Origin of the sequence: Streptomyces sp. TLI_55, from assembly GCF_900206255.1 — a bacterium.
GTDB lineage: Bacteria > Actinomycetota > Actinomycetes > Streptomycetales > Streptomycetaceae > Streptomyces > Streptomyces aquilus.
The window spans coordinates 732,916-1,653,697 of the sequence record NZ_OAOJ01000001.1 but is presented as its reverse complement, the minus strand read 5'-3'; the positions used below and the strand labels follow the sequence as shown (position 1 = coordinate 1,653,697).

General features: G+C 71.6%; 805 protein-coding genes, 3 rRNA genes, 8 pseudogenes and 4 riboswitches (2 of these 820 running past the window's edge). Of the genes and pseudogenes, 451 read left to right on the top strand and 365 right to left on the bottom strand.

Annotation, left to right across the window (positions count from 1 at the left end; genetic code table 11):
- From CRP56_RS07685 to CRP56_RS07615, 13 genes are all read left to right on the top strand, one after another.
- Positions 1-460, top strand: partial view of a glycosyltransferase family 4 protein gene (locus CRP56_RS07685; protein WP_097261555.1) — the 3' end only. Its footprint begins 710 nt before the window's first position; the window shows 460 of its 1,170 coding nt (coding positions 711-1,170); its start codon lies beyond the left edge, outside the window; it ends in the stop codon at positions 458-460.
- A 512-nt stretch (positions 461-972) separates the two neighbouring features.
- On the top strand, positions 973-1,515 hold the full coding sequence (locus CRP56_RS07675) for a hypothetical protein (protein ID WP_097261550.1): 543 nt from the start codon (positions 973-975) through the stop codon (positions 1,513-1,515).
- A gap of 115 nt (positions 1,516-1,630) precedes the next feature.
- Positions 1,631-2,536: a pyridoxal 5'-phosphate synthase lyase subunit PdxS gene (pdxS, locus tag CRP56_RS07670; protein ID WP_097261548.1), complete on the top strand. Its 906-nt coding sequence runs from the start codon at positions 1,631-1,633 to the stop codon at positions 2,534-2,536.
- Entirely contained in the window at positions 2,536-3,141 is a 606-nt protein-coding gene (pdxT, locus tag CRP56_RS07665) for a pyridoxal 5'-phosphate synthase glutaminase subunit PdxT (protein ID WP_059196403.1), read from the top strand. The genes pdxS and pdxT overlap by 1 nt, the downstream gene beginning before the upstream one ends.
- A gap of 48 nt (positions 3,142-3,189) precedes the next feature.
- On the top strand, positions 3,190-3,942 hold the full coding sequence (locus CRP56_RS07660) for a YebC/PmpR family DNA-binding transcriptional regulator (RefSeq protein WP_097261546.1): 753 nt from the start codon (positions 3,190-3,192) through the stop codon (positions 3,940-3,942).
- A gap of 111 nt (positions 3,943-4,053) precedes the next feature.
- The gene (gene ruvC / locus CRP56_RS07655; RefSeq protein WP_097273818.1) at positions 4,054-4,620 is read left to right on the top strand and encodes a crossover junction endodeoxyribonuclease RuvC; all 567 of its coding nucleotides are present in this window, start codon (positions 4,054-4,056) and stop codon (positions 4,618-4,620) included.
- Complete coding sequence (gene ruvA / locus CRP56_RS07650; RefSeq protein WP_097261544.1) at positions 4,617-5,222, top strand: Holliday junction branch migration protein RuvA; 606 nt, start codon at positions 4,617-4,619, stop codon at positions 5,220-5,222. The genes ruvC and ruvA overlap by 4 nt, the downstream gene beginning before the upstream one ends.
- Before the next feature lie 10 nt (positions 5,223-5,232).
- Positions 5,233-6,306: a Holliday junction branch migration DNA helicase RuvB gene (gene ruvB / locus CRP56_RS07645; protein ID WP_097261541.1), complete on the top strand. Its 1,074-nt coding sequence runs from the start codon at positions 5,233-5,235 to the stop codon at positions 6,304-6,306.
- 199 nt (positions 6,307-6,505) lie between these two features.
- The gene (gene yajC, locus CRP56_RS07640) at positions 6,506-7,021 is read left to right on the top strand and encodes a preprotein translocase subunit YajC (RefSeq protein ID WP_097261539.1); all 516 of its coding nucleotides are present in this window, start codon (positions 6,506-6,508) and stop codon (positions 7,019-7,021) included.
- A gap of 129 nt (positions 7,022-7,150) precedes the next feature.
- Complete coding sequence (secD, locus tag CRP56_RS07635) at positions 7,151-8,914, top strand: protein translocase subunit SecD (protein WP_179851296.1); 1,764 nt, start codon at positions 7,151-7,153, stop codon at positions 8,912-8,914.
- Between the two features lie 2 nt (positions 8,915-8,916).
- Positions 8,917-10,002 carry a protein translocase subunit SecF gene (secF, locus tag CRP56_RS07630; RefSeq protein WP_097261535.1) on the top strand — a complete coding sequence of 362 codons (1,086 nt, stop codon included), beginning with the start codon at positions 8,917-8,919 and terminating at the stop codon, positions 10,000-10,002.
- On the top strand, positions 9,999-10,538 hold the full coding sequence (locus CRP56_RS07625; protein WP_097261532.1) for an adenine phosphoribosyltransferase: 540 nt from the start codon (positions 9,999-10,001) through the stop codon (positions 10,536-10,538). The genes secF and CRP56_RS07625 overlap by 4 nt, the downstream gene beginning before the upstream one ends.
- A 224-nt stretch (positions 10,539-10,762) precedes the next feature.
- On the top strand, positions 10,763-13,288 hold the full coding sequence (locus CRP56_RS07615; protein ID WP_097261530.1) for a RelA/SpoT family protein: 2,526 nt from the start codon (positions 10,763-10,765) through the stop codon (positions 13,286-13,288).
- Positions 13,289-13,357: 69 nt separating this feature from the next.
- Here the strand turns inward: CRP56_RS07615 and CRP56_RS07610 are convergent, their stop codons facing one another.
- Both CRP56_RS07610 and CRP56_RS07605 read right to left on the bottom strand, forming a co-directional pair.
- Positions 13,358-14,587, bottom strand: a complete 1,230-nt coding sequence (locus CRP56_RS07610) for a DUF349 domain-containing protein (protein WP_097261529.1) — start codon at positions 14,585-14,587, stop codon at positions 13,358-13,360.
- 135 nt (positions 14,588-14,722) lie between these two features.
- Positions 14,723-15,556 (bottom strand): peptidylprolyl isomerase, encoded by an 834-nt coding sequence (locus CRP56_RS07605; RefSeq protein WP_097261527.1) that lies wholly within the window; start codon positions 15,554-15,556, stop codon positions 14,723-14,725.
- A 200-nt stretch (positions 15,557-15,756) separates the two neighbouring features.
- Here CRP56_RS07605 and CRP56_RS07600 point away from each other — a divergent pair, with 200 nt between their 5' ends.
- Both CRP56_RS07600 and hisS read left to right on the top strand, forming a co-directional pair.
- Entirely contained in the window at positions 15,757-16,467 is a 711-nt protein-coding gene (locus tag CRP56_RS07600; protein WP_097261525.1) for an MBL fold metallo-hydrolase, read from the top strand.
- Positions 16,468-16,478: 11 nt separating this feature from the next.
- Positions 16,479-17,741: a histidine--tRNA ligase gene (gene hisS / locus CRP56_RS07595; RefSeq protein WP_097261523.1), complete on the top strand. Its 1,263-nt coding sequence runs from the start codon at positions 16,479-16,481 to the stop codon at positions 17,739-17,741.
- Between the two features lie 62 nt (positions 17,742-17,803).
- Here hisS and CRP56_RS07590 read toward each other — a convergent pair whose 3' ends face one another.
- The 4 genes from CRP56_RS07590 to CRP56_RS07575 are packed head-to-tail and all read right to left on the bottom strand — an operon-like array spanning position 17,804 to position 21,325.
- Positions 17,804-18,430 (bottom strand): response regulator, encoded by a 627-nt coding sequence (locus tag CRP56_RS07590; protein ID WP_097261521.1) that lies wholly within the window; start codon positions 18,428-18,430, stop codon positions 17,804-17,806.
- A complete protein-coding gene (locus CRP56_RS07585; protein WP_097261519.1) occupies positions 18,427-19,620 on the bottom strand; it encodes a sensor histidine kinase in 1,194 nt (397 codons plus the stop codon). The genes CRP56_RS07590 and CRP56_RS07585 overlap by 4 nt, the downstream gene beginning before the upstream one ends.
- Positions 19,617-20,462 carry an ABC transporter permease gene (locus CRP56_RS07580; RefSeq protein WP_097261516.1) on the bottom strand — a complete coding sequence of 282 codons (846 nt, stop codon included), beginning with the start codon at positions 20,460-20,462 and terminating at the stop codon, positions 19,617-19,619. The genes CRP56_RS07585 and CRP56_RS07580 overlap by 4 nt, the downstream gene beginning before the upstream one ends.
- The gene (locus tag CRP56_RS07575; protein WP_097261514.1) at positions 20,459-21,325 is read right to left on the bottom strand and encodes an ABC transporter ATP-binding protein; all 867 of its coding nucleotides are present in this window, start codon (positions 21,323-21,325) and stop codon (positions 20,459-20,461) included. The genes CRP56_RS07580 and CRP56_RS07575 overlap by 4 nt, the downstream gene beginning before the upstream one ends.
- 146 nt (positions 21,326-21,471) lie before the next feature.
- On the opposite strand from CRP56_RS07575, the gene CRP56_RS07570 reads away from it, so the two are divergent.
- From CRP56_RS07570 to rpsD, 3 genes are all read left to right on the top strand, one after another.
- Entirely contained in the window at positions 21,472-22,128 is a 657-nt protein-coding gene (locus CRP56_RS07570; RefSeq protein WP_097261512.1) for a vitamin K epoxide reductase family protein, read from the top strand.
- 44 nt (positions 22,129-22,172) lie between these two features.
- Positions 22,173-23,528: a replication-associated recombination protein A gene (locus CRP56_RS07565; RefSeq protein WP_097261510.1), complete on the top strand. Its 1,356-nt coding sequence runs from the start codon at positions 22,173-22,175 to the stop codon at positions 23,526-23,528.
- A gap of 295 nt (positions 23,529-23,823) precedes the next feature.
- Positions 23,824-24,438, top strand: a complete 615-nt coding sequence (gene rpsD, locus CRP56_RS07560) for a 30S ribosomal protein S4 (protein ID WP_015661793.1) — start codon at positions 23,824-23,826, stop codon at positions 24,436-24,438.
- Positions 24,439-24,468: 30 nt separating this feature from the next.
- Here rpsD and CRP56_RS07555 read toward each other — a convergent pair whose 3' ends face one another.
- Complete coding sequence (locus tag CRP56_RS07555) at positions 24,469-26,613, bottom strand: ATP-binding protein (RefSeq protein WP_179850964.1); 2,145 nt, start codon at positions 26,611-26,613, stop codon at positions 24,469-24,471.
- A 170-nt stretch (positions 26,614-26,783) separates the two neighbouring features.
- Here CRP56_RS07555 and CRP56_RS07550 point away from each other — a divergent pair, with 170 nt between their 5' ends.
- The 13 genes from CRP56_RS07550 (at position 26,784) to nusB (ending at position 39,813) form a co-directional block, all read left to right on the top strand.
- Positions 26,784-27,215 (top strand): DUF948 domain-containing protein, encoded by a 432-nt coding sequence (locus tag CRP56_RS07550; protein ID WP_059196385.1) that lies wholly within the window; start codon positions 26,784-26,786, stop codon positions 27,213-27,215.
- 12 nt (positions 27,216-27,227) lie between these two features.
- Positions 27,228-27,581, top strand: a complete 354-nt coding sequence (locus CRP56_RS07545) for a hypothetical protein (RefSeq protein WP_097261508.1) — start codon at positions 27,228-27,230, stop codon at positions 27,579-27,581.
- The gene (alaS, locus tag CRP56_RS07540; protein ID WP_097261506.1) at positions 27,581-30,253 is read left to right on the top strand and encodes an alanine--tRNA ligase; all 2,673 of its coding nucleotides are present in this window, start codon (positions 27,581-27,583) and stop codon (positions 30,251-30,253) included. The genes CRP56_RS07545 and alaS overlap by 1 nt, the downstream gene beginning before the upstream one ends.
- Before the next feature lie 2 nt (positions 30,254-30,255).
- A complete protein-coding gene (gene ruvX, locus CRP56_RS07535; protein ID WP_059196728.1) occupies positions 30,256-30,720 on the top strand; it encodes a Holliday junction resolvase RuvX in 465 nt (154 codons plus the stop codon).
- A gap of 122 nt (positions 30,721-30,842) precedes the next feature.
- A complete protein-coding gene (gene mltG / locus CRP56_RS07530) occupies positions 30,843-32,600 on the top strand; it encodes an endolytic transglycosylase MltG (RefSeq protein WP_097261504.1) in 1,758 nt (585 codons plus the stop codon).
- Entirely contained in the window at positions 32,581-33,420 is an 840-nt protein-coding gene (locus tag CRP56_RS07525; protein ID WP_097261502.1) for a shikimate dehydrogenase, read from the top strand. The genes mltG (CRP56_RS07530) and CRP56_RS07525 overlap by 20 nt, the downstream gene beginning before the upstream one ends.
- Before the next feature lie 259 nt (positions 33,421-33,679).
- Positions 33,680-34,864, top strand: coding sequence for a chorismate synthase (gene aroC, locus CRP56_RS07520; protein WP_097261500.1), 1,185 nt, complete (start codon positions 33,680-33,682; stop codon positions 34,862-34,864).
- Complete coding sequence (locus CRP56_RS07515; RefSeq protein ID WP_097261498.1) at positions 34,861-35,373, top strand: shikimate kinase; 513 nt, start codon at positions 34,861-34,863, stop codon at positions 35,371-35,373. The genes aroC and CRP56_RS07515 overlap by 4 nt, the downstream gene beginning before the upstream one ends.
- A complete protein-coding gene (gene aroB / locus CRP56_RS07510; protein ID WP_097261496.1) occupies positions 35,370-36,461 on the top strand; it encodes a 3-dehydroquinate synthase in 1,092 nt (363 codons plus the stop codon). Before CRP56_RS07515 ends, aroB begins: the two co-directional genes overlap by 4 nt.
- 165 nt (positions 36,462-36,626) lie before the next feature.
- Complete coding sequence (locus CRP56_RS07505; protein WP_097273811.1) at positions 36,627-37,499, top strand: Pro-rich N-terminal domain-containing protein; 873 nt, start codon at positions 36,627-36,629, stop codon at positions 37,497-37,499.
- A 145-nt stretch (positions 37,500-37,644) separates the two neighbouring features.
- On the top strand, positions 37,645-38,751 hold the full coding sequence (locus CRP56_RS07500) for an aminopeptidase P family protein (RefSeq protein ID WP_097261493.1): 1,107 nt from the start codon (positions 37,645-37,647) through the stop codon (positions 38,749-38,751).
- 58 nt (positions 38,752-38,809) lie between these two features.
- The gene (gene efp / locus CRP56_RS07495) at positions 38,810-39,376 is read left to right on the top strand and encodes an elongation factor P (protein WP_059196374.1); all 567 of its coding nucleotides are present in this window, start codon (positions 38,810-38,812) and stop codon (positions 39,374-39,376) included.
- A gap of 2 nt (positions 39,377-39,378) precedes the next feature.
- Entirely contained in the window at positions 39,379-39,813 is a 435-nt protein-coding gene (gene nusB / locus CRP56_RS07490) for a transcription antitermination factor NusB (RefSeq protein ID WP_097261491.1), read from the top strand.
- 176 nt (positions 39,814-39,989) lie between these two features.
- Here the strand turns inward: nusB and bldD are convergent, their stop codons facing one another.
- On the bottom strand, positions 39,990-40,490 hold the full coding sequence (bldD, locus tag CRP56_RS07485; RefSeq protein ID WP_003956405.1) for a transcriptional regulator BldD: 501 nt from the start codon (positions 40,488-40,490) through the stop codon (positions 39,990-39,992).
- A gap of 253 nt (positions 40,491-40,743) precedes the next feature.
- Here bldD and pyrR point away from each other — a divergent pair, with 253 nt between their 5' ends.
- From pyrR to metK, 13 genes are all read left to right on the top strand, one after another.
- A complete protein-coding gene (gene pyrR, locus CRP56_RS07480; protein ID WP_097261489.1) occupies positions 40,744-41,316 on the top strand; it encodes a bifunctional pyr operon transcriptional regulator/uracil phosphoribosyltransferase PyrR in 573 nt (190 codons plus the stop codon).
- Between the two features lie 84 nt (positions 41,317-41,400).
- Complete coding sequence (locus CRP56_RS07475) at positions 41,401-42,378, top strand: aspartate carbamoyltransferase catalytic subunit (RefSeq protein ID WP_097261488.1); 978 nt, start codon at positions 41,401-41,403, stop codon at positions 42,376-42,378.
- Positions 42,379-42,383: 5 nt separating this feature from the next.
- Positions 42,384-43,670 carry a dihydroorotase gene (locus CRP56_RS07470; RefSeq protein ID WP_097261486.1) on the top strand — a complete coding sequence of 429 codons (1,287 nt, stop codon included), beginning with the start codon at positions 42,384-42,386 and terminating at the stop codon, positions 43,668-43,670.
- A complete protein-coding gene (locus CRP56_RS07465) occupies positions 43,667-44,272 on the top strand; it encodes a PH-like domain-containing protein (RefSeq protein ID WP_097261485.1) in 606 nt (201 codons plus the stop codon). The genes CRP56_RS07470 and CRP56_RS07465 overlap by 4 nt, the downstream gene beginning before the upstream one ends.
- Complete coding sequence (gene carA, locus CRP56_RS07460) at positions 44,269-45,411, top strand: glutamine-hydrolyzing carbamoyl-phosphate synthase small subunit (protein WP_097261483.1); 1,143 nt, start codon at positions 44,269-44,271, stop codon at positions 45,409-45,411. The genes CRP56_RS07465 and carA overlap by 4 nt, the downstream gene beginning before the upstream one ends.
- Entirely contained in the window at positions 45,404-48,712 is a 3,309-nt protein-coding gene (gene carB / locus CRP56_RS07455) for a carbamoyl-phosphate synthase large subunit (protein ID WP_097261481.1), read from the top strand. The genes carA and carB overlap by 8 nt, the downstream gene beginning before the upstream one ends.
- A gap of 51 nt (positions 48,713-48,763) precedes the next feature.
- On the top strand, positions 48,764-49,870 hold the full coding sequence (locus CRP56_RS07450; RefSeq protein WP_097261479.1) for a quinone-dependent dihydroorotate dehydrogenase: 1,107 nt from the start codon (positions 48,764-48,766) through the stop codon (positions 49,868-49,870).
- Positions 49,867-50,706, top strand: a complete 840-nt coding sequence (gene pyrF, locus CRP56_RS07445) for an orotidine-5'-phosphate decarboxylase (RefSeq protein WP_097261476.1) — start codon at positions 49,867-49,869, stop codon at positions 50,704-50,706. The genes CRP56_RS07450 and pyrF overlap by 4 nt, the downstream gene beginning before the upstream one ends.
- Positions 50,707-50,994: 288 nt before the next feature.
- Positions 50,995-51,318 (top strand): integration host factor, encoded by a 324-nt coding sequence (locus CRP56_RS07440; protein WP_003977346.1) that lies wholly within the window; start codon positions 50,995-50,997, stop codon positions 51,316-51,318.
- A 60-nt stretch (positions 51,319-51,378) separates the two neighbouring features.
- Positions 51,379-51,972: a guanylate kinase gene (gene gmk, locus CRP56_RS07435; RefSeq protein ID WP_097261474.1), complete on the top strand. Its 594-nt coding sequence runs from the start codon at positions 51,379-51,381 to the stop codon at positions 51,970-51,972.
- A gap of 40 nt (positions 51,973-52,012) precedes the next feature.
- Positions 52,013-52,285, top strand: coding sequence for a DNA-directed RNA polymerase subunit omega (rpoZ, locus tag CRP56_RS07430; protein WP_003982715.1), 273 nt, complete (start codon positions 52,013-52,015; stop codon positions 52,283-52,285).
- A 143-nt stretch (positions 52,286-52,428) separates the two neighbouring features.
- On the top strand, positions 52,429-53,631 hold the full coding sequence (coaBC, locus tag CRP56_RS07425) for a bifunctional phosphopantothenoylcysteine decarboxylase/phosphopantothenate--cysteine ligase CoaBC (protein ID WP_097273809.1): 1,203 nt from the start codon (positions 52,429-52,431) through the stop codon (positions 53,629-53,631).
- Between the two features lie 239 nt (positions 53,632-53,870).
- Positions 53,871-55,079 (top strand): methionine adenosyltransferase, encoded by a 1,209-nt coding sequence (gene metK, locus CRP56_RS07420; RefSeq protein WP_097261472.1) that lies wholly within the window; start codon positions 53,871-53,873, stop codon positions 55,077-55,079.
- A gap of 65 nt (positions 55,080-55,144) precedes the next feature.
- Here metK and CRP56_RS07415 read toward each other — a convergent pair whose 3' ends face one another.
- From CRP56_RS07415 to CRP56_RS07400, 4 genes are read right to left on the bottom strand one after another with little or no spacing between them, the layout of a single operon-like run.
- Positions 55,145-56,254: a hypothetical protein gene (locus CRP56_RS07415; RefSeq protein WP_097261470.1), complete on the bottom strand. Its 1,110-nt coding sequence runs from the start codon at positions 56,252-56,254 to the stop codon at positions 55,145-55,147.
- A complete protein-coding gene (locus tag CRP56_RS07410) occupies positions 56,251-58,140 on the bottom strand; it encodes a hypothetical protein (RefSeq protein ID WP_097261468.1) in 1,890 nt (629 codons plus the stop codon). Before CRP56_RS07410 ends, CRP56_RS07415 begins: the two co-directional genes overlap by 4 nt.
- Entirely contained in the window at positions 58,137-58,829 is a 693-nt protein-coding gene (locus CRP56_RS07405) for a toll/interleukin-1 receptor domain-containing protein (RefSeq protein ID WP_097261465.1), read from the bottom strand. The genes CRP56_RS07410 and CRP56_RS07405 overlap by 4 nt, the downstream gene beginning before the upstream one ends.
- Before the next feature lie 56 nt (positions 58,830-58,885).
- Complete coding sequence (locus CRP56_RS07400) at positions 58,886-60,208, bottom strand: helix-turn-helix domain-containing protein (RefSeq protein ID WP_097261463.1); 1,323 nt, start codon at positions 60,206-60,208, stop codon at positions 58,886-58,888.
- A 294-nt stretch (positions 60,209-60,502) separates the two neighbouring features.
- Between CRP56_RS07400 and CRP56_RS07395 the strand changes: the two genes are divergently transcribed.
- Positions 60,503-62,662 (top strand): primosomal protein N', encoded by a 2,160-nt coding sequence (locus CRP56_RS07395; RefSeq protein ID WP_097273807.1) that lies wholly within the window; start codon positions 60,503-60,505, stop codon positions 62,660-62,662.
- Between the two features lie 344 nt (positions 62,663-63,006).
- On the opposite strand, the gene CRP56_RS07390 is transcribed toward CRP56_RS07395, so the two are convergent.
- Positions 63,007-63,549, bottom strand: a complete 543-nt coding sequence (locus tag CRP56_RS07390) for a hypothetical protein (RefSeq protein WP_059196362.1) — start codon at positions 63,547-63,549, stop codon at positions 63,007-63,009.
- A gap of 267 nt (positions 63,550-63,816) precedes the next feature.
- On the opposite strand from CRP56_RS07390, the gene fmt reads away from it, so the two are divergent.
- Both fmt and CRP56_RS07380 read left to right on the top strand, forming a co-directional pair.
- Complete coding sequence (gene fmt / locus CRP56_RS07385) at positions 63,817-64,749, top strand: methionyl-tRNA formyltransferase (RefSeq protein WP_097261461.1); 933 nt, start codon at positions 63,817-63,819, stop codon at positions 64,747-64,749.
- A gap of 64 nt (positions 64,750-64,813) precedes the next feature.
- Positions 64,814-66,244 carry an RsmB/NOP family class I SAM-dependent RNA methyltransferase gene (locus CRP56_RS07380; protein WP_097261459.1) on the top strand — a complete coding sequence of 477 codons (1,431 nt, stop codon included), beginning with the start codon at positions 64,814-64,816 and terminating at the stop codon, positions 66,242-66,244.
- 91 nt (positions 66,245-66,335) lie between these two features.
- On the opposite strand, the gene CRP56_RS07375 is transcribed toward CRP56_RS07380, so the two are convergent.
- Entirely contained in the window at positions 66,336-68,477 is a 2,142-nt protein-coding gene (locus CRP56_RS07375) for an MMPL family transporter (protein WP_097273805.1), read from the bottom strand.
- Between the two features lie 134 nt (positions 68,478-68,611).
- Here CRP56_RS07375 and rpe point away from each other — a divergent pair, with 134 nt between their 5' ends.
- The 7 genes from rpe to CRP56_RS07340 all read left to right on the top strand — a co-directional run bounded on the left by rpe (position 68,612) and on the right by CRP56_RS07340 (position 74,854).
- Positions 68,612-69,298 (top strand): ribulose-phosphate 3-epimerase, encoded by a 687-nt coding sequence (gene rpe, locus CRP56_RS07370; RefSeq protein ID WP_097261456.1) that lies wholly within the window; start codon positions 68,612-68,614, stop codon positions 69,296-69,298.
- A gap of 78 nt (positions 69,299-69,376) precedes the next feature.
- A complete protein-coding gene (locus CRP56_RS07365; RefSeq protein ID WP_059196357.1) occupies positions 69,377-70,420 on the top strand; it encodes a sugar-binding transcriptional regulator in 1,044 nt (347 codons plus the stop codon).
- A gap of 40 nt (positions 70,421-70,460) precedes the next feature.
- A complete protein-coding gene (locus CRP56_RS07360; RefSeq protein WP_097273801.1) occupies positions 70,461-70,811 on the top strand; it encodes a ribonuclease domain-containing protein in 351 nt (116 codons plus the stop codon).
- Positions 70,808-71,110 carry a barstar family protein gene (locus CRP56_RS07355; RefSeq protein ID WP_097261454.1) on the top strand — a complete coding sequence of 101 codons (303 nt, stop codon included), beginning with the start codon at positions 70,808-70,810 and terminating at the stop codon, positions 71,108-71,110. The genes CRP56_RS07360 and CRP56_RS07355 overlap by 4 nt, the downstream gene beginning before the upstream one ends.
- A 131-nt stretch (positions 71,111-71,241) precedes the next feature.
- Positions 71,242-72,684, top strand: coding sequence for a GuaB1 family IMP dehydrogenase-related protein (locus CRP56_RS07350; protein ID WP_179851295.1), 1,443 nt, complete (start codon positions 71,242-71,244; stop codon positions 72,682-72,684).
- 213 nt (positions 72,685-72,897) lie between these two features.
- The gene (locus tag CRP56_RS07345; protein WP_097261450.1) at positions 72,898-74,391 is read left to right on the top strand and encodes an amino acid permease; all 1,494 of its coding nucleotides are present in this window, start codon (positions 72,898-72,900) and stop codon (positions 74,389-74,391) included.
- A gap of 10 nt (positions 74,392-74,401) precedes the next feature.
- Complete coding sequence (locus tag CRP56_RS07340) at positions 74,402-74,854, top strand: Lrp/AsnC family transcriptional regulator (protein WP_059196353.1); 453 nt, start codon at positions 74,402-74,404, stop codon at positions 74,852-74,854.
- Between the two features lie 93 nt (positions 74,855-74,947).
- On the opposite strand, the gene CRP56_RS07335 is transcribed toward CRP56_RS07340, so the two are convergent.
- Positions 74,948-75,688 carry a GntR family transcriptional regulator gene (locus tag CRP56_RS07335; protein ID WP_097261448.1) on the bottom strand — a complete coding sequence of 247 codons (741 nt, stop codon included), beginning with the start codon at positions 75,686-75,688 and terminating at the stop codon, positions 74,948-74,950.
- 190 nt (positions 75,689-75,878) lie between these two features.
- On the opposite strand from CRP56_RS07335, the gene CRP56_RS07330 reads away from it, so the two are divergent.
- The 8 genes and pseudogenes from CRP56_RS07330 (at position 75,879) to CRP56_RS07295 (ending at position 84,477) form a co-directional block, all read left to right on the top strand.
- Complete coding sequence (locus tag CRP56_RS07330; RefSeq protein WP_097261446.1) at positions 75,879-77,024, top strand: ABC transporter substrate-binding protein; 1,146 nt, start codon at positions 75,879-75,881, stop codon at positions 77,022-77,024.
- Positions 77,021-77,905 (top strand): ABC transporter permease, encoded by an 885-nt coding sequence (locus CRP56_RS07325; protein WP_097261445.1) that lies wholly within the window; start codon positions 77,021-77,023, stop codon positions 77,903-77,905. Before CRP56_RS07330 ends, CRP56_RS07325 begins: the two co-directional genes overlap by 4 nt.
- Entirely contained in the window at positions 77,893-78,705 is an 813-nt protein-coding gene (locus CRP56_RS07320) for an ABC transporter permease (RefSeq protein ID WP_097261442.1), read from the top strand. The genes CRP56_RS07325 and CRP56_RS07320 overlap by 13 nt, the downstream gene beginning before the upstream one ends.
- Positions 78,706-78,708: 3 nt before the next feature.
- Positions 78,709-79,791 carry an ABC transporter ATP-binding protein gene (locus tag CRP56_RS07315; RefSeq protein WP_097261440.1) on the top strand — a complete coding sequence of 361 codons (1,083 nt, stop codon included), beginning with the start codon at positions 78,709-78,711 and terminating at the stop codon, positions 79,789-79,791.
- A gap of 11 nt (positions 79,792-79,802) precedes the next feature.
- Positions 79,803-80,438: pseudogene (locus CRP56_RS07310) on the top strand (HAD family hydrolase); the annotation flags it as partial.
- Positions 80,439-80,592: 154 nt separating this feature from the next.
- A complete protein-coding gene (locus CRP56_RS07305) occupies positions 80,593-81,804 on the top strand; it encodes an MFS transporter (protein WP_097261438.1) in 1,212 nt (403 codons plus the stop codon).
- Between the two features lie 151 nt (positions 81,805-81,955).
- Positions 81,956-82,735, top strand: coding sequence for a carbon-nitrogen hydrolase family protein (locus tag CRP56_RS07300; protein WP_097261436.1), 780 nt, complete (start codon positions 81,956-81,958; stop codon positions 82,733-82,735).
- A gap of 44 nt (positions 82,736-82,779) precedes the next feature.
- The gene (locus CRP56_RS07295) at positions 82,780-84,477 is read left to right on the top strand and encodes a flavin monoamine oxidase family protein (RefSeq protein WP_097261434.1); all 1,698 of its coding nucleotides are present in this window, start codon (positions 82,780-82,782) and stop codon (positions 84,475-84,477) included.
- Between the two features lie 14 nt (positions 84,478-84,491).
- Here the strand turns inward: CRP56_RS07295 and CRP56_RS07290 are convergent, their stop codons facing one another.
- Both CRP56_RS07290 and CRP56_RS07285 read right to left on the bottom strand, forming a co-directional pair.
- On the bottom strand, positions 84,492-85,421 hold the full coding sequence (locus CRP56_RS07290; RefSeq protein WP_097261432.1) for an LLM class F420-dependent oxidoreductase: 930 nt from the start codon (positions 85,419-85,421) through the stop codon (positions 84,492-84,494).
- Between the two features lie 87 nt (positions 85,422-85,508).
- On the bottom strand, positions 85,509-86,195 hold the full coding sequence (locus tag CRP56_RS07285; protein ID WP_097261429.1) for a DUF5995 family protein: 687 nt from the start codon (positions 86,193-86,195) through the stop codon (positions 85,509-85,511).
- A gap of 171 nt (positions 86,196-86,366) precedes the next feature.
- Here CRP56_RS07285 and CRP56_RS07280 point away from each other — a divergent pair, with 171 nt between their 5' ends.
- Entirely contained in the window at positions 86,367-87,491 is a 1,125-nt protein-coding gene (locus CRP56_RS07280; protein ID WP_097261427.1) for a glycoside hydrolase family 6 protein, read from the top strand.
- On the opposite strand, the gene CRP56_RS07275 is transcribed toward CRP56_RS07280, so the two are convergent.
- Positions 87,470-88,888 (bottom strand): uracil-xanthine permease family protein, encoded by a 1,419-nt coding sequence (locus CRP56_RS07275; protein WP_097261424.1) that lies wholly within the window; start codon positions 88,886-88,888, stop codon positions 87,470-87,472. The two genes, CRP56_RS07280 and CRP56_RS07275, sit on opposite strands and share 22 nt — an antisense overlap.
- A 145-nt stretch (positions 88,889-89,033) precedes the next feature.
- Here CRP56_RS07275 and CRP56_RS07270 point away from each other — a divergent pair, with 145 nt between their 5' ends.
- A complete protein-coding gene (locus CRP56_RS07270) occupies positions 89,034-89,492 on the top strand; it encodes an acyl-CoA thioesterase (protein WP_097261422.1) in 459 nt (152 codons plus the stop codon).
- Here CRP56_RS07270 and CRP56_RS07265 read toward each other — a convergent pair.
- A complete protein-coding gene (locus CRP56_RS07265) occupies positions 89,452-90,663 on the bottom strand; it encodes an MFS transporter (protein ID WP_097261421.1) in 1,212 nt (403 codons plus the stop codon). The two genes, CRP56_RS07270 and CRP56_RS07265, sit on opposite strands and share 41 nt — an antisense overlap.
- Positions 90,664-90,772: 109 nt before the next feature.
- On the opposite strand from CRP56_RS07265, the gene CRP56_RS07260 reads away from it, so the two are divergent.
- The 10 genes from CRP56_RS07260 to CRP56_RS07215 all read left to right on the top strand — a co-directional run bounded on the left by CRP56_RS07260 (position 90,773) and on the right by CRP56_RS07215 (position 99,738).
- Positions 90,773-91,939 (top strand): ROK family transcriptional regulator, encoded by a 1,167-nt coding sequence (locus CRP56_RS07260; RefSeq protein WP_097261419.1) that lies wholly within the window; start codon positions 90,773-90,775, stop codon positions 91,937-91,939.
- A 204-nt stretch (positions 91,940-92,143) separates the two neighbouring features.
- A riboswitch (FMN riboswitch) is annotated at positions 92,144-92,274 on the top strand.
- Positions 92,275-92,420: 146 nt separating this feature from the next.
- Positions 92,421-93,026 carry a riboflavin synthase gene (locus tag CRP56_RS07255; RefSeq protein WP_097261417.1) on the top strand — a complete coding sequence of 202 codons (606 nt, stop codon included), beginning with the start codon at positions 92,421-92,423 and terminating at the stop codon, positions 93,024-93,026.
- Positions 93,023-93,664 (top strand): nicotinamide mononucleotide transporter family protein, encoded by a 642-nt coding sequence (locus CRP56_RS07250; RefSeq protein WP_097261415.1) that lies wholly within the window; start codon positions 93,023-93,025, stop codon positions 93,662-93,664. Before CRP56_RS07255 ends, CRP56_RS07250 begins: the two co-directional genes overlap by 4 nt.
- Positions 93,661-94,959 carry a bifunctional 3,4-dihydroxy-2-butanone-4-phosphate synthase/GTP cyclohydrolase II gene (locus tag CRP56_RS07245; RefSeq protein WP_097261413.1) on the top strand — a complete coding sequence of 433 codons (1,299 nt, stop codon included), beginning with the start codon at positions 93,661-93,663 and terminating at the stop codon, positions 94,957-94,959. The genes CRP56_RS07250 and CRP56_RS07245 overlap by 4 nt, the downstream gene beginning before the upstream one ends.
- Positions 94,960-94,992: 33 nt before the next feature.
- A complete protein-coding gene (gene ribH / locus CRP56_RS07240) occupies positions 94,993-95,478 on the top strand; it encodes a 6,7-dimethyl-8-ribityllumazine synthase (RefSeq protein WP_059196336.1) in 486 nt (161 codons plus the stop codon).
- A gap of 34 nt (positions 95,479-95,512) precedes the next feature.
- Positions 95,513-95,785 carry a phosphoribosyl-ATP diphosphatase gene (locus CRP56_RS07235; protein ID WP_030946750.1) on the top strand — a complete coding sequence of 91 codons (273 nt, stop codon included), beginning with the start codon at positions 95,513-95,515 and terminating at the stop codon, positions 95,783-95,785.
- A 49-nt stretch (positions 95,786-95,834) separates the two neighbouring features.
- Positions 95,835-96,692 (top strand): ATP phosphoribosyltransferase, encoded by an 858-nt coding sequence (gene hisG / locus CRP56_RS07230; protein ID WP_097261411.1) that lies wholly within the window; start codon positions 95,835-95,837, stop codon positions 96,690-96,692.
- 14 nt (positions 96,693-96,706) lie between these two features.
- The gene (locus CRP56_RS07225) at positions 96,707-97,150 is read left to right on the top strand and encodes a PH domain-containing protein (protein ID WP_097261408.1); all 444 of its coding nucleotides are present in this window, start codon (positions 96,707-96,709) and stop codon (positions 97,148-97,150) included.
- A gap of 180 nt (positions 97,151-97,330) precedes the next feature.
- Positions 97,331-98,656: a hemolysin family protein gene (locus CRP56_RS07220; RefSeq protein ID WP_097261406.1), complete on the top strand. Its 1,326-nt coding sequence runs from the start codon at positions 97,331-97,333 to the stop codon at positions 98,654-98,656.
- A complete protein-coding gene (locus CRP56_RS07215) occupies positions 98,653-99,738 on the top strand; it encodes a hemolysin family protein (RefSeq protein ID WP_097261404.1) in 1,086 nt (361 codons plus the stop codon). The genes CRP56_RS07220 and CRP56_RS07215 overlap by 4 nt, the downstream gene beginning before the upstream one ends.
- Positions 99,739-99,751: 13 nt before the next feature.
- Here CRP56_RS07215 and CRP56_RS07210 read toward each other — a convergent pair whose 3' ends face one another.
- Both CRP56_RS07210 and CRP56_RS07205 read right to left on the bottom strand, forming a co-directional pair.
- Positions 99,752-101,608 (bottom strand): AAA family ATPase, encoded by a 1,857-nt coding sequence (locus CRP56_RS07210; protein ID WP_097261402.1) that lies wholly within the window; start codon positions 101,606-101,608, stop codon positions 99,752-99,754.
- 432 nt (positions 101,609-102,040) lie between these two features.
- On the bottom strand, positions 102,041-102,661 hold the full coding sequence (locus CRP56_RS07205) for a uridine kinase family protein (protein WP_097261400.1): 621 nt from the start codon (positions 102,659-102,661) through the stop codon (positions 102,041-102,043).
- 203 nt (positions 102,662-102,864) lie between these two features.
- On the opposite strand from CRP56_RS07205, the gene CRP56_RS07200 reads away from it, so the two are divergent.
- From CRP56_RS07200 to CRP56_RS07195, 3 genes are all read left to right on the top strand, one after another.
- Positions 102,865-104,229 (top strand): peptidase C39 family protein, encoded by a 1,365-nt coding sequence (locus CRP56_RS07200; RefSeq protein WP_097273799.1) that lies wholly within the window; start codon positions 102,865-102,867, stop codon positions 104,227-104,229.
- An 84-nt stretch (positions 104,230-104,313) separates the two neighbouring features.
- A complete protein-coding gene (locus CRP56_RS46995; protein WP_107484042.1) occupies positions 104,314-104,454 on the top strand; it encodes an SCO1431 family membrane protein in 141 nt (46 codons plus the stop codon).
- A gap of 65 nt (positions 104,455-104,519) precedes the next feature.
- Positions 104,520-105,182 carry a TetR/AcrR family transcriptional regulator gene (locus CRP56_RS07195; RefSeq protein ID WP_097261399.1) on the top strand — a complete coding sequence of 221 codons (663 nt, stop codon included), beginning with the start codon at positions 104,520-104,522 and terminating at the stop codon, positions 105,180-105,182.
- Between the two features lie 101 nt (positions 105,183-105,283).
- On the opposite strand, the gene CRP56_RS07190 is transcribed toward CRP56_RS07195, so the two are convergent.
- Positions 105,284-106,519 (bottom strand): glycoside hydrolase family 18 protein, encoded by a 1,236-nt coding sequence (locus CRP56_RS07190; RefSeq protein WP_097261398.1) that lies wholly within the window; start codon positions 106,517-106,519, stop codon positions 105,284-105,286.
- A 338-nt stretch (positions 106,520-106,857) separates the two neighbouring features.
- Between CRP56_RS07190 and CRP56_RS07185 the strand changes: the two genes are divergently transcribed.
- From CRP56_RS07185 to CRP56_RS07170, 3 genes are all read left to right on the top strand, one after another.
- Complete coding sequence (locus CRP56_RS07185; RefSeq protein WP_097261397.1) at positions 106,858-108,030, top strand: acyl-CoA dehydrogenase family protein; 1,173 nt, start codon at positions 106,858-106,860, stop codon at positions 108,028-108,030.
- 379 nt (positions 108,031-108,409) lie between these two features.
- The gene (locus tag CRP56_RS07175; protein WP_097261395.1) at positions 108,410-109,510 is read left to right on the top strand and encodes a hypothetical protein; all 1,101 of its coding nucleotides are present in this window, start codon (positions 108,410-108,412) and stop codon (positions 109,508-109,510) included.
- Between the two features lie 47 nt (positions 109,511-109,557).
- Positions 109,558-110,652, top strand: a complete 1,095-nt coding sequence (locus CRP56_RS07170; RefSeq protein WP_097261394.1) for a phosphotransferase family protein — start codon at positions 109,558-109,560, stop codon at positions 110,650-110,652.
- Between the two features lie 19 nt (positions 110,653-110,671).
- Here CRP56_RS07170 and CRP56_RS07165 read toward each other — a convergent pair whose 3' ends face one another.
- On the bottom strand, positions 110,672-111,106 hold the full coding sequence (locus tag CRP56_RS07165; protein ID WP_097261393.1) for a hypothetical protein: 435 nt from the start codon (positions 111,104-111,106) through the stop codon (positions 110,672-110,674).
- Positions 111,107-111,374: 268 nt separating this feature from the next.
- Here CRP56_RS07165 and CRP56_RS07160 point away from each other — a divergent pair, with 268 nt between their 5' ends.
- The 4 genes from CRP56_RS07160 (at position 111,375) to fxsA (ending at position 115,422) form a co-directional block, all read left to right on the top strand.
- Complete coding sequence (locus tag CRP56_RS07160) at positions 111,375-111,815, top strand: Lrp/AsnC family transcriptional regulator (protein WP_004002750.1); 441 nt, start codon at positions 111,375-111,377, stop codon at positions 111,813-111,815.
- A 47-nt stretch (positions 111,816-111,862) separates the two neighbouring features.
- Positions 111,863-113,461 carry an amidohydrolase gene (locus CRP56_RS07155; protein ID WP_097261391.1) on the top strand — a complete coding sequence of 533 codons (1,599 nt, stop codon included), beginning with the start codon at positions 111,863-111,865 and terminating at the stop codon, positions 113,459-113,461.
- A gap of 536 nt (positions 113,462-113,997) precedes the next feature.
- A complete protein-coding gene (locus tag CRP56_RS07150; RefSeq protein WP_097261389.1) occupies positions 113,998-114,780 on the top strand; it encodes a polyprenol monophosphomannose synthase in 783 nt (260 codons plus the stop codon).
- 87 nt (positions 114,781-114,867) lie between these two features.
- Entirely contained in the window at positions 114,868-115,422 is a 555-nt protein-coding gene (fxsA, locus tag CRP56_RS07145) for an FxsA family membrane protein (protein WP_097261387.1), read from the top strand.
- A gap of 152 nt (positions 115,423-115,574) precedes the next feature.
- On the opposite strand, the gene CRP56_RS07140 is transcribed toward fxsA, so the two are convergent.
- From CRP56_RS07140 to yczE, 4 genes are all read right to left on the bottom strand, one after another.
- Positions 115,575-115,949, bottom strand: coding sequence for an RNA polymerase-binding protein RbpA (locus CRP56_RS07140; protein WP_003977404.1), 375 nt, complete (start codon positions 115,947-115,949; stop codon positions 115,575-115,577).
- A gap of 255 nt (positions 115,950-116,204) precedes the next feature.
- Positions 116,205-117,539 (bottom strand): MFS transporter, encoded by a 1,335-nt coding sequence (locus CRP56_RS07135; RefSeq protein ID WP_101924574.1) that lies wholly within the window; start codon positions 117,537-117,539, stop codon positions 116,205-116,207.
- Positions 117,540-117,593: 54 nt separating this feature from the next.
- Positions 117,594-118,361, bottom strand: a complete 768-nt coding sequence (locus tag CRP56_RS07130) for a glycerophosphodiester phosphodiesterase (protein ID WP_097261385.1) — start codon at positions 118,359-118,361, stop codon at positions 117,594-117,596.
- The gene (yczE, locus tag CRP56_RS07125; RefSeq protein WP_097261383.1) at positions 118,358-119,011 is read right to left on the bottom strand and encodes a membrane protein YczE; all 654 of its coding nucleotides are present in this window, start codon (positions 119,009-119,011) and stop codon (positions 118,358-118,360) included. The genes CRP56_RS07130 and yczE overlap by 4 nt, the downstream gene beginning before the upstream one ends.
- Positions 119,012-119,110: 99 nt before the next feature.
- Between yczE and CRP56_RS07120 the strand changes: the two genes are divergently transcribed.
- Entirely contained in the window at positions 119,111-120,610 is a 1,500-nt protein-coding gene (locus CRP56_RS07120) for an SCO1417 family MocR-like transcription factor (protein WP_097261381.1), read from the top strand.
- Between the two features lie 106 nt (positions 120,611-120,716).
- Here CRP56_RS07120 and CRP56_RS07115 read toward each other — a convergent pair whose 3' ends face one another.
- Entirely contained in the window at positions 120,717-122,285 is a 1,569-nt protein-coding gene (locus CRP56_RS07115) for an ATP-binding cassette domain-containing protein (protein WP_097261379.1), read from the bottom strand.
- Between the two features lie 67 nt (positions 122,286-122,352).
- Positions 122,353-122,547, bottom strand: coding sequence for a hypothetical protein (locus tag CRP56_RS07110; RefSeq protein WP_059196315.1), 195 nt, complete (start codon positions 122,545-122,547; stop codon positions 122,353-122,355).
- A 260-nt stretch (positions 122,548-122,807) separates the two neighbouring features.
- Here CRP56_RS07110 and CRP56_RS07105 point away from each other — a divergent pair, with 260 nt between their 5' ends.
- The 5 genes from CRP56_RS07105 (at position 122,808) to CRP56_RS07085 (ending at position 128,277) form a co-directional block, all read left to right on the top strand.
- Positions 122,808-123,200 (top strand): ankyrin repeat domain-containing protein, encoded by a 393-nt coding sequence (locus CRP56_RS07105; RefSeq protein WP_079308792.1) that lies wholly within the window; start codon positions 122,808-122,810, stop codon positions 123,198-123,200.
- A 301-nt stretch (positions 123,201-123,501) separates the two neighbouring features.
- Positions 123,502-124,923 (top strand): hypothetical protein, encoded by a 1,422-nt coding sequence (locus tag CRP56_RS07100; RefSeq protein ID WP_097261377.1) that lies wholly within the window; start codon positions 123,502-123,504, stop codon positions 124,921-124,923.
- 158 nt (positions 124,924-125,081) lie between these two features.
- A complete protein-coding gene (locus CRP56_RS07095; protein ID WP_097261375.1) occupies positions 125,082-126,209 on the top strand; it encodes a glycosyltransferase family 4 protein in 1,128 nt (375 codons plus the stop codon).
- Positions 126,206-127,444, top strand: coding sequence for a glycosyltransferase (locus tag CRP56_RS07090; protein WP_097261373.1), 1,239 nt, complete (start codon positions 126,206-126,208; stop codon positions 127,442-127,444). Before CRP56_RS07095 ends, CRP56_RS07090 begins: the two co-directional genes overlap by 4 nt.
- The gene (locus CRP56_RS07085; RefSeq protein WP_097261371.1) at positions 127,441-128,277 is read left to right on the top strand and encodes an SGNH/GDSL hydrolase family protein; all 837 of its coding nucleotides are present in this window, start codon (positions 127,441-127,443) and stop codon (positions 128,275-128,277) included. Before CRP56_RS07090 ends, CRP56_RS07085 begins: the two co-directional genes overlap by 4 nt.
- 60 nt (positions 128,278-128,337) lie before the next feature.
- Here CRP56_RS07085 and CRP56_RS07080 read toward each other — a convergent pair whose 3' ends face one another.
- The 5 genes from CRP56_RS07080 to CRP56_RS07060 all read right to left on the bottom strand — a co-directional run bounded on the left by CRP56_RS07080 (position 128,338) and on the right by CRP56_RS07060 (position 132,886).
- Positions 128,338-129,207 carry a biotin-dependent carboxyltransferase family protein gene (locus CRP56_RS07080; RefSeq protein WP_097261369.1) on the bottom strand — a complete coding sequence of 290 codons (870 nt, stop codon included), beginning with the start codon at positions 129,205-129,207 and terminating at the stop codon, positions 128,338-128,340.
- Positions 129,204-129,827, bottom strand: coding sequence for a 5-oxoprolinase subunit PxpB (gene pxpB / locus CRP56_RS07075; protein WP_097273797.1), 624 nt, complete (start codon positions 129,825-129,827; stop codon positions 129,204-129,206). The genes CRP56_RS07080 and pxpB overlap by 4 nt, the downstream gene beginning before the upstream one ends.
- Before the next feature lie 120 nt (positions 129,828-129,947).
- A complete protein-coding gene (locus tag CRP56_RS07070; RefSeq protein ID WP_097261367.1) occupies positions 129,948-130,706 on the bottom strand; it encodes a LamB/YcsF family protein in 759 nt (252 codons plus the stop codon).
- A gap of 42 nt (positions 130,707-130,748) precedes the next feature.
- The gene (locus CRP56_RS07065) at positions 130,749-131,594 is read right to left on the bottom strand and encodes a putative hydro-lyase (protein ID WP_097261364.1); all 846 of its coding nucleotides are present in this window, start codon (positions 131,592-131,594) and stop codon (positions 130,749-130,751) included.
- On the bottom strand, positions 131,591-132,886 hold the full coding sequence (locus CRP56_RS07060; protein WP_097261362.1) for an MFS transporter: 1,296 nt from the start codon (positions 132,884-132,886) through the stop codon (positions 131,591-131,593). The genes CRP56_RS07065 and CRP56_RS07060 overlap by 4 nt, the downstream gene beginning before the upstream one ends.
- Before the next feature lie 152 nt (positions 132,887-133,038).
- On the opposite strand from CRP56_RS07060, the gene CRP56_RS07055 reads away from it, so the two are divergent.
- The 4 genes from CRP56_RS07055 to CRP56_RS07040 all read left to right on the top strand — a co-directional run bounded on the left by CRP56_RS07055 (position 133,039) and on the right by CRP56_RS07040 (position 140,920).
- Positions 133,039-133,734: a GntR family transcriptional regulator gene (locus tag CRP56_RS07055; RefSeq protein ID WP_097261360.1), complete on the top strand. Its 696-nt coding sequence runs from the start codon at positions 133,039-133,041 to the stop codon at positions 133,732-133,734.
- 80 nt (positions 133,735-133,814) lie between these two features.
- A complete protein-coding gene (locus tag CRP56_RS07050) occupies positions 133,815-135,341 on the top strand; it encodes a hypothetical protein (protein WP_097261358.1) in 1,527 nt (508 codons plus the stop codon).
- A gap of 31 nt (positions 135,342-135,372) precedes the next feature.
- Entirely contained in the window at positions 135,373-136,263 is an 891-nt protein-coding gene (locus CRP56_RS07045) for a hypothetical protein (protein WP_059196304.1), read from the top strand.
- Positions 136,264-136,300: 37 nt separating this feature from the next.
- Complete coding sequence (locus tag CRP56_RS07040) at positions 136,301-140,920, top strand: hypothetical protein (protein ID WP_097261356.1); 4,620 nt, start codon at positions 136,301-136,303, stop codon at positions 140,918-140,920.
- Positions 140,921-141,092: 172 nt separating this feature from the next.
- On the opposite strand, the gene CRP56_RS07035 is transcribed toward CRP56_RS07040, so the two are convergent.
- The gene (locus CRP56_RS07035) at positions 141,093-141,647 is read right to left on the bottom strand and encodes a hypothetical protein (protein WP_097261353.1); all 555 of its coding nucleotides are present in this window, start codon (positions 141,645-141,647) and stop codon (positions 141,093-141,095) included.
- Positions 141,648-142,065: 418 nt separating this feature from the next.
- On the opposite strand from CRP56_RS07035, the gene CRP56_RS07030 reads away from it, so the two are divergent.
- The 5 genes from CRP56_RS07030 to CRP56_RS07010 all read left to right on the top strand — a co-directional run bounded on the left by CRP56_RS07030 (position 142,066) and on the right by CRP56_RS07010 (position 150,192).
- Complete coding sequence (locus CRP56_RS07030; protein WP_097273794.1) at positions 142,066-144,945, top strand: nitrate- and nitrite sensing domain-containing protein; 2,880 nt, start codon at positions 142,066-142,068, stop codon at positions 144,943-144,945.
- Positions 144,942-145,379, top strand: coding sequence for a roadblock/LC7 domain-containing protein (locus CRP56_RS07025; protein ID WP_097261351.1), 438 nt, complete (start codon positions 144,942-144,944; stop codon positions 145,377-145,379). Before CRP56_RS07030 ends, CRP56_RS07025 begins: the two co-directional genes overlap by 4 nt.
- A 9-nt stretch (positions 145,380-145,388) precedes the next feature.
- On the top strand, positions 145,389-145,784 hold the full coding sequence (locus CRP56_RS07020) for a DUF742 domain-containing protein (protein WP_059196300.1): 396 nt from the start codon (positions 145,389-145,391) through the stop codon (positions 145,782-145,784).
- A 141-nt stretch (positions 145,785-145,925) separates the two neighbouring features.
- Positions 145,926-149,603 (top strand): hydantoinase B/oxoprolinase family protein, encoded by a 3,678-nt coding sequence (locus CRP56_RS07015; protein WP_097273792.1) that lies wholly within the window; start codon positions 145,926-145,928, stop codon positions 149,601-149,603.
- Positions 149,584-150,192, top strand: a complete 609-nt coding sequence (locus CRP56_RS07010) for a GTP-binding protein (protein ID WP_097261349.1) — start codon at positions 149,584-149,586, stop codon at positions 150,190-150,192. Before CRP56_RS07015 ends, CRP56_RS07010 begins: the two co-directional genes overlap by 20 nt.
- A gap of 111 nt (positions 150,193-150,303) precedes the next feature.
- On the opposite strand, the gene glpK is transcribed toward CRP56_RS07010, so the two are convergent.
- The 5 genes from glpK to CRP56_RS06985 all read right to left on the bottom strand — a co-directional run bounded on the left by glpK (position 150,304) and on the right by CRP56_RS06985 (position 156,254).
- Positions 150,304-151,815 carry a glycerol kinase GlpK gene (glpK, locus tag CRP56_RS07005; protein ID WP_097261347.1) on the bottom strand — a complete coding sequence of 504 codons (1,512 nt, stop codon included), beginning with the start codon at positions 151,813-151,815 and terminating at the stop codon, positions 150,304-150,306.
- A gap of 22 nt (positions 151,816-151,837) precedes the next feature.
- Entirely contained in the window at positions 151,838-152,563 is a 726-nt protein-coding gene (locus CRP56_RS07000; RefSeq protein ID WP_097261345.1) for an MIP/aquaporin family protein, read from the bottom strand.
- A 317-nt stretch (positions 152,564-152,880) separates the two neighbouring features.
- Positions 152,881-154,518: a GGDEF domain-containing protein gene (locus CRP56_RS06995; protein ID WP_097273790.1), complete on the bottom strand. Its 1,638-nt coding sequence runs from the start codon at positions 154,516-154,518 to the stop codon at positions 152,881-152,883.
- A 120-nt stretch (positions 154,519-154,638) separates the two neighbouring features.
- A complete protein-coding gene (locus CRP56_RS06990; protein ID WP_097273788.1) occupies positions 154,639-155,829 on the bottom strand; it encodes a lipid-transfer protein in 1,191 nt (396 codons plus the stop codon).
- Entirely contained in the window at positions 155,826-156,254 is a 429-nt protein-coding gene (locus CRP56_RS06985; RefSeq protein WP_097261343.1) for a Zn-ribbon domain-containing OB-fold protein, read from the bottom strand. The genes CRP56_RS06990 and CRP56_RS06985 overlap by 4 nt, the downstream gene beginning before the upstream one ends.
- A 98-nt stretch (positions 156,255-156,352) precedes the next feature.
- Here CRP56_RS06985 and CRP56_RS06980 point away from each other — a divergent pair, with 98 nt between their 5' ends.
- Both CRP56_RS06980 and CRP56_RS06975 read left to right on the top strand, forming a co-directional pair.
- Positions 156,353-157,162 (top strand): M15 family metallopeptidase, encoded by an 810-nt coding sequence (locus tag CRP56_RS06980; protein WP_097261341.1) that lies wholly within the window; start codon positions 156,353-156,355, stop codon positions 157,160-157,162.
- Positions 157,163-157,209: 47 nt separating this feature from the next.
- Positions 157,210-157,746, top strand: coding sequence for an NUDIX domain-containing protein (locus CRP56_RS06975; protein ID WP_097261338.1), 537 nt, complete (start codon positions 157,210-157,212; stop codon positions 157,744-157,746).
- 3 nt (positions 157,747-157,749) lie between these two features.
- Here the strand turns inward: CRP56_RS06975 and CRP56_RS06970 are convergent, their stop codons facing one another.
- A complete protein-coding gene (locus CRP56_RS06970) occupies positions 157,750-160,116 on the bottom strand; it encodes a glycoside hydrolase family 31 protein (RefSeq protein WP_097273786.1) in 2,367 nt (788 codons plus the stop codon).
- A gap of 213 nt (positions 160,117-160,329) precedes the next feature.
- Between CRP56_RS06970 and CRP56_RS06965 the strand changes: the two genes are divergently transcribed.
- A complete protein-coding gene (locus CRP56_RS06965) occupies positions 160,330-162,297 on the top strand; it encodes an acetoacetate--CoA ligase (protein ID WP_097261336.1) in 1,968 nt (655 codons plus the stop codon).
- Between the two features lie 113 nt (positions 162,298-162,410).
- A complete protein-coding gene (locus CRP56_RS06960) occupies positions 162,411-163,304 on the top strand; it encodes a hypothetical protein (protein ID WP_097261334.1) in 894 nt (297 codons plus the stop codon).
- Positions 163,305-163,371: 67 nt separating this feature from the next.
- Here the strand turns inward: CRP56_RS06960 and ptsP are convergent, their stop codons facing one another.
- Both ptsP and CRP56_RS06950 read right to left on the bottom strand, forming a co-directional pair.
- The gene (gene ptsP / locus CRP56_RS06955; protein ID WP_097261332.1) at positions 163,372-165,042 is read right to left on the bottom strand and encodes a phosphoenolpyruvate--protein phosphotransferase; all 1,671 of its coding nucleotides are present in this window, start codon (positions 165,040-165,042) and stop codon (positions 163,372-163,374) included.
- Between the two features lie 79 nt (positions 165,043-165,121).
- Positions 165,122-165,571, bottom strand: a complete 450-nt coding sequence (locus CRP56_RS06950; protein WP_097261330.1) for a PTS sugar transporter subunit IIA — start codon at positions 165,569-165,571, stop codon at positions 165,122-165,124.
- A gap of 582 nt (positions 165,572-166,153) precedes the next feature.
- Between CRP56_RS06950 and CRP56_RS06940 the strand changes: the two genes are divergently transcribed.
- From CRP56_RS06940 to CRP56_RS06880, 13 genes are all read left to right on the top strand, one after another.
- Positions 166,154-167,679 (top strand): 16S ribosomal RNA (locus tag CRP56_RS06940).
- Positions 167,680-167,989: 310 nt separating this feature from the next.
- Positions 167,990-171,111: ribosomal RNA gene (locus CRP56_RS06935) — 23S ribosomal RNA — on the top strand.
- Positions 171,112-171,205: 94 nt separating this feature from the next.
- Positions 171,206-171,322 (top strand): 5S ribosomal RNA (gene rrf, locus CRP56_RS06930).
- The 16S, 23S and 5S rRNA genes sit together here, the layout of an rRNA operon.
- Before the next feature lie 108 nt (positions 171,323-171,430).
- On the top strand, positions 171,431-172,039 hold the full coding sequence (locus CRP56_RS06925; protein WP_097261327.1) for a CDP-alcohol phosphatidyltransferase family protein: 609 nt from the start codon (positions 171,431-171,433) through the stop codon (positions 172,037-172,039).
- A 115-nt stretch (positions 172,040-172,154) separates the two neighbouring features.
- Entirely contained in the window at positions 172,155-174,650 is a 2,496-nt protein-coding gene (locus CRP56_RS06920) for a mannose-1-phosphate guanyltransferase (protein ID WP_097261325.1), read from the top strand.
- A 167-nt stretch (positions 174,651-174,817) separates the two neighbouring features.
- Positions 174,818-175,654 (top strand): DUF881 domain-containing protein, encoded by an 837-nt coding sequence (locus CRP56_RS06915; RefSeq protein WP_257040069.1) that lies wholly within the window; start codon positions 174,818-174,820, stop codon positions 175,652-175,654.
- Positions 175,651-175,983 carry a small basic family protein gene (locus CRP56_RS06910; protein ID WP_003988855.1) on the top strand — a complete coding sequence of 111 codons (333 nt, stop codon included), beginning with the start codon at positions 175,651-175,653 and terminating at the stop codon, positions 175,981-175,983. Before CRP56_RS06915 ends, CRP56_RS06910 begins: the two co-directional genes overlap by 4 nt.
- A gap of 5 nt (positions 175,984-175,988) precedes the next feature.
- Positions 175,989-176,843, top strand: a complete 855-nt coding sequence (locus tag CRP56_RS06905; protein ID WP_097261321.1) for a DUF881 domain-containing protein — start codon at positions 175,989-175,991, stop codon at positions 176,841-176,843.
- A gap of 61 nt (positions 176,844-176,904) precedes the next feature.
- Positions 176,905-177,795 (top strand): FHA domain-containing protein, encoded by an 891-nt coding sequence (locus CRP56_RS06900; RefSeq protein ID WP_097261319.1) that lies wholly within the window; start codon positions 176,905-176,907, stop codon positions 177,793-177,795.
- Positions 177,796-177,813: 18 nt separating this feature from the next.
- A complete protein-coding gene (gene ftsR, locus CRP56_RS06895) occupies positions 177,814-178,551 on the top strand; it encodes a transcriptional regulator FtsR (protein WP_079310597.1) in 738 nt (245 codons plus the stop codon).
- A 77-nt stretch (positions 178,552-178,628) separates the two neighbouring features.
- Positions 178,629-179,102, top strand: a complete 474-nt coding sequence (locus tag CRP56_RS06890; RefSeq protein ID WP_004002801.1) for a bifunctional nuclease family protein — start codon at positions 178,629-178,631, stop codon at positions 179,100-179,102.
- 259 nt (positions 179,103-179,361) lie between these two features.
- The gene (locus CRP56_RS06885; RefSeq protein WP_179850963.1) at positions 179,362-180,051 is read left to right on the top strand and encodes a MerR family transcriptional regulator; all 690 of its coding nucleotides are present in this window, start codon (positions 179,362-179,364) and stop codon (positions 180,049-180,051) included.
- A gap of 58 nt (positions 180,052-180,109) precedes the next feature.
- The gene (locus CRP56_RS06880; RefSeq protein ID WP_097261314.1) at positions 180,110-181,495 is read left to right on the top strand and encodes a DNA polymerase IV; all 1,386 of its coding nucleotides are present in this window, start codon (positions 180,110-180,112) and stop codon (positions 181,493-181,495) included.
- A 113-nt stretch (positions 181,496-181,608) separates the two neighbouring features.
- On the opposite strand, the gene CRP56_RS06875 is transcribed toward CRP56_RS06880, so the two are convergent.
- A complete protein-coding gene (locus tag CRP56_RS06875; protein WP_097261312.1) occupies positions 181,609-181,986 on the bottom strand; it encodes a PRC-barrel domain-containing protein in 378 nt (125 codons plus the stop codon).
- 131 nt (positions 181,987-182,117) lie between these two features.
- Positions 182,118-182,214, top strand: a riboswitch (glycine riboswitch).
- A gap of 175 nt (positions 182,215-182,389) precedes the next feature.
- On the opposite strand from CRP56_RS06875, the gene gcvP reads away from it, so the two are divergent.
- On the top strand, positions 182,390-185,275 hold the full coding sequence (gene gcvP / locus CRP56_RS06870; protein ID WP_097261309.1) for an aminomethyl-transferring glycine dehydrogenase: 2,886 nt from the start codon (positions 182,390-182,392) through the stop codon (positions 185,273-185,275).
- Positions 185,276-185,347: 72 nt separating this feature from the next.
- On the opposite strand, the gene CRP56_RS06865 is transcribed toward gcvP, so the two are convergent.
- From CRP56_RS06865 to CRP56_RS06855, 3 genes are all read right to left on the bottom strand, one after another.
- Positions 185,348-185,776: a TOBE domain-containing protein gene (locus CRP56_RS06865; protein WP_097261307.1), complete on the bottom strand. Its 429-nt coding sequence runs from the start codon at positions 185,774-185,776 to the stop codon at positions 185,348-185,350.
- A 60-nt stretch (positions 185,777-185,836) separates the two neighbouring features.
- The gene (locus tag CRP56_RS06860) at positions 185,837-186,232 is read right to left on the bottom strand and encodes a TOBE domain-containing protein (protein WP_097261305.1); all 396 of its coding nucleotides are present in this window, start codon (positions 186,230-186,232) and stop codon (positions 185,837-185,839) included.
- A 153-nt stretch (positions 186,233-186,385) separates the two neighbouring features.
- Entirely contained in the window at positions 186,386-188,353 is a 1,968-nt protein-coding gene (locus CRP56_RS06855) for an APC family permease (protein ID WP_097261303.1), read from the bottom strand.
- Between the two features lie 368 nt (positions 188,354-188,721).
- On the opposite strand from CRP56_RS06855, the gene CRP56_RS48280 reads away from it, so the two are divergent.
- The 10 genes from CRP56_RS48280 to CRP56_RS06810 all read left to right on the top strand — a co-directional run bounded on the left by CRP56_RS48280 (position 188,722) and on the right by CRP56_RS06810 (position 199,698).
- Positions 188,722-188,844, top strand: coding sequence for a hypothetical protein (locus tag CRP56_RS48280; RefSeq protein WP_257040060.1), 123 nt, complete (start codon positions 188,722-188,724; stop codon positions 188,842-188,844).
- On the top strand, positions 188,841-188,930 hold the full coding sequence (gene kdpF / locus CRP56_RS06850; RefSeq protein ID WP_016434100.1) for a K(+)-transporting ATPase subunit F: 90 nt from the start codon (positions 188,841-188,843) through the stop codon (positions 188,928-188,930). Before CRP56_RS48280 ends, kdpF begins: the two co-directional genes overlap by 4 nt.
- A 32-nt stretch (positions 188,931-188,962) precedes the next feature.
- Positions 188,963-190,627 carry a potassium-transporting ATPase subunit KdpA gene (gene kdpA, locus CRP56_RS06845; RefSeq protein WP_097261301.1) on the top strand — a complete coding sequence of 555 codons (1,665 nt, stop codon included), beginning with the start codon at positions 188,963-188,965 and terminating at the stop codon, positions 190,625-190,627.
- Entirely contained in the window at positions 190,624-192,738 is a 2,115-nt protein-coding gene (kdpB, locus tag CRP56_RS06840; protein ID WP_097261298.1) for a potassium-transporting ATPase subunit KdpB, read from the top strand. Before kdpA ends, kdpB begins: the two co-directional genes overlap by 4 nt.
- 5 nt (positions 192,739-192,743) lie before the next feature.
- Entirely contained in the window at positions 192,744-193,376 is a 633-nt protein-coding gene (locus CRP56_RS06835) for a potassium-transporting ATPase subunit C (RefSeq protein ID WP_097261296.1), read from the top strand.
- A 248-nt stretch (positions 193,377-193,624) separates the two neighbouring features.
- Complete coding sequence (locus tag CRP56_RS06830; protein ID WP_097261294.1) at positions 193,625-195,118, top strand: glycoside hydrolase family 43 protein; 1,494 nt, start codon at positions 193,625-193,627, stop codon at positions 195,116-195,118.
- Positions 195,119-195,443: 325 nt separating this feature from the next.
- The gene (locus CRP56_RS06825; RefSeq protein WP_097261292.1) at positions 195,444-196,739 is read left to right on the top strand and encodes an extracellular solute-binding protein; all 1,296 of its coding nucleotides are present in this window, start codon (positions 195,444-195,446) and stop codon (positions 196,737-196,739) included.
- Between the two features lie 6 nt (positions 196,740-196,745).
- Positions 196,746-197,741, top strand: coding sequence for a carbohydrate ABC transporter permease (locus CRP56_RS06820; protein WP_097261291.1), 996 nt, complete (start codon positions 196,746-196,748; stop codon positions 197,739-197,741).
- 107 nt (positions 197,742-197,848) lie between these two features.
- Positions 197,849-198,613 (top strand): carbohydrate ABC transporter permease, encoded by a 765-nt coding sequence (locus CRP56_RS06815; protein ID WP_373559750.1) that lies wholly within the window; start codon positions 197,849-197,851, stop codon positions 198,611-198,613.
- Positions 198,614-198,660: 47 nt separating this feature from the next.
- Positions 198,661-199,698 carry an endo-1,4-beta-xylanase gene (locus CRP56_RS06810; RefSeq protein ID WP_097261290.1) on the top strand — a complete coding sequence of 346 codons (1,038 nt, stop codon included), beginning with the start codon at positions 198,661-198,663 and terminating at the stop codon, positions 199,696-199,698.
- A 99-nt stretch (positions 199,699-199,797) separates the two neighbouring features.
- Here the strand turns inward: CRP56_RS06810 and CRP56_RS06805 are convergent, their stop codons facing one another.
- The 3 genes from CRP56_RS06805 to CRP56_RS06795 form a co-directional block, all read right to left on the bottom strand.
- On the bottom strand, positions 199,798-200,844 hold the full coding sequence (locus tag CRP56_RS06805) for a LacI family DNA-binding transcriptional regulator (protein WP_097261288.1): 1,047 nt from the start codon (positions 200,842-200,844) through the stop codon (positions 199,798-199,800).
- A gap of 209 nt (positions 200,845-201,053) precedes the next feature.
- Complete coding sequence (locus CRP56_RS06800) at positions 201,054-201,260, bottom strand: DUF5999 family protein (protein WP_097261286.1); 207 nt, start codon at positions 201,258-201,260, stop codon at positions 201,054-201,056.
- 282 nt (positions 201,261-201,542) lie between these two features.
- Positions 201,543-202,133, bottom strand: a complete 591-nt coding sequence (locus CRP56_RS06795) for a hypothetical protein (RefSeq protein WP_097261284.1) — start codon at positions 202,131-202,133, stop codon at positions 201,543-201,545.
- A 554-nt stretch (positions 202,134-202,687) separates the two neighbouring features.
- On the opposite strand from CRP56_RS06795, the gene CRP56_RS06790 reads away from it, so the two are divergent.
- Positions 202,688-204,205: a glutamate-cysteine ligase family protein gene (locus tag CRP56_RS06790; protein ID WP_097261282.1), complete on the top strand. Its 1,518-nt coding sequence runs from the start codon at positions 202,688-202,690 to the stop codon at positions 204,203-204,205.
- A gap of 18 nt (positions 204,206-204,223) precedes the next feature.
- Here the strand turns inward: CRP56_RS06790 and CRP56_RS06785 are convergent, their stop codons facing one another.
- Positions 204,224-205,996: a substrate-binding and VWA domain-containing protein gene (locus tag CRP56_RS06785; RefSeq protein WP_097261280.1), complete on the bottom strand. Its 1,773-nt coding sequence runs from the start codon at positions 205,994-205,996 to the stop codon at positions 204,224-204,226.
- Between the two features lie 206 nt (positions 205,997-206,202).
- Here CRP56_RS06785 and CRP56_RS06780 point away from each other — a divergent pair, with 206 nt between their 5' ends.
- Positions 206,203-207,003 (top strand): CPBP family intramembrane glutamic endopeptidase, encoded by an 801-nt coding sequence (locus CRP56_RS06780; protein WP_097261278.1) that lies wholly within the window; start codon positions 206,203-206,205, stop codon positions 207,001-207,003.
- A gap of 18 nt (positions 207,004-207,021) precedes the next feature.
- Here CRP56_RS06780 and CRP56_RS06775 read toward each other — a convergent pair whose 3' ends face one another.
- Entirely contained in the window at positions 207,022-207,831 is an 810-nt protein-coding gene (locus CRP56_RS06775) for a PhzF family phenazine biosynthesis protein (protein WP_097261276.1), read from the bottom strand.
- A 194-nt stretch (positions 207,832-208,025) separates the two neighbouring features.
- Here CRP56_RS06775 and CRP56_RS06770 point away from each other — a divergent pair, with 194 nt between their 5' ends.
- The 3 genes from CRP56_RS06770 to CRP56_RS06760 all read left to right on the top strand — a co-directional run bounded on the left by CRP56_RS06770 (position 208,026) and on the right by CRP56_RS06760 (position 211,205).
- A complete protein-coding gene (locus CRP56_RS06770) occupies positions 208,026-208,811 on the top strand; it encodes a cyclase family protein (protein WP_097261274.1) in 786 nt (261 codons plus the stop codon).
- Positions 208,808-210,448, top strand: coding sequence for a thiamine pyrophosphate-binding protein (locus CRP56_RS06765; RefSeq protein ID WP_097261272.1), 1,641 nt, complete (start codon positions 208,808-208,810; stop codon positions 210,446-210,448). The genes CRP56_RS06770 and CRP56_RS06765 overlap by 4 nt, the downstream gene beginning before the upstream one ends.
- Positions 210,449-210,578: 130 nt before the next feature.
- Positions 210,579-211,205 (top strand): PadR family transcriptional regulator, encoded by a 627-nt coding sequence (locus CRP56_RS06760; protein ID WP_097261270.1) that lies wholly within the window; start codon positions 210,579-210,581, stop codon positions 211,203-211,205.
- 79 nt (positions 211,206-211,284) lie between these two features.
- On the opposite strand, the gene CRP56_RS06755 is transcribed toward CRP56_RS06760, so the two are convergent.
- Together CRP56_RS06755 and CRP56_RS06750 are read right to left on the bottom strand one after the other, a co-directional pair.
- Complete coding sequence (locus CRP56_RS06755; protein ID WP_097261268.1) at positions 211,285-211,713, bottom strand: type II toxin-antitoxin system Rv0910 family toxin; 429 nt, start codon at positions 211,711-211,713, stop codon at positions 211,285-211,287.
- A 114-nt stretch (positions 211,714-211,827) separates the two neighbouring features.
- Positions 211,828-212,043: a hypothetical protein gene (locus CRP56_RS06750; RefSeq protein ID WP_179850901.1), complete on the bottom strand. Its 216-nt coding sequence runs from the start codon at positions 212,041-212,043 to the stop codon at positions 211,828-211,830.
- A gap of 171 nt (positions 212,044-212,214) precedes the next feature.
- Here CRP56_RS06750 and CRP56_RS06745 point away from each other — a divergent pair, with 171 nt between their 5' ends.
- From CRP56_RS06745 to CRP56_RS06735, 3 genes are all read left to right on the top strand, one after another.
- Positions 212,215-212,811, top strand: coding sequence for a Clp protease N-terminal domain-containing protein (locus CRP56_RS06745; RefSeq protein WP_097261265.1), 597 nt, complete (start codon positions 212,215-212,217; stop codon positions 212,809-212,811).
- A 245-nt stretch (positions 212,812-213,056) separates the two neighbouring features.
- Entirely contained in the window at positions 213,057-214,058 is a 1,002-nt protein-coding gene (locus tag CRP56_RS06740) for an EamA family transporter (protein ID WP_097261263.1), read from the top strand.
- A 171-nt stretch (positions 214,059-214,229) separates the two neighbouring features.
- Entirely contained in the window at positions 214,230-215,183 is a 954-nt protein-coding gene (locus CRP56_RS06735; RefSeq protein ID WP_097261261.1) for a DMT family transporter, read from the top strand.
- A gap of 5 nt (positions 215,184-215,188) precedes the next feature.
- Here the strand turns inward: CRP56_RS06735 and CRP56_RS06730 are convergent, their stop codons facing one another.
- Complete coding sequence (locus CRP56_RS06730) at positions 215,189-215,821, bottom strand: FMN-binding negative transcriptional regulator (RefSeq protein ID WP_097261259.1); 633 nt, start codon at positions 215,819-215,821, stop codon at positions 215,189-215,191.
- The gene (locus tag CRP56_RS06725) at positions 215,821-216,507 is read right to left on the bottom strand and encodes a pyridoxamine 5'-phosphate oxidase family protein (RefSeq protein WP_097261257.1); all 687 of its coding nucleotides are present in this window, start codon (positions 216,505-216,507) and stop codon (positions 215,821-215,823) included. Before CRP56_RS06725 ends, CRP56_RS06730 begins: the two co-directional genes overlap by 1 nt.
- Before the next feature lie 77 nt (positions 216,508-216,584).
- Here CRP56_RS06725 and CRP56_RS06720 point away from each other — a divergent pair, with 77 nt between their 5' ends.
- Entirely contained in the window at positions 216,585-217,916 is a 1,332-nt protein-coding gene (locus CRP56_RS06720) for an aminotransferase class I/II-fold pyridoxal phosphate-dependent enzyme (RefSeq protein ID WP_097261255.1), read from the top strand.
- Positions 217,917-218,164: 248 nt separating this feature from the next.
- On the opposite strand, the gene CRP56_RS06715 is transcribed toward CRP56_RS06720, so the two are convergent.
- The gene (locus CRP56_RS06715) at positions 218,165-219,202 is read right to left on the bottom strand and encodes a DMT family transporter (RefSeq protein WP_179850962.1); all 1,038 of its coding nucleotides are present in this window, start codon (positions 219,200-219,202) and stop codon (positions 218,165-218,167) included.
- Positions 219,203-219,276: 74 nt separating this feature from the next.
- Between CRP56_RS06715 and CRP56_RS06710 the strand changes: the two genes are divergently transcribed.
- The gene (locus CRP56_RS06710; protein WP_097261251.1) at positions 219,277-220,179 is read left to right on the top strand and encodes a LysR family transcriptional regulator; all 903 of its coding nucleotides are present in this window, start codon (positions 219,277-219,279) and stop codon (positions 220,177-220,179) included.
- Positions 220,180-220,185: 6 nt separating this feature from the next.
- Here the strand turns inward: CRP56_RS06710 and CRP56_RS06705 are convergent, their stop codons facing one another.
- Positions 220,186-220,653, bottom strand: a complete 468-nt coding sequence (locus CRP56_RS06705; protein WP_097261249.1) for a pyridoxamine 5'-phosphate oxidase family protein — start codon at positions 220,651-220,653, stop codon at positions 220,186-220,188.
- 122 nt (positions 220,654-220,775) lie between these two features.
- Between CRP56_RS06705 and CRP56_RS06700 the strand changes: the two genes are divergently transcribed.
- Positions 220,776-221,429 (top strand): cysteine hydrolase, encoded by a 654-nt coding sequence (locus CRP56_RS06700; RefSeq protein WP_097261247.1) that lies wholly within the window; start codon positions 220,776-220,778, stop codon positions 221,427-221,429.
- Here CRP56_RS06700 and CRP56_RS06695 read toward each other — a convergent pair.
- Entirely contained in the window at positions 221,395-221,814 is a 420-nt protein-coding gene (locus CRP56_RS06695) for a Rieske (2Fe-2S) protein (RefSeq protein WP_097261245.1), read from the bottom strand. The genes CRP56_RS06700 and CRP56_RS06695 overlap by 35 nt on opposite strands.
- Positions 221,815-221,906: 92 nt before the next feature.
- On the opposite strand from CRP56_RS06695, the gene CRP56_RS06690 reads away from it, so the two are divergent.
- The 7 genes from CRP56_RS06690 (at position 221,907) to CRP56_RS06660 (ending at position 227,973) form a co-directional block, all read left to right on the top strand.
- The gene (locus tag CRP56_RS06690; RefSeq protein ID WP_097261243.1) at positions 221,907-222,662 is read left to right on the top strand and encodes a HipA family kinase; all 756 of its coding nucleotides are present in this window, start codon (positions 221,907-221,909) and stop codon (positions 222,660-222,662) included.
- The gene (locus tag CRP56_RS06685; RefSeq protein ID WP_097261241.1) at positions 222,659-223,108 is read left to right on the top strand and encodes a DUF3037 domain-containing protein; all 450 of its coding nucleotides are present in this window, start codon (positions 222,659-222,661) and stop codon (positions 223,106-223,108) included. The genes CRP56_RS06690 and CRP56_RS06685 overlap by 4 nt, the downstream gene beginning before the upstream one ends.
- A gap of 128 nt (positions 223,109-223,236) precedes the next feature.
- Positions 223,237-223,998 carry a 3-oxoacyl-ACP reductase FabG gene (gene fabG, locus CRP56_RS06680; RefSeq protein WP_097261239.1) on the top strand — a complete coding sequence of 254 codons (762 nt, stop codon included), beginning with the start codon at positions 223,237-223,239 and terminating at the stop codon, positions 223,996-223,998.
- A gap of 12 nt (positions 223,999-224,010) precedes the next feature.
- Complete coding sequence (locus CRP56_RS06675; protein ID WP_097261237.1) at positions 224,011-224,778, top strand: SDR family oxidoreductase; 768 nt, start codon at positions 224,011-224,013, stop codon at positions 224,776-224,778.
- Between the two features lie 216 nt (positions 224,779-224,994).
- The gene (locus tag CRP56_RS06670; RefSeq protein ID WP_179850961.1) at positions 224,995-226,575 is read left to right on the top strand and encodes an ABC transporter substrate-binding protein; all 1,581 of its coding nucleotides are present in this window, start codon (positions 224,995-224,997) and stop codon (positions 226,573-226,575) included.
- An 89-nt stretch (positions 226,576-226,664) separates the two neighbouring features.
- Positions 226,665-227,348 carry a uracil-DNA glycosylase gene (locus tag CRP56_RS06665; RefSeq protein ID WP_097261233.1) on the top strand — a complete coding sequence of 228 codons (684 nt, stop codon included), beginning with the start codon at positions 226,665-226,667 and terminating at the stop codon, positions 227,346-227,348.
- Positions 227,349-227,454: 106 nt separating this feature from the next.
- Entirely contained in the window at positions 227,455-227,973 is a 519-nt protein-coding gene (locus CRP56_RS06660) for a hypothetical protein (RefSeq protein ID WP_097273780.1), read from the top strand.
- A 93-nt stretch (positions 227,974-228,066) separates the two neighbouring features.
- Here CRP56_RS06660 and CRP56_RS06655 read toward each other — a convergent pair whose 3' ends face one another.
- Complete coding sequence (locus CRP56_RS06655) at positions 228,067-228,549, bottom strand: hypothetical protein (RefSeq protein ID WP_257040039.1); 483 nt, start codon at positions 228,547-228,549, stop codon at positions 228,067-228,069.
- Between the two features lie 206 nt (positions 228,550-228,755).
- Here CRP56_RS06655 and CRP56_RS06650 point away from each other — a divergent pair, with 206 nt between their 5' ends.
- Positions 228,756-229,661, top strand: a complete 906-nt coding sequence (locus CRP56_RS06650; RefSeq protein ID WP_097261230.1) for a Gfo/Idh/MocA family protein — start codon at positions 228,756-228,758, stop codon at positions 229,659-229,661.
- Here the strand turns inward: CRP56_RS06650 and lnt (CRP56_RS06645) are convergent.
- The 3 genes from lnt (CRP56_RS06645) to CRP56_RS06635 form a co-directional block, all read right to left on the bottom strand.
- Positions 229,585-231,144 carry an apolipoprotein N-acyltransferase gene (gene lnt / locus CRP56_RS06645; RefSeq protein ID WP_097261228.1) on the bottom strand — a complete coding sequence of 520 codons (1,560 nt, stop codon included), beginning with the start codon at positions 231,142-231,144 and terminating at the stop codon, positions 229,585-229,587. The two genes, CRP56_RS06650 and lnt (CRP56_RS06645), sit on opposite strands and share 77 nt — an antisense overlap.
- Positions 231,145-231,216: 72 nt before the next feature.
- On the bottom strand, positions 231,217-231,711 hold the full coding sequence (locus CRP56_RS06640; protein WP_097261227.1) for a nuclear transport factor 2 family protein: 495 nt from the start codon (positions 231,709-231,711) through the stop codon (positions 231,217-231,219).
- A 137-nt stretch (positions 231,712-231,848) separates the two neighbouring features.
- Positions 231,849-233,024: an FAD-dependent monooxygenase gene (locus CRP56_RS06635; RefSeq protein WP_097261226.1), complete on the bottom strand. Its 1,176-nt coding sequence runs from the start codon at positions 233,022-233,024 to the stop codon at positions 231,849-231,851.
- Positions 233,025-233,141: 117 nt separating this feature from the next.
- Between CRP56_RS06635 and CRP56_RS06630 the strand changes: the two genes are divergently transcribed.
- A complete protein-coding gene (locus CRP56_RS06630) occupies positions 233,142-234,389 on the top strand; it encodes a hypothetical protein (RefSeq protein WP_097261225.1) in 1,248 nt (415 codons plus the stop codon).
- A gap of 9 nt (positions 234,390-234,398) precedes the next feature.
- Here the strand turns inward: CRP56_RS06630 and CRP56_RS06625 are convergent, their stop codons facing one another.
- The gene (locus CRP56_RS06625; protein WP_097261223.1) at positions 234,399-234,968 is read right to left on the bottom strand and encodes a chloramphenicol phosphotransferase CPT family protein; all 570 of its coding nucleotides are present in this window, start codon (positions 234,966-234,968) and stop codon (positions 234,399-234,401) included.
- 43 nt (positions 234,969-235,011) lie between these two features.
- Here CRP56_RS06625 and CRP56_RS49055 point away from each other — a divergent pair, with 43 nt between their 5' ends.
- The gene (locus CRP56_RS49055; protein WP_306459436.1) at positions 235,012-235,590 is read left to right on the top strand and encodes a hypothetical protein; all 579 of its coding nucleotides are present in this window, start codon (positions 235,012-235,014) and stop codon (positions 235,588-235,590) included.
- Between the two features lie 15 nt (positions 235,591-235,605).
- Here CRP56_RS49055 and CRP56_RS06615 read toward each other — a convergent pair whose 3' ends face one another.
- Both CRP56_RS06615 and CRP56_RS06610 read right to left on the bottom strand, forming a co-directional pair.
- Entirely contained in the window at positions 235,606-235,785 is a 180-nt protein-coding gene (locus CRP56_RS06615) for a hypothetical protein (RefSeq protein WP_059198253.1), read from the bottom strand.
- 135 nt (positions 235,786-235,920) lie between these two features.
- Positions 235,921-236,796: an undecaprenyl-diphosphate phosphatase gene (locus CRP56_RS06610; protein WP_097261221.1), complete on the bottom strand. Its 876-nt coding sequence runs from the start codon at positions 236,794-236,796 to the stop codon at positions 235,921-235,923.
- Positions 236,797-237,090: 294 nt separating this feature from the next.
- On the opposite strand from CRP56_RS06610, the gene CRP56_RS06605 reads away from it, so the two are divergent.
- Genes CRP56_RS06605 through CRP56_RS06590 form a run of 4 tightly spaced genes read left to right on the top strand, consistent with a single transcriptional unit; the run spans position 237,091 to position 240,720 of the window.
- Positions 237,091-238,251: a Gfo/Idh/MocA family protein gene (locus tag CRP56_RS06605; RefSeq protein ID WP_097261219.1), complete on the top strand. Its 1,161-nt coding sequence runs from the start codon at positions 237,091-237,093 to the stop codon at positions 238,249-238,251.
- Positions 238,248-239,174, top strand: coding sequence for a PmoA family protein (locus tag CRP56_RS06600; protein ID WP_097261217.1), 927 nt, complete (start codon positions 238,248-238,250; stop codon positions 239,172-239,174). The genes CRP56_RS06605 and CRP56_RS06600 overlap by 4 nt, the downstream gene beginning before the upstream one ends.
- Positions 239,171-239,881 (top strand): cupin domain-containing protein, encoded by a 711-nt coding sequence (locus CRP56_RS06595; protein ID WP_097261214.1) that lies wholly within the window; start codon positions 239,171-239,173, stop codon positions 239,879-239,881. The genes CRP56_RS06600 and CRP56_RS06595 overlap by 4 nt, the downstream gene beginning before the upstream one ends.
- Before the next feature lie 50 nt (positions 239,882-239,931).
- A complete protein-coding gene (locus CRP56_RS06590; RefSeq protein WP_097261212.1) occupies positions 239,932-240,720 on the top strand; it encodes an alpha/beta fold hydrolase in 789 nt (262 codons plus the stop codon).
- A gap of 12 nt (positions 240,721-240,732) precedes the next feature.
- Here CRP56_RS06590 and CRP56_RS06585 read toward each other — a convergent pair whose 3' ends face one another.
- A complete protein-coding gene (locus CRP56_RS06585; protein WP_097261210.1) occupies positions 240,733-241,203 on the bottom strand; it encodes a winged helix-turn-helix transcriptional regulator in 471 nt (156 codons plus the stop codon).
- A 104-nt stretch (positions 241,204-241,307) separates the two neighbouring features.
- Between CRP56_RS06585 and CRP56_RS06580 the strand changes: the two genes are divergently transcribed.
- Positions 241,308-242,477, top strand: a complete 1,170-nt coding sequence (locus tag CRP56_RS06580; protein ID WP_097261208.1) for a thiolase family protein — start codon at positions 241,308-241,310, stop codon at positions 242,475-242,477.
- A gap of 61 nt (positions 242,478-242,538) precedes the next feature.
- On the opposite strand, the gene CRP56_RS06575 is transcribed toward CRP56_RS06580, so the two are convergent.
- Positions 242,539-243,306, bottom strand: coding sequence for a TVP38/TMEM64 family protein (locus CRP56_RS06575; protein WP_097261205.1), 768 nt, complete (start codon positions 243,304-243,306; stop codon positions 242,539-242,541).
- Positions 243,307-243,355: 49 nt separating this feature from the next.
- Between CRP56_RS06575 and CRP56_RS06570 the strand changes: the two genes are divergently transcribed.
- The 3 genes from CRP56_RS06570 (at position 243,356) to CRP56_RS06560 (ending at position 246,431) form a co-directional block, all read left to right on the top strand.
- The gene (locus CRP56_RS06570) at positions 243,356-244,078 is read left to right on the top strand and encodes a DNA alkylation repair protein (protein ID WP_097261203.1); all 723 of its coding nucleotides are present in this window, start codon (positions 243,356-243,358) and stop codon (positions 244,076-244,078) included.
- Positions 244,079-244,318: 240 nt separating this feature from the next.
- Positions 244,319-245,488, top strand: coding sequence for an elongation factor Tu (gene tuf, locus CRP56_RS06565; protein ID WP_097261201.1), 1,170 nt, complete (start codon positions 244,319-244,321; stop codon positions 245,486-245,488).
- Between the two features lie 97 nt (positions 245,489-245,585).
- Entirely contained in the window at positions 245,586-246,431 is an 846-nt protein-coding gene (locus CRP56_RS06560; RefSeq protein ID WP_097273776.1) for a spermidine synthase, read from the top strand.
- Here the strand turns inward: CRP56_RS06560 and CRP56_RS06555 are convergent.
- Positions 246,393-247,697 carry an MFS transporter gene (locus tag CRP56_RS06555; protein ID WP_097261200.1) on the bottom strand — a complete coding sequence of 435 codons (1,305 nt, stop codon included), beginning with the start codon at positions 247,695-247,697 and terminating at the stop codon, positions 246,393-246,395. The two genes, CRP56_RS06560 and CRP56_RS06555, sit on opposite strands and share 39 nt — an antisense overlap.
- A 61-nt stretch (positions 247,698-247,758) precedes the next feature.
- Positions 247,759-248,796 (bottom strand): hypothetical protein, encoded by a 1,038-nt coding sequence (locus tag CRP56_RS06550; RefSeq protein ID WP_097261197.1) that lies wholly within the window; start codon positions 248,794-248,796, stop codon positions 247,759-247,761.
- Between the two features lie 120 nt (positions 248,797-248,916).
- On the opposite strand from CRP56_RS06550, the gene CRP56_RS06545 reads away from it, so the two are divergent.
- The 5 genes from CRP56_RS06545 (at position 248,917) to CRP56_RS06525 (ending at position 256,426) form a co-directional block, all read left to right on the top strand.
- The gene (locus CRP56_RS06545) at positions 248,917-249,354 is read left to right on the top strand and encodes a DUF4442 domain-containing protein (RefSeq protein WP_097261195.1); all 438 of its coding nucleotides are present in this window, start codon (positions 248,917-248,919) and stop codon (positions 249,352-249,354) included.
- A gap of 469 nt (positions 249,355-249,823) precedes the next feature.
- A complete protein-coding gene (locus tag CRP56_RS06540; RefSeq protein WP_257040028.1) occupies positions 249,824-251,530 on the top strand; it encodes an RICIN domain-containing protein in 1,707 nt (568 codons plus the stop codon).
- Positions 251,531-251,686: 156 nt separating this feature from the next.
- The gene (locus tag CRP56_RS06535; RefSeq protein ID WP_097261191.1) at positions 251,687-254,149 is read left to right on the top strand and encodes a beta-glucosidase family protein; all 2,463 of its coding nucleotides are present in this window, start codon (positions 251,687-251,689) and stop codon (positions 254,147-254,149) included.
- Positions 254,146-255,696 carry a carboxylesterase/lipase family protein gene (locus CRP56_RS06530; RefSeq protein WP_257040026.1) on the top strand — a complete coding sequence of 517 codons (1,551 nt, stop codon included), beginning with the start codon at positions 254,146-254,148 and terminating at the stop codon, positions 255,694-255,696. The genes CRP56_RS06535 and CRP56_RS06530 overlap by 4 nt, the downstream gene beginning before the upstream one ends.
- Before the next feature lie 79 nt (positions 255,697-255,775).
- On the top strand, positions 255,776-256,426 hold the full coding sequence (locus tag CRP56_RS06525; RefSeq protein WP_097261188.1) for a DedA family protein: 651 nt from the start codon (positions 255,776-255,778) through the stop codon (positions 256,424-256,426).
- Between the two features lie 3 nt (positions 256,427-256,429).
- Here the strand turns inward: CRP56_RS06525 and CRP56_RS06520 are convergent, their stop codons facing one another.
- Positions 256,430-256,963, bottom strand: a complete 534-nt coding sequence (locus CRP56_RS06520; RefSeq protein ID WP_097261185.1) for a gamma carbonic anhydrase family protein — start codon at positions 256,961-256,963, stop codon at positions 256,430-256,432.
- Positions 256,964-257,077: 114 nt separating this feature from the next.
- Here CRP56_RS06520 and CRP56_RS06515 point away from each other — a divergent pair, with 114 nt between their 5' ends.
- On the top strand, positions 257,078-257,833 hold the full coding sequence (locus CRP56_RS06515) for an acyltransferase (RefSeq protein WP_097261183.1): 756 nt from the start codon (positions 257,078-257,080) through the stop codon (positions 257,831-257,833).
- Position 257,834: 1 nt separating this feature from the next.
- On the opposite strand, the gene CRP56_RS06510 is transcribed toward CRP56_RS06515, so the two are convergent.
- Positions 257,835-258,692, bottom strand: a complete 858-nt coding sequence (locus CRP56_RS06510; protein ID WP_097261182.1) for a DMT family transporter — start codon at positions 258,690-258,692, stop codon at positions 257,835-257,837.
- A 94-nt stretch (positions 258,693-258,786) separates the two neighbouring features.
- On the opposite strand from CRP56_RS06510, the gene CRP56_RS06505 reads away from it, so the two are divergent.
- Together CRP56_RS06505 and CRP56_RS06500 are read left to right on the top strand one after the other, a co-directional pair.
- The gene (locus tag CRP56_RS06505) at positions 258,787-259,359 is read left to right on the top strand and encodes a helix-turn-helix domain-containing protein (protein WP_097261180.1); all 573 of its coding nucleotides are present in this window, start codon (positions 258,787-258,789) and stop codon (positions 259,357-259,359) included.
- A 43-nt stretch (positions 259,360-259,402) separates the two neighbouring features.
- On the top strand, positions 259,403-259,957 hold the full coding sequence (locus CRP56_RS06500) for a YbaK/EbsC family protein (protein ID WP_097261178.1): 555 nt from the start codon (positions 259,403-259,405) through the stop codon (positions 259,955-259,957).
- Between the two features lie 2 nt (positions 259,958-259,959).
- Here CRP56_RS06500 and CRP56_RS06495 read toward each other — a convergent pair whose 3' ends face one another.
- Complete coding sequence (locus tag CRP56_RS06495; protein WP_097273772.1) at positions 259,960-261,072, bottom strand: cation diffusion facilitator family transporter; 1,113 nt, start codon at positions 261,070-261,072, stop codon at positions 259,960-259,962.
- Positions 261,073-261,132: 60 nt separating this feature from the next.
- Here CRP56_RS06495 and CRP56_RS06490 point away from each other — a divergent pair, with 60 nt between their 5' ends.
- The gene (locus CRP56_RS06490; protein ID WP_179850960.1) at positions 261,133-261,492 is read left to right on the top strand and encodes an ArsR/SmtB family transcription factor; all 360 of its coding nucleotides are present in this window, start codon (positions 261,133-261,135) and stop codon (positions 261,490-261,492) included.
- A gap of 10 nt (positions 261,493-261,502) precedes the next feature.
- Here CRP56_RS06490 and CRP56_RS06485 read toward each other — a convergent pair whose 3' ends face one another.
- On the bottom strand, positions 261,503-262,723 hold the full coding sequence (locus tag CRP56_RS06485) for a 4-hydroxybenzoate 3-monooxygenase (RefSeq protein ID WP_097261174.1): 1,221 nt from the start codon (positions 262,721-262,723) through the stop codon (positions 261,503-261,505).
- A gap of 78 nt (positions 262,724-262,801) precedes the next feature.
- Between CRP56_RS06485 and amrS the strand changes: the two genes are divergently transcribed.
- Entirely contained in the window at positions 262,802-263,836 is a 1,035-nt protein-coding gene (amrS, locus tag CRP56_RS06480; RefSeq protein ID WP_218877961.1) for an AmmeMemoRadiSam system radical SAM enzyme, read from the top strand.
- Positions 263,833-264,045, top strand: a complete 213-nt coding sequence (locus CRP56_RS06475) for a radical SAM-modified peptide, FtsH ternary system-associated (protein WP_097261172.1) — start codon at positions 263,833-263,835, stop codon at positions 264,043-264,045. Before amrS ends, CRP56_RS06475 begins: the two co-directional genes overlap by 4 nt.
- Positions 264,046-264,067: 22 nt before the next feature.
- Here the strand turns inward: CRP56_RS06475 and CRP56_RS06470 are convergent, their stop codons facing one another.
- From CRP56_RS06470 to CRP56_RS06410, 13 genes are all read right to left on the bottom strand, one after another.
- On the bottom strand, positions 264,068-267,199 hold the full coding sequence (locus tag CRP56_RS06470) for a hypothetical protein (RefSeq protein ID WP_097261170.1): 3,132 nt from the start codon (positions 267,197-267,199) through the stop codon (positions 264,068-264,070).
- Between the two features lie 118 nt (positions 267,200-267,317).
- Complete coding sequence (locus tag CRP56_RS06465; protein WP_143664893.1) at positions 267,318-269,048, bottom strand: hypothetical protein; 1,731 nt, start codon at positions 269,046-269,048, stop codon at positions 267,318-267,320.
- Between the two features lie 3 nt (positions 269,049-269,051).
- Complete coding sequence (locus tag CRP56_RS06460) at positions 269,052-269,741, bottom strand: hypothetical protein (RefSeq protein WP_097261166.1); 690 nt, start codon at positions 269,739-269,741, stop codon at positions 269,052-269,054.
- A complete protein-coding gene (locus tag CRP56_RS06455) occupies positions 269,738-270,019 on the bottom strand; it encodes a hypothetical protein (protein ID WP_097261163.1) in 282 nt (93 codons plus the stop codon). The genes CRP56_RS06460 and CRP56_RS06455 overlap by 4 nt, the downstream gene beginning before the upstream one ends.
- A gap of 3 nt (positions 270,020-270,022) precedes the next feature.
- Positions 270,023-270,835 carry a hypothetical protein gene (locus tag CRP56_RS06450; protein WP_097261161.1) on the bottom strand — a complete coding sequence of 271 codons (813 nt, stop codon included), beginning with the start codon at positions 270,833-270,835 and terminating at the stop codon, positions 270,023-270,025.
- Positions 270,836-270,890: 55 nt separating this feature from the next.
- Entirely contained in the window at positions 270,891-272,048 is a 1,158-nt protein-coding gene (locus CRP56_RS06445; protein WP_097261159.1) for an AAA family ATPase, read from the bottom strand.
- Complete coding sequence (locus tag CRP56_RS06440) at positions 272,045-273,913, bottom strand: ATP-binding protein (protein ID WP_097261157.1); 1,869 nt, start codon at positions 273,911-273,913, stop codon at positions 272,045-272,047. The genes CRP56_RS06445 and CRP56_RS06440 overlap by 4 nt, the downstream gene beginning before the upstream one ends.
- Positions 273,910-274,737 (bottom strand): hypothetical protein, encoded by an 828-nt coding sequence (locus tag CRP56_RS06435; RefSeq protein ID WP_097261156.1) that lies wholly within the window; start codon positions 274,735-274,737, stop codon positions 273,910-273,912. The genes CRP56_RS06440 and CRP56_RS06435 overlap by 4 nt, the downstream gene beginning before the upstream one ends.
- A gap of 22 nt (positions 274,738-274,759) precedes the next feature.
- Positions 274,760-275,824 (bottom strand): JAB N-terminal domain-containing protein, encoded by a 1,065-nt coding sequence (locus CRP56_RS47115; protein ID WP_097261153.1) that lies wholly within the window; start codon positions 275,822-275,824, stop codon positions 274,760-274,762.
- Entirely contained in the window at positions 275,814-277,286 is a 1,473-nt protein-coding gene (locus CRP56_RS06425) for a ubiquitin-conjugating enzyme E2 (protein ID WP_097261151.1), read from the bottom strand. Before CRP56_RS06425 ends, CRP56_RS47115 begins: the two co-directional genes overlap by 11 nt.
- Positions 277,283-278,374, bottom strand: a complete 1,092-nt coding sequence (locus CRP56_RS06420) for a HesA/MoeB/ThiF family protein (RefSeq protein WP_097261149.1) — start codon at positions 278,372-278,374, stop codon at positions 277,283-277,285. The genes CRP56_RS06425 and CRP56_RS06420 overlap by 4 nt, the downstream gene beginning before the upstream one ends.
- On the bottom strand, positions 278,371-279,120 hold the full coding sequence (locus CRP56_RS06415) for a hypothetical protein (RefSeq protein WP_097261147.1): 750 nt from the start codon (positions 279,118-279,120) through the stop codon (positions 278,371-278,373). Before CRP56_RS06415 ends, CRP56_RS06420 begins: the two co-directional genes overlap by 4 nt.
- 626 nt (positions 279,121-279,746) lie before the next feature.
- A complete protein-coding gene (locus CRP56_RS06410; protein ID WP_097261145.1) occupies positions 279,747-280,622 on the bottom strand; it encodes an effector-associated domain EAD1-containing protein in 876 nt (291 codons plus the stop codon).
- Positions 280,623-280,829: 207 nt separating this feature from the next.
- Between CRP56_RS06410 and CRP56_RS06405 the strand changes: the two genes are divergently transcribed.
- Genes CRP56_RS06405 through CRP56_RS06390 form a run of 4 tightly spaced genes read left to right on the top strand, consistent with a single transcriptional unit; the run spans position 280,830 to position 286,696 of the window.
- Complete coding sequence (locus CRP56_RS06405; RefSeq protein WP_097261143.1) at positions 280,830-282,956, top strand: hypothetical protein; 2,127 nt, start codon at positions 280,830-280,832, stop codon at positions 282,954-282,956.
- Entirely contained in the window at positions 282,953-284,788 is a 1,836-nt protein-coding gene (locus CRP56_RS06400) for a hypothetical protein (protein WP_097261140.1), read from the top strand. Before CRP56_RS06405 ends, CRP56_RS06400 begins: the two co-directional genes overlap by 4 nt.
- Before the next feature lie 10 nt (positions 284,789-284,798).
- Entirely contained in the window at positions 284,799-286,121 is a 1,323-nt protein-coding gene (locus CRP56_RS06395) for a hypothetical protein (RefSeq protein ID WP_097261138.1), read from the top strand.
- Positions 286,118-286,696 (top strand): hypothetical protein, encoded by a 579-nt coding sequence (locus tag CRP56_RS06390; RefSeq protein WP_097261136.1) that lies wholly within the window; start codon positions 286,118-286,120, stop codon positions 286,694-286,696. The genes CRP56_RS06395 and CRP56_RS06390 overlap by 4 nt, the downstream gene beginning before the upstream one ends.
- 192 nt (positions 286,697-286,888) lie before the next feature.
- On the opposite strand, the gene CRP56_RS06385 is transcribed toward CRP56_RS06390, so the two are convergent.
- Positions 286,889-287,299, bottom strand: coding sequence for a CoA-binding protein (locus CRP56_RS06385; RefSeq protein ID WP_097261134.1), 411 nt, complete (start codon positions 287,297-287,299; stop codon positions 286,889-286,891).
- 163 nt (positions 287,300-287,462) lie between these two features.
- Between CRP56_RS06385 and CRP56_RS06380 the strand changes: the two genes are divergently transcribed.
- The 4 genes from CRP56_RS06380 (at position 287,463) to CRP56_RS06365 (ending at position 289,876) form a co-directional block, all read left to right on the top strand.
- Positions 287,463-288,206: a hypothetical protein gene (locus CRP56_RS06380; RefSeq protein ID WP_097261132.1), complete on the top strand. Its 744-nt coding sequence runs from the start codon at positions 287,463-287,465 to the stop codon at positions 288,204-288,206.
- Positions 288,203-288,745 carry a SixA phosphatase family protein gene (locus CRP56_RS06375; protein WP_097261130.1) on the top strand — a complete coding sequence of 181 codons (543 nt, stop codon included), beginning with the start codon at positions 288,203-288,205 and terminating at the stop codon, positions 288,743-288,745. Before CRP56_RS06380 ends, CRP56_RS06375 begins: the two co-directional genes overlap by 4 nt.
- A complete protein-coding gene (locus tag CRP56_RS06370; protein WP_097261128.1) occupies positions 288,742-289,173 on the top strand; it encodes a DUF6210 family protein in 432 nt (143 codons plus the stop codon). The genes CRP56_RS06375 and CRP56_RS06370 overlap by 4 nt, the downstream gene beginning before the upstream one ends.
- 76 nt (positions 289,174-289,249) lie before the next feature.
- A complete protein-coding gene (locus CRP56_RS06365; protein ID WP_097261126.1) occupies positions 289,250-289,876 on the top strand; it encodes a YigZ family protein in 627 nt (208 codons plus the stop codon).
- 299 nt (positions 289,877-290,175) lie between these two features.
- Here the strand turns inward: CRP56_RS06365 and CRP56_RS49050 are convergent, their stop codons facing one another.
- Both CRP56_RS49050 and CRP56_RS06350 read right to left on the bottom strand, forming a co-directional pair.
- Positions 290,176-292,224, bottom strand: coding sequence for a 2-oxo acid dehydrogenase subunit E2 (locus CRP56_RS49050; RefSeq protein WP_097261124.1), 2,049 nt, complete (start codon positions 292,222-292,224; stop codon positions 290,176-290,178).
- A 1-nt stretch (position 292,225) separates the two neighbouring features.
- Positions 292,226-293,338: a thiamine pyrophosphate-dependent enzyme gene (locus CRP56_RS06350; protein ID WP_097261122.1), complete on the bottom strand. Its 1,113-nt coding sequence runs from the start codon at positions 293,336-293,338 to the stop codon at positions 292,226-292,228.
- A 253-nt stretch (positions 293,339-293,591) separates the two neighbouring features.
- On the opposite strand from CRP56_RS06350, the gene CRP56_RS06345 reads away from it, so the two are divergent.
- The 8 genes and pseudogenes from CRP56_RS06345 to CRP56_RS06310 all read left to right on the top strand — a co-directional run bounded on the left by CRP56_RS06345 (position 293,592) and on the right by CRP56_RS06310 (position 317,931).
- Positions 293,592-294,926, top strand: coding sequence for a cysteate synthase (locus CRP56_RS06345; RefSeq protein WP_097261120.1), 1,335 nt, complete (start codon positions 293,592-293,594; stop codon positions 294,924-294,926).
- Positions 294,923-302,986 carry a non-ribosomal peptide synthetase gene (locus CRP56_RS48255; RefSeq protein ID WP_257040019.1) on the top strand — a complete coding sequence of 2,688 codons (8,064 nt, stop codon included), beginning with the start codon at positions 294,923-294,925 and terminating at the stop codon, positions 302,984-302,986. The genes CRP56_RS06345 and CRP56_RS48255 overlap by 4 nt, the downstream gene beginning before the upstream one ends.
- A gap of 5 nt (positions 302,987-302,991) precedes the next feature.
- The gene (locus tag CRP56_RS06330) at positions 302,992-309,279 is read left to right on the top strand and encodes a non-ribosomal peptide synthetase (RefSeq protein WP_097261117.1); all 6,288 of its coding nucleotides are present in this window, start codon (positions 302,992-302,994) and stop codon (positions 309,277-309,279) included.
- A 157-nt stretch (positions 309,280-309,436) separates the two neighbouring features.
- Positions 309,437-313,372, top strand: a complete 3,936-nt coding sequence (locus CRP56_RS06325; RefSeq protein WP_097261114.1) for a non-ribosomal peptide synthetase — start codon at positions 309,437-309,439, stop codon at positions 313,370-313,372.
- 53 nt (positions 313,373-313,425) lie between these two features.
- Positions 313,426-313,575, top strand: a pseudogene (locus tag CRP56_RS47480) (MbtH family protein); the annotation flags it as partial.
- Positions 313,576-313,626: 51 nt separating this feature from the next.
- A complete protein-coding gene (locus CRP56_RS06320; protein WP_179851294.1) occupies positions 313,627-314,331 on the top strand; it encodes a thioesterase II family protein in 705 nt (234 codons plus the stop codon).
- Positions 314,332-314,379: 48 nt separating this feature from the next.
- Positions 314,380-315,204: an SDR family oxidoreductase gene (locus tag CRP56_RS06315; RefSeq protein WP_097261110.1), complete on the top strand. Its 825-nt coding sequence runs from the start codon at positions 314,380-314,382 to the stop codon at positions 315,202-315,204.
- A 51-nt stretch (positions 315,205-315,255) separates the two neighbouring features.
- Positions 315,256-317,931, top strand: a complete 2,676-nt coding sequence (locus CRP56_RS06310) for a non-ribosomal peptide synthetase (protein ID WP_257040018.1) — start codon at positions 315,256-315,258, stop codon at positions 317,929-317,931.
- On the opposite strand, the gene CRP56_RS48250 is transcribed toward CRP56_RS06310, so the two are convergent.
- Entirely contained in the window at positions 317,897-318,082 is a 186-nt protein-coding gene (locus tag CRP56_RS48250; RefSeq protein ID WP_097261108.1) for a hypothetical protein, read from the bottom strand. The genes CRP56_RS06310 and CRP56_RS48250 overlap by 35 nt on opposite strands.
- Before the next feature lie 143 nt (positions 318,083-318,225).
- Here CRP56_RS48250 and CRP56_RS06300 point away from each other — a divergent pair, with 143 nt between their 5' ends.
- Both CRP56_RS06300 and CRP56_RS06295 read left to right on the top strand, forming a co-directional pair.
- On the top strand, positions 318,226-319,389 hold the full coding sequence (locus CRP56_RS06300) for an exonuclease SbcCD subunit D (protein WP_097261106.1): 1,164 nt from the start codon (positions 318,226-318,228) through the stop codon (positions 319,387-319,389).
- On the top strand, positions 319,386-322,403 hold the full coding sequence (locus CRP56_RS06295) for an AAA family ATPase (RefSeq protein ID WP_097261104.1): 3,018 nt from the start codon (positions 319,386-319,388) through the stop codon (positions 322,401-322,403). The genes CRP56_RS06300 and CRP56_RS06295 overlap by 4 nt, the downstream gene beginning before the upstream one ends.
- Here CRP56_RS06295 and CRP56_RS06290 read toward each other — a convergent pair.
- Positions 322,371-322,817 carry an Lrp/AsnC family transcriptional regulator gene (locus CRP56_RS06290; protein ID WP_097261102.1) on the bottom strand — a complete coding sequence of 149 codons (447 nt, stop codon included), beginning with the start codon at positions 322,815-322,817 and terminating at the stop codon, positions 322,371-322,373. The genes CRP56_RS06295 and CRP56_RS06290 overlap by 33 nt on opposite strands.
- 156 nt (positions 322,818-322,973) lie before the next feature.
- Here CRP56_RS06290 and CRP56_RS06285 point away from each other — a divergent pair, with 156 nt between their 5' ends.
- The 3 genes from CRP56_RS06285 (at position 322,974) to CRP56_RS06275 (ending at position 325,061) form a co-directional block, all read left to right on the top strand.
- On the top strand, positions 322,974-323,459 hold the full coding sequence (locus tag CRP56_RS06285) for a rhodanese-like domain-containing protein (RefSeq protein ID WP_097261100.1): 486 nt from the start codon (positions 322,974-322,976) through the stop codon (positions 323,457-323,459).
- A gap of 89 nt (positions 323,460-323,548) precedes the next feature.
- A complete protein-coding gene (locus CRP56_RS06280; protein WP_097261098.1) occupies positions 323,549-324,067 on the top strand; it encodes an immunity 21 family protein in 519 nt (172 codons plus the stop codon).
- A gap of 160 nt (positions 324,068-324,227) precedes the next feature.
- On the top strand, positions 324,228-325,061 hold the full coding sequence (locus CRP56_RS06275) for an SDR family oxidoreductase (RefSeq protein ID WP_097261096.1): 834 nt from the start codon (positions 324,228-324,230) through the stop codon (positions 325,059-325,061).
- A gap of 21 nt (positions 325,062-325,082) precedes the next feature.
- Here CRP56_RS06275 and CRP56_RS06270 read toward each other — a convergent pair whose 3' ends face one another.
- Both CRP56_RS06270 and CRP56_RS06265 read right to left on the bottom strand, forming a co-directional pair.
- The gene (locus CRP56_RS06270; RefSeq protein ID WP_097261094.1) at positions 325,083-326,768 is read right to left on the bottom strand and encodes a DUF885 domain-containing protein; all 1,686 of its coding nucleotides are present in this window, start codon (positions 326,766-326,768) and stop codon (positions 325,083-325,085) included.
- Positions 326,769-326,801: 33 nt separating this feature from the next.
- Positions 326,802-327,293, bottom strand: coding sequence for an Lrp/AsnC family transcriptional regulator (locus CRP56_RS06265; RefSeq protein ID WP_059198292.1), 492 nt, complete (start codon positions 327,291-327,293; stop codon positions 326,802-326,804).
- Between the two features lie 60 nt (positions 327,294-327,353).
- Here CRP56_RS06265 and CRP56_RS06260 point away from each other — a divergent pair, with 60 nt between their 5' ends.
- Positions 327,354-328,556 carry a trans-sulfuration enzyme family protein gene (locus CRP56_RS06260; protein ID WP_097261092.1) on the top strand — a complete coding sequence of 401 codons (1,203 nt, stop codon included), beginning with the start codon at positions 327,354-327,356 and terminating at the stop codon, positions 328,554-328,556.
- Here CRP56_RS06260 and CRP56_RS06255 read toward each other — a convergent pair.
- The 5 genes from CRP56_RS06255 to pdxR all read right to left on the bottom strand — a co-directional run bounded on the left by CRP56_RS06255 (position 328,553) and on the right by pdxR (position 337,473).
- The gene (locus tag CRP56_RS06255) at positions 328,553-329,947 is read right to left on the bottom strand and encodes a GNAT family N-acetyltransferase (RefSeq protein ID WP_097261090.1); all 1,395 of its coding nucleotides are present in this window, start codon (positions 329,945-329,947) and stop codon (positions 328,553-328,555) included. The genes CRP56_RS06260 and CRP56_RS06255 overlap by 4 nt on opposite strands.
- Before the next feature lie 139 nt (positions 329,948-330,086).
- On the bottom strand, positions 330,087-332,729 hold the full coding sequence (locus tag CRP56_RS06250) for a DUF7824 domain-containing protein (protein WP_097261087.1): 2,643 nt from the start codon (positions 332,727-332,729) through the stop codon (positions 330,087-330,089).
- Complete coding sequence (locus CRP56_RS06245) at positions 332,726-334,126, bottom strand: SWIM zinc finger family protein (protein ID WP_097261085.1); 1,401 nt, start codon at positions 334,124-334,126, stop codon at positions 332,726-332,728. Before CRP56_RS06245 ends, CRP56_RS06250 begins: the two co-directional genes overlap by 4 nt.
- 141 nt (positions 334,127-334,267) lie before the next feature.
- Entirely contained in the window at positions 334,268-335,854 is a 1,587-nt protein-coding gene (locus tag CRP56_RS06240; protein ID WP_097261083.1) for an alkaline phosphatase D family protein, read from the bottom strand.
- Positions 335,855-336,039: 185 nt separating this feature from the next.
- Entirely contained in the window at positions 336,040-337,473 is a 1,434-nt protein-coding gene (pdxR, locus tag CRP56_RS06235) for a MocR-like pyridoxine biosynthesis transcription factor PdxR (RefSeq protein ID WP_097261081.1), read from the bottom strand.
- A 92-nt stretch (positions 337,474-337,565) separates the two neighbouring features.
- Between pdxR and CRP56_RS49465 the strand changes: the two are divergent.
- Positions 337,566-337,922: pseudogene (locus CRP56_RS49465) on the top strand (EamA family transporter); the annotation flags it as partial.
- Positions 337,923-338,447: 525 nt separating this feature from the next.
- Here the strand turns inward: CRP56_RS49465 and CRP56_RS06225 are convergent.
- Complete coding sequence (locus CRP56_RS06225; RefSeq protein ID WP_097261079.1) at positions 338,448-339,278, bottom strand: alpha/beta fold hydrolase; 831 nt, start codon at positions 339,276-339,278, stop codon at positions 338,448-338,450.
- 141 nt (positions 339,279-339,419) lie between these two features.
- Here CRP56_RS06225 and CRP56_RS06220 point away from each other — a divergent pair, with 141 nt between their 5' ends.
- On the top strand, positions 339,420-340,301 hold the full coding sequence (locus tag CRP56_RS06220; protein WP_097261077.1) for an RNA polymerase sigma-70 factor: 882 nt from the start codon (positions 339,420-339,422) through the stop codon (positions 340,299-340,301).
- A gap of 242 nt (positions 340,302-340,543) precedes the next feature.
- The gene (locus CRP56_RS06215) at positions 340,544-341,305 is read left to right on the top strand and encodes a GntR family transcriptional regulator (RefSeq protein ID WP_097261075.1); all 762 of its coding nucleotides are present in this window, start codon (positions 340,544-340,546) and stop codon (positions 341,303-341,305) included.
- An 87-nt stretch (positions 341,306-341,392) separates the two neighbouring features.
- Here the strand turns inward: CRP56_RS06215 and CRP56_RS06210 are convergent, their stop codons facing one another.
- The 3 genes from CRP56_RS06210 to CRP56_RS06200 form a co-directional block, all read right to left on the bottom strand.
- Complete coding sequence (locus CRP56_RS06210; protein ID WP_097261073.1) at positions 341,393-342,550, bottom strand: ROK family transcriptional regulator; 1,158 nt, start codon at positions 342,548-342,550, stop codon at positions 341,393-341,395.
- Positions 342,551-342,669: 119 nt separating this feature from the next.
- Entirely contained in the window at positions 342,670-343,332 is a 663-nt protein-coding gene (locus CRP56_RS06205; RefSeq protein WP_097261071.1) for a response regulator transcription factor, read from the bottom strand.
- 14 nt (positions 343,333-343,346) lie between these two features.
- A complete protein-coding gene (locus tag CRP56_RS06200; protein WP_097261069.1) occupies positions 343,347-344,516 on the bottom strand; it encodes a sensor histidine kinase in 1,170 nt (389 codons plus the stop codon).
- Positions 344,517-344,624: 108 nt separating this feature from the next.
- On the opposite strand from CRP56_RS06200, the gene CRP56_RS06195 reads away from it, so the two are divergent.
- From CRP56_RS06195 to CRP56_RS06185, 3 genes are read left to right on the top strand one after another with little or no spacing between them, the layout of a single operon-like run.
- Complete coding sequence (locus CRP56_RS06195; protein WP_097261066.1) at positions 344,625-345,545, top strand: ABC transporter ATP-binding protein; 921 nt, start codon at positions 344,625-344,627, stop codon at positions 345,543-345,545.
- 1 nt (position 345,546) lies between these two features.
- Entirely contained in the window at positions 345,547-346,272 is a 726-nt protein-coding gene (locus CRP56_RS06190) for an ABC transporter permease (RefSeq protein WP_097261064.1), read from the top strand.
- A gap of 41 nt (positions 346,273-346,313) precedes the next feature.
- A complete protein-coding gene (locus CRP56_RS06185; protein WP_097261062.1) occupies positions 346,314-346,700 on the top strand; it encodes a hypothetical protein in 387 nt (128 codons plus the stop codon).
- 24 nt (positions 346,701-346,724) lie between these two features.
- On the opposite strand, the gene mug is transcribed toward CRP56_RS06185, so the two are convergent.
- From mug to CRP56_RS06140, 9 genes are all read right to left on the bottom strand, one after another.
- Positions 346,725-347,270: a G/U mismatch-specific DNA glycosylase gene (mug, locus tag CRP56_RS06180; RefSeq protein ID WP_097261060.1), complete on the bottom strand. Its 546-nt coding sequence runs from the start codon at positions 347,268-347,270 to the stop codon at positions 346,725-346,727.
- Positions 347,267-348,709, bottom strand: coding sequence for an adenylosuccinate lyase (gene purB, locus CRP56_RS06175; RefSeq protein ID WP_097261058.1), 1,443 nt, complete (start codon positions 348,707-348,709; stop codon positions 347,267-347,269). The genes mug and purB overlap by 4 nt, the downstream gene beginning before the upstream one ends.
- Before the next feature lie 121 nt (positions 348,710-348,830).
- Entirely contained in the window at positions 348,831-349,613 is a 783-nt protein-coding gene (locus tag CRP56_RS06170; RefSeq protein WP_097261056.1) for an SGNH/GDSL hydrolase family protein, read from the bottom strand.
- 138 nt (positions 349,614-349,751) lie between these two features.
- On the bottom strand, positions 349,752-350,765 hold the full coding sequence (locus tag CRP56_RS06165; RefSeq protein ID WP_097261054.1) for a hemolysin family protein: 1,014 nt from the start codon (positions 350,763-350,765) through the stop codon (positions 349,752-349,754).
- The gene (locus tag CRP56_RS06160; protein ID WP_097261052.1) at positions 350,762-352,096 is read right to left on the bottom strand and encodes a hemolysin family protein; all 1,335 of its coding nucleotides are present in this window, start codon (positions 352,094-352,096) and stop codon (positions 350,762-350,764) included. The genes CRP56_RS06165 and CRP56_RS06160 overlap by 4 nt, the downstream gene beginning before the upstream one ends.
- 134 nt (positions 352,097-352,230) lie before the next feature.
- Complete coding sequence (locus CRP56_RS06155) at positions 352,231-352,656, bottom strand: GNAT family N-acetyltransferase (RefSeq protein ID WP_097261050.1); 426 nt, start codon at positions 352,654-352,656, stop codon at positions 352,231-352,233.
- 75 nt (positions 352,657-352,731) lie between these two features.
- Positions 352,732-353,589, bottom strand: a complete 858-nt coding sequence (locus CRP56_RS06150; protein ID WP_097261048.1) for a TIGR03621 family F420-dependent LLM class oxidoreductase — start codon at positions 353,587-353,589, stop codon at positions 352,732-352,734.
- 44 nt (positions 353,590-353,633) lie between these two features.
- Positions 353,634-356,201 carry an ABC transporter permease gene (locus tag CRP56_RS06145; protein WP_097261046.1) on the bottom strand — a complete coding sequence of 856 codons (2,568 nt, stop codon included), beginning with the start codon at positions 356,199-356,201 and terminating at the stop codon, positions 353,634-353,636.
- A gap of 4 nt (positions 356,202-356,205) precedes the next feature.
- Complete coding sequence (locus CRP56_RS06140; protein WP_097261044.1) at positions 356,206-357,075, bottom strand: ABC transporter ATP-binding protein; 870 nt, start codon at positions 357,073-357,075, stop codon at positions 356,206-356,208.
- Between the two features lie 217 nt (positions 357,076-357,292).
- Between CRP56_RS06140 and CRP56_RS06135 the strand changes: the two genes are divergently transcribed.
- Both CRP56_RS06135 and CRP56_RS06130 read left to right on the top strand, forming a co-directional pair.
- The gene (locus CRP56_RS06135) at positions 357,293-357,520 is read left to right on the top strand and encodes an antitoxin (protein ID WP_059198316.1); all 228 of its coding nucleotides are present in this window, start codon (positions 357,293-357,295) and stop codon (positions 357,518-357,520) included.
- Between the two features lie 43 nt (positions 357,521-357,563).
- Positions 357,564-357,902 carry a fic family toxin-antitoxin system, toxin component gene (locus CRP56_RS06130; protein ID WP_097273765.1) on the top strand — a complete coding sequence of 113 codons (339 nt, stop codon included), beginning with the start codon at positions 357,564-357,566 and terminating at the stop codon, positions 357,900-357,902.
- A 12-nt stretch (positions 357,903-357,914) separates the two neighbouring features.
- On the opposite strand, the gene CRP56_RS06125 is transcribed toward CRP56_RS06130, so the two are convergent.
- Positions 357,915-358,595: a class I SAM-dependent methyltransferase gene (locus CRP56_RS06125; protein WP_097261042.1), complete on the bottom strand. Its 681-nt coding sequence runs from the start codon at positions 358,593-358,595 to the stop codon at positions 357,915-357,917.
- A gap of 74 nt (positions 358,596-358,669) precedes the next feature.
- The gene (locus CRP56_RS06120; protein WP_097261040.1) at positions 358,670-359,356 is read right to left on the bottom strand and encodes an esterase/lipase family protein; all 687 of its coding nucleotides are present in this window, start codon (positions 359,354-359,356) and stop codon (positions 358,670-358,672) included.
- Between the two features lie 115 nt (positions 359,357-359,471).
- Here CRP56_RS06120 and CRP56_RS06115 point away from each other — a divergent pair, with 115 nt between their 5' ends.
- Together CRP56_RS06115 and CRP56_RS06110 are read left to right on the top strand one after the other, a co-directional pair.
- Positions 359,472-361,778, top strand: a complete 2,307-nt coding sequence (locus tag CRP56_RS06115; RefSeq protein WP_097261038.1) for a helix-turn-helix transcriptional regulator — start codon at positions 359,472-359,474, stop codon at positions 361,776-361,778.
- Positions 361,779-361,788: 10 nt separating this feature from the next.
- Positions 361,789-362,250 (top strand): DUF7919 family protein, encoded by a 462-nt coding sequence (locus CRP56_RS06110; RefSeq protein WP_097261036.1) that lies wholly within the window; start codon positions 361,789-361,791, stop codon positions 362,248-362,250.
- On the opposite strand, the gene bioD is transcribed toward CRP56_RS06110, so the two are convergent.
- Genes bioD through bioB form a run of 3 tightly spaced genes read right to left on the bottom strand, consistent with a single transcriptional unit; the run spans position 362,251 to position 365,444 of the window.
- On the bottom strand, positions 362,251-362,967 hold the full coding sequence (gene bioD / locus CRP56_RS06105) for a dethiobiotin synthase (RefSeq protein ID WP_097261033.1): 717 nt from the start codon (positions 362,965-362,967) through the stop codon (positions 362,251-362,253).
- 1 nt (position 362,968) lies between these two features.
- The gene (locus tag CRP56_RS06100) at positions 362,969-364,243 is read right to left on the bottom strand and encodes an adenosylmethionine--8-amino-7-oxononanoate transaminase (protein ID WP_097261031.1); all 1,275 of its coding nucleotides are present in this window, start codon (positions 364,241-364,243) and stop codon (positions 362,969-362,971) included.
- A complete protein-coding gene (bioB, locus tag CRP56_RS06095) occupies positions 364,236-365,444 on the bottom strand; it encodes a biotin synthase BioB (protein WP_097261029.1) in 1,209 nt (402 codons plus the stop codon). Before bioB ends, CRP56_RS06100 begins: the two co-directional genes overlap by 8 nt.
- A 147-nt stretch (positions 365,445-365,591) precedes the next feature.
- Between bioB and CRP56_RS06090 the strand changes: the two genes are divergently transcribed.
- Positions 365,592-366,725 (top strand): 8-amino-7-oxononanoate synthase, encoded by a 1,134-nt coding sequence (locus CRP56_RS06090; RefSeq protein WP_097261027.1) that lies wholly within the window; start codon positions 365,592-365,594, stop codon positions 366,723-366,725.
- A gap of 41 nt (positions 366,726-366,766) precedes the next feature.
- Here the strand turns inward: CRP56_RS06090 and CRP56_RS06085 are convergent, their stop codons facing one another.
- The gene (locus CRP56_RS06085; protein WP_097261025.1) at positions 366,767-366,988 is read right to left on the bottom strand and encodes a DUF397 domain-containing protein; all 222 of its coding nucleotides are present in this window, start codon (positions 366,986-366,988) and stop codon (positions 366,767-366,769) included.
- Between the two features lie 9 nt (positions 366,989-366,997).
- Positions 366,998-367,867, bottom strand: coding sequence for a helix-turn-helix domain-containing protein (locus CRP56_RS06080; protein WP_097261023.1), 870 nt, complete (start codon positions 367,865-367,867; stop codon positions 366,998-367,000).
- Between the two features lie 212 nt (positions 367,868-368,079).
- Between CRP56_RS06080 and CRP56_RS06075 the strand changes: the two genes are divergently transcribed.
- The gene (locus tag CRP56_RS06075) at positions 368,080-368,538 is read left to right on the top strand and encodes an ATP-binding protein (protein WP_097261021.1); all 459 of its coding nucleotides are present in this window, start codon (positions 368,080-368,082) and stop codon (positions 368,536-368,538) included.
- Between the two features lie 77 nt (positions 368,539-368,615).
- Here CRP56_RS06075 and CRP56_RS06070 read toward each other — a convergent pair whose 3' ends face one another.
- From CRP56_RS06070 to CRP56_RS06060, 3 genes are all read right to left on the bottom strand, one after another.
- Positions 368,616-369,089: a C40 family peptidase gene (locus CRP56_RS06070; protein ID WP_097261019.1), complete on the bottom strand. Its 474-nt coding sequence runs from the start codon at positions 369,087-369,089 to the stop codon at positions 368,616-368,618.
- Positions 369,090-369,092: 3 nt separating this feature from the next.
- Positions 369,093-369,272: riboswitch (cyclic di-AMP (ydaO/yuaA leader) on the bottom strand.
- Between the two features lie 370 nt (positions 369,273-369,642).
- Positions 369,643-369,951, bottom strand: coding sequence for a hypothetical protein (locus CRP56_RS06065; RefSeq protein WP_097261017.1), 309 nt, complete (start codon positions 369,949-369,951; stop codon positions 369,643-369,645).
- A gap of 7 nt (positions 369,952-369,958) precedes the next feature.
- A complete protein-coding gene (locus tag CRP56_RS06060) occupies positions 369,959-370,594 on the bottom strand; it encodes an ATP-dependent Clp protease proteolytic subunit (RefSeq protein ID WP_097261015.1) in 636 nt (211 codons plus the stop codon).
- Positions 370,595-370,658: 64 nt separating this feature from the next.
- On the opposite strand from CRP56_RS06060, the gene CRP56_RS06055 reads away from it, so the two are divergent.
- Positions 370,659-370,946: a type II toxin-antitoxin system Phd/YefM family antitoxin gene (locus CRP56_RS06055; protein ID WP_097261012.1), complete on the top strand. Its 288-nt coding sequence runs from the start codon at positions 370,659-370,661 to the stop codon at positions 370,944-370,946.
- Positions 370,947-371,018: 72 nt separating this feature from the next.
- On the opposite strand, the gene CRP56_RS06050 is transcribed toward CRP56_RS06055, so the two are convergent.
- Complete coding sequence (locus CRP56_RS06050) at positions 371,019-372,032, bottom strand: hypothetical protein (protein WP_097261010.1); 1,014 nt, start codon at positions 372,030-372,032, stop codon at positions 371,019-371,021.
- Positions 372,033-372,169: 137 nt separating this feature from the next.
- Between CRP56_RS06050 and CRP56_RS06045 the strand changes: the two genes are divergently transcribed.
- The 8 genes from CRP56_RS06045 to CRP56_RS06010 all read left to right on the top strand — a co-directional run bounded on the left by CRP56_RS06045 (position 372,170) and on the right by CRP56_RS06010 (position 379,155).
- Positions 372,170-372,832 carry a TetR/AcrR family transcriptional regulator gene (locus CRP56_RS06045; protein ID WP_097273763.1) on the top strand — a complete coding sequence of 221 codons (663 nt, stop codon included), beginning with the start codon at positions 372,170-372,172 and terminating at the stop codon, positions 372,830-372,832.
- 111 nt (positions 372,833-372,943) lie between these two features.
- Positions 372,944-373,246 carry an urease subunit gamma gene (locus CRP56_RS06040; RefSeq protein ID WP_010355509.1) on the top strand — a complete coding sequence of 101 codons (303 nt, stop codon included), beginning with the start codon at positions 372,944-372,946 and terminating at the stop codon, positions 373,244-373,246.
- Between the two features lie 11 nt (positions 373,247-373,257).
- Positions 373,258-373,569, top strand: coding sequence for an urease subunit beta (locus tag CRP56_RS06035; RefSeq protein ID WP_059198332.1), 312 nt, complete (start codon positions 373,258-373,260; stop codon positions 373,567-373,569).
- Positions 373,562-375,283: an urease subunit alpha gene (locus CRP56_RS06030; RefSeq protein ID WP_097261008.1), complete on the top strand. Its 1,722-nt coding sequence runs from the start codon at positions 373,562-373,564 to the stop codon at positions 375,281-375,283. Before CRP56_RS06035 ends, CRP56_RS06030 begins: the two co-directional genes overlap by 8 nt.
- A gap of 15 nt (positions 375,284-375,298) precedes the next feature.
- Positions 375,299-375,973, top strand: coding sequence for an urease accessory protein UreF (locus CRP56_RS06025; RefSeq protein WP_097261006.1), 675 nt, complete (start codon positions 375,299-375,301; stop codon positions 375,971-375,973).
- Between the two features lie 27 nt (positions 375,974-376,000).
- Positions 376,001-376,678, top strand: a complete 678-nt coding sequence (gene ureG / locus CRP56_RS06020; RefSeq protein WP_097261004.1) for an urease accessory protein UreG — start codon at positions 376,001-376,003, stop codon at positions 376,676-376,678.
- On the top strand, positions 376,675-377,430 hold the full coding sequence (locus tag CRP56_RS06015) for an urease accessory protein UreD (RefSeq protein ID WP_097273761.1): 756 nt from the start codon (positions 376,675-376,677) through the stop codon (positions 377,428-377,430). The genes ureG and CRP56_RS06015 overlap by 4 nt, the downstream gene beginning before the upstream one ends.
- Before the next feature lie 129 nt (positions 377,431-377,559).
- Positions 377,560-379,155: an alpha/beta hydrolase gene (locus tag CRP56_RS06010; protein ID WP_097261002.1), complete on the top strand. Its 1,596-nt coding sequence runs from the start codon at positions 377,560-377,562 to the stop codon at positions 379,153-379,155.
- Positions 379,156-379,199: 44 nt separating this feature from the next.
- On the opposite strand, the gene CRP56_RS06005 is transcribed toward CRP56_RS06010, so the two are convergent.
- The 5 genes from CRP56_RS06005 to CRP56_RS05985 all read right to left on the bottom strand — a co-directional run bounded on the left by CRP56_RS06005 (position 379,200) and on the right by CRP56_RS05985 (position 384,046).
- Complete coding sequence (locus CRP56_RS06005) at positions 379,200-380,216, bottom strand: NAD-dependent epimerase/dehydratase family protein (RefSeq protein WP_179851293.1); 1,017 nt, start codon at positions 380,214-380,216, stop codon at positions 379,200-379,202.
- An 89-nt stretch (positions 380,217-380,305) separates the two neighbouring features.
- Positions 380,306-381,031 (bottom strand): lysophospholipid acyltransferase family protein, encoded by a 726-nt coding sequence (locus CRP56_RS06000; protein WP_097260997.1) that lies wholly within the window; start codon positions 381,029-381,031, stop codon positions 380,306-380,308.
- Positions 381,032-381,337: 306 nt separating this feature from the next.
- The gene (gene rocD / locus CRP56_RS05995) at positions 381,338-382,561 is read right to left on the bottom strand and encodes an ornithine--oxo-acid transaminase (RefSeq protein ID WP_097260995.1); all 1,224 of its coding nucleotides are present in this window, start codon (positions 382,559-382,561) and stop codon (positions 381,338-381,340) included.
- Positions 382,558-383,382: a dimethylargininase gene (ddaH, locus tag CRP56_RS05990; protein WP_097260993.1), complete on the bottom strand. Its 825-nt coding sequence runs from the start codon at positions 383,380-383,382 to the stop codon at positions 382,558-382,560. Before ddaH ends, rocD begins: the two co-directional genes overlap by 4 nt.
- A 154-nt stretch (positions 383,383-383,536) precedes the next feature.
- Positions 383,537-384,046, bottom strand: a complete 510-nt coding sequence (locus tag CRP56_RS05985; protein ID WP_097260991.1) for an Lrp/AsnC family transcriptional regulator — start codon at positions 384,044-384,046, stop codon at positions 383,537-383,539.
- Positions 384,047-384,124: 78 nt separating this feature from the next.
- Between CRP56_RS05985 and CRP56_RS05980 the strand changes: the two genes are divergently transcribed.
- The 4 genes from CRP56_RS05980 to CRP56_RS05965 are packed head-to-tail and all read left to right on the top strand — an operon-like array spanning position 384,125 to position 388,184.
- Positions 384,125-384,895 (top strand): LytR/AlgR family response regulator transcription factor, encoded by a 771-nt coding sequence (locus CRP56_RS05980; RefSeq protein WP_097260989.1) that lies wholly within the window; start codon positions 384,125-384,127, stop codon positions 384,893-384,895.
- A 1-nt stretch (position 384,896) separates the two neighbouring features.
- A complete protein-coding gene (locus CRP56_RS05975) occupies positions 384,897-385,259 on the top strand; it encodes a hypothetical protein (RefSeq protein ID WP_097260987.1) in 363 nt (120 codons plus the stop codon).
- Positions 385,256-386,968 carry a sodium/solute symporter gene (locus CRP56_RS05970; protein ID WP_097260984.1) on the top strand — a complete coding sequence of 571 codons (1,713 nt, stop codon included), beginning with the start codon at positions 385,256-385,258 and terminating at the stop codon, positions 386,966-386,968. The genes CRP56_RS05975 and CRP56_RS05970 overlap by 4 nt, the downstream gene beginning before the upstream one ends.
- A 34-nt stretch (positions 386,969-387,002) precedes the next feature.
- Positions 387,003-388,184: a sensor histidine kinase gene (locus CRP56_RS05965; protein WP_097260982.1), complete on the top strand. Its 1,182-nt coding sequence runs from the start codon at positions 387,003-387,005 to the stop codon at positions 388,182-388,184.
- A 9-nt stretch (positions 388,185-388,193) separates the two neighbouring features.
- Here the strand turns inward: CRP56_RS05965 and CRP56_RS46625 are convergent, their stop codons facing one another.
- From CRP56_RS46625 to CRP56_RS05935, 7 genes are all read right to left on the bottom strand, one after another.
- Entirely contained in the window at positions 388,194-388,364 is a 171-nt protein-coding gene (locus tag CRP56_RS46625; protein ID WP_015662072.1) for a hypothetical protein, read from the bottom strand.
- A gap of 23 nt (positions 388,365-388,387) precedes the next feature.
- On the bottom strand, positions 388,388-390,217 hold the full coding sequence (locus CRP56_RS05960) for a serine/threonine-protein kinase (RefSeq protein ID WP_097260980.1): 1,830 nt from the start codon (positions 390,215-390,217) through the stop codon (positions 388,388-388,390).
- 28 nt (positions 390,218-390,245) lie between these two features.
- Positions 390,246-391,556, bottom strand: coding sequence for a PASTA domain-containing protein (locus CRP56_RS05955; RefSeq protein ID WP_257041890.1), 1,311 nt, complete (start codon positions 391,554-391,556; stop codon positions 390,246-390,248).
- 86 nt (positions 391,557-391,642) lie between these two features.
- Positions 391,643-392,593, bottom strand: a complete 951-nt coding sequence (locus CRP56_RS05950; protein ID WP_097260976.1) for a cytochrome c oxidase assembly protein — start codon at positions 392,591-392,593, stop codon at positions 391,643-391,645.
- A gap of 152 nt (positions 392,594-392,745) precedes the next feature.
- On the bottom strand, positions 392,746-393,771 hold the full coding sequence (locus CRP56_RS05945) for a 6-phosphofructokinase (protein ID WP_079309500.1): 1,026 nt from the start codon (positions 393,769-393,771) through the stop codon (positions 392,746-392,748).
- Positions 393,772-393,962: 191 nt separating this feature from the next.
- Complete coding sequence (locus CRP56_RS05940) at positions 393,963-394,691, bottom strand: type 1 glutamine amidotransferase (protein ID WP_097260974.1); 729 nt, start codon at positions 394,689-394,691, stop codon at positions 393,963-393,965.
- 16 nt (positions 394,692-394,707) lie between these two features.
- Entirely contained in the window at positions 394,708-395,946 is a 1,239-nt protein-coding gene (locus tag CRP56_RS05935) for a MurT ligase domain-containing protein (RefSeq protein ID WP_079309502.1), read from the bottom strand.
- A gap of 105 nt (positions 395,947-396,051) precedes the next feature.
- Here CRP56_RS05935 and def point away from each other — a divergent pair, with 105 nt between their 5' ends.
- Complete coding sequence (gene def / locus CRP56_RS05930) at positions 396,052-396,591, top strand: peptide deformylase (protein WP_097260972.1); 540 nt, start codon at positions 396,052-396,054, stop codon at positions 396,589-396,591.
- Between the two features lie 70 nt (positions 396,592-396,661).
- Here the strand turns inward: def and CRP56_RS05925 are convergent, their stop codons facing one another.
- On the bottom strand, positions 396,662-397,306 hold the full coding sequence (locus CRP56_RS05925) for a TetR family transcriptional regulator (protein WP_097260971.1): 645 nt from the start codon (positions 397,304-397,306) through the stop codon (positions 396,662-396,664).
- A gap of 172 nt (positions 397,307-397,478) precedes the next feature.
- Here CRP56_RS05925 and CRP56_RS05920 point away from each other — a divergent pair, with 172 nt between their 5' ends.
- Positions 397,479-398,705 (top strand): acyl-CoA dehydrogenase family protein, encoded by a 1,227-nt coding sequence (locus tag CRP56_RS05920; RefSeq protein ID WP_097260969.1) that lies wholly within the window; start codon positions 397,479-397,481, stop codon positions 398,703-398,705.
- Here the strand turns inward: CRP56_RS05920 and CRP56_RS05915 are convergent.
- The 8 genes from CRP56_RS05915 to CRP56_RS05880 all read right to left on the bottom strand — a co-directional run bounded on the left by CRP56_RS05915 (position 398,702) and on the right by CRP56_RS05880 (position 406,362).
- Positions 398,702-399,223: a cupin domain-containing protein gene (locus CRP56_RS05915; RefSeq protein WP_097273759.1), complete on the bottom strand. Its 522-nt coding sequence runs from the start codon at positions 399,221-399,223 to the stop codon at positions 398,702-398,704. The genes CRP56_RS05920 and CRP56_RS05915 overlap by 4 nt on opposite strands.
- On the bottom strand, positions 399,220-400,434 hold the full coding sequence (locus CRP56_RS05910; protein ID WP_097260967.1) for a cytochrome P450: 1,215 nt from the start codon (positions 400,432-400,434) through the stop codon (positions 399,220-399,222). The genes CRP56_RS05915 and CRP56_RS05910 overlap by 4 nt, the downstream gene beginning before the upstream one ends.
- Position 400,435: 1 nt before the next feature.
- Entirely contained in the window at positions 400,436-401,521 is a 1,086-nt protein-coding gene (locus tag CRP56_RS05905; protein ID WP_257041889.1) for a type III polyketide synthase, read from the bottom strand.
- A 104-nt stretch (positions 401,522-401,625) separates the two neighbouring features.
- On the bottom strand, positions 401,626-401,862 hold the full coding sequence (locus tag CRP56_RS05900) for a DUF6213 family protein (RefSeq protein ID WP_059198358.1): 237 nt from the start codon (positions 401,860-401,862) through the stop codon (positions 401,626-401,628).
- 91 nt (positions 401,863-401,953) lie between these two features.
- The gene (locus tag CRP56_RS05895) at positions 401,954-403,339 is read right to left on the bottom strand and encodes an NADP-dependent succinic semialdehyde dehydrogenase (protein ID WP_097260965.1); all 1,386 of its coding nucleotides are present in this window, start codon (positions 403,337-403,339) and stop codon (positions 401,954-401,956) included.
- A gap of 67 nt (positions 403,340-403,406) precedes the next feature.
- Positions 403,407-403,868, bottom strand: a complete 462-nt coding sequence (locus CRP56_RS05890; protein ID WP_097260964.1) for an NUDIX domain-containing protein — start codon at positions 403,866-403,868, stop codon at positions 403,407-403,409.
- Positions 403,865-405,403: an ATP-dependent DNA ligase gene (locus tag CRP56_RS05885; protein WP_097260962.1), complete on the bottom strand. Its 1,539-nt coding sequence runs from the start codon at positions 405,401-405,403 to the stop codon at positions 403,865-403,867. Before CRP56_RS05885 ends, CRP56_RS05890 begins: the two co-directional genes overlap by 4 nt.
- A gap of 29 nt (positions 405,404-405,432) precedes the next feature.
- Complete coding sequence (locus CRP56_RS05880; protein ID WP_097260959.1) at positions 405,433-406,362, bottom strand: NAD(P)/FAD-dependent oxidoreductase; 930 nt, start codon at positions 406,360-406,362, stop codon at positions 405,433-405,435.
- Positions 406,363-406,426: 64 nt separating this feature from the next.
- Here CRP56_RS05880 and CRP56_RS05875 point away from each other — a divergent pair, with 64 nt between their 5' ends.
- From CRP56_RS05875 to CRP56_RS05850, 6 genes are all read left to right on the top strand, one after another.
- Positions 406,427-407,008 carry a helix-turn-helix domain-containing protein gene (locus tag CRP56_RS05875; RefSeq protein ID WP_097260957.1) on the top strand — a complete coding sequence of 194 codons (582 nt, stop codon included), beginning with the start codon at positions 406,427-406,429 and terminating at the stop codon, positions 407,006-407,008.
- A 103-nt stretch (positions 407,009-407,111) separates the two neighbouring features.
- Positions 407,112-408,089, top strand: coding sequence for an NADPH:quinone oxidoreductase family protein (locus tag CRP56_RS05870; RefSeq protein WP_097260955.1), 978 nt, complete (start codon positions 407,112-407,114; stop codon positions 408,087-408,089).
- Entirely contained in the window at positions 408,086-409,270 is a 1,185-nt protein-coding gene (locus CRP56_RS05865) for an acyl-CoA dehydrogenase family protein (RefSeq protein WP_097260953.1), read from the top strand. Before CRP56_RS05870 ends, CRP56_RS05865 begins: the two co-directional genes overlap by 4 nt.
- Complete coding sequence (locus tag CRP56_RS05860) at positions 409,267-410,340, top strand: acyl-CoA dehydrogenase family protein (protein ID WP_097260950.1); 1,074 nt, start codon at positions 409,267-409,269, stop codon at positions 410,338-410,340. The genes CRP56_RS05865 and CRP56_RS05860 overlap by 4 nt, the downstream gene beginning before the upstream one ends.
- A 171-nt stretch (positions 410,341-410,511) precedes the next feature.
- Entirely contained in the window at positions 410,512-411,369 is an 858-nt protein-coding gene (locus tag CRP56_RS05855) for a phosphatidylinositol-specific phospholipase C/glycerophosphodiester phosphodiesterase family protein (protein ID WP_097260948.1), read from the top strand.
- Positions 411,370-411,486: 117 nt separating this feature from the next.
- The gene (locus CRP56_RS05850) at positions 411,487-411,681 is read left to right on the top strand and encodes a hypothetical protein (RefSeq protein ID WP_097260946.1); all 195 of its coding nucleotides are present in this window, start codon (positions 411,487-411,489) and stop codon (positions 411,679-411,681) included.
- Between the two features lie 3 nt (positions 411,682-411,684).
- On the opposite strand, the gene CRP56_RS05845 is transcribed toward CRP56_RS05850, so the two are convergent.
- The 4 genes from CRP56_RS05845 to CRP56_RS05830 all read right to left on the bottom strand — a co-directional run bounded on the left by CRP56_RS05845 (position 411,685) and on the right by CRP56_RS05830 (position 415,470).
- Positions 411,685-412,926 (bottom strand): phosphodiester glycosidase family protein, encoded by a 1,242-nt coding sequence (locus tag CRP56_RS05845; protein ID WP_097260943.1) that lies wholly within the window; start codon positions 412,924-412,926, stop codon positions 411,685-411,687.
- 78 nt (positions 412,927-413,004) lie between these two features.
- Positions 413,005-413,364, bottom strand: coding sequence for a DUF779 domain-containing protein (locus CRP56_RS05840; protein ID WP_097260941.1), 360 nt, complete (start codon positions 413,362-413,364; stop codon positions 413,005-413,007).
- Between the two features lie 84 nt (positions 413,365-413,448).
- Positions 413,449-414,759 carry a YhgE/Pip domain-containing protein gene (locus tag CRP56_RS05835; RefSeq protein WP_097260938.1) on the bottom strand — a complete coding sequence of 437 codons (1,311 nt, stop codon included), beginning with the start codon at positions 414,757-414,759 and terminating at the stop codon, positions 413,449-413,451.
- Positions 414,760-414,909: 150 nt separating this feature from the next.
- Positions 414,910-415,470, bottom strand: coding sequence for a rhodanese-like domain-containing protein (locus tag CRP56_RS05830; protein WP_097260937.1), 561 nt, complete (start codon positions 415,468-415,470; stop codon positions 414,910-414,912).
- 73 nt (positions 415,471-415,543) lie between these two features.
- On the opposite strand from CRP56_RS05830, the gene CRP56_RS05825 reads away from it, so the two are divergent.
- Entirely contained in the window at positions 415,544-415,822 is a 279-nt protein-coding gene (locus CRP56_RS05825) for a metal-sensitive transcriptional regulator (protein WP_097260934.1), read from the top strand.
- A 24-nt stretch (positions 415,823-415,846) separates the two neighbouring features.
- Here the strand turns inward: CRP56_RS05825 and CRP56_RS05820 are convergent, their stop codons facing one another.
- Genes CRP56_RS05820 through CRP56_RS05810 form a run of 3 tightly spaced genes read right to left on the bottom strand, consistent with a single transcriptional unit; the run spans position 415,847 to position 418,324 of the window.
- Positions 415,847-416,590 carry a sulfite exporter TauE/SafE family protein gene (locus CRP56_RS05820; RefSeq protein WP_097260931.1) on the bottom strand — a complete coding sequence of 248 codons (744 nt, stop codon included), beginning with the start codon at positions 416,588-416,590 and terminating at the stop codon, positions 415,847-415,849.
- Entirely contained in the window at positions 416,587-416,934 is a 348-nt protein-coding gene (locus CRP56_RS05815; protein ID WP_097260928.1) for a rhodanese-like domain-containing protein, read from the bottom strand. Before CRP56_RS05815 ends, CRP56_RS05820 begins: the two co-directional genes overlap by 4 nt.
- Before the next feature lie 22 nt (positions 416,935-416,956).
- Positions 416,957-418,324: an MBL fold metallo-hydrolase gene (locus CRP56_RS05810; RefSeq protein WP_097260925.1), complete on the bottom strand. Its 1,368-nt coding sequence runs from the start codon at positions 418,322-418,324 to the stop codon at positions 416,957-416,959.
- 203 nt (positions 418,325-418,527) lie between these two features.
- On the opposite strand from CRP56_RS05810, the gene CRP56_RS05805 reads away from it, so the two are divergent.
- Positions 418,528-419,316 (top strand): SAM-dependent methyltransferase, encoded by a 789-nt coding sequence (locus tag CRP56_RS05805; RefSeq protein ID WP_097260923.1) that lies wholly within the window; start codon positions 418,528-418,530, stop codon positions 419,314-419,316.
- A 29-nt stretch (positions 419,317-419,345) separates the two neighbouring features.
- Here CRP56_RS05805 and CRP56_RS05800 read toward each other — a convergent pair whose 3' ends face one another.
- The 9 genes from CRP56_RS05800 to CRP56_RS05760 form a co-directional block, all read right to left on the bottom strand.
- Positions 419,346-419,996 carry a CoA transferase subunit B gene (locus tag CRP56_RS05800; RefSeq protein ID WP_097260921.1) on the bottom strand — a complete coding sequence of 217 codons (651 nt, stop codon included), beginning with the start codon at positions 419,994-419,996 and terminating at the stop codon, positions 419,346-419,348.
- A complete protein-coding gene (locus CRP56_RS05795) occupies positions 419,993-420,748 on the bottom strand; it encodes a CoA transferase subunit A (protein WP_097260919.1) in 756 nt (251 codons plus the stop codon). The genes CRP56_RS05800 and CRP56_RS05795 overlap by 4 nt, the downstream gene beginning before the upstream one ends.
- 32 nt (positions 420,749-420,780) lie before the next feature.
- Positions 420,781-421,512 carry an SDR family NAD(P)-dependent oxidoreductase gene (locus CRP56_RS05790; protein WP_097260917.1) on the bottom strand — a complete coding sequence of 244 codons (732 nt, stop codon included), beginning with the start codon at positions 421,510-421,512 and terminating at the stop codon, positions 420,781-420,783.
- Complete coding sequence (locus CRP56_RS05785) at positions 421,509-422,480, bottom strand: fumarylacetoacetate hydrolase family protein (protein ID WP_097260914.1); 972 nt, start codon at positions 422,478-422,480, stop codon at positions 421,509-421,511. The genes CRP56_RS05790 and CRP56_RS05785 overlap by 4 nt, the downstream gene beginning before the upstream one ends.
- A gap of 42 nt (positions 422,481-422,522) precedes the next feature.
- Positions 422,523-423,455, bottom strand: coding sequence for a VOC family protein (locus CRP56_RS05780; protein WP_097260912.1), 933 nt, complete (start codon positions 423,453-423,455; stop codon positions 422,523-422,525).
- A 4-nt stretch (positions 423,456-423,459) separates the two neighbouring features.
- Positions 423,460-424,470: an amidohydrolase family protein gene (locus CRP56_RS05775; RefSeq protein ID WP_097260910.1), complete on the bottom strand. Its 1,011-nt coding sequence runs from the start codon at positions 424,468-424,470 to the stop codon at positions 423,460-423,462.
- Positions 424,467-425,615, bottom strand: a complete 1,149-nt coding sequence (locus CRP56_RS05770; protein ID WP_097260908.1) for an FAD-dependent oxidoreductase — start codon at positions 425,613-425,615, stop codon at positions 424,467-424,469. Before CRP56_RS05770 ends, CRP56_RS05775 begins: the two co-directional genes overlap by 4 nt.
- Positions 425,616-425,887: 272 nt before the next feature.
- On the bottom strand, positions 425,888-426,862 hold the full coding sequence (locus CRP56_RS05765; protein ID WP_097260906.1) for a cyclase family protein: 975 nt from the start codon (positions 426,860-426,862) through the stop codon (positions 425,888-425,890).
- Positions 426,841-427,821, bottom strand: a complete 981-nt coding sequence (locus tag CRP56_RS05760; RefSeq protein ID WP_097260904.1) for a fumarylacetoacetate hydrolase family protein — start codon at positions 427,819-427,821, stop codon at positions 426,841-426,843. Before CRP56_RS05760 ends, CRP56_RS05765 begins: the two co-directional genes overlap by 22 nt.
- A gap of 136 nt (positions 427,822-427,957) precedes the next feature.
- Between CRP56_RS05760 and CRP56_RS05755 the strand changes: the two genes are divergently transcribed.
- Positions 427,958-428,869 (top strand): LysR family transcriptional regulator, encoded by a 912-nt coding sequence (locus tag CRP56_RS05755; RefSeq protein WP_097260901.1) that lies wholly within the window; start codon positions 427,958-427,960, stop codon positions 428,867-428,869.
- 110 nt (positions 428,870-428,979) lie between these two features.
- Here the strand turns inward: CRP56_RS05755 and CRP56_RS05750 are convergent, their stop codons facing one another.
- The 3 genes from CRP56_RS05750 to CRP56_RS05740 form a co-directional block, all read right to left on the bottom strand.
- Entirely contained in the window at positions 428,980-430,242 is a 1,263-nt protein-coding gene (locus CRP56_RS05750; protein WP_097260899.1) for an MFS transporter, read from the bottom strand.
- Between the two features lie 256 nt (positions 430,243-430,498).
- The gene (locus CRP56_RS05745; protein WP_097260896.1) at positions 430,499-432,478 is read right to left on the bottom strand and encodes a sensor histidine kinase; all 1,980 of its coding nucleotides are present in this window, start codon (positions 432,476-432,478) and stop codon (positions 430,499-430,501) included.
- A 71-nt stretch (positions 432,479-432,549) separates the two neighbouring features.
- The gene (locus CRP56_RS05740; protein ID WP_218877957.1) at positions 432,550-433,950 is read right to left on the bottom strand and encodes an aldehyde dehydrogenase family protein; all 1,401 of its coding nucleotides are present in this window, start codon (positions 433,948-433,950) and stop codon (positions 432,550-432,552) included.
- Positions 433,951-434,010: 60 nt separating this feature from the next.
- Here CRP56_RS05740 and CRP56_RS05735 point away from each other — a divergent pair, with 60 nt between their 5' ends.
- From CRP56_RS05735 to CRP56_RS05715, 5 genes are all read left to right on the top strand, one after another.
- On the top strand, positions 434,011-434,481 hold the full coding sequence (locus tag CRP56_RS05735) for a DUF1569 domain-containing protein (RefSeq protein WP_097260892.1): 471 nt from the start codon (positions 434,011-434,013) through the stop codon (positions 434,479-434,481).
- Complete coding sequence (locus tag CRP56_RS05730; RefSeq protein WP_097260890.1) at positions 434,474-435,091, top strand: TetR/AcrR family transcriptional regulator; 618 nt, start codon at positions 434,474-434,476, stop codon at positions 435,089-435,091. Before CRP56_RS05735 ends, CRP56_RS05730 begins: the two co-directional genes overlap by 8 nt.
- A 103-nt stretch (positions 435,092-435,194) precedes the next feature.
- Positions 435,195-436,181: a hypothetical protein gene (locus tag CRP56_RS05725; RefSeq protein WP_097260888.1), complete on the top strand. Its 987-nt coding sequence runs from the start codon at positions 435,195-435,197 to the stop codon at positions 436,179-436,181.
- A 161-nt stretch (positions 436,182-436,342) separates the two neighbouring features.
- Positions 436,343-438,181, top strand: coding sequence for an HSP90 family protein (locus CRP56_RS05720; RefSeq protein WP_097260885.1), 1,839 nt, complete (start codon positions 436,343-436,345; stop codon positions 438,179-438,181).
- Positions 438,182-438,183: 2 nt separating this feature from the next.
- On the top strand, positions 438,184-441,123 hold the full coding sequence (locus CRP56_RS05715) for a hypothetical protein (protein ID WP_097260883.1): 2,940 nt from the start codon (positions 438,184-438,186) through the stop codon (positions 441,121-441,123).
- A 243-nt stretch (positions 441,124-441,366) separates the two neighbouring features.
- Here the strand turns inward: CRP56_RS05715 and CRP56_RS47105 are convergent, their stop codons facing one another.
- Together CRP56_RS47105 and CRP56_RS05705 are read right to left on the bottom strand one after the other, a co-directional pair.
- Positions 441,367-442,161: a hypothetical protein gene (locus tag CRP56_RS47105; protein ID WP_143664892.1), complete on the bottom strand. Its 795-nt coding sequence runs from the start codon at positions 442,159-442,161 to the stop codon at positions 441,367-441,369.
- Entirely contained in the window at positions 442,086-442,610 is a 525-nt protein-coding gene (locus CRP56_RS05705; RefSeq protein ID WP_097260880.1) for a hypothetical protein, read from the bottom strand. Before CRP56_RS05705 ends, CRP56_RS47105 begins: the two co-directional genes overlap by 76 nt.
- A 776-nt stretch (positions 442,611-443,386) precedes the next feature.
- Here CRP56_RS05705 and CRP56_RS05700 point away from each other — a divergent pair.
- From CRP56_RS05700 to hypE, 17 genes are all read left to right on the top strand, one after another.
- Positions 443,387-443,701 carry a DUF6400 family protein gene (locus CRP56_RS05700; protein ID WP_097260878.1) on the top strand — a complete coding sequence of 105 codons (315 nt, stop codon included), beginning with the start codon at positions 443,387-443,389 and terminating at the stop codon, positions 443,699-443,701.
- The gene (locus CRP56_RS05695; RefSeq protein WP_097260876.1) at positions 443,688-443,945 is read left to right on the top strand and encodes a hypothetical protein; all 258 of its coding nucleotides are present in this window, start codon (positions 443,688-443,690) and stop codon (positions 443,943-443,945) included. Before CRP56_RS05700 ends, CRP56_RS05695 begins: the two co-directional genes overlap by 14 nt.
- 194 nt (positions 443,946-444,139) lie before the next feature.
- Positions 444,140-445,921: an enoyl-CoA hydratase-related protein gene (locus CRP56_RS05690; protein ID WP_097260874.1), complete on the top strand. Its 1,782-nt coding sequence runs from the start codon at positions 444,140-444,142 to the stop codon at positions 445,919-445,921.
- A 63-nt stretch (positions 445,922-445,984) separates the two neighbouring features.
- Positions 445,985-447,073 (top strand): hydrogenase expression protein HypE, encoded by a 1,089-nt coding sequence (locus tag CRP56_RS05685; RefSeq protein ID WP_097260872.1) that lies wholly within the window; start codon positions 445,985-445,987, stop codon positions 447,071-447,073.
- A gap of 86 nt (positions 447,074-447,159) precedes the next feature.
- On the top strand, positions 447,160-448,944 hold the full coding sequence (locus tag CRP56_RS05680; protein ID WP_097260870.1) for a nickel-dependent hydrogenase large subunit: 1,785 nt from the start codon (positions 447,160-447,162) through the stop codon (positions 448,942-448,944).
- Entirely contained in the window at positions 448,941-449,459 is a 519-nt protein-coding gene (locus CRP56_RS05675) for a hypothetical protein (RefSeq protein WP_097260867.1), read from the top strand. Before CRP56_RS05680 ends, CRP56_RS05675 begins: the two co-directional genes overlap by 4 nt.
- Complete coding sequence (locus tag CRP56_RS05670) at positions 449,456-450,097, top strand: DUF5947 family protein (RefSeq protein ID WP_097260865.1); 642 nt, start codon at positions 449,456-449,458, stop codon at positions 450,095-450,097. The genes CRP56_RS05675 and CRP56_RS05670 overlap by 4 nt, the downstream gene beginning before the upstream one ends.
- On the top strand, positions 450,094-450,780 hold the full coding sequence (locus tag CRP56_RS05665) for a DUF6084 family protein (protein ID WP_097260863.1): 687 nt from the start codon (positions 450,094-450,096) through the stop codon (positions 450,778-450,780). The genes CRP56_RS05670 and CRP56_RS05665 overlap by 4 nt, the downstream gene beginning before the upstream one ends.
- Positions 450,777-452,207 (top strand): hypothetical protein, encoded by a 1,431-nt coding sequence (locus CRP56_RS05660; RefSeq protein ID WP_097260861.1) that lies wholly within the window; start codon positions 450,777-450,779, stop codon positions 452,205-452,207. Before CRP56_RS05665 ends, CRP56_RS05660 begins: the two co-directional genes overlap by 4 nt.
- Entirely contained in the window at positions 452,204-452,746 is a 543-nt protein-coding gene (locus CRP56_RS05655; protein WP_097260859.1) for a hydrogenase maturation protease, read from the top strand. The genes CRP56_RS05660 and CRP56_RS05655 overlap by 4 nt, the downstream gene beginning before the upstream one ends.
- An 11-nt stretch (positions 452,747-452,757) precedes the next feature.
- Positions 452,758-452,862, top strand: coding sequence for a DUF6893 family small protein (locus CRP56_RS49265; RefSeq protein ID WP_373559629.1), 105 nt, complete (start codon positions 452,758-452,760; stop codon positions 452,860-452,862).
- 145 nt (positions 452,863-453,007) lie between these two features.
- The gene (hypA, locus tag CRP56_RS05650; RefSeq protein WP_097260857.1) at positions 453,008-453,409 is read left to right on the top strand and encodes a hydrogenase maturation nickel metallochaperone HypA; all 402 of its coding nucleotides are present in this window, start codon (positions 453,008-453,010) and stop codon (positions 453,407-453,409) included.
- Between the two features lie 3 nt (positions 453,410-453,412).
- Positions 453,413-454,168, top strand: coding sequence for a hydrogenase nickel incorporation protein HypB (gene hypB / locus CRP56_RS05645; RefSeq protein WP_097260855.1), 756 nt, complete (start codon positions 453,413-453,415; stop codon positions 454,166-454,168).
- Positions 454,165-456,552, top strand: a complete 2,388-nt coding sequence (gene hypF, locus CRP56_RS05640) for a carbamoyltransferase HypF (protein ID WP_097260853.1) — start codon at positions 454,165-454,167, stop codon at positions 456,550-456,552. Before hypB ends, hypF begins: the two co-directional genes overlap by 4 nt.
- Positions 456,553-456,584: 32 nt before the next feature.
- Positions 456,585-456,890, top strand: a complete 306-nt coding sequence (locus CRP56_RS05635; protein WP_097260851.1) for a HypC/HybG/HupF family hydrogenase formation chaperone — start codon at positions 456,585-456,587, stop codon at positions 456,888-456,890.
- Positions 456,890-458,017, top strand: a complete 1,128-nt coding sequence (hypD, locus tag CRP56_RS05630) for a hydrogenase formation protein HypD (protein WP_097260849.1) — start codon at positions 456,890-456,892, stop codon at positions 458,015-458,017. Before CRP56_RS05635 ends, hypD begins: the two co-directional genes overlap by 1 nt.
- Positions 458,010-459,089 carry a hydrogenase expression/formation protein HypE gene (gene hypE / locus CRP56_RS05625; RefSeq protein ID WP_097260847.1) on the top strand — a complete coding sequence of 360 codons (1,080 nt, stop codon included), beginning with the start codon at positions 458,010-458,012 and terminating at the stop codon, positions 459,087-459,089. Before hypD ends, hypE begins: the two co-directional genes overlap by 8 nt.
- A 58-nt stretch (positions 459,090-459,147) precedes the next feature.
- Here the strand turns inward: hypE and CRP56_RS05620 are convergent, their stop codons facing one another.
- A complete protein-coding gene (locus CRP56_RS05620) occupies positions 459,148-459,522 on the bottom strand; it encodes a hypothetical protein (protein ID WP_097260845.1) in 375 nt (124 codons plus the stop codon).
- Positions 459,523-459,847: 325 nt separating this feature from the next.
- Between CRP56_RS05620 and CRP56_RS05615 the strand changes: the two genes are divergently transcribed.
- Complete coding sequence (locus tag CRP56_RS05615) at positions 459,848-460,159, top strand: transposase (protein WP_097260843.1); 312 nt, start codon at positions 459,848-459,850, stop codon at positions 460,157-460,159.
- Entirely contained in the window at positions 460,156-460,881 is a 726-nt protein-coding gene (locus tag CRP56_RS05610) for a hypothetical protein (protein ID WP_257040017.1), read from the top strand. The genes CRP56_RS05615 and CRP56_RS05610 overlap by 4 nt, the downstream gene beginning before the upstream one ends.
- 161 nt (positions 460,882-461,042) lie before the next feature.
- On the opposite strand, the gene adh is transcribed toward CRP56_RS05610, so the two are convergent.
- The 6 genes from adh to xylB form a co-directional block, all read right to left on the bottom strand.
- Entirely contained in the window at positions 461,043-462,566 is a 1,524-nt protein-coding gene (gene adh, locus CRP56_RS05605; RefSeq protein ID WP_097260841.1) for an aldehyde dehydrogenase, read from the bottom strand.
- Positions 462,567-462,643: 77 nt separating this feature from the next.
- Complete coding sequence (locus tag CRP56_RS05600) at positions 462,644-463,909, bottom strand: GAF domain-containing protein (RefSeq protein WP_097260839.1); 1,266 nt, start codon at positions 463,907-463,909, stop codon at positions 462,644-462,646.
- A gap of 148 nt (positions 463,910-464,057) precedes the next feature.
- The gene (locus tag CRP56_RS05595; protein ID WP_097260837.1) at positions 464,058-464,663 is read right to left on the bottom strand and encodes an N-acetylmuramoyl-L-alanine amidase; all 606 of its coding nucleotides are present in this window, start codon (positions 464,661-464,663) and stop codon (positions 464,058-464,060) included.
- A gap of 44 nt (positions 464,664-464,707) precedes the next feature.
- Positions 464,708-465,721: an acetamidase/formamidase family protein gene (locus tag CRP56_RS05590; protein WP_097260835.1), complete on the bottom strand. Its 1,014-nt coding sequence runs from the start codon at positions 465,719-465,721 to the stop codon at positions 464,708-464,710.
- A gap of 233 nt (positions 465,722-465,954) precedes the next feature.
- Positions 465,955-467,163 carry an ROK family transcriptional regulator gene (locus CRP56_RS05585; RefSeq protein ID WP_097260832.1) on the bottom strand — a complete coding sequence of 403 codons (1,209 nt, stop codon included), beginning with the start codon at positions 467,161-467,163 and terminating at the stop codon, positions 465,955-465,957.
- Positions 467,164-467,228: 65 nt separating this feature from the next.
- Complete coding sequence (xylB, locus tag CRP56_RS05580) at positions 467,229-468,665, bottom strand: xylulokinase (RefSeq protein WP_097260830.1); 1,437 nt, start codon at positions 468,663-468,665, stop codon at positions 467,229-467,231.
- Between the two features lie 139 nt (positions 468,666-468,804).
- On the opposite strand from xylB, the gene xylA reads away from it, so the two are divergent.
- Together xylA and CRP56_RS48245 are read left to right on the top strand one after the other, a co-directional pair.
- Positions 468,805-469,971, top strand: a complete 1,167-nt coding sequence (gene xylA, locus CRP56_RS05575; RefSeq protein WP_097260828.1) for a xylose isomerase — start codon at positions 468,805-468,807, stop codon at positions 469,969-469,971.
- A 466-nt stretch (positions 469,972-470,437) separates the two neighbouring features.
- Complete coding sequence (locus tag CRP56_RS48245; RefSeq protein ID WP_257040016.1) at positions 470,438-471,034, top strand: hypothetical protein; 597 nt, start codon at positions 470,438-470,440, stop codon at positions 471,032-471,034.
- Here the strand turns inward: CRP56_RS48245 and CRP56_RS05565 are convergent, their stop codons facing one another.
- The 3 genes from CRP56_RS05565 to CRP56_RS05555 form a co-directional block, all read right to left on the bottom strand.
- Positions 471,035-472,375 (bottom strand): esterase-like activity of phytase family protein, encoded by a 1,341-nt coding sequence (locus tag CRP56_RS05565; RefSeq protein WP_097260826.1) that lies wholly within the window; start codon positions 472,373-472,375, stop codon positions 471,035-471,037.
- A 135-nt stretch (positions 472,376-472,510) separates the two neighbouring features.
- Complete coding sequence (locus CRP56_RS05560; RefSeq protein WP_097260824.1) at positions 472,511-473,806, bottom strand: SWIM zinc finger family protein; 1,296 nt, start codon at positions 473,804-473,806, stop codon at positions 472,511-472,513.
- Positions 473,803-476,676 carry a DEAD/DEAH box helicase gene (locus tag CRP56_RS05555; RefSeq protein ID WP_097260821.1) on the bottom strand — a complete coding sequence of 958 codons (2,874 nt, stop codon included), beginning with the start codon at positions 476,674-476,676 and terminating at the stop codon, positions 473,803-473,805. Before CRP56_RS05555 ends, CRP56_RS05560 begins: the two co-directional genes overlap by 4 nt.
- A 275-nt stretch (positions 476,677-476,951) precedes the next feature.
- Here CRP56_RS05555 and CRP56_RS05550 point away from each other — a divergent pair, with 275 nt between their 5' ends.
- Positions 476,952-477,134, top strand: a complete 183-nt coding sequence (locus CRP56_RS05550; RefSeq protein WP_059198412.1) for a hypothetical protein — start codon at positions 476,952-476,954, stop codon at positions 477,132-477,134.
- Between the two features lie 10 nt (positions 477,135-477,144).
- Here the strand turns inward: CRP56_RS05550 and CRP56_RS05545 are convergent, their stop codons facing one another.
- From CRP56_RS05545 to CRP56_RS05535, 3 genes are all read right to left on the bottom strand, one after another.
- Complete coding sequence (locus CRP56_RS05545; protein WP_097260819.1) at positions 477,145-478,548, bottom strand: tannase/feruloyl esterase family alpha/beta hydrolase; 1,404 nt, start codon at positions 478,546-478,548, stop codon at positions 477,145-477,147.
- 162 nt (positions 478,549-478,710) lie between these two features.
- Positions 478,711-479,565, bottom strand: coding sequence for a hypothetical protein (locus tag CRP56_RS05540; protein ID WP_097260817.1), 855 nt, complete (start codon positions 479,563-479,565; stop codon positions 478,711-478,713).
- A gap of 133 nt (positions 479,566-479,698) precedes the next feature.
- Positions 479,699-479,995, bottom strand: coding sequence for a hypothetical protein (locus tag CRP56_RS05535; RefSeq protein WP_097260814.1), 297 nt, complete (start codon positions 479,993-479,995; stop codon positions 479,699-479,701).
- A 103-nt stretch (positions 479,996-480,098) separates the two neighbouring features.
- Between CRP56_RS05535 and CRP56_RS05530 the strand changes: the two genes are divergently transcribed.
- Positions 480,099-480,995 (top strand): oxygenase MpaB family protein, encoded by an 897-nt coding sequence (locus tag CRP56_RS05530; protein WP_179851291.1) that lies wholly within the window; start codon positions 480,099-480,101, stop codon positions 480,993-480,995.
- On the opposite strand, the gene CRP56_RS05525 is transcribed toward CRP56_RS05530, so the two are convergent.
- Complete coding sequence (locus CRP56_RS05525) at positions 480,981-481,505, bottom strand: PadR family transcriptional regulator (RefSeq protein WP_097260812.1); 525 nt, start codon at positions 481,503-481,505, stop codon at positions 480,981-480,983. The two genes, CRP56_RS05530 and CRP56_RS05525, sit on opposite strands and share 15 nt — an antisense overlap.
- 141 nt (positions 481,506-481,646) lie before the next feature.
- Between CRP56_RS05525 and CRP56_RS05520 the strand changes: the two genes are divergently transcribed.
- The gene (locus tag CRP56_RS05520; RefSeq protein WP_097260810.1) at positions 481,647-482,402 is read left to right on the top strand and encodes an alpha/beta fold hydrolase; all 756 of its coding nucleotides are present in this window, start codon (positions 481,647-481,649) and stop codon (positions 482,400-482,402) included.
- A 6-nt stretch (positions 482,403-482,408) separates the two neighbouring features.
- On the opposite strand, the gene CRP56_RS05515 is transcribed toward CRP56_RS05520, so the two are convergent.
- Positions 482,409-483,008 carry a class I SAM-dependent methyltransferase gene (locus CRP56_RS05515; protein ID WP_097273755.1) on the bottom strand — a complete coding sequence of 200 codons (600 nt, stop codon included), beginning with the start codon at positions 483,006-483,008 and terminating at the stop codon, positions 482,409-482,411.
- Positions 483,009-483,160: 152 nt separating this feature from the next.
- On the opposite strand from CRP56_RS05515, the gene CRP56_RS05510 reads away from it, so the two are divergent.
- The 7 genes from CRP56_RS05510 (at position 483,161) to CRP56_RS05480 (ending at position 489,766) form a co-directional block, all read left to right on the top strand.
- Positions 483,161-483,937 carry an MHYT domain-containing protein gene (locus CRP56_RS05510; protein WP_097260808.1) on the top strand — a complete coding sequence of 259 codons (777 nt, stop codon included), beginning with the start codon at positions 483,161-483,163 and terminating at the stop codon, positions 483,935-483,937.
- Positions 483,938-483,980: 43 nt separating this feature from the next.
- Positions 483,981-486,527, top strand: a complete 2,547-nt coding sequence (locus CRP56_RS05505) for a sensor histidine kinase (RefSeq protein WP_097260806.1) — start codon at positions 483,981-483,983, stop codon at positions 486,525-486,527.
- The gene (locus tag CRP56_RS05500; protein ID WP_059198419.1) at positions 486,524-486,958 is read left to right on the top strand and encodes a roadblock/LC7 domain-containing protein; all 435 of its coding nucleotides are present in this window, start codon (positions 486,524-486,526) and stop codon (positions 486,956-486,958) included. Before CRP56_RS05505 ends, CRP56_RS05500 begins: the two co-directional genes overlap by 4 nt.
- A gap of 20 nt (positions 486,959-486,978) precedes the next feature.
- Complete coding sequence (locus tag CRP56_RS05495) at positions 486,979-487,392, top strand: DUF742 domain-containing protein (RefSeq protein ID WP_097260805.1); 414 nt, start codon at positions 486,979-486,981, stop codon at positions 487,390-487,392.
- A gap of 147 nt (positions 487,393-487,539) precedes the next feature.
- Complete coding sequence (locus CRP56_RS05490) at positions 487,540-488,145, top strand: GTP-binding protein (RefSeq protein ID WP_079309536.1); 606 nt, start codon at positions 487,540-487,542, stop codon at positions 488,143-488,145.
- A gap of 196 nt (positions 488,146-488,341) precedes the next feature.
- Positions 488,342-488,755, top strand: coding sequence for a roadblock/LC7 domain-containing protein (locus tag CRP56_RS05485; RefSeq protein WP_097260803.1), 414 nt, complete (start codon positions 488,342-488,344; stop codon positions 488,753-488,755).
- 126 nt (positions 488,756-488,881) lie between these two features.
- Positions 488,882-489,766 carry a DUF6397 family protein gene (locus CRP56_RS05480; RefSeq protein WP_097260801.1) on the top strand — a complete coding sequence of 295 codons (885 nt, stop codon included), beginning with the start codon at positions 488,882-488,884 and terminating at the stop codon, positions 489,764-489,766.
- A 40-nt stretch (positions 489,767-489,806) separates the two neighbouring features.
- Here CRP56_RS05480 and CRP56_RS05475 read toward each other — a convergent pair whose 3' ends face one another.
- Both CRP56_RS05475 and CRP56_RS05470 read right to left on the bottom strand, forming a co-directional pair.
- The gene (locus tag CRP56_RS05475; protein ID WP_097260799.1) at positions 489,807-490,676 is read right to left on the bottom strand and encodes an acyl-CoA thioesterase; all 870 of its coding nucleotides are present in this window, start codon (positions 490,674-490,676) and stop codon (positions 489,807-489,809) included.
- Positions 490,677-490,695: 19 nt separating this feature from the next.
- Positions 490,696-493,209 (bottom strand): DEAD/DEAH box helicase, encoded by a 2,514-nt coding sequence (locus CRP56_RS05470; protein ID WP_097260796.1) that lies wholly within the window; start codon positions 493,207-493,209, stop codon positions 490,696-490,698.
- A 145-nt stretch (positions 493,210-493,354) separates the two neighbouring features.
- Between CRP56_RS05470 and CRP56_RS05465 the strand changes: the two genes are divergently transcribed.
- The gene (locus CRP56_RS05465; RefSeq protein WP_097260794.1) at positions 493,355-494,149 is read left to right on the top strand and encodes a metal-dependent hydrolase; all 795 of its coding nucleotides are present in this window, start codon (positions 493,355-493,357) and stop codon (positions 494,147-494,149) included.
- A 56-nt stretch (positions 494,150-494,205) separates the two neighbouring features.
- On the opposite strand, the gene CRP56_RS05460 is transcribed toward CRP56_RS05465, so the two are convergent.
- The 4 genes from CRP56_RS05460 to CRP56_RS05445 all read right to left on the bottom strand — a co-directional run bounded on the left by CRP56_RS05460 (position 494,206) and on the right by CRP56_RS05445 (position 496,438).
- Positions 494,206-494,472 (bottom strand): type B 50S ribosomal protein L31, encoded by a 267-nt coding sequence (locus tag CRP56_RS05460; protein ID WP_059198427.1) that lies wholly within the window; start codon positions 494,470-494,472, stop codon positions 494,206-494,208.
- A 24-nt stretch (positions 494,473-494,496) separates the two neighbouring features.
- Positions 494,497-494,967, bottom strand: a complete 471-nt coding sequence (locus tag CRP56_RS05455) for a DUF5709 domain-containing protein (RefSeq protein ID WP_097260792.1) — start codon at positions 494,965-494,967, stop codon at positions 494,497-494,499.
- Between the two features lie 108 nt (positions 494,968-495,075).
- A complete protein-coding gene (locus CRP56_RS05450; RefSeq protein WP_097260790.1) occupies positions 495,076-495,849 on the bottom strand; it encodes a hypothetical protein in 774 nt (257 codons plus the stop codon).
- Positions 495,839-496,438 carry an RNA polymerase sigma factor gene (locus tag CRP56_RS05445; protein WP_097260788.1) on the bottom strand — a complete coding sequence of 200 codons (600 nt, stop codon included), beginning with the start codon at positions 496,436-496,438 and terminating at the stop codon, positions 495,839-495,841. Before CRP56_RS05445 ends, CRP56_RS05450 begins: the two co-directional genes overlap by 11 nt.
- Before the next feature lie 96 nt (positions 496,439-496,534).
- Between CRP56_RS05445 and CRP56_RS05440 the strand changes: the two genes are divergently transcribed.
- Positions 496,535-497,062 (top strand): COG4315 family predicted lipoprotein, encoded by a 528-nt coding sequence (locus CRP56_RS05440; RefSeq protein WP_097260786.1) that lies wholly within the window; start codon positions 496,535-496,537, stop codon positions 497,060-497,062.
- Positions 497,063-497,137: 75 nt separating this feature from the next.
- Here CRP56_RS05440 and CRP56_RS05435 read toward each other — a convergent pair whose 3' ends face one another.
- Positions 497,138-498,919 (bottom strand): ABC transporter ATP-binding protein, encoded by a 1,782-nt coding sequence (locus tag CRP56_RS05435; protein ID WP_097260784.1) that lies wholly within the window; start codon positions 498,917-498,919, stop codon positions 497,138-497,140.
- Positions 498,916-500,703 (bottom strand): ABC transporter transmembrane domain-containing protein, encoded by a 1,788-nt coding sequence (locus tag CRP56_RS05430; protein ID WP_097260782.1) that lies wholly within the window; start codon positions 500,701-500,703, stop codon positions 498,916-498,918. The genes CRP56_RS05435 and CRP56_RS05430 overlap by 4 nt, the downstream gene beginning before the upstream one ends.
- A 146-nt stretch (positions 500,704-500,849) precedes the next feature.
- On the opposite strand from CRP56_RS05430, the gene CRP56_RS05425 reads away from it, so the two are divergent.
- From CRP56_RS05425 to CRP56_RS05415, 3 genes are all read left to right on the top strand, one after another.
- Complete coding sequence (locus CRP56_RS05425; protein WP_373559628.1) at positions 500,850-501,566, top strand: L,D-transpeptidase family protein; 717 nt, start codon at positions 500,850-500,852, stop codon at positions 501,564-501,566.
- 57 nt (positions 501,567-501,623) lie between these two features.
- Positions 501,624-503,276, top strand: a complete 1,653-nt coding sequence (locus CRP56_RS05420) for a peptide-N4-asparagine amidase (RefSeq protein ID WP_097260780.1) — start codon at positions 501,624-501,626, stop codon at positions 503,274-503,276.
- 170 nt (positions 503,277-503,446) lie between these two features.
- Complete coding sequence (locus tag CRP56_RS05415; RefSeq protein WP_097260778.1) at positions 503,447-504,853, top strand: cation:dicarboxylate symporter family transporter; 1,407 nt, start codon at positions 503,447-503,449, stop codon at positions 504,851-504,853.
- A 71-nt stretch (positions 504,854-504,924) separates the two neighbouring features.
- Here CRP56_RS05415 and CRP56_RS05410 read toward each other — a convergent pair whose 3' ends face one another.
- Together CRP56_RS05410 and CRP56_RS05405 are read right to left on the bottom strand one after the other, a co-directional pair.
- Positions 504,925-505,755 carry a hypothetical protein gene (locus tag CRP56_RS05410; RefSeq protein WP_097260776.1) on the bottom strand — a complete coding sequence of 277 codons (831 nt, stop codon included), beginning with the start codon at positions 505,753-505,755 and terminating at the stop codon, positions 504,925-504,927.
- Positions 505,756-506,016: 261 nt separating this feature from the next.
- Positions 506,017-506,490 (bottom strand): MarR family winged helix-turn-helix transcriptional regulator, encoded by a 474-nt coding sequence (locus CRP56_RS05405; protein WP_097260773.1) that lies wholly within the window; start codon positions 506,488-506,490, stop codon positions 506,017-506,019.
- 93 nt (positions 506,491-506,583) lie between these two features.
- Here CRP56_RS05405 and CRP56_RS05400 point away from each other — a divergent pair, with 93 nt between their 5' ends.
- A complete protein-coding gene (locus CRP56_RS05400) occupies positions 506,584-508,392 on the top strand; it encodes an ABC transporter ATP-binding protein (protein ID WP_097260771.1) in 1,809 nt (602 codons plus the stop codon).
- Between the two features lie 43 nt (positions 508,393-508,435).
- Complete coding sequence (gene mltG / locus CRP56_RS05395; protein ID WP_097260769.1) at positions 508,436-509,278, top strand: endolytic transglycosylase MltG; 843 nt, start codon at positions 508,436-508,438, stop codon at positions 509,276-509,278.
- 12 nt (positions 509,279-509,290) lie between these two features.
- On the opposite strand, the gene CRP56_RS05390 is transcribed toward mltG (CRP56_RS05395), so the two are convergent.
- From CRP56_RS05390 to CRP56_RS49260, 5 genes are all read right to left on the bottom strand, one after another.
- Complete coding sequence (locus CRP56_RS05390) at positions 509,291-510,358, bottom strand: NAD(P)-binding domain-containing protein (RefSeq protein WP_097260767.1); 1,068 nt, start codon at positions 510,356-510,358, stop codon at positions 509,291-509,293.
- Positions 510,359-510,397: 39 nt separating this feature from the next.
- Positions 510,398-511,411 (bottom strand): ABC transporter substrate-binding protein, encoded by a 1,014-nt coding sequence (locus tag CRP56_RS05385; protein ID WP_097260765.1) that lies wholly within the window; start codon positions 511,409-511,411, stop codon positions 510,398-510,400.
- Positions 511,412-511,440: 29 nt separating this feature from the next.
- Positions 511,441-512,181, bottom strand: a complete 741-nt coding sequence (locus tag CRP56_RS05380) for an ABC transporter ATP-binding protein (RefSeq protein WP_097260763.1) — start codon at positions 512,179-512,181, stop codon at positions 511,441-511,443.
- Complete coding sequence (locus tag CRP56_RS05375) at positions 512,154-513,029, bottom strand: ABC transporter permease (protein ID WP_097260761.1); 876 nt, start codon at positions 513,027-513,029, stop codon at positions 512,154-512,156. Before CRP56_RS05375 ends, CRP56_RS05380 begins: the two co-directional genes overlap by 28 nt.
- 145 nt (positions 513,030-513,174) lie before the next feature.
- A complete protein-coding gene (locus tag CRP56_RS49260; protein WP_352340592.1) occupies positions 513,175-513,258 on the bottom strand; it encodes a putative leader peptide in 84 nt (27 codons plus the stop codon).
- Positions 513,259-513,380: 122 nt separating this feature from the next.
- Here CRP56_RS49260 and CRP56_RS05370 point away from each other — a divergent pair, with 122 nt between their 5' ends.
- The 3 genes from CRP56_RS05370 to CRP56_RS05360 all read left to right on the top strand — a co-directional run bounded on the left by CRP56_RS05370 (position 513,381) and on the right by CRP56_RS05360 (position 515,488).
- The gene (locus tag CRP56_RS05370; RefSeq protein ID WP_097260759.1) at positions 513,381-513,809 is read left to right on the top strand and encodes a YjbQ family protein; all 429 of its coding nucleotides are present in this window, start codon (positions 513,381-513,383) and stop codon (positions 513,807-513,809) included.
- A gap of 81 nt (positions 513,810-513,890) precedes the next feature.
- Positions 513,891-514,496, top strand: coding sequence for a TetR/AcrR family transcriptional regulator (locus tag CRP56_RS05365; protein WP_097260757.1), 606 nt, complete (start codon positions 513,891-513,893; stop codon positions 514,494-514,496).
- On the top strand, positions 514,493-515,488 hold the full coding sequence (locus CRP56_RS05360; protein ID WP_257040015.1) for a DMT family transporter: 996 nt from the start codon (positions 514,493-514,495) through the stop codon (positions 515,486-515,488). The genes CRP56_RS05365 and CRP56_RS05360 overlap by 4 nt, the downstream gene beginning before the upstream one ends.
- On the opposite strand, the gene CRP56_RS05355 is transcribed toward CRP56_RS05360, so the two are convergent.
- On the bottom strand, positions 515,482-516,366 hold the full coding sequence (locus CRP56_RS05355; protein ID WP_097260755.1) for a S1 family peptidase: 885 nt from the start codon (positions 516,364-516,366) through the stop codon (positions 515,482-515,484). The two genes, CRP56_RS05360 and CRP56_RS05355, sit on opposite strands and share 7 nt — an antisense overlap.
- 202 nt (positions 516,367-516,568) lie before the next feature.
- Between CRP56_RS05355 and CRP56_RS05350 the strand changes: the two genes are divergently transcribed.
- Positions 516,569-518,299 (top strand): SulP family inorganic anion transporter, encoded by a 1,731-nt coding sequence (locus CRP56_RS05350; protein ID WP_097260753.1) that lies wholly within the window; start codon positions 516,569-516,571, stop codon positions 518,297-518,299.
- A 136-nt stretch (positions 518,300-518,435) separates the two neighbouring features.
- A complete protein-coding gene (locus tag CRP56_RS05345; protein ID WP_097260751.1) occupies positions 518,436-518,786 on the top strand; it encodes an ArsR/SmtB family transcription factor in 351 nt (116 codons plus the stop codon).
- Positions 518,787-518,809: 23 nt separating this feature from the next.
- Here the strand turns inward: CRP56_RS05345 and CRP56_RS05340 are convergent, their stop codons facing one another.
- The gene (locus CRP56_RS05340) at positions 518,810-519,499 is read right to left on the bottom strand and encodes a DUF3152 domain-containing protein (RefSeq protein WP_373559749.1); all 690 of its coding nucleotides are present in this window, start codon (positions 519,497-519,499) and stop codon (positions 518,810-518,812) included.
- Between the two features lie 224 nt (positions 519,500-519,723).
- Between CRP56_RS05340 and CRP56_RS05335 the strand changes: the two genes are divergently transcribed.
- The 3 genes from CRP56_RS05335 to CRP56_RS05325 are packed head-to-tail and all read left to right on the top strand — an operon-like array spanning position 519,724 to position 522,481.
- Positions 519,724-520,416, top strand: a complete 693-nt coding sequence (locus tag CRP56_RS05335) for a response regulator transcription factor (RefSeq protein ID WP_097260749.1) — start codon at positions 519,724-519,726, stop codon at positions 520,414-520,416.
- A complete protein-coding gene (locus tag CRP56_RS05330) occupies positions 520,413-521,882 on the top strand; it encodes an ATP-binding protein (RefSeq protein ID WP_257040014.1) in 1,470 nt (489 codons plus the stop codon). The genes CRP56_RS05335 and CRP56_RS05330 overlap by 4 nt, the downstream gene beginning before the upstream one ends.
- A complete protein-coding gene (locus tag CRP56_RS05325) occupies positions 521,879-522,481 on the top strand; it encodes a hypothetical protein (RefSeq protein ID WP_097260744.1) in 603 nt (200 codons plus the stop codon). Before CRP56_RS05330 ends, CRP56_RS05325 begins: the two co-directional genes overlap by 4 nt.
- Here the strand turns inward: CRP56_RS05325 and CRP56_RS05320 are convergent.
- From CRP56_RS05320 to CRP56_RS05310, 3 genes are all read right to left on the bottom strand, one after another.
- Entirely contained in the window at positions 522,478-523,860 is a 1,383-nt protein-coding gene (locus CRP56_RS05320; protein WP_097260742.1) for an alpha/beta hydrolase family protein, read from the bottom strand. The genes CRP56_RS05325 and CRP56_RS05320 overlap by 4 nt on opposite strands.
- A complete protein-coding gene (locus CRP56_RS05315; RefSeq protein ID WP_097260740.1) occupies positions 523,857-525,209 on the bottom strand; it encodes an MFS transporter in 1,353 nt (450 codons plus the stop codon). Before CRP56_RS05315 ends, CRP56_RS05320 begins: the two co-directional genes overlap by 4 nt.
- 177 nt (positions 525,210-525,386) lie before the next feature.
- Positions 525,387-526,157, bottom strand: coding sequence for an SDR family oxidoreductase (locus CRP56_RS05310; RefSeq protein ID WP_097260738.1), 771 nt, complete (start codon positions 526,155-526,157; stop codon positions 525,387-525,389).
- A 187-nt stretch (positions 526,158-526,344) separates the two neighbouring features.
- Here CRP56_RS05310 and CRP56_RS05305 point away from each other — a divergent pair, with 187 nt between their 5' ends.
- A complete protein-coding gene (locus CRP56_RS05305) occupies positions 526,345-527,184 on the top strand; it encodes a helix-turn-helix transcriptional regulator (RefSeq protein WP_097260736.1) in 840 nt (279 codons plus the stop codon).
- A 24-nt stretch (positions 527,185-527,208) separates the two neighbouring features.
- On the opposite strand, the gene CRP56_RS05300 is transcribed toward CRP56_RS05305, so the two are convergent.
- The gene (locus CRP56_RS05300) at positions 527,209-527,655 is read right to left on the bottom strand and encodes a DUF6174 domain-containing protein (RefSeq protein WP_097260734.1); all 447 of its coding nucleotides are present in this window, start codon (positions 527,653-527,655) and stop codon (positions 527,209-527,211) included.
- Between the two features lie 155 nt (positions 527,656-527,810).
- Between CRP56_RS05300 and CRP56_RS05295 the strand changes: the two genes are divergently transcribed.
- From CRP56_RS05295 to CRP56_RS05275, 5 genes are all read left to right on the top strand, one after another.
- Entirely contained in the window at positions 527,811-529,016 is a 1,206-nt protein-coding gene (locus tag CRP56_RS05295; protein WP_097260732.1) for a cysteine desulfurase-like protein, read from the top strand.
- Between the two features lie 4 nt (positions 529,017-529,020).
- A complete protein-coding gene (locus CRP56_RS05290) occupies positions 529,021-529,524 on the top strand; it encodes a barstar family protein (protein ID WP_097260729.1) in 504 nt (167 codons plus the stop codon).
- Positions 529,525-529,552: 28 nt separating this feature from the next.
- Positions 529,553-530,728, top strand: coding sequence for a cytochrome P450 (locus CRP56_RS05285; RefSeq protein WP_097260727.1), 1,176 nt, complete (start codon positions 529,553-529,555; stop codon positions 530,726-530,728).
- A 92-nt stretch (positions 530,729-530,820) separates the two neighbouring features.
- Positions 530,821-534,195, top strand: coding sequence for a pyruvate carboxylase (locus tag CRP56_RS05280; protein ID WP_179850958.1), 3,375 nt, complete (start codon positions 530,821-530,823; stop codon positions 534,193-534,195).
- Positions 534,196-534,379: 184 nt separating this feature from the next.
- Positions 534,380-535,855: an MFS transporter gene (locus CRP56_RS05275; protein WP_097260723.1), complete on the top strand. Its 1,476-nt coding sequence runs from the start codon at positions 534,380-534,382 to the stop codon at positions 535,853-535,855.
- A 14-nt stretch (positions 535,856-535,869) separates the two neighbouring features.
- Here the strand turns inward: CRP56_RS05275 and CRP56_RS05270 are convergent, their stop codons facing one another.
- The 3 genes from CRP56_RS05270 to CRP56_RS05260 form a co-directional block, all read right to left on the bottom strand.
- On the bottom strand, positions 535,870-536,622 hold the full coding sequence (locus tag CRP56_RS05270) for a helix-turn-helix transcriptional regulator (RefSeq protein ID WP_097273747.1): 753 nt from the start codon (positions 536,620-536,622) through the stop codon (positions 535,870-535,872).
- Between the two features lie 203 nt (positions 536,623-536,825).
- Complete coding sequence (locus CRP56_RS05265) at positions 536,826-537,578, bottom strand: SDR family NAD(P)-dependent oxidoreductase (RefSeq protein WP_097260720.1); 753 nt, start codon at positions 537,576-537,578, stop codon at positions 536,826-536,828.
- Between the two features lie 79 nt (positions 537,579-537,657).
- Positions 537,658-538,056 (bottom strand): DUF5997 family protein, encoded by a 399-nt coding sequence (locus CRP56_RS05260; protein WP_097260718.1) that lies wholly within the window; start codon positions 538,054-538,056, stop codon positions 537,658-537,660.
- Positions 538,057-538,123: 67 nt separating this feature from the next.
- On the opposite strand from CRP56_RS05260, the gene CRP56_RS05255 reads away from it, so the two are divergent.
- Positions 538,124-538,891, top strand: coding sequence for a LysR family substrate-binding domain-containing protein (locus CRP56_RS05255; RefSeq protein WP_097260716.1), 768 nt, complete (start codon positions 538,124-538,126; stop codon positions 538,889-538,891).
- Positions 538,892-538,894: 3 nt separating this feature from the next.
- On the opposite strand, the gene CRP56_RS05250 is transcribed toward CRP56_RS05255, so the two are convergent.
- The gene (locus CRP56_RS05250) at positions 538,895-540,496 is read right to left on the bottom strand and encodes a PQQ-binding-like beta-propeller repeat protein (protein ID WP_097260714.1); all 1,602 of its coding nucleotides are present in this window, start codon (positions 540,494-540,496) and stop codon (positions 538,895-538,897) included.
- Between the two features lie 67 nt (positions 540,497-540,563).
- On the opposite strand from CRP56_RS05250, the gene CRP56_RS05245 reads away from it, so the two are divergent.
- From CRP56_RS05245 to CRP56_RS05235, 3 genes are all read left to right on the top strand, one after another.
- A complete protein-coding gene (locus CRP56_RS05245) occupies positions 540,564-541,343 on the top strand; it encodes an SDR family NAD(P)-dependent oxidoreductase (RefSeq protein ID WP_097260712.1) in 780 nt (259 codons plus the stop codon).
- A 613-nt stretch (positions 541,344-541,956) separates the two neighbouring features.
- Positions 541,957-544,599, top strand: coding sequence for a helix-turn-helix transcriptional regulator (locus tag CRP56_RS05240; RefSeq protein ID WP_097273745.1), 2,643 nt, complete (start codon positions 541,957-541,959; stop codon positions 544,597-544,599).
- A gap of 102 nt (positions 544,600-544,701) precedes the next feature.
- Positions 544,702-546,117 (top strand): FAD-binding oxidoreductase, encoded by a 1,416-nt coding sequence (locus CRP56_RS05235; protein WP_097260710.1) that lies wholly within the window; start codon positions 544,702-544,704, stop codon positions 546,115-546,117.
- 74 nt (positions 546,118-546,191) lie between these two features.
- Here the strand turns inward: CRP56_RS05235 and CRP56_RS05230 are convergent, their stop codons facing one another.
- Entirely contained in the window at positions 546,192-546,887 is a 696-nt protein-coding gene (locus tag CRP56_RS05230; protein ID WP_097260708.1) for an HAD family hydrolase, read from the bottom strand.
- A 46-nt stretch (positions 546,888-546,933) separates the two neighbouring features.
- A complete protein-coding gene (locus tag CRP56_RS05225) occupies positions 546,934-547,410 on the bottom strand; it encodes an Lrp/AsnC family transcriptional regulator (protein WP_079309566.1) in 477 nt (158 codons plus the stop codon).
- Between the two features lie 207 nt (positions 547,411-547,617).
- On the opposite strand from CRP56_RS05225, the gene CRP56_RS05220 reads away from it, so the two are divergent.
- On the top strand, positions 547,618-549,108 hold the full coding sequence (locus CRP56_RS05220; protein WP_097260700.1) for an FUSC family protein: 1,491 nt from the start codon (positions 547,618-547,620) through the stop codon (positions 549,106-549,108).
- Between the two features lie 120 nt (positions 549,109-549,228).
- Positions 549,229-550,260, top strand: a complete 1,032-nt coding sequence (locus tag CRP56_RS05215; RefSeq protein ID WP_097260697.1) for a lactonase family protein — start codon at positions 549,229-549,231, stop codon at positions 550,258-550,260.
- A 112-nt stretch (positions 550,261-550,372) separates the two neighbouring features.
- Here the strand turns inward: CRP56_RS05215 and CRP56_RS05210 are convergent, their stop codons facing one another.
- From CRP56_RS05210 to CRP56_RS05195, 4 genes are all read right to left on the bottom strand, one after another.
- Positions 550,373-551,293, bottom strand: coding sequence for a sirohydrochlorin chelatase (locus tag CRP56_RS05210; RefSeq protein WP_097260695.1), 921 nt, complete (start codon positions 551,291-551,293; stop codon positions 550,373-550,375).
- A gap of 119 nt (positions 551,294-551,412) precedes the next feature.
- A complete protein-coding gene (locus CRP56_RS05205; protein ID WP_257041884.1) occupies positions 551,413-552,411 on the bottom strand; it encodes an N-acetylglucosamine kinase in 999 nt (332 codons plus the stop codon).
- A 209-nt stretch (positions 552,412-552,620) separates the two neighbouring features.
- Positions 552,621-553,298 (bottom strand): uracil-DNA glycosylase, encoded by a 678-nt coding sequence (locus CRP56_RS05200; protein WP_059198476.1) that lies wholly within the window; start codon positions 553,296-553,298, stop codon positions 552,621-552,623.
- A 73-nt stretch (positions 553,299-553,371) separates the two neighbouring features.
- Positions 553,372-554,457 carry a WD40/YVTN/BNR-like repeat-containing protein gene (locus tag CRP56_RS05195; RefSeq protein ID WP_097273741.1) on the bottom strand — a complete coding sequence of 362 codons (1,086 nt, stop codon included), beginning with the start codon at positions 554,455-554,457 and terminating at the stop codon, positions 553,372-553,374.
- 271 nt (positions 554,458-554,728) lie between these two features.
- Between CRP56_RS05195 and CRP56_RS05190 the strand changes: the two genes are divergently transcribed.
- Positions 554,729-555,313 (top strand): Rv1733c family protein, encoded by a 585-nt coding sequence (locus tag CRP56_RS05190; RefSeq protein ID WP_097260693.1) that lies wholly within the window; start codon positions 554,729-554,731, stop codon positions 555,311-555,313.
- A 62-nt stretch (positions 555,314-555,375) separates the two neighbouring features.
- On the opposite strand, the gene CRP56_RS05185 is transcribed toward CRP56_RS05190, so the two are convergent.
- The gene (locus tag CRP56_RS05185) at positions 555,376-557,385 is read right to left on the bottom strand and encodes a HEAT repeat domain-containing protein (RefSeq protein ID WP_097260691.1); all 2,010 of its coding nucleotides are present in this window, start codon (positions 557,383-557,385) and stop codon (positions 555,376-555,378) included.
- Between the two features lie 123 nt (positions 557,386-557,508).
- Positions 557,509-559,164 (bottom strand): acyl-CoA dehydrogenase family protein, encoded by a 1,656-nt coding sequence (locus CRP56_RS05180; RefSeq protein WP_097260688.1) that lies wholly within the window; start codon positions 559,162-559,164, stop codon positions 557,509-557,511.
- A 65-nt stretch (positions 559,165-559,229) separates the two neighbouring features.
- Between CRP56_RS05180 and CRP56_RS05175 the strand changes: the two genes are divergently transcribed.
- Positions 559,230-559,964 (top strand): PaaX family transcriptional regulator C-terminal domain-containing protein, encoded by a 735-nt coding sequence (locus tag CRP56_RS05175; protein ID WP_097273739.1) that lies wholly within the window; start codon positions 559,230-559,232, stop codon positions 559,962-559,964.
- Between the two features lie 88 nt (positions 559,965-560,052).
- Here CRP56_RS05175 and CRP56_RS05170 read toward each other — a convergent pair whose 3' ends face one another.
- Positions 560,053-560,856, bottom strand: a complete 804-nt coding sequence (locus CRP56_RS05170) for a pectate lyase (RefSeq protein WP_097260686.1) — start codon at positions 560,854-560,856, stop codon at positions 560,053-560,055.
- Positions 560,857-561,205: 349 nt separating this feature from the next.
- Between CRP56_RS05170 and CRP56_RS05165 the strand changes: the two genes are divergently transcribed.
- On the top strand, positions 561,206-562,453 hold the full coding sequence (locus tag CRP56_RS05165; protein WP_257041883.1) for an extracellular catalytic domain type 1 short-chain-length polyhydroxyalkanoate depolymerase: 1,248 nt from the start codon (positions 561,206-561,208) through the stop codon (positions 562,451-562,453).
- Positions 562,454-562,755: 302 nt separating this feature from the next.
- On the opposite strand, the gene CRP56_RS05160 is transcribed toward CRP56_RS05165, so the two are convergent.
- Entirely contained in the window at positions 562,756-563,835 is a 1,080-nt protein-coding gene (locus CRP56_RS05160) for an NADH:flavin oxidoreductase/NADH oxidase (RefSeq protein ID WP_097260682.1), read from the bottom strand.
- 162 nt (positions 563,836-563,997) lie between these two features.
- Here CRP56_RS05160 and CRP56_RS05155 point away from each other — a divergent pair, with 162 nt between their 5' ends.
- Positions 563,998-564,345 (top strand): ArsR/SmtB family transcription factor, encoded by a 348-nt coding sequence (locus CRP56_RS05155; protein WP_097260679.1) that lies wholly within the window; start codon positions 563,998-564,000, stop codon positions 564,343-564,345.
- Here the strand turns inward: CRP56_RS05155 and CRP56_RS05150 are convergent.
- Both CRP56_RS05150 and CRP56_RS05145 read right to left on the bottom strand, forming a co-directional pair.
- Positions 564,271-565,641, bottom strand: a complete 1,371-nt coding sequence (locus tag CRP56_RS05150) for a nucleobase:cation symporter-2 family protein (protein ID WP_097260677.1) — start codon at positions 565,639-565,641, stop codon at positions 564,271-564,273. The two genes, CRP56_RS05155 and CRP56_RS05150, sit on opposite strands and share 75 nt — an antisense overlap.
- A 130-nt stretch (positions 565,642-565,771) precedes the next feature.
- On the bottom strand, positions 565,772-567,115 hold the full coding sequence (locus tag CRP56_RS05145) for an FAD-dependent oxidoreductase (RefSeq protein WP_097260675.1): 1,344 nt from the start codon (positions 567,113-567,115) through the stop codon (positions 565,772-565,774).
- A 200-nt stretch (positions 567,116-567,315) separates the two neighbouring features.
- Between CRP56_RS05145 and CRP56_RS05140 the strand changes: the two genes are divergently transcribed.
- A complete protein-coding gene (locus CRP56_RS05140) occupies positions 567,316-567,777 on the top strand; it encodes a DUF6214 family protein (RefSeq protein ID WP_097260673.1) in 462 nt (153 codons plus the stop codon).
- 9 nt (positions 567,778-567,786) lie between these two features.
- On the opposite strand, the gene CRP56_RS05135 is transcribed toward CRP56_RS05140, so the two are convergent.
- The gene (locus tag CRP56_RS05135) at positions 567,787-568,425 is read right to left on the bottom strand and encodes a DUF305 domain-containing protein (RefSeq protein WP_097260671.1); all 639 of its coding nucleotides are present in this window, start codon (positions 568,423-568,425) and stop codon (positions 567,787-567,789) included.
- A 191-nt stretch (positions 568,426-568,616) separates the two neighbouring features.
- On the opposite strand from CRP56_RS05135, the gene CRP56_RS05130 reads away from it, so the two are divergent.
- Entirely contained in the window at positions 568,617-570,119 is a 1,503-nt protein-coding gene (locus tag CRP56_RS05130; protein ID WP_097260669.1) for an LVIVD repeat-containing protein, read from the top strand.
- Here CRP56_RS05130 and CRP56_RS05125 read toward each other — a convergent pair.
- From CRP56_RS05125 to CRP56_RS05105, 5 genes are all read right to left on the bottom strand, one after another.
- A complete protein-coding gene (locus tag CRP56_RS05125) occupies positions 570,107-570,796 on the bottom strand; it encodes a TetR/AcrR family transcriptional regulator (RefSeq protein WP_097260667.1) in 690 nt (229 codons plus the stop codon). The two genes, CRP56_RS05130 and CRP56_RS05125, sit on opposite strands and share 13 nt — an antisense overlap.
- 173 nt (positions 570,797-570,969) lie before the next feature.
- Positions 570,970-571,686 (bottom strand): HAD family hydrolase, encoded by a 717-nt coding sequence (locus tag CRP56_RS05120; RefSeq protein ID WP_097260665.1) that lies wholly within the window; start codon positions 571,684-571,686, stop codon positions 570,970-570,972.
- 54 nt (positions 571,687-571,740) lie between these two features.
- Positions 571,741-572,412: a phosphatase PAP2 family protein gene (locus CRP56_RS05115; RefSeq protein ID WP_097260663.1), complete on the bottom strand. Its 672-nt coding sequence runs from the start codon at positions 572,410-572,412 to the stop codon at positions 571,741-571,743.
- 96 nt (positions 572,413-572,508) lie between these two features.
- On the bottom strand, positions 572,509-573,453 hold the full coding sequence (locus tag CRP56_RS05110) for a M56 family metallopeptidase (RefSeq protein ID WP_097260661.1): 945 nt from the start codon (positions 573,451-573,453) through the stop codon (positions 572,509-572,511).
- A gap of 94 nt (positions 573,454-573,547) precedes the next feature.
- Complete coding sequence (locus CRP56_RS05105) at positions 573,548-574,081, bottom strand: DUF5134 domain-containing protein (RefSeq protein WP_097260659.1); 534 nt, start codon at positions 574,079-574,081, stop codon at positions 573,548-573,550.
- A gap of 153 nt (positions 574,082-574,234) precedes the next feature.
- Between CRP56_RS05105 and CRP56_RS05100 the strand changes: the two genes are divergently transcribed.
- Positions 574,235-575,875: an FUSC family protein gene (locus CRP56_RS05100; RefSeq protein ID WP_097260657.1), complete on the top strand. Its 1,641-nt coding sequence runs from the start codon at positions 574,235-574,237 to the stop codon at positions 575,873-575,875.
- A complete protein-coding gene (locus CRP56_RS05095) occupies positions 575,872-576,411 on the top strand; it encodes a MarR family winged helix-turn-helix transcriptional regulator (protein ID WP_079310253.1) in 540 nt (179 codons plus the stop codon). The genes CRP56_RS05100 and CRP56_RS05095 overlap by 4 nt, the downstream gene beginning before the upstream one ends.
- Before the next feature lie 29 nt (positions 576,412-576,440).
- On the opposite strand, the gene CRP56_RS05090 is transcribed toward CRP56_RS05095, so the two are convergent.
- Together CRP56_RS05090 and CRP56_RS05080 are read right to left on the bottom strand one after the other, a co-directional pair.
- Positions 576,441-577,493 (bottom strand): aldo/keto reductase, encoded by a 1,053-nt coding sequence (locus tag CRP56_RS05090; RefSeq protein ID WP_097260655.1) that lies wholly within the window; start codon positions 577,491-577,493, stop codon positions 576,441-576,443.
- 580 nt (positions 577,494-578,073) lie between these two features.
- Positions 578,074-578,466: a VOC family protein gene (locus CRP56_RS05080; protein WP_097260654.1), complete on the bottom strand. Its 393-nt coding sequence runs from the start codon at positions 578,464-578,466 to the stop codon at positions 578,074-578,076.
- Between the two features lie 70 nt (positions 578,467-578,536).
- Here CRP56_RS05080 and CRP56_RS05075 point away from each other — a divergent pair, with 70 nt between their 5' ends.
- Positions 578,537-579,067, top strand: a complete 531-nt coding sequence (locus CRP56_RS05075; protein WP_097260651.1) for a GNAT family N-acetyltransferase — start codon at positions 578,537-578,539, stop codon at positions 579,065-579,067.
- A gap of 190 nt (positions 579,068-579,257) precedes the next feature.
- On the opposite strand, the gene CRP56_RS05070 is transcribed toward CRP56_RS05075, so the two are convergent.
- A complete protein-coding gene (locus CRP56_RS05070) occupies positions 579,258-579,941 on the bottom strand; it encodes a glycerophosphodiester phosphodiesterase (protein ID WP_097260649.1) in 684 nt (227 codons plus the stop codon).
- A gap of 344 nt (positions 579,942-580,285) precedes the next feature.
- Between CRP56_RS05070 and CRP56_RS05065 the strand changes: the two genes are divergently transcribed.
- From CRP56_RS05065 to CRP56_RS49045, 6 genes are all read left to right on the top strand, one after another.
- Positions 580,286-581,683, top strand: coding sequence for a DUF6421 family protein (locus CRP56_RS05065; protein ID WP_097260647.1), 1,398 nt, complete (start codon positions 580,286-580,288; stop codon positions 581,681-581,683).
- A gap of 50 nt (positions 581,684-581,733) precedes the next feature.
- Entirely contained in the window at positions 581,734-582,483 is a 750-nt protein-coding gene (locus CRP56_RS05060; RefSeq protein WP_097260645.1) for an SDR family oxidoreductase, read from the top strand.
- Complete coding sequence (locus tag CRP56_RS05055) at positions 582,480-583,553, top strand: threonine aldolase family protein (RefSeq protein ID WP_097260643.1); 1,074 nt, start codon at positions 582,480-582,482, stop codon at positions 583,551-583,553. The genes CRP56_RS05060 and CRP56_RS05055 overlap by 4 nt, the downstream gene beginning before the upstream one ends.
- A gap of 83 nt (positions 583,554-583,636) precedes the next feature.
- On the top strand, positions 583,637-584,209 hold the full coding sequence (locus tag CRP56_RS05050) for a transglutaminase-like domain-containing protein (protein ID WP_097260641.1): 573 nt from the start codon (positions 583,637-583,639) through the stop codon (positions 584,207-584,209).
- Between the two features lie 8 nt (positions 584,210-584,217).
- Positions 584,218-584,922 (top strand): B3/B4 domain-containing protein, encoded by a 705-nt coding sequence (locus tag CRP56_RS05045; protein WP_097260639.1) that lies wholly within the window; start codon positions 584,218-584,220, stop codon positions 584,920-584,922.
- 26 nt (positions 584,923-584,948) lie between these two features.
- Positions 584,949-586,142 (top strand): hypothetical protein, encoded by a 1,194-nt coding sequence (locus CRP56_RS49045; RefSeq protein ID WP_097260636.1) that lies wholly within the window; start codon positions 584,949-584,951, stop codon positions 586,140-586,142.
- Between the two features lie 12 nt (positions 586,143-586,154).
- On the opposite strand, the gene CRP56_RS05035 is transcribed toward CRP56_RS49045, so the two are convergent.
- From CRP56_RS05035 to CRP56_RS05025, 3 genes are all read right to left on the bottom strand, one after another.
- On the bottom strand, positions 586,155-587,180 hold the full coding sequence (locus CRP56_RS05035) for a hypothetical protein (protein ID WP_097260634.1): 1,026 nt from the start codon (positions 587,178-587,180) through the stop codon (positions 586,155-586,157).
- 91 nt (positions 587,181-587,271) lie between these two features.
- Positions 587,272-588,000 carry a lysophospholipid acyltransferase family protein gene (locus tag CRP56_RS05030; RefSeq protein WP_097260632.1) on the bottom strand — a complete coding sequence of 243 codons (729 nt, stop codon included), beginning with the start codon at positions 587,998-588,000 and terminating at the stop codon, positions 587,272-587,274.
- Between the two features lie 192 nt (positions 588,001-588,192).
- Positions 588,193-588,606 carry a DUF4395 domain-containing protein gene (locus CRP56_RS05025; protein WP_097260630.1) on the bottom strand — a complete coding sequence of 138 codons (414 nt, stop codon included), beginning with the start codon at positions 588,604-588,606 and terminating at the stop codon, positions 588,193-588,195.
- Positions 588,607-588,682: 76 nt separating this feature from the next.
- On the opposite strand from CRP56_RS05025, the gene CRP56_RS05020 reads away from it, so the two are divergent.
- The 4 genes from CRP56_RS05020 (at position 588,683) to CRP56_RS05005 (ending at position 591,835) form a co-directional block, all read left to right on the top strand.
- Positions 588,683-589,096 carry a TlpA family protein disulfide reductase gene (locus CRP56_RS05020; protein WP_097260628.1) on the top strand — a complete coding sequence of 138 codons (414 nt, stop codon included), beginning with the start codon at positions 588,683-588,685 and terminating at the stop codon, positions 589,094-589,096.
- Between the two features lie 193 nt (positions 589,097-589,289).
- Positions 589,290-589,799 (top strand): flavin reductase family protein, encoded by a 510-nt coding sequence (locus tag CRP56_RS05015; protein WP_097260626.1) that lies wholly within the window; start codon positions 589,290-589,292, stop codon positions 589,797-589,799.
- 233 nt (positions 589,800-590,032) lie between these two features.
- On the top strand, positions 590,033-590,821 hold the full coding sequence (locus CRP56_RS05010) for an electron transfer flavoprotein subunit beta/FixA family protein (RefSeq protein WP_059196784.1): 789 nt from the start codon (positions 590,033-590,035) through the stop codon (positions 590,819-590,821).
- A gap of 51 nt (positions 590,822-590,872) precedes the next feature.
- Positions 590,873-591,835, top strand: coding sequence for an electron transfer flavoprotein subunit alpha/FixB family protein (locus CRP56_RS05005; RefSeq protein ID WP_097260624.1), 963 nt, complete (start codon positions 590,873-590,875; stop codon positions 591,833-591,835).
- A gap of 73 nt (positions 591,836-591,908) precedes the next feature.
- On the opposite strand, the gene CRP56_RS05000 is transcribed toward CRP56_RS05005, so the two are convergent.
- On the bottom strand, positions 591,909-592,802 hold the full coding sequence (locus CRP56_RS05000) for an endonuclease/exonuclease/phosphatase family protein (RefSeq protein ID WP_097260622.1): 894 nt from the start codon (positions 592,800-592,802) through the stop codon (positions 591,909-591,911).
- Positions 592,803-592,993: 191 nt separating this feature from the next.
- Here CRP56_RS05000 and CRP56_RS04995 point away from each other — a divergent pair, with 191 nt between their 5' ends.
- Both CRP56_RS04995 and CRP56_RS04990 read left to right on the top strand, forming a co-directional pair.
- Positions 592,994-594,283, top strand: a complete 1,290-nt coding sequence (locus CRP56_RS04995; protein WP_097260620.1) for a DUF6986 family protein — start codon at positions 592,994-592,996, stop codon at positions 594,281-594,283.
- Positions 594,284-594,370: 87 nt separating this feature from the next.
- A complete protein-coding gene (locus CRP56_RS04990) occupies positions 594,371-596,071 on the top strand; it encodes a serine/threonine-protein kinase (protein WP_097260618.1) in 1,701 nt (566 codons plus the stop codon).
- Here the strand turns inward: CRP56_RS04990 and CRP56_RS04985 are convergent.
- Both CRP56_RS04985 and CRP56_RS04980 read right to left on the bottom strand, forming a co-directional pair.
- A complete protein-coding gene (locus CRP56_RS04985; RefSeq protein WP_097260616.1) occupies positions 596,017-596,820 on the bottom strand; it encodes a hypothetical protein in 804 nt (267 codons plus the stop codon). The genes CRP56_RS04990 and CRP56_RS04985 overlap by 55 nt on opposite strands.
- Position 596,821: 1 nt before the next feature.
- A complete protein-coding gene (locus tag CRP56_RS04980; protein WP_097260614.1) occupies positions 596,822-597,871 on the bottom strand; it encodes a LacI family DNA-binding transcriptional regulator in 1,050 nt (349 codons plus the stop codon).
- Between the two features lie 218 nt (positions 597,872-598,089).
- Between CRP56_RS04980 and CRP56_RS04975 the strand changes: the two genes are divergently transcribed.
- Positions 598,090-599,037 (top strand): ROK family protein, encoded by a 948-nt coding sequence (locus tag CRP56_RS04975; RefSeq protein ID WP_097260612.1) that lies wholly within the window; start codon positions 598,090-598,092, stop codon positions 599,035-599,037.
- A gap of 106 nt (positions 599,038-599,143) precedes the next feature.
- Here the strand turns inward: CRP56_RS04975 and CRP56_RS04970 are convergent, their stop codons facing one another.
- Positions 599,144-601,150 carry an NPCBM/NEW2 domain-containing protein gene (locus CRP56_RS04970; RefSeq protein WP_179850956.1) on the bottom strand — a complete coding sequence of 669 codons (2,007 nt, stop codon included), beginning with the start codon at positions 601,148-601,150 and terminating at the stop codon, positions 599,144-599,146.
- Between the two features lie 158 nt (positions 601,151-601,308).
- Here CRP56_RS04970 and CRP56_RS04965 point away from each other — a divergent pair, with 158 nt between their 5' ends.
- From CRP56_RS04965 to CRP56_RS04955, 3 genes are all read left to right on the top strand, one after another.
- Positions 601,309-602,280: a TIGR01777 family oxidoreductase gene (locus tag CRP56_RS04965; protein WP_097260608.1), complete on the top strand. Its 972-nt coding sequence runs from the start codon at positions 601,309-601,311 to the stop codon at positions 602,278-602,280.
- A 30-nt stretch (positions 602,281-602,310) separates the two neighbouring features.
- A complete protein-coding gene (locus CRP56_RS04960) occupies positions 602,311-602,505 on the top strand; it encodes a hypothetical protein (RefSeq protein WP_097260605.1) in 195 nt (64 codons plus the stop codon).
- Positions 602,506-602,644: 139 nt separating this feature from the next.
- Positions 602,645-603,688: an NUDIX hydrolase gene (locus CRP56_RS04955; protein WP_097260603.1), complete on the top strand. Its 1,044-nt coding sequence runs from the start codon at positions 602,645-602,647 to the stop codon at positions 603,686-603,688.
- A gap of 22 nt (positions 603,689-603,710) precedes the next feature.
- Here the strand turns inward: CRP56_RS04955 and CRP56_RS04950 are convergent, their stop codons facing one another.
- On the bottom strand, positions 603,711-604,730 hold the full coding sequence (locus CRP56_RS04950) for a hypothetical protein (protein WP_097260601.1): 1,020 nt from the start codon (positions 604,728-604,730) through the stop codon (positions 603,711-603,713).
- Positions 604,727-606,082 carry a dipeptidase gene (locus CRP56_RS04945; RefSeq protein ID WP_097260599.1) on the bottom strand — a complete coding sequence of 452 codons (1,356 nt, stop codon included), beginning with the start codon at positions 606,080-606,082 and terminating at the stop codon, positions 604,727-604,729. Before CRP56_RS04945 ends, CRP56_RS04950 begins: the two co-directional genes overlap by 4 nt.
- Before the next feature lie 132 nt (positions 606,083-606,214).
- Here CRP56_RS04945 and CRP56_RS04940 point away from each other — a divergent pair, with 132 nt between their 5' ends.
- Positions 606,215-607,501 (top strand): geranylgeranyl reductase family protein, encoded by a 1,287-nt coding sequence (locus tag CRP56_RS04940; RefSeq protein ID WP_097260597.1) that lies wholly within the window; start codon positions 606,215-606,217, stop codon positions 607,499-607,501.
- 225 nt (positions 607,502-607,726) lie between these two features.
- Here the strand turns inward: CRP56_RS04940 and CRP56_RS04935 are convergent, their stop codons facing one another.
- Positions 607,727-608,182: a nitroreductase family deazaflavin-dependent oxidoreductase gene (locus CRP56_RS04935; protein WP_097260595.1), complete on the bottom strand. Its 456-nt coding sequence runs from the start codon at positions 608,180-608,182 to the stop codon at positions 607,727-607,729.
- A 169-nt stretch (positions 608,183-608,351) separates the two neighbouring features.
- Between CRP56_RS04935 and CRP56_RS04930 the strand changes: the two genes are divergently transcribed.
- From CRP56_RS04930 to CRP56_RS04920, 3 genes are all read left to right on the top strand, one after another.
- On the top strand, positions 608,352-609,062 hold the full coding sequence (locus CRP56_RS04930; protein ID WP_097260592.1) for a TetR/AcrR family transcriptional regulator: 711 nt from the start codon (positions 608,352-608,354) through the stop codon (positions 609,060-609,062).
- Positions 609,063-609,208: 146 nt separating this feature from the next.
- Complete coding sequence (locus tag CRP56_RS04925) at positions 609,209-610,444, top strand: sensor histidine kinase (protein ID WP_097273737.1); 1,236 nt, start codon at positions 609,209-609,211, stop codon at positions 610,442-610,444.
- The gene (locus CRP56_RS04920) at positions 610,441-611,106 is read left to right on the top strand and encodes a response regulator (protein ID WP_097260590.1); all 666 of its coding nucleotides are present in this window, start codon (positions 610,441-610,443) and stop codon (positions 611,104-611,106) included. The genes CRP56_RS04925 and CRP56_RS04920 overlap by 4 nt, the downstream gene beginning before the upstream one ends.
- On the opposite strand, the gene CRP56_RS04915 is transcribed toward CRP56_RS04920, so the two are convergent.
- Positions 611,067-611,366 (bottom strand): DUF6332 family protein, encoded by a 300-nt coding sequence (locus tag CRP56_RS04915; protein ID WP_097260588.1) that lies wholly within the window; start codon positions 611,364-611,366, stop codon positions 611,067-611,069. The two genes, CRP56_RS04920 and CRP56_RS04915, sit on opposite strands and share 40 nt — an antisense overlap.
- Positions 611,367-611,437: 71 nt before the next feature.
- A complete protein-coding gene (locus CRP56_RS04910; protein WP_097260586.1) occupies positions 611,438-612,925 on the bottom strand; it encodes an MFS transporter in 1,488 nt (495 codons plus the stop codon).
- 85 nt (positions 612,926-613,010) lie between these two features.
- On the opposite strand from CRP56_RS04910, the gene CRP56_RS04905 reads away from it, so the two are divergent.
- On the top strand, positions 613,011-613,406 hold the full coding sequence (locus CRP56_RS04905; protein ID WP_179850955.1) for a MarR family winged helix-turn-helix transcriptional regulator: 396 nt from the start codon (positions 613,011-613,013) through the stop codon (positions 613,404-613,406).
- Between the two features lie 17 nt (positions 613,407-613,423).
- Here the strand turns inward: CRP56_RS04905 and CRP56_RS04900 are convergent, their stop codons facing one another.
- Together CRP56_RS04900 and CRP56_RS04895 are read right to left on the bottom strand one after the other, a co-directional pair.
- Complete coding sequence (locus CRP56_RS04900) at positions 613,424-614,158, bottom strand: maleylpyruvate isomerase family mycothiol-dependent enzyme (protein WP_097260582.1); 735 nt, start codon at positions 614,156-614,158, stop codon at positions 613,424-613,426.
- Between the two features lie 161 nt (positions 614,159-614,319).
- Positions 614,320-615,492: an MFS transporter gene (locus CRP56_RS04895; protein ID WP_097260580.1), complete on the bottom strand. Its 1,173-nt coding sequence runs from the start codon at positions 615,490-615,492 to the stop codon at positions 614,320-614,322.
- A 256-nt stretch (positions 615,493-615,748) separates the two neighbouring features.
- On the opposite strand from CRP56_RS04895, the gene CRP56_RS04890 reads away from it, so the two are divergent.
- On the top strand, positions 615,749-616,540 hold the full coding sequence (locus CRP56_RS04890; protein ID WP_097260578.1) for a class I SAM-dependent methyltransferase: 792 nt from the start codon (positions 615,749-615,751) through the stop codon (positions 616,538-616,540).
- 69 nt (positions 616,541-616,609) lie between these two features.
- Here the strand turns inward: CRP56_RS04890 and CRP56_RS04885 are convergent, their stop codons facing one another.
- The 6 genes from CRP56_RS04885 to CRP56_RS04860 all read right to left on the bottom strand — a co-directional run bounded on the left by CRP56_RS04885 (position 616,610) and on the right by CRP56_RS04860 (position 621,177).
- The gene (locus CRP56_RS04885; RefSeq protein ID WP_097260576.1) at positions 616,610-617,023 is read right to left on the bottom strand and encodes a VOC family protein; all 414 of its coding nucleotides are present in this window, start codon (positions 617,021-617,023) and stop codon (positions 616,610-616,612) included.
- Entirely contained in the window at positions 617,020-617,604 is a 585-nt protein-coding gene (locus tag CRP56_RS04880) for a dihydrofolate reductase family protein (protein WP_097260574.1), read from the bottom strand. The genes CRP56_RS04885 and CRP56_RS04880 overlap by 4 nt, the downstream gene beginning before the upstream one ends.
- 140 nt (positions 617,605-617,744) lie before the next feature.
- Entirely contained in the window at positions 617,745-618,908 is a 1,164-nt protein-coding gene (locus CRP56_RS04875; RefSeq protein ID WP_097260572.1) for an oxygenase MpaB family protein, read from the bottom strand.
- Between the two features lie 41 nt (positions 618,909-618,949).
- A complete protein-coding gene (locus tag CRP56_RS04870; protein ID WP_097260570.1) occupies positions 618,950-620,005 on the bottom strand; it encodes a polyprenyl synthetase family protein in 1,056 nt (351 codons plus the stop codon).
- Positions 619,995-620,273, bottom strand: a complete 279-nt coding sequence (locus CRP56_RS04865; protein WP_097273734.1) for a polyprenyl synthetase — start codon at positions 620,271-620,273, stop codon at positions 619,995-619,997. The genes CRP56_RS04870 and CRP56_RS04865 overlap by 11 nt, the downstream gene beginning before the upstream one ends.
- 103 nt (positions 620,274-620,376) lie before the next feature.
- Complete coding sequence (locus tag CRP56_RS04860) at positions 620,377-621,177, bottom strand: AraC family transcriptional regulator (protein ID WP_097260568.1); 801 nt, start codon at positions 621,175-621,177, stop codon at positions 620,377-620,379.
- 88 nt (positions 621,178-621,265) lie between these two features.
- Between CRP56_RS04860 and CRP56_RS04855 the strand changes: the two genes are divergently transcribed.
- Positions 621,266-622,069, top strand: coding sequence for a sulfite exporter TauE/SafE family protein (locus CRP56_RS04855; protein ID WP_097273732.1), 804 nt, complete (start codon positions 621,266-621,268; stop codon positions 622,067-622,069).
- Between the two features lie 76 nt (positions 622,070-622,145).
- Here the strand turns inward: CRP56_RS04855 and CRP56_RS04850 are convergent, their stop codons facing one another.
- The 4 genes from CRP56_RS04850 to CRP56_RS04835 form a co-directional block, all read right to left on the bottom strand.
- Complete coding sequence (locus tag CRP56_RS04850) at positions 622,146-623,237, bottom strand: ABC transporter ATP-binding protein (RefSeq protein WP_097260566.1); 1,092 nt, start codon at positions 623,235-623,237, stop codon at positions 622,146-622,148.
- Positions 623,234-624,088, bottom strand: coding sequence for a molybdate ABC transporter permease subunit (gene modB, locus CRP56_RS04845; protein ID WP_179850952.1), 855 nt, complete (start codon positions 624,086-624,088; stop codon positions 623,234-623,236). Before modB ends, CRP56_RS04850 begins: the two co-directional genes overlap by 4 nt.
- A complete protein-coding gene (modA, locus tag CRP56_RS04840) occupies positions 624,085-624,912 on the bottom strand; it encodes a molybdate ABC transporter substrate-binding protein (RefSeq protein WP_097260564.1) in 828 nt (275 codons plus the stop codon). The genes modB and modA overlap by 4 nt, the downstream gene beginning before the upstream one ends.
- A gap of 199 nt (positions 624,913-625,111) precedes the next feature.
- Positions 625,112-628,201, bottom strand: a complete 3,090-nt coding sequence (locus CRP56_RS04835; RefSeq protein WP_097260561.1) for a CHAT domain-containing protein — start codon at positions 628,199-628,201, stop codon at positions 625,112-625,114.
- Positions 628,202-628,473: 272 nt separating this feature from the next.
- On the opposite strand from CRP56_RS04835, the gene CRP56_RS04830 reads away from it, so the two are divergent.
- On the top strand, positions 628,474-628,878 hold the full coding sequence (locus CRP56_RS04830) for a hypothetical protein (protein ID WP_097260559.1): 405 nt from the start codon (positions 628,474-628,476) through the stop codon (positions 628,876-628,878).
- A gap of 35 nt (positions 628,879-628,913) precedes the next feature.
- Here CRP56_RS04830 and CRP56_RS04825 read toward each other — a convergent pair whose 3' ends face one another.
- Together CRP56_RS04825 and CRP56_RS04820 are read right to left on the bottom strand one after the other, a co-directional pair.
- Entirely contained in the window at positions 628,914-629,768 is an 855-nt protein-coding gene (locus CRP56_RS04825) for a hypothetical protein (RefSeq protein WP_097260557.1), read from the bottom strand.
- 113 nt (positions 629,769-629,881) lie between these two features.
- Positions 629,882-631,783 carry a helix-turn-helix domain-containing protein gene (locus CRP56_RS04820; RefSeq protein ID WP_097260555.1) on the bottom strand — a complete coding sequence of 634 codons (1,902 nt, stop codon included), beginning with the start codon at positions 631,781-631,783 and terminating at the stop codon, positions 629,882-629,884.
- 165 nt (positions 631,784-631,948) lie between these two features.
- Here CRP56_RS04820 and CRP56_RS04815 point away from each other — a divergent pair, with 165 nt between their 5' ends.
- Together CRP56_RS04815 and CRP56_RS04810 are read left to right on the top strand one after the other, a co-directional pair.
- Positions 631,949-633,715 (top strand): FAD-dependent oxidoreductase, encoded by a 1,767-nt coding sequence (locus CRP56_RS04815; protein ID WP_097260553.1) that lies wholly within the window; start codon positions 631,949-631,951, stop codon positions 633,713-633,715.
- A gap of 56 nt (positions 633,716-633,771) precedes the next feature.
- Positions 633,772-634,683, top strand: coding sequence for a YceI family protein (locus CRP56_RS04810; protein ID WP_097260551.1), 912 nt, complete (start codon positions 633,772-633,774; stop codon positions 634,681-634,683).
- A gap of 6 nt (positions 634,684-634,689) precedes the next feature.
- Here the strand turns inward: CRP56_RS04810 and CRP56_RS04805 are convergent, their stop codons facing one another.
- The 3 genes from CRP56_RS04805 to CRP56_RS04795 are packed head-to-tail and all read right to left on the bottom strand — an operon-like array spanning position 634,690 to position 645,094.
- The gene (locus CRP56_RS04805) at positions 634,690-635,919 is read right to left on the bottom strand and encodes an MFS transporter (protein ID WP_257040012.1); all 1,230 of its coding nucleotides are present in this window, start codon (positions 635,917-635,919) and stop codon (positions 634,690-634,692) included.
- A gap of 54 nt (positions 635,920-635,973) precedes the next feature.
- Positions 635,974-637,431: a tryptophan 7-halogenase gene (locus tag CRP56_RS04800; protein ID WP_097260549.1), complete on the bottom strand. Its 1,458-nt coding sequence runs from the start codon at positions 637,429-637,431 to the stop codon at positions 635,974-635,976.
- 37 nt (positions 637,432-637,468) lie between these two features.
- Positions 637,469-645,094: a type I polyketide synthase gene (locus CRP56_RS04795; RefSeq protein ID WP_097260546.1), complete on the bottom strand. Its 7,626-nt coding sequence runs from the start codon at positions 645,092-645,094 to the stop codon at positions 637,469-637,471.
- 253 nt (positions 645,095-645,347) lie between these two features.
- On the opposite strand from CRP56_RS04795, the gene CRP56_RS04790 reads away from it, so the two are divergent.
- Together CRP56_RS04790 and CRP56_RS04785 are read left to right on the top strand one after the other, a co-directional pair.
- Positions 645,348-646,508 carry a S1 family peptidase gene (locus CRP56_RS04790; protein WP_097260544.1) on the top strand — a complete coding sequence of 387 codons (1,161 nt, stop codon included), beginning with the start codon at positions 645,348-645,350 and terminating at the stop codon, positions 646,506-646,508.
- A 161-nt stretch (positions 646,509-646,669) separates the two neighbouring features.
- Positions 646,670-647,725: a glycoside hydrolase family 5 protein gene (locus CRP56_RS04785; protein WP_097260542.1), complete on the top strand. Its 1,056-nt coding sequence runs from the start codon at positions 646,670-646,672 to the stop codon at positions 647,723-647,725.
- A gap of 83 nt (positions 647,726-647,808) precedes the next feature.
- On the opposite strand, the gene CRP56_RS04780 is transcribed toward CRP56_RS04785, so the two are convergent.
- From CRP56_RS04780 to CRP56_RS04755, 6 genes are all read right to left on the bottom strand, one after another.
- The gene (locus tag CRP56_RS04780) at positions 647,809-648,900 is read right to left on the bottom strand and encodes an acyltransferase family protein (protein WP_097260540.1); all 1,092 of its coding nucleotides are present in this window, start codon (positions 648,898-648,900) and stop codon (positions 647,809-647,811) included.
- A gap of 145 nt (positions 648,901-649,045) precedes the next feature.
- A complete protein-coding gene (locus CRP56_RS04775) occupies positions 649,046-649,744 on the bottom strand; it encodes a LuxR C-terminal-related transcriptional regulator (RefSeq protein WP_097260538.1) in 699 nt (232 codons plus the stop codon).
- Positions 649,745-649,873: 129 nt separating this feature from the next.
- Positions 649,874-651,046 carry an acyl-CoA dehydrogenase family protein gene (locus CRP56_RS04770; protein ID WP_097260536.1) on the bottom strand — a complete coding sequence of 391 codons (1,173 nt, stop codon included), beginning with the start codon at positions 651,044-651,046 and terminating at the stop codon, positions 649,874-649,876.
- Positions 651,047-651,076: 30 nt separating this feature from the next.
- Positions 651,077-651,625, bottom strand: coding sequence for a DUF2269 family protein (locus CRP56_RS04765; protein WP_097260533.1), 549 nt, complete (start codon positions 651,623-651,625; stop codon positions 651,077-651,079).
- An 80-nt stretch (positions 651,626-651,705) separates the two neighbouring features.
- Positions 651,706-652,281, bottom strand: coding sequence for a hypothetical protein (locus tag CRP56_RS04760; RefSeq protein WP_097260531.1), 576 nt, complete (start codon positions 652,279-652,281; stop codon positions 651,706-651,708).
- Positions 652,271-652,606 carry a hypothetical protein gene (locus CRP56_RS04755; RefSeq protein ID WP_097260529.1) on the bottom strand — a complete coding sequence of 112 codons (336 nt, stop codon included), beginning with the start codon at positions 652,604-652,606 and terminating at the stop codon, positions 652,271-652,273. The genes CRP56_RS04760 and CRP56_RS04755 overlap by 11 nt, the downstream gene beginning before the upstream one ends.
- 200 nt (positions 652,607-652,806) lie before the next feature.
- Between CRP56_RS04755 and CRP56_RS04750 the strand changes: the two genes are divergently transcribed.
- A complete protein-coding gene (locus CRP56_RS04750; RefSeq protein WP_257040011.1) occupies positions 652,807-653,763 on the top strand; it encodes a zinc metalloprotease in 957 nt (318 codons plus the stop codon).
- 31 nt (positions 653,764-653,794) lie between these two features.
- On the opposite strand, the gene CRP56_RS04745 is transcribed toward CRP56_RS04750, so the two are convergent.
- Positions 653,795-654,724, bottom strand: coding sequence for a LysR family transcriptional regulator (locus tag CRP56_RS04745; protein ID WP_097260527.1), 930 nt, complete (start codon positions 654,722-654,724; stop codon positions 653,795-653,797).
- 50 nt (positions 654,725-654,774) lie between these two features.
- Between CRP56_RS04745 and CRP56_RS04740 the strand changes: the two genes are divergently transcribed.
- A complete protein-coding gene (locus CRP56_RS04740; RefSeq protein WP_097260525.1) occupies positions 654,775-655,470 on the top strand; it encodes a type 1 glutamine amidotransferase domain-containing protein in 696 nt (231 codons plus the stop codon).
- A gap of 78 nt (positions 655,471-655,548) precedes the next feature.
- Here the strand turns inward: CRP56_RS04740 and CRP56_RS04735 are convergent, their stop codons facing one another.
- Positions 655,549-657,801: a heavy metal translocating P-type ATPase gene (locus CRP56_RS04735; RefSeq protein WP_097260523.1), complete on the bottom strand. Its 2,253-nt coding sequence runs from the start codon at positions 657,799-657,801 to the stop codon at positions 655,549-655,551.
- Between the two features lie 183 nt (positions 657,802-657,984).
- On the opposite strand from CRP56_RS04735, the gene CRP56_RS04730 reads away from it, so the two are divergent.
- Positions 657,985-658,956: a DUF748 domain-containing protein gene (locus CRP56_RS04730; protein ID WP_257040010.1), complete on the top strand. Its 972-nt coding sequence runs from the start codon at positions 657,985-657,987 to the stop codon at positions 658,954-658,956.
- Here the strand turns inward: CRP56_RS04730 and CRP56_RS04725 are convergent.
- Complete coding sequence (locus CRP56_RS04725) at positions 658,931-660,757, bottom strand: glycoside hydrolase family 15 protein (RefSeq protein ID WP_097260521.1); 1,827 nt, start codon at positions 660,755-660,757, stop codon at positions 658,931-658,933. The two genes, CRP56_RS04730 and CRP56_RS04725, sit on opposite strands and share 26 nt — an antisense overlap.
- Positions 660,758-660,836: 79 nt before the next feature.
- Entirely contained in the window at positions 660,837-661,616 is a 780-nt protein-coding gene (locus CRP56_RS04720) for a DeoR/GlpR family DNA-binding transcription regulator (protein ID WP_097260519.1), read from the bottom strand.
- Between the two features lie 140 nt (positions 661,617-661,756).
- Here CRP56_RS04720 and CRP56_RS04715 point away from each other — a divergent pair, with 140 nt between their 5' ends.
- Entirely contained in the window at positions 661,757-662,647 is an 891-nt protein-coding gene (locus CRP56_RS04715; protein ID WP_097260517.1) for an SIS domain-containing protein, read from the top strand.
- 2 nt (positions 662,648-662,649) lie between these two features.
- Positions 662,650-663,510, top strand: coding sequence for a class II fructose-bisphosphate aldolase (locus CRP56_RS04710; protein ID WP_097260515.1), 861 nt, complete (start codon positions 662,650-662,652; stop codon positions 663,508-663,510).
- Here the strand turns inward: CRP56_RS04710 and CRP56_RS04705 are convergent.
- Positions 663,500-664,627 carry a methyltransferase gene (locus CRP56_RS04705; protein WP_097260513.1) on the bottom strand — a complete coding sequence of 376 codons (1,128 nt, stop codon included), beginning with the start codon at positions 664,625-664,627 and terminating at the stop codon, positions 663,500-663,502. The two genes, CRP56_RS04710 and CRP56_RS04705, sit on opposite strands and share 11 nt — an antisense overlap.
- A 105-nt stretch (positions 664,628-664,732) precedes the next feature.
- Here CRP56_RS04705 and CRP56_RS04700 point away from each other — a divergent pair, with 105 nt between their 5' ends.
- Both CRP56_RS04700 and CRP56_RS04695 read left to right on the top strand, forming a co-directional pair.
- The gene (locus tag CRP56_RS04700; protein WP_097260511.1) at positions 664,733-665,374 is read left to right on the top strand and encodes an alpha-ketoglutarate-dependent dioxygenase AlkB family protein; all 642 of its coding nucleotides are present in this window, start codon (positions 664,733-664,735) and stop codon (positions 665,372-665,374) included.
- 36 nt (positions 665,375-665,410) lie between these two features.
- Positions 665,411-666,655 (top strand): ROK family protein, encoded by a 1,245-nt coding sequence (locus tag CRP56_RS04695; protein ID WP_097260509.1) that lies wholly within the window; start codon positions 665,411-665,413, stop codon positions 666,653-666,655.
- 95 nt (positions 666,656-666,750) lie between these two features.
- On the opposite strand, the gene CRP56_RS04690 is transcribed toward CRP56_RS04695, so the two are convergent.
- Positions 666,751-667,590: a helix-turn-helix transcriptional regulator gene (locus CRP56_RS04690; protein ID WP_097260507.1), complete on the bottom strand. Its 840-nt coding sequence runs from the start codon at positions 667,588-667,590 to the stop codon at positions 666,751-666,753.
- A 101-nt stretch (positions 667,591-667,691) separates the two neighbouring features.
- On the opposite strand from CRP56_RS04690, the gene CRP56_RS04685 reads away from it, so the two are divergent.
- Entirely contained in the window at positions 667,692-668,399 is a 708-nt protein-coding gene (locus CRP56_RS04685) for an SDR family oxidoreductase (protein WP_097260505.1), read from the top strand.
- A gap of 45 nt (positions 668,400-668,444) precedes the next feature.
- Complete coding sequence (locus tag CRP56_RS04680; protein ID WP_097260503.1) at positions 668,445-668,894, top strand: RpiB/LacA/LacB family sugar-phosphate isomerase; 450 nt, start codon at positions 668,445-668,447, stop codon at positions 668,892-668,894.
- A gap of 45 nt (positions 668,895-668,939) precedes the next feature.
- On the opposite strand, the pseudogene CRP56_RS04675 reads toward CRP56_RS04680, so the two are convergent.
- The 5 genes and pseudogenes from CRP56_RS04675 to CRP56_RS04650 form a co-directional block, all read right to left on the bottom strand.
- Positions 668,940-669,140, bottom strand: a pseudogene (locus CRP56_RS04675) (LysR substrate-binding domain-containing protein); the annotation flags it as partial.
- Between the two features lie 223 nt (positions 669,141-669,363).
- Positions 669,364-669,555 carry a DUF1272 domain-containing protein gene (locus tag CRP56_RS04665; protein ID WP_097260501.1) on the bottom strand — a complete coding sequence of 64 codons (192 nt, stop codon included), beginning with the start codon at positions 669,553-669,555 and terminating at the stop codon, positions 669,364-669,366.
- Between the two features lie 40 nt (positions 669,556-669,595).
- Positions 669,596-670,507, bottom strand: a complete 912-nt coding sequence (locus CRP56_RS04660; RefSeq protein ID WP_097273724.1) for a phosphotriesterase family protein — start codon at positions 670,505-670,507, stop codon at positions 669,596-669,598.
- On the bottom strand, positions 670,504-671,088 hold the full coding sequence (locus CRP56_RS04655; RefSeq protein ID WP_097260499.1) for a DUF4865 family protein: 585 nt from the start codon (positions 671,086-671,088) through the stop codon (positions 670,504-670,506). The genes CRP56_RS04660 and CRP56_RS04655 overlap by 4 nt, the downstream gene beginning before the upstream one ends.
- Before the next feature lie 16 nt (positions 671,089-671,104).
- Positions 671,105-671,683: a TetR/AcrR family transcriptional regulator gene (locus tag CRP56_RS04650; protein WP_097260498.1), complete on the bottom strand. Its 579-nt coding sequence runs from the start codon at positions 671,681-671,683 to the stop codon at positions 671,105-671,107.
- A gap of 164 nt (positions 671,684-671,847) precedes the next feature.
- On the opposite strand from CRP56_RS04650, the gene CRP56_RS04645 reads away from it, so the two are divergent.
- The 8 genes from CRP56_RS04645 to CRP56_RS04610 all read left to right on the top strand — a co-directional run bounded on the left by CRP56_RS04645 (position 671,848) and on the right by CRP56_RS04610 (position 680,299).
- Entirely contained in the window at positions 671,848-672,129 is a 282-nt protein-coding gene (locus CRP56_RS04645) for an SHOCT domain-containing protein (protein ID WP_097260496.1), read from the top strand.
- Entirely contained in the window at positions 672,126-672,899 is a 774-nt protein-coding gene (locus CRP56_RS04640) for an ABC transporter ATP-binding protein (protein WP_097260494.1), read from the top strand. The genes CRP56_RS04645 and CRP56_RS04640 overlap by 4 nt, the downstream gene beginning before the upstream one ends.
- On the top strand, positions 672,896-675,457 hold the full coding sequence (locus tag CRP56_RS04635) for an ABC transporter permease (RefSeq protein WP_097260491.1): 2,562 nt from the start codon (positions 672,896-672,898) through the stop codon (positions 675,455-675,457). Before CRP56_RS04640 ends, CRP56_RS04635 begins: the two co-directional genes overlap by 4 nt.
- 148 nt (positions 675,458-675,605) lie before the next feature.
- Complete coding sequence (locus tag CRP56_RS04630; protein ID WP_097260489.1) at positions 675,606-676,694, top strand: S-(hydroxymethyl)mycothiol dehydrogenase; 1,089 nt, start codon at positions 675,606-675,608, stop codon at positions 676,692-676,694.
- The gene (locus CRP56_RS04625) at positions 676,694-677,323 is read left to right on the top strand and encodes an MBL fold metallo-hydrolase (RefSeq protein WP_097260487.1); all 630 of its coding nucleotides are present in this window, start codon (positions 676,694-676,696) and stop codon (positions 677,321-677,323) included. Before CRP56_RS04630 ends, CRP56_RS04625 begins: the two co-directional genes overlap by 1 nt.
- A gap of 195 nt (positions 677,324-677,518) precedes the next feature.
- The gene (locus tag CRP56_RS04620) at positions 677,519-677,881 is read left to right on the top strand and encodes a bifunctional 3-phenylpropionate/cinnamic acid dioxygenase ferredoxin subunit (protein ID WP_097260485.1); all 363 of its coding nucleotides are present in this window, start codon (positions 677,519-677,521) and stop codon (positions 677,879-677,881) included.
- Positions 677,878-679,038 carry an NAD(P)/FAD-dependent oxidoreductase gene (locus CRP56_RS04615; RefSeq protein ID WP_179850951.1) on the top strand — a complete coding sequence of 387 codons (1,161 nt, stop codon included), beginning with the start codon at positions 677,878-677,880 and terminating at the stop codon, positions 679,036-679,038. The genes CRP56_RS04620 and CRP56_RS04615 overlap by 4 nt, the downstream gene beginning before the upstream one ends.
- 130 nt (positions 679,039-679,168) lie before the next feature.
- Positions 679,169-680,299 (top strand): aromatic ring-hydroxylating oxygenase subunit alpha, encoded by a 1,131-nt coding sequence (locus CRP56_RS04610; RefSeq protein ID WP_097260483.1) that lies wholly within the window; start codon positions 679,169-679,171, stop codon positions 680,297-680,299.
- Between the two features lie 2 nt (positions 680,300-680,301).
- On the opposite strand, the gene CRP56_RS04605 is transcribed toward CRP56_RS04610, so the two are convergent.
- Positions 680,302-681,048 (bottom strand): IclR family transcriptional regulator, encoded by a 747-nt coding sequence (locus CRP56_RS04605; RefSeq protein ID WP_097260481.1) that lies wholly within the window; start codon positions 681,046-681,048, stop codon positions 680,302-680,304.
- A gap of 202 nt (positions 681,049-681,250) precedes the next feature.
- Between CRP56_RS04605 and betA the strand changes: the two are divergent.
- Together betA and CRP56_RS04595 are read left to right on the top strand one after the other, a co-directional pair.
- A pseudogene (gene betA, locus CRP56_RS04600) lies at positions 681,251-682,926 on the top strand (choline dehydrogenase).
- A gap of 3 nt (positions 682,927-682,929) precedes the next feature.
- The gene (locus CRP56_RS04595) at positions 682,930-683,766 is read left to right on the top strand and encodes a methylenetetrahydrofolate reductase (protein WP_097260479.1); all 837 of its coding nucleotides are present in this window, start codon (positions 682,930-682,932) and stop codon (positions 683,764-683,766) included.
- Between the two features lie 81 nt (positions 683,767-683,847).
- On the opposite strand, the gene purU is transcribed toward CRP56_RS04595, so the two are convergent.
- On the bottom strand, positions 683,848-684,720 hold the full coding sequence (purU, locus tag CRP56_RS04590; protein WP_097260477.1) for a formyltetrahydrofolate deformylase: 873 nt from the start codon (positions 684,718-684,720) through the stop codon (positions 683,848-683,850).
- A 216-nt stretch (positions 684,721-684,936) separates the two neighbouring features.
- Here purU and CRP56_RS04585 point away from each other — a divergent pair, with 216 nt between their 5' ends.
- The 9 genes from CRP56_RS04585 to CRP56_RS04545 all read left to right on the top strand — a co-directional run bounded on the left by CRP56_RS04585 (position 684,937) and on the right by CRP56_RS04545 (position 699,191).
- Positions 684,937-686,406, top strand: coding sequence for an aldehyde dehydrogenase family protein (locus CRP56_RS04585; protein WP_097260474.1), 1,470 nt, complete (start codon positions 684,937-684,939; stop codon positions 686,404-686,406).
- Between the two features lie 20 nt (positions 686,407-686,426).
- On the top strand, positions 686,427-687,512 hold the full coding sequence (locus CRP56_RS04580) for a quaternary amine ABC transporter ATP-binding protein (RefSeq protein ID WP_097260472.1): 1,086 nt from the start codon (positions 686,427-686,429) through the stop codon (positions 687,510-687,512).
- On the top strand, positions 687,512-689,515 hold the full coding sequence (locus tag CRP56_RS04575) for an ABC transporter permease (RefSeq protein ID WP_097260470.1): 2,004 nt from the start codon (positions 687,512-687,514) through the stop codon (positions 689,513-689,515). The genes CRP56_RS04580 and CRP56_RS04575 overlap by 1 nt, the downstream gene beginning before the upstream one ends.
- Positions 689,516-689,528: 13 nt before the next feature.
- The gene (locus CRP56_RS04570) at positions 689,529-690,491 is read left to right on the top strand and encodes an ABC transporter substrate-binding protein (protein WP_097260468.1); all 963 of its coding nucleotides are present in this window, start codon (positions 689,529-689,531) and stop codon (positions 690,489-690,491) included.
- A 194-nt stretch (positions 690,492-690,685) separates the two neighbouring features.
- Positions 690,686-693,124, top strand: coding sequence for a GcvT family protein (locus CRP56_RS04565; RefSeq protein WP_097260465.1), 2,439 nt, complete (start codon positions 690,686-690,688; stop codon positions 693,122-693,124).
- A gap of 13 nt (positions 693,125-693,137) precedes the next feature.
- Positions 693,138-693,998 carry a bifunctional methylenetetrahydrofolate dehydrogenase/methenyltetrahydrofolate cyclohydrolase gene (locus CRP56_RS04560; protein ID WP_097260463.1) on the top strand — a complete coding sequence of 287 codons (861 nt, stop codon included), beginning with the start codon at positions 693,138-693,140 and terminating at the stop codon, positions 693,996-693,998.
- 37 nt (positions 693,999-694,035) lie between these two features.
- Entirely contained in the window at positions 694,036-695,268 is a 1,233-nt protein-coding gene (locus CRP56_RS04555; RefSeq protein ID WP_097260461.1) for a sarcosine oxidase subunit beta family protein, read from the top strand.
- Positions 695,269-695,293: 25 nt separating this feature from the next.
- On the top strand, positions 695,294-698,608 hold the full coding sequence (locus tag CRP56_RS04550; RefSeq protein WP_097260459.1) for a sarcosine oxidase subunit alpha family protein: 3,315 nt from the start codon (positions 695,294-695,296) through the stop codon (positions 698,606-698,608).
- Positions 698,601-699,191 (top strand): sarcosine oxidase subunit gamma, encoded by a 591-nt coding sequence (locus CRP56_RS04545; RefSeq protein WP_097260456.1) that lies wholly within the window; start codon positions 698,601-698,603, stop codon positions 699,189-699,191. The genes CRP56_RS04550 and CRP56_RS04545 overlap by 8 nt, the downstream gene beginning before the upstream one ends.
- A gap of 104 nt (positions 699,192-699,295) precedes the next feature.
- Here CRP56_RS04545 and CRP56_RS46620 read toward each other — a convergent pair.
- Positions 699,296-699,843, bottom strand: a pseudogene (locus tag CRP56_RS46620) (IclR family transcriptional regulator).
- 84 nt (positions 699,844-699,927) lie between these two features.
- On the opposite strand from CRP56_RS46620, the gene glyA reads away from it, so the two are divergent.
- Both glyA and CRP56_RS04530 read left to right on the top strand, forming a co-directional pair.
- Positions 699,928-701,184 carry a serine hydroxymethyltransferase gene (gene glyA, locus CRP56_RS04535; protein ID WP_097260452.1) on the top strand — a complete coding sequence of 419 codons (1,257 nt, stop codon included), beginning with the start codon at positions 699,928-699,930 and terminating at the stop codon, positions 701,182-701,184.
- A 68-nt stretch (positions 701,185-701,252) separates the two neighbouring features.
- Positions 701,253-702,635: an L-serine ammonia-lyase gene (locus CRP56_RS04530; RefSeq protein ID WP_097260450.1), complete on the top strand. Its 1,383-nt coding sequence runs from the start codon at positions 701,253-701,255 to the stop codon at positions 702,633-702,635.
- Positions 702,636-702,788: 153 nt separating this feature from the next.
- On the opposite strand, the gene CRP56_RS04525 is transcribed toward CRP56_RS04530, so the two are convergent.
- Entirely contained in the window at positions 702,789-703,331 is a 543-nt protein-coding gene (locus CRP56_RS04525) for an ATP-binding protein (protein ID WP_097260448.1), read from the bottom strand.
- 187 nt (positions 703,332-703,518) lie between these two features.
- Entirely contained in the window at positions 703,519-703,842 is a 324-nt protein-coding gene (locus CRP56_RS04520; protein WP_059196871.1) for a hypothetical protein, read from the bottom strand.
- A 332-nt stretch (positions 703,843-704,174) separates the two neighbouring features.
- Here CRP56_RS04520 and CRP56_RS04515 point away from each other — a divergent pair, with 332 nt between their 5' ends.
- Positions 704,175-705,308, top strand: a complete 1,134-nt coding sequence (locus tag CRP56_RS04515; protein ID WP_097260446.1) for a PLP-dependent cysteine synthase family protein — start codon at positions 704,175-704,177, stop codon at positions 705,306-705,308.
- Here the strand turns inward: CRP56_RS04515 and CRP56_RS04510 are convergent.
- Both CRP56_RS04510 and CRP56_RS04505 read right to left on the bottom strand, forming a co-directional pair.
- Positions 705,276-705,782, bottom strand: a complete 507-nt coding sequence (locus tag CRP56_RS04510) for an SRPBCC family protein (protein WP_097260444.1) — start codon at positions 705,780-705,782, stop codon at positions 705,276-705,278. The two genes, CRP56_RS04515 and CRP56_RS04510, sit on opposite strands and share 33 nt — an antisense overlap.
- A gap of 70 nt (positions 705,783-705,852) precedes the next feature.
- The gene (locus tag CRP56_RS04505) at positions 705,853-706,665 is read right to left on the bottom strand and encodes a DeoR/GlpR family DNA-binding transcription regulator (RefSeq protein ID WP_097260442.1); all 813 of its coding nucleotides are present in this window, start codon (positions 706,663-706,665) and stop codon (positions 705,853-705,855) included.
- Positions 706,666-706,936: 271 nt separating this feature from the next.
- Here CRP56_RS04505 and CRP56_RS04500 point away from each other — a divergent pair, with 271 nt between their 5' ends.
- On the top strand, positions 706,937-709,222 hold the full coding sequence (locus CRP56_RS04500) for a hypothetical protein (RefSeq protein ID WP_097260440.1): 2,286 nt from the start codon (positions 706,937-706,939) through the stop codon (positions 709,220-709,222).
- A 7-nt stretch (positions 709,223-709,229) separates the two neighbouring features.
- Here CRP56_RS04500 and CRP56_RS04495 read toward each other — a convergent pair whose 3' ends face one another.
- The 4 genes from CRP56_RS04495 to CRP56_RS04480 form a co-directional block, all read right to left on the bottom strand.
- Positions 709,230-711,668, bottom strand: coding sequence for a right-handed parallel beta-helix repeat-containing protein (locus tag CRP56_RS04495; protein WP_179850950.1), 2,439 nt, complete (start codon positions 711,666-711,668; stop codon positions 709,230-709,232).
- Positions 711,669-711,777: 109 nt separating this feature from the next.
- Positions 711,778-712,383, bottom strand: a complete 606-nt coding sequence (locus CRP56_RS04490) for an Rv1733c family protein (protein WP_097273720.1) — start codon at positions 712,381-712,383, stop codon at positions 711,778-711,780.
- A 175-nt stretch (positions 712,384-712,558) separates the two neighbouring features.
- Positions 712,559-713,386, bottom strand: a complete 828-nt coding sequence (locus tag CRP56_RS04485; RefSeq protein WP_097260436.1) for an MOSC domain-containing protein — start codon at positions 713,384-713,386, stop codon at positions 712,559-712,561.
- Between the two features lie 42 nt (positions 713,387-713,428).
- Positions 713,429-713,863, bottom strand: a complete 435-nt coding sequence (locus CRP56_RS04480; RefSeq protein WP_097260433.1) for a DUF6643 family protein — start codon at positions 713,861-713,863, stop codon at positions 713,429-713,431.
- Between the two features lie 296 nt (positions 713,864-714,159).
- Between CRP56_RS04480 and CRP56_RS04475 the strand changes: the two genes are divergently transcribed.
- A complete protein-coding gene (locus CRP56_RS04475) occupies positions 714,160-715,458 on the top strand; it encodes a TerD family protein (RefSeq protein ID WP_097260431.1) in 1,299 nt (432 codons plus the stop codon).
- 7 nt (positions 715,459-715,465) lie between these two features.
- Here CRP56_RS04475 and CRP56_RS04470 read toward each other — a convergent pair whose 3' ends face one another.
- On the bottom strand, positions 715,466-716,641 hold the full coding sequence (locus tag CRP56_RS04470; RefSeq protein WP_257040009.1) for a glycosyltransferase: 1,176 nt from the start codon (positions 716,639-716,641) through the stop codon (positions 715,466-715,468).
- 57 nt (positions 716,642-716,698) lie between these two features.
- Here CRP56_RS04470 and CRP56_RS04465 point away from each other — a divergent pair, with 57 nt between their 5' ends.
- Both CRP56_RS04465 and CRP56_RS04460 read left to right on the top strand, forming a co-directional pair.
- Positions 716,699-717,484 carry a glutamate racemase gene (locus CRP56_RS04465; RefSeq protein WP_097260427.1) on the top strand — a complete coding sequence of 262 codons (786 nt, stop codon included), beginning with the start codon at positions 716,699-716,701 and terminating at the stop codon, positions 717,482-717,484.
- An 85-nt stretch (positions 717,485-717,569) separates the two neighbouring features.
- Positions 717,570-718,115: a hypothetical protein gene (locus CRP56_RS04460; protein ID WP_097260425.1), complete on the top strand. Its 546-nt coding sequence runs from the start codon at positions 717,570-717,572 to the stop codon at positions 718,113-718,115.
- Between the two features lie 2 nt (positions 718,116-718,117).
- On the opposite strand, the gene CRP56_RS04455 is transcribed toward CRP56_RS04460, so the two are convergent.
- Complete coding sequence (locus tag CRP56_RS04455; protein WP_097260423.1) at positions 718,118-719,188, bottom strand: O-antigen ligase family protein; 1,071 nt, start codon at positions 719,186-719,188, stop codon at positions 718,118-718,120.
- A 269-nt stretch (positions 719,189-719,457) separates the two neighbouring features.
- Between CRP56_RS04455 and lnt (CRP56_RS04450) the strand changes: the two genes are divergently transcribed.
- The 4 genes from lnt (CRP56_RS04450) (at position 719,458) to CRP56_RS04435 (ending at position 724,405) form a co-directional block, all read left to right on the top strand.
- Positions 719,458-721,068, top strand: coding sequence for an apolipoprotein N-acyltransferase (gene lnt, locus CRP56_RS04450; RefSeq protein ID WP_097260420.1), 1,611 nt, complete (start codon positions 719,458-719,460; stop codon positions 721,066-721,068).
- A 9-nt stretch (positions 721,069-721,077) separates the two neighbouring features.
- Positions 721,078-721,557, top strand: coding sequence for an NUDIX hydrolase (locus CRP56_RS04445; RefSeq protein WP_097260418.1), 480 nt, complete (start codon positions 721,078-721,080; stop codon positions 721,555-721,557).
- A gap of 54 nt (positions 721,558-721,611) precedes the next feature.
- On the top strand, positions 721,612-722,412 hold the full coding sequence (locus tag CRP56_RS04440; RefSeq protein WP_097260416.1) for a 3-hydroxybutyrate dehydrogenase: 801 nt from the start codon (positions 721,612-721,614) through the stop codon (positions 722,410-722,412).
- A gap of 67 nt (positions 722,413-722,479) precedes the next feature.
- Positions 722,480-724,405, top strand: a complete 1,926-nt coding sequence (locus CRP56_RS04435) for a helix-turn-helix domain-containing protein (protein ID WP_097260413.1) — start codon at positions 722,480-722,482, stop codon at positions 724,403-724,405.
- A gap of 42 nt (positions 724,406-724,447) precedes the next feature.
- Here CRP56_RS04435 and CRP56_RS04430 read toward each other — a convergent pair whose 3' ends face one another.
- The 4 genes from CRP56_RS04430 to CRP56_RS04415 form a co-directional block, all read right to left on the bottom strand.
- Positions 724,448-725,842 (bottom strand): MFS transporter, encoded by a 1,395-nt coding sequence (locus tag CRP56_RS04430; RefSeq protein WP_097260411.1) that lies wholly within the window; start codon positions 725,840-725,842, stop codon positions 724,448-724,450.
- Positions 725,843-725,988: 146 nt separating this feature from the next.
- A complete protein-coding gene (locus CRP56_RS04425) occupies positions 725,989-727,011 on the bottom strand; it encodes a TolB-like translocation protein (RefSeq protein ID WP_097260409.1) in 1,023 nt (340 codons plus the stop codon).
- Positions 727,012-727,126: 115 nt separating this feature from the next.
- Positions 727,127-728,392 (bottom strand): MFS transporter, encoded by a 1,266-nt coding sequence (locus CRP56_RS04420; protein WP_179850949.1) that lies wholly within the window; start codon positions 728,390-728,392, stop codon positions 727,127-727,129.
- Between the two features lie 53 nt (positions 728,393-728,445).
- On the bottom strand, positions 728,446-729,294 hold the full coding sequence (locus CRP56_RS04415) for a glycosyltransferase (RefSeq protein WP_097260407.1): 849 nt from the start codon (positions 729,292-729,294) through the stop codon (positions 728,446-728,448).
- A 365-nt stretch (positions 729,295-729,659) separates the two neighbouring features.
- Here CRP56_RS04415 and CRP56_RS04410 point away from each other — a divergent pair, with 365 nt between their 5' ends.
- The 8 genes from CRP56_RS04410 (at position 729,660) to CRP56_RS04375 (ending at position 740,933) form a co-directional block, all read left to right on the top strand.
- Positions 729,660-731,099 carry a sugar transferase gene (locus tag CRP56_RS04410; protein ID WP_097260405.1) on the top strand — a complete coding sequence of 480 codons (1,440 nt, stop codon included), beginning with the start codon at positions 729,660-729,662 and terminating at the stop codon, positions 731,097-731,099.
- Between the two features lie 59 nt (positions 731,100-731,158).
- The gene (locus CRP56_RS04405; protein ID WP_257040008.1) at positions 731,159-732,208 is read left to right on the top strand and encodes a Gfo/Idh/MocA family protein; all 1,050 of its coding nucleotides are present in this window, start codon (positions 731,159-731,161) and stop codon (positions 732,206-732,208) included.
- Positions 732,209-732,240: 32 nt separating this feature from the next.
- Positions 732,241-733,215 carry an SDR family NAD(P)-dependent oxidoreductase gene (locus CRP56_RS04400; protein WP_097260402.1) on the top strand — a complete coding sequence of 325 codons (975 nt, stop codon included), beginning with the start codon at positions 732,241-732,243 and terminating at the stop codon, positions 733,213-733,215.
- Positions 733,212-734,351: a DegT/DnrJ/EryC1/StrS family aminotransferase gene (locus CRP56_RS04395; RefSeq protein ID WP_257040007.1), complete on the top strand. Its 1,140-nt coding sequence runs from the start codon at positions 733,212-733,214 to the stop codon at positions 734,349-734,351. The genes CRP56_RS04400 and CRP56_RS04395 overlap by 4 nt, the downstream gene beginning before the upstream one ends.
- On the top strand, positions 734,348-735,037 hold the full coding sequence (locus CRP56_RS04390) for an acetyltransferase (protein ID WP_097260398.1): 690 nt from the start codon (positions 734,348-734,350) through the stop codon (positions 735,035-735,037). The genes CRP56_RS04395 and CRP56_RS04390 overlap by 4 nt, the downstream gene beginning before the upstream one ends.
- Entirely contained in the window at positions 735,034-736,155 is a 1,122-nt protein-coding gene (locus CRP56_RS04385) for a DegT/DnrJ/EryC1/StrS family aminotransferase (protein ID WP_097260397.1), read from the top strand. Before CRP56_RS04390 ends, CRP56_RS04385 begins: the two co-directional genes overlap by 4 nt.
- A 92-nt stretch (positions 736,156-736,247) precedes the next feature.
- The gene (locus tag CRP56_RS04380) at positions 736,248-739,811 is read left to right on the top strand and encodes a DUF4082 domain-containing protein (RefSeq protein ID WP_257040006.1); all 3,564 of its coding nucleotides are present in this window, start codon (positions 736,248-736,250) and stop codon (positions 739,809-739,811) included.
- Positions 739,812-739,886: 75 nt separating this feature from the next.
- Entirely contained in the window at positions 739,887-740,933 is a 1,047-nt protein-coding gene (locus tag CRP56_RS04375; protein WP_097260392.1) for a glycosyltransferase family 2 protein, read from the top strand.
- 14 nt (positions 740,934-740,947) lie between these two features.
- Here CRP56_RS04375 and CRP56_RS04370 read toward each other — a convergent pair whose 3' ends face one another.
- On the bottom strand, positions 740,948-741,619 hold the full coding sequence (locus tag CRP56_RS04370; RefSeq protein WP_097260390.1) for a hypothetical protein: 672 nt from the start codon (positions 741,617-741,619) through the stop codon (positions 740,948-740,950).
- An 89-nt stretch (positions 741,620-741,708) separates the two neighbouring features.
- On the opposite strand from CRP56_RS04370, the gene CRP56_RS04365 reads away from it, so the two are divergent.
- Entirely contained in the window at positions 741,709-743,736 is a 2,028-nt protein-coding gene (locus CRP56_RS04365) for an O-antigen ligase family protein (RefSeq protein ID WP_097260388.1), read from the top strand.
- Positions 743,733-744,632, top strand: a complete 900-nt coding sequence (locus tag CRP56_RS04360; RefSeq protein WP_097260386.1) for a glycosyltransferase family 2 protein — start codon at positions 743,733-743,735, stop codon at positions 744,630-744,632. Before CRP56_RS04365 ends, CRP56_RS04360 begins: the two co-directional genes overlap by 4 nt.
- Positions 744,633-744,687: 55 nt before the next feature.
- On the opposite strand, the gene CRP56_RS04355 is transcribed toward CRP56_RS04360, so the two are convergent.
- From CRP56_RS04355 to CRP56_RS04285, 15 genes are all read right to left on the bottom strand, one after another.
- Positions 744,688-745,665 (bottom strand): SAM-dependent methyltransferase, encoded by a 978-nt coding sequence (locus CRP56_RS04355; RefSeq protein WP_097260383.1) that lies wholly within the window; start codon positions 745,663-745,665, stop codon positions 744,688-744,690.
- Positions 745,659-746,336: a hypothetical protein gene (locus tag CRP56_RS04350; RefSeq protein ID WP_097260381.1), complete on the bottom strand. Its 678-nt coding sequence runs from the start codon at positions 746,334-746,336 to the stop codon at positions 745,659-745,661. Before CRP56_RS04350 ends, CRP56_RS04355 begins: the two co-directional genes overlap by 7 nt.
- Positions 746,337-746,402: 66 nt before the next feature.
- Positions 746,403-747,188: a glycosyltransferase family 2 protein gene (locus CRP56_RS04345; RefSeq protein WP_257040005.1), complete on the bottom strand. Its 786-nt coding sequence runs from the start codon at positions 747,186-747,188 to the stop codon at positions 746,403-746,405.
- Positions 747,185-748,309, bottom strand: a complete 1,125-nt coding sequence (locus CRP56_RS04340) for a hypothetical protein (protein ID WP_257040003.1) — start codon at positions 748,307-748,309, stop codon at positions 747,185-747,187. Before CRP56_RS04340 ends, CRP56_RS04345 begins: the two co-directional genes overlap by 4 nt.
- 5 nt (positions 748,310-748,314) lie before the next feature.
- Positions 748,315-749,913, bottom strand: coding sequence for a lipopolysaccharide biosynthesis protein (locus tag CRP56_RS04335; RefSeq protein WP_097260375.1), 1,599 nt, complete (start codon positions 749,911-749,913; stop codon positions 748,315-748,317).
- Positions 749,876-750,739, bottom strand: coding sequence for a chain length determinant protein (locus CRP56_RS04330; protein WP_097260373.1), 864 nt, complete (start codon positions 750,737-750,739; stop codon positions 749,876-749,878). The genes CRP56_RS04335 and CRP56_RS04330 overlap by 38 nt, the downstream gene beginning before the upstream one ends.
- Before the next feature lie 48 nt (positions 750,740-750,787).
- A complete protein-coding gene (gene wecB, locus CRP56_RS04325; protein ID WP_097260371.1) occupies positions 750,788-751,921 on the bottom strand; it encodes a non-hydrolyzing UDP-N-acetylglucosamine 2-epimerase in 1,134 nt (377 codons plus the stop codon).
- Between the two features lie 3 nt (positions 751,922-751,924).
- On the bottom strand, positions 751,925-753,184 hold the full coding sequence (locus tag CRP56_RS04320; protein WP_097260369.1) for a nucleotide sugar dehydrogenase: 1,260 nt from the start codon (positions 753,182-753,184) through the stop codon (positions 751,925-751,927).
- Positions 753,184-753,954 carry a WecB/TagA/CpsF family glycosyltransferase gene (locus CRP56_RS04315; protein ID WP_097260367.1) on the bottom strand — a complete coding sequence of 257 codons (771 nt, stop codon included), beginning with the start codon at positions 753,952-753,954 and terminating at the stop codon, positions 753,184-753,186. The genes CRP56_RS04320 and CRP56_RS04315 overlap by 1 nt, the downstream gene beginning before the upstream one ends.
- Positions 753,951-755,117 (bottom strand): hypothetical protein, encoded by a 1,167-nt coding sequence (locus CRP56_RS04310; RefSeq protein WP_097260365.1) that lies wholly within the window; start codon positions 755,115-755,117, stop codon positions 753,951-753,953. Before CRP56_RS04310 ends, CRP56_RS04315 begins: the two co-directional genes overlap by 4 nt.
- Before the next feature lie 282 nt (positions 755,118-755,399).
- Positions 755,400-755,993, bottom strand: coding sequence for an acyltransferase (locus CRP56_RS04305; RefSeq protein ID WP_097260363.1), 594 nt, complete (start codon positions 755,991-755,993; stop codon positions 755,400-755,402).
- A gap of 128 nt (positions 755,994-756,121) precedes the next feature.
- Complete coding sequence (locus CRP56_RS04300; protein ID WP_097260361.1) at positions 756,122-756,988, bottom strand: SDR family oxidoreductase; 867 nt, start codon at positions 756,986-756,988, stop codon at positions 756,122-756,124.
- Positions 756,989-757,204: 216 nt separating this feature from the next.
- Positions 757,205-761,422, bottom strand: a complete 4,218-nt coding sequence (gene fxsT / locus CRP56_RS04295; protein WP_097260358.1) for an FxSxx-COOH system tetratricopeptide repeat protein — start codon at positions 761,420-761,422, stop codon at positions 757,205-757,207.
- A complete protein-coding gene (locus CRP56_RS04290; RefSeq protein ID WP_097260356.1) occupies positions 761,419-762,522 on the bottom strand; it encodes an AAA family ATPase in 1,104 nt (367 codons plus the stop codon). Before CRP56_RS04290 ends, fxsT begins: the two co-directional genes overlap by 4 nt.
- A 26-nt stretch (positions 762,523-762,548) precedes the next feature.
- Complete coding sequence (locus CRP56_RS04285; RefSeq protein ID WP_097260354.1) at positions 762,549-764,264, bottom strand: VMAP-C domain-containing protein; 1,716 nt, start codon at positions 764,262-764,264, stop codon at positions 762,549-762,551.
- A 218-nt stretch (positions 764,265-764,482) separates the two neighbouring features.
- On the opposite strand from CRP56_RS04285, the gene CRP56_RS04280 reads away from it, so the two are divergent.
- Both CRP56_RS04280 and CRP56_RS04275 read left to right on the top strand, forming a co-directional pair.
- Positions 764,483-766,543, top strand: a complete 2,061-nt coding sequence (locus tag CRP56_RS04280; RefSeq protein WP_097273713.1) for a galactose-binding domain-containing protein — start codon at positions 764,483-764,485, stop codon at positions 766,541-766,543.
- Positions 766,544-766,565: 22 nt separating this feature from the next.
- A complete protein-coding gene (locus tag CRP56_RS04275; protein WP_097260352.1) occupies positions 766,566-767,159 on the top strand; it encodes a TetR/AcrR family transcriptional regulator in 594 nt (197 codons plus the stop codon).
- Here the strand turns inward: CRP56_RS04275 and CRP56_RS04270 are convergent.
- On the bottom strand, positions 767,156-768,520 hold the full coding sequence (locus tag CRP56_RS04270) for a Tat pathway signal sequence domain protein (protein ID WP_097260350.1): 1,365 nt from the start codon (positions 768,518-768,520) through the stop codon (positions 767,156-767,158). The two genes, CRP56_RS04275 and CRP56_RS04270, sit on opposite strands and share 4 nt — an antisense overlap.
- 166 nt (positions 768,521-768,686) lie before the next feature.
- A complete protein-coding gene (locus CRP56_RS04265; RefSeq protein WP_097260347.1) occupies positions 768,687-770,132 on the bottom strand; it encodes a glyceraldehyde-3-phosphate dehydrogenase in 1,446 nt (481 codons plus the stop codon).
- A 150-nt stretch (positions 770,133-770,282) separates the two neighbouring features.
- Here CRP56_RS04265 and gndA point away from each other — a divergent pair, with 150 nt between their 5' ends.
- From gndA to CRP56_RS04230, 7 genes are all read left to right on the top strand, one after another.
- Entirely contained in the window at positions 770,283-771,722 is a 1,440-nt protein-coding gene (gndA, locus tag CRP56_RS04260) for an NADP-dependent phosphogluconate dehydrogenase (RefSeq protein ID WP_097260345.1), read from the top strand.
- Between the two features lie 126 nt (positions 771,723-771,848).
- Positions 771,849-773,942 carry a xanthine dehydrogenase family protein molybdopterin-binding subunit gene (locus CRP56_RS04255; RefSeq protein WP_373559748.1) on the top strand — a complete coding sequence of 698 codons (2,094 nt, stop codon included), beginning with the start codon at positions 771,849-771,851 and terminating at the stop codon, positions 773,940-773,942.
- Between the two features lie 17 nt (positions 773,943-773,959).
- Entirely contained in the window at positions 773,960-774,418 is a 459-nt protein-coding gene (locus CRP56_RS04250; protein WP_097260343.1) for a (2Fe-2S)-binding protein, read from the top strand.
- A 49-nt stretch (positions 774,419-774,467) separates the two neighbouring features.
- Complete coding sequence (locus CRP56_RS04245; protein ID WP_097260341.1) at positions 774,468-775,940, top strand: purine-cytosine permease family protein; 1,473 nt, start codon at positions 774,468-774,470, stop codon at positions 775,938-775,940.
- On the top strand, positions 775,937-776,485 hold the full coding sequence (locus CRP56_RS04240; RefSeq protein WP_097260339.1) for a cysteine hydrolase family protein: 549 nt from the start codon (positions 775,937-775,939) through the stop codon (positions 776,483-776,485). The genes CRP56_RS04245 and CRP56_RS04240 overlap by 4 nt, the downstream gene beginning before the upstream one ends.
- A gap of 57 nt (positions 776,486-776,542) precedes the next feature.
- Entirely contained in the window at positions 776,543-777,211 is a 669-nt protein-coding gene (locus CRP56_RS04235) for a hypothetical protein (protein WP_257040002.1), read from the top strand.
- Between the two features lie 231 nt (positions 777,212-777,442).
- A complete protein-coding gene (locus tag CRP56_RS04230; protein WP_097260337.1) occupies positions 777,443-777,847 on the top strand; it encodes an SseB family protein in 405 nt (134 codons plus the stop codon).
- Positions 777,848-778,001: 154 nt separating this feature from the next.
- On the opposite strand, the gene CRP56_RS04225 is transcribed toward CRP56_RS04230, so the two are convergent.
- The 7 genes from CRP56_RS04225 to CRP56_RS04195 form a co-directional block, all read right to left on the bottom strand.
- The gene (locus CRP56_RS04225; protein ID WP_257040001.1) at positions 778,002-778,991 is read right to left on the bottom strand and encodes an AraC family transcriptional regulator; all 990 of its coding nucleotides are present in this window, start codon (positions 778,989-778,991) and stop codon (positions 778,002-778,004) included.
- A 141-nt stretch (positions 778,992-779,132) separates the two neighbouring features.
- Positions 779,133-779,522 carry a MarR family winged helix-turn-helix transcriptional regulator gene (locus CRP56_RS04220; RefSeq protein ID WP_097260335.1) on the bottom strand — a complete coding sequence of 130 codons (390 nt, stop codon included), beginning with the start codon at positions 779,520-779,522 and terminating at the stop codon, positions 779,133-779,135.
- Positions 779,523-779,568: 46 nt separating this feature from the next.
- Positions 779,569-779,913, bottom strand: coding sequence for a VOC family protein (locus CRP56_RS04215; protein ID WP_097260333.1), 345 nt, complete (start codon positions 779,911-779,913; stop codon positions 779,569-779,571).
- A 93-nt stretch (positions 779,914-780,006) separates the two neighbouring features.
- Positions 780,007-781,038, bottom strand: a complete 1,032-nt coding sequence (locus tag CRP56_RS04210) for a LacI family DNA-binding transcriptional regulator (RefSeq protein WP_097260331.1) — start codon at positions 781,036-781,038, stop codon at positions 780,007-780,009.
- Complete coding sequence (locus CRP56_RS04205; protein WP_059196930.1) at positions 781,035-781,940, bottom strand: carbohydrate ABC transporter permease; 906 nt, start codon at positions 781,938-781,940, stop codon at positions 781,035-781,037. The genes CRP56_RS04210 and CRP56_RS04205 overlap by 4 nt, the downstream gene beginning before the upstream one ends.
- Positions 781,937-782,860: a carbohydrate ABC transporter permease gene (locus tag CRP56_RS04200; RefSeq protein ID WP_097260329.1), complete on the bottom strand. Its 924-nt coding sequence runs from the start codon at positions 782,858-782,860 to the stop codon at positions 781,937-781,939. Before CRP56_RS04200 ends, CRP56_RS04205 begins: the two co-directional genes overlap by 4 nt.
- Entirely contained in the window at positions 782,857-784,185 is a 1,329-nt protein-coding gene (locus tag CRP56_RS04195; protein ID WP_097260327.1) for an ABC transporter substrate-binding protein, read from the bottom strand. Before CRP56_RS04195 ends, CRP56_RS04200 begins: the two co-directional genes overlap by 4 nt.
- A 182-nt stretch (positions 784,186-784,367) precedes the next feature.
- Between CRP56_RS04195 and CRP56_RS04190 the strand changes: the two genes are divergently transcribed.
- From CRP56_RS04190 to CRP56_RS04120, 15 genes are all read left to right on the top strand, one after another.
- On the top strand, positions 784,368-786,389 hold the full coding sequence (locus tag CRP56_RS04190; protein WP_097260325.1) for a beta-galactosidase: 2,022 nt from the start codon (positions 784,368-784,370) through the stop codon (positions 786,387-786,389).
- Between the two features lie 153 nt (positions 786,390-786,542).
- On the top strand, positions 786,543-788,102 hold the full coding sequence (locus tag CRP56_RS04185; protein ID WP_097260322.1) for a glycosyl hydrolase 53 family protein: 1,560 nt from the start codon (positions 786,543-786,545) through the stop codon (positions 788,100-788,102).
- 192 nt (positions 788,103-788,294) lie between these two features.
- Positions 788,295-788,582 carry a helix-turn-helix domain-containing protein gene (locus CRP56_RS04180; protein WP_097260320.1) on the top strand — a complete coding sequence of 96 codons (288 nt, stop codon included), beginning with the start codon at positions 788,295-788,297 and terminating at the stop codon, positions 788,580-788,582.
- Between the two features lie 29 nt (positions 788,583-788,611).
- Positions 788,612-789,571: an SMP-30/gluconolactonase/LRE family protein gene (locus tag CRP56_RS04175; protein ID WP_097260318.1), complete on the top strand. Its 960-nt coding sequence runs from the start codon at positions 788,612-788,614 to the stop codon at positions 789,569-789,571.
- A gap of 61 nt (positions 789,572-789,632) precedes the next feature.
- Entirely contained in the window at positions 789,633-790,091 is a 459-nt protein-coding gene (gene crcB, locus CRP56_RS04170) for a fluoride efflux transporter CrcB (protein ID WP_097260316.1), read from the top strand.
- Positions 790,088-790,474: a DUF190 domain-containing protein gene (locus CRP56_RS04165; RefSeq protein WP_097260314.1), complete on the top strand. Its 387-nt coding sequence runs from the start codon at positions 790,088-790,090 to the stop codon at positions 790,472-790,474. Before crcB (CRP56_RS04170) ends, CRP56_RS04165 begins: the two co-directional genes overlap by 4 nt.
- On the top strand, positions 790,471-790,824 hold the full coding sequence (crcB, locus tag CRP56_RS04160) for a fluoride efflux transporter CrcB (RefSeq protein ID WP_097260312.1): 354 nt from the start codon (positions 790,471-790,473) through the stop codon (positions 790,822-790,824). Before CRP56_RS04165 ends, crcB (CRP56_RS04160) begins: the two co-directional genes overlap by 4 nt.
- A 49-nt stretch (positions 790,825-790,873) precedes the next feature.
- The gene (locus tag CRP56_RS04155) at positions 790,874-791,710 is read left to right on the top strand and encodes an undecaprenyl-diphosphate phosphatase (RefSeq protein WP_097260310.1); all 837 of its coding nucleotides are present in this window, start codon (positions 790,874-790,876) and stop codon (positions 791,708-791,710) included.
- Positions 791,711-791,868: 158 nt separating this feature from the next.
- Positions 791,869-792,552, top strand: a complete 684-nt coding sequence (locus tag CRP56_RS04150; RefSeq protein WP_097260308.1) for a FadR/GntR family transcriptional regulator — start codon at positions 791,869-791,871, stop codon at positions 792,550-792,552.
- Positions 792,549-794,003 carry an amino acid permease gene (locus tag CRP56_RS04145; protein ID WP_097260305.1) on the top strand — a complete coding sequence of 485 codons (1,455 nt, stop codon included), beginning with the start codon at positions 792,549-792,551 and terminating at the stop codon, positions 794,001-794,003. The genes CRP56_RS04150 and CRP56_RS04145 overlap by 4 nt, the downstream gene beginning before the upstream one ends.
- A 76-nt stretch (positions 794,004-794,079) precedes the next feature.
- Positions 794,080-795,096, top strand: coding sequence for an asparaginase (locus CRP56_RS04140; protein ID WP_097260303.1), 1,017 nt, complete (start codon positions 794,080-794,082; stop codon positions 795,094-795,096).
- Between the two features lie 139 nt (positions 795,097-795,235).
- Positions 795,236-796,648, top strand: a complete 1,413-nt coding sequence (gene aspA / locus CRP56_RS04135; protein ID WP_097260300.1) for an aspartate ammonia-lyase — start codon at positions 795,236-795,238, stop codon at positions 796,646-796,648.
- 49 nt (positions 796,649-796,697) lie between these two features.
- Positions 796,698-797,630: a glutaminase gene (locus tag CRP56_RS04130; protein WP_179850948.1), complete on the top strand. Its 933-nt coding sequence runs from the start codon at positions 796,698-796,700 to the stop codon at positions 797,628-797,630.
- Positions 797,631-797,701: 71 nt separating this feature from the next.
- Positions 797,702-799,087, top strand: coding sequence for a polyprenol phosphomannose-dependent alpha 1,6 mannosyltransferase MptB (gene mptB / locus CRP56_RS04125; protein WP_097260298.1), 1,386 nt, complete (start codon positions 797,702-797,704; stop codon positions 799,085-799,087).
- Complete coding sequence (locus tag CRP56_RS04120) at positions 799,084-800,460, top strand: glycosyltransferase 87 family protein (RefSeq protein ID WP_097273702.1); 1,377 nt, start codon at positions 799,084-799,086, stop codon at positions 800,458-800,460. Before mptB ends, CRP56_RS04120 begins: the two co-directional genes overlap by 4 nt.
- An 11-nt stretch (positions 800,461-800,471) precedes the next feature.
- On the opposite strand, the pseudogene CRP56_RS04115 reads toward CRP56_RS04120, so the two are convergent.
- The 3 genes and pseudogenes from CRP56_RS04115 to CRP56_RS04105 all read right to left on the bottom strand — a co-directional run.
- Positions 800,472-801,356, bottom strand: a pseudogene (locus CRP56_RS04115) (D-alanyl-D-alanine carboxypeptidase family protein); the annotation flags it as partial.
- 114 nt (positions 801,357-801,470) lie between these two features.
- On the bottom strand, positions 801,471-802,598 hold the full coding sequence (gene rho / locus CRP56_RS04110) for a transcription termination factor Rho (protein WP_097260294.1): 1,128 nt from the start codon (positions 802,596-802,598) through the stop codon (positions 801,471-801,473).
- Positions 802,599-802,842: 244 nt separating this feature from the next.
- Positions 802,843-803,670: a class I SAM-dependent methyltransferase gene (locus tag CRP56_RS04105; RefSeq protein WP_097260292.1), complete on the bottom strand. Its 828-nt coding sequence runs from the start codon at positions 803,668-803,670 to the stop codon at positions 802,843-802,845.
- A gap of 101 nt (positions 803,671-803,771) precedes the next feature.
- On the opposite strand from CRP56_RS04105, the gene CRP56_RS04100 reads away from it, so the two are divergent.
- Positions 803,772-804,692 (top strand): zinc-binding dehydrogenase, encoded by a 921-nt coding sequence (locus CRP56_RS04100; protein WP_097260290.1) that lies wholly within the window; start codon positions 803,772-803,774, stop codon positions 804,690-804,692.
- Between the two features lie 10 nt (positions 804,693-804,702).
- Here the strand turns inward: CRP56_RS04100 and CRP56_RS04095 are convergent, their stop codons facing one another.
- Complete coding sequence (locus CRP56_RS04095) at positions 804,703-805,101, bottom strand: nuclear transport factor 2 family protein (RefSeq protein WP_097260289.1); 399 nt, start codon at positions 805,099-805,101, stop codon at positions 804,703-804,705.
- A gap of 105 nt (positions 805,102-805,206) precedes the next feature.
- Between CRP56_RS04095 and CRP56_RS04090 the strand changes: the two genes are divergently transcribed.
- Positions 805,207-805,938: a class I SAM-dependent methyltransferase gene (locus tag CRP56_RS04090; RefSeq protein WP_097260288.1), complete on the top strand. Its 732-nt coding sequence runs from the start codon at positions 805,207-805,209 to the stop codon at positions 805,936-805,938.
- A gap of 10 nt (positions 805,939-805,948) precedes the next feature.
- On the opposite strand, the gene CRP56_RS04085 is transcribed toward CRP56_RS04090, so the two are convergent.
- The 3 genes from CRP56_RS04085 to CRP56_RS04075 form a co-directional block, all read right to left on the bottom strand.
- Positions 805,949-806,674: a GntR family transcriptional regulator gene (locus CRP56_RS04085; RefSeq protein WP_097260286.1), complete on the bottom strand. Its 726-nt coding sequence runs from the start codon at positions 806,672-806,674 to the stop codon at positions 805,949-805,951.
- 120 nt (positions 806,675-806,794) lie between these two features.
- Positions 806,795-807,958: a serine hydrolase domain-containing protein gene (locus CRP56_RS04080; RefSeq protein WP_097260285.1), complete on the bottom strand. Its 1,164-nt coding sequence runs from the start codon at positions 807,956-807,958 to the stop codon at positions 806,795-806,797.
- A gap of 105 nt (positions 807,959-808,063) precedes the next feature.
- Positions 808,064-809,032 carry an acetylxylan esterase gene (locus CRP56_RS04075; RefSeq protein ID WP_097260283.1) on the bottom strand — a complete coding sequence of 323 codons (969 nt, stop codon included), beginning with the start codon at positions 809,030-809,032 and terminating at the stop codon, positions 808,064-808,066.
- 128 nt (positions 809,033-809,160) lie between these two features.
- On the opposite strand from CRP56_RS04075, the gene CRP56_RS04070 reads away from it, so the two are divergent.
- On the top strand, positions 809,161-810,543 hold the full coding sequence (locus CRP56_RS04070; protein WP_097273700.1) for an 8-oxoguanine deaminase: 1,383 nt from the start codon (positions 809,161-809,163) through the stop codon (positions 810,541-810,543).
- 26 nt (positions 810,544-810,569) lie between these two features.
- On the opposite strand, the gene CRP56_RS04065 is transcribed toward CRP56_RS04070, so the two are convergent.
- The 3 genes from CRP56_RS04065 to CRP56_RS04055 all read right to left on the bottom strand — a co-directional run bounded on the left by CRP56_RS04065 (position 810,570) and on the right by CRP56_RS04055 (position 812,623).
- Positions 810,570-811,157, bottom strand: coding sequence for an Rv1733c family protein (locus CRP56_RS04065; RefSeq protein WP_097260281.1), 588 nt, complete (start codon positions 811,155-811,157; stop codon positions 810,570-810,572).
- A gap of 103 nt (positions 811,158-811,260) precedes the next feature.
- Positions 811,261-812,025: a ferredoxin reductase gene (locus tag CRP56_RS04060; RefSeq protein ID WP_097260279.1), complete on the bottom strand. Its 765-nt coding sequence runs from the start codon at positions 812,023-812,025 to the stop codon at positions 811,261-811,263.
- Positions 812,018-812,623, bottom strand: coding sequence for a sulfite oxidase-like oxidoreductase (locus CRP56_RS04055; protein WP_097260277.1), 606 nt, complete (start codon positions 812,621-812,623; stop codon positions 812,018-812,020). Before CRP56_RS04055 ends, CRP56_RS04060 begins: the two co-directional genes overlap by 8 nt.
- A gap of 182 nt (positions 812,624-812,805) precedes the next feature.
- On the opposite strand from CRP56_RS04055, the gene CRP56_RS04050 reads away from it, so the two are divergent.
- Positions 812,806-813,732 (top strand): NADP-dependent oxidoreductase, encoded by a 927-nt coding sequence (locus CRP56_RS04050; protein ID WP_097260275.1) that lies wholly within the window; start codon positions 812,806-812,808, stop codon positions 813,730-813,732.
- Complete coding sequence (locus CRP56_RS04045) at positions 813,729-814,454, top strand: GNAT family N-acetyltransferase (protein ID WP_097260272.1); 726 nt, start codon at positions 813,729-813,731, stop codon at positions 814,452-814,454. Before CRP56_RS04050 ends, CRP56_RS04045 begins: the two co-directional genes overlap by 4 nt.
- Here the strand turns inward: CRP56_RS04045 and CRP56_RS04040 are convergent.
- Complete coding sequence (locus tag CRP56_RS04040; protein WP_257041879.1) at positions 814,451-814,843, bottom strand: MarR family winged helix-turn-helix transcriptional regulator; 393 nt, start codon at positions 814,841-814,843, stop codon at positions 814,451-814,453. The two genes, CRP56_RS04045 and CRP56_RS04040, sit on opposite strands and share 4 nt — an antisense overlap.
- Before the next feature lie 164 nt (positions 814,844-815,007).
- Here CRP56_RS04040 and CRP56_RS04035 point away from each other — a divergent pair, with 164 nt between their 5' ends.
- Together CRP56_RS04035 and CRP56_RS04030 are read left to right on the top strand one after the other, a co-directional pair.
- A complete protein-coding gene (locus CRP56_RS04035) occupies positions 815,008-816,036 on the top strand; it encodes a hypothetical protein (RefSeq protein ID WP_097260268.1) in 1,029 nt (342 codons plus the stop codon).
- 194 nt (positions 816,037-816,230) lie between these two features.
- A complete protein-coding gene (locus CRP56_RS04030; RefSeq protein ID WP_097260266.1) occupies positions 816,231-817,043 on the top strand; it encodes a putative protein N(5)-glutamine methyltransferase in 813 nt (270 codons plus the stop codon).
- A gap of 51 nt (positions 817,044-817,094) precedes the next feature.
- Here CRP56_RS04030 and CRP56_RS04025 read toward each other — a convergent pair whose 3' ends face one another.
- Together CRP56_RS04025 and CRP56_RS04020 are read right to left on the bottom strand one after the other, a co-directional pair.
- Entirely contained in the window at positions 817,095-817,802 is a 708-nt protein-coding gene (locus CRP56_RS04025) for a hypothetical protein (RefSeq protein ID WP_097260264.1), read from the bottom strand.
- A 115-nt stretch (positions 817,803-817,917) separates the two neighbouring features.
- Complete coding sequence (locus CRP56_RS04020; protein ID WP_097260262.1) at positions 817,918-819,999, bottom strand: SpoIIE family protein phosphatase; 2,082 nt, start codon at positions 819,997-819,999, stop codon at positions 817,918-817,920.
- Positions 820,000-820,244: 245 nt separating this feature from the next.
- Between CRP56_RS04020 and CRP56_RS04015 the strand changes: the two genes are divergently transcribed.
- The 4 genes from CRP56_RS04015 to CRP56_RS04000 all read left to right on the top strand — a co-directional run bounded on the left by CRP56_RS04015 (position 820,245) and on the right by CRP56_RS04000 (position 824,303).
- Positions 820,245-821,120: a hypothetical protein gene (locus CRP56_RS04015; protein ID WP_097260259.1), complete on the top strand. Its 876-nt coding sequence runs from the start codon at positions 820,245-820,247 to the stop codon at positions 821,118-821,120.
- 119 nt (positions 821,121-821,239) lie between these two features.
- On the top strand, positions 821,240-821,608 hold the full coding sequence (locus CRP56_RS04010) for a hypothetical protein (protein WP_097260257.1): 369 nt from the start codon (positions 821,240-821,242) through the stop codon (positions 821,606-821,608).
- Between the two features lie 100 nt (positions 821,609-821,708).
- Complete coding sequence (locus CRP56_RS04005; protein ID WP_097260255.1) at positions 821,709-823,724, top strand: NADPH-dependent 2,4-dienoyl-CoA reductase; 2,016 nt, start codon at positions 821,709-821,711, stop codon at positions 823,722-823,724.
- A 21-nt stretch (positions 823,725-823,745) separates the two neighbouring features.
- Positions 823,746-824,303: a PadR family transcriptional regulator gene (locus tag CRP56_RS04000; protein ID WP_097260253.1), complete on the top strand. Its 558-nt coding sequence runs from the start codon at positions 823,746-823,748 to the stop codon at positions 824,301-824,303.
- Here the strand turns inward: CRP56_RS04000 and CRP56_RS03995 are convergent.
- Both CRP56_RS03995 and CRP56_RS03990 read right to left on the bottom strand, forming a co-directional pair.
- Positions 824,291-824,815, bottom strand: a complete 525-nt coding sequence (locus tag CRP56_RS03995; RefSeq protein ID WP_097260251.1) for a hypothetical protein — start codon at positions 824,813-824,815, stop codon at positions 824,291-824,293. The genes CRP56_RS04000 and CRP56_RS03995 overlap by 13 nt on opposite strands.
- A 173-nt stretch (positions 824,816-824,988) precedes the next feature.
- On the bottom strand, positions 824,989-825,954 hold the full coding sequence (locus tag CRP56_RS03990; RefSeq protein ID WP_257040000.1) for a fibronectin type III domain-containing protein: 966 nt from the start codon (positions 825,952-825,954) through the stop codon (positions 824,989-824,991).
- 390 nt (positions 825,955-826,344) lie between these two features.
- Here CRP56_RS03990 and CRP56_RS03985 point away from each other — a divergent pair, with 390 nt between their 5' ends.
- On the top strand, positions 826,345-827,040 hold the full coding sequence (locus tag CRP56_RS03985) for a glycoside hydrolase family 75 protein (RefSeq protein ID WP_097260246.1): 696 nt from the start codon (positions 826,345-826,347) through the stop codon (positions 827,038-827,040).
- A gap of 56 nt (positions 827,041-827,096) precedes the next feature.
- Here CRP56_RS03985 and CRP56_RS03980 read toward each other — a convergent pair whose 3' ends face one another.
- Positions 827,097-827,858, bottom strand: a complete 762-nt coding sequence (locus CRP56_RS03980) for an SDR family NAD(P)-dependent oxidoreductase (RefSeq protein ID WP_097260244.1) — start codon at positions 827,856-827,858, stop codon at positions 827,097-827,099.
- A gap of 125 nt (positions 827,859-827,983) precedes the next feature.
- Between CRP56_RS03980 and CRP56_RS03975 the strand changes: the two genes are divergently transcribed.
- Positions 827,984-828,622, top strand: coding sequence for a TetR/AcrR family transcriptional regulator (locus tag CRP56_RS03975; RefSeq protein ID WP_097273698.1), 639 nt, complete (start codon positions 827,984-827,986; stop codon positions 828,620-828,622).
- Positions 828,623-828,660: 38 nt separating this feature from the next.
- On the opposite strand, the gene CRP56_RS03970 is transcribed toward CRP56_RS03975, so the two are convergent.
- Genes CRP56_RS03970 through dhaK form a run of 3 tightly spaced genes read right to left on the bottom strand, consistent with a single transcriptional unit; the run spans position 828,661 to position 830,691 of the window.
- Positions 828,661-829,071, bottom strand: coding sequence for a PTS-dependent dihydroxyacetone kinase phosphotransferase subunit DhaM (locus CRP56_RS03970; protein ID WP_097260242.1), 411 nt, complete (start codon positions 829,069-829,071; stop codon positions 828,661-828,663).
- Positions 829,064-829,663, bottom strand: coding sequence for a dihydroxyacetone kinase subunit DhaL (gene dhaL / locus CRP56_RS03965; protein WP_097260240.1), 600 nt, complete (start codon positions 829,661-829,663; stop codon positions 829,064-829,066). The genes CRP56_RS03970 and dhaL overlap by 8 nt, the downstream gene beginning before the upstream one ends.
- Before the next feature lie 35 nt (positions 829,664-829,698).
- A complete protein-coding gene (dhaK, locus tag CRP56_RS03960) occupies positions 829,699-830,691 on the bottom strand; it encodes a dihydroxyacetone kinase subunit DhaK (protein WP_097260238.1) in 993 nt (330 codons plus the stop codon).
- Positions 830,692-830,910: 219 nt separating this feature from the next.
- Here dhaK and CRP56_RS03955 point away from each other — a divergent pair, with 219 nt between their 5' ends.
- Both CRP56_RS03955 and CRP56_RS03950 read left to right on the top strand, forming a co-directional pair.
- Entirely contained in the window at positions 830,911-833,058 is a 2,148-nt protein-coding gene (locus CRP56_RS03955; protein ID WP_097260236.1) for an RICIN domain-containing protein, read from the top strand.
- A gap of 115 nt (positions 833,059-833,173) precedes the next feature.
- A complete protein-coding gene (locus CRP56_RS03950) occupies positions 833,174-834,703 on the top strand; it encodes a carboxylesterase/lipase family protein (protein ID WP_097260234.1) in 1,530 nt (509 codons plus the stop codon).
- Positions 834,704-834,722: 19 nt separating this feature from the next.
- On the opposite strand, the gene CRP56_RS03945 is transcribed toward CRP56_RS03950, so the two are convergent.
- The gene (locus CRP56_RS03945; protein ID WP_097260232.1) at positions 834,723-835,073 is read right to left on the bottom strand and encodes a hypothetical protein; all 351 of its coding nucleotides are present in this window, start codon (positions 835,071-835,073) and stop codon (positions 834,723-834,725) included.
- A gap of 237 nt (positions 835,074-835,310) precedes the next feature.
- Entirely contained in the window at positions 835,311-835,661 is a 351-nt protein-coding gene (locus CRP56_RS03940) for a DUF6479 family protein (RefSeq protein WP_097260230.1), read from the bottom strand.
- 114 nt (positions 835,662-835,775) lie between these two features.
- On the opposite strand from CRP56_RS03940, the gene CRP56_RS03935 reads away from it, so the two are divergent.
- Positions 835,776-836,141: a ferredoxin gene (locus CRP56_RS03935; protein WP_097260228.1), complete on the top strand. Its 366-nt coding sequence runs from the start codon at positions 835,776-835,778 to the stop codon at positions 836,139-836,141.
- A 69-nt stretch (positions 836,142-836,210) separates the two neighbouring features.
- Here the strand turns inward: CRP56_RS03935 and CRP56_RS03930 are convergent, their stop codons facing one another.
- Positions 836,211-836,792, bottom strand: coding sequence for a histidine phosphatase family protein (locus CRP56_RS03930; protein ID WP_097260225.1), 582 nt, complete (start codon positions 836,790-836,792; stop codon positions 836,211-836,213).
- A 147-nt stretch (positions 836,793-836,939) separates the two neighbouring features.
- A riboswitch (cobalamin riboswitch) is annotated at positions 836,940-837,010 on the top strand.
- A gap of 67 nt (positions 837,011-837,077) precedes the next feature.
- On the opposite strand from CRP56_RS03930, the gene CRP56_RS03925 reads away from it, so the two are divergent.
- The 6 genes from CRP56_RS03925 to CRP56_RS03900 all read left to right on the top strand — a co-directional run bounded on the left by CRP56_RS03925 (position 837,078) and on the right by CRP56_RS03900 (position 844,369).
- Positions 837,078-837,299 (top strand): CbtB domain-containing protein, encoded by a 222-nt coding sequence (locus tag CRP56_RS03925; protein WP_097260223.1) that lies wholly within the window; start codon positions 837,078-837,080, stop codon positions 837,297-837,299.
- Positions 837,300-837,324: 25 nt separating this feature from the next.
- Positions 837,325-838,089: a CbtA family protein gene (locus tag CRP56_RS03920; protein ID WP_097260221.1), complete on the top strand. Its 765-nt coding sequence runs from the start codon at positions 837,325-837,327 to the stop codon at positions 838,087-838,089.
- Between the two features lie 152 nt (positions 838,090-838,241).
- The gene (locus CRP56_RS03915; RefSeq protein ID WP_097260219.1) at positions 838,242-839,420 is read left to right on the top strand and encodes an acyl-CoA dehydrogenase family protein; all 1,179 of its coding nucleotides are present in this window, start codon (positions 838,242-838,244) and stop codon (positions 839,418-839,420) included.
- Between the two features lie 9 nt (positions 839,421-839,429).
- Positions 839,430-840,272, top strand: coding sequence for an oxygenase MpaB family protein (locus CRP56_RS03910; RefSeq protein ID WP_097260217.1), 843 nt, complete (start codon positions 839,430-839,432; stop codon positions 840,270-840,272).
- A gap of 62 nt (positions 840,273-840,334) precedes the next feature.
- Positions 840,335-842,575 (top strand): serine/threonine-protein kinase, encoded by a 2,241-nt coding sequence (locus CRP56_RS03905; protein ID WP_097260215.1) that lies wholly within the window; start codon positions 840,335-840,337, stop codon positions 842,573-842,575.
- Between the two features lie 228 nt (positions 842,576-842,803).
- On the top strand, positions 842,804-844,369 hold the full coding sequence (locus CRP56_RS03900) for a phytoene desaturase family protein (RefSeq protein WP_179850946.1): 1,566 nt from the start codon (positions 842,804-842,806) through the stop codon (positions 844,367-844,369).
- A 13-nt stretch (positions 844,370-844,382) separates the two neighbouring features.
- Here CRP56_RS03900 and CRP56_RS03895 read toward each other — a convergent pair whose 3' ends face one another.
- The 3 genes from CRP56_RS03895 to CRP56_RS03885 all read right to left on the bottom strand — a co-directional run bounded on the left by CRP56_RS03895 (position 844,383) and on the right by CRP56_RS03885 (position 850,621).
- Entirely contained in the window at positions 844,383-848,339 is a 3,957-nt protein-coding gene (locus CRP56_RS03895) for a HEAT repeat domain-containing protein (protein WP_097260213.1), read from the bottom strand.
- Between the two features lie 30 nt (positions 848,340-848,369).
- Positions 848,370-848,753: a toll/interleukin-1 receptor domain-containing protein gene (locus CRP56_RS03890; RefSeq protein ID WP_179850945.1), complete on the bottom strand. Its 384-nt coding sequence runs from the start codon at positions 848,751-848,753 to the stop codon at positions 848,370-848,372.
- A gap of 107 nt (positions 848,754-848,860) precedes the next feature.
- Positions 848,861-850,621 (bottom strand): serine hydrolase domain-containing protein, encoded by a 1,761-nt coding sequence (locus CRP56_RS03885; RefSeq protein ID WP_097260209.1) that lies wholly within the window; start codon positions 850,619-850,621, stop codon positions 848,861-848,863.
- A gap of 104 nt (positions 850,622-850,725) precedes the next feature.
- Here CRP56_RS03885 and CRP56_RS03880 point away from each other — a divergent pair, with 104 nt between their 5' ends.
- On the top strand, positions 850,726-851,835 hold the full coding sequence (locus CRP56_RS03880) for an NAD(P)H-dependent flavin oxidoreductase (RefSeq protein WP_097260207.1): 1,110 nt from the start codon (positions 850,726-850,728) through the stop codon (positions 851,833-851,835).
- Positions 851,832-853,397, top strand: coding sequence for an acyl-CoA synthetase (locus tag CRP56_RS03875; protein WP_097260204.1), 1,566 nt, complete (start codon positions 851,832-851,834; stop codon positions 853,395-853,397). Before CRP56_RS03880 ends, CRP56_RS03875 begins: the two co-directional genes overlap by 4 nt.
- A 1-nt stretch (position 853,398) precedes the next feature.
- Here the strand turns inward: CRP56_RS03875 and CRP56_RS03870 are convergent, their stop codons facing one another.
- On the bottom strand, positions 853,399-855,789 hold the full coding sequence (locus CRP56_RS03870; RefSeq protein WP_097260202.1) for a penicillin acylase family protein: 2,391 nt from the start codon (positions 855,787-855,789) through the stop codon (positions 853,399-853,401).
- A 63-nt stretch (positions 855,790-855,852) separates the two neighbouring features.
- Between CRP56_RS03870 and CRP56_RS03865 the strand changes: the two genes are divergently transcribed.
- A complete protein-coding gene (locus CRP56_RS03865) occupies positions 855,853-857,346 on the top strand; it encodes an acyl-CoA synthetase (protein ID WP_097260200.1) in 1,494 nt (497 codons plus the stop codon).
- Here CRP56_RS03865 and CRP56_RS03860 read toward each other — a convergent pair.
- Together CRP56_RS03860 and paaK are read right to left on the bottom strand one after the other, a co-directional pair.
- Entirely contained in the window at positions 857,327-861,877 is a 4,551-nt protein-coding gene (locus tag CRP56_RS03860) for a toll/interleukin-1 receptor domain-containing protein (RefSeq protein ID WP_179850944.1), read from the bottom strand. The genes CRP56_RS03865 and CRP56_RS03860 overlap by 20 nt on opposite strands.
- Before the next feature lie 46 nt (positions 861,878-861,923).
- Positions 861,924-863,228: a phenylacetate--CoA ligase PaaK gene (paaK, locus tag CRP56_RS03855; RefSeq protein ID WP_097273693.1), complete on the bottom strand. Its 1,305-nt coding sequence runs from the start codon at positions 863,226-863,228 to the stop codon at positions 861,924-861,926.
- A gap of 209 nt (positions 863,229-863,437) precedes the next feature.
- Between paaK and CRP56_RS03850 the strand changes: the two genes are divergently transcribed.
- Complete coding sequence (locus CRP56_RS03850; protein WP_097260196.1) at positions 863,438-864,304, top strand: alpha/beta fold hydrolase; 867 nt, start codon at positions 863,438-863,440, stop codon at positions 864,302-864,304.
- A gap of 72 nt (positions 864,305-864,376) precedes the next feature.
- A complete protein-coding gene (locus tag CRP56_RS03845) occupies positions 864,377-865,063 on the top strand; it encodes an alpha/beta fold hydrolase (protein WP_097260194.1) in 687 nt (228 codons plus the stop codon).
- A gap of 24 nt (positions 865,064-865,087) precedes the next feature.
- Here the strand turns inward: CRP56_RS03845 and CRP56_RS03840 are convergent, their stop codons facing one another.
- Complete coding sequence (locus CRP56_RS03840; RefSeq protein WP_097260192.1) at positions 865,088-866,860, bottom strand: sulfatase; 1,773 nt, start codon at positions 866,858-866,860, stop codon at positions 865,088-865,090.
- 115 nt (positions 866,861-866,975) lie between these two features.
- Entirely contained in the window at positions 866,976-868,616 is a 1,641-nt protein-coding gene (locus tag CRP56_RS03835) for an acyl-CoA synthetase (protein WP_097260190.1), read from the bottom strand.
- A gap of 238 nt (positions 868,617-868,854) precedes the next feature.
- Between CRP56_RS03835 and CRP56_RS03830 the strand changes: the two genes are divergently transcribed.
- The 7 genes from CRP56_RS03830 to CRP56_RS03800 all read left to right on the top strand — a co-directional run bounded on the left by CRP56_RS03830 (position 868,855) and on the right by CRP56_RS03800 (position 874,875).
- Positions 868,855-869,655 (top strand): crotonase/enoyl-CoA hydratase family protein, encoded by an 801-nt coding sequence (locus tag CRP56_RS03830; protein ID WP_097260188.1) that lies wholly within the window; start codon positions 868,855-868,857, stop codon positions 869,653-869,655.
- A gap of 12 nt (positions 869,656-869,667) precedes the next feature.
- Positions 869,668-870,609, top strand: coding sequence for a Zn-ribbon domain-containing OB-fold protein (locus CRP56_RS03825; RefSeq protein ID WP_097260186.1), 942 nt, complete (start codon positions 869,668-869,670; stop codon positions 870,607-870,609).
- A gap of 5 nt (positions 870,610-870,614) precedes the next feature.
- On the top strand, positions 870,615-871,658 hold the full coding sequence (locus CRP56_RS03820; protein WP_097273691.1) for a thiolase domain-containing protein: 1,044 nt from the start codon (positions 870,615-870,617) through the stop codon (positions 871,656-871,658).
- The gene (locus CRP56_RS03815; RefSeq protein WP_097260183.1) at positions 871,655-872,821 is read left to right on the top strand and encodes a thiolase domain-containing protein; all 1,167 of its coding nucleotides are present in this window, start codon (positions 871,655-871,657) and stop codon (positions 872,819-872,821) included. The genes CRP56_RS03820 and CRP56_RS03815 overlap by 4 nt, the downstream gene beginning before the upstream one ends.
- Before the next feature lie 106 nt (positions 872,822-872,927).
- Positions 872,928-873,170, top strand: coding sequence for a DUF397 domain-containing protein (locus CRP56_RS03810; RefSeq protein WP_097260181.1), 243 nt, complete (start codon positions 872,928-872,930; stop codon positions 873,168-873,170).
- Positions 873,171-873,332: 162 nt separating this feature from the next.
- Positions 873,333-874,235, top strand: coding sequence for a universal stress protein (locus tag CRP56_RS03805; protein ID WP_097260179.1), 903 nt, complete (start codon positions 873,333-873,335; stop codon positions 874,233-874,235).
- A 40-nt stretch (positions 874,236-874,275) separates the two neighbouring features.
- The gene (locus CRP56_RS03800) at positions 874,276-874,875 is read left to right on the top strand and encodes a CGNR zinc finger domain-containing protein (RefSeq protein ID WP_097260177.1); all 600 of its coding nucleotides are present in this window, start codon (positions 874,276-874,278) and stop codon (positions 874,873-874,875) included.
- Here CRP56_RS03800 and CRP56_RS03795 read toward each other — a convergent pair.
- Complete coding sequence (locus CRP56_RS03795) at positions 874,870-877,050, bottom strand: caspase, EACC1-associated type (protein ID WP_097260175.1); 2,181 nt, start codon at positions 877,048-877,050, stop codon at positions 874,870-874,872. The genes CRP56_RS03800 and CRP56_RS03795 overlap by 6 nt on opposite strands.
- Positions 877,051-877,056: 6 nt before the next feature.
- On the bottom strand, positions 877,057-877,467 hold the full coding sequence (locus CRP56_RS03790; protein WP_097260173.1) for an effector-associated constant component EACC1: 411 nt from the start codon (positions 877,465-877,467) through the stop codon (positions 877,057-877,059).
- Between the two features lie 246 nt (positions 877,468-877,713).
- Here CRP56_RS03790 and CRP56_RS03785 point away from each other — a divergent pair, with 246 nt between their 5' ends.
- Positions 877,714-880,596 (top strand): ATP-binding protein, encoded by a 2,883-nt coding sequence (locus CRP56_RS03785; protein WP_097260171.1) that lies wholly within the window; start codon positions 877,714-877,716, stop codon positions 880,594-880,596.
- Between the two features lie 58 nt (positions 880,597-880,654).
- Entirely contained in the window at positions 880,655-881,152 is a 498-nt protein-coding gene (locus tag CRP56_RS03780) for a hypothetical protein (protein WP_097260169.1), read from the top strand.
- Between the two features lie 12 nt (positions 881,153-881,164).
- Here CRP56_RS03780 and CRP56_RS03775 read toward each other — a convergent pair whose 3' ends face one another.
- Both CRP56_RS03775 and CRP56_RS03770 read right to left on the bottom strand, forming a co-directional pair.
- Positions 881,165-883,111: an N-acetylmuramoyl-L-alanine amidase gene (locus tag CRP56_RS03775; protein ID WP_097260166.1), complete on the bottom strand. Its 1,947-nt coding sequence runs from the start codon at positions 883,109-883,111 to the stop codon at positions 881,165-881,167.
- A gap of 272 nt (positions 883,112-883,383) precedes the next feature.
- The gene (locus CRP56_RS03770; protein WP_097260164.1) at positions 883,384-884,523 is read right to left on the bottom strand and encodes an aminoglycoside phosphotransferase family protein; all 1,140 of its coding nucleotides are present in this window, start codon (positions 884,521-884,523) and stop codon (positions 883,384-883,386) included.
- A 274-nt stretch (positions 884,524-884,797) separates the two neighbouring features.
- On the opposite strand from CRP56_RS03770, the gene CRP56_RS03765 reads away from it, so the two are divergent.
- Entirely contained in the window at positions 884,798-886,288 is a 1,491-nt protein-coding gene (locus CRP56_RS03765) for a DNA-binding protein NsdB (protein ID WP_097260162.1), read from the top strand.
- An 81-nt stretch (positions 886,289-886,369) separates the two neighbouring features.
- Here CRP56_RS03765 and CRP56_RS03760 read toward each other — a convergent pair whose 3' ends face one another.
- Positions 886,370-887,800 carry a PP2C family protein-serine/threonine phosphatase gene (locus CRP56_RS03760; RefSeq protein WP_097260160.1) on the bottom strand — a complete coding sequence of 477 codons (1,431 nt, stop codon included), beginning with the start codon at positions 887,798-887,800 and terminating at the stop codon, positions 886,370-886,372.
- Between the two features lie 439 nt (positions 887,801-888,239).
- Here CRP56_RS03760 and CRP56_RS03755 point away from each other — a divergent pair, with 439 nt between their 5' ends.
- Complete coding sequence (locus CRP56_RS03755) at positions 888,240-888,653, top strand: SsgA family sporulation/cell division regulator (protein WP_097260158.1); 414 nt, start codon at positions 888,240-888,242, stop codon at positions 888,651-888,653.
- Positions 888,654-888,676: 23 nt separating this feature from the next.
- On the opposite strand, the gene CRP56_RS03750 is transcribed toward CRP56_RS03755, so the two are convergent.
- Positions 888,677-889,102 (bottom strand): DUF7144 family membrane protein, encoded by a 426-nt coding sequence (locus CRP56_RS03750; protein ID WP_244362525.1) that lies wholly within the window; start codon positions 889,100-889,102, stop codon positions 888,677-888,679.
- 43 nt (positions 889,103-889,145) lie between these two features.
- Complete coding sequence (locus CRP56_RS03745) at positions 889,146-890,246, bottom strand: baeRF3 domain-containing protein (protein ID WP_097260155.1); 1,101 nt, start codon at positions 890,244-890,246, stop codon at positions 889,146-889,148.
- 116 nt (positions 890,247-890,362) lie between these two features.
- On the opposite strand from CRP56_RS03745, the gene CRP56_RS03740 reads away from it, so the two are divergent.
- Positions 890,363-891,781 carry a basic amino acid/polyamine antiporter gene (locus CRP56_RS03740; RefSeq protein WP_097260153.1) on the top strand — a complete coding sequence of 473 codons (1,419 nt, stop codon included), beginning with the start codon at positions 890,363-890,365 and terminating at the stop codon, positions 891,779-891,781.
- A gap of 20 nt (positions 891,782-891,801) precedes the next feature.
- Positions 891,802-893,061 (top strand): arginine deiminase, encoded by a 1,260-nt coding sequence (locus CRP56_RS03735; protein ID WP_097273689.1) that lies wholly within the window; start codon positions 891,802-891,804, stop codon positions 893,059-893,061.
- Between the two features lie 28 nt (positions 893,062-893,089).
- Here CRP56_RS03735 and CRP56_RS48235 read toward each other — a convergent pair.
- The 3 genes and pseudogenes from CRP56_RS48235 to CRP56_RS03715 form a co-directional block, all read right to left on the bottom strand.
- Positions 893,090-893,197 (bottom strand): annotated as a pseudogene (locus tag CRP56_RS48235) (thioesterase); the annotation flags it as partial.
- Positions 893,198-893,602: 405 nt separating this feature from the next.
- Positions 893,603-895,162 carry an FMN-binding glutamate synthase family protein gene (locus CRP56_RS03720; protein WP_373559747.1) on the bottom strand — a complete coding sequence of 520 codons (1,560 nt, stop codon included), beginning with the start codon at positions 895,160-895,162 and terminating at the stop codon, positions 893,603-893,605.
- 99 nt (positions 895,163-895,261) lie between these two features.
- Positions 895,262-896,863, bottom strand: coding sequence for an alpha/beta hydrolase (locus tag CRP56_RS03715; RefSeq protein WP_097260149.1), 1,602 nt, complete (start codon positions 896,861-896,863; stop codon positions 895,262-895,264).
- A gap of 271 nt (positions 896,864-897,134) precedes the next feature.
- On the opposite strand from CRP56_RS03715, the gene CRP56_RS03710 reads away from it, so the two are divergent.
- Positions 897,135-897,791: a chaplin gene (locus CRP56_RS03710; protein ID WP_097260147.1), complete on the top strand. Its 657-nt coding sequence runs from the start codon at positions 897,135-897,137 to the stop codon at positions 897,789-897,791.
- A 111-nt stretch (positions 897,792-897,902) separates the two neighbouring features.
- On the opposite strand, the gene CRP56_RS03705 is transcribed toward CRP56_RS03710, so the two are convergent.
- The 3 genes from CRP56_RS03705 to CRP56_RS03695 form a co-directional block, all read right to left on the bottom strand.
- On the bottom strand, positions 897,903-898,637 hold the full coding sequence (locus CRP56_RS03705) for a methyltransferase (RefSeq protein WP_097273687.1): 735 nt from the start codon (positions 898,635-898,637) through the stop codon (positions 897,903-897,905).
- A gap of 54 nt (positions 898,638-898,691) precedes the next feature.
- Positions 898,692-902,975, bottom strand: coding sequence for an aminotransferase class I/II-fold pyridoxal phosphate-dependent enzyme (locus tag CRP56_RS03700; RefSeq protein WP_097273685.1), 4,284 nt, complete (start codon positions 902,973-902,975; stop codon positions 898,692-898,694).
- 133 nt (positions 902,976-903,108) lie between these two features.
- Complete coding sequence (locus tag CRP56_RS03695; RefSeq protein ID WP_097260145.1) at positions 903,109-903,588, bottom strand: nucleoside deaminase; 480 nt, start codon at positions 903,586-903,588, stop codon at positions 903,109-903,111.
- Between the two features lie 100 nt (positions 903,589-903,688).
- On the opposite strand from CRP56_RS03695, the gene CRP56_RS03690 reads away from it, so the two are divergent.
- Together CRP56_RS03690 and CRP56_RS03685 are read left to right on the top strand one after the other, a co-directional pair.
- Positions 903,689-904,465, top strand: coding sequence for a GNAT family N-acetyltransferase (locus tag CRP56_RS03690; RefSeq protein WP_097260143.1), 777 nt, complete (start codon positions 903,689-903,691; stop codon positions 904,463-904,465).
- A 56-nt stretch (positions 904,466-904,521) separates the two neighbouring features.
- Entirely contained in the window at positions 904,522-905,457 is a 936-nt protein-coding gene (locus CRP56_RS03685; RefSeq protein ID WP_097260140.1) for an NAD-dependent epimerase/dehydratase family protein, read from the top strand.
- Positions 905,458-905,487: 30 nt separating this feature from the next.
- Here CRP56_RS03685 and CRP56_RS03680 read toward each other — a convergent pair whose 3' ends face one another.
- Both CRP56_RS03680 and CRP56_RS03675 read right to left on the bottom strand, forming a co-directional pair.
- On the bottom strand, positions 905,488-906,360 hold the full coding sequence (locus CRP56_RS03680) for a GNAT family N-acetyltransferase (RefSeq protein WP_097260138.1): 873 nt from the start codon (positions 906,358-906,360) through the stop codon (positions 905,488-905,490).
- Positions 906,361-906,463: 103 nt separating this feature from the next.
- On the bottom strand, positions 906,464-906,727 hold the full coding sequence (locus CRP56_RS03675) for a GlsB/YeaQ/YmgE family stress response membrane protein (protein ID WP_097260136.1): 264 nt from the start codon (positions 906,725-906,727) through the stop codon (positions 906,464-906,466).
- Positions 906,728-907,006: 279 nt separating this feature from the next.
- Here CRP56_RS03675 and CRP56_RS03670 point away from each other — a divergent pair, with 279 nt between their 5' ends.
- Positions 907,007-908,458 (top strand): hydrolase, encoded by a 1,452-nt coding sequence (locus CRP56_RS03670; RefSeq protein WP_097260134.1) that lies wholly within the window; start codon positions 907,007-907,009, stop codon positions 908,456-908,458.
- On the opposite strand, the gene CRP56_RS03665 is transcribed toward CRP56_RS03670, so the two are convergent.
- A complete protein-coding gene (locus CRP56_RS03665) occupies positions 908,451-908,996 on the bottom strand; it encodes a hypothetical protein (protein WP_097260132.1) in 546 nt (181 codons plus the stop codon). The genes CRP56_RS03670 and CRP56_RS03665 overlap by 8 nt on opposite strands.
- Positions 908,997-909,042: 46 nt before the next feature.
- On the opposite strand from CRP56_RS03665, the gene CRP56_RS03660 reads away from it, so the two are divergent.
- Both CRP56_RS03660 and CRP56_RS03655 read left to right on the top strand, forming a co-directional pair.
- Positions 909,043-909,780, top strand: coding sequence for a phosphotransferase (locus CRP56_RS03660; protein WP_179850942.1), 738 nt, complete (start codon positions 909,043-909,045; stop codon positions 909,778-909,780).
- Between the two features lie 97 nt (positions 909,781-909,877).
- Positions 909,878-910,645, top strand: coding sequence for an ArsR/SmtB family transcription factor (locus tag CRP56_RS03655; RefSeq protein WP_097260129.1), 768 nt, complete (start codon positions 909,878-909,880; stop codon positions 910,643-910,645).
- A gap of 87 nt (positions 910,646-910,732) precedes the next feature.
- Here the strand turns inward: CRP56_RS03655 and CRP56_RS03650 are convergent, their stop codons facing one another.
- Entirely contained in the window at positions 910,733-911,173 is a 441-nt protein-coding gene (locus tag CRP56_RS03650) for an SPW repeat protein (RefSeq protein ID WP_097260127.1), read from the bottom strand.
- A gap of 90 nt (positions 911,174-911,263) precedes the next feature.
- On the bottom strand, positions 911,264-911,872 hold the full coding sequence (locus CRP56_RS03645; RefSeq protein ID WP_097260125.1) for a sigma-70 family RNA polymerase sigma factor: 609 nt from the start codon (positions 911,870-911,872) through the stop codon (positions 911,264-911,266).
- A gap of 117 nt (positions 911,873-911,989) precedes the next feature.
- On the opposite strand from CRP56_RS03645, the gene CRP56_RS03640 reads away from it, so the two are divergent.
- Positions 911,990-913,024 (top strand): MerR family transcriptional regulator, encoded by a 1,035-nt coding sequence (locus tag CRP56_RS03640; protein WP_097260123.1) that lies wholly within the window; start codon positions 911,990-911,992, stop codon positions 913,022-913,024.
- On the opposite strand, the gene CRP56_RS03635 is transcribed toward CRP56_RS03640, so the two are convergent.
- Both CRP56_RS03635 and CRP56_RS03630 read right to left on the bottom strand, forming a co-directional pair.
- On the bottom strand, positions 912,999-914,372 hold the full coding sequence (locus tag CRP56_RS03635) for a cryptochrome/photolyase family protein (RefSeq protein ID WP_097260121.1): 1,374 nt from the start codon (positions 914,370-914,372) through the stop codon (positions 912,999-913,001). The two genes, CRP56_RS03640 and CRP56_RS03635, sit on opposite strands and share 26 nt — an antisense overlap.
- Before the next feature lie 36 nt (positions 914,373-914,408).
- Entirely contained in the window at positions 914,409-915,926 is a 1,518-nt protein-coding gene (locus CRP56_RS03630) for an SDR family oxidoreductase (protein ID WP_097273681.1), read from the bottom strand.
- 170 nt (positions 915,927-916,096) lie between these two features.
- On the opposite strand from CRP56_RS03630, the gene CRP56_RS03625 reads away from it, so the two are divergent.
- On the top strand, positions 916,097-916,282 hold the full coding sequence (locus CRP56_RS03625; protein ID WP_097260119.1) for a hypothetical protein: 186 nt from the start codon (positions 916,097-916,099) through the stop codon (positions 916,280-916,282).
- A gap of 32 nt (positions 916,283-916,314) precedes the next feature.
- Here CRP56_RS03625 and CRP56_RS03620 read toward each other — a convergent pair whose 3' ends face one another.
- Positions 916,315-917,241, bottom strand: coding sequence for a LysR family transcriptional regulator (locus CRP56_RS03620; RefSeq protein WP_179850941.1), 927 nt, complete (start codon positions 917,239-917,241; stop codon positions 916,315-916,317).
- 138 nt (positions 917,242-917,379) lie between these two features.
- Here CRP56_RS03620 and CRP56_RS49255 point away from each other — a divergent pair, with 138 nt between their 5' ends.
- The 5 genes from CRP56_RS49255 to CRP56_RS03595 all read left to right on the top strand — a co-directional run.
- On the top strand, positions 917,380-917,463 hold the full coding sequence (locus tag CRP56_RS49255) for a putative leader peptide (RefSeq protein ID WP_356352894.1): 84 nt from the start codon (positions 917,380-917,382) through the stop codon (positions 917,461-917,463).
- Between the two features lie 119 nt (positions 917,464-917,582).
- Complete coding sequence (gene sfnG, locus CRP56_RS03610) at positions 917,583-918,692, top strand: dimethylsulfone monooxygenase SfnG (protein ID WP_097260115.1); 1,110 nt, start codon at positions 917,583-917,585, stop codon at positions 918,690-918,692.
- A gap of 12 nt (positions 918,693-918,704) precedes the next feature.
- Positions 918,705-919,922 carry an acyl-CoA dehydrogenase family protein gene (locus CRP56_RS03605; RefSeq protein ID WP_097260113.1) on the top strand — a complete coding sequence of 406 codons (1,218 nt, stop codon included), beginning with the start codon at positions 918,705-918,707 and terminating at the stop codon, positions 919,920-919,922.
- 65 nt (positions 919,923-919,987) lie between these two features.
- Positions 919,988-920,542, top strand: coding sequence for an NADPH-dependent FMN reductase (gene ssuE / locus CRP56_RS03600; protein ID WP_097260111.1), 555 nt, complete (start codon positions 919,988-919,990; stop codon positions 920,540-920,542).
- 7 nt (positions 920,543-920,549) lie between these two features.
- Positions 920,550-920,782 carry the start of an SfnB family sulfur acquisition oxidoreductase gene (locus CRP56_RS03595; protein ID WP_097260109.1) on the top strand. The gene runs 952 nt beyond the window's last position, so the window shows 233 of its 1,185 coding nt (coding positions 1-233); it begins with the start codon at positions 920,550-920,552; the stop codon falls past the right edge of the window.

Below are 920,782 nucleotides of genomic sequence, written 5' to 3'. Positions count from 1 at the left end.
GGCGGAACTCCGCTCGCGCGTCGAGTTCCTCGGCATGATCAGCGACGAGGACAAGGCGCGCTTCCTGCGCAGCGTCGACCTCTACATCGCCCCCAACACCGGCGGCGAGAGCTTCGGCATCATCCTGGTCGAGGCCATGTCGGCGGGCGCCCCGGTGCTCGCCTCCGACCTCGACGCCTTCGCCCAGGTCCTCGACCAGGGCGCGGCGGGCGAGCTCTTCACCAACGAGGACGCGGACGACCTCGCGGAGGCGGCCGTACGCCTCCTGGCCGACCCGGAGCGACTCGCGGAGCTGCGCGAGCGCGGCAGCGCGCACGTACGACGCTTCGACTGGTCGACGGTCGGCGCGGACATCCTGTCGGTCTACGAGACGGTCACGGCGGGCGCGGCGGCGGTGGCCGCGGCGGACGACGACAGGGGGCCGGGGCTGCGGGCACGGCTGGGGCTGGCGCGGGAGTGAGTGGCGCGGACGCGGCTGGGGGCGGCCGGGGGTGAGTGGCGCGGACGCGGCTGGGGGCGGCCGGGGGTGAGTGGCGCGGACGTGGCTGGGGGCGGCCGGGGGTGAGTGGCGCGGACGTGGCTGGGGGGCGCGGAGCGGGTGGCGCGGGCAGTGCGGGGGCTGGCGCGGGAGTGAGTGGCGCGGGCGCGGCTGGGGGCGGCCGGGAGTGAGTGGTGCGGACGTGGCTGGGGGGCGCGGAGCGGGTGGCGCGGGCTGTGCGGGGGCTGGCGCCGGGACTGAGTGGCGCGGGCGCGGCTAGGGGCGGCGCGGACTGAGTGGCGCGGATGCGGCTGCGGCCGGGCTGGGCTGAGTGGCGTGGGTGCGGCTGCGGCCGGGCTGGGCTGAGTGGCGCGGATGTGGCTGGGGGCGCGGAGATGAGTGGCGCGGGTGCGGCTGGGGGCGGCGCGGGAGTGTGTGGCGTGAGGCCCGGGGGCGCGTAGGGCCGTGGGTGTGCGTCGGTAGTCTTGCCGCCCGTGACCGCAACCCTCATCTGGATCCTCGTCGCTCTCGTGGCGATCGGCCTGTACTTGAGCTGGACCGCAGGCCGGCTGGACCGTCTGCACGCCCGGATCGACGCCGCCCGCGCCGCGCTCGACGCGCAGTTGCTGCGCCGTGCGTCGGTGGCCCAGGAGCTCGCGACGTCCGGCGTCCTGGACCCCGCCGCGTCGATCGTCCTCTACGAGGCCGCCCATGCCGCCCGGCAGGCCGAGGAGGAGCAGCGGGAGGTCGCCGAGAGCGAGCTGAGCCAGGCACTGCGGGCCGTGTTCGCGGAATCCGCGCAGGTGGAGACGGTGAAGGAGGCGCCCGGGGGAGAGGCTGCGATCCACGAGCTGACCGAGGCGGTACGCCGGGTTCCGATGGCCCGGCGCTTCCACAACGACGCCGTCGGCGCGGTGCGCCGGCTGCGCGAGCACCGCAAGGTCCGCTGGTTCCGGCTGGCCGGTCACGCCCCGTTCCCGATGGCGTTCGAGATGGACGACGAGCCTCCGGCGGCCGTGGTGGACCGGGCCGCCTAGCGGCGTCGAACGGAAAACGATCCACCGGCTCACCATTGGCCCTTGCTGTGGCCTGGTCCCTTCACGTTTCCTCGGTGCTGCAGAAATCCTCTTTTCACATCAGTGAGGTCAACCCGTGTCCAGCACCGAGAACCAGACCCCCGAGACCGGCACCGCGCGCGTGAAGCGTGGCATGGCCGAGCAGCTCAAGGGCGGCGTGATCATGGACGTCGTGACCCCGGAGCAGGCGAAGATCGCCGAGGACGCGGGTGCCGTCGCCGTCATGGCCCTGGAGCGGGTCCCGGCCGACATCCGCAAGGACGGCGGCGTGGCCCGGATGTCCGACCCGGACATGATCGAGGGCATCATCGAGGCCGTCTCCATCCCGGTCATGGCCAAGTCCCGCATCGGCCACTTCGTCGAGGCCCAGGTCCTGCAGTCCCTCGGCGTCGACTACATCGACGAGTCCGAGGTCCTCACCCCGGCCGACGAGGTCAACCACTCCGACAAGTGGGCCTTCACGACCCCCTTCGTCTGCGGCGCCACCAACCTCGGTGAGGCCCTGCGCCGCATCGCCGAGGGCGCGGCCATGATCCGCTCCAAGGGCGAGGCCGGCACCGGCAACGTCGTCGAGGCCGTCCGCCACCTGCGCCAGATCAAGAACGAGATCGCCAAGCTGCGCGGCTTCGACAACAACGAGCTGTACGCCGCCGCCAAGGAGCTGCGCGCCCCGTACGAGCTCGTCAAGGAAGTCTCCGAGCTCGGCAAGCTCCCCGTGGTGCTGTTCTCCGCCGGTGGCGTCGCCACCCCGGCCGACGCCGCGCTCATGCGCCAGCTCGGCGCCGAGGGCGTCTTCGTCGGCTCCGGCATCTTCAAGTCCGGCGACCCGGCCAAGCGCGCCGCCGCCATCGTGAAGGCCACCACCTTCTACGACGACCCGAAGATCATCGCCGACGCGTCCCGCAACCTGGGCGAGGCCATGGTCGGCATCAACTGCGACACCCTCCCCGAGGCCGAGCGTTACGCGAACCGAGGCTGGTAATGACCGATCCCGTCATCGGAGTGCTCGCACTCCAGGGCGACGTACGGGAGCACCTGATCGCCCTGGCCGCGGCGGACGCCGTGGCCAGGCCGGTCCGGCGTCCCGAGGAACTCGCCGAGGTGGACGGTCTGGTCATCCCCGGCGGTGAGTCCACCACCATCTCCAAGCTGGCCGTCCTGTTCGGCGTGATGGAGCCCCTCCGCGCGCGCGTGCGGGCCGGTATGCCGGTCTACGGCACCTGCGCGGGCATGATCATGCTCGCCGACAAGATCCTCGACCCGCGCTCGGGCCAGGAGACGATCGGCGGCATCGACATGATCGTGCGCCGCAACGCCTTCGGACGCCAGAACGAGTCCTTCGAGGCCGAGGTCGACGTGCGGGGCGTTCCGGGCCATCCTGTGGAGGGCGTCTTCATCCGCGCCCCGTGGGTGGAGTCCGTGGGCGCCGAGGTCGAGGTGCTCGCCGAGCACGACGGCCACATCGTCGCGGTCCGCCAGGGCACCGCGCTCGCCACGTCGTTCCACCCCGAACTGACCGGCGACCACCGCGTGCACTCCCTGTTCGTCGACATGGTGCGCGCGAACCGCACGGCGGAGTCCTTGTAGGATCTCTGGCGTTCGTTATGTAGAGGGTTACGCGAAGGAGACAGGCAGATGTCCGGCCACTCTAAATGGGCTACGACGAAGCACAAGAAGGCCGTGATCGACGCCAAGCGCGGCAAGCTCTTCGCGAAGCTGATCAAGAACATCGAGGTCGCGGCCCGGATGGGCGGCGTCGACATCGAGGGCAACCCGACCCTCTACGACGCTATCCAGAAGGCCAAGAAGCAGTCGGTCCCGAACAAGAACATCGACTCCGCGGTCAAGCGCGGCGGTGGCCTTGAGGCCGGCGGCGCCGACTACGAGACGATCATGTACGAGGGCTACGGCCCGAACGGTGTCGCGGTGCTCATCGAGTGCCTCACCGACAACCGCAACCGCGCCGCCTCCGACGTCCGCGTCGCCATGACCCGCAACGGCGGCTCCATGGCCGACCCGGGTTCGGTGTCGTACCTCTTCAACCGCAAGGGCGTCGTGATCGTCCCCAAGGGCGAGCTGAGCGAGGACGACGTCCTCGAGGTCGTCCTGGACGCGGGCGCCGAGGAAGTCAACGACCTCGGTGAGTCCTTCGAGGTGCTCAGCGAGGCCACCGACCTGGTCGCGGTCCGCACCGCCCTCCAGGAGGCGGGCATCGACTACGACTCCGCCGAGGCCAACTTCGTCCCGACCATGCAGGTCGAGCTGGACGAGGAGGGCGCCAAGAAGATCTTCAAGCTGATCGACGCGCTGGAGGACAGCGACGACGTGCAGAACGTCTTCGCCAACTTCGACGTGAGCGACGAGGTCATGGAGAAGGTCGACGCCTGAGCCGACGCTCCGGATTCGAACGGGCCGACGGGACACACCCCGTCGGCCCGTCGCATTGTCGGTGGCACCCGATAGCCTGCACAAACAGGTGATCGAGCGGGAGGGGGCGTGGTGCGGGTACTTGGGGTCGACCCCGGTCTCACGCGATGCGGTGTCGGTGTCGTCGAGGGGGTCGCGGGGCGGCCGCTCACGATGCTCGGCGTCGGAGTCGTACGGACGCCCGCGGACGCCGAGTTGGGCCACCGCCTCGTCGCGATCGAGCAGGGCATCGAGCAGTGGCTGGACGAGCACCGGCCCGAATTCGTCGCCGTGGAGCGGGTGTTCAGCCAGCACAACGTCCGTACGGTCATGGGCACCGCCCAGGCCAGCGCCGTCGCCATGCTGTGCGCCGCCCGCCGCGGCATCCCCGTCGCGCTGCACACCCCCAGCGAGGTCAAGGCCGCCGTCACCGGCAGCGGCCGCGCCGACAAGGCCCAGGTCGGCGCCATGGTGACCCGCCTGCTCCGCCTCGACGCGCCCCCGAAACCGGCCGACGCCGCCGACGCCCTCGCGCTCGCCATCTGCCACATCTGGCGCGCCCCCGCGCAGAACCGACTCCAGCAGGCAGTGGCCCTGCACGCCAAGAAAGCACCGGCCGCCCCCACGGCACGGGCCACCTCGAAAGGCCGTACGGCATGATCGCCTTCGTCAGCGGCACGGTCGCCGCGCTCGCCCCCGACACCGCCGTCGTCGAGGTCGGCGGCGTCGGCATGGCCGTGCAGTGCACGCCGAACACGCTGTCCACGCTCCGCCTCGGCAAGCCCGCCAAGCTCGCCACCTCCCTCGTCGTCCGCGAGGACTCGCTCACCCTCTACGGCTTCGTGGACGACGACGAACGCCAGGTCTTCGAGCTGCTCCAGACCGCGAGCGGCGTCGGCCCCCGCCTCGCGCAGGCGATGCTGGCGGTTCACACCCCGGACGCCCTGCGCCGCGCGATCTCCGCCGGCGACGAGAAGGCCCTCATCGCCGTCCCCGGCATCGGCAAGAAGGGCGCCCAGAAGCTGCTGCTGGAGCTCAAGGACCGCCTCGGCGAACCGGTCGGGGCCCCCGCGATCGGCGCCCCGGTCACCCAGGGCTGGCGCGACCAACTGCACGCGGCCCTGATCGGCCTGGGCTACGCGACCCGCGAGGCCGACGAGGCGGTGTCCGCCGTGGCGCCGCAGGCCGAGGCCGCCGACGGCACGCCCCAGGTGGGCCGGCTGCTGAAGGCCGCCCTGCAGACCCTGAACCGCGCCCGCTAGGAGAACGTCAGTGAACTGGGACGACACGACCGGCACCGACGCCGCCGACGAACGGCTGGTGGCCTCCGTCGCCGACCGTGAGGACCAGGCCGTCGAGGCCGCCCTGCGCCCCAAGGACCTGGGCGAGTTCATCGGCCAGGAGAAGGTCCGCGAGCAGCTCGACCTCGTCCTGCGTGCCGCACGCGCGCGGGGCGCCACCGCCGACCATGTGCTGCTCTCCGGCGCCCCGGGCCTCGGCAAGACCACCCTGTCGATGATCATCGCGGCCGAGATGGAGGCCCCGATCCGCATCACGTCCGGGCCCGCCATCCAGCACGCCGGCGACCTCGCCGCGATCCTCTCCTCCCTCCAGGAGGGCGAGGTCCTCTTCCTCGACGAGATCCACCGCATGTCCCGGCCCGCCGAGGAGATGCTGTACATGGCGATGGAGGACTTCCGCGTCGACGTCATCGTCGGCAAGGGCCCCGGCGCCACCGCGATCCCGCTCGAACTGCCCCCCTTCACCCTGGTCGGCGCCACCACGCGCGCGGGCCTGCTGCCGCCCCCGCTGCGCGACCGCTTCGGCTTCACCGCGCACATGGAGTTCTACGAGCCCGCCGAGCTCCAGCGCGTCATCCACCGCTCGGCCAACCTCCTCGACGTCGAGATCGACACCGACGGCGCCGCCGAGATCGCCGGCCGCTCCCGCGGCACGCCCCGAATCGCCAACCGCCTGCTGCGCCGCGTACGGGACTACGCGCAGGTCAAGGCCGACGGCGTGATCACCCGCGAGATCGCCGCGGCCGCCCTCCAGGTCTACGAGGTCGACGCCCGCGGGCTCGACCGGCTCGACCGGGGCGTCCTCGAAGCCCTGCTCAAGCTGTTCGGCGGCGGTCCCGTGGGCCTGTCCACGCTCGCCGTCGCGGTGGGGGAGGAGCGCGAGACCGTGGAAGAGGTCGCCGAACCCTTCCTCGTCCGCGAGGGACTGCTCGCCCGCACCCCGCGCGGCCGGGTCGCCACCCCCGCCGCATGGGCGCATCTCGGCCTGACCCCGCCGCGCTCGACGGGCGCAGGAAACGGACAACAGGACCTGTTCGGGGCGTGACGGCAGGTCCGGCGGCCGACGTGATGGGTTTGTGACGGCGGGGCATTGGCCGGGCCAGGAACCCGGGTGCCATGCTGAGCGTTGTTCCATGCGCGCGGACTCGCTTAGACTCCGCCGATGCCGCCCTTGTCGGCGGCGCACAAAACCCCCAACCATCAGGCCGCTCAGCATCGCGGTCGCGTGAAGGAAGTACCCACCCGTGAGTCTCGTGACCCTCCTCCCGTTCATCGTGCTCATCGGGGCCATGTTCCTGATGACCCGGTCGGCGAAGAAGAAGCAGCAGCAGGCCGCCACCATGCGGAATGAGATGCAGCCCGGCAGTGGCGTCCGCACCATCGGGGGGATGTACGCCACGGTCAAGGAGGTGGGCGAGGACACCGTCCTCGTCGACGCCGGCCCCGGCGTCGAACTTCTCTTCGCGAAGAACGCGATCGGTGCCGTCCTCTCCGACGACGAGTACAACCGCATCGTGCACGGCATCGAGCACGACCTGAAGACCGACGTCGTCCCCGACGACGCCTCCTCCCTCACCGAGACCGACGAGCCCGCCGCCGACGCTGCCGCCGCCTCCGACGACAAGCCCGTCGACCTCGGCAAGAAGGACGAGCCCGCCGACGAGGCCGCCTCCGCCGATGAGGCCGAGACCTCCGAGGCCGCCGAGGCGAAGACGGACGACGCGCCGAAGAAGACCGACGGCGACTCCGACGCGAAGTAGTCGTACCCGAGGCACGCGGGCCACACCCGCGCGCCCTCGGAAGTACGCAGCTCGCACGGGATCGACACCATGTCATGGCCGCCCGCCCGCAGACCCGGCGCGCAGCGGCCCGAGAGGGAGTACGAGAAGGTGGCAGCACCTAAGAGGGGCCGGAGCGCGAGCGCCCAGAGCAAGCCAGGGCGCTCGCTGGCCCTGATCCTGATCGCCATCGTGGCGCTCACCGGGGGAATGTTCCTCTCCGGGCACACCACTCCGCGCCTGGGCATCGACCTGGCCGGCGGTACGAGCATCACGCTTGAGGCGAAGGCCGACCAAGGCTCGGCGATCAACAAGGCCAACATGGACACCGCGGTCGACATCATGAACCGCCGTGTCAATGGTCTGGGCGTCTCCGAGGCGGAGGTGCAGACCCAGGGCGACAAGAACATCATCGTCAACATCCCCAAGGGCACCAACTCCAAGGAAGCCCGGGACCAGGTCGGCACCACCGCCAAGCTCTACTTCCGTCCGGTCCTGGCGCAGGACGCCACCGGTCCGGCCGCGCCGAGCGCCTCGCCGAGCCCGTCCGCCAGCGGTTCGTCCAGCGCCTCGCCGAGCCCCTCCGCGAGCAAGTCGGGCGCCTCGGGTGAGAAGGCCACCTCCTCCTCCCCGTCCGCCTCGGCCACCACGCAGGGCCGGCCCGTCACCGACGCGCTGAAGGCCGACGCGAGCCCGTCCGCCTCCGCGAGCGCCTCGTCCTCCCCGAGCCCCTCGGCCTCGTCGAGCAGCGACGCCGGCAACACCGCCGACGCCAAGCTCCAGGCCCAGTACGCGGCCCTCGACTGCTCCAAGAAGGCGGCCCGCACCAAGGCCGGCGAGGGTGCCAAGCCCGAGGACCCGACCGTGGGCTGCGGCGAGATGGGCGGCGTCTGGTACAAGTACCTGCTCGGCCCCGCCGAGGTCGCCGGCACCGAGGTCGACAAGGCCAGTGCCGTCTACAACACGCAGACCGCCGCGGGCTGGCAGGTCACGATGGACTTCAACAAGAGCGGTGCCAAGAAGTTCGCCGACATCACCGCCAAGCTCGCCCAGAACACCCAGCCGCTGAACGAGTTCGGCATCGTCCTGGACGGCGAGGTCGTCTCCAGCCCGACCGTCAACGAGACCATCAGCGGCGGCCAGGCCCAGATCTCCGGCAGCTTCACGCAGGAGGAGGCCCAGAGCCTCGCCAACATGCTGTCGTACGGCGCGCTCCCGCTCTCCTTCAAGGAGCAGAGCGTCACCACGGTGACCGCCGCACTCGGCACCGACCAGCTGCACGCCGGTCTCCTCGCCGGTGCGATCGGCCTCGGGCTGGTCGTCCTCTACCTGGTGTTCTACTACCGCGGTCTGTCCGTCGTCGCCATGGCGTCGCTGCTGGTCTCCGGCATCCTCACCTACGTGATCATGGCGCTGCTCGGCCCGGCCATCGGCTTCGCGCTGAACCTCCCGGCCGTCTGCGGTGCGATCGTGGCGATCGGTATCACCGCGGACTCGTTCATCGTGTACTTCGAACGCATCCGGGACGAGATCCGCGAGGGCCGCTCCCTGCGCCCCGCCGTCGAGCGGGCCTGGCCGCGTGCCCGGCGCACCATCCTGGTCTCCGACTTCGTGTCGTTCCTCGCCGCCGCGGTGCTCTTCATCGTCACCGTCGGCAAGGTCCAGGGCTTCGCGTTCACGCTGGGTCTGACCACCGTCCTCGACGTCGTCGTCGTGTTCTTCTTCACCAAGCCGCTGATGACGCTGCTGGCCCGCCGCAAGTTCTTCGCGAGCGGCAGCAAGTGGTCCGGCCTCGACCCGCAGAGCCTGGGTGCCAAGCCGCCGCTGCGCCGCACCCGCCGTCCCGCCGCCCCCGTTGAGACGAAGGAGGCGTGAGCATGTCGAAACTCGGCAACCTCGGCGCCCGACTGCACCGTGGCGAGATCAGCTACGACTTCATCGGCCACCGCAAGCTCTGGTACGGCATCTCGATCCTGATCACCATCACGGCGATCGTGGGTCTCGCGGTCCGCGGCCTGAACATGGGCATCGACTTCCAGGGCGGCGCGGTCTTCACCACCGAGAAGACCTCCGTCTCCGTCTCCCAGGCCGAGACCTACGCGGAAGAGGCCTCCGGCCACACGGCCGTCGTGCAGAAGCTCGGCAACGGCACGATGCGCATCCAGATCGCCGGCATGGACACCACGCAGTCCGACGAGATCAAGAACAAGCTCGCCGAGGACTTCAAGGTCGACCCGGAGAAGATCGCCGCCGACCTCGTCGGCCCCAGCTGGGGTGACCAGATCGCCAACAAGGCCTGGCAGGGCCTGGCGATCTTCATGGTGCTCGTCGTGATCTATCTGGCGATCGCCTTCGAGTGGCGCATGGCCATCGCGGCGCTCGTCGCCCTGATCCACGACATCACCATCACCGTCGGCATCTACGCCCTCGTCGGCTTCGAGGTCACGCCCGGCACGGTGATCGGTCTGCTGACGATCCTCGGTTACTCGCTCTACGACACGGTGGTCGTCTTCGACTCCCTCAAGGAGCAGACGAAGGACATCACCAAGCAGACCCGCTGGACCTACAGCGACATCGCCAACCGCTCCATCAACGGCACGCTGGTCCGCTCCATCAACACCACGGTGGTCGCGCTGCTGCCCGTCGCGGGCCTGCTGTTCATCGGTGGCGGCTTCCTCGGCGCGGGCACGCTCAACGACATCTCGCTGTCGCTGTTCGTCGGCCTCGCGGCCGGTGCGTACTCCTCGATCTTCATCGCCACGCCGCTCGTCGCCGACCTCAAGGAGCGCGAGCCGCAGATGAAGGCCCTCAGGAAGCGGGTCCTGGCCAAGCGCGCCCAGGCCGCCGCCGAGGAAGAGCTGGCGGAGGCCCGCGGCACCGCCGCGGACGGTCCCGACGACGCCACCCCGGCCGTCGTCGGACCGCGCGCCACCCGACGCCGTCCCTCGGGGAAGCGCCGATGACCGACATCAAGGAGCTCCTGCTCAGCCGCATCCGCGATGTGGCCGACTACCCGGAGCCGGGCGTGATGTTCAAGGACATCACCCCGCTCCTGGCGGACCCGGCGGCGTTCACGGCGCTGACGGACGCGCTGGCGGAGATCGCGGAGCGCACGGGTGCCACCAAGGTCGTCGGCCTGGAGGCCCGCGGATTCATCCTGGGCGCCCCGGTCGCCGTCCGCGCGGGCCTCGGCTTCATCCCGGTGCGCAAGGCGGGCAAGCTCCCCGGAGCGACGCTGGCCCAGACGTACGACCTGGAGTACGGCTCGGCGGAGATCGAGGTCCACGCCGAGGACCTGTCCGCCCACGACCGCGTCCTGATCGTCGACGACGTCCTGGCCACCGGCGGCACGGCGGAGGCCGCGATCCAGCTGATCCGCCGGGCCGGCGCCGAGGTGTCGGGCCTGGCGGTCCTGATGGAGCTGGGCTTCCTGGCGGGCCGCCCGCGTCTGGAGCCGGCCCTGGACGGCGCTCCGCTGGAGGCCCTGCTGGTGGTCTGAGGCAGCCACCGCGCCTGTACGACCACGACAACGGCCGTCCCGAACTGTTCGGGACGGCCGTTGTCGCACCCCTGCCAAGGGCCCGGAATGCCCGCACCCACCCCTCACGTTGCACGGGTAGACCGTCCTCACATCGGTCTGAAGGCGATCCTCGGGCGCAGGATCGCTACCATGGGGTCTCCGGAGCCTGATCGGGGGACCCGGTTCGCGCACGAGGAGTCCTCTTGCCAGACGAGGCCCAGCCACTGACCGCCGCCAAGCCCGAGCCCGCCTCGGGACCCGCGGCCACGCCCGCGAAGGACACCACGCAGGGCTCGGTCGAGCACGCCCAGTCCGCGCCCGTCGACAAGTCGGCCGAGCAGCCGCGCCCCAAACCGGCCCCGCCAGAGCGCCCCGCGCCCGCGTCCACGCCCCCCGCGGTCCGCCCACCCGCGGGCCAGCCCGCCCGCTCCGGCTCCTCCAACCGCGTCCGCGCCCGCCTCGCGCGTCTCGGCGTCCAGCGCTCCAACCCGTACAACCCGGTTCTGGAGCCCCTGCTGCGGATAGTGCGCAGCAACGACCCGAAGATCGAGACCGCGACGCTCCGCCAGGTCGAGAAGGCCTACCAGGTCGCCGAGCGCTGGCACCGCGGCCAGAAGCGCAAGAGCGGCGACCCGTACATCACCCACCCCCTCGCGGTGACCACCATCCTCGCCGAGCTCGGCATGGACCCGGCCACCCTCATGGCGGGCCTCCTCCACGACACCGTCGAGGACACCGAGTACGGCCTCGACCAGCTCCGCCGCGACTTCGGCGACTCCGTCGCCCTGCTCGTCGACGGCGTCACCAAGCTCGACAAGGTCAAGTTCGGTGAGGCCGCCCAGGCCGAGACCGTGCGCAAGATGGTCGTCGCCATGGCCAAGGACCCCCGCGTCCTGGTCATCAAGCTCGCCGACCGCCTGCACAACATGCGCACGATGCGCTATCTCAAGCGCGAGAAGCAGGAGAAGAAGGCGCGCGAGACCCTGGAGATCTACGCGCCGCTCGCCCACCGCCTGGGCATGAACACCATCAAGTGGGAGCTGGAGGACCTCGCCTTCGCGATCCTCTACCCCAAGATGTACGACGAGATCGTGCGTCTGGTGGCCGAGCGGGCGCCGAAGCGCGACGAGTACCTCGCCATAGTGACCGACGAGGTGCAGCAGGACCTGCGCGCGGCCCGCATCAAGGCGACCGTCACCGGCCGCCCGAAGCACTACTACAGCGTCTACCAGAAGATGATCGTCCGCGGCCGTGACTTCGCGGAGATCTACGACCTGGTCGGCATCCGAGTCCTCGTGGACACGGTCCGGGACTGCTACGCGGCCCTGGGCACCGTCCACGCCCGCTGGAACCCGGTTCCGGGGCGGTTCAAGGACTACATCGCGATGCCCAAGTTCAACATGTACCAGTCGCTGCACACGACGGTCATCGGCCCCAACGGCAAGCCGGTCGAACTCCAGATCCGCACCTTCGACATGCACCGCCGCGCCGAGTACGGCATCGCCGCGCACTGGAAGTACAAGCAGGAGGCCGTCGCCGGCGCCTCCAAGGTGCGCTCGGACCAGCCCCGGTCCACCGGCAAGGACGACCACCTCAACGACATGGCGTGGCTGCGTCAGTTGCTCGACTGGCAGAAGGAGACCGAGGACCCCGGCGAGTTCCTGGAGTCCCTGCGCTTCGACCTCTCGCGCAACGAGGTCTTCGTCTTCACGCCCAAGGGCGACGTGATAGCGCTGCCCGCCGGTGCCACGCCCGTGGACTTCTCCTACGCGGTGCACACCGAGGTCGGCCACCGCACCATAGGAGCGCGGGTCAACGGCCGCCTCGTACCGCTCGAATCCACCCTGGACAACGGCGACCTGGTGGAGGTCTTCACCTCCAAGGCACCCGGCGCGGGCCCGTCCCGCGACTGGCTCGGCTTCGTCAAGTCGCCGCGGGCCCGCAACAAGATCCGCGCCTGGTTCTCCAAGGAGCGCCGCGACGAGGCGATCGAGCAGGGCAAGGACGCCATCGTCCGCGCGATGCGCAAGCAGAACCTGCCGATCCAGCGCATCCTCACGGGCGACTCCCTGGTCACGCTCGCGCACGAGATGCGCTACCCCGACATCTCCGCGCTGTACGCGGCGATCGGCGAGGGCCATGTCTCCGCGCAGAACGTCGTCCAGAAGCTCGTCTCCGCGCTCGGCGGAGAGGAGGCGGCCACCGAGGAGATCGACGAGTCGGTCCCGCCGACCCGCACCCGCGGTCGCAAGCGCCGCTCCAGCGCCGACCCCGGCGTCGTCGTCAAGGGCGTCGACGACGTGTGGGTCAAGCTCGCCCGCTGCTGCACCCCCGTACCCGGCGACCCCATCATCGGTTTCGTCACGCGCGGTAGCGGAGTATCGGTTCACCGCAGCGACTGTGTCAACGTGGAGTCACTGTCCCGCGAGCCCGAGCGCATCCTCGACGTCGAGTGGGCGCCCACCCAGTCCTCGGTCTTCCTGGTCGCCATCCAGGTCGAGGCCCTGGACCGCTCCCGGCTCCTGTCCGACGTCACCCGCGTCCTGTCCGACCAGCACGTCAACATCCTCTCCGCGGCCGTCCAGACCTCCCGCGACCGCGTCGCCACCTCCCGCTTCACCTTCGAGATGGGCGACCCCAAGCACCTCGGGCACGTCCTGAAGGCGGTCAGGGGAGTGGAGGGCGTCTACGACGTGTACCGCGTGACGTCGGCGCGCAGCCGCTCCTAGCGCATACGACGAGATGGGCCCCGTACGCGAGGTACGGGGCCCATCTCGTCGTATCAGCTCATCCGGCTGTCAGCCGCCGAACTCCTGCAGGCCCTTCAGCGCCTGGTCCAGCAGGGCCTGGCGGCCCTCCAGCTCGCGCTCCAGCTTGTCGGCACGGGCGTTGTTGCCCTGCGCGCGCGCCTGCTCGATCTGGCCCTTGAGCTTGTCCACCGCGGCCTGGAGCTGGCCCGTCAGACCCTCGGCACGCGCGCGTGCCTCCGGGTTGGTGCGGCGCCACTCGGCCTCCTCGGCCTCCTGGATGGCCCGCTCGACCGCGTGCATCCGGCCCTCGACCTTCGGCCGGGCGTCGCGCGGGACGTGGCCGATGGCCTCCCAGCGCTCGTTGATCGAACGGAACGCGGCGCGGGCCGCCTTGAGGTCGGTGACCGGGAGGATCTTCTCGGCCTCCTCGGCCAGCTCCTCCTTGAGCTTCAGGTTCTCCGACTGCTCGGCGTCACGCTCGGCGAAGACCGAGCTGCGGGCGGCGAAGAAGACGTCCTGGGCGCCGCGGAAGCGGTTCCACAGGTCGTCCTCGTGCTCGCGCTGGGCGCGGCCCGCGGCCTTCCACTCCGCCATCAGCTCGCGGTAGCGGGCGGCCGTCGGACCCCAGTCGGTGGAGTTGGACAGCGCCTCGGCCTCGGAGACCAGCCGCTCCTTGGTCTTGCGGGCCTCCTCGCGCTGCGCGTCCAGCGACGCGAAGTGCGCCTTGCGACGCTTGGAGAACGCCGACCGGGCGTGCGAGAAGCGGTGCCACAGTTCGTCATCGGACTTGCGGTCCAGACGCGGCAGACCCTTCCAGGTGTCCACCAGGGCCCGCAGCCGCTCGCCGGCCGCCCGCCACTGGTCGGACTGCGCCAGCTCCTCCGCCTCGACGACCAGCGCCTCCTTGGCGTGCCGCGCCTCGTCGGACTGCTTCGCGCGCTGCTGCTTGCGCTCCTCGCGGCGCTTGTCGACGGTCTCCACGAGCTTGTCCAGCCGAGTCCGCAGGGCGTCCAGATCGCCGACCGCGTGGTGGGCGTCGACCTGCTCGCGGATGTGGTCGATGGCGACCTGCGCGTCCTTCGCCGACAGATCGGTGGTCTTCACTCGCTTCTCGAGGAGGCCGATCTCGACAACCAGGCCCTCGTACTTGCGCTCGAAGTAAGCCAGCGCCTCCTCAGGGGAGCCGGCCTGCCAGGAACCGACGACCTGCTCGCCGTCGGCCGTACGCACGTACACGGTCCCCGTCTCGTCGACGCGGCCCCACGGGTCGCTGCTCACAGCGCCTCCTCCACATGATGCCTGCGAGGGGCTGGTGCTCCCCCGGGCATCGTCCACAGTTTCGTCACGGCCAACATAGGCGACCGGCGGGTTGCCTGTCCGCATCCCGCGCGACCGAAATTCCGCAGTTGGCGGTCAGGATTTGGTGACAGTCGCCTTGTTGATCACGACCGTCGCGTTCGGAGCGCCGTCGCCCTGGCCGGTGTTCTCACCTGCGGCGGCGATCTTCTTCAGCACGGTCATGCCGGATTCGGACACGGTACCGAACGGTGTGTAGTTGGCCGGCAGTGGACTGTCCTGGTACACGAGGAAGAACTGGCTGCCGCCGCTGTTCTTGCCCTCGCCGGTCTGGGCGTTGTACTGGTTCGCCATGGCGACCGTGCCCGCCGGGTAGGTCTGGCCCTTGAGCGACTTGTCCTTCAGATTCTCGTCCGGGATCGTGTAGCCAGGACCGCCGGTGCCGGCGGCCGTCGGGTCGCCGCACTGGAGCACGTAGATGCCGTTGGTGGTGAGCCGGTGGCACTTCGTGTGGTCGAAGTAGCCCTTCGACGCCAGGAAATTGAACGAGTTCACGGTGTGCGGGGCCGCGGACGCCTTGAGCGCTATGTCGATGTCGCCGCAGGTCGTCGCCAGCTTCATCGTGTACTTGGCCGACTTGTCGATCGTCAACGCCGGCTCCTTCTTCCAGGTCGCCGTCTTGACCTTGCCCTCGGCGGGCTTCTTGCACGGGTCGGTGACCGCGCTGGGGCTCGGGTCCGCCGACGCGGACGCGTTGGCCTTGTCGTCGCCGTCGTCCTTGAGGACCCCGGACGTGTAGAGCGCCAGGCTGCCCACCAGGATCACGCCGAGCACCGACGCGATCACGGAGTTGCGCATGCGGGCCTTGCGCCGCGCGGCGGTGCGCCGCTGCTGCTGCCGCAGAAACTTCTCCCGGGCGAGCTGCCGCTTCCGCTGTTCCTGGGTGACCACCGGGTTCTCTCCTCATGCGTCTCGTACGTCGACTGGGACGCGTGCGTCTTGTGAGCCGACCGCCTGCGTGTGCCCCGTACCGTATATGGGTTCGCTGAGGAAACGGCAGCGCCGGTAGGCTCTGACCACAGGCGCAGCTGTTTTTTAAGCCCGCCCTCAGTCCGTAGAGTCCGCACTTATCGACACAACGAAGGACGATCGTGCTCATTGCCGGGTTCCCCGCCGGGGCCTGGGGGACGAACTGTTTTCTCGTCGCCCCCGCCGCCGGTGAGGAGTGTGTGATCATCGACCCGGGCCACCAGGCCGCCCAGGGAGTCGAGGAGACGCTGAAGAAGCATCGGCTCAAGCCCGTCGCGGTCGTCCTCACCCACGGCCACATCGACCATGTGGCCTCGGTCGTCCCGGTCTGCGGCGCGCATGACGTGCCGGCGTGGATCCACCCCGAGGACCGGTTCATGATGAGCGACCCCGAGAAGGCGCTCGGCCGCACCATCGGGATGCAGCTCATGGGCGAGCTGACCGTGGGAGAGCCCGACGACGTCAAGGAGCTGGCGGACGGGGCGAAGCTGGAGCTGGCGGGCCTCGAGCTCACCGTCTCGCACGCGCCGGGCCATACCAAGGGGTCGGTGACCTTCGGCCTGCCCGAGACGGCGGACATCCCGCCGATCCTCTTCTCGGGCGACCTGCTGTTCGCCGGCTCCATCGGACGCACCGATTTCCCCGGTGGTTCCATGGACGAGATGCTCGAGTCCCTGGCCCGCGTGGTCCTGCCGCTCGACGACTCGACCGTGGTGCTGCCCGGCCACAACGAGCAGACGACCATCGGCCGTGAGCGCGCCACCAACCCGTATCTGCGGCAGGTGGCAGCCGGCCTGGGAGCGCATGTCGACGCTCCCCGACGAGGAATGTGACGAGACTTTCCGTGAGCACCTTCAAGGCCCCCAAGGGCACGTACGACCTGATCCCGCCGGAGAGCGCCAAGTTCCTGGCGGTCCGCGAGGCCATCGCCGCCCCGCTGCGCAACTCCGGCTACGGCTACATCGAGACGCCCGGCTTCGAGAACGTGGAGCTCTTCGCGCGCGGTGTCGGCGAGTCCACCGACATCGTGACGAAGGAGATGTACGCCTTCGAGACCAAGGGCGGCGACAAGCTCGCCCTGCGCCCCGAGGGAACGGCCTCTGTCCTGCGCGCCGCCCTTGAGGCCAACCTGCACAAGGCGGGCAACCTTCCCGTCAAGCTCTGGTACTCGGGCTCGTACTACCGCTACGAGCGCCCGCAGAAGGGCCGTTACCGGCACTTCTCCCAGGTGGGCGCCGAGGCGATCGGCGCCGAGGACGCGGCGCTGGACGCCGAGCTGATCATCCTGGCCGACCAGGCGTACCGCTCGCTGGGGCTGCGCAACTTCCGCATCCTGCTCAACAGCCTGGGCGACAAGGAGTGCCGTCCGGTGTACCGGGAGGCGCTGCAGACCTTCCTGCGCGGCCTCGACCTCGACGAGGAGACGCTGCGCCGGGCCGACATCAATCCGCTGCGCGTCCTCGACGACAAGCGTCCGGACGTGCAGAAGCAGCTCGGCGACGCCCCGCTGCTGCGCGACTACCTCTGCGACGCCTGCAAGGCGTACCACGAGGAGGTCCGCGAGCTGATCACGGCCGCCGGCGTCGCCTTCGAGGACGACCCGAAGCTGGTCCGCGGCCTGGACTACTACACGCGCACGACCTTCGAGTTCGTCCACGACGGTCTGGGCTCCCAGTCCGCGGTGGGCGGCGGCGGGCGCTACGACGGCCTGTCGGAGATGATCGGCGGCCCCGCGCTCCCGTCCGTCGGCTGGGCCCTCGGCGTCGACCGCACGGTCCTCGCCCTGGAGGCGGAGGGCGTCGAGCTCGAACTCCCCTCCACGACGAGCGTGTTCGCGGTCCCGCTCGGCGAGGAGGCCCGCCGGGTCCTCTTCGCCAAGGTGACCGAGCTGCGCAAGGTGGGCATCGCGGCGGACTTCTCGTACGGCGCGAAGGGCCTCAAGGGCGCGATGAAGAACGCCAACCGCAGCGGCGCCCGTTACACGGTCGTCGCCGGTGAGCGCGATCTCGCCGAGGGCGTCGTCCAGCTCAAGGACATGGAGTCCGGCGAGCAGACGGCGATCGGCGTCAACGAGATCGTGGCCGAGCTGGAGTCCCGGCTGGGCTGAGCGGGACGCGAGGGCGCCGGGGAGACCCGGCGCCCTTTCTCATGGGGCCGGCGACCCGTGTCTCATGGGTCCAGCAACCCGTACCGCATCGCACTCGTCACCGCCGCCGTCCGGTCGTCGACCCCCAACTTCCCGAAGGCCCGCAGCAGATGGGTCTTCACCGTCGACTCCCCGATGAACAACCGGCGCCCGATCTCCGCGTTCGTGCAGCCCTCCGCCACCAGGCGCAGCACCGCCGTCTCGCGCTCCGACAGGCGGGGGCGTTCCGGCTTGGTGCGGAGCCGGTCGACCAGGCGGGCCGCCACCGACGGGGCCAGGACCGTCTCGCCCCGCGCCGCGGCCCGTACCGCCTCCGCCAGTTCTCCGCGCGGCAGGTCCTTGAGCAGATAGCCCGCCGCCCCCGCCTCCACGGCCCGCAGGATGTCCCGGTCCGTCTCGTACGTCGTCAGGACGAGAACCCGGCAGGGCAGCCCGGCGGCCGTCATCCGCTCGATCGAGTCCACGCCACCGCCGCCCGGCATCCGCAGGTCCATCAGCACGACGTCCGGGCGGAGCTCCGCCGCCAGCGCCTCGGCCCGCGGCCCGCTGGCCGCGTCGGCGACCACGTCCAGGTCGGGTTCGGCGCTCAGCATCGCCCGCAGGCCCTCCCGTACGACGGGATGGTCGTCCGCCAGGATGATCCGGATCATGAAGTGCTCCCAGGTACCGGTAGCCGGACGGTCACCGTCGTGCCGTCGCCCGGCGCGCTGTGTATCCCGGTGGTGCCACCCACCTCGGCGGCCCGCGCGCGCAGCCCCGCCAGACCGTATCCGCCGGTCGCGGACGAGGGGTCGAAGCCGCCCCCGTCGTCCCGCACGGACACCGTGAGCGACGCGTCGGCGTACGCCACCACGATGCTCACCGCCGCCGAACTCCCCGCGTGCTTACGGGCGTTGGACAGTGCCTCCTGGCAGGCCCGCAGGGCCACGACCTCGGGCCCTGCGGGCAGCGCGCGCACGGGGCCGGTCACCTCCAGGGCGGCGTCATGGCGGGCGGCGAGCCTGCGCAGTGCGTCGGGCAGTGAGGCGCCGTCCAGGTCGGCGGGGGCGCCGCCGGCGACCAGCGCCCGCGCCTCGGCGAGGTTCTGCCGGGCCGTCTCGTCCATCAGGGACAGATGACGGCGGGCCTGCGCGACATCGGTCTCCAACTCGGCCTCCACCGCCTGGGTCAGCATCAGCAGACTCGTGAAGCCCTGGGCCAGGGTGTCGTGGATCTCCCTCGCCATCCGTTCCCGCTCGGCCAGCGCCCCGTGGGCCGCCGACAGCCGCGCCACCTCGTGCCGGCTCGCGTCCAGCTCCGCGATCAGTTCGGCCCGCTCCTGGCTCTGCTCGATGATCCGGATGATCCAGCTGCCGATGGCGACGGAGAAGACGAAGGTGACCACCGAGAACACCGAGTTGTAGAACACCGCCGCGTCCCCGGGCCGCCACAGCAGCGCCCAGCCGAGCACCGGCGCCAGGTTGATCACGGCCACCGCCACGAAGGCCCGCCGCAGCCGCAGCGTCATGAAGCACTGCGGGACCAGGGCGAAGGCGATGAGCTGCGTCTCGCTGACCAGCACCGCCGACGGCAGGAACAGCGCCAGCGCCGCCGCCAGATAGCCGAGCGCCCGCCGCTCGTCCGGCGCGTCACCGCGCAGGACGGGGCGGCCGACCAGGACGTACAGCGGGATCAGCGGCACGAGCAGCGCCGCGGCCGTGAGCCGGACCGGCCACCCCGGGAAGCCCGCGACGAGCGCGAACACCAGGGTGGCCGACCAGATGAGCGCGAAGTACGTGTCCCAGAGCCGGAACGACCGGTCCCACGTGTACGCGCCGACGAGCCCGGCGGGGATTCTCATCCGTCGCGCCGGTTCTTCCACCGGAAGGTCAGCAGACACAGCGCCAATCCTCCGACGCACCAGGCGCCCAGGACCAGGGCGATACGCCCGAACTCCCAGTCGCCCGCCTGCTCCAGGACCCGGGCGGAGTCCGGCAGGAACACCCCGCGCAGCCCCTGGCACATCCACTTCAGCGGGAACAGGGCGCCGATGTTCAGCATCCAGTCGGGGATGGTGTCGATCGCGATGTAGACGCCGGAGATGAACTGCAGGACCAGGAAGGGGAGGACGACGACCGAGGTGGCGCTCTTGCCCGACTTCGGGACCGAGCTGATCGCGATGCCGAGCAGCGCGCAGGCCGTCAGACCGAGGACGAAGATCCAGGCGAAGTGGAGCCAGTGGGTCGCGTCCCGGGGCAGGTCGACGTCGTACAGCGTCGTGCCGACGACCAGCAGGACCGCCGTCTCCAGCAGGCCCGTGACCAGAACCAGCCAGATCTTGCCGAGGAAGTACGCGGCCGGTGGCATCGGGGTGCCGCGCAGTCTGCGCAGGACCTTCTCGTCCCGCTCGATGGCGATCGAGATGCCGAGGGACTGGAAACTGGTCGACATGATGCCCGCGGCCATCATCGCGGGGACGTAGAGCTGCGAGGCGGTGATGCCGGCGCCCTCCACGTCGTCCTTGAAGATCGACGCGAACAGGAACAGGAAGACCACCGGGAAGGCGAAGGTGAACACCACCTGGTCGCGCTGGCGGAAGAACTGCCTCAGCTCCAGGGCGCCCCGCTGGAGGCCGATGCCGAAGGCGCCGGGCAGCCGCTCGGCGACCGCGTCCGCGCGGGTCCGCACGACGGTCGTGGTCATCGCGCGTCCTCCTGTCCGGTCAGCCGGAGGTAGACGTCCTCCAGCGTGGGGCGGCTCACCCGCAGCCCCGGGATCTCGCCGTCGAAGCGGTGCATGAGCGCGGCGACCGTGCGGGTCGGGGTGTCCGTGCGCTCGGTGCGCGGGGTGCCGTCCGGCTCGGTCCACCCGACGGTCGCCTCGGTGCCGTACCGCTCCCGCAGGGCGGCCGGGCGGCCCTCGGCGACGATCCGGCCCGCGCTCACCACGGCCAGCCGGTCGGCCAGGGCCTCGGCCTCCTCCAGATAGTGCGTGGTGAGCAGGATCGTCGTGCCCTCCTCGGCGAGGGCACGGATCAGGTCCCAGAACTGGCGGCGGGCCGCCGGGTCGAAACCGGTCGTCGGCTCGTCCAGGAGCAGCAGCTCGGGGCCGCCGATCACCCCCAGGGCCACGTCGAGACGGCGGCGCTGCCCGCCCGACAGGGCCTTGATCCGGCTGCCCGCCCTCGCCTCCAGACCCACCAGGCCGATGACCTCCTCCGGGTCCCGCGGGCGCGGGTAGTAGCGGGCGAAATGACGGACGGTCTCGCGGACCGTCAACTCGGCGGGCGCCGATTCGTCCTGCCAGACGATTCCCACCCGGGACCGCCACGCGCGCGTGCCGTTCGCGGGGTCCGTGCCGAGCACGGACACCTCGCCGGCGTCCCGGCCGCGATGGCCCTGGAGGATCTCCACCGTCGTGCTCTTGCCCGCGCCATTGGGCCCCAGCAGGCCGAACACCTCGCCCCTGCCGATGCCGAGATCGATCCCGTCGACCGCGGTCACGTCGCCGTACTGCTTGCGCAGCCCCCGTACGTCCACCGCGAGTTCGTTCGCGTGTGCTGTCATGTTTTCGAGGCTCGGCCGGAACCGAACGTTCAGGGACGACCGTGCGTACTTCCTTATGTCCACCGAACGGTGGACAAGGGCTCGTGTACGGCACAATGGCCCCTGCCCGAAGAAGGTCCAACTCTCAAGCAGACGGAATCGGCGTGATGAGCAAGACCACTGTCAAGAGCGTCTCCACCGTGCCAGAGCCCGATCGCGCGGCCGACGGGCCACGGTCGGTGGGAGGCAGCCGCGCCTTCGCCGTGCTGCTGGTCCTCACCGGCGCGGCCGGCCTGCTCGCCGCGTGGGTCATCACGATCGACAAGTTCAAGCTGCTGGAAGCCAAGGTCGCGGGCAAGACCTTCACCCCCGGGTGCAGCCTGAACCCCGTCGTCTCCTGCGGCAGCGTCATGGAGTCCAAGCAGGCCGCCGCCTTCGGGTTCCCCAACCCGATGCTCGGCCTGGTCGCCTACGGCATCGTGATCTGCGTCGGCATCAGCCTGCTCGCCGGGGCCCGCTTCCCGCGCTGGTACTGGCTGACCTTCAACGCCGGCACGCTCTTCGGCGTCTCGTTCTGCGCCTGGCTGATGTTCCAGTCGCTGTACCGCATCAACGCCCTGTGCCTGTGGTGCTGCCTGGCCTGGGTCGCGACGATCATCATGTTCTGGTACCTGACCTCGTTCAACGTGCGCAACGGCTTCCTCCCCGCGCCGAGCTGGCTGAAGAGCTTCTTCGGCGAGTTCACCTGGGTCCTGCCGGTCCTGCACATCGGGATCATCGGCATGCTGATCCTGACCCGCTGGTGGGACTTCTGGACCAGCTGACGGTCGAGGACCGACTGTCAGTGCGGTGATTTAGGGTTTTGGACGTGGAGCCCGATCTGTTCACCGCCGCCGCCGAAGACCGCCAGGAGAAGGACCCCGCCGGGAGCCCCCTGGCAGTACGGATGCGCCCGCGCACCCTCGACGAGGTGGTGGGCCAGCAGCATCTGCTGAAGCCCGGCTCACCCCTGCGCCGCCTGGTCGGCGAGGGCGCGGGCGGACCCGCCGGGCCGTCCTCGGTGATCCTGTGGGGCCCGCCCGGCACCGGCAAGACGACCCTCGCCTACGTCGTCTCCAAGGCCACCAACAAGCGCTTCGTCGAACTGTCGGCGATCACCGCGGGCGTCAAGGAGGTCCGCGCGGTCATCGACGGCGCCCGCCGCGCCACCGGGGGATACGGCAAGGAGACCGTCCTCTTCCTCGACGAGATCCACCGCTTCAGCAAGGCCCAGCAGGACTCCCTGCTCCCCGCCGTCGAGAACCGCTGGGTCACGCTGATCGCGGCGACCACCGAGAACCCGTACTTCTCGGTGATCTCCCCGCTGCTCTCCCGCTCCCTCCTGCTCACCCTCGAACCGCTCACGGACGACGACGTGCGCGGTCTCCTGAAGCGGGCCCTGAGCGACGAACGCGGCCTGAAGGACGCCGTCGCACTCCCCGAGGACACCGAGGACCACCTGCTGCGGATCGCCGGCGGCGACGCCCGCCGCGCGCTCACCGCCCTGGAGGCCGCCGCCGGGGCCGCGCTCGACAAGGGCGAGGCCGAGATCTCCCTCCAGACCCTGGAGGAGACCGTCGACCGCGCCGCGGTGAAGTACGACCGCGACGGCGACCAGCACTACGACGTCGCCAGCGCCCTCATCAAGTCGATCCGGGGCTCGGACGTCGACGCGGCGCTGCACTACCTCGCCCGCATGATCGAGGCCGGCGAGGACCCCCGCTTCATCGCCCGGCGCCTGATGATCTCCGCGAGCGAGGACATCGGCCTGGCCGATCCCAACGCCCTGCCCATAGCCGTCGCCGCCGCCCAGGCCGTCGCCATGATCGGCTTCCCCGAGGCCGCCCTCACCCTCAGCCACGCCACCATCGCCCTCGCGCTGGCCCCCAAGTCGAACTCCGCGACGACGGCGATCGGCGCCGCCATGGACGACGTACGCAAGGGACTGGCCGGCTCCGTGCCGCCCCATCTGCGCGACGGGCACTACAAGGGCGCCGCCAAGCTGGGCCACGCACAGGGGTACGTGTATCCGCACGACCTGCCCGAGGGCATCGCCGAGCAGCAGTACGCCCCGGACGCCCTCAAGGACCGCGAGTACTACATCCCGACCCGGCACGGCGCGGAGGCCCGCTACGCGGACGCCGTGGAGTGGACCCGCAAGCACCTCGGTCGCAAGCGGTCCTGAGCAGCCTGTAGAATCCTTCGAAGTGCTGTGTCCCGTGCAGTCAGAACGGGACGGTCAGCCGGAACCCCCAGCGGGTTCCAGGAGCGTCGCGCACCGTTCGAATGGTGTCGCGGGCAGCCCACCACCACTCACCGCAGGGTGAGACCGGTCGGTGGGCCACTCGCGTGCTGCACGTATGTGCCCAGACCAGGGAGCGGCTGCCCACCAGGCCCGGCAACGGACCCGGAGGGTTTCCCCGGCTGCGGATGCGACCTCCCTCAACCCTGACAAGCCGAACACTGAGAAATGAGAGATTGTGGCGAACCAGTCCCGCCCCAAGGTCAAGAAGTCGCGTGCCCTCGGCATCGCGCTGACGCCGAAGGCCGTCAAGTACTTCGAGGCCCGTCCCTACCCGCCGGGTGAGCACGGCCGTGGCCGCAAGCAGAACTCGGACTACAAGGTCCGTCTGCTCGAGAAGCAGCGTCTGCGTGCGCAGTACGACGTCTCCGAGCGTCAGCTGGTCCGCGCCTACGAGCGTGCCTCCAAGGTGCAGGGCAAGACCGGCGAGGCCCTGATCATCGAGCTCGAGCGCCGTCTCGACGCCCTGGTCCTGCGTTCGGGCATCGCCCGCACCATCTACCAGGCCCGTCAGATGGTCGTGCACGGCCACATCGAGGTCAACGGCCAGAAGGTCGACAAGCCGTCCTTCCGCGTCCGTCCCGACGACGTCGTGATGGTCCGTGAGCGCAGCCGCGAGAAGACCCTCTTCTCGATCGCCCGCGAGGGTGGCTTCGCCCCCGAGGGTGAGACCCCGCGCTACCTCCAGGTGAACCTCAAGGCCCTGGCGTTCCGCCTGGACCGCGAGCCGAACCGCAAGGAGATCCCGGTGATCTGCGACGAGCAGCTCGTCGTCGAGTACTACGCCCGCTGATCACCAGCAGGCTGTAGTACAAGCACCGCCTCAGCCCGCCGTCTCCCCGCCCTTCCGGGCACGGGAGGCGGCGGGTTCGTGCATGCTGACGGGGCCGCGGGCATGTCGGGCCTGGCCGCGCGGGCCGGGCAGCGGCGCCGGCGGCCGCCCCAGCGCCCTCGCCACCGCGGCCTCCCGGTCGAGCCGGGCCCCCTGCCGTACGCACTCCTCGTACCGCTCGTCGCCCAGCCGCTCCCGGGCTGTCGCCTCGCACAGCTCGTGCGGGCCGTTGTAGTACGCGGACCCGAACAGCGGCAGCCCCACCGAGGGCCACAGCGCGCCCGCCGCCCCCTGCAGCACCGCCGCCTCGGCGGCATCCTCCGCCGTGCCGCGGGCTGCCGTGACCAGGGCCAGCAGCTCGATCGACAGCACCGAGCCCAGCAGATCGCTGAAGGCGTGCGCGGCACCCAGGCAGTCGGTCAGCAGCTCACGGGCACCGGTCAGGTCCCCCTCGGTCCAGGCCGCGTACGCCAGCACGTACAGGGCGTACGACCTGGTCCAGCGCTCGCCGTGGTCCTCGCAGACCCGGCGGACGTCCTCGCACAGCTTCACGGCCTCCGGCAGATCGCCCTGGAAGGCCCGGGTCATCGCCAGCTCGACCTGGCCCATCAGGACGTTGCTGTTGAGCTCGCCGATCTCCTGGTAGCGCTCCAGCGCCGAGCGCAGCAGCGTTTCTGCGCGGGGCATGTCGTCCGTGACCAGGGCCAGACAGCCGGCGCGATGCTCGGCGTAGGCGATCGCCGTCGCGTTGGCCGAGCGCTCCGCCTCCTCCCGGCACTCCTGGAGCGCGGCCAGCGCGGGCACCTTGTCGCCCTGGAGGATGGCGACATAGCCCAGCACCCACAGCGCCTTCAGCCGGGACAGCTCGTGATCGGAGTCCAGCCGCACGGACTGCTCCAGCCAGTGCCGGCCCTCCGACAGCCGCCCGCAGCCGGCCCAGTAGAACCAGAGGGAGCCCGCGAGGTACTGCCCCAGATGCGCCTCCTCCGGATCGGCCAGACAGCGCTCCAGGGCACAGCGCAGATTCGGCAGCTCCGCCTCGATCCGCGCGGCCACCTCGCCCTGCCGCGGCGAGAACCAGTCCAGCTCGCACCAGGTGGCCAGCCCCAGATACCAGTCGCGATGGCGTCGGCGCAGCCGCTCGGCGTCCCCGGTCGCCTCCAGCCACTGCTCGCCGTAGGCCCGGACCGTGTCCAGCATCCGGTAGCGCGCCCCGGCCGCGGTCTCCTCACGCCCGACCACCGACTGCGCGAGCAGCTCCGTCAGCACGTCGAGGACGTCCTGCTCGGCCAGACCGTCGCCGCTGCACACGTACTCCACGGCCTCCAGGTCGAACGGCCCGGCGAACACCGACAGCCGCGACCACAGCAGCCGCTCCTCTGGCGTGCACAGTTCGTGGCTCCAGCCGATCGCGGTGCGCAGGGTCCGGTGCCGCGCCGGGCAACCGTGGGCGGCGCCCGTCAGCAGCCGGAAGCGGTCCTCGAACCGGGTCAGCAGCTGGGTGGGGGACAGGGCGCGCAGCCGGCCCGCCGCCAGCTCGACGGCAAGCGGGATGCCGTCCAGCCGCCGGCACAGCTCGCGCACGTCGGGATCGTCACCGACGTCCACGCCCTGCTGCCCCGCCCGGTCGACGAAGAGTTCCACGGCCTCGTCCTCGCTCAGCGGCGCCAGCGCGAACACCCGCTCGCCCGGCACCGACAGCGGCCGGCGGCCGACGGCGAGCACGGTGAGCCCCGGCACCCGGCCCAGCAGGTCGGTCACCAGCTCCGCGCAGGCCTCGACGAGATGCTCGAACCCGTCGAGGACCAGCAGGAGTTGACGGCCCGGCTCGCCCAGATGCGCGAGCAGCGTCTCGCGCGGCAGCCGCGTGGTGTGGTCCGTCAGCCCCAGCGCGTCCACGACCGCGTAGTCCACGAAGTCCGGATCGCGCACCGCCGTCAGCTCGACCCTCCAGGCCCGCGCACCCAGCGCGGCCCGCGCCGCCAGCCGTGACTTGCCGACCCCGCCGACGCCGGTGACGGTCACCAGACGCGAAGTCTCCAGCAGTCGGGACAGCGCGGCGAGTTCGGCCGTGCGGCCCACGAACGCGTCCAGTTCGAGAGGCAGATTGCCGTCGCTGAGCCGATCATCCCGCATGGAACACGGAGCGTACTCAAACGTAATCACTCCGTACAATCGCTTCGCCCAAGTCCGCTGCGCGCGGACCGTAATACCGGTGTGGAGTGCCACCCGCGGCGCGATAGGCTCGGGACACTTGTTTGTTGGGTTCCGATGTCCAGAGCACGTAATACGGGAGCGGGTGCGCAGTGTCCGGTGGAGAGGTGGCCGGCATCCTGGTGGCCGTCTTCTGGGCGATCCTGGTCTCCTTCCTCGCCGTCGCGCTGGCGAGGCTGGCCCAGACGCTCAGGGCGACCACCAAGCTGGTGGCGGACGTGACCGACCAGGCCGTCCCGCTCCTCGCGGACGCCTCCTCGGCGGTGCGTTCCGCGCAGACCCAGATCGACCGGGTCGACGCGATCGCCTCCGACGTCCAGGAGGTCACCTCCAACGCCTCCGCGCTCTCCACGACGGTCGCCTCCACCTTCGGCGGCCCGCTGGTCAAGGTCGCGGCCTTCGGCTACGGCGTGCGCCGGGCCCTCGCGGGCCGCAAGGACGACGTGCCCGCCAAGGCGCCCCGGCGTACCGTGATCGTGGGGCGCACCGTGCCGGCCGCGCGGCGGAAGAACCGGGGAAAGTAGGAGCCAGCTCAGATGTTCCGCCGTACCTTCTGGTTCAGCACGGGCGTCGCCGCCGGTGTGTGGGCCACCACCAAGGTCAACCGCAAGCTGAGGCAGCTGACCCCCGAGAGCCTCGCCGCCAGCGCGGCGAACAAGGCGATCGAGGCCGGTCACCGCCTCAAGGACCGCGCGGTGGGCTTCGCGCTCGACGTCCGCGACAACATGGCCCAGCGGGAGGAAGAGCTGGGGGAGGCGCTGGGCATCAACGCGGACCCCGAACTCCCCGCGCCCCGGCGGTTCGCCGCCATCGAGAACCGCAACACCCACAAGTACGTCGAGGGATCGACGTACCAGACGTACTCGTACAACCGGAATGAGGACCACTGATGGAGTCGGCCGAGATTCGCCGCCGCTGGCTGAGCTTCTACGAGGAGCGCGGTCACACCGTCGTCCCTTCGGCGTCGCTCATCGCGGACGACCCGACTCTGCTCCTGGTCCCGGCCGGCATGGTGCCCTTCAAGCCGTACTTCCTCGGTGAGGTCAAGCCGCCGTGGTCGCGTGCGACCAGCGTGCAGAAGTGTGTGCGCACGCCCGACATCGAAGAGGTCGGCAAGACCACCCGGCACGGCACGTTCTTCCAGATGTGCGGCAACTTCTCCTTCGGCGACTACTTCAAGGAAGGCGCCATCAAGTACGCCTGGGAGCTGCTCACCACGCCCCAGGACAAGGGTGGTTACGGCCTGGAGCCCGAGAAGCTCTGGATCACCGTCTACCTGGAGGACGACGAGGCCGAGCGCATCTGGCACGAGGTCATCGGGGTGCCCAAGGAGCGCATCCAGCGCCTCGGCATGAAGGACAACTACTGGTCCATGGGCGTCCCCGGACCCTGTGGCCCCTGTTCCGAGATCAACTACGACCGTGGCCCCGAGTTCGGCGTCGAGGGCGGTCCCGCCGTCAACGACGAGCGGTACGTGGAGATCTGGAACCTCGTCTTCATGCAGTACGAGCGTGGCGAGGGCATCGGCAAGGACAACTTCGAGATCCTCGGCGAGCTGCCGAGCAAGAACATCGACACCGGTCTCGGACTCGAGCGTCTCGCCATGATTCTGCAGGGCGTGCAGAACATGTACGAGATCGACACCTCCATGGCCGTCATCAAGAAGGCCACCGAGCTGACCGGCGTGGCCTACGGCGACGCCCACGACTCGGACGTCTCCCTGCGCGTGGTCACCGACCACATGCGGACGTCGGTGATGCTCATCGGCGACGGCGTGACCCCCGGCAACGAGGGCCGCGGTTACGTCCTGCGCCGCATCATGCGCCGCGCCATCCGCAACATGCGGCTGCTCGGCGCCACCGGCCCGGTCGTCCTGGACCTCATCGACACCGTGATCGGCATGATGGGCCAGCAGTACCCCGAGCTGGTCACCGACCGCGAGCGCATCGAGAAGGTCGCCGTCGCCGAGGAGAACGCCTTCCTCAAGACGCTCAAGGCCGGCACCAACATCCTCGACACCGCCGTCACCGAGACCAAGGCCTCCGGCGGCACGGTCCTCGCCGGCGACAAGGCGTTCCTGCTCCACGACACCTGGGGCTTCCCGATCGACCTCACCCTGGAGATGGCCGCCGAGCAGGGCCTCGCCGTGGACGAGGACGGCTTCCGGCGCCTGATGAAGGAGCAGCGGGAGCGCGCCAAGGCCGACGCCCAGGCCAAGAAGACCGGCCACGCCGGTGCCGGTGCCTACCGCGAGATCGCGGACAAGACCGGCGAGACCGAGTTCATCGGCTACTCGGACACCGAGGGCGAGTCCACGATCGTCGGCATCCTCGTCGACGGCGCCTCCTCGCCGGCCGCGACCGAGGGCGACGAGGTCGAGATCGTCCTGGACCGCACCCCGTTCTACGCCGAGGGCGGCGGCCAGATCGGCGACACCGGCAGGATCAAGGTCGACTCCGGTGCCGTGATCGAGATCCGCGACTGCCAGAAGCCGGTCCCGGGCGTGTACGTCCACAAGGGTGTCGTGCAGTTCGGCGAGGTGACGGTCGGCGCCAAGGCTCACGCCTCCATCGACTCCCGCCGCCGTACCGCCATCGCCCGCGCCCACTCGGCCACCCACCTGACCCACCAGGCGCTGCGTGACGCGCTCGGCCCGACGGCCGCGCAGGCCGGTTCCGAGAACCAGCCCGGCCGCTTCCGCTTCGACTTCGGCTCCCCCTCTGCCGTTCCGACGGCCGTGATGACCGACGTCGAGCAGAAGATCAACGAGGTGCTCGCCCGTGACCTGGACGTGCACGCCGAGATCCTGAGCCTCGACGAGGCCAAGAAGCAGGGCGCCATCGCCGAGTTCGGCGAGAAGTACGGCGAGCGGGTCCGGGTCGTCACCATCGGCGACTTCTCCAAGGAGCTGTGCGGCGGCACGCACGTCCACAACACCTCGCAGCTCGGCCTGGTCAAGCTGCTCGGCGAGTCGTCCATCGGCTCGGGTGTCCGCCGTATCGAGGCCCTCGTCGGTGTCGACGCGTACAACTTCCTGGCCCGTGAGCACACGGTCGTCGCCCAGCTCCAGGAGCTGATCAAGGGCCGTCCGGAGGAGCTGCCGGAGAAGGTCTCCGCGATGCTCGGCAAGCTGAAGGACGCCGAGAAGGAGATCGAGAAGTTCCGCGCGGAGAAGGTCCTCCAGGCCGCGGCCGGTCTCGCCGAGTCGGCGAAGGACATCCGCGGCATCGCGGTCGTCACCGGTCAGGTCCCGGACGGCACGACCGCCGACGACCTGCGCAAGCTGGTCCTCGACGTGCGCGGCCGTATCCAGGGCGGCCGGGCCGCCGTGGTCGCGCTGTTCACGGTGGCGGGTGGCAAGCCGCTGACGGTCATCGCCACCAACGAGGCCGCCCGTGAGCGCGGTCTCAAGGCCGGTGACCTGGTGCGTACGGCTGCCAAGACCCTCGGTGGCGGCGGTGGCGGCAAGCCGGACGTCGCGCAGGGCGGCGGCCAGAACCCGGCCGCGATCGGCGAGGCCGTCGAGGCCGTCGAGCGACTGGTCACGGACACCGCGAAGTGACGATGCGCAGAGGCCGTCGACTCGCGATCGACGTCGGGGACGCCCGGATCGGGGTCGCCTCGTGTGACCCCGACGGGATCCTCGCCACTCCGGTGGAGACGGTCCCGGGCCGGGACGTCCCGGCCGCCCACCGCCGGCTGCGGCAGCTGGTGGAGGAGTACGAACCGATCGAGGTCGTGGTCGGACTCCCTCGCTCCCTCAAGGGGGGCGAGGGCCCGGCCGCGGTGAAGGTCAGGGCCTTCGCCCAGGAGCTGGCCAAGGGCATCGCACCGATCCCGGTCCGCCTGGTGGACGAGCGGATGACCACGGTCACGGCGAGCCAGGGGCTGCGCGCCTCGGGCGTGAAATCCAAGAAAGGCCGCTCCGTCATCGATCAGGCAGCCGCTGTGATCATCCTCCAGCAGGCGCTCGAATCCGAACGGGTGTCAGGTAAAGCACCCGGAGAGAGCGTCGAAGTGGTCATCTGATCGCGATACGGTAACGTTCCGCGCGATCGCGGCGCTGTTCGAACAGGAGCCGCACAGAGAGAGGCGGAACGGATGCCGAGCCACAAGCCGCGCGACCGCCGCCTCGCGGCTCTAGGGGATCGATGACTGAGTATGGCCGGGGCCAGGAAGGCTCCGAACCGTGGCATCCGCAGGACCCGTACTACGGGGACGGCGGATGGGAAGGGCAGCAGGGCCACGCCGGCCAACAAGCTGCCTACGGCGGCCAGCCGCAGCACTATCCGCAAGAGCCGCAGCAGTCCGAGTACGGCGACTGGGGCACCGGCCAGCAGGCCGACTACGGTCAGGGGCAGCAGCAGTATCAGCAGCCGTACGACCAGTCGTACGACCAGCAGCAGTACGGTCAGCAGCCCCAGCAGGAGTACGACCCGAACCAGCAGTACGACCCGAACCAGCAGTACGGCCAGCAGCAGTACGCGCCCCAGCAGCCTCAGCAGCAGTACGACAACAGCGGCTCCTGGGGCACCGGGACGCACACGCATGTCCAGTACACGGACCCCTCGGACCCGTACGGCCAGCAGGCCGCCGCATACGGCGCCGGTGACCAGCCCGACTACTACGGCACCCCCGACGCGTACCCGCCGCCGGAGCCGCCGAGCCGTCGCCGCGCCGAGCCGGAACCGGAGCGGGCGGACTGGGACCCGGGCCCCGACCAGGGCGAACACGCCTTCTTCGCGGGCGGCGGGGACGATGAAGCCGACGACGACCCGGACGACCAGGGCGGCCGTGGCGATCGCAAGGGCCGCGGCGGCAAGAAGCCGAAGAAGCGGCGCAGTGGGTGCGCCTGCCTGGTCGTCGTGCTGGTCTTCGGCGGCGGAATCGCTGGCGTCGGCTATTTCGGCTATCAGTTCTACCAGGATCGTTTCGTCTCGGCGCCGGATTATGCGGGCGATGGCACCGACACGACGGTGTCGATCGTTGTCCCGAAGGGGGCGGACGGAGCCCTGATCGGGCGGCTGCTGAAGCAGAAGGACGTCGTCAAAAGCGTGGACGCGTTCGTGTCGGCGTTTACACAGCACGACGGGAACAAGATCCAGGCCGGCGCCTATCTGCTGAATACGCAGATGTCCGCCAAGAGCGCCGTGGAAATGATGCTCGACCCGAAGAGCCAGAACGCCGTGATGGTCACGCCGGGTCAGCGCAATATCGCGGTCTACAAGCTGATCGACGAAAAGCTCGGCCTGAAATCCGGCGCCACGCTCAAGGTCGCCAAGGCGGATTACAAGAGCCTCGGACTTCCGGACTGGGCGAAGAAGAACAGCGAGATGAAGGACCCGCTGGAGGGCTTCCTGTCCCCGGGCACCTATCCCGCCGCGAAGGGCATGAAGCCCGAAGCGGTCCTGAAGGGCATGGTGTCCGCGGCCACGAAGAAGTACGACGCGCTCGACCTGGAAGCCAAGGCCGAGGCGTTCAAGCTGGACAGCCCTCTGGACCTCGTCACCATCGCGAGCCTGGTCGAGGCGGAGGGCAAGACCCCCGACGACTACCGCAAGATCGCGGAGGTGGTCTACAACCGCCTCGACTACGCGAACCCGCAGACCTACGGATCGCTGCAGTTCGACTCGACGTTCAACTACGCGAAGAACGAGAGCAACATCGACATCAGCGACTCGGAGATCAACAAGGACCAGGACCCGTACAACACGTACACCCACAAGGGTCTGCCGCCCGGCCCGATCGACAACCCGGGCGACGAAGCGCTGAAGTCGGCGCTGAGTCCCACCGACGACGGCTGGTACTACTTTGTGGCGACCGACGGCGTGAGCAAGACCGAGTTCGCCAAGACGCACGAAGAATTCCTGAGACTCAAGGAAAAGTTCGATGAAAGCAGGCGCAACTGACGCCCGCCGGGCCGCCGTGCTCGGTTCGCCCATCGCCCACTCCCTCTCCCCGGTGCTGCACCGGGCCGCGTACGAGGAACTGGGTCTCAAGGGCTGGTCGTACGACCGGTTCGAGGTCGACGAGGCCGCGCTGCCCGGGTTCTTCGCGGAACTCGGGCCGGAGTGGGCCGGGCTGTCGCTGACCATGCCGCTCAAGCGGGCGGTCATCCCGTTGCTCGACGAGATCAGTGACACGGCCGCCTCGGTCGAGGCGGTCAACACGGTCGTGTTCACGGAGGACGGCCGGAAGGTCGGCGACAACACCGACATCCCCGGCATGGTCGCCGCCCTGCGCGAGCACGGCATCGAGACCGTGGACTCCGCCGCGATCCTCGGCGCCGGCGCCACGGCGTCGTCCGCGCTGGCGGCACTGGCCCGGGTCTGCACCGGTGAGGTGGTCGTCTACGTGCGCAGCGAGGCCCGCGCCGCCGAGATGCGGGAGTGGGGCGAGCGGCTGGACGTCGAGGTCCGTACGGCGGACTGGTCCGAGGCGGCGGACGCGCTGCACCGGCCCCTGATCATCGCGACCACCCCGGCGGGTGCCACGGACGGCCTCGTCACGGCCGTGCCCGAGCGGCCCACCACCCTCTTCGACGTGCTCTACGAGCCGTGGCCCACCCAGCTCGCGGCCCGCTGGTCGATGTTCGGCGGCGCCGTCGTCAGCGGCCTCGACCTGCTGGTGCACCAGGCGGTGCTCCAGGTCGAGCAGATGACGGGGCACAAGCCCGCTCCCGTGGACGCGATGCGGAAAGCGGGCGAGCAGGCGCTGGCGGCCCGTTAGGACCCGGCGCAGTACGGGCCGGGGAGGGACGCCGACTTCCTGGGCGCCTACGCCCCGCACAACCAGCCGGGCAACGGCTCCGGCTGAGCCGTCCCATCGATATGTCCGTCCGCCTGATGGACCGGCGGCCGGACATGTCGGTGGGACGTGGGAGGATCGAAGGTGGCGGGCCCGGGCCGCGCACCTGGTCGCGCCATTGTCGTACGCGAGGACGCGCGTGCGCAGGGCAGTACGAGGGCGCGAGCACTGAGGAGCACCGTTGAGCAGGTTGCGCTGGCTGACCGCGGGGGAGTCCCACGGTCCCGCACTCGTGGCGACGCTGGAGGGCCTTCCCGCCGGCGTGCCGATCACCACGGAGATGGTGGCGGACCACCTGGCCCGGCGCCGGCTCGGCTATGGACGCGGTGCCCGGATGAAGTTCGAGCAGGACCAGGTCACCTTCCTCGGCGGCGTCCGGCACGGCCTCACCCTCGGCTCCCCGGTCGCGATCATGGTGGGCAACACCGAGTGGCCGAAGTGGGAGCAGGTCATGGCGGCCGACCCGGTCGACGAGGAGATCCTCGCCGGACTCGCCCGCAACGCCCCGCTGACCCGGCCCCGCCCCGGCCACGCCGACCTCGCCGGCATGCAGAAGTACGGCTTCGACGAGGCCCGGCCGATCCTGGAGCGCGCCTCCGCGCGGGAGACGGCGGCGCGGGTGGCGCTGGGCGCGGTCGCCCGGTCGTACCTCAAGGAGACCGCCGGCATCGAGATCGTCAGCCATGTCATCGAGCTGTGCTCGGTGAAGGCCCCGCAGGGCGTGTACCCGACCCCTGCCGACGTCGAGAAGCTGGACGCCGACCCGCTGCGCTGCCTGGACGCCGACACGTCGAAGGCGATGGTCGCGGAGGTCGACCAGGCCCACAAGGACGGCGACACCCTCGGCGGCGTGGTCGAGGTCCTGGCCTACGGCGTTCCCGTCGGCCTCGGCTCGCACGTCCACTGGGACCGCAAGCTCGACGCCCGTCTCGCCGGCGCGCTGATGGGCATCCAGGCCATCAAGGGCGTCGAGATCGGCGACGGCTTCGAGCTCGCGCGCGTGCCCGGCTCCAAGGCGCACGACGAGATCGTCAACACGCCCGAGGGCATCCGCCGCGTCTCCGGCCGCTCCGGAGGCACCGAGGGCGGTCTGACCACCGGCGAGCTGCTGCGCGTGCGGGCCGCGATGAAGCCGATCGCCACCGTGCCGCGCGCCCTGCAGACCGTCGACGTCACCACCGGTGAGGCGGCGCCCGCCAACCACCAGCGCTCCGACGTCTCCGCCGTCCCGGCCGCCGGCATCGTCGCCGAGGCCATGGTGGCCCTCGTCCTCGCGGACGCGGTCGCGGAGAAGTTCGGCGGCGACAACGTGGCCGAGACCCGGCGCAACGTGCAGTCGTTCCTCGACAACCTGGCCATCCGATGAGCCCTCGCGTGGTGCTCGTCGGCCCGATGGGCGTGGGCAAGTCCACCGTCGGGCAGCTGCTCGCCGAGCGACTCGGCGTGGGCTACCGGGACACCGACGACGACATCGTCGCCGCGCAGGGCCGGACCATCGCCGAGATCTTCGTCGACGAGGGCGAGTCGGCCTTCCGCGCGATCGAGAAGGCGGCGGTGCTGCGGGCGTTGGCCGAGCACGACGGCGTCCTCGCCCTCGGCGGCGGCTCGATCCTCGACGAGGACACGCGCGCGTCCCTCGCCGGTATGCCGGTCGTCTACCTCTCGATGGACGTCGAGGAGGCCGTCAAGCGCACCGGCCTCAACACGGCCCGCCCGCTGCTCGCGGTCAACCCGCGCAAGCAGTGGCGCGAGCTGATGGAGGCGCGTCGGCACCTGTACGAGGGGATCGCCACGGCGGTCGTCGCGACGGACGGCCGTACCCCCGAAGAAGTCACCGAAGCGGCCCTGGACGCACTGGAGTTGAAGCAGGCATGAGTGAGGCAGTGACGCGGATCCAGGTCGGCGGCACCGCGGGCAGCGAGCCGTACGAGGTCCTGGTGGGCCGTCAACTCCTGGGCGAGCTCGGCGGATTGATCGGCGACCGGGCCAAGCGGGTCGCCATCGTGCACCCCGAGGCGCTCGCCGAGACCGGTGAGGCGCTGCGCGCCGACCTCGCCGAGCAGGGCTACGAGGCGGTCGCCATCCAGGTGCCCAACGCGGAGGAGGCCAAGACCGCCGAGGTCGCCGCCTACTGCTGGAAGGCGCTCGGCCAGTCCGGGTTCACCCGCACCGACGTCGTCGTCGGCGTCGGCGGTGGCTCGACCACGGACCTCGCCGGTTTCGTGGCCGCGACCTGGCTGCGCGGGGTGCGCTGGATCGCGATCCCCACCACCGTGCTGGCGATGGTGGACGCGGCCGTCGGCGGCAAGACCGGCATCAACACCGCCGAGGGCAAGAACCTCGTCGGCGCCTTCCACCCGCCGGCCGGCGTCCTGTGCGACCTGGCCGCGCTGGACTCCCTCCCGGTCAACGACTACGTCTCCGGCCTCGCCGAGATCATCAAGGCCGGCTTCATCGCCGACCCGGTGATCCTGGAGCTCATCGAGTCCGACCCGCAGGCCGCCCGCACCCCGGCGGGCCCGCACACCGCCGAGCTGATCGAGCGGTCGATCCGGGTCAAGGCCGAGGTCGTCTCGTCCGACCTCAAGGAGTCGGGCCTGCGCGAGATCCTCAACTACGGCCACACGCTCGCCCACGCCATCGAGAAGAACGAGCGCTACAAGTGGCGGCACGGCGCCGCGGTCTCCGTCGGCATGCACTTCGCCGCCGAACTCGGCCGCCTGGCGGGCCGGTTGGACGACGCGACGGCGGACCGCCACCGCACGGTCCTCGAGTCGGTCGGCCTGCCCCTGCACTACCGCTACGACCAGTGGCCCAAGCTGCTGGAGACCATGAAGGTCGACAAGAAGTCCCGCGGTGACCTGCTGCGCTTCATCGTCCTGGACGGCCTGGGCAAGCCCACCGTCCTGGAGGGCCCCGACCCGGCCGTACTGCTGGCCGCGTACGGAGAAGTGGGCGAGTAGTCCGCCGCGCAGCCGTCCGTCCCATGTGCCTTGCGGACACGGGCACTTAGGGCCGTCCCCGGCCGTTCACCAAACGGCGGCCGGGGACGGTACCGTTCGGTAAGGAGCGGGCCCGCACCCGATCCGCCAGCGCCAATTGCCTTGTACGAGACGGAGTGGCACCGGATGCAGCACGCAGTGGGTTCTCCGCTGCCGCCGCCCCACCAGCCGGGGCACGGACCGGCCGTCGGCTGGTCGCCGGCCGCACACCACCCGGGTCCCCAGCACCCGGGCGCGCACCAGGGCTCCGCCCCGGTGCCCCCACCGCCGCCGGCCCCGGGTTTCGTCCCGCCGTCGCATCAGCCCCCCGCGGCGCCGCCGGCCCCGCCGCACCCTTCGGCGCCCCCGGCACCGGACACCACCGGCCATGTCCCGCTGCCGCCCGGCGGCCCGGTCGGCGTGCCCAGCGCCCCACCGGCCGCGGTCACCTCCGACCCGACGAGCACGACGCTCGCGGTGCTGCTCATCGGCCCGGCCGGCGCGGGCAAGACCAGCGTCGCCAAGTACTGGGCCGACCACCGTCGGGTGCCCACGGCCCACATCAGCCTCGACGACGTCCGCGAATGGGTCCGCTCCGGCTTCGCCGACCCCCAGTCCGGGTGGAACGACCACTCCGAGGCCCAGTACCGCCTGGCCCGCCGCACCTGCGGCTTCGCCGCCCGCAACTTCCTGGCCAACGGCATCTCCTGCATCCTCGACGACGCGGTCTTCCCGGACCGCCCGGTGGTGGGCCTGGGCGGCTGGAAACGCCACGTGGGTCCGGGCCTCCTCCCCGTGGTCCTGCTCCCGGGCCTGGAGATCGTCCTGGAGCGCAACGCCGAACGGTCGGGCAATCGCCGCCTCACCGACGAGGAGGTGGCGCGGATTCACGGGCGGATGGCGGGGTGGTACGGGTCGGGCTTGCCGATCATCGACAACTCGCAGCTGGATGTCCCACAGACGGCGCAGGTGCTGGACGACGTGCTCGCGCGGTCCATTGCGAGCCCACCGAGCTGGTAAAGGCTTTTAGGGGCGCGGGGCTGTATCGATGTGCGGCTCCGCCGCGTGGGCGCGACAAGCCCCTACTCACCCGCAGACGGCACACAACCCCCCATTGGCACCCCCTCAACCGGCACAAAACAGACACCGCTCCTACGCTCGTGTCATGTCAGAGGTGTACGCGGCCCGCCGCACAAAGCTCAGGGAACGCTGCCACGCGGTCGGCAGCGCATCCGCACTGATCTCGCGCCCCGCCAATGTGCGCTACCTGGCGGGCGCCGCACCCAAGGGCTCCGTCCTGCTGCTCGGCAGGACAGAAGACGTGCTGGTGTGCCTCGATCCGCCGGACGACCGTGCCGGAGAGGGCCGCCCGGACGAGACCCTTCGGCTGCAGACCCTGCCCGGCTCGGGTGGCGACCCCGCCGTCGCGGCCGTCGACCTCGCCTCGATCCAGGGCATCGACGCTCTCGCCGTGGAAGAACATCACCTCACGGTGGCCCGCCACAGAGCCATCCGATCCGTCGCCCCCCGCCTCCACCTCGCCGACCTCGGCGCGGCCGTGGAGCAGCTGCGTGTCGTCAAGGACGAGGAGGAGCTCTCCTGCCTCCGCATCGGCGCCGAGATCGCCGACCAGGCACTGGGGGAGCTCCTCGAATCCATCCTCGTCGGCCGTACCGAACGGCACCTCGCCCTCGAACTGGAGCGCCGCCTCGTCGACCACGGCGCCGACGGCCCCGCCTTCCCGACCTCCGTCGCCACCGGCCCCCACTCCGGCCGTCGCGCCCACCACCCCACCGACCGGCGCGTGGAGGAGGGCGACTTCCTCTCCGTCTGCCTCGGGGCGACGTACCGTGGCTACCGGTGTGAGATCGGTCGTACGTTCGTGATCGGGACGTCCCCCGCGGACTGGCAGATCGAGCTGTACGACCTGGTCTTCGCAGCCCAGCGGGCCGGACGAGAGAGCCTCGCACCCGGCGCCGCCTACCGTGACGTGGACCGCGCCGCACGCCAGGTACTGGACTCGGCGGGGTACGGCGAGAGCCTGCCGACCCTGACCGGACACGGGGTCGGACTCGAAATCGACGAGGACCCGCAGCTGGCCCCCGCGGCCATGGGTAAACTGGACGCTTGCGTGCCGGTCACCGTCGAACCGGGGGTCCACCTCCCGGGCCGGGGCGGTGTCCGGATCGATGACACGCTCGTCGTACGCCCCGAGGCGGACGGCGGACCCGAGCTACTCACCATCACGACCAAGGAGCTGCTCGCGCTGTAGCCTCCCGCTACGCGCGTGCGCCGGGGTCGTCCACGTCAGTCCAGGAGATTCCGCAACCGTGGCTTCCACGAACGACCTCAAGAACGGCCTCGTGCTCAAGCTCGATGGCGGCCAGCTGTGGTCCGTCGTCGAGTTCCAGCACGTCAAGCCCGGCAAGGGCCCGGCCTTCGTGCGCACCAAGCTGAAGAACGTGCTCTCCGGCAAGGTCGTCGACAAGACGTTCAACGCCGGCGTCAAGGTCGAGACGGCCACGATCGACAAGCGCGACATGCAGTTCTCGTACATGGACGGCGAGTACTTCGTCTTCATGGACATGGAGACCTACGACCAGCTCATGGTCGACCGCAAGGCCGTCGGCGACGCCGCCAACTTCCTGATCGAGGGCTTCACCGCCACCGTCGCGCAGCATGAGGGCGAGGTGCTCTTCGTCGAGCTGCCGGCCGCCGTCGAGCTCGTCATCCAGGAGACCGAGCCGGGCGTCCAGGGCGACCGCTCCACCGGTGGCACCAAGCCCGCCACCCTGGAGACCGGCCACCAGATCCAGGTCCCGCTCTTCATCACCACCGGTGAGAAGATCAAGGTCGACACCCGCACCAGCGACTACCTCGGCCGGGTGAACAGCTAACCGTGGCTGCCCGTAACACGGCCCGCAAGCGCGCCTTCCAGATCCTCTTCGAGGGCGACCAGCGCGGGGCCGACGTCCTGACGGTCCTCGCGGACTGGATCCGGCTCTCCCGGACCGACACCCGGCAGCCGCCGGTGAGCGAGTACACCATGCAGCTGGTCGAGGGCTACGCGCAGCACGCGAAGCGCATCGACGAGCTGATCGCGCAGTACTCCGTCGGCTGGACGCTCGACCGGATGCCCGTCGTCGACCGCAACATCCTGCGGCTCGGCGCCTACGAGCTGATCTGGGTCGACGGGACCCCGGACGCGGTTGTGCTCGACGAGATGGTCGAGATCGCCAAGGAGTTCTCCACGGACGAGTCGCCGGCCTTCGTGAACGGCCTGCTCGGCCGTCTCAAGGACCTGAAGCCCACGCTGCGCCGCGAAGAGGCGTAAGCAGAGGTACGGCATCGCCAGGGGGCCCGCAGCGTGAGCGCTGCGGGCCCCCTGGCGTATCCGGCGCCCGGGAGGGCCCGGGAGGTCTTTCGGGGGCGCAGAAAGCCGCCGGGGTGGCCGGAACCATCAAGTTCCGGCCACCCCGGCGGCACGTTTCTGCTGAGGCGGGAAGCGGCTCAGCTCTCCTCGTGGGACACCGCGCGACGCGCGTCGGCGTCCAGCACGCCCCAGCTGATCAGCTGCTCGGTGAGGACCGAGGGCGACTGGTCGTAGATGACGGCGAGTGTGCGCAGGTCGTCCTGGCGGATCGAGAGCACCTTGCCGTTGTAGTCACCGCGCTGGGACTGGATCGTCGCGGCGTAGCGCTGGAGGGGGCCCGCCTTCTCGGCCGGCACGTGGGCCAGCCGCTCCAGGTCGAGAACCAGCTTCGGCGGCGGCTCGGCGGCGCCGCCCGGGGTCGTACCCGGCAGCAGCTCCTGAACGGGCACACCGTAGAAATCCGCCAACTCGGCGAGGCGCTGCACGGTCACGGCACGGTCGCCGCGCTCGTACGAACCGACCACGACCGCCTTCCAGCGTCCCTGGGACTTCTCCTCGACACCGTGGAGGGAAAGGCCCTGCTGGGTGCGGATGGCCCGGAGCTTCGCCCCGAGCTGTTTGGCGTATTCGCTGGACATATAGCTCCCCGGCACTGTGTCGACGCGGCCGGCAGGGGCGCCGTACCGCGCGGCTGGTAACTCACTGTGAGGTTACGCAGCGTTACTCTTCTGCGTCAAGCCGAATGGTCCGCACCGACGCTTCCGTGGTAGCGGTGGCCGATTAGGCCATGGGGGTGATCAGGGGTGTCCTGAGGGCCTGCTACCGTGGATGGCGCAAATCCGACGTCCTTTAAGGTCCGTCCCGTGAGGCGGAGAAGGAGGTCCGTTTCGTATGGACAAGCACGACCAGCAGGACACGCAGTCCGATGCCCGGCCCGTTCTCGAAGGCCCCGACATCGCCCGCGTACTGACCCGCATCGCCCACGAGATCGTCGAACGCGCCAAGGGCGCCGACGACGTGGTGCTGCTCGGCATCCCGACCCGCGGCGTCTTCCTCGCCCAGCGGCTCGCCGTCAAGCTCGAGGAGATCACCGACCGCAAGATTCCGGTCGGTTCGCTCGACATCACGATGTACCGCGACGACCTGCGCATGCATCCACCGCGTGCGCTGGCCCGCACGGAGATCCCCGGTGACGGCATCGACGGCCGCCTCGTCGTCCTCGTCGACGACGTGCTCTTCTCCGGCCGCACCATCCGAGCCGCCCTCGACGCCCTGAACGACATCGGGCGTCCGCGCGCGGTGCAGCTCGCGGTCCTGGTCGACCGCGGCCACCGCGAACTGCCCATCCGCGCCGACTACGTCGGCAAGAACCTCCCCACGTCGTTGCGGGAGACGGTCAAGGTCCAGCTCGCCGAGGAGGACGGTCGCGACACCGTGCTGCTCGGTGCGAAGCAGACCCAGTAGCAAGCCGCCCGGCACGTCCGTCCTCGGCGTGCCCTGCCTTGCCCCGGAATCTCCCGACCTGAACTTCCTTACGGAGCCTGACAGATGCAGCGTCATCTCATCTCGGCCGCCGACCTCACCCGCGACGACGCCGTCCTGATCCTCGACACCGCCGAGGAGATGGCCCGGGTCGCCGACCGGCCGATCAAGAAACTGCCGACCCTGCGCGGCCGCACGATCGTCAACCTCTTCTTCGAGGACTCCACGCGCACCCGGATCTCCTTCGAGGCCGCGGAGAAGCGCCTCTCCGCCGACGTCATCAACTTCACCGCCAAGGGCTCCTCGGTCTCCAAGGGCGAGTCCCTGAAGGACACCGCCCAGACCCTGGAGGCCATGGGCGTCGACGCCGTGGTCATCCGGCACGGCGCCTCCGGAGCGCCGTACCGCCTCGCCACCTCCGGCTGGATCGACGCGGCCGTCATCAACGCCGGCGACGGCACCCACCAGCACCCCACGCAGGCCCTGTTGGACGCCTTCACGATGCGCCGCCGGCTCATCGGACGGGACGCCGGGCTCGGCCAGGACCTGTCCGGCAAGCGCATCACGATCGTCGGCGACGTCCTGCACAGCCGCGTCGCCCGCTCCAACGTCGACCTGCTGCACACCCTCGGCGCCGAGGTCACCCTCGTCGCCCCGCCGACCCTGGTGCCGGTCGGCGTCGAGACCTGGCCGTGCGAGGTGTCGTACGACCTCGACAGCACGCTCGCCAAGTCCGACGCGGTGATGATGCTGCGCGTGCAGCGCGAGCGCATGAACGCCGCGTTCTTCCCGACCGAGCGCGAGTACTCGCGGCGCTACGGCCTCGACGGCGAGCGCATGGCGAGGATGCCCGAGCACGCCATCGTGATGCACCCCGGCCCCATGGTCCGCGGCATGGAGATCACCGCCGAGGTCGCCGACTCCGACCGCTGCACCGTCGTGGAGCAGGTCGCAAACGGAGTCTCCATCCGGATGGCCGTTCTGTACCTGCTGCTGGGTGGAAACGAGCCCGCCGTCAGCCACACCCGTATCGAGGAGAAGTAAGAGACATGAGCAAGATCCTGATCCGTGGTGCGAAGGTGCTCGGCGGCGAGCCGCAGGACGTGCTGATCGACGGCGCGGTCATCGAGGCCGTCGGCACGGGGCTCTCCGACGAGGGCGCCGAGGTCGTCGAGGCCGCCGGCAAGGTACTGCTGCCTGGGCTCGTCGACCTGCACACCCATCTGCGCGAGCCCGGCCGTGAGGACTCCGAGACCGTCCTGACCGGCACGCGCGCGGCGGCCTCCGGCGGCTACACCGCCGTGTTCGCCATGGCCAACACCTTCCCGGTCGCCGACACCGCCGGCGTGGTCGAGCAGGTCTACCGGCTCGGCCAGGAGCACGGCTACTGCGATGTGCAGCCCATCGGCGCCGTCACGGTCGGCCTGGAGGGCAAGAAGCTCGCCGAGCTCGGCGCCATGCACGAGTCGGCCGCCGGTGTCACCGTCTTCTCCGACGACGGCAAGTGCGTCGACGACGCGGTGATCATGCGCCGGGCGCTGGAGTACGTGAAGGCCTTCGGCGGCGTCGTCGCCCAGCACGCGCAGGAGCCGCGGCTGACCGAGGGCGCCCAGATGAACGAGGGGATCGTCTCCGCCGAGCTGGGCCTCGGCGGCTGGCCCGCGGTGGCCGAGGAATCGATCATCGCCCGGGACGTCCTGCTCGCCGAGCACGTCGGCTCCCGCGTCCACATCTGCCACCTGTCGACCGCCGGGTCCGTCGAGATCGTCCGCTGGGCCAAGTCCCGCGGCATCGACGTCACCGCCGAGGTCACCCCGCACCACCTGCTCCTCACCGACGAGCTGGTGCGGACATACAACCCGGTCTACAAGGTCAACCCGCCGCTGCGCACCGAGCGCGACGTGCTGGCCCTGCGCGAGGCGCTCGCCGACGGCACGATCGACATCGTCGCCACCGACCACGCCCCGCACCCGCACGAGGACAAGGACTGCGAGTGGGCCGCGGCCGCCATGGGGATGGTGGGCCTGGAGACCGCGTTGTCAGTGGTGCAGGAGACCATGGTGGACACCGGACTCCTCACCTGGGCCGGGGTCGCCGAGCGCATGTCCTTCAAGCCCGCCGAGATCGGGCAGGCGAAGGGCCACGGCCGTCCCGTCTCGGCTGGTGAGCCCGCCAACCTCACGCTCGTCGACACGGAATACCGTGGGGACGTGGACCCCGCGGGCTTCGCCTCGCGCAGCCGGAACACCCCGTACGAGGGGCGTGAGCTGCCGGGCCGTGTGACGCACACCTGGCTCCGGGGCAAGGCCACGCTCGTCGACGGGAAGCTCACGTGACACCTGTAATCCAGCTGGCAGGCGGCCTGGCGGCCGAGAAGGAATCGGCCGAGGTCACCGACTGGGCCGCGCGCATCGGCTGGCTCGTCGGGCTGGCGCTGTTCGTCGCCCTCATCTACTGGCTGATGCGCGAGGGCTGGAAGTGGCGCGGCACGCTCCAGAGCGACCTGCCCGAGCTGCCCGACGCGCCGGACGACCTCGGTGCGGCGAAACTGACGATGAGCGGCCGCTACCACGGCTCCACCACCGCCGGGCAGTGGCTCGACCGCATCGTGGCGCACGGCCTCGGCACCCGCAGCCGGGTCGAGCTCACGCTGACGGACGCGGGACTGGACGTCGTACGCCCCGGCGCGACCGACTTCTTCATCCCGGCCGGCGCGCTGCGGGAGGCCGTGCTCGGCAAGGGCATCGCCGGCAAGGTCCTCACCGAGGGCGGCCTGCTGCTCGTGACCTGGGAACACGGCGACAGACTGATCGACTCCGGCTTCCGCTCCGACCACGCGGCCGAGCACAACGAGTGGGTCGACGCCATTAACTCCATGATCAACAAGACGAACACGACGAACACGACGGACAAGACGGAAACGGAAGGCGCACGATGACGACCTCCACAAGGGGAGCCTCGAAGGTTCCCGCGGTACTCGTCCTGGAGGACGGCCGGATCTTCCGCGGCCGCGCCTACGGGGCCGTGGGGGTGACCTTCGGCGAGGCGGTGTTCTCCACCGGCATGACCGGTTACCAGGAGACCCTCACCGATCCGTCGTACCACCGCCAGGTCGTCGTGATGACCGCCCCGCACGTCGGCAACACCGGCGTCAACGACGAGGACCCGGAGAGCAAGCAGATCTGGGTCGCCGGATACGTCGTGCGCGACCCCGCGCGCGTGCCGTCCAACTGGCGCTCGCGCCGCTCCCTCGACGAGGAGCTGGCCCAGCAGGGCGTCGTCGGCATCTCCGGCATCGACACGCGCGCTTTGACGCGCCATCTGCGCGAGCGCGGCGCGATGCGCGTCGGCATCTTCTCCGGCAACGCGCTGCCCGACGAGGGCACCATGCTCACCGAGGTGCGCCAGGCCCCCGAGATGAAGGGTGCGAACCTCTCCGCGGAGGTCGCCACCAAGGAGGCGTACGTCGTCCCGGCGATCGGCGAGAAGAAGTTCACCGTCGCCGCGGTCGACCTCGGCATCAAGGGCATGACCCCGCACCGCATGGCCGAGCGCGGCATCGAGGTGCACGTCCTGCCGGCCACGGCGACCGTCGAGGACGTCTACGCCGTCAACCCCGACGGCGTGTTCTTCTCCAACGGCCCCGGTGACCCGGCCACGGCCGACGGCCCGGTGGCCGTCATGCAGGGCGTGCTGGAGCGCAGGACGCCGCTGTTCGGCATCTGCTTCGGCAACCAGATCCTGGGCCGCGCGCTGGGCTTCGGCACCTACAAGCTCAAGTACGGCCACCGCGGCATCAACCAGCCGGTGCAGGACCGTACGACCGGCAAGGTCGAGGTCACCGCGCACAACCACGGCTTCGCCGTCGACGCCCCGCTCGACGAGGTGTCCGACACCCCCTACGGCCGCGCCGAGGTCTCCCACGTCTGCCTCAACGACAACGTGGTGGAGGGCCTCCAGCTGCTCGACCAGCCGGCCTTCAGCGTCCAGTACCACCCCGAAGCGGCAGCGGGTCCGCACGACGCCGCCTACCTGTTCGACCGCTTCGTTTCCCTGATGGAGGGCCAGCGTGCCTAAGCGCACCGATATCCAGTCCGTCCTGGTCATCGGCTCCGGCCCGATCGTCATCGGCCAGGCCGCCGAGTTCGACTACTCCGGCACGCAGGCGTGCCGCGTGCTCAAGTCCGAGGGCCTGCGGGTGATCCTCGTGAACTCCAACCCGGCCACGATCATGACCGACCCGGAGATCGCCGACGCCACGTACGTCGAGCCGATCACCCCGGAGTTCGTCGAGAAGATCATCGCCAAGGAGCGCCCCGACGCCCTGCTGCCCACCCTGGGCGGCCAGACGGCCCTCAACACGGCCATCTCGCTGCACGAGGCGGGCACGCTGGAGAAGTACGGCGTCGAGCTGATCGGCGCCAACGTCGAGGCCATCAACAAGGGCGAGGACCGCGACCTGTTCAAGGAGGTCGTCGAGGAGGTCCGCAAGAAGATCGGGCACGGCGAGTCCGCCCGCTCGGTCATCTGCCACTCCATGGACGACGTCCTGGGCGGCGTCGAGACCCTCGGTGGCTACCCGGTCGTGGTCCGCCCGTCCTTCACCATGGGCGGCGCCGGCTCCGGCTTCGCCCACGACGAGGAGGAGCTGCGCCGCATCGCCGGCCAGGGCCTCACGCTCTCGCCGACCACCGAGGTGCTCCTGGAGGAGTCCATCCTCGGCTGGAAGGAGTACGAGCTGGAGCTGATGCGCGACACGAACGACAACGTCGTGGTCGTCTGCTCCATCGAGAACTTCGACCCCATGGGCGTGCACACCGGCGACTCGATCACCGTCGCCCCGGCGATGACGCTCACCGACCGCGAGTACCAGCGACTGCGCGACATCGGCATCGCGATCATCCGCGAGGTCGGCGTCGACACCGGTGGCTGCAACATCCAGTTCGCGATCAACCCCGAGGACGGTCGCGTGATCGTCATCGAGATGAACCCGCGCGTGTCCCGGTCCTCGGCGCTCGCCTCCAAGGCGACCGGCTTCCCGATCGCAAAGATCGCCGCCAAGCTGGCCGTCGGCTACACCCTCGACGAGATCCCGAACGACATCACGCAGGAGACCCCGGCCTCCTTCGAGCCGACGCTCGACTACGTGGTCGTGAAGGCCCCGCGCTTCGCCTTCGAGAAGTTCCCGCAGGCCGACTCCACACTGACCACGACCATGAAGTCGGTCGGCGAGGCCATGGCCATCGGCCGCAACTTCACCGAGGCCTTCCAGAAGGCGCTGCGCTCGCTGGAGAAGAAGGGCAGCCAGTTCACCTTCGTCGGCGAGCCCGGCGACAAGGAGGCCCTGCTCGCGGAGTCCGTCCGGCCCACCGACGGCCGGATCAACACCGTCATGCAGGCCATCCGCGCGGGCGCCACGCCGGAGGAGATCTTCGCGTACACCAAGATCGACCCCTGGTTCGTCGACCAGCTCTTCCTCATCAAGGAGATCGCCGACGAGCTCGCCGAGGCCCCGGAGCTCACCCCCGAGCTGCTGGCCGAGGCCAAGCGGCACGGCTTCTCCGACCAGCAGATCGGCGAGATCCGCGGCCTGCGCGAGGACGTCGTCCGCGAGGTCCGGCACGCGCTCGGCATCCGCCCGGTCTACAAGACGGTCGACACCTGCGCCGCCGAGTTCGCCGCCAGGACGCCGTACTTCTACTCCTCCTACGACGAGGAGACCGAGGTCGCGCCGCGCGAGAAGCCCGCGGTCATCATCCTGGGCTCGGGCCCGAACCGCATCGGCCAGGGCATCGAGTTCGACTACTCCTGCGTCCACGCCTCCTTCGCGCTCAGCGACGCCGGGTACGAGACCGTGATGGTCAACTGCAACCCCGAGACCGTCTCCACGGACTACGACACCTCCGACCGCCTGTACTTCGAGCCGCTGACGCTGGAAGACGTGCTGGAGATCGTCCACGCGGAGTCCCTCGCGGGCCCGATCGCCGGTGTCGTCGTCCAGCTGGGCGGCCAGACGCCGCTGGGCCTGGCGCAGGCGCTCAAGGACAACGGCGTGCCGATCGTGGGCACCCCGCCGGAGGCCATCCACGCGGCCGAGGACCGGGGCGCCTTCGGGCGCGTGCTCGCCGAGGCGGGCCTCCCGGCCCCCAAGCACGGCACGGCCACCACGTTCGCCGAGGCCAAGGCCATCGCCGACGAGATCGGCTACCCGGTCCTCGTCCGGCCGTCGTACGTCCTCGGCGGCCGCGGCATGGAGATCGTCTACGACGAGACCCGCCTCGCCTCCTACATCGCCGAGTCGACCGAGATCAGCCCCTCCCGGCCGGTCCTCGTCGACCGCTTCCTCGACGACGCCATCGAGATCGACGTCGACGCGCTCTACGACGGCACCGAGCTCTACCTCGGCGGCGTCATGGAGCACATCGAGGAGGCCGGCATCCACTCCGGCGACTCGGCGTGCGCGCTGCCCCCGATCACGCTGGGCGGCTTCGACATCAAGCGCCTGCGGGCCTCCACGGAGGCCATCGCGAAGGGCGTCGGCGTCCGCGGCCTGATCAACATCCAGTTCGCGATGGCCGGCGACATCCTCTACGTCCTCGAAGCCAACCCGCGGGCGTCCCGCACCGTCCCCTTCACCTCGAAGGCGACCGCGGTACCGCTGGCCAAGGCCGCCGCCCGCATCTCGCTCGGCGCGAGCATCGCCGAGCTGCGCGCCGAGGGCCTGCTGCCCGCCAACAGTGACGGCGGCGAGCTGCCGTTCGACGCGCCGATCTCCGTCAAGGAGGCCGTCATGCCGTGGTCGCGCTTCCGCGACGTCCACGGCCGCGGTGTCGACACGGTCCTCGGCCCGGAGATGCGCTCCACCGGCGAGGTCATGGGCATCGACGCCGTCTTCGGCACGGCGTACGCCAAGTCGCAGGCGGGTGCCTACGGCCCGCTGCCCACCAAGGGCCGCGCGTTCATCTCGGTCGCCAACCGGGACAAGCGGTCGATGATCTTCCCGGCGCGCGAGCTGGTCGCCCACGGCTTCGAGCTGCTCGCCACCTCCGGCACCGCCGAGGTCCTCAAGCGCAACGGCATCAACGCCACGATCGTGCGCAAGCAGTCCGAGGGCACCGGTCCCAACGGTGAGAAGACCATCGTCCAGCTCATCCACGACGGCGAGGTCGACCTCATCGTCAACACCCCGTACGGCACCGGTGGCCGCCTCGACGGCTACGAGATCCGTACGGCGGCCGTGGCGCGGTCGGTGCCGTGTCTGACGACGGTCCAGGCGCTCGCCGCGGCCGTCCAGGGCATCGACGCCCTCAACCACGGTGACGTGGGCGTCCGTTCGCTCCAGGAACACGCGGAACACCTGACCGCGGCCCGCGACTAGCAGCCCTGAGGGGGACACCGGAAACGGTGTCCCCCTCTTCGTGAGGACACCATGTACAAGATCTTCTTCAACCTCGTCTTCAAACGCATGGACGCGGAGAAGGCCCACTACCTGGCCTTCCGCTGGATCCGGCTGGCCGTCGGGATCCCCGTCCTGCGCACGTTCGTCGCGGCGGCCCTCTCGCCCCGCCACAAGGAGCTCCGCACCGAGGCCTTCGGTCTCCGGATGCACGGCCCCTTCGGGCTCGCCGCCGGCTTCGACAAGAACGCGGTCGCGATCGACGGCATGTCGATGCTCGGCTTCGACCACGTCGAGATCGGCACCGTGACCGGGGAGGCCCAGCCCGGCAACCCCAAGAAGCGGCTGTTCCGGCTCGTGAAGGACCGCGCGCTCATCAACCGCATGGGCTTCAACAACGAGGGCTCGCTGGCCGTGGCCGCCCGCCTGGCGTCCCGTACGCCCGTCTTCAAGACCGTCGTGGGCGTCAACATCGGCAAGACCAAGGTCGTACCGGAGGACGAGGCCGCCGCCGACTACGTGAAGTCGACCGAGCGGCTCGCGCCGTACGCCGACTACCTGGTCGTGAACGTGTCGTCGCCGAACACCCCGGGGCTGCGCAATCTGCAGGCCACGGAGTCGCTGCGGCCCCTGCTCAGCGCCGTGCGCGAGGCCGCCGACCGTACCGTCCCCTCGCGCCGCGTCCCGCTCCTGGTGAAGATCGCGCCCGACCTCGCCGACGAGGACGTCGACGCCGTCGCCGACCTGGCCGTCGAACTCGGTCTGGACGGGATCATCGCCACGAACACCACCATCGCGCGCGAGGGCCTCGGTCTGACGTCCGAGCCCTCTCTCGTGAAGGAGACCGGCGGGCTGTCCGGGGCGCCCCTGAAGGCGCGCTCGCTGGAGGTGCTGAGGCGCCTCTACGCGCGCGTGGGCGACCGGATCACCCTCGTCGGCGTCGGGGGCATCGAGAACGCCGAGGACGCCTGGCAGCGCATCCTCGCCGGTGCCACGCTCGTACAGGGCTACAGCGCGTTCATCTACGAAGGGCCCTTCTGGGGCCGTGCCATCCACAAGGGTCTCGCCGCGCGGCTGCGCACGAGCCCGTACGCCACGCTCGCCGACGCCGTCGGCGCCGATGTGAGGGAGACCGCATGACCGACTCTTTCGGCACCCGCCTGCGCCGGGCCATGGACGAGCGCGGCCCGCTGTGCGTCGGCATCGACCCGCACGCCTCCCTGCTGACCGAGTGGGGGCTGAACGACGACGTGGCCGGCCTGGAGCGGTTCAGCCGCACGGTCGTGGAGGCGCTGGCCGACCGGGTCGCCGTCTTCAAGCCGCAGGCCGCGTTCTTCGAGCGCTTCGGCTCGCGCGGCGTGGCCGTCCTGGAGAAGACCGTCGAGGACGCGCGGGCGGGCGGCGCGCTGATCGTCATGGACGCCAAGCGCGGCGACATCGGCTCGACCATGGCGGCGTACGCCGAGGCCTTCCTGCGCAAGGACTCGCCGCTGTTCTCCGACGCGCTGACCGTCTCGCCGTACCTCGGCTACGGCTCGCTCTCGCCGGCGATCGCGCTGGCCAGGGAGAGCGGCGCGGGCCTGTTCGTGCTGGCGCTGACCTCCAACCCCGAGGGCGGCGAGGTGCAGCACGCGATCCGCGCGGACGGCCGGAACGTCGGCGCGACGATGCTGGCGCACCTCGCGGCCGAGAACACGGGGGAGGAGCCCCTCGGCTCCTTCGGCGCGGTCGTCGGCGCCACGCTCGGCGATCTGTCCTCCTACGACCTGGACATCAACGGCCCGCTCCTCGCGCCCGGCATCGGCGCCCAGGGCGCCACCCCCGCCGATCTGCCGGCGGTGTTCGGCGGAGTGCTGCGCAACGTCCTGCCCAACGTCAGCCGGGGCGTGCTGCGGCACGGTCCCGACGTCGGCGCGCTGCGGGGGTCCGCGGAGCGGTTCGCGGACGAGATCAAGGCCGCTGTGGCGCTCGTATGACGGTCGTTCGCGGCGTTCGAGACGTTCTTCCGAGTCCTCCGATGAGTGTTCCCAGGCCGACTTGAGTCTGAATACATCCTCAAATCCGGGGCAGTTTGTCTGAAATGTCCGGCCTGACGGAGGCTGACCAGGACTTTTCCGCTGTTCTCGCTGACTCTGGCGGAGTTGGCCGCTAGTCTCCGAGCAGAGTCTGTGGGCAAGCGTGTTGCTCGTGGCTCCCCAGGTGTGGGGCGACTAGGTTCCTCACCGGTCCGTATCCGACAGTTCAACATCCGAGGTGACGTAGGCGTGGCTCTTCCGCCCCTTACCCCTGAACAGCGCGCAGCCGCGCTCGAAAAGGCCGCCGCGGCTCGCCGGGAGCGGGCCGAGGTCAAGAATCGACTCAAGCACTCCGGCGCCTCTCTCCACGAGGTCATCAAGCAGGGCCAGGAGAACGACGTCATCGGCAAGATGAAGGTCTCCGCGCTGCTCGAGTCCCTGCCGGGCGTGGGCAAGGTCCGCGCCAAGCAGATCATGGAGCGACTCGGTATCTCCGAGAGCCGCCGCGTGCGTGGTCTCGGCTCGAACCAGATCGCTTCCCTGGAGCGTGAGTTCGGCAGCACCGGCTCCTGAGTCCGGTCTCCGCCGGACCGGGAGTCCCGGGCACTCCGGGATTGCTGGAATAATCGCTGCATGGCTGCAACATTCCGGGGGACGACCCCCGAGCCCCCGGACGTACGTCCGCGGCTGACCGTGCTCTCCGGCCCCTCAGGGGTCGGCAAGAGCACGGTCGTCGCCCATATGCGCAAGGAACACCCCGAGGTCTGGCTCTCGGTGTCGGCGACGACCCGCAAGCCCCGCCCCGGCGAGAAGCACGGCGTCCACTACTTCTTCGTCAGCGACGAGGAGATGGACAAGCTGATCGCCAACGGCGAACTGCTGGAGTGGGCCGAGTTCGCCGGCAACCGCTACGGGACCCCCCGCCAGGCCGTCCTGGAGCGGCTGGAGGCGGGAGAGGGCGTCCTGCTGGAGATCGACCTCCAGGGCGCCCGGCAGGTCCGCGAGTCCATGCCCGAGGCTCAGCTGGTGTTCCTGGCTCCGCCCTCCTGGGACGAGCTCGTGCGCAGACTCACCGGACGCGGTACCGAGCCGCCCGAGGTGATCGAGCGCCGTCTCGACGCCGCGAAGGTGGAACTGGCGGCCGAGCCCGAGTTCGACGAGACCCTGGTCAACACCTCCGTCGAGGACGTGGCGCGCGAGCTGCTAGCCTTGATGGACGTTGTGTGATCGTTTTCTAGATCTCATCCCAACTTTCGGAAGGCAGAGCGTGTCCTCTTCCATCACCGCGCCCGAGGGCATCATCAACCCTCCGATCGACGAGCTCCTCGAGGCCACCGACTCGAAGTACAGCCTCGTGATCTACGCGGCCAAGCGCGCCCGTCAGATCAACGCGTACTACTCGCAGCTCGGCGAGGGCCTCCTCGAGTACGTCGGTCCGCTCGTCGACACCCACGTCCACGAGAAGCCGCTCTCGATCGCGCTCCGCGAGATCAACGCGGGTCTGCTGACGTCCGAGGCCGTCGAGGGCCCGGCGCAGTAGTACTTTCAGATTGCAGTTTGCTTTTCCACAGGCCCGGCAGCGCGACTGTCGGGCCTGTGGTCTGCTCGGGGGTGCGGGGGTGCGGGGGTCGTCCCCCACTGTGATGCAGGATGGAGTCCTGGGTTCGAGGGATGGGAGACCTGGTGGACAAGCCGAGGGTCGTGCTGGGGGTCAGCGGTGGCATCGCCGCCTACAAGGCCTGTGAGCTGCTGCGGAGGCTGACGGAGTCGGGCCATGACGTGCGCGTGGTCCCCACCGCCTCCGCGCTGCACTTCGTGGGCGCGGCGACCTGGTCCGCGCTGTCCGGCCACCCCGTCTCCACCGAGGTGTGGGACGACGTCCACGAGGTGCCGCACGTCCGCATCGGCCAGCACGCCGACCTGGTCGTCGTGGCCCCGGCGACGGCCGACATGCTCGCCAAGGCGGCCCACGGCCTCGCGGACGACCTGCTCACCAACACGCTCCTGACCGCCCGCTGTCCGGTCGTCTTCGCCCCGGCCATGCACACGGAGATGTGGGAACACCCGGCCACCCAGGAGAACGTCGCGACACTGCGCCGCCGCGGCGCCGTCGTCATCGAGCCCGACGTCGGGCGCCTCACCGGCGTCGACACCGGCAAGGGGCGGCTGCCCGACCCCGGGGAGATCTTCGAGGTGTGCCGCCGGGTCCTCGCGCGCGGAGTGCGGGAGCCCGATCTCGCCGGCCGCCATGTCGTCGTCAGCGCCGGCGGCACCCGCGAGCCGCTCGACCCGGTCCGCTTCCTCGGCAACCGCTCCTCCGGCAAGCAGGGGTACGCCCTCGCCCGCACCGCCGCCGCGCGCGGTGCCCGGGTCACCCTCGTCGCCGCGAACACCGGCCTGCCGGACCCGGCGGGCGTCGACGTCGTCCCGGTCGGCACCGCCGTACAGATGCGCGAGGCGGTGCTGAAGGCGGCCGCGGACGCCGACGCGGTCGTCATGGCGGCGGCGGTCGCGGACTTCCGCCCCGAGAGCTATGCGACCGGGAAGATCAAGAAGAAGGACGGCAAGGAGCCGGACCCGATCGTGCTGGTGCGCAATCCGGACATCCTGGCCGAGATCTCGGCCGACCGCGCCCGCGACGGACAGGTGATCGTCGGCTTCGCCGCCGAGACGGACGATGTCCTGGCCAACGGCCGCACCAAACTCGCCCGAAAGGGCTGCGACTTCCTCGTCGTCAACGAGGTGGGGGAGCGCAAGACTTTCGGGGCGGAGGAGAACGAAGCGGTAGTGCTCGGCGCCGACGGCAGCGAGACGCCGGTGCCGCACGGACCGAAGGAGGCGTTGGCCGAAATCGTGTGGGACCTGGTGGCCGGGCGCCTGCGCTGAATGTTGCATTCATTTCACAGCACACTCGAACCTCAGTATTTGAGGCGTGGCGCCCCTGGCCAAGCTCGCTCGACATTGGGCAGAATGCCCGTGCCGCAGGTCACAGTGCCCCCGAGAATCGAGACGGGTGAGCCCGTGGCCGAGTGCGACCGATAAACTGTTCTCGGACGATGCCGGGCGCAGCCCCCGTCCCGTCCGCCAATGATCAGCCAGCAGCCGCTGCAACCTCAGGGAGCGTTGTGTCCCGTCGTCTCTTCACCTCGGAGTCCGTGACCGAGGGTCACCCCGACAAGATCGCTGACCAGATCAGCGACACCATTCTCGACGCGCTCCTGCGCGAGGACCCGACTTCTCGGGTCGCTGTCGAGACCCTGATCACGACCGGCCTGGTGCACGTGGCCGGTGAGGTCACCACCAAGGCGTACGCCCCGATCCCGCAGCTGGTGCGGGACAAGATCCTCGAGATCGGTTACGACTCCTCCAAGAAGGGCTTCGACGGCGCTTCTTGTGGCGTGTCCGTGTCGATCGGCTCGCAGTCCCCCGACATCGCCCAGGGCGTCGACACCGCCTACGAGTCGCGCGTCGAGGGCGACGAGGACGAGCTGGACAAGCAGGGCGCCGGCGACCAGGGCCTGATGTTCGGCTACGCGACGGACGAGACGCCGACGCTGATGCCGCTGCCGATCTTCCTGGCGCACCGTCTGTCGAACCGTCTGTCCGAGGTCCGCAAGAACGGCACGATCCCCTACCTGCGCCCCGACGGCAAGACGCAGGTCACCATCGAGTACGACGGTGACAAGGCCGTCCGCCTCGACACGGTCGTGGTCTCCTCGCAGCACGCGTCGGACATCGACCTGGAGTCCCTGCTGGCCCCCGACATCCGCGAGTTCGTGGTGGAGCCGGAGCTGAAGGCGCTCCTCGACGAGGGCATCAAGCTGGAGACCGAGGGCTACCGCCTGCTGGTCAACCCGACCGGCCGCTTCGAGATCGGCGGCCCGATGGGCGACGCCGGCCTCACCGGCCGCAAGATCATCATCGACACCTACGGCGGCATGGCCCGCCACGGTGGCGGCGCCTTCTCCGGCAAGGACCCGTCCAAGGTCGACCGCTCCGCCGCGTACGCGATGCGCTGGGTCGCCAAGAACGTCGTCGCCGCGGGTCTCGCCGCCCGCTGCGAGGTGCAGGTCGCGTACGCGATCGGCAAGGCCGAGCCGGTCGGTCTCTTCGTCGAGACCTTCGGCACCGCCAAGGTCGAGGCCGAGAAGATCGAGAAGGCCATCGACGAGGTCTTCGACCTCCGCCCGGCCGCGATCATCCGCGACCTCGACCTGCTCCGCCCGATCTACGCCCAGACGGCGGCGTACGGCCACTTCGGCCGCGAGCTGCCCGACTTCACGTGGGAGAAGACGGACCGGGTGGAGGCACTGCGGAAGGCTGCGGGGCTGTAAGGCTCGGCTTTCCCGGGGTTTTTCGAGGCCCGGCATCCCTGTGGGGTGCCGGGCCTCGGCGTGTTTCAGAGGTGGTCCGTTTCCTCCGGATCTTCCGGATCCGCCGGCGCGGCCGGGCCGGAGCCGTTGGCGGGCGGCACCATGGAGCGCACGCCGAAGCGGCGGCGTATCTCCTCGGCGGTCACCGCGTCGCGGGAGGCCACGGCCATCGCCACCTGGTCCGCGATGAGCGCGCCCTCATCCTCACCAGGGCGGAAACCCATCCTCCGGAAGAAGTCACCGAACACATCGGCGTGCGAGGGGGCGGGCTGCTCGGGCGGCGGCTCTTCCGCGTGGGGCACGTTCATCGTCCAGTTCCGCTCCGGTGCGAGAGGGAACGCCTCGGGGACGAGGTGTCGGAAGGGTTCGTCGACCTCCCGGTCGTTGGCCGCCGACGAGAGGCGGGCCAGCAGGCCGATGTCCTTGACGGTCTTCTCGACATGGTCGTCGTTCTTGGCCAGCCACCACACGACCGCGCTGCCTGTTGTCGTCAACACGTCGTTGCCGAGGTACTCGCGCTTGTTCTGCTCGTACTTGCGCTGGTGTTCCCACACGGCCTCGTCCTTGCGGATCGCCGCCAACCGGTCGAGGCGTTCCTGATCCTCGTCCTTGAGGGTCAGCTCGACGTCCAGCGCCATCGCGAGCACGTGCTCCCCGGAGTCCGGCGCCATGACGCCCAGAGCGGCGCTGAGCTGATGCTGCACGAGCGAACTTCGGAAGGGCGGCAGACCCGCGGTGATCGCACGTGCCCGTGCGAGGACGCATTCCGTGGCCAGCGCACCCGGATTGATCAGCTGCTCGTTCGCCAGTGGCTCCACCGGGCACCAGCGAACCCGCGCGGACATGAGGAGGTCGTAGTCGTCGAGAAGACTCGGCAGGGGCACACGGCTGATGAACAGCTCCTGGCGTTCCACCGGCGGAGGAGCCGGCAGGTCGATCAGCGAACCGGGTGGGAAGGGGTCGCTCCGACGGGTGCGAGTCGCGGAGTAGGCCACGACCGCCCACAGGCCGGACAGCAGCACAAGGGCGGCGATCCACATCCACGGAGCCAAGTCCAGGCACAGGCCGAGTATGACGACCAGCAGGCCGGTGATCAGGCTGAGGAAGGCCGTGACGGTCTTCTGGCCGGATGTCATGAGGAAGTTACCTCCAGGTCGGGTGGCCGCTGGTCGAAGTGCTTGCGCTGCGCGGCGGTGATGGTGTCGAGCAAAAGAGCGGCGAGCCGGGGAGACACGGCGCGGCGGGCCTCGGCGTAGATCCGGGTCAGGATCGGGTAGCGCAGGTCGGACGCGTCGACGAGGACGGTGACGGTGGCGTCGATGAGCGCCGGGGCGGTGGCCTCGTCAGCCGTGGACAGCCAGCGTGCGGCACAGGCGGCCCATTGCTCCGAGGCGGTCAGCGAGAAGGCCGACCGCCAGCAGAGGGTGAGCCATTCCCGGGTCGCGGGAGTGAGAAGGAAGTCGGACGGGAGCGTCGGAAGGCTGAGGAACAGGTCCGCGTCGGCACGGTGATGGCGTGAGGACTGCGTCGTTGCCAGCCGCGCCAGCAGTCGGCGCTGGAGCCGTCGGTCCCCGTCGACGTAACGGAGGAGCGCATCGCGAGCCACACCTGGGGGCGACTCCAGGCGGGCGAGGTGGTGGAGTCGTACGAGGGCGGGTTCCGGGTGATGGACCGACATCACCTTCTCGCAGACCTCGGCCAGCACCGCGCGGAGGCTGGCTGTGATGTGTGAGGTGCTCCAGCCGTAGATCATGGCGCGGAACTCACCGCCCGACCGCTCGTTCTCTACGCCTCGTTTGAGGAGGTGGGCGGCGGCCTGGACCTCGCTCGGCCGTGCCGATTCAGAGGTCCATGCCCTGACCAACTCGTCCAGTCGGCCGAACTCGCCTGTCTGCACACACAGATCCGTGAAGCGTTCGACGAGTGCGCCTCGATCAGCCGGATCAAGTTCGCGCAGCCTGACGGCCGTGCGGATCCATTTGCTCAGCAGGTCACGGACATCGGGGAGGTCGGTCCAGAAGTAGTGGCGTGCCGCCTCCGCGAAACCAGGGCTGGGGAAGTGGACGCGGCCATCCGGGCCGAGTCGGGCATTCGCCGCCTGGAGGCGGTCGGACAGACCTCGGTGCTCCAGCAGCGGTCGCTCGTCGTGTGCCGAACCGGCCACCTTCACCAGCTCGTTCGTGCCTCTGTAGACCGCTTCGGAGCGAGCGCGGTGCAGCAAGGCCGAGGCGAGCAGCAGGGCACGCTCGCGTCCTTCCTCCAGGCGCGGGACCAGGAGGGCGACCTCGTCGGCGCGGTCCGTCTGGGCGGAGAGGGCCTGCTCGCACCACGAGGCGAAGTCGCCGGGACCGCGCAGGGACGCGATGCGCTCAGCCAGCCGGGCCAGTTCGAGCATCGACGGATCGGTATTGAGGTACGTCTGCAGGGCTTGCGGTGTGTCGCGGCGCACCCATTCGTCCACGCCGAGCAGCCGTAGGTGACGGGTGAGTGCCTCCACGGCGTCCGGGCGGCCGATCTCCTTCCTGAGATGGGCGAAGTGGGAGGAGAGGGGGTCCATGGCCGCGTGCGGCAGGACGATGGCGAGGAACGCGCGCTTGCTGATCAATTCGTGGCGGAAGTCGGACAGTTCTGCCTGCACGGCGTGCCAGGTCTCGGCGTCCGCCCTGGACAGATCGAGCAGCATGCGGTCCTGTGAGCCGATGAGGTCGAGGGCGAGCCACCGACCCGAGCCCGACTCCGGCTTCTCCGGAGTGAGTTCGTGGTACGTGCCGTGGTCGCGGGGGAGTTCGCACAGCAGGACCTGGGCCGCCGCGCTTCTGCCGGTGCCTGGAGCGCCTTCCACGATGACGGTGTGCTCGCGGCGCAGGACGTCGAACGCGGCGTTGATGCCGGGCGGTCGCGCGAACTGGCGTTGCAGCGCGATGAGTTGGTCCTCCGCCACGCGGCGGGGCGTGACGGGCGGTGTGGCGAGGAACTGCGCCCCTGCGTTGTAGTTGTAGACGTCCCCGTATTGGGTGTTCACCTTCCGTCGCCCTCCTGGCGCCGGTCGCGGCGGAACGTCTGGTGGATGCCTCCGCTGTTGTCGCCCTCGACGTAGTTGCCGCCGTCGCCCATCCGCACGCTGCGTTTGCTGGGCCCGATGTGGACGACGCCACCGCTGAACGTTCCGGTCTGGACCGAGGAACCGCGGACGTCACCTGCCGTGTTGTGTGTGCCTGCCCCGGGTTCGGGGGTCAGCGGGGGTTCACGGTCGGCTTCGGCGAGTTCCGGCACCAGCCGGGCGAGCCAGTCGCCGAGCTGCTTCAGGTCGTACTCCTTGTTCCGGTCGTCGTAGCGCAGGCTCTGGCAGTCCGCGAGTTTCTGCAGAGGCCTGGGCAGGTCGTCCCGGACGGGACGCTCGGTCCTGCGGCCGATCAGAACGGGGATGACCCGGATGTCGCAGAGAAACGCCTCCTGGATCTCGCGGCTCACCCAGTCGGAGTCCTTGCCGAGGGCAGGGTGCTCGGCCCAGCCCGGGCCGATGAGAGCGAGGAGCACGCCGCTGCGGCGGACGCCGCGGATCAGATCGGAGTCGAAGGGTTCACCAGGCGCGATCGACTTGCTGGCACGGTAGATCCGGTCTGTGCCGAAGCGGTGGGAGAGCGCCTCTTCGATGGTGGCTGCGGCCTGGTCGCCGTCGCCGGAGCGGTAGTTGACGAAGACATCGGGCATGACGAGATCGACCTCTCTGCTGGACGGTTTGTCGGGGACGTGCGGCGACCCTGGAGCTAGGCTGCCGGGGCCAGGGCCGCCGTGAGTGGTGCGGCGATGGCCAGGTAGGACTGGTTGCGGGGGTGGCGGGCCAGGGTGCGGGCCAGGCGGCGTAGGTCCGTTCTGACGGTGGCCGAGGCGACGTTCGCGGTCAGGGGGAGGAGCCTGCCGGTCAGTTCGCAGGCGTGGTCGATCTCGCCGGCCAGCGCGTGGGCGAGGGCGCGTCGGACGCCGTAGCGGACCTCGGTGCGCCAGGAACCCGCCGGCACGCGGGCGCACTCCTGGTCCAGGATCTGGGCCCCCGCCTGTGGCCTGCCGAGGTCCACCAGACACCATCCGGTGATCATGGAGACGGGGTCGCTCAGGTGCGTCGGGCCCAGGATCGGAACCCCGGCCGGGCCGGGTTCCTTGCCGAGGAGCACGCGGGCCTGGTCGAGGCCGCGCATACAGGCACCGTGATCGCCGGCGATGGCGTGCCCCTGCGCGGCGCGCTGGGCCGCCAGGCCGCGGATGCGTGGGGGCAGGACTCCGGCGCGGGCGCCTTCGGCGAGGGCGATGGTGTCGGCGGCCTCGCCCCGGTAGTACGTGATCAGGGCTCGTCGTACGAGGGCGTACGAGGCCAGGTCCTCGTCTCCTGACGCGGCGGCGAGTTCCACGGCGTGCGCCGTCCAGCGCAGCGCGGCGCCCTCGTCGCCTGTCTCCTGCGCCAGCCACCCCGTGTACTCGGCGAAGCGCGCGGCCAGGGCGAGCAGCTCGCGGCCGGTCCGGGAGCCTGTGCGGGTGGCCAGCGAGGTCAGGGCGCGGGTCTGCTCGGCCAGGACCGGGACGAGAACGTCCGGGGGCGACATCTGTCCGATACGGCGGTAGTGGCTGAGCAGCGTCCGGTAGGTGCCCAGCAGGGTGTCGTCAACGAGGCCGGGCTGCCCGGCGGTGGTCGGCGGCGGTTCCGAGGCGCCGACGGCGAGGACCGAGGCGGCTCCCACAGCGATGACCTGCCTGCGGGACGGGGGTGAAGACCCATGGAGCGCGGTGGGCTCGGATTCCTCCAGGGTGGGCCACAAGGGCGGCGCTGCCAGGGACTCGCATGAGTCGTCTGTACGGCGGCCAGTGCGTCTGCGTGCGGGTTCGGTGGGGACCAAGGCGGCCAGTCGGCCTCCCGCATCGAGCGCGGCGTCGCAGAGGCGGGCCAGTTCGACGCCGGCCTGCTTGCGTCCTGTTTCGATCTTGCTGAGCTGGCCCTTGCTGTAGTGCACCGTCGCCGCGAGCTGCGTGAGAGTGAGCCCGGCCTCGATGCGGAGTCGGCGTAACTCGGCCCCGAACCCATGCGGCTGCTCCAGCACCTGGCCCCCCTCGTGCCGACGACGCCGATGCCCGGGCGTCCGGTCCCCTCAGCGTCGGCCGGGTGCGTGGCTCGGGCAAGGCGGTCGGCTGAGTTTCCCGTTTCCAGTTCTGATACCGAGTGCGGTGGCACGAGCAACGCGTGCGCGTGCACTGAGGCTGAATCGACGGGGGAAATGGCCGGTGGCGCGGACTTGCGCGGCCGGCTGACGGTGATCTCCGCGAAGAAGTGGACGGGCGGTCGCCGGAGGGCTGGGCTCGGTCGGATGTCAGTGGGGTTTGGTAAGAATGCTTGCGTGAGCAGCGGAGATGAGCGGGATGGTGGGCGGGGTGAGGGGGCGCCGCCTGAGCAGCTTGCGTTGATTCGGGAGAGTGTGCGGAAGGCCGAGGTGCCGCGGGCGAAGCCGCGGACCTGGCGGGGGGCCGCGCTCGCGAAGGAGCTGCCTGTCGCTCGGGTGCTGGTCGACAAAGGCGTGCTGCATCTGGATCGGTACTTCGACTACGCCGTGCCGGAGGAGCTCGACGCCGAGGCTCAGCCCGGGGTGCGGGTGAGGGTGCGGTTCGGGGCCGGGCGGGGGCGCGTGCGGGACGGGCGGCGTGAGGGTGGGGGGCTGATCGACGGGTTTCTTGTCGAGCGGGTCGCCGAGACGGATTACTCGGGGCCGCTGGCTGCCTTGGCGCAGGTCGTCTCGCCTGAGCCTGTGCTGAGTGAGGAGTTGCTCGGGCTGGCCCGTGCTGTCGCCGATCGGTATGCCGGGAGCCTTGCCGATGTGCTGCAACTCGCCGTGCCGCCGCGCAGTGCGCGGGCCGAGCAGCGGCCCTCTCCTGCGCCGATGCCGCCGCCTGCGGTGCCCGAGGTGGGGTCCTGGGCGCGGTACGAGCATGGGGGCGCGTTTCTGGAGGCGCTGGCGAGCGGGGGTGCGCCGCGGGCTGTGTGGAATGCGCTTCCTGGGGGTGAGTGGAGCGAGGAGATCGCTCGGGTCGTCGGTGCGACGCTGGCCTCGGGGCGTGGGGTGCTCGTCGTCGTGCCCGACGGGCGGGCCGTCGCGCGTGTCGATGCCGCGCTGACCGCGTTGCTGGGGGAAGGGCGGCATGCCGTGCTCACCGCCGATGCCGGGCCCGAGAAACGGTACCGGGAGTGGCTCGCGGTGCGGCGGGGCAGTGTGCGGGCCGTGGTGGGGACTCGGGCCGCCATGTTCGCTCCCGTGCGGGATCTTGGGCTGGTCGTGTTGTGGGACGACGGGGACGACAGCCACAGCGAGCCGCATGCGCCGCAGCCCCATGCGCGGGAAGTGTTGTTGCTGCGGGCCGCTCAGGACAAGTGCGGGTTCCTGCTGGGGAGCTGGAGTTGCACCGTGGAGGCGGCGCAGCTCGTCGAGAGCGGGTGGGCGCGGCCGCTCGTCGCATCGCGCGAGCAGGTGCGGGGGGCTGCGCCGCTGGTACGGACTGTGGGAGACGGGGACCTCGCGCGGGATGAGGCCGCCCGGGCGGCTCGGTTGCCGACGCTCGCCTGGCAGGCCGTTCGGGACGGGTTGCGGCAGGGGCCGGTGCTTGTGCAGGTGCCTCGGCGTGGGTACGTGCCGCGGATGGCCTGTGCCAACTGCCGGGCGCCTGCTCGGTGTCGGCACTGTTCGGGGCCCTTGGAGGGGCAGGAGGGTGTGGAGGCACTGCGGTGTGGGTGGTGCGGGCAGGAAGAAGCGGCCTGGCACTGCCCTGAGTGTGGTGGCTTTCGGCTGCGGGCGCAGGTCGTGGGGGCCCGGCGGACCGCGGAGGAGTTGGGGCGGGCGTTTCCCGCGGTGCCGGTGCGGACGTCCGGGCGGGAGCATGTGTTGGACACCGTTCCTGGGGCGCCTGCGCTGGTGGTGAGTACGCCGGGGGCCGAGCCGGTCGCCGAGGGCGGGTATGCGGCGGCCCTGCTCTTGGACGGGTGGGCCATGCTCGGGCGGCCTGATCTGCGGGCCGGTGAGGATGCGTTGCGGCGGTGGATCGCGGCGGCGGCGTTGGTGCGGCCGCAGGGGGCTGGGGGGACCGTGGTCGTTGTCGCCGAGCCGACGTTGCGGCCTGTGCAGGCGTTGGTGCGGTGGGATCCCGTCGGGCATGCGGTGCGGGAGCTGTCCGAGCGGGCCGAGTTGGGGTTTCCGCCGGTGTCGCGGATGGCGGCGGTTTCCGGGCCGCCGGAGGGGGTGGCGGCGTTTCTGGGGGCGGTGGAACTGCCGGGGGAGGCTGAGGTGTTGGGGCCTGTGCCGTTGCCGGTGACGGCTGTTCGGGGGGCTCGGCGGGTGGGGGCGCCGCCGGTGGGGGAGCGGTGGGAGCGGGCGTTGATTCGGGTGCCGCCGGGGAGGGGGGCGGCGTTGGCTGCTGCGCTCAAGGCTGCGCAGGCTGCGCGGATGGCTCGTGGAGGGGCTGGGGGGGAGGTTGCTGTTCGGGTGCGGGTTGATCCGCCGGATATTGGGTGACGGTTGTTTGCTTGCTGGGTGCGGGTTGGTGGTGGGGCACCCGGCCTTCGGCCGGGTTTGGGGGTTCCCACCCGCATCGCCCGTGCGGGTTTCGTTGTCGGGTGCGGGTGGCCCTTGTGGGGGTTGAGCGGTGTCGGCGTGTGCGGGTTTCGTCGGCGGGTGTCGGGTGCGGGGTGCGGGGCGGGGCGGGTTGGGTGAGCTGTGAGTTGTGCGAGCCGTTCGTAGTGTCCGGTGGGTGTGCCGTGGGTTGGGCGGGGTGCGGGCGGTGTGCGAGGGGCGCGGGTGGGGGCAGGTATGCGGCTGCCCTCCCGAGGGGGCGGGAGGGCAGGGGATGTGGGGTGGGGTCAGCCGTTGCGGGGGCCCGGGAAGGCTGTGGGTCTTACCTCTTCGCGTAGGGCCGGGCTGCCGGCCGTCGGCTGGGTCGGCATGGAGCGGGCCGCGGGGACAGTCGGCATCGTGGGCATACCGGTGTTGACGCCCACCGTGCGGGTCGTCGACGTGTCCGTCGCCCGCTCGGCCTCGGCCGTCGCCTGGGCCGCGGCGCGCCGTGCGCCGTAACGGCGGTGCACCGCCTGCTTGGTGACGCCGAGTGCCGAGCCCACCGCGTCCCAGGAGAAGCCCAGCGAGCGGTCGAAGTCGACCGCGGCCGTGACCAGGGTCTCGACACTGTCCCGCAGTTCCTGTGCGAGGCGCACGGTCGGAGCGGGGGCGCGTCCGTAGACGACGAAGCCCGTGGAGGGGCCGGAGCGGCGCGGGCGGTAGACGTTGCCCAACTGGGCGGTGAGCGTGCGCAACGCGTCCACCTGCCGGCGGACCCGCTCGATGTCCCGCACCAGCAAGTGCAGGCTGGCCCGAGCCTGGGCGTCGTGGGTTGCGTGGTCGGCCATGAACAAGCCTCTCGAACCGGCGTTGAAAAGGATCGGGCCGCAAGTGCGGCCCGTTGTGGTCAACTCTTTCTTGACCAACGCGTTTGCGCTCCGCTGGTCACGCAGTGGGGGCGTGGTGGCATATGCGTGCGCCGGGGAGGGGCGGTTCGCGCCTCGCAGGGTGCGGGCACCGCCGTAGGGGTCTTCACCGTCGGCGGGTTCGCGTCCGCGGTCATAGACTGGGGCGCTGCCCGGTCATCCGCTCGCCCGAGAGGCCCCAACCCACCCATGAAGCTCGTCTTCGCCGGTACTCCCGAAGTCGCCGTTCCCGCCCTGGACGCCCTCATCGCCTCCGGGCGGCACGAGGTGGCCGCTGTCGTCACGCGGCCCGACGCCCCCGCCGGGCGTGGCCGGAGGATGGTCGCGAGCCCGGTCGCGGAGCGGGCGGAGGAGGCGGGCATCGAGGTGCTGAAGCCCCTCAAGCCGCGGGACCCGGAGTTTCTGGAGCGGTTGAGGCAGATCGCGCCCGACTGCTGCCCTGTCGTCGCCTACGGCGCCCTGCTGCCCCGCGTCGCCCTCGACGTCCCCACACACGGCTGGGTCAACCTGCACTTCTCGCTGCTGCCCGCGTGGCGTGGGGCCGCGCCCGTGCAGCACTCCATCATGGCGGGCGACGAGATCACCGGTGCCTCCACCTTCCTCATCGAGGAGGGGCTCGACTCCGGGCCCGTCTACGGCACGGTCACCGAGGAGATCCGCGCCACCGACACCAGCGGTGACCTGCTCACCCGGCTCGCCTTCGCCGGCGCCGGGCTGCTCGCCGCGACCATGGACGGCATCGAGGACGGCACCCTGAAGGCCGTACCGCAGCCGAACGACGGCATCACGCTCGCGCCGAAGATCACCGTCGAGGACGCGCAGGTGGACTGGGCCACCCCGGCGCTGCGCGTCGACCGCGTCGTGCGCGGGTGCACGCCCGCTCCCGGTGCCTGGACCGTCTTCCGGGGCGAGCGGCTCAAGCTCATCCAGGTCACACCCGTGCCCGAGCGGACCGACCTCGCGCCGGGACAGCTGGCCGTCGGCAAGAACAGCGTCCATGTCGGCACCGGCTCCTACGCCGTCGAGCTGCTGTGGGTGCAGGCCCAGGGCAAGAAGCCGATGCGGGCCGCCGACTGGGCGCGCGGGGTGCGCATCGGTGAGGGAGAGGTCGTCGGCCGCTAGCGCGCTGACGTGGGGGACGTACGCTTGGTGCGTATTCCTTCCACACATCCGGAGCACCTTTTTCGTGAGCGACCAGCCCCGTCGGCCCGGCACGTCCGGCAAGCCCTACCGTCGGCCCAAGAAGGACCCCGTCCGCATCCTCGCCTTCGAGGCCCTGCGGGCCGTGGACGAGCGGGACGCGTACGCCAACCTCGTACTCCCGCCCCTGCTGCGCAAGGCGCGGGAGAAGGAGGGCCCCGACAAGTTCGACGGGCGTGACGCCGCGCTCGCCACCGAGCTGGTCTACGGGACGCTGCGCCGGCAGGGGACGTACGACGCCGTCATCTCCGCGTGCATCGACCGGCCGCTCCGTGAGGTCGACCCGCCGGTGCTGGACGTGCTGAGCCTCGGGGTGCATCAGCTGCTCGGGACGCGCATCCCGACCCACGCCGCCGTGTCCGCCTCCGTCGAGCTGGCGCGGGTGGTGCTCGGGGACGGGCGGGCCAAGTTCGTCAACGCCGTGCTGCGGAAGGTCGCGCAGGACGATCTGGACGGGTGGATCGCCAAGGTCGCGCCGCCCTACGACGACGATCCCGAGGACCATCTCGCCGTCGTGCACTCGCATCCGCGGTGGGTCGTGTCCGCGCTGTGGGACTCCCTAGGGGGCGGGCGCGCCGGCATCGAGGCGCTGCTCGCCGCCGACAACGAGCGGCCCGAGGTGACGCTCGTCGCCCGGCCCGGGCGGGCCACCACCGAGGAACTGCTGCGGGAGGAGGCCGCCGTCACCGGGCGCTGGTCGCCGTATGCCGTACGGCTGGCCGAGGGCGGCGAGCCCGGCGCCATCGAGGCCGTGCGGGACGGGCGGGCCGGGGTGCAGGACGAGGGCAGCCAGTTGGTGGCCATCGCCCTGGCCAACGCGCCGCTCGACGGGCCGGACGAGAAGTGGCTCGACGGGTGTGCCGGGCCGGGAGGCAAGGCCGCGCTGCTCGGTGCACTGGCCGCTGAGCGGGGGGCCATGCTGCTCGCCTCCGAGAAGCAGCCGCATCGGGCGGGGCTCGTGGCCAAGGCGTTGGCCGGTAATCCCGGGCCGTACCAGGTCATCGCAGCGGACGGGACGCAGCCGCCGTGGCGGGCCGGGAGTTTCGACCGGGCGCTGGTGGATGTGCCGTGCACCGGGCTGGGGGCGTTGCGGCGGCGGCCCGAGGCGCGGTGGCGTCGGCGGCCTGAGGATCTCGAGGGGTTCGGGCCGTTGCAGCGGGGGCTGTTGCGGACCGCGCTCGACTCCGTGCGGGTGGGGGGTGTGGTCGGGTACGCCACGTGCTCGCCTCACCTTGCTGAGACTCGGGCCGTTGTGCAGGACGTGCTCAAGCAGGTGCCGGATGCCGAGTTGATCGATGCGCGGCCTTTGTTGCCGGGGGTGTCGGATCTTGGTGAGGGGCCTGATGTGCAGTTGTGGCCGCATCTGCATGGGACCGATGCGATGTATTTGGTGCTGATTCGGAAGACAGCGCCGTAGGACGACAGCCGTAGGAAGGCAGCGCCGTAGGGGGTCGGGCCGTCGGGTCGGTGCGGGTTCGATGTGGCTTGGCGCGCAGTTCCCCGCGCCCCTAAGGGCGTTGTCCCACCGTCGTCTCCTCAGGCGCCGGCATCTCGGCTCCGTCTTCCTTCGACAGCCGGTGTGGCCACCACACCTTCGACCCCGCGTCCAGGAACAAGGACGTCACCAGCACCGACCGCACCACGAACGTGTCCAGGATGATGCCCAGGGCCACCGCGAAGCCGATCTCCGCGAAGGCGACCATCGGGAGGGTGCCCAGGGCGGCGAAGGTGCCGGCCAGGACCAGGCCCGCCGAGGTGATCACCGCGCCGGTTGCCGCGAGGCCGGTCACCACGCCGGGGCGGGTGCCCTGGCGGGCGGCCTCCTCGCGGATGCGGGTCGTGAGGAAGATGTTGTAGTCGATGCCGAGGGCGACCAGGAAGACGAAGACGAACAAGGGGAAGTCCGTCGACTCGCCCGCGTAGTCGAACACGTGCCTGAACGCGAGCGCGCTGAGCCCCAGGGCCGCCGCGAACGACAGGATCACCGTGCCGATCAGCAGCAGCGGGGCGATCAGGGCCCGCAGCAGGGCGCACAGGATCAGCATGACCACGACCAGGACGAGCGGGATGATCAGCTCGTTGTCATGAGCGGTGGCCTTGTCCATGTCGAGCAGGGCCGCCGTACCGCCGCCCACCTGGGCGTCGGCGTCCGGGATCGCGTGGACGGCGTCACGGACGCGTTCGACCGTCTGCTTGGCGGCCTCGCTGTCGGACGGGGCCGTCATCGTGGCCTCGAAGAGCACCTTGCCGTCGTACGACGGTTTCGCGCCCGGGGGCAGGCCCAGTGAGGCGGGGACGACGCCTCGGGTGCCGGCCACCGCCTCGCCCACCTGCCGTGCCTGCGCCTGGTTGCTGACGATGACCAAGGGGTCGCCGCTGCCCGCCGGGAAGTACCGCGCGGAGACCTCCTGGCCGACGATCGAGTCCGGTTTGCCGGTGAACGCGTCCGCGTTGCTGATGCCCTCCGCGCGCAACTGGATCAGGCCCAGGGAGCAGATCGCCAGGGCCAGCGCCGTGACGCCCCAGATCATGCGGGGGCGGCGGGCGATACGGCGTCCGGTGCGCGCCCAGATGCCGCGTTCCGTGGGGTCGGCCGAACCGAAGTGCGGGATCGCCGGCCAGAAGATCCAGCGGCCGCAGATCACCAGCAGGGCGGGGAACAGGGTCATCATCGCCAGCAGCGCGACCGCGACGCCGATCGCGGCGACCGGTCCGAGGCCTCGCGTCGAGTTCATCTCGGCGGCCAGCAGCACCAGCATGCTCAGGACGACCGTGGCGCCGGACGCGATCACCGCCGGGCCCGCCCGGTGCAGCGCCAGGGCCATGGCCTCGTGGCGGTCCTCGTGGCGTCGTAGCTCTTCCCGGTAGCGGGCCACCAGGAGCAGGGCGTAGTCCGTCCCCGCGCCGAAGACGAGGACCGTGAGGATCCCCGCGCTCTGGCCGTTGACCGTCAGGCCCGCGTGTTGCGCCAGCAGGTAGATGAAGGCCTGCGCGGTGAACAGGGCCGCGATCACCGACAGCAGGGGGACGACCAGGAGGGTCGGGCTGCGGTAGGTGATCAGGAGCATCACGATCACCACGCCCATCGCCGCCAGCAGCAGCGTGGAGTCGATGCCCTCGAAGGCCTTGGAGAAGTCCGCGGAGGTGCCGCCCGGGCCCGTGATGTGCACGGCGAGGCCGGCGCCGCCCTTGCCGGTGATGTCCCGGATGGAGTCGACCGCGGGGGCGATCTCCTCCCAGCCCTTCTCGTCCTGGGTGATGGGGATGTAGATCTGTGCCGCGCGCGGGTTCGTCTCACGGTCGTAGGCCGGGCCGCGGGTCTCGGCGCCGCGGACGCCGTGGTCGCGGAGCTCCTTGAGCTGCCGGGCGTCCTCCTGGATCTGTGCCTTGTCCTGGGTCGTGAGGCCGCTCTCGCGCGCGTAGATGACGACCGCGGGGATCTGCTCGGGCCTGAAGTTCTCGGAGATCTGGAGGACTTGGGTGGACTCGGCGGAGCCGGGCAGCCAGGAGGCGGCGTCGTTGTCCTGGGCGTCGGTGAGCTTGGAGGCGAGGGGTGCCGTCAGGAAGAGCAGCACCAGCCACAGCACCAGCACGACCCACTTGGCCCGCCGCCCGCACACCAGATGTGCGATGCCCCGGTTCTCGGTCATGGCCACCCCCGCAGCCGCTCGCCCGCACAGTCGGCGGACCAATATGGCACGTATCGTCCCGGAGCGACATCCGATGAACGGCTTGGGTCCGGACCGGCGCGAACATTCGTGCCCGGACGTGGGAGGCTTGGGCCATGGCCGTGCAGATCAACCCCAGCATCCTGTCCGCAGACTTCGCCCGCCTCGCGGACGAGGCGAAGGCGGTGGAGGGAGCCGACTGGCTCCACGTCGACGTCATGGACAACCATTTCGTCCCGAACCTCACGCTCGGCGTGCCGGTCGTAGAGTCGCTGGCCCGTGCGACGGACACCCCGCTGGACTGCCATCTGATGATCGAGGCCCCCGATCGGTGGGCGCCCCAGTACGTCGAGGCGGGGGCCGGCTCCGTTACCTTCCACGTCGAGGCGGCCGCCGCCCCCGTCCGGCTCGCCCGGGAGATCCGTGCCAAGGGCGCCCGCGCCTCCATGGCACTGAAGCCCGCGACGCCCATCGAGCCGTACGAGGATCTGCTCCCCGAGCTCGACATGCTGCTGATCATGACCGTGGAGCCGGGCTTCGGGGGACAGACGTTTCTCGACATCATGCTGCCGAAGATCCGCCGCACCCGCGAGTTGATCAGCAAGCACGGCCTCGAACTGTGGCTCCAGGTCGACGGCGGGGTCGCGGCCTCCACCATCGAGCGGTGTGCCGACGCCGGAGCGGACGTCTTCGTCGCCGGATCGGCCGTCTACAACGCGTCCGACCCGGCCGAAGCGGTACGTGCACTGCGCAACCAAGCGGAAGGGGCCACCGCCAAGGCGAGCTGGGCATGCGGCCACTGAGCCACAGGAACGTGAACGGCTCCCATCAGGGCTGATCAAGTCCGCCGGATCTGCAAGGATGAACGGCGAATCCAGAGTGTGAACAGCAGTGAGGAGATGGCCGTGTCGGGTATGTCGGCGGGCCGGTCAGCCATGCGGATGGGACCCGCTGAGCTGGTGCAGGCGGCGGCCATGGCCCGCCGCTTCTACCTCGAGGGCAAATCGAAGATCCAGATCGCCGAGGAGTTCGGCGTGAGCCGCTTCAAGGTGGCCCGGGTCCTGGAGACCGCCCTCGAGCGGGATCTCGTGCGTATCGAGATCCGCGTCCCGGCCGAGCTGGACGCCGAGCGCTCGGACGCGCTGCGCGCCCGGTACGGCCTCAGGCACGCCGTCGTGGTGGAGTCCCCGGCGGACGCCGAGGAGTCACCCGACCCCGAGAACCTCGGCGAGACGGCCGCCGACCTGCTCGGCGAGCTCGTCAACGAGGGCGACGTCCTGGGGCTCGCCTGGGGCCGGTCCACCATCCACATGGCGGCCGCCCTCGACCGGCTGCCGCCCTGCACGGTGGTGCAGCTGACGGGCGTGTACGACGCCGGGACCGCCGAGCGTGGCTCGGTGGAGGCGGTACGGCGTGCGGCCCAGGTGTCGGGCGGGGACGCCCACCCCATCTACGCGCCGATGCTGTTGCCGGACGCGGCCACCGCGGCGGCGCTGCGCAACCAGACCGGGATCGCGCGCGCATTCGAGTACTTCGACAAGGTGACCGTCGCCTGTGTGTCGATCGGCTCCTGGGAGCCGGGCATCTCCACGGTGCACGACATGCTGAGCGACGAGGAGCGGGCGCACTACGCCTCCCTCGGCGTCGCCGCCGAGATGTCCGCGCACCTCTTCGACGCCCAGGGGCGCCGGGTGGGCCGGGACCTGGGCGAGCGGTGCATCACCGTGAAGGCCGATCAGCTCCGCCGGATCCCCGAGGTCGTCGCGATCGCGGGCGGGGCCCGCAAGGCCATGGCGATCGACGCGGTGCTGCGCTCCGGTCTCGTCACCAGCCTCGTCACGGACACGTCCGCCGCCGATGTGCTGATGGCGGCGGGGCCGACGCCGAAGCCCGCGCTGAACCGGGCTGACCCGGACGGCCTCTGACGGAAGGTCGAGGGTGGGCGGCCGTGGCAGCGTGGAGCGCATGCTGCTGCGGTTCGTCTCCCGGGTGCTGTTGTGTGTGCTGGTGCTGGCCGGGTGCTCCTCCGGGACGGGCGACATGGCGACCGTCCAGGAGTCCCGGCTCCCGGTGCAGGCTCGTCAGACGCTCCAACTCATCGACGAGGGCGGGCCGTTCCCGTACGCCAAGGACGGTGCCGTCTTCGGGAACTTCGAGAAGCTGCTGCCCGAGCACCAACGCGGCTACTACCACGAATACACCGTTCCCACGCCGGGCTCACGTGATCGCGGAGCCCGGCGCATCGTCACGGGGGAAGGTGGGGAGATCTACTACACCGATGATCATTACGACTCGTTCAGGGTGGTGCTGAGATGACGGAGGTCGTGGTCACGCTGGACCTCGACGGGGTCACGGACAAGGCGGGTCTGATGGACCGCTGCGCGCGGGACCTGCGGCTGCCGGACTACTTCGGCCGCAACTGGGACGCCCTGGCCGACGTCCTGTCCGACCCGGGCGTCTGGCCCGCGGAAGCCGTCGAGGCGGGGATCGTGGTCGTCGTACGGCACTGGGAGGGGTACGCGCAGGCGCGGCCGGAGGAGTGGGCGGTCGCGCGCGAGGTGTTCTCGGAGGCTTCCGTGGCCTCTGTGGCGCTGGCCCTCGGAGGATCCTCCTAAGGCCCCTCTGACCTGCTTGGACGATCTGTCCGGGCATCGCATTCCGGTTGACATGGGACAATGAAGTACGTGCTCTTCCCCCTGGCTGACCTGTCCGGGGGCCACCTCTGATCGACTGGGATGTGCAGCACGTGCGTTTCCTCAACGACATCCAGCCCCCGTACGACCTGACGTACGACGACGTCTTCATGGTCCCGAGCCGCAGCGCCGTCGGTTCGCGGCAGGGCGTGGACCTCAGCGCCCCGGACGGCACGGGCACCACGATCCCGCTGGTCGTCGCCAACATGACCGCCATCGCCGGACGCCGTATGGCCGAGACGATGGCCCGGCGCGGTGGCCTCGTGGTCATCCCGCAGGACATCCCGATCGAGGTCGTCACCGACGTCGTCTCCTGGGTCAAGAGCCGCCACCACGTCCTGGACACCCCGATCGTGCTGGCCCCCCACCAGACCGTCGCGGACGCCCTCGCGCTGCTGCCCAAGCGGGCGCACAACGCGGGTGTCGTCGTCGACGAGGAGGGCCGTCCCGTCGGTGTCGTCACCGACCAGGACCTGACCGGCGTGGACCGCTTCACGCAGCTGGAGGTCGTCATGTCGCGCGACCTGCTGCTCCTGGACGCCGACATCGACCCGCGCGAGGCCTTCAACCGGCTCGACGCGGCCAACCGGCGCTACGCCCCGGCCGTCGACGCCGACGGCAAGCTGGCCGGCATCCTCACCCGCAAGGGCGCCCTGCGCGCCACCCTCTACACGCCGGCCGTGGACGCGAACGGCAAGCTGCGCATCGCCGCCGCCGTCGGCATCAACGGGGATGTCGCGGGCAAGGCCAAGCAGCTGCTCGACGCGGGCGTGGACACGCTCGTCATCGACACCGCGCACGGCCACCAGGAGTCGATGATCAGCGCGATCAGGACCGTACGGGCGCTCGACCCGCAGGTGCCGATCGTGGCCGGCAACATCGTCGCCGCCGAGGGTGTGCGGGACCTCATCGAGGCCGGCGCGGACATCATCAAGGTCGGTGTGGGCCCCGGCGCCATGTGCACCACCCGCATGATGACCGGCGTGGGCCGGCCGCAGTTCTCGGCGGTGCTGGAGTGCGCGGCGGAGGCCAAGAAGTACGGCAAGCACGTCTGGGCCGACGGCGGTGTTCGGCACCCGCGTGACGTCGCGATGGCGCTGGCCGCCGGTGCGTCCAACGTGATGATCGGGTCCTGGTTCGCGGGGACGTACGAGTCGCCGGGCGACCTCCAGCAGGACGCCAACGGGCGGCTCTACAAGGAGTCGTTCGGCATGGCCTCCGCGCGCGCGGTGCGCAACCGTACGTCCGAGGAGTCCTCGTACGACAGGGCCCGCAAGGCGCTGTTCGAGGAGGGCATCTCCACCTCCCGCATGTTCCTCGACCCGGCCCGTCCGGGCGTCGAGGACCTGGTCGACTCGATCATCGCGGGCGTCCGCTCCTCCTGCACCTACGCCGGTGCGGGCTCCCTCGAGGAGTTCGCCGAGAAGGCGGTCGTCGGCATCCAGAGCGCGGCCGGCTACGCGGAGGGCAAGCCGCTGCACGCCAGCTGGAGCTAGACGCTTCGCTGCTGTGCGGGGCCGTGCAACAAACGGGCGCCCGCATGCGATGAACGCAACGATCTTGCGCGTATGCGCAAAGTTGCTGCATTACGACCGTGATGCCCTGGCTCATAGGGTCATGCGCTGTACGTGGCGTGGCAGGGACCCCGCTCGGTGGTCCTTGCCCGCCGGTCCCCGCCGCGCCGATCGCAGCGACGAAGGAGTCAGCGCGTGCTCGACCAAGGCGCACCCCCGCACCACCGCACCACACCGTCCCCGGGTCTCGGTGCGCGCCTCATGCGGCGCAAACCCGTGGAACGCCTGGTCGCCGAGGGTGGCCAGGGCGAGGGCGGCAGTCTGCGCCGCACCCTCGGACTGTGGCAGCTGACCATGATCAGCATCGGTGCCACCCTCGGCACCGGCATCTTCGTCGTCCTGGGCGAGGCCGTGCCCAAGGCCGGCCCCGCCGTCACCCTGTCCTTCGTCATCGCCGGGCTGACGGCCCTGTTCTCGGCGCTGTCGTACGCCGAGCTCGCGGGCACCATCCCGGTCTCGGGCTCTTCGTACTCGTACGCGTACGCAACCCTGGGCGAACTGGTCGCCTGGGTCTGCGGCTGGTGTCTGCTGCTGGAGTACGGCGTCTCGGTCGCCGCCGTCGCGGTCGGCTGGGGCCAGTACCTGAACGAGCTGCTCGACGGGACCCTCGGCGTCACCATCCCGGACGCGCTGTCCGCCCCGCCCGGCGACGGCGGCATCTTCAACCTGCCGGCCCTCATCGTGGTCCTGCTCGCCATGGCGTTCCTTCTCGGCGGGGCGCGCGAGTCCGCGCGGGCCAACACCGTCATGGTCGTCGTGAAGATCGGCGCGCTGGTGCTGTTCTGCGCCATCGGCATCCAGGGCTTCCGCTCCGGCAACTACGCGCACTTCATGCCGCTCGGCATGGCGGGCGTCAGCGCGGCCGGGGCGACGCTGTTCTTCTCGTACATCGGCTTCGACGCCGCCTCCACCGCCGGTGAGGAGGCGAAGAACGCCCAGCGCGACCTGCCGCGCGCGATCATGCTGTCGCTGGTCATCGTCACCGCGCTGTACGTCCTCGTCGCGGCCGTCGCCGTCGGCGCGAAGCCCTGGGAGCGGTTCGGGGACTCCGAGGCCGCGCTCGCCCAGATCATGCGCGAGGTGACCGGACAGAGCTTCTGGGGGACCCTGCTGGCCGCCTGCGCGGTCATCGCCATCGCCAGCGTCGTCCTGACCGTGCTCTACGGCCAGACCCGCATCCTCTTCGCGATGTCCCGGGACGGGCTGGTGCCGAAGGTGTTCGGGCGCGTCCACCCGAAGACCGGCGCGCCGCGGGCCAACACGGTGATCGTCTCCCTGTTCTGCGGTGTCCTCGCCGCCGCGATCCCGCTGGGGCAGCTCGCCGACGCCACCAGCATCGGCACGCTCTTCGCCTTCGGGCTCGTCAACATCGCCGTCGTGGTGCTGCGCCGGACGCGTCCGGAGATGCCGCGCACCTTCCGGGTGCCGCTGTCGCCGGTGCTGCCGGTGCTGGGCCTCGGCTTCTGCGTCTGGATGATGGGCAGCCTGTCCGCCGTCACCTGGGTGGTCTTCGGAGTCTGGATGGCGGCCGGGCTCGTGTTCTACTTCCTGTACGGCCATCGCCGCTCCCGTCTCTCGACGACCGCAACGCCAGCAACGCCCGCATCACCCGTATCACCTGAGAGCTGAACCACCCACCGTGCTCAACGATCTCGACGAACGCATCGTCCACGCCCTCGCCGAGGACGCCCGCCGCTCCTACGCGGACATCGGGCAGATCGTCGGCCTGTCCGCGCCCGCCGTGAAACGCCGCGTCGACCGGTTGCGGGCCACCGGCGCGATCACCGGGTTCACGGTGCGGGTCGATCCGTCGGCGCTGGGGTGGGAGACGGAGGGGTTCGTCGAGATCTACTGCCGGCACAACACGTCTCCGGAGACGATCCGGCGGGGTCTTGAGCGGTACCAGGAGGTGGTGGCGGCGTCCACCGTCACCGGGGATGCGGATGCGATCGTGCAGGTGTTCGCATCTGACATGCGGCACTTCGAACGGGTGCTGGAGCGGATCGCCGGGGAGCCGTTCGTGGAGCGGACCAAGTCGGTGTTGGTGTTGTCGCCGTTGCTGAGGCGGTTCTCTTCGGGGGCGCCCGGGTAAGGGGTGGTCCGGTTGTGGGGCCGGTGCGGGTGGTTCGTGGCTTGTCGGCCACAACGCACCCGCACCCGGCGACGAAACCGCACCCCCCGAGCTCTACTCCGCGGTCTTCCGCGCCAGCGCGTTGTTGTCCATCGAGTTGTGGACGCTGAAACTCACCGCGTCCGAGCGATAGCGGTCGTCCGACCACTCCACCGGGCGGCCCTCCCGGGTCGTCGTCACGCGGCGGACGCGGAGGAGGGGACTGGTGCGGCGGACGGACAGGAGGTCCGCGTCCTGCGCGCCCGCCGCCACCGCGTCGATGACATGCTCGCCGTACGCGAAGACCAACCCCGTGTCGTCGTACAGGCGTTGGGTGACGGACGGGCAGTCCGGCTCGATGATCTCGACCGCCGGGGAGATCCAGTCGGCGTACACCGTCCGTTCCAGGAGCACCGGTTCGCCGTCCAGGCCGCGGACCCGCAGGACGTGCAACACCGGCGTGCCCGCGCGCAGTTGGAGGCGCACGGCGTCCTCGGCGGTGGCCGGGTGGTACTCCTGCGCGATGACAAGTCCCGTGGCCTCGCGGCCCATTGCCCGCGCCCACTGGGCGAAGCTGCGCAGTTCTGCGAAGCTCTGGCTGCGGCGGCTGGCCAGCACCACGCGGCGGGCGCCCTGGCGGGAGCCGATGAGCCCCTCGGCGGTCAGCGCCGCGACGGCCTGCCGGACCGTGCCCCGGGAGACTCCGTAGTGGGCGGCGAGGTCGGTCTCGGCGGGCAGCCGACTGCCGACCGTGTACTCCTCGCGGTCGATCGCCCGGCGCAGTTCGTCGGCGATCTCTTCGTGTCGCGCCGCCATGCTTCCCCTCTGAGTCGAATGCTGTGCACAGCGTGACCAGCGTAGTCGACAACCGGCGGAGACCGGAGGGGGCTCTGATTGGCCGGGAATTCAGCGGTCAGGGTTTCTTCAGTGTTTACGAAGACGACACCAGCGGCAGCCTTACTGGGGCCAACTTGTTCAGACAAGTTCTTAACGCCTTGGAGAAGCCGTGACCTTGTCCCTGCCGAGAACCGCCGCCCTCGGTGCCATAGCCGCGCTCACCCTGAGCGCCTGCGGCGCCGCCCCCGACACCGCGTCCACCACCGCCGACGGCAAGAACGCCGCCACCGCCACCTCCGCCGCCGACTTCGGCGGACTCGACGCCCTCGTCAAGGCGGCCAAGAAGGAGGGCAAGCTCAACGCCATCGCCCTGCCCCGCGACTGGGCCAACTACGGTGCGCTCATCGACGGGTTCGAGAAGAAGTACGGCATCAAGATCGCCGTCGAGAACCCCGACGGCGCCAGCCAGGACGAGATCAACGCCGTGACGTCGCGCAAGGGCCAGGACCGCGCCCCCGACGTCCTCGACCTCGGCGCCTCCTTCGCGCTCAGCGCCGCCCAGCAGGGGCTCCTCGCGCCCTACAAGGTCGCCTCGTTCGCCGACATCCCCGCCGGGCAGAAGGACGCGCAGGCCCGCTGGTACAACGACTACGGCGGCTACATCTCCATCGGTTGCGACGCCAAGCGCGTCAAGACCTGTCCCACCACCTTCGCCGACCTGCTCAAGCCGCAGTACAAGGGCCAGGTCGCCCTCAACGGCAACCCCACGAAGTCCGGTTCGGCCTTCGGCGGCGTCTGGGCGGCCGCGCTCGCGAACGGCGGCTCCTTCGACGACATCCAGCCCGGCCTCGACTTCTTCAAGAAGCTGAAGGGCAACGGCAATTACACGCCCGTCGAGTCCACCCCGGCCACCGTCGAGAAGGGCGAGACGCCGATCAGCATCGACTGGGACTACCTCAACGCCGGGTACGCCGACGAGTTCAAGTCCAAGGGCGTCGACTGGAAGGTCACCGTGCCGAGCGACGGCCAGTTCTCCCAGTACTACTCCCAGGCCATCAACAAGGACGCCCCGCACCCGGCGGCCGCCCGCCTGTGGCAGGAGTACCTCTACAGCGCCGAGGGCCAGAACCTGTGGCTCAAGGGCTACGCCCGCCCGGCCCTGATGACCGCCCTGGAGAAGGCCGGCACCCTCGACAAGAGCGCCGCGGCCAAGCTCCCGAAGGTCTCCGGCACGCCCTCCTTCCCGACCGAGGCCCAGCAGGACAAGGCCAAGACGGTCCTCGGACAGGGCTGGGCGAAGGCCGTCTCCGGATGACGGCCACGCTCCCGCGGGTCGACACGGCGCCCGCCGCTGCGGTGAAGCGGCGGCGCCGGTCGCTCGGCTGGGTCGCCGTCGTCCCGCTGCTCGCCTTCACCGCGGTGGCCTTCGGACTGCCCGCCTGGGCGGTCCTCGACGGCGCCTTCACGGTCAAGACCACCGGCGCCTACAGCACGGCCAACCTGACCGCCTCGCTGCAGGGCGCCTACCTCACCGCGCTCGTCGGCAGCGTCAAGCTGTCCGCCGTCTCCGCCGCCCTCGCCACGCTCCTCGGACTGCCGCTCGCCCAGGCCGTCGTCACCTCCCGGTACCGCGCGCTGCGCGAGGCCGTGCTGACCGCGTCCGGCGTCCTCGCCAACTTCGGCGGCGTCCCGCTCGCCTTCGCCTTCGTCGCCACCCTCGGCAACGCCGGCGTGCTGACCCGTCACCTGGGCCTCACCGACAAGGGCTGGGACCTCTACAGCTTCTGGGGACTGGTCGTCGTCTACCTCTACTTCCTCATCCCACTGATGGTCCTCACCATCACTCCCGCCCTGGAGGGGCTGCGCGTCCAGTGGCGCGAGGCCGCGCAGAACAACGGGGCGACCAACACGCAGTACTGGCTGCACGTCGCCCTGCCCGTCCTGCTGCCCACGCTCCTCGGCGGCTTCGTGCTGCTCTTCGGCAGCGCCTTCGCCGCCTACGCCACCGCCGCCGCGATCGTGGGCAGTTCCGTCCCGCTGATCACCCTCCAGATCGCCGACGCCCTCTCCGGCAACGTGCTCGTCGGCCAGGAGAACGTGGCGCTCGCCCTCAGCCTCGACATGGTCCTCGTCGCGGGCCTCGTCATGGCGGTGTATCTGCCCCTGCAGCGGAGGAGTGCGCGATGGCTCGCCTGAACCTGTGGCGGTGGGGCGTGTTCGGCCTCGCCGGGCTGTACTTCCTGGTGCCGCTGGCCGCCTCCGTCGTCTTCACCGTCGACGTGCCGGGCCAGGGCCTCACCGTCGACGCCTACACGCAGATCGTCTCCACCGGCGGCTTCGGCTCCAGTCTGCTGCTCTCGCTGGAGCTGGCCCTCGCCACCATCGCCGTGGTCCTGCTGCTGATGGTGCCCGCCATGGTCGCGCTGCGGCTCGGCGCGCCGAAGCTGCGGCCGGTGGTCGAGGTGGTGTGCTCGCTGCCGCTGGTCGTGCCGCCGATCGCGTTCGTCGCCGGCATCGTCACGGTCCTGAAGTGGGGGCCCGAACATTTGTCCCGCACCCCGCTGTTCCAGACCTTCGTGGCGATTCAGAACCCCGACTTCCCGGTCGTGCTCGTCCTGGCGTACGTCGTGATGGCGCTGCCCTTCGTGTACCGGGCGCTGGACGCCGGACTGCGCGCGATCGACGTCCCCACCCTCGTCGAGGCCGCCCGCAGCTGTGGCGCGAGCTGGCCGCAGGCCCTGGTCCAGGCCGTGCTGCCCAACCTGCGCGGCGCCCTGCTCAACGCCTCCTTCCTCACCCTGGCGCTGGTGCTCGGCGAGTTCACCGTGGCCCAGCTGCTCGGCTTCCAGCCCTTCGCGGTGTGGATCGTCAACGTCAGCGGCTCACAGGCCCAGATGTCCGTCGCCGTGTCCGTGATGAGCCTGCTCGTCACCTGGCTGCTGCTCCTCGTCCTGGCCGGCTTCGGCGGGCGCTCCCGAACCACCTCCCGGGGTTGAACCATGAAAACGAACGAGAACGTCGCCGCCGTGATCACCGCGGAGAAGGCAGCCACCGTCGAGTTCCGGGGCCTCAGAAGGGAGTTCGGGCCCACGGTCGCGCTCGACGGCCTCGATCTGACCGTCCGCCCCGGTGAGCTGGTCGCCCTGCTCGGCCCGTCCGGCTGCGGCAAGACCACCGCCCTGCGGATGCTCGCCGGCTTCGAACACCCCGACTCCGGCGAGGTGTTGGTGGACGGCGAGGACGTCACCCGGGTCCCGGCCCACCGGCGTGACGCCGGGATGGTCTTCCAGTCGTACAGCCTCTTCCCGCACCTCGACGCGGTCGACAACGTGGCCTTCGGGCTGCGCATGCGCGGGGTGCGTACCGGTGAACGGCGGGCGCGTGCCGCCGAGTTGCTGGAGCTGGTCGGTCTCGCCGACAAGGGCGGGCGCTATCCGCACCAGCTCTCCGGCGGCCAGCAGCAGCGCGTCGCGCTGGCCCGCGCGCTCGCTCTGCGGCCCCGTGTGCTGCTCCTCGACGAGCCGCTGTCCGCGCTCGACGCCAAGGTGCGGCTCACGCTGCGCGAGGAGATCAGGAGGCTCCAGCAGGAGCTCGGCATCACCACCCTGTTCGTCACCCACGACCAGGAGGAGGCCCTGTCCATGGCCGACCGGGTCGCCGTCATGCACGCCGGGAAGCTCGAACAGTGCGCGGCACCCGCCGAGTTGTACGGCCGGCCCGCCACGGCCTTCGTCGCCGAGTTCGTCGGGACCATGAGCCGGATTCCTGGCCGGGTCTCCGACGGCATGGTCGACGTGCTCGGGCAGCGGCTGCCGGTCGACGGCACGGCGCCGCAGACCGGTGAGGTGGACGTGCTGGTGCGGCCGGAGGCCGTCCGGGTGAGCGCCGACGCGGACGGCAAGGCCCGCGTGCTCGCCACCTCCTTCCTGGGCGCCGCCGTACGCGTCACCGTGGGCCTCGCCGACGGCAGCGAGGTGAAGGCCGACCTTCCTGCCCACGAGGCCACCGATCTGGCCGCCGGTTCCGCCGTGAACGTGTCGCTGCCCGAGCGGCCGGTACTGGTCGCGGAACGTATCGCATGAAAGAGACCGAGATGCCCCGACTCCCGCTCCAGGCCGTCCTGTTCGACATGGACGGCACGCTCGTCGACACCGAGCGGCTGTGGTGGGAGGCGGTGGAGCGGGTCGCCGGACGGGACCTGACCGAGGCGGACCGGGCCGACGTCCTCGGCCGCCCCGTGGAACACACCGCCGGCTGGCTGTCCGCGGCCACCGGCGCCCCGGCCGCCGACCTCGCCGACACCCTCCACCAGGAGTTCGCCGACCGCGTCCGCACCGGTGTCGTACCCCGCCCCGGCGCGCTCGACCTGCTCGACGCGCTGGCCCGCGAGGGCGTGCCCACGGCCCTGGTGACCGCGTCCCCTCGATCGGTCACCGACACCGTGCTCGACGTGCTGGGCACGGACCGCTTCGCCGTCTCCGTCACCGCCGACGACACCGACCGCACCAAGCCCGACCCGGACCCGTATCTCGCCGCGTGCCAGGCGCTCGGCGTGGACCCCTCGGGATGCGTCGCCGTCGAGGACACCGCGACCGGCGTCGCCTCCGCCGAGGCGGCCGGCTGCACGGTGCTCGCCGTGCCGTCCCTCGCCCCCATCGAGGCGGCACCCGGCCGCACGGTCGAGGCCAGCCTGGCCGGGGTGACCCCGTCGGCACTGCGGGCGCTCCTCACCTCCTGAGCGCCGAATTTCACTGGGCAGCAGGCCCGCGAGTGTCTAGCATCGGTGTCATGACCTGGCGACATTGATCCATCAGCCGTGCCTCCCGAGGGCCGCCTCGGACGCCGTACCGACGACGTCCGAACCGCCCTTCCGGGAAGGCCCCATGACACTCTCACCCGCACGTGTGCCCGCGACCGGTGTCCGTCGGCTGACGCGCACGCTGTACGGCTACGCGTTCCTCGACGACTTCGTGCTGCTCTACCCCGTGTACGCACTGCTGTTCGCGGACACGGGCATGTCGCTCTGGCAGATCTCCTCGCTCTTCGCCCTCTGGTCGATCACGGCGGTCGTCCTGGAGGTGCCCTCCGGCGCCCTCGCCGACGCCGTCTCCCGACGGCTGCTGCTGTGGGTCGGCCCGCTGTTCAACGCCGGCGGCTTCGCGCTGTGGGTGATCGTCCCGGCGTACTGGTCCTTCGCCCTCGGCTTCGTCCTGTGGGGCGTCGGCGGAGCGCTCTGCTCCGGTTCGCTGGAGGCGCTGGCCTACGACGAACTGGAGCGGCTCGGGGCCGCCGACCGGTACGCGCGCGTGATGGGACGGGTCCGGGCGGCGCGGCTGGCCGCCACCATGGCGTCGATCGGGCTGGCCGGACCGGTGTTCGCGCTGGGCGGCTATCCGCTGGTGGGCGCGGCGAGTGTCCTCGCCTGTGTGCTGGCCACCGTCGTGGCGACCCGGCTCCCCGAGCACCGCGCGGGACGGGAGTCCGGCGGCGACGGCTGGTGGGTGACCCTGCGGGCCGGGCTCGGGGAGGCGCGCGGGAACCGTTCCGTCCGGGGTGCCCTGCTGCTGATCCCGGCCGTCGCCGCGGTGTGGGGCGCGCTCGACGAGTACACCCCGCTGCTGGCCCGCGACACCGGCGTCGCCGAGGAGACCGTCCCCTATCTGATCCTGCTCGTCTGGACGCTCGTCACCGCGGCGAGCCTGCTGACCGGGCCCGCCGAACGCCTCGGCGACACCGGCATGGCCTGGCTGCTGGCGGGCTCCGCGCTGGCGATGGCCGCCGGCGCCGCCGTCCGCACCCCGGCCGGCATCGCGCTCGTGGGCCTCGCCTTCGGAGGTTTCCAGCTGGCCGAGATCCTCGCCGACGTACGCCTCCAGCACCGCATCGACGACGCCCGCCGGGCCACCCTCACCTCGGTGGCGAGCCTGGGCACCGAACTCCTGACGGTCGTCACGTTCGCGACGTACGCCCTGCTCGGCGCGCGGGCCGCGCACAGCACCGTCTTCGTGATCCTCGCGGTGCCCTACCTGGTCACCGCCCTGGTCCTCGGCGGCCGACGCAACGAATCGCCGCCGAAGCCGCCTCGCGCGCAATGAACCGCTCGGCGGCGCGCAACGGCTCCTTCTTGTCGGGCCTGGTCAGGCGCCCGTACCGTCTAGAGGGCCGTCTGGATGCCCCCGCTGCCCCCCTCGGAGGGGCTCCTGGGCGGCCCCCGCAACCACCCCTTCCGCCCGGTGAGGATCACGCATGCGCACCGCCCTGCTCCAGAGCTCCGGCCGCCCCGGCTCGGTCGACGGGAACCTCAAGGTCCTCGACGAGGCCGCGGGCCGTGCCGCCGCAGCGGGCGCCGGGCTGCTGACCGCGCCGGAGATGTTCCTCACCGGGTACGCCATCGGCGGCGACATCGCCCGCCTCGCCGAGCCGGCCGACGGGGAGGCCGCGGACGCGGTCGCGGAGATCGCCGCGCGGCACGGGGTGGCCATCGCGTACGGATACCCCGAGCGTGCCGAAAGCGCGGTGTACAACTCCGCCCAGCTCATCTCCGCCGACGGCACCCGTCTCGCCAACTACCGCAAGACCCACCTCTTCGGCTGCTTCGAGCGCGACCACTTCACGCCGGGCGAGCGGCACGTCGTACAGGCCCAGCTGAACGGTCTGACCGTCGGCCTGCTGATCTGCTACGACGTCGAGTTCCCGGAGAACGTGCGGGCGCACGCGCTGGCCGGCACGGACCTCCTCGTCGTCCCCACCGCCCAGATGCACCCGTTCCAGTTCGTCGCCGAGTCGATGATCCCGGTGCGGGCCTTCGAGAACCAGATGTACGTCGCGTACGTCAACCGGGTGGGCCAGGAAGGGGAGTTCGAGTTCGTCGGGCTCTCCGTCCTCGCCGGCCCCGACGGGGTCGCCCGGGCCCGGGCCGGACGCGAGGAGCAGCTGGTGTTCGCGGACGCCGACCCGGCCTTCCTCGCCGCCTCCCGCGAGGCCAACCCGTATCTGCGGGACCGGCGTCCCGAGCTCTACGTCTGAACACGCCCGCAGTCTTCGCAGCATTCGCAAGGAGTCCGTACCCCATGACGTCCACGGTGCCCACCGCCGTCCAGCACGCCGACGATCAGCAGCCGCCGATCACCATGTTCGGCCCGGACTTCCCGTACGCGTACGACGACTTCCTCGCCCACCCGGCGGGCCTCGGCCAGATACCGGCGACCGAGCACGGCACCGAGGTCGCGGTCATCGGCGGCGGGCTGTCCGGCATCGTGGCCGCCTACGAGCTGATGAAGATGGGCCTGAAGCCGGTCGTCTACGAGGCCGACCAGATCGGCGGACGGCTGCGGACCGTCGGCTTCGAGGGCTGCGACAGCTCCCTGACGGCCGAGATGGGCGCGATGCGCTTCCCGCCCTCCTCCACCGCCCTCCAGCACTACATCGACCTGGTGGGACTGGAGACCCGGCCGTTCCCCAACCCCCTTGCCGAGGCGACCCCTTCGACCGTCGTCGACCTCAAGGGCGAGTCGCACTACGCCGAGACCATCGACGACCTGCCGCAGGTCTACCGCGATGTCGCCGCCGCCTGGAACAAGTGCCTCGAAGAGGGCGCCGACTTCTCCGACATGAACCAGGCCATGCGTGAGCGGGACGTGCCGCGCATCCGCGAGATCTGGGCGAAGCTCGTCGAGAAGCTCGACAACCAGACCTTCTACGGCTTCCTCTGCGACTCCGAGGCCTTCAGGTCCTTCCGGCACCGCGAGATCTTCGGCCAGGTCGGCTTCGGCACCGGCGGCTGGGACACCGACTTCCCCAACTCCATCCTGGAGATCCTCCGCGTCGTCTACACCGAGGCCGACGACCACCACCGCGGCATCGTCGGCGGCTCCCAGCAGCTGCCGCTGCGGCTGTGGGAACGTACGCCGGAGAAGATCGTCCACTGGCCCTACGGCACCTCGCTGGCGCAGCTGCACGCGGGCGGAGAGCCCCGGCCCGCCGTGACCCGGCTGCACCGCACGGCGAACAACCAGATCACGGTCACCGACGCGAACGGCGACATCCGCACCTACAAGGCGGCCGTCTTCACCGCCCAGTCCTGGATGCTGCTCTCGAAGATCGCCTGCGACGACTCGCTCTTCCCGATCGACCACTGGACCGCGATCGAGCGCACCCACTACATGGAGTCGAGCAAGCTCTTCGTGCCCGTCGACCGGCCGTTCTGGCTGGACAAGGACGAGGAGACCGGGCGGGACGTCATGTCGATGACCCTCACCGACCGTATGACGCGCGGGACTTACCTCCTCGACGACGGCCCGGACAAGCCCGCCGTCATCTGCCTCTCCTACACCTGGTGCGACGACAGCCTGAAGTGGCTGCCGCTGTCCGCGAACGAGCGGATGGAGGTCATGCTGAAGTCGCTCGGCGAGATCTACCCGAAGGTCGACATCAGGAAGCACATCATCGGCAACCCAGTGACCGTGTCCTGGGAGAACGAGCCCTACTTCATGGGCGCGTTCAAGGCCAACCTGCCCGGCCACTACCGCTACCAGCGGCGCCTGTTCACCCACTTCATGCAGGACCGGCTGCCCGCCGACAAGCGCGGCATCTTCCTCGCCGGCGACGACATCTCCTGGACGGCCGGCTGGGCCGAGGGCGCGATCCAGACCGCGCTGAACGCGGTCTGGGGCGTCATGCACCACTTCGGCGGCACCACCGACGCGACCAACCCGGGCCCGGGTGACGTGTACGACGAGATCGCGCCGGTGGAACTGCCGGAGGACTGAGCCTCTGCGGGAGGCTAGATCCCGGCCGCGCGTGCCTTCTCGTACACCTCCGCGGCGACCTCCTTGAACTCCTGCGCGTCCCGCACGGAGCTCTGGATCTCGACGAGGATCTCGTCCAGGCCGACCTCGGCATGCGCGACCAGGTCCTCGACGATCTGGTCGACGCTGCCCTGGAAGGGGGCGCGGTCGGCACCGGAGTGACCGGCCGCCGAGTACCGGGTGTTGACGCGTACGACCGTCTGGATCGGTTCCGTGCGCCCGCGCTCGGCGGCCAGTTCCTGGAGGCCCTGCCACTGCGCGGCCAGCGTCTCGGCGCCCGTCCCGACCGGCATCCAGCCGTCGGCGTGGTCGACGAGGCGCCGCTGCGCCTTCTTCGACATGGCCGGCAGCAGGATCGGGATCGGCCGGGCGGGCTTGGGGCCCACCACGGCGGACGCGATCTTCGTGAGCCGTCCGTCGTACGCCACCGGGTCCGGGCCCCAGACCGCGCGGCACACCTCGATCAGCTCGTCCAGGACCTGCCCGCGCTCCTCGAAGGGGCGCACGGACGCGGCCGCGTACTCGTCGAGGGACCAGCCGGTGCCGAGGCCGGCGACGACCCGGCCGCCGCTCGCCGCGTCCAGCGAGGCGAGGGACTTGGCGAGCTGGAACGGCACGTGCAGCGGGGCGACCAGCACACTGGTGCCGAGCCGGGCCCGCTCGGTCACCGCGGCGGCCAGGGTGAGGGTGACCAGCGGGTCGGCGACCCCGCGATACGCCTCCGGCCAGGGCAGGCCCTCTATCCCGTACAGGCCCTGCGTGGCCGGCTCGGGGAACAGGGCGCGCTCGTACACCCACAGGCTGTCGTAGCCCGTCGCCTCGGCGGCGCGGGCCACGTCGGGGACATCGCGGCCGAGGTCGTACTGCTTGTTCTGGGGGAGTCCGAGTCCGAGCCGAGTCGCCATTCCTGCTCCTTTGCACGGGATGCCTGTCTGTCGAACGTACAACGTTCACAGAGCAGTTCGGGGGCCTCGGGCGGGAGAGTGGCCTGATCAGTCCGGTAGTGGCGTGAGCAGCATGCGTCCCGCGAATCCCACCGCCGTGTCCAGGCGTTCCGTGAACTCGGCCGCCACGTCGGGCAGTCCGCGCAGCGCCCACAGCGCGCGGGCCGCCGTCCAGGTGGCGTCCCGCGCCCGCTCCAGGCTCCATGCGCCGAGCAGATGGGTGAGCGGGTCGGCGATCTGGAGCAGGTCGGGACCTGGCATCAGATCTTCGCGGATGCGCTCCTCCAGCGAGACGAGGAGATCACCCACGCGGTCGAACTCGTCCTCCACGTCGACGGGTTCGCAGTCGAGCGTACGACAGGTGTCCACGACGGCCAGCGCCAGATCGTGCCCGATGTGCGCGTTGATGCCCGCGAGCGCGAACTGCAACGGGCGTACGCCCGGATGCCGGCGGAACTGGAACAACGGCCGCCAGCAGGCAGGCGGACGCCGGTCGCGGGCCACCGCGTCGACCGCCCGCAGATACCGCTCCGCGAACCGCACGTCCAGCGTGATCGCGGCCCGCGCGTCCGCGAACCGGCCGCTGTCGACGCTCCGGTCGACGGCCTCCGTGACGGCGAGGTAGACGCGGTTGAACACCGCGATCCCGTCCCGTTCCGGAAGGGCCTCGTCCAGGGCTCGCATCCGGTCGACGACGGTGTCGACGGGAGTGGTGAAGTGCTCCAACTGCGCCATGCACGCAGGGTCCCAGGCCTAGGCTGACCGGAGTGGCGGCGGGCCCGACGCTTCCCCAGAACGGGGGAACGCGCCCGGCGTGGGGGAGGGGATCAGCGAGTGTCGGGCTCACGTGCGCGTCGCCTGGCCGAGCGCCGGGCGGAGCGGCGGCGTGCCGCGCGGCGCAACGGCATGGTCGCCGCGGCCTCCGTCGTGGTCGCCGTCGGCACCGCGACCGGGATGGTGTCCGCGCTGGACGACGGGCGCGGCTCGAACGAGGCCCGTCCCGAGGTGACGAAGTCACCGACGCTGGACATCCGGCCGCCCGCCCCGTCGCCGTCCCCGTCCCCTTCGGTGACCACCGGGTCGGCGTCCCCGTCGGCCGCCCCGAGGAAGCAGACGAGCCCCGCGCCGACGAAGACCGAGAAGAAGCAGTCGCCCGTGCACACCGCCGCACGCCTGTACCGCCACCCCGACTCCCAGGTGCTCGACTGGGTCCGCGACCACGCCGGCGACCCCCGGCGCGACGTCATCGCGTCCCGGATCGCCGACCAGCCGGCGGCCGTCTGGTTCGCCGAGTACGCCCCGGACACCATCACCGCGGAGGTCAGGGCCGTCACCGCGGGCGCCGCGGCCCAGGGCCGGGTGCCCGTCGTCGTGGCGTACACCATCCCGGGCCGGGACTGCGGCGGGGCCTCCCAGGGCGGGGCGCCGGACCTCGACGCGTACGACGCCTGGATCGACCGGTTCGCGGCCGGGCTGGGCTCCGGCGAGGTCATCGTGATCCTGGAACCCGACTCGATCGCCCAGTCCGAGTGCCTCTCCGGCGGTGGGCGCGCCGACCGCTTCGCCTCGTTGGCCCGCGCGGGCCGCGTCATCAAGGCCGCGAACCCGAAGGCGCGCGTCTATTACGACGCCGGCCACTCCGGCTGGCACCCGGCGGCCAAACAGGCGGACCTGCTGCGGCAGGCGGGCGCCGGCTCGGCCGCGTCCTCCGACGGGATCTTCAGCAACGTCTCCAACTTCCACCGCACAGCCGACGAGATCGCCTACGACCGCCGGGTCCTCACGGCACTCGGCGGCCCTTCCGATCTCGGCGCCGTCATCGACACCAGCCGCAACGGCAACGGCGCCCCGGCCGACGGCGAGTGGTGCGACCCCGACGGCCGCAAACTGGGCCAGACGCCGACCCTGAACACCGGTGAGGCCCGCATCGACGGCTATCTGTGGGTGAAGCTGCCGGGGGAGTCGGACGGCTGCAAGGGAGCGCCGGGGACGTTCACCCCGTCGTACGCCTACGACTTGGCCTCGCCGTAAGAGCCGTAAGAGCCGTAAGAGCCGTCAGAGCCCTCATAGGTCGAGGTCCCCTCGTCCAACAGCGGCTTCTGCTCCTTGAGATGGGCCGGCGCGAACGCCCGCAGCGCGTGGTAGCCGGTGATGACGACCAGCGTGCCCAGCGCGATGCCGCTCAGCGAGAAGGTGTCGGTGAACTTCATCGTCACGTTGCCGACCCCGATGATGATGCCCGCCGCGGCCGGCACCAGGTTCAGCGGATTGCGCAGGTCCACCCCGGAGTTGATCCAGATCTGCGCGCCGAGCAGGCCGATCATGCCGTAGAGGATGACGGTGATGCCGCCGAGGACACCGCCCGGGATCGCGGCGACGACCGCGCCGAACTTGGGGCACAGCCCGAACAGCAGCGCGAAACCGGCGGCGGCCCAGTAGGCGGCCGTCGAGTAGACGCGGGTCGCGGCCATCACGCCGATGTTCTCGGAGTACGTGGTGTTGGGCGGGCCGCCCAGCGCGGTGGACAGCATCGAGCCGACGCCGTCCGCCGAGATCGCGGTACCGAGCTTGTCGTCCAGCGGGTCGCCGGTCATCTCGCCGACCGCCTTGACGTGCCCGGCGTTCTCCGCGACCAGCGCGATGACGACCGGGAGGGCGACGAGGATCGCCGACCACTCGAAGGACGGGCCGTGGAAGTCGGGCAGGCCGATCCAGTCGGCCCGGCCCACCGCGGAGAGGTCCAGGCGCCAGTGGTCGGTGAGCTTGCCGCTCGCGTCGACCGCGTGGATGCGGCCGAAGATCCGGTCGAAGGCCCAGGAGATGCCGTATCCGAAGAGCAGCCCCAGGAAGATCGCGATCCGGGACCAGAAACCGCGCAGACAGACGACCGCCAGACCGGTGAACAGCATGACCAGCAGGGCCGTCCACTGGTCCTGCGGCCAGTAGGTGCTCGCGGTCACCGGGGCCAGGTTGAAGCCGATCAGCATCACCACCGCGCCGGTGACGATCGGCGGCATCGCCGCATGGATGATCCGCGCCCCGAACCGCTGCACGGCGACCCCGACGACGAACAGCACGACGCCCACCACGAACACCGCACCGGTCACCGTGGCGCTCGTACCGCCCTGGGCGCGGATCACGGCGGCGACGCCGACGAAGGACAGCGAGCAGCCGAGGTAGCTGGGCACCCGGCCGCGTGTGGCGAGCAGGAAGATCACGGTCGCGACGCCGGACATCATGATCGCCAGGTTGGGGTCCAGGCCCATGAGGACGGGGGCCACGAAGGACGCCCCGAACATCGCCACCACGTGCTGGGCGCCGAGTCCGACCGTGCGGGGCCAGGAGAGCCGTTCGTCGGGGCGTACCACCGCTCCGGGCGCGGGCGTCCGCCCGTCTCCGTGCAGCTTCCAGCCGACGCCAAGATCCATGGTGCGGTATCGCTTTCCTCGTACCTGCGGATGTCCGGACCATTGTCAGGGAGATCCGCGCAGGTCACCGCCCCGGGGGCGGCCCGAGGGTGAGCGACCGCTTAGCATAGGAGGGTCCCTGCCGTCCGTCCCTGGAGCACCACCCGTGACCGCCGAAGCCCCGACCACGCCCACTGTGTCCCACGGCCGGCTGATCCCCGTCACCGTCCACTTCGACGACCTGGACGCGCTCGGCCTCCTGCACAACGCGCGCTACCCGCTCAAGGTCGAGCAGGCCTGGACCGAGCTGTGGCAGGAGTACGGCATCCACTTCGAGGGCGACTGGGCGGCGGCCGGCGACGCCTGCAACGCCGTCAAGGAACTGCGTATCTCCTACGAGGCGCCGGTGACGCGGACCGGCGTCTACGCCGTCCACCTGTGGCTGGAAAGGCTCGGCACGACCGGGCTGACGTACGGCTTCCGCTTCTGCTCGCGGGACGGCGCGGTGACCTACGCGCGGGGTGCCCGGGTCCTCGTACGGCTGGACTCCGAGACGCTGCGCCCCGCACCGTGGAGCGAGCGGTTCAGGGCCGCGGGTCGGGAACTGCTGCGGTCTGAGGACTGATCTTCGGGCGGTCGCGGTCGCCGCTCCGCAGCACGCCCGCGAAGGCCACGAGCCCGCTCGCCAGGACCGTCACCAGGATGAACGACACCAGCAGACTGGTCGCCTGGGCGATGGTGCCGATCGCGCTCGGCGCGACCAGCCCCGAGGTGTAGGTGATCGTCGCGACACCGGCGATGGCCAGGCTCGGGTTCGAGCCGCTGCGGCCGGCGGCGGCGAAGCACAGCGGCACGACCACCGCGATCCCGAGCCCCATCAGGGCGAACCCGGTCATCGCCATGGCCGGGTTGCGGGCGGTGACGATCAGCAGTCCGCCGAGTGCGGCGAGCAGGCCGCCCGCCCGGACCGTGCGCACCGACCCGTACCGGTCGACGATCCGGTCGCCGGCGAGCCGCGCGACGGCCATCGTCAGCGTGAAGCCGGTGGTGCACGCCGCCGCGAGCCCCGCCGAGGTCTCCAACTGGTCGCGCAGATAGACCGCCGACCAGTCCAGGCTCGCGCCCTCCGCGAACACCGCGCAGAAGCCCACGGCACCGATGAGCAGCGCCGACTTCGGCGGCAGCGCGAAGCGGGGCGGCGGCTCCTCGTCCTCGGCGGGCTGGAGGTCCAGCACCCAGCGGCAGGCCAGCAGGCCCAGGCAGGTGAGAACGGCCGCCGCGAGCGCGTGATGCAGCCGCGCGTCCGAGCCCAGGTGCGCGGCGAGGGTGCCGGCCGCCGAGCCGATCAGCGTGCCCACGCTCCACATGCCGTGCAGGCTGGACATGATCGACCTGCCGAGCCGGTTCTCGACCTCGACGCCGAGCGCGTTCATGGCCACGTCCGCCATGCCGGCCGTGGCGCCGTAGACGAACAGCGCCAGACACAGGGCGAGCAGATTCGGGGAGACGGACGGCAGGACCAGGGACAGCGTCCACAGGGAGATCAGACCGCGCAGCGCGTTCCGGGCGCCGAAGCGGTGACTGATGCTCCCCGCCAACGGCATCGCCACGGACGCGCCGAGCGCGGGGAAGGCGAGGGCGAGGCCCAACTGCCCGGCGCTCACCGAGGCATGGTCCTGGATCCACGGCACGCGCGTCGCGAACGAGCCGGTGACGGCACCGTGCACGGCGAAGACGGCGGCCACGGCATAGCGGGCGCGCTTCACCTGCCGCTGGTCGTACAGCACGTCACTCATACTCTCCCGCCCCTTTGCGGCCTGTGGATCCCCTCGGCGTCGTAAACTATCAGGGACCCTGCCTGATAGATAGAGCGTCATCAGCCGCCGATCTGGAAGGATCCCCGGCATGCCCGCATCCCCCAGCACCGCCCGGGCCATCAACGACCGGCTCGCCCTGCGTCTGCTTCAGCGGGAAGGGCCGTTGACGGCAGGGCAGTTGAAGCAGCTCACCGGTCTGTCCCGGCCGACGGTCGCCGACCTCGTCGAGCGCCTCGCCGCGGCCGGGCTGATCGAGGTGGCCGGGGAGTCGGGCGAGCAGCGCCGCGGGCCGAACGCGAAGCTGTACGGCATCGTCGCCGACCGCGCCCAGCTGGCCGCGCTCGACGTCCGCACCGAGGGCGTCTCGGTCGTCGTGTCCGATCTGCTGGGCCGGGTGCTGGCCGAGTCCTCGGCCCCGATCGGCGGGGACATCGGCACCGGACCGGCGGTCGAACAGGCGGTGGCCCTGGTGGAGCGGGTCGCCAAGGAGGCCGGCGCCGACCGGCTGCACACCGTCGGCATCGGCGCCCCCGGCCTCATCGACCCCGCCACCGGTGAACTCCGCAAGTCCACGGGCCTGCCCGAGTGGCACCGCCGCCTGGTCGCCGCCCTCCAGGAACGCCTCCCGGACGCTCGGGTCCACGTCGAGAACGAGACGAACCTGGCGGCCCTGGCGGAGCAGCGGGACGGCGTGGCGCAGGACCGGGACACCTTCGTCCTGCTCTGGCTCGGCCACGGCACCGGCGCGGCGGTGGTCCTGGACGGCTCCCTCCGGCGCGGCGCGTCCGGCGGCACGGGGGAGATCGGCTTCCTGCCGGTACCGGGGACGGCGGGGCTGCCGTCGGCGACGGGGTGCGAGGGCGGGTTCCACTCGCTGGCGGGCTCCGCGGCGATCGCGGAGTTGGCGGGGGAGTACGGGGTGGTCGCGGAGGCCGACGGGCACGCGCCGGTGGCGGCGGGGCTGGTGGCCGCCGGGAGCGCGGCCTTCCTGGACGCCCTCGCCGACCGCCTCGCCGTGGGCGTCTCCTCCGTGGTGGCCGTCCTGGACCCCGGCTGCGTGGTCCTGGGCGGCGAGGTGGGGCAGGCGGGCGGAGAGGGCCTGGCGGCGCGGGTGGAGGAGCGGGTGCGCCGGATGTCGCCGCTGCCGACGGAGGTGCGGTCCAGTGCGCTGGGCGGCGCGGCGGTACTGCGGGGTGCGCTGCTGACGGCGCGGGACCGTGCCCAGGACGAGCTTTTCAGCCCGCCTGAGCGCTGACGTGACGCTTGAAGGGCCCGGCGACGGGCAAGGGCCGTCGTCACCGTCGCCGGGCCGGTCCGCGGTGATCCAGAAAGGACTAGACCAAAGAGTCTTACAGTCGGGCCGAGTTGAGAAGTCCAGAGACAGCACCTGTGAGCCACTCCACACAACTCACCCGTATGGACCACGATCAGCCGTGGCACACTGGCTCTGTACCAGAAGCAGCGCACTCCGGGGTCGGTGAAAGTCCGAACCGGCGGTTACAGTCCGCGACCCGACCGCTTCCAGCGGCCGGTTGACCAGGTGAAATTCCTGGACCGACGGTTAAAGTCCGGATGGGAGGCAGTGCGCGGCGGGCGGGCATTCGTGCGCGCCGCCGTAAGTGTTCGTCCTCGTGGACGACTCTGTCCGGCGTCGCCCCCGGTGTTCCTGCTCGCTCATTCTGTCGTCATCGACAGCCCCGGAGTCCGTGCCCGAATGAGGCAGGAGGACCCGGGAAGTGTTCACCGGAATCGTCGAAGAGCTGGGTGAGGTCACCGCCGTCGAGAATCTCGGCGACGCCTCCCGCTTCCGGCTGCGCGGCCCCGTCGTCACCGACGGCGCGAAGCACGGCGACTCCATCGCCGTGAACGGGGTCTGTCTCACCGTCGTCGAGCACGAGGGCGACGAGTTCACCGCCGACGTCATGGCGGAGACCCTCAACCGTTCCAGCCTCGGCGCCCTCACCGTCGGCTCCCGCGTCAACCTGGAGCGCCCCACCGCCGTGGGCGCCCGGCTCGGCGGCCACATCGTGCAGGGCCATGTGGACGGCACGGGCCAGGTGCTGGAGCGCAAGCCCTCCGAGAACTGGGAGATCGTGAAGGTCTCGCTCCCCGCGGACCTCGCGCGCTACGTCGTGGAGAAGGGCTCCATCACCGTCGACGGCATCAGCCTCACCGTCGTCGAGGCCGGCCCCGACTACTTCACGGTCAGCCTCATCCCCACCACCCTCGACCTGACCACGCTCGGCCGCAAGCAGCCCGGCGACCCGGTCAACCTCGAGGTCGACATCGTCGCCAAGTACGTCGAGCGGCTGCTCGCGAGCACCCAGGGAGCGGGCCGGTGAACTCGCTCAACACCGAGGCGTTCAGCCTCTTCGGCCAGCACATCCTCTGGTCGGACATGATCGGCAACATATTCGGCCTGATCGCCCTCGCCCTCGGCTGGCGCCGCTCCATCTGGAGCTGGCCCGTGCAGTTCCTGGCCGGCCTCATCCTCTTCGGCGCCTTCTACGGCCATCTGACCGGCAGCGCCGGCAAGCAGGCGATCGTCATGGTCGTCGCGCTGTACGGCTGGTGGCAGTGGAACCGCAGCAAGGAGCAGGGCGGCGACGGCCACATCGCCCCCCGGTTCGCCACCTGGCGCGAGCGCGGCGCGATGGTCGCCGCCGCGGCCGTCGGCACCGTCGCCGTCGCGCTGCTGTTCAAGGCGTACCCGAGTCTGTCCTGGGACCCTTGGCCGGACGCCTACATCTTCGTCGGCACCGTCGTCGCGATGTACGCCCAGGCCCGCGGCATGGTCGAGTTCTGGATCGCCTGGCTCCTCGTCGACCTGGTCGGCGTCCCCCTCAACTTCGCCAACGGTTACGCCTTCTCCGGCTTCGTCTACGTCATCTACGGCGCGCTCGTCCTGTGGGGCATGCGCGACTGGTGGCTGCGCTCCCGCACGGCCGCGCGGCCCGCTCTGGAAGGAGCGCCGGCATGAGCACCGCAACGATCCTGTACAGCACGGACGGCATCGAGGACTTCGCGCTCGACCCGGTCGAGCAGGCCATCGCCGACATCGCCGCCGGCCGCCCGATCGTCGTCGTCGACGACGAGGACCGGGAGAACGAGGGCGACCTCGTCGTCGCGGCCGAGAAGGTCACCCCCGAGATCGTGGCCTTCATGATGAGCGAGTGCCGTGGCCTGATCTGCGCGCCCATGGAGGGCGAGGAGCTGGACCGGCTCCGGCTCCCGCAGATGGTCGAGGACAACACCGAGCAGATGAAGACGGCGTTCACCGTCTCCGTCGACGCCTCCGGCGCGCACGGCGTGACCACCGGCATCTCCGCCGCCGACCGCGCCACCACGCTCCAGCTGCTGGCGAGCGGCGACGCCGAGCCCACCGACTTCGTCCGCCCCGGCCATGTCTTCCCGCTGCGCGCCCAGCCCGGCGGCGTGCTGGTCCGCAACGGCCACACCGAGGCGGCCGTCGACCTCGCCCGCCTCGCGGGCCTGCGCCCGGCCGGCGCGATCGTCGAGATCGCCGGCGAGGACGGCCGGATGCTGCGGCTGCCCGAGCTGATCCCGTTCGCCCGCAAGCACGGCCTGACGATCATCTCCATCGAGGACCTGATCGCCTACCGCCGCTCCGCCGAGCCCACCGTCCGCCGCGAGGCCGAGGTCCGACTGCCCACCGCCCACGGCGAGTTCACGGCGTACGGCTACCGCTCCACGGTCGACGGCGTCGAGCACGTCGCCCTCGTGCACGGCGAGATCGGCGACGGCGAGGACGTCCTGGTCCGCGTCCACTCCGAATGCCTCACCGGCGATGTCTTCGGCTCCGCCCGCTGCGACTGCGGCCCCCAGCTCGACGCCTCCCTGGACCGCATCCAGAGCGAGGGCAGGGGAGTGGTCGTCTACCTGCGCGGCCACGAGGGACGCGGCATCGGCCTGCTGTCCAAGCTGCGGGCGTACGAGCTCCAGGAGCGCGGCCGCGACACCCTCGACGCCAACCTGGAGCTCGGCCTGCCCGCCGACGCCCGGGACTACGGCGCCGGCGCCCAGATCCTCAAGGACCTCGGTGTGCGCAGCGTCCGCCTGATGACCAACAACCCCGACAAGTCCGACGCCCTGCTCCGCCACGGGCTCAAGGTCAACAGCCGGGAGCCGATGCCCGTACAGGCGGGCGAGCACAACCTCCGCTACCTGCGCACCAAGCGCGACCGGATGGGCCACGACCTGCCCTGGCTGGACACCGCCCCCGCGGCTCCCGTGTCCGCCTGCAACAACCAGTAACCCCTGTAAAGCACATCGAGGAGACCTGAGAACGTGAGCGGCAAGGGTGCACCGGAGCTGTCCGTACGCAACGTGGGTGACCTGCGGGTCGCCGTCATCGCGGCGCAGTGGCACGAGAAGGTGATGGACGGACTGGTCGACGGCGCCCTGCGCGCCCTGCACGACCTGGGCATCGACGAGCCGACCCTGCTCCGGGTCCCCGGCAGCTGGGAGCTCCCGGTCGTCGCCAAGGTGCTGGCCGGGCGGGGCTACGACGCGATCGTGGCCCTCGGCGTCGTGATCCGCGGCGGCACCCCCCACTTCGAGTACGTGTGCCAGGGCGTCACCCAGGGCCTCACCCAGGTCTCCGTCGAGACCGGCGTCCCCGTCGGCATGGGCGTGCTGACCTGCGACACCGAGGAGCAGGCCCTGGACCGGGCCGGCCTTGCGGGCTCCAACGAGGACAAGGGGCACGAGGCGGTGACGGCGGCGGTGGCGACCGCGGCCACCCTCCGCTCAGTATCTGAACCGTGGCGCTGACGGACGGCGGGTGTGGCATAGGCTGAGCGTCACCATGTCCAATAAGACGTTCGAGGAGCTCTTCACCGAGCTCCAGCACAAGGCCGCACACGGCGACCCCGCCACCTCCCGCACCGCGGAACTGGTCGGCAAGGGCGTCCATGCCATCGGCAAGAAGGTCGTCGAGGAAGCCGCCGAAGTCTGGATGGCCGCCGAGTACGAGGGCAAGGAGGCGGCTGCCGAGGAGATCTCGCAGCTGCTGTACCACGTCCAGGTGATGATGGTCGCCCGCGGCATCTCGCTGGACGACGTCTACGCCCACCTGTAAGTCCGCCCGTTCCGTAGTTCCTCCCCATCACGCAAAGGAAGCCGACCTCATGCTGCGCATCGCCGTCCCCAACAAGGGTTCCCTGTCAGGCCCTGCGGCGGAGATGCTGCATGAGGCCGGCTACCAGCAGCGCCGCGAGTCCAAGGAGCTGCGGATCGTCGACCCGGAGAACGAGGTGGAATTCTTCTACCTCCGCCCCCGCGACATCGCGATCTACGTCTCCTCCGGCCGCCTCGACATCGGCATCACCGGCCGCGACCTGCTCATCGACTCCGGCGCCAAGGCCGAGGAGATCCTCCCGCTCGGCTTCGCCCGCTCCACCTTCCGCTTCGCCGCCAAGCCCGGCACCGCGACCGGCGTCCAGGACCTCAAGGGCAAGACGGTCGCCACCTCCTACGAGGGCATCGTCGAGGGCCACCTCGCCGACCACGGCGTCGACGCCTCCGTCGTCCACCTCGACGGCGCCGTCGAGACCGCCATCGAGCTCGGCGTCGCCGAGGTCATCGCGGACGTCGTCGAGACCGGCACCTCGCTGCGCAACGCGGGCCTGGAGGTCTTCGGCGAGCCGATCATGAAGTCCGAGGCGGTCGTGATCCGCCGCACCGACGCGGACACCTCCTCGGAGAACGAGCCCAAGGTGCAGCAGTTCCTGCGCCGCCTCCAGGGCGTCCTCGTCGCCCGGACCTACGTGATGATGGACTACGACTGCCGCGTCGAGCAGCTGGAGAAGGCCGTCGCCCTCACGCCGGGCCTGGAGTCCCCGACCGTCTCCCCGCTGCACAACGAGGGCTGGGTCGCCGTCCGCGCGATGGTCCCCGCCAAGGAGGCGCAGCGGATCATGGACGACCTGTACGACATCGGCGCGCGGGCCATCCTGACGACGGCCATCCACGCCTGCCGTCTCTGAGGGACCCCACCGCCATGTCCGACGCTCCCGCCCTGCCCGTCACCTTCCGCCCCGGTCGCACCCGGGCCGTGCTGCTCACCGCCGGTGTCGCGATCTTCGCCACGATCACCGCGATCGCGCTGCTCCTGGAGAAGCTCGGCCCCGGTGAGCGGCTCAGCTTCATCGTCACCGCGGCCCTCATCTTCGGCGTGCTGGCCATGCTCGCCCGCGTGAAGGTGGTCGCCGAAGACTCCGGCGTCACCGTGGTGAACATCGCCTCCAGGCGTCGCCTGGACTGGGCCGAGATCATCCAGGTGAACCTCCGCCCCGGCGACCCCTGGGTGTTCCTCAACCTCAGCGACGGCACCAGCCTGCCCGCCCTGGGCATCCAGCCGGGCATCGCCAAGCAGCAGGCCATCACCGACGCCCGCGCTCTGCGGGCGCTCGTCGAGGCCCGCGGCACAAGGGATCTGCCGTAGAGGGCCCTGTCTTGATTAATCTGTTGGCGGAGACGTTTTCGTCGCGCCTCCGCCGCTGATGCCCGACCGGCCCTCAGCGGCCCCACTGCTACCCGAGGAGTGATTCCCTCCAGCGATGGACGGATCGTCCTGTAGTACCTGCGCCGCCCCCTCCCGACATACCGGTGAGGCGGCGGCATCATGACCATCCCCCTGCTGCTCCTCGCAGCCGCCTTCCTGCTGATCCTCGCCAACGGCTTCTTCGTCGCGGCCGAGTTCGGCCTCGTCACGGTCGAGCGGCCGGACGCCGAGAAGGCTGCTGCCGAGGGCGACAAACGCGCCCGTACGGTCGTCGAGTCGCTCAAGGAGCTCTCCTTTCAGCTCTCCGGCACCCAGCTCGGCATCACCATCACCTCCCTGGTCGTCGGCATGCTCGCCGAACCGGCGCTCGCGGAGCTGCTGAACGGCCCGATCACCGCGATCGGCATCCCCGAGGGTGCCGTCTCCGGTGTCGCGGTCGTCATCGGCATGCTGCTGGCGTCCGCCGTGCAGATGGTGATCGGCGAACTCGTGCCCAAGAACTGGGCGGTGTCCAAGCCGTTGCAGGTCGCCCGCTTCGTCGCCGGCCCGCAGCACGCCTTCGCGCGCCTGTTCCGCCCGGTCATCGCCGCGCTGAACGCGGTGGCCAACCGGCTCGTCCGCGCGCTCGGCGTCGAGCCCACCGAGGAGCTGGCCTCCGCCCGCACCCCCGGTGAACTCGTCTCCCTGGCCCGGCACTCGGCGCAGGCCGGCACCCTGGAGCAGGACACGGCCGACCTGTTCGTACGGACCCTGTCGCTGGCCGAACTCACCGCGCAGCACGTCATGACCCCGCGCGTGAAGGTCAGCTCACTCCAGTCGTCGGCGACCGCCGAGGACGTCGTCAACCTCACCCGTGCCACCGGCCTGTCCCGCTTCCCCGTCTACCGGGAGAAGATCGACGAGATCGTCGGCATGGTCCATCTCAAGGACGCCCTGGCCGTCCCCACCCACGAGCGGCTGCGCACCCCGGTGGGCAGAATCGCCCGCCCGGCCCTGCTGGTCCCGGAGACCCTCCCGGTCCAGCCGCTCCTGGCCCAGCTGCGCAGCGAGCAGCCCATCGCCGTCGTCGTCGACGAGTACGGCGGTACGGCCGGCGTGGTCACCCTGGAGGACATCGTCGAGGAGATCGTCGGCGAGGTCCGGGACGAGCACGACGGTCAGGACGTGCCCGAACTCGCCGCCGCCCCGCCCGAGGACGGCCGCCCCGCCTGGGACGCCGACGGCAGCTGCCGGGTCGACATCCTCCAGCGGATAGGCCTCGATGTGCCCGAGGGGCCGTACGAGACGGTCGCCGGCCTGGTCGCCGACCTGCTCGGCCGGATCCCGGCCGTCGGCGACAAGGCCGAACTGCCCGGCTGGCGGCTGTCGGTGCGCCGCGTCGGCCACTACCGCGCCGAGCGGGTCCGCCTGGTCCGCACGGGTGTCGTCGTGGAGGCCGCCCGATGACCGTGCTCCAACTCCTCTTCGCCGGGCTGCTCGTGCTCGCCAACGGCTTCTTCGTCGGCGCCGAGTTCGCGCTCGTCTCCGTCCGCCGCAGCCAGATCGAACCGCTCGGCACGGCCCGGGCCCGGCAGGTGCTGTACGGCCTGGAGCGGCTGCCGCAGATGATGGCCGCGGCCCAGTTCGGCATCACCGTCTGCTCGTTGACGCTGGGCGCGGTCGCAGAACCGACCGTCGCGCATCTGCTGGAGCCGGTCTTCGAGTGGATCCACCTGCCGCACGGCATGATCCACCCGCTGGGCTATGTGATCGCGCTCGCCGCGGTCGTCTTCTTCCACCTCGTCATCGGCGAGATGGTCCCGAAGAACCTGGCGATGGCCGCCCCGGAGAAGGCCGCGCTGTGGCTCAGCCCCGGTCTGGTCGCCTTCGCCCGGGTGTGCAAGCCCATCACCATCGCCCTCGGCGCCTGCGCCCGGGCGATCCTGCGGCTCTTCCGCGTCGAGCCCAAGGACGAGGTCGAGGCGGTCTTCACCAGCGAACAGCTCAACCGCCTGGTGGAGGACTCCGGACAGGCCGGTCTCCTCGACCCCGAGGAGCAGGAACGCCTGGAGGACGCCCTGGAGCTGGGTTCCCGCCCGGTCACGGACGTCCTCCTCCAGAGCGATTCCCTGGTGACCGTCGGCCCGTCGGTCACGCCCGGCCAGGTGGTCGAGCTGACCGCGCGCACCGGCTACTCCCGCTTCCCGGTGGTCGCCGACAACGGCGCCTTCATGGGCTACCTGCACGTGAAGGACGTACTCGACCTGGAGGAGTCCGAGCGCGCGGTGCCCCAGCACATCTGGCGCTCCATGACGACCCTCAGGTCGGAGCTGCCGCTGGACGACGCCCTGACGGTGATGCGCCGCGCGGCGACGCATCTGGCGCAGGTGGCGGACGCGTCGGGCAGGGTGCTGGGCCTGGTCGCCCTGGAGGACGTGCTCGAACTCCTGGTGGGCGAGGTGACGGACCCGGCCCACCGGGAGGCCACGGAGGTGAAGGTGACCGAGCCCCGGGCGAGCGGTGAGCCCGAGGAGGCGTTCGCCCAATAGCGCCGGGCGGGGGCTACAGCGCCGACGGGTCCTGTGGCCCCCGCCCCGACAGCACCTCTCCGTACGCCTGCATCAGATCCGGCAGCCGCAGCGTCGACAGGTCGTCCCGCGTCAGCATCCCCGGGTAGGTCGACAGCCGCAGGTCCCGGTACGCGCAGCTCTTCTCGTACAGCGTCCGCAGGAACCGGCCGTTGCCCAGCTCGTCGATCCACCCCTGGTCCACCACGTGCCCGGCGATCGACCGCAGCTCGTCCAGCGCCTCCTCGTCCCACACGTCACCGTTCTCCGCGGCGAGGACCTCACCGATCGAGGTCAGCTCCAGGGGGCGGTACGACGGGAAGTCCACGCGGGTCGTGAAGCGCGACGACAGTCCGGGGTTGGCGGCGAGGAGGCGGTCCATGCCCTCGGGATAGCCGGCCAGGATCACCACCAGGTGGTCGCGGTTGTCCTCGGCCCGCTTCAGCAGCACCTGCAAGGCCTCGTCGCCGTACGCGTCGCCCTTGCCGTAACCGGAGTTGGAGAGCGAGTAGGCCTCGTCGACGAACAGCACCCCGCCGATCGCGGAGTCGATGAGCTCGTTGGCCTTCACGGCGGTCTGCCCGAGGTACTCGCCGACGAGATCGGCCCGCTGGGCCTCGACCAGATGGTCGCCGCCGAGGAGGCCGAGGGCGTAGAAGACGCGGCCCAGGATGCGGGCCACGGTGGTCTTGCCGGTGCCGGAGGGGCCGGAGAAGACGAAGTGCCGCTTGGGAGGCTGGACCGGCAGCCCCTGCCCGGCGCGCAACCGCGCCATGTTCAACTGTGCCGACAGCGCCTTGACCTGCCGTTTCACGGGCTCCAGGCCCACCATGCGCTCCAGTTCGTTGAGCGCTTCCTCGAGTAAGACCGGATCGGTGGGGCCGGCGGGCAGGGTCGGGGAGGTGGCGAGCTTCTCGCGCACCGCCGGGTCGGGCACCTGCGGCAGCGGGCCCGTCGGCAGGTCCGGCTCGGGCAGCCGCAGGTCCCGGCCCTCCGTGCCGAAGAGCGGATCGAGACCGTCGGGCCCGTCCAGGACGTCCTGCGCGCCGGACAGGGTGATCGCCGCGAGGTCGGCCGCGTCGTCGTAGCCGTCGCCCTCGGCGATCGCCGCGAGCCGGGCGGAGGTGTCCATGAAGGCCGGGTCGACGCGGTGCACGGCACGGTAGAGGGGGAGCGCGGCGGCGGAGCGGCCGGTGCCCTCGTGCGCCCGGGCGAGCCAGTAGCGCAGTTCCTTGCGCTGCGGCTGCTCGCTGCGACAGCGCATCAGTGCCGCCGACAGCAGGGGCTCCGCCTGGCCGTACATCTCCAGCCGCACCCGCGCCATGCCGCCGAACAGGCCGGCCTCGATGCCGAGCAGCGGATCGTCGATCAACGGGTCGGTGTGCCGGATGAGTTGGTCCCAGTCCTTGACCAGATAGGACCGGCAGGCGTGCAGGAAACGCACCTGCGGATCGGCGTCCACGGGCGGCAGGCCGGCCAACGCCCGGTCCAGCTCCGGGACATGGCGTCCGTCGAGCCAGTGCGAGGCGTGCGCGAGCAGCAGGTCGCGCGGGCTCTCCAGCACCGGCTGCACCCACCAGCCCAGCCAGTACCAGGAGTTGAGGGTCCTGCGGTGCCGGGCGCGCTGTTCCCCGAAGCGCTCGCGGTGCCGGAACATCCGCAGCAGCGCGGTCGTCGTGTCGATGCGCAGCGCGTGCAGCCCGAGCCAGCCGTCGGCCATCCCCGGGTCCATCCGCACCGCGGCCCGGAACTCCTCCTCCGCCTGCGGATAGGCCCCCATCGTGTAGGCGTCCACACCTCGCAGCCAGGCGAGGTCGGCCGGGGCCTTGGAGCCCTGCATGCCGAAGTCCATCACGTCCCCCACAAACCGTGCCCCCGTTGGTTGGTCGCCGAGCCGTCGCCCGCCGACCGCCTTGATCGAACCGCCTTGCTGCGGACCGGAGTTGCAACGGTGCGCAGAGCTGCCGTCCGTAGGTCGCACCGAGGGCATCGTACCTGCGGGGGCAGGGCCCGCCGTAGGGTGCCGCACAGGCCGTTTGGCGAGGTGGGAGCAGATGGGGCGCATTGCGCGTGGTGACCGAGGGTGAGCGGATCGCGGCTCGGAGCGCCCGAAAAGGGAGTTGAGGGCAGAACGAAGCCCCCGATCACGGGGGAACAACCGGGGGCTTCGCGACTGCGGGCGGCTGCGAAAGGCCGCACATTGAGAACGTAAGTCCTGTACGGCCCGTCGGTCAAGCCGAGTTGAAGCACTTCGGAAAGTTCGGCCGCAAGGGTCTTCACAAGTTCAGCACATTGCGGACGGTCCCTCACCCTGAGTGATTTTCTGGTCCGGTCCAACGGTCCCGGCGGGCCCGGTGAGTACCTCGTACCCCTTCTTCACCTGCCGGACCAGAAGATCGGCGAACGGCCGAGAAGGATCGTCCGCGAAGTGCGCGCGTTCCGCCCGGACCCATCCCTCCCAGAACTCCCGCTGCTCCGCCCCGTCCCGGGAGCGCCCCCGGGCCCAGGACTCCTCGCGGGGCAACTCCATCCACAGCAGCTGGGCCAGGTACGGCCGCAGGGCCCGCCGTCCGGCGCCGACACCTTCGACGAGGGCCACGGGGGCCGGGGGCAGCTCCCGTGGCGGGCCGAAGCGCCGGGCGTGCCAGTCGTAGGGGGTGTAACGCGCGCTCTCGCCCCGCCGCCACGGCTCGATCACCTGCTCCAGCAGCCGCCCGGTCCAGTCGAACAACTGCTCATGGCTCGCGATGTCGTCGAGGTGCAGCACCGGCGCACCACCGAGCTCCGCCGCCAACTGCCCGGCGAACGTGGACTTCCCGGAGCCGGCGTGTCCGTCGACACCGACCAGCCGGACCGGCCCGCAGGAAGGGGGGAGCCGGCGGAGCCGGGTGACGAGGTCGCGCATGGCCGGTTTCCTGGGGCGTCGGAGGGCGGGGGAGTGCCGAGCACTCTAGCCGCCGCAGGTCATGCCAGTGGTGTAGGCCAATATTCGTGGGCGTGGCATGGCTCGAAGTGCTGGCAGGAGGCTGTCGATTGTGGTCATAGTTGGCGCACGAACGAGCAGTGGACCTGCCCGAACTCGGACACACTATGGGGGTCGTTCCGTCCATGAGCAGAGCCGAACAGCCGTCCCGGAGAGCCGTACTGACCGCCGCGGTCGTCGCCGCGGTCGCGGGCAGCGCGGGCCCCGCCGTCGCCGCCGACGCCGCGCCCGGCGCCGGGAAGCCCGCCCAGGCCCCGGCCCGCCTGGTCGACAACCGTTTCTGGACGTCGTACACCGACTGGCGCGGCGGTCTCGCGAAGGGCACGCGTGCCGTCGCGGGCGCCCGCCCGGGCCTGGTCATCGGAACCGCCGCGGGCACCGTCGGCTACACCGACCCGCACACCGGCAAGACGGCCGACTGGGAGTACGCGACCTGGACGTCCCCCGTCCACAAGCTCGCCGTCCCCTCGACCGAGGCGATCGCGTCCTGGAACGCGCACACCCCGGACGGCACCTGGCTCCAGGTGGAGCTGAAGGGCACCTACTCCGACGGCACCGACACGCCTTGGTACGTCATGGGCCGCTGGGCGGCAGGCGACCAGGACATCCGGCGGACCTCGGTGGACGACCAGACGGACGACAAGAGCAGCATCTGGACGGACACCTTCGCGATCGACAAGCCGGCGACGGGGCTGCGCCTCACCTCGTACCGCCTGCGGCTGACCCTGTACCGCAAGCCGGGCACCAAGAAGACCCCCACGGTCTGGCGGCTCGGCGCGATGGGCTCCGACATCCCCGACCGCTTCACCGTCCCGGCCTCCACGCCGGGGCTGGCCCAGGAGCTGATCGTCCCGCGGTACTCGCAGGAGATCCACGCCGGTCAGTACCCCGAGTACGACAACGGCGGCGAGGCCTGGTGCAGCCCCACCTCCTCGCAGATGATCATCGAGTACTGGGGCGGCCGGCTCACCCCGGAGCAACTGGCCTGGGTCGACCCTACGTACGCCGATCCGCAGGTGTGCCACGCGGCCCGGTACACGTTCGACTACCAGTACGCGGGCTGCGGCAACTGGCCGTTCAACGCGGCCTACGCGGCCACCTTCGACGGGCTCCAGGGCGTGGTAACGCGGCTCGGCTCGCTCACCGACCTGGAGACGCTGATCGCGGCCGGCATCCCGGCCATAACGTCCCAGTCCTTCCTGAAGGAGGAGCTCACCGGGGCGGGGTACGGCACCTCCGGGCACCTGATGACCGTCATCGGCTTCACCGCCGAGGGCGATGTGATCGCCAACGACCCGGCCTCGCCGAGCGACGAGGCGGTGCGCAGGGTCTACAAGAGGGCCGAGTGGGAGAAGATCTGGCTCCGTACCAAGCGGTACAACGCCAGCGGCAAGGTGGTCTCCGGCACAGGCGGCGTCTGCTACCTGTACTTCCCGGCCCGCCCGACCCCGCGGCAGTGCAAGGCGCTCGCGGCGGTGGGAGTGCGCTGAGGCGGAGCGGGGCCCCGGTGGGTGCCGGGGCCCTGTGACCAAGGTCTCGGCCGCAAATGCCCCGGTCGGTGGCAAGGTGGACGAATGACCGCATCAACAACCGCCGCCGCCCGTGCCCGTACCGGCGGCCCCAAGGACGAGGGCCCGAAGGTCCTCGAACACATCGCGGGCTGGACGCTCGTCGTGGTGATCGCGATGCTCGTGACCCAGCTCGGCCTTCTGTGACCTGACTCCTGCTTGACCTGACATACTGCGGGTGTCCCGCCACCAGCCCGAGACCAGGGTCGAAATTGAATATCAGTGATCAGCGTGCGGCCGCCCGGCCACGGGCGCGCGGCACCGAGCGCTCGGTCGCACGCCGCGCCGAACTCATCGCGATCGGGCGGCGGTTGTTCGCCGACACCTCGTACGACGCGCTCTCCATGGACGACATCGCCCGTCAGGCGCACGTCGCCAAGGGGCTGATCTACTACTACTTCCAGTCCAAGCGCGGCTACTACCTGGCCATCATCCAGGACTCCGTCGCCGACCTGGTCACCTTCGCGGCGAGCGGCCTCCTACTGCCCCAGGTGGACCGGGTGCAGCGCACGATCGACAGCTATCTGCGCTACGCCGAGCACAACCAGGCCGCCTACCGCACGGTCGTCAGCGGCGGCGTCGGCTTCGACACCGAGGTGCACGCCATCCGGGACGGAGTACGCGAGGCGATCGTCGCGACCATCGCCGAAGGCGCCTACGGCCGCACCGACATCGCCCCGCTGGCCCGCATGGGACTGCTGGCCTGGGTGTGCAGCGTCGAGGGCGCCACCCTCGACTGGATCGACCGCCCCGAACTGCCCCGCGACACCATGCGCGAACTCCTGGTGAAGACCCTGGGCGGCGCGATGCGCGCCATCGAGGAACTCGACCCGTCCTACCCGGCCCCGGAGCCGGCCCGCCGCGACGAGGGCTGAACGAAGGGCGGAGGCTGAGGCCTGAGGGAAGGGTGGAGGCTGACGCCTGAAGGAAGGGCGGAGGCTTGCGCGCCCCCGCCCCGAGTTCCCTGCACCTGACGTCAGTTGATCGCCTTGATCAGCTCACCGCCCGTGGTGTCACCGCTCAGCTCCCAGAAGAAGGTGCCGCCGAGCCCCTGCTGGCTCTTGTACGTCATCTTCGTCGCGATGGTGGCGGGGGTGTCGTAACTCCACCAGTTGGAACCGCACTTGGCGTACGCGGTGCCGGCCACGGTCCCGGTCGCCGGGCACTTCGACTTCAGCACCTTGTAGTCCTCGATGCCCTGCTCGTACGTCCCCGCCGCCGGGCCGGTCGCCGTGCCGCCGGGTGCCGACTGGGTGACGCCGGTCCAGCCGCGGCCGTAGAAGCCGATGCCGAGCAGCAGCTTCGAGGCCGGGATGCCGAGGCCCTTGAGCTTGGCGATGGTCGCCGAGGTGTAGTAGTTCGCCGTCGGGATGCCCGCGTAGGAGGTGAGCGGCGAGTGCGGTGCCGTCGGGCCGGTCGAGGCCCAGGCGCCGAAGTAGTCGTACGTCATCGGGTTGTACCAGTTGACGTACTGGGCCGCGCCCGCGTAGTTCGCCGCGTCGATCTTGCCGCCCGAGGTGGCGTCGGCGGTGATGGCCGCGGTGACCAGCGCACTGCTCCCGAACTTCGAACGCAGCGCCGCCATCAGGTTCTTGAACGCCTCCCGGCCGCTGGTGTCACAGGTGTTGCCGCACGCGTTCGGGTACTCCCAGTCGATGTCGATGCCGTCGAAGACGTCGGCCCACTTGGAGTTCTCGACCAGGTCGTAGCAGGACTGCGCGAACGCGGCCGGGTTCTTCGCGGCCTCGCCGAAACCGCTCGACCAGGTCCAACCACCGAAGGACCAGAGGACCTTGAGGCCCGGGTGCTTCTTCTTCAGCTCCCGCAGCTGGTTGAAGTTGCCGCGCAGCGGCTGGTCCCAGGTGTCGGCCACGCCGTCCACCGACTCGGCGGCCGTGTAGGTGCGGTCGGTCGCCGCGTAGGCGTCGCCCATCGCGCACTTGCCGCCCGTGACGTTGCCGAAGGCGTAGTTGATGTGGGTGAGCTTGGCCGCGGAGCCGGACGTCTCGATGTTCTTGACGTAGTACTTGCGGTCGTAGGTGCCCCATTCGGTGAAGTAGCCGACGATCTTGGATGCCTTGAGCGTGGGCCCGGCGGCCGGCTCGGCGGTCGCGGTGCCCGCTCCGGCCAGCAGCCCGGCGCCGAGGACCGCGCAACAGGCGGCCGACACGAGCGCCCGGAATCGGGTGCGGGGACGTGGGGAGGTGTGCATCGGGTGTCTCCTCGTGGGGGAGAGGGGAGCATGCGCCGATTGGCATGAACGCGGAAAGGCGTTGGTCCGTCACGGTAGGAGGACTAGACCAGTACGTCAATGGTTCGGACCAATTTCGTCGCTTCTCGAGCCTCGCTCCAGGTTTCCTGAAGTAAGCGGTCGTTAACTGGTGACTCGATGCCGCCGATCGGGCATACTCACAGCGCAGAGCCGCTGGTCAGCAGCTTCCGAGACCCGGGAGTGCGAGCATCGGCACAGCCCTCAGCCAGACCCCCGGCGGAGTCGCCCACCCAAGGCGCACACCCGTCGATGTGCCCGACAGGGAGGAGAGCGTCGCCATGCCCGAGCGCGCCCCGCAGCCGGTGGACCGGCAACTGCCCACGGACGAGGCCCGGGACCTGATCTCGCTCGTCCGCGACATCGCGCAGCGAGAGATCGCCCCGAAGGCGGCGGAGGAGGAGGACGCGGGACGCTTCCCGCGCGAGGTCTTCACCCTGCTCTCGGAGTCCGGACTGCTCGGACTGCCCTACGACGCCGAGTACGGCGGCGGCGACCAGCCGTACGAGGTCTACCTCCAGGTCCTCGAAGAGCTCGCCGCGGCCCGGCTCACCGTCGGCCTCGGGGTCAGCGTGCACACCCTCGCCTCCTACGCCCTCGCCGCCTACGGCACCAAGGAGCAGCAGGTCGAACATCTGCCCGCGATGCTCGGCGGCGGGCTGCTCGGCGCCTACTGCCTCTCCGAACCCGCTTCCGGTTCGGACGCGGCGTCCCTGCGGACGAAGGCCGTCCGGGACGGCGACGACTGGGTCATCAGCGGCACCAAGGCCTGGATCACACACGGCGGCATCGCCGACTTCTACACCGTCATGGCCCGCACCGGCGAGGAGGGCGCCCGCGGGATCACCGCCTTCCTGGTGCCCGGTGACGCGGCGGGCCTCAGCGGGGCCCTGCCGGAGAAGAAGATGGGCATGAAGGGCTCACCCACCGCCCAGGTCCACCTCGACGGCGTGCGCGTCGGCGACGACCGGCGGATCGGCGACGAGGGCCAGGGCTTCGCGATCGCCCTGTCCGCGCTCGACTCCGGGCGGCTCGGCATCGCGGCCTGCGCGATCGGTGTGGCCCAGGCGGCGCTGGACGCGGCCGTGGGGTACGCGACGGACCGGCGGCAGTTCGGCAAGCCCATCGCCGACTTCCAGGGGCTGCGTTTCATGCTCGCCGACATGGCGACCCAGATCGAGGCGGGCCGCGCCCTGTACCTGTCGGCGGCGCGGCTGCGGGACGCGGGCCGGCCGTTCGCCAAGCAGGCGGCGATGGCCAAGCTGCTCTGCACGGACACGGCGATGAAGGTCACCACGGACGCCGTCCAGGTCCTCGGCGGGTACGGCTACACCGCGGACTTCCCCGTGGAGCGCTATATGCGCGAGGCCAAGGTGCTGCAGATCGTCGAGGGCACCAACCAGATCCAGCGGATGGTCATCGCCCGTCACCTGGCGGGGCCGGAGTCGCGCTGAACTGGCCGGGTCTGACCTGCGGCGCCGCGAGCCTGACCCACTCCGGGTCGTGGCGCCCGGGCAGGGTCCGGCCCCGGTCGGCCCACGCCCGCATCAGGTCGCGGTAGATCGGCGGATCCGGCTGCTGTGGCGACGGAACCGATTCTGCGGGCGGCGGCACGAACACCCGGTGCTGACGCCCGGTCGCTGAATATGTGGGGGTCATACCAGGGCAACGCGGGGGCGGTCGAGCAGGTCACCCGTGAGTGGAATCGAGCGTGAGTTCGCGGGGCGTCTCCGGGGCCGGCCTCCGATGGCTGAGTTCGCGGGCATCCCCGGGTCTGGCCTCCGACGGCTGTCTGACGTACCGTCAGCCCAGCTGTCTCCAGGGAGGTTTGCCGTGGCCGACGACCGCCCCGTACCGCTCGACGAGTACCCGGTGCACCAGGTGCCCCTCTCCATGAAGCACGTGGCGACCGGTGACCGGAACGCCTACGACCGCTGCATCTTCCACGTCCTCGACCACGAGGGCCGTGCGCTGCTGATCCTCGGGCTCGGGGTGTATCCGAACCTGGGCGTGATCGACGCGTACGCCACGTTGCGCACCGGCCAGGTCCTGCACGCGGTGCGCGCCTCGGACGCGCTCGGCGAGGACCGGATGCGGCTCGCCGTCGGCCCGCTGAGGATCGAGGTCGAGGACCCGCTGCGCCGGCTGCGACTGGTCTGCGACGACGACTCTTTGTCGTACGACCTCCTGTGGACCGCCGACTTCCCGGCCCTCTGGGAACCCCACCACATCCAGCGCCGGGGTGGCCGGCTCACCCTTGAGGGGCGGCGGTACGTGCAGGCGGGGAGCGTGGCGGGTGTCGTGCGCGCCGCCGGTGAGGAGTTCCGGATCACTCCGGACGGGTGGACCGGCACCCGGGACCGCAGCTGGGGTGTGCGGCCGATACCGGGTGAGGAGGGCGGCCGGCTCGCGGCGGAGCATCCCACCGAGGGCTTCCACTGGATCTGGTGCCCGGTCCATCTCGGCGACCGCTTCCTGATGGTGATCGTCCAGGAGGACGCCGACGGCTACCGCACCCTCAACGACGCCACACTCGTCCGCCCCGGCGGGCCCGACCGCCAACTCGGCTGGCCCCAGGCCGAGATCACCTACCGTCCCGGCACCCGCCACCCCGAACGAGCGCTCATCCACCTCGGAGACCCGCGCAAGCCACAGGAGCTGGAGGTCGAGATCCTCACCTCCTCCCCGCTCGCGCTCGGCGCCGGCTACCCGCCCGCCGACGACTGGCAGCACGGCACCTGGCACGGCCACGGCTGGACGGATCGCCGTACCTACGACCTCACCGAGCCGCACCCCCTGGCGGCGTACGGGGTCACCGACCACGCCGCCCGCTTCCGCCTCGACGGACAGGTCGGCCACGGCATCTTCGAGCACGGCTCGTTCGGACGGCACGACCCGAGCGGGTTCACCGGCTTCGACTCCGTTGCCCGATAGCCGGATTCCTCCTGTTCAAGTCCGTTGTCCCATAAGGGGGTTGCCCCATGGCCACGGCACCTCGGCCCCGTACGACCACGCGTGACCCGGAGGACCTCGCCCGCCGCCTCACCGCCTGGCTCGACACCCGGCTCCCCGGCGCGAAGGCCGTCGGCGTGACCGTCCCCGCCTCCAACGGCATGTCCAGCGAGACGCTCCTCTTCGACATCGAGCACCCCGAACCGCCCTTGCGGGCCTGCGCGTTGAGGCTCGCGGCGGACCCGGCGGCGTACACCGTCTTCCCGGTCTACGACATGGTCCGCCAGTACCGGACGATGCGTGTGGTGGGGGAGCACTCCGACCTGCCCGTGCCGAAAGTGCTGTGGCTGGAGGAGGACCCCGGACCGCTCGGCGCGCCCTTCTTCGTGATGGAGCGCGTGGAGGGCCGCGTCCCGCCGGACGTCATGCCGTACACCTACGAGGGCAACTGGCTGCACGCGGCGAGCGACGAGGAACGGGAGCGTCTGGAGGCGTCCTCCATAGGGCTGTTGGCCCGACTGCACGACCAAGTGCCCCTGGCAGAGGTCCAGTTCCTGGCGCTCCCCGGAGAGGGCGACGCGCTGCGCCGCCACGTCACCGCCCAACGGGCCTACTACGACTGGGTCGTCGACGGTGTCGCCCGCTCACCGCTCATCGAGGCGACCTTCGACCGCCTGGAGCAGACATGGCCCCGCGAACCCGGCCCGCCCGTCCTCAACTGGGGCGACGCGCGCATCGGGAACGTCGTCTACGACGGCTTCGCCCCCGCCGCCGTCCTCGACTGGGAGATGGCGGCGCTCGCCCCACGCGAGGTCGACCTCGGCTGGACCGTGTATCTGCACCGCTTCTTCCAGGACCTGACCGAGGCCTTCGGCCAGCGCGGACTGCCGGACTTCCTGCGCCGCGACCGCATCGAGGCCCGCTACGCCGAACTCACCGGCCACACCCCGCGCGACATGGACTTCTACATCCTCTACGCCGCCCTGCGTCAGGCGATCGTCATGCTGCGCGTCGCCTACCGGCAGGTGCACTTCGGTGAGGTCGCCGTCCCGGCCGACCCGGACACACTGATCCTGCACCACGGCAGCCTGCGAGCCATGGTGCAGGGCAGCTACTGGGATTGAGCGGTGCCCGGGGGCGCGCTCAGGCGGCCTGGCGTCGCATCGCGGGGACCCTGAAGGGGCGCGAGCCCGGTCCGCCGACGTGCGAGAAGGGCTGGGTCCGCCAGTCGAGTCCCTGAGGGAGCGTCAACAGCAGGGCGGTGTCCTGCTCCTGGGGCTCGACGTCCTCGTCCGCCGGACGAGCCTCGGCGGCACGGCGACCGGTGCCGGCGCAGACCGTGAGACCGAAGGGGTTCCAGGGCGAGGCGCACAGCGCGTGCTCCGGAAGCACCTCCTCGTCCGCCAGGAGGGCGATGGGCTGCGCGCAGTCAGGGCAGACCACCCGGAACATCTCGAAGGTGTCGTACGCGTCGAGCTCGTCGTCGAGGGCGTCGGGTTCGACACCCTCCGGCTCGGGCTCGGCGACCGCCTGGAGTCGCTTGGGTGCGGTACGACCAGGACGCTTAAGACTCTGCATGGGATTCTCCCCCTCGGGCTGGGCCGTGAAGGCACTGCGGCCTCGACCACAGCAAGCACTTCCCGCCCCGTCTCGGCGGTAATCACGAGAACATCACGGAGACCGTTCGGGCCCTGTGGCGTTCGTCACATGCCGCACGCAGGTGCCCGGCGCGGCCGTTTTGTCCCCCAGTCGGCGCACAGGCCGCTCCCGGCCACATCACGAACAGGGCATGACCTGGGCCGCTGAGGTATCGGAGGAGATCACGGGCGCTGTAAGTTCTTGCGTCATGGAGGAGCTGGACCGTCAGATCGTGCAGCTGCTCGTCAAGGACGGGCGGATGAGTTACACAGACCTCGGCAAGGCCACGGGCCTGTCCACGTCGGCCGTGCACCAGCGGGTGCGCCGGCTGGAGCAGCGTGGCGTCATCCGTGGATATGCCGCGGTCGTCGACCCGGAGGCCGTCGGGCTGCCCATGACGGCTTTCATCTCGGTGAAGCCGTTCGACCCCAGCGCCCCCGACGACATCGCGGACCGCCTGGCCGGCGTGCCCGAGATCGAGGCCTGCCACAGCGTCGCGGGCGACGAGAACTACATCCTCAAGGTGCGGGTGGCCACCCCGCACGAGCTGGAGGAGCTGCTGGCGCGGCTGCGGTCGCTGGCGGGAGTCTCGACCCGGACCACGGTGGTGCTGTCGACCCCCTACGAGGCCCGGCCGCCCCGCATCTGACCCACCTGCGTGCAAAGCGGTCCCCGCCAGGCGCGAGACTGTTCCCCATGAGTGAGTCCGCCGCCGCGCCCCAGACCGTCCTGCTCCGCCGAGGAGAGGTCCACAGCCCCGCCGACCCCTTCGCCACCGCGATGGTCGTCGAGAGCGGTCAGGTCGCCTGGGTGGGCTCCGAAGGCGCCGCGGACGCCTTCGCGGACGGCGTCGACGAGGTCGTCGACCTCGACGGCGCCCTGGTCACCCCGGCGTTCACCGACGCCCACGTCCACACCACCGCCACCGGCCTCGCCCTCACCGGCCTCGACCTGTCCGACGCGCCCTCCCTGGAGGCGGCCCTCGCCCTCGTACGGGACTTCGCCGCCGCCCGCCCGGCGGACCGCGTCCTGCTCGGCCACGGCTGGGACGCCGCCCGCTGGCCCGGCGGACGCCCGCCCACGCGCGCGGAGCTCGACGCGGCCACCGGCGGCCGCCCCCTCTACCTCTCCCGTATCGACGTCCACTCGGCGGTCGTCACGACGGCCCTGCTCGACATGACGTCCCACGGGCACGTGGACGGCCCGCTCACCGCCGACGCCCACCACGCCGTGCGCGCCACCGCGCTCGGAGCCATCACCCCGGCCCAGCGCGTCGAGGCCCAGCGCACCGCCCTCGCCCACGCCGCCTCCCTCGGCATCGGGTCGGTGCACGAGTGCGCCGGGCCGGACATCTCCTCCGAGGACGACTTCACGGGGCTGCTGCGGCTCGCCGCCGAGCAGGCCGGGCCGCGGGTCGTCGGCTACTGGGCCGAGCGGGACGTGGAGAAGGCGCGCGAGCTGGGCGCGCTCGGCGCGGCCGGCGACCTCTTCGTCGACGGCGCCCTCGGCTCCCACACCGCCTGTCTGCACCGTCCCTACACCGACGCCGAGCACACCGGCACCGCCTACCTGGACGCGGCCACCGTCGCCGCCCACGTCGCCGAATGCACCGAGGCGGGCCTCCAGTCGGGCTTCCACGCGATCGGCGACGCCGCCGTGACCGCGGTGATCGAGGGCGTGCGCGCCGCCGCCGAGAAGGTCGGCCTGGCGCGCGTCCGCGCCGCCCGGCACCGCGTCGAGCACGCCGAGATGCTCACGCCCGAGACCATCGCCGCCTTCGCCGAGCTGGGCCTCACCGCCTCAGTGCAGCCCGCGTTCGACGCCCTGTGGGGCGGCGAGGACGGCATGTACGCGCAGCGCCTGGGCGCCGAGCGGGCCCGCACCCTGAACCCCTTCGCGGCACTCCTGCGGGCCGGCGTGCCCCTCGCCTTCGGCTCCGACAGCCCGGTCACCCCGCTCGACCCCTGGGGCACCGTCCGCGCCGCGGCCTTCCACCGCACACCCGAGCACCGGATCTCGGTCCGCGCCGCGTTCACGGCGCACACACGGGGCGGCTGGCGGGCGATCGGCCGGGACGACGCGGGCGTCCTGGTGCCGGGCGCACCGGCCGACTACGCGGTCTGGCGCACCGACGAGCTGATCGTCCAGGCCCCGGACGACCGCGTCGCCCGCTGGTCCACCGACCCCCGCTCCGGCACCCCGGGCCTGCCCGACCTCTCCCCGGGCGCCGACCTGCCGATCTGCCTGCGCACGGTCGTGGGCGGGCGGACGGTGTTCGTGCGGCCGAGCGAGTGATCTCCCGGGGTGGCGAGGCTCCGAACGGCTGCCGCCGCCCCGTCTCGCGACCTGCGCATCCTCCGCACTGACCTGGGCATTGAGGAAAGACGCGCAGGTCAAACGGCTGTTGACAGGCGACGGCAGGGGGCCGGTAGGTTCGGCCCAGTCCACCACCGGACGCCCTACCGGGGAACGTCCGCGAACTCGTCGCCGCGCCGCTGGGTCAGGGACGGTGTGCCGCACCGGGGCACCGCCACTGGGAGCCAGGCTCAGCGCCCGCGCCGCTGCGAGGGAACGTTCCGGCCGGTCGGGGAGGTGTGACCCGGGTGGGGCCCGGGCGCTCAGTAGACAACGGCTTTCGGTCGACCCGCAGCCAGCGGGTCCCAGGTCGGCCCGAAGGGCGCCGGGCCCCCATCCGCCGCACGCGCAGGTGCCGAGGACGTCGTCCTTACCCAGCTCTTGTTAAAACGACACCACCATACGAACGTCCTGTCACGTCGTCCTACGTGCCGCCGACTATGGTGGACGCCTGCGTACGGACTGAAGGGGCAGTAGTGAACGACGGCGACGGGACTCTCGCGGGGAGGCAGTTCGGCCCGCTGGGCACGGCCTTGGTGATCATCCCGACCTACAACGAGGCCGAGAACATCAAGAAGATCGTGGACCGGGTCCGCAAGGCGGTCCCCGACGCGCACGTCCTCGTCGCCGACGACAACAGCCCCGACGGCACCGGCAAGCTCGCCGACGAGCTCGCCGCCACCGACGACCACGTCCAGGTCCTGCACCGCAAGGGCAAGGAGGGCCTCGGCGCCGCCTACCTCGCGGGCTTCCGCTGGGGGCTGGACAACGGCTACGGCGTGCTGGTCGAGATGGACGCCGACGGCTCCCACCAGCCCGAGGAACTGCCCCGGCTGCTGACCGCCCTCAAGGGTGCCGACCTCGTCCTCGGCTCCCGCTGGGTGCCCGGCGGCCGGGTCGTGAACTGGCCCAAGTCCCGCGAGTTCATCTCCCGCGGCGGCAGCCTCTACTCGCGCCTCCTGCTCGACGTCCCCATCCGCGACGTCACCGGCGGCTACCGCGCCTTCCGCCGCGAGACCCTGGAGGGCCTCGGCCTCGACGAGGTCGCCTCCCAGGGCTACTGCTTCCAGGTCGACCTGGCCCGCCGCGCGATCAAGGCCGGCTACCACGTCGTCGAGGTGCCCATCACGTTCGTCGAGCGCGAACTCGGCGACTCCAAGATGAGCCGCGACATCCTGGTCGAGGCCCTGTGGCGGGTCACCACGTGGGGCGTGGGGGAGCGGGTCGACAAGGTGCTGGGCCGCGACAAGCAGGCCTGACCGCACCGGTTGCGGGGATACGGCCACGCAGGTCCCGTTGATCAGCCCCTTATCCCGTGTTGAGCCGGTCCCAGGCACACTGGACGCATGACGACTGGCGCTCCGACCCCCACGTACCCCGCCCGGCCCCGGCGCTCCCGGCTGCGCACCTTCATGCCGCTGGGGATCGCGGCCTGGCTGGTGCTGGAGATCTGGCTGCTGACCGTGGTCGCCGGCGCCGCGAGCGGGTTCACGGTGTTCCTGCTGCTGCTCGCCGGGTGCGTGCTCGGTGCGGTGGTCATCAAGCGGGCGGGCCGCCGGGCCTTCCAGAACCTCAACCAGGCGCTCCAGCGCGGCACGGCCCCGTCCAGCGGCGGTGGCAACGGCTTGATGATGCTCGGCGGCCTGCTCCTGATGATCCCGGGCCTGATCTCGGACGTGGTCGGCCTGGTGCTGCTGATCCCGCCGGTCCAGAAGGCCCTCAGCCGCTACACGGAGCGGACGGTCGAGCGTCGGCTGCGCGAGGCCGCCCCGGGCACCCTGGGCGACGCCTTCCAGCAGGCCCGGATGCACCGCCCCGACGGCAAGGTGGTCCAGGGCGAGGTCATCCGGGACGAACCGCGGGACACACCGCAGGACCCGCGCCGCCCGCTGACGGGCTGAGTTCGGCGGAAAGGCCGCCGCCCGGCAGCGGCCACAACGCGAACAACCGCGGGCACAACATAAAAAACAACCGCGGGCGCCGTACGCAGATTTCACGTACGGCGCCCGCGGTTGTTTACGTGCGCTGTGTTCTCGCTCAGGCCCCGCAGGGACTACGCGGACTTGCGGCTGTCGCGCGGGTGAACGGCGATGTTCATCGCCCCCGAGCGGAGAACCGCCAGACGCTCCTCGAGGACCTCTTCGAGTTCCTCGCGGGTGCGCCTCTCCATCAGCATGTCCCAATGCGTACGCGCGGGCTTGGCCTTCTTCTCTTCAGGGCCGTCGCCGTCAACGAGGAGTGCCTGGGCCCCGCAGACCTTGCACTCCCACTCCGGCGGGATCTCCGCCTCGACCGAGAAGGGCATCTCAAACCGGTGCCCCTTCTCGCATGCGTACTCCACGGCCTGGCGTGGGGCCAGGTCGATGCCGCGGTCCGTCTCGTAGCTGGTCACCACGAGGCGCGTGCCGCGAAGAGCTCGCTCACTCATGAATCGTGCCTCCCGGGCTTGTCGCCCACAGGACAGGTGTCGCTGTCGTCGTCATCCGGTCAACGTCCGGTCGGCGGTAAAGATTCCCGTTCCGGGCAATGCGTCGCCGTCGTAGCCGCCCCTTGTTGTACCCACCGGCGCCCGGTTTGTCACATCTGCTAGCAGATGTCACCCAGCGTTTCGGCATCTTTGACGCGCAGTAACGGTACGCCAGGCAGGCCAAACGCGTACACTACCGCCCTTTGCCGTCGAACGCTAAATCTTCTCCGGAACGGCGTTGCCCGCGTCGCGGATCGCCTGCCGCACCGGAACCCGCGCGAGCAGGACGAACCCGAGCGCGAAGAAGGCGACCAGGGAGATGATCGCGTCCCGATAACTTCCGGTCAGCTGGTAGGTGATCCCGAACAACAGGGGCCCCAGCCAACTCATGCCCCGGTCGCTCATCTCGTACGCCGAGAAGTATTCGGCCTCCTTGCCGGGCGGCACGAGATGGGAGAACAGGGAGCGGGACAGGGCCTGGCTGCCGCCGAGGACGAGACCGATCCCGGCGGCCAGCACGAAGAACCACACCGGTGCTCCGGCGGGCAGGAAATATCCGGCCGCCAGGGTCACCGTCCACGCCACGAGCGAGCCGAGGATCGTCCGCTTGGCGCCGTACGTGCGGGCCAGTCGGCCCATGGCCAGGGCGCCCGCGACCGCGAGCACCTGGACCAGCAGCACCGCCCCGATGAGCGTCGACTGGCCGAGGTCCAGTTCCTCGGAGCCGTAGATGGACGCCTGGGAGATCACGGTCTGGATGCCGTCGTTGTAGACGAGGTACGCCAGCAGGAAGGCGAGCGTCAGCGGGTGGCGGCGCATGTCGCGGACGGTGGCGGCCAGCTGCCGGAAGCCCGGGGCGGTCGCCTTCTTCGCCGGGGCCCGGCGGTCGCGCAGCCGGCGCAGCGGTACGAGCGTGAAGGCGCCCCACCACAGACCCGCCGAGGCCAGGCAGATCCGGACGGCCATGCCCTCGGACAGGCCGAAGGAGTCGTGGGCGGTGTACAGGACGAGGTTGACGACCAGGACGAGGGAGCCCGCCGCGTAGCCGAAGGCCCAGCCGCGGGAGGAGACCGCGTCGCGCTCCTCGGGCGGGGCGATCTGCGGGAGGTAGGAGTTGTAGAGCATCGTCCCGACGGCTGACGCCGCGTTCGCGACGATCAGCAGCACACCGCCGAGGAGATAGCGGTCGCCGCCGAGGAGGAACATCGCCGTCGTCGCCGCGGCGCCCGTGTAGGCGGCGCCGGCCAGGAGCGGCTTCTTGCGGCCCGTGCGGTCGGCCGCCGCGCCGACCAGGGGCATCACCAGCACGGCCACGATCACCGAGAGGGACACCGAGTACGCGAAGAAGGACCCCGCGCGGATCGGGATGCCAAGGGGGTGGACATAGCCGTCCGCGTCGGCGGCGTCCTCGGCGACCGACGTCAGATAGGGGCCGAGGAACACGGTGAGCACGCTCGTCGAGTAGACGGAGCACGCCCAGTCGTAGAAGTACCAGCCGCGCTGCTCGCGCCGCCGGTCGGCGGCCTCCGCCACCAGGGTCTCCGTGCCCATCCCGCCCCTCGCTGGTCCCGCGCGCGGGTGGCGGTTCCGGGGGCGGGAGGTCGGTCAGACCCAGACGCCGCGGTCCTCCATGACCTTGCGCAACGTGTCGATGTGATCGGTCATGATGCCATCGACTCCCAGGTCCAGAAGACGGTGCATGCGATCGGGATCGTTGATGGTCCACACGTGCACCTGCAGCCCGCGCGCGTGGGCGGCACGGACGAAGCGGTGGTCCACGACCTGGATGCCCGACTGGGCCTCCGGCACCTGGGCGGCGACCGCGGACCGGCGCAGCGCGGCGGGCACACCCCAGGAGCGCAGCCGCAGATTGAGGACGCCTCGGGTGCCGTACGACGTGGCCAGGCGCGGGCCCGCCAGCCGCTGGGCGCGCAGGACCCGCGCCTCGGAGAACGAGCCGACACAGATGCGGTCCCAGGTGTCGGTGCGCTCGACCAGGTCCAGGAAGGGGTGCAGTGCCGACTCGGCCTTGAGGTCGACGTTCCAGCGGGCGTCCGGGAACGTCTCCAGGAGCTCCTCGAACAGGGGCACCGGCTCCTTGCCCGCCACGCGCGCGTGGCTCACGTCCGCCCAGGGCAGGTCCGCGATCCGGCCCGCCCCGTCCGTCACCCGGTCCAGGGTCGCGTCGTGGAAGGCGACGAGCTTGCCGTCCGCCGTGGCGTGGACGTCGGTCTCCAGATAGCGGTAACCCGTCTCCACCGCCCGCCGGAACTGCAGCAGGGTGTTCTCCAGACCGTCCGCCGCGCCGCCCCGGTGGGCGAAGGGGATCGGGCCGGGGTGGTCGAGGTACGGGTGACGTATCCGGGTGCTCACCGACGCAGTATCGCCCCGCGGGGTTGCCCGCCGGCAACGACCGTGCTGCGGTCCGATGCCGAGGGGACATCGAACAACCTCAGGAACACCTGAGCCAGCGGGCCGATGGAGACCGCGTAGAGCACGGTCCCGACGCCGATCGTGCCGCCGAGCAGGAAGCCGGTCGCGACGACCGCGATCTCGACGGCCGTCCGCATCAGCCGGATCGAGCGCCCCGTGCGCCGGTGCAGACCGGTCATCAGGCCGTCCCGGGGGCCGGGGCCGAAGCGGGCGGCGATGTAGAGGCCGGTGGCCGCGCCGTTGACGACGATGCCGGCGACGAGCAGAGGGATCCGCACGGCCAGGGCGTGCACCTCCGGCACCGCCGCGAGCGTGCCGTCCATCGCGATGCCGATCACGAAGACATTGGAGATTGTGCCGAGGCCGGGCCGCTGGCGCAGCGGGATCCACAGGAGCAGCACCGCCGCGCCCACGATGATCGACACGACACCGATCGTCAGGCCGGTCAGCTCGGCGAGGCCCTGGTGCAGCACGTTCCAGGGCTCCAGCCCCAGGCCCGCCTCGACGAGCAGCGCCGAGCTCGCCCCGTAGAGGACGAGACCTACGTACAGCTGGATCAGCCGACGCCCGAGTCGGCGCTGCGTGGACAAGTGGTGCCCCCTGTGGTCGTGGTGGCCTGGTCCATGACACCCTGGGGCTTGGGTGGAAGCATCATCCATGGCCAATTCGGGGAAGGTGGACTGATTTCCATGGCGCAGTGGACCTCGGCGGTGGGACCGGCGCAGCTCGCCCGGCTGCTCAACTCCCAGCAGGACCGCCCGGCAGGCCCCGGCACCCGCCGTCCGCCCGCCTACCGCGCACTGGCCGACGGCATCCGGTTGCTGGTCCTCGAAGGCCGCGTCCCGGTCGCCGCCCGCCTGCCCGCCGAACGCGAACTGGCCCTGGCCCTGTCCGTCAGCCGTACGACGGTGGCGGCGGCCTACGAGGCACTGCGCGCCGAGGGATTCCTGGAGTCCCGGCGTGGAGCGGGGAGCTGGACGGCGGTGCCGGCCGGGAACCCGTTGCCCGCGCGGGGTCTTGAACCCCTGCCGCCCGAGGCGCTCGGCTCGATGATCGACCTCGGCTGCGCGGCCCTGCCCGCCCCCGAGCCGTGGCTGACCCGCGCGGTCCAGGGCGCCCTGGAGGAACTTCCGCCCTACGCCCATACGCACGGCGACTATCCCGCCGGGCTGCCCGCGCTGCGCTCGATGATCGCCGAGCGGTACACCGCGCGGGGCATTCCGACCATGCCCGAGCAGATCATGGTGACGACCGGCGCGATGGGCGCCATCGACGCCATCTGTCATCTCTTCGGGGGCCGGGGCGAGCGCATCGCCGTCGAGTCGCCGTCGTACGCCAACATCCTCCAGCTGATGCGGGAGGCGGGGGCACGGCTGGTGCCGGTCGCGATGGCCGACGGGCTGGCCGGCTGGGACATGGACCGCTGGCGGCAGGTGCTGCGGGACGCGGCGCCCCGGATCGCCTACGTCGTCGCCGACTTCCACAACCCGACCGGTGCCCTCGCCGACGACGACCAGCGGCGGCAACTGGTCGACGCGGCGCGCTCCGCGGGGACCGTGCTGGTCGCCGACGAGACGATGACGGAGCTGTGGCTGGACGAGGACGTCGAGATGCCGCGTCCCGTGTGCGGCTTCGACCCCGCCGGGTCCACCGTGATCACCGTCGGCTCGGCCAGCAAGGCGTTCTGGGCCGGGATGCGGATCGGGTGGGTGCGGGCGGCGCCGGACGTGATCCGCAGCCTCGTCGCCGCGCGGGCCTACGCCGACCTGGGCACGCCGGTGCTGGAGCAGCTGGCCGTGAACTGGCTGTTCAGCACGGGGGGTTGGGAGCAGGCCGTGGATGTCCGGCGCGTGCAGGGCCGGGAGAACCGGGACGATCTGGTGGCGGCTGTGCGCCGGGAGCTGCCGTCGTGGGAGTTCGACGTGCCCCGTGGTGGGCTGACGCTGTGGGTGAAGGCGGGCGGCCTGTCCGGGTCGCGGCTGGCCGAGGCGGGGGAGCGGGTGGGCGTACGCGTACCGTCCGGGCCGCGCTTCGGGGTCGACGGGGCCTTCGAGGGGTATGTGCGGCTGCCGTTCACCGTGGGGGGCGCGGTGGCGGACGAGGCGGCGGCGCGGTTGGCGGCGGCGGCGCGGATTGTGGAGAGCGGGGGCACGGGGGGCGGGGAGGCGCCGCGCACGTTTGTGGCGTGAGGCCGCCTGGGGGCTCTTAGGGGCGCGGGGCTGGTCGATTCACGGCTACCGCCGGGTGGGCGCGACCAGCCCCCACGCACCCGCAGTCGCGCACCCATCGCGCCTCCTACGGCGCCTCGGCGACCACAACCTCCGCTTCCGCCGGAATCTGCTCTGCCTCCACGGGAGTGGTCCGCGGCGGCAACAACGCCAGCACCGCCTGCCGGTCCGCCTCACTCGTCTCGTCGTCGTACGGATCCGGCGTCGACGGAACCTGAAGGCGGAGGACCGGGCCCGTGCCCAGGCGGGCGTAACCCCGGCCCGGCGGGACGTCGGCGACCGGCGTGGTGTGCGGGGGAGCGCCCAGCACCGCCTCCACCTGCGCGGGCGTCGCCGGGCCGAGTACGACCCGCGCGCGGGTGTGCTGTCGTACCGCGTCACTCAGCGCGTCCGCGCTGTCGAACTGGTCGGCCACGACGACGGTGACGCCCGCCGCGCGGCCGTGGCGCAGGGGGACCTGGAGGAGGGACTGCGGGTCCCGGTGGCCGTCGGCCGCGGCGAGGTGCGTGAAGGCGCTGGGGCGGTCCAGGAGGAGCCACAGGGGGCGCCGGGTGTCGTCCGGCGGCGGGTGGCCCGCCTGGCGGGCGCGGTTCATGGCGATCAGACGCCGCTCGGTCTCGGTGGCGGCCCACTCGAGGCTCGCCAGCGCGCCGGTGAGCCCGCACTCGACCGCCAGGACGCCGTCCCGGCCGGTCAGGCACGCGTACTCGCCGGTGCCGCCGCCCTCGACGATGACGACGTCACCGTAGGGCAGCGCCTGGAGGGCGATGGAGCGCAGCAGGGTCGAGGTGCCGCTCCCCGGCTGGCCCATGACCAGCAGATGGGGCTCCGTGGAGCGGACGCCGGTGCGCCAGACGACGGGGGGTACGTCGCGCTGCTCCTCGCCGTGGGTGAGGGGCAGGGTGCGCTGGACCTCGGTGGGGTCGGTGAAGCCGAGGACCGTCTCGCCGGGTGCCGTGACGAATCGCTGGGCGGCGATGTCGGTGGGCAGCGGCGGCAGGACGGTGACGGAGAGCTGGTTGCCCTCCTCGTCCCACGCGAAGCGGTACTCGCGGCCGCGGCCCGACTTGGCGTGCAGCAACTGCTCGATACGCGCGCGTGCGTCGGCCTCGCCGTCGGTGAAGTAGGCGGGGTAGCGGATCACGAGCTGGGTGACGCGGCTCGTCTCGTCGAACTCGTACTCCGGGAAGGCCTTCTCCCACTCGCCGCCGTGGGCGTAGAGCGGAGCGGGGTCCTCGGCCGTCGAGAAGTACGGCACCAGGGCCTCGTAGAGGGACTTCAGCCGCTGGGTCTGCGACTCGTCCGGGCCGTCCGGTGCGGGCGGGGTGCGGTCCCGGCCCTGCCATGCTGCCGCCGCCATCAGGATGATGACGGCGAGCAGCGGACCGTACGGCACCAGGGCCACGACCAGGACCACCGACGCCACCAGGAAAAGCAGCGGCCCGCGCTTGTCCTTGGGGGTGTCGGCCCACTTGCGCCGCCCGGCCGAGGCCAGCCGGCGCAGTCCGCGGGTGATCGTGATCAACGGGTGGAGGACGTCGGTGGCGCTGTCGGCCGCCGTCCGGGCCAGCTCCCGGCTCCGGGCGATCTGCGCGCTGCCTGTGCTCAGGATGCGGGGGAGGGGGCGCCGGGCCACTGCAGTCTCCTGATGGTGCGTACGGAAGGGAGGGACGCCTGGGGAAGGGGCGTCGGAAGAAGCGGCGTCAGAACTTGATGCCGCCGAGCAGGCTCGCCAGGCTCTCCCCGCCGGCTCTGATGCTCGGAGCGATGGCGGTGCTCGCGAGATAGAAGCCGAAAAGGGCGGCGACAAAGGCGTGCGACGCCTTGAGTCCGTCCTTGCGGAAGAAGAGGAAGACGATGATGCCGAGCAGGACCACGCCTGAGATGGACAGGATCATTTGAGGTCTCCTGGTTCGGGGGGACAGTCACCATGAGTACTTCCAGGCTCACAGGATGTATCCATACGATAAAAGGTGCAACCGGGTGAAATTCGGGATGTTTCACCCGCTTGACGGGGGCGGCTTGGGCCGGATGAGCAGGGGACTTGCGTCCGACCGGGTCAGTGGTGATCTTTACCTCCGGCACATCGGGTCATGTGCCGCGCGAGCCAGTACCCTGGCGATTCACCTGAACGGTTGTATGAGAGGCGGTCCGGCCGATGAGTGAAGCCCCCGACCCCGAGGTCGTGGAGCTGGCGACCAAGATCTTCGATCTGGCCCGCAGGGGGCAGACCGAGGCCCTCGTGTCGTACGTCGACGCAGGCGTTCCGGCCAACCTCACCAACGACCGTGGCGACTCCCTCGTGATGCTCGCCGCCTATCACGGCCACGCCGAGGCGGTACGCGCGCTGCTCGCGCGCGGGGCCGCCGCCGACGAGGTCAACGACCGGGGCCAGACCCCGCTCGCCGGGGCGGTCTTCAAGGGGGAGACGGAAGTGATCAAGGCACTTCTGGAGGGTGGCGCCGACCCGGCCGCGGGGACCCCCTCGGCCGTCGACACCGCTCGGATGTTCGGCAAGGCCGAACTCCTGGAATTGTTCGGCGCACACTGATCCGAACGCTCTGACCAGCGAAGACACAGAAAACGGGGGAGGCGGTAAAGGGCCGCCGAAATATCGGTCGCGGCAGATGTAAGTGCCGAGTCATCATGACGTCGTGATTCACGGACGCGATGGCTGGGCAGGTGATGCCGCACCGCGCGGGCCGTGACGCGGCCCGCATGGGCCACCGACGAGAGGCAGAGGAAAATGGTCTACAGCAAGCAGGAAACGGCGGGCGCCCCGACGTGTTGTCACGCGGCCAGGTGAAGCAAGAACCCCGGTTGCGTCGACGCTTGATGTGAGGCTGTTTCCCATGTTCGAACCGGTCATAGCGCCCAGCGGTACGTTGCTCGGCCTGCTTCAGCGGGGTCGCGGCGACGGCACACTGCACGCGCTCACCGCCCCGCGCGCCGAAGCGCTCGCGGCCCTGAACCACTGTGTGCTGCGGGATCCCCGCCACGACTGGCAGGTGGAGAACCGCTCCCTCTACTACGCCCGGCTCTACCTCGACCTGGGCGGCGAGCTGGACCGTATCGAGGCCCACCTCTTCGACGTCGAGGACCACCTCGACGACGAGGAGTCACGCACCGGCCTCGCCCTGGCGGTCCTCGGGCACCTCGCCTCCTACGGCAGGCGGGACGCGCTCGAACTGCTGCGCAGGTACGCCGCCGCGGGCGCCAACTGGGCCTGGGCCCTGGACGAGCTCGCCCTCAGGGACGACGACGCCGGGCTGCGCGCCCTCGCCGCTCCCGTACTGGCCCGTTTCGGCACGGACGCCGAGGGCGAGGCCGAGCTGGCCGCCACCGTGCGCGACGCCTTCGAACCCCGGCCCTGGCGGCTGTGGGCCGAGGATCCGCGCGAAGCGATCGCCACGCGCGTGCGTGCCGCTCAGGAGGCCGGCTGTTTCGACCGCTGGCAACGGCAGATGCGACCTACCGGACCCCGTCCGGGGTGGAGCGTGCGGGCGGTCTTCGAGTGGGCCGAGCAGGGCGTCGAACGCGGCGCCGCGCTCCATGTCCCCGCCGCACGCTGCCTCATGGCGGTCGCCGGACCCGAGGACCGGCCCGAGATCGTCGCCGCCGCCATGGACGGCACCGAGGGAGCCCGCTGCACCGCGCTGCGTTACCTCGCCGACGGCAATGATCCCGACGCCCTCGATCTGATCGAGGCGGCCGTGGTCACCGGCTCGGCACCGGTCGTGGAGGCCGCCGTCGACGCCTTCGAACGGATGCGCAGCATCGCCGCCGTCGACCGCGCCCGCAGCTGGGCCCACCGGCCCGATCCGCTGGGCGGCGCCGCCGGACGCATGCTCGCCTGCCGCGGCGGAGCCGAGGACAAGGACCTGGTCCTCGCCGCCCTGCGCGAGGCCGTCCGGGGCGAGGGGCCGGACGCACCGACCCTGTGGACCCTCGTCGACGGCACCGGACGGCTCGGCATCGCCTGCGCCGCCCCCGTACTGCGCCATGTCTACCGCGAGACCGCCTCGTCCCATCTGCGCGGCCGGGCCGCCCGGGCCCTGGCCGCCACCGACCCCTCCTTCGCCACCGGCTTCGCCGTCGAGTGCCTCTGGGACTGCGAGGAGACCACCCGCGAGATCGCCGCCCGGCACGCCGAGACCGCCGACGCCCGCGTCGTCGAGCAGCTCCGCCGGCTCGCCGCCGACCCGGCCGAGGAGGCCGAGGTCCAGACCGCCGTACGCAGCCGGATCGGCCCCCCGGACGCCGCAGCCATGTGACGGCACGCCCTCAGGGTGAACTCGGGACGACCCGCGGGTCAGGCGCGTATGGACAGGGCCTGACCTGCGCGGGTGTGCGAGCTAACGCTCACGGGACGTTCCCCGGCCGGAAAGATCCACGTTGACGCGTTCACGTCCGGTGCGGCGACAACACCGGTATGCGTGTCGTCATCGTGACCGAATCCTTTCCCCCCGACGTGAACGGCGTGGCCCACTGCGCGCTCCAGACCGCCCGGCACCTCGTGGATCGCGGTCATTCCCCGCTCGTCGTCGCGCCGGCCACCGCGGCCGGTACCGGGCCCGACGCCTCCGCGCCGTGCCCCGTCGTCCGTGTCCCCTCCCTCCCCCTGCCGGGCTACCCCCAGGTCCGGGTCGCCCTCCCCAGCCGGCGCGTCGCCGCGGCCATCGCCGAGCACCGCGCGGACCTCGTCCACCTGGCCAGCCCCTTCGTCCTCGGCGTCCGCGGCATGGCGGCGGCCGCCCGGCTCGGCCTCCCCGCCGTCGCCGTCTACCAGACCGACCTCGCGGGATACGCCCGCACCTACGTCCACGCCGGCGAGGCGGCCGCGTGGCGCCGCATCCGCTCCGTCCACGCCGCCGCCGACCTCACCCTCGCCCCGTCCAGCGCCGCCCTGCACGACCTGGAGACCCACGGCGTCCCCCGGGTGCGGCTGTGGCCGCGCGGCGTGGACACCGCCCGCTTCCACCCCGGGCTGCGCGACGAGGCGCTGCGCCGCGAACTCGCCCCGAACGGTGAACTGATCGTCGGCTACGTCGGCCGGCTAGCCCCCGAGAAGCACGTCGAGCTGCTCGCGGGCGTGTGCGGCCTGGAAGGCGTGCGGGTGGTCGTGGTGGGCGACGGACCGAGCCAGCCGGCACTGACCGAAGCCCTGCCCGGCGCGGTCTTCCTGGGCCGCCGCACCGGCGGCGAACTGGCGCGGATCTTCGCCTCCTTCGACGTCTTCGCGCACACCGGCCCCTTCGAGACCTTCTGCCAGACCGTGCAGGAGGCCATGGCCAGCGGGGTTCCCGTGGTCGCGCCCGCGGCCGGCGGCCCGCTGGACCTCGTCGCCCACGGCCGCACCGGCCTGCTGGTCCCGCCGCGCGACGCGGCCGCCGTACGGGACGCCGTGTGGGCCCTGGCCGCCGATCCCGGACTGCGGGCCGCCTACGGCGCCGCGGGACGGGCGACGGTCGAGGGGCGCACCTGGGCGGCGGTCGGGGATCAGCTGCTGGGGCACTACGCGGGTGTACTGGCCGGTCGGCGGATGGTGGTGGCGGCATGACCGGTTCCTGGACCGCCGGCGGAGGCGACGTCCGGCCCCTGCGGATCGTCCGGCTCGCGAACTTCGTCGCGCCCGCCTCGGGCGGCCTGCGCACCGCGCTGCGCGAGCTCGGCAAGGGCTACAAGGCGGCCGGGCACGAGCCCGTGCTCGTCGTGCCGGGTGAGCGGGTCAGCGACGTGGAGACCGAGCAGGGGCGGGTGATCACCCTGCCCGGGCCGCTGCTGCCGGGCACCGGCGGCTACCGCGTGCTCGCCGACCGGCGGCGGGTGACCCGGCTCCTGGAGGCGCTGGCCCCCGACCGCCTGGAGGTCTCCGACCGTACGACCCTGAGGTGGACCGGCAAGTGGGCGCGACGCGCGCGGGTGCCGGCCGTGATGGTCTCCCACGAGACCGCCGACGGTGTGCTCCGTACCTGGGGCGTGCCGGAAGGCGCCGCCCGGCGGACCGCGGACGCGCTGAACCTCCGTACGGCACACACCTACGCGCGCGTGGTGTGCACCACCGAGTTCGCCGAGCGGGAGTTCGTCCGGATCGGCGCGCGCAATGTCGTACGGGCGCCCCTCGGCGTCGACCTGTCCGAACGGCACCCGGCGCTGCGCGACGAGCGACTGCGTGGCGTCTACGCGCGCGTGGACGAGACGCTGCTGGTGACGTGCACCCGGCTGTCGGTGGAGAAACGACCCGGCACCGCGCTGGACGCCCTGGAGGCGCTCGTACGGCGGGGGCGGCGGGCGGTGCTGGTGGTGGCCGGGGACGGACCCTTGCGGCCGCGGCTCGAACAGCGGGCGCGGGAGCGCGGGTTGCCGGCCGTCTTCCTCGGGCACGTCACCGACCGCGGGCTGCTCGGCGCCCTCCAGGCGTCCGCCGACGTGTGCCTGGCCCCCGGGCCCGCCGAGACGTTCGGGCTCGCCGCGCTGGAGGCGATGGCCTGCGGCACGCCCGTCGTCGTGAGCGCATCCTCCGCGCTGCCCGAGGTGATCGGGGAGGCGGGAGCGGTCGCGGCGGATCACGGGGCCGCCTTCGCGGACGCCGTGGAGATGCTGCTCGACCGTCCCTTCGACGAGCGTCGGAAGGTCGCACGCGCGCGTGCGGAGTGCTTCGGGTGGGGGACGGCCGTGGAGGCGTTCCTCGCCGCGCACGACGCGACGCCGGCGGTGCGCGGGAGCGGGCTTCGCGATGACTCGCTTCATGGGGGCGGGCTTCGCGGTGACTCGCTTCAGAGGGGCGCGCGATGAGACCCCTGCGGTTCGTCGCCCTCGGTGACTCGCTGACCGAGGGGGTGGGCGACCCCGTCGGCGACGGCTGGCGGGGCTGGGCCGCCCTGCTGGCCGACGGGCTCGGCCCGGCCGTGGAGTTCACCAACCTCGCGGTCAGCGGGGCGCAGACCCGGGACGTGCTGGAACGGCAGCTGCCCGCCGGGCTGGCCCTGCGCCCGGACGTCGTGTCCGTCGTCGTCGGCGTCAACGACACCCTCCGCTGCACCTTCGACATCCACGCCGTGGCCGCCCGGCTCGACGCGGTGTACGCGGCGTTCGCCGAGCAGGGCGCGCTGCTGCTCACGGCCTGCTTGCCCGACCCCGGCGCGATGCTCGGGCTGCCGGGGGCGCTGGCGAGCCCGCTGGCCCGGCGGCAGCGGGCGGTCAACTCCGTGGTCCACGCGCTGTCCGAGCGGTACGGGGCGGTGCATCTCCATGCCGCCGAAGGGGCCTGGATCACCGACCGCGCGATGTGGAGCGCGGATCGGCTCCACCCGGGTGAGCGGGGGCACCGGCAGCTGGCCGTACGGTTCCACGCGGTGCTGGCGGAGGCCGGACTGGCGACGGGGGCGGCGCCTTCCCCCGAACCCGAGTTCGCGCAGCCCACCAGGTCGGCGAGTCTGTGGTGGCTGGCCACGGCGGGGACGGGGTGGGTGGCTCGGCGATGTACGGATCTGTTGCCGCAGTTGCTTCGGCTCGCGGCGGACGAGATGCGTCATCGGGCTCGGGGGACGAGTGCGCGGTTGGATCTGGGGGCGACTGCCGCGGTGTCGGCTGCCTTGTCGGCCCTGTCCGTGCCGGAGGCGGCGTAGCGGTTCTGGCTGCGGGCGCGTGGGGGTGGTCGGGCGGCTCCCACGCGCCTCCGGACGTGGTCAGCGCCGGCGCACTGCCACGAAACGAACCGGCGTTCCTGGTACCGCCTGGGCCGCCGCCGGGAGGTCTTCGGTGCGCACCACCGCGATCACGGGGTAGCCGCCCGTCGTCGGATGGTCCGCCAGGAACACCACCGGGCGGCCGTCCGGCGGCACCTGGACCGCGCCCAGGACCATGCCCTCGCTGGGGAGTTCACCCGGCCGGGCACGGTCCAGCGCGGGACCTTCCGTGCGCAGGCCGATGCGGTTGCCGGCCGGGGACACCCGGAAGGTGCGGGACGTGAAGGCCCGTACCGCCTCCGGCGTGAACCAGTCGTCGCGCGGGCCGAGCGTCACCCGTAGGACGAGTTCCGTCGGAGGCGCCGGCTGCGGGGCGACGTCCACGCGCGTGTGGAGGTGCGTCGGGCTGCCCAGGGGCAGGACCGCGCCGTCCGTGAGCGGGGCCGGGCCCAGGCCGGAGAGGAGGTCCGTGGAGCGGCTGCCGAGCACCGGCTCGACGGTGATGCCGCCGGAGACGCCCACATAGCTCCGTAGTCCGCGCAGGGCGGTTCCGACGTCCAGGAGCGCCCCGGCGGGCACGCGCACCGGCGCGCCCCACGCGACCGGGCGTCCGTCCACCCTGACCGGGCAGGGAGCGCCGCCGACGGCCACGGTGACCGCCGAACGCGGCCGTAGGGAACAGCCGTTGAGCGTCGTCTCCAGGACGGCCGCCTCCGGTGGATTGCCGACCAGCCGGTTGACGAGGGCTGCCGCGGGGCCGTCCAGGGCTCCCGCGCGGGGGACGCCCAGATGCGCGTGGCCCGGGCGGCCCAGGTCCTGCACGGTGGTCAGCGCACCGGCGCGCACGACGGCGAGGGCGCGGTCCGTCATGCTCCCACCGCCCCCACCGGTACGAACCTCACGCGTGTGCCCGGCGACAGCAGCGCGGCCGGTACGCGCGCGTGGTCCCACAGCACGGCCTCCGTGGTGCCGATCAGTTGCCAACCGCCGGGCGAGGAGCGGGGATACACGCCCGTGTAGGGCCCCGCCAGCGCGACCGCACCGGCGGGGACGGCGGTACGCGGAGTGGCTCGGCGTGGGACGTCGTACCGCTCCGGCAGACCGGTGAGGTAGCCGAAGCCGGGGGCGAACCCGCAGAAGGCGACGCTGAACTCGGTGGCCGCGTGGATGCGGGCCACCTCGTGCGGTGCCACGCCCCAGTGCGCGGCCACGTCGGCCAGGTCCGGGCCGTCGTAGCGCACGGGGAGTTCGACGACGGCACGCGCGCGTGGGGGAGCGGGCGGGACGTCGGCGGCGGCCAGTTCGGTGGCGAGGCGGGCCGGGTCGGTGAGGCCGTCCAGCAGGACCGTGCGGGCCGCGGGGACGATCTCGCGGACGGCCAGGGAGCCCTCCGCGCGGCGACGCAGCAACTCCGCGTGCAGCGCCTGTGCCTCCTCGCCCGACGACACCTCCACGAGCAGGGCCGCGTCGCCGACGGGCAGCGCTCTCATGCTCATGCGAAGACCTCCGCGTGTGCGGCCGATTCTGTGCCGACGGGCAGGGCTCTCATGCTCATGCGAAGGCCTCCTCGCGTACGCCCGACTCCGTGATGGCGAGCGGCGCTCTCACCCTCATGCGAAGGCCTCCACGCGTACGCCCGACTCCGTCAGCCGGTCCCGGACCCGGCGGGCCAGTTCCACGGCGCCCGGCGTGTCCCCGTGCAGGCACAGCGAGCGTGCCCGGACCTCGATGCGGGCGCCGGAGCGCGCGGTGACCGCGCCGTCGCGGGCCAGCCCCACCGAGCGGTCCACCACCCTCTCCGGGTCGGTCACCACCGCCCCCTCCTCGCCGCGCGGCACCAGAGTGCCCTCGGCGGTGTACGCGCGGTCCGCGAACGCCTCCGTGACGGTCGGCAGGCCCGACTTGCCGGCCAGCTCCAGCAGACGCGAGCCGGGCAGGCCGAGCACCGGAAGGGAGGCGTCCGCGAGGAGGACACCCTCGACGACCGCGCCGGCCTGCTCCTCGTCGTGCACGACGCGGTTGTAGAGCGCGCCGTGCGGCTTGACGTACGACACACGCGCGCCGGCCGCGCGCGCGAAGACCTCCAGGGCGCCGATCTGGTACGCGACTTCGGCCGCCAGCTCGGCGGGCGGCACGTCCATCGCGCGCCGCCCGAACCCGGCGAGGTCCCGGTAGGAGACCTGCGCCCCGATCCGTACGCCGCGCTCGGCCGCCTGCGCGCACACCCGCCGCATGGTGGCAGCGTCCCCGGCGTGGAAGCCGCAGGCCACGTTGGCGCTGGTGACGACGGACAGCAGCTCTTCGTCGTCGGTCAGCCGCCAGCGGCCGAAGCCTTCGCCGAGGTCGGCGTTGAGATCGATCGAGGTCATGGAGCTTCCCTGTCTCCTTCCGGGCGAGTGCGTGGGCCCCGCTCAGGCCACGCGGTACTGCTGGTCGCGGGCGTCGGTGAGGAACATCTGGCCCGGTGCGTGGGTGAGCGCGAACGGTGGCCGTGAGGCCATCACCGCGGCCTGCGGGGTCACCCCGCAGCCCCAGAACACCGGGATGTCGTCGGGGTGCAGGTCCACCGGGTCGCCGAAGTCGGGGCGGCCGAGATCCTCGATGCCGAGGGTCGACGGGTCGCCGCAGTGCACCGGGCCGCCATGGACGGCCGGGAGCAGGCTGCTCTCCCGGATCGCCGACGACAGATGCTGCGGCGGCACCGGCCGCATCGACACCACCATCGGACCGTGGATCCGCCCCGCCGGGCGGCACTGCCAACTGGTCTCGTACATCGGAACGTTGCGTCCCTGCTCCAGGTGCCGGATCGGGACGCCAGCCTCGGTCAGCGCCCACTCGAAGGTGAAGCTGCACCCGATCAGGAAGGACACCAGGTCGTCCCGCCAGTACGCGCGCACGTCGGTCGGCTCGTCCACCAGCTCGCCGTCCCGCCACACCCGGTAGCGCGGCAGGTCGGTGCGCAGATCGGCGCCGGGCGCCAGCACCGTCGTAGGAGATCCGGCGTCGGTGACGTCGAGCACCGGGCACGGCTTGGGGTTGCGCTGGCAGAACAGCAGCATGTCGTACGCCCAGTCCGCGGGCACCGAGATCAGGTTGACCTGGGTGTGGCCCGCGGCGACCCCTGCCGTGGGGCCTGTGAGGCCGGCCCGGAAGCGGGTGCGGGCCTCTTGCGGGCTCCACGCGTGCGCGTGCTCGTCGACGAGGGCCACGGGGCGGTCTTCCGCGACGGCCGTGAGACGGTCTTCCGTACGGTTCACGCGAGTTCCTTCCCACGGGTCTCCGGCAGCCCGAGCAAGGCCAGCGCGGCGAGGGCGTAACCGAGGGCGCCGAAGACCAGCGCGCCGCCCACACCCCAGCTGTCGGCCAGGAAGCCGACGGTGGTGGGGAAGACGGCGCCCACGGCGCGCCCGGCGTTGTACGTGAAGCCCTGTCCCGTGCCGCGCACCGCCGTCGGGTACAGCTCGGCCAGGAAGGAGCCGAAGCCGCTGAAGATGGCCGACATGCAGAACCCGAGCGGGAAGCCGAGCAAGAGGAGCAGGGTGTTGGCGCCGTCCGGGATGTTGGCGTACGCCAGGATGCAGATCGCCGACAGCAGGGCGAAGAGCCAGATGTTGCGGCGGCGGCCCAGCCGGTCGGTGAGATAGCCGCCGGTCAGATAGCCGAGGAAGGCGCCGGAGATCAGGAAGGTCAGATAGCCGCCGGTACCGACGACCGACAGTCCGCGGTCGCTCTTCAGATACGTCGGCACCCAGGTGGCGAGCGTGTAGTAGCCGCCCTGGACGCCGGTCGACAGCAGCCCCGCGAAGACCGTCGTGCGCAGCAGTCCCGGCTTGAAGATCGCCGTGAACGGGGTCTTCCCGCCGCTCTTCTCCCGTGCCGCGATCGCCTCGGGCGCGTCCTGGACGCGGCGCCGCAGCCAGACGACGAGCAGCGCGGGCAGGGCGCCGGTCCAGAACATCACGCGCCAGGCCAGGTCGTCGTCGAGGAACGAGAACACCAGCGTGTAGACGACGGCGGCAAGGGCCCAGCCCACCGCCCACGAGCTCTGGACGGCGCCGAGGGTGCGGCCCCGGTGCTTCGCGCTCGCGTACTCGGCGACCAGGATCGCGCCGACCGCCCACTCGCCGCCGAAGCCGAGCCCCTGGAGCGCACGGAAGACCAGCAGCGACTCGAAGTTGGGCGCGAAACCGCAGGCGACGGTGAAGATCGCGTACGTGATCACCGTGATCATCAGGGCCCGGACCCGTCCGGCCCGGTCGGCCAGTACGCCCGCGAGGGCGCCGCCGACCCCGGAGGCGAGCAGCGTGACGGTGGTGAAGAGGCCGGTCTGGCCGCTGTCCAGGCCGAAGTACGCGGCCAGCGCGACCATGCTCAGCGGCAGCGTGAAGTAGTCGTAGGAGTCGAGGGCATAGCCGCCGAACGCGCCGGCGAAGGCGCGCCGGCCGCGCGGACCGAGAGCCCGGAACCAGCCCAACGCCCCGTCGTCGGCGGGGCGTTCGGTCTGTGCGGGGTGAGCGGTGAGGGCCTGGGAGGGGGGAGTCGTGCTCATGTGCACCTCGCAGTGGGAGGACGGAGGGTGCGGGATTGAGCCGTGCGGTGGGTGCCTGTGGTGCGGTGATGTCGTAGCAAGGTAGAGGATCGTTGAACGATCCTTCAATACCCCTGTTGTTTCGTTCTCGTGACTGCGGTTGAATTCCGGGCATGGCAGAGCAGCTGAGCGGACTGGCCGACGACCGCGCCCTCCTGGGCCGCACCAGCACGGCGGAGCGCGTCTCGGACATCCTCAGGAGCCGCATCGCCGAGGGCTATTTCCCGCCCGGCACCCGGCTGTCGGAGGACAGCATCGGCGGCGCCCTCGGCGTCTCCCGCAACACCCTGCGCGAGTCGTTCCGGCTGCTCACCCACGAACGTCTGCTCGTCCACGAGCTCAACCGGGGGGTGTTCGTGCGGGTCCTGACGGTGGAGGACGTCGAGGACATCTACCGCACCCGGCAACTGGTGGAGTGCGCGGTGGTGCGCGGGCTGGGCGAGCCGCCGTACGCACTCGACGGGCCCACGGAGGCCGTCGAGGAGGGTCTGCGGGCGGTGCGCGAAGGTGACTGGAAAGGGTTGGGTACCGCCAACATCCACTTCCACCGGGAGCTGGTCGCGCTGGCGGGCAGCGAGCGCACCGACGAACTCATGCGCAGCGTCTTCGCCGAACTGCGGCTCGCGTTCCACGTGGCCGACGACCCGCGCCGGCTGCACGAGCCGTACCTGGCGCGGAACCAGGAGATCCTCCGGGCCCTGGAAGTGGGCGACAAGGCCGAGGCCGAGAAGCTGCTCGCGGTCTATCTGGAGGACTCCCTGGAGCGGGTGGTCGAGGTGTACCGGCGCCGGGTGGGAGAGGACGACTAGCGTCGGGATCACGCCGGTCGCCAGGGGTCTGTTCTGCGTCGTTTTAGTCGTTGTCAGACCGAGGACCTAGTCTGTGCACCGTGACTTCGCCTGCACCGACGGACAGTGTTCCGCCCCAGCTCAGCGCAGCGTCCCGTCCCGCTCCGGGGCCGGCCGCCGACGAGGGACTGGCGCGGCGGCTGCGCGCGCTCGCGTGCACCGCGCCGTTGCACGACCTGGACGCGCGCAAGGCGAACCTCGCGGGTGAGTACTCGGTGTACGGCATGGCGGAGGTCGCCCTCGCCGCCATCGACCTGGTCACCCTGAACATGGACTTCGACACGGGTGCCGACCACGACCAGATCGTCGCCCGCCTCATCCCGCGCATCGCCGCGCAGGCCCCCCAGCGGCCCGTCGCCGAGCACGAGCGGGTGGCCCGCTGGGTCCTGGAGAACCTGATCAACGTCGGCAGCGTCGACCGCGGCTTCCGGGCCGTGTACGGCACGTTCGCGCCGGACGGCACCTACGTGCGCCGCGACTACGACTTCAAGCTGATCGAGGAGGTGCCCGGCCCCGGAGGCTCGGTGTACCTCCGTACGACGGACGAGGCGGTCAACGTCCTCGTCGGCGCCCTCGACACCGACGTCACCAGCGCCCAGATCGCCGCCGAGGTCAAGCTGGAGGTGCTGATCAGCCGGGGCCGTCTCGCGGACGCCCAACTGGCCGCCGAGCAGGCCCGGTACCGGACCGTGCAGTACTCGGAGACCCTGCGCCGGGCCCTGGACGCCACGCGGCGTAACGTCCGCGCGGTGGACTGGCTGAACGCCGTCCCGGACATGATCACCGAGGCCCTCGACCACGTCGCCGACCGCTACCGCCACGAGAACGCGATCCTCACCAACATCCGCAAGGCACGCGACGAGTCCGAGGACCCCGAGCAGAAGCGGCGGGCCGCCGAGCTCGTCGACATCGTCAAGGACTGCATCCGGCGTCACACCCAGCTCCAGTCCCGCCTGCTGGAGGCCGGCCCGCTGTTCCGCGCGGAGCAGGACCGGCAGGCCTTCGCGACGCCGCTCACGACGTCGGGGACAGACCTCTACGGCCATCTGTTCGCGCCGCTGCTGCCGCTGCCCCAGGAGCAGGCGGTCAAGGTCACCGACGCGTTCTTCGCGCGTGGGACCGGTCTGCGCACGCCGGTGTCGGTGCGGGTGGGCGACCTCGTCGACATACTGCTCACGCCGCCGGTCGAGCGTGAGCACCTCGGCGCGGAGATGCCGGAGCCGGACCTCATCGCCACACCGGACGACAGCCGGTTCAGCGAGGAGCAGCTGGCGACGGCCATGGAACTGCTGGACCTGCCGGCCGACGCGCCCCGGCGGCTGTCCGGGCTGCTGGCCGAGGCCCGCCGACAGGACCCCGAGCTGCCGTATCTCGTGGCCCTGCTGGCCGTGCACGCGGCCAGTCCGGCGGTGGGCACCGCCTACCGGCAGGGCGAGGAGAAACTGCTGTTCGCCGTGGACGACGGGACCGAGCTGGACGATCCCGAGTTCGGCGGGGCGGATCTCATCGTCGGCACGGCCCTGCTGGACGCGGCGGGGATGGCGGCGGACAGGACCGAAGCAGCATGAGTCGAAGCACAGTGGACCGAGGAGACCGACCGTGACCGAGCACGTCGAGTGGAGTGAGCCGGAAGCCGGACCCGCGCCGGCCCCCGCCGCCGTCACCCCCGCCGACGCCGCCGACGCGGCGCGGCTCGTCGCCTTCGGGCTCCAGCCCAAACTGCAGCCCGCGCGCGACCAGGAGTACACCGAACTACTGCGGCGCTACCGGGAGGACGGGGCGTTCGCGCGGCTCGCCGACGCCGTGGCCGCCGGACTGGGACTCGTCGTCCTGGAGGTCTCCCCGCGCGCGGGGATGGCGGTCACCGCCGCCGAGGACTCCGTGTTCGCCGTACGGATGGGCGACTACGCGCGCCGGACCTCCGCCGACGGCAGCGACCGCTTCCTGCACGGCCTGGCCCATCTGGCCGTAGCCGCCCTGGCGTTCCCGCGGCCCGAGGACCTCGCCGACGACGGCTACATCGGACGCGTGAGTGTCAACGGCGTCGACGCGTTCGTCCGGCAGGCGTGCCGGCGTCTGGAGGAGCGCGCCGAGGAGGTGGGGGAGAACACCGACCCGGCCACCGAGGCGCCCGGCCTGGAGGCCGCCTGGCGGATCTGGGCGAGACGCAGCGCCACCGGCGCCACCAAGGACGCGCGCCGCCTCGCCGGGTCCACCACCGGCATCATCGGCAAGGCCGTCGCCTTCCTCACCGACTCCGGCTTCCTCCAGCGCACCGGTGACGACAACGGCGGTACGTACCGCACGACGGCCCGCTACCAGCTCCAGGTGCGGGACATGGCCGGCAGCGCCGCCATGGCCGAGCTGCTGGAACTGGGCGTCGTCCCCGTGACCGACGGCACGCCGACGCTGCTGCCCGCCGAGAACACCGAGGACCTGGAGCTGGCGGCCGACGCCGGGCTGCCGTTCCACGCGTCGTCCTCGTCCTGACCTCCCCCCACCTGCCGAAGACTTACGAGAGTCCGCCATGTACGAGCTGTCCCGGGTCCGCCTCTACTCCATCGGTCCCGCCGGTGCGCGCTACGCCGACACCGTGCTTGACCTGCGGGGCGTGGGCGACGTCGTGCCCGACCCCGCGCCCACCCAGGCGGAGTTCTTCGAGGAGGAGCCGACCGGCCCGCCGCGCCGCCCCGCACCCGCCGGCGTGCTCTTCCTGGAGAACGGCGGCGGCAAGTCCGTCCTGCTCAAGCTGATCTTCTCGGTGATGCTGCCGGGCCACCGCAACACCCTCGGCGGCGCCAGCTCCGGCGTGCTGCGCAAGTTCCTGCTCGCCGACGACTGCGGGCATGTCGCGCTGGAGTGGCAGCACACGCTCACCGGTGAGTGCGTGGTCGTCGGCAAGGTCAGCGAGTGGCGGGGGCGGCAGGTCTCCAACGACCCGCGGAAGTTCGCCGAGGCCTGGTACTCCTTCCGGCCCGGCCCCGGGCTCTCCCTGGACAACCTGCCCGTCGCCGAGTCCACGGCCGTACGCCCGCCCGTCGAGGGCGCGTCCGGCGCACAGGGCCGTCGCCGCACCATGAAGGGCTTCCGGGACGCCATCACCGAGGCGGGCAAGGCGTATCCGCACCTGGAGGTGCACTGGGAGGAGATCCACGACCGCTGGATCGAGCACCTCGGCGACCTCGGCCTCGACCCCGAACTCTTCCGCTACCAGCGGGAGATGAACGCCGACGAGGGTGAGGCCGCCGGCCTCTTCGCGGTCAAGAAGGACTCCGACTTCACCGACCTGCTGCTGCGGGCCGTGACCGACACCCGGGACACCGACGGGCTCGCCGACCTGGTCAGCGGCTTCGGCAACAAGCTGGGCCGACGCGCGGAACTGATGGCGGAACGGGACTTCACGGCCGGGTCGGTCGATCTGCTCGGCCGGATCGTCGAGGCCGCCGAGGCGCGCTCACGCGCGCGTGACATCCACGCCGGGGCCGAGCGCCGTACCCGCACACTGGCCCGCAGGCTCTCCGCGCGCGGCGCCCAGGAGCGGGTGCGGGCCGCCGACCTCGCCCAGCGGGTCACCGCGGCGGCGTACGCCGTCACCCATGCGGACGGAGCGCGCGAGCGCAGCGCGCTGATCGCCGCCGAACTCGCCTACCGGCACGCCTCCTTGGCGCTCGCCGCGGCCGAGAAGTCCGCCGCCGCGCAGAAGCGCGAACTCGCCGACGCCCGCACGCTGCACTCGGCCTGGCAGGCCGCCGAGGCCGTACTGCGCCATCGCGCCGCCGCCGACCGCGTCGCGCGCGTGTCCGCCGCCATCCAGGAGGCCGAGCGGGACGCGGCCCCCGCGCTGGCCGCCCGCGCCCAGGCCGCCGTGGACCTCGTACGGGCCCTGCACGCGGCCGCGGAGAGCGCCGAGACCCTCGCCAACGAGGAGGAGGAGCGCTCCGCCGCCCTTCAGGAGGTCGGCGAGTCCGCGCACCGGGACTCCACCACCGCCGCCACCGAGGCCCAGCGCGCCCGCAGTGAGGTCGGGCATCTGCGGCAGCGCCTCACCGAGGTCGAGCAGGAGACCGCCGAGGCGGTCCGGGCGGGCTGGCTCGACGACAGCGCCCCCGACGCCGACCCCGCGCGCGCGGCCCTCGCCGCCAGCGACGCCGAGAAGTCCGCGGTCGCCGCCTGGGACACCGCCCGGGAGACGGCCCGCCGGGCCACCGAGCACGCGCGAGAGGCGGGCGCCGCGGAGTCGCGCGCCGAGCTGACGGCGGCCCGCGCGGCGGACGCCGCCGCCGCGGCCGAGCGGTCCTACGACGCCGAGCGACGGCTCGCCGAGGCGCTGGCGGCCGAGCCGCGGCTGGGGGAGCTGCTGGGCCTGACGGGCAGTGGGGTCCGCTCCGTCGTCCCGCAGCCGCGGCAGGACGGCGACGACGGTGACCAGGCCGGGTTCACCCCCGAGGACCTCGACCGCTTCGCCGACGAACTGCGCGAGCTGCTCGACGACGCCGTCTCCTCCGCCGAACGCCAGCTCTTCGAACTGCGCACCGCCGCCGCCGACGACGCCCGCATCCTCGGCGCGCTCGGCGACGGCGGGCTGCTGCCGCCCGGCCCGGACGTGTTGGCGACCGTGGAGTTCCTCGGCGAGCACGGCATCCCGGCGCTGCCCGGCTGGCGCTATCTCGCCCAGGCCGTCGACCCCACCGACCACGCGCGCGTGCTGGCCGCCCGGCCCGAGCTGGTCGACGGCGTGATCATCACCGACCCGGACACGCACGCGCGGGCCCGCGAGGCGCTGAGCGAGGCGGCCCTTCTGCCGCGCTCAGCCGTCGCCGTCGGCACCGCGGCCGCCCTCCTCGCCCCGACCCCCGCCTCCGGCTCGGGGAGCGAGGGCGTGTTCCTCGTCCCGCCGAACCCCGCCATGCACGATGAGCACGCCGCCGACGAGGAGCGGCAGACGCTGCGCGCCCGGGCCACCGAGCGCGACGAGGAGATCCGCTCCCTCGCGGCCCGGCTCGGCAAGGACCGGGAGCTGGCGGCGCGGCTCGCCTCCTGGCGCACCGGCTGCCCGGCCGGCCGGCTCGTCGAGCTGGCCGAGGCCGCGCGCGAAGCACGCGCGTTCGCCGAGGAGTCCGAGGCCGAGCTGGCCGAGGCGCGGACCGTGCGGGCCGAGGCCGACGAGGCCGCCGCCGAGGCCACGCAGGTGCGCGAGGAGCGGCAGGAGGCCGCGCAGAAGGCGCGACGGGCCGCCGACGCCCTCGCCGGGCTCGCCTTCCGGCTGCGGGAGCGCGCCGGCTGGCAGGTCAAGCTCCGCGAACTGGCCGACGAGGCCACCGAGTCGGAAGCCCGCGCCCAGGCCTGCCTGGAGCGGGCCCGCGCCGCCGACGAGGACCGGCGTGCCGCCCAGCGGGCCGCCGACGACGCCCGCCGCACCGCGCGTGCGCTGCGCGCCGAGCGCGCCGAGATCGCCGGCGCCCCCGACGACGTACCGGACGGCGACACGGAGGCGCCGAAGGCGTCCCTGCCCGCGCTCCGGGAGGCCTACCGGGCAGCCTCCCAGCTGTACGAGAAGGTCGGCGTCGGCGCCGACCTGCGCGCCGAGCAGGCGCGCGCGGAGAGCGACGAGAGCGCCTCCCTGGCCGAGCTGGACCGGCTGAGCAACAAGGTCCGCACCCGCGCCGAGGCGCTGCTCCAGTCGCCCGACGGCTCCGACGGGCCGTCCCGGCAGGCCGCCGCGGCCCGTGCCGAGGAGCTGGTGCAGCTCCTGGAGACGCGGATGTCCAGCGCGAGCGAGCAGCTCGGCCGGCTGCGCGGCGAGGCCGAGCGGCACGCGCCCGAGGACGGCGATGCCCACACCGAACTCGCGGAGGAGCTCCAGCCGCGCGACGCCGACCACGCGCAGGCTCTGCTGCGCACGGCGTCCGCGGAACTGGCCTCCCGCACCGAGGCGTTGACACAGGCCCGGGAGGCGCACGCCGAGCTGCTGGAGTCCCACCGGGCCGCCGAGGACGCGGCCGGCGGTTTCGACGAGATCGCCGCGATGCTCCGCGACCTGCTGCGTGAACACGCCTCTGAGGACGAGCAGGAGGACACCGAGGCCTACCCCGGCAGCCCCGAGGAGGCCCGGCAGGCCGCCGCCGAGGCCCGCCGGTCGCTGCGCGGCTGCGCGGCCGACCTCTCCGCCGCCGAGGCCGCCGTGCGCGAGGCCAGCGACGTCCTGATCCGGCACGCCAACTCCACCCGCTACGAGCAGGTCCGCACCCCCGCCCGCCAGCAGATCCGCGAACTGCCCGCCTCCGCGCTGCCGGAGCACGCGCAGAAGTGGGCCGATGCCTTCGCCCCCCGACTCCGTGTCCTCACCGACGAGTTGGCACAGCTGGAGCGGAACCGGGACTCGATCGTGGACCGGCTGCGCGGGCTCGTGGAGTCGGCGCTGGCGACCCTGAGGTCCGCCCAGCGGCTGTCCCGGCTGCCCGAGGGGCTAGGCGAGTGGTCCGGGCAGGAGTTCCTGCGCATCCGCTTCGAGGAGCCGGACCAGGCGACGCTCACCGAGCGGCTCGGTGAGGTCATCGACGAGGCGACCCGCGCGGCCGTGAAGAAGAACTCCGACCTGCGGCGCGACGGTATGTCCCTGCTGCTGAGGGGCGTCGGCGCGGCCCTTCAGCCCAAGGGTGTCGCGGTGGAGATCCTCAAGCCGGACGCGGTGCTGCGCGCCGAGCGGGTGCCGGTCGGGCAGATGGGTGACGTGTTCTCGGGCGGTCAGCTGCTCACCGCGGCCATCGCCCTGTACTGCACGATGGCCGCGCTGCGCTCCAACGACCGGGGCCGCGACAAGCACCGGCACGCGGGCACGCTGTTCCTCGACAACCCCATCGGGCGCGCCAACGCCACGTATCTGCTGGAGCTCCAGCGCGCCGTCTCGGACGCCCTGGGTGTCCAACTCCTCTACACGACAGGCCTGTTCGACACGACGGCCCTCGCCGAGTTCCCACTGGTCATCCGGCTGCGCAACGACGCCGACCTCAGGGCCGGGCTGAAGTACATCAGCGTGGAGGAACACCTCCGTCCGGGACTGCCGCAGCAGCCGCACGCCGAGGAAGCGGTGCACAGCGAGATCACGGCCACGCGGATGTTCAAGCGTCCGGCACCGAGCGCGTCGTAACGGCACGTCGGGCGGCGCCTTGACCGGGGCGGCGGTTCGGCCGGGGCTTGGCTGAGCCCTGGCCGGGGTCGGCGGGGCTCAGCCGGGGCTCGGTGAAACGGCGGCCGGGTCGGCAGAGCTCAGTCGGGGCTCGGCGAGACGGCGGCCGGGCTCAGCGCAGCCTCTGTCGGGTTCAGGGGTGGGACAGCTGGCCCGCCCCGCCGCGCCGGCGTATCCGCTCCTGCCCCCGCTCGGCCGCCCTGGCCTGTCGCCGTGCCTTGCGCCGCTCGCGTCGCAGGGCGCGCGCGGTGCTGCTCGGCGTCGACACCACGCCGTTGCGCTGGTTCCAGACCTGGCGGGTCACCCAGACGTCGAGGGCGCCCCAGGTCGCCACCACCGTGCTCGCCACGCTGCTGAGGACCATCGGGAACGCCAGCCACGATCCGGCCAGCGTGCACAGGAACGCCACGATCGCCTGGACCAGCGTCCCCGCGATGATCAGCACCGCCCGCACCGCCGCCGTACGCACCGGATCGGGCATCCGGCGCCGCCGGGCCGGCTCCTCGACCCACAACGGGCGGTAGTACGACTGCTCCTGAGCCGGTTCCCGCGCCGCGGCCTGCTCGCCGGGCCCGGCTGCGCCGGCGTCCCTCGGAATGTCGCGATCCGGTGCCTCGGGGTCGCGCCGCGCCCTCAGGTGCGTCGCTTCGCCCGCCGTAGGCGCCTCTTGCCGCTCCGCCGTGCCCATCAAGGTGTCACTCCCCACCGCCAGCAGACCGCTTACCCGTGCTCGAACACACGGCTCCCCAGTGGCTGCCCGGCTTGCGCTGTTTTACGCCGCCCGGTTGCAGGATGCGGCTCGTGTGGCCGATTCCGCTCCCATTTCCTGAAGAGAAGGACGAACAAACCGCCCCGAAGATTCCCCGGAAACGAAAAATTCTGGCCAACTACCCATCTCTGTCGGCCGGATCCGCGCGGGCCGCCGTCCTGCAATGGCGGGAGGCAATCTCCCGCAATGCCCGGACAACTCCCCATCTCGCGCCGCCAGTGCGGAAGTTCGCCCTCCGGAAGGGTCTTCGAGTTAACTGTGCGTCGGTAGTAGGCTCGCGGCGTTTATTGACGCACATGTGTACCCCCGGCCGGCGGGGGACCAGCTGGGGGAGGCCATGCGCTTTCGCGGGAAGTCGATCCGCCGGAAGATCGTGGCGCTGCTTCTCGTGCCGCTGGTGTCCCTGGCCGCGGTCTGGGGCTTCGCCACGGTGCTCACGGGGCGGGCGGTCACTCAGCTGTTCCAGGTGTCGAGGGCTGTGGAGCACGTCACCTACCCCACCGAGGACACGGTCCGCATCCTCCAGCAGGAACGGCGCCAGACCCTCGTCTATCTCGCCGACCCGCGTGCGTCGGACGCGCTCTCCGCACTGCGCGCCGCCCGCAGTGCCTCCGACGACGCCATCGCCAAGTTCCGCAAGGAAGCGCAGGACCCCGACGTCCGCGACGGACTCGACGCGGACGACGACGAGTTCCTCACCACTGTCCTGGACGCCTTCGACAGCGTCGGCTCCCTGCGCCGCAGCGTCGAGGAGGGCACGGTGACCCGGGCTCAGGCCCTCGCTCGCTACAACCGACTCGTGGATCCCTGCTACGCCCTGCTGGCCTCCCTCGACGGGGTGGACAACGTGGAGATGGACAAGCAGGGGCGCGTCCTGGTCAACATCGCCCGCGCCCGCGAACTGCTCTCCCGTGAGGACGCCCTGCTCGGATCCGCCCTGGTGGTCGGCAGGCTCACGAGCGAGGAGATCCGGGACGTCTCCGACCTCATCGCGCAGCGCGACATGCTGTACGAGATCAGCCTGCCGGTGCTGCCCGCGAGCGAACGCGAGCGCTACGACGGATTCTGGAAGAACGCCTCCACCGCGTCCCTGCGCTCCGCCGAGAAGACCGTCATCGGCTCCGAACCCGGCCCGCCCACCGCCCTCACCGCCAAGAGCTGGGACGCCGCCGCGGCCGGTGTGCTCGACGGGCTCGCGACACTCAACGACCAGGCGGGCGACCGCTACCAGGACCGTGTGGAGCCGGTCGCGGTGGGCGTCATCGTCAAGGCCGCCGTCGCCGGCGTACTCGGACTGCTCGCCCTGCTCTTCTCGGTCTTCCTCTCGGTACGCGTCGGCCGCGGCCTCATCCGCGACCTGCGCCAGCTGCGCCTGGAGGCCCACGAGGCGTCCGGCGTGCGACTGCCCAGCGTCATGCGTCGGCTCTCGGCCGGCGAACAGGTCGACGTGGAGACCGAGGTCCCGCGTCTGGAGTACGACAAGAACGAGATCGGCGAGGTCGGCCAGGCCCTCAACACCCTTCAGCGCGCGGCCGTCGAGGCCGCCGTCAAACAGGCCGAACTGCGCGCCGGGGTCGCCGAGGTCTTCGTCAACCTCGCCCGCCGCAGCCAGGTGCTCCTGCACAAGCAGCTCACCCTGCTCGACACCATGGAGCGCCGGACCGAGGACACCGACGAGCTCGCCGACCTGTTCCGCCTCGACCACCTCACCACCCGTATGCGCCGGCACGCCGAGGGTCTGGTGATCCTCTCCGGCGCCGCCCCCTCCCGGCAGTGGCGCAAGCCCGTCCAGCTCATGGACGTCGTCAGGGCCGCCGTCGCCGAGGTCGAGGACTACGAGCGCATCGAGGTCCGCCGTCTGCCCAGGGTCGCGGTCACCGGCCCGGCCGTCGCCGACCTCACTCATCTCGTCGCCGAACTCCTGGAGAACGCCACGGTGTTCTCCCCGCCGCACACCGCCGTCCAGGTCCTGGGCGAGCGGGTCGCCAACGGCTTCACCCTGGAGATCCACGACCGGGGTCTCGGTATGGCGGCCGACGCCCTGCTGGACGCCAACCTCCGGCTCGCCGAGACACCGGAGTTCGAGCTGTCCGACACGGACCGGCTCGGCCTGTTCGTGGTCAGCCGGCTCGCCCAGCGGCAGAACGTCCGGGTCTCCCTCCAGCCCTCGCCGTACGGCGGCACGACGGCCGTCGTCTTCATCCCCAACACCCTGCTGACGGACGACGTCCCGGACACCAACGGCCTCGGCTTCCGCCTCGACCGCCCGCAGCCCTCCAAGGAGGCCGAGCTGGAGGAGGCCCGCCGAGCCGAACTCTCCCACGTGCCCGTGCAGTTGCCGGGCCTCCCGGCGGCGCTCCTGGACGGCCCCGTGGAGCTGGAAGCCCCCGTCGACCTGGACGCCATCGACGACTTCCCGGGCGCCCTCGACGACGAGGACAGCGAACGCGGCGGACTGTTCCGCCCCCGGCGCGGCCTCGTCCGCACCGAGGACGCCACCGGCGGTGAATCCCGCGAGACCCCCGACCCCTTCGAGCGGCACACCGGCGACGACGACCTCAACGCCCCGGTGCCCCTGCCGCAGCGGCGCACGCCCAAGCTGGTCAGCTCGCACGGCCGCCCGGTGACGGAGCAGTCCGCGCGACGCCCGGACCCGGACGAGGAGGCCGTACGCGGCGCGAACCGGTCGCTCTCCGCCACACCACCTCCGCTCCCCGCCCGCAGGCGCGCCACGGGCCCGCAGCGCCGCACCACCGACGTCGCCGACCGCCCCGACGAGCAGGAAACCCCGGTACCCGGAGCCTCCGCTCTTCCCCGGCGCACCCGGCGCTCCGACATCGCGTCCAGCGGCGGTTCGGGCGACGCCACGCGCCTCGCCGGCAGCTCCGAGACCCACCCCGGCTCCGAAACGCCGCTCGTCGGCGGCACCGCCCCCGGGTCCAGGCGCTCCGGCGGTGCCGAACCAGGGCAGGACGCCGCCGGCACGGCCCCGCTGCCCCGGCGTGTCCGGCAGGCCAACCTGGCTCCGCAGCTCAAGCAGAGCCCCCAGCCTCGCACCGACCAGGAAGCCGGGTTCGAGGAGCGGGACGCCGACCAAGTACGCAGCCGCATGGCTTCGCTCCAGCGTGGCTGGCAGCGCGGCCGTGACGAGAACGCCGCGGGCGAGGACGCCCACAGCGGCACAGCACCACGAGGAACTAAGGGGGACGGTCGATGACCGCACCGAAGACGACCGGCCACACCGCGACGACCACGTCCGGCGAGCTCAACTGGCTCCTGGACGAACTGGTGGACCGCGTCGCCAGCATCCGCAAGGCCGTCGTGCTCTCCGGCGACGGCCTGCCCACCGGGGCCTCCAAGGACCTGACCCGGGAGGACAGCGAGCACCTGGCCGCCGTCGCCTCCGGGTTCCACAGCCTCGCCAAGGGCGTGGGCCGGCACTTCGAGGCGGGCAGCGTCCGGCAGACGGTCGTCGAGCTCGACGACGCCTTCCTGTTCGTGACCGCGGCCGGCGACGGCAGCTGCCTCGCCGTTCTCTCCGACGCGGACTCCGACGTCGGCCTGGTCGCCTACGAGATGACGCTCCTGGTCAAGCGAGTCGGCGTACATCTGGCCTCCGCTCCACGCACCGATCTGCCTCAGGGCGGGTAGTGGGATGACATGAGCACTGACGGTCAGGGAAGAAGTCACTGGTTCGACGACGAGGCCGGACCGGTCGTCCGTCCGTACGCCATGACACGCGGCCGCACCACCAGTGCGGCCCAGCACCGCCTGGACCTCATCGCGGTGGTCGTCACGGAGCCCCAGGCGGACGACCCGGAACGCGACCACTCGCTGTCCCCGGAGCATGTGGACATCGTCGATCTGTGCCGCGAGACCCCGCAGTCGGTCGCCGAACTGTCCTCCGAACTCGACCTGCCCATCGGCGTGGTGCGGGTTCTCATCGGTGACCTCGTGGACGGGGAGTTCGTTCATGTGAACCGGCCTGTGCCGCCCGCGGAGCTGCCGGACGAGAGCATCCTGCGGGACGTGATCAACGGCCTCCGGGCGTTGTGAGGCAACGCCCTGCCCGCGCCGAGCGGGCGGGCGCCGGCCCAGCCCTCCCGATAGGATCCGACTGATCGTCGACGACCTCCGCGGGCGGCCCGCCGCCGGCCCGCGGACACGGTGCCGAACAGCACGATCGGGGAGACGGACGTGACGACAGGCTGGCAGTTCTGGGTCGACCGGGGCGGCACCTTCACCGACATCGTCGCGCGCCGCCCGGACGGTCGGCTGCTCACCCACAAAGTCCTCTCCGACAGCTCCACCCCGTCCCGCTCCCGGCTCCATCCGGGGGACGAGACCCCCTCCGGCGACGCGGCCGTCACGGGCGTGACCCACCTCCTGGGCGGCTCCCAGGACCCGGTGGAAGCCGTCCGTATGGGCACCACCGTCGCCACCAACGCCCTCCTGGAGCGCAAGGGCGAGCGCACCCTCCTGATCGTCACCCGCGGCTTCCGCGACGCCCTGCGCATCGCCTACCAGAGCCGGCCCCGCATCTTCGCCCGCCGCATCGAACTGCCCGAACTGCTCCACGAGCGCGTCATCGAGGTCGACGAACGCATCGCCGCCGACGGCACCGTCCTGCGCGCCCCCGACCTGGACGCCCTCGCCGAGCCCCTTCAGCGGGCCTACGACGACGGGATCCGCGCGGTAGCCGTCGTCTGCATGCACAGTCACCTCCACCCCGCCCACGAACAGGCCGTCGGCGCCCTCGCCGCCCGCATCGGATTCCCGCAGATCTCGCTCTCCAGCGAGGTCAGCCCCCTGATGAAGCTTGTCCCGCGCGGGGACACCGCCGTCGTCGACGCCTACCTCTCGCCCGTCCTGCGCCGGTACGTCGAGCGGGTCGCCGGTGATCTCGACGGTGTGCGACTGATGTTCATGCAGTCCAACGGCGGTCTCACCGAGGCCGGTCAGTTCCGCGGCAAGGACGCCATCCTGTCCGGGCCCGCCGGCGGCATCGTCGGCATGGCCCGGATGTCGCAGCTCGCGGGCTTCGACCGGGTCATCGGCTTCGACATGGGCGGCACGTCGACCGACGTCTCGCACTACGCGGGCGACTACGAACGGGTCTTCACCACGCAGATCGCCGGAGTCCGGCTGCGCGCCCCCATGCTCGACATCCACACCGTCGCCGCCGGCGGCGGTTCGGTCCTCCACTTCGACGGCTCCCGCTACCGCGTAGGGCCGGACTCGGCGGGCGCGGACCCGGGCCCCGCCTGCTACCGCGCGGGCGGCCCGCTCGCCGTCACCGACGCCAACGTCATGCTCGGCCGCATCCAACCCGCCCATTTCCCCGAGGTGTTCGGCCCCGACGGCGACCAGCCCCTGGACGCGGAACTCGTCCGCGACCGCTTCGCAGCCCTCACGCGCGAGATCCGCGACCGGACCGGTGACGACCGCACTCCCGAGCAGGTGGCCGAGGGCTACCTCCAGATCGCGGTCGCCAACATCGCCAACGCCGTCAAGCGGATCTCCGTCCAGAAGGGCCACGACGTCACCCGCTACGCGCTCACCACCTTCGGCGGAGCCGGTGGCCAGCACGCCTGCATGGTCGCCGACTCGCTCGGCATGCGCACCGTCCTCGTACCACCCATGGCCGGGGTCCTCTCCGCGCTCGGCATCGGCCTCGCCGACACCACCGCGATGCGCGAACAGTCCGTCGAGGCACCGCTGGAGGCCGCCTCGATGCCGGGCGTCCTCAAGACCGCCGACGACCTGGAGAGCGCCGCCCGTGCCGAACTCCTCGCCGAGGACGTCCCCGAGGACCGCGTCCGGATCACCCGCCGCGCCCAACTCCGCTACGACGGCACCGACACCACCCTCACCGTCGAGCTGACCGAACCCGCCGCGATGCGGGAGGCCTTCGAAGCACGTCATCGCGCCACGTACTCCTTCACGCTCGACCGCCCGATCGTCGTCGAAGCCCTCTCCGTGGAAGCCACCGGCATCACTCAACCCCCCGATCTGTCGGCCCTCGCCCCGTACGAAGGCCGCCCCGCCGCCCCCGAGACCGTCCGCCTCCACACGGGCGGCACCTGGCGCGACGTACCCCTCCACCGCCGCGAGGAACTGCCTCCCGGCGAGACCGTCACCGGCCCGGCGATCATCACCGAGGCCAGTGCCACGACCGTCGTCGACGACGGCTGGCAGGCCGTGGCGCGAGACGACGGGCATCTGGTCATGGAACGCGTGGCGGTCACGCAGAGTTCCGATCTCGACACGAGAGTCGACCCGGTCCTTCTCGAGGTCTTCAACAACCTCTTCATGTCCATCGCCGAACAGATGGGCGCCCGACTGGAGTCCACGGCCCAGTCCGTCAACATCAAGGAGCGCCTCGACTTCTCCTGCGCGCTCTTCGACCCGGACGGAAACCTGGTGGCCAACGCCCCGCACATCCCTGTCCACCTGGGGTCGATGGGCACCAGCGTCAAGGAGGTCATCCGACGCCGCGGCTCGACGATGCGACCGGGCGACACGTACGCCGTCAACGACCCGTACCACGGCGGCACCCACCTGCCGGATGTCACGGTGATCACCCCGGTCTTCGACGCGCTGGACTCCGCAGACACGGAGAGTGACCGCGAGATCCTCTTCTACGTCGCCTCCCGCGGCCACCACGCCGAGATCGGCGGCATCGCCCCGGGCTCCATGCCGGCCGACAGCCGCAGCATCGAGGAGGAGGGCATCCTCTTCGACAACTGGCTCCTCGCCGAGAACGGCCGCTTCCGCGAGGAGGAGACCCTCCGCCTGCTCACGCAGACGCGCTACCCCTCCCGCAACCCGAGGACCAACCTCGCCGACCTGCGGGCCCAGATCGCCGCCAACCGCAAGGGCGTCGACGAAGTCACCCGCATGATCGAGACGTTCGGACTCGACGTCGTCCAGGCCTACATGCGACACGTCCAGGACAACGCCGAGGAAGCGGTGCGCCGGGTCGTCGACACCCTCGACGACGGTGAGTACGCCTACGAGACGGACTCCGGCGCCATGATCCGGGTACGCGTGCGCGTGGACCGCGAGAACCGCTCCGCGATCGTCGACTTCACGGGCACGTCCGCGCAGTTGGACAGCAACTTCAACGCCCCGTTCGCGGTGGTCAACGCCGCGGTGCTGTACGTTTTCCGCACCCTCGTCGCCGACGACATCCCCCTCAACGACGGCTGTCTGCGGCCCCTGCGGATCATCGTGCCGCCCGGCTCGATGCTCGCCCCCGAGCCGCCCGCCGCGGTCGTCGCCGGCAACGTGGAGACCTCGCAGGCCATCACCGGCGCCCTGTACGCGGCGCTCGGTGTCCAGGCCGAGGGCTCCGGGACCATGAACAACGTGACCTTCGGCAACGCCCGCCACCAGTACTACGAGACGGTCGCGTCCGGCTCCGGCGCGGGCGACGGCTTCCCGGGCGCGCCCGCCGTACAGACCCACATGACCAACTCGCGGCTCACCGACCCCGAGGTCCTGGAGTGGCGACTGCCCGTCCGGCTCGACGAGTTCGCCGTCCGTGAGGGCAGCGGCGGCGCCGGACGGTGGCGCGGCGGCGACGGCGCGATCCGCCGCATCCGCTTCCTGGAACCCATGACCGTCTCCACGCTGTCCCAGCACCGCCGGGTCCCGCCGTACGGCATGGCAGGCGGCGAACCCGGCGCGCTGGGCGCCAACCGCGTGGAGCGTGCCGACGGGACGGTCACCGTGCTCGGCGGCAGCGACGCGGCCGACGTCGAACCCGGCGACGTACTTGTCATCGAAACCCCCGGCGGTGGAGGCTACGGCCCACCGTCGCCCCACCCCCACCCAGCAGGAGAAGAGATCAATGATCTTCGGGCGTTCTGAGCGCGGAAAGCCCCCGGTCGAGCCCGTCACGCTCAAGATCCTCGTGGCCGGCGGCTTCGGCGTGGGCAAGACCACGCTCGTCGGCGCGGTCAGCGAGATCAGGCCGCTGCGCACCGAGGAGCTGCTCACCGAGGCAGGACGCCCGGTCGACGACATCAGTGGCGTGGAGGGCAAGCGCACCACCACCGTGGCCATGGACTTCGGGCGCATCACACTACGCGAGGACCTGGTGCTGTACCTCTTCGGCACACCCGGCCAGGAGCGGTTCTGGTTCATGTGGGACGAGCTCTCCGAGGGCGCCCTCGGAGCCGTCGTCCTCGCCGACACCCGCCGCCTGGAGGACAGCTTCGCCGCGATCGACTACTTCGAGCGGCGGTCCATCCCCTTCGTCGTCGGCGTCAACTGCTTCGAGGGGGCGGCCCGTTACCCGACCGAGGACGTCCGCCAGGCCCTCGACCTCGACCAGGACGTGCCGCTGATGCTGACCGACGCCCGGGACCGCGAGTCGGTCAAGGAGGTCCTCATCGGTGTCGTCCGGCATGCGATGGCGCAGGCGGCGGAGCGCCGCCAGGCCGCCGTCACGAGCTGACACCTGACAGCTGACACGGGAACGGCCCGTACCCCCGCCGACCGGGGTACGGGCCGCGCTCATGACCGCACGCGCGTGTGGCCGGTTCTAAGACCGCACGCGCGCGTGCGGCTAGTTCACCCCGTCTTCCTCCCAGCCGAAGCTCTTCTCCACGGCCTTGCGCCAGTTGTGGTACTCCCGGTCCCGCACCGACGCCTCCATCGACGGCGTCCACTCGACGTCCTTCTGCCAGTGCGACTTGAGCTCGTCGAGGTCGTTCCACACCCCGGTGGCCAGCCCGGCCGCGTAAGCGGCACCCAGACAGGTCGTCTCGGACACCTTCGGCCGGACCACCGGCACGTCGAGGACGTCCGCCTGATGCTGCATGAGGAGGTTGTTCTTGGTCATGCCGCCGTCGACCTTCAGGGTCGTGATGTGCACCCCGGAGTCCTGGAACATGGCGTCCACGACCTCACGCGTCTGCCAGCTCGTCGCCTCCAGGACCGCGCGCGCGAGATGCGCCTTGGTGACGTACCGGGTGAGCCCGGTGACGACACCGCGCGCGTCGGAGCGCCAATAGGGCGCGAACAGCCCGGAGAAGGCGGGCACGATGTAGGCACCGCCGTTGTCCTCCACGCTCGCGGCCAGCGGTTCGATCTCGTCGGCGGTGCGGATGATGCCGAGCTGGTCCCGGAACCACTGGACGAGCGCACCCGTTATCGCGATGGAACCCTCCAGGCAGTAGACCGGCGCCTCACTCCCGATCTTGTAGCCCATCGTCGTCAGCAGGCCGCTCTTCGACGGCACCGGCCGGTTGCCCGTGTTGAGCAGCAGGAAGGAGCCCGTGCCGTAGGTGTTCTTCGCCGTCCCCACGTCGTAGCAGGCCTGTCCGAACACGGCCGCCTGCTGGTCGCCCAGCGCGGACGCCACGGGCACGCCCGCGAGTTGGCCGACCGCGGTGCCGTACACCTCGGCCGAGGACCTGATCTCGGGGAGGACGGCGTCGGGGACGTTCATGGCGGAGAGGATGGACTGGTCCCACTGGAGGGTTTCGAGGTTCATCAGCATGGTGCGGCCGGCGTTGGTCACGTCGGTGACGTGCCGGCCGCCGTGCGTGCCGCCGGTGAGGTTCCAGATGAGCCAGGAATCGATGGTGCCGAAGGCGATCTCGCCGTTCTCGGCCCGCGCGCGCAGCCCGGGCACGTTGTCGAGCAGCCAGGCCGCCTTGGGCCCGGAGAAGTAGGTGGCGAGCGGCAGCCCGGTCTGCTCCCGGAAGCGGTCCTGCCCGTCCGAGCCGCCGAGTTGGTTGGTCAGCGCCGCGGTGCGGGTGTCCTGCCACACGATGGCGTTGTGCACCGGCTTGCCGGTGGCGCGGTCCCACAGGACCGTCGTCTCGCGCTGGTTGGTGATGCCGAGCGCGCTGAGCTGGTCGGCGCGCAGCCCGGCCTTGGCGAGCGCCCCGGCCACCACCGCCTGCACCTTGGACCAGATCTCGGTGGCGTCGTGCTCCACCCAGCCGGGCTTGGGGAAGATCTGGCGGTGCTCGCGCTGGTCGACGGCGACGATGCCGCCGTCCTGGTTGAAGACGATGCAGCGGCTGGAGGTGGTGCCCTGGTCGATAGCGGCGACGAACTTGTCCGTCATGACGTCCCCTTCGTCGGTTCCTTCAGAAGGCTGCGTTGAAGATGAGCCCGGACAGCGCGCCGCCGATCAGCGGTCCCACCACCGGGATCCACGCGTAACCCCAGTCCGAGGTGCCCTTGTTGGGGATCGGGAGCAAGGCGTGGGTGATGCGCGGGCCCAGGTCGCGGGCCGGGTTGATGGCGTAGCCCGTGGGGCCGCCGAGGGACAGGCCGATGCCGGTCACCAGGAACGCGACGATGAGGATCGCGGTGCCGGACTCGCCGAGCCCCTTGGTCAGGCCGAACGCCAGGATGGGCAGCACCAGCCCGATGGTCGCGATGATCTCGGTGACGAGGTTCGCCACGGGATTGCGGATCGCGGGAGCCGTGGAGAAGATCCCCAGCGTCGGCTGGGCCATGTCCTCCTCGGCGTTGGCCTGGAACTGCGCGTAGTACACCAGCCAGCACAGCACCGCGCCGAGAACGGCGCCGACCATCTGCCCCGCGATGTAGATCGGCACCTTGTCCCAGTCGCCGGTGTCGACGGCGATGCCGATCGTCACCGCCGGATTGAGATGGCCCCCGGACAGCGGCGCGGCGGTGTACGCGCCGGCCAGCACACCGAAACCCCAGCCGAACGCGATGACCACCCAGCCCGCGTCCTTCGCCTTCGAGTAGTTGAGTACGACGGCGGCGACCACTCCGGTGCCGAAAAGGATCAGGATCGCGGTGCCGATGATCTCACCGACAAATATGTCTCCGTTGCTCATGGCGGCTCCTTGGCCCCGGCCCGGGGTGTTCGACCCCGGTCTTCCGTGCAGGGTGCGTTTCCCACGGCGACTTCAGCCGGGGACGAGGAGGTCCCGCGCCCCGCCCGGCATCCGTGACGAGCGTGCCGTCGCAGTCGAATCGCCCGTGGGGGACGGGCCGTGGAGCACCTGAGCCCGCATGGCGCAGTGCGTGGATACGCCGAGAATGTACGGCGATGTCGACCGACATCGGGAAGTGTTCACCGGTGTCCAGGGGGCGTCAAGGACGCGGACGGCAACGGTTCAAGGCGACCCGCCGACACGTGGGGGAGCAGCGGTCAGCGGGGGCCGGGGAATCCCGCCGGGGCGGCAGCGTCCGCGCCGCGCCGGATCTCGTGCCCGGGCAGGCCGGCGTGCCCCAGGACCCAGCTGGCCCCGCGCAATGACTTCGCGGCCTTCTTCAGCGGCGCGAGACACGCGGCCGCCTGCCGGTGGTCCGAGACGCTGCCCGGTGCGCACACCACCGTCGCCAGGGACAACGACACGGGACGGCCGCCCGCCGACCAGAGCGCGTCCAGCACGGACGCCGCCACCGGATCCAGCCCCTCCGGATCGGCCAGGACCAGGAAGTCGTCGCCCCCGATGTGACCCACGCGCGTGCTGTCGGACGCCAGACGCTGCAACGCCCGCCCCATCGACCGGATCAGCTCGTCGCCCGCCGCGAAGCCGGCCCCGTCGTTGACCTGCTTGAAGTGGTCCACGTCCAGCCAGCTCAGCGCGAACGGCCGCCCGTCCATGATCCGCCGGTCCACCTCGCCGGTGATCACGTCCGAACCCGGCAGCCGGGTCAGCGGATTGAGCCCGGCAGCCTCCTCCACCCGGGACTCGGCCAACGCCCGCACCAGGTCCGCGAGGCGTACGACGCCCACGCACCGGCCGTACCGGTCCACGACGGCCACATCGTCCGAGGTACGGTCCCGCCCGCCGACCGCCACCACGTCCAGGACCTCCCACGCGGTGGCGTCCACACCCACCGTGCGCGGCGCGTCGCCCAGCTTGGCTGCGGGCCGGTCGGCGTAGAGGGCGTGCCCGTACCGCCCGGACATCGACAGCAGGAACCGGGACCGGTGCACCGACCGGACCGGCACCCCGTGCGCGTCCACGAGCAGCACCCCGGACACCTCCGGCGACCCGGTCAGCAGCGCCCGCACATGGCCCGCCGACGCGGTGACGGGCAGCAGCGCGGCGGGCCGCACGAACTGCCGCACCGAAGGCCCCGACCGCGGCAGCGAGGCGGCACCGGGGGAGCGGGGCGGAACGTATACGTCCGCGGCGGGCAGCCGGGCCGGCGGCGCGAACAACTCGCCCTGCGCCAGCTGCGCACCGGCCGCCACCGCGGCCGCGCACTGCAGTTCCGTCTCCACCCCCTCCACCGACAACAGCGCCCCGAGCTGCTCGCACAGCGTGCGCATCGCCCGCACCGCCGCGGGCCGCGCGAGCAGGGACGCGTCGAGCTTCACCAGGTCGGGCGCCATGTCCGTGAGCAGCCGCAGGGGTACGTCGCCGTCCCCGACGCCGTCCGCACTGATCCGGAAACCCTGGCCGCGCAGCGCGCCCACGGCCTCCAGGAGCGCCTGGTGCGGCACGTGCGTGTACGGCGGTGCGATGTCGATCGTCACCTCCCACGGCAGCCTGCCCGCCTCCCGCACCGCGGTGTGCAGCGGAGTGAGCCCACCGAGGTCGGCGAGGGTCGCCGCGAACACGTTGACGTGCAGCGGAAGCAACGTCTCCTTGCGTGCGGCCGCGCGGACCGCCGCGACCGCCAGTCTGCCGTCGAGTTCGGGATCTCGACGGGCCTCGGCGAGGATGTCGCCGGTCTCCGGGCGGGCGAGTATCTCCAGCCCCGCGACCGCGCCGGTCGCCAGGTTGACCACCGGTTGGAAGGCGAAGCGGAGAGTATCCGTCCAGGAGGGCACGGGAGCATGATGGCGCCGCGGGCGCACGCCCGAGCCCAGTTCATGAGACGTTCACGCAGGATTCCGAGGTGATCACGCAGCGTACGGGAAAGCCCTTGCGATGCCCTGCGCGCCTTCGCCTCACCGCATCGCGACCACCGCCGACCCGTGCCCGAACAGACCCTGGTTCGCCGTGATCCCCACCCGGGCCCCGGCCACCTGCCGGTCGCCCGCGGCGCCCCGCAACTGCCAGGTGAGCTCGCACACTTGGGCGATCGCCTGCGCCGGCACGGCCTCCCCGAAGGACGCCAGCCCTCCGCTCGGATTCACGGGTATGCGCCCACCGAGGCTCGTGGCGCCCTCCCGCAAGAGCTTGGCCCCCTCGCCCTCACCGCACAGCCCGAGGTCCTCGTACCACTGCAACTCCAGGGCGGTGGAGAGGTCGTAGACCTCGGCCAGGGAGAGATCCTCAGGGCCGATACCCGCCTCCTCGTAGGCGGCCCCGGCGATCGACTCGCGGAACGTCTGCGCGGCCGGCTCCACCGCCACCGCGGAGTCCGTCGCGATGTCGGGCAGGTCCAGCACGGTGTTGGGGTACCGCGGCGTCACCGTCGACACCGCGCGGATCCGCACCGGCTCCGCCACGCCACGGCGACGCGCGAACTCCATGCTGGACAGCACCAACGCGGCACCGCCGTCCGAGGTCGCGCAGATGTCGAGCAGCCGCAGCGGATCGGCGACCACCGCGGAGGCGGCGACCTCCTCACGGGTGACCCGCTTGCGGTAGCGCGCGTACGGATTCAGCGCGCCCATGGCCGAGTTCTTCACCTTGACCTGCGCGAAGTCCTCCAACGTGTCCCCGTGGACGGCGATTCGCCGCCGCGCGTAGAGCCCGAAGTACGTCGGATTGGTCGCCCCGAGCACCCGGAAACGCAGCCAGTCGGGGTCGTCGGGCCGATCCCCGCCGGCGGGCCGGAAGAACCCCTTGGGTGCCGCGTCGGCCCCCACCACGAGCACCACGTCCGCCAGCCCCGAAAGGATCTGCGCCCGCGCGGTGTTGACGGCCTGCGCCCCTGAAGCACACGCCGCGTACACGCTCGTGACCCGGGCCCCCTGCCACCCCAGCGCCTTGGCGAACGTCGCCCCGGCCACGTACCCCGGATAACCGCCACGCACCGTGTCCGCGCCGACGATCGAGCCGACCTCCCGCCACTCCAGCCCGGCGTCGGCGAGCGCCGCGCGGGCCGCCGTAGCCCCGTACTCGACGAAACTGCGCCCCCACTTGCCCCAGGGATGCATCCCCGCGCCGAGCACCGCCACCTCACCGGTCATGCCCTCACCCCCGTCGTCGGCCGCCACTGCCAGGTCGTCCACACCGTCTCCGCGTCCTCATGAAGCACGCCGGGCACGACCTCCACCTCCATGCCCACCGCCAGATCGGCGAGGCTCAGCCCCGGCACCCCCTGCCCGAGAACCACGATCCGCTCCGCTGCCAGTTCCACAGCGATCAACGCGTACGGCTCCCACGGAAGTTCCGGATCGGTCACATAGGGTGACGGAGGCCGGTACCGGCCGTCCGTGTAGGACCACACGCGCCCCCGCCGCGACAGCGGCACCTCGGCCAGTTCGCCGCCCGCGCACCGCGGATTGCGGCAATGGACGTCCTCGCGCGGGAAGAACACCGTGGCGCAGGCGGAGCAGCGGGTGCCCAGCAGGTGGAACGCGTCCGCCTCGCCACCGAACCATCCCTCGACCACAGGAGTGCGCGCACGTGACAAGATTCCTCCCCGGCAGCAAATCTGACGGAACGTCAGAAGTGTGTCACGGGAGACCCGAGATGGGCAGAGGCAGAGGCATGACACGACTCTCGCGCGCACTGCGCGGCCTGGGCACCGCGCTCGCCGCCCTCCTGACCGTGACCGCCGTCTCCACCACCGCCCGGGCGACCCCGGAACCCAAGGCACCCGAGGACTTCGTGGCGCTCAGAACCGTGGACCCGACGATCATCCAGGAGATGCGCTACTTCACCCCCCACAACTTCGTCGGCGAGCGCATCGACGGCTATCGGCAGCCCGTGTGCATCCTCACCCGCCCCGCCGCCGAAGCACTCCACAAGGCACAAGGAAAGCTGCTGAAGCAGGGCTACAGCCTCAAGGTGTACGACTGCTACCGCCCGCAACGCGCGGTCGACCACTTCGTCCGCTGGGCCGAGGACCTCGACGACCAGGCCATGAAGAGCGAGTTCTACCCGAACGTCGACAAGACGCGCCTCTTCGCGGACGGGTACATCGCGGAGAAGTCCGGCCACAGCCGCGGCTCGACCATGGACCTCACGATCGTGCGGCTGCCCGCGAAGCCCACCCGGCCCTACCACCCCGGTGAGACCCTCGTACCCTGCTACGCGCCCCAGGACCAGCGCTTCCCCGACAACTCCGTCGACATGGGCACCGGATTCGACTGCTTCGACACCCTCGCCCACACCCTCGACCCACGCATCCAGGGCACACAGCGCGCCAACCGGCTCCTGCTCAAGTCCACCCTGGAGGACCTCGGCTTCGTGAACCTGGCCGAGGAATGGTGGCACTACACCTACAAGCCCGAGCCGTACCCGGACACCTACTTCGACTTCCCGGTGTCCTGGAAGTCCCTTTCGAGCAAACACTGAGCCGCCCCCGGAAGACGCCCCTCCGATGATCGGATACAGTCCGCCGCGTGTCCGAAACTCAACACCCCACCCCCAACTCCGCGCCCGACTCCCACTGTTCGAGCTGCGGAACGCCCTTCGGAGAGGGCGTCACCGGTTGGCCCCGCACCTGCCCCGCCTGCGCCACCGTGGCCTACCGCAACCCGCTCCCGGTCGCGGTGGCACTCCAGCCCGTGTACGACACCAAGGGCACCAGCCTTGTCGTCATCACCCGTACCGTCGCCCCCGCGCGCGGGGGCATCGCGCTGCCCGGCGGCTACATCGACGACCGTGAGGACTGGCGCCAGGCCGTCGTCCGCGAGCTCAAGGAGGAGACCGGCATCGACGCGGCGAGCCGCGACGTACGCCTCGTCGACGCCATGAGCTCACCCGACGGGCACCTCCTGCTGTTCGGGTCCCTGCCCGAGCGCCCGGCGGAGAGCCTGCCCACGTCCGCCGCGACGGACGAGACAGAAGGCTGGCACCTCCTGCGCAGGCCCGAGGAGCTCGCCTTCCCCCTGCACACGCGCGCGGTACGGGCCTGGTTCGAGGGCCGGTACGTCTGAGCCTCAGCGCTCCTCGACACCCCGTACCCGCACCGGGTGAGGCGGCGCGCTCACGCCGTCCTCACCCTCTCGCTCGACGACCACCCGCCGGCCCTGCCAGCGGGCGACGTACCGCTCGATCTCCGACTCCTCCCACCCATCACCCGCATCCGGCACGACCAGCCCGCCACCGGTCCGTCCCCGCGCCGGCGCCCACACCTCCAGCTCCAGCCCGCCGTCCTCCCCGCGCACGGGAAGGACGGCACCCGCGCGCGCGAGCACCGGAATCCGCGACAAAGGGGCGTCCACCAGGATCTGCCCCGGCCCGTCGTACGCCCGACCCGTCGCCGTGTCGTACCAACGCCCCCGCGGCAACTGCACGGCACGCCGGTCCGCGCCCGGGTCGAGCACCGGCGCCACCAGCAGACAGTCACCCAGCAAGAAGGCGTCCTCACAGTCGCGCAGCGCCCGGTCCTCCGGTATGCCCCACCACAACGGCCGCACATAGGGCGTCCCGGTGCGCCGCGCCAGATGCGCCAGCGTCATGAAGTACGGCAACAGCCGCCGCCGCTCCGCGAGCGCCACGCGCGCGTGCTCCAACACCTCGGGCCCGAACTCCCACGGCTCCCGGCGCCCCGCCCGGAGGCTCGCATGCGTGCGGAACAGCGGCAGATACGCGCCCAGTTGGAACCACCGTAGATACAGCTCGGGCGACGGACTCCCGTCGAAGCCGCCCACGTCCGGCCCCGAGTACGGCACCCCGCACAGTCCCAGCCCGATCACCAGCGACAGCGACGCCCGCAGCCCGGGCCAGCCCGTGGCCACGTCACCCGACCACGCGCCTCCGTAGCGCTGCAGGCCGGCCCACCCGGACCGCGAGAACACGAACGGCCGCTCCTGCGGGGAAAGCTCCCGCAGGCCCTCGTAGGCGGCGCGAGCCATGCACAGCGCATAGACATTGTGCGCCTCACGATGGTCGCCTCCCCGCCCTTCCAGCGCATGCCGGGCCGAACGCGGCAACGTCGACTCCCCGAAGGCCGCGAACGACGTGGGCTCGTTCATGTCATGCCAGAAGCCGGCGAACCCCTGACCGAGCCGCTCCTCGTACAGCCCGCCCCACCACTTGCGCACGCGCGCGTGCGTGAAGTCGGGAAACACCGACTCCCCGGGCCACACCTCGCCCCGCACCAGCTGCCCCGCCCCGTCCCGGACGAACGCGTCCACGGCCGTCCCGGAGTCGTACACGGCATTGCCGCTCTCAGCCCTGACCGCCGGGTCGATGATCGACACCAACCGGATCCCGTCCCGCCGCAGATCAGCGGAGAGCCGGGGCAGCTTGGGGAAGCGGTCGTGGTCGACCGTGAACACCTGGTGCTCGTCGAAGTGGTCGATGTCCAGATGGACGGCGTCCAACGGCAGATCGCGCTCCTGATAGCCCGCGACGATCCGCCGCACCTCCTGCTCGCTCCCGAACCCCCACCGCGCGTGCTGATAGCCCAGCGCCCAGGCCGGCGGCAGCGCCGGCGCACCCGTGAGCGAGGCCCAAGCGAGCAGCACGCGCGCGGGAGTACCGACCATCACCCAGCAGCGCAACGGACCGCCGGACATCCGCAGTTCGCTCGACCCGGGCCGGTCGTGCCCGGAACCGGCACCCTCCTCGCCCTCCCGCAAGGTCACCGTGCCGTCCCACGTGGTGTCGTGAAACACCAGATGCGTGGCCGCGTCGGCCACCACCAACTGCACCGGCATCGTCAGGTACAGCGGATCGTCACCCGGACCGAAGGCACGGCCGGGGTCGGTGTTCCACAGCCGGTACGTGCCGTCCCGCAGCCGCGGCCCCGAGGCCCGCCCGCCCAGCCCGAAGAAGCGGGCGTCCGCCGAGACCTCCGACCGCTGCATCCAACGCCCCGCGCCCCCGTCGACCGGCTCCCACCAGCGCGGCGGCAGATCCCGGCGCAGGGACACCCCGCCGGGCGTCTGCACCTCGACCGCGCCGTGCCGTGAGACGACGACCGTGACCCGCTCGGCCACCACCCGCCACCCGCCGTCCTTGTCCGGCTCCAGCACCGCCCGCGGGTCCGGCTCCGGAGAGTGGCCCGCCAAGGCGTACGACGGCTCGGGAGCCGCCCCGTCCCAGCCCCAGAACACCGCCCCGTTCACCGCCACCGTGATCCGCAGCTCGGAACGGCTGAACCGGATCACACCGCCTCCGGGCCCGGGTTCCACGTCCTGCACCGGACCGGGCACGCGCGCCCGCTCGGCCCCCCGCGCCGGCAGCCCGGCGGCATCGGCACGCCGCGTACGCCAAGCAGCCCGTACGGTACGCAACCTCTGGGCCGCCCCCGCCGAACCGACCGCCTTCATCGAACGCACCAGGTCACGACCGTTCATGCTGTTCACCCTGCCACTGACCGCCCCACGCGCGCGTGTCGTTCAACTGCCGTTCACCCGTGCCGGGACCACATCTTCACGACACGGACTATGTGGGGCGCACCCTGGTGTAGAAGTCGATCACATGGCATCGTCCGTGTCATCCGCGTCACGCGCACACCCCCGCCCGTGCGCGGCCGACGCACACGACGCGCACAGTCCGGGAGCCGCCCCATGTCGACCGTGAACCCCCAGCCGCTCTGGCAGCCCGATCCGGAACGTATCGCACGGGCACAGGTCACCAGGTTCCAGGCCTGGGCCGCCAAACACCACGGCGCCCCCTCCGACGGCGGCTACCCCGCACTGCACCGCTGGTCGGTCGACGAGCTCGACACCTTCTGGAAAGCCGTCACGGAATGGTTCGACGTACGGTTCTCCACCCCCTACGCGCGCGTACTGGGCGACCGCTCGATGCCCGGCGCCCAGTGGTTCCCCGGCGCGACCCTGAACTACGCCGAACACGCCCTGCGCGCGGCCACCACCCGCGCGGACGAACCGGCCCTCCTGCATGTCGACGAGACCCACGAGCCACGCCCTGTCACCTGGTCCGAACTGCGCCGCCAGGTCGGCTCCCTCGCAGCCGAGCTCCGCGCGCTCGGAGTACGCCCCGGAGACCGCGTCAGCGGCTACCTCCCCAACATCCCGCAGGTCGTCGTCGCCCTCCTCGCCACGGCCGCGGTCGGCGGCGTCTGGACCTCCTGCGCCCCCGACTTCGGCGCCCGCAGCGTCCTCGACCGCTTCCAGCAGGTCGAACCCGTCGTCCTGTTCACCGTCGACGGCTACCGCTACGGCGGCAAGGAGCACGACCGCCGCGACATCGTCGCCGAACTCCGCCGCGAACTGCCCACCCTGCGAGCCGTCGTGCACATCCCGCTCCTCGGCACCGAGGCCCCGGAAGGCGCCCTGGACTGGTCCGCCCTGACGAGTGCCGACGTGGAACCCACCTTCGAACAGGTGCCCTTCGACCACCCGCTGTGGGTGCTCTACTCCTCCGGCACGACCGGCCTTCCCAAGGCCATCGTCCAGTCCCAGGGCGGCATCCTCGTCGAGCACCTCAAACAACTCGGCCTGCACTGCGACCTCGGCCCCGAGGACCGTTTCTTCTGGTACACCTCGACCGGCTGGATGATGTGGAACTTCCTCGTCTCCGGCCTGCTCACCGGCACGACGATCGTCCTCTACGACGGCAGCCCCGGCTACCCCGACACCGGCGCCCAGTGGCGGATCGCCGAACGCACCGGGGCCACGCTCTACGGCACCTCGGCCGCGTACGTCATGGCCTGCCGCAAGGCAGGAGTGCACCCCGGCCGCGACTTCGACCTCTCCAAGGTCCAGTGCGTGGCCACCACCGGCTCACCCCTGCCACCCGACGGATTCCGCTGGCTGCACGACGAGGTCCGCGACGACCTCTGGATCGCCAGCGTCAGCGGCGGCACCGACGTCTGCTCCTGCTTCGCCGGCGCCGTCCCGACCCTCCCCGTCCACATCGGCGAACTCCAGGCAGCCGGCCTCGGCACCGACCTCCAGTCCTGGGACCCCAGCGGAAAACCCCTCGTCGACGAGGTCGGCGAACTCGTCGTCACCAACCCCATGCCGTCCATGCCGATCCACTTCTGGAACGACCCCGACGGCAGCCGCTACCACGACAGCTACTTCGACACCTACCCCGGCGTGTGGCGCCACGGCGACTGGATCACCATCACCTCCCGTGGCTCCGTCGTCATCCACGGCCGCTCCGACTCGACGCTCAACCGCCAGGGCGTACGCATGGGCTCGGCCGACATCTACGAAGCCGTCGAACGCCTCCCCGAGATCAAGGAATCCCTCGTCATCGGCATCGAACAGCCCGACGGCGGCTACTGGATGCCCCTCTTCGTGCACCTGACCCCCGGCACCACGCTGGACGAAAACCTCCTGGGCCGCATCAAGCAGACGATCCGCGAACAGCTCTCACCGCGCCACATCCCCGACGAGATCATCGAAGTGCCCGGCATCCCGCACACCCTCACCGGCAAGCGCATCGAGGTCCCCGTCAAGCGACTGCTCCAGGGCACCCCCTTGGACAAGGCAGTCAACCCGGGCTCCATCGACAACCTCGACCTGCTCCACTTCTACGAGGACCTGGCCCGCAAGCGCGCCTGAACCGAAGCCGCCGCCGACGTCCCGCGCCGGCGGCGGCATCCCCAGCCGACCCCCGTTGTCAGTGCCGCCGATTACTGTGAGTGAGCATTGATCGACTGTGCACAGGGGGAAAAGTGGCACACACCGACCACCAGACCATGCGACGCGGCCTGCGCCGCGAAATCGCCGGCACCATCGGCCTGCTCACCGACGAGCACGACTTCCGGGCCATGCGCCGCTACCGCAGCTTCACCTTCGACGACCACACCCGCTACCTCCAACAGGTCGAGGCACTCCTACGCACCCGCGCCTCCCAGGGCAGCCACACCACCGTCGCCCTGTTCGACCCCGAGGAGTACGCCTCCTTCTGCACCGACACCGGCCTCGACCCGGACATCCCGTCCAGCCGCACCCGCTTCACCGCCGAACTCGCCGCCACGGGCCCGACCATCCCGTACGACGGCCGCCCCTTGGCCGACCTCGTCCCGGCGCTGATCGACGAAGCCGTCCGCCAGGCCACCTGGGAGTACGCGTCCACACTCCTGGCCCGCCTCGGCGCCTGCGCCTCCTGCGGCGAGGACATCGGCCGAGCAGCCTTCACCTGGGCCTCCGGCCTCCTCGCCCGCATCCTCGACACCGCGCCCCCGGGCAACCGACACCTCGTCTGCAGCGTCTCGGGAGCACCCGAAACACTCGTCGCGGTCCTCCATGCGGACACGGACGCCGACGGAGACGTCCAGCTGGACGAGGCCGAAGCCCTCGAATTCACCACGGTCCTCGCCCTCGGCCTCGCCACCCAGAGCCCCGGTGGACTCGTCATGCGCACGAGCGCACCCGGCGCCACCGACCGCATCTACGGCTGGCGCCTGCGCGGCGAAGGCCTCGAGCCCCTGACCGCGGGCGAGGTGTTCGACGCCTACTGCACCGACGTCGAATCCGGCGACCTCATCTCACCGGAATCCGACGTCGACTACTGCGCACCGCCGGACCTGGGACCGGCGGGCCCGACGCCAGGACACCAGCACTGAACAGAAGAGGGGCGCCCCACCGAAAGGTGGAGCGCCCCTCCATCAAGAGGACCGACAGCGAGACCGACTACTCGCCGGACAGCACCGCCTGAGCGGCACTGCGCGCCTCATCGGCACTGTCCGCAGCACGTGCGGCAGCGGCGGCACGCTCGCACTGCGCCAGCGTGTACTTCGCCAGAGTCGCCCGTACATAAGGAATCGACGCCGCACCCATGGAGAGCGAGGTGACCCCCAGACCGGTCAGCACACAGGCGAGCAGCGGGTCGGACGCGGCCTCACCACAGACACCACAGCTCTTGCCCTCGGCCTTCGCCGCCTCCGCGGACAGCGCGACCAGGTCGAGCAGCGCGGGCTGCCAGGGATCCTGCAGCCGCGACACCGCACCCACCTGACGGTCCGCGGCGAAGGTGTACTGGGCGAGGTCGTTCGTCCCCAGCGACAGGAACTCGACCTCCTGCAGAATCGACCGCGCCCGCAGCGCGGCCGACGGGATCTCCACCATCGCGCCGAACTTCGCCTGCAACCCCGCCGCCCGACACGCGTCGGCGAACGCCTTGGCATCCGTACGGTCCGCCACCATCGGGGCCATGACCTCGAGATAGACCGGCAGCCCCTCAGCGGCCTTCGCCAAGGCCGTCAGCTGCGTGCGCAGCACCTCGGGGTGGTCCAGCAACGTGCGCAGACCGCGCACACCCAGCGCCGGGTTCGGCTCGTCGCCAGGCGTCAGGAAGTCCAGCGGCTTGTCCGCGCCCGCGTCCAGGACACGGACGACGACACGACCCTCGGGGAAGGCCTCGAGAACCTGCCGGTAGGCCTCGACCTGCTTCTCCTCCGACGGGGCGTTCTTGCTGTCGTCCAGGAAGAGGAACTCCGTACGGAACAGACCCACACCCTCGGCACCGGCCTCGACCGCGGCCGGCACGTCCGCCGGACCACCGACATTGGCCAACAGCGGCACCTTGTGACCATCGGCCGTGGCACCCGGCCCGGTCGACGCCGCCAGCGCCGCCTTGCGCTCGGCAGCGGCGGCCTCCAGTTCCGCCTTCTTCTCCTCGCTCGGCTCGACGAAGATGTCGCCGGTGCTGCCATCGACAGCGATGACCGTGCCTTCGGCCAGCTCACCGGCGCCCGGCAGAGCAACGACAGCCGGGACGCCGAGCGCCCGCGCCAGAATCGCGCTGTGGCTGGTGGGCCCGCCCTCCTCGGTCACAAAACCGAGAACCAGCGTCGGGTCCAACAGAGCGGTGTCGGCGGGCGCCAGATCACGCGCCACCAGGACATAGGGCTCGTCACTGTCCGGGACACCCGGCATGGGAACCCCGAGCAGACGAGCGACGATACGATTCCGCACGTCATCGAGGTCGGCGACCCGCCCGGCGAGGTACTCGCCGGCCCCCGCCAGCAGCTCGCGGTACGCCGCGAACGCGTCGTACACGGCCCGCTCGGCCGTGCTGCCGACGGCGATACGCCGGTCGACGTCCGCCATCAGTTCCGGGTCCTGGGCCATCATGGCCTGGGCCTCGAGCACGGCCTGGGCCTCACCGCCCGCCAGATTGCCGCGCGCAATCAGGTCGGCGGCCACAGCTTCCACGGCCTTGCGGGCGCGCCCCTGTTCGCGCTCCGCGTCCTCCGCCGGAATCTGCTTGGCAGGCGGTTCGAGAACCGCCGTTCCCATGTGCCGAACCTCGCCGATGGCCACACCGTGGCTCACGCCGACGCCTCGCAGCGTTGCTTCCATCTCACCCGTCTCCGATAGTGCGGCGGGTCCCGCCGCCGCGGTGGTTGCCACTACATGCCGTCATACGACGGCGTTGACGTCATGCCCAGGCGAAGAGACTGTCGCCGGCCTTCACATCGCCGCTGTCCCGCAGATCGGAGAGGGCCTCGGCCGTGGCCTCGAGCGCCACGACCGGGCAGACGGGCGACTTGCCGGCCGCCTCCACGGCAGCCGGGTCCCAGCGCACGACGCTCTGGCCGCGCGTAACGGTGTCGCCCTTGTTCACCAGCAGCTCGAAACCCTCGCCATTGAGCTGCACGGTGTCGATACCGAGGTGGGTGAGCACGCCGTGGCCCTGGTCGTCGACGACGACGAAGGCGTGCGGGTGAAGCGAGACGATGACTCCGTCGACGGGCGCGACAGCCTCGGAGGGCTCACGCACGGGGTCGATCGCCGTGCCCGGGCCGACCATGGCCCCGGAGAAGACCGGATCGGGCACGGAAGCCAGTCCGATGGCGCGTCCTGCAAGAGGGGACGTCACGGTGGTCATGGGAAGCCTCCCAGGGGTGGAGATCTGAATGGGCCGTCACTGCCTGTATCGGACGGCGCACTGTTCAGCAGGGTATGTCATATGAAGTACGGGTTCCGCGTGAGAGCCCGCCCCCTGCTGTCCTGTCGCCGACAGGTGGTCTAGACCATAGCCCAAATGGATTTGCATGCGCTCCGAAGCCCCGTGTACAGTCGTACTCCTGCCCGGGGTTGAGCGACGTCACCAAGCGTCCTTGCCAGGCAGCAACCAACTTGTCAGATCCTATCTCTGGATCTCCTTCTGCATGCCTGCGGGAGGGTGGTCAGAGGGCCGGAAAAACACTGATAGAGTTTGGAACACCGAAGGGAAGCGCCCGGAGGAAAGCCTGAGAGAGTCTCTCGGGTGAGTACAAAGGAAGCGTCCGTTCCTTGAGAACTCAACAGCGTGCCAAAAATCAACGCCAGATTAGTTGATACCCCGTCTCCAGTCATTCTGACTGGGGCGAGGTTCCTTTGAAACAACACAGCGAGGACGCTGTGAACTGCCGGATTATTCCTCCGGTGGTTCCGCTCTCGTGGTGTTCATCCCGATTACGGGAAAACATTCACGGAGAGTTTGATCCTGGCTCAGGACGAACGCTGGCGGCGTGCTTAACACATGCAAGTCGAACGATGAACCACTTCGGTGGGGATTAGTGGCGAACGGGTGAGTAACACGTGGGCAATCTGCCCTTCACTCTGGGACAAGCCCTGGAAACGGGGTCTAATACCGGATATCACTTCCACTCGCATGGGTGGGGGTTGAAAGCTCCGGCGGTGAAGGATGAGCCCGCGGCCTATCAGCTTGTTGGTGAGGTAACGGCTCACCAAGGCGACGACGGGTAGCCGGCCTGAGAGGGCGACCGGCCACACTGGGACTGAGACACGGCCCAGACTCCTACGGGAGGCAGCAGTGGGGAATATTGCACAATGGGCGAAAGCCTGATGCAGCGACGCCGCGTGAGGGATGACGGCCTTCGGGTTGTAAACCTCTTTCAGCAGGGAAGAAGCGAAAGTGACGGTACCTGCAGAAGAAGCGCCGGCTAACTACGTGCCAGCAGCCGCGGTAATACGTAGGGCGCAAGCGTTGTCCGGAATTATTGGGCGTAAAGAGCTCGTAGGCGGCTTGTCACGTCGGGTGTGAAAGCCCGGGGCTTAACCCCGGGTCTGCATTCGATACGGGCTAGCTAGAGTGTGGTAGGGGAGATCGGAATTCCTGGTGTAGCGGTGAAATGCGCAGATATCAGGAGGAACACCGGTGGCGAAGGCGGATCTCTGGGCCATTACTGACGCTGAGGAGCGAAAGCGTGGGGAGCGAACAGGATTAGATACCCTGGTAGTCCACGCCGTAAACGGTGGGAACTAGGTGTTGGCGACATTCCACGTCGTCGGTGCCGCAGCTAACGCATTAAGTTCCCCGCCTGGGGAGTACGGCCGCAAGGCTAAAACTCAAAGGAATTGACGGGGGCCCGCACAAGCAGCGGAGCATGTGGCTTAATTCGACGCAACGCGAAGAACCTTACCAAGGCTTGACATACACCGGAAACGGCCAGAGATGGTCGCCCCCTTGTGGTCGGTGTACAGGTGGTGCATGGCTGTCGTCAGCTCGTGTCGTGAGATGTTGGGTTAAGTCCCGCAACGAGCGCAACCCTTGTCCTGTGTTGCCAGCATGCCCTTCGGGGTGATGGGGACTCACAGGAGACCGCCGGGGTCAACTCGGAGGAAGGTGGGGACGACGTCAAGTCATCATGCCCCTTATGTCTTGGGCTGCACACGTGCTACAATGGCAGGTACAATGAGCTGCGAAACCGTGAGGTGGAGCGAATCTCAAAAAGCCTGTCTCAGTTCGGATTGGGGTCTGCAACTCGACCCCATGAAGTCGGAGTTGCTAGTAATCGCAGATCAGCATTGCTGCGGTGAATACGTTCCCGGGCCTTGTACACACCGCCCGTCACGTCACGAAAGTCGGTAACACCCGAAGCCGGTGGCCCAACCCCTTGTGGGAGGGAGCTGTCGAAGGTGGGACCAGCGATTGGGACGAAGTCGTAACAAGGTAGCCGTACCGGAAGGTGCGGCTGGATCACCTCCTTTCTAAGGAGCACTTCTAGGCAGCCGCAAGGTTGTCCAGAGGCCAGCATGCGAGCGAACGTCTCGCACTGGTTGCTCATGGGTGGAACGTTGATTATTCGGCACTTTCAGTCATCTCGGGCTGCCAGTACTGCTCTTCGGAGCGTGGAACGCTGATCATGAGTGGCGAGGGTGTCGGGCACGCTGTTGGGTGTCTGAAGTAGCGGCCGTATGGCTGTACTTCGATGCCGGCCCCAGTGAACTCGCCGAGTGTGGCGGGGTGATGGGTGGCTGGTCGTTGTTTGAGAACTGCACAGTGGACGCGAGCATCTGTGGCCAAGTTTTTAAGGGCGCACGGTGGATGCCTTGGCACCAGGAACCGATGAAGGACGTGGGAGGCCACGATAGTCCCCGGGGAGTCGTCAACCAGGCTTTGATCCGGGGGTTTCCGAATGGGGAAACCCGGCAGTCGTCATGGGCTGTCACCCATACCTGAACACATAGGGTATGTGGAGGGAACGCGGGGAAGTGAAACATCTCAGTACCCGCAGGAAGAGAAAACAACCGTGATTCCGGGAGTAGTGGCGAGCGAAACCGGATGAGGCCAAACCGTATGCGTGTGAGACCCGGCAGGGGTTGCGTATACGGGGTTGTGGGATCTCTCTTCCACGGTCTGCCGGCCGTGGGACGAGTCAGAAACCGTTGATGTAGGCGAAGGACATGCGAAAGGTCCGGCGTAGAGGGTAAGACCCCCGTAGTCGAAACGTCAGCGGCTCGTTTGAGAGACACCCAAGTAGCACGGGGCCCGAGAAATCCCGTGTGAATCTGGCGGGACCACCCGCTAAGCCTAAATATTCCCTGGTGACCGATAGCGGATAGTACCGTGAGGGAATGGTGAAAAGTACCGCGGGAGCGGAGTGAAATAGTACCTGAAACCGTGTGCCTACAAGCCGTGGGAGCGTCGGATATGTGCTTGCACATATCTCGTGACTGCGTGCCTTTTGAAGAATGAGCCTGCGAGTTTGCGGTGTGTTGCGAGGTTAACCCGTGTGGGGAAGCCGTAGCGAAAGCGAGTCCGAATAGGGCGGTATAGTAGCGCGCTCAAGACCCGAAGCGGAGTGATCTAGCCATGGGCAGGTTGAAGCGGAGGTAAGACTTCGTGGAGGACCGAACCCACCAGGGTTGAAAACCTGGGGGATGACCTGTGGTTAGGGGTGAAAGGCCAATCAAACTCCGTGATAGCTGGTTCTCCCCGAAATGCATTTAGGTGCAGCGTCGTGTGTTTCTTGCCGGAGGTAGAGCACTGGATAGGCGATGGGCCCTACCGGGTTACTGACCTTAGCCAAACTCCGAATGCCGGTAAGTGAGAGCGCGGCAGTGAGACTGTGGGGGATAAGCTCCATGGTCGAGAGGGAAACAGCCCAGAGCATCGACTAAGGCCCCTAAGCGTACGCTAAGTGGGAAAGGATGTGGAGTCGCACAGACAACCAGGAGGTTGGCTTAGAAGCAGCCACCCTTGAAAGAGTGCGTAATAGCTCACTGGTCTAGTGATTCCGCGCCGACAATGTAGCGGGGCTCAAGCGTACCGCCGAAGTCGTGTCATTGCAGCAATAGCCCCAACGGGTGCTGTGATGGGTAGGGGAGCGTCGTCTGCCGGGTGAAGCAGCCGCGGAAGCGAGTTGTGGACGGTTGACGAGTGAGAATGCAGGCATGAGTAGCGATTCACACGTGAGAAACGTGTGCGCCGATTGACTAAGGGTTCCTGGGTCAAGCTGATCTGCCCAGGGTAAGTCGGGACCTAAGGCGAGGCCGACAGGCGTAGTCGATGGATAACCGGTTGATATTCCGGTACCCGCTGTGAAGCGTCAAACATCGAGCATCGTGATGCTAAGGCCGTGAAGCCGCCCTGATCTCTTCGGAGTTGAGGGGAGTGGTGGAGCCGCCGAACCAAGCGGTTAGTAGGTGAGTGATGGGGTGACGCAGGAAGGTAGTCCATCCCGGGCGGTGGTTGTCCCGGGGTAAGGGTGTAGGCCGAGTGGTAGGCAAATCCGCCGCTCATTAAGGCTGAGACCTGATGCCGAGCCGATTGTGGTGAAGTGGATGATCCTATGCTGTCGAGAAAAGCCTCTAGCGAGTTTCATGGCGGCCCGTACCCTAAACCGACTCAGGTGGTCAGGTAGAGAATACCGAGGCGTTCGGGTGAACTATGGTTAAGGAACTCGGCAAAATGCCCCCGTAACTTCGGGAGAAGGGGGGCCATCACCGGTGAGAGGACTTGCTCCTCGAGCTGGGGGTGGCCGCAGAGACCAGCGAGAAGCGACTGTTTACTAAAAACACAGGTCCGTGCGAAGCCGTAAGGCGATGTATACGGACTGACGCCTGCCCGGTGCTGGAACGTTAAGGGGACCGGTTAGTGACCTTTCGGGGTTGCGAAGCTGAGAACTTAAGCGCCAGTAAACGGCGGTGGTAACTATAACCATCCTAAGGTAGCGAAATTCCTTGTCGGGTAAGTTCCGACCTGCACGAATGGCGTAACGACTTCTCGACTGTCTCAACCATAGGCCCGGTGAAATTGCACTACGAGTAAAGATGCTCGTTTCGCGCAGCAGGACGGAAAGACCCCGGGACCTTTACTACAGTTTGATATTGGTGTTCGGTTCGGCTTGTGTAGGATAGCTGGGAGACTGTGAAGCTCGGACGCCAGTTCGGGTGGAGTCGTCGTTGAAATACCAGTCTGGTCGTGCTGGATGTCTAACCTGGGTCCGTGATCCGGATCAGGGACAGTGTCTGATGGGTAGTTTAACTGGGGCGGTTGCCTCCTAAAGAGTAACGGAGGCGCCCAAAGGTTCCCTCAGCCTGGTTGGCAATCAGGTGTTGAGTGTAAGTGCACAAGGGAGCTTGACTGTGAGACCGACGGGTCGAGCAGGGACGAAAGTCGGGACTAGTGATCCGGCGGTGGCTTGTGGAAGCGCCGTCGCTCAACGGATAAAAGGTACCCCGGGGATAACAGGCTGATCTTCCCCAAGAGTCCATATCGACGGGATGGTTTGGCACCTCGATGTCGGCTCGTCGCATCCTGGGGCTGGAGTCGGTCCCAAGGGTTGGGCTGTTCGCCCATTAAAGCGGTACGCGAGCTGGGTTTAGAACGTCGTGAGACAGTTCGGTCCCTATCCGCTGCGCGCGCAGGAATATTGAGAAGGGCTGTCCCTAGTACGAGAGGACCGGGACGGACGAACCTCTGGTGTGCCAGTTGTTCTGCCAAGGGCATGGCTGGTTGGCTACGTTCGGGAGGGATAACCGCTGAAAGCATCTAAGCGGGAAGCCTGCTTCGAGATGAGTATTCCCACCCACTTGATGGGGTAAGGCTCCCAGTAGACGACTGGGTTGATAGGCCGGATCTGGAAGCACGGTAACGTGTGGAGGTGACCGGTACTAATAGGCCGAGGGCTTGTCCTCAGTTGCTCGCGTCCACTGTGTTGGTTCTGAAACCACGAACAGCCCCATGCCTGGTCACGGCATGGTGTGGCATTGTTTGACAGTTTCATAGTGTTTCGGTGGTCATAGCGTGAGGGAAACGCCCGGTTACATTCCGAACCCGGAAGCTAAGCCTTACAGCGCCGATGGTACTGCAGGGGGGACCCTGTGGGAGAGTAGGACGCCGCCGAACTCCTTTTACAGCTCCGGCTCTTGGGCATATGCCCAAGAGCCGGAGCTTTTTTGTGTTGAGGTAAGGTCAGGGGGCATCGTTGGCACGTTTCCCACAGGAGGCCCCCGGGTGGAGGTCCAGGAGACTCGCGTCCAGACGGATCGAGTCCTCACCATCCCCAACATCCTCAGCATGGCGCGGCTCGTTGGTGTGCCCCTCTTCCTGTGGTTGATCCTCAGGCCCGAGTTCGGAGGCCCCCAGAGTGATGGTTGGGCGCTTCTGGTGCTGGCCTTCAGTGGCGTCAGTGACTACCTGGACGGCAAGCTCGCCCGGCGCTGGAACCAGATCAGCAGCCTCGGCCGGCTACTGGATCCCGCCGCAGACCGGCTCTACATTCTCTCGACTTTGGTCGGGCTGACATGGCGCGAGATTCTGCCGATTTGGTTGACCGCTGTACTGCTCGCGCGTGAGCTGGTTCTGCTGGTGATGGTGGGTATCCTCAGGCGCCACGGCTATCCGCCGCCTCAGGTGAACTTCCTTGGCAAGGCCGCCACGTTCAACCTGATGTATGCCTTCCCCCTGCTGCTGCTCAGTGACGGAACTGGCTGGCTGCGGTCACTCGCTGCTATTTTCGGATGGGCGTTCGCAGGATGGGGTACAACCCTGTATTGGTGGGCAGGAGTCCTCTACGTGGTACAAGTCCGCCGCCTGGTTCGTGCGGACGCCATGGCCGATTGAACTCGCCGATTGGCGCAGTCTTAGTGGTGCGATGGCCCGCGCTGGAAAAGTGCGGGACAATCTGGACGGGTGAAGTCGGCTAGACCGTCGTCTCTTGGAGGAGGACGCTTCCGACATGAAGGCCGTCGTGATGGCCGGAGGCGAAGGCACGCGCCTTCGCCCCATGACCTCGAGCATGCCCAAGCCGCTCCTGCCCGTGGCCAACCGCCCGATCATGGAGCACGTTCTGAGGCTGCTCAAAAGGCATGGGCTCAACGAGACCGTCGTTACTGTCCAGTTCCTGGCCTCACTGGTCAAGAACTACTTCGGTGACGGCGAAGAGCTCGGAATGGAGCTCTCCTATGCCAATGAGGAGAAGCCACTCGGTACCGCCGGAAGCGTCAAGAACGCCGAAGAGGCGTTGAAGGACGATGCCTTCCTCGTCATCTCCGGCGATGCCCTGACGGACTTCGACCTCACCGAGCTGATCAATTTCCACAAGGAGAAGGGCGCGCTGGTCACCGTCTGTCTGACGCGCGTACCCAATCCGCTGGAATTCGGTATCACCATCGTCGACGAAGAAGGAAAGGTCGAGCGCTTCCTGGAGAAGCCGACCTGGGGGCAGGTCTTCTCCGACACGGTGAACACCGGCATCTATGTGATGGAGCCCGAGGTCTTCGACTATGTCGAGGCCGATGTGCCCGTCGACTGGTCCGGTGACGTCTTCCCGCAGCTGATGAAGGAAGGCAAGCCGATCTACGGCTTTGTCGCCGAAGGCTACTGGGAGGACGTCGGTACCCACGAGAGCTATGTGAAGGCCCAGGCCGACGTCCTGGAGGGCAAGGTCGACGTCGAGATCGACGGCTTCGAACTCTCTCCCGGGGTGTGGGTCGCCGAGGGTGCGGAAGTGCATCCGGACGCCGTACTGCGGGGCCCTCTCTACATCGGGGACTACGCCAAGGTCGAGGCCGGCGTGGAGATCCGTGAGCACACCGTCGTGGGCTCCAACGTCGTCGTGAAGAGCGGGGCGTTCCTGCACAAGGCCGTGGTGCACGACAACGTCTATGTCGGGCAGCACAGCAATCTGCGGGGCTGTGTCGTCGGGAAGAACACCGACATCATGCGGGCGGCCCGGATCGAGGACGGCGCGGTCATCGGCGACGAGTGCCTCATCGGTGAAGAATCGATCGTTCAGGGCAATGTGCGGGTCTATCCGTTCAAGACCATCGAGGCCGGTGCCTTCGTCAACACCTCGGTGATCTGGGAGTCCCGAGGGCAGGCGCATCTCTTCGGTGCCCGTGGGGTGTCGGGGATTCTGAACGTGGAGATCACTCCCGAGCTGGCCGTGCGTCTCGCCGGCGCTTATGCGACGACGCTGAAGAAGGGGTCGACGGTCACCACGGCCCGCGACCACTCGCGTGGTGCGCGGGCGCTGAAGCGGGCGGTCATCTCCGCGTTGCAGGCCAGCGCCATCGACGTACGAGATCTGGAGAACGTACCGCTGCCCGTCGCCCGGCAGCAGACCGCGCGGGGCAGTGCGGGCGGGATCATGATTCGGACGACGCCCGGGGTGCCGGATTCCGTGGACATCATGTTCTTCGACGGGCGCGGAGCCGACCTGTCGCAGGGCAGTCAGCGGAAGCTGGACCGGGTGTTCGCGCGGCAGGAGTACCGGCGTGCGTTCCCGGGTGAGATCGGGGATCTGCACTTCCCCGCCAGCGTGTTCGACTCATACACCGGGTCCTTGCTGCGGAACGTCGACACGACGGGGATCGCCGAGTCGGGACTGAAGGTCGTCGTCGACGCCTCGAACGGCAGTGCCGGGCTTGTGCTGCCCAGTCTGCTCGGGAAGCTCGGGGTGGACTCGTTGACCGTCAACCCTGGGCTCGACGAGTCGCGGCCCACGGAGACCGCCGATGTGCGGCGGTCGGGGCTGGTGCGGCTCGGGGAGATCGTGGCGTCGTCGCGGGCCGCGTTCGGTGTGCGGTTCGACCCGGTCGGCGAGCGGCTGTCGCTGGTCGACGAGAAGGGGCGCATCATCGAGGACGACCGGGCGCTGCTGGTCATGCTCGACCTGGTGGCCGCGGAGCGGCGCAGTGGGCGGGTGGCGCTGCCGGTGACCACCACGCGGATCGCCGAGCAGGTGGCGGCGTACCACGGGACGCAGGTGGAGTGGACGACCACGTCGCCCGACGACCTGACGCGGGTCGGGCGTGATGACTCGACCATCTTCGGTGGTGACGGCAAGGGCGCGTTCATCGTGCCCGAGTTCAGCAGTGTCTTCGACGGTACGGCGGCCTTCGTACGGCTCATCGGGCTTGTCGCGCGGACGCAGCTCACGCTCAGCCAGATCGACGCGCGGATTCCGCGGGCGCATGTGCTCAAGCGGGACCTGGCCACCCCCTGGGCGGTCAAGGGGCTCGTGATGCGCCGGGTCGTGGAGGCGGCCGGGGATCGCTTTGTCGACACGACAGACGGAGTGCGGGTCGTGGAGACCGACGGGCGGTGGGTCATGGTGCTGCCCGATCCCGCCGAGGCGGTCACCCATCTGTGGGCGGAAGGGCCCGACGACGCCTCTGCCCAGGCGCTGCTGGACGAGTGGGCGGCGGTCGTGGACAGCGCCGGGCGCTGATATCGGCAGCACGCGTGCGTGCCGGACAAGTGTCCCCAAGGGGGCCTGTCCGGCACGCCGGTGGGGCCGTTCGGAGGTACTGGCCGCGACATGCGACGATGTGCGGCATGCCGCAGCAGCCCCCCGTTCGGAGCACACCCACGCGACCCTCGCGTCCGGACGCGTCTATGTCGCTGCTCACCAACGTCATGGACCACAGTCTCGACGACGGCTATGCCGAGGCGGCCGCCCGGAAGAAGGCTGCCGGCGAGGGGGGTCTTCCCAAGACGCTGCGGGCGAAGCTGGGGCTTGCCGCCGGCCTGGTGCTGGCGGCGCTTGTCGTGACCGTCGGAGCGGCTCAGGCGCGCGTCGCGGCTCCCGTCGTCGCCAAGGAGCGCGAGGAGCTGATCGACCGCATCGACCAGGAGACGGATGCGGCCGACAAGCTGGAGGGCACGGTCGACGGCCTGCGCGATGACGTGAGCGCCATGCAGCGCGCGGCGCTCAGGGACAGCGGCGGCAGCGGGCAGGCGGACCTGGTCGGCATTCTGGCAGGCGCCACGGCCGTGCACGGGCCTGGTGTGAAGCTGGTCGTGGACGACGCCAAGGAAGCCACCACCGGAGGCGACGGCGACCCGCGTGAGACCTCCGGGTTCTCCGACACCGGCCGGGTCCGGGACCGGGACATGCAGCGCGTGGTCAACGGGCTGTGGGAGTCGGGCGCAGAGGCGGTCTCCATCAACGGACAGCGGCTGACGGCGCTGTCCGCGATCAGGGCCGCGGGTGACGCGATACTGGTCGACAACAGGCCGCTGGTGCCGCCGTACACGGTGCTCGCGGTGGGGGACGGGCAGCGGCTGAGCTCCAGGTTCCAGAACAGCGCCGACGGGCTGTATCTGAACGCCCTGCAGGAGAACTACGGCATCCGGACGAGCATCTCCGTGGAGGGGGATCTCCGGCTGCCTGCAGCAACGAGTGTGATCGTACGTACAGCACAGCCGAGAACTGAGAAGGGCACATCGTGATCGCCGTACTGGGCCTCGTCGTGGGAGTCGTGGCCGGCCTGTTGGTCCGGCCTGAGGTTCCGGCGGTCGTCGAGCCTTATCTGCCGATCGCCGTCGTGGCGGCGCTCGACGCCGTCTTCGGTGGTCTGCGGGCCATGCTCGACGGCATCTTCGACGACAAGGTCTTCGTGGTGTCGTTCCTGTCCAATGTGGTCGTCGCCGCGCTGATCGTGTTCCTGGGCGACAAGTTGGGCGTGGGTGCTCAGCTGTCGACCGGTGTGGTCGTCGTCCTCGGCATCCGCATCTTCTCGAACGCCGCGGCGATCCGCCGGCACGTCTTCCGGGCGTGAGGCCGATGAGCGAGCAGGACGGTACGCCGGAGAACAGGCTGCGCAAGGAACTGCCGGAGGAGACGCCCGCGACAGCTCCGGAGGCGGCCGCGTCGGCCGAGAAGAGCGAGAAGGACGCGAAGGACGAGCAGCCTGGGGTGACCGGACGGCAGCGGCTCGTCCAGGGGCTGTGGCCGCCGCGTGTCACGCGTGCCCAACTGATCGTCGCTGTGCTGCTGTTCGGCCTCGGGTTCGGGCTGGCCGTACAGGTGGCGTCGAACAGCGACGGCGACAGCGCGCTGCGCGGTGCCCGTCAGGAAGATCTTGTTCGCATCCTCGATGAACTGGATGACCGTACTCAGCGTCTTGAAGACGAGAAGGCGGGCCTGGAGAAGCAGCGTGACGAGCTGGAGAACAGCTCGGACCAGGCGGAGGAGGCCCGCAAGCAGACGCTGGAGAAGGAGCGGCAACTCGGCATCCTCGCGGGCACGGTGGCCGCGCAGGGGCCGGGGATCACGATGACCATCGACGACACGAAGGGGACGGTCGAGGCGGACATGCTGCTCGACGCGATCCAGGAGCTGCGTGCGGCCGGTGCCGAGGCGATCCAGGTGAACGGCGTGCGAGTGGTCGCCGGCACGTATCTGACCGATTCCGGCAACAGCGTGAGTGTCGACGGGAACAAGATCAACGCGCCCTATCGTTTCAAGGTCATCGGCAAGCCGCAGGACCTGGAACCGGCGCTCAACATTCCTGGAGGCGTGGTGCAGACTCTGGAGAAGGAGCAGGCCACCGTCGCCGTCGAGCGATCCACCAAGATCGTCGTGGACGCCTTGCGAGCCGCGAAGCAGCCTGACTACGCTCGGTCGTCCTCCCGGTGAACCGGGGGTGCATGAGGGACGTCCGGCCAGGGCATGAGGTTGCGGGGGGTCGGCGCACCGATTGGGTGGTGCGTGGTGGAAACTGTCTGATGGATACGGACGTTGTCAGGATGTCCGGGTCGGCCGGTGTATGCAATCAGGGTTCGTCCTGCCCCACGGGCGGGTCTGTTTCGGTCAAGGGGAATCGCCCGTGAAGTTGTTTGCGAAGTTGTTCGGCAAGAGCGCGCGAGAGGGTAGCGACAATGCGAACGCCACCGCTCGTCATCGCGCACAGCCAGACGCGGAGGGCCAGCGCCCCCTGTTCCGGGACCAGGTGGGCGGCGTTCCGGGAGGTCAGGGCGCGCCGTCTGTTGACCCTGCGCAGTCCGGCGGCATAGGTTTCGGGCAACCGTCAACCTCGAGTACGGGTGGAGAGTTTTCCATGTCGGCCCTGGTGTGTACGAGGTGCGGTAACCGCAACGCGGAGAACAGCCGCTTCTGCTCCAACTGCGGTGCGCCGCTGCGCGGTACGCCCGAGCGTCCGTCCGAGACGACCTCCACCATCTCCATCTCCGGTCTCGAGGCCTACGACGCCGAGGTGACCGGTCAGACGCAGCTGCCGACGCTCTCCCCGGAGGCGCAGGCGGCCGTGGACGCGCTGCCTCTGGGTTCCGCGCTCCTGGTCGTGCGTCGCGGACCGAACTCGGGCAGCCGCTTCCTGCTGGACGGCGATCTGACCACGGCGGGGCGCCATCCGCAGAGCGACATCTTCCTCGACGACGTGACGGTGTCGCGTCGGCATGTGGAGTTCCGTCGCCAGCAGGACGGGTCGTTCACCGTGAGCGACGTCGGCAGCCTCAACGGCACGTACGTGAACCGCGAGCGGATCGACACGGTGCCGCTGCACAACGGGGACGAGGTACAGATCGGCAAGTACCGGCTGGTCTTCTACGCGAGCCAGCGGGGCTACTGACCCCGTCAGGGAAGGTCCATGCTTCAAACACCGAGCGGCGGTGCCGGTCACGGTACCGCCGCCGCGGACAGTGGGCTGATGAGCATCGGCACGGTGCTCAATGTGCTGCGCGACGAGTTCCCCGAAGTCACCATCTCCAAGATCCGCTTCCTGGAGTCCGAGGGGCTCATCGAGCCGCAGCGGACCCCTTCGGGGTACCGCAAGTTCAGCGCGGGCGACGTCGAGCGTCTCGGGCATGTGCTGAGGATGCAGCGGGACCACTATCTGCCGCTCAAGGTGATCCGGGAGCATCTGGACGCCATGGAGCGCGGGGAAGCCGTGGCGCTGCCCGTGGTGGGGCGCCAGCGGGACGGAGAAACGCTTCAGGAGCCCTGGGAGGCTCCCACGGCCGCGCGGATCGGCCGGTCCGAGCTGCTGGCCGCCGCCGAGATCGGCGAGCAGGAGCTCGAGGAGTGGGAGTCGTACGGACTCATCGCCCCGCTGCCGGACGGGGCGTACGACGCCGAGGCGGTCACCGTGGCGGCGCTCGTCCTCGAACTGGGGCGCTTCGGGATCGAGCCGCGGCATCTGCGCGCGATGAAGGCCGCCGCCGACCGTGAGGCGGGCCTGGTGGACCAGGTGGTGGCGCCGCTGAAGCGGCACCGCAATCCGCAGACCCGGGCGCACGCAGAGGCCCGTACGAAGGAACTGGCGGGGCTCACGGTGAAACTGCACGCCGCCCTGGTGCAGACCGCCCTGGGCGTACGCCTGCCCTGAAGGGCGCGGACGCCGGATCGGGCCCCCGTTTCCGGCCCGACTACCCAAACGTCCCGGGCACGGCCTAGGGTTGCTGTGTGAACGAGCTCGATGTCGTAGGTGTCCGGGTCGAAATGCCCTCCAACCAACCGATCGTGCTCCTGCGTGAAGTGGGAGGCGACCGCTACCTCCCCATCTGGATCGGGCCGGGGGAGGCGACGGCGATCGCCTTCGCCCAGCAGGGCATGGCCCCCGCACGACCGCTGACCCACGACCTGTTCAAGGACGTGCTGGAGGCCGTCGGCCAGGAGCTCACCGAAGTGCGCATCACGGACCTGCGTGAGGGCGTCTTCTATGCGGAACTGGTCTTCGCGAGCGGCGTGGAGGTGAGCGCCCGGCCGTCCGATGCCATAGCGCTGGCCCTGCGCACCGGAACGCCGATCTACGGCAGCGACGGTGTGCTCGACGACGCCGGGATCGCGATCCCGGACGAGCAGGAGGACGAGGTGGAGAAGTTCCGCGAGTTCCTCGACCAGATCTCGCCAGAGGACTTCGGCACCAGCAGCCAGTGAGACGGGGCCGGCCCGGCGGACTCGCCGTCCGTGACGGGTCGGCTGTGTCCGGTCACCACGGAAATGCTGGCATTTGCCACCGGCGTGTGAGAGCGTCCTACGGCCCGCCCCGAGCGCATTCGGCTAGCCTTTCCCCGCGGTGGGGTACGGGAAACCACTCCTAGGGTGATTATCACTCGGCGTGCCGAGTGTGGCGATCGTTGACGCACCCCGGGTGACTGCCTACCGTCGAGAAGGCAGGTCAAGGACGGAGGTCGGCGTGAGAAGCAGCGGCGACGGTACGGCTGGGGGTGCCCCCGGACGGAGTCTCGGGGCAAGCGGTCCGTACCCTCCCCCAAGCTCTCAACTGCGTTCGAGTTGGGGGGACCCCCAGCAGAGCAACGCGGCCGATCACGCTCCGCAGCGACCGGCGGCCGTGCCGAGCAGTGGCGGAGGGGCGACGTCCATGGCGTCCGAACAGATCGGCTACCGCGGTCCGACGGCCTGTGCGGCCGCCGGCATCACCTATCGGCAACTCGACTACTGGGCGCGCACCGGGCTCGTCGAACCGAGCGTGCGGCCCGCCTACGGGTCGGGGACGCAGCGCCTGTACAGCTTCCGGGACGTCGTCGTCCTGAAGGTCGTCAAGCGGTTCCTCGACACCGGGGTGTCCCTCCAGAACATCCGCACCGCCGTGCAGCACCTGCGGGAGAGCGGTTTCCGGGACCTGGAGCGCATGACGCTGATGAGCGACGGCGCCACGGTCTACGAGTGCACCTCGCCCGACGAGGTCCACGCGCTGCTCCAGGGCGGACAGGGCATCTTCGGGATCGCCGTCGGCGTGGTGTGGCGGGACGTCGAGAGCGCGCTGTCCCAGCTGCACGGGGAGCGGATCGACACCGGGGAGACGCTGGTGGGGCACAACCCCGCCGACGAGCTGGCGCGGCGGCGGGGCAATCGGGCCGTTTGAGGCTTTGCCCGAGGGATTACCGAGGGCATTGTCAGTGGCGTAGGGCAGCATCGGACATGTGAGAACCGCGCCCACGATCCTGCATCTCGACATGGATGCCTTCTTCGCCTCCGCGGAGCAGGCGTCCAAGCCGAGTCTGCGCGGGAAAGCCGTCGTCGTGGGCGGGCTGGGGCCGCGTGGTGTGGTGGCGACCGCGTCGTACGAGGCCCGGGTTTTCGGGGTGCATTCCGCGATGCCGATGGCCCAGGCGCGGCGGCTCGCGCCCAACGCCGCGTATCTCGTGCCGCGCTTCGGGTTCTACCGGGCGATCAGCGAGCAGGTGATGGGGCTGCTGCGGGCGCTGTCGCCGTTGGTGGAGCCGTTGAGCCTCGACGAGGCGTTCGTGGACCTGGAAGCCGGGGGAGCGGCCTGGGACGAGGCCTCGGCGCGGCTCGCGGGGGAGAAGCTGCGCGCCGACATACGCGCGGTCACCGGGCTCACGGGGTCGGTGGGGCTCGCGGCGTCCAAGATGCTCGCGAAGATCGCGTCCGAGCAGGCCAAGCCCGACGGTCTGGTGGTGATCGACCCGGGGAGCGAGCGGGAGATGCTCGGGCCGATGTCCGTGCGGATTCTGCCGGGGGTGGGGCCGGCGACGGGCGACCATCTGCGGCGGGCCGGCATCCACACGGTCGACGAGATCGTCGAGGCGGGCGAGGACGAGCTCGTACGGCTGCTCGGGAAGGCGCACGGGCATGGGCTGTACGCCATGGCGTTGGCGCATGACGAGCGGCCCGTGGTGGCGGAGCGGGAGACCAAGTCGGTGTCGGTCGAGGACACCTACGACGTGGACATCCACGACCGGATGCGGGTGGCGATGGAGGTGCAGCGGCTGGCCGATCGGTGCGTGCGGCGGCTGCGGGGGGCCGGGCTGTCGGGACGGACGATCGTGCTGAAGGTGCGGCGGTACGACTTCTCCACGCTGACCCGGTCCGAGACCTTGCGGGGGCCCACCGATGACGTGGCCGTCGTGCGGGAGGCCGCGGCTCGGTTGCTGGAGTCCGTGGACACGACGGGGGGTGTGCGGTTGCTGGGGGTGGGGGTCTCCGGGCTGGCCGATTACACGCAGGAGGATCTGTTCGCGCAGGCCGCGGGGGATCTCGGGGAGGTTGCCGAGGAGGACGCCGGGGAGGTGGATGCCGAGCGGGTGGAGGTGCCTGCCGAGCGGCGGTTTGCTGCGGGGCATGACGTGGTGCATGCCGAGTTCGGGCATGGGTGGGTGCAGGGGAGTGGGCTGGGGCGGGTGACTGTGCGGTTCGAGACGCCGGATTCCGGGCCGGGGCGGGTGCGGACGTTTCGGGTGGATGATGCGGCGTTGGCTGTGGCTGAGCCCTTGCCGTTGGTGCCGGTGGAGGGTGGGGCAGCCGGCCTTCGCCCGGATTTGGTTTCCCACCCGCACCACCCGTGACAGTTTCGTTGTCGGGTGCGGGTGGCCCCTGTGGGGCGGTATCGCCGTCGGCTGCGGGACGGTTGTCGGCTCTCGCCGCCTGCGTCAGACGTGACCGGGTCTCGCCGTCCGTGTCAGGCGTCTGCCTCTTCCGTGCCTGCCAGTTTGCCGAAGTCCCTGTCCGGGAGTGGGGGTGGTGCGGACACGTCCAGGCCGTAGTGGTGGTACAGCTGGAGTTCCTGGTCGGGGGAGAGGTGGCGGCCGACGCCGAAGTCGGGGGCGTCCTTGATCAGGGAGCGGTCGAAGGGGACCTGAAGACTGCCCTCGATCAGTTCGCTGGGCTCCAGGGGGACGAAGGCGTCCCGGGAGAACAGGCCGGTGCGTATGGCCGCCCACTCAGGCACTCCGGTCGCGTCGTCGAGGTAGACCTCGTCGATCGTGCCGATCTTGGTGCCGTTGCGGTCGAACGCCTTGCGGCCGATCAGGTTGCGCGGATCGATGTCGGTCTGCACGGGCCCTCCACTAGGTCGCCACTCGCAACTCATCCGTAAGCACTACAAAAGAGCACATTAGGGCCAGTGGCCACTCGAGGACTCCTCAAGGGATCGACTTTTTGTGCGCTGGTAGGCTGGCAAGCGGCTGTTGACCCTGTGCGGGAGAGTCCTCCGGAGAACATCCGGGGGCGCCGAAGGAGCAAATCCTCCCCGGAATCTCTCAGGCCCACGTACCGCACGGACGAGGTCACTCTGGAAAGCAGAGCGGGTGTCGACGGCTTCCGCTCTCACCGACGGTGAAAGCCGGGCACCCTCGGGTGTCCCGGTGAAGCTCTCAGGTTGAGATGACAGAGGGGGAGGCCGCCGGGACCCGCAGCCGTGGTGTCCCTCGAAGGTCGCGTCAGACCAGGAGGCCTCCGCAATGACCGCCCACCGCACTCCGCTCACCGAACTCGAGCAGGGGATCCCCTTCGAGCAGCGTCACATCGGCCCCGACCACGAGGCCCGGGCCAAGATGCTCGCGCAGGTCGGCTACGGCTCGCTGGACGAGCTCACCGCCGCCGCGGTGCCGGATGTGATCAAGAACGCCGACGCCCTTGATCTGCCGGGCGCGCGGACCGAGGCCGAGGTGCTTGCCGAGCTCCGGTCGCTCGCTGATCAGAACCAGGTGCTCGGGTCCATGATCGGGCTCGGCTACTACGGGACCTTCACCCCGCCCGTCATCCTGCGCAACGTCATGGAGAACCCCGCCTGGTACACGGCGTACACGCCCTACCAGCCCGAGATCTCCCAGGGGCGGCTCGAGGCCCTCCTCAACTTCCAGACCATGGTTGCCGAGCTCACCGGGCTGCCGACCTCCGGTGCCTCGCTGCTCGACGAGGGCACGGCCGCCGCCGAGGCGCTGGCGCTGTCCCGGCGCATGGGCAAGAACAAGAAGGGTCTGTTCCTCGTCGACGCGGACGCGCTGCCGCAGACCGTCGCCGTCATCCAGACGCGGGCCGAGCCGACCGGCGTCGAGGTCGTCGTCGCCGACCTCAGCGACGGGATCCCCGCCGACATCGCCGCGCGTGAGATCAACGGCGTGCTGATCCAGTACCCGGGCGCCTCCGGTGCCGTACGCGACATCAAGGCGGTCGTCGACCAGGCGCACGAGCTCGGTGCCCTCGTGACCGTCGCCGCCGATCTGCTCGCGCTGACGCTGCTGAAGTCGCCCGGGGAACTCGGGGCCGACATCGCCGTCGGGACCACGCAGCGGTTCGGTGTGCCGATGGGCTTCGGCGGCCCGCACGCCGGTTACATGGCGGTGCACGAGAAGTTCGCGCGCAGCCTGCCCGGGCGGCTCGTGGGCGTGTCCGTGGACGCGGACGGGAACAAGGCCTACCGGCTCGCCCTGCAGACCCGTGAGCAGCACATCCGGCGGGAGAAGGCCACCAGCAACATCTGTACCGCTCAGGTGCTGCTCGCCGTGATGGCGGGGATGTACGCCGTCTACCACGGCCCGGAGGGACTGAAGGGCATCGCCCGGCGGACCCATCGGTACGCCCGTGTCCTCGCCGCGGGGCTTGCCGCCGGCGGGGTCGAGGTCGTGCACGGTGCCTACTTCGACACCCTGACCGTGCGGGTGCCCGGCAAGGCCGGTGAGGTCGTCGCCGCCGCCGAGGCGAACGGGGTCAACCTGCGGCTCGTCGACGCCGACCACCTCTCCATCGCCTGCGACGAGACCACCAACCGGGCCCAACTCGGCGCCGTATGGGCCGCGTTCGGGGTCGAGGGGGACGTCGAGGCGCTGGACGCGGCGGCCGAGGACGCGCTGCCGGCGGCGCTGGTGCGCGACGACGAGTTCCTGACCCACCCCGTCTTCCACCAGTACCGGTCCGAGACCGCCATGCTGCGCTATCTGCGCCGGCTCGCCGACCGGGACTACGCGCTCGACCGCGGCATGATCCCGTTGGGCTCGTGCACCATGAAGCTCAACGCCACCACCGAGATGGAGCCGGTCACCTGGCTGGAGTTCGGGCAGCTGCACCCCTTCGCGCCCGCCGAGCAGGCGCAGGGCTATCTGACGCTCATCCGGGAGCTGGAGGAGCGGCTCGCCGAGGTCACCGGGTACGACAAGGTGTCGCTGCAGCCCAACGCCGGGTCGCAGGGTGAGTTGGCCGGGCTGCTCGCCGTACGCGGGTATCACCGGGCCAATGGCGATGAGCAGCGGACGGTCTGTCTGATTCCGTCCTCCGCGCACGGGACCAACGCCGCCAGCGCTGTCATGGCCGGGATGAAGGTCGTCGTCGTCAAGACCGCCGAGGACGGTGAGATCGACGTCGAGGATCTGCGGGCGAAGATCGAGCAGCACCGGGACGAGCTCGCGGTGCTGATGATCACGTACCCCTCGACGCACGGGGTGTTCGAGGAGCATGTCGCCGACATCTGTGCTCAGGTGCACGAGGCCGGCGGGCAGGTGTACGTCGACGGCGCCAACCTCAACGCGCTGGTCGGGCTTGCCAAGCCGGGGCACTTCGGCGGCGACGTCTCGCACCTGAACCTGCACAAGACCTTCTGCATCCCGCACGGTGGTGGCGGTCCGGGCGTCGGGCCGGTCGGTGTGCGGGCGCACCTCGCGCCGTATCTGCCGAACCACCCGCTGCAGCCCGCGGCCGGGCCCGAGACGGGTGTCGGGCCGATTTCCGCCGCCCCGTGGGGCTCGGCGGGGATTCTGCCGATCTCCTGGGCCTATGTGCGGCTCATGGGCGGGGAAGGGCTGAAGCGGGCCACGCAGGTGGCCGTGCTGAGCGCCAACTACATCGCCAAGCGGCTTGAGCCGCACTACCCCGTGCTCTACACCGGGCCCGGTGGGCTGGTCGCGCACGAGTGCATCATCGATCTGCGGCCGCTGACCAAGGCGACGGGTGTCAGCGTGGACGATGTCGCCAAGCGGCTCATCGACTACGGGTTCCACGCGCCGACCATGTCGTTCCCGGTGGCCGGCACGCTGATGATCGAGCCGACCGAGTCCGAGGACCTCGTCGAGCTGGATCGGTTCTGCGACGCGATGATCGCCATTCGCGCGGAGATCGAGAAGGTCGGGTCCGGGGAGTGGCCCGCGGAGGACAACCCGCTGCGGAACGCTCCGCACACCGCCGCGGCGCTCGGTGGCGAGTGGGAGCACGCGTACAGCCGTGAGGAGGCCGTGTTCCCGAGCGGGGTCGTGGTCGCCGACAAGTACTGGCCGCCGGTGCGGCGGATCGACCAGGCGTTCGGGGACCGGAACCTGGTGTGCTCTTGCCCGCCGCTGGACGCTTACGAGGACTGAGGCCGACTGTGCCTTGTGAGAGGGCCCCGCTTCGGCGGGGTCCTCTCGTTTTTCGGGGTTACGTCGGTGGCGTCACGCTGTGGAAAGGGAGACCTCGGTCGACTTGATCAGGGCCACGACCGGGGTGCCGGGCGCGAGGCCGAGGTCCGTGGCGGCCTCCTTGGTGATGGCCGCGGTGAGTTCGATGTCGTCGAACGCGATCTTCACGGAGGCCATCGCGGCGCCGGTGGCGATGGTGGTGACCGTGCCGGGGAGCTGGTTGCGGATGGAGAGGCCGGAGAGGGCCTCCACCGGGCTGGTGGCGAGGGCCACCTCCGTCGACTTCACCAGGGCGCGGACGGGGGAGTCCGGGGCGAGGCCGAGGGCGGTTACTGCTTCCTTGGTGATGGCCGCGGTGAGGTTCTGACCGCCGGTGAGGCGGATTCCCACGGTGGCCATGACCTCGCCGGAGGTGATGGCGGTGACGGTGCCGGGGAGTTGGTTGCGGATGCTCAGGGTCATGGGCATCAACCGTAGGGCTCTGGGTGGGTTGCGCCGGGTATGTGTAGGGTCGTGGCTTTTCTACGCCCGGTCGATGTGGACGTTCGTCGACTTCACGCGGGCCGTGGCCTCCATGCCTACCTCCAGGCCGAGTTCCTCGACGGCCTCGCGGGTGAGGAGGGAGACGAGGCGGTGCGGGCCGGCCTGGATCTCCACCTGGGCTGCCACGTCGCCGAGTTTGATGGCGGTGACGATGCCGGGGAAGGCGTTGCGGACCGAGGTGTACGACGGCTCGTCGTCGGGTGCGGTGCCCTTGGCCAGCTCTACGGAGAACGCGGCGAGGTCGCGGCCCTCGATGAGGCGGCGGCCGCTGTCGTCGCGGTGGGTCGTGACGCGGCCGGCGTCCGCCCAGCGGCGGGCGGTGTCGGGGCTTACGCCGAGCAGGCGGGCGGCCTGGCCGATCGTGTAGGACTGCATGCGGTCACGATAGGGGGCGGCGGGTGCGGGGTCGTGGTGGGGCACCCGGCCTTCGGCTGGGTTTGGGGTTCCCAACCGCACCGCCTGTGCGGGTTTCGTTGTCGGGCGCGGGTGGCCCCTGTGGGGGCTTGGCGCCGTCGGCGGGTGCAGAGGTCAGCCTGTGTGGACCCTAGGGCGGCGGGCTCGGTCTGGTTCTGCCTCTCGTAGGACCTCTCGGGTCACCGGGGCCACCTCGCCCTGGCCGAAGAGGAAGAAGCGGAGGAAGTTGGCGAAGGGGCTGCCCTCGGTCCACTCGAAGTAGATGTGCGGGGTGCACTTCGTCGTGTCGCGGACGTGGAGGAGCAGGGCGGCCAGGGCGTTGGGGATGGAGGACGACTCCAGGGTCAGCACGCGGTAGCGGCCGTGCAGGACCTCGCCGCGGACCGTCAGGCCGGCCTCGAACTCCGAGGGGTCGGTGACCGTCACCTCGACGAAGACGAAGTCCTCCTGGCCGGGGATGTCGTTGTCCTCGCGGATCTGCTCGATCTTGTCGCGGTACTCGGCCTTGTCCCGGTTGTCGGGCTCGTTGGCGATGAAGCGGATCTTGCGGCTGGCCATGTCCCTGATGAATCGTTCCGCCATGGGGTCGAGGCTCACGCTGGTGACGCGGAGCTCGAAGGCGCGGGCCAGCCGGGAGAGCAGCGAGACCAGGATGATGCCGGCGATGAAGCAGGCGCCGATCTTGACGCCGTCCGGGCGCTCGATGACGTTGACGACCGTCGTGTAGAGGAACACCGCGGAGATGACCGCGAAACCGATCGTCCAGTTGCGCTGGCCCGCCTTGCGCGCCGCGATCGTCACGGCGATCGCCGCCGAGCTGATCAGGACGAGGACGCCGGTGGCATAGGCGCCGCCCTGGGCGTCCACGTCGGCGTCGAAGATCCAGGTGACCAGGAAGGCGATCAGGGTGAAGACGATCACCATGGGGCGTACGGCGCGGGCCCAGTGCGGGGCCATGCCGTAGCGGGGGAGGTAGCGGGGCATCAGGTTGAGCAGGCCCGCCATCGCGGAGGCGCCGGCGAACCACAGGATGGCGATGGTCGAGACGTCGTAGACCGTGCCGAAGGCGCCGCCCAGATACTTGTGCGAGAGGAAGGCGAGGGCGCGGCCGTTGGCCTGGCCGCCCGACTCGAACTCCTTCTCCGGGATCAGGAGGGTGGTGATGAAGCTGGTCGCGATCAGGAAGCAGCTCATGATGAGCGCGGCCGTGGTCAGGAGCTTCTTCGTGTCCCTGATGCGGCCCGCCGGGTTCTCCTCCGTCTCGCCCGGGTCGCCCTTGACGTGCGGCATGACCGCGACGCCCGTCTCGAAGCCGGAGAGGCCGAGGGCGAGCTTCGGGAAGACGACCAGGGCCACGCCGATCATCACGAAGACGTTGCCGTGCTCGGCGGTCAGGGCGCTGGACCAGTCGGTGACCACATGGCCGGCCGTGGCGACGTGCCACAGGCCGACGATGACGACCACGACGTTGAGGGCCAGGTAGACGCCCACCAGGAAGACCGCTACGCCGATGGCCTCCAGGAAGCCCTTGAGGAACACCGCGCCGAGCAGCGCCACCAGGATCAGGGTGATCAGCATCTGCTTGTCGTGCAGGGCGCTGTTGAGGTGCGGGTTCTCGACCAGGTGGGTCGAGGCGTCCGCGGCGGACAGGGTGATGGTGATCAGGAAGTCCGTCGCGGCGAAGCCGAGCAGGGTCAGGACGAAGAGCTTGCCCTTCCAGAAGGTGAGCAGGCGCTCCAGCATCGCGATCGAGCCCTGGCCGTGGGGGCTCTCCTCGGCGACACGGCGGTACACCGGCAGAGCGCCCGCGAGGGTGACGATCACCAGCACGATCGTCGCGATGGGGGAGAGGAGGCCGGCCGCGAGGGCCGCGATGCCCGGCTGGTAGCCGAGGGTGGAGAAGTAGTCGACGCCGGTGAGGCACATGACCCGGTACCAGGGCTGACCCTCGGGCTCCAGCTTGGACGGCTTCTGCTCCGCCGGCTGCCCCTGGCCTTGGTCCTGGCTCTTGGCCATGTCGGACAGGCCCTCCAGCATCCAGGCGCGCAGGCGACTGGGAGGGGGGTGTTCGGTGGTGGCCATCGGGGGCTCCTGATGTGCGGCTCGGAGTGCGGTTCCGTACGGTTCCGGCCATCACACGGACGGCGGGTTCAGCGTAAGCGGAGAGTGACGCATGGGCCCACGGATCAGGGGGTCGAGGGCGTCAAAAGTCCGTTAAGACTGGGGGTGCGGGCCCTTGCCGCGCGTCAACGATGGAGCGTGTGGGGTGGGTGGCCGCCCGTTGCGCTGTCCGGGGGGCGGGGCGGCGGGGTGGGGAGAGGGTGGACACCCAGCGTCACGCTGGGGCTTGGGGGACCTGTGGGCGTCAGGGAGGCGTCAAGGGTGTGCCGTGGGCCGTATGGGAGGTGTCAACGGCGGGGGATCCCGGGCGGTGCGGATGTTTGCTCGGAGTGTCCCTGTTCGAACGAACCTCACTCCAGGAGCTCACGATGGCCGATCTGGCCTTCGTCGTCGTCACGATCGCGTGCTTCGCGCTGGTGGCTCTCGTCGCCAAGGGGGTGACGAAGCTGTGACCGCCGAGAACATCGTCGGCCTCGTCGTGGCCGTCGCCCTGCTGGGCTATCTCGTCCTCGCCCTGATCTTCCCGGAGAGGTTCTGACCGTGACATCGGCTGCTGCCGCAGCGGGCGACATGGGTCCCGTCCTCGCAGGCGTCCTCCAACTGCTCGCCCTGATCGGCGCGCTGGCTCTCGCCTACATCCCCCTCGGCACCTACATGGCCGGGGTCTACTCCACCGACAAGCACTGGCGCGTCGAGAAGTGGATCTACCGGAGCATCGGTGCCGACCCCGACATGCAGATGCGCTGGACCGCGTATCTGCGGGGCGTCCTCGCCTTCTCCGTGGTCGGTGTGCTCTTTCTGTACCTGCTCCAGCGCGCGCAGGGCGTGCTGCCCGGCTCGCTCGGGTTCGCCTCCATCGACCCGGACCAGGCGTTCAACACCGCCGTGTCCTTCGTGACCAACACCAACTGGCAGTCGTACTACGGCGAACAGGCCATGGGCCACGTCGCGCAAACCGCCGGTCTGGCCGTGCAGAACTTCGTCTCCGCAGCCGTCGGCACAGCCGTCGCGGTGGCGCTGGTGCGCGGGTTCGCTCGGTCGCGGACCGGTGAGCTGGGCAACTTCTGGTCGGACATGGTGCGCGGTGTCACCCGCATTCTGCTGCCCGGTGCTTTCGTCGCGGCGATCGTGCTCGTTGCGTGCGGCGCGATCCAGAACTTCTCCGGCATCCACGAGGTCGGGCAGTTCATGGGGGGTTCTCAGCAGTGGAACGGCGGTGCCGTCGCTTCGCAGGAGGCCATCAAGGAGCTCGGCACCAACGGCGGCGGCTACTTCAACGCCAACTCCGCCCATCCGTTCGAGAATCCCACGCCCTTCACCAACCTCTTCGAGATCTTCCTGATCCTCGTCATCCCGTTCGCCCTGACCCGCACCTTCGGCATCATGGTCGGCTCGGTCAAGCAGGGCTACGCGATCCTCGCGACGATGGCCACCATCTGGATCGGTTTCACCGCGCTGATGATGTGGACCGAATTCGCCCACCACGGACCGGCGTTCGACATCGCCGGCGGGGCGTACGAGGGCAAGGAGGTCCGCTTCGGGGTCGGCGGCTCGTCGATCTTCGCGACCGCGACCACCCTCACCTCGACCGGTGCCGTGGACTCCTTCCACTCCTCCTTCACCGGCCTCGGCGGCGGCATCACCCTGCTCGGCATGATGCTGGGCGAGATCGCGCCCGGCGGCACCGGCTCCGGCCTCTACGGCATGCTGGTCATGGCGGTCATCGCGGTGTTCATCGCCGGTCTGATGGTCGGCCGTACGCCCGAGTACCTCGGCAAGAAGATCGGCGCCCGCGAGATCAAGCTGGCCGCCTGCTACATCCTCATCACCCCTGCGCTGGTGCTCATCTTCACCGCGGCCGCGATGGCCCTGCCCACCCCGGGCAACTCGATGACGAACAGCGGCGCGCACGGCTTCTCCGAGATCCTGTACGCCTACACGTCCGCCTCCAACAACAACGGCTCGGCCTTCGCCGGGCTGAACGCGGACACGCAGTGGTTCAACTCGACGCTCGGCCTCGCCATGCTGCTGGGCCGCTTCCTGCCGATGGTGTTCGTGCTGGCGCTGGCCGGCTCGCTCGCCGAGCAGCGGCCCGTCCCGGAGACCGCGGGCACCCTGCGCACCAACAAGCCGCTGTTCGTGGGCTTGTTGGTGGGCGCGATCCTCATCATCACCGGTCTGACCTACTTCCCCGCCCTGGCGCTGGGACCGCTGGCCGAGGGGCTGGCGTCATGACCACCGACGTAAAGAAGCAGGACTCCATGTCCACACCCACCCTCGCGCCCCACCCGGACGCGCCCACGGGACACAAGGCCCCCGAGGGCCGTGTCGGAGCGGGCCTCTTCGACCCCAAGCAGCTGCTCAAGTCGCTGCCGGACGCCTTCCGCAAGCTCGACCCGCGGGTGATGGTCAAGTCCCCCGTGATGTTCGTGGTGTGGATCGGGTCCGTGCTGACCACGGTGTTCTCCTTCAGGGACCCCGGCGACTGGTTCGGCTGGACCATCAGCGCCTGGCTGTGGCTCACGGTGATCTTCGCCAACCTGGCGGAGGCCGTCGCCGAGGGCCGTGGCAAGGCGCAGGCCGACACCCTGCGCAAGGCCAAGACCGACACCGTGGCGCGCAAGGCCGACGGGAGCGTGGTCGCCGGTACCGAGTTGAGGATCGGTGACCTGGTCGTCTGTGAGGCCGGCGACATCATCCCCGGCGACGGTGACGTCGTCGAGGGTGTCGCGTCCGTCGACGAGTCGGCCATCACCGGTGAATCCGCCCCGGTCATCCGGGAGTCGGGCGGCGACCGTTCGGCCGTCACCGGCGGTACGAAGGTGCTCTCCGACCGGATCGTCATCAAGATCACGACGAAGCCCGGCGAGACCTTCATCGACCGGATGATCAACCTGGTCGAGGGCGCGGCCCGGCAGAAGACGCCGAACGAGATCGCCCTCAACATCCTGCTGGCGTCGCTGACGATCGTCTTCCTGCTGGCCGTGGCCACGCTGCCGCCGCTCGCCGACTACGCGGGCACGCATCTGACGATGGTCGTGCTGGTCGCGCTGCTGGTCTGCCTCATTCCGACGACCATCGGTGCGCTGCTGTCGGCGATCGGCATCGCCGGCATGGACCGGCTGGTCCAGCGGAACGTCCTCGCCATGTCGGGCCGTGCGGTCGAGGCCGCCGGTGACGTCTCCACGCTGCTGCTCGACAAGACCGGCACCATCACCCTGGGCAACCGCCAGGCCGCCGAGTTCGTGCCGGTGCGCGGGGCGATCGAGGCCGAGGTGGCCGACGCGGCGCAGCTGTCGTCGCTGGCCGACGAGACGCCCGAGGGCCGCTCCGTCGTCGTACTGGCGAAGGAGAAGTACGGGCTGCGCGAGCGGCAGCAGGGGGAGCTCGCCGGGGCCGAGTGGATCGCGTTCACCGCGCAGACCCGGATGTCCGGTGTCGACGTCGACGGGCGCAGGATCCGCAAGGGCGCGGCCGGGTCGGTGATCGCCTGGGTGGCCGAGCAGGGCGGGGATGTCGCCGCGGACGCCCGGGAGTTGACCGACCGGATCTCGGAAGCCGGCGGCACCCCGCTGCTCGTGGCCGTCGAAGACGCCGAAGGTGCGCGGGTATTGGGTGTCATCCACCTCAAGGACGTCGTCAAGGACGGCATGCGCGAGCGGTTCGAGGAACTGCGCCGCATGGGCATCAAGACCGTCATGATCACGGGTGACAACCCGCTGACCGCCAAGGCGATCGCCGAGGAGGCCGGCGTCGACGACTTCCTCGCGGAGGCGACTCCCGAGGACAAGATGGCGCTCATCAAGCGGGAGCAGGCCGGCGGCAAGCTCGTCGCGATGACCGGGGACGGTACGAACGACGCGCCCGCGCTGGCCCAGGCGGACGTCGGTGTCGCGATGAACACCGGTACGTCGGCCGCCAAGGAGGCCGGCAACATGGTCGACCTCGACTCCAATCCGACCAAGCTCATCGAGATCGTCGAGATCGGCAAACAACTGCTGATCACCCGGGGCGCGTTGACCACGTTCTCGATCGCCAACGACGTCGCGAAGTACTTCGCGATCATCCCGGCGCTGTTCGCGGCCGTCTACCCGGGCCTGGACAAGCTCAACATCATGGGGCTGTCCTCGCCGGACTCCGCGATCCTGTCGGCCGTCATCTTCAACGCGCTGATCATCATCGCGCTGGTGCCCCTGTCCCTCAAGGGCGTGCAGTACCGGCCGGTGAGCGCGGACAAGCTGCTGCGGCGGAATCTCACCGTCTACGGGCTGGGCGGCCTGGTCGCCCCGTTCATCGGCATCAAGCTCATCGACCTGCTCATCTCCCTGATCCCCGGAATCGGTTGACCGCCATGAACAACTCCGTCTCCAACACCGCCCGGTTGCTCGGGGCGGGCCTGCGGGCGCTGCTCGTGCTGACCGTGCTCACGGGCGTCCTCTATCCGCTGGCCGTCACCGGCATCGCGCAGGCCGCGTTCCACCACCAGGCCAACGGCTCCGAGATCAAGGAGGACGGCAGGGTCGTCGGGTCCTCGCTGATCGGCCAACAGGGCTACAGCCTGGACTACTTCCAGCCCCGTCCGGCGAACGGGCTCGGCGAGAACTCGGTCAACACCCAGTACAAGCTGATCCTGTCCGGCGCCACCAACCGCTCCGGTGACAACCCCGAGCTGATCAAGTGGGTGAAGGAGGCCAAGGCCAAGGTCGTCAAGGAGAACTCCACCGCCGGCTACAAGGTCAAGCCCTCCCAGGTTCCGGCCGACGCGGTCACCTCCTCGGGATCAGGGCTCGACCCGGACATCTCCCCGGCCTACGCCGACCTCCAGGTCCACCGGGTCGCCGAGAAGAACGGCCTCCCCGTGGCTCGGGTGCAGAAGCTGGTCGACGAGCACACCGAGGGCCGCACCCTGGGCTTCATCGGTGAGCCCCGGGTGAACGTCCTGGAGCTCAACATCGCGCTCAGGGAACTGGTCGAGGGCGACTGACCGATGACCAAATGGCAGCTGCTGGAGATCCTGGTGACCCGGCCCGGGCAACTGGTCAGCCAGCAGCAGCTGCTGCGGAGGTCTGGAACGTGCCCCGCAGCAACAGGACCAGCTACCGAGAGGTGAACGAGGCACGCGGCGGGCAAGCGCTCTCTTGTTCCCGTCCCGGCATCCTCGTACAGTCCGCTCCGTAATGTTCGCCAACGGGGCCGAATGTTTCGATCGGCCCGCCGGAAGGGCTGACGTGTATGCGGGCGTACGACAATCCTGTGATCCCCGGTTTCTATCCCGACCCGAGTGTGTGCCGGGTCGGGGACGACTACTACCTGGTCTGCTCCAGTTTCGAGTACTTTCCCGGCGTCCCGATCTTCCACAGCCGTGACCTCGTGCACTGGCGGCAGATCGGCAACGTGCTCGACCGGCCGGGGCAGTTGGACCTCTCCGACGACATACCGGCCTCCGCGGGGATCTACGCCCCGACCCTGCGCCATCACAACGGCCGCTTCTACATGATCACCACCGCCGTCGGCGCCGGTGAGAACTTCATCGTCACGAGTGAGCGGCCCGAGGGGCCGTGGTCCGATCCGGTGTGGGTCGACGTGCCCAGCATCGATCCCGACCTGGCCTGGGACGAGGACGGCAACTGCTGGTGCACGGTCGCCGGATGCAGCCTCGCGCGCATCGACCCCGGGACGGGAAAGGTGCTGGAAGGGCCCCTTCCGGTGTGGTCCGGGACGGGGTTGGAGCACCCCGAGGCGCCGCATCTCTACCGCATCGGCGACTGGTGGTACCTGATGCTCGCCGAGGGCGGCACGGCCCACGGGCACAGTGTGTCGATCGCCCGTGCCCGCTCGCCGCGCGGGCCCTGGGAAGGCGCCCCGGACAACCCCGTGCTCAGCCATCGCAGCACCGACTTGCCCATCCAGTGCACCGGCCACGCCGACCTCGTCGAGGCGGCCGACGGCACCTGGTGGATGGTGCTGCTGGGCACCCGTCCACGCGGCTACTTCCCGGGCTTCCATGTGCTCGGCCGGGAGACCTTCCTGACGCCCGTGGAGTGGGTCGACGGCTGGCCGCGGGTGGGGCCGGTGCGGGAGAGCCATCCGGCGCCGGCCGCCTGGCACCCTGTACCGCCGCAGCCGGAGCGGGACGACTTCGACGCCGCCGACCTCGCCCCGTACTGGATCTCCCCGCGTCGTAGGCCGGACCGGTCGTGGTCGCTGGTCGAGCGGCCCGGGGCGCTCACCCTGCATGCCACCGGGGGCAGTCTCGACCGGCCCGGACACACCTTCGTCGGGCGCCGTCAGCAGCATCCCGAGTGCCGGGTGGACGCCCTGCTGGAGCCCGGGAACGGGCGTGCCGGGCTGTCCGTGCGGATCGATGAGGCCCATCACTACGACCTGGAGATCGCCGGGGGAGAGGCGCTCGTGATCGCCCGGGTCGGGCCCGCGCGGCAGTGTGTCGCGCGGCGGGCGGTGGCTGCCGGACCGCTCACCCTCACCGTCGGCGTGCGCACAGAACCCCTGGTCACGGCCACCGGCGAGGACCTGCCGGGGCTGCGGGACGGCGGGCCCGACGCGATCACCTTCGCCGTCGACGGCGAACCGCTCGCCGCGCTCGACGGCCGCTATCTGTCCACTCAGGTCGCGGGCGGATTCACCGGCCGGGTGATCGGGATGTACGTCACCGAGGGCAGCGCGGCCTTCGACTGGTTCGCCTACGCGGCCGGGCCCTCGCGGTAGGGCCTGTCCGGCGGATCAGGTCGCAGGAAAGCCGCGGTGCGCTATGTGGCGCAGATGTGCGTGCCAGACCCCGCGTCTGCGGCATGATCCGCCGGGCAGGCCCTAGTTCCGGAAGGCTTCGGAAACGTTCGGTCCGGTCGCGCTGGAGGCAGGCGCCGCGGACGCCGTGGAAGTCGGCCGCAGATTCACCGCGTACAAGGGGTTGCCACCGTTTGGGAGCTGTCTCTAGGGTGCGGCAACAACGAAGCTTTCTGGATCAACTCCGAAACTTTCGGTCCTGAGGACGGTGTAGTGGACACGCCGTCCCGTACCCAAGGAGTGCAAAATGGGCGACCCGGCACTGTCTCGCCGCGGCTTCCTGGCGGCGTCCGCCGCGACCGGTCTGGGCATGACGGCACTGAGCGGCTGCGGTGGCGATTCGGACGGTGGGTCGTCCGACGGAACGACCACGATCGAGTGGTGGAACATCTCCACCACCGAACCGGCTCACACGGTCTGGGCGCAACTGGCCAAGAAGTTCGAGGCGCAGAACCCCAAGGTCAAGGTAAAGATCGTTCAGTTGGAGAACGACGCCTACAAGTCGAAGATGACGGCGCTGATCGCCTCCGGGAAGCTCCCCGACATCTTCCACACCTGGGGCGGCGGTGTCCTCAAGCAGCAGGTCGACGCGGGCCTCGTCGAGGACCTCACCGACAAGACCAAGCCGTGGGCCGACGACATGCTGAAGGTCTCCAAGGAGGCCTACCTGATCGACGACAAGGTCTACGGCATACCGTTCGACATCGGCATGATCGGGTTCTGGTACAACAAGGCGCTCTTCAAGCAGGCCGGCATCACCGAACCCCCCACCACCTGGGCCGCGTTCCTCGACGCCGTCAGCAAGCTGAAGGCGAAGAACATCACGCCCATCGCCCTCGCGGGCAAGGAGAAGTGGCCCGGCATGTACTACTGGGCCTACCTCGCGATGCGCACCGCGGGCGCGAGCGGCCTGCAGAAGGCGTACGACGCCAAGGACTTCACCGGCCCCGAGTTCGTCCAGGCGGGCGCGCACCTGAAGGAGCTCGTCGCGCTCCAGCCGTTCCAGAAGGGCTTCCTCAACGCCGCCTACTCCTCCCCGACCGGCCAGGCGGCCAGCGTCGGCAACGGCAAGGCGGCCATGGAGCTCATGGGCCAGTGGGCGCCGCAGGTCGAGGCCGACGCCGGCAAGGGCCTGGGCAAGGACCTCGGCTTCTTCCCGTTCCCGGCGGTGGACGGCGGCAGGGGCGCCATCACCGAGGTCTTCGGCGGCGGCGGCGCGCACGCCCTGCGCCGGGGCGCCCCGCAGGCGGCCGTCGACTTCCTGAAGTTCTTCGCCTCCGAGGCCACCGACCTGGAACTGGTCAAGAAGACCGGCGCCCTCCCGGTGGTCCCCGGCGCAGAGAGCGCCGTCTCCGACCCCAACCTCAAGGCCGTACAGGCCCAGTTGAACGCCGCCACCGGCTTCCAGCTCTACCTCGACCAGGCCTACGCCCCGGCCGTCGGCCAGGAGGTCAACGACAGCGTGGCCGCGCTCATCGCCGGCTCCAAGTCCCCCGAGCAGGTCGCCCAGTCGATCACGAAGGTCACGAAGGAAGAGCAGTAACAGGCGATGACCTCCATCCTCGCAGACAAGCGGAGCCGTCCCGGCGCCGACGCCCCGCCCCCGGACACCGTCAGGGCCCGGGGGCGGGCCCGGCGGCGCGCCCTCAACTGGCTCACCGCGGTGGGCTTCCAGCTGCCCGCCCTGGTCCTGTTCATCGGGCTCGTGCTGCTGCCCATGCTGTTCGCCCTGTACGCCGCCTTCTTCCGCTGGGGCGGCTTCGGGATGCCCGAGGACTACATCGGTCTCGACAACTTCACCGACCTCTTCGACAACCCGGTCTTCATGGGCGACCTGTGGCGCTGCCTCGTCCTGACGCTGCTGACGCTCGCGCTGCAACTGCCGTTCGCGCTCGCCATGGCGGTCCTGCTCAACCAGCGGCTGCGCGGCCGGGCCGTCTACCGGATGCTGTTCTTCGCGCCGTACGTCCTGTCCGAGGCCATCACCGGCGTGCTCTTCAGCATGGTGTTCGCCCCGGACGACGGTCTCGCCGACCATCTCCTCGGCAGCATCGGCCTCGACAGCCTCGGCGGGGAGTGGTTCGCCGACCCGTCGTGGGTCATGGCGACCCTGTTCATCGTCATGACCTGGAAGTACTTCGGCTTCCACATGATGCTCTACCTGGCCGGACTCCAGTCCGTGCCACGGGAGTTGACCGAGGCGGCGCTCATCGACGGCGCCAACGCCTGGCAGCGCTTCCGCAGCGTCACGCTGCCGCTGCTGATGCCCACCATCCGCATCAGCATCTTCCTCGCGGTCATCGGCTCCATCCAGCTCTTCGACCTGGTCTGGGTGATCACGCAGGGCGGTCCCGACCACCACTCCGAGACCATGGCCGTGACGATGTTCCAGTACGGCTTCAAGCGCTACCAGGTCGGCTACGCCAGCGCGATCACCGTGGTCATGTTCGGCATCTGCCTCGTCTTCGCCCTCGCCTACCAGCGCTTCGTACTCCGCCGTGACCTCGAAGGGGCGACCACCACGATGAGGGGAGCCGGGAAATGAGCCTCAAGACCGAGGGCGTGAGCGTCAAGAGCGAGGCCTTGAGCCGCAGGAGCCGGACCACACGCACGCTGCCGCTGCACCTCATCCTCATCGCCGTCGGCGCGCTCATGGTCGTACCCCTGGTGTACGCCGTCCTGTCCGGCTTCAAGTCGACCGACGAGCTCTCCAGCAACCCCTTCGGGCTGCCGAAGCACTGGCTGACCGGCAACTACACCGGCATCCTCGGCTCCGGCGACTTCTGGCGGCTGCTCGGCAACAGCACCCTGATCGCGGTCGCCACGACCGTGCTGGTGGTCGCGGCGTCGGCGCTCGCGGCCTTCTCCTTCGCCCGGTTCGCCTTCCGGGGGCGGGAGCTGCTGTTCACGCTCTTCACGATGGGGCTGATGTTCCCCTTCGCGGTCGCCGCGCTGCCGCTGTTCCTGCTGCTGCGCTATCTCGGCCTGCTGGACAACCCGCTGGGCGTGATCCTGCCGCAGGCGGCGTTCGGACTGCCGATGACCATCATCATCCTGCGGGCCTTCTTCCGGGAGATCCCGGGCGAGTTGGAGGAAGCCGCCACCCTCGACGGGTGCACTCCCTTCGGGTTCTTCTGGCGGGTGCTGCTGCCGATGGCCCGGCCCGCGCTCGGCACGGTCTCGGTGCTCGCCGTCGTGACCAGCTGGAACAACTTCATGCTGCCGCTGCTGGTGTTCACCGACAACACCTGGTGGACCCTGCCCATCGGCGTCCAGCAGTTCCAGGGCCAGTACTCCTCCGACTACGCCCGTGTCTTCGCCTACCTCGTCCTGGCGATGGTTCCCGCCCTCGCCTTCTACTCGGTCGCCGAGCGCCAGCTCGTCGGCGGCCTCACCGCCGGCGCCACCAAGGGCTGACGGCGGCAGTACGGCCCCCACCCCCGCACGTGAGGAGTCGCACCACCATGCACAAGAACCGTCTCAGACTCGTCGGCGCCCTGGCCGCGGTCCTGGTCGCCGGCGGAATGGCGGCGCCCGCCCAGGCGCACGACAAGCAGCCCACCCTCGCCGACCTGGCCCAGCGCCACGGCCGCTACTTCGGCAGCGCCACCGACAACCCCGAACTCGTCGACGAGCCCTACAAGGCCGTCCTCGGCAGCGAGTTCGACCAGATCACGCCCGGCAACGGCATGAAGTGGTACGCCACCGAGCCCCAGCAGGGCGTCTTCGACTGGACCGCCGGCGACGAGATCGTGAACCTCGCCCGCGCCCACCACCAGAAGGTGCGCGGCCACACCCTGGTCTGGCACAGCCAGCTGCCCGACTGGCTGACGAGCAAGGAGTGGACGGCCAAGGACCTGCGGGCCGTGCTGAAGAATCACATCCAGACCGAGGTACGGCACTACCGCGGCAAGGTGTTCGCCTGGGACGTCGTCAACGAGGCCTTCAACGAGGACGGCACCTACCGGGAGACGATCTTCTACAAGACGCTCGGCCCCGGCTACATCGCCGACGCCCTGCGCTGGGCCCACCAGGCCGACCCGAAGGTCAAGCTCTATCTGAACGACTACAACATCGAGGCGATCGGCGCGAAGAGCGACGCCTACTACAAGCTCGCCAAGCAGCTGAAGGCCCAGGGCGTCCCGCTGAACGGCATCGGCCTCCAGACCCACCTCGCGCTCCAGTACGGCTATCCGACCACGCTGGAGGACAACCTCCGCCGGTTCTCCAAGCTCGGCCTCGACACCGCGCTCACCGAGGTCGACATCCGGATGATCCTGCCCGCGACCGAGGAGAAGCTCGCCGAGCAGGCCAAGTGGTACGGGGACCTGACCGACGCCTGCCTCGCGGTGCGCAGGTGCGTCGGGATCACGATCTGGGACTACACCGACAAGTACAGCTGGATTCCGGCGTTCTTCGAGGGCGAGGGTGCGGCCCTGCCGTACGACGAGCAACTCCAGCCGAAGCCCGCGTACTTCGCGATCAGGGACGCGCTGAAGTAGCGGCGCTTCCCGAGGACACCCGGCGGCTGGGCAAGGAGGGGAGTCCGCCGGGGTGCGGCCCGGCCCTGCGGTGCGTCCCACCGCAGGGCCGGTGCCGCTTCAGCCGGGGAAGGGCGCGGTGCTGGCTCTGACGACGAGTTCCGTGCCCAGCTCCACCCGTGGCGAGTCCGGCTGTTCGTCGCGGGCCAGCCTGAGCACCGTACGGACGGCCAACTTGCCCATCTCCGCGAGGGGTTGACGGACGGTGGTGAGGGGCGGGGCGGACCAGCGCACTTCCGGAAGGTCGTCGAAACCGACCAGGCTCATGTCCTGCGGCACCCGCAGTCCGCGCTGTCTGAGCGCCTCGATCGCGCCGAGCGCCATCTGGTCGCTGGCCGCGAAGATCGCGGTCGGCGGCTCCGGCAGGTCCAGGAGGGCGTTGCAGCCGGCGAAGCCGGACTCGGGGTGGAAGTCGCCGGGGACGACGAGGGAGTCGTCGACGCCGAGCCCGGCGCCCTCCAGGGCGGCGCGGTAGCCGTCGAACCGGGCCCGGGAGCACAGCAGCCGGGGCGGGCCCGCGATCAGGGCGATCCTGCGGTGTCCGAGGGAGAGCAGATGCTCGGTGGCCGCCATCCCGCCCGACCAGTTGGCGGCGCCGATGGTGGGGGCGTCCAGCGCGGGGGAGCCCGCCGGGTCGACGACCACCAGCGGGACGCCGAGGATGCGCAACTCCTCGTGCAGCACCGGCTCCAGGTCCGAGGTGACGAGGATGACGCCGTCGGAGGCGCGGGCCCGCAGATTGCGCATCCACTCGCGGGCGTCGCCGGAGCGGCCGTGGATCGCCGAGACGACCGTGCCGACGCCGGTCGCGTGGGCGATCTCCTCGACCCCGCGGATGATCTCCACCGCCCAGGGGCTGTCGAGGTCGTTGAAGACCAGGTCGAGAAGGGCCGCGCCGGTCCCGGAGGACGTGGGGCGCTTGCGGTAGCCGTGCTGCTGGAGCAGTTCCTCGACCCGCGCCCGGGTCTTGGGGGACACGTCGGAACGGCCGTTGACGACCCGGGACACGGTCGGCACGGAGACGCCGGCCTGCCGGGCGATCTCGGTGATCGTGATCCGGCTCCCGGGCGCGGCCGGCCCGTCGGCGCCGACCTCGTGTGTTGCCAACTCCCCACCTCCGTGGCTGTGTCGAAACTTCCAGAAGTCTTCCGGAAAGCGGGCACGGAAGGGAAGAGTCACAGGCCTCGATCACGGGTTCCCGTACGGGGAACTACGGGGAGTGAGCACCGCCGGACATGCATCGGGGCCGGTTCGCAGCGTGTGTCTGCGGGCCGGCCCCAGGATCCGCGGGCGGTGCGCCGGCCGCCCGGGGTGGCTCAGGCGGCGGTCATCACCTTGCCGGTGCCCAGCGGGCGGTGCGGGGCGATGATCTGGCCGTCGGGCAGGAGCTCGCCGGTGTCCTCGAAGAGCAGGACGCCGTTGCACAGCAGGCTCCAGCCCTGCTCCGGGTGGTGCGCCACGAGGCGGGCGGATTCCCGGTCGGCGGAGTCGGCGGTCGGGCACGGCGGCTGGTGCTGGCACATGGGAGGGATCTCTCGCTTTGTCGTGGTTTTCATCGCTGCCCCCGTTGTGATAAGTCGGTCGGAACCAGTGTTGCCCCACGGGCCTCGATCCGCAGGGATTTGGCAGCACCGCTACTCACAGGTTCATGACGCATCACCCGCGCGGACGGTTCATCCCAACTGCACTGTCTCTTCGGGTGGTTCGCGATGGCCGGATGGGGCTAGTCCGGACGGGTGCGGGCGCGAAAGAGGCTCGTACGAGCCGTGTTTCGCTCGTACGAGCCGCAGTCGGAGGTGTTCGTTTCAGGCCGGTTGGCTGAGCAGTGGTGCCGGCGCCGGTGTCACCCGATGGGTCAGCACCGGCAGCAGCTCGGCGACCCGGTGCGGCCGGTGGGCGGCGATACCGGGCGGCGCGGGCGCGAGCGGGACGAGCAGATCGGTGGCGGCGGGGTGGCCGTCGGCGCCGTCGGCGGTGCAGTCGCCGTGCAGCCAGAGCGTCAGCATGTACAGGCCCGGGACCGACAACAGCCGCGGCTGGTAGGGCTGTGGCAGCGTCTCTGCCTGGCGCAGCGCGCGCTCGGTGGAGGCGACGTACGGGCCCTCGAAGAAGTGCGAGAAGGCCCAGCCGTCGGGTGTCAGCCGGGTCTCCGCCGCGGCCACGGCGCGGTCGCCGCATCGGATCAGGAAGCGCCACCCGGCCAGCCGGGTCGCGGCCGCGCCCGCGGCGGTGAGCTCATCGAGGACATGGAGGGGCAGCGGGAGGTCGGGGGTCGCGGGCGCCTGGGCGTTACGCAGTGACGGTGTTCGGGCCTCGCGGACCGCGGTGGGCGAACCGAGCGCAGTGAGGACGGAGCGAAGGGCGGGCGCGGGGGCCGGGGGCACATGCAGCGGCATGGTGGGTCGCCTCTCATTCGACAGGCACAGTGGCGCGAGGGCGTGGGCGGACGGCGCTGTCAGCTCGCGGGGCCAGAGAGGCGGGGGCCGGGTCATGAGTGCGCGTGAGGAGGGTGAGGCCTGCCGTACGTCACCTCGACGGCAGGATCGTTCGACCGGGGGCGCCAACCTTCTGCCTCGTTCGCGGAGTTTATACGACACGTGTTCAGACGGTGTTTCGTCTAGCCGTTTCCGAGGTGAACGACAAGGGTTCATCCGGTCGTCGATACGTGGGAATCATCCCGATTCCGCGTCGGCCGTACGGCGATGACCTCGGGGAATGCCGGGGAAGTGGACGGCCAATTCTCGTCGGCGTTTTTCACGAGTTGTTCAGGGCACTCGAAACTGCACGGTGCCGCATGCCCGGTGAATGTGCCTCCGGTCATCTGCGCCAGGGTAGCGGGTGTCGGGTCCGCGCGGGACGTTATCGATCGCCTCCGCTGGGCATCATCCCACGTGACCCGGGACGCCCGGCGGCCGATGTACGGCACGCCCATCCGAGGAGGGACGCTTCGATGGGGGAGAAGGTCGTGGCAGGTCGGTTCGATCTGTCCGATCGCCAGCACTACCGCGACAAGCTCCAGCAGTGCCTGACGGGCCTGGAGCGGCTGCTGGCGGAGAAGCGGTTCGACCGGCCGAAGAACCTCATGGGGCTGGAGATCGAACTGAATCTCACCGGGCCCGACGGTATGCCGAAAATGTTGAATGCGCAGGTACTCGAACGGATCGCGAGCCGAGATTTCCAAACAGAACTCGCCATGTTCAACCTGGAAGTCAACATAGCCCCACATCCGCTGGGCGGGCGCGTATTCGACCGGCTCGCCGAGGAAATACGTACCTCGCTGGCATATGCGGATCGAAAAGCGGGAGAGCTCGACGCCGGGATCGTGATGATCGGCATTCTGCCGACGCTCGACCGGGACGACCTCGTCTCCTCCAACCTTTCCGACGTCGACCGCTACACCCTGCTGAACGATCAGATCGTGGCCGCCCGCGGTGAGGACTTCGCCCTCGACATCGACGGCGTGGAACGACTGAGCTGCACCTCGAAATCCATCGCCCCCGAGGCCGCCTGCACCTCCGTGCAACTGCACCTCCAGGTCACCCCGGGGCGCTTCGCGGACGTGTGGAACGCCGCGCAGGCCGTCGCCGCCGCGCAGATCGCCGTCGGCGCCAACTCGCCGTTCCTGTTCGGCAAGGAGCTGTGGCACGAGTCCCGGCCCCCGCTGTTCACGCAGTCCACCGACACGCGCCCGCCCGAGCTCCAGGCCCAGGGCGTACGGCCGCGCACATGGTTCGGGGAACGGTGGATCTCCTCCGCGTACGACCTCTTCGAGGAGAACCTGCGCTACTACCCCGCCCTGCTGCCGATCTGCGACGACGAGGACCCGCTGAAGGTGCTCGACGAGGGCGGCGTTCCCAGCCTCGCCGAGCTCGTCCTGCACAACGGCACCGTGTACCGCTGGAACCGTCCGGTCTACGGCATCGCCGACGGCGTCCCGCATCTGCGCGTCGAGAACCGGGTGCTCCCGGCCGGGCCCACCGTCACCGACGTCATCGCCAACGCCGCCTTCTACTACGGCGTCGTCCGCGCCCTCGCCGAGGAGTCGCGGCCGGTGTGGACACGGCTGCCCTTCGAGTCGGCCGCCGCCAACTTCGACGCGGCCTGCCGACACGGGATCGACGCCCGCTTCGACTGGCCGCGGCGCGGGCGCTACGGCGGGCTGACCCAGGTCGACGCCGTCACCCTCGTACGCGACGAACTGCTGCCGCTGGCCGAGGCCGGGCTGGACGCCTGGGGCGTGGAACCCGCCGACCGGGACTTCTACCTCGGCATCATCGACGAACGCTGCCGGCGCCGGGCCAACGGCGCGACCTGGCAGTCCGCGACCTTCCACCGGGCCCTGGAGAAGGGCCTCGGCCGCGACGCCGCGTTCGCCGCGCTGACCCGGCGCTACCGCGAGCTGATGCTCGCCGGCGAGCCGGTGCACACCTGGCCGGTGGGGCTGCCGGAACCGGTGCCGCTGGGGTGAGAGCGCCGATTCGCTCGCTCAGTCCGCCCCGCTTCCCTCCGCCCCCGCTGCCACGATCGCCTTAAGAATCACCTCGTGGATCTGGGACGGGTTGCTGACCTCCTGGCCGGAGCCGCCGGTTGCCGTGGCTATCTGGGTGGCTTCCGTGCGGTCCGCGTCGGGGCCGACGGCGATCATGATGAGGGGGACCGGGCGGTCGGGGTCGGTGAGTTGCCGGAGGCGGTTGATCAGGGCGCCGCGGGAGATGCTGCCGGGGTCCTGGTTGACGCCGTCGGTGAGGATGACCAAAGCGTTGAACTTGCCCTTGGCGTAGGAGGACACCGCCGACTTGTAGGCGGCGAGTGTGGTGTCGTACAGGCCCGTCGCGCCGTTGGGGACCGGCGTCAGGCCGCTGAACGCCGCTGTGAGGCGGTCGCGTTGGGTGCCGTTGCCCTGGGCGGAGCCGAGGCGTTCGGTCGGCACCAGGACGCGGTAGTCCTTGTCGCCGTCCAGCTTGGTGGAGAAGTCCCACAGACCGATCTCGTCGTCCGGCGTGAACGTGGCGAGGGCCTGGAGGAGGGACGCCTTGGTGACGTCCATCCGGGACTGGCCGTCGCTCGTGACCTCCTCGGACATCGAGGAGGACGCGTCCACGACCGTGGTGATCCGAGCGCTCTGCACCGTGATCGTCCAGGTGCCGAGGGCCTCCTGGAGCGCCGTCTGGGACGCCGGGCGCACCGCCGCCTTCGCGTAGGGCTGCGGCTTGCTGCCGCCGGCCCGCGTGACGACCGTCGTGTCCACCTGGTCGTCGGAGGTGCGGAAGCCGTACGAGTGCAGCAGTTTCCGCTGCTCGGGCTTGCGCAGATAGTTCACGAACCGCAGGGCCGCCCGGCTCTCGTCGGTGGTCAGCACCGCCTGGTCGACCAGCGTGTAGGGGAAGTCGAGCCGCGGTGAGCCGTCCTTCGGGTAGAAGAGGTCGAGTCCGTCGCCCCCGTCGGCGGTGTTGTACGCGAACGCCGCCTGCTCGCTGAGGATCAGCGCCTGGTTGCGCCTGGGGTTGCCCTGCTCGGTGCCGGACGCGTCGCGCGGGAGGGTCTCCAGGACCTGTGTGTCGCTGTCGGAGGTGCGTTGCGACAGTGTCTTCATCATGGCCGCGGCCTGGGTGTCCCCGCCCTCGAACGAACCGGCGGCCGTGGTCAGCCGGGTGAGGGCGAGCAGGCCGGTCGCACTGCGCGCCGGGTCGGCCGCGCCGAGCCTGAGGGCGTCGTCCCGCAAGGTGGCCCCGGCCAGTTCGATCCAGCTGTACGTCTTCCGCGGCCACCCCAGCGACTTCGCGGCCCGCGGCACCACCGCCACGCCCACCGGCGAGGACGCGAAGCTGCCGACCGGCGTCACCTCCGTCGCCCCCGTGTCCGCCGCGACCCGCTCCACCCACACCTGCGAGTCCGGCACCCACACCTGCGCGTCGGACTTCCGGCCGGACAGCAGCGTGTCCGCGACCTTGGAGGAGTCCTGCGCGGTGACCATGACGTCCACGCAGCGGCCGTCGGAGGTGAGGCCGGCGTCACGGGCCCGCTCCGCCGCCGCGCGCAACGCCGGGACCACGTCGGGAGAGGCCGCGACCTTGAGCCGTACCGCGTCCTCCTGGCAGGAGGCGCCGAAGGAGAGCAGTCCGCTCTGGACGGCCGCCGCCGTCCCGCCGGCGACGGTGAGGACGAGTACGGTCGCGATGGCCACCGAGCGGCGCCGGGCGCGTGGGCGGGGGTCGCTGCCGCCCGCCCCATACTGATCGGGCAAGCTGTGACGTCCCATGACGGTGGTGCCCCTCCCTGTCAGACCTTCTGCCGGTTTTCGGCCGCATGTCGGGCAAAGGGTGAGGTGCGCCCCGTACGGTGTCCGTCCCCCAACGGCCTGTCTCGCACGATCGTCGTAAGTTCTCACGATCTTCGTAAGTTCTTTCGAGGACCCTAGCGGGGCTTCGCGGGGGATGAGACGGGATTACTGAATTGGAGTCAGGTGTGCAGGCAGAGGCGGGTGCGGTGGCTGATTCTTTTCCGCCTGAGCGGTCCTCGCGACGGATTCTCCGGGACGAGACGCTGCTCGTTCTGGGGCTTTCGCTCGGTGCGAGCGGTGTGTCCGCCCTGATCAGCTTTGTCGGATCGGTCACCAAACCGGGCGGCCTCAAGGACCAGGCGGCCACCCTCAACGCCTCGGCCGCGCCCGGCCGTCCCTGGCTCGATCTCGCCTGGCAGCTCTTCGGGATCGCCTCGTCGCTCGTGCCCGTCGCCCTCGTCGCGCACCTGCTGCTGCGGGAGGGGAGCAGCCTGCGCGCCCTCGGCTTCGACCGCACCAGACCCTGGTTCGACCTGGCCCGCGGCGCGGCGGTCGCGGCGGTGATCGGCAGCACCGGAATCGCCTTCTACCTGGCCGCACGCGGCCTCGGCTTCAACCTCACCGTCGTGCCGGAGGCGCTGCCCGAGGTGTGGTGGAAGTACCCGGTGCTGGTGCTGTCCGCGCTGCAGAACGCGATCCTCGAAGAGGTCATCGTCGTCGGCTATCTGCTGCGCCGGCTCGGCCAGTTGGGCTGGACGCCGGGGACCGCGCTGGTGGCCAGTTCCGTACTGCGCGGGTCGTACCACCTCTACCAGGGCATCGGCGGGTTCATCGGCAACATGGCGATGGGAGTGGTGTTCGTCTACCTCTACCGCCGCTGGGGCCGGGTGGGGCCCCTGGTGGTGGCGCATTCGCTGCTCGACATCGGCGCGTTCGTCGGGTACGCGCTGCTGGCCGGGAAGGTGGGCTGGCTGCCGACGGCCTAGCTCTTTCCCGGGCGGGTGTCAGACGAGCAGCTCGCCCTCGATCGTGGTGACCGCGCGGCCCGTCAGGAGCGTGCGGTCGCCGCGCAGTGCGGTGCGGACGCGGCCGGAGCGCGGGGAGGCCTGGAGGCCGGTCAGCTCGGTGCGGCCGAGGCGCTCGGCCCAGAAGGGGGCCAGCGCGGTGTGGGCACTGCCGGTCACCGGGTCCTCGTCGATGCCGTAGTTGGGGAAGAAGCAGCGGGAGACGAAGTCGTAGCCCCGGGACGGGTCCTCGGCGCGGGCGGTCGCGATGATGCCGCGCTCGGAGAAGGCGCCGAGGGCCTTGTGGTCGGGGTCGAGGGTGTGGACGGCCTTCTCGTCGGCGAGTTCGAGGACGAGGTCGCCGACGTTCGGACCGGTGTCGAAGGCGGAGAGCGGCTCGGCGCCCAGCGCGGCGGCGACTCCGTCCGGCACCGCGGTCCGGGTGAGTGGCGCGGTGGGGAAGTCCAGGGTGATGGAACCGTCCTCACCCGGCGTCGCGATGAGCACCCCGCTGAGGGTGGCGAACCGGACCGGGCCCTCGTGGGCGCCGGTCGTGCGCAGGACGTGGGCGGTCGCCAGCGTGGCGTGGCCGCACATCTTCACCTCCGCGGCCGGCGTGAACCAGCGCAGCGCCCAGTCGGCGTCGCCGCCCGCGGGAAGGCGGTGCGCGAAGGCCGTCTCGGCGTGGTTGACCTCGACGGCCACGTTCTGGAGCCACGCGTCGTCCGGGAAGGAGTCGAGGAGGAGGACTCCGGCGGGGTTGCCCGCGAAGGGACGGTCGGTGAAGGCGTCGACGATTCGGATGCGCATGGCTCGACGCTAAACGGGAGTGGCAGGCCGGACCAAGGCCAATTCGGGACTACTGGCCCGATTTCGGCTTCGGAGGTTCGCGTCCGGACGCGCCGTACGGGGGTGGGGTGTGGCGGGCGTTGTCTGGACGCCCGGCTCCGGCGGTGCGACTGTCGTCAACGCGCCACCCACTCACGACAGTTCAGGAGGCCGCCATGTCCGAGCCGTCCATTCTCCAAGCCCTGCTGGCCGGGCTGCGCGGGGGTGCGATCGAGGTCGTCGATCTCACGGCGCCGCTGTCCTCGCAGACACCGGTGATCCAGTTGCCGGAGCCGTTCGGGCAGACGCAGGTGTTCGAGCTGGAGGAGATCAGCCGGTACGACGACCGGGGGCCCGCCTGGTACTGGAACAACTTCCGTACGGGAGAGCACACCGGCACCCACTTCGACGCCCCCAACCACTGGGTCACCGGCAAGGACCTCGCCGACGTGGCCTCCGTGCCGGTGAGCCGGCTGATCGCGCCCGCGGTCGTGCTGGACTTCTCCGCCGCGGCGGCCAAGGACCCCGACTTCCTGGTCGAGGTCGACCACATCAAGGCGTGGGAGGCCGAGAACGGTCCGCTGCCCGACGGGGGCTGGCTGCTGCTGCGCACCGGCTGGGACGCCCGCTCGGACTCCCAGCGGGAGTTCCTGAACGCCGACGAGAACGGCCCCCACACCCCGGGTCTGTCACCGGAGTGCGCCCGCTGGGTCGCCGAGGAGTCCCCGGTGATCGGGCTCGGCACCGAGACGGTGGGCACCGACGCCGGGGCGGCCCATTCGTTCGACCCGGCGTTCCCCTGTCACTCGTACCTCATGGGCAACGGCAAGTACGGGCTGACGCAGCTCCAGAACCTCGGCGACCTGCCGGCCACGGGTGCCGTGGTCATCGCCGGGCCGCTGCCGATCGTGCGGGGCTCGGGCTCACCCGCCCGCGTCCTCGCGCTGGTGGAGCGCGCATGAAGGTCGCCGAGGCCGTCGGCCAGGCGCTGACCGCGGCCGGGGTGCATCAGGTGTTCGGCGTGGTCGGCTCCGGCAACTTCCACGTCACCAACGCGATGCTCGCGGCCGGCGCCCGTTTCGTCGCCGCCCGGCACGAGGGCGGAGCGGCCACCATGGCCGACGCCTACGCCCGCACGAGCGGCACGGTCCCGGCCCTCAGCGTGCACCAGGGTCCCGGCCTGACCAACGCCCTCACCGGCATCGCCGAGGCCGCGAAGAGCCGCACCCCGCTGATCGTCGTTGCGGCGGAGGCGACCCAGCCGACCTCCAACTTCTACGTCGACCAGGAGGCGCTGGCGGAGGCGGTGGGCGCGGTCGCGCAACGGGTGACGTCCCCGCACTCCGCCGTCGAGCAGGCCTGCGGCGCCGTCCGACGGGCCCTGCATGAGCGCCGTACCGTCGTGCTCAACCTCCCGCTGGACGTGCAGGCACTGGACGTCCCCGACGCCGCCGCCCTCGCCGTCGTACCGCCACCGCCGCGGGCCGCCGTCGAACCGTCGGCGTCCGAGGTGTCGGCCCTCGTGACCGCCCTCGCCCGGTCCCGCCGTCCGGTCTTCCTGGCCGGCCGGGGCGCCCGTTCACCGGGCGGCCGGGAGGCACTCCGCGCGCTCGCCGACCACTGTGGCGCCCTCCTCGCGACCTCCGCCGTCGCGCACGGGCTGTTCCACGACGACCCCTGGTCGCTGGGCATCTCCGGAGGCTTCGCCACCCCGCTGACCGCTGAACTGATCCGGGCCGCCGACCTGATCGTGGGCTGGGGCTGCGGCCTGAACATGTGGACCATGCGGCACGGGAGGCTCATCGGTCCGGACGCCACGGTCGCCCAGGTCGACGACGACGCGTCGGCGCTCGGCGCGCACCGCGAGATCCACCTCGGCGTCACGGGCGACGTCGCCGTCACGGCCCGGCGGGCGCTCGCGGCAGGTGGCGAACGGTACGAGAGGTATCGCACCGACGACATCGCGCGGGCCCTCCGTACCAGCGGGCGATGGCGGGACGTGCCGTACGACGACGAGAGCACCCGGGACCGCATCGACCCGCGCACCCTGAGCGCGGCCCTCGACGACATCCTCCCGGCGGAGCGGGTCGTCGGCGTCGACTCGGGCAACTTCATGGGCTACCCGAGCGCCTACCTCTCCGTCCCCGACCATCACGGCTTCTGCTTCACCCAGGCCTTCCAGTCGATCGGCCTGGGCCTCGCCACGACGATCGGCGCGGCCCTGGCCCAGCCGGACCGGCTGCCCGTGGCGGCGCTGGGTGACGGCGGCGCGCTGATGGGCGTGGCCGAGCTGGACACCGTACGACGGCTCGGGCTGCCCATGGTCGTGATCGTCTACGACGACGAGGCCTACGGAGCCGAGGTCCACTACTTCGGCCCCGACGGCCACCACCTGGACACGGTCACCTTCCCACCGACGGACATCGCGGCCGTCGCCCGTGGCCACGGCTTCGAGACGGTGACGGTACGCGACCGCGCGGACCTGGAGGGGGTGGCGGACTGGGTGGCGGGTCCGCGCGCGGCACCTCTGCTGGTGGACGCCAAGGTGACGAGGGAGCACGGGGCTTGGTGGCTGGAGGAGGCGTTTCGGGGGCACTGAGCGCGCGGGGCGTCTGACCAGGGCAGGCCCCTGGACCGGTGGAGAAGAAATCCTCGGGCCTTGTCATGCGAAGTATTCCGATATATCGTTGACGCATCGCGACAGATCAACGATGGATGGAGTGATTGCGATGCGTTCCCATGGATTCGAACGTGGACACGGTGGACACGGCCCGCGTGGTGGCCGAGGTGGTTTCGATGGACGGCGTGGTGCCTTCGGTCCCTTCGGGCCGGGTGGCCCGGGTGGTCCCGGCTTCGGTGGGCCCGGCTTCGGTCCGGGGCCCTGGGGCCCACGAGGGCGCGGCGGACCCCGGGGGAGGGCGCGGCGCGGCGACGTACGCGCGTCGATCCTCGCCCTGCTCAGGGACCGGTCCATGCACGGGTACGAGATGATCCAGGAGATCGCCGAGCGCAGCGGCGGGGCGTGGAAGCCCAGTCCCGGCTCGGTGTACCCCACCCTTCAGCTGCTGGAGGACGAGGGCCTGATCGCCAGTGAGAGCGAAGGCGGCAAGAAGCTGTTCTCGCTCACCGAGGCGGGCCGCACCGCGGCCGAGGAAGGCCCCGACGCGCCCTGGGAGGAAGCTTCCCGTGGCGTGGACTTCGAGGCGCTGGGGGAGATCCGGCAGGCCGGCTTCGGTCTGATGGAGGCTTTCGGGCAGGTCTGGAAGACCGGCAGCAAGGAACAGCGCGAGAAGGCGGTCGGCGTCATCAACGAAGCCCGCAAGAAGCTGTACCTGATCCTCGCCGAAGAGGACTGACGGACTGACCGGCGGCCGTAGGGCCGGACAGCGGCGCCCCGTGGATCGTTCCGCGGGGCGCCGTTCTGTGTCTGGGCGGTCAGGCCACCAGGCCCGCCAGCTTCCGCAGCGACTCGTTCAGTGCGGCCGTCGCCGAGTCCCTGAGCTTGCCCGCCATCAGCGACACCGCGGCGCCCGTGAACTCGCTGTCGATCCGGACCGTCGTGGCGTCGCCGTCCGGGACGAGCGTGTAGCGGTTGACCAGGCTCACCGCCATCGGCCCCTTGCCCTTCGTGGCGAAGACCCGGGCCGGTTCCACCTCGTCGATGGTCCACTCGACCTCGGCCGGGAAGCCCATCAGCTTCATGTTCTCCTGGTACGTCCCGCCCACTTCGAGGCTCTTGGGACCGCCCTCGGGGAAGCTGGTGTGGGTGGCGTTCCACTCGCCGTGCGACGACCAGTCCGTGAGCCGGCCCCACACCTTCTCGGCCGGCGCCTCGATCCGTGCCTCCGCGCTGACTTCGGCCATGCGACCACCCCTTCGTCTCCGGCTACGGTGTCGCGGAACGTAGCCGCAGGGCCCGCAACATTCAATGCTGATGAACCGTCAGAAAATGTGGAGACGGGCCGGGTCGGTCACCGGTCAGGCCACCAGCCGTATCACCGCCGCGTCGAACACGTCCCACGCCCGCGGGAACGCGCTCTCGTCGTGGCAGTGCCACGCCTCCCAGAACAGGTCGGCGAGCAGTGCGTCCTCCGGGGCGTACACCCGGTACACGTACTGCATTCCGTCGACGGCCGGCAGCGCCACCAGCCAGCACATGCTCTCCATGTCCCTGTGGGACGAACGAGGCGGCACGGCGGTTGCGTACCGGGCGCGAAGCAAGGCGGCGCGCGCCCCCGACGGAAGAACGGCCTGATCTCATCCGCAAGGAGGAGATTCCGGTCGTCGGGGTCCACTCTGCGTGGGACGCGAAGATGGTTCCCGCCGGGGATGACCCGGTCTGGCGGGGCTGATGGGGTAAGGGATGTGCAAGCCCGTATACCCCGGCAGTCCGTGAGCGAGCCGGGAGGTCATCGCGCGGACCACGATGTCCGGCTCGGCGAGGAGCTGGCAGCGGTGGTCTCCGGCGCGCGCCGGCGTGCGCTCAGGGACGGGGACCGGCAGATCGACACCGCCCATCTGCTGCACTCCCTCCTGGAGCACGACCCCGAGGTGCGGGCCGTCTTCGAGGGCGGACCGCAGCTCGCCCGGCTGCTCGCCTATCTCGTGCAGCGCAGCATCGGCTACGGGCTGCGCTGGCAGGGCAGCGTCGAGGACTCCGGGGCGGTGCCCCTGGTGACGGAGGCGGACGGTCTCTCGCCGCTGACGGCGGACGGTCTCTCGCCGCTGGCGGCGGACGGTCTCTCGCCGCTGGCGGCGGGCGCGATGGAGTACGCCCACGAGCGCGCCGCCGGTCGCGGCGCGGACCGGGCGAACGGCGTCGACCTGCTCGCGGCGGTCGTCACCGATCCCGAGGCCCGCGCCGTCGAGGTCCTGACCCGGGCAGGCATCGACGCGGAAGCGCTGCTGAGCGGGCTTGAGGGTCGCGTACCGGACGCCCCCTGGCCTGCCGACAACCACTAGGCGACGGTATGGCCGCCATGCACTAGGCGACGGCACGGCCGACAAGCGGTAGGCGACCGCACGGCCACTGTCCGGACAGCCGCACGGCATGTCGGTGCCGAGCCCGGCAGCAGCAGCCGCACACCAGACAGCCACCACCTCCGAACCCCCGCACCCCAGACAGCCACCCCCCCAACCCCCTGCCTCGTCCAACCGTTGAGACAGGTGTCAAAGGGGGTGACGGTCATGTCAGCGCCTGTCATCATGTGCCGGTGCAGACGATTGACAGCAGTTCCGGTCACCGCGGCCGAGGCGTCGGGCTCGGGCTCGCCCTCGCGTCGGCGGTCGCCTTCGGAGGTTCCGGTGTCGCGGCCAAGCCGCTGATCGAGGCGGGCCTCGACCCGCTCCACGTGGTGTGGCTGCGGGTGGCCGGCGCGGCCCTCGTGATGCTGCCGCTCGCCGTGCGCCACCGGACGCTGCTGCGCCGCCGCCCCGCCCTGCTCGCCGGGTTCGGACTGCTCGGCGTGGCCGGGGTGCAGGCGTTCTACTTCGCCTCGATCTCCCGGCTGCCGGTGGGAGTCGCGCTGCTCATCGAGTACCTCGCGCCCGCCCTCGTCCTCGGCTGGGTCCGGTTCGTGCAGCGGCGGCCGGTCACGCGGGCCGCCGCGGTCGGCGTGGTCCTCGCCGTCGGCGGCCTCTCCTGCGTCGTCGAGGTCTGGTCGGGCCTGAGCATCGACGCGGTCGGCCTCCTGCTCGCGCTGGGCGCGGCCTGCTGTCAGGTCGGCTACTTCGTCCTGTCCGACCAGGGCACCGACTCCGGCGACACCCCCGACCCGCTCGGCGTCATCGCGTACGGCCTCCTCATCGGCGCCGCCGTCCTCACGGTCGTCGCCCGCCCCTGGTCGATGGACTGGTCCGTGCTCGGCGGTACGGCGGACATGAACGGCACCTCCGTCGCGGCCGCCCTGCTGCTGTCCTGGATCGTCCTCGTCGCCACGGTCCTCGCCTACGTCACCGGCGTCATCTCCGTGCGCCGGCTCTCCCCGCAGGTCGCCACGGTCGTCGCGTGCCTCGAAGCGGTCGTCGCGACCGTGCTGGCCTGGGTCCTGCTCGGCGAGCACCTGTCCGCACCGCAGATCATCGGCGGCGGGATCGTCCTGCTCGGCGCCTTCACCGCGCAGTCCTCGACCCCGGTCAAGCCGGCTCCGGACCCGGTGGCGAGCGGCGGCCCGGAAAGGCAGTTGTCCCGCCCTTCGACGGCTGCCTAGGCTGCCGATCATGCACACGCACTACGTCATCGCACCGCCGGCCGCCTGAGGCGGGCCCTCCGGTCATCCCCGCCCTGCCGCACGCAGGGCGGAACGGTGCTGCCCGCAGACGAAGTCCACGGATCCCGCTGAGCCGGGTTCCCCACTTCTCCATGTCTGCGGAGACGACAAGTGTCGAATGCTTCTCCTGGTACTGCTACTGCTTCTTCCGGCCTGCCCGTCGGGCGCGGCCTGCTCTATCTGATCGTCGCCGGTGTCGCCTGGGGCACCGCGGGCGCGGTCGCCGCGCTGGCCTACGGGGTCAGTGATTTGGGGCCCGTCGCCCTGTCCTTCTGGCGCTGCGCGTCCGGGCTCGTCCTGCTGGCCGTCGTACGCCTGCTGCGCCCCCGGAGCCGTACCGTCGCGCGCGGACCGCTCGGCCGCACGGCGTGGCGGGCGACGGCCACCGGCCTCGGGCTCGCCGTGTTCCAGACCGGCTACTTCGCGGCCGTACGCTCCACCGGACTCGCCGTGGCCACCGTCGTCACGCTCGGCGCCGGGCCCGTCCTCGTCGCGCTCGGCGCCCGGCTGACGCTGGGGGAGCGGCTCGGGCGCGGTGGCACGGTCGCCGTCGCCGGGGCGCTCGCCGGGCTCGCGGTGCTGACCCTCGGGGGCGGGGGTTCCGCCGTACGCCCCTGGGGTGTGCTGTGCGGGCTGGCGTCGGCGGCCGGTGGGTCCGCGATGACCCTGCTCACCCGCCGCTGGGGCCGTGACGGTGAGACGGACGCGGCGACCACGTCCGTCGGGGTGTTCGCCGTCACCAGCGCGCTGCTGCTGCCGTTCGCGCTGGCCGAGGGCCTGGTCCCGCACACCGTCGAACCGGGCCTGCTGCTCTGGCTGTTGGCCTACCTCGCCACCGTCCCCACGGCCCTCGCCTACGCCCTCTACTTCGCGGGCGCGGCAGCCGTACGGTCGGCGACGGTGGCCGTGATCATGCTCCTGGAGCCGGTCAGCGCGGCTGTGCTCGCCGTGGCCCTGCTCGGCGAGCATCTGACGGCGCCGACCCTTCTCGGGACCTTCCTGATGCTGGGGTCGGTCACAGGGCTCGCGGTGGCCGAGACCCGTGGCGAGCCCGCACCTGTCTAGCGGCTTCAGCCGACGCGGCGGCGCAGCATGTGCGCACGCGCCGCCGCGTCGCGCGGACCGGCCCGCTCCGCGAGGCGTACGGCGATCGCGTCCTGGACCTCCTCGCTCCGCCGCCCTCCGTACTTGAACTTCGCCCGTACGCCGGTGACTTCGAGCCGCACCCCGCGCAGACCCGACAGCATCCGGTCGAACGGCGCCTCGCCAACGGCCACTTCGGCCGTACCGCCCTCCGGCTGGAAGTGGCCGACCTGCCGGTTGAGCAGCGCGGCCTTCTCGGCCGGGTCGTCCACCACATGGGCCCGGCAGCGGAGTTGGACGGCCGCGTAGAAGCTGGTCGGCGTGCCGTGCTCGGCCGGGACGTCCGGGTCGGCCTGCCAGGGGCCGGGGACGTACACGTAGTCGTCGACCACGCTCAGTACGACATCGGGGTGCGCCGACAGCGCCGCCCATATCGGGTTGGGGCGGGCCAGGTGGGTGAGGACCTCGCCGCGCTCGGCGTCGTACAGGAAGTGCAGCGGCTGGGCGTACGGCGGCTCGCCGTCCGGGCCGTTGACGACGAGCGTGCCGAAGTCCCGTACCGCGAGCCACTGTTGCCACTCGGCGTCGGCGTGCGGCGCGTCCCACGGGTGGATCAGCATCACAGGGCCGTGAGGTAGTCGGGGAGGCCGGTGCCGGGAGCCAGGTCGGGGTCGCCGACCGGGGTGTCATAACCCTTGCGCAGCGGGACGACGCCGGCCCAGTGGGGGAGGGCGAGGTCCTCGGGCTCGTCGTTCACCCCGCCGGTGCGCGTCTTCGCGGAGACCTCGTCGAGGTCGAGGCGGATGACGGCGGTGGCGGCCAGCTCCTTCTTGTTGGCGGGCCGCGAGTCCTTGGACCGGCCCGCCACGACGTGGTCGACGAGGGCGTCGAGGGCGAGGCGCTTCTCTTCCGGGTCCGTCACGTCGTACGCGGTGCCGTGCACCACCACGGACCGGTAGTTGATCGAGTGGTGGAAGGCCGAGCGGGCCAGGATCAGCGCGTCGACGTGCGTGACCGTCAGGCACACCGGGAGACCGGGGTCGGCCTGGCCGGTCATCCGCAGCGGGCGCGAACCGGTCGAGCCGTGGACGTAGAGGCGCGAGCCGACCCGGGCGAAGAGCGTCGGCAGCACGACCGGGGCGCCGTCGCGGACGAAGCCGAGGTGGCAGACGTAGGCCTCGTCGAGTATCGCGTGCACGACGTCCTTGTCGTACGAGGCACGGTCCGCGGAGCGGGTGGGCACCGTGCGGTCGGTCGCCGGGTAGGCGGCGGGCTGTGGTGTCGTCGGCTGCGTGGTCCCCTGCATGGCGGTCTCCATAGCGGTACGAGTGGCAACAGCTGTGTGAGTTGCGACGGCTATTGCACTAGTGCATAATCTGCTTTGTGCTAGGAGGATATCGGATCGAAGGGCGGGGCGCAGCCGAGATCGCGGCGAGCGTCGAGCGCGCGGTGGGTGCCGGTGAGCTGGAGCCGGGGCAACTCCTGCCTCCCATGCGGGAGTTGGCGGGCGAGCTCGGGGTGAACCCGAACACCGTCGCGGCGGCGTACCGCGTGCTGCGCGAGCGCGGGGTGATCGAGACCGCGGGGCGCCGGGGCAGCCGCGTGCGGCCCAAGCCGGCCACGACCGCGCGGGAGTCGATCCGGGTGGAGGTGCCGGAGGGAGTACGGGATGTGGCGAGCGGCAACCCCGACCCGGAGCTGTTGCCCCCGCTGGCGGGAGCGTTCGCGGCGGCGGCCGGGCACAACGACCGGGAACCGGTGATGTACGGCGAGGCGGCCGTGGACCCGGAGCTGGCTCGGCTCGCGCGCGCCGCGCTGGACGCCGACGGCGTTCCGGACGGGCCCCTCGCGGTGGCCTCCGGCTCGCTCGACGCGATCGAACGCGTCCTGGCGGCCCACCTCAAGCCGGGCGACACGGTCGCCGTCGAGGACCCGGGCTGGGGCAGCCTGCTGGACCTGATCCCCGCCGTCGGGCTGCGCACCGCCCCGGTCGGGGTGGACGACGAGGGTCCGCTGCCGGACGACGTCCGGCGGGCGCTGCGGTCGGGTGCGCGCGCCCTGATCGTCACCGACCGGGCCCAGAACCCGACCGGCGCTGCGGTGACCGGCGCACGTGCGCGTGCGCTGCGTGCCGTGCTGAGGGAGCACCCGGACACCCTCCTCATCGAGGACGACCACGGTCACGGCATCGTCGACCTGCCCCTGCATCCCTTGGCCGGCGCCACCCGCAGCTGGGCGTTCGTCCGCTCGGCCGCGAAGGCCTACGGCCCCGACCTGCGGCTCGCCGTCTTCACGGGCGACCCCGTCACCGTCGACCGGGTGCGCGGACGGCAGCGTCTCGGGCCCGGCTGGGTCAGCAGGATCACGCAGGGCGCGGTCGCCCGGCTGTGGGCCGAGGAGGCGATCGACCCGAAGGCGGTGGCGGCCGCGTACGCCGCCCGCCGGGACGCCCTGATCGCGGAACTGGCGAAGCGGGGTGTCGCGGCGCACGGCCGCAGCGGCCTCAACGTCTGGATCCCGGTGCCCGACGAGACGGGCGCGGTCTCCCGCCTGTTGCACGCGGGCTGGGCGGTGGCCCCGGGGGCCCGCTTCCGACTGGACGCGGCCCCCGGCATCCGCGTCACGATCGCGAGGCTGAACGAGTCGGAGGCAGCACCACTGGCGGAGGCGATCGCGGCGGCGGTGGGGCCTGGGCCGGGGCGGGGGTATGTGTGACGGCGTTGGTGAGGGCGAGGGTGGGGGCGGGGATGCGGGTGACGCCGTCGGGCGGGGCGGGGATGTGTGCGGCGCCGTCGGCGAGGGGGCGGGGATGCAGGTGACGTCGTCGGGCGGGGTGTGATGTGTGTGGCGCCGTCGGCGGGGGGTGGGCGTGCGGCTCGGCTTGTTGGGGCGGTTGCGGGCGCGTCTCGCCTGGTTGGTGGGGGCGGGGATGCGGGTGGTGCCGTCGACGGGGCGCGTCTCGGCTAGTCGGCCGAGGTCGGGGTCGGGCTCTGGATCGCCTTCTCCGTGACGGCGGAGGTGCGCCTCACCCCGGCGCCGGGGGCGGAGGGGCGGGGTGTGTGGCCGACCGGGTTCGGGATGCGTGCGGCGCTGTCGGTCTGCGGAGTCTGCTTCACCTGGGTCAGTGCCGCCCCCGCCAGCACGATCGCCGCCCCCACCGGCGTCGACCAGCTCAGCGGCTCCCCGAGGATCGCGACGCCCGCTGCCGTGGCGATGACGGGGATGAAGTACGTGACCATCTGGGCGGTCGTGGGACCGACTTCGGCGACCAGACCGTACTGGACGAGGAGGGCCAGCCCGGTGCCGAGCGCGCCCAGCGCGGCGATGGCCAGCAGCGGCACGGTCGCGATGTGCGTCGGGGCTGACGTGAACAGCGGGGTCACCACCGCCAGTTGCAGCGTCGCCAGCAGCAACTGGGCGCCGGTCATGGAGAGATGGGAGTGTCCCGACCCGGCCAATGTGCGGCGGACGTAGATCCAGCCGATCGGGTAGCTCAGCGAGGCCAGCAGCGCCATCGCCGTGCCCCCGGCGTCCAGGCCGTGGAAGCCCTGCCAGGCGCCCAGCACCGTCAGCACCCCGAGGAACCCGATCCCGAGCCCGGCCACTCGCACCCGCGTGGGCCGGTCCTCGGAGAGGGCGACCACGGACAGGGCCATGCCCCACAGCGGCGAGGTCGCGTTGCAGATGCCGGCCAGCGTGGACGGAATCGTCAGCTCCGCGTAGGCGAAGAGCGAGAACGGCAGGGCGTTGAGGAGGAGGGCGGCCATCGCCAGATGCCCCCAGATCCGGGCGCCGCGCGGCAGCCGCTCCCGCTTCACCGCCATCGCGGCCGCCAGCACCAGCGTCCCGAACAGCAGCCGTCCGAACGTGACCTGGAAGGGGGCGTACCCGTCCGTGCCCACCTTGATGAGCAGGAAGCTGAAACCCCAGATCAGGGAGAGCGCGGCGAAACGCGGTCGCCAGTCGAGGGAACGAGTCCGGAGCAGGGTGGCGGTGGTCATGAGGGCAACGATGACGCCGAAAACCTCGTAGCACAATCGAGATGTTCGACGCGATATCTCGTAGCATCGCTTACATGTTGAACCTGGAGCGCCTGCGCACCCTCGACGCCCTCGCCCGGCACGGCTCGGTGAGCGGTGCCGCCGAGGGCCTGCACATCACGACGTCCGCGGTCTCCCAGCAGATGTCCAAGCTGGAGCGGGAGGTCGGCCAGCAGCTCCTCGCCAAGAACGGCCGAGGTGTGCGGCTCACGGACGCCGGCCGGCTGCTCGCCGAGCACGCGGCCCGCATCCTGTCGCAGGTCGCCCTCGCCCAGTCCGACCTGGAGGCCCAACGAGGGCAGGTGGTCGGCGAGTTGCGCATCTCCGCGTTCCCCACGGCCGCGCGCGGGCTGTTCCCCGCCGCCCTGTCCGCGCTGGTCGCCGAGCACCCCGCCCTGCGGGTCCGCTCCTGCGAGCTGGAACCGGAGCTCGGCATCGCCGGCGTGGTCCGCGGCGACCTCGACCTCGCCGTGGTCCTGGACTGGTACAACAAGCCGATGCCGCTCCCGGACGGCCTGGTCAAGGCCTCCGTCCTGGACGACCCCGCGGACGTGGCGATGCCGGTCGGGCACCGGCTCGCCGACCGTGACGAGGTGGACCTCGCCGAGTTCGCGGGGGACGAGTGGATCACCTGGGGGCAGGGCGAGTTCTGCCACGAATGGCTTATGTTCACGCTGCGCGCCAAGGGCATCGAGCCGATCGTCGGTCACCGCGCCGCCGAGACCCACACCCAACTCGGGCTCGTGGCGGCCGGGTTGGGCGTCTGCATCGCCCCGCTGCTGGGACGGCACCCGATGCCGGACGGTGTCGTCACCGTCCCGCTGAAGCAGCGGGTCCGGCGCCATGTGTACGTCGTCTGGCGCGCGGACGCGGACCGCCGCCCGTCGATCAGGGCGGCGGTCGAGGCCCTCAGGGAAGCCGCGGCGAAACTGGGGTGAACTTCCCTACAAAGAAGGCAGCTTGCGGAAGTCCCACGACACGATCTTGTCCGGCGTCAGCCGCACCCACGCGTGCCGCCCGTCGTGCGGCATCTCGTCGAGGCCGAAGTTCTTTCGCGCGAACAGCGTCTCGGGGACGTCGAGTTCGGCGTACAGGTCCCCGACCCTGGGCGCCTCGCCCACGAACTCCACGGCACCCGACAGCTCCACGCCGCGCAGCTCGTCGTACTCCTCGCCGGTGTCGATCACGATCGCGACCCGCGGATCGCGGCGCAGATCGGTCCAGCGCCTGCTCTTCACCACCGAGTACAGCCACAACGAGGTGCCGTCCCAGGCGAACCAGAGCGTGCTCACATGCGGCGCGCCGCCCTTGGACACGGTGGCGACCCGGCAGGTGCGCTGGCTGGTCAGGAACTCGTCCAGCTCGCCCGGCGTCATCATGATCTTCCGGCCCCGACGCTGAGTGACGGTCATCCGCCCCCCTCTTTCCTGCTCGGTTTCTGACGATGCGTCAGAAAACAATGCGGTGTCTTCCCTCAACACGCAATGGTGGTTACGCTCGCCCGCCCACACCGTCGGCGACAAGGGGGCAGAACGTGCCGTCGCACGAGCAGTTGAGCGGACTCCTCGACCCGGCGACCACCGTGCTGCTCACGGTGGAGTGCCAGCAGGGCGTCGTCGGCCCCGACAGCGCGCTCCCCGAACTCGCCGAGGAGGCACGGTCGTCCGGCGCTCTCGCCAATGTGGCCCGGCTGGTCGCGGCCGCCCACGAGAGCGGCGTCCAGGTCGTCCACGCGATCGCCGAACGCCGCCCCGACGGCCGCGGCGCCAACCGCAACGCCCGTCTCTTCCGCGCCGCCGAACGCCTCCCCGTCCAGCAGCTGTCCGGCACGAGCGCGGTCCGGGTGGCGGCCCCGATCGAGGTCTCCGAGGAGGACTTCGTCGTACGACGGCTGCACGGACTGTCGCCGATCCAGGGCACGGACGTCGACCCGCTGCTGCGCAACCTGGGCTGCCGCACCCTCGTCGTCACCGGCGTCTCGGCCAACGTGGCGATCCCCAACGCGGTGTTCGACGCGGTCAACCGCGGCTACACCGCCGTCGTGCCCACGGACGCCATCGCCGGGGTGCCCTCCGACTACACCCCGGCGATGATCCGCAACACCCTCGCCCTGGTCGCCACCCTCACGACGACGGCCGAGGTGGTGGCCAGTCTCAGGCGAGGACGATCGAGTCCCCGCTCACAGTGATCTTCTCCTCCGGCAGCGGCTGCGTGGCGGGCCCCTTCTTCACGCTGCCGTCGGTCACCGAGAACTCGCTCTTGTGGCACGGGCAGGTGATCACCCCGTTGGCGATCCCGGTCACCGCGCAGCCCTGATGCGTGCACTTGGACGAGAACGCCTTGTACGTGCCCGCCGTCGGCTGGGTCACCACCACGCCCTCGTCCGCGAAGATCTTGCCGCCGCCCTCCGGGATGTCGGAGGTCTTCCCCAGCGCGGTGCCGGCCGCGGCGGTCGACCCCTCGTCGTCCGAGCTGCACGCGTTCAGCGTGATGGCGAGCCCTGCCGCCCCCACCGCCGCCACGACCGTACGGCGGCTCGGTGCCGAAGCGGGATGAAGCGATTCGCTGGCCATGCTGACGTCCCTTCCGCGGATACCTCGTGAACTGTCCTGAGGTACGGGCCCGGAGTGCGGGTTGTTCAGAGCAGCCCCAGTAACCTGGGGCGATGCTCAAGGAAGCCATCGCGACCCGCTACATCACGCCCCTGCGTGAGGGCGGCTCGCTGCCGGGACTCGTCGAGGCCGACGACCTCGGGACGTACGTCATGAAGTTCACCGGCGCCGGACAGGGCCGCAAGACGCTGGTCGCCGAGGTCGTCTGCGGTGAGCTGGCCCGGCGGCTCGGGTTCCGGGTGCCGCGGCTCGTGACGCTCGACCTGGACCCGGTGCTCGGACTCGGCGAGCCCGAGCAGCAGGTGCAGGACCTGCTGCGGGCCAGCGGCGGCACCAACCTCGGGATGGACTTCCTCTCCGGTGCGCTCGGCTTCGACCCGCTCGCCTTCGAGGTGGACGCGGCCGAGGCCGGTCGGATCGTCTGGTTCGACGCGCTGATCAACAACGTCGACCGGTCCTGGCGCAACCCCAACCTGCTGATGTGGCGCGGCGAGCTGTGGCTCATCGACCACGGCGCCACCATGATCTGGCACCACAACTGGCCCGGCGCCGAGGCCTCCGCGGCCCGCCCCTACAACGCCGCCGACCACGCCCTCGCCCGCTTCGCCCCCGACCTCGCGAGCGCCGCCGCCGACCTGGCCCCGCGCGTCACCGAGGACCTCCTCGCCGAGGTCACCGCCGAGATCCCGGACGCCTGGCTGGCCGACGAACCCGGCTTCGACACCCCGGACGACCTGCGCCGGGCCTACGCCCGGCCGCTGCTGGCCCGGGCCGCCGTCATCCACGACCGCATCCAGGGGATCAAATGAGCGAGCGCCACATCCACATGGCCGGCAGCGTGGTCGAGCGCCACATCATCAAGGGCGGCGAGGGCAACGACCGGGACGTCTTCGAGTACGTCCTGCTGCGCGTCGTCCCGCGCGTGGAGCGCGGCGAGTGCATCAACGCCGGGGTGCTCGTGTACTGCCGCGCGAAGGGGTACGTCGGCGCCCGTACCCACCTCGACGAGGCCCGCCTGCGCGCCCTCGACCCGGACGCCGACGTGGCCGGCATCAGGGCGGCACTGAGCGCCGTCGAGCGGGTCTGCGGCGGCGGGGACGACGCCGGGCAGGCCGGCTCCGACGACGCCGGACGGCGCTTCCGCTGGCTGATCGCGCCCCGCTCCACCGTCGTCCAGCCGGGTCCCGTGCACACCGGGCTCACGCTGGATCCGGCGGCCGAGACCGAGCGGTTGCTGGAGCTCCTGGTCAGGTAATGGATCACACCCGGGCCGTGTGGCGTTGACACCGGGTGCCAGGCCTTCTAGCGTCACGTCTGCCGAAGGTACTAAGCGGTCGCTCACCGACCGGGCCGCACATTCTTCAAGGGCGAGGAGAAGCAGCAATGTCCACCACTGAGCAGCGGGTAGCCATCGTCACCGGCGCCGCGCGCGGCATCGGTGCCGCCACCGCCGTACGACTGGCCGCCGAGGGTCGCGCGGTCGCCGTGATCGACCTCGACGAGGCCGCCTGCAAGGACACCGTGGAGAAGATCACCGCGGCGGGCGGCCGGGCCGTCGCCATCGGTGCCGACGTCTCCGACGAGGCGCAGGTCGAGGCCGCGGTCGCGCGGGTCGTCGAGGAGCTGGGCGCCCCGACCATCCTCGTCAACAACGCGGGCGTGCTCCGCGACAACCTGCTGTTCAAGATGAGCGCCTCGGACTGGGACACCGTCCTCAACGTGCACCTGCGCGGCTCCTTCCTGATGACGAAGTACGTCCAGAAGCACATGGTCGACGCCGGCTTCGGCCGCGTGGTCAACCTGTCCTCGTCCTCCGCGCTCGGCAACCGCGGCCAGGCCAACTACTCCGCCGCCAAGGCCGGTCTGCAGGGCTTCACCAAGACCCTCGCCATCGAGCTCGGCAAGTTCGGCATCACCGCCAACGCCGTCGCCCCCGGCTTCATCGCCACCGACATGACCGCGGCCACCGCGGCCCGCGTCGGCATGGGCTTCGAGGAGTTCAAGGCCGCCGCCGCCACCCAGATCCCGGTCGCGCGCGTGGGCGAGCCCGAGGACATCGCCAACGCCATCGCCTTCTTCACGAACGAGGCCGCCGGCTTCGTCTCCGGCCAGGTGCTGTACGTGGCCGGCGGACCGCTCGACTAGGGGAACAGGAACATGACTTCGGTGGAACTCCCCGAACTCTCCGGCAAGGTCGCCCTCGTCACGGGCGCCAGCCGCGGCATCGGCTACGGCGTCGCCGAGGCACTCGTCGCCCGCGGCGACCGGGTCGTCATCACCGGCCGCAACGAGGACGCCCTCAAGGAGGCCGTCGAGCAGCTCGGCGCCGACCGTGTCATCGGCGTCGCCGGCAAGGCCCACGACGAGGCCCACCAGGCCGTCGCGGTCGAGCGTGCCATGGAGGCCTTCGGCCGCGTCGACTTCCTGGTCAACAACGCCGGGACCAACCCGGTGTTCGGCCCGATCGCCGACCTCGACCTGAACGTGGCCCGCAAGGTGTTCGAGACCAACGTGATCTCGGCGCTCGGCTTCGCGCAGAAGACCTGGCACGCCTGGCAGAAGGACAACGGCGGCGCGATCGTCAACATCGCCTCCGTCGCGGGCATCGCGCCCTCGCCCTTCATCGCCGCCTACGGCGTCAGCAAGGCCGCGATGATCAACCTGACCCAGCAGCTCGCCCACGAGTTCGCGCCCAAGGTGCGGGTCAACGCGATCGCCCCGGCCGTCGTGAAGACCAAGTTCGCCCAGGCCCTGTACGAGGGCCGGGAGGAGGAGGCCGCGGCCGCCTACCCGCTCGCCCGGCTCGGCGTGCCCTCCGACATCGGCGGCGCCGCGGAGTTCCTCACCTCCGAGCAGTCCGCCTGGGTCACCGGCCAGACCCTCGTCGTCGACGGCGGCATCTTCCTCAACGCCGGCGTCGGCTGACCCACCGCGTACGACCGGCACGGGCGCCGCTCGACAGAAACGGCGCCCGTGTCGACGTACAAACCACCCACATCGGACGCGCGACAACCGCACAGACTTCTGACAGCGTTGCCACGATCTCAGCGGTCGAGAACCCACCGGAAGACCCGGTTCTGCTCGCCCGAGGCTGCGGTATGGTCTGCCGACCCTTGGCATGGCAGATCGAGGAGCGTGCGCGTGTTCAACCGGAACCGAGGCCTTCGTCGGATGGCGGCCTTCGCGTCCATATCGTCGCTGGTGGCCGGGTGCGGTGTTCTGTCGTCGGACTCCTCCGACGACCAGGGGCCGATCGTCGTCGGAACCACCAGCGCCCCCAGCACCCTGGACCCCGCCGCCTCCTGGGACAGCTCCTGGGAGCTGTTCCGCAACATCTACCAGACCCTGCTGAGCTACCCCTCGGGCGCCACCACGCCCCAGCCCGACGCCGCCGAGAGCTGTGGGTTCACCGACAACGCGAGCCGTGTCTACCGCTGCAAGCTGCGCGCGGGACTGAAGTTCTCCAACGGCGACACGCTCGACGCCAAGGCCGTCAAGTACTCCATCGACCGGATCGGGAAGATCAACGTCAACGGCGGCCCGGCCGGTCTGCTCGGCAGCCTCGAACGCGTGCAGGCGCTCGGCGAGCGCGAGGTCGTCTTCCACCTCAACAAGCCCGACGCGACCTTCCCGTTCGTCCTCGCCACCCCCGCCATGTCGATCGTCGACCCCGACGAGTACCCGGCGAACGCGCTGCGCAAGGGCGACAGCATCGTGGGCTCCGGGCCTTACACCCTCAAGTCGTACAGCGAGGACAAGGCCGAACTCGTCGAGTACGGCGACTACGAGGGCTACGCCAAGCGCAAGAACGACGCGGTGACCATCCGCTACTTCAAGGATTCCGCGCCCATGGTGAAGGGCCTGAAGGACGGCACCCTCGACGTCGCCTTCCGCGGTCTGGGCGCCGACGACATCGTCACCCTCGACAAGGAACAGAACGACACCGACCTCCAGCTCTTCGACGGCTCCGGCACCGAGATCAGCTACCTGGTCTTCAACCCCAAGGACCCCTGGGCCGGCAAGCTCGCCGTCCGCAAGGCCATCGCCCAGATCGTCGACCGCGGGGCGATCGCGCACAAGGTCTACAAGGACACGGTCGAGCCGCTGTACTCCATGGTCCCCAAGGGCCTCACCGGCCACACCACGGACTTCTTCGACGACTACGGCAACCCCAGTGTCGCCAAGGCCAAGAACATCCTCCAGGACGCCGGGATCACCCAGACCGTCCCGCTCACCCTCTGGTACACCACGGACCGCTACGGCTCCGCCACCAAGGCCGAGTTCGAGGAGCTCAAGGCCCAGCTGGAGGACTCCGGGCTCTTCCGGATCACCCTCAAGAGCCGCCCCTGGAAGACCTACGTCACCGGCTACCAGAACGGCGAGTACCCGGTGTTCGGGCGCGGCTGGTTCCCCGACTTCCCGGACGCCGACAACTTCATCTCCCCGTTCGTCGGCGACAAGAACGCCCTCGGCACGCCCTACCCCGAACCCAAGATCACCGGCATCCTGCTGCCGCGCTCGCGCGGCGAGAGCGACCGCGCCAACGTGGTCAAGGACTTCGAGGAGGCCCAGCAGATCATCACCGACGACGCCCGGCTGCTGCCGCTGTGGCAGGGCCGGCAGTACGTCGCCGCCAACGACGACATCTCGGGCGGCGAGCAGGCCCTGGACCCGTCGACGATCATGATGATGGGCGAGCTGTACCGCAAGACGAGCTGGTGAGCGGGGGCTTTCGGGGTGTGCGGTCCGTTGTCAGTGCTCGCCTGTAGGTTCTGAGCACTGAAGTGACCGCACGACATAAGGACGTTGACGTGACCGACATCGCCATGCTGCCCGAGTCCTGGCGCGGGGTCCTGGGCGACGAGCTCCAGCAGCCCTATTTCAAGGAGCTGACCGAGTTCGTCGAGGAGGAGCGGGCGAAGGGTCCCGTCTTTCCGCCGCGCGAGGAGGTCTTCGCCGCGCTCGACGCGACGCCGTACGACCAGGTGAAGGTCCTGATCCTCGGTCAGGACCCGTACCACGGCGAGGGCCAGGGCCACGGCCTGTGCTTCTCGGTCCGCCCCGGTGTGAAGACCCCGCCGTCCCTCCGGAACATCTACAAGGAGATGAAGGAGGAGCTGGGCACGCCGATCCCGGACAACGGCTATCTGCTGCCGTGGGCCCAGCAGGGCGTCCTGCTGCTCAACGCGGTGCTCACGGTCCGCTCCGGTGAGGCCAACTCGCACAAGGGCAAGGGCTGGGAGAAGTTCACCGACGCGGTCATCCGCGCGGTGGCCGACCGGCCCGACCCGGCGGTCTTCGTCCTGTGGGGCAACTACGCCCAGAAGAAGCTCCCGCTGATCGACGAGACCCGGCACGTGGTGGTGAAGGGCGCCCACCCCTCACCCCTGTCGGCGAAGAAGTTCTTCGGCTCCCGCCCCTTCACCCAGATCAACGAGGCGGTGGCGCGCCAGGGCCACGACCCGATCGACTGGACGATCCCCAACCTGGGCTGACCGCCCCGGGGCCGATCCACCGGGTCGGCCCCGCCTCGCGGTGATTGTCAGTGCCTCCGATTAGCGTCGGACGGGACCATGACGGCCCGAGGGCGTGGAGGACGCGGTGGCGGAGCGACAGGAGCAGGCGGCGCCGGATGCCGTGATGACGCGGATCGGGCAGGTCGTCATGTTGCATCACGCGGGGGACCGCGAGGAGGCCCGGCACCGCTTCCTGGACCTGTGGGCGGAGATCGGCGAGGACGGCGACCCGCTGCACCGCTGCACGCTCGCCCACTACATGGCCGACGCTCAGGACGATCCCTCGGACGAACTGGCCTGGGACCTGCGGGCGCTGACGGCCGCCGAGGAACTCACCGACGACCGCCTCGCCGAGCACGAGAGCACGCTCGCGGTGCGCGCCCTGTACCCCTCGCTGCATCTCAATCTGGCCGCCGACTACGTGAAACTCGACCACTCCGACGCCGCCCGCATCCACCTCCGGCGGGCGCGCGGGGCGGCGGACTCCCTCGCCGACGACAGCTACGGTGACGGGGTGAGAGCCGCGATCAGCCGCCTTGAGCTGCGGTTGGGGGAGGGCTCGCCGGGGGAGGGCGGATGGGCGCCGCCGAGACAGCGCCCGTGAGCCTTCGGAGGGCCTGACGGCCGTACGCCTGCTCGCAGGTCCTCGGCCCCGGGCAGCCCGTGAGCTGCCCTGCGGGTGTCGGCTCGGGTGCGCCTAGTGCCCGTACGTCTGCTCGCAGAGCCTCGCCTCCGGGCTGTCCTTCCGCCAGCCGCCGTACCGCTTGCCGAGGCCGCACACGTCCGGGTTCTTCGGTACCGCCGCCACGTCGGGGATCTCGACGCGCGGCTGCGGCGGCTGCCGGGTCTCGGGACGCGCCGGGTGGGCGGGGTGCTCGGGGTGGGTGCGCGGTGCCTGCTGCCTCGGCGCCGGCTGCTGCGCGGGGGACGGCGGCGCCGCCCGGTGCGTGGCGGGCGCCCCGGGTTTCGCCTCGCGGGACGGGCCGATGAGCTCCAGGGCCTCCCGCGCCGGCGCCTGCACGATCTGCGGCTCGGACCGACCGTCCGGTCGGGGCGCCGCCGGCAGGGACGGCGTCGCCGGTGGACCGGGGGCGGCTGGGCGCTGGACCGTCACACAGCCGGAGAGGGCCGAGACAGCCACGGTGACCAGGAGCGTTGCGGTGGTCGTCGTTCGATGCACCTGCGCCACTCTGCTGCTTACCGCCGGGTTCGGGACAGCGGACAAGCGCAGGTTGCTCCGCACGGGTGATCTCAGGCCCCGTAAGGAGGGCGCGGCACCGCCGGGGGTGACGGCGACGCGGGAGGTGACGTTGGAGGTGGGCCCCGCCGCAGTCGCCGTATGCTGCCGTCGTGTCAGGCACGGGCGAGCGCTAGGGAGACCCACCAGTGAAGGTCGGCTGCATCGGACTCGGCGACATCGCCCAGAAGGCCTACCTGCCGGTGCTGGGCGGCCTCCCCGGCGTCGAACTCCACCTCCAGACCCGGACGCCCGCCACCCTCGCCCGGGTCGCCGACGGCCTCCGCCTCCCCGAGGAACAGCGGCACCAGGATCTCGACGCGCTGCTCGCCGCGGGACTCGACGCGGCCTTCGTGCACGCGCCGACCGTCGTACACCCCGACCTCGTCACGCGGCTGCTGGAGGCGGGCGTACCGACGTATGTCGACAAGCCGCTGGCGTACGAACTCGCCGACTCCGAGCGGCTGGTGGAGCTCGCCGAGGAGCGCGGGGTGTCGCTGGCGGTCGGCTTCAACCGGCGGTTCGCGCCCGGGTACGCGCAGTGCGCCGACCACCCGCGCGAGCTGATCCTCATGCAGAAGAACCGCATCGGGCTGCCGGAGGAGCCGCGCGCGATGATCCTCGACGACTTCATCCACGTCGTCGACACCCTGCGCTTCCTCGCTCCCGGCCCGGTCGACGACGTCACCGTGCGCGCCCGTGTCCAGGACGGTCTGCTGCACCACGTCGTCCTCCAGCTCGCCGGCGACGGCTTCACCGCGCTCGGGGTGATGAACCGGCTCAGCGGTTCGGCCGAGGAGATCCTGGAGGTCTCCGGGCAGGACACCAAGCGTCAGGTCGTCAACCTCGCCGAGGTGATCGACCACAAGGGCCAGCCGACCGTGCGCCGGCGCGGCGACTGGGTGCCGGTGGCCCGGCAGCGCGGCATCGAGCAGGCGGTGCACGCCTTCCTCGACGCCGTGCGCGCGGGCAAGGTGCTCAGCGCCCGGGACGCGCTGGCGACCCATGAGCTGTGCGAGCGGGTGGTACGCGCGGTGCGGGAGCAGGCCGCCTGAGCCGTACGGTCCTCAGCCCCTGTACGACGCACCAGGCGGCCAGGATCAGCAGCGCCGCGTGCGTCGGCCAGTCGCCGTAGCGGACGTACGGGGTGACGCCGGTCGCCAGCGGGACGTCGTAGACCGCCGACGTGCTCGCGTCCGTGGGGAGCCACGCACCGACGCGCTGTCCTTCGGGGCCGTAGACCGCCGACACCCCGGTGAGTGTCGCGTGCACCATCGGGCGGCCTGTCTCGGCGGCGCGCAGGGCGGCCAGCGAGGCGTGCTGCGCAGGCGCCCAGCTGTCCTGGAACGACGACGTCGACGACTGGGCGACCAGCACCTCGGCGCCGGACTCGGCGAGATGGCGGCTCATGTCGGGGAACGCGGACTCGAAGCAGACCATCGGGCCGATCTTCAGCCCGTGCCCGACGTCCATGACCACCTGTTCGCTGCCGCGCCGCCGGTCCTCGCCCGCGGCCTTGCCGACCGAGGTCGCCCAGCCGAGCAGGGAGCGGGCCGGGATGTACTCGCCGAACGGCACGAGCCGCATCTTGTCGTAGCGGTCGCCGGTGAGCCCGTCCGGCCCGACCAGCACGGAACTCTTGTAGATGCCGGGCTTGTCGGAGCGGCGGGCGTCCACGTTGACGAGGATGTCGGCGCCGGTCTCCCGGGAGAGCGTCGCGAGCCGTCCGGCCAGGTCGGGCCGGTCGCCGAGGTCGTATCCGACGCTGCTCTCACCCCAGACGATCAGGTCGACGTCCTGGCCGGCCAGCCGCCGGGTCAGTTGTTCCTCGCGGGCGAAGCGGCTGTCGGGGCCGTCGATGACCCCGGGTTGGACGACCGCGATCCTGACCTGACCGTCCGCGTCGGGGCGCGGTGACCACATCCAGGCCGCGGAGGTGACGGCGGCGGTGGCGACGAGCGCGGCGAGGGCGGGCACGCGGGACCGGGGAAGGAGCACCAGCACGGCGAACGCGACGTTCACCGCCACGATCAGGAAGCTGATCAGCCACACCCCGCCCACCGAGGCCAGCCGCAGAGCGGGCTCCACCTGCCACTGACTGGAGCCGAGCACACCCCACGGCCCGCCGAGCCCCTGCCAGGACCGGACGAGTTCCACCAGCAGCCAGCCCGACGGCAGCACGAAGAACGCGCCGACGATCCGCCGGCCGGCACCGGTGAGGAAGTGCCGGACCAGCCATCCCCAGGGCGCCCACAGCCCGCCGAGCAGGGCCGCGATGACGAGCGTGAAGACATGGAGGCTCGGCAGCAGCCAGTGGTGCATCGCCAGCATGAAGCCGAAGCCGCCCGCCCAGCCGTCGTACGCCGCCCGCTTCCCGGTCGGCGCGGAGCGGGCCAGCACCATCCAGGGGACGAGAGCGACGTAGGCGAACCACCACAGCGACGGCGCCGGGAACGCGAGCACGGGCAGCGCGCCGGCCAGGGCGGCGACCGTGGATCTCCGCCACGGGGTGGTGAGCCAGTGGCCGGGCATCTTCATGCGGCGCCTCCCTACCCCGTGCGTCCCTCCAGTGTGCGTGGTACCGACACCCCGGGGACAGAGGGCATCGGCTCAGTTGATCACGGGCGCGGGCCGGGGGCCGGGAAGACGACGCCACTTCTCCTGCACGACCACCTCGCGCAGCCGCCAGCCGTCGTACGTGCGCAGCAGCCCGAAGGCGTACCGGCCGCCGCAGACGAAGTCGGGCGCGGAGGGTCCCTCGCCGCCGTCGCCGTCCTGCACGAAGCGCATCGGATTGACGTAGTCCGCCTGGACCCTGGCCGTGTCGCCGGTGTCGTGGTCCAGCGTGCCGAAGGTGACGCGCCGGTTGACGATCAGGTGCTGCCGCATGGAGAAGAGGCTCAGGCTCTCCGCGAGCCAGGCGGCGACCTGCCCCGCGTCCCCCTCGACCCCGCCGGCGGACCGGTAGTCCGCGCGGCCGTCCGGGGCGAACAGGCGCCGGTACGCCGCCCAGTCGCCGTCGTCCACGGCCACGGCGTAGTCGGTGATCAGTTCGTCGACGGCCAGTCGGTCCATCACGGTGGCGAGCTCCACACGCTGCGTCATGGGCCGAGTGTTGGGCATGGGACGGGCCGGGCCAAGGGGTGTGCGCGGACAATCGGAGGGCGGGGGGCGCCGGTTGGGGGCATGACGCTCGTCGCGTTGGGCGGGTGGGGCGGTCGGTGGTTGTTGTGGGGCGTCGGTCACCGAGTCGGGTCTTCGAGGACGTCGGTGCGCCAGGCGCTCGACGCCGCCCAGAACCGGTGCTCCGCCGCGTGGGCCGCCAGCCGGGCGTTGCTGGCCCGGGCCTCGGGGCCGTCCGGCAGATGGAACTCCTCGCCGGCGCTCGCGGAACGGGCCTGCATCCCGGTCGCGGAGGCCAGCCTTCGCCGTACGTACCGGTCGAGCGCTGCGGGTACGTCGTCCGACGCGATGTCGGTGAGGCAGTCGCCGAGCACGGCCGCGTCGAGAATGGCCTGCGCCGCGCCCTGCGCCTGGAACGGGACCATGGCGTGGGCGCTGTCGCCGAGCAGCGTCACCCGGCCGTTGTGCCAACGGGGTAGCGGAGTACGGGTGTAGATGCCCCAGCGGTACATCTGCCCGGCACGGGTGAGGACTTGGATCACGCGGTCCTCCCACCCCTCGAACGCCCGCAGTGGTTCGCCCGGTTCGGCCAGCTCGGTCCAGGACTCGTGGGCGGTCCGCGTTCCGAACACGGCCACGACGTTGAGGAGTTCACCCCGGCGCAACCAGTAGTGGACGAAGTGCCGGCCGGGTCCGAGCCATATCCCGGTGTCCGGCAGCTCCAGATCGGCGACCGCGTCGGCCGGAAGCAGGGCGCGGTAGGCGGCCGTTCCCGAGAACACCGCCTCGTCCGCGCTGAAGAGCCACTGCCGGGCGGCGGACCGGATGCCGTCGGCGGCCACCACCAGGTCGGCGCTGAGGCGTTCGCCCTGCGCGGTCGTCACGGTGGCCGACTTGTCGTCCTGGTCGATGCCCACGACCTCCGTGCCCAGCCGTAGCGACCCCGGCGGCACCGCGGCGGCGAGCGCCTGCTGGAGATCGGCCCGATGGACCTGCAGATAGGGCGCGCCGAACTCGTCGTCGACGTCACGTCCCAGCGGGTAACGGCAGATCTCCGTCCCGTCGGACCAGGTACGGAAGCTGAGATGGCCGGGCGGCCCGGACACCGCGGCGACCGCGTCGAGCCGCCCCAGCCGGCGCAGCACCCGCGTCGCGTTCGGGGCGAGTTGGATACCGGCACCCGCCTCGGTGTACCGCGGTGTCTGCTCGACCAGCGTCACCTCGACCGCGGCCCGGCGCAGCGCCAGCGTCGCGGCCAGCCCTCCGATGCCCGCGCCCATGACGATCGCTCGCATGGCACGACGGTAGCGAAGACGTCTCCATCATGACAGGTCAGCGCGGGTTTTCGTAGGACGAACGGCACTGCTCGGGAGCCTTGTTGAAGCCCTGCCCCGGCTCGCAGAATCGCCGTCATGGATCACTCGGAGAAGGTCGATCAGGACGCGGTGCTCAGGGCGCGGACGATGCTGCTGGAGTCGGGCAGGCCGAGCGTCGCGCGGCAGGTCGAGGCGTACCGGGTGCTGTCGGCGGTGAGTCCGCTGACGTATGTTCCGAAACTGGCCGAGGCGCTGGTGTCGTACGGATACGAGCCGGACGTGCGCGATCTGCCGGAGGTGCGGCTGGCGCGGCACGCGGAGGCGGCGGCCGTGGCGCGGCGCATCGACGAAGGGGACCCGCGGCGGACCGAACTGCTGGTCCGGGCACTGGACGCCTGTCAGCACGGCCTCTACGCCTTGGGGCGGCGGGCGGAGGGGTTCGCCGTCTGCGAGGAGATGGCCGCGGCCGGGCGCTGGGGCTTCGAACACGGGCAGGTCAAGAGCCCCGCGTACGGGCACGGACGGCTGGCGACGGTCCTGGCCGAGGAGGGGCGGTACGGCGAGGCGGCCGAGGTCTGCGGGAAGTCGGTCGAGGCGGAGCGGCCGTTGACGCCGGGGGGCAACTGGTTCTGGCCGGTGGTGAAGTGGGTGGCCGCCCTGGATGCCGCCGGACGGCGGGAGCCGGCTCTGGAAGCCTTTGCCGAGCTGGTGGACGTCACCCGGGCGAAAGTCGCGACGGACAGCACCGCGTTGGCGATCCAGGTGTGGCAACTGGTCCATCTGGCACGGATGTCGACGACTGCCGGTCGTCAGGCGGAAGCGGTGGCGGTCCGGCAGGAGGCCCTGGGCCTGCTCACCGAGCTGGACCTCACCGGTGAACGCAAGAGCTGGAGCAACATCCTGTCCTGGTGGGTCACCCTGTTCGCCCTGTCCGGACGCTCGGCCGAGCCCGTCCCGACCGTGCAGGCACCGGGACCCGGGTTCGGCGCGCCCCACCTGGACTGGTCGCCGGACGTCAGGGATGCCTACTTCGAGGGCCTGGGACCGCTGGAGGAACAGGTCGCCGCACTGCGCGAGGACCCGTCCACCCCGCTGCCCGAACTGATCGCCCAGCACCGCAGACTGGTCGTCCGCGCCGCCGTGCACCGGGAGCGTCGCCACCACCGCATCCTCAAGCCACTGCGACCCCTCTTCACCGAGTCGGTGGCCCTTGCCCGCCGTCTCGCTCAACCCGGGGTGCTGGGCGAGGCGTTGACGGACCGGGCCATGTTCTTCGTCGCGGCCAAACAGTACGGCGAGGCGTACGACGACTTCCGCGAAGCCTGCCAGCTGCTCGACGGCTGATCCGGGCGATCAGCGTTCCCCGCGCAGCCGCTCGAACGCCGTCGGCCTCGGGCGGCGGGGCAGGAACTCCCTGATGCGCAGGGCGCATTCCAGCGGGGTGGCCCGGCTGGTGTCGCACTCGATGTCGTAGATCCCATGGGAGTGCACCTGCTCCAGCTGACGTGCCGCGAGCCCGGGCGGCCGGTCGCCGCGCTCGCGCTCGCGGCGCTCCAGCTCCTCCGGCGGGCAGTGCACCCCGACGAGCACCACGTCCCGCGGGACGAACAGGGACAGGCAGTCGCGGAGCCGCCACTCGGCGCTCAGCACATGGTCGACGACGACGTTGTTCCCCGCGGCGGCCATCCCGGCGACCGCGCGGTGGAAACCCTGCCAGGTGCGGTGCAGTACGGTGCCCAGTTCGTCCGGCGCCATCGGAGCGCTCGACCGCATCGCGTGGAACGCGTCGACGGGCAGGTGGAAGTACGGCTCGTCGAGCACCCGCAGCAGTTCGGCCGCGATGCTCGACTTGCCCGAACTGGAAGTGCCGTTCAGGAAGATCACAAGGCCCTGGCGCGGGGGGACGCTGTCGAGGTGCTCCATGGTGTGGATCTTAGGAGGGGTGGGGGTGGGCCATGATGGGCGGATGACTCATGCCGCCCTCTTCCGCCACCAGTTCTGGGGCGAAGGCACTTACGAGCTGGCCATCGAGGTCGGGTCGACGGACGACGCCCGGTTGCAGGCCGTCCTGGACGCGGTGTGGGGCGCGGCGGGGGTGGAGGGCTGCTACGGGCACAAGGACCGGGAGCCGGAGGAACAGGAGACGGCGCCCCGCACGGTCGCCGCGCTGGAGGAGTTCGGCCATCTCCTCGGCCGGGTCCGGCTGCCTTCGGGGGAGCTCGTCGTGTGTGACGTCACGGCGGTGCGGGGTGGTGACGACAGCGGCGACTGGCTGGCGTTCGGAGTACCGCTGTCGGCCCTGCGGCAGGCCGGTGCGGAGTTCGAGGACGGTCCGTACTTCCGGTCCGCCGCGGCCGACGCGTGGCTGGCCGGCATCGGCCGGGACGCCTATCGCGAGGCGTCCTTCAGCCTCGGCCTGATCGGGTGGAGCGTCTCCGGCCTGACGGACGCCGAGACGCTGGGCGGTGTGCTGCCCGAGAAGCGGGGCATGGCGTATCTGCTGCCCAGCGGCGGGGTGCTGCGCTATGGAGCCGTGAACGACTGAGCCGGGCGGCCCGGGTCAGGCCGCCTCGATGACATTGCCGCGGATCGCGGCCGCCCACTCGACCACCAGCAGCTCGTACTCCTCGCGCTCCTGGGTCGACAGCGAACCGCCCGCCCGCAGCCACAGCGCACGGATCTGCTCGTTGACTTCGGCAGCAGACCGCACGGAACCAGGGGCCATGGAATCGGGGGACATGCCGACAAGCCTAGGGGCAAGCACTGACACTGCGCTACCGAACGGCTACGCACAACGTATGTGATTGGTCACGGAGTTCACTGGGCGAACATGTTGAATTCCGTTCGGGTGGAACCGTGTTGTGGCCCCGGAGTGTCAGCCCGCCGACTCCGCCGCGTGCGGGCTGAGCGCGCCGACCGACACCAGCACGATGACCAGGATGCCGAGCGCGATGCGGTACCAGACGAACGGCATGAAGCTCTTGGTCGAGATGAACTTCATGAACCAGGCGATTACGGCATATCCCACCGCGAAGGCGACGATCGTCGCGAAGATCGTCGGCCCCCACTCCACATCGCCGCCCTCCAGCGCGTCCTTGGTCTCGAACAGGCCGGAGGCCAGCACCGCCGGAATGGCGAGGAGGAAGGAGTAGCGGGCCGCGGCCTCGCGGCGGTAGCCCATGAAGAGGCCGCCGCTGATGGTGGCTCCGGAGCGGGAGACGCCCGGGATGAGGGCGCAGGCCTGGCAGAGGCCGAAGATGAGGCCGTCCCGGACGCCGAGGTCCTCCAGGGACTTGCGCTGGGTGGGTGCCCGGTGCTTGCCGCCGCTCTCGTCGCGCGCGGCCATCCGGTCGGCGATGCCGATGACGACGCCGACCACGATCAGCATGGTCGCGGTGATGCGCAGATCGCGGAACGGGCCCTCGATCTGGTCCTTGAGGGTGACGCCGAGCACGCCGATCGGGATCGATCCGACGATCACCAGCCAGCCCATCTGGGCGTCGTGGTCGCTGCGCATCGCCTTGTTCGTCAGTGACCGGAACCAGGCCGAGATGATCCGCCCGATGTCCTTGCGGAAGTAGATCAGCACGGCCGCCTCGGTGCCGATCTGGGTGATCGCCGTGAAGGCCGCGCCCGGGTCCTCCCAGTCGAAGAAGGCCGCCGTCAGCCGCAGATGCGCGCTGGAGGAGACCGGAAGGAACTCTGTGAGCCCCTGGACGAGTCCGAGGATGAGCGATTCAAACCAAGACATGAAGGTACGGAGTCCAAGCGCTGATCGTGGGAGGAGCGACGGGCACACCGAGCCGCCGGGCCGCGGTGATCACAGGTGTGGAGGGCAGCCTAGCGTCCGGCGGTGACAGGCCCGCCACGGGGGCTTCGGGGGAAGGTGGTGACCAGGAGGTGAGAAGACCCCGTGGGCTGGAGTACGACCTGTTGACCGGTCATAGTCCCGCCGCTTAGGTTGCTGCGGAGAGAAAGCGCTTGCTGGTCGGGTGGCAGGCGTCGGCGCCGTCCGCCGTTCGTAAGAGGAGTGCTGATCACGCCCATGTCCCCCCTCACTCCCCTCGACGGGCGCCGTGTCCGCGTGGCCGTCATCGGCACCGGCGCCATCGCGCGCGACTCCCATCTGCCCGCGCTGGCCAAGCTCGCGGAGGAGGGCGAGACCGAGGTGGTCGCCGCCGTCGACATCGATGCCACGTCCGTCGAGGACTTCTGCACGGCGGGCGGCATCCCGCACGCCTACACCGACCTCGACCGCATGCTGCGCGAACAGCGGCCCGACCTGGTCACCATCTGCACCCCGCCCACCCTGCACCGCGAGCAGAGCATCGCCGCGCTGCGCGCCGGGGCCTGGGTCTGGTGCGAGAAGCCGCCGGTGCCGACGCTGGCCGACTATGCCGCGGTGGAGGCGGAGGAGGGTGCGGAGAGCGGTCCATACTCCTCCATCGTTTTCCAGCACCGTTTCGGTTCGGGCACCCGCCATGTCAGCCGGCTGCTCGCCGAGGGGGCCCTCGGCCGACCGCTCGTCGCGCACTGCCAGACCACCTGGTACCGCGACACCGCCTACTACGCCGTGCCCTGGCGCGGCCGCTGGGCGACCGAGGGCGGCGGCCCGGCCATGGGCCACGGCATCCACCAGATGGACCTCATGCTGGAGCTGCTGGGCCCGTGGAGCGAGGTGCGCGCCATGGCCGCGCGGCTGGTGCACGACGTGGAGACCGAGGACGTCTCCACCGCCCTGGTCCGCTTCGAGAACGGCGCCATGGCCACGATCGTGAACAGCGTCCTGAGCCCCGACGAGGTCAGCCGCATCCGCATCGACTGCGAGCGCGCGACCGTGGAGCTCACCCATCTGTACGGCCACTCCAACGCGAACTGGCACATCACCCCGGCCGTGGGCGTGCCGGGCGACGAGGCCGCCGCCTGGCGGGACTTCGGCCCGGACGTGCCCAGTTCGCACCTGGAGCAGCTGCGTGAACTCGTCGTCAGCATGCGGGCCGGCGAACGCCCGCGCAGCAGCGGCGCCGACGGCCGCACCAGCCTGGAACTGGTCGCCGCGCTCTACAAGTCGGCGTTCACGGACGTCACGGTGAAGGCGGGCGAGATCGGCCCCGGCGACCCGTTCTACACGGCCATGCACGGCGACGCCCCCGGCTGGGCCCCGGCCGCCACCGCCCCTGCCGTCGGCGAGGGGGTGCCCGCATGAGCGCGCTGCGCATCGTCCACGCGCACGGCGACCGCATCACCGTCACCGACCCCGCCACCGGCGTCGAGCTGCTCGCGTACGTCTACCGCCCGGAGGCGGCCTGGGAGGCCCCCAAGCCGTACATCCACCCGCTGCGGACCCTGGCCGGGGACGTCGTCACCGACTACCGCCCGAACGACCACCGCTGGCACAAGGGCCTGTCCCTGACCGCGTCCCATGTCTCGGGCGCCAACCTGTGGGGCGGCAACTCCTACGTGCACGGCGAGGGGTACCTCGAACTCCCCAAGCGGGTCGGCTCGATGGCCCACGTCGCCTTCGACGAGGTCGCCGCGCACGACGACCGCGTCGTCATCGCCGAGCGCCTCACCTGGCACCCCTACAGCGGCGAGCTGTGGGCCGACGAGCGGCGCCGGATCGAGATCCACGACGTCGACCCCGAGTCCGGCTCGTGGGCGCTGACCTGGACGAGCGCCATCACCAACCGGCGCGACGAGCCGCTGGTCCTCGGCAGTCCGACCACCGCCGGACGTGAACTCGCCGGGTACACCGGCCTGTTCTGGCGCGGGCCGCGCGCCTTCCGCGACGGCCGGATCACCGCCCCCGACGCCGAGGGCCCCGGTCTGCTCGGCGCCCAGGCCCCCTGGCTGGCCTTCTCCGGCGAGCACGACGGCACCGACGGCCACGCCACCCTCGTCTTCGAGCACGCCCCCGAGAACGACCACCTCGGCACCCAGGGCGCCCACCCCGCCCACTGGTTCGTCCGCAACGACCCGTTCGCCGGCGTGGCCCCCTCCTGGGCCTTCTACGACGAACTCGAACTCGCCCCCGGCGCCACCCTCACCCGCCGCTACCGCGTCGTCGTCGCCGACGGCGCCTGGGAGCGCGAGGAAATCGCCAAGTACCTGCGTTCCCACCCCTGGTGACCTCCTACGAAGGGCTCCCCGGCGGGGTCGCCGTGTCGCACCTGTGCGTCTACGACTGGCCCGCCGCCGACGGCCTGCACGGCGGAACGCCCCATCTGCACCTGGCCTGTTCGGAGGCGTACGTCGTCACCGGCGGCCGGGGTGCCGTGCAGACCCTCACGACAGCCGGGTACGAGGTCACGCCCCTCGTACCCGGCACGGTCGCCCGGTTCACGCCGGGCACCATCCACCGGCTGGTCAACGAGGGCGGGCTGCGGATCACCGTCCTCATGCAGAACAGCGGGCTGCCGGAGGCGGGCGACGCGGTGCTGACGCTGCCCCCGGAGTACCTGACCGACCCGGAGACGTACGCCGCCGCGACCACGATCCCGGCGGACGCGCCCGAGCCGGAGCGGGAGCGGATCGCCCGGGCCCGGCGCGACCTCGCCCTGGAGGGGTACCGGCGGCTGCGCGAGGCGGACGGCCCCGAGGCGCTGGCCGCCTTCCACCGGGCCGCGGCCGCCCTCGTACGGCCTCGGCTCGCCGCATGGCGAGAGCGCTGGCGTGCCGGTGCCGCTGCCGCCGCGGCGGCGACGGAGGAACAGCTCGACCGCCTCGAGCAGGGCGACGTCTCCCACCTCGCTGACGCCGTCGTGCGGTCCGAACAGCCCTCGGAACGCGGGAAGTTCGGGATGTGCGGGCGGCTGGACGTCTACCGGGGCGGCTGAGGATCCCGGTCCGTCGCGACATCGGCGGTGGTCGCGTCTAGCCTGGAGTCATGGCGACGGTGCAGGTGGGCGGCGTGGAGATCGCCTACGACCGCGTCGGCCAGGGACCTTTGCTGGTCCTCGCGCACGGCGCCGGGGACGCCGCGCGGATATGGCGGCCGCAGCTGACCGGCCTGGCCCACGAGTTCACGGTCGTGGCATGGGACGAGCCGGGCGCCGGACGCTCCTCCGACCTGCCGGCCGGCTTCACCCTCGCCGACTACGCCCTCTGCCTCGCCGCGGTGATCGAGGACGTGGGACTCGGCCCGGCCCACGTCGGCGGGCTCTCCTGGGGCGGAACGGTCGCGCTGGAGCTGTACCGGCACCGTCCGGAGCTGGTCAGGACCCTGCTGCTGGCCGACACCTACGCCGGCTGGAAGGGCTCGCTGCCGCCCGAGGAGGTGGCCCGCCGGGTGGCAGGGGCACGACGGATGCTCGACGTGCCGCCCGAGGACTTCGCCCCGACGCTGCCGGAACTCTTCGCCGGGGAGCCGCCCGCCGAGTACGTGCCGCTGCTCGACTCGATGGCACAGGACGTGCGCCAGGCCACCATGAGGGCCCAGCTGCGCCTGATGGCCGAGGCGGACCAACGGGACCTGCTGCCCCTGATCGGGGTGCCGACGCTGCTGCTGTGGGGCGAACTCGACGCCCGGTCGCCGCTGGAGGTCGCCCGTGCCTTCGAGGCGTCGATCCCGGACGCGCAGCTCGTGGTGCTTCCCGGCGCGGGGCACGTCAGCAACCTCCAGGCACCCGAGGCCTTCAACCAGGCCGTCCGCGCGTTCTGCCGCGCACACCGCTGACCGGTCGCGGCCTCACGCCGCCGTCGGCCCCGCCACCGTCCAGCCCGGAACCTGCGGATGGGCGCTCAGGTCCTCGTGGCGCACGGCGTCGCCGCAGGCCTGGCAGACGACGACCGGGAGCAGTTCGTTGCCGCAGGCGTGCTCGACGACCATCGGCCGGTCGTCGTCCGCGCGCAGATGCCGGTCGCCCCAGGCCATGAGGGTCACCAGGACCGGTTCCAGCTCCAGGCCCGCCTGGGTGGGCCGGTACTCGAAGCGCTGCGGCCGCTCGCTGTAGGCGCGCTTCGTCAGGATCCCGGCGTCGACGAGCCGGCGCAGGCGGGTGGCGAGGATGTCGCGCGGGGCGCCGATGTTGCGCACCAGCTGGTCGAAGCGGCCGTTGCCGAGGCACACCTCGCGCAGGACGAGCAGCGAGTACTTCTCGCCGACGAGCGCCAGGGCGTCGGCGATGGAACAGGGGCGCGGGTCTTTGGTGGCGGCCATGAGCCCGATTCTAGGGGAGGGTTTGATTTTCCAACCCGCAGAGCTATGGTGAGTTTGGATTTCCTACTGACCAGTAGCTGTCTGGTGACCGCGGAGGCCGCACCATGCGTGACGCAGTGATCGTCGAAGCCGTACGCACCCCCATAGGCAAGGGCAAGCCGAACGGCTCCCTCGCGCACGTCCACCCCGTCGAGCTCCTCGCCCACACCCTGCGCACCCTCGTGGAGCGCTCCGGCGTCGACCCGGCGCTGATCGACGACGTCATCGGCGGCACCGTCGACCAGGTCGGCGAGCAGGCCATGAACACCACCCGTTACGCCGTCCTGTCGGCGGGCTTCCCGGAGACGGTCCCGGCGACCACCGTGGACCGCCAGTGCGGCTCCTCCCAGCAGGCCGTGCACTTCGCCGCGCAGGGCGTGATGTCGGGGGCGTACGACCTCGTCGTCGCCTGTGGCGTGGAGTCGATGAGCCGGGTGCCGATGTGGTCCAACGTGCCGCCCGGCGCCGACCCCTTCGGCCCGGGCGTGGCCGAGCGGTACCCCGAGGGCCTCGTCCCGCAGGGCATCAGCGCCGAGCTCATCGCGGCCAAGTGGTCCATCACGCGCGAGCAGATGGACGCCTTCGCGGTGTCCTCGCACCGCAAGGCGGCCGAGGCGTGGAGCGCGGGCCTCTTCGACGCGGAGGTGGCTCCGCTGGACGGGGTCGCGCGGGACGAGTGCGTACGGCCGTCCAGCACGGCTGAGGTGCTCGGGGGGCTCAAGCCGGCCTACTACGACCCCGGGTTCGCCGAGCGGTTCCCGCAGATCGAGTGGAACGTGACGGCGGGGAACGCGAGCCCGATCAATGACGGGGCGTCGGCCGTGTTGATCACGTCCAGTGAGACGGCTGCTCGTCTCGGGTTGCGGCCGTTGGCGCGGTTGCACAGTTTCGCGGTCACGGGGTCCGATCCGCTGCTGATGCTCACCGGCGTCATCCCGGCCACGGAGAAGGTGCTGCGGCGGGCCTCACTGGCGCTGGACGACATCGATCTGTTCGAGGTCAACGAGGCGTTCTCCAGCGTGGTGTTGGCTTGGCAGCAGGAGACCGGGGCGGATCTGGGCAAGGTCAATGTGCACGGGGGTGCTATCGCGATCGGGCATCCGTTGGGGGCGAGCGGTACGCGGCTGACGACGACGTTGGTGCATGCGATGCGGGAGCGGGGCGCGCGGTACGCGTTGCAGACCATGTGTGAGGCGGGTGGGCTCGCCAACGCCATGGTGCTTGAGGCTGTTTGAGCGGCTGATCGCCGGTGGGGGCTTGTCGCGCAGTTCCCCGCGCCCCTGGGGGGCGTTGTACTTACCGGCGCTGCAAATGGTGGCGCTTGCGCCAGGCCACCGCCGCGCCCACCAGCGCCGGCACCGCGATCGCCGCCATCGCGATCAAGAACGCCGGGGACGTCGGTGTCGAAGCGCGTGACCCCGCCACCACGTACGCCGCCGTGTTCGGGATCGAACCCAGTGCCGTCGCCAGGAGGAACGGGACGTAGCCCATGCGGGAGACGGCGGCGCAGTAGTTCGCGGCGGCGAAGGGGACGCCCGGGAAGAGGCGGATCGCCAGCATCGAGCGGAAGCCGTGGCGGCTGAGCTGGCTGTCGGCGCCCTGGAGCAGACGGCCACGCAGCAAGGGGCGGAGGGCGTCCTGGCCGAGTACCCGGCCCAGGGCGAAGGCTATGCCGGCGCCCAGCACCGTGCCCGCGAGGGCGGCGCCGATGCCCAGCTGGGAGCCGAAGAGCGCGCCGGCCGCGAGGTTCAGCAGCGGGCGCGGTACGAACGCCACCGCGCACAGGCCGTACGCCCCCGCGAAGACCATCGCAGCGGCCGCCCCGCTCAGCTGGGGTGGCCAGCCGTCCGCCAGCAGCCGCTGTGGCTCGAAGAGCAGCACGGTCGACGCGGCCGCCACGAGCAGTGCGACGAGGAGGGAGAGCCGCGACCAGGGCGAGAGCAGCACTCTCGTCCAGCGGGCGGCGAGACCTGCCGGGACCGGTGCGGTGAGCGCGAGCTCCGTGGCGGTGGCCGGGGGAGTGGCCGTGGCGGTGCCCCCAGAGCGGGTGGTGGCATCGAGCATCCGGTGACACTAACCGACCGATGTGTGTGATCGCCGTATGGTTCGTCTCATGAGCGTCACAGGTGTGGGATCTCCCTCACTTCCGCGCAGCCCTCTCGCCGACACCGTGCTGGACCGGCTCACGGTCGTCTACGGGGCCGCGGCCGACCCCGCGCGGGCCGAGTCCATGCGGGCGTACATGAAGGACGTGGCCCCCTTCCTCGGCCTCACCACCCCCGTGCGCCGCGCCCTGTCCCGCACCGTCGTGGAGGGCACGCCCCGCCCCGACGAGACCGACTGCACGGCGATCGCGCTGCGCTGCTGGCGGCTGCCCGAGCGCGAGTACCAGTACTTCGCCGTCGACTATCTGCGCCGCCACGCGCGCGTGCTGTCGTCCGGCTTCCTGCCCGTGACCCGGCACCTGGTCTCCACGGTCCCCTGGTGGGACACCGTGGACCTGCTGGCCGCGCACGTCGTCGGCGCCCTCGTCGGGGCCGACCCGGCGCTGAAGGCGGACATGGACGCCTGGATCGTCGACGACGACCTGTGGATCGCCCGCACCGCGCTCCTCCACCAGCTCCGCTACAAGGAACGCACCGACACCGAACGCCTCTTCACCTACTGCCTCCACCAGTCCGGGCACCCCGACTTCTTCATCCGCAAGGCCATCGGCTGGGCGCTGCGCGAGTACGCCAAGACCGACCCGGAGGCCGTACGGGGCTTCCTCGCGCGGGAGAAGGGCCGCTTCGCGCCGCTGTCGGTGCGGGAGGCGCTGAAGAACATCGGGGCGTGAAAAACCGTTCGACGCCGGGCGAACCGTCGGCAATGATCGACCCCATGTTCCGGCACGCCTTCCTCCTCGCAGCATCCGCAGTCGCGGATGCGCCGAAGGCTGCCGTTCCCGTCTTTCTGACAGCCGTCGACGGCGCCCGAAGCTGACCCTCTCCGGATCGTCCGGCGGACCCCGCAGGGGGAGGGTCGGCAAGTCCTTGGGGTCCCCGCTTTCCTGACGAAGAGACTTCGAGGTACAGCCATGCCCAAGACGGCATACGTGCGCACCAAACCGCATCTGAACATCGGCACCATGGGTCATGTCGACCACGGCAAGACCACCCTGACCGCCGCCATCACCAAGGTCCTCGCCGACCGCGGCGCCGGCACCTTCGTCCCGTTCGACCGCATCGACCGGGCCCCGGAGGAGGCGGCGCGCGGCATCACCATCAACATCGCGCACGTCGAGTACGAGACCGACACCCGGCACTACGCCCACGTGGACATGCCGGGCCACGCCGACTACGTCAAGAACATGGTCACCGGCGCCGCGCAGCTCGACGGGGCGATCCTCGTCGTCTCCGCGCTCGACGGGATCATGCCGCAGACCGCCGAACACGTCCTGCTCGCCCGGCAGGTGGGCGTCGACCACATCGTCGTCGCCCTCAACAAGGCCGACGCGGGCGACGAGGAGCTCATCGACCTCGTCGAGCTGGAGGTCCGCGACCTGCTCACCTCGCAGGGCTACGGCGGGGACACGGTCCCTGTCGTACGGGTCTCCGGGCTCAAGGCGCTGGAGGGCGACCCGCGGTGGACGGCGTCCATCGAGGCGCTGCTCGACGCGGTGGACACGTATGTGCCCATGCCGGAGCGGTACTTGGACGCGCCGTTCCTGCTGCCCGTCGAGAACGTGCTCACCATCACCGGCCGGGGGACGGTGGTCACCGGTGCGGTCGAGCGGGGGACCGTGAAGGTCGGTGACCGGGTTGAAGTGCTCGGCGCCTCCGTGGACACCGTGGTCACCGGGCTCGAGACCTTCGGCAAGCCCATGGAGGAGGCGCAGGCCGGGGACAACGTGGCCTTGCTGCTGCGGGGTGTTCCACGGGACGCCGTGCGGCGCGGGCATGTGGTCGCCGCGCCCGGTTCCGTCGAGCCGCGGCGGCGGTTCTCGGCTCAGGTGTACGTCCTGTCCTCGCGTGAGGGCGGGCGTACGACGCCGGTCGCGACGGGGTATCGGCCGCAGTTCTACATCCGGACCGCGGATGTGGTGGGCGATGTGGACCTGGGTGAGGTGGGCTTTGCCCGGCCCGGGGAGACGGTTTCGATGACCGTTGAGCTGGGGCGGGACGTGCCGCTTGAGCCGGGGCTCGGGTTCGCCATTCGCGAGGGTGGTCGGACTGTGGGTGCGGGGACAGTGACAGCCGTTGTGTGAGGGGGGCTGAGGTGTGTGGGGGACTGCGGGCCGGTTGTGGCTGGTCGCGCAGTTCCCCGCGCCCCTGACGGGCATCCAGCGCAGGCACAATTGCAAGATGACCGAGTCGCTCCCCGTCGCCCGTGCCGTCGATCATGGGTTTGCCAAGCTCATGCCCGACGTCGATCGCGAACGGGCCTGGCTGCTCACCGTGGACGGGGCGCCTCAGTCGTACGTCGATCTGGACGAGCCGACGCACCTCGAGTTCGAGTACGCGCGTCGGCTCGGCCATGTCCTGGATCTGGTGGCCGATCCCGGAAAGCCGCTGGACGTGCTGCACCTCGGTGGAGGCGCGCTGACCCTGCCCCGGTACGTGGCCGCCACCCGGCCAGGCTCCCGGCAGGACGTCGTCGAGGCCGATCAGGGGCTGCTGGAGCTCGTCGTGGAGCATCTGCCGCTGCCCGACGGCTCCGGCACCGCGCTGCACGCCGCCGACGCGCGTACGTGGCTGGAGAAAGCGCCCAGTGACTCCGCGGACGTGCTCGTCGCCGATGTCTTCGGGGGCTCGCGGGTGCCCGCGCATCTGACCTCCGTGGAGTATGCGCGGGAGGCGGGGCGCGTGCTGCGGGACGGGGGCGTCTACCTGGCCAACCTCGCCGACGCCGCGCCCTTCGCGTTCCTGCGGTCCCAACTGGCGACCCTGGGCACGGCCTTCGAGGAGCTCGCGCTCATCGCCGAGCCGGCGGTGCTGCGCGGGCGGCGGTTCGGGAACGCCGTGGTCGTCGCCGCCCGGCAGCCCCTCGACACCGCCGCGCTGGCCCGGCGCACCGCCGCGGACGCCTTCCCGGCCCGGGTCGAGCACGGGGACGCCCTGCGGACGTTCACGGGCGTCGCGCGGCCGGTGCGGGACGAGGACGCGGTGCCGTCACCCGAGCCCCCCGACGGCACGTTCGGCATCGGCTGAGTCCGAGCCGGCGTGCTGCGCCCTCACCGTCCTGCCGCCGGTCCGGCGCAGATTGCGTACGTCCGGTACGCACAGCACCGCCGCCGTCACCAGCACGACCAGCGCCGCGCAGCCCCACAGGGCCGGGGAGCGGCCGAACGCCGACTCCGCCGGGCCGGCCAGCGCCGTCGCCGGCGGCACCATGGCGACCGAGCCGAACCAGTCGTACGCCGAGACCCGGGACAGCTTCTCCTCCGGGATCTCCTGGTGGAGCGCGGTCATCCAGCTCACGCTGAAGACCTCCACCGTCACGCCGGTGCAGAGCATCACCGCGCACAGCACCGGGACCGACGTCGGGATCGCGAGGGCGGCCGAGGGGAGGGCCAGGGGGAAGACGCAGAGCGTTCCGGCGAGGAGCAGGCGGTGCGGTTTCCAGCGGGTCATCAGCAGAGCCCCGCCGACCGTGCCCGCGCCGAAGAAGCCCAGGGCCAGACCCCAGGGTCCCGCCCCGCCCAGATGGTCCCGGGCGACGAGCGGACCGTAGACCGCGTCGGCCGCCGCCACGACGGCGTTCGCGATCGAGAACTGGACGACGATGCCCCACAGCCAGGGCCGGCCTATGAACTCCCGCCAGCCCTCTCGGAGATCGGACAGCAGCCCGCTGCCCGGGGCGCGCGGCGGGATGTGACTCACGTCCAGGAACGAGCGCAGCGCCCCGGCCACGGCGAACGCCAGCGCGTCCGCCGCCAGGACCCAGCCCGGACCGATCACGGCGACCATCGCACCGCCGAGGGCGGCGCCGCCCAGGGCCGCGCCCTGCATCGCCATCCGGAACACCGCGAACGCCCGGCCGGCCTGCTCGCCCGAGACCGAGGACATCAGCATGCCCTCGGCGGCCGGGCCGAAGAACGCCTGCCCGGTGCCGCCCAGCGCGGTCAGCAGCATCATCTGCCACAGCCGCGGTTCGCCGACGAGGACGAGGAGGGCGAACAGGCCCTGGGAGGCGCAGTTCAGGGCGTTGGCCGCGACCATCACCCGGTGCCGGGGCAGCCGGTCCGCCACCGCCCCGCCGATCAGCAGGAACACCACCAGCGGCAGCGTCCGCGCGGCCGCCACCAGACCCACGTCACCGCCGCTGCCGCCGCTCTCCAGCACGGCGAACGCGGCGGCGATCAGCGCGCCCTGGCTGCCGAGGTTGGTGATGAACGCGGCGGAGGTCAGCAGCGTGTAGTTGCGGCCTGCCCAGTTGGGTGTGCGGCGGCGTGCGGAGGCGTCGGCGGAGGTCACCGGCCGACTATCCCCGCCCCGGCGCTCACCTGCCAAACGAATTCCGGCCGGTTCCCTCCGGTCAGCCCGTGGGCTCGCCGTGCAGCCGTACCGTGCCGAGGATCTTCATGATGGTGGCGTCCGGCAGCTCGTCCTTCACGCCCGTGGCGCCGTAGAGGCTGAACGCCACGAAGTCACCCGTGGAGTTCTTGAAGCCGAACGTGACCGCCTTGCCGTCGGTCGCGCACTTGCCCTTGCGGGGCGTGTTCTTGGAGCGGGCCCAGGCGATGCTGCCCTCGACGCCCGACGTGGTCGTGAACGCCTTGGCCTTCTCGTCGAACGTGATGCTCTTCTTGTCCGGCTGCGTGTAGCCGCCGTACACCCACCACGGCACCTGGTTGACCGCGACCTCGTCGGTGTCCTTGGCGCCGTTCGCGCCCTTGGTGCCCGCGGTGGCGAGGGCGGTGTCGTCGGTGCGACCGTCCTTGTCGTCGTCGGAGGTGCACCACTTCTCCTTGAGGTACGCCGGTGCCGACATGGTGATGATGGGCTTGTCGCCGGCCTTGGCGTCGTCCTTCTCGAAGCCGATGAGCATGCCCGGCGACTCGACCTTCCAGTCGGCCGGTACGTCGAAGGCGGTGCCCCACTTGGGATTGATGACGACCTTCCAGCCGGGGATCGTCGCCTTCTCCGCCTCCCCGCCGCGCGGATTGTCGTCCGAGCCCGAGGCGGAGGCGCTCGGGTCCGTGGCGTCGGACTTGGACGGGGCCGCCGTCTGGCCGCCCTTGCCGGAGCCGCCGCCGGCCTCGTCGTCCTTGCCGCCGCCGAGCACCAGGAACCCGGTGACACCGGCGGCCACCACGACCGCGAGGGCCGCGACGATCGCGGTCACCTTCGTACGGTTGCCGCCCCCGCCGCTGCTGCCGCCCTGCGCGGGCTGCACAGCGCCCGGCGTGTCCCACTGCGTCGGCGGCTGCGGCGGCTGCTGCGCGTAGGGGTTGTGCTGCTGATAGCCGGGCTGCTGGTACGGATTGGGTTGCTGGTATCCCGGCTGCTGGTACGGGTTGCTCTGGTCCTGCGGGTTCTGCTCGCCCCCGGGCGGCTGCTGTCCTGGCCACATGGGAGGCCACCTTAGTGGCGCCCGTGCATCGACTCGGTCACCGACCCTTGTCAGGTACGTAGCAGCTCTGGCCAGCAAACGCTACTCGTGGGTAACATGCTCGTCATGAGCGCAGACCAGATGTCCATCGGCGAGATGCTTGCCGCCACGGTGCCCATGGCCCGGACCCTGAACCTCGAGTTCCTGGAGACCACCCCGGAGAAGGCCGTGGTCTCCCTTCCGGACCAGGGCGAGTTCCACAATCACGTGGGCGGGCCGCACGCCGGGGCGATGTTCACGCTCGGGGAGTCCGCCAGCGGCGCGATCGTCCTCGCCGCGTTCGGGGAGCAGCTCTCGCGCGCCGTGCCGCTCGCGGTCAGCGCCGAGATCGCCTACAAGAAGCTGGCCATGGGGCCCGTGACGGCCACCGCGACGCTCGGCCGTCCCGCCGCCGACGTCGTCGCCGAGCTGGACGCGGGGGAGCGCCCCGAGTTCCCGGTCGCGATCGAGATCCGGCGCGGCGACGGTGCGGTGACGGGTGAGATGACCGTGCTGTGGACGCTGCGTCCCAACAGCTGAACTGCGTCCCCGTAGTCGAGAGAAGGGGCGGACCTGCGCGACGGCGCCGGTCCGCCCCTTTCGCATGCGCACCCGGTGGGAGCGGTGCGAAGGTTGGAGATTTCGTGTGCCAACCACCCCTGCTCGCACACAACTTGACGTCTCCCCGCCTCCATGGGTTCGAATGCGGGTGCGGATACCGCCGGTAACTTATCTGAATTCACGGCGTTTTGAACTTCGGTCACTCGAACTTCTTGTTTCCTATGATTCATATGTGCGAAAGTGAGCGCCCCCTGGTGATCGCTCAGTAGCTGACGCGGCATAGGTATGCACCAATCAGGCACCTGCTTTTCCGACGTACGTGTTTTCCCCGCGCGTCCGCGGCTTGGAAGGAAATGGTTCCGTGCAATCCCCTTACCCCCCACGACCCCCCTACCCGCCACGCCCAGGAGCGAGCCCCGGGGAGTCCGACCGCAATCTCGTCGCGCAATTGGGCGGAGCCGAGGGCGGCGCCCGCGCGGTCGCCCTGCTGCTGGCCCGGCACTGGCGGGCGACGCATGACTACGCGGTCATCTGCCTGGCCTCGTCGTCCGGTTCGGCCGAACTCGTGGCCGCCGCGGCGTTCCACCAGGTCTTCGGCCGCGCGACCGGCGGTGCCGTACGTCCCCAGCTCCTGGCCGCCGTGCGGGAGACGGTGAAGGAGTGGGCCGCCGAGGACCGTATTTCCGCGGCTCTGCCGGAACTGGGCAAGCCGACCGGAGGGCGTGGACTGCGTGCGGCGCGCGGGGTCACATCCGAAAGGCGAAAGCTCGCCGAGCGGGCATTCCAGGCGCTTCCCGGAGCCTCCCAATGCCTGTTGTGGCACATCGAGGTCGAGGCCGAGCCCATATCCGTACCGGCCGGTCTGTTGGGTGTGGACGCAGCCCGTGCGGCGGACGCGCTGGAACAGGCCCGCGAGCAATTCCGGCAGGGCTGCGTCCGCGCCCACCGGGAACTCGCGCCCTCCAAGGAATGCCGCTTCTACAACCGCCTCCTCGACGTCCCGATCCGCCGCGGCGGCGCCTTGCTGCCCGATGTCCAGCAGCATCTGATGGAGTGCCGCTACTGCCGGCACGCCGCCGAGCAACTGAGCCATTTCGACGGCGGACTGGAGGTGCTGCTCGCCGAGACCGTGCTCGGCTGGGGCGCCCGGCGCTATCTCGACTCCCGTCCGGGCCGCGGCGGCACCAGCCAGTCGCCGGTCGTCCGCCCGCGCGGCGGCCGGCACCGCCCCGCACCGGCCCGGCGCCGCGTCGCACCGCGCCGGCAGGCGAAGGCCGTCGCCGTGGTCGGCTTGACCTCGCTGGCCCTGCTCGCGACCGTGCTCGCCGCCCGCGGCTGGTCCACCGACAACGGTGTCCCCGAACCGAGCGCCACCTGGGGCGCCCCCAGCGGCCAGGACACCAACCCCTCGGTGCGGCCGGGACCCGTGAGCTCCCCCTCGGCCGCCTCCGCCACCGACCCCGTGGAGATCGGACACGGCAGACTCCGCAACCTCACCACCGACCTCTGCCTCGACCTGCACGGCGGCACGGCCGCGGACGGTGCCGCGGCGATCCTCGTCGCCTGCTCCACGGCCGTGTCGCAGCAGTGGTCGTACCAGTACGACGGCCTGCTGCGCAGCCTCGCCGACCCCAGGTTCTGCCTCGACTCCGATCCCGGGAAGCGCTCGGTGGTCCTGGCCGGCTGCCTGGTGCATGCCGGGGAGGTGCAGTTCGACCTCACGGTCCGCGGCGAGATCCTGCTGCGCTGGCACAAGGGCCGCGCTCTCGCCGGCGAGGACGGGAAGGTAGTGGTCGTCGACCGGGACGGCGCCGAGGGCCGGCGGTGGGTGCTGGAGACGACGGACTCCGCGGCGACGGGGGAGCCGCGGAAGAAGAGCGGGGCGGGAGAGAAGGGGGACAAGGCGGCGCCGGAGGGGGAGAAGGGCGACGGTCTCCTTCCTGCCGTGCCGTCACCGCGGCTGCCCGTCGCACCTCCCAGCGGGGGCCGGCCCCAGGGTGGCGACCGCGAACCCTACGAGACGCGCGTGGCGCAGGTCGATCACCGGCAGGAGCTGGAGGGCGAGGGGGTTTTCCAGGCGCCGGTGGAGGTGCCCGCCGTGGTGTCCGACAAGGTGGGAGCCGTCGTCGCGTCTCTCGGTTCCGTCCTTCGCTGATCATGAGGACCGTCCCCTCGGGGGCGGTCCTTGTTCATTTCATTGACACGAGTCACCAGCGGTCATAGTTTTCCCGCCGCGTCCCAGGCGTTTCTGACCCCGCGTCAAGTCCCTTTTGTCGCACCGTGCGTTCAGATACCGAAGGAGTGACGGCACATGACCCACCCCGTCTCCCGGCGTTCCACCCTGCGGCTGCTGGGCGGAGCGATCACCGTCGCCGCGGCGGCCACCGGCGGACTCGCACTCCCCGCCCATGCCGGGGGCAGACCCGGCCACGGCGCCGGGCCCCGCGTCGAACGACTCCTCGCCAAGCTCACCCTCGACGAGAAGATCTCCCTCCTGCACGGCGCCACCGACCCCGCCTCCCTCGGGCAGGCCGGCTATGTCGCGGGCGTCGCACGCCTCGGCATCCCCCCGCTGCGCCTCGCCGACGGCCCCGCCGGCGTCCGCGTGACCCGGCACGCCACCGCCCTGCCCGCCCCCGTGCTGCTGGCCTCCGCCTTCGACCCGGAACTGGCCCGCCGCTACGGCCGCGTCATCGGCCACGAGGGCCGCGCCCTCGGCCAGGACGTCCTGCTCTCCCCGATGGTCAACGTGATCCGCACCCCGTACGCGGGCCGCAACTTCGAGACCTTCAGCGAGGACCCGCTGCTCTCCGCCGACCTGGTCGCCGCCGAGATCGAGGGCATCCAGGCCGAGGGCCTCGTCGCGACCGTCAAGCACTACGCCCTGAACAACCAGGAGAAGGACCGCATGTCCATCGACGTGCGGGTCGGCGAACAGACCCTCCACGAGGTCGAGCTGCGCGGCTTCGAGGCGGCCGTCGGCAGCGGCACCGGCGCGGTGATGGGCGCGTACAACAAGGTCAACGGCACCTTCGCCTGCGAGAACAGGACACTCCTCACCGACGTCCTGCGCGGGCGCTGGGGCTTCGACGGCTGGGTGATGACCGACTGGTTCGCCGCCCACAGCACCCGCGAGGCCCTCGCCGCGGGCCTCGACATGGAGATGCCGGACGGCACGTACTTCGGTACGGCGCTGAAGACGGCCGTCCGCAACCGCAGCGTGCCCGAGCACCACGTCGACCGGTCCGTACGCCGCATCCTCACGGTCATGGACCGCTTCGGCCTCCTCGACGGCACCGCCCCGGTCCGCCCGGAACGCGACGCGAAGGCGGGCGCGGCCGTCGCCCTGGAGGTCGCCAAGGCCGGCGCGACCCTGCTGCGCAACGAGCGCGGCACCCTGCCCCTGACCACCGACAGCATCGCCGTCATCGGCCCGACCGGCTCCCTGCCCTTCGTCAGCGGCGGCGGCAGCGCCCATGTCGTCCCCGACCACGCCGACAGCCCCCTCGACGTCCTCAAGTCCCGCGCGAAGAAGGTGACTTACGCCCTGGGCGAGGATCTCTACGGCAAACCGATCCCCGCGTCCGCGTTCAGCCCCGCCCTCGACAGCGACGGCCGTCAGGTCGCCGCGGGCGAGACGTGGACGTACGACGGCACGCTCACCGTCTCCGACGCCGACGAGTGGACCTTCGTCCTCCACTTCACCGGCGCGCCCGCCTCCCGGCCCAAGGTGCTCCTCGACGGCGAGGACCTCTTCCCGGTGCTGCCCGGCTACGGCGAGTACTTCGCGGGCGGTCTGGTCTCCGCCGCGCCCGACGGACTGCTCGTGCGCCGCAGGACGCTGCAACTGGCCAAGGGCGCACACACGTTGAAGATCACCGCACAGGGCGGCGGCACCGGACAGACCTTCCGCTTGCGCCGGGTCACCGGGGCGACCCGGGCCGCGGACGTGGCTGAGGCGGTCGCGGCGGCGAAGGCCGCCCGCCAGGTCGTCCTGTTCGCCTACGAGGACGCCACCGAGGGCCAGGACCGCACCACGATCGCCCTCCCCGGCCACCAGGCCCGGCTCATCGAGGCCGTCACGGCCGCCAACCCGCGCACCACCGTCGTCCTCAACACCTCCTCCGCCACGTCGATGCCCTGGCTGGAGAGCACGGGAGCCGTGCTCCAGATGTACTACCCGGGCCAGCAGGGCGCGGCCGCCACCGCCGCCGTCCTGTTCGGCGACACCGACCCCGGCGGCCGGCTCACCCAGTCCTTCCCGACCGACGACGACCACCACCCGGTCGCCGGTGACCCACGCCGCTACCCGGGCGTGGACGGCGTCGAGGAGTACTCGGAAGGCATCCACGTCGGCTACCGCTGGTACGCCGCCGAGGGCGTACGGCCTCTCTTCCCCTTCGGCCACGGCCTCTCGTACACGGCCTTCGCCTACGAGGACCTGTCCGCCGAGTCCCATGGCCACGGTCTCTCGGTGACCTTCACCGTCCGCAACACGGGCCGCCGGGAAGGAATCGCCGTGTCCCAGGTGTACATAGGACCCTCCCCGCACCTCCGACTCGACCAGGCGGTACGGGTGTTGGGCGGCTATCGCCGGCTCACCCTGCGCGCGGGGGAGCGCAAGCGGGTCACCGTGCGCGTCGCCGCGCGCACCCTGTCCTCCTGGGACCCGGAACGCCATGACTGGGTGCTCGGAACCGGGCGCCGGGACGTGTGGGTCGGGGCGTCGGCCGGGGATCTGCGGCTGCGGACGCGAGCGGGGGTGGCGCGGTGATACGCCGGATCGCCGTCGCGCTGACGGCACTTGCAGCCACCCTCGTGCTTCCCACCTCGGCCCAGGCCGCGTCCGGCGACCCCGTCGTGCGCACCGAAGCGGGCCTGGTGCGGGGTGAAGTCACCGCCGAGGGGCGGCAGTTCCTCGGCATCCCGTACGCCGAGCCGCCGGTCGGAAAGCTGCGCTGGACCGCGCCCCGGCCGGTCAAGCCCTGGCAAGCGGTGCGCGGGGCGCAGGACTTCGGCAACAAGTGTGTGCAGGGGGCGAGTTGGGACCCGGGATACGAGCAGCCCTCGTACACCGAGAACTGTCTCGACCTCAACGTCCACGTCCCCGAGGGCGCCCGCCGCAACGCGGTCCTGGTCTGGTTCCACGGCGGTGGCCTCACCGCCGGGGCCGGTCAGGACATCGTGCCGGACACGTTCGCGCGGCAGACCGGCACGGTCGTCGTGACCGTCAACTACCGCCTGGGGGCACTGGGTTTCCTCGCCACGGACGGCCTCGACGACGAGGCGTCCGACGGTGTCTCCGGCAACTTCGGCATGCTCGACCAGCAGGCCGCGTTGCGCTGGGTGCGCGCCAACGTCGGCCGCTTCGGCGGTGACCCCGGGCGGGTGACCATCGCGGGCGAGTCGGCGGGCGGCCGCTCGGTCTGCACCCAGCTCGCCTCACCCACGGCCAGAGGCCTGTTCCGCGCGGGCATCATCGAGAGCGGGGCGTACGACGACTGCGCCGCCCGCCCGCACGACACGGCCGTCGCCCAGGGCGCCGACTTCGCGCGGAAGCTGGGCTGCGAGACCGTCGCCTGTCTGCGCGGCAAGTCCGCCGCCGACCTTCTCGCCGCCCAGGGCGACTTCGACTGGGGACCGGTGACCGGCGGGCGCTTCCTGCCCAGGCAGCCGTCCACCGCGCTGGCCCACGGAGCCTCGGCCGGGGTGCCGGTGATGAACGGCGCGAACCAGGACGAGGGCCGGCTGTTCGCGTTCGCCCGCTTCGACCTCAGTGGCAACCCGCTCACGGCCGAGCAGTACCCGACCGTCATGCGGGAGGAGTTCGGCGAGGAGGCCCTCCGGAGCTATCCGCTCGCTGACCAGCAGTCCCCGACCATCGGCTACGCCACGGCCCTCGGCGACATGCTCTTCGCCTGCCCGGCGCTGAGGCTCGACGGGGTGCTCGCCGCACGCGGACCGGTCTACGCGTACGAGTTCGCCGACCGCACCGGGCCGCCCTTCGCCTCGCTGCGCAACCTCGGGACGGACTTCGACTTCGGCGCGACCCATGTCAACGAGGTGCAGTACCTCTTCAAGCACTTCGGACTGGAGTCCCCGCTGAACGCGGAGCAGCGGACGTTGTCCCGGCAGATGGTCCAGTACTGGGGGTCCTTCGTGCGGGGCGGGGTGCCGCGGGCGGACGGGCAGCCCGCGATGCCCTCCGGCCCCGGGCGGGTGCTCTCGCTGCGGACCGCGTCCGCGGGCGGTAACACCGTGAGCACGGCCGTCCACAGCACGCATCGGTGCAACCTGTGGGACTCGGCCGCCGTCTCCTAACGGGTAGGCTTCCGGCGCACGCCCTTGTGAGCGTGCGCCGGGATCACACGGGATCTACAGGACACGGGAGGAACCGGCGGTGCACGTCCAGGAATGGCTCGAGACCGTACCCGCGGTCAGCATCTATCTGCTGGTGGGCCTGGTCATCGGCCTGGAGAGCCTGGGCATCCCGCTGCCGGGCGAGATCATCCTGGTCTCCTCCGCGCTGCTCGCCTCCCAGCACGGGGACATCAACCCCGTCGTCCTCGGGGCCTGCGCCAGCGCGGGTGCCGTCATCGGCGACTCGATCGGCTATGCCATCGGGCGCAAGGGCGGGCGGCCGTTGCTGGCGTGGCTGGGGAAGAAGTTCCCCAAGCACTTCAGCGAGGGGCACATCGCGACGGCCGAGCGGTCCTTCGAGAAGTGGGGCATGTGGGCCGTGTTCTTCGGCCGCTTCGTCGCGCTGCTGCGGATCTTCGCGGGGCCGTTGGCGGGTGTGCTGCGGATGCCGTACTGGAAGTTCCTGATCGCCAACGTGCTGGGCGGGATCATCTGGGCCGGGGGTACGACCGCGGTCATCTACTACGTGGGTGTCGTCGCGGAGTCGTGGCTGAAGCGGTTCTCCTGGCTGGGGCTGGTGGCGGCCGTTCTCATCGGACTGGCCTCGATGTTGGTGGTGAAGAGGAAGGCCAAGAAGGCGACGGCCGAGAAGCAGGCGGCCGAGCCCGAGGTCGTCCCGGCCGCCGACTGAGGTTCACGGCGTCTGGTGCACCTCGCCGTGAGCCTTGGCGAGGTCCGCGTAGAGCGTGCCGTTCAGCGTCACCCCTTGCCGCTCCTCCTCCGTCAGCTCGCGCCTCACCTTCGCCGGGACTCCTGCCACCAGTGATCCCGGCGGCACCTGCATCCCCTGCGGGACCAGTGCCTGGGCCGCCACCAGTGAGCCCTCTCCGATCACCGCGCCGTTCAGGACCGTCGCGCCCATGCCGATCAGGCAGTCGTCGCCCACCGTCGCGCCGTGCACCACCGCGTTGTGGCCCACCGAGACGCGTTCGCCGATGGCCACCGGGAAACCGGGGTCGGCGTGGAGGGTGCAGTTGTCCTGGATGTTGCTGCTCGCGCCCACGGAGATGGCCTCCACGTCGCCCCGGACCACCGCGCCGTACCAGACGCTGGCGCCCGCGGCGAGGGTCACGTCTCCGATCACCGTCGCGTTGGGGGCCACGAAGGCCTCCCCGTCGATCTTCGGTTCCCTGCCGCCGATGCCCGTGATCAACGCCTTGTGCGTCATCGCCTCGCTCCTCCTGGCCGTCCTCGGTACCTCCGCACCGTACGCCACCCGGTAGGGCGAAGATCACAAGCCCCCGACCGCATACGGGGGCCGTCCTCTCAGTACCGTGAGCGGGTGCTGAAGCGCAAGAACACGTTCTCATCCTGGCCGCGCCGCGTGGCGCAGCGTGCCGTCCATGCCGGCTGGGCCTGGGTGCAGCGCACGGGCTCCGTGACCGCCGAGCAGCCGGGTCGCTTCCGCTTCGGCGCGATGGGAACGAGTACCAGACTCGCCTTCCCGCTGGGCACGGTCTTCGGGGAGCCGTGGATCCATCTCGGCTCGCACTGCATCGTCGGCGAGCAGGTGACCCTGACGGCCGGGCTGATGCCCGACCTCGACCTCGGTCCCGACCCGATCCTGCGCATCGGGGACGGCGTGGTGCTGGGGCGCGGCAGCCATGTCATCGCCGACACGACCGTCACCATCGGCAGCGACTGCTACTTCGGGCCGTATGTGTATGTGACCTCGACGAACCATTCGTACGACGATCCGCACGAGCCCATCGGCAAGCAGTGGCCCCGCATGGAGCCGGTGGAGATCGGGCCGGGGTGCTGGATCGGGACCGGTGCCGTGATCCTGCCGGGCGCGCGGATCGGGCGGAACGTGGTCGTCGCCGCCGGTGCGGTGGTGCGGGGTGTCGTGCCCGACCATGCCGTGGTGGCGGGGGCGCCCGCGCGGGTCGTCCGGCGCTGGAGTGCCGAGGAGGGGTGGCAGCCGCCGCTGCGGACCCCGGCGCCGGTGCCGATACCCGAGGGGATCACCCCCGAGCAGTTGAACGCCCTCGCGGGGTTGGACGAGGAGACCGTCGCGAAGCTCGCCGAGCTCGACTGAGTCAGCCGGTCGCCAGGAGCAGGGTGCCCACCAGGGCCAGGCCCGCGCCCGCTGCCTGGACCGCCTTGAGGCGTTCGCTGAGGAAGCCGCGTGCGGCCAGGGCCGTCACCACCGGGTAGAGCGACGCGAGTACGGCGGCCACCGTGACCGGTCCGAGGCGGGCCGCGACCGCGTAGGTGCCGTTCGCCGCGACATCGGCCAGGCCGACGAAGGCCAGCGTCGGCAGGGACGACCACGGGAAGCCCGTCGCCGGGAGCGCAGGGTTGCCCCTGCGTACGGAGGCGTACAAGGCCGCGCCGCCCACCGCGACGTTCGTGACGCGCTGGACGAAGAGGGCGAGGAACAGGCCTGTCACGTTCGTCGACGCCTCCGCGATCAGCGCGAACACCATGCCGAAGCCGAGGGCGGCGATGAGGGTGAGGACGATCGCCTCGCGCTGTACCGGGGCGCCTTTGACTTGGGGGCCGCCCGCGAGGACGACGCCGAGGACCGCGACCGCGATGCCCGCGAACTGCATCGGGCCGGGGTGCTCGCCGAGGGCGAGGCCCACGCCGACCGGGACCGCGACGCTGAGCGTGCCGAGCGGGGAGACGACGCCCATCGGGCCGAGCGCCAGCGCCTTGTAGAAGCAGATCATCGCGACCGGGCCGGCCAGACCCGCGGCGAACGCGAACCACAGACGCGGGCCCGCCTCGCTCCAGCCGCCCATGGCGGCCACGATCACGCCGAGCACGGCCGTCGCGATCGCCTGGGAGACGACGACCACCGTCAGCGCCGGGGTGCGCCGGGCCAGCAGTCCGCCGCCGAAGTCGGCCAGGCCCCACAGCAGGCTCGTGGCCAGGGCGAAGAGTGCTGTCACGGGAGCGCCTCGCAGTACAGTTCGATGAACGATTCGGTGCACCCCACCGTAGTTCATCCACTTGCACTCTGTCATACAAAATATTGGACGTGAAGTGTCGGACCTCGACCTGCTGACCCAGTCCCTGGCGCGCAACGTCAAGCGCTGGCGGACCGAGCGCGGCTTCACCCTGGACGTGCTCGCCGCCCGTGCCGGAGTCAGCCGCGGCATGCTGATCCAGATCGAACAGGCCCGTACCAACCCCAGCATCGGCACGGTGGTGAAGATCGGTGACGCGCTCGGCGTCAGCGTCACCACCCTGCTCGACTACGAACAGGGCCCCAAGGTGCGGATCGTCCCGCCCGAGCAGGTGGTGCGGCTCTGGCACACCGACGCGGGCAGCTACAGCAGGCTGCTCGCGGGCACCGAGGCGCCCGGCCCGCTGGAGATGTGGGAGTGGAAGCTGATGCCGGGGGAGAGCAGCTCCTCCGACCCGCACCCGGTGGGCACCGTCGAGATCGGCCATGTCACCGCCGGGGAGCTGACCCTCACGGTCGACGGCGCCGAGCACCGGGTCCCGGCCGGCTCCAGCGTCACGTTCGACGCCAACGCCGCGCACACCTACGGCAATCAGGGCACCGAGCCGACGCTGTTCGTGCTGGCCATCTCGGTCCCGCCCGCGACCTGAGACACCCGCCGGGCCGCCGTCGTACGGCTGTTAGCGTGCGGTCATGGACGCACCGATCGGACACTTCGACCACGCCACGCCCGCCCCTGACTGCCTCGACGAACTGACCGCCCCGGTCGCGGACGCGGTGCGCCGCTGGAGCGGCAGCGTGCCCGCCGAGCAGATCGTCTACGTCGACACCGACCCCCAGTGGGCCGACACGGCCGTCTTCGTGGAGCACTACGGGCAGGAGCTGCTGGAGCGGTCCGCGAACTGTGTCGTGGTGGCGGGCAAGCGCGGCGGCGAGTCCACGCTCGCCGCGTGTGTCGTGCTGTCCACCACCAGGGTCGACGTCAACGGTGTCGTACGCCGTCAACTCGGCGCCCGCAAGGCCTCGTTCGCCTCGATGGACACGGCCACGGGGGAGACCGGCATGGAGTACGGCGGCATCACCCCGATCGGACTCCCCGCCGACTGGCCGCTGTTGGTGGACTCGGCCGTCGTCGAGCTGCCCTACGTCCTGGTCGGCAGCGGGCGCCGGCGCGGCAAACTCCTCGTGCCGGGCAAGGCGTTCGCGGAGCTGCCGGGTGCGGTCGTGCTGGACGGGCTGGGCGTCTGAGCTCAGGCCGCCATGTGGTGGGCGAGGCGGTGGTGCGGGTCGGACTCGCCGGGGAGTGGCGCCGGGTCGGCGTGCACCAGGGCGGCGGTGAGGCGCGGCACGGCGTGCAGCAGGGCGTGTTCCGCGTCCACGGCGATGGCGTGCGCCTGCCGTACCGTCGCGTCGCCGTCCACGACCACCGCGACCTCGGCGCGCAGCCGGTGCCCGATCCAGCGCAGCCTCAACTCGCCCACCCCGCGCACCCCTTCGACCTCCAGCAGGGCGCGCTCCGCCCGGTCCACCAGGGCCGGGTCCACGGCGTCCATCACCCGCCGGAACACCTCGCGCGCCGCGTCCCGCAGCACGAGCGCGATGGCCGCCGTGATCGCCAACCCCACGAGCGGGTCGGCGAGTTGCCAGCCCAGCGCCGCACCGCCGGCACCCAGCAGCACCGCGAGTGAGGTGAACCCGTCGGTGCGGGCGTGCAGTCCGTCGGCGATCAGCGCGGCCGAGCCGATGTCACGGCCGACGCGGATGCGGTAGCGGGCCACCCACTCGTTGCCCGCGAACCCCACGAGCGCGGCGACCGCGACCGCCGGGAGGTGCTGCACGGGACGCGGGTCGAGGAGCCGCTCGATCGCGGTCCAGCCCGCGAAGGCGGCCGACGCGGCGATCGTCAGCACGATCGCGATGCCCGCGAGATCCTCGGCCCGCCCGTACCCGTAGGTGAAGCGCCGGGTCGCCGCACGCCTGCCCAGCACGAACGCGATCCCGAGCGGTACGGCGGTCAGCGCGTCCGCCGCGTTGTGCACGGTGTCGCCGAGCAGCGCGACCGAACCCGACACGGTCACCACCACGGCCTGCGCCAGCGCCGTCACGCCGAGGACCACCAGCGACACCCACAGGGCGCGCATGCCGCGTGCCGAGGACTCCAGCGCCGGGTCGAGCTTGTCGGCGGTCTCGTGGGAGTGGGGGGTGAGGAGGTGTTTGAGGCGGTGGCGGAGGGGGTGCTCCCGCGGGTGGTGAGGGGTGTGCTCGTGCTCATGGCCGTGGTGGTGATGGGCGTGCTCGTGCTCATGGCCGTGGTGGTGATGGGCGTGCTCGTGCTCATGGCCGTGGTGGTGCCGGTCGCTCACGTGAGGCCCCTTCCGGTGCGTGCGGTGGACGTCCGCCGCCCACACCGCCATTATGTGCGTATGAGCGCACGCATGCACCTATCACCTGCGCATCATGCGCACCCGCGTACCCCCGGCGACGAACAGTTCGCCCTCGCCGCCGAGCTGCTCGCCCTCCTCGGCGATCGCACCCGCCTCACCCTGCTGCACGCCCTCGCGGACGGCGAGGCGGACGTCACGACCCTCACGGAGGCCTGCGCGGCGGCCCGGCCCGCGGTCAGTCAGCATCTGGCGCGGCTGCGGCTGGCGGGCCTGGTGAACACGCGGAAGGAAGGGCGCAGGGTGATCTACTCGCTGCGCGACGGGCATCTGCGCCGCCTGGTCGACGAGGCGCTGAACGTGGCCGACCACCGGCTCAGCGACCGGCCGGTGCACGACTAGGGAACGAGGCTCAGTACTCGGGGTCCTTGCCCAGGTACTGCTCGGCGAACGCGAGGCCGGCCGCCGGGGAGCTGAAGAGGCGGCGCAGGCGGGCCTGGGTGGTGCCCGCGAGGTAGGGGTCGCCGGACGACGTGCCGTGGTAGATCTCCGACAGCCACTGGGAGAACTCCTGGTAGTCCCAGACACGGCCAAGGGACGCCTGCGAGTAGCCGGTCAGGCCGGTGGAGTCGCCCTTGGTGAGCTGGGCGACGAGCGCGTCGCCGAGCAGGAAGGCGTCGTGCAGGGCGAGGTTCATGCCCTTCGCGGCGATGGGCGCGGTGAGATGGGCTGAGTCGCCCGCGAGGAAGAGGCGGCCGAACTCCATGGGTTCGACCACGTAGTTGTGCATGTCGAGGACGCGCTTCTCGATGAGGCGGCCCTCGGTGAGGGGTAGGGCGCCGTGCGCGCCGAGGCGTTGCCGCAGCTCCGACCACACCCTGTCGTGCGGCCAGTTGTCCGGGTCGTCGCCGGGCGGACACTCCAGGTAGTAGCGGGTGACTTCGGGGCTGCGGGCCATGTGGCCGGCGAAGCCGTTGGGGTGGATGCCGAAGACCACGCAGTCGTTGGACGGCGGCGCCTCGGCGAGGAGCGCCAGCCAGCCGATGCCGTAGTCGTGCCGGGAGACGAGCGCGCGGTCCGGGGTGAGCAGGGCGCGGGTCACTCCGCGTGCCCCGTCGGCGCCCACCACGAAGTCGCAGGGGATCAGCCGGTCCTCGCCGAGGTCGTCGACGTACTCCACGACCGGGTGGTCCGAGTCGAGGCCGTGCAGCCGTACGTCCCGGACGCCGAAGCGTATGTCGCCGCCTCGGACGTCCGCGTACTCGCGCACCAGGTCCGTCACCAGCAACGGCTGTGGATACACCCAATGGTGATGACCCGTCAGGCGCTGGTACGCGAACCGGTACCGCTCCCCGCCGAGCCGGAACTCGCACTCCGTGTGCCGCTGCGCGCGCTCCAGCAGGTTCGCGGCGAGGCCCCGCTCTTCGAGGCTGCGTACGGCCCACTCCTCCAACACCCCGGCACGGGACCGCTGTTCGATGAACGCACGGGTCTCCGTCTCCAGGACCACGCAGTCGACGCCCACGGCCCGCAGGATGTTGCCGACCGTCAGACCCGCGGGGCCGGCGCCGATGACGACGACCGGTCTGTGGAGCGGGAGCGCCCCGCTGGGGAAGGGGGAGACCTCAGTCATCCGAGCATTATCTCCGGGCCCTGCGGCGCCCGGGAACGGAGTACCGTGGAAATCCGGGCGACGGGGTGAGGTGGCTGGGTGGTCGCGTGGGTGCCGGCGGACTTCTACCGTGCCGTCGACGGCGGCCTCCAGTGCACGCTCTGCCCCTTCCGCTGCCGGCTGCGCGACGGTGACACCGGCGCCTGCAAGGTGCGGCGCAGGGAAGGCGATCGGGTGCTGACGGCGACCTGGGGGACGACCGTCGAGCACTGGTCCTCCGTGGAGCGCAAGCCGTTCTACCACTTCCGCCCCGGCCTGCCGTTGCTGACGCTGGCGCCACCCGGCTGCTCGTTCCGCTGCGACTACTGCGTCAACCACCGTGTCTCGCAGTACGGCAGGGACCCGGGCAGCCGTGTCGCCGCGCAGGACGCCGATGTCGAGAAACTGGTCGCGGCCGCCGCCGAGCGCGGCGGTGGGCTCGCCCTCTCCTACTCGGAGCCGTCCCTCGCCGCCGAACTCACCCTCGAACTCGGCGCCCGTGCCCGCCCGTTGGGCCTCCCGCTGGTCTGGAAGAGCAATGGCTTCCTCACCCCCGAGGCCGTCGAGCGCGTCAGCCCGGTCCTCGCCGCCGTCAACATCGACGTCAAGGCCGCCGACGAGGACGCGCACCGCCGCCTCACCGGAGCACCGCTCGCCCCGGTCCTGGAGACGCTGCGGCTGCTGAAGGCCGCCGGTGTGTGGGTCGAGGTCAGCACCCCCCTCGTCCCCGGGACCAGCGCCGAGGACCAACAGCTCGTGCGCATCGCCGAGTTCGTGGCCTCACTGGGCCCGGACACGCCTTGGCATCTGCTGCGCTTCACTCCCACGTACCGGATGCGCGACGAGCGCCCCACTTCGCCGGAACGGCTCGCGGACGCGGCGCGCATCGGGCGGGCGGCCGGCCTGCGGTACGTGTACGTCGAGCGGGCGCTCGGTGCGGAAGGGCGCGCCACCCGCTGTCCGGGGTGTGGGGTCGAGGTGGTGGCGCGAGGGGTATGGGGGCACACGGAAAGCCTTCTGCGCGAAGGGAGTTGCCCGGGGTGCGGGGAGCCGATCGCCGGGATCTGGACCGTGGACGAGAGGACTGGGGCATGAGCACCGAGTACCGCTTCGTGGAGGACCTGCCGGACCTGATCGAGGCGTCCGAGTACGACGACCATCCCGACGGGCGGCTCGTACGGCTGCGCATCAGCTGGGACGAGAAGGGCGTCGAGGTGCTCGGCGACGCCTTCCGGCCGGACATGCTGGAGGCGTTGCTGGAGAAGATGGGGCCCGACGCGGTGGAGCAGATGCTGTGCGGGTGACCAGGGTGATCCAGAGCTGGAGCTAGAGCTTTCCCAGGATCTGCACGAGCACCCGCCGCAGTTCGTCCCCCTCGGGTTCCGGCGCCAGCACCCACGTGTCCGGCCCGTCCGGTAGCACGGGATGCCGTGGATAGTGGACGCGCAGGGTCAGCGCGCCCGGTACGGGCAGCGGCGGCTCGTGGACGTGGGTCAGCAGCAGGGTGCGGGGCTCGCCCGAGTCGACGGCGGCCAGCGCGCGCGCCGCCGCACGGGCCAGGGCCGCCGCGCGCACCGGGTCCGCGGGCTCCGGTGGCACCGGCGTCCACAGCCGCCGCAGATCCGACGCCGACGTCAGCCGGGCGCCCGCCTCGCGGCCGTCGAGGCGCAGCAACGCCACCGCGCGGCCGGCCTCCAGCAGCGCCGCCGCCAGCAGATGCGCGCACAGCCGCAGACAGCTCCCCACCTGCCCCTGGGCCGCGGCCCCCGTGTCGAGAACGAGCACCGCGTCCCGCTCGGTCCACGGCAGCCGCCCGCGCCGGGTGCGGTACAGCAGCGCGTCCTGCGCCCACAGCGCGTTCAACAGAGGTGCGGGCAACGCCATTTGGCTGGGCACGAGGCGGTCCGGCGGGCCGTGCCGGGCCCACTGCGCCGGGGCGCCGGCCGTGGCGGGGCCGGGGAGGTCGTCACCGAGCAGGACGGGCAGCCGCGAGGGCAGGTCGGGGAGCCGTGCGGCGGCCTCCGCGGCCGACGCCCACGGACCGTCCGCCAGCCGCAGCGGCAGCGCCGGGTCCTCGCGGACCGCGTCCGAGCCCAACAGGGCCAGCAGCGGCAGGAGTTCGTGTTCGACCCGGTCCAGGGCGGCGGCCAGTTCGGCGGCCGTGACCGAAGGCCGCTCCGGCGGTTCGCCGCTGCCGCGCAGGCCCCACTCCAGTGTGGTGCGCAGTTCCTGCAGGGACACGCCCGGCGGTGGGACGTACCGGGCGTCCCCCGGCAGCCGCGACGCCACCAGCGCGCTGAGCGCCGGATGTGCGGAGCGCGGCCAGCCCAGGTCCCGCAGGGCGCGGGCGGCCGGGCTCTGGTGGACGAGCCGCCGTCCTCGCGGTGGCGCCGGGCGCAGGAGCCGTGAGATGTCCGCGAGCGCGTCCAGGGGCACGGCCGCGTCGACCGCGGCGGCCATGGCGCCCAACTCGGCCAGGTACGCGGGGGATTCGGGCAGCGGCGGACCGGGCTCCGTCGCCTCCGGCGAGGTCCACACCTCCCACAGGAGGGCGCGGCCGCCGCTGTACGTCACGGCCAGCCGGCGCCCGTCGGCGGACCAGCGCACCGACCACACCGAGCCTCGCCCGGGGCCGTCGTCCAGGGTCATCGTCACCGTGCCCCGGCTCACGTCCCACACCTCGACCACCGTGGTGTCGGCACCGGGGCCCGGTGCGGCGAGCAGCGAGCCGTCCGGTGACCAGGCCAGCGCCGGTGCCCAGCCGCGCCCGCCCGGCGCGCCGAACTCGCGCAGCACCCGCCAGGTCAGCGTCGACCACACCACCAACGGCCCCTGTCCGGCGGGCGGCGTCGCGGCCAGCCGGCTGCCGTCCGGGGACCAGGCGACGCGGGCGGCGAACGCGCCGGAGGGCAGGGGCAGTCGCCGGGCCCGCTCCCTGCGCGGCATGTGCCAGAGCATGACGGCACCCTGGGTCCCGGCCGCGAGCAGCGTGCCGTCCGGCGACCAGGTGGGCCGGCCCGTGCCCTGCGGGAGATGCAGACTCGCGCGCTGCTGCGCCGGGGCGCCGCGGGCGTCCAGGACGTGCACGAACAGGTGGGTGGGCGCGGGTCCCGGCTCGGGCACGACCAGCGTCGCCGACCCCTCAGCCGGTGCCGGGCACCACACGGGCCCCTGACCGCCCTCCAGCACGGCCCGGATCTCGCCGGCGTCCAGGTCGACGACGGTCAGCCCCGCCTGGCCCTCGCGTGAGGCACAAGCCAGCAACTGTGCGGAACCGGAGGAGAGTTCGAGGTCATGGGCGCCGCCCGGCCCCGTGGCGACGGCCACGGCGCGGCGTCCGTCGTCCGGACCGGGTGCCTTCAGCAGGGCGATCGCACCGGCCGCGGTCTCCAGGACCCAACGGCCGTCCCGCGCAGGGGCGATCGCCGGGGCCCACAGGCCGTCGCCGGCGTCGTACAGCAGCGTCTGGCCGGTGATCCGGGGCGCCCGGTCCCGTAGCGCCGGCAGCGCCCGGCCCACCGAGCGGCACATCGCCGCCGCCCAACTGCGCAGCAGCACACCCACCCGGCGTTCGGCGCGGTACGGCGCCGTGTCCGGCAGCTCCCACAGTTCCGGGCCCGCACCGCCGGTGAACAGCACCCGCCCGGTCGCCGACACGCTCAGGTCCCGCGGTGACCTGACCCGCGCGGGCAACCGCGCGACCCGCTCCAGCGCGCGGTCGAGGACGAGCAGGACCTCTTGGTCGGTGGCGACCACCAGGAACCGCCCCGTCCGGCTGAACCCCAGCCCGACGACGGCACCGTCGACCGGCGCCTCGGCGAGCGTCCGCCCGGTGGCACGGTCCACCAAGTGCAGGCCGGCAGTGTCGGCGAAGGCGAGCGCGTCGCGGTCCGGCGACCAGGCGAGGGCGGTGATACCGGTGCGGCCGGTGCACGGGGCGAAGTCCATCCGGACCGGGGAGACGCTCCACAGCTGGAGCGCGGTGGCGGTGGCCAGGCACAGCTGGCGGCCCTGCGGATCCCAGGCCAGGGCGACCACCGGGTCCACCGTGGGCAACGGGAACGACGCGAGGGTGCCCCGGTGGTGGACGAGCACCCCGTCGCCGGCACATGCCACCCACAGCCCGTCGGGCGACACCGTGAGCGTGTCCGCGCCGGCCGACACCGGGAACCCGTCGTCGGCCGGGGCCCCGCTGTCCCCGTCATAGACCTCGACCCGCCCGGCCCGCAGCACGAACACCTCCCCACCGTCCGGACCCCAGGCCACGGCCGCCGGCAGCCCCTCGCCGGGCGCCGACCACAGCACCCGCCCGGTGTCGTCACGACAGCTCAGGGCCCGCTCGGTGAGATGCACGAACGCGGTGCCGTCCCGGGAAACACCGGTGCACGGATCGCTGCCGCTGAGCGAGAGCAGCCGCCGGGGGCCGGGCGGGGCGGCGGCTTCGGGGTGGGTGGTCATGGGCGTCTCGGGGGAGTCGGCGCCGCGGCGCTCACTGCTGTGTTGCGGGCGCTTGTCATCGCCGCGGTGTCGTCGTCGGTTCGGTCGGCCAGGCGCTTGCGCTGGTCGAGGATCCTTGTCACCCCTCCTCCGTCCCCTCCAGTGCCGCCTGTTCGAAGAGTCGGGCCGCCTCCAGATGGTCGCCCGCGGAGCGGTAGGCCTCGGCGGCGGCCTCGAGGTCACCCGTGGCGCGGAGGCGGGTGGCGCGTTCGAGGGCCTCGGCGGGGTCGTGGCGGGGGGTCGGGGACGGTCCTTGCGGGGTGCCGCTCGCCGTGGCCAACGCGTCCAGCGCGTCGAGGAGTTCGCGGCCCGCCTTGGACAGACCGCTGGAGACCTCGACCGGTTCCGGAGGGGCCCACAGGGTCCACAGGGGCACCATCGGGGCGAGCGGGAAGCGGTGCCGGCCGCCGTGCCAGCAGACCACCGCCGAGGTGCCGTCGAGGCCGAACAGATGGGCGCGGGCGGCGGGCGGCAGCGGGGGTGTGAGGCCGTGCCCGGACTCCAGGAACAGGCTGCCGGGGCCGATGCGGTGCAGGGGCACGCCGAAGGGGAGGTCGCGGGCCAGGCCCACCGGTTCGAGGAGCAGATGGCGACCGGGGCCCGGCAGCAGGAACCCCGCCTCGCCGAGCGGCCGACCCGGCAAGTACCGCCGCAGGAGCGGGAGTTCGTCGTCGTGCAGCAGGACCGCGTCGACCGCGGTGTCCGCGTGGGCGTCGGGCACCACCCGCACCTGTGTCGACGGCACACGTGCGGCATCCGGCAACGAGGCGGCGGCGGGCGGGGGTTCGGCCGCCACCCCGACCAACTCGGTCGGCACCGGCGAGGGCGCCCCCAGCGGCTCCAGCCGCAGCGGAGGCCACTCCTCGCGGTCGCCGACCAACCACAACTCGCCCTCCGGCACCGGGCAGTACAGCAGGGTGTCGTCAAGGGGAGGACACAGTCGTACGTCCAGCAGCAGCCGCTCGCAGCCGGTCACCGGACGGCAGACCGCCGTCCGGGGCAGCGCCGACAGGGCCACGACCAGGGCGTGCGGAATCGCGTCCGGTGCCGTCAACGCGAAGGCCGTCAGCTCGCGTTGCCGGATGTCCGGACGGTCCCAGGGGCGTGCCCGGACGGCGAGCGTCGACACCTCGACGCCGAAGGCCAGCGCCTGGCGGGCGACGGACGACAGCAGTTGTGGGGCCGTCAGCACCAGCAGGGTGCGGTGGTCGGCCCGGGCGGGAGAAGTGAGGGGGACGCGGGAGACCAGGTCCACCAGGTCGAGCCCGGGCCAGGCCAGCACCTCGCTCAACTGGTCAGGGCCGCCGCGCCGTTCGCCCGCGAGCGCACCGTGGCCGAGGATCGCGTGCGGCACGCCGCCGTGCAGGGCCAGCAGCTCGGTGCCGACCGTCGGGCCGATCCCGCTGAGCAGCCAGACCGCCCCGCCGCCCGGCTCCGCGTGACAGCTCCACTCCGCCGCCCCCGCCCGGTGCAGCGCCTCGAGTACGCCGAGGACCCGGTGCGGGGAGGCGAACCGGGCGGCGACGCGCCACTCGACGGTGGGGGAGGAGGTGTACGAGACGGGCGGCGCCGGTGCCGGAGGGTCCTCCTCCGGGGGGCGGGCCGGGCGCACGCTGAAGCGGACGCCGTGGTCGTGGGCGCCGCTCGCCTGGCGGGGCGGTTGTGGCGGAGGGGCGGGCGGGGTCGGCGGCGGTGCTCCGCGCGGCGCCGGACGCGCCACGATCGGCGTGGGCGGGGTGCCGGTGGGCGAGGGCCCTTCCGGCGTGATGCGGTTCAGGAGACGACGCAGGGGGCTTTCACTGCGGTCCATGGGTCAGGGACCCCCTGCCCGGCCGGCGTCGGCCTCGACGGGCGGCCCGGACGGCAGCCAGGCGGTGGAGCCGAGCCGTTCGCCGGCCCACTCCCGCCAGCGGTCCAGTACGTCACCGCCGCCCTGGGCGTCGTAGGCCGCACGGAACAGCCGTGCCCCCCAGTCGAAGCGCTCGATCCGGTCCGCGGCCTCGACGCCCCAGTCCAGCGTCAGTCGGCGTTCGGTGCGCGAGGCCAACGTCGGCAGACGGGCCTCCACTCGTGGGAAGAGATCGAGGAGGGGGCCGGGCGGGCCGCCGCCGAGGCGGTCGGCGAGGGCGCGGGCGAGTTCGAGGCGGAGCTGCTGGGGCCCGTTGCCGACGGTGTCGGTGGCGGCCAGGAGCCGACGGGCCGCGGTGATGTCACCGGCCAGGAGCAGCTCCCAGGCGGCCTCCGGTCTGCGGCCGCGCTCCTGCCAGCAGCGGGCGGCGAGTTCGGGGCGGCCGAGGAGCCGGTAGCAGCGGGCCGCCTGTTCCGGGTGGCCGGCCTGCCGGTAGGTGCGCGCGGCGTGCTCCAGGTCGCCGGCCCGCTGGTAGGCGTCGGCCGCCGACCACTGCCAGCCGAGGAGGTCGTAGCAGCGGGCGGCCTCGGTGTGCGCCTGGGCCTCGGAGTAGCAGCGCGCGGCCTTGAGCAGCAGCCGGGTGCGCCGGCTCATGTGGTCTCCCGCTCACCCGGCTCGGGACCCTCGGTCTCCTCGTCCCGGACGCGCGACGGGGTCTGCGGTGTCGGGTCGTGCCGCCACAGCGGCGGCTCCTCGAACGGCGAGATCTCCTCGACGTCCGGTCTGCGGGCCAGGACCTGCCCCAACTCGGCGCTGATCCGGTCGTGTTCAGCGTCATGGTCGGGACCGGAGCCGGTACCGATGTCGTCCACCTGGAACAGTTCGACCTCACCGGTGTCCGTGTTGAAGCGGAACCGCACCCGCACCCGCATCGATCAGTTCTCCATCTTCCCGTCGAAGTCGAGCTCGAACTCGATGTCGATGCCGCCGTCGGACTCCTCCTGCCGGATGCCGGTGGCGCCGTGCTGCCGGGCGAAGTCGAGCAGCGCCCGCTGGTAGGCGGTAGCCAGCACGCCGTTGACGGCCCGCAGCGCGTCCTGGCCGAGCCGGGTGATGCGCTCCCGGTTGCGGGCCTCCAGGTCGGCGCGGACCCGCTCGCGTTCCTCCGCCAGCCGGGCCCGCGCGTCGTCGTCCGCGGCCCGCTGGAGCCGGGCCTCGGCCGCGGCCGCCGCGGTGCTCGACTCCCGGTCCGCCTGCACCCGCAGCCGTCCCGCCAGCTCGCGCGCCCGGCGCACGGCGTCGGCCTCGGCGACCACCTGCGCCTCCCGCTCGGCCACTTCACGGGTGCGCCCCGCGAACCCGTCGGCGTAGTACCGCCCTTCACCGCTGCCGGTCGCCTGCTCTCGGACCGCACCGCGCAGTGTCTCGGCGGCGCGGCCCTCCACGGTGACCTGGTCCTCCAGGCGGGCGGTCACGACCAGTTCACCCGTGGCGGGGTCGTAGCGGACCCGGCCGTCCGCCAACTCCAGGACATGGCCGCCGTCTTCGGCGCGCCAGCCGTCGGCCGCGGTGAGCGTGGCCTCGAAGACCTGCCGGCTGGCCTGCCCCAGCGTGCCGCCGAACGGATGGCGCACCTCCAGCTCGCTGACCACGGAGTCGCTGGCGCTGGCGCGGCGCTCCAGGGCGAGTTCCCATGCCTCGACGACTTCTCTGGTGGCCTCGACCCGTACCCTGCGCGGATTGCACATAGAGCTGGTGTCCCCCTGAATTCCGCAGCCGGGCGCGGGCGCCCGTAGGTGTGCGTCAGCCCTGGTCCAGCAAGGCCAGAGTGTGGTCGATGATACTCGCGAGCTCCCTCTCGCCCTCTCTGTTGCCCGGAACAGCACGCCTCAACTCCAGCCTCAGTGCATTGAGTTGACGCAGGACGCGCTCCACGGACGCGGGCGGCGACCCGGCCCCGACCTGGCGGCCGAGGACCCGCGCCTCGGAGACCAGGCGTTGTGCGGTCCGGGCGGGTTCGTCGGGGTCCTCGGCGAAGCCACCCGTGCGGCGGCGTACCGCCTCCTGTACCACCGGCGCATGCGCCGGGTCGGACCAGAAGTGCTCCAGCGGCCACAGATCGGCCGGCTCGGCCCGTACCCGCTCCTCCCGCAGCGCCGCCGCGGCCACCAGCCGGAGCCCGCGGATGATCCGCCGGTCGGACAACGTCACGCCCTGGCCGAGGAGTTCACGCACCAGCTCCGCGTACTCCGGGGTCACCGCGCTGAGATCGGCGTGCGCCAGCTGCCGGTGCAGCCGGTCCAGGGTGTCCGCGTCGATCCACGCGTGCTCGTCCCCGGCGGACGGGGCGCGGCCGGGCGCGTGCCCCTTCTCCAGGAGCTCGTCCAGCCGGTTGCCGGCCACCGGCGGGATCGTCAGCCGCAGCAGGAACCGGTCGGCGAAGGCGAGCAACGAGGGGTCCTGGGGAAGGGAGTTGGCCGCGCCGACGAGAGTGATGAGCGGGGCCGGCTCGACGCCCCGGCCGTTGTGGAAGACCCGCTCGTTCATCACGGTCAGCAGGGTGTTGAGGATCGGACTGCCGCTCTGGAAGATCTCGTCGAGGAACGCGACACGCGCCTGGGGCAGCATGCCGTCGGTGCGGAACCGGTACTCGTCACCGTTCTGGAAGGCAGGCACGTCCACCGGCCCGAACAGCTCGGCCGGTTCGGTGAACCGGGTCAGCAGCCGGACGAAGGGACGGCTGCCGAGCCCCGCCGCGAACCGGCTGACGAGGTCCGTCTTGCCGGTGCCGGGCGGCCCCAGCAGCAGCACGTGCTCATGGGCCAGCACCGCGACCTCCAGCACGTCGAGGGCGAGGCGCCGCCCCACGAAGTGCTGGTCGATGCTGCGGCCGAGCGCCTTGAGACGGCGTACGGCGTTGAGGTCGTCGCCACTCCAGGTGGCCGTCGTCGCGGTGCTCATCGGCGCTCCGAGATCATTTCCAGGCGGCCCTGCTGGAGCCGTCCCACGAGCCAGCCCAGCCTGCGGGCGTCGGGTTCGATGCCGTGCATGTGGCGGCCGACGAACGCGTCCCGCATCAGCGAGCGCAGCTCGTCGCCGTTGCGGCCCGCCGTCGCCTCGGCGATCAGCTCCAGCACCTCGTCGTCCAGGGAGATGTGATAGCGGCCCGCGTGGTGGCGCAGGATGGCCCGGCGGGCGGTGACGTCGGGCAGCGAGATGGCGATCGACCGGAACCGGCTCGGCCGCAGCAGCGCCTTGTCGATGATGTCGATGCGGTTGGTCGTGCCGATCACCAGCATCGGGACCTCGGGCCGGAAGCCGTCCATCTCGGTCAGGATCTGAGCGACCACGCTGTTGCCGGCCCGGCTGCCGCCGTCGGGGCGGTTGCTGCGCTCCATGGTGATCGCGTCGATCTCGTCGAAGACGATGACGGAGGGCGCGCTGCGCCGCGCGGAGGCGAAGATCTCCCGCACCTTGCGCTCGCTCTCACCGACGTACATGTCGGTGACCTCGGGCCCGGACACCACCTGGATGGTGGCGTTCATGCCGTTGGCGATGGCCTTGGCGAACAGGGTCTTACCGGTGCCGGGCGGGCCGTAGAAGATGATGCCGCGCGGGACGAGTTCGGAGCGCACCTCCTCCATGTCGTCGGGCAGGCTCTGCGCGCCGCTGATGATGGCGAGGGTCTGCCGGATCTCGTCCTTGACCTCGTCGTAGCCGCCGATGTCGTCGAGCGTGACGTTGGGGACCTCGAAGTGCGAGGACTGCTGCGCCTTGAACGTCAACAGCGTCTCGCGCAGGTCCTGTTGGGTGGCCCGCTTCGGCTGCGTCCGGTGCTTCTCGTGCGCGTACCGCATGGCCTGCCGCAGGCGTACGGGGTTCATGCCGGCGACGTGCTTGTAGAACTCGCGCGGCTGGAACCCCTCGAAGGTCTCCGCCTCCTCCCGGGTCACCAGGGCCGCGCCCAGCAGGGTCTCCTCGGTCTCCGGCGTCTTCACCTTCGGTGGCAGACCGCTGAGGGTGACCCGGGCGCTGAACCGCTCGGCCAGCACGTCCGGGAGCGGCAGCGTCGGGTCGGCGAAGGCGAGGACCAGCTGGTCGGGGAAGGCGTAGAGCAGCTCGACCAGTTCGCGTGCCTCGGCGTGCCGGCCGATGTCGGCGCTGCCGGCCAGCAGGTCGAGATGGGTGAGGACGATGACGTCGCCCTCCTTCAGCTCCTCCAGCTGGGCGCGGAGTCGGGCCAGGCGGCGCTGACGGGTGCTCATCGACGCGCCGTTCATGTCCCCGACCGGGTCACCGCGGCCGCTCTCGTCCTCCGGCGAGTCGTCGTCGAGCCGGATGCCGCGGCACTCGGCCAACGTGACCATCTCCTCCCACAGATGGGTCACGATCAGCTTCTCGCTGATGACGAGCACCGGCAGCCGGCTGCGCAGCAGGGAGGCCACGCGTTCGATGTGCGGGTAGTAGGCGAGCCGGACGGCCTGGGCGTCGGAGATGCGGTCGGGGTGGTCGGACCGTTCGGGTTCCGCCGCGGCTTCCACGCCCGTGGCGTGGGCGGCGGGGGGCTTGCTCAGTGACGTCGGGGATGGGGCGGCCGTGATCCCCGGGGTCGCGAACAGTGGGGTGCCCGGGGCGAGTTCGGACCGCAGCCAGATGTCGGGGGCGAAGTCCGACCAGGGCCGGTCCAGCAACTCCTCGTCCAGCGGGTCGAGCAGCCACATCTCGCAGGAGGCCAACACCTCCCGCAGCGGGCGGTCGCCCGCGGTGCCGAGCAGGTCCATCCGGTCGCCGTGGTCCCCGGTGGCCAGGCGCAGTGCTCTGGTCATCGGTCCAGCACCTCGCGCAGCGCCTCGAACTCCCGGACCCGGCCGTAGATGCGGTGCAGTTCCGTGCCGGTGCGGTAGCCGCTCAGCAGCGGGCGGCGGCGCAGCTCGTCGGGATGTCGCCGGACCAGCACGGACAGGGGCTGCCACCAGTCGAGCGTGGCCCGCGCCCACTGGCCGGACGCGTCGTCGTCGAGCAGTCTGCTGGGGTTGTCGCGGGCCAGCTTCCGCACGTCGTCGGTGAGCCCGCGGTAGTGGCCGCCATGGTGCAGCAGGGCCGTCTCGTACACCTCGTACACGACTGTTCTCTCCCCCGGGGTGAAGCGGAACCGGCGCAGCAGCGCCGCGCGGTGACGGGCGGTGGCGGGCGAGGGCGGCGGTGCGGCGAGGCCCGCCACCGCCGCGCGTCTGCCCTCGGTGTGGGCCAGGAGCCGGTCGAGGAGCTGCCCGCAGCGCTCCTCCGTGCCCGGCGGAGGGTGGTCGAAGAGGGCCGTGAGCGGCGAGGCGCGCAGCAGGGCCGTGCGCAGCCCGGCGTCGAGCGGAGTCGCCGACAGGGCACGCCCCACCAGACCGTGACGGGCCATCAGATCGCGGACGGTGCCCGAGCCGCCCACGCCCTCGGCCACCAGCAGAGCCGTCGGCGGATCGTCCCGCAGCGCCAGGGCCGCCGCGACCATCAGCGGCTCCAGACCCGTGGGGCCGCGGTCGCCGAGGGGCGGGTCGGACAGGTGCAGCCGGGCCGCGGTGACCCGGGCCAGCCGTTCGAGGAGGACGACCGGGTTGTCGTCGGTCTCGGGCGGCCGGGCCGAGGTGGTCGGAGGCGGCACGGGGGTGCCGTCGGGCGCCGGTTCAGTGATGGCCCAGTGAAGGATGCGTACTGCGGTGGCTGTCAGGGTCGTCATCGAGGTTCCGGATCGGACAGGGTGCCATCCAGTCGTCGGAGGAGGCGTAGCAGGTCAGCACCCGCCGACGCGAGGTGAGGTTGATCAGGGCCGCCACCTGCCAGGGGCGCCGGAAGGTGTCCCGGTGCAGGTCGATGTCGGTGCGGGACAGGCCGATGGTGCGCTCGGTCTGGAACAGATGGGTGTGGTACCAGCCGACCAGCTGACGGTCGCCGAGCGTCCGGCTCATCGCGCGGAACGAGTCGCCGGTGAACGTGAAGTGCATCAGCGAGGCCCCCGAGTGCTCGGCGGGCAGCACCTCGTCGACGATCACCGCGTGCAGGGCGGGGTCGTCGGCCCGCCGGAAGGCCCGGCCGACCAGGAAGCCGCCCTCCTCGATCTCGGTCGACAGCTCCATCTCCATCAGGCTGCGCTGTACCCCGGTGCCCAGCAGCACGGTGACCGGCGCCCCGGTGTCGCTGAGCGTCACCCCGTACTCGGCCAGGTCGAGCAGCGGGATCTCGGGCTCGGCCGCCGGGCGGATGCCGAACGGCAGCCGGGTGGAGCGGGAGACGTCGATGTCGTCCGTGCCGTCCACCACCGGGGGCAGCCGCTGCGCCGACTCGCCGTCCTCGGGCGAGGGCAGCCCGGCGATCCGGAACGCCCACTGGCGCTCCTCGGGGGAGATCTCCCGGGCCAGCCGGGCGAGCACCGGGCCGACGAGCGAGTTGACGGAGTAGGGCTTCTGGTAGACCACGCGTCCCTCCATATGGATCGCGACATGGATGTACCCGAAGTCGGCGCGGAGATTGGTGAGGTGGAGATCTCCCTCGTACGTGTCGGTGCCGGTGTCGTGGGCGTCGGGTTCGTAGGTGTCGGGCCCGGGGTCGTTGCGCAGCATCAGCACGAAGCGGGGCCGGCCCTTGAAGGGGGCCGTCTCCGCCGCGAAGGCCGGCTTGAGCAGCGCGATCAGCGGTTCGGTGCGCACCAGTTGACGTGACTCGCCCTGGAAGAGCTCGATGTCAAGTGCCATCGACCGCCCCGTCCGTCCGCCGTATCCGCAGGGCGCCGACGCGCAGGACGCCGTCGTCGGGCGGCGGGGCCGGCACCGGCGGCTTGCCCCCGATGGCCTCGATCATGGCCACTCCGTCCTCCGTCTGAGCCCAATATGCAGCGATTGGGTTGAAACTGTCCGAGATCTCGTAGTTACGATACCCAGCCATGTCCACGAGCATCTGGCACAGCTGGCCGAAGTCGAGGGCGGGGCGCCAGGAGTGCGCCAGCACCCCCAGGCACACGGCCCCTTCGGCCTCCGGGTACTGCGGATCGGGGCCCTTGATGTTCGGGTGGAAGATCGGGCTCAGCCAGAAGACGGCCGGGGCGACCAGCGGGAAGTCCGGGCCCAGCAGGATCAGCAGGTTGTGCTTGTCCTGTACCTCCGGACGCGGCAGCGCGCTCGCGCTCTGCTGCTCCGGGAGCCGCAGCCCCGGCCCCTTGAAGCGGATCTCGTAGTCGGTGGGGAACTCCGGGTCGTCGGTGTCGACGATCTCGAAGTCCTCGTGCTGGTCCGCGTAGCGGTGCATCTCCTCGCGGACCCGGATGATCGCCTGCATCCGCAACTCGGCGTGCCCGGCGGTCGCTTCGGGATACACGTTGAGCGTGTCGCCCTCACGCACCCCCGCGTCGTGCAGGGACTGCGCCGGGTCGAGACGGCGGAAGCTGCCGTCCGGCTGCTGATGGTCGACGACGGTGCGCGGACGCCGCCCCATCCGGCCCTCGTAGTGCGCCAGCACGGCGGCGGCGATGTCCCGCACCGGGGTGATCGACGGCACCCCCGCCAGGTCGTAGGGCTGCTGGTCGGGGCCGTTCACCCGGAGCGCCTCCAGCAGATACGGCCGGTGGTCGTAGACCTCCTGGAGGATCTCCAGGTCCGCCGGGGCGCCCGCCGCGATCAACTCGCCGCGTACGCCCTCGATCTGGCCGGGCGTCAGTTCCCGCGTCAGGGACATCGCGATCTGCCCCACCTGGGCCTCCTCGCCCTGGCTGACGAAGAACAGTTCGGCGCGGGGGTCGAGGCGGCGCACCTCCTCGATGAACGCCGCGTGGTGCGTGCTGCACACGAAGACCAGCGTGGGGTAGGTGTCCGGCTCCGGTGCGGACTGCGGGGCGGCGGTGGGTGCCGGGCCGGCGGGCGGCGCGACGCGGGGCTCGGCGCGGGGCGGCTGCGGGGGCTCGGTGACCGGCTCCAGCGCTTCGACGGAGGCCCGGAAGAGGGTGTTGCCCGGGTACTCGTTGCGCACGGCGCGGGCCAACTGGGCCTCGCCGTCCACGAGTACGCCCGCGTCGATCAGCCGGCGCACCTCGGACCAGTAGACCCGGGCGGTCGTGTCCACGGACGGCAGCCGGCTCTCCGGGAAACCGATGGTGCGCAGGATGATCTCACCCTCGCGCGAGTTGATCACCCGCTCCAGCTCGTTGTACAGCTCGTCCCTCACAGGACACCCTCCGTCGTCGCGCGCCGTGCCTCGGTCAAGTCGTCCGTTGTGCCCTGCCGTTCCTCCCCGGCGGGGGCCAACTCGACGTACCGCAGCCCCGATCCGTCGCGCCGGGCCACGGGCAGTACTTCACGCGGCGCCACCCCCAGTGCGCTCAGCCGCGCCGAGGCGGGCGCGGACCGCAGCCGGGAGGTGACGGCGCGCACCGCCGTCCGCCGTCGCACCGGCCTGCTGAATCCTGCCCAGGCGAGCGGCTCTTCGTGCACGTCGACGTGGTCCAACAGGTCGGCCACCGTGGCCTCGTGGTCCAGCGGCAGCACCGGGACGTCCGCGGGGAGCCGTTCGTGCAGCGGGCAGTCCGGGTCGGGCAGCTCACCCGACGGGGTGCCGGACAGCGGCATCGCGAACCCGGCGGCGTCGACGCGCAACGGCGCGTCCGGCACGGACAGTCCCAGCAGCAGTCGTACGGCGAAGTCGGCGAGCCACGCGCCGACCAGTGCCGACACCGGAGCCGACGCGCCCACCTCGGCGGCCGGATCGGGCGCGGCGCACGACCACGGGTCGTCCTGCACCGCACGCTCGGCGGGACCGAGACCGCAGGCCCGGCAGCGCCCGCCGGGCGGGTACCAGGCGACCTCGCCGCCCCACGCGTGCGTCCCGCCGTCGAGCATGCCGGTTCCGGCGAGCGTGCACCGCCCGGCCAGGGAGATCCGGGCGGCCCGGCTGTCCAGCGCGCTCACCACCAGGTCGGCGTCCCGCAGTTCGGCGAGCCCGGCCCCGGAGACATGCGGCGCCGCACGGGCGACCACGTCCGTGCCGGGCGCGAGGTCCGCCAGCGCCTCGGCCAGCACCCGTGCCTTCGGCCGGCCCACGTCCGCCGCCCGGAACAGCGGGCAGCGGCTGAGGTTGCTCACCGCGACCGTGTCCGGATCGCACACCACCAGCCGCCCGAGGCCCGCCAACGCCAGGGTCTGGGCGACCGTGTTGCCCAGGGCCCCGGCGCCCGCGAGGACGACCGTGGCGTCGGCCAGCCGCTTCTGGTCCCAGCCGGGGATCAGCGCGTGCCGCGCGAACCGGTCGCCGGTCACCGGGGGTCCCGCAGGGAGTTGAGCATCAGACACGGCACCCCGGGATGCTGGGCCTTCCAGTCGTCGTAGCAGACCAGCCCGTGGTCCGGGTCGCGGTGGACGGCGCTCGCGCAGTTCGGCGCGTCCGGCGCGCAGGTGCAGTGGATGACCATCTCGTCCGGCCGGAAGGTGTGCCCGCACACCCAGCAGCGGTGCCGGGTGGGCGCCCCGTCGCCCGGGCCCGGGTGCAGGCGGAGCAGGGGATGGCCGCGATGCAGCCGGACCGTGTTCAGCTCCGGCGGCGGGGGATTGGCTTCGTCGAGACCCCGGTGGAACAGCTCGGCCGATGCGGAGGACTGCGCGCCCGCCCCGGGGTTGAGGCAGTCCAGGCGGCGGCTGCGGTGCTTGAGGACGACACCGGGGCCCGCGTCGGCGCGCTCGATGGAGATCTGCTCGCCCAGCCGGAAAGAGTGGTGGCAGACCGGACAGGTGGTCCCGGCCGAGCCGAGCTTGCGCAGCAGCTGCGAGGTGACGACGGTGACCTCCTCGCCGGGCCCGCCGTCCGGCTGCGGCACGTCGACCGCCTCACGGCGCCCGCCCGCCTGCCCGAGCAGGAAGTCGTACGCCGCCGGACTCGGCCCGCCCTCACCCGTGCCCCGCGCCCCGGCCTCCGCCCGCTCCCGCTCCTGACTACGCCGCCGCCGCTCGGCGACGTTCACCCCGGCGGGGACGTGCACACTGACGGCACGGGGCCGCTGCTCACTCATCACACACCGCCCTCCTCGCGGCTCCGCCTGCTCGTTGGTCGGGTGTCGGATGTAGGCGGGGGGTGGGGCGGTCGCTGGTCGAGCGTGGTTCCGGCTTCCGGTGCTCGGTCGCTGGGCGTGGGTGCGAGGGCCGGTGCGTGGGCGTCGGGTGCAGCCCTTGGTTCTGCTGCTCCTTCATCGTGCGCCGTCCTCCCGGTTCCGTCGCGGGGCAGTTCGGCGTGGTCCGGCGGCTCGGTGGTCGAGTGTCAGGTGTAGGCGCTGGGTGGGGTGGTCGCTCGTCGGGCCTGGTTCCGGCTTCCGGTGCTCGGTCGTCGGGCGTCGCCCCGGGTTCCGGTGCTCGGTCGTCGTGCGCAGCCCTGGGTTCCGTTGAGTGGCCGTCGGGTGCGGTCCTGGGTTCCGGTGTGCGGTCGTCGGGTGCGGTCCTGGGTTCCGGTGTGCGGTCGTCGGGTGCGGTCCTGGGTTCCCGTGGGCGGCCCTCGTGCGCAGCCCCTCGTCGCGTCGCTCGGTCGGCGGGAGCAGCCCCCCGTTGCGCTGCCCAATCGTCCGGTGCCGTTGCCCGGTCGTCACCTGTCCCCCCATCGCACGCCGTCCGATCCGCCTGCGTGCCCCCTGTCCGCGCCCCTCCCTCATACCGTGTCGCCCTCCCGCACCCGTACCGCGCGCCGTAGGTCCGGTAGGCCGCGGGCGCCCAGCCCCACGCCCGCCCGGCCCAGTTGGAAGGCCTTCTCCCAGGACTCGCCCAGAGCCAGCGCCGCGTAGTAGTCACGGCAGAACGCCAGTGCGTCCTCGTCGTTCAGCTTCGCCGGGGAGCCGATGACCTCGCCCACGTGCGGGCGGACGTCGTCCAGATACCGGCCCAGGTGGCAGGCGTTGAGGACGGCGACCGTGACTCCGCCCACCGCGTCGAGGACCGTGCCGAGCGCCTTCGCGCTGACCGGTGCGATGGAGCCGTCGTCCTCCTCCAGCAGCAGATCGCCGTCGGCGGAGCCGTGCCCGCCGAAATGCAGGACGTCCGGCTTGTGTTCGGTGAGCGCCGGGATCAGGTCGCGTCGCCGGGTCGCCGCGGACAGTCTGATGTCGAGGGTGCGGTGACGGCCCCGGCGGGCGGCCTCCTCGATGGTGCGGAACTCGTGCCGCAGCTGGAGCCGGGACGCCTCCCGGGGACCGGCCAGCAGACACAGCACGGTCAGACGGTCGTCCGGCGTCCCGTCCGACGCGCGGGGTCTCGCGTACCGGCCCAGCAGGTCGTTCGACGGGAAGTCCCGGTGCGCCGCCCGCACGAGGTCCTCCAGCGTGAAGCCGAACGCGCCATGCTCGATGGTCAGACAGATCCGGAACCAGTGGCCGAGCGGCGCCTGCGAACCCCCGAAGGGCGGCAGCCGGGTCAGATCGGCACCCAGCCCCCGCAGCAGCAGCTCGGCGCTGAGCGGATCGGCGTACAGCTCCGCCAGCACCCGCAGCACCCCGTCCTGCTGCAACCGCCCCGCCGTCAGTGCCGCCATGCGCGCTCCCCCCAGCCTCAGGTGCTCCGACTGTACCGGGCCAGGTCATACCCCCGACTGCCCTTTCACCAACAGGAGTTGATCACCCGTCAGGAAGTGATCAACGCCAAGTGCACTCATTTTGATGCTGTGCCTGAAGCACCACTCGCGTGGGCAGCGTTCTGTGATAGTTGGTGTCCCGGAGGGCTACGGGGAGGAGACACGGGGGTGGCGGAGTTCCGGGGCCGAAGGCCCGGGTCGGGGGACGGGGAAGAGGCGCTCTTCAGCCTTGAGGAGGACACCGGGGAACAGGCCCGCCTGGAGCTGCCGCCCTTCCATGCGCGCCGCTACCGCAGGCTGCCCGGCCGGCACCCGGTCATGGTGCAGGAGGCCGTCGGGCCCGAGGCTGAGCGGCGGATGCGCCGCCACTTCGAACTCTTCGGCAGCCTCGCCGACTTCCACGGCCCGCATCTGCCCCGCCAGCTCGCCCACGTCCTCGCCTACGACGACTCCCGGCGCCCGCACCGCATGCTGCTGGACTGCCGGGGCGTCCCCCTGTCCCGCTTCGACACCCCCGACGTGCTGCACGGCCCGCGGCTGCGCGGTGTGGTGCAGGACCTCTTCGAGGCCGTCGCCGGGCTGCACGAACCCCGCCTGGTGCACGGCCGGATCAGCCCCGAGCACCTGTGGTGGGACGAGGCCGAGGGACTCCAACTCGCCGGTCTGGACGGGGCCGTGTACGCCACCGAGCCGCTGCCCGACCGCCCGGCGACCGCGTGGGACGCGCCCGGTTTCCGGCCCGGACTGCCGGCCTCGGCCGACCAGGACGTGCTCAGCGCCGCCCTCGTGGCGTTCTGGATGGCCACCGGCGAGACCCTGCCGCGCGGCTCCTCCCGCGAACACCTGCACGCCGTCCTCGACCAGGGCCACGAGGAATGGCTCCAGCAACTCCTGCGCGCCGCCTTCCCGTTGGGCTCGGCCGTCTCCCCGCCCGCGCGCGAACTGGTGCGCCGCCTCGCCGACGGCGCCGCGCCGAACGGCCTGTTCGAGCGACCCCTCGCGGAACAGGCCAAGCGCCGCGAGATGCTCGCCCGCGAGGAGTTCCGCGCTCTGCGCGCCCGCCAGCGCACCGGCGCCGGCAGCCTGCGCGCCAATGGCTACGCCCCGCCCTCCGTACGACCCCCCGGCTGGTGGCGCCGGATCGGGCGGCGGCTGCGGATCGTCACCGACCGGCCGCTGCCCGCCCTCGGCCCCGTCGAGTGCCCCATGTGCCTGCGGGCGCTGAACTGGGACACGGCCGAGCGGGTCGTCCTCGACGCCTCCGGCGGCATGCTCCCCGAGGCCGACCTGCCCACCCACTCCGACGCCGAACGGGACGCCCAGCTCGCCCGCACCTATGTGGTCTGCCCCGGCAACGACGACGTGCCCCAGCACGAACTGCCGTACCGCTACCCCCTGTTCGGCACCGAACCGGTCCGCATCGGGCTGGTCGGCGCGTCCAGCACCGGCAAGTCCCATCTGCTGGCCGCGATGATCGACCAGGCCCGCAAGTCCACCGTCATGGCCCGCTACGGCCTGCGCGTCGAGGCCCTGGACCCCCAGCGCTACCACCTCTACCTCAACGAGGTCGTCGCCCCCTTCATCGACGGCCGCCAGGAACTCGTCGCCACCGCCGACCGCCCCGAACTGCGTTACTCCACCGGCCTCGTCGTCACCGACGAGAACTCCGGCCGCTCGCACAGCGTCGTCTTCTTCGACGTGGCGGGCGGCCGACTGGAACGCCCCGGCCGCGAGTCCGACTTCCTCAACCGGCTCAGCGCCCTGCTCTGCGTCGTCGACCCGACCCGCATACACGGCCTGACCTCCCAGGGCGGTACGACCGGACGCGACCCGGCGTTCGAGCACGTCCGCCAGCGGCTGCGCCAGCAACAGGCCAACCCCGCCCTGCCGTTCCTGCCGGTGCCGTGCGCCCTCGTCGTCACCAAGAGCGACCTGCTGCGCTTCCGCGGCTACCGCGAGATCGACGGCTGGCTGCACGAAAAACCCGACGCCGAAGCCGACTTGAGCACCGTCGAGCGGGAGAGCGAGGACGTCTACTCCTTCCTCGGCGCCCGTGGCGGCGGCGACTGGCTGCAACTCGCCGGCGAGTGCCAGGGCTCCACCCTGCACCTCGCATCCGCCACCGGAACCGGCCCCCGCGCCCAGGCCGACCAGGCCGCTGCCCGCCGCTTCGACTCGGCCCTCTTCCGCCAACACCGGGTGCTGCGGCCGCTGTTGGCGCTGCTCGCCATGAAGGGCGTCATGACCGGACCGGCCGCGGACGCCCTGCTGCTGGGACGGGGGCCCGGCACATGAGCCTGCCCGCGCGCGGCGGCCTCCGCGCCGACATCACCGTCTACCAGTGGTCCGAGCGCTCCCTCACCGGCCGCGGCGACGTCGGCCCGGTCGCCACCTCCCTCGACCGCGAGGCGCTGCTGCGCTGGAACAGCCGTATCGAACACCTGGTGTGGGCCAGCCAGGAACACCCCGGCGACACCGCACCCGGCTTCGTCTACTTCCGCCACGAGAACGAGGCCGCCGTCCTGCGCAAACTCCCGGTCCGCGACCCCAACGGCCGCGCCGGCTCCACCCTCACCCACGTCCTGACCGGCCCGGCCGGCGGCATCGACCTGCACCTCGCGCTCGCCGCCTGTCGCAGCGACTGGGACGACTGGCTGCCGCCGCCCGTCCGGCAGAGCGCCCTCCTCGACGGCCAGGCGGCCCGGGGCGGCGGCGCCGAGCGCCTGGAGCGGGTCCCGCTGGACCTCGTACGGCAGTTGCTGGTCGAGGAGCAGCGCCTCCTCGGCGCCCTCGACACGGCGGCCGAGGACGTGCCCGACGACCTGCTGGTGCGGCTCGCCGAGGCGCTCATGGAGCGGCCCGGGGCACCGCTCACGGTGGTGGGTTCGCCGGTCGACGGCGAGGTCGTCGTCCACGCCCTGGCCGGACTGCTGGGCCGGGTCGTGCTGGGCAGCTGGGGCTTCGCCACCCGGGAGGAGAACGACGCGGCGAAGGACCTGCCGCAGTTCGTGTTCGTACGGGGCGACGGCACCGGAACCCGCCACGCCACCCGGCGCCGCGTCGACGCCAAGGCCGACCCCGGCCCGCCCGGCCCCCTGCGCGACCAGGCCGCACGCCTCGTCGCCTTCCAGCGCCGCCGTGGCACCGGCGCGCTCAGCCGGCTGCTGCCGGACCAGCCGATGGCCAACCCGTCGAAGATCCGCGAGTGGGCGGCCGGGCACCAGGTCGCCCCGGGGCTGATGAGCGATGTCATGAGCCTGCTGGAGGCGGCCCCGCAGGGCGACCTGTCGGACCGGGAGGACGCCTACCTGCGCAGTACCACCGCCGTCCCCCGCATACAGCTGGAGCTCGACCGGGCCACCGAGGGCCAGCTGGCCCGCCTCCTCGCCCTGTGGCGCCCGGACTCGCTCGAACTTCAGCCCTACCGGCATCTGCGGGAGGAGATCCACACCTGGGCGCTGCACCGGGCCTTCGCGGGCGCCGGCGGGGACCTGCTGCGCGAGCTGTCCCTGGCGCCGCCCGGCGGGCGGGTGGTGCGCCGGGTGCTGGAGGAGCGGCTGGACAGCGCCGCCCGCCGGGGGGCGGACTTCCACGTCCTGCCGCTGCTGCGGATCGCCCTGCAGATCGGCGTCTCGCAGGCCGTGCTGGACGACATGATGCGGGTGCTCGTGACCCGCTTCTCCATGGCGTTCCTGATGAGCCAGGTCGACCAGATCAGCCGGATCGCCCCGGCCCAGGCCCGCACCCTCCTGGAGAGCTGCGCCCGACGCCGCCCCGGCAAGGAGCGCCACCACCCCTTCGACGTACTGCGCCGCACCCAGTTCCACGCCGAGGCCGTGGACCGGATGGCGCCCCAGAACCCCTGGCAGGCGGTGCACCTGTACCGGCTGCTCCTGCTGTGCACGACCGGGGAGCAGTTGGGGCAGCGCGAGGTGCTGGACGTCCTGGAGGCGGCGGGGCGCACCCCGTCGCCCGCCCTGTTGCAGGCCCTGCTCGACGGCTGCCGGCGCGGCAAGGCGCAGGACACCGTCCACGCCGTCGTCGTCCAGCAGTACTTCCGGCAGCATCTGCCCGCCCGGCCGCACGACGGAGACCACGGCCCCGACCGCCGCGGTCCCCGGGACTGAGGGAGAGGTCTTGTCCAGCAGGAAACCCGCCACACATCAGCCCGCGCCCCCGGCGCCCGAACCCTCCGCGGCGCTGCGGGCGGCCGCCGACCGGCTCACCGAACTGGCCGGCGAGTGCCCCCAGGACAGCACCGGGCGCTCGGTGCTGACCTGGATCGCCGACGACGCCCGGGCCGGCGGCCGGGCCCTGTCCGGCGTCAACCTGCTGCACGCCTACCCGCCCGACGCGCTGGTGCCGGACGCCGAGCCGCGCCACAGCGGGCTGATCGCCGTGGTGTCGACCGCGCGGGACGTGTCCGTCTTCCTGCCGATCGTGCTGACCTGGCTGTCCCTGTGGTTCGCTTTCCGGGACTTCGAGGACTCCGCGAAGGGCACCAACTTCCTGCGGCTGTGGTCATCCGGCTTCGGCGGCACCGCCGTCCTGCTCGTGGTACTGCTCATCGCCGGGGTGGTCCTCGCCACGATGTGGTTGCAACGCCTCGAATGGGCCGCCCAGCACGAGGCGTCCCGCGAAGGGCTGCGCACCCGGATCGCCGGACAGCTGACCGTCCTCACCATGGAGCTGTCCAAGCACGCCGTCCTGGAGGCCCAGGTCGTCCCGGCCGGCCAACTCGTCGGCATCGCACGGGACATCACCCGCAGCACCGCCGAGCTCTCCCGCACCCTCTCCGACAGCGCCGACCGCATGGAGAGGATCTTCGCGCCCGGCCCCGAGGGCAGATTCGTCACCGCCCTCGACCAATGGACCCGCTCCGCGGGCGAGTTGGGGGAGATGGGCCGTTCCCTGACCGTGCCGCACCAACTCCTGCGCGACTTCGCCAAGATGCGCGACGAGCTGCGCGGCGACGAACAGGCGACCCGCGAGTCCCTCACCCGTCTGCTCGCCGAACTGCGCCGCGCGGCCGGCAGCTCCCAGGAGGCCAACCGGGTGCACGCCACCGTCGCCGACGAGGTCACCGAGACCACCCGCAGGGTCGGTGAGGCCATGGGCGTCCTCAACGACAACAGCGAGCGCATGTACGCCTACATGGACGCCCTGGAGCGAGTGCTCGCCCTGCTGCAGAACGGCTCCGGACCCGCGCCGATGTCGAACTCCGGGGGACCGTCCACGGGCCCCTATGGCGGTCCCTACGGCGGCCCTCACAACGGCCCCTACAACGGCAATGGTTACCCCGGCGGTGGCTCTGGCGGGCCCGCCGCGCCGCCGCCTCCGCCGCCCGCGCCACCCCGTACCGACACCGGCGGCTCCGACACCGCGGCTCCCGACACCGGAGCCGCCACACCGCCGCCGCGTCGCCCCGGTGACGACTGGTACGGCGGAGAACAGCGGTGAGGCGACGCCCGCCGGCCGCCGGCATCGCCCCGCGCCACCTCGCGGGCTGGCTCTTCGCGGACCTGTTCCTGGTGCTGTTCCTGGTGGCGCTCGGCATGATCGCCTCGGACGGCCCGGGGGCGGCGGGCGCGAAGAAGGCACCGAAGCCGTCCGCGTCCCCGTCGTCCGCCGCGTCCCCCTCCCCCTCGCGCACGGCGAAGGGCCCGACCGGCCTCGACCCGAAACGGCACACCTTCGCGGTGTCCCTGTCCTCGGGCGCGACCGGTCGCGCAGCCGGCAAGGGCAACCTGAACGCCGCCGACCGGAAGAAGATCATCGCGGCGCTCGACAAGGAGATCCGCGCGAGCGGTGACGGCCGCCGCATCGGCATGGTCATCACCTTCGGTGTCGCCCCGCAGTCGATGCTGGGCGCGGCGACCGACCTCGCCGAGGACGTCAACGCCACCCTCAAGTCCCGCCGCCCCCAGGCCTTCTGCGGCGGGAACGTGGGCACGCGCCCGTTCTGGTCCGGGGGATCGGCGGACCGGGTGGAGATAGAGCTGTACTACATCAACGCGTGCGAGGGGCAGCGCTGAGGTGCGGGCCGAACTGTGGGCGGAGTTGACGAGAGCCGTCAACCCGCAGGAAGGCGACCTCCTCCTGCGGTCGATCGGCTTCCGTGAACGCCAACTGCCGTCCACGGAACTGGCGTCCCGGGCTGCGCCGCCTGGCGCGGCGAGGACGGCCCGCTCGCCGCGCGGTCCTGACCGACGGCCGCCCGGCGTGCCTCAGTCCCGCAGCCGGGGAATCTCGATCGCCGGGCAGCGGTCCATGACCATGTCGAGACCCGCCCCACGCGCACGCTCGTACGCCGCCTCGTCGATCACGCCGAGTTGGAACCAGACCGCATCGGCGCCCTTGGCGATCGCCTCGTCGACGACGGGGCCGGCGAGGTCGCTGTTGACGAAGACGTCGACCACGTCCACGTCGAAGGGGATGTCGGCGAGTGAGGCGTAACCCTGTTCGCCGTGCACGGTCTCCGCCTTCGGATGCACGGGCACAACCCGTTTTCCGAAGCGCTGGAGCACCTCGGCGACGCCGTACGCCGCGCGCCCCCGGTTCGTGGACAGGCCCACCACGGCCCAGGTGTCGCCGCTCTCGGTGAGTATCTTGCGGACCGTCGCTTCGTCTCCGTACACCGTGGGTCTCCTGGAGGGTCTGGTCGCTGGGGCTTCCCGCACAACAGCGCACCGCTCCCGCTGATTCCCCTGATTCCCCAGGGCCGTCGCCCCGCGCGCACCGCTTCTCACCGGGCCCACGCGCCACGCCGCACCCCGCCACCCTGTCCGGAATCCATGCCACCTGCCTGCGGACGGCCTCCGTCCCGCCTACGCTCACCCCGTGCTGCGCATCATCGACGCCCGAACCGGCGACCCGGTCGAGGCCGCCCCCGCCCGCCGTGGTCTGACCCGTGTCGAGGCGCACGTGCCCGGCCTCGACGGCACCGCCCTGCGGGTCCTGCTCGTCGCCGACACCCTCGTCCGCGCCCTCGAACTCGGCGGTACGCCGGTCTGGGCCCGGCTCGACGCCGCCCGGCAGCGGCCCGAGGTACGGGCGGGCGCCGCGGCGCTGGGCATCCGCCCCTTCGAGGACGGCCATGACACGGGCCTCAAGGGAACGCAGGTCATCCATGTCGCGGCCGAGGACCAGGTGACACCCGCCGGCGTCCAGGTCGCCGTCGCTCCCGTCGAGCACCCGGCGGAGGGCGTCGCCCCCGACGTACTCCGGATCGCCCTGCTGTCCCGGCCCCGGGGGCTGGCGGCGCGGCTCGACGCGGCCGTCCTCCAGGACGCCCACGACACCCTCGTACGGTGGCGTCGGGCCGTCGCCACGTGGGCGCGCGAGCCGTCCCGGCCGGTGCCCGACGAGGTGCGCGGAGAGCTGCGTACGGCTTGGGAGGACGACCTCGACGTACCCGGCGTCCTACGCGTCCTGCGGTCGGTCGAGACCTCCGACCTCCCGTACGGCGCCCGCTTCGAGACGTACGCCTACGCGGACCGGCTCCTCGGTCTCGAACTCACCCGCGACATCGGTTCGCTCGCATGATCGCGCGTGCCGGAGCCGGTCCGCTGCGCCGCCTCGTCGTGCTGCGCCACGCGAAATCCGCCTGGCCGGAGGGCGTCCGCGACCACCAGCGCCCGCTCGCCCCGCGCGGACTGCGCGACGCCCCCGCGGCGGGCCGGGCGCTCGCCGAGGCCGACTGCCTGCCCGACCTCGCCCTGTGCTCCACCGCCGTACGCGCCCGGCAGACCTGGGACCTGGCCGCCGCCCAGTGGGGCACCCCGCCCCCGGTGCGCCACGACGCCCGGCTCTACGGCGCCGACGTGCCCGAACTCCTGGAGGTCGTGCACGAAGTGTCCGCCGAGGTCGAGACGCTGCTGCTGGTCGGCCACAACCCCGGCCTGGAGGACCTCGTCCTCGACCTCGCCGGCGACGGCCTCGACGACACCCTGGACACGGTCCGGGTGAAGTTCCCCACGTCGGCCATCGCCGTCCTGGCCTGGCGCGGCACGGCCTGGGAGGCCCTCGGCCCGGGCACGGCCCTGCTGACGGCGGTCACGGTGCCCCGGGGGAAGAGGAAGTGAGTAAGCGCTATGTGTTCCTGGACCCGGACGGCAGCGGAACCGACCACGGCTGGGCGTTCGTGGTCGTGGCGGCACCGACCGGCGTGGTCTACCGGACACAGGGCGGCGGCTTCGGCTGCGTCCCGTACGAGCAGGAGGGGTATCTCATCCCCCTGTTCGGACGGGATCTCGACGAGGACCTGAAGGCGATCTTCGTGGGCGAGCTGAAGGGACAGGGCGCCCGCGGCCTGGAGTGGCCGGCGCCGCTCCTCGGCCGGCTCCGGGACGCGGTCGCGGAGCTCCGCGTCTACGGCTCCGCGAACCGCGACGACACCTGGCCCGCCGCCCTCGCCCTGGACGAGTCCCGACTGCCCGAGGCCGACGAGGCGTGGGTGCCGGTGCTGACCCCGGACGGGCCGGGCTTTCTGGCCTGGGAGAACTCCGACTGAGCCCGCGGGCATGGCCTGCGGGACTCCGGCTGAGCCGGCCCACAGCCCTGCCCCGGCCACGGACTAGGCTGGCCCGATGCCGGACGAGTACCGCACAGTCGCCCACGCGGGCGTGCACGAGACCGAGGTCAACCGCTCCCGCTTCCTGTGCGCCCTCGCCCCGGCGGCCACCGAACAGGAGGCCCAGGACTTCATCGCGGCCGTCCGCAAGGAGCACACCGACGCCAGCCACAACTGCTTCGCCTACGTCATCGGCGCCGACGGCGCGATCCAGAAGGCGAGCGACGACGGCGAACCGGGCGGCACCGCCGGCGTCCCCATGCTCCAGATGCTGCTGCGCCGTGACATGCGGTACGTCGTCGCCGTCGTCACCCGCTACTACGGCGGCGTCAAGCTCGGCGCCGGCGGCCTCATCCGCGCGTACGGCGGCGCGGTCGGCGAGGCCCTGGACACCCTCGGCAGCATCACCCGCCGCCGCTTCCGCCTCGCCACGGTGACAGTCGACCACCACCGCGCGGGCAAGCTCCAGAACGACCTGCGCGCCACCGGCCGCGAGGTCCGCGACGTCCGCTACGGCGAGGCCGTCACGATCGAGATCGGCCTCCCGGACGCGGACGTACCCGCCTTCGAGGCGTGGCTCGCGGACGCGACCGCCGGGACGGCCGGGTTCGAACTGGGTGGAGAGGCCTACGGAGATGCCTGAAATGCAGGTAACCACCCGTGTATGCCGATTCGGCAAAGGTGCAGGTCAGAGTGGTGTCGATCCGTCAATGAGGGGCTCGTCGGTGATGCCGGTGCTGGTTCGGTGGCGGCACGCTTTCACTGGACCACCTGCGTGAACTCGGCGTACGGCGGGTCACGTCGGCGGCGGCATCGCCCGCGCGATGTACCGCCATCTGCTGAGCGCCGCCGCCCGGGAGCCAGCCGACCGGGGCACCTTCTCCGTCGCCGACAACCAGATCCCGCAGTCGGACCAGCCTCTTCCGGCCGCGCCCTTGACGCTCAGGCGGGACCGTTGAGGCCGGCGACGACGTGCCGCAGGAAGCCGGCCGCCGTGCCTCCGTCGCAGACGCGGTGGTCGAAGGTCAGGGACACGTTGACGACTTTGCGGACCTCGACGCGGCCGTTCTGCACCCAGGGGCGGTCGGTGATGCGGCCCACGCCGATCATCGCCGCCTGGGGGTGGTTGAGGATCGGGGTGGCGCCGTCGACGTCGAAGCCGCCGTAGTTGTTGAGGGTGAACGTGCCGCCGGTGCGGTGCTCGGCGGGCAGTGCACCGCGTCGGGCGAGGCCGGTCAGCCGCCGTAGTTCGGCGGCCAGGCCGTCGAGCGAGAGGCGGTCGGCGTTCCGGACCACGGGGACGACCAGGCCGTGGTCGGTCTGTGCGGCGAAGCCGAGATGCACCTGCGGATGGCGGACGAGTTCCTGACGGTCGGCATCGACCCGGGAGTTGAGCTCCGGGAACGCGGCCAGCGCGTCGAGGCAGGCCCGGGCGAGCAGGGCCATCAGGCCCGTACCGAGGGTGGTGCGGGCGGCGAGCAGGCTGCCGGCGTCGGTGTCCGCCCAGATGGTCACGGCAGGAGTGTCGCGGTGCCCGCGGACGAACTTGTCGGCGGAGGGTCCCAGCGGGATCCGGGTGGCGGACGCCGTCGCACGGGCCGGATCGTTCGACGCGTGTACGGCGTCGGCCGTCCCGGTCGTGATCGCCGGGCGGGGTGACGGCTGACGACCAGATCGGCCCGACGTGCCGTAACCGGTCAGGACGGCGCCCGAACCGGACACCTCTGCCGACTCCTGCACGGTCAGCAGCGGCGCTCCCACCTCGACGACGTCACCCGCTCCGCAGTGCAGGGCCGTGACGGTCCCCGCGAACGGACTCGGCAGCGTCACCGCGGACTTGGCCGTCTCGACCTCCGCAACGGCCTGATCGTGCTCGACGGGATCGCCCACGGCGACCCTCCACTCCAGCACCTCCGCCTCGGCCAGCCCCTCACCCAGGTCGGGCAGGAGGAACGTACGGCCGGCCGCGGGGGCGCCGGTGGCGGCAAGGGTGTGCCGGGCCCGTCGCGAGGAGTCGGGCAGCAGGCGGTACAGGCCGTCGAGCACCCGGCGCACGCCCGGCAGGTGGGCGTCCTCCAGCAACGGCGGCGGATACGGGATGTCGAACCCGGTGACCCGCAGCACCGGCGCCCGCAGCGCGTCGAAGCACCGCTCCTGCACCCGCGCCGCGATCTCGGCACCGACTCCGGCGAAGCCCTGCGCCTCGTGCACCACCAGGCACCGGCCGGTCCGCCGCACCGACGCGGTCAGCGCGTCGTCGTCGAGGGGCACGAGGGTGCGCAGGTCCAGCACCTCGACGTCCAGGCCTTCCGCTTCGGCCAGCCGGGCCGCTTCCAGGGCCACGGCGACCGAGGGGCCGTAGGCGACGAGCGTGACGTCGTCTCCGGCGCGGCGCACGGCGGCGGTGCCGAACGGACCCGTACGGACCGGGAGTTGGAGGGGTTCCTTGGTCCAGTAGCGGCGCTTCGGCTCCAGGAAGATCACCGGGTCCGGGTCGTCGATCGCCTCGCGTAGCAGGGAGTACGCGTCCGCCGCCGTCGCCGGGGTGACGACCTTCAGGCCGGCCGTGTGCGCGTAGTACGCCTCGCTGGAGTCGCTGTGGTGCTCCACGCCGCCGATGCCGCCGCCGTAGGGGATCCGGACGACCAAAGGCAGTGCGACGGCGCCGCGGGTGCGGTTGCGCATCTTCGCCATGTGGGAGGTGATCTGTTCGAACGCCGGGTACGCGAACGCGTCGAACTGCATCTCCACCACCGGCCGCCAGCCCGCCATCGCCATGCCGACCGCGAGGCCCGCTATACCGGCCTCGCTGACGGGCGTGTCGAAGCAGCGGCCGTCGCCGAAAGCGTCCCGCAGCCCGTCGGTGACCCGGAAGACGCCGCCGAGGCGCCCGACGTCCTCGCCGAAGACGACGACCCGTTCGTCCGCGCCCAGTGCGTCCCGCAGGGCGGCGTTGAGTGCCTGGGCCATCCCAGTGTCGACCGCGGTCATGTCAGCATTTCTCCAACTCGGCCCGCAGGAGGGCTTGTTGATCGGCCATGTGCGGGGTCGGCAACGAGAGGACGTGGTCGAAGAGAGCTGCTGGCTCCAACTCCGGTTCTTCCCCGAGCCGTTCGCGTACGTCGGTGGCGTATCCCTCCGCCCCGGCGGCCGCGCTCTTCACCCCCTCGTCGGTCAGCAGGCCCCGCGCGCGCAGCGCCGACTCCAGCCGGGCGATCGGGTCACGTTCCCGCCAGCCGTCGGCCTCCGCAGTCGTGCGGTACCGGGAGGGATCGTCGGCGCTGGTGTGGGGGGCCATCCGGTAGGTGTGCGCCTCGACCAGCCAGGGCCCACCGCCCGCCCGGGCGTCCTCGACCGCCGTGGTCAGCACGGCGAGCAGGGCCGCGGCATCGTTGCCGTCCACCTGTTCCGACCGGATGCCGTAGCCGACCCCCTTGTACGCCAGGCTCGGTGCCGCGCACTGCTCGGCCAGCGGGACCGAGATGGCGTACCCGTTGTTCTGCACCAGGAACACCACCGGAGCCTTCAGCACGCCCGCCAGATTGAGGGCTTCGTGGAAGTCGCCCTCGCTGGTGGCGCCGTCGCCCACGAGCGCGAGGGCGACCGTGTCCGCCCCCTTGAGCCGCTCGCCGTGGGCCAGCCCCGTGGCGTGCACGGCGTGGGTTGCCAGCGGGGTGCACTGCGGTGCCGTGCGGTGCCGCACCGGGTCGTAGCCGCAGTGCGCGTCCCCGCGCAGCAGCGTCAGCGCCTCGACGGGATCGATCCCGCGGCTGACCAGCGCGACACAGTCCCGGTAGGTGGGGAACAGCCAGTCGGTGGCACGCAGGGCGAGCGCGGCACCCACCTGGCAGGCCTCCTGGCCGAGGCTGGAGGGATGGACCGCGAGTCTGCCCTGCCGGGCGAGCGCGGTCGCCTGCTCGTCGAAGCGGCGCCCGACGACCATCTTCCGGTACGCCGTCAGCAGCGCCTCGGCCGGAGGCTCGGAGTACGACACGCTCGCCGTTCCGCCATCCGAGGGCAGAAGGGAAACCGGAACCGGGGAGGGAAGCCAGTGCGAGGGCTCCGCCTCATTCCCCGCTCGCGGCCCCGTCGGCTTGTTGCCCATGTATCCGCCACACCCTTTCCGAACGGCTTTCGTGCTTCGGATGATCTCCACGGGTATGCGCTTTCTCAACTGCCCGGCAGATAAGGGCAGATGAAGCGGAACTGAACAGTCCGCCGTTCCGCCCAAGAGGAGGGTAAGCGCTTCCTGTGGTCAACCAGGCGTCGCCAAAAGGTAATTCATGCGTCGCCCGCCCTTCCTGAAGCGCCGGTTCCAATTGATCAACGAGACGCGGCACTGCGGAAGGCAAGCGAAGATGTCCGGAGTACGCCCGGGAACACGTCACTACACCGTTGTCTGTTCCTCCTGCGGAAACCGTTACGAGGACGATGGTCTCCGCCTCGACTGCTCCCGCCGGCACGAACCGGCATTCCTGCGCACCGAGTACGACAGCGACCACCACACAAGCGGAATCCGCGTCGGCGAAAGCAGCGGCCTGTTCCGGCACGCCCCGCTGCTGCCGGTGGCGCGCACCTTCCCCGGCGTTCCCGGCCCGGTCGTCCACCGCGCCGAGCGGCTCGGGCGCCGTATCGGCCTCGACCGGCTGTGGGTCGCCTTCAACGGGTACTGGCCCGAACGCGGGGCGGCCCTGCCGACCTGTACGTTCAAGGACCTCGAGGCCTACACGGTGCTCGGCCGACTGCCCGCCGAGCCGCCCGTGCTGGTGATTCCCTCCGCGGGCAACACCGCCGCCGCCTTCGCCTGGGCCGCCACCCGCCACCAGGTGCCCTGCCTGCTCGTCGTGCCCGCACCGGCCCTGGAGCGGATGCGCTTCCCGGCACCCCTCGACCCCTGCGTCCGCCTTGTCGTCCTGGACGGCGCCGCCACCTACAGCGACGCCATCGCCTGCGCCGACCTGCTGTCCGCCCTGCCCGGCCACCACGCCGAGGGCGGCGCACGCAACGTCGGCCGCCGCGACGGCCTGGGCACCGTCATGCTGGCCGCCGCCGACGCCCTCGGGCGGCTGCCGGAGACCTATGTGCAGGCCGTCGGCAGCGGCACCGGAGCCATCGGCGCCCACGAGGCCGCCCGCAGGCTGCGCGCCGACGGGGAGACACTGCCCCGCCTGCTGATGTGTCAGAACGCGCCGTTCGCGCCCTTGTACGACGCCTGGCGATGTACCGGCGCGGCCCCCGCGCACCCGGACCGGAACGGCGACAGCGATCGCGAGCTCGAGCCGCTGGCACGCGAACTGACCAACAGGCGCCCGCCGTTCACCGTCCGCGGCGGCGTGCGTGACGTGCTCACCGAGAGCGGCGGCGACGTCCTGTGCACCGACAACGTCGCAGCCCTCGCGGCCATGGCACTCTTCGAGGAGGTCGAGGGCATCGACATCGAGCCGGGCGCCGGAGTGGCCCTGGCCGCCCTGGCCGAGGCCGTACGGGACGGCCGCATCCGCCGCGACGAACTCGTCCTTCTCAACATCACCGGAGGCGGCCGGGCCCGACAGTCCCGCGACCTGCCGCTGATCCCCGCCGAGCCCTGGCTGCGGGTGCCCTGGCCGGGACGCGACGAGGGCCCGCGGCACGTGGCCGAGCTCGTGGCCCGGCAGCTGACCGGTCTTGCGGCGGCCACGGAGGCCGCCCGATGACCGTCCCCCACGCTCTGGACCTGTCCGCCGCCCAGCGCTCCATGTGGTTCGGGCAGCGGCTCGATCCCGCCGGGCCGGCCTACAACGTCGGCGAGTACACCGAGATCCACGGCCCTGTCGACCCCGATCGCTTCCGGACGGCGATCCAGCAGGTGGTGGCGGCCACCGAGACACTGCGGGTCCGGTTCACGGCCGAGGGTGACACCGTCCTCGGGCTCGTCGACCCCGACCCCGCCTGGGACCTGCCCGTCATCGACCTCACGGGCGAACCCGACCCCCGGTCGGCCGCCGAGGCCTGGATGGCCGCCGACTTCGCCACACCGTTCGACCTCGACCGGTCACCGCTCTTCCGGTACGCCCTGCTGCACCTCACGGCCACCCGCTGGATCTGGTACCAGCGCTACCACCACATCGCCGTCGACGGCTACAGCTGCTCCCTCCTCGCGCGCCGGGTCGCCGACGCCTACAGCGCCCTCGTCGCGGGCACACCGCACACCCCGCCGCCCGCGCCCCTGGCCCCACTGGTCGACGCGGACGAGGCCTACCGCACCGGTCAACGGCACGCGCCGGACCGGGAGTTCTGGACGTCCGCGCTCGCCGACCGCCCCGACCCGGTGAGCCTGTCCGCCCGCCCGCCGCAAGTCGCCGGGCGCTTCCTGCGCCGTACCGGCCATCTCCCGCAGACAGCAGGGGACTTGGTGCACGCGGCCGCCGAACAGGCCGGCACCCGCTGGTCGCGCGTCCTGCTCGCGGCGACCGCCGCCTATCTGCACCGGCTCACCGGAGCCCGGGACATCGTCCTGGGCCTCGCCGTCACCGCCCGCGAGAGCGAGACCGAACTCGCCACGCCGGGCATGGCGTCCAACGTGCTTCCGCTGCGGCTGTCCGTACGGCCCGACAGCGTCGCCGAAGACCTCGTACGCCGGACGGCGTCCGCCACCCGCGACCTGCTGGCGCACCAGCGGTACCGCGGTGAGGACCTGCGCCGGGACCAGGATGGGCCGCAGGACGGGCCGCGCTTCTTCGGGCCCGTCGTCAACATCATGGCGTTCGGCCCGGAGCTGCGGTTCGCCGGTCACGCCACCACCCGACACAACCTGTCCACGGGGCCCGTCGAGGACCTCGCCGTCAACGTGTACGACCGCGCGGACGGCGACGGCATCCGCATCGACCTCGACGCGGGCCCCGACCATTACACGGACGCCGAACTCGCCGCCCATCACCGGCGCTTCGCCCGTTTCGTGGAGCACTTCGCCCAAGCCGTCCTCACCTCCGGCACCCCGGTCGGCCGGGTCGAGGCGACCCTGCCCGAGGAGCGGGCGGACGCCCGGCTCGCCGGCGCCGCCGCGCCCGCGGGAGCGGCGACGACCGTGCCGGAACTCTTCGCGGCCCGGGTCGCGGCCGGCCCGGACGCCACGGCGGTCATCCAGGGCGAACGCATCACCACCTACCGGCAGGTGAACGCCCGTGCCAACCGGCTGGCACACCGGCTGATCACCTTGGGAGTCCGCCCGGAGGACCGCGTGGCGGTCCTGCTGGACCGCTCCGACGGACTCCTCGCCGCGCTCCTGGCCGTACTCAAGGCGGGGGCCGCATACGTCGGCCTCGACCCGCGCGCCCCGGCTGCCCGCACCCGGCAGATCCTGGCCGAGACCGGCGCCAACGTCCTGCTGACCGACACCGGGCTCATCGAGCCGTACGACGGCCTGACCACGATCGCTCCCGAGGACCCGACGCTCGCCGCCGAACCGGACACGGACCCCGCCGTGCTGCTGCACCCGGCGCAGCTCGCCTACGTCAGCCACACCTCCGGCTCCACCGGCATCCCCAAGGGCGTCGCCGTCACCCACCGCGACGTCACCGCCCTGGCCGCCGACTCGGCCTTCGCGGACGGCGCGCACGCGCGCGTGCTGGTGCACTCGCCGACGGCCTTCGACGCCTCCACCTACGAGATGTGGGTACCACTGCTCAACGGCGGCACCGCCGTCGTCGCCGGGCCGGAGGAGGACGTGGACGCCGCCGGCGTCGCACGTCTGACGCGGCGCCACGGTCTGACGGCGCTGTGGCTCACCGCCGGGCTGTTCCGTCTCGTCGCCGAGGAGGACCCGGGCTGCTTCGCGGGGCTGCGCCAGGTCTGGACCGGCGGAGAGGCCGTGCCCGCACCGGCGGTCCGCCGGGTCCTGGCGGCCTGCCCCGGGCTGACCGTCACCGACGGCTACGGCCCGACCGAGACGACCACCTTCGCCACCACCCGCCCCTGCACGGCGGCCGAGCACGTACCCGACCCGCTGCCCATCGGCCGCCCCCTGGACGGCATGCGCGCCCACGTCCTCGACGGGGCCCTGCAGCCACTCCCACCGGGCACGGTGGGGGAGTTGTACATCGCGGGCCCCGGCGTGGCCCGCGGCTACCTCGGCCGCCCCGGCGCCACCGCCGAACGCTTCACCGCCGACCCGTACGGCCCGCCCGGGTCCCGCATGTACCGCACGGGCGACCACGCGCGCGTGACGGCCGACGGTGAGCTGGAGTACCACGGCCGCACCGACGGCCAGGTCAAACTCCGCGGCTTCCGCATCGAACCGGCCGAGATCGAGACGACTCTCGCCACCCACCCCGAGGTCACCCAGGCGGTGGCCGTGGTCCGCGAGGACCGGCCGGGCGACCGACGGCTGGTCGCGTACGCGGTCTGTACCGGGGACAAGGCCCCGACGACGGCCGAACCGCTGCCCGCCGACGCTGCAGCCGCAACGTCGGCCTCGGCCGTCCAGTCCCCCAAGGCTGCCGAGGCCGCGCCGGGTGCCCGGCGAGCTGAAGATGCCTCTTCGGTGTGCGCGGCCGGGCGTGCGGCGGATGTGGTGTGGGAGCAGGGGGGTGAGGGCGCCGCGCCGGCTTCGGGCGTGTCGGTTGTCGAAGGGCCGGTTGCGGGGGCTGCGCGTGCCATATCAAGGTGGGAGGCTCCCCGGGCCGAGGGCGTCGTATCGAACCCTGATGTCTCGGCTCCCGGCGACATCGTGGCCACCCTCGGCGGTTCGCCCGCAGAAGCTGCTGCCCTCATCCCCGGGGCTCCGGCGGCCGACCTCGGCGCCCAGCCCTCCCACCGTGCCGTGCCCACCCCCGAAGCCCTGCGCGACCACCTCGCCGCCCGGCTGCCCGACTTCATGGTCCCCTCGGCCGTCGTCGTCCTCGACCGGCTGCCGCTGACCCCCAACGGCAAACTCGACCGGGTCGCGCTGCCCGCCCCGCCCACCGCTGCCGCCGCGCAGGCCCACGCGCCACGCACGCCCCACGAAGACGTCCTGTGCGCCCTCTTCGCCGACTTGCTCGGCCTCCCGGACGTCGGCCCCCGCGACAGCTTCTTCGCGCTCGGCGGGCATTCCCTGCTCGCCCTTCGGCTCATCGGGCGCATCCGGGCAACCCTCGGCGTCGAACTGACCCTGCGCGACGTCTTCCAGACGCCCACTCCGGCCGGGCTCGCCCGGTTGCCGGCAGGAGCCGGGGCGGCCGTACGTCCCGCCCTGCGGCCGGCTGCGCGCACAGTCCGCGGTGAGGCCCCGCTGTCGTCCGCCCAGCGGCGGCTGTGGTTCCTGGATCGGCTGGAGGGCCCCAGCGCGGCCTACAACATCCCCCTTGCCGTACGGCTGACCGGTGCCGGCCTCGACGTGGATGCCCTGCGCGGGGCCCTCGCCGACCTCGTCGCCCGGCACGAGATCCTGCGCACCGTCTACCCGGACGCCGACGGCCTGCCGTGCCAACGGCTGCTGGAGTCCGACCTGCCGGACCTGCCCGTCGAACAGGTGACCGCAGCCGAACTGCCCCGGAGACTGGGCTGGTTGGCGGGGGAGGGTTTCGACATCTCCGAGCGCGTCCCGTTCCGCGCGCACCTGCTCGTCCTCGGCCCCCAGGACCACGTCCTGCTCCTCGTCCTGCATCACATCGCCGCTGACGGCTGGTCCCTGGACCCCCTTCTGCTGGACCTGGCAGCCGCCTATCGCGCCCGGCTGGCGGGCCGGGACCCGGACTGGGCGCCCCTGCCCGTCCAGTACGCCGACTACTGCCTCTGGCAGCACGAGCTGCTCGGCGAGGACCAGGACCGTCAACTCGACCACTGGCGCCAGGCGCTCGCCGGGCTCCCCGACGAACTCCCGCTCCCCGCCGACCGCCCGCGCCCGGCCCGCGCCACCCACCGGGGCGGCGACATCCCCGTCCGGCTGGAGGTGGACCTGCACCGGCGGCTGCGGGCCCTGGCCGACGAGACCGGCACGACGGTGTTCATGGCGGTACAGGCCGGCCTTGCCGCCCTGCTGACCCGGCTGGGCGCGGGCACCGACATCCCGCTGGGCACGCCGGTCGCCGGCCGTGCCGACGAGGCGCTCGACGACGTCGTCGGGTGCTTCGTCAACACCCTTGTGCTGCGCACCGACACCTCGGGTGACCCCAGCTTCCGCGAACTGCTGGCTCGGGTCCGGGAGACCGACCTATCGGCCTACGCCCACCAGGAGCTGCCCTTCGAGCAGCTCGTGGAGGCCCTCAACCCGCCCCGCTCGCTCGCCCGGCACCCGCTGTTCCAGGTGATGCTCGCCTTCCGCCCCACCGCCGGGCCCCGCCTCGACCTTCCCGGACTGCACGCCCGGACGCTGTCCGTCGAGACCGGCGCCACCAAGATCGACCTGACCTTCAACCTGGGCGAGCACCGCGCCCCCGACGGCTCCCCGCACGGGATCGAGGGCACCCTCCAGTACAGCGCCGACCTCTTCGACCGCCGCACGGCCGAGGACCTGGCCGCCCGCCTTGAGCGGCTGCTGCGGGCCGCGGTCCGCCACCCCGACCGCGCCATCGGCAGCCATGACATCCTCGACGACCGCGAACGCCGCCGGCTCCTGACCGAGTTCAACGACACGGCACGCGACGTGCCGGACACCACCTTTCCCCGGCTCTTCCAGGCGCGCGCCGCCGAGGCGCCGGACACGGTCGCCGTCGAGGACGACCTCAACTCGCTGACGTACCGTCAACTTGACGTGCGAGCCGATCGTTTGGCGCGCGTCCTCACCTCGCAGGGAGCCGGTCCGGGGCAGATCGTCGCGTTCTCGCTGCCCCGGTCGGTCGACCTCGCGGTCGCCGTGCTCGCCGTCCTCAAGGCGGGCGCCGCGTATCTGCCGCTGGACCCGGAACATCCGGCCGAGCGCACCGCCTATCTGCTCGCGGACGCCGATCCGGTGTGTCTCATCGTCCGGGACCGGCTCCCCGCCGACTGCGGCGTCGGCTGTGCGGTCGTGGATCCCGATGCGGCCCCGGACGATCCGGACACGCCTCTCCCCGAGGCCCGGCCCGCCGATCCCGCCTACCTGATCTACACCTCCGGTACCACCGGCCGCCCCAAGGGCGTCGTCGTCGAGCACCGCAACCTCACCACCTATGTGGCCCGTTGTGTCGAGACCTACCCGAGTCTGCGCGGCACCTCGCTGCTGCACGCGACGATGTCCTTCGACGCCACGGTGACCACGCTGCACGGGGCGCTCGCCGCCGGAGGCCGCGTGCACATCGCCGGCTTCCACGACGCCGGCGCGGCGCCGGCGAGCGGCGGTTACAGCTTCCTCAAGGCGACGCCCAGCCACCTTGCGTTGCTGCCCGCCCTGCCGCACGATCTCTCGCCCACCGAGGAGTTCATGCTCGGCGGCGAGGCACTGGTCGGCGAGGTCCTGCGCACCTGGCGCCGCGACCACCCCGACGTACGCCTGATCAACCACTACGGCCCGACCGAACTCACCGTCGGCTGCACCGACCACCGCATCGAGCCCGGCGACGAACTGCCGACCGGGCCGGTGCCCATCGGCCGCCCCATGTGGAACACCTGGGCGTATGTGCTCGATGCCCGGCTGAACCCGGTACCGGTCGGTGTCGAGGGCGAGTTGTACGTCTCCGGCGATCACGTGGCCCGCGGCTACTGGAGGCGGCCCGGTCTGACCGCCGGGCGGTTCGCCGCCGACCCCTTCGATCCGGCCGGCGGGCGCATGTACCGGACCGGTGATCTGGCCGTGTGGCGGGCCGACGGCACCCTGGAACTGCGCGGGCGGGCCGACGGCCAGCTCAAGATCCGCGGACTGCGGATCGAGCCCGGCGAGGTCGAGGGCGTGCTCACCGCCCATCCGGCCGTCGCCCAGGCCGCGGTGGTGGTGCGCGAGGACCCGTCCGGCGTGCGCCGCCTGGTCGGATACGTCGTCGGGGCCACCGAGGTCGACTGCCCCGCCGTCCTCGCGCACGCCGCCCGTCACCTGCCTGCCCACATGGTCCCCGAGACGCTCGTGGCGCTCGACGCGCTGCCGATGACCTCCAACGGCAAACTGGACCGCACCGCCCTGCCCACACCGGCCGCCACCCGGGAGACGGCGACGGGACGGGCGCCGCGCACCCCCCAGGAAGAGACACTCAGGGACTTGTTCGCCGAGGTCCTCGGAGCCTCCGCCGATGCCATCGGTGTCGACGACGGATTCTTCGACCTGGGCGGCGACAGCATCACCTCCATCCACCTGGTGAGCCGCGCGCTGGCCGAGGGGCTGCGGCTGACCCCGCGGGACGTGTTCGAGCACCGCACGGTCGCCGGTCTCGCCGCCGCGGCGGCCGATCGTCCGGCGCCCGGCCCGCACCCGGAGCAGGACGCACCGATCGGCACGCTTCCCCTCACCCCGGCCATGCACCGGCTTGGTGAACGCGGCGGCCCCATCGGGGCGTTCAGCCAGTCGGTGCTGCTCGTCACCCCGGCGGGCGCGGACGAGAAGCGCCTGACCGTCGCGCTGCAGACCCTGCTCGACCACCACCACGTCCTACGGATGCGTCTGACGTCCGACGGACGGGCGGCCGAGATTCCGCCCCCCGGGACCGTCGACGCGGCCACGGTGCTGGAACGCGTCGCCGAACCGGCCGACTTCGCACAGGTGCTGAACAAGTCGGCGTCACGACTCGCGCCGGAGCGAGGCATGTTGCTGCGGGCAGTGTGGTGCGATGCCGGCCTCGACCGTCCCGGACGGCTCCTGCTGACGATCCATCACCTCGCCGTGGACGGAGTGTCCTGGCGCATCCTGTGCTCCGACCTGGCCGCGGCCTGGCGCGAGGAGAACCTGCCCGAGCAGGGCACCTCCTTCCGGCACTGGGCCCGCCTGCTGGAGCGGGAGGCCCGCGCCTCGGAACGGACGGCCGAACTGGACACGTGGCGCCACGTGCTGCGGGACCCCGGCCCTCTGCTGGGCACCCGTCGGCCCGATCCTCAGCGGGACGTCGTCGGCGAGATGCGCCACCTCACCCGGCAGCTCCCGGCCGAGGCCACCGACGCGCTGCTCACCACTGTGCCCGCCGCCTTCCACGCCGGCCCCGACGACGTCCTGCTCGCCGCGCTGACCACCGCATTCGTGCACTGGCGGCACGCCAGAGACGGCCACCCGGCCCTGCTCCTGGACGTCGAGCGACACGGCCGCGAAGAGATCGCCGACGCAGTGGACCTCTCACGGACGGTCGGCTGGTTCACCAGCGTCGTGCCCGCCCGGCTCGACCTCACGGGAGTCGACCCCGCAGATCCGGCCCAGGTCCTCAAGACCGTCAAGGAACAGCTGCGGTCCGTCCCGGACCACGGCATCGGACACGGCCTGCTGCGCCATCTCGACCCCTCGAACGGGCCGCTCCTCGCGGCCCTTCCGGCGCCGGAGATCGGTTTCAACTACCTGGGCCGGACGGCCCCTTCGACCGGCGGCGACTGGGCCCTCGCGCCGGAACCGCTGCGCAACCTGGGCGCCGTGCACGACCCCGCCATGCCCGTTGCCCACGGCCTGGAGATCACCGCCGTGACCACCGAGGACGGCCGGCTCGACACCACCTGGTCCTGGGCCCCCGGCATCTGGTCCGAACGCGACGTACACGCCCTCGCGGACCGCTGGCTGACAGAACTGACCGCGCAGGCCGAGGGCGGCACCGGCGCGGTGGGCGGGCACACCCCGTCCGACCTGCCCCTGGTGTCGCTGTCCCAAGCAGAGATCGACGAACTCGAAGCCGAGTTCGGCAATGAGTGGAGGTAACCCAGGTGACTCGGTCCGGTTCCGGAATCGCCGACATCCTGCCGCTGTCGCCGTTGCAGGAGGGTCTGCTCTTCCACGCCCTGTACGACGACGAGCAGTCCCCCGACCTCTACGCGACCCAGCAGATCCTTGAGCTGGAGGGCCCCGTCGACCCCGCCGCCGTGCGCGCCGCCGGACAGGCCCTGCTCGACCGGCACCCCAACCTGCGCGCCTGCTTCCGCCGCAGGGAGGCCGGACGACCCCTGCAGATCGTGCCCACGGACGTCGAACTCCCCTGGCAGGAGGCCGACTTGACGGCACTCGGGGAGAGCGAGCGCGACAAGGAGTGGGCACGGCTGCTGGACGAGGAACGCACCCGCCGCTTCGACCTCGCCAAGCCCCCGCTCCTGCGTTACCTGCTGGTCAAGTGGTCCACGGACCGCTACCGCCTGCTCGTCACCAATCACCACATCCTGCTGGACGGCTGGTCGAAGCAGCTGCTGGTACGCGAGTTCACCGCCCTGCACGCGGGCGAGCACCCCACCGCCCTGAAGCCGGCGCCCGCCTACCGCGACTACCTCGCCTGGCTGGAACGGCAGGACCGCACCGCCGCCGAGACCGCCTGGCGCGACGCCCTGTCGGATGCGGGCGAGCCCACCCTGCTCGCGCCGGGCGCAACCGGCGCCACCACCGCCGTGCCGCCCCGCGAACTCGTCGTCGAACTCCCCGAGCAGCTGACCGGCGCCGCCGAGACCACCGCGCGCTCCCTCGGCATCACCCTCAACACGCTCGTCCAGGGCGCCTGGGGTGTACTCCTGGGCCGCCTGACCGGTCGCACCGACATCGTCTTCGGCCAGACGGTGACCGTGCGCCCGCCCGAACTGCCCAACATCGCCTCCATGGTGGGCTTCTGCATCAACACCGTTCCCACCCGCGTCCGTTGGGACGAGGACGGCAGGGTCATGGACCTCCTCACCGCGCTCCACCAACGGCAGGCGGCCCTGCTCCCGCACCAGCACCTCGGACTCGCCGACATCCGGCGCTCCGCAGGCAGCAGCGGGGAACTCTTCGACACCCTGCTGGCCTTCGAGAACCACCCGGCCACGAACGGCTCCGGGGCCTCCAAGGTCACCCAGCTCACCGGCCGCGACGCCACCCACTACCCGCTCACCCTCGCCGTCCTGCCCGCCCGCCGCCTCGCGCTGCGTCTGTCCTACCGGCCCGACCTGTACGACGAGACCGGCGCCCGGCAGCTCCTGGACCGGTTCGCCGCCGTACTGGAGGCCTTCGTGGCCGGTCCGGCGCGGCGCGTGCGCGAGGTCGAGGTCCTGCTGCCGGGGGAGCGGCAGCGGCTGCTGGGCGGGGCTGCCGGCCCTGCCGCGCCGTCCTCGGCGACCCTGCCCGAGCTGTTCGCGGACCAGGCGGCCCGTACCCCCGACGCCACGGCCGTGCTGCACGAGGGCACCCGCCTCACCTATGCCGAACTGGACGCGCGGGCCAACCGCCTGGCGCACCTGCTGGCGGCCCGTGGGGCGGCCCCGGAACGCCTGGTGGCTCTCGCGCTGCCGCGTTCGCCGGAGCTGGTGGTGGCCGTGCTGGCGGTCCTGAAGACCGGCGCCGCATACCTGCCGATGGACCCGGAGTACCCTGCGGACCGGCTGGAGTTCATGCTGGCCGACGCCGATCCGGTGCTGTTGCTCACGGTGCCCGACGTGGCAGCGGGCCTGCCCCTGTGCGAGATCCCCGTGGTCACCCCGGACGAGTCGTCGGCGTATCCCGCCACGGCGCCCGAGGCGCCGTGCCTGACCGGCGACCACCTCGCCTACGTCATCTACACCTCGGGCTCGACCGGCCGCCCCAAGGGCGTCGCGGTCCCGCACCGCAACGTCGTACGGCTCTTCTCGGCCACCCGGCACTGGTTCGACTTCGGCCCGGACGACGTGTGGACGCTGTTCCACTCCTATGCGTTCGACTTCTCGGTGTGGGAACTGTGGGGCGCGCTGCTGCACGGCGGCACGCTCGTGGTCGTCCCGCACGCGGTGAGCCGTGACCCGGAGGAGTTCCTGCGGCTGCTGGCACGCGAGCGCGTCACCGTGCTGAACCAGACGCCCTCCGCCTTCGGTGAACTCCTGCGCGCGGACGCCGCCCTGCCGGACGTCGGTCGCGAACTGGCCCTGCGGTACGTGGTCTTCGGTGGTGAGGCGCTCGACTTCACGCGGGTCGCCGAGTGGTACACCCGGCACCCGCAGGACGCGCCCGTGCTGGTCAACATGTACGGCATCACCGAGACGACGGTCCATGTCACGGGCCTGCCGCTGACCGAGGCCGCGGCGGGCGACCGGCCGCAGGCCAGTGGCATCGGGCAGACCATCCCCGACCTGCGCGCATACGTCCTGGACGCGGGCCTGCGGCTGGTCCCGCCGGGTGCGACAGGCGAACTGTACGTGGCGGGTGCGGGCCTGGCGCGCGGCTATCTGGGGCGGCCGGGGCTGACGGCGGGGCGCTTCGTGGCCGACCCGTTCGCGGCTGCCGGTGAACGCATGTACCGCACGGGCGACTTGGTGCGGCAGTCGGCCGACGGGGAGCTGGAGTACCAGGGCCGCGCGGACGACCAGGTCAAGATCCGGGGCTTCCGCATCGAACTCGGCGAGGTGGAGGCGGCACTCGCGGACCACCCCGACGTGGCGCAGGCGATCGTCTTCGTCAGGGACGGACGGCTGGTGGGCTACGCCGTCGGAGGAGACCTCGACGCGGACGCCCTGCGCCGCCACGCGGCGCGGATGCTGCCGGATCACATGGTCCCCTCAGCCGTGGTCGTCCTCGACCGGCTGCCACTGACCGCCAACGGGAAGCTGGACCGCGCCGCCCTTCCGGCACCCTCCGTGTCGAGCCGCGGCCGCACCCCGCGCACCCCGCAGGAGGAGATCCTGTGCGGGCTCTTCGCCGACGTCCTCGGCCTGGACCCGCGCCGGGTCGGTGCGGACGACGGCTTCTTCGACCTCGGCGGCGACTCCCTGCTCGCCATGCGACTCACGGACCGCATCAGGGGCGTACTGGGCAGCGCGCTGCCCGTGCGGGCGGTGTTCGAGGCGGCGACTCCCGCCGGACTGGCCGTGCGGATCGGCGAAGGCGAGGGCGGCGCCCGGCGTCCCGAACTCACGGCGCGGGAACGCGGGCACGCTCCGATTCCGCTGTCGTACGCCCAGCAGCGACTGTGGTTCCTGAGCCGCCTCGACGGCAGCAACACCTACACCGTCCCCTGGGCCCTGCGCCTCACCGGCCCCCTCGACCGCGAGGCGCTTCAGGCGGCGATCGCCGACGTCGTGACCCGCCACGAACCGCTGCGCACCCTCCACCCCGACTTCCAGGGCATCCCCTACCAGCGGATCCTGGACCCGGAGGCGGGACGCCCGGACCTCACCCTCGTACCGGTCACCGAGGCGGAACTGCCCGCGCTGCTCACCGAAGCCGCCGGGTACCGCTTCGACCTCTCCGCCGAAACCCCGCTGCGCGCGACCCTGTTCACCCTCGGCGACGACACGCACGTCCTGCTGCTGCTCGCCCACCACATCGCCGTCGACGGCTGGTCCATGGCGCCCTTGATGCGCGACCTGGAGACCGCGTACGTCGCCCGGACCTGCGGACGTGCCCCGCAGTGGCGGCCCCTGCCCGTCCAGTACGCCGACTTCGCCCACTGGCAGCGCGACCTGCTCGGCGCGTCGACGGACGGCGCACCCAGCCTGCTGGAACGTCAGACCGCTTTCTGGCGCGAGGCGTTGGCGGGCGCCCCCGAGGAGCTGCCGCTCCCCACCGACCGTCCCAGGCCCCCCGAGCCCAGCGGACACGGCGACCGCGCCGAACTCACCCTCGACGCGGAGGTGCACGCGGCACTCGCCGACCTCGCCTCCGCCTCCCGGGTCACCCTGTTCATGGTGCTCCAGGCGGGCCTCGCCGCGACGCTGACCGGGGTCGGTTCCGGCACCGACATCACCATGGGCACGCCGGTCGCCGGACGCGCCGACTCCAGGCTGGACGACCTGGTCGGCTTCTTCGTCAACAGCCTCACGCTGCGCACCGACACCTCGGGCAACCCCACCTTCCGTGAACTCCTGGCCCGTGTCCGGGACTTCGACCTCGCCGCCTACGCCCACCAGGACGTGCCGTTCGATCTCCTCGTGGATGCCCTCAGCCCGCAGCGAACCCTCGCCCGCCATCCGCTGTTCCAGGTGATGCTGGCCTTCACCGCTCATACCTCGGACGTCCCGCTGTCCCTGCCCGGCCTGGGCGTGGTACGCGAGCCCGTCGAGACCGGAGCGGCCCGCTTCGACCTCTGTCTCTACCTCAGCGAGCGCCGCCACGACGACGGCACCCCGGCCGGTATCGACGGCATCGTCGAGTACAGCACCGACCTGTTCGACCCGGCCACGGTCCAACTGTTCACACGGCGGCTCGTCCGCTTCCTGGCCGCCGTCGCCGCCTATCCCGACCTGTGCGTGGAGGACGTGGATCTCCCGGAGGACGACGAATGGCAGCGGCGCGGTCGCGCGAACACGGCCTCCGTGGACGTCCGAGACGCACCGGCCGCGCCCGGCGCCGGTGGGGGACAGGAACCGGCGACCGCGGCCGAGCGCATCCTCGCCGGGCTCTTCGGCGAGCTGCTCAAGCTGCCCGAAGTCCCGCTCGACGAGGACTTCTTCGCCCTCGGCGGTGACAGCATCACCTCGATCCGGCTGGTGAGCCGGGCAGCCGAGGCCGGAGTCGTGATCAGCGCCCGGGACGTCTTCAAGCACCAGACGGTGAAGGAACTGGCGGCGGTGGCCCGTGGGCCGGTCGGCGGTGGCGTCGACGGCTCGGCCGGCGTCCACGCTGCCGACGGAGTGGGCCCGGTCCCGCTCACCCCCATCATGCGATGGCTGCTCGAACGCGGCGGCCCCATCGGGAGGTTCAGTCAGTCCGTCCTGCTGACGGTCCCGGCGGACGCCGGTCTGCCGCAGCTGACCGATGCCCTGCAGGCGGTGCTCGACCACCACGACATGCTGCGCTCCCGGCTCACCCCGACTCCGGAGCTCGACGTCGGCCCGGTCGGCTGCATCCTCGCCGCGGACCTGCTCGACCGGCGGGATGTCTCCGACGTATCCGGCTCGGACGGGCTCCGCACGTGTGTGGCCGAGGAGTTCGAGCGGGCTGTGACACTGCTCGATCCGATGGCCGGGGCGATGGTCCGGGTCGTGTGGTTCGACGCCGGACCGGACCGGGCGGGGCGGCTGCTGCTGGTCGTCCATCACCTGGCGGTCGATGGCGTGTCCTGGCGCATCCTCGTACCCGATCTGAAAGCCGCCTGGGACGCCATCACCGCTGGGCGCCGCCCTCAACTGCCGCCCGTGGGCATGTCGTTCCGCCGCTGGTCCCTGACGCTGGGCGAGCAGGCGCGCACTCCGTCGCGAGTCGCCGAGGCCGAGCTGTGGCGCCGTATCGCCGACGCCCCGCGCACCCCGCTCGGCCGGCGCCCGCTCGACCCCGACCGGGACACCGTCGCCACCACGCGCTCGCTGCGGCTCACCCTGCCGCCCGGGACCACGGGACCGCTGCTGACCAGCGTCCCGGCCGCCTTCCGCCTCGGTGTCCAGGACGTCCTGCTCACCGGCCTCGCGCTGGCCGTCGCCGACCGGCAGGGGTCCCCGCACGTCGTCCTAGACGTCGAGGGGCACGGCCGCGAGGAGCTGACACCCGGGCTCGAACCGTCAGGCACCGTCGGCTGGTTCACCTCCCTCTTTCCGGTCCATCTGGATCTGCAGGGCGTGGACGTGGCCGACGCCCTGCGCGGCGGACCCGCCGCCGACCTCGCAGCCGGCCGGGTCGCGGAGCGGCTGGGCGAACTGCCCGACCACGGCGTGGGACACGGCCTGCTGCGCCATCTCAACCCCGACACGGCACCCGAGTTGGCCAAGGCGACCACACCGGCGATCGGCTTCAACTACCTCGGCCGGTTCAACGGCCCCGGCACCACCGGCACGGAGCCATGGGCCTTCGCCCCCGAGTCGTCGGCACTCGGCACCGGCTGCGACCCCGGCCTCGCCGCCGTCCACGCCCTCGACATCAACGCGGTCGTCCACGACACGGCCACCGGACCGCGGCTGGTGGCCGACTGGGCGTGGCCCGAGGGCGTGCTGACCGAACCCGAGGCACGGGGGCTGGCGGAGGCCTGGTTCACGGCGCTCACCGCACTCGTGTCCCGGGCCGGCGACGGGGCCGGTCTGTCGGTCGCGGGTCTGTCCCGGGACGAGTTGGACGAGCTGACAGCGGGCCTCGACTGAGTGCTCCGCGGATGGGCCGTTCGTCTGCTGCGACGCCATCGTGGCGGGCCGCATACGGACACAGCCCCACGCCCCTGCGGGGCGCTTACTGCCCAGCCGAGCTCCCAAGACGACCCAGCAGCTCCAGCAGAGCCAGAACACAGCGAGACGAGGCGAAATGACGCAGCCCGGGCCGGTCGACGTACTGCCCCTGACCCCGCTCCAGGAGGGCCTGCTCTTCCATGCCCTGTACGAGCACGAACGGGACGCCCTCGACGTGTACGTCGTACAGCTGGTCTTCGAACTCGAAGGCCCGGTGGACGCCGAACGCCTGCGCGCGGCCGCTCAGGCACTGCTGGACCGCCACCCCAACCTGCGGGCGGCCTTCCGGCGGCGTCGTGGCGGTCAGCCGGTGCAGGTCGTCCCACACCGGGCGACGCTGCCGTGGACGGAAGCCGATCTGACCGGTCCAAGCATCGACACCGAGAAGGCGTGGACCGAACTGCTCGACGAGGACCGGGCCCTCGGCTTCGACCCCGCCACCCCTCCACTCCTTCGCTGCGCCCTGGTCCGTACCGGCGAGATCCGCCACCGGCTGCTCGTCACCCACCACCACATCCTGCTCGACGGCTGGTCGGTCTCCGTGCTCCTACGGGAACTGCTCGCCCTGTACGCAGCCGACGGCGACCCGGCCGCGCTCGCGCCCGCCCCGCCGTACCGCACCTTCCTGGAGTGGCTGAACCGCAGGGACCGCAACGTCGCCGAGGCCGCCTGGCGGGATGCGCTGGCCGACGTGACGGAACCGACCCGACTGGCCCCGGCCACCGTGCCGGGCGTCACCGAGCCCGCACAGGCCCGGACCGAGCTGTCGGCGGAGAGCGGAGCCGCCCTCACGGCATGCGCCCGGAGCCTCGGCGTGACCGTGAACACCCTCGTCCAGAGCGCCTGGGCGATCCTGCTCGGCCGCCTGACCGGCCGCGACGACGTCGTCTTCGGCGCCACCGTCTCCGGGCGGCCGCCGGAACTCTCCGGCGTCGAGTCGATGGTCGGCCTGTTCATCAACACCATCCCGACGCGGGTCCGGCTGCGGCCCGAGGAGAGCCTGGCCGCCCTGCTCCGCCAGGTCCAGGACGGCTACGTGCGCGTTCTCGACCACCACCATCTCGGCCTGGCCGACATCCAGCGGGCCGTGGGCGTCGCGGAGCTCTTCGACAGCCTCGTCGTCTTCGAGAACTATCCGGTGGATCCGGAGGCGGCAGGCAACCGACCCGACAACGACGGCGGCGGGCTTTGCCTCGTCGGCTCCAGCGGTCGCGACGCCACGCACTACCCCGTGACCCTCGTGGCGCTTCCCGGCCCCCGGCCCCGGTTCCGGCTGGCCTACCACCCGGGACTCTTCGACGCCGACTGGGCCGACGCCACGCTCGCCCGCCTGGTGCGCGTCCTCGAAGCCATGGCGGCCGACCCGGAACTCCCGCAGGGCCGTCTGGGGCTCCTGGCGCCTCAGGAACTCCCGCGGCGAACCCTGTCCACGCCGCCCTCGACCCGCACCCTGACCGACCTCTGGTCGGCCCAGGTCGCGGCCACCCCGAACGCCGAAGCCGTCCTGGATCGCGGCACCCGTCTCACCTACCGCGAACTCGATGCCCGGGCCGAGCAGTTGGCCGGTCGCCTGACCGCCCTCGGAGCCGGCCCGGAGCGGGTCGTGGGCATAGCGCTGCCCCGCACGGCGGAACTGGTCGTCGCCGTACTGGCCGTACTGAAGTCCGGTGCCGCCTATCTGCCGCTCGACCCGGCCTACCCGGCCGACCGCCTGGCGTACATCGTCGCCGACGCCTGCCCGGTCGTCGTCCTCGCCACCGAGGAGACGGCCGGGGTGCTGCCGCAGGGCACACCGCTGCTCAACCCCGGAAGTGAGGTGACACATCGTCAAACTCGCTCTTGTTCAAGGAGTTTGACGCGGGACCATCTCGCCTACATCACCTACACCTCCGGCTCCACCGGCCGCCCCAAGGGTGTTCTGGCCACGCACCGCAATGCCGTCGAGTTCGTCGAGTGGACCCATGCGGAGTTCGGTCCCGAGCGGCTGGCCAAGGTGCTGTTCTCGACCTCGCTCAACTTCGACGTGTCGGTGTTCGAGATCTTCTCGCCGTTGCTGTGCGGCGGCCGTATCGAGATCGTCGAGAACCTCCTCGCACTCACCGATCGCACTCCACGGGACGTCGGTCTCATCAGCGGCGTACCCACGGTCATGGCCAGCGTGCTCGCCGAGCGGCCTCCCGTTACACCTCACACGGTGGCTCTTGGCGGCGAACCGATCCCCGAACAGCTCCGGGCCGGCATCGAGACCGCCTTCCCCGGGGCACGGCTCGTCAACTTCTACGGGCCCACCGAGGCGACCATCTACGCCACCGCCTGGCAGTCCGACGCTGACCCGTACGACAAGACCGCGCCACCCATCGGCCGCCCCCTCGCCCGCAACCTCGTCCACCTCCTCGACCATGCGCTGCATCCCGTACCCGACGGGGCCGTCGGCGAGGTGTACGTGGCGGGCGGCGGCCCCGCCCGCGGCTACCTCGGCAGGCAGGGGCTGACGGCCGAGAGGTTCGTCGCCGACCCCTTCGGTGGACCCGGGGAGCGCATGTACCGCACGGGCGACCTGGCGGTGCGCGGCTCCGACGGGCAACTGCGTTTCCTGGGGCGGGCGGACCAGCAGGTGAAGCTCCGCGGCTTCCGGATCGAACTGGGCGAGATCGAAGCCGTACTCGCCGCACACCCGGCCGTCGCCGAGGCGGCGGCCACGGTGAGGGAGGACCAGCGGGGCGAAAAGCAGCTGGTCGCCTACGTCGTACCGGCCGAGGGGGTGGCATCGGGAGCCGATGCCGATGGCCTTCGCGACTATCTCGCCCGCACCCTCCCCGCCCACATGATCCCCTCGTCCTTCGTCGTTCTCGAAACGCTCCCGCACACCGCCAGCGGCAAGCTGGACCGCAAGGCGCTGCCCGCACCCGACGCACCGCTCGCCGCGAAGACGGCCCCCCGTACCGAGCGGGAGGAGACCCTCCGCGGAATCTTCGCCGAGGTCCTCGGCCTCGCCCCCGACCGGATCGGCGTCCACGACAGCTTCCTCGACCTCGGCGGCCACTCCCTGCTGGCCCCCCGACTGACCGCACGGATCCGAGCCGAACTCGGCGTGGAACTGCCCCTGCGCGCCCTCTTCCACACACCGACCGTGGCGGCACTGGCCCGACATGGGGCCGAAGCCGACCACCCCGCCGAGCCGGCCCGCCCCGCAGGGCCCCGCCACTCCGGCGGCTCGGGTACGGCCCCCGTGGGACCCTTGCTCCCGCTGCGCACCCGAGGCGAGCACGAACCCCTGTTCTGCCTTCCTCCGGCCTCCGGCCTGTCCTGGGGCTTCGCCGGTCTGGCCCGCCACATCGACGCCGGCCGCCCGCTGTACGGCCTGCAGTCGCGTGGCCTGATCCCGGGCCAGGACAGGGCCGGCAGCCTGGCCGAGGCGGTCGCCGAGCACACCGCCCTCATCCGCGACATACAGCCGCACGGCCCCTACCACCTCCTCGGCTACTCCATGGGCGGCCTCGTCGCCTACGACGTCGCCGTCGGCCTCCAGGAGGCCGGGGAACAGGTCGCACTCCTCGCGCTGCTCGACTCCTTCCCCGGGGCCTGGATCCGACAGGCCCCCGCCCTGTCGGACCGCCCGGCGCTGCTGCGCAGCCTCCTCACCATCCTCGGCCGGCAGGTGCCCGAGGACGACACGGAACCGCTGACCGACAGCCGGTTCGCGGAGCTGGTGCGCCGCGTACCCGACATGCCCGGCAGCCTCGACGACGCCGAACTTGCGGCCCTGGTCGACGTGACGGCCGACAACCGCCGTCTGCTGGGCGAGTTCGCCCCCGGGCCCTACCGCGGTGACCTGCTCTTCTTCACCGCCGCACAGGACCCGGACGCGGTGCCGGGCCGACACCGCTCCTGGCAGCCGTACATCGAAGGCCGGGTCGACAACCACGACATCCCCTGCACACACGGAGAGATGACCCGGCCCACGTCACTGGACCGCATCGGCCCGGTGCTGGACAGCCGGCTCCGGAAGTAGCCCGAACGCGCCGCACACCTCGGCCGCAACCGCCCACCACAGAAAGAACCGTCATGACCACCAACCCCTTCGACGACGACAGCATCGAGCACCTGGTCCTGGTGAACGACGAGGGCCAGCACTCCCTGTGGCCCGCCTTCGCCGAGGTCCCCGCCGGCTGGACCGTCGTCCACGGTCGTGCGAGCCGTCAGTCCTGCGTGGACTACGTCAACGAGCACTGGACCGACATGCGTCCCCACAGCCTGATCAAGGCAATGGGGGACGCGACCAAGCTGGTGTGCCTTCCGTATGCCGGAGCGGGCGCCTCGGTCTACCGCCCCTGGGCCGACGTGGCCGGGAACGCACTGGAGATCGTGCCGCTCCAACTGCCGGGCCGGGAAAGGCTGATCGACGAGGAGCCCTACCGGGACGTGCACAAGGCCGCCGACGCACTCCTTCCCCAGCTGCGGGAACGGCTCGGCAGCGGCGACCACAAGGTGGCACTGTTCGGGCACAGCCTCGGCGCCGTGCTCGCCTACGAACTCGCGCACCGCCTGGCGGACGAGCCCGGCATCGAGCTCGTCCGAGTGTTCGTCAGCGGCTCGCCGCACCCCGGCCAGGGCCGTGAACAGCGGGCCACCGGTCTGTCCGACGACGATTTCCTCGCCCGCGTCGGCGAGTTCGCGGGCTACAGCCACCCCGCCCTCGACGACCCGGAGATGCGCGAGATGCTCCTGCCCACCCTGCGCGCCGACGTCGAGATGCACGAGACCTACGTACCGAGCACCCCCCTTCCGCTGGACGCGCCCCTCACGGTCATCCGCGGCGAGGACGACACGCTGGTCACCCACGACGAGGCCGCGTCCTGGAACAAGGCGTCCGGCTGCGACTTCGAGCACGTGGAGGTCCCCGGCGGACACATGTATCTGACCGAGTCGGCGCCCGCCCTGGTCCGCCTGATCGCCTCGAAACTGGCCTAGCCGCCCGCCCCACCCCCTCGCCCCTTCACGACCTCAAGGGAGTACCCGATGCGTCTGCACGGCAAGTCGGTCCTCGTCACCGGCGCCGCCCGCGGACTCGGCAGAGCGGCCGCGGTCGCCTGTGCGGCCGAGGGTGCCGACCTCACCCTGCTGGACATCTGTGCCGACCTACCGGGCGTGCCCTACCCGCTGGGCACCCCGGGGCAGTTGGAGCACACCGCCGCGCTGTGCCGCGACGCCGGCGCCGCCGTCCTCACCGCGGTTGCCGACATCCGCGACACCCACGGCATACGGCAGGCAGTGACCCGCGCCGAGGACCGGTTCGGCCGGATCGACGTCGCCGTCAACAACGCGGGCATCGCCGCCCCCTCCGGCAAACCGGTGCACGAGATCGACGAGGACGAGTGGTCCCTGATGATCGACGTGGACCTCTCCGGCGCCTGGCGGGTGATCCGCGAGGTCGGCGGGGCGATGAGCGTCCGGCGCGCCGGCAGCATCGTCAACGTCGCCTCCACCGCCGGACTCGTCGGCTACCGCCATTTCGCCGGCTACGTCGCCGCCAAGCACGCCGTCGTCGGCCTCACCAAAGCCGCCGCGCTCGACTTCGCGCCGACGAAGGTGCGCGTGAACGCGGTCTGCCCGGGGTCCGTTCGCGACGACGCGCGGGCCGAGGGCAGGATGCTCGCCGAGATCGCCAGGGCGCTGGAGGTGCCCGTCCACGAGCATGAGAAGACCTTCGTCGAGGCACAGCCCATGAACGCGCTGATCGAACCCGAGGACGTCGCCGCCGCGATCGTCTTCCTCGCCTCGGACGAGTCCCGGCAGATCACCGGGTCGGTCCTGACCGTGGACGGCGGGTTCAGCATCCGCTGAGACCCCCGTCCCGGCCAACGGAAACCACGAGAACAACAAGGAGTACGGCCCGTGTCCGCGCTGCTGTCCGACCCCCTCCTCCACGCGACCCACTGCCATGCGCTGCGCGTCCGGCCCGGCCACTCACCGGACCCCGCCTCCCGGCCGGGGCTGTGGATCGAGGACATCTCCGTACCAGCGACGGACCCCCTTGCAGAGCGCCGACGCGACACCGAACTCGCCCGGCCCGCCCGCGATCCGCGCACCGTCCTCCTGCGCTACGCCGACGGCCTCTGTGACCTGATCGTCGTCGCCCCGCGCGGGCGCTGGGACCGCACAGCCCTCAACCGGCTGGCAGCCGGGCATCCCGTGGCGCCGAACGACGCACCCCCGGCTCCCGAGACATCCCCCGCCGCGCCCGCGCCCGCCTGGGGGCTCCGCGACGACCGCCCCACCACCCCCCATGTCCTCGCCCTGGACCATGGCGGCGACGAGGCAAGCTGGCTCACGGCACTCGCCGTCACCCTGCGCCGCTACGATCCCGACACCCCGCCGGTCATCGGCACCGACCGGGGCAGCTTCACCGTCGAACCGGCCGCCACGCTCGGCGAGTCGAAGCCCTCCTCCACGACCGGCCCTGCGCTGACAGGTCTGCTCTTCGAGGCCACCGAACTGCCCGCAGAGGGCGAGACCGAGTACGTACCCTGCCTCGCGCCCCCGTTCCCGCTCACCGTCTCGATCCTCCGGGACTCGGGCGGTCCGCGGCTGCGCTGCGACCACCTGAGCAGTCACTTCTCCGCGGAGATCGCCGCCCAGTTCGTACGGCACCTCGTGCACGTACACCAGCAGGTCCTGCACCGCCCGCAGACCCCGCCGGACGACGTCGAGCTCCTCGACGAGGCGGAGCGTGCCCGCACGGCGGCGCTCGGCCGCCCGCCCCGCGCGCTGACCACCAGCCCGGTGAGCCTGCCCGCGGCGCTCGCCCGGATCGTGGCGGCGGCGCCGGACCGCATCGCCGTGACCGACGGCGGCACCGGCCTGACCTACCGCGAACTCGACGAGCGGGCAGCCCGGTTGGCGTCCGGCCTGCGCGCACGCGGAGTGGGCGCAGGCGATCGGGTGGGCGTGTGTCTGGAACGTTCCGCCGAACTTGTCGTCACCCTGCTCGCCGTGCTGACGGCCGGCGCCACCTACGTGCCCGTCGACCCCGCCTACCCGGCGGAGCGGCTGGCGCGCACGGCACGGGACGCGGGTCTGGGCGTGGTGATCACCCGGCTCCCTCGGTTCCCGGCCGTGGCGGACTGTGTGCAGGTGACCCCGGACGAACTGCTGAACGCGCCGGGCACCGGGTGGCCGTGGCCACAGGAGAACACGAGCCCGACGCCCCCCTCGCCCGACGACGCCGCCTACGTCATCTACACCTCCGGTTCCACCGGCCGGCCCAAGGGCGTCGTCGTACCGCACCGCAACGTGATCGCCCTGGTCGACGCGACCCGCGACGAGTACGGGCTCTCGGAGGCGGACGTGTGGACCTGGTTCCACTCCAGCGCCTTCGACTTCTCCGTGTGGGAGATCTGGGGCTGCCTGCTGACCGGTGGGCGGCTGGTCGTGGTGCCGTACTTCGTCTCCCGTGAACCGGACCTCTTCCGCGACCTGCTCGTCGCCGAGAAGGTCACCGTGCTCAGCCAGACCCCGTCGGCCTTCGCCCAGCTCCTCGACGTCGACCACACCGACGTGTCCGTCCGGCTCGTCGTCTTCGGCGGTGAGCCGCTGGACACGCGGATGCTGCTGCCCTGGTTCGACCGGCACCCCGAGCGGTCCTGCCGGGTGGTGAACATGTTCGGCATCACCGAGACCACCGTCCATGTCACCGAGCAGACCCTCACCCGCAGACTGGCGCTCCTCGCCACCCGCTCCGTCGGGGCAGCCCTGCCCGGCTGGCACCTGTACGTGGTGGACCCGGCCGGACGGCTGCTGCCGCCGGGCGTGGCGGGCGAGATATGCGTCGGCGGTGCCGGCGTGGCGATCGGCTACCTGGGCCAGAAGGAGCTGACCGCACAGCGCTTCGTACCGGACCCGCGCACCGGCAGCACCATGTACCGCAGTGGCGACCTCGGACGGCTGCGCCCCGACGGGCGGCTCGAACACCTCGGGCGGATCGACAGCCAGGTGAAGATCCGCGGCTTCCGGATCGAGCTCGACGAGATCCGCTCCGTACTGCTGGAGGACCCCGACGTGCGCACCGCGGCCGTCCTGGTCCGCCGCGACGAGACGGCGGGCGCCGCCACGGCCAGGATCGACGCCTACGTGACCCTGACGCCCGGCGGCGACCCCGCCGGAGTACGCGAGCGGGCCGCCGGAATCCTGCCCGAGTACATGCTCCCCGCCACCGTCACCGCGCTGGACGCACTCCCGCTGACGGCCAACGGCAAACTCGATGCGGCCCAGCTCCCCGCACCCGCCGCCGCACGCCCGCCGAAGCGTGACACGGCTCCGGAGGCACCCGCCGTCGATGACCTCACCGCAAGCCTGACGGAGATCTGGAGCGACGTGCTGGGCATGCCCGTGGGCCCGGACGACGACTTCTTCGAGCTCGGCGGCAACTCCCTGTTCGCCGTCCGTATCGGTGCCGCCCTGCGCGCCCGCGGCCTGCCGTCGCTGCGGCTGCGGGAGCTGTACCGTCACCCGACGGTCCGGGGGACGGTGGCGAGCCTCAGGGCCGTGGCCGAGCAGGATCCACCCATGTGAGCCCGTCCTCCGAGGCCACCAGAGCTCCGAGGAGGCCGTCGTCCAGTTCCGTCGCGCCCACGTTGGTGACCTTGCAGGCCTTCCAGAAGTAGGAACGCTCGTCCTGGTGCATGTCGTAGAAGGAGACCAGGAACTCCTGGGATTCCGCCACCGTGCCCTTCCGCCGCCCGGCTCGCGGTACCGGACTGGTGGGCGGCATGCGTTAGCGTGGCGGGTGTTAACGGCGAGCCCCGTGCTGGTTCGTGCTGGCTTTTGAGGTGCAGTGGGGGTAAATGTGCAGGTCAGAGCGATTTCATGAGATTGCTGCACACTTCCGACTGGCATCTCGGCCGCGCGTTCCACCGGGTCAACATGCTCGGGGCCCAGGCCGAGTTCATCGGTCACCTCGTCAGCACCGTGCGGGAGCACGCGGTGGACGCGGTGGTCGTGTCGGGAGACGTGTACGACCGCGCGGTGCCGCCGCTGGCCGCGGTCGAGCTGTTCGACGACGCCCTGCACCGGCTCGCCGACCTAGGGGTGCCGACGGTGATGATCTCCGGCAACCACGACTCGGCCCGCCGACTGGGCGTGGGCGCCGGCCTCATCGACCGCGCGGGCATCCATCTGCGGACCGAGCCGGCGGCGTGCGGGACGCCGGTGGTGCTGCAGGACGCCTTCGGTGACGTGGCCTTCTACGGTCTGCCGTATCTCGAACCCGCCCTGGTCAAGGACGAGTTCGGAGTGGAGAAGCCCGGGCACGAGGCCGTGCTCGCCGCCGCCATGGACCGCGTCCGCGCCGACCTCGCCACCCGCGCGCGTGGCACCCGCTCCGTCGTCCTCGCGCACGCCTTCGTGACGGGCGGCGAGGCCAGCGACAGCGAACGGGACATCACGGTCGGCGGGGTCGCCGCCGTACCGTCCGGCGTCTTCGACGGCGTCGACTACGCGGCGCTCGGGCATCTGCACGGCTGCCAGACCATCACCGAACGCGTCCGCTACTCCGGCTCCCCGCTGCCGTACTCCTTCTCCGAGGCCGACCACCGCAAGACCATGTGGCTCGTCGACCTCGACGCCGAGGGCGCGGTGACCGCCGAGCGCGTCGACTGCCCGGTGCCGCGTGCGCTGGCCCGGCTGCGGGGGACGCTGGAGGAACTGCTCGCCGATCCCGGCCTCGCCCGGCACGAGGAGGCGTGGGTCGAGGCCACCCTCACCGACGCCGTCCGCCCCGCCGACCCCATGGCCCGCCTCACCGAGCGCTTCCCGCACACCCTCAGCCTCGTCTTCGACCCCGAGCGCGCCCCGGACGACCCCGAGGTGTCCTACGCCAAGCGGCTCGCGGGCCGCAGCGACCAGGAGATCGCGGAGGACTTCGTGGCGCATGTGCGGGGTGCGGGACCCGACATGGACGAACAGGGCGTGCTGCGGGACGCGTTCGACGCGGTGCGGGCGGACGAGGCGGTCAAGGAGGTCGCGCGGTGAGGCTGCACCGACTGGACATCACCGCGTTCGGCCCCTTCGGCGGAGCCCAGTCCGTGGACTTCGACGAGCTGTCCGTCGCCGGACTCTTCCTGCTCCACGGACCGACCGGCGCGGGCAAGACCTCCGTCCTCGACGCCGTCTGCTACGCGCTGTACGGTTCCGTCCCCGGCGCCCGCCAGTCCGGCCAGGGCCTCACCCTGCGCAGCGACCACGCCGCCCCCGGCACCCGCACCGAGGTGCGTCTCGAACTGACCGTCGCCGGACGCCGGTTGGAGATCACCCGCCAGCCGCCCTGGGAGCGTCCCAAGAAGGGCAACCGCTCGGGCACCACCGTCGACAAAGCCCAGAGCTGGCTGCGCGAGTACGACGCCGGGACCGGCTCCTGGAAGGACCTCAGCCGCTCCCACCAGGAGATCGGCGAGGAGATCACCCAGCTGCTCGGCATGAGCCGCGAGCAGTTCTGCCAGGTCGTGCTGTTGCCCCAGGGCGACTTCGCCCGCTTCCTGCGCGCGGACGCCGAGGCGCGCGGCCGACTGCTGGGCCGCCTCTTCGACACCCACCGCTTCGCCGAGGTCGAGAAGCGGCTCGCCGAGCGCCGCCGCGCCACCGAGGCACAGGTCCGCGACGGGGACACCGAGCTGCTCGCCGACGCCCACCGCATGCAGCAGGCGGCGGGCGACGCGATGGCCCTGCCGGACGCCGCTCCCGGGGAGCCCGGTCTCGCCGACGCCGTCATGAGCGCCGCCGCCGTCGCCCGCAGCACCGCGCGCGAGCAGCTCACCATCGCCCACAGCCGGCTCACGGCCGCCGAGTCCGCGCAGGCCGCCGCCGAGCGCGCGCTGGCCGACGTACGCGAAGTGGCCCGGCTGCAACAGCGGTTCGCCGAGGCGCGGCAGCGGGCCGCGCTGATGGAGGAGCGGTCCGAGGGCTACCGGCAGGCGCTGGCGCGCATGGAACGCGCCCGCAAGGCCGAGGCCGTGGCGCCGGCGCTGGAGCTCAGGGAGGCCGCCGACGCCGAGCACCGCCGGGCGGACGCGGCACAGACACGCACGCGTGCCCTGCTGCCGGACACCTTCGCCGACGCCGGCGCGGCCGGGCTCGCGTCCGCCGCCCGCCGGGCCGCCGAGGAGCTGGGCGGGCTGGAGTCGGCGCGCCGTGCCGAGCAGCGGCTGGCCGACCTGGTCGCGGAGCGGGACGGCCTGGACCGGCAGGAGCGTGCCGACGAGGACGTGCTGCGCGAGGCGGACGACTGGCTCGCCGGCTGGGAGGCGGTCCGCGCCGCGCTCCAGGCCCGTATCGACTCCGCCCAGGAGGCGGCGACCCGGGCCGAGCAGCTCGGCGTACAGCGCGAGCCGGCGCAGAAGCGGCTGGGCGCGGCGCGGATGCGGGACCAGCTGGCCGGTGACACCGACACGGCCGCCGAACAGGTCCGCCTCGCCCAGGCGGACGCGCTGGCGCTCAAGGCCCACTGGCTGGACGTCAAGGAGCAGCGGCTGACCGGCATCGCCGCCGAACTCGCCGCCCAGCTGACGGACGGGGAGCCCTGCGCGGTCTGCGGGGCGACCGAGCACCCGGCCCCGGCCCGCAAGGACGCCGGGCATGTCGACCGGGAGGCGGAGGAGCGGGCGCTGGCCGCCTACCAGCAGGCGGAGGAGCGGCACAGCGAGCAGGAACGGCGCCTGGGCGTCGTACGCGAGGCACTGGCCGCCGCCACCGCGGAGGCCGGTGACGCCTCGACCGAGCAACTCGCCGACGCCGCCGAGGAGTTGGAGCTGCTCTACGCGCAGGCCCGGCACGCCGCCTCCGCGCTGCACCCCGCGCACGAGGAGCTGCGCCGCGCCGAGCAGGAGCATGAGCGGCGTACCGCCGTACGCCAGGAGGCCGCGGTGCGAGCCGCCTCCCGTGTCGGGCACCGGGACCGCCTCGACCGTGAACGGGCCGCGCTGGAGGAGGAGTTGGCGCAGGCCCGCGGCGCCCTCGACAGTGTCGCCGCGCGCGCCGACCAGCTGGAACGGCAGGTCGCCCTGCTCACCGACGCCGCCGACGCGGTCCGCGTCGCCGAGGACACCGCGCAGCGGCTCAAGGACGCCGACGCCCGGCTGGCCGACGCCGCGTTCCGGGCCGGCTTCGACACCCCGCAGGCCGCGGCGGATGCCCTCCTCGACGACGCGGCCCACCGCGACCTCCAGCGGCGGCTCGACGACTGGCAGGCGCAGGAGGCCGCCGTACGGGCCGTCCTCGCCGAGCCCGACACCGCGGCCGCCGCCCAGCAGCCGCCCGCGGACCTCGCCGCCGCCGAGCGGGCCGCCGCCCTCGCCGCCCAGCGGGTCCGCGACGCGGCGTCCGCGCGCGACGCCGCCGCCCGGCGCTGCGCCGACCTCGACCGGCTCTCCGCGCGCGCGGCCGTCTCCGTCCGCCGCCTCGCCCCGCTGCGCGAGGAGTACGACCGGGTCGCCCGCCTCGCCTCGCTCACGGCGGGCACCTCGGCGGACAACGAACGCAAGATGCGCCTGGAGTCGTACGTGCTGGCCGCGCGCCTGGAACAGGTGGCCGCCGCCGCGACCGTCAGGCTGCTGCGGATGTCCTCGGGCCGCTACACCCTCGTCCACTCCGACGACCGGGCCGGACGCGGCCGCAGCGGGCTCGGGCTGCACGTCGTGGACGCCTGGACCGGACGGGAGCGGGACACGGCCACGCTGTCGGGCGGCGAGACGTTCTTCGCCTCGCTCGCCCTCGCCCTCGGCCTCGCGGACGTCGTCACCGACGAGGCGGGCGGGGTCCGGCTCGACACGCTCTTCATCGACGAGGGCTTCGGCAGTCTCGACGACCAGACCCTCGACGAGGTCCTCGACGTGCTCGACTCCCTGCGCGAACGGGACCGCAGCGTCGGCATCGTGAGCCATGTCGCCGACCTGAGACGGCGTATCCACGCCCAGTTGGAGGTCGTGAAGGGAAGAGCAGGCTCGACTCTGAAGGTGCGCTCAGCGGCCCAGCGGGCGGCGCGGCAGGGGTGAGGAGTAGACGACGCTCGTCGTCACCGCGCCCAGCGAGCCGATCTTGCCGGACACCTCCTCCAGGTGCCGCATCGACCGCGCGGCGACCTTGATGACGAAGCAGTCGTCGCCCGTGACGTGATGCGCCTCCAGGATCTCCGGCGTCGTCTCCACCAGGTCGTGGAACGGCTTGTAGTTGCCGTTCGGATACCGCAGCCGCACGAACGCCAGGATCGGCAGCCCCAGCCGGTCCGGGTCGACGACCGCCGCGTACCCCTGGATCACGCCCGCCTCCTCCAGCCGGCGCACCCGTTCCGTGACCGCGCTCGGGGACATGGAGACGGCCCGCGCGAGCTCGGCGAAACTGGCCCGGCCCTCCCGCTGGAGGACGTCGAGGATGCGCCAGTCGGTGGCGTCCGGGGAAAACTCGGTCATCCCGGAGAGATACCAGGGGAATCACCGGCGGATCAAGCGGAACGCCGGGGATCACCACTTCAGGGAGGTGATCGTCCGACGTAGATTTCTGGGTGCGGGGAGGGCGACGAGGCCCGACGAGAAGCCCCGCGCGTCTTGTCAGGGAAAGGCCCGAGCATGAGCAGCGTCAGCACGAACACCGTCAACCCCGTCCTGCGGGTCGCCCCCGCGGCCCCGGCCGAGGCTGCCGCCTACTTCCGTGCGAGCCTCGTCTTCCACGCCGACGTCTCCGACGTCGCCGCCGCGCTCTCGGCCGGGGGAGACCCCGGCTTCGTCGTCCTGGACTCCCGCTCCACGGAGGCCTGGGACCAGGGCCACATCCCCGGTGCCGTGCACCTGCCGACTGCCCTCATCCCCGAGCAGGCCGAGCAGCTCCTCGACAAGTCCGTGCCGGTCGTGACGTACTGCTGGGGCCCCGGCTGCAACGGCGCCACCCGCTCCGCGCTGGCCCTCGCCGAACTCGGCTACCAGGTCAAGGAGATGCTCGGCGGCTTCGAGTACTGGGCGCGCGAGGGCTTCGCGTACGAGACCTGGGAGGGCACGCAGACCCGCAACGCCGACCCGCTGACGGCACCGGTGGACGCGGAGAACTGCGGCTGCTGAGCCGGGCCGTGACCGTCGCTGAATCACGGATTCCGGTCTTCCTGGGAACCGGCGACGCGCACGGTCATGTACCAGGTAGATTCCGCGCCATGGTGCGATACGCGGAGCCGGGCGCGGCGGAGTGGGTGGAGTCGGGCGGCGGGCCGCTCATAGCGGTCCCGGAGACCGTACTGCCGTTCTGGGCCGGCGCCGACGGCGACGAGACGGCCTCGGACTACGACCGGGCCTGCGAGATCGACGGCTACGTCGGCCTGCTGCCCGTCGGCGACAGCGCGGCCCTGGTGCTCGGCGACGAGCCCGCCTCCACCACGTATCTGCCGGACCGCGGCGTCTTCGTACGGTGGTCGGCGGCGGAGTCCGAGGAACAGCTGCTCGCCGAGGTGCCGGCGGCGCTCGACGCGGCGGTGTGGGGGCCGGAGGTCGCCTGGAACGTACCCGGTCCGGTGCTGTTGTTCGACGCCGCCTGGCCGGGGACCGACTCCCTGCGCACCGACCACGTCTGGATCGCGCTCGACCCCGGCCGCTACGCGGTGCGCGCGGCGCATGTGCGGCCCGGACCGGAGACGTGGCTGGGACTCGTCCAACTGAGGCCGCTGGCGCACGGATAGCGACCGGGGCGCCTGGCGCACGGATAGCGACCGGGGGCGCCTGGCGTACGGATAGCGACCGGGGGCGCCTGGCGTACGGCTGGCGGCTCGGCCGCCCGGCGCGGGGACGGCCGGGAAATTCCCGTGCGCCGCACGGAACCCTTCCCCATCATGGTCGTCCATGCCCCGACTTCCCCACCCCACCCCCGAACAACTCCGCCGCGACCCGCTGCCCCTGCGCGGCCGTACCGCCCTCGTCACCGGCGCCAGCAGGCGCGGCGGCATCGGGCACGCCGTGGCCCGGCGGCTGGCCGCCTACGGGGCGAGCGTCTATCTGCACCACCATGTGCCGCACGACGCCGCCCAGCCCTGGGGAGCGGACCGCCCCGAGGACGTGCTCGCCTCCGTGCGCGGTGCCCTCGGCGACCCCGAGGCGCGGGTCGTGGCCGGACCCGGAGACCTCACGGACCCCGCCGCCCCGGCCGAACTGATCGCCACCGCGGCCGGCGCGCTCGGCGGCCGGCTCGACATCCTGGTCGCCAACCACGCCCTGAGCGGCAGCGACGGCACCCTCGACGAGATCGACGCGGCCATGCTGGACGCGCACTGGGCGGTCGACACCCGCTCGGTGCTGCTGCTGGTGCAGGCCTTCGCGCGGCATCGGGCGGGCCTCTCGGGCGGCCGGATCATGATGATGACCTCCGGCCAGGACATCGCCGGAGGCATGCCGGGCGAGATCGCCTACGCCCTCCAGAAGGGCGCCCTCGCCTCCGTCACCCGCTCCCTGTCGACGACCCTCGCCGAGCAGGGCATCACCGTGAACACCGTCAACCCGGGCCCGGTGGACACCGATTACCTGACCGGCGAGGTGTACGAGGCCGTCGCCGCCCGCTTCCCCGCCGGACGCTGGGGCATGCCCGACGACCCGGCCCGCCTCATCGCATGGCTCGCGACCGACGAGGCGGGCTGGATCACGGGGCAGGTGATCGACTCGGAGGGCGGCTTCCGGCACTGAGCACTACAGCCGGCCCAGCCCTTACAGCTGCGCCAGCTCGTCGACCAGGTCGTCGAGCCCCAGCGAGCCCTGCGACAGCGCCGCCATGTGCCAGGCCTTGAGGTCGAACGCGTCGCCGTGCCGCTGCCGGGCCTTCTCGCGGCCCAGCAGCCAGGCACGCTCGCCCAGCTTGTAGCCGATGGCCTGGCCGGGGATCGTCAGATAGCGGGTCAGCTCGCTCTCCACGAAGTCCGCCGGCCGGCTGCTGTGCGCGCCGAAGAACTCCTGGGCCAGCTCCGGCGTCCAGCGCTCGCCCGGGTGGAACGGCGAGTCGGCCGGGATCTCCAGCTCCAGGTGCATGCCGATGTCCACGATCACCCGCGCCGCCCGCATCATCTGCGCGTCGAGGTAACCGAGCCGCTGCTCCGCGTCCGTGAGGAAGCCGAGCTCGTCCATCAGTCGCTCCGCGTACAGAGCCCAGCCCTCGGCGTTGGCGCTGACGATGCCGACCGTGGCCTGGTAACGGGAGAGGCTGTCGGCGATGTGCACCCACTGCGCCAGCTGGAGGTGATGGCCGGGGACCCCCTCGTGGTACCAGGTGGACACCAGGTCGTAGGCGGGGAAGCTGGTCTGGCCCATCGTCGGCAGCCAGGTGCGTCCAGGCCGGGAGAAGTCCTCCGACGGGGGCGTGTAGTACGGCGCCGCCGCCCCGCCGGGCGGGGCGATCCGCGCCTCCACCCGCCGTACCCGCTCGGCCAGTTCGAAGTGCGTGCCGTCCAGCGACTCGATCGCCTGGTCCATCAGACCCTGCAACCACTCACGCACCTCGTCGACACCGTCGATGCGGGTGCCGTGCTCGTCGAGGTGCTTGAGCGCCACCCACGGCGTCTCGGCCCCCGGCAGGATCTTCTCCGCCTCCCGCTTCATCTCGCCGAGCAGCCGGTGGAACTCGGACCAGCCGTACGCGTACGCCTCGTCCAGATCCAGGTCCGTGCCGTTGAAGTAGCGCGCCCAACGGGCGTAGCGCTCCCGGCCGACGGTGTTCGAGGCGCCCTCGATCGTCGGCGCGTACACGTCCCGCATCCAGTCCCGCAGCTCCACGACCGCCGCGGTCGCGGCACGCGCGGCCTCGTCCAGCTCGGCACGCAGCGCCTCCGGGCCGTCCGCCGCGAAGTCCTCGAACCAGCCGCGCCCCTCCCCGGTGTCCGCCCACTCCGTGAGCTGTTCGACGAAGGTGGCGGTCGGCCGCGGCGCCGCGTACAGCTTGCGCTCCAGACCGAGCGCGAGGGACTCGCGGTACCCGGCGAACGCGGTCGGTACGGCCCGCAGCCGCTCGGCGATCGCCGCCCAGTCCTCGTCGGTCTGGCTCGGTGTCACGGTGAACACCTCGCGCACCGAGTGCGCGGCCGTCGCCATGTTGCCGACCGAGCGCAGGCCTTCGTCCGCCTCGTGCACGGCGAGTTCCGCGGTGAGCCGCTCGCGCAGCAGCCGGGCGCAGCGCCGCTCGATGTCACTGTCCGCGCCGGGCTGCCGCTCGGCCTCGTCGAGGCGGGCGAGTGTGGTCCGGAGGAGCTCGGCGACCTTCTCCTGGCCCGCGGGCGAGGTGTCGGGCAGACGGTTCGAACTCTCCTTCACGCCGAGATAGGTGCCGGTGACCGGGTCGAGGGCGATGAGGGCGTCGACGTAGGCGTCGGCCACCTCACGGGGCAGGCTGTTGGTCTGTGACATGCGGTCCATCCTCGTACGAGGGGACGCCGCACGTCACCCGGATTGAGCCGAGGGCGTAGGCGGGAGCAGCGGCCCGCAGTCCCACTGCTGGAAGATCAACCGGGTCTCCACCCGGGCCACTTCGCGATGGGCCGTGAACTCGTCGAGGACGAGCCGCTGCAGATCCGTCATGTCCGCGACGGCGACATGGACGAGGTAGTCGTCGGGCCCGGTCAGGTGGAAGACGGTCCGCGACTCGGGCAGCGCCCTGATCCGCTCGACGAACGGCCCCACCAACTCCCGCCGGTGCGGCCTGACCTGCACCGACAGCAGCGCCTCGAGGCCGCGCCCGAGCTTCGCCGGGTCCAGCCGCAACTGATGGCCGAGGATCACCCCGGCCCGGCGCAGCCGGGTCACCCGGTCCAGGCAGGTCGACGCCGCGACCCCCACCTGGGCGGCGAGGTCGCGATAGGTGGTCCGGGCGTCGTTCTGCAACAGCCGCAGAAGATGAAGGTCCACCGGATCCAGTACGACAGATTCGGCCATGGCCCGAACGTAACACGGCGTTCGGCCCCACCGGCCCGGTCGCTGTTCACCCTGTCCCGCATGGAGACGACGCCTGTGCCCACGAGAGCCCTGGCCACCGAGGCCGTCCACGCCGGCCGCGACGACCTCGCCCGGCAGGGACTGCACGCCCCGCCCATCGACCTGTCGACCACCTACCCCTCGTACGACAGCCGCGCCGAGGCCGCCCGCATCGACGCCTTCGCCGCCACCGGCGCCGATCCGGACGGCCCGCCCGTCTACGGCCGCCTCGGCAACCCGACCGTCGCCCGCTTCGAGACCGCCCTGGCCCGCCTGGAAGGCACCGAGTCCGCGGTCGCCTTCGCGAGCGGCATGGCCGCGCTCAGCGCGGTCCTTCTGGTACGGGGCTCGATGGGCCTGCGCCATGTGGTCGCCGTCCGCCCCCTGTACGGGTGCAGCGACCATCTCCTCACCGCCGGCCTGCTCGGCTCGGAGGTGACCTGGACGGACCCGGCCGGCATCGCCGACGCCCTGCGCCCCGACACCGGCCTGGTCATGGTCGAGTCGCCGGCCAACCCGACGCTCGCCGAAGTGGACCTGCGCGCGGTCGCGCACGCCTGTGGCACGGTCCCGCTCCTCGCCGACAACACCTTCGCCACGCCCGTGCTCCAGCGCCCGGCGGAACAGGGCGCCCGGCTGGTGCTGCACAGCGCCACCAAGTACCTCGGCGGTCATGGTGACGTGATGGCGGGCGTGGTGGCCTGCGACGAGGAGTTCGCCGGCCGGCTCCGCCAGGTCCGCTTCGCCACCGGCGGCGTCCTGCACCCGCTGGCCGGCTATCTGCTCCTGCGCGGCCTGTCGACGCTCCCGGTCCGCGTCCACGCGGCCTCCGCGACCGCCGCGGAACTGGCCCGCCGTCTCGCCGCCGACCCGCGCGTCGCCCGCGTGCACTACCCGCGCATCGGCGGCGCGATGATCGCCTTCGAGGTCCACGGCGACCCGCACGAGGTGATCGCGAACGTCCGCCTGATCACCCCGGCGGTGAGCCTCGGCAGCGTCGACACCCTGATCCAGCACCCGGCGTCCATCAGCCACCGCATCGTGGACGCGGACGACCGCCGGAACGCCGGAGTGAGCGAGGGCTTGCTGCGGATGTCGGTGGGCTTGGAGGACGTAGAGGATCTTTGGGCGGATCTTGATGGCGCCCTTGGGTTGACGTCCCTCAGGGGCGCGGGGAACTGCGCGACCAGCCACAGAACACCCGCACCCGCCGCCTCTCACTAACCCCTACGGCGCTCGGGCGAACCCGCGCTCACCTGCTCCGCCACACCCTCCGGAGCCAGCCGCGCAGTGATCACCAGGGTCCCCTCCTCGATCTGGTAATCGAGGGGGAGGCCCAGATCCCGCATCGCCGCGACCATGCCCGTGTTGGACGACTGAGTCACCGCGTACACACTCTCGCACCCGGCCTCACCGGCCATCCCCACCAGCCTGCGCAGCAACTCGCCCCCGATCCCGCGCCGCTGCCACTCGTCCTCGACGAGCAGCGCCACCTCGGTCTCGTCCCCGTCCCACAGCAGATGACCGAGCCCGACCAGCCGCCCCGACGTGGTCTGAACGGCCAGCGTCCGCCCGAACCGCGGACTGAGCAGATGGTTCAGATACCGGTCCGCGTCACCGACCGGTCCGTGATAGCGCAGTGACAACGTTCGCGGGCTGCACCGCTCGTGCATCGCCTTCGCGGCTTCCAGATCCCCGATGTCCGCCCGCCGCACCATGATGTCGTTGCCCTCGGGCAGCGTCAGCACGTCCTGGCTGTGCGGCACGCGCGGTCCGAGGACCGTGTCCAGCTCCACCAGCGCCCGCGCCCGGGCGAACTCGGTCGGGGTGAACGGCAGATACGGCCGCTCCACGGTGATCACTCCGCCTTCCGGTGCCCGCAGCTTCATCACGGTGTCCTCAAGCACCCCTTCAACAGGCACGTCCTCCGGACCTCGGCCCCCTCCGGCCGGTGTGCCGGGAAGCGACCTGATGGTGCACCGGCCCAGCAACTGCCGCAGCGCCAGCGGAAGTTCCGCGGCGTCCAGCGCGGTACGGGTGGCGAGACCGAGCACCCGCGTCGGCGCGTCGACCAGGTCGTGGGCGTCGGCCCGCTCGATCCACGTACCGGCACCGCCGGCCAGTGCGATCGCCCGGGTGATCTCCGCCGCAGACAGCTCGCCGGGCGCCCGCAGCAGGAACTCGTCCACCGTGCCCTCGGCCAGCGGGTGCGTCTGGAGGCTGAGGATGTCGACCCGGTGGCCGGCGAGGGCCGTGCACAGCGCGGCCAGCGACCCCGGTTCGTCCTTCACCGTCGTCCGCATCCGCCACAGCACGCTCTCCCCGGTGTCGGCGGACGGCCCGGCCTGCGCCTCCGCGGAGGACGGCCGGGCACCGGTATCGCTCACCGGCGGCGCGTGACCGTGGCGGCGTGACCACCATGTGTGGAACGCCGCCGTGGCGACCAGCACGACCGCCGAGGCCAGCAGCAGCTCGGGACCGTCGGGCCCGTGCCCGATCAGATTGGCGACGGCGTCCGCCACCGCGACCGCCGTGAACAGCGCGGCCAGCTCGATGACGTCCCGGCGCCAGTGGTGGACCGGACGTCCATGCTTCGCACGCGTCACATCAGACATTTCTCGACTCATGCAGCCACTGTGAAGGAAGGGTGTTGCGTGATCACGAACGGTTTGTGACCGGGCGGTAAAGACTGGATCTGGGGTTTTTGTCGGATTCCTTACCGTTCTGTCACGCCACCGTCTCCTCACTGTTCTGTCACGCCACCGCCTCCTCGACCAACGCCCCCTGCAACCGCCGGGCCTGCGTCACCAGCCGGGACGACCCGCGCCGGGCCGCCGCCCCGGCGAGGTGCGGCAGCTCACCCCGCGCGCCGGACCGCTCGGCGCACTCCGAGGCCACCGCCAGCAGCTCTCCGAGCCCCCGGCTCCTGGCGGCCTGCCCGTCCGGACCGCCGGCCGCGAGGTCGCCCAGCAGCGGCGGCAGGATGTGGCGCAGCAGCCCCCAGATCGTCGCGTTCGCCCCCGTCGCGGCCGCCGTGCGCAGCGAGTCGGCCAGTCGCAGCGGCTTCACCACCCCGTCCCGCACCATCTGCCCGAGGTCCGTGCCCAGCAGCGCCGCGTCGAGCTGCTCCCGCGCCGCGAGCACGAGCAGCGCGTCCACCGCGGCGAGCCGGTCCTCCTCGTGGCGGGCCCCGAGTCCGTACGCCACGCACAGGTGGACGGCGTCGCCCGCCTCGCCGCCGGACTCGGCGAGCAGGGGGAGTACCGCAGCGGCACCGCGGGTCTCCTCGACGGCGACCGTGGAGAGGTCGCGCAGTATCCGGGCGGCGACGAGCTCGCGGCGCTCGGGGAGCAGGGCGAGCCAGTGCGGACGGATCGAGTCGTCCCAGTGGTAGCAGTACCAGCGCTCCCGGTAGACGCTCACCGGCCGCCCCAGCGGCCGGAACTCGCGCGGGAAGTCGTCCTGGAGTTCCTCCAGTTGACCGCACTCGACCAGGACGCGGGCGTGTGCCGTGCGGCGTCGGCCGACCGGGAGCTGCGGGCCGCCGGAGGTGAGCCACCGGGCCAGCTCGGCGCCTTCCGGGGTGCCGAGGGCCGCCGCGCGCTCCGCCGCCGACGCGGCCGCCGCCCGGTCCCCGCGCCGCACGCGCAGCAGGGCCTGCGCGAAGTCGGCGTCCGAGGGCCGGGCGCCCAGCCGCCGGTAGTCGATCAGGCGCTCCACCAGGTCCTCCGGTTCCAGGAGGCCCGTGCTCCAGGTCGGCGTGGACAGCAGGAACGGCAGCGGGTCGGTCCGCATCCGGAACGCCACCTCGGCGATCCGGGCCTGGAAGGCACGGTCCAGGGCGCTGTGCACACAGGTCTGCCCCGTCGTCCCCTGGGTGACGGCCGCGTGGAGCGCCGCCGTCCGTACCTTGCCCAGCAGCGAGGCGAGCACGAGATGGAGATGGGTGAAGTTGGTGAAGTACGTGCTCTCCCGGACGCGTTCCTCATCGGCGGTGACCCACCACAGCCGCGCCACGACCGGACCGAGCGCCTCGACCAGGGCCTCCCGGTCGTCGTGGGCGTGCCGCACCAACCCGTCCAGGGTGCGCTCGAACGCCGCCACGTCGTCGCCGGTCACCAGCAGCGCGCCGACCTCCTCGGCGACTTCCGCCACCGACGCCGGAGCGGGCGTCAGCCGCACCGGCTCCGGCACCGGAGGCAGCACCTCCTCGTACATCACCGGCCCGATGGCCGCCGGGGCCGCGCCCAGCGAGGCGACCGCCCGGACGCGCAGCGTCGGGATCAACTGCTCGGCAGCCATCGCGAGTTCGCTTCGCGCGGCGGGGCCGGCCTTTTTCACGTGCCGTTCCACCAGCTTCAGCGCCCGCTCCTGGACGTCCGAGTCCTCGTGGCCGAAGGCCTGCGCGACGGCGGGGAGCAGCTCGTCGGCCGTGGCGGCGTTGCGTGCCGTGACCTTGCCCAGCAGGACGAGCTGGGCGCGGACGAGCTTCTTCTCGGTGCGGAACAGCACCGCGCCCGACATCTCGGCCAGCCGGCGCGCCGACAACTCGCCTTCCAGAGCGAGGCCGCCCAGCACCGACTGCGCGTAACCGGCCACCACCGAGGGGGCGTCCGCGGCCAGCGCCAGCCACTCCGCCGTGCGCTCCCGCTCCTCGTCGCGGGTGAGGGCGAGGGCCTTGAGGAGTCGCAGGAACCCCCGGTGATCGGCGGCGGATCCGCCCCGCAGCAGCCGGGACACACACGCGTGGATCATCGCCCCGCGCTCCAGCGCGCCCTCGGCGGTGAGCTGGGCCAGCGCCCCGGTCCAGCTGCCGGGGCCCTCGTCGGCCGGCCACTGCAGGGTGCCGCCGATGTCGTCCGTCTCGAACAGCGCGGCCACGAGCCGCGGGAGGTGCGGGTCCTTGCGGAGCCGGCCCAGCAGCGTGTCCCCGCGCTGCCAGACGCTGCCGGTGTGCCGCACCCAGCCCTCGACATAGGCCTGTGTCGTCGGGACCGGGCAGGCCGACAGCCGGACCAGGCCCGCCATCAGCTCGTACGGCACCTGCGCGCTCGGCGGGCGCTGGGCGAGCCGGTGCGCCACATCGGCGAGCCAGTGGGTCTCGCGGTCGGCCAGGACGTCGATCAGCACGGCCGGGGGCGCCTGCCCCCAGCGCATGTCGGCGGACGCCAGCCAGTTCGCCACGGCGGCCGCCCCGGTCTGACAGGCCGCCCCCGCCACCTGGAGCGACGGGTAGGCACGCCGGGCCCGCGCCTCCCACCGGTCCGCCCGCAGCTCCTTGCGCAGTTCCTTCAACTCCGGAAGGTACGACCGCCGTTCGGCGTCCGTCATCCCGTCCAGCAGGCCCGGCAGCTCACCCGTCCGCCCCGCCCGCACCGCCTCCATCAACGCGTTCATCGCACACCCCCGTCGACCCGCACCGTCTCCCGCCCCACCGCGGCACCCCGCCGCGCCATCCGCACCGCCAGCGCGTGCTTGCACGGACCGCGCCCGCCCCGGTACTTCGCCCACCACACACAGCTGCACGTGAACACCCCCGCCGTGTCCCGTACCCGGTGCACATGGCCGTCTGCCGCCGTCACCGTGCCACCCGCGTCGTCCAGCGCGACCGCGCCCGCCGCCACCAGGGACCGGGCCGAACGCAGCCGGGGGTTGTGACGCTCGACGCGCTCGGCGTCGTACGGAAGTTCGCGATGGAAGTAGGCCGCCTCCGCCGTGTCGTACCCGACGCGGCCCGAGGTGCCGAGGCGTATCAGGGCCGCCCGGACCCGCTCGGCCGTGAGGCCCGCCGCCACGGCGAGGTCGGCCACGTCGACGCGGGGCTCCCAGGCCAGGAGGACCGAGATCAGCTCCGCGTCCTCGGCGGCCTCGTCGCCGGCGAGCGCTTCCAGGACGCCGCCCTCGCCGGAGAAGCCGCGCGAGGCGTCGGGGGACAGGGTGAGGGTGAGCCGCATGCCCGGCAGGACGGCCTCCCAGGCACTGGCCGTCGCGTCGGTCCCGGCCGCCACCGTGGGGCCGTACACCCGCAGCGCGGTCGCGTGCCGGAGCACCCGCTGGAGGGCGATCAGCCGCTCCGGGCCCGGCAGACAGACCGCGCCCGGCACCGCACGGGTAGTCGGCCGCAGCGTGCCGCCCGCCGGCACCACCCAGCGGGGGCCGCCGCTTCGCGCCGCGGTGCGCGGCAGCGAGCGCAGGAACCGCACGGCCTCGGCCGCCGACAGCTCGGCGCGCAGGTCGAAGCCCGCCGCGATCACCTGGGCCTCCGCGAAGCCCCGCAGCCAGCGGTCGGGGAGCGGCACCTTCTTCTCCAGGACCGGGCCGTCCAGCGTGGTCACGGCCAACTCCTCAGGTCCGACCCGAAGATGGAGCGGATCGTCCGCGCCGATCCGCGACAGGGCCTCGCGCAGGGGGTTGTTCACGTCGACGTTGGTCGTGCCGTGCCCCACCTCGCCGCCGTCGAGGCCCGCGTCCAGGACGTCCAGGCGGGCGTACACGCCACCGCAGCCCGAGAAGGACTCGAAGCGCAGCCGGTCGCCGTTGCCCGTCACCACCGGGTCGAGCGAGGCGCGCAGCTGGCGTTGGTAGTAGCGGGCCGCCGCCACGTCGGCGACCGCGAGCAGACCCGCGGAGGCCACCTGAGGAGACGTCAGGAAGCCGGTGAAGAACCGCGGATGGTCCGCCACGCCCGCGGGGGTCGCACCCCGCGAGGTCTCCAGTCCCAGGCGCTGGACACCCGCCGCGGACTGAAGCGCGGAGGGTCGGCGATAGGCCACGGCCTGCAAAGATCGCGTCATGGAAAAACCGTAGAGGCGACCACTGACAATCGGCCCTGACCTGCGAAAACGCCCTGCGGGAGCGGGAGTTCAGGCGGCCGCGTACCGGGAGATGACGCCGGTACGCGGCCCGCCGTCGAGGGTACGGGAGCCGGTGCGGGGTTACTGACCCACGCGGCCCGGCTGGAGCGTCTGCGTGAACAGCACGGTGCCGTCCTGCTCGCGCAGCCGGACCGTCAGCTCGCCGCTGTCGCCGTCGATGTCGACCTCGCCGAAGAACTGGTAGCCGCCGGCGGGGGACACGTTCGCCGCGGTCGGCGCCTTCACGAACACCCGCTCCGGGCCGAAGGTGTTGTCGAGGGCGTTCGCCGGGAAGGCGCCGGCGTTCAGCGGACCGGAGACGAACTCCCAGAACGGCTCGAAGTCCGTGAACGCGGCCCGCGACGGCTGGTAGTGCTGCGCCGAGGTGTGGTGCACGTCGGCCGTCAGCCACACCGTGCCGGTGATCCGCCGGTGCTTGATGTGCCGCAGCAGCTCAGCGATCTGCAGCTCACGCCCGAGCGGCGCGCCCGGGTCGCCCTGCGCCACCGCCTCGATGTTCGCCTTGCCCTCGGTGGTGTCCGGCACGACAAGACCGAGCGGCATGTCGGAGGCGATCACCTTCCACACCGCACGCGACCGCGACAGCTCCCGCTTGAGCCACTCCAGCTGCTCGCGCCCGAGGATGCCCTGCGGGTCCACGGTCTGGTCGTCGGGCGAGTTGGCGTTGCGGTACGTCCGCATGTCCAGCACGAACACGTCCAGCAACGGCCCCTGCCGCAGCACCCGGTGGACCCGGCCCTCGCGCTTGCCCGTCGGCAGCGTGGAGATCGGGAAGTACTCGCCGAACGCCCGCCGGGCCCGCGCCGCGAGCACGTCGACGCTCTTCTCGGTGTAGCGGGTGTCGGTGCTCGCGATGACCTCGCCCGGGTACCAGTTGTTGCGCACCTCGTGGTCGTCCCACTGGATGATCGACGGCACCTGGGCGTTGAACCGCCGCAGGTTCTCGTCGAGCAGGTTGTAGCGGAAGTTGCCGCGGAACTCGGCCAGCGTCTCGGCGACCTTCGCCTTCTCCTCGGTGGTGACGTTCCGCCAGACACTGCCGTCGGGCAGAGTGGCCGTCGCCGAGATGGGGCCGTCGGCGTAGATGTTGTCGCCGCTGCACAGGAAGAAGTCCGGGTCGAGCGCGGCCATCGCCTTGTAGATCGTGTAGCCGCCGAAGTCCGGGTTGATGCCCCAGCCCTGGCCCGCCAGGTCGCCCGACCACAGGAAGCGCACACCGTCGCGGCGCCCGGCCGACGCGGTGCGGAAGGTGCCGGTGACCGGCTCGCCGGTACGGCGCGGGTCGTCCGGGTCGGCGAGCAGCACCCGGTAGTGGATCTGCTCACCGGCGGGCAGGCCGTGCAGGCGGGTGGTGCCGGTGAAGTCCGTGTCGGCGCCGAGCAGGGGGCCGTGCCACCGGTGCGCGTTGCGGAAGGACTCGGTCGCGGACGTCTCGACGATCATCCGCGCGGGACGGTCGGATCTCACCCACACCAGACCGGAGTGCGCGCTCACGTCGCCGGTCTGTACACCCCACCCCGCCGCGGGACGCCCGGACAGCGCGAACGCCGGTGCCGCGCCGGCCGCGGCGGGCAGGGTCAGGGCCGCCGACGCGACCAGGGAGCCGCGCAGCACGCTGCGGCGGCCGGGGAACGGACGTTGGGACATGGATGCGCCTCCAGGGACGGGATCCGGCCAGTGTGCGATGCCATGACTACTGGTGCGCCGCAGCGCACACGGAAACCGCAAGTGAACAACTGACCGCATTCGCAAAGGAACCGGCGTTCGAGACAGAGCTCACGCGTGTACGGTCACCGAGGGCCCGCGCGTGGCCGGTGTTCAGCGTCGGGTACTCACCGGGAGGCTGCCTCGGCCATCAGCCGCACGCCCTCACGGATGCGCGCGGGCGACAGGTGCGCGTAGCCGATCACGAGCCGCACCTCCGCCGAGTCACCGGCACGCGCGTGGGTGCACGCCGACAGCGGGCGTACGGCCACCCCGGCCGCCGCCACCCGGGTGAGGAAGCGATCCTCGGGCCCGTACCGCTGCGGCAGCGTGACGATGACATGCAGCCCGGCGGCGATCCCGGACACCCGCGAGCCGGGGAAGTGCTCCTCCAGCGCGGCCACGAGCGCGTCGCGTCGCTCGCGGTAGGCGTGCTGGCAGCGGCGCAGCTGGCGGTCGTAGTCGCCGCGCTCCACGAACCGGGTGAAGGCCGCCTGGTCGAGGGTGGGATGACCGAGGTCCATGGTCCGCTTGCGCTCGATCACCTCGTCGGCGAGCGCCTCCGGTACGAGCAGCCAGCCGAGCCGCAGCCCCGGGGCGAGGGACTTGCTGACCGAGCCCGCGTACGCCACCCGCTCGGGGTCGAGGCCTTGGAGCGCGCCGACGGGTGCGCGGTCGTAGCGGAAGTCGCCGTCGTAGTCGTCCTCCAGGAGGAACCCGTCCACGGAGCGTGCCCAGTCGAGGAGTTCGGTCCGGCGCCGCGCCGAGCAGGCGATGCCGGTCGGGTACTGGTGGGCGGGCGTCGTCACGACCGCTCGTACGCCGGACGCCCGCAGCGGTTCCAGGGCGAGCCCTTCGTCGTCCAGCGGGACGGGCACCGGGGTGACGCCCGCCGCCGCGTACAGGTCGTCGTGCTGCGGGCTGCCGGGATCCTCGACGCCCACCGTGCGCAGCCCGCGCGCGTGCAGCGCGAAGCCGAGCAGCGTCGTCGCCTGGGCCACCCCGGAGACCACCACGATCCGTTCGGGATCGGCGACCACGCCCCGGCGGCGCGCGAGGAGTTCGGCCAGCGCGGTGCGCAGCCGGGGCAGCCCGCGCGGGTCGGGATAGCCGAGCTCGTGGTGCGGCAGCTCCGCCAGCACCGCGCGCTGGGCAGCGGCCCAGGCGGTCCGGGGAAACAACGACAGGTCCGGGGTCCCCGGCACGAAGTCGGCCCGGGCGCCCGGCGGGCGGGGCGCGAGGTCACGCGCGCGGGGCGGTGCGGCCCGTACCGCGCCGCCCACCCAGGTCCCCGCGCCCCGGCCGCTGCGCAGATACCCCTCCGCCGTCAACTGCTCGTACGCCTCGGTGATCAGGCCCCGCGACACCCCGAGGTCCGCCGCCAGATCCCGGCTCGACGGCAGCCGGGTCCCCGGTGCGAGCCGCCCCGACCGCACCGCCTCGCGCAACGCGGCCTGCAACGACCGCCCACGCGCGCGTGCGGGGGCGGAAGCGGCCGAGAGCAGCACCTCCCAGGCGACCGAGCCGCCGCGCCCGCCCGCGGCCGAGTCCGCCCCCGTCACGGCATCCCCCTCCGGCCACTCCCGATTGGTCCCCGACGGCGTCTCACCAATGGACCTTAAACCGGACCGCCCCGCTGCCTAGCGTCGCTCCCATGAACGCCACCACCACGCGCGGAGCGCTGCTCGCCGCGTTCGCCTGCGTCCTCGTCGGCGCGTCCTTCACGGCCAACAGCAAGCTCGGCGACTACCCGTACGCGGGCGGCCAGTTCCTCCGCTACGGGCTGGCCTGTCTGCTGCTGCTGCCCCTCGCCGGCCGGGGCGCCGCGCCCCGGCTGCGGGGGCTCGGGCCGCGCTCATGGGGCCGTCTCGCGCTGCTCTCGGGCGTCGGCATGGTCGCGTTCAACATGGCCGTCATCGCCGCCGAACGGACCGCGGAACCCGCCGTCCCGGGCGTCTTCGTCGGCTGCGCGCCGGTCGTGGTGGCCGTCGTCGTTCCGGCGCTCGACGGCCGCCGGCCACAACGCGTGGTCCTGTACGGGGCGTTGCTCGTGGCCGTCGGGGCCTTCACGGTCCAGGGCTGGGGGCGCACCGACGCGACCGGGATCGCCTACTCCGTGTGCGCGCTGGCCGGTGAGGTCGGCTTCGCGGTGCTCGCCGTGCCCGTCCTGCGTCCCCTGGGGCCGCGGCTGCTGTCCGCCACGGTGTGCGGCGTCGCCGCGGCCGAGTCCCTGGCGGCCGGGCTCGTCCTGGACGGCACGGCATGGCTGCGCCGGCCCACCGGCACCGAGGCCGCCGCCCTGCTGTGGCAGGCGGCGGTCGTCACGGTCGTGGGCTTCGTGTGCTGGTACATGGGCATGCAGCGGATCGGCGCGGAGCGCGCCACGCTGTTCTCCGGCCTCATCCCGGTCGCCGCGGCCGGCACCGCCCCGCTCGTCGGCACGGGTGCCTACGGCGCCGCCCAGGCCGTCGGCAGCGCCCTCGTCGGTGTCGGAGTCGCCCTGGGGTCAGGGGCGTTCACCAGAACCCGGAAGACGTCAGCGGCTGCCGTCCAGGATCACGCGCGCGACGAGCGCCGGGTCGTCGCTCATCGGGCAGTGGCCGCAGCCGGGCAGCCGCACGAGGCGGGCCTTGGGGATGATCTGCTTGGCGCGGACTCCTTGGCGGCGCAGCAGGAGCCGGTCCTTGCTGCCCCAGGCCACGGTGACCGGGATGCCGGGGATGTCGTCCGTGAACCGGACGGCGCCGCCCGCGCGCAGGGTGTCGGCGAAGCCCGTGGCGTTCACCAGCGCGAGCGTCTCGGCGACGACGGCCTCGGGTGAACGGCGGCCCGGCCGGGCGTAGATGGTGCTCGTCAGCGCGGTCCGGCCGGCCGCGGACCGCGACAGCCGCTCGACCAGGGGCAGCGGCATCCGCTGGGCGATGCCCCGCATCGCGAGCAGCACGGAGAAGGCGTAGCGCCGCTCGGCCTCCGACCAGAAGCCTGCGGGAGACAGCGCGGTGACGGACCGTACGAGCTTCTCCCGGCCGAGTTCCAGGGCGAGCAGACCGCCGAGCGAGTTGCCCGCCACGTGCGGCCGGTCCAGCTCCAGCTCCTCGCAGAGCGCGCCGAACACGGCGGTCGTGGTGGCCAGGTCGTACGAGAGTCCGTCGGGCAGCCCCGGGGAGGCGCCGAAGCCGGGCAGGTCCACGGCGATCACGTCGCGTTCGGTGGCCAGGATGTCCACGACCGGGTCCCAGGCCTGGCGGTGGTGGCCGATGCCGTGCAGCAGGAGCAGCGGCTCACCGCCGCCCACGCGCGCGTAGTCGACGGTCACGGACCGCGGGCCGTGCGGGGAAGGGACCTTGAACGAGACGGTGGCGGCCATGGGGGTGTGCTCCTCGTCTGGGGCTCGCTGACGGACGCTGCGTAGACAGCTTGTCAGCAATTACTACCGGCGGGTAGCCCTTGTGGGTCGGCCTCCTGGTTCCGCCTGGACAGCACGGAGCGCGTCGGTTGGGATGGAGCCGTGAGTACCGACACCGTGACCGACGTATTCGAAGAGCACCGCCCCGTCCTGCTGGGAGTGGCCTACCGCATGCTGGGGCGGGTGGCCGACGCGGAAGACGTCGTCCAGGAGGCCTGGTTGCGCTGGTCCGGAGCCGAGCGGGACGACGTGCGCGAGCCGCGCGGCTACCTCGTACGGATCACCACCCGCCTCGCCATCGACCGGCTCCGCCAGATCAAGGCGCGCCAGGAGGCCTACGTCGGCCCGTGGCTGCCGGAGCCGTACGTCACCGACTTCGGGGACGTCGTCCCGGACACCGCGGAGCGGGCCGTGCTCGCCGACTCCGTCTCCCTCGCCGTCCTCGTCGTCCTGGAGTCGCTCTCGCCCCTGGAGCGCGCGGTGTTCGTGCTCCGGGAGGCCTTCGGTTACCCGTACGCGGACATCGCCACCATGCTGGAGCGCGAGGAGCCCGCGGTACGCCAGCTCGCCGGACGGGCCCGCAAGCACGTCGAGGAACGCCGGCCCCGCTACGAGGTCGACCCCGTCCAGCGCCGGGACCTCACCGAACGCTTCCTCGCCGCCGCCGCGGAGGGCGACCTGGAGGGGCTCATGTCGATGCTGGCGCCGGACGTCCGCCTCGTCGGCGACAGCGGCGGCAAGTCGCGGGCACCGCTGCGGGTCATCGAGACGGCGGATCACGTGGGCCGTTTCGTCGTCGGTGCCGCCCGCAAGGGCGTGGAGGACATGACGTGGCGCATCGTGGAGGTCAACGGCGGCCCCGCGGTGCTGGTCCTGTCCGGCGGCAAGCCCGACTCGGTCTTCCAGGTGGACATCGCCGACGGCCGCATCCAGTCCGTCTACATCGTGCGCAACCCCGACAAGCTGCAATCGCTTTCCGCCTAGCGGCGCTGCCGCTCGAAGCCCCCGTCCGGTGCGACGGGGGCTTTGCCGTCATGTCACGGACACCGCCCGGTACGAACGCTTCGTGAACGCTCCACGGCACCGTCCCTGTGAGTGCCGCGAGGGATCGAGGATTGGTCTTGACCAAGGGTGGGGGCCGCCCTATGGTCGCAGATAAGTGCAACAACCTTTAATAAACAAGGGCGCTAAAACGCCGCCGGACCACGGCGATTGCGGAGGACAGGGTGGGGACCACGCAACTGGAATCGGTGCCGGAACCGAAGTACTGGCATCTCAAGACGGTGCTCAGTGAGGCCTTGGACTCCGAGTTCTCCGTGGGCGAGATCCTGCCCAACGAGCGAGACCTCGCCGCCCGCTTCGGCGTCGCCCGCGCCACGCTCCGTCAGGCGCTCGAACAGCTCGAACTGGAAGGCCGCCTCCAGCGCCGCCGCGGGGTCGGTACGACGGTCGCGCCGCCGCGCGTGGGGGTGGCCGTCGGCACCGAGCAGCACGCCTGGCCGGGCACCGCCACCGACGCCTGGCAGCTCGCCGACAGCGCGCTGGAGGTCCCGCCGGCCGCCGTCGCCGCCGCGCTGGAGACCGGCAGCGAGGACACCGTGCACATCGTGCGCCGCTCCCGGATGAGCCACGGCCAGCCCGTCGCCGCGGAACTGCTCTACGTCCCGCAGTCGTCGGTGCCCGAGCTGTCGGCCATCGACGCCCCCTCCGGGGCGGCACGCGCGCGTGCCGTGCTGCGTGAGCTGCAGCGCCTGGAGCTGGAGGGGCAGGACAGCGCGGTCGAACTCGGCTCGGCCCGCGCGGACGACGCCAAGCAGCTGGACCGGCTGCCAGGCGCCCCCGTCCTCGTCGTCACCACCCGCTTCTTCGCCGGGGGGCGCACCGCGGCGCTGTCCGTCGCCACGTACCGCGCCGACACCTGCCGGCTGACGTTCGGCGACTCCGGCGGCGTGGAGATCCACCAGCAGCCGGAACGCCAGGCGTCCTGACCGTCGCCCCTGCCGCCGCATGACACACCGCGCGCCCCGGAGCAGCTCCGGGGCGCGCGGTGTGTCCGTGGCGGTACGCCGAATCGGTCACCGCCGCGCCGTCACCGTGCCCTCCACCGCGAACAGCTGCTCCTCCACGTGGTCCAGGGCCAGCCGCAGCGCCCCCGTCGCCACCGCCGCCTCGCCGAGGAGCGACAGGGTGACCTTCGGCGGCCGCAGACAGTAGCGCGCCAACTCCCGCCGCAGCGGCTCCAGTACGCCGTCCAGACCGGCCGCCCAGCCGCCGATCACCACCAGCTCCGGGTCGAGGGCGAGGGCGAGCGCGGCCACGTCGTGGACGAGCCGCTGGATGAAGCGCTCGACGGCCGCGCGGGCGCGCTGGTCGCCCTCGCGCGCCTGCGCGAAGACCTCGGCGACCGCCTGCTCGTCGAGCGGGTGCAACGGCTCGTCCGTGGTGGACAGCAGCGTCTCGGGCGTCACCTCACGGCCCAGCAGATGCAGCGCGCCGATCTCACCCGCCGCCCCGCCGAACCCCCGGTGCAGCCGCCCCCCGATCAGCGACCCCGCGCCGGGACTCAGCCCGGCCAGCACGAACACCACGTCGTCGGACTCGGTGGCCGCGCCCTTCCAGTGCTCGGCGACCGCCGCGGCGTTGGCGTCGTTCTCCACCAGCACCGGGCACTTGAAGGACCGGCTCAGCCGCTCGCCCAGCCGCAGCCCCGTCCACTCCGGCAGCGCGGCACACAGCCGCACCGTGCCGTCCGCCTCCACGATTCCCGGCGAGGCCACTCCAACGGCCCGCAGCGAGCCCCGTGACACCCCGGCCCGGCGCAGCAGCTCCGCCACCGCGGTCCGCAGCCGCTCCAGCCGCTCGTCGGCGGGGGCCGACTCGGCCACGTCCTTCGCGACGGCGCCGAGGACCCGGCCGTCCAGGTCGGACAGGAGCGCGGCCACCCGGTGCGAGCCGATGTCGAGGCCCAGCAGATGACCGGCCTCGGCCCGGAACCGGAACCGCCGCGCGGGCCGCCCCTGACGCCGTACGACGCTCTCGTCCGCGGCCTTCTCGACGACGTACCCGGCCTCGATCAGTCCCTCGACCACGCCCTCGACCGTAGGCCGGGACAGGCCCGTCACGCGGGTGATCTCGGTGAGCGTCGCGCAGTCCGTGGCGCGCAGCGCGTGCAGCACCACCGCGGAGTTGATCCTCCGCAGCAGCGAGGGATCCCCGCCGGTCAGCCGCCCCAACGTCCGTCCTCCCAGCTCGTGCGCGTGTTGGGCGGATCGTACTCGGCACGGCGGACCCCGGCGAGCGCGGGGATGCAGAGACCGCTTGCTGCCCGACCGGGCGTCGTCCGCCGCTCCGGTCAGCCCGGCGCCACGAAGCCCGACTCGTACGCCGCGATCACCGCCTGCGTGCGATCCCGTGCCCCGAGCTTGGCCAGGACAGCGCTCACATGGGACTTCACCGTCTCCGTCCCCACCACGAGCCGCTCGGCGATCTCCGCGTTCGACAGCCCCCGCGCCATCAGCCGCAGCACCTCCGCCTCCCGCTCGGTCAGCTGCGCCCGCTCCATCGCCGCGCGGGCCGCGCGGTTCCCGCCCCCCTCGCCGTACTCGGCAGCGAGCTGCCGCACCGACGCCGGGAACAGCAGTGACTCGCCCTCGGCGACCAGCCGCACCGCGTGCACGATCTCGGCCGGCCGCGCCCGCTTCAGCAGGAACCCGTCGGCCCCGGCCCGCAGCGCCTCGTACACGTACTCGTCGTTCTCGAACGTCGTCACCACGAGGATCTTCGGCGGCTCCGCCACCGTCCGCAGCACCGCGCGCGTGGCCTCGATCCCGTCCAGCAGCGGCATCCGTACGTCCATGGCGACCACGTCCGGCCGCAGCTGCCGCACCAGCGGAATCACCGCCGCCCCGTCCGCGGCCTCCCCGACCACCTCGATGTCGGGCTGCGCCTCCAACACGGCCCGCAGACCCGCGCGTACGAGGGGCTCGTCGTCGACGAGGAGAACGGTGACCGGCATCCGGCCAGCGTAGATCAGCGCGCCGGCAGCTCCACATGCACCTGCCAGTCACCCTGGTCAGGGCCGGTGTGCGCACGCCCGCCCAGCAGGGCCGCGCGCTCGCGTATCCCGCGCAGCCCGCTGCCTCTGCCGGGCCCGGCTATGTCGCCGGTGAGCGGATTGCGGACCTCCAGCACGAGCGCGCCGTCGGCCACCGCGACGCGGACCCGGACGGGGACGGCGCCCGCGTGCCGCAGCACGTTGGTCAGCGATTCCTGGAGGATGCGGTAGCCCTCGCGGGAGACCGGCCCGGGGACGGTGTCGAGGGGGCCGGTCATGTCGACGTCGACCTTGGCGCCCGACGCCCGCGCGGACTCCAGCAACCGGTCGGCGTCCGCCAGCGTCGGCCGGCTGCTCACCGGTCGCTCGGACTCGCGCAGGATGCCGAGGACGCGTTCCAGATCCTCCAGGGCGGCCCGCCCGGTCTCCTCGATGGCGTCCAGAGCGCGGTCGGTGAAGGCGGGATCGGCGGCCGCCCGGGCCGCTCCCGCCTGGACGACGGCCACGGTCAGGGCGTGGCCGATGGAGTCGTGCAGCTCACGGGCGATACGGGTGCGCTCCAGCAGTTGCTCGGTGCGCTCCTCCATGGCGGCGAGCCGGTCGGCCGGGGACGGACCGAGGAGGCGGCGGGCGAGCGCGGTGATCAAGTGGCCCGAGCCCACCACGGTCGCCGCCAGGACCGCCAGCGTCGCGGGCGCCAACAACACGTGCCACCCGTGGTGGCCGTCGGGCAGGAACAGCACGCCCTCGTCGGCGTCCCGGCCGAAGGGGGACAGTGCCAGGTCCACGGAGGCCAGGAGGAGTTGGAAGGTGAACATCGAGGTCACGCAGCCCAGCAGCAGCCGCGCCTCCAGCCAGAGGACCACCCGCCCCCGGTCGCTCCAGGACGCGGACGGCGCGACGACGATGTCGGTGCCCTCGCTGTCGTGCCGGTGGCCGGTCAGCAGCAGCCTCGCCTGCAGACCCTCCACGGTCCGCATCGCCGGCACCAGCCCGGCCGGGGCGAGCACCACACCCGCCACCACCCAGGTCCACCAGGCCTCCTCGATGAACAACCACATCGCCGGCCACACGATCGCGATGTACAGATGCAGCAATCGTGTGTACGTCACCGCCCGACCGAACGGGCGCAGCAAGCGGGCCATTGCGTCATCGTGCCAGCCGCCACTGACAATCAGCCTCCCCCGCACGGGGGAGACGATCTCCACTCCTGGGGGAGGCCCAGGCCCGCCCCCAACAGCCAGGCTGCTGCCATGACCAGCATCGAAGTCCACGCCCTCACCAAGGAGTTCGGCACCCGGCGAGCCGTGGACGACCTCACCTTCACCGTCCGCCCCGGCCGCGTCACCGGCTTCCTCGGCCCCAACGGCGCCGGAAAGTCCACCACTCTGCGACTCGTCCTCGGTCTCGACCGGCCGACCTCCGGCACCGCCACGGTCGGCGGCCGCGCCTACGCCACCCTCCAGGAGCCGCTGCGCCACGTGGGCGCCCTGCTGGACGCGCAGGCCGCGCACGGCTCGCGCACCGGCCGCGACCATCTGCGCACCCTGGCCGCGAGCAACCGCATCCCGGACCGCTGCGTGGACGAACTGCTGGAGGAGACCGGCCTCGCCCCGGCGGCCCGGCGACGGGTGAAGACGTACTCCCTGGGCATGCGCCAGCGGCTCGGCATCGCGGCCGCCCTGCTCGGCGACCCCGAGGTGGTCATGCTCGACGAGCCCTCCAACGGGCTCGACCCCGAAGGCATCATCTGGATCCGCGAGTTGCTGCGCCGCCTCGCGGGGGAGGGGCGCACGGTCCTGGTCTCCAGCCACCTCATGAACGAGACCGCGGCCTTCGCCGACCACCTCGTGGTCCTGGGCCGCGGCCGGCTCCTCGCGGACACCCCGCTGCGGGAGTTCATCCACGCGCGCGTGCAGCCGAGCGTACGCGTCCGCACCACGGACCCCACCGCCCTCAAGGCGGTCCTCGCCGAGCACGGTCATGACGCCGCCGAACACGAGGACGGGCACTGGAGCGTGCGGCACGCACGCGTGGACGACATCGGCCGTCTCGCCTCCGCCGCCGGTGTGCCCCTCCTCGAACTGGCCGCTGAGGAAGGCACCTTGGAGCAGGCCTATCTGGACCTCACCGCCACCGAGACCGAGTTCACCGCACAGCCGCAGGAGGCCTGAGATGCCGTTCGTTCCCGTCCTTCACGCGGAGTGGCTGAAGATCCGCACGCTCCGCTCCCTGCTCGGGGCGCTGCTGGCGCTGTTCGCGGCGACCACGGCGTTCTCCGCGATCGCCGGCGCCTCCGACACGTCCGACCCCGACTTCGACCCGCTGTTCATGGCACTGTCCGGCGTCATGCCCGGCCAGATCGCCGCGATCTCCTTCGGCGCCATGGCGATCTCCTCGGAGTTCCACGGGGGTGGACTCCGGCTCTCGCTCGCCGCGGTGCCGCAGCGGGGGCGGTGGTTCACGGCCAAGCTCACCGCCATCGCCGTACCGGCCCTGCTGGTGGGCCTGGTCACCGCCGTCGCCGCCCTCGTCGTCGCCCGCGCGGGCCTCGGCGACGCGGCGAGCGGTCTCACCGCCGGTGAGCAGACGCGCGGCGTCGTGGGTTGCGGGATCTATCTCATGCTGATGGCGTTGTTCGCGGCCGGCCTGGCGGCGTTGCTGCGCAGCGGCGTGGGCGCCCTGTCGCTGCTGATCCCGTTCATCCTCGTCGTCTCGTTCGTGATCGGGGACGTGCCCGGCGGCGTCACCGACTTCATGCCCGACCGGGCGGGCCAGATCGTGCTGTACGAGACGTACGACGGGCGGTTGGGGCCGTGGTCCGGGCTGGCGGTGACCGCGCTGTGGACCGCGGCGGCGCTCGCCGCGGGTGCCTGGAGCGTGCGACGCAGGGATGCCTGACGGCACACCAGTTGTCAGTGGGGCCCGGTTTACTGGATCACATGGACATCGCGAAGGACCTGGCCCTGATCGACGCGTTGTGCGCCCGTGACTTTCCCTCGGAGCACGAGCGGTACCACATCGCGTGGTTAGGGCCGGGGGACTGGCCGGACGTGAGCGACTGCTACGCGTATGAGGCGGCGCTCGTCGAGCTGTTCACACAGAGATGGGGAGCGGCGGAACGCTGGGGGACCGTGACCCTGGAGGAGCGCATCACGCGAGGCGAGGCGATACCCGAGCCCTGGCTGTCGCTCACTGCCTCGGCCATCGACGTGCGCACATGGGAGGTGCCCGACAGCATCCGCCGGCTCACCCTGGCGGTGGCCGACCGGGAGGACGAGAGCCGGCCGCGTATATGGGCCGCCGTCACGGAAGCGGACCCGCCGTGACCATCAGGCGTCTGCCGCCAGCCCTCAGGCTTCCGCCGCCATGCGCAACCGCGCGAACTCCTCGGCCATCGTCGCCGCCGTCCAATGGGCGTTCAGCCCACTGGGGTTGGGCAACACCCACATGCGCGTGTCCCCGATCACCCGCTCCTGCGGACCCACCTGGGCCTTCTTGTCGTCGAACGCCGCCCGGTACGCGGTCACTCCGACGACCGCCAGCCACCGCGGCCGCAACCGCGCCACCTTCAGCGCCAGTTGCCGCCCGCCCTCGCGATACTCCTCCGCGCTCAGCTCGTCCGCCCGCGCGGTCGCCCGCGCCACGACGTTCGTGATGCCGAGCCCGTACGACAGCAACTCCTGCTGTTCGGCGGGCTTCATGAGCCTCGGTGTGAAGCCGGACAGATGCAGCACCGGCCAGAAGCGGTTGCCCGGACGGGCGAAGTGATGGCCCGTCGCTGCCGTCATCAGACCGGGGTTGATCCCGCAGAACAGCACGCGGAGACCGTCCGCGACGACGTCCGGTACCAGACGGTCGCGGGCGGCCTCCAACTCGGCGGCGGTGAAGCGCGTCAGAGGATGGCTCCGGGGGTGTAACCGGCGGCCTCCGGGTGCTGCTTCGCGATCTCCTCGATCCGGCCGACGACCACACCGACCTGGTCGGCCGCGGCGCCCGTGAAGGACAGCTTGTCGGCCATCAGCGCGTCCAGCTGGGCGCGGTCGAGCGGGATGCGCTCGTCGGCGGCCAGCTTGTCGAGGAGCTCGTTGCGCTCGGCACCCTGCTCGCGCATCGCGAGCGCCGAAGCCACGGCGTTCTCCTTGATCGCCTCGTGGGCGACCTCACGGCCGACGCCCGCACGGACCGCGCCCATCAGCACCTTGGTGGTGGCGAGGAAGGGCAGGTAGCGGTCCAGCTCGCGGGCCACGACCGCCGGGAAGGCGCCGAACTCGTCGAGCACGGTCAGGAACGTCTCCAGCAGACCGTCCAGCGCGAAGAACGCGTCCGGCAGCGCGACCCGGCGCACCACCGAGCAGGACACGTCGCCCTCGTTCCACTGGTCGCCCGCCAGCTCGCCGGTCATCGACGCGTAGCCGCGCAGAATGACCATCAGGCCGTTGACGCGCTCGCAGGACCGCGTGTTCATCTTGTGCGGCATCGCCGAGGAGCCCACCTGGCCCGGCTTGAAGCCCTCGGTCACCAGCTCGTGCCCGGCCATCAGCCGGATCGTCTTGGCGAGGGACGAAGGCGCCGCCGCCAGCTGCACCAGCGCGGTGACGACCTCGTAGTCCAGCGAGCGCGGGTAGACCTGGCCGACGGAGGTGAAGGCCTGGGAGAAGCCGAGGTGCCCGGCGATCCGGTCCTCCAGCTCCGCCAGCTTGCCCGCGTCCCCGCCCAGCAGGTCGAGCATGTCCTGCGCGGTCCCGACCGGGCCCTTGATGCCGCGCAGCGGGTAGCGGCCCAGCAGCTCCTCGACGCGTGCGTACGCCACGAGCAGCTCGTCGGCGGCGGTCGCGAACCGCTTGCCCAGCGTCGTGGCCTGTGCGGCCACGTTGTGGGAGCGGCCGGCCATGACCAGCTCGGCGTACTCGCCGGCCAGCTTGCCGAGGCGGGCCAGCACGGCCACCGTACGGTCGCGCATCAGCTCCAGGGACAGCCGGATCTGGAGCTGCTCGACGTTCTCGGTGAGGTCGCGCGAGGTCATGCCCTTGTGGACGTGCTCGTGCCCCGCGAGGTCGTTGAACTCCTCGATCCGCGCCTTCACGTCGTGCCGCGTGACCTTCTCGCGCTCGGCGATGGAGGCCAGGTCGACGGTGTCGAGGACACGCTCGTAGTCGGCGATCGCCGCGTCCGGGACCTCGATGCCGAGGTCCTTCTGGGCCCGCAGCACGGCGAGCCAGAGCTGCCGCTCCAGCTTCACCTTCTGCTCGGGCGACCAGAGCGTGGCGAGCTCGGCGGAGGCGTAGCGTCCGGCGAGGACGTTGGGGATGCGGGGCTTGGCGGGAGCGGAAGTCACGTGTACGGATTCTACTGGCGAATCGTGCAGGCCAGCGCCATGGGTGGCTTCGGCGGAACCTACGAGACCTGCGTCACGCCAGGTCAGGCCGTCCCGTCCAGGCCGGGCCGTCGGGTCCAGGTCAGGCCGTCGGGTCCTGGTACGGCAGCAGCTCCGGCCGCTTCGGCGGCAGCCCGTCCCCGGACGAGCGCCCGGTCAGGCGCCGCCCTATCCAGGGCAGCAGGTGCTGCTTGGCGAAGCGGGCGTCGGCGATGCGCCGGGCGAGCCAGTGGGGCGGCACCGTCGCCGGCATCGGCGTACGCCACTCGGTGTCCTCGGGGTCGTAGCCGAGCGTCTGCCACACGGCCTCCGCGACCCGGCGATGGCCCTCGGGCGTGAGGTGCAGCCGGTCCACGTCCCACATGCGCTGGTCGCTCAGCGACGGCGCCCCGTACAGGTCGACGACCAGGGCGCCGTGCCGCTCGGCCAGTTCGTCGACGCAGGCGAACAGCTCCTCCATGCGCGGCTTGAAGCGGGCCTGGACAGGGCCCTCGCGGCCGGGGCTGCGCATGAGGACCAGCTGCTTGCAGGAGGGGGCGAGCCGCTCCACGGCCTCGGTCAGCAGATCCTGGACGCGGACCATGTCGCACTTGGGGCGCAGGGTGTCGTTCAGCCCACCGACCAGCGTGATCACGTCCGGCTGCATGGCGGCCGCCACGTCGACCTGCTCGTCGACGATCTGCTGGATCAGCTTGCCGCGCACCGCGAGGTTCGCGTAGCGGAAACCGGGCGTGCGGGCGGCCATCCGGCCGGCCAGGACATCGGCCCAGCCGCGGTAGGAGCCGTCCGGCAGCAGGTCCGACATGCCCTCGGTGAAGGAGTCGCCGACCGCGACGAGGCTGGTGTATGTGGGGTTCTTCTGCATGGCGACAGAAATGGTATCCCGTGCACATACCCGCTGGTCGGTCCCCTCGGTGTGATCCCGGGCTCAGGCACGCCGGTCGGTCCTCTCCGCGTGATCCCGGACTCAGGCCCGCCGCTCGGTCCCCGGGCCCCGCAGCGCTCAGGTCCGCTGCCCGAACAGCCGGCGCAGCACGTCCTCCATCGTCACCAGCCCCGCCAGCCGCCCGTCGTCCCCGACCGCCGCCGCCAGATGCGTCCGACTGCGCCGCATCGCGGTCAGCACGTCGTCCAGCGGCGTGCTCTCACGCACGCGCGCGATGGGCCGCATCTCCCGCACCCGGAACGGCACGTCCCGCGGCGAGGCGTCCAGCGCGTCCTTGACATGCAGATAGCCGATGATCCTGCGCGTCTCGTCCACGACCGGGAACCGGGAGAACCCGGACTCGGCCGACAGCCGCTCCAGCTCCTCCGGAGTGACCCCCACGCGCGCGTAGACGACGCGTTCCAGAGGGAGCACCACGTCGCCCACCGGGCGGCGGCCCAGCTCCAGCGCGTCGTGCAGCCGCTCCCGGGTGCGGTCGTCGATCAGGCCCGCCTCGTCGGAGTCCCTCACCAGGCGGGCCAGCTCGGCGTCCGAGAAGGTCGCCGTGACCTCGTCCTTCGTCTCGATCCGCAGCAGCCGCAGCAGGGCGTTCGCGAAGGCGTTGATCGCGAAGATCACCGGGCGCAGCCCCCGGGCCAGGGCGACCAGCGGCGGGCCGAGCGTCAGCGCGCTGCGCACCGGCTCCGCCAGCGCGATGTTCTTCGGCACCATCTCGCCGAGCAGCATGTGCAGATAGGTCGCCGCGGTCAGCGCGATCACGAACGACACCGCGTGTCCGGCGCTCGTCGGCACGCCCAGCGCGTGGAACACCGGCTCCAGCAGATGCGCGATGGCCGGTTCGGCGACGATACCCAGGACCAGGGTGCACAGGGTGATGCCGAGCTGCGCGGCCGCCAACAGCGCCGACACGTGCTGCAACCCCCACAGCACGCTCTTGGCGCGCCGGTCGCCCTCCTCGGCATACGGCTCGATCTGGCTGCGGCGCACGGAGATCAGCGCGAACTCGGCGCCGACGAAGAAGGCGTTGACCACGAGGGTCGCGAAACCGATCAGCAGCTGGACGGCGGTCACGGCCCCACCTCCTCGTCCGCAGGACCGTCGGGCGGCGCGTGCAGCAGCACCCGCGCGGCCCGGCGCCCCGAGGCGTCCACGACGTCCAGCCGCCAGCCGGCGACCTCGACGGTGTCGCCGACGACGGGGATGCGGCCCAGCTCGGCCGCCACCAGCCCCGCCAGAGTCTCGTACGGTCCCTCGGGCGCCCGCAGTCCCACGCGCGCGAGCTGGTCGACACGGGCCGAGCCGTCGGCCGAGTACAGCGCGCGGCCCGCGTCGTCGTTCCCGGCTGGGGCCAGGTCGGGCGTCTCGTGCGGGTCGTGCTCGTCGCGGACCTCGCCGACGACCTCCTCGACGATGTCCTCCAGCGTCGCGACCCCGGCCGTGCCGCCGTACTCGTCGATGACCACGGCCATCGTGCGTTTCCCGGACAGCCGGTCCAGGAGCCGGTCCACGGTGAGCGACTCCGGGACGAGCAGCGGCTCGCGCATCAGTTCGGAGACCGGCACCCGGGGCCGGCGCTCGGCGGGAACGGTCAGGACGTCCTTGATGTGCGCGGTGCCCACGACCGCGTCGAGACTGCCGCGGTAGACCGGGAAGCGGGACAGGCCGGTCGCGCGCGTGGCGTTGGCGACGTCCTCGCAGGTCGCCTGCGCGTCCAGCGCGATGACCTGCACGCGCGGCGTCATCACGTTCTCCGCGGTGAGATCCGCGAGGTTCAGGGTGCGGACGAAGAGTTCGGCGGTGTCGGCCTCCAGCGCGCCCTCCTTGGCGGAGTAGCGGGCCAGCGCCGCCAGCTCCTGCGGCCCGCGCGCGGCGGCCAGCTCCTCGGTGGGCTCCACGCCGAGCCGGCGCACGACACGGTTCGCGGTGTTGTTGAGATGCGTGATGAAGGGCCGGAACGCGGCGCTGAACCAGCGCTGCGCGTTGCCCACCCGCTTGGCCACGGCCAGCGGCGAGGAGATCGCCCAGTTCTTCGGGACCAGCTCGCCGACGACCATCAGGAACACCGTGGACAGCGCCGTACCCAGCACCAGCGCCAGCGAGGAGGCCGTCGACGCGGAGATGCCGAGCGACTCCAGGGGGCCGGCGATCAGCTTGGCGATCGACGGCTCGGCCAGCATGCCGACGACCAGGTTGGTGACGGTGATGCCGAGCTGCGCCCCGGAGAGCTGGAAAGTCAGATTCCGTACGGCCTTCAGGGCGCCCGCCGCGCCCCGCTCGCCGCGCTCCACGGCCCGCTCCAAGGTGCCGCGCTCGACCGTGGTCAGCGAGAACTCCGCGGCGACGAAGGCACCACAGGCCACGGAGAGCAGGATCGCCACGAGCAGCAGGAGCACTTCGGTCATCGGGTCACCTCCGTCCCATGATCGGCCAGAGCGTGGCAGCCCACACCTTTCGCCGGGAGGTCGGGTGACCTACCCGCGGCAAAGGAAAAGTAAAACCGCTTGAGAGGAGCAAAACCGCCTAAGAAAAGAACCGCTCAATCCGTGAGCGGCTTCACCCAGCGCCGCCACTTCTCCTCCGGCGCGTACCCGGCCGCCCGCCACGCCGCCTGCCCCGTCTCGTTGCGCACCAGCACCATCGCGTCCCCGCGGCGCCCGCCGAGCGCCACGAACCGCTCCTCCGCGGCGGCGAGCAACGCCGAGCCGATGCCCTGGCGGCGGCGCTCCGGGTGCACCGCGAGGCGGTACAGATGGCAGCGCCAGCCGTCGAAGCCCGCGATCACCGTGCCGACCAGCTCGCCGTCCCGCTCGGCCAGGATCAGCGCCTCCGGATCCCGGGCGACGAGCCGCTCGACGCCGTCCCGGTCGTCGCTGATGCTCGTGCCCTCGGCGGCCGTCTTCCAGAAGGCCAGCACGGCGTCGAGGTCCTCGGGGGCGGCGCTCCTGATGTGCAGATCAGTCATACGACGATCCCATCACGCACCCCGCGAACGAGACCCGGAATTTCAACATCCGGACAGCGTCAGGACCACACGCGCTCACTTGCCTCCCAGCTCCGCCACGACCGGCGCGAACGCCTCCAGATGCGGCTCCAGCACGGTCAGATAGCTGAACCCGTACGTCTCGCGCAGCGCGAGCACCTTCGCGGTGACCTCCGCCTGGCTGCCGACCAGCAGGATGGGCAGCTCCAGCGCCTGTTCCACGGTGAGGCCCGGGACCCGGTCGACGAGCGGTCGTACGGCTGCCTCCGGATCGTCGGTGACGACCACCATCTGGAGGAGCAGGTTCAGTTCCGCCGGTTCCGCCCGCCCCGCCGCCAGCTCCCGGTACCGGGCGAACCGCGCGTCGAACTCATCGAGGGTCGTCGGCACCAGCTTGCCCTCGGTGCTCCCCGGCACCAGATACGCGCCCGTGAACGCGGCGATGTCCGCGTGCTCGGCGGCGAGCCGCAGCATCCGCTCGCCGTTGCCGCCGAGCAGCAACGGCACCTTCGTGTCGAGGAGGCGCCCCAACTCCTCGACCGTGTGCCGGAGATGGTCCACGCGCGCGCCTGGCGATCCGAAGGGCAGCCCGGCCCGGTCGTGCTCCGCCTGTACATACCCGGTGCCCAGGCCGAGTTCGAGGCGTCCGTCCGTCAGCGCGTCCGTCGTCGCGACCTCGCGGGCGAGCAACGCCGGGTTCCAGAAACCCGCGTTGAGCACGAACGTGCCCAGCCGCGGCCGTTCGGTGGCCGCGGCCGCCGCGACCAGCGCCGGGAACGGCGCGGGCATGCCCAGGTGATCCGGGACGAGGATCACGTCGTAACCGATCTCCTCGGCCCGGCGACACTTGGCGCGCCACTCCGCGGCGGGCGCGGGGTCGATCAGGTTGACGCCGAAGCGGAACGGACGCGGCATGAACTCTCCTCGGACACCGACGACTTGAGGTCACGCCGATTCCATCACTCGTGCGCGATGGCCGCCAGCACATTCATGCGCGATGCACGCAACGCCGGCAGCAGGGCCGCCACGATGCCGACGACCGCCGAACCGACCACGACCGCGACGATCGTCGACCACGGGATGGCGAGCGCGTTCATGCCCTGCAAGGCCAGCACCTGCTGCACGCACACCCCCCACACCAGCCCGAGCGCCAACCCCAGGACCGCGCCGAAGACGGCGATCACCACCGACTCGAGGCGGATCATCCGGCGCAGTTGGCGTCGGCCGAGCCCGATGGCGCGCAGCAGCCCGATCTCCCGGGTGCGCTCCACCACCGACAGGGCAAGGGTGTTGACCACGCCGAGCACCGCGATGACGATCGCGAGGCCGAGCAGCGCGTACACGAGGTAGAGCAGCACGGCGATCTGGTCGTGCACCAGCTTCTTGTAGTCGGCCAGGTCACGGACCTGGACCTGCGGATACGGGTCGAGGGACTTGTCGAGCCGGGCGCGCAGCTGGTCGGCGCTCGTGCCCGAGGCGGCATTCACGTACAGCGCGGAGTCCTGGCCGCCCGGCACGTACTTCTCGACCGTGGCGATGCCGAAGAACAGCCCGCCCTGCATGCCGAACCCGTCCGAGCCGTCCTGGTCGGTGAAGGCGGCGACCTTCAACTCGGTGCGCTGCCCGCCCGGGAACTCCACGGGGAGCGTGTCGCCGATCCTTACGTCGTGGTCCTTGGCGAAGTCGACGTCCATGCCCAGGCTGCCGGGCGCCAGCGCCGCCGCAGAGTCCCCGTCCGCGTACGTGACATGGGCGACGTCGTCCACCTTGTCGTCGTAGCCCGCGGCCGTCGTCTCGATGCGCTTGCCGTCCGGCAGATGCACCGCGAGCGGCGCGAACCGCTGCCGTACGACGAGACCGACGCCCTCGGTGTCGCGCACCGCGTCGGTGACGGTCTGCGAGAACGGCACGAAGTTGCTGTTCTGGACGACGAAGTCGGCGCCCAGTGTCTTGTCGATCTGCTGGTCGAAGGACTTGGACATCGACGCGCTCGCCACCGAAATGCCACCGACCAGGGCGAGGCCCACCATCAGGGCCGCCGCGGTGGCGCCCGTACGACGGGGGTTGCGCAGGGCGTTGCGCTGGCTCATGCGGCCGACCGAGCCGAACAGGGCCGGGAAGGCCGCGCCGAGGACCCGGATCACCGGGCGGACCAGCAGCGGTCCCGCGATCACCGTCGCGATCAGGGTGAGGACGACACCCAGCCCCAGCAGGGACGCGGACGAGGACGTCTTCGTCGCCGTCGCACAGCCCACCAGCGCCGCCGCGCCGAGCGCTCCGACGATCGAGCCCACGATCGCCCGGGTCCTGAGGGGCTTGCCGATGCCCGCGATCTCGGCGTCGGCGAGCGCGGCCATCGGCGAGACGCTCGCCGCGCGCCGCGCGGGCAGATACGCCGCCACGAAGGTGACGCCGACGCCGACGACGTACGCCGCCACGGGGGTTCCCCAACCGACCACCATCTCCGTGGTCTTGAGGTTCATCCCGAAGACACCCATCAGCTTGATCAGCCCGGCCGCGAGCCCGATGCCCGCCGCCAGGCCCAGCGTCGAGCCGACCAGACCGAGCAGGACCGCCTCCGTCAGCACCGAGCGGCGCACCTGCCGGCGATCCGCGCCGAGCGCCCTGAGCAGGCCCAGCTCCCGGGTGCGCTGGGCGATCAGCATGGAGAACGTGTTGACGATCAGGAACACGCCGACCAGCACCGCGATCCCGGCGAAGCCGAGCATCACGTACTTGATGACGTCCAGGAACCCGCCGAGATCCTCCGCGGCGGAGTCGGCCTGCTCGTCGGCGGTCTTCACGTCGTAGGTGCCGGTGTCGAGGGTGGCGGCGATCCGGCTCTTGAGCTGGGCGTCGCTCACGCCGGGGGCGGCGTCCACGGAGATGCTCGTCGCCTTGTCCGCCGAGCCGAGCAGCTGGGTCGCGGCGGTGTCCGGGTCGAGGAAGACGAGGGCCGCGCCCGGGTTGGTGGTGGTGAAGGTGGCGATGCCGACGATGCGGACCTTGAAGGTGCCCGGCTGGGCCAGCACCGTCAGCGTGTCGCCGATCTTCACGTGCTTCTTGTCGGCGGTGTCGGCGTCCAGGAGGGCCTCGCCGGCGCCGCGCGGGGCATGGCCCGAGGTGAGCTTCACCGGGCTGCGGTCGGTGACGTACCAGTCGGCGGCGATGGTGGGGGCGCCGGTGGTCGGGCCGACCGACTCGTTGTCGCTGTCGACGACCGTGATGTTCTCGACGCCCACGTCCGGGTGGGTCGAGGCGACACCGTCGACCTTCGCCACCTGCTGGGCCAGCGCGGCGGGCAGGGTGCGGGCCTCGCCGGTCGGCACCTGGGAGCTGAGGTCGTCCTTCGGCTCGACCGTCACATCGGCGGACGTGGAGGCGAACAGCCGGTCGAAGGTCCGGGTCACCGTGTCGGAGAAGATCAGGCTGCCCGCGACGAAGGCCACGGACAGGACGATGGCCAGCGCGGACAGCAGCAGCCGTCCCTTGTGCGCGAGGAAGCTGCGGAGCGTCGCCTTCAGCACCGATTCAGTCCTTGTCGAGGGAGACGTCGGGGGACGCGTTAGCGGATGTGCCGGGGGATGAGCCGCCGTCGCTCTTGCCCTCGGCCGTGTCGGCCTGGCCGCGGATCACGTCGAACCGCTTCATCCGCTCCAGCACCGCCTCCGCCGTGGGCCGCTCCATCTCGTCGACGATCCGCCCGTCCCCGAGGAAGAGCACCAGGTCGGAGTGGGCGGCGGCGCCGGGGTCGTGGGTGACCATGACGACGGTCTGCCCGAGGTCGTCCACGGCGTCGCGCAGGAAGCCGAGCACCTCCAGACCGGCCCGCGAGTCGAGGTTGCCGGTCGGCTCGTCCGCGAAGATCAGCTCCGGCCGGGAGGCCAGCGCCCGCGCGCACGCAACCCGCTGCTGCTGACCGCCGGAGAGCTGGGCGGGCCGGTGCTTGAGCCGGGCCCGCAGCCCGAGCGTGTCGATGACCTGGTCCAGCCACTTCTCGTCGGGCTTCTTGCCCGCGATGTCCATGGGCAGGGTGATGTTCTCGGCCGCGTTCAGCGTCGGGATCAGGTTGAACGACTGGAACATGAACCCGATCCGGTCCCGCCGCAGCCGGGTCAGCTCGCGCTCCTTCAGCCCCGTGATCTCGGTGTCGCCGAGCCAGACCTGACCGGCGGACACGTTGTCGAGCCCGGCCAGACAGTGCATCAGCGTGGACTTGCCGGAGCCCGAAGGGCCCATGACCGCGGTGAAGCGGCCGCGCGCGATGTCCACGTCCACCGAGTCCAGGGCGAGCACCGTGGTCTCGCCCGAGCCGTACGCCTTGGTCAGTCCGCGGGCGCGGGCCGCGATCCCGTCGGCCGGGGCCTGGCCGGGGGCGTGCTCCGCAGCAGATGTGGACAAGACTGCCTCCTTGCTCGCTGGACGTACCGACGCTCACTGGACGTACCGACTCCCTTGTCCGGCCGAGGGTAATGTGACCCCGCCCACACCCGGTATCCCCCTTGAGTGCAGGGCGGTCTCCACCCCAGGTCGGGCCCCTGATACCGATGTAAGGGGCAATCTCCATCCCCGGGTGGACCCCTTGCCGGTGCTAGCGGTTCGGCGCTAGCGTCGAGGTATGGCGAAGACCCAGCTGAACGTAAGAGTGGACGAGGGCACCGCCCGCGCGGCTCGCGAACGCGCCCTGGCCCGCGGCATGAGCGTCAACCGCTACATCGAAGAGCTGGTCAAGCAGGATGCCGGCCAGGTCGGGCAGACCTTCGTGGAGGCCGCCGCCGACTTCATGAAGCAGTACGAGAACGTGTTCGCCGAGGAGTTCGGCGCCGAGCACGAGGGACGTCGCTGACCTCTTGAGCGACAACGTGACAATCGACCTCGCCTGGCTCCTCATGCTCGCCGAACACAAGACACCGGGTGACCCGCAGGTCGTCGACTGGGGCGCCCTCGTCGCGGCCGTCGCGCGCCACCAGGCCGAGATATTCGACGTACCCGTCTACGACAGCCCGCAGGCCCGCGCCGCAGCCCTGCTCCAACTCCTGATCCACGTACCGGCGTTGGAGCGCTCCAACGCACTGTTCGCGTCCTCCGTCGCCTACGCCTACCTCGTCGCCAGCGGCCTCAAGGTCGTCACCTCGCCCGAACAGGTCCGTGACCTGGCCCGGTTGGTCAAGAGCGGGGAGGCCTCGGTGCACGACATCGCGGAGGAACTGCGGCAGTGGAGCCTGTGAGCGCCGGGCCGCTCACTCGACGGGACGCCAGGCGGTGCCCAGCACGCAGAAGGACGCCGGTGTCCTCGGCCCTCTCTCCGGCATGAACACCCGCCGGTAGGGCCCGAGTTCGAACCCCGCCTCGCGCAGCGAGGCCACCGGCTCCCGGGACAGATGACAGCCCCCGGCGAGCGGCGGCCACACCGTCCGGTCCAGCGCCCGCTGGGTGAAGCGCATCGCCGCTCCGCCGCCCCGGCCGTGCTCGAAGAACCGCAGGACACCACCGGGGCGCAGCACCCGCCGTATCTCCGCGAGCGCCCGCGGCACATCCCGCACGCTGCACAGCACCAGCGAGACCACGGCCGCGTCGAACGCCTCGCTCTTGACCGGCAGCGCCTCCGCGGCGCCCGGCACCACGTCCACGGGCACCTCGGAGCGCAGGGCGGACTCCACCGCCAACTGCCGCAGAGCGCGCTCCGGTTCGATCGCCACGACCTCCGCGACCGTCCGCGGATAGTGCGCGAAGTTCAGTCCGTTGCCCGCGCCGATCTCGATGACCCGCCCGGACAGCCCGGACAGCAGCCGGTCCCGCACCCCGGCCATGCCCCAGCGGGTCTCCGCGCTCACGCTCACGCGGGCGTAGTAACGGGCGAACAGCGGGTGGTGCACGGGATCACTCGGCAACCTGCCCGAGCCGGCGGACCGTAGCGGCATGGCGACCTCCCGAAAGGACGGGCCCTACGGTGATTGTCCCCCGGTACACGGTCCGTGCACCTCCCGCCGGGCAGCTATGCCACGAAGTCGCGCACCTGCTGGTAGACGCCGTAGTCGTTGTTCATGTCGGTGTGCGAGATGCAGCCGACCTCGACATTGGTGGCGCCGCTGAGGACCGCGGTGGTGTCGGGGGTGAGGGCTTCGTCGCAGTCGGACCAGTAGCTGGCGTAACTGACGCTGCCCGGGGTCTCGTCACCGGAGTTGAGCGAGGTCAGGAACGAACTGCCCGTGTACATCTCGGCACACGACGTGTACAGCCAGGAACACCAGGAAGCGGTCGTCGTGCCATGGTTGACGCCGGCCACCGAGACGAAGTCGTCCACGTACGACGTCCCGCCCAGGTTCTTGAGGTAGTAGCGGGAGTTCAGCGCGCCCATCGAGTGCACGACCAGGTCCACCTTCGCGGCGCCGGTCTGCGACAGCACGGTCTTCACGTAACTGGAGAGCTGGCTCGCGGTGGTGACGTTCGACTTGGACCAGTCGTACGAGAACGCGTACAGCTGCGAGGACGTGTAGCCGTCGGCCTTGAAGTCGGCGATCCAGTCGTCCCAGCTGCTCGCGTCACTGCTCAAGCCATGGACGAAGACGATCGGATCGTGGGTCGCGGCCTGAGCGGGGGCCGCGGACAGGGAGAGCGACAGAAGGAACGCGGCGACCACGGCCGAGACGGCCGCTGACGTGCGGCGCATGCGGAGTTGCATGATGCCTCCTGATACGGGTGGGGTTGTCAGGAGGGTGCGGCCGGGTCTACGCGCGCCGCATCGGCGAAATCGCCAGTCTTTACGGGTCAATTAACTCGCCAGTAACGTCGATGGCGTGGTGACTCCGGTGAACCCCCCGCCCCTTGCCCCCACTTCGCCACCGCCGGTCACGGACGCCCGGCAGGCCCTGCTCTCCGCCCTGCCCGAGGGCGTCCGGGTCCGGCTCCTGCACGCCGTGCACGGCGATCCGCGCGCGGCGGCCGAGGCCGTACGGCTGCTCGGCGACCGCCGCTCGGCCGGCCTCGACCCCCTCCCCGCCGAACCCACCGACCTGGCCCCGTCGCTGCTGCGCGCCCACCGCGCGGAGATCCGCGCCCTGCCCGACGACACCCGCCTCCTGCTGCTCCTCGCCGCGGCCGACCAGTACCCGGTCGCCACGCACGCCTTCCTGCGCGCGGTCGCCGCCGCCCGCCTCGACACCCGCCTCCTGGAGGCCGCCGAGGCCGCCGGGCTCGCCCACACACGGGCCGACGGGGTCGTCTTCCGTGACGCCTGGACGAGGATCGCCGCGTACGAGACCGGCTCCCCGGCGGACCGGCGCGACGTCCACCGGCTGCTGGCCCGCGTCCTGCGCACGGAGGGCGAGACAGCGCTGCGCTCCTGGCACCGTGGCGCGGGCGCCCTCGGCCCGAGCGCCAGGCTGGCGGCGGAGCTCACCACGGCCGCCGCGACGGCCCGCGACCAGGGCCGCCTCCCGCTGGCGCGCGCCCTCGCCGAACGCGCGGCCGCGCTGTGCCCCGACCGGGCGGAGCAAACCCGTCTGTTGACACGTGCCGCCGGGTACGCCTGGCAGTCCGGTGCGGGCGACCGGGCGCGGGCCTTGGCGGCGCGCACCGAGGACGACGCGCTGACCGGCGTACTCGCCCTGCGGGCCGGGAACGCGGCCGAAGCGTTCGACGCGCTGCTGACGGCTGTGGTGCGGGAGTCGGAGGAGGGGGGAGGTGATGGGGGCGCGCTCTCGGAGTCGATCGGCCGGAACGTTTCTCCCATACCATCCGCACCATCCGCACCACTGAACACCACGCGCCCCACTCTCCCCACCCTCGACGTCCCCAACCCCGCCCTCCACCTCCTCGCCCGGGCCACCGAGGCCGCCATCTACACCGGTGACCTGCGGCGATGTCGGGAGGCCGACCGGGTGGCGCGGCGGCTCGGGATCGAGCCGCCCGGGACGCTCGGCGGGCTCGCGGCGGCCTTCGAGGGGCGCTACGAGGACGCGCGGGACCTGCTCGGCGCGACGGCCGGGCGCTGCGGCCCCGGCGGCGACCCCACCCTCCTGATCCACGCCGGCATCGCCGCCCTCCTGCTCGGCGACCACACGCGGGCCACCGCCGCGACCGTCCGCGCGGCCGCCTCCGCGCGCGTGCGCGGCGCGACGGTCGCCGTGGCGCAGGCCATGGAGTTCCGTGCCTACGCCGACTTCTGGAGCGGGCGCCCGCGCGCCGGGGAGGCCGCCGCGGCCGACGCGCTCTGGCTGGCGTACGCCACCGGCCAGGACAACGGGGCCTGTCATCTCCAGGCGGCCCTGGCCATGTTCGCGGCGCTCACGGGCGACGCCGACGTGTGCCGGGAACGCGCGGCGACGGCCCGGTCGTACGCCCTCGGGCGCGGTCTCGGTCTGCCCGCCGGGCTAGCCCAGTGGGCGCTCGCCTATCTCGACCTCAGCAGTGGGCGGTTCGCCGCGGCGGCGGCCCGGCTGCGGGCGCTCGCCGGCTTCGGTCCCGGCCACGGTCACCGGGCCATCCGGCACCTGGCCACCCCGCACTACGTCGAGGCGGCCGTCCGCACCGACGACACCCGGGTGGCCCGGGTCGCGCACGCCGACTACCACCGCTGGGCGAGCGCCGTCCGCAGCCCCGACGACCTGGCACTCAGCGCCCGGTGCCGGGCCCTGCTGGCACCGGGCGCCGAAGCGGTCGAGCACTACCGCACCGCGCTCGACCTGCACGCCCGGGGCACCCGCGACTTCGAACGCGCCCGCACGGAGCTGCTGTTCGGCAGTGCGCTGCGCCGGCTGCGGCACCGCACCGAGGCCCGCGACCGCCTGCACAGCGCCCTGGAGGCCTTCGAACACTTCGGCGCCCCGCACTGCGCCGCCCAGGCCCGGGCGGAACTCCGCGCGCTCGGCACCCCCGCACCTCCCGCCTCGGCGGCCCCGGACGACCCCACCACCCGCCTCACCGCCCAGCAGCTCATGGTCGCCCGCATGGCCGCCGAGGGCGCCACCAACCGCGAGATCGCGACGAGGCTGGCCCTCAGCCCCCGCACGATCGACCACCATCTGCGGGGCGTCTTCGCGCGGTTGGGCATCCGGTCGCGCATCGAGCTGGTGCGGTTGCTGGCGGAGGGGGAGGGGATGTGATGATGCGCGGATGTTCTATGAAGACCTGAGCCCGTACGACTACTTCGAGGACGAGACCTTCGCAGCCGAGGGCCGGTCGTTCTTCCGTGTCGGCTTCCGCCCCGCCTACCGGCGGCTGGCCGTGGGCTGGTTGGAGGTCGGCCGCCCCTGTGCGACCGGCCCGGTACCGGCGGCCTTCACGGAGAAGCTGCGGGCGATCATCGCCGTCCAGAGCGTGAACCTGTGCCGGGGCTGGCACTTCTGCGACCTGTGCCCACCGGACGACCCCGCACGCGGAAACGGAGAGATCCGCGTCCCGGGGGCACCCGGAACCGCCTACGCGGCCCCCGTCCTGATCGGCCACTACATCGACGCGCACGCCTATCGGCCACCCCAGGTCTTCGTCGACGCGGTCATGGCGGTGGACCTGGACGCATGGGCCGCCGCAGACGTGCCCTTCTCCTGGGTCCCCGCCGACGCGGACCGCACCTGACTAGGCGGCCTCCCGCCCCCGGAACACCCCCGCGTCCCACACCCCGTCCAGCCGCGGCGCCAGCCAACTCGGTGCCGCCGCGCGGAAGTCGGCCGGTGCCAGCGCGCCCGCGCCCATCGGCAGCGCCCCCAGCAGCGGCGCGTCGGCGACCTCGGGCAGGTCGGTCACATTGCACCGCATCGCCAGATCGGGCGAGTTCGGCCAGCCACCGATGACGACCCCCGCCAACTCCAGCCCCCGGGAGCGAAGTTCACGGGCCGTCAGGTCGGTGGTGTTGAGCGTGCCCAGTCCGGCCGTGGCCACCACCAGCACCGGCGCCGCGAGGAGTTGCGCCGCGTCCGCCAGCGTCCCGCCCGCCTCGTCGAACCGTACGAGCAGCCCGCCCGCGCCCTCGACCAGCACCAGATCGTGCTCGGTGGCGAGTTTGGCGGCCGCCTCCGCGATCTCCTGCGGGCGCACCGGAGCGCGGCCCGCCCGGCGCGCGGCCGTCCCCGGGGCCAACGGCTCGGGGTAGCGGGCGAGCTCGGCCGTCGTGACCGGCCCCGCGAGACGCGCGACCTCCTGAGCGTCGCCCGGCTCGTCGGGCCGTACGCCCGTCTGGGCCGCCTTGAGCACGGCCACCGACCGGCCCGCGGCGACCGCGGCGGCGGCGACCGCGGCGGTCGTGATCGTCTTGCCGACCTCCGTGCCGGTGCCCGTGATCACCAGTACTGACATCTCAACCCTCTCCCGCCGCCGCGCACACGGCCCGCGCGATCCGTGCCACGTCCGCGTCGCCCGTGACGTACGGCGGCATCGTGTAGACGAGGTCGCGGAACGGCCGCAGCCATACGCCCTCGCGCACGGCCGCCTCCGTGGCCGCCTTCATGTCCACCTCGTGATCGAGCTGGACCACGCCGATCGCGCCGAGGACGCGGACGTCCCGGACGCCCGGCAGCTCCCGCGCCGGCGCCAGGCCCTCCGTGAGCCCCGCCTCGATCCGCTTGACCTCGGCCTGCCAGTCCTGCCCGAGCAGCAGCTCGATCGACGCGCAGGCCACCGCCGCCGCGAGCGGGTTGCCCATGAACGTCGGGCCGTGCGCCAGCACCGGGACCTCGCCGCGCGAGATGCCGTCGGCCACACGCGCCGTGCACAAGGTGGCCGCCATCGTCATATAGCCGCCGGTCAGCGCCTTGCCCACACACATCACGTCCGGCGTCACCGCCGCGTGCTCCGCCGCGAACAGCGCGCCCGTACGCCCGAAGCCGGTCGCGATCTCGTCGAAGACCAGCAGCACGTCGTGCGCGTCGCACGCCTCGCGCAGCACCCGCAGATACGCGGGGGAGTGGAACCGCATCCCGCCCGCGCCCTGCACGACCGGCTCCACGATCACCGCGGCCAGTTCGTCGGCGTGCCGCTCGACGAGGGCGCGCAGCTGGTCGGCGTACGACTCCTCGTACTCGGCCGGCGGCGCGTCCGCGAACACCTGGCGCGGGAGCACCCCGGTCCACAGGTCGTGCATCCCGCCCTCGGGGTCGCACACCGACATCGGCTGCCAGGTGTCCCCGTGGTAGCCGCCTCGCCAGGTCAGCAGCCGCTGCTTGCCGCCGCGGCCCAGCGAGCGCCAGTACTGGAGGCACATCTTCGCGGCGACCTCGACGGACACCGAACCCGAGTCGGCCAGGAACACATGCTCCAAGCCTTCGGGTGACATGTCGACAAGGTGCTTCGCGAGGCGTACGGCGGGCTCGTGGGTGAGCCCGCCGAACATCACGTGGCTCATCCGGCCGAGCTGCCCGGCGGCGGCCTCGTTCAGCACCGGGTGGTTGTAGCCGTGGATGGCCGACCACCAGGACGACATGCCGTCGACCAGCTCCCCGGCGGACGTGCGCAGCCGCACCCCGCTCGCCGACTCCACGACGAGCGGTTCCGCACGGCCGGGCATCGGCCCGTACGGATGCCACACATGCCGCCGGTCGAGCTCCAGCAGCTCGGACACGGGCAGCTCAGGCATTGGGCGCGAGATCCGTCCCGGCACCCCGACGGCGTACGGCGACCAGATCCGTGCGCGGCTCGTTGACGTCGGGAACGGCGGCCGGCTCATGGGAACCGCACACGGAACCACAGCCGGTCCCGCACCCCGCCTCGCCATGCGAACCGCACCCGGCCTCGGCATGCGAACCGCATCCGCCCGACGCGGCGGCCACGTCCGCCCGGTGCTGCGGCAGCGTGACCTCGCCCGCGCCCTCCACCTCGAAACCGGCGTCCGCGATCATCTCCAGGTCGGCCTTGCCCGCCTGGCCCTCGGACGTCAGATAGTCGCCGAGGAAGATCGAGTTGGCGATGTTCAGGGCGAGCGGCTGCATCGTGCGCAGATGGACCTCACGGCCGCCCGCGATCCGCACCTCGGCGTCGGGGCAGACGAACCGCACCATCGCCAGGATGCGCAGACAGCGCTGCGGGGTGAGGTTCCACTCCTTGGCCAGCGGGGTGCCCTCGAACGGGATCAGGAAGTTGACCGGAACCGAGTCCGGGTCCAGCTCACGCAGCGAGAAGACCACGTCGACCAGGTCGTCGTCCGACTCGCCCATGCCCGCGATCAGACCCGAGCAGGCCGACAGACCCGCCGCGTGCGCCTTCTGCACGGTGTCGACGCGGTCGGCGTACGTGTGTGTCGTCGTGATGTCGCCGTACGTCGCCTCGGACGTGTTGAGGTTGTGGTTGTAGGCGTCCGCGCCCGCCTCGCGCAGCCGCTCGGCCTGGCCGTCGGAGAGCAGCCCGAGGCAGGCGCACACCTCGACGTTCTCGTTCTGGTCCTTGATCGCCTTGATGGTGCCCGCGACCCGGTCCACGTCCCGGTCCGTCGGACCGCGCCCGCTCGCCACCAGACAGACCCGCTTCGCGCCGCCCGCGAGACCCGCGGCGGCGGCCTTGGAGGCCTCGTCGGGCTTGAGCCAGGTGTACTTCAGGATCCCGGCCTCGGAGCCGAGCCGCTGCGAGCAGTAGGAGCAGTCCTCGGGGCACAAGCCGGACTTGAGGTTGACGAGGTAGTTCAGTTTCACGCGTCGGCCGAACCAGTGCCGGCGCACCTTTCCGGCCGCGGCCACCACGTCGAGCAGGTCGTCGTCGGACGTGGCGAGGACGGCGAGCGCCTCGTCGCGGGTCGGCAGCTCGCGCCGAAGCCCCTTGTCCACCAGCGTGTTCAGCAGGTCCATGAAAGCTGATCCTGTCCTAAGGAGCCGTCTCCGGCCAAGGAGAGTTCGTACAACAGCTGCCATTCGCTGTGTGGGTATTGCCACACAGTGGGCGGCTGCTCGTCCCACTAGTGTCTGTTCGCTGCCTACAAAACCTCCGGAGGACCCATGGCGTTCGGCTGGATCGACCAGCAGGTGCGGGTGCGCACCCGCAGGGGCCTGGTGCGCACCCTGCGCCCGCGCCCCGCCGACTCGCCGCTGCTCGATCTCGCGAGCAACGACTACCTGGGGCTGACCCGTCATCCCGAGGTAGTCGAGGGGGCCGCGCGGGCCGCCCGGACCTGGGGTGGAGGCTCCACCGGATCTCGACTCGTCACCGGCACGACCGAGCTCCATGCTCAGCTGGAACGCGAGCTGGCCGATTTCTGCGGGTTCGAGGCGGCCCTCGTCTTCTCCTCCGGCTACGCGGCCAACCTCGCCGCGGTCACCGCGCTGGCCCCGCTCCGCTCGCTGATCGTCTCCGACGCCGGCAACCACGCCTCGCTGATCGACGGCTGCCGGCTGGCCCGGGGCACCTCGCAGGTGGTGGAACACGCCGACCCGGACGCCGTGCGCAAGGCGCTGGAGACCCATGAGGGTCCGGGCCCGGCCGTCTTCGTGTCCGACACGGTGTTCTCCGTCGACGGCGACGCCGCTCCGCTGGCCGCGCACGCCGAGGCCTGCCGGGAGTACGGCGCCGGTCTGGTGCTCGACGACGCCCACGGCCTCGGCGTCCTCGGCGACGGCGGCCGGGGCGCCCCGCACGCGGCGGGGCTCGCGGGCGCCGACGACGTCGTCGTGACGGTCACGCTGTCCAAGTCGCTCGGCAGCCAGGGCGGGGCCGTGCTCGGCCCGGCCCGGGTCATCGACCACCTGGTCAACACGGCACGGACGTTCATCTTCGACACGGGTCTGGCGCCGGCGGCGGCCGGTGCCGCCCTGTCGGCGCTGCGCCTGCTGCGCCGCGAGCCCGAGCGGGCGGCCCGGGCACGCGAGGTGGCCGCCGAACTGCACGCACGCCTGACCGCCGCGGGTCACGAGGCGGTACGACCGGACGCCGCGGTGGTCTCCGTGCGCGCGCCGTCCCCGGAGGGGGCCGTGCAGTGGGCGGCCGACTGCCGTGCGGCAGGCCTGTCCGTGGGCTGTTTCCGTCCTCCTTCCGTGCCCGACGGCATCTCACGGCTGCGGTTGACCGCCCGCGCGGACCTCTCCGAGGCGCAGATCGAACGCGCTGTACAGGTGATCGGTGAGACACGACCATGAGTCGGCGTGACACGGCCGTGTCCGTTCAGGATCGGAACTGATCAGAACGCGGCCGTGAACTCCGCCCAGCTCTCGGGGGAGAAGAGCAGCGCGGGTCCGGACGGGTCCTTGGAGTCGCGTACGGCGACGAGTCCGGCCCGGGGGCCGGACCCTGGCCGAGCGGTCTCGACACAGTTGTTCGCTCCCGTGCTGTAACTGCTGCGCAGCCAGCCCACGTCGAGCAGATCGGTACTGGTAGGAACGTTCCGAGGCAGTGCAGACATGGTGCCTCCTTACGCGCCGTCACCTATCGCGGCGATGTAATCCAACGAGTCCTCAGGCGAAAGGGCGTGGATCTTGAGGGTGTTGAAGGCCTCGGTGTAGGCCCGGAGGTCTTCTTTCCGCTCGAGGTAGAGGCTACTCGTCAAGTGGTCGAGAACAACCACGTCCAGATCAGAAGTGCGCGAAAATGAGAAGATAACGAAAGGGCCGGTGATGCCGATGTGGGCTCCCGCGGCGAACGGCAGCACCTGAAGCCTGACTTGGGGGAGCCGGGCCGCCTCGACGAGCCGCCGCAACTGCCGGGCCATCACGTCGGGGCCGCCGATCTCCCGGCGCAGCACCCCCTCGTCCAGCACCGCGGCCAGCTCCAGCGGCGGATCGGCCCGCAGTACGTCCTGCCGGGCCAGCCGCACCTCGACCAGCGCGTCGAGCCTTTCGTCGGTCTCGCCGTCGAGGCCGCCGACCGCGGCCCGGGTGACCGCGCGGGCGTACTCGGGCGTCTGCAACAGCCCGGGGACGACGGAGATCTCCAGTGTGCGCATCGCGGTCGCCTGCGACTCCAGGCTGATGAAGTCCCGGTACGTCGGGGGCAGCACCCCGCGGTAGGCGTGCCACCAGTGATGGCGTCCACCGCCCTCGTCGGCCCCCGCCAACACCAGCAGCAACTCCCTGAGTTGGCTGTCGTGGACCTCGTAGACGTCCAGGAGTAACCGCACATCGGCCGGTTTCACCCCGCTGGCGCCGGTCTCGATCCGGCTCACCTTGGACTGGTGCCAGCCCGCCAGCCGGGCCGCCTCACCACTGGTGAGCCCCGCGCCGGTGCGCAACGCACGCAGTTCGGCGCCCAGTTTCCGGCGGCGTACCGCGGGACCGTGCTGCATGGGCTACTCCTTACTCCTTCCGAGCCACCCAAATACGGTCTTCCGTCGGAGAGTTCACCGCTTCGAGCGACAGATATATGCATATCTTGGTGGATCGGCACCGTGACCGGCCTGGTAATGGCAGTCTGGCGAAGAAGCACCAGTCCGGGACCGTACTCGAACCATCCGCTCCGTGTCGGACTGCGGTCCCGTGGGAAAGGGACGACCTCGCCATGGCAGACCATCTGGAAGCATCCGTCACTCTGCCGAGCGATCCCGCCTCGGTCTCCGCGGCCCGCGCCTACGTCCTGAGCACCCTCTCGGAGTGGGGCCTGCCGGCGGACACCGAGGCGGCGGAGACGATCCGGCTCATCGTCTCCGAACTCGCCACCAACGCGGTACAGCACACGTTCGGCCAGTCACCCACCTTCACGGTCGACCTCCAGCTCGACCGTGACGAGCAACTGCGCATCGGAGTCACCGACAGCCACCCACGCTTCCCCAAACGGCTTCCGGCCGCCGTCCAGCAGGACAACGGCCGTGGCATGGTGATCATTCGCTGGCTGACCGCGGAGTGCGGCGGCAAGCTGAGAGTCCGCCCCACCCGCGAGGGCGGCAAGACGGTCTCCATCGAGCTCCCGTGGACGGTACCGGCGCAGCCGGTGTCGGCGGCGGGTCAGCAAGAGCCCTGACCGACGGCGTGTTCAACGGGTCCGGAGGCCCCGCAGGGGTGGCGGCGGGTCAGGTCGCCGCCACCCCCGCGGGAAGGTCACTTGACCCGGCCGTACCAGACGCTCTTCGTCCAGATCTTCTGGAGCTTCACGACCTCTCCGCTCTTCGGGGAGTGCCAGATCTTCCCCTTCCCCGCGTAGATCCCGACGTGGTACACGTTCGACCCCGAGTGGAAGAACACGAGGTCGCCGGCCTTGCGGCTGCCGGCCGAGATGTGGCGGGTCTTGTTGTACTGCTGGGCCGCCGTCCGGGGCAGTTTCTTGCCCGCCTTCTTGTACGAGTACAGCGTGAGCCCGGAGCAGTCGAACCTGTGCGGCCCCGCGGCGCCCCACTTGTACGGGGAGCCCTTCTTGGAAGCCGCGACCTGGAGTGCCTTCGTCGCCGGTGTCGCGGCCGCGGCGTCGGAGGCGACGCCCGGGACCGCGATGGAGCCGCCCACTGCGGCGATGGTGAGGGCCGAGGCGGTACCGGCTCGGGCCATCAGCGACGGGACACGATTGAGCGCAGACATGCGCAACCCTTCGTCAGCCGCCTGTGAAGGATGACCTGTCGGATTCGGGCTGGCGAAGTTGCCCGGCCGCAAACTGCGGCTTCACCCCAAGGGCTGCTCGGAACGGCCGTTGAGCGCTGTTCCGGCGACCCGTCGTGCTTGGGTCCTCCACTCCTGCCGATCCACTCCTGTCGACCGGTCATCCGGGTGGCGGCAGGACTCGGCGTCCACCCGGATCGCCCCGCCGCTGCGGCGGGGGCTTGTCGTCAGACAGGGATCTTCACGTACGGACACACGAAAAACCCAATGGAATCGGGGATTTGTGGCGTTACTCACCACTCACCCGTTCGGGTGGACACTCCTCTGTTCGAGGGACTGTCGAGGGGGTCGAGGAGCCTCGGACCAGCGACGGAGCGACTCATTCCGGCCACGGGCTACGCGCGTTGCGCAACCCTGACGGCCCCACAGAACGACCGGCGACTACTCCAAATGGGGGTACGTCTTTTGGTCCGTTTCAAGCCCGGTCCGGACGCTTCGCCGTCGCGGCCGACGGTCCGGACCGGGTGCGTCCGCGTCAACTGCCGGAGTGCGGCGGCACCGTGACCCGCGCCGTGCGCCGCTCACCGTCCAGGACGCGCAGCGCCTGCGCCAGGGTTGCGGCATGCAGCTCCGTCTCGCCGCGCTGGTGCATCAGCGCCAGCGCGTCACGCAGCTCGGCCGCCTTGGCGACCAGCGCCTGCGCGGCCCGCAGTCCGCGGTAGGTGTCGCCGTGGTGTGCGGGGTTGATCCGGCCGAGCAGATCGACCACGTCGAGATAACGGTCGATCAACTCGCCCTCGGCGCGCGTCAGCGCGGGCAGCGGCGGGAGCTCGGGTGGCAGCATCGCCCGCTCACCGGGTGCCGGGCGCGGGGCGCGAGCCCTTGCGGCTGGGGACGATCTGATCCACCAGGCCGTATTCCAGGGCCTCATGCGCGGTGAGGATCTTGTCCCGCTCGATGTCCTCGGTGACTTGCTCCCGGGTGCGCCCGGTGTGCCGTACGAGCATCTCCTCCAGGCGGTCGCGGACGCGCCCCAACTCCTCCGCCTGGATGGCCAGATCGGAGGCCTGTCCCTCCATCGGCTCGGGCAGCGAGGGCTGGTGGATCACCATGCGGGCACCCGGCAGTGCGGACCGCTTGCCGGGGGTGCCGGCCGCCAGCAGTACGGCAGCGGACGAACCGGCCTGCCCGAGGCAGATCGTCTCCACGTCACAACTGACGAACTGCATCGTGTCGTAGATCGCCGACATGGCGCTGTAGGAGCCGCCGGGGGAGTTGATGTAGAGCGAGATGTCCCGGTCCGGGTCCTGGTACTCGAGGTGCATGAACTGCGCCATCACGTCGTTCGCCGAGATGTCGTCCACCGGGGTGCCGAGGAAGACGATCCGCTCCTCCAGCAGCTTCGAGTACGGGTCCATCGTCTTGCTGCCGGAGCTCGTGCGTTCGGTGAACTCGGGCAGGACATGGCGGGCGGTCGGTCGGGTCATTGGGTACCCCTCCTTCGGCGTCTGTAAAAAATGTACAGGATGTACGTGACGTTATGATGGGGGTATGGCCTACGAGATTCCGGTGACGCAAGCCAGGGCTGAACTCGCCGACCTGATCAACCGAGTGGTGTACGGCGGTGAGCGCGTCGTCGTCACGCGGCACGGCAAGCCGCTCGTCGCCCTGGTCTCCGCCGCCGACCTCGAACGGCTGGAGGAGCTCCAGGAGCTTCCGGAGCCCGCCGAGGAGCAGGTGATCAGCGCGGTCTCGACCGTGCGCGAGCTGTCCTCGCCACCCCGCGAGCCGCAGCGGTTCGGCATCGCGGCCCACCATCGGGGCACGGGCGCCTCCTAGCGGGACACGAAAAAGACCGCACACCCCCGTCCGCTACAGCGGAGGTGCGCGGTCCGTCCCAGAGTGCCCGGGTCAGCCGGCGGGCACCAGCTCCCGTTCGGCCGCGGACGCGGCGCTCTTCTTGCGACCCTTGAGCGCGTTCCCCAGCAGGACGGCACCCAGGCCGAGCGCGGCCCACCAGGTCAGGGTGAGGGCGGGGCCGGTCGCCGCGGCGCCGTCGAAGTACGCCACCGACCTCAGCAGGGTCGCGCTCGCGCCCGGCGGCAGCCACTGGCCGATCGCGCCGGCCGGCTCGGGCAGCAGCTGCGGCGCCGAGGGGGCCGCCGAGAAGGGGTTGCCGAAGAGCATGATCACGCCGGACGCGATCCCGATCCCGGCGGTGCCCAGAAGCGCGGCGAGACCGGCCACGGCACTGCTCACCGCGAGCGTCGCGAGCCCGAACACCCCTGCCTCCGCCCACCAGTTGCCGGTGACGACGCCGAGCCAGCTGTCCGTGATCCCGGCGGCGGCCATGCCCGCCAGGGCCGAGGCGCCGACCAGGGCTACCGCGGCACGCGTCCCGCGCAGTCCGACCGACGTCACCGCCGCCCCCGCGGCGATCCCGGCCAGGGCCAGCGGCAGCACACTGGCGTTCAGGGCCGCGCCGCGCGGGTCCTTCGCGGGCGCCGCCACGACGTCGACCGTCCTGACCTGGGTGCCCTCGGCCGCCGTCGGCTGGGCCACGGCCTGCTGGAGCAGCTGCGCCACCACCGGGCTCGCGGCCGACGCGGTCAGCAGCTCGGGACCCTGGGCGGTGACGACGACCGCCCCGTACACGGTCCGGTCCTCGATGGCGTCCCGGGCGGCGGCCTCGTCCGCGTAGTGGTGGATCTCGAACGCGCCCTTGTGCCGCGCCAGTTGCTGCTCGACCTGGGCGGTCGCGGCGGCCGGACCGGCCACGCCGAGCGGCAGGTCGCGGGGCGCGGTGCGGGCGGCGGGCCAGGCGAAGGCCCACAGGGCGAGGGCCGCGAGGAGCGGGACGAGGACGGCGACCGCGAGGAGGCGGCGGTGGTCGCCGACGGGGGTGGTAGCGGAAGCGGTGGACATGAGGTGGCCTTCCTGGCTCGTACTGGCTCGGAGGGGCTTGGATTTAAAGAGAATGATCGTTCGTTTTTCTTTCTCTCCCACCGTCCTGTCGGGAACGCGTCTTGTCAAGAAGGAACGTTCGTTTTATGTTGATGACCATGGCCCGCGTATCCCAGGAACACCTCGACGCCCGCCGTCGGCAGATCCTCGACGGTGCCGCGGTCTGCTTCGCCCGCAACGGCTTCCATGCCACCTCCATGCAGGACGTGCTGAAGGAGGTCGATCTGTCGGCCGGGGCCGTGTACCGCTACTTCAGCGGCAAGGAGGCCCTCATCGCGGCCATCGTCGAGGAGGTGCTCGGCCAGGTCCGCGCCGGTTTCGCCGAGGCGGCCCTCAGCAGCCCGCCCCCGCCGCCGGACGTCCTGGTGGCGACGGTGCTCGGCCGGGTCCTCGCCACCAAGGAGTTCCTGACCGTGGACGGGCGTCCCGCGTTCCCGCGGCTCGTCGTGCAGGTATGGACGGAGACACTCCGCAACGACGAACTCGCGGCCGTCCTGCGCGACGGCTACGGCGCGGTGCAGCAGGCCTGGGGGCGGATCGTGCAGGCCTACCAGGACGCCGGGCTGATGCGGTCGGACGTGTCCGCGGACCACGTGGCCCGCACCATGATGTCCGCGGCCATGGGCTTCATCGCCCAGCAGGCCCTGTTCGGACCGATGCCGAGCGACATCCTCCAGGACGGGCTGCGGGCGCTGATGAGCGTGCGGGACCTCCCCGGCGACCACCGCCGCGACACATCCGATGGATCACAGCTCGGTTAACTTGCCTGAAACCCGGTCCAACTAGCCTTCCGGCACGCCACCAGGGAGTTTGCCCGGCGGCTGCGGCAACCGGACCCCGCACGGTCCGGAGCGAGGACTGTGAGGTGGGACGTGCAACTGACCCCGCACGAGCAAGAGAGGCTGCTGATCCATGTGGCGGCCGACGTCGCCGAGAAGCGCCGGGCCCGTGGACTCAAGCTCAACCACCCCGAGGCCGTCGCGCTCATCACCTCGCACATTCTCGAGGGCGCCCGTGACGGCCGTACCGTCGCCGAACTGATGGCCTCCGGGCGCAAGCTGCTCACCCGGGACGACGTCATGGAGGGCATCCCCGAGATGATCCACGACGTCCAGGTCGAGGCCACCTTCCCGGACGGCACCAAGCTCGTCACCGTCCACGACCCGATCGTCTGACGGGGGCTGCCATGATTCCCGGAGAGATCCTCTTCGCCGAGGACCCGATCGTCTACAACGAGGGCCGTGAGGTCACCCGTCTGACCGTCCTCAACGCCGCCGACCGGCCCGTCCAGGTCGGCTCCCACTACCACTTCGCCGAGGCCAACCCCGGCCTGGAGTTCGACCGCGCCGCCGCGCGCGGCAAGCGGCTGAACGTCGCCGCCGGCACCGCCGTGCGCTTCGAGCCCGGAATCCCCGTCGACGTCGAACTCGTCCCGCTGGCCGGCGCCCGGATCGTGCCCGGACTGCGCGGGGAGACCGGAGGTGCCCTCGATGCCTGAGATCTCGCGTGCCGCGTACGCCGACCTGTTCGGCCCGACGACCGGCGACCGCATCCGGCTCGCCGACACCGATCTGATCGTCGAGATCGAGGAGGATCGTTCCGGCGGTCCCGGACTCGCCGGTGACGAGGCCGTCTTCGGCGGTGGCAAGGTGATCCGCGAGTCCATGGGCCAGGCGCGTGCTACGCGCGCAGACGGCACCCCGGACACCGTCATCACCGGTGCCGTGATCATCGACCACTGGGGGATCGTCAAGGCCGACGTCGGCATCCGCGACGGCCGGATCACCGCCATCGGCAAGGCCGGCAACCCCGACACCATGGACGGCGTCCACCCGGACCTGGTGCTCGGACCCGAGACCGAGGTCATCGCGGGCAACGGGCGCATCCTCACGGCCGGCGCGGTCGACGCGCACGTCCACTTCATCTGCCCGCAGATCGCCGACGAGGCACTGTCCGCCGGTGTGACGACCCTGGTGGGCGGCGGTACCGGTCCGGCCGAGGGATCGAAGGCCACGACGGTGACGCCCGGTCCGTGGCACCTCGCCCGGATGCTGGAGGCGATGGAGCAGTACCCGCTCAACATCGGCTTCCTCGGCAAGGGCAACACCGTCTCGCACGAGGCGATGCTGTCCCAGATCCGGGGCGGGGCGCTGGGACTCAAGCTCCACGAGGACTGGGGCTCGACGCCGGCCGTCATCGACGCCTCGCTGACGGTGGCGGACCAGACCGGCATCCAGGTCGCCATCCACACCGACACCCTGAACGAGGCCGGCTTCGTCGGGGACACGCTCGCGGCGATCGCCGGACGCGGCATCCACGCCTACCACACCGAGGGTGCGGGCGGCGGGCACGCGCCCGACATCATGACCGTCGTCTCCGAGCCGCACGTGCTGCCGAGCTCGACCAACCCGACTCGGCCGTTCACCGTCAACACCGCCGAGGAACACCTCGACATGCTGATGGTGTGCCACCACCTCAACCCGGCGGTGCCGGAGGACCTGGCCTTCGCCGAGTCACGGATCCGGCCGACGACCATCGGCGCGGAGGACATCCTCCACGACCTCGGCGCCATCTCGATCATCTCGTCCGACGCCCAGGCCATGGGCCGGGTCGGCGAGGTCATCATGCGGACCTGGCAGACCGCGCATGTCATGAAGCGGAAGCGGGGCGCGCTGCCCGGGGACGGGCGAGCCGACAACCAGCGGGTGCGGCGGTACATCGCCAAGTACACGATCAACCCGGCCGTCGCCCAGGGCCTCGCCCGGGAGATCGGCTCGGTGGAGACCGGCAAGCTCGCCGACCTCGTGCTGTGGGAGCCCGCGTTCTTCGGCGTCAAGCCGCATCTCGTCGTCAAGGGCGGGCAGATCGCCTACGCGCAGATGGGCGACGCCAACGCCTCGATCCCGACTCCGCAGCCGATCCTGCCGCGTCCGATGTACGGGGCGATCGGGCGGGCGCCCGCGACCAACTCGTTCAACTTCGTCGCGCCGCTGGCGATCGAGGACGGGCTGCCGGAGCGGCTGCAACTCGGCAAGCGCTTCGTCGCCATCGAGTCGACCCGTGGGGTGACCAAGGCGGACATGCGGGAGAACGACGCCCGTCCCTCGGTGCGGGTCGATCCCGACAGCTTCGCCGTGCACATCGACGGGGAGCTGGTCGAGGCGACTCCGGCGGCCGAACTGCCCTTGGCCCAGCGTTACTTCCTGTTCTGATGGGACGGGATCGCGATGTCTAGGGCCGCACTGCTCGTCCTGGCCGACGGCCGCTTTCCCGCCGGGGGGCACGCGCACTCCGGCGGGGCGGAGGCGGCCGTCAAGGCCGGGCGGATCAACGGGGCTTCGAGCCTGGAGGAGTTCTGCCGGGGGCGGTTGCACACGGCGGGACTGGTGGCGGCGTCCCTGGCCGCCGCCGCCGTACTCGGCGTGGATCCCGGGGAGTTGGACGCGGCGGCGGACGCCCGCACACCGTCGCCCGCGTTGCGGACCGCCGCGCGGAAGCTCGGGCGGCAGCTGATGCGGGCCGCGCGGGCGACCTGGCCCTCGGCCGAACTCGACGCACTGGCACGCGAGTTCCCCAAGGGCGCGCATCAGCCGGTGGTGTTGGGGCTCGCGGCTCGGGCCGCCGGACTGGAGGCCGTCGACGCGGCCTACTGCGCCGCGTACGAGAGCGTGAGCGGGCCGGCGTCGGCGACCGTGCGGTTGCTGAGCCTCGACCCGTTCGACGCCACGGGGGTGCTGGCCCGGTTGGCGCCGGAGCTGGACCGGGTGGCGGACCGGGCGGTGGAAGCGGCGCGCGAGGTCGCCGAGGTGGGCGTCGACGCCCTTCCCGCCGCCTCCGCGCCGTTGTTGGAGATTTCCGCGGAGCTGCACGCCGCATGGGCTGTGCGGCTGTTCGCGTCGTAGTTCGTCGCAGTTGAAGGAGCCGTAATCATGCATCTCGACCACTCCCACGACGGCCCCGCCGCTGTCAGCGCGGACGCGCACCGCCCCGACGGCGCCCGCCGCGCCCTGCGGATCGGCCTCGGCGGCCCCGTCGGTTCCGGCAAGACCGCCACGGTCGCCGCGCTGTGCCGCGCCCTGCGCGACGAGCTGTCCCTCGCCGTCGTCACCAATGACATCTACACCCGCGAGGACGCCGAGTTCCTGCTCCGGGAGGCCGTGCTGCCGCCCGAGCGGATCACCGCCGTGGAGACGGGCGCCTGCCCGCACACCGCGATCCGGGACGACATCTCCGCCAACCTCGAAGCCGTCGAGGACCTGGAGGACGAGGTCGGGCCGCTGGACCTCGTGCTCGTCGAGAGCGGCGGCGACAACCTCACCGCGACCTTCTCGAAGGGGCTCGTCGACGCGCAGATCTTCGTGATCGACGTGGCGGGCGGCGACGACATCCCGCGCAAGGGAGGTCCCGGCGTCACCACCGCCGACCTGCTCGTCGTCAACAAGACCGACCTCGCCCCGTACGTCGGCTCGGACCTCGCCCGGATGGCGGCCGACGCCAAGGCGCAGCGCGCCGAACTGCCGGTCGTCTTCCAGTCGTTGCGGACCGAGGCCGGGGTCACGGACGTCGCCGCGTGGGTGCGCTCGCAGCTCGCCGCGTGGACGGCATGAGCGGCGGCGTACAGGCGACCGCGCGGATCCTCGCCCGCGACGACGGGCGCGGCGGCACCTCGCTTCCGGTGCTGGAGGGCGACGGGCCGCTGGCGCTGCGCCGGACGCGGGGGAACGGCACCGAGGCACGGGTCATGCTCGTCGGCGCGATGAGCGGGCCGCTCGGCGGCGACCACTTCACCGTCCAGGCGACGGTGGAGGAGGGAGCCCGGCTGCACCTCGGGTCGGCCGCCGCCACCATCGCCCTGCCCGGACAGGCCAAGGGCGAGGCGCGCTACGACGTCCGCCTCACCGTCGCCGACGGCGGTGAACTGCACTGGCTGCCCGAGCAGTTGATCTCCGCGAACGGCAGTGAGCTGTACGTCTCGACACAGGTCGACGTCGGTGCGTACGGTCGGCTCGTGCTGCGCGAGGAGCAGGTGCTGGGGCGGGTCGGCGAGGAGCCGGGGCGGCTCGGCAGCCGACTCGTCGTGCGGGTCGGCGGGCGTACCGTGCTGGACCAGGAGCTCGCCTGTGGGCCCGGGGCGCCCGGCGGATGGGACGGCCCGGCCGTGCTGGCGGGGCATCGAGCGGTCGGTCAACTCGTCGTCGTACGACCGGAGTTCGCCGCCGATCCGGCGCCCGCCCGGGTGCTGGGGGACGGCGCCGTGGTGATGCCGCTCGCCGGGCCGGCCGCGCTGGTGAGCGCGGTGGCGCCGGACGCGCTGCGGCTGCGGAGGCTGTTGGACGAGGCCCTGACGTCGCTCGGGTGACGAAGGTCGGTTAGCGAACAACCCTCTCCGGTTATCGGATTGGCAAAGAAGGCAGACGGACCCTGTTGCCAGGGAACCCACAGCCGAGAGGATCTCCGTACTCATCAATGACGTACGGGGAGGTCGCACTTGAAGCGCCACAGACCGACAAGGCGGGCCACGGCGTTCGGCTCCGCCGGAGTGCTCGTCACGGCGACCCTGATAGCCGGGGCCGTGGCGGCGCCCACCGCCAACGCGGGCGCACGGCACGGCCAGGACCGTGAGGCCCGCGGCGTCGCCATCGCCGCCGCCCGGGCCGAGAAGGCCGGCATCGACTGGCAGGACTGCCCCGCCGACTGGGGGCTTGAGAAGCCCATCCAGTGCGGCTGGGTCACCGTGCCGCTCGACTACGCCAAGCCCAACGGCAAGCAGATCAAGCTCGCCGTCGACCACATCGGCAACACCGGGACCCCCGCCGAGCGCCAGGGCGCGCTCGTCTACAACCCCGGCGGACCGGGCGCCTCGGGCCTGCGCTTCCCGCGCCGCGTCACCACCAAGGCACCGGTGTGGGTCAACGTGTCCAAGGCGTACGACTTCGTGGGCTTCGACCCGCGCGGTGTCGGCCACTCGGCGCCCATCTCCTGCATCGACCCGCAGGAGTTCGTGAAGGCGCCCAAGATGGACCCGGTGCCCGACTCCGAGGCCGACAAGCTCGCCCAGCGCAAGCTGGCCCGCGAGTACGCCGAGGGCTGCTACAAGCGCAGCGGCGAGATGCTGCCGCACATGACCACGCCGAACAGCGCACGTGACCTGGACGTCATCCGCGCCGCGCTCGGCGAGAAGAAGCTCAACTTCCTCGGCGTCTCCTACGGCACCTACTTCGGCGCCGTCTACGGCACGCTGTTCCCGGGCCACGTCCGTCGCATGGTCGTCGACAGCGTCGTCAACCCGTCGCGGGAGAAGATCTGGTACGAGGCCAACCTCGACCAGGACGTCGCCTTCGAGAAGCGCTGGAACGACTGGCAGGACTGGGTCGCCGCCAACGACGCCGCCTTCCACCTCGGCACCACACGTGCCGAAGTCCAGGCGAAGTGGCTGGAGTTGAGGGCCACGGCGAAGAAGAGCCCGATCGGTGGTGTGGTCGGCCCGGCCGAGCTGATCGGCTTCTTCCAGAGCGCCCCGTACTACGACTCCGCGTGGGTCTCCACCGCCACGGTGCTCAGCAAGTACTTCGCCGGTGACACCCAGGCGGTCGTCGACGCGGCCGCGCCCGACCTCACCGACACCGCGGGCAACATCTCCTCGGAGAACGGCAACGCCGTCTACACGGCCGTCGAGTGCACCGACGCCAAGTGGCCCACCAGCTGGAAGAAGTGGGACCGGGACAACACCCGCCTGCACAAGGACTACCCGTTCCTCACCTGGGCCAACGCCTGGATGAACCTGCCGTGCGCCACCTGGCCGGTCAAGCAGCAGACGCCGGTGGACGTCAGGACCGGCAAGGGCCTGCCCGGTGTGCTGATCGTGCAGTCCGAGCGGGACGCGGCGACGCCGTACGGCGGTGCGGTCGAGCTGCACAAGCGGTTCAAGGGCTCCCGTCTCATCACCGAGAAGGACGCGGGCTCGCACGGCGTGACCAGCCTGGTCAACCCGTGCATCAACACGCGGGTGGACGCCTACCTGCTCAGCGGCACGCTGGACGCCGCCGACGTGACGTGCGGACCGCACGCCACGCCGAAGCCGTAAGGGTGTGACAGGCAGGGGCGGCCCGCAGACGGGCCGCCCCTTTCTCATGCCCTGAACCAGGCGTCCTCCGCCGCGTAGTCGAAGAGGTCGCCGTACGCCTGGAGCATCTTCGGGTAGGCCTCGCGCCAGTCCCGCCCGGCCAGTTGTGCCTCGATCGAGGCGACGGACTCGGCCAGCCGGTCGGCGTACCGCACCACCGCCCGGTACCCCAACTCCCGCTCGGCGGCCGACATGTCGCACACGACCGGCACGGGCACCGACCACGGGGTGTCCCCGACGGTGGGAGCGGGCGGCGGCCCGTCGACGAGCACATCCTCCCGCTCCTCCACCCCCATCACCGCGTCGATGGCCCGAGCGATCTCCGCCACCGTCGGCGCGTCCGGATCCACCGCGTTGAGGACACGGCTGCCCGGGCGGGCGGCGGCCAGCCGGATCAACTCGGCGATGTTGTGGACGCTCGCCGGGTGGAACCGGCTCTGCCCGCCGTAGGCGAGGACCCGCCGGGTCCGTCCGTCGAGGTTGCGCTTGACGAAGTACAGCTCGCGCGGCGAGCGGCAGTACGGCCCGTGGACGGCACCGGCCCGCAACAGGGTCGTGGGCAACCGCTCACCGGCGGCGAGGAGTTCACGTTCGAGGACGACCTTGCGGGAGCTGTACGAGGTGTCGCCGGCCCGGACCGTGCGCTGTTGCTCGGTGATCGGCACGGGGTACTCGGGGAAGCCGTCCGGTTCTTCCTGCGTGTCGAAGTTCCGCCCCTTGTCGTCCTCGTACACCGACACACTGGAGATGACGACGGCGGACCCGACCCGGTCGGCGAGGGAGACCAACTGCCGTGCGTGGCCGCCTCCGTAGGCGACGACGTCGACGACGACATCGCATCCGTCACCGACGACCTCGGCGAGCACGGCGTCGTCCTCGCGGTCGCCCGGCACGGCCCGTACCCCCTCGGGCCACCCGTCGTCGCGCCCGCCACCCCGCGAGAGGGCGGTGACGTCCCACCCGTCGCGGGCCAGCACGTCCACCGCCGCCCGCCCGATCTGTCCGGCGGCCCCGATCACCACAGCACGTCGTGTCATACGGCGACGCTACGACGCCAGGGCCGACCCTCGTGGGGAACTCTGCCCAGAGCAGAGCCCGACCCCGGGCGGGCTCACCCGAGCGGCATCCGCGGGAACCGCCGCTCCTTCTCCGCCTTGGCCTCGGCCTCCTGCGCCTTGGCGACGGCCGCGTACTCGTCGACGTACTCCTGACCGGAGAGGTTCAGGATGGCGTAGATGATCTCGTCGGTGATGGCGCGCAGGATCGCCTTCTCGTCCTCCATGCCGGCGTAGCGGGAGAAGTCGAGGGGCTCGCCGAAGCGGATGACGACGGGGTGGATGTTGGGGATGACCTTCCCGGGCGGCTGCGCCTCGAAGGTGCCGATCATCGCGCAGGGGATGACGGGCACCCCGGCCTTGAGCGCCATGACCGCGACGCCGACCTTGCCCTTGTACAGCCGTCCGTCGTGCGACCGCGTGCCCTCCGGGTAGATCCCCAGCAGCTCGTCCTTGGCGAGCACCCCGAGCCCCTCCCGGATGGCCGCCTGCCCCGCCTCCTTGCCGGTACGGTCGACCGGGATCTGCCCGGCGCTCCGGAAGAAGAACGCCGTGAGCCGGCCCTTCACGCCGGGCCCGGTGAAGTACTCCTTCTTCGCGAGGAACGTGATGCGCCGCTTGAGGATCGCCGGCATCAGGAAGTGGTCCGAGAAGGACAGATGGTTCCCCGCGATGATGGCCGGACCGCTGGCCGGTACATGCTCAAGACCCTCGATCCGAGGCCGGAAGACCAGTCTCAACAAGGGTCCCAGCAACACGTACTTGAGCAGGTAATAGAACAAGGGGACGCTCCTCACTCCGGCATATCGGCTCAACCGCCGCGTTCCAGCAGGTCAACCGGCGTGTCGTGGGGGTGCCAGTGTAGGTGCATGCGGGAGCGCGGGGAACGGGGGCGCGGGTGGGGATGACCGCGGGGGCCAGCCTGGTGCGGGTGAGGGTGCGGCGGCAACGTGATCGAGTGCACGATGACGGAAACACGCGCATGAGTGGCGGACGCGGGGGTCTTGTGCGGACGGGGTGCGGCTCTCTGCCACCGGAGAGCCGCACCCCCAGCCCAGTCCGCGTCAGCGAGAGCCGCACCTCCAAGCTCAGTCCCGCGTCAGCACCTTCTCCAACGCCCCGAGCGCACCGGTGAGTTCGTCCGCAGTGATGGTCAGCGGCGGCGCCAGCCGGATCGTCGAGCCGTGGGTGTCCTTCACCAACACCCCTTCCCGCAGCAGCCGTTCGCCGATCTCGCGGCCGGTGCCGAAGGCCGGGTCGATGTCGACGCCCGCCCACAGGCCCCGGGTGCGGAAGCCGAGGACGCCCTTGCCGACCAGTTCGGTCAGGCCGTCGCGCAGGACCACGCCCAACTCGGTGGCCCGGCGCTGGAATTCGCCCGTCTCCAGGAGTTCCACCACCGCCGTGCCGACCGCGGCCGCGAGCGGGTTTCCGCCGAACGTCGAGCCGTGCTCGCCGGGGCGCAGCACGCTCAGGACGTCACGCCGGGCCACCACCGCCGACACCGGCACGATGCCGCCGCCCAGCGCCTTGCCGAGGAGCAGGACGTCCGGGACGACCGACTCGTGGTCCACGGCGAGGGTGCGGCCCGTGCGGCCGAGGCCCGACTGGATCTCGTCGGCGATGAAGAGGCAGCCCTTGCGGCGGGTCAGCTCGCGGACGCCGGTCAGATAGCCGTCGTCGGGGATCATCACGCCGGCCTCGCCCTGGATCGGCTCCAGCAGCACCGCGGCCGTCGTCTCGTCGACCGCCGCCTCCAGGGCCGCGAGGTCGTTGTAGGGCACGATCCGGAAGCCCGGGGTGAAGGGGCCGAAACCGGCCCTCGCCGTCTCGTCCGTGGAGAACGACACGATCGTCGTCGTACGGCCGTGGAAGTTCTCCGCCGCCACGACGATCGTCGCCTGGTCGGCCGGGACGCCCTTCACGTCGTACGCCCATTTGCGGGCAACCTTGATGCCGGACTCGACCGCCTCGGCGCCCGTGTTCATCGGCAGCACCATGTCCAGGCCGGTCAACTCGGCCAGCCGCTCGGCGAATTCGGCCAGTTTGTCGTTGTGGAAGGCGCGGGAGGTGAGGGTGAGGCGGTCCAGCTGGCGGTGGGCGGCCTCGATGAGGGCCGGGTGGCGGTGGCCGAAGTTGAGGGCCGAGTAGCCCGCCAGCATGTCCAGGTAGCGGCGGCCCTCGACGTCCTCGACCCAGGTGCCCTCGGCGCGGGCGACGACCACCGGAAGCGGGTGGTAGTTGTGTGCCAGGACCGGCTCTTCGGCGCGGATCAGGTCGGCGGAGGTGCGCGTGGTCACGGGAGCGGTCATGAACGGATCTCCTGAGTGCAGCACTTGATGCCGCCGCCTGCCTTGCGGAACTCGGACAGGTCGACGGGCACGGGGACATAGCCGTGGTCGGCGAGGGCGGCGGACAGGGACTCGGCCTGCGGTGCGATGAAGACGTTTTGGCCGTCGGACACGGAGTTCAGGCCGAAGGCCAGCGCGTCGTCCAGGGTGGCCAGCACCGCGTTCGGGAACAGGCGTGCCAGCACCTCCCGGCTGCCCGGCGAGAACGCCTCCGGGTAGTAGGAGATGTTGTTGCCCTCGGCGGAGTCGTCGAGGACGAACAGCGCCGTGTCCAGGTGGTAGAAGCGCGGGTCCACCAGCGTCAGGCTGATCACCGGGTGCCCGAAGAACTCCTGCACCTCGCGGTGCGCCTCCCGGGTGGTGCGGAAACCGGTGCCGGCCAGCATGTACCGGCCCGTCCAGACCAGGTCGCCCTCGCCCTCGCAGACCGACTCGGGGCGGTGGACGTCGAAGCCGGCCGCCTTGAACCAGGTGTCGTAGTGCGTGGACTCGGGGCGCCGCTCGGGCGCGTGGAAGAGGGAGCCGAAGACGCGGCCGTCCACGACGACCGCCGAGTTCGCGGCGAAGACCATGTCCGGGAGACCGGGGGCCGGCTCCACGCTGTCGATGGTGTGGCCGTGGGCCCGGTAGGCGCCGATCAGCGCCTGCCACTGTTCCCGGGCCAGGTCCACGTCGACGCGGACATCGGGTTGCATCCAGGGATTGATCGCGTACTGCACGGCGAAATGTCTGGGTTCGCAGACGAGGAATCGCCGACGGCGCGGCACACGGGAGTCGGACACAGAGGGGTTCCTCCGCTTCCTGCGGTGTCGACTGGGGGTTGACACCAAGGTAGGAAGTGACGGTCCCACCCGACAAGCAACGAGAATTGCGTGTCTGCGCAGGAATGCTGCGTCTTCGACCATGAACGCGCAGCTTCACTGCGCGTTCGGATGTTTATTCGGGCGATGGTGAGGGCGACGGTGCGGGAGCCGGCTGGGTGGCGCCCGCCTCGGGGCTCTCCGGCAGCAGATGGGACAGCACCATCACGCTGATCGTCTTGCGGATGAAGGGCTCCACGCGGATGCGTTCCAGCACCTCCTCGAAGTGCTCCACGTCCCGCGCCCGCACATGCAGCAGCGCGTCCGCGCCCCCGGTCACCGTCATCGCCGCCGTGATCTCCGGATGGTTGCGCACCACCTCCGCGAGCCGCCGCGGCGGGGCCGCGCCCTCGCAGTACACCTCGACGTACGCCTCGGTGCGCCAGCCCAGCGCGGACGGCTGCACGGTCGCCGTGAACCCGGTGATGACCCCGGTCTCCCGGAGCCGGTCCACCCGCCGTTTGACCGCAGTGGAGGACAGTCCGATCGCGGCGCCGATCTCCGCGAAGGACGTCCGGGCGTTCGCCATCAGCGCGCTGATGATCTTCCGGTCGAGTGCGTCGAACGCGGGGGGCCTGCTGTTCATGGCGGCACGATACCCAGCGGGAACGTCCACGCCCCGGCACATGTCCAGACGTACGAATTACTCCTACACTCCGGGTTCATGCTGCGCGCCCTGGCTGTCGACGACGAACGCCCCTCGCTGGAGGAACTGCTCTACCTCCTCAACGCCGACCCCCGCATCGGCAGCGCGGCGGGCGCCGGCGACGCGACCGAGGCGCTGCGCCGGATCAACCGCGCGCTGGAGTCGGGGCCGGACGGCCCGGAGGCGATCGACGTCGTCTTCCTCGACATCAACATGCCCGGCCTCGACGGCCTCGACCTCGCCCGGCTGCTCACCGGCTTCGCCAAGCCCCCGCTGGTCGTGTTCGTCACCGCCCACGAGGACTTCGCCGTCCAGGCCTTCGACCTCAAGGCCGTCGACTACGTCCTCAAGCCCGTCCGCAAGGAGCGGCTCGCCGAGGCCGTACGGCGCGCCGCCGAACTCGTACGACGCCCCGCCGAACCCGACGGCCAGGCCCCCCGCATCCCCGTGCACGAACCCGACCCCGACCACATACCCGTCGAGCTCGGCGGCGTGACCCGCTTCGTCTCCGTCGAGGACATCACCCACGTGGAAGCCCAGGGCGACTACGCCCGGCTGCACACCACCAAGGGCAGCCATCTGGTCCGCATCCCGCTGTCCACCCTGGAGGAGCGCTGGCGCTCCCGCGGCTTCGTCCGCATCCACCGCCGCCATCTGGTCGCCCTGCGCCACATCGGTGAACTCCGCCTCGACACCGGCACGGTCAGCGTCCTGGTCGGCAGCGAGGAACTCCAGGTCAGCCGGCGCCACGCCCGCGAACTGCGGGACCTGCTGATGCGGAGGACCTGACATGCCGCACCAGGACCCCGCCGAACGCCGTGTCGTCGTCACCGGCCCGCCCCGCCGCACCCGGCGCGCCTCCGGCTACTACCGCCCGCGCACCGAGATCGACGAACAGACCACCCTCGGCCACACCTACGTCCGCTCCCTCATGCGCAGCCAACTCCGCGCCGGACTCACCGTGTTCGCCGTCCTCGGCCTCCTCATCGGCCCGCTCCCGCTGCTGTTCGCCGCGCTGCCCGACGCCCGCCGGCTGGAGTGGGCGGTCCTCGGCTTCGGCGTCTACGTCCCGCTGGTGCTGCTCGCCCGCTGGTACGTGCGGCGCGCCGAGCGCAACGAACGGGACTTCGTGCGGCTCGTCGAGGACCGATGAACTCCAGTTACGCCGTTCCGGCCGTCGCCCTCGTCGTCGTCGCCACCGTCCTCGTCGGCGCCTTCGGCCTGCGCATCTCCCGCACCACCTCCGACTTCTACGTCGCCTCCCGCACCGTGGGGCCACGGCTGAACGCGGCGGCCATCAGTGGCGAGTACCTGTCGGCGGCGTCCTTCCTCGGTATCGCGGGCCTCGTCCTCGTCCAGGGCCCGGACATGCTCTGGTACCCGGTCGGCTACACCGCCGGATACCTGGTCCTCCTGCTCTTCGTCGCCGCCCCGCTGCGCCGCTCCGGGGCGTACACGCTCCCCGACTTCGCCGAGGCCCGGCTCGCCTCCCAGGCGGTACGACGGCTGGCCGGGGCCTTCGTCGTCGGGGTCGGCTGGCTGTACCTGCTGCCCCAACTCCAGGGCGCCGGGCTGACGTTGCAGGTGCTGACCGGCGCCCCCGACTCGCTGGGCGGAGTCATCGTCGCCGTGGTCGTGGTCGCCACCGTCGCCGCCGGCGGCATGCGCAGCATCACCTTCGTGCAGGCCTTCCAGTACTGGCTCAAGCTCACCGCCCTCCTCGTCCCCGCCCTGTTCCTGATCCTCGCCTGGCAGGGCGACGGCGCCCCCAGCCACGCCTTCGAGGAACCGGCGACCTTCCGCGAGCAGCGCGTGGTCCGCGTCGGCGACAGCCTCGACCTGAAGCTGGACCGCCCGCTGACCGTCACCGTGGACGGCACCGTCGACGGCCGCACCCACACGGACACCGCGCTGCGCCTCCCCGCCGGCACCCATCACATCGACGCCGGCACCCTGCTCACCTTCGCCGCGGGCGACCCCGTCCCCCAGGCCGACCGCCGCAGCGACGCCGGCCTTTCGCCCTCGCAGGCCGAGAGCCGCGGCGAACGCCCGCTGTACGCCACGTACGGCCTGATCCTCGCGACCTTCCTCGGCACCATGGGCCTGCCGCACGTCGTCGTCCGCTTCTACACCAGCCCGCACGGCGTCGCCGCCCGCCGCACCACCGTCGCCGTGCTCGGCCTGATCGGCGCCTTCTACCTGCTGCCGCCCGTCTACGGCGCCCTCGGCCGCCTCTACGCCCCCGAGCTCACCCTCACCGGGGACGCGGACGCCGCCGTCCTGCTGCTGCCGGACCGGGTGATCGGCGGCCTGGGCGGCGACCTGCTCGGCGCGCTGGTCGCCGGGGGCGCCTTCGCCGCGTTCCTCTCCACCGCCTCCGGGCTGACCATGGCCGTCGCGGGCGTGCTCACCCAGGACGTGCTGCCGTCGCGCGGCGTACGGCACTTCCGCCTTGGCACGGTCATCGCCATGGCCGTACCGCTGGCGGCGAGCGCCCTGGTCGGCGGGTTGCCGGTCGCCGACGCGGTGGGCCTGGCCTTCGCCGTGTCCGCCTCCTCCTTCTGCCCGCTGCTCGTGCTCGGCATCTGGTGGCGGCGGCTGACCCCGCCGGGCGCGGCGGCCGGGATGCTGGTCGGCGGCGGCTCCGCGCTGGTGGCGGTCGCGGCGACCATGGCCGGACTCCCCGGTTCCGGCGCGGTGCGCGCCCTGCTCGCCTGGCCGGCCCTCTGGTCGGTGCCGCTGGGGTTCCTCACCATGGTCCTGGTGTCCCTGGCGACCCCCGGCAAGGTCCCGGCCGGGACGGCGGCGATCCTGGCCCGCTTCCATCTGCCGGAAGAGCTGCGGACGGAGGTGAAGGCATGAGCGCATGCCGCGAGCACACGGGGGAAGCGGGGCGATGAGCGGATTCCTCGCCGGGCTGTGCGTGGCGATCCTGCCCCTGCTCGCCGCCGGCTTCTGGCTCGGCCGCCGTACCGCGCGCTCCGAGAACCTCGGCGGCCTCGGCACCCCCGTCGAGCACGCCACCTTCGAGACCCTGCACACCGCGTCCCTCGCCGCGCCGCCGCTGCGCGCGGGACTGACGGAGGAGACGGCCCGCAAGTCGGCCCGCAGACTACGGACCTTGCTCGGCACGGACGCCCTGTGCCTGACCGACCAGGAGCGGGTCCTCGTCTGGGACGGCGTCGGCGGCCATCACCGCGACGAGATCATGAAACGCCTCGCCGGGCCCCTGGAGACCGGCCGCGGCGAGGCCTTCCCGCTGACCTGCGACGCCCTCGACTGCACCGTGAGCTGGGCCGTGGTCGCCCCGCTCACCGTCGACGACCGCGTCCACGGCGCCCTCGTGGCCTGCGCGCCCCGCGAGTCCGCGGTGCTCGTGCGGGCCGCCGGGGAGGTCGCCCGCTGGGTCTCCGTCCAGCTGGAACTCGCCGACCTCGACCGGTCCCGCACCCGTCTCATCGAGGCCGAGATCAAGGCCCTGCGCGCCCAGATCTCCCCGCACTTCATCTTCAACTCCCTCGCGGTCATCGCGTCGTTCGTGCGCACCGACCCCGAGCGGGCCCGCGAACTGCTCCTGGAGTTCGCCGACTTCACCCGCTACAGCTTCCGCCGGCACGGCGACTTCACCACCCTCGCCGACGAACTCCACGCCATCGACCACTACTTGGCGCTCGTGCGGGCCCGCTTCGGCGACCGCCTCTCCGTCACCCTGCAGATCGCCCCCGAGGTACTGCCGGTCACCCTGCCCTTCCTCTGCCTCCAGCCGCTCGTCGAGAACGCCGTCAAGCACGGCCTGGAAGGCAAGGCGGACAAATGCCACATCCAGATCACGGCACAGGACGCGGGCGCCGAAGCCCTCGTCGTCATCGAGGACGACGGCGCGGGAATGGACCCCTCCGTACTGCGCCGCATCCTCGCCGGCGAGGTCAGCCCCTCGGGCGGGATCGGGCTGTCCAATGTCGACGACCGGCTGCGCCAGGTGTACGGCGACGACCACGGCCTCGTCATCGAGACCGCCGTCGGCGCGGGCATGAGGATCACCGCCCGGCTGCCGAAGTACCAGCCGGGCGTCCACTAGGCGCCGGCCTCAGGTGCTGCGGGTGACGACCATCCCGAGCGTGATCAGTCCCAGCACGACCCAGCCGAACCACAGCCAGCCGTTGCTGCCGAGCGCCACCGTGTAGGCGGTCACCACGACGAGTCCGCCGACGGTGAGCACCCCCATCGTTCTGGTCGAGCCGTCCGTGGAACCGGGCATCGCGACACCCTCCTCGGGATTCCTCAGGATCCGTCCCCCTCCATGGTGCCCCCGTTCTGCTTCCTGACGGTGCAGACGACGAAATGAGTGCCCGCCTTCCACGGGCCCTCGCTCGTCCAGGACCCCGCCCGGTACACTGACGGGTCGAAGCCGTAGTCGCCGGGCGCCACATCCCGGCCACAGGCCAGGTCCGCCGCCTCGGCGCCCGCCTCCTCCAGCGTCACGTCCTGGGCCAAACGGGTGAACCCGAGGACCTCCTCGTCGTGCGGCCCCGCACAGTTCACCAGCCGCGCGTCCCGGTTGGACCGCACCTCCAGACAGTCCCGCTTCTGCATGGACGACACGTCGAGGAACTTCGTCCCCGGCTTCCGGTGCCCGCCGAGCGGCCCGTACACCGGCCCGTGCGCGCCCACCACCAGACATGCCGTACGGCGTCCCGCGGCCGTGAACCCCTGGGCGGTCGGTACGAGGGCGAGGCTGCGCACATCGGCCAGCTTCCCGCGGATCTCCTGGGTCACCTCCTCGCAGCGCGCCGGACCCCGATCCCGCGCCTCGGCCGCCGACGCGGCGGCGACGAAGGCCATCACCTGCCCGTCCGGCGGCCCGCCGCACCGCGCGTCCAGCGCCACCTGCGGCGTCCCCTGGAAGGGCACCCCGCTCGGCCAGTCCACGGTCACGCAGTCACCGTCGCGCAGCGCTCTACCGAGCCCGACGTCCGTCCCGTACGGCGATGCCGTCGCGCCGCCACCACCGCCCCCGGGCGCCTGCTGCGCCACGGCGTACCAGACCCCGCCCCCGACGAGTGCCAGCCCCAGCAGCCCGGCGAGGGCCGAGTACAGGGCCCGCGGACGGGTCCGCCGCCGACTCCCGCCACCGCTGGTGACCAGCGGCGGCGGTGCCACCGGACCGGGCGGGGGCGGCGCGGGCTGCGCCCACGGCGGCTGGGAGCCCAGGTCCGTCTGGGTCCGGGCGAACGGATCGGCGTGCGGCGTGACGATCTGCGACAGCGCCGTCTCCGCCTGCGCGGCGGAGATCCGCAGCTCCGGCTCCTTGACCAGCATCGCCGCCAGTACGGGGGCCAGGGCGCCCGCCCGCACCGGTGGCCGCGGCTCCTCCGTCACCACCGCGCTGATCTCCGCGAAGTGCGAGTCGCGCTCGAAGGGACCGCACCCCTCCACCGCGTGGTAGAGCGTGCACCCCAGCGAGAACAGGTCGGCGGCCGGCGTGGGCGAGCCACCCGTGGCCCGCTCCGGCGCCAGATAACCGGCCGTACCGACCAGCACCGACGTCAGCGTGTACCGCGTCTCCCCGGCGTCCGGCTGCACCGAGATGCCGTAGTCGGTGAGCAGGACGCGGCCGTACGGCGACCCGCCTCGGTCCGGCGCGAGCAGGATGTTCGCCGGTTTCACGTCCCGGTGCATGACGCCCCGCTCGTGCCCGGCGGTCAGCGCGTCGAGGACGGCGAGCCCGATGCGGGCGCACTCGGCGGGGGCCAGCGGGCCGCGCCGGGCGACCAGCTCACGCAGGTCCACCGCGCCCGGTATGTACTCCATGACGATCCAGGGCAGTCCGTCGTGCTCCAGCACGTCGTGCACGGTCAGGACGTGCGGGTGGCCGCGCAGTCCGGCCGCGTGCCGGGCCTCCGCGCGGGCCCGGGCGACCCGGGCCTCCCGCTCGTCACCGGCCTCGGACGGGTCCCGGAAGACGATCTCCTTGAGCGCGACCTCGCAGGCGAGTCTCTGGTCGTGGGCGAGCCACACATGGCCCATGCCACCGCTGCCCAGCTGGTTCAGCAGCAGATAGCGGCCGGCGATGACCCGGCCCACTCCCGATGTCGATGGTCCTGAAGGCATCCGGTGACTCCCGGGTTCTGCGGGGGCGCTACGTGGAGACGCTTGCGGTCGGCACCTGGGGCGCGGACTCGCTGCTCGGCGGCGGCGCGACGGTCGTCACGGGCGGCGGCGCGCTGGTCGTCACCGGGGGAGCGCTGGTGGTCTCCGGCGGTGGCGGGGACGGCGGCGGTGCGCTGGTGACGGTCGGCGGCGAGGTCGACGGTGAGGTCGAAATCGACGGGGACGTGGACGTCGACGGGCCGGAGGGTGTGCTCGTCGAGGGACTGCTCGACGGGCTGCTGGACGGCGACTTCGACGTGCTGCCGCTCGACTCCGGCGCGGAGGTACCGGGCGTCGACGGCCCGGACACGGAGGGCTCCGACGGCGGGGGAGAGATGGTGTCGCCGCCTCCGGACGACGAAGACGAACCCTCCGCCACGCTCAGCATCACGTACTGCCCGAACCGCAGTTCGGTCCCGGCCGGCGGATCGGTCGCCGTGACCCGCGCACCGTCCGCCGGCACCGACCCGGTGTCGTACCCGGCCGCGAGCCCCTTGTCGGCCAGCGTCTGACGGGCCTCGCCGAAGGTCTTCCCCGCAAGACCGGGGACGGCCTCGGTCTTCCGGGTGTCGAAGGTGGCGTCCTTCGCGCCCCCGGTGCCGACCGGCCGGTTGATCCCGCGGTCGGGATCGTCCACGTCGACCAGGGCGATCTTCTCCAGGGGACGGGCCGCGGGCCGCACGGCCACGGCCGAGGAACGGTCGTACCCCTTCCACTCCTGGTTCCCGTCCTCGAACTTGACCGAGATGCGGTTCGTGTCACCCGTGAAAGGACGCAGTGGATTTCCGCAGCTGCACTTCACGGCCGGCTGCCCCTGCTGATCGACGAGAATCGCGATTCCGGCCTGGAGCAGCGAGTCGTAGGGAACGGCCTTTCCTTTTTTGTAGTCGTGGTTCTTGACGAGAGTGTCGTGACGCAACAGAACCGGTGTGAGCCGATTGAGATATTCCGGTATCTCGCCGGTGGTGATTCCCAGGGCACGCGCCCACGCCTGTGCCTTCTGGTCGTTCGTGGGATCGGTGAGGAATGCCCTGAGTTTCTTGACGTCACAGACAGTCTGTTGCTTCGAGCCGCCGTACAGACCCGGAGTGTCGCCCTGTTGCAGACTGCCTCGCACGGGCTGCGCCTTGACGTCCGGCGCGTCCTGGCCGAGCCCGCTGCGTTCGTCGAAGAACGGCGCGAGCGACGGCACACCGGCCGCGACCGCCTTCACCACCAGCAAAGGCGTTCCTCTGTCGCACCCACTCACCGCGAGAACGAGAACCAACAGACACGCGACCTTCGTCGCGAGCCTTTGCATAAATGCGCGAAATGTCATCACCGCTCCCCCCGGCGGTTCCCCCAACGCGCTTCATGCTACTGAATGACGAAGTCGCAAAAGGCCTTTCAGCGCCCACGTGCGTTCAATGAGGCCAAATAGGCGTTGTATGCCTCGAGTTCCTTGTCGCCGTCCCGGTCGGCGGCCCGGTCCTTGCGCCGGGCCTGCCGCTGCTCCGAGCCGTACCACTGGAACAGCAGCGCGAGCAGCACCAGCACGGACGGGATCTCACTGAACGCCCAGGCGATCCCGCCCGCGGCGTTCTGGTCGGACAGCGCGTCGATACCGAGCGAGGCGGGTGGGTTCTTGAACGTCTCGACCATCGGGGTCGACGCCATCATCAACGCGATCCCGAAGAACGCGTGGAACGGCATGCCCGCGAACAGCTCCAGCATCCGCATCAGATAACCCGGCCGGTGCGGTCCCGGGTCGACGCCGATGATCGGCCAGAAGAACACGACACCCACGGCCAGGAAGTGCACCATCATCGCGAGGTGCCCGGTCTTCGACCCCATCAGGAAGTCGAAGATCGGCGTGAAGTACAGCGCGTACAGGCTCGCGATGAACAGCGGGATCGTGAACGCCGGATGCGTGATGATCCGCATGTACCGGCTGTGCAGCAGCGCCAGCAGCAGCTCACGCGGCCCCTTGCGCCCCTTGCCGGCGGCGGGCAGCACCCGCAGCGCGAGGGTCACGGGAGCACCGAGCAGGATCAGGATCGGCGACAGCATGCTGATGACCATGTGCTGCACCATGTGCACGCTGAACATGACCATGCCGTAGTCGTTGAGCCGGGTGCACATCACGAGCATGATCGTCAGCACGCCGACGACGAACGACACCGTCCGCCCCGCCGACCAGGCGTCCCCACGCCGCCGCAGCCGGAAGACCCCGTACCCGTACAGCCCGAGCCCCACGAGGCAGGCGACGAGAAAGAACGGGTCGGCCGACCACTGAAGCCCCCGCCCCAGCGTGAACGGCGGCAGATCCATGGTCATGCCGTGCCCGCTGTGATCCATTACGCCGGCTCCTGATTCGTGGGGGTTGTGCACTTACGTCCGCCCCAAGACTAAAGCTGCCCCCGGCGCCTATTGACACCGGGGGCAGTCAACGCCCTAGGGGCGCGGGGAACTGCGCGAGCAACCACGAACAACCCGCACCCGCCAGCCGACTAGAGCACGCACTCCGCTTCCGCGTACCGCTCCTCAGGAACCGTCTTCAACGTCTCCACCGCCTCAGCCAACGGCACCATCACGATGTCCGTCCCCCGCAGCGCGGTCATGTGCCCGAACTCCCCCCGGTGCACAGCCTCCACCGCATGCCACCCGAACCGCGTGGCAAGAACACGGTCGTACGCGGTAGGCGTACCGCCCCGCTGCACATGCCCCAGGATCACCGGCCGCGCTTCCTTCCCCAGCCGCTGCTCCAGCTCGATGGACAGCTGCCGCGCGATCCCCGCGAAGCGTTCGTGCCCGTAGATGTCCTTGCCGCCCTCGTCGAACGCCATGGACCCCGGCGCCGGCTTCGCACCCTCCGCCGCGACGACGATGGCGAACCGCTTGCCGGCCTCGAACCGCTCGCCGACCCGCCGCGCCAACTCCTCGATGTCGAAGGGCCGTTCCGGTACGACGATGGCGTGCGCGCCGGCCGCCATGCCGGAGTGCAGCGCGATCCAGCCGGTGTGCCGCCCCATGACCTCGACGACGAGCACGCGCTGATGCGACTCGGCGGTGGTCTTGAGCCGGTCCAGGGCCTCCGTGGCCACGCCGACGGCCGTGTCGAAGCCGAAGGTGACGTCCGTGACCGCGATGTCGTTGTCGATGGTCTTCGGCACGCCGACGATCGGCAGGCCCGCGTCGGACATCAGCCGGGCCGCTTTCAGCGTGCCCTCGCCGCCGATCGGGATGATCGCGTCGAGACCGAGCTCGGCGACATGCCCCTTGGCCCGCTCCACCCCGTCACGCAGATGGGAGGGCTGGACCCGGGAGGAGCCGAGGATCGTGCCGCCGCGGGCGAGGATGCCGCCCACCGCGTCGAGGTCGAGCTTGAGGTAGTCGCACTCCAGGAGACCCTTCCAGCCGTCCCGGAAGCCGATGACCTCGTCGCCGTGGTCGGCGACGGCACGGTGCACGACGGACCGGATGACGGCGTTCAGGCCGGGGCAGTCGCCGCCGGACGTGAGGACACCAATGCGCATAGCCCGAAACAACCTTCTCAACGTGGGCCGGGGACCGGACCACGCTGTCCGGCTCGATCCCCGCCACCCTAGCGGCAGGAGGGGGCGGGACCGAACCGTGCGTCCGCCTGCTGGACGGCCCCGCTCAGGTGTGCGGACACATCGTCAGACGGGCTGGTGAAGTCACCCTTGAGTACTGGTGAACCTCCAGCTCACGCGGGCTGCTGCGCGGATGCGATGCGCTCGTTGCGCAGCGCCTCGTACCAGCGGTCGTCGGTCGGCGGCAGCGCGTTCACGTCGAGCGCCAGCTTCAGCAGCAGGTCGGCGATGAGCGGGTTCCGCGCCAGCACCGGACCGTGCATGTAGGTACCGAAGACCGTGTCGTTGTACGCGCCCTCCGTGCCGTCCCCCGTGCCGTTGCCGTTGCCCAGGCGGACGTTGGCGAGCGGGCGGGCGGTGGGGCCGAGGTGGGTGACGCCCTGGTGGTTCTCGAAGCCGGTCAGCGGGGGCAGCCCGAGGCGCGGGTCGATGTCGGCGAGGACGTCACCGACGCACCGCGCGCCCTCACCACGGACCGAGACCACGTCGAGCAGCCCGAGACCGGGCTCCCGCTGGCCGAGGTCGTTGATGAACTCGTGCCCGAGGATCTGGTACCCGGCACACACCGAGAACACGATCGCGCCGTTCTCCACCGCCCGGTGCAGTCCGCCGTCCCGGCGCAGCCGCTCCGCCGCGAGCCGCTGCGGACGGTCCTCGCCGCCGCCGATGAGGTAGATGTCCCCGGAGGTCGGGATCGGCTGGTCGCTGCGCACGTCGAGCCGGGCCACGTCGAGGCCCCGCTGCCGCGCCCGGCGCTCCACGACCAGGACGTTGCCCTGGTCGCCGTACGTGCTGAGCAGGTCGGGATAGATCCAGACGACCCGCAGCTGGTTGTCGCTCACAAAAGTCCCCTGAGTGTCAGTTGCCGACGCGGCGGCGCAGGTCCTGGAAGGCGGTGTAGTTGGCGATGACCTCGATGCGGCCCGGCGGGCACAGCTGCACGGCCTGGTCGAGGTTCTCGCAGACCTGGAAGTGCTGGTTGGCGACTTCCAGACGCACCGCGAGATCGAGCTTGCGGTCACCGATGACGCAGATCGGGTGGCCGGTCAGCCGCGTGTAGTCGACGTCCCACAGCCAGGAGGTGTCGGTGCCGTCGGCGCCGCGCGCGTTCACCGAGAGGATCACCGGGGTCGGCGGCGGATCGATGAGGCTGAACGTTTCGAGCCAGCCGGCCGGGTTCTTCGCGAGCAGCAGCCGCAGATCACGCTGCTGGAACTGCACCACGTCATACCGCCCGGCGACGGCCTGCACCTGGTACATGCGCTCCAGCGCGACCTGCGGCGGAACGCCGAACACGGCGGCGACGGCGGCCGACGAGGCGGCGTTGGCCTTGTTGGCGCGGCCGGGCAGCTGCAGATGGATCGGCCAGGCGGAACCGTGCGGGTCCAGCACGTGGTCCCCCGACAGCGCCCAGCTCGGCGTCGGCCGCCGGAACCCGCACTCTCCGCAGAACCAGTCGTCGCCCGGCCGCTGCATCACACCACCGCAGGACGGGCAGGACCAGGCGTCGTCCTTCCACATCTGCCCGGCGGCGACCCAGACGACGTTGGGGGAGGAGGAGGCGGCCCACACGACCAGCGGGTCGTCGGCGTTGGCGACGATGACGGCCTTGCTGCCGGCCAGCCCCTCACGCCAGGCCTCGGCGAGCATGCGCGTCTCGGCGGCACGGTCGAGCTGGTCGCGGGAGAGGTTGAGCAGCGCGATGCACTTCGGCGCGGTGTCCCGGGCGACGCCGGCGAGGTACTTCTCGTCGACCTCGATCACGCCGTAGCGGGCGTCCGAGCTGCCGGCGAGAGCCGAGGTGATGCCGGCGGGCATGTTGGCGCCGAGCGCGTTGGACACGACGGGCCCGGCGGCCCGCAGCGCCTCGGCGATCAGCCTGGTGGTCGTGGTCTTGCCGTTGGTCGCCGAGACAAGAACCACATCCAGGTTCTGGGCGAGCCGGGCGAGGAGGTCGGGGTCGAGCTTGAGCGCCACCCGGCCGCCGATCACCGAACCGCTGCCGCGCCCCGCGGCGCGCGACGCCGCCGCGACCGCCTTGCCCGCGGTCACGGCGATCTTGGCCCGCGGCGTGAGCGGGTCCGAGTTGCCTGCCATCAGTTCTCGATCCTCCTTGCGTACGCGCCGCGCCTGACGGCAACGTGGTGGTGGTCAGCCTATCGAGATCCATTCGCAGTCCCGAATCGCCGTACCCTTGCGGCCATGCGAAACAGCTCCATTCCGGGCACCCGTGGACGCGTCCGGCGCCTCACCCTGCTCGGTGACCCCGTCCTGCACGCCCCGTGCGAGGACGTCACGGACTTCGGCCCGGAACTGGCGACGCTCGTGGAGGACTTGTTCGCGACGATGTACGCGGCCCAGGGAGTCGGCCTCGCCGCGAACCAGATCGGCGTGCCGCGGCGGGTGTTCGTCTACGACTGTCCCGACGACGAGGACGTCCGGCACCTCGGGCATGTGGTCAACCCGCGCCTGGTGGAGGCGGACGGACTGGTCCTGCGGGGCCCGGAGGGCTGCCTGTCCCTGCCGGGCCTGGAGGCGGGAACGGAACGCTACGACCACGCGGTGGTGGAGGGTTTCACGATGACGGGCGAGCCGGTGACGGTGCATGGCACGGGTTGGTTCGCAAGGTGCTTGCAGCATGAGTGCGACCACTTGGAGGGCAAGGTGTACGCGGACCGCCTGACGGGCTGGCGCCACAGCAGGTTGATGCGCCAAGTGAATCGAGCTTCTTGGCGCCGGTGAAGTGCATGCCGTCAGGGGCGCGGGGAACTGCGCGACCAGCCCCCACCGGCCGCAAGCCGAAACACAACCCTCAAAACCCCGGACCCCCCACTTTGTCCCCCGCGGCAGCGAGCCGCCCCCACAACAAGTCCGCCAGACTCCGCACCAACTCAGCCCGAGAACAAGGCCGTTCCCCCAGCCACCAGTCCCCGGCCGCATGCATCATCCCGACGATCCCGTGCCCCCACACCCGAGCCAGCTGCTGACTCCCGGGCCCGAGATCCACCCGGTCCTCGATGACCTGCGCCAACTCCTCGCCCATCCGCCGCAGCAGCGGAGCCGAGTGCTTGCCGACGTCGAACCCCTGGTCCCCGACCTGACCCCCCTCCGCGGGATGCATCAGGAACCGGTACACCTGAGGCCGCGCCTCGATCGCCGCGAGGTAGGTGTCGAGCGTGGCCTCCACCCGCTCCCGCCGCTCCGCGGGCGCGTCCAGCGCGGCCCGCAGGGAATCCAGCAGCGCGTCCGTGTGCCGCTTGGCCAACGCCGCGTAAAGTCCCCCCTTGTCACCGAAATGACGGTAGAGGATCGGCTTGGTGATGCCCGCCTCCGCGGCGATCGCGTTCATGGAGGCCTGCGGTCCGTCACGCAGGACCACCCGGTCCGCGGCCTCCAGCAGCTCGCGCCGACGGCGGTCGGCGGACCGTTGCTGATCGGTCCGCTGCGTGGTGTCCATGAGCTCTCCCCACCCGTGCTGATTCGGTAATGCCTGCGCAAGCTAACACTCACCATGCCTCATGCATCGAACGGGCTGCCGAGGTGTCATCAGGAGTTGACTTTTCCTACCGGTCGGTAACAGACTCGGGTTACCGCTAGTAACATGTATTTGCGCCGCCGCTGGAGGGGACATGGCCGAGTTCACCATGGAGCTCAACGACGAACAGAAGGAGGTCCGGGACTGGCTGCACGGCTTCGCCGCCGACGTCATCCGCCCCGCGGCCGCCGAATGGGACGAGCGTGAGGAGACTCCCTGGCCGGTCATCCAGGAGGCCGCCAAGGTCGGCATCTACTCGCTCGACTTCTACGCCCAGCAGTACTTCGACGCCACCGGCCTCGGCATCCCCATGGCGATGGAGGAGCTGTTCTGGGGCGACGCGGGCATCGCGCTGTCGATCGTCGGCACCGGTCTCGCCGCCGTCGGCGTCCTCGCCAACGGCACCGAGGAGCAGATCGGCACCTGGATCCCGCAGATGTACGGCGACGTCAACGACGTCAAGGTCGCGGCGTTCTGCTCCTCCGAGCCGGACGCCGGTTCGGACGTGGCCTCGATGCGCACCCGCGCGGTGTACGACGAGGCCAAGGACGAGTGGGTGCTCAACGGCACCAAGACCTGGGCGACCAACGGCGGCATCGCCAACGTCCATGTGGTCGTGGCCGTGGTCGACGCGGAGCTCGGCTCCAAGGGCCACGCCTCCTTCATCATCCCGCCGAACACGCCCGGCCTGTCCCAGGGCCAGAAGTTCAAGAAGCACGGCATCCGCGCCTCGCACACCGCCGAGGTCGTCCTGGAGAACGTGCGGGTGCCCGGCTCCTGCCTCCTCGGCGGCAAGGAGAAGCTCGACGAGCGCCTCGCCCGGGCCCGTGAGCGGGCCAAGCAGGGCGGCGAGCGCGTGAAGAACGCGGCGATGGCGACGTTCGAGGCCTCCCGCCCGGCGGTCGGCGCGATGGCGGTGGGCACCGCCCGGGCCGCGTACGAGGTCGCCCTCGACTACGCCAAGACCCGCGAGCAGTTCGGCCGCCCGATCATCGACAACCAGGGCGTCGCCTTCCAGCTCGCCGACATGCGTACGTCCATCGACGCCGCCCGGCTGCTGGTCTGGCGCGCCTCCTGGATGGCGATCAACGGCAAGCCGTTCACCGCGGCCGAGGGCTCGATGTCGAAGCTGTTCGCCAGCGAGACGGCCAAGAAGGTCACCGCCCAGGCGGTCCAGATCCTCGGCGGCAACGGCTACACCCGCGAGTACCCGGTCGAGCGCATGCACCGCGACGCCGCGATCTACACGATCTTCGAGGGCACGAGCGAGATCCAGCGCCTGGTCATCGCCCGCACCCTCTCGGGGATGCCGATCCGCTAACGGTGCCTGAGCGGCGTCAGCTGCTCGATGTCGTACCGCCGGCGCAGCTCCTCGATCGCCGCGTGATCCGGCGGACCCCCGCCGCCCAGGATCTCGAGCAGTTCCTCGAAGTACCGCTCGTGATCCGGCGGCGGGGACGCCTGGAAGAACATCTTGGCCGGGGTGTCCGTCGGGTTCGCGAACGCGTGCGGACAGCCCGGGGGTACGACGATCACCGTGCCCGGGGTCGCGCGTACCACCCGGCTGCCCGAACTCGACTCCCACCGCTGCCAGTTGTCGGGGGTGCGCACCCTCGGCTCGAACGCGAGCACGTCCAGCTCGCCTTCGAGGACGTAGAACAACTCCTCGCTGCGGGTGTGCACATGGGCGCCCACGTCGAAGCCGGGCGGGACGACGACCTCGAAGGTGGAGGCCGTGCGCGAGTGCGACCCGGTCACCTTGAACGTCACGTGCTGGGCGGGGGTCTGCACGACCCGGCCGTGCCCCGGGGGGACCAGCAGCCCTTCGGGAGCCGTCACCACGTCACCGGAAGCGCCTCGGGACCGCGGATCAACGCGCCCTTCTTGAAGGGGACCTGGTCCGCGGGCACCGCCAGCCTCAGCTCCGGGAGCCGGTCCAGCAGCGCGTCCACCAGCAGTTCGGACTCCAGCCGGGCCAGCATGCCGCCCGGGCAGTAATGCGGGCCGAAGCCGAAGGACACATGCGGGTTGGGGCTGCGCGTGAAGTCGATCGTCTCCGGGAACGGGAAGACGTCCGGGTCGCGGTTGGCGGCCAGGTACGACACGTAGACCGGGTCGCCGGCCCGGATGCGCACGCCCCGGATGCCCACGTCCTCCAGCGCGATCCGTGACAGGCCGACCGCGTTGCGGTGCGGGATGTAGCGCAGTAGTTCGTCGATGGCGCGGGGGCGGATCGACGGTTCCGTGCGCAGCCGGTCCGCGAGGTCCGGGCGGGTCAGCAGCAGGTAGAACATCTGGCCGCTGTTGTTCGTCACCGCCTCGCCGCCGATCTGGAGCAGCACCGCGAGCCCCACGGCCTCGTCCAGCGTCACCTCGCCGCGGCCCACCGCGGCGCCGAGCAGCGAGGCGACGTCCTCGCCCGTGCTGCCCTCCCGCAGCCCGATGAGGTCGCCGAAGTAGGCGCCCATCTCCTTCTTGGCCTTCTCGCTGACCTGTTTGCCGTGCGCGGAGGACAGGATCAGCTGGGTCCAGGTGTGCATGACGTGTCGGTCGGCCGCCGGGACGCCCATCAGCTCGCAGATCACGGCGATGGGGAACGGGGTCAGCACGGTGGCGGTGAGATCGGCGGGCGGCCCGTCCTGCACCAGCTCGTCGACCAGCTCGTCCAGCATCCGGCGGGACTTCTCCCGGACCCGCTCCACGCCCTTCGAGGTCAGCGCGGCGGCCACCGTGCGGCGCAGCCGGGTGTGGTCCGGCGGGTCCAGGAAACCGACGGCGCCCCGCTCGGGGATGAAGTGCGGGGCGAGCCGGGTGACCGGCTGGTCCATGACGGCCTCCCGGCTGAACCGGGGGTCGTTGGTCACCATCCGTACGTCGTCGTACCGGGTGACCAGCCAGGCCCAGCCCTCGCCGTTGGGCAGCTGGATCCGGGTGACCGGGCCCTCCCGCATCAGCTCGGTGAGCACCGGGTCGAAGTCGGTCCCGCTCAGGTCGAGGGCCGGCCAGTGCCGGATCGGCGGCAGGATCTCGGTGATCGTCTCTTCGGTCATGTCAGTCCGTCTCGTCGGTGCGCCGCCAGCGGCCCAGGGACATTTCCGCGGTGATGCCGGGCCCGAACCCGGCGAGCAGCCCGCGCGCCCGGTCGGGTGCCCCGCCCGCGTCGAACAACCGGCGCAGCGCGTCCAGGACGACGGCGCTGGCGATGTTCCCGTACTCGGTGAGCGTGGCCCGGCTGAACCGGAAGGCGTGCGGGTCGACCTGCAGGAACTTGCTGAGGTCGTCGAGGATGCGGGGCCCGCCCGCGTGGACTATGTAGAAGTCCAGGTCGGCGGCGTCCCAGCCGTGCCGTCCGGCGAGCTCCTGGAGCGCCGGCGCGAGCGGCTGCATGGTGGCCGGCACCCGTTTGTCCAGCTGGAAGTGGAAGCCGGTGGCCCGGACGTCGTACATGATCCAGTCCTCGGTCTTGGGGATCAGGTACGAGCCGTTGAGCTCCAGGGCGATGCCCTCACCGCCCTTGCCGCGCACCACGGCGGCCGCGATGCCGTCGCCGAACAGGCCGTTGGACAGCAGGTTCCCGATGCCGAGGTCGGTGGGCTGGTAGCACAGCGAGCAGAACTCGCAGGCCACGATGAGGGCGTTGGCCTGCGGGTAGGCCGTGCAGAAGTCGTGCGCCCGGTTGATCGCCGCCCCGCCGGCCGCACAGCCCAGCTGGGCTATGGGGATCTGCCGGGTGGTGCTGTCGAAGTCCATCTCGTTGATCAGCCAGGCGGTCAGCGACGGCATCATGAAGCCCGTGCAGGAGACATAGATGATGACATCGATGTCGGATGCCAGGACCTCGGCGTCGTCCAGTGCTCGCCGCACCACCGCCGGCACCCTGGCCTTCGCCTCGGCCACATAGACCTTGTTGCGCTCCTCGAAGCCGGGATGCTTGAGGGTCTCCTCGATCGGCTGCACGATGTGCCGTGTGCGGACTCCGGTGTTCTCGATCAGTCGGAGGGCCAGCGGCAGTTGGGGATGGTCCGCGTGCAGGGAGCGCGCCAGCTCCAGCGTCTCCTCCATCGTGATCACGTGCTCTGGAACGGACACCGAGGGTCTGCACAAAGTCGCCATGATCCGTGCCTGCTTTCGCCTCAGAGGGTGGTCCAGTCCACGATCACCCGAGGGGCAGACGACTTCGCGCGGGGTTACTCCGTTTCAGGGATGGGTCGGGTCCCAAACAAGTGCTGACGCAACGACCTTCAGGACGCGCCGCCGCTACTGTGCGCGATGCAGGCCACATCGATGCGATCGGCGAGCTTGGCCAACTCGATGGTCAGGGCCGCCACCGTGTCCTCGTCGAGGCCCTCCTCGCCCGCCTCGACAAGGTGCAGCCATCGCCCCCCGACCGTGCGCAACAACTTGCTCACATCGGCCGCAGCCACCTGCAAGGTGCCCCGGTCGTCGACGATCAGCGGCAGAGTCACTTCACGGTTCACACCCGGGATGTTAGGGCCTGTCCGGCGGATCATGTCGCAGATGCGGGGTTTGGCACGCCGATCCGCCGGACAGGCCCTGGCCGCGCAAGCGTCACGCTCCGTGCCAAACCGTCGTGATGTTGCAGAACTCGCGGATTCCGTGCCCGGACAGCTCACGTCCGTACCCGGACCGCTTCACGCCGCCGAACGGGAACGCCGGATGCGACGCGGTCATCCCGTTGACGTACACGGCACCGGCTTCGAGATCCCGTACAAAACGGTCGACCTCGGCCTCGTCCCGCGTCCACACGTTCGAGCTCAGGCCGAACGGCGAGTCGTTGGCGAGCAGCACCGCCTCGTCGAGGTCGTGCACCCGGTACAGCGTGGCCACCGGCCCGAAGGCCTCCTCGCGGTGGATGCGCATCTCGCGGGTGATGTCGGTGAGGACGGTCGGCCGGTAGTACCAGCCGTCGCCCTCGGGCCGCTCACCGCCGCAGAGCACCCGCGCGCCGCTGCGCGTCGCGTCGTCGACGAGTTCCTCCAGGTCCGCGCGTCCCTGCTCGGTGGCGAGCGGGCCGACGTCGGTGGCCTCGTCCATCGGGTCGCCGACCTTCAGCGTCTGCATGCCCCGCACGAACTTCTCGGCGAAGGCGTCGTACACGTCGGCGTGCACGATGAAGCGCTTGGCGGCGATGCACGACTGCCCGTTGTTCTGCACCCGTGCCGTCACGGCGATCTCGGCCGCCCGGTCGATGTCCGCGGACGGCATCACGACGTACGGGTCGCTGCCGCCGAGTTCCAGGACCGTCTTCTTCACCATGTCACCGCAGGTCGCGGCGACCGAGCGGCCCGCGGGCTCACTGCCGGTGAGGGTGGCCGCCTTGACGCGCTCGTCGCGCAGGATCTCCTCGACCGCGCCGGAGCCGATGAGCAGGGTCTGGAAGGTCCCCTCCGTATAGCCCGCCTGGTGGAACAGGTCCTCCAGGAACAGGGCGGTCTGGGGGACGTTCGAGGCGTGCTTGAGCAGGCCGACGTTGCCCGCCATCAGCGCGGGCGCGGCGAACCGGATGACCTGCCAGAGCGGGAAGTTCCACGGCATCACCGCGAGCACCGGGCCCAGCGGGCGGTAGCGCACGAGGGCCCGGGAGGCGCCGGAGTCCTTCACGTCGGCGTCGGCGGGCTCCTCGTCGGCCAGCAGCGACTCGGCGTGCTCGGCGTACCAGCGCATCGCCTTGGCGCACTTGGCGGCCTCGGCGCGGGCCTGCTTGACGGGCTTGCCCATCTCGGTGGTCATGACCCGGCCGATGTCCTGCTGCATGCCGTCGAGCAGCTCCGCCGCCCGGTGCAGCAGCCTGGCGCGTTCGGCGAACGGCGTCGTCCGGTAGGTGCGGAAGGTGGCCTCCGCGAGCTGGAGCCGGCGCTCGATCTCCTCGGCGCCCATGGCCTCGTACGTCTTGAGCGTCTCGCCGTTCGCCGGGTTCACCGTCGCGATGGGCATGACCGACCTCCTGGGGGAGCGGACCTGTGTTTCGACCTTCCCGCGCGGCGGGCCCCGCCGCAACGTGTCAGGGCGAGTGCTCCGCCAGCCGGTCGAGAAACGTGGCCTGTGCCGTGACGATCACCTCGCGGGCGCGCTCCACGGGAAACCAGGCCACGCGGTCCAGCTCCGGGAACTCCTGCTGCCGTCCCGACTTCGGCGGCCACTCCATCCGGAACGTGCCCGGGACGACGGTCGCGGGGTCGAGGTCGGCCTCGATCGCCCAGACGGTGACGATCTTGCCGCCCGACTGCCTGACCTCGCCCAGGGGCACGGCGTCCCCGTCCGGCGGCGCCAGCCCGAGCTCCTCCTGGAACTCACGCCGGGCGGCCTCCCAGGCCGGCTCCTCTTCGGGCACGTACTCGCCCTTGGGGACGGTCCACGCCCCGGCGCCCCGGCGGGCGAAGAACGGGCCGCCCATGTGGCCCAGGAGCACCTCGACCCCGGCCTCGGTGCGCCGGAACAGCAGCAGACCGGCGCTCGTCCTCACGGCTTCACCTCGGGATGCGCGGCCAGCAACGTCTCCACGGTGTCCGCCTCCTCCAGGCGCTTGTCCTCGCGGTAGCGGACCACGCGGGCGAAACGCAGGGTGACGCCGGCCGGGTAGCGGGTGGACCGCTGCAGACCGTCGTAGGCGATCTCCACGACGAGCTCCGGGCGTACGGTCACCACGTGGCCGTCGGTGCCGGTGGCCAGTTCCTGGAGCCGCTCGGTCTGCCAGGTCAGCATCGCGTCGGTCATGCCCTTGAAGGTCTTGCCGAGCATCGCGTACGAGCCGTCCCCCTGCCGCGCCCCCAGGTGCAGGTTGGAGAGCTTGCCGGTGCGGCGGCCGTGGCCCCACTCGGCGGCCAGGACGACCAGGTCGAGCGTGTGGACGGGCTTGACCTTCAGCCAGGACGCGCCGCGGCGGCCCGCGCTGTAGGGGGCGTCGAGGGACTTCACCACCACGCCCTCGTGGCCGCGCTCCAGCGTCTCGGCGAGGAAGGACTCCGCCGCGCCGACGTCGTCCGGGCCGGACACCAGCGTCCGGCGCACCCGCATCGGCTCGGGGACGAGCCGGGCCAATTCCGTGTGCCGCTGCGCGAAGGGCAGGTCCAGGAGGTCGTCGCCGTCGACCGACAGGGCGTCGAAGAACACGGGGGAGACGGGGACCTGTTCGGCCGCCGTGGCCACGTCCACGCGGGAGCCGACCCGGCCCGCCGTCTCCTGGAAGGAGCGGGGCCGCCCGGCCGCGTCGAAGGAGATGACCTCGCCGTCGAGGATGAAGCGGTCGCCTCTCAACTCGTGCGCCGCGGCGGTCAGTTCGGGGAGGCGGTCGGTGATGTCGTCGAGGGTGCGGGTGTAGACGCGGACGGTGTCGCCGTCGCGGTGCACCTGGACGCGGATGCCGTCGAGCTTCTCCTCGACCGCGCACGCGCCGAGCTTCTCGACCGCCTCGGCCACGGACGTGGCGCTGTGCGCCAGCATCGGCAGCACCGGGCGGCCGACGGTGAGACGGAAGCGGTCGAGGGCCTCGGGGCCGTCCGCGAGCAATGCCTCGGCGACGGTCTGGAGGGACCCGGCGAGCATGACCGCGCGGCGGACGTCGGCGGGCGGGGTCTGCGTCGCCTGGGCGAGGCCCTCGGTGGCGACGGCGTCCAGGGCGCCCTGGCGCACCTCGCCGCTGAGCAGGCCGAGGAGGAAGCGTTGTTCCGGCTCGGTGGCCGCGCTCATCAACTCGCCGACGAGTCTGGCGCGTTCGGCTTGGGAGCCGGTGCCCGACACCTTGCCGAGTTGACTCAGGAGCGCGTCCACCGCGCGGACGGTGAGGCTCGGCTCCGCGGCCGGAGCGACCGGGTGGCTCAGCACCTTCCAGCCGACGCCGAGCCGGCCCTGTGGCAGTCGTCCCGCGAGGTACGGGATGACGATCGGCACGTCGTCGGGCTCCGTCTCCCGGAACAGCTCCGCGAGCAGCGCGGTCTTCTTCGACCGTGCCGAGGTCGCGGCGACCTCCTGGGACACCTGGGCCAGCCGGGCAAGAAGCATGCAGCAATCGTGCACCGGAGGTGGCGGGTCTACACCTGGACGGCCGAGTCGAGGTCGGCCATCAGCAGCTCCCCGTTGATCGTGGCCCCGGCCCGGTAGCCGCCCGCCGCCGCGTTGATCACCTGCTCTCCGAAGCCCATCGCGTTGCCCACCGCCCACACGCCGGGAACGGTCGTCTGTCCCGTCGCGTCGACCACGGGGTACGCGCCGAACGGGGTCTCGTTCAGCTCGGCGCCGAGCTGTTCCAGCAGCCCGTTCTGCGGGACCGCGCGCGGCGCGACGAAGAGCGCCTCACGCGCGTGCACCGAGCCGTCCGTAAGGTGTACGCCCGTCAGGCGGTCGGCCTCGATCCGCAGGCCCGCGACCTCGCCCGGCACCACCTTCACGCCCGCCGTCGCGAGTCTGCGCAGGTCGTCGTCCGACAGGTCGGACTCCGCGACCGTGTGCAGGAAGAAGGTCACGTCCTTCGACCACTGGGACACCATCAGCGCCTGGTGCACGCTCAGCGGGGTCGTCGCGAGGACGCCGAAGGCCTGGTCGCGGACCTCCCAGCCGTGGCAGTACGGGCAGTGCAGGACGTCCTTGCCGAAGCGCTCGGCGACGCCGGGGACGGTGGGGAGCTCGTCCTTGAGGCCGGTGGCGACGACGAGGCGGCGGGCCCGGAGCGTGCGGCCGCTCTCCAGGGTCACGGCGAAGCCCTCGGCCACCTCGACCACCCGGTCCTGGACCAGCTCGACGCCGTACCGGGCGATCTCCTCGCGGCCGGTCGCCAGGAACTCGGCCGGGGACATGCCGTCCCGGGTCAGATAGCCCTGCAGGTGGGCGGAGGGCGCGTTGCGGGGCTCGCCCGCGTCGACGACCAGGGTCCGGCGCCTCGCGCGGCCCAGGACCAGCGCCGCGGAGAGGCCGGCCGCGCCGCCACCGATCACGATCACTTCGTATGCGTGGGTGTCAGTCATGCCGCCACGGTCGCGCTGCCGGTGCGGGATTGACAAACGTCTTTGCCGATTCTGCAATACGGGCATGAGTACCGAAGAAGTAGAGGGCGTTCTCGCCGACGTGGGGCCGCGGCTGCGGCGGATCCGTAAAGAGCGCGAGGTGACGCTCTCCGCGCTGTCCGAGGTGACCGGCATCTCCGTCAGCACCCTGTCCCGGCTGGAGTCGGGGCTGCGCAAGCCCAGCCTGGAGCTGCTGCTGCCGATCGCGCAGGCGCACCAGGTGCCGCTGGACGAGCTGGTCGGGACGCCGCCGGTGGGCGATCCGCGGGTGCGGGCCACGCCGCTGGTGCGGCACGGGCGGACCTACTGGCCGCTGACCCGGCAACCGGGCGGCCTCCAGGCGTACAAGGTGCTGGTGCCGCAGCGGAACGAGGAACCCGAGCTGCGTACCCATGAGGGCTACGAGTGGCTGTACGTGCTGGCGGGGCGGCTGCGGGTCGTTCTCGGCGAACACGACGTGGTGATGAGCGCGGGGGAGGCCGCCGAGTTCGACACGCGGGTGCCGCACTGGTTCGGGTCCACGGGGGAGGGGCCGGCGGAGTTCCTGAGTCTGTTCGGGCCGCAGGGCGAGCGAATGCACGTACGGGCGAAGCCGAAGCGGGCGTGAAGCCGCGGCGGCCGTGACGGACGCTACTGTTCCCTGAACGGCAAGCGACCGCTTAGTATGCGACTACCCCAGGTCGTACGACGTAGTCGCGTGGAGGCATCGCATGCAGGCATGGCAAGTGCACGAGAACGGTGAGCCGGGTGAGGTGATGCGGCTCGCGGACGTCGAGACACCGACGCCCGGCGACGGCCAGGTCCTGCTGAAGGTGCGTGCCGCGAACATCAACTTCCCGGACGTGCTGATGTGCCGCGGCCACTACCAGGTCAGGCCGCCGCTGCCGTTCACGCCGGGCGTGGAGATCTGCGGCGAGACCGAGGACGGCCGCCGGGTGCTCGCCAACCCCGCGCTGCCGTACGGCGGTTTCGCCGAGTACGCCGTCGCGGACGCCGCCGCTCTGCTGCCCGCGCCCGAGTCGCTGGACGACGCCGAGGCCGCCGCGCTGCACATCGGCTACCAGACGGGCTGGTTCGGTCTGCACCGGCGGGCCGGCATCGAGGCCGGTGAGACGCTGCTCGTGCACGCCGCCGCCGGCGGGGTCGGCAGCGCCGCCGTGCAGCTCGGCAAGGCGGCCGGCGCCACCGTCATCGGTGTCGTCGGCGGAGCCGACAAGGCCGCCGTGGCCCGGGAGTTGGGCTGCGACGTCGTGATCGACCGGCGTGCGCAGGACGTCGTCGCCGCGGTCAAGGAGGCCACCGGCGGGCGGGGCGCCGACGTGATCTACGACCCGGTCGGCGGTGACGCCTACACCCAGTCCACGAAGGTCGTCGCCTTCGAGGGGCGGATCGTGGTCGTCGGCTTCGCGAGCGGGACCATCCCCAGCCCCGGCCTCAACCACGCCCTGGTGAAGAACTACTCGATCCTCGGTCTGCACTGGGGCCTGTACAGCACCAAGAACCCCAAGCTGGTCCAGCGCTGCCATGAGCAGCTCACCGAACTCGCCGCCCGCGGCGCCATCAAGCCGCTGGTCAGCGAGCGAGTGCCGCTGACGGAGGCCGCCGCCGCGGTGCAGCGCGTCGGCGACGGGGTGACCACCGGCCGGGTCGCCGTCGTCCCCGCCCTCGGCAAGGGAGCCGCCGCATGACCGACGCAGCCGAACTCAAGCGCCGCACCGCGGAGTTGCTGGCCGCCCAGCCGCCCGCCACGACCGACCGCCTGGACTTCCTGCGGGCCCGCTTCGACGCCGGTCTCGCGTGGGTGCACTACCCCGAGGGCCTCGGCGGCCTCGGCGCGGCACGCTCCCTCCAGGCCGTCGTGGACGCCGAGCTGGAGGCCGCGGGCGCCCCCGACAACGACCCCCGGCGCAACGGCATCGGCCTCGGCATGGCCGCGCCGACCATCCTCAAGTACGGCACCGAGGAGCAGAAGCAGCGCTATCTGCGCCCCCTGTGGACCGGCGAGGAGGTCTGGTGCCAGCTCTTCAGCGAGCCCGGCGCCGGCTCCGACCTGGCCGGCCTCGGCACCCGGGCCGTCCGTGAGGGCGACGGCGACTGGGTGGTCAACGGGCAGAAGGTGTGGACGTCGAGCGCGCACAACGCCCGCTGGGCCATCCTCATCGCCCGCACCGACCCGGACGTGCCCAAGCACGCGGGCATCACGTACTTCCTGTGCGACATGACCGACCCGGGCGTGGACGTCCGGCCGCTGCGCCAGATCACCGGCGAGGCCGAGTTCAACGAGGTCTTCCTCACCGACGTCCGCGTCCCCGACTCCCGCCGCCTCGGCGCGGTCGGCGACGGCTGGAAGGTCGCGCAGACCACCCTCAACAACGAGCGCGTCGCCATCGGCGGCATGCGGCTGCCCCGCGAGGGCGGCATGATCGGCCCGGTCTCGAAGACCTGGCGCGAACGCCCCGAACTGCGCACCCACGACCTGCACCAGCGGCTGCTCAAGCTCTGGGTCGAGGCCGAGGTCGCCCGCCTCACCGGCGAACGCCTGCGCCAGCAGCTCGCCCTGGGCCAGCCCGGCCCCGAGGGCGCCGGCATGAAGCTCGCCTTCGCCCGCCTCAACCAGGAGATCAGCGGCCTGGAGGTCGAACTCCGCGGCGAGGAAGGCCTGTTGTACGACGACTGGACCATGCGCCGGCCCGAGCTGGTGGACTTCGTCGGCCGCGACGCCGGCTACCGCTACCTCCGCTCCAAGGGCAACAGCATCGAGGGCGGGACCAGCGAGGTCCTGCTGAACATCGTCGCCGAGCGCGTCCTGGGCCTGCCGTCCGAGCCGCGCACCGACAAGGACGTCGCATGGAAGGACCTGGCCCGATGAGCGACCTGCTGTACTCCGAGGAGGAAGAGGCGCTCCGGTCCGCCGTACGGGACCTGCTCGCCGACCACTGCGACGCCCCCGGCGTCATCGCCCGCACCGAGTCGGACGCCCCGCACGACCTCGCCGCCTGGAAGGCGCTCACCGACGGCATGGGCCTCGCCGGCCTGCTGGTGCCGGAAGCGCAGGGCGGCCAGGGCGCCACGCATCGCGAAGTCGCCGTGGTGCTGGAGGAGTTGGGGCGCGCGGTGGCTCCCGTCCCGTATCTCACCAGCGCGGTCGTCGCCACCGAGGCCCTGCTGGAGCTCGGGGACGAGGCCCTGCTCGCCGAGCTGGCGGCGGGGCGGAGGATCGGCGCCCTCGCCGTCGCCCTGAACATCGCCGCGGGCGGCGCCTACAAGGTCGTACGCCATGAAGGCGGGGCCCTGCACGGGGAGTTGACCGGTGTCGCGGATGCCGCGGTCGCCGATGTGCTGCTCGTGCCCGCGGACGACGGCGGACTGTACGCGGTCGACGCCGCCGACGCGACCGTCACCCCGCAGGTCTCCTTCGACCTGACCCGGCCGCTCGCGACCGTCACGCTGGAAGGGGCGCCCGGCAGGCTCCTCGGCGACGCCGAGCCCGCCGTACGCCGCGCCCTGCGCGCCGGTGCCGGGCTGCTCGCCTCCGAGCAACTGGGCGCTGCCGACTGGCTGTTGACCGAGACCGTGCGCTACCTCAAGGAGCGCAAGCAGTTCAACCGTCCCGTCGGCGGCTTCCAGGCGCTCAAGCACCGGCTCGCGCAGCTGTGGCTGGAGGTCGTCAACCTCCGGGCCGCCGCCCGCAACGCCGCCGACGCGCTCACCACCGGGACGGACGCCGACGTGGCGGTCGCCGTCGCCCAGGCCTACGCGGCGCCCGTCGCGGTGCACGCCGCGGAGGAGGCGCTCCAGCTGCACGCCGGTATCGGCATGACGTGGGAGCACCCGATCCACCTGTACCTCAAGCGGGCCAAGGCCGACGCGCTCGCGTACGGCACGGCGGGTGTCCACCGCGAGGCCCTGGCCGAACTCGTGGACCTGCAAGCCCCCTGACGTTCACCGAACAAAGCCCGCCCCACCTGGGGCGGGCTTTTTCGTGCGCCCTTCGCGGGGGTGATGAACAGACGGCGGCACTCCGGCCAACTCCTCTCACGGCCATGCCCATCGGCGTGCCTGCGACCGCATACTCGCCCATGTCTCGTACCGCCCCGAACGGAGGCAGACATGGCCCTCACCACCCGTCGCAGAGCCCTCACCACCCTCGGCGCCGCCCTCGCGGGCGCGGTGGCCAAGCCCGCCACGCAGGCCCTCGCGGGCGAACAGAAGCACCGGCCGCGGCCGTTGTGGCGCGCTCACGCCCACAACGACTACGAGCATCCCCGGCCGCTCTTCGACGCCCTGGACCACCGCTTCGGCAGCGTCGAGGCCGACATCTTCCTCGTCGGCGACCAGCTCCTCATCGGCCACACCGTGGACGACCTCGATCCGAGCCGCACCCTGGAGTCCCTGTACCTCGACCCGCTGTCGCGGATCGTCAAGGCCAACCACGGCTCCGTGTACCGGGGTTGGCGCAGGCCGGTGCAGCTGCTCATCGACATCAAGACCGAGGGCTCGTCGACGTATCTGGAGCTGGACCGCCATCTCCAGCGGTACAAGCACCTGTTCACCACCTACGCCCACGGCAAGGTGTTCCCCGGCCCGGTCACCGCCGTCATCTCCGGTGACCGCGCGGCCCGTACGCCCCTGGAGACGCAGACCGTCCGGCGTGCCTTCTACGACGGCCGCCTCACCGACCTCGGCTCCTCGGCGCCCGCCTCCTTCATCTCGTTGATCAGCGACAACTGGACGCTCAACTTCACCTGGCAGGGCGTCGGCGCCTTCCCCGAGGCCGAGCGGCAGAAGCTGCACGGCATCGTCGACACCGCCCACGCGCGCGGCCAGCAGGTGCGCTTCTGGGCCACCCCGGACGTGGCGGGACCCGCCCGCGACGCGCTGTGGGGCGAGTTGCTCGCCGCCGGCGTCGACTACCTCAACACCGACGACCTGGCGGGCCTCGAGGCCTTCCTCGACGCCCGTCGATAGGCGGCGAAACCACACGTTCGGCGGACAGGTCAGCCGCCCGGACGAACCCTCCGCTACGCCACACTTGCGGCCGAACGCCGTGAACCGGACGGGACGGCGTGGCGGAGGAGGTTGGCGATGGCGATTTCCATCTCAGTGGTGCTGCTGCTCCTGATCCTGGCGGTGATCTTCCTGCGCAACGGCGGGCTGAAGATCTCCCACGCCCTGGTGTGCGCGCTGCTCGGATTCTTCCTGGCCGGTACGAGCATCGCGCCCACCATCAGCAGCGGCCTGACGGCCACCGCGGACATCGTCAGCAGCCTCAGACCCTGAGCCTCAGCCGGTCGAGAAGACCCCGATGCCGTTCGGGACGGGGCGTTCCGCGCCGCCCGTGGGGTGGTTGCGCACCGTCACGGCGGTCGCGCCGGGGTCGCGGGCGACCAGCGTGGACGAGCCGCCGCCGTCCAGACTGAAGCCGTCGACGGCGCCCAACCCCCGCAGGGTGTCCGCCACTTCGGCGATCGTCAGCCCGGTGCGGTACTCCGGCGCCCCGTCCACCGCGAGCAGCAGCAGGCGCCGGCCGCCGTCCGAGACGCCCACGGCGGTCCGCACGGCCGAGGTGGTGGCGTCCAGACCGGGCAGCGGGACCCCGCCCCTCAGGACCGGGAAGCCGCCGACGGCGAAGCGGTACGGGACCCGGCTCGTGGTCGCCACGAGGCGGTGCCGTACCCGTACCGGTTCGCCCACGGACAGCTTGCGCAGTTGCTGCGCGCCCTCCTCCCGGCCGACGAGGACGGTGGTCCCTTCGTCGAGGGGACCGCTGCCCGGGGTGTCGGCCGTCGCCGTGACCCGGCCGTGGCGGATCGTCACCTCGTAGGTGTCCGTGCTGCACGGGGCGGCCCGGTCGGTGTCCGTGCCGCAGGTGGCGCGCAGCCGGGAGACGCTGCCCCAGGCGCTGGTGTAGGCGCCGATCGAACCCACCGGCAGCGCGTACTGGTTGAACCCGCCCAGCGGCAGCTTCGCGCCCCAGCCGCGCACGGTACCGCCCAGGGTCAGGCCGCCGAGCCGGACCCGTCGGTCGACCCCCATGCCGAGCACGTCCCGCGTGGAGGTCCCGGGCGGCAGCGCGGGCCCGAACCGCTGCCCGTCCGGCACCGCCGCCTTCAGGGCGCGTCCGCTCGCGATCGCCGGTCCCACGCTCGCCCCGGTCGCCGCCACGCCGGGATGCTGGGTCTCGGTGATGTTGAAGAAGTCGCCGTTGACCCCCGCCACCGCGCCCTGGGCGTCGGCCAGTTGGGACACCGGTGCCCGCGCGGCCACCGCCCCCGGATACAGCAGGTCGAGCCGGACCCTCGGATCGCGCAGGTCGGCCCGGATCACATGGATGCGCGTCGGGCCCTTGGCCGCCTGGACGTCGTACTGCTGGTAGCTGACACCCGACGCGACCTGTACGGCCGCGGCCCGCACGGCACCGGCCGGTGCCGCCCCCGTCAGGGCCGCACCGGCCAGCGCGCCGAATCCAATGAGAAACGTCAGTGCCCGTCTGCCCGCACGGAACCTTGTTCGACGATGCGTCACAGTCCCCCCTGAGGTCCCGTCAACTCTCCCAGGACCCAGGAGGGGCGCACCAGACGGCGACGGCCGTCCGGGGGGTGACTAGGGGGCGACCAGGCGTGAACGGATCAGGAACCGTACGCCCTCGGGCGCCTCCAGGGAGAAGCCGCTGCCGCGGCCCTCGACGACGTCCACGATGAGGCGGGTGTGGCTCCAGGCCGCGTACTGGCTGCGTGACATCCAGAACGTCACCGGTTCCGCGACGCCCTCGACCTCCAGCTCCGCGAGCAGCACGTCCGAGCCGCCGGTGCGGAACTCGCCCTCGGGATAGCACATCGGGGCGCTGCCGTCGCAGCAGCCGCCGGACTGGTGGAACATCAGCGGGCCGTGCGCCGCGCGCAGTCTGCGCAGCAGGTCGGCGGCGGCGGGGGTGAGTTCGACGCGCGGGATCTCCTCATCCATACGACCCAGCGCAGCACACGGGAGGTTGCGACAAGGTTGCAGACCCCGCCCTGCGCGGCACGATGACGACCTCGCTCACCGAGCTCAAGCGGGCTGCGGTGTCAGGCGTTTGTGGCCCCTGCGGTCGTAGTAGAGGGTCATCGCGTAGCCGAACAGCAGCCCCACCGCGGTGCCGATCGCGATCATCAGCCAGGAGCGGCTCAGGCCGGCGTCCCCGCGCGCGTCGAAGTAGAGGATCGCGCGGACGCCGTCGCTGAGCTGGCGCATGGGCTCGAAGTGGGACAGGAAGCGGTAGAAGCCGGGGACCGCCTGGAGCGGGACGGTGGCGCCCGAGGACGGCAGGCCCAGGACGATGAACACGAACATGGAGACCAGTTGGCCGATGCCGCCGAACGCGGCGTTGATGGCCTGCACGCCGATGCCGACGGCCAGCGACGCGCAGTACGAGAAGATCCACAGCAGCGGCAGATGGGTCGCGTCCATGCCGAGGAGCGTGACGCAGGCCAGCATCACCAGGGACACGGTGATGAGGGTGATGCCCGCGGTCATCGCCATCTTCAGCAGCAGCGTCTGGGTGCGGCTGATGGGCACCGTGGGCAGCCGGGTGTGCCAGGGGCCGATCTCGTTGTCGGCGTAGCCGAGCGAGGTGTCGACGCCGTTGCTGATGACGTTGGCGCCCATGAAGCCGGCCAGCACCAGCAGCAGCGTGTAGTAGAACGCGGTCAGCCCGAGCCCGCTGTGGGTGCCGACGGGATGGCCGACCTGGGTGGCGACGGCCACGGGGTCGGCGAGGAGCAGCTTGTCCGTGGCGGTGGCCCGTGGCGCCGCCTGGACCAGCTGTTCGCCGATGGTCTGCGAGGCCTGGTGCGCCGCCTGGGTGTTGATCTGACTGGCGAGGGACGAACCGAGGCTGCCCTTGCCGGGGTTGGTGAGCACGGTGATCGTCGGGCGTTCGGCGGCGTCGGTGGTGGTGAGCGCGGCGACCGAGTCCGTGAAGTCGGCCGGGATGACGAGCGCGCCGTAGACCTTGCCGGAGTCCAGCTCGTCCTTGGCCTCGGCCGGGCTCAGCCGCCGCCACTCGGCCTTGTCGTTCGACGTGTCGGCGAGGATCGACCGGGTGATCTGCGTGCCCAGGTTCTGCCGCTGGCCGGGGAGCGGCTTGCCGGTGTCGCCGTTGACCAGGGCGATCGGCAGGTTCTTGAGCTCGCCCTGCGGGTTGACGATGCCGCCCATGTAGAGGAGGGACAGCAGCAGGGCGAGCAGTCCGCTCAGGACGGTGGGGACGATCCAGAGCTTGGGGCGCCGTAGCAGGCCGGCGGCACGGGCCTGGGGAGCGGCGGGGGCGGGGTCCGGGGGATCGGCCGGGCCGGGGGCCTTGGGGTCTGCGTCGGTCATGGCTCTCCGTCGGGTCGCGGCGACGCGGGGCCCCTCACGGGGACGGTGTCCTTGTGAAGGGCGTGTCCTTCATAGGTACGCGACCACGGGCCCGCCCGCACCCAGACGGCGAGGGGCGGGGGACCGGAATCACCCCGCCCCTCCGGCGGCTCACCCGGCCAGGCGCAGCAGTGTCTCCTCGAAGGGCACGGCGTCCGCGCCCGGCCGGTTGTGCGGAAGCCGGGCCAGGAGCATCGCCATGCCGCACGTGTTGGTGACGGCGGAGAAGACCAGCCCGGCGCCGACCAGCCCGGACAGCCAGTGCGCGGGCCGCCGGGCCAGCCCGGCGGCGAAGCCCGCCACCACCAGCGAACCGGCGGCGAGCCGCACCTGCCGGTCCATCGGCCACGGCGTACGGGCCCCCGCCCGGCGCTCGACCGGGTGGCCGGCCGTGATCCAGGCGCCGGTGCCACCTTCCAGGGAAAGCGCCTCGATGCCGAGCGCGGCGAGCCGGTCGCAGCCCTTGGCGGAGCGGGCCCCGGAGGCGCACACGATCAGCAGCGGTCCGCGCGCGGCGGCCTTCTGGAGCGCGCTCGCGGCCTCGTCGAGCCGGTCCAGCGGGATGTTGTACGCGCCGGGGACATGGCCGCCGGCGAACTCGGCGGGCGTGCGCACGTCGACGACGGTGAACTCGGCGAGTCGGGCGGGGGCCACGGTGACGGGGGTGGTCATGGAACAGAACCCTTCGATGAGGTGTTGTCCCGCACGGGTAGGATACCCACGGGGGTATAGAGGAGGAGAAAACGTGCAACTCGACATGTCCGCCGAGGAGCTGAAGTCGGCGCTCAACCGGCTGCGCCGCGCTCAGGGCCAGCTGGCCGGAGTCATCCGCATGATCGAGGAGGGGCGGGACTGCGAGGACGTCGTCACCCAGCTCGCCGCGGTCTCCCGGGCTCTCGACCGGGCGGGGTTCTCGATCATCGCGACCGGCCTGGAGCAGTGCATGACCAGCGAGGACCCCGAGGTGCGCGACTCCGCGCAGATGCGCTCCCGGCTGGAGAAGCTCTTTCTCTCGCTGGCCTGACGTCAGAACGGCGCCGGCCGGTGATCACCACGCGACCGTGACGGCCATGGCCGCGGCGATCGTCAGGAGTACGGCCCCGAAGGCCCGCTGAAGCGCCGCGGGGGACACCTTCGCGGCCAGCCGTCTGCCGTCCCACGCCCCCAGGACGGCGGTCGCCAGGAACGGCATGATCAGCGCCCAGTCCAGCTGGACGGCCGACTGCGCCCGGGCCATGAGCGCCACCATCGCGTTGGCGACGATGACCAGCAGACTCGTCCCCACCGCCGCGCTCATCGGCACCGCCAGCACCGTCACCAGCGCTGGTACGGCGAGAAAGCCGCCGCCGACCCCGAGGAACCCGGTCACCGTCCCGAGCCCGGCCCCGGCAGCCGCCGCGCGGCCGGTCGACACGGTTCCGGTTCCCCGTGGCGTACGACGACGCAGCATGCGTACGGCGGCCAGGGCGGCCAGCGCCGCGAACATCAGCGTCAGCAGGGCCTCCGGGAGCCGCGCGGCGAGAGCGCCGGCCACGGCGGCGGGCAGCAGACCGGCCGCCGCGAACAGCAGCCCGGCCCGCCAGCGCACCGCCCCGGCCCGGGCATGGGCCACCAGAGCGGTGACCGACGTGACGATCACGATGACCAGGCTGCCCGTGGCCGCGGCGGCGGGGCTGAAGCCGAGCAGGTAGATCAGTGCCGGGACGGTCAGGATGCTCCCGCCCGCCCCCAGCGCGCCCAGTGCGAGTCCGACCAGGCCGCCCGCGATCAGGGCCAGGACGAGCGCCGTCATATGACGGCCCCGGCGGACCCGTGGACGCCCTCGACGGGGAGGCCCTGGGCGGCCCAGTCCCGCATGCCGCCCCGCACGTCGACGGCCGGTACGCCACGGGCGGCGAGCAGGGCCGCGGCCCGCTGGGAACGGGTGCCCGAGCGGCAGATCAGCACCAGCGGGCCGGTGTCGGGGAGGTCCGCGGTCACGATCCGGGAGAGGGGGACATGCCGGGCGCCGGGCACATGACCGGCCCGGAACTCGTCCGTCTCGCGGACGTCGATCAGGACGGCCCCGGCGTCGCGGAGCAGACGGTGCGCCTCGGTGGTGGTGACACGGGCGGTGCCGTGGGAGTCGTACCTCATGTGTGTTCCCTGATCCCGCGCGTCAGTCGGTGGTGCGGAGCGTGAGGCCCGCCTCGGCGGCCCCCGCGTAGCCGTCGTCCACGGCCACCACCTCGCGGCCGGCCGCGTCGAGCACGGACGCGGCGATGGCGGCGCGCATGCCGCCCGCGCAGTGCACCCACACCGTGCCCTCGGGCACCTCGTCCAGACGGTGGTGGAGCTGGTGGACGGGGAGGTGGACGCTGCCCTCGATCCAGCCGCCCGCGCGCTCGCCGTGCCGGCGCACGTCGACGACCACCACGTCCTCGCCGCGCTCGTGGGCGGCGGCCAGGTCGGCGAACGTGGCCCGGCGGAAGGCGGCGGGCGCGGTCCCGTCGGCGACCCAGTCGGTGGGGGTGCCGACGGACGCGGCGGCCGGGCGGTCGATGCCGACCCGGGTCAGTTCCCGCTGGGCGCGGGCCAGGTCCTCGGCGCTCTCCGCGAGCAGGGTCACCGGCTTGCCCCACGGGATCATCCAGGCGAGATACGTGGCCAGCTGTCCGTCGACCTCGAAGTTGAACGCCCCGGCGACATGCCCGGCGGCGAAGGCGACCCGGCCGCGCAGGTCCACGACCCACTCGCCGGCCGCGAGCCGCCGGCCGATCTCCTCGGCGTCGGCGCGGCGCGGCGCCGTCAGGTCCACGGGAGCGGGGCCGCCGGTGTTGGCCGGGCCCATGTGGGCGTAGTAGGCGGGTATGTCGTCGAGCCCGGCCAGCAGCTCCTTGACGAAGGTGTCCACGTCCTGGAGGAGCCCCGGGTTGGAGGCCTTCTCGCCGCCGATCGTGCCGCCCTCGCCACCCGCTGCGGAGGAGGAGCAGAAGCTGCCGAAGCCGTGCGTGGGCAGGACGGTGACCTCGTCGGCCAGCTCCGCGGCGAGCCGGTGCACGGAGGCGTGCTGGGCCCGGGCCAGCCGTTCGGTCAACCGGGGTTCGACCAGGTCGGGGCGGCCCACGCCGCCGATCAGCAGCGAACCGCCGGTGAAGGCGGCCACCGCGTGCCCCGCCTCCTGGAGGACGTACGAGGTGTGGTGCGGGGTGTGTCCGGGCGTGGCCACCGCCCGCAGCGTCAGGTCCCCGTCGACCGGCTCCTGGTCCCCGTCGGCGACCGGGACGCGGGCGTACGCCACCTCGGCGCCGGCGGGCACCAGGTAGCGGGCGCCGGTCAGGCGGGCCAGCTCCAGGCCGCCGGTGACGTAGTCGTTGTGCACATGGGTCTCGGCGACGGCCACGATCCGCACCCCGCGTCGTGCCGCTCGGGCGAGGACGCGGTCGATGTCGCGGGGTGGGTCCACGGCCACCGCGGTCCGGGCGCCGCCCGCCAGGTAGCTGCGGTTGCCCAGCCCTTCGGTCTCCAGGGTGTCGACAAAGAACACGGACTTCTCCTTCGTGGAAATTACCCCCGGGGGTATCTGTCCCTCAAGGTAACAGATACCCCTGGGGGTATTTATCCGGCGATCGGAGGAGTGCGTGGGGAGGGGGCCGGGCCGTTGGGCGAACTCCGGCAGCCCGCGCCGAAGTTGATGTGTGAAACTGTCGTCGGTCGATCACGCATGCCGATCATCAAGGGGAGTGCAACGTGACGCAGGACGGCACCGTCGGGGAGATCGACACCACCAGGCCGCACCCCGCCCGGATCTACGACTATCTGCTGGGCGGCAAGGACCACTACGAGGTCGACGAGGAGGCCGGGGAGCGGCTCGTCTCCGTCGCGCCCGAGGCACGGGTCAGCGTGCGGGCCAACCGGGACTTCCTGCGGCGGGCCGTGCGGTACGTCGTCGGCGAGGGCGTCCGGCAGATCCTCGACATCGGCACCGGGCTGCCCACCTCGCCGAACGTGCACGAGATCGCCCACGAGGCGGCGGCCGACGTGCGCGTGGCCTACGTCGACAACGATCCGATCGTGAAGCGGCACGCCGACGCGCTGCTCAGCCGCACGGGGGAGACGAGCATCGTCCTCGCCGACCTGCGCGATCCGCGGAGCGTCGTGGACCATCCCGAGGTGCGGCGGATCATCGACTTCGACGAGCCGGTCGCCCTGCTGCTCGTGGCGATCCTGCACTTCGTGACCGACGCGGAGAAGCCGGCCGAGATCGTCTCCACCCTGCGCGACGCGCTCCCGGACGGCAGCTTCCTCGTCCTCTCGCACGCCACCGGGGACCTCTTCGAGCGCAGTGACGCGCAGGCCGTCTACAACAACGCGACGGCCAGCATGAACCTGCGCAGCCACGCCGAGGTGGAGCGCCTCTTCGACGGCTTCGACCTTGTCGACCCCGGACTGACCCAGGTCCCGTTCTGGCGCCCCGACGGCCCGCTGCCGGACGAGGCCGCCTCGATCGGGTTCTACGGGGGCGTCGGCCGGAAGTAGCAAGCGCGGTGCGTCGGGATCCTGGAGGGCTACACGGCCGCGTGACGACCGGGTGGCGCCACCGGGGCGTCCGTCCGTTCGGCGATGTCCTCCGCGGTGACGCCCGGCGCGCATTCCACGAGGGCGAGGCCGGTCGGCGTGACGTCGAGGACGCCCAGGTCGGTGATGATGCGCTGCACACAGCGCTCCCCGGTGAGCGGCAGCGTGCACTCTTCGACGATCTTCGGGCTGCCGTCCTTGGCGGTGTGCTCCATGAGGACGATGACGCGGCGGGCGCCGTGGACGAGGTCCATCGCGCCGCCCATGCCCTTGACCATCTTGCCGGGGATCATCCAGTTGGCGAGGTCGCCGTGTGCGGAGACCTGCATGGCGCCGAGGACGGCGGTGTCGAGGTGGCCGCCGCGGATCATGCCGAAGGAGAGGGCCGAGTCGAAGAACGACGCCCCCGGCAGCACGGTGACGGTCTCCTTGCCCGCGTTGATGAGATCGGGGTCGACCTCGGCCTCCGTGGGGTAGGGGCCGGTGCCGAGGATGCCGTTCTCGGAGTGCAGGACGACGTGGACGCCGGGCGGGAGATGGCCGGGGATCAGGGTGGGCAGGCCGATGCCGAGGTTGACGTAGGAGCCGTCGGTGAGTTCGGCGGCGGCGCGGGCGGCCATCTGGTCGCGGGTCCAGCTCATGCTCGTACCGTCCTCTTCTCCACGTGCTTGTCGGCGGCCTGACGAGCCGTCAACTCGACCACCCGCTGGACGAAGACACCGGGGACGTGCACCTCGTCGGGGCTCAACTCGCCCGGTTCCACGAGCTCTTCGACCTCGGCGACCGTGATCCGGCCCGCCATGGCGGCGAGCGGGTTGAAGTTCGCGGCGGATCTGCGGAACACCAGGTTTCCGTGGCGGTCGCCGCGCCAGGCCCGTACGAGGGCGAAGTCGGTGGTGATGCCGTGCTCCAGGACGTGCGGGCGGCCCTGGAAGGTGCGGATCTCCTTCGCGGGGGACGTGACGGCCACCGAGCCGTCGGCCGCGTGGCGCCAGGGCAGGCCGCCGCTCGCGACTTGGGTGCCGACGCCCGCGGGCGTGTAGAACGCGGGGATGCCCGCGCCGCCGGCCCGCAGCCGCTCGGCCAGCGTGCCCTGCGGCACCAGCTCCACCTCCAGTTCGCCGGACAGGTACTGGCGGGCGAACTCCTTGTTCTCGCCGACGTACGAGCCTGTCACGCGGGCGATCCGGCCGGCGGCCAGCAGGACGCCGAGGCCGCGGCCGTCCACGCCGCAGTTGTTCGAGACGACCTCCAGGCCGCGGGCGCCCTGGGCGTGCAGGGCCTGGATGAGCACCTCGGGGACGCCGCTGAGGCCGAAGCCGCCGACGGCCAGCGACGCGCCGTCGGGGATGTCGGCGACCGCCTCGGCGGCGCTCGCGCTGACCTTGTCCATGGGATCTTTCCGATCGTGCGGTTCTTGCTGCTTCAGTGCGTCTTGAGGGCTTCGGAGATCGACTTGACCCCGCCGTGCGCGGTGAGGCCGCCGTCGACCGGGATCTCGGCGCCGGTGATGAACGACGCCGCGTCGGAGAGGAGGAACACGACGAGCGGGGTGATCTCCTCGACGGTCCCGGTGCGGCCGAGCGGCGTCTCGCGGAGGTTCGCCTCGCGGAAGGCGGGCGCGGCGGACGCGGTCATCTCGGTCTCGATGAACCCGGGATGGATGGTGTTGACCCGGATGCCCCGCGGGCCGAGCTCCAGAGCGGACGCCTTGGAAAGACCTCTGAGCGCCCATTTGCTCGCCGTGTACGCCACCGGGTAGTGACCGGTGAGGGCGGCGGTGGAGCCGACGTTGACGATCGAGGCGCCAGGCCGCATCAGCGGGGTGAGGTGCTGGATGCCTAGGAGCGGTCCGGTGACGTTCACGGCGTGCACGCGCGCGACGTCCTCGGGGCGTACGTCGTCCAGGCGAGCGCGCCAGGTGATGCCCGCGTTGTTGACCAGGCCGTGCACCTCGCCGTACGACTCCCCGAGTTCGGCGGCGAGTTCGGCCCACTCCTTCTCGCTGGTGACGTCGAGGCGGCGGCAGCCCGGGGCGTCCGTCACGTCGGTGGCGATGACCCGGGCGCCCTCCCGGGTGAGGGCCTCCGCCTCCGCCGCACCCTGACCGCGGGCGGCGCCGGTGACGACGACCACCTTGCCCAGCAGCCGCTTCACGGCCGCTCCCGGCCCCGCCGCCGCCCGGCAGGGAGGGGCACCGGTGCGGCGCCCGCGACGACCGTGTTGGAGACGGTGCCGACGCCCTCGACGGCGAGCGTGACCGTGTCACCCGGCCTCAGCGGCGGCGGGTCCTGGCGACCGCGCACACCCCACAGCTCCGCAAGACAGCCGCCGTTGCCGCAGGTGCCCGAGCCGAGGACGTCACCCGGGCGCACCCAGGTGCCGCGCGAGGCGTAGGCGGTCATCTCCTCGAAGGTCCAACTCATGTGGGACAGCAGGTCCTTGCCCACCACCTCGCCGTTCACCGAGGCGGTGAGGGCGAGACGCAGGAAGCCGTCCGGGTCGCGGTACCGCTCCACCTCGTCGGCCGTGACGAGGTACGGGCCGAGGGTGGTGGCGGTGTCCTTGCCCTTGCACGGGCCGAGGTTGACCTTCATCTCGGCGGACTGCAGATCGCGGGCGGACCAGTCGTTGAAGACCGTGTAGCCGACGATGTGCTCACGGGCCTCCTCCGGGGTGAGGTCCCGGCCCTCCCGGCCGATCACGGCGGCGACCTCCAGCTCGAAGTCGAGGACGGCCGACCCGGGCGGCACCGGGATGTCGTCGTAAGGGCCGTACATCGCATAGGGGTTGGCGAAGTAGAAGGTCGGGGCCGCGTACCACTGCTCCGGCACGCCCGCGCTCCCGTCGACGGACCGGCGCACCCCCTCCACGTGCTCCTCGAAGGTCACGAAGTCCCGCACGGTGGGCGGCTGGAGAGGCGGCAGCAGCCGTACCTCGGAGACGTGCGGGCCGGGCGGTACGTCGAGCGCGGTCGCGCCCGCGTCGAGCAGCCGGTCCAGGCCGCCCGTCTCGGCGAGCAGCCCGGTCAGGGAACGCACGGCGGGCAGCGGGTACAGCGTGCCGTCCGCCTCGACGACGGCCACCTGCCGCCGACCGCGGAACTCGTAGCTTGCGAAACGCATGGAAGGGGTCCTGTCGGGAGGGTCGGATCAGACCGGGTCGGTTCAGACCGGCGGGGCGATGAAGCAGCCGTGGTCGACGTCGTTGAACGACTCCTTGGCGACCAGCTCGTTCATCGGATTGGCCGTGCCCCACTGGTCGGTGACCTCGGGCTGCGAGAAGTCGTAGACGTGCGGGTGCCAGGTGTCCTCGTCGAGGTTCTCCAACTCCGTCGTGTACTCGACTGTGTTGCCGTGCGGGTCGAGGAAGTAGGTGAACGTGTTGTCGCCCGCCATGTGCCGGCCGGGACCCCAGACCTTGCGGGCCCCGGAGCGCATCACCCGGCCCGAGCCGCGCATGTACTCGTCGATGCCGCGCATCTCGAAGGACACGTGGTGCAGCGCGGTGTGCGGGCCCTGCGCGATCGCCATCGAGTGGTGCTGGTTGCTGATCCGCATGAAGTGCATGACCTCGCCCATGTGGGGTGCGGAGAGGGTGTCGGAGAGCCGGAAGCCCAGGTGGGTCTCGTACCACTCCCGGGTGCGGTTCAGATCGGGGGAGTTGAGCACGACGTGCGACAGCTTGACCGGGATCGACTCCTTCTCCTCGATCCTGCGGTGCTGTCGTACCGCCACGTCCGCCGAGACCTCGATGGTGCGGCCGTCGACGTCGAAGAAGCGGAAGCCGTAGCCGCCACCGGGGGTGTCGACCTTGTCCGGCTGGGAGATCAACTGCACTCCTCCGGCCAGGAGTTGCTCGGCGAGTGTGTCCACGTCGGCGGCCGAGGCCGCCCCGTAGGACACCAGGTCGAGGCGCTTCTCCTCGGCCTTGCGCAGCCGGATCACATAGCGCTCGGGACTGCCCTCGGCGGCCAGGAAGGAGATCCCGGAATCCTCCTCGACCTTGGTCAGGCCCCAGACGCCGGCGTAGAAGTCGAGCTGCTTGTCGTAGTCGGGCACGGCGAGGTCGACGTGCCGAAGGTGGGTGAGCAGACGCATGATGTCAGTCCTTCCGGAGGAGGGCGGCAGCGTTTTCGCCCCGCACGGCGTCGAAGTCGGAGTCCGGCAGACCCGCCGCGCGCAGCGCGCCCAGCGGATCGTCGGTGCCCATGTCGAAGGGGAAGTCGGAGCCGAGCAGGACACGGTCGGCGCCGGCGGCGGCGACCAGCGCGCGCAGCACGGCCGGGTCGTGGACGAGGGAGTCGAAGTACAGCTGCCGCAGATAGCTGCTCGGCTCCCGCGCGCAGCGCCGGGCGTCGGGGCGGACCCGCCAGGCGTGGTCGGAGCGGCCGATGTGGGTGGGCAGATAGCCGCCGCCGTGCGCCGCGATCAGCTTCAGGTCCGGATGGCGGTCCAGGACACCGGAGAAGATCAGGTGCGACAGCGCGATCGCGTTCTCCGTGGGCTGGCCGACGGTGTTGGACAGGTACCACCGGTCCAGACGCTCGTCGAGCGTGCACCCGAAGGGGTGCAGGAAGACGAGCGCGCCGGTCTCCTCCGCCCGGGACCAGAAGGGTTCGTACGCTTCGTCCGACAGTTCGCGGCCGGGGGCGTGCGAGGAGATCTCGACGCCCCGGAGGCCGAGTTCCAGGGCGTGGTCGAGCAACTCGACCGCGAGATCCGGGTGTTGGAGCGGGGTGAGGCCGAGGCCGAGGAGGCGGTCGGGGGCCTTGGCGCAGTGCTCGGCGATGCCCGTGTTGGCCAATCTGCCCAGCGTCGCAGCCAGTTCGGGGGGCGCCCAGTAGTGGTAGTGCGACGGGGAGGGGCTGATCAGCTGGACGTCCACGCCCTGCTCGTCCATCGCCGCCAGGCGCACGGCGGCGTCGGTCAGCCTCGGTATCCGGGCGCCGACCATGGGGCCGCTCACCGCCAGCGCGGCGGGGCCGTTGCGGCGGGCGTCCAGGGCGCGGGCCTCGGCGAGACCGGGGTGACCGGCGGCTGCCTCGTCGACCTCCGGGAGCAGGAGGTGGGCGTGGACGTCGATCGTCGGAGGCCGGGGTGCGGGCGTGGTCACGGGAGTTCCTTGAGGACCGTCATGGTGCGCTGGATCAGGCCCGGCACGTCCGCGTCGCGCACCCCGTCCAGCAGCCACTGGCCGAGCTGGACGGAGGCGTCGACGACCAGACGGACGCGGGGCAGGCGCCGGGCGTGGTAGTCGGTCAGGATCCGGTCGAGGGGTGCCGAGGCCCAGTCGTCGAGGCCGGTCAGCAGTTCGGCGAGGACGAGCACGTCCTCCAGGGACATCGCGGCGCCCTGGGCGAGGGTCGGCGGGCAGCAGTGCGCGGCGTCGCCGACCAGCACGACCCGGCCGCGGTGCCAGGGCCCCTCCACCAAGTGCCGGTCGAACCAGGTGTAGTTGACGACCGCCGGATCGGTCAGGGCCGGGCGGATCTCGTCCCACGCCCCGCCGTAGCCCTCACTGAGCACCCGCATCTCGTCGGCGTAGGCCGCCGGGTCGATCGCGGCCCGGTCGCGGGCTGGCTCGACGAGGTACGCGTAGACCGTGTCCTCGCTGGTAGGGCAGTACCCGGCGATGAAACACCGACCGCCGTAGACCATCTCGGTACGGCGGACGCCGGCCGGCCGGGGCGCGGGGGCGCGCCAGATGCCCATGCCGGTGGGGCGGGGTTCCTCGGTGACGCCGATCAACCGGCGAGTGGCCGAGCCGAGGCCGTCGGCGCCGACGACCAGGTCGTAGCGGCGGCTCGTGCCGTCCGTGAAGGTGACGTCCACGCCCTCGCCGTCCTGCGCGAGGGCCGTGGCCCTGGTGCCGAGGCGGACGTCGGCGCCCGAGGCGAGGACCTCGTCGATCAGGAGCTGCTGGAGCCGGGGGCGCTGCATGCCGATGTGGGAGGGCAGGTCGTCGCCGCCGGTGCGGAACTCCTCATGGGCGGCCAGCACGGTGCCGTCCGGGGCGAGGATGGCGACGCCCTCCGCCTTGTAGCCCTCCTTCTCGATCGCGTCGAGGACACCGACCTCGCGCAGCACACGCAGGGCGTTGCCCTGAAGGGTGATGCCCGAGCCGGCGGCGGCCTTCCAGTCGGCACTCGCCTCGACGAGGTTGACGGCGATCCCGGCCCGGCGCAGCAGCACGGTCAGGGCGTTTCCGGAGGTGCCTCCGCCGATGATGAGGACGGAAGGGGTGCGGCTGTCAGCCATGTCGGGGATACCTCCCGGGTGGGGCCGCGCGACATCGGGCGGCGGGGGTGCGGCTCGGCCGCGGGTGCGGGCCAAGGTGGTGCGGGTGGGGGGCGGTCGTGAGGTGCGGTGGTGGGGTGCGGTTGTCGTACGCGGCTGTCGTGTGCGGCCGATGGGTGAAGTGGCCTGGGGAGCGGCTTCTCGATGGGCCCAGGGGCCGGCTGCTTGAGGGGCCCGGGGTGCGGCCACTCGGCGGGCGTGGGGCGCGGCTCCTCGACCGGCCCAGGACCCGGCTACTTGACGGCGATCGGGTTGACCGGAGAGCCGACGGCGCCGGTGATGGGCAGCGGCGCCGCGGTGAGCCAGAACTCGTACACGCCGTCGTCGGCACAGTCCGCCGCGAGCGCGTCGAGGTCCCACATCTCGCCGATCAGCAGGCCCATGTTGGGGATGACGACCTGGTGCAGCGGCTGGAAGGCGTTCTCGAACTCGTTGGGCCGGACCTCGAACCCCCAGGTGTCGGTGGCGACCGCGGCGATCTCGGTGCGGTGCAGCCAGCCGGCGCTGGTGAACGACAGCCCGGGCGCGGGTCCGCCCGCGTAGTCGCCCCAGCCGTCGCGCCGCACCCGGGCGAGCTGTCCGGTCCGCACGAGGACGATGTCACCGCGTCCCACGGTCACCCCGTGGGCCTCGGCGGTCGCGGTGAGATGCTCCTCCGTGATGGCGAAGGCGTCGGGCAACTCGCCCCCGTCACCGCAGACTTGGCCCACGTCCAGCAGGACGCCGCGTCCGGCGACGTACGGTGCCATGTGCTCGATGCCGGTGACGAGGTCGCCGTCGGAGGTGACGACCTGCTCGGCCGCCCGTCCGTTCCAGGCCTTGCCGTGGTCGAAGATGTGCCCGAGCCCGTCCCACTGGGTCGAGCACTGCAACGGCATCGCGATCACGTCGTCGGCGCCGCCGATGCCGTGCGGGAAGCCCTGGTTGCCGAGGGCGGCGTCGGTGCCCGTGTCGAGCATGGTGTGGACGGGGTTGGTCCGCCGCCGCCAGCCCTTCTGCGGGCCGTTCATGTCGAAGCGCTGCGAGAGCGAGAAGCTGACACCCCGGCGGACCAGGGCGGCGCCCTCACGCCGCTTGGCCTCGTCGAGGAAGTTGAGGGTGCCGAGGACGTCGTCCGCGCCCCAACGCCCCCAGTTCGAGAACTCCTTGGCGGCCTCGACGATCGCGCCCTCGGGGTCGTGCCGGTTCACGCGTTTTCCCCGACACATCGCGTGCGCTGCACGCCGAGACCCGTGATCGACCCCTCCATGACGTCGCCGTCCCGCAGCAACCGGCCCCAGTGCAGGCCGTTCCCGGCCGGGCTGCCGGTCAACACCAGGTCGCCGGGCAGGAGTCGGGAGGTGTGCGAGATGTACGACACCAGCCGGGCGACGCCGAAGAGCATGTCCTTGGTGGACTCGTCCTGCATGGTGTCGCCGTTGAGCTTGAGGGTCACCCGCAGATCACCCGGGTCCGCGATCGACCCCGCCGGCACCAGCCAGGGGCCCAGCGGCGTGAACCCGGGCGCGTTCTTGCAGCGCAGCCAGTCGGTGCCGATGGCCCTCATGTCCCGGCGGAACACGGTCGCCCGGTCGGTGAGATCGTTGGCGATCGTATACCCGGCGACGTGGTCCAAGGCCTCCTCGACGGACACCCGATAGGTCGGCTTGGCGATCACGGCCGCCAACTCCAGCTCCCAGTCCGGCTGTTCGGCCCAGGCCGGGAGGACGACATCGTCGTACGGCCCCGCGATCGTGCTCGGCAGGCCGATGAAGACGTACGGCAGGTCCTCGGCGGCCCGGCGGTCCATGATCGCGGCGGTCTCCGCGCGGGCCTCCTCGACCGTGCGCGGGTCGTCGGGGGAGCGGTGGGCGACCTCCAGATCGATCACGTGCTGCCGGTAGTTCGCGCCGGACTGGAAGATCTGCCGGGGCTCCAGCGGGGCGTGCACACGCAGCCCCGCCGACGGCAGCCAGTCCTGGGCCTCGTCGCTCGCGAGGCCGTGCAACAGGGGCAGCGCCTCGTCCCACCGCTCCACCACGGCCCGCACGTCGGACGGCGTCCACGGCAGGGTCCGGCTCAGGTCGAGCACCCGCTCCCGGGCCAGGAGGCCGGGGAAGGGAGCCCCGCCGGGGGTGGAGAACGTGCCGAGCGCGAAGGGGCCGGCAGGTTGCACGAGTGTGGACATCAGATTTCCTCCTGCTGGGATGCGGTCTACTCTGACCGTGATCGGCGAATCACGGAAATAGATCCTGCGTATGAGCCGCATCCACGCCATGGATAGTCCTTCCATGGACCTCCCAGAACGTCCCTGGTGGTGCCCGGTGAACCTGTCCCGACTCGACCTCAACCTCGTCGTCGCCCTGCGCGCCCTGCTGGAGGAGCGCAACGTCACCCGGGCCGGCGAGCGGGTCGGGCTCAGCCAGCCCGCGATGAGCGCCGCCCTGTCGCGGCTGCGCCGGCACTTCGGTGACGAACTGCTGGCGCGGACGGGAAACGCGTACGAGCTCACCCCGCTCGGCGTCGCCCTGCGCGACCGCAGCGCCAGCGCCTGTGACCTGCTGGAACGCCTCTTCTCCAGCCAGGCCGACTTCGACCCGGCGGCCGAGACCCGCGAGTTCACCCTGCTCGCCTCGGACTACGGCGCCGCCGTCTTCGGCGCCGCGCTGGCCCGCGCGATGCACGACGAGGCCCCCGGCGTCCGGCTCAGCTTCCAGCATCCGGCGCCGTCGGTCGTCGAGAACACCGCGACCGTGCTCAGCACCGTCGACGGACTGCTGATGCCGCACGGTGTCATCGACGGCTTCCCCGCGGTCGACCTCTACCAGGACCGCTGGCTGTGCCTGCTCGCCGACGACCACCCGGACGTCGGCCACGCCCTCACCCTCGACGACCTCGCGCGGCTGCCCTGGGCCGTCTACCAGCGCCCTTACGACGCCCCCGTCGCGCGGCAGCTCAGCATGCTCGGCATCAGCCCGCGGGTCGAGGTGTCCGTGCAGACCTTCCAGCTGCTCCCGCACATGGTCGAGGGCACCCGCCGGATCGCGATGATCCAGGAACGCCTGGCCCGCCGGGCGATCCGGTCCGCGGCGGTACGGGTCCTGCCGTGCCCCTTCGAGGCGGTCCCGGTGAGCCAGGCGATGTGGTGGCACCCGGTGCACACGCAGGACGCGGCACACATCTGGCTGCGCCGGAAGGCGGAGGAGGTGGGGGCGGAGTTGATGGCGACGCGGTAGGGCGGTGGCGGTGGGTCGGGACACCGGCTGCGGCTCGATGCCCGGCCTTCTGGCAGATGCGTCAGGGCAACGGCTGCGGGGCTCGATGCCCAGACCTCCCCGCAGACGCGTCAGGACACCGGCTGCGGCTCGGTCCTCCGGCCTCGGCGCCCGGCCGTCAGCAGGCCGCCCGCGACCACCGCCGCCGCGGCTCCCAACACCCCCACCGCCCCCGCGAGACTCCCCACCAGGGCCTCTGCGCCCAGCAGCACCAGCGGGCAGACGAACTCGCCGCCGAAGAACGCGGCCGTCCACAGCCCCGTCCCCCGCCCGCGGTCCTCGAACGCCAGCCGGGACATCGCGCTCGTCAGCAGGGCCGGCAGCAGCATCCCCGTACCCACGCAGTTGACCACCGCTCCGACCACGAGCAGTGCCGGATTCCCGGCCACGGCCATCACCCCGAAGCCGACCGCGCACACCGCCAGCACCGCAGGCAGCAGAGGCCCGGGCGCGCGCTTCAGCCGTGCGAAGGTGACGGCTCCGCCCACGGTCGCCGCACTGGCGACGGCGGTGGCCAGCCCGATCACGCCGGTGCTCGTCACGCCGAGGTCGTCGAGGAGGTACGACATCTCGACCGGCACGGTGTAGAAGACCATCGCGCCGAAGAAGGTGAGCGCGCAGATGCCGCCCAACTGCCGCCAGGGGAAGGCGCGTCCGGGTTCGACGCCTGCCGCCGTACCGCCTGCCGCAGTACCGCCCGCCGCCGGTGCCGGCAACGCCGAGGCCATGAGCGGCGCCAGCACCAGGCTCACGGCGTACACCCAGAACGGCACCCGCCAGCCCGCCGCTCCGACCGCCCCGCCGAGCGCGAAGAAGACGGTGGCCGACGCGGAGGCGCACATGGTCTGCAGGGCGAGGTACTTCACGCGCTGCCGCCCGCTGTAGTAGTCGCCGATCAGCGTGGTGCAGCACGTCATGATCGCGGCCTCGGCGACCCCGACCAACGCCCGGCTCGCGATGATCGCGTCGAGGGACTCCAGCCACAGCGGGGCCGTACCGAACACGGCGTACAGCAGGGTCGCCCCGATCAGCAGCCGTCTGCGCCCCAGCCGGTCCACGATGACCCCGGCGAACGGCGCGAGCAGCGCGAGCGCCAGCGCCGGGACGGTCAGGGCCAGCGGCACGAGCGCCTTGGCGCCGGGTACGGCCGCGAAGTGGTCCTGCATCTTCGGCAGGACCGGGGCGATGAGCACCGCCCCGAGGATCGGCAGACAGCTGCCCGCCATGAGAAGGGAAAGGCGCAGCAGATGGGCCGGGCCCGCGACGGCGACGGGGGACGCGGGCGTTGCGTCGTCGTCCGTCAGGGTGGGGGACTGGGGCACGGAAGCGGGCATGGCGACTCCAGGGACAGATGCGGGAGCGGGCATGCCGGTCGCGGCGCCGACGGCGCACGGCATGCGGAGGGACGCCCACCGGTGGCAGCTCCCGCTGGAGCAGACAGCGGCACGCGGTGGGGACGACCAGGTGGGGACGACTATGAGTGGCCCGGCCCGGCCACCGCCATCCCTCCCGCGATCCGAATCCCGTATCCGGCTCATCCACCCGGTGAATGAGCCGCCGCCCCTGCGCCGCGCCGCCTGCGCCGCCGCGTCAGAGGCTGCTGTACGTGGCCGGTGCCCCCTCGTCCGCCAGCGTGGTGTACGGCAGCATGACCAGCGCGATGGCCCCGGACTCCGCCCGGGCGGGTCGCAACTGGACCCGGATGCCGTGCCGTTCGGCCAGCCTGCCGACCACGAAGAGCCCCATGCGCCGGGAGATCGCGGCGTCCACGGTCGGCGGGTCGGCGAGTTTGCGGTTGAGGTCGGCGAAGTCCTGTGGGGTCAGGCCGACTCCCTCGTCGTGGATCTCCACCATGGCCCGCCCGTCCGGGAGTTGGGCCGCGGTGACCCGTACCGGGCTGCGCGGCGAGGAGAACGTGGTCGCGTTCTCCAGCAGTTCGGCCAGCAGATGCACGAGATCGGTCGCGGCGCGGCCGTGGACGAGTGTGTCGGGGATGCCGGAGATCTGGACCCGCTCGTACTGCTCGACCTCGGACGCGGCGGCCCGCACGGTGTCGATCAGCGGCATCGGCTGGTCCCAGCGGTGCCGGGGTTCCTCCCCGGCGAGGACGAGCAGGTTCTCGCCGTTGCGGCGCATCCGGGTCGCCAGGTGGTCCAGCCGGAAGAGGTTCTCCAGCTGGTCGGGGTCGGCCTCGTTCTTCTCCAGGTCGGTCAGCAGATGCAGCTGTCCCTCGACGAGTGCCTCCGACCGGCGCGAGAGGCTGGTGAAGATGGTGCTGACGTTGCCGCGCAACAGGGCCTGTTCGGCGGCGAGTTGGACGGCCTCGCGGTGAACCTGGTCGAAGGCCCGGGCGACCTCGCCGATCTCGTCCCTGGTGTCGATGGGGATGGGGGCGACGCGGGTGTTCACCGGATGCGGGCGCGGCTGGGACAACTTGTCGACCAGTGCGGGCAGTTGCGTCTGGGCGATGTCCAGGGCGGCCCCGCGCAGCCGGCGCATGCTGTCGGTCATCGAGCGCGCGACCCACATGGCCAGCAGGAAGGCCGCCACGACCGCGGCCACGACGACCGCGGAGTTGACGATCGCGTCCCGCCGGGCGCCGTCGGAGATGTCCTCGGCCTTGGCGAGCGCGGTGTCCGAGAGCTGTACCTCGACGCTGCGGTAGGCGTCGAAGGCGAGCGTCGAGGCGGTGAAGAACGACTCCTGGGTGATGCCCTCGGCCGCCAGCTTCTCGGCCGTGGCGCCGGACGAGATCCGCTCGATCATCTCCTCCAGCGGCGGCGGGGCGACGAACGGCTTCCCGGCGTCCGCGGCCTCCTGCGCCGCCTTGGCCGCAAGGGACCGGCCATTCTTCTGGGCGGTGTCCATGGCCCGTTCGAGGCGGTCCATGTCCGCGCTGGTGCCCGCGCCGGCGAACTCCTGGAGCGCGACCTGCTGGAGGTAGGCGTAGGAGCGGAACGTGGCGAGCTGGACGGCCAGTTCACCGTCCGCCAGGTCGTCGCGGTCCTGGACGAGGACGCGCTGGCCGATGGCCCGGGTCAGCGACTCGGCGGCCTGGGTGAGGGAGAGGGCGTACAGGGTGCGGCCGAAGCTCGCCTGGTTGCTGCTGCCGAACCCCAGCTCGTTGGAGAGCTCCATGAGGGGGTGCTGGACCAGGTGGTACTTCTCCTCGGTCTGGACGCCGGGGAGTTTGGCCGTGAAGGCGTCCACGCGCAGCTCCGTCAGCGCCTTCTCGCCGGTGCGGACCGCCGCGACGCGCTGGAGGAGGCGCGTCGAGCGCGGCATGTTCGCCACTGCCCGGTCGAAGGCCTCACGGTCCTGGTCGGTGATCGCGCGGGCCTTGGTGATCGCACTGTCCGACCGCTTCCCCGTCAGGAGCGGGACGACCGAGACGTCCCGCTCGTTGATGACGTCACTGGCGTATTTGTTGGCCGTCTGCACGAGTTGGGCGACCCGGACGGCGTCCTCGGCGTCCCGCACCGTGTCGATCGAGCGTTTCACCCGGAAGGCGCCCAGGGAGAGCGCGACGAGCACGGGGATGAGGAGGACGACGTACAGGCGCTTCGCCATGCTCCAGTTCCGCATGGCCAAAGGGGCCCGGCTTGCTGTTCTCACGCGCGTGACGGCCTTTCTCGGTCAGGTCAGGTGAACCGGCGCAGCAGCCGGTCCTTGCCGCGGGTGAACGGCGGATAGGCCAGCCGCAGGGTGTCCGGCAGCCGCGGCTTGTCGAGTACGGCCTTGACGTGGCTGAACGTGTCGAGGGAGTACGTCCCGTGGTAGCGGCCCAGACCGCTCTCCCCGACGCCGCCGAACGGCAGCCCCGGCACGGCGAGATGGGCGTTGGGCACCCCGAACGCCAGTGCTCCGGAGGAGGTTTCCGCCGTCAGCCGGCGCTTGGAGGCAGCCGATGCGGTGAACGCGTAGAGCGCGAGCGGCTTTTCCCGCGCGGTGATGAACGCGATCGCCGCGTCCAGGTCGGGGACCCGTACGACGGGCAGGATCGGCCCGAAGATCTCCTCCCGCATCACGGGGGAGTCGAGGTCGACGTCGGCGAGGACGGTGGGCGCGAAGTAGAGCCGGGAGCGGTCGTGTTCGCCGCCGACCACGACCCGGCCGCCGGCCGGCAGCGCGGCGAGCCGGTCGAAGTGCCGCTCGTTGACGATCCGGCCGTAGTCCTCGCTCGCGGCCGGGTCCGCGCCGTACATCTCCCGGATCGCGGCGGCGAGCGCGCCCTGCAGGCCGTCGGCCGTGTCGCCGACGGCCAGGACGTAGTCGGGCGCGACGCAGGTCTGCCCGGCGTTCATGAACTTGCCCCAGGCGATGCGGCGGGCGGCCGCGGTGAGGTCGGTGCCGGGTTCGACGACGGCGGGACTCTTGCCGCCGAGCTCCAGCGTGACGGGGGTGAGGTGCCGGGCCGCGGCGGCCATGACGATGCGCCCCACTGTGCCGTTGCCGGTGTAGAAGACATGGTCGAACCGCTGTTCCAACAGGGCTGTCGTCTCTGCCACTCCCCCTTCTACGACGGCGACGGCCTCCGGGTTCAGCACCCGGGGCAGCCATTCGGCCAGGGCGGCCGATGTCGCGGGCGCCAGCTCGCTCGGTTTGACGACGGCGCAGTTGCCCGCCGCCAGCGCGCCGACCAGCGGGGCCAGGGCTAGCTGGAGGGGGTAGTTCCAGGGGCTGATGACCAGCACCGTGCCCAGCGGCTCGCGCACGGTGCGGGCCCGGGCCGGTGCCAGGGCGAGGGGCACGCCGACCCGGCGCGGCCGCAGCCAGCGGTCCAGGTGGCGCAGGGTGTGGTCGATCTCATTGACCAGGAACCCGATCTCGGTGGTGTACGCCTCCGTGCGGCTCTTGCCGAGATCGGCGCGCAGGGCCGCCGCGAACACCTCCTCGTGCTCGGTCACCATCCGGCGCAGCGCCCGGAGTTGGGACTTGCGCCAGGCCACGGGGCGGGTCAGGCCGGTGGCGAAGGCGGCGTTCAGACGGCGGACGGTGTCGGCCGCCGTGTCGGGGTGTGCCAGGTCTGTGGTGGAGGGCATGCGGGCGAGCATAAACGAAACGAAAGTTTTTCGTTTCGGTAATCGGTTATTCTGTGGCCCATGAGTCCGGCCACTTCCTCCAGTCCTCCCGCCCTCCAGAGCTCGGCGGCGCTGCTCCGAGCCGCCCTCGACCGCCCCGAGCGGGAGCTGCTCGCCCCCGGCGGTCCGTGGAACCTCTCCCAGACGCTCCAGCACTGCGCCCAGACCGTCCGCTACTCCGTCGTCGGATACCCGCGCCTCAAGCCCGCCCTGTTCCGGGCCACCGCCGGAGTGCTCGCCAAGCGGCTCTTCCTGCGCCGCGGCGCGATGAAGCACCCGCTCGGCGCGGAGATCGACGGCGCCCCGCCGCTGGTGGCGGACCGGCCGGTGGCGGAGGCCGTCGCCGACTTCGAGGACGCCGTGGCCCTGTTCACCGCGCACACCGCGGACCACGCCCCGCATCCGGCGTACGGCCGCTGCACACACGAGGAGTTCGAGCGCCTGCACGCCCTGCACCTCGCCGAGCACCTCCCGGGACTGACGCGTGGCTGACGCCGTACCGCAGCGGGGCCGGCCCCGTGACGCCGCGCGCGACCGGGCGCTGCTGGAGGCCGCGCTCGCCGTCCTGGCCGAGAGCGGGTACGGCGGGCTGACCACGGCCGCCGTCGCCACCCGCGCCGGTGTCTCCACGGCCACCCTCTACCGTCGCTGGGCCTCCAAGGAGGACCTGGTGATCGCCGCCGTGGCCGCCTACGCCGGCGACCTCGGGGCCCAGCCCGACACCGGCACGCTCGAAGGCGATCTGCGGGACCTCCTGCGGGACAAGGCCGTCGCGCTGACCGGCCGCAGCGGTCAGCTGATCCGCACCCTGATCGGCGAGGCCGCCCACAACGACGCCCTGGCCGAGGCGCTCACGGCCGCACTGATGGCGCCGGTGCGGGAGCGCGTGGACGTGATCGTCGAGCGTGCGCTCGCCCGCGGTGAGATCCCGCCCCTGAAGGACCGTGACCTGGTCGGCGACCTGGTCATAGGCCCGGTCGTCAGCATGTTCACCCTGGCTCCGCAACCGCCCCACGAGGTTGCCGAGGCCACGGCACGGACGGCGGCGGACCGGCTGCTGCCGTTCGTGCTGCGCGCGGTGGGCGGGGAGACGAAGGCATAGGGCCTGGTGACGTGCGGCGGGTGTGAAAACCCTGTGGAAGCGGTGTCGGTGGTGCCGTTTATGCTGCACCGAACGATCAGGCGGGGCCAGGGGAGGGCACGGCATGTTGGGGAAGCTGTTCGGGAGAAGCGCGGGCTCGGCGGAGCATCCGCACGCGCTTCCTGCGCGCAAGCAGCGGGGCGGGGTGTACAAGCTGGAGGCGCTCGGGGACGCGCGGGTGCTCGCACTGGTCGAGGCGGCCCGCACGCGTGACTGGGCGGCGGTCAAGACGGCTCTGGCCCCCTTCGATCTCGGCCACGAGCAGGCGGTCCTGGGGCAACTGTCCGTGGTGGACGGCGTGGAGGAGTGGATCCTCAAGGCCGCCGACCAGGACAAGGGCGACGACGAACTCCGGGCCACCGCCCTGCTGATATCGGGTGCGCGCCACATCTCCTGGGGCTGGGACGCCCGCACCTCCGCCCGGGCCGTGGACGTCAGCCGCGATCAGTGGCAGACCTTCTACGAGCGGCTGACCATCGCCGAGGAACACCTGCTGGAGGCCGCCGAGCTGCGGCCCGACTGGGTCACGCCCTGGCGCCAACTGATCACCTCGGGACGCGGCATGTCCCTCGCCGACCACATCCAGGACGCCAGGCTCGCGGCCGGTCTGCGCCGTGACCCGCTGAACGTGGACATCCACCTGGAGTGGGTGTCGCACCTCCAGCCCCGCTGGGGCGGAAAGCCGGGCGAGGCACTGGAGTTCGCCCAGAAGGCCTTCGCCGCCGCGCCCGACGGGCACCGGCTCGGCTGTGCCGTCGCCATGGCCCGTATCGAGGAGTGGGTGGAGTCCGACCACCGCGACTGCCTCCAGGACCCGCGGATCCGCGCCGAGTTGAGAGAGGCCGCGGAGCGCAGCATCCTGCACCACGCCTACGAGCGCCGCCTGGGCTGGCAGGGCGACTACAACATCTTCGCCATGGCCCTCGCGCTGGCGGGCAGCAGCACCGCCTCCAACGTCTTCCGCGAGCTGGAGGGCGCGTACACCGAGTGGCCGTGGGTCTTCATGTCGGATCCGCAGAAGGCGTACAGCCGCCTGCGCAAGGCCTTCTGAGCCTGCGCAGGAGGCATACACACGCCTCAGCAAGGCCACCTCAGCCACCGGCCACCCGGCCATGGAGGCGTACGCAAGCCTCCGCAAGGCCTTCTGACCATCGGTCGCCCGGCCACCCGGCCACCGACCACCTCCGCCGATCCTTCACCCCGGACTTCCCCATGCCCCTGCGTCACAACGCCGCCGAGCCCGCCGCCGCCGACCGCACCTTCCAGGTCGACCTCCGCGGCCTGGTCGACCTCCTCTCCCACCACCTCTACTCCAGCCCCCGCGTCTACCTGCGCGAACTGATGCAGAACGCGGTCGACGCCCTCACCGCACGGCACGCCATCGAGCCCGCCGGCTCCTTCGGTATCCGCCTGTACGCGGACGGCGCGACGGTACGCGTCGAGGACGACGGCGTCGGTCTCACCGAGGCCGACGTGCACACCTTCCTCGCCACGATCGGCCGCAGCAGCAAGCGCGCCGACCAGGTCGCCGAGCAACGCGCCGACTTCATCGGCCAGTTCGGCATCGGCCTGCTCTCCTGCTTCCTGGTCGCCGACGAGATCCACGTCGTCAGCCGCTCCGCCCGCACCCCCGACGCCCCCGCCGTGGAATGGCGCGGCCGCGGCGACGGCAGCTACACCGTCCGCACCCTGCCCGCCTCCGCCCGCCCCCGGCCCGGTACGACCGTCACACTGACGCCGCGCGCCGACGCGGACGAGTGGACCCGCCCGACCCAAGTGCACGCGCTGGCCCGCCACTTCGGCTCCCTGCTGCGCCACCCGGTGACCTTCCACGACGGCTCGGGCGGCCCGGCCGTACCGGTGAACCCCGAGCCCGCGCCCTGGTCCAGCACGTACCCCACCCCGGGAGCCCGCTCCCGCGCGCTGGCCGCGTACGGCGAAGAGGTCTTCGGATTCACGCCGTTGGACACCATCGAGCTGGACCTCCCGGCCGTCGGCCTCAAGGGCATCGCCTGTGTGCTGCCCGAGGCGGTGCCCGCCGGGCGGCGCCACGGCCACCGCGTGCACGTCAAGGGCATGCTGCTGTCCGAGCAGGCCGAGGAGATCCTGCCCGAGTGGGCCTTCTTCGTCCGCTGCGTCGTCGACGCCGAGAGCCTGCGCCCGACCGCGTCCCGCGAGGCGCTCTACGAGGACGACACCCTCGCCGCCGTCCGTGACGCGCTCGCCGAACGGCTGCGCGAGTGGATCGCCCGCGCCGCCGCCAGCGACCCCGAACTCCTCGGCCGTTTCCTCCAGGCCCACCACCTGGCCGTGAAGTCCCTCGCCGTGCACGACGACGAGATCCTGCGGATGCTGCTGCCCTGGCTGCCGTTCGAGACCACCGCCGGGCACTGCACCCTCGACGAGTTCGCCCGCACCCACCGCACCGTCCTCGTGACGTCCAGCGTCGAGGAGTTCCGCCAGGTCGCGGCCATCGCCTCGGCCGCCGGCCTCGGTGTCGTCAACGGCGGTTACACCTACGACCGCCAACTGGTCCACCGGCTGCCCGAGATCAGGCCCGAGGTCACCGTCGCCGACCTCGACCCGGCCACCCTCACCGCCCACCTCGACCCCGTCGACCGGGAGACGGAGTTGGCCGCCGCGGCCTATCTGGCCCAGGCCCGCGACGCTCTCGCCGTCTTCGACTGCGACGTCGCCCTGCGCACCTTCCAGCCCGCGTCCGCCCCCGCGCTCCTCGTCGACAGCCGCGAGGCCCGGCACGAACGCACCCGCTCCCAGCTCGCCCGCGAGCAGGAGGGCGGCCTGTGGGGCGACATCCTCGGCGCCCTGCGCCAGGAGGCGCCGCGCGCCCAGCTGATCCTCAACCAGCTCAACCCGCTGGTCCGCACCGCCGTCACCATCGACGAACCCGAACTGGCCCGCACCAGCGCCGAAGCCCTCTACGGCCAGGCCGCGATGCTGTCCCGGCGCCCGCTGCGGCCCGCCGAGTCGAGCCTCATCAACCGCTCCTTCCTCGACCTCCTCGCCCACGCCCTCCGCAAGGACAGCTGACGATGTCTACCGCACCTCATCCCCAGAACACCGACGAGCTGTACCAGGCGCTCCAGGAGAACGACCGGCGCCCCTACGGCCGCACCCGCACCGTCACCGCCGAGGAACTCGTCGACGCCGCCGAGCAGTTCGGCGAGCCCGGCCCGCTCATCGACGCGCTCCTCGAACTCCAGGAGGCGTACACCTACGGCTCCGAACCCCGTAAGTCGCCCGTCGTCTTCGCGCGCCTGCTCACCCTCTTCGACGAGCAGCCCGACGTCTTCGACGAGCGCCTGCGCCACCAGCTGTTCTGGCGGTTCAAGTGGGTGGCCCACGCCCTGCGCCAGCTGCCCGAGATCCCGCTCACCAGCCTGCGCCAGTGGCTCACGGAGATGCGCGAGCGGTACGAGAAGGCCGACCTCGGCCTCCAGCCGTACTACGGCCAGGCGTACCAACTCGCCGCGCACGTCGGCGAGGACACCGCCCTCGCCTACGACCTGTGGGCGGCCCGCATCCGCACCCGGCTCAGCGACTGCGAGGCCTGCGAGACCTGCCAGCGCGCCCGGTACCTGCTCCGGGCGGGCGACGACGAAGGGGCCCTGCGCGCCTTCGAGCCGGTCCTCGCGGGCAAGGAGTCCTGCAAGGAGGAGCCCGCCCGCTCCGCCTCGTACGCGCTGCTGCCGCTGCTGCGCACCGGCGACACCGACCGGGCCCGCGCACTGCACCTCACCGGCTACCGCGCCTGCCGCCGCAACCCCTCGATGTCCGAAGAGGTCGGCCGGCACCTGGAGTTCTGCGCGCTCACCGGCAACGAGGCCCGCGGCCTGGAACTGCTCGCCGAGAACCGGAACCTCTTCGACGAGGTCGACTCCCCGCTGGACCAGCTCGGCTTCCTCACCGGCGTGGAGGTCCTCCTCCAGCGCGTCGAGGCCCTCGGCCACGGTGAACTGCCCGCCGCCGGATATGCGGGCCGCACCTGGACCGTGGCCGGGCTGCGCGCCGAGGTGCGCGGCCGCGCCGACGACCTCGCCGCCCGCTTCGACGTCCGCAACGGCACGGCGACCCACGCCGACCGCCGCCGGGCCCGCCTCGACCGGGCCCCGCTGCTGGACCGGCTCGAACTGACCCTGCGCACGCGGGAGCTGGACGAAGTGGCCCAGGCCGCCCCGGTAGCGGCGCCCACCACCCCCGCGGCGCCCGCCGTCCCCGAGTCCCTGACCGAACTCATCCTCCGGGCCCGGGAGTTGGACGAGGTGGGGCACCCGGAGGCGCAGACCTGCTGGGCGCGTCTGCGCACACTCGTCGCCGCATCCGGCTACAGCCACCCCGACGACCCGGCCGTGGGCCCGCTCGTCCGCCTGCGCGCGGACCTGCTGGCCGAGGAAGCCCACCGGGCGGGCGGCAAGGAGGAGTACGCCGACTCCGCCGCCCTCCACGAGGAGGCCGCGGCCCTGTACGACGCCGCCGGTGAACCGGCCGACGCCGCCGTCTCCCGCGCCTGCGCGCTGCTCGCCACGGCGGAGATACCCCCGCAGGGCGAGGACGCCGCCGACGTGCGGGTCGCCGGGCTGACCGACGCCCACGCCGCCATGGTCCGGCTGCACGAGGAGACGCCCGGCCTCGCGCCCTACCAGGAGGCGCGACTGCTGCGGCTGCGGGCCACCACGCTCGCCGTACGCCTGCAGACGTCCGGGAACGAGGAGCACATCGCGCCGGTCCACGCCGAGATCGACCTGCTGCACGACTTCGCCACCCGGCACGAGCTCACCGGGCAGATCTCCGGGGCGCTGCTGCTGCGGGCCAGCACCTACGCCGTCTCCGGCGACCTGCCCACCGCGGTCTCCGAGATCGACGCCCTCCTCGACCGGCTGAAGGAGCACGGCCCCGCCTGGCACCTGCCCCGGACGCTCGGGCTGCGCGGCCGGCTCCAGCTCGGCCTCCGGGACGCCGAGGCCGCGTACACGGACCTGAGCGAGGCCCTGCGGCTGGCCGCCGACTGGCCGGCCGACACCGTCGACACCACCCGCCTCCACGGCGACCTGGCCGAGACCTGCATGCGCCTGGGCCGCCCCGAAGAGGCCCTGCGCCATCTGACGCGCTCCGCCGAGGCGGACCTGCGCCGCGGCAGCCGGACGGACGCGTTCTGCTCCTACAGCAACGCGGCCCAACTCAGCCTGGACCTGGGCCGCGTGGAGGACTGCATCGCGCTGCTCGACTCCCTGCTGATCGAACCGGACGTGGTCTCGGGCGAGTTGGACGACCGGCTCGTCGCCCAGCTGCGGCTGACCCGCGCCCGCGCGCTGCGCACGGGGGAGGACCTCAAGGCCGCCACCGCCGAGTTCGTCGCCCTCGCGGCCGAGTCGGCGGGCTGGGACGACGACCCGGGCAGCCACGCCATGATCGCCGCGGAGACGGCCGTACTCCTCGGCGAGTCCGGCGAGTTCGACCGGGCCCGCGCTGCCGTGGACCAGGCCCTCGCCGCGCACGCCAAGGAGCCGCGCTACGAGATGCTCAGCAACTGCCTGCGCGAACTGGCCCGCCTCCAGGCCCAGCAGCAGGGCCCCGACGGTCTCGCCGACGCCCGCGCCTTCCTCGCCGACGCCGGACGGGTCGCCGACGAGGCCCGCGCCGCCGCGTACGAGGCCCACGGCCGCTCCCTGGACAGCGCCCTGGCCTATGAGCACGGCCGGGTCAACGCCTACGCCGGCGAGTACGAGGACGCGCTGATCGCCCTGGACAAGACCCTCGCCCTGCTCGGCGAGCCGGGCGAGGACCAGGACCACGCCGGGGAGTGGGCCGAGTGCGTCCGCCTCGCCGGCGCCGTGGAGGGCCTCTACCTGGAACGCCCCGCCCCGGCCCTCACCCGCCTCGACGCGGCGATCACCCGCCTGACGGCCCTGGGCCACACGGAGGAGACACAGCCCCTGACGGCCTTGGCCGCCCGCCTGCGCGACGAGGCGTGACGGGGCCGGTGCCGGGGCCACCTCCGCCCCGGCACCGGAACCCCGGGGCGCGACGGACCAGCGGCCTGTTCGATCTGATCGACGATCCGACTCCCGTGCTGGCTGCGCTCGACCAGCAAGATCCCCGGGAGGTCTGAGAACGGACTGTCCGCTCCTGAGGGGTAGGAAGCCCGGGGGTCGCTGTTGGTTAGGCTGCCCGGGCCCTGGGCACGGTCGTGTTGGTGGCGGGCTGACAGCGCGAGGTCACGAATGGGTGAGGCTTTCGTGGTCCCACTGCTCCAGCAGCGTCTCCGCAGGCAGAGCGCTGCCGTCGGGCGCAAGTCGCTGGACCGGCATGTCGTGGGAGGCGCAGGCGAGCAGTTGCTCAGCGACGAGGTGAGGAACGAGCAAGGCTGTAGTGCCTGACTTCCGGTTGAAAGCTACCTGGTAGGTGGCGATGACTGATGCCTCCCAGAGGGGGAGAGGGTCGCGTTCCGGCTCGTGGTGGCGGGTGCGTGGGAGAGCGGGTGCTTTGACTGCCACCAGCTGCCACGGCGCGGTGGCGGGGCGGGCGGCTTCTTCTCGCGCCTGGCGGATCCAGTCGGCGGTGAGCTGACGGAAGGCGGTGTGAGCTTCGGGCTTCCCCTTGCGGCGGCGTCCGAAGGCGTCGCTGACGACGGTGTACACCGAGAAGTCATGATCTTCCAGGCGCTGCCAGGACCAGGTGGCTCGGCGACTCCACTCGTACCAGGCTCGCCGGAAGGTCTTCTCCGCCTCCGGTCCCAATCCGGCGAAGCCTGGATCGCCGGAGAATTGCGGCGTGGGCAGGACGCGTACGGCAGCAGCCTCCAGCAGATGGGCCGGCTGGACGAGGTTCGCGAGAGCCCGACGCTCGGCGTCGAGGACGGCGGTGAGCCGACTCTGCAGTCCGTCGGCCCACGGGGCGAGGAACGGGTAATCGGCTACTGCCTGGTTGCTCCGTATCAGGTAGGAGTGCAGTCGGCGCCAGTGTGAGAGGCGTCCATAGCGGAGATCGCGGGCGCGGTCATACGTTCCCACTCCTCGTCGTGCCCAGCCTCGTCGTCTTCCTCATCCGCGTCGCCGACGTCATCGGTGTGGGGCGGGTGGTCGCCGGTGGAGAGGGCGATGGCCGCGTCACGCTCGGACTTGATGTCATCCTCGTCCTCAGGGTCCCTGTCGAGCCAGATGGTGAGAGAGTCCACGTCGTTCACTGCCGCGCCGAGCGGCAGGATCGGGCTGTCCGTGAACAAAGCCCACCGGCAGTTCGTACAGAGCCGCTCGACGGCTTCGCCGAACGGGATGTCGAACTGGTTCACAGAAGCGGCCGACCGCAGTGCGCGGCACTCGGGGCTTCCCTGGAGCTTGCCCTTGCCTGTTGCCGAGGCGTGGCAGGTGATGGGGGTGTCCCGGGCCGACCCCAGGGGAACCTCGGGCTTGAAGATCGAGCCGAGCTTGACGTGGCGGAGCTCACCGGTATTCGAGGGCATGTCGGCAGGCTATGCGCAGGCACTGACAGTCGGCCGGGTAAATCGGTCCCCACCACTCTGGGGTGAGTTGACGCACCACGCCAGGCACACGGCCGCCAGCGCGATGGTCATGGGGACCACGTGATGAAAGCGGTCGGGCTCGAAGCATGCTCCCACGCCCGCGGAGCGTGCTGCAGGGCCTGCGCGGTCCCGCTATGTCGTGTCGTGCCACCACAGGTGTCAGAGGGTTATCGCCTGCCTCACCCCGGACGGGAGTCTGGTCCGTGACTGGTCCGGGGACAGTCCTCGTGCAGGTCGACCATCGACCTGAGGCAGTCTGTTGCTTACCCAAAGTGACTCCGGTGTCGGACTGCCCGGAGCGCAACGGCGTCTCCAGGCAACCGACTTCAGGTTCTAGAAGAACCCAAGTTTCTTTGGACTGTATGAAACTAGAACGTTCTTCGTCTGATGGTGGTGCCCGCCCCGCATCTGGCATGACCAGCAGGAATGATGCCTGGTGCGGCTTTGGCGGGGCGAGCGGCCCGTAAATGGTCCGGATCTTGATCCTCGAACCCGATGCACAGGGCCTCAGCGAAGTGCTGACGTGTTTCCGGCAGGATCGGTCCGACCCCCGCAGCCGTCCTCTGCCCGGGGTGTATCCGTGCTGTGCGGGGAATGGGCCCAGCATCACCTGGCATGTACGGGTCGCACCGGACGTTCCCCTGGGGCGCGGGCCTGCTGTGACTTCTCCCACCTGCTCTTGCCGGGGCGAGAAGCGCTTGCCTACGTTCGGTCGCATGTCCTCCCATGGCCGCGCCCTTCCAGGCGAACCGGACGAAACCGCCGCGGAAAGCAGGCCCGCGACGGACCGACCCGACCCGCTCCCGACGGTCGACCTGGACGTCGACCTGAGCTCACATGAGCTGCTCCGGCGCGCTCATGTCCTGGACGCTCTAGGCCCCGACTGGGACACCGTCGCCGTGCTGCGCGGCGAGGAAGCGGCGTATGAGCTGCTGTATTCCGGCCTCAGCGCGGAGCAGCAGCGCGTGTACGACGAGCTGGTCTCGGCCGGAGTGCTGCCTCGGAGAGGGGGCAGCGATGCTGCCGCTTGACCCGCAGGCGGACATCGGGCGGCGCGCCTGGGTGGCCTGCCCGAACTGCGACGACCGTCGCGGGTGCGCCACCTGCGAGCAGGGGCGCACCTGTTCCGAGCACTGGCGCTACCTGCTTTCCCATGTCGGCAGCCTGCTTCACCTGCAGTGCCGGTCCTGCACCCACATCTGGGCACACGAGACCCACTTCGGCGCCACCCGCTCCCGGTGGGAGCGCATGACCAGCGGCCTGCGACGAATGTGAGCACTTACCGCGGTCGGCTCGGTGAGCCGGACCGTCGGTGCCGCCGTTGGTCGTGGCCAGTGAGGCCGGACGGCGGATCGGCGCCCGCTTTCGGATGATCCCACCGCCTGTCGTCGGGAGCGGCAGGCCGCCTTGCCCGAGGATCGCGTCCGGCGGGCATCCCTGCCTGCCGTTCGTCCGTCTCGGAGGCAGCGGTGCACATCCTGCTCCTGGCCAGTGGCTTCAACAGCCTCACCCAGCGTGTCTTCGCCGAACTGCGCGACCGTGGCCACACCGTGGCGGTGGAACTCGCCCTGCCCGGCAGCCCGTTGCCCGAAACTGTGCGACGGCACGCACCGCAGCTCATCGTGGCGCCGATGCTGAAGACGGCGATTCCCGAGGAGGTATGGACAGCGCACACCTGCCTCATCGTCCATCCGGGGCCCGTGGGCGACCGGGGACCCTCCTCCCTGGACTGGGCGATCCACGAGGGCGTCGACCAGTGGGGCGTCACCGTCCTGCAGGCCGACGGGGAGATGGACGCCGGTGACGTGTGGGCCTGTGTACCGTGCCAGGTCCCTCCGGTTCCCAAGAGCGAGCTGTACCGGGGCGAGATCGCCGACGCCGCGCTCGAGGCCGTCATGCTCGCGGTGGAGCGCTTCGCCGAGGGAACCTACGTACCACGCAAGCAGGACGCGGCACGCACGGCCGACGCCCGGCTGCGCCCCCGCCCCTACCTCGACCAGAGCGTCCGGCGCATCGACTGGGCCGAGGACACCACGCAGGACGTCCTGCGCAAGCTGAGAGCGGCGGACTCGCAGCCCGGTGTGCTGGACGTCCTGCTCGGCCGTGAGTGGTATCTGCACGGTGGTCATCCCGAGAGCGTGCTGCGCGGCCGCCCGGGCGAGCTGCTGGCCACTCGGGCCGGGGCGGTGTGCCGGGCCACCAAGGACGGAGCCGTGTGGATCCCCGAGCTGCGGCCCCGGCGCGTGCCCGGGCAGCCGCCCACGCACAAACTGCCTGCCGTGCGGGCCCTGGGCGACCTGCTGCCGCCCCTGCCCGAGCACGCCCTGCCCCTGCTGCCCGAGGTGCGGCACCGTACCTGGACGGACATCCGCTACCGGGAGGACGGGGACGTCGGGTTCCTCTCGTTCTCCTTCCCCGGCGGCGCCATGAGCACGGAGCAGTGCCGACGTCTGCTGGACGCCTACCGGGAGGCGTGCGAGCGGCCCACGTCCGTACTGGTGCTGGGCTGCGAACGGGACTTCTTCTCCAACGGGATCCACCTGGGCGTCATCGAGGCCGCGGACGACCCCGCTGCCGAGTCCTGGGCGAACATCAACGCCATCGACGATCTGGTCGAGGCGGTCCTGACGACGACCGACCGACTGGTGGTCGCGGCGGTTGCGGGCAACGCCGCGGCGGGCGGGGTGATGCTCGCCCTGGCGGCCGATGAGGTGTGGTGTCGCTCGGGCGCCGTTCTGAACCCTCACTACCGCCTGATGGGCCTGTACGGCTCGGAGTACTGGACGCACACCCTGCCGCGCAGGGTGGGTCCGGCGACGGCGGAACGGCTCATGCGTGAGGCTCTCCCGGTGAGCTCGGCGGCCGCCCTGCGCCTCGGCCTCGTCAACCGGGTGGTCGACTGCGGTCCGGACGCGTTCGCGGGGGAGGTTGACGGCCTGGCGGCCCGGCTGGCGTCACTGCCGGCGACGGCGTCAAGGATCACCGCGAAGAAGACGGAGCTGGACCGGCTGGAGAGCGTGACCCCGCTGGCCGGCTTCCGTGAGCAGGAGCTGGCCCGGATGCGCCGGACCTTCGACGACCCGGATGCCCCGTACCACTCGCTGCGTCGTGCCTTCGTCCACAAGGAGCGGCCGGCGTGCACCCCGCCGCATCTCGGTCCCGCCCGGGTCGCGCAAACCGGCCCGACCCCCTCCGCCGCGGATGTCACCGGAATGGCCCTGTATGGCGTCTCGTCACGGCCGAACGGCTGATACGAAGAGAAGCGATGGTCGAAATCTAGGCTTTCATCCCTTACCTCCCCAGGAGGCGGTCCCATGACTGAGGCGACGCCCGACACGGTCGGCGCTGCGGACGCGAGCGGAGCGGCCGCCGACGAGACACCCACGATCCACATTCTGTGGATCAACGCGGGCCTGAGCTGCGACGGTGACTCGGTCGCGTTGACGGCGGCCATGCAGCCCAGCATCGAGGAGATCGTGCTCGGTGTGCTGCCGGGCCTTCCGAAGATCGCCGTCCACTGGCCGCTCATCGACTTCGAGTGCGGTCCGGTCGGCGGCTCGGACACGTTCATCGAGTGGTTCTTCAAGGGGGAGCGGGGCGAGATCGACCCGTTCGTCCTGGTCGTCGAGGGCTCCATCCCCAATGAGGCGATCAAGCCCGAGGGCTATTGGTGCGGCTTCGGCGACAACCCGGAGACCGGCCAGCCGATCACGACCAGCGAGTGGATCGACCGGCTCGCCCCGAAGGCGCTGGCGGTCGTCGCTATCGGCACCTGCGCCACCTACGGCGGCATCCACGCCATGGCGGGCAACCCGACCGGCGCGATGGGCGTGCCCGACTACCTCGGCTGGGACTGGAAGTCCCACGCGGGCATCCCCATCGTGTGCGTCCCCGGCTGTCCGATCCAGCCGGACAACTTCTCCGAGACGCTCACCTACCTGCTCTACCAGGCGACTGGCGCCGCCCCGATGATCCCGCTGGACGACAAGCTGCGCCCGACCTGGCTGTTCGGGGCCACCGTGCACGAGGGCTGCGACCGCGCGGGCTACTACGAGCAGGGCCAGTTCGCCCTGTCGTACGACTCGCCGACATGCCTGGTCAAGCTCGGCTGCTGGGGCCCGGTCGTCAAGTGCAACGTGCCCAAGCGCGGCTGGATGAACGGGATCGGCGGCTGCCCCAACGTCGGTGGCATCTGCATCGCCTGCACCATGCCCGGCTTCCCCGACAAGTTCATGCCGTTCATGGACGAACCCCCCGGCGCCAAGGTGTCGAGCAACGCCAGCGGCGCGTACGGCGCCGTGGTCCGCAAGCTGCGGTCGATCACCGCAAAGACGGTGGACAAGGAGCCCAAGTGGCGCCAACCCGGAGACAGGATCACCACCGGATACCGCCCCCCGTGGTGAGCAATCGCCGCGGCTGACCCGCTCCCCGTTCTCGTGCATGCACCCCCCACCTGAACCTCCCGCGCAACGAAGGGCACGGCACACAGATGGCACCGACGACGAAGGCGGCCGGCGACGGCAGCGGCCTGGTGGAGATGGCCTGGGACCCGATCACCCGGATCGTGGGCAGCCTGGGCATCCACACGAAGATCGACTTCAAGCAGAAGCGAGTCGCCGAGTGCTACAGCACCTCGTCGGTCTTCCGCGGCTACAGCGTCTTCATGCGCGGCAAGGACCCCCGCGACGCCCACTTCATCACCAGCCGCATCTGCGGCATCTGCGGTGACAACCACGCCACCTGCTCGGTGTACGCGCAGAACATGGCGTACGGCGTGAAGCCCCCGCACCTCGGCGAGTGGATCATCAACCTCGGCGAGTCCGCGGAGTACATGTTCGACCACAACATCTTCCAGGAGAACCTGGTCGGGGTCGACTACTGCGAGAAGATGGTCAAGGAGACCAACCCCGGCGTCCTCGAACTCGCCGAGCGCACCGAGGCCCCGCACGCCGCGGAGCACGGCTACCGCACGATCGCCGACATCATGCGCTCGCTCAACCCCCTGGAGGGCGAGTTCTACCGCGAGGCCCTCCAGGTCAGCCGCTACACGCGCGAGATGTTCTGCCTGATGGAGGGCCGCCATGTGCACCCGTCCACGCTCTACCCGGGCGGCGTCGGAACCATCGCCTCCGTGCAGCTCTTCACGGACTACCTCAGCCGCCTGATGCGCTACGTGGAGTTCATGAAGCGCGTCGTGCCCCTCCACGACGACCTGTTCGACTTCTTCTACGAGGCGCTGCCCGGGTACGAGGAAGTGGGCCGCCGACGTGTCCTGCTCGGCTGCTGGGGCGCGCTCAACGACCCCGAGTACTGCGACTTCACCTACGCCAACATGACTGACTGGGGCCGGCGCATGTTCGTCACGCCCGGCATCGTCGTCGACGGCAAGCTCGTCACCAACGACCTCACCGAGATCAACCTCGGCATCCGCATCCTGCTGGGCAGCTCCTACTACGAGGACTGGCAGGGCCAGGAGCAGTTCGTCACCCACGACCCGCTCGGCAACCCTGTGGACCCGCGCCACCCGTGGAACCAGCACACCATCCCCACCCCGCAGAAGCGGAACTTCGACGACAAGTACAGCTGGGTCATGTCCCCGCGCTGGTTCGACGGCAAGGACCACCTCGCCCTGGACACCGGTGGTGGCCCCATCGCCCGCCTGTGGTCGACCGCCCTGTCCGGTCTCGTCGACATCGGGTACGTCAAGGCCACCGGCCACAGCGTGGTCATCAACCTGCCCCGCACCATGACCAAGCCCGAGACCACCTTCGAGTGGAAGATCCCGAAGTGGTCCAACGCGCTGGAGCGCAACCGCGCACGCACCTATTTCCAGGCGTACGCCGCCGCCGTCGCCCTGCACTGCGCGGAGAAGGGACTGGCAGAGGTCCGTGCCGGACGCACCCAGACCTGGGAGAAGTTCGAGGTTCCGGACGAGAGCATCGGTGTCGGCTTCACCGAGGCGGTCCGCGGCGTCCTCTCCCACCACATGGTGATCCGGGACGGCAAGATCGCCAACTACCACCCCTACCCGCCGACCCCCTGGAACGCCAGCGTCCGGGACACCTACGGCACGCCCGGCCCGTACGAGGACGCCGTGCAGAACACGCCCATCTTCGAGGAGAACACCCCGGAGAACTTCAAGGGCATCGACATCATGCGCGCCGTCCGCAGCTTCGACCCCTGTCTGCCCTGCGGTGTCCACATGTACGTCGGCGGCGGCAAGACGGTGAAGTCCATGCACGTGCCCACCGGCCTGAGCGGACTGGGCGGATGAGCGCGGTCAGCTCCGCGGAGCAGACCGGGCGCCGCGTCGAGGAAATCCTCGACAGGCTGGCCGAGAGCGGCGACCCGGCCGCCGCCGAGGCCGCGGAGGAACTCGTTCGCTCCCTCATGGACTTCTACGGTGCCGGCCTCGCCCGCATCCTCCACCTGCTGTCCGGCGCTCCCGGCGAGGCAGCCGCACGCCTCCTGGGCGACGACCTGGTCGCGAGCCTGCTCGTCCTGCACGACCTGCACCCCGAGGACCGCGACACCCGCATCGCGCGCGCCCTCGACGGGGTCGCGGAACACACCCTGGAGGTGGTGGCCTTCGACGAGGAGAGCGGCACCCTGACCGTGCGGGCCCGGGAGGCCGGCGGCTGCGGTTGCGGCTCCGGCACGGGTGCCCGCGAGGCCGCGGAGGCTGCGCTCGCCTGCTTCGCACCGGAGGTCAGAGCGGTCGACGTACAGACCGCCCCGGCGGGGCCGACGCTCCTCCAGATCGGCACCGCACCGACGGGGGCCCGATGACGGCGTCCCCGGCGACGCGCACGCCCGGCCTGCGGAGGTTCCTCACCGACAGGCCTCCGCAGCCCGAACGGTGTGAGTTGTGCGCCGTGGCGGTGGAGGCGGGCCACCGTCATCTCGTCGACACCGAGAAACGCGCCCTCGTCTGCGCCTGCCCTCCGTGCGCGCTGCTGATGGAACAGCCGGGCGCCGCCGCCGGCCGCTTCCGCACGGTTCCGGCCCGCTACCTCACCGACCCCGGACACCACCTCGACGAGACCGCCTGGGAGGCGCTGCAGATCCCGGTCGGCGTCGCCTTCCTCTTCCGCAACGCGGCGCTCGACCGGCTGGTCGCCCTCTACCCGAGCCCGGCCGGAGCCACCGAGAGCGAACTCGAACCGGCCACGTGGACGGACGTCCTCGGCGGCAGCCGCCTCGCCGAACTGCTCGAACCCGACGTGGAGGCGCTGCTGCTGCGCCGCACCGACGGCCGCTTCGAGTGCCACCTCGTACCGATCGACATCTGCTACGAACTCGTCGGCCGTATGCGCCTGTTGTGGCAGGGCTTCGACGGTGGAGCCGAAGCCCGCGCCGCGCTGGACGCGTTCTTCGCGGACGTCGCGCGACGCGTCCGGCCCCTGGGCGAGGTGGGTCACCCGTGACCGCGTTCTCCTTCGCCTGCACCGGCGTCCGCGCCGACCAGTACGCCGCCGGACCGACCCTCGTCTTCCGGCTGCGCGTCACCGCCGGCGACAACGCGCGCGTGCACGCCCTCGCGTTGCGCTGCCAGATCCGCATCGAACCCGCCCGCCGCGGCTACGAGCCCGCCGAGGCCGACGGCCTCGCGGACCTGTTCGGCGAGCGCTCACGCTGGGGCAGCACGCTCCAGCCGGTGCAGTTCGCCCAGGTCTCGGTCATGGTCCCGAGCTTCACCGGAGAGATCGAGACCGACCTCGTCGTGCCCTGCACCTACGACATGGACATCGCCGCCACCCGCTACCTCACCGCCCTCACCGACGGCGAAGTCCCCCTGCTGATGCTCTTCTCGGGTACGGCGTTCACCGGAACCGGCGGCTTCCAGGTGGAGCCCGTCCCGTGGGACCGCGAGGCGGCCTTCCGGATGCCCGTCACCGCCTGGCGGGAGATGGTCGAGCAGCACTTCCCCGGCTGCGGCTGGATCCGGCTGCCCCGCGACACCATGGACGCCCTCCTCGCCTACCGCTCCCGGCACGCCCTGCCCTCCTGGGAGGCGACCGTCGCGGCGCTGCTGGAGATGGGTGCCGACCCGCCCGCGCACCACCCGCTGCGCGCCCTCACCGCCACCACCGGAAGGACCGATCCGTGACCGTGACCGCGTTCGCCCCCGAGACCGAGGAGCGCCTCGCCCTCGCCCGGCAGGTGGCCGACGCCGTCCTCTTCGAGGGCTATGTGCTCTACCCGTACCGCGCCTCGGCGGCCAAGAACCGGCTGCGCTGGCAGTTCGGCGTGCTCGTGACGCCCGGCTGGGGCGCCGAGTGCGAGGAGCACGACTTCCAGCACACCGAATGCCTGATGGAACCGAAGGCGGGGGCGACCCTCTCGGTCGAGGTGCGTTTCCTGCACGCCCGACGGCGCACGGTGCAGCAGGCCCGCCCGGACGGCGGCTACGACACGGTTCCCGAACTCCGCCTCGACGACCGGGTGTTGGTGCCCTGGGACGAGGGAAGCCAGGAGCGCGTCGAGGTGGTCGCGTCGGTCGACGAACTCCTCGGCGACGGCGTCACGTACCCCTTCCGGCTCCCCGCCCGCGAGGACACCGAGCCGGTCCTGGACGAGGCCGGCCGCGCCGTCGGCCGGCTGGTCCGGCGCTGCGAGGAGATCAGCGGGAGGGTCCGGCTGTCCGCCCGCGAACTCGACGGCCCCTACCGGGTGTTGCGGCTGACCGCCGTCGTCGAGAACACGAGCGACTGGACACCGCCCGAGGGCCGCGGCGCGGACCGGGAGGCGGCGCTGCCGCACTCCCTGGTGGCCAGCCACCTCCTCATGGCCCTCAGCGCCGGATCGTTCCTCTCGATGACCGATCCCCCCGAGTGGGCGAAGGGCGCGGTCGCCGCCTGCCGCAACCTGCACACCTGGCCCGTGCTTGCCGGCGAACCCGGCCGCGCCGACCTCGTGCTGTCCTCGCCGATCATCCTGCAGGACCATCCGGCCATCGCTCCGGAGAGCCCCGGCGCGCTCTACGACGCCACCGAGATCGACGAGATCCTCGCGCTGCGCACCGCGGCCCTCACCGACGAGGAGAAACGTGAGGCCCGGGGCACCGACGAGCGGGCGGCCGCCGTGATCGAACTGGCGGACTCGATGCCGGCCGAGGTCCTGGAGCGTCTGCACGGGGCGGTGCGGAGCCTGCGCGAGGTGACCGGTCCCGGCCCCGCCGCTCCGGACGGCGGCTTCCCCGACGAATACGGGGTGACGCGGCCGGACACCCCCTGGTGGGACCCGGCGAGCGACGCGGGCTTCGACCCGGCGCAGGACCGGGTGGTCGTGGACGGCCGGTCGGTGGGCCAGGGCAGCCGCGTCGAGTTGCGTCCCGGGGCGCGGCGCACCGACGCGCAGGACATCTTCCTGCGGGGCCGCACCGCGAAGGTCGAAGCGGTGCTGCACGACGTGGACGGCGGGGTGCACCTGGCGGTCACCGTCGAGGGCGACCCGGGCGCCGACGTCCGCCGTGAGCAGGGACGGTTCCTGTACTTCCAGCCCGACGAGGTCACACCGCTGGAGGACGACGTATGAACCTTCCCCCACCGCCTGGTCCAAGGACGCTCGTGGCGGGCATCGGCAACGTCTTCCTCGGAGACGACGGCTTCGGCGTGGAGACCGCCCGCCGGCTCGCCGAGCACGACCTGCCCGGACACATCGAGGTCGTGGACATCGGGGTGCGCGGGGTGCACCTCGCCTATCAGCTGCTGGACGGCTACGACACCCTCGTTCTCGTGGACGCCACGGCGCGCGGCGAAGCCCCCGGCACGCTGTACGTGATCGAACACGACATCGGCGGGAGCCCTTCGCCCCCCGCGGCCACGCTGGACGGCCATCGGATGACCCCCGACGCCGTCCTGGCGCTGCTGGGCACCCTGTGCGCCGGGACCGGCGGCGAGCCACCACGCCGCGTCCTGGTCGTGGGATGCGAACCGGCCTCGGTGGACGAGGGCATCGGTCTCAGCCCGCCGGTGTCCGATGCCGTACCGGAGGCCGTCCGGCTGATCGAAGAGCTGCTGCGGGACGGCGAGCCGTCCGTGGCGCAGGCCTCAACCGCTGAGGCTCCGACATGAGGAGAGACGGGATGAAGAAGATCGTCATCGGTGGAGCGGCCGTCGCCGCCATGGTCGCTGTCGTCTATGAGGTACTTCCCGACCTGAGGCGCTACCTGCGCATCAGACGGATGTGAAGCGTGGCCGCCACCGGTGTGGCGCGCGGTTGCGTCGAACGGCGTACCCGCCGGCCGGCCACGGCGTGCCGGGCCGTGCGACCCGGCCGCGCGCGCCTCTAATGAAGGCCGACCGGAGGCAGCCGCGGACGGAAGGACGCACACCATGCACGAGATGTCCGTCGCGCTTGCCGTCGTCGACCAGGTGGAAGAGGCCGCCGCACGGGCCAAGGACGTCACGGCAGTGCGATCGGTACGGCTCCAGGTGGGCGAACTGGCCGGAGTCGTACCCGACGCCCTCGCCTTCTCCTTCGAACTGGCCTGCACCGGAACCCTGCTGGAAGGCGCGGAACTGATCACCGAAGCGGTGCCCGGACGAGCCCGCTGCACCCCCTGCGCACACGAATGGGCCGTCGGCATGCCGCCCCGGCTGACCTGCCCCGCGTGCGGCGGTACGCAGACCGACCTGCTCGCGGGCCGGGAACTGCAGATCGTCGACGTGCACTGGGAGGACGGCCTCGGCCCCGCGCACACGCCCACCCGCGAACCGATCTCCGAGGAGCGCTGAACCATGTGTCGTGTCGTCGACCTGCGGCAGGCCGTACTCGCGAAGAACGACGCGAGCGCCCACGAACTGCGCGCGCACCTCGCGGCTCGGGGCATCGCGCTCGTCAACCTGCTGTCCAGTCCGGGCAGCGGCAAGACCGCGCTGCTGGAGCGCGAACTGCTGCGGGCACGGGAGCGGGCCGTTCCCGTCGCGGCGCTGAGCGCCGATCTGGCCACCGAGAACGACGCGGCCCGGCTGGCGCGTTCGGGGGTCCCCGTCAAGCAGGTGCTCACCGACGGACTGTGCCATCTGGAGGCGGGGATGCTCGCCGGGCACCTGGACGGGTGGCTGCCCGACGACACCCGGCTGCTGTTCGTGGAGAACGTCGGCAACCTGGTCTGTCCGGCCTCCTACGACCTGGGGGAGACCCTGAGGGTCACCCTCGCCTCCGTGACGGAGGGCGAGGACAAGCCACTCAAGTACCCCACCGCCTTCGGCCTCGCCCACCTCGTGGTGGTCACCAAGACCGACATCGCGGGGGCCGTCGAGTTCGACGAGACGGCGTTCCGCGCGAATGTGCAGCAGGTCAACCCCGGAGTCGAGGTGATCCTGACGTCGGCACGCCGGGGACTGGGAATCGGCTCGCTGCTCGACCGGGCGCTGGCCGCCATGGACGGCACACCTGTCCACTCACCGGTCATGACCCGGCAGCCCCATCACCACACACACCCGCACACGCACCCGGAGGCCACCGGCACCATGGCCCACACCCACTCGTGAGCGGTCCGCAGGCTCCGACCGCCGTCGCCGAGAACACCCCACGACGCCGCCGGGTCACCGTCCGGGGAGTGGTACAGGGCGTGGGCTTCAGGCCCTACATCTACGGCCTTGCCACCGAACTCGCCCTGGCCGGACACGTGACCAACACCCCGGAGGGCGTCGTCGCGGAGGTCGAGGGCAGCGCCTCGGCCGTGGCCCGGTTCTGCGACCTGATCGCCGCCCAGGCACCGCCGCTGGCCCGGGTGGAGTCCGTCCACCACCGGGAGATGCCTCCCGTCGGCGGCACCGCGTTCACCATCCGCACCTCGCGCACCGGCGGACCGGCCCGCACCCTGGTCTCCCCGGATTCCGCCACCTGCCCCGACTGCCTCGCCGAGTTGACCGCCCCGGCGGACCGGCGCTACCGGCACCCGTTCGTCAACTGCACCCACTGCGGCCCGCGCTTCACGATCGTCACCGGTGTGCCGTACGACCGGGCGAACACCACCATGGCCGGGTTCGCGATGTGCGCCGACTGTGCCCGGGAGTACGAGGATCCGGCCGACCGCCGGTTCCACGCGCAGCCGGTCGCCTGCCCGGCCTGCGGGCCTCGTCTGAAGCTGGTCCTCGCCCAGGAGGCAAGGATCGGCGAGGTCGAGGGGGTGGACCCGGTCACCGAGGCCCGCGCGCTGCTGAAGCGGGGAGCGATCCTCGCCGTGAAGGGCCTGGGCGGCTACCACCTGGCCTGCGATGCCACGAACCAGGAGGCGGTCGCCCTCCTGCGTCGGCGCAAGGCGCGCGGGGACAAGCCGTTCGCCGTCATGGCCAGGACCGCGGACGACGTCCGTCACCTCGTCCGGCTGAGCCCGGCGGAACGGAACCTCCTCGAAGGCCGGGCCAGGCCGGTCGTCCTGCTGAGGCGGCGTCCGCACGCCGGCGGGGATCCTCGGCCCGCCGAGGCCGTGGCACCCGGCAGCCCCGACCTCGGCGTGATGCTGCCCTACACACCCGTGCACCACCTGCTGCTCGGTCTGCCCGGCGACCCCGACGGCCCCAGGCTGCTCGTCATGACCAGCGGTAACCTGTCGGGTGAGCCCATCGTCACCGACGACGACGAGGCGCTGGAGCGACTGGCGCACCTGGCCGACGCCTGGCTCACGCACGACCGGCCGATCCACGTCCCGTGCGACGACTCCGTGGTCCGCGTCTGCGACGGGGAGCCACTGGTGATCCGCCGCTCGCGCGGCTACGCCCCGCTGCCGGTCTCCCTGCCGCTGCCCGTGCGGCCGGCCCTCGCCGTCGGCGGAGACCTGAAGAACGCCTTCTGTCTCGGGGCGGGCCGTCAGGCCTGGCTGTCGGCGCACATCGGCGACATGGACGACGTGGGCACACAGCGGGTCTTCGAGCGCGCGGTGGCACAGTTGGAGTCCATCACGGGAGTGCGGCCCGAGGCCCTGGTCTCCGACCGGCATCCCGGCTACCGCTCCGCCGGATGGGCCGACCGGAACGCGGCGCACCGGCCCGTCGTACGCGTCCAGCACCATCACGCGCACATCGCCGCCGCCATGGCCGAGCACGGACTGGACGGCACCCGGCCGGTGATCGGCGTCGCCTTCGACGGCACCGGCCACGGCGACGACGGCGCCGTGTGGGGCGGGGAGTTCCTGCTCGCGGACTACGACCGCTTCACCCGGTTCGGACATCTCGCGTATGTTCCCCTGCCCGGTGGTGACGCCGCGGTGCGTCGGCCGTACCGCATGGCGCTGGCCCATCTGAGGGCGGCCGGGATCGCCTGGTCCGACGACCTCGCCTGTACGACCGCCTGCCCGCCCGACGAACTCCACCTACTGGCACGCCAGTTGGAGCGCGACCTGAACTGTGTCCCCACGTCGAGCATGGGCCGCCTCTTCGACGCCGTGTCCTCTCTCGTCGGGGTGTGCCATCGAGCCGGATACGAGGCACAGGCCGCCGTCGAACTGGAGCGAGCGGCTCTGCACGCACCCGCCGACGACACCACCGCGTACGCCTTCGCGCTGCACGCGTCGGAGGAGAACCGCGACGGCGCCGTACGGGCCGATCCGGCACCCGTACTCGCGGCGATCGTCGGCGACCTGCGCGTGGGTGTCGAGCCGGCCCTGGTCGCCGCGCGCTTCCACCGGGGTGTGACCGGCCTGGTGCACCGGATGTGCGCGCGGGCGCGAGAGCGGCACGGGCTGGACACGGTCGCCCTGACGGGAGGCGTGTTCGCCAACACGCTGCTCTCCTCGGCCTGTGCCGCCACCCTGCGCGAGGACGGCTTCACGGTCCTGCGGCACCACTTGGTGCCGCCCAACGACGGTGGCCTGGCGCTGGGCCAACTGATGGTGGCTGCCCGCGCCACTCCCACTCTCACCCCCACCGACTGAGCAGACGCGCGACCCACAGCGAGGAGAGGCTCATGTGCCTGGCCGTACCCGGCAGAGTGCTGGACATCGAGGAACGGGACGGCACCCGGATGGCCACCGTCGACTTCGGCGGCGTGGTCAAGGAGGTGTGCCTGGAGTATCTGCCCGACCTCCAGGTCGGCGAGTACGCCATCGTCCATGTCGGATTCGCCCTGCAGCGGCTGGACGAGGAGTCGGCGCGCCAGACACTCGAACTCTTCGCCGAACTCGGCCTTTTGCAGGAGGAGTTCGGCGACCCCTGGGAAACGGCGGCGGCGGAGGCGGCAGGCTCGGAACCGGTGGAAGAGGTGCAAAACTAGTGAAGTACATCGACGAGTTCCAGGACCCGGAGCTGGCACGCCGGCTCCTCGACGACATTCACGCCACGGTGACCAGGCCGTGGGCCCTGATGGAGGTGTGCGGAGGGCAGACGCACAGCATCATCCGCCACGGCATCGACCAACTCCTGCCGGAGGAGGTCGAGTTGATCCACGGACCCGGCTGTCCGGTGTGTGTGACTCCGCTGGAGGTCATCGACAAGGCTCTGGAGATCGCCTCCCGACCGGAGGTGACCTTCTGTTCCTTCGGTGACATGCTGCGTGTGCCGGGCACCGGACGGGACCTGTTCCAGGTCCGCGGAGAGGGCGGTGACGTGCGCGTCGTCTACTCACCGCTCGACGCGCTGCGGATCGCCCAGCAGAACCCGGACCGCGAGGTGGTGTTCTTCGGCATCGGCTTCGAGACGACCGCACCCCCCAACGCCATGACGGTCCATCAGGCCCGGAAGTTGGGCATCCCGAACTTCAGCATGCTGGTGTCCCATGTCCGCGTACCGCCCGCCATCGAGGCCATCATGTCGTCGCCGAGCTGCCGGGTGCAGGGCTTCCTCGCGGCCGGCCATGTCTGCAGCGTCATGGGCATGGGGGAGTACCCGGAGCTGGCGGAGCGCTTCCGGGTGCCGATCGTCGTGACGGGCTTCGAGCCACTGGACATCCTCGAAGGCGTGCGCCGTACCGTCCAGCAGCTGGAACGCGGTGAGCACACCGTCGACAACGCCTACGCCCGTGCCGTTCGCGCGGAGGGCAACCCGGCCGCCCGGGCCATGCTGGAGGACGTCTTCGAGGTCACCGACCGCGCCTGGCGCGGCATCGGGGTGATCCCACAGAGCGGCTGGCGGCTGGCACCGAAATACCGCGCCTACGACGCCGAGCAGCGCTTCTCCGTCGAGGGCATCCGCACGCAGGAGCCGGCCGAGTGCCGCAGCGGAGAGGTCCTGCAGGGACTGCTCAAGCCGCACGAGTGCGAGGCCTTCGGCACGCTGTGCACGCCTCGTACACCGCTGGGGGCCACCATGGTCTCCAGCGAGGGAGCCTGCGCCGCGTACTACCTCTACCGGCGGCTGGACATGCCCGCCACCAAGGTCCAGGAGGCGACCCCCGTTGTCTGACACCACCGATCTCCCCGTCCCCGCCCTGGACGTCGAGGCGTGGACGTGTCCGGCGCCGCTGCGGGACCGGCCGCGTGTCGTCATGGGTCACGGCGGCGGCGGAGTGCTCTCCGCCGAACTGGTCCAGCAGATCTTCGCTCCCGCTTTCGGGGGCGAGGTGCTCGCCCAGATGGGTGACGCCGCCGTCCTCTCCCTGGGCGGCGCCCGGCTGGCGTTCTCGACGGACTCGTACGTGGTGCGGCCGCTGTTCTTCCCCGGTGGCAGCATCGGAGACCTGGCGGTCAACGGCACCGTCAACGACCTCGCCATGAGCGGTGCCCGCGCCGCCTACCTCTCCTGCGGATTCATCCTGGAGGAGGGCGTCGAGCTGGACGTGGTCACCAGGGTTTCCGAGGCGCTGGGGGCGGCCGCGCGCACCGCCGGTGTGGAGGTGGCCACCGGGGACACCAAGGTGGTGGAGGCCGGCCACGGCGACGGGATCTACATCAACACCGCGGGGATCGGTCTCGTCCCGGCGGGCGTCGATCTGCGTCCTCAGCGGGTCGTCCCCGGCGACGTCGTGATCGTCAGCGGCGCCATCGGTGTCCACGGGGTGGCGGTCATGAGCGTACGCGAGGGCCTGGAGTTCGGGGTGGAGATCAAGAGCGACTGCGCGCCGCTCGGGGGCCTGGTCGACGCCATGCTCGCCGTCACCTCTGATCTGCACGTCCTGCGCGACCCCACCCGAGGCGGCCTGGCCGCCTCACTCAATGAGATCGCGCAGGCCTCCGGCACCGGGGTGGTCATTCGGGAACGCGACGTCCCGGTCCCGCCGGCCGTGGCCAACGCCTGCGCCATTCTCGGACTGGACCCCATGTACATCGCCAACGAGGGCAAGCTCGTGGCCTTCGTCCCGCGCGAGCACGCCGAAGCGGTCCTCGCCGCGATGCGAGCCCATCCTCTGGGCGCGGACTCCGTGATCATCGGTGAGGCCGTGGAGGGGCATCCCGGCATGGTGGTGGCACGGACCGGCCTGGGCGGGACGCGGGTGGTCGATCTGCCGATCGGGGAGCAACTTCCGCGGATCTGCTGACAGGGGTGTGTCTCGCCGGGGAACCTGTCGTCCGGGCCCGATCGGAGGGTTGATCCGGTCAGCGCCCGGACGGCGGATCCTGTGGGTCCACGCCGGTCTTGGCGGCAGCGTCCTTCGTGCCGCTGGGGCGCTGCGAGCGGCCCTTGCGTCCGGTGTCGCGCCTGCCCTTCTCGTCCACGTCGCCGTACTCCTCGCCGCTTGCGTTCGGGCTCTCGACCGTGTCACCGGGGACGGACTTCGTCTCCTCGGCGGACTTCGTCCGGCCCGGACCGCGCTTGCCGGCGTGCTCGGCGCGGAAGGAGCGTTCGGCGCTCGGGTTGTCCTGCTGGCGGGTCTCGTCCACGTCGGGTGACCAGCCGTGATGTTCGATGTCCTGGTGTCGGCTGGGACCCCTTCCGTGCGGTGGCTCGGACGAACGTGGTTTCTTCGACATGGTCGGATCCGCCTTTTCAAGGTCAGTGGGGGGACACCGGTGACGACGGTCCCAAGTTACGTAAATTATCCCACTTTGCACAATCTTAGGCATTTCATGACTATTCCGGCGCTGCCGCGGAAGTCGGGCTGCCGAACCGCGACAGACGCCCTTCACGGCGATCTGAAAGAAGCCCCGTTTGCCGGTCACGGTTGTGGATCCTTTCTCTCGAGGCGGGGAGTGTTAGGCGCGAACCAGCCACGGCTGCCGCTCGGCATCGGGACTGCTGCAGGGTTGGGTGACACCTGATCTGGCTCGCTGAGAGACGGGCTGGAAGGATGTCGCAATGCCCAAGCCGTATCCGAAGGAGTTCCGCGAGGACGTCGTGCGGGTCGCGCGCAACCGCGAGCCCGGCGTCACCCTGGAGCAGGTCGCCGCTGATTTCGGCGTCCACCCGGCCTCGTTGACGAAGTGGATCCGACGTGCGGAGGCCGAGGAACGCGGTGAGCCGGGCCCGGCCGCAGATCCTGGCTCCGCAAGGAGTGAGTCGGCTGAGCTGGCCGAGGCCCGCAAGCGGATCAGGCTGCTGGAGCAGGAGAACGAGGTACTGCGCCGGGCCGCGGCGTATCTGTCGCAGGCGAATCTGCCGGCAAAATGATGTACCCGATCGTCCGCGAGCCGGCCGCCGCCGTCGCCCCTCGTCGGGTGCCGGTGGCGGTGACGTGCCGGGTGCTCGGGCTGGCCCGCCAGCCCTGCTACCGGTGGCTGAAGTCCCCGGTCACCGACGCCGAACTGACCGAGGCATACCGGGCCCACGCGCTGTTCGACGCGCACCGCGACGACCCGGAGTTCGGCCACCGCTTCCTGGTCAACCTTTCGGGGGGCGTCGTCACCTCAGGCAAGGAGTGGACGGACGGTGGCTCGGTGCACGAGGTGCACTCCCTCAAACGCCGCGCGGCTACCGCAACCCGGCCTGTGCCCATCCCGCCGCAGTTCGTACGCATGCTCCACGCGCACATCGAACGCTTCGGCGTGGCGCCGGACGGCCGCCTGTTCCGGGACCAGGTCGGCAACTACGTGGACGCAGCTGCATATGGCACAACGTGGGCGGGGGCACGGAAGTACGTCCTGACCCGTACAGAACTCGCCTCCAAGCTGGCCAAGCGGCCCTACGATCTCCGGCACGCCGGGATCTCGTTCTGGCTGTACTCCGGTGTGGACCCCGCCGAGTGCGCTCGTCGCGCGGGCCAGAGCATTGAGGTCCTCTTCCGCCACTACGCCAAGTTCCTGGACGGCGTCCGAGAGCAGGCCAACCGGCTCATCGAGCAGTCAATGCAGGAGTGGGACCGCGTCAGCCAGGGCGCGGGATCTGAAGGGTGAGTCGGGGTTTGGTCCGTGACTGGTCCGGAAGCAGTGGTCAGGAGCGGGACAACGGTGGGATGAACTGGGAGTTATGACGCAAGTCGATCCTTGTTCCTGGCCGGCCGAGGGGAAGGCGCCTGGCGGGCAAAAGTCCAGGTCAGGCGCCTTTTTTCGTGCCTCTAGAAGAAGCCCAGCTTCCGCGGCGAGTACGACACCAGCAGGTTCTTCGTCTGCTGGTAGTGCTCCAGCATCATCTTGTGCGTCTCGCGGCCGATGCCCGAGCCCTTGTAGCCGCCGAACGCCGCGTGTGCCGGGTAGGCGTGGTAGCAGTTCGTCCACACCCGGCCCGCCTGGATCGCGCGGCCCGCGCGGTACGCCGTGTTGACGTCCCGGGTCCACACGCCGGCCCCGAGGCCGTAGAGGGTGTCGTTGGCGATCTTGATGGCGTCGTCGAAGTCGTCGAAGGAGGTCACCGAGACGACCGGGCCGAAGATCTCCTCCTGGAAGATCCGCATACGGTTGTCGCCCTCGAAGATGGTCGGCTGGACGTAGTAGCCGCCCTTCAACTCCCCGTCGTGCTCGATGCGCTGACCACCCGTGAGGACCTTCGCGCCCTCCTGCCGGCCGATGTCCAGGTAGGAGAGGATCTTCTCCAGCTGGTCGTTGGACGCCTGGGCGCCGATCATCGTGTCCGTGTCGAGCGGGTGGCCGGTCTTGATCAGCTCGGTGCGGGCGACCGCGGCCTCCATGAACTCGGCGTAGTGCCCGCGCTGGACCAGCGCCCGCGACGGGCACGTGCACACCTCGCCCTGGTTGAGGGCGAACATGGTGAAGCCTTCGAGCGCCTTGTCGCGGAAGTCGTCGTCGGCCCTCCAGACGTCCTCGAAGAAGATGTTCGGGGACTTGCCGCCGAGTTCGAGGGTGACCGGGGTGATGTTCTCCGAGGCGTACTGCATGATCAGCCGGCCGGTCGTGGTCTCGCCGGTGAACGCCACCTTCGCCACCCGCGGGCTGGACGCCAGCGGCTTGCCCGCCTCCACGCCGAACCCGTTGACGATGTTCAGCACGCCCGGCGGCAGCAGGTCCGCGACCAGGCTCAGCCAGTAGTGGATGGACGCCGGGGTCTGCTCGGCCGGCTTCAGCACGACCGCGTTGCCCGCGGCGAGCGCCGGCGCGAGCTTCCAGGTCGCCATCAGGATCGGGAAGTTCCACGGGATGATCTGCGCCACCACCCCGAGCGGCTCATGGAAGTGGTACGCCACCGTGTCGTCGTCGACCTCGCCGAGCGAGCCCTCCTGCGCGCGGATCGCACCCGCGAAGTAGCGGAAGTGGTCGATCGCCAGGGGGATGTCGGCGGCCAGCGTCTCGCGCACCGGCTTGCCGTTCTCCCAGCTCTCCGCCACGGCCAGCGGTTCGAGATGGGCCTCCATACGGTCGGCGATCTTGAGCAGGATGTCGGAACGCTCGGTCACCGACGTCCGCCCCCAGGCCGGCGCCGCCGCGTGCGCCGCGTCGAGCGCCCGCTCCACGTCCTCCGCCGTGCCCCGTGCCACCTCGGTGAACGGCTGCCCGTTCACCGGCGACGGGTTCTCGAAGTACTGCCCGCGGGCCGGGGGCACGTACTCGCCGCCGATGAAGTGGTCGTAGCGTGCCTGGTAGGAGACGATCGCGCCCTCGGTGCCGGGCGCCGCGTAACGGGTCATGCTGCTCTGCCTCCCTGCGAAGCGCTGCCCGCCGTTGGGCAGCTCTCGGCGCGAGGCTAGGCAAGCGGACGTTGCAACTACGTTGCCGCCGGCCGCCGCCAGGCGAGCTCGGACTCCAGGGCCGCGAGCCGGGCCCGCACCGCCGCCGTCGGCCGCGCCGCCGCCAGTGCCCGCCATACGTCGAAGTCGTCCTCGCCCCAGGGCGTGTGCACCCAGTCCGCCAGCAGGTCGGGGTCGCAGCGGGCGATCAGCGCCGCACGGAGCCCGTCGGCGAGCCGCTCCCGCAGCCGCACCACCGCCGGGGCCTGAGAGGAGGGCAGCAGCGGACCGGAGTACGCCGTCGCCGCGGCCGTCACCGCGCCGGTCTCCAGCCGCCGCTCCACCACGGCCACGTCCGACTCGACCGGCACCGTGAGCCGGTACGGGCGTGACTCCAGCAGCCCCGGCCCGAGCACCCGGCGCAGCCGCGCCAGTTCGGCCCGGAGCGTCACCGGCGTCACCGACTCGTCCTCGTACAGCGCGCACAGCAGCTCGTCGCCGGTCAGCCCCTCCGGATGGCGGGACAGCAGCACGAGGAGCTCGCTGTGCCGGCGGCTGAGCCGGACCGAGCGCCCGCCGACCAGCAGCCGCGCCTCGTCCCGGCCCAGCGCGCTGAGCTCCGCCAGGTCGGTGGCCGGCATCTCCGGCGCGAGCAGCGCCAGGTGGGACTCGGCGGCCCGCGCCACCGCCTGCACGAACCCCAGGCTGTGCGGATGAGCGAGCCCGTTCCCGCCGGTGATGTCGACGGCACCGAGCACCCGGCCCGTGCGCGGATCGTGCACCGGGGCCGCCGCGCAGGTCCACGGCTGCACCTGCCGGATGAAGTGCTCGGCCGCGAACACCTGCACCGGCCGGTCCACGGCCACCGCCGTACCCGGCGCGTTCGTCCCGACCGCGGTCTCCGCCCAACGCGCACCCGGCACGAAGTTCATCCGGTCCGCCCGCCGCCGGGTCGACGCATGCCCCTCCACCCACAGCAGCCGGCCGTGCGCGTCGCACACCGCGAGCAGATGCTCGCCGTCCGCCGCGAACGTGCCCAGCAGTTCACGGAACAGCGGCATCACCCGCGCCAGCGGATGCTCGGCCCGGTAGGCACCCAGGTCGCCGTCCAGGAGCTCCACGCTCGGAGTGGCGTCCGGACCGACGCCGGCCCGCGCGGAACGCCGCCACGAGTCCGCCACCACCGGACGCACCGGCCGCGGCACGGTACCCCCCTCGGTGAACGTCTCGTGCGCCCGGCGCAGCATGCGCACGTGCTCGGCAGGGTCGGCCCCCGGCTCCAGGGCCACCCACGGATCGGTCAACTGGGCCTCCCCGACAGGCGATGCGGCTGCTGCCATCGTCACTCCCGGTACGCGCGCGGACAACCGTTTCGACCGCAGTCACTCGAACGACGTCATGGGCGAAGGACGTCACGAGCGAAGCGCGTCACGGGCCAACGCGACGTCGGCGTCATGGGACGGCCTGTTCGACCGCTCTCAGGTAGCGCCCCCAGTCCCAGTACGGCCCCGGGTCGGTGTGGTCCGTGCCCGGCACCTCGTAGTGACCGATGATGTGCGCCCGGTCGATCGGGATGCCGTGCCGGACGCAGATGTCCGCCGTGAGCGCCGCCGACTGTTCGTACAGGGCGCCGGTGAAGTACGCCGGCCGGTCCACCCACCCTTCGTGCTCGATGCCGATACTGCGCGTGTTGTACTCCCAGTTCCCCGCGTGCCAGGCGATGTCGGCCTCCCTGACGCACTGTGCGATGTTCCCGTCCCGCGAGCGGACCACGTAGTGCGCGGAGACCTTCTTCGCGGGGCTTTGGAACACGCCCAGGGTCTTGCGGTAACTGGTCTGCGTGACATGGATGATCACCAGGTCGACCGGGCGGGGCGTGCGGCGGTCCGCGGTGGTGAAGTTCGCGGAGGTCGCGGGCTGCCATTCGGCGGTGGAGTGGTCGACGGCGTGGGTCTCGGCGCCCGCCGGCGGGTCGGGCAGCAGGGCGTACGGGACGGCCGCGAGGGCGGCGCCCTTGAGTAATCGGCGTCTGCTGGGCAGAGGTCTTGCCCGTTCCATGGTCGAAGAGCCTTTCGATGGTCCGGTGTTGATCGAGACGCGGCTCAGGCGAGCAGGGTTGCGGCCGTCTCCCGGAGTCGCGCGTGCACGCCTCGGTGGGTCTCCCGCGCGGGCAGCCACTCCTTGCGGATCTTCGCCACGCACGTGTAGTTGGTGTCGCACACGTTGGCCAGCGGCGACTCGACTGCCTGGGTGGCGAACTGGTACGCGTCCAGCTCGCTGAACCCGTAGTCCCGCACCAGCCACCGCACCAGGTCGAGCTGGGATATTCGGAACGCGTCCTCCAGCGGGCGTGCCGACCCCGTCGAGATGATGTGGGTGTCCGACTCGATGCGCGGCCAGGGTGTGGCGAGACCCTTCAACAACTCGACGATCACCACCGTGTTCATCGCGCACTCGACGGCGACCCCGCAGGTCTCGCCCTCGCCCTGCCGGGCGTGCCCGTCGCCGAGGCTGAGCAGCGCGCCCTCCACGTTGACCCCGAGATAGCAGGTGACGCCGGCCCGCATCTCCGGTGTGTCCATGTTCCCGCCGTGCGCGTCGGGCACCAGCGCCGAGCGGACCTCCAGATTGGCCGGAGCCACGCCCACCGTGCCGTGCATCGGGTCCATGGGCAGCTCGACCTCGATGTCGCTGTCGCGCGCCCGGAACAACGCCGTGCGACGTGTCCGGTCCAGCTGCCAGATCCACACCGTCTCGGGGAGCGGCGGTTGGAGGGTGGCCGTGGTGTGCGTGGAGGTGAGCGCGCCGAACAGGGGGACCGTGGTGGAGGCGGCCCAGTCCCTTGCCGGTTCGATCGACACTAAGTGCACGGCGACCGTGTCGCCCGGCTCGGCGCCCTCGATGTGGAAGGGGCCGGTCTGCGGATTCAGGAACGGGAACTCGCACACCTCGGACACCAGGTCCTTCTCGGACCGTACCCGGCCGGCGAAGCAGTCCTCGGTGTACAGGTCGAGGACCGTACCGGGCGCGATCCGCGCCACGGGTGGGACGCCGCCGAACGTCCAGGCGTACTCGCCCGGTTCGGGTCGGACGGTGAGGATCCTGGGCTCGCTCATTGCTGCACTGCTCCGTTCTGCTCAGGGCCCGCTGTCATGGCGGGTGCGCCTCGCGTGAATCAAGGTACGGCGCGGGCGGGGTGGGCAGAAGGGCGCGGTGGGTTTCGGTGGACGACGCCTGATCTGTGGATATCTTGATCACCCACAGGGGTGAAGTGGGCCTCAATTCAAGGCTCTTCGGACAATGGCCGCCCGTGGGATCAGGCCTGTTCGGCCAGGGAGCGCCCGTGGAATCAAGCCCGTTGCGCCACCGAGGCCGGGTCGTCCAGCACCCCGCGCACCACCGAGTGCGCGGCACCCAGCAGCGGTCCCTCGGGACCGAGCCGCGACACCGACACCGGACAGGCGGGGCCCGCGGTACGCCGGTCCAGCTCGGCCTCCAGCGCGGGCAGCAGCCAGGGCGCGAGCCCCGACAGCGCGCCGCCGAGCACGACGCTCTCCGGGTCCAGCAGGTTCACCGCCCCCGTCAGCGCCACACCGAGCGCCGCCCCCGCCTCGCGCAGCGCACGCCGTACGGCCTCGTCACCGTCGGCGGCCCGGCCCGCGAGGAGCCCGACCCGGTCCTCGCCCGGTTCGAGCCCGGCGGCCCGCAGCACCGCCTCCTCACCGGCGTACTGCTCCAGACACCCGCGCCCCCCGCACGGACACAGCGGACCCTCCGGCTGCACCGGCACATGCCCCAGCTCGCCCGCGAAGCCGCGGGTCCCGCGCAGCAGACCTCCGGCGACGACGAGCGCCGCACCGATACCGATCTCCGCCGACACATGGAGGAAGTCGTGCGGCGTGGCGTCCCCGAGCCACAGCTCCGCGAGCGCGCCGAAGTTCGCCTCGTTGTCCACGGTCAGCGGGTATGTGGAGGGCAGCAGGGCGCCGAGGTCGATGTCGTGCCAGTCGAGGTTCGGGGCGCGCACGACGGTGCGGGCGTCGCGGGCGACCAGCCCCGGCACGGCCACCGCCAGCCCCGCCGGCCACAGCCCCTCGTCCTGCGCGTCGGCGACGACCCGGTGCACCAGCTCGGTCAGTTCCTCGATCACGGGTCCGGGGGCACGGCCGCGGTTCGCCACGTGCCGCTCGGCCCGGGCCCGCACTCTTCCGCGCAGGTCGACCGCACAGACCGCGAGATGGTCGACGCCGATCTCGGCGCCGATCCCGGCGGGGCCGTGCCCGCTGACGGCGAGGGCGGACCCGGGGCGGCCCACCCGGCCCGGCCGCTCGGGTCCGAGCTCCTCCAGCAGGCCGGAGCGTATGAGCTCGTCGACGAGGCTGGACACGGCGGCGCGGGTCAGCCCGATCCGGGAGGCGACCGCGGCACGGGACAGCGGGCCCTCGGCGCTGACCGCGTGAAGCACCCGGGCCAGGTTGCGGCGCCGCATGCCCTGCTGGGTGTCGGGCAGCGCGCGCCCCGGACCGGCCGCGTGGGTGTCGTGCAGCGGTGCGGTCATGCCTCCCTCAGTCCCTCAGTCCCTCAGTCCCTCAGTGACTCAGTCCTCGGTCATCGGTGTGCTGCTCAATGACCGCCCGCCAGCAGCGGAGCCGCGTCGGAGAGTACCCCGGAGATCCTCGCCATCGTCGCCTCGTCCCGCTCCACGGCCTCCAGCACCGGACCGGCGGTGGTGTTCCAGCGCCGGGCGACCGCGGCCGGGTCCTCGCCGGTCAGCAGGCCGGCGGCCTGCGCGGCGGCGCCGAGCGCGACCAGCTCCTTGGCCTCCGGGATCTGCACGGGACGCCCCGACAGCCGTCGTACGGTCTCCTGCCAGGCCCGGCCCCGGGCGCCGCCGCCGATCAGCAGCAGCGGCGTCGAACGGTCCGCGTCCTCGTCCAGGACCAGGTCGAGCGCGCCGAGGAGCGCGTGCACGGCACCGTCGTAGGCGGCCTGGAGCAGCTGGCCGCCGGTGGTGTCGTGGCGCAGACCGTGCAGCAGGCCCGAGGCGTTCGGCAGGTTCGGGGTGCGCTCGCCGTCCAGGTACGGCAGGAGCGTGACGTCGGAGGTGGGCTCCACGGCCTCGCGGTCCAGGCCGAGGAGGGCGGCGACGCGGTCGACGGCGAGGGTGCAGTTCAGGGTGCAGGCCAGCGGCAGCCAGTCGCCGTGTGCGTCGGCGAAGCCGGCCACTGTGCCGGTCGGATCGGCGGGGCGCCGCTTGGACACCGCGTACACCACGCCCGAGGTGCCCAGGCTCAGTACCGGGGTGCCGGGGCGCAGGCCGAGGCCCAGGGCTGCGGCCGCGTTGTCGCCGGTGCCGGGGGCGACCAGGGTGCCCTTGGAGAACGGCAGGTCATGGCTGTCGCGCACGGTGCCCGCCACCTCGCCGGGGCGGACCACGCGCGGGAGGAGCGCCGGGTCGAGGCCCACGTGGGCGAGGATCTCGGTGTCGTACGACTCGGTCGCCGACGCCCACCAGCCCGTGCCGGAGGCGTCGCCGCGGTCGGTCGTGCCCTGGCCGGTGAGGCGCTCGGTGAGGTAGTCGTGCGGGAGGCGCACCGACTTCGTCGCGCGGATCGCGTCCGGTTCGTGCTCGGCCAGCCAGGCCCACTTCGTGACCGTGAAGGACGCGCCCGGCACGCTGCCGGTGCGCTCCGCCCAGGCCTTGGGACCGCCCAGCTCCTCGATCAGCCGCGCGGCCTGCGGCGCCGAGCGGACGTCGTTCCACAGCAGGGCCGGGCGCACCGGCTCGCCCCGCTCGTCCAGCGTGACCAGGCCGTGCTGCTGGCCGCCGATCGACACCGCCGCGGCCTCGTGCGCGGCGTCGCCGCACTGGCGCAGCGCCTCGCCCAGGGCGTCCCACCACTGACGCGGGTCGCTCTCGCGGCCGGCGCCGGACGACACGGTGTGCGGCGCCTGACCGCTCGCGACCACCCGGCCGGTCGACGCGTCGACGACCAGCGCCTTGGTGGACTGCGTGGACGTGTCCACGCCGACGACGAGCGGACCCTCGGCAGCTGACATCGGGTTTCTCCCTCATGTGCGGCGTGTCTCCCTCTGGAGACATCTTGTCTCTTCCCTGAGACGCGTGTGCATACTAATTTGTAAACCGCCATGACGAAATAGTCGTGGAGAGCAGTCGTCAGCGAGTAGGAGCCGCGGCATGAACTACCAGCCCACCCCCGAGGACAGGTTCACCTTCGGCCTGTGGACCGTCGGCTGGCAGGGAAGGGACCCGTTCGGCGACGCCACGCGGCGTGCCCTGGACCCTGTCGAGACCGTGCAGCGCCTGGCCGAGCTCGGCGCCCACGGTGTGACCTTCCACGACGACGACCTGATCCCCTTCGGGTCCTCGGACAGCGAGCGCGAGGGTCACATCAAGCGCTTCCGGGAGGCCCTCGACGCCACCGGCATGAAGGTGCCGATGGCCACCACCAACCTCTTCACGCATCCGGTCTTCAAGGACGGCGGCTTCACCGCGAACGACCGTGACGTGCGCCGTTACGCGCTGCGCAAGGTCATCCGCAACATCGACCTGGCGGTCGAGCTCGGTGCCGAGACCTACGTCGCCTGGGGCGGCCGCGAGGGTGCCGAGTCCGGCGCCGCCAAGGACGTCCGCGTGGCCCTGGACCGCATGAAGGAGGCCTTCGACCTCCTCGGTGAGTACGTGACCGAGCAGGGCTACAACCTGAAGTTCGCCATCGAGCCCAAGCCGAACGAGCCCCGCGGCGACATCCTGCTCCCGACCGTCGGCCACGCGCTGGCGTTCATCGAGCGCCTGGAGCGCCCCGAGCTCTACGGAGTCAACCCCGAGGTCGGCCACGAGCAGATGGCCGGGCTGAACTTCCCGCACGGCATCGCGCAGGCCCTGTGGGCGGGCAAGCTCTTCCACATCGACCTCAACGGCCAGTCCGGCATCAAGTACGACCAGGACCTCCGCTTCGGCGCGGGCGACCTGCGTGCCGCCTTCTGGCTGGTCGACCTCCTGGAGAGCGCCGGTTACGCGGGCCCGAAGCACTTCGACTTCAAGCCGCCGCGCACCGAGGACCTCGACGGCGTCTGGGCGTCGGCGGCGGGCTGCATGCGCAACTACCTGATCCTCAAGGAGCGTTCGGCCGCCTTCCGTGCCGACCCGGCGGTCCAGGAGGCGCTGCGTGCCGCGCGTCTGGACGAGCTGGCGCAGCCCACGGCGGCGGACGGCCTGAAGTCGCTGCTCGCCGACCGCACCGCGTTCGAGGAGTTCGACGTGGACGCGGCCGCCGCGCGCGGTATGGCCTTCGAGCAGCTCGACCAGCTGGCGATGGACCACCTGCTGGGTGCGCGCGGCTGACCCGTGCGCGTGCGCACGTCATGAACGCACGCGCGCGTGGACCCGCGGCGCATCTGCCGCCGCCGGTTTTGTCAGGCACGCGCGCGTGTAGGGGCGGTCGGCCTCCGCACGGAATACTCCGGAATCATGCCGTCCATGGCATGAGTCGGTATCAACTTCCGTGCGGGGGTCGCGCCCTGCCCGCTTCGCGGCGACTCTGGACGGTATGGCCATGCCGCCCGTACCGCCTCAGCCGCCCGGGCCGCCGGGTGGCACTCCGCCGTCCGGCGGCGGTTTCGGACCGCCTCCTGAGGGCTTCGGCCCCGGGTCAGGAGGGGGCTACGGGCCACCCGGAGGGTACGGCCCTCCTCCCGGAGGCAACGGCCCGCCCTCCTACGGGGGATGGCAGCCGCCTCCGCCGGACCCGCCCGAGGGCCCGGGCGGGCGGCGCGGTCCGGGACGCAACCCGCTGTTCATCCTGCTCGGCGTGCTCGCGGTGGGCGCCGCCGTGGCCGCCGTCGTCCTGATGGGGGCCGGAGGGGACGACTCGCCCGACGACAAGCCCACTGCCAGCGCGAGCAGTTCACCCCGCCCCACGCTGAGCCTGCCGAGCGAACTGCCCAGCAAGCTCCCCAGCGAGGTGCCCACGCGGCTGCCGTCGCAGTTCCCGACCGAGCTGCCGAGCGAGTTCCCCAGTGGTCTGGAGTCGCTGATCCCGTCCCTGGCGGCCGACGAGGTGCCGTACTACCTGCTCCAGGCGGGCGACTGCTTCGACACCGACGCCGCCCGGCCCGGACAGGCCGCCAAGCGCTCCTGCCGGGAGCCGCATGACGCCGAGGTCGTGAAAGTGACGGAGCTGGAAGGCGACTACGCGAGCGACAGCGCCCTGAAGAAGGCCGCCTCGGACCTGTGCGAGCAGATCCTGGACAGCAAGGCGGAGAGCCAGCCCGAGGACACCGTGCGCGGCACCCTCGTGCAGTACCCGGACACCACCGGCTACCGGGTCGGCATCGACGACGTCGCGTGCAGCCTGGCTGCCGACACGGGTGTCGGCAGCCGAAAGCTCACGCAACCCTTGACGTGATCAGATCCCGCGCGGCAGCCGCACGTACGTCACCGTCGTCTCCACACCGCTGTCGACCAGCCGGCCCTGCGCGTCGAACGCGCCCGCGCCGTCGGTCATCCCGAAGTCGTTGTCGTTGATCAGGGCGAGCGTGTCGTGGTCCACGCGCGCGATCCCCTCGATCTTCCCGGGCACCCCGTGGACGGTCCCCAGGTCGACGACGAGACGCTTGCCGAGCACCGGCACCCCCGCGGCGGCCGGGTCGTCGAGCTGCTCCAGCGACGGGGACGTCGTGTCGTCGTCCCAGGCGCCGCCGAGGATGTCCGCGTCCCGCTCCAGGCGCACGAGTTGGAGCCGCGCGGCTTTGTCGGTGCGCTCCTCGACCAGCAGCCGGTCGCCGCCGACGGCGACCACCGAGGAGATCTTCAGCTCCGAGGTGTCGTCCTCGCTCGGGTCGACGACGTTCACGGGGTCGAACCGGTACGCGTACTCGGCCGTGACGGCCTTCTTCTTCGGCGAGAACCGCAGCAGCCGGGTCGTGCGCGACGCCTCTCCCGCGGCGGTGTCCGGCAGCGACAGCGGGCTCTGCACCGCAATCACCAGGTCGCCGCACGGGAGTTGGGCGAGCCCCTCGAAACCGCGGTTGATCTTCCGGTGCAGCAGCACGGAGGGCAGCGCCTCGACCACCGGGTAGTCGGTGCCGGTGAGGTTCAGCCCTTGGGGCACGTACCGGGTGAGCACCTTCCCGCGCGCGGAGACGTGCACGAGACTCGGCCCGTACTCGTCCACGAGCCAGAAACTCCCGTCCGCGGCCCGCACGACGCCCTCGGTGTCCAGCCCGTTCGGGTCGTACGCCAGCCGCGTCCGGGCGTCATAGGTGTACGGCGCCTCGTCGCGCCCTTCCTGGTCGGGCAACCCGGTGACGGGCTTGCCGAACGAGGTCGTGATCGGGATCGCGTCCAGCACCTCGACGGTGTCCCCGGACACCTTGATCCGCACGATCGCCGGGTCGAAGGCCGGCACGGGGAACGTGCGGCGCTTCTTGCCGTCGATCTTGATCTGGCCGTTGGGGCCGCGGTCGGTGACCGTCCAGAACTCACCTCTGCGGCCTGCCGGGTAGAGGTCGCTGCCGATGCCGCCGAGGTCCACGCCCCGGTCGTCGTCCACCGTGCCGGGCAGCAGCGTGTTGCTGAAGGTGCCCAGCGGGATGTCCCCGAGAGTCGCGGTACGCGTCACGTGCGCCGCCTCGGGCGCGGCACCCTCGGCGGGGGCGGCCGCCACGAGCGCGGCCAGCACGGCGAGGGGCACGCCCGCCGCGACGGAACGGTGGACGCGGCGCCGGCCGGTGGCATGCGGGGACATCAGGCCTCCTGTGAACAAGTGTGCTGACAGCGGCCAGATTTGGGCCCCGCGCGGAACGCCGTACGACGGCCGGGTGAACGGGGTGTGGCGGGGGCTCGTCGAGCTCGCGTGCGGCACTTCGACGAGCCCCGGATGTCAGCCGGTGCTGGCGGCCTCCTCCGCCGAAACCAGCGCCGTCGCAGGGTCGTTGGCCGGCGCGCCCGCGGGCACCCAGCGTCCCCGTTCCTCCCGGTACGGCCACCAGCGGCCGTCGCGACCCAGGCGCAGCTGACTCCGGGTGTCGGCGACGGTCCAACGACAGCCCCGCGCGGACAGCGACGGACGTTCGTCCTCGTCCCATGCCGCGTCGAGGACGGCACGCGCGCGTGCGAGCTCCTCGCCCTCGACCGTGCGCTCCTCCTCCAGCACCGACAACGCGGCCACTCCGCCGTACCGCCACGCGCGCACGGCCGTCTCCAGCTCCTGCGCGTCCCGCCCCGACCCCGCGGCCAACCGCTCGGCCACGGCCCCGCCGGGGTCGCCGAGCGCGAGCCGGACCGCGTCCTGCCCGATCGTCAACTCCTCCTCCGCGGCTCCCTGTCCACGCAACGCCTCGATCAGCAGCCGGTGCGCCTCCGCGGCGGTCCGGGCCGCGAGGTACTCCAACGCGGCCGGGTCGACGTCGGGCGGGGCCGATGTCCCGGTGTCCAGGGACGGCGGTATGCCCGGTTCCTCGGGCAGTTCCGGCAGCGCCGGGAGCGGCGGCAGGATGTCCCCGGCCGCGAACGCCTCCGCCGCGTCCACGCCCTCCTGACGGGCCGGCGCCTCGACCGACGCGGGCGCTGCGGTACGGGCCTGGAGGTCGTCCAGCACGGCCTGTTCGGAGCGTCCGCGCATCAACAGCAGGACGAAGGGGTCCTGGTCCAAGAGGCGTGCCACCTGGTAGCAGAGCGCCGCCGTGTGTCCGCAGTGGTCCCAGGCGCCGCAGTCGCACTCCGGCTCCAGATCGCCCAGGCCCGGCAGCAGGTCGACGCCCGCGGACTCCGCGTCCTCGACCAGGTGCGGAGGCATCTCGCGGTCCAGAAGTGCCGCGATGTGCCCGGCCCGCTCCAGGGCCATCTCCAGGAAGCGGTCCCACTGTTCGCCCGACAGCTGCTCCAGCAGCACGTCCGCCCGGTGCGGGGTGCGGTCGCGGTCCTGGACGACGGCCGTGATCCGGCCCGGCCGCACCGACACCGCGCCGACGGCCCCCGCGCGCGCGAGCGCGCGTCCGGTCTTCACCTGCCGTGTGTCCAGCGCGGTGTCCTCCAGCGCCTTCAGCCAGGCCTGTCCCCACCAGGTCTGGGCGAAGCCCCGCCCCTGCGCGGGCGGGAACGCGGCGAACGTCCGCTCCGTCGTTCCGTCGTACGAGTTTGTCTCGTCGTACGGGTTCGTCTCGTCGTAGGTGGTCATCGCGCGCCCCCTCGCAGTTCGACCAGGTCGGCCAGCTCGGCGTCCGTCAGCTCCGTGAGTCCCGCCTCGCCGGCGCCGAGCACCGCGTCGGCCAACTCCCGCTTGCGGCTGAGCATGTCGGCGATGCGGTCCTCGATGGTGCCCTCGGCGATCAGCCGGTGCACCTGCACGGGCCGTTTCTGGCCGATGCGGTACGCGCGGTCGGTGGCCTGCGCCTCGACGGCGGGGTTCCACCAGCGGTCGTAGTGCACGACGTGCTCGGCCCGGGTCAGGTTCAGCCCGGTCCCGGCCGCCTTCAACGACAGCAGGAAGACCGGCACTTCACCGTCCTGGAAGCGCTGCACCATCGCCTCCCGCGCGGCGATCGGCGTCCCCCCGTGCAGGAACTGCGAGGACACCCCCCGCGCGGCGAGGTGTCGCTCGATGAGGCGGGCCATCCGCACGTACTGCGTGAAGACCAGCACGCCCGCCCCTTCGGCGAGGATCGTGTCGAGCAGCTCGTCGAGGAGCTCCAGCTTGCCGGACCGTCCGGCGATGGCCGGCTGCTCCTCCTTCAGGAACTGCGCCGGGTGGTTGCAGATCTGCTTGAGGCCGGTGAGCAGCTTCACGATCAGCCCGCGGCGCGCCATGCTGTCGGCGCCGGAGATCTCCGCCAGCGTCTCGCGCACCACCGCCTCGTACAGACCGGCCTGTTCCGCGGTGAGCGAGACGGCGCGATCGGTCTCCGTCTTCGGCGGCAGCTCCGGGGCGATCCCCGGGTCCGACTTGCGGCGGCGCAGCAGGAAGGGGCGCACGAGCCGGGAGAGCCGTTCGGCGGCGACCGGGTCCTGGCCGCCCTCCACGGCCTGCGCGTACCGGGTGCGGAAGGTGCCGAGACGGCCCAGCAGACCGGGGGTCGTCCAGTCGAGGATGGCCCACAGCTCGGACAGGTTGTTCTCCACCGGGGTGCCGGTGAGCGCCACGCGCGCGCGTGCGTCGATGGACCGCAGCTGCCGTGCCGTCGCCGAGTACGGGTTCTTCACGTGCTGGGCCTCGTCCGTCACGACCATGCCCCAGGACACGGCGGCCAGCCGGCCCGCGTCGAGCCGCATCGTGCCGTACGTGGTGAGGACGAACTCCCCGTCCGCGAGGGCGTCCAGGTCGCGGCGCGGTCCGTGGAAGCGGCGCACGGGCGTGCCGGGCGCGAACTTCTCGATCTCGCGCTGCCAGTTGCCCATCAGGGACGTCGGACACACCACGAGCGTGGGACCGGCGGCCGCGGGATCGGTCTGCCGGTGCAGATGAAGGGCGATGAGGGTGATGGTCTTGCCGAGTCCCATGTCGTCGGCGAGACAGCAGCCCAGCCCCAGGGAGGTCATCCGGGCCAGCCAGTCGAGGCCCCGCCGCTGGTAGTCGCGCAGGGTCGCCGCGAGCGCCGCGGGCTGCTCGACGGGCTCCTGCGTCCCCGGGTCCGCGAGGCGTTCCCGCAGGCTCGCCAACCACCCCGTGGGCTGTACGTCGACCCGGCGGCCGTCGACCTCCGTGGAGCCGGTCAGAGCGGCGGCCAGCGCGTCGATCGGGGTGACCTTGCGGTCCTGCCGGTCGCGGGCCCGGCGCACCTCCTGGGGATCGATGAGGACCCACTGGTCACGCAGCCGCACGACCGGGCGGTTGGCCTCGGCGAGCCGGTCCAGTTCCTCGCGCGTGAGCCGCTGCCCGCCCAGTGCGAACGACCAGTTGAACGCCAGCAGCGCGTCGGCGGACAGGAACGACGGAGTGTCGGAGAAGGCCCTGGCGGGGCCCGACTCCTCGTCCGGCGGGCCGACCACCGCGCGGGCCGTCAGCTTGCGGGCCAGCTCCTTGGGCCAGTGCACGTCGACCCCGGCGGCGCCGAGCGACCGGGCGCCCTCCGTGAGGAGGTCGGCGATCTCGTCGTCGGCGAGTTCGACGGCGTCCGGCACGGGCGCCGACAGCAGCGGCGCGAGCGGCGGCCACGCGCGCGCCGCGCGGCGCAGCGCCAGCAGCGCGTCCATCCGCGCGTGCGTGCCGAACGCGTCCTGGGCGCCGGTCCACACCGCGGCGGCGTCCGCGACCAGACCCGGATCGCTCACGCTGTGCACCTGCGGTACGGCCCGGAAGACCAGGCCCGCGCCCTCCTGCGTCGCCGTCTCCAGGCCTGGCACCTCGATCCGCAGCGACAACCGCACACCGGCGTCATGGCCCGCGGCCACATCGGCGGCCCAGGGCCGAAGTTCGGGCAGGTGCCGAGGCTCCGGCACGGCATAGGCGGGCCCGCCCGTCACGAGCGAGGCCGCGGGGGAGCGGGGCAGGGCGTCGGCCACCGCGTCCAGGAAGGCCCGCAGCAGCCGCTCGGGGTCGGGCAGGCGCAGGGAGTCGAAGTCTCCCGCCGGTTCGCCGTCCCCCAGAGGCACGGCGTGCGCCTCGGGCGGCATCGCGGCGGCGAGTGCGCGGATGCGCTCCACGTCCTCGGAGCGCAGCGGCCCCGCCCGCCATGCGTCGTGGTCGCCCTCGGACAGGCCGGGCAGCAGCAGCCCACGGGCCGCCAGTTGGAGGGCGTGCACGGCGGCGGTGCCCCAGAACACGGCCGCCCGGTGGCCGTCGGCCACGGCACGCGCGCGCGTGAGGACGGGCAGGGCCGACCGCACGGGCAGCAGCACCGCCGGCACGACCACCGCCGCCACGCCGCCCTCGCCGGGCACGACGACGCTCAGGTCCTCCACGGTCCCCGACGCGACACCGGGTGGCGCGTCGGCCTCGGGGTCCCAGAAGGCGACGCGGCCGGTACGGGCCGGGTCGCCGGGTACGAACACGGCACAGCAGCGGGCCAGTTGAGAGATCTCGGACGGTGTCGCCGCGGGAATCCTCGGCACAGGAATGCAGCACTCCTCAAATTTGACTACCGGATGCGCGATGGCCGAGGGTACAGCACCGCCAGAGGGGGCCCGGCATGACCCGGCTATGAGCCGGGTCACTTCGGCAAGCGGATGGGTATCCCCGTCTCAGGGACGTGAATCTCAGGACGGGCGTCTCAGGGGCGCATAGGGGTCGCGTCTCAGGGACGTCTCAGGGTCGTGGTGCGGAACCGTGGGGAGCGCGGGCCCGTTTTCAGGACAGAGAGCGGCAGTGGCCGCGAAGGAGGCGACACATGTCGAAGAACGCGAAGATCGCCGCAGGCGGTGTGGCGGTAGGCATCATCCTGCTGTTCTGGCTGCCGTGGTGGGCCGCGCTCCTGATCGTCCTGGGAGTCCCGGCCGCCGCGTACCTCACGCTGGACCCCTCGCAGCGGCGCAGGCTGCGCCGTGTCACACGCAAGGAGCTCGGTCGCTGAGACCCGCGGGCTACCGGGCCGCGGTGGCCGGGTGGTCCAGGGCGCAGGAGTCGACCACGTCGCCGCTCGCGGGCCGGTCCACGACCTGGTCCGCGGGCGGCGGGGTGCCTCGCTCCACCCACGCCACCAGTGCGTCGAAGGCCGTCCGGTAGCAGGGCAGGATCGGACGCAGCCGGTCCGGATAGGTGTCGTACAGCCCGTCGACGTGCGTGCCGCCCTGGACCGAGTAGTAGCGGTGGAGGCGGCCCTTCCCGCGCGCGTCGATCATGCGGGCGTACACGTCGGAGTCCGCCGCCTTGGGCAGCAGGGCGTCCAGGTCGCCGTGGAGCGTGATCAGCGGGCGTCCGATGCGACCGGTCAGCGCGACCCTGGCCACGGCACGCCGGACCGACTCGGGGCGCGACGCCAGATCGTAGGAGGCGTCCGTGGCACAGGGCGCCAGGATCTGTTCCGTGGTCGTCCCGGCCGTCGGGCCCGGGCAGTCGGGGTCGTAGGCCGGGTCGAACTCGGCGCGGTAGATCTTCTGCGTGACACCCCAGTAGGCCTTCTCGTGGTAGGGCCACAGGAACTCGGAGCCGCGCGCGAACCCCACCCGGTACAGGTCGTCGTCCGTCGCCGAACCCGTCATGCGGGCCACGGCAGTGGGCAGCGAGGTGAGCAGACCGGTGCCGTCCTCGGTCCACAGGGCGCCTTCCCAGTCCACGCCGCCGTCGTACAGCTCCGGGTGGTTCTCCAGCTGCCAGCGCGTCAGATAGCCGCCGTTGGAGATCCCGGTCATGTACGTCCGGCGCGGTGACCGCCCGTAGTGCTGGGCGACGGCGCGCTTGGCCGCGCGCGTGAGCTGGGTGGTGCGCGTGTTCCACTCGGCGACCGCGTCGCCGGGTCGGGTGCCGTCGCGGTAGAAGTCGGTGCCGTTGTTGCCCTTGTCCGTCGCGGCGTACGCGTAGCCCTGGGCGAGCACCCGGTCGGAGATCGCCTTGTCCGTCGCGTACTGCCTGCGGGTTCCCGGGGCGCCCGTGACGACCAGCCCGCCGTTCCAGTGGTCCGGCAACCGGATCACGAACTGGGCGTCATGCCGCCAGCCGTGGGTGGCGTTGAAGCGCGACGAGTCCGGGAAGTAGCCGTCGATCTGCACGCCGGGCACCCCGGACGGCGTCCGTGTCCCCTGGGCCGTGAGCCCCGCCTGGTCGGCCGGGTCGGTGTAGGGCGTACCGGCGAGCCCGGTCGTGGTCAGGTCGGCGAGGCAGGCGCTCTGCTGGAAGGCCGCGCCCGGGACGCGCGTCCGCTCCTGGTGTGCGCAGTGACCGGCCTCGACGCCCGCGCCCGCGGCGGCGGTCGGCAGGGCGAGGGCTGCGGTGAGGGCGGTCGCCACCAGGGTGGGGGCGACGACGGGAACACCTCGGGACACACGCATGACCGGCCTCCAGGACGGGACGGGGAGTCGAGAGCTGCCCCATGGTGCGAGTGCGCCGCCGGGTCATCCATGGGGTGGGACCACATGGAATGACGCCGCGGCATGGGTGTTCCGCCGCGCACCGCCCGCCAGAGTTGGATCAGCCGTCCCGGCCGCCCCCGCTCAGAGCGGCCGTACCGCCATCTTGTCGAGCGCCTCCAGCAGACCCGGCAGCTCCGGGCCGCGGCCGACCGGGAGGACCTCGCCCGGTTCCTCGTCCAGCAGGACGAAGGCGATGTCGTCGGTCCTGGCCACGAGCGACCAGCCGGGGCCGTCCGCGCGCAGCGTGCGGGCGTCCCCGGGCGCGAAGGACGACCGGACGCGGCCCAGCGGCGGCGGCGTGTCCACGTACCCGCGAGCCTCCGCGAGCACGCGCCGAATGCCCTGGTGGCCGCCGTTGCCCTCGCTCTTCTCCGAGGTCTCCGCCGTCCCCGAGGCCTCGTCGGTCCCGGCGGCGGTCGCCCCCGGCATCGGGAACTCCGCGTCATTGATCTGCTCCCGCCACAGCGACCACTGGACGGCGATCTCGTCCGCGCCCAGACGGCGCTGGGCCGGCCCCCACGTGGAGGTGTCCGGCGGCGTCAGCGGCGGGCGGTCCGCCACCTCCGGGCCGGGATCGTGCGGAGCGGGCACGCCCGGCGCGGCGACGGCCACGGCGAGCGGCCAGCCCGGCAGGGCGGCGACGACCGTGTCCTCGTCGGGAGACAGCTCGTACTCCATGCCGCAGTCCCACGACGCGATGGCGACGGCGACCAGCGAGACGTCGTCGATGACGACCGTCCAGCGGGAGCCGTCGCCGTCCTGGCCGAGCACCAAGCCGTACCCGTCGGCGAGCGGCGCGAGACCGAGCGCCGCACAGGCCTCCGGATAGTCGTCGCCCAGCACGCTCGGGAACTTCGCCGGCGTCAGCAGCACCGCCGTGAGCACATAGAGCGCATCGTCCGCGGCGGCGACGGCGTCCTCGTCCGTCCCGGCCATCCCAGCCTCCCCATCGGTTCGTCCAACGGCGCGCACCCTAGTGCGAGCGGAAGCAGCTTGTCACGACTCCCATGCACCCCGGAGCTGCAGTTTTCCGGTCGGACGGGGCGAATCGACCGCGGTTGGCCCGCCTTCAGGCCGCCGGAAGCCCCAGCAGCGCACGGGCCACGGTCTGCGGCGACTCGTCGCGCTCCCGCGCGAGCGCGATGACGGCCCGGCACGCCAGCTCGCTCACCCCGAACGACAACGCCTCCGGCGACACCCAGCCCGCCGCCTCGTCGATCTGCTCCTGGTCGTCCACCGCGCAGGCCGACACATAGGCCGCCGCGGCCTCGAACAGGTTGTGTGCGCGCTTGTCCCGGCCGTTGTCGATGTCGGCGCGCCCGGTGTTGACGAATCCGGTGAACGACTTACGCATCCTGCCCCACATGCTGACCACCTTCCCCCTGCGTGGTGTGCTGCCCTTACTGATCGTTCATCTCCTCCTACTCAACGTAGAGTTGGAGCTTCGACGGCAGAAGGGGGACGCCGCGGTGAAGCGGTTCGAGCGGCTCCGGCAGATACGGCGGATGGACCCGTACGAGGAGGCCTCGGAGATCTACCGGCTGATGGCCGCGTACGAGTTCCCCTGGGACTTCACCCGCTCCCTGGAGCTGGCCCTCTACCGCACCTACGCCGTCCCGAGCATCGGCCGGTTGCTGGCCGAGACTGCGGAGCTCACGGACCGGACGCAGAAGCGGTACGACGACACCTCGCTGCTCCTGGACGCCGTCGTCGAGCACGGCTTCGGCAGCGAGGAGGGCCGTACGGCGATCCGCCGCATCAACCAGATGCACCGCGGCTACGACATCACCGACGACGACATGCGCTACGTCCTGTGCACGTTCGTCGTGATGCCCAGACGGTGGATCGACACCTACGCGTGGCGTCGACTGTCCCGTCACGAGATCGTCGCCTCCGCCGTCCACTACCGCACCCTGGGGCGGCACATGGGCATCACGGACATCCCCGAGAGCTACGAGGAGTTCGAGGACTGCCTCGACGCCTACGAGGAGGCCCACTTCGGCTGGGACGAGGGGGCGCGGCGCGTCTCGGACGCCACGCTCGACCTGATGGCGTCCTGGTACCCGCGCCCCCTGGCGCCCCTGCTGCGCACCTCGACGCTCGCCCTCCTCGACGAACCCCTGCTGCGGGCCTTCCGCTATCCGGCTCCCGGCGCGGCGACCCGCGGGCTGGTGCGGGGCGCCGTACGCCTGCGCGGTCGCGCGGTCCGGCTGCTCCCGCCGCGCCGCGCACCGCACTTCGCCCGGCAGAACTGGGAGATCAAGGGCTACCCGGACGGCTACCGGCTGGCGGAACTGGGCACCCGCCCCGTTCCGGGCGTACGCGGATGCCCCGTACGGCATCGGGACGGCTCAGCCGTCGAGTGAGGCCAAGGTGTCCCGCAGCCAGCCGAGTTCGGCGCGGGACGTCGCGCGGGCGATCGTCAGGATCCCGCGCCGGAAGGGATCGTCCAACTCCTCGGCGCTCAGGGGCCGGTCACCCTCGTAGAAGAAGCTCGCCGGCTCCTCCAGGAACGCCAGCCTGCGCCGCAGCACGGCCGCCTGCGCGGGCGCGTCCTCCAGGTGCCGGAGGAACGCGAGCAGCGTGAACCAGCGGTTCTCGTCGGTGATGTCGGGCCGCACCGGCTCGGCGAGCCGTCGGCGCAGCTCGTGACGGCCGTCCTCGGTCAGGGTCAGCACGTGTCGCGGCGCGGCGACGGAACCGGGCTCCGTCGCGCGCTCCAGCAGCCCGGCCTTCTCCAGACGCTTGATCGCCGGGTAAAGCGTGCTCTCGGCGACCGGTTTCACGTGCCCGGTGAGCGCGGTGATGCGTTTGCGCAGCTCGTAGCCGTGCAGGGGGGCGTCGTACAGGAATCCGAGGATGGCGAGCTCCAGCATGCCCGCATTCTGCCGTACGCACGGTGTACATCGCTCAGTTGATACATCGCGCAGGGCATACATCGAGCAGCGGATACATCGTCTTCTCTATACCTCGTAACCGATGTATTGTCGTCGCTGACACCGACGAGGGAGGACGCGATGCAGCAGGCCGAGTTCGACAGCAAGGGAAGCCGTATCCGCTGGACGGAGGTGCCCGGCGAGGAACCCGCGCGCGTGTATGTGCACGGGCTGGGGGCGATGTCCTCCGTGTACCACGCCCACATCGCCGCCCGGCCCGAACTCGCGGGCAGGCGCAGCCTGTTCGTGGATCTGCCCGGGCACGGCCTCAGCGACCGGCCCGAGCACTTCGGCTACACGCTGGAGGACCATGCCGACGCCCTGGCGGAGGCACTGGACGCGGCGCAGCTCACCGGCGCCGAGGTGATCGGGCACAGCATGGGCGGCGCCGTCGCGATCGTGCTCGCCCACCGGCGGCCCGAGCTGGTCTCCCGCCTGGTGCTCACCGAGGCCAACCTGGACGCCTTCCCGCCACCGACCGCGGGCAGCAGCGGTATCGCCTCCTATGAGGAGGACGCCTTCGTCGACGGCGGCCACGCGCGCGTGCTGGAGGCGGTCGGACCGCTGTGGGCCGCGACCATGCGGCTGGCCGACCCGCGCGCCCTGCACCGCTCGGCGGTCGGGCTGCGGCGCGGTTCCGACCCCGTGATGCGCACGATCCTCGAAGGGCTCCCCGTGGACCGCGTGTACCTGCAGGGCGAGTCGAGCGGCGAACTCGAGGGCAGGGAGGGGCTGGAGGAGGCGGGCGTGCGCGTGGTGACCGTGCCCGGCGCCGGCCACAACGTCATGTTCGACAACCCCGACGCGTTCGTGGCCGCGGTCGCCGGACCGGCGTGAGAGCGGTCAGACTTCGCGCACCGCCAGCGTCAGGAACCGCGCGTCCTCGTCGACGTACGACGTCATCCGCCACCCGGAACCGGCCAGCAGGGGACGGAGGTTGGGCTCGGCGCGCAGGTCTTCCGGAGTGATCTGACGACCCTGCCGCGCCGCGAGCGCCGCCCTGCCGATCGGGTGGAACAGGGCCAGGATGCCGCCCGGGCGCACCACGCGCGCCAACTCCCGCAGGTTCTCGGCCGGATCGGGGAGGTGGGAGATCAGCCCGGCCCCGAACACCGCGTCCAGGGACCCCGAGCGCAACGGCAGCGCGGCCACGTCGGCGAGCAGCAGCTGCCCGTCGCGGTCCCGTCCCGCCCGTACGGCGGCCTGAAGCATGGCCGGGGTCAGATCGGCCCCGAGGACCGCTCCCGAGGGGCCCACGGCCGCACGCAGGGGCGTCAGGGCGCGTCCGGTGCCGCAGCCGGCGTCGAGCACGCGGTCTCCTTCGCGCAGCCCGAGCTCGGCGACCGCGGCCGCGTAGGCGGGACCGTCGTCGGGGAACCGGGCGTCCCAGTCGGCTGCCCGGGCGCCGAAGAACTCCTGGACATGTGTGTGGTCGTCGCTCATGTTCCGCATGATCCCTCACCGACAAGGGTGATGCTTCTGCGCGCACGTTCGAGCGGGACGCGATCGTTCAGGTACATCGCTGCGTCATATTCCAACAGCTTTCGAAATGCGCCCCCTTTGTGCACCCGTGCCCCCACTAGCGTCCCGGGGCCATGGGACACCTGGACCACGCAGCCCTCGGCTGGCTGACCCCCGTGCTGTCGTACGTGATGGCCTGCATCGGCGCCGCACTCGGCCTGCGCTGCACCATGCGCGCGCTCGGCGCCACCGGACGCTCGCGCCGCAACTGGCTCATCACCGCTGCCTCGGCGATCGGCACCGGCATCTGGACCATGCACTTCGTGGCCATGCTCGGTTTCAGCGTCAGCGGCACGGACATCCGCTACGACGTGCCGCTCACCATCGTGAGCCTGCTCGTCGCCATGATCGTCGTCTGTGCCGGCGTCTTCGCCGTCGGCTACAGCCGCGACCGCGCCCGCGCGCTCTTCCTCGGCGGGCTCACCACCGGACTCGGTGTCGCGAGCATGCACTACCTGGGCATGGCGGCCGTTCGTCTGCACGGTCAGGTGCACTACGACCCGGTGCTCGTCGGACTCTCCGTCCTGATCGCCGTGGTGGCCGCGACCGCCGCGCTGTGGGCGGCGCTCAACATCAAGTCGCCCGTCGCCGTCACCATCGCCTCCCTCATCATGGGCGCCGCGGTGAGCAGCATGCACTACACCGGGATGTTCGCGGTGAGTGTGCGCGTCACACCGTCCGGCGCCGCGCTGCCCGGGGCGACGGCGATGCAGTTCATCTTCCCGCTCGCCGTCGGGCTCGGGTCCTATCTGTTCCTGACCTCGGCCTTCGTCGCGCTGTCGCCCTCGACGGGAGAGCGCGAGGCTTCCGCCTCCGCCCAGCGGCCGGTCGAGCACGTCGCCGCCCACTGAGGGCCCTCCGGGCGAGCCGAACCACTCTCCGAGGCAGGAGGCCATGCGAACACCCCGTAGGACCCCCACGAGCGGCTCCGAGCCACCGTCCGCCGGCCCGGCCCGCGGCCGCCGCGCACACGCCGGACCACCGGCCGACGAAGGGCCGGACGACCCGATGGGCGTCGACCCCGACGACCCGCCCACGCGCGCGGGAGGCTGGCGGATACGCCCGCGCACCGTGCGCGCCAAGATCGTCTGCCTGCTGATGGTGCCGGTGGTCTCCCTGCTCGCCCTGTGGGCGTACGCCACCGTGACCACCGCCCAGGACGTCTCCCGGCTGCGGCAGCTGCAGCGCGTCGACTCCGAGATCCGCACCCCGGTCGCGGCGGCCGTCGCCGCCCTCCAGACCGAGCGCGCGGCCGCGGTCCGCTATGCCACCGACCCCGCCGCAGGCCGCGCCGGCGACCTCAAGGCCCTCGCGGACCGCACCGACCAAGCCGTCGCGAAACTGCGGCTCGGCGAGGACAACACCGTCGCCGACAGCGAGGAGTTGCCCGCCGGTGTGGCCCAGCGCCTCGAGACCTTCGTCAGCGGCGCCGAGGCACTGAGCTCCCTGCGCACCGCGGTCCTCGACCGCCGCGCGGGCTGGGACGAGACGTACGGGCGCTACACGCGCACGATCTCGACGGCCTTCTCCGTCGGCGGCGCCCTCACCGGCATCCAGGACGCCGAACTGGGCTCCGACGCGCGCGTGCTGCTCGAGTTCTCCCGCGCGGGCGAGGCCCTGGCCCAGGAGGACGTCGTGCTCTCCAGCGCACGGCTCGCCGGACGCCTCGACGGCACCCGGCTGCGGCTGTTCACCGGCGCCGTCGACACCCGCCGCGCCCTCACCGAGGCCGCCGTCGCCGATCTGCGCGGCTCCGAACGCGGCGCCTGGCGGGATCTTGCCGACAGCGGTGACTACGTCGCCGTCGCGACCGTCGAGGACCGGGTCCTCACCAGCCGGGCCGGCGCCTCCGCGATCAACGCGGCACCCGAGGCGACCTGGGCGAAGGCACACGCGCGCGTGCAGGACGGCATGCGGACGATCGAGTCCGACGCGGGACGTGGGGTCGCCGACCGCGCCGATCCGTTCACCCGCGGACTGCTCACCCCGGCCGGCGCGGCCGTCCTGCTCGGTCTCGTCGCCGTCGCCGCCTCCCTGGTCATCTCCGTGCGCATCGGCCGCGGTCTGGTCGTCGAGCTGGTGAGCCTGCGCAACAGCGCCCTGGAGATCGCCCGGCGCAAACTCCCCGAGGCCATGCGGAAACTGCGCGCCGGGGAGGAGATCGACATCCGTGCGGAGGCACCGTCCGGGCCGCCCTCCGAGGACGAGACGGGGCAGGTCGCCGAGGCCCTCGGCACCGTGCACCGGGCCGCGCTGCGGGCCGCCGTGGAGCGTGCCGAGCTCGCCAGCGGCATCTCCGGGGTGTTCGTCAACCTCGCCCGGCGCAGCCAGGTCCTGGTCCACCGTCAGCTGAGCCTCCTGGACAGCATGGAGCGCCGCTCCGAGGACCCGGGCGAGCTGAGCGACCTTTTCCGCCTCGACCACCTCACGACCCGGATGCGGCGGCACGCGGAGAGCCTGATCATCCTCTCCGGAGCCGCACCCGGCCGGGCCTGGCGCATGCCGGTCTCCCTGACCAATGTGGTCCGCGCTGCCGTCTCGGAAGTCGAGGACTATGCGCGCGTGGAGGTACGCCAGCTCCCCGAGGCGTCCGTGGTCGGTGGCGCCGTCGCCGACCTCACCCACCTCCTCGCCGAGATCGTCGAGAACGCCGCACAGTTCTCACCGCCGCACACGCGCGTGCGCGTCACCGGCGAACCCGTCGGCAACGGCTACGCCATCGAGGTCGAGGACCGCGGGCTCGGCATGGGCAAGGAGACCCTCACCGAGGCGAACCGCCGCATCGAGCAGTCCGAGGCGCTCGACCTCTTCGACAGCGACCGGCTCGGCCTGTTCGTGGTCAGCCGGCTGGCGGCCCGGCACGGCATCAAGGTCCACCTGCGCACCTCGCCGTACGGCGGCACCACGGCGGTGGTCCTGCTGCCGACCGCCCTGCTGCACAGCGGCGCGGAGGAACGTTCCCCCCGCAAGGCGGCCGATGTGGAACGCGAGTACGCGCGCGTGCCCAGTGCCGCCCGGCTCCAGGAGTCCGTCCACGCGCCGGCCGACCGGCCCGCACTGGTGGCCCCCGCACCACCGGCCCCGGCGGAGCACAGGGCGGCGGCGAGGGCGGAGTCCGCCAGTGACACCCCGCCCCCCGGAGTCGCCACCCTGCGTCTGCACCGCCCCCAGGAGGACCCCGAAGGACCGGACGCGACGGACGACCTCCCGCGCCGCGTCCGGCAGGCAAGCCTGGCTCCTCAGCTGCGTGCGCCGCGCACCGAGGAACCGGAACCGCGGCCCGACCCCCAGGGCGACGACCGGCGCACCCCTGAGCTCGTACGGGACCGGATGGCGGCCTACCGCGACGGCTGGGCACGCGGCGGCGGCCGCCGGCCCGGACACGGCGCCGCCCCGGATTCCCCCGCGCCAAGAGACAGCAGCGAAGGAGACCACGCATGATCCAGGACCCGGCCATGAGGGCCGCTCAGCGGTCCGGCGAACTCGACTGGCTGCTGGACGACCTGGTGCTGCGCGTCAGCGAGGTACGGCACGCCGTGGTGCTGTCCAACGACGGCCTCGCCGTGGGGGCGTCGACCGACCTGCGCCGCGAGGACGCGGAGCACCTCGCCGCGGTCGCCTCCGGCTTCCACAGCCTGGCCAAGGGCGCCGGACGCCACTTCGGCGCGGGCGGGGTGCGGCAGACGATGGTCGAGATGGACGACGGCTACCTGTTCGTGGCCGCCGCCGGCGACGGCTCCTGCCTCGCGCTCCTCACGGCCGTGACCGCCGACATCGGTCTGGTGGCCTACGAGATGGCCCGCCTGGTCAAGCGCGTCGGCGAGCACCTGTACACGGCGCCGCGGGTAGCCGCACGGCCGCCCGCCGGATGAGACGAGAAGGCGGTCCGCCCATGACGGAGGACATGACGGGCGCCCCGCGCGAGCAGGGCAGCCAGTGGTACGACGGCGAGGCCGGACCCCTCGTCCGCCCGTACGCCATGACGGGCGGACGGACCAAGCCCGGTCCCACCGGGGTGCGCTTCGACCTCATCGCCCTCGTCACGCTGGATGCGGCGGCGCCCGGCCCCGACGAGGACACCTCGCTGGGGCCGGAACACCGGGCGCTGATCGACCTGTGCCGCCCGGAGACCCAGTCCGTCGCCGAACTCGCCGCGGGCGCGGACCTGCCCCTGGGCGTGGTCCGGGTACTGCTCGGTGACCTCCTGGAACTCGGCTGCGTCACTGTCAGCCGTCCCGTGCCGCCCGCGCAGCTTCCTGACGAACGGATTCTGCGCGAGGTCATCGAAGGACTGCGAGCTCTGTAGATGAAAGTTCGAAAGCGCATGCGCACGACTCGGTCACATCGGTCTAATAGCGGTCCAACCCCTCGAAGGGGTGCCGCAGTTGTCATCATGCTGACTTCACGCACCTGCACGGCCGACCGTTGCCGGCACTCCCGAGAGAAGTGATCGATGGTCTCCGAGACTTCCGATGCCCAGGGCGGCGAGCAGGCCGCGCTGGCGTTGAAGATACTGGTCGCCGGCGGGTTCGGCGTGGGCAAGACGACCCTGGTGGGCGCGGTCAGTGAGATCAGGCCGCTGCGGACCGAGGAACTGCTCAGCGAGGCCGGTCAGCTGGTCGACGACACGGACGGCGTGGACCAGAAGGTCACGACGACGGTCGCCATGGACTTCGGCCGCATCACCATCCGCTCCGGCCTCTCCCTCTATCTCTTCGGCACCCCCGGGCAGGACCGTTTCTGGTTCCTGTGGGACGAGTTGTCGCAGGGGGCGCTCGGCGCCGTCGTCCTCGCGGACACCCGGCGGCTGGAGGACTGCTTCCCCGCGGTCGACTACTTCGAGCACCGGCACATCCCGTTCGTGGTGGCCGTCAACTGCTTCACGGGAGCCCGCACTTACGGCGCCCAGGACGTCTCCCGCGCCCTCGACCTGGACCGCGGCACCCCGGTGGTGCTGTGCGACGCCCGGGACCGCGACTCCGGGAAGGAGGTGCTGATCCGGCTCGTGGAGTACGCCGGGCGGATGCACACCGCCCGGCTCCTCGACTCGGTGGGCTGAACCCCGTGGGCGGCGCGACGAGGGGGCCGGTCGTCGCCGAGCTGGGCTCCGGCGGCCCCGCCGCGCCGAACTGACCGAAGGCCGCCGTTCTTACCTGTGCCATGCCCCGTTCTCCTTGCCCCTGACGCCGGTCGTCGGGAAGGGTGGCGAAGAACTCCTCCAGCCAGGGGGAGACGTCACACGGGGAGACGGAGACATGGCGCAGAACCAGGGACTCGGCTGGATGCTGGACGATCTGACCGAGCGGGTCGACCACGTCCGGCACGCGTTGGTGCTGTCCAACGACGGCCTGGTGGCGGGGGCCAGCACGGGTCTGCGACGCGAGGACGCCGAGCACCTCGCCGCCGTCGCGTCCGGGCTGCACAGCCTGGCCAAGGGCTCCGGACGGCACTTCGGCGCGGGCAGAGTCCGCCAGACGATGATCGAGTTCGACGACGCGGTGCTGTTCGTCACTGCGGCGGGCACCGGCAGCTGTCTGTGCGTGCTCAGCGGCGCGCAGGCCGACATCGGTCAGATCGCCTACGAGATGACGCTGCTCGTCAACCGGGTCGGCGAGCACCTCGGCGTGGACGTCCGCCAGCCCGAGCGGAGTCCGGCCGCAGACCTCTGACCTGCTGATTCATCACCCCCCGTGGAGTTATCCACAGGCCCGCTCCGAGATTCGCCCGACCGGCTACGGTTTTTGTCACGGCGAACGCACACAGCGTGAGCACCGACTCCACGGGGGAGTACGACCATGACAGGCAGCACCCTGACCAGGCCCCAGCAGCTCACTCTCACCCCGGGCCGCGCGGCGCGCGAACTGGGTCTGAAGCGGAACGAGTTCGACCTGGGCGTGCATCTCGGCCATATCCGGACCGTGCCCGACGAAGGGGGAGGGGGCCGACGGGTCCCCCGCAGCGAACTGGACCGGCTCCGCGGGGAGGACGACTTCCCCGAAGCGTTCCAGCAGCGGGTGCGGGTCGTGGGCACCACCGAGGGCGCGGACCTCATGGACATCCCCGCCGGCAGGTTCACCCGGCTGGCCCGCCTCGGTGTCGTGGCACCGGTGCGCTTCTACCTCAACAGGTACCGGGCCGTCGTCTGGCTCTATCTCGCCGAGGAACTGGAGCAGTTCGCCGCCGACGAGCGGAACACCCCGCTGCTGCACGCCCGTCGCACCCCCGAGGGGATGCGGGGCCTGCTGGCGGAGGGAGTGGACCTGCGTGCCCGCAACTGGCGTGCCCGGCACCGGGAGTTCCTGCTGCGGACGGCCGACGGCCCGTGGGAGAGCGCCGGGGCCCTCGCCGCCTTCCTCGACTCCGCCCAGATCGCGGAGCTCGTCCGGGATCCGTACGAGCGCTCCTATCTGAACCGCTTCCGCCCCGTGCCGCCGCACCAGGGCGCACCCGGCACGCCGGCCGCGCAGCTCACCGAGAAGATCATGACGGCCGACGATCCGGACGAGATCAGTCGACTGCGCGCCGACCTGACCCGGGCCATGGAGGACGCCCGCACCCTCCGGCCCGCCCCACGCCCGGCGGGGGAGCGGCGGCCGACCACGCCACCGCCGCCCGAGGAAGCCGCCACCCGGCAAACATCCCGAGGACTCATGGGCTGGCTGCGCCGCAGAAGCGCATGACGGGGAGGCGCGCACGACATGTGCCCGCCCGGCCCGCGACCTACAGCGCCCGGAACAGCCCTTCCTGGACGACGGACACCAGCAGGCGCCCCTCCAGGTCGTAGATCCGCCCCCGCGCCAGGCCCCGTCCGCCGGTGGCGATCGGGGACTCCTGGTCGTAGAGGAACCACTCGTCCGCGCGGAACGGCCGGTGGAACCACATGGCGTGATCCAGCGAGGCGATGTCGAAGCTGCGCGGCTCCCACAGCGGTTCCACCGGGATGCGCACGGCGTCCAGGAGCGTCATGTCGCTGGCGTAGGTCAGCGCGCAGGTGTGCACGACCGGGTCGTCCCCGAGCGGCCCGACCGCGCGCATCCACACCGCGCTGCGCGGCTCGGCGTCCTTGACCTGCTCGGGCGTCCAGCGCAGCCGGTCCACATAACGGATGTCGAAGGGCTGACGGCGCGCCATCCGCTCCAACTGCTCCGGCAGCGCGCCCAGATGCTCACGGATCTCCTCCGTGACCGTCGGCAGCGACTCGGGGTCCGGGACCTTGCGGGCCGGCGGCAACTGATGCTCGAACGACCCCTGCTCAGGCTTGTGGAAGGAGGCGGTGAGATTGAAGATCGTGCGGCCCTGCTGCACGGCGGTGACCCGACGGGTCGTGAACGACCGGCCGTCCCGCACCCGTTCGACCTGGTACACGATCGGCACGCCCGGCCGGCCCGGGCGCAGGAAGTACGCGTGCAGCGAGTGCACGGGCCGGTCGCCCTCCGTGGTGCGGGCGGCGGCGACCAGCGCCTGGCCCGCCACCTGGCCGCCGAAGACCCGCTGCAAGGACTCCTGCGGGCTGCGGCCACGGAAGATGTTGACCTCGATCTGCTCCAGGTCGAGCAGGTCGACCAGTCGCTCGGCCGGGTTCGTCGTCATGACCGCGTCTCTCCTGTGCTCACAGCTGGCCGACGTCGGTGATCCGGACGACCGCGCGGCCCTCCGCGTCGGAGGCCGTCAGGTCGACCTCCGCGCTGATGCCCCAGTCGTGGTCGTCGTTCGGGTCGTCGAAGATCTGCCGGACCCGCCACAGACGGTTCTCCGGCTGCTCCTCGATGATGAGCAGCTTCGGGCCGCGGGCGTCCGGGCCGGTGCCGAGGTCGTCGTACTCGTCCCAGTACTTGTCCATCGCCTCGCCCCACGCGTCGGCGTCCCAGCCGGCGTCGGCGTCCAGCTCGCCCAGCTCCTCGACCTGGTCCAGGGCGGCGAGCTCCACGCGGCGGAACATGGCGTTGCGGACCAGGACGCGGAAGGCGCGCGCGTTGGTGGTGACCGGCTTGACCTCGTCGGCCTTCTCCTGGGCCTCCTCGGCGGTCATCTCCTCCGGGTTGGCGAGCTGCTCCCACTCGTCCAGCAGGCTGGAGTCGACCTGGCGGACCATCTCGCCGAGCCACTCGATGAGGTCCTGGAGATCCTCGGACTTGAGGTCGTCGGGGATGTTGTGGTCCAGCGTCTTGTAGGCACTGGCGAGGTAGCGCAGGACAATGCCCTCGGTGCGCGCGAGCTCGTAGAAGGACACCAACTCCGTGAACGACATGGCCCGTTCGTACATGTCACGGATGACGGACTTCGGGGAGAGCGGATGGTCGCCGACCCAGGGATGGCTCTTGCGGTAGGTGTTGTACGCGTGGAAGAGCAGCTCCTCCAGGGGCTTCGGGTACGAGATGTCCTGGAGGCGCTCCATGCGCTCCTCGTACTCCACGCCGTCGGCCTTCATCGCGGCGACGGCCTCCCCCTTCGCCTTGTTGAGCTGGGCGACGAGGATCTGCCGCGGGTCGTCCAGCGTCGACTCGACGACGGAGACCATGTCCAGGGCGTAGGACGGCGATTCGGGGTCGAGGAGTTCGAACGCGGCGAGGGCGAAGGTGGACAGCGGCTGGTTCAGCGCGAAGTCCTGCTGGAGGTCCACCGTGAGGCGGACGATGCGGCCCTCGGCGTCCGGCTCGTCCAGCTTCTCGACGATGCCGCCGTCCAGCAGCGAGCGGTAGATGGCGATCGCCCGGCGGATGTGCTTGAGCTGCGCCTTGCGCGGCTCGTGGTTGTCCTCCAGCAGATGCCGCATCGCCTCGAAGGCGTTGCCGGGGCGGGCGATCACCGACAGCAGCATCGTGTGCGTCACCCGGAAGCGGGAGGTCAGGGGCTCCGGCTCGGAGGAGATCAGCTTCTCGAAGGTGTTCTCCGTCCAGCCGACGAAACCCTCCGGCGCCTTCTTGCGGACCACCTTGCGCCGCTTCTTCGGGTCGTCGCCCGCCTTGGCGAGCGCCTTCTCGTTCTCGATGACGTGCTCGGGCGCCTGGGCGACGACGAAGCCCGCCGTGTCGAAACCGGCCCGCCCGGCGCGGCCGGCGATCTGGTGGAACTCGCGGTTGCGCAGGGTGCGGACACGGTTGCCGTCGTACTTGGTCAGGGCCGTGAACAGCACCGTGCGGATGGGGACGTTGACCCCCACGCCGAGCGTGTCGGTGCCGCAGATGACCTTCAGCAGACCCGCCTGCGCGAGCTTCTCCACCAGACGCCGGTACTTGGGCAGCATGCCGGCGTGGTGGACCCCGATGCCGTGCCGTACGTAACGGGAGAGGTTGCGGCCGAACTTGGTGGTGAAGCGGAAGTTGCCGATCAGATCGGCGATCTGCTCCTTCTCCTCCTTCGAGCACATGTTGATGCTCATCAGTGCCTGCGCCCGCTCCACGGCCTGCGCCTGGGTGAAGTGGACGATGTAGACCGGTGCCTGCCTGGTCTGCAGCAGCTCGGTCAGCGTCTCGGTGAGCGGGGTGAACTTGTACTCGTAGGACAGCGGCACCGGACGGGTCGCCGAGCGGACCACCGCCGTCGGACGGCCGGTGCGCCGGGTGAGGTCCTTCTCGAACATCGAGACGTCGCCGAGCGTGGCCGACATCAGGATGAACTGGGCCTGCGGCAGCTCCAGGATCGGGATCTGCCAGGCCCAGCCGCGGTCGCCCTCCGCGTAGAAATGGAACTCGTCCATCACGACCTGGCCGACGTCCGCCTGCTTGCCGTCGCGCAGCGCGATCGACGCGAGCACCTCGGCGGTGCAGCAGATGACGGGGGCGTCGGAGTTGACGGAGGCGTCGCCGGTGAGCATGCCGACGTTCTCGGTGCCGAAGATCTTGCACAGCTCGAAGAACTTCTCCGAGACCAGTGCCTTGATCGGAGCCGTGTAGAAGGTGACCTCGTCACGGGCGAGCGCGGCGAAGTGGGCGGCCGCCGCGATCATGCTCTTGCCGGAGCCGGTGGGCGTCGACACGATCACGTTCGCACCGGAGACCACCTCGATCAGCGCCTCCTCCTGATGGGGGTAGAGCGTGAGCCCGCGCTCCTCGGCCCACGACTCGAAGGCTTCGTAGAGGGCGTCGGGGTCTGCGGTCGGCGGCAGCTGATCGATGAGGGTCACCCACCCATCTTGCCTGCCCGTCCCCACTACAGGGGAATCGGATGCGGGTACGAAGATCACGAGCAGTACGCTGTGTCGCCGACGAGGCGTCAGGGCATCCGGTCAACTGCGCAGCGGTACACGAGGAATGGGGCGGGCAACGGCCATGATGGGACCAGCACACTCACTGTCGGGGGCGGCGGCCTGGCTCGGCGTCGGAGCGGCGGCCGCCGCCACGGGGCACACGATGCCCTGGCCGGTCCTGCTGGCCGGTGCCCTGATCTGCGCGGGGGCGGCGCTCGCCCCCGACCTCGACCACAAGGCGGCGACCATCTCGCGCGCCTTCGGGCCCATCTCCCGAGGGCTCTGCGAGATCGTCGACAAACTCTCCTACGCCGTTTACAAGGCCACCAAGAAGCAGGGCGATCCGCGTCGCTCCGGTGGGCACCGCACGCTCACCCACACGTGGCTGTGGGCCGTCCTGAGCGGCGCGGGCGCCTCGGTCGCGGCGATCACCGGTGGCCGCTGGGCCGTCCTCGCGATCCTCTTCGTGCACATGGTGCTCGCCATCGAGGGCCTGCTGTGGCGGGCGACCCGCGGCTCCAGCGCCGACGTCCTGGTCTGGCTGCTGGCCGCGACCAGCGCCTGGATCATCGCCGGCGTGCTGGACAAGCCGGGCAACGGCGCGGACTGGCTGTTCACGGACCCGGGCCAGGAGTACCTGTGGCTGGGCCTGCCGATCGTGCTCGGCGCGCTGGTCCACGACATCGGGGACGCGCTGACGGTCTCGGGCTGCCCGATCCTGTGGCCGATCCCGGTGGGCCGCAAGCGCTGGTACCCGATCGGCCCGCCCAAGGCCCTGCGGTTCCGGGCCGGCAGCTGGGTCGAGCTGAAGGTGCTGATGCCGGCGTTCATGGTGCTGGGCGGGGTGGGCTGCGCGGCGGCGCTGAACTTCATCTGACCGCGGTGCGGGACCCGGCGCCAAGGGTGTGCCGCTCCGCGCCGGGGGCGTGCCGCTCAGCCCTCGGCGTCCTGGCCGGCCGCGCTCCCGTAGCGCCGCTCGAAGCGGGCGACGCGTCCCTCGGTGTCCACCGTGCGGGCCTTGCCGGTGTAGAAAGGGTGGCTCTCCGAGGAGATCTCGACGTCCACCACCGGGTACGTCTCGCCGTCGTCCCACTCGATGGTCTGCTCGCTGGTCGCGGTCGACCGGGTGAGGAAGGCGTAACCGGCGGAGCGGTCACGGAAGACGACCTGGTGGTAGTCGGGGTGCTTGTCCTGCTGCATGCGTGCTCCTCGTGCTCCTCGGGGTCAGCCGGACAGGGCGTCCTCGGCGTCCTCGTCGACGATGTGCATCGCGGCCTCCTCGGCGGAGGCGGCGGCGCCGTCGATGCCCACGTCCGTGGCGACCAGGGCGCTCTCCTCGTCCTCGTGAGCGCCTTCGTCGGGCGCGACGAGACGGCCGGAGCGACGCGCGCCGACCTCGTTGTCGAGGAGTTCGCCGTCGGTGCCGTCGATGTCTCCGATGCCGTCCCCGTCCGGGACGGGGAGGTCCGGCACTTCTTCGGAGAGCCGCTGGTCCAGGCTCTCGCGCTCGGCCGCCGTCACACCGGTGTGCTCGACCGCCCACGGGCGTTCCGGAGGGGACCAGCCCCGGTCGAGGGGATCCTCGACACCGTCGTCCTCCAGGGTGTCCTCCGCGTCGAGCAGCCCGGAGTCCTCCTGGATCTCGGATCCGTCGGGCTGGTAGACGTCGTCGCCCCATCCGTCGGCGCTGTTCACGGGTACCTCCAGGTGGTGGGGACGGGACACTCCCCGAGCCGGTGCCGTTATCCAGCCTTCCACCCCCGTTCGGGACCGCGCAACGGCACGGGCGCACGGCTTCCGGAGTCACAGGTCCCAGCGCGCCGACGACCACACCTGCCCCCCGTCCGTCACCAGCTCCACCCGGTCCACGGAGTCGGCGGCCCCGTACGCGATCCAGGTGGCCCGGCCGGAGGACGGGAGCCGCCAGTGGCCCGCGTCGCGGGTGGTGCCGTCCTTCAGCACGAGGCGGCAGGTGTAGCGCGTGCCGGGGGAGGAGCCGTCCGTGATCTGCATGACGAGGACGGGTTCGGCGCCGAAGCGGCTGGGCTCGACGGTGCCGACGGTCGCCCCCGCCCCGGTGACCAGCAGCGCCCCGCGGTCGCTCACGGCGACCTGGGAGGCGGACGGCGACCCGAGGTCGACGACCACCGCACCGGCCGCCCCCAGACAGATCCCGGCCGCCGCGGCGGCCGCGACCAGCAGCGGCCTCCGGTACGACCGCCGCCGCCCCGTGCGCGCCCCCGCCGCGGGCCTGCGGTACGACCGCCGCCGCCCGGTGAGCCCCGCCGGCACGGGCCTCCGGTACCACCGCCGCCACCCCGTGCGCCCCGTCGGCGCGGGCAGCTCCAGCCGTTCGAGGACCCGCGCCTCGAATCCGGGCGGAGGCGCCACGGAGGGTGCTGCGGGCAGCACGGAGTCGACGGCCGCCGAGAAGTCGTCGTACGTCGAGCGGCAGGCCGGGCAGACGGTGAGGTGGCGCAGCAGTCCGGCCGACCCACCGGGGAGGGTGCCGAGGGCCAGGGCGAGCAGTTCGTCCTCGTCGGGGTGGTGGGTGTCCGGCCCGGGGTCATGTGCCATCGCGGCCTCCCTCCTTCAGCGCCTCGCGCAGCCTGCGCAGGCCGGTGCGGATCCGGGTCTTGGCGGTGCCCAGCGGGATGTCCTCCTGCCGGCCCACCTCCGCCGCCGTACAGCCGCCGATCACGGCGAGGGCGACGGCGCGCGCCTGTTCCTCCGGCAGGGAGCGCAGCCGGGCGAGGGCGCGCTCGCTCTCCAGGGCGACCAGGGCGAGCCGCTCCGTGCCGTCGGTCTCTTCCGCGTCGGCTCGCAGGGTGACGTCGATGAGCCGTTCGAGGGTCTCGGCCAGTACGGGCGTGGGTCTGCGGGCGCGGACGGCGTCGATGGCGGCGTTGCGGGTGATGGCCAGCAGCCAGGTGAGGACGGAGGCGCGGCGGGGGTCGTAGGCGCCGGCCGCCCGCCAGGCCCGTACGAACACCTCCTGGCTCACGTCCTCGGCGAGGCCCGGTTCGCGGGTCACCGACAGGGCGAGGCCGTACACGGCGTTCTGGAAGCGGCGCACGAAGGCGGTCGCCGCCTGCTCGTCGCCCAGCGCGAGACCGGCGACGAGCGAGGCGTCGTCGACCCGGTCCGCGCGGGGGAACAGTTCCACGCTTCTGTATACGTCCGATCCGGGCGGAGGGATTGCGCGGCAATCCGTTCGCCGACGGCAGCCGTACAACCTCCGTCGGAAGGAACGGAGACGATCATGAGCCGAAACAGGATCACCCTGACCGGGATCGCATGCGTGGCGGCACTGGGGCTGGCCGCGTGCGGTGGCGGTGGATCGTACGGCGGCGGATCCGACGGCAAGGCATCCACCGCGACCCGTGAGGCGTCCACCGCGACGGACATCTCCACCGTGAAGGTGAGCGACTCGCCGCTCGGCCACATCCTCGTCGATGGGGCCGGCCGCACGCTCTACCTGTTCACCGCGGACGGCAAGAACACCAATTCCATGAAGTGCGACACCGCCTGCCTCAAGCTGTGGCCGCCCGCGGAAGGCAAGCCCAAGGCCGGTTCCGGCGCCGACGCGGGCCTCATCGGGACCACGAAGGGCAGCGCACCGCAGGCGACGTACGCCGGACACCCGCTCTACTACTACGCGAAGGACAAGGCGCCGGAGGATCTCAAGGGGCAGGGGATCGACGGGATCTGGTACGTGCTGAACGCGAAGGGCTCGGCGGTGAAGCAGGCCGCGCCCTCGACGGACAGCGACGGCGACAGCGGCTACTGAAAGAGGGCCGTCGCTCCAAGACGACGGCCCCCTTCAGGTCTCCTCACCCGTGCCACGGCTCACCGGTGTCACGACTCACCCGTGCCAAGACCTCCACAGCGCCGCATACGCCCCGTCCGCCGCGACCAGCTCGTCATGGCTGCCCAGTTCGCTGATGCGGCCGTTCTCGACGACGGCGATCACGTCCGCGTCGTGGGCGGTGTGCAGCCGGTGGGCGATGGCGACGACGGTGCGGCCGTCGAGGACGCGGGCCAGGGACCGCTCCAGATGACGCGCCGCGCGCGGGTCGAGCAGGGACGTCGCCTCGTCCAGGACCAGCGTGTGCGGGTCGGCCAGCACCAGGCGGGCCAGCGCGATCTGCTGGGCCTGCGCCGGGGTGAGCGCGAGCCCGCCCGAGCCGACCTCGGTGTCGAGGCCGTCGTCGAGCGCCCGCGCCCAGCCGTCCGCGTCGACCGCGCCCAGCGCCGCCCACAGCTCGGCGTCCTCGGCGCCCGTGCGGGCGAGGAGGAGGTTGTCGCGCAGGGACCCCACGAAGACGTGGTGCTCCTGGTTGACGAGGGCCACGTGCGAGCGGACGCCCTCCGCGGTCATCCGGGACAGCTCCGCGCCGCCCAGGGTGATCCGGCCGTCCCGCGGGGCGTAGATGCCCGCGAGCAGCCGGCCCAGGGTCGACTTGCCCGCGCCGGACGGGCCGACGAGCGCCATCCGGGTGCCGGGGGCGACCTCCAGGGACACCTTGCGCAGCACGTCCACGCCTTCGAGGTAGCCGAAGTGCACGCGGTCGGCGTGCACATGGCGTCCCTCGGGGGCCACGGCGGCGTCACCGGCGTCCGGTTCGACCTCGCGGACGCCGACCAGCCGGGCCAGCGACACCTGGGCGACCTGCAACTCGTCGTACCAGCGCAGGATCAGCCCGACCGGGTCGACGAGCATCTGCGCGATCAGCGCACCGGTCGTCAGCTGGCCGACGTCGATCCAGCCGTGCAGCACCATCACCCCGCCGACCATCAGGACGGAGCCGAGGATCATCACATGGGTGACGTTGATGAACGGGAACAGCACCGACCGCAGCCAGAGGGTGTACCGCTCCCACGCCGTCCACTCCTTGATCCGCCGCTCCGACAGCTCGACGCGACGCTCCCCGAGCCGGTGCGCCTCGACGGTGCGCCCGGCGTCCACGGTCTCGGCCAGCGCGGCGGCGACGGCGGCGTACCCGGCGGACTCGGACCGGTAGGCGGACGGCGCCCGCTTGAAGTACCAGCGGCAGCCGATCACCAGCACCGGCAGCGAGAGCAGCACGGCCGCGGCCAGCGGCGGCGCCGTGACGACGAGCCCGCCGAGCAGCAGCACCACCCACACCACGCCGATCGACAGCTGCGGCACAGCCTCGCGCATGGCGTTGGCCAGCCGGTCGATGTCGGTGGTGATCCGGGACAGCAGGTCACCGGTGCCGGCCCGTTCCAGGACGCCCGGCGGCAGGCCGACCGAGCGCACGAGGAAGTCCTCGCGCAGGTCGGCCAGCATCCGCTCGCCGAGCATCGCGCCGCGCAGCCGCACCTGCCGTACGAACACGGCCTGTACGGCGAGCGCGGCCACGAACAGGCCCGCGGTGAGCTCCAGATGAACCTCCCGAGCCCCTTCCGAGACCCGGTCCACGAGTCCGCCGAGCAGCCACGGCCCCACCATCGACGCGATCACCGACACCGTGTTGACGGCGACGAGGACGAGGAAGGCGCGGCGGTGCCGGCGGAACAGTTCGGCCACATATGCGCGTACGGTCGCGGAGCCCCCGACGGGCAGGGTGTTCGCCGTCGTCGGGGCCGCCGGGTCGTACGCCGGTGGCGCCACGCCGATCATGCTGTCTCCTCGATCTCTTCCAGTTCTTGCAGTTCTTGCAGTTCTTCCGGCTCGGTCTCGCGGGTGACGACCGCGCGGTACCGGGGTTCCTTGTGCACGAGGTCGCGGTGCACGCCCACGGCCACGACCTCGCCCTCGTGGACCAGGACGACCCGGTCCGCGCGGTCCAGCAGCAGCGGCGAGGACGTGAACACCACGGTGGTGCGGCCCGCCCGCAACTCCCGCACGCCCTCGGCGACACGGGCCTCGGTGTGCGAGTCGACGGCCGAGGTCGGCTCGTCCAGGACGAGCACCTCCGGGTCGGTGAACAGCGACCGGGCAAGGGCGAGCCGCTGGCGCTGACCGCCCGACAGGGAGCGCCCGCGTTCGGTGATCCGGGCGTCCAGCGGGTCCTCGGCGCCGAGTGAGCCCTGTACCAGGGCGGCCAGGACGTCCTCGCACTGCGCGGCCGTCAGCGCCTCGCGGGCGTCGACGTCCCCCGACGCGGGCACGTCGAGGAGTTCGCGCAGGGTGCCGGACAGCAGGACCGGGTCCTTGTCCTGCACGAGGACGGCCGTGCGCGCCGCGGAGAGCGGAAGCTCGTCCAGCGGTACGCCGCCCAGCAGCACCGACGGCTCCTCCTCGGTGGAGGACGGGTGGCCGCCGAGCCGTTCCGCCAGCCGTCCCGCCGCGTCCGGGTCCCCGCACACCACGGCGGTGAGCCGGCCCGCGGGCGCGAGCAGTCCGGTCGCCGGGTCGTACAGGTCACCCGTGGGTGCCGTACCGGCCTGCGAGCCCTCCTCGGACGTGGCGCGCCGCAGCGACAGCACCCGCGCGGCCCGGCGGGCCGACGGACGCGAGAAGGAGTAGGCCATCGCAATCTCTTCGAAGTGCCGCAGCGGATAGGTCATCACCATGACCGAGCTGTAGACGGTGACCAGTTCGCCGACGGAGATCCGGCCCTCACGGGCGAGGCCCACGCCGTGCCAGACGACCGCGATGAGCAGCAGTCCGGGCAGCAGCACCTGGATCGCCGAGATCAGCGACCACATCCGGGCGCTGCGCACGGCGGCGTGCCGTACCTCCTGGGAGGCGCTGCGGTAGCGGTCGAGGAACAGCTCCTCGCCGCCGATGCCGCGCAGCACCCGCAGCCCGGCGACGGTGTCCGAGGCCAGCTCGGTTGCGCGGCCGGCCTTCTCACGCTGGAAGTCGGCGCGCCGGGTCGCCCGGGGCAGCAGCGGCAGCACCGCGAGCGCCAGCACGGGCAGCCCGACGGCGACGACCACCCCGAGCGAGGGCTGGTAGACGACCAGGCCCACACAGACGAACAGGATGGTGAGCGCGGCGGCGGTGAACCGGGAGACGGCCTCCACGAACCAGCCGATCTTCTCGACGTCGCCGGTGGAGACGGCCACGACCTCACCGGCGGCGACCCGCCGGGTCAGCGCCGAGCCCAGCGTCGCCGCCTTGCGGGCGAGCAGCTGCTGGACGCGGGCGGCGGCCGTGATCCAGTTGGTGATGGCGGCGCGGTGCAGGAAGGTGTCGCCGATCGCGTTGCCGGCGCAGGCCAGCGCCAGCAGCCCGCCCGCGAGGGCGAGTCGGGTGCCGGAGCGGTCGACGACGGCCTGGACGGCGTAGCCCACGCAGAACGGCAGGGCGGAGACGGACAGGAAGTGCACCAGTCCCCAGGCCAGTGATCTGAGCTGGCCGCCCAGCTGATTCCGGAAGAGCCACCACAGGAATCGGGGACCCGAGCGCGCGTCCGGCACACCCGGGTCGGGATAGGGAAGGTCTTGAATCTGCATGACGGATGACGTCCCAGTGGCTCGTGTCAAGGGGGTGGGTGGGACCGCGGACGGCGGTAGCAAACCGTGAAAGGTTCGCGTCATTGCGTGCTCGGGGGCAACCGGTTTTCCGCGCGACCGGGAGTTCCCGGTGCGACCATGGCGGGGTGGCGATCGATGTACGGCGTGCGATGCTCTGCGGCTTCCTGACGCTGGCCCTGGCCGGCTGCGCGGAGCCACGCGACGCCGACCCGCCGGCGAATCCGCAGGCCCGAGCCGCGACCACGGCCTCGACCCCGGCCCCGACCGGCATCCCCGGCATCGGCGACCGCTTCCAGCGCCGCGTCCCCGCCGACGCCCGCCAGGTCGTCGCGGTCTACGGCGAAGGCGTCGACTCGCCCGACGCCACGGTGGTGCTCTACACGAAGCGGGGCACCGGCTGGGACCGCACGCGCAGTTGGCCCGCGCACAACGGCAAGAAGGGCTGGACGGCAGACCACCACGAGGGCGACAAGCGCAGCCCCGTGGGCGTGTTCACGCTCACCGACGCGGGCGGTGTGCTGAAGGACCCGGGCTCGGAACTCCCGTACACGCGGTCCGGCGCCTTCACGGCCCCGCGCTGGTGGGCGAAGTCGCACTGGCACGACTTCGACTACGTCATCGCCATCGACTACAACCGCGTCAAGGGCACCGCGCCGAACGACCCGACCCGCCCCGAGGGCGACCGCAAGGGCGGCGGGATCTGGCTGCACATGGACCACGGCAGCGGTACGTCGGCCTGCGTCAGCCTCTCCAGGTCCGCGATGGAGTACCTGCTGCGCACGCTCGACCCGGACCGGCATCCTGTGGTGGTGATGGGAGACAGAGCCGACCTGGCGAGCTAGTCCTCACGCCGGAGGCGTGATTGCGCCGGGCGCCCGACTCGCCGTAGAACACCGGCCATGAAGAGACGGCTCATCATGTCCATGCTCGCCGGAGCGACCCTCCTCGCGAGCACCCTCCTGGGAGCGGCACCGGCCCAAGCCGCCGAGGCACCGGCCCAAGCCGCCGAGGTACCTGCCCAAGCCGCCGATGCACCGGCCCGATCCGCCGATGTACCGGCGGAGTTCGGCAGCGACTGGCACGATCCGATCACCGCCGCCCCGCCCGTCGCCAAGCCCTCCGGCAGGTCCTGCCAAGTCACCCTCGCGGAAGCCCAGTTCCGCGACTTCACCCCGTACAAGGGCAGTTACACGCCCCCCGCCGGCTGCGGCGACCGCTGGAGCAAGGTGGCCCTGCGGATGGACGGCAAGGTGAAGGGCCGTCAGTACGACCGGCTCGGCTATCTGCGGGTCGGCGGGGTCGAGATCTTCCGGACGTCGACTCCGGAGCCGTCGCCGGACGGGATCGAGTGGTCGGTCGAGAAGGACGTCACGCGCTACAGCGACACCCTCCGCTCCGCCCAGGACGTCGAGATGCTCATCGGCAACGTCGTCGACGACACGTACACCGGTGTCATCGACGTGAAGGTCACGCTGACGTTCTACGCGGGCCGGCCGGACGCGGCGAACGCTCCCGACCGGGTCCTGCCCCTCACCCCCGACGGCACGGTCACCACCCCGCGCAACAGCGAACGGATCGTCGCCGAGGTGTACGCGACCGGTTCCGGCGGCGGGTGCGAGGAGTACTGGTACCTGACGGTGCCCGACGCGGCGCCGTACTCCTGCAAGGCCGCGGGCGGCCCCTATCGCGAGGTGCAGATCAAGGTCGACGGCCAACTCGCCGGAATCGCCGCCCCGTTCCCGCACGTGTGGACCGGTGGCTGGTCCAATCCCTTCCTCTGGTACGTCATTCCGGGACCGCGTGCCTTCGACGTCAAGCCGATCGAATACGACCTGACGCCGTTCGCCGGTCTCCTCAACGACGGCGAGCCGCACCACGTGCAGGTCGATGTCGTCGGCGTCCCCGAGGGGCAGAGCGGCTGGAGCGCGCCGGTGAACGTCGCCGTCTGGCAGGACGCGAAGCGCGCCCACGTCACCGGAAGGCTCACCACGCACACCGTCGGCGACCTCACCAACTCCTCGGTGCACACCCCCGGTTCGGAGCACCGCCTGGACACCGAGGGCGCCCACCGGCTCACCGTCGCCGGATACGTCGACACCTCGCACGGCCGCGTGACCACCACCGTCCGCCGGTCGCTGACGAACACCTCCACGCACCGCTGGACCGAGGGCGAGAACCTCGACGGACTCGACGCGACCTGGACGGACGCGGAGTCGGTCACCGTCGACGGACGCGGCCCGGCGCACACGATGCGCACGCAGCGGACGTACACGATGAACGGCACCACGACGATCGGCACGGACGACGACCGGCTGCGGACGGTGCTGACACTCGGCGACCGAGCCTCGGTCGTCGCCGACGGGCGCCTGCGGCAACGCCTCGACGACACCTACACCGGCGACGCCACCTGGACGCTCAACGTCCCGCGCGACCAGCGGCACGCGGTCGGCACGACGAGTGAGCGCTACCGGCTGGTGGGCCCGGGCCGCTGCTACGACCGTTCGCTGACCACCGTCCAGGGGGTGCTGACCGAGGATCGCGCGGGCTGCTGACGGCAGTTGTGTGCGATGCGTCACTCACGGCGTGATTTACGGGGCCGAAACACGGCGGTCTCTTGGGTGATCAACGGCGCGGTCAAAGTGATCGCCACGGAAGCCGCTTTCCGTATCGCAGAAGTTCCCCCCTGGACTTCCGCGCGTCAACGTCCCCCCAAGGAGTGCCCGTGCCGCCGTCCGTCCCGTCCCTGCCGCGACGCGTCGCACACGTACTGCGTACCTCTCTGTTCGCACAGGTCCTCTGTGCGCTCGTCCTCGGCATCGTTGTCGGCAAGCTCTGGCCCGACTTCGCCACCGACCTTCAGCCGCTCGGCGACGGCTTCACCCGGCTCATCAAGACGATCATCTCCCCGCTCGTGTTCTGCGTGGTCGTCGTCGGGATCGCCAAGGCCGGTGACCTCAAGGCCTTCGGCCGGATCGGGCTCAAGGCCCTGATCTGGTTCGAGGTCGCGAGCACGCTCGCGCTGGTCATCGGCCTGCTCGCCGCCAACGTCGTCCAGCCGGGCTCCGGCATGCATGTCGACCCGTCGACGCTGGACGCCTCGGCGGTCGACGCGAAGACGGGCGGGGGCTCGCTGCCCTCGACGACCGAGTTCATCGTCAACGCGATCCCGACCAGCTTCATCGGGGCCTTCGCCGAGAACAGCCTCCTCCAAGTCCTCATCCTGGCCTGCCTGGTGGGCGCCGCGCTGCTCCACCTCGGCCACACCAAGGTGCCGAAGGTGCTGCCCGCCGTCGAGCAGGCCCAGGAGATCATCTTCGCGGTCGTCGGCTTCATCATGCGGCTCGCCCCGGTCGCGGTGTTCGGCGCGATGGCCGTCCTCATCGGCCAGTACGGGCTCGGCGTCATCGAGACCTACGCCAAGCTGATCGTCCTGTGCTACGCGGCCGCCGCTTTCTTCATCGCGCTCCTCGCCGTCGCCCTGCGCATGGTCACCGGGCTCAGCCTCTGGAAGTTCCTGCGCTACATCCGCGCCGAGATGCTGCTCGCGCTCGGCACCGCCTCCACCGAGTCGGTCATGCCGCGTGTCATGCAGAAGCTGCGCAAGGCGGGCGCCCGCGACGACGCCGTGGGTCTGGTGCTGCCGACCGGCTACTCGTTCAACCTCGACGGCGCCTCGCTCTACCTGTCCATCGGCACGCTGTTCATCGCCCAGGCGGTCGGCGTCGACCTCAGCCTCGGCCAGCAGATCACCGTGATCCTCGTGCTGATGCTCACCAGCAAGGGCATGGCCGGCATCCCCGGCTCGGCCTTCCTCGCCCTGTCCGCGACCGCGTCCTCGCTTGGCGCGATCCCGGCCGGCGCGGTGGCGCTGCTGCTGGGCGTGGACCGGATCATGGACTCGATGCGCGTCGTGACGAACCTGCTCGGCAACTGCGTCGCCGTGTTCGCGGTGTCCCGGTGGGAGGGGGCGCTGGACCTGGAAAAGGCGAAGAAGGTGCTGGACGGCAAGGCCGTCCCCGCGGCGGAGGACGCGGCCGCGCAGACGCGCACCGCGCCCGACGCCGAGACCGCCGCACCGGCTGCCGTACCGGCCCAGCCGGCGAAGGAGCCGGCCGGCGAGGCCGGCTGACCCCGACGGCCGTGGCCTTTCGGTGCGGGATCCCCCGACCGAGGGCCACGGCCTCGGCATGGCCGCTCAGTTCACACGCGTGCCACGGCGACGAGGTAGCTGAGGTCGACGTAGAGGTTGGCCTGGGACGCGGCCTGGAACTCGGTCTGGATCGTCTCGTTGCCGCCCACCCACCAGACGTAGGAGGCGTCCGGCCGGCCGCGGAAGCGCTCGTTGACGGTGATCCGGTTGCCGGGGTCGCTCGCCCCGTCCGACCCACCGCTGCCGGTGGAGTCCGACCAGAGCTGGAACCTGCGGTTGAGCACGGAGTGCCACTGGGCGCCCGGACCGTCGAGCAGTTCGTCCACGATGACCGAGACCCAGCCCTGACTGTCCGCTCCGCCGACGGCGGTGGAGAAGTACCAGTCGTACCGGTAGTCCACGGTGGTGCGGAACTCGTAGTCGGCGAAGCTCCCGAGCCGGAACCCGCCGCCCATCTCCGCACTGCCGCCCGCGGCCCCGGTCGTGAAGTAGATCCCCAGCCCGACGTGTGTCTCTCCCTGTCCCAGGTCCGCCGTGGCGGTCTGGCCGGGTGACGCGTTGACCCGCTGCCACGGCCACGGGCGGGCGAACAGCTGGAGGTCGGGTACCGCGGCCGCGGCCGCGCGCGCGTACTCCGGTGTCCGTGCCATCGCCGCGCGCACGCTGTCCTGCCAGGCCGTGGCCGCCCCGTCGTCGGCGAGGGCGGGACGAGCCGGCGCCGAGGCCTCGATGAGGGCCGCGTTGACGCGTGCGCGGTCCTCCCTCGCCTTCATCTCCCGTTCGAACTCCTCGCTGCGGGTGTTCGTCAGCACCGCCAGCGAATCGCCGGAGATCTTCACGTCGTCGCCCTGTCCGGGCATGGGTGTGTCGTACGCGGTCATGAGATTCCCCCTGATCGATCGGGGACCGCGCGGAACGGTCCCCCTTCACCCGTCGAGGACGTGGCGGTCGGGCGACGACGGCGCGGGAAGGCGGTTGTTGCCTCCGGCGCACGTCGGGCGGACGGCACGGTCCTCGCGCTCCACGGTAGAGCGGCGTGTGCGCGGAGGGGAGGGATTCGTCCAGGTTGCTTCTGCTTTGGGTGGCAGGGGGCAACTGGGGTGACGCAAGGAGCCTTTCGGGGGCAGCGGGGTTGCGCCGGCTCAGCTCCCGCAGTCCACCAGCGTGTCCAGCAACCCGCCCAGCACCCGCCGCTGTTCCTCCGTCAACGGCGCCAGGATCTCCGCCGCCGCCGACCGCCGTGCCGCGCGCAGCTTGCGCAGCGCCTGTCGTCCGTCGTCCGTGAGCTCGATCCGGATGACCCGTCGGTTCGTCGGATCGGGCATCCGCCGCACCTTGCCGCCCGCCTCCAGGCCGTCGACCAGTGTGGTCACCGCGCGCGGCACGACCTCCAGCCGCTCGGCGAGATCGGCCATGCGCGGGGGCGAGCCGTAGTGCCCGAGGGTGCGCAGCAGCCGCGACTGCGCGGGCGTGACGCCCAGACCGCTCTGCTCGATGTGCCGCTTCTGGATGCGGTGCACACGCCGCGTGAACCGGAGCAGCTGCTCGGCGAGCAGGCCGTCGGAATCGGGGGCGGGCGCCGGCGCTGGGGCGGTCACGGAAGCGGGGTCGCTCATACGGGAACAATAACAGGACTATGTGCATTGTGAGCATAGGTAACAATGAGCTATGGTCCGTAAGTCCCTCATGACGAGCCTCCGAAGGAGCCCATGCACCCCGACAACGCCCCCAAGTGGACGCCGCTCGGCGACTCCGCATCCGCGGAGCAGCCCCGGCAGGTCCGCCGCATCCTGAAGCTCTTCCGCCCCTACCGCAGCCGCCTCGCCGTCGTCGGCCTCCTGGTGGGCGCCGCCTCGCTGGTCTCCGTCGCCACCCCCTTCATGCTGAAGGAGGTGCTGGACGTCGCGATCCCCGAGGGCCGCACCGGGCTGCTCAGCCTGCTGGCGCTCGGCATGATCCTCAGCGCCGTCCTGACCAGCGTCTTCGGTGTCCTGCAGACCCTGATCTCCACCACGGTCGGCCAGCGTGTCATGCACGACCTGCGCACCGCCGTCTACGACCGCCTCCAGCGCATGTCGCTCGCGTTCTTCACGCGCACGCGCACGGGCGAGGTCCAGTCCCGCATCGCCAACGACATCGGCGGCATGCAGGCCACCGTCACCTCCACCGCGACCTCCCTGGTCTCCAACGCCACCAGCGTCGTCGCCACGATCGTCGCGATGGTCGCCCTCGACTGGCGCCTGACCGTCGTCTCGCTGCTCCTGCTCCCCGTCTTCGTGTGGATCAGCCGCCGGGTCGGCAACGAACGCAAGAAGATCACCACCCAGCGCCAGAAGCAGATGGCCGCGATGGCCGCCACCGTCACCGAGTCCCTCTCGGTCAGCGGCATCCTCCTCGGCCGCACGATGGGCCGCTCCGACTCGCTGACCCAGTCCTTCTCGGAGGAGTCCGAGCGCCTGGTCGACCTCGAAGTGCGGTCGAACATGGCGGGCCGCTGGCGCATGGCCGTCATCACGATCGTCATGGCCGCCATGCCCGCCGTCATCTACTGGACCGCGGGACTCGCCCTCCAGATGGGCGGCCCGGACGTCTCGATCGGCACCATCGTCGCCTTCGTCTCGCTCCAGCAGGGCCTGTTCCGCCCGGCGGTCAGCCTGCTCGGCACCGGCGTCCAGATACAGGCGTCCCTCGCGTTGTTCCAGCGCATCTTCGAGTACCTCGACCTGCCGATAGACATCACCGAGCGCGAGCACCCCGTCCACCTGGACACCGTCAAGGGCGAGGTCCGGTTCGAGAACGTCGAGTTCCGCTACGACGAGAAGAGCGCCCCCACCCTCACCGGCGTCGACATCACCGTCCCCGCGGGCGGCAGTCTGGCGGTCGTCGGCCCGACCGGCGCCGGCAAGTCCACGCTGGGCCACCTGGTGCCGCGGCTGTACGACGTGACAGGCGGCCGGGTCACCCTGGACGGCGTCGACGTCCGCGACCTCGACTTCGACACGCTCGCGCGCGCGGTCGGCGTCGTCTCCCAGGAGACGTACCTCTTCCACGCCTCGGTCGCCGACAACCTGCGCTTCGCCAAGCCGGACGCCACCGACGAGGAACTGCACGCGGCGGCGAAGGCGGCCCAGATCCACGACCACATCGCGGGCCTGCCCGACGGCTACGACACGATCGTGGGCGAGCGCGGCCACCGCTTCTCCGGCGGCGAGAAGCAGCGACTGGCCATCGCCCGGACGATCCTGCGCGATCCGCCGGTCCTGATCCTCGACGAGGCGACCAGCGCCCTGGACAACCGCACCGAGCGCGCCGTCCAGGAAGCCATCGACGCCCTGTCCGCCAACCGCACCACGCTCACCATCGCGCACCGGCTGTCCACCATCCGGGGTGCCGACCAGATCGTGGTCCTGGAATCCGGCCGCACCGCCGAACGCGGCACGCACGAGGAACTGCTGGAACTGGACGGGCGGTACGCGGCCCTCGTACGCCGGGATGCTCAACTGGAACCGACAAGCTGAAGATATGCCGGGTTTGTAACGATGTGGGGGTTACCGTGCCCGCATGTACCAGAACACTCCGTCACGGAGAACGACTCGACTGACGCGCCGGGGCCGACTCGTCCTCATCGCGACCGGGGCCGTCGTGGCCGGCACCGCCGTGGCGGTGCCGCTGCTGAGCCTGGACAGCGACCAGGACACCAAGCCCACCGCGCTGGTGATCCCGGAGGGCTGGCGCGCCGGCCAGGTGTACGACGCCATCGACAAGGCCCTCGCCCGCCCGGCAGGCACGGCCAAGAAGGCGCTGGCCAGGGCGGCTCTGAAGCTGCCGACCGACGCCGAGGGCAACCCGGAGGGCTATCTCTTCCCGGCGACGTACCCGCTGAACGAGAAGACGACGCCCGAGTCGCTGCTGTCGTTCATGGTCAACACCGCGAACCGGAAGTTCAACGGGGCACCTATCGCCGCCGGCGCCCAGCACAACGCGATGAACGTCTACCAGGCCGTCACCATCGCGAGCATCGTCCAGGCGGAGACCGCCGCCAAGGCCGACATGGGCAAGGTGGCCCGGGTCATCTTCAACCGCCTGGAGCGCGGGATGCCGCTCCAGATGGACTCCACCATCAACTACGCGCTCAACCGCGCCACGCTGAAGACGTCCGACGCCGACACCCGGATCGACAGCCCCTACAACTCGTACCAGCGCATGGGCCTGCCGCCGACCCCGATCGACAACCCGGGCGAGGAGGCGATGCGCGCCGCGATCACCCCGACGCCGGGCGACTGGCTGTACTTCGTCACGGTGAAGCCGGGGGACACCCGCTTCACCGCCAACTACGAGGAACACCTGCGCAACGTGGCCGAGTTCAACGCCAACCAGAAGAAGAGCGCGCAGCCCGCGAAGTGACGTGCCGGGACGTCAGGCGGCGACCGGCTCCCCGGCCAGCAGCCGTCTGATGTCCCGCACGGCCGCCCGCCCCGCGCGGTTGGCGCCGATGGTGCTGGCCGAGGGGCCGTAGCCGACGAGGTGGATCCTCGGGTCGGCGACCGCGCGCGTGCCCTCGACGCGGATGCCGCCGCCCGGCTCGCGCAGCTTCAGCGGGGCCAGATGGTCGATGGAGGCGCGAAAGCCGGTCGCCCACAGGATCACGTCGGCGTCGACGTGCCGGCCGTCGTTCCAGGCCACCCCGTCCGGGGTGATCCGGTCGAACATCGGCTGCCGGTCCAGGACGCCGTCGGCGATCGCCTGCCGGATCGCGTCGTTGAGCGGCAGCCCGGTCACCGACACCACGCTCTTCGGCGGCAGCCCCTGCCGCACCCGCTCCTCGACCATCGCCACGGCCTCCCGGCCGACGTCCTCGGTGAAGGGGCCCTCGCGGAAGACGGGCGGCCGCCGGGTCACCCAGGTGGTGGCGGCCGCGTACGGGGCGATCTCCATCAGATGCTGGGTGCCGGACGCCCCGCCGCCCACCACCACGACCCGCAGCCCCGAGAACTCCTCGGGCCCCGGGTACTGCGCGGTGTGCAACTGCCGCCCCCGGAAGGTCTCCTGGCCCGGATAGCGCGGCCAGAAGGGCCGGTCCCAGGTCCCGGTCGCGTTGATCAGCGCCCGCGTGGCCCAGGTGCCGGCCGAGGTCTCGACGAGCAGCCGCCCGTCCTCGCCCTCCCGTACCGCGCGCACGTCCACGGGCCGCCGCACCCGCAGGTCGAACGTCCGCTCGTAGGCCTCGAAGTACTCGGAGATCACCTCGGAGGACGGCCGCGCGGGATCGGCGCCCGTCAGCTCCATCCCCGGCAGCGCGTGCATCCCGTGCACCTTGCCGTACGTCAACGACGGCCACCGGAACTGCCAGGCGCCGCCCGGGCCGGGGGAGTGGTCCAGCACGACGAAGTCGCGCTCCGGCTCGAACCCGGTCCGGCGCAGGTGATAGGCGCTGGACAGACCGGCCTGACCAGCGCCTATGACGACGACCTCAGTGTTGTTCACCCTTCTACTAACCGTGTCCGGGTCCGGGATCTTCCCCGATCAGCCCTCGCCGCGCGCCGGCGTGGTCGACGGCGGCAGACCGGCGTTGAACCGGGTGTCCACGAAGTCGGCGAAGTCGACCTTCTTCGGGATCAGCTTCAACTCGGTGAAGGTGTCGGCGATCTCCTGCTCGGAGGCGATCAGCGGCTTGTCGACGGCGACCGAGATCCGGGTGGCGTTGGTCCGCTTCACCGAGGCCAGCGCGACCTCGTAGGGCAGCCCGGTGTCCTTCGCCCAGACCTTCGCCCACTCCTCCTGGTGGTCGTGCACCCAGGTCGTGGCCCGCCGCAGCCGCTCCAGGTAGTCCTTGATCGCGGCGGCCTTCTTCTTGTCCTGCAACGCGGAGGGCGCCGCCACCTGGAAGGTGAGCCCGTTGGTGACCCCGTCGCCGGTCGTCAGGATCCGCCCCTGCTTCGCCTGGAGCACCTGCGAGGTGTACGGGTCCCACACCGCCCACGCGTCGACCTTGCCGGACGTGAACGCGGCGAGCGCGTCGGCCGGCTGAAGGTACTTGACCTTCACGTCGTTCAGGCTCAGCCCCGCCGCCTTCAGGGAGGCGACCAGTTGGTAGTTGGCGGACGAACCCTGCGCCACGGCAACGGACTTGCCCTTGAGCTGCTCGGGCTTCGTCAGCTTCGAGTCGTTCGGCACGAGGATGGCGTCGCCCTTGGAGGTGCCGTGGAAGGCGGACACGACCGTGATCTTCGAGCCCGCGCCCGCGGCGAACACCGGCGGGGTGTTGCCGACCCCGCCGATGTCGACGGCCTTGGCGTTGACGGCCTCCAGCAGCGGCGGGCCCGAGGTGAACGTGGACCACTTGATCTTGTAGTCGAGGCCCTTGAGCTCGCCGGCGGCCCGCAGGATCGCCTCCGAACCGCCCTTCTGGTCACCGACGTTGAGGGTGAGCGACCCCTGGCCGTCGGTGTCGGACCCGGCGGAGGCGCTGCCGCCGCAGGCGGTGAGCAGGAGGGCGAGCGGGAGGAGCAGGGCGGCGGGGGCGAGGCGTCGTCGCATGGTGGTTCCGTTCTGGGGGTGGGGGTGGTTCAGGCGGCTTCGGCGGCGGTGTCGACGCCGAGCCGTTCCAGCAGGCCGGCGCGGAGCTCGGCGAAGCGGGGGTCGGTGAGGTCGCGCGGTCGGTCGAGGTCGATGTGCTGCTCGTGGGCGATGACTCCGTCGTCCATCACCAGGACGCGGTCGGCGAGCAGGACGGCCTCCTCGACGTCGTGCGTGACGAGCAGGACCGCGCAGCCGCGCCGCTGCCACAACTGGTCGACCAGGCGCTGGGCCTTGATGCGGGTGAGGGCGTCGAGCGCCCCGAACGGCTCGTCGAGCAGCAGGAGATCGGGCTCCCGCACCAACGCCCGGGCCAGCGAGGCGCGTTGGGCCTCGCCACCGGAGAGCGTCTTGGGCCAGGCGTCCGCGCGGTGGCCGAGGCCGACCTCCTCCAGCGCCTGGTCGGCGACGGGGCGTCCCGGCTTGCCGGGCAGGCCCAGCAGGACGTTGCGCCACACCTTCTTCCACGGCATCAGCCGGGGCGACTGGAACGCCACGGCCTTGCGGCGCGGCACCAACACGGTGCCCTCGATATCCCGGTCGAGACCGGCGAGGATGCGCAGCAGGGTGGACTTGCCGCAGCCGCTGCGGCCGAGGAGAGCCACGAACTCTCCCTGCCGGACGTCGAGTTGCAGATTGTCGATGACGGCGCGGCCGTCGAAGGAGCGAGTCAGCCCCTCGACCCGTACCGCGGTCTGCGTGCTCACCGGCCGGTGAACGTCGGTCGCCATTGCAGCAGCAGCCTTTCGAGGGAGCGGACGACGAAGTCGGCCAGCAGGCCGAGGAAGGCGTAGACGATCAGGCAGACCACGATGACGTCGGTCCGCAGGAAGTCCCGCGCCTGCACCATGAGGAACCCGATCCCGGAGTCCGCGTTGACCTGCTCCGCGAAGACCAGCGCCAGCCAGGCGATGCCGAGGGAGTAACGCAGCCCGGTCAGGGCACCGGGCAGGGCGCCCGGCAGTACGACATGCCGTACCAGCCCCCACCTGGACAGCCCCAACGACTCACCGGCCTCGATGAGTTGGGAGTCCACACCGCGGATGCCGGCGTAGACGTTGAGGTAGAGCGGGAAGGTCACGCCGAGCGTGATGATGGCGATCTTCGGCGCCTCGCCGATGCCGAACCAGATGATGAACAGCGGGATGAGACCGACGAACGGCACGGTCCGCAGCATCTGGACGGGCGCGTCCACCAGGTCCTCGCCGATCCTGAACAGGCCCGAGACCAGGGCGAGTCCCGTGCCGACGAGCGTGCCGAGGAGCAGCCCCGCCGCGACCCGCTGGAGCGAGGTGCCCATGGCGGAGGTCAGCGAGCCGTCGGCGATCAGATCGCGCCCGACCTGGGCGATCCGGCCCGGGGAGGCCAGCACGTCGGAGGTCAGCACGCCGGTGGCGCTGAGGACCTGCCACAGCAGGACCAGGATCACCGGACCGGTCGTGCGGCGCAGCCAGCGGGGGACGCGGGTGCGACGGGAGGAGGTGGGGACGAGGGGTTCGAGCTCCAACGAGCCGTCCTTGCCGGGTATATCGGAAATATCCGGCTCAGGAGTGCTGGGTGGGGCATGGCTGATGCTCATGAGTGCTCCACGGAGGGGGAGAGCGGGGTGCGCCGGAACGCCGCCGCGTCAGGAACGGGGTGCACCGAGGTGCCGCCGCGTCAGAAACGTGGACGGGCAAGGGGTGACGCGGATGCGAGAAGCGGGGAAGAGGCGGTGAAAGGCGTCAGCGGCCGCGGCGACACGCGGCGGAGGCCACCCGCAGCAGGTCGATGTGACCGCGCGTGGTGAGCAGGACTGAACGCAACATGCCGTCGAAAGTAGCCAGATGGCGTGGCCATGGTCAATGGCGTCTCGCGGAGTGGACCCGCCGTATCGCGGGGCGAGCGGCGGATCGCCCTCGCGGCCCGACGCATGGGTGACGATGGCGGTATGTCAGACACGTTCACCACCCGAGTACTGAACATCACCTCCGGATCGGCCGAGCGCGTGGTCGACCTCACCGGCGACTGCGCGGCCTTCCTGCGTGAGGCCGCCGCCGGCCGGGACGGCCTCCTCAACCTCTTCGTCCCGCACGCCACCGCGGGGATCGCGATCATCGAGACGGGCGCCGGCAGCGACGACGACCTGCTCGCCGCCCTGCACACCCTCCTTCCCGCCGACGACCGCTGGCAGCACCGGCACGGCAGTCCCGGCCACGGCCGCGACCACGTCCTGCCGGCCTTCGTGCCGCCGCACGCGACGCTGCCGGTGATCGACGGGCGGCTGGAACTCGGGACATGGCAGTCGGTGTGCCTGGTCGACACCAACAAGGACAACCCGCAGCGCAAGGTGCGCCTCACGTTCCTCGCGGGCTCCTGAGACGGTCGACACCAGGGCGCCGGCGGCGGCTCCGTCCGCTACAGTCTAGGTAGACCTACCTACCTAGTTTGGATCCCTGTGATGAGTGAGACCGACGCGGGCGCCGCCGGGAAGGCGCGGCGGCGCCCCGCCCGGGAACGGCTGTTGGCGGCCGCGGCCCGCCGGTTCTACGCCGACGGCGTGGCCGCGACCGGCATCGACACGATCACCGCCGACGCCGGTGTGGCCAAGATGAGCCTCTACAACAACTTCTCCTCCAAGGCCGAACTGGTCCGCGCCTATCTGGACGCCCGGCACGAGGAATGGCTCGGGCTGTACCGGGCGCGTCTGGAGCAGACCGAGGGGCCGCGCGACGGCGTGCTGGCGGTCTTCGACGCCTACGCCGACCACGCCGCGTTCGCCTACGAGCGCGGCTTCCGGGGCTGCGGACTGCTCAACGCCGCCGCCGAACTCCCGGCCGGGGACGAGGGCCGGGCCGTGGTCCGCGCCCACAAGGAGCAGGTCGAGCAGCTGATCGCCGGGCATCTGGAGCAGCTGCTGCCCGATCGTCCCGACACGGCCCACGCCACGGCCGAGCATCTCTCCTTCCTGCTGGAGGGCGCGATGGCCCGCGCCGGCCTGGAAGGCGACGGCGAACGCCTCCGACACGCCCGCACCCTCGCGGCGGCCCTGCTGGACCGACTGTGAAGGGCAGCGCACACGGGGGTTCCGCCACGACGGGCGCTCTGTGCGTGCTGGCGGCCTCCGTGCTGTGGGGGACGACCGGCACGGCCGCCACCCTGGCCCCGGAGGTCGGCCCGCTCGCCATCGGCGCCGTCGCGATGGGCCTCGGCGGACTCCTCCAGGCCCTCGTCGCCGCACCACGGATCGTCCGCGACGCCGACCGGCTTCGTGCGCGGCGCGGCACGGTCCTGCTCGGCGCCGCCTCGGTGGCGATCTATCCCCTTGCCTTCTACACCTCGATGCACCTGGCCGGAGTCGCCGTCGGCACCGTCGTCTCCATCGGCACCGCCCCGCTGGCCTCGGCGCTCATCGAACGCGTCCTGGACCGCCGCCGGCTCACCCGGCGCTGGCTGCTCGCCGCCGCCCTCGGTCTGCTCGGCACCGCCCTGCTGTGCGTCGCCGAGGCCGCCCACGCCGACGACGGAACGGGCGCGGGGTCCATGGCGGCCACGCTGCTCGGCGTCGGCCTGGGCCTGGTCGCCGCCACGACGTACGCCCTCTACTCCTGGGCCGCGCACCGGCTCCTCACCGGTGGCATCCCCTCCCGCGCGGCGATGGGCGCCGTGTTCGGGCTCGGCGGGCTGCTCCTCGTACCCGTCCTGCTGGCGACCGGTGGCGCGCTCGTCGGCTCCTGGTCGAATGCCGGAGTCGGCGCCTACATGGCCGTCGTCCCCATGTTCGCCGGGTACGTGCTGTTCGGCTGGGGGCTGGCGCACGTCCCGGCGAGCACCGCCACGACCCTGTCCCTGCTCGAACCGGCGGTCGCGGCCGTGCTCGCGGTGCTGGTCGTCGGCGAACGCCTCCCGGCCGCCGGCTGGGCCGGGATCGCGTGCGTCATCGCCTGCCTCGCCGTCCTCACCATCCCGGCGCAGACCCTCCGCCGCCGGTCCGGCGAGGGAGAGGACGCTGCCCCACCGGCGGTTGCCGCTCCGCTCAGCGAGCGCGGAGCTCAGTAGACCGACAACCCGTAGGCGTTCAGCGCCTCTTGGATCGGCTGGTAATAAGTGGTCCCGCCCGAGGTGCAGTTGCCGGAGCCGCCCGAGAGGATGCCGATCACCTTGTCGCCGGCGTAGAGCGGGCCGCCGCTGTCGCCGGGTTCCGCGCAGATGTTGGTCTGGATCAGCCCGTAGACCACGTCTCCGCCGCCGTAGTTGACGGTCGCGTTCACGGCGGTCACCCTGCCGCAGTGGACGCCGGTGGTCGCTCCCCGGCGGCAGACGGCCTGGCCGACGTAGGCGGTGGCGGTCCCGGTGATGTCGACGGTGCCGATGGTGCCGGGGTGCGGCACGGCCGCGTTGGTGTAGCGGACGATGCCGAAGTCGTCGCCGGGGAAGCTGGTGGCGGTGGTCGGGCCGATCGCCGTCGTCATGGCGGAGCCGGTGTACCAGGTGCCCGCGCCGTCGGTGCAGTGGCCGGCGGTGACGAAGTAATACGTGCTGCCGCTCTGGACGTTGACCCCGGCCGAGCAGCGCCAGGCGGCCGCGTAGATGCCGTCACCGCCCGAGACGAGGGTGCGCAGCGGGCCGTCGAGCCGGGCGAGGGTCGCGGCGCCGGTGAACCGTCCGGTGGTCTGCCGCAGTCTGGCCAGGTCCGTGTCCGAGACCGTGGAGTCAGCCAACACCCGTAATCGCCCGGTGCGTTGGTCCACGGCCCAGCTCGTCCCGGCGACCTCCAGGGATTCGACGGCGGCGGCCGCGCCGGTCGCCGAGGCGCCGGGCGTGGGCGCCGCGGCGGCGCCCGTGCCGGAACCCGTGACGGCGGCGAGGACCAGCAGGCCCAGGACCGCGGTGGATAAGCGTGAGCGCCTGAGGGTGATGCGTCGAGTTCTGAACACCGAGGCCTCCGATGAGGACGATGGGGTGGGTGGCTACCCGGACGGGGTGATCGAGAATCCTCCCCCTGTTCGAAGCGCGGGGTGCTGTAGCTGGGTGCGCAATTGCATAATTTCGCAATTCACTAGATGCTGTGCCTTTCGCGTCCGCCACCGGGGTGGGGCGCGCGGGGGAAGCCGAGGCATCGTGCACGAGCCACATCTGATGAGGGCGACGGCCCGTGCCCGGGCCGTCCGGGCCCGGATCGGTGCGCTGTTGCCCGGTCGGGACGACCTCGCCGAGCTGCGCCGCGATCCGCGGCGGGACCTGCTGGCCGGCCTGACCGTGGCGATCGTGGCGCTGCCGCTGGCCCTCGGTTTCGGGGTCTCCTCGGGCCTGGGCGCGGCGGCGGGACTGGCGACCGCGGTGGTCGCGGGCGCGCTCGCCGCCGTCTTCGGCGGATCGAATCTGCAGGTGTCGGGCCCGACGGGCGCCATGACGGTGGTCCTCGTCCCGATCGTCGGGGAGTACGGTCCGACGGGCGTCCTCATGGTGGGGCTGATGGCCGGCGTCATGCTGGTCGCCCTGGCCGCGCTGCGGGCCGGCCGGTACATGCAGTACGTGCCCGCCCCGGTCGTCGAGGGCTTCACGCTCGGCATCGCCTGCGTCATCGGCCTCCAGCAGATCCCCAACGCGCTCGGCGTGCCCAAGCCCGAGGGCGACCGGGTGCTGGTGGTGGCCTGGCGGGCGGTCGAGGCGTTCGCGACGTCCCCGAACTGGACCGCGGTCGGATTCGCCGGCGCCGTCGCGGTGGTCATGCTCGGCGGTGCCAGGTGGCGACCCACCGTCCCCTTCTCCCTCCTCGCGGTCGTCGCCGCCACGGTGGTCGCCCAGGCCGCGGGCCTGGACGCGGCGCGACCGATCGGCGACCTGCCGTCCGGGCTGCCCGCCCCCTCGCTGTCCTTCCTGGAGCCCGGCTCGCTGGGCACGTTGCTCGCCCCGGCCGTGGCGGTCGCGGCCCTCGCGGCCCTGGAGTCCCTGCTGTCCGCCTCGGTGGCGGACGGGATGACGGTGGGTCAGAAGCACGACCCGGACCGGGAACTGTTCGGCCAGGGCCTGGCGAACATCGCCGCCCCGCTGTTCGGCGGCGTCCCGGCGACCGGCGCCATCGCCCGCACCGCCGTCAACGTCCGCACCGGCGCGAGCTCCCGGCTGGCCGCCCTCACCCACGCCGCGATCCTCGCCGTCATCGTCTTCGCGGCGGCACCCCTCGTGTCGCGGATCCCGCTCGCCGCGCTCGCCGGCGTCCTGCTGGCCACCGCGGTCCGCATGGTCGAGACCGGATCGCTGCGGGCCATGGCGAAGGCCACCCGCTCCGACGCGCTGATCCTCGTCCTGACCGCCGCCGCGACCCTGGTCCTGGACCTGGTCTACGCCGTGATCATCGGCCTGGCCGCGGCGGGCGCCCTCGCCCTGCGCGCCGTGGCCAAGCAGGCCCGCTTCGACCAGGTGCCCCTCGACCGGGGCGACCACAGTGCCGAGGAGCACGCCCTGCTGGCCGAGCACATCGTGGCGTACCGCATCGACGGCCCCCTGTTCTTCGCCGCCGCCCACCGCTTCCTGCTGGAGCTGACCGACGTGGCCGACGTCCGGGTCGTCGTCCTGCGCATGTCCCGGGTGTCGACCATGGACGCCACGGGCGCCCTGCTCCTGAAGGACGCGGTGGAGAGGCTGCACCGGCGCGGCATCCTCGTCCTGGCCTCCGGGATACGCACCGGCCAGCGCCAGGTCCTCGACGCCACGGGCGCGCTGGCGCTGCTGCGGCACGAGGGCCGGGAGTACGCCACGACACCCGAGGCGATCCGCGCCGCCCGCGACCACCTGGAGACGGCCGGACTGCTGCCGGCCCGCGCCGAGCCCCGGTCCCGAACGACCAGCGAGGAAGCCGCCCGATGAGCACACCCCCGCCCCTGCCCGCATCTGATTCGGCGAGGATGGGGCGCATGGACGTGACGAGTGGGTGGACGCGAGGGGCGGCCGGGGGCCCGCCGAGTTGCGGGCCGTGCTGCCGCGCCGGGGAGGTGACGGCAGGGTGAGCACGCCGCTGTACCAACTCAAGGCCGAGTTCTTCAAGACGCTCGGCCACCCGGCCCGTATCCGGGTCCTGGAGCTGCTGAGCGAGCGCGAGCACGCCGTCGCCGAGATGCTGCCCGAGGTGGGTATCGAGCCCGCCCACCTCTCCCAGCAGCTCGCCGTGCTGCGGCGGGCCAACCTGGTCGTCACCCGCAAGGAGGGCTCGACTGTCCACTACTCGCTGACCAGCCCGCACGTCGCGGAGCTCCTCCGCGTGGCCCGCACCATCCTCACCGGCGTCCTGGCCGGCCAGGCCGAGCTGCTCGCCGACCTGCGGGCGACGCAGGGGGAGACGAAGCCGCAGGCGTAGCGGCGAACCCGGCGGGCGCGGTGTCACGGAGCGGCGGGGCCGGTGATGAGCCGGCCCTCGGCGTCGTACGGCCAGACGTTCGGGACGCAGCCGTGCATGCCCTTGATCTGCTGCATCATCGCGGGGGCCGGCTCGCCCTTGCCGGGGCAGGTGACATGGCCGTGGTGGAGGAAGTGGCCCACCTCGTGGTTGATGATCAGCGCACGGTAGGCGGTGACGTCCTTCGCGTAGACGGGGGTCGCCAGGACCCAGCGGTCGAGGTTGACCATGACCTGGTCGTTGGCGGAGCAGTTGTACTTGCCGCCCGTGTCGAGGCCGCTTCGGCCGCAGACCTCGTCGACGGTCGCGGGGGTGGCCAGGCGGACGACGAAGTCGGTGGGGCCGTCGGCGACCCGCCGGAACGCCGAGTGCCCGTCGGCGGTCCAGCCGCGGGGGTCACCGAGGATGCGGTCCACCGCCTCCGCGACCCCCTCCGCGGACAGGTCGATGTTCTCCTCCACCTCGACCCGGTAGCGATACGGCGTTCCCTTGCCCGCCTTCGCGCTCCCGCCCGGTGCCGTGACATATGTGCCGGGGCCCTGCCGAGGGAGGGCCGGGGGCTTCGTGACACTCGGAGTCGGTGTGGGAGTCGGCGTCGGTGACGTGCTTGTGGGCGGTTGAGACAGGGAGTTGTCCGACGACCGCGGGGGCGGGTTCGAGGGCGGCCATGCCACCACCGTGCAGCCGACGGCCCCGAGGACGGTCAACGCGGCCAGGCCGAAGGTCAGTTGGCCTTTCCGGCGTCGCCCGGAAGCCCTCCGGCGATGACTGCTGACGGGTTTTCGCTTGTGCTTGGTCACGTCGATCACGTTGTGATCGGAATGTGATCGGACCTGGCCCGGCGGATAACGAAAGGGTAACTCCCGTGGCTGGTGGTGCCCTTGTGGATACTGACCCCATGCCACGCGTGCTGTTGATCGAAGACGACCGTGCCGTCCGTGAGGGCGTCGCCCTGGCGCTGCGCCGTCAGACCCACGACGTCGCCGCCGCCTCGACGGGGGAGGAGGGGGTGGAGCAACTGCGGTCGTTCCGACCGGACATCGTGGTCCTCGATCTGATGCTGCCCGGCATGACCGGACTCGACGTCTGCCGCGCGATACGCGCCGTCGACCAGGCGTTGCCGATCATCATGGCCACCGCCCGCGGCGACGAGGTGGACATCGTCATCGGCCTGGAGGCGGGGGCCGACGACTACGTCGTCAAACCCGTGACCGCCCGGGTGCTCGACGCCCGCATCCGCGCTGTCCTGCGCCGCTCGGGCGGTGTGCCCGCAGGCGAAGGGTTGCCGAAGATCGACACGTACGGCGAACTGACCGTCGACCGCGCCGGGTTGACCGTCAGACTGAGCGGTGAGCCGATCGCGCTCGCCCCCTCCGAACTGCGACTGCTACTCACGCTCTCCGCGTCGCCGGGCCAGGTGTTCAGCCGGCAGCAGCTGCTGGAGGCGGTCTGGGAGCACGACTTCCACGGGGACGCCCGTCTGGTGGACGCCTGCGTCAAGCGGCTGCGCACGAAGATGGCCGAACCGCCGCGCGCGCCCCGGTACATCCACACGGTCCGCGGGTTCGGCTACCGCTTCGCGGCCCCGTGAAGCACCGCCGACTGCGCGGGCTACGGCCGCGTCTCGTCGTTGCCTTCGGGCTGGTCGCCGCTGTCGCCGCCGCCACGACCGGTGCGCTGACCTTCCGGGAGGCCCGCATCGGGGTCCTCCAGCAGAGCCAGGACGCGGTGATCGGGCAGTTGCGGGCGCAGTTGAGCGAGCGCGCCCCCGAACTCCCCTACCCTCCAGGTGGGTCCGCGCTTCAGCAGTTCGCGACGGACGTCGCCGCCGCCGACGCGTCGGGCAGCTGGCGGGTGCTGGTGACGTACCGGGAGCTGCGCGCCTCCTCCGTGCCCGGTGACCGCTTCCCCGAGCTGACGCCCGCCGTCCGTACGGCCGTCGCCGCCAGCCGGGCCACCGTCTTCCAGCGGGTGAACGAAGGCGGCCGTCCCTCCCTGGTCGTCGGCATGTCGGTCACCTTCGGCGACCCGGACGGGTCCCGGCTGGCATCCGGCGTCCGGGTGTTCCTGGTCGTGCCGCAGACCACGGAACAGGCCTACGTCGACGCCCTGGTCAGCGCCGTCGAACGGGCCATGGTGCCGGCCCTGGGCCTCGCCGTGGTGCTCGCGCTGTTCGCCGCCCGGGGCGTGCTCGTGCCGGTGCGGGCGCTCCGGCAGGCCACCCGGCGGATGGCCGAGGGGCGCCTCGACACCCGGCTCGACGTCCACGGTTCCGACGAACTCGCCGAGCTGTCCCACGCGTTCAACGAGACGGCCGCCGCGCTGGAGACGTCGGTCGCGGAGCTGCGCGAGATGGAGGCGCGGGCCCGGCGCTTCGCCGCGGACGTCTCGCACGAGCTGCGCACGCCGCTCGCCGCGATGTCGGCCGTCACCGACGTCCTGGACGAGGACGCCGCCCGACTGGACCCCGACACGGCCACCGCGGTGCGGCTGATCAGCGAGGAGACCGTCAAACTCACCCGTCTCGTCGACGACTTGATGGAGATCTCCCGATTCGACGCGGGAGCGGCGGTGCTGCACCTCGACGAGATCGACCTCGCCGAGTCGATCCGGCGCACACTCGCCGCCCGCGGCTGGTCGGACACGGTGGGCACACGGTTGCCGCCTCCCGACGCGGCCCGCGGGCGCGTGGACCCACGCCGTCTCGACGTGGTCGTCGCCAACCTGGTCGGCAACGCGCTCAAGCACGGCGGCGCACCGGTGCGCGTCCACCTGGACGTGCCCGATTCCGGCGAGCGCAGGGCCGTCATCGAGGTGCGCGACGGCGGTCCCGGTATCCCGGACGACGTCCTGCCGCATGTCTTCGAGCGGTTCTACAAGTCCGACACCGCCCGCAGCCGCTCCGAGGGCAGCGGCCTCGGTCTGGCGATCACCGCCGAGAACGTCCGCATCCACGGCGGCACCGTCCGCGCGGCCAACCATCCGGAGGGCGGTGCCGTCTTCACCGTAGAACTCCCTTTGCAGCGCGACGAGTTGTCCGAGGAGTACCCGTCATGAACGCACCACGCCGCCTCGCGCTGCTCGCGGTGCCGGCGCTTCTCGCGCTCGCCTCGTGCGACATCCCCACGACCGGCGTGGTGGAGGCCGGCGAGCCCGCGAGCGGGATCCGGCCGATCACGCCGGTCTACTTCGTGTACGACGACGCGCTCGTCGCGGTCCCGCGCACGACCGCGTGGCCGGGGAACGCCGGGGACGCGGTGCGGCTGCTGCTGCGGGGGCCGACGCCCGGGGAGGCGGGGAAGCGGCTGGCCACGGAGATCCCGGAGCGCCGGGCGACTCCGGCCGCGCCGGCACCGACCGCCACCGAGCCGGCCGCCAGTGATCCCCCACGGCCGTCGCCGACGGACGCGCCCACCGACCTGCAAGGGCAGACGCCGACGGACGACCCCACCGCCGACGTGCGCGGTGACCGGATCACCCTCCGACTGCCCCTCGGCACCGGCCCGTTGAACCCCCTCGCGACCCGGCAGGTCATCTGCACGGCCGCAGGCGCCCACCGGGTCACCGCCCCGTCCGCCGCCCCGGTCACCGTCGAGGTGACCGACGGCAGCGGATGGCACGCCACCGGGACCGACGAGGACTGCCCCTCCCTCTAGCGCCCGTCGCCCGGGTGCGCGAGGTCGTAGGGCCGCAGGTACGGCGTCGGGCGGTACGTCGCATAGCGGGCCGGAGTGGTGGAATCGGCCGCGGCGGAACGGGCGTTGAGGGCGGCGGCATCCGTGGCCGGCCACTTGCCGGTGCCGATGCGGTCCTCCAGCGTGTGCAGGGCGCCGAGTTGCTCGGCCGGGCTGAACGTGCAGTGCCCGGCGTTGTCGACGTACGCCTGCCGCAGCAGGGCGGACGTTCCGGCGGCGGTGACCGCGCGCTTGAGGGCGCTCTCCGTCTGGACCGGGACGAGGGCGTCGCCGATGGTGTGGATGTCCAGCTGCGGCTTGGTCAGCTTGCCGGTGAAGGCGCTCGTGCCCCTCATCCAGGCGGCGGCGGACGGATCGGCGGAGATCCGCGGCGCCTTGTTGAGGGTGGCGAGGTCCGCCCGCAGCGACAGACCCGCCTTCTTGTACAGCTCGGTGACCTCCTTGCGGACGGAGGACTGGCCGAGGAGCCGCGCGTAGTCCACGCCGGTGTTCCAGGACATGTTGCCGCCCGCCCGGGTCTCGGCCTCCAGCCGCCAGCTGAACGCGGGGACCTGCACCAGGCCCTTGAGGGCGCTGTACTGGTTGGCCTGCTGACCGTCCCAGTCGGTGGCGGCGGGCCGGGTCTGGGAGGGGTCGTTCCAGACCGGGATGTTGTGCAGGGCGGCGGCCAGCGCGATCCGGGCCCGCCCCGCGGCCGTGGTCTGCGCCGAATCCACCGCGGCCGTCAGCGTGTTGGCGGCGCTGGTGGCCGCAGCCTGGTCCGGGATGTCGACGAGCGGGATGCCGGAGTCGGGCGCGAGGAGCGTCTTGAGGGCGAAGACCGGGTCGAGGGTGTTGTTCCAGTTGGCGACGCCGCCGTGGACGAGGCCGCACATCGACAGGGAACCGTCGATGCGCCGCGGGGCGCGCTCGGCGAGGGCGGTGGTGACGAGCCCGCCGTACGACTGCCCCCACGCGATGGTCCGGCGGGCCGCTCCGAAGCGGTCCTTGAAGGCGGCGAGGGTGGCCAGCTGGTCCGGCACCGCGTCCGTCACCGCCCAGCCGGTGCTCGCGTAGGAGGAGCCGACGAGGGCGTAACCCTGCTGGAGCAGAAGGGACTTGGTCGGGTCGTTCGGCGCGTTCTGAGCGGGGTTGGGGCTGCCCTTGGGGCGGTAGCCGTGGCTGAAGAGCAGGACGGTGCCGTTCCAGTCGGCGGGCACGTCCATCATGTACGCCACGCCGGAGGGGAGTTGCCCCTCGACGTGGCTGGTCTCCGCGGGGGCCGCCGCTGCCGTGGCGGGCAGGGCGGCGACGGCGAGCAGGAGTGCCAAGGCGGACGCCGTGCGGGTACGGGTCGTCATGCGGAGATCTCCTCCGTGTGGGGGGTGGTGGGCTGTGCGGTGGGCTCGGTGAGGGTCGTGCGGTGGGTCTCGCGGACGAAGCACACGGTGATCGCGGTGATCACGGCGCCCCCGCACAGCAGCCAGGCGACCGGCGTGCCGCTGTCGCTGCCCGCCACCAGGCTCCCGGCGATCATGGGGGAGAAGCCGGCGCCGATGAGGGTCGCGCCCTGGTAGCCGAGCGAGGCGCCGGTGTAGCGGACCTTGGTGCCGAACATCTCGGTGAGCAGGGCGCCGAGCGGGCCGTACATCGTGGACTGGGCGATGCCGTGACCGAGGACGACCGCCAGGATCAGCAGCCCCGGCGACTTCGAGTCGACCAGCGCCAGCACCGGGAAGGCGAGCGCGGCCGAGGCGACGGCTCCGACGAGGACCACCGGGCGGCGGCCGACCCGGTCCGAGAGCGCGGAGGCGCACGGCAGCACGACGAGGGCGACACAGGCGGAGACGGTGAGGGCGTCCAGCACCTGCGGACGGGCGTATCCGATGCCCGTGGCGTACGCGATCATGTAGCTGGTCAGCAGCGACTGGGCGGTGAAGGCGCCGATGCCGACGCAGCAGGCCAGCAGCACCGGGCGCGGGTTGCGCAGCACGTCGAGGATCGGCAGCCGAGACTCGGCGCTGTCCTTCTTCACCTCGGCGAACAGCGGGCTCTCCACCACCTTCAGCCGGACGAACATGCCGACGCCGAGCAGGACGACGCTCAGCAGGAACGGCAGCCGCCAGCCCCAGGCCGCGAACTCGTCCTTCGGGAGCGTCACGACGTACGCCACGACGGCCGTGGACAGCAGGGAGCCGAGCGGGGCGCCCATCTGCGTGAAGCTGGACCACAGGCCGCGGCGCCGCTCCCCGGCGTGCTCGACGACCATCAGCGTGGCGCCGCCCCACTCGCCGCCGATCGCGATGCCCTGGACGACGCGCAGGGCGATCAGCAGGACCGGCGCCCACACGCCGATCGTGTCGTACGTGGGCAGCAGGCCGATGAGGAAGCTGGCGCCGCCCATCAGGCCCATCGTGAGCAGCAGCATCGACTTTCGGCCGAGGCGGTCGCCGAAGTGGCCGAAGAGGATGCCGCCGAGGGGCCGGGCGACATAACCGGCGGCGAAGGTGCCGAAGGCGGCGATCGTGCCCACGGCCGGGTCGGCGCCCGGGAAGAACAGTTCGCCGAAGACGAGCGCGGCGACGGTTCCGTAGACGAGGAAGTCGTAGAACTCCACGGCTGTGCCGAGCAGCCCGGAGAGGGCCACTCGGCGCAGCTGGCGGGTCCGTTCGGAGGCCGTGGGCGGTGCGGCGACGGGGGACGAGGGCATCGCGGTCTCCCTTGAGAGCGGTCTGCCATGAGAGGGGTGACCGCTTGAGAGCGGTGACCCTTGAGAGCGGTCTCTCATGACCGGGGAAGGACACCGCGAAATTAGGCCCTCACGTAACTGCCGTCAATAAAGTGCACAACATTGGCCGGAGGTCTCCGGCGTCCCACGCCGTGGCGATCAGTTCGCCTGGCCGGTCGGCATGACCGTGACCTGCTGGACGTTCACCCGCGGCGGCAGCGACGCGATGAACCCGACGGTCTCGGCGATGTCTTGCGGGACCAGCCACTCCATCGACTCCCGGGCACCGTCCAGCCAGGCGCGGGCGCCCTCGTCGGTGACATGGCCCTGGAGCTCGGTGCCGACGATGCCCGGCTCCAGCGCCGAGACACGGACGTTCTTCGGACCCAGCTCGACCCGGAGGTGCCGGGAGAGATGGCTGACGTACGCCTTCGTCGCGGAGTAGACGGCGAAGGTCGGGAAGACGTTCTGGGCCGCGATCGACGAGGTGTTGATCAGATCGGCCACACCGCGCTCGGCGGCCGACGCCACCAACTGCGGTGTGAAGGCCGCGATGGCGTTCATCAGCCCGTTGACGTTGAGGTCGATCTGCTGCCGCCACTGCTCCGTCGCCAACTCCTCGACGGGGGCGGGGAGCATGACGCCGGCGTTGTTGAACAGCAGGTCGGCGCCCCCGAGTTCGGCCGCCACCCGGTCGGCGGCCGCCTGGACCGCCGCCGCGTCGGTGACGTCCACGGAGAGGGCGAGGGCCTGGCCGCCGTTCTTCTCGATCCGGGCGACCAGATCGTCCAACCGCCCGGCGCGACGCGCCAGTACGGCGACCCGGGCGCCCAGCGCGGCCAGGTGCTCTGCGGAGGCCTCGCCGAGGCCGCTGGAGGCGCCGGTGACGACCGCGACCCGGCCGGAGAGGGGGAGTGCGGAGGTGGTCATGAGGAATGCCTTCCGAGGTATGGATCACGGAACGAGGGGGCCGCTGCGGCCCTCATCCAGACAACCGCCCGCCGAGCCCCCGCAGGGCCCCGGAAAGTGCCCTGACCGGGCAGGTATCCGCGAGGCAGGTACCGGCAGGACCACCCACGCCCGGGCAGCTCACGTCCGCCTTCGGCAGACTGGACGCATGGACGACCGTGGCAGAGAACTCGCCGACTTCCTGCGCTCCCGCCGGGCCCGCCTCACCCCCGACCGGGCCGGGCTGCCCGAGGACGGCCGGGCCCGCCGGGTCCCCGGACTGCGCCGCGACGAGGCGGCCCGCCTGGCCGGGGTGAGCACCGAGTACTACACCCGCCTCGAACAGGGCCGCGCCCAGAACCCCTCACCCGAGGTCGTCGAGGCCCTCGCCCGCGCCCTCCAGCTCGACCTGTCCGAGCGGGAGCACCTCACCGACCTGCTGGCCCGCCCGTCCGCGCCGCGCCGCGCCCCGGTCGCCCCGCAGCGGGTCCGGCCGGGCCTGCACCTGATGCTCCAGACCCTCGACCACGTGCCCGCGTTCGTCCTGGGCCGCCGAACCGACGTCCTGGCCGCCAACCTCCTCGCCCGCGAGGTCCTCACCGACTTCGAGGCGCTCCCCGCCAACCGCCGCAACCTGGCCCGCTACTACCTCCTCGACCCCGAGGCCCGCACCCGCGTCGGCGACTGGGAGCAGATCGCCACCGACACCGTCGCCGTGCTGCGCCTGGAGGCCGGACGGTATCCGCAGGACCGGCAGTTGGCCGACCTCGTCGGCGAACTCACCCTGAAGTGCCCCGAGTTCAGCGGCTGGTGGAACGACCACCGAGTCCTCCACCGCACCCACGGAACCAAGCACTACCACCACCCCCTCGTCGGCGAACTCCACTTCTCCTACGAGTCCTTCGAACCGCCCGGCGACACCGACCAGACCCTGTGCGTCTACAACGTCGAGCCGGGTTCGGAGACGGAGGCCTCGCTCCGGCTGCTCGGCGCCATGAGCATCCGCTGAAAGGGAGTCGTGGGGCGCGAGCAGCTAGACGGGGTCGTACGACTCGACGACGTACCGTTCCTCGTCGTCGACCGCGTTCTCGTCCCAGTCCAGGAAGATCCGCTCCGGGTGCCCGTCGGCCGCGTACTCGGCCTGCGCGGTGTCCGCGCCGTCGCTCCGGGCCTGCTTCAGTACGCCCAACAGCGCGCCGAGGGTGGGTACTTGGTCCGGCGTCCGCTTGACCAGCCGGCGTGCGCTGTCGTCCAGGCCGACCGCCTTCGTGACCTTGCCGTCCCTGACGGTGACCCGGAACCTGCCGATGAGGGACCGTTCGCCCTCGGTGGACGTCAGGGTGTAGGTGTACGCGGCGGGTTCCTCCCACGTCGCCTCCTTCCCGGCCGGGGCCGAGGAGGTCTCCGCGCCGCAGGCGGCCACCGTGCAGATCAGTCCGGCCGCGGCGAGCAGCCCGGCACCCATGCGTACGACCGTCATCGTGGTCCCTTCGTTCGTCGCCCCCCGTGGAGCACGTCACTCCTGGGACGCCGCTCGCCCCTCGGACGTTCGGGCGCCGTCACGCGGGGGCGATGTCGCCCGCGCCCGCGTGATGAGGTTGACTCGTGCACCGGCCACCCTCGAAGGAGCTGCACGTGACGTACGACATCGCCGCCCTCCGCTCCCGGTTCCCCGCCCTCGCGGCCGGCACGGCCCACTTCGACGGCCCCGGCGGCACCCAGACACCCCGGCCCGTCATCGACGCCATCGCCGACGCCCTGGCCCACCCGCTGTCGAACCGCGGTCACGGTGTGCCGGGGGAGCGCAACGCCGAGACGATCGTCACCGAGACGCGTGCCGCCCTCGCCGACCTGCTGGGCGCGGAGGCGTCCGGGATCGTCTTCGGCCGCAGCGCCACCCAGCTCACCTACGATTTCTCCCGCACCCTCGCCAAGGCCTGGTCGCCCGGCGACGAGGTGGTCGTCACCCGGCTCGACCACGACGCGAACATCCGACCGTGGGTGCAGGCCGCCGAACGCGTCGGAGCCGTCGTGCGCTGGGCCGACTTCGACCCGGCCACCGGCGAGCTGACCGTCGACGACATCCGCGCGGTGCTCTCCGAGCGGACCCGGCTCGTCGCCGTCACCGCCGCCTCCAACCTCATCGGCACCCGCCCCGACATCCCCGCGATCTCCCGACTGGCCCACGAGGCAGGGGCGTTGGTCTACGTCGACGGCGTCCACCACACCGCGCACGCCCTGCTCGACCTGCCGCAGCTCGGCGCCGACTTCTACGTCTGCTCCGCCTACAAGTTCCTCGGCCCGCACCACGGAGTCCTCGCCGCCCGCCCGGAGTTGCTGGAGACCCTGCACCCCGACAAGCTCCTGCCGTCCACCGACGTCGTCCCGGAACGCTTCGAACTGGGCACGCTGCCCTATGAGTTCCTGGCCGGCACCCAGGCGGCCGTCGACTTCCTCTCGGGCATGGACACCGAGGCCACGGGGACGCGACGCCAGCGCCTGGAGGCGTCGTTCACGGGGCTCGAAGCCCATGAGCAGCTCCTGCGGGCGCAGTTGGACAAGGGGCTGGCCGCGCTCGACGGGATCACGATCCACTCCCGGGCCGCCGACCGCACGCCCACCCTGCTGCTGACCTTCGAGGAACACGGCACGGTGGACGCCTACCGCTTCCTCGCCGACCGCGGCGTCCACGCGCCGTCCGGCTCCTTCTACGCGATCGAGGCCTCCCGGCGGCTCGGCCTCGGCGACACCGGCGGGCTGCGCATCGGCCTCGCGCCCTACAACGACACGGACGACGTCGACCGGCTCCTGACGGGCCTGGCCGACTTCCTGGCGCGCTGAGGCCATGAACGCCTGGCTCACCGAGCGCCGCCCGCCATGGGTCGTCCTCACCGACCGCGGCGACCCTCGGATGGCGGCCGAGAGCGCCGAGCTGGTGGCGCGGGGCGGACGTGTGTTCCGCCTGGACGGGCGTCAACTGGTCACCCAGGAAGCCGTGTTCGCCGCCTTCGCCGACGAGCTCTCCTTCCCCGGCTACTTCGGCCGCAACTGGGACGCGCTATGCCAGGCCGCCTGGCAGGCCAACCTGCGGCTCGACGGCGACGCCATGCCACAGGACCTGGCCGCGTTCGCCCTGCACTTCGTCCTTCTCCTCGACGAAACCCCGCCCGCCGCCTTCGCCCCGGCCGTGGCGAGCGGCATGGACGTGCGCGTGGCCCTCGACGCGGGACGTCTGACGGCGACCCTCAGCAGCGAGGACCGGCCCACGCCCCCGGACCCGCCCCGCCCGGGGGCGTCGGCTGTGACCGCTCCCGAACTCCCTGCCCCCCGCCCGGAGCGCCACCTGTGACCGCCCCCGACCCCCGCCCGGAAGTGTGATGAGCGTTCTCGAATCGTTCCCGTTGGGTGCCGCGACCACCCTCGACGAACTCGCCGGTGACCCCCACCCCCGCCTCGCCCTGCTCCGCGCCCACGAGCCCGTGTCCTGGCTGCCCGAGCTCGACGGCTGGCTGGTGACCCGGCGGGATCTCGCGCTGACCGTGATGCGGGACGCCAGGACCTTCACCGTCGACGACCCCCGCTTCTCCACCGCCCAGGTGGTCGGCCCGAGCATGCTCTCCCTCGACGGCCCCGAGCACGCCCGGCACCGCGACCCCTTCGCCGCCCCCTTCCGGCCACGGCAGACCCACGACCGGTTCGCCGCGTTCGTCGAGCAGGAGACCGACCGGCTCGTCACCGTCCTCGAACCGGCCGGCGCCGCCGAACTGCGCCGCTCCTTCGCCGGCCCGCTCGCGGTCGCCGTCGTCACCGAGGCGCTCGGTCTGTCCGGCGTCAGCACCGACACCGTCCTGGCCTGGTACGAGGCCATCGTGGCGTCGGTCTCCGACATCACCGCCGGCCACGCCCCCAGCCCGGCCGGCACCGCCGCCTACGCACAGCTGAGGGCCGCCGTGGACACCACCCGCGGCACGTCCTCCCTGCTCGGCGCCGCCGCCGACCGGCTGTCCCTGCCCGAAATCGCCTCCAACGCCGCGGTCCTGATGTTCGGTGGCATCGAGACCACCGAGGCGATGATCACCAACGCCGTACTCCACCTCTTGCGCCACCCCGATCAACTCGCCCTCGTCCAGGCCGAGTCCGACCTCCTCGACGGGGCGATCGAGGAGTCCCTGCGCCTCGAACCCGGCGCCGCCGTCGTCGACCGCTACGCCACCCGCGACACCGACCTGGGCCCGGCGACGATCCGGCGCGGCGACCTGGTCACCGTCTCCCTCGCCGGCGCCAACCGCGACCCGGCCGTCTTCCCCGACCCCGACCGCTTCGACGTCCGCCGCGAGAACGCCCGCCTCCAACTGGCCTTCGCCCACGGCCCCCATCACTGCATCGCCGCCCACCTGGCCCGTCTGGAGACCCGCGTCGCCCTGCGGACTCTCCTCGCCCGGCTTCCGGGCCTGCGCCTGGACGAGGGGCATGCGGCGGCACCGTACGGTCTGGTCTTCCGGAAGCCGGCCGCGCTGCACGTACGGTGGGGTCACAACGGGCAAACAGGTTAAATCTCCGTTTCCGAGTGACCTGCCTCTCATGGCACCCGGGGGCCGTAGCCGCGACCATGGTGTCCGTCACCGGCAGGCCGAAGGGATCGGGAATGCTCCGCAAGGTACTGGTAGCCAACCGAGGCGAGATCGCGATTCGCGCCTTCCGCGCCGGCTATGAACTGGGCGCGAGGACCGTCGCCGTCTTCCCGCACGAGGACCGCAACTCACTGCACCGGCTCAAGGCCGACGAGGCGTACGAGATCGGTGAGCCGGGGCACCCGGTGCGGGCCTACCTCTCCGTCGAGGAGATCGTCCGCGCCGCCCAGCAGGCCGGTGCCGACGCCGTCTACCCGGGCTACGGGTTCCTCTCCGAGAACCCCGAGCTGGCCCGCGCCTGCGAGGAAGCCGGGATCACCTTCGTCGGACCCAGCGCGGAGATCCTCGAACTCACCGGCAACAAGGCGAGGGCGGTGGCCGCGGCCCGAGCCGCCGGCGTGCCCGTCCTCGGTTCCTCCGAGCCCTCCAGCGACGTCGACGAGCTGGTCCGGGCCGCCGACGACATCGGCTTCCCGGTGTTCGTGAAGGCCGTCGCCGGTGGCGGCGGGCGCGGTATGCGGCGCGTCGAGGACCCGGCCCAGCTGCGGGAGTCCATCGAGGCGGCGGCCCGCGAGGCGGCCTCCGCGTTCGGCGACCCGACTGTCTTCCTGGAGAAGGCCGTCGTCGACCCCCGCCACATCGAGGTGCAGATCCTCGCCGACGGCCAGGGCAACGTCATCCACCTCTTCGAGCGCGACTGTTCCGTCCAGCGCCGCCACCAGAAGGTCATCGAGCTGGCCCCGGCGCCGAACCTCGACCCGGAGCTGCGCGACCGCATCTGCGCTGACGCCGTCCGCTTCGCCCGTGAGATCGGCTACCGCAACGCCGGCACCGTGGAGTTCCTCCTCGACCCCGCGGGCAATCACGTCTTCATCGAGATGAACCCGCGCATCCAGGTCGAGCACACGGTCACCGAGGAGGTCACCGATGTCGACCTCGTCCAGTCCCAGCTGCGGATCGCCGCCGGTGAGTCGCTCGCCGACCTGGGGCTCTCCCAGGAGACGGTCACCCTGCGCGGCGCCGCCCTCCAGTGCCGGATCACCACCGAGGACCCCGCCAACGGCTTCCGCCCGGACACCGGCCGCATCAGCGCCTACCGCTCCCCGGGCGGCTCCGGCATCCGCCTCGACGGCGGAACCACCCACGCCGGTACGGAGATCAGCGCCCACTTCGACTCCATGCTGGTGAAACTCACCTGCCGGGGCAGGGACTTCGCCACCGCCGTCAAGAGGGCCCGGCGCGCGGTCGCCGAGTTCCGCATCCGCGGCGTGGCCACCAACATCCCGTTCCTCCAGGCCGTGTTGGACGACCCGGACTTCCAGGCGGGCCGCGTCACCACGTCGTTCATCGAGCAGCGCCCCCACCTGCTCACCTCCCGCACCTCCGCGGACCGCGGCACCAAGCTGCTCACCTACCTCGCCGACGTCACGGTCAACAAGCCGCACGGCGAGCGCCCCCAGCTCATCGAGCCCACGAGCAAGCTGCCGCGGCTCACGGGCGAGGTGCCGGCCGCCGGTTCGAAGCAGAGGCTCACCGAGCTCGGCCCGGAGGGCTTCGCCCGCTGGCTGCGCGAGTCCCCGACCATCGGCGTCACGGACACCACCTTCCGCGACGCCCACCAGTCGCTGCTCGCCACCCGCGTGCGCACCAAGGACCTCCTCGCCGTCGCCCCGGTCGTCGCCCGCACCCTGCCCGAGCTGCTCTCCCTGGAGTGCTGGGGCGGCGCCACCTACGACGTGGCGCTGCGCTTCCTCGCCGAGGACCCGTGGGAGCGGCTCGCCGCCCTGCGCGAGGCCGTCCCCAACATCTGCCTCCAGATGCTGCTGCGCGGCCGCAACACCGTCGGCTACACCCCGTACCCGACCGAGGTGACCGACGCCTTCGTACAGGAGGCCGCCGCCACCGGCATCGACATCTTCCGCATCTTCGACGCGCTCAACGACGTCGGCCAGATGCGCCCCGCCATCGAGGCCGTACGCGAGACCGGCACCGCGATCGCCGAGGTCGCCCTCTGCTACACGAGCGACCTGTCCGACCCGAACGAGCGGCTCTACACCCTCGACTACTACCTGCGGCTCGCCGAGCAGATCGTCGAGGCCGGCGCGCACGTCCTGGCCGTCAAGGACATGGCCGGTCTGCTGCGGGCGCCGGCCGCCGCCACCCTCGTATCGGCGCTGCGGCGGGAGTTCGACCTGCCGGTGCACATCCACACCCACGACACCGCGGGCGGCCAGCTCGCCACCTACCTGGCCGCGATCCAGGCCGGCGCGGACGCCGTGGACGGGGCGGTGGCCTCCATGGCCGGTACGACGTCCCAGCCGTCGCTGTCGGCGATCGTCGCCGCCACCGACCACTCCGCCCGGCCCACCGGCCTCGACCTGCTCGCGGTCGGCGACCTGGAGCCGTACTGGGAGAGCGTCCGCCGGATCTACGCCCCCTTCGAGGCGGGCCTCGCCTCGCCGACCGGGCGGGTCTACGACCACGAGATCCCCGGCGGGCAGCTCTCCAACCTGCGCACCCAGGCCGTCGCGCTCGGGCTCGGCGACCGCTTCGAGGACATCGAGGCGATGTACGCCGCCGCCGACAAGATCCTCGGCCACCTCGTCAAGGTCACCCCGTCGTCCAAGGTCGTCGGCGACCTCGCCCTGCACCTGGTCGGTGCCGGGGTGTCGCCGGAGGAGTTCGAGGCGACTCCGGAGCGGTTCGACATCCCCGACTCGGTCATCGGCTTCCTCCGCGGCGAGCTGGGCACCCCGCCCGGCGGCTGGCCGGAGCCGTTCCGCACCCGGGCCCTGGAGGGCCGCGCCGCCCCCAAGCCGGCGCCGGAACTGACCGCCGAGGACCGCGACGGCTTGGAGAAGGACCGCCGCGCCACCCTCAACCGGCTCCTTTTCCCCGGCCCCACGCGGGAGTTCGAGACACACCGTCAGACCTACGGCGACACCAGCGTCCTCGACAGCAAGGACTTCTTCTACGGGCTGCGCCCGGGCCAGGAGTACGCCGTCGACCTGGAGCCCGGCGTCCGCCTGCTGATGGGTCTGGAGGCCGTGGGCGAGGCCGACGAGCGCGGCATGCGGACCGTGATGTCCACGCTCAACGGCCAGTTGAGGCCCATTCAGGTCCGCGACGTCGCCGTCTCCTCCGACCTCCCCGTCACCGAGAAGGCAGACCGCTCCAACCCCGGCCATGTCGCCGCCCCGTTCGCCGGTGTGGTGACCCTCGCGGTCACCGAGGGCGAAGAGGTCGCGGCCGGCGGCACGGTCGCCACCATCGAGGCGATGAAGATGGAGGCCGCGATCACCGCGCCCAAGGCGGGCAAGGTCTCCCGGCTGGCCATCAACAAGATCCAGCAGGTGGAGGGCGGCGATCTGCTGTTCGTGATCGGCTGAGCCGCCCGGGCGGATTTCCCGATCGAGTGGTGACGGGCGTCACACCGGCGTACGGTCGTCTAGTGGACGGCACCGTTCACTGACCCGTGGTGACGGTGCCACTCCCGAGAGTGCGACGCCCATGACCAGCTCCAGTTCAGCTGCGAAGACGGCCACCCCCGGCACCGGGGGTGGCGGAAACGCCATGGCGCTGCTGGTCATCGCCTCGTGTCAGCTGATGGTGGTCCTCGACATCACCATCGTGAACATCGCCCTCCCGGACATCCAGCGCTCGCTGGACTTCTCCACCACCAGCCTGTCCTGGGTGGTCAACGCCTACACGCTCACCTTCGGCGGACTGCTGCTGCTCGGCGGGCGGACCGGCGACATCCTCGGCCGCCGGCGCATGTTCATCATCGGTGTGCTGCTCTTCGTGCTCGCCTCCCTGCTCGGCGGGCTCTCCCAGAACGAGGCCCAACTCCTCGCCGCGCGCGCCTTCCAGGGCGTCGGCGGCGCCATCGCCTCACCGACCGCGCTCGCCCTGATCAGCACGACGTTCCGCGAAGGACCCGAACGCAACCGGGCGTTCGGGGTGTTCGCCGCGGTCTCGGCGGGCGGCGGCGCGATCGGGCTGCTGGCCGGCGGCATCCTCGTCGAGTGGCTCAACTGGCGCTGGGTGCTGTTCGTCAACGTCCCCATCGGCCTGCTCATCGCGCTCGCCGCACCCCGCTGGATCAAGGAGTCCGAGCGCCATCCCGGCCACTTCGACATCGCCGGCGCCCTGACCTCCACCGTCGGCATGGTGCTGCTGGTGTACGGGTTCATCAGAGCCGCCCAGGAGGGCTGGCGGGACCCGTACACCCTGGGCTCGTTCGGCGCGGCGGTCGTCGTCCTCACCGTGTTCGTCCTCATCGAGCGGCGTTCCCGGCAGCCGATCACGCCGTTGCACATGTTCGCCGACCGCAACCGGGCGGGGACGTACGGCATCATGCTCTGCCTCGCGGCGGCGATCTTCGGGATGTTCTTCTTCCTGACGCTCTTCGTGCAGAACGTCCTGGACTTCAGCCCGTTGCAGGCCGGGTTCGCCTTCCTGCCGGTCAGCGCGGTCATCGCGGTCGGCGCCGGACTGGCCTCGCGGTTCCTGCCCGTCTACGGGCCCAAGCCGTTCATGGTGGTGGGCGCGATCCTCGCCGCGGCGGGCCTCGCCTGGCTGACGCTGACCGACATCCACTCCACCTACGCGGGCAGTGTCCTCGGCCCGATGCTGGTGTTCAGCCTCGGCATGGGCATGGAGTTCGTGTCGCTGACCCTGATGGCGCTCTCCAACGTGCCCGTGCAGGAGACCGGCGCGGCCTCCGGGCTCCTCAACGCCACCCAGCAGGTGGGCGGTTCGCTGGGGCTGTCCATCCTGGTGACCACGTACGGTACGGCCAGCAGCAACGAGACCGAGAAGTTCTTCGCGCAGGCCACCCCCGCCGAGCAGCTCTTCTTCAAGCGCACGGGACAGTTGCCCGGCAAGTGGGCCGACCAGGTCCTCACCGCCGGTGTCTCGGCCGCGTTCATCGTCGCGGCGATCTTCACCGCGGTCGCCGCGCTGATCGCCGTACTCGCCATTCAGGTACGGCCGTCCGACCTGGAGCGGCTCCAGGGCAACGGCGGCGGAACGCCCTCGGCGCAGTGAGGCGGCGGGTGCCCTCACCGCCGTGCGGCGGGCGTCGGGACCAGCCCCAACTGCTGGGCGCGCAGCACGGTTCCGAGCCGGTCGTGGGTGCCGAGCTTGCGGTAGATGTTCGCGACGTGCTTGTGCACCGTCCGCTCCGAGATGCCGAGCCTGCGGCCCATCGCGGCGGCGGTCAGCGCGTCGGTGAGCAGGAGCAGCACGGTCGTCTCCCGGGGCGTCAGCCCCGCCTCGGCCGTCTCCGCGTCCGGCGCGACCGTCCGCCGCCAGCGTTCCAGGAGCTGCCGCTGCTGCTCGATCCCGGACAGGAGGGGCTGGAGCCGCCCGGCGACCCGCACCTCGTCCTCGGTGAAGTCCCGGCCCGAGCGGTAGACGAGACAGCCGGTGATGGGCGAACCGGACTCCGGGAGCGGTATCCCCAGCACATGGTCGACGTCCAGGAGCTCGTCGAGCAGCCGCGCGGTCGGGCTCGTGCCCCACGCCCGCCCCGCCGCCGTCCGCGCCGTCACCGGCGCCCGGTCCGGCACGGCCGCATAGTGCCCGGCGAAGGGGTAGCCCGCGCGCAGCAGCCCCATCGCCTCCTCCCCGAGCCCGCCGAACTCCGGGGCGGCCTCCGCGGACAGCCCCAGCGTGCCGCCGTCCTCGCTCCAGTCGTCCAGCTTGTAGATCAGCGCCTCGCCGCCGCACAGCCCCGGCAGCGCGGCCGCCACCAGCGGCCAGAGCAGGTCGGGGTCCCGTTCGTGGAGTGCGGTCACGGCGACCGACAGCATCCGTTCGTAGGCCCCGCCCAGCCCCTGTGCCACGTTCCCGCTCCGCCCGCTCACGTACGCAGTTCTACCCATACCTGCGGGTCATTCCGCCGTTCCAGAATGCAACAGCGGGGGAGAACAGGCCCGGAGGGGGTGTCTGGTTCTCTCCCTCTTCCGTGCGGGCCGCCGGAACGGGGGACCGGCGGCCCGCACGGCAGCCCTGCCTACGAGGCGTCCGGCCGCATGGCGTCCGAGATGGACTTGACGCCCCCGTGCGCCGTGAGACCCCCGTCCACCGGGATGTCCGTGCCGGTGATGAACGACGACTCGTCGGAGATCAGGAACACCACGAGCGGGGCGATGTCGTCGACGGTGCCGCTGCGCCCCAGCGGCGTCTCCCGCAGGGTCGTCGCACGGAAGGCCTCCGTGGCGGCGGACGTCATGTCCGTCTCGATGTAGCCCGGGTGGATGGTGTTGACGCGGATGCCGCGCGGCCCCAGCTCCATCGCCGCGATCCTCGACACCCCGCGCAGCGCCCACTTGCTGGCCGTGTAGGCGACCGGGTAGTAACCGGTCAGGGCGGCGGACGAACCGACGTTGACGATGGACGAGCCCGGCGGCATCAGCGGGGCGAGGTACTGGATGCCGAGCAGCGGACCGGTGGTGTTGACCGCCTGCACGCGCGCCATGTCCTCGGCGCTCACGTCCCCGAGCCGGCCGCGCTGGATGATCCCGGCGTTGTTGACGAGGCCGTGGACGTGGCCGTACGACTCCTTGAGCTCGGCGGCCAGCTCGGCCCAGTCGGTCTCCTTGCTCACGTCGAGACGACGGCAGCCGTCGCCCTCGGGACGTACGTCGGTGGCGACCACCCGGGCCCCGGCCCGGGCCAGGGCGGCGGCCTCCGCGGCGCCCTGACCACGGGCAGCGCCCGTGACGACAACGACCTTCCCGGCCAGCCGGGTCGTGCTCTCGCTCATGCCGGACAACCTACTGGCGTGTCGACCACGAGCTGGTCCAACAGATGTGTCGGTGATGCAAGGAACCGAGCGTCCTACGTCAGTCCCGGTCGGCGCGGGCCGCCTTCTCGGCGTGCAGCTTCTTGACCCGGGCGCCTTCCTTGCGGACCTCGGCCTGCGTGGCGCGCTCCTTGACCAGCCACTCGGGCTGCTCCTGCTTGAGCGCCTCGATCTGCTCCGTGGTGAGCGGCTCGGTCACGCCGCCGCGCGCGAGGCCCGCGATGGACACGCCGAGCTTGGCCGCGACCACCGGACGGGGGTGCGGGCCGTTGGCGCGCAGGTCCTGGAGCCACTGGGGCGGATCGGCCTGGAGCTGGTTGAGCTCGGCCCGCGAGACCACACCCTCACGGAACTCGGCGGGGGTGGCCTCGAGGTACACACCCAGCTTCTTCGCCGCGGTCGCGGGCTTCATCGTCTGGGGGCTCTGGTGCTGCGTCATGGTGTCCAGGGTATCGACTGGGTGAACCCTCGCCGACCACGGCGGGTAACCTGGCCAGGTGACAGGCGTGGACGAACCCCCGAAGACAGGCCCGGCAGACCCTCCGGCGTTCCGGCTCGCCTATGTCCCGGGAGCGACGCCCGCGAAGTGGGTGCGGATCTGGCACGAGCGGCTGCCGGACACCCCGCTGACCCTCCTCCAGCTCTCCGGCACCGAGGCGGTCGCCGCCCTGCGGGACGGCTCGGCGGACGCCGGTCTGGTACGGCTGCCGGTCGACCGTACGGTCTTCAGCGCCATCCCCCTCTACACCGAGACCACGGTCGTCGTCGTCCCGAAGGACCACGTCATCGCCGCCGTCGAGCAGGTGACCCTGGAGGATCTGGCCGACGAGACCGTGCTGCACCCCCTCGACGACGTCTTCGACTGGGAGCAGCCGCCGGGGGAGCCCGCCTTCGAGCGGCCCGCGACCACGGAGGACGCGATCGAGCTGGTCGCGGCCGGTATCGGGGTGCTCGTCGTCCCCCAGTCCCTGGCCCGTCTGCACCACCGCAAGGACCTCACCTACCGGCCGGTCACGGACGCCCCCGAGTCCTCCGTCGCCCTGTCCTGGCCGGAGGAGGCGACCACGGACATGGTCGAGGACTTCATCGGCATCGTCCGCGGGCGCACGGTCAACAGCACGCGGGGCCGTGCCAAGGAGCAGCCCGAGGCGAAGCCCGCGAAGGCCAAGGCCTCCGGTCAGCCCAGGAAGCCGCAGCAGAAGCGGGCGACCCCGGCCGGCGGACGCCACAAGCCGCCGGCGGCCAAGCGGGGCAAGCCCAAACGCAGGTCCTAGGACCTACGGTGTGATCGAACAGTCGAGGATGCGGCCGTCGACCGTGCCGACCAACAGCCGGTCGGGGGCGGTGAGTTCGAGGCAGAGGGCGACGACGGGCTGACCGCCGACCGTGAGGTGGCGCCGCCAACGGACACTCCCGTCCACGGCGTTGAGGGCCACGAGCTCACCCGAGTTGTACGCCACGTACACCGTGTCCTCGTCGCCGTCCACCGCGGTCGCCGGATGGTCGCCGGTGAACTCCCAGCGCGCCGCCCCGTCCGTGAGACTCCGCCGTACGACGAAGGCGTTGCCCGGCAGCAGTCCGGCACCGTCGTGCACGGCCCCCGCGTGCACCAGATCCCCGCCGACCTCGACACCCGGCCCGCCGAACAGATGCCTGGCGGGCGTCCGCCAGTCGAGCGGGAACAGCCGACGCGGCCCGTCGGTGCCGTACGGATCGACCTCGACCACCCACTTGTCCCGCCACGGCTCGCGCCCGTTTCCCTGGAGGAAGAGCAGTCGACTGCTGCGCCGGATCGGGAAGGCGTGGTTGAAGAGGTCGTAGCCGCTCAACGTCACGGTCGCTTCCGGGGTCTCCCCGGCGGGCGGGACCAGGCCGACCGGCTGGGCGTCGCGCCGCCTGCGCACGTCCGTGGGCCGGAGCGCCAGCCAGCCGTCCCGACGTGTGGTGAACACCGTAGGGAAGCCGAGCGCGAGGGTGCCGAGCGACTTCCCGTCCACGGGCGACAGCCGGGCGATGTGCGGCGACGGGGTGACCCACTCCCGCCCCACCCGGCGCACACGTCGTCGCTCCGCGTTGACCCAGACCTCGTGCTCACGGACGACGAGCTGCCGTCCTCCCTCCTCGTCCGGCACACACCAGTCCAGCCGGCCGTCGGGCAGCCACGCCTCGGCCAGCACCTCCTCCAGACAGGCCAGCACCCGCCCGTCCGCGAGCCCATGGACGTCCCAGACCTGGCGGCGCGGCTCCCACCCCGGCTCCCCGGTCAGCGCGGCCACGGCCTCGACGGCGTCCTCGTGCTCCGGCCGCTCGAACGTGATCCGCTGCCCGCACAGTTCCTCCTGCGGCACCGAGCCCTGCGGGACGGCACTCCAGTCGGGCCGCTCGACGACCACGTCGAAGCCCTGCGTGTGCGCTTCCTCGTCGAAATCGCCCTCGTCCGGAGGGGCCAGGACCAGCCGCAGCGTCCGCGCGTTCCGCCACTCCAGCTTCAGTACCTCGCGCGCCCCGCGCATGACGGACCGTGCCCGCCCCGACTCCAGGTCGAGCAGCAGCAGCTCACCCTCGAAGAAATACCCCCCGTCGTACGACCCCGTGCCGACAGCCACGAGCGGAAGCGTGGGATGGAAGGCAAGGCACTGGACGGGCCAGCGGGAGGAGACGACCCCTCGGCAGCGCAGATCGTCCGCGCCGTAGACGCCCACCCGGTACTGCCGCCAGCGGCTGCCGGCCGTGCCGTCCGCGGACCACTGCAGATACCCGAGATCACCGCCCACGACGACGAGCCCGCGCTCCTCGGCGACGGCCACGGTCGTGGGCCTGCCGATCTCGGCGAAAGGCCGGTCGCCGAGGACGCGGTGGACGGTCAGGGGTGCGGTCATACCGTCATCATCGGTGATCAAGGAAGCCCGGCGGTAATGAAATACGGTGCTGAAATAGGGTGCGGGTATGATCTCGCAGGCCTACCTCTCGGAACTGTTCTCCCTCGAGAACCGCGTCGCCCTCGTCACCGGCGGCAGCTCGGGCATCGGGCGGGCCGTCGCTGGCGCCCTGGCGCGCGCCGGGGCGAGTGTCGTCGTCGTGGCCCGCAAAGAGGCGGAACTGGCGGCGACCGTCGACGGGTTGACCGCCGACGGCTGTCGCGCCGCGTGGGTCAGTGCCGACCTCGGCACCCGCGACGGCGTGCGCACCGCGGCCGAGGAAGCGGTGCGGGCCTTCGGCGAGCCCGACATCCTCGTCAACTCCGCCGGCATCAACCTGCGGCCCCCGATGGGCGAGCTGACCGAGGACGTGTGGGACACCACCCTGGCCGTCAACCTGGAGGCACCCTTCCTGCTGGGCCAGCGCTTCGGCCCCCGCATGGCCGAGCGCGGCTTCGGGCGGATCATCCACATCACCTCCCAGCAGGCGCACCGCGCCTTCGTGCAGAGCGGTGCCTACGGCGTCTCCAAGGGCGGTCTCGAATCGCTCGCCCGATCCCAGGCGGAGGCCTGGTCGCCGTACGGCGTCACCTGCAACACGCTCGTGCCGGGCTTCGTGATGACGCCCCTCAACGCCCGCCTCGCGAACGACCCGGAGAAGGTCGAGGCGCTCGCCGCCCGCACGATGGTCGGCCGCAACGGCCTCGCCGAGGACTTCGAAGGCGCGGCGGTCTTCCTCGCGAGCCGTGCCGCCGCGTACGTCACCGGCCAGTCGATCTTCGTCGACGGCGGCCTCTCCGTGCACTGACCCCCACGCGACCAGCCTCGACGACGCCGCAGCCAACAGCCTCGAGGGCGCCGTAGCCAACAGCCTCGACGGCGCTGTAGCCAACAAAGCGACGGCAGCCAACAAAGCGACCGCAGTCGGCAAAGCAACCGCGCCCGGCAAAGCAACCGCACTCGGCAGAGTGACCGCGCCCGGCGGGGCCACGGCTCTCGGCAGAGCAACCGAGCCCGGCGGATTGACCGCGTCCGGCGGGGCCACGGTCCTCGGCGGGGCCACAGCCCTCGGCGGAGCGACCGCGCCCGGCGGGCCCACTGCCCTCGGCGGAGCCACTGCCCTCGGCGGAGCCACTGCCCTCGGCGGAGCCACCGCGCCCGGCGGGCCCACCGGCCTCGGCGGGGCCACCGCCCTCGGCAGAGCAACCGCCCTCGGCGGATTGACCGCGCCCGGCGGAGCCACTGCCCTCGGCAGAGCAACCGAGCCCGGCAAACGACCGAGCCCGGCAGAGCGACCACGCCCGGCAAAACGACCGCGCCCCGCAAAACGAGCGCCCCCACAAAACGACCCCCGCAGAATGGCCGCATCCGGCACCCTCCGGACCCGCTTCCCCAGCGGAGCGCTCTGGCAGAATCGGCCCGTGGATCGGTGGATCCTCGAACGCGAGCGCGAGCTGACGCGACTGGCCGCGGCCGCCCGGGAGGCGGCAGCCGGTGCCGGTTCGGTGGCGCTCGTCTTCGGTGAGGCCGGCATCGGCAAGTCCAGCCTGGTGAGGGCCATGCCGGAGCGGCTGCCCGCGCAGGCGCGCGTCCTCGTCGGCCAGTGCGACGACCTCGCCACCCGCCGCCCCCTCGGCCCGTTCCGCGACCTCGTCGGCAGCGTCGGCGCCGACCTCGCCCGCGCCGTCATGGAGGGCGGCGACCGCCATCGCGTCTACGAGGCCCTGTACGGCGAACTCGCCGCCGCCCCGCACCCCGCGGTCCTCGTCGTCGAGGACGTCCACTGGGCCGACGAAGCCTCCCTGGACGCCCTGCGCTTCCTGGTCAGACGCATCGAGGCGCTGCCCGCGCTGCTCGTCCTCACCTACCGCGACGACGAGCTCAGCCGCGAACACCCCCTGCGTCATCTGCTGGGCCAGGTCTCCCGCACCTCCCGGGTGCACCGCCTGCCCCTCGCCCGGCTCTCCCTCGACGCGGTGCGGGCGCTCAGCGCCTCCCGCCGGCTGGATGCCGCTCAGGTGTACGAGGTGACGTCCGGCAACCCGTTCTTCGTCGCCGAGATCGTGGCCGCGGGCGGCACCGGGGAAGTGCCGCCGACGGTCGTGGACGCCGTCCTGGCCCGGCTGCGGGGCCTGGACCCGGCGACGGTGGACGCGCTGGAGCAGCTCGCCGTCGTGCCCTCGGCGGTCGAACGGCCCCTGGTGGACGCCCTGTTCACGGACGGCGTCGCCGTGCTGGCCACCGCCGAGCAGCGCGGACTGCTCACGGTGGAGCCGGACCGGGTGGCGTTCCGGCACGAGCTGATCCGGCGGGCCGTCGCCGACTCCCTGCCCGCCGCCCGCCGCATCGGCCTCAACCGCACCATCCTCGCCGCGCTCGTCGCCCGGCCCGGCTGCGACACTGCCCGGATCGTCCACCACGCCGACCAGGCCGGCGACCAGGACGCCATCGCCCGCTACGGACCCGACGCCGCCAAGGACGCCGCGTGCGCCGGCGCCCACCGCGAGGCCGCCGCCCAACTCCGGCTCGTCCTGCGCGGGCGGCACCGCTACGGGCCGGCCGACCTCGCCGACCTGCTCGAACGCTACGCCGTGGAGAGCTACACCATCGCCGACTCGGCCGCCGCCGTCACCGCCGAGCGCGAGGCCGTAGCCCTGCGCCGTATCCTCGGCGACACCCTCGGGCTCGGCGCCGACCTGCGCTGGCTGTCCCGCATCCACTGGTGGGCCGGCGACGCCGACCAGGCCCAGGAGGCCGCCCGCGAAGCCGTCGCCGTCCTCGAACACGCCGGCGACGACCGGCTCCTCGCCCTGGCCGTCAGCAACACCGCCCAACTGCGCATGCTCTCCGACCGCTACGCCGAGGCCGTCGAACTCGGCGAACGCGCCATCGCCCTGGCCCGCAAGGCCGACGACGCGGCGATCCTCTCCCACGCCCTCAACAACGTCGGCACGGCCCGCTGGCGCGGCGGCGACCCCGGCGGGCGGCTCCAGCTGGAGGAGAGCCTGGAGGTGGCGCTCGCCGCCGGCGAGGTCGAACACGCCTGCCGCGCCTACGCCAACCTCATCTGGACCCTCCTCGACAACCTCCGGTACGCCGAGGCCGACCTGTTCCTGCCCCCGGCCATGGACCTCGCCGACCGCGCCGAACACCTCGGCTTCCTCAACTACCTCCACGTGGAGCTGGCGGTACGGCGTCTTGCCGCCGCCGACTGGGAGGCGGCCGAGAAACACGCCGAGTACGGTATGCACGACTTCGTCCCCGCCCGCTGCCCCGCGCTCACCGTCCTCGCCCGGGTCCGCGTCCGCTGCGGCCGCCCCGGCGCCGGTGAACTCCTCGCCGAGGCCCGCGAGATCGCCGTACGCACCAGGGAACTCCAGCGCACCGGGCCCGTCGCGGCGGCCTTCGCCGAGGCGGCCTGGCTGCGCGGCGACCTCGCCGCCGTCACCGCCGCCGCGGGGCCCGTCCACGCCCAGGCCGACCGGCTGCCCGGCGTCCCCTACCGCGCCGAGCTCGGCTACTGGCTCACCAAGGCCGGCCACCCCGTCCGGCTCGACGACTCGGACCACCCGTACGCCCTCCAGGCCCGCGGCCTGTGGCGGCAGGCCGCCGGCCGATGGCTGGAGGCGGGCTGCCCCTACGAACACGCCGCCGCCCTCGCCGAGAGCCCCGACCCCGCCGACAAGCTCACCGCGCTCACCACCCTCGACGCCCTCGGCGCCGAGCCACGGTCCCGGCTGCTGCGCACCGAGCTGCGCCGGATCGGCGTACGGCACATCCCGCGCGGCCCGGTCGCCGCGACCCGGGAGAACCCCGCGGGCCTCACCCGGCGCCAGCTCCAGGTCATGCGGCTGCTCGCGGACGGGCTGACCAACGCGGAGATCGCCGCCCGGCTCGTGGTGTCGGTACGGACGGTCGACAACCACGTACGGGCCGTCCTCGACAAGCTGGACGCCCCCACCCGACGACACGCGGCCGACCGTGCCGCCCGGCTCGGCCTGCTGGCGGACGACGGAGGCCCGCCCCCGGAGCCCGAGGCGCCGCTTCCGCACGCCGAAACGTAGGTACCCGGCGGGCCCGAGCTGGGTGACGCACACGGATGTCCGGTCGGTGACGACGCGAGTAGAACGGGCGAATCGGCACGAATTTCCGAAACGGGGGACCGCATGTCCAGCACCATCGCCCACGCGGCGCGCACGGAACTCACAGCCTTCAACGGTGAGTTGATCGGCCCCGACGACCCCGCCCACCAGCAGGCCCGAGGCGTCTACAACGCGATGATCGACCGGCACCCGGCCCTCGTCGCCCGCTGCGCCGACGCGGACGCCGTCGCCCGCGTCATCGCCTTCGCCCGCGCCCACGACCTGCCCCTCGCCGTACGGGGCGGCGGTCACCACGGCGCCGGCCTCGGCACCGTCGACGACGGCGTCGTCCTCGACCTGTCCCCGCTGAAGGACATCGAGGTCGACGCCGACTCCCACACCGTCCGGGTCGGCGGCGGCTGCGTCTGGGGCGAGGTCGACCGCGCCACCAACGCCCACGGCCTCGCCACGCCCAGCGGCATCATCTCCACCACCGGCGTCGGCGGCCTCGCCACCGGCGGCGGGCTCGGCCACCTCACCCGCAAGTGCGGGCTGACCATCGACAACCTGCTGGAGGCCGAGGTCGTCCTCGCCGACGGCAGGAAGGTGATCGCCAGCGGCTACGAGAACAGCGACCTGTTCTGGGCGCTGCGGGGCGGCGGCGGCAACTTCGGGGTGGTCACCTCGTTCCTGTTCCGGCTGCACGAGATCAGCACGGTCGTCGCCGGGCCCACCTTCTGGCCGGTGGAGGACAGCGCCGAAGTCCTCGCCGCCTACCGGGACTTCATCCTGAACGCGCCCCGCGAGCTCAACGGCTTCTTCCTGCACGGCACCGTGCCGCCCGCCCCGCCGTTCCCCGAGGAGATCCAGCTCCGCAAGACCGCCGGCATCGTCTGGTGCTGGACCGGCGCCGACCCCGAGGCCGCCGCCCGCGAGATGGCCCCGCTGCTCGACGCACTGCCCACGCCGCTGCTGCACGCGCCCATGGTGCTGCAACACTCCGAACTGCAGACGATGTTCGACGGGCTCTACCCGCCGGGCCACCAGTGGTACTGGCGCGCCGACTTCGTCGAGACCATCCCCGACGACGCCGTCGCCCTCCACGCCAAGTTCGGCGCCGAGGTCCCCACCATGCAGTCGACCATGCACCTCTACCCGATCGACGGCGCCGCCCACGACGTGGGCCAGGACGACACGCCCTGGGCCTACCGGCACGCCAACTGGGCCTCCGTGTACGCCGGAGTCGACCCCGACCCCGCCAACGCCGAACTGATCAAACGCTGGACGGTCGACTACTTCGACGCCCTGCACCCGTACTCGGCGGGCGGCGCCTACGTGAACATGATGATGGACGAGGGACAGGAACGGGTCCGGGCCAGCTACCGCGACAACTACGCCCGCCTGGCCCGCGTCAAGGCCGACCGCGACCCGGACAACGTCTTCCGCCTCAACCAGAACATCGAGCCGGCCCCGAAGCCGACGCACGGGTCACGACCGTAGCCCGCGCGCCGGGCGAGCGGTGCCCCGGCTGCGGGGCGGGGCACCGCGCCGATCGCCGGCCGATCAGGAGCCGATCAGGACGGGCGGGCCGAGGCTGCCAGCCAGTCGTACGCGGCCCGGGCCGTGAACTCCTCCTGGCCGCCGCGCAGCAGCAGATCGGCGGTGGCGAACTCCGGGGCGTCGGCCTGGGCGGCGACGTACGGGATCGCGATGCAGCGCATCCCGGCCGCGTGCGCGGCGGCGGCACCCGGCGCCGCGTCCTCCAGGACCACGCAGTCGGCCGGGGCCGCGCCGAGCCGGCGGGCCGCCTCCAGGAAGACGTCCGGGGCGGGCTTGCCGCGCTCGACCTCGTCGGCGGAGACGACGGTGTGCAGGAAGGCGTCCAGGCCGGTGCCCGCCAGGATCGCCGCGATGGCCTCCGGCGACGAACCCGAGGCCACGGCCATGGGGACGTCCTCGGTCGCCAGCAACTCGACGAACTTGCGCATCTCGGGGTATGCGGGCGTGTTCACCCGGGCGAGGTCCAGATAACGCCGGTTGAGCTCGCCGAGGAGTTCGGCGGGCGGCACGGTGAGCCCGTACCGCTCCCGCCACAGGCCGAGCGTCTCCCAGGTGCTGATGCCCACATACTGGGAGTTGTCCTCCCAGGTGAAGTCCCGGACCCCATGGACGGCGAGCAGGGCGCGCGATGCCTCGTAGTAGTTCGGCTCGCTGTCCACGAGCGTTCCGTCGAGATCGAAGATGACCGAGGTCGGGCCGAGATTGCTCATGCCGTCCAGGATGTCAAAAGGCAGTCGGCGTGCAGGAGGCCAGAGGTCAGTTCCGGGCCGCGCGGCCGATCGACTCCACCAGCGGCAGCAGCCGGTACGGCACCCGCTCGCGCAGGGCCACCTCGGTGCGGGTGCGGACCACGCCCGGCAGGCTGATCACCTTCTGGATCACGTCCTCCAGATGCGCGTTGTCCCGCGCCACCACTCGCGTCAGCAGGTCGCCGCCGCCCGCGATCGAGAACGCCTCGACGATCTCCGGTACGGCGGCCAGCGCGTCGCCCACGTCGTCGAGCCGTCCCTGGGTGACCTCGATGTGCACGAACGCCAGCACCGGGTGGCCGAGGGCGGCGGGGGAGAGGGAGGGGCCGGTGCCGGTGATCACGCCGTTCCGCTCCAGCCGGTCCAGGCGGGCCTGGAGGGTGCCCCGGGCGACCCCGAGGATACGGGCGTACTCGCGCACGCTCGTGCGCGGCTGCTCCAGCAGCAGCCGCAGGATGCGGGTGTCGAGCTCGTCCACGGCCATCGCGCCCGGCCTCCTCGTTCGTGGTCCGTTGGCCCGCCGGTGGATGGGCAGGGTCCCTTTTGTCTGTGCCAATGGATCAGCCTATTCGATGCCACTTGAGCCAGTCGCGGGGCTGGTGCTGCAATAAACCCGTCGATGGCGCTGCGGACCTCCGCGGCGCCTTTTTCATGCCGGTGTGCCCATTGACGACGCAGGGGGCGGGAAGCAGTGCTGAAGAGGGTGTTCGTTGCTCCGGACCCGGGCCGGGTGCGGCTGCGCTTCGCGGCGCGGGCCGTCGTCGGCATCGGGCTCGCGGTCGTGGTGTGCGGGTTCGCCGGGCACTCCCTCGTCGGCGCCGTCACCGGCGGGCTCGCCGCGCTGCTCGCCCTGTTCACCGTCACCGACGCCACGGTCCGCGGCCAGGCGGTCACCACCGCGCTGCTGCCCGCCGTGGGCCTGCCCGTGCTGGCCGCCGCGGCCGAGCTGCACGACCACCCCGTCGCCCGCGACCTCACGTTCCTCGCCGTCATCGGCGCGGGCGTGTACGCGCGCCGGTGGGGTCCGCGCGGGCACAGCCTCGGCGTGTTCGCGTTCATGACCTTCTTCGTGGCGCAGTTCCTGCATGCCACGAGCGACCGGCTGCCCGAGCTCTACGCCGCCGTCCTGCTCTCCGTGGCCACCGCCGCGGCCGTGCGCTTCGGCCTGTGGTGCTACGAGCGCCACCTGCCGCCCGCTCCGGTGGCCGCCCCGCCCGCCGGCACCGGCCTCGCCCGGGTGACCACCCGCCAGGCCGTCCAGGCGACCGTCGGCGCCGCCTTCGCGCTCGTCGTGGGGCAGCTGGTGTCCGGAGACCGCTGGTACTGGGCCGTCGGCGCCACCTGGTGGGTCTTCGTCAACACCACGTCGCGCGGCGAGACCCTCGTGCGCGGCTTCCGCCGGGTCCTCGGCACCGTGATCGGCATCGGCCTCGGCCTGCTCATCGCCGTCCCGCTGGACGGCGCCGGGCTGCCCACGGCCGTGCTCCTCGCCGCCTGCGTGTTCGGCATCTTCTACACCGCTGCGGTCTCGTACACCTGGATGATGCTCTGCGTCACCGTCCTCGCCGAGCTGCTCTACGGCCTCCTCGGCGTCCTCACTCCGCACCTGCTCGCGCTGCGCCTGGCGGAGACCGGCATCGGTGCGCTCGGCGCGGTCCTCGCCGTGCTGTTCGTGCTGCCCGTCACCACCCACACCACGACCGACGCCTGGATCCAGCGCGCCCTGCGCTGCGTCCACGCCTGCACCGCCGAAGCCGCCGCGCGCCTCGCCGGGGCGGACGCCGACCCGGCCCGGCGCGTGGCCGAGCTGGAGCAGCTGCTGGCCCGGGTACGGCTCTCCGTGGCCCCGCTCGTGCACCCGCTGAACCCGATGCTCCGCCGCAAGCGGCGCGCCCGCCGGGTCCTCACGCTCCTCGACGACTGCGCCCGCGAGATCCGCGGCCTCGTCGCCGTCGCCGCCGACCCCGAGGCCTCCCACGACGCCCGCCTGGCCGCCGCCTGCTGGCGTGTGGAGGCGGCGGTCGAGGCCCTCACGGGCGGCACACACGGTGACCTGCCGGTCACGGACCACCCGCCCGCCGAGGGCCCCGCCCTGGCTCACCTGCACGGCCTGGAACGAGCCCTCGCCGACCTGGCGACACCCCTGCGCACGCCGCCGGGGTCACCACTGGTCGGAGCCTGAGGCCCTCCTGGCCGCGAGGGGCGGTACTGACGTCCGCCGCGGCCGGGCGAAACCTTCGCCGTATGGTCTAGACCGCTGCTACCGTCAGCCCCAACGGCTCAGGACCGAGAGGGGACAGCGGTGGCAGACGGTGGCGAGCGGCAGCGGAAGGCCTACATCGGCTCGTTCACGGCGGCCGGAGGCCCCGGCATCGTGACGGCGGCCGTCACCCCGGACACCGGCGCGCTCACGCCCCTGAGCAGTTACGACGGCCTGCCCGACCCCTCCTACCTGACCCTGGCGCCGGACGGCGGCACGCTCTACGCGGTCAGCGAGACCGCCGAGGGCGCGGTGGCCGCCTTCCGCGTCGTCGGTGACCGCCCCGAGCCCGCCGGACGTCCGGTGCCGGTCGGCGGCGGACCGACCCACCTCGGCCTGTACGACGGCCACGTCCTGACCGCCGACTACGGCTCCGGCAGCGTCACCGCCGTACCGCTGCGCCCCGACGGCACCCTCGCCGGCCCCGCCTCCGGCACCCTGCGCCACACCGGCTCGGGCCCGCACACCAAGCGTCAGCAGGCCCCGCACGCCCACCAGGTGCAGGCCGACCCGAGCGGCCGGTGGGCCGTCAGCGTGGACCTCGGCACGGACTCCGTACGCGTCTGCACCCTGACCGGCGGCACGCCCGACCCGCACCGCGAGATCGCCCTGCGCCCCGGTTCGGGACCGCGCCACCTGGCCTTCCACCCGGACGGCACATACGCCTACGTCGTCAACGAACTCGCCCCCACCCTCACCGTCTGCCGCTGGGACGCCACGGAAGGCCTGCTGAAGCCACTGACCGAGGTCCAGGTGCTCACGGACGCCCCGGCCGGCGACGCCTACCCCTCCGGCGTCGTCGTCTCGCCCGACGGCCGTTTCGTGTGGACCGCCACCCGCGGCGAGGACGTCCTGTCCACGTTCGCCGTCAACGGTGACGAACTGCGGCTCGTCGCCACCGTGCCGTGCGGCGGCCACTGGCCCCGGGCGATCGCCGAGTCGGGCGGGTTCCTGTACGTCGCCAACGAGCGCTCCGGCGAGGTCACCTGGTTCGCGCTCGACCCCGAGACGGGCCTGCCCACCCGCGCCGGTGCGGTGAAGGTGCCGGCGGCGTCCTGCGTGGTCCTCGGCTGAGACGGCTGAGACGGCCCCGGCCGTGGTGCCGTACGCCGAAGGGCCCGCCTCCCGTGGTGGGAGCGGGCCCTTCGGCGCTGCTCACGTCGTGCTCTCGTTCCGTACGCGCGGATCAGCGCGTCGGAGCCCCCTGCGGCTGCTGCGGGGCGATGCCCAGCGCCGTCGTGTACTTCGCCAGCGCCAGCTTGCCGATCGCCGGGTACGGGCCGAGCGCCTCGGCCGCGGAGCAGCCGACCTCCCTCGCCGCCTCCTCGACCAGACCCGGGTCGATCTCCGGCCCTATCAGGTACGGCGCCAGCGCCAGCTGCTGCGAACCCGACGCCCGCAGCTGCTCGGCCACGGACGCGATCGAACCCTCCTGGTCGAGCGCGGCCGCCATCACCGGCACGGCGAGGCGCGCGGCGAGCAGCATGCCGGTGATACCGGCCGCCTGCACGGCCTCCTCACCGCCGACCGAGGCCAGGATGATGCCGTCCGCGGCGGTCGCCACGGTGAACAGCCGGGCGCGGTCGGCGCGGGCCAGCCCGGCCTCGGACAGCCGCACGTGCAGCGCCTCGGCGAGCAGCGGGTGCGGACCGAGCACATCGGTGAGGTCGGCCGCGACGCGGCTGTCCATCACGGCCTGGCGGATCACCCGCAGCAGCGCGCTGTCCGGACCGGCCAGCAGCGGCACCACGACGGCGACGGGACCCTCGGGCTCCTTGACGTCGAGTCCCGCGGCCCTGGCCTGCTCGTAGCGGGCGGTGCGCTCCTCGCCGGCGTGCGCGAGCACGGACTGGAGCGTGGGGAACTCCGCGTCGTCCCCGTCGAGGTAGCCGATCCGCGCGTCGAGGCCGGGGAGCTCGGAGCGGGCGATGCTCACGACCTCCTCGGCGAGGCTGCGCGTGGCAGCGCTCGGCGTGCCCGGCACCGCGAGGACGAGCGCGGGCGCGCCCTCGGGAGCCGCCAGCGGCTCGGGACGGCGGTGCCTTCCGGGCTGGCGAGGGCGCGGCATTCGTACGGGCAGGCCGGCGGGCCCAGTGGGGGAGCTCATGGCGCCGCATGTTACTGGCTCACTGGGCTTCCCTGTTCGGGGAGGGTGCAGGTGAGCGGTATCCGTCCGCTTTTGTCTGATGAGTTACGTACGGATCGGAAGCGGGTGCCCTGTCGGGATCAGTCGCCCGTTCCGGTCATCACCTGCACCATCGACGTATCACTCGGCAGGGTGAGCGCCCCGGTTGCCAGGTCTGTGGCGATCCGTACCGCCCCGTGCAACGGATCCCCGGCGGCCTCGACCCGGTGCGCGTGCGGCAGCCGCTTCGCCAACTCCTCTTCCAGCGGTACGAGGAGCGGGGCGCCCATCTTGAACAGCCCGCCGGTGACGGCCACCTGGGGTTCGCCGCCGGTCGGGCAGACCGCGGCCGCCGACTCGGCGATGTGCCGCGCCGCCGTGTGCAGGATGGCGGTGGCCACCGGGTCGCCGTCGTCGGCCGCGCAGGCGGCGACGTGCGGGGCGAAGGAGGCGAGGACTGCGGGCCGGTCCGGGCGCGGATAGAGCAGGCCGGGCAGCCCGGTCAGTGGCCCGAACTCGCCCTCGGCGCGGGCCAGCAGCCCGGCGGAGCCGCCCGGCCGCCCGTCGTACGCGCGCAGGGCCGCTTCCAGCCCCGCCCGGCCGATCCAGGCGCCGCTGCCGCAGTCGCCCAGCAGATGCCCCCAGCCGTCCGCCCGGCGCCAGCCGGTCAGATCCGTGCCGATCGCGATGAGTCCAGTGCCGCCCGCGACGACGGCACCAGGCCGCGGGCCGAGAGCGCCGACATAGGCGGTGACGGCATCGGCGACAAGTGCGAGCGACCCGACCCCGAACTCCCGTCGCAGGGCGCCCGGGAGTTCGGCGCGCAGGGCGTCGCCGAGGGTGCTCAGCCCGGCGGCCCCGACGACGGCCGTGCCCGGCCAAGCAACACCCGTCTCGGCGGCCAACTCGCGCACCATCGGCACCAGTTGCTCCATCAGATGCGCGGCGTCGATGCCCCGCGCACCCGTACGGACCGGCACCCGCGACTCCCGCAGCCCGAGCGCACCACGCTCCGCCGTACCGAGGGCGACCCGCAGCCCGGAGCCGCCGGAATCGACCGCGAGGATCCCCGGACCGGCCGGCGCCGGGAGGCCCCTGATCTCAGCCGGGCCGGTGGCACGTCCGCCGTCATCCGGAGCGGTGGCAGCTCCGCCGTCGCCCGGGGCGGTCGCACGTCCCCCGCCGCCCGGCCCGGTCGCACGTCCCCTGCCGCCCACGCCCGCCGGAAGACCCCTGTCGCCCGCGCCCGCCGGAAGGCCCCCGTCGCCCGCGCCCGTCGCAAGGCCCCCGTCGCCCCCGCCCGGCGCGGTCACGGCAGGCGCCAGTCCACCGGTTGTCCTCCCTGGCGGACCAGCAGGTCGTTGGCCCGGCTGAACGGACGGGAGCCGAAGAAGCCGCGGTCCGCCGACATGGGGGAGGGGTGCGCCGACTCCACGGACGGCAGGTCGCCGAGGAGCGGACGCAGATTGCGGGCGTCGCGCCCCCAGAGGATCGACACGAGCGGCTTGCCACGCGCCGCGAGCGCCCGTATCGCCTGCTCGGTGACCTCTTCCCAGCCCTTGCCCCGGTGTGCGGCCGGCTTGCGCGGGGCCGTGGTGAGCGCCCTGTTGAGCAGCAGCACGCCCTGCTGGGTCCACGGCGTCAGATCGCCGTTGGAGGGCTGCGGCAGCCCCAGGTCGGTGTTCAGCTCGCGGTAGATGTTGATCAGACTGCCGGGCAGCGGACGCACTTCCGGCGCGACCGAGAACGACAGTCCCACCGCGTGCCCGGGCGTCGGATAGGGATCCTGACCGACGATCAGGACGCGGACGTCGTCGAAGGGCTGCTGGAAGGCCCGCAGAACGTTGGGTCCGGCCGGGAGGTAGGTGCGTCCCGCGGCGATCTCCGCCCGCAGGAAGTCGCCCATCTCGGCGATCCGCCCGGCAACGGGTTCGAGGGCCTTCGCCCAGCCCGGTTCGACGATCTCATGCAAGGGTCGTGGTGCCACGGGCGTCACCCTACTGCCGTACAGGCAACGGCGATCAACCGGTGGCCAAGGCCCGGTGGTCCCCCCGCGTGGCTCATCCCACCACCGCGGCCCGCACACACAGCACGTCCGGCAGATGCGAGGCGAGCTGCTGCCAGCTGTCACCGTCGTCGGCCGAGGCGAACACCTCGCCGTTGCGGTTGCCGAAGTACACCCCGGCCGGGTCCGCGTCGTCGGTGCACAGCGCGTCGCGCAGCACGGTGCCGTAGTGGTCGCCCTGCGGCAGACCGGCGGACAAGGGTTCCCAGCTCTTGCCCGCGTCCGTCGTACGGAACACCCGGCAGCGGCGGTCGGCGGGCACCCGGTCCGCGTCGGCGTTGATCGGGAACACGTACGCGGTGTCACCGCGGCGCGGGTGGACGGCCATCGCGAAGCCGAACGTGGACGGCAGCCCCTCGCCGATGTCGGTCCACTGCGCGCCCGCGTCGTCGCTGCGGTAGACGCCCCAGTGGTTCTGCAGATACAGCCGGTCCGGGGTCACCGGGTCCTGTGCGACCTTGTGCACGCACTGGCCGAACTCCGGGTGGGGATCGGGCAGGAACACCGCCGAGACACCGGAGTTGGAGGGGACCCAGCTCGCGCCGCCGTCCGACGTCCTGAACACCCCGGCGGTCGACACGGCGACCGTCACCGAGCGCGGGTCGCGCTTGTCCGTGACGACCGTGTGCAGCCCCTCCCCGCCGCCGCCCGGGACCCACTTCGACCGGGTCGGGTGCTCCCACAGCGGGCGGACCAGTGTGAAGGTCTCGCCACGGTCCTCGGAGCGGTACAGCGCCGCCGGTTCGGTGCCCGCGTACACCACGTCCGGCTCCGCGGCCGCCGGATGCAGCTGCCACACCCGCTCCAGCGAAGCGCCCGTGTCCTTCGGGAACTTGACGGCGGGCTGAGCCGGTTCGGTCCAGGTGCGGCCGAGGTCGTCGGAGTGGAACACCGACGGTCCCCAGTGCGCGCTGTCGCCGCCCGCCAGCAGTCGCGGCCGCTCGCCCCGGGTGTCGATCGCGACCGAGTACACGGCCTGCGCGTTGAAATACGGACCCTCGTCGAACTCCCAGGTCCCACCCCGCCTGCGCCCGATGAACAGGCCCTTGCGGGTCCCCACGGCGAGCAGTACCTCGGTCATGCCGATCACCTCCGCGACGTCCTTGTCTCAGATATCGGCCAGTCTGCACCCAGCCACTGACAGTCACCCCCGGAAAGGGCTCCGCCGCAGGTCAGGGCGGTGATGGTAACTCGTGTCGGCGATCCGTGGACCGCTTTCGCGAAGACCGCGCGGAGCCGTGGCACCTGTGCGACGGTCGAGTCGAGGGGATTCTTCGTGAGCACCTCGGCGACGTCCCCCGTATGGAAGGGCGGCCCGGCATGTTCATGCGTACATGAGGAGGAAGCCTTCGATGGCGTTCCGTGGTTCGAAGGTGTGGCTGTGGCGTTGGCGGCGCAATCCGCTCCGGCGCCGCGCCGACAAGGTGGAGGCCTGGGTCGTGCTCGGTGCCTGGCTGCTCACCGCCCTCGCGGGAGTGGTCGCCGGCCTGGCGACGAGCCGGTCCGTCGAGGGCACCCTCGCCCGGGAGCGCGTCGAGTGGCGGCAGGTCGAGGCCCGGCTCGTGGCGAAGGCACCCGGCACCTTCGCCGGGCAGACCGGCACCGCGAGCAGCGACCAGGTGTGGGCGAAGGTGCGCTGGGCGGCCCCCGACGGCTCCTCGCACACCGGCCAGGTCCGCGTCCGCCCCGGCAGCGCCACCGGCACTCCGGTCGCCGTCTGGACCGACACGGAGGGCCGCCTGGTCACCCGCCCCACGACCCCGGCACAGGCCCACCTCCGCGCCGCCCTGATCGGTGCCCTCGTGGGAGCGAGCGCGGCGCTCGTGCCGTTCGTCGGCGGCCGCACCCTCTGCGCCCGCCTGGAACGCCGCCGGATCGACCAATGGGACGCGGACTGGGCCCGCTTCGGACAACAGCGGGGCCGGACGGCTGGTTGAGCAACCAGCGCTGCCGAAGACCAGCCGACCCACGGCCCCGCACCCGCCGCACCCGTCCCCGCTCACCTCACCCCCAGCACCCCCCGGCAGATCCGCAGCAACCGCTCGTCCGACAGGACGACCACGGGCCCGAACCCCCCGGACGGGGCCGTGTACCGCTGCGGAGACGCCAGTTCCGTGCGCAGCAGGTCATGCAGGGGCGCTCCCGCCGGGCCCAGGTCCGCGACGCACTCCGCGATGCGCTGACGCAGGTTCGGCGTCTCCGTCCACGTCCTGCGCAGCAGCGGAAGCACCCGCGCCGCCTCCGTCTCGCCGCCGATCCGCCAGAGCGCGCACGCGACCATGGTCCGCTGCCACTCGTACGGCGAGTCGAGCATCCGCCGGAGTCCGTCCAGGGCGGGCGCGGCCGCCGGCCCCATGCGGCCCAGCACCTCGGATGCCTCCCGGTGCGCGACGACGTCCCCGTCCCGTGTCGTCAGAACGGGCAGTACGGCGTCGGCGTCCCCCGCGAGCGCCCAGAGCGCGTCCGCCGCCTCGACCGCGCTGTCCCCCTCCAGCAGCCCGCGTATCACGGGTATCGCCTCAGGTGCCGCGGCTCCGAACCCGCGGAGCGTGCGCAGCGCCGCGTCGACGACGATCGGTCGCAGCCGGTGTTCCGGGAGACCGGTCAGCAGCCGCAGCACCAGCGGCACGCTCTCCGTGTCGTCGAGGGCCCCGAGCGCCGACAGCAACGCCTCCGCACGGTCGTGGACGTCCGGGGCGTCCAGGGGAAGGCGGGCGAGACTCTCCCGCAGGGCGGGTGCGAGGCGTCCGGCGCTCGCGCCGAGGTGGCCGACGACATGCCCCAGGTCGGAGGGAGCGCCGGGGGTGTCGAGGAGCTCCGCCAGCACCGGCACCGCGCGCGGATCCCCGCTCCTGGCCAGCGCCTTGAGCGGTCCGCCCAGCGCCGGCCCGCCGTACTGCCGGTGCTGCACCCACAGGTCGGGGCGGGACATCACCAGCCGGTGGAGGTCGTCCGCGGCGGGCGCGGCCAAGTGATAGAGGTCATCCAGAACGGAAAGCGCCGCATAGCGCAACTGGTCTTCTTCGGCGGCCAGTTGGGTGCCGATCAGGGCGACGGGCGTGCTGTAGTCGGCGCGCCAGTCGAGGAACAGCCCCAGGGACATCCACATCGCGTTGCACCGGACGGTCGGGTCCGCGCTGGTCAACTGCCCGTTCAGCAGGGCGATCCGGTCGGCCACCCGCCCGTCGAGCGCCGTGTGCAGGGTGCGCAGCAGCTGGGAGCCCTCCTCGTCCGAAGGCCGCAGCCGCCGCAGTCGGCCGACCAGCGTGTTCGTGTCGGGGCGATCGGGTTCGCACGACGGGCGGGCGCGTTGCTCGGACCGCTGCCGGAGCAGGCCGAGGACCGTGGGCACCAGGTCGGCCGGGAGCCGGTCGGGGGCAAGGCCCGCCAACTGCCCGAGCGCGGCCAGCCGTTGACCGGGACCGTAGGGAGCCATGCCCAGGGTGGTGAGGAGATCCAGTGCCTCGGTCGCGTGCCCGGGGTGCCGGCCGGCCAGCAGGCCCAGGCTCTCGGTGAGCGCGATCAGGACCCGGTCGTCACGCTCCACGGTGATCCGCTCGCGGAGCAGACCGAGCACCCGCCCCGGCTCGTCGAGGAACCGCACCACGGCATTCGCGGCCGTCCGGCGCACCCCCGGGTCCGGGTCGCCGGTGAGCCGGGTGAAGACCTCGGCGCCGGCCCGGACCGCCACGCGGGCCATTGCGGTGGCCTCGGCCATGCCCTCGGGCGGCTCTCCGTCGCCGCCGATGCTGACGAGGAGCTCCACGATCTCGCCCCGGTCCCGCACCTCCTCGCGCGCGGCGAGCGCGAAGAGATACGGAACGCAGGCGAGCGTCGAGTCGTACACGTCTCCCTGGTGGTGCACGGCGCCGTACATCCCGTCGAGCGCGATCTCCCGCTCGGCCGGGTCCGCGGAGGCCAGCCCCCGCAGCAGTCCGGGCACGTCCTCCGCACTGCCGTACGCATGCCGCATCGAAGCCCAGTCGACCTCGTCGATCCCCGTGAACACGCTGCCCTCCCCAGGCGTAGTGCCAAGTGATCCCGAGTCTGCACCACGGCACTGACAACCGAACGGAATCGCGGGGTGACGGTCTGTCGGCCATGCCGACATCAGCCAAGAGGCAGCGCTGCGTCAGCCAGTGCCCGGCAGCGCCCGCCCCAGGATGGCCGCCACGTCCGCCGAATCCGGCAACGTCCCGAAGGCGTGCCCCCAGTCGCCGCCGAGTCGGGTCGCGCAGAACGCGTCGGCGATCGCGGGCGGGGCGTGCCGGACCAGCAGTGAGGCTTGGAGGGTGAGCGCCATGTGCTCGACCAGGCGCCGCGCCCCGGCCTCCGAGCCGTCGCGCAGCAGGCCCTTGAGACGGTTCACCGCGGCGTCCAGCCGGGCGTCCGCCCCCTGCGCCAGGGCCAGTTCACCGAACAGGGCCTCGGCGGTCCCCGCCTCCCGCGTCAACGCCCGCAGTACGTCGAGGGCGTTGACGTTGCCCGAGCCCTCCCAGATCGACAGCAGGGGAGCCTCGCGGTAGTGGCGGGGCATGCCGGAGTCCTCGACGTAGCCGTTGCCGCCGAGGCACTCCAGGGCCTCCGCGGTGAATGCCGGGCCCCGCTTGGTGACCCAGTACTTGCCGACGGCGGTGGCGATCCGCCGGAACGCCTGCTCACCGGCGTCCCCGCGCACCGCCCGGTCGGCCGCGCCCGCCAGCCGCAGGGTCAGGGTCGTGGCCGCCTCCGACTCCAGGGCGAGATCGGCGAGGACGTTGCGCATCAGCGGCTGGTCGACCAGCCGGGCCCCGAACGCGCTGCGGTAACGGGCGTGGTGCCCCGCCTCGACGAGCGTCTTGCGCATCAGCGCGGCCGACATCATCACGCAGTCGAGGCGGGTGCAGTTGACCATGTCGATGATGGTCTTCACGCCCCGCCCCTCGGGCCCGACCAGCCACGCCACGGTCCCGTCGAACTCCGGCTCGGAGGAGGCGTTCGAGCGGTTGCCGAGCTTGTCCTTCAGCCGCTGGATGCGGAAGGTGTTGCGGCTGCCGTCGGGCAGGACGCGCGGCACCAGGAAACAAGACAACCCCTGGGGCGCCTGCGCCAGCACCAGGAACACGTCGCACATCGGCGCCGACGTGAACCACTTGTGCCCGCGCAGGGTGTACACGCCCGACTCCGAGGTCGGCGCGGCCACCGTCGCGTTCGTCCGGACGTCGGACCCGCCCTGCTTCTCGGTCATCCCCATGCCCGCCAGCAGCCCGCGCTTCCCGCTGGGCACCCGCAGTCCGGGTTCGTACTCCCGGCTGGTGAGCAGCGGTTCGTATACCTTCGCGAGGTCCGGCTGGTGACGCAGCGCGGGGACGGCGGCGTACGTCATCGAGGTCGGACAGCCGTGTCCGGCGTCGGTGTGCCCCCACGCCAACCCGCTCGCCGTGCGCGCCACATGGGCGCCGGACCGGTCGTCGGCCCAGGGCGCGCCGGCCAGTCCCTCGGCGACCGCGGTCCGCATCAGGTGGTGCCAGCTGGGGTGGAACTCGACCTCGTCTACGCGATGGCCGTACCGGTCGTGCGTCCGCAGCTCGGGCTCGTGACGGTTGGCGAGATCGGCCCACTCCTGCGCCTGAGCGCTGCCCGCGATCCGGCCGATCCGCCGCACGTCCTCCTCGGCCCAGCCGGCGCCCTCCCGGCGCAGCCCTTCCAACAGGGCCACGTCCTCCGACGCGTCGTAGGGGGCCAAGGGAGGGGGCTGATTGGTGACGTCGTGCGTCGCGCTGCCCTCGTGCGCCAGTGAGAAGACCATGGATCGAGTGTTGCACTATGGCTACGGCTGTAGCAATGCTGCAATACGCAATACAGTACGTGACCATGCGGACGAACCAGGCTGAGCAGCCCGACCAGCTCGAACTGCGTCCCCTGTCCGCGCGCTCGGTGGTCCTGAGTCTGCTGCTGGGCGCGCATCCGCCCGAGCTGCCGGTGAAGGAGCTGGTCCGCCGGGTGGAGCCCTTCGGTGTCGGCGGCTCCACCGCGCGGGCCGCGCTCAGCCGCATGGTCGCGGCCGGTGACCTGCGCCGCACGGACACCGTCCACCGCCTGAGCGACCGGCTTCTGGAGCGTCAGCGGCGTCAGGACGATGCCGTGCATCCCCGCACGCGCGCGTGGAACGGCGACTGGGAGATGTTCGTGATCACGGCGACGGGCCGCGGCCCCGCCGAACGGGCCGACCTGCGCACCCGGCTGGCCGCGCTGCGGCTGGCCGAGCTGAGGGAGGGCGTCTGGCTGCGCCCCGCCAATGTGAGCCGCCCGCTGCCGGACGACCTCGCCGGGGTGGGGGAGTGGTGCGCGGCCCGGCCCGACCGCCCCGCGGCCGAACTGGCCGCGGACCTCTGGCCGTTGGACGCTTGGGCCGCCAAGGGCCGGGCCCTGCTCGCGCACACCGCGCGCGTGGACCGCCCCGCCGACCGCTTCACCGCCTTCGCGGCGGTCGTCCGCCATCTGCTCGCGGACCCGGTCCTGCCCGCCGAACTCCTGCCCGCCGACTGGCCGGGAACCGCCCTGCGCACCGCGTACGCCGACTACCGGCGCGAACTCGGGACGCGGTGAGCCGCGCAGGATGCGGCGGCCGTACGAAGCGCCGTGCGGGGACGCTTCGGACGGCCGCCTTCACCGTGGGGGAGGCGGGCTGACGTGACTACTTGTACGTGATGTCCGAGGACGCGTACTTGCAGTAAGTCCCGTCAGGACCCGAACCGTTGGTGGTCGGCTCCTTGCCCGTGTTGTTGCCGATGTACTTCTGGCAGGGGACGATCTTCTTGCTGGAGTCCCCGACGATCGTGATGCCCCGCAGGGTCGCGCTGTCGCCGTAGTTGGTGTTGATGCCGACGAGCTTGCCGCCCTTGTAGGTCGCCTCGATGGTGTTGAGGTTGATCGTCCGCTTGTACTGCGTCGAGCAGTTGCCGCACGAGCGGACGAACGTACCGAAGTTCTTCACGGCGAAGTTGCTGACGTTGAGCGTCCCGGCACCGTTGAACTGGAACACCTTGTCGCTGGCTTCCTTCGCGCCACCGCCGGAGATGGTGTACACGTTCGAGGACGAGGAGCCCTTGAACGTCGCCGCGTCCTCGCCGACGTCCTCCCACCAGACGTTCTGCAGCGTGCAGCTGCCCTCGCAGTGGATGCCGTCGGCCGCGGGCGCGCCGATGATGACGTTCTTCAGGACCGTGCCGGCCGCCAGCTTGAGGATCGGGCCCTGGTCCTCGCCCTGGTTGTCGGTGCCCAGGGGGCCGTCGCCGTAGAGGCGCTGCATCCCGTAGTCCTTGGTGCCGGACAGCGAGATGGTGGCGGTGACCGCCTTGCTGCTGGTGGGGGTGGGCCAGGTGGCGGCGCTCGCCGTCGGTGTGTTGATTGCCATGATCATGACAACCGAAAGCCCGAGTGCGGCCGCGGCGCCGGTCAGTACGCGCCGATGGGTGCGGGGAGGTGGTGAAGAAGTCATGTCCCGATTCCTTCTGTGTGGGGGCTGATCGTCGATCGCATACATGAACGATGTGCCTTGACATGAACAGCGGGCCCAGTTCCTTGCGGCTCTCTCGGGAAAGGGCGTGCTGTCCGGTCACCCTGCTGAACGGAACGTAGAGGGTAAGCGCTTTCTGGTCAACGCCTCGCGCAGAGGGTTTCTGTGCTGTGGGAGCGCTTCCATCACGGCCATGTGCATGCCACCATGCCTGGTGCTCCCCTCAGCGATGCCCCCACGAGCCGTCATCACGAAGGGACCCGACGTGTCCGCCACTGCCGGCACCATCGCGAGGAGACCGCTGCGCGCGGTCCTTGTCGCGCTCCACGGAATGCTGGTGGCGTTGCTCGCCACCGTGCTCCTCACCGCACCCCCGGCCGCCGCCGGGCAGGCCGCCCCGACCGCGACCCTCACCGAGGTCACCAACTTCGGCACGAACCCCAGCAACCTGCAGATGTACCTGTACGTCCCCCAGACCGTCACCGCGCATCCGGCGATCCTGGTGGCCGTCCACTACTGCACCGGCTCCGGCCCGGCGATGTACTCCGGCACCGAGTACGCCTCGCTCGCCGACAAGTACGGCTTCATCGTCGTGTATCCGTCCGTCACCCGCTCCAGCAAGTGCTTCGACGTCTCCTCGCCGCAGGCCCTCAGGCGCGGCGGCGGCAGCGACCCGGTCGGCATCAAGTCGATGGTCGACTGGACGGTCGGCCGCTACGGCGCGGACACCGGCCGCGTCTTCGTCACCGGCATCTCCTCCGGGGCGATGATGACCAACGTCCTGCTCGGCGACTATCCGGACGTCTTCGCCGCCGGCGCCGCCTTCGCCGGCGTGCCGTTCGGCTGCTTCGCCACCAGCGACGGCTCCGAGTGGAACAGCGCCTGCGCGCAGGGCACGATCACCCACACCGCGCAGCAGTGGGGCGACATCGCCCGCGCCGCCTATCCCGGCTACACGGGCCCGCGCCCGCGGATGCAGCTGTGGCACGGCACCGCGGACGACACGCTGCGCTATCCCAACTTCGGCGAGGAGATCAAGCAGTGGACGAACGTGCAGGGGGTGAGCCAGACCCCGGCCGCCACCGACTCGCCCCAGTCCGGCTGGACCCGCACCCGCTACGGCGGCACCGGTGACCGGGCCCAGGTGGAGGCGATCAGCCTGCAGGGCGTCGGCCACGGTGTGTACGCCTCGGGAATGGGCGCCCGCGTGCTCACGTTCTTCGGCCTCGACGGCGGCGGCAGCACGCCTCCGCCCCCGGCCGGCCCCTGCAAGGTGACCGTGACCACCAACGCCTGGAGCAGCGGCCTGACCGCGTCCGTGACGATCACCAACACCGGCACGAGCACGGTCAACGGCTGGCAGCTCGCCTTCACACTGCCCGGCGGGCAGACGATCACCAGCGGCTGGAACGCCACGTACGCGCCGAGTTCCGGCGCGGTGACGGCGACGAACGCCTCGTACAACGCGACGCTCGCCCCGGGCGCGAGCGTCGGCATCGGCTACCAGGCGACCCACACCGGGAACAGCGCGGCACCGGGCGCCTTCAGTCTCAACGGAAAGTCCTGCACGGTCGGTTGACGTACTCCGGCCGCAGGCGCCGTCAGTACGGCAGCAGTCGTCCCGACGGTGTCCTGCGGTCGATCGTCTCGTCCCGGCGGGGAACGGGCCTGCGGATGACACGGATACGGGTCTGGCCCTTCATGACGCCCTCCTCATGCCTGATACCAACAGCCTCGCTGTCGCGGGCGCCTGGCACATCGTGCCTGGGAAGGCATTACCCCTGACCTGGGGGGAGCAACCGCCGGGGGTGCCCTACTTCTTCGGGAGGACCGGGACGTACTCCCCAGGTCCCGGTCCTCCCGAAGCCGCGGGCCGCCGGCTCAGACCGACCGGTGGTACTGGTCCGGCACGTGCACGTCCCCGCCCAGCTCGCGCGCGGCCTGCCGCGCCCAGGACGGGTTGCGCAGCAGCTCACGGCCCAGGAGCACGGCGTCCGCCTCGCCGTTGACCAGGATCTTCTCGGCCTGTTCGGGCTCGGTGATCAGGCCGACCGCGGCGACCGGCAGCGTGGTCTCGGCCTTGACGCGGGCCGCGAACGGCACCTGGTAGCCGGGGCCGACCGGCATCCGCACGCCGGAGGCGTTGCCGCCGGTGGAGACGTCGAGAAGGTCGATGCCGTGGGCCTGGAGATCGGCGGCGAACCGTACGGTGTCGTCCGGCGTCCAGCCGCCCTCCTCCAGCCAGTCCGTCGCCGAGATCCGGAAGAACAGCGGCTTGTCCTGCGGCCACACCTCCCGTACGGCGTCCACGACTTCGAGCGCGAAGCGGGTGCGGTTCTCGTACGAGCCGCCGTAGGCGTCGGTGCGGTGGTTGGAGTGCGGGGAGAGGAAGTTGCCGATCAAGTAGCCGTGGGCGCCGTGGATTTCGGCGATCTCGAAGCCGGCGGAGAGGGCGCGCCGGGCGGCATCCGCGAACTGGCCGACGATGTCCTGGATCTGAGTGACCGTCAGCTCGGTCGGCGCCGGGTGCTTGTCGTCGAACGCCACCGGGCTCGGCCCGAGCGGCTGCCAGCCATGGCCCTCCGTTCCGACCGGTGCGCCGCCCTTCCAGGGCCGCTCGGTCGAGGCCTTGCGGCCGGCATGGCCGAGCTGGATGCCCGGGACCGTGCCCTGGCCCACCAGGAAGCGGGTGATCCGACGGAAGGCCTCGACCTGGGTGTCGTTCCAGATGCCGAGGTCGTACGGCGAGATCCGGCCCTCGGGGCTCACGGCCGTGGCCTCGACGATGACCAGGCCCGCGCCGCCGGCCGCGCGCGCCGCGTAGTGCGCGAAGTGCCAGTCGTGGGGCGCCCCGGTGTCCGGGCCCTCGGGTGCCGCGGAGTACTGGCACATCGGCGGCATCCACACCCGGTTCGGGATCGTCAGGTCACGCAGGGTGTAGGGCTCGAAGAGTGCGCTCACGGCGGGCTCCAATTCGTCACGGGACCAGCGGTCGGCTCGTACGATAGGCATCGTAGTACGGTGGATGTCAAACTACGAAGGGTTTCGTACAATGGCCACCCCGAAGACTTCTTCAAGATGTCCCGAAGCCTGCCGAAGGCTTCCCTGAGAGGTGGAGCCGCTGTGACCTCGCCCGCTGCCAGCAGCCGTGACCTGCCGCATCCGGCCCGGGACGAGATCCGGCTGGAGCCGGTCCTGCACGCGCTCTCCGACCCGATGCGGCTCGCGATCGTGCGCGAGCTCGCCACCGTCTGTGGCGAGCTCACCTGTTCGCAGTTCGAGCTGCCCGTCACCAAGTCCACGACCACGCACCACTTCCGGGTGCTGCGCGAGGCGGGGGTGATCCGGCAGATCTACCGGGGCACGGCCAAGATGAACGGCCTGCGCAAGGACGACCTAGACGACCTCTTCCCGGGGCTCCTGGACGCCCTGCTCGGCGCCGCCGACCGCCAGGCCGTCCGCCTCGGCTGAACCTGCCCTCGAGGGAAGGTGGTTGAAGAGCAGGTTCAGCACGATCGCCGTCAGACAGCCCGCGCTGATACCACTGTTCATCACCGTCTGGAACCAGTCCGGGAACTTCTCGTAGACCGTCGGCACACCGACCGGCAGCATGCCCATCGCCACCGAGACGGCCACCACCGTCAGGTTGTTGTTGCCCTTGAAATCGACGGTCGCGAGGGTCCTCAGCCCGCTCGCCGCCACTGTCCCGAACATCACCAGCCCCGCACCGCCGAGCACCGGCGCCGGTATCGCCGCGACCACCGCGCCCAGCTTGGGCAGCAGGCCGAGCAGCACGAGGATGCCGCCCGCCGCGGCGACCACCCAGCGGCTGCGGACGCGGGTCATCCCGACCAGGCCGACGTTCTGCGCGTACGCCGTGTACGGGAAGGTGTTGAAGACACCGCCTAGGACGGTCGACAGGCCGTCGGCGCGCAGACCGTCCGCCAGCGCGCGCGGCTCGACCTTGCGCTCCGTCATCTCGCCGACCGCGATCAGGTCACCGGTCGTCTCCGTCATCGTCACCAGCGCCACCACCAGCATCGACGCGATCGCCGAGGCCTCGAAGGTGGGCGCCCCGAAGTGGAACGGCGTGCTGATCCCGAGCCAGTCGGCGTCACCGACCCCGTCGAAGTCCGTGAACCCGAACGGCACGGCCACGGCAAGGCCCACCACGATGCCGATCAGCACCGCGACCCGGCTGAGGAAGGCGGGCGCGAACCGCTGCACACCCAGCACCACGAGGAGGACGAACAGGGCCAGCCCCAGGTTCTTGGGCTCCCCGAAGTCCGCCGAACCGACCCCGCCCGCCGCCCAGTTGCCCGCGACCGGCAGCAGCGACAGGCCGATGATCAGGATCACGGTGCCGGTGACGAGCGGCGGGAAGAAGCGGAGCAGTCTGCCGAAGACCGGCGCGAGCAGCATGATCGCGAGGCCCGCGACGATGACGGAACCGTAGATCGCGGGGAGGCCGCCGCCGGTCGTGCCGATGAGCACCATGGGGGAGACTGCGGCGAACGTGCAGCCCTGCATGATCGGCAGGCGTACGCCGAAGCGCCAGAAGCCTATGCACTGGATGAGGGTCGCGATACCGCACACCAGGAGGTCGGCGGTGATCAGATAGGCCAGATCCGCGGGCGACAGTTTCATCGCGCTGCCGACGATCAGGGGGACGGCGACGGCACCGGCGTACATGGCGAGTACGTGTTGGAGGCCGAAGGCGAGAAGGTGGCGGGCGGGTGGGACTTCGTCGACGGGGTGCTTGGTCATGGGTGGGACCGTAGGCTCCTTAAACAGATTGTTGATTTCGGGGTGGTTGCTGGTTTGTTTCCTGGTGCGGGTGCGTTGGGGCTGGTCGCGCCCACGCGGCGGAGCCGCATATTGATACAGCCCCGCGCCCCTAAAGGGCGTTGCGGTGCGCGGCCGTCAAGAGGGACTCCCAATCGGGGAGCTTCACCACGCCCCTGCCCAGGGACGCGCCGAGTTCTGCCTCTGCCTGCTCGATGGCGCACCAGCCGGTCCAGTCCACCGGATCCGCCCCTTCTGCCCGCAACGCCTCCAGCGGATCCCCCCGCCTCTCCTCCCGTACGAGGATGTCGGCGTCCTCCAGCAGTGACGTCACCGTCTCCTTCGCGCACGGGCGGTTCGTGCCGATGACTCCCGTGGGGCCCCGCTTGATCCAGCCGGCCACGTACTCACCCGGCGCCACCACGCCGTCGCGCAGGACGCGGCCGGCGAGATGGGGGACCGTGCCGCTCTGCTCGTCGAACGGCAGACCCTCCAGCGGCACTCCGCGGTAGCCCACCGAGCGCAGCACCAACTGGGCCTCGATCTGCTCGTATTGGCCCGTTCCCGTGACGCCGCCGTGGCCGTCCGGTGCCGTTCGTTCGAAGCGCACCGCGGCCACCCGCCCCGCCTCGGCGAGGAGTTCGACGGGACGGAGGAAGAAGCGGAGGTGGATGCGGCGTGCGGAAGGCGTCCGAGGCGCCTGTGCCCAGCCCCGCAGCACCTCCACGTTGCGGCGCTGGGGCGCGGGCAGGTCTGCCGGGTCCGGGTAGGCCGGGTCGAGGGTCAACTCCTCGTGGTCCACCAGCACTTGCGAGTCCGGGAGTCCGGCCAGCTCGCGCAGCTCCTTGGTGGTGAAGCGGGCCTGGGAGGGGCCGCGGCGGCCGACCATGTGGACGTCCGTCACCCGGCTCGCCGTCAGTGCGGTGAGGGCCGGCTGGGGCATGTCCGTGGGGCTCAGTTCGGCGGCGCCGCGGGCCAGCATCCGGGTCACGTCGACGGCGACGTTCCCGACGCCGATCACGACCGCCGAGCGGGCCGTGCGGACGAAACCGTCGTCGACGGCGTCCGGATGGGCGCTGTACCAGGACACGAACTGGGTCGCCGAGAAGCTGCCCGGGAGGTCCTCGCCGGGGATGCCGAGGTGCCGGTCGGTCGCCGCGCCCACGCAGTACACGACGGCGTGGTACAGCGCCCGCAGCCGGGCGGTCGGCAATCCGCCGGCGCCGACCCTGACGCCGCCGAGGAAGCGGACCCGCTCGTGCTCCAGGACCGTGCGCAGGTTGTTCTGGAGGGACTTGATCTTCTCGTGGTCGGGGGCCACGCCGTAGCGGACGAGCCCGTACGGGCACGGCAGACGGTCCAGGACGTCCACGTACACCGCGGGGTCCAGCTGGACGAGGCTCTGGGCGGTGTAGCACCCGCTCGGCCCGGAGCCGACGACGGCGACACGAAGCACGGCGGTACTCCTTACCCGTGGGGATCAGAGCAGATCGCTGATGTCTCCAGCATCGCACCCTGGCTGCTGCGCTGACAGGGTGCTGTACGCAGCCGGGGACGCGTGTCCGTTGGTATGGAAAGTGATCATGCGGTTACGTTGCGTGTGTGCTAGAAGCATCGTTTCTTAATCTTTCTGATCGTTGTCCGACGGACGGTGCCGTGTCCGTGTGGCCCGCGTGGGAAGTGCAGGAGGGCGAGGACGCCACCTCGTGGTTCCATGTCCGGCTGGCGTTCAGCGACGGCGCCCAGGTCGATCTGCTGGCCGTGGTGGCCGACGGCTGCGCCTCCCTGGAGGACGTGCGCGCCCAGCCGGCGCTCTCCCTCGACGACCTCGCGGTCCTCGCCGACTGGATCGAGGGCCCGCTCTTCGAGGCGTGCGGCGTCGCGCCGGCGCCGGAGGAGGGCGAGCCGGGCGTGTCGCGGCGGGCCCGGCCCGCGTGGCCGCGGGGTGTCGAGGGACGGTGGCTCGTCGCGCAGGAGTACCGGGCGGCCCAGGAGGAGGGCTTCGATCCGGTGCTCGCGGTGATGTGCGCGACCGGGCACAGCCGCCGCAAGTCGCTCAGGATGATCGCGCAGGCGCGCGACGCGGGCTATCTGACGCCCCGTCACGCGCGCCGCTGAACACACCCTTCACAGCATGTCCCGCATCCGGGAGATCTCGCTCGTCTGCTGGGCGACCACGTCGTCGGCCATCTCCTCGATACGGATGTTGTTGCCCTGCCCCTTCACGTCGGTGGCCATGGTGAGCGCCCCTTCGTGATGCGTGATCATCAGGGTGAGGAAGAGCTGGTCGAAGGCCTTCCCCTTGGCGGCCTTCAGCTTCTTCAACTGCGCCTCGGTGGCCATGCCCGGCATCGAGGCGTGGTCGTGCGCCCCGCCCTTCGGGTCCTTGCCGTACGACGTCAGCCAGCTCTCCATGGCGTCGATCTCGGGCCCCTGTGCCGCCGCGATGCGCTCGGCGAGCTTTTTGACCTGGGTGGACGCGGCGCGGTCTGGGGCGAGTTCGGTCATCTCCAGGGCCTGGGTGTGGTGCACGATCATCATCCGCGCGTACGAGACGTCGGCCGAGTTGGGGGAGTCGTCCTCGGCGCGCTGGTCGGCGGCCTCCGCGGCGGACAGGGTGCGGTTCGCCTCGCCGGGCTCGCCGGGTGCGAGCACCGAAGGGCCGGTCGCCGCCGCCGGCTTGGCGTCCGAGTCGGAGTCGCAGGCCCCGAGGCCGAGCAGCACCAGAACGGTCACCGTGGCGAGGGACGCGCGGCGGATGAGCACAACGGCCTCCTGTGGCAGGTGGGTTGGGTGGCACCTTGTGAGCGCCGTGACTGTCCTAGCACGCTTCCGCGGATTATCGAGCAGAAAACTTCATTGCGATTCTGTTGCCCCCTGTTGGTGTGTGCATGGTCAAGACCATACTTCGGTGGTGTGTGAACCGTTCCGAGGCGAACGGCACCAGGGAGGAAGCAGTGATCCTGAAAGATCCCCGAACCCGACACAGACGCCTGGGAGTTGTCGCCGCCGCGACCGGACTCCTCGCGGCCCTGCTGACGGCCGTCCCGGCCGCCGCCACCCCCGATCCCGGGGACGGCACGGCGGCTTCCGGCAAGGAGGTGTCGCAGAGCACCGAGGCACAGGTGAGGTCGGCGATAGCCGACGGCGAGATACCCGGCCAGGACGAGATCGTCCACTCCGACAACATCGAGCACCTGGCCAACATCCCCAAGGACGCGCTGCCCGGCACCAATTCGGACCTCGCCTTCCAGGGCAGGTACGCCTTCGCCGGCAACTACGACGGGTTCCGCATCTTCGACATCAGCAACCCGAAGGCACCCAAGACGGTCGCCCAGGTGCTGTGCCCCGGCTCGCAGAACGACATCTCCGTCTCCGGCAACCTGCTGTTCCTGTCGACCGACTCCTCGCGCAGCGACAGCAGTTGCAACAGCACCACGCAGCCGGTGACCGAGAAGTCCTCCTGGGAGGGCATGAAGGTCTTCGACATCAGCGACAAGACCAACCCCAAGTACGTCGCCGCCGTCGAGACCGCCTGCGGCTCGCACACCCACACGCTGGTGCCCGAGCGCAAGAACGTCTACATCTACGTCTCCTCGTACTCGCCGAACGCCGCCTACCCCGACTGCCAGCCCCCGCACGACGGCATCTCGGTCATCAAGGTGCCGCGCAACGCCCCCGAGAAGGCGGCGGTCGTGGGCTTCCCGGTGCTGTTCCCGGGCGAGGGCCCGGACGGCGGAGGCAACCCGGGCGCGCCCACCAACCCGGGTGTCTCCAAGACCACCGGCTGCCACGACATCACGGTGCTGCCCTCGAAGGACCTCGCCGCGGGCGCGTGCATGGGTGACGGCATCCTGTTCTCCATCGCCGACCCCGAGCACCCGAAGGTCATCGACCAGGTGCAGGACAACGTGAACTTCGCGTTCTGGCACTCGGCGACCTTCAACCAGAAGGCCAACAAGGTCGTGTTCACCGATGAGTTGGGCGGCGGTGGCGCCGCCACCTGCAACGCGACGGTCGGTCCGAACCGGGGAGCCGACGGCATCTACGACATCGTCGGCAAGGGCGACAAGCGCAAGCTCGTCTTCCGCAGTTACTTCAAGATTCCGCGCCACCAGGCCGACACCGAGAACTGCGTGGCCCACAACGGCTCGCTGATCCCGGTCAAGGGCAAGGACATCATGGTCCAGGCCTGGTACCAGGGCGGCGTCTCCGTCTGGGAGTTCACCGACTCCTCGCAGCCCAAGGAGATCGGCTACTTCGAGCGCGGCCCGCTGACCACCGACACGCTCAAGGTCGGCGGTTCCTGGTCGGCGTACTACTACAACGGCTACATCTACTCGAACGACATCACCAAGGGCTTCGACGTCCTGAAGCTGAGCGACCGACGCACCGACCCCGCCAAGTGGGTCCGGCTGAAGGAGCTCAACACCCAGACGCAGCCCGACTACTTCGACTGACCCTCAGGGCCGCACTCCGGTGCGGCCCCGGTCGCGAAGAACCGCGACAGATCCGTGTCGCCCGTCCCGCCGGACGCCGCCTCGGTGTCCGGCGGGACCCCCAACTCCCAGTCCAGCCGGTAGCGTTTGAACAGCTCGGCGCGCAGCACCGGCAGCGGCATCGGCACGCCCGGCACCAGCGCCGCGTAGACCGAGCCCATCAACAGGGCCCGCAGCATGGGGTAGTCGGCGTCCGGGTCCTGTGATCCATTGCGTACGACGGTGTCCCGCAGCAGCTCGGCCAGGCGCCGCTGCTCCGGGCACGGCAGGAACCCCTCGGCCTGCAGCAGCCCCGCCATGTGCTGACGCATCAGCACCGGCCGGTCCCGGGCCAGGCCCAGGATCGCGTCGATGGCCCGCGCCATCCGCTCCCGGCCGTCCTCGGTGTGCGGCTCCCGCTCCAGCGCCTCCTCCAGCGTGCGGTTCATCAGCCGGTGCACCGCGGACTGCACCAACTGGCGCTTGCCGGGGAAGTAGTACGACACCAGACCGCGCGCGGAGCCGGCCCGGTCCGCGATGTCGCCGAGCGTCGTCGCCTCGTACCCGCGCTCGCTGACCACCTCGACCGCCGCCTGCAGCAGCCGCTCGCGGGATCGCCGCCGCAATTCTTCATTGACCGAGGCGCTGCGCGGGGACATGCTGTAACTCCTGCGTTGACTGGCTGCCAGCCAACTATACTCAACGCGTTCGGATCGGCCGATGAAACGGCTGGTCAGGGCTGCCGTCCGTCTCGGGCGACGCGGGGGATCGTCCGAGACGGACGGTTCCTCACACCCCAGTGGTGGCCTGAGGCTACTTACTGGCTCGCCGTTCAGCCGGACGACCGGGTTTTCCCGCCCTCGTCCACCAGATCCAGCACGGGCAGCAGCCCGCCCGGCCGCTCGGTCACCGGCAGGTGGTCCACGAAGTGCACCGCGCACCCCAGAGCGGCGGCCCCGCCGTCGGCCCGCCGGTCGTCGCCGACCATGAGCGTGCGACCGGGCTCGGCGCCGAGGTGGGCGCAGGCGGCGGCGAACAGCCGGGTGTCGGGCTTCTGGACGCCGTGCTCGTACGACAGCGCGTAGGCGTCGATGTACGGGTCGAGGCCGTGCTCCCGGAACACCGGCCGCAGATCCCAGCCGATGTTGCTGACGACCCCGATGGCGATGCCGCGCTCGCGCAACGCCCGCAGCACCTTGCCGGCGTCGGGGTAGGGCTGCCAGGCGGCCGGGGACATGTGGCGGTCGTAGAGCAGGTCGTGCAGTGCCGGGTCCGGCAGCGCCACCTGGCGTGACAGCGCGGTGTACACGGCCCGGTGCTGCTCGGCGCTCTCGTCGCGGGTCGCCCACGCCCCGGCCATCTCCGCGGGCACCCGCACGGGGTTCGTGCCACCCGGCAGCGCCCCCGCCACCTCCAGCGCCCGCGCGGTCTCGACGATCTCCGGCTCGGGCACCACGATCCCGGCCTCGGCGAGCCCGCCCCGCAACCAGGACTCGGCGGACTCGATACGGAAGAGGGTCCCGGAGAAGTCGAACAGCACGGCGATCATGCGGAAATCCTACGAGCCGCACGCCACCGCGCTCGGCGCCGGAGCACGGCTCCCCTACGCCTCTCGACGCCCGTGCACCAGCACGGCCACCGCCACCACCAGTCCCCCCAGCAGCCAGCCGCCGAGGACGTCCGTGGTCCAGTGGACGCCGAGCCAGATACGGGTGAGGCCGACGCCGAGGACGGAGACGACGGAGAGGGTGAGGGCGGTGCGCCACAGGGTGCGGCCCACGTCGTGGTGGTGCAGGAGCCACAGGAGAAGGCCCAGGACGACCGTGGCCGTCATGGCGTGGCCCGAGGGATACGCCGCGAAGTGGGCCGTGTCGACCGGGTCCTGCCAGACCGGGCGGGGGCGGTCCACCGCCGCCTTGAGGGACTGCTGGATCAGCGTGCCGACCGCGCACGTGACCGCCAGCCAGATCGCCGTCCACCACGCCGACCGTCGCCACACCAGCCACACCACGACCACCGCGCACAGCAGTCGCATCGTCCACGGGTCCCACACCCAGTCCGTCAGGATGCGGAACGCGTGGGTCAGCCCGGATTCCTCGACCGCCCACCGATGGGTGGTGTCGGCGATGTCCCCGTCGAAGTTCATCAGGGGACGCCAGCGCACCGCGACGAGCGTGAGGAGCAGCACGGAGCACGCGCCCAGGACCCCGGCCGCGCGGACTGCCGTGTGGTGGTCCGGCGGGCTGGGCGGGGCGTCGACGGGCGGGGAGTGCATACAACGATCCTCGCCGACCACGGGGGTCGGAGGCCAATCCCGCCGGTCGCCCCGAGGATCAGGGGGTGGTGGCGAGCCCTCCGGAGCGCCCGCCGCTCAGCCGCCCCAGCCCAACGCCCGCAACCCCGGTACGAACGCCACCAGCAACGGCACCATCGGCACAAGCGCCGCGGTCGCCGTCAGGCCCAGGCGTCGGGTGGCCGGCAGTCGGTCCGGGGGCGTGAGGAGGCGGTGGACCCGCTGGGGGACGTGGGCGTGCGGGGTCGGGCCGGGGCCGAACACGCCCCGGTCCTCGTTGAGTTCCACCAGCGCCAGCGCCGTGGTCAGCCGGCCGAAGCGGCGGGACGCCATGTCGTCCGCGGCGAGTTCGACCAGCCGGTGCATCTCGTCGCGGAACGCGGCGAACACCGGCACCTGCGGGAACCCGCCCGCCAACGCCGACGAGCAGTGCAGCAGCCAGTCGTGCCGGGCCTGCGCGTGCCCCTCCTCATGGGCCAGCAGGGCATCCAGCTGACGACCCTTCAGGCGCCGCAACGCGGCCGTGGTGACGACGAGTTGAGGCGCCGGACCGGAAAGCCACCAGGCGTCCGCGCGCTCACCCTCCAGGACCACGAGGCGACCGGTGCCGCTCTCCTCGCCGGGCAACAGCGGGGCCCGTACCAGGAGTTCGGCCCGGCGCAGCCGACGCCGCGCCCGCGCCCGTACGATCTCACGCACCAGCATCGCCGCGCTCCACACCCCACCGAGCGCCAGCGTCACCGCCGTTGTCGCCGCCCAGGTGCCGCCCGCCCCGAGCGCATAGGCCTCCACCACCGCGCGCGGCGCCGGTGCGAAGACATGGCCGCGTACCGCCTGCCAGGCCGCCGCCGCGCTCAGTGTCATCGACAGGGCGCAGCACAGGAGTACGGCCGCCACCGCGCACTGCCACACCCACAGCGCGACCACCGGTTCACGGTCCGGCCAGTCGGACCGGGCGAGCAGCCGAGGGGCGACTACGGCGGTCAGGGCGCCGAGCAGCAACAGTGCCGCGGGGACCATCATGGGAGCACCCTATGAGCGGCCCGCCGCCCACCGGTACGGCATCCCGCGGCAAAGTGACGCAGGACACGGCTGTGGCCGCAGGGGGCCCGGGTCGTCAGAGCGTCGCCAGCATCGCCACCATCGCGATCCCCATCGACAGCCGGCAGGCCCGCGCCACTTCGGGCCGGTCTCCCCACGCGACGGTTCCGCCCCCGGCCGTGACGGGCACCAGCCGCACGCCGGAGAGCAGTACGTAGCCCATGAAGTAGAGAAGCAGCGCCCCCGTCACGACGGGACTCCCGGAGCCGCCGCCGTGGTGTCCGGGTGACGCCGCCATCACCACCGCCATGTAGACCATCGCCGACGCCCCCACCAGGTGATGCAGATGGTGGGCGCTGGTCCGCGCCGCCCACAGGGCCCGCAGGGCCGCCGCCCCGAACACGGCCGCGTACGCCGCCCAGGCCCAGGACGGCGGAGTGAACACCGCGGCCGGGACGGCCATCGCGGCCATGCCGAACCCCATGAGCGCCTCGCCGCCCGCCGCGCGGCGCTGCTCCTCGACATCGCTGCGCATCCGCAGCAGGCAGTAGGCCCCGGTCGCCGCACACAGCGCGACCAGCAGCCAGCCGGGCGAAGCCGGTCCGTGCACACGCGCCTCCCCGCTAGACGGTCGGACGGGGAGGGGATGCCCCGGCCACGCGGCGCGCACGCGAGCGCAAGGGTGTACACGGGGAGCATTCGGCGGAGCACGGCAGGTCAGCCTTTATCGTTTACTGGTAAAACACCTGTTAAGGTTGTCGGTATGAGCAGTGCCAAGCCCGTCCCCGCCCCGTCACGCGTCCGGCGCCTCCCCCTGGCCGGCGTCCTCCGTCTCGGCCGCCCCTCGGACATCTGGTTCAAGCCCGCCCTGAGCGTCGTCGTCGCGGTCGCCCCGCCGAACCTCATCCTGCTCGCGCTCGGCCGCCTCGACCTGGCGATGTACACCATGGCCGGCTCCCTGTGCGCGCTGTACGCCCACAACCGCCCCTACGCCGCCCGGGCCCGCGCCCTGGCCTGGGTCGTGCTCGGCATGGTCGGCGGCCTCGCCGTCTCCCTCGTCACCGCCTCGCTCACCACCGACGCCGCCGTCCTGGTCGCCGTCGGCGCCCTGCTGGCCGCCGTGCAGAAGGCGCTGTGCGACGCGACCCGGGTCGGCCCGCCCGGCAACGTGGTCCTCACCTTCATCACCTCGGCCTCCCTGTTCGCCCCGCAGACCCTCGCCCAGGTCCCCGGCCACCTCGCCCTCGCCCTCGCGGCGGGCGCCTGGGCATGGATCATCGGCATGGCACCCGGACTGGTCCGGCCGCACGGCCCCGAGCGCCGGGCCACCGCACACGCCCTGAACGCCACGGCCGCCCACGTCGAGCAGCACGACCCCCGCACCAGGGCCGCCGCGGCCGCCGCGATCCAGGCCGCCTGGCAGTCCCTGCTGTCCGCCGGCGCCCGCACCCCGACCCGCCGCGCCCTGGACCGACTGGTCGTCCGCGCCGAGGTCGCCTTCGCGGCCCCCGCCGACACCGACCCACGACGTCTGCGCGCCTGGGCTCGCGACCTGCGCGGCACCGCACCGGTCCCCGCCACCGCGGACCACGGCGAACTCCTCGGCGTCGACGCCGAACTCGCCGTCCCCGCACCTCCGTTGTGGCGCAGGCTCGGCCCACTGACCCCGCTCGCCCTGCGCACCGCCGTCGGCTGCGCCCTCGCCGGTTACGCCTCCCTCGCGCTCGGCGTCGGCCGCCCGTACTGGGCCCTGGTCACCGCGGCCTCGCTCTACCAGGCCAACCTCACCCTCACCTGGAGCCGCGGCGTCCAGCGCGTCGTCGGCAACCTCGCCGGCGTTCTCCTCTTCGCCGCCGTCGTCCCGCTCGCCCACCTCGGCCCGGCCGCCCTCGTCCTGGTCTGCCTCGCCTTCAACTTCGGCGCCGAGGCCCTCATCAGCCGCAACTACTGGCTCGGCAGCGTCTGCGTCACCCCGATGGCGCTGCTGATCACCGAGTTCGCCGGCTTCCAGGAACCCGGGCGGCTGATCACCGAGCGGATCGTGGACACCGTCGTCGGCGCCCTCGTCGGCTTCGGCGCCGCGATCGTCGTCACCAACCGCCGCGCGGGCAGCCGCATCGAGCGGACGCTGGCCGCCGTGGAGCGCGCCCGCGAACACGCCGCCCGCCTCCTGGCCGAGCCGCACCCCGACCCGCGCGCCCTGGAGTCCGCCCGCCGCGCCCTCGCCGCCCACCTGGTGGAGCTGCGGGCCGCCGACGACGCCGCGGCCGGTGAGTGGTGGCAGGGCGCACTGCCCCAGGAGCGGGTCGTGCACGCCGAGCAGGCCGGACACCGTACGCTCGCCGCGACGGTACGGCACCAGGAGGTGCACCGGAACGCGACGACGGAGGGCATACGGCCATGACGGCACCGAACGGACGGCAGGCGGACGCGACCGGGGGCGACACCGTCTCCGCGGTCGTCCGGCAGTGGCAGGCCGTCCACCCCGGTCTCGACACCGGCCCCATGGAGATCATCGGCCGCGTCAACCGCTGCGCCGCCCTCCTCCAGCAGGCCGAGGACGCCCCGCTGCGCCGGGCCGGACTCAGCCGCCCCGAGTTCGACCTGCTCGGCGCGCTGCGCCGCACCGGGCACGAGCTGACACCGGGCGACCTGGCCCGGGAGACCTTCTCCTCCGGCGCCGCGGTCACCAAGCGCCTCAAGCAGCTGACCGAACGCGGCCTGGTCGAACGCCGCGGGGACACCCGGGACCGCCGCGTCGCCCACGTCCGCCTCACGGACGCGGGCCGGGAGATCGTCGACGGCATCCTGCCCGAACAACTCGCTTACGAGACGGCCGTCCTGTCCGTCCTCGACCCGCAGCGCCAGGGCGAACTCGCCGGACTGCTCGGTGAGTTGCTCGGGCAGTTGGAGGGCCGGCTGGGGGCGCTACGCGCCTGATCCCACCGATCGCGCAGCTCCTGGCGCCCCTAGAGGACGTCCGTCGCCGTCCGGCGGTAGCCCGAGCGGCGGTCGTCGATGGTCTCCCAGAGATCGCCGTAGATGTTGCGGAGGACGGTCGGTTCCCGTACGAAGTCGTGCGGGAAACCGAGCGGCACCGCGCTCGCCTCGTCGAGGCGGGCGACCGCGTCGGCGTCGAGGCGGACGTCGACAGCGCCGAGGTTGTCGGCGAGCTGGTGTTCCTTGGTGGCCGCGATGATCGGCACGACGTTCCCGGGGCGCCCCAGCAGCCAGGCCAGCGCCACCTGGGCGGGGCTCCAGCCACCCTGTTCGGCGATGTCCAGGACCGCGGTGATGACCTCCTCTTCCTGTGAGTTCGGCTTGTCACCCCACGCGTCGAGCCGGCCCGTCTCACCCCGGCGGTACTTGCCGGTGAGCTTCCCGGCCGCCAGCGGCGCCCACGCGAACACCGCCTGGCCGAACGCCCGGGCCTGCGGCAGCAGTTCGCGCTCGGGCGTGCGCTCCAGCAGGTTGTAGCGCAACTGCGAACCGGCGAACGCGGACCAACCCCGCAGCTCGGCAAGGGTGTTGGCCTGTGCGATCTCCCAGGCCGGCCAGTCCGAGACGCCGACGTACAGCACCTTGCCCGTCCGCACCAGGTCGTCCAGCGCCCGCATCACCTCGTCGACCGGCGTGAAGTTGTCCCGCGCGTGCACCCACAGGACGTCCAGCCGATCGGTGCCCAGCCGCCTCAGGCTCGCCTCCAGCGACTGCACCAGGTTCTTGCGGTGGTTGCCGGCCGCGTTGACGTCCCCCTCGCGGGTGCCGCACGTGTACTTGCTCGCCAGCACGAACTCCTCGCGCCGGCCTGCCAGGAGCTCGCCGAGGATGCGCTCGGAGTCGCCGCCGGCGTAGATGTCCGCGGTGTCGAGGAAGTTGCCGCCCGCGTCGGCATAGGCGTCCAGCAGCTTGGCGCTGGTCTCCTTGTCGGAGCCGTAGGCGGGGTCGTCACCCATGACCATGGTGCCGAGCGCGAGTTCGCTCACGCGCAGGCCGGTCTTGCCGAACAGTGTGTAGCGCACGATCAGTTCCCCTTCAGACAGGTCGTCGTGCGTACGACGCTATGAGCTGGAGCGCGCTCCAACGCAAGCCGTGCGCCTCAGCCCTCCGTGCCCGCCAGGTACACCCCGAACACCGCCCCGCCGGGATCCCGCAGCACCGCGATCCGGGGCCCGTCCGGCACCGACGTGGGCTCCATGAGGACGGGGGCGTTGAGCAGCCCGGCTCCCCCGAACCCCTGGGCCTGCCACAGATGGAAGCCGGCGCCCTGGGTGTCGGTCGCCCCTCCGCGCCGAGCGGCATCATCCCCGCGACCGGGAGATCACCGACGTACGCGATCGTGTACCCGCCCATGTCCTCCCGCGCGTCGGTCTCCGTCCGCCAGCCGAAGAGTGCGCCGTAGAACCGCTGGCCCACCGCCAGATCCGGCGTTCCCACCTCGGCCCAGCAGGGCCCACCGGCCACCGGCTTGTCGAGCCTCATGCCGCCACGCCCCTTCCACCGACGCGAGCCCCCTCTCGCACGCTGGGCCCGGCCGCGTACGCCTGCCATTCGGCCGGTGCCCAGGCGACAGAAGGAACGCGCCAGTCGCAGCCGCGGTCCTCAGATACCCGGGCGGAAGCGGATCGGGTGGTCCGCGGGGACCTCGACGAGGACGATCCTGATGCCGTCCGGGTCGGTGAGCCACATCTCGATCAGGCCCCACGGCTCCTTCACCGGCGGTCGCGCGATCTCGACGCCCTTCGCCACCAGCTCCTCGTGCGCCGCCGTGACGTCCTGGACCTGCATCCACAGACGGACGGCCGGGGAGGGCGGGGTCTCGGAGCGGCCGGAGAGTTCCAGGAAGCCGCCGCCGAGGAAGTAGACGGTGCCGCGTTCCGGTCCCGTGCCGAACTCGCGGTAGACGGCGAGGCCGAGTTGTTCGCCGTAGAAGACGCGGGAACGTTCGGGGTCGACGGGGTGGATCAGGGTCCGGCCGCTCAGTACGTGCACCATGCGGCGGAGCCTAGTGCGGGCGTTACCCTCGTCGGTGCCCGTGTCGTGCCCGAGAGTGGAGAAACGCCCCATGACCGCTGGACTCACCTTCCGCGATGCCACCGACGCCGACGTGGACGCGCTGGTCGCGCTGATCGAGTCGGCGTACCGCGGGGACTCCAGCCGGGCCGGATGGACCACCGAGGCGGACATCCTCCAGGGGCAGCGGACCGACCCCGAGGGCGTGCTCCAGGTCATCAAGTCGCCCGACAGCCGGTTGCTCACCGTCGAGCGCGAGGGCGAGGTCGTCGCCTGCTGCCAGCTCGAACACCGCGGTGACCACGCCTACTTCGGGATGTTCGCGGTCAGCCCCCGGCTCCAGGGCGGCGGCCTCGGCAAGGTGATCATCGCGGAGGCGGAGCGGGCGGCGCGGGAGACCTGGGGCGTCACGGAGATGCACATGACGGTGATCTCCGTACGGAACGACCTCATCGCCTGGTACGAGCGCCGGGGCTACCGCCGTACGGGCCGGATGGCCCCGTTCCCGTACGGCGACGAGCGCTTCGGCATCCCGCAGCGCGACGACCTGCAGTTCGAGCTGCTGGTCAAGCCGCTCGCCTAGGGCCTGCCCGGCGGATCATGCCGCAGACGCGGGGTGTGGCACGCCGATCTGCCGCGTTGTCGTCGGTCCCCGACGCTCCGCGTCGACTCCCTCCTCCGCCTTGCAGCTCGACGCACCACACCCCGCTCACCAGCGTCACTGGGGCACCGCTGCTTTCCTGCGACCTGATCCGCCGAGCAGACCCTGATCGTCACGCCGTGAAGCGGGCGGTGCGTTTGATCTCCGAGTAGTCGCTGGTCGCGCCGTCCAGTTGCAGGGCGCGTACGAGACGCAGATGGTCCTGCGTGTTCACCACCCAGCCGATGATCCTGAGGTCCGCCTTGCGGGCGTGCTCGACGATCTCCAGGGTGATCCGGCGGATGTTGAGGCAGACGGTCGCGGCGCCGGCCTCCTGGGCGCGCTCCACGATGTCGGTGCCGTACCGGCTGCCGATCAGCGCGGTCCGTACGCCCGGCACCAGGCGGGAGACCTCGGCGATCGCCTCGTCGTGGAACGAGGACACCTCCACCCGGCCCACCAGGTCCCGCTTGAGCATGACCTCGGCCAGCGCCCGCGCCGCCGCGATGTCCTTGATCTCGGCCTGGAGCGGTGACCGTACCGCCTCCAGGACCTCCTCGAAGACGGGGACCTTCTCGCCCAGGCCCGCGTCCAGGGTGCGCAGCTCGGCGAGGGTCTTCTCGGCGATCGGGCCGGTCCCGTCGGTCGTGCGGTCCACGTCCGTGTCGTGCATGACGACGAGGGCCCCGTCCTTGCTGAGATGCAGGTCGAGTTCGATGGCGTCGAAGCCCGCCTGTTCGGCGGCGACGAAGGAACGGAGGGTGTTCTCGGGTTCGAGACCCATGACTCCGCGATGACCGATGGTAAGGAAGTTCAAGGTTCAACTCGCTTCCGTCGACGGCGGCTCGGCTTCCGCAGCCTAATGGCCTCGGCCGGTGATGAACCCCTGCGTACACGGGGGATCGGCGTGGCGCGAGGGGCAGGACTGGCCGGTACCGCTTCGGGCGGTCACCCTGGGGTGGGCGAGTCCTGCGGGCATTGACCACTCGTGCCCCCAAGAGGATCACGTATACCCATCGGGAGCGCCGTCATGGCATCCGGCAGGAAAAAGTTTCGTGACCATGGGGGTGGGCAGGATAATTTGCGGGGCCCCCTCTTGCTGACAGGAACCACATATGCATACGGTGTCCTGACGCGAGGTTCTCCCGTGGAGGATGGGACATGACGGAAATTCTTGTGCAGGCGGCTATGGAGGAGCAGGTTCCTCCCGCGACCAGGGTGGTGGATCACCCGGCGTGGCCCGTGCTCAAGGGTGCCGTGGAGCGGATCAGGCCCTGGCAGTCCAAGGACGGGTCGATCGACTTCACCGCCGAGGGTGCCCCGGACCGCGCCACCGCCGAGGCGGCCGTACGCGAGGTCTCCGCGGCCGTAGAGGAGCTGTCCCCCCTGCTCCCGCACGACCGTGCCTACCACCAGGCCCTGGTCAAGGACCTGGAGCGCTGGGCCGAGGGCGGCTTCGAGGTGCCCGACTTCCTCGACTCGCTGCTCGCCTTCCAGCCCGCCAAGGGCCGCGCGGACGGCCTGCAGCACCTGGTCGTCTTCCCGATGTACACGCAGAACGGCAACCCCGACCGCAACCTCGAAGCGGTCGTGCTGCGCATGGTGTGGCCGGAGTGGCTGGCCGAGCTGGAGCGCACCCGCTACGACAACCCGCTGTTCTGCGGCATCAAGTTCGAGGACTTCACGGCCGGTTACGACACCAACTCCGCCGTGCTCTTCCCCGAGACGATCGCCGTGCGCGAAGCGCCGGAACGATTCTCCTGGGGTGGCATCTTCTGTGACCGCGAGGCCGCCCGCTTCCGCGCCGTCACCGACGCCGCCGTCGGCATCCTGAGCCTCGACCTCCCCGAGGACATCGCCGCGATGGTCCACGACCAGAAGCGCTGCGAGGAGGCCTTCGTCCTGTGGGACATGGTCCACGACCGCACCCACAGCCACGGCGACCTGCCCTTCGACCCCTTCATGATCAAGCAGCGCCAGCCGTTCTGGATGTACGGCCTGGAGGAGCTGCGCTGCGACCTCACCGCCTTCAAGGAGGCCGTGAAGCTGGAGGCCGACGGCGTCCCGCAGGCCCGTGACGTGCAGTACGCGGTGCTGTTCGACCGCATGTTCCGCTTCCCGGTCACCGGCGAGCGGGTGCGCAACTACGACGGCCTCGGCGGCCAGCTGCTCTTCGCCTACCTGCACAAGCACGACGTCGTCCGCTGGACCGACAACAAGCTGCACATCGACTGGCAGCGCGCCCCGCAGGTCACCAACCAGCTGTGCGCCGAGATCGAGGACCTCTACCGGGCGGGCATCGACCGTCCGAAGCTCGTCCACTGGTTCGCCGCCTACGACCTGGTCTCGCAGTACCTCGCCCCGCACCCGGGCTCCAAGTGGGCCAAGGGTCCGGACGCCCTCGACCTGTCCCAGCCGCCCCGGAAACTCGTCGATGACGTGCTTCCGGACGAGTTTCCGCTGAGCATGTTCTATGAGGCCCTCTCCAAGAAGCTGAAGAACGTGATCGCCGGCACCAAGGGCATCCGTGCGGAGAGCGCCGAGCGGGTCGCCGCGTGAACGACCGCGGTACCGAGAACACTGCACGGCAAGCTCAGGAGGCGAAGAACATGGCGGGGAACGGAGCTCTCAGCGGTGCGGTGATCGCGGTGGCCGGCGCGGGTGGACCCGCGGGCCGCGCGACACTGCTGCGGCTCGCGGAGGCCGGGGCGACGGTCGTCGGCGCGGACAACGACCCCGAGCGCCTCGCGGAGGCGGTGAGCGCGGCCCGCGACGGGGGCGGCGGCGCCACCGTCACCGGGGAGCCGGTCGACCTGCTCGACCTGGACTCCACGCGGGAGTGGGCCAACGGAATCGAGAAGGAGTTCGGCCGGGTCGACGGCGTCGTCCACCTCGTCGGCGGCTGGCGCGGCAGCGAGACCTTCATCAAGACCAGCCTCGACGACTGGGACTTCCTGGAGCTGCTGCTCATCCGCACCGTGCAGCACACCTCCCTCGCCTTCTCCGAGGCGCTCCAGCGCAGCGACCGCGGCCGCTACGTCCTGATCAGCGCGGCGGGCGCGAGCAAGCCCACCGCGGGGAACGCCGCGTACGCCGCCGCCAAGGCCGCCGCCGAGGCGTGGACGCTCGCCATGGCAGACTTCTTCCGCAAGGCCGGGGCCGGTGAGGAGCTCACCTCCGCCGCCACGATCCTGGTGGTCAAGGCCCTGGTGCACGACGCGATGCGCGCCGAGCGACCCAACGCCAAGTTCGCGGGCTTCACGGACGTCAAGGATCTGGCCGGAGCCATCGCCGAGGTCTGGGACAAGCCCGCCGGAGAAGTGAACGGAAACCGTCTGTGGCTCACCGAGAAGCCGTGAACCCGCCGAAGACCGACGCCCGACGCCATCACGACCCGGACACCCGGGGCTTCGCCAGCGACAACTACGCCGGCGCCCACCCGGAGGTGCTCGCCGCCCTGGCCCTGGCCAACGGCGGGCACCAGGTCGCCTACGGCGAGGACGACTACACCGAGCACCTCCAGACGATCATCCGCAGCCACTTCGGGCCCACGGCGGAGGCGTTCCCGGTCTTCAACGGCACCGGCGCCAACGTCGTGGCGCTCCAGGCGGTCACCGACCGGTGGGGCGCGGTGATCTGCGCGGAGAGCGCCCACATCAACGTGGACGAGGGCGGGGCGCCGGAGCGGATGGGCGGTCTGAAGCTGCTGACCGTCCCCACTCCCGACGGCAAGCTCACCCCCGAGCTGATCGACCGGCAGGCGTGGGGCTGGGAGGACGAGCACCGGGCGATGCCGCAGGTCGTCTCGATCACCCAGAGCACGGAGCTCGGCACGCTCTACACGCCGGACGAGATCCGCGCGATCTGCGACCACGCCCACGCCCACGGCATGAAGGTCCACCTCGACGGCTCCCGCATAGCCAACGCGGCCGCGTCCCTCGACGTCCCCATGCGGACGTTCACCAACGCGGTCGGCGTCGACATCCTCTCCCTCGGCGGGACGAAGAACGGCGCGCTGTTCGGCGAGGCGGTCGTGGTGATCAACCAGGACGCGGTCTCCCACATGAAGCATCTGCGCAAGCTGTCCATGCAGCTCGCCTCCAAGATGCGTTTCGTGTCGGTGCAGTTGGAGGCGCTGCTCGCCAAGGACCTGTGGCTGCGCAACGCCCGGCACGCCAACGAGATGGCCCAGCGCCTGGCCGAGGGCGTCCGCGCCGTGCACGGCGTCGAGATCCTCTACCCGGTCCAGGCCAACGGCGTCTTCGCCAAACTCCCGCACGACGTGAGCCTCCGCCTCCAGAAGCGCTTCCGCTTCTACTTCTGGGACGAGAACGCGGGCGTCGTCCGCTGGATGTGCGCCTTCGACACGACCGAGGACGACGTGGACGCGTTCGTCGCGGCGCTCAAGGAGGAGATGGCGCACCAGTAGTGCCCCGGCTTCGAATGCATAGATATGCGATCACTCGTAAAGTCATTGACGGTCGGGTGATCGCGTTTCTATGCTCTGCGGGCATGGAGCTGATCCAGAACACCCCTGATCTGTCCGCCTATCTGGCCGCCGACGAGGTCATCGACCATGACCATCCGCTCGTCAGGCAGGCCGCGGCCCGGCTCGCGCGGGACGCCGAGGACTCGTATGCCTATGCACGGCTGGCGTTCGAGTTCGTCCGCGACACCATCCCGCACTCCCAGGACTCCGGGGACCCGCGCGTCACCTGGCGGGCCTCCGACGTCCTGGAGCAGGGCACCGGCATCTGTTACGCGAAGTCCCACGCGCTGGCGGCCCTGCTGCGGGCCGAGGACATTCCCACCGCACTCTGCTATCAGAAGTTCGACGAGGTGCACGGCCTGGTCGCGGTCCGCTTCAACGGTGCCTGGCATCGGCAGGACCCGCGCGGAAACAAGCCGGGCGTCGACGCGCAGTTCTCCCTCGACGGTGAGCGGCTGGCGTGGGTGCCCGACCTTGAGTCCAATGAGCTGGACTATCCAGTCCTGTATGCTGAACCGCACCCGGCCGTCCTGAGCGTCCTCAAAGCCGCCCCCGACCGGTCCTCTCTGTGGAAGACGCTCCCGACCGAACTCTGAGGCAGGCGATGACCTTCTCCCTCACCGTGTCCGACGAGGTCCGCGCCCTCGCGCCCGGCTTCACGCATGTCGCGATCGAGGCCCACGGCCTCGTCAACGGGCCGAGCACCGACGCCAGTTCGGCGCTCCTCGACGACGCGGCCCGTCGTCTCGCCGTACGCCTGGACGGGCGCGCCCCGCACGAGGACCCGCACATGGCGGCCTGGCGCGAGATGTACACGGCGTTCGGGTCGAAGCCGTCACGGACCCGCAACTCGGCGGAGGCGCTGGCCAAGAGGGCGTTGGCGGACGGCGGACTGCCGCGGATCAACCTGCTCGTCGACCTCTACAACGCCATCAGCGTCGCCCATCTGATCCCGGTCGGCGGTGAGGACATCGACCGCATCCAGGGCGGCATGCGGCTCGTGCGGGCCGGCGGTGACGAAGAGTTCGTGACCGTCGCCGGCGGCGAGGAGGTCGTCGAGCACCCCGATGCCGGTGAGGTGGTGTGGCGCGACGAGCTGGGGGTGACCTGCCGCCGCTGGAACTGGCGCCAGGGCCCGCGCACCCGGCTCACCGAGGAGACCGTCTCCGGCATCTTCCTGTTGGAGAGCCTCGCCCCGATGCCGGTCGCCGAGGTCGAGCAGGCGGGCGCCGAACTCGCCGAACTGCTGGAGAAGTTCAGCCCAGGAGCGCGCATCGACGTGCACGCCGCCGACCCGCTGCGCGGCTGATCCGTCGCGATCGTTAATCTCCCCGTATGCATGACGGGGGAACGCAAGAGAACAGCACCGGCACCGACGAGCAGTCCACGAGGCCCCTCGCCCGGCTGAGGCAGCACTGGCTGCTCACCTCGGCCGTGGCGCTGGCCCTGCTGGCGACCGCCACGGCCGTACCGATCGTTCTCGCGGACTCCGTCGAGGACGCTCCCTGCCAGGAGATCCCGGCCTCGACCCGCGCCCTCGCGAAGAACCCGGCCGCCGCCACCCGCGCCCTCGACCCCGGCGACGACCTGTCCCGGTACGACGCCGTGCGCGAGCTGCTGATCCACGAGAACCCGTGCGGCGACGGCGGCGAGGTGCTCGGCCAGGTCGCCTTCGCCGCCACCCGGGCCACGGCGAAGGGCAAGCCGCACACGCTCGCCCAGGCCCGCGCCGCGTACGCCGTGGTCGCCGCGTTCGACGACGACACCGTGCCCAGCGGGGCGGCCCCCGGAGTGGCCCGTGTCCTCGCCGAGTACGTGGTCGACGCCAACCGCTTCCTGAGCCCCAGCCGCGACGCCTACAGCCCGGCGGTGGACGCCGTGGGCGCCGCTGCGGACGACACCGGCTGGACGACGTACGGCCGCTTCCTGGCCCCGCACGAGGCCCACGCCGACTTCGAGCACACCCAGCCCTACTCCGACGTACGGGCGGACCCGGAGGCCCTGGTCGGCGAACTCGCCAAGGACCCCGAGGCGTTCGCCATCCTCTACGACGCCGAGCGCGCGTATTTCGCCTACTACCTCGAACGCCTCACCAGTGCCGGCGCCGACCCCGCCTACCGGCCGGGCAAGGAGAAGGACGGCAGCCCGAAGTCGACCACGACCTGGGCCGACGTCGACCTGGAACACCTCACCGACCGCATCGGCAGCCTCATGAACCACCGGGCACGGTACGCCAGGGACGGCACGATCCCCGACCTCGCGGCCTTCGACAAGGCCGTACGACAGCACACGCGCGGCGCCTATCAGGCGGCCCCGCGGCAGGTGAGCAGCCGGCCGGTCATGGGGGACATCGCCGAGCGGCCGGTCTCCGGCCCGCTGAGCGGCGACCTGTCGGACGGGCGGCACCAGCTGTTCACGGTCCTCGACGCCTGGGCGAAGGCGCGCCAGGTGCCGACGGAACGTGCCACGCAGCTACGGCAGTTGATGGATGACCGGTACGTCAGGGCGCTCTGGCTGACCTCGTACTGATGGGGGGTGGGGTCAGCCGCCCAGGCGCAGCCGCGTGCAGTTCCGCTGCGCGACCTGCGCCTCGGTGAAGGCCGCGAAGAGCTCGCGCTTCCCGGTCCCGTCGACGCCGGGAACGTCCTTGGCGGCGCTGAGCGCGAAGTTGGCGGCCTCGCCGTCGCAACGGGCGGTCGCCGTACGGGAGCCGGTCCCGTGTCTCCGCTCCTCGGCGAGCAGCCGGTTGCTCCAGTCGCCGTACCAGGCGGCGAACCACAGCCGGGGTTCCCACTCGCCGGAGTCGGCGTCCCGCGCGTACAGGTCGCAACGTCCCACTGGACCCGCGTCGTTCATGAGCACCGCCACCCGCCACTGCGCGGCCTCGAGCCCGCCGGCCTTGAGCGCCCACCCGCACGCCGTGTCACCGGCGTCGGCGAGCGGCACCGTCTTCGGGTCCTCCTGCGGATCCACCGGCGCGGCGTCCTCGTCGGGCGCCTTCAGCGGCTCGGCGCCACAACCGAGGCGGTCGGAGGCGGAGTTGGTGAGAGCCACCGCCGTCTCGTAGGCGGCGGGGGTGGCCCGCAGGGTGTCCCGGCCGAGCCAGGTGCGGACCAGCAGCTTGCGTTGCCGTCCCTCGTCGTCCTTGCCCAACTCCGGGCAGGGCAGGAGGAACTGAAGGGCGCCGTACTTGTCGACGTAGCCGGGCAGTCCGTCCGCCATCGGTCCCACGCGGTCGAACCCGGACTCGGACAGGACCGTCATGAACTCCCGGTCCACGTCGTCCCGCCGGGTGTACGCCTCGGTCGCGAACAGTCGGTCGTCGCGCACGTCGTCGCCGTCGAAGCCGAGGGAGCAGCTGTAGTCGCCCAGTTCCTCGTGGGTCGCGGACTCCGCGTCCTTGAAGTGGTCGCCGTCGCGCCCGAGTTCACGGACCGCGTCGACCGGCAACACGCCGTCGCAAGCCGTGCGCAGCAGCCACCAGTCCTGCGCGTACGGGGTGGCGATCCAGCCGCCCACGCCCAGTACGACCGCGGCCGACACCGCCACCTTGACCCAGCGCCGCATTCCCTGCCCCCGTAGCGCGTCCACCCGTTTACGGGCGGACCCTATCGGGCGAGCGGCGGAGCCGGCGGCGCGGGTCGGTGATCTCGGGCGGTCAGCGGGCCTCGGCGGCCTTGACCTCTTCCGGCGTGGGCGCCGTGCCGCCGAGGTGGGCCGGCATCCACCAGGTGTCGTCGGCGTCCTTGGGGCGGTGCGGGTAGGCGCGCTGGGCGGCCTCCAGGAGCTCCTGGACGCGCTCGCGCAGCTGGCGGGTGATCGCGCCCGCGTACTTGTCCTTGGGCGCCTCGACCGGCTCGCCGACCCGGATCGTGATCGGGGTGTGGCTGCGCTTGAAGTTGCGCGGGTGGCCCTTGGTCCACAGCCGCTGCGTGCCCCACAGCGCCATCGGGATCAGTGGTACGCCCGCCTCCTGAGCCAGGCGCGCGGCACCGGACTTGAAGGTCTTGAGGGTGAACGACTGCGAGATCGTGGCCTCGGGGAAGACCCCGACGATCTCACCGGAGCGCAGCGACCGCAGCGCGTGCTGGTAGGCCTCCTCGCCGCTCTTGCGGTCCACGGGGATGTGCTTCATCCCGCGCATCAGCGGACCGGAGATCTTGTGCCGGAACACGGACTCCTTGGCCATGAAGCGCACAAGACGCTTCTGGGGGAGTGCGGCCAGCCCGTCGAAGATGAAGTCCAGGTAGCTGATGTGATTGCTCACCAGCACGGCGCCGCCAGAGCGCGGGATGTTCTCCGAACCCTTGAGGTCGATCTTCAGGTCCCACGCCTTGAACAGCGTGCGGGCGAGGCCGACGACAGGTCGGTAGACAAGCTCTGCCATGGACGGGGTGGACCCTTCCTTCTCTGCCTGGGAAAGGGGGTTCCCGGCGGGAAAGTTACGACACCGTAGGTTTACGGCATCTCGCAGATCGTGCCCCAAGAACGGGCGGGGGGCCAGTCCTCGTGCCCGCGAACGGCGAGATCCTTGTCACGTCGGCGCCTTGATCCACCTCGTGCTTTTACGCCGCCTTTACTATGCGCGTACGGTCACTCGCCGCACGAGCAGGTACATCTCGCACCCCAGGCAGTACCCGAACGCGGAGTTCAGGAAAGCGGCGGCGAGCGCGGCCCCGGTCGCCGCGAGTCCCAGCCAGGCCGGTCCGACGCCGTAGCCGACCAGGCCGACGACCGCGAAGGCCAGGCCCACCGCCTGTGCGAACCGCGGCGGTTCGGGCGCCTCGAACTCGGTCGGCGCACCGATGCGGGGCCGCACGACCTTCCGGAACAGCCAGCCGTACGGCGAACGTCCCACGCCGCCAGCGGCCCCCAGCGCGAACGCCAGGGTCTGCCAGGCCAGGAGCCACACGCTGCCGGTGATGAGCACGACCGCCAGCACTAGGGTCGTCACGGCCGCCCCGAAGCGCGGTCCCCTCACGTCGATGTCCATGAATCAAGCATTCCGCATGGAAGGCCATGGGTGGAGTGGGGAATCTTTGCAGTCTCGTGAACGCTGGAGCTGGGTGATGACCGGAGTCGTGGTGTGTGTACTGGTGCTCGCTGCGGCGAGCGTCTACGGAGTGCTGCACAGGCAGCGGAACGGGAGAGTGCGGGTGCGCGGGCGTGACGACGACAAGCGGCTCGGCTCGGCCGAGCTGGGCGCGGAGTTGGGGGAGCGGGCCACCCTCGTCCAGTTCTCCAGCGCCTTCTGCGCGCCCTGCCGGGCCACCCGGAGAGTCCTCGGCGAGGTCGTCGACCTGGTCCCCGGGGTCGCCCACGTCGAGATCGACGCCGAGGCCCACCTGGACCTCGTACGCGCACTGGACATCCTCAAGACGCCGACCGTGCTGGTGCTCGACGCCCAGGGCCGGGTGGTGCGGCGCGCCACCGGGCAGCCGCGCAAGGCGGATGTCATCGCGGCCCTCGGCGAGGCCGTGTGACGGTGAGGCAGCTCCCATATGCCGGGACGTACTTGACTGGGCGTACCACCTATCGTCAGCCTGACTGTATGCCTTCCGAACTCCTTCTCTTCGGGCGGGTCCACGTCGACCTGGCCCGCACCGCGAGCGCGCGCTGTCCGGGCTGTTGAGCAGCCACGGACCAGCTCGCCCCGCCTCGCAGAAGGACGACCCCATGACGGCCACGCCGGACCTCCGTACCCCTCAGTTCGCCTCCCCCGATCTGCTGCGCTCCGTCTTCCGGCGGCATGCGGCGGGCGTCGCCGTGATCACCGCCCGTGGTGAGGGCGGCCCGGTCGGCTTCACCGCCACCTCGCTCACCTCGGTCTCCGCCGAGCCCCCGATGCTGTCCTTCGGCATCGGTACCGGAGCCTCCAGCTGGCCTGCGATATCCGAGGCCGAGCACGTCGGCGTCCACATACTCGGCGAGCATCAGCAGGAGCTGGCCGCCACCTTCGCGCGCAGCGGCGCCGACCGCTTCGGCGCGCCCACCGGATGGCGCGAGGGGCCCCAGGGTGTCCCCGTCCTCGACGACGTCCTCGCCTGGGTGGTGTGCCGCGTCGTCGCGCGCGTGCCCGCGGGCGACCACCGGATCGTCCTCGCCGAGGTGCTCCTCGGTGACCCCGCCGGCCCCGGCCGTCCGCTCCTGTACCACCAGGGCGGCTTCAGCGGACTGCGCGACTGACGGCTCGCGCCGCACGCCGGCCCTCCCTCTGCGGGACCGTCGAGTTCCGATTACGCTGCGTTGCAAAGGTCACAGTTCAAAGCGCTTGCTTAGCGGGAACGAACTGGGTGTACTGACGAGTAATATTTCGTTCGGAGCGCGGGCCGCCCCGATCGGGATCGGCCCCTCGGGGCGCCTATGCTGCCTGCAAGTAGGCAGCCCGGAAATGTCGACGCAGCAGTAGGAGAGCCGGCGTGAGCTTGAGGATCGTTGTCACCGTGAAGTACGTGCCCGACGCCACTGGCGACCGGCACTTCGCCGATGACCTGACCGTCGACCGTGACGACGTGGACGGCCTGCTCTCCGAGCTGGACGAGTACGCGGTCGAGCAGGCGCTGCAGATCTCGGAGAACTCCGACGACGACGTGGAGATCACCGTCCTGACGGTGGGTCCGGAAGACGCCAAGGACGCGCTGCGCAAGGCGCTGTCCATGGGCGCCGACAAGGCCATCCACGTCGAGGACGACGACCTCCACGGCACCGACGCGATCGGCACGTCGCTGGTGCTCGCGAAGGCGATCGAGAAGGCCGGCTACGACCTGGTGATCTCCGGCATGGCCTCCACCGACGGCACCGCGGGCATCGTCCCGGCGCTGGTCGCCGAGCGCCTGGGCGTCCCGCAGGTCACCCTGCTCTCCGAGGTCTCCGTCGAGGACGGCACCGTCAAGGGCCGCCGGGACGGCGACGCCGCGAGCGAGCAGCTGGAGGCGTCCCTGCCGGCCGTCGTGTCCGTCACCGACCAGTCGGGCGAGGCGCGTTACCCCTCCTTCAAGGGCATCATGGCGGCCAAGAAGAAGCCGGTGGAGTCCTGGGACCTGGAGGACCTCGAGATCGAGGCCGAGGAGGTCGGTCTCGAGGGTGCCTGGACCAAGGTCGAGACCGCTGCGGCCCGTCCGGCGCGCACCGCGGGCACGATCGTCAAGGACGAGGGCGAGGGCGGCAAGCAGCTCGCTGAGTTCCTCGCGGGCCAGAAGTTCATCTGAGCCCGACATCGCCGACCGCCCCTCATCCGATCCAAGCAGGAGAGCATTCCCATGGCTGAAGTCCTCGTCTACGTCGACCACGTGGACGGTGCCGTCCGCAAGCCCACCCTGGAGCTGCTGACCCTGGCCCGCCGTATCGGCGAGCCGGTCGCCGTAGCGCTGGGCAACGGCGCCGGTGACACCGCCGCCGCCCTCGCCGAGCACGGCGCGGTCAAGGTCCTCACCCACGAGGCCGCCGAGTACGCCGACTACCTGGTCGTCCCCAAGGTCGACGCCCTCCAGGCCGCCGTCGAGGCCGTCTCCCCGGCCGCCGTCCTGGTCCCCTCCTCCGCGGAGGGCAAGGAGATCGCCGCCCGTCTGGCGCTGCGCATCGGTTCCGGCATCATCACCGACGCCGTCGACCTGGAGGCCGGCGACGAGGGCCCGGTGGCCACCCAGTCGGTGTTCGCCGCCTCCTTCACCACCAAGTCCCGTGTCTCCAAGGGCACCCCGGTCATCACGGTCAAGCCGAACTCGGCCGCCGTGGAGGCCGCCCCGGCCGCGGGCAGCGTCGAGGCGCTGTCCGTGACCTTCTCCGCCGCCGCGACCGGCACCAAGGTCACCGGGCGCACCCCGCGTGAGTCGACCGGCCGTCCGGAGCTGACCGAGGCCGCGATCGTCGTCTCCGGCGGCCGTGGCGTCAACGGCGCCGAGAACTTCGCGATCATCGAGGCGCTCGCCGACTCCCTCGGCGCGGCCGTGGGTGCCTCGCGTGCCGCCGTGGACGCCGGCTGGTACCCGCACACCAACCAGGTCGGCCAGACCGGCAAGTCGGTCTCGCCGCAGCTGTACATCGCCTCGGGCATCTCCGGTGCGATCCAGCACCGCGCGGGCATGCAGACCTCGAAGACGATCGTGGCGATCAACAAGGACGCCGAGGCCCCGATCTTCGACCTGGTCGACTACGGCGTGGTCGGCGACCTCTTCGACGTCGTCCCCGCCCTGACCGAGGAGGTCAAGGCCCGCAAGGGCTGATCCCCGCAGCGCCTGTCCTTCGGGTGGACGAGGCCCCCGCGACCGCTTTCCAGGCGGTGGCGGGGGCCTCGGCTCATCCCAGGGTCAAAGTCGCCTGGACCGGCAGATGGTCGCTCGGGAACTGCCCGTCGACGGCAAAGGTGTTGATCGAGGCCCGGTGGACCTTCACCCCCGAACTGGCCAGGATCCAGTCGATGCGCTCGCCGTCGGGCGTCAGCGGCTCGTAGCCGTGGAACGTCCCGTAGGCGTCGCCGCGTTCGGCGGCCGCGTCCCAGGTGTCGACGAGCCCGGACGCGACGAGGTTGTCGTAGGCCTGGTTGTCGTGGGCCGCCGCGTTGAAGTCGCCGGTGACGACGACCGGTAACGAACGGTCGAACGCGGCGATCGTCTCGGCGATGAGCAGGGTGGCGCGCTCGCGCGCGTACTGACTGACGTGGTCGAGATGGGTGTTGAGGACGTAGAACTCCCGCCCGTCGTCGGCGCGGTCGCGGAAGCGGACCCAGGTGACGATCCGGGGGAGCGCGGCGCCCCAGGTGTTCGAGCCGATCGTCCGGGGCGTGTCGGAGAGCCAGTAGGTGTCGTGTTCGAGCGGGGCCAGGCGCCGGGTGTCGTAGAAGACCGCGGTCGACTCGTCGTGGCTGCCGCCCTCGCGGCCGGTGCCGATCCAGGCGTAGTGCGGTCCGAGGTCGGCGTGGATGTCCAGCAGCTGCTGGTAGAGGCCCTCCTGGGTGCCGATGAACGTGGGGGCCTCGCGGCGCAGCAGCGCGCGCATCACCGGGCGGCGCACGGCCCAGCTGTTGGGTTCGACGGCACTGGCGAAGCGCAGGTTGAAGGTCATGGCATCGAGGCGGCGGCCGACCGGGCGGGCGGCGGACGCGGGCATCGTGGCCATCAGGGGCAAGGTGAGCGCGGTGGCCACCATGGTTCTCAGTCCCATGCGACGCGTCATTCTGTCGGTGTCCGGCATGAAATCCCCTCCCGACGGATCAGGATGAAGGGGGGAACCGGTGTGCGAAAGAGGGCGTGGTGGGGTGGGGGGTGCCGGAAGGGGCGTGGCGGCTCATGCTGTGGACGGGGTGTTGACCTGCGGGAAGAACCACGGATAACTTCGCTCTACGGATTGTTGATTCCGTAGTGCGGAAAACAGGAGGGTGTGGCATGGGTCAGCAGGAGCAGGTGGCGACGAGCCTCGCGGGCGCCGTCAGCGAGGAGATCAGCGCCTCCCTCGCGCCGGTCGACGCCGAACTGGAGCGCCGCTACCCCGGCGACCCGGGCACCCGCCAGCCCGTCCACACCGTCTACGTCCCCGGCAACGTCTTCGCCGCCGACACCCTGCGCTCCTGGGGCGACCAGGCCCTCGCCGCCCTCGACGAACACGCCCCCGACGCCGCCTCCTTCGCCGCCGTGCTCGGACTCTCCGACGACCTCGCCGAACCCGTCCACGCGCGCGTGCGAGCCAAGCTGGAGCGCGAGCCGATCGAAGACCTCCGCGTCGACTTCGAGGACGGCTACAAGGGCACCGACGAGGACCAGGACGCCGCCCGCGCGGCCCGACTCGTTGCGGACGCGTACAAGAACGGCACCGCCGCCCCGTACATGGGCATCCGCATGAAGTGCATGGAGTCCCCGGTCCGCGACCGCGGCATCCGCACCCTCGACGTCTTCCTCACCGGCCTGATGGAGGCCGGCGGCCTGCCCGACGGACTGGTCCTCACCCTGCCCAAGGTGACCTACCCCGAGCAGGTCACCGCCATGGTCCGGCTCCTGGAGCAGTTCGAGAAGGCCCGCGGCCTCCACCCCGGCCGCATCGGCTTCGAGATCCAGATCGAGACCAGCCAGGCCATCCTCGCCGCCGACGGCACCGCCACCGTCGCCCGCATGATCGACGCCGCCGAGGGCCGCGCCACCGGCCTGCACTACGGCACCTTCGACTACAGCGCCTGCCTCGGCGTCTCCGCCGCCTACCAGGCCAGCGACCACCCGGCCGCCGACCACGCCAAGGCGATCATGCAGGTCGCCGCCGCCGGCACCGGCGTACGCGTCTCGGACGGCTCCACCAACGTCCTGCCGGTCGGCACCACCGAGAGGGTCCACGAGGCCTGGAAGCTGCACTACGGCCTCACCCGCCGCGCCCTGGCCCGCGCCTACTACCAGGGCTGGGACATGCACCCCGGCCACCTCCCGACCCGCTACGCGGCCGTCTTCGCCTTCTACCGCGAAGGCTTCGAAGCGGCCGCCAAGCGCCTCGCCGCCTACGCCAACCACGTCGACGGCGACGTCATGGACGAGCCCGCCACCGCCAAGGCCCTCGCCGGGTACCTCCTGCGCGGCCTCGACTGCGGCGCCCTCGACACCGGCGAGGTCACCCGCCTCACCGGACTGACCCTGGCGCGCCTCCAGTCGTACGCCGGACCGCGCCGCGCGGACCTGACGGCCTCGGCCAAGTAACACCTCGGCGACCTCGACGAGGACTGTCACAGCCGCCCCGTACTCTGTACGCGACCTTGCACTTGCGTACGGAGGAACGGGGCGGCGGTGTCTTCGGGGGACAACGGACGGGCGGACGGGACCGGCCGGCTGCTGGCCGGGCGCTATCGCGTCGTGGCCCAGCTCGGGCGGGGCGGCATGGGCGTGGTCTGGCGGGCGGTGGACGAGGTCCTCGGCCGTGAGGTCGCCGTCAAGGAACTGCGCACCTACACCGACGCGGACGGGCCGGAACTGTCCGATCTGCGGCTGCGCATGCAGCGCGAGGCCCGCGCGGCGGCCCGGGTACGCCATCCCGGAGTCGTCGCCGTGCACGACGTGACCGAGGTCGACGGCCGCCCGCTGATCGTCATGGAGCTGGTCGACGGACCGTCCCTGGACGACGTCCTGCGCGACCGCGGCACCCTCGACCCCCACGAGGCCGCCGGCATCGGCGCCAAGGTCATGGACGCGCTCGCCGCCGCCCACCGCGCCGGCGTCCTGCACCGGGACGTGAAGCCCGGCAACATCCTGCTCGACCGGTCGGGCCGCGTGGTCCTCACCGACTTCGGGATCGCCACGATGGACGACCCGGGCGACGGCTCCGCCACGCATCTGACCCGCAGCGGCGAACTCGTCGGCTCCCTGGACTACTTGGCACCCGAGCGCGCCCAGGGCGCCGACCCGGGCCCCGCCTCGGACGTCTGGGCCCTGGGCGCGACCCTGTACGCGGCGGTCGAGGGCGCGTCGCCGTTCCGGCGTACGTCGACGTTCTCCACGCTCACCGCCATCGTCTCGGAGGCCCTGCCGCAGCCCACGCGCGCGGGCGCGCTCGCACCCGTCCTCCAGCTGCTCCTCGACAAGCGCCCCGAGGGGCGCCCGGCGGCGGAGGAGGCCCGCGCACTGCTCCAGGCGGTCGCGGACTCCGGGGCGGCCGACTCCGCCACGACACGGCTGCGGGGTACGGCGCCGGCGGCGCCCGTGGTGACGGAGCACAGCGTGCCGGCGGTGCCGCCGGGGTTCGGCCCGCCCCCGGCACCGGGCGCGCCCTCGGCGCCGCAGGGCTTCGGCCCGCCCCCGGCCCAGGCCGTTCCGGACGTCACCGGGCCCATGGACGCCGCTCGCCCCGCGCGGGGCAGGCGCCAGGTTCTGCTCGTCGCGGCGGCTGTCGCCCTCGTGCTCGCGTCGGCCGGAGCGACCGTGGCATTCCTCGACGACTCGGGCGACACGGACACCGACGCGCGCTCCACGTCCTCCGTCACCGACGCCGGGGCCACATCGGCCGCGAGCGGCCGTGGCGACGCCGTACGCACGGACGAGCCCGAACCGACGGAGCAGGGCGCCAAGAAGACGCCGACGGCAACTCCGTCCGCGAGTGCCACGGCCGACGGCAAGCCCACCGCGCGGGCCACCAGTCCGGCCCCGAGCAGGACTTCGGGCCATGCCCCCGCCCCGAGCGCCGGCGGCGCCGGCGAGACGACCAAGCCCGCCGCGTCCTGCGTCTCCGCAGGCGGCGGCAAGTACAACTGCCAGGTCTGGCGGACCGCCGACTCCTACACCGCCTCCGGCGCCAAGGCGGGCGTCCTCAACGCGGGCACCAACTATTTCTACTGCCAGCAGAATCTGGGCCGCCGCGAGACCTACGGCGAGTGGACCAACGTCTGGTGGGCGAAGACCGACGACGACAGCGGCAACACCGGCGTCTTCGTCAGCGACGTCTACCTCAAGGGCGGCGCCAACGACGAGCCGGTGCCCGGACTGCCCGTCTGCTGAGCCTCCGCGTACCGCTCCAGGCCGGAGGCCGTCACCAGCTTCTCCCGCCTGAACAGCCGCGTCCCCTCCCGGCACAGCCCGTGGTCGGCGCGCGCCCGGGCGCAGAACTCCTCGGGCGTGACGCCGAACAGCTCCCTCAACCGGGCCGATCCGACGAGGAGTTCGGTGAGCAGGGGGCGCTGGCCGGGGTGGCTGCGCGGGGCGCCGGTGCCGTCGTGGAGGACGCCGTGCGTGTTGACGTACACATACGCGCCCGGCAGCGCGCTGCCGTCGGCGAGTTCGCACCGCACCTCGGGGGCGGGCAGCCACGCGCGCCGGTAGTTCCCGGCCGCCAGATGCGCGCCCTCGCTCGCGTCGACGACCGCCAGCTGCTCGGCGTCGAGCCAGATGACGTACAACTCCCGTACGGCTCCCGGCGCTTCGACCGGGGAGGCGGACACATAGCCCAGCCGGCTGACATGGGCGGAGACGCCGATGTCGAGGCCCGTGACGCGGGTGCGCACCATCGGGATCGGGGCGACGATCCCGTGCTCGGCCATCTTGTGGCGCAGTTGGGCCGGGCTGGCGTTGGAGCCGACGGCGAGGACGGGGACGCGGTCCTCGTGCACGAGGCGGACCAGGGGCAACAGCCGGTCCCCGTCGAGGAGTCCGGAGTCCGAGGGCCACGCGCCCGGGTAGAGCAGCGGGTGATCGCGCGGCGCCTCGGCCAGACCGAGCGCTTCCAGGGTGCGGTCGCTCAAGGGCACGATCTCAGTCCGCCGGCGGCAGTTCGCCCGAACCGCGGGTGATCAGCCGGGTCGGCAGTTCGATCCGCTCCGGGGTGACCAGCGTGCCGTCCAGCTGCCGGAACAGCCGCTCGGCGGCCGTGCGGCCGAGGGCGGCGGCGTCCTGGGCGACGACGGTGACGCCCGGCTGGAGCAGGTCGGCGAGCTCGATGTCGTCGAAGCCGACCAGGGCCACCCGGCGCGTGTGCTCGGCGAGGACCCGGACCACGGTGACCGTCACCCGGTTGTTGCCCGCGAAGACCGCGGTCACCGGATCGGGCCCGGACAGCATCCCCTCGGCCGCGCGGCGCACCCGCTCCGGATCGGTGACCCCGAGGGACATCCACTTCTCCTCGACCGGTATCCCCGCGTCCTCCATCGCGGCCCGGTAGCCGCGCAGCCGCTCGGCGGCGGTGTGGATGCGGGGCATGTCACCGATGAAGCCGATCCGGCGGTGGCCGTGCGCGATGAGGTGGGCGACACCGTCGCGGGCGCCGCCGAAGTTGTCGGACAGGACCACGTCGGCGTCGATCTGCCCGGCCGGACGGTCCACGAACACCGTGGCCACGCCCGCCTTCAACTCCGGCTCCAGATAACGGTGGTCGTCACCGGCCGGGATGACCACCAGACCGTCCACGCGCCGGGCGCACAGCGCCAGCACCAATTCCTGCTCGCGGTCCGGGTCCTCCGCGCTGGAGCCGTTGATCAGCAGGGCGCCGTTGGCACGGGCCACCTCCTCGACCGCGCGGCTGAGCGGGCCGTAGAACGGGTCCGCGAGGTCTTCGAGGACCAGGCCGATGCTGGCGGTACGGCCCTTGCGCAGCACCCGCGCGCTGTCGTTGCGGCGGAAGCCGAGCGCGTCGATGGCCTCCTGCACCCGCCGCTCGGTCTCCGGGGTCACGCCCGGCTCGCCGTTGACCACGCGGGAGACCGTCTTGAGGCCCACTCCGGCGCGTGCGGCCACGTCCTTCATCGTCGGACGGTTGCCGTAACGCGTGGCGGCGATTCGCTCTGCACGGCGGGTGGTCTCGGGCACGATACGGCGTCCTGTCCTGTCGTCCACGGGGCATCCACGGGTTCATCCCCCGGAGAGGGGTGCGGCGTCCATGATTTTGTATGAGGATGTGGCGTCGAGCATAGAGCCTGGACAACGTTGTCAGATGCGGGGGACACTGTCCACCACAATTGCCGTGTCCGTGCCCCCACCTCGGAACGGCCCGCCTTTCTGACGGTTGACGGGGAGATTTGACACTGATGCACACCGACCTCGTGGCAGCGCTCGACATCGGCGGCACCAAGATCGCGGGCGCGCTGGTCGACGACCGCGGCCACATCCTGGTCCGCGCGCAGCGCGCCACGCCCGCCCAGGAGGACGGCGAGACCGTCATGCGGGCCGTCGAGGAGGTGCTCGGCGAACTCACCGTGTCGCCGTTGTGGGGACGCGCCTCGGCTCTCGGTATCGGCAGCGCGGGCCCGGTGGACGCCTCCGCGGGCACCGTCAGTCCGGTCAACGTGCCCGGCTGGCGCGACTATCCGCTGGTCCGACGGGTCCGTGCGGCGACCGGCGGGCTGCCGGTCGAGCTGATCGGCGACGGCGTGGCGATCACGGCGGCCGAGCACTGGCAGGGCGCCGCCCGCGGGCACGACAACGCGCTGTGCATGGTGGTGTCGACGGGCGTCGGGGGCGGCCTGGTGCTGGGCGGCCGGCTGCATCCGGGGCCGACCGGCAACGCGGGCCACATCGGTCACATCAGCGTCGACATGGACGGCGACCCGTGCGCGTGCGGCTCGCGCGGCTGCGTGGAGCGCATCGCCAGCGGTCCCAACATCGCCCGGCGGGCCTACGAGAACGGCTGGCGGCCCGGACCGGACGGCGACACCTCCGCCGCCGCGGTGGCCGCCGCGGCCCGGGCCGGCGATCCGGTCGCCGTGGCCTCCTTCGAGCGGGCCGCGCAGGCGCTGGCCGCCGGGATCGCCGCCACCGCGACCCTCGTCGAGATCGACATCGCGGTGATCGGCGGGGGAGTGGGCAAGGCGGGCGAGGTGCTCCTCACGCCGCTCCGCAAGGCCCTGACCGACTACGCCACCCTGTCCTTCGTCCAGCGTCTGGCGGTCGTACCGGCCCAGATGGGCACGGACGCGGGGCTGGTGGGGGCGGCCGCGGCGGCGCTCGCCAAGGGGGCGGACAAGGCGCCGGTCTGATTCCGCAGGAACGTTCAGGCTGGGGGGCTGGAGGCTGGGAGCGGTCGGAATGGTCATGTTGGAGGCCGGGCGGGTCGGTTGGCATCACCGGCCCGCCCGGTGGGCTTCAGCAGGTCAACCGGGCGTCCGCCCAGTCCGCGTGGTCCGAGTCGAGGCCGTCGCCGCCGTCGGTGACGACGAGCCGGACCACCTGGGCGCCGGTGACGTCAGCGGTGAGCGGCTGGGCCGGCATCGCGTTGGTGAGGACCCCGGTCGAGGCGACCTTGGTGCCGTCCGCCCAGATCTCGAAGGCGACCGTCCCGGCGGCACCCTTCTCGTCGTCGACGCCGACGTCCGCGGTGACCGTCTCGCACGTCCTGCCCGTGTAGTACTCGATGATGCTCTGGGCGTGCACACCGAGTCCCTTGGCGTACACCACGCCGCCGATGGTGATCGGGTGCCCGTCGCCCGCGGCGTTCTCCCCGTTGCTGGTGTCGCGCTCCACCGGCCCCCATCCGCTCAGGGCCGACAGCCAGGGAAGGTCGCTGAGTCGGGAGGTCCCCGAGGGCGGCGGCACCACCACGGAGACCGTCACGGTCAGGTCCGTGGCGACACGGACGCCGGCCGGTGAGCGGTAACGCGCCTTGAGTGTCAGGTCGTACGACCCGGTGGGCGTCCCGGCCGGGGCGGCCACCGTCCAGCCGGTGCGCAGCGAACGGCCCGTCGGCAGGGCGGCCGCCGTGGTCGCCGAGGTGGGGCGCACGGACCAGCCGGCGGGGCCGGTGAGGGCGACGGAGACCTGCCGGGCCGGGGTGCGGCCCAGGTCGGTGACCGTGCTCGTCAGCGTGGCCGGGGCGCCGGCCTCGATCAACTGGCTGCCTTCCAGGCCGAGTTCCGCGGCCGGCGGGTGCTTGGCCCACGCGGAGTCGGCGGAGACCCGTACGAGGACCGTGCCGTGCGCCGGGACGGTCGCGGCGATGGTGCCCGCGGTGTTGTAACTCCGGTGCTGCCACAGGTCGCGCAGGGTGTAGGCGTGGGCGGTGGGCAGGCCGACGGCCGCGGCGGTCGTGGCGATGCGCTGTGCGGTCCCGGACTCGTTGAACAGGGCCACCGCGCGGCTGCCGTCCCGCATCTCCTTGGCGACGACCCACCGGCCGCCCTCCGAGGAGACCACGGTGCCCTGCTTGCCGAGCGGGTCCTGGTCGACCGCGATGACCTCCTTGTTGCCGAGGATCTCGTAGGTCGCGTCGCTCGCGTGGCGCAGGTCGGAGCCGATGAGGAGCGGCGCGGCCATGATCGACCACAGGGAGAAGTGCGAGCGGTACTCGGTGTCCGTCATGCCGCCGTTGCCGACCTCCAGCATGTCCGGGTCGTTCCAGTGCCCGGGTCCTGCGTGCGCGGCGAGCGGGAGGTTCTGCCGCAGGATCGAGAGCATCGAGCCCCAGTTGTCGCTGATGTCGCCGGTCGTGCGCCACAGATGGCCCACGTCGGACGCCCACTCCCAGGGTTTGTTCTCGCCCCACTCGCAGATGCTGTAGACGATGGGGCGGCCGGTCGCCCGCAGGGCGTCGCGCATGGTCGTGTAGCGCGACTTGGCGTCCACGCCCTGGTTGTTGCAGTTGTCGTACTTGAGATAGTCCACGCCCCAGTCCGCGAACTGCTGGGCGTCGCTGTACTCATGGCCCAGCGCGCCGGGAAAGCCCGCGCTGTTGCACGTCTTGGTGCCCGCGCTCGTGTAGATGCCGAACTTCAGTCCCTTGGAGTGGACGTAGTCGGCGACCGCCTTGATCCCGTTGGGGAAGCGGACGGGGTCCGGTACGAGCTTGCCGTCCGCGTTCCGCTCGGGCAGGGCCCAGCAGTCGTCGAGGTTGACGTACTGGTATCCGGCGTCCTTGAGGCCCTTGTCCACGAAGATGTCCGCGATCGACTTGACCATCGCCTCGTTGAACTCGGCACGGCAGTGCGTGGAGTTCCAGTTGTTGAAGCCCATGGGCGGGGTGAGGGCGAGACCGTCGTCCAGGGCGGGTGCGGCGGCCCGCGCCGAGGGTGCGGCGAGTCCTGCCGCGGCGAGCAGTGCGGCGGCGAGTGCTCCGACCACTCGGCCACGGGTTGTGCGGGTGTGAAGGTTACGCATCGTTACGTTCCTCCGTACCAGCGAAAGATGGGATGACTACATGTACGCGTCGAAGCGGGATCCCGGTAGACCCCTGTCGCGCCCGGCCCGGCGAAGCCTGCGTTTTGAACGCGTTCAACTTTGTGGGTTAGGCTCCCTGCACACGAAGGGGGAACCTGATGAAGTTCGTGCTCCCCGGGGGAACCGGGCAGGTGGGCGCCGTCCTCGACCGCGCTCTGCGCGCGGCGGGCCATGACGTCGTCGTCCTGACCCGGCGGCCGACCCGGGACCATGAGGTGCGGTGGGACGGCAAGACGCTCGGGCCCTGGGCCGAGGCGGTCGACGGCAGCGACGTGGTGATCAACCTGGCCGGGCGCAGCGTCAGCTGCCGCTACACCCCGGCCAACCTGAAGGCCATGATGGACTCGCGGATCGACTCCGCCAGGGTCGTCGGAGAGGCGATCGCGGGCGCCGTACGACCGCCGCGCGTCTGGCTGCAGATGAGCACGGCCACCGTCTACGCCCATCGCTTCGACGCGCCCCACGACGAGGCCGGCGGAGTCATCGGCGGCACCGAACCGGACGTCCCCGGCTACTGGGCCTACAGCGTCGAGATCGCCCGGCGATGGGAACAGGCCCAGGGCGAGGCCGACACCCCGCACACCCGGAAGGTCGCTCTCCGGTCCGCCATGGTCATGAGCCCGGACCGCGGCGGGGTCTTCGACGTGCTGCGGACCATGGTGCGGCTCGGGCTGGGCGGCCCCGTGGCGGGCGGGGCGCAGTACGTCTCCTGGATCCACGAGCACGACTTCGTCCGCGCGGTCGAGTTCCTGGTCGACCGCGACGACCTCGCCGGGCCGGTGAACCTCGCGGCCCCCGGCCCGCTGCCGCACCGCGCGTTCATGCGGGACCTGCGGGCCGCCCAGGGCATGCCCCTCGGGCTGCCCGCCACCCGGTGGATGGCCGAGATCGGGGCGTTCGTGCTGCGTTCGGACACCGAACTGCTGCTCAAGAGCCGCCGGGTGGTGCCGGGACGCCTGCTGGAGGCGGGGTTCGCCTTCGCGTACCCGCGGTGGTCCGACGCCGCCCGTGACCTCGTACGACGCGCCCGTGCCGGAGCCGGTCGGATGCCCGCGCGGACGGGCGCGTGACCCCCGTGCCGTTTCTCAGTTGAACGGGGCATGAAGAAGCGCACCATGGCTGCCATCGCCTCCCTGGCCACCGGTTTCGTCGTCGCCGCCATCACCCCGTCCCACGCGGTCGGCGACAACCTCACCGACCTCGACGTCGACAAGACCCTCAGCACCCTCGACCACACGATCGCCAGCGACAGCCTGGCCGTGGACAAGAACGCCCTCGGCCAGAACAACGACTGACGAGCGCGGGACCACGGTGCCGGCGCCCCTTGCCGCAGGGGGGCGCCGGCACCGTCGTACGAGGGCCCTCAACTGGGGCTGGTTTCCGTGCCGGGGTGGAGCGGGCAAGCCTCAGGGGGCCAACAGAAGAGGGGGAACCGTGACCGTCGTTTGGATCAACGGCGCGTTCGGTGCGGGGAAGACCGCCACCGCACGGGAACTGATCGAACTGATCCCGAACAGCACGCTCTTCGACCCCGAGGTCGTCGGCGGAGCGCTCACACACCTGCTCCCGCCCAAGCGCCTCGCCGAGGTCGGTGACTTCCAGGACCTGCCGATCTGGCGCCGACTCGTGATCGACACGGCGGCCGCCCTGCTCACCGAGCTCGGCGGGACCCTCGTGGTCCCCATGACCCTGCTGCGCCAGGAGTACCGCGACGAGATCTTCGGCGGCCTCGCCGCCCGCCGCATCACCGTCCAGCACCTCGTCCTCGCCCCGGCGGAAACGATCCTGCGCGAGCGAATAGCCGGGCGGGAGATCCCGCCCGACCTCCCGGACGGCGAGATACGGGTACGGCAGTGGTCGTACGACCACATCGAGCCGTACCGCACCGCCCTCGCCTCCTGGCTCACCGCCGACGCCCATCTCGTCGACACCAGCGCCCTCACCCCGTACGAGACGGCCGTCCGGATCGCCGAGGCCGTCGGCTCCGGTGCCGTACCCGTCTGCGACATCGTGCAGACCCCCGAGCCGACCGCCGAGACCGTCGCCGCCGGCGTCCTCCTCTTCGACGAGCAGGACCGCGTGCTGCTCGTCGACCCCACCTACAAGCCCGGCTGGGAGTTCCCCGGCGGGGTCGTCGAACCCGGCGAGGCTCCCGCGCGCGCGGGCATGCGCGAGGTCGCCGAGGAGACCGGGATCGAGCTGGACGACGTACCGCGCCTGCTGGTCGTCGACTGGGAACAGCCCGTGCCTCCCGGCTACGGCGGACTGCGCCTCCTCTTCGACGGCGGCCGGCTCGACGCCGCCGAGGCCGGTCGGCTCCTGCTGCCCGGGCCCGAACTACGCGCATGGCGCTTCGTCAGCGAGCAGGAGGCCGCCGAACTGCTGCCCCCCGTCCGCTACGAGCGGCTGCGCTGGGCCCTGCGGGCACGCGAACGCGGCGCCGCGCTGTACCTGGAGGCCGGGATTCCGGTGGGCTAGGTGTGCTGTCCGGACAGCACACCTAGGCGCTCGCCAGTCTCAGTTCCTCCGTCGGATACGGCGTGGTCCTGCTCTCCTGCTGGAACCGGCGGTTGAAGTCGCCCATCAAGGACGCCACGCGCGCGTGGCGGACGAGGATGCTCGCCGCCGCCCGGGGGATGCCTCTGGGGCGCATGCCCTCGGCGCAGGCCTCGATGAACGCCCGGCGCTCGTCCGGGCCGTAGCCGTACAACGCGACGGTGAGCCAGTTCACGAGGTAGCTGGACGTGTAGGCGCGGTCGTAGTGACGGTGCCTGGTGAAGAAGTTCCGCTCGTGCGGGGCGAGTTGGAAGCGGGCCGAGAGGGAGAGGCCGTAGTCGGTCAGATAGAGCTGCCGGCCGTCGGTGAGGATGTTCTTGAAGTGGGCGTCGAAATGCAGGAGTTCGCGCGCGTGCAGGAAGTCGGTGACCGCCCGCAGGCTCCGCTCCACCAGGGAGCACGCACGGTCGGCCTGGCTCGTGCGCAACTGGGCGTCGAACCAGTCATGCAGGGTGTACGGCACATGCTCCAGGAACAGCGTCAGGCTCGCGGACGCCGTCCGCAGCCCTTCGACGCGGTCGCGCACCCCCGGGCCCCAGTACGCCACCGTCCGCTCCACGTCGGCGAGTTCGGCCGGGAGCGGCTGGGGCGTGTCGGGCAGCACCCGCCAGTGATGCATGAGCGGGAAGCCCGTGTACTTGCCGGACAGCACCCAGTCCGTCGTCATCGTGTGCACGGCCAGTTCACGCCAGGCACCGAACCCCGGACTGCCGAAACCGTAGTGGCAGTAGAGGGGCACGCCCAGGACGTTCGCCGTGGACCGTACGTGGTTCGGGTGCCGCTCCACGTCGGTGAGCGGCACCCGTTTCACGAACACCGGCCGGCCCGCCACCTCCACGAGAGTGGCCCGGCCGCCGATGCCGGTGCCCAGCGGCCGCCCCGACGCCACCAGATCGCTGAGGTCGTGGTCGTCGAGGCGGTCCAGGGATATGCCGATGTCGGAGTGTGCCGTCAGGCGGTTCACATCGCCGCGTAGTTGCGCAGGAACAGGGCCTCCGCCACCGACAGCCGCTCCAACTCCTCGGGGGAGACGCTCTCGTTGACCGCGTGGATCTGCGCCTCCGGCTCGCTCAGGCCGATGAGCAGGATCTCCGCGCTCGGGTAGAGGGCGGCGAGCGTGTTGCAGAGCGGGATGGAGCCGCCCTGGCCCGCGTACTGCAGCTCCTGGCCCGGGTAGGCCACCGACATCGCGTCGGCCATCGCCGTGTACGCCGGGCTGGTCGGGTCGGCGCTGAAGGGCTGGCCCTGGCCGACCTGCTCGGTGCGCACCCGGGCGCCCCACGGCGTACGCGTCTCCAGGTGGGCCTGGAGCAGCTTCGTCGCCTCGGCGGCGTCCACGCCCGGCGGCACCCGCAGGCTCACCAGCGCGCGGGCGCCCGCCTGCACGGACGGGGTGGCGCCGACGACCGGCGGGCAGTCGATGCCGAGGACGGTGACGGCCGGGCGGGACCAGATGCGGTCGGCGACCGTGCCGGAACCGATCAGCTCCACGCCGTCGAGCACCTTGGCGTCCTGCCGGAACTGCTCCTCGTCGTACTGCAGACCCTCCCACGCCGCCCCGGGGGCGAGCCCGTCCACGGTCGTCGAACCGTCCTCGGCGCGCAGCGAGTCCAGTACGCGGATCAGCGCGGCCAGCGCGTCGGGCGCCGCGCCGCCGAACTGCCCGGAGTGCAGGTTGCCCGCGAGGGTGTCGACCTGGACGCGGACCAGGGTCATGCCGCGCAGCGTCGTCGTCACCGTCGGCAGGCCCACGCGGAAGTTGCCCGCGTCGCCGATCACGATGGTGTCGGCCTCCAGCAGGTCCGGGTGGTCCTCGGCGTACCGCTCCAGCCCGCCCGTGCCCATCTCCTCCGAGCCCTCGGCGATCACCTTGACGTGCACCGGCACACCGCCGTTCGCCTTCAGCGCGCGCAGGGCCAGCAGGTGCATGATCACGCCGCCCTTGCAGTCGGCGGCACCGCGCCCGTACCAGCGGCCGTCACGCTCGGTCAGTTCGAACGGCGGAGTCGTCCACGCCGACTCGTCCAGCGGCGGCTGCACGTCGTAGTGCGCGTACAGCAGGACCGTCTTCGCCCCCTCGGGGCCGGGCAGATAGCCGTACACCGACTGGGTGCCGTCAGGGGTGTCGAGCAGGGCCACGTCCTGGAAGCCCTCGGCGGTGAGCGCGTCCGCGACCCAGCGGGCCGCGCCCTCGCTCTCGCTCTTCGGGAACTGGTCGAAGTCCGCCACCGACTTGAACGCCACCAGTTCGGTGAGTTCCGCCTTCGCCCGGGGCATCAGTGAGGCGACGGTCTCGGCGACCGGATTCGACGACATGGGCACGCTCCTTGTAGGTGCGACGTTGTACGTATGGGTACGGAGATCCTCCCACAGTGGCCTGCGGCGATGGCGGTCGTAGGATGCACAAGGCAGCAGCGGCAAGCGGCTTGATCGGAGCAGTAGACCATCGTGACCAGCGAGAACTCTTCGGCGGACGACGCGCGGCAGGTGTGGGACGTCGTCGTGGTGGGCGCGGGGCCAGCGGGGGCCTCGGCCGCCTACGCGGCCGCTGTCGCCGGGCGGCGTGTGCTGTTGCTGGAGAAGGCGGAGCTGCCCCGCTACAAGACGTGCGGCGGCGGCATCATCGGACCCTCCCGCGACTCCCTGCCACCCGGCTTCGAGCTGCCCTTCCGGGACCGGGTGCACGCGGTGACGTTCTCGCACAACGGCCGCTTCACGCGCACCCGCCGCTCCAAGCAGATGCTGTTCGGGCTGATCAACCGGTCCGAGTTCGACCAGCAGCTCGTCGAGCACGCGCAGAAGGCGGGCGCCGAGCTGCGGACGGGCGTGACCGTCCAGCGGGTCGAGCAGCACGGCTCGGCGGTGCCGGACCGGCGCACGGTCGCGGTCGTCCTCCAGGGCGGTGAGACGGTGCTGGCGCATGCGGTGGTCGGCGCCGACGGCAGCGCCAGCCGCATAGGAGCACATGTCGGGGTGAAGCTGGACCAGGTCGATCTCGGTCTGGAGGCCGAGATCCCGGTGCCGGAGACGGTCGCGGAGGACTGGAAGGGGCGGGTGCTCATCGACTGGGGGCCGATGCCCGGCAGTTACGGCTGGGTCTTCCCGAAGGGCGACACGCTGACGGTCGGGGTCATCTCCGCGCGCGGTGAAGGCGCCGCCACCAAGCGGTACTTGGAGGACTTCATCGCCCGGCTCGGCCTCGCCGGCTTCGAACCGAGCATCTCCTCAGGGCACTTGACCCGCTGCCGTGCCGACGACTCCCCGCTGTCGCGGGGGCGGGTGCTGGTGTGCGGGGACGCGGCCGGGCTCCTTGAGCCGTGGACCCGCGAGGGCATCTCGTTCGCGCTGCGGTCGGGGCGGCTCGCGGGGGAGTGGGCGGTGCGGATCGCCGAGGCCCATGACGCCGTGGACACCCGGCGCCAGGCCCTGAACTACGCCTTCGCGATCAAGGCGGGCCTCGGCGTCGAGATGAGCGTCGGCAAGCGGCTGCTGCTGATGTTCGAGCGCCGGCCGGGACTGTTCCATGCGGCGCTGACCGGGTTCCGGCCGGCCTGGCGGGCGTTCATGGAGATCACCCGCGGGTCGACGTCGTTGGGGGAGATCGTACGGGGGCGTCCGATGGCGCAGCGGGTGCTGGCGGCGCTGGACCGGCGGGTGGGTCTTGCGGGGGCGGCCGACGCGGCTGACGGTGAGGCGGGGGACCGACGTGAGGGTGCGGGTGAGGCGGGGGCCTGATGCGGGGGTGCGGGTGAGGCGGGGCCGGACGCCTGGGTGCGCGTGGGCGGGGCTGGACGCCTGAGTGCGGGTGCGGCGGGAGTCGGATGCGGGGGAGTGGGGGCGAGGCCTCGGCGTGGGTGGTGATGCCAAGGTGACGCCGGGGCGTGGGTGGTGACGCCGGGGTGGCGGGTGGCGATGCCGGGGGCCGCCGGTGAGGTGCGGCAGCGGCCCCGAGGCATGGCGTCAGCTCGTGATCGTGATCCGGAAGACCGGGTGGTCCGGGGCGATGCGGCGCAGGTCGGCGTCGGGGGAGTCGGGGCCGACTCCGTTGAAGAAGACACCGACCTCGGCCTTCCAGCGCTTCAGGTAGGCGCGCAGCAGCGGGACCTTGTCGTCGTCGGCGACCTCCGTCGCGGTGAACACGTCGACCTTCTTGCCCAGGTGCAGCTCACCGCCGCCGGCCGCTCGCATGTTGTGCGTCCACTGGACGTGACCGCGCGGGGCGACGAGGTACTGCTCGCCGTCGACGGTCAGCAGGTTCACGGGGGTGGTCCGCCACTCGCCGCTCTTGCGACCGCGCACGGCGAGAACCCGGGAGCCCCAGACGCTGAGGCCGCGGCGGGTCACCCAGGCCACGATGCGGTTGAAGACGTTGACGGTGAACCAGCCGGGCTTCTTGACGTGCGTGGACGCGGACATGGGGTCCCCCAGGGACTGTATGGAGCGCCGCTCTCTTTTGTGAGCGGTGCTCTCGCTTGGTCTTCAGTCTGCACCGGATGGGTGCTCTAAAGCAAGAGCAGGCGCTCTCTATTTACATCGGCGCTCTCGTTTGTGTGCACCGCTCTCGTTTCATGGGACACTGGCTCGTATGAGCTCCGCAGACGACAACACTCCCCGCGGCGCCCGAGCGCGCGCCCGTATCGAGGTCACCGCGGCCATCAAGGACGAGGCGCGCAGACAGCTCGCGGTCGACGGCGCCGCCAAGCTCTCGCTGCGGGCCGTGGCACGCGAGCTCGGCATGGTCTCCTCCGCGCTCTACCGGTACTTCCCCAGCCGCGACGACCTGCTCACCGCGCTCATCATCGACGCCTACAACTCCCTCGGCGAGCGTGCGGAGGCGGCGCATCAGAAGTCGGCCGGTGCCGCGCCCGCACAGCGCTGGGTGGCGGTCTGCGAGGCGGTGCGCGAGTGGGCCCTGGGGAATCCGCACGAGTACGCGTTGATCTACGGTTCCCCGGTCCCCGGGTACAGCGCGCCCCAGGCGACCGTCCCGGCCGCGTCCCGCGTCGGGCTCCTGCTCATCGGCATCACGCGCGAGGCGTACCAGGGCCGCGGCCTCGCCAAGCCCCGGCTGCCCGCCGAACTGCGCCCCGAGGCCGAGCGGATGACCGCAGACCTCGCCCCCGACCTCCCGCCGGAGACGGTCACCACGCTGGTGGCGGCCTGGGCGCAGCTGTACGGGCTGGTCGGGTTCGAGCTCTTCGGGCAGTTCAACCGGGTGGTGGAGGACCGGGCGACGTTCTTCCGGCACGCGGTGGGCCAGCTCGCCCATGGGGTGGGTCTGGTGTACGGCGAGTAGCGGCACCCCTGCCGGCGGCCGAGGGCATCCGGCGCAGCGGCGCCGCTGATCACCACCGGGGACGGCGACGTACTTCGCGGGGAGTACGTGTGATCACCTCGCCCGGCTGACGCCCCGCGCGCGGGGTGGCGTCTAGCGTGGCGGACATGGACGAGCAGCGCGTACGCGGAGGTCCGCCCTCGTGGTGGCGGCACGGGCCGCCGTGGTGGAACCGTTGGGGAGACGAGGACGCCGTCGCCCGGTGGCCCTGGCGCTCCACCGTGCTGATCACCGCCTTCGTGCTCGGCGGCTCCCGCTTCGCGGCCGAGCAGCAGGTGCACGACCGGGCCTCGCTCGACACCTTCGCGCGCGTGCTGCTCGTGGTGGCGGCCGGGCTGCTGCTGTGGCGGCACCGGTACCCGGTGGTCGTCGTGTTCGGCACGGCGGCCGCCACCATGCTGTATCTCGGCGCGGGCTATCCGTACGGACCCGTCTTCGTGGCCGTCGCGGTGGCCTGCTTCAGTGCCGTCGTCGCCGGACACCGTACGGCCGCCTGGACCGCCCTCGGTCTGCTCTGGGTCGGGCAGTCGCTGGTGGTGCACTGGCTCTACCGGTGGCTGCCCCCGTCCGGGGACCAGGCCGCCACCTGGGGGTCGGAGGGCGTGGTCGCGGCCTGGGCCGTGGCGATCGTCGCGGTGGCGGAGCTGGCCCGGACCCGGCGGGAGCAGTGGGCGCGGGAGCGGGCCGAGCGGGCGCAGGCGGCGCGGTGGCGGGCGGACGAGGAGCGGCTGCGGATCGCGCGCGAACTGCACGACGTCCTCGCCCACAGCATCTCCGTGATCAACGTGCAGGCCGGTGTCGGTCTCGCCCTCCTCGACAGCGACCCCGAGCAGGCCCGCACCGCCCTCACCACCATCAAGGCCGCCAGCAAGGAGGCGCTCGGGGAGGTCCGCCAGGTCCTCGACACCCTCCGCACCCCCGGAGACGCGCCCCGCGCCCCCGCCCCCGGCCTCGACCGCCTCCCCGAGCTGGTGGAACAGGCCGCCGGCGCGGGCCTGACCGTGACGGTCGAGGGAACGGCACCCAAACTGCCGCCCGGCACGGACCTCGCCGCGTTCCGCATCGTGCAGGAGGCCCTCACCAATGTCGTACGGCACTCGGGATCGCGGCACGCGCGCGTGCGCGTCGATTCCGGCGACGGTACGACGCTACGGCTGCGTATCGACGACGACGGCCCCGCGACCGGCGCCGACGCGGGCGGCAGCGGCAACGGGCTGGCCGGGATGCGGGAGCGGGCCGCGGCCCTGGGTGGCACGATCGAGGCGGGACCGCGGCCCGACGGGGGTTTCCGGGTGCTCGCCGTACTGCCGTTGAAGGTCAAGGCCAAGGAGGACGACCGGTGATCCGCGTACTGCTCGCCGACGACCAGTCACTCGTACGGGCCGGATTCCGCGCGCTGCTCGACGCGCAGCCGGACATCGAGGTGGCGGGGGAGGCGTCGGACGGTGCGGAGGCGCTGCGGATGGTCCGCGAACTCCGGCCCGACGTCGTCCTGATGGACATCCGCATGCCGGTGCTCGACGGCCTGGCGGCGACCCGCGGGATCACCGGCGACGGTGACCTGCCGGACGTGAAGGTGGTCATGCTGACGACCTTCGAGCTCGACGAGTACGTCTTCGAGGCGATCCGTTCGGGCGCCTCCGGCTTTCTCGTCAAGGACACCGAGCCGGAGGAACTCCTGCGCGCCGTAAGGGCGGTGGTGGAGGGCGACGCGCTGCTGTCGCCGGGGGTGACGCGGCGGCTGATCGCCGAGTTCGCGGCGCGCTCCAAGGAGCCCGCGGTCGAGGGCGCCCTCGCGGGACTCACGGAACGGGAGCGGGAGGTGATGGCGCTGGTCGGCATCGGGCTGTCCAACGAGGAGATCGCCCGGCGTCTGGTGGTCAGCCCGCTCACCGCGAAGACCCATGTCAGCCGGACGATGGTGAAGCTGGGCGCCCGCGACCGGGCGCAACTCGTGGTGCTGGCCTACGAGTCGGGGTTGGTGCGGCCGGGCTGGCTGGGCTGAGTGGTCTGCTGTGCGGTGTGCTGATGGAAGCGGGTCAGCACACTGATGACCCGGGCCGCGAACAGCACGGGGGCCATCCCGAGACCGAGCCGGATCAGCACCCTCTCCAGCGTGTCCGGCAGATCGAAGAGCAACGCCGGTCCCGCGACCGCCCCGAAGAGCACCGCTGCCGCGAACGCCGCGCTGAACAGCGCGTATCCGATCTCGACGGTGATCGCGTCGCGCCTGGCCTGGTCCGGCCGTCCCCCGTATGCCGTCATCCGACAAGTCTCACAGCCGTGCGCCCGGCGGAGCAAGCAGGCTCCGCCGGGCGCATTCCGGAAAGGCGCGGCTAGTCGCGTACGGCGACGCGTTCCGTCTCCTCCTGGGCGAGGGACTTCGCGACCACCACGGACGGCTGTCGCGGGCGCCGGACGCGCAGGCCCGTGAGGGAGATCAGCAGGCCCGCGACCGCGACGCCGGTGACCACGACCAGGCCGGGCAGATAGCCGTCGAGGATCTCCTGCCTCGACGCCGCCGGGTCCGTCGGGGCGTTGGCCGTCAGCACCGCCGTCACCACGGCCAGGAACAGTGCGCCGCCGACCTGCACCGAGGTGTTGAGCAGACCGGACACCATGCCCTGCTCGTGTTCGTCGACGCCGTTCGTGGCCTGGACGTTGAGGGAGGGGAAGGTCAGCGCGAAGGCGGCGCCGACGAGCAGCATGGTCGGCAGGATCACGGACGCGTAGACCGGGTCGAGGTCGATGCGCAGGAACAGCAGATAGCCGACGACCATCAGGGCGAAGCCGAGCACGATCAGCCGTGGGGTGCCGAAACGGTCGATGACCGTGCCCACCTTCGTCGCGGAGAGCGCCACGAGCGCGCCCGCCGGCAGGAAGGCCAGGGCGGTGTGCAGCGCCGACCAGCCGAGCAGCTGCTGCATGTAAAGGGTGACCAGGAACTGGAAGCCGATGTAGCTGCCGAGGAACGTCAACGCACCGAGCTGGGCCCGGACTTGAGGACCGGAGCGCAGGACGCCGAGCCGGATGAGCGGGCTGGGGCTGCGTCGTTCCACGGCCACGAAGGCGGTGAGGAGAGCGGCAACCGCAAGGAAGGAAAGGATGGTTCGGGCGGAGCCCCAGCCGACGTCGGCCGCCTGGACGACGGTGAACACCAGCAGCAGCATCGATGCGGTGCCGAGGACGGCGCCCGGGATGTCGTAGCCACCGCTGTTCTTCTCGCGTTCGGTGCGCGGCAGCAGCTTCAGGCCGACGACGAGGGCGATGAGCGCGACGGGGGCGGGCAGCAGCATCGTGTACCGCCAACTGGCCTCCGTCAGCAGGCCGGAGAAGACCAGGCCCATCGAGTAACCGGTGGCGCCGCAGGTGGTGTAGATCGACAGGGCGCGGTTGCGCAGCGGGCCCTCGGCGAAGGTCGTGGTGATGATGGACAGACCCGCCGGCGCGGTGAACGCGGCGCTCAGGCCCTTGACGAAGCGGCTGGCGATCAGCAGCGGTCCGGAGTCGACGAGCCCGCCGAGCAGTGACGCGAGCGCGAAGACGGCGAGGGCGACCAGGAAGACCTGGCGGCGGCCCAGCAGGTCGGCGGCGCGGCCGCCGAGGAGCAGCAGACCGCCGTATCCCAGGATGTAGCCGCTGACGATCCATTGCAGGGTCGAGGTGGACAGGCCGAGGTCGGCACCGATGGACGGCAGGGCGACGCCGACCATGGACACGTCCAGCGCATCCAGGAACATCGCGGCGCAGAGCACCAGGAGGGTGCCCCACAGCCGAGGGGTCCAGCGTCCTTCGGACGCGGGGATGGTGAGCGGAGAGGTCATGGCGACGACACTACATGCGTATGCATCGGATGCAAGTGCATTTAATTACGGTGCAATAATTCTTGGTCTCTGCTACGGTGCGCCCATGGCGGCGAAGAAGGCCGAGCAGGCACTCGTGGAACAGTGGCGGGACATCCTGGCGCTGCATGCGCGCACCCAGTGCGAACTCGACCGCGCCCTGCATCAACACGGCCTGTGCGCCAGCGACTTCGAGGTTCTCGACGTGCTCGCGGACGGGAGCGCGAAGGGCGGGGCCTGCACGTACCGCGTCCAGGAGATCTCCGACCGCATCCATCTCAGCCAGAGCGCGCTGTCCCGGCTGATCGCCCGACTGGAGAAGGACGGGCTCATCGAGCGCGGCATGTGTCCCGAGGACCGGCGCGGCGTCCGGGTGGGCCTCACGGACAAGGGGCGCACGCTGCACGGTGAGGTACTGCCCGTGCAGCGTGCGGTGTTGACGCGGATGCTGAACTCAGGCTGAGTCAGGGAGACTTCGCGTCACACGGCCGAGTTCGACCGCCACAGCTCGGCGAGCGCGCGGTCGCCGGTCACGCTCGGGAACGGCGCGCGGTTCCACAGCGACAAGTACAACTGGGCTGCGGGCCCACTGATTTCACACTCCGCGTCCCCCGCCTCGCCCCGCTCGGCCGCGGGCGGCTCCTGCGTCAGGCGTACGGTCCACACGGCGTCGTCGTCCGCGTCCGTCGCCCGCACCCGCAGCACCCTCGGCTCCTCGCTGCGCACCCGGCTCCTGGGACGGGCGTGGAAGCCGCGCAGCAGTTCGTCGACGCCGTCCGCCGCGAACCGCGGGTCCAGGCCGCTCGGCGTGCCGCCGCGGGCGGCCTCCGCGTCGAACCGGTGCACGCTCGTCTCGTGCGCCTGCCTGCGGGCCCAGAACGCGAGCGGGGACGGGGCGGGCAGGAAGTACCAGCACTCCAGGTCGGGGGCGGCGGAGGCGAGGGTGCGCACGAGGTGCGCGTGGCCCTCCCGGAACCAGGCCAGAAGCTCGGCGCCGTCGAGGGCCGGCGCGTCGTCGAGGGGGCGGCGGGACGGGTGCCCCTCGGCGACGTACCCGGTGGCCCAGCGGTGCACCGCGCCGGTGTGCCGCACCAGGTCCCGCACCTGCCACTCCGGGCAGGTCGGCACCTTGGCGTCGGTACCGGCCTGCTCCGCGGCGTCGGCGAGCAGGCGGCCCTCCCGGTCGAGGATCCGGAGGAACTCGGCGGTGTCCAAAGGGGCGTTCCGGGGTGTGTCCGAGGAGGTGTCCATGGGGGTGAGTCTGTCGTATCGAGCGTGGCGGGGGAGTTTGCCGTATCGAGCGCGCTCGTAAGGCAGGGTCGGAGATGCGGCCGGAGTGATCGTCGGCGGATCCACGGACGTGCCGGATCACGCGCTCAACGATGTGTCGCGCGGTGCGTGAGGAGGGCGATGGCGGCTGCCGTCGCGGCCAGCGCCGCCACGCTGGTGAGCGCGAGGGGCAGGGAGAACCAGTCGGCCATGAAACCGATGGCGGGGGGTCCGAGGAGCATGCCGCCGTAGCCGAGGGTGGAGGCGATCGCCACCCCGTCGGGCCCGGCGAGCGTGCCGGCGCGTTCGATGGCGACCGGGAAGAGGTTGGCCAGTCCGAGCCCGGTGATCACGAAGCCGAGGAGCGTGAGCCACAGGGCGGGGGCGAGGGCGCCCAGCAGCATGCCGAGCGCGGCGGTCGTGCCGCCGGCCACGAGGGTGCGGGTCTGGCCGAGCCGTTCGAGCAGGCGGGTGCCGGTGAGGCGGCCGATGGTCATGGCGAGGGCGAAGCAGGAGTATCCGGCGGCGGCCGTGCCGGCGGTGACATGCAGGTCCTGTTTGAGGTGCAGGGCGCTCCAGTCGGCCAGGGCGCCCTCGCCGTACGCCGTGCACAGGGCGATCAGTCCGAAGGTGAGGACGAGGGGGCGGGTGCCGGGGCCCGGCCGGTGCGCTCGGGGTGGTGCCTTCGGGGTGTCCTGGGGTGGTGCGGGGGGTGGGATGCGCAGGAGGACGCGGCCGGTGAGGGCGGTGACCAGGAGGCCGAGCGCGGTGAGGCCGAGCAGGTGCCGGGTGGGCGTCAGCGCACCGGCGACCAGCGCGCCCAGGCCGGCGCCGGCCATGCCGCCGAGGCTGAAGGCGGCGTGGAAGCTGGGCATGATCGGGCGCCGCAGGGTGTGCACCAGGTCGACCGCGGCGCTGTTGAAGGCGACGTTGATCCCGCCGTACGCGCTGCCGAAGACCAGGAGCACGGCGCCCAGCGCGAGGGCGGAGTGGGTGAGGGGCGGGAGCGCGACGCTGAGGCAGAGCAGGACGGCGCAGACGACGGTGACCTGGTGGTTGCCGTAGCGGCGGCAGAGGCGGCCGGTGAGGATCATCGTGATGACGGCGCCCGCGGAGACGCCGAGGAGGGCGAGGCCAAGGGTGGTGGCGGAGGCGTCGGTCTGCTCTTTGATGTCGGGAATGCGGACGACCCACCCGGCGAAGATGAAGCCGTCGAGGGCGAAGAAGACGGTGAGGGCGGTGCGGAGGCGGCTGAGGTCGGTGGGGGTGTGGCCCGGCACGGCGTTGTGCGTTCGGGGTTTGTTTATTGGCGGCACAAAATCAGGGTAGGGGTGTGCTCGGTTGTGGGCAAGGGTGGTCGGGTGAGCGGGGCGGGGTCGGCGTCTGGCCAGTGGGCCGGTACGTCGCCTGGTGAGCAGCCCGTGGGCGCCTCGAGGATCGGTAATTTCGTTGAGGCCGCGCCCTGCGATCGTGTTGGCTTGAGCGTCGAACCGTCAGTGGCGCAGGTGTCCGCCTGGCCGTAGCAGGGAGTTGAACGTGCAGGACAAGGGGGTCGACCCGGCTGCCCACAATCGGGCCGCCTGGGACAAGTACGTCCAAGAGGGCATCGAGTGGTCGAGGCCGGTGAGCGCTGAGGAGGTCGAGCGGGCCCGCGGGGGCGACTGGTCGATCGTTCTCATCGGGCATGAGCCCGTCGACCGCTCCTGGCTGCCGGCGGATCTGACCGGCAAGGACGTGTTGTGCCTGGCCTCCGGCGGTGGCCAGCAGGGGCCGATCCTCGCCGCCGCCGGGGCGCGGGTCACCGTCTTCGACAACTCGCCCGGCCAGCTCGGCCAGGACCAGATGGTGGCGGCCCGCGACGGACTCGAGCTGCGTACCGTCCTGGGCGACATGCGCGACCTCGGCGCTTTCGGTGACGCAAGCTTCGACGTCGTGTTCCATCCGGTCTCCAACCTCTTCGTCCCGGAGCCGGCGCCGGTGTGGCGTGAGTGCTTCCGCGTGCTGCGACCGGGCGGAACTCTGCTCGCGGGCTTCATCAACCCGGACGCGTACCTGTTCGACCACGAGGCGCTCGACGAGCGGGGCGAGCTGATCGTCGTGCACAAGCTGCCCTACAGCGATGTCACGCAGTACACCGCCGAGGAACGCGCCGCGAAGTTCGGTGCGGACGCCGCCCTTGAGTACAGCCACACCCTCACCGACCAGATCGGCGGGCAACTCGCCGCGGGGTTCGTCCTCACCGGCTTCGCGGAGGCGCCGCACCAGTCCAACGCATCCGCTGCGTACATGTCGAACTACTTCGCGACGCGGGCGGTCAAGCCCGGCTGAGTGGGGGAGGGCTGCCGAGACGGCCGGGGAGCGCTGGGCCGGTACTCCGGTACTCCGGTACTCCGGTACTCACGCGAAGTCCGCCGCCGTGATGCCGTCGGCATGGCCGGGTGGCCACTCCACCAGCTCGATCCGGTAGCCGTCCGGGTCGGTCAGCCACGAGGTCTTCGGGCCCTGCGGGCCGCCCGGGTACTGGAGGGGTTCGGGGCGCAGGCCTGCCTCGGTCAGCGTGTCGAGGGTGGTGGCCAGCGTCTCCACCTGGATCGCGAGGTGGTCGAAACCGGTGCCCACATCGACCGGTCCGGCGTCGGGGCGGTGGACCAGTTCCAGTGACGCCGCCGGTTCGTCGGGGAAGTTGAGGAGTACGAGGCGAGCCCCGCCGCCGAGTTCGACCCGGCCCAGTTCGGCATAGCCCAGGGCCGTGTAGAACGCGAGCGAGCGGGTGAGGTCGGTGACGCGGTAGGAGACGAAGAGCGTCTTCACGCGGCCTCCTCGGGCCGCCGCACCCGGTAGCGGAGATGCGTGACGTCCCGGTCGTCGAGGCGTCGGACGAGGCCGAGTTCGATGTGAGCGCCGCCCAGGTGCTCGAACAGCCGTCGCCCCTCCCCGAGGAGGACCGGAACCAGGTGGATCTCCATCTCGTCCAGCTGCCCGGCGCGCAGCAGCGCCTGCGCCGCGCCCGCCCCGTGGACCATGACCGGCCGGTCCCCGGCGGCCGCGCGGGCCTCGCGGGCGCATGCCTCGACATCGGTGACGAAACGCGCGTGGCCGGGTGGGACGTCCCCGTCCGCCACCTGGTGGGTGAGGACGAAGATCGGCACGCCGTCGTGGTGGTCGCCCTGCCAGCGCCCGGCGAGTTCGAAGGTGCGGCGGCCGGAGATCACCGCGCCGGTCGCCAGCGCCTCGCGGTAGACCTGGCCGCTCGGGCCGGCGGACTTCCGGTCGTCGAGCCAGTTGAAGAGCCGTCCACCGTCCCGTCCGAGCTCCTGCCCCGGCCGGTCGTCCGGGCCGGCGACAAAGCCGTCGAGCGACATCGACATGTACAGCCGAATCGGATTGTTCATCCTGGTCTTCCTCTCCTCTCGCTGCCCCGAGCGTGCGGGCACGTCCACGCGAGCGTGCGGGCACGTCCACGCGAGCGTTCGGGCTCGTCCACCCGAGCGTGCGGGCTCGTCCAACGGAAGACTTCCGGCGACCGGAGAACTCATCGGCCCGACACGCCGGTCGGCGGAACCCAGCGTCGGGTGCGGGGGGTCGTGCCCGGGACGCCGTAGTCCTTCTTGAGGTGTTCGGGGACGGCGTAGTGCATGACCCGGCCGCGGGTCAGGGAGGACAGTTCGAAGACCGTCGTGAGGTGGCCGATGCGGTCCAGGGCCCAGGCGCCGAGCGGGGAGCGGTCCTCGATCGACTCCAGGACGCCCAGGAGGTGGGGCACGGCCTTGACCACGGTGTCCCACGGAGTGTGCGGCACCTCCAGCCAGTCGGCGCAGGTGTCGCCGACGAGATAGCGGATCAGCGCGGACACGATCGGGTCGAAGAACGTGCCGGGGACGACCTCCTCGTACAGGTCGATGAGTTGGCGGGTCAGACGCACGCCCTCCTCGGACGGGCCCATGTGCCGGATCATGTAGAGGTCGAGGAACTGGCGGGCGTCCTCAAGGGACTTGGGGACCGCGTCCTGGTCCACCCCGAGCATCGCTCCCACCACCCGCCACGCGTAGTAGTAGGCCTCCGCGCCTTCCTGTGACATGTGGATGCCGAGGCGGTGCAGGCTGTCCAGCACGAGCAGGGAGAAGAACATCTGCCCGCCGATCATGTCCTCCTGGCAGATCGGCACCCCCAACGCGTCGACGTCCCAGCGGTTCTCGCGCCGCAGATGGTGCCGGATGGAGGCGTGCAGCAGGCGCACCTTCTGGGCGGCCGGGATGAAGCGGCTGCCCGCCTCGAAGGCGTCGGGCTGCATGAGACGGACGGTGAACTGGCCGGTCTCCGCCATCCGTTTGGCGGGGTACTCCAGCCCGTGCGTGGCCGACAGCAGCCTCGCCACGTGCGGGACGACATAGCAGGCGGGCATGGAGGCGAAGGACAGCGCGGTGGAGACGTGCACGTTGTTGTCGATGAAGAACAACCGGGCCTTCTCCATCTCCGACCAGTCCACCCAGTTCGGCGGGACGCGGGTGGCTTCGAGGTACTCGCGTGCGACCTCGGGCAGCCCGTCCGGCAGGGGAGCGCCGGCCGTGGAGACGTACCGCATCAGGGAGTTGAACGTACCCACCTCGCCGCGTTCGAAGAGCGTGGCGACAGTGCCGTCCGCGAGTTCGTCCCCCGTCTGCCGCAGGGCGTCCATCGAGGCCTCGGTGCGGTTCATGGCAATGCTCCTTGTCGTCTGAGGGGGTGCCCGGGGTCGCTTCAGGACAGGCGATTCGTCGCCGACCGGGCCAGCGTGGTCAGCGCGGCGGCGGCGTGCGGTGGGAGATTCAGCTGGTCGAGGGCGCCGAGCGATTCCTCGACCCGTGCGCTGATCATGTTCTCGATACGGTCGGGTGCCCGCAGCGCACGCATCAGTTCGCGGACCTCGTCCAGGGCTTCCGTGTCCGCGCCGGGCCGGCCCAGCAGGGTGCGCAGGCGCTCGCGGTCGTCGTCGCCGGCCAGGCGCCAGGTCTCCGCCAGCAGGGCCGTGGGCCGGTGGCCTTCCACATCGTCGGCGTTGGCCTTGCCGGTGTGCGCCGGGTTCCCGAACAGGCCGAGCAGGTCGTCCCGGAGCTGGAAGGCCTCGCCCAGGGGCAGCCCGTACGACGAGTAGCCCTCGCGCAGCCGGGTGCCGGCTCCGGCCAGGGCGCCGCCGATCAACAGGGGATGTTCCACGGTGTACTTGGCAGTCTTGTAGCGGATCACCTTCAGCGACGCGTCGGTGTCCGGACCGGTTCCCGTGCGCAGGATCTCCAGGCACTCGCCCGCGATCAGCTCCCGGGCCATCAGCGACCACAAGGGCCGGGCGCGGGCGAGATACGCGGCGGGCAGGCCACTGGTGGCGAACAGTTGCCCCGCCAGCGCCATCAGCAGATCGCCCAGCAGCATCGCCAACGACCGTGCCGCAGCCGGGGCATGGGGGCGATGCCGTACGACGTCCCGCAGGGCGATGTGCGCCGTGGGGCGTCCGTGCCGCAGGGGGCTGTCGTCGATGAGGTCGTCGTGGACGACCGCCGCGCAGTGCACCAGCTCCATGGACGCCGCCGCCCGCACCAGCGCGTCGGAGTCCGGCTGGCCCACGGCACGCCAGCCCCAGTAGCAGAAGGCCGCGCGCAGTCGCTTGCCGTGCGACACCGCGTCCTCCAACTGCCCGGCCACCGGGCCGAGCAGAGGGTCGATGCCGGCGAACCGGTCGGCCTCGTCGGCCACGAAGCGGCTCAGCACCTCGTCGACGCGGGCCTTGAACGCCGCCGGTTCCCAGCGGTCAGTCCTCACCGGCGCTCTTCCGGGCCAGGGCCTGCCGGGCGAGGATCTCCAAGTGGGCCGGTGGCACGACCGCATACCGGTCCAGGACCAGGCGTCCCCGCGCGGCGAGGTCCTGCTCGGCCTGCGCGGCGAGTTCCGCCGCGTCCGAACGCCGCAGCAGACTCCGGACCGTGCCCACGGCCGACCCCAGCGTGCTCACGGCCAGGTCGGCCAGCCCCGCCACCAGGAGTAACGCCTGCTCGTCGAGGCTCTCGCGCCGTCCTTCTTCTCGCGTCAACTTCATCCCCACCCGCCGGACTCGCGGACGCCGGTCGCGCGTCCGTCCTTTCGAGGATCGCCGCACAGCGGGGGCCGGCCCGGAGGAACTCACGATCGAGTGATCATCTCGTTCGACCGTGCGGTTCGGCGGCGCCGGGACCGCTACCCCGGTACGCCGTAGGCGGCCGGCCGAGGAGTTTCCTGAACGCGGCCGTGTAGGCGGCGGGGTTGTCGTAGCCCAGCAGGGCCGCGACACGGGTGACCGGCACGCCCGCCGTGAGGTGGTGGAGGGAGTGCAGGACGCACGCGCGTTGCCGCCACTGGGAGAAACTCAGGCCCGTACTGTGCCGGAACATCCGGGCGAGGGTGCGTTCGCTGACGTTGAGGGCCGCGCACCAACGCGCGGGCGGATCATGGATGTCGGGCTGGTGCAGGAACTCCTCGCACAGGCCGCGCAGTCGGGGCTCGGACGGCAGCGGCAGGTCCAGCGGGAGCGGGGCGAGATTCCTCAACTCGTGGAGCAGGAGGGCGGCGAGTGCCGCGTCGCGGCCGTGTTCGGGGTAGTACGGGTCCAACTCGGCGGCTTCCAGGATCAGTTCCCGGAGCAGCGCGGAGACGTCGACGGCCCGGCAGCGCGCCGGGAACCAGGGGACGGCGGCCGGTTCGAGATAGAGGCTGCGGGTGCTGACGCCCGTCATGGTGACCTGGTGCCTGGTCGTCGGCGGGATCAGCACGGCGCGGGCCGTGGGGATCGTCCAGCTGCCGTCGGCCGTCTCCACCCGCATGACGCCGGTGGCCGCGTACAGGACCTGGGCGCGGCGGTGCTCGTGCCAGGGCAGCAGATGGTCCGCCGGATAGTCGGTGCCGATGGCGAGCACGGCACGGTCGAGGTCGTCCACCTCCGCGACCGGGATGTTGCGCATGCCGGCAGGCTACGGGTGTCTGCAGCGCGTAGGAACCTGGCGATTCAACGATTGCCCGCCATCCTCCATGATCCCTAACGTCGTGCCCGTGCTGACCTCGCTCCTCACCCTCCTGCTCCTCGGCTGCCTGACCGGCGTCACGACCGTTCTCTTCGGCTTCGGCGGCGGCTTCGTCACGGTGCCCGTCGTCTATGGCGTCCTGACCGCCGGCGCCCGCCCAGGCGGCGCCGCCGACGCCATGCACGTCGCCGTGGCGACATCGGCGGCGGTGATGGTCGTGAACGCCGTCGTGGCAGCCCGCGACCCATGGCGTCAGGGCCGGCTGCGGCGGGCGTACGTCTGGCCGCTGGCGGCGTTCATCACGCTCGGGGCCGCCGCCGGGTCCTTCGCGGCCACCCTGCTCGGCGGTACGACACTGCGCCTGCTGTTCGCCGCCTATCTGCTGGTGACGATCACCGACAGCGTGCTGCGGAAGGGCTTCCTCTCCGTGCCACCCGGGACGGACCCGAAGCCGCTCGGCCCCGCCACCACCACCCTCGGCGGCACCGGCATCGGTCTGGTGGCCGCCGCCCTGGGCGTGGGCGGCAGCGTCATGACGGTGCCGCTGCTGCGCCGTAGCGGGCTGCCGATGGCCGAGGCGACCGCCCTGGCCAACCCGCTCAGCGTCCCCGTCGCCGTGACCGGAACCCTCGTCTACGCGCTCGCCCCCACCGGCACGGGACCACTCGGCTACGTCGACCTCACCGCCGGCGCCGCCCTGCTGCTGGGCTCCCTGCCCGCGATCGCCCTGACGCGCCGCGTCACCGGCCGGGTCCCGGACCGGGTGCACTCCCTCGCCTACGTGACGCTGCTCGTCGTCGTCCTGGTGGCGATGGTGTTCCTTGGACGCTGACAACTGCCGTGCGGGGCGCCGGGTTCCGGGAACGCCAGGCAACTGCCGGGCGGGACGCCGGGTTCCCCGAGCCCGCTCAGGCAGGGTAGGCGTGGGTCTGCGTCGCCTTCACCGTCGCCCAGACCTCCGCCCCCGCGTGGAGGTGGAGTTCGGCCGCGGCGACCGTGGTGAGGTCGGCGGCCAAGGGGAGTTCACCGCCGAGGGCGACACGGATCTGGTCGCCATGGGTCTCCAGGCCGGACACCTCGCAGCGCCAGAAATTACGGGCGCTCGACCCCGTGGGCCGGTCGCGGTGCAGGGTGACCGCGCTGGGCGGGAACGCGACGAAGACCGGGCCGGTCAGGTCCTCCGAGGTGGTGACGGTGGAGCCGCCGTCGACGTGGACCGTGTGCCCCTCGGCCTCGCCCCGGTAGAGGTTGAGGCCCACCAGGTGGGCGATGTAGTCGGTCCGCGGATGGCGGGCGATGTCGGCGGGCGTGCCTCGCTGGACGACCCGGCCCTCCTCGATGACGACGAGATGGTCCGCCAGCACCATCGCGTCCAGCGGATCGTGCGTGACGAGTACGGCGACCGCCTCGAAGTCGGCCAGGTGGTGCCGGAGTTGGGCCCGGACGTCGAGGCGGGTGCGGGCGTCGAGGGCGGCGAGCGGCTCGTCGAGCAGCAGCAGCCTGGGGTGGGTGGCCAGGGCGCGGGCGAGCGCGACGCGCTGGGCCTGACCGCCGGAGAGCCGGCGGGGTTTGGCGGACGCGTGGTCCGCGAGGCCCATCCGTTCCAGCCATACGGCCGCCTGGGCGCGGGCCTCCGCCTTGCCGGTGCCGTGACAGCGGGGTCCGAAGGCCACGTTGTCGAGTGCGGTGAGGTGCGGGAAGAGCAGATAGTCCTGGAAGACGACGCCGACCGGGCGGGACTCCGGGGGCGTACGGTCCAACTCCGCGCCGTCCAGGCGGAGATGACCGTCGGTGAGCGGGACGAGACCGGCGAGGGCACGCAGCGCGGTGGTCTTGCCGGCGCCGTTGGGACCGAGGAGGGCGACGACGTCACCGGGGGCCGCGGTGAGGGCCACGTCGAGCCGGAAGGAGCCGCGCTCGACGACGAGACGGGCGTCGAGACCGTCCGCCGAGGATGCCTCGGCGTCGTCGTACCGGATCGTCTTCTCGATGTCGGTCATGACGTGGTCATCCAGCGGTCGCGCAGGCCCGCCAGGACCGCGATCGACACGGCGAGCAGCACCAGGCTGAGGGCGATGGCGGCCTCCGGGTCGTTCTGGAGGGCCAGGTAGACGGCCAGCGGCATGGTCTGGGTGCGGCCCGGGAAGTTGCCGGCGAAGGTGATCGTCGCGCCGAACTCGCCGAGCGCCCGCGCCCACGCCAGGACGGCGCCGGCGGCGATACCCGGCGCGATGAGGGGCAGGGTGACCCGGCGGAACGCGGTGAAGCGGGAGGCGCCGAGCGTCGTGGCCGCCTCCTCGTAGCGCGGGTCGGCGGCCCGCAGGGTGCCTTCCACGCTGATCACGAGGAACGGCATCGCGACGAACGCCTCCGCGATCACGACGCCGGCGGTGGTGAACGGGAGCGTGACCCCGAACCAGGAGTCCAGCCACTTGCCGACGACACCGTTGCGGCCCAGCGCCATCAGCAGCGCCACACCGCCGACGACCGGCGGCAGCACGAGCGGCAGCGTGACCAGGGCCCGTACGAGCCCCCGCCCCGGGAACTCCACCCGGGCCAGCAGCCAGGCCAGCGGCACCCCGATCACCAGGCTCACCGCGGTCGCCGCCGTCGCGCAGACCAGGGACAGCCGCAGCGCCTGCCACACCTCGGTGCTGGTCAGCAGGTCGGGCATGCTGTGCCAGGGGGCCCGGATGAGCAGGGCGACCAGTGGCAGGACGAGGAACGCCAGGCCGATCAGCGCGGGTACGAGGAGCGGCAGCGGAGCGCCGCCCCCACGGACGCGGCGGCGCCGTGGCCCGGCGGTGAGGGTATCCGCGGCGCCCGCTTTGTCCAGGGACGGCGAGGTCACGGCTGCAGGAACCCGGCCCCGGTCAGCACCTTCTGACCCTCGGCGGACCGCACCAGCGCGATGAACGCCTCGGCGGTGGCGGTGTTCTTCGATCCCTTCAGCAGGGTGATCGGGTAGTCGTTGACGGCGTCGGCGGACTCGGGGAACTCCACGCCCTCCACCTTGTCACCCGCCGCCTGCACATCGGTCTTGTAGACGAGCGCGGCGTCGGCCTCCTTCAGCACCACCTTGTTGAGCGCGGACTTGACGTCCTCCTCGTAGGAGACCGGGGTGAGCTTCACCTTGCTCGCCGTCAGGGCCTTCTCGGCGGCCGCGCCGCACGGCACCGTCTTGTCGCACAGGACGACCTTCAGGTCCGAGTCGGTGAGGTCCTTCAGGGAGGCGACCTTGTCGGGGTTGCCCGGCAGGGTGGCGATCTCCAACTGGTTGCGTACGAACGTGGCCGGCTCGCCGGCGTTGTCGCCCGCGTCCGTCACGATCTTCATGGTCTTGGGGCTGGCGGAGGCGAAGACGTCCGCCGGGGCCCCGCCGGTGATGCTCGCGGCGAGCGCGTCGCTGCCGCCGAAGCTGAAGGTGACCTTCGTACCGGGGTGGGCCTTCTCGAACGTCTTGCCCAGCGACTCGAAGCTCTCCTTCAGCGAGGCCGCCGCGAAGACGGTGACCTCGCCGGACAGCTTGCCGGAGGCCGAGGCGGAGCCGGAGGGGTCGGACGTGCCGGCGGAGTCGTCGTCGGAGGACGAGCAGGCGGTCAGGGCCAGCAGGGCGGCGGCGCCGACGCCGGCCACCTGCATCATCCGGCGGGTCCGGCGCACGGAACGGGTCATCACGGGTCCAACTCCCTCTGGTCCTCACGAACACGTCGCACCGGCCCTGGCGGACCGGTCACGGTGTGCATGCGCCGATAATAGTGCCGCAGCTGCGAGCTGAAAGTCTCCTGTCACATCGCATGAGCAGGCCCCTTTCCGTGATGGCATGGCATGTGCGTTTGTACGGGGAGGGTGGGGGTGCCACCTTCCCCTTCCCCTAGCCGCCGAAGTGGATGTGTGCCGCCCAGCGGGACGGCCTGGCGGGAGCGTCCTCGCGGAGGTCCAGTACGGCCCGGTGCAGGGTTCTGGCGGCGTCGAGCGACGACGGCAGGCCCGTGTAGAAGTCGTCCGCGATGCGTCCGGCGGCGCTGTCGGCGACGGGCCAGAGCGTGCCGATGACATGGCGGTAGCCGGCGAGCTGGAAGGCGGTGGCGATGTGGATCGCCTCGTCGGCGAGGCGTTCGTCGGACGTGGCCGTCTCGCAGGCCGACAGATAGGCCAGCGTGCCGTGCGGGACGTGCACCGACGACAGCTCGACGGCGGTGAGGGGGGCCGACCCGTGGTCGTGCAGCAGCAGCCGGTCGAGGGACGGGGAGCGGGGGTCGGTGACGGCGTGACAGGCGAAGTGGGCGATGGCATGGCCGGGCAGTTCCCGTAGGACGGCCTCCCGGGTGGCCGCGCGGCCGGACAGGACGGTGGGGTGCGCGGCCAGCTCGGTCAGCCGCTCGGCCTCGAGACGGGCCCCGGGCAGCGGCCCCGCGCCGGGGGTCTCGCTCATCTCGACCACAAGGAGGCCGTCCAGAGACCTGTCAGACAGCCCCTCCAGCGGTCTGCTCGCCTTGTGATCGTCCGTCACGCCGGTGCCGCCCCGGCGGAGCGCGTGCACGGTCGAGGTGTACGACGACACGACGTGATCCATGACCGCGCAGACCCCGGCCGGATCGTCGGCGCCGTGCCGGCCCGCAGCATGCAGGGGGAGGGACGCGGCGACGCCGATCGGGCACCACCAGATCCTGGGGGCCGACTCCGCCGGGAGCCGTACCGGGGACAGCAGACCGAGCTCCGACAGGACCGGCCGGCCGATGCGGTCCCACAGCCAGGCCAGGTGGCCCAGCAGCTCGGCCTCGTCCGACGCCGCGCGCCCCGTGGAGCGCGGCAGCCGCCGGAAGGCTCGCGCCCGCTCGCGCAGCTCGGCGTGGTCGCAGTCGAGGCGCAGGGCGCGGACGCCGCCGTCCGGTGTGAGCAGCAGCGCGTCGCAGCGGGACGGGCCGGGGTTGACCAGTACGACCGGACCGTCCACGGGACGGCTTCGCAGGGACTCGATCGTCGGTGGGAGCAGAAAGCCCTCCAGGCCGGGGCGCGAGCGGATGCGGTCCAGCAACTGCTCCCATTGCAGGGCGAGTTCACCATGTCGGTGGGTCCTGGTGCCGTGCCGTGCTCGTCGTACGGGGACGGGGTCTGCGTCGCTGCGATAGAGGTCCGCCCCTCCCTGGTCGGAGGCGTTGAGCAGGTCCCGGAGGCGTACGAGCTCTTCTGCGGCCTCCGGGTCCGCGCGGCGCACCTCGGCCAGGTCGTCGCGGCCGCTCATGCCCTCCCGCAGGAGCAGGCCCCGGGCGTGTTCCAGCAACACCAGCGCGTGTTCGGGGCGGCCGAGATGCAGGGCGGCGGAGGCGGCCTCGGCGGGCAGGCCGGCCAGCTCGGCCAGGCCGTACTCCCGGTCGGGGCGCAGCAGTTGGCGCGGCGCGATCTCCGGCAGCCACGCGACGGCCCTCTCGTACGCCGCGAGGGCGGTCGCGGCCTCGGGAGGGTGGGCCGACATCGCCGTACGGCCGAGGAGGAGGTGGGCGATGACGCGGGTGCGGGGCGTGGTCGTGGCCGTCGCGAGGTCCTTGCAGCACTCCTGCATCTCCCGTAGGGCGTCCGGTGTGGCGGGGCGGCGCTGGGCGAGGGCCCGTACCAGGGCCATGAGCGCCGTCGCGCGGTTCGTGGTGTCCGCCGTCGAGGCGGCGACGCCCGCACGGGCGGCCCGTACGGCCTCGTCCAACGCGGCGCTGTCGCCGGTGAGTTCGTACAAGGTGCGGGTGGCCACGCTGAGATTGCTGAGCCGTCCGCCGAGGTCGGGGTCGTCGTGGGTGCCCGCCACTGCGGCGCGGGCGACCTCGACCGCCTCCCGCAGGTACGGCAGATCTCCAGCGCCGGTCGTCGTCAAGACCTCCCCGTCCCCCGGTGCGGCGAAGTACAGGCCCGTGGACAGGATGTGCAGCGCGTTGCCGAGGTCGCTGAGGCGGCCGGCCCGTTGCGGAGTGTCGTGGGGGCTCAGCCGTACGGCCTCCCGGGAGGCCTCCACGGCTGCCAGGATCGCCCGCATCTCCCCGGTGCGCTTGAACAGTTCCTGGTGCACGGCGCTGAGGTTGCCGAGGTATCGGGCGCGGCGGGCGGGCTCGTCCAGGCCGAGTTCCGTGACCGCCTCCTCGAGAGCTTGCGCGGCCTCGTGCAGGGCGTCGAGCTCCCGGGCCTCCTCGAACACCGAACGCAGGCCGATTCCGAGGCCGTTGAGGGCGGCGGGCCGGTCCGGGTGCCCGGGCGGCGCCGCCGCGACCGCCTGCCGGGCGACCGCGACAGACTCGCGCAACGTCTCCATCGACCGGTCCAGCTGGATGAACCGGGCGTGTAGCGAGTTGGCGAGCAGGGCGAGGCAGGACGCCCGGTTCTCATGGCGGTCCGGGCACTTCTCGACGGCCTGCCGACCGACGTCGACGGCTTCCGGCAGGTCTTCCGGGCGGCCCCGCAACAGGGCGAGCGTGCGCAGCCCGGCGCCCAAGTCGGCGAGGATCGGCCCGACTTCGGGGTCTTCGGGACGGCGCGCGGCCACCCGTTCCCGGTCCAGCGCGATCAGTTCGACCATGACGTCCGCGTCCTCGGTCCGCTCGAACAGCTCGTCCAGGCAGAGGGCGAGCGCCTCCAGGTACAGGGTCCGCTCGGCGGGGTCGGTCGCGGCCTCCCTGGCGAGCGGGACCGCCTGTGCGAGCAGCCCCGGAGGGCGCGGGCCGGTCATGAGCTGCGCCATGACGTTCCGCAGGTTGTGCCGGTGCAGGGCGCGCTGCGGATGGTCCGGTTCGAGGCTCCACCGGATCGACTCGTCGACCTCGACGAGCCGTTCGACGGCGGAGGCGTCGCGGCCCCACTCGTACTGGAGACGCAGGGCCGTGCTCAGATTACCGAGGCAGGCGGGCCGGTCCGGATGCGCGGGTGACATGACGTCCAGGACGTCCGCGAACGCGTCCCTGGCGGCCGCCAGCTTCTTCAAGTTGCGTCTTTTGACCGCTCGTTGCAGCTCCCACAAAGCCCGGCGCGCGAGCTGATGGTGTTTCTGGAACCCGTCGTTCACCGGCTCTCCCCGCCCCGCGAGCGGCCGTGCCCGTGCGCACGCCGCCTTGCGGTGATCGCATCCTCGGTGCACGCTGACGCGATGATCCCGGCCGTCCCGCGAGCGAGGTGAGGATGACAGGCGACTTGGCGAAGTTCCCGTGCCCGGTCTGCGGCCACCGGAGAACGGCCGCGCGCTGCTGGGAATGCGATGTGCGCGACTCCGGCGAGCGGATCGGGCTGCTCGACCTGGTGACGACGGTCGTGGTCACCGCGGCGGTGCAGCCCTTCGTGCAGGCCATCGCGGGCAAGGCCGGCGAGGAGGTGTGGCCCAAGATCGCGGGCCTGGTCCGGCCGGGCCGCCGTGAGGAGCTCGGTCAGGGGGTCGAGGAGACCGAGCTCCTCGAAATCGCCGCGCTGGACGGCCGGTTGGCCATCAGCATGCCCAAACGGCTGCCGCCGGAGGCCGCGCGCGACTTGCGGGACGTGGTGGCCACGTTGCAGGAGGCCGAGGGGCGCTTCCGGATCTCGTACGACGCCCCGTCCCGGTCGTGGCAGATCGCCCAGGCCGATCCAGGGCAGGCCCCCCGCACCGCGGACCGGTCGCCGGACACCTGACCGCTGCTGCCGCCGCCGCACCGACGTGCCCTCGGTCAGACCACGCCGGCGATCCGGCGCGCCAGCGAGCCCGAGACCACCGATCCGACGACGATCCCCACCGTCAAAAGCACCGGACCGCTCCACAGGGCGTGCGCGGCCCAGGCGAACCCGCCCACGACCAACGGCCCGAACCAGACCACCGACCGCTGCCGGAACGGCTCCATGCTGAACCGGGTGGCCAGGAGGGCGAGGACGAACGCCACCGCCGCCATGCCGAGGAAGACGCCCCGCGCTCGCTGGAAGCCTCCGTCGCCGACCGCGTAACCGCCGACGGCTCCCGCGACCGTGCCCGCGGCGAGCAGCAGGATCGCCCAAGTGTCGTGGATCTCCACGTAGTTGCGGGGGCTGTCGCGGTGCACCAGCTGCCAACCGCCCATGAACAGGTCCGGGAACGTGGACACCCCGACGAACGCCCCGATCACCGCGCCGGACCAGCCCGCCAGCAGCAGCCCGACGAGCAGCCCGCTCACCAGCCCCACGACGACACCGGGCCCGACCATGTGGGTGCCGCCCTGCTCCTCCTCCGGGGCCGCGGCCGTCAAAGGCGCCGGACCGCTGGAGCCGGGGCCGCCGCCCAAGGAGACGTGGTCGGCGGTGCGCACGATGCGCTGCGCCTCATGGGGCGGGACATGGAGCGTGGTCAGCACCTTCATCAGGAACGCGTCACGCTCCTCGACCGTGTCCGGACCGGTGTGTGTCATGCCGTTCCAGGCGGTCACGCCCCGCAGACGGACGTAGCCCAGGGTCTGGAAGGTGCCGGACTCCGGCAGATACAGGTAGTTCAGCGGCAGGTCGGCGTCGCGGTCGATGTGGAGCACCGATATCCGGTGCAGATCCCCGAACGGCATGCGGCACCACCCCCTCCGACAGCCTCAGGCGCCCACCCGATCCTTGTACCCATCCGCTGACAGCACTTCAAACCCCGTCCTTCACCGGGATGTTCGCGTGTGTGCCCCTGCTCTCAGTCTCGGTAGCCCCGCAGTTTCCGGTAGAGCGTGGCGCGGGCGATGCCCAGAGAGGCCGCCGCTCGTGCTTTGTTGCCGCCGTGGAGGTGGAGGGCGTCCAGGATGGCGGACCGTTCGGCGAGCTCCATCGGAGTCAGGGGCCGGGGCGCCGGTCCCTCGCGTACGGCGTCCGGGAGCTCGCTGCGGCGGACGGGGCCGGTCGTGCGACGGTGCTCGGCCAACGTCCGGACCAGGTGGGCGAGTTCGGTCACGTTGCCGGGCCAGGGATGCCGCTCCAGGGCACGCAGCGCGTCGAGGGACCAGGTGAGCGGAGGGTGTCCGGGCCGGGGGCCCGGCGTCAGGAAGGTGAGCAACTCCCGTATGTCGTCGGGGCGTTCACGGAGGGCGGGGAGGGTGACCGAGCGGGCGGCCAGGGTGTCCAGGAGGCGTTGGAGACAGGGGCCGGGCGATGCTCCGGGGGTGTACGTGACGAGGAGCGGGACGTTCGGGTGCGCCGCGAGGAGGGAGTTGAGGGTCGCCGTGTCGGGCGGGGCGAGCCGTTCGACGTGGCGGACGAGGAGGGGGCGGCCGGTGCGCAACACGTCCGCGTCGGCGCCGAGTTCGGTCTCGGCCGCGTCCACGAGCAGGGCGTCGGCGACCAGCGCGCGGGCCAGCGAGGTCTTCCCGGTGCCGCGTTCGCCGACCAGGAGCAGCGGCTCACCGGACGCGGCCAGCTCCAGGGCACGCCCGACCGCGTGCCGCCACGGCACCGAGCCGCCGGCCAGGCCGAGGTCACGCCTGCCGACCGCGACCGGCGCCGGACACCCCGACGACTCCAGCACCACGACCACGCCGATGACGGACCCCTGGTGGGAGACGGGAGTGAGGGAGGCGGCGGCGCCGTCTGGGCCGTAGGGGAGTGTTGTCGGATGCGCGGAAGCGTCCGGGTGGCCGTCCGTGAGTGTTGTCGGATGCGCGGCCCCCTCCGGGTGGCGGTCCGTGAGTGTTGTCGGATGCGCGGCCCCCTCCGGGTGGCGGTCCGTGAGTGTTGTCGGATGCGCGGAAGCGTCCGGGTGGCCGTCCGCGAGCCCTGCCGGATGGCCGGAATCAGACTCCCGTATGAGCGCGACCGCCCTCCGCTCCAGCGCCTCCAACGCCTCCGGCGACAGCAGCCGCCCCGCCGCCTCGCTGACCAGCCGGTTACGGCCGTCCAGGGCGACGACCGCCTGTCCTTGCTCTCCCACGGCCCGCGCGTAGGCGTCCAGCAACCCCCGCTCGGCCGTCCGCGTCCGCGCGAGAAGCTCGGTCTCGACGGCCGCCGCGACGGCCTCGGCCAGCGAAGCACCGGGGTGCGGCCCGTACTCGGTCCGTTCCCCACGCGCCGTCCACTCTCCGCCCCCGCCGCACAACCCGCCAGCCACCGTCACCGTCCCCACCGGCTGCCCCGTCTCCGGCGCCCGCACCGGCACGCTCACCGCCGAGACGTCCTGCCAGCGGTCGAGGAAGTGTTCGGGGCCGTGCACCTCGGCCCGGCGACGTGTGTGCAGGGCGAGGGCCGCGCTGTTGTGGCCGACCCGTTCCTCGGAGAGGTCCCGGCAGAGGTGGTCCGGCGCCAACCCGCCCGCCCACAGCACCCGCAGCCGAGCGTCGGTGAGCAGGAGGGCGGTGTCCCCGCCGCCGAGCGTCCCGGCGATCCGGTCGAGCACCGGGCGGGCCGCGGTCAGCAAGGGGGAGTCGACGGGCCCGGCCGCCTCCGGCGCGGGGGAACCCACGTCGTGTCGTACGCCGAAGAACCGGGCACGCTTCCACGCGGCGAGGACGTCCTCGGGCACTCCGTCCGGCGGTTGCTGTCCGCGCAGGAACAGCTCCCGGGCACGGCGCAGCGAGCTGAGGGCGGTGGGGCGCTCTGCGGTGGTCATGGCACCGCTCAGCCTAAGGGGGACGGTTGAACGCAAAACAACCGCCCTTCTGTCTCATTTTGAGACACCCGAGATTCGGCCACCCCGTTCATGATCTTGAGAAGCCAGTGCCTGTTCGCATCTCGCCTCTCTACTTTCTTGTTTCACCTTCCCTGGAGCGTTCCCGTGCCCCGCGTCCCCATCGCCGAGCCCGATGTCGTGACCGACGTACTCATCGTCGGCAGCGGTCCCGCGGGAGCCTCCGCCGCGCTCGCCCTCAGTACCTACGGCGTCCCCAACATCGTCGTCACCCGCTACGCGAGCCTCGCTGACACCCCCAGGGCACACATCACCAACCAGCGCACCATGGAGGTGCTCCGCGACCTGGGTGTCGAGGACGAGGTCGTCGCGAAGGCCACCCCGCAGCACCTGATGGGCAACACGACCTTCTGCACCAGCCTGGCCGGCGAGGAGCTCGGCCGGGTCCGCTCCTGGGGCAACGACCCGCTGGTGCAGGCCGCCCACGAACTCGCCAGCCCCACCCGCATGTGCGACCTGCCCCAGCACCTCATGGAGCCGGTGCTCATGAACGCGGCCGTCGCGCGCGGCACCCGGCTGCGCTTCTCCACCGTCTACAAGTCCTTCGTCCAGGACGCCGACGGCGTGACGGTCACCGTCGAGGACCGGCTGCGCGGCGACGAGTACACCATCCGCGCCAAGTACCTCATCGGCGCCGACGGCGGCCGCAGCCAGGTCGCCGAGGACGCCGGGCTGCCCATGGGCGGCCAGATGGGCGTGGCCGGCAGCATCAACATCGTCTTCGACGCCGACCTGAGCAAGTACACCGCCCACCGCCCCTCCACCCTCTACTGGGTGCTCGCCCCCGGCGCCACGGTCGGCGGCATCGGCGCGGGCCTGGTGCGCTGCGTGCGGCCCTGGAACGAGTGGCTGATCGTGTGGGGGTACGACGTCACGGCCGGCGCCCCCGATCTGACGACCGAGTACGCCGAGTCGATCGTCCGCCAGCTGGTCGGCGACGACGACATCCCGGTGACCATCAAGTCGTCCTCGGCCTGGACCGTCAACGAGATGTACGCCGAGACCTACTCCCACGGCCGGGTCTTCTGCGCCGGCGACGCCACGCACCGGCACCCGCCGTCCAACGGCCTGGGCTCCAACACCTCCATCCAGGACTCCTACAACCTGGCCTGGAAGCTCAAGCTCGTCCTCGACGGCACCGCCTCCCCGAAGCTCCTCGACACCTACACCGCCGAACGCGCCCCGATCGGCCGCCAGATCGTCACCCGCGCCAACAAGTCCATCGGCGAGACCGCCCCGATCTTCGAGGCGCTCGACGGACTCTCCCCGCAGACCCCCGAGCAGCTGTGGGCCAACATCGCCGCCCGCAAGGAGACCGGCGAGGCGGCCGAGAAGCAGCGGGCGCGGCTGCGCGAGGCCATCGCCTTCAAGGCGTACGAGTTCAACGCGCACGGCGTCGACCTCAACCAGCGCTACACCTCCGCCGCGATCGTCCCCGACGGCACCGCCGACCCCGGCTTTGACCGCGACCCCGAGCTCCACCACCAGCCCACCACCCGCCCCGGCGCCAAGCTCCCGCACGCCTGGATCACCTCCGGCACCCGGACGCTCTCCACCCTCGACACCGTCGGCCAGGGCCGCTTCACCCTCCTCACCGGCATCGGCGGCGCGGACTGGGCGCGGGCCGCCGCGGTCCAGGACGTGGAGATCGCCACCGTCGTCATCGGGCCGGGGCAGCAGTACGAGGACCCGTACGGCGACTGGGCCCGGCTGAGCGAGGTGGCCGACGGCGGCGCGCTCCTCGTACGGCCGGACGGTCATGTCGCCTTCCGGCACGCGACGGCGGCGGACAGCGCGGACCACGCCGAGCGCAGGCTCACCGAAGCCGTACGGCGGATCCTCGGGCATCTCTGACCCTCTGTCTCCCCCCCCACACCCACCCACTGTCCCCCCACTGAAAGGTGAGACCCATGCCCCTCGGACTGCTCCGGCGGCGACTCAGGAGTGCCTCCGGAGGCGCCGCGGGCCACACGCTTCCCGTTCCGCCCGGTGCCGGTGTCCTCGTCCGCGAGGTCCTTGACCCGGTGAACCAGCCTCTGGGCGGCGCCGACGTGACCGTGACCGAACTCCGCAGCCACCAGGTCGTGGCACGCGGCACCACGGACCCGTACGGAACGTTCCTCGCCGTGCTGCCGCCCGGCAGCTACAGCCTCATGGTCATGGCGGAGGGACTGGAGCCGCATCGCGAGACCGTCGAGGTCGTCGCGGACGCCGGGCTGTCCCCGCAGAGCGTCTGGCTCCAGCCCGCCCGGCAGGCCGAGCTCCCGGTCCCCGGCACCTGGCTCTTCGACCCGCCGCACACCGCGATCCGCTTCATCGCCAAGCACGTCGGCATGGCCCATGTGCACGGCCGGTTCGAACGCTTCGAGGGCGGCATCCAGGTCACCCAGGACATCGCCGACTCCCGCGTGCATGTGCGCATCGACGCCGCCAGCATCACCACCGGCAACAACACCCGTGACACCCACCTGCGTTCGGCCGACTTCCTCGACGTCGAGCACTTCCCGTACATCGACTTCCGCAGCACCCGCTTCGCCTACCGCGGCGGCAGCAAGTGGTCCCTGCTGGGCACCCTGACCATGCACGGGGTGAGCCGCTCGGTGTCGCTGGACACGACCTACCTGGGCATGGTCAACGGCGGTTACGGCGAGGAACTGCGCTGCGCCGCCCTCGCGAAGGCGGAGCTGCACCGCGAAGACTTCACCTTGAACTGGCGTTCCATGCTGGCCCGGGGCATCGCGGTCGTCGGCCCCACGGTCCAGCTGGAACTGGACGTCCAGGCGATGTACCGCACTCACGACACGCCGACCCCGCCGGAGTAACGGCTCTCATGCGGCCTGGTGTTGCCTGAACGCGGGGAACAACATCAGCAGCGCCAGCCCGGCCGTCACCGCCAGTACCCCGCCGCCGGTGACGGCCCAGGTCGCCCCGAAGGACGCGCCGGCCACCCCGTGCACGAGGTCGCCCAGCCGGGGACCGCCCGCGGCGATCACGGTGTCGACGCCCTGAAGGCGGCCCCGCATCCCGTCCGGTACCGCGGACTGCAGGACGGACTTGCGGAACACGCCCAGTGTCAACAGCGCGGCGCCCGCCACCACCAGCCAACTCGCCGCCACCACAAGCGAGTCCGTGAGCCCGAACGCGGCCAGTGCCAGACCCCACACGCACACCGACACCGCGACCGCGACACCGTGCCGGGACGTGCGGGTGAAGCCACCGGAGAACAGCGCCGCGAGCACGCCCCCGGCGGAGATCGCCGCGTACAGCACGCCGACGTTCGCCCCCGGGTACGTCTCCCTCGCCAGCTGCGGGAACAGCGCGGCGGGCATGCCCAGGAACAGCGCCGCGAAGTCGGCGAGATAGACGACCAGTAGCACCTGCCGGGCGGCGAGCAGCCGGAAGCCCGCGACGAACTGCCGTGTTCCGGCGCCCTGTTCGGCGGTGGGCGGGAGCGGCGGCAGGCGCCACACGGCCCACAGCGCGGCGCCGAGCGTCGCCGCGTCCGCGAGATACAGCGACTCGGCCCCGACCACCGGCAGCAGCGCCCCGGCCAGCAGCGGGCCGGCGATCCCGGCCGACCAGGACACCAGCGACTGCAAGGTGTTCGCGGCGGGCAGCAGCTCACGCGGCACCAGGCGCGGGACGACCGCCCCGCTCACCGCCGCGTTGGCACCGAACAGCGCCTGCTGCACCCCGACGAGCGCCAGCAGCACCCCCGCCGACTCCAGCCGCGCCCACGCCTGCGCCCACAGCAGCAGGGACGTCAGGGCGATCCCGGCCGTGGTCGTCAGCAGCACCCGCCGCCGGTCCCGTACGTCCGCCAGCGTGCCGCCCCACAGCGCCGCGAGCGCCATCGGCGCGAAGCCCACGAACCCGGCCAGTCCGACGTACGCCGAGGAGCCGGTGAGGTCGTACAGCTGCATCGGCACGGCGATGGCCGTCAGCTGGGCGCCCAGCGTGGTCACCGTGCCGCTCGCCCACAGTCGCCGGAACTCGGCCCGCCGCAACGGCCGTACGTCGATCATCAGCCCGCGCACCCTCGCCCCTCCCGCAGCCATCGGTACGCCGATGCTGCGGGTTCCCCTTCGGGCAAGGTCAACAGGACGCGGCGATCATTCCTTGGCCCAGGACAGGCCGTCCGGTGTGACGGCCAGCCCGCCCGGGGACGGCGGGCCGGGGTCGTCGAGCGGGCCGCCGTAAAGAGCCTGTTCCTGAAGGTCGTTGCCGGTGCGGAAGGTCTCGCTGACGACCGGGGCGGACAGGAGGGGGTTCATCCGGTCGTCCGACACCGCCAACTCGCCCACGGCCCCGTCCAGTTGCGCGGCGGCCGTGTGCCAGTCCGTGCGGACCACCGCGGAATCGCGGGAGACCAGCCCGCCCGCCAGCTCGGCGAACGCGGCCGCCTCGCCGAGATCCACCTTGGTGATCTTCTTCGCCGACCAGAAGTACGAGTCCTCGTTGCGCTCCATGTCGTAGAAGGCGATGAGGAACTCGTAGAAGACGCGGTACTCGCGCCGGTAGCGCGCCTCGAACTCCGCGAAGCCCTGCTCCTCGGGCACGCTGCCGTCCAGGGCCGCGTTCACCGAGCGGGCCGCCAACAGGGCGCCGTACGTGGCCAGATGGACACCGGAGGACAGCACCGGGTCCACGAAGCAGGCCGCGTCGCCGACCAGCGCCATGCCCGGCTTCCAGAAGGACTGCTTCCAGTACGACCAGTCCCGGCGCACCCGCACCTGGTCGTACGGCGCCTCGGTCGCCTCCGGTACGCCCGCCACCAGGCGGCTCACCTCGGGGCACGCCGCGATCATGTCCCGCCAGGCGCCCCGCGCGTCCCGCTGCACGGCCCCCGTGTGCTCGGGCGAGATCACCGCGCCGACGCTCGTCAGGTCGTCGCGCAGCGGGATGTACCAGAGCCAGCCCGCGTCGAACGCGGCGCAGAAGATGTTGCCGCTGTTGGGTTCGGGGAGCCGGGCGCCGCCCGCGAAGTAGCCGAACACGGCGAGGTTGCGGAAGAAGTCGGAGTAGACGCGCCCGCCGCCGACGCCGGTGTGGATGCGGCTGGTGTTGCCGGACGCGTCGATGACGTACCGGGCGTACACCGCACGGGTGTTGCCGTCCGCGTCGGTGAACTCCACACCCCGCACCCGCTCTTCGTCGGCGACGACCCGCCGCACCGTGCTGCCCTCGCGCACCTCGGCGCCGGCCCGCCGGGCGCCCCGCAGCAGGATCTCGTCGAAGCGTGAGCGCTCCACCTGGAACGCGGTCGCGGTGGGTTCGGGCACGCGCGGGGTCATGGCGAAGGAGAACTGCCACGGTTCCGGATCGCGGCCCCAGCGCAGGGTGCCGCCGCGTTTGAGGGTGAAACCGGCCTGCTGCACCTCGTCGGCGACGCCGAGGATGCGGCACAGGCCGTGCACGGTCGCGGGCAACAGCGACTCGCCGATCTGGTAGCGCGGGAAGGTCTCGCGCTCCAGCAGCAGGACCCGGTGCCCGCGCAGGGCCACGGCGGTCGCGGCCGTCGAGCCGGCCGGTCCGCCGCCGACCACGATCAGGTTGTACTCCTGCGTCATCCGTCAACTCCCGTGGTGCGGTGCTTGTTTCGGTGGCTCACGCCGGCAGCCAGGCGCGCATCGCCGCGGCCGTGGTGTCGGCGTCGTGATGGACGAGCGTGTAGTGGTCGCCGGGGACGTCGACCGCATCGTGGGGGAGCGGCCAGCGCGGCTGCCAGTCGGCGTCGGGGTCGATGCGGAGCATCTGCGCGGTCGGGCGACCCCGTACCAGCAGGGTCGGGACCGGAGAGGGCTCCGGCTCCCAGTTCTCCAGCACCCGTGCGTAGCCGCCGCCCGCGATCAGCAGCGAGTCGTCGAACTCGGCGACGACGTCGGCGGGCAGTTCGGCACCGGCGGCCATCAGCGCCAACGCCCGCTCGTCGTCCCGGCGCAGCACACCCGCGTGCGCGTCGAGCAGGACCAGCCCCGCCGGTGGCCGGCCGGTCCGCGCGAGCTCCCGCGCCACCGCGTGCGCGATCGTGCCGCCCGCACAGTAGCCGACGAGGACGACCGGACCGCTCACCGACAAGGTCCGCAGAGTGTCGACATGCGTCCTGACGACCGCGTCCACGCTGTCCGGAACGGCCCGCCGGGGGCCCAGGCCGGGGTGTTCCAGCAGGAACAGGTCGCGTTCACCGTCGAACTGCTTGGCCAGACCGGCGGGAACGCGGTGGTACGGCGTGAGGTAGTCCGGGACGTAGACCAGGGCCGTGCCCGGGCCCTGCGCCAGCCGGACCGGCGGGACGGCATGCCGGGTGCGGTCGGCGGCGGTGAAGGAGGGCAGGGCGTGGGAGGCGAGGAAGCGCAGGCCCATGGCCTCCAACGGGCCGCGCTCACGCAGGACTTGGTGGTAGAGGGGGCCGAAACGGCAGGAGGCCGGTTCGTCCGCCGCGACCTCCGCTTCGGCGTCCGGCAGCACCTGACGCAGCGCCTCGTGCACATGCGCGGCCAGCGCGGGCAGCGTCGGATGGTCGAACACGATCGATGGCGCCAACCGTACCCGGGTGAACGCGCTGAGCCGGTTGCGGAACTGGACCGCCGTCAGCGAGTCGAAGCCGAGTTCGGTGAAGGCCCGCTCGGCGGGGAAGGCGGCGGCGTCCGGGAAGCCCAGCACCAGGGCCAGTTCGGCGCGCATCAACTCGGCCAGCACGGCCTCGCGTTCGCCCAACGGCACGGCGGCGAGCCGCTCACGCCAGGCACCGGGCGCCTGCGTGGGGGCACTGGTGGCGGGGGCGGCCGGGCGGCGCGGCAGCAGGTCCGTGAGCACCGGCGGCGCGGTCGGCGCGCGAAGCGCCGCCAGGTCCAACGCGATCGGCACGAGCACCGGTTCCGAGGTCCGCGACGCCCGGTCGAGCAGGTCGATGCTCTCCTCCTCGCCGAGGGACAGGACACCCCCGTCGGCGAGCCGCTGCGGAGCGACCTGGGCCGCCATGCCGTCGTTGTCGGCCGTCGTCCAAGGCCCCCAGGCCAGGGACTGCGCGGGCAGCCCCTGGGCGGTGCGATGGCGGGCGAGCGCGTCCAGGAATCCATTGGCGGCCGCGTAGTTGGCCTGTCCGGGGCGGCCGAGCACACCCGCGGCCGACGAGTAGAGCACGAACGCGGACAGCCCGAGCCCCTTGGTGGCCTCGTGCAGATGCCAGGCCGCGTCCGCCTTCGGCGCGAGCACGGCCGCCAGCCGCTCCGGCGTCAGACCGTCCACCACCCCGTCGTCCACGACGCCGGAGAGATGGAACACGGCGGTCAACGCCGCCCCACAGGCCGCCACCAGGTCATCGACGGCGTCCCGGTCGCTCACGTCGCACGCCATCACCCGTACCGTCGCGTCGAGTTCGGCGACCCACGTCGGCGTACGACCGCTCCGCCCGGCCAACACCACCTGACGCACCCCGTGCCGGTCGACGAGGTACCGGGCGAGACTCGCCCCGAGTGCCCCGGTGCCGCCGGTGATCAGCACCGTGCCGTCGGGATCGAGGACGGGTGCCTCGGTCTCGACGGTGGACGGCACTGTGGTCAGCCGGGGCACGAGCACGGCACCGTCGTGCAGGGCGACCTGCGGTTCGCCGGTGCGCAGCGCCGCCTCCAGGTCGGCCGGGGACGCCGGACCCCCGCGCCGGTCGACCAGCACGATCCGGCCGGGATGCTCGGACTGGGCGCTGCGGACGAGCCCGGCCACCGCCGCCTCGGCCGGGTCGGGATCGTCGCCGGTCGCGTTGTGGGTGAGGATCAGCAGCCGCCCGGGGCGGGAGTCGCCGACCCATTCCTGAATCCGCGCGAGCGTGCCGTCGAGCAGGCTCCGGACGCGGGCGGGTGTGTCCGTGTCCACGCCTGGCCTCGGCAGGTCGAACATCTCATGACGCGTATCGGCGTTGCCGCCTGCCGTCACCGGAAGCCATGCCAGGCGATACAACTCGCCCCGTGCAACCGGTCGTTGGGCTGGCAGCACCCGCGTGACCATCGACTCGACCGCGGCGAGCGGCTGCCCGGCGGGGTCGGTGAGTGTCACCCGGAACTCGTCCGGGCCGAGCCGTTCCAGGTGGGCCCGGGCGGTGGTGGCGCCGGTGGCGTACACCGTGAGCCCGGCGCAGGTGAGCGGGACCCGTGCCGCGCCGGGGCCGTCGGCCAGGAGCGCCGCGTGCAGGGCCGCGTCGAGCAGCGCGGGATGGAGCGTGTAGGACCCCGCGGTCGCCGCTTCCCTCGGCGGCAGGGCCAGTTCGGCGTACAGGGAGGTGCCCCGGCGCCACAGAGCGGTCACCGCGCGGAAAGCCGGTCCGTAGTCGTGGCCGTGCTCGGCGAGCCGGTCGTAGTCGACCGGGAGTCGCTCGGCACCGGCGGGCGGCCACACCCGGAGCGGTACGACGGGTGCCGCGCCGACCGGGGCGATCGTCGCCGTGGCGTGCCGCGTCCACGTCTCGCCCGCCTGCGCCCAGACGGCGACGGGCCGCTTCCCCTCCTCGTCCGGGCCGCCGGTGACGACCTGCACCCGCACCGCCTCCGACTCCGGCAGCACCAGCGGCTCCCGGAAGGCCAGTTCGGCCAGGCGTACGGGCCCGGACGCCCCGGCCGCGCGACAGGCCAGCTCGGCGAACGCCGCCGCGGGCAGCAGCACCCGGCCGCCGATCACATGGTCGGCGAGCCAGGACTGCCGTACGGCGGACAGCACCCCGGTGTGCCGGACGCCGGGCCCGTCGGCGTCCGGCTGGGCCTCGCCCAGCAGCGGATGCCCGGCCGCGACCGGGTGCCGTACCGCATGCAGCCAGTAGCGCTGCCGCTGGAACGGGTACGTCGGCAACGCGCGCCGCCGCGCGCCACTGCCCGCGTACACCGAGCGCCAGTCGACCGGCACCCCGTGCACATGGAGGGCGGCGAGCGCCCCGAGCGCTTCCCGCGCGTCGGCGCACGAAGCGAACACCGCGTCCGTGTCCGGCGCGACACACCCCTCGGCCGCCACGCTCAGCGCGGCGGCGGGACCGGCCTCGACGAACGCCGTCACGCCGGCCTCCGCCAGCCAGTTCACCGCGTCGGCGAACCGGACGGTCTCGCGCACCTGCCGTACCCAGTGGTCGGCGGTGGCGAGCGCGTCCGGCTCGGGGCGGCCGGTGACCGTGGAGACCACCGGCACGGACGGCCGCCGGTACGTCACGGTCTCGGCGACCGCGCGGAACTCGGCCAGCATCGGGTCGAGCAGCGGCGAGTGGAAGGCGTGGCTCACCCGCAGCCGGGTGCTCCGCCCGCCGAGCGAGGCGGCCAGCGCGGTCACCGCGTCCTCGTCGCCGGACACCACGACCGACGTCGGCCCGTTGACGGCCGCGATCGCCACCCGGCCGGGCGTCGCGGCGAGCCTGCGCGCGACCTCCGCCTCCGGTGCCCGCACCGCGATCATCGCGCCGCCCTCGGGCAACGCAGCCATCAGCCGGCCCCGCGCGGCCACGAGCCGGACCGCGTCGGCGAGCGAGAACACCCCCGCGAGATGGGCGGCGGCCAGCTCGCCGACGGAGTGGCCGACCAGGTAGTCCGGCCGTACATCCCATGCGGCGAGCAGCCGGTGCAGCGCCACCTCGAAGGCGAACAGGGCGGGCTGCGCGTAGTCCGTACGGTCCAGCAGAGCGCCGTCGGGGTCGTCGATCACCTCGCGCAGCGGCCGGTCCAGCAACGGCCCGAACAGCTCGCACACTTCGGTGAAGGCCGCATCGAACTCCGGGAAGGCGGCGGCCAGTTCGCGGCCCATTCCGGCCCGCTGCGTGCCCTGTCCCGCGCACAGCAGCGCCAGCTTCGGGGTGCCGCGCACCGCGCCCTTCAGGAGTCCGGGGCCGTCCTCGCCCGCCGCCAATCGGCGCAGTCCCGCGAGGAGTTCGGAGGCGCTGTCGGTCAGGACGGCCGCCCGGTGGGGGAGAGGGGTTCTCGTGGTCGCCAGCGAGTACGCCACGTCGAGTGCCGCGTCGTCCGTGACGTCCGCCAGCGCCTGTGCCAACTTCCCGGCGTGCGCTCGCAGTCCGGCCGCGTCGCCGCCGCTCACCAGCCAAGGGGCGGACAGCATAAGACGGTTCCCGCTGCCGACCGCGGCCTGCGACGGTGGCTCCTCGATGATGAGATGGGCGTTGGTGCCGCCGATGCCGAACGACGACACCGCCGCCCGGCGCGGCCGGTCGCGGCGCGGCCAGGGGCGCGGGCGGTCGAGGAGTCGTACCGCCCCCTCGGACCAGTCCACGTGCGGTGACGGCTCTTCCGCGTAGAGGGAGCGGGGGAGTTCGCCGTGGCGCATCGCCTCGATCATCTTGATCACTCCGGCGACTCCGGCGGCGGCCTGTGAGTGTCCGAGGTTGGACTTGACCGAGCCCAGCCACACGGGGTCCGCCGGGTCGCGGTCCTGGCCGTAGGTGGCCAGCAGGGCGCCCGCCTCGATCGGGTCGCCCAGCGCGGTGCCCGTGCCGTGGCCCTCGACCACGTCGACGTCCGCCGGGCCCAGGCCCGCGTCGGCCAGCGCCAGGCGGATGAGGTCGCGCTGGGCCTCGCCGTTGGGGGCGGTGAGGCCGTTGGACGCGCCGTCGGAGTTCACCGCCGACCCGCGCAGCACCGCCAGCACCGGGTGGCCGTGGCGCCGGGCGTCCGACAGCTTCTCCAGCAGCACCAGGCCGACGCCCTCGGCCCACGCGGTGCCCTCCGCGCCCGCCGCGAACGACCGGCACCGGCCGTCCGCCGACAGCCCGCGCTGCCGGCTGAACGCGATGAACGGCTGCGGACTCGACAGCACCGTCACCCCGCCGGCCAGCGCCAGTGTGCACTCGCCCGCCCGCAGCGCCTTCGCGGCCAGGTCCATCGCGACCAGCGACGACGAACACGCCGTGTCCACGGTCAGGGCCGGACCGCGCAGGCCGAGGACGTACGAGATCCGGCCCGAGGCGACACTGCCCGACGAGCCGATGCCGATGTGCGACTCCAGCTCGTGCGGCGAGAGCCCGCTGCCGTACCCGGCGTGCATCAGGCCCACGAACACGCCGGTCGCGCTGGAGCGCAGCGCGGGCGCGGGGATGCCGGCGCGCTCCAGCGTCTCCCACGCGACCTCCAGGAGCAGCCGGTGCTGTGGGTCCATCGCCAGGGCCTCACGCGGCGAGATCCCGAAGAACAGCGGGTCGAAGTCGGCCGCGCCGTCGAGGAAACCGCCGCGGCGGGTGTACGTCGTGCCGAGCCGGTCGGGGTCGGGATCGTGCAGGGCATCGACGTCCCAGCCGCGGTCGGCCGGGAAGTCACCGGTGGCGTCCACACCGTCGGAGACCAGCCGCCACAGGTCCTCCGGCGAGCTCACCCCGCCCGGGTAGCGGCAGCCGACGGCGACGATCGCCACCGGCTCGGCCTCCGGGCCGCGCGGCGGCGGGACCGTCGCCGGTGCCGCCCCGCCGGTCATCCGGGTGTCCAGGTGGGCGGCGACCGCGGCCGGGGTCGGGTGGTCCCAGACCAGGGTCGCCGGCAGCCGCAGTCCGGTGCGCAGGCTGAGCCGGTGCCACAGGGTCATGGCGTCCATCGAGGTCAGCCCGAGGTCGGCGAACGCGGTAGCGGGGTCGGCGACCGTGCCCCGGATCGCCTCGGCCTCCCGGCACACCAACTCCGTGAGCGCGGCCCGTCGTTCACCGGCGGTCAGACCGGCCAGCCCCGCGAGGTCCGGCGCCGGGGGCCGCTCGGCGAGCGTCTCGCGCAGCACCGCCCGGCGCGGCTTGCCCGCCGCCGTGCGCGGGACGGCCGGCGTGAACAGGACCTCCTCGGGCACCTTGTGCGCCGACAGCACCGCCGCGCACCCGCGCAGCAGCCCGGCGGGGTCCAGCGACTCCTCCGCCGGGACCACGAACGCCACCGGGACCTCGCCCAGCAGCGGATGCGCCCGCGCCACCACGGCCGCGTCCCGCACCCCGGGCAGACCCCGCAGCACCCCCTCGACCTCGGCCGGGTCGACGTTCTCGCCACCCCGCACGATCCGGTCGTTGAGTCGTCCGGTGACGGTCAGACAGCCGCCCGCACCCCACCGCCCCAGATCTCCGGTGCGGTACCAGCCCTCGCGCAGGGCGTCGGCGTCCGCCTCGGGCCGGTTGTGATAGCCGAGCATGACGCCGGGACCGCGCACCCAGATCTCGCCCTCGCCGCCGGCGACGTCCAGGCCGCTGTCCGGGTCGACCAGCCGGACGTCCATGCCGGGCACCGGCGTGCCGCTGCTTCCCGGCACCCGCGGGCCGTCCAGCGACTCCATGGCGATCTTGCCGCAGGTCTCGGTGGAGCCGTACCCGTCGAGCAGAGGCGCCCCGAACCGCCGCTCCACCTCCTCCCGCAGCTCCGGGTCGCTCGGCGCGCCCGCGGTGACGCACACGCGCAGCGAGGGCACCGCACCGAGGCCCGTGTCGAGCAGCTGCCGGAAGGTGAGGGGCACCCCGCCGAGCACGGTCGGCTCGAACTCGCCGATCAGCCGCGTGAGATGGGCAGGCCCTGCGGCCGAGGTGATGCGGGCGCTCGCCCCGGCCACGGTCGTGCCGAGGACGCACAGGGAGTGGGCGTAGGTGTGGGCGAGCGGCAGGGGCCACAGCACCCGGTCCGTGGCGGTCAGTCCGAGCCGGGGCAGATAGCAGGCGAACGACGACCAGAGCGCGGAGCGTTGACTCGACACGGCCGCCGTGGGCGTGCCCGAGGTGCCGGACGTGTAGAGCAGCCAGGCGGGTTCGTCCAGACCGAGGTCGTCACGGGGCGCGGCCCGCTGCCCCGAGACCAGATCCTCGAAGTGCGACGCGCCTTCCGGCACGGGCCCCTCACCGATCACCACCAGCCGCACCGGCCGCCCCGCGACCATGCCCGCGATCCGTGGCAGCCGCCGCTGGTCGGTGACGACCACGGCAGGGTCGCAGTCCGCCAGCAGCTGGGCCAGCTCCGTGTGGGTGGCACGGGGCGGCAACGGCACCCCGACCGCCGCCGCGCGCACGGTCGCCAGGAGGCCCTCGACCAGTTCCACGCCGTTGTCGAGGAAGAACGCCACCCGGGTTCCGCGGGCGACTGCCAGTCCGGTCGCCAACCGTGCGGTCCTGCGGTCGAGTTCGGCCCAGCTCACCCCGCGCCGGTCGTCGGCGAACGCGAGCCGCTCGCCGTACCGTACGGCGTTCTCCACGAGGAGCTCCGGCACCGGCCGAACCCTGATCGCGTCCGCCACACCCATCGGGCCTCCTGTCGGGGGAGTCCGCTCCGCTGCGGATCTTGGACCAGCCTATGCCGGGCCGTCCCGACGACGCGCCGGACCCGGGCGAGTTGAGCCAGATCACGTGACCGTCGGCAGACTGGCCGAATTGGTATGGACCTGACCATGAGCAGCCGCTAGGCTCGGCCCGGCCACACCTCTGAGAGCGCTCTCAGCATCCTGCTGTTCCCCGCTGTTCCACCCCACTCACTGGAACGACGAAGGGCCAACCCCCATGAGACGCACCAGACTTGCCCATGCCGCCCTGGCCGTGCTGCTCACACTCGGCGCCGGCTTCGCGGCGGGCACCGCACCCGCTACCGCCTCCTCCGGCGATGCACATGCGGCGAAGGCGCCCGCCTCCGCCGGTCTCCTCACCGCCCTGCAACACGACCTGCACCTCACCAAGGCCCAGGCCGAGCGGCGGCTCGCCGCCGAGCAGCGGGCCACGGCCGCCGAGCCCAAGGCCCGCAAGGCCGCCGGGAGTTCACTCGGCGGCACCTGGTACGACGCCGGCTCCGAAACCCTGACCGTGGGCCTCACCCCGGACGCGCCACCGGCGACCGTCCGGGCGGTGCGGGCCACCGGCGCCGACGTCCGCACCGTCGCCCACACGGCCCGCGAACTCGCCGCCACCCAGGCACGACTGGACAAGCTCAACGCCCCGGCGGGCATCGCCGGTTGGCGTGTCGACCCGCGGGCGAGCACGGTCGTCGTCGACGTCGTCGCGGGCGAGAAGGCCGACAACGATGTCCGGCGCTTCGTGGACCGGGCCCACCGCACCGGCCCCGTCACGGTCCGGCACGTCTCCACCGCACCGCGGACCTTCGCCGCCGGAACCGTCGGCGGCGACCCCTTCTACACCGGCAACGTCCGCTGTTCCATAGGCTTCTCGGTGTACGGCGGGTTCATCACCGCCGGACACTGCGACCAGCACACCGGTGCCGTCTACGGCTGGGACCGCAGCTACGTCGGCAACTTCCAGGGCTCGTCGTTCCCCGACAACGACTACGCCTGGGTCAACGTGGGCAGCGGCTGGTGGACGGTGCCGGTCGTGCTCGGCTGGGGCACCGTCTCCGACCAGCTGGTGCGCGGCTCCAACGTGGCGCCCGTGGGCTCCTCCATCTGCCGGTCCGGCTCGACCACGCACTGGCACTGCGGCACGGTCCTCGCCATGAACGAGACCGTCAACTACAGCCAGGGCGCGGTGCATCAGATGACCAAGACCAGCGTCTGCGCCGAACCGGGAGACTCCGGCGGCTCGTTCATCAGCGGCGACCAGGCCCAGGGCGTCACGTCCGGCGGCTGGGGCAACTGTTCCAGCGGCGGCGAGACCTGGTTCCAGCCCGTCAACGAGATCCTCAACCGGTACGGCCTCACCCTGCACACCGCCTGAACCGTGGGGGCCCGGCCGTGCCTGCGGGCCGGGCCCCGTCACGCGCTGCCGTCGCAACGGATGTTACGTGCGGGAAACCTTGACGGTCGTGGGGGTGGATGCCACGATTCCGGCGCCGTGATGTTTACGTAAACATCCTGTCGCTCCGGAAGGGTACGTCGATGCGCAAGACCCCTGTCAGCACCCGTCTCAAGCCCCGCACCCGGGCCGCCCTCGCCGCGGTCGCGATCGCCGCCGTCACCGCCGCCGGCCTCGCGGGCAGCCCCGCCTCCGCCGCGCCGAGCATCGACACCACCCAGTTCAAGGGGGTCAACTGGGCCGACCCGCGCGACAACTTCGCCGACGACCTGCTCCAGCTGTCCGGCCTGTCGACCAGCGACACCTACGCCCAGACCTACACCAAGGCCGGCCGTATCATCTCCGCGTTCCGCGCCAACCTCGGCGCCAACACGGTCCGGCTGCCGATCAACCCGTACACGGTCAACGGCGCCTACTGGAAGTCGTACCGCGCCGTCATCGACGCCGCGACGGCCCACGGCTTCAAGGTGATCGTGTCCTACTGGGAGGGCACGGGCGACCGCAAGGACGGTTACATCGACGACGAGGCCACCTACTGGCCGATGTGGAACACCGTCGTCAAGGCCTACAAGGGCAACCCGAAGGTCTACTTCGAGCCGATGAACGAGCCGCACGGCTACACCGACACCGAGTGGGCCGACATCGCGGCGAAGTGGCTCGACACCTACAAGTCCGTGCCGCGCAACCGCGTCTTCGTCAGCGGCGCCGGCTACAACGACCACGTCACGTCCGTCTGCGCCGACCCGCGCCTGAAGGGCACGTACCTCTCCCTGCACCACTACGGCTTCTGGAAGTCGTACGCCACCTACGACGAGTGGGTCGCCGACCTGAAGGTGCGCATCGGCGACTGCGCGAACCGGACCGTCGCCGACGAGTTCGGGGCGCCGATGACCACCGGCCTGAACTACAACGTGAAGACGCCGGACGACAACTACGTCAACTTCATCCAGGCCGTCACCGACACCTTCCGCGAGCTGAAGATGGGCTCGGTGTACTGGCCGGGCCTGCGGACCGACGACATCTACTCGATACAGGAGCTGACCGGTGACCCCGCGAAGCCCTGGCTGAAGACCACCAACCAGTCCGGCGCGGACCGCCTGGCCTGGGCCTGGCAGCGCGGCAAGCCGGTCGGCGAGTGAGCTGATCCCGAGGGGTGCCGTGCGCTGGTCGGCGGACGGCACCCCTCGGGCGCGGTGGTCGCGGTTCAGTGACCACCGCGCGCTCACCCGACCGCGGCCACCCGCTCCCTCCGCCCGTCCCGTCCGAAGAACCACGGCAGGTCCGGCTCCACGGCGAAGCGGAAGACCCGGCGCACCGGCGGGGTGCACAGCAGGGTCACGGTCACCGCGGCGACGGCCGTGACGGCGAGCGCGCCGAGCGGTGTGTGGACCCACGCGGGCCCGTACCAGCCCCAGGGCTCGGAGCCCTGCGCGACGAACCCGTGCAGCAGATAGCCGTACAGCGTGCCCGCGCCAAGCGTGGTGAACCACGTCCGTCTCCCGGGCACCCACGCGAGGAAGCACGCCACCAGCAGCACCGAGCAGCCGAACAGCACCGGTGTCATGACCAGGCCGGACCAGCCGGGCGCACCCAGCTCCTGGACGCTGTCCCGGTGGTAGAACCAGGCACCGCTCAGCCGCGGCACCGCCCAGTAGGCCACACCGAGCGCACCCGCGAACACCGGCACCGCCAGCAGCCGCGCCGACCTGCGGCGCACCAGCCGGAAGTGCTCCGGCCGCAGACACAGGCCCAGCACGAAGTACGGCAGGAACTGCAACGTGCGCTGGAGATCGAGGTCCTCGCCGATCGACGGCGTCACGCTCGCCAGGACCGCGACACCGAGCGCGAGGGACAGCGGCCGGCGCACGTGCCGCCACACCGGGGTGGTCAGCCGCCAGATGAACAACGCGGCCAGGAACCAGGTCAGATACAGCGGTTCCAGGAGGCTGACCGGACGGTCCGGGACGCCGTCGGTCCAGCGCGTCCAGAGGGTGTACGCCGTCTCGAAGACGACATAGGGGAGGGCGACCCCGGTCACCAGCCGTCGCAGCCGCCGCGGGCTCGCGTCGAAGGTGCGGGAGAAGTAGCCGGCGATGACGATGAACGCCGGCATGTGGAAGGCGTACACGAGCATGTAGAGCGCGCTGACCGTCCGGTTGCCGTCGCGCAGCGGCTCCCACGCGTGGCCGGTCGCCACCAGCACGATCGCCAGGTACTTGGCGTTGTCGAAGAACGCGTCGCGGTCCTCGGCGGGCCGGCCGGGGCCGGGCGCCGGGTCCTGGACCGGCGGGCGGTCCGCGAGGGGTCCGCTCACCGCACTGCCCCCGGTACGCCGCGCGGGAGTCGCGCGGTGCCGGGGGCCGGTCTGGCGGACGTGGGGGACGGGACCATGGAGGCGGGAGGCTGGAACATCCCCCGCGCCTGACCGGTTCTCGCGGACTCAAACGTCCGCGGTGACCTCAGGCGGCGGGCCGCACCAGACCCGTCTCGTAGGCGAAGACCACCGCGTGCACGCGGGCGCGCGCTCCGATCTTGGCGAGGATGTGGCTGACATGGGACTTCACGGTCGTCGGGGCGATGCTCAGCCGCGCCGCGATCTCCGCGTTCGACCAGCCGGAGGCGATGGCGGTCAGGACGTCGCGTTCCCGTTCGGTGAGCGTGTCCAGGCCGACCCCGGTGGTGGCGGGACGGACCGGCTGCTGCTGCCGGACGGTGTCGATGAGGGCGCGGGTCAGGTTGGGGGTGATGACGGCGTCCCCGACGGCCACGACCCGTATGGCGGCGACCAGTTCCTCGGGGGCGGCGCTCTCCAGGACGAACCCGCCGGCCCCGGCCCGCAGTCCGGCGTAGGCGTGCTGCTCATGGGTGTCGGGCGCGAGGACGAGGACGCGCGGCGGGCGGGCCGCCGCTTCGGAGAGGCCGGGGGAGGCGGCGAAGGCCGGGGGATGGGTGATCCGGCGGATGACATCGATGCCATCGGTGTCCTGGACGCGGCCGTCGAGCAGGACGACGTCCGGGCGCAGCACGGCGCTCATGCGGACCGCTTCGGCGCCGGTGGTGGCCTCGCCCGAGACGGTCAGGTCGGGCTGGTCCGTCAGGAGCATGCGCAGGCCGAGACGCTGGAGCGACTGGCTGCTGACGATGAGTACAGAGGTCATGGTGGCGACCCTCCTGAACGAAACGGTTTCGTTCGCTTGGGATTCAGCATAGCCCCGAGACCAGCGATACGACATCGTTTCCTTCGTGGTCTGGATCACCTCTCCAGCGCGCCACGAGCGACCCCTGGATCAGAGGAACGGCGTCCCGGCATCGAGCCCGGACAGCACCCGCCCGTACAGCTCCAGGTTGGTGGCCGGATTGACGAAGGAGTGCAGGTTGAGCGCGTGCAGATCGCGGACCGCCCGCTGCACCGGCACGTCCAGGCGCAGCGAGGACGCGCCGGACGCGGAGGCGATCAGATCGACGGCCTCCTTGCACAGCCGCGCCACATAACCGGTCTGCGCCCGGATCTTCGCCCGCTCCTCCTGGGTGAACGGCTCCCCGGCCTCGATACGGGCGACGAACTCGTCCGCCAGCAGTTCGGCGCAGGAGATCTTCATCGCCGCCTCGGCGGCCTGGAGGTGCGTCACGGTCGCCTCGTGCTGCCGCGCGTGGAAGGTGTAGGTGATGCCCCGCCGGTGGATGCGCTCCGTGAACCCCGCCAGGGACGCCCGCGCCAGACCGAGCGCGTGCGGGGCCGTCCACGCGCAGAACAGCAGCAGGACGGGCATCCGGTAGAAGGGGTCGTCGGCGTTCGCCTTCGAGGGGAACTCGCCCGCCAGCAGCGGCCCGACGGGCAGGACGCGGTGCGCGGGCACGAAGACGTCCTGGGCGACGACGCTGTTGCTGCCTGAGCCGGCCAGCCCGGAGACGTGCCAGTCGTCGAGGATCTCCAGCTCCGACACGGGTACGGCCGTCCACAGCACTTCGGGCGGCCCCTCGCCGGACTCGACCCGGACGGTCAGCAGATGCCAGTCGGCGTGCCGGCACCCGGTGGCGAAGCCCGAGGTGCCGTTGACCAGATATCCCCCGTCCACGGCGACCGCCGTGGCGTCCGGGACGAGCGTGCCGCCGACCCGCACCTCCGGGCTCGCGAAGATCTCGGCCTGCGCCTCGTCGGGGAAGAGCGCGGCGATGAACGCGCAGCCCGCCTGGATCAGGGCGGTGAAACCGGCCGACCCGCACGCCCCGGCCACCTCGGCCAGCACGTCGACCTGGGTGCGCAGCCGCGTCTGGTGGCCGCCGTACCGCCGGGGGACGTTCATCCGGTGGACGCCGGCCTCGGTGAGCGCCGCGACGACCTCGCCGGTCACCCGCCTCTCCTGCTCGGTCCGCAGCGCGTGTTCGGCGATCAGTGGACGTATCTCCCGTACGCGCGCGAGGAGTTCGGAGTCGGAGCGGGGTGCCGACGCTGAAGTCATGGACGCCCTCCGGAGTCGTCTGACGGACCATCACCGTGACGCGGTCTCGGCGGGGGCGTCAATGGCGCCTCGGGCGGCGGGAGTTGAGGCGGCCCGATGCTTGCGCCCGCGCCGGGTCGGCCCCCAGGGCTTGAGCACCGAGATCACCGTCATGAAGACGTACGCGCTCGACGAGACGATCGGTCCGAACAGGACGTCACCGGTGTCCGGCAGCGGGTGCCCCGCGGCGACGGCGGCGACCGCGGAGTTCACGGCCGGGCGCAGGACGAACGCCGTCGCGGTGAGCGTGGCCAGGGACAGCCAGAACTTCGTGTAGACCCACTTGTGCCGCGCCAGCCCCCAGGGCGTGCCCAGCGAGAGCAGCAGTCCGCTGAGAAAGGTGAGGAGCGCGAGCGGGAGGAGGAGCCAGTCGGCGAACAGCTTCATGGCCCGGACCGAGGACTCCACGATCACCGGGTCGCCGGTGGTGGCCGCGGTGATCCCGAGTGCCAGCAGGCCGAGGGTGAGGCCGAGCCAGCCGGCGGAGGCGACGACGTGGAGGACGAGGGAGCCCTTGCGGGCCGGGCGGCTGAGTTTCATGGCTCCCACGGTGCCGGGCCGGGGCGGCGAGGTCGTCTCACAGCGGGAGTAAGCCGGCGTACTGACGGGGGAGTACGCCGTCAGCCCTTCGGCAGGAACGCGCTCAGGGCGTCGATGAGACGGTCGAGGGCGGGGTGCGCCGCGGAGCGGTCGGTCGTGAGCGTGCGGCCGTCGAAGCGGAGCCGGTACTGGAAGAGGTCGGCGGCGCCGGTGTTGACCGTGAGGTCGGGGACCTCGCCGAGCGCCGGGTCGCCGAGGAGCGTCCGCAGCCGCGTGAACTCGGCCGCGCGGAGGTGGCGCGTCGCGGAGGTGCCGTTGTCGCGGGCGTGGACGGTGCCGTCGCCGCGCAGGACCACCTGCCGGGAGACGCCGGCGAAACCGCCGCTGATGCTCAGGGACACGAGGGTCTGGGCGGGGTCAGGGGTCGGTGTCGGTGAGGGTGCCGGTGTCGTGGCTCCAGCCGTCGCCTCCGGCGCCGCGGCCCCGGAGCTGTCGGCGCCGGAAGTGACGGTCGGCTCCGGCGCCGCCGCCCGTGAGTCCTGGGCGGCGGAGGCAAGGGTGGACCCCGGACCCGCGCCCCCGGACTCCTCGGCGCCGCACCCTGTCAGCGCCAGCGCACCGACCGCCGCCACCGCCACAGCACCGCTACGGAACATGCCGCCCCCCGTCCGCGGCCCGCACCTTGAGGATCTGGTCGTCGACGTGCAGAACCTCCAACTGGCGTTCCGCGTCCGGGAGGTTGAGGGCGAGCCGTCGGCCCTCCTGGTCCGCAGGTGCCCAGCTGCCGGTCCGGCGCCCCGGGGCGTCGCCGCGTCCGAGGGGCCGCTCGGTGAAGGTGCCGTCGGCGGCGAACTCCAGTGCGCGGCGGCCCCGCGCGGGCGGCAGCGGGTACCCGGCCCGGCGGTAGACCGTCACGCCGGGCGAGTCCTCCTCGTACGAATGCACCCATGCGCCGATCAGCTCCGGCGGCGGACCGCTCATGCTCGGGCACCTCCTGCTCCCTGCCGGTTCAGCCGGAAACCTGTCCGGTTGACCCGATACGGAATGCAACGCCGTACTTACCGTGAATTCGGTGATTCCGCTGACCGTGTCCGTGCGGTCGCCCTACCGTAAACCTCAACGGGCCCGTTCCACCCTCTCCTCCGCGTCGCACGGACGCGGCCATCGTCAGGCGGTGCAGCGTGCCCGAGAACGAGATCGACGAGACCACCCCCGTCCCCACCCGCCGTGTCTGCGGCACGATGCCGGTGCACCGGCGGCTGCTGACCGAGAACGCCTCCTACGCCCTGGCGCGGGACGCGGTGGAGAACACGGCCTTCGCCTTCGAGACCGGCCTGGAGACCTCGGCCCGCGCCGGCGTCACGGTCATCCCGGTGGTCGTGCACGTCGTCCACCGCACGCCCGAGCAGAACATCGGCGACGCACAGATCGCCAGCCAGATCGAGGTCCTGAACCGGGACTACCGGATGCTCAACCCGGACATCTCGAAGGTCCCCGAGGTCTGGCAGCCCCTCACCGCCGACTGCCGCATCGAGTTCGCGCTCGCCACCGAGGACCCCTTCGGCGCGCCCACCGACGGCATCACCCGCACCGAGACCGCGAGCGACCTCTTCCGCACGGACGACGGCGTCAAGTTCGCGGCGAGCGGCGGCCATGACGCCTGGCCCGCCGACCGGTACCTCAACCTGTGGGTCGCCCCCCGCATCGAGGACCCCGACCCCACCCTCGGCGAGATCCTCGGCTACGCCCAGTTCCCGGGCGGCCCGCCCGAGACCGACGGCGTGGTCATCGGGCACCGCTTCTTCGGTACGACGGGTACGGCACAGGCGCCCTTCGACCTCGGCCGGACCGCCACCCACGAAGTGGGCCACTGGCTGAACCTCTTCCACATCTGGGGCGACGACGGCCAGGGATGCAGCGGCACCGACTTCGTCGCGGACACCCCCAACGCGGGCGGCCCCAACTTCGGCACCCCCACCTTCCCGCACGTGACCTGCAACAACGCACCCGACGGGGACATGTTCGTCAACTACATGGACTACACCGACGACATCGCGATGTTCATGTTCACCCAGGGACAGGCGGCCCGTATCGACGCGACCCTGGAGGGCGCCCGCTCCTCGTTCCTCAAGCCCTGAGCGCTCAAGCCCTGCGTTTCTGAAGCCCTGACTACCACTCCCGGGCGGCGCGCAGCAGATGGTCGCGTACGACGGCCACGTGCGGGTTGCCCGAGACACCGGGGCGCTGCACCAGGAAGCCGGTGTTGATGGGCGGGTCTTCCGGATCGTGCAGCAGGACCAGCACGCCGGACGCCAGCTCGTCGGCACAGAGATAGCGGGGGAGCACCGAGAAACCCGTACCGCCCGCGACCGCCGCCCGGACCGCGTTCAGGTCGGGCATCGTCACCGCGGGCTGGCACACCAGACGCTTGCCGAAGACATGCCGCCAGTAGCGGCGCACGATCGGCAGGTCCTCGGCGTACGCGACCAGGGGGACGCCGTGCAGCGCGGCGGCCCCCTCCGCCGCGAGCCGGGCCGCGCCACCGATCCGCTCCGCCCACGCGGGCCCGGCGACCAGCACGAACTCCTCGTCGTTGAGCGCCACCGCCGTCAGCGTCCGGCCGCGCGGCCGGAAGGTGGCGATCACCAGGTCGTGCCGGCCCGCGCGCAGATCCTCCAGCAGCGGCTCGGTCAGACCGGGCGTGACCCGCAGCCGTACGCCCTTCTCCACGAGCGGCGCGATGCCCGGCAGGACGGAACGGGTCAGGAGCTCGGCCGGACCGGCGAGGTGTACGGGCTCGGCGGGGGTGTCCTCCGGCCGCGCCGCCGAGGCGAGCGCGTCCAGGGGCTCGACGATCCGGGCGGCCAGTTCGTCCGCGTAGGGCGCGGGCGCCACCCCGCGGGCCAGACGCTCGAACAGCTCCCGGTCCAGCTGCCGCTCCAGGGCGCGGATCTGGGTCGTCACCGTGGGCTGCGACAGGCCGAGCAGGCGGGCGGCGGCCGTGAAGGAGCCGGTACGGTACACGGTCAGGAACGTGCGCAGCAAGTTCAGGTCGAGGGGGCCTCCGGCCGGGTGGTCATTGGATTCCCTATCTCTCATATACGTGAGCCTATTGGATTTCTATGGGTGTGCTCGCCTACGTTCGACCCATGTCAAAGATCCTCTTCGTCATGACCGGCGCCGACCACTGGACCCTCGCGGACGGCACCCTGCACCCCACGGGCTTCTGGGCCGAGGAGGCCGTCGCCCCGTACCAGGCCTTCAAGGCCGCCGGACACGAGATCGTCGTGGCCACCCCCGGCGGCGTCGTCCCCACCGTCGACAAGGGCAGCCTCGCGCCCGCGTTCAACGGCGGCCAGGAGGGCGCCGACCGTACCGCCGCCGCGCTCGCCGCGATGACCGAGCTCCAGCACCCGGTCAAGCTGACGGACGTCGACCTCGACGACTACGCCGCCGTCTTCTACCCCGGCGGCCACGGCCCCATGGAGGACCTGGCCGTCGACGCCGACTCCGGGAAGCTGCTCACCCGCGCCCTGGAGTCCGGCAAGCCGCTCGGCGTGGTCTGCCACGCCCCGGCCGCGCTGCTCGCCGCGGTGAAGGACGACGGCACCAACACCTTCGCCGGCTACCGGGTGGCCGCGTTCACCAACGACGAGGAGATCCAGGGCGGCCTCGCAGACAAGGCCAAGTGGCTGCTCCAGGACCGGCTGACCGAGGCGGGCGTCGACGTCCAGGTCGGCCAGCCGTGGGCGCCGAAGGTCGTCGTCGACCGCAACCTCGTCACCGGCCAGAACCCGGCATCGTCGGCGCCGCTCGCCGACGAGCTGCTGAAGAAGCTGGGCTGACCCGGGCTCCGCTGAGGGCATGGGACGGCGGCCCGCTGAACTCCTCTTCAGCGGGCCGCCGTTCCTGTCGTACGACGCTCAGTTCGCGGCCTTGAACGACCGCAGCCGCAGCGAGTTGCCCACCACGAACACCGACGAGAAGGCCATCGCCGCCCCCGCGAGCATCGGGTTGAGCAGGCCGGCCGCGGCGAGCGGCAGGGCGGCCACGTTGTAGGCGAAGGCCCAGAACAGGTTGGACCGGATCGTGCCGAGGGTGCGCCGGGCCAGCCGGATGGCGTCCGCCGCCGCGCGCAGGTCGCCGCGGACGAGGGTCAGGTCGCCGGCCTCGATGGCGGCGTCCGTGCCCGTCCCCATGGCGAGCCCCAGATCGGCTTGGGCCAGGGCGGCCGCGTCGTTGACGCCGTCACCGACCATCGCCACCGAACGCCCCTCGCCCTGAAGGCGCTTGACGACGTCGACCTTGTCCTGCGGCAGCACCTCGGCGATGACGTCCTCGGGCGCGATGCCGACCTCGCGGGCGACGGACTGCGCCACCGCCGCGTTGTCACCGGTCAGCAGGATCGGCGTCAGGCCCAGCGCCCGCAGCCGCGTGATCGCCTCGGCGCTGGTCTCCTTGACGGCGTCGGCGACTTCGAGGACCGCCCGCGCCTCCCCGTCCCAGGCGACCGCGATCGCCGTACGACCGGACGCCTCGGCCTCGGACTTCAACCGGGCGAGCTCCACAGGAAGTTCCATCGCCCACTCTTCGAGCAGCCGCTCCCGGCCGACCAGGACCGCGTGACCGTCGACGATCCCCTGCACACCCAGGCCGGGCACGTTCGCGAAGTCCTCCGGCGTGGGCAGCGAACCCAGCTTCGTCAGCGCGCCGTCGGCGACGGCACGGGCGATGGGGTGCTCGGAGGCGTGCTCCAACGCGCCCGCCAGCCGCAGGACTTCGGCCTCGTCGGTGCCGTCGGCCGTGTGCACGGCCAGCAGTGTCATCCGGCCCGTGGTGACCGTGCCGGTCTTGTCGAGGACGATCGTGTCGACCTTGCGGGTGGACTCCAGGACCTCGGGACCCTTGATGAGAATGCCGAGCTGGGCACCTCGGCCCGTGCCCACCAGCAGCGCGGTCGGCGTGGCCAGCCCCAGGGCGCACGGGCAGGCGATGATCAGCACGGCGACCGCGGCGGTGAACGCGGCCGTCAGTCCGGCGCCGTTGCCGAGCCAGAAGCCGAGGGTGCCGAGCGCGAGGGCGATCACGACCGGGACGAACACCGCGGAGATCCGGTCCGCGAGCCGCTGCGCCGCCGCCTTGCCGTTCTGCGCGTCCTCCACCAGCTTGGCCATGCGGGCGAGTTGGGTGTCGGCGCCGACCCGGGTGGCCTCGACGACGAGCCGTCCGCCGGCGTTGACGGTGGCACCGGTGACCGCGTCGCCCTGGGCGACCTCCACCGGCACGGACTCGCCGGTCAGCATCGAGGCGTCGACGGCCGAGGAGCCCTCGACCACCGTGCCGTCGGTGGCGATCTTCTCGCCGGGCCGGACCAGGAACCGGTCACCGACCTTCAACTCACCGACGGCAACGGTCTGTTCACGCCCGTCGGCACCGAGCACGGTCACGTCCTTGGCGCCCAGCTCCAGCAGCGCCCGCAGCGCGGCACCCGCCTTGCGCTTGGAGCGTGCCTCGAAGTACCGCCCGGCCAGGATGAACGCGGTGACGCCGGCCGCGGCCTCCAGATAGATGTTCCCGGCGCCGTCGCCGCGGGCGATCGTCAGCTCGAAGGGGTGCGTCATACCCGGCTCGCCCGCGGTGCCGAGGAACAGCGCCCACAGCGACCAGCCGAACGCGGCCAGCGTGCCGACCGAGATCAGCGTGTCCATGGTCGCGGCGCCGTGCCGCGCGTTGGTGAACGCCGCCTTGTGGAAGGGCCATCCGGCATAGGTCACGACCGGCGCCGCCAGCGTGAGCGACAGCCACTGCCAGTACTCGAACTGCAGAGCCGGGATCATGGCCATCGCGACGACGGGCACGGCGAGGAGTACCGCGGTCGTCAACCGCTGGCGCAGGGTGCGCAGTTCGTCGTCCACGGGCTCGTCGTCGCCGGGGTCCTCCGGTGGTGACGGCTCCTGCGCGGTGTACCCGGTCTTCTCGACGGTCGCTATCAGGTCCTGGACGGAGACGTCACCGGCGAAGCTGACCTTCGCCTTCTCGGTGGCGTAGTTGACCGTGGCGGTGACCCCGTCCATGCGGTTGAGCTTCTTCTCGATGCGTGCGGCGCAGGAGGCGCAGGTCATGCCGCCGATGGCGAGCTCGACCTCGGAAGGGGCTCCGGTCGCGGTGGTGGTCATCGCTGCTGCTCCTCGTGGACTGGACAGGGGGGCGGAGTGTCGCCGCCATGGCCCAAGATATACCCATAGGGGGTATCCGGTGCAAGCATCGAAACGGCTTGACTTCATACCCCCTGGGGGTATTGTCAACTGCATCGAGGCCCTGGCGACCGAGGCGGGGCCGTGATCTCCGAGGAGCAGGCCATGCATGCCGGACTCAAGATCTCCGCGTTCGCCGCCGCGCTCGCCGCTACCTTCGGCACCGCCTACGGCGTGGGCAAGGGCATCGACCCGGTGATCACGGAGGGGGCGCCCGCCGCTCATGACGGCCATGAGGAAGGGGGCGGCGGGGGCGGTCACCAGGAATCTTCGGGCAGCGGTCACCAGGAAGCCCCGGCCGGCGGGCTCCAGATCTCCGAGGGCGGCTACACCCTCGACCTGAAGACCCCGCGGGTCACGGCCGGGCAGCGGACCGAGCTGCGCTTCGCGGTGTGCGACTCCGCGGGCCGTGCCGTCACCGCGTACCAGCGCGAGCACGACAAGGAACTCCACCTCATCGTCGCCTCACGCGACCTTGGCACCTACCGCCATCTGCACCCCACCCGCGCCGCCGACGGCACCTGGAGCATCCCCGTCGAGCTGCCTAGCGCGGGCGGCTACCGCGTCTTCGCCGACTTCACCCCGGCGAAGAAGGGCGCCGAGAACCTCGTCCTCGGCGCGGACCTGGCGGCCTCGGGCAGCTACACGGCCCAGAAGCTCCCGGCGCCGACCGGCACCGCGACCGTCGACGGCTACAAGGTCGAGCTGGCCGGCGGCCTGACCCCGAACACCGCGACCGAGCTCAAGCTCAAGGTCTCCCGCGACGGCCGCCCCGTCACCGACCTCCAGCCCTACCTCGGCGCCTACGGCCACCTCGTCGCGCTGCGCTCCGGCGACCTGGCCTACCTCCACGTCCACCCGGGCGGCGCACCGGGCGACGCCGCGACCGAGTCCGGTCCGGACATCTCCTTCACGGCCACCGCGCCCAGTGTCGGGACGTACCGCCTGTTCCTCGACTTCAAGCACCAGGGACAGGTCCACACGGCGGCGTTCACCGTGACCACCGGTGAAGGGCACGGAGGCGTCGAGACGCGCACGGGCACTGACCTGTTCAGCCCAGCGCCCGGTCCAGGTTGAACGCCGCGCTGATCAGGGCGAGATGGGTGAACGCCTGGGGGAAGTTGCCCTGTTGCTCACCGGTGTGGCTGATCTCCTCGGCGTACAGGCCGAGATGATTGGCGTACGTCAGCATCTTCTCGAAGGCGAGCCGTGCCTCGTCGACCCGGCCGGCGTGCACCATCGCCTCGACGTACCAGAACGAGCAGATCGAGAACGTGCCCTCGTCGCCGCGCAGTCCGTCCGGGCTGGCCAGCGGGTCGTAGCGGTAGACCAGCGAGTCCGAGACCAGCTCCTGGGTCAACGCGTCGAGTGTGGACAGCCACTTGGGGTCGGTCGGGGCGATGAACTTGGACAGCGGCATCATCAGCACGGCCGCGTCCAGCACATCGCCGTCCTCGTGCTGCACGAACGCCTGCCGGGCCTCCGACCAGCCCCGGCTCATGATCCGCCGGTAGATGGTGTCCCGGCACTCCCGCCAGCGGAGCAGATCGGCGGGCAGGCCACGGCGGTTGGCCATGCGGATCGCGCGCTCGATCGCCACCCAGCACATCAGGCGCGAGTACAGGAAGGTCTTCCGGCCGCCGCGCGTCTCCCAGATGCCCTCGTCGGGCTGGTCCCAGTGCGCGCACACCCAATCCACCAAGGCGCACACGTCGTCCCACTGGGCGCTGGAGATCGGCTTGGCCCACTTGTCGTAGAGGTAGATGGAGTCGATCAGGGCGCCGTAGATGTCGAGTTGGAGCTGGTCCGAGGCCGCGTTGCCGATCCGGACCGGTGCGGAGCCCTGATGCCCTTCCAGGTGCGGGAGTTCGGACTCGGTGAGGTCGGTGCGGCCGTCGATGCCGTACATGATCTGCAGCGGCCCGGACGGCTTGCCGTCGCCCGGACTGATGTGCTTGGTCACGAAGTTCATGAACGCCTCGGCCTCCTCGGTGAAGCCGAGGCGCAGCAGCGCGTAGACGCAGAACGCGGCGTCGCGCACCCACACGTACCGGTAGTCCCAGTTGCGTTCGCCGCCCAGCTGCTCGGGCAGGCTCGTCGTCGGCGCGGCGACGATCGCGCCGGTCGGCGCGTAGGTGAGGAGCTTGAGGGTGAGGGCCGAGCGGTGCACCATCTCCCGCCAGCGCCCCCGGTACTTGGACTGCGACAGCCAGCGCCGCCAGTACGCCACCGTGGTCGCGAACTGCTCCTCGGCCTCGGTCCGCGCGCACCGGCGCGGCGACACGTCCCCGCCGACCTGGTCCAGCGCGAACACCGCCGACTCGCCCTCCGCCAGCTTGAAGTCGGCGCGCGCGTCCAGGCCGTCCGTCTCCAGCGGCACGGTCGCGGTCAGGCTCAGCGACAGCCTGTCGGACTCGAAGACCGCCACGTCGCCGACCATGCGCAGCCGGTGCTGCTGCCGGCCGTAGTCGAAGCGCGGGGCGACCCGGGTCCGGAACGGGATCGAACCCCGTACGCACACCACCCGCCGGATCAGCCGGTGCCGCTCCACCTCGGCCTTCTCGCCGTCCACGGGCATGAAGTCCTGGACCTCGCCGACCCCGTCCTCGGTGAAGAAGCGGGTGATCAGGACGTTGGTGTCGGGGAAGTAGAACTGCTTGGTCCGGGCCGGGACCGAGGCCGCCAGCTCGAACGCGCCGCCCCGCTCGGAGTCCAGGATCGCCGCGAACACGCTCGGCGCGTCGAAGGACGGGCAGCAGTACCAGTCGATGGTGCCGTCCGTGCCCACCAGGGCCACGCTGCGCAGATCGCCGATGAGGCCGTGCTCGGCGATCGGCAGATACGGCCGGTCGGGCTGGTCGGTCGATGGTCCGCTCATGGCAGCCTCCATGAAGCCCAGCCTAGGTCGATCCGGTGGCGCCGGTGCCCAGAACGAGGGGGGATCTTCGCCGGCCGTCTCAGACCGCGAGCACCCTCACCCCCGCCTCCTCGAAGCGCCGTACCGTCTCCGTGCCCACGGCGGTGTCCGTGACCAGGACGTCCACCGACTCCGCCGCGCAGATCCGGGCGAACGCCCGCTGCCCCAGCTTGCTGGAGTCGGCGGCCACGACCACCCGCTCGGCCCGCTCGCACAGCAGCCGGTTGATCGCCGCCTCCGCCTCGTCGGCCGCGGCGGCCCCGTGCGTGGCATCGAAGGCGACCACGCCGAGCACCGCCACATCGAGGGTGATCTGGCTCAGCACCCCGTCCGCGAGCGGCCCGATGAGCTCGTACGACTGCGCCCGCGCGACCCCACCGGTCACCACGATCTTGAACTGGGGGCGCACGGCCAGCTCGTTGGCGATGTTGAGCGCGTTGGTGACCACGGTCAGCGCGGGCGAGCCGGACGCCAGGTCGCTGCGCACGGCCAGGGCGCGCGCCACCTCCGTGGTGGTCGTACCACCGGTGAGCCCCACCGCCTCACCGGGCGCGACGAGATCCGCGACCGCCTTGGCGATGCGCTGCTTCTCGGAGGCGTGCCGGGCGGTCTTGTAGCGCAGCGGCAGCTCGTACGACACCCCGTGCACGACCGCCCCGCCCCGTGTGCGCACGAGCATCTGCTGCTCGGCCAGCTGGTCGAAGTCGCGCCGGATCGTCGCGGCGGAGACCTCCAGCTCGGCGGCGGCCTCCTCGACCTCCAGCCGGCCGCGCTCGACGAGCAGTTCCAGCAGCGCCTTCCAGCGGGCGTCGCGGGACATGCGCACTCTCCCATCCTCGATCACCCGGCGACCCTAGCGCACCCCGCAGCCGCCCGAATGCTTGATCCTGCTCGAAAGCTCGCTATATCTTGCACAAACAATCATCCGTAGAAGCATGCATCCAGGGGAGGGGCAACGCCATGACGCATGTCGAGGACGAGCTGACGAGCCAGCCCGAGTGCTGGACCCGCGCGGCGGCCGAGGCGGACGGACACCGCGGGGTGCTGCCGGTGCCGGGGGAGCGGGTTGCGATCGTGGGGTGCGGCACGTCGTACTTCATGGCGCAGTCCGCGGCCGCGCTGCGCGAGGGCGCGGGCCAGGGCGAGACCGACGCCTTCGCCGCGTCGGAGTTCCCGCGGGGACGGTCGTACGACCGGGTCGTCGCCCTGACACGGTCCGGCACCACCACCGAAGTCCTCGAACTGCTCGGGGGGTTGAAGGGGTGGATACGCACCACGGCGATCACCGCCGACCCGCACACGCCCGTCATGACGGCCGCGGACGACGTCGTCGTGCTCGACTACGCGGACGAACGGTCCGTCGTGCAGACCAGGTTCGCGACGACCGCGCTGACCCTCCTCCGCGCCCACCTCGGCCTGCACCCCGAGGCAGCCGTCACCGACGCCCGCGCCGCGCTCGCCGACCCGCTGCCCCAAGGCCTCGTCGACTGCACACAGTTCACCTTCCTCGGCCGCGGCTGGACCGTGGGCCTGGCCAACGAGGCCGGACTGAAGATGCGCGAGGCCTCGCTGTCCTGGACCGAGGCCTACCCGGCGATGGAGTACCGGCACGGCCCCATCAGCATCACGACCAAGGGCACCGCGACCTGGATGTTCGGCGAGGCGCCCGAGGGTCTGGCCGAACAGGTGCGGGGCACCGGGGCCCTGTGGGTGGACGGCGGCCTCGACCCGCTCGCCGAACTGGTCCGCGCCCAGCGGCTCGCCATCGCCGTCGCCGCAGCCCGGGGCCTCGACCCGGACCGGCCGCGCCACCTCACCCGCTCGGTGATCCTCGCCGGCGCGCAGGAGTAGCCGTGCCTCTTGTCCCCACCGGCGACCTGGTCGCCGCTGCCGCCGCCGCGCACTCCGCCGTCGCCGCCTTCAACGTCGTCACGCTCGAACACGTCGAGGCGGTCGTGGCCGGCGCCGAGTCGGCGGGTGCCGCCGTCGTCCTCCAAGTCAGCGAGAACGCCGTCAAGTTCAGGCTGGGGCGACTGCACCCCCTCGCCCGTGCCGCCGTCGCCGCCGCCGAACGCGCCGCCGTTCCCGTCGGGTTGCACCTCGACCACGTCCACAGCGACGCCCTGCTGCGGCAGGCGGCGGACGTCGGATTCGGCTCCGTGATGTACGACGCCGCCCGGCTGCCCTACGCCGAGAACCTCGCCGCCACCCGCGCCGCGGCCGACTGGGCACACGCCCAAGGCCTGTGGATCGAGGCCGAGTTGGGGCAGGTCGGCGGCAAGCACGGCGAACCCCCGCTGGACGCCCACGCCCCCGGCGCCCGCACCGACCCCGCCGAGGCCCGCGCCTTCGTGGTGGACTCCGGCGTGGACGCCCTGGCGGTGGCCGTCGGCAGCACGCACGCCATGACGACCCGCACCGCGAGCCTCGACCACGACCTCGTCAAACGCCTGGCAGCGACCCTCGACGTCCCGCTCGTCCTGCACGGCTCGTCCGGCGTGCCCGACGACGAACTCACCGCGGCCGTCACCGGCGGCATCACCAAGGTCAACATCGGCACCGCCCTCAACATCGCCCTGACCGGCGCCGTACGGGAGTACCTCGGCACCCACCCCGAGGCGGTCGACGCCCGCAAGTACCTGGGCGTGGGACGGGAGGCGATGGCGAGGGAGGTGGAGCGAACCGTCCGCCTGCTCGGCCGCGCTACTTCCTGACGGCCCTGAGCACCACGAACTTCGGGTCACTGGCGACCAATTCGCTGTTCCCGAACAGCCGCCGCAGCGTCACGTGATACCCGAGATGGCGGTTGCCGACCACCCACAGCTCGCCGCCCAGCCGCAACGCGCGCCGGGCGTCGGCGAACATCCGGCGCGCGGTGGCGTCGGTCGTGGCCTGATGGGAGTGGAACGGCGGATTGTTGAGCACGAGGTCCACACTCCCGTCCGGCACCCCGCTCAACCCGTCCCCGACCCGGAACTCGGCATGCCCCGGCACGCCGTTCGCCTTGTACGTCGCCTCCGCGGAGGCCACCGCCTGGAACGACTCGTCGACGAACAGCACCTCGGCCTCGGGATTCGCCAGCGCCACCGCCGTGCCCACCACTCCGTTGCCGCAGCCCAGGTCCACGACGCGCTGGGTTCCCTTGCTGTCCGGCAGATGGCCGAGGAAGAACCGGGTGCCGATGTCGAGCCGGTCGGCACAGAAGACGCCCGCGTGGTTGACGACGGAGCGCCCGGAGACCGGTCCGATGCCTTCGGGCAGGGCGTAGCTGTACGGCCACGGGTTGGCGGCGGTCTCGCCGGACACGTCCGGGCTGCTGAAGATCAGCCGGGCCTTCTTCTCGGCGAGCGAGGTGCGGGTCGGGCCGATGACCCGCTCGAAGAGCCTCAGCGTGGAGGTGTGGATCTCCTTCACCATGCCGGTGCCGACGACGACCGTGCCCGCGTGCAGCCCGGGCGCGAGGCGCAGCAGCTGGTCCTCCAGCAGGGCCAGGCTCTTCGGCACCCGCACCAGCAGCACGTCGATCCGCTCCGGGGGCGGGTCCTGGGTCGTGAGCAGCCGCACCGTGCCGGTCTCGACACCGTTGCGGGCGAGGTTCGCCCGAGTCGCCTCCTGGCTCAGGTACGAGTCCGTGATCTGCGTCGGCCCGTGCGCGGCCAGCGCTGTCACCAGCGCGCCCCAGCGGTCGCCGAGGACCACGACCGTGCCGGACAGGGAGACCTCCCGGAGGTGCCGCAGCAGATACTCGTCGGAGGCGTCCCAGGCACGCAGCCGGTCACGCGGGTCCTCGGGAAAACGGGCCAGCGTCAGCTCGCCCCAGGGCGTCGTCATACGGTCGTTCATCGTCCCTCCAGGCTAAGCGACCCCGGGAAGGCCCAGGCACGCCCCCACGCCGCCCGGAGCCGCAGCTCAGGGCTTCTTGGCAGGATGGAGTCCATGGACGCCGAGCTGTTCCCCAGGTCCCGCACCGAGGTGGCGCCGGGCGCGGTGCACGTGCCGGACTGGCTCGACGCCGGGCGGCAGCGCGAGCTGCTGGAGGTCTGCCGGGACTGGGCCCGTCCGCCGGCCGGGCTGCGGACGGTGCGCACACCCGGCGGCGGCACGATGACCGCCCGGCAGGTGTGTCTGGGGTGGCACTGGTACCCGTACGGCTATGCCCGCACGGTCGTCGACGGCGACGGCTCCCCGGTGAAGCCGTTCCCGGCGTGGCTGGGGGAGCTGGGACGTGACGCGGTACGGGAGGCACTCGGGATGACGCCACTTCCGTACGACATCGCACTGATCAACTTCTACGACGGCGACGCCCGCATGGGCATGCACCGCGACAGCGACGAGCAGTCGGACGCGCCGGTCGTGTCCTTCAGCCTCGGGGACACGTGTGTCTTCCGGTTCGGGAACACCGAGACCCGGACCCGGCCCTACACGGACGTGGAGCTGCGCAGTGGGGACCTGTTCGTGTTCGGAGGGGCTGCCCGGCTCGCCTACCACGGCGTACCCAAGGTGTACCCGGGCACGGCACCGCCGCAGTTGGGGCTGACCGGGCGGCTGAACATCACGCTGAGAGTCAGTGGCCGGTAGGCGGCCCGCGCAGCGGATCATGGGAGACTCGCCCTCATGAGCGGCAACGCGGACCCCCGGCCGGCGGGGGAAGGGACCACCTCGAGGACGCGGTTGGACCGGGGGCGCGGTGCGCTCGGGCCCGCGCTGGAGCTCGTGCACACCGGACGCGCCCCGACCCGGGCCGTGCTCACCGCCGAGCTCGGCGTGACCCGGGCCACGGCCGGAGCCGTCGCCGCCGAGCTGGAGGCGCTCGGGCTGATCCGGGTCGACGCCCGGCCCGGCGCCGCCGCGGGTTCCCAGGGCCGGCCCTCGCACCGGCTCGCGGTCGCCGAGGACGGGCCCGTCGTCCTCGCCGCCCAGGTGCACGCCGACGGATTCCGCGCGGCGCTGGTCGGGCTCGGCGGCCGTATCGCCGCGACCGCGCCCGCTCGCGAGACCGTCGACGCCGACCCGGCGAAGATCATCGGCTCGGTCGTCGAGGCCGGCGCCGACCTGCTGCGCACCACGGGGCTCCGCTGTGTCGGCGCCGGTCTCGCCGTGCCGTCCGCCGTCGCCGAACCCGACGGCACCGCGCTCAACCCGCTCCACCTGGCCTGGCCCGTCGGTGCCCCCGTACGCCGGATCTTCGACGAGTGCGTGCGCGCGGCCGGCATCAGCGGACCGGCGTTCGCGGGCAACGACGTCAACCTCGCCGCACTCGCCGAGCACCGGCACGGGGCGGGCCGCGGCGCCCGCGACCTGCTCTGCGTGGCCACCGGACACCGGGGCGTCGGCGGCGCGCTCGTCCTCGACGGCCGTCTGCACACCGGCAGTTCGGGCCTCGCCCTGGAAGTTGGCCACCTCACGGTCAACCCCGAGGGCCGCCCCTGCCACTGCGGCAGCCGCGGCTGCCTCGACGTCGAGGCCGACCCGCTGGCCCTCCTCACCGCCGCCGGGCGCGAGCCGGGACCCGTGGTGTCACTGCTCCAGCAGGCCATCGACCTGATCCGCGACCACTACGACGACCCGACCGTCCGCACCGCCGCGGAGACCCTCATCGACCGCCTGGGGCTGGGCCTGGCCGGGCTGGTGAACATCCTCAACCCCGACCGCATCATCCTCGGCGGCCTGCACCGCACCCTCCTCGCCGCCGATCCCGACCGACTGCGCGCGGTCGTCGCCGACCGCAGTCTGTGGGGACAGAGCGGCGGCGTACCGATCCTGGCGTGCACCCTGGACCACAACAGCCTGGTCGGCGCGGCCGAGTTGGCGTGGCAACCGGTGCTGGACGACCCCATCAGGGCCCTAAGGCCTGTCTGACAATTCCCGCCTGCGCCGCGGCGTCTGGCGCGTGTGATCGCAAGGCGCCGCGGCGCCCGCCCTTCGGGCGGACGACGGGAATTGTCAGACAGGCCCTAGCCCACCAGTGACTGGGTCCCGAGGACGGAGAGCAGCGCCAGCTTCTCGGCCTCCTCGGTGCCCGGCTCCGCCGAATACACCAGGATGTGCAGGTCGTTGCCCTCCACCCGGAGCAGATCGCAGTCCAGCGTCAGCAGCCCCACGTGGGGGTGCTCGATCGTCTTGCGCGAGCCCTCCAGCCGGCCGACGACCCCCGCGTCCCACAGCTCGGCGAACCGCTCACTGCCCGCCCTCAACTCCGCCACCATCCGCCGCAGTTGCCGGTCGGCGGGATAGCGGCCGTACGTCGCCCGCAGCTCCGCGACCATCCCCACCTCGAAGTCGCGCCGCTCCTGCGGGGTGTGCCGGACCCGGGTGGGCGCGCCGGTGAAGTTGCGCCACACCCCGTTGCGCTCGAAGCCGCGCAGGCCCGACGGGTCACCCATCAGCGCGGCGTACATCGGGTTGGCCACGAGCAGCGTCATCGCCGCGTCGGACACCCCGACGGGTGTGTCCACGAGCCGGTCCAGCAGCCGCTGGACGCTCGCCGTGATGTACCCGGGCACGGTCTCGGGCCCCGGCGGCACCAGCCCGGCCAGCCGGAACAGATACTCCCGCTCGTCCCCCGACAGCCGCAGCGCCCGGGCCAGCGCCTCGACGACCTGCCCGGACGGGTTCGCCGCCCGGCCCTGTTCGAGCCGGGTGACGTAGTCGACCGAGATCCCCGCCAGCAGCGCCAGCTCCTCGCGCCGCAACCCCGCCGCGCGCCGCTGACCGCCGGCCGGCAGCCCCGCGGTCTGCGGCGCGACCCGGTCCCGCCAGCGGCGCAGCGCCTGCCCCAGCTCCGTCGTCGTCATGCCTCCAGTGAACCGCGCCGACCGGGCGGGTGCCTGGTACTGCGAGTCCCAGGAAGAAGGGTCTTCTGGCTGTCCGCCCGGACCGGAGGGAGGGTGAAGCCATGACCACCACACTGATCACCGGAGCCAACAAGGGCCTGGGCTTCGAGACCGCACGCCGGCTCGTCGCAGCAGGTCACACCGTCTACATCGGCGCCCGCGACGCCGACCGCGGCCGCCGTGCCGCCGAACAGCTCGGCGCCCGCTTCGTCCAGCTCGACGTCACCGACGACGCCTCCGTCCAGGCCGCCGCGAAGACCGTCGAGGCCGAGGGCGGCCTGGACGTCCTGGTCAACAACGCCGGCATCGAGGTACGCGGCCCGGACAACGCCATCCCGACCGCCGCCGACACCACCGCCGACGAGATGCGCACGGTGTTCGAGACCAACGTCTTCGGCGTCGTCCGCGTCACCCACGCCTTCCTCCCGCTGCTCCAGCGGTCCGCGGCGCCCGTCGTGGTGAACGTGAGCAGCGGCCTGGCCTCCCTGACCGCGCTGTCGGACCCGGACTCGCCGGCCCACTTCTACCAGGCCATCGCCTACCCGGCGTCCAAGACCACCGTCAACATGATCACCGTGCAGTACGCGAAGGCGTTCCCCGAGATGCGGATCAACGCCGTCGAACCGGGCTTCACCGCGACGGACCTCAACGGCCGCACGGGCCACCAGAGCGTCGAGGAAGGCGCGGAGATCATCGTCCGCATGGCCCTGAGCGGCCCCGACGGACCGACCGGCGGCTACTTCGACGCGAAGGGCTCCCTGCCCTGGTGATCCGCCCTCGTCATCTGTCCTTGTGATCCGCGTAGGCTCGCGAGCATGCGGATCTCAGTCTCCTCCGACATGGACGAACCCGTGGCCCGAGCCCTCGTCGCCGAGCTGCGCAGCCGTGGCCACGAGGTGACGGCCCACGGGGCGCTCGCACCCGGCGCCGACCCCCAGTGGGCCGCCTGCTCGGAGGCGGCGGCCCGGGAGGTCGCCGACGGGACGGCGGACCAGGCGGTCGTCTGCTGCTGGACCGGCACGGGCGCGTCGATCGCCGCGAACAAGGTCCCCGGCGTACGGGCCGCCCTGTGCACCGACGCCTACACCGCGGACGGCGCCCGCCGCTGGAACGACGCCAACGTCCTCGCCCTCGGCCTGCGCCTGACGTCCGAGCCGCTGATGAAGGAGATCCTCGACGCGTGGTTCGCGGCCGAGGTCAGCGAGGACGCGGAGGACCAGGAGAACGTGGAGCGCATCAGGCGTCTGGACCTGAGGGGCCGGTGACCTCAAGGCCGGCTTGAGGGTCCGGTGACCTCAAGGCACGGCCTCTCAAGGCGCCGTGAGGCTCCACAGCGCGGCCACCAGCGGCCTGCGCAGATCGGCCCGCCGTACGCACAACCCGATCGGGAACGGCTCGGGCGGCGGGTCCGCCGGAAGCACCGCCAGCCGTTCCCGCACCGCACTGTGCTCCAGCACCAGCCGCGGCACCACCCCCGTACCGCAGCCGAGCGCGACCAGCGTCGACAGCCCTGCGCCCAGATCGACGAGTTCGAGAACGCGGCCACCCCTGGTCCGAGATCGTCAACGAGTCCGTCATCGAGGCCGTCGACTCCCGGCGGCCGAACGCCCGGCGGACCAGGCGCTGCTGAAGGCCTTCGACACCCACCCGGCCCACGAGGCCCTGGCCGCGGCGGCGAAGCTGCGTCCGCCGGTGGACATCTCGGTGGCCTGACATCTGCCCGGCGCGGTCCTGTCAGGCCGTGTCCGTGCGGGCGGGGCGGGGTCGGGGCACCAGTTCGCCGCCGCAGTTCGGGCAGATGTCGTTCATCGCCTCGCTGCACGCGACGCAGTACGTGCACTCGTAGACGCAGATGCGCGCGGCGGCGTCCGGCGGCAGTGCGGTCGTCTCGCAGCGCTCGCAACGGTCGCGCATTTCCAGTGCCATGTACTCCCTCTCGGCGTCACCCCGTGCCGATCATGCTCGCTCACCGCCACTCGACGGCGAAGGCCCGGCCGGGGTTCACCGTCATCATGCGCTCCACCGTCTCGGCGCCGACGGCCGCCACCAGCCGCGGCCGTACCCGGCGCAGCAGGTACGGCATCCCCGGCCCGCCGTCGACCGAGCGGGCCGCCGCGGTTGTCGTGTCGCCGCCCAGCAGCAGCCGGTCGCCGAACCCCGCCTCGGCCAGGGCCCGCACCGCGTCCGGCATCCGCCAGTCGGTGGCGTGGTGGGTGCGCGACGGCCCGTCGAAGGCGAGCCAGCAGCCGGAAGCCGCCGCCTGAAGGTGCGTGACCGAGTCGGGGGAGCGGTTGAGGTGCCCCAGGATCACTCGATGCGGCGGCACGCCCGACTCCCCGCACAGGAGGTCCAGTACGTCCAGTGCGCCGGTGCCCAGTTCCAGGTGCACCGCGATCGGCGCCCCCGTCGCGTGGTGGGCCTCGGCCGCCGCCCTCATCGTCCAGCGCGCGTGCGCGTCGAGCGCGTGGAAACCGCCCGCCACCTTGATCAGCCCGGCCCGCACCCCCGACGTGCCGATACCGCCGGTGAGTTCGGCGACGAAGAGCTCCGCGAGCCGGGGACCCCGCAGCTCCTTGAGGACCCGCTCGTCGTAGTGGACGGCCTGATGCAGCCCGGTCGCGGCGACCACGGCGACCCCCGTCTCCCGGGACAGCGGCGGCAGATCGGCGGCCCGCCGTCCCAGCCCGTACGGCGTCCACTGCACCACCGCGCCGCCGCCCTCGGCCCGGAAGGCGGCCAGCTCGGCGCGGGCCGCGGACACGTCCCGCAGTTCCTGGCCCGGTAGTTGAGGGCTGCCGAAGAACAGGTGGTCGTGAGCGTCGCACACCCCGAGACCCGCGGGGTCCACGTCGCCGAGGACCGTGCGGACCGCGCTCACCACTGGCGACCGCGGGGCAGTCGGTCCAGGCCCGGCGCCGACAAGTGCAGGACCTGGAAGACGTCGCCTTCCGCCTTGGGGGTGTCGTGCGCCCACAGCGAGAAGTGGACGAGTTCCCAGCGGGACGTGTCGACGGCGGCCGCCGCGAGCAGCGCCCCGTCCTCGCCCGCCAACCGCCGCGCCTCACCCGCCGCGTCCGCCGTGAACGCTCCCAACTCCACGCCGTCCGGAACAGGTTGACGCCGCCGCACCGCGACCCGCGCGCGGGAGCCGGCGGCGCCGCCCTCCTCGTACGCCAGACCGGTCCACTGCCGCACCGACGGCCGCCCGAAGTCGTCGCTCAGCCCCTGGAAACCACCGCCCCAGAGAAAGGAGTTCATGCCCTCCACGGTGTTCCAGAGGTAGAACGGCGCGTACTGGTTCACGGGGGAGCCGTGCTCGCCCCGCTCCCGCATCAGATACGCCTTCAGGCCCAGGCCCTCCCAGTCGTCGAGGAGATGTCCCTTGGCGGCGACGCGGGCCCGGATGACGTCCATGTCATAGGCGGCGGGCAGCGTGAGTTCGTACTGCATGGCGTGCATGAGGAATGCCTCCTGGCTATCGCTGTCGAGGGGCGAGGAGCGACAGCAGCCCCCTGACGCCCGCGTCGAACGCTCCCGCGGACCCGGCCGCGCGGGCCAGGACGTAGCCGCCCTGCACGGTGGCGACGACGGTGGCCGCGATGGCCTCGCCGTCCAGCGCGGGCGCGAACTGACCCTGTTCCTTGCCCTCTTCGACGATCCCGGCGATCCGCTCCCGGAGCCAGTCGAGCGTCTCGTCGACCGGCGCGCGCAGCTCCTCGCTCGCGACGACGTCCGGATCCATGGTCAGCCGGCCGACCGGGCAGCCGCGCAGCACGTCGCGCTCGCGCAGCAGATACGCCTCGATGCGCTCGTACGGCGTCCCCGGCCCGCCCAGTACGCCCTCCGCGGTAGCCCGCATCTCCTCGGCCGTCCGCCGGATCGCGGCCAGCGCGAGATCGGGCTTGCCCTTGAAGTGGTGGTACATGCTGCCCTGCCCGGCACCGGAGCGCTCCAGGATGGCCTTGGGGCTCGTGCCGACGTAGCCGCGTTCCCACAGCAGCTCGCGGGTGGACTCGATCAGTCGCTCCGGGGTGCTCATGAGCTCACTGTACATACTAGTAGTTACAGACGGCTAGAGGGTCGGGGAGCAGCGCTGTCGGTCCTGGCGTACTCCCGGGGAGGTATCCGCACTGCCGCTGGCTGTACGACGACCCGGACCCCCGGTCGAGGCCACTCTCGAGACATCGCAGCAGCACCTCACTAGGGAGATGACCCGAGATGCAGACCCTGGCGCACTGGGACGGCGGGCCCGGCCCGTGGATCCTTCTCTTCCCGCTGATCTGGGCGGCCGTCGTCGTCGGCGCCGTCACCGTCCTGCGCCGCACGGCGTGGCGCGGTCGCGGCGGCCCCCGCCGGTTCGCCGTCGACGACAACTCACCCCTGACCGTGCTCGGCCACCGCTTCGCCTCCGGCGAGATCGACGAGGACGAGTACTGGCGCCGGCTCTCCGTCCTGGACGAGCAGTTCGGCCGCCGCACGGGCAAGGGCGGTGCGGCATGACCGTCACGACCGAGGTGCGCACCGCCGCACGCGTGGTCGACGCGGTGAAGGTGTACGGCGGTGGCGACACCGCCGTACGTGCCCTGGACGGCGTCAGCGTCGCCTTCCCCGCCGGCCGCTTCACCGCGATCATGGGGCCCTCGGGCTCCGGCAAGTCCACCCTCCTGCACTGCGCGGCCGGTCTCGACACCCTCAGCGCGGGCGCCGCCTACATCGGCGACACCGAACTGGGCTCCCTGGACGACCGTCGCCTGACCCTCCTGCGCCGCGACCGGGTCGGGTTCGTCTTCCAGGCGTTCAACCTGGTGCCGACGCTGACCGTGCGGGAGAACATCACGCTCCCGCTCGACCTGGCCGGCCGCAAGGGCGACCAGGAGTGGGTCGAGGCCCTGATCGACGTCGTCGGCCTGCGCGACCGTCTGCACCACCGCCCGTCCGAGCTCTCCGGCGGTCAGCAGCAACGCGTCGCCGTGGCAAGGGCGTTCGCCGGGCAGCCGGACGTCGTCTTCGCCGACGAACCCACCGGCAACCTCGACTCCCGTTCCGGCGGAGAGGTCCTCGGCCTCCTCGGCCGCACGGTGCGCCACACCTCCCGCACGGTCGTCATGGTCACCCACGACCCCGTGGCCGCCGCCCACGCCGACGAGGTCGTCTTCCTCGCCGACGGGCGCCTGGTGGACCGGATGACCGCACCGACGGCCGAACGGGTCCTGGACCGCATGAAGGCCTTCGACGCGGGGACCTCCCCGGCCTCGGAGGTGTCGTCGTGAACGCCGCCGTGCGCCTGAGCACTTCTTCCCTGCGCGCCCACAAGCGGCGTTTCGCCGGGACCTTCCTGGCCGTGTTCCTCGGCGTCGCGTTCCTGGCGGGCACCCTCGTCATGGGCGACACCCTGCGCGCCAGCTTCGACACGATGTTCGGGCGGGCCGCCGGCGGCACGGACGCGGTGGTCCGCAGCGCCGACGCCATCACCACCCCCGGCGAGAGCCAGGGCGTGCGGGCGCCGGTCCCCGCGGACCTCGTGGACACCATCGAGAAGGTCCCCGGTGTGGCCGCGGCCGCCCCCGACATCCAGGGCGCCGGCCAGCTCGTCGGCGCCGACGGAGAGCCCATCGGCGGCAAGGGCCCGCCCACCCTCGCGGGCAACTGGATCACGGACCCCGAGCTCAACGCCTACCAACTGGCCGAGGGCCGCGCCCCCGCCCGGTCCGGCGAGGTCGTCATCGACCGGGGCACCGCCGAGCGGGGCGGCCTGCACCTCGGCGACACCACGACCCTGCGCACCCCCGACCCCGTGCAGGTGACCGTCGTCGGCCTGGCCACCTTCGGCGGCGAGGACGGCATGGCCCAGGTGACCTTCACCGGCATGACCCGGGCGGACGCCGAGAAGTACCTGACGGCCCGGCCGGGCGAGGCGTCGACCATCAAGGTCCGGGCCGCCTCCGGAGTCGGTCAGCGGCAGCTGGTGGACCGGCTGACTCCCGTGCTCCCCAAGGGAGTCGAGGCCATCACCGGCCAGGAGTCGGCGGAGGAGAACACCGAGATGATCTCCAGCCAGTTCCTGACCGTGTTCACCCTCTTCCTCCTCGTCTTCTCAGGCGTCGCCCTACTGGTCGCGACCTTCTCCATCCACAACACCTTCGCGATCGTCGTCGCCCAACGCACCCGCGAGAACGCCCTGTTGCGCGCCCTCGGCGCCTCCCGGCGCCAGGTCACCGCCTCGACCCTCGTGGAGGCCACCGCGGTCGCGGTGACCGCCTCGCTCGCGGGCCTGGCGGGCGGCATCGGCATCGCCGCCGGTCTGCAGGCCCTGTTCCCGGCGATCGGATTCCCCTTCCCCGAGGGCGACTTGGTGGTCAGCACGCTGTCCCTGGTGCTGCCGCTGGCCGTGGGCACCGTCGTCTGCCTCGGCTCCGCGCTGCTGCCCGCCGTCCGCGCGGGCCGCACCGCACCGATGGCGGCCCTGCGCGAGACGGCGGTCGACACCTCCGCCGCCTCCCGCGTCCGTGCCGTCACCGGTCTCGGCCTCGGCGCCCTCGCCCTGGGCCTGACGATCGGCGGCGTCCTGGTCACCCCGTCGCTGTGGCTTGCCGGCGCCGGAGCCGTGCTCGCCCTGGCCGCGTTCGTGGTGCTCGGTCCGGTCGCCTCCACCACCGCGGTACGGGTCCTCGGCAGCCCCCTCGACCGGTTGCGGGGCGTCACCGGCGGCCTCGCCCGCCGCAACGCCCTGCGCAGCCCGCGGCGGACGGCCGCCACCGCGAGCGCGCTGATGATCGGCGTCGCCGTCGTGGCCCTGTTCACGGTGTTCGCCGCCTCGCTGAAGGCGACCATGGACCAGACGGTCTCGCGCTCCTTCGCGGGCGACGTGGCCGTGAGCACCCCGTCGTTCGGCGCCGGCGGCAGCGGACTGAGCCCCCGGCTGGCGGGCGCCGTGGCCAAGCTGCCCGAGGTGGACACGGCCGTCGGCCTCGGCCGCGGGGTCGCCGAAGTCGACGGCAAGGGACGGGCGTTGACCGTCACCGACCCGCTCGCCCTGGCGCGCACCTTCGACCTGGGCGATGTGCGGGGCTCCCTGGCCGGCCTCGGCACGGACGGCATCGCCGTCACCGAGAGCGAGGCCGACAAGCAGGGTCTGAAGACCGGCGACAAGGCCCGGCTCACCTTCACCGACGGCGAGATGAAAACCTTCACGGTCCGTGCCGTCTACGGCCGCTCCGAACTGGCCGGGGACTACGTCATCACCCGCACCGCCTGGGCACCGCACCGCACCCAGGACTCCGACACCCTGCTGGCCGTGGCCTTCAAGGACGGCGTCAGCACGGACACCGGCAAGGCCGCGGTGGAGAAGGTGGCGGCGCACTACGGCAACCCCGAGGTCCAGACCCGGGACGAGTACGCGCAGTCGTCGGCGGGCGGCATCGACATGATGCTCACCCTCGTCTACGCCCTGCTGGCCCTCGCCGTCCTCATCGCACTGCTCGGCATCGCCAACACCCTGACCCTGGCGATCCACGAACGCACCCGCGAACTGGGCCTGTTGCGGGCCGTCGGACAGACCCGCTCCCAGCTGCGGGCCATGGTCCGCTGGGAGGCGGTCCTGGTCGCCGCCTTCGGCACCGTCGGCGGGCTCGGCCTCGGTGCCTTCCTGGGCTGGGTCCTCGTCAAGGCCTCCGACGGCGCGAGCGACAGCGCGTTCGCCTTCGCGATGCCGTCGGCGCGACTGGCGATCGTGGCCCTGGTCGGCCTCGCGGCGGGCGCCCTCGCGGGCCTGCGCCCGGCCGGGCGGGCCGCCCGTCTGGACGTACTGCGGGCCATCGCCACGGAGTGACGGGCCTGCGGACCGGTGGGTGGAGGCAACCCTGTCGAGTTCCTTGACCCCTGGTCCGCACTCCATGATGCTGTGTTGCGGCACATGAAATACGTGCCGTAATGAGCAACATCAGACGCGAGGCTCGATCATCACCCGAGGAGTGGCCATGTCGCACCAGGTCCGTGCTGTCGTCGCGCGGGGCAAGGGCGCCCCCGTCAGCCTGGAGACGATCATCGTGCCCGACCCGGGTCCGGGTGAGGCGCTGGTGAAGGTCGAGGCCTGCGGGGTCTGCCACACCGATCTGCACTACCGCGAGGGCGGCATCAACGACGACTTCCCCTTCCTGCTCGGCCACGAGGCCGCGGGTGTCGTGGAGTCGGTGGGGGAGGGCGTCACCGACGTGGCCCCCGGTGACTTCGTGATCCTCAACTGGCGTGCGGTGTGCGGGCAGTGCCGGGCCTGTCTGCGCGGACGCCCCTGGTACTGCTTCAACACCCACAACGCCAAGCAGAAGATGACCTTGGCCTCGACCGGCGAGGAGCTGTCGCCCGCGCTGGGCATCGGGGCCTTCGCGGAGAAGACGCTGGTGGCGGCCGGGCAGTGCACCAAGGTCGACCGGTCGGCCTCGGCGGCCGCCGCCGGGTTGCTGGGCTGCGGCGTGATGGCCGGCATCGGCGCGGCCATCAACACCGGTGGCGTAGGACGCGGCGACTCGGTCGCCGTCATCGGCTGCGGCGGCGTCGGCGCCGCAGCGATCGCCGGGTCCGCTCTGGCGGGCGCGGCGAAGGTCATCGCCGTCGACATCGACGACCGCAAGCTGGAGACCGCGAAGAAGCTGGGCGCCACCCACACGGTCAACTCGCGTGAGACGGATGCCGTCGAAGCCATCCGCGAGCTGACCGGCGGCTTCGGCGCCGACGTCGTCATCGAGGCGGTGGGCCGCCCGGAGACCTACCAGCAGGCCTTCTACGCCCGCGACCTCGCCGGAACCGTCGTCCTCGTCGGCGTGCCCACCCCGGAGATGAAGCTCGAACTGCCGCTGCTGGACGTCTTCGGCCGCGGTGGCGCGCTGAAGTCGTCCTGGTACGGCGACTGCCTGCCCAGCCGCGACTTCCCCATGCTCATCGACCTCTACCTCCAGGGCCGGCTCGACCTCGACGCATTCGTCACCGAGACCATCGCCCTGGACGAGGTCGAGAAGGCCTTCGGGCGGATGCACGACGGCGACGTCCTGCGCTCGGTGGTGGTCTTCTGATGACCGCCCGCATCGAGCACCTCGTCACCTCGGGGACGTTCTCCCTGGACGGCGGCACCTGGGACGTCGACAACAACGTGTGGATCGTCGGCGACGACTCCGAGGTGATCGTCATCGACGCCGCCCATGACGCTGACGCGATCGCGGCGGCCGTCGGCGGGCGCACGCTGCGGGCCGTTGTGTGCACCCACGCCCACAACGACCACATCGACGCCGCGCCCGCGCTCGCCGAACGCACGGGCGCCCCGGTGCTGCTCCACCCCGACGACCTCCCGCTGTGGAAGCAGACCCACCCCGAGCGGGCGCCGGACGCCGAACTCACCGACGGCCAGGGCATCTCGGTGGCCGGCATCGAGCTCACCGTGCTGCACACGCCCGGCCACGCGCCCGGAGCGGTCTGCCTGTACGCGCCGGCCCTGACGGCCCTGTTCAGCGGCGACACGCTGTTCCATGGCGGGCCAGGAGCGACGGGACGGTCGTACAGCCACTTCCCGACCATCATCGACTCGATCCGGGACCGGCTGCTGACGCTGCCTGGCGAGACCGTCGTCCACACCGGGCACGGGGAGACGACCACCCTCGGCGCGGAGGCGCCGCACCTCCAGGAGTGGATCGACCGCGGCTTCTGACCGGTCCCACGGGGCTTTCGTACGGCGCCCGTTCCGCCTGTTTCCGCAGGTGGAACGGGCGTTTCGAGCTGCCCGGAGACTCGTCCGCCAAGCCGTTCGAACCGGGCGTGGTGATGCCTTGACAAGGGTTCGGAGCGGCCCGCAGACTGGCGTTGCGTCAATCGCAATCCGTTTCGCTATACGCACCGAGGTGTCATGATGATTCCCGCGTGCCGTCTCGCGGATCTCCCGCGAGGTGAGGCCCACCGGCTCGACATCGATCCGCCGGTCTCGGTGTTCCACACCGACGACGGTGAGCTCTTCGCCATCGACGACACCTGCACCCACCAGGACGCGTCGCTCGCCGACGGCTGGCTGGAGGGCTGCGAGGTGGAATGCCCGCTGCACGCCTCGAAGTTCGACCTGCGCACCGGCGCGGTGGACGCCCCGCCGGCCAAGCTCCCGGTGCGGACCCACGAGGTCGTCGTCGAGGACGGCGTGATCTACGTCCAGTTGTCCACGGCGGCCCCCAACCTGCCGCCCTGCATCGCGGCTCGGCTCGCCGGAGGTCCCGCGTGAGGACCGTCGCCGTGGTCGGCGCCTCGCTGGCCGGCCTGTCGGCGGCGCGCTCTCTGCGCAAGCAGGGCTACGACGGCCGGCTGGTCGTCATCGGGGACGAACCGCACCGCCCCTACGACCGGCCCCCGCTGTCCAAGGAGTTCCTGGCCGGCACCCTCGCCGAGGCCGAACTCGCCCTGGAGAGCGACGACGAGGACCTGGCGGCGGAATGGCTGCTCGGCACCCGCGCCGTCGGCCTCGACCACCGCGGCCGTACGGTCCGGCTCGCCGACGGACGCGAGGTCCGCGCCGACGGCTTCGTCCTCGCGACCGGCGCCGCGGCCCGCACCCTGCCCGGCTCCGAGGGCCTCGCCGGGGTGCACACGCTGCGCACCCTGGACGACGCCCGCGCCCTGCGCGACGAACTGGCCCGCGGCGGACGGCTGGTGGTGATCGGCGGCGGCTTCATCGGCGCCGAGGTCGCCTCCACCGCGTACGCCCTCGGCCTGGAGGTGACCGTCGTCGAGGCGGCCCCGACCCCGCTGGCCGGCCCGCTCGGCGACGCCATGGGCGCCGTCGTCTCCGGTCTCCACGCCGACCACGGCGTACGACTGGTGTGCGGCGTCGGTGTGAAGGGGCTGAGCGGCGAACGCCGCGTCGAGGCCGTCCTGCTGGAGGACGGCCGCAGCCTTCCCGCCGACATCGTGGTCGTCGGCGTGGGCGCCCGCCCCAACGTCGAGTGGCTGGAAGGTTCCGGCATCGCTCTCGACAACGGCGTCAAGTGCGGCGCCGACGGCCGCACCAGCCTGGCCGGGGTGGTCGCGGTCGGCGACTGCGCCAACTGGTACGACCCGCGCGCGGGCCACCACCGCCGGGTCGAGCACTGGACCGGCGCCCGCGAGCGCCCCGACGCCGCGATCGCCACGCTGCTGGCGCAGGGCGCGGTGGAACCGGGGGTTCCCCGGCCGCCGTACTTCTGGTCCGACCAGTACGGCGTGAAGATCCAGTTCGCCGGTCACGCCGCCGCTGCCGACAGCGTGACCGTCGAGGCGGGCAGCGCGGACGGCCGTGACGTGCTGGCCGTCTACCGGCGGGCGGGCGACCCGGTCGCCGTGCTCGGGATGAACCAGCCGAGGCTGTTCACGCGCTGGCGCAAGCAGCTGGGCGCTCCGCGGTGAGCAGCGAGATGGGTCGTTTGTCGCCCGCGCCGCCGTTGTGGCCGGCCGCGCCCCGCGGCGGAGCCGCACATAAGCACCGCCTCGCGCCCCTTTGGGGCGCTCCTACCACGACGTTCCCGAGGAGTGCCCCGTGACCTCGACCAGCCTGCCGGACAGTCTGATCGCCACCCTTCCCGGCTCCTCCTACACGGATCCGGCGATCTTCGCCCAGGAGCAGGAGCGCATCTTCGAGACCATGTGGTTCTGCGTCGCGCGCGCCTCCGAACTGGCCAAGCCCGGCGCCTTCCGCACTGTCGACGTGGGCCGCGAGAGCATCCTCGTCACCCGCGCGCGTGACAACGCCATCCGTGCGTACTTCAATGTGTGCCGGCACCGCGGCGCCAAGCTCTGCACGGAGGAGACCGGCGAGGTCAAGCGGGCCTTCCAGTGCCCCTACCACGCCTGGACCTACGACCTGAACGGCAAGCTGGTCGCGGCCCCCAACCTCACCAAGATGCCCGACGTCGGCCGCACCGAGTACGGCCTGGTGAGCGTGGCCGTGCGCGAATGGCTCGGCTATGTGTGGGTGTGCCTCGCGGAGAACCCGCCGTCCTTCGAGGAGGACGTGCAGGGCGCGGTCGTCGAGCGCCTCGGTGACGTCGCGTCGATCGAGCGCTACGACATCGACAACCTCTCCGTCGGCAGGCGCATCACGTACGACGTGAAGTCGAACTGGAAGCTCATCATCGAGAACTTCATGGAGTGCTACCACTGCGCCACGATCCACCCCGAACTCACCGAGGTGCTCCCGGAGTTCGCGGACGGCTACGCCGCCCAGTACTACGTGGGACACGGCGCGGAGTTCGGCGAGGAGGTGCGGGGCTTCACCGTCGACGGCTCCGAGGGACTGGACCGCATCCCGGGCGTCGCGGACGACCAGGACCGCCGCTACTACGCGATCACGGTCAAGCCGCAGGTGTTCATCAACCTCGTCCCCGACCATGTGATCTTCCACCGCATGTACCCGGTGGCCGTCGACCGCACGATCGTCGAGTGCGACTGGCTGTATCTGCCGCACGTCGTCGAGAGCGGCAAGGACGTCAGTCGGTCCGTGGAGCTCTTCCACCGCGTCAACCAGCAGGACTTCGACGCCTGCGAGCGCACCCAGCCCGGCATGAGTTCCCGTATGTACGCCAAGGGCGGTGTGCTGGTGCCCAGCGAGCACCACATCGGTGCCTTCCACGACTGGGTGAACGAGCGCCTGGGGCTGTCCCAGGGCTGACCTCAGCCCAGGTAGCCCATGCGGTGGCTGATCTCCTCGGCGCCCTTGACCAGCACCGGGGAGAGCTCGTGCAGCCGCTCCTCGGTGAAGCGGTAGGCGGGGCCGGAGGCGCTGAGCGCGGCGATGACCTCGCCGTCCCGGTTGCGAATCGGGGCGGCCATCGCGTGCAGGCCGACCTCCAGCTCCTCCAGGGTGAAGGCGTAGCCGCGCTCCCGCGCCTCGGCGAGGTTCTTCTCCAGCTTGGTCTTCGCGGTGATGGTGTGCGGCGTGACCTTCTTCAGGCCGGCCTCGGCGAGCAGCGCGGCGCGCTCCTTCGCGGGCAGGTGGGCCAGCAGGATCTTGCCGCTGGAGGTGGCGTGCAGCGGGGTCAGCTGGCCGACCCAGTTGTGCGCGGTGATCGCTCCGGGGCCGCGCACCTGGTACAGGTTGATCGCGTAGTGCTCCTGCATGACGGCGATGTTGACCGTCTCGCCGATCTCCTCGGCGAGCCGCTCGCACACGGGGCGGCCCTGCTGGGTGATGTCGATGCGCCCCGTGACCGCGCCGGCCAGCCGCACGATCCCGAAGCCGAGCCGGTACTTGCCCCGCTCGCCGGCCTGCTCGACCAGACCGCGCGCCTCCAGGGCGCCGAGCAGCCGGAACGCGGTGGACTTGTGGACGTCGATCTCACCGGCGACCTCACTGACGCCCGCCTCGCCACGCTGCGCGAGGATCTCCAGGACGCTGATCGCCCGGTCCACCGACTGCACACCGCCGGCGTGTGAATTCGACGTTTCCGTATCAGTGCTGTAGTTGCTCACAGTGAAACTATACGCGCAGTAAACAACACGACTGCAAGTAACGCACCCGAAACCAAGTCGTTTGAAGTTGCGCGGTTCGCAACCTGGTGCGTATCGCGCTACCGGCGTTAGCATGCCTCGCATATCTACGGCGCGAGCGAGACGAGGCACCATGGCTCCTGTGCAGTACGACTTCGTCATCGTCGGTGGCGGATCCGCCGGCAGCGCACTGGCGAACCGGCTCTCCGCGGACCCGGCCCACCAGGTGCTGGTGCTGGAGGCGGGCCGGTCCGACTACCCGTGGGACGTCTTCATCCACATGCCCGCGGCGCTGACCTACCCGATCGGCAGCCGCTTCTACGACTGGAAGTACGAGTCCGAGCCCGAGCCCCACATGGGCGGCCGGCGCGTCTACCACGCCCGCGGCAAGGTGCTGGGCGGCTCCAGCAGCATCAACGGCATGATCTTCCAGCGCGGCAACCCCATGGACTACGAGCGCTGGGCCGCCGACCCGGGCATGGAGACCTGGGACTACGCGCACTGTCTGCCGTACTTCAAGCGTATGGAGAACTGTCTCGCCGCCGATCCCGACGACGAGTTCCGCGGCCACGACGGCCCGCTGGTGCTCGAACGCGGCCCCGCCACCAACCCCCTCTTCGACGCCTTCCTCAAGGCCACCGAGGAGGCGGGCTACGCGCCGACGGACGACGTCAACGGCTACCGGCAGGAAGGCTTCGCCAAGTTCGACCGCAACGTCCACCGCGGACGCCGGTTGTCGGCCTCGAAGGCGTACCTCAAGCCCGCCCGCAAGCGCCCCAACCTCACCGTCAAGACCCGCGCCTTCGTCACCCGCGTCCTGTTCGAGGGAAAGAAGGCCGTCGGCGTCGAGTACCAGCGCGGCAAGGGGCGCCCCAGCAGGTTCGCGCCAAGGAGGTCATCCTCTGCGGCGGCGCCATCAACTCCCCGCAGCTGCTCCAGCTCTCCGGCGTCGGCAACGCGGCCGAACTGCGCGCCCTCGGCATCGACGTCGTCCACGACCTGCCGGGCGTCGGCGAGAACATGCAGGACCATCTGGAGGTCTACATCCAGTACGCCTGCAAACAGCCCGTCTCCATGCAGCCGTACCTGGCGAAGTGGCGCGCCCCCTTCATCGGGCTCCAGTGGCTCTTCCGTAAGGGCCCCGCTGCCACCAACCACTTCGAGGCCGGCGGCTTCGCGCGCAGCAACGAGGACGTGGACTACCCCAACCTGATGTTCCACTTCCTGCCGATCGCGGTCCGCTACGACGGCTCCGTGCCCGCCGGCGGCCACGGTTACCAGGTGCACGTCGGACCCATGTACTCCGACGCCATCGGCTCGGTGAAGATCAAGAGCAAGGACCCGCGCGAACACCCCGCCCTGCGCTTCAACTACCTCTCCACCGAGCAGGACCGCCGCGAGTGGGTGGAGGCGATCCGGGTGGCCCGCAAGCTCCTCAACCAGCCCGCCCTCGCCCCCTACAACGACGGCGAGATCTCGCCCGGCCCGTCCGTCGAGACGGACGAGGAGATCCTCGCCTGGGTCGCCAAGGACGGCGAGACCGCTCTGCACCCGTCCTGCACCTGCAAGATGGGCCCCTCCTCCGACGAGACGGCCGTCGTCGACCCCCTCAGCATGCGGGTGCACGGCGTGGAGGGACTGCGCGTGGTCGACGCCTCCGTCATGCCGTACGTCACCAACGGCAACATCTACGCCCCGGTCATGATGGTCGCCGAGAAGGCCGCCGACCTGATCCTCGGCAAGGAGCCCGAGGCGCCGTCGAAGGCCGCGTACTACCGCCACCGCGACGCCCAGAAGCAGGCGGGGTAGACGTTGGCCGCCGCAGGACTCAGGGCGCTGCTGGAGAGCGTCCGTTACGAGGTGCTGCCCGCGAAGGCCACCGAGGACAAGGTCCTCACCCATGTCCCGCGCGATGTCGTCGTCACCGTGACGGCGTCGCCGGTCAAGGGCCTGGAACCGACCCTGGGTCTGGCCGGCCGGCTCGCCGCGCACGGCTACCGCGTCGTCCCGCACGTGCCCGCGCGGCTGCTGCGGGACGACGCCCATCTGAAGGATGTCGTCGACCGGCTGGCCGAGGCGGGCGTGGCCGACGTCTTCGTCCCGGCCGGCGACGCCGACCCGCCCGCGGGCGGCTACGACGGGGCGCTGCCGGTGCTGCGCAGGCTCAGCGAGCTGGGCAGCCCGTTCGCCCGCGTCGGCGTCACGGGCTACCCCGAGAGCCATCCGCTCATCCACGACGACGTCACCGTCCAGGCGATGTGGGACAAGCGCGAGCACGCCACGTACATCGTCAGCAACCTCTGCTTCGATCCGAGGGTGTTGGGGGACTGGCTCGTTCGTATACGAGCGCGGAACATCACCCTGCCCGTCCACGTGGGCGTCGCCGGGCCCGTGCAGCGGGCGAAGCTGCTGGCGATGGCCACGAAGATCGGGGTGGGGGAGTCGACGCGGTTTCTGACGAAGCACGCCTCGTGGTTCGTGCGGTTCGCGACGCCCGGCGGATACGCCCCCGAGCGGCTGCTGTCCCGTGCCGAGGCGGCCCTCACCGCGCCCTCGGCCGGGGTGGCCGGCCTGCACCTGTTCACGTTCAACCAGATCGCCGAGACGGAGAAGTGGCGGCGGGCCCTGCTGGACCGGCTCGGCTCCTGAAGCCGTAGGCCGCTGCTTGAGCCGTATACAAAAGAAGGGGGGCGGGGCCGATTCCGGCCCCGCCCCCTCGTCGCGGGTCGCTCAGCGGAAGACCACCGTGCGGTTGTCGTCCACCATCACCCGGCTCTCGCTGTGCCACTTCACCGCGTGCGCGAGCACCTGCGCCTCCACGTCCCGGCCCACCGTGACCAGGTCGCCGGGGTCGAGCGAGTGGTCCACGCGGACCACGTCCTGCTCGATGATCTGGCCCTCGTCGAGATCGCTCGTCACATAGTGCGCCGTCGCGCCGATCAGCTTCACGCCGCGCTGATAGGCCTGGTCGTAGGGCTTGGCACCCTTGAAGCTGGGGAGGAAGGAGTGGTGGATGTTGATGGCCTTGCCCTCCAGCTGCTTGCACAGGTCGTCCGAGAGGATCTGCATGTAGCGGGCCAGCACCACCAGGTCGATGTCCAGGTCCCGGACGAGTTCCAGCAGCCGTGCCTCCGCCTCCGACTTGGTGTCCCGGGTGACCGGGACGTGGTGGAAGGGGATGCCGTAGGTCTCCGCGAGCCCCTCGAAGTCCCGGTGGTTGGAGACGATCGCGGGGATCTCGATGTTGAGGGCGCCGGTGCGCTGCCGGAAGAGCAGGTCGTTGAGGCAGTGCCCGAACTTGGACACCATGATCAGCGTCCGGGTCGGCGTCGACGCGTCGCTGAGCGCCCAGGTGAAGTGGTACGCCTGCGCCACCGGGCCGAACCGGTCACGCAGTTGTTCAAGGCCGGTGTCGGGGTCGGAGACGTCGAAGTGGACCCGCATGAAGAAGCGGCCCTGAAGTCGGTCGTCGAACTGCTGGCTTTCCAGGATGTTTCCGGAGTTCCTGACGAGAAAGCCGCTCACGGCGTGGACCAGCCCGGCGCTGTCGGGACAGGAGACGGTGAGGACGTATTCGCGGCCAGGTTGCGGTCGAGGGGACATCGGGGCCTCCGTCGGTGCGTATTGCACAACACAGTGAGCGATACGCAACATAGTTGGCCGGAAGAGGGCTGCCGGTCAAGAGAGAGGGGTCGATGAGCCCCTTGCGAAATCGTCATCAGCCAACCCCTTGACGGCTGTCTGGACATTCGCCAGGGTGTTCCATCACAAGCAATCGGGTGCACAATGCGCAACGGCTTCCCTGGAAAGGCTCGGCGCGTGGCAGACCTGTACGTGGATGGACAATGGCGGGACGCGGTGGCCGGCGGCCACCGGGAGATCCGCTGCCCCGCAGACGGCACGGTCGTGGCGACCGTCTCGGAGGGAACCCGCCCGGACGCGGAGGCGGCGATCGCCGCGGCCCGCCGCGCCTTCGACGAAGGAACCTGGCCGGGCACCCCCGAGCGGGAGCGTGGCGCGCTGCTGCTGCGCACCGCCGACCTGATCGAACGCGACGCCAAGGAATTCGCCCGCGCCGAGTCGCTGGACACCGGCAAGCGGCTGGTGGAGAGCGAGTACGACATCGCCGACGTCGTCTCCTGCTTCCGCTACTACGGCGGCCTCGGCGGCACCGACACCGGCCGGGTCATCGACACCGGCCGGGACGACGCCGTCAGCCGCGTCGTCTACGAGCCGATCGGCGTCTGCGGACTGATCACCCCGTGGAACTACCCTCTGCTGCAAGCCAGTTGGAAGGTCGCCCCGGCCCTCCTGGCCGGCAACACGATCGTCCTCAAGCCCAGTGAGCTCACCCCCTCCACCTCGGTCCTGCTGCTGCGGGCGCTGGAGGAGGCCGGGCTCCCGGCCGGCGCCGCCAACCTCGTGCTGGGCACCGGCCCCGAGGTGGGCGCCCCGCTCTCCGAGCACCCGGACGTCGACATGGTCTCCTTCACCGGCGGCCTGGAGACCGGCAAGCGCATCATGGCCACGGCCGCGGCGAGCGTGAAGAAGGTGGCCCTCGAACTCGGCGGCAAGAACCCCAACGTCGTGTTCGCCGACGCCGACTTCGAGACGGCCGTGGACTTCGCCCTCACGGCCGTCTTCCTGCACTCGGGCCAGGTCTGCTCGGCCGGCGCCCGGCTGATCGTCGAGGACGCGCTGCACGACCGGTTCGTCGATGAGGTCGTCCGCCGGGCCCGGCTGATCCGGCTCGGCGGCCCCTTCGACGCCGAGGCCGACACCGGGGCGCTGATCTCCGCGCAGCACCGCGACAAGGTCGAGGCCTACGTGGCCGCCGGGATCGCCGAGGGCGCCGTCCTGCGCTGCGGCGGCGAACGCCCCACCGACCCGGCGCTGGCGGCCGGCCACTACTACCCGCCGACCGTCCTCGACGAGTGCCGCCAGGACATGCGGGTGGTGCACGAGGAGTCCTTCGGACCCGTCCTCACCGTGGAGCGCTTCACCGACGAGGACGACGCCGTACGCATCGCCAACGACACCGAGTACGGACTCGCCGGAGCCGTGTGGACGCAGGACGCCGGGAAGGCCCAGCGGGTCGCCCGGCGGCTGCGGCACGGCACGGTGTGGATCAACGACTACCACCCCTATGTGCCGCAAGCGGAATGGGGTGGCTTCGGGCATTCGGGTGTGGGCCGGGAACTGGGACCGACCGGCCTCGCGGAGTACCGAGAGCCCAAACACATCTGGCAGAACATCCGACCCCGGCCGCAGCACTGGTTCCGCGGCTGAACGCCGAAAGAAGGTCGAACGTGACCACACAGACCGAGGTGCCGCAGCGGGGCAGCACCCCTCAGGACTCGGGCGCGACCCCGGTCATCTCCGTGCGCAGGCTGTGGAAGGTGTTCGGACCGAAGGCCGACCAGGTGCCGGACTCCGAGGAACTGTGCGGCCTGACCCGCCGCGAGCTCATGGACCGCACCGGCTGTACCGCCGCCGTGCGCGACGTCCACTTCGACGTCTCGCCCGGCGAGGTCTTCGTCGTCATGGGCCTGTCCGGCTCCGGCAAGTCCACCCTGGTGCGATGTCTCACCCGGCTGATCGAACCCACCGCGGGCGAGATCGTCTTCGAGGGCGAGGACATCCGCCAGGCCGACGCGGCCCGCCTGCGCGACCTGCGCCGCCGCAAGTTCTCCATGGTCTTCCAGCACTTCGGACTGCTGCCCCACCGCCGCGTCGTCGACAACGTGGCCTTCGGACTGGAGATCCGCGGGATGAGCCGGGCCGAACGCACCAAGCGGGCCCAGGAGGTCGTCGAACTCGTCGGCCTCGCCGGCTACGAGAACTCCTACCCCGCCCAGCTCTCCGGCGGCATGCAGCAACGCGTCGGCCTCGCCCGGGCGTTGGCCGGCGACCCGGACGTCCTCTTCTTCGACGAACCGTTCTCCGCGCTCGACCCGCTCATCCGCCGGGACATGCAGAACGAGGTCATCAGGCTGCACCACGAGGTCGGCAAGACCATGGTGTTCATCACCCACGACCTCTCCGAGGCCCTCAAGCTCGGCGACCGCATCCTCATCATGCGCGACGGCAAGATGGTCCAGTGCGGCACCGGCGACGAACTCGTCGGCGCCCCCGCGGACGACTACGTACGGGAGTTCGTGAAGGACGTGCCGCGCGGTGACGTCCTCACCCTGCGCTGGATCATGCGCCCGCCGGCCGACGGCGACGCACTGGACGGCCCCGAGCTCGGTCCGGACGTCGTGGTCAAGGAGGCCACCCGCGCGGTCCTCGCGGCCGACAAGCCGGTCAAGGTCGTCGAGAACGGCAAGCTGCTCGGCATCGTCGGCGACGAGGAGATCCTCGCGGTGGTCGCCGGGCAGGAAGGCGGCCACTGATGACCGTCGCGATCGAGAAACCCGAGAAGACCGAGAGCGTCGCGGAACGGGCCGCTCCCGCGAAGCCCGAGCGCAAGGTCAACCGGTCCATGGTGGTGGCGGCGATCTTCGTCGTCTGGCTGGTCCTGTTCTTCGTGCTGCGTGGCAAGCAGACCCTCGCGCTGGCCGCGGCCGACCTGACCGACCTGCACCGGTGGTTCAACGACGTCAACGACTCGATCGGCGCGAACCGCAACTCCAACCCGCTCTTCCTGTACTTCTTCAACGAGATCCGCCTGGTCATCGACAACCTGGTGACCTTCGTCCAGGAACTGATCTCGCAGCCGGCCGGCGACCGCCCGGTCCCGCAGATCGGCTGGCTCGGGGTCGTCGGCATCGTCGGCTATGTCTCCTGGGCCGTCGGCAACTGGCGGGTGGCGCTCCTCGCGGTGGCCGGCTTCACCTTCCTCGGGCTCCAGGGCCTGTGGCAGGAGAGCATGGACACCCTGGCGCTGACCGCCTCGGCCGTCGTCGTGGCGCTGCTGTTCGCGATCCCGCTGGGCGTGTGGGCGGGGCTGTCCGATCGGTTCAACGCGATCGTGACACCCTTCCTGGACCTCATGCAGACGATGCCGACCTTCGTCTACCTGGCCCCGCTGACGCTGTTCTTCCAGATCGGCCCGGCCTCCGCCACGACCTGCACCCTGATCTACGCGGCCCCGCCGACGATCCGCATCACCGCGCACGCCATCCGCTCCGTACCGGAGACCACGGTCGAGGCCGCCGACTCGCTCGGCGCCACCCGACGGCAGTCCCTCCTGAAGGTCCTGCTGCCGATGTCCAAGCGGACCGTGGTGATGGGCGTCAACCAGACGATCATGGCCGCGCTGGCCATGGTGACCATCGCCGCCCTGATCGACGCGCCCGGCCTCGGCAAGACCGTCGTCCAGGCCCTGCAGTCGCTCGACGTCGGCACCGCCTTCAACGCGGGTCTGGCCATCGTCGTCCTGGCGATCGTGCTGGACCGGGTCACCACCGCCGCGAGCGCGCGCGAGGAGGCGGCCCGCGATTCCGGCAGCCGGTTCCTCGCCTGGCGCCGGCCCCTGCTGGGGGCGGGCGCGGCGGTCACCGCCGTGCTGATCTACATGTCGCACACCTACGTGTGGGCGGCCGAGTTCCCCGGCGAGGGCAGCCTCGGCAGCAACATCGCGAGCGCCGCGGGCGACGCCACCACCTGGGCGCAGGACAACCTCTCGGGTCTCACCAACGGCTTCCGTGACGCGCTCACCAACGGTCTGCTCAACCCGTTCCAGACCCTGCTCACCGACTCCCCGTGGTGGCTCGTCGGCGCCGCCCTCGTCGCGCTCGGCGTCGTCCTCGGCGGCCGGACCGCGGGCCTCACCACCGCGGTCTGCGTAGGCCTGCTGGTCGGCACCGGCCTCTGGTCGGACAGCATGACGACCCTCGCCTCCACGGTCGTCGCCACCGTCCTCGTGATGCTGCTCGGCATCGGCTTCGGGGTCTGGATGGCACGCAGTCAACTGGTGGACCGGCTGCTGCGACCCACCCTCGACGCGGCGCAGGTCATGCCGCCGTTCGTCTACCTCGTGCCGTTCCTCGCGCTGTTCGGCGCCACTCGCTTCACGGCGATCGTCGCGGCCGTCGTCTACGCCGCGCCCGTCGCCATGAAGATCGTCGCGGACGGGGTCCGGAACGTGCCCGCCACCACTGTGGAGGCGGCCACCGCGGCCGGGTGCAACACCTGGCAGATCATCACCAAGGTCCAGCTGCCGATGGCCCGCAGTGCCCTGACCCTCGCCACCAACCAGGGCCTGATCTACGTGCTGTCGATGGTCGTGGTGGGCGGCCTGGTGGGGGCGGGCGCCCTCGGCTACGACGTCGTGGCCGGCTTCTCGCAGGGCCAGCTGTACGGGAAGGGGCTTGCCGCGGGGCTCGCCATCGTCCTTCTCGGAGTCATGTTCGACCGGATCACTCAGGCAGCGGCTCGCCGCGCCGGCGCTTAAGGAGCACCACACCATGGCAAGACACTGGCGGGCCGGCGCTGCCGGCATGGCGATACTCGGCCTCACCCTGACCGCCTGCGGCGGGGCGAAGGTCGGCGACGACAGCGCCGGCGGCTCGGGCGAGTCCGGCAAGTGCGGCACCTTCAACCTCGCGGTCAACCCGTGGGTCGGTTACGAGGCCAACGCGGCGGTCCTCGCCTACGTCGCCGAGAACGACCTCCACTGCAAGGTCAACCAGAAGGACCTCAAGGAGGAGATCGCCTGGCAGGGCTTCGGCACCGGCGAGGTCGACGCCGTCGTGGAGAACTGGGGCCACGACGACCTGAAGAAGAAGTACATCACCGGCCAGAAGACCGCCGTCGAGGCCGGCGCGACCGGCAACGAAGGCCTCATCGGCTGGTACGTGCCGCCGTGGCTGGCCAAGGCGCACCCCGACATCCTCGACTACAAGAACCTCAACAAGTACGCGGCCAACTTCAAGACCTCCGAGTCCGGCGGCAAGGGCCAGCTCCTCGACGGCGACCCGTCGTACGTCACCAACGACGAGGCGCTGGTGAAGAACCTCAAGCTCGACTTCAAGGTGGTGTACGCGGGCAGCGAGACCGCCCTCATCCAGGCCTTCCGCAAGGCGGAGAAGGACAAGGAATGGGTGATCGGCTACTTCTACGAGCCCCAGTGGTTCATGTCCGAGGTGCCGCTGAAGAAGGTCAAGCTCCCCGCGTACACGTCGGGTTGCGACGCGAACGCCGAGAAGGTCGCCTGCGACTACCCCGTGTACAAGCTGGACAAGATCGTCAGCGCGAAGTTCGCCAAGTCCGGCAGCCCCGCCTATGACCTGGTGAAGAACTTCACCTGGACGAACGACGACCAGAACACGGTCGCCAAGTACATCGCGGTGGACAAGATGAAGCCCGAGGCGGCCGCGAAGAAGTGGGTCGAGGCCAACCAGTCGAAGGTCGACGCCTGGATCAAGTGACCCCAGGTCACCAGCCGGTCGAACACGCCCGGTGGGCGGCGCGCACCCCCTGCGCGCCGCCCACCGGGCGTTCCCGTTTCCCGGCCGTTCCCCGACGTCAACGGACCTCTTGACACCCACCTGCACGGCAGGCACATTGAGTTGCGCAACCTGAATCACGTTGCGTCAAAAGCAACTCAAGCGGAGGTGCGGCGATGGCGGGACCCCGAGTGGTGATCATCGGAGCGGGTGTCGTGGGTGCGGCACTCGCGGACGAGATCTCCGCACGCGGCTGGACCGAAGTGACGGTGGTCGACCAGGGCCCGCTGCCCGCCACCGGGGGCTCCTCGTCACACGCCCCGGGCCTGGTCTTCCAGACGAACTCCTCCAAGACCATGACCGAACTGGCCCGCTACACCGTCGAGAAGTTCTGCTCCCTCGACGTCGACGGCAAGCCCTGCTTCCTCCAGGTCGGCGGCCTGGAAGTCGCGACCACCCCCGAGCGCCTGGCGGAACTGCACCGCCGGCACGGCTGGATCACCGCCTGGGGCATCGAGGCCCGGCTGCTGACCGCCGACGAGTGCGTCGAGCAGCACCCGCTGGTCGACCGCGACAAGGTCCTCGGCGGCCTGCTGGTCCCCACCGACGGCCTCGCGAAGGCCGTTCTCGCCGTCGAGGCGCAGATCCGCCGGGCCGCCGAGCGCGGCGTCCGCTTCCTCGCCCGCCACGAGGTCCTCGACGTCCTCAAGGCCGACGGCGAGGTCACCGGCGTCCTCACCGACCAGGGCGAGATCCCGGCCGACATCGTGGTGTGCTGCGCGGGCATCTGGGGCCCGAAGATCGCCCGCATGGCCGGGATGAACCTCCCGCTGACCCCGCTGGCCCACCAGCTCGCCTGGACCGGCCCCGTCCCCGCGCTCGCCGGCCGGACCGAGGAGGCGGTCCGCCCGATCCTGCGCCACCAGGACGCCGACCTCTACTACCGCGAGCGCTATGACGCCATCGGCATCGGCTACTACGGCCACCGCCCCATGCCGATCTCCGCCGACGACATCCGCGCCTTCGACGACAACGCCGAGATGCCCTCGGTCCTGAAGTTCACCGAGGACGACTTCGAGCCCGCCTGGGCCGAGACGCAGTCGCTGCTCCCCTCGACCCGCGAGGCGAAGATCGAGGAGGGCATCAACGGCCTGTTCTCCTTCACCACCGACAACTTCCCGCTCCTCGGCGAGTCCCCGGACGTCAAGGGCTTCTGGGTCGCCGAGGCCGTCTGGGTCACCCACTCCGCGGGCGTCGGCCGCGCGATGGCCGAATGGCTGGTCGACGGCCACTGCTCGTCCTTCGACCTGCACGAGTGCGACGTCAACCGCTTCGAGCCGCACCAGCTCTCCCCGGAGTACGTCCTGGCCCGCGACTGCCGGAACTTCGAGGAGGTCTACGACATCCTCCACCCCCTCCAGCCGTCGGGGGACCCGCGCCCGATCCGCACCAGCCCCTTCCACGCCCGCCAGCAGGAGCACGGCGCCTTCTTCCTGGAGGCCAACGGCTGGGAGCGCCCGCAGTGGTACGAGGCCAACGCGGGCCTCGTCGAGGGCCGCACCATCCCCACCCCCAACGACTGGGCCGCCCGGTTCTGGTCGCCCATCGTCGGCGCCGAGGCGCAAGCCACCCGCGAGACCGTCGCGATGTACGACATGACGGCCCTCAAGCGCCTGGAGGTGAGCGGCCCCGGCGCCGCCGACCTCCTGGAGCGGCTGTGCACCGGCAAGGTCGCCAAGTCCGTCGGCTCGGTGACGTACACCCTGCTCCTCGACCACGACGGCGGCATCCGCAGCGACATCACCGTCGCCCGCCTCGGCCGCGACCTCTTCCAGGTCGGCGCCAACGGCAACCTCGACCTCGACTGGTTCACCCGCCACCTCCCGGCCGACGGCACCGTCCAGGTCCGCGACATCACGCCCGGCACCTGCTGCATCGGCCTGTGGGGCCCGCTCGCCCGCAAGGTCCTCCAGCCCCTGACGGACGAGGACTTCAGCAACGACGGCCTGAAGTACTTCCGCGCCAAGCGCGCCTACATCGGCAGCGTCCCGGTCACCGCCATGCGCCTGTCCTACGTCGGCGAACTCGGCTGGGAGCTCTACACCACCGCCGACCAGGGCCAGAAGCTCTGGGACACCCTGTGGCGGGCGGCGCAGCCCCTCGGCGGCGTCATCGCAGGACGCGGTGCCTTCAACAGCCTCCGCCTGGAGAAGGGTTACCGCTCCTTCGGCACCGACATGACCTACGAGCACGACCCCTACGAGGCCGGCGTCGGCTTCGCCGTCAAGCTCGACAAGGGCGACTTCATCGGCAAGGCCGCCCTGGAACGCCGCAAGTCCGACGTACAGCGCAAGCTCACCTGCCTCACCATCGCCGACCCGCACTCGGTGGTCCTGGGCAAGGAGCCGGTCTACGACGGCGACCGCGCCGTCGGCTACGTCACCAGCGCCGCCTACGGCTACACGATCGGCAAGGGCATCGCCTACGCCTGGCTCCCGACGGAACTCACCACCCCGGGCACGGCCCTGCACATCGGGTACTTCGACCAGCGCGTGGAGGCCACCGTCGCCGAGGAGCCCCTGTTCGACCCGACCATGTCCCGCCTGCGCGGCTGACCGGGGGTAGACGATGACCGCCCAACTCCTCGACGGCAAGGCGACCGCCGCCGCCATCCGCCGCGAACTCACCGAGCGCGTGGCCAAGTTGATCGCCCTCACCGGCCGCGCGCCCGGCCTCGGCACCGTCCTGGTCGGCGACGACCCCGGCAGCCGCGCCTACGTCGGCGGCAAGCACCGCGACTGCGCCCAGGTCGGCATCGCCTCGATCCGCCGCGACCTGCCCGCCGACGCCACCCAGCAGCAGGTCGAGGAGGTCATCGACGAACTCAACGCCGACCCGGCCTGCACCGGCTACATCGTCCAACTCCCGCTCCCCAAGCACCTGGACGCCAACGCGGTACTGGAACGCATGGACCCGGCCAAGGACGCCGACGGCCTGCACTCCGTCAACCTCGGCCGCCTCACCCTCGGCGTGGAGGCCCCGCTGCCGTGCACCCCGCGCGGCATCGTCGAACTCCTGCGCCGCTACGACGTCCCCCTCGCAGGCGCCCGTGTCTGTGTGATCGGCCGCGGCATCACGGTCGGCCGTCCCATCGGCCTGCTGCTGACCCGCCGCTCCGAGAACGCCACCGTCACCCTCTGCCACACCGGCACCAAGGGCCTGGCCTGGCACGTCCGCGAGGCGGACATCGTCATCGCCGCCGCCGGCTCACCCGCCCTGATCACCCCCGACATGCTCCGCCCGGGCGCGACCGTCCTGGACGTCGGCATCACCCGCACCGACCAGGGCCTGGTCGGCGACATCCACCCGGACGCCGCCCGGGTCGCCGGCCGGCTGGCGCCGATGCCGGGCGGGGTGGGCCCCATGACCCGCGCGATGTTGCTCGCCAACGTCGTCGAGGCCGCCGAGAGGAACGCGAACACCGTATGAACCTGTTTCTGTCGCGCCGAGCGGACGGAGCCGTCCGATGAGCCCCCGAACCCCCGGCGCCGAGCTGCCGGAACACCCCGACTGGCTGTGGCGCACGCCCGAGCCCAAGCGGTCGTACGACGTCGTCATCGTCGGCGGCGGCGGCCACGGCCTCGCGACCGCCCACTACCTCGCCAGGAACCACGGCATCACCAACGTGGCCGTCCTGGAGAAGGGCTGGCTCGCGGGCGGCAACATGGCCCGCAACACCACGATCATCCGCTCCAACTACCTGTGGGACGAGAGCGCGGGCATCTACGAGCACGCGCTCAAGCTCTGGGAGGGCCTGGCGGACGAGCTCGACTACCCGATCCTCTTCTCCCAGCGGGGCGTGCTGAACCTCGCCCACAGCCTTCAGGACGTCCGCGACAGCGTGCGCCGCGTGGAGGCGAACCGCCTGAACGGCGTGGACGCGGAGTGGCTCGACGCGGATGGGGTCAACGAAGTCTGCCCGATCGTCAACACCTCCCCGGACGTGCGCTACCCGGTCCTGGGCGGGACGTACCAGCCCCGCGCGGGCATCGCGAAGCACGACCACGTCGCCTGGGGCCTGGCCCGCTCGGCGGACGCGGCCGGCATCGACATCATCCAGAACTGCGAGGTCACGGGTCTGGACGTGGTCGGCAACCGGGTGGTCGGCGTCCAGACGAACCTCGGCCCGATAGCGGCGGGCAAGGTCGCTCTCTGCTCAGCAGGCCACACATCCGTCCTGGCGGCCATGGCGGGCATAGAACTCCCGCTCCAGAGCCACCCGTTGCAGGCACTGGTGTCGGAACTCCTGGAACCCGTCCACCCCACGGTGGTCATGTCCAACGCCGTCCACGTGTACGTGTCCCAGGCCCACAAGGGCGAGTTGGTGATGGGCGCGGGCATCGACGCGTACAACTCCTACACCCAGCGTGGCGCCTTCCACATCATCGAGGAACAGATGGCGGCGGCCCTGGAGCTCTTCCCGGTCTTCGCCCGCGCCCACGTCCTGCGCACCTGGGGCGGCATCGTCGACGTGAGCCCGGACGCCTCACCGATAGTCGGCCTCAGCCCCGTGGACAACCTCTACCTCAACTGCGGCTGGGGGACGGGCGGTTTCAAGGCGACGCCCGGGGTGGGCTGGGTCTACGCACACACGATCGCCCACGACACCCCCCACCCCCTCAACGCCCCCTTCTCGCTCGACCGTTTCACCACCGGCGCGCTCGTCGACGAGCACGGCGCCGCCGCGGTGGCCCACTAAGGGATCCTCAAGGGAGCCGAACGACATGCTGCTGATCCCCTGCCCGTGGTGCGGGCCCCGCGACGAGGCCGAGTTCCACTACGGCGGCCAGGCCCACGTGGCCTACCCGGAGACCCCGTCGTCCCTCACCGACGAGGAATGGGCCCGCTACCTCTTCTTCCGCGACAACCCGAAGGGCCCGTTCGCGGAACGCTGGAGCCACGCGGCGGGCTGCCGCCGCTGGTTCAACGCGATCAGGGACACGTCGACGAACGAGATCCTGACGGTGTACAGGTCAGGAGAAGAACGCCCAGCACCTGTTGACCCCAGGCCCGTCATGCCGGCCCGTCCGGCGTCCGCGGACGAGGCATCGCCGTCCCGAACCCCCACCCGCCCGCAGGGGGCTTCGCCTACTGACGCCGGTGCAGGTTTCTCAGCCCGTCCGGCGCTTGAGGACGAGGCCCCTTCAGGGCCGACGGGGGTCCAGGGGGCGGAGCCCCTTGAGGATGGGACGGGTAGGGGCGGCGGGGGCGAGACAAACCCCTTCCGCCACCCCACCCGAGGCCGCATCACCCGCACCACCCCCCTCACCTTCACCTTCGACGGCACCGAATACCAGGGCTACCAAGGCGACACCCTCGCCTCCGCCCTCCTCGCCAACGGCATCATCCAGACCGGCACCAGCATCAAACTCGGCCGCCCCCGAGGCATCTTCTCCGCCGGCGTCGAAGAACCCAACGCGGTCATCCAGATCGAGGAACCCTTCCCCGAGCCGATGCTCCCCGCGACGACGGTCGAGCTCTACGACGGCCTGGTCGCCACGAGCCTCCCCGGCCAGGGCCGCCTCGCCACCACCCCCGACCCCGCCCGCTACGACGCCGTACACGCCCACTGCGACCTCCTGGTCGTCGGCGCCGGCCCCGCCGGCCTCGCCGCAGCCGCCGCGGCAGCCCGCAGCGGCGCCCGAGTCATCCTCGCCGACGACCAGCCGGAACCCGGCGGCAGCCTCCTCGGCACCGCCGAACACCTCGACTGGGTCAGGGAGACCACCGCCCACCTCGCCACCGCCCCCGAGGTCCGCGTCCTGCCCCGCACCACCGTCTTCGGCTACTACGACGACAACCACCTCCTCGCCGTCGAACGCCGCACCAACCACCTGGGCGCCGCCGCCCCCGCCAACACCGCCCGCGAACGCGTCTGGCGCATCCGCGCCCGCAGGGTCGTCCTCGCCACCGGCGCCCACGAACGCTCCCTGGCCTTCCCGGACAACGACCGCCCCGGCGTGATGCTGGCTTCGTCCGCCCGTACGCACATCAACCGCCACGGCGCCCTCCCTGGCCGCCGCGCGGTCGTCTTCACCACCAACGACAGTGCCTACGCGGCGGCGTTGGACATCAAGGCGGCCGGCATCGAGGTCTCGGCGATCGTCGACACCCGCCCCGAACCGGGGGAGTGGGCGGAGCGCGCCCGCGAGGCCGGCATCGAGGTCCTCCCCGCCCACGCCGTCCTCGGCACGGAGGGCGACCCGCGGATCACCTCCGTGACTGTCGCCCCGTACGGCGAGTCCGCGGGCCAACAACAGTTCGCCGTCGACCTCCTCCTCGTCTCCGGCGGCTGGAACCCGGTCGCGCACCTGTTCAGCCAGTCCGGCGGCAAACTCCGCTACAGCGAGGAACTCGGTTCCTTCGTCCCGGACTCCGGCCGCCAGGCGGTCGAGGTCGCGGGCGCCGCGAGCGGCGTGTCCGACCTGGCCGGGGCCCTCGCCCAGGGCGCCGCCGCGGGCACCCGCGCGATCGAGGCCGAGGGATACCCGGCTGAGGCACCCCGCCTCCCCGCCGTGTCCCCCCAGCCGTCGCCCACCCCGCCCATGCACGTGTACGTCGTCCCGGGTCCCTCGGACGCGGACGTCTCCCGTTTCGTCGACCTCCAGCGCGATGTCACCGTCGCCGACCTGACCCGCGCGACCGGCGCCGGCATGCGCTCGGTGGAGCACACCAAGCGCTACACGACGGCCGGCACCGCCAACGACCAGGGCAAGACGTCCGGCGTCCTGGCCAGTGGCGTCGTCGCCGAACTGCTCGGCGTGGACATCTCGGCGCTCGGCACGACAACCTTCCGTCCGCCCTACACCCCGGTCTCCTTCGCCGCCCTCGCGGGCCGCGACCGGGGCATTCTGAGCGACCCGGTCCGCACGACCGCCCTCCACGACTGGCATGTCGCGCACGGCGCCCTGTTCGAGAACGTCGGCCAATGGAAGCGCCCCTGGTACTACCCCCAGGACGGCGAGGACATGGAGGCCGCCGTCCTGCGCGAGTGCGCCGCGACCCGCGAGAGCGTGGGCTTCATGGACGCCTCCACCCTCGGCAAGATCGACGTCCAGGGCCCGGACGCCGGCGTCTTCCTGGACCTGCTCTACACGAACATGATGAGCACCCTGAAGGTCGGCATGATCCGCTACGGCGTCATGTGCCGCCCGGACGGCATGGTCTTCGACGACGGCACCGTCATCCGCGTCGCCCAGGACCGCTTCCTGGTCACCACGACGACCGGCAACGCCGCGACCGTGCTGGACTGGATGGAGGAGTGGCTCCAGACGGAGTGGCCCGAACTCAAGGTCCACTGCACCTCCGTGACCGAGCAGTGGGCCACGGTCGCCCTGGTCGGCCCGAAGTCCCGCGCGGTCCTCGGCTCGCTCGCGCCCGAACTCGCCGTCGCCAACGACGACTTCCCGTTCATGGCCTGGCGCGAGACGACCGTCGCCGGCGTCGAGGCCCGGGTCTGCCGGATCAGCTTCTCCGGTGAACTCGCCTACGAGATCAACGTGTCGCCGTGGCGGGCGCGCGCCCTCTGGGAGGCGCTGTACGAGGCCGGCGCCCCCTACGGCATCACCCCGTACGGCACCGAGACCATGCACGTCCTGCGCGCCGAGAAGGGCTACCCGATCATCGGCCAGGACACCGACGGCACCGTCACCCCGCAGGACCTCGGCATGAGCTGGGCGGTCTCCAAGAAGAAGCCCGACTTCATCGGCAAGCGCTCCTTCGCCCGCGCCGACACCGTCCGCCCCGACCGCAAGCACCTGGTCGGCCTGCTCCCCGAGGACCCGGCGGCGTTCCTCCCCGAGGGCACCCATCTGGTCGCCGACCGTGTGCTGCCCGCCCCGCCCGTGCCGATGCTCGGCCACGTCACCTCCAGCTACCGCAGCGCCGCCCTCGGCCGGACCTTCGCGCTCGCCCTGATCAAGGGCGGCCGGGACCGCATCGGCGAGCGGCTCTACGCCCCCGTCGGCGACCGGTTGGTCCCGGTGACCGTCGCAAGCCCCGTCCTCTACGACCCCGAGGGAGCCCGCCGCGATGGCTGACACCGCACTCATCAGCCCCCTGGCCCACGCCGCCGGTCGTCTGGCCGCCGCCACCCGCGGCTCCGGCGGCGCCGTCCGACTGGCCGAACTCCCCTTCCTGACCCAGCTGAACGTGCGCTTCGACGCCAAGGGCCCGGCGGCGGAGGCCATCGGGCTGGCGCTGGGCCTCCAACTGCCCCTGCAACCCAACACCGTCGTCCGCGCGGGGGAGTTGACCGCGCTGTGGCTCGGCCCCGACGAATGGCTGTTGGTGGACCGGCCGGGCGGCGAACGGGAGTTGGAGAGCCGGATCAGGGAGGCCGCGGGCGCCGAACCGGTCTCCGTCACCGACGTCTCCGCGCAGCGCACCACGCTTCTGGTCACCGGCCCCCGCGCCGTCGACCTGTTGGCCCACGGCTGCGCCCTGGACCTGCATCCGCGTGCCTTCGGCCCGGGCCGCTGCGCCCAGACCACCCTGGGGCGCACGCAGGTGGTCCTGGTCGCCCGGGACGAACCCCGGGCCGGATTCTGGGTCCTGGTCCGCTCGTCGTTCGCCGGCTATCTGGCGGACTGGCTGCTCGACGCGGCGACGGAATACATCTGAGCTGCTGCTGCCGCTCGGTCGAAGGAGGCCTGCCACGCGCTCAGCCGTCCCGTGCTCATGGGCGCCTCACGCAAGTCGCCCATCCGACGGCTGATCTCGTGGGCTCAGCCCAGACAGCCCATCCGATGGCTGATCTCCCGCGCGCCCTTCACCAACAACGGCGCGAGTTCGTGAACGCGTTCCTCCGTGAAGCGGTACGCCGGCCCCGAGGCGCTGAGGGCGGCCACAACCTCGCCGTCCCGGGCCCGGATCGGGGCGGCCACGGCGTGCAGCCCGACCTCCAACTCCTCCAGCGTCACGGCGTATCCGCGCTCGCGCGCCTGGGCCAGGTCCTCATCCAGCTTTGCCCGGGAGGTGAGTGTGCGCGGCGTCAGCCCCTTCATTCCGGACTTGCCGCTGGACTCCATCAGGTACGCGGTCCCAGGTTCTGCTGGCCCACCTGTCAGAGAAGGAGCGCGATGCCGTGCTGCCGGCGGTTGACCGCGAAGTGCTCCTGCAGGACAGCGATGTTGACGGTCTCGCCGATCTCCTCACTGACCCCCGCCTCGCCGCGCTGGGCGAGGATCTCCAGGACGCTGACAGCACGGTCGACGGACTGCACGCCGGCCGACAGATGTACGACCGCTCCCTTGACAACCCCTGTGCCACACAGAAACCATGTTGCGTATAGCGATCGAGGTTGTGTTATGCGAGACAACACCGGTCAGGAACCCGCATGAGCAGCAGGAGACCGCCGATGACCCTGTTCAACACGCCCCTACACGAGCTCGACCCGGAGATCGCCGCGGCGGTCGACGCCGAGCTGAACCGGCAGCAGTCCACCCTCGAGATGATCGCGTCGGAGAACTTCGCCCCGCTCGCGGTCATGGAGGCGCAGGGCTCGGTCCTGACCAACAAGTACGCCGAGGGCTACCCGGGCCGGCGTTACTACGGCGGCTGTGAGCACGTCGATGTCGCCGAGCAGATCGCCATCGACCGGATCAAGGAGCTGTTCGGCGCCGAGTACGCCAATGTCCAGCCCCACTCCGGTGCCTCGGCCAACCAGGCCGCCCTGTTCGCGCTGGCCTCGCCCGGCGACACGATCCTGGGCCTGGACCTGGCGCACGGCGGCCACCTCACCCACGGCATGCGGCTGAACTTCTCCGGCAAGCAGTTCAACGTGGTCGCCTATCACGTGGACGACGCCGGTCTGGTCGACATGGCCGAGGTGGAGCGCCTGGCCAAGGAGCACCGCCCGAAGGTGATCATCGCCGGGTGGTCGGCGTATCCGCGGCAGCTGGACTTCGCGGAGTTCCGCCGGATCGCCGACGAGGTCGAGGCGTTCCTGTGGGTGGACATGGCGCACTTCGCCGGTCTGGTCGCGGCGGGGCTGCACCCCAACCCCGTGCCGTACGCCGATGTGGTCACCTCCACGACCCACAAGACGCTGGGCGGGCCGCGCGGCGGGATCATCCTGGCGAAGAAGGACTTCGCGAAGAAGCTGAACTCGTCCGTGTTCCCGGGCTTCCAGGGCGGCCCCCTGGAGCATGTGATCGCGGCGAAGGCGGTGTCCTTCAAGGTCGCCGCGAGCGAGGAGTTCAAGGAGCGCCAGCGGCGTACGGTGGAGGGTGCGCGCATCCTCGCCGAGCGTCTGACCGCCGCGGACGCCCGCGAGGCCGGGGTCAACGTGCTCTCCGGTGGCACGGACGTGCATCTGATCCTGGTGGACCTGCGTGAGTCGGAGCTGGACGGGCAGCAGGCCGAGGACCGTCTCCACGAGGTCGGCATCACGGTCAACCGCAACGCCGTCCCCAACGACCCGCGCCCGCCCATGGTGACGTCGGGCCTGCGCATCGGCACCCCGGCGCTGGCCACCCGCGGCTTCACGGCCGAGGACTTCGCCGAGGTCGCGGACGTCATCGCGGCGGCCCTGAAGCCGTCGTACGACGCCGAGGCGCTCAAGGCCCGGGTCAAGGCCCTGGCCGACAAGCACCCGCTGTACGCCGCCCGGTAACCGACCCCCTCCCGCAGGGGCGTGCCCATGACCCGTCGGCACATCCCTCCCGTCCCACGGAGCATGGCGTGGCAATCAGCGTCTTCGACCTGTTCTCCATAGGCATCGGACCGTCCAGTTCGCACACCGTCGGACCCATGCGTGCCGCCGCGCTGTTCGCCGCCCGGCTGAAGACGGACGGCCTGCTCGCCCAGACCGTCGCGGTCCGCGCGGAGCTCTTCGGCTCCCTCGGTGCCACCGGCCACGGTCATGGCACGCCCAAGGCGGTGCTGCTCGGCCTGGAGGGGAACGAGCCGCACACGGTCGACGTCGCCCAGGCCGACCTGGACGTCGAACGCATTCGCGGGACCGGACGCATCCGGCTGCTCGGCGCGGAGATCGGGCCCGCCCACGAGATCGAATTCGACGCCTCGACCCACCTGGTCCTGCACCGGCGGCGATCGCTGCCGTACCACGCCAACGGCATGATCCTCTTCGCGTACGACGCCGACGGGGCGCCGCTGCTGGAGAAGACGTACTACTCGGTGGGCGGCGGCTTCGTCGTCGACGAGGACGCGATCGGCGCCGACCGCATCAAGGTCGACGACACCGTCCTGGCGTACCCGTTCCGCACCGGCGACGAGCTGCTGCGCCTGACGAAGGAGACCGGCCTGTCGATCTCCGCGCTGATGCTGGAGAACGAGAAGGCCTGGCGCACCGAGGACGAGATCCGGTCCGGGCTCCTCGACATCTGGCGGGTCATGCAGGCCTGCGTCGCCCGCGGGCTGGGGCGCGAGGGCATCCTCCCCGGCGGTCTGAAGGTCCGCCGCCGGGCCGCCGCTGCCGCCCGCCAACTGCGCGGCGAGGGCGACCCGTTGGCCCGCGCGATGGAGTGGGTGACGCTCTACGCGATGGCCGTGAACGAGGAGAACGCGGCGGGCGGCCGGGTCGTCACCGCGCCCACCAACGGGGCCGCGGGCATCATCCCGGCCGTTCTGCACTACTTCGTCAACTTCGTGCCGGGAGCCGACGAGGACGGCGTCGTCCGCTTCCTGCTCGCCGCCGGTGCGATCGGCATGCTCTTCAAGGAGAACGCCTCCATCTCCGGCGCCGAGGTCGGCTGCCAGGGCGAGGTCGGCTCGGCCTGCTCGATGGCCGCGGGCGGTCTCGCCGAGGTGCTGGGCGGTTCCCCGGAGCAGGTGGAGAACGCGGCCGAGATCGGCATGGAACACAACCTCGGCCTGACCTGCGACCCGGTCGGCGGCCTGGTCCAGATCCCGTGCATCGAACGCAACGGCATGGCCGCGGTGAAGGCCGTGACCGCCGCGCGGATGGCCCTGCGCGGCGACGGACGGCACCACGTCTCCCTCGACAAGGTCATCAAGACCATGAAGGAGACCGGCGCCGACATGAAGATCAAGTACAAGGAGACCGCCCGCGGCGGCCTCGCCGTCAACGTCATCGAGTGCTGAGGCCGGGGCGTCCGGCATGCCCGGCCCTTCGGTGACCGCTGCCGCGTTGGCTACGGCGGACGTGTACACGTCGGCCCAACGCCAAAGCCAGCGCCCATGCGAGCGCCGGCTCCAGCCCGTGTCCTCAGGGCGGCAGGGCCTGTCACCGCCCGGTCAGCCGGCAACGGCCGACCGGGCGGGAGCATGTTCGGCCCTGCGGCCGTCGACGGCGTGCTCGATCTCGGCGAACACCCGCCCGCTCTTCTCCCCACCCGCACGCCGCGACGGCCGCGAGGTACCGGCGCCCACCACGGCGGGCGCGGACAGCGCGAACCAGACGACCTTTCCGTCGTCGCCCTCCGGGCGCACCCCCCAGCTCTCACTGACGGCGGCCACCATCGCGAGCCCACGTCCACACGTGGCGAGCGAGTCGTCGTCCGTCATGGTGTCCACGGCCGGCAGACGCGGGTCGTGGTCGTGCACCGAGACCGTGAGCCGGTCGAGCAGCAGCTCGATCTCCACGGTGCACATCTTGTCGGGCTGGGCGTGCCGGTGGACGTTGGTGAGCAACTCCGTCACACCGAGCGCAGCTCGGTCTATGAGGGGGTCCAGATGCCAGTAGCGCAACTGCGCAGAGACGATTCTGCGGACCTGGCCGATCCGCGACGGCAGGGCTTGCAGCTCCACCGTGCAGTGCCTGCTTGGGTGACTGATCACGGCTGCGACTCCCCGACTGAAGAGGTCCGGAAGAACACGGAGTTCGGATCGATCCAGCAGGGTGCCTGGTGAAACGGCCGCCTGCTGCCATGCCCGGCGGGCTGGTTCGCAGCGTTATCGCCGGTAAACCCAGAGTGACGTGAGAACAGCGTGGCTCAAGGGGTGAGGTGCCGCAACTCGCGGTGGCTCACCGATTGCGTCCCGCAGCCTTCCGTACCGCCTCGATGAACCGGCGCGCCGCCGGTGGCCCCGGCTCGCCCGGAGCGGGGTCGTGGTCGCCGAGCGTGAGCAGGTACCGCTTGCCGTTGAGGTCGGCGAGCGCCCGGTCGTCGGCGGCGAACCAGGGCTTGGAGGCGCGCACCGCCTGCACCGGCGCGCTGTCGATCTCGCTGCCGTAGCTGGTGAGCAGTTCCAGTCGGCCGTCGCTGATCCGGACCTGACCGGCCCGGGTGAGGGAGCGCAGCCGCTTCCCGATCCGCACGCCCGTGGCCTTGAACTCCGGTTCCGCCATGTCTCCCCGCCCCCTAGTGCGCCCTCGTCGGGCCGGCCCGTGACCGGCTGTCTGCGTGATCCAGTGTGCCCCCCGTGGGGACCCGCGTCCCGTCCGGTGAAGTCTGCCCGCACCAGGCGTCGAGCACCAGTGCGCATGAGGCGCTCGCTCCGGGCGCCCGGAGCACTCGTCCGAATGCGCCCCCGGGGGCGCTGCGAAGCGTGCCCTACAGGGTGGCCTTTGGGGTGCTCAAAGGTGTGTTTATGCAGGTGAGAAGCGTGCGGAAGGTGTTTATGATCGATGGCGTCGACAGCGCGGTCCGCCGTCGACGCCACCTCCTTAGGAGCATCGCTGTGAGCACTCCCCAGCAGTCCCGGACGGGCGAGACCCTCGACACCCTCGACGTCGACCGCAGCGACGCGACCTACCGCGACTGGCTGAAAGAGGCCGTCCGCAAGGTCCAGGCCGACGCCAACCGCTCCGCCGACACGCATCTCCTGCGCTTCCCGCTGCCCGAGCGGTGGGGCATCGACCTCTACCTGAAGGACGAGTCGACCCACCCGACCGGCAGCCTCAAGCACCGACTGGCCCGCTCGCTGTTCCTCTACGGCCTGTGCAATGGCTGGATCAGGCCGGACCGCCCGGTGATCGAGGCGTCCAGCGGTTCGACGGCGGTCTCCGAGGCCTACTTCGCCGGGCTGATCGGGGTGCCCTTCATCGCCGTCATGCCGCGCACGACGAGCGCCGAGAAGATCCGCCTGATCGAGTTCCACGGCGGGCAGTGCCACTTCGTGGACGACTCGCGCAAGATGTACGAGGAGTCGGCCCGCCTCGCGGTCGACACCGGGGGCCACTACATGGACCAGTTCACCTACGCGGAACGGGCCACGGACTGGCGCGGCAACAACAACATCGCCGAATCCGTCTTCCGCCAGCTGGAGTTGGAGCGGTTCCCGGAGCCCGCGTGGATCGTGGCCACGGCCGGCACCGGCGGCACCTCGGCGACCTTCGCCCGGTACGTCCACTACACGCAGCGGGACACCCGCATCTGTGTCGCCGACCCGGAGAACTCCTGTTTCTTCGAGGGCTGGACCACCGGCGATCCGGACGTCACCTGCGACTGCGGCTCGCGTATCGAGGGCATCGGCCGGCCGCGCATGGAGCCGAGCTTCGTGCCCGGTGCCGTCGACCGGATGATGAAGGTCCCGGACGCGGCCAGCGTCGCCGCCGTCCGCGCGCTGGAGAAGGCGATCGGCCGCAAGGCGGGCGGTTCGACCGGGACCGGCCTGTGGAGCGCGCTGAAGATCGTCGCCGAGATGGTGGCCGAGGGACGGCAGGGGAGCGTGGTGACGTTGCTGTGCGACCCGGGCGACCGCTACTTGGACAAGTACTACTCGGACGCGTGGCTCGCCGAGCAGGGCCTGGACATCACGCCGTACAGCGCGGCGATCGACTCACTGCTGGAGACCGGCGTCTGGCCCTGCTGAGGCCTGTTTCGTCAGCCGCCGGTCCAGGGCGGTGGCCGCGTCCCGGAACGCGCGCCCCAGTCCGGGCGCGGCGAGCTTCATGGCGAGGCGGTAGGCGGCGGTGCCGTCCGTGGCGAACGTCCAGCGCACATGGGTGCCGGTGCCCGAGGGGGCGAGCCGCCACTCCTCGACGAGGGTCCGGACGCCGGGCACATTGGCGACGTCCACGCGGTAGGCGTACACCTCCGGCTCCTTGGCCGCGATGATCGTCTCCTGGAAACGCCCGCCGCCCCTGAGGTGTATCTCGCGGGTGGTGCCCTCGCCGGTGGGCCGGGCCAGCGTCACCGCGGCGAACCACTCCGCCCAGCCCGGCACATCATCGGCGAGCGCCCGGAAGACCTGCTCCGGAGGGGCGGACATGTCCCGTGCGAAGACCAGCCGTACGGGTGCCCGCTCGACGAAGTCGAGCCCCACCTCGCGCAGTTGGTGCGCCATGGCCCCACCCTCCTCGTAGTGAACGGAGGGTGTCACCGTAGCTGACGCACCATCAACTGTCTGTACCGGTTCAGGCCTCGCCGGCCACCACCAGCCGCCGCAGATGCTCGGCGACCTCCTCGCGCGCCGCCGTCGGCAGCCCCGCGTCCGTCACCAGCGTGTCGACCTGCTCCAGCGCCGCGAACGAACTCAGGCCCACCGTGCCCCACTTGGTGTGGTCGGCGACCACCACGACCCGGCGCGCCGACTGCACGAGGCGGCGGTTGGTCTCCGCCTCCGCGAGGTTCGGCGTGGACAGACCGGCCTCGACCGATATGCCGTGGACACCGAGGAAGAGCACGTCGAAGTGGAGCGCCGCGATCGCCTGGTCGGCGACCGGGCCCACCAGCGAGTCGGACGGGGTGCGCACACCGCCGGTCAGTACGACCGTCGCCGCGCCCTGCCGTGGGCCCGAGGTGCGCTGCGCCGCGTGGAACACGTCGGCCACGCGCACCGAGTTGGTGACGACCGTCAGATCCGGCACGTCCAGCAGATGATGGGCCAGCGCGTACGTCGTCGTACCGCCCGACAGGGCGATCGCGCTGCCCGGCGCGACCAGTTCGGCCGCCGCGCGCGCGATGTCCTCCTTGGCCGACAGCTCCAGACCCGACTTGGCCTCGAAGCCCGGCTCGTGGGTGCTCGCCTCGACGACCGGCACCGCGCCGCCGTGCACCTTCTCCAGGACGCCCTGCCGGGCCAGCGCGTCGAGATCGCGGCGCACCGTCATGTCCGACACGCCGAGCTTGCGCGTCAGCTCGTTGACCCGGACGCCGCCGCGGCGCCGCACCTCGTCCAGGATGAGGGCGCGCCGCTGCTCCGCGAGGAGGTTCTGATTCTCACTCACGTACGCTCCGGTCCTTTCGCCGCATTCCGTTCGACACGCCCGGCGCACCGGCTCCCACCAGCCCGCGGACGTTCCATCCTCGCACGGGACGGTACGGGTCGCGGCACCGACTGTCACGACGCGCGCATGTCACCTTCACCCCGTCGTCACCCCGTCTGTCACACGGATCGGGGAGATTCCGTGACGAGGGGTGCACGAGCCCGTCCCGGCGGAGATCCTTGAGCCCGCACCGGCACATGCAGACGCCGCGTCACGGGGGTAGAGCGAAACAGTGGAACGTGCGCAGGAACGTGCCTCGACGACCGGCTCCGCCCTGGAGCTGCTGGTCCACGGGGTGGGCGGGACGACGCCCGAGAAGATGCTCGACGATCCGCGGACCGTACGGATCACCGGCGACGACACGGCGGCCGTCTTCCGGCGCGCCGAGGACGTCGACGCCGACACCGGACGACCGGAGGGGCGCGGCGAGGAGCCGGTGCCGGAGGCGTACGTCTGGTGCAATCTGACCTCCGGCAACTCCTCCCGCGCGCTGTGGCTGTTGCTGCTGCCGTTCATGGTGGTCAACCTCGCCCACTGGATGCGCCCGAGCGCCCGCGGCCGCACCCGGACGGTCCGCCTGTACGGGCTGCTGGTGCGACTCGCCGCCCTGACCTTGACGGTGCTGCTGGTCGCGGCGGTCTGCGAGGTCGCCCTCGACCTGACCGCATGGCAGTGCGCGGGCACGCGCGCGTGCGCCGACCGGCACACCTGGCTGGGCTTCCTGTCCCCGACCGTCTCCGACGGCGGCTGGTGGAGCCGCCCCGGCCGCCGCATCGCCGTCGCCGCCCTGCTGCCCGCCGCGCTGACCGGCCTGCTGTGGTACCTGTCCCACCGCACCTGGAACGCATACGAGTCCCAGCAGCCCCTGACCCACCCGGCCGAGCACGACGAGGACACCGCCCGCACCGCCCTCGGCCGCCCCGGTTTCTGGTACGGCCGCCGGCTGGTGGCCCGGCTGCGCGCCGCGCACACCGCCGCGGCCCTGCTCACCGTCGCCGCGGCCGTCGCCTCGGCGCCGGCCGGCTTCGACCGCCGCACGGGCGGGCCAGCCGCGCTCGACACGCTCGGCCGGCTGCTGCTCCTGGCGATCGCCGCCGGCGGGGCGGTCGTCGTCTGGGTGGTGTGCCGCCGAGGCCGCACTGAGCACCGCCTCGACCGGGAGCTCGACGAGCATCTCGTACGACGTCTGCCGCTCGCCGCGCTCGGGCTGCTCCTGCTCACCCTGGTGTACGCGGGCTGGGAGCGGCCGGGGTGGGAGTCGCGGGGGCGGCTGCCGGGCGACGCGACCTTCGGCGGCATCGCCCTGACCCAGGGGCTGATCGTGATCGTCCTGGCCGTCGTCGCCCGGGTCCTGCACCGCACGCACCCCGACCCGCGGGCCGCGATGCGCGGCCTCGGCGGCCCGGCGGTCGCGATGCTGGCCTGCGCGCTCGGCGGGGTGATGTCCGGCGGGGTCTCCCAGCGGGTCGCCGACTGGCTGGACGGCACCGGCGCCTCGATCCCCGGCCCGCCGGTCCTGCTGACCTGGCAGGCCTCCGTCATCCCGGCGCTCCTCGTCGTTCTGGTCGTGCTCGGTGGCTGGCTGGGGCGGCGTGCCTGGCGGCTGCGCCGGGCCGAGCTGACCGCCATCGACACCGACTACCCGGGAGAACCCAAGGACCGGGCCCGCTCCCGCGGCATCGCCACCGCCCGCGCCCTGGCCACCCTCACCGACCGGACCCCGCGCATCCTCGGCGTCACCTCCGCCGTCACCCTGTTCCTGGGCGCGGGCGCGCTGGTCGGCGCGATGACGACGCAGAAGGTGCCGGCCGAGGCGGCGGGAGACTCGTACGCCTTCCTCCAGGGGGCCGCCGACACCTCGCAGGCGCTCGGCTCCTGGCTGATCGGGTTCGGCTTCATACTCTTCGTGACCTGGGGCAGGCGCGCCTACAAGGACCCCTCCGCGCGCCGCACCATCGGCATCCTGTGGGACGTCGGCACCTTCTGGCCGCGCGCCGCCCACCCCTTCGCGCCGCCCTGCTACGCCGAGCGCGCGGTACCCGACCTCACCTGGCGGGTGGCCACCTGGACCCGCGCCACCGGCGGCCGCCTGGTGATCTCCGGGCACTCCCAGGGCAGCGTCCTCGCCGCCGCCGCGGCCTGGCAACTGACCCCCGCCGACCGCCGGCGGGTCGCCCTGCTCACCTACGGCTCACCGCTGGAACGCCTCTACGGCCGCTGGTTCCCCGCCCACTTCGGACCGGCCGCCCTCAGCGCCCTCCACCACGACGTCGCCTGCTGGCGCAATCTGTACCGGCCCACCGACCCGATCGGCGGCCCCATGCGCCTGTCCGGCGACTGCGGCCCCGAGGTCGACCACGAACCCCTCAAGGACCCCCTCGCCTACGGCCGCACCGAGCAACACCCGCTGCCGGCACCGATCCTCGGTCACTCCGACTACCAGGCCGACCCGGCGTTCGCGCAGGAGCGGGCGAAACTGCTGGCGAGGCTGCGACCGGACGTACCGGCGCAGCGGTAGCGCCAGGTCAGGGGAGTTCCGGCAGGTCCTCCGCGAACAGCAGCGTCAGGTCGTCCTTGCTCGGCTCCTCGACCTGGGCGACCCGGCTCGCGTGCCGTTCCACCATCGCCTCGAAGGTCTGCCGGGCGGTGCGGCCGTTGCCGAACGCGGGGCCCTTCGGGATCGCCGTGAAGTACTTCAGCAGGGCCTCCGGCGCACCCGGCGCCAGCCGGTACTCGTGCTCGTCCGCCTGCTGCTCGACGATCCTCAGCAGTTCGTCGGGCGCGTAGTCGCCGAAGGTGATGGTCCGCGAGAAGCGGGACGCCACACCGGGGTTGACCGACAGGAAGCGCTCCATCTCGGCCGTGTAGCCCGCGACGATCACGACGACCGCGTCCCGGTGGTCCTCCATCAGCTTCACGAGCGTGTCGATGGCCTCCTTGCCGAAGTCACGGCCGGAGTCCTCCGGGGACAGCGCGTACGCCTCGTCGATGAACAGCACGCCGCCGCGCGCCTTGTCGAAGGCCTCCTGGGTGCGGATCGCCGTCGAGCCGATGTGCTCGCCGACCAGGTCGACGCGGGACACCTCGACGAGATGACCCTTCTCCAGCACACCGAGGGAGGCGAGGATCTCGCCGTAGAGCCGGGCGACGGTGGTCTTGCCGGTGCCGGGGGAGCCGGTGAAGACCAGATGCCGTTTGACGGACGCCGCCTTGAGGCCCGCCTGCTGCCGGCGGCGGCCGACCTCGATCATGTCGGTGAGCGCCCGCACCTCGCGCTTGACGGACTCCAGGCCCACCAGCGCGTCGAGTTCACCGAGGACGGCCTTCGAGGTGCGCGCAGGCTGCTCCGGCTCGGCGGGGGTGACCAGCGGTTCCTGTTCGGTGGTGCGCTGCCCGGGGATGCTGCCGAGCAGGCCGGGGGACTGGCTCGCCGTCAGCACGGCGGTCTCCACAGCGGCAGGGGGCCGCAGGCCCGCGCTCTCGTCGCTCGTGCAGTCCTCGACGATCGGACCCGTGCCGGAACCGGTGTCGGGCCCCGCGTCCGCGAACTCGTAGCCGCCGCGCGCGCACCGCTCCGTACGGCACTTGCGCAGGGTCGCGCGGCAGCCGTCTATGACGTGGAAGCCGTAGCCGGAGCTGCCCGTGACACGGCAGTTGAGGAAGCTGCCCCGGCCGCCCGCGGAGACGTAGAAGCCGGCCTCGGCGGGGGAGTCGACCGTGCAGCGCTCGATGGTGGGGTCGGCGCCCTTGGTGACGATCACGCCCGTCTGTGTGCCGTCCACCGTGCAGTTGTTGAGGGTGCCGCCGCTGCCGTGGTCGCGGAACCAGGCGCCGGTCGCGGCGTCGCGGATCCGGCAGTCGTCGAGCTGGGCGGTGGCGCCGTCGCTCACCGACACGGCCGTGTTGCGCACCTGGGAGAGGTCGCTGTCGACCACGTCCGCGCGGGAGCCGCGGTCGAGGACGAACAGGGCGTCCGGAACGTCGTGCACCCGGCAGGAGTCCAGCACCGCGGTCGCGCCGTCGCTGACCCACACCGCCGGGTAGTCGCCGGTGCTGTCGAAGATCTCGCACTGGTTGGCGTCCACGCGGGTGCCCGGGTCCCACACCGACAGGCCGTTGCGCCCGAACTGACGCACCGTCGTGCGCGTCAGCGTGAGGACCGAACGCGAGCGCAGGTCCACCGCGTTCTCGGGGATGTCGTGGATGCGGCAGTCGGCCAGGGTCAGCACGGCGTCCGTGTCGAGGGTGACCCCGTCGGCGGTGGTGCGGTGCACATCGCAGTCGGTGAGATGCGCGGTGGCCCGGCCCGTGACCTGGACGCCGCTGCCCCGCACCTCGTAGACCTCGCAACCCACCGCTTCCAGCGCGGAGTTCTCGCCGGTCGCCGAAAGCCCCACCCCCGAGGCGTGGTGCACCCGGCAGCGCTCCAGGCGCGGGTGGCCGCCGCCGCGGACCGCGACACCGGCCTGACCGGCGGCGACGACCTCGCACTCCTCGAACACCCCGCCCCCGCCGTCGAGTACGGCGATGCCGACGCCGGCCGGGTTGTCGACCGTGCAGCGCCGCACCGTCGGGCGGGCGCCGCCGCGCACCTCGATGCCGGCCGCGGACCGGGTGACGATCCGGATGTCCGTCAGCTCCGGGGTGCCCTCCTCGACGAGCAGCGCCGGTGCCGCCGCGTCCTGGCCCTCCACATGCAGGTCCTGCACCACGGCCGAGGCCCGCACGGTGAGCGGCACCCCGTCCAGCGGCGCGATCCGCACCGAACCGGGCGAGCCCTCGGGGCCACGCAGGGTCACCGGCCGCTGCACGACGAGGTTCTCCCGGTAGGTGCCGGGGGCGATGGTGAGGACGTCGCCGTCGGCCGCGGCCTCCAGGGCGGCGGCGAGCGACGCGTACTCACCCGTGCGGCGCCGCCACCGCGATGTGCCGGTGTGCGTCACCTGGACCGTGCCCTGTGCCATGGCGTTGCTGTGCCCCCACCTCGTGGTACGCGGGTCTGGATGCCGAATGCCTCGGCCGGTCCACCGTAGCGTGCGTGCGGGTGGTGGGTTGACCAGAGTGGGAAGGCGGTCAGCTGCCGGTCCCGGTCCTGCCCCAGTCCGGGCCCGCCTTGGCCCAGGCCTGGTCCCAACGGGCGTACCGGCGACGGACCATGCGCCAGACGATCACCCGCCTGCTGCCCTCGACGAGACCGATGCCGAGCAGGGTCGCGCCGACCCCGGCCAGCACCGCGTGCGTGGTGGCGGTCGCGGAGTCCAGGGGGCGGGCCACTATGCGGCCGTGGGCGTCCGTCCATATCGCGAACCGGTCGCCCCGGTGCGGGTGTTTGAGGTTCGCCAGCGCCGGGCCGTGCTGCGCGGTGCCGTCCGGCGCGGTCCAGTCGGCGAGGACGCGGCTGCGCAGATCCCTGCCGGTGGTCGTCTCGGGATCGGCGTCCAGCGGGGAACGGCCCAGCACGCGCGCCACGGTGGCCGTGACCTCATGGCGGGACGTCTGCTGCTGCCGGACGGACTGCTGCAGGGCGTCCTGGGCCACGCCGCCGACGACGGCGCCGACCAGCGGTGTGACGACCAGGATCAGCAGCAGTGCCGCGAGTGCGACCCAGGCCTCGGCGAGGTCGGTCGCACGGCGCAGCGGATTGTGCCGCCAGCGCCAGAGTCCGCTGATCGCTCGCACCGTCCGCACCCCCTTCCCGTTCCGTGATAACTCTCGGGACGGCAGATCACCCGCGGAGCCGGGCGAAGAGAGAGGGAAATCACCCGCGCCGGGCCCTTCTTATGAACTTCTCACACATGCCAACGCCACGCCCCCTGGAGCTAGTTCCCGCGAGCGGTCCTCGAACGGATCTCTTCTACTCCAGGACCGTGACCGGGTCGCCGACGCGGATCACGCCCGGTGTGAGGGGGACGAGGTTCTGCCCGAAGACCAGCTTGCCGCCCAGATGCCGATGGCGGGCGAGTGTGAGCAGGGGCTCCTTGCCGCGCTCGGCGCTGTCCTGGTCGGTGGTGGTCACGACGCAGCGGCCGCAGGTCTTGGCGACGCGGAACTCGACCTCGCCGATCGCGAGGCGCGACCAGTGGTCCTCGGCCCAGGCCTCGGTGCCGGACACGACCGCGTTGGGCCGGAACCGGTTCATCGGCAGCGGTCCCTCGGCCGCGTGATCACCTTGTGCGATCAGGGAGTTGAGGGCGTCCAGGGAGGCGGTCGTGGTGACCAGCAGCGGATAGCCGTCGGCGAAGCTGACGGTCTCGCCCTCGCGCGCGTACTCGGGGTCGACGGGCCGGCGCGTCGCCGGGTCGTCCATGTGCACCAGCCGGACGTCCGCGCCCAGGTAGGCGCTGCACCAGGCGTGCACGGCCGGGTCCTCGGCGGGTACCGCCTCCACCTTGTCCCGGAAGATCTGCATCGGCACGGTGCCGCCCGGGCGCGGCACCGGCACCGTCAGCGGCTCCATGCCGGGTGCGGACAGCCGAACGCCGCCGCCGGGCAGAAGCTCGGCGGCGGCGAGCGCGATGCGCGGTTGCTGGCGTTGCGTGACGACCTTTCCCCCGTCGTCGATCAGCGCCCAGCGCCGGTCTCCGGCCAGACCCCAGGGCTCCACGGCGGCCTCCCGGGGCGCCAGGCCCCGGAACGCCTTGACCGGATGTACGTGAATCGACTGCAGTTGCGCATTCCCCATGGACCCATCGTGCCAGCAGGCACGGACAGTCCCGGGGTCGGCTCAGTAGCCGCGGTACTGCTGGTTGTTGTACGGCTCCTGGTACGGCGCCGGAGCGGGCCGGGGAGCCGCGGGGCGCATCGCCTCGTAGCCCATGCCCTGGTTCATGGGACGCGGCTGCTGTTGCTGCGGCCCGGGGTAACCGCGAGGCGCGGACGCCTGCTGCGGGATGTAGGCGGCGGGCGCCTGCTGCAGCGGCGAGGGCTGCTGCGCCTGCGGGTAGCCGTAGGAGGGCTGGGACGGTCCCGCCGGGAGGGCGGGCAGCGCGGACGGCAGCGCGGGCAGATTGCTGCTGCTCGGCATGGCGTACTCGGCCGGGACCCGGATCGGGGCGATCTGCGGGGTGCCCCGCTCGGCCACGAGCGAGTCATAGATCGGAGTGTCCGGGAAGGAGGCGGAGTAGTAGCCGCCGCCATAAGTGGAGCGGGGGGAGGTCATGGCACATAAGTTAAGCCCACGATGTGCTGGTTGGGGAGACCGATAAGAGGGTTGTTTTCCGTGTCGGCCGTGACCTGGGATCCCCAATGCGAGCGAACTCGGCAAAAAGGGACTGCGACCTGCGTTCGGATCCTGTAAAGGCCGAGTTCCGGGCGGGTTACCGGCGGTTGGAGAACGATCTTTCTGTGCGCGCCATGGGAGTTCGCTGTCACGGGGAATAGGTTGACCCTGTAGAGAACCAATGGGCTGCCGGGACATGCCTGGCGCGGTGTCACGTGATGGGGGCGGACATGTCAATGCCGAAGGGATCCAATACTCCGGTGCCGGCCACGGCGCTGCGGGTGGAATTGGGCTGGAGCACCGGGCCGGGGGTGCCCGACGCCGACGCGTCGGCGCTGCTCCTGGTCGGCGGCAAGGTGCGCTCCGACGGCGACTTCGTCTTCTACAACCAGCCCGTGCACTCCTCCGGCGCGGTCCGGCACGAGGGCAAGCGCAACGCCGGCGGTCAGGTGACCGACAGCCTGCTCGTCGACCTCGCGCGCGTGGAGCCCGCGGTCGAGACGATCGTGCTGGCCGCCTCCGCCGACGGCGGTGCGTTCGGACAGGTGCCGGGTCTGCACATCGAGGTCAAGGACGCCGCCCAGGGGACCTCCGTCGCCCGCTTCGACAGCACCGGCGCGACCGTCGAAACGGCCTTCGTGCTGGGCGAGTTCTACCGCCGTCAGGGCGCCTGGAAGTTCCGTGCCGTCGGCCAGGGCTACAGCCGCGGACTCGAAGGGCTGGCCACCGACTTCGGCATCACGGTGGACGAACCCCAGCAGGCCGCCGCCGCCGCGGCGCCGCCCGCACCCGCCGTGGCGCCCCCGGTCACCGCACCCCCGCCCATGCCCCCGGTGACCATGCCGCCGCCGCCCGCCGCACCGCCGGTGGCCCCTCCGGCAGCCGCGGCCCAGCCGGTCCGTCTGACGAAGGTCACGCTCACCAAGGCGTCCCCCTCGGTCTCGCTGACCAAGCAGGGCGGCACCTCCGGCGCGATGCGCGTCAACCTCAACTGGGAGGTGCGCAAGCAGTTCTCGGGGTGGGCCGGGAAGCTCGGCCGCCCGGTCGCCATGCACAACGACCTCGACCTCGACCTGTGCGCCCTGTACGAGCTCACCGACGGCAGCAAGGGCGTCGTCCAGGCCCTCGGCAACGCCTTCGGCTCCCTGCACCAGCCGCCGTTCATCCACCTCGACGGCGACGACCGCACCGGCGCCGTGGCGAGCGGCGAGAACCTCACGATCAACCTCGACCACAAGCAGCTCTTCCGCCGCATCCTGGTCTTCGTCACCATCTACGAGGGCGCGCGCTCCTTCGCCGACCTGCACGCCACCGTGACCCTCCAGCCGCAGTACGGCGCCCCGATCGACTTCTCGCTCGACGAGTGCACCGTCCCCTCGACGGTGTGCGCGCTCGCCCTCATCACCAACACCGGCTCCGACCTCGTCGTCCAGCGCGAGGCCCGCTATCTGGTGCCCGAGCGCGGCGTGAGCCCGCAGCGGACCGTCGACTACGCCTACGGCTGGGGCATGAACTGGACCCCCGGCCGCAAATAGCCCCCGCTCACCCCTCCTCGGGGACGGTGTCCGGACGTGCGTAGGTGCGGCCCTTCCAGGCCGCACCGCGCCCCCGGTAGTGCTGCACCGCGGAGTCGACCGTCATCAGCAGATAGAGGAACGCCGTGAACGGCAGCAGCGGAGCGAGCCACAGCGGCTGCCGGTAGTAGCGGAGCATCGGCACATACGTCCCCGTCATCAGCAGCCACGCCGCACCGCCGAGGACGGCCACCATCGCATCGCCCGCCACGAGCCCCGCGACCAGCGCCACGGGCGGCACCAGATAGACCAGGGCCAGCCCCGCCACCGTGCCGGTCAGCAGCAGGAGGCTGTGCCGCAGCTGCGCGTAGGCACTGCGCGACACCATGCGCCACAGGTCGTGCAGCCGGGGATACGGCCGGACGCTGTCCACCCGCTCGGCCAGTCCCAGCCAGATGTGACCCCCCGCGCCCTTGACCGCCCGCGCCAGTGCCACGTCGTCGATGACGGCGTGCCGGATCGCGTCCGGGATCCGCGCCCGCTCGGCGGCGTCGGCGCGCAGCAGCACACAGCCGCCCGCCGCGGCCGCCGTACGCGATCCCCTCTTCCCGATCCGGCGGAACGGGTACAGCTGGGCGAAGAAGTAGACGAAGGCCGGCACGACCAGGCGCTCCCAGGTGCTCTCCACCCGGAGCCGCGCCATCTGGGAGACGACGTCGAACCCGCCGGCGCGCGCCGCCGCGACCAGACCGCGCAGGCTGTCGGGGGCGTGCGCGATGTCGGCGTCCGTCAGGAGCAGGTACTCGGGGTCACGCGCGCGTGCCAGGCCGATGCCGTGGCGCACCGCCCAGAGCTTGCCGGTCCAGCCCGCGGGCGGTTCGCCCGGCGAGCTGACCGTCAGCGGCAGCCCGCCGTGCCGCCGGGACAGCTCCCGGGCGAGTTCTCCCGTGCCGTCCGTGCTGCCGTCGTCGACGAGGAAGATCTCGGCTCGTCCCGGATAGTCCTGGGCGAGCAGTGACGGCAGGCTCGCGGGCAGCACCTCGGCCTCGTCGCGCGCGGGCACGACGACACCGACCGACGGCCAGCCGTCCGGTTCCCGCCGTACGGGAAGTCTGACGTCCGTGCGCCAGAAGAAGCCCTGGCAGAGCAACAGCCACAGCCAGGCGGCGAGGGAGACGGCGGCGGTCCACGCGATGGCGCTCACGGGCGCAGTCTGCCCCACGGGACCGGCCGCCAAGGGCTCATCGTCTATCGTGGCCGGGTGAAGATCGCGCTCATGGACTCCGGACTCGGCCTCCTCCCCGCCGCCGCCGCGGTACGCCGGCTGCGGCCCGACGCGGATCTCGTCCTGTCCTGGGACCCCGACGGCATGCCGTGGGGACCGCGCACCCCCGAGGACATCACCGAGCGGGCCCTGGCCGTCGCCGCGGCCGCCGCCGAGCACGCGCCCGATGTCCTGATCGTCGCCTGCAACACCGCGTCCGTGCACTCCCTGCCCGCCCTGCGCGCCCGCTTCGAGCCGGACCTGCCGATCATCGGCACCGTCCCGGCGATCAAGCCGGCCGCGGCCGGGGGCGGCCACGTCGCCATCTGGGCGACCCCCGCCACGACCGGGAGCGCCTACCAGCGCGGCCTGATCGAGCAGTTCGCCGCCGGCGTGGACGTCACCGAGGTGCCCTGCCCCGGGCTCGCGGACGCCGTGCACCACGCCGACGAGGCGGCCGTCGACGTCGCGGTCGCCGCCGCGGCCGCGCTCACGCCCGAGGACGTCACGACCGTCGTCCTCGGCTGCACCAACTACGAACTCGTCGCCGAACGCATCCGGGCGGCCGTCCAGAAGCCCGGCCGCCCGCCGCTGATCCTGCACGGCACGGCCGGAGCCGTGGCGGCCCAGGCCCTGCGCCGCGTCGGCGCGGCCCCCGCACCGGACGCCGCGGCCCAGGGCACGCTCACCGTCCTGCTCAGCGGACGCCAGGAAGCCCTGCCGGAGACCGCCCTGACGTACGAAGAAGGAAGGTTCCTCCAGGCGGTCACCCCCGCTCGGTGAACCGGGGCGGCGAACGGCCCTGTCCAAACCGGTCACTCTCCGCGACGCGCTACCAGCGCGGCGAAACCTGAGTAACCTCATAGGCATGAGGGACCACCCCCACGGCGAGAACGTGCCGCATCCCCCTGTCTGGACCGGTCGGGCCACCAACCGGTTCCAGTGGCTGCTGGCGCTCGTCGGCGCCGCGTGCCTGGCGCTCGGCATCGAGCTGGCCGTCGACTCGGCCTGGACCTCCGGCATCGCCCCGCTCGCGATGGCCGTCGTCGGCTGCATCGCGGCCGGGCTGCTGGTCCTGTTCGGCACGCTCGCGTTCGTGCACGTCGCCCTGAAGGTCGACGAGGAGTCCCTGGAGGTGCGCTGCGGCCACATCGGCCTGCCGCGCCGCCGCATCCCCCTGTCGTCGGTGGCCGGCGCCGAGGTCGACCCGCATGTCACCCCGCGGCACTGGGGCGGCTGGGGCTACCGCTGGCGGCCCGAGAAGGGCACCGCCGTCGTCGTCCGCCGCGGTGAGGGCGTCCGGCTGAGCCTGTGGGACGGACACACGTTCACGATCACCGTGGACGACGCCGAGGCCGCCGTCCAGATCATCCGGGACCGGCTGCGGTCGCGGACGCCCGGTGCGGCGCACTGAGGTCACGGAGTCAGTCGGTCACCCGCGGGGCGTACCTCCGCCGCCGGCGGCGGTGACTCGTCCGTGAGCGGACGGGCCGTGGCCAGTCCCGCCAGCAGTCCGGCGCCCACCGACACCGTCGTGAAGCTGAGGGCGTTGCCCACCGAGGCGATCGCCGCGAGTACCGTCAGCGCCGCCCCGGCGGTGAGCACGACCGGTGTCGGGCGCCGCGAGCGCCACAGCGTGTAGAGCATCCAGCAGAACACCCCGGCCAGCAGGAGCACGCCGACGACGCCCTGTTCCGCCGCCTGTTGCAGCGGTGCAGAGTGCGGCTTGCCGTCGGAGAGCAGGGTGCGGGTCGCGGTGGTGCTGAGTTCACCGAAACGGCCGGGGCCCACGCCCAGCGCGGCGTCGTGGTGCGCCAGGTGCAGGGCGTCGTGCCACAGGTCGATCCGCTGCTGGGTCAACTGGCCCTCCAGCGACACAGTGAGCCCCTCCGGCAGCGCCTTCCCGGCGACCGCCCAGGGCAGCGCCGTGGTGAGAGCCGCCGTCAGGGCCAGTCCGGCGAAGCCCGCGCCCCGGTGACCGCGCATCCGGCCGGCGGCGAGCGAGGCCAGCAGCACCGCGGCGCTCGCCGCGCAGCCGCCGACCGAGCCGAGCACCCCGGCCGTCACGACGATCCCGGCGGCGGCGCCGCGCAGGCCGAGCCGCCAGGCCGGGGTACGCGCGGCCCACGCGGCGCAGCACGCCGCACCCGTGGACAGGGTCAGCACCGCCGCGGTGCCGCCCGCGTGACCGAGCGGCGCGACGATCTCCGGCCCTGGGGACAGCCGTGGAGTGGCCACCACCAGGCCGACCCCGGTCGTCGCCGCAGCACACAGCGCCCCCACCGGCAGGAGCGCACCGCAGATCCGGCCCGCCGCGTACCCGGCGGCCACCGCGAGGACCGCCAGCAGCACGCCCTCGGGACGGCCGTCGTGCACGGCCGCGGTCACCAGGGCCCACACGGCGCAGGCCCCGAGCACCACGACACCCGCAGCGTCAGAAACGTTTCGTCTGTCGCCGTCCTCTCCAGGATCGGACGCAGACGTCATCTCCGTGGATCTCACCAGACCCCCCGAACCGGTCTCCCCACGACCTGTGCCGGGCCCGCTCGTACGGTCGCCTGACCGGCCGTACGCCGTCGCACCGCCGCCTGACCGGCCGCACGACAAAGGCTCCGGCACACCGTAACCGCTGATGGACGGTTTGTGGACGAGTTGTGCAGGACGGATGTGGTACGGGTCGGCGGAGTGGGGCGACGGCCGTGCTGCCATGTGGACCGCGCTGTCGGTGCCCAGGTCACCCGCCGTACACTCCCGGAGTGACCGTCACCGCAACATCCGTGGACGAGTCGGACCAGGCTCAGCCGCTCGCCGCCGCCCCGCGCGGGGCCCGCCTCGTGCGCTTCGTCCCGGCCCTCGCCGCCGCGCTCTCCGGAGTGCTCCTCTACGTCAGCTTCCCGCCCCGCACCTTGTGGTGGCTCGCGCTTCCCGCCTTCGCCGTCTTCGGCTGGGTGCTGCGCGGTCGCAGCTGGAAGGCGGGCCTGGGCCTCGGCTACCTCTTCGGCCTCGGCTTCCTGCTGCCGCTGCTGGTGTGGACCGGCGTGGAGGTCGGCCCCGGGCCGTGGATCGCGCTGGTGGCGATCGAGGCGATCTTCGTCGCGCTGGTCGGCGCGGGCATCGCCACGGTGTCGAAGCTGCCCGGCGCGCCGCTGTGGTCGGCGGCCCTGTGGATCGCCGGCGAGGCGGCACGCGCGCGTGTGCCGTTCAACGGCTTCCCCTGGGGCAAGATCGCCTTCGGCCAGGCCGACGGCGTGTTCCTGCCGCTGGCCGCGGTGGGCGGCACCCCGGTGCTCGGCTTCGCGGTCGTCCTGTGCGGTTTCGGACTCTACGACGTCGTCCGCGTCGCCGTCGCCAAGCGCCGCGGCCAGGACATACGCCGGTCGGCGGCCGTGGTCGCCCTGCTGAGCCTCGTCGTCCCCGTCCTCGGGGCGCTGGCCGCCCGCCCGCTGGTCAGCGACAAGGCCGAGAACGGCACCGTGACCGTCGCTCTCATCCAGGGCAACGTGCCCCGCGCGGGCCTCGACTTCAGCGCCCAGCGGCGCGCCGTCCTCGACTACCACGCGCGGGAGACCTTGCGACTGGCCGCGAAGGTGAAGGCCGGCAAGGTGCCCCAGCCCGACTTCGTGCTGTGGCCGGAGAACTCCGACGACGTCGACCCGTTCGCCAACTCCGACGCGTACGCCGTCATCGAGGGTGCCGCCAAGGCGATGGGCGTGCCGATCTCGGTCGGCGGTGTCGTCGAGCGCGACGGCAAGCTCTACAACGAGCAGATCCTGTGGGACCCGGTGAAGGGCCCGACCGACACCTACGACAAGCGGCAGATCCAGCCCTTCGGCGAATATCTCCCGCTGCGCTCGCTCGTCGGCGCGATCAACAGCGAGTGGACCTCGATGGTCCGCCAGGACTTCAGCCGCGGCACCAAGCCGGGCGTGTTCACCATGGCGGGCGCCAAGGTCGGCCTGGTCACCTGCTACGAGGCGGCCTTCGACTGGGCCGTGCGCTCCGAGGTCACCGACGGCGCCCAGCTGATCTCCGTGCCCAGCAACAACGCCACCTTCGACCGCAGCGAGATGACCTACCAGCAGCTCGCCATGTCCCGCGTCCGCGCCGTCGAGCACAGCCGGACCGTGACCGTGCCGGTCACCAGCGGCGTCAGCGCGATCATCATGCCGGACGGGCGGATCACCCAGAAGACCGGCATGTTCGTCGCCGACTCCCTCGTGCAGAAGGTCCCGCTGCGCTCCTCCGAGACCCCGGCCACCAAGCTCGGCACCCTGCCCGAGCTGCTGCTGGTCCTGGTCGCCGCGGGCGGCCTGGCCTGGGCGATCTCGGCGCGCGTGCGCAACAGGCGGGTAGAGGTCGCCGGTTAGGGTCGGGGCATGGCTACTCCCGACTTCATCCGTGATCTCCGTGCCTCCGTCGGTCATCAGCTGCTCTGGCTTCCCGGAGTCGCCGCCGTCGTCTTCGACGACGAGGGCAGAGTGCTGCTGAACCGGCGCTCCGACACCCGTCGGTGGGCGCTGATCGGCGGTATCCCGGAGCCGGGGGAGCAGCCCGCAGCCTGCGCGGTGCGCGAGGTGTTCGAGGAGACGGCGGTGCGCTGCGTCGCCGAGCGGATCGTCCTCGTCCAGGCGCTGGAGCCGATCACCTATCCCAACGGTGACCTCTGCCAGTACATGGACATCACCGTGCGCTGCCGGGCCGTCGACGGCGAGGCCAAGGTCAACGACGACGAGTCGCTTGAGGTGGGCTGGTTCGACGTGGACGCCCTGCCCGAGCTGAACGAGTTCGGGAAGTTCCGCATCAAGCAGGCCCTGGCGGACGCACCCACATGGTTCGACCCCACTGGATCCGCCTGAAGTATGGGCTGCGGCCACATGGGGTGAGGTGCGGCGGCTGCCTAGGGTCGTGTCATGACAGCTGCTCGCGCCCTCCCGGCCCCCTACGCCCCCACGCTCGACCTCGGCGGCCGCACCGCCCTCGTCACCGGCGCCGCCGGCGGCATCGGGCGCGCCTGCGTGCTGCGGCTCGCTGCGGCCGGCGCGAAGGTGAGAGCGGTGGACCGGGACGCCGCGGGGCTGGAGGAGCTCGTCGACGCGGCCAGCGGCCTCGCGGGCGCCGTCGAACCGCACGTCCTCGACCTCACCGACCTGGACGCCGCCGAACTCGCCGCCGCCGGGACCGACGTCCTGGTCAACAACGCCGGGCTGCAACTGGTACGCCCCATCGAGGAGTTCCCGCCCGACGTCTTCCACACGGTGCTCACCGTGATGCTGGAGGCCCCGTTCCGGCTGGTGCGGGGCGCCCTGCCGCACATGTACGGGCAGGGCTGGGGCCGTATCGTCAACATCTCCTCGGTGCACGGACTGCGCGCCTCCGCCTACAAGTCGGCGTACGTGGCCGCCAAGCACGGCCTGGAGGGCCTGTCCAAGACGGCCGCCCTGGAAGGCGCCCCGCACGGCGTCACCTCCAACTGCGTGAACCCCGCCTATGTGCGCACCCCGCTGGTCGAGAAGCAGCTCGCCGACCAGGCGCGGGCGCACGGCATCCCCGAGGAGCGCGTCCTGACCGAGGTGCTCCTCCAGGACAGCGCGGTCAAGCGGCTCATCGAGCCGGCGGAGGTCGCCGACGCCGTCGCGTATCTGTGCGGCCCGCAGGCCTCGTTCGTGACCGGCACGTCCCTGGTGCTGGACGGGGGCTGGACGGCGCATTGAGCCGTGGGCCCTCCAGGGTTTTCCACAGGGCTGACGAGGTGAGCGTGCGATGAGGAATCCTGTGAGCATGTCCCGCGATCACGTGCAGTCCGCCGAACGCCCGACCGGCAGCGCCGAGGCCCCGTTCCTCGAACTGCTGGCCCGGGGCGCGTCCGCCGACGCCTACGAGCAGCCGGTGCTGCTCGCCCGCGCCGAGGGACACCCCGCCGAGCGGATCACCGCGCTCGAGGAGGCCAAGCTGGTCGCGCTGCGCGTGCGCTCGGAGCTGGAGGGCAGGCGCCGCCGCGAGGCCGAGCTGTCCGCGCTCTTCGAGACCGCGCACGACCTGGCGGGACTGCGCGACCTGGACGCCGTCCTGCGGGCGATCGTGCAGCGCGCCCGGTCGCTGCTCAACACGGACGTCGCCTACCTCAGCCTCAACGACCCGGCCCAGGGCGACACCTACATGCGGGTCACCGAGGGCTCCGTCGCCGCCCGCTTCCAGCAACTGCGGCTCGGCATGGGGGAGGGGCTCGGCGGCCTCGTCGCCCAGACCTCCCGCCCCTACGTCACCGACGACTACTTCAAGGACGACCGCTTCCAGCACACCCGCACCATCGACGCCGGAGTGCGGGACGAAGGCCTGGTCGCGATCCTCGGCGTGCCCCTGACGCTGGGGGACCACGTCATCGGGGTGCTGTTCGCCGCCGACCGGCGTGCCCGGGTCTTCGAGCGGGAGCAGATCGCATTGCTCGGCTCCTTCGCTGCGCTGGCCGCGGCCGCCATCGACACCGCGAACCTCCTCACCGAGACCCGCTCGGCCCTCGCCGACCTGGAGCGCGCCAACGAGATCATCCGCGACCGCAGCGGAGTCATCGAGCGCGCCTCCGACGTCCACGACCGGCTCGCCGAACTCGTGCTGCGCGGCGGCGGGGTGCACGACGTGGCGGCGGCCGTCGCCGAGGTCCTGCACGGCACGGTCGAGTTCCTGGACGCCGAGGCCGCACCGGCCGACGCCCTGGAGGCCTCCCGCGCCGAAGGACACGCGGTACGCCATCGCGACGACTGGGTCGCGGCCGTCGCAGCCGGCGGAGAACTCCTCGGCGCGCTCGTCCTGCACGGCCACCCCGGACTCGACCCCGTCGACCAGCGCACCCTGGAGCGCGCGGCGATGGTCACCTCGCTGCTCCTGCTCGCCAGGCGCTCCGCCGCCGAGGCCGAACAACGCGTCCGAGGCGAGCTCCTCGACGACCTCCTCGACGCCCGCGACCGCGACCCCCGCCTGCTGCGCGAGCGCGCCTCCCGCCTGCACGCCGACCTCGACGCCACCCACGTGGTCCTCGCCGCCCGCCTCGACGGCACCACCGCCGACGCCGAGCAGGAGGCCGACGCCCGCAGACGCCTGTGGTCCGCCGCCTCCCACCTCGCCGCCACCCGGCACGGCCTGGCCGCCGCCCGCGACGGCGGCACCGTCCTGCTGCTTCCCCTGAAACCCGGCGACACCGCGACCGCCTTGGCCCGCCGCACCGCCCGCCACCTCGGCACGGCCGTCCACGAGGCGGTCACCGTCGGCGCCTCCGCCCCCGTCGAGGACCTGGCCAGCCGCCCGGACACCGTGACCGCCGCCTACGAGGAGGGCCGGCGCTGCCTCGACGCGCTGCGGCTCCTCGGCCGCACCGGTGATGGAGCGGCCGCCGAGGACTTCGGGTTCCTGGGCCTGCTGCTGGCCGGAGACCGCGACATCACCGGCTTCGTCGACCGCACGATCGGCCAGGTCGTCTCGTACGACGAACGACGCGGCACGGATCTGCTGCGCACCCTCGACGCCTACTTCGCCTGCGGCATGAGCCCGGCCCGTACGAAAGACGAGCTGCACGTCCATGTGAACACCGTCGCCCAGCGCCTGGAGCGCATCGGCCGTCTCCTGGGCGACGACTGGCAGAGCCCCGCCCGCGCGCTGGAGATCCAGCTCGCGCTGCGGCTGCACATACTCTCCGCACCCGCACCGCACTGACCCCCGTACGCGAGGCGCGTACGGGGGCCGGTGGGCGGGTGATCAGACGGTCCGGGCGTCCGCCGTCGCCGTCGTCACGGATTCCGCGTCGGCCGTGGACTCCACGTCGGCCAGGTCCCGGTTGCGGGTCTCCTTGGCCACGCCCACCGCGATGAGCGTCAGCACCGCCGCGGCGATGACGTACAGGGCGATCGGCGTGGAGCTGTCGTAGTCCTCCAGCAGCGCGGTGGCGATGAGGGGCGCCGGGGCGCCCGCCGCGACCGAGGCGAACTGGGCGCCGATCGAGGCGCCCGAGTAGCGCATCCGGGTCGCGAACATCTCGGCGAAGAAGGCGGCTTGGGGTGCGTACATCGCACCGTGCAGCACCAGACCGACGGTGATGGCGAGGATCAGGTTGCCGAAGTCGCCGGTGTCGATGAGGGAGAAGAACGGGAACATCCACAGGCCGATGCCGGCCGCGCCGAGCAGATACACCGGACGCCGGCCGATGCGGTCCGACAGCGCGCCCCACAGCGGGATCACCGCGAAGTGCACCGCCGAGGCGATCAGGACCGCGTTGAGGGCGGTCTGCTTGGAGACGTCCGCGGCGGTGGTGGCGTAGACGAGGATGAAGGCGGTGATGACGTAGTAGCTGATGTTCTCGGCCATGCGCGCGCCCATCGCGACCAGGACGTCGCGCCAGTGGTGGCGCAGCACGGAGACGAGGGGCAGCTTCTCCGCGGCGGTGTCCTGCTCGGCCTTGCGGGCCTCGGCCTGCGCCAACGCCTGCTTGAAGACAGGCGATTCATCGACAGAGAGACGAATCCACAGACCGACCATCACCAGGACGCCGGAGAGCAGGAACGGTATCCGCCAGCCCCAGCTGGTGAAGGCGCTGTCCGAGAGGACCGCCGTGAGCAGGGACAGCACACCGGTGGCCAGGAGCTGGCCCGCGGGTGCGCCGGTCTGCGGCCAGGAGGCCCAGAATCCGCGCCGCCTGGCGTCGCCGTGCTCGGACACCAGCAGGACGGCCCCGCCCCACTCGCCGCCGAGCGCGAAGCCCTGGACCAGGCGCAACGCGGTCAGCAGCACGGGAGCGGCCGAGCCGACCGTCGCGTGCGTGGGCAGCAGACCGATCGCGAAGGTCGCCCCGCCCATCAGCAGCAGGCTCAGCACCAGCAGCTTCTTGCGGCCGAGACGGTCGCCGTAGTGCCCGAAGACGAGGGCACCGAGCGGGCGGGCGGCGAAACCGACGGCGTACGTGAGGAACGACAGCAGGGTGCCGACCAGGGGGTCGGAGTCCGGGAAGAACAGCTTGTTGAAGACGAGGGCGGCGGCGGAGCCGTAGAGGAAGAAGTCGTACCACTCGATGGTCGTGCCGATGAGGCTGGCGGCGACGATGCGCTTCAGGTTGCCCGGTGTGGTGGGCGTGGGTGGAGCGGATGCTGCGGAGGCCATGAGCGCCACTTCCTCGTGTGCTGTGGGGACGGGTACGTGTCGCACACCGTAGGAACACGCAGGTCAGGCGCACATGTGGCGGGACAACATAGTTCGGGGCACGGCTATGCGTCAGACCACCATGCTCGGGTGTGGAAACGCCGCGTCTACAGCGGGGCAGGGGACGACGCGCTCGCGATCAACAGCCGTGGCTCTCCCTTGCCGTTCGCGGGGACGCTCCACAGGTCGGTGCTGCCGACCTTGCCCTCGGTGGGCAGGGCGTAGGCGACGGTGTCGTCGTCGAGCCAGGTGGCCTGGTCGTCGACGCTGTGGCGTTCGGCGAGCGGGGTCGCGCGCAAGGTGCGCAGATCGAGGACGTATTCGCGCCAAAGGTCGGTACGGGAGAGCACCCGCTTCTTGAAGGCGACCCGGGTTCCGTCGGGGGAGAGGGAGGGGCACTCCACGTTCTCGACGAGCGTGGTCACCGACTTCGCCGAGAGCGAGCCCCGCACCAGATACGTCTTGTCGGCGGTGTTCAAGGTGGCGTAGAAGGTGTCGTCGTCGGAGGCGAAGGTGACGCCCCAGAAGTTGACGTCCGCCGCCTTGTACGGCTTCCCGTCCAGGGTGATCGAGAAGGTCTCCAGGCTGGGGATCAGCTTCATCGTGCGGGTGTCGAGGAGCGAGGTGCGGGTGGAGAAGAAGGCGGACGCGTACGACTCGCCGGACACGAACACCGTCCAGGCGACGAAGCGGCCGCTCGGCGAGACCCGGGCCCGGCTCGGGATGCCCGCGAGCGGGAAGGTCCGTACGGTGCGCAGTTCGGCGTCCAGGAGAAGGGCGCGGTTGCTCTGCTTGAGGACGCCGGTGTCGGACTGGAGGCAGATGCCCGTGCCCGCCGCGGCGTAGAAGCGGGCGCACTTCAGGTCGGACGCGGTCCGGCCGGCGCCGGGGTCGGCGGACGGTACCGAGGCGACGGCCGTGCGGTGCGGGCCAGCGGCCGCGTTGACGAACGTCAGGAGGTTCTTGCGGTCGAGCGTCAGCTTCCCGGAGCTGACGGCGGGTCCGCCGGCCTGCGGCCGGTTGGCCTCGTCGGCGCGGTCGGCGGCGTGCAGGACCAGGCCGGTCGCCAGACCCGCGAGCAGGACGACCGCCGCGACGAGGATGAGCAGGCGGCGGCGGAGCGAAGTCATGGGGTTCCTTGGGGCGGTTGTCGGTTCTGTGCTGGTGCCGGTGGGCGGTGCGCCGGTCATCGTGGCTCGCCGGGCGGTCGTAGTACCACGACGGTGCCGGTGGGCGGTGCGCCGGTCATCGTGGCCCGCCGGACGGTCGTAGCACCACGCCCGCGACCGCCGCGCAGCACAGCAGGCCGATCGCCGAGCCCGCGAGTGCCGTGCCGTCGCCCCACACGGTCCAGGCGGCGCCGAAGGCGAGCGAGCAGCAGAACCGGGCCAGCGCCTGGCTGGTGCCGACGATGGCGAGGCCGCTGGCGCGCAGATGCTCGGGCACGACCCCGGCCAGCGCGGCCGGCAGGACCCCGTCGGTGGCCGCGTAGAACGAGCCGTGCAGGGCGAGGACGGCGGGGACCAGCAGCGGGGTGTCCGGCGCCCACAGCAGCAGGGCGTACGCGGTGAGCAGGCCGACGTGGCCGGCGAGGAACACCGTGCGCCGCCCGATCCGGTCGGCCAGCGCGCCGAGCGGCACGGCCAGCAGCAGGAACACCACCGCCGTGCCCAGGGGCAGCAGCGTGAACCACTCCTCGCCGACTCCCGCCCGGCGCTGCAGCAGCAGATAGACGAACGCGTCGCTGACGGTGGTCAGACCGAGCAGCGCGGCACAGCCCGCCAGCGCCCGCAGCCGGGGCAGCCGCAGCAGGGCGAGGGCCTCTGCGACCCGGACCGGCGGCCTCGGCTCGGCCCCGGCACCGTCTTGCGTGTCGCGCCGCTTGCCGGGCACGAACAGCAGGAGGACGATCACGCCGAGCACAGCGACGCACGCGCTCACGCCGAACACGGCGTCGTAGCCGTCGGCCGCGGCGCGCAGGATGAAGAAGGCGGCCAGCGGTCCGAGCATCGCGCCGGTGGTGTCCATCGCCCGGTGCACACCGAAGGCCCGGCCCTGCCGCTCGACCGGTGTCGACAGGGAGATCATCGCGTCGCGCGGGGCGGTGCGCAGCCCCTTGCCGGTGCGGTCCAGGGCCAGGACGGTGCCGAGGGCGCCGATGCTGCCGGCGAGCAGGAGCAGCGGCTTGCACAGCGCGGACAGGCCGTAGCCGAGCCCGGCCAGCAGCTTGTGGTTGCGGATCCGGTCGGCGAGGTGGCCGCCGGTGAGCTGGACCAGGGCGCTGACGCCGTTGTAGACGCCGTCGAGGGCGCCGAAGCCCAGCGGGCTGAAGCCGAGCGTGGTGACGAGGTAGAGCGGGAGGACGGCGGTGACCATCTCCGAGGAGACGTCGGTGATCAGGCTGACCGTGCCCAGCACGAGCACGACCGGGGCGACCCGGGGCCCCGGGCCGCGTCTTCGGCCCGGAGTGGTGTCCGCCTCCGGCGTGGCGGAACGGTCGGTGAGGTACATGAGCTGAACTCCAGGTGCGGTGCTACACGAGCTGAACTCCAGGTGCGGTGCGATCAGTTCTGCCGACTGCTGTCGTCCCGCAGCCAGGTGTCGAAGTCCCTTGCCCGGATGGCCTTTTGGGCTTGCCGCCGGGCCACGACCGCCGCCGCGGCGAAGACGACGACACTCGTGATCAGCGTCGGCTCCCTGCGGAGCACGGCCTTGAGGTCAGCCGTGCTGGTGCGGGCCGAGGCCTCCTCCGGCCCGCGCTGCTCCTCGACCTGTGCCGTGGAGACCATGGCCCGGATCCGCCGTTTGATCAAGTCCCGCCAGGTGCGCGGCGGATGGACCACGACCCGCGCCCCGGCGACCACGCGCCGCTCCTCGGCGGTGAACGCCAGGGACGCCGCCAGGTCGTCCGCCATCAGCGGGGGCAGCGCGGCGATCCGGGCGTGCCCCTCCTTGGAGACCGCGATGACACCTCTCCCGAACAGGCCCTCGCGCACCGCCGGGAGGCGCTGCCACACCCGGTAGTAGGCGCGCACCCGCCAGGCGCAGCCGGCCAGCGGGAGATGACGTTCGGGGGCGGTGGCAAGGATGCCCGAGGCGCCGTCGGCCAGGGGCTCGGCGAGGGCGCGTACGTCCGCGCCCGTGAGGACGACGTCGGCGTCCACGTAGATCCGGGGGAAGCCGAGCGCGTGCTCGTCGCCCGCGCGCAGCGCCGCGTGCTTGGAGGGGACCGGGATCTCCACCACCGTTACGCGCGGGCCGCGTTCGGATGCGATTCGGGCTGTGTCGTCGGTGCAGCCGTTGCACACGACGACGATGTCGGCCCGGCCGTCCGCGGGGTCGTCCAGCAGCGAATCGAGGAGCCGGCCGATGACGCGCTCCTCGTTGTGAGCCGGTATCACGATGCTCGTCACCTGGGCAGTATGGCGTTGGTGTCGCGATTGCGATGTGTGTTTCGTCCAACTGTTCCCGTGACTGTGGTCAATGCTCTAGATTGAGAGCCGCCAGGCTGGTGAGGGAGGGGATTTGCCTCTGAAGGCATGCCAAGGCTCAGCCTCGGTAACCGGATGGGAAACTCTCATTGACCAACTTGCAAAGGGCGTGGGGCGGTTGGGGAACCGTCGCAGGCCTTCTTGATTGCTTCTTGGCTCTGCTTTCTTGATTCCGGTGCCGCCGTGTGGAGGAGACACGACGGCACTGATCCAGCCCTGCCGCGGACGTGCGACGGTATGTCCTGATCTCTTGCGGCCAGGGGTAGCTGCGCCTGTGGTGGGGGGCCATGACCATTGAGGTCACGCATGAGCACTTGGATGCGGAACTTAGACGTCCGGTCGCTCGACGAAGACCCTGGGACCGTAAGTACCGGACCGTTCTGCTGGTCGCGGACGGCCTCGCGGCCGTTGCCGCGGCGTTGGTGATCCACGGAGCCTACGGCCGCTGGGCGGTGGCCCTCGTGCTGCCTCCGACCTGGATCCTGGCGATGCTCGCCCATCGCACCTACGACCGCGGTGCCCTGGGGCAGGGCACCGAGGAGTACCGCAGGGTGCTGCGCGGAGCCGTCGCGCTGCCGGCGCTGGCCGCCGCCGCGTACTGGCTGTTCACGCATGATGCGGCCCTTCTCCATGACATGACCATGGCCGCGGTACCCGCTGTCCTGATCGCCCTGCCGGTCCGGCACCTGCTGCGCCGTGGACTGCTCAGGCGCTGGGCCCGCGGCCGGGACCGCAGCTCGACCCTTCTGGTCGGGCCCTCGCGCGGCATCCTGGAGCTGGTCGGCGTGCTGCGCCGCGGCGGCGCACAGGCGCTTCAGCTGGCGGGAGTGTGCCTGACCGATCCCGAGAACGCCCCGGACATCCGCGCGCTGGGGATACCCGTCCTCGGCGGCGTCGACGACATGAACGACGTCGTGCGGGCCATGGGCGTCAACGCCATGGTGGTGCTCCCGGCGCCCGAGCTGGACGCCTTCGTCCTGCGCCGGATGTCCTGGGCGGCGGCCGCGCAGGGCGTCGACTTCCTGCTGGCCCCGACGCTGGCCGACGTGTCCGCCGCCCGGCTCACGGTCCGGCCCACCAACGGTGTGCCGCTGGTGCGGATCCAGGCGCCGAACCTCTCCCGGTTCTCCCGGCTGCCCAAGGAACTGCTGGATCGTTCCCTCGCCGCTGTGCTGCTGCTTCTCCTGGCACTGCCCATGCTGGCCGTCGCGCTGGTCGTACGGCTGGACAGCTCCGGCCCCGCGCTCTTCCGCCAGCAGCGGGTGGGCCGGTACGGCGACCACTTCACCATGTTCAAGTTCCGGACGATGCGGCCCGATTCGGAGGCCCTCAAGGCGGAACTGGCGCACCTCAACGAGAACAGCGACGGGCTGCTGTTCAAGGTGAAGCAGGACCCGCGCGTCACCCGCGTCGGCGCGTTCCTGCGCCGCAGCTCGCTCGACGAACTGCCCCAGCTGCTCAACGTGGTGCGCGGCCACATGTCGCTCGTCGGCCCCCGGCCCCCGCTGCCGGCGGAGGTCGAGGAGTACACCGCGGACATCAAACGGCGCCTGCTCGTCAAGCCGGGACTCACCGGGCTGTGGCAGGTCAGCGGCCGCTCCGACCTGCCCTGGGACGAGGCCGTACGGCTCGATCTCGGATACGTGGACAACTGGTCGATGGGCCTCGACCTGACCATCCTCCTGCGCACCGGGTCCGTGGTGGTGCGCGGAACGGGGGCCTACTGATGAGCCGGGACCTAACGGAGAACCGCGACCTACCGAAGAACCGAGGAAAGAGGAGCGCTGTGACGCAGGAGCCGATGGGGGTCGCGGTCGTCGGGGCCGGTTACTGGGGTCCCAACCTCGTCCGCAACTTCCAGGCCAGCGAGCGGTTCAGGCTGCGCTGGCTGTGCGACCTCGACGTGGACCGCGCCCAGCGGGTCCTCGGCGGCTACTCCACCGTCCAGGCCACCGCCGACTACGCGGCCGTCCTCGCCGACCCCGACGTGGCCGCCGTCGCCGTGGCCACGCCCGCCGGCACCCACCTCGACATCGCGCTGGCCGCCCTGCGCGCCGGAAAGCACGTCCTCGTCGAGAAGCCGCTCGCGGCGACCTACGCCGACGGGATGCGCCTGGTGACCGAGGCGGAGGACCGCGGCCTCACCCTGATGTGCGACCACACCTACTGCTACACGCCCGCCGTGGGCCGGATCAGGGACATGGTCCACTCCGGCGAACTCGGCGAGATCCACTTCGTCGACTCCGTGCGCATCAACCTCGGGCTGGTCCAGAAGGACATCGACGTCATGTGGGACCTGGCCCCGCACGACCTGTCGATCCTGGACTTCATCCTCCCCGCGGGCGTCGAACCGGTCGCCGTCGCCGCCCACGGGGCCGACCCGATCGGCGCCGGTCAGGCCTGCGTCGCCTATCTGACGCTCACGCTCAACACCGGCGCCATCGCCCACGTGCACGTCAACTGGCTCTCCCCGACCAAGGTGCGCACCACCATGGTCGGCGGCGCCAAGCGCACCCTCGTCTGGGACGACCTCAACCCCCTGCAGCGGGTGGCCGTCTACGACCGGGGCGTGGATCTGGCCTCGCCGCAGGAGATCGGCGCGGACGAACGCCGGGACATGCTCGTCTCCTACCGCTCCGGCGACATGGTCGCGCCCGCCCTCGGCGAGAAGGAGGCGCTGCGCGGCATGGTCGACGAGTTCGGCGACGCCATCCGCGAGCGCCGGGCGCCGCTGACCGACGGCCGCGCGGGCCTGCGCGTGCTGGACATCCTCGAAGCCGCCTCCCGCAGCCTCGAGTTCAAGGGCGCGGTCGTCGGCCTGCGCGCCGGGCGTTGAACGACATCACCACACGTGAGAGGGCACAGCAGTTGAGCAGCGTTCGTGGCAAGAAGATCCTGGTCACCGGGGGAGCCGGCACCATCGGCTCCAACCTCGTCGACCTCCTCGCCGAAGGCGGCGCCCGCGAGATCGTCGTACTCGACAACTTCGTGCGCGGACGGCGCGCCAACCTCGCGCAGGCCCTGCCGAGCGGGGTGGTGGAGGTCGTCGAGGGCGACGTGCGCGACATCGACACCGTGAAGAAGGTGACGGAGGGCGCCGACCTGGTGTTCCACCTCGCAGCGATCCGTATCACCCAGTGCGCGGAGGAGCCGCGGCTCGCCAACGAGGTGCTGGTCGACGGGACGTTCAACGTCCTGGAGGCGGCGGCCGCGGCGGGCGTGTCCAAGGTGATCGCCTCGTCCTCGGCGTCCGTCTACGGCATGGCCGAGGAGTTCCCGACGACCGAGCGGCACCACCCGTACAACAACGACACCTTCTACGGCGCCGCGAAGGCCTTCAACGAGGGCATGCTGCGCAGTTTTCACGCCATGTACGACCTGGACTACGTGGCGCTGCGCTACTTCAACGTCTACGGCCCCCGGATGGACATCCACGGCCTGTACACCGAGGTCCTCATCCGCTGGATGGAGCGCATCGAGGCGGGCGAGCCGCCGCTGATCCTCGGCGACGGCACGCAGACCATGGACTTCGTCGACGTCCGCGACATCGCGAGGGCCAATGTGCTGGCCGCCGAGTCGGACATCACCGACGAGGTCTTCAACGTGGCGAGCGGCACGGAGACGTCGCTGAAGGAACTCGCCGAGGGCCTGCTGGAGGCCATGGGGGCGACGGGACTTGAGCCGGTGCACGGTCCCGCCCGCGCCGTGAACGGCGTCAGCCGCCGCCTCGCCGACACCTCCCGGGCGGCCGAACGCCTTGGGTTCACGGCACAGATCGACCTGCGCACGGGCCTGAAGGACCTGGTCGAATGGTGGCGCGCGGAGCGGGAGGCCGCCAAGTGAGCACCGACCGCATCCCGGTGATGATCCCGTGGCTCGGCGAGGAGGAGGCCCAGGCCGCCTCCGACGCCGTGCTGTCGGGATGGGTCGCCCAGGGCCCGCGCGTCGCCGCCTTCGAGAAGGCCTTCGCGGAACGGGTCGGCGCCGAGCACGGCATCGCCGTCAGCTCCTGCACCACCGCCCTGCACCTGTCCCTCGTCGCCCTGGACCTCGGCCCCGGCGACGAGGTCGTGGTGCCCTCGCTGTCGTTCATCGCCACCGCCAACGCCGTACGGTACGTCGGCGCCGAGCCGGTGTTCGCCGACGTCGACCTCGCCACCGGCAACCTGACCCCGGCCACCGTGGACGCGGTACGGACGCCAAGGACCAAGGCGGTGCTGGCCGTTCACCAAGGCGGCGTCCCCGCCGACGTGGCCGCCCTGCGGTCCGCCTGCGCCGACTGGGACCTGCCCCTGGTCGAGGACGCGGCCTGCGCGATCGGTTCCACGGTCGGCGGCAAGCCGGTCGGACACGGGGCGCTGCTCGCCGCCTGGTCCTTCCACCCCCGCAAGCTCGTCACCACCGGCGAGGGCGGCATGCTCACCACCGACGACGCCGAGTGGGCCGCCCGGCTGCGTCGGCTGCGCGAGCACGGCATGAACGCCTCGGCGGCCGAGCGCCACGCCAGCAACAAGCCCGTGCTGGAGAACTACCTGGAGGTCGGCTTCAACTACCGGATGACCGACGTCCAGGCCGCGATCGGCATGGTCCAGCTCGGCAAGCTCGACGCGATGATCGCCCGCCGTCGTGAACTGGCCGCCCGATACGACGCGTTGCTGCGGGACGTCCCCGGCCTCACCGTCGTACGCGATCCCGCGCACGGGCAGTCCAACTTCCAGTCGTACTGGGTGCTGCTGGACGTGGACTTCCCCGTCGGCCGGGACGACCTGCTCGGCGCGCTCGCCGACGCCGGGGTCTCCGCCCGGCGCGGGATCATGGCCGCGCACCTCGAACCGGCCTACGCCGACCACCCGCACGCCCCGCTGCCCGTCACCGAGCGGATCACCCGCGACTCGCTGATCCTGCCGCTGTTCCACACGATGACCGAGGCCCAGCAGGACCGGGTGGTCACCGCGCTGCGCGAACAGGCGGGTGGATGACCGGACTTGTGATCGTCGGCGCCGGTGGCTTCGCCCGGGAGACCGCACAGGCGGTGCGGGACGCGGGCGAGTTCGAGCTGCTCGGACACCTCGACGACAACCCCGCCCTGCACGGCACCGAGGTGGACGGCGTACCCGTGCTGGGCGGTGGCGACCTGGTGCACGACCTGCCCGACGTCCGGGTCGTGGTGTGCGTCGGCAACCCGCGGGACTACGCGGCCCGCGCCCGGCTGATCCGCCGGTTCGGCCTGCCCGAGGAGCGGTACGCCACCGTCGTCCACCCGACGGCCGTGGTGTCCGGCACCTCGGTGATCGGTCCCGGCTCGGTGCTGCTCGCGCACTGTGTGCTGACCGCCGCGGTGCGGGTCGGCGCGCATGTCTCGGTGATGCCGCACGTCGTCCTCACCCACGACGACGTGATCGAGGACTACGCGACGCTCACCGCGGGCGTCCGGCTGGGTGGGGGAGTACGGCTGGAGCGGGGCGCCTATGTCGGCTCCGGCGTCCTGGTCAGGGAAGGCACCACGATCGGCGCCTGGTCGCAGATCGGCATGGGCAGCAGCGTGCTCGGCGACGTTCCGCCGGGCGAGGTCTGGGTGGGGAGCCCGGCGCGGCGGCTGCGCGAGGCGGGCGCCGCGGCGCTGGCAGAACTTGTGACGCGAACTATGGGGGGACCGGCCACGTGAACAACCACATTCCGCTCGTGGACCTGAAGGCGGCCCACGAAGAGGTCGCCGAGGAGGTGCGGGCCGGCTTCGAACGGATCCTCGCCCGCACCGCGTTCATCGGCGGCGACGAAGTACGCGAGTTCGAGCGGGAGTACGCCGACTTCGGCCGGGTCGGACACGTCGTGGGCGTCGCCAACGGCACCGACGCCGTCGAACTCGCCCTGCGCGCAAGCGGAGTACGGCCCGGCGACGAGGTCGTCGTGCCCGCCAACACCTTCATCGCCACGGCCGGTGCCGTCGCCAGGATCGGCGCCCGCCCCGTCCTCGCGGACTGCCTGCCCGACAGTCATCTCCTCGATCCCCAGGCCGCGTTGGCCGCCGTCGGCCCGGCGACCCGAGCGGTCGTGCCGGTGCACCTGTACGGCCAGATGGCCGAGGTGAACGCGCTCCGGAGCCAACTGCCCGACCGTGTCACAGTCGTGGAGGACGCCGCCCAGTGCCAGGGCGCCACCCGCGACGGCCGTACCCCCGGCAGCGGCGGCATCGCGGCCACCAGCTTCTACCCCGGCAAGAACCTGGGCGCCTACGGCGACGCGGGTGCCGTCCTCACCGACGACGAAACGGCCGCCGACCTGGTGCGGGCCATCGCCAACCACGGCGGCGTCGCCAAGTACCGCCACGACGTACCCGGGTTCAACAGCCGCCTCGACGGACTCCAGGCCGTCGTCCTGCGCGCCAAGCTCAAGCGGCTCGCGGACGGCAACGCGGCCCGGCGGGCGGCGGCGGCCCGCTACGACGAACTGCTCACCCAACTCGCCGACGCCGGCCGCATCCTGCGCCCGGTGACGACACCCGGCAACGCCCATGTCTGGCACCTGTACGTCGTCCAGGTCACCGACGCCGACCGCGACGCCCTCGTCGGCAAGCTCAACGCCGAGGGCATCGGTGCCGGGGTGCACTATCCCGCCCCCGTGCACCTCACTCCGGCGTACGCCCACCTCGGTCACGAGCGCGGCGACTTCCCCCACGCCGAGAAGGCAGCGGACCGCATCCTGTCGCTGCCGCTGTTCCCGCAGATCACCCCCGACCAGCAGCAGCGCGTCGTCGAGACGCTCACCGACGCGCTCGCCGGCTGACTGGTCCCCGCTCCGCCCCGACCGCACGGGTCGGCCTTGCACAGCACCGCTGAGAGGTACACATGAACAGATGGAGCAGACGGATCCGGGGCGTGCGCCTCGCCGTCGCAGCAGCAGTCATATGGGCGGTGCTCCCACAGGCCGGAACCGCCCAGGCCGCCGCCGATCCGTGCGGATCGGGCTCGAATCCGATCGTCTGCGAGAACTCCAAGACGGGCAGCCCGTCGACGGACTGGTACTCGCCCAACTCCTACGGTGACATCAAGGGGTTCACCACCAAGGAGAGCGTCCAGGCGGGGGACACCGTCCAGTTCAAGATCCAGTCGAAGACCTCGTACCGCATCGAGATCTACCGGCTCGGCTGGTACGGCGGTGACGGCGCCCGCCTGATGTCCACGGCGGCGCAGGCGGCGACGACCTATCCCGCCAACTACACGTCCAACCCGGCGAGTTGCACCAAGAAGGCCGGCACCGGTCTGGTCGACTGCGGCAACTGGCCCGTGACGGCGAGCTGGACCGTGCCCAGCGACGCCGTGTCCGGCCTGTACATCGCGAACCTGACGCAGACCGACGGCGACGGTCTGATGCCCTACCCGTTCGTGGTCCGCAAGGACTCCAGCACCTCCGACATCGTCGTGCAGACCAGCGACCAGACCTGGCAGGCCTACAACGACTACGGCGGCCAGGACCTGTACGGCGGCGCCGGACCCGCGCCCGACGGCCGTGCCTACGAGGTCAGTTACAACCGCCCGCTGGACATCGGCGGCGACAACGGCATCTACGGCTCCGAGTACATGATGCTGGCCTGGCTGGAGCGCAACGGCTACGACGTCAGCTATCTGTCCGGCGTGGACGTGTCGACCCGCGGTGAGACCCTGCTGAAGAACCACAAGGTGTACCTGTCCTCCGGACATGACGAGTACTGGACGCAGGACCAGTACTCCAAGGTCCTCGCCGCCCGCAAGGCCGGTGTGCAGCAGGCCTTCTTCAGCGGCAACGAGGTCTTCTGGAAGACCCGCCTCACCCCGAGCATCGACGGCGCGAACACCGCCAACCGCACCCTGGTCTGCTACAAGATGACCAAGATGGCGCAGAACAACGGCGTCGCCGACCCCAGCGGCCAGTGGACCGGCACCTGGATGGACCCGACCAGCACCCAGTACGGGCAGTCCTACCAGCCGCCGAACATCCTCACCGGCTCCATGTTCACGGTGAACGGCTACCGCGCCGACGCCATCACCGTCCCCGGCTCCTACGGGAAGAACCGGCTGTGGCGCAACACCTCCATCGCCAACCTGACGTCCAGTCAGACGGCGACCTTCCCGGAGGGCACCCTCGGCTACGAGTGGGACAGCGACCTCGACAACGCCACCCGACCCGCCGGGGCCATCGACCTGTCGTCCACGACCGTGGACATCAACGACGGCAAGCTGCGCATGGACTGGGGCAACACCTACGGCAACGGCACCGCGAAGCACAGCCTCGTCGCCTTCCGTGACCAGGACTCCGGCGCCCTGGTCTTCGGGGCGGGGACCGTGCAGTGGTCGTGGGGCCTGACGAACCTGCCGACGTACGACCCGGCGGACCAGGTCGTCACCGAGGACGCCCGCATGCAGCAGGCGACCGTGAACCTCCTCGCGGACATGGGCGTCCAGCCGCTGACGCGGCAGAGCAACCTCGTCGCCGCCACCAAGTCCACCGACACCACCGGCCCCGCCATCACCGTCACGAGCCCGGCCTCCGGGGTCACCGTGCCCGCGCTGAAGCCGGTCACCATCAAGGGCACCGCCACCGACTCCGGTGGTGTGGTGGCCCGTGTGGAGGTGTCCACGGACGGCGGCACGACCTGGCAGGCCGCGACCGGGCTCGGCTCCTGGAGCTACAGCTGGACCCCGTCCACCCCGGGCTCGGCGTCCATCAAGGTCCGCGCCGTCGACGACAGCGTCAACATCGGCGCCGTCACCACCATCCCGATCACGGTCGGCCCGCAGGCCTGCCCGTGCACCGTCTGGCCGGCCACGGCCGTGCCCGGCACCGTCAACGCGGGCGACGGCGGCTCGGTGGAGCTCGGCGTCAAGTTCCGTACCACGGTGGCCGGTTCGATCACCGGAGTCCGCTTCTACAAGTCGCCGTACAACACCGGCACCCACAAGGGCAACCTGTGGACCAAGGACGGCAAGCTGCTCGCCACGGGCACCTTCACGGGCGAGTCGGCCTCCGGCTGGCAGCAGCTCAACTTCGCCACCCCGGTCACCGTCAAGGCCAACACCACCTATGTCGCCTCGTACTTCGCACCCAACGGCGGCTACTCCTACGACACGACCTTCGCCAACAGTGACGCCGGACTCGCGCCGCTGACGGCCCTGAAGACCGGCACCGACGGCGGCAACGGCGTCTACCGCTACACCTCGACGAGCGCCTTCCCGACCTCGGCCGCCTCCGGCAGCAACTACTGGGTCGACGTGGTCCTGGACACCTCCACGGCCAGCACCACCCCGCCCACCGTCACCTCCACCTCCCCGACCTCCGGGGCGACCGACGCCGCGATCACCGCGTCGGTGTCGGCCGTGTTCAGCGCGTCCGTCGACTCCGACAACCTGACGTTCACGCTGAAGGACCCGGACGGCAACACCGTCCCGGGATCGGTGACGCTGCCCGCGGCCAACAAGGCGACGTTCACCCCGTCGACCGAACTGTCGCTGCACACCAAGTACACGGCGACCGTCCAGGCCTCCGACGTGTGGGGCAACGCCATGACGGACCCGGTGACCTGGTCCTTCACCACCAGCGCCACCCCGCCCGCGGTCACCTGCCCCTGCACGCTGTGGAGTTCCTCCGCGGTGCCGTCCACGCCCGACATGACCGCCGACCCCAACTCCCTGGAGCTGGGCACCCGGTTCACGTCCTCGGCGGCCGGCTGGATCACCGGCGTCACCTTCTACAAGGGCGCCGGCAACACGGGCACCCACACCGGCAGCCTGTGGACCGACTCCGGGACGCTGCTGGCCAGCGGCACCTTCACCAACGAGTCGGCGACCGGCTGGCAGACGCTGACCTTCGCCACCCCGGTGGCGGTCACCGCCGACACGGCGTACGTCGTCTCCTACCACGCGCCCAACGGCCACTACGCGGTCGACGGCGGCTACTTCGCCTCGGCCCACCAGTCCTATCCGCTGACCGGCACCGCCGACACCACGGCCCACCACAACGGGCTCTACCGGTACGGCGCGGACTCGGCCTTCCCGACCGGCTCCTACGGTTCGTCGAACTACTGGGTCGGCCCGGTCTTCACCGCCACCAACCCCAGCGGGTCGCTGGCGGCGGAGACGGCGTCCGAGGAGGGCGCGTCCACGGTCACCTACACCGCCGACGCGAAGCACCCGCTCGTCATGACCGTGTCCGACAAGCTCAAGGTGGCGGACGTCGACGCGGACCTGACCATCCTGAAGGGCACCAAGGCCGCCAAGAAGCTCCATGTCACGGCGGTCGTCTCCTACAGCCGTGCCACGCACAAGGTGTCCGTCCATCTGACCGGTCCGCTGCCGGACGGCACGAAGTTCAAGGTCACGCTCACGGCCGAGGACAAGCACCACACGAAGGTGAAGTCCCACAGCTGGACCCTGACCGGCAAGACCGTCCGCAAGAAGAAGAACTGACCGACGAGAACCCACCGGTGGTGGTCTCCCGCACCCGACGGGGAGACCACCACCGGGGATTGGCTACCCCCACCGATGAGCAGCGTCAGTGTTGTCATCCCGTGCTTTAAGTACGGCCATTTCCTCGCCGACTGCGTGAGCAGCGTCCTGGACGAGAACCCCGGGGTCGACCTCCGGGTGCTCATCATCGACGACGCCTCGCCCGACGACTCGGCGGACGTCGCCCGCAAGCTGGCCGCCTCCGACCCGCGGATCGAGGTGCACGTCCACGAGACCAACAAGGGCCACATCGCCACGTACAACGAGGGCCTGCTGGAGTGGGCCGACAGCGACTACGTGGCCCTGCTCTCCGCCGACGACCGGCTCGTCCCGGGCGCCCTGACCCGGGCCGCCGCGCTCCTGGACGCCCACCCCGAGGCGGGCTTCGCCTACGGGCGCCCCCTGCGCTTCCAGCACGGCGGCCCGCTGCCCAAGGCCCGTACCCGGAGCACCGGTTCGGTCGTCTACCCCGGCCAGTGGTGGCTGGAGCGACGCTTCCGGGAGGGCACCGGCTGCATCACGTCGCCCGAGGTCGTCGTCCGCACCGACCTCCAGCGCAAGGTCGGCGGCTACGACCCGGCCCTTCCGCACGCCGGCGACATCGAGATGTGGATGCGGCTCGCCGCACACGCCGACGTCGGCTACATCCGCGGCGCCGACCAGGCCTTCTACCGCGTCCACGGCAACAACATGTCGACGACCGACTTCGGCGGCCAGCTCGACGACCTGCGCCAGCGCCTCATCGCCTACGACTCCGTGCTCGCCAAGTGCGGCGACCGGCTCCCGCACGCCGACCGGCTGGCCGACCAGGTCCACACCCGGCTCGCCCGCTACGCGCTGCGCCGCGCCTACCGCGCCTACGACCGGGGCCGCACCGGTGTCGTACCGGTCGACGAGTGCGTGGCGTTCGCCGAGGAGTGCCTGCCGGGCTACCGGGCGCTGCCCGAGTACCGCGCCTTGAACCTGCGCAGAAGGATCGGCCCGAAGGCGATGCCGTACCTCCAGCCGCTGGTGTGGTCGGCCGTGGCCGAGCGCGGGCGGGAGTGGCTGTGGTGGGAGTCCTGGAAGCGCCGCGGAATCTGATGCCCGTGAACCACTCAGCCCGCCACCGCGAGTTCCTCGACCGGACGGGGCCGCTCCGGGGAGCCGTCCTTCCGGCTCCTGCGGCGCAGCGCGAACCGGTCGAACCACAGCGTGGCCAGCATCCCGCCGATGCCCCCGAGCAGCGCCGTCCCCGCCAGGGCGCGGGTCCTGGTGCCCTGCACCGGGGCCGCGCTGGGCGCCACGAGGACGGACGCGCTGATCCGCGCATCGGCCGCGATCCCCTGCGCCTCCTGCAACTCGGTCACATGCCGGGTGTAGACGTCGATGACCCGGCTGACCGCCGTGTCCGCCTCCGCCGCGCTCGCCCCCTTCACCTGCACCTGGAGCGAGGGAATGAGATAGCGGGGCGTGGCGCTGGTGCCGCTGTTGCGCGGGATGAGCTGGTACGAGCCATGGACACCGGCGGCCGCCAGCTCCCTGCGCCCCTCGGGCGACTCCAGCTGCTGGATGACGCCGTACGACAGCGTGGCGAGCGGCGGTTGCAGATTCGTCAGCTGGTTCGGCTGGTTCCCCGTGACCGGGGGCTTGAGGACGACCACCGCCGAACTGAGGAACCGCGGGGCGGGATGCAGCACTTGGTACGCTCCGGCGGCCGTCAGCACGAGCGCGAACACCAGCACGTACCAGCGGCGCAACAGCGCTTCGGCGACCTCACGAGGCGACACAGCGGGGATTCCTTCCGTCGCCAGCGATACTCGCATCAACCGGGGCAAGTCGCCAGCGGATCAAACCGGTTGCGTGGAAGGGAGGGCGCATGAGCCTCGGTGACATCCTGGCGATCATGCGCAGGCGCTGGTACTGCATGGTGCCGCTCACCCTGCTCAGCGTCCTCGCCGGCGGCTATCTCTTCCGTACCGTCCCGGTGTCCTACGAGTCGCAGAGCTCCGTCACCCTGCTCGACTCCACGGCGATCGCCGAACTGGCCCCGACCTTCGGCAACCCCCTGTCGAACGCCGGAGGTTCGCTCGTCGTCACCGCCGACGTGCTGATCAGGACGTTGCAGTCGAACGACTCCGCCAAGGAGCTGCACTCCCGCGGCGTCACCGACCGCTACACGGTCGGCTTCGCCCCGAACGCCGACAGCCCGCTGCTCACCCTGAGCGTCACCGGCACCGACCGGGCGAAGGTGCTGCGCGAGACCACCACCCTCACCAAGTTCACCGGCGAACAGCTCAAAGCCCTGCAGGCCGCCTCCAAGGTGCCGTCGGTGTACGCGGTGCAGGCCGCGCCGGTCGTCCTGCCCCAGACCCCGGTCTCACAGCCCAAGAGCCGATACCAGAACATCGCGGCGGTCGTCATCGTCGGCATGGTCGCCGCGTTCCTGCTGTCCATCCTGGCCGAGGGCGTCGCGGTGGTACGCCGCCGAGGCCGGGCCCAGCCCAGTTACGTCCCCCGGCGCCACCGGGCCAGTCCGCCCGAGCGCCCCAAGGGCCTGCTGTCCCGGCGCCTGGACGCCACGACGATCCTCACCGGCTATCTGGCCCTGGCCTTCTTCGTCCCCTCGAACCTCACGCTGCCCGCGCTGGGCGGCGTCGGGACGCCGGCCAATGTCTTCGCCCTCCTCGGCCTCCTCTGGTATCTCGCGACCTGGCTCGGCGGCCGCATCCTGCCGGCCCCGGGCACCAGGCTGGTGCGCGTGGTGATGTGCCTGCTGGCCGCGGCCGTCCTCCTCGCCTACCTCGCGAACGCGACCCGGGAGAGCAGCCACGAGGAGGTCCTCGGCGCCGACCGCGGCCTCATCGGGCTCGGGGTGTGGGTGGCGCTGGTGGTGCTGGCCTCGGCCGGCATCCAGGAGCGCAGCCGCTTGGAGACCCTGATGCGCCGCCTCGTCGTCATGGGCACGGTCGTCGCGCTGATCGGCTACTACGACTTCTTCGCCGCCACCAACATCGCCGACTCCATCCACATCCCCGGCCTCCAGTCGAGCACCGCCGGCATCAGCGCGATGGACCGCGGCTCCTTCACCCGGCCCCGCTCCACGACGGCCCACCCGCTGGAGTTCGGCGGCATGCTGGCCATCCTGGTCCCGTTCGCCGTCCACCAGGCCTTCGATCCGGTACGACGACACGTGAGGGCGTGGCGCCGCTGGGCGCCGGTGGCGATCATGGCGGGCGCGCTGCCCCTGACGGTCTCCCGGACCTCCATCATCGGTGCCTTCATCGTCATTCTGGTGATGGTGCCCCGCTGGAGGCCGCAGCGCCGCTGGGCCGCGATCGGCCTGATCCTGGGCTCGGTGGCCGGCTTCAAGGTGATCATCCCGGGCCTCATCGGAACGATCACCAACCTGTTCGCGAGCTTCCTGTCCAACTCCGACAGCAGCACGCAGGCGCGCACGGTGAAGTACAGCGCGATCGTGCCGTACTTCAACGAACACCCCTGGTTCGGCCGAGGGTTCGGCACCTTCACCCCCGACCTGTACTTCTTCACGGACAACCAGTACATGCTCACCCTGGCCGAGATGGGCATCCTGGGCCTGATCGCCCTGTTCGCCCTCTTCGTCACCGGGATGCACACCGGCGGCGCCATCCGCCGCCTCGCCCGCACCGAGTCCGACCGCGAACTCGGCCAGGCGTTCCTCGCCTCGGCCCTGGTCGCCCTGGTCATCAGCGCGACCTTCGACGCGCTCAGCTTCCCCATGTACGCGGGGATGTTCTTCCTGGTCCTGGGAGCGGGCGGCAGCTATCTGGGGTTCGTGCGCCGGGAGGCCGCCGCTGCCGAGGTGGTCCGGGCGCCCCGTAAGGCACCAGAAGCCCAGCTCCCCCAACTCGTGGAGTCCCGATGAGCACCGTCGCCGTCATCGTCGTCACCTGGAACAGCGCCGCGGTGCTCCCCGGGTTCCTCGCCGCCCTGCCCGACGGCATGGCGGGCCTCGACTGGCGGCTGGTGGTCGCCGACAACGACTCGGCCGACGACACGGTGGAGGTGCTCCACACCCTCGCCCCGGAGGCGACGGTCGTCCAGACGGGCCGCAACGCCGGGTACGCGGCCGGGATCAACGCGGCGCTGGAGGTGGCGGGGGACTACGGGGTCGCCCTCATCTGCAACCCGGACGTCCGCATGCGCCAGGGCTGCGCCAAACGCCTGGTGGACAGCCTCGGGGGCGGCGTGGGGATCGCCGTACCCCTGTTGTACGAGGAGGGCCGGGACACGCCGCATCGCTCCCTGCGCCGGGAGTCGACCGTGCTCCGGGCGCTGGGCGAGGCCGTCATCGGCAACACCCGGGCGGGCCGTTTTCCGGCCCTGAGCGAGCTGGTCACCGACCCGAGCGCATACCGACAGCCCACGCGGGCGGACTGGGCGACGGGTGCGCTGATGGCCATCTCGGGGGAGTGCATGGCGGTGTGCGGCAAGTGGGACGAGTCCTTCTTCCTCTACTCCGAGGAGACGGAATTCTGCCTGCGTGCAAGGGACTTGGGGTACGCGACACAGCTGGAGCCGAGCGCCGAGGCGGTGCACCTGGGAGGCGACTCCCAGGTGTCACCTCGCCTGTGGACGCTGCTCACCTTGAACCGGGTCCGCTTGTACGGCCGTAGGCACGGCCGCCTGGCGACGGCAGCCTTCCGCACGGCGGTCCTGCTGAGGGAGACGTCACGAGCGGCGCTGGGCAGACCGGCGAGCAGAGCGGCAGCAGCGGCGTTGGCGCAACCGGGGGTCCTGAACAAGACGCCGGGCCCATGACCCACCCAGGGGCGCGGGGAACTGCGCGACCAGCCCCCACGCACCCGCAGACAACCTAGGCCCGACGCCGACACACCATCGCAACGAAGTCATGCCCCACATCCGCCAGAGCCGCATCCTCCGCGGCAAAACACCGCTCCAGCAACTCCAGCGTCTCGGGCGACCGATCCCGAAAGTTATGGGCGATGCCGGAGAACGCGATATGCAACACCGTTCCCCCGTACGGCCGTTCCTCCACGACCTCGAACTCCCGCCGCAACCCCGGCAGCAACGCCGCCGCGTCCACCGCCTCCGAGGGATCGTCCAGCACCATCGACATCCGACTGGGCCGCACGACCCGCCGCTTGATCCGCCCGTCGGCCAACCGCCGCCGCTCCTCGGGAAGGTGCGCCAGCAGCGCGTTCGCCGCGTCCAGTTGCGCGTCGGTCCACTGGAAGCGCGTCGGCCCCACGAACTCGTCGATCACGAACAGCCCGTCCGGCTCGATGAGTTGGGCCAGCCGCGGCAGCGTCTCGTCGAGGTTGTCGAAGTGGTGCAGTGACTGCAACCCGAGCAGCACGTCGAAGCGCTCCCCGTCCGCGGTCATTTGATTGACGTCGGTGACCCGGAAGCGCAGGACGTCGGCCAGCCCCTCGTCCGCGGCGGCCCGGGTCGCGAAATCGATCCGTTCCGGCGCCACGTCCACCCCCTCCAGCAGGGAGAACGCGCCGGTCTTCGCCCACAGCAGCTCGTTGCCACCGGTCCCGCAGCCCAGCGACAGCCCCCGCAGATCGGTGCGCGGCGCGAAGTGCTTGGCGGCGACGTACTGGGGGAAGGACACCTCGGCGTCCCCGGTCATCAGCAGGTTCCACCGCTTGATGACCGAGGGGATCGCCCACCACTCGGTCAGCGACGGGTCGACCTGGGACCAGTGCTGGACGACCCGGGCCCCGCCCCGCACGCGCAACTTGGCCAGCACGGGGTTGAGTTCGAGCTTGCGCACCTTGCGCAGGAGCCGGTCCGCGTCATGTCTGTTGACCAGGTTGTTCAACATACGGTCTCCGTTCTCACGGCGATGAGCGACTTGGGGGCACCGAGCACCCGCTCGCTGAGGAGCACCGACCGGGGGAACAGGTACCGCATCTCGGTGCGGGTCAGCAGCTCGATGTTGATCACGGCGTTCATGGCCGACTCGGGGCTGTCGGGACGGCTGTGCACCAGCGGCCAGCGTCGGACGAGCCGGGCCCGGGCGGCCAGCGGCAGGAACTGGAAGCCGGGTGCCACGAAGTGCGGCTCGACGGGGAAGTAGCGGTACGGCGTCTGGATCCAGTGCAGCGGGGCGAGCTGCTCGACCGCGGCGACGAACTTCCGCCGCTGGCTGTGGCCGCCGACGTGCTCGATGGTCGAGTTGGAGAACACCAGGTCGTAACCGCCCTGGGCGCTGAGCTCGGCGGCCACCTCCGGGTCGGTGACGTCGGCGTTCTCCGCGGTGATCCAGTCGGGCAGGTCGGCGGGGTGCGCCTCCAGGTTGATCAGGTGGACGTGCTTGGCCCGCACCGGCGCCCGCAGCCACATCTCGGCCGTGCCGCCCAGGTCCACGACCCGCATGCCCTCGATGCCGGGGAAGCAGCGCCGGAACCGCTCCCAGCGGGCGACACGCATCCGTTCGCCGAGCGAGCCGGGTGCGTCGACGAACTTGTTTCTGAGGGCGCGGGATCGGGCCATCGGGGCAACCACCTGAGGTCGGAGCGGAACTGTAGGAGGAACGGAGGAGTGGGAGGTCACGGGCCGTCACCAGTCCGTGTAGAAGCTGGCGGGGTTCACCAGGTACCGCACGGTCGGGTGCGGCACGTGCCGCACCTGGTGCCGTCGGGCGTACCGGTGGATGAGCTCCCAGTCCTCCCGGGGCAGCACCTCCGGGGTGCGGCGCAGGCGGCTGAAGTGCAGGGAGCGGGTGCGGCGGGCGACGAAGGCGTTGGTGTCCAGGAAGGACTCGCGGGCGGCGCGGCGCCGGTCGTACGGGACCGACAGGATGTCCTTCTCGCTGCCGTCCGGCAGGACGCGGCGCAGTGCGGTGTAGACGCCGGCGGGTGCGTCGGCGGACTCCAGGGCCGCCAACGCGCGTTCCAGATGGTCGGGTTCCCACAGGTTGTCGTCGTCGAGGAAGGCGACGTACCGCGAACGCGTGAGCCGGATGCCGACGTTGCGCACGACGCCCGCCACGCCCGTGTTGCGGGCCAGCGAGACCGCGAACAGCCTTGGGTCGTCCGGGAGTTCGGGGAGTCCGGCGCCGTCGTCGACCACGATCACGACGTGGTCACGCACGGTCTGGTCCAGGGCCGAGCGGACGGCGGCGCGCAGGGCGTCGGGGCGCCGGTGGGTGGCGATCACGGTGGCGACCAGGGCCGAGGGCGGGGAGGGCAGAGCGGCCGACAGCCGTCGGACCTCGGCGTCCTCGATCCGGCGCAGTCGCACCGCGGACGGCGCCAGCAGGACCTTGTTCCTGGCCTCGAAGAGCACCAGCCAGCCGAACACCGCCTTGAGCAGCGTCCACGGCATCCGCAGGACGCGCCTCACGAGGCGGGCTCCGGGGTGACGAGGCGGCCGTCGGACAGCCGGTTGTTGCGCCATACGTTCCCCGCGCCCTTGTCGTTCCAGTGCGCGACGACGCCGTAGCCGCCCGAGGCGGGGTGGAACTCCGTCGAGAAGATGTTGTCGGTGACCTTGATCCCGGTGGCGCCCGTGGAACCGCCGTAGAGGGCGTACGCGCCGCCGGCGATCCAGTTGTCGTCGACGGTGACGTTGCGGACCACGCCGACGTCCGCGAACAGGCCGATGCTGCCCGAGGAGCCCTGTTTGAGGCTGGTCTCGTTGAGCAGGGTGTTGTGGCGGATGGTGAGTTGGCCGGTGTTGCCGCCGCCGCTGATCACCGCGTTGGTGTGCTGCCACTCGCCGCCGAGGTTCACGAACGGCTCGATGTCGTGGACGTAGTTGTCGTGGATGTCGCCCTGTCCCATCGACAGGGCGTCCCCGAACACGGAGATGTCGCACCAGCCGACCTCGATGGAGCTGCCGCCCATGTTCGAAACGGCGTAGTCCACGCCGCCGTTGTCCGGGCCCGTGCCGGGGACGGCGGTGATGGTGGAGTGCAGGACCCGCAGTCCGCTGAAACCGGGGCGCAGGTTGATGCCCCACCAGCTGTCCGAGGTGATCTTGGTGTCGATGATGGTGACGTTGTCGGCATAGATGTCGAGGGAGCCGGTGATGTCCTGGCCCCGGATGACCGTGCCGTCGGTGCGGATGGTCTGGTAGCCGGTCTTCTTGGGGGTCAGACGGGTGCGGGGGCCGGTGGTGCGGGCGTCGGGGAAGCCGCAGGCGCCGGGGGAGGCGCAGCCGGTCCGGGCGGCGGGCGTGCCGCTCGGGGCGGGCGCCTTCGCCGACGAGGACGGGCGGGTCGACGGAGTCGACGACGGGGACGGCGAGGCGGCCGGGGTTTCCGTCGCCTCGCCGATCTCGGTCGACGGCGTGGCGCTCGATGCCTTCGGGGCGGCGCTCGTACGGCAGGACGGACGGTCCTTCGGGCAGCCCGCCGACGCGGACTCGTCCGATCCCGAGCCCGAGCAGGCCGCGCTCGCGACCGTCAGTAAGGCCGCGAGCAGCAGCCCCTGGAGTGAGCGTCGGCGGGTGGGCCGTGACATCCGGGTCACCTCAAGTCCTGTTGGGGAGACCGGAGCGGCGCGGTCGCCCGGTGCCGGCCGCGGTGGGGCCGGTCGACGCCGCGCAGGAAGTCGCGGCTGGGCAGGACGCACACCGTGTAGCCGGCCAGGGCGATCGTGCCGATGGTGAGCAGGGCGAGCGGGCCGTCGCCGAGCAGGGGCTCCAGGCCGAGGACGACCACGGCCATCACGGCCCCGCCGAGGAAGGGCCACGCGCAGGCCCGGGCGATCCGGGCGACGCCGATGCCGCCACGGCCCAGGGCGATCAGGAACACCGGCACCACCAGGCCGCCGGCGACCAGGACATGACCCTGGGCGACCCCGGCGGTGCCGTTGACACGCGCGGCGACGAGCAGGACCGGGATCAGGGCGACCAGCCACAGTCCCTGCACCAGGAAGAGCGAGCGGCGCTGGCCGACCGCGACGAGACAGTCGTAGGCGAGTTCGCTGCCGATGCGGATCAGGCCGAGGGCCATCAGCCACGGCAGTGCTGAGGCGGCGGGTGCCCACCGGTCGCCGTAGATCAGGCGGATGACGGGTTCCGCGAGGCCGGCGAGCACGACGCACAGCGGGACGGTGCCGGTCATCAGGACGCCGAGGGCGCGGCTGAAGCCCTGGGCGAGGGCCTGCGGGGAGTCGGCGAGGCGGGAGAAGCCGGCGAAGGAGACCCGGCGCGCGGCCTCGGAGATGATCCGCACGGGCCAGCCGGAGATGTTGAAGGCGAGGACGTAGAAACCCAGCGAGATGTTGCCCAGCGTCGCGCCGACCACCATGGTGTCGACGTTGACGACCGCGAGCGCCAGCATGCTCGCCCCGGCCAGCGGGAGCCCGAACCGCAGCAGGGCGCGGGCCTGTTCGGGGTTCCAGCCGTACTTCAGGGTGCCCGGCGCGGCCAGCGCGCAGCCGATCAGCGTCACCACGTTCCCGGCGACGGCCCCCACGGCGAAGCTCATCGCGCCCCAGCCCGCGAAGGCGAGGACCAGGGTCACACCGGTGCCGACGACGAAGTTGAGTCCGTCGATGATCATCCGCTTGCCCTGGGCGAACTCACGGGTGAGGAAGCCGCCCGGCACCTGGGCCACGCCGTCGATGAGCACGCACAGACACATCACCCGCAGCACGCCCGCGGCGTCCGGCGAGTCGAGAAGAGCGGCCACCGTCGGGGCGGACGCGAACAGTGCCACGTACAGCAGCCCGCTGGAGAGGGTGCTGAGGGTGAGCACGGTCGGCGCGAACCGCCGCGCGTCCCCCTCCCAGCGCACGATGGCCAGGCCCACGCCCAGTTCGTTGGCGGACAGCAGGACCAGCAGCACGGTCTGGGCGATGCCGTACACGCCCCATTCCGCGGGGCCGAGGGCGAAGCGGGCCAGGACGATGCCGGTCGCGAAGTTGCCCAGCCGCAGGACGACGGTGTTGATCAGGCTCCAGCGGGCGGCGGAGCGGACCTTGCGGCCGAGCGAGGGTTGCTCTAGAGCTTCTACGGCTTCTACGGCTTCTGCGGCTTCTGCGACTTCTGTGACGAGGGGCGGAGCGGGCGCGTCGCTCGTCTCACCGGTCGCGCTGTCCGGTGCGCGGGCGATGTCCATGGGTCGACTCCTCGTCGCGCGGCTCTGCGGCGGATGCTCCGGCCATGACGGGCCGTGGCTCTTGGGGCTGGGCGGCGGTCCGCTCGTTCCCGGTGGACTGCGACCAGCTCGGCGGCCTGCGGATGGCGAGCGTCTCCTCCACGACCGGCACGTCGGCCGCCGCGTCCCGGTCGGTGGTCCCCGCGTCCCGGTCGGGGGTCTCCGCCTCCTCCGGTGCGTCCGGCCGCCGCTGCCGCCTGCGCGCCTCCACGTAGAAGACGGCGACCAGGCTGAGCACCAGCCCCGCGCCGCCCGCCATGATCATGTACTCGAGCCGGGTCTTGGTCTGCGCCACCGGGGTCTGCGGGGCCACGATCGTCGTCATGCGGATCATGGCCTTGGAGTCGACCGACTGGTCCTGCTGGAACTGGTCCAGCCGCTCCTTGGCATAGGCGGTCAGGATCTTGTCCGAGGACAGGACGGACGCCTGGTCGGTGCCGGTGACGGTCAGCCAGAGCAGCGGCCCCTGCGCGTTGTCAGCCAGCTTCGCCTCGAACGTCCCCTTCGCGCCACGGGACTTGAGCTCCCGGAGCGAGTCGTCGGAGTTGAGGTTGCGCGCCAGGCTGTCGGCCATGCCGGTGAGCGAGGTCTGGGTGCTGAGGAAGGGATTCCCGTCGTAGGCCCGGGTCGCCTTCTCGGAGTTCAGCAGCACCACCGTGCTCTGCGACTGGTAGGTCACGTGAACCACCTGAGTCACGCCGAAGACCAGGGCTGCGGTCACCAGCAGCCCCGGCAGCAGGACGTACCAGCGCCTGCGCATGACTCGGAAGATCTCAGCGAGATCCATGGTCCCCCCTAGTGACCAGATGTTCGACGAGCATATGTTGCAAGCGGATCATATGGGGAGCGTTCGGCCCGTGGGTCTCGGTTGATCAGTGGGTCTCGGCCGGGTGCCCGAGGTGCCTCCCTTCACCAGCACCTCGGCGATGCGCTCGCTGGCCCTGCCGTCCCAGAGTTCGGGGCGGCGCGGTGCCGGCGGGGCGTCCAGAACTCGGTTGACCGTGGCGACGATCCGGGCGGGATCGCGTCCGGCCAGCACGTTGGTGCCCTGCTCGACGGTGATCGGCCGCTCGGTGTTGTCCCGCAGAGTCACACACGGCACCCCGAGGGCGGTGGTCTCCTCCTGCACACCGCCCGAGTCGGTCAGTACGACACGGGCGGCGTCCTGCAGCGCGATGAAGTCCAAGTACCCGGCGGGCGGCACGAGTTGGATGCCCCCGGGTACGCCGAGCTCGGCCAGCTTGCCGGCCGCGCGGGGATGCACGGGCAGCACCAGCGGGCAGCGGCCGGCGATCTCGCCCAGGGCCTTGAGGAGCCCCGCGAGCACCTCGGGGTCGTCCACGTTGGCGGGGCGGTGCAGAGTGACCAGGCCGAACTCGCCCCGGGTCAGGCCGAACCGGTCCAGCACGTCGGAGGCGCGGGCCCGTTCCAGATTGGCCAGCAGCGTGTCGATCATGACATTGCCGACGAGGTGGATCTGGTCCTCCCGGTACCCCTCCGCCCGCAGGTTGTCGACGGCGTCGGGGGAGGGGGCCAGCAGATAGTCGCTGACCCGGTCGGTGGCGACCCGGTTGACCTCCTCCGGCATGCTCCAGTCCCGGCTGCGCAGCCCCGACTCGACATGGGCGAGCAGCGGTCCCGCCTTGGCGGTGACCAGGGCGCAGGCGAGCGTGGAGTTGATGTCGCCGACCACGACGACGATGTCCGGGGAGACCTCTTCCAGCAGCGGCTCGAAGGCGGTCATCACGCGTCCGGTCTGCTCGGCGTGGCTGCCGGAGCCGACGCCGAGGAAGCGGTCGGGCGGCCGGATGCCGAGGTCGGCGAAGAACACGTCGTTCATGGCCGGGTCGTAGTGCTGGCCGGTGTGGACGAGGAGCACCTCGGCGCCGCGGCGCTCCAGGGCGTCCATCACCGGTTTGATCTTCATGTAGTTGGGGCGGGCCCCGGCGACGCAGACGATCCGCGGCATGGTTCAGAGCACCTCGATCGTGGGGCCGGGGGACAGGCGGCGACGGCAGTCGAGGACGAACGGGGCCTGTTCGGCGATGAGTTCGTAGTCGAAGCCGTCGTGGTCGGTGAGCAGGACCACCACGTCGGCGGCGGCCAGCTCCTCCGCGTCCGGCTCGACCCGGACCAGCCGGGCGTCCACCGGGAGGCTCTCGACGACATGCGGGTCGGCGGCTCGGACCTGGGCCCCCATGTCGAGGAGCAGTTGGGAGATGCGCAGGGCCGGCGACTCGCGGGCGTCACCGGTGTTCTTCTTGTACGCCAGTCCGAGCAGCAGGATGCGGGAGCCGTTGACGGATCTTCGTCTGGTGTTGAACAGGTCGGTGATGCGCCGGGTCACGTACTCCGGCATGTGATTGTTGATGTCGTTGGCCAGCTCCACGAACCGGAAGCTCTGGCCGAGTTCGCGCTGCACCCGCCAGGACAGATAGGACGGGTCGATCGGCAGGCAGTGCCCGCCCACGCCCGGTCCCGGCGTGAACTTCATGAAGCCGAACGGCTTGCTGGACGCGGCCTCGATGGCCTGCCAGACGTCGATGTCCAGATGGTGGGCGAACATCGCGATCTCGTTGACCAGCGCGATGTTCACATGCCGGAAGGTGTTCTCCAGGAGCTTGGCGAGTTCGGCTTCCTTGGGCGAGCTCACCGGCACGGTGGTGTCGACGAGTTGGGCGTAGAAGCCCTCGACCGCTTTGAGGGAGGCCTCGTTCACGCCGGAGACGACCTTCGGTGTCTCCTTGAAGCCCCACACCGTGTTGCCGGGGTCGATCCGCTCCGGGCTGTACCCGAGATGGAAGTCGGTGCCCGCGGCGAGACCCGAACCCTCCTCCAGGAGCGGCGCGAACAGCTCCTGGGTGGTGCCCGGGTAGGTGGTCGACTCCAGGATCACCGTGGCGCCGGGGCGCAGATAGCGGCCGAGGGTGACCGCCGACTCCTTGATGTACCGCAGGTCGGGGGTGCCCTCGTGCAGCGGCGTCGGCACCGTCACGACGGCGACGTCGAAACCGCCGCAGTCGCGGGCCGACTCGCTCGCGCGGTAGCCGCCGTTGTCCAGCGCCGCGCGGATGCGCTCGGAGGAGACGTCCTCCACGAACGACTCACCCGCGGCGAGGCTCTTGATCCGGCGCGAGTCGACGTCGTACCCGATCACCTCGTGTCCGACCTCGGCGGCCCGGATGGCCAGCGGCAGGCCGACGTATCCCTGTCCCACCACGACGACGCGCATCAGTGACTCCTGTTCGCGGGAGCGGTCGACGGGGTGAGCCGGAAACGCTCGCGCGCCGTCATGAGGAGGAAGGCAGCATTGGTGGTGAGGTAGCGCCGGCCCAGCCGGCGCGGCTCCTGGAGCACGCGGTAGAGCCACTCCAGACCCAAGCGCTGCCAGGTCGCGGGGGCCCGCTTGGTGAGGCCGGCCAGGATGTCGAAGGAGCCGCCGACGCCGTGCACCACACGGGCCCCGGTGCGCTCTCCGTAAGCGGCGGTGAAGATCTCCTTCTTCGGCGAGGTCATGCCAAGGAAGAGCATCTGGGCGCCGCTCTCGGCGATCGCGTCGGCGATCGCCGCCTGCTCGGTGTCGTCGAAGTAGCCGTTGCGGTGACCGGCCACCTTCAGGCCGGGGAAACGCGCGGCCACCCGCCGCACCATCTCCTCCAGCACCTCCTCCTTGGCGCCGAGGAAGTACACCGACACCCCCGCCGTCTCCGCCTCGGCCAGCAGCCGCAGGAACAGGTCGATGCCCGCCACCCGCTCCGGCAGCGGGGCCTTCAGCACCCGCCCGGCCCACACCACGGCCTGTCCGTCGGCGAGGACCAGATCGCAGCCGGACACCGCCTTGGCGAGCCGCTCGTCGCGCCGCATGTTGACCAGCTTCGCGGCGTTGACCACGCCGATCTCCAACTGCCTGCCGTCCCGGACCGCTTCGAGGCAGCGCTCGACGGTCTGGTCCATGGTCAACGGGTCCAGCTCGACCCCGAACAGGGTCTGACGCCCACTCATATCCGGCCCCCCTGCCAGGCGTGGAGCATCCAGCCGAACTCGTACGGCCGGCACTCGCGGTCCACGGACAGCGGCCGGTACACCCGGTCCAGGGAGGCGAGCCGAAGCCCCGGAAGCGCCCTGGTGGTCAGTCCCCGGACGGCGCGGACGGCCTTCTTCGGGTCACCCCGGTAGACCTTGCGCCAGGTCACGCCAAGCTCGTCGAGGATCAACGGCTCGCGGACGTCCGGGTGTTCGGCGAACTCGGACACCTCCGTCATCCAGCGCAGGCCCTTGCGGATCGCCGCGCCGAAGTCGCTGCCGCCGGCGTCGGTGAGATCGAACAGGGCGGTCGGTGCCATCGCGTGCTGGTGGACGCTGTAGACCGGGTAGCCCTCGATGACTCGGCCGGTGCGCGCGTCGTAGTGCCACCACCACTGGCCGCCGTCACCCTGCAGCTCGCAGATCCGCCGCGCGCAGGCCTCGGACGCGGCGAGTGCCTCGTCGTCCCCGTCGCCGCTCGCGTGCGCGAGGGCCAGGGCCTGGAGCGGATACGTCTGGTCGGCGAAGCAGCTGACATGCGCCCGGTACCAGGGCAGCAGGCCGGGCGCGGTCGCGTGCGGGAACAGCGGACCGGTGCCGATGCGGGCCTTCAGCAGCCGGTCACGGGCGGAGGTGAAACGTCTCTCCACATCGACCGTGTCACGGGCCGCCGCGTAGGCGGAGAGCACCCAGGCAGCCTCGACCGTGTACTGCGGCTTGTCGTACGCGTCCAGCGCCTCGACCCGCGCGAGGGCGTCGGACAGCTTCGGGTGCCCGGTCGCGGCCGCGGCCCAGGCGATGAGCGCCGCGTCCCCGAGGTTGGTCACCCCGGGCAGGGACTCGACCAGCAGGCCCGTGAACTCCTGGGCGGTGCGCCCGCCGAGCGCCGCCCGCTGGCGGTCCTCGGGCAGGAAGCGCACGCCGAGCGCGGTGATGGCCGCGTACCGGGTGCTGGTCCCGCGCCGCTCCAGGGCCCAGGAACCGTCCGGTGCCCGGCGACCGGCCATGGTGAAGACGAAGGCCTCCTTGCCGGGCAGCAGCATCGCCGGCAGACCCAACTCCGCCACCGTGAGCAGGCGTTGGGCGAGGGCGAACAGCGACGGTTCCTCACGACCGAGCGCGGCCAGACGTGACGTGGTCATCTTTGGGACACACCAACCCCCCTGTGGGCCGTGTTTTGGACAGACTGATGAAACGTCGGGACCAAAATCGGCCTACGACGGACGGCGGACGTCAGGCGTCCGAGCGGCTCTCACTCCTGGACGCGGGCACAGGTGTCCCCACCACCCCGTAACCCCCCCTGGGCACTACTGGCTTGTGCGGTCATTGTGCATGGACTGCACACTTCGCACACATGTTATGCCTGTAGATGTTCGAGGATTTGGCCTTTGAGGGAAACAATTGGGAACGGCTGGAAACAGGAGTCATGCGCGCTCGACGAGTTCGCCGTCCTTCTCGTCGTACAGCCCGCCCGTCTGAGGGCACTCCCACGTGCCCGGATCGCGTTCCACGAGGCGTACGCCGGCCCGCCCGACCCAGCCGATCCGGCGCGCCGGCACACCCGCCACGAGTGCGAAGTCCGGGACGTCCTTGGTCACCACGGCCCCCGCCGCGACCAATGCCCAACGACCGATGTTGACCGGCGCCACACAGACCGAACGCGCCCCGATCGACGCCCCCTCGGCCACGACGACGGCCACGGCCTCCCAGTCGCCGCCGCGCTTCAGCTTCCCCTCGGTGTCCACGGAGCGGGGGAAGTAGTCGTTGGTGAACACGGCCGCCGGGCCGACGAACACCCCGTCCGCGAGCACGGCCGGTTCGTACACCAACGCGTAGTTCTGCAGCTTCACGTTGTCGCCGATCCGTACGCCCGGGCCGACGTAGGCGCCCCGGCCCACGATGCAGCCGCTGCCCAGCCGGGCGTCCTCCCGGATCTGGGCCAGGTCCCAGACCGTCGTCCCCTCGCCGATCGTGGCCGTCTCGTCGACCTGGGCGGTGGGCTGGATTCTGACGTTCATCGGGCGGAACCCTTCGTAAAGTCGCACGGAGCGCTCATCATTGATCACCGATCGCGCTCTGGCTACGGTTTGAGGGGTCCCGTCCCGTCAGGACGACTGATCCAGCCACGTCCCACCAGCGGCGGAACTCAGCCCTCCGCCGACCGGACGACGTCCGCGAGGGCCGTGGCGGGCCGGCCGGTGAGGCGGGGCACGGCGTCGCTGACACCGGCGAGTTCACCGGCCGCGATCGCCGTGTACGTCGACACCCACGCGTCGACCTGCCAGGGCGGGGCGCCGTAGGAGGCACGGGAGGCGTAGGCCTCCTCGACCGTCTCCGGGTGATAGGTGACCGTGCGGCCCCCGACCTCGGTGAGGATCGCCGCGGCCTCCGCCAGCGACAGGGACTCCGGACCGGTGAGGTCGTACACGGCACCGGCGTGGTCGTCCGGCCGGGCCAGGACCGCCGCGGCGGCCTCCGCGATGTCGTCCTGGGCGACGAACGCCGCCCGCCCGTCACCTGCCGGGCCCCGGATGACCCCGTCCTCGCCCACCAGGGCCGGCACGAAGTCGGCGTACATGTTGTCCCGCAGGAACGTGTACGCCAGCCCGGTGGCCCGGATGTGCTCCTCGGTGTGGAAGTGGTCGCGGGCCAGCGTGAACGTGGCGTCGGGTGCCGCGCCGAAGAAGGAGACGTAGACGAGATGCCGTACTCCGGCCGCGACGGCGGCGTCCACGAACGTCCTGTGCTCGGCGAGCCGGTCGGCGCTCTCGGACGCGGACACCATGAACACGGTGGACGCTCCGGCGAGACCGCGCACGATGGCGTCGTGATCGACGTACTCAGCCCGGACCGCGGTGGCACCGGGAAGCGCGGGCGCCCGGTCGGGGCTGCGCACGAGGAGCCGCTGTTCGGTGCCCCGCTCGGCGAGGATGCGGGCGACCCGTCCACCGAGGCGACCTGTGGCACCGGTGACGACGACTGGCTGGTCCGGCGTGGTGGTCATGGCTGACATCACGTCCCTCGGTGATCGCGTTCAGGAGTCCGCCCGCAACCTACTCCCTGGCGGGGGCGGGCGAGGGGACGCCCAGGGGCATCGGTGTGCCTGACTTCGGGGTGACGGCCGTATGTACGGGGGCCGGGTTTGGGTCCTGGAGACACAGAATTGAGCAGTCTTCCAGCTTACCTGGCGACGGAAAGCGGCCAGGTCGAGGCAGCGGTCCGTCGTGGGTCAACGGCGAGACCGACGGGAGGAGTTGCCTTCGCCCCGGGAGGCGAGGAGCTTCTGGGCTGCGCGGGTCAAGCCCATCGCCTGGTAGGTGGCGGCAAGGTCCTGGAGGGTGTTTCGCGTGATCGGATGGTCGGCGCCGAGCATACGGCGGCTGCGCGTGAGAGCGTCCTCCAGGAGCACGGTCGCTTCGCGACGCTGATAGCCGAGGCGGTTCAGGATGACAGCCAGGACGCGAACCGCCTCAAGGGTCGTCGGGTGGTCCTCGCCCAGGGTGTGGCGGAGCCTGAGCAGGCAGGCCTCGGCCAGCGGTCGGGCCTCTGCCTGTTCGCCGAGATCGCTCACCGTAACGGCGAGAGCGCTGGCGACAGTGAGGGAAATCGGGTGGTCGTCACCCAGGATGCGACGGCAACGCTCCAGTACGTCCTGGGCCAGCAGGCGGGCTTGAAGGTGTTCTTGCAGCGAACGGAAGGTGACGACCAGGCCATAGGCCGAGCTGAGCGTGTCGGGGTGGTCCTCGCCCAGAACACGACGCTGCCGGGCAAGGATGTCTTCGAGCAGTCGGCGTGCCTCCCCGGGCTCGTCGAGCGCGACGAGGGTGACGGCCAGGCCGGCCGAAGAGGCAAGGGTGAACGGGTTCTCCTCGCCGAGCATCCGCCGACTTCGCTGGAGAGCGTCCTCGTACAGGTGGCGTGCCTCCTCGTACTCGGCAAGGTGAGCGCGGAGTTCGGCCACGCCGGTCGTGCTGGCGATAGTGTCGGGATGGTCCTCGCCGAGGACGCGGCGGCGGCGTTCGAGGACGTCCCGGGCCAGTTCGTGAGCATGGGCGTACTGACCGACTGCTGCCTCCGCCTCCGCAAGCGAGGCGGCCCACGCCAGGGTGTCGGGGTGATCCGCCCCGAGGCGGCTGCTCCACAGCTCGTGGAACCCCGTAGTCACCCGCTGGGCCTTCAGGACTCGGCCGCTGCGCGTCAGATAGCGGACCGACCCCAACAGCGTGTGGCACAGGGCGAACTGGCCGGATTCGTCAAGGATCGGGCGTCCCAGGAGGTGCGCGGTCACGGCCTCCCACTGAGGCCAGAGTTCGGGAAGATCGGGGGAGCCAGGCGCCGCTGCCTCCAGGACAGAAGTGACCCCCTCGCGCAGTTCGGCTGCCCGCGCCGGCTCCACCTGGCCCCGTTGGACGGTCTGCGTCAGACGATGGATCTGGAAACAGTTCTCGTCGACACGGACCAGTCCGTGGCGCGCGAGGGGCGTCAGGAGGTCGCTCGGCGACCTGTCGTCGTCGGTGTCGGCAGAGAGCGGCCTCCGCATGTGCTTCAGCCAGGCGAGGGGAATCGGATCGGGGCCGAAGAAGGCACCGAAGTCGAGGAGTTGGACGGAGTCCGGATGGTCGAGGGCGAGGCGCTCGGCGGAGAGCCTCACCACAGACACCAAGGACACGGGATAGTCGTGGCCCTCACCGAACCGCAGCAGCTCCGCGTCGCCGGACAGGAGGTACGCACGGTAGCTGTCTACAGGCATGCCTTCGGCCACCACACCGACAGCCTGGGCGAGGGCCAAGGGCAGGTCACCGAGCTGCTCGGCCAGTGCATTCGCCTGCGCTTCGCTGATATCAGGCAACTGGCGTGTCAGATAGAGCACGGAGTCGGCGCGGGAGAAGGTGTCCAGGGCGACGCTGCGCGAGAGGCTGCGCCAGGAGGGGTTGCGTGAGGTGATGAGGACGTGGCCGGGGCCTTCGGGGAGCCAGGGCCGCAAGGCGGAGGGGTCTTCGGAATTGTCGAAGATGATGAGCCAGCGGCCGCGCTCACGCAGGTGATCCAGTGCTGTTCGGGCGTTGTGCTTGATGCCGGTTTCCTGAAAGGTGAGTCCCAGTCGGTCCGCCAACTCGGCATACGCGGCGGGTAGTCGGTCGGTCTGTTCCGCGGCGATCCACCAGACGATGTCGTACTGACCGGCGAAGCGATGGGCGTACTCCACCGCGATCTGGCTCTTGCCGACCCCGCCCAGACCGTGCAGCACCTGAATCGAGGGCCGGTTGTCTTCGAGCAGGGCTTCCCGTACATGCCTGAGCACGTCCTCACGACCGACGAAGTCGGCGTTGCGGCGCCGGACGTTCCATGCATGAGGTGCGTGCACGGCGCTCGGGAGTCTCGGCGCCATCGGGTGACTCCGTTCGGGCGTGGCGGGAAACCGAGGGCGTTCCGCCGGAGGCGTCGGATCCGAGACGGCCCTCAACAGCGCTGAGAGGGCCTCCGGCTCCTCCATGCTGTGGAGATCGCTGCGCACATGGGCAGCCAGCAACGCCGGAATGTCGCGGGGTTCCAGAGGTTCGACCACGAGGGGGATGAGGCGGCCCTCGCCCGCGATCGCCGAGACCGCCTCCATTTCGGTCCAATGCCCCTGCTCGAAATAGGCCCTTGAGAACAGCGCCACCACCGTGTCCGCACGCTCGAGCGCCTCACTCGTCCGCCAGACGAGGTTGTCGCCCACCCTCCAGTGCCAGACGTCGAGTTCCACCCCGAACCCCGCCTCTTGCAGCTGCCAAGCCACCCACTCGGCCCAGGCGCGGTCCGCCCCCGCGTAGCTGATGAACACCCTCTCCCGGCCGTCAGCCTCGTCGCCGGACTCCTCCTGCGGAGCTCGCGCGGCCTCAACCGTCGCCCCCATCCGCATAAGGTCGCCGCGAGAGGCCCTGGCATATGCCTCCCCCTCCGCCACCACCGTCACGCCGCCCTGCCGCGCCGGGTCGGCCAGCACACCCCGCACACTGCGCGGGCTCCCGAAGCGAGGCCGTAGATAGGCGGTGACCTGAGTCCGCACCAGCTCCCGAACCGCCTCGACGTCATCCCGGTACTGCGCGCCGAGCAGCGCCTCACGCACCTCCGGGTCGAACTCGAACCGCAGCTCCCCGAGCACGGAAGGTTCCGCCGTACGACGCAGAAGCCCCCCTAGGAACACCTCGGCCAGATCCCCCCGCGACGCATCCCCCAGCATCGCCCGCTGCACCAGCCGGGCCAGCGGAACGGTCACCGGCGAGTGGGCCGACAGCAGACCCGCCAGCTTCCAGGCATGTGGAGACGCGGTGACGCGGAACCGGCGGATCGTCTCCGCCGCCCCCGCCGGTACCACGGAACGCCGAGGCGCAGCCCGGCCCACCCCTGGCACGAACAGCGCGGCCGACTTCGTCCATCGGCCACTGCCGGAAGTCATCTCCGCCCAGGCCCGCAAGGATCGTGGTACGAGATCCACCACCGGCACCGGGATGCCCGTCGAGCCGGGGTCGGTCGGCACCAGACGTTCGGATCGCCAGCGGCTGTTGGGCAGCCCCGGCTGGGGAATGTGGAGGCGGGCGGGCGTCGGCACCAGCCCGACGCGGCTCCACAGCGCCGCCGGCAGCAGATGGGCGAGGGCCACCTGGGAGTGCCGGGCCCAATCGGCCAGCAGCCGGTGCGCCGCGCCGGTGCGCCACATCGTCCCGGCTGTGTCACTGAGGACGACGATCAACTGAGCGCCTGCCGGATCGACGACCTCGCGCGGATGACGTGCGGGACGGTTCGCCGCGGGATGCGGGCGCAGCTCGACGGCGTCGCCGTCGGCCGAGGGCAGCAGGTTCCAGCGCCGCAGGTTGCGGAAGGCACCCAGGCGTGCCACTTCGTGCTGGAGCTCGTGGATCTCGTCCTGCCACAGGCTCATGGAGGGACCGGAGTCGACCACGAGGGCCAGGCTGAGCCACCGCGCAGGTTCGGGCCGCAGGACAGGGAGCAGGATGTCCTCGTCCACCACCCGTGCCACGGTGGCCTCTTCGTCGAGCTCGAAGGCTGTCCGGGACGGGACCTTGCGGGTGAGCGGCTTCAACGCCCTGGTCAGCGCCAGGGTATGGGGGAGCGAGCCCGCGGCCGGGATCCGTACGGGTGTGCCGCCAGGGCCGGCGGAACCTTCGTCATGGTCGCCTCCGGGGACGTGGATGTCCACGAGGTCCTCGTCCGCGGGAACCACTTCATAGTCCGGCCCGGATTCCGCCTCCGCTGGGGTGTGCTCGGTGGGTCCCCCGGGTGCGGAGCCGGACGCGGATCCTTCGTCCGTCCCGTCGCCCGCGTCCCCGGGCGCCAGGCCCTGCGGCAGCACCTGCTGGGCCAGCCACAGTATGTCCGCCAGCTCCTCGGGCGTCGGGTCGTCCACCCCGCCTTGGGCCAGCAGGGCCAACAGATCGGAGATCACTGGGCGTCGGGTCCACTCAGCCGGTGCATGGTCGCCTCGGCCAGTCGGGCGAGGTCCTCGGGCGCGGTCCAGGCTCCGGCGAGGCGGAGTTGCACGGCGTTGAGGAGCTGGTCGGTCGCCAGCTCACCGCTGCTGCGCCGCTTGAGGAAGGTCTCGATGACTCCGCCCTCGGCCCGGGCCGCGTCGGCGGCCTCCTGACCGATGCGGCGTACGAGGATGCGGTGGAGCTTGTCCTCGTTGGGCAGGGGCAGGTTGAGCCGGATGCAGCGGCGCAGGAACGCGGGCGGGAACTCACGCTCGCCGTTGCTGGTGAGAACCACGATCGGGAACGCGTGGCAACGCACCCTGCCGTTCGTGATCCGGGCCAGGCCCGACTGGTCGTCGGTGCTCACGCAGACCTGCGGTGAGTCGTCCGACATGCGCACGAGCTCCGGGATGTCGAAGCTGCCCTCGTCCAGGACGGTCAACAGGTCACCCGGCAGATCGATGTCGCCCTTGTCGATCTCGTCGATGAGCAGGACACGCGGGCGTGCGGTGGGTACGAAGGCGGTTCCCAGGGGCCCGAGTTGAAGATACCGGCCGATGCCGGTGGCCCGCTCCGTGCCGGAACGCCCTTCGATCCTCCGCGGGCGTGCGCCCGCCGGTCGCAGTAGTGGTGAGCGTTGCGGCCGCAGACGTCCAGGGCCCGACAACCGCCGAAGGTTGGCGTCCTCAAGGCGGCGCAGGGCGTCGTAACGGTACAGCCCGTCCCGCAGTGTGGTCCGGCTGGTGACCGTCCAACGCAATACCGGGCCGAGCTCCAGGTCCTCCGCGATGCTGTGCGCGAGCGTCGACTTGCCGACTCCCGGCACCCCGGTGACCAGCAGCGGGCGACGCAGCAGAAGCGCGGTGTTGACGAGGTCGATCTCCGGGGTGTCGGCGATGTAACCGGCGCCCCGCTCTTTGCCGGCCTCGGTCAGCGAGGGGACCGTGTAGTCCTCATCGATCTCGCCGTCGAACACGCGCCAGTCCGGCCGGTGTGCGGCGAGCCGGTCCAGCCGCTCCGCGGTCTGGCCCTCGCCCTTGTAGATCCACCAGTCGTTCACGGCACCTCCGGTCATGGGCGTTTCAGGTACGGGGCGGTCCATCAGGCGAAGCTTGCGTCGGAGTAGGGCATGTTCTTGAGAGGGTGGTTCGGATCGTCCCAGAGCAGGACGAGCCCGGGATCGTCGTCACTTCGGCGTAATGTCTTCACCGATCGCGGCAGTTGTCTGACGTGCTCGGCGCTCTCCAGGGTCAGCAGTTCTGGCAGAGCGGCCGCTCCGGAGCGGCCTGCCCGCCGCCACACGATGACGGGCATGCCGAGGTGGAGCGCGGCGCGCCGGGCTGGTCCGGCTTCCTCCGCCGCGATCGCCACGCAGGCGGGATGGTGCTCCCACTGCTCCCAGTGGTCGCGATGCGTGCTCAGCCGGCCGAGTTCCTCGGCGTCGAGCCAGTGGGCGGCCGGCTTGTCGTCCTGCGCATCCGGATCGTTGAGCCATTCCCAACGGGCCCACCACAGATCGTGGAAGTGCGCGATGTTGTTCCGCGCCTCGGGGCAGCTGACCCACACGTCGAACCGCGCGCCCAGCTTCCACGGTTCGTCCACGCCGAGCTTGCACAGCCATTGGTCGAAATCGGTCTCCAACAACGTCTCACTGACCGCGAATTCGATGCCCTTGAGTTCCAGGGGGCGGCGGAAATCCGCCTCCTCGCTGCGCAGTGCCCGGGCGTGGCGCTGTAGGCCGTCCAGGCACTGCTCCATGAGCTCGGGCATGCTGTCCAGCGGAACGCTGAGGCTTTGGGAGGCGTCCTCGTGAGGGTGCACCCGCTTCCACTGTGAGGGGTCGGACGGCGAGTACAGCGAGATGTCGACGAACACCTGGGCCGGATCCTGAGGATTCTGATCGAGTTGTACGAGCAGTGCGACCTCGAATGTGGTGAGATTCGGCACGCGCGGCAGATCGCTGAGCCCGAAACGTTCCCGGACCTCACGCACCCATGCACGCAACGCACCTGCGCGTCTGGCGCCTTGGGGCACCCCGCCGGTCCTGAAGCCGGTCGCGAGGGCGTGCGCGAAAGCCACCACCTTCGGCATCGCGGCACCGGCCTGTTCACGTGCGTCCAGGTCCCGCGCCCAGTCGTAGAGGTCCTCGGCGGGGGGCGGGAACGGCGCGGCCGCCCCAGCCGCGTCTCCTTGTACGCGAAAGGACCATCGGTACGCCTTCTCGGCCCAGGCAGGCGGAATCGTGCCGCGCAGCTGGTCTTCGAGTCCTTGCCAGGCCTGTGCGTCCAAGGTCGCGGGGGAGCGCGGGGCGTCAGCCGGCTCAGGCGGCGGGACGAGCGTCAAGAGCGCGTGCAGCAGCGCACTTTTGAGATCCTCCGGGCTGTTGACCTCCTTCAGCATGACCCCGCTGTCGCGCAGTTCCTTCCTGAACTCCTCCTGCCGCTCGCCGTGTTCGCACCTGAGCGCGTTCCAGGGCAGCCTCAGATCTGGGCTCTCTTCGGAGAGCAGGAACACAAGACGAGGCTTCCCGAGCTTCGTGGCCTCGCGGAACTCCAACTGGGTGTAGGAGAGATGCTCCTCGTCGCGTACCGGTGACCCGTAGCGGAAACCGATGATCCCCACATAGACGTCGGACTGACCGACCTCTTCCCGGCAGGCATGGGCGGGTAGCTGGTCGCGAGCAGCGAAGTACGCCATGTCGATGCAGACGTCCCGAGCAGAGCTGACGGCCTTCTCCGCTGCTGCGACATACGACAGATCGGCCGGATGCTGCCGTAACTCCGAGGTATGACTGAGAAACACCAGCCGCTTGGTCACGCACCCACCCCGTAGTCAACGCCCCGCCTGAACAGCCCGTTTCACCAGAGTAGTCACTGGGGGTCCCCCATGCGTACGAGTTGGGGACGCCCCGCCCCCTTCCATCAGGTCAACTGTCCCGGACCCTTGACTCATAACTCGCAAGTAGCCATCCTCGTCCCACAGATTTGCGCCGGTCATGACAAAGACGCATGGCCGCCGACCGAGGGACGTGGGTCATGACCAAACCTCGACGCCCGTACGGCAGACGCAAACACGTCACCGTCGTGTCGCTCCTCCTCCTCGTGCTCGCCATCGCCCTCGGACCCACCCCGAGCTCCGCGGCCGCGAGCGACTGGTGGAACCCGACCGCACGTCCCGCGCCGGACGCGCAGATCAACGTCACCGGCGAGCCGTTCACCGGCACCGACTCCGCCGGTGAGGTACGGGGGTTCGTCGACGCCCACAACCACCTCTTCTCCAACGAGGCCTTCGGCGGCCGGCTCATCTGCGGCAAGGTCTTCTCCCCGCAGGGCGTCGCCGACGCGCTCAAGGACTGTCCCGAGCACTACCCCGACGGCACCCTCGCGATCTTCGACTACATCACCCACGGCGGCGACGGCAGGCACGACCCGGTCGGCTGGCCGACGTTCAAGGACTGGCCGGCGTACGACTCGATGACGCACCAGGCCGACTACTACGCCTGGCTCGAGCGCGCCTGGCGTGGCGGGCAGCGGGTGCTCGTCAACGACCTCGTCACCAACGGCGTGATCTGCTCGGTCTACCCCTTCAAGGACCGCAGCTGTGACGAGATGACCTCGATCCGGTTGCAGGCCAAGATGACCTACCAGCTCCAGGACTACATCGACGCGATGTACGGCGGCCCCGGCAAGGGCTGGTTCCGGATCGTCACCGACACCGCCCAGGCCCGGCAGGTGATCAAGGCGGGCAAGCTCGCCGTCGTCCTCGGCGTCGAGACCTCCGAGCCCTTCGGCTGCAAGCAGATCCTCGACATCCCGCAGTGCAGCAAGGCGGACATCGACAAGGGGCTCGACGAGCTCTACGACCTCGGCGTGCGCAGCATGTTCCTGTGCCACAAGCTCGACAACGCGCTGTGCGGCGTCCGCTTCGACGAGGGCGGGCTCGGAACGGCCATCAACGTCGGGCAGTTCCTGTCCACCGGCACCTTCTGGAAGACCGAGAAGTGCAAGGGCCCCCAGCACGACAACCCCATCGGCACCGCCCCCTCCGCCGCGGAGGCGGACCTGCCCGCGGGCACCGAGGTGCCGACCTACGCCGACGACGCGCAGTGCAACGTCCGCGGGCTCACCGACCTCGGTGAGTACGCCGTGAAGGGCATGATGCAGCGCAAGATGATGCTCGAGATCGATCACATGAGCGTCAAGGCCGTCGGCCAGGCCCTTGACCTGTTCGAGGCCGCCGACTACCCGGGCGTGCTCTCCTCGCACAGCTGGATGGACCTCAACTGGACCGAACGCGTCTACTCCCTCGGCGGGTTCGTCGCCCAGTACATGCACGGCTCCGAGGGCTTCGTCGCCGAGGCCGCCCGCACCTCCGCGCTGCGCGAGAAGTACGGCGTCGGCTACGGCTTCGGCACCGACTTCAACGGCGTCGGAGACCACCCCGGGCCGCGCGGCGCGAACACCTCGAACCCGGTGAAGTACCCGTTCAAGAGCGTCGACGGCGGCTCCGTCATCGACAAGCAGACCACCGGCTCACGCACCTTCGACTACAACACCGACGGCGCCGCCCACGTCGGCATGATCCCCGACTGGATCGAGGACATCCGGCAGGTCGGCGGGCAGGACGTCGTGGGCGACCTCTTCCGGGGCGCCGAGTCCTACCTCGACACCTGGGGCGCCACCGAGCAGCACCAGGCCGGCGTCAACCTCGCCGAGGGGCGGACGGCGACGGCCAGTTCCTCGGAGTGGAACCCGTTCACCAGCTACCAGCCGGGCCGCGCCGTCGACGGCGACGACGGCACCCGCTGGGCCAGCGACTGGAGCGACGACCAGTCGTGGCAGGTGGACCTGGGCGCCACCCACCTCGTCTCCCGCGTCACCCTCGACTGGGAGCGGGCGTACGGCAAGTCGTACCGGATCGAACTGTCCACCGACGGCACGAACTGGACGACCGCCTGGTCCACCACCTCCGGCGACGGCGGCCTCGACACGGCCAAGTTCACCGGGACGCCCGCCCGTTACGTCCGGGTCCACGGCCTCGACCGCGGCACCGACTGGGGATACTCGCTCTACGAAGTCGGCGTCCACAGCGCCTGACACCACAACGGGGGACGCGCACATGGCACGCATGCCGTCGGCACAACGGCGTCGGCAGCTCACCGAGGCGGCGATCCGGGCGATGGCCCGGGACGGCGTGGCCCGGACCACGACCCGTTCCATCGCCGCCGAGGCGGGCGTCTCCCTGAGCGTCTTCCACTACTGCTTCGACTCCAAGCAGGAGCTGGTCGAGTCGGTCATCACGACCATCACCGACCACTACGTCGGCATAGTGCAGGAGGCCCTGAAACCCAGGGCCTCCCTGGAGGAGACCGTCCGGGCCGGCTTCCAGGCGTACTGGGACCACGTACGCGCCCACCCCGACGAGCACATGCTCACCTACGAACTCACCCAGTACGCCCTGCGGCAACCGGGGTTCGAGCATCTGGCCAGACGCCAGTACGAGCTCTACGGCGAGCTCTACACCGGCATCATCGAGCAGCTGTCCACCACCATGGGCTTCCAACTCCGCGTGCCGGTCCCGGCGTTGGCCCGCTATCTCGCCGCCATGACCGACGGCCTGACCCTCAACTACCTGGTCCTCGGTGACGAGGACGCCTGGACGGACATCCTCGACACCGTCACCGCCCATATCGCCGGCCTGGTCTCCGCCTAGGCGCGCAGCGGGTTCGTCCCGGTCGCCGCCAGCAGGTACCAGGCGGTCGCGCCCGTGTGCCGGTACGGGTAGTAGCCGAACCCGAAACCGGTGTCGAGCGGGCTGCTCGCCGAGACGACACCGGACCCGGCGGCCACGGGACGGGAGCCCAACGTCTGCCCGCCGCCCAGAAGTTCCTGCGCGCGCTCGATGGAGGCGAGCAGGTTCCGGGCGCGCTTCTCGTCCCCGGCGGCACACCGGTCGCGCAGGGCGAGGGCGAGGTGGGCCGTGCCCTCGAACCACACGCCGTCGCGGTCCGGCTTGGGCTGGCCGGAGGCGATCGGCGCGTCCTCGTTCGCCAGCAGACTGGCCGAGCTGAAGGTCACTCCCGCGTACGACTGGCCCGCCGGCACCGTGCTGTTGGGGCGGTCGGCCGAGTCCAGGACGGCGAGTTCGCGCGAGGCCCAGTCCAACGAGTGTGCGTGGGCGGCGGAGTTGAGGGCCAGGTGGGTCCAGGTCTGGGTGTCCTCGGGGATCGGGGACTTGTTGATCGTCACACCGTCGTCGGTACCGGTGTAGAAGAAGCCGCCGGCCGGCTCCCACATCTTCTCGACGAATTCCCTTGCCACCGAACGCCGTTCGCGCCACACCCGGTCCCCGGTCAGCCGCGCGAGCTGCCCGAACAGGCCGATCAGGTCGGTGTTGTGCTCGGTCGAGGTGAAGGGCAGCCTCGCGTTCGCCCCGTCGACCCCGAACTTGAAGCCGCCGAGCGGCTCGGCGGTGCGGCCCACCCGGTCGATCCACTCACCGATCCGCACGGCGCCCGCCAGGAACCGGCGTTCCCCGGTGCGCCGGGTGAGCGCGGCCAGCGCGATCCCGGCCCACGCCATGTCGCCCACCGCCGTACCGGTGAAGCCGAACTGCCAACCCACGTTGGCCTTGCCGTCCGCCCGGACGAACCCGTCCGGCTGCGGGGAGCCGTCGTAGAAGGTGTACGGGCCCATGTTGTACGCCTGCCGCAGCCGCCCGTCGTCGTGGTCGGGGTCGTTGGCCTGCGCGTACAGGAGCGCGTCCCCGAGCACCGTCGCCCGGGACGTGCCGTCCCCCGAACGGCCCGCGAGCAGCGCCAGGATCGTCAGCGCGTTGTCGTAGGTGAACGCCGTGCTGAACAGGCCGGCTTGGTCGGTGTAGCTCTGCGCCAGCCGGAGCGTGCCGTGCTCCGGATAGGCGTCCATGGCGGCGGCGAGGAAGGCCTGCGCGCGATGCCGGGCGGCGCCCGGGCGCTGCGGCGCCGCTCCCGCCGTACCCCCACCGGCCGCGGTGAGGACCGCGGCGCCCGCCCCGAGTCCGGTCCCGATGAGTGCGCGACGGCTGAGGGTCATGGGTCTCCTAGAGGGGATGCACGAAGAGATCTGAGAGCGCTCTCAAAGGCGCGCGCTCATTCTGCTGTCACCACACGCCCCGGTCAACGGATGCGCACGGCCGGCAAGTTGAGGAACACGAAAGCGGCCCCAGGAAATCCTGGGGCCGCTTCGCGAGGAACGGGGATCAGACCGCCGTCGACGGGAACGTCGGGTACTCCACCCCGGAGACGTGCTGCACGACCCGGATCACCTGGCAGGAGTAGCCGAACTCGTTGTCGTACCAGAGGTAGAGGATCGCGTTGTCGCCGTCGACCTTCGTCGCGCCGGCGTCGACGATCGACGCGTGGCGCGAGCCGACGAAGTCCATGGAGACGGCGTCGGGAGCGGTGGTGAAGTCGATCTGGCGCTTCAGCGGCGAGTTCAGCGAGACGTCGCGCAGATAGCCGAGGACCTCCTCGCGGGTGGTCTCGCGGCCCAGCCGCAGGCTGAGGATGGCGATCGACACGTCCGGCACCGGCACGCGGATGGAGCTGCCGGTGATCGGGGCCTTGAGGTCGGGCAGTGCCTTGGCGACGGCCGAGGCGGCGCCCGTCTCCGTGATCACCATGTTGAGCGGCGCGGAACGGCCGCGGCGGTCGGCCTTGTGGTAGTTGTCCAGCAGGTTCTGGTCGTTGGTGAACGAGTGGACCGTCTCGACATGGCCGCGCAGCACGCCGTACTCGTCGTCCATCGCCTTCAGCGGCGGCACGATCGCGTTGGTGGTGCAGGACGCGCAGGACAGGATCTGCTCGTCCGGCTTCACGGTGTGGTGGTTGACGCCGTGCACGATGTTCGGGACGTCGCCCTTGCCGGGCGCGGTGAGCACGACCTTGTCGATGCCGGGACGCAGATGCTGCGAGAGGCCCTCGCGGTCGCGCCACTTGCCGGTGTTGTCGATGAGGATCGCGTTCTTGATGCCGTACGCCGTGTAGTCGACCTCGGACGGGTCGTTGGCGTAGATCACCTTGATCGCGTTGCCGTTGGCGGTGATCGTGTCGGTCGCCTCGTCGACGGTGATCGTGCCCTGGAACTGGCCGTGGATGGAGTCGCGGCGCAGCAGCGAGGCCCGCTTGATGAGGTCCTGGTCGCCGCCGCCGCGGACCACGATGGCGCGCAGCCGCAGACCGTTGCCGGAGCCGGACTTCTCGATGAGCAGGCGGGCGACGAGGCGGCCGATGCGGCCGAAGCCGTACAGGACGACGTCGCGGCCCTCGCCGCGCTCGATCTTGTTGGCGCCGGTGGCACCGGCGACGGCCTCGGCGGTGAAGGCCTCGACGGTCAGGCCGCGGTCGTCGGCGCGGTAGGTCGCGGCGAGCATGCCGATGTCGATCTGGGACGGGCCGAGGTCGAGGGTGGTGAGCGCCTGGAGGAAGGGCAGCGTCTCGGTGACCGACAGCTCCTCGCCGGCGATCTGCCGGGCGAAGCGGTGGGTCTTGAGGATGCTGACCACCGACTTGTTCACCAGGGAGCGGCTGTGCAGCAGGACGGTGACGTCCCGCTCGCGGTGCAGCTTCCCGATGATCGGGATCATCGACTCCGCGATCTCCTCGCGGGTCTTCCAGTTGGTGAACGAGTCCTCGTTGACAGTCACAAGATCCATCTTTCGAGCTAGGCAGCGCTCATATGTTAACCACATGTTCGTTTGACCCCTTGAACGGGGTGGGGTCTCCCGCCCGTACCAGCGGGCACAGGGCCGCGTGCCCCGCCAGACCACGCCACACCGATCCAAGGGACGGACCACATGAACGCAAGCGCATCCATCGGCGTCACCGGACTGGGCGTGATGGGCCGCAACCTGGCGCGGAACTTCGCCCGCCACGGAGCCACGGTCGCCGTCCACAACCGTTCGGCCGGACGGACCCGCGCGCTGGTCCAGGAGTTCGGGCACGAGGGCACCTTCGTGGCCGCCGAGTCGGCCGAGGAGTTCGTCGCCGCGCTCGAACGCCCCCGGAAGCTGATCATCATGGTGCAGGCCGGCCCCGCCACCGACGCGGTGATCGAGGAGTTCGTCCCGCTCCTCGACGCCGGCGACATCGTCGTCGACGGCGGCAACGCCCACTTCGCCGACACCCGCCGCCGCGAGGCCGCCCTGCGCGAGCGCGGCCTGCACTTCGTCGGCACCGGCATCTCCGGCGGCGAGGAGGGCGCGCTGAGCGGCCCGTCCGTGATGGTCGGCGGATCCACGGAGGCGTATGCCCTCCTGGGCCCCCTCTTCGAGGACATCAGCGCCCACGTCGACGGCGAGCCCTGCGCCGCCCACATCGGCACCGACGGCGCCGGGCACTTCGTGAAGATGGTCCACAACGGCATCGAGTACGCCGACATGCAGCTCATCGCCGAGGCGTACGACTTGTTGCGCCAGGTCGCCGGGTACACGCCGGCCGAGATCGCGGACGTCTTCCGCCGGTGGAACGCGGGCCGCCTCGGCTCGTACCTGATCGAGATCACCGCCGAGGTCCTCGCCCACACCGACCAGGCCACCGGCGCGCCCTTCATCGACGTCGTCGCGGACGCCGCCGGCCAGAAGGGCACCGGCCGCTGGACGGTCCAGACGGCCCTGGACCTCGCCTCCCCGGTCACCGCGGTCGCCCAGGCCACCTTCGCCCGCGCTGCCTCCGGGCAGTCGGACCTGCGGGCCGCGTACCGAGGCCTCCCCGGCGGCACCACCCCGCCGCTCAGCCGCACCGAGGCCGAGCGCTTCACCTCCCAGGTGGAACACGCGCTGTACGCCTCCAAGGTCATCGCCTACGACCAGGGCTGGACGATGATCCAGGACGCCGCCGCGGAGTACGGCTGGAAGATCGACCTCGGTGCCGTCGCCCGCATCTGGCGCGGCGGCTGCATCATCCGGGCCGCCTTCCTGGACCGCATCCGCGCGGCCTACGCCGCCGACCGGGACCTGGTCAGCCTGCTCGGCGAGATGGAGTTCGCCATGGAGATCACCGACGCCCAGGTCCCCTGGCGGGAGACGGTCGCCTCCGCGACCCGCCGCGGCATCCCCGTCCCGGCCATCTCGGCAGCCCTGGCCCACTACGACACCCTCCGCGCCGAACGCCTGCCCGCCGCCCTCCTCCAGGCCCAGCGCGACTACTTCGGCGCCCACACGTACGCGCGCGTGGACCGCCCCGGCGCCTTCCACACCCACTGGGCCGCGCCGGGCCGCCCGGAGACGGCGAACTGACGCCAGCGCTCCCCGAGCAGAAGGGAATGGCCCCGGCACGCAACCAGTGCGGGCCCAGCGCCCTCCTATCTGCTGAACCACACTGCAGACACAGGACGTTCACAGGGGGAGTACGCCGTGGCAGAGCTGTCCCGCCGCCGGTTCGTGGTCTACACGCTGGCGGCGTCCACGCTGACCGTCGCGGCCCCCCTCGGCTGCGACGCGCCGGCGGCCGAGGGCGCGACGACCCGGCACTCCGACGTCGTCGTGACCGGCACCGACGACGAGATGCTGGTCCTGGAGATCACCCGGGACAACAAGGTCGTCGTACGACTGCCGCGCGTCGAGGTCGGCCAGGGCGTCACCACCGCCGTCGCCATGATGATCGCCGAGGAACTCGACGCCCGGCTCACCGACGTCCACATCCCGCTGGCCGAGGCCCGGACCAAGGGCAACCAGTACACCGGCGGCTCCAGCTCGGTCAGTTCGCTGTACGGCCCCGCCCGCAACCTCGCCGCCACGGCCCGCGCCCGACTCGTCACCGCCGCGGCGCGGCGCTGGCGGCTGCCCGCGCGCGTGCTGCGCACCCGGGACACCATGGTCGTCGCCCCGGACGGCCGCACCGCCACCTTCGGCTCGCTCACCGAGACCGCGGCCCGGGTCCGCCGTCCCCGGGTGTCCAGCAAGCCCAAACCGGCGTCCCGGCACCGCGTGATCGGACACCCGACGACCCGCATCGACGCCCGCGACATCGTCACCGGTCGCGCGCGCTTCACCGGGGACCTGTCGGCGGCGTCGGCGAAGCCGACCGTGGTGGCCCGCCCGCCCACGCTCGGCGGCAAGGTCGTCTCGGTGGACGACCGCGCGGCCCGAGCCCTGCCCGGTGTCCTGCGAGTGGTCAGGATTCCCGGGGGAGTTGCCGTGGTCGCGGACTCCTTCCACTACGCGTTCAAGGCACGGGACGCTCTCAAGATCACCTGGTCTCCCGGTCCGCTGGCGGGCCTGTCCGACGCGGCCATCCGCTCGCGGTTGCGGGCCGCGGTCCCGCCGCTCGGCAGACCGCCGCGTGGATCGGCCCAGTTGGAGGAGCGGTTCGAGTTCGCCTTCGTCAGCCATGCCCCGATGGAGGTCCTCACCGCCGTCGCGGACGTACGGGCCCGCCGTGCCGAGATCTGGTTCTCCTCCCAGTCGCCGATGGGCGCGCGGGAGGACATCGCCTCGGCGGTCGGGCTGCCGTCGTCCGCCGTACGCGTCCATGTCGTGCGCGGCGGCGGCTCGTTCGGGCGCCGGCTGGACCACGACGCGGCCATGGAGGCGGCCCTCATCTCCAAGAAGGCGCGCCTCCCGGTGAAGCTGATGTGGAGCCGCGCCGACGACATCAAGCACGGCCGGATGCGCCCCGCCTTCCAGCACCGCATCCGGGTCAGCCACGCCGAGGGCCGTGTCGTCGCCTTCGCCCACGCGACGGCCTCGGTGAGCGAGGCGTGGGAGGGGAAGTCCGCGCAGGGCGGGATCAAGGGAGCCGCCCTTTCCGCCGCCGGCTCCCCGGTGCCCAGTGACAGCGGCCTCTACAACTTCGGGAAACTGTCCGGGGATTCGGGCTCCGTCGAGCTGGCGATGCCGCTCGGCGCCTGGCGGTCGGTCGACTCCGGGACCGTGCGGACGGCCGAGGAGATCGTCGTCGACGAGATCGCCCGCACCCTCGGCAAGGACCCCGTGGCGTTCCGCCGTACGACACTGCGCGGCAAGGCCGTCAAAGCGGTCCTCGACAAGGTCGCCACCGCCGGACAGTGGGGCCGGACGATGCCCGCGGGACAGGCCCAGGGTGTCGCCGTCCACGAGGAGTACGGGTCCTGCGTGGCCTGCCTGGTGGAGATCGACGCCGCCGACCCCAAGAACCCCCGGGTGACCAAGGTCGTGATGGCGGCCGACGTCGGGACGGCCGTCAACCCGAGCGGACTGGAGGCCCAGCTCATGGGCACGGCGGTCGACGGCATCTCCACGATCCTGTGGGCCGGCCTCCACATCGACCGCGGTGCCGTCCGCGAGAGCAGCTACGCCGACTTCCACTGGGCCCGCCAACGCCACGCCCCCCTCCACTTCGAGGCCCACATCCTGCCCACGGGCGGCGAGCCGGGCGGCGCCGGTGAACTCGGCGTCCCCGCGGCGGCCGGCGCCGTCGCCAACGCCTACGCCCGCGCCACCGGCACCAAACCCCGTCGCTTCCCCCTCGACTTCTGACCGCTGGAAGGCCTCTGATGCCCCGTCACACCTTCGTCCTCAACGGCGAACATGTCACCGTCGACGCCCCCGACGACATGCCGCTGCTGTGGGTGCTGCGCGACCTGCTGGACGTCACCGGACCCAAGTACGGCTGCGGTGTGGGGGTGTGCCGCGCCTGTACGAGCCATCTCGACGGCGCCGAGATACAGCCCTGCGTGGTCCCCGTCGCCGACTGCGCGCGACGCGAGGTCACCACCATCGAGGGCCTCGCCGACGGCGACACCCTGCACCCCGTGCAGCAGGCCTGGCTCGACTGCGACGTCTCCCAGTGCGGCTTCTGCCAGCCGGGCCAGATCATGGCCGCGGCCGCCCTGCTGAAGAGGACGCCCGAGCCGACGGACGCCGACATCGACGCGATCGAGAACGTGTGCCGCTGCGGGACGTACTCCCGCATCCGGGAGGCGATCAAGAAGGCGGCGACCGCTGGAGACTGACTCACCTGGGTAAGGTCCACTCAGCCACAAGTGGACAGGTAGGTCGCTGATGACGAACGCCCGGGAATCCCTCGACAACAGCCCGAGACAGCTCCAGGTGGAGACGCACGGCCTCGACGTGATCGGCGACGCCGAACGCAAGGGCACCCCGCGGACGCTGTTCTGGCCGTGGTTCGGTGCCAATGTCTCCATCCTGGGACTGAGCTACGGCGCCTTCGCGCTCGGCTTCGGGATCTCCTTCTGGCAGGCCCTGATCGCCGGCGTCATCGGCATCGTCTTCTCCTTCCTGCTGTGCGGCTTCGTCGCCGTCGCGGGCAAACGCGGCTCCGCCCCGACGATGGTGCTCAGCCGGGCCGCGTACGGCGTCCGCGGCAACCGGCTGCCGTCGGTGATCTCCTGGGTCCTCACGGTCGGCTGGGAGACGGTCCTGTGCGCCCTCGCCACCCTGGCCACCGCGACCGTCTTCGACCGGCTCGGCTGGGGCGGCGGCACCGGGACCCAGGTGGTCGCCCTGATCGTGGTCGCCGGGCTCACCGTCGTCGGCGGGGTCATGGGCTTCGACGTGATCATGCGGCTGCAGACCCTGATCACCGTGGTCACGGGCGTGCTGACGGTCGTGTACGTGTGTCTCGTCGCCGACCACATCCACTGGAGCACCGTCAGCGACATCCCGGCGGGCTCCGCGCAGGAGTTCATCGGCGCGCTGGTGTTCATGATGACCGGCTTCGGCCTCGGCTGGGTCAACGCCGCCGCGGACTACTCCCGCTATCTGCCGCGCACCTCGTCGAGCCGGGGCGTGATCGGCTGGACGACGTTCGGCGCGTCGGTGGCGCCGCTGCTCCTGCTGGTGTTCGGGCTGCTCCTCGCGGGCTCGTCGACCACGCTGAACGCGGCCGTCGCCGCCGACCCCATCGGCGCGCTGACCACGATCCTGCCGACGTGGTTCCTGGTCCCGTTCGCCGTGGTGGCGGTGCTGGGCCTGGTCGGCGGCGCGGTCCTGGACATCTACTCGTCCGGCCTGGCACTGCTGTCGGCGGGCCTGCGCATCCCGCGCCCGCTGGCCGCCCTCGTCGACGGCGTGCTCATGATCGCGGGCGCCGTCTACATCGTCTTCTTCGCCGACGACTTCCTGGGGCCGTTCATGGGCTTCCTGACCACCCTCGGCGTCCCGATCGCCGCGTGGTGCGGCATCATGCTCGCGGACATCCTGCTCCGCCGCCGCGACTACGCCGAGCCCGACCTCTACCGCCCCGACGGCCGCTACGGCGACGTCCCCCTGACGCCCCTGCTCCTCACGCTGGCCGCGACCGCCGTCGGCTGGGGCCTGGTCACCAACGCGTCCGCGGACTGGCTGACATGGCAGGGCTATCTCCTCCAACCGCTGGGCCTGGGCGGCAAGTCGGGCGCCTGGGCCTACGCCAACCTGGGCGTCCTCGCGGCGCTGGCGCTGGGCTTCCTGGGGACCCTCGCGCTGCGCCGCGGACGGGTGCGTGCACAGGAGGCGCAGGTGGGCGCCGTATGACCACCGGCCATCTGACGGTCATCGACATGCAGCGCGTCTTCGCCGACCCGGACAGCCCCTGGGCCACCCCGCGGTTCGCCGAGGCCGCTCAGGGCGTAGGACGCCTGCTGCCGGCCTTCGGCGACCGGGTGACGTTCACCCGCTTCGTGGCCCCGGAGCGGCCGGCCGGCGCCTGGCGGGCCTACTACGAACAGTGGCCGTTCGCCCTGCAACCCCCCGACGCCCCCCTCTGGCACCTGACGGACGACTTCGCGACCACCGCCCCCCACGTCCTCGACGCCCCGACGTTCGGCAAATGGACCCCACAACTCGCCGAACGCGCAGGCCTGGAAGGCCCCCTCTACCTCACCGGCGTCAGCACCGACTGCTGCGTCCTGTCCACGGCGCTCCCGGCGGCGGACGCGGGCGTGGAGGTGGTGGTCGTCGCCGACGCGTGCGCGGGAGCGGACGACGACTCCCACGCGCAGGCGTTGCACCTGCTGAGCCTGTACCGGCCGCTGGTCAGAGTGACCACGGTCGCGGAAGTGCTGGCGGACAGGACATGACCGAAGCCCGGGTGGCGGAGTGGCCGCCGGCGGGCCGGTTCTTGTGAGACTGTCCGGGTGATCGAGTCCAGAGCAGTCGTGTCCGCCGACGAGATGCACGCCTATCTCGTCGGCCAGTTGAACCACGCCCTCACCCGCCCCGGGATGTTCGGCGGCGAGCCCGCGATCCTGATGCTCATCGAACACCTCCTCTTCATGGAGGGGGAGCCCGGGGCCCGCTGGGACGAGGTGATCCAACCCCTGCGGGAACGGGGCGCGTTCAGCGCCATCGGCGTCAAGGGCGTCTTCCGTGAACTGATCCGCGGCAGCGACGACCACGACGTGGGTTCGGTGCACGCAGAGTTCGCCCACCGGCGTGGCTGGCTCAAGCCGGACCGGTTCCTCGACTCCCGTACGCATCAGGCCCTCATGGACCGGGTCCGCGACTGGGCCGCCGAGGACAGGCAATGGCCCGACGTGGTCGCCGAGTTCGGGGAGCCGTCGATCCTCTTCGGCGGCACCAACCCGAGGTACGGCAAGACCCTCGCCTACGTCAGCGAGGACCGCGACCACCCGATGGTGTTCTTCCACCTCTGGAACGGCAACCTGGACCAGGCGTCCCCCGTGTGGGAACCGGCGTACGAGCAACCCGTCCTGTGGGCCGTGCGCTTCGGTGACGCGCACTTCGACGAGGCCTTCGTCCTCACCCCCGCCGGACACCGCCTCCGCCCCCAGCCTCCGGCGTAGTTGGCGTTGTCCGGTGGGTACAGCAGCCGCTGTTGCCGTGTTCAATCACGCCAGGAGGCACGGTGATCGCCCCTCCCGAACCGGAACTCACGGGTTCTTCGCGGAGCACATCCCGCTGATTCCCTGATCCATAGGGGAATGCCACAGTCCGGATCGGGTACGTGAGCAGGACCGCGCCCGGGACCGAGCGCCCGGGCAAGCCGTACGAACACCGCTACCAGGGGATTCACCATGGACACACCCGCGCACGACAACACCACGCCGGCCCGGCGGGCGCTGGACGCGCTGGCCGAGAACACCGAGGACACGGTGGCGCTGGACACGCTGGTGAGCAGTGACGTCCTCGTGCCGGTGCCGGACGACGCCAGTGAGGAGGACGCCGACAACCCCTCGGCGGTGGCCCTGCCGGTCATCGAGCAGCCCGGCGGTGATCCGGTGGTGCCGGTGTTCACCTCGGAGGACGAGATGGCCGGTCTGCTGCCCTTCGTCTCCCGCTACCGGCTGGTGCCGCTGGGCGCGCTCGCCGCGGAGTGGCCGACCGACGATCTGGCCCTCAGCATCGACGCCGCGTCCGCGCACCCGCTGACGCTCACCTCGGAGGGCGTGCGCACCCTGCTGGGCCGCTCGCACGGCTGACCGGGGGATCCGCTGGGGGAGGAGCGGCGCCGACTCCGCTCCTCCCCGGACGTCCACGATCGACGTGGTGTGACCATATGACCACGGGGCGATGGCGTCGCTCCGGGATGCGCGGCTGCTGTCCGCAAAACGCGGCGGATTGCCGCGCACCGGGTCACGTGCCCCGCAGCGTGCGCGCGGGCGTCTCACCGAACCGCTCCCGGTACCGCGACGCGAACCGGCCCAGATGCACGAACCCCCACCGGTGCGCCACGCCCGACACCGTCGCCGTCCCCGGCTCCGAGGCCCGCAGCTCGGCGCGCACCCGCTGCAGGCGTACGTCGTACACGTACGCCATCGGCGACATCCCGACGTGCCTGCGGAACGCCTCCTGGAGCGTGCGCACACTGACCTGCGCGATCCCCGCCAGCCGGGCGGCGTCGTACGCCTCGGACGGCCGCTCCTGTACGGCGTCCATCACCCGCTTGACCGAGGCGGGCCGCATCGGTGGCGGCGCGGGAGCCTCCAGTTCCTCCCGGTAGCTGTGCTCGGCCGCCAGCAACACCCCTTCCAGCAGGGTCTGTTCGATGCGCGAGCGGATCAGCGGCCGCTCCAGCAGCCCGAGCGAGGTGTCCTTCTCCAGCAGCGCCCAGGTGGCCAACCGCGCCCAGCTGCGGCCGGGTCCGTCCCGCATGTCGACCGACGGCCCGAAGACCGGCGGGCGGGACACCGGCCGGTCGAGCAGGGACTGCAGGGTGAGATGGAGGGCCTGTTTGTCGATCTTCACGGTGAGCGCCTGGCAGTCGGGCGACCAGGCGTCGATCCGGATGCGCCGGGACGGATCGAAGAAGACGGCGCTGCCCGTCGTCGCGAACACGACGTCCCCGCGCCCCTCTTGGACGCTGAAGCACCCTCGCACCGGGACGGCCAGGTGATAGGAGCCGGGCGCGGCGAATCCGCTGCGGATCTCGGTGCCGAAGCAGATGTCGCCGACCGTGAGCGAGCCGAGACCGAGCACGCTCAGCCTGGTCGTGAAGTCCTCGCTGGGGCCCACGACCCGCAGGTCCATGTCGTAGTAGTGGGCGGCGAGCACGTCGTGCGCCTCCTCCACGGAGCGCGTCGCGTACGAGCTGAAGTCGGCCGCCCGGCCCGGTACCACGGTCACTGCGGATTCTCCGATCTGCGCGCGCAGTACTCCGTTCAGCATGGCCACGCGCCTGACCGGGTACACCCCACCCGCTTCCGGTCTTCACAGCCTTCTCCCAGCGGCGGGGATTCCGCGAGGATTCAGCGCCCTTCCCGGGGCTCAGTCGCCCAGCATGCGGCCCAGTGCCTCCCGCTGCAGCGGCAGCACCTCGGCGTGCAGGTCGCGTCCCTTGCGGGTCAGGGCGACCCACACGCCACGCCGGTCCTCCACGCACACGGAGCGCTCCACCAGGCCGTCCTTCTCCAGCCGGCCGATCAGCCGGGAGAGCGCGCTCTGGCTGAGGTGGACCCGGCCGACCAGGTTCTGCACCCGGCACAGGTCGCCCTCCGCCGGGGCCTCGGCGGCGAGGAGGTCGAGCACCTCGAAGTCGCTCGCGCCGAGTCCGTGCGGGTGCAGCACCCGGTCGATCTCGCACATCGTGCGGGCGTGGACCGCCAGGATGTCCCGCCACTGTTCCTCGAGCCGGGCCCCGGCCGCGTTCACTGCCATGCCCCCATGTTAATGCGCATGCATCCATATGGGGGCAGGGGTGGCGTCAGCTGTCCTGGGTGATCCCGATGAGGTTGCCGTCCGGGTCCTTCACGGAGGCGATCAGCTTGCCGCCGCCGACGTCCGTGACGTCCTGGAGCAGCTCGGCGCCCGCGTCGAGCAGCGCGGCGAGCCGGGCCCGGATGTCGTCCACGTGCCAGTACGGGACCGGACCGGTCATGCCCCGCGCGTGCCCGTTGGGGTCGAGACCCACGTCCTGCCCCGCGTCCTTGAAGCCGACGTAGTACGCCTCGTCGGCATACGGCTCGGTCTGCAGCAGGGCGCTGAACACGGCCTTCGCCCGGGCGACGTCCTTGACGGGGTAGATGATGGTCTTCAGTCCGGCGGTCATGGTGTGCTCCTCCGTTGGGTTTTCGTCGGTGGTTTCACCGTAGGTCGGGGGAGGGGGAACCGCTTCTCCGATCCTGACCGCTTGCCGGCGCGGTCAGGTCGAGTCCCGTTTCACGAGCTCGGTCGGCAGGATCACCGCCATCGGGTCCTCGCCGTTGATCTGCGCCAGCAGCACCCGCACCATCTCGGCGCTGATCCGGTCGTAGGGCTGGCGGATCGTGGTCAGGGCCGGGGTCGCCTCCACCGCGGCCACGGAGTCGTCGAAGCCGCCCACGGACACGTCCTCGGGGACCCGCCGGCCCGCCCTGGCCAGCGCGGCCAGGGCACCCTGCGCCATCAGGTCGGAGGCCACGAACACGGCGTCCAGGTCGGGGGCCTGCGCCAGCAGCCGCTCGGCCCCCGCCTCACCGCTCGCCCGGCTGTAGTCGCCGGAGACGATGAGCCGCTCGTCGATCGGGATGCCCGCGTCCGTGAGCACCTCCTTGTAACCGGCGAGCCGGTCGACACCGCCCGGGGTGTCCAGCGGGCCGCTGACCATGGCGATCCGGCGCCGCCCCAGCGACAGCAGATGGCGCACCATGTCACGGGCGCCGTCCCGGTCGTCCGCGGCCACGTAACTCACCTTGGCGCCGGGCCCCATCGGCTTGCCGCACTGCACGAGCGGTACGCCCGCCTCGCGCAGCTCCTCCGCGACCGGGTCGCCGGAGTGGCTGGAGACCAGCAGCACCCCGTCGACGTGCCCCGCGGTGATGTACCGCGTTATGCGCCGCCGTTCGTCCTTCGTGCCCGCCAGCATCAGCAGCAGCGGGATGTCGTGCGCGGCCAGCGCCTGGGTGCAGCTGCTGAGCAGGACGTTGAAGTTGGGGTCCTCGAAGAACCGCTCCTGAGGCTCCGTCAGCAGGAAGCCGATGGAGTCCGAACGGCCGGTGATCAGCGAGCGGGCGTGGCGGTTGACGACGTAACCCGTCTTGCGGATCGCCGCGTTGACCGCTTCCTGGGCGGCCGGGCTGACGTAGTGGCCGCCGTTGAGCACCCGCGAGACCGTGCCGCGCGAGACCCCGGCCTCGCGCGCCACGTCGTGGATCGTCGGCGGTCTGCGGCGGCCCCCCGTGTTGCTCATGGTCATGACTTTACGGCCCCGGACAGCAGATCGAGACTCCAGAACCGCTGGATGACCAGGAAGAGCGCGATGAGCGGGAACACCGCGAGGAACGCGCCGGTGATCACCAGGGTGTACAGCGCCGGGGTGTTGGCGCCCTGCTCCAGGAGCGTGTACAGACCGAGCGTGATCGGGAACTTCTCGTCGTCGCTCAGCATGATGTAGGGGAGGAGGAAGTTGTTCCAGATCGCCACGAACTGGAACAGGAACACCGTGACCATGCCCGGGACCATCATCGGCAGCGCGACCCGGCTGAAGATCCGCCACTCGCTCGCCCCGTCCATCCGCCCGGCCTCCACCACGTCCGCGGGCACGGCGGCCTGGGCGTAGATACGGGCGAGGTAGACGCCGTACGGCGAGAGGATCTGCGGCAGCAGCACGGACAGGTACGAGTCGGTCAAGTCCGCCTGCGCCAGCAGCAGATACTGCGGCACGGCGAGGATGACCGGCGGCATCAGCACACCCGCGAGCAGCACGTTGAACATCGTCTCGCGGCCGCGGAAGCGGTAGATCGCCAGCGCGTAGCCGCTGAACGCCGACACCACCGTGGACAGCAGCGCGCCGCACCCGGCGTAGAAGGCGGAGTTGCCCATCCACTGCCAGTAGACGCCGTCGCGGTAGGCGCTCAGGTCCTTGAGGTTGTCGACGAAGCCCGAGCCCGGCAGGAACGTGAAGGTCGAGAACAGTTCCTCGCCGGACTTGGTCGACGCGATGACCACCCAGGCGACCGGCAGCAGCGTGTACAGCGCGCCGATCAGCAGGGTGAGCGTCGGGACCAGCGCGATCCGGCGGCGCAGGGGCGGGCCCTGGGCGGCGCCGGGCGTGGTGCCGGCGGCCGGCTCGGCCTTGCGGACGGCAAGAGAACTCATCGTGCTGCCTCCTGCTTCTGGCGACGGTTCGCGGCCCGCAGGAACCCGAAGGACAGCAGCAGCGTGGCGAGCGCGATGATCACGGCCTGGGCGGCGGCCGCGTAGATGTCGTTGGTGCCGAACGCGTCCCGGTAGACCTTCATCAGCGGGCTCCACGTCGTGGACACCGAGTTGGTGAGCGGCTTGAGGGTGGTCGGCTCGTTGTAGACCTGGAGCGTGGCGATGATCGAGAAGAAGAAGGTCAGCACCAGTGAGGGCGCCACCATCGGGATCTTGATCTTCAGGGCGACCTGGCGCGGGGTGGCCCCGTCCAGCTTCGCCGCTTCGTACACCTCGGCCGGGATGGCCTGGAGCGCGGTGTAGATGACGATCATGTTGAAGCCGGTGCCGCCCCACACCGCGATGTTCGAGAGGGCGAGGTACAGCGGACCGCCGTCGAGCAGGTCCGGCTGCGGCAGACCGAACTTCTCCAGCAGGTAGTAGAACGGGCTTACGTCCGGCAGGTACAGGAAGCCCCACAGCATGGCCGCCACGACGCCGGGGATGGCGTACGGCAGGAAGATCGCGAGGCGGGTGAAGGGGGTGAACCGGACCTTGTCGCTGTCGAGCATCAGCGCGAAGAGCAGGGCGAGGCCCAGCATCACGGGGACGACGATGCAGCCGTAGCCGAGGACGCGCAGCGCACCGTGCAGCAGCTCGCTGTCGTGGAGGGCGGCCGTGTAGTTCGACAGGCCGGCCCAGACCTCCTCGCGGGCGCCCTTCCCGAGGCCGAGGCCCGAGACGTGCACCTTGCGGAAGCTGAGCCAGACCGCGTACCCGATGGGCAGCGCGAAGAAGACCAGGAACAGGGCCGTGGCGGGGATCAGGAAGGCGTACGGGGCCCCCTTGACCCCGTACGACGTCCGGCGTGCGCTCGTCACTCGGAGACCCCGAAGCCCTGCTTCTTGAGGTCGGCGACGGTGGCGGCCTGCATCGTGTCCAGGGCCGCGGCGAAGTCCGACTTGTTCTTGGCGGCGGCGCCGAAGGCGTCGTTGAAGGCCGTGTAGGCGACGTTCACGTTCGGGCCCCAGGCGGAGGGCGCCGTGGTCTTCGCGATCTCGGCGGCCTTGGTGTAGAAGTCGGCCTGGTTCGAGAAGTACGCCGGCGGCTCGGCGAAGGCGCCCGAGGTCTGGGCGTTGGTGGCGGCCGGGTAGATGCCGCTCTCCTTGGCCAGCGCGGTCAGGGCCGCGCCGTCGGTGTTCAGCCAGGCGGCGAACTCGGCGGCGGCCTCCTGGTGCTTGGAGTCCGTCGTCACGGCCGTCGAGGAGCCGCCCCAGCTGCCGGTCCTGTTCTCACCCGCGGACCACTGGGGGAGCGGGGCCATCGCCCACTTGCCCTTGGTGTCGGGCGCGGCCGTGGTCAGCGTGCCGGGCGCCCACACGGCGGAGACCCAGGCGATCTGCTTGCCGGTGTTGAGCGCCTTGTTCCAGGCCGGGGTGTACATCGGCTGGTTGTCGATCGCGCCCTCCTTGACGAGACCGCCCCAGAAGTCGGCGACCTTCTTGGTGGCCGCGTCGTTGATGCCGACCTTCCACTTGTCGCCCTCGGTGGTCCACCACCGGGCGCCGGCCTGCTGGGCCAGGCCCGCGAAGAGGCCGGAGTCGTTGGCGGAGAAGGTGGTGAGGTCCGTGCCGGGGGACTTCTTCTTCAGGGCGCGGGCCGTCTCGGCGAACTGGTCCCAGGTGGTGGGGACGGTCAGGCCGTACTTCTTGAAGAGGTCCTGGCGGTAGTAGAACATCATCGGGCCGATGTCCTGCGGGACCGCGTAGACGGCGTCCGTGCCCAGCGTGGTCTGCTGCCAGACGCCCTCGGCGAACTTGCCCTGCGCGTCGCCGACGTTCTTCGCTATGTCGGCGAGGGCGTCGTTGCTGACCAGCGTCGGCAGTGCCTGGTACTCGGCCTGGACCAGGTCGGGGGCCTTGCCGGCCTTGTGCGCGGTGAGGATCTTGGTGACCAGGGTGTCGCCGGACGCCTGCTTCTTCACCGTGACGGTGATCTGGTCCTTCTTGCCCTGGCCCTGGTTCCAGAGGTCGACGACCTTGTCCATGCCGGGGGTCCAGGTCCAGTACGTCAGCGAGACCGGCCCCGATTCGGACTTCGAGTCGCCGTCGTCCGAACCACAGGCGGCGAGCGCGGTGGCGCCGAGGGCGACGGCGACGGTGGATGCTGCCACTCTGCTGAGCCGGCTGCGCTTCGTGATGGGCATGGATCTCTCCCCTGACCTGGGCCCCCGCCTGCTGCGAAGACCTGCCATGCTTCTGTGAGCGTTCACAGTAGAGAAACATCCCGGACACTTGTCAATGGTTGTTGCTGTGCGGTTATGTTGGGATCGCACCACTGATTCAGTCTGTGCACGTTCCCAAATGATCGATTAAACGGGAGAGATCCATGCCGGAGACCAGCCCCAAGGGCCTCACCAGGCTCGCCTTCGGTGGGGACTACAACCCCGAGCAGTGGCCGGAAAGCGTGTGGCAGGAGGACGTCCGCCTGATGTGTGAGGCCGGCGTCACCATGGTGAGCGCCGGCATCTTCTCCTGGGCGCTGCTGGAGCCGTCACCCGGGGTGTACGACTTCGGCTGGCTCGATCGCCTGTTTCGTCTGCTGCACGAGAACGGCATCCGCGTCGACCTCGGCACCCCCACCGTGGTGCCGCCGGTCTGGTTCTACCGGGCCCACCCCGACGCCCTGCCGGTGACGGCCGAGGGCATGCGCCACGAGTTCGGCTCCCGGGGCGCGATCTGCCACAGCAACGCCGACTACCGCGCCGCCGCCGCGAACATCACGACCAAGCTGGCCGAGCGCTACGGCGACCACCCGGCGCTCGCGATGTGGCACGTCCACAACGAGTACGGCGTCCCCGTCTCGGCCTGCTACTGCGACGCCTGCGCCGCCCACTTCCGTCGCTGGCTCGCGTCGACGTACGGCACGGTCGACGCCGTCAACGAGGCCTGGGGCACGGCGTTCTGGGGCCAGCGCTACGGCGGTTTCGAGGACATCAACCCGCCGCGCCTGACCCCCACCGTCGGCAACCCGGCCCAGGCGCTGGACTACAAGCGCTTCGCCGACGCCACCATGCGCGAGAACTTCCGTATGGAGCGGGACATCCTGCACCGCCTCGCGCCCGGCATCCCGGTGACGACCAACTTCATGACCGCCCTCAGCCAGTGCGACTCGGTCGACTACTGGGCCTGGGGCCGCGAGGTCGACATCGTCACCAACGACCACTACCTGATCACCGACGGCCGCCGCACCCATGTGAACCTCGCGATGGCCGCCGACCTCACCCGCTCGGTGGCCGGGGGAGCACCCTGGATCCTTCTGGAGCACTCCACCTCGGGCGTCAACTGGCAGCCCCGCAACCCCGCCAAGGCTCCCGGCCAGATGGCCCGCAACTCCCTCGCCCATGTGGCGCGCGGCTCCGAGGGCGCCATGTTCTTCCAGTGGCGCCAGTCCCGGCGCGGCGCCGAGAAGTTCCACTCCTCGATGCTCCCGCACGGCGGCACCGACACGCGCGTGTGGCGCGAGGTCGTCGAACTCGGCGCGTCCCTCGACTCGTTGAGCACGATCCGCGGCACCCGCACCGAGGCCGACGTCGCCGTCCTGTGGGACTGGCACTCCTGGTGGGCGCAGAGCCTGGACTGGCGCCCCAGCGAGGACCACGACGCCCGCGAGCGCGCCGACGCCTTCTACGAGACGCTCTACGACCGCCACCTCACGGTCGACTTCGCCCACCCCGAAGCCGACTTGTCGAGATATCCCCTTGTCGTCGTACCGGCCCTCTACCTGATGACCGAGGCCGCCGGGAACAACCTCGAGCGGTACGTCGAGAACGGTGGCACCCTCGTCGTCTCGTACTTCTCCGGCATCGTCGACGAGCACGACGCCGTGCACGAGGGCGCCTACCCCGGCCCGCTGCGTGACGTCCTCGGCCTGACCGTCGAGGAGTTCTCGCCGCTGCTGAAGGACCAGTCGGTGCGCCTCACCGGCCCCGACGGCTCCGAGCTCAGCGGTGACGTCTGGACGGAGTTCGTCGTCCCGCGGGGCGCCGAGACCGTGTGGACGTACGCCGACGGCCTCACCGCGGGCCACCCCGCCGTCACCCGGCACCGTTTCGGCCAGGGTTCCGCCTGGTACGTCTCCACCCGCCTCGGTGCCGAGGGCCTCGACGCCCTGCTGGGCTGGGCCGCCGAGGACGCCCGGATCGCGCCGCGCGCCGACCTGCCCCGCGACGTCGAAGTGGTGCGCCGCACCGGCGAGTCGGGCACCTACCTGTTCGCGATCAACCACACCGGATCGGACGCCAAGGTGCCGTTGGAGGTCTCCGGCACGGAACTCCTCACCGGTGAACGCGCCGCGGGCCGCCTGGAGCTCCCGGCGGGCGCCGTGCGGGTCGTACGGCTCGACGGCTGAGCGCGGGCCCCTCAGGCCCTGTCGACAACAGGACCCAGGGCGCCATCGACTCCCCTCCGCCCGTGCGAGCCGCGAGCCGCGGGTGGAGGGGCCCTTCGCCGTCCTCGGCGAAGGCACCCCCAACCCCATATGTCGAAGGGACGACGGACGACGATGTTCCATCCCAGACGCACCCTGCGAGCCCTGCTCCTCCCGCTCACCGCGGGGCTCGCCCTCACCGCCCTGCCCGCACAGACCGCCCAGGCGGCGAGCACGCTGACCAACGGCGGGTTCGAGTCCGACGGCGCGGGCGTGGCCGTCCCCGCCGGCTGGTCCGAGTACGGCACGACCGCCGCCTCGTACACCGAGTCCGGCGGCCACGGCGGCAGTTACCGCCTCACCCACTACTCGTCCGCCGCCTACAAGGTGGAGACGTACCAGTACCTGTCCGGGCTGACCAACGGGAACTACAAGCTCACCGCGTGGGTCCGCTCCGGCGGCGGCCAGAACTCCGCCTACATAGCCCTGAAGAACTGCGGCGGCACCGAGCAGCGCACCGATCTGCCGGTCTCCCCGAGCGGATGGCTGCACATCGTCGTGCCGGTCAACGTGACCAACAACCAGTGCACGATCAGCATCAACAGTGACGCGAACGCCGGCAACTGGATCAATGTTGACGACCTGACCTTCGCGTCCGGTACGTCCAGTACGTCGATCAAGGGTTCCGACGTCTCCTCCCTCGCCAAGAGCGAGGCCCTGGGCGGCACCTACCGGACCAGTTCCGGCACTACCGGCGACGCGCTCGCCATCCTCAAGTCCGCCGGACAGAACTACGCGCGCGTCAAGGTCTGGGTCAACGCGGCCGACGGCTACAACGGCAAGACCCAGGTCCTGGCGATGGCCAAGCGCATCAAGGCGCAGGGCATGAAGCTGCTGGTCGACTTCCACTACTCCGACACCTGGGCCGACCCGGGCGCCCAGACCGTGCCGGCCGCGTGGTCGGGCCACAGCTACAGCCAGCTGAAGACGGACGTCTACAACCACACCTACGACGTCCTCAACGCGCTGAAGGCGCAGGGCACCACGGCCGACATGGTCCAGGTGGGCAACGAGATCAACGGCGGCATGCTGTGGTCGGCGGGCTCCACCGACAACTGGTCGCAGCTCGCCGGGCTGCTCAACTCCGGCTACAGCGCGGTCAAGGCGGTCAGCTCCTCCACCCAGGTCGCGCTGCACCTCGCCAAGGGCGGTGACCTGAGCGGCACCCGCTGGTGGTTCGACAACGCGGTCGCGGCCGGCGTCAAGTTCGACGTCATCGGCCTGTCCTACTACGGCTACTGGCACGGCTCGCTCTACGACTTCCAGACGACCCTGGACGACGCGGCCTCGCGTTACGGCAAGCCGGTGTTCGTCGCCGAGACGGCCTACCCCTTCCGTCTCGACAGCGACGACTCCTACGAGAACATCATCGACCTCACCGGCGAGCTGGTCTCCGGCTACCCCGCCACCACGGCCGGCCAGACCCGCTGGATGAACGACGTCGCGAGCATCGTGGAGGCCGTCCCGAACGGCCGTGGCCTGGGCGTCTTCTACTGGGAGTCGACCTGGACCGCGGTCACCGGCAACGGCTGGGACCCGACCGACTCCTCCTCCGGCAACGGCTGGGAGAACCAGGCGCTGTTCGACTACGACAACAAGGCGCTGCCCGCGATGGCGTGGTTCAGCCATCGGTAGTCCCCGTAGGACAGGGGGCCCGGCCGCGCGGACGCGGCCGGGCCCCTTTGTTGTCCTGTGTGAGTACCGAACTACCTTTTCTCGCAAGTGCGTGCGGTACCGGACAAGGTGTGAGAAGTCCATCCATGACGGCGTCGACTGCGGGACAGTGGGAACACGCGGTTTCGAGGAGGTCGAACGGAGGCGCACGACATGCTGAGGACTCCCGTCAGTCAGCGTCGGCTGGACATCCTGGAGTGGCTCAAGGACCCGGTCGCGCACTTCCCTGCCCAGCGCCGCGGCTGCCCGGCCGAGGACGGCGTCACCGCGGCCGCCGTCGCCGCCAAACTCGGCGTGCGGCGCCAAGTCGCCGACACCCACCTGGAGTTGCTCGCCGACATCGGCCTGCTGCGCACCAAGCGGGTCCGCCGCCGGGTCTACTACCGGCGCGACGAGGTGCGAATAGCCGAGGTGGCCCGCATGTTCGAGAAAGGCTGGTAGACAGAGCAGCGCGAGAGAGGCGGTAGTTCGTGGAGCGTCCACAGAAGCTGGTCCCGCACCGGTACGTCGCCATCGGCGGCCACGGCCCCGAGGACGTCGTCGCCGACAGCCGGGGCCGCGTGGTGACCGGTGTGGCGGACGGCCGCATCCTGCGCCTGGACGGCCTCGCCGATCCGGCCGCGACCCGCGTCGAGGTGCTCGCCGAGACCGGCGGCAGGCCGCTCGGCCTCGAACTCCTCGCGGACGACGACCTGTTGGTGTGCGACGCCGAACTCGGCCTGCTCCGCGTCGACCTCACCGACGGCCTCGTACGCATCCTCGCCGACTCGGTGGCGGGGGAGCGGCTGAGGTTCTGCAGCAACACCGTCGCCCTGTCCGACGGCAGCATCTGCTTCACGGTCTCCAGCCGCCGCTACCCCCTCGACCAGTGGATCGGCGACATCGTCGAGCACACCGCCACGGGCCGGCTGCTGCGTCTCGCGCCCGGCAGCGAGCGGCCCGAAGTCCTCGCGGAGGGACTGCAGTTCGCCAACGGACTGGCCCTGAGCGCCGACGAATCGTTTCTCGTCGTCGCCGAGACCGGCGCCTGCCGCCTCACCCGCCACTGGCTCACCGGACCGCACGCGGGGCGCACCGAACCCTTCGCCGAGAACCTCCCCGGCATGCCCGACAACCTCTGGCGGGCCGGCCCCGACGGACCGATCTGGGTCTCCCTGGCCGGCCCCCGCGTCCCCCCGCTCGACCTCCTGCACCGGGCCGGCCCGGCCGCCCGCCGCACCGCCGCCCGCCTGGCGGTCCGCGCCCCGTTCCGCCCCACCGGCACGATCGGCGTCCTGGCCGTCGACGACTCCGGCGGGACCGTCCACCACCTCACCCGCCGCCACTCCGGCTTCCGCATGGTCACCAGCGTCTGCGAGGCGGCCGGCCATCTGGTCCTGGGCAGCCTGTGGGAGCGGGGCATCGCCCTGTGCGAGCCGCCCGGCAAGTGACCCCGGCGTTACCCTGTTGACCGGCCATGATCAGGCCGTCCAGGCAGGGAGACGTACGACCATGACAGCCCCGGAGGCCGAGAGCCTCCGTGTCCCCACCCCGCGACGACCGCCGGTGCTGCGCGGTCAGGCGCCCGTCGTGGCCGTGGTCGCGCTCGGCGGCGCCATCGGGGCGACCGCCCGCTACGCGCTCTCCCTCTGGTGGCCCCTCCAGCCGGGCGGATTCCCCTGGGCGACCTTCTGGACCAACGTCGTCGGCTGCGCGGTCATAGGCGTGTTCATGGTGCTCATCACCGACGTGTGGGCCGCCCACCGGCTGGTGCGCCCGTTCTTCGGCACCGGAGTCCTCGGCGGCTTCACCACCTTCTCCACGTACGCCGTCGACATCCGCAGACTGATCGCCTCCGGCCATCCCGGCACGGGACTGGCCTACCTCGCCGCGACCCTCTTCGCGGCCCTCACCGCGGTGTGGCTCGCCGCGACCGCCACCCGCCGCGTCCTGAAGCGGAGGCAGCCATGACGAGGCTGACCGGAAGTGCCCTGCGCGTGACCGTGTTCGTCGGCGAGAACGACACCTGGCACCGCAAGCCCCTCTACAGCGAGATCGTGCACCGCGCCCACACGGCGGGCCTCGCCGGCGCCAGCGTGTTCCGCGGCATCGAGGGCTTCGGCGCCTCCTCCCTGATCCACACCTCCCGGCTGCTGTCCCTGAGCGAGGACCTGCCCGTCGCGATCGTCATCGTCGACACCGAGGACCGGGTGCGGGCCTTCCTGCCCCAGCTCGACGAACTCGTCACCGAAGGGCTGGTCATCCTCGACGACTGCGAGGTGATCAGGTACGTCGGCCGCGACTCGGGCTCCGATTCCGGCAAAACGGACGGCAAGGGTAAGAGGTCGTTGTGAACTGGCTACTCGTCGTCGCGGGTGCCATGGTCGGCGCCCCGCTGCGCTACCTCACCGACCGCGCGATCCAGTCCCGCCACGACTCGGTCTTCCCCTGGGGCACCTTCGCGGTCAACGTCACCGGCTGTCTGGTGCTGGGCCTGGTCAGCGGGGCGGCTGGACCCCACCTGCAGTTGCTGCTCGGCACGGGCCTGTGCGGGGCGCTGACGACGTACTCGACCTTCTCGTACGAGACGCTGCGGCTGGCCGAGACGGGCGCGGGGCTGTACGCCCTCGCCAATGTCGGCGCGAGCCTGATCGCGGGTCTGGGCGCGGCGTACGTGGGCGTGGAGCTGGCCCAGGCGGTGTAAAACTGTGCCCGCCCCCGCCTCGTCCTCTCCGTCGGAAGAACTGGATCACATGAGCGTCATCAGCGTCGGTCAGGCCGTCGTCCTCGGAGCCGTCGAGGGGGTGACCGAGTTCCTGCCCGTCTCCTCGACCGGTCATCTGAAGATCACCGAGGGGCTCATGAAGATCCCGGTCGACGACGACGCCGTCGTCGGGTTCTCCGCCGTCATCCAGGTCGGCGCGATCGCCGCCGTGCTCGTGTACTTCCGCAAGGACATCGTGCGGATCGTCTCCGCCTGGTTCCGTGGACTGCGCGACAAGGAGGAGCGGTACCACCACGACTACAAGTTCGCCTGGTGGGTGATCTACGCGACCATCCCGATCGTCGCCGTGGGCCTGGCCGCCAAGCCGCTCATCGAGGGGCCGCTCGCCTCGCTGTGGGTGGTGGCGGGCTCGCTGATCGCCGGCAGTGCCGTGATGTGGGCGGCCGACCAGATGGGCCGCCACAAGCGAGGGGAGGACGACACCACGTTCAAGGACGCGATGCTCGTCGGCAGCTCCCAGATCCTCGCGCTGCTCTTCCCCGGCTTCTCCCGCTCCGGCGCCACCATGTCCACCGCGCTCATCCTCGACCTCGACCGCGTCGCCGCCACCCGCCTCTCCTTCTTCCTCGGCATTCCCGCGCTGACCGGAGCCGGCATCTACGAGCTCAAGGACGCGCTCGGCACCGGCGTGGGCGCGGCCCCGCTGGCCGTCGGCACGGTCGTCTCCTTCGTCGTCGCCTACGGCTCCATCGCCTGGCTGCTGAAGTACGTCGCCAAGCACTCCTTCAACGCGTTCGTGATCTACCGGATCGTCGTCGGTGTGCTGCTCTTCGGCCTGCTGGCGACCGGCGTGCTGGACAGCTGACCGGCCTCGACGGGGCGTGAACCCGCATTCAGCTCTCACGCCCCGTGAAATTCTCCTTTCAGGTGTCTTGACAGCACCCTCCCGCCGCCCGGAGTATCTCTCCCGTGAACCTGTCAGACAGCCGGACAGCCGGACAGCCCCCGCGGCGCGTCAGCGCCATGGAAGCGGTGCTGGCGCATCTGCGCTCCGCCATCGAGCGGGGTGACTACGCCATCGGCGACAAGCTCCCCTCCGAGGCCGAGCTCTGCCGCACGCTGGAGATCAGCCGCCCCGTGCTGCGCGAGGCCCTGCGGGCGCTGCAGACCATGGGGCTGACCGTCTCCAAGACCGGCAAGGGCACCTTCGTGGTCGCCAGCGCCGTGGAGGACCCCACCTTCGGCGACTACGCGGCCAGTGACCTGCTGGAGGTGCGCCGGCACGTCGAGATCCCCGTCGCCGGGTACGCGGCCCTGCGCCGCACCCCGGAGAACCTCGACCATCTGGCGCACCTGCTCGACCGCATGGAGCGGGAGACGGACACCACCGCGTGGGTCGCGATGGACACGCTGTTCCATCTGGCCGTCGCCGAGGCCGCCCAGAACCCGGTGTTCCGCCGGGTCATCGAGGAGATCCGGGACGCACTGGCGCGTCAGTCGGCCTTCCTCAACGAGCTGGGCGGGCGCCGCGAGCAGTCCAACCGCGAGCACCGGGCGATCGTCGAGGCGCTGCTCGACGGTTCCGAACACGACGCGGTGGAGGCCATGTCCCACCACCTCGACCGCGTCGAGACCACCCTCACCGACATCGTGCGTCCCCCTGGCAAGGGCACGGACACCCCCACGGAAGGCGACCCCCAGGCGTGAGCGAGCAGATCCTGCACGACGACGTGCAGAAACGTTCCGGCCATGTCGACGCGGGAGACGAGGGATACAGCAAGTCCCTCAAGCACCGGCACGTCAACATGATCGCCATCGGCGGTGCCATCGGCACCGGCCTCTTCCTCGGCGCGGGCGGCCGCCTCGCCGACGCCGGCCCCTCCCTGTTCATCGCCTACGCGGTCTGCGGCATCTTCGCCTTCCTGGTGGTCCGCGCCCTCGGTGAACTCGTCCTGTACCGCCCCTCCTCCGGCGCCTTCGTGTCGTACGCCCGGGAGTTCCTGGGCGAGAAGGGCGCCTACGTCGCAGGCTGGATGTACTTCCTGAACTGGGCCACCACCGGCATCGCCGACATCACCGCCGTGGCCGTCTACACCCACTACTGGGGGATGTTCTCCGACATCCCGCAGTGGGTGATCGCGCTCGTCGCGCTCGCGGTCGTCCTCACCGTGAACCTCATCTCGGTGAAGATGTTCGGCGAGCTGGAGTTCTGGTTCGCCATCGTCAAGGTGGGCGCGCTCGTGGCGTTCATGCTGATCGGCATCTTCCTGCTGGTCACCCAGCACGAGGTCGGCGACACCACCCCGGGCCCGGCCCTGATCACCGACCACGGCGGCGTCTTCCCCAACGGCCTGCTGCCCATGCTGCTGATCCTCCAGGGCGTCGTCTTCGCCTACGCCTCGGTGGAACTGGTGGGCGTCGCGGCCGGTGAGACCGAGAACCCCGAGCAGATCATGCCGAAGGCGATCAACTCGATCATGTGGCGCGTGGGCCTCTTCTACGTCGGCTCGGTCGTCCTGCTGTCGATGCTGCTGCCGTGGAACAAGTACACCGGCGGCCAGAGCCCCTTCGTGACCGTGCTCTCCAACATCGGCGTCCCGGCCGCCGGCGGCGTGATGAACCTCGTCGTCCTCACCGCGGCCATGTCCTCCCTCAACTCGGGCCTGTACTCCACCGGCCGCATCCTGCGCTCCATGGCCAAGTCCGGCTCCGCGCCCAAGTTCACCGGCGTCATGAGCCGCAGCCAGGTCCCCTACGGCGGCATCCTGCTCACCAGCGGCATCTGCGTCCTCGGCGTCGGCCTCAACGCCGTCGTCCCCGCCGACGCCTTCGAGATCGTGCTGAACTTCGCCGCGATCGGGATCCTGTCCACCTGGGGCATGATCATGGTCTGTCACATGCTCTTCTGGCAGAAGACCGAGAAGGGCGAACTGACCCGCCCCGGCTACCGACTGCCGGGCTCCCCCTGGACCGAGATCGTGACGCTGGTCTTCCTCGCCTCCGTCCTGGTCCTGATGTACGCCGACGGCGGCGTCGGACGCACCACCGTGCTGTGTCTGCCGCTGATCATCGGGGCGCTGGTCGCCGGGTGGTACGCCATCCGCGGCCGGATCGCCCGGACGGCGGCCGAGACCCCCTCCGCAGGCGCCGACACGTGAACACGCACGTGAGCGCCGAGATCCACCCCACCGGCGGCCACGCGTGATCCGCGCGGCGCACCCCTAGAAGGCAGTCATGTCGATCAGTTCCGTCGCGGACGCACCCCTGATCCGCGAGCCCCTCCACGCCCCCGTCGCCCACCTGATACGCGGCGGGGTCGTGGAGGGCATCCACTACGGTTCCGTCGTCGTCCTCGGCGCCGACGGCCGCGTCGACTTCCAACTCGGCGACATCGAGGCCGCGTTCTATCCGCGCTCGGCGCTCAAGCCGGTGCAGGCGGTCGCCATGGTGCGGGCGGGGCTGCCGCTCGACGGCGAGCTGCTGTCGCTGGCCGCCGCGAGCCATTCCGGCGAGGAGCGGCATCTCGCCGGGACGCGGCGGATCCTCGACCTGGCCGGCCTCGGCGAGGACGCCCTGCGCAACGTTCCCGACATGCCCTTCGATCCCGGCGTAAGGGACGAGTGGGTGCGGGAGGGGCGCGCGGCCTCGCGGCTCGCCCAGAACTGCTCCGGCAAGCACGCGGCGATGCTGTACACCTGCGTGCTCAACGGGTGGCCGCTCGACGGGTACCTCGATCCCGCGCATCCGCTCCAGCAGGCCATCGCCGAGATCGTCGAGGACCTCACCGGGCAGCGGATCGCGCGCGTGACGGTGGACGGGTGCGGGGCGCCTTTGTTCTCCGTGTCCCTGAACGGGCTGGCCCGTGCCGTCTCGCGGATCGCCGCCGCCGTGCCGGGTACGCCCGAGGCGCGGGTCGCCGACGCGATGCGTGCGCATCCGGAGATGGCGTCCGGGGCGGGGCGGGATGTCGCCGCGCTGATGCGGGCCGTGCCCGGGCTGCTCGCCAAGGACGGGTTCGAGGGTGTTCAGGTCGCCGCGCTGCCTGATGGGCGGGCGGTGGCCGTGAAGATCGCGGACGGGGCGAATCGGGCGCGGGTTCCCGTGGCGGCGGCGGCGCTCGCCTGGGCCGGGGTTTCTCCGGAGCTGCTCACCGAGTTTCAGGGCGAGGCGCTTCTTGGGGGTGGGGAGCCGGTGGGGTGTGTGCGGCCGGTTCGGTCGCTGGAGCCCGTTGTGGTTTCGGCCTGCGCCTGAGGATGTGCCGGATCTGTTGAAGGGCGACTGCGGGCCCGTTGTGGCTGGTCGCGCCCGCGCGGCGGAGCCGCAGATTGATACAGCCCCGCGCCCCTAGGGAAATGACCCCACCCCCTTTTAGAAAGAGGAACCGAACCTCATGACCACCGTCGTCGCCCGCAGTGAGCACGATCTCCTCGGGTACCGGGACATTCCCGCCGACGCCTACTGGGGTGTGCACACCCTGCGGGCCACCGAGAACTTTCCCATCACCGGGACGCCCATCTCCGCCTACCCGCATCTCATCGACGCCCTCGCCGCCGTCAAGGAGGCCGCCGCGCTCGCCAACGAGGAGCTGGGGCTGCTGGAGCCGCGCAAGGCCGCCGCCATCGTCGAGGCCTGCCGGGAGATCCGGGACGGGAAGCTGCACGACCAGTTCGTGGTCGACGTGATCCAGGGCGGGGCCGGCACCTCGACCAACATGAACGCCAACGAGGTCGTGGCCAACCGCGCGTTGGAGCTGCTGGGGCACGCGAAGGGCGAGTACCGGCATCTGCACCCCAACGAGGACGTCAACCTCGGGCAGTCCACCAATGACGTCTACCCGACCGCGGTCAAGATCGCGACGGTCTTCGCGGTGCGTGGACTGCTCAAGTCGATGGCTGTACTGCAGGACTCGTTCGCCCGTAAGGCGGTCGAGTTCCGTGACGTGCTCAAGATGGGCCGTACACAGTTGCAGGACGCGGTGCCGATGACGCTCGGTCAAGAGTTCTCCGCGTACGCCGTCATGATTGACGAGGATCGCAACCGTCTTGACGAGGCCGTCCAGTTGATCCATGAGATCAACCTGGGGGCCACGGCCATCGGGACCGGGCTCAACGCCCCCGCCGGGTACGCGGAGGCCGCGCGGCGGCACCTGTCCGCCATCACCGGGCTGCCGCTCGTCACCGCCGCCAACCTGGTCGAAGCCACCCAGGACTGCGGGGCGTTCGTCCAGATGTCCGGTGTGCTCAAGCGGATCGCCGTCAAGCTGAGCAAGAGCTGCAATGATCTGCGGCTGCTGTCGTCGGGTCCGCGCGCGGGGCTCGGGGAGATCAACCTGCCGCCCGTGCAGGCCGGTTCGTCGATCATGCCCGGCAAGGTCAACCCGGTGATCCCCGAGGTCGTCAACCAGGTCGCCTTCGAGGTGATCGGCAACGACGTGGCCATCACCATGGCCGCCGAGGCCGGACAGCTCCAGCTGAACGCCTTCGAGCCGATCATCCTGCACTCCCTGTCGGAGAGCATCACGCACCTGGGCGCCGCCTGCCGCACCCTCGCCGAGCGCTGCGTCGACGGCATCACCGCCAACACCGAGAAGCTGCGCGCCAGCGTCGAGAACTCCATCGGTCTGGTCACCGCCCTCAACCCGCACATCGGGTACGAGGCCGCCACCGACATCGCCAAGGAGGCCCTCGTGACCGGCCGGGGTGTGGCCGAACTGGTGCTGGAGAAGGGGCTGTTGCCCGCGGAGAGGCTCGCCGACCTGCTGCGGCCCGAGGTCGTCGCGGGCAGTGGGCAGGCCCTGGCCTGATCCCTCCCCGCACCTGCTGGAAGCGCGTCCCGACCGGCCCGGAGGCACAATGGTGATCATGAGTCCGTCCCTGACCTTCGCGCCGGTCCTGGAGCGCATCGCCGAGGAGATCGAGCGCACCCCGGGACGGGGTCGCCCCGCCGACTACATCCCGGCGCTCGCGGCCTGCGACCCGCGCCGCTTCGGCATGGCCGTCGCGGAGCTCGACGGCACGGTGTACGGCGTGGGGGACTGGCGGCAGCCGTTCTCCACTCAGTCCGTCACCAAGGTCTTCACCCTCGCCCTCGACCTGGCCCGGGAGGGTGACGAACTCTGGGAGCACGTGGGCCGCGAGCCCTCCGGCAACCCCTTCAACTCCCTGGTCCAGCTGGAGTACGAGAACGGCATCCCACGCAACCCCTTCATCAACGCGGGCGCCCTCGTCGTCACCGACCGGCTGCTTTCCCGTACCGGAGACGCGGCGGGCGAGCTGCTGGCCTTCCTCCGGGCGGAGAGCGGCAATCCCAAGCTGGAGTTCGACGAGGAGGTCGCCGCCTCCGAGTCGGCCCACGGTGACCGCAACGCCGCGCTCGCCCACTTCATGGCGTCGTACGGCAACATCCACAACCCCGTGCCCGGTCTGCTCGACCAGTACTTCCGGCAGTGCTCCCTCATGGCCTCCTGCGCCGACCTGGCCCTGGCGACAGGCTTCCTGGCCCGGCACGGCATCCGCGCCGATGGCACCCGGCTGCTCACCCGCAGCCAGGCCAAGCAGGTCAACGCGGTGATGCTGACCTGCGGGACGTACGACGCGGCGGGCGACTTCGCCTACCGCGTCGGCCTGCCGGGCAAGAGCGGGGTCGGCGGCGGCATCATCGCGGTGGTGCCGGGGCGGTGCACGCTGTGCGTGTGGAGCCCGGGGCTCGACGAACGCGGCAACTCGGTCGCGGGAGTGGCGGCGCTGGACCGGTTCACGACGCTGACGGGCCTGTCGGTCTTCTAGGGCGTCTTCTTGACACAGGTGTGCCACACCCCCGTCAAGTTCCGGCCACCTGACAGCGCAACGCTCCCAGCGTGGTCGACCTACGCCGCTGCCAAATACTCGGCCTGGCCGGAACCACCGTCCTCGCGGCAGGCGGTGAAACGGCCGGCGCCCTCCCCGTGAGGGACCTGCTCAACCCCGCCTCCGTGCACGCCGCCGTCGGTCTCATCGGCGTCTACTTCGGCGTCGTCCTGCTCATCGCGGCCTGGGCGCTGCTGGGCCGGCTGATCAGGACCCCCGAGCCGCCCGCCCCGCGCGAACTGCTCCTCGTCCTGGCGCTGTGGGCGGCACCCCTCCTCCTCGCCCCGCCCCTGTTCAGCCGTGACGTCTACAGCTACCTCGCCCAGGGCGCCATGGTCGACGCCCACATGGACGTGTACGCGCACGGCCCCGCACAGCTCGGCGGCCCGCTCGCCGACGAGGTCGCCCCGATCTGGCGGCACACCGGTGCGCCGTACGGCCCGGTCTTCCTCGCCGTCGCCTCCGCGCTGGCCGGCCTCACCCGCGGCGAACTCCCGGCCGGCCTCTTCGGCATGCGTCTCGTCGCGCTGACCGGCGTGGCCCTGATGGCGGCGGCGCTGCCCCGGCTCGCCCGGCACAGCGGCGCCGACCCGGCCGCGGCGCTCTGGCTCGGCGCCCTCAACCCGCTCGTCCTGCTCCATCTGGTAGCCGGCGCCCACAACGACGCGATCATGCTCGGGCTGCTCGGCGCGGGCCTGGTCGCGGCGCTCGGCCGGTGGCCGGTCGTGGGCGCCGTGCTCGTCACGCTCGCCGCGTTGGTCAAGGCGCCCGCCGTGCTCGGGCTGGCCGCGGTCGTCGTCCTCCAGACCCGGGCCGGCCGGCGCCCGGCGCGGGCCGTGGTGACCACCGCTCTCGCCGCCGCGGCCACCACGGTCGTCGCGACGGCCGTGGCCGGGACGGGGTACGGCTGGATCCGCGCGCTCAGCACCCCGGTGTCGCCCCAGAACTGGGCCCTCACCAGCCTCCTGGGCCGCGCCACCGGCGCTCTCCTGGAACACCTCGGCAGCGACCTGGCACCCCTGGCCGTCCCCGTCTGGCACGCGCTCGGCATCGCCCTCACCGCGGGCCTCGTGGCGGCCATATGGTGGCGGCTGCGGCCACGCCCGGTGTACGCGCTCGGCCTGAGCCTCGCCACGGTGGCCGCGTTCGGCCCGGCGATCCGCCCCTGGTACGCCCTGTGGGGCCTGTTCCTCATCGCCGCCGCGGCACCCACCGCGTCGGTACGGCACCGGGTGGCGGCCGTGACCGGTGTCCTGGCGCTCGCCACGCTGCCCAGCGGCGGCCCGGCCGATGCCGGCCAGTTGGTGCTGGCCGTCTCCGGGGGCGTCCTGGCCGTGGTCGTCCTTTGGCAGGCCCACCAGACGGACCGGGCGCCGGCGTGGGGTCGTACGGCATGAACCTGCCCGGCACCGACCGCGGCCGACTGCTGCTGCTCCTCGCGCTCGCCACCGCCGTCACCGTCTTCACCGCGACCGTGCCGCTGCTGCGCGACTGGTTCGACCTGCGCGTCTATCACGGGGCCGTGTACAGCTGGGTTCACCACGGCGGGCGGATCTACGACTACCGGGTGCCCGGCACCACGTACGGCTTCACCTACCCGCCGTTCGCCGCCGTCGCCATGCTGCCGATGGCGCTGCTGCCGCTGTCCGCCGCGATCGCGGGTTCCGTGCTGCTCAACGCGACGGCGACGGCCGTCGTCGCGCGCGTGCTGAGCGGACGGCCGCTCCGGCGCTTCGGCTGGTACGGGTGTGGTCTCACCGTGTGCGCGCTGGCGCTGTTCGAGCCGCTGCGGGACACGTTCAGCTTCGGCCAGGTGAACCTCCTGCTGCTGGCCCTGGTGCTGACGGACGCCTGGCTGCTCGCGACCGGCCGGGGCCGGTGGGCAGGATGGGGCATCGGTCTGGCGGCGGCCGTCAAACTCACGCCCGCGCTCTTCATCGGCCTTCTGCTGCTCGCCGGCCGCCGCCGGGCCGCCGCCGTCGCGACGGCCGTGGCCGGCGGCGCCACCGCCCTGGCGGCGTGGGTGGCCCCGGACGCCTCCCGCTTCTACTGGACCCAGGCGATGTGGGACACGACGCGGGTGGGACGCCTGGACTATGTCTCGAACCAGTCGCTGCAAGGGATTCTGGCGCGGCTGGGGGAGACGGACCGAGCGGTGTGGGCGGTGGCGGTGCTGCTGACGCTCGGCGTCTGGGCGGTCCGCGCGCGTGCGGCGGCCGCCGCGGGGGACTGGACGGCGGCGTTCGCGCTGACCGGGCTGACCGCCTGCCTGATCAGCCCGATCACCTGGGTGCACCACCTGGTGTGGCTGCTGCCGGCCTTCGCCGTGCTGGTGCGCGCCGGGCACGCGCGCGTGGCGGGCGCCCTGTACGCGGTGCTGTGCACCAGTGTGGTCTGGCTGTGGTTCGACGACGCGTCCGGTGTCGACGGGTTCCTCGGCAGCAACACGTACACCTGGGTCACGCTCGGTCTGCTGCTGTGGCTGCCGACCGGTCAGCCGCGCGCGGCCCGCCTGTTCCTGGCGCGCAGGGCGAAGGCGACGACGCCCGCACTGAGTGCCGACGCGGCGACGACCATCCCGGCCCCCGTCCAGTCGGGTCCGCGCTCCGGCACGGTCGCGGCGGCCACGGGCACGGCGGCCGTGCCCGGCCGCGGTCTGCCGCGCAGGGCGTCCAGCGAGCCCACCGCCGCGACGCGACCGGCCGCGCCGAAGCCCCAGTCGAGCAGCTCCCGCGCCTCCTCGTACACGGCGAAGCCGCCGCCGGCCTGAGGGTTCATCACGGTGACGACGAGGGTGCGCCCGCCCCGCTTCGCGGCGGCGACGAGGGTGTTGCCGGCGTGGCTGGTGTAGCCGTTCTTGATGCCGACCAGCCCGTCGTACGGCTCGACGCCGTCGGCGCCGGTGAGCAGCCGGTTGGTGTTCTGGATGGCGTACGACCAGCCGCCGCCCCCGGGGAACCTGGCCTCCGCGGTACGGCAGTACCGCGCGAAGTCGGGGTTGCGCAGCCCCGCCCGCCCGAAGACGGCGAGGTCGTAGGCGGACGAGACCTGACCCGGCGTGTCGTAGCCGTCCGGGGACCGCACCTGCGTGTCGCGGGCGCCGAGCGCCCGGGCCTTGGCCTGCATCCGGACGGCCGTGGCGCGCCAGCCGCCGCCGAGCCCGGCGAGGACGTGCACGGCGTCGTTGCCGGAGTTGAGGAAGACCCCGCGCCACAGATCGGCGACCTGGTACGTCTGTCCTTCCCGCACCCCGACCAGACTGCTGCCGTCGGCGACGTCGGCCAGTTCGTCGTTGCCCACCCGGTGCCGGATGCCGGCGGGCAGGAGTGGCAGCACGGTCAGCGCGAACAGCGTCTTGAGCGTGCTGGCCGGCGGCAGCCTGCGGTGCGCGTCGTGCGCCGCGAGCACCACCCCGCTGTCCGCGTCGGCCACGACCCACGACAGCGCGGAGACGTCCGGCAGGCGCGGCGCATCGCCGAGCGGCCGCACCTGGGTGCCGGAGCGGTACAGCAGGCGTGGCGGCGGGGCGGAGGCCTGCGGTCCGCCGGGCGCGTCGGGGTCGGAGCCGGTGGACGCTACGGCCGCGGCGGGGGCGAGCACGAGCAGGCCCGCCGTGCACAGCGCGCAGGCCGACGCGACAGCCCGGGAAGGAAATCCGATGGTCATACCGCAAAGCTAGAAACGGACCTGCTCCACGCGGTGCTGCCCGGGCCGTACGGGACGCGCGAGCACCCGGACGGGGGATGGGCCGACCGTGGGTCGGGACGGGCCGACGAGGCGTCAGGCCGTGGGCAGCGTCGGCTGGATGCGGTGGACGAACGTCGCGTTGTCCGGGGTCTCGCGCATGCGCTCCAGGAGCGTCTCCAGGCCGTCCTTGTCCCGCAGGGCCCGGCGCAGCCCCCGCGCGGCCGCCAACTCGGCCGGGGGCAGGAGGAGTTCCTCGCGGCGCGTGCCGGAGGGGTTGAGGGAGACGGCCGGGAAGACGCGACGGGCGGCGAGTTCGCGGTCGAGGCGGAGCTCCATGTTGCCGGTGCTCTTGAGCTCCTCGAAGAAGAAGTCGTCGGCGCGGGACCCGGTCTCCACCAGGGCGGTGGCGAGGATCGTGAGCGAGCCGCCCTCCTCGGCCAGCCGGGCGGCGCCGAAGAAGCGCTTGGGGCCGATCAGCGCGGTCGCGTCCACGCCACCGCTGAGTGTCCGGCCACCCGCGGCGGCGGCGTTGTTGTGCGCCCGGCACAGCCGGGTGAGCGAGTCGAGCAGGATCACGACGTCCTCGCCGGCCTCGACGAGCCGCTTGGCGCGTTCGATGACGAGCTCGGCGAGCGCGATGTGCTGCTTGGGCGTGCGGTCGAACGTGGAGGCGTACACCTCGCCGCGCACGGAGCGCCGCATGTCGGTGACCTCCTCCGGCCGCTCGTCGAGCAGCACCACCATCAGCCGGCACTCGGGATGGTTACCGGCGACGGCCGCCGCGACCTGCTGCAGCAGGACCGTCTTGCCGGTCTTCGGCGGGGCCACGATCAGCCCGCGCTGGCCCTTGCCCACGGGGGCCAGCAGATCGGTGACGCGGCCGGTCAGGCCGGACGCGGGGTGTTCGAGGCGGATGCGCTCGCGCGGGTGGAGCGGTGTCAGGTCGCCGAAGCGGCGACGGTTCTTGTCGGGGGTGCGGCCGTTGACCCGGGCGACCTCGGTGAGGGCGCGCTGGGTGCCGCGGACACCGTCGACGAGGTCGCCCTTGCGCAGGCCGTGACGGCGGATCAGCGCTGGGGAGACCTGGAGGTCGGTGGGCTGCGGCAGCAGGTCGGCGGAGCGCAGATGGCCCTTGCCGCCGGCGTCGATGTCGAGGACGCCGGAGACGGCGCGGACCGGGGGTTCCTGCTGGATCGGGGGGTGTTCGAGTGTGGTGGTCATGGTGATGGGTCCTTTCACGGACGTACGGCATGAGGCATGCGGAAGGGGGAGAGGGGCCGCGAGGAGGGAAGGCGGACACAGCGCCTTCTAGCGGCGGGAAACCAGCCATCGGACCCGTGTGGTCACGAGGTGGTGGGAAGAAGCCGGTACGGCGAGTACGCCGATCGGCGAACTGGGGAGGGAACTGGCACCGGCGCCCACGACTGGGCGTACACAAGTGCTAGCAGGACCGTACCACGCCGGTTCAGCGGGTGGCGAGGAGTCCGTAGAGAAGCGGGATGCGCGGCTCGGGGAGCCGCCACCAGCCGGACGGGGTGCGAACCATCTGCGGCCAGCGCGGCCACGGCAGCTCGTCGCTCTCGGTGAGACGCCGGACGGTCAGTCCTGCTTGCACCAACGCGTTGAGGACCTCGCTTGTTCCGTGCATCCACTCGTAACTGTCCGTGGCCCCCTCGACGGCCGGCCCGTCGGTGTACGTGTGGGTCGCGTCCCGGCGCACGGCCCCGGCGCCGCCGAGGTAGTCGTGGCGCAGCAGCAGTTCCGGCCCTTCTCCCGGGGCGGGCTTGGGGCCGAGGGAGTTGAGGAGGGGATGGAACTCGACGACGTACAACTTCCCGCCCGGACGCAGCAGTTGGACGACGACGTCCGCCCACCGCTCCAGGTCGGGCAGGTAGCACAGCGCGCCCTTGCCCGTGTAGACGACGTCGAACCGCCGCCCGCCCAGGGCCGCTTCGGCGTCGTAGACATTGGCCTGTACGTAGTCGACGTCGACGCCCGCCTTCGCCGCGATGTCCCGGGCCGCCGCCACCGAGGCCGCCGAGAAGTCGAGGCCGGTCGCGCGGGCGCCGCGCCGGGCGAAGGCGATCGTCTCGGTGCCCAGATGGCACTGGAGGTGGAGCACGTCGCGGCCGGACAGGTCGCCCAGGTCGTCCCATTCGAAGTCGGCGAACCAGCGGGCCGGGTCGCGGTCCTCGTCGAGCCCGTAGAAGCGGCTGGCGAGGTGGACGGGGGTGCGGGCGTCCCAGTTTGCCTGGTTGGCCCGCATGAGCCGCGCGTGCTCGTCGGTGGTCATGAGGCCATCCAAGCGGCAACGGACGTGGAGTGGCGGGAAGAAGTCCGGATCGGCCACGGTTGGGGTCGGCGAATGGCCGATGGCGACCGGAGGGACTGGCAATGCGCGCATTGATCGTGGACCCGGAGGCACCCGGACGACTGAGCCCGGGGGAGGCGCCGGACCCGGCACCCGGGCCGGGGCAGGTCCTGGTGGAGGTCCGGCACAGCTCCCTGAACGCCGCCGAACTCTACTTCGCGGAGCGCGGCGCACCGGGCGAGGTGATCGGCTTCGACTCGTCCGGCGTCGTCGTGCGTGCCGCCGCGGACGGCACGGGGCCCGCTGTGGGCAGCCGGGTCGTGGGGTTCGGGGAGGGCGGTGGATTCGCCGCGTTGCGGGCCCTGGACGTGGCCGACGTGGCCGTGGTCCCGGACGGCGTCGACCTCGGCGAGGCCGCCGCCCTGCCCGTCGCCGCGGGCACCGCCCTGCGCGCGCTGGAACAGGCGGGACCGCTCCTCGGCCGCCGGGTCCTGGTCACCGGGGCGTCCGGCGGGGTGGGCGGCTTCGCGGTGCAGCTCGCGGCGCTCGGCGGGGCGTACGTCGTCGGCGTGGCCGGATCCGAGGACGGACGCCGGTGGGTCGGGGAGCTCGGGGCCGACGAGGTGGTGTCCGGGACCGAGCAGGTGACGCGGCCGGTCGACATCGTCATCGACAACGTCGGCGGCACCCAACTGGCCGCCTCCTACGGCCTGTTGGCGTCCGGCGGCAACCTGCAGAGCGTCGGCTGGGCGTCCGGCGGGGACGCGGTGCTGCCGGTCGGCTCCACGCTGGGCAGTCCCGCGCCGAAGTCGATTGTCTCGGTCTACAACGGCGGCGGACTCACCGACCGCCGCGCGCAGTTGGACCGTCTGCTCGCCCTGGTCGCCGCCGGGAAGCTGCGGGTGCCGGTCGGCTGGCGGGGCCCGTGGGACAAGATCGCGGACGCCGTCGCGGCGCTGAGCGAGCGTCGGCTGCGCGGGAAGGCGGTGCTGGACGTGGGCTGAGCCGGCCCGCTCACGCGAGTCGCGCCCGCGCCTCCTCCTCGATGCGGGCGAACTGGGCGCCCATCGCCTCCGCCAGGGCCTGGGCGCCCGACAGCGGGCGGACCATGACCGTGAACTCGTCGATCAGACCGTCTTCATTGACGTGCAGGAAGTCGCAGCCGGTGAGCGTGCGGTCGCCCACGCGCGCCTCGAAGACCAGGGCGTGGTGCGCGCCGTCCGTGCCCTCGATCTCCCGTACGTAGCGGAAGTCCTCGAAGACCCGTGAGACACCGCGCAGGATCGCCGCCGTGATCGCCTTTCCGGGGTACGGCTTGAAGACGACCGGACTGGTGAAGACGACGTCCTCCGCCAGCAGCGCCTCAACGGCGTCGAAGTCCCAGGCCTCGACGGCCTCGCGGAAAGCACGCATCCGACTTCACCTCGTAGTCAATTAATTGAGTAAGTGTGTTGGAGGGTAGACGGGGAGAGACGGGATGTCCACGGGGGCGGGCGGGTACTCCCCTAAGCTGACGCGATGTTCAGCCCCGAAGGCCCCAGCCTCCGCGAACTCGCCGTCCAGGCCCTGTCGTCCGTGGAACGCGGCTATGACCTGCTCGCCCCGAAGTTCGACCACACGCCGTTCCGTACCCCCGACTCCGTACTGGACTCCGTCGGCCGGGCCCTGGCCCGCAGGGGGCCCTTCGACGCCGGCCTCGACCTGTGCTGCGGGACCGGAGCCGGAGCCGGGGTGCTCGCGCGGGTGTGCCGGGAGAGCGTCACGGGCGTGGACTTCAGCAACGGCATGCTCGCCGTGGCCCGAGGGCGCGTACGGCCCGCCGCTCCCGGGCCACGCGTGGACTGGGTCCGCGCCGATGCCCGCGCCCTGCCGTTCGGCCCCGCCTTCGACCTCGTCGTCAGCTTCGGGGCGTTCGGGCACTTCCTGCCGCGCGAGCTGCCCGGGCTGTTCGGCCAGGTCCGCTCCGTGCTGCGACCGGGCGGCTGCTTCGCGTTCCCCGTCGTCGCACCGCCCCGCCCGGGGTCCCTCGGCTACTGGATGCTCCTCGGCTTCGACCTGGTCATGCGGGTGCGGAACGCCGTCTGGCGGCCCCCGTTCGTCATGTACTACCGGGCCTTCCGGCTGGGAGACGTCCGCCGGGAACTGGAAGCCGCGGGCTTCCGTGTCGACCTCGAAGCCCTGCCCGAGTTCGGGGACCGCGGCGACGGGAGCCCACGGGTGCGGATGGTGGTGGCCGGCCTGCCGTCCTGACGGCCGGTCTTCAGTAGCCGTCGGCCGGCAGCGTGAACTCGTAGACCAGGGGGCCCTGTCGGTCGTCGAGCACCAGGTCGGTGATCTCCAGCGGCCGGGCGTACTGGTCGTGCACCCGCCGGGTCACCCGTACCGCGGGCGAGTCCGCGAGCGGGGTGATGGAGTCGCGGTGGTGCAGGGTCAGACCTGCCCTGCGCATCCAGTCGTACGCCCGCCACAGCTGCGCCGAGGCGGTGCCGTCGGCCCGCTCCCGGTACCGGGCCAGCTCCTCGACCTCGGCGAGCGCCACCGCGGAGAAGGACGTCACGGCCGTACGGCGGCCTCCCGTGCCCGCCGACTCGTAGCGGTGCACCAGCGTCGGCCGGTGCGGGGCGAGCCCGAGCGCCTCGGCGTGCTCCGGCGGGGGAGTCTCCCAGGTGACGGTGGCCCGGTCGGCGGCGACGGCGGGGGCGGCGCCGACCGGGAACGCGAGCGCGGACGGGGCCCGGACCGGCTCCCCGGGCAGGGCGGCATGGCTGCCGCGCCGGTCGGTGGCGACCATGCCATCGCGCCGGAGCACCTCCAGAGCCTGCCGTACGGTCTCCCTGCTGACGCCGTACCGCTCGGCCAACCGCCGCTCGCTCGGCAGCCGTTCACCGGGCGGGACGGTGCCGTCGCGCAGTTCCCCGAGGAGTTGCGTGGCGACCTTCCGGTACAGCGGTTGGTCCTGGACCTGGTGCGGGGTGGTGCGGGCCATGCCGCGCCTCCTGTAGTGACGTGCCGTAGCCGTGCGGACTCAGTGCGCCACCAGATCTAGCATTGGTCTAAACCACTTGGGAAGGGCGGCCCGCCGGTTCGGCCGAAACCGGACCGCCCGTCACAGGGCGCTGTAGAGGGCCTCGACGAGTGCCGTCTTCCGTGGATCGTCGGCGATTCGAGGCCCCATGCGGTTCATGACGTACCCGAGCGACACCCCCGCCTCCGGGTCCGCGAGACCGCAGGACCCTCCGAAGCCGTCGTGTCCGAAAGCGCGCGGGTTGGGCCCGTACGATCCCCCGTCCCCGCTCAGCCACAGCCCGAGCGCCACCTCGGTGTCCCGGCCGAGCCCGGCGCCCAGCACCAGGTCACGGCAGCTGCCCTGCCCCTCGCGCACCCGCTCGGCGGCCGCGGGGGACAGGACGCGACGGCCGTCCCAGGTCCCCCGGCATGCGAAGACGCCGTACAGCTGGGCCACCGCACGCGCGGTGCCGTGCCCGTTGGCCGCCGGGATCTCCGCGGCGCGCCAAGCGGGCGAGTTGGCGTCCGCCGCGCCCATCAGGGGGTTGGCCAGCGCGGCCAGCGCCAGGGGCGGCAACTGCACGGCCGCGCCCTGTTGGCCGTTCGCCGGCGGTGCCATGTGCTCCAGCTCCGCCGCCCGGCCGTACTCCTTCTCCGGCAGGCCGATGCTGAAGTCGATGCCGAGCGGCCCGGTCACCTCCCGGCGAAGGAAGGCCCCCGGCAGCAGTCCCGACACCCGCCGTACCACCTCCCCGACCAGGAAGCCGTAGGTCAACGCGTGATAGCCCGACTGAGTGCCGGGCTCCCACCAGGGCTCGGTCGCCGCGAGCCGGCGCGTGGTGAACTCCCAGTCGTAGAGCTCCTGAAGGGAGTGCGGCTCACGCGGCCCGGCCAGTCCGGCCCGGTGCGACAGCAGATGCCGTACCAGCACCTTCTCCTTGCTCGCCGCCGCGAACTCCGGCCAGTAGGTGGCCACCGGCGCGTCGAGGTCGAGCAGCCCGCGGTCGGCGAGTACGTGGGCGCACAGGGCCGTCGGTCCCTTCGACGTCGACCACACGTTGACCAGCGTGTCCCGCTCCCACGGGCGGGTGCGTGCCGCGTCGGCCCAGCCGCCCCACAGATCCACCGCGGTCCGGCCGTCGACCGTCACGGCCACGGCGGCGCCCAGCTCGCCCCGGTCCCGGAAGTTCTCCTCGAACGCGGTCCGCACCGCCGCGAACCGCTCGTCGCAGTGGCCTTGGACCAGGGATTCGTGCTCGGACATGGGCGGCCTCCGTGTCGCACACCGGAAAGCCGGGCCGCGACGCTGCGACCCGGGCCCTTTGAACGTACCGACTGGTCGGACTGGAGGGAAGGTGTGCGACGCCCGTCAGAGGTGCGAGCGCAGCCAGCGCAGTTTGGCCGCTTCCTGGTAAGGGCCGCCGCCCTCATGGTCGTTGAAGTCGTACACCTCGATCTCCCGGTCCTCGTGCGCCCAGTTGTTGAAGGCGGCGAAGACGGTGGAGGGCGGGCAGACCGTGTCCTCCAGGGCCGTCGAGAAGAGGGCCGGGGCGCTGCCGCGCGCGGCGAAGTGGACACCGTCGAAGTACGAGAGGGTGCGCAGGGTGTCCTCGGTGCGGCCGCGGTGCGTCTTGAGGAACATGCCGATCTCGCGGTACGGGTGACTGTCCGTCATGGTCGCCGCGCGCGGGAAATGGCACAGGAACGGCACGTCCGGCGCGACCGCCACCAGGTCCGGCACCAGCCCGCCCACCGCGAGGGTGATGCCGCCGCCCTGGCTGATGCCGGTGACGGCGGTCCGCGCGGGGTCGACGAGCGGATGTGAGCGGGCGGCCTCGACTGCCCGCACGGCGTCGGTGAACAGCCGGCGGTAGTAGTAGGTCTCGGGCGACTCGATGCCCCGGGTCATGAAACCGGGGTAGGAGGGCCCCGCGCCGACCGGATCGGCCGTGGCGCCCCCGCCGCCCCAGCCGCTGCCCTGGCCGCGGCTGTCCATCACGAAGTGCGCCCGGCCCGTGGAGGCCCACAGCAGATGCTCGTGCGGCAGCCCGCGCCCGACGCCGTACCCCATGAACTCCACGACGACCGGGAGCGGTTCCTGCGCTGCGGCGGGCAGGGTCAGCCAGCCTTTCACCGGGTGACCGCCGAACCCGGCGAACGTCACGTCGTGCACCCGCACCGTGGACAGCCCCGTGTCGACGGGCTCGAAGCGGGCGTCCAGGTCGTGCTCCCGGGCCTCCTGGAGGGTCTTGGACCAGAACGCGTCGAAGCCCTCGGGCTCCGGCGAAGTGCTGCGGTACGTGCGGAGCTCATCGAGGGGAAGGTCGAACAGAGCCATGTAGGACCGCCTTTGGGATGAGGGGCAAGGATGTGGAGTTCGGATGACAGGTGCGGATGATCACACCGTACGTGGGTGGTCCGACGAATCACCAGGCCCTTGCCCGGTCGCGGGCCTACGATGGCGCCATGTCAGCTGCCTCCGAAGTGCCCGTTCGGAATGTCGAACTGCTGGTCAGGGACGCCGACCTGCTCGTCGTCGACGGGGAGCGGGAGATCCGGGGCGGCTGGGTGGCCATAGCGGGTGGTCGGGTCACCGCCGTGGGAACGTCGGGTCACGAACCCGAGGCCGATACGACCGTGTCGGCCGCCGGACGGCTGGTCACGCCCGGGCTGGTCAACACCCACCACCACATCTACCAGAACCTCACCCGCTCCTACGCCCCCGCCGTGAACGGCACCCTCTTCGACTGGCTGACCACGCTCTACCCGCTGTGGGCCGCCCTCGACGAGGAGGCCGCCTATGTGTCGGCGTACGTCGGCATGGCCGAACTCCTCATGGGCGGCTGCACCACGTCCTCCGACCACCTCTACGTCCACCCGCGTCCCCGCCTGGTCGACGCCGAGATCCGCGCCGCCCGCGACATCGGCTTCCGCTTCCACGCCACCCGCGGCTCCATGACGCGGTCCGTCGAGGACGGGGGACTGCCGCCGAAGAGCGTCACGCAGCCGATGGACGAGGTGCTCGCCGACAGCGAGCGGCTGATCAAGGCACACCACGACCCCGAACCGGGCGCCCTGATCCGGGTCGCGCTCGCGCCCTGCTCGCCGTTCTCGGTGACGAAGGAGGTCATGACGGCCACCGCCGAACTCGCCGAGCGGCATGACGTCCGACTCCACACCCATCTCGCCGAGGACCACGACGAGGACACGTACTGCCTGGAGACGTACGGCTGCCGGCCCGTGGAGTACTTCGAGGACTGCGGCTGGATGAGCGACCGCACCTGGGTGGCGCACTGCATCTACCCCAACGACGCCGAGCTGCGCCGCCTGGCGGACGCGGGCGTCGGCGTGGCCCACTGCCCGAGCTCCAACATGCTGATCGGCGGCGGCACGGCCCGGGTGCGCGAGATGCGGGAACTCGGCCTGCCCGTCGGCATCGGCTGCGACGGCTCCGCCTCCACCGACCACGCCTCCCTCTGGATGGAGACGCGGGGCGCCCTGCTGCTCGGCCGCTACCGCGGCGGCCCCGGCGCCATGACCGCCCGGGACGCCCTCGACATGGCCACCCGCGGCTCGGCCCGCTGTCTCGGCCGCGCCGACGAGATCGGCCACCTGCGCCCCGGCGCCTGCGCCGACCTGGTCGTCTGGGACCTCCACGAGATCGCCCTCGCGGGCGCGCTGACCGACCCCGTGGAGGCGTGGCTGCGCTGCGGACCGGCTCGCGCGTGGACGACGGTGGTCGCGGGCCGGGTCCTGGTGGACCGGGGCGAGCCGGTACTGCCGGGACTGCGGGACGTGTTGCGGGACCACGGGAGCGTGGCGCGGCGGATGCAGGGCATCGACGGGTAGGGAAGTTCCTCAGGGGTCCGCAGGGCTCACGCAGGCCGGCGGCGCGTCCACTCCGGTTCCGTGCGGGCCCACTCCGCCTCCCACTCGGCGAGGCGGCGGCGGGTGGCCACATGGCGTACGACGAGCCGGCCGAGGAGGATCACGCCGACCGTCCCGGCGGTCGCGCACCCGCCCATCGTGACGGTGTGCTGCCAGACGGAGACGGCGTCCGTCGGCTCCGGGACGTTGCGCCCCCGGCTGTCGAACCACACCGTGACCATGTCACCGTCGCGCGACCCGGCGGGCACCCGGGCGGTGGCCGTCCGGCGCCCCTCGCCCGGCTCGGTCCAGGTGACCGTCGTACGGAAGGTGTGCGCCCGGCCACCCTGCACCGTGGGCAGTTCGTTCGGGATCCCGCCGACGACCTCGGCGCGCACGCTGTGCCGGTCGGCGCGCTGGGCCACCGCCACCGCCTGCGCCTCGGAGTGCGCCCACCGGGCCGTCAACACCCCGGCGAGGGGCGCGACCAGGAGCAGCAGCAGGACGACGACCAGCGTTGTCCACGCCTCGACCACGTCCGACCGGCGTCGCAGCGGATTGTGCCGCCAGCGCCAGCCGCGGACCCGGGTTCGCATGTCGACCTCCTCGCACTGCTGCGAGTGCCCACAACGGTCTCCGATACCCCGTATGCAGGTCATTGTCCTCCCGAGGCCATGACTGCGCACGGCCTCGGGAGGGTCAGCCGAAGCGCTCGATCCGGATCCGGTCCACCGGCTGCCCGGCCGCCACCAGCAGCCGCGACGCGTGCTCGGCGAAGGCGTTGGACCCGCACACATAGGCCTCCCACCCACCCTCCGGCGCCTCGGCCAGGAGCGGCGCCACATGTGCGGCGGCCATACGTCCCACCGGCACCCCCGCAGGGGCGCTCCGCGTGAACACGGGCGTCGTCTCGGCGCCCAACTCGCCCGCGTAGACGAGCTCCTCGGGACTGCGCGCGGACACCAGGAGGCGCAGCGGGACGTCGGACCGCCGTGCCCGGTGGTGCCGCACCATCGACATCAGGGGTACGACGCCGGAGCCGGCGCCGATCAGCAGCGCGGGCCGGTCGCCGGGCCAGGCGAAGAAGCCGCTCAGCGGGCCGCGCACCTCGACCTGGTCGCCGGGCCTGGCCACGGTGTGGAACCAGCCCGACACCTCACCGCCCTCGACATGGTCCAGGGTCAGCTCGATGTGCCCCTCGTCGTCGGGCGCGGAGGCGATCGAGTAGTGGCGCTGGGCCACATAGCCGTCCTCGGCCGTCAGCCGCAGCATCAGGTGCTGGCCGGGCAGATGCCCCGCCCAGGCGGGCACCGCGAACCGGTAGGTGGCGGCGTGCGGGGTCTCCCGGCGGATCTCGGTGAGCGTCGCCGTCTGCCACAGCGCGGCGGCCCGGTTGCTCACGGCGATGCGCCCGGGCACGGCGAACCGCGTGGGCGGAGTGAAGGTCGAGAGGGTGTCAGTCACCGGAGTACCGCTGCTCCTCCCACGGGTTGCCCCGCGCGTGATAGCCGTTCTGCTCCCAGAACCCGGGTTCGTCGTGATCGAGGATCCGCAGCCCCGCGATCCACTTGGCGCTCTTCCAGAAGTACAGGTGCGGCACCAGCAGCCGCGCCGGACCGCCGTGCTCGGCGGACAGCGGCTTGCCGTCGAACTCCCAGGCGAGCCACGCCCGTCCACCGGTCAGGTCCGCCAGCGGCAGGTTCGTGGTGTACCCGGTGTGCGAGTACGCGACGACATGGGTGGCGGCCTGCTGCGGGCGTACGGCGTCCAGAAACGCGTCCAGGGACACGCCCCCGAACCGCACGCCGAACTTCGACCAGCTCGTCACACAGTGGATGTCACCCTCGTACACCGAACCGGGCAGCGCGTGCGCCTCGTCCCAGTCCCAGGTGCGGGGTTCCTCGACCAGCCCGTCGACACGGAAGGTCCAGTCGGCCGGCGACAGCTCCGGCGTGACCTCCGCGGACAGCACGGGCCAGTCGTCGCCCGCGTCGTACTGACCGGGCGGCAGCCCGGCGTTGGGGACGCGGGGGCGTCCGGTGAAGCCTCGGGTGACGTTCATGGTTCAACCGTACGCTGTCGACGGTTGTGCTCCGTCCCTGGTCAGAGGGTCTGATCGTGACGGCCGTATGAACACGGCGGCATTCATTAAGCGCGTATGAACACTCCGCCGCCCCGGGAATAGCCGTCCGCCGGTCTTCCTTGCCGTCTGATGCCCGGCGCGAGTGAAGGAGAGTGGGAGCCATGCCCAAGGCGTACGTGTTCACGCGGTACGGCGGACCGGAGACGGAGGCCCTCGTCGAGGTCGACCGGCCGGTCCCCGGCGCCGGTCAGATCCTGGTCGCGGTGCGCGTCGCGAGCGTGAACCCCATCGACTGGAAGCTCCGCACCGGCTACCGCCGCCCGACGGACTCCGGCGAGCCGGTCTTCCCGGTCGTCTTCGGCAGCGAGGTCTCCGGCGTCGTCGAGGAGATCGGCGCGGACGTGGACGGGTTCGCCGTGGGTGACGAGGTGTTCGGCAACACCGCGGCCGGTGCGTACGCCGAGTACGCGCTGCTGCCCGCCGCGCTCACCGCGCACAAGCCCGCAGGGCTGTCCTTCGCCGACGCCGCGACCCTGCCCGTCGCCGCCGCGACCGCCTACGACGGCATCCGCCAGCTCGACCTGCCGAGCGGGGCGACGCTGCTGGTCACCGGCGCGGGCGGCGGGGTCGGTTCCGCGGCTGCGCAGATCGCCCGGGCGGACGGGGTGCGGGTGCTCGGCCTCGCGAGCGAGGGCAAGAAGGACTTCGTCGAGTCGCTCGGGGCCGTCCACGTCCCCTCCGGACCGGGCTGGACCGAGCGCGCCGCGGCGGCGGCACCGGACGGCGTCGACGGCGTCTACGACCTGGTCGGCGGCGAGGTGCTGGCCGAGGCGGCGCAGCTCCTCACCGACCGGACGAAGCTCATCACCGCGGGCGCGGCGCCCGAGGCGGTCGCCGAACTCGGCGGCGCCCGCGTCGCCCGGGCCCGCACGGCGGCCGTCCTGGACGCCCTGGCCCGGCTCGTGGTGAACGGCGGCCTCGACCCGCACGTCATCCAGCGCTTCCCCCTCGACGAGGCCGGCGAGGCGCTGCGCGCCGTCGAGGAAGGCCACGCCCGCGGCAAGGTCGTCATCGAGGTCGCCCGATGAGCGCGCTCGACACCGCGCCGGTGGGCGCGGCGCACGTCCTGGACAATCCCGCCCTCGCCTCCCTCACCGGCCCGCACGCCCACTTCGCCGAACGGCGGGGCCGCGTCCTGCGCTACCCCGTCGACGTCTCCCCGTGGCTCGCGCTCCCCGAGGACCCCGCCCCGGACGACTGGGCGGACCTCGCGGCGCTCGCGGGTCCCGGCGCCGAGGTGCCGCTGCCGGGCTTCCGCGGCGAGGTGCCGGAGGGCTGGGAGGTCACGTTCCGGATGGAGGGCGTGCAGTTCGTGGACGACGGACTCGCCGCCGCCCCCGAACCGGAGGCGGTGCCCCTCGGCCCCGCAGACGTCCCCGAGATCCTCGACCTGATCGAACGCACCCGGCCCGGCCCCTTCCTGCCCCGCACCATCGAGATGGGCACCTACCTGGGCATACGGCGGGACGGCGCCCTCATCGCCATGGCGGGGGAGCGGCTGCACCCGCCGGGGTGGACCGAGATCAGCGCGGTCTGCACCGACCCCGCCTTCCGCGGCGAGGGCCTGGCGACCCGGCTGATCCTCGCCGTCGCGCACGGCATCAGGGAACGCGGCGAGACGCCGTTCCTGCACACGAGCGCCCAGAACACCAACGCCATCCGGCTGTACGAGGCCCTCGGCTTCCGGCTGCGCCGTACGACCGCGTTCGCGGCGGCCCGCGCCCCGGAGCGGCTGGTGGCCGTGTCCTAGGGGCGGTCGGCGCCGGGAGAGTTGTAGCGCACGAGATAGCCGGCGAACCGTACGAGATCCTCCTCCGGCCAGTCCGCCAGCCGCTCCTGGAAGGCGGCCCGGCGGCTCTCCGTGACCTGGGCGAGGATCTCCCGGCCGGCCTCCGTCAGATGCAGCACCTGCACACGGTGGTCGTCCGGGTCCAGCCGCCGCTCGACCAGCGCGGCCCGCTCCAGGGCCGCCACCTGGCGGCTGACCGTCGACTTGTCGAGGGCGTAGTGCGCGGCCAGGTCGGTCGCCCGGCAGCCGTCGCGCTCCTCCAGGTGCCCGAGCAAGGTGTACGAGACCAGCGACAGCTCGGGGTGCATGCGCCCCGCCGAGGCCCGAGCGCGACGGGCGAAGGCCGTCATCTCGCGCTGGATGCTCTCGACGGCCTCGGTGGCGTCCACGAAAACCCTCCTCCGGACCCTCTTCCAGTTCTGGTTGTATAGTACAACTTGAAGTGAGAGTTGTATAAGCCAACCATTTGGCCAAGCAGTCATTGGCCCACCACGGAACTCGGAGGTCACGCACGATGAGGTCGCCCGCGCTGCGCCATGTGCTCACCCACCTGGTCACCCCGCTGCTGATGTGCATCGGCATGGGGCTCGCGTACATGGGGGCCTTCGTGACCCCGGAGCCCCACCATCTGCCGGTCGCCGTCGTCGGCGCCGGCCCTGAGGCGAAGGTGTTCGCCCAGACCGTCAAGGACAAGGCGGGGGAGGCCCTCGACGTCCGTACGGTGGCCACCCGCGCCGAAGGCGTCGACCTGCTGAAGTCACGTGAGATAACCGGCGCCTACGTGCCGAGCGCGAAGACGCCCGAGCTCGTGATCGCCAGTGCCGGCTCCGACATGGACGCGCTGGCCGTGGAGAAGGTCTTCACGCCCGTCGCCGCCGGGCAGGGCGTGCCGCTGAAGGTGACCGACGTGGCCCCGCCCGTCGCCGACGACCCCACCGGACAGGGCCTGTTCTTCCTGCTGATCGCGCTGAGCATCGGCTCGTACGCCTCGGTCGCCGCGCTCGGCGCAGCGGGCGCCGGCCTGCCGCTGAGGGTGCGGGCGTTGCTCGCGGTCGGTGTCTCCGCGGTCGTCAGCGGCATCGGAGCGCTGCTCGCCGGACCCGTCTTCCACCTGGCCCACCACGGCCTCGCCGGCCTGTGGGGCATGGCGTGGCTGTACTCCGCGGGCATCCTGCTGATCGGCGTCGGCCTGCACACCTTCCTCAAGCGCTGGACCACCCTCGCGATGATGGTCCTGTTCGTGATGCTCAACTTCACCAGCTCCGGCGGCCTGTACCGTCCCGAGCTCCAGAACGGCTTCTTCGGCACCCTGCACGCCTTCTGGAACGGCGCCGGGTTCGTCGAGGGCGCCCGCAGCCTGCTGTACTTCGGCAGCGACGGCCTGGCCCGCAACGTCTGGACACTGGTGGTCTGGCTGCTCCTCGGGCTCGCCGTCACGGCGGTCGCCGCCGCCTACGAGCGGGGCAAGGCGCCCGAGGAGGCCGCTCCGGCGGCTCATGAGGCCGACGCGGAGGAAGAGGTGGAGGAGACGGTCGGGGTGTGATCCTTCGGGTGTCGAGGTGTGATCCTTCGGGTAAGGTAACCGTCCGGTCGGGGACGTTCCCGGCCGCTGGACCGAGGAGGTGGGACCCATTACCGCTGTGTCAGGTCGGGTGCTCGCTCCCCGAGTCGGCGCGGAACACCGGTAGTAGGTGACCGCGAGAGCGCCCTTCGGCTACCGAAAGGCCCTCGGCTTCCATGCCTCCCTTTTCTCCCGCTTCCCCCTCTTCCCCCTCCGCTCCCGCTTCCCGTGACTCCGTCGTGGCCGCGCTGCGCTCCGCCGGCTGCGTCTTCGCCGAGGACGAGGCGGAGTTGATCCTCGCCGCCGCCCGCACGCCGGACGAGCTGACGGCCATGGTGGACCGCCGCGCGACCGGCGTCCCCCTCGAACTCGTCGTCGGCTGGGCCGAGTTCCGCGGCCTGCGCATCACCGTCGAACCCGGCGTGTTCGTGCCCCGGCGCCGCACCGAGTTCCTGGTCGAGCAGGCCCTCGCCCACGCCCCGGCCGCGGCCGTGGTCGTGGACCTGTGCTGCGGCTCGGGCGCCGTCGGTGCGGCCCTGGCCGACGCGCTCGGCGGAGCCGAACTGCACGCCGCCGACATCGACCCGGCCGCGGTGCGCTGCGCCCGCCGCAATGTCGCCGCCTACGACGGCGACGTCCACGCGGGCGACCTCTTCGAGGCACTGCCCGAGCGACTCCGTGGGCGCGTGGACATCCTCGCGGCGAACGTGCCGTACGTCCCCACCGAAGAGGTCGGACTGCTGCCCGCGGAGGCCCGCGACCACGAACCGCTGGTCGCCCTGGACGGCGGCTCGGACGGCCTCGACGTACTGCGCCGGGTGGCCGCCGAGGCGCCCGACTGGCTCGCCCCCGGCGGCTGTCTGCTCGTCGAGACGAGCGAGCGCCAGGCGCCGGCCGCCGTCGACGCCTTCACCGGCAGCGGTCTTGCTACGCGTCTGCTCGTCTCCGAGGAGCTGTACGCCAACGTCGTGATCGGCGTCAGGGCGTAGCCGGTCAGCCGATCGCGTCGGTGGTGGCGGGATCGGCGATCTCCTCCGCCGTCACGTGGTGGCGCCGCTCTCCGACGGCGACGGCTTCGGCGCTCCGCCCCAGCCGTGTCCCGGGAAACCGTCACGCCGGTTCTCCGGACCCGGCATCCTGTCCCGCCACTTGCCCGGGTCCGGCTTCTCCCAGGTGCCGGCGAAGGCGTGGTCGGCGGTCCTGGTGTCGTCGCCGGAGCGGGTGCCGGAGAGGTAGACCGTGTCGCCCTTCTTGAGGGCGTCCGCTCCGGAGCCCTTGTCACCCTCCCGCAGCACCGTGGCGTCGGAGGGCACGGTCCACGTCCACCGGGCGCCGTCCTCGCTCTTGACGGTCACCTGGTCGCCGTCCACCTTCTCGACGGTGCCGCGCTGCCACACCCGTACGACCCACTTGCCGGTGTCGCGGTCCTTCACCGTCGACTCCCCGTGCACCCCCTCGCCGCCGAGCCACCAGCCGTGCGGGTGCCCGGGTCCGCGCTCGCCCGGTGACGGTGACGCCGAAGTCGAGGCGGAGGGTGTCGCTCCGCCGTCCGAACCTGACGAGGTCGCGGCGTACGCGAGGGCGGCGCCGCCGAGCGTGAGGGCGGCCGCGGCCGCCGCGGCCGTCACCGCGCGCGAGCGGACCGACCGGCGCCGCCACCGGTCCCGTAGCGGAGTGGGTTCCCCGGACCCGCCGGGTCCGACGAGTACCTCGGGCCGCGTCGCTTCCTGATCCGGATCGTCCGTCATGGCTCGCTCCCACCGGCGTTGTGGCTCCATGCCCTGCCTTCTTGTGATTGTCGTAGGCGGCCGATAAGAAGCGGGTAATGCCTGCCTGTGAATCCTCGCGCGCGTGAGCGGAAGATCAACTCGGCGTCTGCGCGCGGGCGATGAGCAGCGCCACGTCGTCGGAGTTGTCCGGCTGGTGCAGCGTGCGGACCAGGAGGTCGCAGACCTCCTCCAGAGGCCGGTCGGGGCCGTCGAGCAGTTCCAGGAGGGCGTCGAGGCGTTCGTCGAGCGGGTGCTGGCGGGTCTCGACGAGGCCGTCCGTGTAGAAGACCAGCCGGTCGCCGGGGTCGAGGTCGACGGTCGTGGTGGAGAACGCCACCCCGCCCACGCCCAGCGGCGCCCCCGTGGGCAGTTCGAGGAGCTCCGGCTTGCGCCCCGCGCGCAGCCGGACCGGCGGCAGATGTCCGGCGTTGGCGATCCGGCACTGGCGCAGATGCGGGTCGTGGACGGCGTAGACGCAGGTCGCGATGGAGTGGTCCAGATCCTGTGTGATCCGGTCGAGGTGCTCCAGGAGCCTGGCCGGTTCGAGGTCGAGGGAGGCCAGGGTGTTGGTCGCGGTGCGCAGCCGGCCCATGGTGGCCGCGGCGTTGATGCCGCTGCCCATCACGTCGCCGACAACCAGCGCGGTCTTGCAGCCGTCGAGGGGGATCACGTCGAACCAGTCGCCGCCGACCTCGGCCGTGGCCCCGGCCGGCTGGTAGCGGGAGGCGACCTCCAGGCCGCCCGTGACCGGCGGATGGCTGGGCAGCAGGCTGCGCTGGAGGGTCAGGGCGGTGTCGCGGGCGTTCTGGTACCAGCGGGCGTTGTCGATCTGCACGGCCGCCCGCGCCGCCAGCTCCCGGGCCAGCAGCAGGTCGTCCTCGCTGAAGGGCAGCGGATTGGCCGTGCGCTTGAGGTCCAGGGCGCCCAGTACCTCACCGCGCGCGATCAACGGCACCGCCAGATACGAGTGCACGCCAGCGCGGGCCAGCAGCCCGGCCGCCTCCGGGGAACGGGCGATGCGCGGCAGGTCGGCCTCCTCGACCTCGGCCACCAGCACCGGGTCGCCGGTGCGCACACACTCGGTGACCAGGCGGTCCGGGCCGTACCGGGCGACCTGGCCGGGCGGGTCGGCCGCGTCGAGCGCCGGCGAGGCCTCGTCGTCCGCCTTGACGGCCAGGGCGCGGATCACGGCGGGCTCGGTGGGGCCGAGGCTGCTGCGTCTGCCGTCCACCACCGCCTCCAGCAGATCCACGGCCGCTATGTCGGCGAGCTCCGGCACGGCGACGTCGGCCAGCTCGCGGGCCGTGCGGTCCAGCTCCAGGGTGGTGCCGATGCGTGCGGAGGCGTCCGCGATGACGGCGAGCCGCCGCCGCGCGGACTCCGCCTCGACGGCCGCCCGGTGCTCCTCGGTGACGTCCACGACCGAGGCGGCCACCCCCAGGACGGTGCCGAAGGCGTCCTCCAGTCGGTACAGCGAGATCGACCAGGCGTGCTCCTCGTCCGGGTCGGCGGGGGTGTGGCCGACGGTCTCGTGGTCGACCAGCGGACGGCCGGTCTTCAGGACGTCGAGCGCCGCGGCCTCCAGAGCGGCGGCGTCTATGTGCGGCAGCACCTCGTGGATCGTGCGGCCGAGGTGGTCCTCGGCGGGGACGCCGTTGAGCCGTTCGAGTGCCGGATTGACGGAGACGTACCGCAGATCGGTGTCCAGGACGGCGAGGCCGATGGGGGAGTGCGCCACCACCCGCGTCGACAGCGCCACGTCCCGCTCCAGGCCGCGCACGGTGGACTGGTCGGCCGCGAGCCCCAGGGCGAACACGTCCCCGTGGTCGTCGAGCAGCCGCATGTTGCGGAACTCCACCAGGCGTGTGGTGCCGTCCTTGCGCCGGATCGGGAAGGCGCCCGCCCAGCTCTGCCCGGTGGCCATGACGTCGGCGAAGAGCTTCACGACCAGGTCGAGGTACTGCTCGTGGACCATGATCCGGGCTGCGAACTGGCCGAGCGCCTCCCGGGCCGAGTAACCGAACAGCTCCTCCGCCTGCGGGCTCCACAGCACGATGCGGCCCTGGGTGTCGAGCACCACGGAGGCCACACCCAGCACATCGAGCAGCCCGCTGGGCCGTACCGCCCCGCGCACCGGTTCGTCGCCCTCGGCGCCGGGAGACCGGGCTGCACTCATTGCACGCACCGCCTTCGACCGTCCACACGGCACGTCGTCCCCCGTGCCGACTCCCCTGTTCTACCGCGTCCAACCGCCTCTGGGGCGCCATCGGCGTCCTCCTCCACCATCCCTCAACACGGCGGAGCGCGTCCTGCGAGGGCGGAAGTTCGCTTCCCCGTTCCCGATTGGTCTGTACATGACTACTCGGAGGCGCCACACTGTCCGCCGAGCGCACCCCACCCCCCTCCGAGGAGCCGCCCGCCATGCCCCTGCGCACCCGGCAACGTTGTCGAGCCGCCCTGACCGGACTCGTCGCCCTCGCCACCGCCGCCGCCGTCCTGTCGACCACCACGCCCGCGAGCGCCGCCGACACCTGGACCGAGGCCGGCTCCGACCGCGCCGACCCGCTCACCGAGAGCCAGGGCCTGACCTCGGTCGAGGTCCCGGCGAACAGCGCCAACCGCTACACGGGCATCGGCACCATCCCGCTGAGCGTGAGCAGCCGCGGCTGGAACCACGTCGGCGACCCCGACGCCTCCTACGACGGCTACTACATCGAGCCCTACCAGGCGGACTCGGGCACCGCGAAGATGTACCGGGTGCAGTCCCCCGGCGGCACATGGTCGGAGTACGTCCACACGCTCGGCAGTGGGGAGGCGCTCAACAACTCCTGGGTCGCCATCACCCCGTCGGGCCAGTGGATGCTGTCCGGCGAGTACGGCACCATGACCCGCTTCCTGGTCTTCCCGACCCCCGGCGTCAACGCGAGCACCTCGCCCTCGGCGAACCTCTCGCAGGCCTCCACCGTCACCCTCGACCACGCCGTACGCGACGTACAGGGCTGCGACTTCGTCACCGCGACGCGCCTGCTGTGCTCCTCCGACGACCCGGCGGGCACCCTCTTCGGCATCACCAAGCCGCTGCTCCAGATCGACCTGTCCGCCGAGCCGGGCACGAGCAACGTCACCGGCCATGTCACCGCCCTGCGCCAGCTCCCGCTGCGCAGTTCCTGCTCGGGCACCTTCGAGGCCGAGGGCATCGACTACGACCGGCGCACCGGCACCCTGCGGGTGATCGTCGTCTCGCCCGGGTTCTGTGTGCTGACCGACAGCAAGACGTACCGGTTCACCAAGAGCTGAGGCCGAAGGGCCGGGTCCGCCACTGGTCCCGGCCCGGCAGTGGTGCTTTTCTGAAGGTGTGGCGCGGTGCACGGGGGAACTCGTGCGACCGCGCCGTCGCCATGAGAGGAGCGATCACGATGGATCGTGTGCGCATGCACGAGGAACCCGTCTCCCTGGAGATCAGCGGGTGCAGCAAGGAGGACGCCCGGATCGTGTTCGACGTGCTCAGCCAGTGCTTCGAGTCCGACCGGTCCGCCGAGGACGTGCCCCAGCAGCTCCACGAGACCCGCCCCATGGTGTGGCTCGGCACCTTCGAGGTCACTGATGTCCAGGAGTGCGCGGCCCCGCCCCGGCTCTCGTCCTCCGTCGAGGCCGACGCGCAGGGCGGCTACTGGGCCATCGAACGGCTGCGCTCCACCCTCGACTCCCTCTTCGCGGTCCGCGACCTCTCCTCGGCCTCCGGGGACCAGGAGCGGGAGCTGCATGTTCTGCTCGAGAGCAGGTGACCTGCGGCACATCACCCCGGGGCTGGTTCTGCAACTAGTTGCATAAACCGTGCGCGGTCCTCTACAACAGGAGGGACGACACCGCGCACGGAGGCCTGCCATGAGCCGTTACCCCCATCTGCTGAGCCCGCTGGACCTGGGTTTCACCACGCTGCCCAACCGTGTCCTGATGGGCTCCATGCACGTCGGTCTGGAGGAGGCCGAACGCGGGTTCGAGCGCATGGCCGCCTTCTACGCCGAGCGGGCGCGCGGGGGAGTGGGTCTCATCGTCACCGGCGGTATCGCGCCCAACGACGCCGGGCGGCCCTACGAGGGCGGCGCGAAGCTCACCACCGAGGCGGAGGCCGAGCAGCACCGGGTCATCACCGACGCCGTGCACCGCGAGGGCGGCCGGATCGCGATGCAGCTCCTGCACACCGGCCGGTACGCCTTCCACCGGGACCTCGTCGCCCCGAGCCCCCTCCAGGCGCCGATCAGCCCCTTCCCGCCCCGTGAGCTCACCGACGCCGAGGTCGAGCAGACCATCGACGACTACGCCCGCGCCGCCCGCCTCGCCCGGCAGGCCGGTTACGACGGCGTGGAGATCATGGGCTCCGAGGGCTACCTGATCAACGAGTTCATCGCCGCGCAGACCAACCGGCGGACCGACCGCTGGGGCGGGTCGTACGAGAACCGGATGCGTTTCCCGGTGGAGATCGTGCGACGGGTGCGCGAGGCGGTCGGCGAGGACTTCATCATCGTCTACCGGCTCTCCATGCTGGACCTGGTCCCCGGCGGCTCCACCCACGACGAGGTCGTCACCCTCGCCCAGGCCGTCGAGGCGGCCGGCGCCACCATCATCAACACCGGCATCGGCTGGCACGAGGCCCGTATCCCCACCATCGCCACCTCCGTGCCGCGCGGCGCGTACGCCTGGGTCACCAAGAAGCTCATGGGCGCGGTCGGCATCCCCCTCGTCACCACCAACCGCATCAACACCCCCGAGGTCGCCGAGGAATTGCTCGCCGAGGGCTACGCGGACATGGTCTCCATGGCCCGCCCGATGCTCGCCGACCCCGACTTCGTGAACAAGGCCGCCGCCGGCACCCCGGAGGCCATCAACACCTGCATCGGCTGCAACCAGGCGTGCCTCGACCACACCTTCAGCCTTCAGATCACCTCCTGCCTGGTCAATCCGCGCGCCTGCCACGAGACCGAGCTGGTGCTGTCCCCGACCCGGCTCAAGAAGCGCGTCGCGGTCGTCGGCGCGGGCCCGGCGGGCCTCGCCTGCTCCGTCTCCGCCGCCGAACGCGGCCATGACGTCACCCTCTTCGACGCCGCGAGCGAGATCGGCGGCCAGCTCAACGTCGCCCGCCAGGTTCCCGGCAAGCAGGAGTTCGACGAGACCCTGCGCTACTTCCGCCACCAGCTCGACGCCCACGGCGTGGACGTACGCCTGAACAACCGGGTCGCCGCTGAGGACCTCTCCGGCTACGACGAGGTCGTCGTCGCCACCGGCGTCACCCCCCGCACCCCCGACATCCCCGGCGTCGACCACCCGAGCGTCGTCGGCTACCTCGACGTCCTGCGGGACAAGGTCCCGGTCGGCGACCGCGTCGCGATCCTCGGCGCCGGCGGCATCGGCTTCGACGTCGCCGAGTTCCTCACCGACTCCGGCGACAAGGCCCACGAGGACCCGGCGACGTACTTCCGCCACTGGGGCGTCGACATGGACCACACCGGCCCCGGCGGCCTCGCCGCGCCCGAGCGCCCCGCGCCGCCGCGCACCGTCCACCTGCTCCAGCGCAAGACCAGCAAGGTCGGCGCCGGGCTCGGCAAGACCACCGGCTGGATCCACCGCACCGAGCTCAAGCACCGCGGCGTCACCATGGTCCCGGGCGTGCGCTACGACCGCATCGACGACGCCGGACTGCATGTCACCGTCGGTGAGGAGAGCACGGTCCTGGAGGTCGACACCGTCGTGCTGTGCACCGGGCAGGAGCCGCGCCGGGACCTGTACGAGGAGCTGGTCGCCGCCGGGGTGAGCGCCCACCTGATCGGCGGCGCCGACGTGGCCGCCGAACTGGACGCCAAGCGGGCGATCAAGCAGGGCACCGAGGTCGCGGCCGCCCTCTAGGGGCGTCCCTAGGATGACCCCATGTCACTCCCGCACGCGATCCTGACCGCCCTGCTGGAAAAGCCGTCCTCGGGTCTCGAACTGACCCGCCGGTTCGACCGGTCGATCGGCTACTTCTGGTCGGCGACGCACCAGCAGATCTATCGCGAGCTGGGAAAGCTGGAGGCCGAGGGCCACATCCGGGCGCTGCCGTCACCGCAGCCGGCCCGCGGGCAGAAGAAGTCGTACGAGGTCCTGCCCGCGGGCCGCGCCGAGCTGGCCCGCTGGACGGCCGCCTCCCAGGACCCCAAGCCGTACCGCGACACGCTGTTCCTGCGGCTGCGGGCGGCGGCCGCCATCGGCACCGAGGGCGTCGCGGGCATCGAGGCCGATCTGCGCCGTCATCTGGAGCTGCACCGGCGGCAGTTGTCGGAGTACGAGGAGATCGAGCAGCGCGACTTCCCGCCGGGCAAGGACAGCCCGCAGGACCGGTTGCAGCACCTGATCCTGCGGGCGGGGATCGATCTGGAGACCTTCTGGACGCGGTGGCTCACCCACGCGCTGGAGGAGTTCGCCGAACTGCCCGATCAGAGCCGGTAGGGCTTGGCGCGGCGGCGCAGGAACCAGGCCGCCGCGATGCCGCCGATCCCGACGAGCGCGGCACCGGCGCCCAGGGTGAGCGGACCGTAGTCCTTGATGCCGCCGCCGAGGCCGCCCATCACGCCCCGGGAGGGCGAGGCGGTCGCGGAGATGGTCGGCGTGGAGGCCGTCGAGACGATGACCGACTGGGTGCCCGCGGTGGCGTTGTTGGAGCACATGACGACGACCGTGTACGTCCCGGGGCTCACGTTCGACCAGGCGGCCGACTGCAGGGAGTTCGTCCCCGACAGCGTCACCTGACGGCCCTGGGCGAAGTTCGCCTGGCTGCTGTTGAGGAGCGAGGCGGTGCCCCAGCTGCCGTTGACCTGGGTGCAGGCACTGGTCGTCACCGAGACCGTGGAGCCGGTGGTGCTCACGGAGATGCCCGAGGCCGCGACCGCCGGGGAGACGGCCAGCGCGGCGCCTGCGGCCGCGGTGAGGCCGGAGCGGAGGAGAAGCTGACTTGTACGCATGGACTGCCCTCCGGCGGCACGGTTGGCGGTACGTCCCATGCGCCGCCGAGGATCGGAAAAGGCCCGTGCGCCTCAGGGGCAGCCAACGTGCCCCCGGCGCGCCGCGCATGCGGACGGCCCCCGGGCAGGTGACGGATTACCTCGTCCGGCGCAAGCGCGCCGTCCCGGCAGGGTCAGGCGCCGGTGGTGACCGACCGCTCCGGCGACCAGCCGCCCCAGGTGCCGTCGGGCAGCCTGGCACGCACCCGCAACCGGTGGACCGCACCCGCCTCCCGCCCCGCGTAGAAGCTGTACGTGGCCCGCTCGGTGGGCGCCGTCCCGCCGTACACCAGCGAGGTCGCCGGACGTCCGTCCAGCCGGATCTGGTACTCGGTGACCACGCCGTCCGCACGCGGCGGCACCCAGGAGAGGTCGAAGTAGTACGCCCCGTCGCCGGCCCGCCGGGTCGTTGCGCGGAAGCCGGTGGGGGCCGTGCCCCGCCCGTCGTCGGCACCGGCGGCAGTGGTGAGGCGGACGACGGTGCTCGCGGGGGAGACGTTGTCGGCCGCGTCGCGGGCCCGCACGGTGAAGGAGTAGGCGACGCCGGGGCGCAGCCCCGTCACCACGGTCGCCGTCTGGTTCCCGCCCACACTGTGGATCTTCGTGCCGCCCTGATGGACGTCGTACGACACCACACCCACGTCGTCCGAGGCCGCGGACCACGACAGCTGCACCGCCCGGCCGCCGACCACCCGCCCCGTCACCCGGCCCGGACGGGTCGGCGCCGAGACGTCCGCCCGCGTGGCCGCCGGGGTCGTCGCCCGGACCTCGCGGCTGGGCGGGCCGAGCCGGCCGGCGGTGTCCCGGGCGCGCACGGTGAACACATAGGTGGTGGACGGCCTGAGCCTGGAGACGTCCACCATGTGCTCGGAACCCGGCACGTCCCGCACCTTCGTGGTGCCGCGATACACCTCGTAGCCGTCGATCCCGTCCGCCGCGGACACCGCGCTCCACATCACATGCACGCTGGTCGCGCTGCCGGCGGCCGCCGTGAGACCCGCGGGGGCCCCGGGGATTCTGCCCTCGTCGGCCTCGGCGCCGCCCCAGCCGCAGCCCGCCAGCAGCAGGAGCGTCCCGCAGAGAACGGCAACACGTCGCACGAGTGCGCCTCCCGGGGGCAATGGTCCGGACCAATACGCCGTCACTCACTATGCAGCGCTGACGTGGTCGCATCAAGAGGGGCGGCATTGGTGGGCACGGCGGACGGTTACGTATGCTGAACCACCTCATGGCGAACTCCCTTCGAGGGCTCGGGAGTTCATGCCGTTGGCGCGGGCCGCTGTCGTCGCTGTCCCCGCGCCGGACGCGGGCGGCCGGGCCGCCGGAGCCGACGCAGGCTCAGGCGCCCGGCCCCTGTCGGACGTTCGGACGGGGCGCACGCGCCCACGGGGCCGTGCACCGTCCGGCCCCCTCAGGGTGGCCGGGTCCGCGATCCGGCATCAGATTGGGCTGAGTGTCCGTCAACGTCCCCCAGGAGAGGGTCCCTTATCGTGCGTGTCCAGTCGCTGACGCTGGCCGCGGCAGGCGCCGCCCTGCTCGCCCCGACGACATCGCCCGCCGTCGAGCCCCTCGCCTTCCAGGAGCCGGTGGTGCGCCACGAGGGCGATGTCCGCGCCGCCGACCTGCTGGCCAAGGTGCGTGACTGCATCCCCGTCTCCCGCGGCCGGTACGCCACCGACGACGGCCTGCCCGCCACCGTCCCGGTCTGCGGCACCGACGGGGCCGTGTTCTGGAAGGCCGACATGGACATCGACTGCGACGGCCGGCCCGGCCGGTACTGCAACCGGAGCACCGACCCGCTGTTCTCCCCGGCCACCGCCTACCAGCAGGCCGACGGCCGCTATCTGAGCGCCGAAGCCCTGCCCTACATCGTGGTGCCCGCCCCGAGCCCCGTCTGGAACTACCGGGACAGCGGCGTCCGGGGCGGCTCGGTCGCGGCGGTGATCTACAAGGACCGCGTGCAGTACGCGGTCGTCGGCGACGTCGGCCCCCGCGGCATCATCGGCGAGGCCTCCTACGCCGGCGCCAAGGCCCTCGGCATCCGCCCCGACCCACGCGGCGGCGGCACGCCTTCCGGGGTGACCTACATCGTCTTCAAGGATTCCCAGGTCAAACCCATCGAGGACCATAAGGCCGCGATCGCGACGGGGGAGCGGCTGGCGCGGCTGTTCGTGCGGGGGCGGTAGGCGGCACGGCCTTGCGTGCGGGGAGGTGGGCGGCACGGCCTTCGTGCGAGAGTGCCTCAGACCGCCGACCAGCCGTTGTCCACGGCCAGTACCACGCCGTTGATGTTGCTCGCCGCGTCCGAGGCGAGGAACACGATCGCGGCGGCCTGTTCCTCCGGCTCGGAGACGCGGCCGACGTTGCCGAAGTAGGGGCCCAGCGCCTGCGGGCCGTGGGCCTCGCCGTCGATGTCGACGGCGATCCCCGTCGCCGTGCCGCCCGGGGCGATCGCGTTGGCCCGGATGCCCTGGTTGCGGTACATCACGGCGAGGTTCTTGGTCAGACCCACCACGCCGTGCTTCGAGGCCGTGTAGGCGGCGCCCGCGGCGCTGCCCCGCAGCCCGGCCTCGGACGCGGTGTTCACGATGGCACCCTTGCCCGCCTTCAGCATGTGCGGCAGCACGGCCCGGGTGAGCAGGAAGGGCGCGGTGAGGTTGACCCGGATGACCCGCTCCCACTCCGCGTCGCTCACGTCCGCCGCCGCCGACATCCGGTCCATGATCCCGGCGTTGTTCACCAGCACGTCCACACCCCCGAAGCGCTCCACGGCGGTCGAGGTCACGCGGTCGACGACGGCCTGCTCGCTCAGGTCGCCGGTGACGGCCACCGCGGTGCCGCCCGCCTCCTCGATCTCGCTGACGACCTTCGCCGCCGTCTCGGCGTTGAGATCCGCCACCACGACCTTCGAGCCCTCCGCGGCGAAGGCCAGGGCGGCGGCCCGCCCGATGCCCGAGCCCGCTCCGGTGACGATGACGCTGCGTCCGTCGAGTCCAGTGGCCATGGCGGTTCCCTGTCTGTGCGCTGCGAGTGTGCCTGGGTGCCTGCACTCTACGACTTAATGTCTGTGAGTGACATAAAGTCATGGTGGAGAATTCCGGAGACGATCACTGCCGGCCGGAGGACGACATGACCGCAGCCCGCGGACGCACGGGACGACCACCGCTGACCGAGGAGCGCCGGGCCGAGATCCGGCTGGAGATCGCCCGGGCCGCGGTGAACCTGTTCGTCGCCCAGGGCGTCGCGGCCACCACCGGCGAACAGATCGGCCAGGCGGTCGGTGTCTCCGCCCGCACCGTCTGGCGCTATTTCCCGAGCAAGGAGAGCTGTGTACGGCCGCTGTTCTCGGCCGGGATCGACGTGATCGTCGACTGTCTGCGGGAGTGGGCCCCCGGGCAGCCCCTGGAGGAGATCTTCGACCCCAGGCCGGCCGCCGCCCCCGCCTTCGTCGCCGGTCCGGAACGGGCGACGGTCGGTGCGCTCGTACGGCTGACCCGCACCGAACCCGGCCTGCGGGCGATCTGGCTCCAGACGTACGACGAGGCCGAACCGGCGTTCGCCCGCGCCCTCGGTGAGCGGGCCGGGCTGCCCGCGGACGATCTGCGGCCCACGATCCAGGCGGCGATGTTCAACGCGGCCCTGCGCGCGGCGGTGGAGCACTACGCCTGGCGCGTCGAGGGCGAGAACGCAGACGCCGCGAGGGCGGAGGCCGAGCTGGCGGACACCATGCGCTCGGCCCTCGCCTTCGCGGCGCGGGGACTCTCCTAGGGGGACTCTCCTGGAGGGAGCTTTCCTGGAGGCGGCTCTCAGACCTTGCGGTACGTGTAGGCCTCCGCTGCCGCCGCCTCCACCGCCGCCAGGTCGGCGCCCGTCGACGCGGTGACGACCGCCGCGATCGCGCCCTCCACGAACGGGGCGTCCACCAGGCGGGTGCCCTCGGGGAGCTCGTCGCCCTCCGCGAGCAGCGCCTTCACCGTCAGCACGGCGCTGCCCAGGTCGGTGAGGACGGCGACGCCCACCCCCCGGTCCACCGAGGCGGCGGCCGCGGCGATCAGCTCGGAGCTGGTGCCGAACCCACCGCCCTCGGTGCCGCCCGCCGGGGCGACGGGAACGTCCACGCCACCCCCGGCCAGCCCCTTGGCCAAGGCCGCGACCGACGCCGCCACCTCCGCGCTGTGCGACACCAGCACGATCCCGACGAGCTCGCCGTCACTCACCGTTCGCCTCCGCGAGCGCCGCGACCAGCAGGGACGACGACGTGGCGCCCGGGTCCTGGTGCCCGATGCTGCGCTCGCCCAGATAGCTCGCCCGGCCCTTGCGGGCCTGGAGCGGCGTCGTCGCCTGGGCGCCCTCCTCGGCGGCGGCCCGTGCGGCGCCGAACCCGTCGCCGAGCGCGTCGACGGCCGGCACCAGTGCGTCGATCATGGTCTTGTCGCCGGGTGCCGCCCCGCCCAGGGCCATGACGGCGTCCACCCCCGTACGGAAGGCGTCGGCGAACTGGCCCTCACTGACCTCGGCATCGTCCCCGAGCGCCTTGCCGGTGCGCCGCAGCAGCGTGCCGTACAGCGGCCCCGAGGCCCCGCCGACCGTGGAGATCAGCTGCCGTCCGGCGAGGATGAGCACGGCGCCGGGGGTCGCCGGGGCCTCCTTCTCCAGTACGGCCGTCACGGCGTGGAACCCGCGCTGGAGGTTGCTGCCGTGGTCGGCGTCCCCGATGGGGGAGTCGAGGGCCGTGAGCCGTTCCGCCTCACGGTCCACGGACGCGGCGGTCGCCGTCATCCAACGGCGGAAGAAGTCGGCGTCGAGCACTGGATCTCCTTGCGTGGTAGGTCGGTTGACAGGCCCTAGATGCCCCAGCGCAGCCCCGCGGTCTTCACCGGCGCGTCCCACAGCCGCAGCGTCTCCTCGTCGACCTGGCACAGGGTCACCGAGGCGCCCGCCATGTCCAGGGAGGTGACGTAGTTGCCTACGAGTGTGCGGGCCACGGCCACACCACGCTCGGTCAGCACCCGTTGCACCTCGGCGTTGAACCCGTACAGCTCCAGCAGCGGGGTCGCGCCCATGCCGTTGACCAGTACCAGCACCGGGTTGCGCGGGCTCATGTCGTCGAGGACGGCATGGACCGCGAAGTCGGCGATCTCGCGCGAGGTCATCATGGCCCGCCGCTCCCGGCCCGGCTCGCCGTGGATGCCGATGCCCAGCTCCAGCTCCCCGTCGGGCAGGTCGAAGGTGGGGCTGCCCTTGGCGTACGTGGTACAGGCACTGAGCGCGACGCCGAAGCTGCGGGAGTTCTCGTTGACCTGCCGGGCGATCGACTCCACGCGCTCCAGCGGCTGACCCTCCTCGGCGGCGGCTCCGGCTATCTTCTCGACGAAGAGGGTGGCGCCGGTGCCGCGCCGGCCGGCGGTGTAGAGGCTGTCGGTGACGGCCACGTCGTCGTTGACCAGGACCTTCGCCACCTGGATGCCCTCGTCCTCGGCGAGTTCGGCGGCCATGTCGAAGTTGAGGACGTCACCGGTGTAGTTCTTCACGATGAACAGCACGCCCGCGCCGCTGTCCACGGCCGCCGCCGCCCGCACCATCTGGTCGGGCACGGGGGAGGTGAACACCTCGCCGGGACAGGCCGCCGACAGCATGCCGGGGCCCACGAATCCGCCGTGCAGCGGCTCGTGCCCGGAACCGCCGCCGGAGACCAGGCCCACCTTCCCGGCCACGGGGGCGTCCCGCCGGACGATCACCCGGTTCTCCACGTCGACGGTGAGTTCGGGATGGGCTGCCGCCAGTCCGCGCAGCGCGTCCGCGACGACGGTCTCGGGGACGTTGATGAGCATCCGCATGGGTACCTCCTGGCCGAACCTGAACGGGATACCTGATGCATGCAGTATCGAACGTCCGGCGGAGAAGGTCACGACGTGGTGAGTCACCACCGTCACTGGTTGGTCCGTACCAAGCTCTTGACATGTCCATCTCTCACTTCTTAACTCACGAATTGAACTAAGCCCACAGGAGATGACATGCCAAGCCCCCGATTCACCGGCCCCAGGGCCGCGGTCTGCATGGCCGCCGCCCTCGCCGCCTCGATCCTCACCGGCCTCCAGCCCGCCGACGCCGCGGCCGCCGCCCTGCCCACCGGGTGGGCCACGGTCGTCAACGCCGGCAGCGGCAAGTGCCTCGACGCCCGCTCGGCGGCCACCGTCAACGGCACCGCCGTACAGCAGTACACCTGCAACAGCACCACCGCCCAGCAGTGGAGCCTCACCGCCACCAGCGACGGCTACGTCCGGATCAACAACCGCAACGACCCCCAGCAGGTCGCCGACGTCAGCGACGTGTCCACCGCCGACAACGCGGCCGTGCACCTGTGGACCTACGGCGGCGGCGCCAACCAGCAGTGGCTGCCCGTCGACGAGGGCGGCGGCGCCTATCACTTCGTCAACCGCAACAGCGGCAAGTGCCTCGACGTCCCCGCCGCTTCCACGGCCGACAGCGTCCAACTGGTCCAGTACACCTGCAACGGCACGGCCGCCCAGCGCTTCCAGGTCGCACCCGTGAGCACCGCGCCCGGCGACGTCGACCTCGGTCCGAACGTCGTCGTCTTCGACCCGTCGATGCCGTCGTCCACGATCCAGAGCCGCCTGAACCAGATCTTCCAGCAGCAGGAGACCAACCAGTTCGGCTCCCAGCGCTACGCCGTGATGTTCAAGCCCGGAACCTACAGCAACGACGTCAACGTCGGCTTCTACACCCAGGTGTTGGGGCTCGGGCAGTCACCCGACTCGGTCACGATCAACGGTGCCGTGCACGTCGAGGCCGACTGGTTCCCGCCGCAGAACGCCACCCAGAACTTCTGGCGCGGCGCCGAGAACCTGTCCGTCAACCCGACGGGCGGCACGGACCGCTGGGCGGTCTCGCAGGCCTCCGGCTACCGGCGCATGCATGTGCGCGGCAACCTGGAGTTGAGCGACGGCGGTTGGTCCAGCGGCGGCTTCATGGCCGACAGCAAGATCGACGGTCAGGTCCGCTCCGGCACCCAGCAGCAGTGGCTCACCCGCAACTCCCAGCTCGGCAGCTGGACCGGCGCCAACTGGAACATGGTCTTCGTCGGCAGCCAGGGCGTCCCGGGCAACAGCTTCCCCAACCCGCCCTACACCACGGTGAACCAGACGCCGACCGTCCGCGAGAAGCCCTTCCTGTACGTCGACGCCGCGGGCGCCTACAAGGTGTTCGTGCCCGCCGTCCGCACCAACTCCTCGGCCACCACCTGGGCGAGCGGCAGCGCCCCGGGCACCTCGCTCGGCATCGACCAGTTCTACGTCGTCAAGCCGGGCGCGACCGCCGCGCAGATCAACTCGGCGCTGGCCGAAGGGAAGAACCTGCTGGTCACCCCCGGCGTCTACCACCTCGACCAGACCCTGCGCGTGACCCGCCCCGACACCGTCGTGCTCGGCCTCGGACTCGCCACCTTCGTGCCCGACAACGGCGTCACCGCCATGACCGTCGCCGACGTCGACGGCGTGAAGCTCGCGGGCATCCTCTTCGACGCAGGCACCACCAACTCCCAGACCCTGGTGGAGATCGGCCCGTCCGGCGCCGCCGCCGACCACGCCGCCGACCCCACCTCGCTGCACGACGTCTACTTCCGCGTCGGCGGCGCCGCCGTCGGCAAGGCCACCACCAGCCTCGTGGTCAACAGCGACGACGTGATCGGCGACCACATGTGGATCTGGCGTGCCGACCACGGCTCCGGCGTCGGCTGGACCACCAACACCGCCGACACGGGACTGGTCGTCAACGGCGACGACGTCACCATGTACGGCCTCTTTGTCGAGCACTACCAGAAGCACCAGACGATCTGGAACGGCAACGGCGGCCGGACGTACTTCTACCAGAACGAGATGCCCTACGACCCGCCCAACCAGGCGTCCTGGATGAACGGCTCCACCCAGGGCTACGCCGCCTACAAGGTCGCCAACTCGGTCACCAGCCACCAGGCCTACGGGCTCGGCAGCTACTGCTACTTCAACGTCAACCCGAGCGTCACCGCCGAGCACGCCTTCGAGGTCCCCAACACCCCGAACGTGCGCTTCCAGAACATGGTGACCGTCTCGCTCGGCGGCACCGGGACGATCCGGCACGTCATCAACGACCGGGGCGGCCCGTCCAACTCCTCCACGAACGTGGCCAACCTGGTGAGCTATCCCTGACGTCGTCCGGCGGGAACTGTGTGTTCGCCTGGTGAAGCGTGTTTCACCGGGGGCTGGTCAAGTGCGGCCCCCGGTGTGACACTCGGCGCAACACAGATCCTTCAAGGAGTCGTCGATGAGCAGGAGCGAGTCTCCCGAGGCCGGTACGACGGCCGGTGTGGTCCGCGGTCGCCGCGAGGCCGGTCTGGATGTCTTCCGCGGTATCCCCTACGCGCAGCCCCCGGTGGGGGAGGCGCGGTTCGCGGCGCCGCGGCCGGCCGAGCGGTGGGAGGGGGTGCGGGAGACGACCGCGTTCGGACCGCCGCCCCCGCAGGAGCCGTTCGCCCCCGACGCCCCGGCTGTCGCGCCCTGGTCCCTGCCGACCGGCGACGACTGGCTCACCGTCAACGTCTGGACACCCGAGGCCGACCCGGCGGCCCGCCGCCCCGTGATGGTGTGGATCTACGGCGGCGCCTACAAGATGGGCGCCGCCGACGACCCCACCTACAACGGCGGCCGGCTCGCCAAGGACGGGAACCTGGTCGTCGTCACCCTCAACTACCGGGTCGGCGTCGAGGGGTTCCTCCACATCGAGGGCGCTCCCGCGAACCGGGGGCTGCTCGATCAGGTCGCCGCACTGGAGTGGGTGCGCGACAACATCACCGCCTTCGGCGGCGACCCGGACCAGGTCACCGTCTTCGGCGAGTCGGCCGGCGCCGGGTCCGTCGCCGCGCTGCTGGCCATGCCGAGGGCGCGCGGTCTGTTCCACCGGGCGATCGCGCAGAGCGTGCCGGGCACGTACTTCTCGGACGCGCTGGCCCGGGACATCGGCGCGGCCGTCGCCGGGGAACTCGGGCTGCGCCCGACGGTCGCCGACCTGGCGGGCGTGGACCCGCGCAAGCTGCCCGAGGCGGGGGCCGCGCTGGGCGGTCGTATGCGCGGCTTCCGGCCCCGGTGGGGCACGGTCGCCCTCACCGCCACCCCGTACTCCCCGGTCGTCGACGGGGACGTCCTGCCCGACATGCCGTGGACGGCCCTCGCGGAGGGTTCGGCCCGGGACGTGGAGCTGATCGTCGGGCACAACCGCGACGAGTACCGGCTGTTCCTGATGATGGGCGGGCTGCTCGGCAAGGTCGACGACCAGCTGGCGTCCGCCGCGCTGGCCGGCTTCGGGCCGGCACCCGACTCCGAACAGGCCTACCGCGCCGCGTTCCCCGACGCCTCGGCGGAGCAGCTCTTCGAACTCGTCCAGTCCGACTGGCTGTTCCGCATGCCCTCCCTCCGCCTGGCGGACGCGCAGACGGTCGGCGGCGGCCGGGCACACCTCTACGAACTCACCTGGTCCGCCCCGGTCCACGGCGGCGCGCTCGGGGCCTGCCACGGCCTGGACGTCCCCCTGGTCTTCGGCCCCCAGGGCGGCGGACTCGGCAGCATGCTGGTCGGCCCCGAGCCGACGCCCGAGACCGAACAGCTCTCCGCGTACGTACGGTCTGCCTGGACCGCCTTCGCGACCACGGGCGACCCCGGCTGGCCCGCGTACGACCCCGAGAACCGGCTCACCCGGCTCCTCGACACCGAACCGACGGTGACCGCCTATCCGGAGGAGGCCTCACGCCGGCTGTGGGAGCGGCACGTCTTCGAGGCTCTGCCGCTGACCGCGGGCTGACCGGGCCGCCGGGCAGGTCCTAGGTGCGATCGCCCTTCGGCCTGCCCCGCTGGTCGGGGGTGCCGTGCGGGGGCGGGCTGTACGGTTCCGGCGACGTCGTCGGTGAGACGGGGGAACCGTGGCGTCCTCCGCGTGTCTCGGGGCGCAGCGCCTGGGGATCGCCGGACGTCTGCTCGGCGCCGGCGTCCAGCTGCTCCAGGCGCGCGGTCAGCACCTCGGTCACCGGGAGCCGGTTGGCGTGGGTGCGCTCGTAGGAGAGCAGCGTCTCCACCTCCTCCGGGGCCAGCGATCGCACCCGGCTCTCCAGGCCGCCGATGGGCAGATGGTCGTAGTCGGGCAGCGGCAGGGCGCTGCGGCCGCCGTCGGCCATGGAACTCACTTCCCTCGGTGCTGTGCGCTGTGCGCTCTGCGCTGTACGGCCCGCGGCCGTGGATCCTCGGGGCTGTGTGCTGTACGGGCCCGCGGCTGTGGATCGTCGGGGCTGTGCACTGTGCGGGCCGGTGGGCCGTGGGCCCCCGGTGGCGTGCACTGTGCGGGCCCGTGGACCATAGGCCCCCGGTGCCGTGCACCGCGCGGGCCCGCGGGCCGTGGGTCGACGGCTGTCCGGTCACCCGCCGCCGAACGATCCGCTCTTGCCGTCGGTCCACCGGCGGCGGGACTTCTCGGGGCCCGTCCGGGTGCTGCTGTTGCCGAAGCCGGGCATCTCGTGCGGGGTGAGACGGTGGTCGCTTCTCGGCACCTCGTCGGGCTCCCTGTTCTCCGCGACCTCGCGGACGGGCCCGCCCTCCGGCAGCCGCGGCTGCTCCTCGGGGCGCGGCGGCGGAGGCTCGCGGCGACGGACGCGCGCGCCCATCCAGAAGGCGCCCAGCAGCAGGGCGACGACGACCAGGCCCGCCACGATCAGCCCGACGCCCAGGGCGCCGCGACCCGCGGCCATCTCCATCCATGCGCTAGTCATGATCCCGCGAGTACCCCCGGCGTCCGGAGTGAACCCGACCGCCCCGACCGGCGGCAACCTCCGGCGACGGGGTTTGACGCGACCTGCGGCGGCTACCCGCGCGGTGTGACAGCGATGACACCCCAACAGGAGCTCATCCGGTTCCTGGAGGACCGTTTCGCGTGTGCGCAGGCGTGCACCGAATGCGCCCGGGCATGCGCGGTGCGTGCCAGCCTCGTGGATCCGGACGGAACCGAGCAACAGGAACTCGTACGACGCAAGGGCATCATGTGCGCGGAGGTGTGCGACGCGACCTGCCGGGTGCTGTCCGAGCAGAACCGGCTGGACGAGGGCGGCATCCGCGTCCAGCTGGAGTGGTGCCGGACGGTCTGCCTGGAGTGCGCCCACGCCTTCGACAACGAGCCGGGAGCGGAGGATGCGGCGAAGGCCTGCCGGGAGTGCGCCCAGGCGTGCACGGACTTCATGGCCACGCTGAACTGAGGCGGGGCGTGCCCCTGGGAGGGTTTCAGACGTGCCTCGACTCAGACGTGCCCCGGAGGGACTCAGGGCCTAGAGGGGCCGCCCCATCCGGACGTTCCAGCGCCCCGCCCTTCCGCTGAGCTCGACGGCGGTGAGCGGGGCCACGTCCGTCCGCCAGAAGGCCGACCTCGGCGCCCCCAGGGCGTGGACGAGGGCCGCGCGCACGATCTCGGGTTCGGCCACGGCGATCGTGCGGGCCGTCTCCGAGGCAGCCTCGGCCAGCCCGGCCAGCTCGTCCAGCCATGCCCCGACCCGGTCGCACAGCGCGGCCACCGACTCCCCGCCGTGCGGCGCCACTTCGGGGTCGGACAGCCAGCGTCCCAGCGCCTCCGGTTCCGCGGCGCCCACCTCGGCGAGCGTCGATCCGCGCCAGCGCCCCGTGTCGAGGGCGGCCAACTCCGGTGCGTCCAGGGCGTCGAGGCCGAGCGCGCCGGCCGTCTCGCGGCAGCGCACGGTGGGGGAGGAACAGACCCGGTGTGCCGTCGGGAGCGTGCCCGCGGCGGCCTTCGCGCTCCGCAGGCCGGAGGCGTCGAGGGGGCAGCCGTCGTCGAAGCGGGCCTCCCGCAGGGCCTCGGTGATCGCGGGTGAGATCAACATCACTCGGCTGGTCATCGGTCCATTCCCCCGCTCAACATCCTTTCCGTACCACGTATTTGACATGCGCACAGCGCTTCAGGGGCGCTCGTGGCCGGACCATGCGCTCTTGGCCGTATCCCTCCCACGCGGTACCTTCTCGTGGATATCGACGACGGTTCGGTGGAAGCCGGTGGGATTCCGGCACGGTCGCGCCACTGTATGCCGGGCACGCTCCTGACGGGCGGGCCGGGTGAGTCAGACCCGCCCCGTCGTCCTGTGCACCACCGAGACGGGACGCGAGTTCCCCCAGGAGGTCCTGCCATGGCGCAGACCGTCGCTCAGCCGACAACCAGTTCCACCGCCGTACCCGCCAAGCTGCCGATCGGCGCCATCGTCCCCTGGGCGGTCTTCTTCGGCGTCCTGATGCTGGTCCTGCTCTACTTCGTCGGCGCCGAACAGGGCGCCACCTCCCTCGTGTCGGGCGAGGGGGTCCACGAGTGGGTGCATGACGCCCGCCATCTGCTCGGCTTCCCCTGCCACTGACCGCGGCGAGGAAGCGTATCCGCGCATGAACTCCGCAACTGTCAGAAACCTCCTGGTCCGCGGCATGCTCGCGGGCCTCGTCGCGGGTCTGGCCGCGCTCGTCGTCGCGTACTTCCTCGGGGAGCCGCGCGTCGATCAGGCCATCGCCTTCGAGGAGGCCCACGCGCACGAGCACGGCGGCGAGGAACTGGTCAGCCGTACGCTCCAGTCCACCGCGGGCCTGTCCACCGGCGTCCTCGTCTACGGGGTCGCCTTCGGCGGCATCGCGGCGCTCGCGTACTGCTTCGCGCTCGGCCGGATCGGCCGCTTCGGGCCGCGCGCGAGCGCGCTGCTCCTGGCGGTCGCCGGGCTGGTCGCGGTGTACGTCGTGCCGTTCCTCAAGTACCCCGCCAACCCGCCGGCCGTCGGTGACCCCGACACGCTCGACCAGCGGACCGCGCTGTTCTTCCTGATGATCGTCCTCAGCGTGCTGCTGACGGTGGGCACGGTCATCCTGGGCAAGCGGCTCGCACCCCGGCTGGGCAACTGGAACGCCACCCTCGCCGCGGGCGCGTTCTTCGTCCTCGTCGTCGGGCTGGCGTACGCGTTCCTGCCGTCGTTCAACGAGGTGCCGGAGCACTTCCCGGCCGCCCTGTTGTGGCAGTACCGACTCGCCGCTCTCGCCGTGCAGGTGACCCTGTGGACCGCCTTCGGGCTGGTCTTCGGGCTGCTCGCGGAGCGGCAGCTCGCACCGAAGCGGGCCGAGCGGTCGGCGGGCGCCGGGAAGCAGCCGACTCCCGTCGCACACTGAGCAGTTCACGACCGAACGGGCCCCCGCGTCGCGGGGGCCTTTTCGTATGCCTCGGTTTCGTATGCCTCGGTGGAGCCTTGCCATTCCCTATTTCTGGAACACGTTCTACCGTGTGCGCCGTCAGGACCGGTCCCGGGGAGCCTGGAGGCGCCGTGCATCTCGCATACACACCCGAGCAGCAGCGGCTGCGCACCGAACTGCGCGCGTACTTCGCCGGGTTGGTGCCGGAGGACGCGAACGCCCGGCACGGCGACCGGCGGGAGCAGAAGCGCTTCTACCGCGAGATCATCCGGAAGCTGGGCACCGACCGCTGGCTGGGCGTGGGCTGGCCGAAGGAGTACGGCGGCCGCGGACTGACCGCGATGGAACAGTTCATCTTCTTCGACGAGGCCGCCCAGGCCGGCGTCCCGCTGCCGCTGATGGCCCTGAACACGGTCGGCCCGACGATCATGCGGTACGGCACCGACGAGCAGAAGGCCTATTTCCTCCCGAAGATCCTCTCCGGCGAGATCGACTTCGCGATCGGCTACAGCGAGCCCGACGCCGGCACGGACCTCGCGGCGCTGAAGACGCGTGCGACACGCGACGGGGACGAATACATCGTCAACGGCCAGAAGATCTGGACCACCAACGGCGACACCGCCGACTGGGTCTGGCTGGCGACCCGCACCGACCCGGCCGCCCCGCCCCACAAGGGCATCACCATGCTCCTCGTCCCGACCACCGAGCCCGGCTACTCCTGCACCGTCATCAACACCCTCGCGGGCCACGACACCACCGCCAGCTACTACGAGGACATCCGCGTCCCCGTCGCGCGCCGCGTCGGCGAGGAGAACCAGGGCTGGCGGCTGATCACCAACCAGCTCAACCACGAGCGCGTCACCCTCGCCGCCCACGGCACCATGGCGATCCGCGCCCTGCACGACGTCCAGCGCTGGGCCATGGAGACCAAGCTCGCCGACGGCCGCCGCTTCGTCGACCTGCCCTGGGTGCGCCGCCGTCTCGCCCAGACCCAGGTGAAGCTCGACGCGATGAAGCTGCTCAACTGGCAGATGGTCAACGCCGTCCAGAACGGCACGCTCACCCCCCAGGACGCCTCCGCCGTCAAGGTCTACGGCTCCGAGGCCCGCCGCGAGGCCTACGCCTGGCTCATGGAAGTCGTCGCCGCGGCCGGCGCCCTGAAGGAGGGCTCGGCGGGCACGGTGCTCCACGGCGAACTGGAGCGCGGCTACCGCTCCGCCGTCATCTTCACCTTCGGTGGCGGCAACAACGAGATCCAGCGGGAGATCATCTCGTGGATCGGTCTGGGGATGCCGCGGGTACGGCGTTAGCCTGCGGGTATGGCAGATCCCGGGCTGTTCACCCCGAACTCGGTCACCTGGCAGATGCACGGCGACCCGATGATGTGGGTCGCCGGTGTCCGCGCGCTGTATCTCCAGGCGCTGCATCCGCGGGCCGTGCGCGGGGTCATGCAGAACTCCGACTTCCGGCAGGACGCCTGGGGCCGGCTGCTGCGCACCGCGAACTTCGTCGGGACCACGACGTACGGCACCGCGGAGGCCGCCGAGCGGGCCGGTGCCCGGGTCCGGAAGATCCACAGCATGCTGACCGCGACCGACCCCGACACCGGCGAGACCTACGGCGTCGACGAACCCGAGTTGCTGCTGTGGGTGCACTGCGCGGAGATCGACTCCTATCTGCACGTTGCCCGGCGCTCCGGCTTCCGCCTCACCGACGAACTCGCCGACCGCTACATCGCCGAACACCGGGTCAGCGCCCGCCTGGTGGGCCTCGACCCCGACGCCGTACCGGCGAACCAGGCGGAGATGGCCGCCTACTTCGAGAAGGTGCGGCCCGAACTCGCCGCCGGACCCGAGGCACGCGCCGTGGACGACTTCCTGCTCCGTCCGCCGACGCACCCGCTGCTCGTCCCGGCGCGCGAGGTGCTGTGGCGGCGCGTGGCACACCTGGCGTACGCCGCCCTGCCGCCGTACGCCCACGAGTTGTACGGCAGACCGGCCCCGCGACCCGCCACCGTCACCCGTCAGTTGCGTGTCACGGGCACCCTGTTGCGCTGTGTTCCCGCACGTCTTCGCTGGCAACTGCCGCCCAAACACATCCTCCGCGCCATGGCACGGCTCGGCCCAGGCTCCCGCCCGGCACCGTACAAAGTCGGGAGATAGCTCGCCATACTGGACGGACCAGGGGTGGGGCGGCGCGACTTCGACGGGGGCGATCGCAGCAGATGGGGGACAGCAAGCTGATCCAGGGCCGCTACCGGTTGCTCGACCTGATCGGGCGCGGCGGCATGGGCGAGGTGTGGCGGGCCCGCGACGAGTCGCTGGGCCGCCATGTCGCCGTGAAGTGCCTGAAGCCGCTCGGCCCTTCCCACGACCAGACGTTCACCCGCGTCCTGCGCGAGCGGTTCCGGCGGGAGGCCCGGGTCGCGGCCGCCCTCCAGCACCGCGGGGTCACCGTCGTCCATGACTTCGGCGAGGACGACGGCATCCTCTTCCTCGTCATGGAGCTGCTGGAGGGCCGCAACCTCAGCCAGCTCCTGGAGGACAACCGAGGGCATCCGCTGCCCGTAGCAGACGTCGTCGACATCGCCGACCAGGTGGCCGCCGCGCTCGCCTACACCCACCAGCAGGGCATCGTGCACCGTGATCTCAAGCCCGCCAACATCATGCGGCTGACCGACGGCACCGTGAAGATCTGCGACTTCGGCATCGCCCGGCTCGGCCATGACATCGGCTTCACCTCCCGGCTCACCGGCACCGGCATCGCGATGGGCACCCCGCACTACATGTCGCCGGAGCAGATCGGCGGCTCCGAGGTCGACCAGCGCAGCGACCTGTACTCGCTGGGGTGCGTGCTCTACGAGATCACCACCGGGGTGCCGCCCTTCGACCTCGACGACGCGTGGGCGATCCTCGTCGGCCACCGCGACACCCCGCCCCGTCCGCCGCGCGGCCACCGCGCCGAGGTGCCCGCGTACTTCGAGAAGATCATCCTGGACCTGCTGGCCAAGCTGCCCGAACAACGCCCCCACGACGCACGCGAGTTGGGGCGCCGCATCAGCCTGGGCCGCACCACGCCGACGTACGTGCCCACGGTGGTGACCCCGCAGCCGACGCTCCGCCCGGCCCTCGATCCGCCGTCCCGCGCGACCCGCCTGCCCTCCTGGACCCGGGGGATGACCACCGGCCACAAGGCGGTCGGGCCCGGCGCCGACCCCGCGCCGTCCGCGGAGGGCGCGGCCCTGACCGGCGAGTGGATCCCGCGCACGATCGTCGCCAGGCCCCCCGAACCCGTCCCCGACGAGCCGCCCGCGCCGCCCCCGGAGGCGATCACCGCCCTGGCCGGACGGCACAACGCCGGGATCAGCCTGGGCCGCCTCGGGCGCTGGGCGGAGGCGGGCGAGGTGCACCGTGCGGTCGCCGCCGAACGCGAGCACCTCCTCGGGCCCGACCACCCGGACACCCTCGCCAGCCGTTACGAGGTCGCCTTCACCCTCTCCCGCACGGGCCGCGCCGCCGACGCCCTGCGCGAGTACAAGCACGTCGCCCGCGCCCGCAGCCTCGCCCTCGGCCCCGACCACCCCGACACCCTCGCCGCCCGCCAGGAAATGGCATACGTGCTGGGCCAGTTGGGCCGGCACTTCGACGCCCACCAGGTCTACTCGTCCGTCCTGAGCGCCCGCGAGCGCACCATGGGCGCCGACCATCCCGACACCCTGCGCTGCCGGCACAACCTCGCCTTCAACCTCAGCCGCCTCGGCCGCCTGGAGGACTCCTACCGCATGGCCCGCGACGTGGCCGCCGCCCGCGAACGCGTCCTCGGCCCGACCCACCCCGACACCCTGGTCACCCGCTACGAAGTCGCCTACGCGCTCGGCCAGTTGGGCCGCTGGCCGGAAGCGCTGCAGACCTACCACGAGGTCGCCGAGGCCCGCGCCCAGGCCCTCGGCCCCGACCACCCCGACACCCTCGCCGCCCGCTACGAGGTCGGCATCAGCCTCGGCCGCCTCGGCCGCAGCGCCGAGGCCCTCCAGCTCTACCGCGACCTCATCGAGGACCGCACCCGCGTCAACGGCCCCGCCCACCCCGAGACCCTGCGCGCCCGCCACGGCCTCGGCGTCAACCTCGGCCGCCTCGGCCGCTGGGAGGAGGCCCTCGCCGAGTCCCGCGACGTGTGCGCCATCCGCGAGCGCGTCCTCGGCCCCGAGCACCCCGACACCCTGGTCAGCCGCCGCGAGGTCGCCGTCGGCCTCGGCTGGCTGGGCCGCTGGACCGACGCCCTCACCGAGTACCGCCGCGTCGCCGCCGCCCGGGAACGCGTCCTCGGCGCCGGCCACCCCGACACCCTCGCCAGCCGCAACGACGAGGCCCACTGTCTGGAACAACTGGGCCGCGGCGCCGAGGCGGTCGAGCTGTACCGCAGGGTGGCGGTGCTGCGCCAGCAGCACGCGGCGGGCGGCGGCTGAACCGAGGACGTCGCCTCAGCGCCGCTGATCACGGTCCAGCACCGCAGACAGTAGATCTGGTCCTCGTCCTCCTTGAACAGGAGATCCCCCGGCTGACTAGGCGCCGCCCGGGCCGCCGTGAAGTCGATCGGGCGTTCGAGGAATCTGCTCCATGCGCCGAGTCTGCACCCCGCCGCACGATGCGTCGCCCCTCTGGCCGACCTAGATCATCGCGTGTTACGAAGGGGCATGCCTGCACTCCCTGGACACACGTACGACGTCGTCATCGTCGGCGGCGGACACAACGGCCTCGTCGCCGCCGCCTACCTCGCCCGGGCCGGACGGTCCGTCCTGGTCCTGGAGCGGCTGGACCACACCGGCGGCGCCGCGATCTCCACCCGGCCCTTCGCCGGCGTCGACGCCCGGCTGTCGCGCTACTCCTATCTGGTCAGCCTGCTGCCGAAGAAGATCGTGCGTGATCTGGGCCTGGACTTCCGCGTCCGTACGCGCACGATCTCCTCGTACACCCCCGTGGAGCGGGACGGCCGGCCGACCGGCCTCCTGGTCGGCGGCGGCGAGCGGCGCACCCGCGAGGCCTTCGCGCGGCTCACCGGCGGCGAGCACGAGTACCAGGCCTGGCAGCGCTTCTACGGCATGACCGGCCGCGTCGCCGAACGGATCTTCCCGACCCTCACCGAACCGCTGCCCACCCGCGAGGAACTGCGCCACCGGGTGGACGACGAGGAGGCCTGGCGGACCCTCTTCGAGGAGCCGATCGGCATCGCGGTCGAGGACCGCTTCGCCGACGACCTGGTCCGGGGAGTCGTCCTCACCGACGCCCTCATCGGCACCTTCGCCGACGCCCACGACCCCTCCCTCAAACAGAACCGCTGCTTCCTCTACCACGTGATCGGCGGCGGCACCGGCGCCTGGGACGTCCCCGTCGGCGGCATGGGCGCGCTGACGGACGCCCTGGCCGCGGCGGCACGGGACGCGGGCGCGGTCCTCGCCACCGGCCACGAGGCGGTGCGGATCGCCACGGACGGCCGTACGGCGGAGGTGACGTACCGGACGGACGGCGACGAGCGCGTCGTCGCGGCGCGGCACGTCCTGGTGAACGCCTCCCCGCAGGCGCTGGCCGAGCTGACCGGCGACGCGCCCCCGGCCCCCGCGGAGGGCGCCCAGCTCAAGGTGAACATGCTGCTCAAGCGGCTGCCGAGGCTGCGGGACGCCTCCGTCGACCCGCGCGAAGCGTTCTCGGGGACCTTCCACATCGCCGAGGGCTACGAGCAGCTGGCCGTCGCCCACGCGGAGGCCGCCGCGGGCCGGCTGCCCTCCGCGCCGCCCTCCGAGATCTACTGCCACTCGCTCACGGACCCGTCGATCCTGGCGCCGGAGCTGGTGGAGCAGGGGTACCAGACCCTGACGCTGTTCGGACTGCACACCCCGGCACGCCTCTTCGACGCCGACAACTCCGGTGTGCGCGAGGAGCTGTTGAAGGCGACGGTCGCCCAACTCGACGCGCATCTCGCCGAGTCCATCGCCGACTGCCTGGCGACGGATGCGGAGGGCCGCCCGTGCATCGAGGCCAAGACTCCACTGGACCTGGAGCGCGATCTTCGGTTGCCCGGCGGCAACATCTTCCACCGGGACCTGTCCTGGCCGTACGCCCAGGATGAGACCGGCCGTTGGGGCGTCGAGACCCGGCACCCCAATGTGCTGCTGTGCGGGGCGGGTGCGGTGCGTGGCGGTGGGGTGAGTGGGGTGCCGGGGCACAATGCGGCGATGGCGGTGCTGGAGGCTGGGGCGGGGTGACGGCTTGGCGTCGTCAGGTCGAGGGTGGTTGGAGCCAGGCGAGCGTGAGGGGGTAGCGCTTTGCCAACTCCTCGTATCGGGAGCGGACTTGGCGGATTGATAGTCGCACGGCGTTGGCGTACGAAGGGAGGGCCGACTCTGTGATCTTCTGCTGAGGGTCGATTCCAGGGGCGTCACCGTCGCGGTCCCTGGAGAGCAGCACCTGGTCGACTCGGTCACTCTCCAGCGCCGCGAGGGCCCAGAGCGCGCTGCGCCGTGTCATCACATCGCTGTGCGTCATGGCCTCGTCCAGCGCCTTGCGGGTCTCCGTGTCTCCCAGCTCCATCCGTGCGGTAAGCGCTCGGAAATGGAGTCGGGGGACGTCGTCCGCCTGTAGTTCCGACAGCGGCTGGAGCGCTCGTGGATCGCCGATGCCGGCAAGTGCCTCGACCAGGTGTACGAGCAGGTCGACGGCCTGGGGTTCTGCGTCGGCAGCAACCCTGAGCGCGCTCAGTAGGGGGTCGACGGCTCTGCGGTCGGCCAGACGGCCCAGTGCTTCTACGACCACCGTGGACGGTGTGCCACCGTCGCCGGGCAGGGCGTCGAGCAGGGGCTGCACCGCCCGGGAGTCGCCGAGAAGCCCGAGCGCGTGCGCGATGAGGGGATCCACGTTGTGCCCGGCCGGATTCAGCATGCCGAGCAGGGGCTCCAGGGCCCTGGGGTCGCGGAGGTTCCCGAGCGCTGCTACCACTGCGGCGCGCTCCGCTTTTTTGGTGTGGGGGAGGGCGTCGATCAGGGGTTGGACCGCTCGTCGGTCGCCCAGTTCCCCGAGGGACGTGGCGACGGTGTGGTTCGTGGTGCCGTCGGGGGCCGTGAGGAGAGCGAGCAGGGGTTCCACCGCCCGGGGATCCCCGAGGGTGCCGAGCGCCTCGACGACAGCCGTGTGCACCTCTTCGCTGGTGTGGGGGAGGGCGTCGATCAGGGGTTGGACCGCTCGTCGGTCGCCCAGTTCCCCGAGGGACGTGGCGACGGTGTGGTTCGTGGTGCCGTCGGGGGCCGTGAGGAGAGCGAGCAGGGGTTCCACCGCCCGGGGATCCCCGAGGGTGCCGAGCGCCTTGACGACGTCGTCGTGCGCTGTCCCGTCGTCGTCGATCAGTACCCCCAACAAGGAGTCCATGGCCAGGGAGCTATCCAGCCGGGCCAGCAGGAGTGACGCCTCGCGCCGGATGTCTGCGCGCTGGTGTCGGCTCGCTTGTACGACGGGCTCAACCGTCTGTGGAAACAAGGCAAGGTACTTCTCGCCGATGTCCGTCCGGGCACCCCGGTCGGCCGAGACGTAGGCGTCCATCAGGGCCCGAGCCATGTCGTCGTGCCCTGGTACCTGGGCATCGTCGAAGCACCACAACAGGAACACGACGGCCTGGGGAGGAAGCCGTCTCCTGGCCACGGCATCGGCCAGATCCGCGAGTTCGCCGGCCGTCGGTTCCCAGGCCGACGACCTTTTGACCCACCCAAGAGCCCACGCTGCCGCAGTGGCCTCGCATGGGCCCCCGGACAGGGTGGACGTGAGTTTCGAGGTCAGATCGGGGACCAGGACGAGTTTGCCGGTGTAGCCGATCTCCATGAGGGCCAGCCCGGCTTCGACGACCGCCGCGGGCTCGGACTCATCGAGGCGTGCGACCTGGTTCCGGACCCAGTCGTGCAGAGCCTCCTCGTCGGTCGGTGCCGACCGGCCCAGGAGCATGGCGGCGGGGCCGGCCAGGCGGTGGTACTGGGAAGGATCACGCAACCACTCGGTGACGATCCGCCGGCTGAGAACGCCAGCCCAACTGGAGCCTCCCATCTCTTCGAGAGTGAGGTCGGCGACGGTCTCCGCGGGGCCGGTTCCGTCGAGGTCGGTCAGCTCGGCGACGAACCGGGTGATGATGTCGGCCGCCACCTCCTCGCTGACGTTGGGTTCATCGGCAAGGCAGGCACACGCGAGTGCGGCCCGCGCCCGTGCCGTCGTGGCCGCGTTCTCCCCGGGCAACGGCGTGGCGATGGCCCGGAGCACTCCGTCCACGTCGTCGTCGTTGCAGGTCATCACGGTCAGCCGGATGGCCTCCCGCCAGTTCTCGGCGATCACGGTTTCCACGCGATCCGACGACGTCTCGATGGGGGTGGTCTCCGCGGTCAGCGCGCCCACCTGTTCCGCGAGCGACATCTGCCGATTGCGGTCCGGATATCTCCGCGCGACGAGGGCCAAGCCCGCCAGGTACTCCTGAAAAGTCAGATGCCGGAATTCATAGACCGGGATCAGTTCCCCGTCGTGGCTGACGTGTCCCGATTCGACGAGGATTCCGGTCTGCCGTTCCAGCCGGCGCAGGAACTCGACCGCGGAGCGCTGACGGACCGGGCGAACGGCGGGAAACTCCCGGCGCATCCGCTCCAGGGTCTCGACGACCTTGTCCTGCCGGATCTGCTGGTCCCCGGACGCGCACATGGCATACGCGAGGTACTGCAACTGCGGGAGCGCCTCGTGGGGGTCCATGCGCTCGTCCACGTCACTGCGCCAGTGCAGCAGCACGTCGACGGCCTCCCGATAGAGGTCCGCCCGGCGGCTCGGCAGCTTCCCGACCTTCTTCTTCACCAGCGCCATGGTGGTGAGCAGCATGGGGCTGCCGGTCAGACGCTCGATGCGGTCCGTGCTGTGGATGTCGCTGATGAGTTCCTGCGCCGCCGACTCCCGCCGCGCCGGCGACTCGGTCACCACACACCAACGGCGGGCGAAGTCGTCCTTGTCCTGGGGCGTCAGCTCCTGGACCGTGACGTGCTCGAAGCCCCGGGTGATCCGCAGCTTCATCTCGCGGTATCCGACGATCCTGGACGTGACGATGACGGGGGCATCGGGGAAGGCGAGGTGTATTTTCTCGACCTTGCGGCAGAACTTGGCCCGCAGACCGGGGTCCGAGATCTCGTCCAGGCCGTCGATGAGCAGCAGCACCCGGCCCTCCCGCATGCGGCGCAGCAGGAGCGGCGTGAGCTCGGCGGCCTCTTCGCTGGAGAACTCCGTGTCGCACAGGTGATGCTGGATCATTTCCTCCAGCGATCCGGCGATCCTGCTCGTGTCGAGATCTCGGCAGCGGATGAGGAGGGGGAGCCAGTCGGCGTCGGGCAGGGTGTCGACGTCCGGGAGTTGGCTCCAGTCGGGGTCGGCCTTCAGACGCAGCAGACACGCCGTCGCGATCCACCGCAGCATGGTGCTCTTCCCGGCGCCCGGGTCGCCGAGGACCACCAGGTGCTTCGAATGGGCGAGTCGCTCTCCGACCGAGAAGCGCGATCCGGCCTCTTCCTGGTCTTCCTCCGGGTCCTCGTCCTGCTCCTTGCGCCGTGCTTCGAGATCCTGGAGCTTCCGGTCGAGGTCGTGCGACTCCATGCCCGGCGGGATGTCGACCGTCACGCGCAGGGACACATACAGGCTGCGCAGCAGCAGATCCCTGGTGATGAGTTCGCGGTCCCCGATGGGGAAGTTGGCGAGATCGACGATGTCGCAGGTTTCCAGGGCGAGTTCGCGATAACGCTGTTCGAGCTGGTCCAGCCGCTGTTCGGCGCCGGCCGGTTTCCGGGTCGGGTAGTACTCCGACAGTGCCGCCAGGAGGTCGGCGACGGCTCGTGCGGGGTCCTGCCAGTACCGGGCGATCCGGCCATCGAGCGTCAGGAAGTCGAGATACGCGTTCTCCTCCATCTGGAGTGCGAAGATCCGCGCCTCTTGATGGCGTCTGGCGGCGTTGACGAGGAAGTTGGCCCAGCCGGTCCCGATCGCCCTGACGGTCCCGCACAGCACCACCGGGCTGCCCTGCGCGATCGCCTGTGACGCCTTCTGCATGAGGGAGTCGCCGACGAACAGGCTGCCGTGATGCACGACTTCGTACCCGGCGTTCTCCAGCGGTTTCGCGATCTCGGCGGCCACCGCCTCGTCGCCGTCGGCATGCGCGATCAGGATCTGGACCATCGTGCCCCCGAAAATGTTCAGCGAATGGCCTCAGCGAATGGCCTTCAAGAGCTGCGCGCGTCCCGTGTCCCAGTCCTGGGAGAGATCCGCGTAGCGGAGATCGGCCAGAATCGCCGGGGCGGAGCCACCGAACTTCACCGGCAGGATGCGGACCCCGCAGCCGTCCAACTGGCGGTGGAGGGCCGACATCCATTCCCGGGAGATCCACGGGCTCATGACGCCGGCCGCCGAATAGCAGAGCACCAGATAGGACGTTCCTTCGAGCCCGGTGGTGATGCGGTCGACGATGGAATCCCCGATTCCGATCTCCCACTCGTCGAACCACACCTGGTGCCCCGCGGCGGAGACATCCTTGGCAAGCCGCTCCGCCTGGGACACATCGACCTTGCGATGACTGATGAAGACGTTCGCCATTTCCATCCCGGGTCGACGGTCGTGCGCGAGGAAAACCCGCGAACTACCTTAATTTACACGGCTCATATGATTCCCCGAGATGCTACCTGCCGGTGGCCGCAGCACCGTCAGTCGGCGGCCGGGGCCCACCCCGCGGCGGCGATCCGTCCGGCGTCACCAGGCCGTGACTCGTCGAAGAGGACGACGTCAGCGGTCTCGACCCGCAGCCCGTCGACATACGCCCCGCGCCCCACGTACAGCCGGTCCGTGGTGTAACGCCAGCGCAGGGTCAACTGCCGGTGTGCCGGAAGTCCGGCCGTCAGCCGGTGCCACACGCGCCCCGACCAGCCGGTGACCGTGCCGGAGGGATGCTCCTCGGTGCCGGTCGTGAACGGCACCGGCTGCCAGGTCGTGCCGTCGTCCGTCGAGGCCTCCAACGCCAGGGCGTCCGCCTGCGGTTCGGTGTCCCACCACAGGGCGCAGCGCAGGTGTGCGTCGCCGGAGGAGGTGTCCAGCGCGGGGAGCGTGAGGGTGGCCGTCGTGGCGTTCGCCATGCCGGAGAACCAGGCGGTACGACCGTGCCGTGGGCGGACGGGGACCGCGCGCGCCAGGTTGTTCGCGGCGGCGACCCGGGGTGCCGAGCCCGAGCGCCAACTGCGCACCGGATGCACCGAGTTGCCCAGCACGATCAGGAAGGAGTCGGTCGTCGGGTCGAGGACCAGGGACGTCCCGGTGAATCCGGTGTGGCCCGCGGTGCGGGGAGTGGCCATCGCGCCCATGTACCAGTGCTGGTAGAGCTCGAAGCCGAGGCCGTGTTCGTCGCCGGGGAAGGCGGTGTTGAAGTCGGTGAACATCAGCTCCACCGACTCGGGGCGCAGGATGCGGGTCCGGCCGTAGACGCCGCCGTTGAGCAGTGTCCGCCCCAGTACCGCCAGATCCCAGGCGCAGGAGAAGACGCCCGCGTGACCGGCGACTCCGCCCAGGCTGAACGCGTTCTCGTCGTGCACCTCGCCCCACACCAGACCCCGGTCGAGACCCGACCAGGGTTTACGGGCGTCCTCCGTCGCCGCGATCCTCGGCTTCCAGGAGGCGGGTGGGTTGTAGCGGGTGCGGCGCATGCCGAGCGGGGCGGTGATCTCGTCGTGGAGGAGGACGTCCAGGGTGCGGCCGGTGAGCTTCTCCAGGACCAGTTGGAGCGAGATCAGATTCAGGTCGGAGTAGAGGTACTTGGTGCCGGGCGGGTTGAGCGGCGCCTCGTTCCAGATGAGGCGCAGCTTCTCCTCGTAGGTCGGCGCGTTGTAGAGCGGGATCCAGGCGCGGAATCCCGAGGTGTGCGTGAGGAGTTGACGGATGGTCATGGCCTGTTTGCCCGCGGCGCCGAACTCCGGGAGGTAGGAGGCGACGGTCGCCTCCAGTTCCAGGCGGCCTCGCTCGATCTGCTGGACGGCGAGGATCGAGGTGAACAGCTTGGAGACCGAGGCCAGGTCGAAGACCGTGTCCTCGGTCATGGGAATCTGGTCGGCGGGCGGGAACTCCACGCCCGTGTCCGTCTTCTCGTCGTACGCCGAGTAGCGCACCGCCGTCCCGATCGGCCGGTGCAGGGCCACGGTGCCGCCGCGCCCGGCGAGGAGCACGGCGCCCGCGTACCAGGGGTGCTTGGGGGAGGGGCCGAGGAACGACTCGGCGTCGGTGACGAGTTGACGGAGGTGGTCCTCCAGGAGACCGGCCTGTCGCGCGGATCCGTGGCGGAGCGTGGGCCGCCGGCTGCCGGGGGGCGCCGCCGACGCTGGGCCGGCCGGGAACGGGGCGATGGCGAGGGCGCCCCCGAGGGCGAGGACTCTTCGGGTGAGCTGACGGCGGGACAGTCCGGTGTGCGCCTCATCAGTCATCGGGAAACTCTATCCCCGGCAGGTGACTTCAGCCCCGGCCCGGAATCTGACGGAGCATCAGAAAACCCCTTCCGTCCTCCGGAGGACTGCGGCATCCTGCGCCCATGCAGACGGAGCTGAGCAAGAAACTGGGAGTCGAGCACGCCATCTTCGGCTTCACGCCGTTCCCCGCCGTCGCTGCCGCCATCAGCAGGGCCGGTGGCTTCGGGGTGCTCGGCGCGGTCCGCTACACCGCCCCCGACGACCTCAAACGCGACCTCGACTGGATCGAGGGGCACGTGGACGGCAAGCCGTACGGCCTGGACGTCGTCATGCCCGCCAAGAAGGTCGAAGGCGTCACGGAGGCGGACGTCGAGGCGATGATCCCCGAGGGGCACCGGCAGTTCGTGCGGGACACCCTCGCCAAGTACGGCGTGCCCGAGCTGGCCGAGGGCGAGGCGTCCGGGTGGCGCATCACGGGCTGGATGGAGCAGGTCGCCCGCACCCAGCTCGACGTCGCCTTCGACTACCCGATCAAGCTGCTCGCCAACGCCCTCGGCTCGCCGCCCGCCGACATCGTGGAGCGCGCTCACGACCGGGGCGTCCTCGTGGCCGCGCTCGCGGGCAGCGCCCGGCACGCGCTCAAGCACAAGGCGGGCGGCATCGACATCGTCGTCGCCCAGGGCTACGAGGCCGGCGGTCACACCGGTGAGATCGCCTCCATGGTGCTGACTCCCGAGGTCGTGGACGCCGTCGACCCGCTGCCCGTGCTGGCCGCGGGCGGCATCGGCAGCGGCCAGCAGGTGGCGGCCGCGCTCGCCCTCGGCGCGCAGGGCGTGTGGCTGGGCTCGCTCTGGCTCACCTGCACCGAGGCCGACATGTCCTCGCCCGCGGTGACCCGCAAACTCCTCGCCGCGAGCTCCTCCGACACCGTCCGCTCCCGCGCCCTGACCGGCAAACCCGCCCGCCAGCTGCGCACCGAGTGGACCGACGCCTGGGACGACCCCGACGGCCCCGGCACCCTCCCCATGCCGCTCCAGGGCCTCCTCGTCGCCGACGCCCTCACCCGCATCCAGAAGTACGAGGTCGAGCCCCTGCTCGGCACCCCTGTCGGACAGATCGTCGGCCGGATGAACCGCGAACGCAGCGTCCAGGACGTCTTCGACGACCTCACCCGCGGCTTCGAACACGCCGTGGACCGCATCAACCGCATCGCCGGAAGGAGCAGTCAGTGACGAGCGCGTCCCGGAGCACACCCCCCACCGGATTCTGGGCCCAGGCCACCGCCGACCCCGACCGCCCCGTTCTCGTCGCCCCGGACGGCGAGGAATGGACCGCGGGGCGGCTGCATGCCGCCGCCAACCGTCTCGTGCACGGCCTGCGGGCCGCCGGGCTGCGTCGCGGTGACGCCTTCGCCGTCGTCCTGCCCAACGGAATCGAGCTCTTCACCGCTCATCTCGCCGCCACCCAGGCCGGGTTGTACCTCGTCCCGATCAACCACCACTTCGTCGGCCCCGAGATCGCCTGGATCGTCGCCGACTCCGGCGCCAAGGTGTTCCTCGCCCACGAACGCTTCGCCGCGCCCGCCCGCCACGCCGCCGACGAGGCGGGCCTCCCGGCCACACACCGGTACGCCGTCGGCGAGGTCGAGGGCTTCCGGCCGTACGCCGAACTCCTCGACGGGCAACCGGAGTCGGTGCCGGAGGACCGCGAGCTCGGCTGGGTCATGAACTACACCTCGGGCACCACGGGCCGCCCCCGCGGCATCCGCCGCCCGCTGCCCGGCAAGGCCCCCGAGGAGGCCTACCTGGGCGGCTTCCTCGGCATCTTCGGCATCAAGCCGTACGACGACAACGTCCACCTCGTCTGCTCGCCGCTGTACCACACGGCGGTCCTCCAGTTCGCGAGCGCGTCCCTGCACATCGGCCACCGGCTCGTCCTGATGGACAAGTGGACGCCCGAGGAGATGCTGCGCCTGATCGACACGCACCGCTGCACGCACACCCACATGGTCCCCACCCAGTTCCACCGCCTGCTGGCGCTGCCCGAGGAGACCCGGGCACGGTACGACGTCTCGTCGATGCGGCACGCCATCCACGGCGCCGCCCCCTGCCCCGACCACGTCAAGCGGGCCATGCTCGACTGGTGGGGCCCGTGCGTTGAGGAGTACTACGCGGCCAGCGAGGGCGGCGGCGCCTTCGCCACCGCGGAGGACTGGCTGAAGAAGCCCGGCACGGTCGGAAAGGCCTGGCCCATCAGTGAGTTGGCGATCTTCGACGACGAGGGCAACCGGCTGCCGGCGGGTGAACTCGGCACCGTCTACCTGAAGATGAACACCGGCGGCTTCTCGTACCACAAGGACGAGACCAAGACGAAGAAGAACCGCATCGGCGACTTCTTCACCGTCGGCGACCTCGGCTACCTCGACGAGGACGGCTATCTCTTCCTCCGCGACCGCAAGATCGACATGATCATCTCCGGCGGCGTCAACATCTACCCCGCCGAGATCGAGTCCGCCCTCCTCGCCCACCCCGCCGTCGCCGACGCCGCCGCCTTCGGCATCCCGCACGACGACTGGGGCGAGGAGGTCAAGGCCGTCGTCGAACCGGCCCCCGGCCACGACCCCGGACCCGACCTGGCCGTCGCCCTCCTCGCCCACTGCGCCGGACAACTCGCCGGCTACAAATGCCCCAAGACCATCGACTTCATCACGGAGATGCCCCGCGACCCCAACGGCAAGCTGTACAAGCGAAGGCTGCGGGATCCGTACTGGGAGGGGCGTACCCGGCCGGTGTGAGTCACGAGCGGACCCGCACCACCCGCAGCGACGGCGACGACAGGATGTCCTTCTCGCAGAACCGGGACGTCACCCAGCGCTCCTGGGAGAAGAGGCGGGTCTGGTCGCTGTAGTGCGGGGAGTTGGGGTTCGAGGACTGGGAGTACGTCAGGAGGGTGCGGGCCACCGGGCAGCGGCTGCCGTTCCAGCCGACCGCCTGGATGTAGCTGGAGCCGGTCGTTACCTCGGTGTAGCCGCCGCCCGCCGCGTCCCACACGGGCTCGACCTTGTTCCAGACGCCGAGCGACTCGGTGCCGCCCGGGACGGGGATGCGCTTGCCGTTGCGGACGACGAACTGGTGCTCTCCCAGTGGTGAGTTGAGCGGAATGTTCGCCGTGCGCAGCTCGGTGACCGTGTCCGCCAGCGCGGTGGTGAACGCCGTCGTGCCCGCGTTGAGGGTGTTCGGGGTGCCGACCGGGTCGGCCGCCGAGAACGGCACCTTCCACAGCTGGGCCGCGGGGATGCGCCGCCACAGGCGGTCGAAGAGCAGCGCGCCCCGGCTGCCCGTGTTCGCCGTGCGGTCCCACGCCGCGAGCACCCCGCACGCCTCGGTCACGTCAACGGCCTTTCCGTCACTGCCCGTTGCCGTGCCACCGGGCAACGCGGCACACGCCTTCGCCGCGTCGGCCGCGATCAGGTCGCCGGCCGGCACCCGGTTGGCGAACTGCTGCCCCTGGAGGTCCGCCACCGTGAGATCACCGCGCCGCGCCAGTGCCGCCACGTCCTCGATCGCCCCGCGCGTCCGCAGCGACCGCTGCGTGCCGATCGTGCCGAAGATCCGCTCGTACCCGGTCAACGGCCGCTCGGCGTTGGCGAGCCAGGCGCTGTCGTTGGAGTTCTCCGCGTACGGCGCGTCCGTGAGGGTCGGCATCTTCGCCGGGCCGAAGATCCCGGGCTGCACGGCGTCCGCGTCGCCGCCGAGCGCGCAGTCGCCGCGCGAGCCGTCGAGGACCGCGAGCCCCGCCGACGGGTAGGTGACCTTGCCGAGCGGGGTGGAGCAGCGCTGGGCCAGCTCGTCGGTGACGCGGGGGAGCACCTGGGACTGGGTGAACAGCGAGTGACCGGCCGCGTCGGCGGCGATCGTGTTCACCCACGGCAACCCCTGTGTCCGCTGCAGGGACTTGAGCACGTCCGCCGTGCCGCGCGCCTTGCTGAAGCCGAGCGCGGTGTCGGAGGCGCGCAGGTTGGCCGCGTTCGGGTCGTTGAGGGCGTATGCCGTCGTGCTCGTCCAGGGCAGCGGGACGGACGCGCCGAGCGAGGTGACGACGGGGCCGTACCGCGTCCACCACTGGGTGCGGGTGACCGGGGCGCCGTCCTTCGTCTCGACGGTGACCGTGCGTTGCGTCATCCGCTCCGGCTTGCCGTCCACGAGATACGTCGTCGGGTCGGCCGGGTCGAGCGTGAGCTGGTGGAGGTTGAGGGGGACGCCCGTGGCGACGGTGTGGCTCCACGCCACGCGGGCGTTGTGGCCTATGGACATCGTCGCCGAGCCGAGCAACGAGCCGCCGGAGACGTTCAGTTCACCCGGGATCGTCTGCTGCGACTGCCAGAAGCGGCGGCCGCCCTGCCAGGGGTAGTGCGGGTTGCCCAGCAGCAGACCGCGGCCGTTCGCGGTCGTCGCGCCGCTGAAGGCGACGGCGTTGGACCCCATGTCGGCGGAGTCGGCGGCCAGCAGCTCGCGGGCCGCCCGGGCCGTGTCCTGGACGTTCGGGGCGCCCGCCACGGCGGTCGCCGGCGGCTGGGCGGCGGTGATCCCGTCCACACCCCGGCCCTGGCCGCCCAGCACGGCGAACGCGAACCCGCGTGCCGCCACGTCGAGTTCGGTCACCGGCCGGACCCAGGCGGCGCCCTTGCACGCCGGGTCGGTGATCCGGTTCTGCCGCAGCCAGGCGTTGTACCCGGCGGCGAAGCCCCGCATCAGGTCCTTCGCCTGCCGGCTCGGCCCCACCGGCGCCGGTTCGGCCAGCAGCTTCTCCACTGTGCCGGACTCGCGAACTCCCTCGAAATAGAGGTCGCTCGACAGGTTCTTGGTCGCCGAGGAGAGGGAGAAGTCGGGCGCGGCATCGGGACCGAAGAAGCGGGAGCGCTCGCCGCGCACGGTCACGAAACCGTCGGCGAGCGTGCACACCTGGTCGGCGGCCTGCGCCCACCCGGTGCCGAAGCCGAGGTCCGCGTAGTCCTTGGCGACGATGTGCGGAATGCCGTACTCGGTGTAGCGGATGGTGGCGGACAGGCCGCCGTGCGAGGGGTGCTGCTGCCGGCCTTGGCCCTGAGCGGCGGCGGCCGGCAGGGCGGAGGTGGCGGTGAGCAGGGCGACGGCCGTGACGACGGCACGTCTGAGGCGGGTGCGCATGGTGCCTCCCAACGTCATTGAGGGAAGGAGCGGTTGAGCGTACCAACGGGTAGGTTGACCTGTATGACGTCTGGACACGGCAGCACGGTTGACGGGGTGCTGCGCCGCACCGCCCGGCGCACCCCGGCGCGGGTCGCGGTGGAGTACGGCGAGCGCTCATGGACGTACGAGGAACTCGACGCGGCCGTCTCCCGCGCGGCGAGCGTCCTCCTCGGCGAGGGCCTCGCGCCCGGCGACCGGGTCGGCGCCTACGGCCACAACTCCGACGCCTACCTCATCGCCTTCCTCGCCTGCGCCCGCGCGGGCCTGGTGCACGTCCCGGTCAACCAGAACCTGACCGGCGACGACCTCGCGTACGTCGTCGGCCAGTCGGGCAGCACGCTGGTCCTCACGGACCCCGACCTCGCCGCCCGACTCCCGGACGGCGTACGGACGTTGCCGCTGCGGGACACCGACGGCTCCCTGCTCACGCGCCTGCCCGCGTCCTCCCCCTACGACGGCCCGGAACCGCGCAGCGAGGACCTCGTCCAGCTGCTCTACACCTCCGGTACGACCGCCCTCCCGAAGGGCGCGATGATGACGCACCGCGCCCTGGTGCACGAGTACTTGAGCGCGATCACGGCCCTCGATCTGAGCGCCGGCGACCGCCCCGTGCACTCGCTCCCGCTGTACCACTCGGCGCAGATGCACGTGTTCCTGCTGCCCTACCTCGCGGTCGGCGCGACGAACATCATCCTCGACGCCCCCGACGGCGACCGCCTCTTCGACCTGATCGAGGCGGGCCGCGCCGACAGCCTCTTCGCACCGCCCACGGTCTGGATCGGCCTGTCCAACCGCCCCGACTTCGCCACCCGCGACCTCGGCGGCCTGCGCAAGGCCTACTACGGCGCCTCGATCATGCCGGTACCGGTCCTGGAACGCCTGCGCGAACGGCTCCCGAAGCTCGCCTTCTACAACTGCTTCGGCCAGAGCGAGATCGGCCCGCTGGCGACCGTCCTCGCTCCCGACGAGCACAAGGGTCGGATGGACTCCTGCGGTCGCACGGTTCTCTTCGTCGACGCACGGGTCGTGGACGAGGACGGCAAGGACGTCCCCGACGGCACCCCCGGTGAGATCGTCTACAAGTCCCCGCAGTTGTGCGAAGGCTACTGGGACAAGCCCGAGGAGACCCAAGCGGCCTTCCGCGACGGCTGGTTCCACTCCGGCGACCTCGCGGTCCGGGACGCGCACGGCTACTTCACCATCGTCGACCGCGTGAAGGACGTCATCAACTCCGGTGGCGTACTGGTCGCTTCCCGCCAGGTCGAGGACGCCCTCTACACGCACGAGGGCGTCGCCGAGGTCGCGGTGATCGGGCTGCCCGACGAACGGTGGATCGAGGCGGTCACGGCGGTGGTCGTGCCGCGCGGTGCGGTGACGGAGGAGGCGTTGATCGACCACGCCCGCGACAAGCTCGCCCACTTCAAGGCGCCGAAGCGGGTGGTGTTCGTGGACGAGCTGCCGCGCAACGCGAGCGGGAAGATCCTGAAGCGGGAGCTCAGGGACCGGTTGGGCTGACGGCTCCGTTCCGCCGCCGTTCGAGGTCGCCGGTGTCCGGGTTGACCACGATGTCCTCCAGGGCTGGGGCCGGAAGCCAACGGAGATAACTGGCGATCATCCCGAGTGCCGCGTACGAACCGGACTGGGCGGCGGCCTGGAGCCAGTACGCCCAGATGGTGTGGGCGTCTTCGGCCGCGAAGAGCAGGACCATCGCCCTGCACAGTCCGTCGAAGGGGGCGAATTCGCCGCGGCGGGCCAGGGTCAGGGTGTCGGAGAGCGCGTGGTCGAGCAGGTCCCTCGCATCGTCGGACCGGCCACCCGCGTGGAGTCCGAGGGCGACGGAGGCCTGGAAGGCGGCTCCTTCGGCCAGGCTGAGGGACGGCAACCCCTTCATCGGGCGCAGTTCCACCTCGGCCGCGCGCTCGGCCGCCAGCCTCGCGTCGCCGCGCTCGGCCGCCGCCACCGCCATCAGCGCGGTCAACGAGGTGCGGACGGCCGTGTGGAGTTGCGCGTCGCGCAGGAAGTCCTCCGCGTATCCGACGGACGGCCCGTCGAAAGGACTGCGCAGCCGATCGCGGAACATACGGGCACAGCGCTCCGCCGCCCCGTGATGCCCTCGGTCCCACAGGTACCAGGCGACCTCGGCGGCCGTTCGTGACTCTTCGGGCCGCGCCGTCGGATCGAGGGCGCACCGAGCGGCCCACAGGTACCGGGCCACCGCCCCGGCGCCCTGCCACGCCGGGGACAGCCACGCGGCGCCTTCGAGGAACTGCTCGGCGGTCCTCAACCAGCCCTGGGCCGCCGTCTCCTGGCCGGCCCGCGCCAGGACCAGCGTCATCGCCGTCGCCGCGGTGGCCCGAGTCGTGGCCGCCTCGGCGATGTCGAGGTCCGAGATCTCCACGGGATACTTCAGCAGATTGCTGGACGGCAAGGTGTCCGCGAGATCGGCTTCGGGGCCGGCGGGCACTGTTCTGGCGAGGTGGGCGGCAGCGTCCACGGATGCGTACCGGCCGTACAGGTCAATGGTTTCGGCCAGGACGTCGAGCGCCCCGGCAGCCGTCCGGACGTCGGTCAGCAGGCCGGGAAGAGCGTTGAGTTCGGGTGAGGGGCCCGGGCGGCTGTGGGCGACGGCGGCCAGGATCATCGCACGCGCCTTCGGGTCCGGCGCGGCCAGGGCCGGGGCCTCCAGGGTCCGGCGCGCCAGCCGCCCTACGTCCTCGGAACGGCCGGCGTCGGCCAGATGCCCGGCCATGACGCCCAGGGACAGGGGAACGTCGGTCCGGGTCTCCAGGGCCGCCGCGAGCGGCGCGACCGGGCCGTCCAGGCCGTGGGTGCGCAGGACGCGGGACAGGGCTTCGTCGAGGGGCCCGTCCACGGCCCTCGCCCTCAGTTCCCCGGCCAACTCGTACGCCGTCTGCCGGATCCGCCCGGTCAGGGCTGGGTCGGCGGCAGAGGGATTTGTCGAGGCCAGAACCTCCGCGAGGCCCAGCACCCTGCCCCCGTAAGCGGAGGGGAGTTCCGCGATCTCGACCGCCTCGGTGAAACGGCCGCTCGCCGCGAGTTCCTTGATCCAGGCGATCTTGAAGAGCGGAATGCCTCCCCAGCTGTGCTCGACGCCCATCGTCACGCCCTTCAAGTTCTTCGGCAGCGGCTGTCCGGTCCGCACCAGCAGCGAGGCGAGCGCGGTTGCCGCTTGCGCGTCCGCAGGGGGCACGTCGACGATCGTGTCCGGGGCCCACCATTGCGGTCCCAGCGCCTTCTCGGCGACCCGGACGAGCTTGCGCACCATTCGGACGGTCGTTGCGCGCGCTCCGCGTTCCCAATACGTCTGGGCGATTCCGACGCCCATGCGGAGCGCCGTCCGCGGGTCGTCGGCACCGGAAGCGCGCCACCGTGGCTTCGGATCGCCGGCCGCCGCCCACAACATGCCGGCCGCGCCCGGCATGCCACAGGCCTCCGCGAGGCCCGCGACAGGTCGGCACTCGTCGGCGACGCCTCGCTTCAGGACGGCGTCGAAGATGTCGGCGAGCGTGTCGGCCGCCACCGTGGGGTCCTCGATGGAGCCGAACAGTTCGACGGCTTCATCGTTCCGCCCGGCCCGCGCGAGATGGCGTGCCAGCCCACGTCGGCCGACCGACCGGTAGTCGCGGGGCAGCGTGTCGGTCATGGAGCGTGCCCTGTCGATGTCGCCGACGGCGGCCAGCGCCACGGCGTAGCGATAGCGGGCGGCGTTCACCAGGTCGTCCTGGTGCTTCTTGCGCCACTTGCCAGGGGGCGGTTCCGGGCAGACGTCGAGCAACGCCCGCGCGACCGCCGGCTGTTCCTGCTGCGCCAACTCCTCGACCGCCACCAGGGGCAGCAGATGGCTGTACAACTCCCAGGCGGGATTGGTGACGGTCACCAGATCGGCCAACGTCCCCGCCCGCCAGGCGAGCGGAGCCAGCCAGACCAACGCGTTGAGCGGAATCCGGGCCACGGCGACCAGCGAGTCCTCGGTGCCCTCCCACTGATCCGGGTGCGGGAAGTGCACCAGCGCGTGTACGGCGTTGAGGCCCGTGAGCCCCGCCAGGGCTCCGCTCTCCACTCGCCCGCCCAGCGCCCCGATCGTCTCCGCGGCGACCCGGCAGAGCCGACGGGCCAAGGTCAACTCACCGTTGTCCAGGACGATCTGGGCCACCTCCATCAGCGCCGCGAAGCGCTCCGGCGGGTCGGGAAGGTCACCCGCCCACCGCACGGCCCGGTCCACGTCCCCCGCCTTGGCCAGCGCGCCGATCAGCCAGGGCGACACCTGGCGCAGTGTCGCGGAGATCTGCCCGGTCAGCACGCTCAACCGGGCGGTGTTCACCAGATCGACGGGGGGTTGCACGGTCAGCGCGATGGCCCGGCGCGCATCGGCCAGGGCCTGGCCCAGATCGCCGTGCCGCCGCCACTGCTCCTGGATCCACTCCCTGGTCACCATCTCGAACAGAGTGGTCCGGTCGTCCAATGCGGTCACGTGAGCGACGAGGTGATCGAAGACGTAGCCGTCGTCGGACAGTTCGGACCAGCTCGCCGCACCCTTGTCGCGGCGGTAGCTCGCGACGAGTTCCCGCGCCGGGACCTCCGGGTCGGGGTGCCTCATCCGCACGAAGTCCTCATGGAGTGCGTGCAGTCGGAAGCCGTCGCTCTCGGGCTCCGGCCGCAGCAGCAGGCGGCGCTCCAACGTGGGAACGACGAGCCTTGCCGCCAGTGGCGTGAGCCGGCCCGGCCGGGACCACAGCCGTACCAGCACCGACCGGCTCAGGACGGCGCCCGGCTGGAGGCCGGCCAGCTCCAGGTAGCACTCGGCCGCCCGCGGGTCGTCGATGGCCAGCCCCTCGAACGAGGCCGTGAGCACCGCCAGGACCGTGCGGTGCGGATAGCCCGGGGACACTGCGGCCAGTTCGTCGAGCCGCCGGGAACCCAGCGCCTCGGCCACATCCTCCCAGGGGGTCCGGTTCGCGATCATCGCGCCGATGACCGCGAGGGCGAACGGCAGGCCGTCACAGGCCTCCAGAACGACGTCCGCCTCCCTCGGCAACGGGACCCCGCCCGCCCAGTCCGCGAGGAGTCCTCGCGCAGCATCGTCGTCGAACCGGCCCACCGGGATCTGTTCCGCCCCGAGTGCCGTCGCCACGGCCGGGTCGAGCGAGGTCAGCAGCAGCCGCGCACCCGCGCCGAGAGCGTTCGCGAACGGCAGCGCCCCCTCGGGCGTCCGCACGTCATCCAGCACGACGAGCAGTTCCCGGTTCCCGAGCACCGCCGACAGCCGGACGTCCAGCTCGCCCTTGCTCTCCGGCAGCAACGAACCCGGCGCCACCAGCCGCAGCAACTCACGCGCCGCGCTGAGGGGTTGGAAGTCCGGCCCTGCGGCGAGCCAGACGATGCCGTCGGAGAAGACCCGGCGGGTACGGGTGGCCGCGGCGAAGGCGGCGGCCACCGTGCTCTTTCCGGACCCCGGGATGCCGTACAGCGCCACCACGCGAGGCGCCTGGCCGGCCTCCTGAGGGCCCATGCGGTCCGACAGGAGGGCATCGGACAGCCGCGCGGTCAGCTCGGCCCGGTCCCGGGCATGCGGGGGCCGCCCCGGCAGGTGGAAGCACTGTCCGAGCGGCCGTACCGGCTCGCCCAGCAGCCTCGCGAGTTCGGCCACGGCCGCGTCGACCGGCTGCCGTTCGGCGTCCACCGCGTGATAGTGGCCGAGCCGGTCGGGAAGGTCGCTGAAGGAGACAGCCCGGACCACGGGTACGACGGGCTTGCCGATGTCGTCGGCGTACCGCCATTCCTGGTCGACGTAGTCGGAGGACAGGGCTCCCGGGGCGGCCAGCAGGACGAGCCGGTCGGAGGCTTCGACGGCGCGCCTGATCTCCTGTCCGAACGTGGTCCCGCGGTTGGGCATCGCCTCCCGGTCGAACCACACCCGGTACCCCGCGAGGGCGAGGCCCTCCAGCAGAGCCCGGCGGAAGTCGGGATCGTCTGCGCGGGCGTAGGACAGGAAGGCGTCGTACCGGTGCTCCCCCGAATCCACCATGCTCCCCATCGTCGCAGGGGGGACCGGCGTGCGCTCAACTTCCTTATCACTGCTTGCTGTTCGACCGCAGGTCGACGATCCGCCGGATCTTGCCCACCGAACGCTCCAGCGACTCGGGCTCGACGACCTCGACGGAGACCGACACACCGATGCCGTCCTTGACGGCCGCGGCGATGGACCGTACCGCGGCCTCCCGGTCCTCCGGTGTGGCGTCGGGGCGGGCCTCCGCCCGTACCGTCAGCGCGTCGAGTCGCCCCTCCCGGGTCAGCCGCAGCTGGAAGTGGGGCGCGACGCCCGGGGTGCGCAGCACGATCTCCTCGATCTGCGTGGGGAAGAGATTGACGCCCCGCAGGATCACCATGTCGTCACTGCGTCCGGTGACCTTCTCCATGCGACGGAAGACGCGGGCGGTGCCCGGCAGCAGACGGGTCAGATCCCGGGTCCGGTACCGGATGACGGGCATCGCTTCCTTGGTGAGCGAGGTGAAGACCAGTTCCCCCTGCTCGCCGTCCGGCAGCACCTCGCCGGTGATCGGGTCGACTACCTCGGGAAAGAAGTGGTCCTCCCACACATGCAGGCCATCCTTGGTCTCGACGCACTCCTGAGCGACGCCCGGGCCGATCACCTCCGACAGCCCGTAGATGTCGACCGCGTCGATGGCGAACCGCTCCTCGATCTCCCGGCGCATCTGCTCCGTCCACGGCTCGGCGCCGAACACGCCGACCTCCAGGGAGGTGTCGCGCGGGTCCACGCCCTGCCGCTCGAACTCGTCGAGGATCGTCAGCATGTACGACGGCGTCACCATGATGACCCGGGGCTTCAAGTCCTGGATCAGCTGGACCTGACGGGCGGTCATGCCGCCGGACGCGGGGACGACCGTACAGCCGAGCCGTTCGGCGCCGTAGTGCGCGCCGAGGCCTCCGGTGAACAGGCCGTATCCGTACGCCACATGGACCGTGTCGCCGGGGCGCGTGCCCGCCGCGCGCAGGGAGCGGGCCACCATGTCGGACCAGAGCGAGAGGTCGCCGTCGGTGTAGCCGACGACGGTCGGGCGGCCGGTGGTGCCGCTGGAGGCGTGGATGCGGCGGATACGGTCACGGGGCACGGCGAACATCCCGTACGGGTAGTTCTCGCGCAGGTCGGCCTTGGTGGTGAAGGGGAAGCGGGCGAGGTCGGCGAGGGAGCGGCAGTCGTCGGGGTGGATGCCCGACTTGTCGAAGGACTCGCGGTAGAACGGCACATGGTCGTACGCGTGCCGCAGTGACGCCCGCAGCCGCTCCAACTGAAGCGCCCGCAAAGCCGGCCCGTCCAGCCGTTCCCCCGCGTCCAGCAACTCCGCCGCATCCGCCATCGGCACGTCCACCTCACCAACCACAGCAATCCGGGCGACCGATCATTCGGTCGAGGTCTCGGGGATCAGTAACCCAGGCCGCGGGAGATCAAGCAAGAGGTGGACGTCCACTTTTCCGGAGGCGCCCGGGCGGCGGATTTTCCGGATGGGCCGGGGCGGCGGACGGAATTCCGTTGCGGCCGGGGGCGATCGGTCGTGAGGATCACGGTATGCCGATCTTCGCCGCGTCCGACGGAACCGAGCTCGCCTACCACCTGAAGGGCGAGGGTGATCCCCTCGTCGTCCTGCCCGGAGGGCCCATGCAGGCCTCCCGCTACCTCGGGGACCTGGGCGGCCTCGCCGCGCACCGGCAGCTCGTGCTGCTCGATCTGCGGGGGACCGGTGACTCCGCCGTGCCGGCGGACCCGGCGACGTACCGGTGCGATCGGCTCGTGGACGACGTGGAGGCGCTGCGGGTGCAGCTGGGGCTGGAGCGCATGGACGTCCTCGCGCACTCGGCCGGTGGCAGCCTCGCCATGCTGTACGCCGCCCGGTACCCGGCGCGGGTGCGGCGGCTGGTGCTGGTCGCCGCCAACCCGTGGGCGCTCGGGACGACGGCCTCGTCCGAGGACCGGCTGGCCGCGGCGCTTCTGCGGAAGGACGAGCCCTGGTTCGCCGAGGCGTTCCCGGCGTTCGAGGCCTGGCTGAGCGGGGCGCCCGACTACGACCCGGCCATCGCGCCGTTCTTCTACGGCCGCTGGGACCAGGCCGCCGAGGAACACCACGCCCGCGGCGACGAGGAGTTCAACGACGAGGCCGCGGACGTGTACGGCTCCGAAGGTGCCTACGACCCGCCCGCCACCCGAGCGGCCCTCGCCCGGCTGCCCGCCCCGGTCCTCGTCCTCGCCGGCGAGCTGGACGGGGCGCCTCGGCCCGAGCTGGCCCGCCACACCGCCGCCGTCTTCCCGCACGCCGAGCTCGCCGTCCAGCCCGGCGCCGCGCACTACCCGTGGCTCGACGATCCGGAGTGGTTCGTACGACGGGTCGCCGCATTCCTCGACGAGAGCGTGGCGCCGGCTCCGTCCACGGCAGCGTAGGGGCGCGGATACCCGCTCTGCTCACGGCAGAGCAGGGCGTGCGCCGTCGCGTTCCCGGATACGTTGCCCCGTATGAACAACCTCAAGGCCAACGGCATCACCCTCGCCTACCGCGCCTGGGGCCCCGAGGACGCGCCGCCCGTCCTCCTGCTGCACTGCCGTGGCGCCGACGGCGCGGACTGGACCGGGGTCGCGGAACGCCTCGCCGCGGGACCGCGTCGGGTGTACGCCCCCGATCTGCGCGGTCACGGGCGCAGTGACTGGCCGGGCGGCTATGCGTGCGAGGCGATGCGTGACGACGTGCGTGGCTTCCTCGACGCGCTCGGCATCCGGCGGGCCGATGTCGTCGGGCACTCCCTCGGCGGCACCGTCGCCTACCTCCTCGCCCAGCGCGCCCCGGACGTCGTACGGCGTCTCGTCCTGGAGGACGTCCCCGCGCCCTTCCCCCTCGACCCGCCCCGCCCGCCCGCCGAACGGCCCGACGGAGACCTGCCGTTCGACTGGGCGATGGTGCGGGACACCGACCGGCAGCGGAACGCCCCCGATCCTGTGTGGTGGGACCACATGGGGCTGATCACCATGCCCACGCTGGTGATCGGGGGCGGGGCCACGAGCCTGATTCCGCAGGATCAGGTCGCCGCGGTCGCCGCCGCCATCCCCGACGCACGGCTCGTCACCGTCGACGGGGCCGGGCATCTCGTGCACGAGACGTGTCCGGAGGAGTTCCTGGCAGCGGTGGAACCCTTCCTCACGGAGTGACCCGGTACTTCCCTGCGTGACCCGTTACTTCGCGTACGCCGTCATAAAGCGGTCCCGGAACTTGTCCATCGGCCACACCGGCGCGTTCCCGGCCGGCTTGAGGCCCTCCGTCCAGCCCCAGGAGGAGATCCGGTCCAGCACCTTCGGGTCGCGGGCCACGATCGTGATCGGCACGTCCTTGTTGGTGTCGCCGCCGGTGACGGTAGGAACGGGCTGGTGGTCGCCGAGGAAGACGAGGACCGTGTTGTCGTCGCCGTAGCGCTCGACCCACTCGGTGAGGCTCTGCAACGAGTACTCGATGGCCTTGCGGTACTCGGTGCGCACCCGCTTCGCGCTCTTCCAGACCTCCTTGGGGTCCGTCCCCTCCTTCTTGATCCGCTCGAAGACCGAGCCGTCGCCGAGCTGGTCCCAGTCGATCATGTGGGCGATCGGCGACCAGGGGTTGTGGCTGGAGGCCAGGATGATCTCCGCCATGATCGGGTCGCGGTTCTGCTTGCCGTGCTCGAGGCGCTCGAAGGATTCGAGGCTGAACTGGTCGGGGACCGGCGTCCAGCTGAAGTAGGGGCCGTTGTAGCCGAGGTGGGTGGAGTCGTAGATGTGGTCGAGGCCGAAGTACTTGCCCTCGGGCCACGCCTTGCGCACCCCCGGCACGATGCCGACCGTGCGCCAGGCGCCGGTCTTCTGGAAGTAGCTGGTGAGGGTGGCGCGGTCGCCGGTGGTGAGGCTGCGGTAGCGCTGCTGGTTCTTGACCCAGAGGCCGGACAGGAACGTCGAGTGGGCCAGCCAGCTGCCCGCGCCGGTGACCGGCGAGCTGAGCCAGCCGCTGCGGGACTGGAACCCGGCCGCCTTGAGGCGGTTGTTGCCGTCCTGGAGGGCCGCGTCGATCTGCGGGGCCATCGCCGGGTCGTCGATGGCGATCCGGCCGTAGCTCTCGATGAACGTGAACAGCACGTCCTTGCCGCGCAGTCCGGTCAGCAGCTGGTCGGGCGGGGTGTTCGCGAAGGCGTCGACCTTGGCCTGCTTCTCGAAGACCTTGGCGTCGACCAAGCCGTCGTGCACCTGCTGGACCCGGTTGGCGACGAACTGGATGTTGCCCTTGGTGGCGAAGGTGAGCCCGCTGAACTGCACGCCCATGGTGAAGCACAGGATCCACACCGTGCCCAGGACGAGTGTCGTACGGGCGGCCACCGCGCGGTGCCGTGCCATGAGGTTGGACAGCCGCATCACGGAGAGCGTGCACAGCGTCAGCACGGACACGAACAGCACGATTACCGCGGTGATCGCGAGCAGCTCTCCCGAACGGCCGTACGACTCCCGGACGAAGTCCGCCGCGTCGTCCAGCAGGATCCAGTCGAAGACCAGGTCGAAGGGGCGGGCCAGGGTCTGCCGGAAGCCCATGTCGAGGAACTTGACGACCGTGAACAGGCCCAGGAACACGCCCGAGGCGACGGCCGTGATCCGGCGCGCCCTCGTCGGCAGCGCCAGCAGCAGGCCCGCCAGGAGGATCGCCTCGACGGGGAGACGCAGGAAGGACTCGAACCTGATCCAGTCGAGGCGGTTGGGCACGAGCAGCGCGCCGAGGACCAGCAGAGCGGCCAGCACGGTCGTACCGATGCTCACGCCCCGCGCGGTACGCGGGTAGCGGCGACGCCAGCCGAACCACCCGGGTTTCCCGGCGGGCGCCACCTCCTCCGGCCCTTCCGCCGCTTCCGCCTCAGCCGGTTCCTCGCTCCCGGTGGCGTCCGACAACTCGGTGCTGTCCGACGACTGACGAGAGCGAGGTGTGAAGAGCGACACCCGGCGGTCCTTCCGTACGGTCTTGCGATGGCATGACGAACAAAGCCCTGGGAGCGAGCCTGCCACCACCAGTACGTCCGTGGGCCACCGACGGTTCAATCGTGACGACCGGAATTCATCCGTCCGCCCCCGCCGCGTCCACCCCCGCCGCCACCTCGCGTGCCGCCACCTCCCGCGCCCACCGGTAGTCCGCCTTGCCGCTCGGGGAGCGCCGTATGGACTCCGCGATCACCAGCTGCCGGGGGATCTTGTACCCGGCGAGGTGAGACCGGCAGTGCGTCTGGATGTCGTCGAGCGACGGCTGGGCCGCGCCGTCCCGCAGCTGTACGACCGCTGCCACATGGTGGCCCCACTTCACGTCCGGCACCCCGGCCACCAGGGCGTCGTACACGTCCGGATGGGACTTGAGCGCCTGCTCGACCTCCTCGGGGTACACCTTCTCGCCCCCGGTGTTGATGCACTGCGATCCGCGGCCCAGTACGACGACGATCCCGTCCTCGTCGACGGTGGCCATGTCGCCGAGCAGCACCCAGCGCTCCCCGTCCTTCTCGAAGAAGGTCTCGGCCGTTTTCCTCGCGTCGTTGTAGTAGCCGAGCGGTACGTGGCCGCACTGGGCGACCCGGCCCACCTCGCCCGGCGCGATCGGCTCGTGGCTGGCCGGATCGACCACCTGGGTGCGGGAGTTGACCCGGACCCGGAAGCCCCGCTCGGGGCCGGAGTCGTCCGTCGCGGTGCCGTTGAAGCCGGACTCCGAGGAGCCGAAGTTGTTCAGCAGCATCACGTTCGGGACGAGAGCCTGGAACTGCCGGCGCACGGTGTCCGACATGATCGCCCCGGACGACGACACGCTGAACATCGACGACATGTCCGTGCCCTTCATGGGCCCTTCGAGGGCGTCGATCAACGGGCGCAGCATCGCGTCGCCGACCAGGGACATGCTGGTGACGCGCTCCTTCTCGACGGTCCGCAGCACTTCCTCGGGCACGAACTTGCGGTGGATCACGACGCGTTGGCCGAAGTTGAAGCCGATGAAGGCGGTGAGCGTCGAGGTGCCGTGCATCAGCGGGGGAGTGGGGAAGAAGGTGATCCCCGAGCCGCCCGCGGCGACCCGCTCGGCGAGTTCCTCGGGCTGCTTCACCGGCTCACCGGTCGGCGCGCCACCGCCCATCCCCGAGAAGAACAGGTCCTCCTGACGCCACATCACACCCTTGGGCATCCCGGTGGTGCCGCCGGTGTAGATGATGAACTGGTCGTCGCCCGAGCGCCGCGGGAACCCGCGCTCGGGCGACCCGGCGGCCTCGGCGTCCGCGAACGCCACGGCGTCCGGCCCGGATTCCCCGTCCCCGACCCGCACCAGATGCCGAAGCTTCTCGGTCAGCGGCAGCGCCGCCGCCACCCGCTCGCCGAACTCCGCGTCGAAGAACAGCCCCACCAGGTCGGCGTCCCGGTACAGGTATACCAACTCGTCCTCGACATACCGGTAGTTGACGTTCACCGGCACGATCCGCGCCTTGAGGCAGCCGATCGCGGCCTGGAGGTACTCGATGCCGTTGTAGAGGTGCAGTCCGACGTGCTCACCGGGCCGGATGCCGTGGTCGATCAGATGGTGGGCGACGCGGTTGGCGGCCGCGTCCAGTTCCGCGTACGTCAACCGGCGCTCCGCTCCGGTACCGGGGATGTCGAGGTACACCAGCGCCTCACGGTCCGGGACCACGTCCACGACCGACTCGAACAGGTCGGCAAGGTTGTACTCCACAGCTCCTCCTGACCCCGCCCATGACCGGCTGCCGGTCATCAGAGCAAAGGGCGGCACAAGTGTGAAGAGCCCGCGCACAACAAATCTGACTGTCTGTCAGAAAACTCTTGAAGAGGTCGGTCCACTCCTGCAACCTGTTCTCGTTCTGCCGGTCGGTCTGTCGCCAGAGAGAAGTCCGGCGGAGAAAAGCTCGGCGGAGAGAAGTCCGGCGGAGAAAAGCTCGGAGGGGAGACGGTCCATGGGTGGGACGGAACACCTCACCGTGCGGCGCGAGGGCGCCACACTGGTGCTCACGCTCAACCGGCCGGAGGCCAAGAACGCGCTCTCGCTGGCGATGCTCGTCGGCCTGTACGACGGCTGGCTGGAAGCCGACGCGGACGACACGGTCCGCTCGATCGTGTTCACCGGCGCGGGCGGCTCCTTCTGCGCCGGCATGGACCTCAAGGCCCTCGCCGGCCGGGGCATGGAGGGCGAGCAGTACCGCGACCGCCTCAAGGCCGACCCCGACCTGCACTGGAAGGCGATGCTCCGCCACCACCGCCCCCGCAAACCGGTCATCGCCGCCGTCGAGGGCTACTGCGTCGCGGGCGGCACCGAGATGCTCCAGGGCACCGACATCCGCGTCGCCGGGGAGTCGGCGACCTTCGGCCTGTTCGAGGTCAAACGCGGCCTGTTCCCGATCGGCGGCTCCACCGTCCGCCTCCAGCGCCAGATCCCGCGCACCCACGCCCTGGAGATGCTCCTCACCGGCCGCCCCTACAGCGCCCGCGAGGCGGCGGACATCGGTCTGATCGGCCATGTGGTCCCCGACGGCACGGCCCTGACCAGGGCCCTGGAGATCGCCGAACAGGTCAACGCCTGCGCCCCGTTGGCGGTGGAGGCCGTCAAGGCGTCCGTCTACGAGACCGCCGAACTGACCGAGACGGAAGGCCTCGCCGCCGAACTCAAGCGCGGCTGGCCGGTGTTCGACACCGCCGACGCGAAGGAAGGCGCCCGCGCCTTCGCGGAGAAGCGCCCGCCCGTCTACAAGCGCCACTGAAGGAGGCCGGCGATGCCGGAAGTCCTGAAAGCCCCGCTGGTCGTCGAGTTCCCCTTCACCCGCTCCCTCGGCCCCGTCCAGAGCGCCTTCCTGACCGGCCTGCGCGACCGCGTCGTCCTCGGCGTGCGCACCGGCGACGGCCGCACTCTCGTCCCGCCCGTCGAGTACGACCCCGTCACCGCGGAGGAGATCCGCGACCTCGTCGAGGTCGCCCCCACCGGCACGGTCACCACCTGGGCCTGGAACCACGAGCCACGCCGCGGCCAGCCCCTGTCCTCGCCCTTCGCCTGGGTCCTCGTCCGCCTCGACGGCGCCGACACCGCCCTCCTCCACGCCCTCGACGCCCCGGGCCCCGACGCCGTGCACACCGGCCTGCGCGTCCGCGTCCGCTGGGCCGAGGACCGCGTCGGAGCGATCACCGACATCGCCTGCTTCGAGCCGTACGACGGCGACCCCGCCCAACCCGCGGGCCACAGCGGTGAGTTCGAGGACCCCGTCACCGGCATCGTCGCCCACGCCCGCCTCGACTACACCTACTCGCCCGGCCGTGCCCAGACCGCCTACATCAACGCCCTCGCCGACCGCCGCGCCGTGGGCGAACGCTGCCCGTCCTGCCGCAAGGTGTACGTCCCCCCGAGGGGCGCCTGTCCCACGTGCGGCGTCGCCACCTCGGAACAGGTCGAGGTCGGCCCGGCGGGCACGGTCACCACCTTCTGCATCGTCAACATCAAGGCGAAGAACCTCGACATCGAAGTCCCCTACGTCTACGCCCACATCGCTCTCGACGGCGCCGACCTCGCCCTGCACGGACGCATCGGCGGCATCCCGTACGACCAGGTGCGGATGGGGCTCAGGGTCGAACCGGTGTGGACCGAAGGCGGCCGCTATCCCGACCACTACCGGCCCACCGGCGAACCCGACGCGGACTACGAGACCTACAAGGAGCTGCTGTGACAGCCGTGACCAGGGACATCGCCGTCGTCGCCTTCGCACAGTCCGACATCCTGCGCACCACCGAGGAACAGTCCGAGGTGGAGATGCTCATGCCGGTCCTGCACGACGTCCTCGACCGCACCGGCCTGAAGACCGCCGACATCGGCTTCACCTGCTCCGGCTCCTGCGACTACCTCGCCGGCCGCGCCTTCTCCTTCACCCTCGCCCTCGACGGCGTGGGCGCCTGGCCGCCGATCTCCGAGTCGCACGTGGAGATGGACGGGGCGTGGGCGCTGTACGAGGCGTGGACCAAGCTCCTGTCGGGGGACGCGGACACCGCGCTGGTGTACTCGTACGGCAAGTCCTCGCCCGGCTCCGTCCGCGACGTACTGACCCGTCAGCTCGACCCGTACTACGTGGCACCCCTGTGGCCCGACTCCGTCGCCCTCGCCGCCCTCCAGGCGCAGGCCCTGATCGACGCGGGCGAGACCGACGAGCCCGCCCTGGCCGGCATCGGCGCCCGCAGCCGCGCCACCGACAACACCCGTGCCCAGCTGCGCGGTTCGGTGCCGCAAGGGGACTATGTCGTACGCCCCCTGCGCACCGGCGACTGCCCGCCCATCGGCGACGGCGCCGCCGCCGTCATCCTCGCGGCGGGGGAACGCGCCCGGGAACTGTGCCCACGCCCCGCCTGGATCCGCGGCATCGACCACCGCATCGAGGCCCACGGCCTCGGCGTCCGCGATCTCACCGACTCACCCTCCGCCCGCCTGGCCGCCGAGAAGGCGGGGGCCTTCGAACGACCCGTGGACACCGCCGAGTTGCACGCGCCGTTCAGCTCGCAGGAGGTCGTGCTGCGCAAGGCCCTGCGCCTGGACGAGAACGTGCGGGTCAACCCGTCCGGTGGTGCCCTCGCCGCCAACCCGATGATGGCCGCGGGACTGATCCGTATCGGCGAGGCCGCCGCGCGCATCCAGCGGGGCGAGTCCGACCGGGCCCTCGCCCATGCCACCTCCGGCCCCTGTCTGCAACAGAACCTGGTCGCCGTACTCGAAGGGGATCCGCGATGAGCAAGGAGCCCGTGGCCGTCACAGGCATCGGCCAGACCAAGCACGTCGCCGCCCGCCGGGACGTCTCGATCGCCGGACTCGTCCGGGAGGCGGCCGGGCGCGCCCTCGACGACGCCGAGTTGACGTGGGCCGACATCGACGCCGTCGTCATCGGCAAGGCGCCCGACTTCTTCGAGGGCGTCATGATGCCGGAGTTGTACCTCGCGGACGCGCTCGGTGCCGTCGGCAAGCCGATGCTGCGGGTGCACACGGCGGGCTCGGTCGGCGGATCCACCGCCCTCGTCGCCGCCAACCTGGTCGCGGCGCGCGTCCACGGGACCGTGCTCACCGTCGCCTTCGAGAAGCAGTCCGAGTCCAACGCCATGTGGGGACTCTCCCTGCCCATCCCCTTCCAGCAGCCGTTGCTGGCCGGGGCGGGCGGCTTCTTCGCTCCGCACGTGCGCGCGTACATGCGGCGCACCGGCGCGCCCGACACGGTCGGCTCCCTGGTCGCGTACAAGGACCGGCGCAACGCGCTGAAGAACCCCTACGCGCACCTGCACGAGCACGACATCACCCTGGAGAAGGTCCAGGCCTCGCCCATGCTCTGGGACCCCATCCGCTACTCCGAGACCTGCCCGTCCTCCGACGGCGCCTGCGCGATGGTGCTCACCGACCGGGCCGGGGCCGCCCGCGCCCCCCGCCCGGCCGCCTGGGTGCTCGGCGGCGCCATGCGCAGCGAACCCACGCTCTTCGCGGGCAAGGACGCGGTGTCGCCGCAGGCCGGGAAGGACTGTGCGGCGGACGTGTACCGCCAGGCCGGGATCGCCGAGCCGCGCCGGGACATCGACGCCGTCGAGATGTACGTGCCGTTCTCCTGGTACGAGCCCATGTGGCTGGAGAACCTGGGCTTCGCCGACGAGGGCGAGGGCTGGAAGCTCACCGAGTCCGGCGTGACCGAACTCGACGGCGACCTGCCCGTCAACATGTCCGGCGGCGTCCTGTCCACCAACCCCATCGGCGCCTCCGGCATGATCCGCTTCGCGGAGGCGGCGCTCCAGGTGCGCGGACAGGCCGGGGAGCACCAGGTGGACGGGGCGCGGAAGGTGCTCGGGCACGCCTACGGCGGCGGCTCGCAGTTCTTCTCGATGTGGCTGGTGGGGTCCGAACCCCCTGATGCGTGAAACGCCGTCCGGACGGTCGTGGAAAGGTCCCCCTCACGTGGCCTGTCGGCGGCCGAAGTGGATCGCTAGGCTGGCCGCGGACGACGCAATCGGGAGGAGCACGGACGTGGCCGAGACCACCATCCAGCAGCAGCCGCTCATGGGCTGGGACAAGCCCGAGCTGGACCTCAGCACCGCCGAATGGCAGTCCAGCAGCCGTGGCCTGGGCGATGTCCAGATCGCCTTCGTCGAGGGATTCATCGCGATGCGCAACAGCGGCCGCCCGGAGAGCCCTTCCCTGATCTTCACACCCGCCGAGTGGGGTGCCTTCGTGTCGGGCGCGAGGGAAGGGGAGTTCGACCTCACCTGACAGCAGACGAGACGAGGTGACGTGTCGCGGCTCGGTGTGAGCCGCTGATCCGGGGGTGTTCCACCCGTTTTTCCGGACACGCGACCGTGAGCACACCTCCGGGGTGACGGCCTGAGCGAGGCTGGCCCCGGGGGACGGTCGTATCCCGGAGGTGAGGAACCCATGAGCACCCTGCCGGTCATCGCGGCGGTCGACGGTTCGGACGACAGCCTGCGCGCCCTGGACTGGGCCGTGGACGCCGCCCGCAGGCGGCGGGCACCGCTGCGGGTGGTCCATGTACGGCAGTACGCCGCCTGGGCCCAGCCCGACGTACTGGCCGCCGGGCCGCCCGCGCCGGACGACGACCCGGTCCTCGACGACGTGCGCGAACACCTCGCGGACAGCGCCGACCGGCCGGTCGTGGAGTACCTCGCGCTGGAGGGCGCGCCGAGCGCCGTCGTGCCCGAACTCGGCTCCACCGCCCAGCTGTTGGTGCTCGGCTCCCGGGGACGCGGCGGTTTCGCCAGCCTGCTGCTCGGCTCCAACGGCATGGCCGCGGCCCGCGACGCGGAGTGCCCGGTGGTCGTGGTGCCCCCGCCGGGACGTGAGGTGCACGAGGACGTGGAGGTCGAGCCGGGCCCGCGCGTGGTCGTCGGCCTTCAGGTCGACGCCCCCGACGAGGCGACGCTCGCCTTCGCCCACACCGAGGCCGCCCTGCGCGGCGCCCGCCTCCAGGTCGTCGCCGCCTACCAGTGGCCGCTCCAGGCCTGGGCCGTCCCCGGCGAACTCGTCCCGCCGGTGATCGACCAGGACGCCGTCGAGAACGAGACCCGCACGCTCGCCGAGGGCTTCCTCGCCCCGCACCACAAGCGCCACCCGTCCCTGCCGGTCGACATCCAGGCGCCGCCGGGCGACGCGGCAGGCCATCTCGTCGCCGCCTCGAAGGACGCCGAGCTGGTCGTCGTCGGCCGCCATCGGCGCAGACTGCTGGCGCCGGCGCGCATGATGGGCTCGGTGACGCAGGCGGTGCTGCTGCACGCGGCGAGCCCGGTGGCGGTGGTGCCGCCCGAGGCGGCCAATGGGTAACCGCGCCTAATGGGTAGATGCGGCCTCTATCATTAGATCCATGCAGGACTCGATCAGCAGGGACGCCCGCCTCGCCCTCGACCTCGCCCTCACCATCCGCCACGACGGCCAGGGCGGCGTCGCCGACGACCTGACCGACCCGGCAGGCCTCACGGCCTGGGTCCAGGCCCACCCCGACACCGTGGCGCCGGGCTTCGCCGCCGGGGACGCGGAACTGGCCGCCGTACGCGAACTGCGCGCGGCGGTCCGCGCCTTGTTCGCCCGCGCGGTACGCCCGGGCGCCCCGAGCCCCGCCGACGCGACCCGTCTGATGCCGGTACCCGACGCCGTCGACCTCCTCAACGCCGCGGCCGCCCGCACGCCCACGGTCCCGGTGCTGCACTGGGCCGAGGACGCCGAACCCGTCGTGGAGAACCGTGTGCCGGACGGCGAGGAGGACCTGACAGCGGTGCTCTCACGGGCCGCGATCGCCTTCCTCGCCGGTCCCGATCGGGAGCGACTGCGCGCCTGCCACGGGCCACGCTGTGTGCGGTACTTCCTGAAGGAGCATCCACGGCAGGAATGGTGCAAGCCGGCCTGCGGGAACCGGGCGAGGGTAGCGCGGCACCATGAGCGGCATCGGCAGGGGGCTGGGTCATGAGCAGGCGGAGATGTCCCAGAAGGCGATCGAGCCGTCCTTCCTGACCATCGCCAGGGTTTTGTCGTCGTAGCTCATTTTCAAGGTGTGCGCCGAGCCGATGCCGGTGAGCGTGGAGACGGTCTTGTGGCTCTTCACGTCCCACAGCTCCACCTTGCGGGTGTCTTCGGTCCCGACGGCGATGACCGCCCCACTGGGACTGAAACCGAGGAAGACGCTCTTGTCGCTGATGTCTGCGACGAACTCGCGCTTGCGGACGTTCCACAGCCGCATACCCCCGCTGGGAGTCCCGGCGGCGATGGTCGTGCCGTCGGGGCTGAAGACTCCGGCGAAGGCGCCGGACAGGCGTGCGTCGATGTCACCGGTTGCCACGTCGATGAGGCGCAAGGGTCCTGTTCTGTCGCTGGACCAGGCCGCGAAGGTCTTGCCGTCGGGGCTGAACTGTCCCCCGCCGGAGCCTGAGACGGTGGCGATCGCGTTTCCGTCGGCCAAGTTCCACAGCTTCGCCTTGCCGTCGCGGCCCACTGTCGCGAGGGTTTTCCCGTCGCGGCTGAATTCCATGGTCTCCACGCCGTTGGCGTGGCCGGTGAGGGTGCGGATGCTCTTGCCGGTGCTGGTGTTCCACAGCTGTATGGGGTTCTTGTACTCCTTGGCGGGGTGTGACGCATCGGCTGTGGCGAGCACCGCGCCCTCGGGGTCGACGGCGGCGCTGGCGACTCCGTCGGCACTCGTGCGGACGGAGATGGTCTGTCCGTTGGCCACGGTGAGCAGCTGGACCGTGGCGGCTTCGTCCGGGTCGTAGGCGCTCTGGGTGACGAGGAACTGGCCGCCAGGGCTGAACCCGACGGCGTTGTTGGGGAGCGTCTGGTGTCCGAGCACGGACTTCGGTGTGCGTGTCTTCGCGTCCCACAGCCGCACCGTGTTGCCGCTGCCCGCGTCCATGGTGAGAAACGTCTTCTCGTCCGGGCTGAACTCGATCCAGTCGTTCCCCTTGCGCGGGAGGGTGGCCGTGGGCTGCAGGGCGGCGGGGCAGGGTTCGCGGTCGTCCCCGCCGCCGTAGGCGAGCAGTCCACCGACGACAGCCGCCAGCCCCAGAGCGATGGCCGTGGTCAGCAGGTAGAACCGTCTGCGCCGCAGGCGCGGTGCGACGGTGATCGGAGCAGCGGGCGCCTCGGGTTCCGGTACAGATTCGGAATGCGGTACCGGCGGTTTCACAGCCGCTTCCTGCTTCGGCGCCGCCACCGGCCGCAGCTGCGCCATGGCCGCCGTCGACACCACCTTGCTGTCGTCCTGCGCGAGGCGCCGGATCTCCTCCAGGGCCACCGCGCGGACGCGCTCGTTGCCGACGCGGCGCAGATGCGCGAGGCCGTCGAGGGCCGAGAGGCGGTCCGTGGCGATGGGGCTGGCCAGGGCGTTGCGCAGATGGGCGGGGAGGGACCAGTTGACGTTGCGGGCGATGACGATCCGGCCCTCGACACTGTCGAGCTTCTTCGGGCGCTGCTGCGGCATCTCGTCGACGACCCGGTCGTGGACGTAGCCGTACAGCTCGTCGAGGGTGATGTCGCCGTCGCCGTCGAGATCGGCGCTGCCGTCACGGAGTCCGGCCACCAGGTACCGGGTGAACACGGACTGGGTGGCCTGCCCGTGCGCGCGGTCGCCCTCGAAGGAGTACTGGGTCGCGTCGGAGGCGGTGAGCACGGTGCGGCCGTGGCCCTGGAAGCGTTCCAGGGTGTGCACCTCAGCGTCTCCCTTGGAGAGCCGCCCGGCGGGGAAGGCCCCGCTGTAGCAGCAGTCCAGGATCAGCACCTTCTGCCGGGAGGGGCAGCCGTCCATGGCCTGGTCGATGTGCTCGGCGGACAGCGCGGTGAACAGCAGGCTGTCGCGGCGGGTGTTCGTCATGGCGAGGTAGAGGCGGCCGCTGTCGTCCTTGAGGCCGTGACCGGTGAAGTAGAGGAGCGTGAGGTCGTCGCGGCGCCGGTCGCTGTAGAAGTCGCCGATCGCCTCGCCGACCCGGTGATGCGGCTGGTTGATCAGCGTGGTGACCTCGAACCCCGCGATGTTGGGGTCCCGCAGCACCGTGGCGAGCGTCTCGGCGTCGTGGGCCGGGGCGGTCAACTGCCGCAACCCGCTGTCCTGGTGCTCGTACGTGGCGACGAGCAGCGCTAGTCGGCGTCCCACGGCCGGTCAGTCCTCCGTGTGGCGGCGGATGTACGCCTCGACGAGCGCCCGTCGTTCGTCGGCGGTGGCGTGTTCCAGCTCGATCGTGTCACCGTCGATCGTCAGCGACACTCGATGCCGCGCGGCAGAACGCCCCAACCAGTCCCGTACCGTCTCCACGAGCGAGGTGAACACCCCGCCCGACGCGCTCAGCGCCACCACCACCGCGCCCACGGCCAGCGCGTCGGACCCCTTCGCACCGTCCGGAGCCGGGCCGCTGACCAGGACACGCAGCGACTCCACATCCAACTCCGACAGCTCGGACCGGAGTTGCCGCGCCGCACGCTCCCCGGCCTCGGCGCCGAACTCGGGATCGGGGCTGAGATCCACCCGTACGTCCACCATCCGGCCGACGGCCGCCATTGCGTCGTCCCCCATGCTGCCCCCCGTTTTCCCCGACGGCGATGTGGCGCTCCACCCTCCTCACAGTGTGGCGCCCCGAGGCCACGCACGGCAGTCACTCGCCACACCTGACCGGTCCTCATGCGGACGCGTGGCCCAGCCTCGACCAGTAATGCCCGAACCGGGTCGCGCGACCCGCGTGAGGCGTACGCTGAGGTGCCTGTAGGTCACGGTGTGCGCCCGCTCCCCGCGCGGACGCGCCACCGCGGCAGGGGGTGTGCCATGGGTCGGCGCAGCATGCGGAGCAACCGGACGCTCTTCGAGCGCGAGAGCGAACTCGCCGCAGTGGACGAGGCGTTGGGCGAGCTCACCGGACTGCGCGCCGACGGCGCCGAACCGGGCGGGCAGCCCCGCGGCGCCCTCCTCGCCTTCGCCGGACCCGCCGGACTCGGCAAGACCACGCTGATGGCCGAGGTCCGCCGCCGCGCCGCCGCCCGTGGCTGCACCGTCCTGTCCGCCCGCGGCGGCGACCAGGAACAGCGCGTCGCCTTCCACGTCGCCCGGCAACTGCTGCAACCCCAGTTCGCCGGCGCGGCGGAGGCCGATCTCCGCGCCCAGTTGGGCAGTTGGTACGACATCGTCGGCCCCGCCCTCGGCCTGTGCGCCCCGACCGGCGGCGCCCCGCCCGACCCGCAGGGCCTGCGCGACGGCCTCGACTGGGTGCTCACCCATCTCACCGTGCAGCGCGCCCCGATGGTCCTCGCCCTCGACGACGCCCACTGGGCCGACCCCGAATCCCTGGGCTGGCTCGCCGCGTTCGCGCCCCGCGCCGAGGAACTGCCGCTGCTCGTGGTGGTCGCCTACCGGCCCGACGAACTTCCCGACCACGCCGAGTCGTTCCGGGGGCTGCCGGGGCGTGCGGGCGGTCGTCCCATCGATCTCGAACCGCTCAGCGCCGTCGCCGTCGCCCGCCTCGTCCGGGAGGCCCTGGGCACCCACGCCGACGACGCGTTCTGCCGGGAGTGCTGGGCCGTCACCGCCGGCAACCCCTTCGAGACCGTCGAACTCACCGCCAAGGTCCACGACCGCGGCCTCAACCCCACCGAGGCCGGCGCCCATCTGCTGCGCGACCTCGCCGCCGCCGTCAAGGGCAGCGGCCTGATCGCCCGCCTCGAACGCCTCGGCACCTCCACCGTCCGCTTCGCCTGGGCCTGCGCCGTCCTCGGCACCGAGATCCACCCCGCGCTCGCCGCCGCCGTCGCCGGACTCGGCCACGAAGAAGCCGCCGACGCCGCCGACGCCCTGCGCGGCGCCCGCATCCTCACCGGCGCCGAGACCCTCGAGTTCGTCCACCCCCTCATCGCCACCGCCGTCTACCGAGCCATCCCCTCCGGCGTCCGCGTCGCCCTGCACGGCCAGGCCGCCTGGTGCCTCATCGACGACGGCCAGGGCCCCTCCGCCGCCGCCCGCCACCTCCTGGAGACCCATCCCGAGGGCGACAACTGGGTCGTGCAGCAACTGCGCGCCGCCGCCGCCGAGACCCTCCGCTCCGGCGCCCCCGACGCCGCCCGCAGCTACCTCGCCCGCGCCCTGCGCGAACCCCCGCCCTTCGACGACCGGGCCGCCGTCCTCCACGAACTCGGCAGCGCCTCCCTGCTCACCGAACCCGCCACCACCGTCAACCATCTGCGCGCCGCCCTCGAAGAACCCATCGCCGACCGGGAGTTGCGCCACCAGATCGTCTACCGCCTCTCCCAGGTCCTCGCCCACAGCGACCGCCTCGCGGAGGCCTCCGACACCCTCGCCCGCGAGATCCGCGTCACCGACGACGCCCGCGTCAAGCTGCGCATGGTCTCCGAGCAGTTCATGTGGGACGCCTTCCGGGCCGACGAACCCGACCACCCCTCCCGCTCCCGCCGCCTCGCCAAACTCGCCGACCGCCTCAAGGGCCGCGACCTCACCGAGCGGTACATCATCGGCCTGCGCACCTGGGACGCCATCCTGCGCGGCGAACCCGCCCACGTCGCCCTCCACCACGCCGAGCGCGCCCTCGCCGGCGGCCTCGGCTGGGCCGAACCCGACCGCGGCTTCGAGGTACCGGTCCTGGTAGCGCTCGCCTTCATGTACGCGGACCGCCCCGGCCGCACGGAAGAACTCTTCGCCGCCGGCATCGCCGACTTCGAACGCCAGGGCTGGCGCGGCGCCCACCTCTCCTTCGGCTACACGCTCCTCGCCTACCTCCGCTACCGCCGTGGCCGGCTCGCCGAGGCCGAGGACTTCGTCCGCGCGGGACTGCGGCTGGCCGAACGCGTCGGCCCCGGCACCCCCGCCCACTGGTACGCCGTCGGCATCCTCATCGAGGTCCTCCTCGCCCGCGGCCGGGTCGCGGAGGCCGCCCAGACCGCCGAGGACTACGCCTTCAGCGAGCCCTTCCCGGCCGCCGTCGTCTTCCCCGACGCCCAGACCGTCTATGGCGAACTGCTCCTCGCCCGCGGCCTCACCAAGGACGCCGTGGGCCAGCTGGCCTCCGCGGGCCGCCGCCTCGACCCTCGCGGCATCCGCAACCCCGCCTGGTGCCCCTGGCAGCTCCACCTGGCCCGCGCCGAGAGCCACGACACCCCCGAACGCGCAATCACCACGGCCCTCGAAGCCCTCTCCAGGGCCCGCCAGTTCGGCACCCCCTCCGCCATCGGCCAGGCCCTGCGCACGGCGGCGGAGGTCTCGTCGGGTTCAGCGCGGGTGAAGTACCTGGAGGAGGCGGTATCCCACCTGGAATGCTCCCCGGCCGGGTACGAGCTGGCGTGCGCGCTGGTCGCCCTGGGCACCGAGCTGCGGCGTACGGGGCGGGCGGCGGAGGCCGCCGAGCATCTGTACCGAGGGCTGGACGCGGCGGTGCAGTGCGGCGCCGACGGGCTGGTGGAGGAGGCCCGCGACGAGCTGGCCGCGGCGGGCCTGCGCCCACGCCGCCTGCACAGCACGGAGACGGACACGCTCACGTCCCGCGAGCGCACGGCGGCCAACCTGACCGTGAAGGGCCTGGCCAGGGCAGAGATCGCGAGCGAATTGCACATCGATGAGCAGACCGTCGTACGCCTGATGTCGGCGGTCTACCGAAAGATGGGCACGGACAGCACAGGACTGCGGGAGGCCCTGAAAGGGACCTGAGGGCAATAGCGTCAAGGGGCGTCCGCCCCACCACCTCAAGGCCCCGTACGATAGGCACATGTCGTTCCTCCGCCGCCGCAGCGCGACTCCCGCCGGCCCAGACTTCGACGTACTGGCCATGGACCCGGGCGACTGGCCCGGCAACCTCGGCGCCGGCCTGCTGCCCGCCCCCGACGGCACCTGCCAGGGCGTCTTCCTGCGCTACGACCTCTTCGGCGGCCGCGGTCCCGCGATGATCATCGGCAACCTCCCCGAGGGCTCCCCGGCCCGTGACCTCGCCGAGGGCGAGATCCCCTTCGAGGTCGCCCAGCTGCTGATCGCGCTGGAGAACGACGAGGAGGTGACCGTCACCGAGACCGAGGACATGCCCGTCATGCAGGGCGACAACCTCATGATCGTGCGCCGCCTCAAGCTCTCCGAGAGCCGGATCTCCTGCGTGCAGTTCGACCGCAGCGACAACGTCCTGGTGACCATCGCCGCCTGGGACCGCCCCATCACCGACGACCTGTACGCCCTGCTGAAACCGCTCCCGGCGGAGCTGTTCCAGCAGGGCTGAACCGGCCGTCCCCTAGCGGGACGGCTGCACGTCGACGTCGGCGGCCCGCACGAACGCCACGCGGTGACCGTACTGGATCTCGTAGTAGAGGTCCTTGCCGACCACGACCTTGTGGGAGTCCGTGGTGAAGGTGACCGCGTAGTAGTACTCGCCGGGCACCGTGTCACCGACCACGTACTTCTGGTTCTCCAGCACCTTGTACGGCAACGGCGACACCGCCTGCGCGGGCACCCCCGTCGGATAGGCGGAGGCCTCGGGGTAGGCGCGCCCGTACACCGGGATCTCCTGCAGACCGGCCTTGGGCGTGATGACCCGGCCGGACGCGGACACCGCCGTCGGGTCCTTCGCCGGGTTCTTGAACCAGGCCTTCTGACCCAGGTACCAGATCGCCGTCCAGTCCCCGTCGCGGTCGGCGACCGCGTACTGCTGGCCGGTGGAGACCCGCGAGGAGATGTCGTTCACTCCGGTCGTCGGTGCGGTGCCCCGACCGATGTCCTTGATCAGCGGGTAGGTCTCGCCGGGGCCGGAGTACAGGCGCACCTCGCTCGACCCGTGCGCCGCGCACGGCACGTCCTTGGTGACGCAGCCGGTGTACTCGGGCTGGTTCGTCGCGTAGTCGGGACGGATCGTCACCACCCCGGAGTTCTTCTTCGCGGTGGCCTTGAAAGGGTGGCCGAGCAGCGCGAAGTAGTGCCGCCAGTCCCAGTACGGGCCGGGGTCGGTGTGCATACCGGGGACGGTCGACGTGGTCGGGCCAGGCACGTTGTCGTGGCCGAGGATGTGCTGCCGGTCCAGCGGGATGCCGTACTTCTTCGCCAGGTACTTCACCAGCCGCGCCGACGAGCGGTACATCGCCTCCGTGTACCAGGCGTCCGGGTTCGCGAGGAAGCCCTCGTGCTCCAGACCGATCGACTTGGCGTTGATGTACCAGTTGCCCGCGTGCCAGGCCACGTCCTTGGCCTTCACATGCTGGGCGATATGGCCGTCGGTGGAGCGCAGGGTGTAGTTCCACGACACGTAGGTGGGGTCCTGGACCAGGTTGAGGACGCCGTCCCAGGCGCCCTCCGTGTCGTGGACGACGATGTACTTGATGCTCTGCGCGGCCGGGCGGTCGCCCAGGTCGTGGTTGCCGTAGTCGTTGTCGCCGAACTCCTCGTACGGCGCCGGGATCCACTCGCAGGACACCGACTTCGGGCACTCGGTGTCACTGGTGTCGAGCGTGCGCAGACCGGTCTCGGCGAGCTGCGCGGTGGCGGGGGCCAGGCCGGGCTGCGGCGCGAGGGCGACCTGCTGGCCGGCGTCCGTGGTGCGCTCCTCGCCGGTGCGGATCACGTCGTACACGTCGTCGGCGTACGCCGACGCCGTCGCGGTGTCGTCCGCGCCGGAGAAGCGGGCCACCGCCGCGTACCAGTCCGCCGGGTCGGCGCTGAGCGGCTCGCCCAGGTCCTTCTGGGCGTCGGCCAGCAGCGCGGCACCGCCGGCGATGTTCGCCGCCGGGTCGGTGCGCAGCTCCCGCGCGCTCAGGCCGGTCAGTTCCGCCGCCTTCGGCAGCGTCTTCAGCCGGGCCGGGAGCTCGGCGGGCGTCGGCACCTCGGCGGTGGGGAGGAGCGGTGTGCGGGCGCTGTCGCCGCGCGCGTCCTCCGTGCCCTCGCTGTGATGGGCGGCGGCACCGGCCAGGGCGGTGCGGGCGTCCGTGAGATGCATGGGGCCGTAGCCGCCGGTCACGCTCGGCGCCCCGGCGTGGGCGTCCCAACGGGACTGGAGGTAGGAGACACCGAGCAGGACGCTCTGCGGCACGTGATACTCGGCGGCCGCCGAGGCGAAGGCCAGCTGGAGGCTGTTCGCCGACGTCCGCGCGCCGGACGGGGCCGCGCCGAGGAGCGGAAGCAGCAGAGCCGCCGTCGCGATGACGGTGCGCGTACGTCTGTGCCCGGAGGCACGGTGGGCAGGGACTCGCAAAGCAGCCTCCTGGGACGGTCGGGCGCGATGGGCCGTGCGGGGCCGGGCGTGCGTCAGTGGTACCGGCTTGCCGACGATCCGTCAATCATGCCCAGGGAAGGGCGAATTCCCTCGTCAACCAGGGGATGCAGGAGTTTCGTGGCGGCGGCCCGCGTGCCTGCGGGGCGTCAGTGGCGTACACCAATGGACCGGCTCGCCAGGGAAGAGCGAGCGGACATACGAAGGTCCGCGGTGCGCCGCTGTCCCTGGCGCACCGCGGACCCTCGTCCCCGTCAGCGAGTGCCGACCGCCGCGCGTACGGCCCGGCGGGCCAGCTGGCAGTCGTCGTGCAGCCGCCTCAGCAGCAGCCGCTGTTCCTCGCCGGACGGCGCAGCACCCGGGTGGGCCGCTCCCGGTGCCGCCGGGGTCGTGTCGTGCATCGAACGCTGCACGGCCGTCTCGTACGTACGGATCTCACGGGTCAGTACGAGCATCAGGTTGACCAGGAACGCGTCGCGCGAGGCCGGACCGGCCGACTGCGCGATCTGGCTGATCTGACGCCGGGCCACCGGCGCGTCCCCGAGCACCGACCACAGCGTCGCCAGGTCGTACCCCGGCAGGTACCAGCCCGCGTGCTCCCAGTCCACCAGCACTGGACCGGCCGGTGAGAGCAGGATGTTCGAGAGCAGGGCGTCGCCGTGGCAGAACTGGCCCATGCCCTGCCGGCCCGCCGAGAGCGCGATGCCGTGCAGCAGCTTCTGCAGGTCGCCCATGTCCCGGTCGGTCAGCAGGCCCAGCTCGTGGTAGCGGTTGATCCGGGCCGCGTAGTCCAGCGGGGCGTCGAAGGTGCCCGCCGGGGGCCGCCAGGCGTTGAGCCGGCAGATCGCGCCGAGCGCCGCCCTGATGTCCGTCCGCGGCGGCGCCTCCGCCGGGTGCCGGTGCAGGGCCGCCACCCGGCCGGGCATCCGCTCGATCACAAGGGTGCAGTTGTCCGGGTCCGCCGCGATCAGCCGGGGCACCCGCACGGGCGGGCGCTGCCGGACGAACGAGCGGTATGCCGCTATCTCGTGGCGGATCCGCTCGGCCCACACCGGGGAGTGGTCCAGTAAACACTTCGCGACGGCCGTGCTGCGCCCGGTCGTCCCCACCAGGAGGACGGAGCGTCCGCTGCGGCGCAGCACCTGCACCGGAGCGAACTCCGGGCAGATCCGGTGCACCGACGCGATCGCCGTACGCAACTGCGCGCCCTGAGGGCCGGACAAGTCGAGTCTCCCGCTGAGCGGTTGGGTACCGATCCCCGGAACACGCCGCGTCCTGCCGGCACCGAGTACGGGGGCCGCCGGGCGGGCGGGATCGAGGTAGGGGCCGCTGCCCGCCGGGCGGGGGTGCAGCGACCGGGGCGGGGCGGACACGGAGGACGATGCTGTGTACATGGGCGAAACAGATCCCTTCGTGTGCCAGCAGTGCAGGTATGTCTGCGCAAATGGGGTACGTCTGCGCAATCGCGCCGCCGGCCCGGCCGCCCGGGTGCACCCTGGGGAATGCACCCGTCATATGTAGGAGACCGGGTCGGGGTGGCGCGTTCCTACCTGACACCCGATGCCCACTGGCACACCATCTGGCGCACCCTGGCGAACCCTGGCGAATAGTCGCCCGGCAACTCTCCCCGGGCTACTGTCAACTCAGCCGAGAACCTGGGGGCTTGACGTGAGCGGACAACCCAACACCCGACTTTCGGACCTGTTCGGCCTGGCCGGCTGGTCCAAGGGTGAACTCGCGAGGCTGGTCAACCGGCAGGCGGCGGCCATGGGCCACCCCCAGCTGTCGACCGACACCTCACGGGTGCGGCGGTGGATCGACATGGGAGAGATCCCGCGCGATCCGGTGCCCCGGGTGCTGGCTGCCCTGTTCACCGAGCGTCTCGGCCGTGTCGTGACCATCGAGGACCTCGGTCTGGTCCGGCACGGGCGTACGGGGAAACGGCAGGGCGACGGGAGCGCTGAACATCCCGACGGCATGCCGTGGGCGCCCGACCGAACCGCTGCGGTCCTCACCGAATTCACGGGAATGGACCTCATGCTCAACCGACGCGGCTTGGTGGGTGCGGGTGCCGCGCTCACCGCGGGATCCGTACTCAGCAGTGCCATGCACGACTGGCTGCACACCGACCCGGCCCTCACCGCCGATGCCCCCCAGTTCGACGACCCCCTGCACGCCGACCCCGCTGGGTTCGACCGCTACGAGGCCGCCCCCATCGGGTCGCAGGAGATCGAGGAACTGGAGCGCTCGGTCGAGGTGTTCCGGGCGTGGGACGCGGCCCGCGGCGGCGGGCTGCAGCGCAAGGCGGTCGTAGGCCAACTCAACGAGGTGGGCGGCATGCTCGCCTACCGACACCCCGACCATCTCCAGCGGCGCCTGTGGGGCGTCGCCGCCAACCTCGCCGTCCTCGCGGGCTGGATGTCGCACGACGTCGGCCTGGAGCCCACGGCCCAGAAGTACTTCGTCATCGCCGCCCATGCGGCCCGTGAGGGCGGTGACCGGCCGCGCGCCGGGGAGGCGCTCTCCCGGGCGGCTCGCCAGATGGTGCACCTCGGCCGGCCCGACGACGCGCTCGACCTGATGAAGCTCGCCCAGTCCGGCTCCGGCGACGAGGTGCTGCCGCGGACCATGGCGATGCTCTACACCGTGGAGGCCTGGGCACAGGCGTCCATGGGCAAGGGACAGGCGATGCGCCGCACCCTCGGCCAGGCGGAGGACCTCTTCGTCTCCGACCGCAGCGATGTGCCGCCGCCGAGCTGGATGCAGATGTTCAAGGAGGAGGACCTGTACGGCATGCAGGCCCTGGCCTACCGCACCTTGGCGGAGCACGAGCCCGGCGCGGCCGTGCACGCCCAGCACTACGCGGAGAAGGCCCTGGCCCTGCGGGTCGACGGACGGCAGCGGTCGAAGATCTTCGACTTCCTGTCGATGGCCTCCGCCTGCTTCATCGCCGACGATCCGGAACAGGGCGGCACCTACGCCCGGCTGGCCCTGGTGTCGATGGGGTCCAACTCCTCGCACCGCACCTGGGACCGGCTGCGTCAGATGTACCGGCTCACCGCCGAGTACTCCAGCTACCCGAAGATCCACGAGCTGAGGGAGGAGATCAAGCTGGCCCTGCCGAAGCAGGTGAAGGGTGGCAACAGCGCACGGGCATAGGGGGTTTGTGCGCTGAGACAGATTCGCTGAGAGAGATTCGCTGAGACAGATTCTGAGCTGGTTGGTGAGCTGACCGGACTCTCAGCTGGTGAGCTTGGCGATGAGCACGCAGGCGTCGTCCGCGCGCTCCGTCCCGCCGAACTCCTCCACGACCAGCCGTACGCAGTCCTGTGCGGTGCCGGCCTCGTCGAAGCGCGGTGCCAGGTCGAGGAGTCGGTTCACGGCCGCCGTGCTGTCCTCCTGCCCGGGCATCAGTCCGTCGGTGTGCAGGACCAGCAGGTCGCCGGCTTCGAGGGGCTCTTCGGCCTGTTCGTAGACGGCGCCGGGGGTCGCGCCGAGCAGGACGCCGTCCGGTGCGCTCAGCCTGCGCCCCGTCCCGTCGCGGAACAGCAGCGGGGCGGGGTGTCCGGCTTGCGCCCAGGTGAGGGTGCGGGTCTCGGGCCGGTAGCGGCAGCAGACCGTGCTGCCCAGGGCCGGTTGGACGGTGGCGTCGAGTAACTGGTTGAGCCAGGACAGCAGTTGGCCCGGTCCGGTGCCCGCCATGGCCATACCGCGTACGGCGCCGAGCAGGGTCGCCATGCCCGACGTCGCGGCCACGCCGTGTCCGGTGAGGTCGCCGACGCTCAGCAGCATGTCGCCGTCGGCGAGTTGGAGGGCGTCGTACCAGTTGCCGCCGATGAGCGCGCTCGTCGACGACGGCAGATAGTGCGCCGCGAGATCGAGGGTCTCCGGTCCCTGCTGCGGGAGCCGCAGGGAACCGCGCCACGGCGGCAGCACGGCCTCCTGCAGCTCGACCGCGAGCCGGTGCTCCGTCTGCGCGCGGTGCCGGTGGCGCTGGAGCGAGTCACGGGTCTCGCTCACCACCCTCTGACTGCGGCGCAGTTCGCTGACGTCCCGCAGCACGGCCCACATCGAGGCGGTGCTGCCGTCAGTGTCGAGCACGGGCTCGCCCATCATGTGCACCGTGCGCACGGAACCGTCCGTGTGCAGCATCCGGAACTCGCCGTCGATGGGCCGCGCGTCGACGAGACAGTCCGTGACCATCGAGGTCAGCTTCGGCCGGTCCTCGTCGAGGACGAGGGAGGGCAGTTCGTCGAGCGTGAGCGGGGGAGTGGCCGGGTCGCGGCCCAGGATCTGGTACAGCTCACCGGACCAACTCGCCTCGTCCGTCAGCAGGTTCCACTCCGCGCTGCCCACCCGGCTGAGCAGGGAGCCGCGCCGGGGAGCGGTCGGCGCGGACTGCTCGGCGGGTGCGGGACCGGCGGGCGCGGGCACCGACGGGCCGTCCCGCAACTGGGCCAAGTGGGCGTCCAGGTCGTTGAGTTGGTGCAGCGCCAGGTCGCAGAGCGCGCGCTGCCAGCGTCCCTGCGGGTCCGATCCGTCCTCCTGCGCGTCCCGTCGTACGGCGTCCACGTCGCCCTTGAGTCGTCGCGCCTGCGATATCAGCGCGTCGACCGAGCCGCGCCCGGGTGGCTGGGCGGCTGGGTGGTCCGCGGAGAGGTGGGACGGCATGACGCACTCCGATGCGGGACGGTACGACCAAAGCGGGCGGAGGGACCGTTACGACTGTTGCACAGCCCGCGACGCCCTGTAAGGGATTTGGCAACACACGATACGGTGGTGCTTCTGGCATATGCCACAGTCTTCACGGAGGGGTTTCGCCGTGCTGTTGCCGTACGCCGCCTGGTGGGGCAAGTCGTAGTCAGCGTACGTGAGTTGACGGAGCGTCGGGGGTATGGGGCGCGGATTCATTTGTGTGTTCGACGGCTGGATGTTCTAAGGGACTCAAGGGGTCAGGGCAGGGCCGTGTGAGGTGCCGGCGTGGGAACCGTTCGAGAGTGACGCAGGTCACAGAAATTGATGAGGGCTTCCGCGTAATGCAGACGGCCCCTGCGAGGTCGTAAAGACATCGGCGATACGGCCGACCTCCGACCCGTAGTGGAGACCGACCATGGACCTCACCATCGAGCAGCCCGCCCAGGGCCGTCTGGTCACGGCCGACGAGCAGGAGCTGCCCGTCGCCGCGACCTTCCGCTACACCGCCGCCGACCCGCTCGCGGTGCACATCGACTTCCCGCCCGAGATCTGCCTCGACGGCGACGTGGTCACCTGGACCTTCGGGCGCACTCTGCTGGAGGCGGGTCTGCGCGGTCCGGCGGGCGGCGGGGACGTCCACCTGTGGCCGTACGGCCGCGCCCGTACGGTCGTGGAACTGCACTCGCCGTACGGGCTGGCGCTGCTCCAGTTCGACACGTCCGCGCTGCGCCGCTTCCTGCTGCGCACGTACGCGGTCGTGGCGGCCGGGCAGGAGGACGTCGCAGCGGAGGTCGAGCGGGGGCTGAGCGCGCTGTTCGGGAGCGTCTGAGCGGATTCTTGTCGCCACCCCTGTCAGGGGCGCCGGTCGTCCACCGCCATGGCTCTGGCCAGGGTCCAGACGGCGACGATGTCGAGCGTCATCACGCTGATCGACCACAGCGGATAGAACGGGATGAACATGAACTGCGTGATCAGGCTGATCGCGCCCAGTGCGGCGCCGGCCCCCGTGCCCCAGCTCTTGCCGAGGAGCACCCCCAGGCCGGCGGCGACGAGTCCGATGCCGACGACGATGTGGATCCAGCCCCAGGCCGTCAGGCTGAACTCGTAGGTGTAGTCGGGCGAGCTGAAGATGGTGTCGCGGGTGACGCCGACGACACCGAGGAGGATGCTGAGCGTCCCGCTCAGCTCCAGCGCCCAGCCGGCGAAGAGGGTGAGGCCGCCGCCCAGGTGTCGTGCGCTGTATTCGGGGCGTCGGACCCCGCTGGATGTCTGCGCCATTTCAGGGCCTTTCCGTGCGGTGTGGTCATCCCCGAGAGCGGCGTCAGTACCGCAGCACCCCGGCGATTCCCCGGGCGTCGCCCAGCGTGCCGTCCGGGACGAAGCGCACGTCGGCGCCCGTCTCCAGGCACTGCTCGACGATCTCGTCCACGATGTCCTCGCGGGCGTCGAGGTCGTCGCTCGCGGCCGGGACCAGGTGGTCGCCGCCGTCGTCACGCACGGTGATCCGGTAGTTCTCCTCGACGGCGAGCAGCCTGACCCGGCCCTCCCGGGCGTTCTGCCAGACCTCGTCGACGCCGGCCGCGAAGGCCCGCCGGCCGCGTGCCGTCTCCAGTTCGTGGGCCACGGCTGCGGTGTTCTTGCGGTTCTCGGCCTCGTGCAGCGGCCGTACCGCCTGCCAGACGGCGTCCGGCGTGCCGTGGGCCAGGCCGCCGTGCGGGACGTGCACGGCCTCCTTCGTGACGCTGCCGACCTCGTCCAGGACGGACAGCGCGGCCTGCTCGCCGGTGACGTAGAGCGGGCGTGGCTGGTCCCTGAGGATCTTGGCCATCGCGGTGTCGGCGTCACGCAGGAAGTGGCGGGTGCTCTCGTCCCGGAACGTGCTCGGCAGGTCGCCGATGCGTTCCTGGCGTTCGGCGTCGAAGTTCTCGCGGTGGTCCCTGGTGAGCGGGAAGCCCGCCAGGTGCTCCTCGACGACACGGTCCGTGCCGCCGTTCCAGAGCGTGGCGCGGTCGGGGGCGACCGAGAGGACCCAGAAGGGGCGCTCGGAGGCCTGCGCGGAGACGAGGTTGCGGGTCAGGAAGGTGTCCGACAGCACGACGCGTTCGGGCACCGGGCGGGCGAGCGACCACACCTGGTGCTCACCCGGCGCGGCGAAGATCACCAGACCGTCCTCGGCGTGGGCCAGGTCGACCTCGGTGAGGGCCTGGTCGAGCTGGCGGGCGACGTCGATGCGCCGCTCCCTGGGAACGGCCGGATCGGCCTCCAGCTGCTTCTTGGCCTCGGCCACGACGTTGCGCAGCCGGACCGGGTCCTGGGTGTTCTCGGGTTCCCGGCGATGGGTCGGAGTCAGCACGGAGACCGCCGGATAGGGGCGCGGGCGCCGCAGCTCGGAGAGGGTCGTGGGACTGAGTGCGTGCTCCATACCAGCACGATAGGACTGATTGCCGGATAGGGCATTAGGAGCAACCAAGTCAGGCAATCAGGACGTTTCGCTGTTAGCGTCGCTGAGTCTTCTCATGACGGACGGACAGGTCTCCGATGAGTCAGGCCGACACCAAGACCGAGGCGCCCCCCGCCGCGAAACTGTCCCTGCCGACGCTCACCACCATGGTGGTCGGCTCGATGGTCGGCGCGGGTGTGTTCTCCCTGCCGCGCCGGTTCGCGCAGGAGACCGGGGTGGCGGGCGCCCTGATCGCCTGGGCCGTGGCCGGCACCGGCATGCTGATGCTCGCCTTCGTCTTCCAGACGCTCGCGGTGCGCCGTCCTGATCTGGACGCGGGCGTGTACGCGTACGCCAAGGCCGGTTTCGGTGAATACCTGGGTTTCTTCTCGGCGTTCGGCTACTGGGCGAGCGCCTGCGTCGGCAACGTGACGTACTGGGTGCTGATCATGTCGACCATCGGCGCGATCGCCCCCGCGCTCGGCGACGGCGACACCGTCCTCGCGGTGGTGCTCTCCTCGGTCGGTCTCTGGCTGTTCTTCGCCCTGATCAGCCGGGGAGTGAAGGAGGCGGCGGCGATCAACCGGATCGTCACGGTCGCCAAGGTCGTGCCGATCATCGTCTTCGTCATCCTGGCGCTCTTCTATCTCAAACCGAGCGTCTTCGCCGACAACTTCGGCGGCGCCGACTACGCCGGATCGCTGTTCAACCAGGTCAAGGGCACCATGCTGGCCACGGTGTTCGTGTTCCTCGGGGTCGAGGGCGCGAGCGTCTACTCCCGGCACGCGCGGCGCCGTGAGGACGTCGGCCGGGCCACGGTCCTCGGTTTCTTGAGCGTCTTCGCGATCTTCGCGTCGGTGACGATCGTGTCGTACGGCATCATGCCGATGGCGGAGATCGCCGAGCTGCGCCAGCCCTCCATGGCCGAGGTGCTGGAGCACGCGGTCGGCACGTGGGGCAAGGTCTTCGTGAGCGTCGGCCTGATCGTCTCCGTGCTCGGCGCCTATCTGGCCTGGACGTTGATGGCGGCGGAAGTGCTGTACGTGGCCGCCAAGGACGACGACATGCCGCGCTTCCTCAAGCGCGCCACCGCCGCCGACGTGCCCGTGCCGGCGCTCGTGATGTCCACGGTGCTCAGTCAGATCGTCCTCGTCGTCACCCTGTTCTCCGACGACGCCTTCAACTTCGCCCTCGACCTGACCAGCGCCCTGACGCTGATCCCGTTCCTGCTGGCCGCGGCCTTCGCGGTGAAGATCGGCCGGCGCGGGCCGCGGGGCCGGTTGGCGATCGCCGTCGTCGCCACCGTCTACACCGCGTTCCTCATCTACGCGGCGGGCCTGAAGTTCGTCCTCGTCTCCTTCATCATCTACGCCCCCGCCACCGTGCTGTTCGTGATGGCACGCAAGGAACAGGGCCGACGGCCGTTCTCCCCACGTGAGTTGGTGATCCTCGCGGTGTCGGTGGCCGGCGCGGCCCTCGGCGTCGTGGCCCTGGCGGTGGGCTGGATCAGCCTGTGAAGACCCGGAAGGTGCACCCCGTGACCAGTAGTCAAGACACCCGTCCCGCGTACGGCGTCCACTCCGAGGTCGGCAGACTGCGCAAGGTGCTGGTCTGCGCCCCCGGGCTCGCCCATCGCAGGCTCACCCCCACCAACTCCGACGACCTGCTCTTCGACGACGTCATGTGGGTGGAGAACGCCCAGCGCGACCACGCCGACTTCGTCAACAAGCTGCGCGAACGCGACGTCGAGGTCGTCGAGTTGCACGACCTGCTCGCCCAGACCATGGCGGTGCCCGGCGCCCGGGACTGGCTCCTGGACCGGAAGATCGTCGCCAACGAGGTCGGCCTCGGCCTCGTCGAGCAGACCCGCGCGTACCTGGAGACCCTCGAACCCGAACGCCTCGCGAAATACCTGATCGGCGGCCTGGCCACCACCGATCTGCCCGAGGACTTCCGCTCCGGCTACCTCGACCTCGCCCGTGAATCCACCGGCGTACGCGAGTACTTGATGCCGCCGCTGCCCAACACCCTCTACACCCGCGACACCACCTGCTGGCTCTACGGCGGCCTCACCCTCAACCCGCTGTACTGGCCCGCCCGGCACGACGAGACGCTGCTGATGAAGGCCGTCTACAGCTTCCACCCCGACTACGTGGGCTCCACAGTCTGGTGGGGCGACCCCGAACTCGACTGGGGGCAGGCCACGTTCGAGGGCGGCGACATCATGCCCGTCGGCAACGGTGTCGTCCTGATGGGCATGAGCGAGCGGACCTCACGCCAGGCCATCACCCAGGTGGCCGCCGCGCTGTTCCAGAACGGCGCGGCCGAGCACGTCATCGTCGCCGGCATGCCGAAACTGCGCTCCGCGATGCATCTCGACACCGTCTTCACCTTCGCCGACCGCGACCTGGTCACCCTCTACCCGACCATCATGGACGGCGTCCACACCTTCTCCCTGCGCCCCGGCGACAAAGCGCCCGGCGTCGAACTGACCGACGAGGGCTCGACCCCGTTCGTCGACGTCGTCGCCAAGGCGCTCGGACTGCCCGGGCTGCGAGTCGTGGAGACCGGCGGGGACGTGTACGCCTCCGAACGCCAGCAGTGGGACAGCGGCAACAACGCGGTCGCCCTGGAGCCCGGCGTGGTGTTCACCTACGACCGCAACACCCAGACCAACACCCTGCTGCGCAAGGCCGGCATCGAGGTCATCACCATTGTCGGCGCCGAGCTGGGCCGCGGCCGGGGCGGCGGCCACTGCATGACCTGCCCGATCGTGCGGGATCCCGTCGAGTTCTGAACCAGCCCTTTGCGCCCGGTCCTTCGAGCACGGCGATGTTCCCCTGGGCCACCGCGCACAGGCTCTCCGCGCCGGTGTCGTCGACCGTGACGACGTCGCAGCGGGTCACCACCCGGGTGCGGCCGGCCCGCACCACCCGGCGGGCCGGGCCTGATCACGTCAAGGTTCACCGTCGAGTACCTGCGCCCGGCGACCGGCACGATCCTGCGCGCGCACGGTCGCTCACCGCGCACATCACTTCATCGGTGAAGTGGGAGTGGCGCCGGCCGGTGTCCTCTGTCAACATCGGCCAGCGCGACGAGCCTCGGCAGACCCAGCAGCAGCTCGCCCGCACGCTCGGGCTGCGCGAGTCGGCGTCACCGCGCTCGTCGCCCGGCTCACCGCGGCGGGGCTCGTCGCGAAGTCGCCGCACCCGCGTGAACACCGGGCCGTGGTCCTGGAGTTGACCGAGGGGGGGCGAGCGGGCGCTGACCGCCGCGCAGGCGCTGCGGCGGTTGGCGTACTGGGAGGGGTGACCCTCAGGCGAAGGCGTCGAGGACGCTCAGCTGAACGAGTCCGGGTCCGCCGCCCGCCAGTCGGCCTCCCAGGAAGCGGGCGGCTGCTGGAGCAGCTCGCCGGGGGCGAGCCACTCGTACAGGTCGGCGTACGGCGTGACCGTCGTCGGATCGAGGCGCCGCACCAGCATCCCGGTGGTCAGCTCCGCGGGGTCGCTCACCCCCATGGCCGCCATGATCTGCATCGCGCTCTTGACCGTCGCGCGCTGGAACCGGTGCACGCGCGCCGACTTGTCGGCCACGTCCAGCGCGCGGACCCGGCGCGGGTCCTGGGTCGTGACGCCGACGGGGCAGGTGTTGGTGTGGCAGCGCTGGGCCTGGACGCAGCCGACCGCGAACATCATGGCCCGGGCCGCGTTGGTGTAGTCGGCGCCCTGGATCAGCCGCTTGACGATGTCCGAGCCCGTGGCCACCTTGCCGCTCGCGCCGATCCGGACACGGTCCTTGAGCCCGGTGCCGACGAGGGCGTTGCGCACCGTGATCAGCCCCTCCGTGAGCGGCATCCCGAGATGGTCGGCGAACTCCAGCGGCGCGGCACCCGTCCCGCCCTCGGCACCGTCCACCACGATGAAGTCGGGCGTCACCCCTTCCGCGAGCATCGCCTTGCACACGGCCAGGAACTGCCGCCGCGACCCCACGCACAGCTTGAACCCGGTCGGCTTGCCGCCCGTGAACTCCCGCATCAGGGCGAGGAACTTGACCAGTTCGCGCGGAGTGCCGAACACCTGGTGGTACGGCGGTGACACCACCGTCCGGCCCTCCGGCACGTCCCGGGCCCGCGCGATCTCGGCGTTCACCTTGGCGCCGGGCAGGACACCGCCGATCCCCGGCTTGGCGCCCTGAGAGAGCTTCAGGGACACGCACTTCACCTCGGGCAGCGTGGCCTTGTCCGCGAACTCCCGGCTGTCGAAGCGCCCTTCGGGGGTGCGGCAGCCGAAGTAGCCGGTCCCGATCTCCCAGATGAGGTCGCCGCCGCCCCGCAGGTGGTACTCGGACAGGCCGTCCTCGCCGGTGTCGTGCGCGAAACCCCCGAGCGCGGCACCCCGGTTGAGAGCGAGGATCGCGCGCGAGGACAGGGAGCCGAAGCTCATCGCGGACACGTTCAGCAGGGCCATGTCGTACGGCACCGTGCAGTCCGGACCGCCGACCCGCACGGTCGGCACCTCCTGCGGCACCTCGACCGGCCGTATCGACGGCACCAGGAACTCGTACCCGTCGCCGTACACGTCCCGCTCCGTGCCGAACGGCTCCTCGGCGTCGACGCCCTTGGCACGCTCGTACACGATGCTGCGCACATCACGGTCGAAGGGGCGGCCGTCGTAGTTCCGCTCGACGAAGTACTGCTGCATCTCCGGCCGCAGCCGTTCCAGCAGGAAGCGAAGATGCCCGAGCAGGGGGTAGTTGCGCAGCACCGAGTGACGGGTCTGGGTCAGGTCCCAGGCGCCGAGCCCGGTGAGGGCGAGCAGCGGCCCCGCCGCGCACCACCACCAGGGAGAGACGGCGACGGACAGGAGCAGCGCCCCGGCAGCGGCCAGGGTGACGAACACGAGCAACAGGAACCGACGCACACCACGAGTCAAACGCAGACGGCGGCGAACGGCGAAAGCTGCGGGGCGGACGGGTTCACCCGAGGACGGTGAGGGCGCTCAATGGTCGTCCTCCTCCGAGCCGCAGGAGCTGCCGGTGGGCGGCAGGGAGCCGTACAGCAGGAAGGCCTCGACCTTGCGCTGTACGCACTTCGAGGAGCCGTACCCGGTGTGGCCTTCGCCCTTGTTGTCGAGCACCACGGCCGCGTCGCCCAGCCGCTTCGCGGTCTCCACCGTCCAGCGGTACGGCGTCGCCGGGTCGCCGCGGGTGCCGACGAGCAGCATCTTCGGGCTGTCGACGTCCCGGACGTCCTCGCGGATGTAGTCGGTGCCCTTGGGGCGGCCGTAGCACGTCAGCACCTCGGTCAGGCGGTAGCGGCCGAAGACGGGGGACACCTCCTCGTACTCGGCGCGCAGCCGGCCGAGGTTGCGGGTGATCTCGTCGGCGCTGGGGCGGTCCGGGTCGTCCGCGCAGTTGATCGCCATCAGCGCGGCCGGCAGGTTGTCCAGCGGGACCTCGTCCTCGTCGGCGAGCCCGCCGTTGCCGTCGCCGTCGTCGTCGGCCGCACGGCGGGGCAGCGCGTAGCCGCCGCCAGTGAAGCTCAGGACGCCCCGCGTGTCACCGTCCTCGACGAGCTGGGCGATCGCCCGCTCCAGGGACGGCCACAGCTCCCTGCTGTAGAGCGCCTGGGAGATGGCGCCCACGAGGTCCTGGCCGGAGAAGGCGCCGCCCCAGTCGGTCGGCACCGGGTCCTCGTCCAGCGAGTCGATGAGCCGTACGACCTGGTCCCGGGCGCTGCGCGGGTCCTGGCCGAACGGACAGGCGACGTCCTCGGCGCACCAGTCGATGAAGTCGTCCAGTGCCTTCTGCTGCCCTTCGGCGCCGACGAGGGCCTGCTCCGTCATGGGCTCGGTCAGTGTGTCGACGCCGTCGAGGACCAACCGCCCGACCTTCTTGGGGAATTGGGCCGCGTACACGGCGCCGAGCCGGGTTCCGTAGGAGAAACCGAGGTAGTTGAGCTTCTTGTCGCCGAGTGCCTGGCGCATCACGTCGAGGTCGCGGGCCGCGTCGACCGTGCCGATGTGGGACAGGACGGGGCCGGAGTGCTCGGCGCAGGCGGCGGCGGCCTTCTTCAACTGCGTGAGCACGGACCGCGGATCGTCGCTCACCTCGGAACCGTCGTCCGTCGCCGCCAGTGCCTCGTCGGTGCCGTCCCCGCAACTGACCGGCGAGGACCGGCCGACGCCGCGCGGATCGAAGGACACCACGTCGTAGCCCTTGGCCAGGCCCATGAACTGATCTCCGCCGGCGGCGAGTTCGCTGACGCCGGCGCCGCCCGGACCGCCGAAGTTCAGCAGCAGCGAACCCCGGGAGTCGCCGGTCGCCCGATAGCGGGCCAGGGCCAGTTCGAGCGTGCCCGCCTTGGGCCGGGAGTAGTCGAGGGGGACGGTGACCTTGCCGCACTGCAGGTCCTTGGGCGCGTCCAGGCCCTTGCACTGGGACCACGTGACCTTCTGGTCGTAGAACCGCGACAGATCCGGTTCGTCGTTGTCCTTGTCCGTGGTCACCGTCGGCAGCCCCGCGCCCAGCAGCGCCAGTCCGACCGCCCCGGTGACCGCGCAGTGCCGGAGCAGGGGCCGCCCAGACAGCTTGGCCAGCATCGATGCCTCCAAGGGCGCCCGTCGCGGACCGGGAGATCGGCACCCACGCTCACGATAGGCGGCCTCCGGAAGGGGCGCCTCCGGACGGGCGGGATCATATGAAGTGCCTTATCCTGCGCCACTCCATGTGCATTCGACGGTTTTACCGCTAGTTCGACAACCGTGCCGCTCGATGGGGTGAAAGGCCGATAAGCCATAACTCGGATGGTTCACCCGCGTTTTATCCGGTGCGGGCGACTGCCCGTGACCAAGTCTGGAAGGCAGGGAACCTATGAGACGGGTTACCCGAAACGGTGTGATCGCCGTCGCCGCGCTGTCCGGCGCCATGGCTGTGTCGATGCCGGCGTCCGCCGATTCGTCGGCGGACGGAACCGCGGCCGACTCGCCCGGGGTGATCTCCGGCAACACGATCCAGCTGCCGGTGCACGTACCGGTGGACGTCTGTGGCAACACCGTGAACGTGGTGGGGCTCCTGAACCCGGCCGCTGGCAACGGCTGTGCCAACGAGGGCGGGGGCGAGTCCGCCGGACCGGCGGGCGCCGCGGCCGGGGGCGACGAGAAGGACTCGCCCGGGGTGATCTCGGGCAACGGCGTCCGGCTCCCGGTCCACCTCCCCGTGAACGTCACGGGCAACAGCGTGAACGTGGTCGGCGTCGGCAACCCGGCCACCGGCAACGAGTCCGTCAACACCCCCGGCGACGCCCCCGGCGAGACCCCGCAGCACCCGGCCCCGAAGCCGCCCACGCAGCCCACGCCGCCCAAGGCGCACCCGGGCCCCAAGGCCACCGCGCCCGCACCCCGGCAGCCCGTGGCCTCCCTCGCCCACACCGGCACCGACCTCACGCTCCCGGCCACGGCGGGCAGTGCCGCGCTGCTGCTCGGCGGAGCGGCCCTGTACCGGCGGTTCCGCCCCGGCGCGCAGCGCTGACGCCCCTGCGTGCGAGGCCGACGGAAGACCCTGCCGGAATGGCGACCGGCGGGGCCTCCGCCGTGCTCATCGCGAGCAGCCGCGACAGCCGTCGGCGAGGCCACCGCGGGCTCACCGAGCCGCCACGGTAGCCGTCAGCAGCACCATCCCCGAGTCCCCGTAGTCCGGCAGCGTCGGATCGGAGTCGAGGTGATGCACCGTCAGTTCGCTGGTCAGCGGCGCGAATACGGTCCTCACGGTCTCCGGGTCCACCGGACAGCCCGGCCACCGCGACGCCGGCCCGATCCGGTACGTCGGCATGTTCTCCATGAACGCCGCCACCAGAAACCCGCCCGGCGCGACGCACCGCACGAACGCCCGGCAGAAGTCCGCGAACTCCTCGCGGTCCTCGGTGGCCCCCTCCGCGACGAAATGCATCGACGCCAGCCCGTACCCGCCCCGTTCCAGGGTCCGGACGTCCTGGTGGACCACATGCACCCGCGCGAGCGACCTCGCCAGCGTGGACGGCAGATCGGGGTTGAGGCGGCGGCCCAACGCGTGGAAGGGCAGCCAGCTCGCCTCCGGCCCGCACAGGATCTGCCGCTCCAGATAGGCGACGTTGCCGGCCCCCGCCTCGACGGCCTCGATGCGACGGCTGGCGGCCGACGCGAGGATCAGCGGGTAGAGGTTGGGCCCCGCGCCGAACTCCACCGATCGCGCGATCTCGCCCGGCGCGAACCGGCGGTAGAAGGCCGAGTGGTGGGCGATGACGGCGGCGTCCGACGAGTGCAGCTCGCGGTAGTTCTCCGCGAGGTAGTCCGCGATCGGCCAACGGTCCCAGTCCACGTCGTCGTTGTGCGTCGTCATCATCGACTCACCCCTTCCACCCGTCGCCGGCGCACTGACTCGACCGCCGCCGCCTCACCCCTTGGAGCGCAGCCGGAACCTGGCGGCCAGCCGTGACAGCGTCGCCGTGAGCCGCTCGATGTCCTCGTCGGAGTTCAGCGCCGTGATCTGGACGCGGAAACCGACCCGGTCACGGGGTACGAGGGGATAGGCGGCGAGCGTCACGTAGATGCCCTCCTCCCACAGGAACGCGGCGACCGCGTCGAGGTCGGACGGGTCCGCCAGCGGGATCTCCACGATGGGCAGCCGGTCCCTGTTGAGGGTCAGCACCTCCAGGTCGTCGAGATGGTCGAGCACCCGGACCGTCTTGCGGTACAGCTCGGCCCGTATGCCGTCGCCGCGACGCTCGTTGACGTCCAGACCGGCCAGCACGGTCGCCAAGGACGCGGTGGGCGACGGGCCCGAGTACAGATAGGGGGCCGCGGCCGTCTTCAGCCGCTCCTTGAGCTCGGTCGGCAGCGCGAGGAAGGCCAGCAACGACGAGTACGCCTTGGAGAAGCCGGCGGTGAGCACGATCCCGTTGTACGTCTCCCCGGTGTGCCGCACCAGGCCGTTGCCGCGCGCACCGTACGGGCTGCTCTCGTCGGGGCGGCGCTCGCCGACCACCCCGAAACCGTGCGCGTCGTCCACGTAGAGGGTCGCGCCGCGGCTGCGGCACACGGCCGCGAGGGCGGGCAGGTCCGGCAGGTTGCCGCTCATGCTGTTGACGCCGTCCAGGCACACCAGGCGGGGGCCGCTGCCGGGGACCGCGGCGAGCAACGCGTCCAGTTCCTCGGGGCGTTCGGCGTGGAAGCGGCGCAGGGTGGCGCCCTGGCTGCGGGCGGCGACGCACCCGTCGTACACGGTCCGGTGCGCGGTCGCCTCGACGAGGACATGGCCGCCCTCGGCGAGCACCGGGATGACGGAGGAGTGGATGAGCGTCAGCGTCGGCAGCAGCAACGTGTCGGGGGCGCCCAGGAGTTCGGCCAGCCGCTCCTCGATCTCGGGGTACGGCCGCGGGCTGCCGATGAGCCGCGACCAGCTCGGGTGGGTGCCCCATCGGCGCACCATGGGCTCGATGCGGGCGGCGATCTCCGGGTCCCAGTCGAAGCCGAGGTAGTTGCAGGACGCGAAGTCGATCAGCCAGTGGCCGCGGCTGCGGATGTGCCGGCCCCGCACCTCGTCGAGGACCGCGTCGGTCATCAGGCTGGTACGTCGCAGATGCTCCAGGTCGGCCCAGCGCACCGCCCGCTCACCCCGCACCGGCGCCCTGCCGGCGGCGGGCGCCCCGTCGGTGACGGTCGCGCGCCGGACGCCGTCCCGCTCCCGCAGCACCCGCTCGCTCTGCCGCACCGTCATCGGCCGGGCGAACAGAAAGCCCTGCCCGAACCGGCACCCCATCCCGGCCAGCAGGTCCCGCTGCCCGGGCTCCTCGATCCCCTCGGCGATCACCTGCATCCCGAGCGTGTCGGCGATGCGCACGATGCCCTCGACGAGCGCGACCTGCTGCGGGTCGCGCGTGATGTCGTCGATGAACGTCTTGTCGATCTTCAGTACGTCGATCGGGAAGTCCCGCAGATAGCGCAGCGAGGAGAAGCCGGTGCCGAAGTCGTCCACGGCGATGTGGACGCCCAGCTCCTTGAGCGCCTGGAGCACCCCCTGGATCTGGATGTCGTGGCGCAGCAACAGCGTCTCGGTGAGCTCCAGTTGGAGTGATCCCGGGGCCAGCCCCGGTGTCCTGAGCGCCTCGCCGACCTGGTCGACGAAACCGGCGTCCCGGAACTGCCGGGCGGAGACGTTGACGCTGACGTACGGCGGCTCGCCCGGGCCCGGCAGCCGTTGCAGCCCCGCGATGTCCTGGACCGCGTTCTCCAGCACCCAGGAGCCCAGCACCGCGATGTGCCCGGTCTCCTCGGCCAGCGAGATGAACTGCTCAGGCGACACCGGCCGGCGGCCCGGGGACGGCCAGCGCACCAGCGCCTCGAAGCCGACCACCTCACCCGCGGTGATGTCCACGACGGGCTGGTAGCGCAGCGCGAACTCCTTCCCGGCGACCGCCTGGGCGAGCGCGCTCTGCAGGTCGTGCCGCTCGACCATGCGGCTGTGCAGCAGCGGCTGGAAGCGCCGCCACTGCCGCTTGCCGGCCGCCTTCGCCGCGTACAGCGCCAGGTCGGCGTGGCCCAGCAGTTCCTCCGCGTCGGTGCTGTCCCGGGCCGTGGCCACCCCGACGCTCGAGGAGACGGTCACCGACTCCTCGCCCAGCACGAACGGCCGGGTCAGCGTCTGGATCACCTGCGCCGCCAGCAGCTCCGCGTCCAGTGGCTCGCGCGCGTCCTCCATCAGCACCGCGAACTCGTCGCCGCCCAGCCGGGCCGCCGTGTCGGTGCGCCGCAGCGCCTTGGACAGCCGGCTGCCGACGGCCCTCAGCAGATGGTCGCCGGCGGAGTGCCCGAGGGTGTCGTTGACCAGCTTGAAGTCGTCCAGGTCGATGAAGAGCAGACAGGTCAGGGAGGACTCGCGGCGGCCGCGCAGCAGGGCCCGCTCGATGCGCTCCAGGAGCAGGGTCCGGTTGGGCAGGCCGGTCAGGGAGTCGTGGAAGGCCCGCTGGGTCAGCTCGTGCTCCAGGCGCCGCTGCTCGGTCACGTCGCGCAGGGTGACCACGAGTCCGGCGACCGTGCGCTCGTCGCGGAAGTCGCTGCACCGCACCTCCACCTCGACCCGGCCGTCCCGGTGCCGTACCCACCAGTGGTCGTGGGTGGCCCGCGGTCCGCGCTCCCGTACGGCGTCGAGCTGCCGGGCCGCCCGGTTGCGGTCACGCGGGTCGACCAGGTCGGGCAGGGGCGCCCCGACGAGGTTCGTGTGGCCGAAGATGGAGGCCGCGGACGGGCTGGCGTAGCGGACGGTGTTGTCGTCCTCGACGATCAGGATGACGTCGGAGGTGTTCCGCACGAGGGTACGGAAGTAGGCCTCGCTCTCGCGGCGGATGATCTCCTGGCGCAGTGCGACGCGCTCGACGGCCAGGCCCGCGTGGGAGGCGAGGATCTCCAGCGAGGCCCGGGTCTCGCGCAGCGGTTGGCGCGGGCCGCCGACCAGCAGTACCCCCGGGATCTGTGCCGTGGGACGGTCGGGCGGCGTCATCGGGCAGGCGAGGACGGCGGGCAGACCCGCGAAGCCGGCGGCGAGATCGCGGTCGATCTCGGCGCGGGACATCATGCGGCTGCCGTCGGGGGTGAACTCGGCGGCCCGCTCGGCGGGCAGCAGCCGGGTGCGGTGGCGGACCGCGGGGCCGAGCAGGGTGTCGACGGCCGTCTCACACGACCGGGCGACCTCCTCCAGCCGTACCGCCGAGACCAGCGAGGCCCCCGCCCGGCGCAGCGCCAGCTCCCGTGCGACCGCCTTGCGGTGGACCACGACGATGCCCGCCAGCCGCAGGATGACCAGCAGGAACAGCGCACTGGAGAAGGCGGCGATCACGGAGGTGTGGTGGAGTGAGCCGCTCAGCCCCTCGTAGAGCAGGACACCGGGCGCGATGAGGGTCGCGGCGGCCAGCAGGAGCAGGCGGCGCGGCCGGGGGAGCAGCGACACCTTCTGCGGTACGGCCGCGGTCAGGGCCGCCATCGACGGGTGCAGGGCGGCCAGTCCCCACGCCGTGTAGAAGACGATCCACCCGGTGTCCAGCAGGGTGCCGGTCTCCCACGTCGCGTTCAGCTGGAGGATGCCGTACGCGATGTCGAAGCCCAGCAGCGTCGCGGTGCCGACGAACAGCAGCTGCACCGACCGGTTGTGGCCCTCCACCGGGCTGGGGGTGAGCAGCCGTGCCAGCAGGGCGAGGACCAGCACGTCACCGAGCGGGTAGGCGATGCTGATGGCCCGCTGCTCCCAGGTCAGCCCCTCCACCTCGGCCAGCGGCAGCACCAGGTAGACCCACACCGGCAGCGCGAGGCCGCTGGTGAGGATCAGCGCGTCGAGCAGACTCGGCAGGTCGTGGCCCGACCACCAGTAGTGGATCAGTCCGGACAGGCCGATCGCGAAGAGCGGGTAGGTGGCGAGGTAGCAGGCGTCCGCGGGGGAGGGGAACGGGTTGGAGGCGTCGAAGTAGTCCTCCATCACGTTGTAGTACGTGTCGCCCGCGATGAAGGTCAGCAGCCCGGCGGCGAGTACCCACCAGGGCCAGCGGTGCGCGGGGCGGTGCAGCCGGCTACCGGTGAGTATGGCGGCGACACCGGAGAGCCCGATGACGGCCCACAGCGGCGTACGCGCAACGGGAACCGTCAGGTAGACGAGGGTGGCGACGGCGACCGCCGAGATGTAGGCCGCCATCAGCCGGTGTGCCGGCAGCAAGGGCAAGCGCCTCCCCCTGTGGAGGAGACCGGGCCGTCCTACCTGGTCCGGGATCCTCTTTCGATCGTAGGCACCTCACCCGGACGGCTGCATCCCGAGCCCCATGGGCCCCTCACCGCTCGTGGAAGCGGCGGTGCAGCGCGTGCACCTGTTCCGTGAGCTCCGGCACCGGCCCGTCCACCACCACGTCCGGTGCCACCTCCCGCACCGGCAGGGCCCGCACCGGAGCCGCGGGCACGCCCAATCGGCCCAGCCACTCGACCAGTTGCTCGGAGGAGGCCACGTACACGATGCGGCCGAGGCCCACCCAGGCATGCGCGGCCGCGCACATCGGGCAGTGCTCGCCGGAGGTGTACACGGTCGCCGCCGCCCGCTCCTCCGGCGTCAGATGGGCCGCGGACCAGCGCGCCAGTTCGAACTCGGGGTGCCGGGTGCGGTCCCCCGAGGCCACCCGGTTGTGGTCCTCGGCGAGCACCGCGCCGTCCCCGCCCACCAGGACCGAGCCGAACGGCTCGTCCCCGGCCGCCAGTGCCTCGGCGGCCAGCTCAACACAGCGGCGCAGATACGGCAGCTCCTCGTCCTTCACGACCATGGCGTACGGCCCTCCTCGACCCGGCGACTGCGGAATGTTCCCGGACATCATGGCCCGTAAAGGTGTTGCCGCGGATGCCCCCTGGTGCTGGAGTGAACCCATGGATCATGACGCGGTGCTCGCCCTGTACGACCGGGACATGCGCGAGGGCGCACAGCCGGACAGCCCGGAGTCCCGGATCGAACGGACGGACAAGGTGGTCCGGCAGGTCTCCACCGCGCATGGCTGGAACGGCGTGGTGTGGTCCGATCTGGACGCCGGCAGCGCGGACGCCGCGATCGCCGAGCAGATCGCGTACTACTCCGGGCTCGGTCACGAGTTCGAGTGGAAGCTCTACGGCCACGACCTGCCCGTGGACCTCGGACAGCGGCTCCGAGCGGCGGGGTTCACCCCGCAGCCCGAGGAGACCCTGATGATCGGCGAGGTCAACGACCTCACCCTGGACGCCGAGCCGCCCGAGGGAATCCGCGTCGTTCCCGTCACGGACCAGGCCGGTGTCGATCTCGTGGCCGACGTGCACGAGGCGGCCTTCGGCACCGACAGCACCCGGCTGCGCCGCCAGCTGCTCGCCCAGCTCACCGCCGACCCCGAGACCGTGGTCGCCGTCGTGGCCCTGGACGGGGACACGCCGGTCAGCGCGGCCCGGATGGAGCTGGTTCCCGGCACCCGGTTCGCCGGGCTCTGGGGCGGTGGCACCGTCGAGGCGTGGCGTGGTCGCGGCATCTACCGCGCCCTGGTCGCCCTGCGGGCCCGCGAGGCCGTGGAACGCGGCTACCGCTACCTCCAGGTCGACGCCATGAGCACCAGCCGCCCCATCCTGGAACGCCTCGGCTTCGCACCACTGACCACGACGACGCCGTACCTGTACACACCGTGACGTAGCGCACGCGGACGGGATGTCACGCCGGTGCCCGCCCGAACCGTCGCAGAGTCATGACGACGAACCAGAGCAACCCCGGCAGCCAGAGCCAGAGCATCCTGCTCGCGGGTGCGAGCGGCGTCCTCGGCCGGCACATCACGCGCGCTCTGACGGACGCCGGGCACAAGGTCACCGGCCTGGGTCGCAGTCGGGACAACGGCGTGCGGGCCGACCTCATGGACCGCGACGCCGTGCTCCGCGCCGTCGAGGGCCGCCACTTCGACACGGTGATCCACGCCGTGACGGCCCTGAGCAAACCGCCCCTGCGCCACCGCGACATGTACGCCACCAACGCCCTGCGCATCGAGGGCACCGCCCACCTCATCGAGGCCGCACAGGCGACCGGCGCCCGCCGCTTCGTCGCGGAGTCGATGGTCTTCGGGTACGGCTACGGCGACCACGGCGACCGGGAGCTCACCGAGGACGACGCCTTCGGCCCGCGCGGCACGAACCCGGAGTTCGAGCGGCACCTCGCCGGGATGCGCACCAAGGAGCGGCTCACGTTCGAGGCCGCGGGTCTCGAAGGCGTGGCCCTGCGCTACGGCGCGTTCTACGGTCCCGGCGGCACCGAGAACCTCCTGCCCATGCTGCGCAAGCGGCAACTCCCCGCCCCCGCCGACCACGGCCATGTCGTCCCCTGGATCGAGCTGACCGACGCGGCCCGCGCGATGGCCGCCGCAGTCGAGCACGGCCGCCCCGGCCAGGCCTACAACATCGCCGACCGCACGCCCCTCGGGTTCCGTGCCCATCTCCTGGCCGTGGCAGCGGAGTTCGGGCTCCCGAAGCCACTGCCCGTGCCGCTGTGGACGATGCGTCCGATGTCGTACGCCCACGCGATCATGGCGTCGACCCTGCGGGTGTCCATCGCCAAGGCGGAGCGGGAACTGGGCTGGACGCCGGTGTACCCGTCGGCTCGGGAGGGACTGGCGGCGCTGCGGGCGGCGGCCTGAGCCAGGAAGTCCCTTCCCTTCCAGGGCAGTTCAGAGGTCCAGCTGGTACTCCACCGCCTTGTGCGTGGGTACGTATCCGAGGGCCGCGTTGACCGCGAGCATCGGCGCGTTGCCGTCCGCGGTGTCGGTGAGGAGCCCGGCGAGGTCCGGGTGCCGCTCGCGGGCCCGGCGGATCGACGTCGCCTTCATCCAGCGGGCGAGGCCCCGGCCGCGGTGCTCCGGCAGGACGGCCGTGCCGTAGTGCTGACCGTCGCCGAGTCCGTCCCCCGGCACCACCAGCTCCGAGAAGCCGACGATCGACCCCTCCGCCGTGTCGACCGCGGCGACGGTGTGCAGCAGATCCCCGCGCCGCGCGACCGCGTCGGCGGCCGCCACCACGCGCTCCACGTCCCACACGACCGTGCCGTAGTCGGTGCCCTCCATGGGCATGTCGTCCATGGCGCGCCGCGCATCCGCGTAGGACTGGGCCAGTTCGGCAGGCACCGTGCCGTCCCACTCGGTCAACTCGTAGCCCGGCCGGTCCTGTTCGGCGAGCGCGGCGAGGTCGACATCCTTCAGCGCGAGCCTGGCGTAGGTAAGAGACAGCACCTGGCGGAAGCCCCGCGCGGCGAGGAACTCGTCGGCGGCGGAGTCCTGTTCGGCCTGGGCGATGACCGATCGCCGTCCCTCGGCCCGGGCCACGGCCACGGCGGCCTCCAGCAGCCGCGTGCCGACTCCGTGCCGTCGCTCGCCGGCGTGGACGGCGATCTCCAGCTCGGCGAGATGCTCCTGGCCCTCCTTGGTGAACAGCCGGAGGAAGGCGGACCCGACCGGTGCGCCGTCGGCGCCCGAGGCGAGCCAGGCCAGCCTGCGGCTCGACGTGCCGGGTTCGGGGTCGGCCAGTGGCGTGATGCGCAGGGTCAACGGGGCTCCGTCACGGTCGGGTTCGGGCGGCGAGCCCGCCGAAGCTAGCCGCCGCCCGAACCCGAACGCAACGGGTTATCCACCCGTCTCCTGCCTCCTGCGCTCAGCGCCGTACCCTCGACCGGTCCAGCGCCGCCACACCCACCGCCGCGAGACCGATCTGGATCAGCCACTCGATCCAGTCCACGCCCTTGGTGTCGGCCACGTCGAGCCCCGCCGCGATCGCCGAGCCGAGCAGCGCGGCGACGATGCCGACGACGATCGTCAGCAGGATGCCGATGCGCTGCCGGCCCGGCACCACGAGCCGGCCCAGCACGCCGATGACGATGCCGATGATGATGGCACTGATGATCCCCGAGATCTCCATCCCAGCCCCTCCTCTCCAGACCCCCGCACTCGTTCACATGCCCCCGGAAACCGGCAACAGTCCGTGTCGTTTCAACCAACGGCCAACGTGGGGTCAAAGGTTGACCCGGTGTGTGAAGGGACGTCTGTTCAGTGCCCTGACTGCCATGTACCTTTCAAATCGCGTCGGTCCGGGGATTCCCCCGACCGAAGTTCTACGCGCGCAGATCTGCCCCGCGTCTACGCGTGTAGCCCGGCCCCGCACCCGCTCCTGCCCCAACCCCACCCGGAGGTAAGCCGGATGCCCCAGCTCCCCAGATCCCGCCACAGACTCACGACCGGCCTCGCGGTCCTCGGCCTGCTCGTCACGGGCGCCGCCGTCGAGACGTCCACGGCCATCCCGGCCGCCGCGGCCACCCCGCACCGCATCCTGTTCGACAACGCCCACGCCGAGACGGCCGGCAACGCCGACTGGATCGTCTCCACCAGTCAGCCCGACCCCCTGGGCCAGGACTCCTCCCCGTCGGCCGAGACCGACTGGACCGGCGCCCTCTCCTCCTGGGGCGTCGCGCTCCAGAAGACCGGCAACTACAGCCTGAAGACGCTGCCTTCCGGTTCCAGCCTTACCTACGGCGGCTCCGGCGCCCAGGACCTGGCGAACTTCGACACGCTCGTCCTGCCGGAGCCCAACACGCTGTTCACGACCGCCGAGAAGACGGCGATCATGAACTTCGTGAAGAACGGCGGCGGCCTGTTCATGATCTCCGACCACACCGGCGCCGACCGCAACAACGACGGCGAGGACGCGGTCGAGATCCTCAACGACCTGATGACCAACAACAGCGTCGACTCCACCGACCCGTTCGGCTTCTCCATCGACTCGCTGAGCATCAGCTCCGACTACCCGAGCGCGATCAGCGACAGCACCAACCCGGTGCTGCACGGTTCGTTCGGCACCGTCACCAAGAGCCTGATCGCCAGCGGTACGACGGCCACCCTCAAGCCCGCCGACAACTCCTCCGTCAAGGGCCTTCTCTACCGCACCGGTTACTCCGGCAACACCGGCGCCTTCTTCGCCACCAGCACCTTCGGCAGCGGCCGGGTCGCGTTCTGGGGCGACAGCTCGCCCATCGACGACGGCACGGGCCAGTCCGGCAACACGCTCTACGACGGCTGGAACGACTCGGGCGCCACCAACGCCGCCCTCGCCCTCAACGCCACCGAATGGCTGGCCGGCGCGAGCGGCAGCGGGGGTGGTGGCGGTGGCGGCGGCACCACCTGCACCGCCGCCCAGCTCCTGGGCAACAACGGCTTCGAGTCGGGCAACGGCACCTGGACCGCCAGCAGCAGCGTGATCACCAACTCCAGCAGCGAGTCCGCCCGTTCGGGCTCCTACTACGCCTGGCTGGACGGCTACGGCTCCGCGCACACCGACACGCTCGCGCAGTCGGTGACCGTCCCGTCGGCCTGCACCACCGCCACGCTCAGCTTCTACCTGCACGTCGACACCGCCGAGACCAGCACCAGCACCGCCTACGACACCCTCAAGGTGCAGGTGCTCAACAGCTCCGGCACGGTCCTCGGCACCCTGGCCACCTACTCCAACCTCAACGCCGCGAGCGGCTACACCCAGCGCAGCTTCAGCCTGGCGAGCTACGCCGGCCAGACCGTGACCCTCAAGTTCACCGGCACGGAAGGCTCCACGCTCCAGACCTCGTTCGTCATCGACGACACGGCACTCAACGTCAGCTGACCCTCGCCGCGGCCCATCCGGTCGCGGCCACCACCTCGGCCGCGATGTCGATCACCGTGCGCCCGTCGGTCACCACCCGCAGGGTGTCGGCGGGCGCACGCTCGTCCAGCATCCGCGCCTTGCGCGCGCTGCCGAGCAGCTCCTGCTCCAACTCGGACCCCAACTCCCGCCCGGCCAGCCGCTGTCCGGCCGTCTCGTCGGTCGCGGTGAGCAGAATCCGTACGATCCGCACGTCGTCGCCCATGACCCGCCGCCACATCCCGGTCGCCGCCTCCAGCACGGACACGGTGTTCGTGTAGACGAGCCTGCGGTACCCGAGCGCGGCGTAATTGGCCCATACGGCGGTGATGTTGCGCTCGGCGACAAGGGCCCGGTGGGGATCGCCCGCCGGCGCGGGATGCACCGCCCCCATGAAGTCCCCGTCGAGTACGGCATGCGCGACCTCGGCACCCCGCAATCGCGCGGAGACCTCCCAACCTACGGTCGTCTTCCCGACCCCGGCCCGGCCGCCGATGAGCAGTACCTCGCAGTGCTCCATGGGCTGAGCGTGCCAGCCTGCCTCCAGGGCCGGATACTTCTTTTCCGTGGAGGAGACGTCGCTGGAGGGCGGAGCCGTCAGTAGGGCCGTACGGATCGGATCGACCGTGCGCCGCGCCCCGTCGGCCGGATCGGAGTACGTCAGCGAACTGCTGGCGCTCTTCGCGGAACGGGGCTGGGAGGGTGCTCCCCGCCTCCTGGGGACGGACGAACAGGGCCGGGAGGTGCTCGGCTATCTGGAGGGCCGCGCGGCCGTCACCCCGCAGGAGCGGGCCGCCGCTCGCCGTGACGAGACACTCGTCCGTGTCGCCCGGCTCGTCCGGGAGTTCCACGACCTCACCCACGGCACGGCGTTGGCGGGCGACCAGGACGTCGTCTGCCACAACGACCTCGCGCCGAAGAACACCGTCTACGCGGTCGACGGCACCGGGTGGCGGCCGCTGGCCTTCGTCGACTGGGACCTCGCGGCGCCCGGTGAACGGGTGCACGACGTGGCGCACGTCTGCTGGCAGTACCTGGACCTCGGGCCCGGCGAGACGGAGGTGGCGGAGGCGGCGCGCGGCATGCGGCTGGTCCGCGACGCCTACGGGCTGACCGGCGGGGTTGGCCTGGTCGAGGCGGTCCTGTGGTGGCAGGACCGATGCCGGCGAGGCATCGAGGCCGGGGCGGAGCGGGGTGAGCCGGCCCTGGTCGCGCTGCGCGAACGCGGGGCCGTGGACGAGGTGCGGGCCGCGTACGAGTGGGTCGAGCGCAATCGGCGGGAGCTGGACGCGCGGTTGCGCTGAGTGCAGATATCACCCGGATACCACCCGAACCGGTCGCCTTGACATGCAAGTAATTACCTGCATAACGTTGAGTGTGCGATCAGAGAGCGACCCCGGGTTGGACCAGGTCTTCAAGGCGCTGGCCGACGAGACGCGCAGGCGGTTGCTGGACCGGCTGCACGAGGAGAACGGTCAGACGCTCGGAGAACTGTGCGAGCGCATCGCCATGACGCGGCAGTCCGTGACCCAGCACCTGTCCGTCCTGGAGGCCGCCAACCTGGTCAGCACGGTGCGGAGGGGGCGGGAGAAGCTGCACTACCTCAACCCGGTCCCGCTCCACGAGATCCAGGAGCGGTGGATCGACAAGTTCGAGCGCCCGCGCCTGAGCGCGCTCGGCGCCGTGAAGCGACGAGCCGAGGAAGCCATGACCGACAAGCCCACGTTCGTGTACGTCACCTACATCCGGAGCACCCCCGAGAAGGTATGGGACGCGCTCACCGACGCGGACCTGACCGCGGCCTACTGGGGGCACAGCAACGTCTCCGACTGGCAGCAGGGCTCCCGCTGGGAACACGTCCGCACGGACGGCTCCGGCATCGCCGACGTCGTCGGCACCGTCGTGGAGAGCGACCGCCCCCGCCGCCTCGTCACCAGCTGGGCCGCTCCCGAGGACGAGGGGCAGGACGACAAGTACTCCCGGGTCACCTTCGACATCCAGTCGCACGGCGAGATCGTCCGCCTCACGGTGATCCACGAGGACCTGCCCGACGAGGGTGCGCTCGGCGATGTGTCCCTGGGCTGGCCGGCGGTGCTGTCCAACCTCAAGTCGCTCCTGGAGACCGGCAGTCCGCTGCCTGAGGAGCCGTGGCTGATGCCGGCCGGCTGAGCCGCGCGTGAAGCGGCCGGTCCGCGCATCGCGGACCGGCCGGAGTCTCGTCCTCTCGGAACGTTCGGGGCGGGGTGGCCCCTGCTGTCACGTCCTGATGGCGCTCTTCGTCGCCGCACTGGTGCACAACAGCCCCAGGATCACGGCGAGGCCGCCGATGATGATGTTGTTGAGCGCGACGCCGGTGTCCGGGCTGTCGCCGACCACCCACGGGGCGACGATCATCCAGATGCCGACCGCGCAGAACGCCCAGCTCAGGCCGTACATGCGCTCCGGGGTCTGGGTGAACCCGAGGGCGAGCAGGCCGATCGCGATGCCGACGATGAGATTGTGCGTCACGAGGGCGGGCTGGCTCGTCGTGTAGTGGAGTATCCAGGGGGACACGGCGCAGTACAGACCGAGCAGGAACACCGGTCCGTCCACGAGCGCCACATCGCGACCACCGAGCATACGGGCGTACCGTGCCCGCATTTCGGAAACATCGGGGTGGCTGGTCATGTCACCCCGGGTGGGCGAGACGTTGGTCATGACTCGTCTCCTTCTGACTCGCAGGCCGACCGCGTCTGCTGCGGTTGTGCGGTAAGCGCCGCCTGCGTACATTCTGCTCTTATTTTTCCTTTATGTGTAGATATCCGCTGCGCCCTGCTCCAGGAACCCCCGCAGCTGACGCAGCCCGCGCCGGGAGTGGCTCTTCACGGTGCCGAGCGGCCAGCCGGTGCGGTCGGCGATCTGGGTCTGGGTGAGGTCCGCGTAGAAGGCCAGCCGCAGCACGCGCTGCTGGGCGGCCGGCAGTCTGGCCAGCCCGTGCTGCACCACGACCCGGTCCAGGACCGCCTCGGCGTGCCCGGCGGCGGGCGCGGCCGGGCCGTACGCCGAGCCCACGGCCGCCACCAGCTCCGTACGGCGGGTACGTGCGGACAGCGCGTCCGCGATCCTGCGCCTGGTGATGCCGACGATCCAGCCGCCGATCGCCCCGCGCTCGGGGCGGTACCCCCCGCGCCCGCGCCACACCCCGAGGAACACCTGCTGGGTCACGTCCGAGGCCTCCTCGGTGTCACCCAGGGACCTTCGCGCCAGCGTGTGCACCAGCCCGGACCAGCGGCGGTAGGCCTCCGCCAGACATGCCTCGTCGCCCGCCACGAGTCCCCGGGCGACCTCCTCGTCGGCGAGGGCCGCTTCCCCGGGCGCCCATCGGGACGCCAGGGCGGCGATCGGCTGCTCGGTCATTTCGCAGGCTCCTCGTCCATCGGTACGCCTCACCGGAACTCGGTCCGGTGCGCCCATCGTGGGAGCCGTCTGTCGAGGTCATCAACTTGCATCGGTTCTGCGTCGTATATTCGCGCCATGAGCGAGCAGCCCGTGCATCGAAGTCCCGCGGAGCGGGCCGAGCAGGCCTCCCGGCTGGCCGACGTCCCGCTCACCACCGGCGCCGTCGCCCGGCGGCTGGGCGTGTCGCCGACCACGCTGCGCTCCTGGGACCGCCGCTACGGAATCGGGCCCGCCGTACGGGGCGAAGGGCGGCACCGGCGCTGGAGCCCCCGGGACATCGAGGTCCTGGAGACGATGTGCCGGCTGACCTCGTCCGGGGTGCCGCCCGCCGAGGCGGCCCGCGCCGCCCGGTCCGGCACCGGTGGGCCCGACCCGGCCGCCGAGGTGGCCGCGCGGGAGTCGCCGCGTTCGCGGGCGGCCGGGGCGCTGCCGCTCGGGGATGTGCGCCAGGAGTGCCGGGGGCTGGCCCGCGCCGCGGTCCGGCTTGACGCTCCGGCCGTCGAAGAGCTGCTCGCCGCTGCCGTGGATCAGTACGGCGTCGTCGCCGCCTGGCACGAGGTGATGATGCCCACCCTGCACGCGGTGGGGCGCAAGTGGGCGTCCTCCGGCGACCGTTACGTCGAGGTCGAGCACCTGCTGTCCTGGCATGTCTCCACCGCGCTGCGCCGCCTCACCCCCGCGGCTTCGCAGTCGGCGGCCGGCCCCGTCGTCCTGGCCTGTGTGCCCGGCGAGCAGCACACCCTGCCCCTGGAAGCGCTCAACGCCGCGCTCGGTGAACTGGGCTTGCCCACACGGATGTTCGGCGCGGCGGTGCCGGGGGAGGCGCTCACCGCCGCGGTGCGGCGCCTGGGGCCGTCCGCCGTCTTCCTGTGGGCGCAGGGGCGTTCCACCGCCGACCTGCCGCTCGCCCGTCATGTCGCCGCCACCCGCTGGGGCGTGAAGGGCGCCCGCCGACGGCCCGTGGTGATGGTCGGCGGCCCCGGTTGGTCGGGCGCGGCGGCGCGCGAGATGCCGTGGCCCGCGGCCCTCAAGGACGCGGTCGAGCTGCTGTCCGCCGCCGCGACCGGCCCTGACGGAGGCCCCGTCAGCCGAGTCCGCGGGACCGCTTGAAGCGGGCGAGGCCCTCGGAGAGGTCGACGATCGGGTCCGGGTAGTCGCCGAGGGCGGCCCGGTCCAGGCCGCGCAGCTTCCACGGCTCATGCACCAACGGGGCGTCCACGTCCGCCAGTTCGGGCACCCAGCGCCGTACGTACGCGCCGTCCGGGTCGTACCGCTTGGCCTGCGTGACCGGGTTGAGGACCCGGTTGGGGCGGGAGTCGGTGCCGGTGCCCGCCATCCACTGCCAGTTGAGCTGGTTGTTGGCGATGTCGCCGTCCACCAGGAGCTCCAGGAAGTACCGGGCACCCACGCGCCAGTCGACGTACAGCGTCTTGGTGAGGAAGCTCGCGGTCAGGAGCCGGCCGCGGTTGTGCATCCAGCCCTCATGGCGCAACTGGCGCATCGCCGCGTCGACCACGGGGTAGCCGGTGCGCCCCTCCTTCCAGGCCTCGACGTCCTCGTCGGCGGTACGTCCGGAGCGCCAACGGTCGTGTTTCGTGCGGTAGTCGGCGAGGGCGGCGGCGGGGCGGGCGGCGAGCACCTGACGGTGGAAGTCCCGCCAGGCGAGCTGCCGTACGAAGGCCTCGGCGCCCGGTCCGCCGATCTTGCGCGCCCGGTGGGCCAGTTCGACCGGGGAGAGGGTGCCGAAGTGCAGATGCGGCGAGAAGCGGGAGGTGGCGTCCCCGGCCATGTCGTCGTGGCGGACCGCGTACGGGCCGACGCCGTCGCGCAGGTACGACGTCATCCGCGTCCGGCCCGCCGCCTCACCGCCGGCGGCCAGGCCCGCCGAGACCCCCGACAGCCCGGCGCGCGAGGGCGGTTCCTCCGAGCCGACCCCGTCCGGGACCCGGACCGCGCGCGGCGCGGCCATCGGCTCCCGCAGCCGTACGCCGCTCCAGTGCCGGAAGTACGGGGTGAAGACGGCGAAGTGGTCGGAGGCGGCCGGCGCGAGCGCGCCCGGGGCGACCGCCGAGGTCACCGTGTCGTGGACGTGCAGGCGGCGGCCGTCCGCCTCCAGAGCGCGCCGGAGCCGCTGTTCACGGCGCTGCGCGTAGGCGCTGAAGTCGGCCGCCATGTGCACCTCGTCGGCGTCCGTCTCCGTGGCCACCTTGCAGACCTCCTCGACGACGTCACCGCTGCGGACCACCAGGCGGCCGCCCCGCTCGCGCAGGCCCGCGTCGAGGTCCCGCAGACAGTCGGCGAGGAAGGCCAGCCGGTTCGGGGCGGCGAACCCGGCGTCCGTCACACCCCGGTCGCGCACGAACAGCGGCACCACATGACGCGCCTCGTTCGCGGCCCGCAGCGGGGGGTGGTCGTGGAGGCGGAGGTCCGACGTGAACAGGACGATCGAGACGTGCATTTCGCGAACTCCGGGGGAGGGGGACGGGCGACAGGGTCAGCGGCTGGGGGCGGGTTCGGCCGGCGTCCGGGCCGCGGCGCGGGCGATGTTGCGGGCCATGCCGCCGAACACGAGGGCGTGGAACGGGGAGACGCTCCACCAGTAGAGGTGCCCGAGCAGGCCGTGGGGGTGGAAGAGGGCACGCTGGCGGTAGCGGGTGCGGCCGGCCTCGTCGGTCTGGGCGTACATCTCCAGCCAGGCCGGGCCCGGCAGCCGCATCTCGGCGCGCAGTCGCAGCAGCCGCCCCGGTTCGATCTCCTCGACCCGCCAGAAGTCCAGCGAGTCCCCGACCCGCAGCCGGGCCGCGTCCCGGCGCCCCCGACGCAGTCCGACCCCGCCGACGAGACGGTCGAGGCGGCCGCGCAGCGCCCAGGCGAGAGGGAAGGAGTACCAGCCGTTCTCCCCGCCGATCCCCTCGATGACCCGCCACAGGGCAGCGGGCGGGGCGTCGACGTCGATCTCCCGTACGTCGGTGTAGAGGCTGCCGCCCGCCCAGTCGGGGTCGGTGGGCAGCGGGTCGCTGGGGGCGCCCGGCGCGGACGCCGAGGACCAGCGGGTGGCCACCTGCGCGTCGCGGACCCGGCGCAGGGCCAGCCGCACGGCTTCGTCGAAGCCGATCGGGTGGCCCGGCGGATCCGGCACGTACCGGGCGATGTCGTGCTCCTGGCAGACGACCTCGTGCCGCAGGGACTCCGTCAGCGGACGGGCGATGGACGCCGGTACGGGCGTCACCAGCCCGACCCAGTGGCTGGACAGGCCGGGGCTGAGCATCGGCAGGGACACGATGAGCCGGCGCGGCAGCTCCGCGACCGCCGCGTACCTGAGCATCATGTCCCGGTACGTCAGCACGTCCGGGCCGCCGATGTCGAAGGCGCGGCTCACGTCGGACGGCATACGGGCGCTGCCCACCAGGGCCCGCAGCACATCGCGCACCGCCACCGGCTGGATGCGGGTGCGCACCCAGCTCGGGGTCACCATCACCGGCAGGCGCTCGGTGAGGTAACGCAGCATCTCGAAGGAGGCCGAGCCCGAGCCGATGACGACCGCGGCCCGCAGCACGGTGGTGGGCACCCCGCAGGCCAGCAGGATGCGGCCCACCTCGGCCCGGGACCGCAGATGCGGCGACAGCTCCCGCTCGGGCACGTTTGCGGGGGTGAGCCCGCCCAGGTAGACGACGCGGCGCACGCCCGCGGCACGGGCCTGCTCGCCGAAGATCCGGGCGGCCCGCCGGTCGGTCTCCTCGAAGGTGTCGCCGGTGCCCAGCGCGTGCACCAGGTAGTAGGCGACGTCGACGCCACGCAGGGCCTCGGCGACGGCGTCGGCGTCCAGCACGTCCCCGCGTACGGCCTCCACGTCGCCCGACCACGGCTGGTCGCGGAGTTTGCCGGGGGACCTGGCCAGGCAGCGCACCCGGTACCCGGCGGCGAGCAGCTCGGGCACGAGCCGGCCGCCGATGTAGCCCGTCGCGCCGGTCACCAGACAGGTCGGCGCCGCTCCGGTGTGTTCGTCGTTCATCTGCCGCAGACCCTTCGTGTCACGTCCCCCTGTGATCACTTCCAGGCGTGGGGCCGTGCCGGATGCGGTCTCCTTTGCCTCTTTTCAAGTGGACTGTCCGTGGCGTTCCCGGGCAACCGGACACTATGACGGTGGACCGTCATGCCGCCGTCGTACGGAACGGAAGATCGATGTCGGAGGTGATCGCCCCCATGGGTGCGAAGGTGTTGGAGCGGTTCCCGGCAGGCTCTCCCCGCGGATCGTGGCCGGCGGAGGAGTACGCGGCGCAGCGCCGCGCCCAGGGTGAACCCGCGACGGTCGTCATGGACCTGAAGTCCGACGCGTTCCTCGTGGTGCTCCAGGGCGACGACGACTGACCTGACGCGTCCCGACGGCCCTCACCCTTAGGTCACCGGTCAGGTTCGTCCTGGCCGGACCCCGCCGGTCGCCGGGCCCGGCGCACGAACGCCTCGTGCAGGTCCTGAGCCGCTCGCGGCACGGACTCGGCCCGGCGACGCTGGAGCATCAGCAGCACCCGCGTCGTGTCGCCGGCGATCGGCCGCCAGGTGATGGTGCCCTGCCGCTCCAGCGGGTCGCCCACCACACTGAAGTCCGGCAGCACCGTCGCCCCGAGCCCCTCGGCCACCATCAGCTTGCCCATCTCGGCGCCGTCGGTGGAGTAGGAGAAGGACGGTCCGCGACCGCGCAGCAGGCGGTGCACATAGCGGTGCATGACATATCCGGTCCGCATCGCGATCAGCGGCTCGGCCAGCAGATCGTCCACGGTCACCACCGTGCGCGCGGCCAGCGGATGGTCGGGCCGCAGACACACCACCGGCCGACCGCGCAGCAGCTCCGTGGACTCGATGCCCGCAGGCACGTCGTCGCCGTCGAGGTGGTTGACCAGGCCGAGATCCAGGCCGCCCTCGGCCAGCGCACGGTGGATCTCGGTCTGCTGCGCGCCGACCACCTCGACCTGGGTGTGCGGATGGGAGGCGCGGAAGTCGCGCACCGCCGGGATGAGCAGCGGCACGGTCGCCGTGTTCACCGTGCCCACCCGCACCATCCGGCTGATGCGGTGCTGCTCGCCCGCCGCCGCCCGCAACCGGTCCACCGCGTCCAGCACGTTGACGATGTGCGGCAGCAGCTCCCGCCCTTCCGCGCTCATCGTCGCGCCCGAGCGTTTGCGCTCCAGGAGGTCCACGCCCAGCTCGCGCTCCAGATTCCGCACGGTCTCGCTCAACGCGGGCTGGGAAAGGCGCAGTTCCTCCGCGGCCCGGCGCAGCGAACCGAGCCGGGTCACCGCGGCGATGTATTCGAGCTGTTCGGTGCGCATGCCAGGCAGAATGCGGCCCATTTCCCGGCGCGTTCAAGGGTTTCCCTGTCACACCTTCGTGAAATTCAATGGTCCGCGATACGAGACCGGTCGGGTTTACCTTGACGGCCCCGACCGGCGACTGTCACGATCGATGACATGAAGATGCGACTGGACCTCACGCGGCGACGCCATGTCGACCTCGCACGCGTCTCCAGCGCCTCCTGTTGCCCCGCGGCCTGAGCCCGGCTCAAGGTTCCCCGCGTCACCTCTGTTTTCCCGCCTGAATTCACCGCGTCCGCGCATTTCCTGAATTCCGCGTGCCCGAAAACATTTCGCGACATCCGCAACAGGAGTTCCGCATGCCCGCAGAGCCCGTCAAATTCGCCTACTGGGTCCCCAATGTCAGCGGGGGACTCGTCACCAGCAAGATCGAGCAGCGCACCGACTGGGGCTACGACTACAACCGCGAACTCGCCGTCCTCGCCGAGAACAACGGCTTCGACTACGCGCTCAGCCAGGTCCGCTACATGGCCAGCTACGGCGCCGAGTTCCAGCACGAGTCGACCAGCTTCAGCCTCGCGCTCCTCCTGGCCACCGAACGCCTGAAGGTGATCGCCGCCGTCCACCCCGGCCTGTGGCACCCCGGCGTCCTCGCCAAACTCGGCGCCACCGCCGACCACCTGTCCAACGGCCGGTTCGCGGTCAACGTCGTATCGGGCTGGTTCAAGGGCGAGTTCACCGCCCTCGGCGAGCCCTGGCTGGAGCACGACGAGCGCTACCGCCGCTCCGAGGAGTTCATCCGCGCCCTGCGCCAGATCTGGACCGAGGACCACACCGAACTCGCCGGTGACTTCTACCGGTTGCGTGACTTCTCCCTCAAGCCCAAGCCCCTCAACACCCCCGAGCGCCCGCACCCGGAGATCTTCCAGGGCGGCAACTCCACCGCCGCACGCCAGATGGCCGGGCGGGTCTCCGACTGGTACTTCTCCAACGGCAAGGACTTCGACGGGGTCGTCGAGCAGATCACCGACGTCCGCAAGTCGGCCGCCGAAGTGGGGCGTACGGCACCGAAGTTCGGCCTCAACGGCTTCCTCATCGCCCGTGACACCGAGGCCGAGGCCCGCGACACCCTGCGCGAGATCGTCGCCAAGGCCGACACCGAGGCCGTCGAGGGCTTCGGCGCGGCCGTGCAGCAGGCGGGCCAGTCCACCGCCGACAAGAAGGGCATGTGGCAGGACTCCTCCTTCGAGGACCTCGTCCAGTACAACGACGGCTTCCGCACCGGTCTCATCGGCACCCCGGAGCAGATCGCCGAGCGGATCGTCGCCTACAAGAAGCTCGGCGTCGACCTGCTCCTCCTCGGCTTCCTGCACTACCACGAGGAGGTCGAGTACTTCGGCAAGCGTGTCCTGCCCCTCGTACGTGAACTGGAGTCCCAGCTCCCCGAGTCCGTCCCCGCCCAGGTCTGAGGAGGCACCGACATGAGCACCGCCACGCACACCGACTGGCAGCACCGTCCCGCCCCCCGGACCGCCCAGGACTGGATCGCCCGCGCCGCCGAGGTCGCCGCCGTCCTCGCCACCGACGCCGCCGCCCGCGACCGGGCCGGCGCCACCCCGTACGCCGAGGTCCAGCTGCTCAAGGACGCCGGCCTCGTCACCCTGCTCGGCCCCACGGAGCACGGCGGCGCGGGCCAGGACTGGCCCACCGCGTACCGGGTCGTCCGCGAGGTCGCCAAGGCCGACGGCTCCATCGGCCAGCTCCTGGGCTACCACTACCTGTGGAACTGGGCCGCCCGGTTGGTCGGCACCCGTGAGCAGTGGGAGCACGTCGAGGCCGAAGCCGCTCGCAACCGCTGGTTCTTCGGCGGCGCCGTCAACCCCCGGGACAAGGACGTGGTGGTCACCGAGGACGGCGACGACCTCGTCTTCACCGGCCGCAAGTCGTTCTCCACCGGCAGCAAGGTCTCCGACGTCACCGTCCTGGAAGGCGTCCTCGAAGGCACCGACCAGCACGTCTTCGCGATCGTGCCCTCCGACAGCGAGGGCCTGACCTTCCACGACGACTGGGACAACATCGGCCAGCGCCTCACCGAGAGCGGCGGCGTCACCCTCGACGGGGTACGTACGCCGTGGTCGTCGGCGGCCGGTTACGTCGACAAGCAGTTCCAGCCGCGCACGTACAACACCCTCAACGTCCCCACGATCCAGCTGGTCTTCGTCAACTTCTACCTCGGGGTCGCGGGCGGCGCCCTGGAGACGGCCGCCACCTACACCCGCACCAAGTCCCGCTCCTGGCTGCACGGCGGACACGGGCGGGCGGTCGACGAGCCGTACGTCATCGACATCTACGGCGACCTCACTGCCAAGCTGTGGGCCGTGGAGGCGCTCGCCGACGCGGTCGCCGTCGAGGGACAGAAGCTGCACGACGACCCCGATGCGGTCACCGAGAAGACGCGCGGCGACTTCGAGGTACGGGTGGCGGCCGTGAAGGCCCGCGCCACCGACGTCGCCCTGGAGATCGCCGGCAAGATCTTCGAGGCGACCGGCGCCCGGTCCACGACCACCGCAGAGGGCCTCGACCGGTTCTGGCGCAACATCCGCACCCACACCCTCCACGACCCCGTCGCCTACAAGCGGCGCGAGGTCGGCCGCTGGGTCCTCGAGGGCGAACTGCCCGAACCCACCTGGTACTCCTGACCGCTTCCCCAGGGGCGCCCCCGGCTCGCTCGCCAGGGGCGCCCCGCCTCCCCGAAAGAGGGCCCATGGCCACCGTCCTGTCCGTCTCCGGCAGCCCGTCCGCCTCCTCCCGCACCAACCGCCTGCTGCGCCACCTCGACCAGCGCCTCATCGCCCAGGGCCACACCGTCGTCCCGCTCGACGTGCGCACGATCCCCGCCGAGGCCCTCCTCGGCGCCGACTTCCAGCACCCCGCGATCGTCGAGGCCACCGAGCTGTTCGCCCGCGCCGACGGCGTCGTCGTCGGCACCCCGGTCTACAAGGCGTCGTACTCCGGAGTCCTGAAGGCGCTGCTCGACCTGCTGCCGCAGTACGCGCTCACCGGCAAGACCGTGCTGCCGCTCGCCACCGGCGGCACCACCGCCCACGTCCTGGCCATCGACTACGCCCTGCGCCCGGTCCTGAACTCCATGGGCGCCGCCCACATCGTGCAGGGCTGGTTCACCCTCGACAAGGACATCACCCCGCACGAGGACGGGACCTTGTCCGTCGCCGCGACCGCCCGCGATGCCCTCGCCCAGGTCGTCGACCAGTTCTCGGCCGCCCTCGGCCGCACTCCGGTCCTGGCCGCGGCGAGTTGAGCCGACGATGACCGCCCATGTGATCGCCGACGACGCGGAGGCCCTCGCGGTCGCGGCGGCCCTGGCCGACGAGTTCCGTGCCGGAGCCTCCGAGCGGGACGCCGAACGCAGGCTGCCACGCGCGGAGTTGGACCGGCTCTCCGCGTCCGGCCTGCTCGCTGTCACGGTCCCCGCCGAGCACGGGGGCGCGGACGTCGGCGCGCCCACCCTCGCCGAGATCTTCCGGCTGCTCGCGACCGC

Coding starts and splice junctions, on each gene's coding strand:
- CRP56_RS07405 (WP_097261465.1), bottom strand. CDS start 58,829: ATGCCCGATGTCTTCGTCAACTACCGCTCCGGCGACGGCGACCAGGCC.
- CRP56_RS03700 (WP_097273685.1), bottom strand. CDS start 902,975: ATGGCGGCCTACATCTCGGCGGTCGCCGTCGCCACCCTCGTCTACCTG.
- CRP56_RS05080 (WP_097260654.1), bottom strand. CDS start 578,466: ATGGTGCACGTACTGAGCGGCCGGACCCTGATCCACCCCGTCGACCCC.
- CRP56_RS04480 (WP_097260433.1), bottom strand. CDS start 713,863: ATGACCTCCCCCCGCTCCACTTATGGCGGCGGCTACTACTCCGCCTCC.
- ssuE (WP_097260111.1), top strand. CDS start 919,988: ATGGCCACCGTCCTGTCCGTCTCCGGCAGCCCGTCCGCCTCCTCCCGC.
- CRP56_RS05595 (WP_097260837.1), bottom strand. CDS start 464,663: ATGGAACGGGCAAGACCTCTGCCCAGCAGACGCCGATTACTCAAGGGC.
- CRP56_RS06345 (WP_097261120.1), top strand. CDS start 293,592: ATGTCCGGAGTACGCCCGGGAACACGTCACTACACCGTTGTCTGTTCC.
- CRP56_RS05815 (WP_097260928.1), bottom strand. CDS start 416,934: ATGAGGTACGACTCCCACGGCACCGCCCGTGTCACCACCACCGAGGCG.
- CRP56_RS05950 (WP_097260976.1), bottom strand. CDS start 392,593: ATGGATCACAGCGGGCACGGCATGACCATGGATCTGCCGCCGTTCACG.
- CRP56_RS04030 (WP_097260266.1), top strand. CDS start 816,231: ATGCCTCCCTTTTCTCCCGCTTCCCCCTCTTCCCCCTCCGCTCCCGCT.
- CRP56_RS06950 (WP_097261330.1), bottom strand. CDS start 165,571: ATGACCACCGTGACGTCCCCTCTTGCAGGACGCGCCATCGGACTGGCT.
- CRP56_RS06195 (WP_097261066.1), top strand. CDS start 344,625: ATGACCAGCATCGAAGTCCACGCCCTCACCAAGGAGTTCGGCACCCGG.
- CRP56_RS07185 (WP_097261397.1), top strand. CDS start 106,858: ATGCCCGAGCGCGCCCCGCAGCCGGTGGACCGGCAACTGCCCACGGAC.
- CRP56_RS05030 (WP_097260632.1), bottom strand. CDS start 588,000: ATGGCAGAGCTTGTCTACCGACCTGTCGTCGGCCTCGCCCGCACGCTG.
- CRP56_RS05705 (WP_097260880.1), bottom strand. CDS start 442,610: ATGCCCTCGAATACCGGTGAGCTCCGCCACGTCAAGCTCGGCTCGATC.
- CRP56_RS06130 (WP_097273765.1), top strand. CDS start 357,564: ATGCTCGCCGAACACAAGACACCGGGTGACCCGCAGGTCGTCGACTGG.
- CRP56_RS05245 (WP_097260712.1), top strand. CDS start 540,564: ATGATCTCGCAGGCCTACCTCTCGGAACTGTTCTCCCTCGAGAACCGC.
- CRP56_RS05860 (WP_097260950.1), top strand. CDS start 409,267: ATGAGCGACCTGCTGTACTCCGAGGAGGAAGAGGCGCTCCGGTCCGCC.
- CRP56_RS06640 (WP_097261227.1), bottom strand. CDS start 231,711: ATGACGCAGCGTGTGGAGCTCGCCACCGTGATGGACCGACTGGCCGTC.
- CRP56_RS04070 (WP_097273700.1), top strand. CDS start 809,161: ATGTCAGCTGCCTCCGAAGTGCCCGTTCGGAATGTCGAACTGCTGGTC.
- CRP56_RS07070 (WP_097261367.1), bottom strand. CDS start 130,706: ATGACCTCGATCGATCTCAACGCCGACCTCGGCGAAGGCTTCGGCCGC.
- CRP56_RS04025 (WP_097260264.1), bottom strand. CDS start 817,802: ATGACGGACGATCCGGATCAGGAAGCGACGCGGCCCGAGGTACTCGTC.
- CRP56_RS04880 (WP_097260574.1), bottom strand. CDS start 617,604: ATGAACAATCCGATTCGGCTGTACATGTCGATGTCGCTCGACGGCTTT.
- CRP56_RS05540 (WP_097260817.1), bottom strand. CDS start 479,565: ATGGCCGGGACGGACGAGGACGCCGTCGCCGCCGCGGACGATGCGCTC.
- CRP56_RS04310 (WP_097260365.1), bottom strand. CDS start 755,117: ATGACCACGTCACGTCTGGCCGCGCTCGGTCGTGAGGAACCGTCGCTG.
- CRP56_RS04245 (WP_097260341.1), top strand. CDS start 774,468: ATGACGAACGCCCGGGAATCCCTCGACAACAGCCCGAGACAGCTCCAG.
- CRP56_RS07215 (WP_097261404.1), top strand. CDS start 98,653: ATGACCGTGCTCCAACTCCTCTTCGCCGGGCTGCTCGTGCTCGCCAAC.
- pyrR (WP_097261489.1), top strand. CDS start 40,744: ATGGACAAGCACGACCAGCAGGACACGCAGTCCGATGCCCGGCCCGTT.
- fabG (WP_097261239.1), top strand. CDS start 223,237: ATGTCCACCACTGAGCAGCGGGTAGCCATCGTCACCGGCGCCGCGCGC.
- CRP56_RS05795 (WP_097260919.1), bottom strand. CDS start 420,748: ATGGACAAGGTCAGCGCGAGCGCCGCCGAGGCGGTCGCCGACATCCCC.
- CRP56_RS06730 (WP_097261259.1), bottom strand. CDS start 215,821: ATGCTGATCCACCCGTGGGACGCGCCGCACGCCGACGCCGAGTGGCAA.
- CRP56_RS05545 (WP_097260819.1), bottom strand. CDS start 478,548: ATGCGTGTGTCCCGAGGTGTTCCCGTCGTCGCCCCCACCCTGGTGGCG.
- CRP56_RS05680 (WP_097260870.1), top strand. CDS start 447,160: ATGGCACCGACGACGAAGGCGGCCGGCGACGGCAGCGGCCTGGTGGAG.
- CRP56_RS05280 (WP_179850958.1), top strand. CDS start 530,821: ATGCTCCGCAAGGTACTGGTAGCCAACCGAGGCGAGATCGCGATTCGC.
- kdpA (WP_097261301.1), top strand. CDS start 188,963: ATGGGTCCCGTCCTCGCAGGCGTCCTCCAACTGCTCGCCCTGATCGGC.
- CRP56_RS06205 (WP_097261071.1), bottom strand. CDS start 343,332: ATGCCGGTCACCGTTCTCCTCGTCGACGACGAGCCCCTCGTACGCGCG.
- lnt (WP_097261228.1), bottom strand. CDS start 231,144: ATGAAGATGCCCGGCCACTGGCTCACCACCCCGTGGCGGAGATCCACG.
- CRP56_RS05400 (WP_097260771.1), top strand. CDS start 506,584: ATGCACCCCGACAACGCCCCCAAGTGGACGCCGCTCGGCGACTCCGCA.
- CRP56_RS06865 (WP_097261307.1), bottom strand. CDS start 185,776: ATGACCCTGAGCATCCGCAACCAACTCCCCGGCACCGTCACCGCCATC.
- CRP56_RS07320 (WP_097261442.1), top strand. CDS start 77,893: ATGGCTCGCCTGAACCTGTGGCGGTGGGGCGTGTTCGGCCTCGCCGGG.
- CRP56_RS05260 (WP_097260718.1), bottom strand. CDS start 538,056: ATGACGCAGCACCAGAGCCCCCAGACGATGAAGCCCGCGACCGCGGCG.
- CRP56_RS06460 (WP_097261166.1), bottom strand. CDS start 269,741: ATGAGCCGGCGCACCCGGCTGCTGCTCAAGGCCGCGCGCTGCTACTCC.
- CRP56_RS06060 (WP_097261015.1), bottom strand. CDS start 370,594: ATGACCCGACCGACCGCCCGCCATGTCCTGCCCGAGTTCACCGAACGC.
- CRP56_RS05175 (WP_097273739.1), top strand. CDS start 559,230: ATGCGGACGAACCAGGCTGAGCAGCCCGACCAGCTCGAACTGCGTCCC.
- CRP56_RS06410 (WP_097261145.1), bottom strand. CDS start 280,622: ATGGCGGCACTGACGGCGGGGCGGTTGCAGCAGGACGGGGTGCTGCGG.
- CRP56_RS06470 (WP_097261170.1), bottom strand. CDS start 267,199: ATGACCACCCACCCCGAAGCCGCCGCCCCGCCCGGCCCCCGGCGGCTG.
- CRP56_RS04020 (WP_097260262.1), bottom strand. CDS start 819,999: ATGAGTGCAGCCCGGTCTCCCGGCGCCGAGGGCGACGAACCGGTGCGC.
- CRP56_RS07210 (WP_097261402.1), bottom strand. CDS start 101,608: ATGGACTTCGGCATGCAGGGCTCCAAGGCCCCGGCCGACCTCGCCTGG.
- CRP56_RS05765 (WP_097260906.1), bottom strand. CDS start 426,862: ATGTGTCGGGGAAAACGCGTGAACCGGCACGACCCCGAGGGCGCGATC.
- CRP56_RS03980 (WP_097260244.1), bottom strand. CDS start 827,858: ATGGCCACTGGACTCGACGGACGCAGCGTCATCGTCACCGGAGCGGGC.
- pdxT (WP_059196403.1), top strand. CDS start 2,536: ATGACCGATCCCGTCATCGGAGTGCTCGCACTCCAGGGCGACGTACGG.
- CRP56_RS06830 (WP_097261294.1), top strand. CDS start 193,625: ATGCGGGCGTACGACAATCCTGTGATCCCCGGTTTCTATCCCGACCCG.
- rho (WP_097260294.1), bottom strand. CDS start 802,598: ATGACCACCACACTCGAACACCCCCCGATCCAGCAGGAACCCCCGGTC.
- CRP56_RS06790 (WP_097261282.1), top strand. CDS start 202,688: ATGGGGGAGAAGGTCGTGGCAGGTCGGTTCGATCTGTCCGATCGCCAG.
- CRP56_RS04925 (WP_097273737.1), top strand. CDS start 609,209: ATGGACGAGCAGCGCGTACGCGGAGGTCCGCCCTCGTGGTGGCGGCAC.
- CRP56_RS05485 (WP_097260803.1), top strand. CDS start 488,342: ATGGCGCAGAACCAGGGACTCGGCTGGATGCTGGACGATCTGACCGAG.
- CRP56_RS06475 (WP_097261172.1), top strand. CDS start 263,833: ATGAGCACCGAGTACCGCTTCGTGGAGGACCTGCCGGACCTGATCGAG.
- CRP56_RS03620 (WP_179850941.1), bottom strand. CDS start 917,241: ATGCGCACCGAACAGCTCGAATACATCGCCGCGGTGACCCGGCTCGGT.
- CRP56_RS04220 (WP_097260335.1), bottom strand. CDS start 779,522: ATGGCAGTGAACGCGGCCGGGGCCCGGCTCGAGGAACAGTGGCGGGAC.
- CRP56_RS03685 (WP_097260140.1), top strand. CDS start 904,522: ATGACGACGAACCAGAGCAACCCCGGCAGCCAGAGCCAGAGCATCCTG.
- CRP56_RS03675 (WP_097260136.1), bottom strand. CDS start 906,727: ATGGAGATCTCGGGGATCATCAGTGCCATCATCATCGGCATCGTCATC.
- mltG (WP_097261504.1), top strand. CDS start 30,843: ATGACTGAGTATGGCCGGGGCCAGGAAGGCTCCGAACCGTGGCATCCG.
- CRP56_RS07285 (WP_097261429.1), bottom strand. CDS start 86,195: ATGGCGCAGTTGGAGCACTTCACCACTCCCGTCGACACCGTCGTCGAC.
- CRP56_RS06915 (WP_257040069.1), top strand. CDS start 174,818: ATGTCGCTGCTCACCAACGTCATGGACCACAGTCTCGACGACGGCTAT.
- CRP56_RS04315 (WP_097260367.1), bottom strand. CDS start 753,954: ATGAGTGGGCGTCAGACCCTGTTCGGGGTCGAGCTGGACCCGTTGACC.
- CRP56_RS04425 (WP_097260409.1), bottom strand. CDS start 727,011: ATGACTTCGCTCCGCCGCCGCCTGCTCATCCTCGTCGCGGCGGTCGTC.
- CRP56_RS03745 (WP_097260155.1), bottom strand. CDS start 890,246: ATGGAGCACGCACTCAGTCCCACGACCCTCTCCGAGCTGCGGCGCCCG.
- CRP56_RS04430 (WP_097260411.1), bottom strand. CDS start 725,842: ATGGCCTCCGCAGCATCCGCTCCACCCACGCCCACCACACCGGGCAAC.
- adh (WP_097260841.1), bottom strand. CDS start 462,566: ATGACCCGTTACGCGGCGCCCGGCACCGAGGGCGCGATCGTCTCCTAC.
- CRP56_RS04555 (WP_097260461.1), top strand. CDS start 694,036: ATGAGCCCCCGAACCCCCGGCGCCGAGCTGCCGGAACACCCCGACTGG.
- CRP56_RS06015 (WP_097273761.1), top strand. CDS start 376,675: ATGAGCGGCGGCGTACAGGCGACCGCGCGGATCCTCGCCCGCGACGAC.
- CRP56_RS05695 (WP_097260876.1), top strand. CDS start 443,688: ATGCTGCCGCTTGACCCGCAGGCGGACATCGGGCGGCGCGCCTGGGTG.
- CRP56_RS07355 (WP_097261454.1), top strand. CDS start 70,808: ATGACGGAGGTCGTGGTCACGCTGGACCTCGACGGGGTCACGGACAAG.
- CRP56_RS07570 (WP_097261512.1), top strand. CDS start 21,472: ATGAGCAAGACCACTGTCAAGAGCGTCTCCACCGTGCCAGAGCCCGAT.
- CRP56_RS06625 (WP_097261223.1), bottom strand. CDS start 234,968: ATGGAGCACCTCGACAGCGTCCCCCCGCGCCAGGGCCTTGTGATCTTC.
- gndA (WP_097260345.1), top strand. CDS start 770,283: ATGAACGCAAGCGCATCCATCGGCGTCACCGGACTGGGCGTGATGGGC.
- CRP56_RS05190 (WP_097260693.1), top strand. CDS start 554,729: ATGGCGTTCCGTGGTTCGAAGGTGTGGCTGTGGCGTTGGCGGCGCAAT.
- CRP56_RS04475 (WP_097260431.1), top strand. CDS start 714,160: ATGCCGAAGGGATCCAATACTCCGGTGCCGGCCACGGCGCTGCGGGTG.
- glpK (WP_097261347.1), bottom strand. CDS start 151,815: ATGACGGACAAGTTCGTCGCCGCTATCGACCAGGGCACCACCTCCAGC.
- CRP56_RS06990 (WP_097273788.1), bottom strand. CDS start 155,829: ATGACCGGTGAGGTGGCGGTGCTCGGCGCGGGGATGCATCCCTGGGGC.
- CRP56_RS04825 (WP_097260557.1), bottom strand. CDS start 629,768: ATGCCGTTCGGGGATCTGCACCGGATATCGGTGCTCCACATCGACCGC.
- CRP56_RS06630 (WP_097261225.1), top strand. CDS start 233,142: ATGGATCACTCGGAGAAGGTCGATCAGGACGCGGTGCTCAGGGCGCGG.
- CRP56_RS03740 (WP_097260153.1), top strand. CDS start 890,363: ATGAGTCAGGCCGACACCAAGACCGAGGCGCCCCCCGCCGCGAAACTG.
- CRP56_RS05770 (WP_097260908.1), bottom strand. CDS start 425,615: ATGGCTGACAGCCGCACCCCTTCCGTCCTCATCATCGGCGGAGGCACC.
- CRP56_RS05725 (WP_097260888.1), top strand. CDS start 435,195: ATGTTGGGGAAGCTGTTCGGGAGAAGCGCGGGCTCGGCGGAGCATCCG.
- CRP56_RS06835 (WP_097261296.1), top strand. CDS start 192,744: ATGAACAACTCCGTCTCCAACACCGCCCGGTTGCTCGGGGCGGGCCTG.
- CRP56_RS04705 (WP_097260513.1), bottom strand. CDS start 664,627: ATGACGACGCCCTGGGGCGAGCTGACGCTGGCCCGTTTTCCCGAGGAC.
- CRP56_RS04520 (WP_059196871.1), bottom strand. CDS start 703,842: ATGGCGGAACCGGAGTTCAAGGCCACGGGCGTGCGGATCGGGAAGCGG.
- CRP56_RS04270 (WP_097260350.1), bottom strand. CDS start 768,520: ATGACCCTCAGCCGTCGCGCACTCATCGGGACCGGACTCGGGGCGGGC.
- CRP56_RS05300 (WP_097260734.1), bottom strand. CDS start 527,655: ATGACGGTCGTACGCATGGGTGCCGGGCTGCTCGCCGCGGCCGGACTG.
- CRP56_RS06035 (WP_059198332.1), top strand. CDS start 373,258: ATGATTCCCGGAGAGATCCTCTTCGCCGAGGACCCGATCGTCTACAAC.
- CRP56_RS05385 (WP_097260765.1), bottom strand. CDS start 511,411: ATGCGACGACGCCTCGCCCCCGCCGCCCTGCTCCTCCCGCTCGCCCTC.
- CRP56_RS06455 (WP_097261163.1), bottom strand. CDS start 270,019: ATGCGGGTGCGGGTGCGGTTCCGCTTCAACACGGACACCGGTGAGGTC.
- CRP56_RS06155 (WP_097261050.1), bottom strand. CDS start 352,656: ATGACTGATCTGCACATCAGGAGCGCCGCCCCCGAGGACCTCGACGCC.
- CRP56_RS06600 (WP_097261217.1), top strand. CDS start 238,248: ATGAGCGCGCTGCGCATCGTCCACGCGCACGGCGACCGCATCACCGTC.
- CRP56_RS06445 (WP_097261159.1), bottom strand. CDS start 272,048: ATGAGCACCGCGACGACGGCCACCTGGAGTGGCGACGACCTCAACGCC.
- CRP56_RS07095 (WP_097261375.1), top strand. CDS start 125,082: ATGCGTGTCGTCATCGTGACCGAATCCTTTCCCCCCGACGTGAACGGC.
- CRP56_RS05945 (WP_079309500.1), bottom strand. CDS start 393,771: ATGCGCATTGGTGTCCTCACGTCCGGCGGCGACTGCCCCGGCCTGAAC.
- CRP56_RS05955 (WP_257041890.1), bottom strand. CDS start 391,556: ATGCAAAGGCTCGCGACGAAGGTCGCGTGTCTGTTGGTTCTCGTTCTC.
- CRP56_RS05065 (WP_097260647.1), top strand. CDS start 580,286: ATGACGGAAATTCTTGTGCAGGCGGCTATGGAGGAGCAGGTTCCTCCC.
- CRP56_RS05835 (WP_097260938.1), bottom strand. CDS start 414,759: ATGACCGACGCAGACCCCAAGGCCCCCGGCCCGGCCGATCCCCCGGAC.
- mltG (WP_097260769.1), top strand. CDS start 508,436: ATGTACCAGAACACTCCGTCACGGAGAACGACTCGACTGACGCGCCGG.
- kdpB (WP_097261298.1), top strand. CDS start 190,624: ATGACCACCGACGTAAAGAAGCAGGACTCCATGTCCACACCCACCCTC.
- CRP56_RS05285 (WP_097260727.1), top strand. CDS start 529,553: ATGAGCGTTCTCGAATCGTTCCCGTTGGGTGCCGCGACCACCCTCGAC.
- CRP56_RS04655 (WP_097260499.1), bottom strand. CDS start 671,088: ATGCACGCCATGCAGTACGAACTCACGCTGCCCGCCGCCTATGACATG.
- CRP56_RS07555 (WP_179850964.1), bottom strand. CDS start 26,613: ATGCGGGATGATCGGCTCAGCGACGGCAATCTGCCTCTCGAACTGGAC.
- CRP56_RS06715 (WP_179850962.1), bottom strand. CDS start 219,202: ATGACCACCGCCACCCTGCTCCGGACTCGTTCCCTCGACTGGCGACCG.
- CRP56_RS03705 (WP_097273687.1), bottom strand. CDS start 898,637: ATGACGACGCACAACGACGACGTGGACTGGGACCGTTGGCCGATCGCG.
- CRP56_RS07335 (WP_097261448.1), bottom strand. CDS start 75,688: ATGGCGGCGCGACACGAAGAGATCGCCGACGAACTGCGCCGGGCGATC.
- CRP56_RS07325 (WP_097261445.1), top strand. CDS start 77,021: ATGACGGCCACGCTCCCGCGGGTCGACACGGCGCCCGCCGCTGCGGTG.
- CRP56_RS06580 (WP_097261208.1), top strand. CDS start 241,308: ATGCGTGACGCAGTGATCGTCGAAGCCGTACGCACCCCCATAGGCAAG.
- CRP56_RS06280 (WP_097261098.1), top strand. CDS start 323,549: ATGGTGCGATACGCGGAGCCGGGCGCGGCGGAGTGGGTGGAGTCGGGC.
- CRP56_RS05250 (WP_097260714.1), bottom strand. CDS start 540,496: ATGACCGCACCCCTGACCGTCCACCGCGTCCTCGGCGACCGGCCTTTC.
- CRP56_RS06200 (WP_097261069.1), bottom strand. CDS start 344,516: ATGGCCCGCTTGCTGCGCCCGTTCGGTCGGGCGGTGACGTACACACGA.
- CRP56_RS04055 (WP_097260277.1), bottom strand. CDS start 812,623: ATGAACGTCACCCGAGGCTTCACCGGACGCCCCCGCGTCCCCAACGCC.
- CRP56_RS05960 (WP_097260980.1), bottom strand. CDS start 390,217: ATGCCTTCAGGACCATCGACATCGGGAGTGGGCCGGGTCATCGCCGGC.
- CRP56_RS05320 (WP_097260742.1), bottom strand. CDS start 523,860: ATGACGACCCGTACCCGCACGGCGTCCGCCTTGGCACTCCTGCTCGCC.
- ureG (WP_097261004.1), top strand. CDS start 376,001: ATGCATCTCGACCACTCCCACGACGGCCCCGCCGCTGTCAGCGCGGAC.
- CRP56_RS07220 (WP_097261406.1), top strand. CDS start 97,331: ATGACCATCCCCCTGCTGCTCCTCGCAGCCGCCTTCCTGCTGATCCTC.
- CRP56_RS04915 (WP_097260588.1), bottom strand. CDS start 611,366: ATGACGGCATACGGGGGACGGCCGGACCAGGCCAGGCGCGACGCGATC.
- CRP56_RS05610 (WP_257040017.1), top strand. CDS start 460,156: ATGATGTACCCGATCGTCCGCGAGCCGGCCGCCGCCGTCGCCCCTCGT.
- CRP56_RS05880 (WP_097260959.1), bottom strand. CDS start 406,362: ATGACTGACACCCACGCATACGAAGTGATCGTGATCGGTGGCGGCGCG.
- CRP56_RS05430 (WP_097260782.1), bottom strand. CDS start 500,703: ATGCAGATTCAAGACCTTCCCTATCCCGACCCGGGTGTGCCGGACGCG.
- rpe (WP_097261456.1), top strand. CDS start 68,612: ATGGCCGTGCAGATCAACCCCAGCATCCTGTCCGCAGACTTCGCCCGC.
- CRP56_RS05850 (WP_097260946.1), top strand. CDS start 411,487: ATGGCGATTTCCATCTCAGTGGTGCTGCTGCTCCTGATCCTGGCGGTG.
- CRP56_RS03905 (WP_097260215.1), top strand. CDS start 840,335: ATGGGGGACAGCAAGCTGATCCAGGGCCGCTACCGGTTGCTCGACCTG.
- aspA (WP_097260300.1), top strand. CDS start 795,236: ATGACCACCGTCGTCGCCCGCAGTGAGCACGATCTCCTCGGGTACCGG.
- CRP56_RS05375 (WP_097260761.1), bottom strand. CDS start 513,029: ATGAGCATCAGCCATGCCCCACCCAGCACTCCTGAGCCGGATATTTCC.
- CRP56_RS07290 (WP_097261432.1), bottom strand. CDS start 85,421: ATGGCGACTCGGCTCGGACTCGGACTCCCCCAGAACAAGCAGTACGAC.
- CRP56_RS05005 (WP_097260624.1), top strand. CDS start 590,873: ATGGCTGAAGTCCTCGTCTACGTCGACCACGTGGACGGTGCCGTCCGC.
- CRP56_RS05635 (WP_097260851.1), top strand. CDS start 456,585: ATGTGCCTGGCCGTACCCGGCAGAGTGCTGGACATCGAGGAACGGGAC.
- CRP56_RS05970 (WP_097260984.1), top strand. CDS start 385,256: ATGAACTCCAGTTACGCCGTTCCGGCCGTCGCCCTCGTCGTCGTCGCC.
- CRP56_RS47115 (WP_097261153.1), bottom strand. CDS start 275,824: ATGGCACTTGACATCGAGCTCTTCCAGGGCGAGTCACGTCAACTGGTG.
- CRP56_RS06785 (WP_097261280.1), bottom strand. CDS start 205,996: ATGGGACGTCACAGCTTGCCCGATCAGTATGGGGCGGGCGGCAGCGAC.
- CRP56_RS04000 (WP_097260253.1), top strand. CDS start 823,746: ATGTCACTCCCGCACGCGATCCTGACCGCCCTGCTGGAAAAGCCGTCC.
- CRP56_RS03940 (WP_097260230.1), bottom strand. CDS start 835,661: ATGACTAGCGCATGGATGGAGATGGCCGCGGGTCGCGGCGCCCTGGGC.
- CRP56_RS04970 (WP_179850956.1), bottom strand. CDS start 601,150: ATGCGTAACCTTCACACCCGCACAACCCGTGGCCGAGTGGTCGGAGCA.
- CRP56_RS03945 (WP_097260232.1), bottom strand. CDS start 835,073: ATGGCCGACGGCGGCCGCAGCGCCCTGCCGCTGCCCGACTACGACCAT.
- CRP56_RS03895 (WP_097260213.1), bottom strand. CDS start 848,339: ATGGTCCAGATCCTGATCGCGCATGCCGACGGCGACGAGGCGGTGGCC.
- CRP56_RS05015 (WP_097260626.1), top strand. CDS start 589,290: ATGACGGCCACGCCGGACCTCCGTACCCCTCAGTTCGCCTCCCCCGAT.
- CRP56_RS06100 (WP_097261031.1), bottom strand. CDS start 364,243: ATGCCTGAGCTGCCCGTGTCCGAGCTGCTGGAGCTCGACCGGCGGCAT.
- CRP56_RS04905 (WP_179850955.1), top strand. CDS start 613,011: ATGGCGGCGAAGAAGGCCGAGCAGGCACTCGTGGAACAGTGGCGGGAC.
- CRP56_RS06030 (WP_097261008.1), top strand. CDS start 373,562: ATGCCTGAGATCTCGCGTGCCGCGTACGCCGACCTGTTCGGCCCGACG.
- CRP56_RS07375 (WP_097273805.1), bottom strand. CDS start 68,477: ATGACCGAGAACCGGGGCATCGCACATCTGGTGTGCGGGCGGCGGGCC.
- CRP56_RS06685 (WP_097261241.1), top strand. CDS start 222,659: ATGAGCGAGCGCCACATCCACATGGCCGGCAGCGTGGTCGAGCGCCAC.
- CRP56_RS05475 (WP_097260799.1), bottom strand. CDS start 490,676: ATGACGACGAACCCGGCCGAGCGACTGGTCGACCTGCTCGACCTGGAG.
- CRP56_RS04800 (WP_097260549.1), bottom strand. CDS start 637,431: ATGACGCAGGAGTACAACCTGATCGTGGTCGGCGGCGGACCGGCCGGC.
- CRP56_RS04715 (WP_097260517.1), top strand. CDS start 661,757: ATGACGCATGTCGAGGACGAGCTGACGAGCCAGCCCGAGTGCTGGACC.
- CRP56_RS05935 (WP_079309502.1), bottom strand. CDS start 395,946: ATGGCAGGCAACTCGGACCCGCTCACGCCGCGGGCCAAGATCGCCGTG.
- gcvP (WP_097261309.1), top strand. CDS start 182,390: ATGACCGCCCACCGCACTCCGCTCACCGAACTCGAGCAGGGGATCCCC.
- CRP56_RS05380 (WP_097260763.1), bottom strand. CDS start 512,181: ATGGCGACCGACGTTCACCGGCCGGTGAGCACGCAGACCGCGGTACGG.
- CRP56_RS05980 (WP_097260989.1), top strand. CDS start 384,125: ATGCTGCGCGCCCTGGCTGTCGACGACGAACGCCCCTCGCTGGAGGAA.
- CRP56_RS06795 (WP_097261284.1), bottom strand. CDS start 202,133: ATGCCGCTGCATGTGCCCCCGGCCCCCGCGCCCGCCCTTCGCTCCGTC.
- CRP56_RS04960 (WP_097260605.1), top strand. CDS start 602,311: ATGAAGAAGCGCACCATGGCTGCCATCGCCTCCCTGGCCACCGGTTTC.
- CRP56_RS06520 (WP_097261185.1), bottom strand. CDS start 256,963: ATGACGCACAAGGCGTTGATCACGGGCATCGGCGGCAGGGAACCGAAG.
- bldD (WP_003956405.1), bottom strand. CDS start 40,490: ATGTCCAGCGAATACGCCAAACAGCTCGGGGCGAAGCTCCGGGCCATC.
- CRP56_RS07625 (WP_097261532.1), top strand. CDS start 9,999: ATGACCGACATCAAGGAGCTCCTGCTCAGCCGCATCCGCGATGTGGCC.
- CRP56_RS04930 (WP_097260592.1), top strand. CDS start 608,352: ATGAGCTCCGCAGACGACAACACTCCCCGCGGCGCCCGAGCGCGCGCC.
- CRP56_RS04190 (WP_097260325.1), top strand. CDS start 784,368: ATGCCGGAGACCAGCCCCAAGGGCCTCACCAGGCTCGCCTTCGGTGGG.
- CRP56_RS05210 (WP_097260695.1), bottom strand. CDS start 551,293: ATGAGCTCCCCCACTGGGCCCGCCGGCCTGCCCGTACGAATGCCGCGC.
- CRP56_RS04455 (WP_097260423.1), bottom strand. CDS start 719,188: ATGACGTCTGCGTCCGATCCTGGAGAGGACGGCGACAGACGAAACGTT.
- CRP56_RS05025 (WP_097260630.1), bottom strand. CDS start 588,606: ATGGACATCGACGTGAGGGGACCGCGCTTCGGGGCGGCCGTGACGACC.
- CRP56_RS06575 (WP_097261205.1), bottom strand. CDS start 243,306: ATGCTCGATGCCACCACCCGCTCTGGGGGCACCGCCACGGCCACTCCC.
- CRP56_RS03825 (WP_097260186.1), top strand. CDS start 869,668: ATGCCGGAAGTCCTGAAAGCCCCGCTGGTCGTCGAGTTCCCCTTCACC.
- CRP56_RS04805 (WP_257040012.1), bottom strand. CDS start 635,919: ATGGCTGCGGGAGGGGCGAGGGTGCGCGGGCTGATGATCGACGTACGG.
- CRP56_RS03790 (WP_097260173.1), bottom strand. CDS start 877,467: ATGGGGGACGACGCAATGGCGGCCGTCGGCCGGATGGTGGACGTACGG.
- CRP56_RS04155 (WP_097260310.1), top strand. CDS start 790,874: ATGAGCGTCATCAGCGTCGGTCAGGCCGTCGTCCTCGGAGCCGTCGAG.
- CRP56_RS06695 (WP_097261245.1), bottom strand. CDS start 221,814: ATGGCCAGCGAATCGCTTCATCCCGCTTCGGCACCGAGCCGCCGTACG.
- CRP56_RS07580 (WP_097261516.1), bottom strand. CDS start 20,462: ATGACCACGACCGTCGTGCGGACCCGCGCGGACGCGGTCGCCGAGCGG.
- CRP56_RS04995 (WP_097260620.1), top strand. CDS start 592,994: ATGGGTCAGCAGGAGCAGGTGGCGACGAGCCTCGCGGGCGCCGTCAGC.
- aroB (WP_097261496.1), top strand. CDS start 35,370: ATGAGTGAGGCAGTGACGCGGATCCAGGTCGGCGGCACCGCGGGCAGC.
- CRP56_RS05165 (WP_257041883.1), top strand. CDS start 561,206: ATGCTGGTGGCGTTGCTCGCCACCGTGCTCCTCACCGCACCCCCGGCC.
- CRP56_RS03640 (WP_097260123.1), top strand. CDS start 911,990: ATGAGCGAGCAGCCCGTGCATCGAAGTCCCGCGGAGCGGGCCGAGCAG.
- CRP56_RS05535 (WP_097260814.1), bottom strand. CDS start 479,995: ATGTGGGGCAGGATGCGTAAGTCGTTCACCGGATTCGTCAACACCGGG.
- CRP56_RS03750 (WP_244362525.1), bottom strand. CDS start 889,102: ATGGCGCAGACATCCAGCGGGGTCCGACGCCCCGAATACAGCGCACGA.
- CRP56_RS04760 (WP_097260531.1), bottom strand. CDS start 652,281: ATGTTCCGTAGCGGTGCTGTGGCGGTGGCGGCGGTCGGTGCGCTGGCG.
- CRP56_RS05325 (WP_097260744.1), top strand. CDS start 521,879: ATGAACGCACCACGCCGCCTCGCGCTGCTCGCGGTGCCGGCGCTTCTC.
- CRP56_RS06320 (WP_179851294.1), top strand. CDS start 313,627: ATGGGGGACGCGACCAAGCTGGTGTGCCTTCCGTATGCCGGAGCGGGC.
- CRP56_RS06065 (WP_097261017.1), bottom strand. CDS start 369,951: ATGCTGCCACCCGAGCTCCCGCCGCTGCCCGCGCTGACGCGCGCCGAG.
- ptsP (WP_097261332.1), bottom strand. CDS start 165,042: ATGGAAGCAACGCTGCGAGGCGTCGGCGTGAGCCACGGTGTGGCCATC.
- CRP56_RS03800 (WP_097260177.1), top strand. CDS start 874,276: ATGCAGGACTCGATCAGCAGGGACGCCCGCCTCGCCCTCGACCTCGCC.
- CRP56_RS06920 (WP_097261325.1), top strand. CDS start 172,155: ATGAAGGCCGTCGTGATGGCCGGAGGCGAAGGCACGCGCCTTCGCCCC.
- fmt (WP_097261461.1), top strand. CDS start 63,817: ATGAAGCTCGTCTTCGCCGGTACTCCCGAAGTCGCCGTTCCCGCCCTG.
- CRP56_RS04090 (WP_097260288.1), top strand. CDS start 805,207: ATGTTCAGCCCCGAAGGCCCCAGCCTCCGCGAACTCGCCGTCCAGGCC.
- CRP56_RS05865 (WP_097260953.1), top strand. CDS start 408,086: ATGACCGACGCAGCCGAACTCAAGCGCCGCACCGCGGAGTTGCTGGCC.
- ruvA (WP_097261544.1), top strand. CDS start 4,617: ATGATCGCCTTCGTCAGCGGCACGGTCGCCGCGCTCGCCCCCGACACC.
- CRP56_RS06635 (WP_097261226.1), bottom strand. CDS start 233,024: ATGCGAGCGATCGTCATGGGCGCGGGCATCGGAGGGCTGGCCGCGACG.
- CRP56_RS03865 (WP_097260200.1), top strand. CDS start 855,853: ATGACGTCTGGACACGGCAGCACGGTTGACGGGGTGCTGCGCCGCACC.
- CRP56_RS04320 (WP_097260369.1), bottom strand. CDS start 753,184: ATGCGCGTCGTCGTGGTGGGACAGGGATACGTCGGCCTGCCGCTGGCC.
- CRP56_RS03930 (WP_097260225.1), bottom strand. CDS start 836,792: ATGACCAGCCGAGTGATGTTGATCTCACCCGCGATCACCGAGGCCCTG.
- CRP56_RS04015 (WP_097260259.1), top strand. CDS start 820,245: ATGCCCCTGCGCACCCGGCAACGTTGTCGAGCCGCCCTGACCGGACTC.
- CRP56_RS04080 (WP_097260285.1), bottom strand. CDS start 807,958: ATGTCCGAGCACGAATCCCTGGTCCAAGGCCACTGCGACGAGCGGTTC.
- CRP56_RS04725 (WP_097260521.1), bottom strand. CDS start 660,757: ATGAGCGGACCATCGACCGACCAGCCCGACCGGCCGTATCTGCCGATC.
- CRP56_RS04630 (WP_097260489.1), top strand. CDS start 675,606: ATGTCGCACCAGGTCCGTGCTGTCGTCGCGCGGGGCAAGGGCGCCCCC.
- CRP56_RS06070 (WP_097261019.1), bottom strand. CDS start 369,089: ATGTCTGCGCTCAATCGTGTCCCGTCGCTGATGGCCCGAGCCGGTACC.
- CRP56_RS07010 (WP_097261349.1), top strand. CDS start 149,584: ATGATCTTCGGGCGTTCTGAGCGCGGAAAGCCCCCGGTCGAGCCCGTC.
- CRP56_RS05870 (WP_097260955.1), top strand. CDS start 407,112: ATGCAGGCATGGCAAGTGCACGAGAACGGTGAGCCGGGTGAGGTGATG.
- CRP56_RS04510 (WP_097260444.1), bottom strand. CDS start 705,782: ATGGCGCACCAACTGCGCGAGGTGGGGCTCGACTTCGTCGAGCGGGCA.
- CRP56_RS06610 (WP_097261221.1), bottom strand. CDS start 236,796: ATGTCTTGGTTTGAATCGCTCATCCTCGGACTCGTCCAGGGGCTCACA.
- CRP56_RS05745 (WP_097260896.1), bottom strand. CDS start 432,478: ATGGCGAAGCGCCTGTACGTCGTCCTCCTCATCCCCGTGCTCGTCGCG.
- CRP56_RS07035 (WP_097261353.1), bottom strand. CDS start 141,647: ATGGGCACGGCGGAGCGGCAAGAGGCGCCTACGGCGGGCGAAGCGACG.
- CRP56_RS05885 (WP_097260962.1), bottom strand. CDS start 405,403: ATGCTTCTTGCCCGGCTGGCCCAGGTGTCCCAGGAGGTCGCCGCGACC.
- CRP56_RS06545 (WP_097261195.1), top strand. CDS start 248,917: ATGTCCATCGGCGAGATGCTTGCCGCCACGGTGCCCATGGCCCGGACC.
- CRP56_RS06185 (WP_097261062.1), top strand. CDS start 346,314: ATGGACATCGCGAAGGACCTGGCCCTGATCGACGCGTTGTGCGCCCGT.
- CRP56_RS07505 (WP_097273811.1), top strand. CDS start 36,627: ATGCAGCACGCAGTGGGTTCTCCGCTGCCGCCGCCCCACCAGCCGGGG.
- CRP56_RS05035 (WP_097260634.1), bottom strand. CDS start 587,180: ATGCGGCGCTGGGTCAAGGTGGCGGTGTCGGCCGCGGTCGTACTGGGC.
- CRP56_RS04275 (WP_097260352.1), top strand. CDS start 766,566: ATGGCACGCATGCCGTCGGCACAACGGCGTCGGCAGCTCACCGAGGCG.
- gmk (WP_097261474.1), top strand. CDS start 51,379: ATGGCTGCAACATTCCGGGGGACGACCCCCGAGCCCCCGGACGTACGT.
- CRP56_RS04795 (WP_097260546.1), bottom strand. CDS start 645,094: ATGGGTGTGGCGGACGCGATCAGGGTTCGGCCGGTGCCGGAGCTCCTC.
- CRP56_RS06240 (WP_097261083.1), bottom strand. CDS start 335,854: ATGTCCCAACGTCCGTTCCCCGGCCGCCGCAGCGTGCTGCGCGGCTCC.
- CRP56_RS05195 (WP_097273741.1), bottom strand. CDS start 554,457: ATGACCGAGGTACTGCTCGCCGTGGGGACCCGCAAGGGCCTGTTCATC.
- CRP56_RS04860 (WP_097260568.1), bottom strand. CDS start 621,177: ATGCGCAACATCCCGGTCGCGGAGGTGGACGACCTCGACCGTGCCGTG.
- CRP56_RS05315 (WP_097260740.1), bottom strand. CDS start 525,209: ATGCCCTCGTCCCCCGTCGCCGCACCGCCCACGGCCTCCGAACGGACC.
- CRP56_RS03975 (WP_097273698.1), top strand. CDS start 827,984: ATGACCGCAGCCCGCGGACGCACGGGACGACCACCGCTGACCGAGGAG.
- CRP56_RS05075 (WP_097260651.1), top strand. CDS start 578,537: ATGACCGCTGGACTCACCTTCCGCGATGCCACCGACGCCGACGTGGAC.
- CRP56_RS07225 (WP_097261408.1), top strand. CDS start 96,707: ATGTCCGACGCTCCCGCCCTGCCCGTCACCTTCCGCCCCGGTCGCACC.
- CRP56_RS05590 (WP_097260835.1), bottom strand. CDS start 465,721: ATGAGCGAGCCCAGGATCCTCACCGTCCGACCCGAACCGGGCGAGTAC.
- CRP56_RS03715 (WP_097260149.1), bottom strand. CDS start 896,863: ATGCTGGCCAAGCTGTCTGGGCGGCCCCTGCTCCGGCACTGCGCGGTC.
- CRP56_RS06110 (WP_097261036.1), top strand. CDS start 361,789: ATGTTCTATGAAGACCTGAGCCCGTACGACTACTTCGAGGACGAGACC.
- CRP56_RS46995 (WP_107484042.1), top strand. CDS start 104,314: ATGACCGCATCAACAACCGCCGCCGCCCGTGCCCGTACCGGCGGCCCC.
- CRP56_RS04420 (WP_179850949.1), bottom strand. CDS start 728,392: ATGTACCTCACCGACCGTTCCGCCACGCCGGAGGCGGACACCACTCCG.
- CRP56_RS07160 (WP_004002750.1), top strand. CDS start 111,375: ATGGAGGAGCTGGACCGTCAGATCGTGCAGCTGCTCGTCAAGGACGGG.
- CRP56_RS06765 (WP_097261272.1), top strand. CDS start 208,808: ATGAAGGTCGCCGAGGCCGTCGGCCAGGCGCTGACCGCGGCCGGGGTG.
- CRP56_RS04460 (WP_097260425.1), top strand. CDS start 717,570: ATGAGGGACCACCCCCACGGCGAGAACGTGCCGCATCCCCCTGTCTGG.
- CRP56_RS03645 (WP_097260125.1), bottom strand. CDS start 911,872: ATGACCGAGCAGCCGATCGCCGCCCTGGCGTCCCGATGGGCGCCCGGG.
- CRP56_RS06270 (WP_097261094.1), bottom strand. CDS start 326,768: ATGTCACAGACCAACAGCCTGCCCCGTGAGGTGGCCGACGCCTACGTC.
- CRP56_RS04100 (WP_097260290.1), top strand. CDS start 803,772: ATGCGCGCATTGATCGTGGACCCGGAGGCACCCGGACGACTGAGCCCG.
- sfnG (WP_097260115.1), top strand. CDS start 917,583: ATGCCCGCAGAGCCCGTCAAATTCGCCTACTGGGTCCCCAATGTCAGC.
- CRP56_RS03665 (WP_097260132.1), bottom strand. CDS start 908,996: ATGGAGCACTGCGAGGTACTGCTCATCGGCGGCCGGGCCGGGGTCGGG.
- CRP56_RS49260 (WP_352340592.1), bottom strand. CDS start 513,258: ATGTTGCGTTCAGTCCTGCTCACCACGCGCGGTCACATCGACCTGCTG.
- CRP56_RS05855 (WP_097260948.1), top strand. CDS start 410,512: ATGGCCCTCACCACCCGTCGCAGAGCCCTCACCACCCTCGGCGCCGCC.
- CRP56_RS05490 (WP_079309536.1), top strand. CDS start 487,540: ATGGTCTCCGAGACTTCCGATGCCCAGGGCGGCGAGCAGGCCGCGCTG.
- CRP56_RS04280 (WP_097273713.1), top strand. CDS start 764,483: ATGACCAAACCTCGACGCCCGTACGGCAGACGCAAACACGTCACCGTC.
- CRP56_RS04205 (WP_059196930.1), bottom strand. CDS start 781,940: ATGAGTTCTCTTGCCGTCCGCAAGGCCGAGCCGGCCGCCGGCACCACG.
- CRP56_RS03935 (WP_097260228.1), top strand. CDS start 835,776: ATGACACCCCAACAGGAGCTCATCCGGTTCCTGGAGGACCGTTTCGCG.
- CRP56_RS07155 (WP_097261391.1), top strand. CDS start 111,863: ATGAGTGAGTCCGCCGCCGCGCCCCAGACCGTCCTGCTCCGCCGAGGA.
- CRP56_RS06400 (WP_097261140.1), top strand. CDS start 282,953: ATGAGCCTGCCCGCGCGCGGCGGCCTCCGCGCCGACATCACCGTCTAC.
- CRP56_RS06260 (WP_097261092.1), top strand. CDS start 327,354: ATGGAGACGACGCCTGTGCCCACGAGAGCCCTGGCCACCGAGGCCGTC.
- CRP56_RS05975 (WP_097260987.1), top strand. CDS start 384,897: ATGCCGCACCAGGACCCCGCCGAACGCCGTGTCGTCGTCACCGGCCCG.
- CRP56_RS04210 (WP_097260331.1), bottom strand. CDS start 781,038: ATGACCATGAGCAACACGGGGGGCCGCCGCAGACCGCCGACGATCCAC.
- CRP56_RS06490 (WP_179850960.1), top strand. CDS start 261,133: ATGAGCGCACGCATGCACCTATCACCTGCGCATCATGCGCACCCGCGT.
- CRP56_RS05615 (WP_097260843.1), top strand. CDS start 459,848: ATGCCCAAGCCGTATCCGAAGGAGTTCCGCGAGGACGTCGTGCGGGTC.
- CRP56_RS04545 (WP_097260456.1), top strand. CDS start 698,601: ATGGCTGACACCGCACTCATCAGCCCCCTGGCCCACGCCGCCGGTCGT.
- CRP56_RS03890 (WP_179850945.1), bottom strand. CDS start 848,753: ATGGCGAACGTCTTCATCAGTCATCGCAAGGTCGATGTGTCCCAGGCG.
- CRP56_RS03845 (WP_097260194.1), top strand. CDS start 864,377: ATGAACAACCTCAAGGCCAACGGCATCACCCTCGCCTACCGCGCCTGG.
- CRP56_RS04240 (WP_097260339.1), top strand. CDS start 775,937: ATGACCACCGGCCATCTGACGGTCATCGACATGCAGCGCGTCTTCGCC.
- CRP56_RS05500 (WP_059198419.1), top strand. CDS start 486,524: ATGATCCAGGACCCGGCCATGAGGGCCGCTCAGCGGTCCGGCGAACTC.
- CRP56_RS05895 (WP_097260965.1), bottom strand. CDS start 403,339: ATGCCCATCGCGACGGTGAACCCGGCGAACGGCGAGACGCTCAAGACG.
- CRP56_RS03770 (WP_097260164.1), bottom strand. CDS start 884,523: ATGTACACAGCATCGTCCTCCGTGTCCGCCCCGCCCCGGTCGCTGCAC.
- CRP56_RS05440 (WP_097260786.1), top strand. CDS start 496,535: ATGAGCCGAAACAGGATCACCCTGACCGGGATCGCATGCGTGGCGGCA.
- CRP56_RS04440 (WP_097260416.1), top strand. CDS start 721,612: ATGACAGCTGCTCGCGCCCTCCCGGCCCCCTACGCCCCCACGCTCGAC.
- CRP56_RS06710 (WP_097261251.1), top strand. CDS start 219,277: ATGTTGAACCTGGAGCGCCTGCGCACCCTCGACGCCCTCGCCCGGCAC.
- bioB (WP_097261029.1), bottom strand. CDS start 365,444: ATGGACCTGCTGAACACGCTGGTGGACAAGGGGCTTCGGCGCGAGCTG.
- CRP56_RS04645 (WP_097260496.1), top strand. CDS start 671,848: ATGCAGACCCTGGCGCACTGGGACGGCGGGCCCGGCCCGTGGATCCTT.
- CRP56_RS04330 (WP_097260373.1), bottom strand. CDS start 750,739: ATGGATCTCGCTGAGATCTTCCGAGTCATGCGCAGGCGCTGGTACGTC.
- bioD (WP_097261033.1), bottom strand. CDS start 362,967: ATGTCAGTACTGGTGATCACGGGCACCGGCACGGAGGTCGGCAAGACG.
- CRP56_RS05685 (WP_097260872.1), top strand. CDS start 445,985: ATGACTGAGGCGACGCCCGACACGGTCGGCGCTGCGGACGCGAGCGGA.
- ruvX (WP_059196728.1), top strand. CDS start 30,256: ATGCGCAGAGGCCGTCGACTCGCGATCGACGTCGGGGACGCCCGGATC.
- CRP56_RS05095 (WP_079310253.1), top strand. CDS start 575,872: ATGACGGCACCGAACGGACGGCAGGCGGACGCGACCGGGGGCGACACC.
- CRP56_RS05800 (WP_097260921.1), bottom strand. CDS start 419,996: ATGAGCTGGACCCGCGACCAGATGGCCGCCCGCGCCGCCGCCGAACTC.
- CRP56_RS06755 (WP_097261268.1), bottom strand. CDS start 211,713: ATGGCCGAAGTCAGCGCGGAGGCACGGATCGAGGCGCCGGCCGAGAAG.
- CRP56_RS05985 (WP_097260991.1), bottom strand. CDS start 384,046: ATGAACAGCAGGCCCCCCGCGTTCGACGCACTCGACCGGAAGATCATC.
- CRP56_RS05830 (WP_097260937.1), bottom strand. CDS start 415,470: ATGACCACCCCCGTCACCGTGGCCCCCGCCCGACTCGCCGAGTTCACC.
- CRP56_RS05100 (WP_097260657.1), top strand. CDS start 574,235: ATGAGCAGTGCCAAGCCCGTCCCCGCCCCGTCACGCGTCCGGCGCCTC.
- CRP56_RS07135 (WP_101924574.1), bottom strand. CDS start 117,539: ATGGGCACGGAGACCCTGGTGGCGGAGGCCGCCGACCGGCGGCGCGAG.
- CRP56_RS05875 (WP_097260957.1), top strand. CDS start 406,427: ATGAGTACCGAAGAAGTAGAGGGCGTTCTCGCCGACGTGGGGCCGCGG.
- CRP56_RS06905 (WP_097261321.1), top strand. CDS start 175,989: ATGAGCGAGCAGGACGGTACGCCGGAGAACAGGCTGCGCAAGGAACTG.
- CRP56_RS06075 (WP_097261021.1), top strand. CDS start 368,080: ATGGCAGACCATCTGGAAGCATCCGTCACTCTGCCGAGCGATCCCGCC.
- CRP56_RS05450 (WP_097260790.1), bottom strand. CDS start 495,849: ATGGCACATGACCCCGGGCCGGACACCCACCACCCCGACGAGGACGAA.
- CRP56_RS03760 (WP_097260160.1), bottom strand. CDS start 887,800: ATGCCGTCCCACCTCTCCGCGGACCACCCAGCCGCCCAGCCACCCGGG.
- CRP56_RS06820 (WP_097261291.1), top strand. CDS start 196,746: ATGACCTCCATCCTCGCAGACAAGCGGAGCCGTCCCGGCGCCGACGCC.
- CRP56_RS05750 (WP_097260899.1), bottom strand. CDS start 430,242: ATGCCCGCTTCCGTGCCCCAGTCCCCCACCCTGACGGACGACGACGCA.
- CRP56_RS07265 (WP_097261421.1), bottom strand. CDS start 90,663: ATGAGTGACGTGCTGTACGACCAGCGGCAGGTGAAGCGCGCCCGCTAT.
- CRP56_RS05265 (WP_097260720.1), bottom strand. CDS start 537,578: ATGAGCGAGAGCACGACCCGGCTGGCCGGGAAGGTCGTTGTCGTCACG.
- CRP56_RS05560 (WP_097260824.1), bottom strand. CDS start 473,806: ATGACCACCTACGACGAGACGAACCCGTACGACGAGACAAACTCGTAC.
- CRP56_RS05785 (WP_097260914.1), bottom strand. CDS start 422,480: ATGCGTTTCGCAAGCTACGAGTTCCGCGGTCGGCGGCAGGTGGCCGTC.
- CRP56_RS04410 (WP_097260405.1), top strand. CDS start 729,660: ATGACCATTGAGGTCACGCATGAGCACTTGGATGCGGAACTTAGACGT.
- CRP56_RS04035 (WP_097260268.1), top strand. CDS start 815,008: ATGAGGTCGCCCGCGCTGCGCCATGTGCTCACCCACCTGGTCACCCCG.
- CRP56_RS05720 (WP_097260885.1), top strand. CDS start 436,343: ATGCCCCTGCGTCACAACGCCGCCGAGCCCGCCGCCGCCGACCGCACC.
- CRP56_RS06375 (WP_097261130.1), top strand. CDS start 288,203: ATGATCGCGCGTGCCGGAGCCGGTCCGCTGCGCCGCCTCGTCGTGCTG.
- CRP56_RS05370 (WP_097260759.1), top strand. CDS start 513,381: ATGTCAGACACGTTCACCACCCGAGTACTGAACATCACCTCCGGATCG.
- CRP56_RS07020 (WP_059196300.1), top strand. CDS start 145,389: ATGAGCACTGACGGTCAGGGAAGAAGTCACTGGTTCGACGACGAGGCC.
- CRP56_RS04050 (WP_097260275.1), top strand. CDS start 812,806: ATGCCCAAGGCGTACGTGTTCACGCGGTACGGCGGACCGGAGACGGAG.
- CRP56_RS06440 (WP_097261157.1), bottom strand. CDS start 273,913: ATGACCAGAGCACTGCGCCTGGCCACCGGGGACCACGGCGACCGGATG.
- CRP56_RS06150 (WP_097261048.1), bottom strand. CDS start 353,589: ATGCCGCGTCCGTTCCGCTTCGGCGTCAACCTGATCGACCCCGCGCCC.
- CRP56_RS05700 (WP_097260878.1), top strand. CDS start 443,387: ATGTCCTCCCATGGCCGCGCCCTTCCAGGCGAACCGGACGAAACCGCC.
- CRP56_RS04485 (WP_097260436.1), bottom strand. CDS start 713,386: ATGGGGAATGCGCAACTGCAGTCGATTCACGTACATCCGGTCAAGGCG.
- crcB (WP_097260316.1), top strand. CDS start 789,633: ATGACAGCCCCGGAGGCCGAGAGCCTCCGTGTCCCCACCCCGCGACGA.
- CRP56_RS06125 (WP_097261042.1), bottom strand. CDS start 358,595: ATGCCGCTACGGTCCGCCGGCTCGGGCAGGTTGCCGAGTGATCCCGTG.
- CRP56_RS07575 (WP_097261514.1), bottom strand. CDS start 21,325: ATGACAGCACACGCGAACGAACTCGCGGTGGACGTACGGGGGCTGCGC.
- CRP56_RS05335 (WP_097260749.1), top strand. CDS start 519,724: ATGCCACGCGTGCTGTTGATCGAAGACGACCGTGCCGTCCGTGAGGGC.
- CRP56_RS07545 (WP_097261508.1), top strand. CDS start 27,228: ATGTTCCGCCGTACCTTCTGGTTCAGCACGGGCGTCGCCGCCGGTGTG.
- CRP56_RS04965 (WP_097260608.1), top strand. CDS start 601,309: ATGAAGTTCGTGCTCCCCGGGGGAACCGGGCAGGTGGGCGCCGTCCTC.
- CRP56_RS04785 (WP_097260542.1), top strand. CDS start 646,670: ATGCGCAAGACCCCTGTCAGCACCCGTCTCAAGCCCCGCACCCGGGCC.
- CRP56_RS07305 (WP_097261438.1), top strand. CDS start 80,593: ATGACACTCTCACCCGCACGTGTGCCCGCGACCGGTGTCCGTCGGCTG.
- CRP56_RS04350 (WP_097260381.1), bottom strand. CDS start 746,336: ATGGCCCGATCCCGCGCCCTCAGAAACAAGTTCGTCGACGCACCCGGC.
- CRP56_RS07040 (WP_097261356.1), top strand. CDS start 136,301: ATGTACGAGCTGTCCCGGGTCCGCCTCTACTCCATCGGTCCCGCCGGT.
- CRP56_RS05735 (WP_097260892.1), top strand. CDS start 434,011: ATGAGTCCGGCCACTTCCTCCAGTCCTCCCGCCCTCCAGAGCTCGGCG.
- CRP56_RS06170 (WP_097261056.1), bottom strand. CDS start 349,613: ATGCAGAAGAACCCCACATACACCAGCCTCGTCGCGGTCGGCGACTCC.
- CRP56_RS49055 (WP_306459436.1), top strand. CDS start 235,012: ATGACTCATGCCGCCCTCTTCCGCCACCAGTTCTGGGGCGAAGGCACT.
- CRP56_RS04730 (WP_257040010.1), top strand. CDS start 657,985: ATGCATGCCGGACTCAAGATCTCCGCGTTCGCCGCCGCGCTCGCCGCT.
- CRP56_RS04300 (WP_097260361.1), bottom strand. CDS start 756,988: ATGTCAGCCATGACCACCACGCCGGACCAGCCAGTCGTCGTCACCGGT.
- CRP56_RS06500 (WP_097261178.1), top strand. CDS start 259,403: ATGGACGCACCGATCGGACACTTCGACCACGCCACGCCCGCCCCTGAC.
- CRP56_RS04690 (WP_097260507.1), bottom strand. CDS start 667,590: ATGACGACGACGGAGCTGGGGCAGGCGCTGCGCCGCTGGCGGGACCGG.
- CRP56_RS06245 (WP_097261085.1), bottom strand. CDS start 334,126: ATGACGCGATCTTTGCAGGCCGTGGCCTATCGCCGACCCTCCGCGCTT.
- CRP56_RS06350 (WP_097261122.1), bottom strand. CDS start 293,338: ATGGGCAACAAGCCGACGGGGCCGCGAGCGGGGAATGAGGCGGAGCCC.
- CRP56_RS06290 (WP_097261102.1), bottom strand. CDS start 322,817: ATGACCGAGTTTTCCCCGGACGCCACCGACTGGCGCATCCTCGACGTC.
- hisG (WP_097261411.1), top strand. CDS start 95,835: ATGCTGCGCATCGCCGTCCCCAACAAGGGTTCCCTGTCAGGCCCTGCG.
- CRP56_RS04445 (WP_097260418.1), top strand. CDS start 721,078: ATGGCTACTCCCGACTTCATCCGTGATCTCCGTGCCTCCGTCGGTCAT.
- pyrF (WP_097261476.1), top strand. CDS start 49,867: ATGACCGACTCTTTCGGCACCCGCCTGCGCCGGGCCATGGACGAGCGC.
- CRP56_RS05305 (WP_097260736.1), top strand. CDS start 526,345: ATGGACGACCGTGGCAGAGAACTCGCCGACTTCCTGCGCTCCCGCCGG.
- CRP56_RS05620 (WP_097260845.1), bottom strand. CDS start 459,522: ATGTCGAAGAAACCACGTTCGTCCGAGCCACCGCACGGAAGGGGTCCC.
- CRP56_RS06465 (WP_143664893.1), bottom strand. CDS start 269,048: ATGGACCGCAGTGAAAGCCCCCTGCGTCGTCTCCTGAACCGCATCACG.
- CRP56_RS04620 (WP_097260485.1), top strand. CDS start 677,519: ATGATGATTCCCGCGTGCCGTCTCGCGGATCTCCCGCGAGGTGAGGCC.
- CRP56_RS04685 (WP_097260505.1), top strand. CDS start 667,692: ATGACCACCACACTGATCACCGGAGCCAACAAGGGCCTGGGCTTCGAG.
- CRP56_RS03625 (WP_097260119.1), top strand. CDS start 916,097: ATGTCGGAGGTGATCGCCCCCATGGGTGCGAAGGTGTTGGAGCGGTTC.
- CRP56_RS07200 (WP_097273799.1), top strand. CDS start 102,865: ATGAGCAGAGCCGAACAGCCGTCCCGGAGAGCCGTACTGACCGCCGCG.
- CRP56_RS46625 (WP_015662072.1), bottom strand. CDS start 388,364: ATGCCCGGTTCCACGGACGGCTCGACCAGAACGATGGGGGTGCTCACC.
- CRP56_RS05840 (WP_097260941.1), bottom strand. CDS start 413,364: ATGGATGAGGAGATCCCGCGCGTCGAACTCACCCCCGCCGCCGCCGAC.
- CRP56_RS07055 (WP_097261360.1), top strand. CDS start 133,039: ATGGCAGAGCAGCTGAGCGGACTGGCCGACGACCGCGCCCTCCTGGGC.
- CRP56_RS03650 (WP_097260127.1), bottom strand. CDS start 911,173: ATGACCAACGTCTCGCCCACCCGGGGTGACATGACCAGCCACCCCGAT.
- CRP56_RS07260 (WP_097261419.1), top strand. CDS start 90,773: ATGCCCGCATCCCCCAGCACCGCCCGGGCCATCAACGACCGGCTCGCC.
- CRP56_RS06055 (WP_097261012.1), top strand. CDS start 370,659: ATGGCCTACGAGATTCCGGTGACGCAAGCCAGGGCTGAACTCGCCGAC.
- CRP56_RS03755 (WP_097260158.1), top strand. CDS start 888,240: ATGGACCTCACCATCGAGCAGCCCGCCCAGGGCCGTCTGGTCACGGCC.
- CRP56_RS05925 (WP_097260971.1), bottom strand. CDS start 397,306: ATGGACACCACGCAGCGGACCGATCAGCAACGGTCCGCCGACCGCCGT.
- CRP56_RS04735 (WP_097260523.1), bottom strand. CDS start 657,801: ATGACCACCACCGCGACCGGAGCCCCTTCCGAGGTCGAGCTCGCCATC.
- CRP56_RS06485 (WP_097261174.1), bottom strand. CDS start 262,723: ATGACTGAGGTCTCCCCCTTCCCCAGCGGGGCGCTCCCGCTCCACAGA.
- CRP56_RS03635 (WP_097260121.1), bottom strand. CDS start 914,372: ATGCACGTCTCGATCGTCCTGTTCACGTCGGACCTCCGCCTCCACGAC.
- CRP56_RS07450 (WP_097261479.1), top strand. CDS start 48,764: ATGTACAAGATCTTCTTCAACCTCGTCTTCAAACGCATGGACGCGGAG.
- CRP56_RS03850 (WP_097260196.1), top strand. CDS start 863,438: ATGCCGATCTTCGCCGCGTCCGACGGAACCGAGCTCGCCTACCACCTG.
- CRP56_RS05420 (WP_097260780.1), top strand. CDS start 501,624: ATGAAGAGACGGCTCATCATGTCCATGCTCGCCGGAGCGACCCTCCTC.
- CRP56_RS03900 (WP_179850946.1), top strand. CDS start 842,804: ATGCCTGCACTCCCTGGACACACGTACGACGTCGTCATCGTCGGCGGC.
- CRP56_RS07280 (WP_097261427.1), top strand. CDS start 86,367: ATGGTCGCCGCGGCCTCCGTCGTGGTCGCCGTCGGCACCGCGACCGGG.
- CRP56_RS05520 (WP_097260810.1), top strand. CDS start 481,647: ATGCAGCAGGCCGAGTTCGACAGCAAGGGAAGCCGTATCCGCTGGACG.
- CRP56_RS04810 (WP_097260551.1), top strand. CDS start 633,772: ATGCCCCTCGGACTGCTCCGGCGGCGACTCAGGAGTGCCTCCGGAGGC.
- CRP56_RS05965 (WP_097260982.1), top strand. CDS start 387,003: ATGAGCGGATTCCTCGCCGGGCTGTGCGTGGCGATCCTGCCCCTGCTC.
- CRP56_RS07235 (WP_030946750.1), top strand. CDS start 95,513: ATGTCCAATAAGACGTTCGAGGAGCTCTTCACCGAGCTCCAGCACAAG.
- CRP56_RS07085 (WP_097261371.1), top strand. CDS start 127,441: ATGAGACCCCTGCGGTTCGTCGCCCTCGGTGACTCGCTGACCGAGGGG.
- CRP56_RS05435 (WP_097260784.1), bottom strand. CDS start 498,919: ATGATCGGCGTGGCGCCACCGGCGTACGACCCGGCGGCCCCGACGACG.
- CRP56_RS49255 (WP_356352894.1), top strand. CDS start 917,380: ATGAAGATGCGACTGGACCTCACGCGGCGACGCCATGTCGACCTCGCA.
- CRP56_RS07515 (WP_097261498.1), top strand. CDS start 34,861: ATGAGCCCTCGCGTGGTGCTCGTCGGCCCGATGGGCGTGGGCAAGTCC.
- CRP56_RS04910 (WP_097260586.1), bottom strand. CDS start 612,925: ATGACCTCTCCGCTCACCATCCCCGCGTCCGAAGGACGCTGGACCCCT.
- CRP56_RS06120 (WP_097261040.1), bottom strand. CDS start 359,356: ATGCAACTCCGCATGCGCCGCACGTCAGCGGCCGTCTCGGCCGTGGTC.
- CRP56_RS05465 (WP_097260794.1), top strand. CDS start 493,355: ATGATGGGACCAGCACACTCACTGTCGGGGGCGGCGGCCTGGCTCGGC.
- CRP56_RS04720 (WP_097260519.1), bottom strand. CDS start 661,616: ATGTCCCGCGACGCCCGCTGGAAGGCGCTGCTGGAACTGCTCGTCGAG.
- CRP56_RS05460 (WP_059198427.1), bottom strand. CDS start 494,472: ATGCAGCAGGACAAGCACCCCGACTACCACCAGGTCGTCTTCCGTGAC.
- CRP56_RS04790 (WP_097260544.1), top strand. CDS start 645,348: ATGAGACGCACCAGACTTGCCCATGCCGCCCTGGCCGTGCTGCTCACA.
- CRP56_RS07205 (WP_097261400.1), bottom strand. CDS start 102,661: ATGCGCGACCTCGTCACCCGGCTCCGCCGGCTCCCCCCTTCCTGCGGG.
- CRP56_RS06605 (WP_097261219.1), top strand. CDS start 237,091: ATGTCCCCCCTCACTCCCCTCGACGGGCGCCGTGTCCGCGTGGCCGTC.
- CRP56_RS03870 (WP_097260202.1), bottom strand. CDS start 855,789: ATGCGCACCCGCCTCAGACGTGCCGTCGTCACGGCCGTCGCCCTGCTC.
- CRP56_RS06825 (WP_097261292.1), top strand. CDS start 195,444: ATGGGCGACCCGGCACTGTCTCGCCGCGGCTTCCTGGCGGCGTCCGCC.
- CRP56_RS05045 (WP_097260639.1), top strand. CDS start 584,218: ATGACCTTCTCCCTCACCGTGTCCGACGAGGTCCGCGCCCTCGCGCCC.
- CRP56_RS03710 (WP_097260147.1), top strand. CDS start 897,135: ATGAGACGGGTTACCCGAAACGGTGTGATCGCCGTCGCCGCGCTGTCC.
- CRP56_RS04335 (WP_097260375.1), bottom strand. CDS start 749,913: ATGGACATCGCCCGCGCACCGGACAGCGCGACCGGTGAGACGAGCGAC.
- ftsR (WP_079310597.1), top strand. CDS start 177,814: ATGCTTCAAACACCGAGCGGCGGTGCCGGTCACGGTACCGCCGCCGCG.
- CRP56_RS06135 (WP_059198316.1), top strand. CDS start 357,293: ATGGCGAAGACCCAGCTGAACGTAAGAGTGGACGAGGGCACCGCCCGC.
- CRP56_RS04435 (WP_097260413.1), top strand. CDS start 722,480: ATGTCCCGCGATCACGTGCAGTCCGCCGAACGCCCGACCGGCAGCGCC.
- CRP56_RS06450 (WP_097261161.1), bottom strand. CDS start 270,835: ATGTGCAATCCGCGCAGGGTACGGGTCGAGGCCACCAGAGAAGTCGTC.
- CRP56_RS04575 (WP_097260470.1), top strand. CDS start 687,512: ATGACCGTCGCGATCGAGAAACCCGAGAAGACCGAGAGCGTCGCGGAA.
- CRP56_RS07660 (WP_097261546.1), top strand. CDS start 3,190: ATGTCCGGCCACTCTAAATGGGCTACGACGAAGCACAAGAAGGCCGTG.
- CRP56_RS05920 (WP_097260969.1), top strand. CDS start 397,479: ATGGCCGAGTTCACCATGGAGCTCAACGACGAACAGAAGGAGGTCCGG.
- CRP56_RS04065 (WP_097260281.1), bottom strand. CDS start 811,157: ATGCGAACCCGGGTCCGCGGCTGGCGCTGGCGGCACAATCCGCTGCGA.
- CRP56_RS49265 (WP_373559629.1), top strand. CDS start 452,758: ATGAAGAAGATCGTCATCGGTGGAGCGGCCGTCGCCGCCATGGTCGCT.
- CRP56_RS03910 (WP_097260217.1), top strand. CDS start 839,430: ATGGCAGATCCCGGGCTGTTCACCCCGAACTCGGTCACCTGGCAGATG.
- CRP56_RS04010 (WP_097260257.1), top strand. CDS start 821,240: ATGGATCGTGTGCGCATGCACGAGGAACCCGTCTCCCTGGAGATCAGC.
- CRP56_RS04305 (WP_097260363.1), bottom strand. CDS start 755,993: ATGAACGTCAGAATCCAGCCCACCGCCCAGGTCGACGAGACGGCCACG.
- CRP56_RS05525 (WP_097260812.1), bottom strand. CDS start 481,505: ATGCTGGAGCTCGCCATCCTCGGATTCCTGTACGACGCCCCCCTGCAC.
- CRP56_RS07390 (WP_059196362.1), bottom strand. CDS start 63,549: ATGGCCGACCACGCAACCCACGACGCCCAGGCTCGGGCCAGCCTGCAC.
- CRP56_RS03785 (WP_097260171.1), top strand. CDS start 877,714: ATGGGTCGGCGCAGCATGCGGAGCAACCGGACGCTCTTCGAGCGCGAG.
- CRP56_RS06570 (WP_097261203.1), top strand. CDS start 243,356: ATGAGCGTCACAGGTGTGGGATCTCCCTCACTTCCGCGCAGCCCTCTC.
- CRP56_RS07295 (WP_097261434.1), top strand. CDS start 82,780: ATGACGTCCACGGTGCCCACCGCCGTCCAGCACGCCGACGATCAGCAG.
- CRP56_RS06225 (WP_097261079.1), bottom strand. CDS start 339,278: ATGGCCGCCACCGTCTCGTTCAAGGTCCCTTCCCCGCACGGCCCGCGG.
- CRP56_RS07090 (WP_097261373.1), top strand. CDS start 126,206: ATGACCGGTTCCTGGACCGCCGGCGGAGGCGACGTCCGGCCCCTGCGG.
- xylA (WP_097260828.1), top strand. CDS start 468,805: ATGAACTACCAGCCCACCCCCGAGGACAGGTTCACCTTCGGCCTGTGG.
- CRP56_RS05000 (WP_097260622.1), bottom strand. CDS start 592,802: ATGCCGGACACCGACAGAATGACGCGTCGCATGGGACTGAGAACCATG.
- CRP56_RS04765 (WP_097260533.1), bottom strand. CDS start 651,625: ATGAAACTCAGCCGCCCGGCCCGCAAGGGCTCCCTCGTCCTCCACGTC.
- CRP56_RS07315 (WP_097261440.1), top strand. CDS start 78,709: ATGAAAACGAACGAGAACGTCGCCGCCGTGATCACCGCGGAGAAGGCA.
- CRP56_RS06550 (WP_097261197.1), bottom strand. CDS start 248,796: ATGTGGCCAGGACAGCAGCCGCCCGGGGGCGAGCAGAACCCGCAGGAC.
- CRP56_RS06300 (WP_097261106.1), top strand. CDS start 318,226: ATGAGATTGCTGCACACTTCCGACTGGCATCTCGGCCGCGCGTTCCAC.
- CRP56_RS04230 (WP_097260337.1), top strand. CDS start 777,443: ATGGACACACCCGCGCACGACAACACCACGCCGGCCCGGCGGGCGCTG.
- CRP56_RS04875 (WP_097260572.1), bottom strand. CDS start 618,908: ATGAACCGCACCGAGGCCTCGATGGACGCCCTGCGGCAGACGGGGGAC.
- CRP56_RS04625 (WP_097260487.1), top strand. CDS start 676,694: ATGACCGCCCGCATCGAGCACCTCGTCACCTCGGGGACGTTCTCCCTG.
- CRP56_RS04375 (WP_097260392.1), top strand. CDS start 739,887: ATGAGCAGCGTCAGTGTTGTCATCCCGTGCTTTAAGTACGGCCATTTC.
- CRP56_RS04045 (WP_097260272.1), top strand. CDS start 813,729: ATGAGCGCGCTCGACACCGCGCCGGTGGGCGCGGCGCACGTCCTGGAC.
- CRP56_RS05495 (WP_097260805.1), top strand. CDS start 486,979: ATGACGGAGGACATGACGGGCGCCCCGCGCGAGCAGGGCAGCCAGTGG.
- CRP56_RS07190 (WP_097261398.1), bottom strand. CDS start 106,519: ATGCACACCTCCCCACGTCCCCGCACCCGATTCCGGGCGCTCGTGTCG.
- CRP56_RS06025 (WP_097261006.1), top strand. CDS start 375,299: ATGTCTAGGGCCGCACTGCTCGTCCTGGCCGACGGCCGCTTTCCCGCC.
- CRP56_RS05405 (WP_097260773.1), bottom strand. CDS start 506,490: ATGAGCGACCCCGCTTCCGTGACCGCCCCAGCGCCGGCGCCCGCCCCC.
- CRP56_RS05110 (WP_097260661.1), bottom strand. CDS start 573,453: ATGATGGTCCCCGCGGCACTGTTGCTGCTCGGCGCCCTGACCGCCGTA.
- CRP56_RS06690 (WP_097261243.1), top strand. CDS start 221,907: ATGCTCAAGGAAGCCATCGCGACCCGCTACATCACGCCCCTGCGTGAG.
- CRP56_RS05125 (WP_097260667.1), bottom strand. CDS start 570,796: ATGTCCCCGCGCAGCGCCTCGGTCAATGAAGAATTGCGGCGGCGATCC.
- CRP56_RS07060 (WP_097261362.1), bottom strand. CDS start 132,886: ATGAGCACGACTCCCCCCTCCCAGGCCCTCACCGCTCACCCCGCACAG.
- CRP56_RS06050 (WP_097261010.1), bottom strand. CDS start 372,032: ATGTCCACCGCTTCCGCTACCACCCCCGTCGGCGACCACCGCCGCCTC.
- CRP56_RS03670 (WP_097260134.1), top strand. CDS start 907,007: ATGCCCCAGCTCCCCAGATCCCGCCACAGACTCACGACCGGCCTCGCG.
- CRP56_RS03805 (WP_097260179.1), top strand. CDS start 873,333: ATGAGCACCCTGCCGGTCATCGCGGCGGTCGACGGTTCGGACGACAGC.
- CRP56_RS07000 (WP_097261345.1), bottom strand. CDS start 152,563: ATGAGCAACGGAGACATATTTGTCGGTGAGATCATCGGCACCGCGATC.
- CRP56_RS04820 (WP_097260555.1), bottom strand. CDS start 631,783: ATGACCACCGCAGAGCGCCCCACCGCCCTCAGCTCGCTGCGCCGTGCC.
- CRP56_RS04140 (WP_097260303.1), top strand. CDS start 794,080: ATGTCGATCAGTTCCGTCGCGGACGCACCCCTGATCCGCGAGCCCCTC.
- CRP56_RS06585 (WP_097261210.1), bottom strand. CDS start 241,203: ATGGCCGCCACCAAAGACCCGCGCCCCTGTTCCATCGCCGACGCCCTG.
- CRP56_RS03860 (WP_179850944.1), bottom strand. CDS start 861,877: ATGGTGGATTCGGGGGAGCACCGGTACGACGCCTTCCTGTCCTACGCC.
- CRP56_RS04680 (WP_097260503.1), top strand. CDS start 668,445: ATGCGGATCTCAGTCTCCTCCGACATGGACGAACCCGTGGCCCGAGCC.
- CRP56_RS04550 (WP_097260459.1), top strand. CDS start 695,294: ATGCTGCTGATCCCCTGCCCGTGGTGCGGGCCCCGCGACGAGGCCGAG.
- CRP56_RS03880 (WP_097260207.1), top strand. CDS start 850,726: ATGCAGACGGAGCTGAGCAAGAAACTGGGAGTCGAGCACGCCATCTTC.
- CRP56_RS04180 (WP_097260320.1), top strand. CDS start 788,295: ATGCTGAGGACTCCCGTCAGTCAGCGTCGGCTGGACATCCTGGAGTGG.
- CRP56_RS07025 (WP_097261351.1), top strand. CDS start 144,942: ATGACCGCACCGAAGACGACCGGCCACACCGCGACGACCACGTCCGGC.
- CRP56_RS07585 (WP_097261519.1), bottom strand. CDS start 19,620: ATGAGAATCCCCGCCGGGCTCGTCGGCGCGTACACGTGGGACCGGTCG.
- CRP56_RS04495 (WP_179850950.1), bottom strand. CDS start 711,668: ATGGCACAGGGCACGGTCCAGGTGACGCACACCGGCACATCGCGGTGG.
- CRP56_RS04150 (WP_097260308.1), top strand. CDS start 791,869: ATGGAAGCGGTGCTGGCGCATCTGCGCTCCGCCATCGAGCGGGGTGAC.
- wecB (WP_097260371.1), bottom strand. CDS start 751,921: ATGCCGCGGATCGTCTGCGTCGCCGGGGCCCGCCCCAACTACATGAAG.
- pxpB (WP_097273797.1), bottom strand. CDS start 129,827: ATGAGAGCGCTGCCCGTCGGCGACGCGGCCCTGCTCGTGGAGGTGTCG.
- def (WP_097260972.1), top strand. CDS start 396,052: ATGCGAAACAGCTCCATTCCGGGCACCCGTGGACGCGTCCGGCGCCTC.
- CRP56_RS49050 (WP_097261124.1), bottom strand. CDS start 292,224: ATGACCGCGGTCGACACTGGGATGGCCCAGGCACTCAACGCCGCCCTG.
- secF (WP_097261535.1), top strand. CDS start 8,917: ATGTCGAAACTCGGCAACCTCGGCGCCCGACTGCACCGTGGCGAGATC.
- CRP56_RS04365 (WP_097260388.1), top strand. CDS start 741,709: ATGAGCCTCGGTGACATCCTGGCGATCATGCGCAGGCGCTGGTACTGC.
- CRP56_RS06325 (WP_097261114.1), top strand. CDS start 309,437: ATGACGCAGCCCGGGCCGGTCGACGTACTGCCCCTGACCCCGCTCCAG.
- CRP56_RS05050 (WP_097260641.1), top strand. CDS start 583,637: ATGGAGCTGATCCAGAACACCCCTGATCTGTCCGCCTATCTGGCCGCC.
- CRP56_RS07590 (WP_097261521.1), bottom strand. CDS start 18,430: ATGATCCGGATCATCCTGGCGGACGACCATCCCGTCGTACGGGAGGGC.
- CRP56_RS03955 (WP_097260236.1), top strand. CDS start 830,911: ATGGCCGCCGCCCTCGCCGCCTCGATCCTCACCGGCCTCCAGCCCGCC.
- CRP56_RS06315 (WP_097261110.1), top strand. CDS start 314,380: ATGCGTCTGCACGGCAAGTCGGTCCTCGTCACCGGCGCCGCCCGCGGA.
- CRP56_RS04105 (WP_097260292.1), bottom strand. CDS start 803,670: ATGACCACCGACGAGCACGCGCGGCTCATGCGGGCCAACCAGGCAAAC.
- CRP56_RS07470 (WP_097261486.1), top strand. CDS start 42,384: ATGAGCAAGATCCTGATCCGTGGTGCGAAGGTGCTCGGCGGCGAGCCG.
- CRP56_RS07170 (WP_097261394.1), top strand. CDS start 109,558: ATGGCCACGGCACCTCGGCCCCGTACGACCACGCGTGACCCGGAGGAC.
- CRP56_RS07030 (WP_097273794.1), top strand. CDS start 142,066: ATGCGCTTTCGCGGGAAGTCGATCCGCCGGAAGATCGTGGCGCTGCTT.
- CRP56_RS07500 (WP_097261493.1), top strand. CDS start 37,645: ATGTCAGAGGTGTACGCGGCCCGCCGCACAAAGCTCAGGGAACGCTGC.
- CRP56_RS06980 (WP_097261341.1), top strand. CDS start 156,353: ATGACACGACTCTCGCGCGCACTGCGCGGCCTGGGCACCGCGCTCGCC.
- CRP56_RS04560 (WP_097260463.1), top strand. CDS start 693,138: ATGACCGCCCAACTCCTCGACGGCAAGGCGACCGCCGCCGCCATCCGC.
- CRP56_RS05510 (WP_097260808.1), top strand. CDS start 483,161: ATGGGACACCTGGACCACGCAGCCCTCGGCTGGCTGACCCCCGTGCTG.
- CRP56_RS06265 (WP_059198292.1), bottom strand. CDS start 327,293: ATGGCCGAATCTGTCGTACTGGATCCGGTGGACCTTCATCTTCTGCGG.
- CRP56_RS04665 (WP_097260501.1), bottom strand. CDS start 669,555: ATGGCACTGGAAATGCGCGACCGTTGCGAGCGCTGCGAGACGACCGCA.
- CRP56_RS07415 (WP_097261470.1), bottom strand. CDS start 56,254: ATGACATCCGGCCAGAAGACCGTCACGGCCTTCCTCAGCCTGATCACC.
- CRP56_RS06090 (WP_097261027.1), top strand. CDS start 365,592: ATGGCGTTCGGCTGGATCGACCAGCAGGTGCGGGTGCGCACCCGCAGG.
- CRP56_RS05170 (WP_097260686.1), bottom strand. CDS start 560,856: ATGACTTCTTCACCACCTCCCCGCACCCATCGGCGCGTACTGACCGGC.
- CRP56_RS04755 (WP_097260529.1), bottom strand. CDS start 652,606: ATGAGCGGTCCGCCGCCGGAGCTGATCGGCGCATGGGTGCATTCGTAC.
- CRP56_RS04775 (WP_097260538.1), bottom strand. CDS start 649,744: ATGACCTCTGTACTCATCGTCAGCAGCCAGTCGCTCCAGCGTCTCGGC.
- tuf (WP_097261201.1), top strand. CDS start 244,319: ATGCCCAAGACGGCATACGTGCGCACCAAACCGCATCTGAACATCGGC.
- CRP56_RS05120 (WP_097260665.1), bottom strand. CDS start 571,686: ATGATCGCCGTGCTGTTCGACTTCTCCGGGACCCTCTTCCGTATCGAG.
- CRP56_RS03605 (WP_097260113.1), top strand. CDS start 918,705: ATGAGCACCGCCACGCACACCGACTGGCAGCACCGTCCCGCCCCCCGG.
- CRP56_RS07140 (WP_003977404.1), bottom strand. CDS start 115,949: ATGAGTGAGCGAGCTCTTCGCGGCACGCGCCTCGTGGTGACCAGCTAC.
- CRP56_RS06045 (WP_097273763.1), top strand. CDS start 372,170: ATGGCCCGCGTATCCCAGGAACACCTCGACGCCCGCCGTCGGCAGATC.
- CRP56_RS05505 (WP_097260806.1), top strand. CDS start 483,981: ATGCGAACACCCCGTAGGACCCCCACGAGCGGCTCCGAGCCACCGTCC.
- CRP56_RS05020 (WP_097260628.1), top strand. CDS start 588,683: ATGACCGGAGTCGTGGTGTGTGTACTGGTGCTCGCTGCGGCGAGCGTC.
- CRP56_RS05780 (WP_097260912.1), bottom strand. CDS start 423,455: ATGCGTCTGCTCACCCACCTTCGGCACGTCGACCTCGCCGTGCCCGAC.
- CRP56_RS05670 (WP_097260865.1), top strand. CDS start 449,456: ATGACGGCGTCCCCGGCGACGCGCACGCCCGGCCTGCGGAGGTTCCTC.
- CRP56_RS06190 (WP_097261064.1), top strand. CDS start 345,547: ATGCCGTTCGTTCCCGTCCTTCACGCGGAGTGGCTGAAGATCCGCACG.
- CRP56_RS06705 (WP_097261249.1), bottom strand. CDS start 220,653: ATGACCGTCACTCAGCGTCGGGGCCGGAAGATCATGATGACGCCGGGC.
- CRP56_RS03950 (WP_097260234.1), top strand. CDS start 833,174: ATGAGCAGGAGCGAGTCTCCCGAGGCCGGTACGACGGCCGGTGTGGTC.
- CRP56_RS04740 (WP_097260525.1), top strand. CDS start 654,775: ATGTCAAAGATCCTCTTCGTCATGACCGGCGCCGACCACTGGACCCTC.
- CRP56_RS07100 (WP_097261377.1), top strand. CDS start 123,502: ATGTTCGAACCGGTCATAGCGCCCAGCGGTACGTTGCTCGGCCTGCTT.
- CRP56_RS06080 (WP_097261023.1), bottom strand. CDS start 367,867: ATGCAGCACGGTCCCGCGGTACGCCGCCGGAAACTGGGCGCCGAACTG.
- CRP56_RS05290 (WP_097260729.1), top strand. CDS start 529,021: ATGAACGCCTGGCTCACCGAGCGCCGCCCGCCATGGGTCGTCCTCACC.
- CRP56_RS04005 (WP_097260255.1), top strand. CDS start 821,709: ATGAGCCGTTACCCCCATCTGCTGAGCCCGCTGGACCTGGGTTTCACC.
- CRP56_RS04075 (WP_097260283.1), bottom strand. CDS start 809,032: ATGGCTCTGTTCGACCTTCCCCTCGATGAGCTCCGCACGTACCGCAGC.
- CRP56_RS04085 (WP_097260286.1), bottom strand. CDS start 806,674: ATGGCCCGCACCACCCCGCACCAGGTCCAGGACCAACCGCTGTACCGG.
- CRP56_RS05760 (WP_097260904.1), bottom strand. CDS start 427,821: ATGTCCACACTCGTGCAACCTGCCGGCCCCTTCGCGCTCGGCACGTTC.
- CRP56_RS04640 (WP_097260494.1), top strand. CDS start 672,126: ATGACCGTCACGACCGAGGTGCGCACCGCCGCACGCGTGGTCGACGCG.
- CRP56_RS04360 (WP_097260386.1), top strand. CDS start 743,733: ATGAGCACCGTCGCCGTCATCGTCGTCACCTGGAACAGCGCCGCGGTG.
- CRP56_RS07105 (WP_079308792.1), top strand. CDS start 122,808: ATGAGTGAAGCCCCCGACCCCGAGGTCGTGGAGCTGGCGACCAAGATC.
- CRP56_RS05365 (WP_097260757.1), top strand. CDS start 513,891: ATGAGTGAGACCGACGCGGGCGCCGCCGGGAAGGCGCGGCGGCGCCCC.
- CRP56_RS06560 (WP_097273776.1), top strand. CDS start 245,586: ATGACCGAGTCGCTCCCCGTCGCCCGTGCCGTCGATCATGGGTTTGCC.
- CRP56_RS05480 (WP_097260801.1), top strand. CDS start 488,882: ATGACAGGCAGCACCCTGACCAGGCCCCAGCAGCTCACTCTCACCCCG.
- CRP56_RS05150 (WP_097260677.1), bottom strand. CDS start 565,641: ATGACCAAGCACCCCGTCGACGAAGTCCCACCCGCCCGCCACCTTCTC.
- CRP56_RS05275 (WP_097260723.1), top strand. CDS start 534,380: ATGGCGCTGCTGGTCATCGCCTCGTGTCAGCTGATGGTGGTCCTCGAC.
- CRP56_RS03995 (WP_097260251.1), bottom strand. CDS start 824,815: ATGCGTACAAGTCAGCTTCTCCTCCGCTCCGGCCTCACCGCGGCCGCA.
- CRP56_RS06250 (WP_097261087.1), bottom strand. CDS start 332,729: ATGAACGCGTTGATGGAGGCGGTGCGGGCGGGGCGGACGGGTGAGCTG.
- CRP56_RS03695 (WP_097260145.1), bottom strand. CDS start 903,588: ATGGTCGTGAAGGACGAGGAGCTGCCGTATCTGCGCCGCTGTGTTGAG.
- CRP56_RS04355 (WP_097260383.1), bottom strand. CDS start 745,665: ATGTTGAACAACCTGGTCAACAGACATGACGCGGACCGGCTCCTGCGC.
- CRP56_RS05675 (WP_097260867.1), top strand. CDS start 448,941: ATGAGCGCGGTCAGCTCCGCGGAGCAGACCGGGCGCCGCGTCGAGGAA.
- hypA (WP_097260857.1), top strand. CDS start 453,008: ATGCACGAGATGTCCGTCGCGCTTGCCGTCGTCGACCAGGTGGAAGAG.
- CRP56_RS05655 (WP_097260859.1), top strand. CDS start 452,204: ATGAACCTTCCCCCACCGCCTGGTCCAAGGACGCTCGTGGCGGGCATC.
- CRP56_RS06160 (WP_097261052.1), bottom strand. CDS start 352,096: ATGACCGAAGTGCTCCTGCTGCTCGTGGCGATCCTGCTCTCCGTGGCC.
- CRP56_RS04120 (WP_097273702.1), top strand. CDS start 799,084: ATGAACCTGCCCGGCACCGACCGCGGCCGACTGCTGCTGCTCCTCGCG.
- CRP56_RS03885 (WP_097260209.1), bottom strand. CDS start 850,621: ATGACTGATGAGGCGCACACCGGACTGTCCCGCCGTCAGCTCACCCGA.
- CRP56_RS04650 (WP_097260498.1), bottom strand. CDS start 671,683: ATGTACAGTGAGCTCATGAGCACCCCGGAGCGACTGATCGAGTCCACC.
- CRP56_RS06760 (WP_097261270.1), top strand. CDS start 210,579: ATGCGTTCCCATGGATTCGAACGTGGACACGGTGGACACGGCCCGCGT.
- CRP56_RS05115 (WP_097260663.1), bottom strand. CDS start 572,412: ATGCACTCCCCGCCCGTCGACGCCCCGCCCAGCCCGCCGGACCACCAC.
- CRP56_RS07360 (WP_097273801.1), top strand. CDS start 70,461: ATGCTGCTGCGGTTCGTCTCCCGGGTGCTGTTGTGTGTGCTGGTGCTG.
- alaS (WP_097261506.1), top strand. CDS start 27,581: ATGGAGTCGGCCGAGATTCGCCGCCGCTGGCTGAGCTTCTACGAGGAG.
- CRP56_RS05270 (WP_097273747.1), bottom strand. CDS start 536,622: ATGCTGTCGGTCGCCGTGACCGCACTCCACGAACGGGACCCCGACCTG.
- paaK (WP_097273693.1), bottom strand. CDS start 863,228: ATGGCGGATGCGGCGGAGTTGCTGGACGCGGGGGAACGGCTGGACGGG.
- CRP56_RS05585 (WP_097260832.1), bottom strand. CDS start 467,163: ATGACCGCACCGCTGCACGACACCCACGCGGCCGGTCCGGGGCGCGCG.
- CRP56_RS04390 (WP_097260398.1), top strand. CDS start 734,348: ATGACCGGACTTGTGATCGTCGGCGCCGGTGGCTTCGCCCGGGAGACC.
- modA (WP_097260564.1), bottom strand. CDS start 624,912: ATGACCCGTTCCGTGCGCCGGACCCGCCGGATGATGCAGGTGGCCGGC.
- CRP56_RS06860 (WP_097261305.1), bottom strand. CDS start 186,232: ATGCAGTCCTACACGATCGGCCAGGCCGCCCGCCTGCTCGGCGTAAGC.
- CRP56_RS07080 (WP_097261369.1), bottom strand. CDS start 129,207: ATGACGGACCGCGCCCTCGCCGTCGTGCGCGCCGGTGCGCTGACCACC.
- CRP56_RS04850 (WP_097260566.1), bottom strand. CDS start 623,237: ATGACCGACATCGAGAAGACGATCCGGTACGACGACGCCGAGGCATCC.
- CRP56_RS05910 (WP_097260967.1), bottom strand. CDS start 400,434: ATGACCGAAGAGACGATCACCGAGATCCTGCCGCCGATCCGGCACTGG.
- CRP56_RS07110 (WP_059196315.1), bottom strand. CDS start 122,547: ATGATCCTGTCCATCTCAGGCGTGGTCCTGCTCGGCATCATCGTCTTC.
- CRP56_RS06615 (WP_059198253.1), bottom strand. CDS start 235,785: ATGTCCCCCGATTCCATGGCCCCTGGTTCCGTGCGGTCTGCTGCCGAA.
- carA (WP_097261483.1), top strand. CDS start 44,269: ATGACGACCTCCACAAGGGGAGCCTCGAAGGTTCCCGCGGTACTCGTC.
- CRP56_RS49045 (WP_097260636.1), top strand. CDS start 584,949: ATGCATGACGGGGGAACGCAAGAGAACAGCACCGGCACCGACGAGCAG.
- CRP56_RS06970 (WP_097273786.1), bottom strand. CDS start 160,116: ATGAACGGTCGTGACCTGGTGCGTTCGATGAAGGCGGTCGGTTCGGCG.
- CRP56_RS06285 (WP_097261100.1), top strand. CDS start 322,974: ATGAGCAGCGTCAGCACGAACACCGTCAACCCCGTCCTGCGGGTCGCC.
- CRP56_RS07300 (WP_097261436.1), top strand. CDS start 81,956: ATGCGCACCGCCCTGCTCCAGAGCTCCGGCCGCCCCGGCTCGGTCGAC.
- purU (WP_097260477.1), bottom strand. CDS start 684,720: ATGTCCCCTCGACCGCAACCTGGCCGCGAATACGTCCTCACCGTCTCC.
- CRP56_RS03920 (WP_097260221.1), top strand. CDS start 837,325: ATGAACTCCGCAACTGTCAGAAACCTCCTGGTCCGCGGCATGCTCGCG.
- CRP56_RS04340 (WP_257040003.1), bottom strand. CDS start 748,309: ATGTCACGGCCCACCCGCCGACGCTCACTCCAGGGGCTGCTGCTCGCG.
- CRP56_RS04290 (WP_097260356.1), bottom strand. CDS start 762,522: ATGACCGGAGGTGCCGTGAACGACTGGTGGATCTACAAGGGCGAGGGC.
- rocD (WP_097260995.1), bottom strand. CDS start 382,561: ATGACCGCTCCCGTGACCACGCGCACCTCCGCCGACCTGATCCGCGCC.
- CRP56_RS06815 (WP_373559750.1), top strand. CDS start 197,849: ATGGTCGTACCCCTGGTGTACGCCGTCCTGTCCGGCTTCAAGTCGACC.
- CRP56_RS07525 (WP_097261502.1), top strand. CDS start 32,581: ATGAAAGCAGGCGCAACTGACGCCCGCCGGGCCGCCGTGCTCGGTTCG.
- CRP56_RS03780 (WP_097260169.1), top strand. CDS start 880,655: ATGTCGTTCCTCCGCCGCCGCAGCGCGACTCCCGCCGGCCCAGACTTC.
- CRP56_RS04095 (WP_097260289.1), bottom strand. CDS start 805,101: ATGCGTGCTTTCCGCGAGGCCGTCGAGGCCTGGGACTTCGACGCCGTT.
- CRP56_RS06275 (WP_097261096.1), top strand. CDS start 324,228: ATGCCCCGACTTCCCCACCCCACCCCCGAACAACTCCGCCGCGACCCG.
- CRP56_RS07245 (WP_097261413.1), top strand. CDS start 93,661: ATGAGCACCGCAACGATCCTGTACAGCACGGACGGCATCGAGGACTTC.
- CRP56_RS06590 (WP_097261212.1), top strand. CDS start 239,932: ATGGCGACGGTGCAGGTGGGCGGCGTGGAGATCGCCTACGACCGCGTC.
- CRP56_RS04165 (WP_097260314.1), top strand. CDS start 790,088: ATGACGAGGCTGACCGGAAGTGCCCTGCGCGTGACCGTGTTCGTCGGC.
- CRP56_RS04040 (WP_257041879.1), bottom strand. CDS start 814,843: ATGACGGCCTTCGCCCGTCGCGCTCGGGCCTCGGCGGGGCGCATGCAC.
- CRP56_RS05715 (WP_097260883.1), top strand. CDS start 438,184: ATGTCTACCGCACCTCATCCCCAGAACACCGACGAGCTGTACCAGGCG.
- CRP56_RS04215 (WP_097260333.1), bottom strand. CDS start 779,913: ATGACCGCCGGACTGAAGACCATCATCTACCCCGTCAAGGACGTCGCC.
- CRP56_RS04130 (WP_179850948.1), top strand. CDS start 796,698: ATGGTGATCATGAGTCCGTCCCTGACCTTCGCGCCGGTCCTGGAGCGC.
- CRP56_RS07275 (WP_097261424.1), bottom strand. CDS start 88,888: ATGGATCTTGGCGTCGGCTGGAAGCTGCACGGAGACGGGCGGACGCCC.
- CRP56_RS05350 (WP_097260753.1), top strand. CDS start 516,569: ATGAGGGCGACGGCCCGTGCCCGGGCCGTCCGGGCCCGGATCGGTGCG.
- CRP56_RS05515 (WP_097273755.1), bottom strand. CDS start 483,008: ATGAGCGACGACCACACACATGTCCAGGAGTTCTTCGGCGCCCGGGCA.
- CRP56_RS04935 (WP_097260595.1), bottom strand. CDS start 608,182: ATGTCCGCGTCCACGCACGTCAAGAAGCCCGGCTGGTTCACCGTCAAC.
- CRP56_RS05235 (WP_097260710.1), top strand. CDS start 544,702: ATGTCCAGCACCATCGCCCACGCGGCGCGCACGGAACTCACAGCCTTC.
- CRP56_RS05740 (WP_218877957.1), bottom strand. CDS start 433,950: ATGCCCTCCACCACAGACCTGGCACACCCCGACACGGCGGCCGACACC.
- CRP56_RS06255 (WP_097261090.1), bottom strand. CDS start 329,947: ATGTCTGATGTGACGCGTGCGAAGCATGGACGTCCGGTCCACCACTGG.
- CRP56_RS06725 (WP_097261257.1), bottom strand. CDS start 216,507: ATGCAGGGGACCACGCAGCCGACGACACCACAGCCCGCCGCCTACCCG.
- CRP56_RS06535 (WP_097261191.1), top strand. CDS start 251,687: ATGACCCACCCCGTCTCCCGGCGTTCCACCCTGCGGCTGCTGGGCGGA.
- CRP56_RS04695 (WP_097260509.1), top strand. CDS start 665,411: ATGAGCGGCAACGCGGACCCCCGGCCGGCGGGGGAAGGGACCACCTCG.
- fxsA (WP_097261387.1), top strand. CDS start 114,868: ATGACGACTGGCGCTCCGACCCCCACGTACCCCGCCCGGCCCCGGCGC.
- CRP56_RS05225 (WP_079309566.1), bottom strand. CDS start 547,410: ATGGCCGTGGACGAGCTCGACACCCGCATCCTGCGGCTGCTGCTGGAG.
- CRP56_RS05550 (WP_059198412.1), top strand. CDS start 476,952: ATGTCGAAGAACGCGAAGATCGCCGCAGGCGGTGTGGCGGTAGGCATC.
- CRP56_RS04700 (WP_097260511.1), top strand. CDS start 664,733: ATGGACGCCGAGCTGTTCCCCAGGTCCCGCACCGAGGTGGCGCCGGGC.
- CRP56_RS03925 (WP_097260223.1), top strand. CDS start 837,078: ATGGCGCAGACCGTCGCTCAGCCGACAACCAGTTCCACCGCCGTACCC.
- CRP56_RS07165 (WP_097261393.1), bottom strand. CDS start 111,106: ATGCAGAGTCTTAAGCGTCCTGGTCGTACCGCACCCAAGCGACTCCAG.
- CRP56_RS04945 (WP_097260599.1), bottom strand. CDS start 606,082: ATGTCGTCGAATCCGGTCGCCGAGACCGTCGCCTCACTGATGCCCCGG.
- CRP56_RS03815 (WP_097260183.1), top strand. CDS start 871,655: ATGAGCAAGGAGCCCGTGGCCGTCACAGGCATCGGCCAGACCAAGCAC.
- CRP56_RS06770 (WP_097261274.1), top strand. CDS start 208,026: ATGTCCGAGCCGTCCATTCTCCAAGCCCTGCTGGCCGGGCTGCGCGGG.
- CRP56_RS06365 (WP_097261126.1), top strand. CDS start 289,250: ATGCCGGACGAGTACCGCACAGTCGCCCACGCGGGCGTGCACGAGACC.
- CRP56_RS05180 (WP_097260688.1), bottom strand. CDS start 559,164: ATGGTCTTCTCACTGGCGCACGAGGGCAGCGCGACGCACGACGTCACC.
- CRP56_RS03690 (WP_097260143.1), top strand. CDS start 903,689: ATGGATCATGACGCGGTGCTCGCCCTGTACGACCGGGACATGCGCGAG.
- CRP56_RS04745 (WP_097260527.1), bottom strand. CDS start 654,724: ATGAGAGATAGGGAATCCAATGACCACCCGGCCGGAGGCCCCCTCGAC.
- CRP56_RS07120 (WP_097261381.1), top strand. CDS start 119,111: ATGGCGCAGTGGACCTCGGCGGTGGGACCGGCGCAGCTCGCCCGGCTG.
- CRP56_RS03630 (WP_097273681.1), bottom strand. CDS start 915,926: ATGAACGACGAACACACCGGAGCGGCGCCGACCTGTCTGGTGACCGGC.
- CRP56_RS04250 (WP_097260343.1), top strand. CDS start 773,960: ATGCCCCGTCACACCTTCGTCCTCAACGGCGAACATGTCACCGTCGAC.
- xylB (WP_097260830.1), bottom strand. CDS start 468,665: ATGTCAGCTGCCGAGGGTCCGCTCGTCGTCGGCGTGGACACGTCCACG.
- dhaK (WP_097260238.1), bottom strand. CDS start 830,691: ATGCGGATGCTCATCAACGTCCCCGAGACCGTCGTCGCGGACGCGCTG.
- CRP56_RS06800 (WP_097261286.1), bottom strand. CDS start 201,260: ATGTGCCAGCACCAGCCGCCGTGCCCGACCGCCGACTCCGCCGACCGG.
- glyA (WP_097260452.1), top strand. CDS start 699,928: ATGACCCTGTTCAACACGCCCCTACACGAGCTCGACCCGGAGATCGCC.
- CRP56_RS04195 (WP_097260327.1), bottom strand. CDS start 784,185: ATGCCCATCACGAAGCGCAGCCGGCTCAGCAGAGTGGCAGCATCCACC.
- CRP56_RS06965 (WP_097261336.1), top strand. CDS start 160,330: ATGTCGACCGTGAACCCCCAGCCGCTCTGGCAGCCCGATCCGGAACGT.
- CRP56_RS05310 (WP_097260738.1), bottom strand. CDS start 526,157: ATGACCACCTCCGCACTCCCCCTCTCCGGCCGGGTCGCGGTCGTCACC.
- CRP56_RS04565 (WP_097260465.1), top strand. CDS start 690,686: ATGGCGGGACCCCGAGTGGTGATCATCGGAGCGGGTGTCGTGGGTGCG.
- hypB (WP_097260855.1), top strand. CDS start 453,413: ATGTGTCGTGTCGTCGACCTGCGGCAGGCCGTACTCGCGAAGAACGAC.
- CRP56_RS03830 (WP_097260188.1), top strand. CDS start 868,855: ATGGGTGGGACGGAACACCTCACCGTGCGGCGCGAGGGCGCCACACTG.
- CRP56_RS06810 (WP_097261290.1), top strand. CDS start 198,661: ATGCACAAGAACCGTCTCAGACTCGTCGGCGCCCTGGCCGCGGTCCTG.
- CRP56_RS04570 (WP_097260468.1), top strand. CDS start 689,529: ATGGCAAGACACTGGCGGGCCGGCGCTGCCGGCATGGCGATACTCGGC.
- CRP56_RS06675 (WP_097261237.1), top strand. CDS start 224,011: ATGACTTCGGTGGAACTCCCCGAACTCTCCGGCAAGGTCGCCCTCGTC.
- CRP56_RS05230 (WP_097260708.1), bottom strand. CDS start 546,887: ATGAGCAATCTCGGCCCGACCTCGGTCATCTTCGATCTCGACGGAACG.
- CRP56_RS05565 (WP_097260826.1), bottom strand. CDS start 472,375: ATGTCCCCGCATGCCACCGGCCGGCGCCGCGTCCACCGTTCCGTCGCG.
- CRP56_RS04770 (WP_097260536.1), bottom strand. CDS start 651,046: ATGACTTCAGCGTCGGCACCCCGCTCCGACTCCGAACTCCTCGCGCGC.
- CRP56_RS04185 (WP_097260322.1), top strand. CDS start 786,543: ATGTTCCATCCCAGACGCACCCTGCGAGCCCTGCTCCTCCCGCTCACC.
- CRP56_RS06855 (WP_097261303.1), bottom strand. CDS start 188,353: ATGGCCACCACCGAACACCCCCCTCCCAGTCGCCTGCGCGCCTGGATG.
- CRP56_RS05060 (WP_097260645.1), top strand. CDS start 581,734: ATGGCGGGGAACGGAGCTCTCAGCGGTGCGGTGATCGCGGTGGCCGGC.
- CRP56_RS48255 (WP_257040019.1), top strand. CDS start 294,923: ATGACCGTCCCCCACGCTCTGGACCTGTCCGCCGCCCAGCGCTCCATG.
- CRP56_RS06415 (WP_097261147.1), bottom strand. CDS start 279,120: ATGAGTGAGCAGCGGCCCCGTGCCGTCAGTGTGCACGTCCCCGCCGGG.
- CRP56_RS06775 (WP_097261276.1), bottom strand. CDS start 207,831: ATGCGCATCCGAATCGTCGACGCCTTCACCGACCGTCCCTTCGCGGGC.
- CRP56_RS07475 (WP_097261488.1), top strand. CDS start 41,401: ATGCAGCGTCATCTCATCTCGGCCGCCGACCTCACCCGCGACGACGCC.
- CRP56_RS05820 (WP_097260931.1), bottom strand. CDS start 416,590: ATGACGGCGCTCGTCCTGGCCCTGATCGCGGGCGGCCTGGTCGGACTC.
- CRP56_RS04975 (WP_097260612.1), top strand. CDS start 598,090: ATGCACACCGACCTCGTGGCAGCGCTCGACATCGGCGGCACCAAGATC.
- CRP56_RS06085 (WP_097261025.1), bottom strand. CDS start 366,988: ATGTCTGCACTGCCTCGGAACGTTCCTACCAGTACCGATCTGCTCGAC.
- CRP56_RS05410 (WP_097260776.1), bottom strand. CDS start 505,755: ATGACCGCGTACGACACACCCATGCCCGGACAGGGCGACGACGTGAAG.